This window comes from Vibrio sp. QJM3NY_15, from assembly GCF_057785995.1.
The window spans coordinates 519,044-1,441,789 of record NZ_CM173517.1; the positions used below are offsets into that span (position 1 = coordinate 519,044).

At 44.4% G+C, this 922,746-nt stretch carries 782 protein-coding genes, 30 tRNA genes, 3 rRNA genes, 2 other RNA genes, 8 pseudogenes, 2 riboswitches and 3 other annotated features (2 of these 830 only partly in view); of the genes and pseudogenes, 475 read left to right on the top strand and 350 right to left on the bottom strand.

From position 1 onward, the window contains the following. The 3 genes from AC3CKG_RS02275 to AC3CKG_RS02285 all read left to right on the top strand — a co-directional run. A protein-coding gene (locus AC3CKG_RS02275) for a diguanylate cyclase domain-containing protein (RefSeq protein ID WP_017106801.1) crosses the window boundary here: on the top strand, positions 1 to 1,106 show its 3' portion. It extends 646 nt beyond the left edge of the window; only the last 1,106 of its 1,752 coding nucleotides appear in the window; its start codon lies off the left edge, out of view; it ends in the stop codon at positions 1,104 to 1,106. Positions 1,107 to 1,273: 167 nt separating this feature from the next. Beyond that, complete coding sequence (gene arcB, locus AC3CKG_RS02280; RefSeq protein ID WP_488528760.1) at positions 1,274 to 3,607, top strand: aerobic respiration two-component sensor histidine kinase ArcB; 2,334 nt, start codon at positions 1,274 to 1,276, stop codon at positions 3,605 to 3,607. A 7-nt stretch (positions 3,608 to 3,614) separates the two neighbouring features. Beyond that, a complete protein-coding gene (locus tag AC3CKG_RS02285; protein WP_017106799.1) occupies positions 3,615 to 4,058 on the top strand; it encodes a hypothetical protein in 444 nt (147 codons plus the stop codon). A 147-nt stretch (positions 4,059 to 4,205) separates the two neighbouring features. On the opposite strand, the gene arcA is transcribed toward AC3CKG_RS02285, so the two are convergent. Then, positions 4,206 to 4,922 (bottom strand): two-component system response regulator ArcA, encoded by a 717-nt coding sequence (gene arcA / locus AC3CKG_RS02290; protein ID WP_004741534.1) that lies wholly within the window; start codon positions 4,920 to 4,922, stop codon positions 4,206 to 4,208. A 372-nt stretch (positions 4,923 to 5,294) separates the two neighbouring features. After that, positions 5,295 to 5,453: a ribonuclease activity regulator protein RraA gene (locus AC3CKG_RS02295; protein WP_076670715.1), complete on the bottom strand. Its 159-nt coding sequence runs from the start codon at positions 5,451 to 5,453 to the stop codon at positions 5,295 to 5,297. A 47-nt stretch (positions 5,454 to 5,500) separates the two neighbouring features. Between AC3CKG_RS02295 and AC3CKG_RS02300 the strand changes: the two genes are divergently transcribed. Next, the gene (locus AC3CKG_RS02300) at positions 5,501 to 5,986 is read left to right on the top strand and encodes a putative 4-hydroxy-4-methyl-2-oxoglutarate aldolase (protein WP_017084784.1); all 486 of its coding nucleotides are present in this window, start codon (positions 5,501 to 5,503) and stop codon (positions 5,984 to 5,986) included. A 29-nt stretch (positions 5,987 to 6,015) separates the two neighbouring features. Here AC3CKG_RS02300 and AC3CKG_RS02305 read toward each other — a convergent pair whose 3' ends face one another. Beyond that, complete coding sequence (locus AC3CKG_RS02305; RefSeq protein ID WP_076670719.1) at positions 6,016 to 6,492, bottom strand: ribonuclease regulator; 477 nt, start codon at positions 6,490 to 6,492, stop codon at positions 6,016 to 6,018. Positions 6,493 to 6,809: 317 nt separating this feature from the next. Next, positions 6,810 to 6,928: a sequence feature (Thr leader region), on the top strand. Positions 6,929 to 6,957: 29 nt separating this feature from the next. Between AC3CKG_RS02305 and thrA the strand changes: the two genes are divergently transcribed. The 4 genes from thrA to AC3CKG_RS02325 all read left to right on the top strand — a co-directional run bounded on the left by thrA (position 6,958) and on the right by AC3CKG_RS02325 (position 12,532). Beyond that, positions 6,958 to 9,417 carry a bifunctional aspartate kinase/homoserine dehydrogenase I gene (gene thrA / locus AC3CKG_RS02310; RefSeq protein ID WP_017106798.1) on the top strand — a complete coding sequence of 820 codons (2,460 nt, stop codon included), beginning with the start codon at positions 6,958 to 6,960 and terminating at the stop codon, positions 9,415 to 9,417. Between the two features lie 17 nt (positions 9,418 to 9,434). After that, positions 9,435 to 10,391, top strand: coding sequence for a homoserine kinase (thrB, locus tag AC3CKG_RS02315; RefSeq protein WP_065113213.1), 957 nt, complete (start codon positions 9,435 to 9,437; stop codon positions 10,389 to 10,391). After that, positions 10,388 to 11,674 (top strand): threonine synthase, encoded by a 1,287-nt coding sequence (gene thrC / locus AC3CKG_RS02320; RefSeq protein WP_488528761.1) that lies wholly within the window; start codon positions 10,388 to 10,390, stop codon positions 11,672 to 11,674. The genes thrB and thrC overlap by 4 nt, the downstream gene beginning before the upstream one ends. 198 nt (positions 11,675 to 11,872) lie before the next feature. Further along, entirely contained in the window at positions 11,873 to 12,532 is a 660-nt protein-coding gene (locus tag AC3CKG_RS02325; protein ID WP_488528762.1) for an NADPH-dependent FMN reductase, read from the top strand. Between the two features lie 168 nt (positions 12,533 to 12,700). On the opposite strand, the gene grcA is transcribed toward AC3CKG_RS02325, so the two are convergent. Next, positions 12,701 to 13,078 (bottom strand): autonomous glycyl radical cofactor GrcA, encoded by a 378-nt coding sequence (gene grcA, locus AC3CKG_RS02330; RefSeq protein ID WP_009848415.1) that lies wholly within the window; start codon positions 13,076 to 13,078, stop codon positions 12,701 to 12,703. A gap of 326 nt (positions 13,079 to 13,404) precedes the next feature. Between grcA and nfo the strand changes: the two genes are divergently transcribed. The 3 genes from nfo (at position 13,405) to AC3CKG_RS02345 (ending at position 16,029) form a co-directional block, all read left to right on the top strand. Beyond that, positions 13,405 to 14,313 (top strand): deoxyribonuclease IV, encoded by a 909-nt coding sequence (gene nfo / locus AC3CKG_RS02335; protein WP_076670721.1) that lies wholly within the window; start codon positions 13,405 to 13,407, stop codon positions 14,311 to 14,313. Between the two features lie 397 nt (positions 14,314 to 14,710). Beyond that, positions 14,711 to 15,391, top strand: coding sequence for a uracil-DNA glycosylase (ung, locus tag AC3CKG_RS02340; protein ID WP_102269559.1), 681 nt, complete (start codon positions 14,711 to 14,713; stop codon positions 15,389 to 15,391). A gap of 86 nt (positions 15,392 to 15,477) precedes the next feature. Next, a complete protein-coding gene (locus tag AC3CKG_RS02345) occupies positions 15,478 to 16,029 on the top strand; it encodes a hemerythrin domain-containing protein (protein ID WP_017110542.1) in 552 nt (183 codons plus the stop codon). 75 nt (positions 16,030 to 16,104) lie between these two features. Here the strand turns inward: AC3CKG_RS02345 and AC3CKG_RS02350 are convergent, their stop codons facing one another. After that, positions 16,105 to 16,293 (bottom strand): DUF3545 family protein, encoded by a 189-nt coding sequence (locus AC3CKG_RS02350; protein ID WP_017110543.1) that lies wholly within the window; start codon positions 16,291 to 16,293, stop codon positions 16,105 to 16,107. Positions 16,294 to 17,015: 722 nt separating this feature from the next. On the opposite strand from AC3CKG_RS02350, the gene AC3CKG_RS02355 reads away from it, so the two are divergent. Further along, complete coding sequence (locus AC3CKG_RS02355) at positions 17,016 to 18,446, top strand: alanine/glycine:cation symporter family protein (RefSeq protein ID WP_009848420.1); 1,431 nt, start codon at positions 17,016 to 17,018, stop codon at positions 18,444 to 18,446. A gap of 312 nt (positions 18,447 to 18,758) precedes the next feature. Then, a complete protein-coding gene (gene yaaA, locus AC3CKG_RS02360) occupies positions 18,759 to 19,535 on the top strand; it encodes a peroxide stress protein YaaA (RefSeq protein WP_017110544.1) in 777 nt (258 codons plus the stop codon). A 162-nt stretch (positions 19,536 to 19,697) separates the two neighbouring features. Here the strand turns inward: yaaA and srmB are convergent, their stop codons facing one another. Beyond that, entirely contained in the window at positions 19,698 to 20,963 is a 1,266-nt protein-coding gene (gene srmB, locus AC3CKG_RS02365; protein WP_009848422.1) for an ATP-dependent RNA helicase SrmB, read from the bottom strand. A gap of 107 nt (positions 20,964 to 21,070) precedes the next feature. Continuing rightward, positions 21,071 to 21,799, bottom strand: a complete 729-nt coding sequence (locus AC3CKG_RS02370) for a tRNA1(Val) (adenine(37)-N6)-methyltransferase (RefSeq protein ID WP_488528763.1) — start codon at positions 21,797 to 21,799, stop codon at positions 21,071 to 21,073. A 314-nt stretch (positions 21,800 to 22,113) separates the two neighbouring features. Between AC3CKG_RS02370 and brnQ the strand changes: the two genes are divergently transcribed. After that, positions 22,114 to 23,427 (top strand): branched-chain amino acid transport system II carrier protein, encoded by a 1,314-nt coding sequence (gene brnQ / locus AC3CKG_RS02375; RefSeq protein WP_017110546.1) that lies wholly within the window; start codon positions 22,114 to 22,116, stop codon positions 23,425 to 23,427. Between the two features lie 174 nt (positions 23,428 to 23,601). Here brnQ and fldB read toward each other — a convergent pair whose 3' ends face one another. Continuing rightward, positions 23,602 to 24,123 carry a flavodoxin FldB gene (gene fldB, locus AC3CKG_RS02380; RefSeq protein WP_004735008.1) on the bottom strand — a complete coding sequence of 174 codons (522 nt, stop codon included), beginning with the start codon at positions 24,121 to 24,123 and terminating at the stop codon, positions 23,602 to 23,604. A gap of 150 nt (positions 24,124 to 24,273) precedes the next feature. Between fldB and xerD the strand changes: the two genes are divergently transcribed. From xerD to AC3CKG_RS02420, 8 genes are all read left to right on the top strand, one after another. After that, complete coding sequence (gene xerD, locus AC3CKG_RS02385; RefSeq protein ID WP_102327080.1) at positions 24,274 to 25,188, top strand: site-specific tyrosine recombinase XerD; 915 nt, start codon at positions 24,274 to 24,276, stop codon at positions 25,186 to 25,188. Between the two features lie 26 nt (positions 25,189 to 25,214). Next, a complete protein-coding gene (locus tag AC3CKG_RS02390) occupies positions 25,215 to 25,994 on the top strand; it encodes a thioredoxin fold domain-containing protein (RefSeq protein ID WP_488528764.1) in 780 nt (259 codons plus the stop codon). 156 nt (positions 25,995 to 26,150) lie between these two features. Next, a complete protein-coding gene (gene recJ, locus AC3CKG_RS02395; protein ID WP_065113190.1) occupies positions 26,151 to 27,887 on the top strand; it encodes a single-stranded-DNA-specific exonuclease RecJ in 1,737 nt (578 codons plus the stop codon). Positions 27,888 to 28,137: 250 nt separating this feature from the next. Beyond that, a protein-coding gene (prfB, locus tag AC3CKG_RS02400) for a peptide chain release factor 2 (protein ID WP_099167407.1) occupies positions 28,138 to 29,236 on the top strand; the annotation gives its coding sequence in 2 pieces (ribosomal slippage) (positions 28,138 to 28,212 and positions 28,214 to 29,236; 1,098 coding nt in all). 98 nt (positions 29,237 to 29,334) lie between these two features. After that, positions 29,335 to 30,867 carry a lysine--tRNA ligase gene (gene lysS / locus AC3CKG_RS02405; RefSeq protein ID WP_017110548.1) on the top strand — a complete coding sequence of 511 codons (1,533 nt, stop codon included), beginning with the start codon at positions 29,335 to 29,337 and terminating at the stop codon, positions 30,865 to 30,867. Positions 30,868 to 31,140: 273 nt separating this feature from the next. After that, a complete protein-coding gene (gene vpsR, locus AC3CKG_RS02410) occupies positions 31,141 to 32,475 on the top strand; it encodes a cyclic-di-GMP-binding transcriptional regulator VpsR (RefSeq protein ID WP_017106785.1) in 1,335 nt (444 codons plus the stop codon). 603 nt (positions 32,476 to 33,078) lie between these two features. Further along, positions 33,079 to 33,330 (top strand): hypothetical protein, encoded by a 252-nt coding sequence (locus AC3CKG_RS02415; protein ID WP_004735015.1) that lies wholly within the window; start codon positions 33,079 to 33,081, stop codon positions 33,328 to 33,330. A gap of 214 nt (positions 33,331 to 33,544) precedes the next feature. Further along, entirely contained in the window at positions 33,545 to 33,856 is a 312-nt protein-coding gene (locus tag AC3CKG_RS02420) for a DUF6482 family protein (RefSeq protein ID WP_004735016.1), read from the top strand. 94 nt (positions 33,857 to 33,950) lie between these two features. Here AC3CKG_RS02420 and mutH read toward each other — a convergent pair whose 3' ends face one another. Next, the gene (gene mutH, locus AC3CKG_RS02425) at positions 33,951 to 34,616 is read right to left on the bottom strand and encodes a DNA mismatch repair endonuclease MutH (protein ID WP_488528765.1); all 666 of its coding nucleotides are present in this window, start codon (positions 34,614 to 34,616) and stop codon (positions 33,951 to 33,953) included. A 616-nt stretch (positions 34,617 to 35,232) separates the two neighbouring features. Between mutH and rppH the strand changes: the two genes are divergently transcribed. The 7 genes from rppH to AC3CKG_RS02460 all read left to right on the top strand — a co-directional run bounded on the left by rppH (position 35,233) and on the right by AC3CKG_RS02460 (position 42,787). Then, positions 35,233 to 35,751 carry an RNA pyrophosphohydrolase gene (gene rppH / locus AC3CKG_RS02430; protein WP_009848435.1) on the top strand — a complete coding sequence of 173 codons (519 nt, stop codon included), beginning with the start codon at positions 35,233 to 35,235 and terminating at the stop codon, positions 35,749 to 35,751. 2 nt (positions 35,752 to 35,753) lie between these two features. Beyond that, positions 35,754 to 38,003 carry a phosphoenolpyruvate--protein phosphotransferase gene (ptsP, locus tag AC3CKG_RS02435; protein WP_017106783.1) on the top strand — a complete coding sequence of 750 codons (2,250 nt, stop codon included), beginning with the start codon at positions 35,754 to 35,756 and terminating at the stop codon, positions 38,001 to 38,003. Between the two features lie 8 nt (positions 38,004 to 38,011). Continuing rightward, positions 38,012 to 38,803: a sulfite exporter TauE/SafE family protein gene (locus AC3CKG_RS02440; protein WP_065105635.1), complete on the top strand. Its 792-nt coding sequence runs from the start codon at positions 38,012 to 38,014 to the stop codon at positions 38,801 to 38,803. An 88-nt stretch (positions 38,804 to 38,891) separates the two neighbouring features. After that, entirely contained in the window at positions 38,892 to 39,713 is an 822-nt protein-coding gene (lgt, locus tag AC3CKG_RS02445; protein ID WP_076670740.1) for a prolipoprotein diacylglyceryl transferase, read from the top strand. A 9-nt stretch (positions 39,714 to 39,722) separates the two neighbouring features. Further along, positions 39,723 to 40,574 (top strand): thymidylate synthase, encoded by an 852-nt coding sequence (locus tag AC3CKG_RS02450; protein WP_488528766.1) that lies wholly within the window; start codon positions 39,723 to 39,725, stop codon positions 40,572 to 40,574. A 124-nt stretch (positions 40,575 to 40,698) separates the two neighbouring features. Next, complete coding sequence (locus AC3CKG_RS02455; protein ID WP_488528767.1) at positions 40,699 to 42,093, top strand: winged helix-turn-helix domain-containing protein; 1,395 nt, start codon at positions 40,699 to 40,701, stop codon at positions 42,091 to 42,093. A 217-nt stretch (positions 42,094 to 42,310) separates the two neighbouring features. Then, positions 42,311 to 42,787, top strand: a complete 477-nt coding sequence (locus tag AC3CKG_RS02460) for a hypothetical protein (RefSeq protein ID WP_488529218.1) — start codon at positions 42,311 to 42,313, stop codon at positions 42,785 to 42,787. A 294-nt stretch (positions 42,788 to 43,081) separates the two neighbouring features. Here AC3CKG_RS02460 and AC3CKG_RS02465 read toward each other — a convergent pair whose 3' ends face one another. Further along, the gene (locus AC3CKG_RS02465; RefSeq protein ID WP_017102996.1) at positions 43,082 to 44,227 is read right to left on the bottom strand and encodes a Na/Pi symporter; all 1,146 of its coding nucleotides are present in this window, start codon (positions 44,225 to 44,227) and stop codon (positions 43,082 to 43,084) included. Positions 44,228 to 44,616: 389 nt separating this feature from the next. Between AC3CKG_RS02465 and nhaR the strand changes: the two genes are divergently transcribed. Further along, entirely contained in the window at positions 44,617 to 45,507 is an 891-nt protein-coding gene (nhaR, locus tag AC3CKG_RS02470) for a transcriptional activator NhaR (RefSeq protein ID WP_017106778.1), read from the top strand. Between the two features lie 101 nt (positions 45,508 to 45,608). Continuing rightward, positions 45,609 to 45,902, top strand: coding sequence for an ArsR/SmtB family transcription factor (locus AC3CKG_RS02475; RefSeq protein WP_009848443.1), 294 nt, complete (start codon positions 45,609 to 45,611; stop codon positions 45,900 to 45,902). A 227-nt stretch (positions 45,903 to 46,129) separates the two neighbouring features. On the opposite strand, the gene rpsT is transcribed toward AC3CKG_RS02475, so the two are convergent. Next, entirely contained in the window at positions 46,130 to 46,390 is a 261-nt protein-coding gene (rpsT, locus tag AC3CKG_RS02480) for a 30S ribosomal protein S20 (RefSeq protein WP_012603273.1), read from the bottom strand. A gap of 250 nt (positions 46,391 to 46,640) precedes the next feature. On the opposite strand from rpsT, the gene murJ reads away from it, so the two are divergent. The 6 genes from murJ to ispH all read left to right on the top strand — a co-directional run bounded on the left by murJ (position 46,641) and on the right by ispH (position 54,523). Next, positions 46,641 to 48,203 (top strand): murein biosynthesis integral membrane protein MurJ, encoded by a 1,563-nt coding sequence (gene murJ, locus AC3CKG_RS02485; RefSeq protein ID WP_032501129.1) that lies wholly within the window; start codon positions 46,641 to 46,643, stop codon positions 48,201 to 48,203. 70 nt (positions 48,204 to 48,273) lie between these two features. Next, complete coding sequence (gene ribF / locus AC3CKG_RS02490) at positions 48,274 to 49,209, top strand: bifunctional riboflavin kinase/FAD synthetase (RefSeq protein WP_016799151.1); 936 nt, start codon at positions 48,274 to 48,276, stop codon at positions 49,207 to 49,209. Between the two features lie 63 nt (positions 49,210 to 49,272). Then, positions 49,273 to 52,131 (top strand): isoleucine--tRNA ligase, encoded by a 2,859-nt coding sequence (gene ileS, locus AC3CKG_RS02495; protein ID WP_488528768.1) that lies wholly within the window; start codon positions 49,273 to 49,275, stop codon positions 52,129 to 52,131. Positions 52,132 to 52,292: 161 nt separating this feature from the next. Beyond that, positions 52,293 to 52,793: a signal peptidase II gene (lspA, locus tag AC3CKG_RS02500; protein ID WP_488528769.1), complete on the top strand. Its 501-nt coding sequence runs from the start codon at positions 52,293 to 52,295 to the stop codon at positions 52,791 to 52,793. 194 nt (positions 52,794 to 52,987) lie between these two features. Then, positions 52,988 to 53,419 carry an FKBP-type peptidyl-prolyl cis-trans isomerase gene (fkpB, locus tag AC3CKG_RS02505; RefSeq protein ID WP_017080268.1) on the top strand — a complete coding sequence of 144 codons (432 nt, stop codon included), beginning with the start codon at positions 52,988 to 52,990 and terminating at the stop codon, positions 53,417 to 53,419. 147 nt (positions 53,420 to 53,566) lie between these two features. Beyond that, positions 53,567 to 54,523: a 4-hydroxy-3-methylbut-2-enyl diphosphate reductase gene (ispH, locus tag AC3CKG_RS02510; protein WP_102340310.1), complete on the top strand. Its 957-nt coding sequence runs from the start codon at positions 53,567 to 53,569 to the stop codon at positions 54,521 to 54,523. 104 nt (positions 54,524 to 54,627) lie between these two features. Here ispH and btsR read toward each other — a convergent pair whose 3' ends face one another. The 3 genes from btsR to AC3CKG_RS02525 all read right to left on the bottom strand — a co-directional run bounded on the left by btsR (position 54,628) and on the right by AC3CKG_RS02525 (position 58,902). Beyond that, a complete protein-coding gene (gene btsR / locus AC3CKG_RS02515; protein WP_017106772.1) occupies positions 54,628 to 55,359 on the bottom strand; it encodes a two-component system response regulator BtsR in 732 nt (243 codons plus the stop codon). 105 nt (positions 55,360 to 55,464) lie between these two features. Then, a complete protein-coding gene (locus AC3CKG_RS02520; RefSeq protein ID WP_099167405.1) occupies positions 55,465 to 57,135 on the bottom strand; it encodes a sensor histidine kinase in 1,671 nt (556 codons plus the stop codon). A 273-nt stretch (positions 57,136 to 57,408) separates the two neighbouring features. Continuing rightward, positions 57,409 to 58,902 carry a carbon starvation CstA family protein gene (locus AC3CKG_RS02525; protein ID WP_019820541.1) on the bottom strand — a complete coding sequence of 498 codons (1,494 nt, stop codon included), beginning with the start codon at positions 58,900 to 58,902 and terminating at the stop codon, positions 57,409 to 57,411. A gap of 334 nt (positions 58,903 to 59,236) precedes the next feature. On the opposite strand from AC3CKG_RS02525, the gene AC3CKG_RS02530 reads away from it, so the two are divergent. Then, entirely contained in the window at positions 59,237 to 59,587 is a 351-nt protein-coding gene (locus AC3CKG_RS02530; RefSeq protein ID WP_099167404.1) for a DUF2799 domain-containing protein, read from the top strand. Positions 59,588 to 59,723: 136 nt separating this feature from the next. Here the strand turns inward: AC3CKG_RS02530 and murQ are convergent, their stop codons facing one another. Next, positions 59,724 to 60,644 (bottom strand): N-acetylmuramic acid 6-phosphate etherase, encoded by a 921-nt coding sequence (gene murQ / locus AC3CKG_RS02535; protein WP_488528770.1) that lies wholly within the window; start codon positions 60,642 to 60,644, stop codon positions 59,724 to 59,726. Between the two features lie 45 nt (positions 60,645 to 60,689). Beyond that, the gene (locus AC3CKG_RS02540; RefSeq protein WP_488528771.1) at positions 60,690 to 61,805 is read right to left on the bottom strand and encodes an anhydro-N-acetylmuramic acid kinase; all 1,116 of its coding nucleotides are present in this window, start codon (positions 61,803 to 61,805) and stop codon (positions 60,690 to 60,692) included. A 121-nt stretch (positions 61,806 to 61,926) separates the two neighbouring features. Here AC3CKG_RS02540 and nagZ point away from each other — a divergent pair, with 121 nt between their 5' ends. The 3 genes from nagZ (at position 61,927) to tyrA (ending at position 65,481) form a co-directional block, all read left to right on the top strand. Further along, positions 61,927 to 62,916, top strand: a complete 990-nt coding sequence (nagZ, locus tag AC3CKG_RS02545; protein ID WP_102513267.1) for a beta-N-acetylhexosaminidase — start codon at positions 61,927 to 61,929, stop codon at positions 62,914 to 62,916. 246 nt (positions 62,917 to 63,162) lie between these two features. Continuing rightward, on the top strand, positions 63,163 to 64,236 hold the full coding sequence (locus tag AC3CKG_RS02550; RefSeq protein ID WP_010434849.1) for a 3-deoxy-7-phosphoheptulonate synthase: 1,074 nt from the start codon (positions 63,163 to 63,165) through the stop codon (positions 64,234 to 64,236). 117 nt (positions 64,237 to 64,353) lie between these two features. Then, the gene (gene tyrA / locus AC3CKG_RS02555; protein ID WP_104210818.1) at positions 64,354 to 65,481 is read left to right on the top strand and encodes a bifunctional chorismate mutase/prephenate dehydrogenase; all 1,128 of its coding nucleotides are present in this window, start codon (positions 64,354 to 64,356) and stop codon (positions 65,479 to 65,481) included. A 151-nt stretch (positions 65,482 to 65,632) separates the two neighbouring features. Here tyrA and AC3CKG_RS02560 read toward each other — a convergent pair whose 3' ends face one another. The 3 genes from AC3CKG_RS02560 to ettA form a co-directional block, all read right to left on the bottom strand. Then, the gene (locus tag AC3CKG_RS02560) at positions 65,633 to 66,643 is read right to left on the bottom strand and encodes a M23 family metallopeptidase (protein WP_108156871.1); all 1,011 of its coding nucleotides are present in this window, start codon (positions 66,641 to 66,643) and stop codon (positions 65,633 to 65,635) included. A 48-nt stretch (positions 66,644 to 66,691) separates the two neighbouring features. Continuing rightward, positions 66,692 to 67,060, bottom strand: a complete 369-nt coding sequence (locus AC3CKG_RS02565; protein ID WP_065105649.1) for a PilZ domain-containing protein — start codon at positions 67,058 to 67,060, stop codon at positions 66,692 to 66,694. A 90-nt stretch (positions 67,061 to 67,150) separates the two neighbouring features. After that, a complete protein-coding gene (gene ettA / locus AC3CKG_RS02570) occupies positions 67,151 to 68,818 on the bottom strand; it encodes an energy-dependent translational throttle protein EttA (RefSeq protein WP_017110510.1) in 1,668 nt (555 codons plus the stop codon). A gap of 263 nt (positions 68,819 to 69,081) precedes the next feature. On the opposite strand from ettA, the gene sltY reads away from it, so the two are divergent. Both sltY and trpR read left to right on the top strand, forming a co-directional pair. Beyond that, positions 69,082 to 71,031 carry a murein transglycosylase gene (gene sltY, locus AC3CKG_RS02575; RefSeq protein ID WP_488528772.1) on the top strand — a complete coding sequence of 650 codons (1,950 nt, stop codon included), beginning with the start codon at positions 69,082 to 69,084 and terminating at the stop codon, positions 71,029 to 71,031. Between the two features lie 173 nt (positions 71,032 to 71,204). After that, positions 71,205 to 71,498: a trp operon repressor gene (gene trpR, locus AC3CKG_RS02580; protein WP_017110512.1), complete on the top strand. Its 294-nt coding sequence runs from the start codon at positions 71,205 to 71,207 to the stop codon at positions 71,496 to 71,498. Positions 71,499 to 71,624: 126 nt separating this feature from the next. On the opposite strand, the gene yjjX is transcribed toward trpR, so the two are convergent. The 6 genes and pseudogenes from yjjX to AC3CKG_RS02610 all read right to left on the bottom strand — a co-directional run bounded on the left by yjjX (position 71,625) and on the right by AC3CKG_RS02610 (position 79,278). After that, positions 71,625 to 72,146 (bottom strand): inosine/xanthosine triphosphatase, encoded by a 522-nt coding sequence (yjjX, locus tag AC3CKG_RS02585; RefSeq protein WP_102485513.1) that lies wholly within the window; start codon positions 72,144 to 72,146, stop codon positions 71,625 to 71,627. Further along, positions 72,109 to 74,487 (bottom strand): annotated as a pseudogene (locus tag AC3CKG_RS02590) (putative bifunctional diguanylate cyclase/phosphodiesterase). The gene yjjX and the pseudogene AC3CKG_RS02590 overlap by 38 nt, the downstream one beginning before the upstream one ends. Positions 74,488 to 74,802: 315 nt before the next feature. Continuing rightward, the gene (pheA, locus tag AC3CKG_RS02595; protein WP_017106762.1) at positions 74,803 to 75,978 is read right to left on the bottom strand and encodes a prephenate dehydratase; all 1,176 of its coding nucleotides are present in this window, start codon (positions 75,976 to 75,978) and stop codon (positions 74,803 to 74,805) included. Positions 75,979 to 75,990: 12 nt separating this feature from the next. Then, positions 75,991 to 76,111: a sequence feature (Phe leader region), on the bottom strand. A gap of 111 nt (positions 76,112 to 76,222) precedes the next feature. Continuing rightward, positions 76,223 to 76,558 carry a ribosome hibernation-promoting factor, HPF/YfiA family gene (gene hpf / locus AC3CKG_RS02600; RefSeq protein WP_004735034.1) on the bottom strand — a complete coding sequence of 112 codons (336 nt, stop codon included), beginning with the start codon at positions 76,556 to 76,558 and terminating at the stop codon, positions 76,223 to 76,225. A gap of 409 nt (positions 76,559 to 76,967) precedes the next feature. Next, the gene (locus AC3CKG_RS02605; RefSeq protein WP_017110493.1) at positions 76,968 to 78,392 is read right to left on the bottom strand and encodes an MltF family protein; all 1,425 of its coding nucleotides are present in this window, start codon (positions 78,390 to 78,392) and stop codon (positions 76,968 to 76,970) included. 157 nt (positions 78,393 to 78,549) lie between these two features. Beyond that, complete coding sequence (locus AC3CKG_RS02610; protein ID WP_017106758.1) at positions 78,550 to 79,278, bottom strand: outer membrane protein assembly factor BamD; 729 nt, start codon at positions 79,276 to 79,278, stop codon at positions 78,550 to 78,552. A gap of 137 nt (positions 79,279 to 79,415) precedes the next feature. Here AC3CKG_RS02610 and rluD point away from each other — a divergent pair, with 137 nt between their 5' ends. The 11 genes from rluD (at position 79,416) to AC3CKG_RS02665 (ending at position 91,725) form a co-directional block, all read left to right on the top strand. Beyond that, positions 79,416 to 80,390 carry a 23S rRNA pseudouridine(1911/1915/1917) synthase RluD gene (gene rluD, locus AC3CKG_RS02615; RefSeq protein ID WP_009848467.1) on the top strand — a complete coding sequence of 325 codons (975 nt, stop codon included), beginning with the start codon at positions 79,416 to 79,418 and terminating at the stop codon, positions 80,388 to 80,390. Positions 80,391 to 80,398: 8 nt separating this feature from the next. Next, complete coding sequence (gene pgeF / locus AC3CKG_RS02620) at positions 80,399 to 81,133, top strand: peptidoglycan editing factor PgeF (RefSeq protein WP_488529219.1); 735 nt, start codon at positions 80,399 to 80,401, stop codon at positions 81,131 to 81,133. A gap of 142 nt (positions 81,134 to 81,275) precedes the next feature. Further along, positions 81,276 to 83,849, top strand: coding sequence for an ATP-dependent chaperone ClpB (gene clpB / locus AC3CKG_RS02625; protein ID WP_488528773.1), 2,574 nt, complete (start codon positions 81,276 to 81,278; stop codon positions 83,847 to 83,849). Positions 83,850 to 84,460: 611 nt separating this feature from the next. After that, a 16S ribosomal RNA gene (locus AC3CKG_RS02630) occupies positions 84,461 to 86,015 on the top strand. A 77-nt stretch (positions 86,016 to 86,092) separates the two neighbouring features. Next, positions 86,093 to 86,168 (top strand) — tRNA-Ala (locus AC3CKG_RS02635). A gap of 311 nt (positions 86,169 to 86,479) precedes the next feature. Then, positions 86,480 to 89,372 (top strand): 23S ribosomal RNA (locus tag AC3CKG_RS02640). A 102-nt stretch (positions 89,373 to 89,474) separates the two neighbouring features. Then, a 5S ribosomal RNA gene (gene rrf / locus AC3CKG_RS02645) occupies positions 89,475 to 89,590 on the top strand. Together the 16S, 23S and 5S rRNA genes with 3 tRNA genes alongside form the textbook arrangement of a ribosomal RNA operon. Before the next feature lie 67 nt (positions 89,591 to 89,657). Beyond that, a tRNA-Asp gene (locus AC3CKG_RS02650) sits at positions 89,658 to 89,734 on the top strand. Between the two features lie 35 nt (positions 89,735 to 89,769). Next, positions 89,770 to 89,846 (top strand) — tRNA-Trp (locus AC3CKG_RS02655). 456 nt (positions 89,847 to 90,302) lie between these two features. After that, positions 90,303 to 91,142: a penicillin-insensitive murein endopeptidase gene (gene mepA / locus AC3CKG_RS02660; protein ID WP_488528774.1), complete on the top strand. Its 840-nt coding sequence runs from the start codon at positions 90,303 to 90,305 to the stop codon at positions 91,140 to 91,142. 274 nt (positions 91,143 to 91,416) lie between these two features. Beyond that, positions 91,417 to 91,725: a hypothetical protein gene (locus AC3CKG_RS02665; RefSeq protein ID WP_004735060.1), complete on the top strand. Its 309-nt coding sequence runs from the start codon at positions 91,417 to 91,419 to the stop codon at positions 91,723 to 91,725. Between the two features lie 42 nt (positions 91,726 to 91,767). On the opposite strand, the gene AC3CKG_RS02670 is transcribed toward AC3CKG_RS02665, so the two are convergent. From AC3CKG_RS02670 to rdgC, 3 genes are all read right to left on the bottom strand, one after another. Beyond that, on the bottom strand, positions 91,768 to 92,022 hold the full coding sequence (locus AC3CKG_RS02670; RefSeq protein WP_004735061.1) for a YfhL family 4Fe-4S dicluster ferredoxin: 255 nt from the start codon (positions 92,020 to 92,022) through the stop codon (positions 91,768 to 91,770). 34 nt (positions 92,023 to 92,056) lie between these two features. Then, entirely contained in the window at positions 92,057 to 93,460 is a 1,404-nt protein-coding gene (gene trhP / locus AC3CKG_RS02675; RefSeq protein WP_019823039.1) for a prephenate-dependent tRNA uridine(34) hydroxylase TrhP, read from the bottom strand. 206 nt (positions 93,461 to 93,666) lie between these two features. Next, positions 93,667 to 94,581 carry a recombination-associated protein RdgC gene (gene rdgC / locus AC3CKG_RS02680; RefSeq protein WP_488528775.1) on the bottom strand — a complete coding sequence of 305 codons (915 nt, stop codon included), beginning with the start codon at positions 94,579 to 94,581 and terminating at the stop codon, positions 93,667 to 93,669. A 193-nt stretch (positions 94,582 to 94,774) separates the two neighbouring features. Here rdgC and phoB point away from each other — a divergent pair, with 193 nt between their 5' ends. The 3 genes from phoB to AC3CKG_RS02695 are packed head-to-tail and all read left to right on the top strand — an operon-like array spanning position 94,775 to position 97,770. Continuing rightward, the gene (gene phoB, locus AC3CKG_RS02685) at positions 94,775 to 95,464 is read left to right on the top strand and encodes a phosphate regulon transcriptional regulator PhoB (RefSeq protein ID WP_004735064.1); all 690 of its coding nucleotides are present in this window, start codon (positions 94,775 to 94,777) and stop codon (positions 95,462 to 95,464) included. 33 nt (positions 95,465 to 95,497) lie between these two features. Then, a complete protein-coding gene (gene phoR, locus AC3CKG_RS02690) occupies positions 95,498 to 96,796 on the top strand; it encodes a phosphate regulon sensor histidine kinase PhoR (RefSeq protein ID WP_017106503.1) in 1,299 nt (432 codons plus the stop codon). Next, complete coding sequence (locus AC3CKG_RS02695; protein WP_488528776.1) at positions 96,793 to 97,770, top strand: PstS family phosphate ABC transporter substrate-binding protein; 978 nt, start codon at positions 96,793 to 96,795, stop codon at positions 97,768 to 97,770. The genes phoR and AC3CKG_RS02695 overlap by 4 nt, the downstream gene beginning before the upstream one ends. Positions 97,771 to 97,830: 60 nt before the next feature. Here the strand turns inward: AC3CKG_RS02695 and ppx are convergent, their stop codons facing one another. After that, the gene (gene ppx / locus AC3CKG_RS02700) at positions 97,831 to 99,342 is read right to left on the bottom strand and encodes an exopolyphosphatase (RefSeq protein WP_488528777.1); all 1,512 of its coding nucleotides are present in this window, start codon (positions 99,340 to 99,342) and stop codon (positions 97,831 to 97,833) included. Next, the gene (ppk1, locus tag AC3CKG_RS02705; RefSeq protein WP_488528778.1) at positions 99,333 to 101,429 is read right to left on the bottom strand and encodes a polyphosphate kinase 1; all 2,097 of its coding nucleotides are present in this window, start codon (positions 101,427 to 101,429) and stop codon (positions 99,333 to 99,335) included. The genes ppx and ppk1 overlap by 10 nt, the downstream gene beginning before the upstream one ends. Positions 101,430 to 101,629: 200 nt before the next feature. Between ppk1 and AC3CKG_RS02710 the strand changes: the two genes are divergently transcribed. From AC3CKG_RS02710 to phoU, 4 genes are all read left to right on the top strand, one after another. Beyond that, the gene (locus AC3CKG_RS02710) at positions 101,630 to 103,846 is read left to right on the top strand and encodes an ABC transporter permease subunit (protein WP_488528779.1); all 2,217 of its coding nucleotides are present in this window, start codon (positions 101,630 to 101,632) and stop codon (positions 103,844 to 103,846) included. Between the two features lie 110 nt (positions 103,847 to 103,956). Continuing rightward, positions 103,957 to 105,666, top strand: a complete 1,710-nt coding sequence (gene pstA, locus AC3CKG_RS02715) for a phosphate ABC transporter permease PstA (RefSeq protein WP_099167097.1) — start codon at positions 103,957 to 103,959, stop codon at positions 105,664 to 105,666. Further along, positions 105,667 to 106,485: a phosphate ABC transporter ATP-binding protein PstB gene (gene pstB / locus AC3CKG_RS02720; RefSeq protein ID WP_004735071.1), complete on the top strand. Its 819-nt coding sequence runs from the start codon at positions 105,667 to 105,669 to the stop codon at positions 106,483 to 106,485. A gap of 75 nt (positions 106,486 to 106,560) precedes the next feature. Beyond that, positions 106,561 to 107,259 (top strand): phosphate signaling complex protein PhoU, encoded by a 699-nt coding sequence (gene phoU, locus AC3CKG_RS02725; protein WP_017098086.1) that lies wholly within the window; start codon positions 106,561 to 106,563, stop codon positions 107,257 to 107,259. A gap of 9 nt (positions 107,260 to 107,268) precedes the next feature. On the opposite strand, the gene AC3CKG_RS02730 is transcribed toward phoU, so the two are convergent. From AC3CKG_RS02730 to AC3CKG_RS02750, 5 genes are all read right to left on the bottom strand, one after another. After that, the gene (locus AC3CKG_RS02730) at positions 107,269 to 107,760 is read right to left on the bottom strand and encodes a hypothetical protein (protein WP_102326933.1); all 492 of its coding nucleotides are present in this window, start codon (positions 107,758 to 107,760) and stop codon (positions 107,269 to 107,271) included. A 165-nt stretch (positions 107,761 to 107,925) separates the two neighbouring features. Beyond that, positions 107,926 to 108,477 (bottom strand): porin family protein, encoded by a 552-nt coding sequence (locus tag AC3CKG_RS02735; protein ID WP_102326934.1) that lies wholly within the window; start codon positions 108,475 to 108,477, stop codon positions 107,926 to 107,928. Between the two features lie 127 nt (positions 108,478 to 108,604). Beyond that, positions 108,605 to 109,534 carry a LysR family transcriptional regulator gene (locus AC3CKG_RS02740; RefSeq protein WP_102326935.1) on the bottom strand — a complete coding sequence of 310 codons (930 nt, stop codon included), beginning with the start codon at positions 109,532 to 109,534 and terminating at the stop codon, positions 108,605 to 108,607. Between the two features lie 93 nt (positions 109,535 to 109,627). After that, on the bottom strand, positions 109,628 to 110,380 hold the full coding sequence (locus AC3CKG_RS02745) for a copper homeostasis protein CutC (RefSeq protein WP_017110481.1): 753 nt from the start codon (positions 110,378 to 110,380) through the stop codon (positions 109,628 to 109,630). 319 nt (positions 110,381 to 110,699) lie between these two features. Next, complete coding sequence (locus AC3CKG_RS02750) at positions 110,700 to 111,308, bottom strand: peroxiredoxin C (RefSeq protein ID WP_009848275.1); 609 nt, start codon at positions 111,306 to 111,308, stop codon at positions 110,700 to 110,702. A gap of 209 nt (positions 111,309 to 111,517) precedes the next feature. On the opposite strand from AC3CKG_RS02750, the gene AC3CKG_RS02755 reads away from it, so the two are divergent. Beyond that, positions 111,518 to 112,423 (top strand): hydrogen peroxide-inducible genes activator, encoded by a 906-nt coding sequence (locus AC3CKG_RS02755; RefSeq protein WP_017090958.1) that lies wholly within the window; start codon positions 111,518 to 111,520, stop codon positions 112,421 to 112,423. A gap of 1,690 nt (positions 112,424 to 114,113) precedes the next feature. Here AC3CKG_RS02755 and AC3CKG_RS02760 read toward each other — a convergent pair. Together AC3CKG_RS02760 and AC3CKG_RS02765 are read right to left on the bottom strand one after the other, a co-directional pair. Next, complete coding sequence (locus AC3CKG_RS02760; protein ID WP_488528780.1) at positions 114,114 to 114,677, bottom strand: hypothetical protein; 564 nt, start codon at positions 114,675 to 114,677, stop codon at positions 114,114 to 114,116. A gap of 49 nt (positions 114,678 to 114,726) precedes the next feature. Further along, positions 114,727 to 120,702, bottom strand: a complete 5,976-nt coding sequence (locus tag AC3CKG_RS02765) for a toxin TcdB middle/N-terminal domain-containing protein (RefSeq protein ID WP_488528781.1) — start codon at positions 120,700 to 120,702, stop codon at positions 114,727 to 114,729. 1,028 nt (positions 120,703 to 121,730) lie between these two features. Between AC3CKG_RS02765 and AC3CKG_RS02770 the strand changes: the two genes are divergently transcribed. Further along, positions 121,731 to 124,550 carry a hypothetical protein gene (locus AC3CKG_RS02770; protein ID WP_488529220.1) on the top strand — a complete coding sequence of 940 codons (2,820 nt, stop codon included), beginning with the start codon at positions 121,731 to 121,733 and terminating at the stop codon, positions 124,548 to 124,550. 101 nt (positions 124,551 to 124,651) lie between these two features. On the opposite strand, the gene AC3CKG_RS02775 is transcribed toward AC3CKG_RS02770, so the two are convergent. After that, positions 124,652 to 126,592, bottom strand: a complete 1,941-nt coding sequence (locus AC3CKG_RS02775; protein WP_488528782.1) for a HAMP domain-containing methyl-accepting chemotaxis protein — start codon at positions 126,590 to 126,592, stop codon at positions 124,652 to 124,654. 275 nt (positions 126,593 to 126,867) lie between these two features. After that, positions 126,868 to 127,311: a CBS domain-containing protein gene (locus tag AC3CKG_RS02780; protein ID WP_065113438.1), complete on the bottom strand. Its 444-nt coding sequence runs from the start codon at positions 127,309 to 127,311 to the stop codon at positions 126,868 to 126,870. Between the two features lie 335 nt (positions 127,312 to 127,646). Between AC3CKG_RS02780 and queA the strand changes: the two genes are divergently transcribed. The 5 genes from queA (at position 127,647) to secF (ending at position 133,343) form a co-directional block, all read left to right on the top strand. Beyond that, positions 127,647 to 128,699 carry a tRNA preQ1(34) S-adenosylmethionine ribosyltransferase-isomerase QueA gene (gene queA / locus AC3CKG_RS02785; protein WP_065105028.1) on the top strand — a complete coding sequence of 351 codons (1,053 nt, stop codon included), beginning with the start codon at positions 127,647 to 127,649 and terminating at the stop codon, positions 128,697 to 128,699. A gap of 228 nt (positions 128,700 to 128,927) precedes the next feature. Beyond that, positions 128,928 to 130,064 carry a tRNA guanosine(34) transglycosylase Tgt gene (tgt, locus tag AC3CKG_RS02790; protein WP_004735086.1) on the top strand — a complete coding sequence of 379 codons (1,137 nt, stop codon included), beginning with the start codon at positions 128,928 to 128,930 and terminating at the stop codon, positions 130,062 to 130,064. A 110-nt stretch (positions 130,065 to 130,174) separates the two neighbouring features. Beyond that, the gene (yajC, locus tag AC3CKG_RS02795; RefSeq protein ID WP_010440492.1) at positions 130,175 to 130,504 is read left to right on the top strand and encodes a preprotein translocase subunit YajC; all 330 of its coding nucleotides are present in this window, start codon (positions 130,175 to 130,177) and stop codon (positions 130,502 to 130,504) included. A 20-nt stretch (positions 130,505 to 130,524) separates the two neighbouring features. Beyond that, positions 130,525 to 132,381, top strand: a complete 1,857-nt coding sequence (gene secD, locus AC3CKG_RS02800; RefSeq protein ID WP_017106488.1) for a protein translocase subunit SecD — start codon at positions 130,525 to 130,527, stop codon at positions 132,379 to 132,381. 14 nt (positions 132,382 to 132,395) lie between these two features. After that, on the top strand, positions 132,396 to 133,343 hold the full coding sequence (gene secF / locus AC3CKG_RS02805) for a protein translocase subunit SecF (protein ID WP_017106487.1): 948 nt from the start codon (positions 132,396 to 132,398) through the stop codon (positions 133,341 to 133,343). A 248-nt stretch (positions 133,344 to 133,591) separates the two neighbouring features. Here secF and suhB read toward each other — a convergent pair whose 3' ends face one another. After that, positions 133,592 to 134,395, bottom strand: a complete 804-nt coding sequence (gene suhB, locus AC3CKG_RS02810) for an inositol-1-monophosphatase (protein ID WP_065105027.1) — start codon at positions 134,393 to 134,395, stop codon at positions 133,592 to 133,594. Positions 134,396 to 134,575: 180 nt separating this feature from the next. On the opposite strand from suhB, the gene trmJ reads away from it, so the two are divergent. The 34 genes from trmJ to ureG all read left to right on the top strand — a co-directional run bounded on the left by trmJ (position 134,576) and on the right by ureG (position 166,915). Then, entirely contained in the window at positions 134,576 to 135,304 is a 729-nt protein-coding gene (trmJ, locus tag AC3CKG_RS02815; RefSeq protein WP_017110475.1) for a tRNA (cytosine(32)/uridine(32)-2'-O)-methyltransferase TrmJ, read from the top strand. Between the two features lie 116 nt (positions 135,305 to 135,420). Then, a complete protein-coding gene (iscR, locus tag AC3CKG_RS02820) occupies positions 135,421 to 135,942 on the top strand; it encodes a Fe-S cluster assembly transcriptional regulator IscR (RefSeq protein WP_017110474.1) in 522 nt (173 codons plus the stop codon). Between the two features lie 27 nt (positions 135,943 to 135,969). Then, positions 135,970 to 137,184, top strand: coding sequence for an IscS subfamily cysteine desulfurase (locus AC3CKG_RS02825; RefSeq protein ID WP_009848287.1), 1,215 nt, complete (start codon positions 135,970 to 135,972; stop codon positions 137,182 to 137,184). A gap of 33 nt (positions 137,185 to 137,217) precedes the next feature. Next, positions 137,218 to 137,595, top strand: a complete 378-nt coding sequence (gene iscU / locus AC3CKG_RS02830) for a Fe-S cluster assembly scaffold IscU (RefSeq protein WP_004735094.1) — start codon at positions 137,218 to 137,220, stop codon at positions 137,593 to 137,595. 103 nt (positions 137,596 to 137,698) lie between these two features. Beyond that, positions 137,699 to 138,022 carry an iron-sulfur cluster assembly protein IscA gene (gene iscA / locus AC3CKG_RS02835; RefSeq protein ID WP_004735095.1) on the top strand — a complete coding sequence of 108 codons (324 nt, stop codon included), beginning with the start codon at positions 137,699 to 137,701 and terminating at the stop codon, positions 138,020 to 138,022. An 80-nt stretch (positions 138,023 to 138,102) separates the two neighbouring features. Beyond that, positions 138,103 to 138,618, top strand: coding sequence for a co-chaperone HscB (hscB, locus tag AC3CKG_RS02840; RefSeq protein ID WP_009848288.1), 516 nt, complete (start codon positions 138,103 to 138,105; stop codon positions 138,616 to 138,618). A gap of 22 nt (positions 138,619 to 138,640) precedes the next feature. After that, positions 138,641 to 140,491 carry a Fe-S protein assembly chaperone HscA gene (hscA, locus tag AC3CKG_RS02845; RefSeq protein WP_102279640.1) on the top strand — a complete coding sequence of 617 codons (1,851 nt, stop codon included), beginning with the start codon at positions 138,641 to 138,643 and terminating at the stop codon, positions 140,489 to 140,491. Positions 140,492 to 140,511: 20 nt separating this feature from the next. Beyond that, a complete protein-coding gene (gene fdx, locus AC3CKG_RS02850) occupies positions 140,512 to 140,850 on the top strand; it encodes an ISC system 2Fe-2S type ferredoxin (protein ID WP_004735098.1) in 339 nt (112 codons plus the stop codon). A gap of 92 nt (positions 140,851 to 140,942) precedes the next feature. After that, complete coding sequence (gene iscX, locus AC3CKG_RS02855) at positions 140,943 to 141,143, top strand: Fe-S cluster assembly protein IscX (RefSeq protein WP_017098072.1); 201 nt, start codon at positions 140,943 to 140,945, stop codon at positions 141,141 to 141,143. A gap of 206 nt (positions 141,144 to 141,349) precedes the next feature. Further along, entirely contained in the window at positions 141,350 to 142,645 is a 1,296-nt protein-coding gene (gene pepB, locus AC3CKG_RS02860; protein ID WP_017098071.1) for an aminopeptidase PepB, read from the top strand. Positions 142,646 to 142,751: 106 nt separating this feature from the next. After that, positions 142,752 to 143,186, top strand: a complete 435-nt coding sequence (ndk, locus tag AC3CKG_RS02865) for a nucleoside-diphosphate kinase (RefSeq protein ID WP_004735101.1) — start codon at positions 142,752 to 142,754, stop codon at positions 143,184 to 143,186. Between the two features lie 447 nt (positions 143,187 to 143,633). Further along, a complete protein-coding gene (rlmN, locus tag AC3CKG_RS02870; protein WP_009848292.1) occupies positions 143,634 to 144,776 on the top strand; it encodes a dual-specificity RNA methyltransferase RlmN in 1,143 nt (380 codons plus the stop codon). 440 nt (positions 144,777 to 145,216) lie between these two features. Beyond that, a complete protein-coding gene (rodZ, locus tag AC3CKG_RS02875) occupies positions 145,217 to 146,152 on the top strand; it encodes a cytoskeleton protein RodZ (protein ID WP_372203223.1) in 936 nt (311 codons plus the stop codon). A gap of 7 nt (positions 146,153 to 146,159) precedes the next feature. Next, positions 146,160 to 147,281 (top strand): flavodoxin-dependent (E)-4-hydroxy-3-methylbut-2-enyl-diphosphate synthase, encoded by a 1,122-nt coding sequence (gene ispG, locus AC3CKG_RS02880; protein WP_009848294.1) that lies wholly within the window; start codon positions 146,160 to 146,162, stop codon positions 147,279 to 147,281. Positions 147,282 to 147,351: 70 nt separating this feature from the next. Beyond that, positions 147,352 to 148,620 carry a histidine--tRNA ligase gene (gene hisS / locus AC3CKG_RS02885; protein WP_017106480.1) on the top strand — a complete coding sequence of 423 codons (1,269 nt, stop codon included), beginning with the start codon at positions 147,352 to 147,354 and terminating at the stop codon, positions 148,618 to 148,620. Positions 148,621 to 148,699: 79 nt separating this feature from the next. Then, positions 148,700 to 149,314 (top strand): YfgM family protein, encoded by a 615-nt coding sequence (locus tag AC3CKG_RS02890; RefSeq protein ID WP_017106479.1) that lies wholly within the window; start codon positions 148,700 to 148,702, stop codon positions 149,312 to 149,314. A 10-nt stretch (positions 149,315 to 149,324) separates the two neighbouring features. Next, a complete protein-coding gene (gene bamB / locus AC3CKG_RS02895) occupies positions 149,325 to 150,485 on the top strand; it encodes an outer membrane protein assembly factor BamB (protein WP_065105021.1) in 1,161 nt (386 codons plus the stop codon). 158 nt (positions 150,486 to 150,643) lie between these two features. After that, positions 150,644 to 152,125 carry a ribosome biogenesis GTPase Der gene (der, locus tag AC3CKG_RS02900; RefSeq protein WP_017106477.1) on the top strand — a complete coding sequence of 494 codons (1,482 nt, stop codon included), beginning with the start codon at positions 150,644 to 150,646 and terminating at the stop codon, positions 152,123 to 152,125. Between the two features lie 133 nt (positions 152,126 to 152,258). Beyond that, positions 152,259 to 153,161 (top strand): alanyl-tRNA editing protein, encoded by a 903-nt coding sequence (locus tag AC3CKG_RS02905; protein ID WP_488528783.1) that lies wholly within the window; start codon positions 152,259 to 152,261, stop codon positions 153,159 to 153,161. 289 nt (positions 153,162 to 153,450) lie between these two features. After that, positions 153,451 to 154,452, top strand: a complete 1,002-nt coding sequence (locus AC3CKG_RS02910; RefSeq protein ID WP_488528784.1) for a sensor domain-containing diguanylate cyclase — start codon at positions 153,451 to 153,453, stop codon at positions 154,450 to 154,452. 36 nt (positions 154,453 to 154,488) lie between these two features. Further along, complete coding sequence (locus AC3CKG_RS02915; RefSeq protein WP_102353034.1) at positions 154,489 to 154,716, top strand: zinc ribbon domain-containing protein; 228 nt, start codon at positions 154,489 to 154,491, stop codon at positions 154,714 to 154,716. A 294-nt stretch (positions 154,717 to 155,010) separates the two neighbouring features. After that, a complete protein-coding gene (urtA, locus tag AC3CKG_RS02920) occupies positions 155,011 to 156,297 on the top strand; it encodes an urea ABC transporter substrate-binding protein (RefSeq protein ID WP_488528785.1) in 1,287 nt (428 codons plus the stop codon). 160 nt (positions 156,298 to 156,457) lie between these two features. Further along, positions 156,458 to 158,086 (top strand): urea ABC transporter permease subunit UrtB, encoded by a 1,629-nt coding sequence (gene urtB, locus AC3CKG_RS02925; RefSeq protein WP_488528786.1) that lies wholly within the window; start codon positions 156,458 to 156,460, stop codon positions 158,084 to 158,086. A 10-nt stretch (positions 158,087 to 158,096) separates the two neighbouring features. Then, positions 158,097 to 159,275 carry an urea ABC transporter permease subunit UrtC gene (gene urtC, locus AC3CKG_RS02930; protein WP_488528787.1) on the top strand — a complete coding sequence of 393 codons (1,179 nt, stop codon included), beginning with the start codon at positions 158,097 to 158,099 and terminating at the stop codon, positions 159,273 to 159,275. After that, complete coding sequence (gene urtD, locus AC3CKG_RS02935) at positions 159,272 to 160,114, top strand: urea ABC transporter ATP-binding protein UrtD (RefSeq protein WP_488528788.1); 843 nt, start codon at positions 159,272 to 159,274, stop codon at positions 160,112 to 160,114. The genes urtC and urtD overlap by 4 nt, the downstream gene beginning before the upstream one ends. Before the next feature lies 1 nt (position 160,115). Further along, positions 160,116 to 160,811 carry an urea ABC transporter ATP-binding subunit UrtE gene (gene urtE, locus AC3CKG_RS02940; RefSeq protein WP_102279659.1) on the top strand — a complete coding sequence of 232 codons (696 nt, stop codon included), beginning with the start codon at positions 160,116 to 160,118 and terminating at the stop codon, positions 160,809 to 160,811. Further along, positions 160,808 to 161,755: an urease accessory protein UreD gene (locus AC3CKG_RS02945; protein ID WP_102297442.1), complete on the top strand. Its 948-nt coding sequence runs from the start codon at positions 160,808 to 160,810 to the stop codon at positions 161,753 to 161,755. Before urtE ends, AC3CKG_RS02945 begins: the two co-directional genes overlap by 4 nt. Before the next feature lie 132 nt (positions 161,756 to 161,887). Further along, entirely contained in the window at positions 161,888 to 162,190 is a 303-nt protein-coding gene (gene ureA / locus AC3CKG_RS02950) for an urease subunit gamma (RefSeq protein WP_004735119.1), read from the top strand. Positions 162,191 to 162,201: 11 nt separating this feature from the next. Next, entirely contained in the window at positions 162,202 to 162,537 is a 336-nt protein-coding gene (locus AC3CKG_RS02955; RefSeq protein WP_102297445.1) for an urease subunit beta, read from the top strand. Positions 162,538 to 162,576: 39 nt separating this feature from the next. Next, a complete protein-coding gene (ureC, locus tag AC3CKG_RS02960; RefSeq protein WP_102485950.1) occupies positions 162,577 to 164,280 on the top strand; it encodes an urease subunit alpha in 1,704 nt (567 codons plus the stop codon). A gap of 104 nt (positions 164,281 to 164,384) precedes the next feature. Beyond that, positions 164,385 to 164,837: an urease accessory protein UreE gene (gene ureE, locus AC3CKG_RS02965; protein ID WP_372250031.1), complete on the top strand. Its 453-nt coding sequence runs from the start codon at positions 164,385 to 164,387 to the stop codon at positions 164,835 to 164,837. 73 nt (positions 164,838 to 164,910) lie between these two features. Beyond that, on the top strand, positions 164,911 to 165,507 hold the full coding sequence (locus AC3CKG_RS02970) for a HupE/UreJ family protein (protein WP_488528789.1): 597 nt from the start codon (positions 164,911 to 164,913) through the stop codon (positions 165,505 to 165,507). Between the two features lie 42 nt (positions 165,508 to 165,549). Continuing rightward, entirely contained in the window at positions 165,550 to 166,230 is a 681-nt protein-coding gene (locus tag AC3CKG_RS02975) for an urease accessory protein UreF (protein ID WP_488528790.1), read from the top strand. A gap of 46 nt (positions 166,231 to 166,276) precedes the next feature. Then, the gene (gene ureG, locus AC3CKG_RS02980; RefSeq protein ID WP_017062498.1) at positions 166,277 to 166,915 is read left to right on the top strand and encodes an urease accessory protein UreG; all 639 of its coding nucleotides are present in this window, start codon (positions 166,277 to 166,279) and stop codon (positions 166,913 to 166,915) included. Positions 166,916 to 167,023: 108 nt separating this feature from the next. Here the strand turns inward: ureG and xseA are convergent, their stop codons facing one another. Continuing rightward, the gene (gene xseA / locus AC3CKG_RS02985; RefSeq protein WP_488528791.1) at positions 167,024 to 168,370 is read right to left on the bottom strand and encodes an exodeoxyribonuclease VII large subunit; all 1,347 of its coding nucleotides are present in this window, start codon (positions 168,368 to 168,370) and stop codon (positions 167,024 to 167,026) included. A gap of 269 nt (positions 168,371 to 168,639) precedes the next feature. Here xseA and guaB point away from each other — a divergent pair, with 269 nt between their 5' ends. The 5 genes from guaB to AC3CKG_RS03010 all read left to right on the top strand — a co-directional run bounded on the left by guaB (position 168,640) and on the right by AC3CKG_RS03010 (position 176,889). Beyond that, entirely contained in the window at positions 168,640 to 170,103 is a 1,464-nt protein-coding gene (gene guaB / locus AC3CKG_RS02990) for an IMP dehydrogenase (protein ID WP_004735127.1), read from the top strand. 365 nt (positions 170,104 to 170,468) lie between these two features. After that, positions 170,469 to 172,022: a glutamine-hydrolyzing GMP synthase gene (gene guaA / locus AC3CKG_RS02995; RefSeq protein ID WP_017106473.1), complete on the top strand. Its 1,554-nt coding sequence runs from the start codon at positions 170,469 to 170,471 to the stop codon at positions 172,020 to 172,022. A 287-nt stretch (positions 172,023 to 172,309) separates the two neighbouring features. Beyond that, the gene (locus AC3CKG_RS03000; protein ID WP_102353024.1) at positions 172,310 to 174,019 is read left to right on the top strand and encodes a chitinase; all 1,710 of its coding nucleotides are present in this window, start codon (positions 172,310 to 172,312) and stop codon (positions 174,017 to 174,019) included. 274 nt (positions 174,020 to 174,293) lie between these two features. Next, the gene (locus AC3CKG_RS03005; RefSeq protein ID WP_488528792.1) at positions 174,294 to 175,844 is read left to right on the top strand and encodes a Na+/H+ antiporter NhaC family protein; all 1,551 of its coding nucleotides are present in this window, start codon (positions 174,294 to 174,296) and stop codon (positions 175,842 to 175,844) included. A 451-nt stretch (positions 175,845 to 176,295) separates the two neighbouring features. After that, positions 176,296 to 176,889, top strand: a complete 594-nt coding sequence (locus AC3CKG_RS03010; protein WP_017106470.1) for an acetate uptake transporter — start codon at positions 176,296 to 176,298, stop codon at positions 176,887 to 176,889. Between the two features lie 177 nt (positions 176,890 to 177,066). Here the strand turns inward: AC3CKG_RS03010 and AC3CKG_RS03015 are convergent, their stop codons facing one another. From AC3CKG_RS03015 to AC3CKG_RS03030, 4 genes are all read right to left on the bottom strand, one after another. Continuing rightward, complete coding sequence (locus AC3CKG_RS03015; RefSeq protein ID WP_065105004.1) at positions 177,067 to 178,614, bottom strand: alanine/glycine:cation symporter family protein; 1,548 nt, start codon at positions 178,612 to 178,614, stop codon at positions 177,067 to 177,069. Positions 178,615 to 179,069: 455 nt separating this feature from the next. Beyond that, positions 179,070 to 180,440 (bottom strand): MBL fold metallo-hydrolase, encoded by a 1,371-nt coding sequence (locus AC3CKG_RS03020; protein ID WP_488528793.1) that lies wholly within the window; start codon positions 180,438 to 180,440, stop codon positions 179,070 to 179,072. A 147-nt stretch (positions 180,441 to 180,587) separates the two neighbouring features. Beyond that, positions 180,588 to 181,355, bottom strand: a complete 768-nt coding sequence (locus AC3CKG_RS03025; protein WP_017080293.1) for a 1-acylglycerol-3-phosphate O-acyltransferase — start codon at positions 181,353 to 181,355, stop codon at positions 180,588 to 180,590. Between the two features lie 197 nt (positions 181,356 to 181,552). Beyond that, entirely contained in the window at positions 181,553 to 182,491 is a 939-nt protein-coding gene (locus tag AC3CKG_RS03030) for a hypothetical protein (protein ID WP_488528794.1), read from the bottom strand. Positions 182,492 to 182,747: 256 nt separating this feature from the next. Between AC3CKG_RS03030 and AC3CKG_RS03035 the strand changes: the two genes are divergently transcribed. From AC3CKG_RS03035 to AC3CKG_RS03050, 4 genes are all read left to right on the top strand, one after another. Next, positions 182,748 to 183,542 (top strand): YeeE/YedE thiosulfate transporter family protein, encoded by a 795-nt coding sequence (locus AC3CKG_RS03035; protein WP_488529221.1) that lies wholly within the window; start codon positions 182,748 to 182,750, stop codon positions 183,540 to 183,542. Positions 183,543 to 183,588: 46 nt separating this feature from the next. Beyond that, positions 183,589 to 184,317, top strand: a complete 729-nt coding sequence (locus tag AC3CKG_RS03040; protein WP_488528795.1) for a DUF429 domain-containing protein — start codon at positions 183,589 to 183,591, stop codon at positions 184,315 to 184,317. 82 nt (positions 184,318 to 184,399) lie between these two features. Then, positions 184,400 to 185,209 (top strand): M15 family metallopeptidase, encoded by an 810-nt coding sequence (locus AC3CKG_RS03045; protein ID WP_488528796.1) that lies wholly within the window; start codon positions 184,400 to 184,402, stop codon positions 185,207 to 185,209. 305 nt (positions 185,210 to 185,514) lie between these two features. Further along, positions 185,515 to 187,395, top strand: a complete 1,881-nt coding sequence (locus tag AC3CKG_RS03050; RefSeq protein ID WP_488528797.1) for an ATP-dependent zinc protease family protein — start codon at positions 185,515 to 185,517, stop codon at positions 187,393 to 187,395. Between the two features lie 208 nt (positions 187,396 to 187,603). Here AC3CKG_RS03050 and ssrA read toward each other — a convergent pair. Beyond that, positions 187,604 to 187,970, bottom strand: a transfer-messenger RNA (tmRNA) gene (gene ssrA / locus AC3CKG_RS03055). Between the two features lie 66 nt (positions 187,971 to 188,036). Next, the gene (gene smpB, locus AC3CKG_RS03060) at positions 188,037 to 188,522 is read right to left on the bottom strand and encodes an SsrA-binding protein SmpB (protein WP_004735156.1); all 486 of its coding nucleotides are present in this window, start codon (positions 188,520 to 188,522) and stop codon (positions 188,037 to 188,039) included. 119 nt (positions 188,523 to 188,641) lie between these two features. On the opposite strand from smpB, the gene AC3CKG_RS03065 reads away from it, so the two are divergent. Further along, the gene (locus tag AC3CKG_RS03065; RefSeq protein WP_017106599.1) at positions 188,642 to 189,070 is read left to right on the top strand and encodes an SRPBCC family protein; all 429 of its coding nucleotides are present in this window, start codon (positions 188,642 to 188,644) and stop codon (positions 189,068 to 189,070) included. A 3-nt stretch (positions 189,071 to 189,073) separates the two neighbouring features. After that, the gene (locus AC3CKG_RS03070; RefSeq protein ID WP_004737569.1) at positions 189,074 to 189,382 is read left to right on the top strand and encodes an RnfH family protein; all 309 of its coding nucleotides are present in this window, start codon (positions 189,074 to 189,076) and stop codon (positions 189,380 to 189,382) included. A gap of 152 nt (positions 189,383 to 189,534) precedes the next feature. Here AC3CKG_RS03070 and bamE read toward each other — a convergent pair whose 3' ends face one another. From bamE to nadK, 3 genes are all read right to left on the bottom strand, one after another. Further along, positions 189,535 to 189,894 (bottom strand): outer membrane protein assembly factor BamE, encoded by a 360-nt coding sequence (bamE, locus tag AC3CKG_RS03075; RefSeq protein ID WP_009848326.1) that lies wholly within the window; start codon positions 189,892 to 189,894, stop codon positions 189,535 to 189,537. A gap of 167 nt (positions 189,895 to 190,061) precedes the next feature. Continuing rightward, positions 190,062 to 191,726, bottom strand: a complete 1,665-nt coding sequence (gene recN / locus AC3CKG_RS03080; RefSeq protein WP_017106600.1) for a DNA repair protein RecN — start codon at positions 191,724 to 191,726, stop codon at positions 190,062 to 190,064. A 294-nt stretch (positions 191,727 to 192,020) separates the two neighbouring features. After that, on the bottom strand, positions 192,021 to 192,905 hold the full coding sequence (nadK, locus tag AC3CKG_RS03085; protein WP_017106601.1) for an NAD(+) kinase: 885 nt from the start codon (positions 192,903 to 192,905) through the stop codon (positions 192,021 to 192,023). 143 nt (positions 192,906 to 193,048) lie between these two features. Between nadK and grpE the strand changes: the two genes are divergently transcribed. From grpE to dnaJ, 4 genes are all read left to right on the top strand, one after another. Then, positions 193,049 to 193,630 (top strand): nucleotide exchange factor GrpE, encoded by a 582-nt coding sequence (gene grpE / locus AC3CKG_RS03090; protein ID WP_065104990.1) that lies wholly within the window; start codon positions 193,049 to 193,051, stop codon positions 193,628 to 193,630. A 392-nt stretch (positions 193,631 to 194,022) separates the two neighbouring features. After that, positions 194,023 to 195,297, top strand: coding sequence for a dicarboxylate/amino acid:cation symporter (locus tag AC3CKG_RS03095; protein ID WP_017106603.1), 1,275 nt, complete (start codon positions 194,023 to 194,025; stop codon positions 195,295 to 195,297). A 338-nt stretch (positions 195,298 to 195,635) separates the two neighbouring features. Then, positions 195,636 to 197,549: a molecular chaperone DnaK gene (dnaK, locus tag AC3CKG_RS03100; RefSeq protein WP_009848331.1), complete on the top strand. Its 1,914-nt coding sequence runs from the start codon at positions 195,636 to 195,638 to the stop codon at positions 197,547 to 197,549. Between the two features lie 288 nt (positions 197,550 to 197,837). Next, positions 197,838 to 198,986, top strand: coding sequence for a molecular chaperone DnaJ (gene dnaJ, locus AC3CKG_RS03105; protein WP_017106604.1), 1,149 nt, complete (start codon positions 197,838 to 197,840; stop codon positions 198,984 to 198,986). A 158-nt stretch (positions 198,987 to 199,144) separates the two neighbouring features. On the opposite strand, the gene AC3CKG_RS03110 is transcribed toward dnaJ, so the two are convergent. Next, the gene (locus AC3CKG_RS03110) at positions 199,145 to 199,627 is read right to left on the bottom strand and encodes a type IV pilin protein (protein WP_488528798.1); all 483 of its coding nucleotides are present in this window, start codon (positions 199,625 to 199,627) and stop codon (positions 199,145 to 199,147) included. Positions 199,628 to 199,678: 51 nt separating this feature from the next. Here AC3CKG_RS03110 and AC3CKG_RS03115 point away from each other — a divergent pair, with 51 nt between their 5' ends. From AC3CKG_RS03115 to tadA, 7 genes are all read left to right on the top strand, one after another. Continuing rightward, positions 199,679 to 200,224, top strand: coding sequence for a GspH/FimT family pseudopilin (locus AC3CKG_RS03115; RefSeq protein ID WP_017074173.1), 546 nt, complete (start codon positions 199,679 to 199,681; stop codon positions 200,222 to 200,224). Beyond that, positions 200,205 to 200,846, top strand: a complete 642-nt coding sequence (locus AC3CKG_RS03120; protein WP_372096662.1) for a PilW family protein — start codon at positions 200,205 to 200,207, stop codon at positions 200,844 to 200,846. Before AC3CKG_RS03115 ends, AC3CKG_RS03120 begins: the two co-directional genes overlap by 20 nt. Continuing rightward, complete coding sequence (locus tag AC3CKG_RS03125; protein ID WP_488528799.1) at positions 200,843 to 202,180, top strand: hypothetical protein; 1,338 nt, start codon at positions 200,843 to 200,845, stop codon at positions 202,178 to 202,180. The genes AC3CKG_RS03120 and AC3CKG_RS03125 overlap by 4 nt, the downstream gene beginning before the upstream one ends. Further along, positions 202,170 to 202,619 (top strand): prepilin-type N-terminal cleavage/methylation domain-containing protein, encoded by a 450-nt coding sequence (locus AC3CKG_RS03130; protein WP_488528800.1) that lies wholly within the window; start codon positions 202,170 to 202,172, stop codon positions 202,617 to 202,619. The genes AC3CKG_RS03125 and AC3CKG_RS03130 overlap by 11 nt, the downstream gene beginning before the upstream one ends. Positions 202,620 to 202,916: 297 nt before the next feature. After that, positions 202,917 to 204,479, top strand: a complete 1,563-nt coding sequence (locus tag AC3CKG_RS03135) for an AbgT family transporter (RefSeq protein ID WP_017110237.1) — start codon at positions 202,917 to 202,919, stop codon at positions 204,477 to 204,479. A gap of 217 nt (positions 204,480 to 204,696) precedes the next feature. Further along, positions 204,697 to 205,986 (top strand): hemolysin family protein, encoded by a 1,290-nt coding sequence (locus tag AC3CKG_RS03140; protein WP_488528801.1) that lies wholly within the window; start codon positions 204,697 to 204,699, stop codon positions 205,984 to 205,986. 78 nt (positions 205,987 to 206,064) lie between these two features. After that, a complete protein-coding gene (gene tadA, locus AC3CKG_RS03145; RefSeq protein ID WP_065104985.1) occupies positions 206,065 to 206,685 on the top strand; it encodes a tRNA adenosine(34) deaminase TadA in 621 nt (206 codons plus the stop codon). A gap of 58 nt (positions 206,686 to 206,743) precedes the next feature. On the opposite strand, the gene AC3CKG_RS03150 is transcribed toward tadA, so the two are convergent. Together AC3CKG_RS03150 and mltF are read right to left on the bottom strand one after the other, a co-directional pair. Continuing rightward, complete coding sequence (locus tag AC3CKG_RS03150) at positions 206,744 to 206,878, bottom strand: hypothetical protein (protein ID WP_017106613.1); 135 nt, start codon at positions 206,876 to 206,878, stop codon at positions 206,744 to 206,746. A 318-nt stretch (positions 206,879 to 207,196) separates the two neighbouring features. Beyond that, positions 207,197 to 208,765 carry a membrane-bound lytic murein transglycosylase MltF gene (gene mltF / locus AC3CKG_RS03155; protein WP_102361813.1) on the bottom strand — a complete coding sequence of 523 codons (1,569 nt, stop codon included), beginning with the start codon at positions 208,763 to 208,765 and terminating at the stop codon, positions 207,197 to 207,199. 329 nt (positions 208,766 to 209,094) lie between these two features. Between mltF and purL the strand changes: the two genes are divergently transcribed. Both purL and AC3CKG_RS03165 read left to right on the top strand, forming a co-directional pair. Next, positions 209,095 to 212,991, top strand: a complete 3,897-nt coding sequence (gene purL, locus AC3CKG_RS03160) for a phosphoribosylformylglycinamidine synthase (protein WP_488528802.1) — start codon at positions 209,095 to 209,097, stop codon at positions 212,989 to 212,991. A 272-nt stretch (positions 212,992 to 213,263) separates the two neighbouring features. Beyond that, positions 213,264 to 213,797 (top strand): DUF3332 domain-containing protein, encoded by a 534-nt coding sequence (locus tag AC3CKG_RS03165; protein WP_065113476.1) that lies wholly within the window; start codon positions 213,264 to 213,266, stop codon positions 213,795 to 213,797. Between the two features lie 99 nt (positions 213,798 to 213,896). Here AC3CKG_RS03165 and dapD read toward each other — a convergent pair whose 3' ends face one another. From dapD to AC3CKG_RS03195, 6 genes are all read right to left on the bottom strand, one after another. Continuing rightward, entirely contained in the window at positions 213,897 to 214,928 is a 1,032-nt protein-coding gene (gene dapD / locus AC3CKG_RS03170) for a 2,3,4,5-tetrahydropyridine-2,6-dicarboxylate N-succinyltransferase (RefSeq protein ID WP_488528803.1), read from the bottom strand. Positions 214,929 to 215,156: 228 nt separating this feature from the next. Next, positions 215,157 to 215,798 carry a MarC family protein gene (locus AC3CKG_RS03175; RefSeq protein ID WP_017110229.1) on the bottom strand — a complete coding sequence of 214 codons (642 nt, stop codon included), beginning with the start codon at positions 215,796 to 215,798 and terminating at the stop codon, positions 215,157 to 215,159. Between the two features lie 494 nt (positions 215,799 to 216,292). Further along, entirely contained in the window at positions 216,293 to 217,282 is a 990-nt protein-coding gene (locus AC3CKG_RS03180) for a GGGtGRT protein (protein ID WP_017110228.1), read from the bottom strand. A gap of 24 nt (positions 217,283 to 217,306) precedes the next feature. Then, the gene (locus AC3CKG_RS03185; RefSeq protein ID WP_488528804.1) at positions 217,307 to 217,999 is read right to left on the bottom strand and encodes an iron-sulfur cluster assembly scaffold protein; all 693 of its coding nucleotides are present in this window, start codon (positions 217,997 to 217,999) and stop codon (positions 217,307 to 217,309) included. Positions 218,000 to 218,193: 194 nt separating this feature from the next. Then, positions 218,194 to 218,278: riboswitch (Fluoride riboswitch) on the bottom strand. A 155-nt stretch (positions 218,279 to 218,433) separates the two neighbouring features. Further along, entirely contained in the window at positions 218,434 to 218,727 is a 294-nt protein-coding gene (locus AC3CKG_RS03190) for a YebG family protein (RefSeq protein ID WP_004735185.1), read from the bottom strand. An 88-nt stretch (positions 218,728 to 218,815) separates the two neighbouring features. Beyond that, positions 218,816 to 219,712 carry a LysR family transcriptional regulator gene (locus AC3CKG_RS03195; protein WP_017110226.1) on the bottom strand — a complete coding sequence of 299 codons (897 nt, stop codon included), beginning with the start codon at positions 219,710 to 219,712 and terminating at the stop codon, positions 218,816 to 218,818. A 161-nt stretch (positions 219,713 to 219,873) separates the two neighbouring features. Here AC3CKG_RS03195 and AC3CKG_RS03200 point away from each other — a divergent pair, with 161 nt between their 5' ends. The 4 genes from AC3CKG_RS03200 (at position 219,874) to recD (ending at position 230,832) form a co-directional block, all read left to right on the top strand. Next, entirely contained in the window at positions 219,874 to 220,869 is a 996-nt protein-coding gene (locus AC3CKG_RS03200) for a TDT family transporter (protein WP_065104980.1), read from the top strand. Between the two features lie 127 nt (positions 220,870 to 220,996). After that, entirely contained in the window at positions 220,997 to 224,473 is a 3,477-nt protein-coding gene (gene recC, locus AC3CKG_RS03205; protein ID WP_488528805.1) for an exodeoxyribonuclease V subunit gamma, read from the top strand. A gap of 462 nt (positions 224,474 to 224,935) precedes the next feature. Continuing rightward, complete coding sequence (recB, locus tag AC3CKG_RS03210; RefSeq protein ID WP_488528806.1) at positions 224,936 to 228,610, top strand: exodeoxyribonuclease V subunit beta; 3,675 nt, start codon at positions 224,936 to 224,938, stop codon at positions 228,608 to 228,610. Beyond that, positions 228,607 to 230,832 carry an exodeoxyribonuclease V subunit alpha gene (gene recD, locus AC3CKG_RS03215; RefSeq protein WP_488529222.1) on the top strand — a complete coding sequence of 742 codons (2,226 nt, stop codon included), beginning with the start codon at positions 228,607 to 228,609 and terminating at the stop codon, positions 230,830 to 230,832. Before recB ends, recD begins: the two co-directional genes overlap by 4 nt. A 101-nt stretch (positions 230,833 to 230,933) precedes the next feature. Here the strand turns inward: recD and AC3CKG_RS03220 are convergent, their stop codons facing one another. Both AC3CKG_RS03220 and argA read right to left on the bottom strand, forming a co-directional pair. Beyond that, a complete protein-coding gene (locus AC3CKG_RS03220) occupies positions 230,934 to 231,125 on the bottom strand; it encodes a hypothetical protein (RefSeq protein WP_008223046.1) in 192 nt (63 codons plus the stop codon). Positions 231,126 to 231,408: 283 nt separating this feature from the next. Next, entirely contained in the window at positions 231,409 to 232,746 is a 1,338-nt protein-coding gene (gene argA, locus AC3CKG_RS03225) for an amino-acid N-acetyltransferase (protein WP_488528807.1), read from the bottom strand. Between the two features lie 163 nt (positions 232,747 to 232,909). On the opposite strand from argA, the gene AC3CKG_RS03230 reads away from it, so the two are divergent. The 4 genes from AC3CKG_RS03230 (at position 232,910) to csdE (ending at position 235,966) form a co-directional block, all read left to right on the top strand. Beyond that, entirely contained in the window at positions 232,910 to 233,383 is a 474-nt protein-coding gene (locus AC3CKG_RS03230) for a DUF2850 domain-containing protein (RefSeq protein WP_488529223.1), read from the top strand. 81 nt (positions 233,384 to 233,464) lie between these two features. After that, positions 233,465 to 234,577: a murein transglycosylase A gene (gene mltA / locus AC3CKG_RS03235; protein ID WP_065113483.1), complete on the top strand. Its 1,113-nt coding sequence runs from the start codon at positions 233,465 to 233,467 to the stop codon at positions 234,575 to 234,577. Positions 234,578 to 234,690: 113 nt separating this feature from the next. After that, positions 234,691 to 235,500, top strand: a complete 810-nt coding sequence (gene tcdA / locus AC3CKG_RS03240) for a tRNA cyclic N6-threonylcarbamoyladenosine(37) synthase TcdA (RefSeq protein ID WP_016768337.1) — start codon at positions 234,691 to 234,693, stop codon at positions 235,498 to 235,500. A 37-nt stretch (positions 235,501 to 235,537) separates the two neighbouring features. Further along, positions 235,538 to 235,966, top strand: a complete 429-nt coding sequence (gene csdE, locus AC3CKG_RS03245) for a cysteine desulfurase sulfur acceptor subunit CsdE (RefSeq protein WP_488528808.1) — start codon at positions 235,538 to 235,540, stop codon at positions 235,964 to 235,966. Positions 235,967 to 236,063: 97 nt separating this feature from the next. Here the strand turns inward: csdE and csdA are convergent, their stop codons facing one another. From csdA to AC3CKG_RS03260, 3 genes are all read right to left on the bottom strand, one after another. Continuing rightward, a complete protein-coding gene (gene csdA / locus AC3CKG_RS03250) occupies positions 236,064 to 237,275 on the bottom strand; it encodes a cysteine desulfurase CsdA (RefSeq protein WP_488528809.1) in 1,212 nt (403 codons plus the stop codon). An 86-nt stretch (positions 237,276 to 237,361) separates the two neighbouring features. Continuing rightward, positions 237,362 to 238,255, bottom strand: a complete 894-nt coding sequence (panE, locus tag AC3CKG_RS03255; protein WP_488528810.1) for a 2-dehydropantoate 2-reductase — start codon at positions 238,253 to 238,255, stop codon at positions 237,362 to 237,364. A gap of 110 nt (positions 238,256 to 238,365) precedes the next feature. Continuing rightward, a complete protein-coding gene (locus AC3CKG_RS03260; protein WP_029223456.1) occupies positions 238,366 to 239,163 on the bottom strand; it encodes a nucleoside-specific channel-forming Tsx family protein in 798 nt (265 codons plus the stop codon). Positions 239,164 to 239,750: 587 nt separating this feature from the next. Between AC3CKG_RS03260 and AC3CKG_RS03265 the strand changes: the two genes are divergently transcribed. Next, positions 239,751 to 241,097: a DUF4397 domain-containing protein gene (locus tag AC3CKG_RS03265; protein ID WP_488528811.1), complete on the top strand. Its 1,347-nt coding sequence runs from the start codon at positions 239,751 to 239,753 to the stop codon at positions 241,095 to 241,097. Between the two features lie 75 nt (positions 241,098 to 241,172). Here the strand turns inward: AC3CKG_RS03265 and AC3CKG_RS03270 are convergent, their stop codons facing one another. The 4 genes from AC3CKG_RS03270 to AC3CKG_RS03285 all read right to left on the bottom strand — a co-directional run bounded on the left by AC3CKG_RS03270 (position 241,173) and on the right by AC3CKG_RS03285 (position 244,922). Then, a complete protein-coding gene (locus tag AC3CKG_RS03270; RefSeq protein ID WP_017110211.1) occupies positions 241,173 to 242,531 on the bottom strand; it encodes an AmpG family muropeptide MFS transporter in 1,359 nt (452 codons plus the stop codon). 54 nt (positions 242,532 to 242,585) lie between these two features. Beyond that, positions 242,586 to 243,134: a peptidylprolyl isomerase gene (locus AC3CKG_RS03275; protein WP_017110210.1), complete on the bottom strand. Its 549-nt coding sequence runs from the start codon at positions 243,132 to 243,134 to the stop codon at positions 242,586 to 242,588. Beyond that, positions 243,134 to 243,703, bottom strand: a complete 570-nt coding sequence (locus AC3CKG_RS03280) for a YajG family lipoprotein (protein ID WP_017110209.1) — start codon at positions 243,701 to 243,703, stop codon at positions 243,134 to 243,136. Before AC3CKG_RS03280 ends, AC3CKG_RS03275 begins: the two co-directional genes overlap by 1 nt. A gap of 67 nt (positions 243,704 to 243,770) precedes the next feature. Continuing rightward, on the bottom strand, positions 243,771 to 244,922 hold the full coding sequence (locus tag AC3CKG_RS03285) for a methyltransferase (protein ID WP_017104450.1): 1,152 nt from the start codon (positions 244,920 to 244,922) through the stop codon (positions 243,771 to 243,773). Positions 244,923 to 245,096: 174 nt separating this feature from the next. On the opposite strand from AC3CKG_RS03285, the gene bolA reads away from it, so the two are divergent. The 9 genes from bolA to nqrM all read left to right on the top strand — a co-directional run bounded on the left by bolA (position 245,097) and on the right by nqrM (position 253,215). Continuing rightward, the gene (gene bolA / locus AC3CKG_RS03290) at positions 245,097 to 245,405 is read left to right on the top strand and encodes a transcriptional regulator BolA (protein ID WP_017064186.1); all 309 of its coding nucleotides are present in this window, start codon (positions 245,097 to 245,099) and stop codon (positions 245,403 to 245,405) included. 521 nt (positions 245,406 to 245,926) lie between these two features. Then, on the top strand, positions 245,927 to 247,267 hold the full coding sequence (locus AC3CKG_RS03295) for a Na(+)-translocating NADH-quinone reductase subunit A (RefSeq protein WP_017110205.1): 1,341 nt from the start codon (positions 245,927 to 245,929) through the stop codon (positions 247,265 to 247,267). A gap of 5 nt (positions 247,268 to 247,272) precedes the next feature. Further along, entirely contained in the window at positions 247,273 to 248,517 is a 1,245-nt protein-coding gene (locus AC3CKG_RS03300) for an NADH:ubiquinone reductase (Na(+)-transporting) subunit B (protein ID WP_017110204.1), read from the top strand. After that, the gene (locus AC3CKG_RS03305) at positions 248,507 to 249,274 is read left to right on the top strand and encodes a Na(+)-translocating NADH-quinone reductase subunit C (RefSeq protein ID WP_004735209.1); all 768 of its coding nucleotides are present in this window, start codon (positions 248,507 to 248,509) and stop codon (positions 249,272 to 249,274) included. Before AC3CKG_RS03300 ends, AC3CKG_RS03305 begins: the two co-directional genes overlap by 11 nt. Beyond that, positions 249,274 to 249,906, top strand: a complete 633-nt coding sequence (locus AC3CKG_RS03310; protein ID WP_008223083.1) for an NADH:ubiquinone reductase (Na(+)-transporting) subunit D — start codon at positions 249,274 to 249,276, stop codon at positions 249,904 to 249,906. The genes AC3CKG_RS03305 and AC3CKG_RS03310 overlap by 1 nt, the downstream gene beginning before the upstream one ends. A gap of 7 nt (positions 249,907 to 249,913) precedes the next feature. Then, the gene (nqrE, locus tag AC3CKG_RS03315) at positions 249,914 to 250,510 is read left to right on the top strand and encodes an NADH:ubiquinone reductase (Na(+)-transporting) subunit E (protein WP_004735211.1); all 597 of its coding nucleotides are present in this window, start codon (positions 249,914 to 249,916) and stop codon (positions 250,508 to 250,510) included. A 29-nt stretch (positions 250,511 to 250,539) separates the two neighbouring features. Next, positions 250,540 to 251,766 (top strand): NADH:ubiquinone reductase (Na(+)-transporting) subunit F, encoded by a 1,227-nt coding sequence (gene nqrF / locus AC3CKG_RS03320; protein ID WP_009848376.1) that lies wholly within the window; start codon positions 250,540 to 250,542, stop codon positions 251,764 to 251,766. Positions 251,767 to 251,939: 173 nt separating this feature from the next. After that, positions 251,940 to 252,944: an FAD:protein FMN transferase gene (locus AC3CKG_RS03325; protein ID WP_017104445.1), complete on the top strand. Its 1,005-nt coding sequence runs from the start codon at positions 251,940 to 251,942 to the stop codon at positions 252,942 to 252,944. 16 nt (positions 252,945 to 252,960) lie between these two features. Then, complete coding sequence (gene nqrM, locus AC3CKG_RS03330) at positions 252,961 to 253,215, top strand: (Na+)-NQR maturation NqrM (protein WP_017104444.1); 255 nt, start codon at positions 252,961 to 252,963, stop codon at positions 253,213 to 253,215. A 191-nt stretch (positions 253,216 to 253,406) separates the two neighbouring features. Here the strand turns inward: nqrM and AC3CKG_RS03335 are convergent, their stop codons facing one another. After that, positions 253,407 to 254,636 carry a GGDEF domain-containing response regulator gene (locus AC3CKG_RS03335; RefSeq protein WP_102267167.1) on the bottom strand — a complete coding sequence of 410 codons (1,230 nt, stop codon included), beginning with the start codon at positions 254,634 to 254,636 and terminating at the stop codon, positions 253,407 to 253,409. 162 nt (positions 254,637 to 254,798) lie between these two features. Between AC3CKG_RS03335 and dinB the strand changes: the two genes are divergently transcribed. Further along, positions 254,799 to 255,875 carry a DNA polymerase IV gene (gene dinB / locus AC3CKG_RS03340; protein ID WP_488528812.1) on the top strand — a complete coding sequence of 359 codons (1,077 nt, stop codon included), beginning with the start codon at positions 254,799 to 254,801 and terminating at the stop codon, positions 255,873 to 255,875. Between the two features lie 66 nt (positions 255,876 to 255,941). Here the strand turns inward: dinB and AC3CKG_RS03345 are convergent, their stop codons facing one another. Further along, the gene (locus AC3CKG_RS03345) at positions 255,942 to 257,876 is read right to left on the bottom strand and encodes a RecQ family ATP-dependent DNA helicase (protein ID WP_488528813.1); all 1,935 of its coding nucleotides are present in this window, start codon (positions 257,874 to 257,876) and stop codon (positions 255,942 to 255,944) included. Between the two features lie 145 nt (positions 257,877 to 258,021). On the opposite strand from AC3CKG_RS03345, the gene AC3CKG_RS03350 reads away from it, so the two are divergent. The 3 genes from AC3CKG_RS03350 (at position 258,022) to AC3CKG_RS03360 (ending at position 260,976) form a co-directional block, all read left to right on the top strand. Continuing rightward, positions 258,022 to 258,495 (top strand): GreA/GreB family elongation factor, encoded by a 474-nt coding sequence (locus AC3CKG_RS03350; RefSeq protein WP_192854238.1) that lies wholly within the window; start codon positions 258,022 to 258,024, stop codon positions 258,493 to 258,495. Positions 258,496 to 258,582: 87 nt separating this feature from the next. Beyond that, positions 258,583 to 259,341 (top strand): YggN family protein, encoded by a 759-nt coding sequence (locus AC3CKG_RS03355; protein ID WP_017104439.1) that lies wholly within the window; start codon positions 258,583 to 258,585, stop codon positions 259,339 to 259,341. Positions 259,342 to 259,614: 273 nt separating this feature from the next. Continuing rightward, positions 259,615 to 260,976, top strand: a complete 1,362-nt coding sequence (locus tag AC3CKG_RS03360; protein WP_488528814.1) for a sodium-dependent transporter — start codon at positions 259,615 to 259,617, stop codon at positions 260,974 to 260,976. 159 nt (positions 260,977 to 261,135) lie between these two features. Here AC3CKG_RS03360 and lipA read toward each other — a convergent pair whose 3' ends face one another. The 12 genes from lipA to leuS form a co-directional block, all read right to left on the bottom strand. Then, entirely contained in the window at positions 261,136 to 262,101 is a 966-nt protein-coding gene (gene lipA, locus AC3CKG_RS03365; RefSeq protein WP_488528815.1) for a lipoyl synthase, read from the bottom strand. Between the two features lie 4 nt (positions 262,102 to 262,105). Then, positions 262,106 to 262,765, bottom strand: a complete 660-nt coding sequence (gene lipB / locus AC3CKG_RS03370) for a lipoyl(octanoyl) transferase LipB (RefSeq protein ID WP_076668146.1) — start codon at positions 262,763 to 262,765, stop codon at positions 262,106 to 262,108. Between the two features lie 195 nt (positions 262,766 to 262,960). After that, on the bottom strand, positions 262,961 to 263,239 hold the full coding sequence (gene ybeD / locus AC3CKG_RS03375; RefSeq protein ID WP_029223455.1) for a DUF493 family protein YbeD: 279 nt from the start codon (positions 263,237 to 263,239) through the stop codon (positions 262,961 to 262,963). A gap of 231 nt (positions 263,240 to 263,470) precedes the next feature. Beyond that, positions 263,471 to 264,652 (bottom strand): serine hydrolase, encoded by a 1,182-nt coding sequence (locus AC3CKG_RS03380; RefSeq protein ID WP_017062336.1) that lies wholly within the window; start codon positions 264,650 to 264,652, stop codon positions 263,471 to 263,473. 93 nt (positions 264,653 to 264,745) lie between these two features. After that, complete coding sequence (locus AC3CKG_RS03385; RefSeq protein WP_029223454.1) at positions 264,746 to 265,585, bottom strand: septal ring lytic transglycosylase RlpA family protein; 840 nt, start codon at positions 265,583 to 265,585, stop codon at positions 264,746 to 264,748. Positions 265,586 to 265,588: 3 nt separating this feature from the next. Next, the gene (rodA, locus tag AC3CKG_RS03390; protein ID WP_065104958.1) at positions 265,589 to 266,710 is read right to left on the bottom strand and encodes a rod shape-determining protein RodA; all 1,122 of its coding nucleotides are present in this window, start codon (positions 266,708 to 266,710) and stop codon (positions 265,589 to 265,591) included. Further along, the gene (gene mrdA / locus AC3CKG_RS03395) at positions 266,710 to 268,602 is read right to left on the bottom strand and encodes a penicillin-binding protein 2 (protein WP_076668149.1); all 1,893 of its coding nucleotides are present in this window, start codon (positions 268,600 to 268,602) and stop codon (positions 266,710 to 266,712) included. The genes rodA and mrdA overlap by 1 nt, the downstream gene beginning before the upstream one ends. Before the next feature lie 6 nt (positions 268,603 to 268,608). Further along, positions 268,609 to 269,079, bottom strand: coding sequence for a 23S rRNA (pseudouridine(1915)-N(3))-methyltransferase RlmH (gene rlmH, locus AC3CKG_RS03400; RefSeq protein WP_065104956.1), 471 nt, complete (start codon positions 269,077 to 269,079; stop codon positions 268,609 to 268,611). Between the two features lie 3 nt (positions 269,080 to 269,082). After that, positions 269,083 to 269,400 (bottom strand): ribosome silencing factor, encoded by a 318-nt coding sequence (rsfS, locus tag AC3CKG_RS03405; RefSeq protein WP_017104431.1) that lies wholly within the window; start codon positions 269,398 to 269,400, stop codon positions 269,083 to 269,085. 66 nt (positions 269,401 to 269,466) lie between these two features. Continuing rightward, positions 269,467 to 270,492, bottom strand: coding sequence for a DNA polymerase III subunit delta (gene holA, locus AC3CKG_RS03410; protein ID WP_017110191.1), 1,026 nt, complete (start codon positions 270,490 to 270,492; stop codon positions 269,467 to 269,469). A gap of 9 nt (positions 270,493 to 270,501) precedes the next feature. Next, positions 270,502 to 271,158: an LPS-assembly lipoprotein LptE gene (locus AC3CKG_RS03415; protein ID WP_076668150.1), complete on the bottom strand. Its 657-nt coding sequence runs from the start codon at positions 271,156 to 271,158 to the stop codon at positions 270,502 to 270,504. A 227-nt stretch (positions 271,159 to 271,385) separates the two neighbouring features. After that, positions 271,386 to 273,962: a leucine--tRNA ligase gene (gene leuS / locus AC3CKG_RS03420; RefSeq protein ID WP_102361788.1), complete on the bottom strand. Its 2,577-nt coding sequence runs from the start codon at positions 273,960 to 273,962 to the stop codon at positions 271,386 to 271,388. A gap of 265 nt (positions 273,963 to 274,227) precedes the next feature. On the opposite strand from leuS, the gene AC3CKG_RS03425 reads away from it, so the two are divergent. Then, positions 274,228 to 274,698: a zinc ribbon-containing protein gene (locus AC3CKG_RS03425; RefSeq protein WP_017104427.1), complete on the top strand. Its 471-nt coding sequence runs from the start codon at positions 274,228 to 274,230 to the stop codon at positions 274,696 to 274,698. Between the two features lie 99 nt (positions 274,699 to 274,797). Here the strand turns inward: AC3CKG_RS03425 and lnt are convergent, their stop codons facing one another. The 5 genes from lnt to miaB form a co-directional block, all read right to left on the bottom strand. Continuing rightward, positions 274,798 to 276,312: an apolipoprotein N-acyltransferase gene (gene lnt, locus AC3CKG_RS03430; protein WP_065113502.1), complete on the bottom strand. Its 1,515-nt coding sequence runs from the start codon at positions 276,310 to 276,312 to the stop codon at positions 274,798 to 274,800. Between the two features lie 32 nt (positions 276,313 to 276,344). After that, positions 276,345 to 277,235, bottom strand: a complete 891-nt coding sequence (corC, locus tag AC3CKG_RS03435) for a CNNM family magnesium/cobalt transport protein CorC (protein ID WP_017104425.1) — start codon at positions 277,233 to 277,235, stop codon at positions 276,345 to 276,347. 120 nt (positions 277,236 to 277,355) lie between these two features. Next, positions 277,356 to 277,817: an rRNA maturation RNase YbeY gene (ybeY, locus tag AC3CKG_RS03440; RefSeq protein ID WP_065113503.1), complete on the bottom strand. Its 462-nt coding sequence runs from the start codon at positions 277,815 to 277,817 to the stop codon at positions 277,356 to 277,358. Then, positions 277,818 to 278,939, bottom strand: a complete 1,122-nt coding sequence (locus AC3CKG_RS03445) for a PhoH family protein (RefSeq protein ID WP_488528816.1) — start codon at positions 278,937 to 278,939, stop codon at positions 277,818 to 277,820. Positions 278,940 to 279,099: 160 nt separating this feature from the next. Beyond that, positions 279,100 to 280,524 (bottom strand): tRNA (N6-isopentenyl adenosine(37)-C2)-methylthiotransferase MiaB, encoded by a 1,425-nt coding sequence (miaB, locus tag AC3CKG_RS03450; RefSeq protein ID WP_017104422.1) that lies wholly within the window; start codon positions 280,522 to 280,524, stop codon positions 279,100 to 279,102. A gap of 309 nt (positions 280,525 to 280,833) precedes the next feature. Here miaB and AC3CKG_RS03455 point away from each other — a divergent pair, with 309 nt between their 5' ends. Next, positions 280,834 to 282,009: a 2-octaprenyl-3-methyl-6-methoxy-1,4-benzoquinol hydroxylase gene (locus tag AC3CKG_RS03455; protein ID WP_488528817.1), complete on the top strand. Its 1,176-nt coding sequence runs from the start codon at positions 280,834 to 280,836 to the stop codon at positions 282,007 to 282,009. A 79-nt stretch (positions 282,010 to 282,088) separates the two neighbouring features. Here the strand turns inward: AC3CKG_RS03455 and AC3CKG_RS03460 are convergent, their stop codons facing one another. The 25 genes from AC3CKG_RS03460 to lolB form a co-directional block, all read right to left on the bottom strand. Then, positions 282,089 to 283,129, bottom strand: a complete 1,041-nt coding sequence (locus AC3CKG_RS03460; RefSeq protein ID WP_488528818.1) for a lactonase family protein — start codon at positions 283,127 to 283,129, stop codon at positions 282,089 to 282,091. Positions 283,130 to 283,286: 157 nt separating this feature from the next. Continuing rightward, positions 283,287 to 283,371, bottom strand: a tRNA-Leu gene (locus AC3CKG_RS03465). Positions 283,372 to 283,448: 77 nt separating this feature from the next. Continuing rightward, positions 283,449 to 283,525, bottom strand: a tRNA-Met gene (locus AC3CKG_RS03470). A 51-nt stretch (positions 283,526 to 283,576) separates the two neighbouring features. Next, a tRNA-Leu gene (locus AC3CKG_RS03475) sits at positions 283,577 to 283,661 on the bottom strand. Between the two features lie 108 nt (positions 283,662 to 283,769). Next, positions 283,770 to 283,844 (bottom strand) — tRNA-Gln (locus AC3CKG_RS03480). 30 nt (positions 283,845 to 283,874) lie between these two features. Further along, positions 283,875 to 283,959: transfer RNA gene (locus AC3CKG_RS03485), tRNA-Leu, on the bottom strand. A gap of 77 nt (positions 283,960 to 284,036) precedes the next feature. Next, a tRNA-Met gene (locus AC3CKG_RS03490) sits at positions 284,037 to 284,113 on the bottom strand. Positions 284,114 to 284,164: 51 nt separating this feature from the next. Further along, a tRNA-Leu gene (locus AC3CKG_RS03495) sits at positions 284,165 to 284,249 on the bottom strand. A gap of 68 nt (positions 284,250 to 284,317) precedes the next feature. Further along, positions 284,318 to 284,392: transfer RNA gene (locus AC3CKG_RS03500), tRNA-Gln, on the bottom strand. Between the two features lie 29 nt (positions 284,393 to 284,421). Next, positions 284,422 to 284,506, bottom strand: a tRNA-Leu gene (locus AC3CKG_RS03505). Positions 284,507 to 284,614: 108 nt separating this feature from the next. After that, positions 284,615 to 284,689 (bottom strand) — tRNA-Gln (locus AC3CKG_RS03510). 30 nt (positions 284,690 to 284,719) lie between these two features. Next, positions 284,720 to 284,804, bottom strand: a tRNA-Leu gene (locus AC3CKG_RS03515). A 68-nt stretch (positions 284,805 to 284,872) separates the two neighbouring features. Then, positions 284,873 to 284,947: transfer RNA gene (locus AC3CKG_RS03520), tRNA-Gln, on the bottom strand. 29 nt (positions 284,948 to 284,976) lie between these two features. Beyond that, positions 284,977 to 285,061, bottom strand: a tRNA-Leu gene (locus tag AC3CKG_RS03525). Between the two features lie 68 nt (positions 285,062 to 285,129). Beyond that, positions 285,130 to 285,204 (bottom strand) — tRNA-Gln (locus AC3CKG_RS03530). 29 nt (positions 285,205 to 285,233) lie between these two features. Beyond that, positions 285,234 to 285,318 (bottom strand) — tRNA-Leu (locus tag AC3CKG_RS03535). Between the two features lie 76 nt (positions 285,319 to 285,394). Beyond that, positions 285,395 to 285,471 (bottom strand) — tRNA-Met (locus AC3CKG_RS03540). 77 nt (positions 285,472 to 285,548) lie between these two features. Continuing rightward, a tRNA-Gln gene (locus AC3CKG_RS03545) sits at positions 285,549 to 285,623 on the bottom strand. A 29-nt stretch (positions 285,624 to 285,652) separates the two neighbouring features. Beyond that, positions 285,653 to 285,737: transfer RNA gene (locus AC3CKG_RS03550), tRNA-Leu, on the bottom strand. A 67-nt stretch (positions 285,738 to 285,804) separates the two neighbouring features. Continuing rightward, a tRNA-Met gene (locus AC3CKG_RS03555) sits at positions 285,805 to 285,881 on the bottom strand. Between the two features lie 280 nt (positions 285,882 to 286,161). Then, the gene (gene ychF / locus AC3CKG_RS03560) at positions 286,162 to 287,253 is read right to left on the bottom strand and encodes a redox-regulated ATPase YchF (RefSeq protein WP_029223110.1); all 1,092 of its coding nucleotides are present in this window, start codon (positions 287,251 to 287,253) and stop codon (positions 286,162 to 286,164) included. A gap of 10 nt (positions 287,254 to 287,263) precedes the next feature. Continuing rightward, on the bottom strand, positions 287,264 to 287,854 hold the full coding sequence (gene pth / locus AC3CKG_RS03565) for an aminoacyl-tRNA hydrolase (protein WP_010439162.1): 591 nt from the start codon (positions 287,852 to 287,854) through the stop codon (positions 287,264 to 287,266). A 370-nt stretch (positions 287,855 to 288,224) separates the two neighbouring features. Continuing rightward, on the bottom strand, positions 288,225 to 289,169 hold the full coding sequence (locus AC3CKG_RS03570; RefSeq protein WP_017106306.1) for a ribose-phosphate pyrophosphokinase: 945 nt from the start codon (positions 289,167 to 289,169) through the stop codon (positions 288,225 to 288,227). Between the two features lie 27 nt (positions 289,170 to 289,196). After that, a complete protein-coding gene (ispE, locus tag AC3CKG_RS03575) occupies positions 289,197 to 290,072 on the bottom strand; it encodes a 4-(cytidine 5'-diphospho)-2-C-methyl-D-erythritol kinase (RefSeq protein ID WP_488528819.1) in 876 nt (291 codons plus the stop codon). Then, positions 290,069 to 290,716, bottom strand: coding sequence for a lipoprotein insertase outer membrane protein LolB (lolB, locus tag AC3CKG_RS03580; protein WP_076668657.1), 648 nt, complete (start codon positions 290,714 to 290,716; stop codon positions 290,069 to 290,071). The genes ispE and lolB overlap by 4 nt, the downstream gene beginning before the upstream one ends. Before the next feature lie 160 nt (positions 290,717 to 290,876). Here lolB and hemA point away from each other — a divergent pair, with 160 nt between their 5' ends. The 8 genes from hemA to ybaK all read left to right on the top strand — a co-directional run bounded on the left by hemA (position 290,877) and on the right by ybaK (position 299,125). Further along, positions 290,877 to 292,136 (top strand): glutamyl-tRNA reductase, encoded by a 1,260-nt coding sequence (gene hemA, locus AC3CKG_RS03585; protein ID WP_017110181.1) that lies wholly within the window; start codon positions 290,877 to 290,879, stop codon positions 292,134 to 292,136. Positions 292,137 to 292,164: 28 nt separating this feature from the next. Then, positions 292,165 to 293,253, top strand: coding sequence for a peptide chain release factor 1 (prfA, locus tag AC3CKG_RS03590; protein WP_009848728.1), 1,089 nt, complete (start codon positions 292,165 to 292,167; stop codon positions 293,251 to 293,253). A gap of 5 nt (positions 293,254 to 293,258) precedes the next feature. Next, positions 293,259 to 294,131: a peptide chain release factor N(5)-glutamine methyltransferase gene (prmC, locus tag AC3CKG_RS03595; protein WP_372197475.1), complete on the top strand. Its 873-nt coding sequence runs from the start codon at positions 293,259 to 293,261 to the stop codon at positions 294,129 to 294,131. Between the two features lie 208 nt (positions 294,132 to 294,339). Further along, on the top strand, positions 294,340 to 294,723 hold the full coding sequence (locus AC3CKG_RS03600) for a SirB2 family protein (protein ID WP_009848726.1): 384 nt from the start codon (positions 294,340 to 294,342) through the stop codon (positions 294,721 to 294,723). A gap of 6 nt (positions 294,724 to 294,729) precedes the next feature. Further along, positions 294,730 to 295,539, top strand: a complete 810-nt coding sequence (locus AC3CKG_RS03605; RefSeq protein WP_016791949.1) for a SirB1 family protein — start codon at positions 294,730 to 294,732, stop codon at positions 295,537 to 295,539. A 22-nt stretch (positions 295,540 to 295,561) separates the two neighbouring features. Beyond that, positions 295,562 to 296,416 carry a 3-deoxy-8-phosphooctulonate synthase gene (gene kdsA, locus AC3CKG_RS03610; protein WP_171309284.1) on the top strand — a complete coding sequence of 285 codons (855 nt, stop codon included), beginning with the start codon at positions 295,562 to 295,564 and terminating at the stop codon, positions 296,414 to 296,416. A gap of 455 nt (positions 296,417 to 296,871) precedes the next feature. Beyond that, a complete protein-coding gene (ushA, locus tag AC3CKG_RS03615) occupies positions 296,872 to 298,533 on the top strand; it encodes a bifunctional UDP-sugar hydrolase/5'-nucleotidase UshA (RefSeq protein WP_029223451.1) in 1,662 nt (553 codons plus the stop codon). Positions 298,534 to 298,651: 118 nt separating this feature from the next. After that, positions 298,652 to 299,125, top strand: coding sequence for a Cys-tRNA(Pro) deacylase (gene ybaK / locus AC3CKG_RS03620; protein WP_488528820.1), 474 nt, complete (start codon positions 298,652 to 298,654; stop codon positions 299,123 to 299,125). 106 nt (positions 299,126 to 299,231) lie between these two features. Here ybaK and rluF read toward each other — a convergent pair whose 3' ends face one another. The 3 genes from rluF to AC3CKG_RS03635 form a co-directional block, all read right to left on the bottom strand. Further along, entirely contained in the window at positions 299,232 to 300,365 is a 1,134-nt protein-coding gene (rluF, locus tag AC3CKG_RS03625; RefSeq protein ID WP_065113422.1) for a 23S rRNA pseudouridine(2604) synthase RluF, read from the bottom strand. A gap of 221 nt (positions 300,366 to 300,586) precedes the next feature. Beyond that, a complete protein-coding gene (gene smrA / locus AC3CKG_RS03630) occupies positions 300,587 to 301,168 on the bottom strand; it encodes a DNA endonuclease SmrA (RefSeq protein WP_029223450.1) in 582 nt (193 codons plus the stop codon). 171 nt (positions 301,169 to 301,339) lie between these two features. Beyond that, a complete protein-coding gene (locus tag AC3CKG_RS03635; RefSeq protein WP_004736246.1) occupies positions 301,340 to 301,480 on the bottom strand; it encodes a DUF3149 domain-containing protein in 141 nt (46 codons plus the stop codon). Positions 301,481 to 301,735: 255 nt separating this feature from the next. Here AC3CKG_RS03635 and AC3CKG_RS03640 point away from each other — a divergent pair. Further along, positions 301,736 to 301,812 (top strand) — tRNA-Pro (locus AC3CKG_RS03640). A 466-nt stretch (positions 301,813 to 302,278) separates the two neighbouring features. On the opposite strand, the gene AC3CKG_RS03645 is transcribed toward AC3CKG_RS03640, so the two are convergent. The 3 genes from AC3CKG_RS03645 to AC3CKG_RS03655 all read right to left on the bottom strand — a co-directional run bounded on the left by AC3CKG_RS03645 (position 302,279) and on the right by AC3CKG_RS03655 (position 304,984). Then, positions 302,279 to 302,944, bottom strand: a complete 666-nt coding sequence (locus AC3CKG_RS03645) for a LuxR C-terminal-related transcriptional regulator (protein ID WP_017110176.1) — start codon at positions 302,942 to 302,944, stop codon at positions 302,279 to 302,281. 494 nt (positions 302,945 to 303,438) lie between these two features. Further along, entirely contained in the window at positions 303,439 to 304,290 is an 852-nt protein-coding gene (locus tag AC3CKG_RS03650; RefSeq protein ID WP_017110174.1) for a hypothetical protein, read from the bottom strand. A gap of 82 nt (positions 304,291 to 304,372) precedes the next feature. Then, positions 304,373 to 304,984 carry a curlin subunit CsgB gene (locus tag AC3CKG_RS03655; RefSeq protein WP_102308207.1) on the bottom strand — a complete coding sequence of 204 codons (612 nt, stop codon included), beginning with the start codon at positions 304,982 to 304,984 and terminating at the stop codon, positions 304,373 to 304,375. Between the two features lie 313 nt (positions 304,985 to 305,297). On the opposite strand from AC3CKG_RS03655, the gene AC3CKG_RS03660 reads away from it, so the two are divergent. The 3 genes from AC3CKG_RS03660 to AC3CKG_RS03670 are packed head-to-tail and all read left to right on the top strand — an operon-like array spanning position 305,298 to position 307,048. After that, positions 305,298 to 305,774 (top strand): curli production assembly/transport protein CsgE, encoded by a 477-nt coding sequence (locus tag AC3CKG_RS03660; RefSeq protein ID WP_017064155.1) that lies wholly within the window; start codon positions 305,298 to 305,300, stop codon positions 305,772 to 305,774. Positions 305,775 to 305,784: 10 nt separating this feature from the next. Continuing rightward, entirely contained in the window at positions 305,785 to 306,195 is a 411-nt protein-coding gene (locus tag AC3CKG_RS03665; RefSeq protein ID WP_102308206.1) for a curli assembly protein CsgF, read from the top strand. A gap of 16 nt (positions 306,196 to 306,211) precedes the next feature. After that, complete coding sequence (locus AC3CKG_RS03670; protein WP_017110170.1) at positions 306,212 to 307,048, top strand: CsgG/HfaB family protein; 837 nt, start codon at positions 306,212 to 306,214, stop codon at positions 307,046 to 307,048. 83 nt (positions 307,049 to 307,131) lie between these two features. Here AC3CKG_RS03670 and AC3CKG_RS03675 read toward each other — a convergent pair whose 3' ends face one another. Beyond that, the gene (locus AC3CKG_RS03675; protein ID WP_102340682.1) at positions 307,132 to 307,554 is read right to left on the bottom strand and encodes a hypothetical protein; all 423 of its coding nucleotides are present in this window, start codon (positions 307,552 to 307,554) and stop codon (positions 307,132 to 307,134) included. A gap of 119 nt (positions 307,555 to 307,673) precedes the next feature. After that, complete coding sequence (locus tag AC3CKG_RS03680; RefSeq protein ID WP_488528821.1) at positions 307,674 to 308,561, bottom strand: TraB/GumN family protein; 888 nt, start codon at positions 308,559 to 308,561, stop codon at positions 307,674 to 307,676. 404 nt (positions 308,562 to 308,965) lie between these two features. Between AC3CKG_RS03680 and AC3CKG_RS03685 the strand changes: the two genes are divergently transcribed. Continuing rightward, on the top strand, positions 308,966 to 311,620 hold the full coding sequence (locus tag AC3CKG_RS03685) for a beta-N-acetylhexosaminidase (protein ID WP_488528822.1): 2,655 nt from the start codon (positions 308,966 to 308,968) through the stop codon (positions 311,618 to 311,620). A gap of 535 nt (positions 311,621 to 312,155) precedes the next feature. After that, positions 312,156 to 312,848, top strand: coding sequence for an oligogalacturonate-specific porin KdgM family protein (locus tag AC3CKG_RS03690; RefSeq protein WP_065104930.1), 693 nt, complete (start codon positions 312,156 to 312,158; stop codon positions 312,846 to 312,848). Positions 312,849 to 313,096: 248 nt separating this feature from the next. Here the strand turns inward: AC3CKG_RS03690 and AC3CKG_RS03695 are convergent, their stop codons facing one another. Beyond that, on the bottom strand, positions 313,097 to 313,537 hold the full coding sequence (locus tag AC3CKG_RS03695) for a DUF411 domain-containing protein (RefSeq protein ID WP_102543617.1): 441 nt from the start codon (positions 313,535 to 313,537) through the stop codon (positions 313,097 to 313,099). Then, positions 313,527 to 316,316, bottom strand: coding sequence for a copper-translocating P-type ATPase (locus tag AC3CKG_RS03700; RefSeq protein WP_488528823.1), 2,790 nt, complete (start codon positions 316,314 to 316,316; stop codon positions 313,527 to 313,529). The genes AC3CKG_RS03695 and AC3CKG_RS03700 overlap by 11 nt, the downstream gene beginning before the upstream one ends. A 331-nt stretch (positions 316,317 to 316,647) precedes the next feature. Here AC3CKG_RS03700 and gltX point away from each other — a divergent pair, with 331 nt between their 5' ends. Continuing rightward, complete coding sequence (gene gltX, locus AC3CKG_RS03705) at positions 316,648 to 318,075, top strand: glutamate--tRNA ligase (protein WP_488528824.1); 1,428 nt, start codon at positions 316,648 to 316,650, stop codon at positions 318,073 to 318,075. Positions 318,076 to 318,162: 87 nt separating this feature from the next. Here gltX and AC3CKG_RS03710 read toward each other — a convergent pair whose 3' ends face one another. The 17 genes from AC3CKG_RS03710 to AC3CKG_RS03790 form a co-directional block, all read right to left on the bottom strand. Then, positions 318,163 to 319,386: a beta-ketoacyl-ACP synthase gene (locus AC3CKG_RS03710; protein ID WP_488528825.1), complete on the bottom strand. Its 1,224-nt coding sequence runs from the start codon at positions 319,384 to 319,386 to the stop codon at positions 318,163 to 318,165. Then, complete coding sequence (locus tag AC3CKG_RS03715) at positions 319,383 to 320,108, bottom strand: 3-ketoacyl-ACP reductase FabG2 (RefSeq protein WP_488528826.1); 726 nt, start codon at positions 320,106 to 320,108, stop codon at positions 319,383 to 319,385. The genes AC3CKG_RS03710 and AC3CKG_RS03715 overlap by 4 nt, the downstream gene beginning before the upstream one ends. Next, entirely contained in the window at positions 320,105 to 320,569 is a 465-nt protein-coding gene (locus AC3CKG_RS03720; RefSeq protein ID WP_017106323.1) for a hotdog family protein, read from the bottom strand. The genes AC3CKG_RS03715 and AC3CKG_RS03720 overlap by 4 nt, the downstream gene beginning before the upstream one ends. Then, positions 320,562 to 321,761 carry a beta-ketoacyl-[acyl-carrier-protein] synthase family protein gene (locus tag AC3CKG_RS03725; protein ID WP_488528827.1) on the bottom strand — a complete coding sequence of 400 codons (1,200 nt, stop codon included), beginning with the start codon at positions 321,759 to 321,761 and terminating at the stop codon, positions 320,562 to 320,564. Before AC3CKG_RS03725 ends, AC3CKG_RS03720 begins: the two co-directional genes overlap by 8 nt. Positions 321,762 to 321,766: 5 nt before the next feature. After that, positions 321,767 to 322,390 carry a DUF3261 domain-containing protein gene (locus AC3CKG_RS03730; RefSeq protein ID WP_488528828.1) on the bottom strand — a complete coding sequence of 208 codons (624 nt, stop codon included), beginning with the start codon at positions 322,388 to 322,390 and terminating at the stop codon, positions 321,767 to 321,769. Beyond that, complete coding sequence (locus AC3CKG_RS03735) at positions 322,387 to 324,759, bottom strand: MMPL family transporter (protein ID WP_488528829.1); 2,373 nt, start codon at positions 324,757 to 324,759, stop codon at positions 322,387 to 322,389. Before AC3CKG_RS03735 ends, AC3CKG_RS03730 begins: the two co-directional genes overlap by 4 nt. Further along, positions 324,731 to 325,429 (bottom strand): LolA family protein, encoded by a 699-nt coding sequence (locus AC3CKG_RS03740; protein ID WP_076668694.1) that lies wholly within the window; start codon positions 325,427 to 325,429, stop codon positions 324,731 to 324,733. Before AC3CKG_RS03740 ends, AC3CKG_RS03735 begins: the two co-directional genes overlap by 29 nt. Then, positions 325,416 to 325,946 (bottom strand): acyl-CoA thioesterase, encoded by a 531-nt coding sequence (locus AC3CKG_RS03745; protein ID WP_017093402.1) that lies wholly within the window; start codon positions 325,944 to 325,946, stop codon positions 325,416 to 325,418. The genes AC3CKG_RS03740 and AC3CKG_RS03745 overlap by 14 nt, the downstream gene beginning before the upstream one ends. Positions 325,947 to 326,019: 73 nt before the next feature. Beyond that, a complete protein-coding gene (locus AC3CKG_RS03750; RefSeq protein WP_065104919.1) occupies positions 326,020 to 327,567 on the bottom strand; it encodes an HAL/PAL/TAL family ammonia-lyase in 1,548 nt (515 codons plus the stop codon). Further along, positions 327,545 to 329,350 carry a glycosyltransferase family 2 protein gene (locus AC3CKG_RS03755; protein WP_488528830.1) on the bottom strand — a complete coding sequence of 602 codons (1,806 nt, stop codon included), beginning with the start codon at positions 329,348 to 329,350 and terminating at the stop codon, positions 327,545 to 327,547. The genes AC3CKG_RS03750 and AC3CKG_RS03755 overlap by 23 nt, the downstream gene beginning before the upstream one ends. Then, the gene (locus AC3CKG_RS03760) at positions 329,343 to 329,705 is read right to left on the bottom strand and encodes an ApeI family dehydratase (RefSeq protein WP_102308190.1); all 363 of its coding nucleotides are present in this window, start codon (positions 329,703 to 329,705) and stop codon (positions 329,343 to 329,345) included. The genes AC3CKG_RS03755 and AC3CKG_RS03760 overlap by 8 nt, the downstream gene beginning before the upstream one ends. 89 nt (positions 329,706 to 329,794) lie before the next feature. Further along, the gene (locus AC3CKG_RS03765) at positions 329,795 to 331,177 is read right to left on the bottom strand and encodes an AMP-binding protein (RefSeq protein ID WP_488528831.1); all 1,383 of its coding nucleotides are present in this window, start codon (positions 331,175 to 331,177) and stop codon (positions 329,795 to 329,797) included. Between the two features lie 6 nt (positions 331,178 to 331,183). Continuing rightward, positions 331,184 to 331,741: a COG4648 family protein gene (locus AC3CKG_RS03770; protein WP_017110150.1), complete on the bottom strand. Its 558-nt coding sequence runs from the start codon at positions 331,739 to 331,741 to the stop codon at positions 331,184 to 331,186. Next, on the bottom strand, positions 331,741 to 331,998 hold the full coding sequence (locus tag AC3CKG_RS03775) for an acyl carrier protein (protein WP_004739745.1): 258 nt from the start codon (positions 331,996 to 331,998) through the stop codon (positions 331,741 to 331,743). The genes AC3CKG_RS03770 and AC3CKG_RS03775 overlap by 1 nt, the downstream gene beginning before the upstream one ends. 10 nt (positions 331,999 to 332,008) lie before the next feature. Beyond that, on the bottom strand, positions 332,009 to 332,269 hold the full coding sequence (locus tag AC3CKG_RS03780; protein WP_017106334.1) for a phosphopantetheine-binding protein: 261 nt from the start codon (positions 332,267 to 332,269) through the stop codon (positions 332,009 to 332,011). 104 nt (positions 332,270 to 332,373) lie between these two features. After that, positions 332,374 to 333,144: a lysophospholipid acyltransferase family protein gene (locus AC3CKG_RS03785; RefSeq protein ID WP_054548144.1), complete on the bottom strand. Its 771-nt coding sequence runs from the start codon at positions 333,142 to 333,144 to the stop codon at positions 332,374 to 332,376. Next, on the bottom strand, positions 333,141 to 333,905 hold the full coding sequence (locus AC3CKG_RS03790) for a beta-ketoacyl synthase chain length factor (RefSeq protein ID WP_488528832.1): 765 nt from the start codon (positions 333,903 to 333,905) through the stop codon (positions 333,141 to 333,143). Before AC3CKG_RS03790 ends, AC3CKG_RS03785 begins: the two co-directional genes overlap by 4 nt. Before the next feature lie 72 nt (positions 333,906 to 333,977). Here AC3CKG_RS03790 and AC3CKG_RS03795 point away from each other — a divergent pair, with 72 nt between their 5' ends. From AC3CKG_RS03795 to AC3CKG_RS03805, 3 genes are read left to right on the top strand one after another with little or no spacing between them, the layout of a single operon-like run. Next, positions 333,978 to 334,367: a hypothetical protein gene (locus tag AC3CKG_RS03795; RefSeq protein WP_019824137.1), complete on the top strand. Its 390-nt coding sequence runs from the start codon at positions 333,978 to 333,980 to the stop codon at positions 334,365 to 334,367. Positions 334,368 to 334,396: 29 nt separating this feature from the next. Next, entirely contained in the window at positions 334,397 to 335,470 is a 1,074-nt protein-coding gene (locus tag AC3CKG_RS03800) for a methyltransferase (protein WP_102340698.1), read from the top strand. 25 nt (positions 335,471 to 335,495) lie between these two features. Then, positions 335,496 to 336,737 (top strand): NAD(P)/FAD-dependent oxidoreductase, encoded by a 1,242-nt coding sequence (locus AC3CKG_RS03805; protein ID WP_488528833.1) that lies wholly within the window; start codon positions 335,496 to 335,498, stop codon positions 336,735 to 336,737. Positions 336,738 to 336,875: 138 nt separating this feature from the next. On the opposite strand, the gene AC3CKG_RS03810 is transcribed toward AC3CKG_RS03805, so the two are convergent. Further along, positions 336,876 to 337,382 carry a hypothetical protein gene (locus AC3CKG_RS03810; protein WP_004736164.1) on the bottom strand — a complete coding sequence of 169 codons (507 nt, stop codon included), beginning with the start codon at positions 337,380 to 337,382 and terminating at the stop codon, positions 336,876 to 336,878. A gap of 139 nt (positions 337,383 to 337,521) precedes the next feature. After that, complete coding sequence (locus AC3CKG_RS03815) at positions 337,522 to 338,655, bottom strand: flagellar assembly protein FlgT (RefSeq protein ID WP_488528834.1); 1,134 nt, start codon at positions 338,653 to 338,655, stop codon at positions 337,522 to 337,524. A gap of 192 nt (positions 338,656 to 338,847) precedes the next feature. On the opposite strand from AC3CKG_RS03815, the gene AC3CKG_RS03820 reads away from it, so the two are divergent. Then, positions 338,848 to 339,483, top strand: a complete 636-nt coding sequence (locus AC3CKG_RS03820; RefSeq protein WP_017106341.1) for a FlgO family outer membrane protein — start codon at positions 338,848 to 338,850, stop codon at positions 339,481 to 339,483. A 9-nt stretch (positions 339,484 to 339,492) separates the two neighbouring features. Beyond that, complete coding sequence (flgP, locus tag AC3CKG_RS03825; RefSeq protein WP_017106342.1) at positions 339,493 to 339,924, top strand: flagellar assembly lipoprotein FlgP; 432 nt, start codon at positions 339,493 to 339,495, stop codon at positions 339,922 to 339,924. A gap of 281 nt (positions 339,925 to 340,205) precedes the next feature. Here flgP and AC3CKG_RS03830 read toward each other — a convergent pair whose 3' ends face one another. From AC3CKG_RS03830 to flgA, 3 genes are all read right to left on the bottom strand, one after another. Next, positions 340,206 to 340,631 carry a flagella synthesis protein FlgN gene (locus tag AC3CKG_RS03830; protein ID WP_017106343.1) on the bottom strand — a complete coding sequence of 142 codons (426 nt, stop codon included), beginning with the start codon at positions 340,629 to 340,631 and terminating at the stop codon, positions 340,206 to 340,208. Positions 340,632 to 340,696: 65 nt separating this feature from the next. After that, positions 340,697 to 341,014: a flagellar biosynthesis anti-sigma factor FlgM gene (gene flgM / locus AC3CKG_RS03835; RefSeq protein WP_029223448.1), complete on the bottom strand. Its 318-nt coding sequence runs from the start codon at positions 341,012 to 341,014 to the stop codon at positions 340,697 to 340,699. A 179-nt stretch (positions 341,015 to 341,193) separates the two neighbouring features. Beyond that, complete coding sequence (gene flgA, locus AC3CKG_RS03840) at positions 341,194 to 341,940, bottom strand: flagellar basal body P-ring formation chaperone FlgA (protein WP_428781695.1); 747 nt, start codon at positions 341,938 to 341,940, stop codon at positions 341,194 to 341,196. A 77-nt stretch (positions 341,941 to 342,017) separates the two neighbouring features. On the opposite strand from flgA, the gene AC3CKG_RS03845 reads away from it, so the two are divergent. The 60 genes from AC3CKG_RS03845 to AC3CKG_RS04140 all read left to right on the top strand — a co-directional run bounded on the left by AC3CKG_RS03845 (position 342,018) and on the right by AC3CKG_RS04140 (position 403,173). Beyond that, complete coding sequence (locus tag AC3CKG_RS03845) at positions 342,018 to 342,944, top strand: chemotaxis protein CheV (protein WP_017106345.1); 927 nt, start codon at positions 342,018 to 342,020, stop codon at positions 342,942 to 342,944. A gap of 11 nt (positions 342,945 to 342,955) precedes the next feature. Beyond that, a complete protein-coding gene (locus AC3CKG_RS03850) occupies positions 342,956 to 343,783 on the top strand; it encodes a protein-glutamate O-methyltransferase (protein ID WP_017110142.1) in 828 nt (275 codons plus the stop codon). A 254-nt stretch (positions 343,784 to 344,037) separates the two neighbouring features. Further along, on the top strand, positions 344,038 to 344,433 hold the full coding sequence (gene flgB, locus AC3CKG_RS03855; protein ID WP_004736175.1) for a flagellar basal body rod protein FlgB: 396 nt from the start codon (positions 344,038 to 344,040) through the stop codon (positions 344,431 to 344,433). Positions 344,434 to 344,437: 4 nt separating this feature from the next. After that, complete coding sequence (gene flgC, locus AC3CKG_RS03860; RefSeq protein ID WP_004736176.1) at positions 344,438 to 344,851, top strand: flagellar basal body rod protein FlgC; 414 nt, start codon at positions 344,438 to 344,440, stop codon at positions 344,849 to 344,851. Between the two features lie 17 nt (positions 344,852 to 344,868). Beyond that, on the top strand, positions 344,869 to 345,582 hold the full coding sequence (gene flgD / locus AC3CKG_RS03865) for a flagellar hook assembly protein FlgD (protein ID WP_004736177.1): 714 nt from the start codon (positions 344,869 to 344,871) through the stop codon (positions 345,580 to 345,582). Positions 345,583 to 345,632: 50 nt separating this feature from the next. Continuing rightward, positions 345,633 to 346,937: a flagellar hook protein FlgE gene (flgE, locus tag AC3CKG_RS03870; protein ID WP_017076830.1), complete on the top strand. Its 1,305-nt coding sequence runs from the start codon at positions 345,633 to 345,635 to the stop codon at positions 346,935 to 346,937. A gap of 270 nt (positions 346,938 to 347,207) precedes the next feature. Continuing rightward, positions 347,208 to 347,957: a flagellar basal body rod protein FlgF gene (locus tag AC3CKG_RS03875; RefSeq protein WP_004736179.1), complete on the top strand. Its 750-nt coding sequence runs from the start codon at positions 347,208 to 347,210 to the stop codon at positions 347,955 to 347,957. Between the two features lie 21 nt (positions 347,958 to 347,978). Next, a complete protein-coding gene (flgG, locus tag AC3CKG_RS03880) occupies positions 347,979 to 348,767 on the top strand; it encodes a flagellar basal-body rod protein FlgG (RefSeq protein WP_004736180.1) in 789 nt (262 codons plus the stop codon). A 113-nt stretch (positions 348,768 to 348,880) separates the two neighbouring features. After that, positions 348,881 to 349,657 (top strand): flagellar basal body L-ring protein FlgH, encoded by a 777-nt coding sequence (flgH, locus tag AC3CKG_RS03885; RefSeq protein ID WP_017106349.1) that lies wholly within the window; start codon positions 348,881 to 348,883, stop codon positions 349,655 to 349,657. Between the two features lie 93 nt (positions 349,658 to 349,750). Beyond that, positions 349,751 to 350,842, top strand: a complete 1,092-nt coding sequence (locus tag AC3CKG_RS03890) for a flagellar basal body P-ring protein FlgI (protein ID WP_010439299.1) — start codon at positions 349,751 to 349,753, stop codon at positions 350,840 to 350,842. Between the two features lie 10 nt (positions 350,843 to 350,852). Continuing rightward, positions 350,853 to 351,788: a flagellar assembly peptidoglycan hydrolase FlgJ gene (gene flgJ / locus AC3CKG_RS03895; protein ID WP_102340701.1), complete on the top strand. Its 936-nt coding sequence runs from the start codon at positions 350,853 to 350,855 to the stop codon at positions 351,786 to 351,788. Positions 351,789 to 351,997: 209 nt separating this feature from the next. Continuing rightward, positions 351,998 to 353,878, top strand: a complete 1,881-nt coding sequence (gene flgK, locus AC3CKG_RS03900) for a flagellar hook-associated protein FlgK (RefSeq protein ID WP_076668713.1) — start codon at positions 351,998 to 352,000, stop codon at positions 353,876 to 353,878. A 9-nt stretch (positions 353,879 to 353,887) separates the two neighbouring features. Next, positions 353,888 to 355,078, top strand: coding sequence for a flagellar hook-associated protein FlgL (gene flgL, locus AC3CKG_RS03905; RefSeq protein ID WP_004736186.1), 1,191 nt, complete (start codon positions 353,888 to 353,890; stop codon positions 355,076 to 355,078). Positions 355,079 to 355,501: 423 nt separating this feature from the next. Further along, positions 355,502 to 356,638, top strand: a complete 1,137-nt coding sequence (locus AC3CKG_RS03910) for a flagellin (protein ID WP_004736187.1) — start codon at positions 355,502 to 355,504, stop codon at positions 356,636 to 356,638. A gap of 701 nt (positions 356,639 to 357,339) precedes the next feature. Beyond that, the gene (locus AC3CKG_RS03915; RefSeq protein ID WP_004736189.1) at positions 357,340 to 358,473 is read left to right on the top strand and encodes a flagellin; all 1,134 of its coding nucleotides are present in this window, start codon (positions 357,340 to 357,342) and stop codon (positions 358,471 to 358,473) included. 613 nt (positions 358,474 to 359,086) lie between these two features. After that, entirely contained in the window at positions 359,087 to 360,217 is a 1,131-nt protein-coding gene (locus tag AC3CKG_RS03920; RefSeq protein ID WP_017104817.1) for a flagellin, read from the top strand. Positions 360,218 to 360,298: 81 nt separating this feature from the next. After that, on the top strand, positions 360,299 to 360,724 hold the full coding sequence (gene flaG / locus AC3CKG_RS03925) for a flagellar protein FlaG (protein ID WP_017104818.1): 426 nt from the start codon (positions 360,299 to 360,301) through the stop codon (positions 360,722 to 360,724). Positions 360,725 to 360,746: 22 nt separating this feature from the next. Further along, positions 360,747 to 362,771: a flagellar filament capping protein FliD gene (fliD, locus tag AC3CKG_RS03930; RefSeq protein WP_488528835.1), complete on the top strand. Its 2,025-nt coding sequence runs from the start codon at positions 360,747 to 360,749 to the stop codon at positions 362,769 to 362,771. Between the two features lie 3 nt (positions 362,772 to 362,774). Continuing rightward, on the top strand, positions 362,775 to 363,080 hold the full coding sequence (fliT, locus tag AC3CKG_RS03935; protein ID WP_488528836.1) for a flagellar protein FliT: 306 nt from the start codon (positions 362,775 to 362,777) through the stop codon (positions 363,078 to 363,080). Between the two features lie 12 nt (positions 363,081 to 363,092). Next, entirely contained in the window at positions 363,093 to 363,503 is a 411-nt protein-coding gene (gene fliS, locus AC3CKG_RS03940) for a flagellar export chaperone FliS (RefSeq protein WP_017104821.1), read from the top strand. Between the two features lie 228 nt (positions 363,504 to 363,731). Continuing rightward, positions 363,732 to 365,198, top strand: coding sequence for a sigma-54 dependent transcriptional regulator (locus AC3CKG_RS03945; protein WP_017104822.1), 1,467 nt, complete (start codon positions 363,732 to 363,734; stop codon positions 365,196 to 365,198). A 185-nt stretch (positions 365,199 to 365,383) separates the two neighbouring features. Continuing rightward, entirely contained in the window at positions 365,384 to 366,418 is a 1,035-nt protein-coding gene (locus tag AC3CKG_RS03950; RefSeq protein WP_017104823.1) for a sensor histidine kinase, read from the top strand. Between the two features lie 30 nt (positions 366,419 to 366,448). Next, a complete protein-coding gene (locus AC3CKG_RS03955; protein WP_017104824.1) occupies positions 366,449 to 367,858 on the top strand; it encodes a sigma-54-dependent transcriptional regulator in 1,410 nt (469 codons plus the stop codon). 132 nt (positions 367,859 to 367,990) lie between these two features. Beyond that, positions 367,991 to 368,302 (top strand): flagellar hook-basal body complex protein FliE, encoded by a 312-nt coding sequence (fliE, locus tag AC3CKG_RS03960; RefSeq protein WP_010439327.1) that lies wholly within the window; start codon positions 367,991 to 367,993, stop codon positions 368,300 to 368,302. A 16-nt stretch (positions 368,303 to 368,318) separates the two neighbouring features. Further along, positions 368,319 to 370,061 (top strand): flagellar basal-body MS-ring/collar protein FliF, encoded by a 1,743-nt coding sequence (gene fliF / locus AC3CKG_RS03965; RefSeq protein ID WP_017104825.1) that lies wholly within the window; start codon positions 368,319 to 368,321, stop codon positions 370,059 to 370,061. Then, entirely contained in the window at positions 370,054 to 371,115 is a 1,062-nt protein-coding gene (gene fliG, locus AC3CKG_RS03970) for a flagellar motor switch protein FliG (RefSeq protein ID WP_017104826.1), read from the top strand. The genes fliF and fliG overlap by 8 nt, the downstream gene beginning before the upstream one ends. A gap of 123 nt (positions 371,116 to 371,238) precedes the next feature. After that, a complete protein-coding gene (gene fliH / locus AC3CKG_RS03975) occupies positions 371,239 to 372,039 on the top strand; it encodes a flagellar assembly protein FliH (RefSeq protein ID WP_065104903.1) in 801 nt (266 codons plus the stop codon). Then, the gene (gene fliI, locus AC3CKG_RS03980; RefSeq protein ID WP_102544306.1) at positions 372,039 to 373,358 is read left to right on the top strand and encodes a flagellar protein export ATPase FliI; all 1,320 of its coding nucleotides are present in this window, start codon (positions 372,039 to 372,041) and stop codon (positions 373,356 to 373,358) included. Before fliH ends, fliI begins: the two co-directional genes overlap by 1 nt. 22 nt (positions 373,359 to 373,380) lie before the next feature. Further along, positions 373,381 to 373,818 carry a flagellar export protein FliJ gene (gene fliJ, locus AC3CKG_RS03985; protein WP_065104902.1) on the top strand — a complete coding sequence of 146 codons (438 nt, stop codon included), beginning with the start codon at positions 373,381 to 373,383 and terminating at the stop codon, positions 373,816 to 373,818. A gap of 182 nt (positions 373,819 to 374,000) precedes the next feature. Next, on the top strand, positions 374,001 to 376,097 hold the full coding sequence (locus AC3CKG_RS03990; RefSeq protein ID WP_488528837.1) for a flagellar hook-length control protein FliK: 2,097 nt from the start codon (positions 374,001 to 374,003) through the stop codon (positions 376,095 to 376,097). Positions 376,098 to 376,150: 53 nt separating this feature from the next. Continuing rightward, positions 376,151 to 376,639 carry a flagellar basal body-associated protein FliL gene (fliL, locus tag AC3CKG_RS03995; RefSeq protein ID WP_065104900.1) on the top strand — a complete coding sequence of 163 codons (489 nt, stop codon included), beginning with the start codon at positions 376,151 to 376,153 and terminating at the stop codon, positions 376,637 to 376,639. A gap of 7 nt (positions 376,640 to 376,646) precedes the next feature. Next, positions 376,647 to 377,690, top strand: coding sequence for a flagellar motor switch protein FliM (gene fliM, locus AC3CKG_RS04000; RefSeq protein WP_017110130.1), 1,044 nt, complete (start codon positions 376,647 to 376,649; stop codon positions 377,688 to 377,690). 27 nt (positions 377,691 to 377,717) lie between these two features. Next, the gene (gene fliN, locus AC3CKG_RS04005; protein WP_004739851.1) at positions 377,718 to 378,128 is read left to right on the top strand and encodes a flagellar motor switch protein FliN; all 411 of its coding nucleotides are present in this window, start codon (positions 377,718 to 377,720) and stop codon (positions 378,126 to 378,128) included. Then, positions 378,128 to 378,589: a flagellar biosynthetic protein FliO gene (gene fliO, locus AC3CKG_RS04010; RefSeq protein WP_488528838.1), complete on the top strand. Its 462-nt coding sequence runs from the start codon at positions 378,128 to 378,130 to the stop codon at positions 378,587 to 378,589. Before fliN ends, fliO begins: the two co-directional genes overlap by 1 nt. Then, complete coding sequence (gene fliP, locus AC3CKG_RS04015) at positions 378,576 to 379,505, top strand: flagellar type III secretion system pore protein FliP (protein WP_170960632.1); 930 nt, start codon at positions 378,576 to 378,578, stop codon at positions 379,503 to 379,505. Before fliO ends, fliP begins: the two co-directional genes overlap by 14 nt. A gap of 11 nt (positions 379,506 to 379,516) precedes the next feature. Next, positions 379,517 to 379,786 (top strand): flagellar biosynthesis protein FliQ, encoded by a 270-nt coding sequence (gene fliQ / locus AC3CKG_RS04020; protein WP_029235191.1) that lies wholly within the window; start codon positions 379,517 to 379,519, stop codon positions 379,784 to 379,786. A 6-nt stretch (positions 379,787 to 379,792) separates the two neighbouring features. Then, the gene (gene fliR / locus AC3CKG_RS04025) at positions 379,793 to 380,575 is read left to right on the top strand and encodes a flagellar biosynthetic protein FliR (RefSeq protein ID WP_017110126.1); all 783 of its coding nucleotides are present in this window, start codon (positions 379,793 to 379,795) and stop codon (positions 380,573 to 380,575) included. 9 nt (positions 380,576 to 380,584) lie between these two features. After that, a complete protein-coding gene (gene flhB / locus AC3CKG_RS04030; protein WP_017110125.1) occupies positions 380,585 to 381,715 on the top strand; it encodes a flagellar biosynthesis protein FlhB in 1,131 nt (376 codons plus the stop codon). A 259-nt stretch (positions 381,716 to 381,974) separates the two neighbouring features. After that, entirely contained in the window at positions 381,975 to 384,074 is a 2,100-nt protein-coding gene (flhA, locus tag AC3CKG_RS04035; RefSeq protein ID WP_017110124.1) for a flagellar biosynthesis protein FlhA, read from the top strand. A 27-nt stretch (positions 384,075 to 384,101) separates the two neighbouring features. Next, positions 384,102 to 385,652: a flagellar biosynthesis GTPase FlhF gene (flhF, locus tag AC3CKG_RS04040; protein WP_488528839.1), complete on the top strand. Its 1,551-nt coding sequence runs from the start codon at positions 384,102 to 384,104 to the stop codon at positions 385,650 to 385,652. A 13-nt stretch (positions 385,653 to 385,665) separates the two neighbouring features. Next, positions 385,666 to 386,553 carry a MinD/ParA family protein gene (locus tag AC3CKG_RS04045; RefSeq protein ID WP_102351312.1) on the top strand — a complete coding sequence of 296 codons (888 nt, stop codon included), beginning with the start codon at positions 385,666 to 385,668 and terminating at the stop codon, positions 386,551 to 386,553. Then, positions 386,546 to 387,280: an RNA polymerase sigma factor FliA gene (locus tag AC3CKG_RS04050; RefSeq protein WP_017104840.1), complete on the top strand. Its 735-nt coding sequence runs from the start codon at positions 386,546 to 386,548 to the stop codon at positions 387,278 to 387,280. Before AC3CKG_RS04045 ends, AC3CKG_RS04050 begins: the two co-directional genes overlap by 8 nt. A 42-nt stretch (positions 387,281 to 387,322) precedes the next feature. After that, entirely contained in the window at positions 387,323 to 387,691 is a 369-nt protein-coding gene (gene cheY / locus AC3CKG_RS04055) for a chemotaxis response regulator CheY (RefSeq protein ID WP_017104841.1), read from the top strand. Between the two features lie 114 nt (positions 387,692 to 387,805). After that, complete coding sequence (locus AC3CKG_RS04060) at positions 387,806 to 388,537, top strand: protein phosphatase CheZ (RefSeq protein ID WP_017104842.1); 732 nt, start codon at positions 387,806 to 387,808, stop codon at positions 388,535 to 388,537. 9 nt (positions 388,538 to 388,546) lie between these two features. Next, the gene (locus AC3CKG_RS04065; RefSeq protein ID WP_099166250.1) at positions 388,547 to 390,715 is read left to right on the top strand and encodes a chemotaxis protein CheA; all 2,169 of its coding nucleotides are present in this window, start codon (positions 388,547 to 388,549) and stop codon (positions 390,713 to 390,715) included. A gap of 13 nt (positions 390,716 to 390,728) precedes the next feature. Next, positions 390,729 to 391,853 carry a protein-glutamate methylesterase/protein-glutamine glutaminase gene (locus AC3CKG_RS04070; RefSeq protein WP_102327885.1) on the top strand — a complete coding sequence of 375 codons (1,125 nt, stop codon included), beginning with the start codon at positions 390,729 to 390,731 and terminating at the stop codon, positions 391,851 to 391,853. Between the two features lie 10 nt (positions 391,854 to 391,863). Next, entirely contained in the window at positions 391,864 to 392,646 is a 783-nt protein-coding gene (locus AC3CKG_RS04075) for a ParA family protein (protein WP_017104845.1), read from the top strand. Next, positions 392,633 to 393,796, top strand: coding sequence for a chemotaxis protein CheW (locus AC3CKG_RS04080; protein ID WP_488528840.1), 1,164 nt, complete (start codon positions 392,633 to 392,635; stop codon positions 393,794 to 393,796). The genes AC3CKG_RS04075 and AC3CKG_RS04080 overlap by 14 nt, the downstream gene beginning before the upstream one ends. A gap of 54 nt (positions 393,797 to 393,850) precedes the next feature. Then, positions 393,851 to 394,345: a chemotaxis protein CheW gene (locus tag AC3CKG_RS04085; RefSeq protein WP_004736225.1), complete on the top strand. Its 495-nt coding sequence runs from the start codon at positions 393,851 to 393,853 to the stop codon at positions 394,343 to 394,345. Continuing rightward, entirely contained in the window at positions 394,345 to 394,854 is a 510-nt protein-coding gene (locus tag AC3CKG_RS04090) for a DUF2802 domain-containing protein (protein ID WP_017104847.1), read from the top strand. Before AC3CKG_RS04085 ends, AC3CKG_RS04090 begins: the two co-directional genes overlap by 1 nt. Positions 394,855 to 395,134: 280 nt before the next feature. Further along, positions 395,135 to 395,752 (top strand): cytochrome c biogenesis heme-transporting ATPase CcmA, encoded by a 618-nt coding sequence (gene ccmA, locus AC3CKG_RS04095; protein ID WP_029223446.1) that lies wholly within the window; start codon positions 395,135 to 395,137, stop codon positions 395,750 to 395,752. A gap of 1 nt (position 395,753) precedes the next feature. Continuing rightward, positions 395,754 to 396,422 carry a heme exporter protein CcmB gene (gene ccmB / locus AC3CKG_RS04100; RefSeq protein ID WP_017104849.1) on the top strand — a complete coding sequence of 223 codons (669 nt, stop codon included), beginning with the start codon at positions 395,754 to 395,756 and terminating at the stop codon, positions 396,420 to 396,422. Between the two features lie 177 nt (positions 396,423 to 396,599). Next, positions 396,600 to 397,340 carry a heme ABC transporter permease gene (locus tag AC3CKG_RS04105; protein WP_017104850.1) on the top strand — a complete coding sequence of 247 codons (741 nt, stop codon included), beginning with the start codon at positions 396,600 to 396,602 and terminating at the stop codon, positions 397,338 to 397,340. A gap of 14 nt (positions 397,341 to 397,354) precedes the next feature. Further along, entirely contained in the window at positions 397,355 to 397,561 is a 207-nt protein-coding gene (ccmD, locus tag AC3CKG_RS04110) for a heme exporter protein CcmD (RefSeq protein ID WP_017110117.1), read from the top strand. Then, on the top strand, positions 397,558 to 398,040 hold the full coding sequence (ccmE, locus tag AC3CKG_RS04115) for a cytochrome c maturation protein CcmE (RefSeq protein ID WP_017076805.1): 483 nt from the start codon (positions 397,558 to 397,560) through the stop codon (positions 398,038 to 398,040). The genes ccmD and ccmE overlap by 4 nt, the downstream gene beginning before the upstream one ends. After that, positions 398,037 to 400,007 (top strand): heme lyase CcmF/NrfE family subunit, encoded by a 1,971-nt coding sequence (locus tag AC3CKG_RS04120; protein WP_488528841.1) that lies wholly within the window; start codon positions 398,037 to 398,039, stop codon positions 400,005 to 400,007. The genes ccmE and AC3CKG_RS04120 overlap by 4 nt, the downstream gene beginning before the upstream one ends. Next, positions 400,007 to 400,558, top strand: a complete 552-nt coding sequence (locus AC3CKG_RS04125; protein WP_065113378.1) for a DsbE family thiol:disulfide interchange protein — start codon at positions 400,007 to 400,009, stop codon at positions 400,556 to 400,558. Before AC3CKG_RS04120 ends, AC3CKG_RS04125 begins: the two co-directional genes overlap by 1 nt. Next, on the top strand, positions 400,555 to 401,043 hold the full coding sequence (locus AC3CKG_RS04130; protein ID WP_017110114.1) for a cytochrome c-type biogenesis protein: 489 nt from the start codon (positions 400,555 to 400,557) through the stop codon (positions 401,041 to 401,043). The genes AC3CKG_RS04125 and AC3CKG_RS04130 overlap by 4 nt, the downstream gene beginning before the upstream one ends. After that, positions 401,043 to 402,263, top strand: a complete 1,221-nt coding sequence (gene ccmI, locus AC3CKG_RS04135) for a c-type cytochrome biogenesis protein CcmI (RefSeq protein WP_076671146.1) — start codon at positions 401,043 to 401,045, stop codon at positions 402,261 to 402,263. Before AC3CKG_RS04130 ends, ccmI begins: the two co-directional genes overlap by 1 nt. Before the next feature lie 124 nt (positions 402,264 to 402,387). Then, positions 402,388 to 403,173 carry an MlaA family lipoprotein gene (locus AC3CKG_RS04140; RefSeq protein WP_102384917.1) on the top strand — a complete coding sequence of 262 codons (786 nt, stop codon included), beginning with the start codon at positions 402,388 to 402,390 and terminating at the stop codon, positions 403,171 to 403,173. 89 nt (positions 403,174 to 403,262) lie between these two features. Here AC3CKG_RS04140 and AC3CKG_RS04145 read toward each other — a convergent pair whose 3' ends face one another. The 4 genes from AC3CKG_RS04145 to AC3CKG_RS04160 form a co-directional block, all read right to left on the bottom strand. Continuing rightward, a complete protein-coding gene (locus AC3CKG_RS04145) occupies positions 403,263 to 404,567 on the bottom strand; it encodes an outer membrane protein transport protein (RefSeq protein WP_488528842.1) in 1,305 nt (434 codons plus the stop codon). 296 nt (positions 404,568 to 404,863) lie between these two features. Continuing rightward, positions 404,864 to 406,114 carry an outer membrane protein transport protein gene (locus AC3CKG_RS04150; RefSeq protein WP_102361108.1) on the bottom strand — a complete coding sequence of 417 codons (1,251 nt, stop codon included), beginning with the start codon at positions 406,112 to 406,114 and terminating at the stop codon, positions 404,864 to 404,866. Positions 406,115 to 406,411: 297 nt separating this feature from the next. Beyond that, positions 406,412 to 407,140: a DUF3379 domain-containing protein gene (locus AC3CKG_RS04155; protein WP_488528843.1), complete on the bottom strand. Its 729-nt coding sequence runs from the start codon at positions 407,138 to 407,140 to the stop codon at positions 406,412 to 406,414. Then, positions 407,133 to 407,681: a sigma-70 family RNA polymerase sigma factor gene (locus AC3CKG_RS04160; RefSeq protein ID WP_004736042.1), complete on the bottom strand. Its 549-nt coding sequence runs from the start codon at positions 407,679 to 407,681 to the stop codon at positions 407,133 to 407,135. The genes AC3CKG_RS04155 and AC3CKG_RS04160 overlap by 8 nt, the downstream gene beginning before the upstream one ends. 574 nt (positions 407,682 to 408,255) lie before the next feature. On the opposite strand from AC3CKG_RS04160, the gene fadI reads away from it, so the two are divergent. Both fadI and fadJ read left to right on the top strand, forming a co-directional pair. Further along, complete coding sequence (fadI, locus tag AC3CKG_RS04165) at positions 408,256 to 409,563, top strand: acetyl-CoA C-acyltransferase FadI (protein ID WP_488528844.1); 1,308 nt, start codon at positions 408,256 to 408,258, stop codon at positions 409,561 to 409,563. Beyond that, entirely contained in the window at positions 409,563 to 411,809 is a 2,247-nt protein-coding gene (gene fadJ, locus AC3CKG_RS04170; protein ID WP_488528845.1) for a fatty acid oxidation complex subunit alpha FadJ, read from the top strand. Before fadI ends, fadJ begins: the two co-directional genes overlap by 1 nt. Positions 411,810 to 412,127: 318 nt before the next feature. Here fadJ and AC3CKG_RS04175 read toward each other — a convergent pair whose 3' ends face one another. After that, a complete protein-coding gene (locus AC3CKG_RS04175) occupies positions 412,128 to 414,905 on the bottom strand; it encodes an insulinase family protein (protein ID WP_488528846.1) in 2,778 nt (925 codons plus the stop codon). A 304-nt stretch (positions 414,906 to 415,209) separates the two neighbouring features. Here AC3CKG_RS04175 and sixA point away from each other — a divergent pair, with 304 nt between their 5' ends. Beyond that, on the top strand, positions 415,210 to 415,674 hold the full coding sequence (gene sixA / locus AC3CKG_RS04180) for a phosphohistidine phosphatase SixA (protein ID WP_012603460.1): 465 nt from the start codon (positions 415,210 to 415,212) through the stop codon (positions 415,672 to 415,674). A 135-nt stretch (positions 415,675 to 415,809) separates the two neighbouring features. Here sixA and smrB read toward each other — a convergent pair whose 3' ends face one another. After that, complete coding sequence (gene smrB, locus AC3CKG_RS04185; protein ID WP_065104881.1) at positions 415,810 to 416,340, bottom strand: endonuclease SmrB; 531 nt, start codon at positions 416,338 to 416,340, stop codon at positions 415,810 to 415,812. A 63-nt stretch (positions 416,341 to 416,403) separates the two neighbouring features. Here smrB and prmB point away from each other — a divergent pair, with 63 nt between their 5' ends. The 10 genes from prmB to hflX all read left to right on the top strand — a co-directional run bounded on the left by prmB (position 416,404) and on the right by hflX (position 428,683). Next, entirely contained in the window at positions 416,404 to 417,336 is a 933-nt protein-coding gene (gene prmB, locus AC3CKG_RS04190; RefSeq protein ID WP_017104863.1) for a 50S ribosomal protein L3 N(5)-glutamine methyltransferase, read from the top strand. A 261-nt stretch (positions 417,337 to 417,597) separates the two neighbouring features. Beyond that, entirely contained in the window at positions 417,598 to 418,239 is a 642-nt protein-coding gene (locus AC3CKG_RS04195; protein ID WP_102340190.1) for a LysE family translocator, read from the top strand. A 518-nt stretch (positions 418,240 to 418,757) separates the two neighbouring features. Beyond that, the gene (locus tag AC3CKG_RS04200; protein WP_488528847.1) at positions 418,758 to 420,215 is read left to right on the top strand and encodes a protein adenylyltransferase SelO; all 1,458 of its coding nucleotides are present in this window, start codon (positions 418,758 to 418,760) and stop codon (positions 420,213 to 420,215) included. Positions 420,216 to 420,372: 157 nt separating this feature from the next. Further along, on the top strand, positions 420,373 to 421,101 hold the full coding sequence (locus AC3CKG_RS04205) for a response regulator (RefSeq protein ID WP_017076788.1): 729 nt from the start codon (positions 420,373 to 420,375) through the stop codon (positions 421,099 to 421,101). 45 nt (positions 421,102 to 421,146) lie between these two features. After that, entirely contained in the window at positions 421,147 to 422,592 is a 1,446-nt protein-coding gene (locus AC3CKG_RS04210) for an ATP-binding protein (RefSeq protein WP_479257416.1), read from the top strand. A gap of 110 nt (positions 422,593 to 422,702) precedes the next feature. Further along, entirely contained in the window at positions 422,703 to 423,950 is a 1,248-nt protein-coding gene (locus AC3CKG_RS04215; RefSeq protein ID WP_004736057.1) for an ABC transporter substrate-binding protein, read from the top strand. 181 nt (positions 423,951 to 424,131) lie between these two features. Continuing rightward, on the top strand, positions 424,132 to 425,070 hold the full coding sequence (locus tag AC3CKG_RS04220; RefSeq protein ID WP_099166264.1) for a carbohydrate ABC transporter permease: 939 nt from the start codon (positions 424,132 to 424,134) through the stop codon (positions 425,068 to 425,070). Further along, on the top strand, positions 425,067 to 425,924 hold the full coding sequence (locus AC3CKG_RS04225; protein WP_009848502.1) for a carbohydrate ABC transporter permease: 858 nt from the start codon (positions 425,067 to 425,069) through the stop codon (positions 425,922 to 425,924). Before AC3CKG_RS04220 ends, AC3CKG_RS04225 begins: the two co-directional genes overlap by 4 nt. 6 nt (positions 425,925 to 425,930) lie before the next feature. Next, the gene (locus AC3CKG_RS04230) at positions 425,931 to 427,043 is read left to right on the top strand and encodes an ABC transporter ATP-binding protein (protein ID WP_474355736.1); all 1,113 of its coding nucleotides are present in this window, start codon (positions 425,931 to 425,933) and stop codon (positions 427,041 to 427,043) included. Positions 427,044 to 427,315: 272 nt separating this feature from the next. Then, the gene (hflX, locus tag AC3CKG_RS04235) at positions 427,316 to 428,683 is read left to right on the top strand and encodes a GTPase HflX (RefSeq protein WP_010439465.1); all 1,368 of its coding nucleotides are present in this window, start codon (positions 427,316 to 427,318) and stop codon (positions 428,681 to 428,683) included. Positions 428,684 to 428,780: 97 nt separating this feature from the next. Here hflX and pfaD read toward each other — a convergent pair whose 3' ends face one another. Genes pfaD through AC3CKG_RS04260 form a run of 5 tightly spaced genes read right to left on the bottom strand, consistent with a single transcriptional unit; the run spans position 428,781 to position 446,476 of the window. Beyond that, a complete protein-coding gene (pfaD, locus tag AC3CKG_RS04240) occupies positions 428,781 to 430,418 on the bottom strand; it encodes an eicosapentaenoate synthase subunit PfaD (RefSeq protein WP_488528848.1) in 1,638 nt (545 codons plus the stop codon). A 38-nt stretch (positions 430,419 to 430,456) separates the two neighbouring features. Continuing rightward, positions 430,457 to 436,402, bottom strand: a complete 5,946-nt coding sequence (locus AC3CKG_RS04245) for a hotdog fold thioesterase (protein ID WP_488528849.1) — start codon at positions 436,400 to 436,402, stop codon at positions 430,457 to 430,459. Further along, the gene (locus AC3CKG_RS04250; RefSeq protein WP_488528850.1) at positions 436,399 to 438,447 is read right to left on the bottom strand and encodes a PfaB family protein; all 2,049 of its coding nucleotides are present in this window, start codon (positions 438,445 to 438,447) and stop codon (positions 436,399 to 436,401) included. Before AC3CKG_RS04250 ends, AC3CKG_RS04245 begins: the two co-directional genes overlap by 4 nt. Next, positions 438,447 to 446,285, bottom strand: coding sequence for a phosphopantetheine-binding protein (locus tag AC3CKG_RS04255; protein ID WP_488528851.1), 7,839 nt, complete (start codon positions 446,283 to 446,285; stop codon positions 438,447 to 438,449). Before AC3CKG_RS04255 ends, AC3CKG_RS04250 begins: the two co-directional genes overlap by 1 nt. Beyond that, positions 446,285 to 446,476 carry a hypothetical protein gene (locus AC3CKG_RS04260; protein WP_017098773.1) on the bottom strand — a complete coding sequence of 64 codons (192 nt, stop codon included), beginning with the start codon at positions 446,474 to 446,476 and terminating at the stop codon, positions 446,285 to 446,287. Before AC3CKG_RS04260 ends, AC3CKG_RS04255 begins: the two co-directional genes overlap by 1 nt. 527 nt (positions 446,477 to 447,003) lie before the next feature. Between AC3CKG_RS04260 and AC3CKG_RS04265 the strand changes: the two genes are divergently transcribed. Next, positions 447,004 to 447,831 (top strand): 4'-phosphopantetheinyl transferase family protein, encoded by an 828-nt coding sequence (locus AC3CKG_RS04265; RefSeq protein WP_488528852.1) that lies wholly within the window; start codon positions 447,004 to 447,006, stop codon positions 447,829 to 447,831. A gap of 20 nt (positions 447,832 to 447,851) precedes the next feature. Here AC3CKG_RS04265 and AC3CKG_RS04270 read toward each other — a convergent pair whose 3' ends face one another. Beyond that, positions 447,852 to 448,259: a thioesterase family protein gene (locus AC3CKG_RS04270; RefSeq protein WP_016784706.1), complete on the bottom strand. Its 408-nt coding sequence runs from the start codon at positions 448,257 to 448,259 to the stop codon at positions 447,852 to 447,854. A 356-nt stretch (positions 448,260 to 448,615) separates the two neighbouring features. Here AC3CKG_RS04270 and AC3CKG_RS04275 point away from each other — a divergent pair, with 356 nt between their 5' ends. From AC3CKG_RS04275 to AC3CKG_RS04285, 3 genes are all read left to right on the top strand, one after another. Next, positions 448,616 to 449,611: a TRAP transporter substrate-binding protein gene (locus tag AC3CKG_RS04275; RefSeq protein WP_004736072.1), complete on the top strand. Its 996-nt coding sequence runs from the start codon at positions 448,616 to 448,618 to the stop codon at positions 449,609 to 449,611. A 65-nt stretch (positions 449,612 to 449,676) separates the two neighbouring features. After that, on the top strand, positions 449,677 to 450,432 hold the full coding sequence (locus AC3CKG_RS04280) for a TRAP transporter small permease (protein ID WP_076671185.1): 756 nt from the start codon (positions 449,677 to 449,679) through the stop codon (positions 450,430 to 450,432). Positions 450,433 to 450,434: 2 nt separating this feature from the next. Beyond that, complete coding sequence (locus AC3CKG_RS04285) at positions 450,435 to 451,796, top strand: TRAP transporter large permease (RefSeq protein WP_004736074.1); 1,362 nt, start codon at positions 450,435 to 450,437, stop codon at positions 451,794 to 451,796. Between the two features lie 61 nt (positions 451,797 to 451,857). On the opposite strand, the gene AC3CKG_RS04290 is transcribed toward AC3CKG_RS04285, so the two are convergent. From AC3CKG_RS04290 to AC3CKG_RS04300, 3 genes are all read right to left on the bottom strand, one after another. Continuing rightward, the gene (locus tag AC3CKG_RS04290; RefSeq protein WP_170960631.1) at positions 451,858 to 452,031 is read right to left on the bottom strand and encodes a hypothetical protein; all 174 of its coding nucleotides are present in this window, start codon (positions 452,029 to 452,031) and stop codon (positions 451,858 to 451,860) included. A gap of 78 nt (positions 452,032 to 452,109) precedes the next feature. Then, positions 452,110 to 453,459 carry a sigma-54-dependent transcriptional regulator gene (locus AC3CKG_RS04295; protein ID WP_488528853.1) on the bottom strand — a complete coding sequence of 450 codons (1,350 nt, stop codon included), beginning with the start codon at positions 453,457 to 453,459 and terminating at the stop codon, positions 452,110 to 452,112. Between the two features lie 60 nt (positions 453,460 to 453,519). Continuing rightward, complete coding sequence (locus AC3CKG_RS04300) at positions 453,520 to 455,328, bottom strand: sensor histidine kinase (protein ID WP_488528854.1); 1,809 nt, start codon at positions 455,326 to 455,328, stop codon at positions 453,520 to 453,522. Positions 455,329 to 455,489: 161 nt separating this feature from the next. Between AC3CKG_RS04300 and AC3CKG_RS04305 the strand changes: the two are divergent. From AC3CKG_RS04305 to AC3CKG_RS04340, 8 genes and pseudogenes are all read left to right on the top strand, one after another. Next, a pseudogene (locus AC3CKG_RS04305) lies at positions 455,490 to 455,672 on the top strand (hypothetical protein); the annotation flags it as partial. A 293-nt stretch (positions 455,673 to 455,965) separates the two neighbouring features. Next, complete coding sequence (gene tig / locus AC3CKG_RS04310; RefSeq protein ID WP_017110087.1) at positions 455,966 to 457,264, top strand: trigger factor; 1,299 nt, start codon at positions 455,966 to 455,968, stop codon at positions 457,262 to 457,264. A 105-nt stretch (positions 457,265 to 457,369) separates the two neighbouring features. After that, positions 457,370 to 457,996 (top strand): ATP-dependent Clp endopeptidase proteolytic subunit ClpP, encoded by a 627-nt coding sequence (clpP, locus tag AC3CKG_RS04315; RefSeq protein ID WP_004736080.1) that lies wholly within the window; start codon positions 457,370 to 457,372, stop codon positions 457,994 to 457,996. A gap of 81 nt (positions 457,997 to 458,077) precedes the next feature. Then, positions 458,078 to 459,358, top strand: coding sequence for an ATP-dependent protease ATP-binding subunit ClpX (clpX, locus tag AC3CKG_RS04320; protein WP_017110086.1), 1,281 nt, complete (start codon positions 458,078 to 458,080; stop codon positions 459,356 to 459,358). Between the two features lie 132 nt (positions 459,359 to 459,490). Continuing rightward, positions 459,491 to 461,842, top strand: coding sequence for an endopeptidase La (lon, locus tag AC3CKG_RS04325; RefSeq protein ID WP_488528855.1), 2,352 nt, complete (start codon positions 459,491 to 459,493; stop codon positions 461,840 to 461,842). A gap of 192 nt (positions 461,843 to 462,034) precedes the next feature. Continuing rightward, positions 462,035 to 462,307 (top strand): HU family DNA-binding protein, encoded by a 273-nt coding sequence (locus AC3CKG_RS04330; RefSeq protein WP_004736083.1) that lies wholly within the window; start codon positions 462,035 to 462,037, stop codon positions 462,305 to 462,307. Positions 462,308 to 462,527: 220 nt separating this feature from the next. Then, entirely contained in the window at positions 462,528 to 464,393 is a 1,866-nt protein-coding gene (ppiD, locus tag AC3CKG_RS04335; RefSeq protein ID WP_017110084.1) for a peptidylprolyl isomerase, read from the top strand. A 225-nt stretch (positions 464,394 to 464,618) separates the two neighbouring features. After that, positions 464,619 to 464,918 (top strand): ComEA family DNA-binding protein, encoded by a 300-nt coding sequence (locus tag AC3CKG_RS04340; RefSeq protein WP_102249863.1) that lies wholly within the window; start codon positions 464,619 to 464,621, stop codon positions 464,916 to 464,918. Here the strand turns inward: AC3CKG_RS04340 and rrtA are convergent. Further along, a complete protein-coding gene (gene rrtA / locus AC3CKG_RS04345) occupies positions 464,909 to 465,457 on the bottom strand; it encodes a rhombosortase (RefSeq protein ID WP_488528856.1) in 549 nt (182 codons plus the stop codon). The two genes, AC3CKG_RS04340 and rrtA, sit on opposite strands and share 10 nt — an antisense overlap. 9 nt (positions 465,458 to 465,466) lie before the next feature. On the opposite strand from rrtA, the gene AC3CKG_RS04350 reads away from it, so the two are divergent. Next, the gene (locus AC3CKG_RS04350) at positions 465,467 to 466,066 is read left to right on the top strand and encodes a tRNA-uridine aminocarboxypropyltransferase (protein ID WP_488528857.1); all 600 of its coding nucleotides are present in this window, start codon (positions 465,467 to 465,469) and stop codon (positions 466,064 to 466,066) included. Between the two features lie 26 nt (positions 466,067 to 466,092). Here the strand turns inward: AC3CKG_RS04350 and AC3CKG_RS04355 are convergent, their stop codons facing one another. The 3 genes from AC3CKG_RS04355 to AC3CKG_RS04365 form a co-directional block, all read right to left on the bottom strand. After that, positions 466,093 to 467,436 carry an anti-phage deoxyguanosine triphosphatase gene (locus AC3CKG_RS04355; protein ID WP_488528858.1) on the bottom strand — a complete coding sequence of 448 codons (1,344 nt, stop codon included), beginning with the start codon at positions 467,434 to 467,436 and terminating at the stop codon, positions 466,093 to 466,095. 55 nt (positions 467,437 to 467,491) lie between these two features. Beyond that, positions 467,492 to 468,076, bottom strand: a complete 585-nt coding sequence (gene yfbR, locus AC3CKG_RS04360; protein ID WP_065104861.1) for a 5'-deoxynucleotidase — start codon at positions 468,074 to 468,076, stop codon at positions 467,492 to 467,494. A gap of 169 nt (positions 468,077 to 468,245) precedes the next feature. Further along, positions 468,246 to 469,478 (bottom strand): pyridoxal phosphate-dependent aminotransferase, encoded by a 1,233-nt coding sequence (locus tag AC3CKG_RS04365; RefSeq protein ID WP_017110067.1) that lies wholly within the window; start codon positions 469,476 to 469,478, stop codon positions 468,246 to 468,248. 296 nt (positions 469,479 to 469,774) lie between these two features. On the opposite strand from AC3CKG_RS04365, the gene AC3CKG_RS04370 reads away from it, so the two are divergent. From AC3CKG_RS04370 to menE, 6 genes are all read left to right on the top strand, one after another. Next, positions 469,775 to 471,082 (top strand): isochorismate synthase, encoded by a 1,308-nt coding sequence (locus tag AC3CKG_RS04370; protein ID WP_488528859.1) that lies wholly within the window; start codon positions 469,775 to 469,777, stop codon positions 471,080 to 471,082. After that, on the top strand, positions 471,079 to 472,803 hold the full coding sequence (gene menD / locus AC3CKG_RS04375; protein WP_488528860.1) for a 2-succinyl-5-enolpyruvyl-6-hydroxy-3-cyclohexene-1-carboxylic-acid synthase: 1,725 nt from the start codon (positions 471,079 to 471,081) through the stop codon (positions 472,801 to 472,803). The genes AC3CKG_RS04370 and menD overlap by 4 nt, the downstream gene beginning before the upstream one ends. Positions 472,804 to 472,812: 9 nt before the next feature. After that, positions 472,813 to 473,613, top strand: coding sequence for a 2-succinyl-6-hydroxy-2,4-cyclohexadiene-1-carboxylate synthase (menH, locus tag AC3CKG_RS04380; RefSeq protein WP_017110064.1), 801 nt, complete (start codon positions 472,813 to 472,815; stop codon positions 473,611 to 473,613). A 102-nt stretch (positions 473,614 to 473,715) separates the two neighbouring features. Further along, a complete protein-coding gene (menB, locus tag AC3CKG_RS04385; protein WP_010439547.1) occupies positions 473,716 to 474,582 on the top strand; it encodes a 1,4-dihydroxy-2-naphthoyl-CoA synthase in 867 nt (288 codons plus the stop codon). A gap of 75 nt (positions 474,583 to 474,657) precedes the next feature. Further along, positions 474,658 to 475,665: an o-succinylbenzoate synthase gene (gene menC / locus AC3CKG_RS04390; RefSeq protein ID WP_488528861.1), complete on the top strand. Its 1,008-nt coding sequence runs from the start codon at positions 474,658 to 474,660 to the stop codon at positions 475,663 to 475,665. A gap of 52 nt (positions 475,666 to 475,717) precedes the next feature. Next, positions 475,718 to 477,151 (top strand): o-succinylbenzoate--CoA ligase, encoded by a 1,434-nt coding sequence (gene menE / locus AC3CKG_RS04395; RefSeq protein WP_488528862.1) that lies wholly within the window; start codon positions 475,718 to 475,720, stop codon positions 477,149 to 477,151. Between the two features lie 145 nt (positions 477,152 to 477,296). Here menE and nagE read toward each other — a convergent pair whose 3' ends face one another. Further along, positions 477,297 to 478,742, bottom strand: a complete 1,446-nt coding sequence (gene nagE, locus AC3CKG_RS04400; protein WP_488529224.1) for an N-acetylglucosamine-specific PTS transporter subunit IIBC — start codon at positions 478,740 to 478,742, stop codon at positions 477,297 to 477,299. A 193-nt stretch (positions 478,743 to 478,935) separates the two neighbouring features. On the opposite strand from nagE, the gene AC3CKG_RS04405 reads away from it, so the two are divergent. Further along, positions 478,936 to 479,814: a LysR substrate-binding domain-containing protein gene (locus AC3CKG_RS04405; protein WP_099166280.1), complete on the top strand. Its 879-nt coding sequence runs from the start codon at positions 478,936 to 478,938 to the stop codon at positions 479,812 to 479,814. A 106-nt stretch (positions 479,815 to 479,920) separates the two neighbouring features. Then, positions 479,921 to 480,088: a hypothetical protein gene (locus AC3CKG_RS04410; RefSeq protein WP_004736103.1), complete on the top strand. Its 168-nt coding sequence runs from the start codon at positions 479,921 to 479,923 to the stop codon at positions 480,086 to 480,088. A 143-nt stretch (positions 480,089 to 480,231) separates the two neighbouring features. On the opposite strand, the gene AC3CKG_RS04415 is transcribed toward AC3CKG_RS04410, so the two are convergent. The 3 genes from AC3CKG_RS04415 to AC3CKG_RS04425 all read right to left on the bottom strand — a co-directional run bounded on the left by AC3CKG_RS04415 (position 480,232) and on the right by AC3CKG_RS04425 (position 483,792). Beyond that, a complete protein-coding gene (locus AC3CKG_RS04415) occupies positions 480,232 to 481,152 on the bottom strand; it encodes a YeiH family protein (RefSeq protein ID WP_029223440.1) in 921 nt (306 codons plus the stop codon). A gap of 157 nt (positions 481,153 to 481,309) precedes the next feature. Then, complete coding sequence (locus AC3CKG_RS04420; RefSeq protein WP_488528863.1) at positions 481,310 to 483,184, bottom strand: MFS transporter; 1,875 nt, start codon at positions 483,182 to 483,184, stop codon at positions 481,310 to 481,312. A gap of 17 nt (positions 483,185 to 483,201) precedes the next feature. Beyond that, on the bottom strand, positions 483,202 to 483,792 hold the full coding sequence (locus tag AC3CKG_RS04425) for a TetR/AcrR family transcriptional regulator (RefSeq protein WP_017110059.1): 591 nt from the start codon (positions 483,790 to 483,792) through the stop codon (positions 483,202 to 483,204). Positions 483,793 to 483,989: 197 nt separating this feature from the next. On the opposite strand from AC3CKG_RS04425, the gene AC3CKG_RS04430 reads away from it, so the two are divergent. The 3 genes from AC3CKG_RS04430 to AC3CKG_RS04440 all read left to right on the top strand — a co-directional run bounded on the left by AC3CKG_RS04430 (position 483,990) and on the right by AC3CKG_RS04440 (position 487,638). Next, the gene (locus tag AC3CKG_RS04430; protein ID WP_017105248.1) at positions 483,990 to 484,898 is read left to right on the top strand and encodes a Tim44 domain-containing protein; all 909 of its coding nucleotides are present in this window, start codon (positions 483,990 to 483,992) and stop codon (positions 484,896 to 484,898) included. Positions 484,899 to 485,103: 205 nt separating this feature from the next. Next, positions 485,104 to 486,123, top strand: a complete 1,020-nt coding sequence (locus AC3CKG_RS04435) for a Gfo/Idh/MocA family protein (protein ID WP_488528864.1) — start codon at positions 485,104 to 485,106, stop codon at positions 486,121 to 486,123. Next, entirely contained in the window at positions 486,124 to 487,638 is a 1,515-nt protein-coding gene (locus AC3CKG_RS04440) for an SgrR family transcriptional regulator (protein WP_488528865.1), read from the top strand. It abuts the gene before it with no gap. Positions 487,639 to 487,764: 126 nt separating this feature from the next. Here the strand turns inward: AC3CKG_RS04440 and AC3CKG_RS04445 are convergent. From AC3CKG_RS04445 to AC3CKG_RS04475, 7 genes are all read right to left on the bottom strand, one after another. Next, a tRNA-Tyr gene (locus AC3CKG_RS04445) sits at positions 487,765 to 487,849 on the bottom strand. Positions 487,850 to 487,951: 102 nt separating this feature from the next. Next, positions 487,952 to 488,036: transfer RNA gene (locus AC3CKG_RS04450), tRNA-Tyr, on the bottom strand. Between the two features lie 102 nt (positions 488,037 to 488,138). Beyond that, a tRNA-Tyr gene (locus tag AC3CKG_RS04455) sits at positions 488,139 to 488,223 on the bottom strand. Between the two features lie 102 nt (positions 488,224 to 488,325). Further along, positions 488,326 to 488,410 (bottom strand) — tRNA-Tyr (locus tag AC3CKG_RS04460). A gap of 102 nt (positions 488,411 to 488,512) precedes the next feature. Continuing rightward, positions 488,513 to 488,597: transfer RNA gene (locus AC3CKG_RS04465), tRNA-Tyr, on the bottom strand. A gap of 102 nt (positions 488,598 to 488,699) precedes the next feature. Then, a tRNA-Tyr gene (locus AC3CKG_RS04470) sits at positions 488,700 to 488,784 on the bottom strand. A gap of 102 nt (positions 488,785 to 488,886) precedes the next feature. Further along, positions 488,887 to 488,971: transfer RNA gene (locus AC3CKG_RS04475), tRNA-Tyr, on the bottom strand. Positions 488,972 to 489,358: 387 nt separating this feature from the next. Here AC3CKG_RS04475 and AC3CKG_RS04480 point away from each other — a divergent pair. Both AC3CKG_RS04480 and vexH read left to right on the top strand, forming a co-directional pair. Further along, a complete protein-coding gene (locus AC3CKG_RS04480) occupies positions 489,359 to 490,456 on the top strand; it encodes an efflux RND transporter periplasmic adaptor subunit (protein ID WP_488528866.1) in 1,098 nt (365 codons plus the stop codon). Next, complete coding sequence (gene vexH, locus AC3CKG_RS04485; protein WP_102278250.1) at positions 490,456 to 493,569, top strand: vibriobactin export RND transporter permease subunit VexH; 3,114 nt, start codon at positions 490,456 to 490,458, stop codon at positions 493,567 to 493,569. Before AC3CKG_RS04480 ends, vexH begins: the two co-directional genes overlap by 1 nt. 105 nt (positions 493,570 to 493,674) lie before the next feature. Here vexH and AC3CKG_RS04490 read toward each other — a convergent pair whose 3' ends face one another. Further along, positions 493,675 to 494,268 carry a thioredoxin domain-containing protein gene (locus tag AC3CKG_RS04490; protein WP_102315228.1) on the bottom strand — a complete coding sequence of 198 codons (594 nt, stop codon included), beginning with the start codon at positions 494,266 to 494,268 and terminating at the stop codon, positions 493,675 to 493,677. 187 nt (positions 494,269 to 494,455) lie between these two features. Here AC3CKG_RS04490 and AC3CKG_RS04495 point away from each other — a divergent pair, with 187 nt between their 5' ends. Then, positions 494,456 to 494,776: a DUF1244 domain-containing protein gene (locus tag AC3CKG_RS04495; RefSeq protein ID WP_010439576.1), complete on the top strand. Its 321-nt coding sequence runs from the start codon at positions 494,456 to 494,458 to the stop codon at positions 494,774 to 494,776. Between the two features lie 86 nt (positions 494,777 to 494,862). Here AC3CKG_RS04495 and AC3CKG_RS04500 read toward each other — a convergent pair whose 3' ends face one another. Beyond that, a complete protein-coding gene (locus AC3CKG_RS04500) occupies positions 494,863 to 495,930 on the bottom strand; it encodes a PLP-dependent cysteine synthase family protein (RefSeq protein WP_102278263.1) in 1,068 nt (355 codons plus the stop codon). Positions 495,931 to 496,059: 129 nt separating this feature from the next. On the opposite strand from AC3CKG_RS04500, the gene AC3CKG_RS04505 reads away from it, so the two are divergent. Then, positions 496,060 to 496,533: an Lrp/AsnC family transcriptional regulator gene (locus AC3CKG_RS04505; protein WP_017105254.1), complete on the top strand. Its 474-nt coding sequence runs from the start codon at positions 496,060 to 496,062 to the stop codon at positions 496,531 to 496,533. A 72-nt stretch (positions 496,534 to 496,605) separates the two neighbouring features. Continuing rightward, positions 496,606 to 497,271 (top strand): hypothetical protein, encoded by a 666-nt coding sequence (locus AC3CKG_RS04510; RefSeq protein WP_488528867.1) that lies wholly within the window; start codon positions 496,606 to 496,608, stop codon positions 497,269 to 497,271. Positions 497,272 to 497,394: 123 nt separating this feature from the next. On the opposite strand, the gene tesB is transcribed toward AC3CKG_RS04510, so the two are convergent. Continuing rightward, the gene (tesB, locus tag AC3CKG_RS04515) at positions 497,395 to 498,255 is read right to left on the bottom strand and encodes an acyl-CoA thioesterase II (RefSeq protein WP_029405291.1); all 861 of its coding nucleotides are present in this window, start codon (positions 498,253 to 498,255) and stop codon (positions 497,395 to 497,397) included. A gap of 168 nt (positions 498,256 to 498,423) precedes the next feature. Here tesB and AC3CKG_RS04520 point away from each other — a divergent pair, with 168 nt between their 5' ends. Next, a complete protein-coding gene (locus tag AC3CKG_RS04520; protein WP_488528868.1) occupies positions 498,424 to 498,864 on the top strand; it encodes a YbaY family lipoprotein in 441 nt (146 codons plus the stop codon). Positions 498,865 to 498,965: 101 nt separating this feature from the next. On the opposite strand, the gene AC3CKG_RS04525 is transcribed toward AC3CKG_RS04520, so the two are convergent. Next, positions 498,966 to 499,268, bottom strand: a complete 303-nt coding sequence (locus AC3CKG_RS04525; protein ID WP_488528869.1) for an MGMT family protein — start codon at positions 499,266 to 499,268, stop codon at positions 498,966 to 498,968. Between the two features lie 51 nt (positions 499,269 to 499,319). On the opposite strand from AC3CKG_RS04525, the gene AC3CKG_RS04530 reads away from it, so the two are divergent. Both AC3CKG_RS04530 and ffs read left to right on the top strand, forming a co-directional pair. After that, entirely contained in the window at positions 499,320 to 500,063 is a 744-nt protein-coding gene (locus AC3CKG_RS04530; protein ID WP_099166287.1) for a VP0952 family biofilm-associated protein, read from the top strand. A 244-nt stretch (positions 500,064 to 500,307) separates the two neighbouring features. Next, positions 500,308 to 500,404: signal recognition particle sRNA small type (gene ffs, locus AC3CKG_RS04535), an RNA gene on the top strand. Positions 500,405 to 500,493: 89 nt separating this feature from the next. Here ffs and AC3CKG_RS04540 read toward each other — a convergent pair. The 5 genes from AC3CKG_RS04540 to AC3CKG_RS04560 form a co-directional block, all read right to left on the bottom strand. Then, on the bottom strand, positions 500,494 to 500,745 hold the full coding sequence (locus AC3CKG_RS04540; RefSeq protein ID WP_017105442.1) for a GlsB/YeaQ/YmgE family stress response membrane protein: 252 nt from the start codon (positions 500,743 to 500,745) through the stop codon (positions 500,494 to 500,496). Positions 500,746 to 500,838: 93 nt separating this feature from the next. After that, on the bottom strand, positions 500,839 to 502,566 hold the full coding sequence (locus AC3CKG_RS04545; RefSeq protein WP_488528870.1) for an aspartate:alanine exchanger family transporter: 1,728 nt from the start codon (positions 502,564 to 502,566) through the stop codon (positions 500,839 to 500,841). 74 nt (positions 502,567 to 502,640) lie between these two features. Then, complete coding sequence (gene gad, locus AC3CKG_RS04550; RefSeq protein ID WP_017105444.1) at positions 502,641 to 504,035, bottom strand: glutamate decarboxylase; 1,395 nt, start codon at positions 504,033 to 504,035, stop codon at positions 502,641 to 502,643. A 329-nt stretch (positions 504,036 to 504,364) separates the two neighbouring features. Beyond that, on the bottom strand, positions 504,365 to 504,571 hold the full coding sequence (locus tag AC3CKG_RS04555; RefSeq protein ID WP_102278651.1) for a hypothetical protein: 207 nt from the start codon (positions 504,569 to 504,571) through the stop codon (positions 504,365 to 504,367). Positions 504,572 to 504,710: 139 nt separating this feature from the next. Continuing rightward, a complete protein-coding gene (locus AC3CKG_RS04560; RefSeq protein WP_102278273.1) occupies positions 504,711 to 505,343 on the bottom strand; it encodes a LysE family translocator in 633 nt (210 codons plus the stop codon). Positions 505,344 to 505,433: 90 nt separating this feature from the next. On the opposite strand from AC3CKG_RS04560, the gene AC3CKG_RS04565 reads away from it, so the two are divergent. After that, positions 505,434 to 506,351, top strand: a complete 918-nt coding sequence (locus AC3CKG_RS04565) for a LysR family transcriptional regulator (RefSeq protein WP_102278274.1) — start codon at positions 505,434 to 505,436, stop codon at positions 506,349 to 506,351. Between the two features lie 33 nt (positions 506,352 to 506,384). On the opposite strand, the gene AC3CKG_RS04570 is transcribed toward AC3CKG_RS04565, so the two are convergent. After that, the gene (locus AC3CKG_RS04570; protein ID WP_372200465.1) at positions 506,385 to 506,723 is read right to left on the bottom strand and encodes a hypothetical protein; all 339 of its coding nucleotides are present in this window, start codon (positions 506,721 to 506,723) and stop codon (positions 506,385 to 506,387) included. Positions 506,724 to 507,026: 303 nt separating this feature from the next. Between AC3CKG_RS04570 and AC3CKG_RS04575 the strand changes: the two genes are divergently transcribed. The 4 genes from AC3CKG_RS04575 (at position 507,027) to AC3CKG_RS04590 (ending at position 509,894) form a co-directional block, all read left to right on the top strand. After that, positions 507,027 to 507,860: an AraC family transcriptional regulator gene (locus tag AC3CKG_RS04575; RefSeq protein WP_065103937.1), complete on the top strand. Its 834-nt coding sequence runs from the start codon at positions 507,027 to 507,029 to the stop codon at positions 507,858 to 507,860. Positions 507,861 to 507,960: 100 nt separating this feature from the next. Continuing rightward, positions 507,961 to 508,695, top strand: coding sequence for an AzlC family ABC transporter permease (locus tag AC3CKG_RS04580; protein ID WP_099166289.1), 735 nt, complete (start codon positions 507,961 to 507,963; stop codon positions 508,693 to 508,695). Beyond that, entirely contained in the window at positions 508,692 to 509,021 is a 330-nt protein-coding gene (locus AC3CKG_RS04585; protein WP_017110045.1) for an AzlD domain-containing protein, read from the top strand. The genes AC3CKG_RS04580 and AC3CKG_RS04585 overlap by 4 nt, the downstream gene beginning before the upstream one ends. An 81-nt stretch (positions 509,022 to 509,102) precedes the next feature. Then, on the top strand, positions 509,103 to 509,894 hold the full coding sequence (locus tag AC3CKG_RS04590; protein ID WP_488528871.1) for a ribonuclease H1 domain-containing protein: 792 nt from the start codon (positions 509,103 to 509,105) through the stop codon (positions 509,892 to 509,894). Positions 509,895 to 510,003: 109 nt separating this feature from the next. On the opposite strand, the gene AC3CKG_RS04595 is transcribed toward AC3CKG_RS04590, so the two are convergent. Further along, positions 510,004 to 511,149, bottom strand: coding sequence for a glycosyltransferase (locus AC3CKG_RS04595; protein WP_488528872.1), 1,146 nt, complete (start codon positions 511,147 to 511,149; stop codon positions 510,004 to 510,006). Between the two features lie 305 nt (positions 511,150 to 511,454). Here AC3CKG_RS04595 and AC3CKG_RS04600 point away from each other — a divergent pair, with 305 nt between their 5' ends. The 5 genes from AC3CKG_RS04600 (at position 511,455) to AC3CKG_RS04620 (ending at position 515,629) form a co-directional block, all read left to right on the top strand. Further along, the gene (locus AC3CKG_RS04600; RefSeq protein ID WP_102308117.1) at positions 511,455 to 512,381 is read left to right on the top strand and encodes a glycosyltransferase family 2 protein; all 927 of its coding nucleotides are present in this window, start codon (positions 511,455 to 511,457) and stop codon (positions 512,379 to 512,381) included. A 15-nt stretch (positions 512,382 to 512,396) separates the two neighbouring features. Continuing rightward, the gene (locus tag AC3CKG_RS04605; protein ID WP_488528873.1) at positions 512,397 to 513,833 is read left to right on the top strand and encodes a lipopolysaccharide biosynthesis protein; all 1,437 of its coding nucleotides are present in this window, start codon (positions 512,397 to 512,399) and stop codon (positions 513,831 to 513,833) included. 133 nt (positions 513,834 to 513,966) lie between these two features. Further along, positions 513,967 to 514,329, top strand: a complete 363-nt coding sequence (locus AC3CKG_RS04610; protein WP_488528874.1) for a hypothetical protein — start codon at positions 513,967 to 513,969, stop codon at positions 514,327 to 514,329. A 97-nt stretch (positions 514,330 to 514,426) separates the two neighbouring features. Next, entirely contained in the window at positions 514,427 to 515,041 is a 615-nt protein-coding gene (locus tag AC3CKG_RS04615; protein WP_372145342.1) for a LysE family transporter, read from the top strand. 153 nt (positions 515,042 to 515,194) lie between these two features. Next, positions 515,195 to 515,629, top strand: a complete 435-nt coding sequence (locus tag AC3CKG_RS04620; RefSeq protein WP_019825979.1) for a GNAT family N-acetyltransferase — start codon at positions 515,195 to 515,197, stop codon at positions 515,627 to 515,629. A 42-nt stretch (positions 515,630 to 515,671) separates the two neighbouring features. On the opposite strand, the gene AC3CKG_RS04625 is transcribed toward AC3CKG_RS04620, so the two are convergent. From AC3CKG_RS04625 to AC3CKG_RS04640, 4 genes are all read right to left on the bottom strand, one after another. Further along, a complete protein-coding gene (locus tag AC3CKG_RS04625; RefSeq protein WP_488528875.1) occupies positions 515,672 to 516,139 on the bottom strand; it encodes a DUF3429 domain-containing protein in 468 nt (155 codons plus the stop codon). After that, positions 516,136 to 516,681, bottom strand: coding sequence for a glutathione peroxidase (locus AC3CKG_RS04630; protein WP_065112084.1), 546 nt, complete (start codon positions 516,679 to 516,681; stop codon positions 516,136 to 516,138). The genes AC3CKG_RS04625 and AC3CKG_RS04630 overlap by 4 nt, the downstream gene beginning before the upstream one ends. A gap of 97 nt (positions 516,682 to 516,778) precedes the next feature. Continuing rightward, the gene (locus AC3CKG_RS04635) at positions 516,779 to 518,101 is read right to left on the bottom strand and encodes an ABC1 kinase family protein (protein ID WP_488528876.1); all 1,323 of its coding nucleotides are present in this window, start codon (positions 518,099 to 518,101) and stop codon (positions 516,779 to 516,781) included. Between the two features lie 222 nt (positions 518,102 to 518,323). Continuing rightward, positions 518,324 to 518,710 carry a thiol-disulfide oxidoreductase DCC family protein gene (locus AC3CKG_RS04640; RefSeq protein ID WP_488528877.1) on the bottom strand — a complete coding sequence of 129 codons (387 nt, stop codon included), beginning with the start codon at positions 518,708 to 518,710 and terminating at the stop codon, positions 518,324 to 518,326. A 162-nt stretch (positions 518,711 to 518,872) separates the two neighbouring features. Here AC3CKG_RS04640 and AC3CKG_RS04645 point away from each other — a divergent pair, with 162 nt between their 5' ends. Continuing rightward, on the top strand, positions 518,873 to 519,430 hold the full coding sequence (locus tag AC3CKG_RS04645) for a YceB family lipoprotein (protein ID WP_076671254.1): 558 nt from the start codon (positions 518,873 to 518,875) through the stop codon (positions 519,428 to 519,430). Positions 519,431 to 519,554: 124 nt separating this feature from the next. Here AC3CKG_RS04645 and AC3CKG_RS04650 read toward each other — a convergent pair whose 3' ends face one another. From AC3CKG_RS04650 to AC3CKG_RS04660, 3 genes are all read right to left on the bottom strand, one after another. Then, complete coding sequence (locus AC3CKG_RS04650; protein ID WP_488528878.1) at positions 519,555 to 520,184, bottom strand: hypothetical protein; 630 nt, start codon at positions 520,182 to 520,184, stop codon at positions 519,555 to 519,557. Positions 520,185 to 520,265: 81 nt separating this feature from the next. Next, positions 520,266 to 521,477, bottom strand: coding sequence for a carbohydrate porin (locus AC3CKG_RS04655; protein ID WP_488528879.1), 1,212 nt, complete (start codon positions 521,475 to 521,477; stop codon positions 520,266 to 520,268). A 193-nt stretch (positions 521,478 to 521,670) separates the two neighbouring features. Then, entirely contained in the window at positions 521,671 to 522,429 is a 759-nt protein-coding gene (locus tag AC3CKG_RS04660; protein ID WP_488528880.1) for a hypothetical protein, read from the bottom strand. Between the two features lie 220 nt (positions 522,430 to 522,649). On the opposite strand from AC3CKG_RS04660, the gene AC3CKG_RS04665 reads away from it, so the two are divergent. Beyond that, positions 522,650 to 523,558, top strand: a complete 909-nt coding sequence (locus AC3CKG_RS04665; RefSeq protein WP_065112090.1) for a LysR family transcriptional regulator — start codon at positions 522,650 to 522,652, stop codon at positions 523,556 to 523,558. Positions 523,559 to 523,618: 60 nt separating this feature from the next. Here AC3CKG_RS04665 and AC3CKG_RS04670 read toward each other — a convergent pair whose 3' ends face one another. Together AC3CKG_RS04670 and AC3CKG_RS04675 are read right to left on the bottom strand one after the other, a co-directional pair. After that, positions 523,619 to 524,005 carry a hypothetical protein gene (locus tag AC3CKG_RS04670; protein WP_488528881.1) on the bottom strand — a complete coding sequence of 129 codons (387 nt, stop codon included), beginning with the start codon at positions 524,003 to 524,005 and terminating at the stop codon, positions 523,619 to 523,621. Between the two features lie 17 nt (positions 524,006 to 524,022). Then, the gene (locus AC3CKG_RS04675; protein WP_065112092.1) at positions 524,023 to 525,684 is read right to left on the bottom strand and encodes an amidohydrolase family protein; all 1,662 of its coding nucleotides are present in this window, start codon (positions 525,682 to 525,684) and stop codon (positions 524,023 to 524,025) included. A gap of 438 nt (positions 525,685 to 526,122) precedes the next feature. Between AC3CKG_RS04675 and AC3CKG_RS04680 the strand changes: the two genes are divergently transcribed. From AC3CKG_RS04680 to AC3CKG_RS04690, 3 genes are all read left to right on the top strand, one after another. Continuing rightward, a complete protein-coding gene (locus tag AC3CKG_RS04680) occupies positions 526,123 to 527,685 on the top strand; it encodes a glutamate synthase-related protein (RefSeq protein ID WP_488528882.1) in 1,563 nt (520 codons plus the stop codon). Between the two features lie 263 nt (positions 527,686 to 527,948). Then, entirely contained in the window at positions 527,949 to 528,740 is a 792-nt protein-coding gene (locus AC3CKG_RS04685; RefSeq protein ID WP_065112094.1) for an arylamine N-acetyltransferase family protein, read from the top strand. A gap of 19 nt (positions 528,741 to 528,759) precedes the next feature. Further along, positions 528,760 to 529,281, top strand: a complete 522-nt coding sequence (locus tag AC3CKG_RS04690) for an NADPH-dependent FMN reductase (protein ID WP_104210477.1) — start codon at positions 528,760 to 528,762, stop codon at positions 529,279 to 529,281. A gap of 128 nt (positions 529,282 to 529,409) precedes the next feature. Here the strand turns inward: AC3CKG_RS04690 and AC3CKG_RS04695 are convergent, their stop codons facing one another. Next, complete coding sequence (locus AC3CKG_RS04695) at positions 529,410 to 530,222, bottom strand: enoyl-CoA hydratase/isomerase family protein (protein ID WP_488528883.1); 813 nt, start codon at positions 530,220 to 530,222, stop codon at positions 529,410 to 529,412. Positions 530,223 to 530,352: 130 nt separating this feature from the next. Here AC3CKG_RS04695 and AC3CKG_RS04700 point away from each other — a divergent pair, with 130 nt between their 5' ends. Continuing rightward, positions 530,353 to 531,312, top strand: coding sequence for a LysR family transcriptional regulator (locus AC3CKG_RS04700; protein ID WP_488528884.1), 960 nt, complete (start codon positions 530,353 to 530,355; stop codon positions 531,310 to 531,312). A gap of 148 nt (positions 531,313 to 531,460) precedes the next feature. Then, on the top strand, positions 531,461 to 531,901 hold the full coding sequence (soxR, locus tag AC3CKG_RS04705; protein WP_076671263.1) for a redox-sensitive transcriptional activator SoxR: 441 nt from the start codon (positions 531,461 to 531,463) through the stop codon (positions 531,899 to 531,901). A gap of 17 nt (positions 531,902 to 531,918) precedes the next feature. On the opposite strand, the gene AC3CKG_RS04710 is transcribed toward soxR, so the two are convergent. Continuing rightward, positions 531,919 to 532,683 carry a carbohydrate deacetylase gene (locus AC3CKG_RS04710; RefSeq protein ID WP_488528885.1) on the bottom strand — a complete coding sequence of 255 codons (765 nt, stop codon included), beginning with the start codon at positions 532,681 to 532,683 and terminating at the stop codon, positions 531,919 to 531,921. A 102-nt stretch (positions 532,684 to 532,785) separates the two neighbouring features. Further along, positions 532,786 to 534,120: a 6-phospho-beta-glucosidase gene (locus AC3CKG_RS04715; protein WP_102339566.1), complete on the bottom strand. Its 1,335-nt coding sequence runs from the start codon at positions 534,118 to 534,120 to the stop codon at positions 532,786 to 532,788. Between the two features lie 103 nt (positions 534,121 to 534,223). Between AC3CKG_RS04715 and AC3CKG_RS04720 the strand changes: the two genes are divergently transcribed. From AC3CKG_RS04720 to AC3CKG_RS04730, 3 genes are all read left to right on the top strand, one after another. After that, positions 534,224 to 535,108 (top strand): LysR substrate-binding domain-containing protein, encoded by an 885-nt coding sequence (locus tag AC3CKG_RS04720; RefSeq protein ID WP_372200503.1) that lies wholly within the window; start codon positions 534,224 to 534,226, stop codon positions 535,106 to 535,108. Between the two features lie 76 nt (positions 535,109 to 535,184). Continuing rightward, positions 535,185 to 535,565 (top strand): VOC family protein, encoded by a 381-nt coding sequence (locus AC3CKG_RS04725; RefSeq protein WP_017105496.1) that lies wholly within the window; start codon positions 535,185 to 535,187, stop codon positions 535,563 to 535,565. Positions 535,566 to 535,668: 103 nt separating this feature from the next. Continuing rightward, on the top strand, positions 535,669 to 536,088 hold the full coding sequence (locus AC3CKG_RS04730; protein WP_029223433.1) for a globin: 420 nt from the start codon (positions 535,669 to 535,671) through the stop codon (positions 536,086 to 536,088). 96 nt (positions 536,089 to 536,184) lie between these two features. Here the strand turns inward: AC3CKG_RS04730 and AC3CKG_RS04735 are convergent, their stop codons facing one another. Next, positions 536,185 to 536,955: a hypothetical protein gene (locus tag AC3CKG_RS04735; RefSeq protein ID WP_065103911.1), complete on the bottom strand. Its 771-nt coding sequence runs from the start codon at positions 536,953 to 536,955 to the stop codon at positions 536,185 to 536,187. A gap of 138 nt (positions 536,956 to 537,093) precedes the next feature. Here AC3CKG_RS04735 and AC3CKG_RS04740 point away from each other — a divergent pair, with 138 nt between their 5' ends. Both AC3CKG_RS04740 and AC3CKG_RS04745 read left to right on the top strand, forming a co-directional pair. Continuing rightward, on the top strand, positions 537,094 to 537,483 hold the full coding sequence (locus AC3CKG_RS04740) for a DUF4345 domain-containing protein (RefSeq protein WP_065103910.1): 390 nt from the start codon (positions 537,094 to 537,096) through the stop codon (positions 537,481 to 537,483). 9 nt (positions 537,484 to 537,492) lie between these two features. After that, positions 537,493 to 538,995 (top strand): arylsulfatase, encoded by a 1,503-nt coding sequence (locus AC3CKG_RS04745; RefSeq protein WP_065112103.1) that lies wholly within the window; start codon positions 537,493 to 537,495, stop codon positions 538,993 to 538,995. Between the two features lie 68 nt (positions 538,996 to 539,063). Here AC3CKG_RS04745 and AC3CKG_RS04750 read toward each other — a convergent pair whose 3' ends face one another. The 4 genes from AC3CKG_RS04750 to AC3CKG_RS04765 form a co-directional block, all read right to left on the bottom strand. Next, a complete protein-coding gene (locus AC3CKG_RS04750; protein WP_372226243.1) occupies positions 539,064 to 540,089 on the bottom strand; it encodes a substrate-binding domain-containing protein in 1,026 nt (341 codons plus the stop codon). 272 nt (positions 540,090 to 540,361) lie between these two features. Continuing rightward, positions 540,362 to 541,456 carry a porin gene (locus tag AC3CKG_RS04755; protein WP_488528886.1) on the bottom strand — a complete coding sequence of 365 codons (1,095 nt, stop codon included), beginning with the start codon at positions 541,454 to 541,456 and terminating at the stop codon, positions 540,362 to 540,364. Between the two features lie 311 nt (positions 541,457 to 541,767). Continuing rightward, positions 541,768 to 542,784: a nuclear transport factor 2 family protein gene (locus AC3CKG_RS04760; protein ID WP_016788980.1), complete on the bottom strand. Its 1,017-nt coding sequence runs from the start codon at positions 542,782 to 542,784 to the stop codon at positions 541,768 to 541,770. Between the two features lie 126 nt (positions 542,785 to 542,910). Then, entirely contained in the window at positions 542,911 to 544,206 is a 1,296-nt protein-coding gene (locus AC3CKG_RS04765) for an MFS transporter (protein WP_017105501.1), read from the bottom strand. Between the two features lie 348 nt (positions 544,207 to 544,554). On the opposite strand from AC3CKG_RS04765, the gene AC3CKG_RS04770 reads away from it, so the two are divergent. Both AC3CKG_RS04770 and AC3CKG_RS04775 read left to right on the top strand, forming a co-directional pair. Then, complete coding sequence (locus AC3CKG_RS04770) at positions 544,555 to 546,096, top strand: sodium:solute symporter family transporter (protein ID WP_076671277.1); 1,542 nt, start codon at positions 544,555 to 544,557, stop codon at positions 546,094 to 546,096. A gap of 43 nt (positions 546,097 to 546,139) precedes the next feature. Then, complete coding sequence (locus AC3CKG_RS04775) at positions 546,140 to 547,510, top strand: L-serine ammonia-lyase (RefSeq protein ID WP_488528887.1); 1,371 nt, start codon at positions 546,140 to 546,142, stop codon at positions 547,508 to 547,510. A gap of 159 nt (positions 547,511 to 547,669) precedes the next feature. Here AC3CKG_RS04775 and AC3CKG_RS04780 read toward each other — a convergent pair whose 3' ends face one another. Then, the gene (locus tag AC3CKG_RS04780; RefSeq protein WP_017110015.1) at positions 547,670 to 548,155 is read right to left on the bottom strand and encodes an Lrp/AsnC family transcriptional regulator; all 486 of its coding nucleotides are present in this window, start codon (positions 548,153 to 548,155) and stop codon (positions 547,670 to 547,672) included. 122 nt (positions 548,156 to 548,277) lie between these two features. Here AC3CKG_RS04780 and AC3CKG_RS04785 point away from each other — a divergent pair, with 122 nt between their 5' ends. After that, on the top strand, positions 548,278 to 548,877 hold the full coding sequence (locus AC3CKG_RS04785; protein ID WP_016798109.1) for a LysE family translocator: 600 nt from the start codon (positions 548,278 to 548,280) through the stop codon (positions 548,875 to 548,877). Between the two features lie 145 nt (positions 548,878 to 549,022). On the opposite strand, the gene ahpF is transcribed toward AC3CKG_RS04785, so the two are convergent. Together ahpF and ahpC are read right to left on the bottom strand one after the other, a co-directional pair. Next, positions 549,023 to 550,615 carry an alkyl hydroperoxide reductase subunit F gene (ahpF, locus tag AC3CKG_RS04790; protein WP_488528888.1) on the bottom strand — a complete coding sequence of 531 codons (1,593 nt, stop codon included), beginning with the start codon at positions 550,613 to 550,615 and terminating at the stop codon, positions 549,023 to 549,025. 199 nt (positions 550,616 to 550,814) lie between these two features. Then, positions 550,815 to 551,372: an alkyl hydroperoxide reductase subunit C gene (gene ahpC, locus AC3CKG_RS04795; protein WP_004736364.1), complete on the bottom strand. Its 558-nt coding sequence runs from the start codon at positions 551,370 to 551,372 to the stop codon at positions 550,815 to 550,817. A 499-nt stretch (positions 551,373 to 551,871) separates the two neighbouring features. On the opposite strand from ahpC, the gene AC3CKG_RS04800 reads away from it, so the two are divergent. Continuing rightward, on the top strand, positions 551,872 to 552,363 hold the full coding sequence (locus AC3CKG_RS04800) for a VOC family protein (protein WP_029223432.1): 492 nt from the start codon (positions 551,872 to 551,874) through the stop codon (positions 552,361 to 552,363). A gap of 133 nt (positions 552,364 to 552,496) precedes the next feature. Here AC3CKG_RS04800 and AC3CKG_RS04805 read toward each other — a convergent pair whose 3' ends face one another. The 6 genes from AC3CKG_RS04805 to AC3CKG_RS04830 all read right to left on the bottom strand — a co-directional run bounded on the left by AC3CKG_RS04805 (position 552,497) and on the right by AC3CKG_RS04830 (position 560,768). Then, positions 552,497 to 553,711 carry a 4Fe-4S binding protein gene (locus tag AC3CKG_RS04805; protein ID WP_488528889.1) on the bottom strand — a complete coding sequence of 405 codons (1,215 nt, stop codon included), beginning with the start codon at positions 553,709 to 553,711 and terminating at the stop codon, positions 552,497 to 552,499. Positions 553,712 to 554,025: 314 nt separating this feature from the next. Then, positions 554,026 to 555,045 carry a helix-turn-helix domain-containing protein gene (locus AC3CKG_RS04810; RefSeq protein ID WP_488528890.1) on the bottom strand — a complete coding sequence of 340 codons (1,020 nt, stop codon included), beginning with the start codon at positions 555,043 to 555,045 and terminating at the stop codon, positions 554,026 to 554,028. 105 nt (positions 555,046 to 555,150) lie between these two features. Then, positions 555,151 to 556,149 (bottom strand): DUF2860 family protein, encoded by a 999-nt coding sequence (locus AC3CKG_RS04815; RefSeq protein WP_488528891.1) that lies wholly within the window; start codon positions 556,147 to 556,149, stop codon positions 555,151 to 555,153. A gap of 92 nt (positions 556,150 to 556,241) precedes the next feature. Next, positions 556,242 to 557,813, bottom strand: coding sequence for an amidase (locus AC3CKG_RS04820; protein WP_488528892.1), 1,572 nt, complete (start codon positions 557,811 to 557,813; stop codon positions 556,242 to 556,244). A gap of 486 nt (positions 557,814 to 558,299) precedes the next feature. Then, a complete protein-coding gene (locus AC3CKG_RS04825) occupies positions 558,300 to 558,830 on the bottom strand; it encodes a hypothetical protein (RefSeq protein WP_488528893.1) in 531 nt (176 codons plus the stop codon). 54 nt (positions 558,831 to 558,884) lie between these two features. After that, positions 558,885 to 560,768 carry an alkyl sulfatase dimerization domain-containing protein gene (locus AC3CKG_RS04830; RefSeq protein WP_289886579.1) on the bottom strand — a complete coding sequence of 628 codons (1,884 nt, stop codon included), beginning with the start codon at positions 560,766 to 560,768 and terminating at the stop codon, positions 558,885 to 558,887. Positions 560,769 to 560,924: 156 nt separating this feature from the next. Here AC3CKG_RS04830 and AC3CKG_RS04835 point away from each other — a divergent pair, with 156 nt between their 5' ends. Continuing rightward, positions 560,925 to 561,851, top strand: coding sequence for a LysR family transcriptional regulator (locus tag AC3CKG_RS04835; RefSeq protein WP_198600196.1), 927 nt, complete (start codon positions 560,925 to 560,927; stop codon positions 561,849 to 561,851). A gap of 368 nt (positions 561,852 to 562,219) precedes the next feature. Further along, the gene (locus AC3CKG_RS04840) at positions 562,220 to 562,672 is read left to right on the top strand and encodes a septal ring lytic transglycosylase RlpA family protein (protein WP_488528894.1); all 453 of its coding nucleotides are present in this window, start codon (positions 562,220 to 562,222) and stop codon (positions 562,670 to 562,672) included. Between the two features lie 218 nt (positions 562,673 to 562,890). Here AC3CKG_RS04840 and AC3CKG_RS04845 read toward each other — a convergent pair whose 3' ends face one another. The 7 genes from AC3CKG_RS04845 to AC3CKG_RS04875 form a co-directional block, all read right to left on the bottom strand. Beyond that, positions 562,891 to 563,133: a hypothetical protein gene (locus AC3CKG_RS04845; protein ID WP_488528895.1), complete on the bottom strand. Its 243-nt coding sequence runs from the start codon at positions 563,131 to 563,133 to the stop codon at positions 562,891 to 562,893. A 159-nt stretch (positions 563,134 to 563,292) separates the two neighbouring features. Next, on the bottom strand, positions 563,293 to 563,877 hold the full coding sequence (locus tag AC3CKG_RS04850) for a hypothetical protein (RefSeq protein ID WP_488528896.1): 585 nt from the start codon (positions 563,875 to 563,877) through the stop codon (positions 563,293 to 563,295). A gap of 822 nt (positions 563,878 to 564,699) precedes the next feature. Further along, entirely contained in the window at positions 564,700 to 565,950 is a 1,251-nt protein-coding gene (locus AC3CKG_RS04855) for a lipase family alpha/beta hydrolase (RefSeq protein ID WP_488528897.1), read from the bottom strand. A gap of 165 nt (positions 565,951 to 566,115) precedes the next feature. Next, on the bottom strand, positions 566,116 to 566,562 hold the full coding sequence (locus tag AC3CKG_RS04860) for a pentapeptide repeat-containing protein (protein ID WP_102350859.1): 447 nt from the start codon (positions 566,560 to 566,562) through the stop codon (positions 566,116 to 566,118). A gap of 48 nt (positions 566,563 to 566,610) precedes the next feature. Further along, on the bottom strand, positions 566,611 to 567,000 hold the full coding sequence (locus tag AC3CKG_RS04865; RefSeq protein WP_017109997.1) for an ArsR/SmtB family transcription factor: 390 nt from the start codon (positions 566,998 to 567,000) through the stop codon (positions 566,611 to 566,613). An 86-nt stretch (positions 567,001 to 567,086) separates the two neighbouring features. Next, a complete protein-coding gene (locus AC3CKG_RS04870) occupies positions 567,087 to 568,004 on the bottom strand; it encodes a permease (protein WP_372226215.1) in 918 nt (305 codons plus the stop codon). Positions 568,005 to 568,492: 488 nt separating this feature from the next. Then, positions 568,493 to 569,755, bottom strand: coding sequence for a metal-dependent hydrolase family protein (locus AC3CKG_RS04875; RefSeq protein WP_065103894.1), 1,263 nt, complete (start codon positions 569,753 to 569,755; stop codon positions 568,493 to 568,495). A 421-nt stretch (positions 569,756 to 570,176) separates the two neighbouring features. On the opposite strand from AC3CKG_RS04875, the gene AC3CKG_RS04880 reads away from it, so the two are divergent. The 4 genes from AC3CKG_RS04880 (at position 570,177) to AC3CKG_RS04895 (ending at position 575,258) form a co-directional block, all read left to right on the top strand. Further along, on the top strand, positions 570,177 to 571,553 hold the full coding sequence (locus tag AC3CKG_RS04880) for a CAP domain-containing protein (RefSeq protein ID WP_488528898.1): 1,377 nt from the start codon (positions 570,177 to 570,179) through the stop codon (positions 571,551 to 571,553). A 324-nt stretch (positions 571,554 to 571,877) separates the two neighbouring features. Further along, on the top strand, positions 571,878 to 572,357 hold the full coding sequence (locus AC3CKG_RS04885) for a hypothetical protein (protein ID WP_017109992.1): 480 nt from the start codon (positions 571,878 to 571,880) through the stop codon (positions 572,355 to 572,357). A gap of 379 nt (positions 572,358 to 572,736) precedes the next feature. Further along, positions 572,737 to 574,212 carry a trypsin-like peptidase domain-containing protein gene (locus AC3CKG_RS04890; RefSeq protein WP_488528899.1) on the top strand — a complete coding sequence of 492 codons (1,476 nt, stop codon included), beginning with the start codon at positions 572,737 to 572,739 and terminating at the stop codon, positions 574,210 to 574,212. 389 nt (positions 574,213 to 574,601) lie between these two features. Further along, positions 574,602 to 575,258, top strand: coding sequence for a hypothetical protein (locus AC3CKG_RS04895; RefSeq protein WP_488528900.1), 657 nt, complete (start codon positions 574,602 to 574,604; stop codon positions 575,256 to 575,258). A 164-nt stretch (positions 575,259 to 575,422) separates the two neighbouring features. Here the strand turns inward: AC3CKG_RS04895 and AC3CKG_RS04900 are convergent, their stop codons facing one another. The 5 genes from AC3CKG_RS04900 to AC3CKG_RS04920 form a co-directional block, all read right to left on the bottom strand. After that, positions 575,423 to 577,579 carry a TonB-dependent receptor gene (locus AC3CKG_RS04900; RefSeq protein WP_488528901.1) on the bottom strand — a complete coding sequence of 719 codons (2,157 nt, stop codon included), beginning with the start codon at positions 577,577 to 577,579 and terminating at the stop codon, positions 575,423 to 575,425. Positions 577,580 to 578,098: 519 nt separating this feature from the next. After that, complete coding sequence (locus tag AC3CKG_RS04905; RefSeq protein WP_488528902.1) at positions 578,099 to 579,055, bottom strand: GntR family transcriptional regulator; 957 nt, start codon at positions 579,053 to 579,055, stop codon at positions 578,099 to 578,101. Positions 579,056 to 579,259: 204 nt separating this feature from the next. Further along, complete coding sequence (fhuB, locus tag AC3CKG_RS04910; RefSeq protein ID WP_488528903.1) at positions 579,260 to 581,257, bottom strand: Fe(3+)-hydroxamate ABC transporter permease FhuB; 1,998 nt, start codon at positions 581,255 to 581,257, stop codon at positions 579,260 to 579,262. Continuing rightward, entirely contained in the window at positions 581,257 to 582,168 is a 912-nt protein-coding gene (locus tag AC3CKG_RS04915) for an ABC transporter substrate-binding protein (RefSeq protein ID WP_488528904.1), read from the bottom strand. The genes fhuB and AC3CKG_RS04915 overlap by 1 nt, the downstream gene beginning before the upstream one ends. 18 nt (positions 582,169 to 582,186) lie before the next feature. Then, positions 582,187 to 582,954 (bottom strand): ABC transporter ATP-binding protein, encoded by a 768-nt coding sequence (locus AC3CKG_RS04920; protein WP_488528905.1) that lies wholly within the window; start codon positions 582,952 to 582,954, stop codon positions 582,187 to 582,189. 152 nt (positions 582,955 to 583,106) lie between these two features. Here AC3CKG_RS04920 and AC3CKG_RS04925 point away from each other — a divergent pair, with 152 nt between their 5' ends. Beyond that, a complete protein-coding gene (locus tag AC3CKG_RS04925; protein WP_488528906.1) occupies positions 583,107 to 584,312 on the top strand; it encodes an MFS transporter in 1,206 nt (401 codons plus the stop codon). Positions 584,313 to 584,412: 100 nt separating this feature from the next. On the opposite strand, the gene AC3CKG_RS04930 is transcribed toward AC3CKG_RS04925, so the two are convergent. After that, positions 584,413 to 586,113 (bottom strand): amidohydrolase, encoded by a 1,701-nt coding sequence (locus AC3CKG_RS04930; RefSeq protein ID WP_488528907.1) that lies wholly within the window; start codon positions 586,111 to 586,113, stop codon positions 584,413 to 584,415. Positions 586,114 to 586,238: 125 nt separating this feature from the next. Further along, complete coding sequence (locus AC3CKG_RS04935) at positions 586,239 to 586,415, bottom strand: hypothetical protein (protein ID WP_017109988.1); 177 nt, start codon at positions 586,413 to 586,415, stop codon at positions 586,239 to 586,241. Positions 586,416 to 586,467: 52 nt separating this feature from the next. Between AC3CKG_RS04935 and AC3CKG_RS04940 the strand changes: the two genes are divergently transcribed. The 3 genes from AC3CKG_RS04940 (at position 586,468) to AC3CKG_RS04950 (ending at position 588,099) form a co-directional block, all read left to right on the top strand. Continuing rightward, on the top strand, positions 586,468 to 586,614 hold the full coding sequence (locus AC3CKG_RS04940; RefSeq protein WP_488528908.1) for a hypothetical protein: 147 nt from the start codon (positions 586,468 to 586,470) through the stop codon (positions 586,612 to 586,614). 15 nt (positions 586,615 to 586,629) lie between these two features. Continuing rightward, on the top strand, positions 586,630 to 587,430 hold the full coding sequence (locus AC3CKG_RS04945) for a helix-turn-helix transcriptional regulator (RefSeq protein WP_488529225.1): 801 nt from the start codon (positions 586,630 to 586,632) through the stop codon (positions 587,428 to 587,430). A gap of 150 nt (positions 587,431 to 587,580) precedes the next feature. Beyond that, the gene (locus tag AC3CKG_RS04950) at positions 587,581 to 588,099 is read left to right on the top strand and encodes a lipocalin family protein (RefSeq protein WP_488528909.1); all 519 of its coding nucleotides are present in this window, start codon (positions 587,581 to 587,583) and stop codon (positions 588,097 to 588,099) included. 100 nt (positions 588,100 to 588,199) lie between these two features. On the opposite strand, the gene AC3CKG_RS04955 is transcribed toward AC3CKG_RS04950, so the two are convergent. Together AC3CKG_RS04955 and AC3CKG_RS04960 are read right to left on the bottom strand one after the other, a co-directional pair. Beyond that, positions 588,200 to 588,574, bottom strand: coding sequence for a hypothetical protein (locus AC3CKG_RS04955; RefSeq protein ID WP_017109985.1), 375 nt, complete (start codon positions 588,572 to 588,574; stop codon positions 588,200 to 588,202). Positions 588,575 to 588,650: 76 nt separating this feature from the next. Then, entirely contained in the window at positions 588,651 to 588,956 is a 306-nt protein-coding gene (locus tag AC3CKG_RS04960) for a monooxygenase (protein ID WP_488528910.1), read from the bottom strand. A gap of 156 nt (positions 588,957 to 589,112) precedes the next feature. Here AC3CKG_RS04960 and AC3CKG_RS04965 point away from each other — a divergent pair, with 156 nt between their 5' ends. Continuing rightward, a complete protein-coding gene (locus AC3CKG_RS04965) occupies positions 589,113 to 590,009 on the top strand; it encodes a LysR family transcriptional regulator (RefSeq protein ID WP_488528911.1) in 897 nt (298 codons plus the stop codon). 22 nt (positions 590,010 to 590,031) lie between these two features. On the opposite strand, the gene AC3CKG_RS04970 is transcribed toward AC3CKG_RS04965, so the two are convergent. Beyond that, positions 590,032 to 590,646, bottom strand: coding sequence for a TetR/AcrR family transcriptional regulator (locus AC3CKG_RS04970; RefSeq protein ID WP_108116961.1), 615 nt, complete (start codon positions 590,644 to 590,646; stop codon positions 590,032 to 590,034). Positions 590,647 to 590,846: 200 nt separating this feature from the next. Between AC3CKG_RS04970 and AC3CKG_RS04975 the strand changes: the two genes are divergently transcribed. The 7 genes from AC3CKG_RS04975 (at position 590,847) to cyoE (ending at position 600,574) form a co-directional block, all read left to right on the top strand. Then, positions 590,847 to 591,962 (top strand): efflux RND transporter periplasmic adaptor subunit, encoded by a 1,116-nt coding sequence (locus AC3CKG_RS04975; protein ID WP_488528912.1) that lies wholly within the window; start codon positions 590,847 to 590,849, stop codon positions 591,960 to 591,962. A gap of 8 nt (positions 591,963 to 591,970) precedes the next feature. After that, positions 591,971 to 595,069: an efflux RND transporter permease subunit gene (locus tag AC3CKG_RS04980; protein ID WP_488528913.1), complete on the top strand. Its 3,099-nt coding sequence runs from the start codon at positions 591,971 to 591,973 to the stop codon at positions 595,067 to 595,069. A gap of 728 nt (positions 595,070 to 595,797) precedes the next feature. Then, complete coding sequence (gene cyoA / locus AC3CKG_RS04985; RefSeq protein WP_077680639.1) at positions 595,798 to 596,694, top strand: ubiquinol oxidase subunit II; 897 nt, start codon at positions 595,798 to 595,800, stop codon at positions 596,692 to 596,694. A 5-nt stretch (positions 596,695 to 596,699) separates the two neighbouring features. Beyond that, the gene (gene cyoB, locus AC3CKG_RS04990; RefSeq protein WP_488528914.1) at positions 596,700 to 598,775 is read left to right on the top strand and encodes a cytochrome o ubiquinol oxidase subunit I; all 2,076 of its coding nucleotides are present in this window, start codon (positions 596,700 to 596,702) and stop codon (positions 598,773 to 598,775) included. Further along, a complete protein-coding gene (cyoC, locus tag AC3CKG_RS04995; protein WP_080967339.1) occupies positions 598,747 to 599,382 on the top strand; it encodes a cytochrome o ubiquinol oxidase subunit III in 636 nt (211 codons plus the stop codon). The genes cyoB and cyoC overlap by 29 nt, the downstream gene beginning before the upstream one ends. Next, entirely contained in the window at positions 599,382 to 599,693 is a 312-nt protein-coding gene (cyoD, locus tag AC3CKG_RS05000; protein WP_010439794.1) for a cytochrome o ubiquinol oxidase subunit IV, read from the top strand. Before cyoC ends, cyoD begins: the two co-directional genes overlap by 1 nt. Before the next feature lie 8 nt (positions 599,694 to 599,701). Continuing rightward, a complete protein-coding gene (gene cyoE / locus AC3CKG_RS05005) occupies positions 599,702 to 600,574 on the top strand; it encodes a heme o synthase (protein WP_488529226.1) in 873 nt (290 codons plus the stop codon). Between the two features lie 106 nt (positions 600,575 to 600,680). Here the strand turns inward: cyoE and AC3CKG_RS05010 are convergent, their stop codons facing one another. The 6 genes from AC3CKG_RS05010 to AC3CKG_RS05035 all read right to left on the bottom strand — a co-directional run bounded on the left by AC3CKG_RS05010 (position 600,681) and on the right by AC3CKG_RS05035 (position 608,655). Continuing rightward, positions 600,681 to 601,172: a hypothetical protein gene (locus AC3CKG_RS05010; protein ID WP_488528915.1), complete on the bottom strand. Its 492-nt coding sequence runs from the start codon at positions 601,170 to 601,172 to the stop codon at positions 600,681 to 600,683. A 168-nt stretch (positions 601,173 to 601,340) separates the two neighbouring features. After that, positions 601,341 to 603,317: an alkyl sulfatase dimerization domain-containing protein gene (locus AC3CKG_RS05015; RefSeq protein WP_065112139.1), complete on the bottom strand. Its 1,977-nt coding sequence runs from the start codon at positions 603,315 to 603,317 to the stop codon at positions 601,341 to 601,343. Positions 603,318 to 603,583: 266 nt separating this feature from the next. After that, positions 603,584 to 604,573 (bottom strand): efflux RND transporter periplasmic adaptor subunit, encoded by a 990-nt coding sequence (locus AC3CKG_RS05020; protein ID WP_017107610.1) that lies wholly within the window; start codon positions 604,571 to 604,573, stop codon positions 603,584 to 603,586. Next, positions 604,573 to 605,184 carry a magnesium transporter gene (locus AC3CKG_RS05025; protein ID WP_488528916.1) on the bottom strand — a complete coding sequence of 204 codons (612 nt, stop codon included), beginning with the start codon at positions 605,182 to 605,184 and terminating at the stop codon, positions 604,573 to 604,575. The genes AC3CKG_RS05020 and AC3CKG_RS05025 overlap by 1 nt, the downstream gene beginning before the upstream one ends. A gap of 633 nt (positions 605,185 to 605,817) precedes the next feature. Beyond that, a complete protein-coding gene (locus AC3CKG_RS05030) occupies positions 605,818 to 606,729 on the bottom strand; it encodes a hypothetical protein (protein WP_017109975.1) in 912 nt (303 codons plus the stop codon). A gap of 675 nt (positions 606,730 to 607,404) precedes the next feature. Next, positions 607,405 to 608,655, bottom strand: coding sequence for an OmpP1/FadL family transporter (locus AC3CKG_RS05035; protein ID WP_488528917.1), 1,251 nt, complete (start codon positions 608,653 to 608,655; stop codon positions 607,405 to 607,407). A gap of 141 nt (positions 608,656 to 608,796) precedes the next feature. Between AC3CKG_RS05035 and AC3CKG_RS05040 the strand changes: the two genes are divergently transcribed. The 4 genes from AC3CKG_RS05040 (at position 608,797) to AC3CKG_RS05055 (ending at position 612,416) form a co-directional block, all read left to right on the top strand. Continuing rightward, positions 608,797 to 609,732, top strand: coding sequence for a LysR family transcriptional regulator (locus AC3CKG_RS05040; RefSeq protein WP_017066788.1), 936 nt, complete (start codon positions 608,797 to 608,799; stop codon positions 609,730 to 609,732). A 217-nt stretch (positions 609,733 to 609,949) separates the two neighbouring features. Further along, on the top strand, positions 609,950 to 610,327 hold the full coding sequence (gene gloA, locus AC3CKG_RS05045) for a lactoylglutathione lyase (RefSeq protein ID WP_017084654.1): 378 nt from the start codon (positions 609,950 to 609,952) through the stop codon (positions 610,325 to 610,327). 14 nt (positions 610,328 to 610,341) lie between these two features. Further along, positions 610,342 to 611,439: an alkene reductase gene (locus AC3CKG_RS05050; RefSeq protein WP_017084655.1), complete on the top strand. Its 1,098-nt coding sequence runs from the start codon at positions 610,342 to 610,344 to the stop codon at positions 611,437 to 611,439. Between the two features lie 110 nt (positions 611,440 to 611,549). Continuing rightward, entirely contained in the window at positions 611,550 to 612,416 is an 867-nt protein-coding gene (locus AC3CKG_RS05055; protein ID WP_428781628.1) for a DMT family transporter, read from the top strand. 87 nt (positions 612,417 to 612,503) lie between these two features. On the opposite strand, the gene AC3CKG_RS05060 is transcribed toward AC3CKG_RS05055, so the two are convergent. Together AC3CKG_RS05060 and AC3CKG_RS05065 are read right to left on the bottom strand one after the other, a co-directional pair. Further along, positions 612,504 to 612,932: a MarR family winged helix-turn-helix transcriptional regulator gene (locus AC3CKG_RS05060; protein WP_017109971.1), complete on the bottom strand. Its 429-nt coding sequence runs from the start codon at positions 612,930 to 612,932 to the stop codon at positions 612,504 to 612,506. Positions 612,933 to 612,949: 17 nt separating this feature from the next. Continuing rightward, a complete protein-coding gene (locus AC3CKG_RS05065) occupies positions 612,950 to 613,594 on the bottom strand; it encodes a cytochrome b/b6 domain-containing protein (RefSeq protein ID WP_488528918.1) in 645 nt (214 codons plus the stop codon). A 151-nt stretch (positions 613,595 to 613,745) separates the two neighbouring features. Here AC3CKG_RS05065 and AC3CKG_RS05070 point away from each other — a divergent pair, with 151 nt between their 5' ends. Then, positions 613,746 to 614,168 carry a cytochrome c gene (locus AC3CKG_RS05070; RefSeq protein ID WP_488528919.1) on the top strand — a complete coding sequence of 141 codons (423 nt, stop codon included), beginning with the start codon at positions 613,746 to 613,748 and terminating at the stop codon, positions 614,166 to 614,168. A gap of 115 nt (positions 614,169 to 614,283) precedes the next feature. On the opposite strand, the gene AC3CKG_RS05075 is transcribed toward AC3CKG_RS05070, so the two are convergent. From AC3CKG_RS05075 to AC3CKG_RS05095, 5 genes are all read right to left on the bottom strand, one after another. Then, positions 614,284 to 615,426: a BamA/TamA family outer membrane protein gene (locus AC3CKG_RS05075; RefSeq protein WP_372112833.1), complete on the bottom strand. Its 1,143-nt coding sequence runs from the start codon at positions 615,424 to 615,426 to the stop codon at positions 614,284 to 614,286. A gap of 215 nt (positions 615,427 to 615,641) precedes the next feature. Beyond that, positions 615,642 to 616,136, bottom strand: a complete 495-nt coding sequence (locus AC3CKG_RS05080) for a peptidylprolyl isomerase (RefSeq protein WP_102339529.1) — start codon at positions 616,134 to 616,136, stop codon at positions 615,642 to 615,644. 238 nt (positions 616,137 to 616,374) lie between these two features. Then, the gene (locus AC3CKG_RS05085) at positions 616,375 to 616,974 is read right to left on the bottom strand and encodes a thiol:disulfide interchange protein DsbA/DsbL (protein WP_076671333.1); all 600 of its coding nucleotides are present in this window, start codon (positions 616,972 to 616,974) and stop codon (positions 616,375 to 616,377) included. A gap of 92 nt (positions 616,975 to 617,066) precedes the next feature. Beyond that, positions 617,067 to 617,426, bottom strand: coding sequence for a hypothetical protein (locus AC3CKG_RS05090; protein WP_065103868.1), 360 nt, complete (start codon positions 617,424 to 617,426; stop codon positions 617,067 to 617,069). Between the two features lie 149 nt (positions 617,427 to 617,575). Then, positions 617,576 to 618,184, bottom strand: a complete 609-nt coding sequence (locus tag AC3CKG_RS05095) for a TetR/AcrR family transcriptional regulator C-terminal domain-containing protein (RefSeq protein WP_488528920.1) — start codon at positions 618,182 to 618,184, stop codon at positions 617,576 to 617,578. 237 nt (positions 618,185 to 618,421) lie between these two features. Between AC3CKG_RS05095 and AC3CKG_RS05100 the strand changes: the two genes are divergently transcribed. Beyond that, positions 618,422 to 619,378 carry a glycosyl transferase family protein gene (locus AC3CKG_RS05100; protein ID WP_102276899.1) on the top strand — a complete coding sequence of 319 codons (957 nt, stop codon included), beginning with the start codon at positions 618,422 to 618,424 and terminating at the stop codon, positions 619,376 to 619,378. A gap of 97 nt (positions 619,379 to 619,475) precedes the next feature. On the opposite strand, the gene AC3CKG_RS05105 is transcribed toward AC3CKG_RS05100, so the two are convergent. Together AC3CKG_RS05105 and AC3CKG_RS05110 are read right to left on the bottom strand one after the other, a co-directional pair. After that, positions 619,476 to 619,772 carry a hypothetical protein gene (locus AC3CKG_RS05105; RefSeq protein WP_017109963.1) on the bottom strand — a complete coding sequence of 99 codons (297 nt, stop codon included), beginning with the start codon at positions 619,770 to 619,772 and terminating at the stop codon, positions 619,476 to 619,478. A gap of 164 nt (positions 619,773 to 619,936) precedes the next feature. After that, the gene (locus AC3CKG_RS05110; RefSeq protein ID WP_017109962.1) at positions 619,937 to 620,170 is read right to left on the bottom strand and encodes a hypothetical protein; all 234 of its coding nucleotides are present in this window, start codon (positions 620,168 to 620,170) and stop codon (positions 619,937 to 619,939) included. 280 nt (positions 620,171 to 620,450) lie between these two features. Here AC3CKG_RS05110 and AC3CKG_RS05115 point away from each other — a divergent pair, with 280 nt between their 5' ends. The 4 genes from AC3CKG_RS05115 to udp all read left to right on the top strand — a co-directional run bounded on the left by AC3CKG_RS05115 (position 620,451) and on the right by udp (position 626,092). Next, entirely contained in the window at positions 620,451 to 620,867 is a 417-nt protein-coding gene (locus tag AC3CKG_RS05115; protein ID WP_017107624.1) for a CBS domain-containing protein, read from the top strand. 196 nt (positions 620,868 to 621,063) lie between these two features. Continuing rightward, positions 621,064 to 622,527, top strand: coding sequence for an MATE family efflux transporter (locus tag AC3CKG_RS05120; protein ID WP_017109960.1), 1,464 nt, complete (start codon positions 621,064 to 621,066; stop codon positions 622,525 to 622,527). A gap of 171 nt (positions 622,528 to 622,698) precedes the next feature. Continuing rightward, on the top strand, positions 622,699 to 625,050 hold the full coding sequence (locus AC3CKG_RS05125; protein ID WP_488528921.1) for a zinc/cadmium/mercury/lead-transporting ATPase: 2,352 nt from the start codon (positions 622,699 to 622,701) through the stop codon (positions 625,048 to 625,050). A gap of 283 nt (positions 625,051 to 625,333) precedes the next feature. Then, complete coding sequence (gene udp, locus AC3CKG_RS05130; protein WP_004736272.1) at positions 625,334 to 626,092, top strand: uridine phosphorylase; 759 nt, start codon at positions 625,334 to 625,336, stop codon at positions 626,090 to 626,092. Positions 626,093 to 626,333: 241 nt separating this feature from the next. On the opposite strand, the gene AC3CKG_RS05135 is transcribed toward udp, so the two are convergent. Together AC3CKG_RS05135 and AC3CKG_RS05140 are read right to left on the bottom strand one after the other, a co-directional pair. Further along, a complete protein-coding gene (locus AC3CKG_RS05135; RefSeq protein ID WP_102310777.1) occupies positions 626,334 to 627,500 on the bottom strand; it encodes a DUF1887 family protein in 1,167 nt (388 codons plus the stop codon). 198 nt (positions 627,501 to 627,698) lie between these two features. Then, complete coding sequence (locus tag AC3CKG_RS05140) at positions 627,699 to 629,690, bottom strand: methyl-accepting chemotaxis protein (RefSeq protein WP_488528922.1); 1,992 nt, start codon at positions 629,688 to 629,690, stop codon at positions 627,699 to 627,701. A gap of 276 nt (positions 629,691 to 629,966) precedes the next feature. Here AC3CKG_RS05140 and hinT point away from each other — a divergent pair, with 276 nt between their 5' ends. The 7 genes from hinT to AC3CKG_RS05175 all read left to right on the top strand — a co-directional run bounded on the left by hinT (position 629,967) and on the right by AC3CKG_RS05175 (position 636,542). Then, the gene (hinT, locus tag AC3CKG_RS05145) at positions 629,967 to 630,317 is read left to right on the top strand and encodes a purine nucleoside phosphoramidase (protein WP_004736268.1); all 351 of its coding nucleotides are present in this window, start codon (positions 629,967 to 629,969) and stop codon (positions 630,315 to 630,317) included. Between the two features lie 259 nt (positions 630,318 to 630,576). Then, positions 630,577 to 631,968, top strand: a complete 1,392-nt coding sequence (locus AC3CKG_RS05150) for a COG3014 family protein (protein WP_488528923.1) — start codon at positions 630,577 to 630,579, stop codon at positions 631,966 to 631,968. Further along, positions 631,968 to 632,351, top strand: a complete 384-nt coding sequence (locus AC3CKG_RS05155) for a YcfL family putative periplasmic lipoprotein (RefSeq protein WP_017107630.1) — start codon at positions 631,968 to 631,970, stop codon at positions 632,349 to 632,351. The genes AC3CKG_RS05150 and AC3CKG_RS05155 overlap by 1 nt, the downstream gene beginning before the upstream one ends. Positions 632,352 to 632,493: 142 nt before the next feature. Beyond that, positions 632,494 to 633,084, top strand: coding sequence for a penicillin-binding protein activator LpoB (gene lpoB / locus AC3CKG_RS05160; protein ID WP_017107631.1), 591 nt, complete (start codon positions 632,494 to 632,496; stop codon positions 633,082 to 633,084). Positions 633,085 to 633,238: 154 nt separating this feature from the next. Further along, positions 633,239 to 634,093, top strand: a complete 855-nt coding sequence (locus AC3CKG_RS05165; protein ID WP_488528924.1) for a phosphotransferase — start codon at positions 633,239 to 633,241, stop codon at positions 634,091 to 634,093. 108 nt (positions 634,094 to 634,201) lie between these two features. Further along, a complete protein-coding gene (ycfP, locus tag AC3CKG_RS05170; protein WP_017107632.1) occupies positions 634,202 to 634,741 on the top strand; it encodes an alpha/beta hydrolase YcfP in 540 nt (179 codons plus the stop codon). Between the two features lie 511 nt (positions 634,742 to 635,252). Next, a complete protein-coding gene (locus tag AC3CKG_RS05175) occupies positions 635,253 to 636,542 on the top strand; it encodes an NAD(P)/FAD-dependent oxidoreductase (protein WP_488528925.1) in 1,290 nt (429 codons plus the stop codon). Positions 636,543 to 636,713: 171 nt separating this feature from the next. Here AC3CKG_RS05175 and AC3CKG_RS05180 read toward each other — a convergent pair whose 3' ends face one another. From AC3CKG_RS05180 to AC3CKG_RS05195, 4 genes are all read right to left on the bottom strand, one after another. Then, a complete protein-coding gene (locus tag AC3CKG_RS05180) occupies positions 636,714 to 637,259 on the bottom strand; it encodes a GNAT family N-acetyltransferase (RefSeq protein ID WP_017107634.1) in 546 nt (181 codons plus the stop codon). 138 nt (positions 637,260 to 637,397) lie between these two features. Continuing rightward, positions 637,398 to 638,165, bottom strand: coding sequence for a peptidoglycan binding protein CsiV (locus AC3CKG_RS05185; protein WP_017109953.1), 768 nt, complete (start codon positions 638,163 to 638,165; stop codon positions 637,398 to 637,400). A gap of 62 nt (positions 638,166 to 638,227) precedes the next feature. Then, entirely contained in the window at positions 638,228 to 641,689 is a 3,462-nt protein-coding gene (gene mfd, locus AC3CKG_RS05190; RefSeq protein WP_488528926.1) for a transcription-repair coupling factor, read from the bottom strand. Positions 641,690 to 641,695: 6 nt separating this feature from the next. Next, a complete protein-coding gene (locus tag AC3CKG_RS05195; RefSeq protein WP_488528927.1) occupies positions 641,696 to 642,265 on the bottom strand; it encodes a PilZ domain-containing protein in 570 nt (189 codons plus the stop codon). Between the two features lie 227 nt (positions 642,266 to 642,492). Here AC3CKG_RS05195 and lolC point away from each other — a divergent pair, with 227 nt between their 5' ends. The 3 genes from lolC to lolE are packed head-to-tail and all read left to right on the top strand — an operon-like array spanning position 642,493 to position 645,631. Next, a complete protein-coding gene (gene lolC, locus AC3CKG_RS05200) occupies positions 642,493 to 643,701 on the top strand; it encodes a lipoprotein-releasing ABC transporter permease subunit LolC (protein WP_488528928.1) in 1,209 nt (402 codons plus the stop codon). Then, positions 643,694 to 644,386: a lipoprotein-releasing ABC transporter ATP-binding protein LolD gene (lolD, locus tag AC3CKG_RS05205; RefSeq protein ID WP_017083246.1), complete on the top strand. Its 693-nt coding sequence runs from the start codon at positions 643,694 to 643,696 to the stop codon at positions 644,384 to 644,386. Before lolC ends, lolD begins: the two co-directional genes overlap by 8 nt. Continuing rightward, positions 644,387 to 645,631, top strand: a complete 1,245-nt coding sequence (gene lolE / locus AC3CKG_RS05210; protein ID WP_488528929.1) for a lipoprotein-releasing ABC transporter permease subunit LolE — start codon at positions 644,387 to 644,389, stop codon at positions 645,629 to 645,631. Between the two features lie 186 nt (positions 645,632 to 645,817). Here the strand turns inward: lolE and AC3CKG_RS05215 are convergent, their stop codons facing one another. Further along, on the bottom strand, positions 645,818 to 646,330 hold the full coding sequence (locus tag AC3CKG_RS05215) for a DUF2062 domain-containing protein (RefSeq protein WP_017107639.1): 513 nt from the start codon (positions 646,328 to 646,330) through the stop codon (positions 645,818 to 645,820). Between the two features lie 17 nt (positions 646,331 to 646,347). Here AC3CKG_RS05215 and AC3CKG_RS05220 point away from each other — a divergent pair, with 17 nt between their 5' ends. From AC3CKG_RS05220 to pyrF, 11 genes are all read left to right on the top strand, one after another. Beyond that, positions 646,348 to 648,657: a DNA internalization-related competence protein ComEC/Rec2 gene (locus AC3CKG_RS05220; RefSeq protein ID WP_488528930.1), complete on the top strand. Its 2,310-nt coding sequence runs from the start codon at positions 646,348 to 646,350 to the stop codon at positions 648,655 to 648,657. 31 nt (positions 648,658 to 648,688) lie between these two features. Further along, a complete protein-coding gene (msbA, locus tag AC3CKG_RS05225; protein ID WP_076671351.1) occupies positions 648,689 to 650,437 on the top strand; it encodes a lipid A ABC transporter ATP-binding protein/permease MsbA in 1,749 nt (582 codons plus the stop codon). A gap of 14 nt (positions 650,438 to 650,451) precedes the next feature. Further along, positions 650,452 to 651,459, top strand: coding sequence for a tetraacyldisaccharide 4'-kinase (gene lpxK / locus AC3CKG_RS05230; RefSeq protein ID WP_102315153.1), 1,008 nt, complete (start codon positions 650,452 to 650,454; stop codon positions 651,457 to 651,459). Continuing rightward, entirely contained in the window at positions 651,440 to 651,619 is a 180-nt protein-coding gene (locus tag AC3CKG_RS05235; RefSeq protein ID WP_004736429.1) for a Trm112 family protein, read from the top strand. The genes lpxK and AC3CKG_RS05235 overlap by 20 nt, the downstream gene beginning before the upstream one ends. After that, positions 651,619 to 652,365 carry a 3-deoxy-manno-octulosonate cytidylyltransferase gene (gene kdsB / locus AC3CKG_RS05240; RefSeq protein WP_017109945.1) on the top strand — a complete coding sequence of 249 codons (747 nt, stop codon included), beginning with the start codon at positions 651,619 to 651,621 and terminating at the stop codon, positions 652,363 to 652,365. Before AC3CKG_RS05235 ends, kdsB begins: the two co-directional genes overlap by 1 nt. 278 nt (positions 652,366 to 652,643) lie before the next feature. Next, the gene (cmk, locus tag AC3CKG_RS05245) at positions 652,644 to 653,324 is read left to right on the top strand and encodes a (d)CMP kinase (RefSeq protein ID WP_017107644.1); all 681 of its coding nucleotides are present in this window, start codon (positions 652,644 to 652,646) and stop codon (positions 653,322 to 653,324) included. A 106-nt stretch (positions 653,325 to 653,430) separates the two neighbouring features. After that, on the top strand, positions 653,431 to 655,101 hold the full coding sequence (gene rpsA / locus AC3CKG_RS05250) for a 30S ribosomal protein S1 (RefSeq protein ID WP_017057038.1): 1,671 nt from the start codon (positions 653,431 to 653,433) through the stop codon (positions 655,099 to 655,101). Between the two features lie 99 nt (positions 655,102 to 655,200). After that, on the top strand, positions 655,201 to 655,485 hold the full coding sequence (gene ihfB / locus AC3CKG_RS05255; protein WP_010439923.1) for an integration host factor subunit beta: 285 nt from the start codon (positions 655,201 to 655,203) through the stop codon (positions 655,483 to 655,485). Positions 655,486 to 655,614: 129 nt separating this feature from the next. Beyond that, positions 655,615 to 655,887, top strand: coding sequence for a LapA family protein (locus AC3CKG_RS05260; RefSeq protein ID WP_017107645.1), 273 nt, complete (start codon positions 655,615 to 655,617; stop codon positions 655,885 to 655,887). A gap of 11 nt (positions 655,888 to 655,898) precedes the next feature. After that, positions 655,899 to 657,074 carry a lipopolysaccharide assembly protein LapB gene (gene lapB / locus AC3CKG_RS05265; RefSeq protein ID WP_029225966.1) on the top strand — a complete coding sequence of 392 codons (1,176 nt, stop codon included), beginning with the start codon at positions 655,899 to 655,901 and terminating at the stop codon, positions 657,072 to 657,074. Positions 657,075 to 657,197: 123 nt separating this feature from the next. Then, on the top strand, positions 657,198 to 657,893 hold the full coding sequence (pyrF, locus tag AC3CKG_RS05270; RefSeq protein ID WP_017109942.1) for an orotidine-5'-phosphate decarboxylase: 696 nt from the start codon (positions 657,198 to 657,200) through the stop codon (positions 657,891 to 657,893). A 100-nt stretch (positions 657,894 to 657,993) separates the two neighbouring features. On the opposite strand, the gene miaE is transcribed toward pyrF, so the two are convergent. Both miaE and AC3CKG_RS05280 read right to left on the bottom strand, forming a co-directional pair. Further along, a complete protein-coding gene (gene miaE / locus AC3CKG_RS05275) occupies positions 657,994 to 658,788 on the bottom strand; it encodes a tRNA isopentenyl-2-thiomethyl-A-37 hydroxylase MiaE (protein WP_269194707.1) in 795 nt (264 codons plus the stop codon). 103 nt (positions 658,789 to 658,891) lie between these two features. Next, on the bottom strand, positions 658,892 to 659,656 hold the full coding sequence (locus AC3CKG_RS05280) for a hypothetical protein (protein ID WP_017107649.1): 765 nt from the start codon (positions 659,654 to 659,656) through the stop codon (positions 658,892 to 658,894). A 322-nt stretch (positions 659,657 to 659,978) separates the two neighbouring features. Between AC3CKG_RS05280 and cysB the strand changes: the two genes are divergently transcribed. Together cysB and AC3CKG_RS05290 are read left to right on the top strand one after the other, a co-directional pair. Next, entirely contained in the window at positions 659,979 to 660,953 is a 975-nt protein-coding gene (gene cysB, locus AC3CKG_RS05285; protein WP_017109939.1) for an HTH-type transcriptional regulator CysB, read from the top strand. A 147-nt stretch (positions 660,954 to 661,100) separates the two neighbouring features. Next, positions 661,101 to 662,303, top strand: coding sequence for a methyltransferase (locus AC3CKG_RS05290; RefSeq protein WP_488528931.1), 1,203 nt, complete (start codon positions 661,101 to 661,103; stop codon positions 662,301 to 662,303). Between the two features lie 156 nt (positions 662,304 to 662,459). Here the strand turns inward: AC3CKG_RS05290 and ald are convergent, their stop codons facing one another. Beyond that, on the bottom strand, positions 662,460 to 663,584 hold the full coding sequence (gene ald / locus AC3CKG_RS05295) for an alanine dehydrogenase (RefSeq protein WP_017107652.1): 1,125 nt from the start codon (positions 663,582 to 663,584) through the stop codon (positions 662,460 to 662,462). A gap of 156 nt (positions 663,585 to 663,740) precedes the next feature. On the opposite strand from ald, the gene lrp reads away from it, so the two are divergent. The 5 genes from lrp (at position 663,741) to serS (ending at position 671,223) form a co-directional block, all read left to right on the top strand. Continuing rightward, positions 663,741 to 664,235, top strand: coding sequence for a leucine-responsive transcriptional regulator Lrp (gene lrp / locus AC3CKG_RS05300; RefSeq protein WP_004734558.1), 495 nt, complete (start codon positions 663,741 to 663,743; stop codon positions 664,233 to 664,235). A gap of 163 nt (positions 664,236 to 664,398) precedes the next feature. Next, positions 664,399 to 667,518 (top strand): DNA translocase FtsK 4TM domain-containing protein, encoded by a 3,120-nt coding sequence (locus tag AC3CKG_RS05305; protein ID WP_488528932.1) that lies wholly within the window; start codon positions 664,399 to 664,401, stop codon positions 667,516 to 667,518. A gap of 238 nt (positions 667,519 to 667,756) precedes the next feature. Then, positions 667,757 to 668,353 (top strand): outer membrane lipoprotein periplasmic chaperone LolA, encoded by a 597-nt coding sequence (lolA, locus tag AC3CKG_RS05310; protein ID WP_029223421.1) that lies wholly within the window; start codon positions 667,757 to 667,759, stop codon positions 668,351 to 668,353. 64 nt (positions 668,354 to 668,417) lie between these two features. Further along, positions 668,418 to 669,773, top strand: a complete 1,356-nt coding sequence (locus AC3CKG_RS05315; protein WP_017098146.1) for a replication-associated recombination protein A — start codon at positions 668,418 to 668,420, stop codon at positions 669,771 to 669,773. Between the two features lie 142 nt (positions 669,774 to 669,915). Continuing rightward, complete coding sequence (gene serS / locus AC3CKG_RS05320) at positions 669,916 to 671,223, top strand: serine--tRNA ligase (RefSeq protein ID WP_004734554.1); 1,308 nt, start codon at positions 669,916 to 669,918, stop codon at positions 671,221 to 671,223. Between the two features lie 109 nt (positions 671,224 to 671,332). Here serS and AC3CKG_RS05325 read toward each other — a convergent pair whose 3' ends face one another. Then, positions 671,333 to 673,000: a response regulator gene (locus AC3CKG_RS05325; RefSeq protein ID WP_488528933.1), complete on the bottom strand. Its 1,668-nt coding sequence runs from the start codon at positions 672,998 to 673,000 to the stop codon at positions 671,333 to 671,335. A gap of 461 nt (positions 673,001 to 673,461) precedes the next feature. Then, entirely contained in the window at positions 673,462 to 674,745 is a 1,284-nt protein-coding gene (gene bioA / locus AC3CKG_RS05330; RefSeq protein WP_488528934.1) for an adenosylmethionine--8-amino-7-oxononanoate transaminase, read from the bottom strand. Positions 674,746 to 674,905: 160 nt separating this feature from the next. Here bioA and bioB point away from each other — a divergent pair, with 160 nt between their 5' ends. From bioB to bioD, 4 genes are read left to right on the top strand one after another with little or no spacing between them, the layout of a single operon-like run. Continuing rightward, positions 674,906 to 675,958 carry a biotin synthase BioB gene (bioB, locus tag AC3CKG_RS05335; protein ID WP_016792500.1) on the top strand — a complete coding sequence of 351 codons (1,053 nt, stop codon included), beginning with the start codon at positions 674,906 to 674,908 and terminating at the stop codon, positions 675,956 to 675,958. Continuing rightward, entirely contained in the window at positions 675,945 to 677,108 is a 1,164-nt protein-coding gene (bioF, locus tag AC3CKG_RS05340; RefSeq protein ID WP_488528935.1) for an 8-amino-7-oxononanoate synthase, read from the top strand. Before bioB ends, bioF begins: the two co-directional genes overlap by 14 nt. Then, positions 677,109 to 677,912 carry a malonyl-ACP O-methyltransferase BioC gene (bioC, locus tag AC3CKG_RS05345; RefSeq protein ID WP_488528936.1) on the top strand — a complete coding sequence of 268 codons (804 nt, stop codon included), beginning with the start codon at positions 677,109 to 677,111 and terminating at the stop codon, positions 677,910 to 677,912. Further along, complete coding sequence (gene bioD, locus AC3CKG_RS05350) at positions 677,909 to 678,592, top strand: dethiobiotin synthase (protein ID WP_029223420.1); 684 nt, start codon at positions 677,909 to 677,911, stop codon at positions 678,590 to 678,592. The genes bioC and bioD overlap by 4 nt, the downstream gene beginning before the upstream one ends. Positions 678,593 to 678,706: 114 nt before the next feature. On the opposite strand, the gene AC3CKG_RS05355 is transcribed toward bioD, so the two are convergent. After that, entirely contained in the window at positions 678,707 to 678,874 is a 168-nt protein-coding gene (locus tag AC3CKG_RS05355) for a hypothetical protein (RefSeq protein WP_017078977.1), read from the bottom strand. Between the two features lie 277 nt (positions 678,875 to 679,151). Here AC3CKG_RS05355 and htpX point away from each other — a divergent pair, with 277 nt between their 5' ends. Then, positions 679,152 to 680,015, top strand: a complete 864-nt coding sequence (gene htpX, locus AC3CKG_RS05360; protein ID WP_010439977.1) for a protease HtpX — start codon at positions 679,152 to 679,154, stop codon at positions 680,013 to 680,015. A 262-nt stretch (positions 680,016 to 680,277) separates the two neighbouring features. Here htpX and purB read toward each other — a convergent pair whose 3' ends face one another. From purB to mnmA, 3 genes are all read right to left on the bottom strand, one after another. Then, positions 680,278 to 681,648 carry an adenylosuccinate lyase gene (gene purB / locus AC3CKG_RS05365; protein ID WP_488528937.1) on the bottom strand — a complete coding sequence of 457 codons (1,371 nt, stop codon included), beginning with the start codon at positions 681,646 to 681,648 and terminating at the stop codon, positions 680,278 to 680,280. A gap of 143 nt (positions 681,649 to 681,791) precedes the next feature. Continuing rightward, entirely contained in the window at positions 681,792 to 682,409 is a 618-nt protein-coding gene (gene hflD / locus AC3CKG_RS05370) for a high frequency lysogenization protein HflD (RefSeq protein WP_004734565.1), read from the bottom strand. Between the two features lie 48 nt (positions 682,410 to 682,457). Beyond that, complete coding sequence (mnmA, locus tag AC3CKG_RS05375) at positions 682,458 to 683,594, bottom strand: tRNA 2-thiouridine(34) synthase MnmA (RefSeq protein WP_017109926.1); 1,137 nt, start codon at positions 683,592 to 683,594, stop codon at positions 682,458 to 682,460. Positions 683,595 to 683,797: 203 nt separating this feature from the next. Here mnmA and AC3CKG_RS05380 point away from each other — a divergent pair, with 203 nt between their 5' ends. Together AC3CKG_RS05380 and AC3CKG_RS05385 are read left to right on the top strand one after the other, a co-directional pair. Continuing rightward, entirely contained in the window at positions 683,798 to 684,067 is a 270-nt protein-coding gene (locus AC3CKG_RS05380; protein ID WP_004734567.1) for a hypothetical protein, read from the top strand. A 102-nt stretch (positions 684,068 to 684,169) separates the two neighbouring features. After that, positions 684,170 to 685,474, top strand: a complete 1,305-nt coding sequence (locus AC3CKG_RS05385; RefSeq protein ID WP_017109925.1) for an inosine/guanosine kinase — start codon at positions 684,170 to 684,172, stop codon at positions 685,472 to 685,474. 172 nt (positions 685,475 to 685,646) lie between these two features. On the opposite strand, the gene AC3CKG_RS05390 is transcribed toward AC3CKG_RS05385, so the two are convergent. After that, positions 685,647 to 686,057 (bottom strand): H-NS family histone-like protein, encoded by a 411-nt coding sequence (locus AC3CKG_RS05390; protein WP_017109924.1) that lies wholly within the window; start codon positions 686,055 to 686,057, stop codon positions 685,647 to 685,649. Positions 686,058 to 686,421: 364 nt separating this feature from the next. Beyond that, a riboswitch (Lysine riboswitch) is annotated at positions 686,422 to 686,599 on the top strand. Between the two features lie 112 nt (positions 686,600 to 686,711). Here AC3CKG_RS05390 and AC3CKG_RS05395 point away from each other — a divergent pair. The 9 genes from AC3CKG_RS05395 to hisIE all read left to right on the top strand — a co-directional run bounded on the left by AC3CKG_RS05395 (position 686,712) and on the right by hisIE (position 695,974). Continuing rightward, positions 686,712 to 688,304 carry a Na+/H+ antiporter NhaC family protein gene (locus AC3CKG_RS05395; RefSeq protein ID WP_065103837.1) on the top strand — a complete coding sequence of 531 codons (1,593 nt, stop codon included), beginning with the start codon at positions 686,712 to 686,714 and terminating at the stop codon, positions 688,302 to 688,304. Positions 688,305 to 688,494: 190 nt separating this feature from the next. Beyond that, positions 688,495 to 688,630: a sequence feature (His leader region), on the top strand. A 53-nt stretch (positions 688,631 to 688,683) separates the two neighbouring features. After that, positions 688,684 to 689,580 carry an ATP phosphoribosyltransferase gene (gene hisG, locus AC3CKG_RS05400; protein WP_029223418.1) on the top strand — a complete coding sequence of 299 codons (897 nt, stop codon included), beginning with the start codon at positions 688,684 to 688,686 and terminating at the stop codon, positions 689,578 to 689,580. 5 nt (positions 689,581 to 689,585) lie between these two features. Further along, the gene (gene hisD / locus AC3CKG_RS05405) at positions 689,586 to 690,881 is read left to right on the top strand and encodes a histidinol dehydrogenase (RefSeq protein ID WP_372207296.1); all 1,296 of its coding nucleotides are present in this window, start codon (positions 689,586 to 689,588) and stop codon (positions 690,879 to 690,881) included. Positions 690,882 to 690,890: 9 nt separating this feature from the next. Continuing rightward, a complete protein-coding gene (gene hisC / locus AC3CKG_RS05410; protein ID WP_017109920.1) occupies positions 690,891 to 691,931 on the top strand; it encodes a histidinol-phosphate transaminase in 1,041 nt (346 codons plus the stop codon). Between the two features lie 131 nt (positions 691,932 to 692,062). Beyond that, a complete protein-coding gene (hisB, locus tag AC3CKG_RS05415) occupies positions 692,063 to 693,151 on the top strand; it encodes a bifunctional histidinol-phosphatase/imidazoleglycerol-phosphate dehydratase HisB (RefSeq protein ID WP_065112180.1) in 1,089 nt (362 codons plus the stop codon). 25 nt (positions 693,152 to 693,176) lie between these two features. Beyond that, complete coding sequence (gene hisH / locus AC3CKG_RS05420) at positions 693,177 to 693,791, top strand: imidazole glycerol phosphate synthase subunit HisH (RefSeq protein ID WP_488528938.1); 615 nt, start codon at positions 693,177 to 693,179, stop codon at positions 693,789 to 693,791. A gap of 43 nt (positions 693,792 to 693,834) precedes the next feature. After that, the gene (hisA, locus tag AC3CKG_RS05425; protein WP_102352618.1) at positions 693,835 to 694,572 is read left to right on the top strand and encodes a 1-(5-phosphoribosyl)-5-[(5-phosphoribosylamino)methylideneamino]imidazole-4-carboxamide isomerase; all 738 of its coding nucleotides are present in this window, start codon (positions 693,835 to 693,837) and stop codon (positions 694,570 to 694,572) included. Next, positions 694,554 to 695,327 (top strand): imidazole glycerol phosphate synthase subunit HisF, encoded by a 774-nt coding sequence (gene hisF / locus AC3CKG_RS05430; RefSeq protein ID WP_017109916.1) that lies wholly within the window; start codon positions 694,554 to 694,556, stop codon positions 695,325 to 695,327. The genes hisA and hisF overlap by 19 nt, the downstream gene beginning before the upstream one ends. Further along, positions 695,324 to 695,974, top strand: coding sequence for a bifunctional phosphoribosyl-AMP cyclohydrolase/phosphoribosyl-ATP diphosphatase HisIE (hisIE, locus tag AC3CKG_RS05435; RefSeq protein WP_099166366.1), 651 nt, complete (start codon positions 695,324 to 695,326; stop codon positions 695,972 to 695,974). Before hisF ends, hisIE begins: the two co-directional genes overlap by 4 nt. 201 nt (positions 695,975 to 696,175) lie before the next feature. On the opposite strand, the gene AC3CKG_RS05440 is transcribed toward hisIE, so the two are convergent. From AC3CKG_RS05440 to AC3CKG_RS05455, 4 genes are all read right to left on the bottom strand, one after another. Beyond that, the gene (locus tag AC3CKG_RS05440; protein ID WP_488528939.1) at positions 696,176 to 696,688 is read right to left on the bottom strand and encodes a YchJ family protein; all 513 of its coding nucleotides are present in this window, start codon (positions 696,686 to 696,688) and stop codon (positions 696,176 to 696,178) included. Positions 696,689 to 696,806: 118 nt separating this feature from the next. Beyond that, positions 696,807 to 698,024: an EAL and HDOD domain-containing protein gene (locus AC3CKG_RS05445; RefSeq protein WP_017109913.1), complete on the bottom strand. Its 1,218-nt coding sequence runs from the start codon at positions 698,022 to 698,024 to the stop codon at positions 696,807 to 696,809. Positions 698,025 to 698,135: 111 nt separating this feature from the next. Further along, positions 698,136 to 698,882: a UDP-2,3-diacylglucosamine diphosphatase gene (gene lpxH, locus AC3CKG_RS05450; RefSeq protein WP_488528940.1), complete on the bottom strand. Its 747-nt coding sequence runs from the start codon at positions 698,880 to 698,882 to the stop codon at positions 698,136 to 698,138. 349 nt (positions 698,883 to 699,231) lie between these two features. Further along, positions 699,232 to 699,726 (bottom strand): peptidylprolyl isomerase, encoded by a 495-nt coding sequence (locus tag AC3CKG_RS05455; protein ID WP_004734582.1) that lies wholly within the window; start codon positions 699,724 to 699,726, stop codon positions 699,232 to 699,234. A 191-nt stretch (positions 699,727 to 699,917) separates the two neighbouring features. Between AC3CKG_RS05455 and cysS the strand changes: the two genes are divergently transcribed. After that, complete coding sequence (gene cysS, locus AC3CKG_RS05460; protein WP_017109911.1) at positions 699,918 to 701,303, top strand: cysteine--tRNA ligase; 1,386 nt, start codon at positions 699,918 to 699,920, stop codon at positions 701,301 to 701,303. 101 nt (positions 701,304 to 701,404) lie between these two features. Next, positions 701,405 to 701,983: a thymidine kinase gene (locus AC3CKG_RS05465; RefSeq protein ID WP_004734584.1), complete on the top strand. Its 579-nt coding sequence runs from the start codon at positions 701,405 to 701,407 to the stop codon at positions 701,981 to 701,983. Positions 701,984 to 702,117: 134 nt separating this feature from the next. Here AC3CKG_RS05465 and AC3CKG_RS05470 read toward each other — a convergent pair whose 3' ends face one another. The 3 genes and pseudogenes from AC3CKG_RS05470 to AC3CKG_RS05480 all read right to left on the bottom strand — a co-directional run bounded on the left by AC3CKG_RS05470 (position 702,118) and on the right by AC3CKG_RS05480 (position 704,001). Then, a complete protein-coding gene (locus AC3CKG_RS05470; protein WP_488528941.1) occupies positions 702,118 to 702,810 on the bottom strand; it encodes a YdcF family protein in 693 nt (230 codons plus the stop codon). Next, positions 702,803 to 703,656: pseudogene (locus AC3CKG_RS05475) on the bottom strand (NAD(P)H-binding protein). Before AC3CKG_RS05475 ends, AC3CKG_RS05470 begins: the two are co-directional and overlap by 8 nt. Positions 703,657 to 703,770: 114 nt before the next feature. Next, positions 703,771 to 704,001, bottom strand: a complete 231-nt coding sequence (locus AC3CKG_RS05480) for a TIGR02647 family protein (protein ID WP_004734587.1) — start codon at positions 703,999 to 704,001, stop codon at positions 703,771 to 703,773. 260 nt (positions 704,002 to 704,261) lie between these two features. Between AC3CKG_RS05480 and AC3CKG_RS05485 the strand changes: the two genes are divergently transcribed. Beyond that, a complete protein-coding gene (locus AC3CKG_RS05485; RefSeq protein WP_488528942.1) occupies positions 704,262 to 705,566 on the top strand; it encodes an ATPase in 1,305 nt (434 codons plus the stop codon). Between the two features lie 351 nt (positions 705,567 to 705,917). Then, positions 705,918 to 706,760 (top strand): formate transporter FocA, encoded by an 843-nt coding sequence (focA, locus tag AC3CKG_RS05490; RefSeq protein WP_017108402.1) that lies wholly within the window; start codon positions 705,918 to 705,920, stop codon positions 706,758 to 706,760. A gap of 299 nt (positions 706,761 to 707,059) precedes the next feature. On the opposite strand, the gene AC3CKG_RS05495 is transcribed toward focA, so the two are convergent. Next, the gene (locus tag AC3CKG_RS05495) at positions 707,060 to 707,854 is read right to left on the bottom strand and encodes an ABC transporter permease (RefSeq protein ID WP_017108401.1); all 795 of its coding nucleotides are present in this window, start codon (positions 707,852 to 707,854) and stop codon (positions 707,060 to 707,062) included. Between the two features lie 438 nt (positions 707,855 to 708,292). Here AC3CKG_RS05495 and torE point away from each other — a divergent pair, with 438 nt between their 5' ends. The 3 genes from torE to torA are packed head-to-tail and all read left to right on the top strand — an operon-like array spanning position 708,293 to position 712,196. Beyond that, complete coding sequence (torE, locus tag AC3CKG_RS05500) at positions 708,293 to 708,475, top strand: trimethylamine N-oxide reductase system protein TorE (RefSeq protein ID WP_017093170.1); 183 nt, start codon at positions 708,293 to 708,295, stop codon at positions 708,473 to 708,475. Between the two features lie 52 nt (positions 708,476 to 708,527). Continuing rightward, positions 708,528 to 709,709: a pentaheme c-type cytochrome TorC gene (gene torC / locus AC3CKG_RS05505; protein WP_004734592.1), complete on the top strand. Its 1,182-nt coding sequence runs from the start codon at positions 708,528 to 708,530 to the stop codon at positions 709,707 to 709,709. 24 nt (positions 709,710 to 709,733) lie between these two features. Continuing rightward, positions 709,734 to 712,196 (top strand): trimethylamine-N-oxide reductase TorA, encoded by a 2,463-nt coding sequence (gene torA, locus AC3CKG_RS05510; protein WP_076671385.1) that lies wholly within the window; start codon positions 709,734 to 709,736, stop codon positions 712,194 to 712,196. Between the two features lie 316 nt (positions 712,197 to 712,512). Here the strand turns inward: torA and AC3CKG_RS05515 are convergent, their stop codons facing one another. Beyond that, positions 712,513 to 713,733, bottom strand: a complete 1,221-nt coding sequence (locus AC3CKG_RS05515; RefSeq protein ID WP_488528943.1) for a putative manganese transporter — start codon at positions 713,731 to 713,733, stop codon at positions 712,513 to 712,515. A 201-nt stretch (positions 713,734 to 713,934) separates the two neighbouring features. On the opposite strand from AC3CKG_RS05515, the gene AC3CKG_RS05520 reads away from it, so the two are divergent. Further along, complete coding sequence (locus tag AC3CKG_RS05520) at positions 713,935 to 714,840, top strand: manganese-dependent inorganic pyrophosphatase (RefSeq protein WP_017104082.1); 906 nt, start codon at positions 713,935 to 713,937, stop codon at positions 714,838 to 714,840. Positions 714,841 to 714,980: 140 nt separating this feature from the next. Next, a complete protein-coding gene (locus AC3CKG_RS05525) occupies positions 714,981 to 715,370 on the top strand; it encodes a DUF2750 domain-containing protein (protein WP_004734596.1) in 390 nt (129 codons plus the stop codon). Between the two features lie 168 nt (positions 715,371 to 715,538). Here the strand turns inward: AC3CKG_RS05525 and AC3CKG_RS05530 are convergent, their stop codons facing one another. The 7 genes from AC3CKG_RS05530 to pspF form a co-directional block, all read right to left on the bottom strand. After that, the gene (locus tag AC3CKG_RS05530) at positions 715,539 to 716,378 is read right to left on the bottom strand and encodes a DUF2927 domain-containing protein (RefSeq protein ID WP_488528944.1); all 840 of its coding nucleotides are present in this window, start codon (positions 716,376 to 716,378) and stop codon (positions 715,539 to 715,541) included. Between the two features lie 38 nt (positions 716,379 to 716,416). Further along, positions 716,417 to 717,199 carry a peptide ABC transporter ATP-binding protein gene (locus tag AC3CKG_RS05535; protein WP_017108396.1) on the bottom strand — a complete coding sequence of 261 codons (783 nt, stop codon included), beginning with the start codon at positions 717,197 to 717,199 and terminating at the stop codon, positions 716,417 to 716,419. Then, positions 717,196 to 718,197: a peptide ABC transporter ATP-binding protein gene (locus tag AC3CKG_RS05540; protein WP_017109900.1), complete on the bottom strand. Its 1,002-nt coding sequence runs from the start codon at positions 718,195 to 718,197 to the stop codon at positions 717,196 to 717,198. The genes AC3CKG_RS05535 and AC3CKG_RS05540 overlap by 4 nt, the downstream gene beginning before the upstream one ends. Then, complete coding sequence (locus AC3CKG_RS05545; RefSeq protein WP_017108394.1) at positions 718,197 to 719,084, bottom strand: ABC transporter permease subunit; 888 nt, start codon at positions 719,082 to 719,084, stop codon at positions 718,197 to 718,199. The genes AC3CKG_RS05540 and AC3CKG_RS05545 overlap by 1 nt, the downstream gene beginning before the upstream one ends. Then, positions 719,071 to 720,033 (bottom strand): ABC transporter permease, encoded by a 963-nt coding sequence (locus tag AC3CKG_RS05550; RefSeq protein ID WP_017108393.1) that lies wholly within the window; start codon positions 720,031 to 720,033, stop codon positions 719,071 to 719,073. The genes AC3CKG_RS05545 and AC3CKG_RS05550 overlap by 14 nt, the downstream gene beginning before the upstream one ends. Further along, on the bottom strand, positions 720,033 to 721,655 hold the full coding sequence (sapA, locus tag AC3CKG_RS05555) for an ABC transporter substrate-binding protein SapA (RefSeq protein WP_488528945.1): 1,623 nt from the start codon (positions 721,653 to 721,655) through the stop codon (positions 720,033 to 720,035). Before sapA ends, AC3CKG_RS05550 begins: the two co-directional genes overlap by 1 nt. Before the next feature lie 102 nt (positions 721,656 to 721,757). After that, positions 721,758 to 722,780: a phage shock protein operon transcriptional activator gene (gene pspF / locus AC3CKG_RS05560; protein ID WP_488528946.1), complete on the bottom strand. Its 1,023-nt coding sequence runs from the start codon at positions 722,778 to 722,780 to the stop codon at positions 721,758 to 721,760. 299 nt (positions 722,781 to 723,079) lie between these two features. On the opposite strand from pspF, the gene pspA reads away from it, so the two are divergent. The 9 genes from pspA to AC3CKG_RS05605 all read left to right on the top strand — a co-directional run bounded on the left by pspA (position 723,080) and on the right by AC3CKG_RS05605 (position 732,053). Continuing rightward, on the top strand, positions 723,080 to 723,751 hold the full coding sequence (gene pspA / locus AC3CKG_RS05565; RefSeq protein WP_004734604.1) for a phage shock protein PspA: 672 nt from the start codon (positions 723,080 to 723,082) through the stop codon (positions 723,749 to 723,751). A 15-nt stretch (positions 723,752 to 723,766) separates the two neighbouring features. Next, on the top strand, positions 723,767 to 724,000 hold the full coding sequence (gene pspB, locus AC3CKG_RS05570) for an envelope stress response membrane protein PspB (RefSeq protein WP_009848775.1): 234 nt from the start codon (positions 723,767 to 723,769) through the stop codon (positions 723,998 to 724,000). Continuing rightward, entirely contained in the window at positions 723,993 to 724,379 is a 387-nt protein-coding gene (gene pspC / locus AC3CKG_RS05575; RefSeq protein WP_488528947.1) for an envelope stress response membrane protein PspC, read from the top strand. The genes pspB and pspC overlap by 8 nt, the downstream gene beginning before the upstream one ends. A gap of 156 nt (positions 724,380 to 724,535) precedes the next feature. Continuing rightward, complete coding sequence (locus AC3CKG_RS05580) at positions 724,536 to 725,570, top strand: efflux RND transporter periplasmic adaptor subunit (RefSeq protein ID WP_029223414.1); 1,035 nt, start codon at positions 724,536 to 724,538, stop codon at positions 725,568 to 725,570. A 1-nt stretch (position 725,571) separates the two neighbouring features. Then, the gene (locus AC3CKG_RS05585; RefSeq protein WP_488528948.1) at positions 725,572 to 726,657 is read left to right on the top strand and encodes an efflux RND transporter periplasmic adaptor subunit; all 1,086 of its coding nucleotides are present in this window, start codon (positions 725,572 to 725,574) and stop codon (positions 726,655 to 726,657) included. Further along, on the top strand, positions 726,650 to 729,760 hold the full coding sequence (locus AC3CKG_RS05590) for an efflux RND transporter permease subunit (protein ID WP_017109893.1): 3,111 nt from the start codon (positions 726,650 to 726,652) through the stop codon (positions 729,758 to 729,760). The genes AC3CKG_RS05585 and AC3CKG_RS05590 overlap by 8 nt, the downstream gene beginning before the upstream one ends. Before the next feature lie 133 nt (positions 729,761 to 729,893). Then, the gene (locus AC3CKG_RS05595; protein WP_099166383.1) at positions 729,894 to 730,460 is read left to right on the top strand and encodes a DNA-3-methyladenine glycosylase I; all 567 of its coding nucleotides are present in this window, start codon (positions 729,894 to 729,896) and stop codon (positions 730,458 to 730,460) included. 109 nt (positions 730,461 to 730,569) lie between these two features. Then, the gene (locus AC3CKG_RS05600; protein WP_488528949.1) at positions 730,570 to 731,589 is read left to right on the top strand and encodes a winged helix-turn-helix domain-containing protein; all 1,020 of its coding nucleotides are present in this window, start codon (positions 730,570 to 730,572) and stop codon (positions 731,587 to 731,589) included. Beyond that, positions 731,580 to 732,053 (top strand): hypothetical protein, encoded by a 474-nt coding sequence (locus AC3CKG_RS05605; RefSeq protein WP_488528950.1) that lies wholly within the window; start codon positions 731,580 to 731,582, stop codon positions 732,051 to 732,053. The genes AC3CKG_RS05600 and AC3CKG_RS05605 overlap by 10 nt, the downstream gene beginning before the upstream one ends. Positions 732,054 to 732,141: 88 nt before the next feature. Here AC3CKG_RS05605 and AC3CKG_RS05610 read toward each other — a convergent pair whose 3' ends face one another. Continuing rightward, positions 732,142 to 733,326: a cystathionine beta-lyase gene (locus tag AC3CKG_RS05610; RefSeq protein WP_488528951.1), complete on the bottom strand. Its 1,185-nt coding sequence runs from the start codon at positions 733,324 to 733,326 to the stop codon at positions 732,142 to 732,144. A gap of 199 nt (positions 733,327 to 733,525) precedes the next feature. Next, entirely contained in the window at positions 733,526 to 734,980 is a 1,455-nt protein-coding gene (gene cls, locus AC3CKG_RS05615; protein ID WP_076671410.1) for a cardiolipin synthase, read from the bottom strand. A 367-nt stretch (positions 734,981 to 735,347) separates the two neighbouring features. On the opposite strand from cls, the gene AC3CKG_RS05620 reads away from it, so the two are divergent. From AC3CKG_RS05620 to AC3CKG_RS05635, 4 genes are all read left to right on the top strand, one after another. Beyond that, entirely contained in the window at positions 735,348 to 736,781 is a 1,434-nt protein-coding gene (locus AC3CKG_RS05620; protein WP_488528952.1) for a sodium-dependent transporter, read from the top strand. Between the two features lie 205 nt (positions 736,782 to 736,986). After that, positions 736,987 to 738,603, top strand: a complete 1,617-nt coding sequence (locus AC3CKG_RS05625) for a methyl-accepting chemotaxis protein (protein ID WP_029223412.1) — start codon at positions 736,987 to 736,989, stop codon at positions 738,601 to 738,603. 179 nt (positions 738,604 to 738,782) lie between these two features. After that, complete coding sequence (locus AC3CKG_RS05630; RefSeq protein WP_488528953.1) at positions 738,783 to 739,481, top strand: TIGR01621 family pseudouridine synthase; 699 nt, start codon at positions 738,783 to 738,785, stop codon at positions 739,479 to 739,481. Positions 739,482 to 739,489: 8 nt separating this feature from the next. Continuing rightward, complete coding sequence (locus AC3CKG_RS05635) at positions 739,490 to 740,443, top strand: class I SAM-dependent methyltransferase (RefSeq protein WP_488528954.1); 954 nt, start codon at positions 739,490 to 739,492, stop codon at positions 740,441 to 740,443. Positions 740,444 to 740,521: 78 nt separating this feature from the next. On the opposite strand, the gene AC3CKG_RS05640 is transcribed toward AC3CKG_RS05635, so the two are convergent. The 5 genes from AC3CKG_RS05640 to AC3CKG_RS05660 all read right to left on the bottom strand — a co-directional run bounded on the left by AC3CKG_RS05640 (position 740,522) and on the right by AC3CKG_RS05660 (position 745,426). Continuing rightward, positions 740,522 to 741,142, bottom strand: coding sequence for a CDP-alcohol phosphatidyltransferase family protein (locus AC3CKG_RS05640; RefSeq protein ID WP_017105690.1), 621 nt, complete (start codon positions 741,140 to 741,142; stop codon positions 740,522 to 740,524). Further along, positions 741,132 to 741,782 (bottom strand): ATP-binding cassette domain-containing protein, encoded by a 651-nt coding sequence (locus AC3CKG_RS05645; RefSeq protein WP_488528955.1) that lies wholly within the window; start codon positions 741,780 to 741,782, stop codon positions 741,132 to 741,134. The genes AC3CKG_RS05640 and AC3CKG_RS05645 overlap by 11 nt, the downstream gene beginning before the upstream one ends. Next, the gene (locus AC3CKG_RS05650; protein ID WP_488528956.1) at positions 741,748 to 743,448 is read right to left on the bottom strand and encodes an ABC transporter permease; all 1,701 of its coding nucleotides are present in this window, start codon (positions 743,446 to 743,448) and stop codon (positions 741,748 to 741,750) included. The genes AC3CKG_RS05645 and AC3CKG_RS05650 overlap by 35 nt, the downstream gene beginning before the upstream one ends. A 5-nt stretch (positions 743,449 to 743,453) precedes the next feature. Beyond that, a complete protein-coding gene (locus AC3CKG_RS05655; protein ID WP_488528957.1) occupies positions 743,454 to 744,620 on the bottom strand; it encodes an ABC transporter substrate-binding protein in 1,167 nt (388 codons plus the stop codon). Between the two features lie 359 nt (positions 744,621 to 744,979). After that, entirely contained in the window at positions 744,980 to 745,426 is a 447-nt protein-coding gene (locus AC3CKG_RS05660; RefSeq protein ID WP_004734625.1) for an META domain-containing protein, read from the bottom strand. A gap of 190 nt (positions 745,427 to 745,616) precedes the next feature. Here AC3CKG_RS05660 and AC3CKG_RS05665 point away from each other — a divergent pair, with 190 nt between their 5' ends. Both AC3CKG_RS05665 and AC3CKG_RS05670 read left to right on the top strand, forming a co-directional pair. Then, a complete protein-coding gene (locus AC3CKG_RS05665; protein WP_017109882.1) occupies positions 745,617 to 745,877 on the top strand; it encodes a DUF1289 domain-containing protein in 261 nt (86 codons plus the stop codon). 109 nt (positions 745,878 to 745,986) lie between these two features. Further along, positions 745,987 to 746,154, top strand: coding sequence for a hypothetical protein (locus AC3CKG_RS05670; protein WP_017109881.1), 168 nt, complete (start codon positions 745,987 to 745,989; stop codon positions 746,152 to 746,154). A 74-nt stretch (positions 746,155 to 746,228) separates the two neighbouring features. Here AC3CKG_RS05670 and AC3CKG_RS05675 read toward each other — a convergent pair whose 3' ends face one another. The 3 genes from AC3CKG_RS05675 to AC3CKG_RS05685 all read right to left on the bottom strand — a co-directional run bounded on the left by AC3CKG_RS05675 (position 746,229) and on the right by AC3CKG_RS05685 (position 748,414). Next, the gene (locus tag AC3CKG_RS05675) at positions 746,229 to 746,531 is read right to left on the bottom strand and encodes a thiamine-binding protein (RefSeq protein ID WP_032501079.1); all 303 of its coding nucleotides are present in this window, start codon (positions 746,529 to 746,531) and stop codon (positions 746,229 to 746,231) included. Between the two features lie 171 nt (positions 746,532 to 746,702). Beyond that, positions 746,703 to 746,924 (bottom strand): hypothetical protein, encoded by a 222-nt coding sequence (locus tag AC3CKG_RS05680; protein ID WP_017105698.1) that lies wholly within the window; start codon positions 746,922 to 746,924, stop codon positions 746,703 to 746,705. 251 nt (positions 746,925 to 747,175) lie between these two features. After that, a complete protein-coding gene (locus AC3CKG_RS05685; RefSeq protein ID WP_488528958.1) occupies positions 747,176 to 748,414 on the bottom strand; it encodes a DEAD/DEAH box helicase in 1,239 nt (412 codons plus the stop codon). Between the two features lie 249 nt (positions 748,415 to 748,663). Here AC3CKG_RS05685 and AC3CKG_RS05690 point away from each other — a divergent pair, with 249 nt between their 5' ends. Both AC3CKG_RS05690 and AC3CKG_RS05695 read left to right on the top strand, forming a co-directional pair. Continuing rightward, a complete protein-coding gene (locus tag AC3CKG_RS05690; protein ID WP_488528959.1) occupies positions 748,664 to 749,290 on the top strand; it encodes a LysE family translocator in 627 nt (208 codons plus the stop codon). A 218-nt stretch (positions 749,291 to 749,508) separates the two neighbouring features. Further along, the gene (locus AC3CKG_RS05695; RefSeq protein WP_065103804.1) at positions 749,509 to 749,865 is read left to right on the top strand and encodes a PilZ domain-containing protein; all 357 of its coding nucleotides are present in this window, start codon (positions 749,509 to 749,511) and stop codon (positions 749,863 to 749,865) included. 156 nt (positions 749,866 to 750,021) lie between these two features. On the opposite strand, the gene AC3CKG_RS05700 is transcribed toward AC3CKG_RS05695, so the two are convergent. Continuing rightward, entirely contained in the window at positions 750,022 to 751,146 is a 1,125-nt protein-coding gene (locus AC3CKG_RS05700) for a M14 family metallopeptidase (RefSeq protein WP_029225770.1), read from the bottom strand. A gap of 152 nt (positions 751,147 to 751,298) precedes the next feature. After that, positions 751,299 to 751,574, bottom strand: coding sequence for a nitrogenase-stabilizing/protective protein NifW (locus AC3CKG_RS05705; RefSeq protein ID WP_076671431.1), 276 nt, complete (start codon positions 751,572 to 751,574; stop codon positions 751,299 to 751,301). A 305-nt stretch (positions 751,575 to 751,879) separates the two neighbouring features. On the opposite strand from AC3CKG_RS05705, the gene AC3CKG_RS05710 reads away from it, so the two are divergent. The 3 genes from AC3CKG_RS05710 to AC3CKG_RS05720 all read left to right on the top strand — a co-directional run bounded on the left by AC3CKG_RS05710 (position 751,880) and on the right by AC3CKG_RS05720 (position 755,800). Then, the gene (locus AC3CKG_RS05710; protein WP_229633944.1) at positions 751,880 to 752,974 is read left to right on the top strand and encodes a NapC/NirT family cytochrome c; all 1,095 of its coding nucleotides are present in this window, start codon (positions 751,880 to 751,882) and stop codon (positions 752,972 to 752,974) included. Between the two features lie 16 nt (positions 752,975 to 752,990). Further along, a complete protein-coding gene (locus tag AC3CKG_RS05715; protein ID WP_488528960.1) occupies positions 752,991 to 755,444 on the top strand; it encodes a molybdopterin guanine dinucleotide-containing S/N-oxide reductase in 2,454 nt (817 codons plus the stop codon). Positions 755,445 to 755,587: 143 nt separating this feature from the next. After that, positions 755,588 to 755,800 carry a TIGR02450 family Trp-rich protein gene (locus AC3CKG_RS05720; RefSeq protein ID WP_372251438.1) on the top strand — a complete coding sequence of 71 codons (213 nt, stop codon included), beginning with the start codon at positions 755,588 to 755,590 and terminating at the stop codon, positions 755,798 to 755,800. Positions 755,801 to 755,853: 53 nt separating this feature from the next. Here the strand turns inward: AC3CKG_RS05720 and AC3CKG_RS05725 are convergent, their stop codons facing one another. Next, positions 755,854 to 756,591: an HAD-IIB family hydrolase gene (locus AC3CKG_RS05725; RefSeq protein ID WP_488528961.1), complete on the bottom strand. Its 738-nt coding sequence runs from the start codon at positions 756,589 to 756,591 to the stop codon at positions 755,854 to 755,856. Between the two features lie 760 nt (positions 756,592 to 757,351). Here AC3CKG_RS05725 and proV point away from each other — a divergent pair. The 3 genes from proV to proX are packed head-to-tail and all read left to right on the top strand — an operon-like array spanning position 757,352 to position 760,637. Beyond that, complete coding sequence (proV, locus tag AC3CKG_RS05730) at positions 757,352 to 758,539, top strand: glycine betaine/L-proline ABC transporter ATP-binding protein ProV (RefSeq protein WP_065112212.1); 1,188 nt, start codon at positions 757,352 to 757,354, stop codon at positions 758,537 to 758,539. A gap of 3 nt (positions 758,540 to 758,542) precedes the next feature. Continuing rightward, positions 758,543 to 759,637: a glycine betaine/L-proline ABC transporter permease ProW gene (gene proW, locus AC3CKG_RS05735; protein ID WP_017105706.1), complete on the top strand. Its 1,095-nt coding sequence runs from the start codon at positions 758,543 to 758,545 to the stop codon at positions 759,635 to 759,637. Beyond that, positions 759,630 to 760,637 carry a glycine betaine/L-proline ABC transporter substrate-binding protein ProX gene (gene proX, locus AC3CKG_RS05740; protein ID WP_065103796.1) on the top strand — a complete coding sequence of 336 codons (1,008 nt, stop codon included), beginning with the start codon at positions 759,630 to 759,632 and terminating at the stop codon, positions 760,635 to 760,637. Before proW ends, proX begins: the two co-directional genes overlap by 8 nt. Before the next feature lie 192 nt (positions 760,638 to 760,829). Here proX and AC3CKG_RS05745 read toward each other — a convergent pair whose 3' ends face one another. Then, on the bottom strand, positions 760,830 to 761,204 hold the full coding sequence (locus tag AC3CKG_RS05745) for a YybH family protein (protein WP_488528962.1): 375 nt from the start codon (positions 761,202 to 761,204) through the stop codon (positions 760,830 to 760,832). A 142-nt stretch (positions 761,205 to 761,346) separates the two neighbouring features. Between AC3CKG_RS05745 and AC3CKG_RS05750 the strand changes: the two genes are divergently transcribed. From AC3CKG_RS05750 to AC3CKG_RS05765, 4 genes are all read left to right on the top strand, one after another. Further along, positions 761,347 to 762,213 (top strand): LysR family transcriptional regulator, encoded by an 867-nt coding sequence (locus tag AC3CKG_RS05750; protein ID WP_102384148.1) that lies wholly within the window; start codon positions 761,347 to 761,349, stop codon positions 762,211 to 762,213. A 189-nt stretch (positions 762,214 to 762,402) separates the two neighbouring features. Beyond that, on the top strand, positions 762,403 to 763,650 hold the full coding sequence (locus AC3CKG_RS05755; RefSeq protein ID WP_488528963.1) for a PqiA/YebS family transporter subunit: 1,248 nt from the start codon (positions 762,403 to 762,405) through the stop codon (positions 763,648 to 763,650). A 24-nt stretch (positions 763,651 to 763,674) separates the two neighbouring features. Further along, positions 763,675 to 765,300: an intermembrane transport protein PqiB gene (pqiB, locus tag AC3CKG_RS05760; protein WP_488528964.1), complete on the top strand. Its 1,626-nt coding sequence runs from the start codon at positions 763,675 to 763,677 to the stop codon at positions 765,298 to 765,300. After that, positions 765,300 to 765,806, top strand: a complete 507-nt coding sequence (locus AC3CKG_RS05765; protein ID WP_488528965.1) for a PqiC family protein — start codon at positions 765,300 to 765,302, stop codon at positions 765,804 to 765,806. The genes pqiB and AC3CKG_RS05765 overlap by 1 nt, the downstream gene beginning before the upstream one ends. A gap of 191 nt (positions 765,807 to 765,997) precedes the next feature. On the opposite strand, the gene AC3CKG_RS05770 is transcribed toward AC3CKG_RS05765, so the two are convergent. Further along, positions 765,998 to 766,603 (bottom strand): HD-GYP domain-containing protein, encoded by a 606-nt coding sequence (locus AC3CKG_RS05770; RefSeq protein ID WP_102327726.1) that lies wholly within the window; start codon positions 766,601 to 766,603, stop codon positions 765,998 to 766,000. Positions 766,604 to 766,825: 222 nt separating this feature from the next. Here AC3CKG_RS05770 and AC3CKG_RS05775 point away from each other — a divergent pair, with 222 nt between their 5' ends. Both AC3CKG_RS05775 and AC3CKG_RS05780 read left to right on the top strand, forming a co-directional pair. After that, positions 766,826 to 769,219 carry an adhesion domain-containing protein gene (locus AC3CKG_RS05775; RefSeq protein WP_488528966.1) on the top strand — a complete coding sequence of 798 codons (2,394 nt, stop codon included), beginning with the start codon at positions 766,826 to 766,828 and terminating at the stop codon, positions 769,217 to 769,219. Positions 769,220 to 769,297: 78 nt separating this feature from the next. Further along, complete coding sequence (locus AC3CKG_RS05780; RefSeq protein ID WP_488528967.1) at positions 769,298 to 771,607, top strand: adhesion domain-containing protein; 2,310 nt, start codon at positions 769,298 to 769,300, stop codon at positions 771,605 to 771,607. A 70-nt stretch (positions 771,608 to 771,677) separates the two neighbouring features. On the opposite strand, the gene AC3CKG_RS05785 is transcribed toward AC3CKG_RS05780, so the two are convergent. Further along, the gene (locus AC3CKG_RS05785) at positions 771,678 to 773,540 is read right to left on the bottom strand and encodes a helix-turn-helix domain-containing protein (protein ID WP_488528968.1); all 1,863 of its coding nucleotides are present in this window, start codon (positions 773,538 to 773,540) and stop codon (positions 771,678 to 771,680) included. Positions 773,541 to 773,848: 308 nt separating this feature from the next. Between AC3CKG_RS05785 and AC3CKG_RS05790 the strand changes: the two are divergent. The 3 genes and pseudogenes from AC3CKG_RS05790 (at position 773,849) to AC3CKG_RS05800 (ending at position 788,857) form a co-directional block, all read left to right on the top strand. Beyond that, positions 773,849 to 784,240: pseudogene (locus AC3CKG_RS05790) on the top strand (hypothetical protein). A gap of 27 nt (positions 784,241 to 784,267) precedes the next feature. Then, complete coding sequence (locus tag AC3CKG_RS05795; protein ID WP_488528969.1) at positions 784,268 to 787,783, top strand: hypothetical protein; 3,516 nt, start codon at positions 784,268 to 784,270, stop codon at positions 787,781 to 787,783. Between the two features lie 72 nt (positions 787,784 to 787,855). Then, a complete protein-coding gene (locus tag AC3CKG_RS05800) occupies positions 787,856 to 788,857 on the top strand; it encodes an OmpA family protein (protein ID WP_488528970.1) in 1,002 nt (333 codons plus the stop codon). Positions 788,858 to 788,917: 60 nt separating this feature from the next. On the opposite strand, the gene AC3CKG_RS05805 is transcribed toward AC3CKG_RS05800, so the two are convergent. The 9 genes from AC3CKG_RS05805 to AC3CKG_RS05845 form a co-directional block, all read right to left on the bottom strand. Next, positions 788,918 to 789,292, bottom strand: a complete 375-nt coding sequence (locus tag AC3CKG_RS05805) for a hypothetical protein (protein WP_488528971.1) — start codon at positions 789,290 to 789,292, stop codon at positions 788,918 to 788,920. A 67-nt stretch (positions 789,293 to 789,359) separates the two neighbouring features. Then, on the bottom strand, positions 789,360 to 789,785 hold the full coding sequence (locus AC3CKG_RS05810) for a hypothetical protein (protein WP_102541436.1): 426 nt from the start codon (positions 789,783 to 789,785) through the stop codon (positions 789,360 to 789,362). Between the two features lie 7 nt (positions 789,786 to 789,792). Next, positions 789,793 to 790,344 (bottom strand): winged helix-turn-helix domain-containing protein, encoded by a 552-nt coding sequence (locus AC3CKG_RS05815; RefSeq protein WP_488528972.1) that lies wholly within the window; start codon positions 790,342 to 790,344, stop codon positions 789,793 to 789,795. 3 nt (positions 790,345 to 790,347) lie between these two features. Next, positions 790,348 to 791,172 carry an outer membrane beta-barrel protein gene (locus tag AC3CKG_RS05820; RefSeq protein ID WP_488528973.1) on the bottom strand — a complete coding sequence of 275 codons (825 nt, stop codon included), beginning with the start codon at positions 791,170 to 791,172 and terminating at the stop codon, positions 790,348 to 790,350. Next, positions 791,172 to 792,212, bottom strand: coding sequence for a hypothetical protein (locus tag AC3CKG_RS05825; protein WP_488528974.1), 1,041 nt, complete (start codon positions 792,210 to 792,212; stop codon positions 791,172 to 791,174). The genes AC3CKG_RS05820 and AC3CKG_RS05825 overlap by 1 nt, the downstream gene beginning before the upstream one ends. After that, the gene (locus AC3CKG_RS05830) at positions 792,212 to 792,910 is read right to left on the bottom strand and encodes a fimbrial biogenesis chaperone (protein WP_065112228.1); all 699 of its coding nucleotides are present in this window, start codon (positions 792,908 to 792,910) and stop codon (positions 792,212 to 792,214) included. Before AC3CKG_RS05830 ends, AC3CKG_RS05825 begins: the two co-directional genes overlap by 1 nt. A 2-nt stretch (positions 792,911 to 792,912) precedes the next feature. Then, positions 792,913 to 795,696 carry a TcfC E-set like domain-containing protein gene (locus AC3CKG_RS05835; protein WP_488528975.1) on the bottom strand — a complete coding sequence of 928 codons (2,784 nt, stop codon included), beginning with the start codon at positions 795,694 to 795,696 and terminating at the stop codon, positions 792,913 to 792,915. Next, positions 795,693 to 796,211 (bottom strand): hypothetical protein, encoded by a 519-nt coding sequence (locus AC3CKG_RS05840; RefSeq protein WP_488528976.1) that lies wholly within the window; start codon positions 796,209 to 796,211, stop codon positions 795,693 to 795,695. The genes AC3CKG_RS05835 and AC3CKG_RS05840 overlap by 4 nt, the downstream gene beginning before the upstream one ends. Before the next feature lie 17 nt (positions 796,212 to 796,228). Continuing rightward, positions 796,229 to 796,747, bottom strand: a complete 519-nt coding sequence (locus tag AC3CKG_RS05845; protein ID WP_102541429.1) for a hypothetical protein — start codon at positions 796,745 to 796,747, stop codon at positions 796,229 to 796,231. Positions 796,748 to 797,001: 254 nt separating this feature from the next. On the opposite strand from AC3CKG_RS05845, the gene AC3CKG_RS05850 reads away from it, so the two are divergent. From AC3CKG_RS05850 to AC3CKG_RS05860, 3 genes are read left to right on the top strand one after another with little or no spacing between them, the layout of a single operon-like run. Beyond that, on the top strand, positions 797,002 to 797,610 hold the full coding sequence (locus AC3CKG_RS05850) for a winged helix-turn-helix domain-containing protein (RefSeq protein WP_488528977.1): 609 nt from the start codon (positions 797,002 to 797,004) through the stop codon (positions 797,608 to 797,610). Positions 797,611 to 797,662: 52 nt separating this feature from the next. Continuing rightward, positions 797,663 to 798,052, top strand: a complete 390-nt coding sequence (locus AC3CKG_RS05855) for a hypothetical protein (protein ID WP_241905950.1) — start codon at positions 797,663 to 797,665, stop codon at positions 798,050 to 798,052. Next, the gene (locus AC3CKG_RS05860; RefSeq protein WP_065103775.1) at positions 798,043 to 798,507 is read left to right on the top strand and encodes a hypothetical protein; all 465 of its coding nucleotides are present in this window, start codon (positions 798,043 to 798,045) and stop codon (positions 798,505 to 798,507) included. The genes AC3CKG_RS05855 and AC3CKG_RS05860 overlap by 10 nt, the downstream gene beginning before the upstream one ends. 147 nt (positions 798,508 to 798,654) lie before the next feature. Here AC3CKG_RS05860 and AC3CKG_RS05865 read toward each other — a convergent pair whose 3' ends face one another. Together AC3CKG_RS05865 and AC3CKG_RS05870 are read right to left on the bottom strand one after the other, a co-directional pair. Beyond that, positions 798,655 to 799,074 (bottom strand): BLUF domain-containing protein, encoded by a 420-nt coding sequence (locus AC3CKG_RS05865; RefSeq protein WP_488529227.1) that lies wholly within the window; start codon positions 799,072 to 799,074, stop codon positions 798,655 to 798,657. Positions 799,075 to 799,280: 206 nt separating this feature from the next. Next, positions 799,281 to 799,472, bottom strand: coding sequence for a hypothetical protein (locus AC3CKG_RS05870; protein ID WP_004734640.1), 192 nt, complete (start codon positions 799,470 to 799,472; stop codon positions 799,281 to 799,283). A 528-nt stretch (positions 799,473 to 800,000) separates the two neighbouring features. Between AC3CKG_RS05870 and AC3CKG_RS05875 the strand changes: the two genes are divergently transcribed. From AC3CKG_RS05875 to AC3CKG_RS05905, 7 genes and pseudogenes are all read left to right on the top strand, one after another. Then, on the top strand, positions 800,001 to 800,426 hold the full coding sequence (locus tag AC3CKG_RS05875; RefSeq protein ID WP_488528978.1) for a hypothetical protein: 426 nt from the start codon (positions 800,001 to 800,003) through the stop codon (positions 800,424 to 800,426). A gap of 204 nt (positions 800,427 to 800,630) precedes the next feature. Then, positions 800,631 to 801,461 carry a hypothetical protein gene (locus AC3CKG_RS05880; protein ID WP_488528979.1) on the top strand — a complete coding sequence of 277 codons (831 nt, stop codon included), beginning with the start codon at positions 800,631 to 800,633 and terminating at the stop codon, positions 801,459 to 801,461. Between the two features lie 63 nt (positions 801,462 to 801,524). After that, entirely contained in the window at positions 801,525 to 802,046 is a 522-nt protein-coding gene (locus tag AC3CKG_RS05885) for a GNAT family N-acetyltransferase (RefSeq protein WP_488528980.1), read from the top strand. A gap of 115 nt (positions 802,047 to 802,161) precedes the next feature. Further along, positions 802,162 to 802,413: a TIGR03643 family protein gene (locus AC3CKG_RS05890; RefSeq protein ID WP_122055687.1), complete on the top strand. Its 252-nt coding sequence runs from the start codon at positions 802,162 to 802,164 to the stop codon at positions 802,411 to 802,413. A gap of 43 nt (positions 802,414 to 802,456) precedes the next feature. After that, positions 802,457 to 802,552: pseudogene (locus tag AC3CKG_RS05895) on the top strand (DUF3465 domain-containing protein); the annotation flags it as partial. 49 nt (positions 802,553 to 802,601) lie between these two features. After that, positions 802,602 to 803,150, top strand: coding sequence for a GNAT family N-acetyltransferase (locus tag AC3CKG_RS05900; protein WP_488528981.1), 549 nt, complete (start codon positions 802,602 to 802,604; stop codon positions 803,148 to 803,150). Further along, positions 803,140 to 803,673, top strand: a complete 534-nt coding sequence (locus AC3CKG_RS05905; protein WP_488528982.1) for a GNAT family N-acetyltransferase — start codon at positions 803,140 to 803,142, stop codon at positions 803,671 to 803,673. Before AC3CKG_RS05900 ends, AC3CKG_RS05905 begins: the two co-directional genes overlap by 11 nt. A gap of 87 nt (positions 803,674 to 803,760) precedes the next feature. On the opposite strand, the gene AC3CKG_RS05910 is transcribed toward AC3CKG_RS05905, so the two are convergent. Then, complete coding sequence (locus AC3CKG_RS05910) at positions 803,761 to 804,282, bottom strand: type II secretion system protein (protein ID WP_488528983.1); 522 nt, start codon at positions 804,280 to 804,282, stop codon at positions 803,761 to 803,763. 271 nt (positions 804,283 to 804,553) lie between these two features. Here AC3CKG_RS05910 and AC3CKG_RS05915 point away from each other — a divergent pair, with 271 nt between their 5' ends. Continuing rightward, positions 804,554 to 805,063 carry an RDD family protein gene (locus AC3CKG_RS05915; protein ID WP_488528984.1) on the top strand — a complete coding sequence of 170 codons (510 nt, stop codon included), beginning with the start codon at positions 804,554 to 804,556 and terminating at the stop codon, positions 805,061 to 805,063. A gap of 30 nt (positions 805,064 to 805,093) precedes the next feature. Continuing rightward, positions 805,094 to 805,516 (top strand): NUDIX hydrolase, encoded by a 423-nt coding sequence (locus AC3CKG_RS05920; RefSeq protein ID WP_488528985.1) that lies wholly within the window; start codon positions 805,094 to 805,096, stop codon positions 805,514 to 805,516. Between the two features lie 134 nt (positions 805,517 to 805,650). On the opposite strand, the gene rplY is transcribed toward AC3CKG_RS05920, so the two are convergent. Next, the gene (rplY, locus tag AC3CKG_RS05925; RefSeq protein WP_017079048.1) at positions 805,651 to 805,929 is read right to left on the bottom strand and encodes a 50S ribosomal protein L25; all 279 of its coding nucleotides are present in this window, start codon (positions 805,927 to 805,929) and stop codon (positions 805,651 to 805,653) included. Between the two features lie 369 nt (positions 805,930 to 806,298). On the opposite strand from rplY, the gene AC3CKG_RS05930 reads away from it, so the two are divergent. From AC3CKG_RS05930 to AC3CKG_RS05940, 3 genes are all read left to right on the top strand, one after another. Further along, positions 806,299 to 807,027 (top strand): glycosyltransferase family 2 protein, encoded by a 729-nt coding sequence (locus tag AC3CKG_RS05930; protein WP_488528986.1) that lies wholly within the window; start codon positions 806,299 to 806,301, stop codon positions 807,025 to 807,027. 14 nt (positions 807,028 to 807,041) lie between these two features. Beyond that, positions 807,042 to 808,349, top strand: a complete 1,308-nt coding sequence (locus AC3CKG_RS05935; RefSeq protein ID WP_488528987.1) for an LssY C-terminal domain-containing protein — start codon at positions 807,042 to 807,044, stop codon at positions 808,347 to 808,349. Between the two features lie 225 nt (positions 808,350 to 808,574). Beyond that, entirely contained in the window at positions 808,575 to 808,955 is a 381-nt protein-coding gene (locus AC3CKG_RS05940) for a VOC family protein (protein ID WP_017111624.1), read from the top strand. A 204-nt stretch (positions 808,956 to 809,159) separates the two neighbouring features. On the opposite strand, the gene AC3CKG_RS05945 is transcribed toward AC3CKG_RS05940, so the two are convergent. The 4 genes from AC3CKG_RS05945 to radD form a co-directional block, all read right to left on the bottom strand. Next, positions 809,160 to 810,509 (bottom strand): ATP-binding protein, encoded by a 1,350-nt coding sequence (locus AC3CKG_RS05945; RefSeq protein ID WP_488528988.1) that lies wholly within the window; start codon positions 810,507 to 810,509, stop codon positions 809,160 to 809,162. 119 nt (positions 810,510 to 810,628) lie between these two features. Continuing rightward, positions 810,629 to 811,288 carry a response regulator transcription factor gene (locus AC3CKG_RS05950; protein ID WP_017111626.1) on the bottom strand — a complete coding sequence of 220 codons (660 nt, stop codon included), beginning with the start codon at positions 811,286 to 811,288 and terminating at the stop codon, positions 810,629 to 810,631. Between the two features lie 70 nt (positions 811,289 to 811,358). After that, positions 811,359 to 811,757 carry a PepSY domain-containing protein gene (locus AC3CKG_RS05955; RefSeq protein ID WP_017108242.1) on the bottom strand — a complete coding sequence of 133 codons (399 nt, stop codon included), beginning with the start codon at positions 811,755 to 811,757 and terminating at the stop codon, positions 811,359 to 811,361. Positions 811,758 to 811,931: 174 nt separating this feature from the next. After that, entirely contained in the window at positions 811,932 to 813,674 is a 1,743-nt protein-coding gene (gene radD, locus AC3CKG_RS05960) for a DNA repair helicase RadD (protein ID WP_488528989.1), read from the bottom strand. Positions 813,675 to 813,771: 97 nt separating this feature from the next. Here radD and rsuA point away from each other — a divergent pair, with 97 nt between their 5' ends. From rsuA to AC3CKG_RS05975, 3 genes are all read left to right on the top strand, one after another. Further along, positions 813,772 to 814,467, top strand: coding sequence for a 16S rRNA pseudouridine(516) synthase RsuA (gene rsuA / locus AC3CKG_RS05965; RefSeq protein ID WP_029223631.1), 696 nt, complete (start codon positions 813,772 to 813,774; stop codon positions 814,465 to 814,467). A 188-nt stretch (positions 814,468 to 814,655) separates the two neighbouring features. After that, a complete protein-coding gene (locus tag AC3CKG_RS05970; RefSeq protein WP_102513985.1) occupies positions 814,656 to 815,873 on the top strand; it encodes a Bcr/CflA family multidrug efflux MFS transporter in 1,218 nt (405 codons plus the stop codon). Continuing rightward, on the top strand, positions 815,873 to 816,532 hold the full coding sequence (locus AC3CKG_RS05975) for a DUF2913 family protein (RefSeq protein ID WP_017108238.1): 660 nt from the start codon (positions 815,873 to 815,875) through the stop codon (positions 816,530 to 816,532). The genes AC3CKG_RS05970 and AC3CKG_RS05975 overlap by 1 nt, the downstream gene beginning before the upstream one ends. A gap of 129 nt (positions 816,533 to 816,661) precedes the next feature. Here the strand turns inward: AC3CKG_RS05975 and AC3CKG_RS05980 are convergent, their stop codons facing one another. Continuing rightward, positions 816,662 to 818,098 carry a DUF2867 domain-containing protein gene (locus AC3CKG_RS05980; protein ID WP_281052890.1) on the bottom strand — a complete coding sequence of 479 codons (1,437 nt, stop codon included), beginning with the start codon at positions 818,096 to 818,098 and terminating at the stop codon, positions 816,662 to 816,664. A gap of 98 nt (positions 818,099 to 818,196) precedes the next feature. Between AC3CKG_RS05980 and AC3CKG_RS05985 the strand changes: the two genes are divergently transcribed. The 5 genes from AC3CKG_RS05985 (at position 818,197) to nhaA (ending at position 825,374) form a co-directional block, all read left to right on the top strand. Next, positions 818,197 to 819,570, top strand: a complete 1,374-nt coding sequence (locus AC3CKG_RS05985; protein ID WP_488528990.1) for an MATE family efflux transporter — start codon at positions 818,197 to 818,199, stop codon at positions 819,568 to 819,570. Between the two features lie 122 nt (positions 819,571 to 819,692). Then, positions 819,693 to 820,364, top strand: coding sequence for an ABC transporter ATP-binding protein (locus AC3CKG_RS05990; protein WP_017108235.1), 672 nt, complete (start codon positions 819,693 to 819,695; stop codon positions 820,362 to 820,364). Beyond that, positions 820,345 to 822,798 carry an ABC transporter permease gene (locus tag AC3CKG_RS05995; RefSeq protein ID WP_488528991.1) on the top strand — a complete coding sequence of 818 codons (2,454 nt, stop codon included), beginning with the start codon at positions 820,345 to 820,347 and terminating at the stop codon, positions 822,796 to 822,798. Before AC3CKG_RS05990 ends, AC3CKG_RS05995 begins: the two co-directional genes overlap by 20 nt. 2 nt (positions 822,799 to 822,800) lie before the next feature. After that, the gene (locus AC3CKG_RS06000) at positions 822,801 to 823,937 is read left to right on the top strand and encodes a lipocalin-like domain-containing protein (protein ID WP_102338765.1); all 1,137 of its coding nucleotides are present in this window, start codon (positions 822,801 to 822,803) and stop codon (positions 823,935 to 823,937) included. A 273-nt stretch (positions 823,938 to 824,210) separates the two neighbouring features. After that, on the top strand, positions 824,211 to 825,374 hold the full coding sequence (gene nhaA / locus AC3CKG_RS06005) for a Na+/H+ antiporter NhaA (RefSeq protein ID WP_029223633.1): 1,164 nt from the start codon (positions 824,211 to 824,213) through the stop codon (positions 825,372 to 825,374). Positions 825,375 to 825,639: 265 nt separating this feature from the next. On the opposite strand, the gene AC3CKG_RS06010 is transcribed toward nhaA, so the two are convergent. Then, complete coding sequence (locus tag AC3CKG_RS06010; protein WP_032501212.1) at positions 825,640 to 826,251, bottom strand: OmpA family protein; 612 nt, start codon at positions 826,249 to 826,251, stop codon at positions 825,640 to 825,642. Continuing rightward, positions 826,251 to 827,558 carry a TolC family outer membrane protein gene (locus AC3CKG_RS06015; RefSeq protein WP_102541391.1) on the bottom strand — a complete coding sequence of 436 codons (1,308 nt, stop codon included), beginning with the start codon at positions 827,556 to 827,558 and terminating at the stop codon, positions 826,251 to 826,253. Before AC3CKG_RS06015 ends, AC3CKG_RS06010 begins: the two co-directional genes overlap by 1 nt. Before the next feature lie 308 nt (positions 827,559 to 827,866). On the opposite strand from AC3CKG_RS06015, the gene AC3CKG_RS06020 reads away from it, so the two are divergent. The 4 genes from AC3CKG_RS06020 (at position 827,867) to fabV (ending at position 836,498) form a co-directional block, all read left to right on the top strand. Beyond that, positions 827,867 to 831,676, top strand: a complete 3,810-nt coding sequence (locus AC3CKG_RS06020) for a VCBS domain-containing protein (RefSeq protein ID WP_102541390.1) — start codon at positions 827,867 to 827,869, stop codon at positions 831,674 to 831,676. 442 nt (positions 831,677 to 832,118) lie between these two features. Then, positions 832,119 to 832,748 carry a TetR family transcriptional repressor PsrA gene (gene psrA, locus AC3CKG_RS06025; RefSeq protein ID WP_029223634.1) on the top strand — a complete coding sequence of 210 codons (630 nt, stop codon included), beginning with the start codon at positions 832,119 to 832,121 and terminating at the stop codon, positions 832,746 to 832,748. 55 nt (positions 832,749 to 832,803) lie between these two features. Next, positions 832,804 to 835,086, top strand: a complete 2,283-nt coding sequence (locus AC3CKG_RS06030) for an acyl-CoA dehydrogenase (protein ID WP_017111637.1) — start codon at positions 832,804 to 832,806, stop codon at positions 835,084 to 835,086. 209 nt (positions 835,087 to 835,295) lie between these two features. After that, entirely contained in the window at positions 835,296 to 836,498 is a 1,203-nt protein-coding gene (gene fabV / locus AC3CKG_RS06035) for an enoyl-ACP reductase FabV (protein ID WP_029223635.1), read from the top strand. A 243-nt stretch (positions 836,499 to 836,741) separates the two neighbouring features. Here the strand turns inward: fabV and AC3CKG_RS06040 are convergent, their stop codons facing one another. Both AC3CKG_RS06040 and AC3CKG_RS06045 read right to left on the bottom strand, forming a co-directional pair. After that, positions 836,742 to 838,424, bottom strand: a complete 1,683-nt coding sequence (locus AC3CKG_RS06040) for an aspartate:alanine antiporter (protein ID WP_017111638.1) — start codon at positions 838,422 to 838,424, stop codon at positions 836,742 to 836,744. A 250-nt stretch (positions 838,425 to 838,674) separates the two neighbouring features. Next, positions 838,675 to 838,938 carry a GrxA family glutaredoxin gene (locus AC3CKG_RS06045; RefSeq protein ID WP_009847069.1) on the bottom strand — a complete coding sequence of 88 codons (264 nt, stop codon included), beginning with the start codon at positions 838,936 to 838,938 and terminating at the stop codon, positions 838,675 to 838,677. Between the two features lie 406 nt (positions 838,939 to 839,344). On the opposite strand from AC3CKG_RS06045, the gene AC3CKG_RS06050 reads away from it, so the two are divergent. Beyond that, positions 839,345 to 840,646, top strand: coding sequence for an iron-containing alcohol dehydrogenase (locus AC3CKG_RS06050; protein WP_488528992.1), 1,302 nt, complete (start codon positions 839,345 to 839,347; stop codon positions 840,644 to 840,646). Positions 840,647 to 840,784: 138 nt separating this feature from the next. Here AC3CKG_RS06050 and AC3CKG_RS06055 read toward each other — a convergent pair whose 3' ends face one another. The 5 genes from AC3CKG_RS06055 to AC3CKG_RS06075 form a co-directional block, all read right to left on the bottom strand. After that, positions 840,785 to 841,639 carry a MurR/RpiR family transcriptional regulator gene (locus tag AC3CKG_RS06055; protein ID WP_004734686.1) on the bottom strand — a complete coding sequence of 285 codons (855 nt, stop codon included), beginning with the start codon at positions 841,637 to 841,639 and terminating at the stop codon, positions 840,785 to 840,787. Positions 841,640 to 841,997: 358 nt separating this feature from the next. After that, positions 841,998 to 843,641 (bottom strand): pyridoxal-dependent aspartate 1-decarboxylase PanP, encoded by a 1,644-nt coding sequence (gene panP, locus AC3CKG_RS06060; protein ID WP_102485099.1) that lies wholly within the window; start codon positions 843,639 to 843,641, stop codon positions 841,998 to 842,000. Positions 843,642 to 843,759: 118 nt separating this feature from the next. Then, positions 843,760 to 844,287, bottom strand: coding sequence for a hypothetical protein (locus tag AC3CKG_RS06065; RefSeq protein ID WP_017111640.1), 528 nt, complete (start codon positions 844,285 to 844,287; stop codon positions 843,760 to 843,762). Between the two features lie 175 nt (positions 844,288 to 844,462). Then, positions 844,463 to 845,368, bottom strand: coding sequence for a LysO family transporter (locus tag AC3CKG_RS06070; RefSeq protein ID WP_017111641.1), 906 nt, complete (start codon positions 845,366 to 845,368; stop codon positions 844,463 to 844,465). 54 nt (positions 845,369 to 845,422) lie between these two features. Next, positions 845,423 to 846,343: an HDOD domain-containing protein gene (locus tag AC3CKG_RS06075; RefSeq protein WP_017108222.1), complete on the bottom strand. Its 921-nt coding sequence runs from the start codon at positions 846,341 to 846,343 to the stop codon at positions 845,423 to 845,425. Between the two features lie 358 nt (positions 846,344 to 846,701). Here AC3CKG_RS06075 and AC3CKG_RS06080 point away from each other — a divergent pair, with 358 nt between their 5' ends. Beyond that, positions 846,702 to 847,283, top strand: coding sequence for a TfoX/Sxy family DNA transformation protein (locus tag AC3CKG_RS06080; protein ID WP_017060401.1), 582 nt, complete (start codon positions 846,702 to 846,704; stop codon positions 847,281 to 847,283). Between the two features lie 145 nt (positions 847,284 to 847,428). On the opposite strand, the gene AC3CKG_RS06085 is transcribed toward AC3CKG_RS06080, so the two are convergent. From AC3CKG_RS06085 to AC3CKG_RS06095, 3 genes are all read right to left on the bottom strand, one after another. Beyond that, entirely contained in the window at positions 847,429 to 847,971 is a 543-nt protein-coding gene (locus AC3CKG_RS06085) for a hypothetical protein (RefSeq protein WP_017108221.1), read from the bottom strand. Positions 847,972 to 848,179: 208 nt separating this feature from the next. Further along, the gene (locus AC3CKG_RS06090) at positions 848,180 to 848,677 is read right to left on the bottom strand and encodes a response regulator (protein WP_017108220.1); all 498 of its coding nucleotides are present in this window, start codon (positions 848,675 to 848,677) and stop codon (positions 848,180 to 848,182) included. After that, the gene (locus AC3CKG_RS06095) at positions 848,670 to 850,613 is read right to left on the bottom strand and encodes an ATP-binding protein (protein WP_488528993.1); all 1,944 of its coding nucleotides are present in this window, start codon (positions 850,611 to 850,613) and stop codon (positions 848,670 to 848,672) included. The genes AC3CKG_RS06090 and AC3CKG_RS06095 overlap by 8 nt, the downstream gene beginning before the upstream one ends. A 183-nt stretch (positions 850,614 to 850,796) precedes the next feature. Between AC3CKG_RS06095 and AC3CKG_RS06100 the strand changes: the two genes are divergently transcribed. Beyond that, on the top strand, positions 850,797 to 852,059 hold the full coding sequence (locus AC3CKG_RS06100) for a DUF945 family protein (protein WP_102541383.1): 1,263 nt from the start codon (positions 850,797 to 850,799) through the stop codon (positions 852,057 to 852,059). A 162-nt stretch (positions 852,060 to 852,221) separates the two neighbouring features. Further along, the gene (gene serC / locus AC3CKG_RS06105; RefSeq protein WP_029226041.1) at positions 852,222 to 853,316 is read left to right on the top strand and encodes a 3-phosphoserine/phosphohydroxythreonine transaminase; all 1,095 of its coding nucleotides are present in this window, start codon (positions 852,222 to 852,224) and stop codon (positions 853,314 to 853,316) included. A gap of 86 nt (positions 853,317 to 853,402) precedes the next feature. Here serC and AC3CKG_RS06110 read toward each other — a convergent pair whose 3' ends face one another. Next, on the bottom strand, positions 853,403 to 854,215 hold the full coding sequence (locus tag AC3CKG_RS06110; protein WP_488528995.1) for an AraC family transcriptional regulator: 813 nt from the start codon (positions 854,213 to 854,215) through the stop codon (positions 853,403 to 853,405). A gap of 87 nt (positions 854,216 to 854,302) precedes the next feature. On the opposite strand from AC3CKG_RS06110, the gene AC3CKG_RS06115 reads away from it, so the two are divergent. After that, entirely contained in the window at positions 854,303 to 854,545 is a 243-nt protein-coding gene (locus AC3CKG_RS06115; RefSeq protein ID WP_488528996.1) for a hypothetical protein, read from the top strand. A 55-nt stretch (positions 854,546 to 854,600) separates the two neighbouring features. After that, complete coding sequence (locus tag AC3CKG_RS06120) at positions 854,601 to 855,296, top strand: MOSC domain-containing protein (protein ID WP_281052899.1); 696 nt, start codon at positions 854,601 to 854,603, stop codon at positions 855,294 to 855,296. Positions 855,297 to 855,387: 91 nt separating this feature from the next. Here the strand turns inward: AC3CKG_RS06120 and AC3CKG_RS06125 are convergent, their stop codons facing one another. Further along, positions 855,388 to 856,104 (bottom strand): 3'-5' exonuclease, encoded by a 717-nt coding sequence (locus AC3CKG_RS06125; RefSeq protein ID WP_017108213.1) that lies wholly within the window; start codon positions 856,102 to 856,104, stop codon positions 855,388 to 855,390. Between the two features lie 5 nt (positions 856,105 to 856,109). Beyond that, positions 856,110 to 857,999, bottom strand: coding sequence for a DUF294 nucleotidyltransferase-like domain-containing protein (locus AC3CKG_RS06130; RefSeq protein ID WP_102298875.1), 1,890 nt, complete (start codon positions 857,997 to 857,999; stop codon positions 856,110 to 856,112). Between the two features lie 150 nt (positions 858,000 to 858,149). Here AC3CKG_RS06130 and AC3CKG_RS06135 point away from each other — a divergent pair, with 150 nt between their 5' ends. Next, positions 858,150 to 858,791, top strand: a complete 642-nt coding sequence (locus tag AC3CKG_RS06135; RefSeq protein WP_102298877.1) for an outer membrane beta-barrel protein — start codon at positions 858,150 to 858,152, stop codon at positions 858,789 to 858,791. A 101-nt stretch (positions 858,792 to 858,892) separates the two neighbouring features. Here AC3CKG_RS06135 and AC3CKG_RS06140 read toward each other — a convergent pair whose 3' ends face one another. The 3 genes from AC3CKG_RS06140 to AC3CKG_RS06150 form a co-directional block, all read right to left on the bottom strand. Beyond that, positions 858,893 to 860,083, bottom strand: a complete 1,191-nt coding sequence (locus AC3CKG_RS06140; RefSeq protein ID WP_488528997.1) for an amino acid aminotransferase — start codon at positions 860,081 to 860,083, stop codon at positions 858,893 to 858,895. A 202-nt stretch (positions 860,084 to 860,285) separates the two neighbouring features. Beyond that, the gene (locus tag AC3CKG_RS06145; RefSeq protein ID WP_281052900.1) at positions 860,286 to 861,788 is read right to left on the bottom strand and encodes an HD-GYP domain-containing protein; all 1,503 of its coding nucleotides are present in this window, start codon (positions 861,786 to 861,788) and stop codon (positions 860,286 to 860,288) included. 352 nt (positions 861,789 to 862,140) lie between these two features. Continuing rightward, positions 862,141 to 862,440, bottom strand: coding sequence for a hypothetical protein (locus tag AC3CKG_RS06150; protein WP_017111655.1), 300 nt, complete (start codon positions 862,438 to 862,440; stop codon positions 862,141 to 862,143). A 220-nt stretch (positions 862,441 to 862,660) separates the two neighbouring features. On the opposite strand from AC3CKG_RS06150, the gene AC3CKG_RS06155 reads away from it, so the two are divergent. Together AC3CKG_RS06155 and AC3CKG_RS06160 are read left to right on the top strand one after the other, a co-directional pair. Then, positions 862,661 to 864,064: an aminotransferase-like domain-containing protein gene (locus tag AC3CKG_RS06155; RefSeq protein ID WP_102278437.1), complete on the top strand. Its 1,404-nt coding sequence runs from the start codon at positions 862,661 to 862,663 to the stop codon at positions 864,062 to 864,064. Positions 864,065 to 864,255: 191 nt separating this feature from the next. Further along, on the top strand, positions 864,256 to 864,462 hold the full coding sequence (locus tag AC3CKG_RS06160; protein ID WP_004734707.1) for a hypothetical protein: 207 nt from the start codon (positions 864,256 to 864,258) through the stop codon (positions 864,460 to 864,462). Positions 864,463 to 864,596: 134 nt separating this feature from the next. Here the strand turns inward: AC3CKG_RS06160 and asnS are convergent, their stop codons facing one another. The 3 genes from asnS to AC3CKG_RS06175 all read right to left on the bottom strand — a co-directional run bounded on the left by asnS (position 864,597) and on the right by AC3CKG_RS06175 (position 868,641). Continuing rightward, positions 864,597 to 865,997, bottom strand: coding sequence for an asparagine--tRNA ligase (asnS, locus tag AC3CKG_RS06165; protein ID WP_012604218.1), 1,401 nt, complete (start codon positions 865,995 to 865,997; stop codon positions 864,597 to 864,599). A gap of 281 nt (positions 865,998 to 866,278) precedes the next feature. Further along, positions 866,279 to 867,904, bottom strand: a complete 1,626-nt coding sequence (locus tag AC3CKG_RS06170) for a methyl-accepting chemotaxis protein (RefSeq protein ID WP_281052901.1) — start codon at positions 867,902 to 867,904, stop codon at positions 866,279 to 866,281. A 311-nt stretch (positions 867,905 to 868,215) separates the two neighbouring features. Next, positions 868,216 to 868,641 (bottom strand): ester cyclase, encoded by a 426-nt coding sequence (locus tag AC3CKG_RS06175; RefSeq protein ID WP_488528998.1) that lies wholly within the window; start codon positions 868,639 to 868,641, stop codon positions 868,216 to 868,218. A gap of 114 nt (positions 868,642 to 868,755) precedes the next feature. Between AC3CKG_RS06175 and AC3CKG_RS06180 the strand changes: the two genes are divergently transcribed. Then, positions 868,756 to 869,649 (top strand): LysR family transcriptional regulator, encoded by an 894-nt coding sequence (locus AC3CKG_RS06180; protein WP_281052902.1) that lies wholly within the window; start codon positions 868,756 to 868,758, stop codon positions 869,647 to 869,649. Positions 869,650 to 869,726: 77 nt separating this feature from the next. Here the strand turns inward: AC3CKG_RS06180 and AC3CKG_RS06185 are convergent, their stop codons facing one another. Beyond that, positions 869,727 to 872,051, bottom strand: coding sequence for an FdhF/YdeP family oxidoreductase (locus tag AC3CKG_RS06185; protein ID WP_488528999.1), 2,325 nt, complete (start codon positions 872,049 to 872,051; stop codon positions 869,727 to 869,729). Positions 872,052 to 872,652: 601 nt separating this feature from the next. Between AC3CKG_RS06185 and AC3CKG_RS06190 the strand changes: the two genes are divergently transcribed. The 3 genes from AC3CKG_RS06190 to AC3CKG_RS06200 all read left to right on the top strand — a co-directional run bounded on the left by AC3CKG_RS06190 (position 872,653) and on the right by AC3CKG_RS06200 (position 876,127). Beyond that, entirely contained in the window at positions 872,653 to 873,537 is an 885-nt protein-coding gene (locus AC3CKG_RS06190; RefSeq protein ID WP_004734714.1) for a LysR family global transcriptional regulator AcsS, read from the top strand. Between the two features lie 71 nt (positions 873,538 to 873,608). After that, on the top strand, positions 873,609 to 874,439 hold the full coding sequence (fdhD, locus tag AC3CKG_RS06195) for a formate dehydrogenase accessory sulfurtransferase FdhD (protein WP_488529000.1): 831 nt from the start codon (positions 873,609 to 873,611) through the stop codon (positions 874,437 to 874,439). A gap of 545 nt (positions 874,440 to 874,984) precedes the next feature. Next, complete coding sequence (locus AC3CKG_RS06200; protein ID WP_488529228.1) at positions 874,985 to 876,127, top strand: amino acid permease; 1,143 nt, start codon at positions 874,985 to 874,987, stop codon at positions 876,125 to 876,127. 135 nt (positions 876,128 to 876,262) lie between these two features. Here the strand turns inward: AC3CKG_RS06200 and AC3CKG_RS06205 are convergent, their stop codons facing one another. The 3 genes and pseudogenes from AC3CKG_RS06205 to AC3CKG_RS06215 form a co-directional block, all read right to left on the bottom strand. Beyond that, positions 876,263 to 877,624 carry an L-serine ammonia-lyase gene (locus AC3CKG_RS06205; RefSeq protein ID WP_017109686.1) on the bottom strand — a complete coding sequence of 454 codons (1,362 nt, stop codon included), beginning with the start codon at positions 877,622 to 877,624 and terminating at the stop codon, positions 876,263 to 876,265. 120 nt (positions 877,625 to 877,744) lie between these two features. Continuing rightward, positions 877,745 to 878,998: an aromatic amino acid transport family protein gene (locus AC3CKG_RS06210; RefSeq protein ID WP_017109687.1), complete on the bottom strand. Its 1,254-nt coding sequence runs from the start codon at positions 878,996 to 878,998 to the stop codon at positions 877,745 to 877,747. A gap of 309 nt (positions 878,999 to 879,307) precedes the next feature. Then, a pseudogene (locus AC3CKG_RS06215) lies at positions 879,308 to 879,906 on the bottom strand (CoA pyrophosphatase). A 340-nt stretch (positions 879,907 to 880,246) separates the two neighbouring features. Here AC3CKG_RS06215 and AC3CKG_RS06220 point away from each other — a divergent pair. Both AC3CKG_RS06220 and AC3CKG_RS06225 read left to right on the top strand, forming a co-directional pair. Further along, positions 880,247 to 880,789 carry a heme NO-binding domain-containing protein gene (locus tag AC3CKG_RS06220; protein ID WP_065103740.1) on the top strand — a complete coding sequence of 181 codons (543 nt, stop codon included), beginning with the start codon at positions 880,247 to 880,249 and terminating at the stop codon, positions 880,787 to 880,789. Position 880,790: 1 nt separating this feature from the next. After that, positions 880,791 to 882,509 carry an ATP-binding protein gene (locus tag AC3CKG_RS06225; RefSeq protein ID WP_488529001.1) on the top strand — a complete coding sequence of 573 codons (1,719 nt, stop codon included), beginning with the start codon at positions 880,791 to 880,793 and terminating at the stop codon, positions 882,507 to 882,509. 138 nt (positions 882,510 to 882,647) lie between these two features. Here the strand turns inward: AC3CKG_RS06225 and pabB are convergent, their stop codons facing one another. Further along, positions 882,648 to 884,045 carry an aminodeoxychorismate synthase component I gene (gene pabB / locus AC3CKG_RS06230; RefSeq protein ID WP_488529002.1) on the bottom strand — a complete coding sequence of 466 codons (1,398 nt, stop codon included), beginning with the start codon at positions 884,043 to 884,045 and terminating at the stop codon, positions 882,648 to 882,650. Between the two features lie 254 nt (positions 884,046 to 884,299). Here pabB and AC3CKG_RS06235 point away from each other — a divergent pair, with 254 nt between their 5' ends. The 8 genes from AC3CKG_RS06235 to AC3CKG_RS06270 all read left to right on the top strand — a co-directional run bounded on the left by AC3CKG_RS06235 (position 884,300) and on the right by AC3CKG_RS06270 (position 892,170). Then, on the top strand, positions 884,300 to 885,817 hold the full coding sequence (locus AC3CKG_RS06235; RefSeq protein WP_009847029.1) for a fumarate hydratase: 1,518 nt from the start codon (positions 884,300 to 884,302) through the stop codon (positions 885,815 to 885,817). 163 nt (positions 885,818 to 885,980) lie between these two features. Beyond that, positions 885,981 to 886,166, top strand: coding sequence for a hypothetical protein (locus tag AC3CKG_RS06240; RefSeq protein ID WP_004734731.1), 186 nt, complete (start codon positions 885,981 to 885,983; stop codon positions 886,164 to 886,166). A gap of 211 nt (positions 886,167 to 886,377) precedes the next feature. After that, positions 886,378 to 887,751, top strand: coding sequence for a YcjX family GTP-binding protein (locus AC3CKG_RS06245; RefSeq protein ID WP_488529003.1), 1,374 nt, complete (start codon positions 886,378 to 886,380; stop codon positions 887,749 to 887,751). Positions 887,752 to 887,765: 14 nt separating this feature from the next. Further along, positions 887,766 to 888,818 carry a YcjF family protein gene (locus AC3CKG_RS06250; RefSeq protein ID WP_488529004.1) on the top strand — a complete coding sequence of 351 codons (1,053 nt, stop codon included), beginning with the start codon at positions 887,766 to 887,768 and terminating at the stop codon, positions 888,816 to 888,818. A 123-nt stretch (positions 888,819 to 888,941) separates the two neighbouring features. Beyond that, a complete protein-coding gene (gene tyrR / locus AC3CKG_RS06255; RefSeq protein ID WP_017108195.1) occupies positions 888,942 to 890,486 on the top strand; it encodes a transcriptional regulator TyrR in 1,545 nt (514 codons plus the stop codon). An 18-nt stretch (positions 890,487 to 890,504) separates the two neighbouring features. Further along, complete coding sequence (rimJ, locus tag AC3CKG_RS06260; protein ID WP_065103735.1) at positions 890,505 to 891,092, top strand: ribosomal protein S5-alanine N-acetyltransferase; 588 nt, start codon at positions 890,505 to 890,507, stop codon at positions 891,090 to 891,092. A gap of 152 nt (positions 891,093 to 891,244) precedes the next feature. After that, the gene (locus AC3CKG_RS06265) at positions 891,245 to 891,718 is read left to right on the top strand and encodes a DUF2947 domain-containing protein (protein WP_029223379.1); all 474 of its coding nucleotides are present in this window, start codon (positions 891,245 to 891,247) and stop codon (positions 891,716 to 891,718) included. 236 nt (positions 891,719 to 891,954) lie between these two features. Then, positions 891,955 to 892,170 carry a hypothetical protein gene (locus tag AC3CKG_RS06270; RefSeq protein ID WP_017108192.1) on the top strand — a complete coding sequence of 72 codons (216 nt, stop codon included), beginning with the start codon at positions 891,955 to 891,957 and terminating at the stop codon, positions 892,168 to 892,170. 172 nt (positions 892,171 to 892,342) lie between these two features. Here the strand turns inward: AC3CKG_RS06270 and AC3CKG_RS06275 are convergent, their stop codons facing one another. The 3 genes from AC3CKG_RS06275 to AC3CKG_RS06285 form a co-directional block, all read right to left on the bottom strand. Beyond that, positions 892,343 to 895,183, bottom strand: a complete 2,841-nt coding sequence (locus tag AC3CKG_RS06275) for an Hsp70 family protein (RefSeq protein ID WP_488529005.1) — start codon at positions 895,181 to 895,183, stop codon at positions 892,343 to 892,345. Between the two features lie 138 nt (positions 895,184 to 895,321). Continuing rightward, positions 895,322 to 897,250 (bottom strand): Hsp70 family protein, encoded by a 1,929-nt coding sequence (locus AC3CKG_RS06280; RefSeq protein ID WP_372251197.1) that lies wholly within the window; start codon positions 897,248 to 897,250, stop codon positions 895,322 to 895,324. Then, a complete protein-coding gene (locus AC3CKG_RS06285) occupies positions 897,250 to 897,882 on the bottom strand; it encodes a DUF2760 domain-containing protein (RefSeq protein WP_017108190.1) in 633 nt (210 codons plus the stop codon). The genes AC3CKG_RS06280 and AC3CKG_RS06285 overlap by 1 nt, the downstream gene beginning before the upstream one ends. Positions 897,883 to 898,230: 348 nt before the next feature. Between AC3CKG_RS06285 and AC3CKG_RS06290 the strand changes: the two genes are divergently transcribed. Then, positions 898,231 to 899,769 carry a sensor domain-containing diguanylate cyclase gene (locus AC3CKG_RS06290; RefSeq protein WP_488529007.1) on the top strand — a complete coding sequence of 513 codons (1,539 nt, stop codon included), beginning with the start codon at positions 898,231 to 898,233 and terminating at the stop codon, positions 899,767 to 899,769. A gap of 87 nt (positions 899,770 to 899,856) precedes the next feature. Beyond that, a complete protein-coding gene (locus AC3CKG_RS06295) occupies positions 899,857 to 900,387 on the top strand; it encodes a 3'-5' exonuclease (protein ID WP_017109700.1) in 531 nt (176 codons plus the stop codon). A 215-nt stretch (positions 900,388 to 900,602) separates the two neighbouring features. Here AC3CKG_RS06295 and AC3CKG_RS06300 read toward each other — a convergent pair whose 3' ends face one another. Then, the gene (locus AC3CKG_RS06300) at positions 900,603 to 901,133 is read right to left on the bottom strand and encodes a cytochrome b/b6 domain-containing protein (protein ID WP_017109701.1); all 531 of its coding nucleotides are present in this window, start codon (positions 901,131 to 901,133) and stop codon (positions 900,603 to 900,605) included. A gap of 194 nt (positions 901,134 to 901,327) precedes the next feature. Between AC3CKG_RS06300 and AC3CKG_RS06305 the strand changes: the two genes are divergently transcribed. Genes AC3CKG_RS06305 through AC3CKG_RS06320 form a run of 4 tightly spaced genes read left to right on the top strand, consistent with a single transcriptional unit; the run spans position 901,328 to position 903,744 of the window. After that, positions 901,328 to 901,684, top strand: a complete 357-nt coding sequence (locus AC3CKG_RS06305) for an antibiotic biosynthesis monooxygenase family protein (protein WP_029223381.1) — start codon at positions 901,328 to 901,330, stop codon at positions 901,682 to 901,684. Positions 901,685 to 901,700: 16 nt separating this feature from the next. Next, complete coding sequence (locus AC3CKG_RS06310) at positions 901,701 to 902,381, top strand: hypothetical protein (protein ID WP_102525697.1); 681 nt, start codon at positions 901,701 to 901,703, stop codon at positions 902,379 to 902,381. 48 nt (positions 902,382 to 902,429) lie between these two features. Then, the gene (locus AC3CKG_RS06315; protein ID WP_488529008.1) at positions 902,430 to 903,317 is read left to right on the top strand and encodes a winged helix-turn-helix domain-containing protein; all 888 of its coding nucleotides are present in this window, start codon (positions 902,430 to 902,432) and stop codon (positions 903,315 to 903,317) included. Further along, positions 903,307 to 903,744, top strand: coding sequence for a hypothetical protein (locus AC3CKG_RS06320; protein WP_102561187.1), 438 nt, complete (start codon positions 903,307 to 903,309; stop codon positions 903,742 to 903,744). The genes AC3CKG_RS06315 and AC3CKG_RS06320 overlap by 11 nt, the downstream gene beginning before the upstream one ends. Before the next feature lie 122 nt (positions 903,745 to 903,866). On the opposite strand, the gene AC3CKG_RS06325 is transcribed toward AC3CKG_RS06320, so the two are convergent. From AC3CKG_RS06325 to AC3CKG_RS06340, 4 genes and pseudogenes are all read right to left on the bottom strand, one after another. After that, complete coding sequence (locus tag AC3CKG_RS06325) at positions 903,867 to 904,316, bottom strand: tellurite resistance TerB family protein (protein ID WP_099166768.1); 450 nt, start codon at positions 904,314 to 904,316, stop codon at positions 903,867 to 903,869. Between the two features lie 113 nt (positions 904,317 to 904,429). After that, positions 904,430 to 905,179 (bottom strand): annotated as a pseudogene (locus tag AC3CKG_RS06330) (alkaline phosphatase D family protein); the annotation flags it as partial. Between the two features lie 96 nt (positions 905,180 to 905,275). After that, positions 905,276 to 906,463 (bottom strand): annotated as a pseudogene (locus tag AC3CKG_RS06335) (alkaline phosphatase family protein); the annotation flags it as partial. Between the two features lie 8 nt (positions 906,464 to 906,471). Then, a complete protein-coding gene (locus tag AC3CKG_RS06340) occupies positions 906,472 to 907,029 on the bottom strand; it encodes a VC1380 family protein (protein ID WP_076671553.1) in 558 nt (185 codons plus the stop codon). An 81-nt stretch (positions 907,030 to 907,110) separates the two neighbouring features. On the opposite strand from AC3CKG_RS06340, the gene AC3CKG_RS06345 reads away from it, so the two are divergent. The 3 genes from AC3CKG_RS06345 to AC3CKG_RS06355 all read left to right on the top strand — a co-directional run bounded on the left by AC3CKG_RS06345 (position 907,111) and on the right by AC3CKG_RS06355 (position 913,365). After that, positions 907,111 to 908,427 (top strand): MipA/OmpV family protein, encoded by a 1,317-nt coding sequence (locus AC3CKG_RS06345; RefSeq protein ID WP_102296247.1) that lies wholly within the window; start codon positions 907,111 to 907,113, stop codon positions 908,425 to 908,427. A 200-nt stretch (positions 908,428 to 908,627) separates the two neighbouring features. Further along, a complete protein-coding gene (gene hrpA / locus AC3CKG_RS06350) occupies positions 908,628 to 912,728 on the top strand; it encodes an ATP-dependent RNA helicase HrpA (RefSeq protein ID WP_488529009.1) in 4,101 nt (1,366 codons plus the stop codon). Positions 912,729 to 912,870: 142 nt separating this feature from the next. Beyond that, complete coding sequence (locus AC3CKG_RS06355; protein ID WP_102486836.1) at positions 912,871 to 913,365, top strand: outer membrane beta-barrel protein; 495 nt, start codon at positions 912,871 to 912,873, stop codon at positions 913,363 to 913,365. 127 nt (positions 913,366 to 913,492) lie between these two features. Here AC3CKG_RS06355 and AC3CKG_RS06360 read toward each other — a convergent pair whose 3' ends face one another. Beyond that, complete coding sequence (locus AC3CKG_RS06360) at positions 913,493 to 914,287, bottom strand: hypothetical protein (RefSeq protein ID WP_488529229.1); 795 nt, start codon at positions 914,285 to 914,287, stop codon at positions 913,493 to 913,495. Further along, positions 914,208 to 915,023 (bottom strand): hypothetical protein, encoded by an 816-nt coding sequence (locus AC3CKG_RS06365; RefSeq protein ID WP_488529010.1) that lies wholly within the window; start codon positions 915,021 to 915,023, stop codon positions 914,208 to 914,210. The genes AC3CKG_RS06360 and AC3CKG_RS06365 overlap by 80 nt, the downstream gene beginning before the upstream one ends. 729 nt (positions 915,024 to 915,752) lie before the next feature. On the opposite strand from AC3CKG_RS06365, the gene AC3CKG_RS06370 reads away from it, so the two are divergent. Both AC3CKG_RS06370 and AC3CKG_RS06375 read left to right on the top strand, forming a co-directional pair. After that, positions 915,753 to 916,793: an alpha/beta hydrolase gene (locus AC3CKG_RS06370; RefSeq protein ID WP_488529011.1), complete on the top strand. Its 1,041-nt coding sequence runs from the start codon at positions 915,753 to 915,755 to the stop codon at positions 916,791 to 916,793. 367 nt (positions 916,794 to 917,160) lie between these two features. Further along, the gene (locus AC3CKG_RS06375; RefSeq protein ID WP_488529012.1) at positions 917,161 to 918,816 is read left to right on the top strand and encodes a mechanosensitive ion channel family protein; all 1,656 of its coding nucleotides are present in this window, start codon (positions 917,161 to 917,163) and stop codon (positions 918,814 to 918,816) included. Positions 918,817 to 918,979: 163 nt separating this feature from the next. Here the strand turns inward: AC3CKG_RS06375 and AC3CKG_RS06380 are convergent, their stop codons facing one another. The 4 genes from AC3CKG_RS06380 to AC3CKG_RS06395 form a co-directional block, all read right to left on the bottom strand. Beyond that, entirely contained in the window at positions 918,980 to 919,912 is a 933-nt protein-coding gene (locus AC3CKG_RS06380) for a LysR family transcriptional regulator (protein WP_488529013.1), read from the bottom strand. A 364-nt stretch (positions 919,913 to 920,276) separates the two neighbouring features. Then, positions 920,277 to 920,978, bottom strand: a complete 702-nt coding sequence (locus tag AC3CKG_RS06385; RefSeq protein ID WP_488529014.1) for a hypothetical protein — start codon at positions 920,976 to 920,978, stop codon at positions 920,277 to 920,279. Between the two features lie 75 nt (positions 920,979 to 921,053). Beyond that, positions 921,054 to 921,731, bottom strand: coding sequence for a hypothetical protein (locus tag AC3CKG_RS06390; protein WP_488529015.1), 678 nt, complete (start codon positions 921,729 to 921,731; stop codon positions 921,054 to 921,056). Positions 921,732 to 921,901: 170 nt separating this feature from the next. Next, positions 921,902 to 922,746: the 3' portion of a magnesium transporter gene (locus AC3CKG_RS06395; RefSeq protein WP_488529016.1), read on the bottom strand. Its footprint extends 547 nt past the window's final position; the window shows 845 of its 1,392 coding nt (coding positions 548-1,392); the start codon falls outside the window, past its right edge; the stop codon is at positions 921,902 to 921,904.

The following is a 922,746-nucleotide window of genomic DNA, read 5'->3' on the forward strand; positions in this document are numbered from 1 at the left end:
GGACTACGGATCAAGATGGCAAAAGTTGCCTGCTCGAAACATATCAAAGTGTTTTACTGTCTCAAGATGGTGAAACCATAGGAACGCTCTCTATCAGTCATGACGTGACCGACTGGCATGACATGCAGCAAAAACTGCGTGGTGAGATGGAAAGGCGTAAAGATACCGAAGTGGCTCTTGCTCAGCGTGACACCATCTTACAAAACATCTTAGAAGCGAGCCCTGACTCCATTGGTATCTTCAATGAAAACATGGTGTATCAAGCGTGTAATAAGCCATTTGTGGCAGCGCTGGGTATCTCTGAAGTGTCGGATTTAGTGGGTAAGCGTTTACAAGATGTGGTGCCTAACAGTATGTACTTGCGTCTTTCAGATACGGATCAGCAAGTGCTTCATCAAGGTAAATCGCTGCGTTACATTGATAAGGTGGTTTCCAGTGATGGCGAGTTCACTTGGTATGACGTGGTTAAATCACCGTTTAGGGATCCGGCTTCGAGTACCAATGGTGTGTTGATCATGGCGCGTGACATCACCGAGCGTTATTTAGCGGAGCAGAAGCTTGAAGAAGCGAACCTTGAACTTGAACGTTTGAGCTTCATGGATAGTCTTACTCAAGTCTCTAACCGACGTCGTTTTGATGAACAGTTATCGACACTGTGGCATTACCATGTGCGAGAGAAGTTACCACTGACCATCATGTTGTGTGATATCGACTTCTTTAAAGGCTATAACGACTTTTATGGTCACCAACAAGGTGATGATGCACTCGTTCAGGTTTCTCAGGCATTTAAGCAAGTGCTGAATCGTTCATCTGATTGTGTGGCGCGCTACGGCGGTGAAGAGTTCGGCTTTATTCTGCCTAATACGACGACTGACGGCGCATTGCTGGTGGCAAAACGCATTCATGACGAAGTACAAAAGCTCGGTATTGAACATCAAGACTCGGCAGTATCTGAACTCGTGACGGTAAGTATCGGCATCATCTCTTATATACCGACACCGAATGATGAAATGGAGTCGGCGGTTGCATTGGCTGACAGCGCGCTCTATCAAGCGAAATCTGATGGCCGGAATCAATCAAGCGTACATCCATCTTCAATTGGTTAAGACTATAAATTACTTCATTTCATTGACCGTGCTGTTTTTGCTTGGTCGGCATATTATTAATTAACCATGATATTGCTTTGAATCTCTTGCTGCGTGTGATGCAGCTAGCTTACCTCCCATCTTCAAACAGGGTAGAATGTTGCTAGTCTTATCGCATGGAGCGCTAAATGAAACCCATGAAAAATCTTGCTCAGTATTACGTCGATCTGCTCGTAAAACTGGGGATTGTCCGCTTTTCTATCTTACTCGCCTTAGCGCTTGTTGCCCTCGCTGTTGTTGTGCAAGTGGGTATCACCCTGGCACTCAAAGGTAATGTCGATGATATCGACATTGTCCGTTCCGTTTTCTTTGGTCTGGTGATTACCCCTTGGGCGGTTTATTTCCTTTCTGTGGTTGTTGATCAACTTGAAGAATCCCGTCAAAGGTTGGCTAAGTTAGTCTCTAAACTTGGCGACATGCGTGAACGTGACCAAGAACTCAACAACAAGCTCCAGCTTAATATTGAAAAGCTGAATCAAGAAATTGAAGAACGTGAAAAAGCAGAAGAAGCACGTGCGGAAGCGATGCACGACCTTGAGAACGAGGTGTTTCAACGTGAACGTACTCAGCTCGAACTGGCTGAACGCACCGCACTGCTGCGCTCATTTATCGATGCTTCTCCCGACCTGATTTACTATCGTAATGAAGATGGTGTTTTCTCAGGTTGTAACCGCGCGGTTGAAGAGCTGACAGGGAAAACTGAGAAAGACTTAGTGGGTTTGACTCCTTGGGATGTCTATAGCAAAGAGATCGCTCAACAGGTTATTGAAACCGATAAGAAAGTGTTTGCCGACAATCAAGCTCTGACCTACGACCAATGGCTGGAATATCCTGATGGTCGTAAGAGCTATTTCGAGCTACGTAAAGTGCCTTTCTACAGTAAAGATGGTCGTCATCTGGGCTTAGTGGGTTTTGGTCGCGATATTACGGAACGTAAAGAGCATCAAGAATCACTAGAGAAAGCCAGTCGCGATAAGACTACCTTTATCTCAACCATCAGTCATGAACTGAGAACGCCACTCAATGGCATCATCGGCTTGAGCCGTATGTTGTTGGATAGTCAGTTGACCATTGAGCAGCGTAAACACATGCAAACCATTAAGGTGAGTGCGGTGACGCTGGGTAATATCTTTAACGATATTATCGATATGGATAAGTTTGATCGCCGTAAACTAGAGTTGCTTCCAACTCCGATTAACTTCGAAGATTTCGTTGCCGAGATGGAGAGTATTTCCGCTCTGATGGCAGAACAGAAAGGCTTACGCTTCGATCTTGAAAGGTTATCGGACTTGCCAACCTCAGTTAAAGTTGATGGCACACGCCTAAGACAAGTGCTGTGGAACTTGGTCAGCAATGCCATGAAGTTCACCAAAGATGGTGGCGTGGTGATGACGGTCAGTGCAGATATCGACGGTGACTTTGCCGACATTACCATGGAAGTCGAAGATACGGGAATCGGCATACCTGAAAGCGAAGTCGATAAAATTTTCGCGATGTACTATCAGGTGAAGTCTGGTTCTGACAATCTGCATGCGGTAGGCACAGGCATTGGCCTTGCGGTATCGAAGCAGTTGATCAACATGATGGACGGCGACATTGACGTTACCAGTGAAGAGGGCTTCGGCAGTACCTTTACGGTTTCTATTCGTGTGCCGGTGAATCACGATACTCAGGCTCTGATTAAGACACCAAGAAAGCAGTCGAACCTTAAGATCTTCATGGTCGAAGATATTGAACTTAACATTACGGTTGCTCGCTCTCTGCTGGAAAGCTTAGGCCATGAAGTTACGGTGGTGATGACAGGGCAAGAGGCACAGATTGTTTTCCATCCAGAAGACTATGATTTGGTGTTGTTGGATATCCAACTGCCAGATATGACAGGTTTCGATATTGCTCAATACTATCGAGAGAAATACAGCAAGTTGCCGCCTTTAGTCGCCTTAACAGCCAATGTTTTAAACAATAAACAAGAATATCTACAAAAAGGAATGGATGAAGCGATTAGTAAGCCACTGTCGGTGAAAGCCATCCAAGACGTGATATCTAAATTTATTGAGAACACTCCTGAAGTGATAGAAAAAGCAGAGGTTATTAAACAGGTTGTTTCTTCGATTGATACCACTTTGCTTGATACTGATATGTTAGAGTCTTATGTTGACATTGTTGGGCCGAAACCGGTTTTGGATAGCATCGTGATGTTTGAAGATATGATGCCGGAGTATATGGAAATATTGAACTCCAACATGGTCGCAAAAGATCAAGCGAGCATCGTTTCTGAAGCGCACAAGATCAAAGGTGCCGCAGGTTCAATTGGCTTGAAGCGTATTCAGCAAGTTGCTCAGAAAGCTCAATCACCAGATATGCCTGCTTGGTGGGAGAATATTTCAGATTGGGTCGATGAAATTAATAACGAATACCAGAATGACATTGAAGTCTTAAAGAGTTGGTTAAATCAAAGGTAGAAGAATAATGAAAAAATTAGCATTCGCCGCATGCGTTGTGGCATTAGCGGGTTGTTCTGCACCACAAGTTGAATGGCAGCAAGACAATCAAGTAGAAGTATCTGCAGCGACAGTCACAATGAAAAGCAACCTTTGGCTGAACAAGATGCCGACGATTGGAGAGACTCAAGATAAGACTCTGCATGGTGCTATTTACTTAGAATCAACCTCAGAACTGCCGGCAACGCTTGCGGTTGAGAGTGTTACGGTCAAGCAGGGTGCAGATACTCTGTTGGTGACAGCCGATGATCTTGATTTAAGAACGCACAGTGAAACTCAGTGGGAAGTCGCTTTTGTATGGCAGCTAGAGATCGACAGCGAACAGCCTGTTGATGTTGCAGTAGAGCTTAAAGATGGCGAAACCGTGAAGTGGTTGGTAGAGAAAGACGTGAAGGTTGATACTGTCTACTAATTGACTTGCCTAATGGTTCACGTTGAATGAATAACAAAAAAGGGAGAATGCGTTGGCATTCTCCCTTTTTAATAACGATTGATTCAGCTTCTGATGTTAGCAGTGCTAACTGGTTAGCAGCACTAAACGGGCATAAGCGTAATCGAATTAGTCTTCTAGGTCACCACAGAAGCGGTAGCCTTCACCGTGAATCGTAGCGATGATTTCTGGCGTACCAGAAACAGATTCAAAGTGCTTACGAATACGACGGATTGTTACGTCTACAGTACGATCGTGTGGCTTAAGCTCACGGCCAGTCATCTTCTTAAGAAGGTCAGCACGTGTTTGGATCTTACCTGGGTTCTCACAGAAGTGAAGTAGAGCACGGAACTCTGAACGAGGTAGCTTGTAGCCTTCGCCATCTGGGCTAACCAGAGAACGACTGTTGATGTCTAGTACCCAACCGTTGAACTCGTACTTCTCAACGCTACGTTTTTCTTCTTGAACAGAGCTTGTGCTCATTGAACGGTTAAGAAGGTTACGTGCACGAATAGTCAGTTCACGAGGGTTGAAAGGCTTAGTGATGTAGTCATCAGCGCCGATTTCTAGGCCAAGGATCTTATCAACTTCATTATCACGACCAGTTAAGAACATAAGCGCTACATTTGCTTGCTCACGTAGTTCACGCGCAAGTAGTAGGCCATTCTTACCTGGAAGGTTGATGTCCATAATTACAAGGTTAACTTGGTTGTCAGATAGCACTTGGTGCATCTCTTCACCGTCGCTAGCCTCAAAAACAGCATATCCCTCTGCTTCAAAAATACTCTTTAGAGTGTTACGAGTTACTTGCTCATCTTCAACGATAAGAATCTGCGGGGTTTGCATTTGGCGGTACCTAAATTTGTGACGAAACTGTGCTAATAGAATAAATTCTAGGCAAAAACATAACATACAGGTAATGTAATTTTGATGATAACTTAAAGTTTTCAAAAAAACACTTACTTCCAGCTATCTGCCTTCCTTGAAGTATTGCCCAATAACGTAGATCCAGTACGCCTTTCAATCATTCTGTTAGTGATTGCAATGGATTCTATAATGTTAACAGCATGCTAACAACGCGAGAATGTTAATTCCATTCACTTTGTTGATTTACATCAATTGCCGTATCGCAACAAACTTTAATAGTATGGCTACAACTTAACCAATGTTATGGTGATTATTTAGCAGCAAAACTAGAATGATTATTCGAGGTAGTTATCACATCTCGCCTGCTAAAGACCAGATTATGAACCAAGGAAGCTGAAAGCTGTCCTTAGAGTCTAGTAGATAAATATGCGCAATCAACTCTAATTCAATATTAAATTGCGCATAGAACAATGAAAACAAAGGATTAATTCTAACAACATATAAAAGCATAGAGGCACACCCGCATTAGCCGGCAACGCCTTTCTCACGGAGGATATATGCACGATATAACACCTGATTTGTGTGACGAGTTTGAAAGCAAAGTCACCTTACTGAACATGCCATTACAGAACTTCGGCCAACGTGGTGCGTTCTGGGGAAAAATTGTAACAGTTCGTTGTTATCACGATAATTCCAAGGTTCGTGAGGTTTTAGAGACCGATGGCTGCGGCAAAGTACTCGTTGTAGACGGTAATGGCTCGTGTCAAAAAGCGTTACTTGGCGACCAATTGGCGATTCTAGCCATAGAGAATGGTTGGGAAGGTGTCATTGTGAATGGTGCGGTTCGAGATGTGGCGATGATGGCGCAGATGGATCTTGGTATTCAAGCTCTAGGAGCATCTCCATTTAAAACCGAGAAGCACGGTGTTGGGCAAGTTAATGTCACGCTCACGGTACATAATCAACTGATTCAACCGGGCGATTATATTTATGCTGACTGGAACGGTGTCTTAATCTCAACGGAATTGTTGATTGAATCTTAACGGGCTTATCAATCAATAAGTGAGATAGATTAGAAACGAAAGCCCAGTCCCACTTCAACACCGCGTTGCCACTCTTCATAATCAAGGGTGGCATGCATATCTAAATTGTCTGTTAGCTGGACACGGCTCGATACTTCGGCGGCCACTGACTTGTCGTTATCTTCTGTCTCGTCTTTATAGGTATGCAGAGAGCTGTTGAAAGAGATGCGTTCAGAGAATTGATAGCTCACTCCACTCAAGAAACCACTTTCGTATTTGAGAGAGTCACTGTTAATACGGGCTCCCACATAAAGGTCAACATCAGCAAATAGACTGTAGGAATAGCCGCTGTCTACTTTCCACGTATCGAAGCTTTCGCTAGAAGCGTTTTGGGTTGAGATAAAGAACTTATGAGAGGAGCTGTCTATCTGGCTTGGTAGCAGAGGTAAACCGCTTAATATAGGTAAGTCATCCGCAGAACAAACAACAGGCACAGCAAAGACTAAAAGAATAAGTAATCTCTTCACTTCCCACTCCTGATGTCATTATTATTGTTCTTCGAACGTTATCGTTCAATTAAAGCACAGAATTTGTACGTTCGCTGCACAATCGATATAGCATTTTGTTATGACTATATATGCAACTGCTTACCTTTGTTTGTTTGATGAGTTAATCCAGTCTCTGAATGGCAGGTTGATGCAGGGTGTTTTATCCCTTAAATGACGGTTTGCTCTGAAAAACGGTGTGAATGTAAAAAAAACGCAACTTTTCATTGACGTCTAGTGGTAAAAATTGATACACGTAGAGTAAAGCACAAGCAGAGAATTTGATATGCAGCACGTAAGCCACCTAGTAATGACCACCACCATTATTATTACCGACATTCACATTGTTGGGGCAGGCTGCTAAGTAACGGATTTTAAAAAAAAGGCCTGTATCCAACAAGATACAGGCCTTTTTTTGTACCATTTTTATGACTTATGGAGAAAGGGATGCGCGTTTTAAAGTTTGGAGGTTCATCATTAGCTGATGCAGATCGTTTTTTACGAGCAGCAGATATCATCGCTAATAATGCCCAGCAAGAAGAGCTAGCCGTTGTACTATCGGCTCCAGGAAAAACGACTAATAAGCTGGTTGCTGTTATTGAAGCAGCACTAAAAAATGGTGAAGCGGATGTACAGATCACTGAGATCGAATCATCATTCGCTGCATTGTTTGCAGAGATTCAAGCGGTATTGCCGTCAGTTGATGGCGCTGCGTTTCAAGAGCAGGTCGATACCTCTCTTGCTCAACTTAAGCAGTTCGTGAATGGTATTAACTTACTGGGCATGTGCCCAAACCATGTTAATGCTCGCATCATCAGTAAAGGTGAGCGAATCTCGATTCAGTTAATGAAAGCGGTATTAGAAGCGAAAGGTCAGCCAGCAAGCCTGATTGACCCAGTTCAATACCTATACGCTAAAGGTGATCACCTTGAAGCGATGGTTGATGTGGACATTTCTACACAAAATTTCCGTCAATCGCCACTTCCACAAGGCCACGTTAACATCATGCCTGGCTTTACAGCAGGTAACGAAAAAGGTGAGCTAGTCACACTTGGCCGTAATGGCTCTGATTATTCAGCTGCAGTTCTAGCGGCGTGTCTACGTGCTGATTGCTGTGAGATCTGGACAGATGTAGACGGCGTTTACAACTGTGACCCACGCTTAGTGGATGATGCCCGTCTTCTTAAATCACTTAGCTACCAAGAAGCGATGGAGCTTTCTTACTTCGGTGCTTCAGTTCTACACCCGAAAACAATCGCACCTATCGCACAGTTCCATATTCCATGTCTGATCAAAAACAGCTTCAACCCACAGGGTGCAGGCACTTTGATTGGCCAAGACACTGGCGAAGATAACCTAGCGATTAAAGGTATCACTACGCTAAGTGACCTAACGATGGTTAACGTATCAGGCCCAGGTATGAAGGGCATGGTAGGCATGGCGAGTCGTGTATTCGGCGCGATGTCTTCTGCAGGCGTTTCTATTGTCCTTATTACTCAATCTTCTTCTGAGTACAGCATCAGCTTCTGTATTGAATCTGCTGACAAAGTGAAAGCGAAGCAAGTGTTGTCAGACGCGTTTGAACTTGAACTTAAAGATGGCCTATTAGAGCCCGTTGAGTTCATGGATGATGTTGCGATTGTGACACTGGTGGGTGACGGTATGCGTACTTCACGTGGTGTCGCTTCTCAGTTCTTCTCTTCTTTAGCGGAAGTGAACGTTAACATCGTCGCTATTGCTCAAGGCTCTTCAGAGCGCGCTATCTCTGCGGTTATCCCTGAAGATAAAATCTCAGAAGCAATCAAAGCGTGTCACGAAAACCTATTCAACTCTAAGCACTTCCTTGACGTCTTCGTCGTTGGTGTTGGCGGTGTCGGTGGTGAGCTTGTTGACCAGATCCAACGTCAACAAGGCAAACTGGCTGAAAAAGGCATCGTGATTCGCGTATGCGGCCTAGCAAACAGCAAAGGTTTGTTGCTAGACAGCGACGGTCTACCGCTAGAACAGTGGCGTGATCGTATGTCGAGTGCGACAGAAGAGTTTAGCCTAGCGCGCTTAGCGGCACTTGTTCAACGTAACCACATCATCAACCCAGTGTTGGTTGATTGTACGTCTAGTGAAGGTATTGCAGGACAATACGCAGATTTCCTAGCGGCTGGTTTCCATGTTGTAACACCAAACAAAAAAGCCAACACGGCAAGCATGGCTTACTACCATCAGCTTCGTGAAGTGGCACGTAACTCTCGTCGTAAGTTGATGTACGAGACAACAGTAGGCGCAGGTCTACCGGTAATCGAAAACCTACAGAACCTAATCTCTGCAGGTGATGAGCTTGAGAAATTCAACGGTATTCTTTCTGGTTCACTGTCTTACATCTTCGGTAAGCTTGATGAGGGTATGACACTCAGCCAAGCAACCAACATTGCTAAAGACAACGGTTTTACTGAGCCGGATCCTCGTGATGATCTGTCTGGTATGGACGTTGCACGTAAGCTGCTTATTCTTGCTCGTGAAGCCGGTATGGCACTTGAGCTTGAAGATGTTGAAGTTGACCAAGCTCTGCCACCGGGTTTTGATGATTCAGGTACGGTTGACGAGTTCATGGCTCGCTTGCCAGAAGCGGATGCATACTTCAAAGAGCAGTCAGCTATCGCAGCAGAAGAAGGCAAAGTACTTCGTTATGTGGGTGAGATCGCGGAAGGTAAATGTAAGGTTCGCATCGCAGCTGTTGATGGCGACGACCCAATGTTTAAGATTAAAGATGGCGAGAACGCTCTGGCATTCTACAGCCGTTACTACCAGCCAATCCCACTTGTTCTACGTGGCTACGGTGCAGGTACTGAAGTTACAGCAGCAGGCGTATTCTCTGATGTGATGCGTACTCTTGGTTGGAAATTAGGAGTTTAAGAATGAGTTCAAGTGATATGGATGTTGTCGTTTATGCTCCTGCATCAATCGGCAATGTCAGTGTAGGTTTTGATGTGCTGGGGGCCGCTGTGTCTCCAGTGGATGGCACATTGCTTGGTGACCGAGTAATGGTTAAAGCCGGTGATGAACCATTCTCGCTAAAAACAGCAGGCAGCTTTGTTTCTAAGCTGCCAACTGAAACCAAAGAAAATATTGTCTACGACTGCTGGGTTGTGTTCTCTCGCGAGTTAGACAAGAAAGGTATCTCAGTTAAGTCTCTAGAGATGACGCTAGAGAAGAACATGCCTATCGGATCCGGTTTAGGATCAAGTGCATGTTCAATTGTCGCAGCGCTTGATGCCTTGAACCGTTTTCATGGTCAACCGTTGAATGAAACTGAACTGCTTGCTCTGATGGGTGAAATGGAAGGTAAGATTTCAGGTGGCATACATTACGATAACGTTGCGCCATGTTACCTTGGTGGTGTGCAACTTATGCTTGAAGAATTAGGCATTATTAGCCAAGAGGTTCCATGTTTTGACGATTGGTATTGGGTAATGGCTTACCCGGGCATCAAGGTTTCGACGGCCGAAGCGCGAGAGATCTTGCCTTCTCAGTATCGCCGTCAAGATGTGATTGCCCATGGTCGTCATTTAGCGGGCTTTATTCATGCTTGCCACTCTGGTCAGCCGGAGCTAGCCGCTAAGATGATCAAAGACGTGATTGCTGAACCATATCGTGAGAAACTGCTTCCAGGGTTTGCTGATGCACGCAAATATGCAATGTCAGCAGGAGCATTAGCTACTGGAATTTCTGGTAGTGGCCCTACGCTATTTAGCATTTGCAAAGAACAAGATGTCGCCGAGCGTGTTGCACGCTGGTTAGAACAAAATTACGTACAAAATGAAGAAGGATTCGTCCACGTTTGTCGCTTAGATAAACAAGGTTCGATCGTTACAGGAAGTGAGTTATGAAGCTGTACAACATCAAAGAAAACGATGAGCAAGTCTCTTTTGGCCAAGCCGTTCGTCAAGGTCTAGGCCTCAACCAAGGTCTATTTTTCCCATCAGAGCTGCCTAAGTTCGATGACATCGATGCACTACTTGCAGAGGACTTTGTCCCTCGTAGTTCAAAGATTCTTTCTGCTCTAATTGGTGATGAGTTACCAAAGGAACAGATTGATCAATTAGTGGATGCGGCATTCCAATTCCCAGCACCGATCAACCAAGTGAAAGATGGTGTTTACGCACTTGAACTGTTTCACGGTCCAACGTTAGCATTTAAAGATTTCGGTGGCCGTTTTATGGCTCAATCTTTGGCTGCGGTTTCTGATGGCGGTCAAATCACAATCTTAACGGCAACATCGGGTGATACTGGCGCGGCGGTTGCACACGCATTCTACGGTATGGAAAACATCAATGTTGTTATCCTATACCCGAAAGGCAAGATCAGCCCACTGCAAGAAAAGCTATTCTGTACGTTAGGTAAGAACATTCACACTGTAGCGATTGATGGTGATTTTGATGCGTGTCAGGCATTAGTAAAAGACGCGTTTGACGACGCTGAATTGCGTAAAGAGATTGGCTTAAACTCAGCAAACTCAATCAACATCAGCCGTTTGATGGCTCAGATTTGTTACTACTTTGAGGCGGCTTCTCAGCTAACTAAAGAGCAACGTGAAAATCTGGTTATCTCTGTACCAAGTGGTAACTTTGGTAACCTAACTGCGGGTCTATTAGCGAAAGCGCTAGGCTTACCGGTTAAACGCTTCATTGCAGCAACCAACGAAAACGACACGGTTCCTCGTTACCTAGAAACAGGTCAATGGGATCCAAAACCAACGGTTGCGACAACATCGAACGCGATGGATGTGAGCCAACCAAACAACTGGCCACGTATCGAAGAGCTTTGCCAACTGAAAGGTTGGGGACTGGATACTTTGGGTAAAGGTAAAGTATCTGATGAGCAGAGTGCTGAATCAGTACGTGATCTAAAAGCTCAAGGCTACCTGTGTGAACCTCATGGTGCGATTGCTTACCGTCTATTGGAAGAGCAACTGCAAGAGAATGAGACAGGCCTGTTCTTATGTACGGCACACCCGGCTAAATTCAAAGAAGTGGTTGATGACATCTTAGGTACTGACATTGAACTTCCTGGCCCGTTGGCTAAGCACGCGGTGATGGAGTTGTTGTCTGAAGATCTAGACAACGATTTTGAAGCTTTGAAAGTGGTACTTCGCCGAGTTCAACCAGCTTAATCTGGTAGAGCCTAGAAGTGCAGACCTGTATAATTTAGGTCGTTGAGAGAAAGGTGAATGAGCAATCATTCACCTTTTTTATTGCCTGAGTAATTTTTAGAAGTAAGCTCTAGTGAAGTATTTTCTTCAGCTTGATGGGGTTGATTCAAGCTCGGTAACTGAACAGAACTAAACCAAAGTTTAATAGAAAGGGGTAGTATGAATTTTTTGATTTTTCTTGGATCTGTACGTGAGAGCACACCGCCAAGACCTGCTCGATTAGGGATGAGAGTCAGTAAAGCGTGTGAAAAGTTACTGGTGGAGAAACATTCTGAGTATACGGTCGAAATCATCGATCCTTTGAATTACGATTTTGGCGATGTATTTAAGCCTGAGTTTTCATATCATCGTTCTAAAGTGCCAGCACACCTTGCAGAATTAGCCGACAAGATCGCCAAGGCTGACGGCTACGTGATGGTTGGCCCGGAATACAATCATTCGATGAGCCCAGCGCTAGCTAATATTCTCAACCATTTTGGTAGCTCGCTATTTTCATATAAACCGAGTGCGATTGTGACTTACTCTGCGGGTCAGTGGGGTGGGGCAAGAGCATCCGTTTCGATGCGAACCTTCTTATCAGAGTTAGGTTGTTTACCGGTTTCTGCGATGATTCATCTGCCTAAAGCACAAGAAGTGTTTGATGAAGAGGGCTGTGTTGTTCAAGAGTCAGAACAAGCACAATGGGATGAGTACATGAACCGAACCTTCCATCAACTGATGTGGTGGGCACAAGGGGCGGCGTTGCAAAGAGAAAAGATTAATCCAACTGCTTTAGCGAAAGCCTTTACCAAAGATCCTTCTCAACGAAATGCGCCATAACCCGATTTGATTGGTGGCAGTATTTGGTTAATTCTGAGTTAGCGTTGAGATACTTGGTTGATTTTGCGTTGAGATAGTTAGCGATAAGAAGCTCGTGGTACAAAACTAAAAAAGCTTGGCCATTTCTGACCAAGCTTTTTAAATCTTTAACGCTCTACTTTACTGAGATTATAGAGACTCAGTGAACGTACGTGCGATAACGTCACGTTGCTGTTCAGTAGTTAGAGAGTTGAAACGTACAGCGTAACCCGATACACGGATAGTTAGCTGTGGGTAGTTCTCTGGGTGAGCAACAGCATCTTCTAGCGTTTCACGCTTAAGAACGTTAACGTTTAGGTGTTGACCACCTTCGATGCGTGGTGCTGCTTCGATAGCAACTTCACGGCTTTCGTACTCGCCTAGGTCTGCAGCTGAGATAACTTGGTCAGCTTCGAAACCTGAAGTAGCAACAACACAACGAGCTTCATTCTTCTCGCTATCTAGTAGCCAGATTGAGTTTAGTAGGTCATCGTTTGCTGCTTTAGTAATTTGAATACCTTGGATCATAACTATCTCCTAGTCCACTGAATGTGGTTTGATTATGGTGTTAACTTTCGATTTTTATTGAGCTGGGTAATATATACCTAATATTAGTAAGGTTAACATTGATTTAAGTCAAAAAACAACCAAAAACCATATTTTTACAAAGGTGATTATATTGAGGTAAATCAATAAATCCTTTGAAAACAAACTAATTACAAAATATTTTAAAGTATAAAAAATATTTAACAGTCTTATTTGTTGTAAGTTTACTATATTTGTTGTGTTTTTATTGAACTACAAACGATACGACCCTTTATTTATTAAGCATTCTGAAAGTGTAAAGTGATTTAATGACAAACAATAATTCATCTTCAAAACCTCAAACCAATATTAAGTTTATTGGTGCTCATGTGTCTGCTGCGGGCGGTGTCGATCAGGCGCCAATGCGTGCTCGTGAGATTGGTGCCAATGCTTTTGCACTGTTCACCAAAAACCAAAGACAGTGGGCAGCAAAGCCGCTAGAAGCTAAAACCATCAGCGCCTTTAAAGCCAACTGCAAAATGTTAGGTTTTAGCGCTGAACACATCCTTCCTCATGATTCCTACCTTATTAACTTAGGAGCACCAGAAGAAGAGAAGCTAGAGAAATCACGTGCGGCTTTTATTGATGAAATGGAGCGTTGTAATCAACTTGGACTAACGCTTTTGAATTTTCATCCTGGGAGTCATTTAAAGAAAATCTCAGAAAGCGAATGTTTGGCTAAGATCGCTGAGTCGATTAACTTGGCTCACCAAGCGGTGCCTGATGTGATTGCGGTGATTGAGAATACCTCGGGGCAGGGCACGAACCTTGGCTGGAAGTTTGAGCATCTAGCAGAGATCATCGACCAAGTAGAAGATAAGTCACGCGTCGGCGTGTGTTTAGACACCTGTCATACCTTTACTGCTGGCTATGACCTACGAACAAAAGAAGCGTGTGAGCATACTTTTGCTGAGTTCGACCGCATCGTGGGTATGCACTATCTAAGAGCAATGCACATTAATGATTCAAAAGCTGAATTCGCGAGTCGAGTCGATCGACATCATTCTTTAGGAAAAGGCGAAATTGGCTGGGATTGTTTTGAGTATATTGCCTCTGATTCTCGCTTTAATGGTATCCCTCTTATCTTGGAAACCATTGATTCGACGATCTGGAAAGAGGAAATTCAACAACTTAGAATGTTTCATCGCTCAGCAACGCTAGCGAGCGAAGAAGCGTAATAATAGAGAGGAAAATTTATTTCCGTCTATTTCTAATAATTGGCACCTTTCTTTCATAGTATTAAAGTGAATATGTAGTTCACGATGTCTTAGAGGAGGTGCCTTTATGTATTCAATCACCCAAACTTCAACGGTTGCTGTCGCACGCCGTTTACCAACACCAAACCGTCACGTGCATAACCACGGGCACCATCGTACACAGCAGAAAAGTGGTTAATCGAGATAAACACAACTTGAACTGATTATTATGATTCTTCAACAAGTGAACCCTACACATCATGTTTATTGATAGCTGTATGAGGTATAACTAGAGCCTTATTTAGGACAGTTAGCCGATACAGCTATTTTTTTGTCTGGCGAAAGGCCATAGAAACCTTGATGATTGGGAAGTAAAACGATGAGCGCACCAAAGACTTGGGAATCCATTATTAATGATGAACGTGAGAAAGCGTACTTTCAGAGTGTGCTCGCGTTTGTTGAACAGCAACGCAATAGTGGGAAAACCGTCTACCCTCCTCAAGAGCAGGTGTTCAGTGCTTTTGATATGACGCCTTTTGAGTCTGTACGCGTGGTTATCCTTGGGCAAGACCCTTATCACGGTGCCAACCAAGCTCACGGCTTAGCCTTCTCTGTGCTGCCTGGCGTTAAAATCCCACCGTCTCTGCGTAATATGTACAAAGAACTCGCACAAGATATAGAGGGCTTTGAGATCCCTAGCCATGGCTACCTCGACACTTGGGCATCTCAAGGGGTGTTAATGTTGAATACGGTACTAACCGTAGAAGAGGCAAAAGCACACTCACATGCTAAGTGTGGTTGGGAAACCTTTACCGATACCATCATTGCTGAGCTGAACCAGCGTTCTGAGCCGATCATCTTCTTACTGTGGGGCGCGCATGCCCAGAAGAAAGGCCAAGCCATTGATGCAGACAAACATCATGTGTTGGTTGCACCTCATCCATCACCATTATCAGCACGCCGTGGTTTCTTCGGTTGTCAGCATTTCTCGATGACCAATGAGCTACTCTCTTCTATTAATCAACAGCCTATCGATTGGACATTACCACTGGCACTGTAGATTGATGATTTTCTGAGCAGGGTCAAACCACAAATTGCTATCTTCATATACACTTATAAATAGTAGGTGTAATGGAGTGCAATACTATGATGATTGAAAGGATAAGAAGAGAGCACGGTTATATGGCTCGTTTGCTCGCGATTCTCAAGAGTAAATTAGAGTGCCTAAAGCAAGAGCGTGACATTAACTATAGCTTGATCGCTGAGGTGGTTCATTACTTGATGAACCATTCAGATAAGGTACATCACCCTAAAGAAGACATTATTTATCGTTACTATCTCAAGCAGTACGGCAGTGACCAAGTAATTGAAGACTTGGAATTAGAGCATCAACTGCTTTCTGAGAAAACGGCTGACTTTTTAGGTTTGGTTGACATGATCTTGCAAGATGCGGTTGTTCCTCAGCAGTTTTTTATTGAACAACTAGAAGGTTTTGTCGCTGTTCAGAAAAAGCATATGGAACTGGAAGAAAGGTTCATTATCCCCAAGATTGTGGATGCGTTTACGGTACAAGATTGGCAAGAGGTCGAATCGCAATGGCAACTGCCTGAAGATGACCCTGTATTCGGGCAAACCATCGCAGACCAGTATAAGCAGTTAGCAGATCGAGTTCGCCAAAGTGAAGGCGAATGTGTGTAGTGGATGGATTGGCTCTCACAAAAAATAAAGGCACCGTTAAGGTGCCTTTATCATTCAATTTATTTGTTGTTCTGATTAAAGCTTAATATCGTCTAAGCTAAAATCGAGACCGAGATTCATCTCTCTGAGCTCTTTCTCAAGCTGTCTACGATCGTTGATCGCCTCAATTTCTCGCCATTTTCGTTTAAGTGGTTTTGAGCGAGTCTTGGTAGCAACGCGTGGTAATTCTAGTTCTGATATTTCATCAAATTGAAAGTGGTCCATAAGCTATATCTCCATCCGTGGGCTAGTCTTTACAGACTATTAGATACCATATTTGGTTCTACAATAACCTTGATTTGTTTCTCATTTGTTTCAAATTCATGAAGGTTTTGTTTGTGTTTCCTATGCATGCTCACACATTACTGTTTATTTTCTGTATAAAAAACAAGCAAACAGACTGACGTAAACGATTAAATTACGCGTGTTTTAATGTTAATTCATTGTGCGAAAGGAATAGTACTTTAACGACAATGCATACAGCTGCGTATTGTGTGATGAGGGGGAGGGGTTTAATCGCTATAGAAAAAATCACAGATCTTCACTAAACCTTGTAAAACCTAGGCTGGTGCTATTTTTATCGAATGTCATTCTTGTTAAACCAAGGCACTGGCCATTGTTGATATTATGTCCCGATAATGTGACTTTTATTGGGCTTGATTGTTGAAAGTTGTGTTAATAAAACGTGTGTTATTAGTGAAATGTCATTTAAATATTAATCTATTTGCATATTGATTTTTAGGCCGTCTCGCTGCATTATCCGCCCGTCAAAAAATACACTGATACGTAAAATGGATGCATGAAGCGACATTTACAATCTAGATCGCAACAAATAAATATAAAACGAATGCCGATACAACATTGACATTGACATTGACACTGGCATTGGCGATTTAGAGGAAGGCTCGGAAGCAAGATCGGTGCTTAAACTCAATTACGAGGTTCACGTGACAGACTTAATCAATTTGATGAACGATCTCCTTTGGGGATCTATCTTAGTTTACTTACTCGTTGGTGTGGGTATCTACTTCACTGTACGACTAGGCTTCATTCAATTCCGCCATTTCGGCCACATGTTCTCTGTTCTTAGAAACAGCCGTAAAGCAGACAGTGCTGGTATCTCTTCTTTCCAAGCTCTTTGTACTAGTCTAGCTGCTCGTGTAGGTACAGGTAACATGGCAGGTGTTGCAGTTGCTCTTACCGCTGGTGGCCCTGGTGCTATCTTCTGGATGTGGCTAATTGCCATGCTAGGTATGGCAACATCGTTTGCAGAAAGCACACTGGCACAGCTATACAAAACGCGTGATAACGACGGTAACTACCGCGGCGGTCCTGCATACTACATGGAGAAAGGCCTAGGTATGCGTTGGATGGGGGTTCTATTCTCTATCTTCCTAATCATCGCATTCGGTCTAGTCTTCAACGCAGTTCAAGCGAACGCGATTGCAAGTGCAATGAACACGGCATTCGACTTCGAGCGTAGCTACGTTGGTGTTGGTATCGTTATTATCTCTGCATTCGTTATCTTCGGTGGTATCCGTAAGATTGCTCGCACTGCAGAAATCATTGTTCCAATCATGGCACTGGCTTACTTAGCTATCGCTATCTACGTAATGCTAATGAACATTGAGAAAGTGCCTGAAGTTCTGGCTCTTATCTTCAAGAGTGCATTCGGTCTGCAAGAAGCAGCAGCGGGTGGCCTAGGTTACGCGATCGCACAAGCGATGATTAACGGTATCAAACGTGGTTTGTTCTCGAACGAAGCGGGTATGGGTTCTGCGCCAAACGCAGCAGCTTCTGCTACGCCTTACCCACCACACCCAGCATCACAAGGTTATGTGCAAATGCTAGGCGTGTTCATGGACACGATTGTTATCTGTTCTGCAACAGTAGCAATCATCCTGATGTCTGGTGAGTATGTACCGCACGGTGAAGTAACGGGTATCGAACTAACGCAACGTGCACTAACGGCACAAGTAGGCGAATGGGGTGGCATCTTTGTAGCGGTAGCGATTTTCTTCTTCGCTTTCACTTCAATCATTGCAAACTACTCGTACGCTGAAACGAACCTTATCTTCCTAGAGCACAACAACAAGAAGGGCCTAGTGCTGTTCCGTATCGTTGTACTGGGTATGGTTATGTTCGGTTCTCTCGCGACACTGCCAACGGTATGGGCATTGGCTGACGTATCGATGGGCCTAATGGCGATTGTGAACTTGGTAGCGATCATCTTGCTATCGGGCATCGTGATTAAGCTAGCGAAAGACTACAACCGTCAATTAGACGCGGGTAAAGTACCCACGTTCGATGCGGATGATTTCCCAGAGCTTAAAGCTCAATTGGAAGATGGTATTTGGGTTAACAACAAGAAGAAGTAATCTTGTTGGAGTGATTCATCACTCATCCTAAAATCATTAGAAAGGCTAAGGTTTCGACCTTAGCCTTTTTCTTTGCCTGCGATTCCTATCTGTTGTCATTTCTATCTGTCTGCGATTTTTCTTGGTGGCTAATTTTTGCTTTGTCTGCGGTCTTTTCTTCACTAACGATTTTTGCTTTGTAAGCGATTCTTCTTTGCAACTGACTTATAGCTAGATCTGTCTATCAAAGTAATAGGAAGAGTCATAAAGACAAGTTGATGTTTTTTCTATACTCTAGCTGCATCCAGTTAGATAACCGATTAGGGTAAAGTTATGTTAGTTGTCGTTTCTCCAGCCAAGACATTAGATTACGAATCACCATTAGCGACTGAGCGCTTCAGCCAGCCAGAGTTTGTTGAACACTCTGCAGAGCTTATTGAAGTGTGTCGTAAGCTGACACCTGCTGATGTATCAGCATTGATGAAGGTAAGCGATAAGATTGCTGGGCTGAACGTAGCGCGCTTTGAGCAATGGAGCGAGACCTTTACCCAAGAGAATGCTCGCCAAGCTATTTTGGCGTTCAAAGGTGATGTCTACACAGGCTTAGATGCTGAAACACTGTCGGACGATGATTTTGACTACGCACAGAATCACCTGCGCATGCTTTCTGGCCTATATGGGTTATTGAAGCCATTGGATTTGATGCAGCCTTACCGCCTAGAGATGGGCACACGCTTAGCCAATGAGCGTGGCACTAACTTGTACCAGTTCTGGGGCAATATCATCACAGACAAGCTGAATGAAGCGTTGAATGCTCAAGGCGATAATGTGTTGATCAACTTAGCATCGAACGAATACTTTAAAGCGGTGAAGCCGAAGAGCCTTGATGGTCAAATCATCACGCCAGTTTTTAAAGACTGCAAGAATGGCCAGTACAAGGTGATCAGCTTTTACGCGAAGAAAGCGCGTGGCATGATGGCTCGCTACATTATTGAGAACAAAATCGATTCAGTGGAAGCACTGACCAAGTTTGATACCGCGGGTTACTACTTCGTTGAAGAAGAGTCGAATGCGAAAGAGTTAGTCTTCAAGCGTGAAGAGCAAAACTAGTAGCCCTTGGCTAATTAGTTACTTTGGCTTTAGCCTGTAATTAAATTAGAGACCGAGTTATTTAGCCGGATAACAAGCCAGGCAATAATAAACCAGACAAAGAAAAGCCCCATGCAGATAACTGCATGGGGCTTTTTATTGAATCATTGAAAGGCGTCGAGATTACTTGTTCTTAACGGCTTTCTTTTTCTTAGCGATTTTCTTTTTCTTAGCAATTTTTTGCTTCGCTACCGCTTTCTTGTCTTCTTTCTTCGGTTTCTTTTTCTTCGTTACCGCGGCTTTCTTATGCGTTGGACGCATGCCTTCGATGAAGCGTTCTTTGATCGCATCTTCAGTGTAACGAGCAACACGCTCAATCATTAGCTGATCGTGTGCTTCAATGATAGAAACCGCGTTACCTTTTTTACCTGCACGAGCCGTACGGCCGATACGGTGTAGGTAGACATCTGCTGTACGCGGCATGTCGTAGTTAATAACGTGGCTCACATCTGGAAGGTCGATACCACGAGCTGCGACGTCAGTTGCCAGCAGTACGTTGATAGAGCCATCGCGGAAACGAGAAATCGCGTTGTTACGACGATCTTGAGGCATTTCACCTTGGATCCATACACACGGGATCTGTGCACTTTCTAGTTGAGCTCGTAGGTCACCTAGGCGGTCACGAGTCTTCAAGAAGATGATGCTGCGTTCAGCTTGCTCTGTGATGATATGTTTTAGGATATCAAGCTTGTGCTTAGCTGAATCGGCGCGGTGATACCATTGAGTGATCTTCTTACGTTCACGCAGTGATGATTTCGCATCGATCTCTGCTGGGTTTTTCAGAAGATCTTCAGTGAAACCTTCAATACCTTTACCTTCTAGCGTTGCTGAGAACAGTAAAGTTTGTTTACGCCAGCGACACTCTGCAGACAGACGGTCAACAACAGGACCAAAGCCCATGTCTAGCATACGGTCAGCTTCATCTAGAACTAACCATTCAATCGCACGGCAGTCAAAACGCTCGCCTTCAATGTATTCCATTAAACGACCAGGTGTTGCGACTACGATATCTTGAGTCGTGCTTAAGATATCTGCGTGCTCTTGGTACATCACACCGCCCGTGATCGTGAAGATATTTAGGCTGGTGTATTTAGCAAGCTCACGTGCTTGTTCGGTGATCTGCATTGCTAGCTCACGCGTTGGCGTCAGGATAAGCATACGTGCAGGGCCAGATTTCTTACGTGGGAAATCCAGTAGGTATTGCAGTGCTGGCAATACAAATGATGCTGTTTTACCAGTACCTGTTGGCGCAGAAGCCAAAACGTCTCTTCCATCTAACGCTTGTGGGATTGCTTCAGCTTGTATCTGTGTTGGGCGTTCGTAGCCCATTTCGTCAATTGCTTTAAGCAGCTCTTGGTTTAGATCGAGTTCTGCAAAGGTTCTGATCACTGTTGTTTCTCCACAAGCAATAAATGTTTCTGCCTCAAAAAGCAGACGATAAAAAAGAGTAGTCGGACATTATAGAAGCATTAGTGATTAGGATCACATGGTATTTACTACATCTTGAGATAAAAATCTTTAGTAAGGGCAATAAATGCCTCGCTATAACCGCCATCGTGATGAATCGTAAGCGATTCGCGCTGCAAATCTTGCTCGCAAGCAGGATCTTTAGACAATTCAAACAAGACTCGAAGTGCTGGTTTTCTATCTGTTGTTTTCACATCAAGGCGCTTTGCTAGGTACCAACCACATTGTTGGGCAAGCTTGATGAAGCCTTCTCCTTCGGGCGTCGGCAGTATAAAACTGGCAGTGGCGGCATCAGTTGTTATTTCGAAACAACGTTGGGCAAGTTGAAGGTGATCCAAGCTGTCGGTATGTCTGGCGGTAGCTCTTTGGCTTTGCTGCGCCTGCTCTCCAGAGTTGAAGTAGGGAGGGTTACAAATTATTGCATCAAATCGTTGCGAGAAATCCGTGGTTAGCACACTGCCATGATGAAGGGAGATGCGATCTTGCCATGGCGACTGCTTAATATTGACTGTTGCTGCGTCAATGGCGTGCTGATCAATATCGATCGCTGAGATAGAGCTGTCTTCAAAACGTTGTGCAGCCATTAAGGCTAATAGCCCAGTTCCAGTGCCAATGTCGATTATGGTTTCTTTATGAGCAAGGTTTGCCCACGCGCCAAGTAACACGCCATCGGTACTAACAGGCATGCCACTTTGTCCTCCGTAAATAGAGAATTTTTTGAAATTGAAGCTTTTGGTTTCTGTTTTTTTGTCTTTCATGAATGTTCTGGATATCGATATATTTTAAGTGATTAGCTCTAATGTTAATTAATTGTATGGCTCAATGTTCTATTTGAGAATCCATTGTTGTTAATTATGGTTAGTTTATAATTATGGCAATATTTCCATATCTAGTGGAATCCACTGCTTTTGGTTCTCAAATGCAAATTTATATGGTGTTTTTTTGTGGTGACTTGCAGCTAGCTAAGTGTTTCGTCATTATGCGCGACTATTTTATAGATTGATTGGCAGCTTCTAGCTGTAACATTCATGTAAGCACAACATAAATTCATAAATATAATTAAGGATTATCTGTGAAACAGAGTCTAAAACTAACAGATATAATGGCATTGGGCTTTATGCTTTTTGCGTTTTTCTTGGGTGCGGGTAACATCATCTTCCCACCTCTTGCTGGCCAATTGGCTGGTGACCACTTTCTTCCAGCGATGTCTGGTTTCCTGCTGACCGCCGTTGGTCTGCCGTTAATCACTATCGTCGCAGTTGCAGTGGCGGGTGGCTCTTGGGGTCACCTAACTAAAGATCTTCCAAAGCAAGCTGCTACCATCATGGCTGTGCTGATCTTTATCATCATCGGTCCTGCATTTGCTGCACCACGTACCGGTCTTGTTGCTTATGAGATGGCGGTGAAACCGTTCTTCATCGATGCCTCTCAAGCTCACCTAACTCTCTTTTCGATTGCATTTTTTGTGGTAGCGATGTTCTTCTCATGGTCGCAAGGTAAGCTTATCGACGTGATTGGTAAGGTACTAACACCTGCACTATTCGTTGGTTTGGTTGTACTTGCGATTGCTGTATTCGTTAATCCTCAAGGCGATATTCTTGCGGCTCATGGTGAGTACATCACTCAGCCAATGACTAAAGGTTTCCTTGAAGGCTACAACACCATGGATACTTTTGCTTCTTTGATGTTTGGTATGCTGATTGTTGACGCGATTCGTAGCAAGGGTATTACAGACCGTGCAGCGACGACTAAGTATCTGATCAGCGCAGGTTGCATTGCAGCAGCTGGTCTAGCGTTTGTTTACATCTCTCTGTTCTTCCTAGGCGCAACAAGTGCAACAGTTGCTGCGGGTGCGGACAATGGCGGCGCTATCTTAAGCCTTTACGTTCAATCGTTGTTTGGTCCTTCTGGTCAGCTAGTGCTTTCTGTGATCGTACTATTGGCATGTCTAACAACAGCGATTGGCCTTGTATCAGCATGTTCTGATTACTTCAGCTCGCTAACGCCTCTGTCTTACAAGACTTGGGTAATCATTAACGGTGTAGCTTGTGCAACCGTAGCGAACGTAGGTCTTTCCCAGCTGATTTCTCTGTCTGTGCCAGTATTGTTTGCGCTTTACCCGGTCGCTATCGCTCTAGTCGCACTAACGTTCTTGCGTAGCCGTTTCCCGAATCCAAAAGCGGCTTACCGCGTAGTGGTATTGGTATCGTTGATGTTTGCTCTAATTGATGGCGCTAAAGTAGCGGGTGTCGATGTGTCTGCACTTAAGATGCTGCCATTGTTCGAGATTGGTATGGGTTGGTTGCTTCCAACTGCTGCTGCAATCATCTGTATGTTCTTTGTTGGTAAATCAACAGAACAAGAGATGGCGGAAGAGACGGTTTAATCTTCCGTTGAGATTAAATCGTTAGTCCGTATTCAATACAAAGTTGAATAGAAAAGCCTCATTACTTCGCAGTAATGAGGCCTTTTTGTATTCTGTTGTTTCGGAGCGTGCGGTTCGGTTTAAACTTAGAACTTAGAACTTAGAACTTAGAACTTAGAACTTAGAACTTAGAACTTAAAGCTTTTCGCTGTACTCGACGAGTACTTGTTCAACCCAAGTTGCGATACGTTCGTCGCTGAGTTCGTACTGTGAATCTTCATCCAGAGCTAAACCAACAAACTGAGATTTGTCTTCTGTTAATGCTTTAGATGCTTCGAATTCGTAGCTGTCATCGTTTGGCCAGAAGCCGACAAACTCAGCGCCTGCGGTTTTCAGTTCATCATGCAATAGTCCCATCGCATCTAAGAACCACTCACCGTAGCCTTCTTGGTCGCCTAGACCAAATAGAGCCACAACCTTGCCTTTCATTGGCGTGGTTGCGATGTCTTCCCACAACTCATTCCAATCTTCTTGAATTTCACCGAAATCCCACGTTGAGATGCCAAGCAGTAAAAGGTCGTAGTCCGCCATAAAAGAAAGAGGGGTTTCTTTCACGTTATGGATATCAACTAGGTCTTCACCAATAATGCCGCGAATTTTCTCTGCTGCCATTTCGGTATAGCAGGTGGTTGAGCCGTAAAATAATCCAATTTTCATAGCAAACGTTCGATTTTAATTTCAGATGGCGAATTCTAACCATAAATCGACTTCGATTGCAGCGATTATCCGCTCAAGTCGTAATTTTTATGGCATTCATATTTGCTCTGACATACTCTCAAAACAGTTTCCAATATTGTGAGTAACACTATGCAGTCGCCTCAAGGGCAGAGCGCAGACCACGGTCTCGTTGAGCAGTTTTTAGATGCTATGTGGATGGAGAGAGGGTTATCAGAGAATACACTCGTCTCTTATCGTACGGATTTATCCAAACTACTGACGTGGATGGAAAAGTATAATTATCGCCTCGATTTTATTAGCCTGTCAGGGCTACAAGACTATCAAGGTTGGTTAGCTGACGCCGATTTCAAGCAGACCTCTCGTGCTCGTATGTTGTCTGCCATTCGTCGTTTGTTCCAATATTTACATCGCGAGAAAGTAAGAGCCGACGATCCTAGTGCGCTATTGATCAGCCCGAAACTGCCGAAGCGCTTACCGAAAGACTTAAGTGAAGAGCAAGTGGATTCGCTGCTTGAAGCGCCAGATCCAAACGACCCCATTGAGCTTCGCGATAAAGCGATGCTTGAGTTACTCTATGCAACTGGACTTCGTGTGACTGAGCTCGTTAGCCTGACCATGGAAAACATCAGCCTAAGGCAAGGTGTGGTGCGTGTGATCGGTAAAGGTGGCAAAGAGCGCTTGGTGCCAATGGGCGAAAATGCGGTCGATTGGATAGAGACATTTATCGAGCAAGGTCGCCCCCAATTGTTGGGTGATAATAGTTCGGATGTGGTTTTTCCGAGTAAACGAGCGAAGCAAATGACCCGTCAAACGTTCTGGTATCGTATCAAGCATTATTCGGTGATAGCGGGTATCGACACGGAATTATTGTCGCCACACGTATTAAGGCATGCTTTTGCAACGCATTTACTGAACTATGGCGCAGATCTCAGGGTCGTACAGATGTTGCTTGGGCATAGTGACTTATCGACAACCCAAATTTATACTCACGTGGCGACTGAAAGGCTGAAGCAAATTCACGCTCAGCATCATCCACGTGCTTAAATCCATTTATTTTTAAGGTGAACTTAATGAGCGTATTACGCCGTCTTCCTCTATTAGCGCTTCCTCTCATGATTACTGCATGTAATGCATCAGAAGCGAAAGTAGAACAAACGTCAACAGCCGTAGAAGTTGCTTCAGCACAAGCTGTTGATACAGCTGCGTTAACAAAGCGCTTTGAAAAAATCGGTATTAAGGTAGAGAAGATTGTTCCTTCAGATATCGATGGCCTGTTAGAAATTCAAACCAACAGCGGCATTATCTTTTCTTCTCCAAAGGGCGATCACTTTCTAGCGGGCACTCTTTACTCTTTGGATGACAACGGTAAGTTCAGCGACGTATTGGCCGAGCGTCAAGCTCCGCTTAATGCTGAAAAGGTCGCGGCATTGTCAGATACGGTTATCGAATATAAAGCCGATAACGAAAAGTACGTTGTGACGGTGTTTACTGACATTACGTGTGGCTACTGTGTTCGTCTACACAGCCAAATGCAAGGCTATAACGACCTGGGTATTACCGTTCGTTACATGGCTTACCCACGCCAAGGTGCGACCGGACAAGTTGCCGACCAAATGGCAGCAATTTGGGCTTCTGACGATCCAAAAGCAGCGATGCACAGTGCTAAAGCAGAACGTAAAATGCCAGCTGCGGGCGAAGACCTTAGCGAGCAGAAGCAAATCATAGCGAAGCAGTATCAACTAGGCCGTGAGCTTGGTATTAACGGTACTCCTGCTATCGTGCTAGCAAGTGGTGAGTTGGTGAGTGGTTACTTACCGCCAGCACAACTTCTTCAGCGTTTAGAGCAGTAAGCTTTATTCCGAGCAAATCAGTTTGGTTTAGAACGGCATGATTTGTTCAGAGCGATGAGAGTCGTTGAAAGTTATCTAACCTCGTCGCTCGTTGTTTTAATTCCCCCACGTTTTTGATTTAAGGAGTGGCCTGATTGATATCGGGCCCATTTTTATATGATAGAGATCCAACGCCGCCCTGAGGTCGATACTTCAGTTTTACCTGCTCACTTACCTGACTTATTAAAGCGCATTTATGTGAGTCGCGGAATCGACAGTGCAGAGCAACTGGAGACGGCTGCGAAAGGCTTACACTCCTATCAAAAACTGGGCGGTATCGATGCCGCGGTAGAACTGCTTTTCAATGCGATTAAGCTTCAAAAGCGCATTATCGTTGTCGGTGATTTTGATGCCGATGGCGCGACGAGTTCCGCTTTGTCGGTGTTGGCACTGCGCATGCTGGGCAGTTCTAATGTCGATTACTTAGTACCAAACCGCTTTGAAGATGGCTACGGCTTGAGCCCGGAGGTTGTTGAACAAGCGATTGAGATTGGTGCCGAAGTGATCATGACCGTAGACAACGGTGTCTCTTCGATTGACGGTGTTCGCTTCGCTAAAGAGCAAGGCCTTGATGTGCTGGTTACCGATCATCACTTGCCGGGTAATGAACTGCCAATCGCTGATGCGATGGTTAACCCCAACCTAGAAAGCTGTGCATTTCCTTCAAAAGCTCTCGCGGGTGTGGGGGTTGCGTTTTACCTGATGATGGCGCTGTGTGTTCATATGCGTAAATTGGGTTGGTTCGCACAACATGGCATGACAGAACCTAAGTTGATGGAACTGATCGATTTGGTTGCGTTAGGTACCGTTGCCGATGTGGTACCACTCGATGAAAATAACCGTATTTTGGTTCATCAAGGTTTGCAGCGTATCCGTGCAGGCAAAGCGCGCCCGGGTATTCAGGCTTTGATTGAAATTGCTAAGCGAGACGCTAAGCGTTTGGTCGCCTCTGATTTTGGTTTTGCACTTGGCCCACGTATCAATGCTGCAGGCCGATTGGATGATATGTCGTTTGGTGTTGAGTTGTTGATGAGCAATAACATTCATGCCGCGCGCCGAATGGCCAGCGAGTTAGATGGCTTGAACCAAACACGTAAAGAGATTGAAGAGGGCATGAAACAAGAGGCGATGGCTTTTTGTGAGCGCCTTGAGTTCGGTAAAGACGACTTGCCTTCCGGCTTAGCCCTGTTCCAACGTGATTGGCACCAAGGTGTGATTGGTATTTTGGCTTCGCGTATCAAAGACAAATACCATCGCCCAGTGATCGCATTCGCTGATGGTGGGGAAGGCAGTATCAAAGGTTCATGCCGCTCGATTCCGGGTTTGCACATGCGCGATGCACTTGACCGAATCGATACTCAAAACCCAGGCTTGATCTTGAAGTTTGGTGGCCATGCGATGGCGGCCGGTTTGACCATTATGGAAAAAGATTTCGAGCGATTCAGCAAGATGTTTGATGACGTTGTGCGCAAAGAGCTCGGTGAGACGGCGCTGAAGGGCATCATCTTGTCTGATGGTGAGCTTTTACCTGAAGAGTTCTCAATGCACACCGCTGAAACGTTGCGTTCTGGTGGTCCTTGGGGACAAGCGTTCCCTGAACCGATCTTCGACGGTGAGTTCAAAGTACTGCATCAAAAGTTGGTCGGTGAAAAACACCTTAAATTGATGCTAGAACCTTTATACAAAGGTCATCCAACCAACGTAATGATCGATGGTATTGCCTTCAACGTTGATTTACGTCGCTGGCCAGATGCTTCGGTGAAAACCGTTCATCTTGCATTTAAGCTGGATATCAACGAGTTTCGTGGCAATCAATCGTTGCAGTTGATGATTGATCATATCGAAGCGAAATAGTTGAAGAAAAATAGCGTTATCTTCACTGAATAATGTTCACCATTTAGCCCCAAATTCAACAAGCTCTGCTCAAAAACAGGGCTTGTTTTCTTTCTTTCCCTTATAAATCCTACGTCTTTTTTCAGCCTGTCAAATTTATATCCCACTAAGTTATTGAATCTTGGCTTTCCACTCTAAAAAATTCTGTATCTCCGTCACACTTTTGAGTACAATTCTTCGGTTAAATTCTACTCATAAATGATGAGCTAAAATGTTTGAAATCAATCCTATTAAAAACCGTCTGCAGGATGTGTCTGAACGCACAAATATCCTGAGGGGGTATCTTTGACTATGACGCTAAGAAAGAGCGTCTAGAAGAAGTAAACGCAGAATTAGAACAACCGGATGTATGGAACGAACCTGAGCGTGCACAAGCGCTGGGTAAAGAACGTTCTGCATTGGAAGCGGTAGTAGAAACAATCGACTTACTTGACCAAGGTGTTGAGGATGTTGAAGGTCTATTAGAGCTTGCGGTTGAAGAAGAAGACCAAGAAACGTTTGACGAAATTGAACCAGAACTGGCTGAGCTAGAAGCTAAGCTAGAAAAACTGGAATTCCGTCGTATGTTTGCTGGCGATCACGACGCATCAGATTGCTACATCGATTTACAGTCAGGCTCGGGCGGTACAGAAGCTCAAGACTGGACTTCAATGATGTTGCGCATGTACTTACGTTGGGCAGATTCGAAAGGCTTCAAGACTGAAGTTATCGAAGTGTCTGATGGTGATGTTGCTGGCCTTAAAGGCGCAACGGTACGTATTTCTGGCGAATACGCTTATGGTTGGTTACGTACAGAGACTGGTGTTCACCGTCTGGTTCGTAAGTCACCATTTGATTCAAGTGGCCGTCGTCATACTTCATTTGCATCTGCGTTTATCTACCCAGAGATTGATGACAACATTACGATCGACATTAATCCTTCTGACTTACGTATTGACGTATACCGTGCCTCTGGCGCTGGTGGTCAGCACGTAAACACCACTGAATCGGCGGTACGTATTACTCACGTTCCAACCAACACGGTGGTTCAATGTCAGAATGACCGTTCGCAGCATAAGAACAAAGATCAAGCGATGAAGCAGCTACGTGCTAAGCTTTTTGAACTTGAGATTCAAAAACAAAATGCTGAAAAACAAGCGAGCGAAGAAACGAAATCAGACATCGGTTGGGGCAGTCAAATCCGCTCTTACGTACTGGATGATTCTCGTATCAAAGATTTGCGCACCGGCATCGAAAACCGTAACACTCAAGCGGTTCTTGACGGTGACTTAGACAAGTTTATTGAAGCTAGCCTGAAATCAGGTCTGTAAGCTTTACCAACTATTAAGCTTTACCAATAATATTGGTAAAAATGCCTATATTTGAAAAAATATAGCTGTCCAAATTATAAAAGCAGGGTACATCTCTAATGACTGATGCTGTTCAAAACGAAAACGCACAAGAAGCTTCTTCACCTGAAGAGAACAAACTAATCGCTGAGCGCCGCAGCAAGCTGGATCACATCCGCCTGAACTGCAAAGCTAACGGTCACCCAAATGATTTCCGTCGTGAGCACCTAGCTGGCGATCTTCAAGCGGAATTCGGTGAGAAGACTAAGGAAGAGCTAGAAGAGCTTAACCACATCGTTGCGATCGCTGGTCGTATTATGGCGAAGCGTGGTCCATTCCTTGCGATTCAAGAAACTTCTGGTCGTATCCAAGCATACGCAGCGAAAGACGTTCAAAAAGTACTAAAAGAGAAGTACCAAGGCCTAGATATCGGTGACATCATCGGTGTTAAAGGTGCGCTTCACAAGTCTGGTAAAGGCGACCTTTACGTGAACATGGAAGAGTTTGAATTGCTAACGAAAGCACTTCGTCCTCTGCCAGAGAAGTTCCACGGTCTAACTGACCAAGAGATGCGTTACCGTCAGCGTTACGTTGACCTAATCGTGAACGAAGACTCTCGTAACACATTCATCGTGCGTTCTAAGCTTGTGTCTTCAATCCGTAACTTCATGAGCTCAAAAGGCTACCTAGAAGTTGAAACGCCAATGATGCACGTGATCCCAGGCGGTGCAACAGCACGTCCATTCATCACTCATCACAACGCACTAGACATCGACATGTACCTACGTGTTGCACCTGAGCTTTACCTTAAGCGTCTAGTAGTTGGTGGTTTTGACCGTGTATTCGAGATCAACCGTAACTTCCGTAACGAAGGTCTTTCTCCACGTCACAACCCAGAGTTCACAATGATGGAATTCTACCAAGCGTACTCTGACTACAAAGATCTAATGGATCTAACGGAAGAGATGCTAAGCACAGCAGCGATGGACGTTCTAGGTTCTACTTCTATGCCTTACGGTGACGAAACCGTTGAGTTTGGTGGCACTTACGCTCGCATGAGCATGTTCGATGCAATCAAACACTACACACCTGAAAATGCAAATATCCAAGCTCTAACTGAAGACGATCTTCAGAACAGAGAATTGATGGTTAAAATTGCAGAAGAAGTGGGTCTGTACGTTGAGAAGTTCTGGACATGTGGTCAGCTTCTTGAAGAGATCTTTGGTGAAACGGCTGAGCCTCAACTAATTCAACCAACGTTCATCACGGGTTACCCAGCGGACATCTCTCCACTGGCTCGTCGTAGCGACAGCAACCCATTTTTCACAGACCGCTTTGAGTTCTTCATCGGTGGCCGTGAAGTAGCGAACGGTTTCTCTGAGCTTAACGATGCACAAGACCAAGATGAGCGTTTCAAAGCACAAGTTAACGCAAAAGACGCGGGTGATGACGAAGCTATGTACTACGATGCAGACTACATTACTGCACTAGAGCACGGCCTACCGCCAACAGCGGGTCAAGGTATTGGTATCGATCGCCTAGCGATGCTATTTACTAACACGCACACAATCCGTGACGTGATCTTGTTCCCGGCGATGCGTCCTCAAGCGTAATTCTCGCTGACAGGCCATAACAGCCGATTCAATTTAAAAGCCACCTTCGGGTGGCTTTTTCTGTTTATAAGTATCCAAAACCTTGCCTGTACCGCACTCTTGATTCGAAAAATCATTATTTCTGACATAGTCTTACTATTGAGACAAAAAATCTAAGATAGTCTCACTACTATACGTCTCTGCGCTGAATACGATCTCGCGGCATTTTTGTCGAACGATGAAGCAGTGACTCGTATTAGCCTGATTTAAATAAAAATAAAATAAGGAAGAAGGATGGGAACTCAATTTAAGATGGATTCCTTACCAGGTTCTCTTATCGTCGTTGGTGGTGCGTACGAACCCTGGTTATCTGTATTAGAACAAGTGGGTTGGCAGTGTACCCAGTGTGCAGATTTACGAAAAGCCGATGCATTGATTGCCGACATAGGCCCATGCATTGGCATTGTGGACCTTAGCCATGATGAGTTCAGCCTAAATGGCATTGCAAACTTGGTGAGTAACAATAAACAGGTTAGATGGCTCGCCTTTATCCGTGAATCGCAATTAAGCTCCGATACTATTTGCCAGTTTATCGTTAACTTCTGTATCGACTTTTTCACGGCACCCATTCCAGATGCACAGCTACTGAGTACCATAGGTCACCAGCTTGGGATGCTTAAGCTTGAGCAGAAAGTGTGGCCAAACTACGGCATTAACAACAATATGGGGTTGTTGGGCGACTCGGTGGCAGTAAAGCGCCTAAGAGACCAAGTAAAGCGTATTGGGCCGACTGATGTCAGCATCTTAATTTATGGCGAGAGTGGGGCTGGCAAAGAGACGATTGCACGCTCTATTCATCAAAACTCTTCGCGCGCGCAAAAGCCATTTTTAACGGTCAACTGCCGAGCTCTGTCTGAGATGAGAATTGAGTCTGAAGTCTTCGGCATTTCAGCTCAGCTTGGTGCAGCCCCTTGTATGCTGGAAGAGGCGGACGGTGGCACGATATTGCTCAATGATGTGTTAGCGATGCCTCGCAATCAACAGTTGAATTTGTTGCGCTTCTTGCAAGAAGGCAAGGTAGAGACGGAGACTGGGTCAAAATCGGTGGATGTTCGTATTCTGGCGGCTAACTCTTCTGATATTGAAAAGGCATTGATTGAGGGTGACTTCAATGAAGAGCTTTACCACTACATCAATGTTCTACGAATTCAGGTTCCAAGCTTAAAAGAGCGGGTTAGTGATATCTCAGTGTTGGCCAATCATTTCTTACGTCAGTACTCGAAAGAGTTTAATGCTCAAGCCAAGAGTTTCTCTGACGAAGCGCTTCGATCGATGAATCGTTATCACTGGCCGGGCAATGTCCGTGAGCTGATGAACCAAATCAAACGCGTGGTGTTGATGTCGGACTCGGTGATCATTGAAGATCATCAGCTGGATTTACCTAAGCAAAATGATGAGCGCCGTAGCCTCAAAAGTATCCGTGAGCGTTCAGAGCGAGATGCGTTGCTGATTGTTCTGGAATCTTATGGTGGTCAAGTATCGTTGGCTGCTAAGGAACTTGGAGTTTCGCGCGCAACCATGTACCGATTGCTGAACAAACATAGCCTTATTTCTGAAGGTGTTGTTTAGAACTCTCAATGAATCGATTTTATCCGGTTAGTGTCAATCTAAGAGCCACGCATGATGCGTGGCTTTTTTGTTACCCACCGCTACAACTTCCAGTTGGCAGTTGCTGGCTGATAGATTGAGCTATTGGACGCTTGGTAGTTAAGAGAGATGTTCTGTGATTTTATATAATCATAGTGAATATGTCATATATAAATTGATATGCAACTGATATTTTGGGTGAATCATTTGTTTTGAAATTGTTAATCAACTATCGGTTGAATAATATACTCACTTGGTTAGACTTTAACCGTGAAAGCAATGGTTTAACAAAGACTTATTTGCTTTTATTATCTCATTTCTTTTTGGATTTTTTAGTTAGCTTGGAGGCGCAAATGAAACATTTCGATTTTATACAGCATATTTGCGCGTCGTTTGATCCGTGTACTGACATGGTGACTGTTATGTCACAAGCATCAGCCATGGCCGATCGAAACACCCAAGATAAACCTAACTAATAGATCCGTACCCTTATTTGGCTGCGGAAAAATAGCAGCTAAGTGAGAAGCCCTCATACTATCTAGAACGCTATTTTTCCTCAGTTTATTCCACAACTGGAGAGTTATTATGCGTCACTCAGTATATTTAAAACTAGCAACAGTCCTTATCCGTGCAGACCTTCGTCGTGAAGAGCGTGAATGGCAACGAAAAGTTCGTCGTAGTTCATATGATCTACCATGGAACAATACCCACTTATTGAGAGATATTGGCCTTGAAGCCGATGGTCGACCAATTGGTTTTTCTGAGCCTGAAGTTGTCACGATTGAGCGCCGAGTTCGTCATCTTCGTCGAGTCTTAAGCGCGCGAATACCGACGTAATCTTGTGGGGTGATAGCGCCTTTCACCCCTTAAGATAAACATCAGCGATAGTTATGGCGTCGAAAGCACAAGCTTTTGAACTAGACTTGGCCAAAAAGGAGAAGCGCTTGCTTCTCTTTTTTGCTTTTTTAAGCCGTTATGTATGATTTTTTAAGTCGTTATCTAGTAAAGGAAAAGAGTTCTACTAAGCTTTATGTAGCAATGGAGGCAGGCTATGCAAAAGCATCAATTAGACATGTGGTTACATGGAGAGCATAAAGACTCTTATCAAACACCTAAAGTGTACGTTATTGGCTGTTCCGATATCTCGGAATATCTGTTGGCGGTAGAATATAAACACAAGCTGGAACCCGTTAAGCAAGACGGAGAGCCGCTTCACTTTGGATCCTTGGATCAAGTGAAAGAGGAGTTGCTCCGGCTAGGCTTTGAAAAGGCATACCTGCGTTTGCACAATGCGTATGATGAGTTTGGTAATGAACCAAGCCAAAGCTACTGTGATATAGAGCTAGCTCTAAAGCCGCATTAGAACGCCTCTGTAACACTCGACAACCAATGTCATCCATTGCGTTAGTCATTGGCGAAACAAGTATTAATCGCTAGGCACAGTGGCTGTGAGCTATTTATGCGTAGTGTGTTGTGAGCAAGTTATGGGTGAACTGGGTTCGTAGGTAGAAACCACGAGGTTTGGTCTTGATAGGCTTTCCACTCGCACCATACGCTTCTGTTAATACTCGGCTGTTTGCTGCTTTAGGTCGCAAATGCAATGCTTCTCCGTGCCTTGCTGTGATCTGCTCAACATTGCCTAACACGATTAACTCCATCAGTTCTTCCCAATCCCTTTTTAAGATCTCGTCTTCCGCTGGGGTTGGCGTCCAGAGTAAAGGGGATCCGACATGTCTTTCTGTAAGCGGGATCTCTCGTTCACCTTCAACGGGGATCCACAACACTTTAGAGAGCTTGTTTCGGACGTGACTGGTTTCCCATGTTAATCCTTGTACTCCCATTAAGGGGGCGACACAGACAAAGGTTGTTTCTAAAGGCTTGCCAGAATAACCAATAGGAATACTTTTTAGTTCGATCCCTAACTTAGCAAAATCTTGCTCTGGCTTACTGCCTGCCGCTGCACCCAAATGCCATTCTAATAGTTGCCCAACCCAGCCTTTATCGCGTTTAAGATCGTTTGGCATGATCATCTCAGCTTCATCTGCGAGCTCTTTGAATGTCATTCCGGCGATAGCATACGCTCTGTCTAAGAGCTCTTGTTGTGTTTGTGGTTCTGGTTTCATAATAAAAGGCATGATCAAAAAAATGATTTTATCAGAAGTTATCACCAAATGCCGACTGGTTAAGAAATGATCTCATTGCTATAAAAGGGATCAAACTCATGGTTATCCACAGGTCATGAAGGTAATTAATTGAAATATTAATTTAGTGTATAAATAAACAGGGGTTTATGGTGGATAAAATGCTTGCTAAATGGGGTTCAAAATGAATCTTTGACCCACCAGTGTGGATAAGCAGCGGAGTGGTTGATCTTTAACCATGTTTGATTTTGAAAAGATCTTTTGGTTTTTGACGATTATTTATTTTATGATTTCGTTTTTAAGTTGATGATTTAATTTATTTTTTATTGTTAATTGCGAGAGGGCCACTTTCGGTGTTGATGAATGTATGGATTAAAAAAAACGATTGCGGCTAATTCTTCACATAGTTATTCACAGAAAAGGTGAATAAATGTGGTCTATGTCTCACTCTTATGTGGGTAACTAATATTTGAGCAAAACTTATCCATATTCTTAGTTAATAGTCATAAATATAGCGCTTGTCACGTCACTAAGTTTGCTCCAATTGGGGATATGTGGAAAAATCAGTGTAATTAAAAATTTAGATAGAGGTTGGCCAGTGATAGATGGCGATGGTTACCGATTAAATGTTGGTATTGTAATCTGTAACAACCATGGTCAGGTCTTCTGGGCTAAACGATACGGGCAACATTCATGGCAATTCCCTCAAGGGGGAATAGATGAAGGTGAAACTCCGGAACAGGCAATGTACCGCGAGTTGTATGAAGAGGTTGGCCTTACAAAAAAGGATGTAAAAATCGTCGCGACAAGTCGTCATTGGTTACGCTATAAGCTACCCAAACGACTGGTTCGGTGGGATTCGAAACCTGTCTGTATTGGACAAAAACAGAAGTGGTTTCTTTTACGCTTAGATTGCGATGAATCGCATATCAATATGCAGCGTGGAAGTACACCTGAGTTTGATGGTTGGCGTTGGGTGAGTTACTGGTACCCAGTTCGACAAGTTGTTTCTTTCAAGCGAGATGTTTACCGTCGAGCAATGAAAGAATTCGCATCTTTAGCAATGCCGTTTAAAGAGCGAAAAACAAAAGGAAAACGCAAATTGCGTAGAGGTTAAGCATGCTCAGCCAACTAAGGGAAATAGTTGAACACGTATCAAGAGTTGAAGATGTGTCGACGGCTCTTGATATTTTGGTGAAAGAGACATGCAGTGCGATGCAGACAGAGTGCTGCACCGTGTATCTAGCGAATAATGATATGCAGCGCCTTGAGTTGATGGCAACTCAAGGCCTGATCTTTGAAGGGAATAGTATTCAGATTGGTTTTGACGAAGGCTTAGTTGGTCTTGTCAAAAGAAGTGCTGAACCTATTAACCTTGCACAGGCATCTGCTCACCCAGCTTATAAGTTTTTTCCAGAACTAGGAGAAAGTGTTTATCACTCTTTTCTAGGCACTCCGATTATCCATCGCAAGCAAGTGCTTGGCGTATTGGTCATTCAACAGAAGTCCCCCCGTTTATTCAGTGAGATGGAAGAATCCTTCCTTGTTACACTCTCAGCACAACTTGCGGTTATTGTGGCGCATGCCCAAACTCAAGGCCATTGGCTTCTTGAGCAACAGAAGCTACCTGCGACCAAAGGTATTGCAGCTTCATCGGGTGTGGCTATTGGTGATTTATGGTGGGACAACACTCAGCCTGAACTCACCGATGTTTACCCTGCTTCGACGCTCAATGTTGAAAGAGAGCATGAGTTGTTGGCTGTTGCCGTCGAAAATGCCCTCAATGACTTTAAGCGCATGCGAAAGCGTTTAGACAGTGAAATCAATAAAGACGCGTTGGCGATCTTTGATCTGTTTACTCACTTACTCAACGATCCTATGTTGCGTAAGGATCTAAAGAGTCAAATCCAAAAAGGCGATAAAGCCGATTGGGCATTAAGACAGGTTGTTGAGAGCTACTCGAATCGCTTTGCCCGTATGTCTGATGTCTACCTTCGAGAGAGGGCGCAAGACATTCGTGAGCTGGGTCAAAGGCTGCTGTATTTCCTTCATAACTCAGAGCACGAGCTGCGGACTCTAGATAAACCGATTATCTTGGTGGTACGTGAGTTAACGGCTTCTGTTTTAGCGTCGATTCCTAAAGAGAAGTTATTAGCTGTCGTTTCCTTAGAAGGGGCGGCGAACTCGCACGCGGCTATTTTATCTCGCGCGTTAGGCATTCCCTCGGTTATGGGGGTAAATCTCAACCTAGCTCAAGCCAATGGCAAACAAGCGATTGTCGATGGTTACAGCGGTGAGATCTTTATTGAGCCGACTCAGAGCCTACTGAGCGAGTACCAAGGGCTAATTCTAGAAGAGAGTGAACTCTCCTCTATGGTTAACCGAGAATTATACTTACCTGCAAAAACCCAAGATGACCGACAGGTCGAGATTTTGCTTAATGCGGGCTTAAGTGCCGACACCAATATTGCGATCAACCAAGGGGTGGATGGCGTAGGCCTGTATCGGACAGAAATCTCTTTCTTGTTACAACAAAGGTTCCCGTCAGAAGACGAACAGTTCAAACAGTATCGCTCTGTGCTCGCGAGTTACCCTGAGAAGCAAGTTGTGATGCGAACTTTGGATATTGGTGGCGATAAGGCGTTACCTTATTTCCCAATAGAAGAAGACAATCCATTCCTTGGCTGGCGTGGCATTCGTTTTACGCTTGATCATCCTGACATCTTTATTATCCAATTGCGTGCGATGTTACGTGCGAGTTGTGATAGCCAGAACTTGAGTATCTTGTTGCCGATGATCTCTAGCACTCAAGAACTGGATGATACTGTTCAACTCATCGAGCAAGCCTACGATGAAGTGCATGAACTCGACAGCCGAGTTCGTATGCCACGCATTGGTATCATGATCGAAGTACCATCAATGCTTTACCTTCTTCCCCTTATTGCGGATAAAGTTGATTTCGTTTCGGTGGGCACCAATGACTTAACTCAATATTTATTGGCGGTTGACCGGAACAATTCCCGCGTCTCTGATGTCTATGAATCCATGCACCCTGCAGTGATCATGGCATTGAAACACATCCATGATACTTGTAAGCAATATCAATTGCCTGTGTGTATATGTGGAGAGCTCGCGGGTGATCCAATGGGCGCATTGCTCTTGATTGGGTTAGGGTATGAGACGTTAAGTATGAATACCTCAAATGTCGCAAGGACTAAGTATTTGATTCGTCAATCTAAGCTTAGTGAACTGCAAGATTTGGCAAATGAGGCGCTATCAAAACCGTATGGAAGTGACATCTATAGTATGATGCTCAACTATTTCGAAGAGCGTGAATTTACAGGCTTCATTCGAGCGGGTAAAAAATAGGATTTAACGTGTCATACGAACTCATTGGCTTGTTGGCAGGCCTTGGTGCTGTTGTTGGTGTTTTAGCGGGTTTGCTGGGCATTGGTGGTGGTTTGCTGGTGGTTCCAGCCTTACTGTTTTTGCTTCCTAAAGCGGGTATTCCTCAAGAGTTTGCAATGCAGATGGCGTTAGCGACTTCGTTATCAACCATTATTGTTACCTCCGGATCTTCTGCGATTAATCACCTAAAGCTAGGCAACGTCGAGATCTTTGTTGTTAAGTGGCTGATGCCTGGAGTGGTGGTTGGTGGCTTCCTAGGTTCTTTCATCGCAGACGTTATTCCCGCGCAATATCTGCCGAAGGTATTTGGTGTGATTGTCTTGGTATTGGCATTGCAGATGCTGCTATCCATTCGTTCAACAAGCCAAAAAGTAATGCCTAGTTCGGCAAAGACGATGATGTATGGCGGCGGAATTGGTGTGGTATCGAGCTTAGCGGGTATTGGCGGAGGGTCTTTATCTGTGCCTTTCCTGAATCATCACGGTGTGGAAATGCGCAAAGCCGTAGGTTCATCTTCAGTATGTGGTTGTGTCATTGCGATTTCAGGGATGCTTGGATTCATTTGGCATGGTTCATCGGTTAACGATTTGCCCGCTTTCAGTTTAGGTTACGTGTATCTACCCGCTCTGGTTGCGATATCTTGCACGTCAGTGTTGACCACTCGAATTGGCGCTAAGTTGGCGACTCAACTGCCAACGCCAGTGTTGAAAAAATTCTTTGCGGTATTTTTAATGTTTATAGCATCGATGATGCTGCTGTAGTGTATTTCTCCGTTGGTTGTTTTTCTGAGTTGCTTAATTTCAGTGAAGCAGTTAACCCATTGTTTATTATTTAGATAGAGAGCCAAGTATGTCTCAGGGTTTTATCGAATTCCCAAATATCGATCCTGTTCTTATTGAACTAGGACCAATCTCAGTTCGTTGGTATGGCCTAATGTACCTGGTCGGTTTTATGTTCGCGCTTTGGTTAGCAAACCGTCGAGCTGATCAACCTGGTAGTGGTTGGACTCGAGAGCAAGTGTCAGATTTACTGTTTGCTGGCTTTCTAGGTGTGGTGCTTGGTGGCCGTATTGGCTACGTAATTTTCTACAACTTTGACCTATTCCTCGCAGATCCTCTTTATCTCTTTAAGGTATGGACTGGCGGTATGTCTTTCCACGGTGGTTTGCTTGGTGTTATCACTGCGATGTTCTGGTATGCCAAAAAGAACGGTCGAACCTTCTTTGGTGTCGCTGACATGATTGCACCATTGGTGCCATTTGGTTTAGGTATGGGACGTATGGGTAACTTCATGAACAGCGAGCTTTGGGGCCGTGTGACTGATGTTCCATGGGCGATCGTGTTCCCTAATGGTGGTCCACTTCCTCGCCACCCATCTCAGCTTTATGAAATGGCGCTTGAAGGTATTGTGCTGTTCTTCATCTTGAACTGGTTCATCAAAAAGCCGCGTCCTCTAGGTTCTGTATCAGGGTTATTCCTAGCAGGATATGGTACATTCCGCTTCCTAGTTGAATACGTACGTGAACCTGATGCGCAACTTGGCTTGTTCGGTGGGTTTATCTCGATGGGACAAATCCTATCACTGCCAATGGTTATTGTCGGTGTGCTGATGATGGTTTGGGCATACAAGCGTGGTCACTACAAAGACGAATTACCACAACAAACGAAGTAAGGAATTGGTGTGAAACAGTATTTAGATCTCTGTCAGCGTATCGTTGATGACGGTACTTGGATTGAAAATGAACGCACGGGCAAGCGCTGCCTAACCGTGATCAATGCTGACCTTGAATATGATGTTGGTAATAACCAATTCCCACTGGTAACAACGCGTAAGAGCTTTTGGAAAGCGGCAGTCGCTGAACTGCTTGGCTATATCCGTGGTTACGATAATGCTGAAGATTTTCGCAAGCTAGGAACTAAAACTTGGGATGCGAATTCGAACCTGAATGAGGCATGGCTGAATAACCCTTACCGTAAGGGTGAAGACGACATGGGCCGTGTTTACGGCGTTCAAGGACGTGCATGGGCGAAACCTGATGGCGGTCATATCGACCAACTGAAGAAGATTGTTGATGATTTAGCTAACGGTATTGATGACCGTGGCGAGATCTTAAATTTCTACAACCCAGGCGAGTTTCACATGGGTTGTTTGCGTCCGTGTATGTACAGCCACCACTTCTCTCTGCTTGGTGACACTCTGTACCTAAACAGTACTCAGCGCTCTTGTGACGTACCTTTAGGTTTGAATTTCAATATGGTTCAAGTGTATGTGTTCCTCGCTATCATGGCGCAGATCACCGGCAAGAAAGCGGGTGTGGCTTATCACAAGCTTGTTAACGCTCATATCTATGAAGATCAACTTGCACCAATGCGTGATGTTCAGTTGAAGCGTGAGCCTTTAGCTGGCCCAATATTCCATATCAATCCTGAAATTAAGTCTCTAGAAGATTTAGAAACGTGGGTAACGATGGATGACTTCTGGGTTGAAGGTTACGAATGCCACGAAGCGATTAAGTACCCGTTCTCGGTGTAACCTAATCCACAATGTTTGATTGAAAGGCTGCCTCTGCGCAGCCTTTTTTATTTCTGATGCTTGGCTTGCTTACTATTTGTAAAACCAATAATCTTGAGTGGTCTTTTCTAACTACAGAACTACTATGACTCGCTCGCATTGCTTTGTATTGCAACACGACTTTCCTATTGCTTTCTACCCTGATAAAAATCAGCTAGTGGTTGATAGTGAAGCGATTCATTTAGAGCCATTACAGGCAAAGTTACTCAGTTATTTCATCGAAAATCGCGGGCAAGTAGTGAGCACTCAGCAGATAGCTGCTGATGTGTGGCAAAGAACTCAAGTGTCTGACAATTTGGTCAGACAGGTCATCAGTTTACTGCGCAGTCAGCTTCAGGATAAGTCACGTCCGTATCGCATTATTCAGACTATTCCTAAGCAAGGTTACCTGTTCGATGTTGAGGTGACTCAGCCGAGTGTCGAACCAATTCCCGTCGAGAGTGTCTCTCAACCTGAACCTAAAGCTCTTGTCGCTAAGTCCAAAAAGAAAACCATCGCACTGATTACAACCGCAGTATTCTCGATTGGCTTGATAGCAACTTGGGCATGGCAAAGCGATATCCCAACCAATGACACTACGGTTTTTTCTGCTCATCAAAGTGATGTGATTCCCGTTTATATCCATGACATAACACTTGATTCTGCGAACGATTATGAGATGTCAGAAAGTGTCTATAACTACCTTTTCTATGGATTGAATTCGGCTAAAAACTTATCGGGTTACCATTTCTCTCAGCTTGCTAAGCAGAGTAAGCAATCACTTGCTGACAAGGGTGTTGAGCTTAAAAGCTGGCTGAAACAGAAGGATGACAGTTATGTACTGAGCGTGCTTGTGCAAAACAATCGCCAACCCAATCAAAGCCAGAAAGTAGAAAAAACCTTTAGCCAAGATAGCTTTTTTGATGCAATTGGAGATGTCATTCTCGAGATCAAAGCCATTATTGCGCCAATGAATGCAGAGTATGGAGTGGCAAGCCATCGAGTGACTTCTATTGATAACTATGAAGATTGGAAGGTTATCTCTGAGGGAATATCTCTTTTTTACCAAGGTAAAGGTGGTCAGCCATTTTCGGATATCGCTACTCAATTGGAAACGATTCAACAGCAAGGGCGAGATAATTATCTGGTTAATGCTTTACTGTCGTATTCGGAATCTCTGGCTTACTTACAAGGCCATGAACAGGAAGATCGAGAACAAGCGTTACTATTGGCAAAGCAAGCTTTCGAGATGAACCCACGTTGTGATATCGCTAATCTTACCTTAGGCCTTGCACTGTTAATCAACCAACATGCTAATCAAGCTTTCCCTTATCTTTCTTACGCTGCTGAAAGTACACCGAGCCCTATCAGCTTTTATCTGCTCAGCGTGGCTGACAAGTTGTCGGACAACCCAAAAGGTTCGCAATACAACTATCAACGCTATACCGAAGTGAAAAAAGAGCATAACGGTCAACTGTTTGATCTTATTGAATCTTTGTAAAAAACAAACCTTTCCTAAATCATGAAATACGTTTTCAAACGAAGGTGTTTCGTGAGAGCTAATGGCTACGGTATTTCCGCAAGGTATCCTTGTGCTAACAGGCTTCTCAACATGTTTGATTATTGTTTGGACTTGGGTTCGATTGCCTTGCATCAAGCGTAAAAGCATCGACTTCCACATACTGGTCACCAAATCATTTATTGTTTGGGGTATACACATGTTGAAGAAGTTTGCTTTTCAGATCATTCCAATTCAGATCTTCTTATTCGTCTTTTGGTTCAAAAATGGCTTTATCGATAAAGTGATGGGCGTGCTACTTGGCTTCATTACACCCGGTACCGCTTATGCAGGTGACACTTGGGCTGGCTGGAAAGGCTATATTGTCGGCACTTGGGATAAGAGCCAAGTCGGTCATGTTTTACTGAGCCCTACGTTCGATTTTATGTTTCCTATTCTGATTGCTTTGCAATGTTTACCATTTTTATTGGTACTTCGCTCGGTGATCGCTGGTGAATTCATGGCTGGTAAAGAACGCCCGTGGTTACTCTATGCGGCTTTTTCTTCTCTATTCGTGACAAGTTGTATGGCTTTCACTCAAACCATCACTGGCGCAAGCGATGGGCAGTATCTATGGCAATTTATCGGCTTTAGCATGGTTGCCATTATGTACCTACGTAATGAGCAAGGTCAGTAAGCGCTTTTTAGATACGAGATAAGGGTAGATAGATGCGAGTAAACGGGATGCGAGATACGAAGATCAAAAGCCCCCGTCATTCCCTAGACTGACGAAGGAAGGAGTAGGGAATCTCTGGGTGTTGTGTTAGGTAGATTCCCTATCACGCTCGTTCCTCGCTGTAGGGAATGACGGTTTTTATCTGCTTTTGCTTTTCGTCACTCGCTACTCGAATCTCGCATCTTTGTCTTTCAAAAAAGAAAAAGCCCGCAACCTAGGTTGCGGGCTTTGCTATAAGCGATGTTTGTTTTGCTATTAAGCAGTCAGTGCTAACACGCTACCTGGCAGTACAAGGAATACCGCAACAAGATAACCAGCTACTACAGCTTTGTTTTTCACAGCCATGTCTGAAATGATATCAGCGGCTTTCACTGGCAGTTCACGTAGGAACGGAATACCAAAGATGAATACCGTTGCCATGATGTTGAACACCAAGTGTACTAGAGCAATCTGTAGTGCGAATACTGCGAACTCACCAGATACTGCTGTCGCTGCTAATAGCGCGGTAATACACGTACCGATGTTTGCACCCAAAGTGAATGGGTAAACGTCACGTACTTTAAGAACACCTGAACCAACTAGTGGAACCATCAAGCTTGTTGTCGTTGAAGAAGACTGAACAAGGATAGTAACGATAGAGCCAGAAGCGATACCGTGGATAGGACCACGACCGATTGCATTCTTTAGAATCTCACGAGCACGGCCAACCATTAGGCTCTTCATTAGCTTACCCATTACCGTGATAGCTACGAAGATAGTCGCGATACCTAGAACGATAAGCATAACCCCACCAACAGTATCGCCAAACGTTGATAGTGGTTCTTTAATCGCACTTACTACAGGCTTAGTGATTGGCTTGATGAAGTTAAGACCACCCATGCTCATATCACCTGTTGCTAGCATCGGTGATACTAACCAGTGAGAAATTTTCTCTAGAATACCAAACGCCATCTCTAGTGGTAGGAAGATAGCAACGGCTAATAGGTTAAAGAAGTCGTGAATCGTCGCACTTGCGAATGCACGTTTGAACTCATCTTTACAACGAACATGACCAAGGCTAACTAGCGTATTGGTTACCGTAGTACCAATGTTCGCACCCATGATCATAGGGATTGCTAGCTCAACAGGTAAACCACCGGCCACAAGGCCAACGATAATTGAAGTAACTGTACTTGATGATTGAATAAGTGCTGTAGCCACTAAACCAATCATTAAGCCTGCAACTGGGTGTGAAGCAAATTCGAAAAGAACCTTTGCTTGCTCGCCTGTTGCCCATTTGAAGCCTGTACCAACCATTGAAACTGAAAGTAATAGTAGGTAAAGCATGAATGCCAAGTTAGCCCAGCGTAGCCAACGAGTTGTGCTCGAGATAGGCGCTGCTGCAGTAGTAGCTTGGTTCATAATGTTTTCTCCATTGGACCGTTTAAGTCTGTGTTTGGTCTGTTTGTTTAATCTGAGCGTGATGTTAGAGAACAAATATTTCAGTAATATTACATTTTGGTTTAGGTGAGACTTTTTTGTGATGATTTGCTCTTTAAATATTCCACCAGCTAATGTGGTTGTTTTAAGTGGCTGTTTTTAAATGGGTTTTTATGATTTCTCTATAGGTGATATAGATCTTAAAAGTTAGAGAAAAATTGAAAATAATCGCTCAAATATTACATTATGAAATCACACACTTCGAAAAAATAAGTGGTAATGACGATTTAAGTTAGGTTTTTCCGAGTTTGTTGAGTGGGCGTGTCATATTTGATATAAAAGGTTATCTACTCTTTTAATACGGCACACTTATGTCGCACCTCAACTATAACCATCTTTATTACTTCTGGATGGTTTGCAAACAAGGCTCTGTTACTAAAGCCGCAGAAGCTCTGTTTTTAACGCCACAAACCGTAACAGGTCAGATCAAAGCGTTAGAAGAACGTATGGATGGCAAGCTAACAAAGCGTAATGGTCGCAGTGTTGAGCCGACAGAGCTTGGGCAGTTGGTATTTAAGTATGCCGATCGTATGTTTGGCCTGAGCTACGAAATGCTGGATATCGTGAATTATAGCCAGCACTCCAATATTCTGTTTGATGTGGGTGTTGCGGATGCACTGTCCAAAAGATTAGTCAGTAAGATATTGATGTCGACTATCCCACCCGATAACAGCATTCATTTACGCTGTTTTGAGTCGACCCATGAAATGCTACTCGAGCAACTGTCTCAGCATAAGCTCGATATGATTCTTTCAGACTGCCCTGTCGATTCAAGCCAAAGCCCAGGCCTTTTCAGTAAAAAACTGGGTGAGAGTGGAATGAGTTTTTTCTGTTCTGGCAAAGTTGAAGGGATTAGTTTTCCCGCCGTGTTAGAACAAAGGAAGCTTTTGATCCCTGGAAGTCGAACTTCTATGGGGCGAAAAGTACTGCAATGGTTTGATCGACAAGGTTTAAAACCCGATATTTTGGGCGAATTTGATGATGTTGCTTTGATGAAAGCTTTTGCGCGTTATCACCATGATGCCATTTTCCTTGCTCCCACTCTTTATATGTCTGAAGTGGAAGAAGACACCTCTTTGCAACTTTTGTGTGATATTGAAGAGTTAAAAGAAGAGTACTACGTCATATTTGCTGAACGGATGATCCAACATCCAGCAGTAAAAAACGTATGTGACGCAGATTTTAGTAAATTGTTCGAATGAGTTAGTTTGTTAATGAATTGATATCGATTATCATATCCAAGCAATATGCCGTAAATATTGATTGCCCGTAGTTGGCGTAATAAGTCGTTGGGAGCCAGACTATGAACTTAAAAGAGATGGAGAAGAACTCGGCGCAGGCCGTTATTCTACTCAAAGCCATGGCCAACGAGCGACGTTTACAGATCTTGTGCTTATTGCATGGCACAGAACTGTCGGTCGGGGAGTTATGTGGCAAGTTGGAATTGAGTCAATCAGCGTTATCTCAGCATCTTGCTTGGTTGAGAAGAGATGGCTTAGTCGAAACTCGTAAAGAAGCTCAGACGGTGTATTACACATTGAGCAGTGAAGAAGTAAAAGCGATGATTAACCTACTGCATGGTATGTACTGCAAGTAGCTTATTGCTGGTGGATTAGCTCATTTCCTATCAGAAATAAGATAGGCACAAGGAAGTGTCGCTATTTATTAGTGAGGCTTAAGAACCATTATTAGCTAGGCTTAGGCAGTTATTAGCAAGGCTTAAACAGCTATTAGTAAGACTTCGAGATATGTTCGCCAAATTTCAGATATAAAAAAACCGGCCGAGGCCGGTTTTTTTCGTTTTGCGTTGTAATCAAATTTCTATTAAAGAGCTTTGATTGCAGCAGCGAAACGAGACTTATGACGTGCAGCTTTATTCTTATGAATAAGGCCTTTAGTCGCCATGCGGTCTAGAAGAGGTGTAACTTCTACAAGAGCAGCAGTTGCAGCTTCTTTATTGCCAGCTTCAATAGCTGCAATAGTTTTTTTCATGTAAGTGCGCATCATAGAACGACGGCTAGCATTGTGCTGGCGACGTTTCTCAGCTTGGATAGCGCGCTTCTTAGCAGATTTACTGTTTGCCAAGGTCTAACTCCCAAAAACTTAGTTCGGTGACAATTTAAGGGCGAGGACTATCCCTCATAGGCGCTTAATTGTCAAATGATTTGTGCAAAAACCAATCTCAGCCAAACAAATTTTGGTATGGAAAGGTCATCGCGGTTAAGATGGCGGGGATTCTAACAGCATTTTTAGACCAATGCTAATAATTATGCTTCTTAGGATAGGATAGTATTTATCCTTGATTGAAAGTAATCAACCAGTGTCAGAGGTTTGTGTGAGTAAACGACTATTAAAGTCAGGGCTGATTGTCAGTGTAATGACTTTTGTTTCCCGTGTCTTGGGGCTAGTACGTGATGTCGTAGTAGCAAACTTAATGGGGGCAGGAGCAAGTGCAGACGTATTTTTCTTCGCCAATAAAATTCCTAATTTTTTACGTCGGCTGTTTGCCGAAGGTGCTTTTTCTCAAGCCTTTGTACCAGTATTAACGGAATATCACGCTGCAGGTGATAAAGATAAAACTCGAGACTTGATAGCAAAGGTGTCCGGTACTCTTGGGGTGTTGGTTTCTATTGTTACGGTACTTGGGGTATTAGGCTCTGGGGTTATCACCGCAATGTTCGGTGCGGGTTGGTTTATTGATTGGCTTAATGACGGCCCCTCGGCGCCTAAGTTTGAACTCGCCAGCCTAATGCTGAAAATTACTTTTCCTTATTTATGGTTCATTACGTTTGTCGCTTTATCAGGTGCAATCCTCAATACCATGGGTAAATTTGCGGTTTCGTCATTCACGCCTGTGTTCTTGAACGTAATGATCATTGCTTGTGCTTGGTTTCTTGCTCCTAATTTGGAACAACCTGAAATTGGTTTATCCATCGGTGTTTTTCTTGGAGGCTTAGTTCAATTCTTGTTCCAAATGCCTTTCTTGATTAAAGCGGGTGTCTTGGTTAAGCCTAAATGGGGTTGGAGAGATCCGGGCGTGGTTAAGATCCGCACGTTAATGATCCCTGCTTTGTTTGGTGTGTCAGTAAGTCAAATCAACTTGTTGTTCGATACCTTTATTGCCAGCTTTCTAGCGACGGGCTCTATCAGTTGGTTGTATTACTCGGATCGACTATTAGAATTCCCACTCGGTTTGTTTGGTATCGCCATTGCGACGGTTATTCTTCCTGCTTTATCTCGTAAGCACGTTGATGCTGAAGGAGAAGGGTTTGCTCATACCATGGATTGGGGTGTGCGCATGGTACTGCTGCTCGGTATTCCTGCGATGTTCGGTCTTATTGTGTTAGCAAAACCGATGCTGATGGTGCTGTTTATGCGTGGAGAGTTTTCTCCCCATGATGTTAATCAGGCTTCCATGTCTTTAGTGGCGTACGCTTCAGGCTTGCTGAATTTCATGCTCATTAAAGTATTGGCTCCCGGCTATTACTCTCGTCAAGACACTAAAACACCGGTGAAGTACGGCATCATTGCGATGGTGACTAACATGGTGTTCAACGCAATCTTCGCTTATTTCTATGGTTATGTTGGTTTGGCTATCGCAACGGCGTTGTCTGCGTTCGTGAACATGACTCTGCTTTATCGTGGTTTGCATCTAGCGGGTGTTTATCGTTTAACCAAGACTACATTGTTGTTTAGCCTTAAATTATTGATCTCAGGTACGGTAATGATTGGCGTGATTTTATGGCAGCTAGACAATATGCAATTGTGGCTTGATTGGGGCTTTAACCAAAGAGCGTTAACACTAACAGGGTTGATCGCACTTGGCGCCTTTGCTTATATTGTGTCGATACTGGTTTTAGGTATCCGAGTAAAACATTTAAAAGCAGCGACAGATTAATACTGATTAGTATATAATCCGTCGGTTTCACACAATAAATGATGTAAATAACAGGTTTTAGCTGATCACAATGGAACTGATCCGAGGTATACACAATATTAAAGCGCAGCATCATGGCTGTGTATTAACCATAGGTAACTTCGATGGTGTTCATTTAGGGCATCAAGAGGTTCTGAGTCAGGTTTCTAAACAAGCTGCAGCATTAGGGCTCCCTTCTGTTGTCATGACGTTTGAGCCGCAACCTATGGAGTTGTTTGCCAAAGGTAAAGCACCAGCCCGTTTAACTCGCTTACGAGATAAATACGTGCAACTGAGTAAGCTAGATATCAGTCGTTTATTGTGTGTGAATTTTAATCAGTATTTTGCAAGCTTGTCGGCGGAAGCGTTCATTAAAGACCTTTTGGTTGATAAGCTAGGCGTGAAATTCTTGGTTGTCGGTGACGATTTTTGCTTTGGTAAGGGTCGTACTGGTAATTTCGCTATGCTTCAAGAAGCGGGCGAGAAGTATGGTTTTGAGGTGGTGAGCACCCAGAGCTATTGCTTAAACCAATTACGAGTAAGCAGTACTGAGATACGAAATGCGTTAGCGGCCAATGATTTGGCTTCTAGTGCTACCATGCTAGGGCGTGACTACAGTATCAGTGGTCGTGTTTCTCATGGTCGTAAACTAGGGAGAACTATTGGTTTCCCTACCGCTAATATTCCATTAAAGCGTTGTGTGTCTCCTGTTTCGGGAGTGTATGTTGTTGAAGCATTAGATATCGACGGTGTTCCTGTCGGTGGTGTTGCTAATATTGGACAACGACCAACGGTTAATGGTGTAAGGCAGCAATTAGAAGTGCATTTTTTTGACTTTAAAGCCAATTTATATGGTAAACAGTTAGAAGTACGACTTTTGCACAAACTGCGCGACGAGATAAAATTTGAATCGTTCGACGCATTAAAGAATCAAATAGAATTGGATGCTGAAGCCGCAAGGGTGTGGCTGCTTCAGCTAAAGAATTAGTCGGATGATTCCACCGATTAACATAATGTCTAACTTCGCCCAATATAACGGAATTAAGAATCGATGAGTGATTATAAAGATACCCTGAACTTACCAGAAACAGGGTTCCCAATGCGTGGCAATCTGGCAAATCGTGAACCAGAAATGCTTAAGCGTTGGTACAAAGAAGACCTTTACGGTGAAATCCGTAAGGCAAAGAAAGGTAAAAAATCTTTCGTGCTGCATGACGGCCCTCCATACGCGAACGGCGATATTCACATTGGCCACGCGCTGAACAAGATTCTTAAAGACATTATTATCAAATCTAAGACCCTTTCTGGTTTTGATGCACCGTACATCCCAGGTTGGGACTGTCACGGTCTTCCAATCGAGTTGATGGTTGAGAAGAAGAAAGGCAAGCCTGGTCAGAAGATTTCGGCTGCTGAATTCCGCGAAGAATGTCGTAAGTACGCTGCGGGTCAAGTTGAAGGTCAGAAAGAGAGCTTCAAACGTCTTGGTATCATGGGCGAGTGGGACAAACCTTACCGCACTATGGATTTCGGCACAGAAGCGAACATCATTCGTTCTCTAGGTAAAATCGCAGACAAAGGTCACCTACTAAAAGGTTTCAAACCTGTTCACTGGTGTACTGACTGTGGTTCTGCTCTGGCTGAAGCTGAAGTTGAATACAAAGATAAAGTTTCTCCATCTATCGATGTGAAATTTTCTGCAGCTGACGAAGCGGCTCTACTAGAGAAATTTACTCTAGCGGAAGGCCACGCTGGTCAAGGCGAAATCTCTATCGTTATCTGGACGACAACACCATGGACTCTGCCTGCTAACCGCGCAGTATGTCTACGTGATGATCTTGAATACGTATTGATCCAAGTTGAAGCGAATGGCGAACAGCCTGCTCAACGTATTATTGTTGCTTCTGAACTAGCAAAAGACGTAATGGATCGTGCGGGTATCGAGCGTTTCCATAACCTTGGTTTTGCGACTGGTGCTGATCTTGAGCTTTCTCAGTTCAACCACCCGTTCTACAACTTCACGGTTCCTGCTGTTCTTGGCGATCACGTAACAACTGACTCTGGTACTGGTGTGGTTCATACCGCTCCTGGTCACGGTCAAGAGGATTTCGTGGTTGGTAAGAAATACAACCTAGAAATCGCTAACCCAGTAGGCTCTAACGGCGTTTACCTGCCAGACACTGAGCTTTTTGCTGGTCAGCATGTATTCAAAGCGAACGATTCTGTTTTAGAAGTTCTAAAAGAGAAAGGTGCACTACTGCATCACCACGCTTACGAGCACAGCTACCCACATTGTTGGAGACACAAAACTCCAATCATCTTCCGTGCAACACCACAATGGTTCATCTCTATGGATCAAGCTGGCCTACGTGCAAAAGCACTAGAGTCAACGAAGAGTGTTGAATGGATGCCAGAATGGGGTCAAAGCCGTATCGAAGGTATGATCGAAGGTCGCCCTGAGTGGTGTATCTCTCGTCAACGTACTTGGGGTGTGCCAATTGCTCTGTTCGTTCATAAAGAAACATCAGAACTTCACCCAGATAGCCCAGCTCTGATTGAAAAAGTAGCGAAGCTTGTGGAAGAAAAAGGCATTCAAGCTTGGTGGGATGTAGATGCTGCTGAACTGATGGGTGCTGAAGACGCTGACAAGTACGAGAAAGTACTTGATACGCTAGACGTATGGTTCGATTCAGGTGTAACGCACTTCTCTGTTGTGGATTCTCGTGAAGAGTACAACTTCCCGAATGAAGAAAGAACGCACAGCGCTGATCTTTACCTTGAAGGTTCTGACCAACACCGTGGCTGGTTCCAGTCATCTTTGATTTCATCTATTGCGATGAAAGACGAAGCACCATACAAGCAAGTGCTAACGCACGGTTTCGTGGTTGATGGTAACGGCCGTAAGATGTCTAAATCTATCGGTAATGTTGTTGCTCCTAAAGATGTAACGAACAAGCTAGGCGCAGATATTCTACGTCTATGGGTTGCTTCTACGGATTACACTAACGAAGTTGCGGTTTCTGACGAGATCCTTAAGCGTTCTGCTGATGCTTACCGTCGTATTCGTAACACGGCTCGTTTCTTCCTAGCGAACTTGAACGGTTTCAACCCTGAAACGGATCTAGTTCCTGCTGAAGAAATGGTAGCACTTGATCGCTGGGCTGTTGGCCGTGCTCAAGCTGCACAAGAAGAGATCGTTAAAGCATACGGTGAGTACAATACTCACGGTGTAACTCAGCGTCTAATGCAGTTCTGTTCTATCGAAATGGGTTCTTTCTACCTAGACGTAATTAAAGACCGTCAGTACACAGCGAAGCAGGGCAGCCATGCTCAACGTAGCTGTCAAACGGCGCTTTACTACATAGTAGAAGCTCTAGTTCGTTGGATGGCGCCTATCATGTCGTTCACTGCAGATGAAATCTGGAACGAGATGCCTGGCGAGCGCGACACGTTTGTATTCACAGGCGAGTGGTTCGAAGGCCTATTTGGTCTTGCTGACGACGAAGAGCTAAGCAACGAATTCTGGACTGAAATCCAGTCAGTTCGTGGCGCAGTGAACAAGCTTCTTGAAGATGCTCGAAAAGAGAAAACAATCGGTGGTGCACTGCAGGCTGAAGTTACTCTATACGCTGACGATGCACTAGCGGCTAAAATCAACAAGCTAGAAGATGAGCTACGTTTCGTACTTATTACTTCTGCTGCTGTTGTTAAGCCACTGGGCGAGAAGTCTGATACAGCTCAAGCGACAGACGTTGAAGGTCTATACGTTGAAGTTGCAGCAACTGAAGCTGAGAAGTGTGATCGTTGCTGGCACCACACTCCAGATGTAGGCACAATTGAAGGTCACGAGAAAATTTGTGGTCGTTGTGTGTCGAACATCGACGGTGAAGGCGAAGTGCGTAAGTTCGCATAACGACTCAGAGAAAGACTGAACTTTTTGTAAAAATCATAGCCCCAGTATCAACTGGGGTTATTTTTAATTATAGGAAATGTGTTTAACCAAGCTGACTTCTCGTATTCATTCTTGAGAGTGGATAATGAGATGATTTGACTGAGTAGATACTAGGAATAGAAATGAGTGAAGTTTCGTTAAAACAATCTGGTGTGCGTTGGTTATGGCTGGCCTTGCTGGTATTCCTTGCTGATATCGGCATCAAACTCTTTGTCATGGACAATATGGGTTATGGCTGGGCAAACCGTATTGAGGTGTTGCCATTCTTTAACTTTTTGTATGTTCATAACTATGGTGCAGCATTTAGCTTTCTGAGCGATCAGAGCGGCTGGCAGCGTTGGTTATTTACGGGTATCGCATTTGCGGTAACGGGTATGCTGACATACTGGATGAGTAAACTACCTGCTGAAGAAAAGTGGAATAACATTGCTTATGCGATCATCATTGGTGGCGCGGTAGGTAACGTGTTCGACCGTGTTGTACATGGTTTTGTGGTTGATTACCTAGACTTCTACTGGGGTACTTACCATTGGCCTGCATTCAACTTGGCTGATATGGGGATCTGTATCGGTGCTGCGATGATCATCTTGGATGGCTTCCGCAAGAAAGATGAAAGCAAATAGGCTACTCAGGCATTAATGAGTATTAAGTAAATCGCTTTGAAATAGATTGCTCTAAAGTCAGTCTATGACTCACAGAATAGAATAGCCCTAAGCGCTGTCGGTTGATTCCGACGGCGCTTTTTTTTATGCTTCAGTCAACAAGGAAGCAAAGCACAATGCGTCCTCAAATAATAAAGAAATCTAAGGAAAGTAACGTGGCAGCAATTAAAAATGATTCAGCAGTAACTCTACATTTTACGATTAAAATGAAGGATGGTTCAGTTGCCGATAGCACCGAAAATATGGGCAAACCCGCGAAATTCGTTATGGGTGATGGTAGCCTAAGCGAAAATTTCGAAGCGTGTTTGCTTGGGCTCGAAGCTGGGACGGAAAAGTCTATCGAACTGAAAGCACAAGATGCGTTTGGTATGCCTAACCCAGACCATATCCACCACATGGATAAAGCGAAGTTTGCTGGTGGTACTGATGTTGAAGTCGGTACTATCATGGCGTTCTCTGGCCCTGACGGTATGGAGATCCCGGGTATTATCACTGATATTGCAGGTGATTCAGTGACCGTTGATTTTAATCACCCATTAGCAGGCCAAGACGTTACGTTTGACGTCAACATCTTAGCGGTGGAATAACGATAGAATAGCTGTCTTCACGCTAGAACAAGATAGCCTTACAGCTGTGATGTCACCCAGAGCTTCACTGTCTAGGCGCTTCACTGTAGAATGCGAACCTCGCTGACAGCGAACTCTATAGAAACAACCTTAGTACCGCGGTAAATGATGAGCAATGAAATGAAAATAATGTTAGCTAACCCTCGTGGCTTTTGTGCTGGTGTCGATCGTGCGATCAGCATCGTAGAACGCGCACTCGAAATGTATCAGCCACCGATTTATGTTCGCCATGAAGTGGTGCACAACCGCTTTGTTGTTGAGGGGCTCAAGCAGCGTGGTGCTATTTTTGTCGAAGAACTGAGTGAAGTGCCAGACGACAACATCGTGATCTTCTCTGCTCACGGTGTCTCTCAAGCGGTTCGTAAAGAAGCGAAAGAGCGTGAACTCACGGTATTTGATGCAACATGCCCATTGGTAACCAAAGTACATATGGAAGTTGCTCGTGCGAGCCGCAAGCATATGGAAGTGGTACTGATTGGTCACGCGGGTCACCCTGAAGTGGAAGGCACTATGGGTCAGTACGCTAGCCAAACTGGCGGTATGTACTTGGTTGAGAAGCCAGAGGACGTACAGAATCTCGTGGTGAATGATCCAAGTAACTTGCATTACGTTAGCCAAACCACGTTGTCAGTTGATGAAACAGCGGATGTGATTGAAGAGTTACGTCGCGTGTTCCCTGAGATCCAAGGCCCACGTAAAGACGATATCTGCTACGCAACACAAAACCGTCAAGACGCAATTCGCGAGATGGCCGGTGATGTTGATGTCGTGATTGTTGTTGGTTCTAAGAACTCATCGAACTCTACTCGTTTGAAAGAATTGGCTGAAAAGCTAGGCACGCCAGGTTACCTAACTGATTGCCCTGAAGACATTCAAACAGAATGGGTTGAAGGCAAAAAGAAAATTGGTGTGACAGCGGGGGCTTCAGCGCCTGAAGAGCTAGTAAACCAAATCTTAGATCGTATTCGTCAGCTAGGTGCAACCGAAGTTGAAGAGATTCAAGGTCGTGAAGAGAACATGTTCTTCGAAGTACCAAAAGAGCTGCAGATTAAGCAAGTCGACTAATCTCTATTGATTTGATTGGTGACACCACCGATTCGTAAACAGTAAAAAGCCAACGTTGATGCGTTGGCTTTTTTGATCGCGCTATATCTTGGCCTTAAATGTGTTTACTGAAGACCGAGTTGCTCTTTCAATGTCTTGAGATAACGACGACTGACAGGCACTTCAAAGCCAGTCAGCGTAATGATCTCGGCTAATCCATTCTCTAATAATTTGATCTCTTGGATCGATTTTATGTTGATCAAATATTGGCGATGACAGCGGATCAAATCGGTCTTTTCTTCTAGGATCTTCAGGGTTAACTGTGAAGTGGCGGTTTGTGATGAGCTACGAACATGCACACCGCTGATATCTGAATAGGCGCACTCGACCGTTTGGCTTGCCATGATCACAATGCGGTTGTGACCGATACACGGGATTTGCTCTAAATGGCAGGGAGCAATCGCTGAGATGTTTTGTTCTGGCGCTTTTTGGTTCTGCTTGATGACTTTATTCAGGCGACAAACACTCTTGTTTAATCGACAAGGTTCAACCGGTTTGAGTAGGTAATCAAAGGCATTGTCTTCAAAAGCTTGAATCGCATATTGGTCGTAGGCGGTGACGAACACTACGTAAGGCATGGTGTCTGGGTCAAGCATGCTTAACAGTTCAATCCCGGTAACCTGCGGCATTTGGATATCCAAATACACGACATCAGGCTTGAGAAGGTTGATCTGTTTCAGTCCTTCGATCGCGTTACTCGCTTGGCCAATGATTTCTACTTCACCGGTTTCAGTCAGTAGCTCAATCAGCTCTTCGCGAGCAAAAAGCTCATCATCGACAACTAATGCCTTTAACATCCTACAATCTTCATCTTGGTTCTATCCCTGCTTGATTCACGCTTATCTTTTAAATATCTGCTTCTAAATGTTTCAACTCGGAGCGATTCGTCTCCGAAAATACCTTTATTTTAGTATAGGTATGATAAAGCTCATTCGAGTAAATTGCTGTGGTTGAGATTCTATTTTTAGTGCTGAATCTTGTCCAAAGAAATTAGTGAGTCGTTTATCAACAATTTCCATACCTAAACCAACGTGATCTTGAGATGGCTTCTGATAATTACCAGCATTGTCTTCCACGACCAGCTTGAATCCACCCTCGAAAGCCTCGCTATAGATCTTCACTTTGCCGCCTTCTAGCATGTTTGAAATACCATGCTTGATGGCGTTTTCAACCAGTGGCTGCAGGGTAAAGCTCGGAAGTTGCGACTCATACAGTTGTGGGTCGATATCCCATTCCACTTCCAATCGGTCAGTAAAACGTGCCTTTTCAATGGTTAGATAAGCGTTAACGTGTGCCAGTTCGTCTTTGAGTTTCACAGTATTGATGTTCTGTTTCAGGTTACTTCTAAAGAAGTGAGACAGATGTTGAATAAGCTCTCGTGCTTTATCAGGGTCACGACGTGTAACGGCACTGATGGTGTTGAGTGCATTAAACAAGAAGTGAGGGTTAACTTGAGCGTGCAGCAGTTTGATTTCAGCTTGGGTGAGCAGTGTTTGTTGCTGCTGATAGTTACTGAATAGGATCTGACTCGATAGTAGTTGAGCGATACCTTCACCCATCGACATGTTGATGGTCGAGAACAGCTTTAGCTTTGGCTCATACAGCTTGATGGTACCGACCACTTCATTACCCGCACGCAGTGGAATAATAAGCGCAGAGCCCAATTTACAATCTTGCGATAGAGAACATTGGTACGGGTTCTCTTTGCCATCGAGGTAGATGATGTCGTTCTGTTCCATCGAGGTAAGCGTGCTCTGCGATGAAATCGGAGTGTTAGGTATGTGGTGTTCATCGCCAATGCCGACGAAAGCGAGGATTTTTTCTCGGTCGGTAATCGCTACCGCACCAACATTGGTTTCTTCGTAAACGATACGTACGATTTTTTGTGCGTTATCGGAATTAAACCCACCATGCAGAATACCTACCGAACGTTCGGCGATGGTTAATGCGCGACGTGAGAAGGTCGCTGAGTATTTTTCGAAGATGGTTTTACGGTCTTGGATGATGCTCATGAACAGCGCTGCACCCACAGAGTTTGCGATGATCATTGGCGCGGCAATATCGGACACTAAGGCATAGGATTGCTCGAACGGTTTCGCTACGGCAAGCAAGATGATCATCTGAATGATTTCGGCAAACAGGGTTACAGAGAACACCACCAGAGGATTAAACAGTTGGCTGGCTTTGTTTTTTCTCACGAGATAAACGTGTAACAGGCCGCCAATCAAGCCTTCTGCTGTTGTCGAAATCGCGCAAGCTAGATCGGTGAATCCACCCAAAGAGTAACGATGGATTCCGCCAGTAAAACCGACCGCAAAGCCGACAACCGGACCTCCGAACAGACCGCCCATTACCGCTCCCATCGCGCGCGTGTTGGCGATGGCATCATTGATCTGTAAGCCAAAGTAAGTGCCCATAATACAGAACAGGGAAAACAGAACGTAGCAGCTGATTTTATGACTTAAGCGCGAAGAGATGCTCAACAAAGGGAGAATCAGTGGAGTCTTACTGAGCATGTAAGCAATCACTAAGTAGACACAGGTTTGTTGCAGCAGAGAGAGAATGAGTTCCATATTTTCACCTATTGAGACGCTTGTTAAGTGTAAAGCTCATTGCTTGGTAACGGTAGCTTTGCTTGTCTTTTCATGGCTTATATCGAATGACTTTGGTTTCCTAAGGTTGAGAAACTAATATTTAGAAATAACAAAGCCCATCACAGTGGACGGGCTTTAGTCTTAATTTCCACGAATCACTGGGTGATTACGGGAGCAAGCGAAGTTGTGCTTGGTAGTTCTTTTGTCTCTTTCTATGAAGATTGGTCTCTTTTTACAAAGAGCCTAAAAGAACTAGGCTGTTTTAGTCACTGGTTTTGGCTCTTGATCTTGCTCGTCATCAGCCAGGTCGATATCACCTTTGCCTTTAGAAATCTTGATAACGTAAGCCGTAATTAATAGAGATGAAACCACACCTACGATTGTTGAGATTTGCATAGGCAGACCAAAACCTAGTTGGCTGTTGTTCAGAATGAATGTGATACACACAGACGTCATGAAGATAGCTGGAACCGTTGTTACCCAGTGCAGTTTGTTGTGACGAAGTAGGTACGCTGAAGCTGTCCACAGCATCATTACTGCCGTTGATTGGTTCGCAAAGCCAAAGTAGCGCCAGATGATACCGAAATCAACTTGAGTCAGGATGCCACCAAGAACGAATAGCGGTAGAGCCATCAGTAGGCGGTTGCGCAGTGTTTTCTGTTCCATGTTGAAGTATTCAGCAAGGATAAGACGGCTTGAACGGAACGCTGTGTCACCAGAAGTGATAGGTAGGATAACCACGCCAAGGAAAGCAAGGATACCGCCAAACACACCCAGTAGGCCAAATGAAGCGCTGTATACCACGTTACCTGGGCCGCCGTTTGCAATCGCGTCAGACAAAGACTCAACTGAACCGAAGAATGATAGAGCAAGTGCACACCAGATTAGAGCGATGATGCCTTCGCCAATCATTGCACCGTAGAATACGAAGCGACCGTTTTTCTCGTTTTCCATACAACGCGCCATCAAAGGAGACTGAGTTGCGTGGAAGCCAGAAATAGCACCACATGCGATCGTGATGAATAGAGCAGGCCAAAGTGGTAGGTCATTCGGGTTCATGTTGGTGAACATGTCTTTCATCTCGAAGCCACCCATGATTTGGTGCTCGTCAGATAGACCAATCGCAGTGATTAGGCCAACAGACATAAAGATAAGTAGTGCACCGAACAATGGGTAGAAGCGACCAATGATTTTATCGACAGGGACAATCGTTGCGATGATGTAGTAAGCAAAGATGATAACAACCATCGTTGTTGCAGACATCGCGAAATCAGTTTGGTCGTTCACTAGGTTAGTGATCATGCCTGCAGGAGCAGAAACGAAAACCACACCAACAAGAAGCAGTAGAACAATGGCAAAGATGTTCATAAAGTGTTTTGCGCCATTGCCTAGGTAACGCCCAGTGATGGTTGGAACCGAAGCACCGCCATTACGGATAGATAACATACCTGAGAAGTAGTCGTGTACTGCACCTGCGAAGATACAACCTAGTACAATCCAAAGCATTGCTGCTGGGCCGTAAAGGGCACCCATGATAGGGCCGAAGATTGGACCAACACCTGCAATGTTAAGCAGCTGAACTAGGTAAACCTTTGGCGTCGACATTGGAACGTAGTCCACGCCGTCTTGCTTGGTATGAGCAGGTGTTTGACGCTTTTCATTGATACCGAAGATCTTCTCGATAAAGGCACCGTAAATAAAGTAGCCACCAATGAGTGCTGCGACGCAGGTAAGAAACCACATCATAATTTGTTATCCCTGAATGTATTAATTAAGTCAGGGTGTATATTAAAGGAGTCGATGAGAAGAAACTTCCGCTACTGGAGTGAGTGGTCGAATAGCCAATTAAGTGGTGTTATAACTGATTGAGTGGTTTGTTACGTTTACAGAGCGGTTGGTTATTCGTATTGAGAAGAGTCTTATTTCTGGCAAGTGGTGACTTATCAGCTTTAAGCGGTAACCAATAGATATCAGTGGCAGATAACAGACATAAGTGGACATCAGCCAGTGTTCAGCGGAGAATCACCACAAAGGCAGCGCTTCGTCAGGAAGTGGTGAAGTAACAATATAAAGGATTGAAATGAAAAAAATAATAACACTATTCGCCGTGGCATTTAGCCTTGCAGGATGCAGCGCTAATGTTCAAGATTTAGCAGCTGAAGGTAACTGGCAAGAGATCGGTTACCGTGATGGTATCAAGGGCAATACTCAGCGTTCTTATTCAGAAATGACTGAGCTTGGTGCTGTTGATCAAGCCAGTTATACAGAAGGTTATCACTTAGGTGTGACAGAGTTCTGTAATCCGAACCATGCTTATCAGATTGGTTTGTCTGGTCAGGTGTATGAAGGTGTGTGTTCTGGTACGGAAGACGCTCAACGTTTCCGTATGGAATGGCAACGTGGCTGGGATGAGTTCTCGAACGACTATTAATCCGGCTTGCGGTTAATTCTTGATTTCGTTAAATAAAAAACTCGCTAAATAAAAAACCAGTACCTCATGTGTACTGGTTTTTTTGTATAACGCCTAATCATGAACGCTTAATCAATATGGGAGCCTACCTGTCGGTTTATTGATTATTCTCTACCGCTTTTCTTAGGAAGCCGTGTTGTTGATCAAGCTGAGCTTTGGCCGATTCAAAATCGAGCCCTGTCAGAATCATCAAAATAGATAACTTCACATCGTAATCAGTCGTTTTAAGTGTCGACACTGCCAGTGCTTTGTCACACTCCGTCGCTTGGATAACGATACGCGCAGCGCGGGCAACCAACTTCTCATTGGTCGCTTTTACATCGACCATCAAGTTCTGATAGCTCTTACCAATACGAATCATGCTTGCAGTGGTGAGCATGTTAAGTACCAGTTTTTGTGCTGTCCCTGATTTTAAACGAGTTGACCCCGTTAAGGCTTCAGGGCCAACCACTGGGCTTATCGTGATTTGAGCAATTTCGGCAATTGGAGAGCCAGGGTTACAAGACAGCGCAACCGTCACTGCACCAATCTGATTCGCATAGTTGAGCGCACCAATCACGTAAGGTGTACGGCCACTAGCTGCAATGCCTACCACGACATCATTCTCTGTAAATTGAATGGCTTTCAGGTCTTCAATACCGAGAGTCAGCGAATCTTCCGCTCCCTCTTTGGCTTTTAAAATCGCTTCTGGTCCGCCAGCGATTAAGCCGATAACCATTTTGTCTGAAACACCGAAAGTCGGAGGGCACTCTGAGGCATCTAAAACACCTAATCGACCACTGGTGCCTGCGCCCATATAGATCAGTCGGCCACCGTTTTGAAAGGCGTGAGCGATCTTATCAACCGCTTTCGCGATCTGTGGTAATTCGGCTTCGATCGCCAGTGGTACCTGTTTGTCTTGTTGGTTAATCTTTTCAACCACTTCGAGAGAGGTGAGTAGATCAATATCCATAGTGTCAGGGTTTCTCCCCTCCGAAACGAGGTGCGAGAGCGCTGATATGAGAGCGTCGTTACTCATAATGATCCTTAAATGGTGATTCTAAAATGATGGTTCTAAAGTTGTTTAGTCAGCACGATAGAGAACGCCTAAAGAGGCCGCTCTGCTTGCGCCAGTCACTTCTGGTAAATTGCTTGGCAGTTGATGAACATGACGTTGAGCAAGCCACGCAAAGGCCATGGCTTCCATGTAGTCGGCATCAACGCCTTTACTGGTAGTCGACTCAACCTCCCAGCTAGGAAGCAGTTCAGACAGTCTCTTCATCAACAATGGATTTCTCGTACCACCGCCACACACATACAGTGCAGGTTGGTTACCCAAGCGATAAGTTTCCACTTCATTGGCTATCGTCAATGCGGTGTATTCACAAAGAGTGTACTGAACATCTTCTGCTGCAAGGTCTTTAAATTCTGTTAATTGTTGCTCTAGCCACTGTAGATTAAACAGCTCTCTGCCAGTGCTTTTCGGTGGCATTTGAGATAGATAAGATTCGTTCAACAGCTGTTCGAGTAAGGCCTGATTTAGTTGGCCTTTGAGAGCGAACAGCGCATCACGGTCAAACTTCTCACCCGTGTGTTTATCGACCCAAGCGTCCATCAACATATTGCCCGGGCCTGTATCATAACCAAGCGTTGGCTGGTTCGGGCGCAGCACTGAAATATTCGAGATACCACCAATATTCAACACCACAACTGAGCTGTCTTGCGGGTGAAAGATCGTATGGTGAAACGCTGGTACTAATGGCGCACCTTGCCCGCCAAGCGCCATGTCTTTGCGTCTGAAATCAGCGACTGTTTGAATCTGTGTTTTAGCGGCAATGATATTGGCGTCACCCAATTGCATGGTAAATGGTGAATCGCCGGTTGGCTGGTGGAATACCGTTTGACCATGATTACCAATCGCAGTCACTGAAGATGCAGGCGTGCCTGACTTTTCGAGAAGTTGCAGAACCGCATCAGCAAATAGATGACCAAGCTGGTGGTCGAGTTCGCCAATGGCAATCAAATCCGTTTTCTGACCAATACAAACCTCAAGCAAACACGCTTTGATATCATCAGGCATAGGAAACTCATCATGAGCGAGTAATGTGATACCAGTGTCTTCAATCGAAACTAAGGCCGTATCAACGCCGTCCATACTCGTTCCCGACATCACACCGATATACAGTTCTTTATGATCCATTCCTAAGCTCTTGCGCTGCATTCCTAAAGTCTTCCATAGATTGGTTTAAAAACATTGTAAAGCAAATTTAAAGAGAATAATCTCGGGAAGTTTATGAAATTAGGTTTAATAAGGGATAAATATGGGACCGTTGTGGGTAGATGTTGCGGGCTATGAGCTAACAGCTGAAGACAGAGAAATTTTAGAGCACCCAACCGTTGGTGGTCTCATCTTATTTGCTAGAAACTACCACGATAGCAAACAGTTATCGGCGCTAAATAAAGAGATTCGTAAAGTAGCAAAACGTCCTATTTTAATCGGTGTTGACCAAGAAGGTGGCCGAGTTCAACGCTTCCGTGACGGTTTTTCAATTATCCCAGCAGCTCAAGAATTTGCGACCAAGAATAATGGCGAACAATTAGCAGAACAAGCGGGTTGGTTGATGGCAGCGGAGTTGATTGCCCATGATATCGATCTGAGCTTTGCGCCTGTTTTAGACAAAGGCCACGACTGTAAAGCGATTGGTAGCCGAGCGTTTGGTGAAGATATTGATACCATCGTTCGCCACAGCAGTGCTTTTATTAAGGGCATGAAATCGGTTGGAATGGCGACAACAGGAAAGCACTTCCCTGGACATGGCGGCGTGATTGCTGATTCGCACCTTGAAACGCCTTACGATCCTAGAGACGATATCTTTGAAACTGACATGGCGATCTTCAAGGCTCAAATTGAATCTGGAATATTAGATGCGATGATGCCTGCGCACGTGGTTTTTTCTCACTATGATGATCAGCCAGCGAGTGGCTCTGAGTATTGGCTACAGAAAGTATTGAAGCAGCAGCTTGGATTCAAAGGCTTGGTATTTTCTGATGACTTAACGATGGAAGGCGCTGCAATTATGGGTGGGCCAGCCGACAGAGCGAAGGCTGCTCTGAATGCAGGTTGCGACATGGTGTTGATGTGTAATAAACGAGATGCACAAATTGAGGCTCTTGATCACTTAGCGATTCAAGAGGTGCCTTTAGCCAACTCATTGCTTAAAAAGCACAGCTTTGATTTACCGACGCTTCACTCGGATAGCCGATGGAAAGAGGCCTCAGAGCAAATTAAGCGAATGTTAAACGCTGGGTGATAAATAAACACTCTATAAGTTTTAAGAAGGCGATATTAAAGATATCGCCTTTTTTGTATGTGCTTGGCGTGGTTTAGGCCTATTTGTGCCTCAGAACGAACCAAAGATGAAGTGTAAATTAAAATTTACATCAAATGTTTTTTATTGTTTACACTTGCAATCGTTTTTGTAGCTGTTATTGTGTTTTTAAAGATTGTTAGCCCAAATGGAAATGTTGGGTGTAAAAATAAATATACAGGTTGAGTTATGCAAAAAAGTGAATTAAGCAATGTCAATATCATCGACGAACAGGTACTGATTACTCCAGAGGAGTTAAAAGCGAAATTACCTTTGAGCGATAATGCTCGTCGTTTTATTCAAGAGTCTCGTGAAACGATTGCGAATATCATTCATAAGAAAGATCACCGTATGCTAATCGTGTGTGGTCCATGTTCTATTCACGATCTAGAAGCGGCGAAAGAGTACGCAAAACGCCTCAAAGCACTTTCTGAAGAACTGAGCGACCAACTGTATATTGTTATGCGTGTTTACTTTGAAAAGCCTCGTACCACGGTTGGCTGGAAAGGTTTAATCAATGACCCACATCTAGATGGTACGTTTGATATTGAGCATGGTCTGCATGTAGGTCGTGAGCTTTTAGTTGAGTTAGCTGAGATGGAAATCCCACTAGCGACAGAAGCACTAGACCCAATCAGCCCACAATACCTAGCAGATACATTCAGCTGGGCTGCGATTGGCGCACGTACGACTGAATCTCAAACTCACCGTGAAATGGCAAGTGGCCTTTCAATGCCAATCGGCTTTAAGAATGGTACAGACGGTAACTTAGGTACTGCAATTAATGCGATGCAGGCTGCTTCTTCTAGTCACCGTTTCATGGGTATCAGCCGCGAAGGTGAGGTTGCACTGCTAACGACTCAGGGTAACCCAAACGGTCACGTTATTTTACGTGGTGGTAAGCAGACGAACTACGATTCAGTATCTGTACACGAATGTGAGCAAGAGCTGGGTAAATCTGGTTTAGAAGCTGCGTTGATGGTTGATTGCAGCCACGCAAACTCTCGTAAAGATTTCCGTCGTCAACCATTGGTTGCTGAAGACGTTATCCACCAAGTGCGTGAAGGCAATAAATCGATTATTGGCTTGATGATTGAGAGCCACATTAACGAAGGTAATCAGCCGTCAGATATTCCTCTAAATGAGATGAAATACGGCGTTTCTATTACCGACGCGTGTATCAATTGGGAGTCAACTGAGGCACTATTGAAGCATGCACATACGGAATTAGTCCCGTTTTTAGAGAACCGCCTGAAAGGTTAGTCAGAGTTTAAATTTAAGTGCCTCATCTAATGGGGCATTTTAAGATCTGTCGCTAACGAACCTGCGTCAATGCGGGCTTTTAGATTAGTACGGGCTTATAGATTAGTAAGGAATAAAATGGCCGTTGAACTGAACGAATTACGCGACCAAATCGATGCTGTCGATAAACAAATGTTGGATTTACTGGCTCAACGACTGGCTCTAGTAGAGAAAGTCGGCGAAGTAAAAAGTGAACATGGTTTACCTATTTATGTACCGGAACGTGAAGCCGCGATGTTGGCATCTCGTCGTCAAGAAGCCGAGAAAATAGGGGTTCCGCCACAGTTAATCGAAGATATTTTGCGTCGTACTATGCGTGAGTCTTATGCCAGTGAAAAAGATTCTGGTTTTAAGTGTCTTAACCCAGAGTTGCGTTCAGTGGTTATCGTTGGTGGTAATGGTCAACTTGGCGGTCTGTTTGGCCGTATGTTCAAGCTTTCTGGCTACGAAGTGAAAATCCTTGGCAGCCAAGATTGGGATAGAGCCGATGAGATCTTAGATAATGCCGGTCTTGTGGTTGTCACAGTTCCAATCCACCTGACGGAAGGTGTTATTGCGAAGCTGGGGAACCTACCAAGCGATTGTATTCTTTGTGATTTGACGTCGATTAAATCAAAGCCTCTAGAAGCCATGATGAACATGCACCAAGGCCCTGTGGTTGGATTACACCCAATGTTTGGTCCTGATGTTCCAAGCCTTGCGAAACAAGTGATTGTTTACAGTGATGGACGTGGTTCTGAAAGCTACCAATGGTTGCTGAATCAATTTGGTATTTGGGGTGCGAGCCTTTGCCAGATGGATGCTGCTGAACACGATCACGGCATGACTTTGATTCAAGCACTTCGTCACTTTACCTCTTTTGCTTACGGCTTGCACCTGAGTAAAGAGAATCCAAACATTGATCAACTTCTGAAGCTAAGTTCGCCAATCTACCGACTGGAGATTGCGATGGTTGGTCGTCTGTTTGCTCAAGACCCGAACTTATACGGTGATATCATTCTTTCTTCGGATGAGAATATTGAGATGATTCGACGTTTCCACAGTCGTTTCGGCGAAGCATTAGAAATCTTGGATGGGAAAGATAAGGCCAAGTTTGTTGATAGCTTTAATCAAGTCAGTGATTGGTTTGGTGACTACTCACAGCAGTTCTTGCAAGAGAGCCAAAACCTTTTAAAACAAGCACATGACTCGATTCATCGTGGCTAATCACTATTTGAAATTATAAAAAAAGAGCGACCTGATGGTCGCTCTTTTTGTTTGTGCTGAACGCTATGAAAGCATTTGGCCTACAGTAGGCTAAAAGCAATTAGATCATCATAGGCCAAACCAACATCTCCTAATAACCAACAATCAATAACTAGTTAGTCGTGATAGGCTTTTTGTTCTCTTCACTCGATACGGTGTCGATAGTCGAGCTAATGTAAGGCACGTTAGTCAGGTTGATCTGCAAGCGAACTACATTATCAATCAGTTGAACCAGTGGACCCCACTTAACCTTTTTCTCTTTCTCGAACACGTAGTTGAAGTTTTCCGGTGTCCAATCCATCAAGTATTGAGGGTTCAATGAACGACCAAGGAAGCGTACTTCATAATGCAGGTGTGGCCCGGTTGAGTTACCTGAGTTACCACAACTCGCAATCACATCACCTTTACTAACAAACTGACCGCTGCGAACTTTGAATTTTTGTAGGTGAGCGTAAGAACTCATGAAGCCGAACGAGTGACGCATAGTAATAAAGTTACCGAAGCCTTTTTTACTTGGGCGTACCGTTTCAATAACTCCATCTGCGGGCGCGACAATATCTTCACCACGCTTACACGTCAGGTCGATACCAGTGTGTACATGGCGTTTACCTGAAATAGGGTTAGTGCGGCTACCATAAGAAGAAGATATACGTTGATAAGCCATAGGACTGTCGTTTGGAATCAAGCGAAACATCGTGGCTCTTACTGCTGAATCTACCGCAGCCGCATCAATGCGATCTTCTAAAGAGACATCATCGGTAAGCAGCTCTTCATCGGCAAGGCCAAGTACTGATTCCACATCGAATACACGCTTACCAAGCAGTTGAATGGTGCCTTCTTTCTCGGTGAGTGTTTGCGATAACGAGTGATTGGTTTCTACCTGCTCGGCGTAAAGAAACTCGGTTTGCTCTTTTTCAACAATCAGTGTTTCAATCAACTGTTGTGCATCTCCTGCTTGCATCGCGAGCTCTTGTTTACCTTCGAAGTGCATGTAGGCAGCTCCGCCAATTAACAGCGGCACTGAAAAAATTGCAGTGGTGCACATGAGTACGGCTTTTCGGCCGAAGTAAAACGTCTGTTCCCCATTGTTAGAGGGAATAGTAATGGAAATTTTTTTAGACATGGTTCTGTATTAACTAAATGCTTCTAATAGAAAAAGGTAATGGAGATATTATTCCTGACCTAAATCGGTAAGGTGTTCAATCTCTCTATAAAGCAGTTCATCGTCGCCGACATTAAGCTCAACAAGGCGCTTAAGATGGCTAATACTATCAATATCTAAATGCTCTATGCGTAAACGCATTGAGGTATTGATGGTAGAGACTATCGTTGCTTCTAACTGAATATTGATATCACTGTTGGTGAGCTTAAAGCTGACTTGAACAGGAGCATCGTGGCTGAGTTGCTGCCATTTATCACATTGAATGAGTAAACCATGGAGAGATAAGTCTTGCACTGAGCCTGATACATTTACTTGTCCTTGTGAGATCTCAGTCGGGACTTGATAAATAACTCGTGAAAATTGACGTCTTTCAAGCATAGGTAATTTCTCTATATCAATAGGTAAATAGTAAGCCAGATATATCAAAGGCCGCTATTATCGCGGCCTTTGTTCAAAATACAAGCTAATTTACTTAGTAATACGCTTGTACTTGATACGGTGCGGTTCAGCCGCTTGTGCGCCCAGAGTCTTCTTCAGCCACTCTGTGTACTCAGTATAGTTACCTTCGTAGAAGTTAACTTGACCTTCATCACGGTAGTCTAAGATATGGGTCGCAATACGGTCAAGGAACCAACGGTCATGCGAGATAACCATTGCACAGCCAGGGAATTCAAGCAGCGCTTCTTCAAGTGCACGCAGAGTTTCGACATCAAGGTCATTGGTTGGCTCATCGAGTAGCAGTACGTTACCACCCGCTTTTAGCAGTTTCGCTAGGTGAACACGGTTACGTTCACCACCAGAAAGCTGACCGATAATTTTCTGTTGGTCGTTGCCTTTGAAGTTGAAGCGAGAGCAGTATGCACGAGCAGGGATTTCGAAGTTGTTGATCTTAATGATATCAGCGCCTTCAGAGATCTCTTGGAATACTGTTTTTGTGTCATCCATGCTGTCACGGAACTGATCAACAGAAGCAAGCTTAACCGTTTCACCTAATTCAACTGTGCCTGAATCTGGCTGTTCTGCGCCGCTTAGCATCTTGAATAGTGTTGATTTACCCGCACCGTTGGCACCAACGATACCGACGATAGCGCCTTTAGGCATGCTGAACGATAAGTCGTCGATAAGAACACGGTCACCAAATGACTTAGTTAGGTTCTTAACTTCAAGTACCTTGTCACCTAAACGCTCACCTGGCGGGATGAACAGTTCGTTGGTTTCGTTACGCTTCTGGTATTGGCCAGTCGTGAGTTCTTCAAAACGAGCCATACGAGCTTTAGATTTAGCCTGACGGCCTTTAGGATTCTGACGAACCCATTCAAGTTCTTTCTCGATAGTCTTTTGACGTGCGCTTTCGCCTGATTTCTCTTGCTTCAGACGCTCATCTTTCTGTTCTAGCCAAGATGTGTAGTTACCTTCCCATGGAATACCTTCACCACGGTCAAGTTCTAGAATCCAGCCAGCAGCGTTGTCTAGGAAGTAACGGTCGTGGGTAATTGCCACAACAGTACCGCTGTAATCAACAAGGAAGTGCTCAAGCCAAGCCACTGATTCTGCATCCAAGTGGTTGGTTGGTTCATCAAGAAGCAGCATGTCTGGCTTCTCTAGAAGTAGACGACAGATCGCAACACGACGACGTTCACCACCTGATAGGAATTCGATTTTCGCATCCCACTCAGGAAGACGAAGTGCATCAGCAGCACGCTCTAGAGCTGTCTCTAGGTTGTGGCCGTCTTTCGCTTGGATAAGTGCTTCAAGCTCGCCTTGCTCTTTAGCAAGAGCATCGAAATCTGCATCGGGTTCAGCGTAAGCTGCGTAAACCGCATCGATACGCTTAAGTGCATCTGCAACATCAGAAACCGCTTCTTCTACGATTTCACGCACTGTTTTTGATTCGTCTAGTACAGGCTCTTGCGGTAGGTAACCGACTTTAAGGCCTTGCTGTGCACGAGCTTCACCATCAATATCAGTATCAATACCAGCCATGATACGTAGTAGGGTAGATTTACCTGAACCATTTAGACCCAAAACACCGATTTTAGCGCCAGGAAAAAAGCTAAGAGAAATGTCTTTAAGAATTTGACGCTTAGGTGGAACAGTTTTGCTCACCCGAGACATGGTATATACGTATTCAGCCATTGCCGATCGATCCTAATTATTGTTCAAAATTGTCTGCCATTTTATACCAATATCCCCAAAGATGTTACTCCTAGGACAGAAAAGCCATTCTTGAACTAATCCTTACTTATTATTGTCACATTGGTCATTAAAACTATATTTAATAGGCTTCTGAGGCGAAGTGTTAAATATTAATAATATTTACACTCAAACTCTTTACATTTGATGTGATGTCGGGCGTAAATAGACTTCACGTATTCATACACGCACTAAGGAAAGAGCGAATGTTTTTCCGCATTGGTAATACGAAAATTGCTGTCGCTGCATCGGCAATTTTGTCTTCATTTTCACTGGCTCCGATGGCTTTGGCGAGCAATGCATCCGAGCTTGAAATGCAGCGTGATGTTTATGACAGAGCGCAAGAGGTTTTGGACAATCGAGATCTAAAAGCTTACTCAGCGCTGCGCAACAAAATTCAAACATACCCTCTAACGCCTTACACTGATTATCGCGCCTTTCTCATTGGTCTAGGTGATCGCACACCTGCTGAAGTGGATGCTTTTATTGAAGAGAATAAAGCTCTGCCATTTTCGAATCGTATGCGTGCACCTTACTTAGATTCATTGGCCTCTCAAAAGCAGTGGCAAACGATACTGGAATTTCAAACTCAAGAGCCAGTTGGTGAAAAATACCAATGTATCTACTACCGAGCGCATTATGAGCAAGGTAATCAAGAGCTCGCGTTCAAAGGTGCGAAACAGCTTTGGTTAAGTGGTAGTGGTGTTGATGACGCCTGTGACCCACTTTTTGAAGGATGGGATAAAGCCGGTTTAAGAACGGATGATCTGATACTCGAAAGGATGCTATTAGCGTTTGAAGGCCGTAACGGTAAGCTGATGACCTATCTGATTAAGCAATTAGATCATGATGAGTCAATTGCTCAAGCTAAGCAGATGAAGGCGTTGTACAACAAGCCTGAAAATGTGCTCGCGTTTGCTAAGAAGCACCCTGCGAATGAATTTTATCAAGCTCAAACCGAGTTTGGTTTTGAGAAACTGGCAAGGAAGTCAGCAAGCAGTGCTCAAGAGATTTTTGATGATGTTGTGAAAGCTCAAAAGCTATCTAAAGAAAAATCTCAAGAGTTAGCGGATTACCTCACGTTCCGTTTGATCAATACCGATTCTGAAGAGCTGATGGCGTGGCGAGACAAAATGCTCGCGAGCTCATCAAAACAAGTTTTGTTGGAACGACGTGCTCGCTTAGCGATTCAACATGCCGATTGGACTGGCTTGAAAGAGTGGATTTCGCGCTTAGATGATAAACATCAAGCTTCGCTTCGCTGGCAATATTGGCAGGGTAGAGCTGAGATAGTGCTAGGCGAGACTGCTGAAGGTAATAAACGACTGTCAGATATCTTGGGTCAGCGTAATTTCTACAGTGTGGCTGCCGCTAAGCAGTTAGGTAAGCCAGTTCAGTACCCAACATCGACACTCAAATACAACGCTGAAACAGTAAAGCCATTTGAGACTTCTTTGGTTCGAATCGGCGAGCTGATTGACCGAGATAAAATAGCGGCAGCGAAGAGTGAATGGCGTTGGTTGTTAACCAATGCTGACAAAGATCAGAAATCAATGCTTGCCGCTCATGCAGCGACACAGCGTTGGAATCACTTTACGGTAACGGCGAGTATCTCAGCGAAGATGTGGGACAACATTGCGTTACGTTTTCCTGTCGCTCACAAGTGGTGGTTTAACTTCTATGCTGAAAAGCACGATATCGACCCGATCACTTTGATGTCTTTAGCGAGACAAGAGAGTGCAATGGATTCAGAGGCTCGCTCTCCGGTTGGGGCTCGCGGTATCATGCAAATCATGCCGAAGACGGCTCAATATACAGCGAAGAAGCATCAGATTAAGTACCAGGGTAGTGATGATCTTTACGATGTGAGCAAGAACATTGAGATTGGCAGTCATTACCTCGATGGGTTGCTGTCTCAATATGATAACAATCGTATTTTTGCTTTCGCTGCATACAACGCAGGTCCGAGTCGAGTGAAACAGTGGCGTTCACGCAGTGATGAAAAGTTAGATGCGTACGCCTTTATCGAAATGATCCCATTTAAGGAGACTCGTGGCTATGTTCAGAACATCTTGATGTTTGAGACTTACTATCGAGATATCTTGGGCGAGAAGGGAACGTTTTTAGCGCCTCATGAGGCAAAAACGAAATACTAAGCTCTCGGCGCTTTGTCCGAAACTGAGTAAATATTAAAGGCAGTGAGTGCGAACCATTTGCACTTACTGCCTTTTTACATTGGATTACATCGAGTGTTTCGGTATAAAGTGTTGAACGCTTTCAATCGTTAAGCGACTCTTTAAAGTCAGAATTTAAAAGTAAGTGTAGAAATATGGCATCACAACCTGAATATGATAATTGGCAACAACTAATGGATTTGGTAAAAACAGCCGCTGAGAAAGATCAGCATGAGCTGTTGTTGACCATGATGATGACATCTGATGAACGCGATGCTTTGGTTGCTCGAGTTAATATTCTTTGTGAATTGATGAAAGGCGAGATGTCTCAGCGACAAGTGAGTCAAATGCTGGGAGTAGGCGTTGCGACGATCACCAGAGGCTCTAATGAGCTCAAGGCTAAATCTGAACAAGAGAAAGCGGCCATCGCCGAGTTACTGCTTAAGTAGATCTACTTATTAGCACTGAAGTTTGATAGAAACGCTAACAATCCGTTAGCGTTTTTTTGTTTCAGCTGCACTGGTTCGGCTTTCAACGAAATAACTTAAATCTATGAAAAACCGTGTCTTTGAAAGCTAAGCGGGAAAGTGCTCAGGATTAACGAAAGGGATAAGCGCCAAGATCAAAGCTTGATGATATACCGAACTGCGCGAGAGTTGGTTGTGTGTCAGTAAGCCAATCGCCCCACCTTTTTGCTTGATGTTGTCTGTACCGAAGACTTCATCCATCACATCCCCTAACTCATTTGCATACTGGAGCTTATCAAGTACAACAGGTGGCAGCATCAAGCTTGCAGAGCGAGATTCGCCACGTTGGCCATTTGCTTCAATTATCATCCAAGCAAAGGTTACGTTACCTTCAATTCCAGATTCTAATCCAACATGAAAGTCTGCATTTGGCTGTTCTTGGATCGCATTGCTCACGCGGTTTACTGCACCTTGATAGGTTTCCTCATTGCTCATGGGTTGATCAGCAACCCCGCTGGGTACGCTAACACCGATGAATTCGAATTCAGTATTAGGGAAAGCTGACAAGAACGCACTTTTAACGGCGTTGATTTTAGCTGGGTTGAGCGATGCGATGACTACGGATTTCATGAATGAGTTCTTATTGTTGTTGGTTAAATTGCAATTGATGTTCTCTGTACCAATCACTTAGGTCTTCAAGTGGCATCGGTTTGCCAAAATAGTAGCCTTGCAGCATATCGCACTGCGCCTCTTGTAACCATTGATGCATGCGTTTAGTTTCGATGCCCTCAGCGGTAACCTTCTTTCCTTGTGCATGGCACAAACTTATCACTGGTTTTACTATGTTCTGATTGTCTGTTTCGATCAAGGTTTCTAAAAAGCCCTTATCCAATTTGATTTTTTGAGTGGGATATTGAACCAACTGGGTTATCGATGTGTAACCAGAGCCAAAGTCATCAATCGCTAAGCGGTAACCCATTCGAGAGAGCTCGTTCAATAATGGAAACCCTTGTGAGTTTGAGTAGAAGGTCTCGGTGATTTCGAAATCGATCAAGTTCGGCGGAATGCCATTGATCTTGGCGTGTTCACCGATGAAAACCGCAAGATGAGTTGTTTCTATTCCTGCTGAAGACAGATTAATTGAGAGTTGAATCGAATGATCAAACTGAGCTTGAAGCTTATGGAACGAAGCAAAAGCATGCTGTATCACCCAGCGATCGACAAGGTCGAACAACCCTGTTTGTTCGGCAATTGGAATAAACTCATCAGGCGGTACAGAGCCTAGTTGTGGCGATTCCCAACGTAACAGCACCTCAACACCGATGACCTGACTTCCTGTTGAATCCATGTATGGCATATAAACGAGTTTGAACTCTTCATCAAAATTCTTATGTCTCAAAGCTTGTTCGATACTTGCTTGTCGTTGAATGGTTTTGTCTAAGTCTGAAGAGTAATCCGCGTACCGATTCTTACCTGCTCGTTTGGCTTGGTACATCGCAGTGTCTGCATTTGAGAGCAGTTTTTCTATTGAGTGACCGTCATTAGGGTAGGTTGCAATACCAATACTGACCGTAATCGGGTAGTTGCCTGATTCAGTGATAAACCCTTTTTGCAGAGGCGCTAATAATGTATCTGAAAACTTATGAGCGATATTCCCATGGCGAGCCGATGCATTGATGTAAATAACGAACTCGTCACCAGAGAGTCGAGCTGGCATACAATGGGCATCGTAATCCGTTTTGTATAGAACGCCGATCTCGGAAATACGTTGAGCGAAAGAAACTAAGATCGAGTCGCCAACTTGATGGCCATATTTGTCGTTCACAAACTTAAAATTATCTAAATCTAAGTAGAGTACCCACGTGTATGTTTTCGAGTTTGTTTTGGGGAGTGATTGCTCAACAAAGGTTTGGAATTGACGTCGGTTAGCGATCTTGGTCAGCTGGTCATTTTCAGCTAAAACCTTAGTTTGTTGATAGGTGTTATCTAACTCTTGGTACATGTCATAAAAACGATGCGATAAGCGACCTAACTCGTCATTCGTTTTTAAACGTTCAATGTTCTTTCTTTGCTTTTTTTCTACTTGTTGTAATTGTCGGTCTAACCGTGAAATAGGGGTAATGACACAGCGAGACAGCAGCATAAGTAGTAAGGCGACCGTTACTAAGGCTGACAGTGCAAACGACAGACTCAGTTTATTCCAGATAGAGTCGAGCTTATTGTTTAAAAGAAACTGAGCAGGGTCGACTGTTGCGTAAAGCTCAGGAGCCAGCTTCACTGAATGAGTTAAATCACTTTCCAAAGAGACTGCCGTTGGCGTGAAAAACAGGCTGGTTTGGTAGTCGAACTCGATCTGCTTTCTCAATGTATTAAATTTATCGAGAGAAACAGAAACAACCACAAAAAAAACATCACTAGGTTGGTAGCTTATAGAGGGCGAAACCGTTCTTTTATCGAGTACCTCATAGTGAACTAACATCCCTTCACCTTGAGAGTTTTGGACGTAATTGGTACTCGATTCTTCCAATGTTTTTTGATACTGATGATCAATAAACTCTAAAATCTTAGGGTCCATTTGGGTGAGTGCATCACGACTATTGTCTGCGTAATAACTGAGTTTTCGTTCACCATCAAGCAGTGCTAATCCAGTAAAGCTGTCATCACCATCTTGCAAGAATTGTATGGTTTCTCGAAGGTTATCGAGCAGTTCAAGTTCACGATATGGATTGTCATCAACTAAAAAATAACGTCGAACTAAGTCGCTTTTAGAGAGCGTGTAAGAGTAACTATTTAGGAAGGAGCGAGATTGGCGAAAATACCCAGCCAACTTTTCCATATTCAGTTGCAGTACGTTGTCTTCGCGTTTGATGAAGCTGTTTTTCTGCGTTGAGTAAATGATATAGCTAGAAGCTGCGGTACTAATCAGTATAACAGGGGCTATTAGAAGTAATATTTTAGTACTGAGCTTCATTGTTACATACAACACTATTTATAATTTTGTGCGTAAGTTTATGTTACTTGTTGATTGCTCGCTATTAATTACACGTTGTTAGATGATTTCCTGTGAAGGCAATAAGGTTTTGTCTTTATTGATAAAAGTGTGATTAGCGAGGGGTGTTATGTTGGTAATGATTTTAGGAAGCGAGTGTGAGAGACAGTGAACGGAATAACAATTTAATACCCACAATACTTATTTCTGCATATTGTTTCGTTCGATTGTTATTCCGTTTGCGTTAACTTTTACTGTTTGGCCTATGGTAGGCGAATTGCTTTTGGCAACCTAAACTTACGACAACTTAACTTGAGTCGCTTTAATGTTCTCACTTGGGTAGCAGCCTAGCACTTTTAAGTGACGAGTAATGGCCGTCAGTTCCGTGATCGCTTGCTGCATGTTATCCGCATTCAAGTGTGCTTCTAAATCAACATAGAACATCTCTTCCCATGGGTTACCCATAATTGGACGAGATTCTAGTTTCGTCATGTTGATGCCCAAGCGTTGCAGAATCAGTAGGGTTTCAACCAAAGAGCCTGCTTCTTGAGAGGTCGACATGATGAGTGTCGTTTTCGCTGGGATCTGAGTCGAGACTTCTACCGGTTTACGCGCCACAACGATGAAGCGAGTATGGTTCTCAGTTTGATTGGCAATGTTGCCTTGAATTGCTTGAAGCCCATACAGTTTGCCACTTGAAGCGTTACCAATGGCTGCTACATCATCACTATCCAGCTCTTTCACTTTCTTCATTGCGTCAGCGGTGCTTGCACAAGATTCAAGGCTGACACCTTTAAGGCGACTCAAGAACTCACTGCATTGCTGATGAGGTTGTGGATGCGAATAAAGCGTCTTAATGTTTTCTAATCGAATATCACTTTTAGCAACTAAGCAGTGTTCAATAGGCTGAGACAGTTCACCCACGATGTAGAGTGTTGTGTGTTGTAGAAGATCGTAAACTTCGTTGATTGAACCTGAACTGGTGTTCTCAATCGGCAGCACACCGTAATCGGCGTGACCAGATTCCACTGTTGATGCGACTTCTTTGAAGTGATTGCAGTTAAGCTCTATCAATTCCATATTCTTGCGGCTGAAGTATTCACGGCTAGCAAGATGCGAATATGAACCTTTAGAACCCAAGAACGCAACGCGAGCCAATGGCTTACGGCTTTGTGGGTTCGCCAGGTTTTGCAGGTATGACTGTTGCAGCAGAACCGAATCTTCAATGATGGTATGAAACAGCTTAGTAATGTACTGCGCATCAAGTTCGTATTTATCTTTACCGTTGTTAATTAGCTTAACCAGAAGCTGCTGTTCACGAACGGCATCGCGTACAGGCTTTGATGTCTCTACTTTACTTTTCGCAACTTCGATACTGAGTTTGCGACGTTCTGAAAGTAAACTCAGCAGTTCGTCATCTAAATCATTGAGACGAAGGCGGATATCATCCAGTGAAATTGAGCGGTCAGTCATAAATGTGTCCTTATAAAAAAGCCTCCCTTGTGTGGGAGGCTTCTTGTTCGTTTTTGACTTGTTTTTCTAAAACGACTCAGCCTCCGATTTACGGAAGAAAAAAGAAGTCAAAAATAAACAAAGATTGAGAGTGCATAAAAAGTGATTGTTTTATGAATGTTTAAACACAATAAGCAAGCGAGCTACGAGCGTCAAGCAAAAAAATAGCGCCCTGAGGCGCTATTTTTTAATCTGTTCTCTTTCCCTATTCTACTTCAGCTTCTAGCTCTTCAATTTCAGGCTTTTCAGCGCGACGAGCTTCTGGTTTATGGCGTAGCTTGTTGAGTTGACGCTCTAGTTTTTGTTCTACTTCGTTGATAGCCACGTAGAGGTCGTCATGAATTGATGAAGCAACAAGTTGGCCTTTTGGTACCGTTAGAACGGCTTCAAATTTTTTCTTCTTGTTTGGTTCTTCGCTAAAGCTCGCTTGGCAGCCAATGATGTCTACTTGCCATTTATCCAGCTTTTTAAATTTGCTTTCTATGTGATCACGGATTGCAGAGGTAATGTCGATGTTTTTACCAGTGATGTTCATTTTCATAGAAGTTTTCCTCTGTTGTATCCCTCATGGGTTAACTTCAGATTACGACTTTTAGGAATAAAGAATGTGATTTAGATCTCATTTTGATTGGGTGGGATAAGCATTAAAATCAAATGTGATCTCACGCAAGTCTTGGTATCTTTTTGTCGAAAAATGCTTGTTATCCCTACGAAAAACGATAAGTTGGAGGCAAGGCTTCGCTAAAAATTAAACCAGTTTTTAGGGACGTCCTACAGCTTTTTGAAAGTGCTAGATGAAAATTCACGCAATATACTTTCGTGATTTAAGTCACACCAAAGAACGATCCGAATTTGATAAACAAAAGCCGCATAAGTTTCCTTATGCGGCTTTTGTGCTTTTAGTCCTGTCTTGGGCGTTCACTGCTTAAGCTCATAATGACAAACAGCGGCTAATCGTTGGTTTGCAGTAGCCTTGCTGTTCCGTTCTCTCGAGTGGCATTAATCGCCGCCAATTGTTTATAAATAACAAAGTAGCGATTGATGTTGGCGACATACGTGACGGGTTCTTTACTGACATACTTTCGCGTAACGATTTCGACGTTTTTAAACCAAACGTTAGGGTTGTAGCCTTTCTTCTTCGCGAGGTATCTCATTTTTCTGATTTTAGCTGGGCCTGCGTTGTAAGACGCCAACGTAAAATAGATCTGGTTGTCAGCCGTTATGGCAGGGTCATTAAAATATCGGTCTTTGATAAAACGCATATATTTCACGCCGGCATGGATGTTGTTATCCACTTTATGAATATTTTTGATATTAACGTTTTTGTCTTTGGCCGTACTTGGTAAAACCTGCATGACGCCAATCGCCCCACGATGAGAGACTTGACTCTGATCGAGCCCAGACTCCTGGAACCCTTGAGCAGACATCATTAAAGGATCAAATTCGTACTTGCTGGAGTACTTCTCAAATACGTCAGCGAGCTTGGCAACTCTGTCGACTTTGTTTGGATTGAGAGCTCGACCTAACCAACGCGTATTATCGATATATTTTTGGTAGATCACGTTACCCAGTAAAGTACCTGTGCGGGCTTTCTTAACGTACTTGTTGATTTCCTTTTTGAGAAGAGGGCTATCCTTTCTCAGTGCCCAAGCAATTTGACCATCCTCTCGCAAAGGTAAGTCGCTATGGATCTGAATGTTTTCCATTACATCAGTCCATAGTTTTGCTTTATGGCTATCTAGAATCGTACCTTGTATATACCCCTGATTAACCAGTTCTATCAGTTCGTAATCTTGGAGAGATTCTTCGATAAAGTGGACATGTAATGGTGGCAACCCGAGTTCATTGAGCTCCATATTCACTTTTTGCACACTCTCGAAGTAGCTAGAGCTCGCGCGGATCCATACTTCTTTACCGCTCAATTGCTTGATTTCGGTGAGAGGTTCTGAATTTTTTCCAGTGATAATGAGTTCTTTACCATCTTTAATCATGGGATCTGAAAAGTCGATCACTCGTAACCGCTTATCAGTAATGGTTAGGTTTGCTACCGCGACATCACCGTATCCGGATTCTAATGAAGGAAGAAGATCATCTCGCTGAACCGGAATGATCTGCACATTGAGATAAGGGTGTTTCTTACGAAGGCTTTTCTCAAAGTGATAGAGCATTTCTGCCACAATGCCTTTTGGCTTGCCATCTTCTATGTAATAAAAGCCCAGATCAGCCGATACCAATACTCTAACTGTTCCTTTTGTTTTGAGTACATCTAAGTCTCCCATGTAAGGCTGATTGCTCAATGGGGACAGTTCTAATGCGTTGGAAAGTTGGCTAAATAACCCGATCCAGATAAATAATAACATCCTGCTCACATCCACACTCCATGTTGATGTTTTGTTAAAAGTTACCTATTGAAGATACTGCTTATGCTGCCATTCATCAAGTTTACCAGACGAAGTTCAAAAAAAATCGCGCTAATAAATTAGCGCGATTTTGAAGTGATTGTTTTAGTTAACGACGAGTGTGATTCGCTGACTAAGGCAGTGGGTTGAGCTCAATCAAGGCTTCTGTTCTTTTCACAGCGTCTTCTAGCCCAAGTTGCTCGTAGGCTTCTAACTGTATTTTCAGAGATTTACGCGCAGCAATGGTGTCTGGGTAAGTCTTTTGCAACTCTTGTGTTCTGTTTATAGCTGCAATCCACGCTTCGCGACGCAGGTAGAAATCAGCGGTTGCTAAGTCATACTCAGCTAGGCGGTTTTTCAATGCGAACATGCGTTTTTGTGCATCTTCAGCGTATGGACTTGCAGGGAAACGTTCTAACAGTCGTTTGAAATCAGCAAACGCAAGTTTCACTGGTTCTGGATCTCGGTCACTACGATCGATATTAAAAATATCGTGCATGAAGTTTCGATCTTGAGCCATGTGTGTCAGGCCACGCATGTAAAGAACCCAATCCTGTTTTTCATGAGTAGGGTTTAAGCGTAGGAATCGTGAAATGGTGGCAAGGCCTAATGCCAAGTCATCATTTTTGTAGTACGCGTAAATCAGATCCAGTTGTACTTGTTCAGAATAGGCGCCGAATGGGTAACGAGAGTCTAAGGCTTCTAGCTTTTCGATTGCAGAAAGCCAGCTACCACTCTGCAGTGATTCTTGGGCGTCAGAGTAAAGAACCGATGGCGGTACATCCGGTACTATTTCTTCACTACTTGAACAACCAACTAAGAGTGATACGGCTAATAGACCCGATAAAGTAAGGTGTTTCATGTCAGGCGTCGATTCCTTGAATTAAATATTTCGTAAGCTTCCGTTACTTTCTAACCAGTAACAGATACAATGATGCAATTATTCTATTTTATCCATACTAATGGGTATTAGTCTCACGGTTTTTAAAAAAGTTCGATATGGCTCAGCAGATAACATTAACAGACACAGTAAAAAGCAGCCAGTTAGGTCAACGTTTAGACCAAGCTGTCGCTGAACTATTTACCGATTTTTCTCGCTCTCGTATTAAAGAGTGGCTTCTTGACGGCAAAATCCAAGTGGATGGCGAAGTTATCACTAAACCGCGCACCATAGTTTTGGGCGGTGAAGCGATCATCTTACAAGCAGAGCTTGCGGATGAAGAGCGCTGGGAAGCACAAGATATTCCGTTAGACATTGTCTATGAAGATGATGATTTATTGGTTATCAATAAACCTCGCGATCTGGTTGTACACCCAGGTGCAGGTACGCCGGATGGAACCATACTAAACGCATTGCTTTTCCATTACCCTCAAATTGCTGAAGTACCTCGTGCGGGTATTGTGCACCGTCTGGATAAAGACACAACTGGTCTTATGGTTGTGGCTAAAACGGTTCCAGCTCAAACTCGCCTTGTGCGAGCTCTTGCTAAACGTCGTATTACTCGTGAATATGAAGCAATTGCTATCGGTAAAATGACAGCAGGTGGTGTGGTTGAGAAAGGCATTAGCCGTCATGCAACTAAGCGTACGTTAATGGACGTAAATGAACTGGGTAAGCCTGCGGTAACTCACTACCGTGTTGCGGAGCACTTCCGCGAACATACTCGTATTCGTCTGCGCCTAGAAACGGGTCGTACTCACCAAATCCGTGTTCACATGTCATATCTTCAGCATCCGCTGTTAGGTGATATCGCGTACGGTGGTCGTGCTCGTATTCCAAAAGGTGCATCTGAAGAGCTAACGACAATGATTCGTTCTTTTGATCGTCAAGCGCTACACGCGGTTATGCTGAAGTTTGTTCACCCGATTACTGGTGAAGAAGTAGAGTTCCACGCACCTGTGCCAAATGACATGGTTGTGATGGCTGAAGCGTTGCGTGTTGATGCTCGTGAAAACATAGAAGACGACATTTAATCGTGTCAATGATCATCCCTGACTGGAATGCACCAAAAAACGTGAAAGCATTTGCTGCAACTCGTTTTGATGGTTGTTCTACAGGTGCCTATCAAGGGTTAAACCTTGGTATGCACGTTGGGGATGATGCTTTACTTGTTGAAAGCAATCGAACATGGCTAAAGCAACAATCTAATATGCCCACGGCTCCGGTATGGCTAAATCAAACTCACTCAACGGATGTCGTTACAGTTTTAGAACCTGTGGCGAATGTGCTTGATGCGGATGGTGCATTTACCACTGCAAAGGGTGTTGTGTGTTCTGCGATGACAGCCGATTGCTTACCAGTTATCCTTACTGATACCAAAGGCACTCAAGTTGCTGCCGTTCATGCGGGTTGGCGTGGTCTTGCTGGTGGCATTCTTGAAAATGCCGTCGCAAAGTTTTCAAACCTAGATTCAGATAATCAGATCATTGCTTGGCTTGGTCCTGCTATTGGTAAAGATGCGTTTGAGGTTGGCAACGATGTGTTGGACGCTTTTGTTCGTTTTGACCCTCAAGCTAAATTGGCATTTAAAGCCAAATCTGAACCTGGCAAGTGGTTAGCAAACATGTCTCAACTTGCGACTCAACGACTAATGAAAGTTGGCGTGACTTCGGTGACAGATTCGAATCTATGTACATACGCAGATTCAGATGCTTTCTATTCTTATCGTCGTGATGGTATTACTGGGCGTCAGGCGACATTTATTTGGTTAGAGTAATCTCTGACTAGCATAACCACTCATCCAGTTCATTTATATTTTCATATCATCTCTATTCTTCATCCTTATCCCTTGAAAATCTGCGTTACCGTATCCATCTTCTAACCATAAGATAAACATATCTAAGAGTAGGAAGGTTGGCATGCGTCTCGATCGATTCACTAGTAAATTCCAAATTGCGATATCTGATGCTCAGTCGCTCGCATTAGGTCGTGATCACCAATATATAGAACCTGTACACCTAATGGTGTCTTTGCTTAATCAAGATGGCAGTGCGATTCGTCCATTGCTCACCATGCTGAATATTGATGTTGTTCAATTGCGTTCTAAATTAAGCGAAATATTAGACCGAGTGCCGAAAGTAAGCGGTATCGGTGGGGATGTTCAGCTCTCTAACGCAATGGGAACGCTATTCAACCTATGTGACAAGGTCGCTCAAAAGCGTCAAGACAGTTATATATCTTCAGAAGTATTCCTACTCGCTGCAATAGAAGACAAAGGACCTCTAGGTAACTTACTTAAAGAGTTAGGCCTTACTGAGCAAAAACTATCTCAAGCTATCGAGCAAGTTCGTGGTGGTCAAAAGGTTGATGACCCGAATGCGGAAGATAGACGCCAAGCTTTAGAGAAGTTCACCATTGATCTGACCGAGCGAGCAGAGCAAGGCAAGCTAGATCCTGTGATTGGTCGTGATGATGAAATTCGTCGCACGATCCAAGTCCTTCAACGCCGAACTAAGAATAACCCTGTCATTATTGGTCAACCCGGTGTGGGTAAAACCGCTATTGTCGAAGGTTTGGCTCAACGTATTATCAACAATGAAGTTCCTGAAGGCTTAAGAGGCCGACGAGTGCTTTCATTAGACATGGGCTCATTGGTAGCCGGTGCTAAGTATCGTGGTGAATTCGAAGAGCGTCTAAAATCTGTGCTTAATGAATTATCGAAAGAAGAAGGCAATGTCATTCTCTTTATCGATGAAATTCATACGATGGTCGGCGCAGGTAAAGGCGAAGGCTCTATGGATGCGGGTAATATGCTGAAACCAGCATTAGCTCGTGGTGAACTGCATTGTGTCGGCGCAACAACGCTCGATGAGTACCGCCAATATATAGAGAAAGATCCAGCTTTAGAGCGTCGATTCCAAAAAGTGATCGTGGATGAACCCACCGTTGAAGACACGGTAGCGATTCTTCGTGGTTTGAAAGAGCGCTATGAACTTCACCATCATGTAGAAATTACCGATCCTGCTATCGTAGCGGCGGCAACGCTATCTCACCGATACGTTTCAGATCGTCAGTTACCAGATAAGGCGATTGATCTCATTGATGAAGCGGCTTCGAGTATTCGAATGCAGATAGATTCAAAGCCCGAGTCATTAGATAAGTTAGAGCGAAAAATCATTCAGTTGAAGATCGAACAGCAAGCTCTGACGAATGAAAATGATGAGGCCAGTGAAAAACGCCTGCGCACGCTACAAAGCGAACTTTCTGAGAAAGAGCGAGATTTTTCAGAACTTGAAGAAGTTTGGAACGCAGAGAAGGCAGCGCTGTCTGGCACGCAACATATCAAGTCAGAGCTAGAACAAGCTCGAATGGATATGGATTTTGCACGACGTGCTGGTGACCTTAACCGTATGTCTGAATTGCAATATGGTCGAATCCCAGAATTGGAGAAGCAGTTAGATCTCGCGACTCAAGCTGAAATGCAAGAAATGACCTTATTACGTAATAAGGTGACCGACGCTGAGATCGCCGATGTCCTTTCAAAGCAAACCGGCATCCCGGTTTCTAAAATGCTAGAAGCAGAAAAAGAGAAGCTTCTGAAAATGGAAGGTGTTCTGCATAAGCGGGTTATCGGTCAAGCGGAAGCGGTCGAAGTAGTATCGAATGCGATTCGTCGTAGCCGTGCTGGTTTGTCTGATCCGAACAAGCCGATTGGTTCGTTCTTGTTTTTAGGGCCAACAGGTGTCGGTAAAACGGAATTGTGTAAAACATTAGCGAACTTTATGTTCGATAGTGAAGATGCGATGGTGCGTATCGATATGTCTGAGTTTATGGAAAAACACTCGGTTGCTCGTTTAGTTGGTGCTCCCCCTGGTTATGTGGGTTATGAGGAAGGTGGGTACTTAACCGAAGCCGTTCGTCGAAAACCTTATTCTGTCATTCTGCTTGATGAGGTAGAGAAAGCTCACCCAGATGTTTTCAATATTCTATTGCAGGTTTTAGATGATGGACGATTAACTGACGGACAAGGTCGCACCGTCGATTTTAGAAATACCGTGGTAATCATGACATCGAACCTAGGTTCTACTCGTATTCAAGAGAACTTTAATACATTGGATTACCAAGGCATTAAAAATGAGGTTATGGAAGTTGTGGGTAAACATTTCCGACCTGAGTTTTTGAATCGAGTTGATGAAAGTGTCGTGTTCCATCCATTAGGCCAAGAGCATATCGAGTCAATTGCCGCTATTCAGCTTGATCATTTGAAAAAGCGAATGGAAGACAATGGTTATGAACTCGAAGTTTCAGAAAAAGCGCTCAAGCTAATCTCTCAAGTTGGTTTTGATCCTGTATATGGTGCAAGGCCTCTTAAAAGAGCAATTCAACAAACTGTTGAGAACCCGTTAGCGAAAGCGATACTGGCTGGAAAAATAAATCCAGAGAAGAAAGTGCAGCTATTAGTGAATAACGACCGAATTATTGCTCACCAATAATCAAACTATGAATAATAGGTACGATTAGCCGAAATTAAGGCTTAATCGTACCTATTTTGAACGCTTTGTGTGAATAGTGTCCGAACGATCGCCTGCGGCGGTTTTTTTTCGTTTTTGGTCTTGTGCAAAGGGGGATTGTCTCTATAATGCGCCTCCGTTGCTAGGGATAACCAAGCGGTTTGAACTAAGTAACGAGACGACATTAAGCATTTAAGATGCTTTGAAAAATTAGCTGGAAAAAGTGTTTGACACTGGAACCCAATTCGCTAGAATGGCCGTCCACTTAGAGAGGCTCCTTACTAAAAGGAACGCTCAATAAGTAAAGCTCTTTAACAATTTAAACCTATCAATCTGTGTGGGCACTCGTTGATGAATATCAAAACGTTATTTGTTCTTTTTTGAAAGAGCGTAATAACAGTTACTTCGGTAACAAATTGATTTCAATGAACTGAGTGACCAATACGTTTAACTACTTGTAGTTATTCGGCACAGTCAATTCATTACCATTCTGTTGGAATGGTAATAGCTTTAGAATTACATGTTTCTGTTCTTTTTCGAAAGAGCGGTAAATATTAGTTTTGAAGTCAGTATTCGTTGAGTCACAAAATCTTAAATTGAAGAGTTTGATCATGGCTCAGATTGAACGCTGGCGGCAGGCCTAACACATGCAAGTCGAGCGGAAACGACATTATTGAATCTTCGGAGGATTTAATGGGCGTCGAGCGGCGGACGGGTGAGTAATGCCTAGGAAATTGCCTTGATGTGGGGGATAACCATTGGAAACGATGGCTAATACCGCATAATGCCTACGGGCCAAAGAGGGGGACCTTCGGGCCTCTCGCGTCAAGATATGCCTAGGTGGGATTAGCTAGTTGGTGAGGTAATGGCTCACCAAGGCGACGATCCCTAGCTGGTCTGAGAGGATGATCAGCCACACTGGAACTGAGACACGGTCCAGACTCCTACGGGAGGCAGCAGTGGGGAATATTGCACAATGGGCGAAAGCCTGATGCAGCCATGCCGCGTGTATGAAGAAGGCCTTCGGGTTGTAAAGTACTTTCAGTTGTGAGGAAGGGTGTGTAGTTAATAGCTGCGCATCTTGACGTTAGCAACAGAAGAAGCACCGGCTAACTCCGTGCCAGCAGCCGCGGTAATACGGAGGGTGCGAGCGTTAATCGGAATTACTGGGCGTAAAGCGCATGCAGGTGGTTCATTAAGTCAGATGTGAAAGCCCGGGGCTCAACCTCGGAACTGCATTTGAAACTGGTGAACTAGAGTGCTGTAGAGGGGGGTAGAATTTCAGGTGTAGCGGTGAAATGCGTAGAGATCTGAAGGAATACCAGTGGCGAAGGCGGCCCCCTGGACAGACACTGACACTCAGATGCGAAAGCGTGGGGAGCAAACAGGATTAGATACCCTGGTAGTCCACGCCGTAAACGATGTCTACTTGGAGGTTGTGGCCTTGAGCCGTGGCTTTCGGAGCTAACGCGTTAAGTAGACCGCCTGGGGAGTACGGTCGCAAGATTAAAACTCAAATGAATTGACGGGGGCCCGCACAAGCGGTGGAGCATGTGGTTTAATTCGATGCAACGCGAAGAACCTTACCTACTCTTGACATCCAGAGAAGCCAGCGGAGACGCAGGTGTGCCTTCGGGAGCTCTGAGACAGGTGCTGCATGGCTGTCGTCAGCTCGTGTTGTGAAATGTTGGGTTAAGTCCCGCAACGAGCGCAACCCTTATCCTTGTTTGCCAGCGAGTAATGTCGGGAACTCCAGGGAGACTGCCGGTGATAAACCGGAGGAAGGTGGGGACGACGTCAAGTCATCATGGCCCTTACGAGTAGGGCTACACACGTGCTACAATGGCGCATACAGAGGGCAGCAAGCTAGCGATAGTGAGCGAATCCCAAAAAGTGCGTCGTAGTCCGGATTGGAGTCTGCAACTCGACTCCATGAAGTCGGAATCGCTAGTAATCGTGAATCAGAATGTCACGGTGAATACGTTCCCGGGCCTTGTACACACCGCCCGTCACACCATGGGAGTGGGCTGCAAAAGAAGTGGGTAGTTTAACCTTTCGGGGAGGACGCTCACCACTTTGTGGTTCATGACTGGGGTGAAGTCGTAACAAGGTAGCCCTAGGGGAACCTGGGGCTGGATCACCTCCTTATACGAAGATACCACGATGAGTGTCCACACAGATTGATTAGGTTTAGAAAAGTTAAGAGTAGAAATACTTTTCCAGATGGGGCTATAGCTCAGCTGGGAGAGCGCCTCGCTGGCAGCGAGGAGGTCTGCGGTTCGATCCCGCATAGCTCCACCATCTTTAAGTGTTTTTCTTTGAAAATATTTAAAAATGGTTCCCTTCTTTTAATAGAAGATGAATCAAGCTCTTTAACAATTTGGAAAGCTGACTGATTGATTACTTACGAGTAATTCAATCAAATTTAAAAGTTCTCAATGTTTATCTTTCATTAGATAAACACAACAAACACATTCAAGTGTCTTGTATTCGAATCAAATTTATTTGATTCACAATTGAGTCCGGCAAACAGTTATCAAGAATTAACCCTTCTTGATGACAACCAAAAACCTTGGTTAGTTGCCATACACTAAGACCCTTTCGGGTTGTATGGTTAAGTGACTAAGCGTACACGGTGGATGCCTTGGCAGTCAGAGGCGATGAAAGACGTAATAACTTGCGATAAGCCCAGATTAGGTAGTAATAACCTTTTGAGTCTGGGATTTCTGAATGGGGAAACCCACGTGCACAAGCACGTATCCTGTTGTGAATACATAGCAACAGGAGGCAAACCGGGGGAACTGAAACATCTAAGTACCCCGAGGAAGAGAAATCAACCGAGATTCCGAAAGTAGCGGCGAGCGAAATTGGATTAGCCCTTAAGCTTTTAATGATGCAGGTGAAGAGTCTGGAAAGTCTCGCAATAAAGGGTGATAGCCCCGTAACCGACACATCATAATCAGTGAAATCGAGTAGGGCGGGACACGTGATATCCTGTCTGAATATGGGGGGACCATCCTCCAAGGCTAAATACTACTGACTGACCGATAGTGAACCAGTACCGTGAGGGAAAGGCGAAAAGAACCCCTGTGAGGGGAGTGAAATAGAACCTGAAACCGTGTACGTACAAGCAGTAGGAGCACCTTCGTGGTGTGACTGCGTACCTTTTGTATAATGGGTCAGCGACTTAATTTTAGTAGCAAGGTTAACCGTTTAGGGGAGCCGTAGGGAAACCGAGTCTTAACTGGGCGTACAGTTGCTAGGATTAGACCCGAAACCAGGTGATCTAGCCATGGGCAGGTTGAAGGTTGAGTAACATCAACTGGAGGACCGAACCGACTAATGTTGAAAAATTAGCGGATGACTTGTGGCTAGGGGTGAAAGGCCAATCAAACCTGGAGATAGCTGGTTCTCCCCGAAAGCTATTTAGGTAGCGCCTCGGACGAATACTACTGGGGGTAGAGCACTGTTAAGGCTAGGGGGTCATCCCGACTTACCAACCCTTTGCAAACTCCGAATACCAGTAAGTACTATCCGGGAGACACACGGCGGGTGCTAACGTCCGTCGTGGAGAGGGAAACAACCCAGACCGCCAGCTAAGGTCCCAAAGTATAGCTAAGTGGGAAACGATGTGGGAAGGCTCAGACAGCCAGGATGTTGGCTTAGAAGCAGCCATCATTTAAAGAAAGCGTAATAGCTCACTGGTCGAGTCGGCCTGCGCGGAAGATGTAACGGGGCTAAGCTATACACCGAAGCTGCGGCTACGTACCTTAGGGTATGTGGGGTAGGGGAGCGTTCTGTAAGCCGTTGAAGGTGGTCTGTAAGGGCTGCTGGAGGTATCAGAAGTGCGAATGCTGACATGAGTAACGATAAAGGGAGTGAAAAACTCCCTCGCCGGAAGACCAAGGGTTCCTGTCCAACGTTAATCGGGGCAGGGTAAGTCGACTCCTAAGGCGAGGCCGAAAGGCGTAGTCGATGGGAAACGGGTTAATATTCCCGTACTTCTTACAATTGCGATGGGGGGACGGAGAAGGCTAGGTGGGCCTGGCGACGGTTGTCCAGGTTCAAGTATGTAGGCGGAAAGTTTAGGTAAATCCGGACTTTCTTAACGCTGAGATACGATGTCGAGCTACTACGGTAGTGAAGTCATTGATGCCATGCTTCCAGGAAAAGCCTCTAAGCTTCAGATTGTAAGGAATCGTACCCCAAACCGACACAGGTGGTCGGGTAGAGAATACCAAGGCGCTTGAGAGAACTCGGGTGAAGGAACTAGGCAAAATGGTACCGTAACTTCGGGAGAAGGTACGCTCTTATCAGTGAAGTCCCTTGCGGATGGAGCAGACGAGAGTCGCAGATACCAGGTGGCTGCAACTGTTTATTAAAAACACAGCACTGTGCAAAATCGTAAGATGACGTATACGGTGTGACGCCTGCCCGGTGCCGGAAGGTTAATTGATGGGGTTAGACTTCGGTCGAAGCTCTTGATCGAAGCCCCGGTAAACGGCGGCCGTAACTATAACGGTCCTAAGGTAGCGAAATTCCTTGTCGGGTAAGTTCCGACCTGCACGAATGGCGTAATGATGGCCACGCTGTCTCCACCCGAGACTCAGTGAAATTGAAATCGCTGTGAAGATGCAGTGTACCCGCGGCTAGACGGAAAGACCCCGTGAACCTTTACTACAGCTTGGCACTGAACATTGAACCTACATGTGTAGGATAGGTGGGAGACTATGAAACCGCGTCGCTAGATGTGGTGGAGTCGTCCTTGAAATACCACCCTTGTAGTTTTGATGTTCTAACGTCGGTCCCTGAATCGGGATTACGGACAGTGCCTGGTGGGTAGTTTGACTGGGGCGGTCTCCTCCCAAAGAGTAACGGAGGAGCACGAAGGTGGGCTAAACACGGTTGGACATCGTGTGGTTAGTGCAATGGCATAAGCCCGCTTGACTGCGAGAATGACAATTCGAGCAGGTGCGAAAGCAGGTCATAGTGATCCGGTGGTTCTGAATGGAAGGGCCATCGCTCAACGGATAAAAGGTACTCCGGGGATAACAGGCTGATACCGCCCAAGAGTTCATATCGACGGCGGTGTTTGGCACCTCGATGTCGGCTCATCACATCCTGGGGCTGAAGTCGGTCCCAAGGGTATGGCTGTTCGCCATTTAAAGTGGTACGCGAGCTGGGTTTAGAACGTCGTGAGACAGTTCGGTCCCTATCTGCCGTGGGCGTTGGAAAATTGAAAGGGGCTGCTCCTAGTACGAGAGGACCGGAGTGGACGAACCTCTGGTGTTCGGGTTGTCATGCCAATGGCATTGCCCGGTAGCTAAGTTCGGAATCGATAACCGCTGAAAGCATCTAAGCGGGAAGCGAGCCTTGAGATGAGTTTTCCCTGGCGCTATAAGCGTCCTAAAGGGTTGTCGTAGACTACGACGTTGATAGGCAGGGTGTGTAAGTGCTGCGAGGCATTGAGCTAACCTGTACTAATTGCCCGTGAGGCTTAACCATACAACACCCAAGGGGTTTTGTGGACTCAATAGAAATACCAAACGCTTGAATGAGTTTGAAGAGATATAACTTTTAAATCAGTTTTCCGAATTTTAAAATTTGCTTGGCGACCATAGCATTGTGGACCCACCTGATTCCATGCCGAACTCAGAAGTGAAACACAATAGCGCCGATGGTAGTGTGGGGTTTCCCCATGTGAGAGTAGGACATCGCCAGGCTTTAAATTAAATCTTTAGGTTGACCGACCTGGAGATATGGACGCTCACTTAGTGAGTTGACCACTGCGGAGTGGTAGTTCAGTTGGTTAGAATACCGGCCTGTCACGCCGGGGGTCGCGGGTTCGAGTCCCGTCCACTCCGCCACTTATTCAGAGTTTCAGCTCTTTAAAACTGAAAATAGGGGTGTAGCTCCAATTGGCAGAGCAGCGGATTCCAAATCCGCGTGTTGGGAGTTCGAATCTCTCCACCCCTGCCATATTTAAGGCTCTAGCAGAAATGCTAGAGCCTTTTTGCTTTTTCCGATATAGATAAATGAACAACGAAGCTCTACTGCTACAAATTATCTCAACATCGCTAATCGTTAGTTCAGTTTAAAACAACCTATGTTGTTGCATGAATATATTAAGGCTTCAGTCGAAAGACTGGAGCCTTTTTATTTTTTGCTCTCTTCTTCAACTTTATCTATAAGACGATGAATTAACGCTGTTAATCGTCAAGTGCAGTGGCTGACCGTTATACGAAATTCAAAAATCAGTGACGAGTTTGAGATCTTTACGTCTCTTCAGTTAGCCAATAGCAGTGATGAAAGTTGGTTGATAAGACGTGTTGTTTGTTATTTTCATTTAATGCCCCGAAAAACTTATTACTTATATGCCCCTATTCCTCAATGACAGCTAGTATAAATACTAAAGACAAATCATTTAGGATCGTTATGAGGTTACTTTGCGCTGCGGCTACTGTGTTATGTTCATTCGTAGCCATAGCAACGCCTTGGGAAAAGGCGAAGAGCCCGACAATCAACTCAACATCATCTATTGGCAGTTATGCTAATGGCTGTCTAGACGGCGCACAAGCTTTGCCTATCAACGGGGAGGGCTATCAAGTTATTCGCCCTCAGCGAGAACGCTACTATGGCCATACCGAGGCCATTCAGTTTATTGAAAGGTTGGGTGTCATTACAAGCGAACAACTCAACACTAACTTATTAGTTGGCGATATTTCCTTACCTAGAGGTGGACGCTTCTCATCTGGTCACTCAAGTCACCAGACTGGGTTGGATATTGATATATGGTTAAGGCTCACTGATGAGAGACTTTCCGAAAATGAACTTGCTGTTCCTAAGCCAGTAAGCGTTGTCGACCTTACTAATTACAAACTGCGTAAATCAAATTGGAACGATGACCATTTTCAAGTTATTCGCTATGCAGCCAAAGATCAAAAAGTGGTACGTATTTTCGTCCATCCTGTTATTAAACAAACTCTTTGTGACCAAGAAAGCTCTGATGCCAATGAGAGAGCTTGGTTAGGAAAAATCAGACCTTGGTGGGGACATCATTCTCATTTTCATGTTCGTTTAAAATGTCCTAAAGGTAGTTCTAACTGCATCGCTCAAGCAAACCCGCCAAAAGGTGATGGTTGTGGAGATGAACTTGCCAGTTGGGCTCCGCAGACCATTCCAGTGCCTCCACCTAAAAAAGTCGCTAAAAGTAAGAAAAAAAAGAAAGTTAAAGTAATGCCGAGTCAGTGTTTAGCCTTGATATCCAATAAGTAATCGCATCTATCGAGGTTAATTACAGTGGTAATGCCACTGACTTTCTCGTCTCTGAAACTGGAGAAATGTCACACTTTTGTCTAGAGTTTATAAACACGTAATTAAGAACATCGTTTGATATCAAAACAAACGAATAACGGCAATAGCAAAAACAACGATGAATTTGATAATGCTTAGTCAGGGATGGCGTGTTTTAGGGTGAAAGATGCGGCTTATGTGCAGTATATGAAAATCAGAGTCTGATACCCGTCTATAAAAATTCAAGGATAAGACAATGACTATGATTTGCGCGAGGGAATTCTCTAAATGGTTAAGACATAGATTCAATAGTGAGAAGACTGGTATTTCAATTTCTAGAGAAGATATAAACCAACTAACCGGTCGACAACGGTTAGATCCTAGTTTTGTTAATGATGTTCATTATGAACTGATGCAGTATGGAATGGCGTTTGTCACTGATACCAGTCGGGAGAGTTTTTATTTGGTACCTGTATCTCAAACCAAAAATTGGCGAGAACAACTTGAATACCAATTTGAGAAAGAGATGTTCTGCAATATATATCCCATTGAAAAATCGGGTTAAAAAAAAGGTTCAACTTGATGATTAAGTTGAACCTTTTATCTTTTAGGTCAAGCCTTGAATAATGACAAACTTTTCTAATAATTCGTCGTCAGTTTCAATATGGTTTGGGTCAGTGATTATGCATTTTGTAATGGGACACACTGACTGACATGTTGGCTTCTCATAGTGACCTTTACACTCAGTACATAAATCAGGATCGATTTCGAAGATACTGTCACCCATAGTGATTGCACCATTTGGGCATTCTGGGTCACACATATCGCAGTTTATGCACTTGTCAGTAATTAACAGAGCCATTATTTTCTTCTCAAGTAAGTCGCTTAAGTAAAAATTATTTGCCTGATGCGTTACGTGTATCTTGGCCTTCGCTCAAGTTACGCATCAGCAAGCCGTACTCTAGATCTAGATCTGCTGGTACAGGAATAAATACAAAGTGACCGTTACCTTTCGCGTCGTCGACCGCTTCAGATTTACGGTTTTCCATAACTTCTAGTTTGAAAACAACGTTACCTTTCGGTGTCATCATTTCTAAGCTGTCGCCTACTAGGAACTTGTTCTTCACTTCTACTTCCGCTAGGTCGCCACGGCGCTTACCTGTGAACTCACCAACAAACTGTTGAGTGTCAGAGATAGAGTAACCGTACTCGTAGTTTTGGTATGTATCATGTGTATGGCGACGTAAGAAGCCTTCAGTGTAACCACGGTGAGCTAGGCTCTCTAGTGTACCCATTAGGCTTTCATCGAATGGTTTGCCTGCCACTGCATCGTCAATAGCTTTACGGTAAACTTGAGCAGTACGTGCACAGTAGTAGAAAGACTTAGTACGACCTTCAATCTTCAGAGAGTGAACACCCATCTTCGTTAGGCGCTCAACGTGTTGGATTGCACGAAGGTCTTTTGAGTTCATGATGTAAGTACCATGCTCATCTTCAAATGCTGCCATTTTCTCTTCTGGCTTGTGTGATTCAGAAAGCAGAACCACTTCGTCTGTTGGTTTACCAAGACCTAGTGTGTTGTCTGGACGTTCATCTTGAACTTCAACTTCTTGAATAGCGACACCAGTTGGATTAGCTTCAACGATCTGACCGTTTTCGTCTTCTTTCGCTGCTTCAGTTTTGTATTCCCAACGGCACGCGTTGGTGCAAGTACCTTGGTTTGGATCGCGCTTGTTCATGTAACCAGAAAGCAGACAACGGCCTGAGTAAGCCATGCAAAGTGCACCGTGAACAAAGATCTCTAGCTCTGTTTCTGGGCAGTGTTCGCGAATCTCTTCGATCTCTTCAAGCGATAGCTCACGAGATAGGATTACACGCTCAACACCTTGGGTTGACCAGAACTTAACGGTCGCCCAGTTTACTGCGTTTGCTTGAACCGAAAGGTGGATTGGCATTTCAGGGAATGCTTCACGAACCATCATGATAAGACCAGGATCTGACATGATAAGCGCGTCAGGGCCCATATCTACAACTGGTTTAAGGTCGCGAATGAATGTTTTTAACTTAGAGTTGTGCGGCTGAATGTTACATACAACATATAACTTTTTGCCTTGAGCATGAGCTTCATCGATACCGATTTGTAGGTTTTCGTGATTGAACTCGTTGTTACGAACACGAAGGCTGTAACGTGGCTGGCCTGCGTAAACTGCATCCGCGCCGTAGGCGAATGCGTAACGCATGTTTTTAAGGCTTCCTGCCGGTGATAATAGTTCAGGTACAAATGGTTTTTGTGTAGTCATTGCTTCGTTCTCTAATCTGATCTCAAGTCAGGTTGATACCACCAAGTGATATCAAAGGGGCGCAAATTTTACGCTAAAATGAGTTTGGTTGATAGCCCTAAAGATAGCAATGACATTAACAAGAGGGCAGAGAGGCAGATATAAGCGAGAACTTAGTGAGAAATAAGCTCAGATACCGTTAGTACCTGAGCTTATAGTTTGACTGATTAAGCGTTAGGTTGAGTTAACCCGCCTAATGATTCAAATAGGTTTGGAAGGAAAACACTGAACTCACCACAAAGTAGAGAGAAGTCTGCATCAAAACGCGCAGCTTGATCTTCACGAGGAATATCGTCGTTTTCGTCTTTGAGCTCATCACTGAATTTTAGGCGTTTGATGCTGCCATCTTCTGCAAGAATGAACTCAATACGGTCTTGCCAGTTGATAAGAAGTTTCGTCACCATCTTATTGGCTTCAATGTGGTTCTTAATCTCATCAGCTTCTAGTTCTTGTTTCTTAACTCGAACAATACCGCCGTCTTCTTGGATTGATTTAAGCTCAGCTTCATCAAGCATCGTGATACCTTTAGGCGTATCACCTGACTTAACCCATTCAGTTAACGTTGTTTCAATCGCTTGCTCTGGAATAGCTGGCACTACTGGCAAGCTACCCATTGTTTTACGTAGTAATGCTAGTACGTCTTCTGCTTTTTTGTAGCTGCTAGCATCAACAACAATAAAGCCTTCTTTCGGCATGATCAGTGCGTAAGTGAAGTTACTGCGGCTGAAAGCACGAGGAAGAAGATCGATGATGATGTCTTCTTTTAGGCTGTCTTTCTCTTTCTTTTTCAGAGGAGTACCAGACTCGGCTTCAAGCGTTTCTACTTTTGCATTCAATGAATCTTTGATCACAGAAGCTGGAAGCATTTTCTCTTCTTTCTTTGCACAGATTAGAATGCGGTTTTCTGATACGTGCGTCATCATATCGCCGTGTCTACCCATCGCATTCACCCAACCAAACTTCTGTTTGTCTTGGCTACCACAAGGGGTAAAACGGAACTCTTCAAGTTGTTTCTCTAGCTGATCTGCGTTGAAGTCTATATCACGATTAAAGCGATAGACGAGGCAATTCTTAAACCACATAAATATTTCTCATACCTTTATCTGAAGACGCTCATCATAGGAGATTTCGATCCATTTGTCTTATACCTGCAATAAAAATTAAAAGTGAAATGTTTGAGACAGTTATATGAAAATTTGTTTTCAAAGGTCACAAAAGTGTCATAATTAAACCAGATAATGCAATGCGTTGATTAAATACTAAGGCTATTCAATTATGTCGAGAAGGATTCTGGTCGTTGAAGATGAAGCACCTATTCGTGAGATGTTGTGTTTTGTACTTGAGCAAAAAGGCTACCAAGCAGTAGAGGCTGAAGATTACGATACAGCGGTAAACAAGCTATGTGAACCTTTCCCAGATCTAGTATTACTAGATTGGATGCTACCTGGTGGTAGCGGGATAAACTTTATCAAGCACATGAAGCGTGAAGAGTTAACTCGCAACATCCCAGTTGTGATGCTGACGGCTCGTGGTGAAGAAGAAGATAAGGTTCGCGGTTTAGAAGTTGGCGCTGACGACTACATTACCAAACCATTTTCGCCAAAAGAGCTAGTGGCTCGCCTGAAAGCGGTTATTCGCCGAGTAACACCAACCGCATTGGAAGATGTGATTGATGTTCAAGGTCTTAAACTAGACCCTGTATCTCACCGCGTTACCGCAAGTGAAGGTCCAGTTGATATGGGCCCAACCGAATTCAAAATGCTGCATTTTTTTATGACTCACCAAGAGCGAGTATACAGCCGAGAGCAACTGCTAAATAACGTTTGGGGTACTAACGTTTACGTTGAAGATCGTACGGTTGATGTTCATATTCGACGTCTACGCAAAGCACTTGAATCTGCTGGTCATGACAAATTAATTCAAACGGTTCGCGGCGCAGGCTACCGTTTTTCTACAAAGGCTTAATGTGGCTTCACTGCCCAGTTTATGGAGTCCTGAATGGTTGAGAAGTTAACCTGGAAGAAGCTAGCTTGGGAGCTGGCTTTTTTTTACGCACCTTGGATTATAGTCGGATGGATATTCGGTTATTTACCTTGGTTATTGCTGGCTGCAACAGTATTACAGTTAGCATGGCATCTACACTATCAAATGCGTTTGTCTGCTTGGTTGTGGGATGAAAAGCGGTTAACACCCCCTTCAGGTTCTGGAAACTGGGAGTCTCTGTTCAACGGTATCTATCGTATGCAGCAGAGACAGCGTCGTAAGCGCAAAGAATTGACCAACCTCATCCGCCGTTTCAGAAACGGTGCTGAATCCCTACCCGATGCCGTTGTGGTGTTTCGCGGTGAAGGCAATATTGTTTGGTGTAACAAGCTTGCTCAGTATTTACTGGGTTTTCGCTGGCCAGACGATTCAGGTCAACCGATCTCTAACTTGATTCGCACGCCGGACTTCATCAAGTATCTTAATAAACAAGACTTTTCAGAACCGTTAGAGATGCCTTCGCCACTTAACGTGGAGCGTATGCTTGAGCTGCGTATCGTGCCTTACACTGAAGGTGAGCATTTGATGGTAGTACGTGATGTTACCCAGCTAAAACAGCTAGAAGGCATGCGTCGGAACTTTTTCGCTAACGTTTCTCACGAGCTACGCACTCCAATGACCGTACTTCAGGGTTACCTTGAAATGACGGAAGATCCAGACATGGTCGTTGGGCCTATGTGGCCTAAGGCTCATGGTGTGATGACTGAGCAATTGAATCGCATGAACAGTTTGGTCAATCAGCTCTTAACACTTTCTAAGATCGAAGCAGCACCAATGCACGAACTGGATGAAGTGGTGAACGTTCCGGCGATGTTGGAAGTTCTTGAAAAAGAAGCCGCTAGTCTCAGTGGAGAGCGAGAACACAAGCTGGAATTTGATATTGATAAGAGCCTACGCGTTCTCGCTGATGAAGATCAGTTGAGAAGTGCGATATCGAATTTGGTTTACAACGCAGTGAAATACACACCACCGGGCGCGACGGTGAAAGTGCGTTGGTATCAGACCAGTCAAGGTGCGTGTTTGGATGTGTCAGACACCGGAGACGGTATCGAACCACAACACTTACATCGACTCACAGAGCGTTTCTATCGTGTAGATAAAGCACGCTCACGTGATACTGGGGGCAGTGGCTTAGGGTTAGCGATTGTTAAACATGCGCTTAGTCACCATGATTCACATTTAGAAATTCAAAGTGAAGTAGGTGTTGGTAGCCGATTCCATTTCACGCTGCCTAGCCGATTGACAGTGTCATGAGTTCTTTAATACGCAGGATGCGTTTCCCCATCAGTTCATTATTAGCATTAGCTTTGGTTACCCCTGTTCATGCCGAGCAAGGTGTCGATTCTCTTCCAGATTATTCTAAGGTTCCGGGTATTTCTGGCAGCTTGTTGTCTGTCGGTTCGGATACCTTAGCGGGAATGACTACGTTATGGGTTGAGGAGTTTAAGTCTTTCTACCCGAACGTGAATGCTCAAGTTCAAGCATCCGGTTCTTCTACGGCTCCTCCAGCCTTAACTGAAGGTACAGCTCATTTAGGGCCGATGAGTCGTCCAATGCGCCTACGAGAAGTGGAAGCGTTCGAAAGGGAGCATGGCTATAAGCCGACGGCGCTTCGAGTTGCTATCGATGCGATTGGTCTTTTTGTGCATCGTGATAATCCTATCGAGGGGCTTAATTTTCGCGAAATTGACAGCATATTTTCAGAGACATTGCGCTGTGGCGCGACTAAGCCGCTAAACAATTGGCAAGATTTAGGTATCAGCCAGCCGTGGGCAAAACATAGATTCCAACTGTTCGGTCGTAATTCCGTTTCGGGAACCTACGGCTACTTCAAACAAAACGCATTATGTAGTGGCGACTTCAAGAACCGAGTCAATGAGCAGCCAGGATCTGCGTCGGTTGTACAGTCGGTCGCTTCATCAATCAGCGGGATAGGGTACTCAGGTATTGGTTATCGAGTGGCTGGTGTAAAGTTAATTCCTATTGCCGAGCATGGTTCTGATTACGTAGAGCCTACTCGAGCGAATATTTTAAGCGGAGATTACCCTCTATCGCGCTTTCTCTATGTGTATGTGAATAAACACCCAGATAAACCGCTTTCTCCTGTAGAGAGAGAGTTCCTCACTTTTGTATTCTCGAAGCAAGGACAAGAACTGGTAGAGAAAGATGGCTATTTAGCGATACCGCCTGAGTTCGCAGAGCAAGAACTGGCAAAAGTCGGGCTATGATCCAGATACAAAATATGTAGAAACAGCTTGCTAAGTCGCAGGCTGTTTTTGTTTTGACTGTTATTCTACCTTTAGCGACCATCCAGCATTTTGCCAACGTTGTTGTTCTTCTTTGAGTTCATATTCAAGCAGTTGGTTTTGGGCCAACCAATCGCTGTTAGATCCTTTCAATTCCCAGTTATCCTGTTGTTCAATCGTTAGAGTCACGTCTGGGGCCTGTGCCTGATTTCGTTGACGATTGAGTAAGATAGCGAGTCTTAATATGCGAATTAGTAGCGTTATTTGTTGTGGAGAAAATAGAGACAGTTCCGGCAAGTCTTGTCGCTTAATCGCTTTTCTTTGGTGGTGAACCAATGTCGAGATAAGACGTTGTTGCTCAGTATTGAAACCGGGCATTGTCGTGTGCTTAAGCAGATAAGCCGAATGGCGGTGATAGCCTTGGAATGCGATGCTTTGTCCTACCTCATGAAGTAGTGCAGCCCAACCAACCTGGTCATACAGCTCATTAGTTACCGTAATAGTTACTTGAGGCTGCACTTGTTTCAGTAATGCAAGGGCGAGTTCTTTGACTTTCTGGCTATGAGCTACGTCAACATGGTATCGAGAGACGAGCGTTTCGGCGGTTCTTGTTCGAACATCAATATCTTTAAATCTACCCTCCATGTCATAAAGAACGCCTTCTCTCAGGGCGCCATCAGAAAAATGTAACTCCTTTATGTCTAGCGTATCCATAGCTGCTGAAAGAATGGTGACGCCAGCAGCAAATACTGGCTTTCTCTCATCACTTAAACCTGAAAGGTCTAAGGTTTTGGATGATGAAAACTCACATAAGTGATTTTTCAAATAGGACAGACGTTGCGGCGTAATGAGACCATCGGTAAACCCTAAGCCAATGAGTACCTCTTTTATTGATTTAGCCGTCCCTGATGAGCCAAAGGCGATTTCCCAAGGGGCCTTTGTGTATTCTTCAATCAATGGCATCAATAGACGAGTAGCTGCGGTACAAGCATCTGAGAAGTGTTGTGAGCTTAGCTCTCCGTCAGCAAAGAAGCGTTGAGAGAAGCTGACGCATCCCATCGGTAAACTGCGCATAATTAGGGGCGTAAAGCCTTGCCCTGCGACGAGTTCCGTACTCCCTCCACCGATATCAATAACCAATTTAGATTCAGAAGCGGTTTGAGTGTGTTCTACACCGTTATAGATTATTCGAGCTTCTTCTTGACCTGAAATGATCTCTATTGGAAAAGGAAACAGTGGTTTGGCTTGCTCTAAGAAGTCTTGAGCGTTTTTGGCTTTTCTTAGGGTATGAGTCGCAACAACTCTGACATCATCAAGTTCAAAATCAGCTAGTCGCTCTGCGAACACTTTAAGACATTCTAAGCCTCGCTCGATAGCGCTTTCGGATAGGAAGTTACGTTCGTCCAACCCATCGCCTAATCTCACTTTCTGTTTGTGTCTGCTGACTAATTGCAGGTGTTGTTCGAATACTCGAGCAACCACCATATGGAAGCTGTTCGAACCCAAGTCGATAGCAGCAATACATCGAGAATGTTTATTATCAATTAGCGGCATGATTTCTTCTCTTGTTTGTACTTCTTGCGAGCAAGTTTCTCCATACGTTTAATATAGTGGTAAGTGGAGAGTTGCGACGTCGGGTAATCGAGTGGTTTTGCTGGTGGTTGTATGTAAGGGTTGCTCATCGATTGCTCTAGCACTCGGGCTTTGTTGCTGTCATCGAAATGAAACTCAGTTATATCGATAATGGTTTGCTTGATCTTTGGATCTAAAATTGGAGTGGCGACTTCGATCCTATGATCGAAGTTTCGTGTCATCCAGTCGGCAGAGGAGATATAGACTTTTGGATTTCCAGTGTTACCAAAGATCATCACTCTTGGGTGTTCGAGAAAACGATCGACCACACTAACAATCTCAATCTGCTCACTGATTTTGGAGACTCCCGGTACGAGAGAGCACATACCACGAATGACCATTCTCACCGTTACATTGGCTTGGCTGGCCTGATAGAGCTTCTCAATGATCTCTCGGTCGACCAAATTGTTGAGTTTTAGAGTGATGCTTGCAGGCTTGTTCTCTATCGCGTTTTGTATTTCATTATCTATCAACTGATACAGGCGTTTTCTTGTATTCTTTGGTGACACAATCAGTTGTTTGAACTGTGATTTTTGATAAGGGTTTTCAATGTACTTAAAGACTTGTCTCACCTCTTGGGTCAAATCTTCATTCGCAGTGAGCAGAGAAAAATCGGTATACACGCGCGCTGTTACTTCATGAAAGTTACCGGTGCCAATATGAGCGTAATGCGCCGTATGCTTGCCTTCTTTCCGTTTAATGAGCAGCAGCTTGGAGTGGATTTTCAAACTTGGGATGCCATGGATGACTTTGATACCGGCTTCTTGAAGTTTCTTGGTCCATTGAATATTGGCTTGCTCATCAAAGCGAGCTTGCAGCTCAACGACGACAGTTATTTTCTTACCATTGTGTGCTGCATCGATGATCGAACTAAGGAGTTTTGAGCCTTCTGCAACACGGTAAACGTTTATTTTTATGGAGGTTACCTTCGGGTCAAAGGAAGCCTGCCTCACGAGTTCAGTGATGTGATTAAAGGTGTGATAAGGGTAATGCAACAAGATGTCACGAGCTTTGATCGCTTCGAAATAGTTTGGGTAGTGGCTGAAATGCGCGCACTTAATCGCGGGTAGTGGACGATTAACTAAATCACGTCGATTAAGGCTTGGGAACTCAGAGAAATGTTTGAAGTTATGATAGCGTCCACCCGCAATGACACTGTCATAGTCAGACAGCTTAAGTCTGACTTGTAAGAAGTTGAGCATTTCAGCAGGCATTTCTGACTCATAAATAAGGCGTATCGGTAGTGCCGTTAAGCGCTGTTCTAAACCCAACGACATAGATTCTAATAGGTTACTTTCATTGTCCTCTTGAAGATCATAATCAGCGTCGCGAGTCATTTTTATCGCAAAACAACGTAATGAGTCATACTCAAAGAATCCTTTAAGCAAGTCATCTAAACAAAATCGAACTATATTATCTAATAAGATCAAAGCCGTACGTTGTGAACCCGAAGTGTCTGGTAACTTAACAAATCGAGGGAGAGCTTCAGATGGGATTTCGAGTAAGACATATTGAGAAGATGTTTCTTGCTCAATGTCGATCGCCAAGTAGCTTTGTTCATCTTTGATAATATTGAGTAACTGGCTATCTTCGTTCAAGAGAAACGGAGTTAAATGTGGCAGCACTTTTTTCTTAAAGTACTTTTTGATCCACTCACTTTGTTCTTCGCTGATTTGTTGTTCGTTGACCAGAAAAATACGATTGCGTGCCAGTTCCAATAGTAAGTCGCTATACAGTTCATGGAATCGAGCATCGAGCTTGCTCGCTTTGCTCTGCATTTGAGTTAGTAGGGTTTTCTGTGAGTTGGCAGGTAATTGAGGATCTTGAAGTAAGATCTTTCGTTTCACATCAGCAAATCGGACTTTGTAAAACTCATCGAGGTTTTTCGAGTAAATACCTAAAAAACGAACTCTTTCGATTAAGGGAACTGACTTGTCGGCCGCTTCTTGGAGTACTCTTTCGTTGAAAGATAACCAGCTAAGTTCTTTTGTGACATAGTCTTTTTCCATCGAGATGATAATCCTTGAGTACTGGCTATAGAGCTGATTACTTTAATTTAGAATGACAAAATTCACAAAATCTATGATCTTACTTTAAGAAATATGGTCAACAAACTTGTTATTAGTTTCAGTTGTTTAACGTAACTTGTAATATAATTGTCATCTAACGTACATATTATGTCAGTAGCTAAAAAAAGGTAGATAAACAGATGGCTTCAGCCCAATTTTCATTGAAAGAGCGCGACAAAAAAAGATGGTTGAAAGATCGTCTCGTCCGTTTTTCGGTGACATGTGGTGCAGTCAGTGTCCTAGCTGCTCTGGTGCTGATCTTTGTTTACTTGGCGATGGTCATTTTACCGGTATTTTCTGATACTGGTTTAGAGACTGACCAAGCCGTGAAGACCGTTGCCGTAGAAAAGCCTATCGTCTTATCCGTAGATGAATACGGTCAGCATGCGTTTACTATCGAAAAATCCGGTTTGGTTCAGTTTTGGGATTTAGAGTCTCAAAATACACATTCTTACTTTGAGCGTAATGTTTTAGCTAACCCCATCGCTTTTTCTCGAAATACCCCATCTGAAAACTGGTTTGCCTTTGCCGATAGCGTAAGCAACCTTACCTTTTTCTACCCTGAGTATAGTGCGCCCGTGCTGCAAAAGGGCAGTGAAGCCGAACCTAAAATTGAGCAAATCGACCTCCCTGAACCATTTTTAAATGATGAATCATCAAACGGAGCAACAATCGAAAAATTCGCGTTCTCTAAGAATGGACGTGGTATCACGGTTGCCGCTCAGTTAAGCGATCAACGAGTTTTGGTCAAGTGGTACCAGAGTGATCTTACTGGTCAGTATGTTTTTCAGAAGAGTCAATGGCTGTCGGATAAGTTGGGTTTACAGCAACAGTTGTTAGTCACACCTGATGGCCAAACCTTATATCTCCGAGCACAATCGGATTTAGTGGTATTGAAGCTATCCGATAGCGGCTTCAATGTTCGTGAAGTGATTGATCTTAGCTTGAACGATGCGAAGCACTCGGTGAAAAGTATCGATTTACTGTCTGGCGCCTATTCGCTGTTGGTTACGCATGAGGACGGACAGGTTTCTCAGTGGTTCGATGTACTCAAAGATGAAAAGCGTAGCCTGACCCATATTCGCGACTTCCAACTTGCTGAACAAGTGCAATTTATTTTGCCCGATACTTATAGAAAGGGTTTTTATAGCTTCTATAAGAACGGCACATTACAAAGCCATTATACGACCAGTGAAAAGCTGTCGCTGTTCGAGCGCGCATTTGATAAATCACCACAATTAGCGGCTATGTCTGCCAATGAACTGCATTTGGCGACGCTAATTGATGGCACCATCAGTGTGGCTAAAGTCGATAATGAATATCCGCAAATATCATTCTCATCGCTTTGGCAAAAAGTCTGGTACGAAAGCTACCCTGAACCGCAATACGTTTGGCAATCAACGTCGGCGAACGATGACTTTGAAGAAAAATTCAGTTTAGTACCTATCACATTCGGTACTATCAAAGCTGCTCTATTTGCGATGATGTTTGCCGTGCCGGTTGCTGTGCTCGGAGCCATTTATACCGCGTACTTCATGTCTCCACGAATGCGAAGAGTGGTTAAGCCTTCGATAGAGCTAATGGAAGCTCTTCCGACCGTTATCATCGGATTCTTGGCTGGGCTTTGGTTTGCTCCAATTGTCGAAACGCATCTAACGGCCGTCTTCTCATTAATGGTGTTATTACCACTGAGCACATTGTTGACTGGACTTATTTGGTACTGTTTACCGAAGATGGTCACGAGCCGCTTCGCTAATGGTTGGCACGCCTTGATATTGATTCCGGTATTGATGATTACCGTGGTCGCTGTATTTGCTGGTGGAAACAGCATTGAAGCCTTGTTGTTTGATGGTGATATTCGCACTTTCTTAGCTAGCTATGGCATCGACTTTGACCAACGTAATGCGCTGGTGGTTGGCTTCGCTATGGGCTTCGCTGTCATCCCTACCATTTTCACGATTGCAGAAGACGCTATTTTCTCTGTGCCAAAACATTTATCCGATGGCTCACTGGCTTTGGGAGCGACGGCGTGGCAGACACTTATCTATGTGGTGCTATTAACGGCTAGCCCAGGTATTTTTTCAGCAGTTATGATGGGACTAGGGAGAGCGGTTGGCGAAACCATGATCGTTTTGATGGCGACAGGTAACACCCCAATTCTTGACTGGAATATTTTGGAAGGGATGAGGACGTTATCGGCAACGATTGCTGTTGAATTACCAGAATCTGAGGTGGGCGGATCTCATTTCCGCTTGCTGTTCTTGGCTGCACTCTTGCTGTTTATCTTTACATTCGCGGTGAACTCAGTGGCTGAGTGGGTTAGACAAAGACTGAGAGATAAATATCGTGCGCTGTAGTTTTAAAGGTTCACCTCAATCTCTATCAATGGCTGTTAGCTGTTTGATTAGCGTATCTTACGAACTTGGCTCTTTCTTGGGTTCAGCACGTCAGAGCAAGGTCGTTCATGATGAATAAACTGAAGTCATTATTGTCTTGGATTAAATCAGGCTCTCCGTGGATTTGGCTTACGGGCGGTGCGGTGAGCATCAGTATGCTCTCTGTTCTTGGCTTAATGCTGTTGATTGGCTGGAAGGGTTTAACGTATTTTTGGCCAGCTCCTTTGTATCAATGGCAAGTCGACTCCAAAGACCTGTCGTTAGTGGTCGATCTTGACGAAACGGTATCAAAGCAAGACGTATTGATTGGTCAATTATATGAACGTAAATACATCCCGATAGAGCAAGTGCCACAAGCTCATGACTTACTGTCGCCTCAAAATTTGTCTACTGGGCTAATCCAACGTTTAAGTATCAAAGTAGCGAACAGAGAGCTTTACCCAGCCGATTTTGTTTCAATTTTGGATGTTAACTTACGTGAGCCAACAACGCCGTCTGAATGGGCGGTGATCGAGCGAAGTCGTGGGGGGTATTTCTTTGGCAAACCGGTAGGGTTTAAAACGGCTTCGGGTTCTTATCAAACCAATATCGACCAGAAACTTGAGGATGGTTTGGCGTTTGCAGACACGCTAAGAGAAGAAACGTCACGTGTTGTGAACCAAGAAATACGCAATATCAGTTGGCAGTTGGAAAACTTGCGTTTAGAAAAGCGTAAGCTTGAACTCAATGAGTCAGTGAGTGATGAGTACCTTAAAACTTATACTCAAACTAAGCTGAAATTAAACAGCCAACTTGATGAAGCGGAAGTAAAACTAGAGCACCTCAGAACGCAGTTGAACGTGGAAAGCTTGCTGGTGGAAGATATGACTGGTGAACGAGTTGAAATACCGCTCAGTCATATTCTTGATTATTGGTACCCCAACAAGATGTCCTATCCAGAAAAAGTTGGGCACTGGGGCAAGCAAGTTTGGAAGTTTTTATCTGAAAACCCACGAGATTCAAACTCTGAAGGTGGTGTGTTCCCTGCGATCTTCGGTACTGTGTTGCTGGTTATTCTCATGTCGATCGTAGTGATGCCACTTGGGGTTGTTGCTGCTATTTATCTCCATGAATATGCAAAAAACAACGCACTGACACGTTTGATCCGTATTGCTGTAATTAACTTAGCGGGTGTACCGTCGATTGTGTATGGCGTATTCGGCTTAGGTTTCTTTGTGTATACCATCGGTGGTTCTATCGATTCTTTGTTTTATGCAGAGCGATTGCCAGCTCCGACATTTGGTACTCCAGGCCTGTTATGGTCCGCATTGACTTTAGCGGTATTAACATTGCCCGTTGTTATTGTAACAACGGAAGAGGGCTTAACGCGTATCCCTAGCTCGGTGAGACATGGTTCATTGGCGCTTGGCGCTACTCAATTTGAGACGCTTTGGCGCATTGTTTTACCAATGGCAAGCCCTGCGATTATCACGGGGTTGATATTGGCAATCGCGAGAGCTGCGGGGGAAGTGGCTCCATTAATGCTGGTGGGTGTTGTGAAGCTAGCATCAAGCTTGCCTGTAGATGGTCAGTTCCCATATCTACACTTAGAGAGAAAGTTCATGCACTTAGGCTTCCATATCTACGATGTTGGTTTTCAAACATCTAATATCGAAGCGGCGCGCCCTTTAGTGTATGCGACTTCATTTTTATTGGTTACGGTTATCGTTGGACTGAATTTAACAGCCATCAATATCCGTAATAACTTGCGTGAAAAATACCGAACCTTAGGACAAGATTAAATGTTCTCGATTAATGAAACCTTGGGTTACCAAGCACCACTTGATGTTCACAACCTGAAGGATGAGCAAATTGCTATCTCGATTGAAGGGCTGAATCTTTATTATAAAGAGAGCCAAGCACTCGATGATATCTCGATGCAGATCCCCAAAGGTCAGGTGACCGCTTTTATTGGTCCATCAGGGTGCGGTAAGTCGACTCTTTTGCGCTGTATTAATCGCATGAACGATCTTGTTGAAGGCTGTAAGGTTTCCGGCAAAGTGAAGCTTCATGGTAAGAACGTCTATCACCCTAAGGTGGATGTCGCGACCTTACGACGTCGTGTCGGCATGGTGTTTCAACGCCCGAATCCTTTCCCTAAATCCATCTATGAGAATGTGGTTTATGGATTGAGGCTGCAAGGTGTGAGTAACAGCCGAGACCTTGATGATGCGGTTGAACGCTCTCTGCGCGCCGCGGCGTTATGGGATGAAGTGAAAGACCGTTTGCATGAGAACGCCTTTGGTTTATCGGGTGGTCAACAGCAGCGTTTGGTTATCGCTCGAGCGGTTGCCATCGAACCTGAAGTGTTGTTATTGGATGAGCCAACATCGGCACTCGATCCGATTTCGACATTGACGATTGAAGAGTTGATCAACGAACTTAAGACTCAATACACAGTTGTGATTGTTACTCATAACATGCAACAAGCGGCACGAGTGAGTGACCATACTGCCTTCATCCATATGGGTAAGTTGATCGAGTACTCAGATACTGATTCTATATTTACTTCGCCATTGAAAAATCAAACGGAAGACTACATTACAGGTAGGTACGGCTAACGTTTAAGTTCGCGCCACCTAGAGCTAAGTCACTCTGAAATAAATGACTTTATTCATTTCTTTTAAGGAGCTGACATGCATTTTGGTCGCCACATCTCAGGACAGTTTAATGTCGAATTAGAATCTATCCGTACACACGTATTAACCATGGGTGGATTGGTAGAGCAGCAGTTGTCATTTGCGATGCAAGCGCTTCATAAAGATGACGTGGAACTGGCCAAAAAAGTAATTCGTGACGACCATAAAGTGAATGCGATGGAAGTTTCAATCGATGAAGCATGTACTCGTATTATCGCGAAGCGTCAGCCGACGGCCAAAGATCTGCGTTTGATTATGGCGATCATCAAAACCATTACTGATCTAGAACGTATTGGCGATGTGGCTTCTAAAATCGCACAGGGTGCGATTGATATCCCTTCAACGAAAGAGCAAAAGTTTCACGTCTCGTTAGAGCCATTGTGTCGTCAGGCAATTACTATGCTGCATCAAGTATTAGATGCGTTTGCTCGTATGGATGTCGATGCGGCGGCAGAAGTTCATAAACTTGATGATAAGTTGGATGCGGAATATGAAGCTGTAATTCGTCAGTTGATGACGTACATGATGGAAGATCCTAAGAACATCCCCAACATCCTGCAAGTGATGTGGTCAGCCCGCGCGATTGAGCGAGTGGGAGATCGTTGCCAAAATATCTGTGAATACATTATTTACTTTGTGAAAGGCAAAGATGTACGCCACCTTGGTGATCAAAGCCTAGATGACGCGCTGAAGTAGGTATGAACTTTAGAAGCGAATTATTGCACCAAGGTTAAGGTTGATTGTTGTGTCGTAAGGCACGAAGGTCTTATTGTGATCAAAAATATTCATGTCAACACCAGCTCGTAACCCAAGCACTGGTGTTGCTTGGTAAACATAGGCTCCACCAATACTTAATCCATGTGCTGTCTTCTCTTCAACTTCGCCATTGCGCGTTTTTGTTCCGTCATAACTCGCTACACCAATCTCCGCCTGAAAGCCGTGGCTCTGGTTTCTTCCAAACATATTTTGAATACCAACGCGGTACGCATCGACAGCCTCATCGTATCGATCGCTTTCATACCAGAGGTGAGAATAGCTTAGGTAAACTGCGCCTAGATTCGCCACATCAGTAATACCTGCTTGCATTCCAAAGCCATGATAAGAACCAATCTTTAGTTCAGGAGATAAGTGAAGACCACTTGCTGAAACGGAAGTAGAAAGGACGGCAATTAAAAGCAGGGGGGACTTTATCTTCATAAAAATACCTAGAGAAATTAGCCGTCCTTGGCTGCAATGAATTTTGATTTGAATAGATTGGCTTTAGAACTTTCGCTCGAAGGCGGTCAAAGCCTGGATAAGGTGTTAAACCAAGGAAGTGATTGATCATAAAAAGCCAGCGTAGACACTGGCTTTTTCGATTTATTAGAAGCGGTAACCGACAGTCCATGAGAATGTGTCGTAATCTACGTCATCGTAGCTCGCGAATTCAAAGCGCATGTCAGTGTATAGGTGTTGTCCGAATTCTGCTCGACCACCTAAACCAACAACGAAGCTGGTATCGTTGTATGATTCAGTCCACATAGTATCTGAGTAGCCAATAGAGTTATCTTCGCTTTGACGTGCTAGGCCAAGGACACCATAAGGTTTCAAAGAGAAGCCATCTAATTCAAATTTATAACCGATGTCAGCGTCAACTTGGAACTTGTAGCCATCGATCTCGGCTTTTATCCCCCCAACGTTTTCGTCGTCACTATTCGTTGCATAAGAAACGTTGATGCCTACGATACGGTTAAACTCGTAACCATATTCAAGCTTGATGCCGTTACCCCAATCAACAGTGTCGTCACTAATCCAGTCGGTAACTTGGGTTTTACTGTAACCGATACCAACACGGTGTTGGCTGTCAAAGTTGTTTGCAAGAGCAGGAACAGAAAGAAGTGAAGCTGAAATTAGGGTAGTAAGTGCAATTTTCATATTAGTCTCTATTTAGGTTAACTTAACTGCACGATCCTTCGTAGTTCAGTATCCGTTTTGATAGAGCTAATATTAAACAGTGTTTTATTTTTAGGCTAAGTAGCTATTTTTATATCACTGATAAGTATTACTTATTATTTTGAGCCAATAGAGCTCGCTGTATGATGTCAAATAGCCAGTTGGTTAAAGGTGAGTTTCGATTTTTAATGTGTATATAACTATAGACCGGAGTCTTCAGCGTTTTTCCGTCGACTGAGACATCTATCCCGCGTAATGTCGGATAGTTTTCTACTGGGAAAAGGTTGGAATGGGGCATGTACATATCAGTATGTTGAATGACATCGATTAGAGCCATGACCAATTCGCTGCGAAAACCGATACGATGCTCGATGGAAAGGTCGGTTAGAATCTGAGACGCTAAGCTAAAATTGTCATTCCAACCTGGCGTTACTAAAGATGCGATTTCGTACCCTGCCATGTCATATGGAGTTATGGTGTCTTGCTTTAAAGGGTGATCTTTCCTAACAAATATACGTCCTGTTAATTCAATGAGCTGCCTTGTATAGACTTCTTTACTTGTCTTTTCTCCCAGGTAGCTTACTCCCATCAAAACCTCATCTTTTTGTATATCTGAGACAGACGAGTTGGACCATGGAACAAGCTTTAATTTAGCGTTTGGTGCTTGTGCTCTTATATCTTTAAAAAGTGAGCCAGACAGACAAGAAAGTACCACTGGAGATAGGGCTATTTTCAACGTGTAATCAATCTCTTTCGGGTCAAAAGCGTTCGATGTATTAATCGCGATAGATAGACCGTCCATGAACGGTTTGATTTGATTAGTGAGCTGCTCTGAAAATGCCGTAGGTTGTAAGCCTCCATGAACCTTTACGAAAAGGTCATCGTTGAAGTGGTGTCTTAGCTTTTGTAGGGCTTGGCTAACCGCTGGCTGAGAAACGAATAAACGTTCCGCAGCCTTTCTGGTGTTTTTTTCTTGATAAACAATAAGAAATGTTCGTAACAGGTTTAAATCAAGAGAGCTGAATAAGTCTTTAGCCATATCTGTCCATGAAAGGTTTACTGCGTTATTAAATCTAATATACGTCAGTCAGTTAGATTAGTCAGCGTGGTTCTCTTCGATTTTTGTTAGCGACTATTGTCCTAAAGTGGTGAGGGCAGCTCTTACATCGGATATCTTATTCGCATCAGTTACGGGGATCTGATAATCATCAATATCATCACTGCCCATTTGAGCACTTGAGTTGCTTTCCATTAGGCTCGGTCTTGTCGATTTACCTGAAAGGTGAAGTGCAGGTATTTGGGTGGTGCTTTGAATCATTTTCGCATTCGTTGCGTTGACGCCAGCCCCAGCCATGATATCGATTCTATTATCGGCCTGTTTAACCATATCTGCCAAGACATTGATGCCTTGCTCAGCATTAACAGCAAGCCCCGACGTTAGGATCCTTTCACATCCAAGTGCGATGACCTGTTCTAAGGCTGTTTGATAATCAGAGCTTTGATCAATGGCTCTGTGAAACGTAATCCCAAGCTTTAATGAGTGCGCTTTGTCAGCCAGTTGCTGCATTTTTGGCATATCAATACTTCCATTAGGTGCTAACACGCCAAGTACGACCCCATTCAATCCTGCACTTGCACAAGCTTCAATATCTTCAAGCATACAGAGCATATCGTCATTATCGAAAATGAAGTCGCCCTGTCTTGGTCGTATCATAGCGTAGACAGGAACGGACGAAATTTTTGCCGCTTGCTTCATCATACCGAAGCTCGGAGTTAATCCGCCAAGTGCCAGTGAGGAGCAAAGCTCAATTCGATTTGCGCCGCCAGACAGCGCGTTGTGTAGAGATTCTAGGTTATCGATACAGACTTCAATTTCGATGTTCATCATGTTTATCCGTTTAAAAAGATACTGATGAAATCATAGCAACCTAGATACGGATATGAATAGGTGGTAGCAGAGGAAAATAGGGGTAAAGTTTGTTCTTGTAACTACCTCTATTAAATGTTGCAGAGGGAGCTTAGGGGAAGTGAAAGGCCGTCGAATAGATATGAAAAAAGCCCGAAGCGTTAACTTCGGGCTTTTAATAGGACTTTACTTCTTAACTGATTGGCGGTGCGCTTTGCGCTATTAGCTTATGCTTTATTTCTCTTTATAGAGAGTCTTCCAACCATTAACCCGCGTTGAGTTCGGGCTTAAGAGGTAATTACTTGCTTAGGTCGTCAGCGTGCTCAGATAGGAATGCTGCAACACCTTGTGGAGATGCGTCCATACCTGATTTACCTTCTTCCCATTGTGCAGGACAAACTTCACCATTCTTCTCGTGGAAGTTTAGTGCGTCTACCATGCGTAGCATTTCGTCGATGTTACGACCTAGTGGAAGATCGTTAACTACTTGGTGACGTACAAGGCCGTCAGCATCGATTAGGAAAGAACCACGGAAAGCAACACCTGCTTCTGGGTGCTCTACATCGTATGCTTTGCAGATCTCGTGCTTAACGTCAGCAATTAGAGGGTACTTAACTTGACCGATACCGCCATCAGCGATAGCAGTGTTACGCCATGCGTTGTGAGAGAATTGAGAATCGATTGAAACACCGATTACTTCAACGCCTTTAGCTTGGAAATCTTCTAGACGGTTGTCGAAAGCAATTAGCTCTGAAGGACAAACGAAAGTGAAGTCTAGTGGGTAGAAGAAAACTACAGCTTTCTTACCTTTAGTGAATTCTGCGAAGTTGAAGTTATCAACGATCTCACCGTTACCTAGAACAGCTGCTGCAGTAAAGTCAGGGGCTTGACGACCTACTAGTACCATTTGGAATCTCCTAAAAAATTAGTTGGCCCAACACATCTTTGTTTGGGCTCCGTTTCTACGGGACAAACTATAGTACAATCGGTACTATAGAAAAAAGCGAATTAAATAGATTAAGTTAATCGAAAAAAGCGATGAGCTTAATCTTTGCCCAGTCCTTAGGTCTGCTGACCTTTACGTAACTTATCCTACTCATATTACAAAGTAATTTCATGAATAAATGGCCAAGTCTTAAGCAGCTTCACTATCTTGTTACCCTTCACGAAACTCGTCACTTTAGTGATGCAGCCGATCGCTGTTTTGTGAGTCAATCTACGCTAAGTAAAGGCATTCAAAACCTTGAAGAGCTGATTGGTTGTCCTCTTTATGAGAAGAAAGATAAAAAGAGCCCACTCGTTTTCACTCAAGCGGGAGAGCTGGTGGTCAAGCATGGTCGAGAGTTGTTGGCGAAGGGGCAAGACTTGGTTGAACTCGGAAACCTATGTAATGGTGATGCGATGCAAGGGCAATTGCGAGTAGGGTGTATTCCTACCATTGCGCCATTCCTTCTGTGTGATTTGGTTCAAGAAGCCAACCATCGTTTTCCACAGTTGAACTTACTGTTACGTGAAGATACTACAACTAACTTATTGGCTGCATTACGTCATGGTGAGTTAGATGTATTGATTCTGGCTCTGCCTGTCGATATCGATAACATGGAGAGTAAAGTTGTTGGGCAAGATCCTTTTAGAATGGTGATCAGTCGTAATCAAGCAGATGGCATTCGTGTCCCTATTAAATATGATGACTTGCCAGACGAGTCTGTATTTTTGCTGGAGAACGAACACTGCTTAACCGAGCACGCGGTATCAGCTTGTAAGTTAACCGACAAAGAGAAGATAAACCCATTTACCGCGACAAGTCTACACACATTGGTGCAAATGGTGGCCAATGGTTTAGGTACCACCTTTATTCCGCAGATGGCCATCGACCATGGTTTACTGGAAAATCAAAACCTAGTGGTTATTGATCCTCCTGGCCAGCAAGCGTACCGAGATATCGGCCTAGTGTGGCGACCAAGTTCATCACGTCGTGAAACATTCCATCAACTGGCGGATGTGGTTTCTGAATTACTTTAAAGTTTGTCACCTTAACAACAGTACTTGATTGCCATGTTTGAATAAACCCATACTATTATGTTTAATCGTATGGGTTTCTAGGTCTTGTTAAATGAGACTTTAAAGCTCCATAAAGTAAATAAAAAAGCACTGTAATGCACATATAATCAGGAAATGTTCCCAAAAAGTATGAATAAACATCAAGTAGGCTACTATTTTATTTCCTAGTATTATTTTTTCATCGTTTATATATAGTAGCGCTTCTCTATCAATTCAAAATTTAACTTATGTACAGAGCGCTGTCCCTCTATATCTAATCGATAGTAATAGGTTTTCAACCCTCTCATATGGACGTTAATATGAGAGCGTTGTATTACTTTTTCTTGTTTTTCTATGCCAGATTCCCAGAATTTGTATGTATCTCCAACAACTTCGTAAAGTGCAAAAGATACAACAGCATAGCCTATTAGAAAAAAGAAAGTTTTAAATATGGGAATGATTTATTCATAAACCGCTACCACATTTTTCTTTTGAAAGCGCAAACTTTTCTAAAAGTCCCACAGAATTTATCAGTTTCATTTTTATTATTGAGCCACAATATACGTAGCCAGCGCTATTTTCCTTGTAATCTTCAATTTTTAAATAATAAATAATAAATAATAAATAATAGATAGTGATATGTCGATTATAAAATAAGTATCGATGCGATGATTTTCAAATTGGTATTTATCATCTCTATTTTTATTATTAATACTAGTTGTGCGATGGTGTATATTAATAAAAAATGAAATAAATAAACTTATTACAGAAAAAGTAGACTCTATCGGAGTAATCATCCCCTGAAGGGAAGTATATTAACGGGTAACTGCATACAGTGATGATTACTAAGCATATTATCGAGTGCTTATATTTTGATGTTTTTATCTATATAACCATTTTAAATTTTTATTTCCCACACTGTTTGTTGAATGAAAAACTTTCGAGTTACGGTATTGAGAGCCCTATTTGAAGTTCTGCACCACAATAGTATTCACTATGTTGATTTTTCAAAGTGTTAATATCTGGCTGACACACAAAACCAGGATAAACAGGGGCGATAATCGCTAGCACTAGGGTGAAAATGGATACTTTACGTGAGAGGTCTTTGTTTACATTCCTCGTCATAAATTGTAATTTAAATAGACAAAGTAGGGTGAAAGGAATGCAAAAAAAGATTGGATTGAGAATGAAGTTGTTGGAAAAACACACTTATCCTTTACCTGTCATGACTTTAGGGAAAAATTGAATAACAAAGAAATAGAGTAAAAACCAAAAAACAAGCACTCGTTTTAATTGTATATTCTTTATTTATTATATCCCTCAATTATATTTATACTAAAAGTAGCATAGCCCTGTTCAGCAGGGCTATGTTTTAATTTTAAGTGCGTCTATTTTACCATTTTAGTCTAGCTTAGTATTTGATGACTGTTCAGTTCCACTATTTTCCCACTAGTACTTTCTGCATCGTTATCTGGACTATCACTACCTCGATGATTGGTCCTACCATCATTTCCGTTTTTCTGACCGTCAGTAGATTTATTTGATTTTAATTAATATTAATCGATTTTTATTTTGTGATTATTTGGTTTGTTTATAGAGTCCTTTTTATCTTCTAAGGATAACTGATTAAATCACGTTATTGTTAACTTAACTTAACTTAACTTAACTTAACTTAACTTAACTTTGATTTTTCAATATATTTTTCGATTGTTTTTTTTGATTTTAATATAACATAACCAAAAGTAGGGAATGTATATACGAAAAAAAACCTTATATCTTCGATATGTTTTTCTGACGTATCATTTGTAACTTTTTCTGAGTGTAAGAGTAATTCTATATATGGTATAAATTTGTGTGAAAATATAAATATGTAAAGCATGGCAAGGAAAATACTGACAGGGTAAATAGCCTTATTTAAAAATATATAAAAATTTAAAATCGTTGGCGAGTGATGGATGTTTTTTTTTATTTTTCTTGAACTTGTAAACATAAAAATTGATAGAAAGCTCACGCACGCGTCAAAAATCACCAATAAAGATAGTATTGAGATGAAAAAAGTCCACCACTCTAGAGTTAAAAAAAACATTGCTAAATCATTACTTGCTAATGTGCTGGAAGTTATTACGGATTTGAAATCATCGAGCCATAGTCTTAATGATTCCCAAAGGTACCTAAAGTAAGCACCAAAGGTTATTATTAATGCTATTTTTATTAGCTTAGTTAAAATAATCATCATGAAGATACCGTTTAGAAAGGAGCGGCTCGCGCTCCTTTTTATAGTTTAGTTAAGAATCTGAATCTGAGGCCTTTGTCGGCCCAACTTCTGATTGTGAGTCATTGAGTGCCCCCTGACTACTATCACCTGGGCTATTATTTACCTCATTTATCTCATTTGCCTTCGAATCATCTTTAGGCGTTCTTGTATTCATTAATGAATTAGCCAACGTAGCTACTGAGGTGGCTACGGAAATATCTTTTAGAGTATTAAAAGGAACTTCGTTATCAGGAAGACCTTGACTAACATGTTTTTTCAGGTTGTCAGGTAGGTTTTTGTTCACTGGATGTCGACCATAGGGGTTCAACACTTGTTTTTCTGCGACCATTAAATTTTTACTAGCGAAGTTGCCGGCAACTGAATTTATGCAGGCCTGTGCATATTTGGCATCATAGTTATCTTTCACTTTTGTTGATACAAACTCCTGTACCATAGCTCCTCCACAACTAATCATATTGTTAGCTATAGGGTTTTTGGCTAACCCAACCCCGCCAGTCAATGTTCCCAATGCTCCCCAAGCCGCGCCTTCCAACGCTTTTTCCTGCAGTGTGTCTAGTGACCAGTCACGACTAGTTAACATATGACCTGCAGTATTAGTAATGGCTCCGACGGCTCCCCCAATCATTACAGCTCCTACTATTTGAGGAAACTCCCCTGTAGGATCGCTATACCTCAGCGGGTTGCCTCGCCCATAGGCGTAAGGTGACCAGCGTTGAGGGTCCGTGAATCGGGCCTCTCTTGCAAACATAGGGTCGGGGGTGATGAATTGCCCGTAGCTATGGTTCATATAGCGTTGCGAGAAATAACCAAGTCCAGATTCTTTGTCTTGTTCTTTATCGGTAAAACGATAAACCGTTTTATCGGATTGACCAAACTGAGCTTCCACATCACCAAATGGTTCGTAATTGAACGCATTAATGACTTGAGCTGAATTGTCCACAGTCAGTTCTGTTGAACCAAGGTGCTGTTTAATATAGTAAACTTCTGGAGTGAAGGTGTCATCACCTTTGCTTGTCTTGGCCACACGGTGGCTGCCTAAACGAGCAAACTTGATCAGCTTACCTTCACGAATCTCAGCATCATCACTGATATACCAAGTTGTTGTGACCTTTCCTTTACTGTCTTTAACCACCTTGAGGCGTCGCTTGTTGTTATGGTCATAGGCGTATTTTGCTTGGTTTTTCGGGTTTTCGACTTGTTTCAAGCGGTTCGCATGATCCCACTGAAATTGTTGATCCCCTGAACGCAGCTGATTACCTACCGCATCATAACTAATACCTACGTCAGCATGGGTGAGCGCTTGTGGACCTGCTGTATCGGTTGTGCGCAACCCTTGTCGGTTATAGCGTTTATCTTCTCCTTTGCCTGTGTTTCCACCGTAGCGTAAGGTTAAGTTGTTGTCACCTAGGATTGGATCGTTGGTGTTCTTGGCAATAAGGTTACCAATAGGATCAAAACGGTATTGAGTGAGTTTTAATTTATTTTGCTCGAGTGCAATTCGATACCAATCGTCGTAGTCATAAAAACGCGTTTGGTCGAGCTCAGAATATTGATTCTCGATCCCTAGCTCTTTGGCAATGGTCTTTTTATCTTGCTCTGTTCGTTGGTCGGTGATGCCGAGTAAGTTCGATACCTCATCATACTGATAATTGAGTGACTGAAGGCGTGTTCTGTCCGAATGACGAGTGGTTTCTCGGCTCTTAAGCCGGTTCAACGCATCGTATTCATAATCACTTTGCATGCCATTACCATATTGAACATGGCTCAATTGCGCAGAGGCACTATAGGAAATGTTGTTGACAATGTTACCCATCGCCAATAATTCACCGCCTTGACCGTATTGGTAGTCAAGATGAGAACTGTCTGGGTAAGTCAGTTGTGTTAGTTTACCGGCGCTATTAAACGCTCGCTTAGTTGTATAAATATCCGATTGTTGACCAAAGGCTTTGATTTGGCGTTTTTCAACAGTACGACGACCGTTTTGATCGTAACCAAACCAACTGCTCCCTGCTTCATCGATAACTTGTGCAAGTCGGCCTTTCAAATGATGGAGCTGTTTATCTTGGTTATTATCATATTGGTACTGCTTAGAGATACGGCCCTTGGTTGGATCGAGAATAAGCGAGTGAAAACCTGTTGCTGGGATAGCGGTTTGGTCTTGATAGAAGCGCTCTTCAAGTTGTCGGCTAAGGCCATCATAAAGGTAAGTGTGTGCCATGCCTCGTGATTCTATGGTACCAACTAAATTACTCGCAGCATCATAGTTAAACCACGCTTGTCCACGGTTTGGGTCGTCTCGATACGTTTGGCGACTTAAACCGTCATAAAGCATAGTACGGGTATTGCCAAACGCATCGGTTAAACGGGTAAAGTTATCGAGCGCATCATATTCATACTGGGTGGTCCAATCTTGCAGAGTGCTTTGCTCACCATTGACATCAACACCAACGTACTCTTTTACCTCTCGTAGTTGACCAAGACCATCAAATATTAACCATTTACCGGCTCCGCTGTGTTGGCCTCCGATAACCGTTTGTGCGGTATCTTGTACCCATGACTTAAGAGGCAAGTACTCGTTATAAGTAAATGTTTCACCTTGCGAGTCAGTGGCTGGTAGGTATTTACTGATTGTACGGTTGGTCGCGTCGTATTTGTTTCGAATGACTTGTGACCCCGTCCCTGAATGAAAAGCCATACTCGCCGAAAAATAGGGCATACTTTCACTGGCCAGTAATCCACGGCTATCGAAATTATTCTTCAAACTGACTCGTGGGCCTTGTTCCGTTTGGCTTACGTTCATTAGATTACGCCCACCACCATCATAATACTGGCGGCGTTCAATATGGCGGCCATCTTTTTCAAGGCGCTGTAAACTGCGGATCCAGTTAACCATGACGCCATCAAAATTTTGCTGGTAATGATATTCAAACGATTGAGTTGGCGCACTAGTGCTGTCACCCGGAGCAATGATATCAGTGACTCGACCAAGGCCGTCATACTGTATGTGAGTTTGCTGTTGGTTAAAATCCTCAAATTGAGTCATCACGCCCAATGAAGAGTCGTAACTCGCACTGGCAACCAGGCTCTGGCCCCCCAAATGTAGCCTCTCTTTTATTGGGTATATTCCCTCTTGATAAGTTACGCTAACCTTATGTCCAGGTTGCTCGCCATAAAGAGGGCCAAAGAATTCTGTCGCGTTACCGTAAGAGTCGTAGTGTGAACGCTGACTAAAAATAGTTTGGTTATTCTTACTTGGTGAAATCCATTTTTTCGTCGCGGTTAGGTTACCCGTTGACACGGCGCCTAGGTTGCCACCACTAAAGCTTTCATCGTCATAAAACCATTGAGTTTTCGCAACCAGTTTACCCTGTGCATTGGTGATGGTTTTTTCAATGGGAAGATGTAATTGCCAGTTGGCCAATGACGTTGCATTTTCGGCACTGTAGCGCCAATGGGTTTCACGCTGATCTTGAAAGCGACCGTCTAGGCGGCCATGTTCGCGTTTAAGAATTAAGTTACCAAAATCATCATATGCGTAATCCCAAGCAAGAGTGATAGGGTTTCCACGCCCTTGTTCAATCAGCGTTTTCTCTTGGCGTGTTTTACTTGCAAATGAGACGAATTTGTCATCGTCGAAACTGTCAAATAAACGCTTTGATGACCACTGATATGTCTCTTGCCAAAAAAGACGTCCTTCCGCATCCATTTTTTCTATTTTCGATATCTTTCCGCGCAATGATTCGTCATTAAGACCTAATAAAAAAGTGTAGTGAGTTTTACTTTCCGGTGCTGATTTGGAGGCGAAATCGCGTTGTGTTGCTTCGCTAAATCCAACAAATTTACGCTCTTTTGCAAAGTAAAAACCGTCACGGTATTGATAACTTTTTATCGATGCTTGGCCGGGGCGACTGGCGTCTTCCGTGGTGACTGATTTCACGACTTGCATAGCCATAGGCAGGGTATGTTGCCATGGGGTATTTTGTTTTTCATCACGCAACATCTCAGAAGCCACGGTCGCGTATTGAATGCTTGACGTTTGCCCTATGCCGTTATCGACAGAGAGCAATTGGTTGGGTAAATCTCCCGGAATGATGGATAAATAGGTAAACGACTTTTCATATTTGCCAGAACGAAACCACACGATGTCGACAACACCATTGCCATCAATATCGGCCAATTTGGTTTTAGAAGGGGCGAATTTATCGGGGTGCGTGAACGTGATCGGGCGGCCGAAAGCTAATGTTCCTTTAGGCCCTGATTGGCCTTTACTTGGCCACACAGTAACTTTGAACCCATTAAAGTAAACAAGATCAGCGAGACCATCATGGTTTAAATCGGCAAACTGAACTTTATCTGTGTTGTGAATACTTTTCGCAGTTTCGCGAATATTATCGACATGAATGGCTTCTGAATAGCCGCCTGTGCCTTTGCCAGCGAAAAAATACATCGACTTTTGATCCATGTGAACTAAGTCGTTGAGTCCATCACCGTTCATATCGGCCATATGAGAGGTCGATTTTGCCAGTGGAACCCCAACACTGAGTTCGGGCATTGGCATGCTGATAGGCGTATCCCAACCGTTCCCGTTATTTATCGCAACTGTATGTTCAAAAACGCCATTTCTTGAATTACTGTTGGTCACAAAGACATCGGCTAATCTGTCATGGTTAATGTCAATTAATCGAGCGTTAGGGCTATTAATCGATAATGTTTGATTGCCTAAATTGCCCTGTTGTTGCCAATTGTAGTTTTCATCTAATCCATAAACATAACTGTTGCGTCGGATCGCATTCAGCATATTGATTTTGCCGTCACCGTTTAAGTCCCCCCATTTAACATATTGGCTGGAGAGTTTATTTCTAGAGTGGCTGCTCATTTTCACCATTTTAGAGAATTGAACTTCCCCCTGTGGGTTTTTGCCTTGGTTAAGTGCATAGCGATGAGGTGAAAAGCCCGTGTTAATAACATCGGGTAAACCATCAGCATTGATATCAATAAAATCAACATCTGGGCTCTTTAAAGGAAACAACTTAGCGGAAGGAACGTAATGCGACGCCGCGAGCGTTGGGTCAAAGTTGGTATACTGGAAGCGGGTTGGAGGGGCGCTATCTTGTCCGTTAGCCGCGACTTTTGATACTTGTGATAAGCGAGATAGAGTCTGCCAATCTGAAGCTGCCTCGTAGTCAAATTGATAAGACATGACCGGATTTTGCTTGTTAAAAGTGGCTATCTTTTTTAAGCGGAGCGCTTTGGTCAATTCATACGTTGGTAAGTAAGAAACGATGGGGTCGGGTCTTGGTTCATAAGACAGCTCAACCACACTCGCGCCGTCATTGTAGTCAATTTGCGTTAAGTATACCGCTTGGCTGCTATCAAGTGAGTCATAGTGGTAATTAATTCGGTTACCATGAGTATCGGTCATGCTCTCGATAAACCACTGAAAAACCTTGTTTCCACTTTTGTCATGGTGTTGTGCGTTACTGTTTTGTCCTAATAACCAGACACTGCCATTGGCTAAAGTCATTCGCCAGCCATCAGGTAATTTTTGGTATTTTACAAATTGCCCTTCAATTTTGGCGCGGTATTCATTGTTTCCAATATGAACGAGCTCTTGCCCTTCATGATTCACAAAAACATCGGGGTTGCTAGCGTCGTAACTTGGCAGGCCATCCACGGTTTGACGTTGTATATAAGGCATGCTCAAGCGTCGCCCAATGCCGACCAAACCATTGCCATAACCACTGTCGTAAGTAATCGACAATTCAGGCGTCATCTGGTTACGGCCCGTTGGTAAGCTAAAATTCAGTTTGTCTTGGCTAGTACCCGTGTTTAATTGGGTATTAAATCCCTCTCCAAGCCCTTGTATCGTTCCGGGGCCGGTTGGCAAAGAAATAACAGTAGGTGATACCGCACTTGGTTCATTGGCGAGAGCGCAAGTCGTTAAACCAGCCAACACCATTCCTATCGAATAGGCTAAAATTTTCATTTATATCTCTGAGTTTATAAAAGTCAGGGAAATATAAATTCCATCAACTTTATATACAAGTAGTTGCATATAAAGTGTGAGTTGTATACTGAATAAGTATTGTTTTCTGGCGTTTTTTAAGAATTTTAGGAACCGTCAGTAAGTTACTATGCTTGAGTGGTTCCGTTCTTTAGCGTGCATTGAGATTGATTCATCTGTTGCTAAGCCAAGCTAGAAAAATATGCGATCAAGTCAGCTGTTTTTGATGCTGATCCTTAGGGTGGTTTTATTTTTAGTGAATTTATAAAACATAATGATTGTATATTCGTTGTGGTGTAATATCCATAATTAATATGAAACTTGTTTTTGTTATTGTGTTTCTTGTTATTTAAAAGGGGCTTTTTGTATTGAGTTTTTTGTTATTTGACAGGTTTTTTAGTGATGTTTTTGTAGGGGGATGGACAGGGGAGGATATACATAAGATAAGTTTAAGATATGTCAGAGTCGTGGTTTTGTCTTTATTGTTCCAATAATCAATAATCAATAATCAATAATCAATAAATAAAAGAATAATTATGAATTATATTAAACGCAGTTTGGTAGGGCTTTTTACGCTCTTAATAATACCATCAGGGGGGGCTCAGGCCGCCAATAATAATGCACCTTATCCATTTGGTGAGGAGTTTGTTTACCATACTTGTCCGTCTGGGTTTGATAAACAAGGCATGAGTTGTTTAAAAGCCGCATCTTTAAGGTGTTATGATGCGGATTATAGCATGAACTCTAATAAGCAAAGTTGTACTAAAATATTGTCTACACGAGCGGGATCTGAGTGCCCTGGAGGAATGTGGGGAGGTGGTAGATTTCCTAATACTAGGTGTACGAACAGGGTTCCAGCTTGCCCTTCTGGATACCGTTTTAAGAGTAAGAAAAGAGCTATTTGTGAAAAAAGAATGACACAACCCGTCGAACAATTTTGTTCTAGAGGTAGCCTTAACAACGGTCGTTGTGTGGTTTCACCGCTACGCCACTCACCTATTGAAGAAACAATGGCAACCTTGTATCCGCGTTATTCTAATGACACTGAACAACAACAGTCAGCTGCATTTCGATACCTGGATAGCATGTTTGCCTTAGATCCAGAATTAGGCGAGATTGTGTCTGCGATGAGCTTTGAGGGGCTGAGCCAAGATTTTTCGAAGCTATGGGCCAGTGAAGACAAATCGACAGCCGACAATACCCTTGAGGTGGTGGAAGGCTTTGCAGCACTGCAGCCTGATTTAACTTACCTTAAAGAGATACTACTTGATATCTACTACGACCGCGCGGCTGCCGAATTTATTTTAGCTAATCGTTCGATTGACCAAGCCAGAATTTATTGGATAAGTGATGATACGTTTTCAGCGGTTATTCTTGAACAGCATCGCCAGAACGCCGTTGATATTTTAGAGCGTAGCCTGAATGAATATTGGTCGCTTATCGACAATCACCCACAAGCGTATGCGGCACAGTTACCGCAGCGTGATTTACACAGTGCGCGATATCTCAATGCTCAAGGGTTATACATCCCTATTTATGAAGACGAAGCCTTGGTGGTGGGGTACAAGGATGCTCTGCTGGTGTATCAAATGATGAGCACCCTACTAGAGCAGCAAGTACACCTGAGTAAGCTCAAAGCGGTGTACGCGAATACCGATACAATGCAAGCGTTAGCGGTAGAGGCGCAAACTCTGCTCAACAGTGTGACATTGAAAGCCACGCAGCTTGAGCTGTTATTAGGCAGCGATGCGCAAGTGAGCGCAATGCTGGTAGCAGAGCAGGCGAAGCTGAATAGCCTTGCGATGAAACTGGGCTCGGTGATTCAGTGGTTAAAAGGCGAGGGTAACTACCTAGGGCTTCCGGATGATTTTGTCCTGTTCCTGCAAGGGTATAAAGACAAAGACCACACCGTTTATGACTCGTTTGATGCGATTAAAATGTTACTCAAAGGCAGCGCGTATGACGTCGTACCATCGGCAGAAAAAGCGCTGCAAGAGGCGAAAAACGCGACAGCGAACTACCGTTACCAACGTGACCAGTTCAGACAGACCTTCACCAACGAGCAGCAAGCGCTGAATAACCAGCTGTTTAAAGTGCTGGGTTGTACTGTGGGACAAGGCGACAACCTGTGTGCGAGCCAGACAGAAGCGCAGAGGAAAGGTAGCTTAATTGCCCAACAGCAACAAAGCATTAAAGCGGCGAAGCTGGGCGTTGAGCGAGCACAGAAAGCACGGCAGACCATCACAGGCAATATCACCATTGAGATGGAGCGCCTTGAGCAAGAGAAGCAAATTCATGATGCGATTGATAAAATCATGGTGCAGTTTGGTCAGAATGAGTTGTCGTTGAGTCAGTTGCTTGAAGCGAAACGAGATGCGGAGCGCGATGGTTCATCGTCAAGCAAAGTCACTGTTGATATTAATGAGTTATTGAAACAGGAAGATTTAGATACTCTGGATAACTTTGTTAACGAAACGGGCAACGTAGATTTGTCATTGGTGCAAGCAGCGCTGGCCAGCTTAAAAGAGGACCTGAAAGACGTGCCGCGTGATGACGCTATCAAGTACACACAAATCTTGGCGGTGTTAGAGCGTGCAACTATCCGAGGCCTTGAGCGCGGGTTACTTGACGTGAATTCTAAGGCGCGCATCAAAGCGCTCATGTTAGAGCTAAAAGCGGCAGAAGTGGACATTGCGAAGTCGATGAGCTACCTGGCTTATGAAGTTGAAAGGTTAGCAGGGTTCAGTGCGGAAGCCGAGCGACTGATTGCGCAGCTGGGCGAAAATCAGCAACAACAGGCAGACCGTTACTATGCTAACCCAGTGCATTATAGCGTACTGACAAAAGAAGCATTGAACGCCGAGTTGGCCTTTGCAGAGCTGCAAGAGTGGATGTTTTATGCCGTTCAAGCGCTAGAGTACAAGTGGCAAGAAGCCTTTATCGCCCCAGAGCAAGGGTTTAATCGCGCGTCGGTGTTTAAAATTCAAAATATCCCACAGCTGATTGAATACTTTAAGGAATTACAGCGTTTTGATGACATTCGTAATCTAAGAAGCAGCCAAGAGGCGACGGATACTCTGTCTGTTAAAAAGCACATCTTCGGTTATGTGGATAAGCTTCGAGGCAAAACGATGTGGTACCCGGCTTTGGATGGCAGCGGTGATATGTTGACAGCGGATGAAGCGTTTAAAGCCAAATTAGCCCAACTGACTCAACGTATCGGCCAAGACCAATGGTTAACGGTAGAGTTCAGTACCGTGAAAGAGCTACCACGCTCGAACTTCTTCCAAGGACCAGTCGTTGCAGACAATGGTGACCTAACTTGTTTAGCGGATGCCGGCACTTATTTGGATAAGTTGGATGGCATTGGTATTAACTTGCAGGTGAGTATGGACATCTCTGGTGAAGAGATTACCCCTGCTTACTTGACATACGGGGGCAACAACTACATGCGCAGTCGTATCCCGGGGTCGTTAACCGATGATGAAACGGGCATCAAAGATGAACTGGTGTCGTACTCAACGCGTTTCTGGGATGTGTCGAATGGTAACTTCTTCGCAAAAGATAGCTATCGTCAGCAAATGAAGGCCAACATCATGACAGACGAAGAGAGTCAATCAGCGTTGTTGAATCCAACCTATGCCTTTAAAGAGAGAAGTGTCGCGGCTTCAGGTTGGAGGTTGTCAGTGAAGTTGGGTGACCGATACGGTGAGATAGTAGACCTTGAAGGTTTGGATGATATCGAGCTTATTATTAAGCACCGATACTACTCACGAAATGCAGAGACATGCGGCGGAGGAGGCACTGGACCGCTTATCCTTTTAAGATAATCTAACGTGAGCCTCATAGTTTTATGAGGCTTTTTATGCTTTATCTTATATGTGAAATAAAAAACGCCACAAACTGTGGCGTTGGAAAGTTATCTATAGCATTAGATTTTGAAAAAACTCAGTAAGTCTTTTTGCTTAACGGCTAATGAAGAGAGTTCTTCACTTGCCTGTTTGCTCTGCTCAATGCCTGATACATTCTGGTGAACGATATCAAAGGTCAAAGATACATTTTGTGAAATATCCTGTGTGACTCCTGATTGCTCTTCAGATGCTGTCGCTACTTGTGTATTCATATCTGAAATCAGGCCAACGGATTCAGTGATTGATGCAAATGCAGTTCTTAGCTGTTCGCTGTAATGACGCGACTCTACGGCTAGCGATAGGTTAGATTGCATGAATTGATTGGCATCTTTCGCTTGCGCTTGAAGTCGAGAGATTATCTCTTGAATATCGACAGTTGATTGTTGTGTTTTAGCCGCCAGAGAGCGAACTTCATCAGCAACGACAGCAAACCCACGCCCTTGCTCACCAGCTCGTGCTGCTTCAATTGCCGCATTTAACGCAAGCAAATTCGTCTGTTCGGAAATCGAGTTGATCACTTCAATAACAGTCCCGATCTCTACCGAGTACTCTTGCAGTTGATTGACGATGTTTGATGTTTCTTCGATTGAGTCTTCAACCTTGCGAGAGATATCATCAGATGCATCGAGTGAAACTCCTCCCTCTTTGACGTTGGAAGTTGCACCAGTTGCTGCGTTCTCAGCACTAGCAGCGTTGTGGCTGACTTCATTCGCAGTGCTAGAAAGCTCATTGATGGCTGTTGCTATTTGTTCCATTTGACTCAGTTCTTGTTGAGCGTTCCCCTCGGTTTGGCTCATTACGGCTGTTAACTCAACTGAAGCTGCTGAAACATTGTCTGAAATTTGGTGGAATCCATCGATGATGCGACGTAGTTCTTGGCGCATTTCTAAAATGTTGGCGTATATACCCGTTTCTTTCCCTGTTACTGGAATCTGTTTTGAAAGATCGCCTGAAGCAACTTCTTCGACAATTGATTGAATTTCGCTAGGCTCACCCCCTACCACTTTCCATACACTTCGGTAAATTGAGATTGCAATACCAAGGGCGATAGCAATAACAATGATTGAAAGTGCGCCTAAGATAAATTGAGCATTTGAAAATCGTTCAACCATGTTTGGTCCGACAGAGTCTTGCTTTGACTTGGTCGATAGCTTTATTTCTTCAATTGTTTTCGCCGCATTGCTACCAGCAACATCAAGAGTGTCAGAAACTATGCGGTTTCGTTCCTTTATCGTGTTAACAACTTCTGAAAAAGTGACTCGGTAGGTTTTAAAGGCATTATTAAAATCAGCTAAGTATCGAATTTGCTCGTTCGACATTAGTTGAGATTCTATTGTTTCTACAAGCAACGCTGCGGATGCAAATTCTTTTTCTGCTCGCTGAGCATCTTCTGTTTTGTTACTGGTGAGAAATTTAGAAGCATACAACCTTGATAGCAACACGTGTTGTTGAAGTTGTCCTGAACTAACAGCAACTTCTAAATCCTCTTCAGCAGAAGCTTGTGTCATCAAGTTAGTCACTGCTTGTCGCATCTTTAAACCTGATGGATCTAAGCTCTCTTTCACTAAGTTGTTTCTAGTATTGACCAGTTGAACAACCTGACTAAACCCTTGGTTGTACTGCTTAAGTTGCTTTTCTATCGCTAAAAACTCATTTTTATGGAGGTCGTCAAGATGAGCGTCTAACACTTCGTCGATCAATTGAATTGATGTAGTGATGCGCTTGTCCAGTTCTGAAGCATGCGATGCAACAGGGTTCTTTATATATTTTAATGCAGATAAACGAGCTTCCAATATGTTGGCTTGGATTCGCCCTGTGGATACGCTTGTTAATGCTAGGGAACGATAGGTATTAAACCCATCACTCGATTGATAAAAGCGCAATGAAGCAACGATTGAAATAACCAAAATTAGCGCAAGAATTACGCCAAAACCCAAGGACAGCAATTTCTTTAAACTCATAAGTATCATTCCCAGAAAGGCAGTTTGTTTTTATTGTTAACAAATTTTCACACTATCCAAACGATAGATATATCAATAAATCTAATTAGAGCCTTACATTCTCATATATAAGAACAATAAGTGAGGTCGGTTTATTGAGAGGCTTGAACTTTGGAACTGGTCTCTAAGAAGAAATGAGGGCTGTAGTGAGTTTCACAGTGAATATGTGAGAGTTGGGGCATGTAAAGAGCCTTGGATTGAAAGGCTCTAGGGGGGAGCGGGTAAAACAACCTTGATTAACCTTCTACTTCTTCCGGTTCTACTTCCTCTTGTAGCTCTAATAAGTTAATCGCTATCGTGACGAAATCACTGTCAGTAATTATCCCTACTAATTCGTAGTTTTCTACGACAGGTAAACAGCCCACTTTGTGTTTCTGCATATAGATAGCCGACTCTTTTAACCCTGCACGTGGTTCAACCGACATAACACTTTTATGCATGATGTCGTTGAGGGGAGTAGCAAGAGTAAAAGATTGAGCTTGTGGGATATTTTGTAGACTGGATTCTTGAGCGGCTAGAACGTCTCGCTGTGTGACGACACCGAGTAGTTTTCTGTCGGCATCAACGACCGGAATATGGCGGATATCAAGCGCTTCCATCATGTGCTTTGCATCGGCCAGTGAATGTGAGCGCAATAGAGTATGAGGGTTGCGAGTCATCATATCTTCAACCTTGATCATACGAACCTCCTTATTTTTTAATTTGTTGCTATTACTATAGTTTTTTATCCGAAAAATAACTGAGAGCTGACGCATTTTTGGGGGAGTTTTATGCAACTAATTCTCGAAATTTAAGAGGTTAATCGGTAGCATTCTTTTACGCCTCTTTACAATAATCCATTGCTGTAAACCTTGCTATTGCGGCTCGTGTGCCTATACTAGCCCACTGCGAAATTTTTAGTCGCGCCTGCGATCTGTTTACGGTAGCTATTTCCTTACGGTAACGGTGTATTAGCGGCAGCGATTTATGATTCGTCAACGATACAAACCTCATCAACTAAGACAAGATTAGACACATGCAAGTTTCAGATTTTCACTTTGACCTACCAGATGAACTTATTGCTCGCTACCCTCAAGAAGAGCGTACAGCAAGCCGACTACTTAAATTAGACGGTAATAATGGCAACCTAGCTGATGGTTCGTTTAAAGACGTTTTAGACTTGGTTGAACCAGGTGATCTTGTCGTTTTCAATAACACTCGTGTTATTCCTGCTCGCGTATTCGGTCGCAAGGCATCAGGCGGTAAGCTTGAAGTGCTTGTTGAGCGTATGTTAGATGAGAAAAGCATTCTGGCGCATGTTCGTTGTTCTAAATCACCAAAGCCGGGCACTAAGTTGTTCCTTGGTGAGAACGATGAATATGAAGCTGAAATGGTGGCGCGTCATGATGCGTTATTTGAAATCCATTTCACATCCGATCAAAGCGTTTTAGATATTTTAAACAACGTCGGTCACATGCCATTACCGCCTTATATCGATCGTCCAGATGAAGACGCCGATAAAGAGCGCTACCAGACTGTCTATAATGAAAAGCCGGGTGCAGTTGCTGCGCCAACAGCTGGCCTTCATTTTGATGACAAGTTAATGGCTGGCATGAAAGAAAAAGGTGTTGAGTTTGCTTACGTGACACTTCACGTTGGTGCTGGCACATTCCAGCCCGTTAAAGTAGACAACATCAATGATCACCACATGCATGCAGAGTACGTTGAAGTACCGCAAGAAGTGGTTGACGCCGTAGCTGCTGCAAAAGCACGTGGCGGACGTATCATTGCCGTTGGTACAACATCAGTACGCTCACTAGAAAGTGCAGCGCAAGATGCACTGAAAAAAGGCACTGAGCTTGTTCCTTTCTTTGGTGATACAGAAATCTTCATCTTCCCTGGCTATGAATATCAGTTAGTGGATTGCTTGATTACCAATTTCCACTTACCAGAATCAACATTGATTATGTTGGTGAGTGCATTTGCTGGTTATGACAATGTGATGGGCGCATACGATCACGCAGTGAAGAGCGAATATCGTTTCTTCAGCTACGGCGATGCCATGTTCATCAATAAGAAAACAGCATAATTTAAAGCTTTGATCTTAGAGCTTAAAGCTTGGTGAGCTAATAGACTCACCAATGGATACAAAATATTTACGGGTGCTAGCAGTAGGCTAGGAGTCGGGCAGGTCACTGTCTAATCTCTCGCAAGGAATATGCGACCGCTCCTCATAGAACTCGCTAGATTGAACTTATGTTTAGCTTCAGGTTCTGAATTATCAGTCAGATTGTTTCTCTGGCATATTGGAGGCTTCGTGAAATTAAAATACGAACTTAAAAAAACAAACAGCGGCGCACGTCGTGGTCAACTTCAGTTTGAACGTGGTAGCGTTGAAACACCAGCATTCATGCCAGTAGGTACTTACGGTACGGTTAAAGGTATGACTCCTGAAGAAGTGAAAGACACCGGTGCTGAAATCCTACTAGGTAATACGTTCCACCTATGGTTACGCCCTGGTCAAGAAATCATGAAACTGCACGGTGACTTGCACGATTTCATGAACTGGAAAGGCCCGATTCTGACTGATTCAGGCGGTTTCCAAGTATTCAGCCTAGGTGCTACGCGTAAAATTACTGAAGAGGGTGTTCACTTCCGCAACCCTGTAAACGGTGACAAGATCTTCATGGACGCTGAAAAGTCGATGGAAATCCAAAAGGATCTAGGTTCAGACATCGTAATGATCTTTGACGAATGTACGCCTTATCCTGCGACGCATAAAGAAGCTAAAGACTCAATGGAGATGTCTCTTCGTTGGGCTCAGCGTTCACGCAATCACTTTGATAAGCAAGAAAACCCGAACTCACTGTTCGGTATCGTTCAAGGTGGCGTATACGAAGACCTTCGTGATGTATCAGTTAAAGGCCTAACAGAAATTGGTTTTGATGGTTACGCTGTTGGCGGCCTAGCAGTAGGCGAACCAAAAGAAGACATGCACCGTATTCTTGAGCACACATGTCCTCAACTGCCTGAAGATAAGCCACGTTACCTGATGGGCGTAGGCAAACCTGAAGACTTAGTTGAAGGTGTTCGTCGTGGTATCGACATGTTTGACTGTGTTATGCCAACACGAAATGCACGTAACGGCCACTTGTTTGTGACTGAAGGTGTGATCAAGATCCGTAATGCGAAGCATAAAACCGATACAACACCACTAGATTCAGATTGTGACTGTTACACTTGTAAGAACTACAGTAAGTCTTACTTACATCATTTGGATCGCTGTAATGAAATCCTAGGTGCAAGACTAAACACTATCCATAACCTGCGTTTCTACCAACGAATCATGTCAGACATTCGTCAATCTATTGATGAAGACCGTTTTGAAGAGTTCGTTGCTGAGTTCTACGCAAGAATGGGGCGTGAAGTGCCACCACTAGGTAAAGAATCTTAGTATTTCTTTTTTGCGAGCCCTATCTCTCTTCCGAGTGATGGGGCTTGAAAATAAAGGGATGCAACCCAATTAGACAAACAATTACTAAAATATAATAGAGGATGTTTTTAATGTTTATTTCTCAAGCTCACGCAGCCGCAGAAGGTGCACCAGCAGGCGGCGGTTTCGAAATGCTTATCATGCTAGGTATGTTCGCTGTGATCTTCTACTTCATGATCTACCGTCCACAAGCTAAGCGCGTAAAAGAGCATAAGAACCTTATGTCTTCTATGGGCAAAGGCGATGAAGTTCTAACGAGCGGCGGTCTGATTGGTAAGATTACTAAGATTGCAGAAGACAGCGACTACGTTGCTATCGAACTGAACGCAAACAACGAAGTTGTTATCAAGAAAGACTTCGTTACAGCAGTGCTACCAAAAGGTACTCTGAAATCTCTATAAACAGCTAGAGGATCCTCGCTGTGCTAAACCGTTATCCGTTATGGAAGTATTTGATGGTGATGTTTGCCATCGCTATCGCTGCGTTGTACGCACTTCCAAATATATACGGTGAAGATCCGGCAGTTCAAGTTACAGGGGCGCGCGGCGCCTCTGTAGATCTGTCTACGCTGGATGCTGTCACCGACGCTCTTGAAGCAAAGAGCCTTTCTACTAAATCCGTTGCTCTAGAGAACGGTTCCATTCTTGTTCGCTTTAACGATACAGATACGCAAATCAGTGCCCGTGATATCATCACAGAAGCACTAGGCGATGACGTTATCGTTGCTTTAAACCTAGCTGCTTCAACTCCTGATTGGCTCGAGTCCATTGGTGCTGCACCAATGAAACTGGGTCTTGACCTGCGTGGTGGTGTTCACTTCTTAATGGAAGTGGATATGGACGCTGCAATGGAAAAGCTCGTTGGCCAACAAGAAGAAGCGTTCCGTAGCGAACTTCGTGAAGAAAAAATCCGTTACCGTGCTATTCGCCCATCGGGTAAAGATGCCGTGGAAGTGATTCTGCGTAACGAAGAACAGCTTGCTGAAGCGAAATCGCTACTGCAATCTAAGCACCAAGATATGACGTTCGTAGATTCAGAATCTAACGGTCGTTTCTCTTTGATTGCTAACTTCACTGAAACTCGCCTTCAAGAAATCCGCAACTACGCGGTAGAGCAAAACATTACCATTCTACGTAACCGTGTTAACGAACTTGGTGTTGCTGAGCCTTTGGTTCAACGCCAAGGTGCTAGCCGTATCGTAGTGGAATTGCCAGGTGTTCAAGACACGGCTCGTGCTAAAGAAATTTTAGGCGCAACCGCGACTCTTGAATTCCGTGAAGTAGACAGCAGTGCCGATTTGGCCGCTGCAGCTGCTGGTCGTGCTCCTGCTGGTAGTGAAATCAAGCAAGACCGTGATGGTCGCCCTGTAGTACTTAAGAAGCGCGTTATCTTAGGCGGTTCTAGCATTACAGATGCAAGCTCAAGTGTTGATGAATATGGTCGCCCACAAGTTAACATCTCGCTAGATAGCGAAGGTGGTAGCAAGATGTCTACGTTCTCTCGTCAAAATATCGGTAAGCTAATGGCAACCGTATTTGCAGAGTACAAAGACAGCGGTCGTAAAACACCTGAAGGCCGAGTGATCCTAAGTAAGCACGAAGAAGTGATTAACCAAGCGACGATTCAATCTGCACTTGGCCGTAACTTCCGTATTACAGGTATCGACTCAACGGCTGAAGCTCATAACTTGGCACTTCTACTACGTGCTGGTGCATTGATTGCTCCTATCTCGATTGTAGAAGAACGTACGATTGGTCCATCTATGGGTCAACAAAACATCGATATGGGTATCATGGCGATGGTTTGGGGTATGGCTGCAGTAATGCTATTTACACTGCTTTACTACCGTACTTTCGGTTTGATTGCGAATGTCGCTCTGATGGCTAACTTGGTGTTGATTATTGGTGTGATGTCGATGATTCCTGGCGCGACAATGACGCTACCAGGTATTGCCGGTATCGTATTGACGGTCGGAATGGCAGTCGATGCCAACGTTCTTATCTTTGAGCGTATACGTGAAGAACTTCGAGATGGACGCAGTCCACAACAAGCGATTCACCAAGGTTATGCAAACGCATTTAGCACAATCGCCGATGCCAACATCACCACACTATTAACAGCAATCATTCTATTTGCTGTCGGTACAGGTGCGATTAAAGGCTTCGCGGTAACGTTATCAATCGGTATCTTGACTTCAATGTTTACAGCTATTATCGGAACACGTTGTATCGTGAACCTGATGTATGGCGGTAAACGTGTTAAGAAACTGTCGATCTAAGGCTAGGAATTAATATGTTTCAGATTCTAAAAGCAGAAAAAATGATCGACTTTATGCGTTGGTCAAAGGTTGCCTTTGTATTCTCTATCTTGATGATTGGTACGGCTATCTTCACCCTAACAACGAAATCGTTGAACTGGGGTCTAGATTTTACCGGCGGTACTCTGATTGAAGTGGGTTTTGAGGAACCAGCAAACCTACCCGATATCCGAAGTGCACTAGAAGCTGAAGGCTTTGGTGATGCTACGGTTCAGAACTTTGGTTCTGCGCGTGAGGTAATGGTTCGTCTACGTCCACGTGACGGTGTTGCGGGCGAAACGCTTGGTAACCAAATCCTGTCTGCGATTAAAGATGGTACTGGTGAACAAGTTGAGATGCGTCGTATCGAGTTCGTTGGTCCAAACGTGGGTGATGAACTAACAGAAGCTGGTGGTCTTGCGATCTTAGTTTCTCTGATCTGTATCTTGATCTACGTATCAGTACGATTTGAATGGCGATTAGCTGCAGGTGCTGTATTAGCCCTAGCGCACGACGTTATCATCACACTAGGTGTGTTCTCTCTAATGCAAATTGAAGTAGACCTTACTATCGTGGCAGCCTTGCTGACGGTGGTCGGTTACTCCCTCAACGATACCATAGTGGTATTTGACCGTATTCGTGAGAACTTCCGTAAGATGCGTAAAGGCGAAGCGCCTGAAGTATTGAACAGCTCAATCACACAAACATTGAGCCGTACTTTGATTACTTCTGGTACGACGTTGTTCGTGGTTATCGCTCTGTTTGTACAGGGTGGTGCTATGATTCACGGTTTCGCGACTGCACTTCTATTGGGTATTACAGTGGGTACTTACTCTTCTATCTACGTTGCATCAGCACTAGCTATGAAGTTGGGTATCACGCGTGAACACCTAATGCCACCACAAGTGGAAAAAGAAGGTGAAGAGTTTAACGAGATGCCTTAAGCCTTGGCTTAAACTGTTTCGATAAACCAAAAAAACCGCTAGGCAACTAGCGGTTTTTTTACATCTGTATTTTGTGGTTGAGCTCAATGCAATTTAACGTTGAAGTGAGTTGCACTCAATGTAACTAAGCGCCATCCTGCTCGTAGCTCGTAGCTCGTAGCTCGAAGAGCAGATACAAAAAAGCCCCGCAATCGCGAGGCTTTGAAAATATTTTGCTCTTAATTAAGAGCATTAACGCAAGGTCTGAATTACTTCAGCATACCTTCGTTAGAGTTCTCACGAACGTGCTTAAGAATAGACTTAACACCACGTGCGCTTGAAGCAACAACATTACCAGAAGTCATGTAATCAGTACCGCCAGCAAAGTCAGTCATGATAGCACCAGCTTCACGAGCGATTAGATCGCCAGCTGCTAGATCCCATGGCTTAAGGCCTAGTTCTAGGTAACCGTCAACACGGCCAGCCGCTAGGTAACATAGGTCAAGAGCTGGAGAACCAGTACGACGGAAGTCAGCACAGTCAACGAATAGACCAGTGATGATTTTCATGAAAGATTCAGAGTGTTGTTTTTGCTTGAACGGGAAACCAGTAGCAAGAACAGTACCTTGAAGGTCTTTAAGTTGAGTAACACGCATACGAGCGTTGTTAAGTTGTGCGCCAGCGCCACGTTGAGCTGTGAATAGCTCGTTTAGCATTGGATCATAAACACAAGCAACTTCTGTACGACCGTTCATGCGAACAGCGATAGATACTGAGAAGTGAGGGAAACCTTTTACAAAGTTGTTGGTGCCATCTAGTGGGTCAACGATCCATTGTACGTCAGAGTCTTTACCTTCAGTTAGGCCTGACTCTTCAGAAATAATGCTGTGCTCTGGGTAAGATGATTTGATTGTCTCAATAATCATGTACTCAGCTTCTTGAGCAATGTTAGTAACGTAATCGTTGTTACCTTTTAGAGACGTTTCGATCTTATCAGTTGTTTCTAGAGATTTAGCAATATGGTTGCCAGCTTTACGCGCAGCGCGTATCGCAATGTTTAGCATTGGATGCATAGGTTTTTCCCACAAGATGTTAAAGAACAGTTTAAAGCGGCGGCGAGTATACCAAATTTTTTGCAAAAGGGAAGTGGTTGTTTTTTGAACTCTTGAATTCACATTACGAGAAGGGTCTGACCATTTTACTTAGCTATGTGTTAATATCTCGCGATTATTTTTAAAGTGGTGTCATATAGCATGTTAGACAATGTAAAAGTCGTTCTGGTTGGTACGTCTCATTCGGGAAATATCGGATCAGCAGCTCGCGCAATGAAAGTGATGGGTTTGAGTCAATTGGTTCTTGTTGACCCTCAATGTGAAGTTGACGAGCAGACCTTAGCACTGGCAGCGGGTGCAGGTGACATCGCAGAAAATGCGACGATTGTTTCTACACTGGATGAAGCAGTAAAAGACTGTGGTTTGGTGGTAGGTTCGAGTGCGCGTTCACGTACGCTTGAATGGCCAATGCTTGAGCCGCGTGAATGTGGTGAAAAGTTTGCAGTTGAAGGTCAAAAACACCCTGTAGCATTAGTCTTCGGCCGTGAACGTACTGGTCTAACAAATGATGAACTGCAAAAGTGTCATTACCATGTGTGTATCCCTGCGAACCCTGAATACAGTTCACTGAACCTAGCAATGGCGGTACAAACGCTAAGCTATGAAGTTCGTGTGGCACACCTTGATATGGTTGCTAGCCAATATCAGCCGCAGCAACAAGATGACTATCCTCGTCACGAAGAACTAGAAATGTTCTACGAACACCTTGAAAAAGTGATCATCGATACCCAATTTATCTCTAAGGACAAGCCTGGTCAGGTGATGAACAAGCTACGTCGCCTATTCAGCCGAGCTCGTCCAGAACTGCAAGAGATCAATACTCTACGCGGTATTTTGACCTCTATTGAGAAGAGTAATAAAGACAAATAAAGCCCATGCAATAGGTAGGGGTGAATACCTGACTAAAATAGTCAACTAAATACTTGACCAATTTAGTCGGGTATGGGAAAATTCCAACCACATAAACAATGTGGATACGGTGTGATATGAAACTTACATCTAAAGGAAGATATGCGGTAACAGCTATGCTAGATGTAGCACTGCATTCGCAAAAAAGCCCAGTTCCTCTGGCTGACATTTCAGAGCGACAGGGTATTTCGTTATCTTACTTAGAACAGCTATTTTCTAAGTTACGTAAAGCTGGCTTAGTTGCTAGTGTTCGTGGTCCTGGTGGTGGTTACCGCCTAGGTGCTGAAGCGGGCGACATCGCTGTCGGAACTGTGATTGCTGCAGTTGACGAATCAGTCGATGCAACTAAGTGTCACGGTAGAGCAGATTGCCAAGGTGGTAGTCGTTGTTTAACTCACACTTTATGGCGTGATTTAAGCTCCCGTATTAGCAGCTTCTTAAATGACATTACGCTCGGTGAGCTAATGAAAGATAACGAAGTTTTACAGATTTCTGATCGTCAAGATATTGATCTTGCGGTTAATAATGGTTTTGCACAAAAAAATACGAGCACTACAACGATTAGTGCAGCACCTCACGGTGTTAATGCCCGCTCTTAGCGGTCAGTTTTTACATTGGAGTAGAAAATGAAACTGCCTATTTACTTTGACTATTCAGCTACATGTCCAGTCGATCCACGTGTTGCTGAAAAGATGGTTCAGTGTATGACGATGGATGGTAACTTCGGTAACCCTGCGTCTCGTTCACACCGTTATGGCTGGCAGGCAGAAGAATCAGTAGATAATGCTCGTGAGCAAATTGCCGATCTACTAAATGCAGACCCACGTGAGATTGTTTTCACGTCAGGAGCTACAGAGTCAGATAACCTTGCTATCAAAGGTGCAGCGCACTTTTACGAGAAGAAAGGTAAGCACGTAATCACGTGCAAAACAGAACACAAAGCGGTTCTTGATCCATGTCGCCAACTAGAGCGTGAAGGTTTTGAGGTTACATACCTTGAGCCAGAAGCAAACGGCATCATCGATCTAGACAAGCTACAAGCTGCAATGCGTGAAGATACTGTTCTAGTTTCTATCATGCACGTAAACAACGAGATTGGTGTAATCCAAGATATCGGTGCAATCGGCGAATTATGTCGTGCACGCAAGATCATCTTCCACGTTGATGCGGCGCAGTCTGCGGGTAAAATCCCACTAGACGTAAAAGAGATGAAAGTTGATCTTATCTCTATGTCTGCACACAAAGCATACGGCCCTAAAGGCATCGGCGCTTTGTACGTTCGTCGTAAGCCACGTATTCGCCTTGAAGCGCAAATGCACGGTGGCGGTCATGAACGTGGTTTCCGTTCTGGTACTCTTGCTACTCACCAAATCGTGGGTATGGGCGAAGCGTTTGCTATTGCTAAACAAGATATGCAGAAAGATTACGATCACGCACTAGCACTTCGTGAGCGCCTATTGAAAGGTGTTCAAGATCTAGAAGCCGTAACCGTAAACGGCGACTTAGACCAACGTGTACCACACAACCTAAACGTGAGCTTCGCTTTCGTTGAAGGTGAGTCTCTGCTTATGTCTCTAAAAGACCTAGCAGTATCATCGGGTTCTGCATGTACATCAGCAAGCCTAGAGCCTTCATACGTTCTACGTGCTCTTGGTCTAAACGATGAACTGGCACACAGCTCAGTACGTTTCTCATTCGGCCGTTTCACAACGGAAGAAGAAATCGACTACGCGATTGCACAAATCCGTGTAGCGGTAAACAAATTACGCGACATGTCTCCTCTATGGGATATGTATAAAGAAGGGATTGATTTGAACACTGTTGAGTGGGCTCATCACTAATCTCACGGAAATAGAGGATTCGAGGTAACTATCATGGCATATAGCGAAAAAGTAATTGATCACTACGAAAACCCACGTAACGTAGGTTCGTTTGATAAAGAAGACCCAAGTGTAGGTAGCGGCATGGTTGGCGCACCGGCTTGTGGTGACGTAATGAAACTGCAAATCAAAGTATCTGCAGAAGGTATTATTGAAGACGCAAAATTCAAGACTTACGGTTGCGGTAGCGCAATCGCTTCTAGCTCACTAGTTACAGAGTGGGTTAAAGGTAAAAGTATTGATGAAGCAGCTGCTATTAAAAACTCTGAAATCGCAGAAGAGCTTGAGTTGCCACCAGTGAAAGTTCACTGTTCAATTCTTGCTGAAGATGCAATCAAAGCAGCTGTTGCGGATTACAAAAAGAAGCACTAATCGCTTCAATCCCGTAATCACGTCGACAAAATAAGTAATATTTGGGAGCACCCTTTGTGCTCCCACCTGAGTTCTCAATTTATATAAAACACAAGGTTGTAGTATGGCCATCACCATGACAGATACGGCAGCAAGCCGAGTTCAAGCTTTCCTAGATAACCGTGGTAAAGGTCTCGGGTTACGCTTAGCAGTAAAAACTACTGGCTGTTCGGGTATGGCGTATGTACTGGAATTCGTTGACGAGCTCAACGAAGAAGACGAAGTGTTTGAGCACTCAGGTGTTAAGGTCATCATTGATCCAAAGAGCCTAGTATACCTAGACGGTACTGAGCTTGATTATGTAAAAGAAGGCCTAAACGAAGGTTTTGAATTCAACAACCCGAACGCGAAAGGCGAATGTGGTTGTGGTGAGAGCTTCAATGTTTAAACGCTTGAATCGTTAAGCGTTGTAAGCGAAGAATAAAATTAGGCTCTGAACAAAGAGCCTAAACTTAGGACCACCTTTACATGAATCATTTCGAATTATTTGGGCTACCACTTCAGTTTCAACTGGATGGTAGCCTTCTTTCTTCTCAGTTTAGAGATCTGCAACGCCAATTCCATCCTGATAAATTTGCGATAGCTTCTGAGCGTGACCGCTTATTAGCCGTGCAAAAAGCGGCACAAATCAACGATGCGTACCAGGTATTGAAGAATCCAATCAGCCGAGCGGAATACCTGTTGGTTCAACACGGAGAAGACATTCGTGGCGAACAACAAACCATGCAAGATCCGATGTTCCTGATGGAGCAAATGGAACTGCGTGAAGAGCTGGAAGATATCGCAGACAGTTCTGATCCTGAAGATGCGCTATTTGCATTTGAAGGCAAGGTTAGCAAAATGTATAAACAACAATTAAGTGCTATCCAACAAGAACTCGAAAGCGAAGCTTGGCTAGAAGCTGCAGACCGAGTAAGAAAGCTTAAGTTTATTGCAAAATTAAAGAATGAAATCGAATTAGTTGAAGATCGTTTGATCGGCTAGTTTGTATAACAAGGACACATCCATGGCACTACTTCAGATTGCAGAACCAGGGCAAAGCGCCGCTCCTCACCAGCACAAGCTTGCAGTGGGTATTGATTTAGGTACAACAAACTCGTTGGTTGCTGCAGTACGCAGTGGCGAGGCGAGCACACTCGTTGATCAACAAGGTCGAAGCATTTTACCTTCCGTTGTTCACTACCAGTCAGAATCTTATACGACTGGCGATGAAGCTCGTGCTAACGCTCAGACTGACCCTAAAAATACCATTATCTCAGTTAAGCGATTAATCGGTCGCTCACTGTCGGATATTCAACAGCGATACCCGTCTCTGCCATATCAGTTTGAAGAAAGTGATAATGGTCTACCTGTGATCCGTACAGAACAAGGCAACAAGAACCCAATCCAGGTTTCTGCTGATATTCTACGAGCGCTTGGCCAACGTGCTGAGTCTACGCTAGGCGGTGAATTATCTGGCGCCGTGATTACGGTTCCTGCGTATTTTGATGATGCACAGCGTGCTGGTACAAAAGACGCGGCTCAACTTGCTGGTCTTCACGTGTTACGTCTTCTTAATGAACCTACTGCGGCAGCGATTGCTTATGGTTTGGATTCAGGTAAAGAAGGGGTGATTGCGGTTTATGACCTTGGCGGTGGCACGTTTGATATCTCTATCTTACGCCTGTCTAAAGGTGTCTTTGAAGTATTAGCAACTGGTGGTGACTCTGCATTAGGTGGAGACGACTTTGACCACTTGATCGCAGAACATTTCCAAGAGCAAATGGGCTTATCAGAGCTAACTGCAGAACAGAATCGTATTCTTCTAGATGCAGCAACAGAAGCGAAGATTGGCTTATCTGAAGCTGAAAGCGTTAATGTTGAAGTGTTGGGTTGGGCTGGTTCATTAACTCGTGAAGAGTTTGAAGACATCATTAAGCCGCTTGTTAAGAAAACACTGCTTTCATGTCGTCGTGCATTGAAAGATGCCGAAGTTGACGCGGATGATGTTCTAGAAGTCGTGATGGTCGGCGGTTCAACTCGTACATTGCTTGTACGTGAAATGGTAGGTGACTTTTTTGGTCGTACGCCATTAACCAGCATTAACCCAGATGAAGTGGTTGCGATTGGCGCTTCTATCCAAGCGGATATCTTAGTCGGCAACAAGCCTGACTCTGAAATGCTGCTGCTTGATGTTATCCCGCTTTCTTTAGGTATCGAGACTATGGGTGGCTTGGTCGAAAAGATCATTCCACGCAATACCACGATCCCTGTTGCTCGCGCACAAGAATTTACCACGTTCAAAGACGGTCAAACTGCAATGACAGTGCACACCGTGCAAGGTGAACGTGAGATGGTTGATGACTGTCGTTCATTGGCTCGTTTTGCTCTAAAAGGCATTCCGCCAATGGCAGCTGGTGCGGCGCATATTCGTGTGACTTACCAAGTAGATGCTGATGGCCTGCTATCGGTGACTGCTATGGAGAAGAGCACTGGTGTTCAAGCTGAAATTCAGGTTAAACCGTCTTACGGCTTAAGCGATAATGAAGTGGCGAATATGCTGAAAGATTCGATGACGTTTGCTAAAGAAGACATGCAAGCGCGTGCTTTAGCTGAACAACGTGTAGAAGCAGATCGTGTTATCGAAGGCCTTATTGCAGCAATGCAAGCTGATGGCGATGAGCTGCTTGATGAGCAAGAAAAACAGCACCTTCTGCAAGCTATTGAAGCACTGATTGAAGTGCGTAATGGCGAAAGTGCTGATGCCATCGAACTAGAAATTAAGAATACCGACAAAGCGAGCCAAGACTTTGCTTCTCGTCGTATGGATAAATCAATTCGAGCTGCACTGTCAGGTCAGTCAGTCGATAATATTTAATAGTTAGAGAATAGATAAACATGCCAAAGATTATTGTTTTACCTCACGAAGATCTATGTCCAGAAGGCGCTGTTTTAGAAGCAAAAACTGGTGAGACGGTTCTTGATGTTGCATTGAAGGCCGGTATTGGTATTGAACACGCATGTGAGAAGTCGTGTGCATGCACTACATGTCACGTCGTGATTCGTGAAGGTTTCGACTCATTAGAAGAAAGTGATGACCTAGAAGACGACATGCTTGATAAAGCATGGGGTCTGGAAATGGAATCTCGTCTTGGTTGCCAAGCTAAAGTAGCTGATACTGACCTTGTAGTTGAAATTCCAAAGTACACACTGAACTTAGCTTCTGAAGAGCACTAAGAACTCAGCTCGACTAAACGTGTTAGTAAAACTGGCATAAAATATAAATCATTAAGATGACAAATCGTCGCTGATAAAGATAAGGAAGTGTTATGAGCTTGAAATGGATTGATTCGCGAGATATTGCGATTGAGCTATGTGATTTATACCCTGAGACTGATCCTAAAACCGTACGTTTTACGGACTTGCATCAATGGGTGTTAGATCTTGAAGATTTTGATGATGAGCCGAATCACTCGAATGAGAAAATTCTAGAGGCCATTATTTTATGCTGGATGGATGAGATGGACTAACCCTCTTGTTCTATAATTTGGTCGTTGGTTGGAATTTATCTAATATAAACACAGCCAAGTTAACAATTCTTACTAAAAAAAGCGGACCTTATGGTCCGTTTTTTTATCAAAATGACATTTTACTTCTACATAATGCTAACATCAGAGCGCTAATAAAAAATAATCAGAATCACTCACTCAACGTGGTTCAAAGACAAGGAGAAATCATGTCTACACAGATGTCAGTATTTTTAAGTCAAGAAGCTGCCCAGCCTCAGTGGGGAGCAAGAGCTATCTTATCGTTTTCGGAAGCGGGAGCGACAATTCACATTGGTGAAGGCCACGATTTAGGTGCGGTTCAACGTGCTGGTCGTACGCTTGACGGACAAGGTATCGCATTGGTTGCACTTAGCGGTGAAGGTTGGGATCTAGAAAGTGTTTGGGCTTTTTACCAAGGCTACCGTGGACCAAAGAAAAAGAATGCATTGGAGTGGGATGCTCTAGCTGAAGCTGATCAAGTTGAATTAGAAGCACGTATCCGCGCGACAGATTGGACGCGTGACATCATCAACAAAACGGCTGAAGAAGTTGCCCCTCGTCAATTAGCGACAATGGCAGCTGAATACATCAAGTCAGTGGCACCAGCAGGCACTGTTAAAGCGAAAATCGTTAAAGACAAAGATCTCCTAACTGAAGGTTGGGAAGGCATCTACGCGGTAGGTCGCGGCTCTGAACGTACTTCAGCAATGCTTCAACTGGACTTCAACCCAACTGGCGATGAAAACGCACCTGTGTTTGCTTGTCTTGTGGGTAAAGGTATCACTTTCGACTCCGGCGGTTACAGCATAAAGCCAGGTCAATTCATGACAGCAATGAAGGCTGACATGGGTGGCGCAGCGACTATTACCGGTGGTTTAGGTCTAGCGATTGAACGCGGCCTAAACAAGCGTATTAAGCTTATACTATGTTGTGCAGAGAACATGATCTCTGGTCGTGCATTGAAGCTTGGCGACATCATTACTTACAAAAATGGTAAGACTGTCGAGATCATGAATACCGATGCGGAAGGTCGTTTAGTTTTAGCTGATGGCCTGATGTTCGCAAGTGCTCAGAACCCAGAGTTGATCATCGATTGTGCAACGCTAACAGGCGCGGCTAAAAATGCATTAGGTAACGACTACCACGCATTATTGAGCTTTGATGATGAGTTGTCTCATCAAGCACTAACGGCTGCGAACCAAGAGAAAGAAGGTCTATGGCCATTGCCTCTTGCTGATTTCCACCGTGGTATGTTGCCTTCAAACTTTGCTGATCTTTCAAACATCAGCTCTGGTGATTACACACCGGGTGCAAGTACCGCTGCTGCGTTCCTTTCTTACTTTGTAGATGACTACAAAAAAGGTTGGATTCACATGGATTGCGCGGGTACTTACCGCAAGTCATCAAGTGATAAGTGGGCTGCAGGCGCGACTGGTATGGGTGTTCGTACACTGGCTCGTCTTCTTATCGACCAAGCAAAATAATAATAAGAGTGAGCGGTATTTCGATACCGCTTATTCATAAACTCAGATCGAATGATCTTAGTAATTTCAGTATTTAATAACAAAAAAATGAAGTGAAGGAATCCCTATGGCTCTAGAAAGAACGTTCTCAATTGTTAAGCCGGATGCAGTTAAGCGTAACCTTGTCGGTGAAATCTACCACCGCATTGAAAAAGCAGGTCTACAGATTATTGCCGCTAAAATGGTTTCTCTTACAGAAGCGCAAGCAAGTGGCTTCTACGCAGAACATGAAGGTAAAGAGTTCTTTGGACCACTAAAAGAGTTCATGACTTCTGGTCCTATCATGGTTCAAGTACTTGAAGGCGAAAATGCGATCGCTCGTTACCGTGAACTAATGGGTAAAACTAACCCAGAAGAAGCGGCATGCGGCACTATCCGTGCTGACTACGCAATCAGCATGCGTTACAACTCAGTACACGGCAGTGATAGCCCTGAGTCTGCGGCTCGCGAAATCGAATTCTTCTTCCCAGAATCTGAAATTTGCCCGCGTCCAGCTGAATAAGCAGACAACAGCAAATATCAATAAAGGCTTCACTTCGGTGAAGCCTTTTTCGTTTCTGATGAGGTCTAGTGTCATTTCGGTAGTGACGAGGAAAGTGGTTGGGAGTCGCCGTGTGCTGTCGGAGATTCCAGATACCTCGGTTCTGGAATGACGCTCAAGTAGTGTTACTGGAAGGCTGGTAATGCAACGATAAACATTAGTTGTAGGTCGTAGAAAGGCACGAGTATTAGGTGGTTAAAGCCCGTCATTCCCGAAAGCGACGGAGGAGTGTAGTCGGGAATCTCGCTGTGAATTGGCCAAACTTAAGCAGGTAAGTTTGATTGTGTGAATTTTAATCACTTAAGTTTGAATGTCTTAGTAAACACAAGGTTTTACAGTGCTTGTTGAAGTTGCGTAAAGGCTGTACAATTCGCGCCCTTAATTATTGTTCCGTCATTGAGAGGCATCATGACCACAGCTAAAGTCAATCTACTCGATTTTGATCGTAAAGGTCTTCGTAAATTTTTCACAGAAGAACTGAATGAGAAAGCGTTTCGAGCAGAGCAAGTGATGAAGTGGATTTATCACTTCGGTGTCGATGACTTCGAACAAATGAACAACATCAACAAAAAATTACGCGAGAAACTGCTGCATCGCTGTGAGATTGTTGCACCTATCGTTTCAGAAGCTCAGCATTCTGCAGATGGCACCATTAAATGGGCTATGAGCGTTGGTGACCAAGACGTTGAAACGGTATACATCCCAGATGGTGACCGTGCGACGCTATGTGTATCTTCGCAAGTCGGTTGTGCGCTTGAATGTAAATTCTGCTCAACGGCTCAACAAGGCTTCAACCGTAACCTGAAAGTTTCAGAGATCGTTGGTCAAATCTGGCGTGCTGCACGTGAAATCGGTTTAGAGAAAGAAACGGGTCGTCGTCCAATTACTAACGTCGTAATGATGGGTATGGGTGAGCCTCTGCTTAACATGAAGAACCTAATTCCATCATTAGAGCTGATGCTTGATGATCTGGGTTTCTCACTGTCTAAGCGTCGTGTGACAGTATCAACATCCGGTGTTGTTTCTGGTCTTGATCAGATGACAGATAACATCGATGTCGCTCTGGCGATTTCTCTACACGCACCAAACGATGCACTACGTAGCCAAATCATGCCAATCAACGACCGTTGGGATATCCAAGATTTCCTAGCATCGGTTCGTCGCTACATTGCTTCTTCAAATGCTAACCGCGGTAAAGTAACGGTTGAGTACGTTCTTTTGGATCATGTGAATGATGATATGGACCACGCTCGTGAACTTGCTGAGCTAATGAAAGATACGCCTTGTAAGATCAACTTGATTCCATTTAACCCTTATCCGGGTTCGCCTTACAAGAAGCCAAGCAACTCTCGCATTGACCGCTTCCAAAAAACGCTGATGGAATACAACTACACAGTAACGGTTCGTAAAACTCGTGGTGATGATATTGATGCCGCATGTGGTCAGCTGGTTGGTGATGTTATTGATAGAACCAAGCGTACTAAAATGCTGAAAGCTGCCTCTGAAGCTAACTTAATCGCAGGTGATGTGATTCAAGTAAAAGCGGTTTAAATACCATTTAGAACGAAACAAGCCAGAAGGATTCCTTCTGGCTTGTTGCTTTTCTGGAAGGTGAATTTCCAATAATTGGATTTTTTCCCCACGCTTTCTTACATTTTTCGTTAAATTTTGGACAAAACCATGAGCTGACGGTAAATTTTGTCGAAAGTGTTTTTGCCTTGTAATGGCATTAGCTTATGATTAAATAATCTTAAATTAATTTAAGTGCTCGCTTGTTACCCGATAATCGTCAATGTGTCTATTTAGGTTGGCTACTTGATAAACTAGCTTCCTGAGAAAATCGCTCACCAACAGCGTGTGGTTTTCTACTTTAAGGGTTGATGAACTGGGTTGCAGGAAAAATTCCACATAGTAGGTTGTAAGATTGAGCTTAAACGAAAATAAAAAATGCTCTCATCAACCTGCGATAATACTTTAGAAGTTCACTCTCTATGAACACAGAACACGAAACACAAACACAACCGAAAGAAACTGTCGCTCCAGCAATTGAAGCGGGAACGCTGCTTAAAAATAAACGAGAATCTCTTGGTTTAACACAGAAGCAGATCTCTGATCGCTTGAAGTTGCGCGTTACGCTTATTCAGCAAATTGAAGAAAACCAGTTTGAATCAGATCAAGTGGCTACGTTTATGCGCGGCTACATTCGCTCATACGCGAAATACGTCAATCTTGACGAAAAGGTGGTATTGAGTGCGCTTCATCATGCCGGTGATGCTCAACATCAAGAACAAGAAATGCTGAGCTTTTCTCGTAAGACAAAAACAGAGAAGCACAACAGCCGTATTATGATCCTCACATGGAGCATCTTTGCTGTGATAGCGGGTATCTCATCACTTTGGTGGTGGCAGAACCAACAGCAAGACACCCTATCTCAATCTCTAGTGAATACTGAAAGCTCGGAAGAGCTGGTGGTAGAAGAGTCGCTTGATCCTGAGTTGACTTCGTTAGAAGTGATTGAAGCTGAGCAAAACACAGCGACATCTCCTGTTACTGAAAATTCTGATGACCTTCTGAATGTAGTGAGTGCTGCTGAAGCCTCAGAGAATGTCGAGCAAGTAGAACAGACACAAGACGTTGCAGAGGTTACCCCTGTAGCGGCTGAATCAGAGACAGTGACGCCTGAACCTGCAGCCAACGAACTAGTGATGCAGTTTTCTGCAGACTGTTGGATCCAAGTTAAAGATGCGGCAGGCAAGACTTTGTCTACTGGTATCAAAAAAGCAGGTCAGACACTCAATCTTTCAGGAACTGCGCCATACAAAGTGATTCTAGGTGCGCCAGAGGGCGTATCAATGACATTTGCAAGTGAACCCGTTGACCTTTCTGGGTATACTTCAGGCAAAGTAGCTAGAATAACCTTACCTTAGAGTTTATATGCAACACGAATCTCCTATTATTCGTCGCAAATCAACCCGTATTTATGTGGGTGATGTGCCGATCGGTGATGGTGCACCAATTGCTGTGCAATCCATGACCAACACAAGAACAACTGATGTCGCTGCGACCGTTGCTCAAATTAGAGCTTTGGAAAAAGTTGGCGCTGATATCGTTCGCGTATCTGTACCGACTATGGATGCCGCTGAAGCATTTAAGCTAATCAAGCAGCAGGTTTCTGTTCCTTTGGTGGCTGACATTCACTTCGACTACCGTATTGCCCTTAAAGTGGCAGAGTACGGTGTTGACTGTCTGCGTATCAACCCAGGTAACATCGGTAACGAAAGCCGCATTCGCTCTGTTGTGGATTGTGCTCGTGATATGAATATCCCGATTCGTATTGGTGTTAACGGCGGTTCTCTTGAAAAAGAGATCCAAGAGAAATACACAGAGCCTACAGCAGAAGCGCTTGTTGAATCTGCAATGCGTCATGTCGATATCCTAGACCGTTTGAACTTTGATCAATTTAAAGTCAGCGTTAAGGCTTCTGATGTATTCCTAGCCGTCGGTTCTTACCGTTTGCTGGCTAAGCAGATTGATCAACCTTTACATCTTGGTATTACCGAAGCGGGTGGTGCTCGTGCTGGTTCTGTGAAATCAGCGGTAGGTTTGGGCATGCTTCTTTCTGAAGGTATCGGCGATACGCTGCGTATTTCGCTCGCGGCTGATCCTGTTGAAGAGATCAAAGTCGGCTTTGATATTCTTAAATCTTTGCGCATTCGTTCTCGTGGCATCAACTTCATTGCGTGCCCGAGCTGTTCTCGTCAAGAGTTCGATGTTATTAACACCGTTAATGCTCTTGAAGAGCGCTTAGAAGACGTTATTACTCCAATGGATGTATCAATCATCGGTTGTGTGGTTAACGGCCCTGGTGAAGCTGAAGTGTCTCACTTAGGTTTAGCCGGTAGTGCACGTAAGAGTGCCTTCTATGAAGACGGTAAGCGTCAGAAAGAGCGCTTCGACAACGATGACCTTGTCGACAAACTTGAAGCTAAGATTCGTGCAAAAGCGTCAGTGCTTGATAAAGCAAATCGCATTGATGTAGAAAACTTAGAAGATTAATACAACGCGATGGGGTGTGATTGTCTATTCGCACTAACACCTGGTCGTGAGAAATTACGGAATAAATACTGTGGCTAAAAATATCCAAGCAATTCGAGGCATGAACGACTGCCTTCCAACTCAATCACCACTGTGGCAGAAAGTAGAAAGCGCAGTTAAAAACGTGGTGAGCGCATACGGTTACAACGAAGTACGTATGCCTATCGTTGAAGAAACAAATCTATTTAGCCGTGCCGTTGGTGAAGAGACAGACGTTGTTTCTAAAGAGATGTACACCTTTGATGACCGCAATGGCGATAGCCTAACGCTGCGTCCAGAAGGCACAGCAGGTTGTGTACGTTCATGTATTCAAAATAGCCTTATCAACCGTGATGAACAGCGCCTATGGTACATGGGTCCAATGTTCCGTCACGAGCGTCCTCAAAAAGGTCGCTACCGTCAATTCCACCAATGTGGCGTTGAAGTGTTTGGCCTAGACGGTCCAGACGTTGACGCTGAACTGATTATGATGACTGCACGTCTATGGCGTGAGCTAGGCATCGACAAACACGTTCGCCTAGAACTGAACTCAATCGGTTCTCAAGAAGATCGCGTAAGCTACCGCACTGCGTTAGTGGCGTTCCTTGAGCAACATATCGATGTGCTTGATGAAGATTGTAAACGTCGCATGCACACCAACCCGCTTCGTGTACTAGATACTAAGAACCCAGACGTTCAAGCTATCTTAGGTGACGCACCTCGACTATCTGAATATCTAGGTGAAGAATCAAAGCAACATTTTGCTGGTTTGTGTGAACTTCTTGACGCTGTTGGTATCGAATACCAAGTTAACGAGCGTCTAGTACGTGGCCTAGATTACTACAACCGCACAGTATTTGAGTGGATCACTGACAGTTTAGGCGCGCAAGGTACAGTATGTGGCGGTGGCCGTTACGATGGTCTTGTTGAGCAATTAGGCGGCAAAGCAACTAATGCGGTTGGTTTTGCAATGGGTCTAGAGCGTTTAGTTCTGATGATGGAAACGCTAGAACTTACAGAAGTTCGTCGTAGCGTTGACGTATATATGGTTGCTGCTGGCGAAGGTACTATGATCGCGGGCATGCAGTTAGCGAATCAATTGCGTGACACCGTTAAAGGCGTACGCGTGATGAACCACTTCGGTGGTGGTAGCTTCAAGAAGCAATTTAAACGTGCTGACAAAGTAGGTGCTGTTGTAGCACTTGTACTTGGTGAGAACGAAGTTGCTGACAATACAGTTGTGCTAAAAGATTTGGTTGGCGGTGTGCAAGAAACCGTGTCTCAAACGGAAGTTGCAGAGAAAGTTGCTGCGCTAATCTAGTTAGCCATTGAGCAAACGCTCATCATGAATATTAACGTCAGCACTATGCTGGCGTTTAAAGAATTAAAGAGGACAGGAAGTGGAACTTTACGATAGCGAAGAGCAACAAGTTGAAGCCATTAAAGATTGGTGGAAAGAGAACGGTAAAGCCGTAATCTTTGGTGCGGTTATTGGTTTAGGTGGTCTATTCGGTTGGCGCTATTACCAAGATTCAGTCGTTGAAGCGCGTGAAGCAGCTTCAGAAAGCTACACCTCTGTAATTTCAGCTCTTGATACTAAGGGCGTTGATGCTCAATCTGATATTCAAGCTTTCATCGACGCAAACAAAGACGCTGAATACTCTGTTCTTGCTGCTATGCAATTAGCTAAAGCACAAGTTCAAGCGGGTGACCTTGCAGCAGCACTTGAACAGCTTGAGTGGGCAAAATCGGCAACTAAGGACGCGGCATTAGCGCCACTACTTACTTACCGTGTTGCTCGTATCAAAGCTGAGCAAGGTGAATTTGACGCAGCATTGACTGATCTTGAAGCGATGACTGACGAATCTTGGAAAGGCCGTGTTGCTGAACTACGTGGTGATATCTCACTTCGTAAAGGCGACACAGATGCGGCTTACAGTGCTTACTCTGAAGCACAACAAGCTGCTGATGCGAGCCAAACGCTTCAAATCAAACTTGACGACCTAGCTAAATAAGGCGCTTTGAATGAAGAAGATGTTTCCAAAAGCGGCGTTGTGTGCGATTGCTCTTGGCCTGTTAGCGGGTTGTGCGGGTGAAGAAGACACCGTCATCATGGCTCCAGTACCAACAGTAAACAGTGAGTTCACTCCTAAGCAGGAATGGTCTACGTCGGTTGGTGATGGTGTTGGTCATTACTTTTCAAAATTAACGCCAGAGCTTGCTTACGACAAAGTGTTTGTTGCAAGTCGCGAAGGTATTGTTAAAGCGCTTGATCCTGAAACGGGTAAAAAGTTGTGGGAAACCGATCTTGAAAAAGATGTGCTCGCACGCTTATCAGGTGGCCTAACAGCGGCTTACGGCAAAGTGTTCTTAGGCTCTGAAAATGGCGAAGTGATCGCGTTAGACGAATCGACCGGTGAAGAACTGTGGCGTGTACCAGTAAACGGTGAGGTCCTTGCATCTCCTGCGACTGAAAGCAACATGGTATTGGTTCATACAAGCCGTGGCATGATGATCGCTTTAGATCAAGAAAGCGGCGAACAGAAGTGGACGATTAGCACTGAAGTTCCAAGTTTAACACTGCGTGGCGATAGCTCTCCTGTTGCTGTTTCTGGTGGTGTTTTCTGGGGAACGGCAAATGGTCGTTTGGCTGCTGCTATCGTTGATCGTGGTCAGCTGATTTGGCAACAACCGGTTGGTACGCCAAAAGGCGCAACGGAAATTGACCGCTTGGTTGATGTTGATGCGTCACCGATTGTTCTTGGCGGCACCTTGTATACCGTTGGTATCAATGGTCAGTTGATTGCTATCGATCTTCGTTCTGGTAAGCCAGTTTGGAAGCGTAACTACTCGTCTGCGATTGATTTAGCGAGCGATGGCAGTCGTTTGTTTGTAGTAACAGACAAAGACCACGTGGTTGCGGTAGATGCGCGTAGCGGTACTGAGTTATGGAGCACGCCACTGCTAGAAAACCGCTTACTGACAGCACCTGCTATTATTAACGGTTATGTAGTCGTGGGTGATACAGAAGGTTATCTACACTGGTTAGATCGTTCATCGGGTGAGTTCGTTGCCCAACAGTTAGTTGATGATAGCGGCTTTGCGGTTGCGCCAATTGAGCTACCTGAAGGCTACTTAGTGACGACTCGCAATGGCGATGTAAAGAAACTAACGATTAGCCAATAAAAGCGTGATACAATTCACAGTCGGCTCCTGGTTGGTAACAGCTAGGAGCCGTTTTGTTGTTATAAATTAATAAACCATGTGGTTATAGGTAAGAGTTTAAACTTGCGAACAAGTGCTTACCTATAACTACATTTAGAGAAGAAATTGTAGAGGTTGTTATGGTACCTGTTGTTGCTCTAGTAGGGCGTCCGAACGTAGGTAAATCTACGTTATTTAACCGATTGACTCGAACTCGTGATGCATTGGTTGCGGATTTCCCTGGCTTAACGCGTGACCGTAAATACGGCCATGCTCATTTTAGTGAGCATGACTTTATTGTTATCGACACTGGTGGTATCGACGGTACCGAAGAAGGTGTTGAAACTAAAATGGCTGAACAGTCGCTAGCGGCGATTGATGAAGCTGATGTCGTTCTGTTTATGGTAGATGGCCGTGCTGGTCTAACACCTTCAGACGTAGCTATTGCTAAGCACCTTCGCCAACTAGAAAAGCCTTCAATGCTCGTAGTAAACAAGGTTGATGGTATCGACCCTGATGCTGCAAGTGCTGACTTCTGGCAGTTAGGCGTTGAAGATATGTATCAAATCGCAGCGGCACACGGTCGTGGTGTAACCGCACTGATTGACCTTGCACTTAACCCATTCGCTGAGGCTTTAAAAGCTGAGAATGGTGAAGTAAGCGATTTGACTGAGTTTGAAGACGAAGAAGAAGAGCAAGTTGATTTCACTGAAGAAGAAGCGGAAGAAGAATTCCAGCGTCTTCAAGATCAACCGATCAAGCTAGCGATCATTGGTCGTCCGAACGTAGGTAAATCAACACTAACTAACCGTATTCTTGGTGAAGAACGTGTTGTTGTTTACGATATGCCTGGTACGACTCGTGACTCTATCTACATTCCAATGCAGCGTGATGAGCGTGAATACGTTCTGATTGACACTGCGGGTGTTCGTCGTCGTAAGAACATCAATGAAACAGTAGAGAAGTTCTCTGTAGTTAAAACATTGAAAGCGATTGAAGACGCTAACGTTGTTTTATTGCTGATTGATGCTCGCGAGAATATCTCGGATCAAGATTTAAGCTTGTTAGGTTTTGCGTTGAATGCTGGTCGTTCAATCGTGATTGCAGTAAACAAGTGGGATGGTCTAGACAGCGATGTAAAAGAACACGTTAAGAAAGAACTAGACCGCCGTTTAGGTTTCGTTGATTTCGCACGTATTCACTTTATTTCTGCACTTCATGGCACAGGTGTTGGTCACTTGTTTGAATCTGTTCAAGAAGCTTACAAGTCAGCGACAACACGTGTTGGTACTTCTGTTCTGACTCGTATCATGAAAATGGCAACGGATGATCACCAACCGCCTATGGTTCGTGGCCGTCGTGTGAAACTTAAATACGCGCACGCTGGTGGCTATAACCCACCTATTATCGTTATCCACGGTAACCAAGTTCGTAACTTGCCAGATTCGTACAAACGATTCCTAATGAACTACTACCGTCGTTCGCTAGAGATCATGGGTACACCGATTCGCATTCAATTCCAGAACAGCGAAAACCCGTTTGAAGCGAAAACAAACAAGCTAACGATTTCTCAGGAACGCAAACGTAAGCGTATGATGAGCATGATGAAAGGTCGTAAATAACCCTTTCTAATCGATTTGATACCCGAGCCTGTCTCGGGTATTTTTTTAAGCAAAATTTACGTTAAGCCATAGCCTCACATTCTCACATCATTATGGATTAGCGAATTAGACTCGATTTCAAAAGAAGAACAATATGACCACTAGCGATTTGATTACATCTGCACAAGCAATCACACCAACCATCACTCAATTCTGTCATCAGGCTTGGCAGCTCAATGGCAAAGCGCTATATGTTGAAAGCGATAACAGTAAAACCTACTTGATCACTGATGTGACGCCTTTTCATCCTGTTAGTCATATTTGGCCCGATCACCCAGCAGACCGAGGTTTTGTCAGCGTAAATGGTGAACAGTATATTGTTGAAGATTGCCTTGTTGGTGCAATAGAACAATCTACTGGCAAGCTTCATATCGCAGCAGATATCCCTGTTAAGCGTGATACGGAAGGGTGGGCGTTTGTGGTTGTTCACCAACTACCGGCATCAGCTTCTATGATTAATATTGGCGATGACGTTGAGTTGTCGGTTGATAAAGAATACCAAGCAAGCTTGAGCCGTGGGCATAGTGCTGGTCATATCGCTTTCTTAGCGTTGAATAAAGTACTGGCTGAGAGTTACTGGCGCAAAGATGCGGACAGAAAAGATCCGCTTGGTAGTTACGACTTCAATAGCTACGCGCAAGTCACCAGCTTTGTGACCCCAGAGCTGTGTACCGACAAGTATCGTTTGGGCAAAACCTTGAAGAAACGCGGCTTGAACGTCGCAGACATGCTAGCAAACCTCGATGGTATTGAAGCCGACATCAATCAAATGATTGCAGGCTGGCTAGCAGAGTCTACTTCAGTAGCAATGAGACTGGAAGGCGAGGCATTAACAGACTCTCGTTACTGGGAATGGCAGCTCAATGCAGACACTCTCGTGTCTATTCCGTGTGGTGGTACTCACATTGAGAATACGTTAGAGCTTAAAGCATTGTCGGTTAAGTTAACCCAGTTAGATGACCAGAATATTGAAATGCTGACGCATGTAATTCGATGATTTAGACTACAGATCGAAATGGCTTGTGCTGTTTGTTTTGTTTTTATATGTCACTTTTAATATAAATGACTATTTAAAATTGAAATGCAGCACATGTAACTTATGCTTTCGGTGTGTGGTGATATAAATATTCTTTTTGGGGTAGATCGCTGATCAAAATAGATAAAGCGAAAGATCAACCTATGATCTTCGATTGTGTGTTGTGGTTATTTAGTGTGTTATTATTAACCAATAGTAAGCTTGCATAAGAACAAGCCGTACCTAATTACACAATTGAAAGCTTTAGTGAATGGAACAAAAATTTTTATTAGAAGGCCACCGAGCAGTCAACAGTTTGCTTCGAAAGCTTGCTCTTGGGATGGATCGTAAAGATTTAAATCATAAGATCATTCAGCTTACCGAGCAGCTTTTCGGGCAGCGCATGGCTTCAATTTTACTGCTCAACTCAGAGTCAAAGACTTTGCACCTTGAATATGCTCCGAACCTACCTGATTTTTATAATCAGCAAATAGAAGGGGTCGGGATCGGTGTGGGAATTGGTTCTTGTGGAGAGGCGGCGGCACTCAAGAAAGCCGTTATGGTTTCAGACATCAATAGACACCCCAATTGGGTTCCTTTCCTACCTCTGACCAATCAAGCTAATCTTCATGCGTGTTGGTCAGTACCAATCATCTCTTCACATGGACATGTGCTAGGTACCTTCGCGATTTACAGCCAGTACATCTCTGAACCCCATGAATTCGAACTCGAAATCCTAGAGTTATTGGCTTCACTGTATTCGGTCGCATTGGAGAAATATGAGTTAGAGAATCAACTTAACTTTTTTGCCCATCATGATTCCCTTACTCATTGTTTGAATCGCCGCGCACTGTTGAGTGAAGCTGAAAACGTACTGGCAAAGCGATGTTTTGGTGACAAGGTTATGGCGTGTCTGTTTGTCGATGTCGATAAATTCAAATCAATTAATGACACCTATGGTCACAGCTTTGGTGATGGCGTATTGCTCGCTGTTGCAAAGGTTTTAGATGAAGCCACCTCGACATGTGCCAAAATTGGTCGCTATGGCGGTGATGAATTTGTGGTGTTCTCTTGTTTTGACTCTGAAGAAAGCGTTGTTAGCTTTTATCACAGCTTAGAAAAAACCTTGGAACAAGCGCTCTATATCAACGATATTCAGTTCGCAGTCAGTGTTGGGCTCTCTTATGAAAAAGATCCTGAATCATTAGAAACCTTGATCGTACAAGCTGATAAGAACATGTACCAAATCAAGCAAGCGAAGTCTCAGCGGTAGTAGATTGTAAAAATAGTAGTGAATTAGGAAATACTAATGAGTGAAAATATCTGCCCTAAGTGCCAGTCTGAGCTAGCTTGGGATGGCAAGTATCACTGTGAAAGTTGTCAGGCTCACTTTACTAAAGTTGGATTTTGCCCTGAGTGCAGCAGCCAACTTGAGAAGCTTCAAGCCTGTGGTGCTGCGAGCTATTTTTGTAATGGCGATTGCAACGAGTTGAAGTCTAAGTCGAGAGTGAAATTCGAATTCCAACCAACTGAATAGCCTTAAATTATTTGGTTTGAACGACAATCGGTGATGTTATACCAGAGACTCAATACTAAAGTGTTGGGTCTTTTTTGTATCTGAAGAATAGCAATGTGTCATCTTGGTTCATTCTTATCGCCACTGCACCAGTATGAAACATAGTGACATGATTGCTATGCACTCTATTGGTGTGATTTGATTTTAAATTCCATAAATACAATAACTTATAAATTTAATGGTTACTTTTTAAGTTTGGCACTCTTCTTGTAACTCTGTAATTGAATAACAAAAATACAATTATGGAGTAATATCATGAACAAGGTGTTCAATTTATCGCTAGCTGCACTGTGTACAACACTTTCATTTTCTTCTGCAACAGTGCTTGCCGCTGATGAGACCATCAAGGTCGGTGTTCTACACTCACTCTCTGGCACTATGGCTATCAGTGAAACAACGCTAAAAGATACCGTGCTAATGCTCATCGAAGAGCAGAACAAAAAGGGCGGTTTGCTTGGCAAGAAGCTAGAGCCTGTTGTGGTTGACCCTGCGTCAAACTGGCCGCTATTTGCAGAAAAAGCGCGTGAGCTTATCGAAAAAGAGAAAGTGGATGTGGTGTTCGGTGGTTGGACATCGGTATCACGTAAATCGATGCTGCCTGTTTTTGAAGAACTCAACAGCATCCTTTTCTACCCAGTTCAGTATGAAGGCGAAGAGTCTTCTAAAAACGTTTTCTACACTGGCGCAGCGCCAAACCAACAAGCGATCCCAGCAGTGGATTACTTGATGGAAGAGCTTGAAGTTGAGCGCTGGGTACTAGCGGGTACCGATTACGTTTACCCACGTACTACCAATAAGATCCTTGAAGCCTACCTAAAAGATAAAGGTGTCGCAGAAGAAGACATCATGATCAACTACACGCCATTTGGTCATTCTGATTGGCAATCCATTGTTTCAGACATCAAAAAGTTCGGTGAAGCGGGCAAGAAAACCGCTGTAGTTTCTACCGTGAACGGCGATGCGAACGTGCCTTTCTATAAAGAACTTGGCGCTCAAGGCATTTCATCTGAAGACATCCCAGTTATTGCATTCTCGGTTGGTGAAGAAGAACTATCGGGCATGGACGCAGAACCTTTGGTTGGTCACCTTGCGGCGTGGAACTACTTCATGAGTGTTGATACCGAAGCCAATGAAGAGTTCGTTGAGACATGGCAGTCATTCATTCAGAGTGAAAAACGCGTCACCAACGATCCAATGGAAGCGCACTACGTTGGCTTTAACATGTGGGCGCAAGCGGTAACTAACGCAGGCACAACCGATCCTGAATCTGTGCAAGATGCCTTGATTGGCGTGTCGGTTCCTAACCTTTCTGGCGGCTACTCTACCATGCTGCCAAACCACCACATTACTAAACCAGTCCTGATCGGTGAAATCCAAGATGATGGTCAATTCGATATCGTTTGGGAAACCACAGGCCTAGTGGCGGGTGATGCTTGGTCTAGCTACTTACCTGAATCGGCAAAACTGTTCTCTAGCTGGTCGAAGCCATTTTCATGTGGTGCGTTTAACGTCGAAACGAAGAAGTGTTCTGGCGGTAACTAGATCGTCAATTCAGGAATATTGAGCCTTCCGGTTTGGGAAGAACACGTCTGTTTAACGGGCGAAGCGAACGGAAGGCTCATAGTTTCAGGTAACAACCACTATCCACACATCCTCCAAGTAAAAATAACAATATCTAACTTGGTTGGTTAAGGAAGCAGGGATGAAAAACGTATTAAACGTATTTAAGGCACTATTGCTCATGGCAGTCAGTGCTCAGTTGGCTTTTGCTGGAATAACGGATGAAGCTAGCTTTACCAAGGCGCTAGTTGGTAAGAAAACATCGGATAAAGAATTAGCTATCGATTGGGTGATTGAGACGCAAACGGAAGATGTGTCGAAACCTATTTTGGATGGTTGGTTAAACGGAGATCTTTACTACTTTAATGAGAAACAGAGTGAGAAGTACAAACAGCTCTACCTCATTCAAAGCATCAAAACAGCGACGTCAGCTCAGTCTGTATGGGATGATTCAACGCTTAATATCGAGAATGTGAGACAGTTTAAAAAGGTTCGTGTGAATAACAAACTTCGCGGGATCTTGCGTGAGGAAATCGCCTCGATTGGACTGAACAGCAGTAATTCTGATGTGCGTTATAAAGCTGTTTTGGATCTACTCGGTACCAAAGATTCTGACATTATTGATCGTTTAGCTGTACTCAGAACCAGTGAATCAGAGGGCAAAGTCGCTGAATTGATGGACTTGTCGTTAGCCATATTTACCTCTCTTAATAACAGTGCCACCACTGAAGATCGCGTGGTTTCAATTGAACGAGTTGGCGACTTCAAACACTCCGTGGTTCTGAAAACATTGAATCAACTACTGAGCAGTGAGAAAGATCCAAAAGTCTTAGCTGCAGCAGAGCGTGCGATGGACGATTATCAACAAAGCCAAGCGCTCTATTCTGGTGTCGAAACCGTATTCTTCGGTTTGAGTTTAGGTTCGGTATTGGTGCTAGCGGGTATTGGCCTAGCGATTACCTTTGGTGTAATGGGTGTTATCAACATGGCTCATGGAGAGCTGATCATGATTGGCGCTTACACTACGTATGTATTGCAGTTGTTGATGCCGAACCATATTGGCTTAGCATTGATACTCTCAATTCCAGCGGCGTTTATTGTGTCTGGCTTGGTGGGTATTGTGATTGAGCGAAGCGTGATTCGTCACCTTTACGGACGACCATTGGAAACCTTACTCGCGACCTTTGGTATTAGCTTGATCTTGCAGCAAGCCGTTCGCTCGATTTTCTCTCCTTTGAACCGCTCAGTGAGCACACCTGAATGGATGTCTGGCGCACTTCAATTGAACCCAATGTTGTCCCTGACTTACAACCGACTTTATATCATCCTGTTCTGTGGTTTGGTGTTTATGGGCTTATTGATGGTTCTGAAAAAGACACCACTAGGCTTACAGGTTCGTGCGGTTTCTCAAAACCGTGGTATGGCGCGTGCGATGGGTATTCGATCTGAACGAGTTGATGCAATGACCTTTGGTTTAGGTTCTGGTGTTGCAGGTGTCGCGGGTGTGGCACTTTCTCAACTGACCAACGTTGGCCCAAATATGGGACAGGCATACATCATCGATTCATTCATGGTGGTGGTATTTGGCGGTGTTGGCAATCTATGGGGCACGCTAGTCGCAGGCTTAAGCCTTGGCTTGTTCAATAAGATTTTAGAACCATGGGCTGGTGCGGTTCTCGCCAAGATTCTGGTGCTGGTTTTCATCATTCTATTTATTCAAAAGCGCCCACGCGGACTGTTCCCGCAACGTGGTCGTGCGGCTGAAGGTTAAGGACAACATCATGCAGTCAAAATCATTTGTACTTTCGGCGATGCGTGGTGACAAAGGTGGCCAACTGACCATCCTTGCCATTCTTGCGGCCGTCATTCTTATCCCACTGGCTAACACCATGTTACCAAGTGGGCATCCGCTCCATGTCGAGACTTTCACTATCTCACTAATGGGGAAATACCTGAGCTACGCAATGTTGGCGTTGGCGCTCGATCTTGTGTGGGGCTATCTCGGAATATTGAGCCTCGGCCACGGTGCTTTCTTTGCGCTTGGTGGTTATGCGATGGGCATGTACTTGATGCGTCAGATTGGTGACCGTGGGGTTTATGGTGACCCAATCCTGCCTGACTTTATGGTGTTCCTTGATTGGTCGGTGTTGCCGTGGTTCTGGCAGGGCTTCGATCAGTTCTGGTTCGCTTGCTTGATGGTGGTGTTGGTACCGGGCGCGTTGGCTTACTTGTTTGGTTATCTTGCTTTCCGTTCTCGCGTGTCAGGGGTATATCTTTCTATCATGACTCAGGCGTTAACTTACGCATTGATGCTGGCATTTTTCCGCAACGAGATGGGCTTTGGTGGTAACAACGGACTGACGGATTTCAAAGACATTATTGGTCTGAGCTTGCAGAGTGATGCGGTCAAGATTGGTCTGTTTGTCGCGACTGGCGTTGCACTCATTCTCAGCTACATCGCGTGTCGTATGGTGGTGACCAGTCGATTAGGCCGTGTGGCATTAGCGATTCGTGATACGGAATCTCGCACTCGCTTTATGGGCTACGACGTCGATGGCATCAAGCTGTGCGTCTTCGTTCTTTCAGCGGTTATCGCGGGTATTGCTGGGGCTTTATATGTGCCTCAAGTTGGCATCATTAACCCAGGAGAATTTGCTCCTCTTAACTCGATTGAGATCGTGGTTTGGGTTGCCTTAGGCGGTCGCGCCACTTTGTTTGGCGCCATTGTTGGGGCATTGATCATCAACTACGCCAAGAGCTGGTTTACTGTTGAGTTCCCAGAGGTGTGGTTATTCGCGTTAGGCGGGTTATTCGTACTTTCGACCATGTACTTCCCACAAGGTGTGATTGGCTTTGTCAGTGAAAAATGGCAGCAGCTGCGTAAGGCATCAAATGGGAAAAACCAAGATAAAGATAAAGATAAGGATGATCAGCACAAAGCCAAGGAGGTGATCGCATGACCACATTTAATAGCGTAAAGGAATCAGTTCAGGCGTTCACTCGTCGAGACGAAGTCTTCGATTACCTCAAACCTGATATTCATCCTGCCATCGATACTCGCCATAACGTGCTGTTGTATGTGGAAGGCGTCAATAAAAGCTTCGATGGTTTCCAAGCGATAAATGATCTGAACCTCTACATCAATGAAGGAGAGCTTCGTTGCATCATCGGTCCTAATGGCGCAGGTAAAACCACCATGATGGACATCATTACCGGGAAAACTAAGCCAGATACTGGCGAAGTGTGGCTGGGTTCGAACATCAACTTGCTGAAGATGAACGAAGCCGAAATTGCTAACGCAGGCGTTGGGCGTAAATTCCAAAAACCGACCGTGATTGAGTGTTTAACCGTGTGGCAGAACCTTGAGTTAGCCATGGCGGGTGACCGCTCAGTGTGGACGACTTTCACTGCGGTAATGTCTGGTGAACAGAAAGATAAATTGACCTCGGTACTTGAGTTGATTCACCTAAAAGACGAAGTCGCGAATTTGTCAGGCAATCTGTCACATGGGCAAAAACAGTGGTTAGAGATCGGCATGCTATTGATGCAAAACCCTAAGCTGTTGCTGGTGGATGAGCCTGTTGCTGGTATGACTCACCAAGAGATGGATCGTACCTCGGAGTTACTTAACTCACTGGCAGGCAAACACTCTGTCGTCGTGGTTGAACACGATATGGATTTCGTTCGTTCAATCGCTAGCCATGTCACCGTGCTTCATCAGGGTCACGTGCTGGCAGAAGGCACTATGGATCAAGTGCAGGCTCACCCTGAAGTTAAACAAGTTTATCTCGGAGAATAGGATGTTAGAGGTTAAATCAGTTAATCAATATTACGGTGAGAGCCACACCTTATGGGATTTGGATATGCAGATCCCCGAAGGTAAATGCACCGTTCTAATGGGACGAAACGGCGTCGGTAAAACGACTCTGCTGCAATGCATCATGGGTTTGGTTAAGGTCGAAAGCGGTGATATCTCATTATCGGGTGAGTCGCTTCTGAAAACCGATGCTGAAGATCGTTCTCGTCAAGGAATCGGTTATGTGCCGCAAGGTCGTCAGATCTTCCCGATGCTCACGGTTCAAGAAAACTTAGAAGTTGGCTTGCCGATTCGAGAAAAGGGCGACCGTAAGATCCCTGAGTTCATCTTCGATATATTCCCAGTATTAAAAGAGATGCTGCATCGTCGCGGTGGGGACTTATCCGGTGGCCAGCAGCAGCAACTCGCGATTGGGCGTGCGCTGGTGGTTAATCCAAAGCTATTGATATTGGATGAGCCGACAGAAGGTATTCAGCCCAATATCGTGCAAGAGATTGGTGACATCATTCGAATGCTCAACGAGAGGATGGGGCTCACGGTTCTGCTTGTGGAACAGAAGCTGCCATTTGCGAGAAAGGTTGGTGACCGATTTTGCATTCTTGACCGTGGGCGTCAGGTGGCTGAGGGTGAAATGACAGGGCTCGATGAGTCCTTGATTAAGGAGTACCTAACCGTATGAATTCTCTCTTTTCTCCGAATGAAGTAAGCAATGCTTCTTTAGTCGAAACTTTGTCTCTGAATGAGACCATCGAACAAGATATTCGAGACGGTTGGCAAGCAAGCTTAAACCTCACTTTTGTCGACCGCGGTGATAAAACCGTATTAAAGAATCGTCAGCAGTCTGGTCCGCTTGCGGTGCAACGCCCCTTGTATCCTGATGGGGAAACGTGTCACACCTACTTACTCCATCCCCCCGGCGGAGTGGTAGGTGGTGACACTCTCAACATTGAGGCAACTGTAGAAAGCGGTGCGAATACGTTGATCACCACACCCGGTGCGACCAAGTTTTACCGCTCAAACAACAAGTACGCTAAGCAGAAGCAAACGCTTCGAGTAAAGAAAGATGCGCGCTTGGAATGGATGCCGCAAGAGAACATCTTTTTCCCTAATGCACACGTTCGTTTAGACACTGAAATTCGCCTCGAAAAGGGTGCACAATTTTGGGGTTGGGAGATGCACTGTTTTGGGCGCCCTGCACAGAATGAGGGATTTGAGCATGGTCACCTCGTTGGGAAAACAGAAATCTATCTTGATAATCAAAGGCTTCTGACTGAAGGCTTTAATTTTCACGGTGGCGATAAGTTAATGATAAATATGGGGTTACTAGATTATTCAATGATGGGGACTTTTTATATAACCTCAAATGAGAAGCAAGATTTAGAGTTGGTACAGAGCTTGCTCTTATCTATTACACAGCAAGCTTCACAGCAATCAGTTACATCAAAAATGTCGAGTGAACCTACATTAATAATGGGTGCAACGCAGATAGAAGGATTGATTGTAGTGCGAGCTTTGGGTAATTGGAGTGAAGATATTCTCCAGGCCTTTGGTCAGATATGGCAAGCAACTCGCTCTCATTTGTGTGGTACGACTCCGGATTTACCTAGGATTTGGGCGACTTAGCGATTAGCCCTTTTGTACCTAGGGTGACTTCCGGCTCTAGGTACATTTTTTCAAGCTTGCTGTGTTTGAATCCCACTTACTGCTCATGCGTTTTTGGGCTCTAAGAAAATAACACTAACAGCGGGCGGCTAAATGGAATTAACACCAAGAGAAAAAGATAAGCTACTTATCTTCTGCGCAGGAATGCTGGCACAGCAGCGCAAACAAAAAGGCTTAAAACTCAACTACCCAGAATCTATTGCGCTGATCAGCAGTGCCATTCTTGAAGGTGCCCGCGAGGGTAAAACCGTTTCAGAATTAATGGATTTTGGACGCACACTTCTTACTGTCGATGACGTTATGGAGGGGATCCCTTCCATGATCCCTGATGTACAAGTCGAAGCTACTTTTCCTGATGGCACCAAGCTGGTGACCGTTCATGAACCTATCGTGTAGGGAGAAGTAATATGGCTGGTTCCACAAAACAATACTCAGGATTCGTTCCCGGAAAAGTCGAAACTGCTCCCGGTGACATCACTCTCAATGAAGGCCGAGACACAACGTCCGTTAAGGTACAAAACATTGGCGATCGTCCTGTTCAAATTGGCTCTCATTACCACTTCTATGAAGTAAACCCTTCGTTGATCTTCGACCGAGAAGCCACTAAAGGCTTTCGACTCAATATTCCTGCGGGCACCGCAACCCGCTTTGAGCCGGGTCAGTCGCGTAGTGTCGAGTTAGTGCGTTACGCAGGTAAGTTAGAGATCTATGGCTTCCAAGGAAAGGTGATGGGCAAGCTCTAAGCGCTCCCACGGAATAATGAAAATAACAAAGGATTGAACATGGCGACGATATCCAGACAGGCTTATGCCGAAATGTTTGGGCCAACAGTCGGTGACCGAGTGCGTCTTGCTGACACTGATTTATGGCTAGAAGTTGAAAAAGATTACACCGTATACGGCGACGAAGTGAAATTCGGCGGCGGCAAAGTTATCCGTGATGGACAAGGGCAAAGCCAACGTCCAAGTGCCGAAACGCCGGATTTGGTGATCACCAACGCGATTGTGTTGGACTACTGGGGCATCGTCAAAGCCGATGTCGCCATCAAAGATGGTCGAGTTCAGGCATTGGGCAAAGCGGGCAACCCAGATGTTCAACCGGGCGTTGATATTGTAATTGGCCCAGGCACGGAGATTTTAGCCGGTGAAGGCTCAATCCTGACGGCTGGTGGCATTGATTCGCACATCCACTTCATCTGCCCACAACAGATTGAAGAAGCACTGGCGTCAGGTGTGACAACCATGATTGGCGGTGGCACGGGGCCAAACACCGGTACTAACGCAACCACATGTACGCCGGGGCCTTGGAACATGCACCGCATGCTAGAGTCACTCGATCAATTTCCTATGAACTTTGGTTTGTTAGGCAAAGGCAATGCAAGTCAGCCAGAAGCTCTACGCGAACAAGTAGCGGCAGGTGCTGTGGGTTTGAAGTTGCACGAAGACTGGGGAACCACTCCCGCTTCAATCGATACTTGCTTGAGCGTTGCTGACGAGATGGACGTACAAGTCGCGATTCACACCGATACTCTGAACGAATCTGGTTTTGTTGAATCGACACTTGGCGCAATTGGCGATCGCGTGATTCATACATACCACACTGAAGGTGCGGGCGGCGGTCATGCTCCCGATATTATTCGTGCGGCAGGTGAACCAAACGTTCTGCCTTCTTCGACTAACCCAACACGACCTTACACTATCAATACGGTCGATGAGCATTTGGATATGTTGATGGTGTGTCATCACCTTTCACCATCAATTGCAGAAGATGTCGCGTTTGCTGAATCGCGTATCCGCCGTGAAACTATTGCCGCAGAAGACATTCTTCATGATTTAGGTGCGTTCTCGATGATCGCCTCGGATTCTCAAGCGATGGGACGAGTGGGAGAGGTAGTAACCCGCACGTGGCAAACCGCACACAAGATGAAAGTTCAGCGCGGTAGCCTAAAAGAAGATTCAGACTACAGCGATAACTTCCGATTAAGACGCTATATAGCTAAGTACACCATCAACCCAGCGATTACTCATGGCATGTCTCATGAAATCGGTTCGATCGAAGCCGGAAAATTAGCTGACTTAGTGTTGTGGAAGCCCGCTTTTTTTGGCGTGAAACCAAGCGTGATTTTGAAAGGCGGCATGATCGCCATGGCACCAATGGGTGATCCGAACGCTTCTATTCCAACACCTCAGCCAGTTCACTATCGCTCTATGTTTGGTAGCTACGGCAAGGCGTGTCAGAACACATCGATGCTCTTTGTTTCCAAGGAAGCCAAAGCACAGAACATCGATAAGCAATTGGGTTTGCAGAGCTTGATTGGTGTTGTCAGCAACTGCCGAAATATCAGCAAAGCCGACATGAAGCTTAACGATTGGATGCCGAAGATTGAGGTCGATTCTCAGACATATCAAGTACGCGCTGATGGTGAACTGTTGACCTGTGAGCCTGCTGAAGAACTGCCAATGGCTCAAAGATATTTTCTATTTTAATAGCTCGGCTGAAGGCTCTTATTTTAAGTCTTTTGCCTGAGGGCTTTTGACTGAAGACTCTATTTTGAACGTTATAAATCTCACAAGGAGATTGAGGTAATAGCATGATTGAACTGACTCAACTGAATACTCAAATACGAAATGCACCGGACGGCTATTTAAGCCTGCCGATCGATAGCCGCATTAAAAGTCGCCTTAAGGTGATGCTCGATGACGGGCGCAATGCCGGATTGTTTCTACCACGCGGCCATATCTTGCGTGGCGGTGAACAATTAACTAGTGAGTGTGGCTTAACTGTCGAAGTGAAAGCGGCACCGGAAACCGTGTCGACAGTTTACTGTAAAGACTCGCATTTATTAACTCGTGTTGCTTACCACCTTGGTAACCGACATGTTCCGCTGCAAGTGGAAGCGGGTTGGGTTCGTTACCAACACGACCATGTTTTGGATGAAATGGTTGAAGGTTTAGGCGCGACAGTGACCACCGAGAAACAACCGTTTGAACCTGAAGGTGGCGCTTATGGCGGTCGCTCTGGTGGACATCATCACCATCATTAATCGAGTCATTTGAGACTCACCCATTTATAGATACAACCACGATATTAATAACTATAAACGCAAGGAACTCGCGATGAACTTTAAAACAGCTGCAGGCTTATGCACTTTCACACTGGCTTCTCTAACAACATCGACATTGGCATTGGCTCACCCGGGACACGGTTCGCATTCAGTTCATGAGTCTCACTCATTTATGTCGGGCTTAACTCACCCAGTAACAGGTATGGATCACTTGATCATGCTGATTGCTTTCGGTTTGTTAATTGGCGCACTGTCGTTTTCAACCAAGATAAAAGCCGCTTTGATTGGCGGTGGATTGGTGTCTTTAGTGGTAGGGCTTATCGCAGGCCAAGCCTTAGGTTTCTCTGTGATTGTTGAGCCTGCCATTATCGCTTCTCTGTTTGTCGTCAGCTTATGTTTATGGCATGTATTCTCACCATCAACCAAGCGTGTAAACAGCGTATTAGTTGCTTCGATTGCTATGTTGTTCTTCCATGGTTACGCACACGGCGTTGAAGCCGCGAGCAACCTGACTCAGTTCGCAACAGGCATGAGTATCAGTGCTTTGGCTCTGATGGTTATAGGTACTTTTGTTGGTCGCGCGGTTTATTCTAAATGGTTGTCAGTCGGCGTGGCTTCAGCAAGCGCACTATTGCTGTTAGGCGCGTAGGCTCTCGAACTTATTTGATTCTGGAAGACTGAGGGCACGATTATGACCACAACAGAAAATGTAGCCGTCTATCGTCTGTTTCAATTGATCAGTCCATCGTTGCCGATTGGTGGGTTCACTTATTCGCAAGGCTTAGAGTTAGCGGTTGAAGCGGGGTGGGTGACCGATCGCAACAGCATGGAACAGTGGCTTAATACCATCGTCAGTTCCAGTGTCGCAACTTTGGAATTACCTATCTTAGAGCGTCTTTATCACGCGCTAGAAAAGGGTGAAATCGATGAGATTGAGCATTGGTGTAACTACTTATACTCAAGCCGTGAAACCAGTGAGTTGCGAGCGGAAGAAAAGCAGCGTGGGCATGCATTGAACACCTTATTGAAGCGCTTGGATATCGATATTTCGCTGGTGGATTCTGTTGATAGTCATCCAAACCAATTGTTGGGCATGTGTATGGCGGCTCAGCATTGGGGTATTGATTTAGAGAGTCTCAAGCAGGGTTATTTATGGAGTTGGCTTGAAAACATCGTTACCGCAGGGGTCAAGTTAGTGCCTTTAGGTCAAACCGATGGTCAGTTGGCACTGATTAATATCACCAATACGTTTCCCGAGATCATTGAGAAAGCACGCGCGATAGAAGATTGGATGATAGGCAGCTTTTCGCCATCAATGGCATTAGCAAGTTCACTGCACGAAACACAATACACGAGACTATTTCGTTCGTAGCGGTAAGCACAAACGATGTAGTAAAAAGAATATAAGGACGTAGACAATGGAAAGTTATAAGCAACCACTTCGAATTGGTATTGGCGGCCCGGTAGGGTCAGGTAAAACAGCCTTGTTAGAGGTGCTATGTAAGGCGATTCGCGACAAGCTCAACATTGCCGTAGTAACCAACGACATCTACACCCAAGAAGATGCAAAGATACTCACGCGAGCGGAAGCGCTAGAACCGGATCGCATCATTGGTGTTGAAACGGGTGGCTGTCCACACACGGCGATCCGTGAAGATGCGTCGATGAACTTAGCTGCGGTAGAAGAGCTTGCCAAGCTGCATAAGAACCTCGATGTGGTATTCGTCGAAAGCGGTGGTGATAACTTGAGTGCTACGTTCAGCCCTGAATTAGCCGATCTTACCATCTACGTGATTGATGTAGCGGAAGGGGAGAAGATCCCACGTAAAGGCGGGCCGGGTATTACGCGTTCCGATCTGCTGGTTATCAATAAGATCGACTTAGCACCATATGTAGGTGCGTCACTTGAGGTGATGGAGCAAGACACTCAACGCATGCGACCAACCAAGCCATACGTGTTCACCAACCTAAAAGAGAGCCAAGGTTTAGATTTCATCATCAACTTTATCGTGACCGAAGGGATGCTAACCATGAAGGAGCCTTCTACGACTGAGTAGAGTTTGAATACGTTCGCTTTCTTTTGAAGCCAATAGATACAAAAAAGCCCTGTCGATTATTCGATAGGGCTTTCTGGTTTTAAATGATTTTTAACGTCCTAGTTGAATCTAAAGCTCGCTCTTAGCGACTCTTTTTGTCACTTGCGATTCAATTACACCGTCTTCAACTTGGGTGGTGATCACCTCGCCTACTTCGACGTCGTTGATTGATGACACAGTCTTGCTCGATGCTGAATGGGTAATGCTGTAACCACGTTTTAGGGTTGCTAATGGACTTACTGTTTCTAACTTCTCGGCAGCCATGGCTAGCTGGTGGCGAGTGGTTAGTAGTGTTTTATCCATTGCATCCAATAGTTTTTGCTCTGAACGTTGCAGATGCAGCTTCTGTTCACCAAGGCGTTTCACTGGCGAGTTCAGCTGAAGTTGGTGCTGCTTACGCTCAACACGCTGTGCATGCTGCTTTAAGTATTGAGTCATACCACGACGCAAGCGCATGTCTAGGTCATCAAGCTGCTGACTCTGCTTTTGCAGTTGGTAGCTCGGGTGTTGTTTCTCTAAGCGGTATTTCAACGTTTGAGTTGATTGCGCTTGTTTGATTAACACATGACGAATCGCACTCACTAAACGAGCACGTTTGGAGGCATAAGCTTGCTCTTTATGGCTGTTATCACGGCTAACTAATTCAGCGGCTGCTGATGGCGTTGGAGCACGCATGTCTGCGACGAAATCGGCGATAGTGACATCAACTTCGTGTCCAACGGCGCTGATAATCGGGATCTGACTTGCTGCAATTGTGCGAGCAACGATTTCGTTATTGAAACACCATAAGTCTTCTAATGAACCGCCGCCACGACCCACGATCAATACATCACATTCGTTGCGCTCATTGGCACGTCCAATCGCTTGAGCGATCTGAATCGAAGCTCCTTCACCTTGTACCATGGTCGGATACACGATGACTGGCAATGATGGGTCGCGTCTTTTCAGTACATCGAGAATATCGAAGAGGGCTGCGCCTGTTTTAGAGGTGATAACACCAACGCACTTAGGATGTTCTGGCAGAGTTTGCTTACTTGATTGAGCAAACAGCCCTTCTGCGGCAAGGTTCATCTTCAGCTTTTCAAACTCTTGCTGAAGTTTACCGTCACCCTCTGGCTGCATGCTTTCGATGATCAGTTGGTAGTCACCGCGTGGCTCATAAAGAGATAGACGTGCTTTGACTAAAACTTGATTACCGTTCTGAGGCTTAAAAGTCACACGGCGGTTATTGCCACGAAACATGGCGCACTTAACTTGAGCGCGAGAGTCTTTAAGTGTGAGGTACCAGTGACCAGATACAGGTGCAGAGAAGTTTGAGATTTCACCAACGAGCCAGACTATTCCCATTTCGTTTTCTAATAGGAGACGAACCTCTGAGTTGAGGCGAGAAACAGTAAAGATGTTTGGATTAGTCATAGAAGCACTATCTTTCCTTGAAGGAAGGTCTTTCTTGGAATCTCACAGGGCGTGAGTATGGAAGATAGCGGCAATATAATACATAGCAAGGGGGTAAATGCAAATTAAAAATACAAAAATGTGTAGCCAAGCGATTTCGTTGGCCGTATAATCCGTCCGCAATATCTAATCCAAATGCAGTTTGATTTTCCTTAATTGGCTGCCCTCATTAGGCGAAACGATGAGATTGGATTGTTTCTTTTTACTCCTATTATTGTGAGATATTGCAAATGCTAAGAATTGCCAAAGAAGCGCTGACATTCGACGACGTACTGCTAGTGCCAGCACACTCCACCGTTCTCCCTAATACAGCTGATCTTCGCACTCAGCTGACGAAGAATATTTCCCTAAACATCCCAATGATCTCTGCATCGATGGATACTGTGACAGAAGCTCGCCTAGCGATTGCACTGGCACAAGAAGGCGGAATAGGCTTCATTCATAAGAACATGTCTATTGAACAGCAAGCTGAAATGGTTCGCCAGGTTAAAATTTACGAAGCAGGTGTGGTTTCTCACCCTGTTACTGTAAACCCTGACGCGACAATCGCTGATGTTGTAGCTCTTACTCAAAAACACGGCTTCGCCGGTTTCCCTGTTGTTACTGAAACAAACGAACTTGTTGGTATTATTACTGGCCGTGACGTTCGCTTTGTGACTGACCTTTCTAAGAAAGTTGACGTAGTAATGACGCCTAAAGCTCGCCTTGCTTCTGTTAAAGAAGGTGCAACTCGTGAAGAAGTTCAAGAGAAAATGCACGAAGCGCGTGTTGAAAAAGTTCTTGTTGTAAATGATGACTTCCAACTAACAGGAATGATCACTGCAAAAGATTTCCACAAAGCAGAACGTAAACCAAACGCTTGTAAAGATGAGCGCGGCAGCCTACGTGTAGGTGCAGCTGTTGGTGCTGGTGCTGGTAACGAAGAGCGCGTTGCTGCTCTAGTTGAAGCTGGCGTAGACGTTCTACTTATCGACTCTTCACACGGTCACTCTGAAGGCGTACTTAACCGTATCCGTGATACGCGTGCTGCATACCCTGATCTACAAATCATCGGTGGTAACGTAGCAACTGGCGCTGGCGCTCGTGCTCTTATCGAAGCGGGTGTTAGTGCGGTTAAAGTAGGTATCGGCCCGGGTTCAATCTGTACTACTCGTATCGTTACTGGTGTTGGTGTTCCTCAAGTAACAGCAATTGCAGACGCAGCTGAAGTAGCAAACGAATACGGTATTCCAGTAATCGCAGATGGCGGCATCCGCTTCTCTGGCGATATCTGTAAAGCTATCGTTGCTGGCGCATCTTGTGTGATGGTTGGTTCAATGTTCGCGGGTACTGAAGAAGCACCGGGTGAAGTTATCCTTTACAACGGTCGTTCTTACAAGTCTTACCGTGGTATGGGTTCTCTTGGCGCTATGTCTCAAGGTTCTTCTGACCGTTACTTCCAATCTGACAACGCTGCAGACAAGCTTGTTCCAGAAGGTATTGAAGGTCGTATCGCATACAAAGGTCGTCTAAAAGAGATCGTTCACCAACAGATGGGCGGTCTACGCTCAAGCATGGGCCTAACGGGTTCTGCAACTGTTGAAGATATGCGTACTAAAGCTGAGTTTGTTCGTATCTCTGGTGCGGGCATGAAAGAATCTCACGTACACGATGTTCAAATCACGAAAGAAGCACCTAACTACCGTTTAGGTTAATAATACGTCCAAACGTTTGAATAATGTGCTGATTTAGTCGGCACATTAATATACCAATCGTAGTAAATAACTGGTCATCCTAGCTTGTTAAAAACCTCGATAACTTCGTTAGAATTTTTGATTGTAGAATAACTACTTATCAGAAAATTCTGCCTCGTTCTCAAGCTTTTTTCCTACGCTATTCCTGAACACTTACTTACTGTGATTGGTATTATATCTACCGCCTGTTTTGTTTAGAGAGTGATTCTCACAAAACATTGCCTTATAGATAACTTACGAAAACGTTTGCTTTATTTCTTGAAGAGTTAATCAGAGGTGAGTAAACTCGCCTCCGTTTTATCACATAGCCAATAAGACTGCTTACAATGACTAAAAATATTCATGACCAACGTATTCTAATTCTGGACTTCGGTTCTCAATACACACAGCTAGTAGCTCGTCGTATTCGTGAGATCGGTGTTTACTGTGAACTTTGGAGCTGGGACGTAGAAGAAGCGGATATTCGTGAATTCAATCCAGACGGTATCATCCTATCTGGTGGCCCTGAAAGTGTAACGGAAGAGAATTCTCCACGTGCACCTCAGTACGTATTTGATTCAGGTGTTCCTGTCTTCGGTATCTGCTACGGCATGCAAACGATGGCTGAGCAACTTGGCGGTAAAGTAGCAACGTCTACTGAGCGCGAGTTCGGCTACGCTGCTGTACAAGTGACGGGTGAATCTGCACTTTTCGCTGACCTTGAGACAACTCAAGACGTTTGGATGAGCCACGGTGACAAAGTGGTTGAAATCCCAGCTGATTTCACAAAAATCGCAGAGACAGACACTTGCCCATACGCAGCAATGGCAAACGAAGATAAGAAATACTACGGTGTTCAATTCCACCCAGAAGTAACGCACACTAAAAACGGCCTAAAAATGCTTGAGAACTTCGTTCTTAACGCGTGTGGTTGTGAAGGTCTGTGGACTTCAGCGTCTATCATTGAAGATGCAGTTGCACGTATTAAAGAACAAGTAGGTGACGACGAAGTTATCCTTGGTCTTTCTGGTGGTGTTGATTCATCAGTAGTAGCAATGCTTGCTCACCGCGCTATCGGCGACAAACTAACATGTGTATTTGTTGATAACGGCCTTCTTCGTTTAAACGAAGGCGAGCAGGTTATGGACATGTTTGGTGATCAATTCGGTCTTAACATCATTAAAGTTGATGCTGAAGAACGTTTCCTTAACGCTCTTGAAGGCGAAGCTGAACCAGAAGCTAAGCGTAAGATCATCGGTCACGTATTCGTAGATATCTTCGATGAAGAGTCTAAGAAACTGAAGAATGCTAAATGGCTTGCTCAGGGTACTATCTACCCAGACGTAATCGAGTCTGCAGCATCTAAGACTGGCAAAGCACACGTAATCAAATCTCACCACAACGTTGGTGGTCTTCCTGATGATATGGAAATGGGTCTTGTTGAGCCTCTACGTGAGCTGTTTAAAGATGAAGTACGTAAGATCGGCCTAGAGCTTGGTCTTCCATACAACATGCTTTACCGCCACCCATTCCCGGGTCCAGGTCTAGGTGTTCGTGTCCTTGGTGAAGTGAAGAAAGAGTACTGTGACTTACTGCGTCGTGCTGATGCTATCTTCATTGAAGAGCTTCACGCTGCTGACCTTTACCACAAAGTATCTCAAGCTTTCACGGTATTCCTACCAGTACGTTCAGTTGGCGTAATGGGTGATGGTCGTAAGTACGATTGGGTTGTATCTCTACGTGCTGTAGAAACTATCGACTTCATGACTGCTCATTGGGCACACCTACCATACGACTTCCTAGGTAAGGTTTCTAACCGCATTATCAACGAAGTTAACGGCATTTCACGTGTTGTTTACGATATTTCTGGTAAGCCACCAGCAACTATCGAGTGGGAATAATCTCTTAGAGATTTAACCAGTTTTGATTAAGATCTTAAGCCTCGAACTCAGTTCGGGGCTTTTTCTTTCTGATTCAGGGTATTAAAGAGCCACATATAACCGCTAGAAACCAAATCAGTTGGAAACTAGATATCACCTCAATAACCCATGAGACACACTGTTGTGTTTAACTATACATAAAACTATCACTCGCAATTTTTATAAATTCATACCGCAACAGCTAGGCTATTTCCTATGTGCCACATACTCTTTGATGGACTTATTAAGGACAGATAAGAGAATCCATCATGTTAAAAATCAAATATTTGGCGACAATAGTTGGCTGCACTTTAGCAGCACACAGTTACGCGTCTTTGAACATTCAACCTGATCCGCAAAACCCGAATGGTTACCTTGTTGAAAAGTCGGCCCTACAAGCTGCTGAACAAGCGAAAACATCCGACCCTATGTATGCGATCTGGTCACAAGCATTACAAACTCGTCCCAATAGTATTGTTGAAGCTATTGAGCCGGGTTTAGCCTCGAATCCTGAAAACGTAAAACGAGTCGAGCGTGTATTCCCTCAATCTGAATGGGACTTCCTCACTCAAATGGCTGCGCCAGAATACACCTACACTCGTTTCTTACGTGCGATTGGTAAATTCCCAGCCTTCTGTGGAGAGTACACCGATGGTCGCGACTCTGATGCTATCTGTAAGAAATCCATCATCACCGCTTTTGCTCACTTCTCACAAGAGACGGGCGGTCACATCGCGATAGATAACACCTCTGATAACCCATTAGCTCTAGAAGAGTGGCAGCAAGCGCTGGTGCATGTTCGTGAAATGGGTTGGTCTGAAGGTCAAGAGGGTTACACCACCGGTTGTGGTCAGAACGATTGGCAGAATGCACGTTGGCCTTGTGCGGCAGGGCAGGGTTACTTTGGACGTGGTGCTAAACAGCTTTCTTATCACTTTAACTACGGCGCGTTCTCGGAAGTGATGTTCGATGGCGATGCAACGGTTCTATTAAATAATCCAGGCTTGGTTGCTGATTCATGGTTGAACTTGGCTTCTGCCATTTGGTTCTTCCTTACACCTCAAGCACCTAAACCTGCAATGCTCCATGTGATTGACCGCACTTGGACACCCTCACAACGCGAATTGGATGCAGGTATTGGTTATGGATTTGGTACCACGATCAACGTGATTAATGGTGGTATCGAGTGTGGTGAGCAGAACAAAGACAAAGGCCAACCAGTTAACCGTATTCGTTACTGGGAAGGGCTAGCGGCGCACTATGAAATTCCGGTAGAAGCGGATGAAGCCAATACATGTTGGCAACAAACGCCTTACGGAAGCTTAAACCTCAACGGTGCAACTGATGTGTTATACACCAACTGGGATGGCAACTGGAAATACTACGCAGACCGCCCTGAAGGTTACTCATTTGAATGTGAACTTGTTGGTTTCCAAACCGCATACTCAGCTTTGGTTGCTGGAGATTACGAGAAGTGTGTGACCAACTTTTATGGGTCACATGCGAGCTGGCCTGAAGTGAAAGTGGTCGATAAGCTTGATCCAGTAGACCCAGGTACTGATCCCGGTGGTAACGGTTGGAGTGCGACCAAGGTTTACAATGCTGGTGACCAAGTTACTCACAACGGTGCAACCTATGAAGCGAAATGGTGGACACAAGGGGATGACCCGGCCAATGGCGGCCCTTGGAAATTGGTTGCTGGAGAGCCAACACCACCCGTGACAGATCCATCGCCTGTTGACCCTGCACCTGTCGATCCTGCTCCGGTAGACCCAACACCAGTTGAACCACCTGTTACCGAGCCGCCTGTCGTTGTTGACCCATCAGTATTCATTACTTGGCAAGCAGGTGTTAGCCAAGTGAGCAATGGCGACAAGGTGACACATAATGGCAAGTGCTTCGTAGCGAAAAACGGTCCGGGCGTCTGGGAAAGTCCTGTTCAATCGAATTGGTTCTGGGATGAAATTAGTTGTAATTGATAGTCTGAATACTGAAGAGGTGACCTAAGTTACGAGTTCAGTAGTACGACTATAATGATATAAATAATCAAAAGCCGAAAGTTTCTACTTTCGGCTTTTTTTCGTTTCGAACTTGGCTGTCTAAGAAGTTCGATTGGCCTATTTAGCTATGTTGAAGCGCGTTTAAAGACTAATTATCCAGTTAGAGGATAAAGTTCTGTACAAATGGGTTTTGTGAATTTATATTCAAATTTAATTTATATTTATTCTTTATTTTTAGGGTTAAGGTGTACCTATGGAACAGACAGATATCACGTCACTCATCCCCATTGTGATTACTTTGGTGTTGTCGTTGGCGACAAGGAATGTGGTGATAGGCCTTTTTGCTGGCGTACTAAGTGGCGTTGCGATGCTTACTGGCATGTTTAGCGAACTTAACCCACTTGATACGTTTGGTACCATGGTTAAAGGTTACCTAGTCCCTCAACTTACCGACAGCTATAACGCAGGTGTGATCATGCTGTTGGTGTTCATCGGTGGCTTTGTTGCTCTAATGGAGAAGTCGGGTGGTGGTGTTGCGTTTGCCAAGCGTGTTACTCAATGGGTAAGCAACAAATGCCAAGCTCAATTGTCAGCATGGTTGGGTGGAATCGTTATATTTTTCTCAGACTTAGGCACTCCGTTAATTGTTGGCCCTGTTTTTCGTCCCCTTTTCGATAAACTGAAACTTTCAAGACAGAAGCTAGCATTCATCATTGATTCAACCTCGTCGCCCGTCGCTATTCTTATCCCTTTCATTGGATGGGGCGTTTACATCATGAGCCTGATCCAGAAAGAATTTACGGCGTTGAGCGTTAACATGTCTGACTGGGATGCCTTCATCGGTGCGATTCCTTTTCAGTTCTACGCATTCCTAGCGATTTTCATCGTCCCGTTAGTGTCCGTAAAAGGTTTAGACTTTGGGCCAATGGCGAAAGCTGAACGTGATTGCCAAGCGGGAATCGATACTGGCGTGAATAGCGACTCACTGAATCCGTTCTCGCATAAAAATGCAAAGGCCTCTTTTGTTTGGGCGCCGTTGTTAGTGATGCTGGTGGTGTTGTGTGCCATGTTGGTTCCTCAAGGCTTCCCATTCCAAAAGGTCGCGGGTTCATCGTTCAGAGCGGCTTTATCATCGGCTTATTTCTTTGCCGCGATTACCTTAATCTCACTCATGGCTTACTACGGCGTAAGAAAGCTTTCAGATGGTGTCTCTGTGTACTTAAAAGGTATGGGGAACATGATGCCCGTAGCGATCATCTTGGTATTGGCTTGGGCGTTAAGTACAGTCGGTAAAGAGTTGGGGGCAGCGGCTTATATCGCAGAGCAAGCGCAGAGCGGGTTCCCATACTGGTTAGTGCCTGCGGTCGCTTTTTTGTTGTCTGCCATTATTTCATTCGCAACGGGCTCATCATGGGGAACCTTCGCGATAATGATGCCATTGGTTATTCCAACCGCGATTGCGATTGACGCACCGCTACTCGTCGCAATCGGTGCAGTGTTGTCTGGTGGTTTGTTTGGTGACCATTGCTCACCGATCTCTGAAACAACGATTCTTTCTTCAACAGGGGCTGGGTGTGATCAGTTTGAACACTTTAAGACACAGCTTCCTTATGCGTTGATGAACGGCTCTATCGCTTTAGTTAGTTTTGTCGTGGCAGGCTTTACTGGAAGTGCATTGGTGGTTCTAGGTGCGCTTGTTGCTCAGCTTATCCTTGTAACTCTATTAGCTAAGCGTGATGCGAGTAAAAACGCTTCTTCAGAAGTTCAATCTCAAGTGTCTGAATCTAAAACACAACAAGCGTAATTTAAGATTGCGAATGGGGAACAGATACGGGATGCGAGTAATCGAGTAACGAAAAGCTCGCTCTCTATTGTCTAAGTTTGATGCTAAGGGTTCTCGCTTACTCAAATCTGAAGACTCTTTTCTCATCCCGCATCTCGTTACTCGTATCTTTTTCATATGCATATCACTAACTTTAATCTCAACACGCTCTTCGTATCCCGCTTACTTGAATCTAAAGGCTCTTTTCGCATCTCGTTACTCGCATCTTTTTTATAGCGTGATAGGGAACCTGCTTATCTATAGTTCTTATGAATCAATCTGCGCTGTTATGAAACTAATTTTCCATAAGATCATTTCTACAACCTTAGTTTGCGTTAACTTGATTATCCTTTATGGCGGTTTATAGATTAAAATTTTCTTACAAATTTTATCGATTTTTTTTAATCAACCACTTTAATAAGGTAAATTCGCAATGTCGACCAAACTAGCTAACCCAGCGCCACTAGGCTTAATGGGTTTCGGTATGACCACTATTCTTCTTAATATCCACAACGCAGGTTTCTTCCCAATGGATTCAATGATCCTTGCGATGGGTATTTTTTACGGTGGTTTGAGCCAAGTTATCGTGGGCACAATGTGTTTCAAACGTGGTGACACGTTCGGTACAACTGCATTTACTTCTTACGGCCTGTTCTGGTTGTCTTTGGTTGGTTTGATTGTAATGCCTTACATGGGTCTACCAGCAAGCCCTGCAGCATTCATGGGTTGGTACCTACTATTATGGGGCATCTTCACAGGCTTCATGTTCATCGGTTCTCTATGCTACCCAGTAGCGAAGCAGGTAGTATTCGGTTCACTAACTATCTTGTTCTTCCTACTTGCAGCTCATAACTTCACGGGCAGCTCATTGATCGGCACTATCGCTGGTTTCGAAGGTATCTTCTGTGGCGCTTCAGCTATCTACTTTGCAATGGCACAAGTAATCAACAACGAATACGGCCGCACAGTACTGCCTGTTGGTGAGAAGAAAGCACCTCAAATGGCAACACAAGAAATCGCAGCTTAATACTCTAACTTGGGAACAGTTAGTTTGTTATAAGCAGTGAACTCGTTATGAGTAATGAGCTCGTTGTAAACAGCGATTTGTTATGAACAAAACAAAAGGGGTTAGCCGAAATGGCTAACCCCTTTTTTATGCGTTTTTAAGAGCGCGAGTTAAAGCGAACTATTTGTAAAAGCAATCTTACGATGAAGGCTGCTCTACAGGTTTACCGTCTGCAGCTTCTGCTTCAGGAGACTTACCTGTTTTACGTTTGTACTTCTCTTCCCAGTAAGTAGCACCTTTGATGCCTAATTTTACAGGGTTAAATGTGTACTCAGTTACGCCTTGTTTCTGTTGCTCTTCATAATCAGCAAGTGCTTTAAGCGCTGGCTTAGACATGAAGAAGATGATCAGAATACCTACGATGTTTAACCATGCCATCAAGCCAACACCAACATCACCCATTGCCCATGCAAGGTTCGCTGTTTTAACTGTGCCATAGAAAACTGCAGTGATAAGAACAAGCTTAAGTACGAACATCATGCCAGGGATCTTGATGGTACGACGTAGGTAAGCAATATTCGTTTCTGCGATGTAGTAGTAAGCAAGAATCGTTGTAAATGCGAAGAAGAACAGAGCAAATGCGATGAACGGCTTACCAATGCCAGGTAGCGCACTTTCAATAGCAAGCTGTGTAAACACAGGGCCATTCGCACCGATGTTTGCTGCTAGGTTCTGAACAAGGAATACACCTTCAGCGCCGCCGTGAACGTTGTAAGCACCAGTGATGATTATCATGAACGCTGTAGCAGAACATACTAGAAGTGTATCGATGTAGATAGAGAACGCTTGTACCAAACCTTGCTGAGCTGGGTGATCAACACTTGCAGCCGCTGCCGCGTGAGGACCCGTACCTTGACCCGCTTCGTTTGAGTAAACACCACGCTTAACACCCCAACCAATTGCAGCACCGAAGCCTGCCATAGGTGTGAATGCATCGCCGATGATCATTGCAAAAACAGCTGGCACTTGGCCGATGTTTAGCAGAATGATAACGAACGCGATGATGATGTAAGCCAATGCCATGAATGGAACAACGATTTGTGTGAAGTTCGCAATACGTTTAACACCACCAAAGATGATGAAAGCAAGGATGATAGCAACAACAGTACCAGTGAAAATTTTAGCGAAACTGAATGTACCGATAGCTGTTTCAATCATGTCACCTGAGCCAAATGCAGCTTCTACAGCATTACCAATACTGTTTGACTGAACACCTGGAAGCAAAATACCACATGCAAAAATAGTCGCGATAGCGAAGATCCATGCGTACCACTTCTGACCCATTGCTTTTTCAATGTAGTAAGCCGGACCACCACGGAACTGGCCTTCGTCTTCTTCTTTGTAGATTTGCGCTAGCGTAGATTCTGCGTAAGCAGTCGCGGCGCCAAAGAAAGCCACAACCCACATCCAAAATACTGCACCTGGGCCACCGAAACCGATAGCGGCAGCAACACCAGCAATGTTACCTGTACCGACACGGCCAGATAGCGAAACGGCTAGAGCTTGGAAAGACGAGATGCCTTTTGATGAGCTTTTACCCGATAGTAGCAAGCGCCACATTTCAAAGAAGTGACGGATTTGAACAAATCGAGTCATGATGGAGTAGAACAAACCTGCACCTAAACATAGGTAGATAAGTACTGGACTCCAGATTATTCCATTCAAAAAATCAACGAATGACTGCATGAGTATTTTCCCTGTTAGTTTTACTTATGATTGTTTTTCGAACAACACAATACTTCACTTGTAACCCAAGTGTTAAATTATTTAACTGCGCATTAGGATTACTGTGACATAAAGCAAGTTACAGAGGGGATTTGTTAACGCTTAGTTCTAATTCGATAATCGTTCCATTTAACTTTATATGCAACTTGTTTTGTTTGTTGGTGTTTTGCTGAGTGAATAAATAGTGATTAATACAAAAAGGTAGCTGGAGGGGGACAGAAGAAAAGAAATTGAGAAAAACAGTGTTCAAATCCGCTTAGCATGAACGGCTGTTATGTAAGTGGTAGGGCGGAGTAAGCTAGAACATATGACCGACATCGAGTCCGTGGGCAGGCCTAAGTGGCTGCATTCTTGAGGGCATGATTACGGCAGTTTTAATCTTTATCAAAGAGTATGTCGCGAATTTGGTCGCAACTTCAAACAACCTTGAATCCTTGTTTAAGTAATTCTTGAGCGAACTCAGACTGAGTATTTGGTTCGCCATGTATCAAATGCACCTCTTTTGGTGGAACGGAAATCCCTGCTATAAATCGGTTGAGATCCTCTTTATCGGCATGAGCTGAGTAGCCAGACATGCCATGAATTTGAGCATTAACCTCAACGTCTTTGTTATCAATAAAAACCTGTGTTTTACCTTGTTGCAACTCACGCCCGAGCGTTCCGTGTGCTTGATAGCCCGCTAAAATGACATCGGTACGTTTATCGGGCAGCAAAGCGGATAAGTAGTTCATTATCCTGCCGCCCTGACACATTCCAGAAGCTGCGACCACAATCGCAGGTTCACCTGTCGACTTGAGGCGATTAACGATTTTCTTGTGCATTCTATGCCCATCAACAGTAATGCATTGCTCAAAAGCGAGTGGGTGACGTTTCACTTCAAGGCGCTGCTTGGCTTCTTGACCCCATAACTCTTTAAAGCGTCGGTAGGATCGCGTTACTTTCTCTGCCATAGGCGAATCGAGGATGATAGGAATATCGGCGCTGAGTTGATGCTCAAAGATCAGGTTTTCAATATCAAACAACAGTTCTTGTGTTCTGCCGATACTAAATGCCGGGATCAGGATGACACCACCATCGAGTAACGAACGGTCAATAATTGCTTTGAGGCGTTCAGATCGTGAAGCAATATCGTCGTGCGTGCTAGTGCCGTAAGTCGATTCGATAAACAGATAGTCGGCTTGTTGTGGTGGTTTCGGATCCGGCAGCAGTGGCGTGTTACTTGGGCCCAAGTCGCCTGAAAAGACCACCACCTCTTGGTTAGGTAACTTAATCTCAATATAGGCCGAACCTAAGATATGTCCTGCAGGTTGAAAACGGGCATACAGAGTATTTGGCCTATGATGATCCTTTCCGTCGTTTTGCTGTTTAGAGACAATTGGAAACCACTCCCCATAAGGCTTAGGAGCAATCAACGAATGAATTTTTTTAAGGATGAGTTTGGATTGTTTATGACTGAGCCCTTGCAGTTTTAGGCCGTCTTCAATCATTAAAGGGGCGAGCTCTGCGGTGGCTTGCGTGCAATAAATCGGTTGGTTAAAGCCGCTGGCGAGTAACCAAGGTAATCGACCAATATGATCAATGTGAGTATGAGTCAGCAGCAGAGCGTTAAGGTGGGAAGTTTCAAATTCAATATCAAGAGGGCGTGTATCTTCACCTTGAAGCTTTTTACCTTGAAGATCTAAACCTTGAAAAAGGCCACAATCGATGAGCACCGCTTGGCCTGAATCTCTTAGCTCGTGACAAGATCCTGTGACGGTATGTTTGCCGCCATGGTGAATCACTTCCATCGTTTACTCCCATTGCTCTATAAAGCCATTAACGCCTGTTTTTATTTTGCGGATAAGCGCCGGCATGTAAAACAAGAACAATGAGAGTTGCGATCGTTGAGTGTCTTTTTAAGTAACTGAGCGATGACTCAGTGGGTTCGCTGCGAGTTAGTTCGTAGAAGAACCGTCTGAATCCAGTTCTGGGTTTTGTTGCGCCTCTAAACGAGCCACTTCGGCATCAAGCTCTGCTATTTTTTCTGCCATTAAGGCATGACAGCGATTCGCTAACTCTCTTGCGTCGCTGAGCTTGTATCCGGATACATCTATAGGTTCAAGCATCTCGGTGATCACAATGCCATTATTAACTCGGTTGAGGTCAATCTTATTGTGTGTGGTGCTGGTACACATCGGGGTGATAGGCACACCGGCTTCAATCGCCATTCGGAAAGCGCCCGTCTTGAATGGCAGTAGTCCACGCCCTTTACTGCGCGTTCCTTCAGGGTAAACCCAAACAGACAGATCTCGCTGATGAATGGCTTCCGCCACTTGCTTGATGGTATCGCGTGCTTTGGACTTATCTTCGCGGTTAATCATGATGTTACCGGTGATCCAATACAGCAGCCCAAAGAAAGGCACATACAACAAATCACGCTTGCCTAAAGAAACGGTACGAGGCCTTAGCATCCCAGGGTCAGTCACAAAGTCTAATATGCTTTGGTGGTTAGAGATGTAGACGCTTTTTTCTGATGTCGGTGCATTGTCTAGGCCGCGCTGCACCAGTTTTACACCGACGATCTTTTGTAGTTGATTGAACCAACGGCAGAAAACGTACACATGCTTAGGGTTCTTAGGGCTAAACAAGCAGTAAACAAAAGCACATAGAGTGGTGAAAATAATAAACACCGTAGCCAAAATAATACGAAGAACAGCAAGCACAATTCACTCCTTACTCACCGCAAGATTGCAATGATTAAATAGTTTTAGATGCTTGAAGTTTTCACTCTATTTAACCGAATTGCAACAATTAACTGTTATAGGGGGCTTTTTTTAGATCTTTATATAAAACAATGACTAACAATGGGTGTTTAACACGATCATCGAGCTTACACGTGTTCACCAGTAGGTAGGTATGTTCACCAATACTGTTTATTTGGATCCGACTTTTCTACCCATTCCGGATCTTGACGCGATTCTAAATAGAGCTGTAGGCCGTTATAAGACATGAAAGCTGCAGGGCCACCGAGGTGTTCGAAATAGTCAAAATAATCATCTTCGAGTGAACAAAGGTGAGCTGAATCTTTAACGTTATTCATCATTGCCCATTGAATTGCAAATACAGGCGCTATTGAGCCAGAGATACTCACTTCTTCGACATTCGGGTTGAATAGTGAGTTGGCTTGTTCAAGCAGTATCTCTTCTTGTTCAGACTCTTGCTGTAACACCTCTTCGACGATCTCTGAGCGTTTGGTATTAGAGACATTCTTGTTCAGCTTGGCGATTCGAAGCGCGTAGCTAAAACGGTCTGTTGAAACGATGTCGACAAGTTGCGATAGCAGCTCTTTGTCTACGCCCGCAGCCTTGGTGAAATAATCGATACACGAATTGATTGAAGCATAACGAGTACCGTCAAATTCAAAGCCACTGGTTTCGTCGTAGACCTCTATTACAATGTCATCAACCGATAAAGGCCAACCTTTATAGTCGATTCGCTGCTTGGCGATTTGATACATCTTCCAAGCACTGCGCCCAAACCCGCCAAGTGTCGAACCTGAAAAATCAGAATCAATAAGCTCTTGTTCCGTCCAGTTTTCACCGATGCCTAGGTGTTTTGCGTACTTATCGATGAGTGCGTGTTTTATCTGATCGCGCACAGCCCAAATCGAAGTTAGATCTTTTGCATACCTAACACTCGCGCACTCCTTACAAGCTGGCAGTGCAATCGGTGAATAGTCTATCTTGGCAATAGCTTGTGCAGTCTTAGGGAATTCAACAACATCATTGGAAGGTTCACCACAAAACCAACAGGTGTGGCGCAGGTTGAATGGGATGTCTATGTACGAGTATGTGGTCATTAGTCTTTTATCGGCTGGGTGCTTGAGGTTGGTTTAATTATCAAAGCAATTATCCCTGTTCGGGCTTGTCCTTGCACGCTGTTATTGGATGTTCTGACTATATTTAACCAACGACAATAATAAAATCAACACGATTCGGAGGCCATGTATGTTGTTTATTCTCGCTTTGCTCTGCATCTTTCTGGTGGGATACCTCGCCCAAACTACCGGCCTTTGCATGGTTCGGGGCGTTAAAGAGGCGACAAGCGGATCACCAATGTTGATTGTCGCGATTGTGTTTAGTGGCTCATTGGCTTGGGTGTTTATGGCATTAGGATCGGCAGTGGAAGGGCGAGCGTTATCTTCAGCGTTTTGGCCGAGTCTGTTTTCCCTGTTCGGCGGTTTTTTATTTGGTATCGGAGCGGCAATTAATAGTGGTTGTGGGGTATCGACGGTGAGTCGTTTAGCTCGTGGCGAGGTGGTTATGTTGGCGACCATATTAGGGTGGTTCGTTGCTTGGTTGTTGTTTGCTCCCGTTTTGCCTAGTGAGTTAAAAGGATCTCGGTTGGTATTATCTGATTTTTCCCGATATGCATTCCTTGGGATCATTTCGTTCAATATTGTGGTGAGTTGCTACTTCATGAATGCAGTAAATCGCAAGTTATGGTTCTCAATGTTGGGGATTGGGTTAATGGCAGGCTTTGTTTTCACGTATGAACCGCACTGGACACCAAGTGGTTTATTGAAATCTATGGGTACTTCACTCTGGCATGGAAGAGCGGAAGATTGGCCAAGCAGCGAGCGCTTTATATTGATGATCTCGCTGTTAGTTGGAATGGTTAGCGCCGCGTTATTTACTGGATCCTTTTCTTTGAGGCTGAGCTCTATACGTCGATTGGGCAAACACTTAGTTGCGGGTGTGCTTATGGGATTTGGAGCCGTAATGGCCGGTGGCGGGAACGATACTCAGCTTTTAGTGGCGATGCCAGTGCTGTCGTTGGCGGGTGTTTTTTCTGTGTTGAGTATCATTGTGGGTATATATACCGGAGTTAAGTTGATTCAAAGCCGATAGTTAGCGACAGTACGTAAATAACATGGGCACGTAATTTGAGAACACAATGAAATACATCGGAATTGATGGCTGCAAGGCGGGTTGGTTCGCTTGGATTGTCTCAGACAATGAGATACCTGCGTTCAAAGTAGTAAATACGCTCGATGAGTTGCTTGACGATCTTACGGGAGCAACTACGTTAATCGACATGCCTATTGGTTTTAGCGACTCGCTTACTCCAGATAGATTATGCGATAAAGCGGCAAGGCGCTTTCTCACCAGTAAGCGTGGCTCTTCCGTTTTTCCCGTTCCGTGCCGAGAGGCGGTTTACCAAACCGATTACATTACAGCGTGTAGTGTCAATGTGGAGCAGCTTGATAAGAAGTTTTCTAAACAGACTTGGGGAATTGTGCCCAAGATCCGCGAGCTTGATGAGCTCATTGAATCTCATCCCCACCTTTCTATCAGGGAATCACATCCTGAGGTGGTGTTTGCAGCATTGAAAGACGAACCGCTGACGTTTTCCAAACGAACGCAAGAAGGCAAAGAGGAACGGCTTTCTATTATTCAGCAACTTGCCCCTCAATGGTGTGACGGCTTGTCGTTGGCCATTTCAACCACCAAGCGTGCAGACGTAGCGATAGATGATCTTTACGATGCTTTTGTACTTATGTTGGTTGCCTATTACGCTCCGCAATTATCGACCTTACCTGAACTTTCTGGTGTTGGTGGAGAAGCTGATGTCGATCAGAACGGACGAGTTCGAGAGATTGTTTATTGGAACAAAACACGCTAACAAAGCGTGCGCTCAACTTGGCTTAATATGCTATTTTCCAACTTCTGCTACTTTTCACTCCTATTATTTTTGAGTCTTTGATATGAAACGTTTTATTGTCGGCTGTGCGGCCACTGTGCTCAGTGCAGTGAGTTATGCTCAAGTTGCGCCTATATCTCAATGGCAATGCGACATGATGAAAAAGAACAATGTATTGAGCAGTGGTGCGCCCGTTGGTTGTGAGCGACTATCCAAGGTGGATTTCGATTTCATTAACTTCAAAGGGGAAACACAACAGGGCAATATGATCGTGCTTGATGAGGTTGCGCCTGCTGTTGAACAAATTTTTTCAGAGCTTAAACAGCGCAATTTCCCTCTTCATTCCGCTCGCCTAATACGTGAATTCAGAGGTGATGATAGTGCCTCTATGGACGCGAACAACAGCAGCGCCTTTAACGCTCGTCCTATTACAGGCGGAGGAGGTTGGTCGAAACATGCCTATGGTGTGGCAATCGACATCAACCCAGTTCAAAACCCTTTCTTAGAGTTTGATAGCAACGGACGAATCACGGTAAAGCCTTCACAATCTGCGACTCGCTATGTGAATCGTACTCGCTTTCGCGCGCGTGATGAAATTGAACGTAGTGGCATGGCAGAAGATGTAGTTGAGCTTTTTGCCCATCACGGCTTTATGATCTGGGGAGGGGATTGGAATAGCCCAATCGATACTCAGCATTTTGAGGTCGGCTCAAGAAAGTTCGTCAATCAACTGCTCTCTAAACCCAAACCTGAAGCCAAAGTGTTATTTGAGCGCTACGTCGAATCTTATCGACAGTGCTATCTCAAAAATAAAGGTGAGAACGCAGAAAAAGCTCGAGCTATCTGTGCAAAGAAAACAGTCGGCACCTTTTAGTGCTATGTTTATCTAGAACCGTTTGTGTTTTAGCAAGTTAAACTCGCTTCAGGTGTGTTTTGAATAGCTAAGGTCAGCGCTTGTCGTTGGCCTTTTTTGTATTCATTTCTCCAATGTAACACTGAGTATTGAACAGGTTATTGGGTATCCATTAGTCAATAATCGATAAGCGAATGCAGCGCAAAGTCATCGGTTTGTCATTGAAAAACTCATAGCGTTAACGTTTTGTGAGAACCATTGCTGGTGGGGGAACTCTTTGCCGAATCGCCAGTATTATTAGTGAACTGATCACAACGGACCAACTAATGAAAAAGATACCTTTGGCTCTAACTCTTTTAAGCACTCTACTTTTTTCACAATATTCTTTGGCTACAGACACTTCACACACCACTCAAAATCCGACTTACGAACTCGATGGTAAGGCGGTATTAGGCCGTACAGAGAATGTGTACCTCTCAAGTGTTCAAGGGCTTAAAGACGTTCCTTTCATTGGTAAAATTGATACCGGGGCAGAAACCACTTCTATGCATGCGGAAGACATTCATGTGAAGAGCACGAATGCCGATTACAAGAACCTTAAAGACAAAGAGTTGATGGCGGCGTTAACCGAAGATGTGTTGAACAATAGCGATGTTGATTACGATGATTGGGAAGGCAGCACCTTTGCGAAATATGAGGCAGTAGTGTCTTTCAAGGTTCAAAACCCACGCACAGGCGACATGGTATTAATTGAAGCGCCTTTAGAGCGTGTCAGCATGATACGCAGCCGTACTAGCAGCACGCCTTTGCTTCGTCCTACGGTTAAGATGTCGCTGACTATTGCGGACCATGAATTAAAAACAGACGTTAACCTGACGGACAGAAGTCACTTCTCTGCGCCAGTGCTGATCGGCAAAACCTTTCTTGCTGACAACGCCCTAGTATTTGCTGGCTACGACTATTTGCAAGAGCAGGAAAACGCGACGGTTGTTGGCCGTAAAGAGGTGGTTTCTATCTCCGGAATGACGATGAACGCGACCTTCTCCTTAAAGAATCGATACAGCATTCTTCATGCAAAAGACATCGACGTAGATAAAAAGAATAGTGAAGTGACGTTTGATATGTTCGACAACGATGGCAAACAGAAAGAGATGACACTGCCATTGGTTCGGATGTTAAGTGTGAGTGGTAAAAAGAGACCTCTGGTATATGTGCCAGTCCAACTCGATGAAAACACAACCAAAGACGTTTTGGTGTACCTACGTGACCGCTCAAGTAGCGAGTCACAGTTGAGATTTGGTACAAGCACCGCTAGCGAACTTTTCATGATTGATACCAACGCTGAGAATATTCTCTCTGAAGGATCTGAGAATTTCAGCGAGGTCGCGAAGAAGACTGAGCCACTGATTATCTCACCGGAAGAAGATATCACATTAGATGGTTTCCCTATGAAGGCAGTTGCTTCATTTACTGTCAATACGCCTTTGTTGAAGGTCGACAGTTTTGAAATGACAGGCAAAGGCAAAGATGCTTCTGTTGAATTTTATCTTACAGATGTAAATGGTGAGAAGCAGAAGATAACAAAGCCAATTATTAAGAAACTTAAGGTCGGTGATGATACTCGTCCGGTTGTAAGCGGTGAGTTTTTGGGCGCTGGTAAAGTTCGCCAACAAGAGTTTGCTATCGATGTGCTTAACAGTAATGAGAAAGAGGCTTACTTCATTTTAGGTAAGAAGATGGCGAAAGATGGGGTTTATGTGAATACTCGATCTGATTATCTTTTGAAATCGGAGCCTTTGTTTAAAGTAGGGCACATTGAAGTTGTTGAAGTCAGCGGCATGACATTCCCTGCTAAGTTGGATACTGGCGCAGATGTAAGCTCAATGAACGCAGTCAACATCAAACGATTTAAGAAAGACGGCCAAGATATGGTGAGCTTTACCTATCAAAACAACCAAGGCGATAAGCAAGACTTCACTAAGCCAGTGATTGATGTGATGCGTATTAAAGCCAAGAAAGGCGAGAAGGTGAACATTCGCCCAGTGGTAGAAATGAAGGTTAAGCTTGGAGACCTAGAGAAAGAGGTGAGGGTAAACCTTCAAGATCGCTCTCGCTTTGAATACAGCATGATCCTAGGTAAGAACTTCTTGAAGCACGGCGCGGTAGTGAGTAGCGATGAAGATTACTTACTAGGCGAGATGGAGTAACGCCTCAACTTACTAAGAGCGAAATAGAACAGTTCTAAACGGCCACACGTTTCAGCAATGGGATGTGTGGCTTTTTATTGAGTGTCTGGTTTTATTGTTGGTGTGCTAATGGTAACTCATTGTTAGCAATGTGATTTGTCATGTTGTGGCAAGTAAAATAAAGATAAAAAAAGGGCCAACTCTTTCGAGTTGGCCCTTTCCAAACGTTTGGTGGAGCTGGCGGGAGTTGAACCCGCGTCCAAAAATCATTCATCATTGGTACTACATGCTTAGTCGATCTTTAATTTCACCAGCAACCTGCGAACCGACACGCTAGTTAAAGGCTAACCTGAATTGTTATTCGCGCTTTTCCTCTCAGGTGGGAGAATCCGCGCTAGCTAGTTTGGGTTTGATCTCTTATTGGTCCCCGTCTTACGAGCGGAAGCTAGGGTAAGAGAGCTCTGAGCAGGTTATTAAGCTGCTAGTGCGTAGTTTTCGTCGTTTGCGACTATTTTTTTGCGGCTTTTAACGTGGCCAACCGCCCCACGGCATGCACCTCAGACTTCAAAATTCCTGTCGAATCCTAAATCAGCCCCAAGTGTTATTTGCATAGTACCAGAAAAGCTTTGCCTGTCTAGCACTGTGCGTTTAAGTGCTTAAAATTAACGCAAATTACTCTTCATAATTCGTGCTTTATCTCTCGCCCAATCTTTTTCTTTCATATCAGTACGTTTATCGTGCAGCTTTTTACCTTTCGCTACGCCAACTTTAATCTTCGCCCAAGAGCGAGACCAGTAAAGTGCGGTAGCGACAAGTGTCATGCCTTCACGGTTAATACGACCGATAAGGTTATCGAGTTCTTTTCTCGACATTAGTAGTTTACGGATGCGTGTTGGGTTCGCCACGATATGAGTACTCGCTTGAGTTAGCGGAGTGATCGTCATACCACTGATGAATGCTTCGCCGTCTCTGATGTAGACGTAGCTTTCTGCGATATTGGTTTTGCCTTCACGTAGGGATTTTACTTCCCAGCCTTGTAGCTCAAGCCCCGCTTCTATCTCATCATCGATGAAATATTCGTGGCGAGCTTTCTTATTAAGCGCAATGGTATTGCTACCGGCTTTTGATTTTGATTTATTCTTTGCCATAATGGCCTCATTATACGGATTGCACCCTAGTTGGGGAATCCTTTTTATTTGCGCTCTGGCCCAATACAATTAAAATTGCAGTTTGTGTTAATGTAACGCTGTCTTTAACAGGAGTCTATATGCCAAAGGTTACTCGTTCAGCATTAGTGTCGTTTAGTGCCGACCAGATGTTCAGCTTGGTCAATGATGTTGCTCGTTATCACGAGTTTTTGCCAGGGTGTTCTGGTTCACGTGTGATCGAATCTTCAGATTCAACTATGGTGGCTTCGGTTGATGTCTCTAAAGCGGGTATCAGCAAAACATTTACTACCTCTAACCGCTTAGCGGATGGTGCTGAGATTTTGATGGAACTGGTGGACGGCCCGTTCAAAAAGCTGCAGGGTGGTTGGTATTTTACTCCGCTCGATGAGCAAGCGTGTAAGGTTGAGCTTAAGTTGGAGTTTGAATTCTCTAGTCGAATGATTGAAATGGCTTTTGGTAAGATTTTCAATGAGCTGACGAGCAATATGGTCAGTGCTTTTACTCAACGCGCGAAACAGGTTTACTAAGCCATGACTATTGAATCAGATATGATCCACGTAGAGGTTGTGTTTGCACTTCCACACGAACAGCGTGTGTTTACCTTGGTAGTGAACAAGAACGCGACCGTTGAAGAGATCATCGCACAGTCTGGTGTTTTGGAACTGTATCCAGAGATCGACTTAGCGAAAAACAAGGTTGGTGTATTCAGCCGTAACGTTAAGCTCGATGCGACAGTTCGCGATAAAGATCGTATCGAAATCTACCGTGCACTGTTAGCTGATCCGAAAGAGATTCGCCGTAAGCGTGCAGAACAAGCGAAAGCCGCTGCTGCCAAGTAGTATTGTAAAACCGATTTGATTAAGAAAAGCTCGCTATATTGGTGAGCTTTTTTGTGCCCGTTGGTTGGACACGGTAGGTTAATTTGTTAGCGGATATTAAAAAGCCTGCTCATGAGCAGGCTTTTGCGATTCTTGCTTTGTCGACTGGAAAGCTAGCGAAGGCTTTCGAAGAACTCATCACTGGCTTCAAAGTCACCATTGATCGTTACTAGGGTGCCAGTGGCATCAAAGTTCACGACAAGGTTTTTCTGAATAGGGTCGTTATGGCCTTTTTGGTGGTGGTAAATGTAGTACCACGTATCTGGGTAGCCATTTTCGATAAGCATAGGTGAGCCCATAACGTAACGAACTTGTGTTTTTGTCATGCCAAACTTGAGCTGGTCAACAGCTTCTTGTTCAACATAGTTACCCTGATTGATGTCAATTCGATAAACCAACTTCTCTAGTAGAGAGCAACCGGTCAACATTGTTAGTGCAAGTGGAACTGCAACTAACCACTTTTTAATTCGCATAGTTTGAGATCTTTCTTCGCTAAAATACTGCCTGATAATAAACAAGCTCCAGCAAGAAGTAAAAAGCTCCTTGCGCTTTGAGCTTGTTATGACTGGCAATTTTGAATTAAGTTGCAAAATTGCCAAGAATTTTCGGTAAATTATCAGAAAGTTGCCGAATATGTAACCTATGCTGCGATTAATAATTCTTTTGCGTTGGCCAGTGTCGATTCGGTAATTTGGCTGCCACCAAGCAGTCGAGCAAGCTCTGAAACGCGTTGTTGCTCATCAAGCGTGTGCATTTGAGTCTCGGTTTTACCTGATTTCGTGTTCTTCGCTACAAACAGCTGTTGGTGACCGCAACCGGCAACTTGAGGTAAGTGCGTCACACACATTACCTGCGTAGATTCGCCCAGCTTACGTAGCATTTTTCCGACAACCGCAGCGGTTGGTCCACTGATACCCACATCCACTTCATCGAAAATCAGGCTTGGTGTATCCACTTTTTGCGCTGTGATCACCTGAATCGCCAGTGAGATTCGTGATAACTCACCACCAGAGGCCACTTTAGCAATTGGCTGCATTGGTTGGCCTGGGTTGGTCGAAACAATGAAGGTCACGTTATCCATACCCAATGGAGAAGGATGTGTGTTGGTGTTGTTCACTTCAATGGCAAACTGCGCTTTTTCCATGCTCAGTTCGTGCATGCTTTGCGTGATCAGCTTGTTGAGTTCTTTTGCGTAACGAGTTCGAGATTTATGAAGCTTCTCTGATTTAGCCACGAACGATTGGTATTGGTTTTCTACCTCGTTTGCTAATTCTTCCAACTTTTCATCAGAGCAATCCAGCGCTTCAACTTGTTGTAATAAGTCTTGATGGTGCTTATACAGCTCTTCAGGTAACACGTGGTGTTTACGAGACATCGACATCACTTTTGAAAAGCGCTCTTCAACATAAGCCATACGACCGGGATCAACATCAATGCTGTCTAGGTATGTTCTTAACTCGTTGTTGGTCTCTTCGATCTGAATAATGGCTTCAGAAAGTAAATTAGGTAATTCAGCCAATCTTTCATCTAGCTCAGCTAACTGAATTAAGGAGTTATTGGCCGATTGCAGAATACCAAGCGCATTAACTTCTTCGCCTTCATAAATAAGCTCGATAGCTTGTTGGCAGGTTGTGGCCAATTCTCCGCTATTGGAGAGGCGCTTATGCTCTTGTTCGAGGTCTTCATATTCTTCCTCCCCAATAGACAGCTCATTTAACTCTTTGATTTGGTATTCAAGAAGTTGTTTTTGAGCTTGATTTTGCTGGCTATTTTCACGTAACTCTTTTAAGTGGTTATCGGCTTGTCGCCATGATTGGTAAGCATTACGTGTCGATTTCAATAGGTTCAAGTGACCTGCGTATTGATCAAGCATCGCCATTTGATAATCACTTTTCATCAATTGATGGTGCGCGTGTTGACCATGAATGTTGATCAGCAGTTGGCCTAGAGACTTTAATTGTGAAAGAGGGACTGGGCTGCCGTTGATGAATGCACGAGAACGACCTTCTTTTGAGATGGTTCTGCGCAGGATACACTCACTGCCATCAAGCAGTTCGTTGTCTTCTAACCAGCGGGTAGCATGCAGATTGTTCTCAAGTAAAAAAGCGGCACTGACTTCGGTTTTCTCTTCACCTTGTCGAACCATTCCTGCATCGGATCTTCCCCCAAGACATAAGCCTAAAGCATCGATAGCGATAGATTTACCCGCACCCGTTTCACCGGTGATTGTTGTCATGCCTTTAGAGAGTTCTAGCTGTAAAGACTTAACAATAGCGAAATTATTAACACTTAGATGAGCCAGCATTTTTATTTACCTGTATAACTGAACAATACTGTATATAAGCTCAGTATATACTGTTTCTTTATACAGTAAAGTCGGTGGGTGAAATTTTTTTGTGACCAATCTCAGAATTGAGTGCGTCCGTAGATCACTGAAACCGCTATAGATTCCCAACTCAGTCGTTCCTCCCTGTCGGGAGTGGAGGTATAAGGAATTGAAGAGAAGCGAGAGCCGAAGGGCTTTTTACTGGCAATAAAAAAGGCTGACGAATGTCGTCAGCCTTTCAAATTTTCGGTTACCACTGGAGCGTTTATTCTCTTAGAACAGCTTACTCGACCAGCCTAGTTTGTTACGTAGAACATGGTAGTAATTGTAGTCTTTAGGGTGGATCAGCTTGAGCACATTAGGGCTTTGGTAAATGTGGATCTCATCACCAGGAGAAACTGGTAACGAGATTTGACCATCGCAGCTGACTTCTTGAGTGCCGCGGTTATCAGGCGATACGATCAGCTTGATACGACGCTTTCCATCCACTACCAGTGGGCGGCTTGAAAGGGTGTGCGGGAACATCGGTACTAATGAAATTGCATTTAAGCTTGATGACAGAATAGGACCACCGCCTGAAAGCGAGTAGGCCGTTGAACCCGTTGGGGTCGATACGATCAAGCCATCAGAACGCTGTGAGAAGGCGAAGCTGTCATCGATATACACTTCAAACTCGATCATGTGCGCAACTTGGCCAGGGTGAAGCACGGCTTCATTAAGTGCAGCATTGTGACTTTTTATTTGGCCATGACGATGTATCTCTGTTTCGAGTAGGAATCGCTCTTCTTCCATAAACTCACCTTTAAGTACATCGGTGAGTGAGGTTTGGAAGTTTTCAGGGTTTAGGTCTGTCAGAAAACCTAAATTGCCTCGGTTAACACCGATGACTGAAATATCGAAACGCGACAAAATACGAGCGGCGCCCAGCATATTGCCGTCGCCACCGACAACAATCGCGAGATCGGCACGTTTTCCTAGTTCAATTAGGCTAGAAAAATGTTCTTTGGGGATATCGTCTAAAATAGTAGCGAGTCTGTCATCAACAAACACTTGATAACCCTCAGCACTTAACCACTGATAGAGCTCTCTATGAGTCTGAATTGCTTGCTGATCTCGAGGTTTACCAATAATGGCGATGACTTCAAATGGCTTTTTCATAACGTTTCCAAACGAATTAGGCTTGAATCAAAATTCTTCATCCCCATAATAAAGGCAAGTTGAACGTCTATGCGAGTGTTTTATATCAATTTGGGGTGCAAACACACCTGTCACTTGCATTGAAAACGAATTCTGGAGAGATCATGAGCAACGAAGAAAACAAAGTAACGGAAGAAGAGCTAGATCAAATCATTGCTGAAGCTGAGAAAGTTGAAGAAGCTGAGCTGAATGAAGAGTCTGTTGATGAGCAAGAAGCAAAAATCGCTCAACTAGAAGCTGCACTGCTATCTAGCGAATCTAAAGTGAAAGAGCAGCAAGATTCTGTACTACGCGCTAAAGCTGAAGTTGAGAATATGCGTCGTCGTACTGAGCAAGAAGTGGATAAAGCACGTAAATACGCGCTAAACAAATTCGCAGAAGGCCTACTACCTGTTATCGATAACCTAGAGCGTGCAGTACAAGCTGCAGATGCTGAGAACGAAGCGGTTAAGCCGATTCTTGAAGGTGTTGAACTAACTCACAAAACGTTCGTAGACACAGTGGCTAAATTTGGTCTTACAGAGATCAACCCTGAAGGTGAAGCATTCAACCCTGAATATCACCAAGCAATGTCTATTCAAGAAAGCCCAGACCACGAATCAAACACTGTAATGTTTGTTATGCAGAAAGGCTACGAGCTTAACGGCCGTGTTATTCGCCCTGCAATGGTAATGGTTGCTAAGTAATTGAGTAGCCGTTTGCCAAGCAATTGATTATGGCAATTGTGAAGTAACAAAATAGCGGCGACAAAATAATTCACTGGTTAACGTGAAATGAAAAGAGAGGCATAGGCCTCTCTTTTTTTATGCCTGTAACTTGAGAGTCCACGTAAATAGTCACCAATATGGCATTAAGAATGTCGTTCTTTTTATTTTATCCAGAACAATGATTTAGAGTTTTATGTTATGAAACTGGTTGTAATTAAAGAAATGTTTCGATGTCACACTTGTAGTGTTTTTGTAAATAAATACTTTTAATTGTTATCTTTGTATGTAAAATCCACTGCAATGTAGCGATTCTGGTCGCATATATAACTATAAAAGTACAAATTTTAAACACAACAAACTGGAGAAGAACGATGGATAAATCGCTCTCAAGTAAGATTTTTGTAGGCTTGTTTGCTGGCCTAATTATTGGTACTGCTATTCAGTACCTATTCAGCGGCATTGCTATTTTTGATACGTACCTACTCGGCGCTGCTGAAGGTGCTGGTGGTATGTTTGTATCACTTATCAAGTTGCTTGTAGTACCTCTTGTATACGTATCTATTGTTTGCGGTATCGTTGAGCTAAAAGATATTCGTTCATTTGGTCGCCTTGGTGGTAAAACCTTTGGTCTTTACATTATTAACACCATCATCGCGATTTCAGCTGCTCTAACGATTGGTCTTATTTTCCAACCGGGTGCTGGTGCGAATCTAGCGGGTACAGTTTCTGAGACAATTGCGCTTACAACAACTGAAACGCCAGATATCTTCTCTCTTGTTGTTAATATCGTTCCTAGCAACCCTGTAGAAGCCTTTGCAAGTGGCGACATGCTGCAAATCATCTTCATGGCGATTTTGACTGGCCTTGCTATCCAAGCTCTTGATTCTCGTGGTGGTCCAGCTATCAAGACATTCAAGATGGCTAACGAAATCATGATGAAGCTTATCGGCCTAGTAATGAGCCTTGCGCCATACGGTGTATTTGCTCTGATGATTCAACTAGGTGCAACACTTGATGCAAACACGCTAATGTCAGTTGCTGGCTATGTAGCGCTTGTTGTGGCAATGCTTGTGTTCTGGATTTTCTTCTTCTACCCAATGATGGTTGGTTCATTCACTGGTATTTCTCCAAAGCAGTTCCTACGTGCAACTCGTGAGCAAGTTCTATTCTCACTATCGACGGCAAGTTCGAACGCGACGATTCCAGTAACAATGCGCACTCTAACGGACAAACTGAACGTATCTAAGTCAGTGGCTGGTTTCGGTGTACCACTGGGTGCAACAATGAACATGTCTGGTGTATCTATTTACATCGCACTAGCAACTATGTTCGTAGCAAACGCATTTGGTCAGCCAATCAACACTGCTGACATCTTCACTCTAGGTCTAACTATCTTGCTACTGTCTATCGGTGCTGGTGGTGTTCCGGGCGGTGGTGTTGTAATGGTCGGTGTTCTATTGCACCAACTAGGTTTGCCACCAGAAGGTCTAGCGATTGTTGCTGCTGTTGACCGTATCTGTGACATGTTCTGTACTTCTTCTAACGTTGTTGGTGACACTGCGGTTAACACTATCGTAGCGAAATCTGAAAACGAAATCGGCGTTGAAGCTAACGAAGAAGCTGAACTAAAGAAAGCAGAAGCATAATCAGAGACTTTTCCTCTATAGATAAAATCTAAGTGGAAAGCCTGAATAGATAAACGGAGCCTAAGTGGCTCCGTTTTTATTGGGTGATCAACCCAGTTATGGGGCTCACATTAAGGTAATGAGATGTATTCGTGTCTAATCATTCCTTTTATTAAAATAAATGTGAAAAAATCCAGTATCCCCCTTGAAAAGGCTTCGTGAGCCCTTATCTATGGTGCATACGAAAGCAAAATACATTTGCATTTAAATTTTGTGTATTAGGGTTGAATCCCTGATTACTACCCCCCACATAGTGGGTATAGCAAAAAACTAAATAGAATTTATTCGGAGAAAGCCTGATGGGTCGAATCATTGGTATTGATTTAGGTACTACTAACTCTTGTGTTGCTGTTCTTGACGGTGACAAACCACGCGTATTAGAAAATGCTGAAGGCGAACGCACAACAGCATCGGTAATCGCATACACTGAAGGCGAGACGCTAGTTGGTCAACCTGCGAAACGTCAAGCTGTTACTAACCCTCAAAACACGCTATACGCGATTAAGCGTCTAATCGGTCGTCGTTTTGAAGATGAAGAAGTTCAACGCGATATCGAAATCATGCCTTTTAACATTGTTAAAGCTGATAACGGTGATGCATGGGTTGAAGCGCAAGGCCAAAAAATGGCTGCTCCTCAAGTATCTGCTGAAGTTCTTAAGAAAATGAAGAAAACAGCTGAAGACTTCCTAGGCGAAGAAGTAACTGGCGCAGTTGTAACTGTTCCTGCTTACTTCAACGATGCTCAACGTCAAGCAACTAAAGATGCTGGCCGTATCGCAGGTCTAGATGTTAAACGTATCATCAACGAACCTACTGCTGCTGCTCTGGCTTACGGCCTAGACAAGCAAGGTGGTGATCGCACTATCGCTGTATACGACCTTGGTGGTGGTACATTCGATATCTCTATCATCGAAATCGATGAAGTAGAAGGCGAGAAGACTTTCGAAGTTCTTTCAACTAACGGTGATACTCACCTTGGTGGTGAAGATTTCGATAACCGCATGATCAACTACCTAGTAGATGAGTTCAAGAAAGAGCAAGGTATCGACCTTAAAGCTGATCCACTAGCAATGCAGCGTGTTAAAGAAGCAGCAGAAAAAGCGAAAATCGAGCTTTCTTCTACTACTCAAACTGACGTAAACCTACCTTACGTTACTGCTGATGCGACTGGTCCTAAGCACATGAACATCAAAGTGACTCGTGCGAAACTTGAGTCTCTAGTTGAAGACCTAGTTCAACGTTCTCTTGAGCCACTAAAAGTTGCTCTAGCAGATGCTGATCTATCTGTAGGCGAAATCACTGACGTTATCCTAGTTGGTGGTCAGACTCGTATGCCTATGGTTCAAGCTAAAGTAACTGAATTCTTCGGTAAAGAGCCACGTAAAGACGTGAACCCTGACGAAGCTGTTGCAATGGGTGCTGCTGTTCAAGGTGGTGTACTAGCTGGTGAAGTTAAAGACGTTCTTCTTCTAGACGTTACTCCTCTATCTTTCGGTATCGAAACGATGGGCGGCGTAATGACTAAGCTTATCGAGAAAAACACAACTATCCCTACTAAAGCGGATCAAGTGTTCTCTACAGCTGAAGACAACCAAAGCGCAGTAACTATCCACGTTCTTCAAGGTGAGCGTAAGCAAGCGACTTACAACAAGTCTCTTGGTCAGTTCAACCTAGAAGGTATCCAACCAGCACCACGTGGCATGCCACAAGTTGAAGTAACATTCGACCTAGATGCTGATGGTATCCTGAACGTATCTGCTAAAGATAAAGCGACAGGTAAAGAGCAGAAGATCACTATCCAAGCATCAGGCGGTTTGTCTGAGGAAGAGATCGAAGCAATGGTTCAAGAAGCAGAAGCTAACAAAGAAGCTGACAAGAAGTTCGAAGAGCTAGTAACTGCACGTAACCAAGCTGACCAAATGATTCACGGCACTAAGAAGCAAGTAGAAGAAGCTGGTGAAGCTCTACCTGCAGACGAGAAAGCTAAAATCGAAGCAGCTATCGAAGCTCTAGAATCAGTTAAGTCTGGTGACGACAAAGAAGCTATCGACGCTAAAGTTCAAGAACTTATGCAAGCAGCTCAAAAGCTAATGGAAATTGCTCAACAGAAAGCTCAAGCTGAACAAGCTGGTGCTGACGCTGGTGAACAACCTAAGCAAGACGACGATGTGGTAGACGCAGAGTTTGAAGAAGTAAAAGAAGACAAAAAATAATTTTTCGTCGCTATAACACGTAATTTCTGCGTCGAAGGTACTCACTTACATCCGTAAGCTCCGTGCCTTCTCCTTGAACTAACGTGTTTAAGCATAGAACAATCGTTTTTCGATTTCTAAATATACGGGCGTCAGAGGTAACTCTCACGCCCGTAAATTTGTATTTAGACTTGTCGATCTAGATAATAGCTTTATTCGGTGCTTCAGCCGGCAGAACTTTTATCTAGATTGATACACAGACTACTGAAGTGATCATTCGGTAGTAGCAATTATTTGGTGACCTAGAACATGTCAAAACGTGATTTTTACGAAGTATTAGGCGTAAGCCGCGATGCATCAGAGCGCGATATTAAAAAAGCGTACAAACGCTTAGCGATGAAATTCCACCCGGACCGTAATCAGGGTGATGACAGCGCAGCAGACAAATTTAAAGAAGTAAAAGTAGCGTACGAGATCCTAACCGATGCTCAAAAGAAAGCAGCTTACGACCAATACGGCCACGCAGCTTTTGAACAAGGTGGCATGGGTGGCGGCGGCGGTTACGGCGGCGGTGGTCAAGGTGACTTCGGCGATATCTTCGGTGATGTGTTTGGCGATATCTTTGGCGGCGGTCGTCGTGGCGGCGGTCAAGCGCGTGCACAACGTGGTTCTGATTTACGTTACAACATGGAGCTTTCTCTAGAAGAAGCCGTTCGTGGTGTATCTAAAGAAATTGAAGTACCAACACTTGTTGAATGTGACATTTGTGATGGTAGCGGCGCGAAAGCGGGTTCTTCTGCACAAACGTGTGGCACTTGTCATGGTCACGGCCAAGTACAAATGCGCCAAGGTTTCTTTGCGGTTCAACAGACTTGTCCTACTTGTAACGGTAAAGGCAAGATCATCAAAGATCCATGTAACTCATGTCATGGTCAAGGTCGTAAACAGAAGACGAAAACGCTTAACGTTAAGATCCCAGCAGGTGTTGATACTGGTGATCGCATTCGTCTATCTGGCGAAGGCGAAGCAGGAGAGCACGGTGCTCCAGCTGGCGACTTGTATGTACAAGTACACGTAAAAGAGCACAACATCTTTGAGCGTGACGGCAACAACCTTTACTGTGAAGTGCCAGTTAGCTTCACAATGGCAGCGCTAGGCGGTGAAGTTGAAGTTCCTACACTGGATGGCCGCGTAAACCTTAAAGTGCCTGAAGAGACACAAACGGGTCGTATGTTCCGTATGCGTGGCAAAGGCGTGAAAGGTGTTCGTGGTGGCGGTGTGGGTGACCTAATCGTTAAGCTAGTGGTTGAAACACCAGTTAAGCTAAGCTCTCGTCAAAAGCAACTTCTTCGTGATTTCGAAGAGACATGTTGTGGCGAAGCGGCGAGCAAGCATAAGCCAAAGTCTGAAGGTTTCTTCAGCGGCGTTAAAAACTTCTTCGATGATCTAACTAAGTAATTAGGTAGTAATTTGAAAATCTTAAAGCCTGCCAATGTGCAGGCTTTTTTGTGTCTATAGATCAGAGAAAAAAGAAGATCTAAGGAGGAAGAAGAGCAAAGACGAAAGAGCTGAGATTTCGGGAGATAAGGTTTAGTGTCCTTTGGTATTTTGTCTTGTCACTTCCAACACGCTTCGGGCTCCGAAACACCCGAGTGGTGCAATTCTAACTTATCGGTATTCGAGTCTAAACATTCATCATTTACCTGCTGTGAAAGTGGTTCAGCCTGAATCGAATAGGTCGCGCTGCTAGCCGAAACTGCTAACGTGTAGCGACTGGTATCCGTATCGCAAAACAAACATGTTCCTCCAGAAATAATACTCTCCGCTGCCGACACGTAGCTTCCCGTGTATAGCGTTTCCATCTCCAATTGTATCTTTGCCATGTCAGCCATTGCAGTGACTCGATGCGCTTTAATTACATGGCTCGTATAACTTGGGTACGCAATGGCGCCGAGTATCCCCACGATGGCGACAGCGATCAATAATTCGATCAATGTCATTCCTTTAGTGCTTAAGTTGTTGTTGTTGCATATATTTCTTCGAATCATCACGAGTAGTTTCCTTTCATATCTCTGCCTATTTTTCTCCGGTGGTAGCATCGGCGCAAGATTAAATGCGGTTACGCATCAGATTACATAGGAATTTGGGAAATGACTCGCGGGTTTACTTTATTAGAGCTGTTAATAACGGTATCGGTTTTGTCGATACTGATAGCCACGGCTGCCCCGAGTTTTAGTTCAGTCCTAGCTTCAACGAAAATCAAAAGGCTTGCTCCTGAAGTGCATGGATTTTTAATTGCCGCTAGGTCAGAAGCTATAGCTCAGAATCAAGACCTTTATCTGTTCTTTTTGGTATCTGGTAGTTCTGGGGCTATTAATAACTCCGATGGCGATTGGGATATGGTTTTAAGTAGCTCTGCATCTTTTGCCCCTGGAAATGTTCTTATGCAGTTAGACGGTTCTTCCTATCGAGACATAAACATTGCCTTTAATTTCTCAGGTCATAATTCAATATCAGTTGATGGTACTAGGGGGCGATTTGGTAATGGAAATATAACAATGGCGCCGGTAAACGCGTTATCTGAACAGTTATCTGTAATAGCGTCTATTACAACCGGGAGAATTCGAATCTGTAGCAGTGATCCAAATCAAAATGGACGCAATAACATAGGCCACCATGGTTATGAGATTTGTTAGTACGCATATCAAGGGAAGTACATTAGTTGAGATGATGGTGGCTTCGGTCATTGGAGTAGTTGCCATTGGAATCATAGGTTCAGTCTTCATTACTAACCAGCGTGTTGCTTCAAAAAATAGTTTAGAGCTTCTGCTATCACAAAACTTATTTTCCACTACTCAAATGATGAAAGAAGAAATTTGGCGAGCTGGTTATGACTCAGATTCGGGAATATCGGTAAAGTTATCGGGTGCCATAAATACAATTTATACCAACCAGGTAAGCGCTGATGAGGCGTATATTGGTTTTGCTTATTTGCAGGATAGTGTCTCGTCGGCATATAGGAACATTGTCTATCAATTCAAAGAAAACAAGCTCAATTACTGCGTGGGAGAGTCCGGTGACCTTTTGGCTATTAATGAAAAACCTATAGGGATGCTCAGTGGTGAGGTAACAATGACATGTCAAAGCTTGTTTTTTGAGCGTCAAATTCAAGTTGATGCTTTATTTGTTGAAGCTGAAGAGCTTTCAACAGGATCTTCGGCTTCTCAAAAAGTAGACATTGAGTTAAAGGCGTCTTTAGTAAATGCCGATGTTAGTCATGAAGTGAGAACTTCCGTTGTTCAGAGGAATTGGCAATGAAGCGATGTAAGCAGGGAGGATTTATCACTCTGTTGTTGGTTAGCGTTCTTCTTGTTGGAACATTAATCGCTTCTTTCGGGAATTTTAAAGTTCTCTTTTATCAAATCAAGCGAGCACAAAATGAAGTTCAGGCACGTAAAGCTCATTGGTTAGCAGAAGGTGGTTTAGAGTGTACTTATTCCTATCTACGTGAGCTCGATAAAACCGTTTTAGATATCAAAGATGCCAGTGCACGTCCTGCCGACTTTTCTAATTGGTGTTCTCCTTATGATAATGAACCGCAAATAGAGGTTTCGGATAGTGCGAGTTCTATCGCTTATGTTATTGCATCTACAACCGATACACAGCTGTTGTCTAAAACTATTCGTGAGAGCTCTCAGTTAGGAAGTGGGGCGATTCAATCAACGGGGCCGATTGAGATCATTGGTACATTGAGCCTGAAGCCTACAGTTAAAGAAGAACCGATCAGTGGTAATGAATATGAATGCGTGAGTGTTACTTTTGCCGATCTTTTTACTTACCAATACGATTCAATACATGGTGATTCAGGACAAACGTTAGGCTTAGAAGTGCTCGACCCAAGTGCGGATGGTCCGTTTTCTGGTTTTGATGGTGTGTGTGATAGCGAATATAAAACGGAGATCCCCAAAGGCAATTCAGGAAGTCGCTACTCAATCTATGCGCCTGATTCCTCTCAAGGAGCGAATCCACCTCCCTTCAAAAAAGACTTTAATCCCGATCCAAATATGAACCCGTTTTATACTTTCTTTGGTATCGCGAAAACGGATCAAAACATTGTCGACTTATCACAAGACACTGATCTTTTTAAGCGCGTGCAGATACTGGATGCGACAGAGTGCGGCACCGAAATCATGGACCATTTTACTCTAGGGCAGACCAAAGGATTGTGGGTTGAGGGAAATTGCCATATTAATTCAGCGGTTGCTGCCGCCAACAATCAATCTCAACTGCTGGTGATTCAAGATGGTGTGCTCGCGTTAAATGGTGCCATGACTTACAACGGTGTGATCTATCATTTGGTCGATTATCAAAAGAGCTATGTTAAAACTCGTATAGATGACTTCTGGAAAGCGCTTGTTACTCCCAATGTATTTGCACCTTTTATCAAAGACATCGATGACGCTGCCGTCCTGAAAAAAAGTGTCGGGATTCAGTTTGCCTCTGGTTTACCTTCAGGCGGCCTTATCTTTGATTCGCCACTTGGTGTGACAACGATTGTTGGTGATATGGATTTGGATTTTCGTTCAGAATCTAATCCGAGTGATCCGCCTTCGATTTACCAATGGAAGCGAGGCTCATGGAATGACTTCTAAACACCAAGGTTTCAGTTTGATAGAGGTGCTTATCTCTTTTTTGCTCATCGGGGTTGCTTCGTTAGGGTTGGTTAAGCTGCAGATTTACGCGGAACAAAAATCGGACTTTGCTCTCCACAGTGTTGAGGCGCTGCATTTTGCTGAAAGGCAGATGGAATACTATCGAACTCGTGTCTCGGATGTGAGTGGGGCGGTCGGGCTAATTCCTTTTTCGGAACTTAACCAAGCGAACCATTGTCTCAACACAGCAAGCTCAAACCCCTTATCCGGTTTATCAAGTTCTGCCTATGCGATGACTTGTGAGGTGTCCAATGCCAGTGGTGCTTTGTCTGGCGCTTTGAAAAATATTACGGTGACTGTTGCATGGCAAGACCGTATGAACAAATCACAAAGCATTTATCTAGAAACTATGCTCTCCAAATACAGTGAGTTTGACTGATCCCTAAGCAAACGTTTACTGCATGCCAAGGCACACGACACTCCTTTTACCGACACTTTTCATTTCTCGGACATTGTTTACGTACTAGTTAAATAGCTGTATATGGAATGGTGTTTTTTGTGTTTTTATATTGTTGCCGTTGCATGGCATTTTTGCAAAATATGTCTCCATTTATGGAAAATAAAGTGGAATCTTGTGCTTTTTTATAGCGACTTTAATAGAATATGTGCTGCACCAATAGGCCGTGGTCAAAACTTATATTAGGCCTAAACAAACAACATCACATATGGAGTTACCATGAGTAACCAAGCCGTAAAAAAAGCACCATCGACTGAGAAGATCAGTGGGATGGACCGCTTTCTAAACTTCATTGAACGCGCCGGCAACAAAATTCCAGACCCAGCAATTCTGTTCTTCTGGGCTCTAGTTATCGTATGGGTAGCATCTGCACTTTTGTCGAATCTTTCATTCGACCTAATCAACCCTCAAACGGGTGCTGCTCTAGAAGTTAACAACCTACTAACTGGTGAAGCGCTTGCTAGCTTCCTAGCGAATATGGTTACCACATTCACAGGTTTTGCACCGCTAGGCATCGTACTTGTTGCTATGTTAGGTGTTGGCGTTGCTGACTCTTCAGGCTTCATTACTACTGGCCTTAAGAAAATGCTGAACTTCACGCCAGCTAAGCTATTAACGCCAATGCTAATCTTGGTTGCTATCGTGTCTCACACAGCAGCTGATGCAGGTTACGTTCTAGTAATTCCTCTTGGCGGTATCATCTTCCACGCAGCGGGTCGTCACCCTCTAGCGGGTATTGCAGCAGCGTTTGCTGGTGTATCAGGTGGTTTCTCTGCGAACTTCATTCCTTCAGGTATTGATCCGCTACTAGCCGGTTTCACTCAAACAGCGGCAAACGTTCTTGACCCTGCATATGTGGTTAACCCTCTAGCGAACATCTTCTTTACGGGCCTATCTTCAGTTCTAATCGTTGCTATCGGTTGGTACGTTACAGAGAAGGTTATCGAGCCTCGTCTTGCTAATACTCCTGTTGATGAAGATGCAGAACAAGCACCTGATCTAGGTACCTTCACAGCGATTGAATCTAAAGCATTCAAATTTGCTGGTTGGGCAATGGTTGCAGGTATTGGTCTACTTATCGCAGCTTTGGTTCCTGAAAACTCTGCCCTTCGTTCGCCTGAAGGTGAGCTAACAGCGTTCTCAGCACCAGTTATGAAGTCTATCGTTCCTCTGATCTTCATCCTGTTTATTATTCCGGGTATCGTCTACGGCCGTGTAGCGGGTACTTTCAAGAATAGTAACGATGTTATCAAAGCAATGTCTGAGACGATGGCAACGATGGGCGCATACATTGTAATGTCGTTCTTCTGTGCTCAGTTCCTATCTGCATTCGCTCAATCAAACATCGGTACTATGCTGGCACTTTACGGTGCTGAAGGCTTGAAAGCGATGGACCTTCCAGGTGAAGCAACGGTTGTTGGTATGATTCTACTAACGGCTGCAGTTAACCTGCTTGTAGGTTCTGCTTCTGCTAAATGGGCACTGATTGGTCCTATCCTAGTACCTATGCTAATGGTTGTGGGTATCTCTCCTGAGCTATCTCAAGCGGCTTACCGTGTAGGTGATTCAGTGTCTAACATCATCTCTCCACTAATGGTGTTCTTCCCACTGGTTGTTGTTTACTGTCAACGTTACGTTAAGTCGACAGGTATCGGTACTCTAGCTTCTCTAATGATGCCATTCTCGATTGCTATGCTAATCGGTTGGTCAATCTTCTTGCTAGCTTACTGGGCTCTTGGTATCCCACTAGGTATCCAAGCTCCTTACACTTACACCATGTAAGATAAGTAAAGCTAAGTACTAAAAGCAAAATTCAGTAAGATAAAATCATCGAAGCCCGCACCGAAATGTGCGGGCTTTTTTTTGCTATCGTTTGCCACTTTTTTTGTATCCAAGATTTTTTATATCCAAAACTTTTTATATTCAAAATAAAGGCACTCAGCTTATACTCCGGATTACGGCTAATTGTTGGCCGGTAAAATTAGGAAATCCAATCCACATGAAGATTCTGCTTTTAGTAGGGTTAATTGTTTTAAATGGTCTGTTTGCCATGTCAGAGATTGCACTGGTAGCAGCAAAGAATAGTCGGCTGAAACGCTTAGCCGAAAAACACCGCTCCGCTCAGATTGCTCTTGAGCTCAAAGAAAACCCAACCCGCTTCCTCTCTACAATCCAAATCGGTATTACGGTAATCGGCCTACTTAGCGGTATTGTGGGCGAGGCGACGCTATCTGCGCCATTGGCCGTTCAACTTGAGCTGTGGGGATTCGACCCAACCCAAGCGAATATATTGTCTACTGCGGTAGTTGTTGTCGGTATTACTTACTTCGCGATTGTTGTGGGTGAGTTGGTGCCAAAGCGTTTTGCTCAATCCCAAGCTGAAAACATCGCCGTGTTAGTGGCGCTGCCTATCTTCTGGTTATCTAAAATCGCGACGCCGTTTGTGTTTGCGTTGTCTGCATCAACCGAAGGTATTCTTAAGTTAATGGGACGTGGTGGCGAAGAAGATAGTGTGACTGAAGACGATATTCATGCACTCGTGAAAGAGGGCTCTGAATCCGGTGTGATAGAGCGTGGCGAGCAAGAGATGATTCGCAATATCTTACAGCTTGATGATCGCCTTGTGAGCTCGTTGATGACGCCACGCCGAGACGTCGACTTTCTGGATATTGACCAACCCGTTGAGCACATATTCAAAAAATTACGTTCGTCAAAGCACAGTGTGTTTCCATTATGCCAAGATCACCTCAATAAAGTGGTCGGTACGGTGTCGGCCAAAGCTTTGTTGAATCAGGCGGGTAATTTAAGTATTCAAGTGATCATGGGGCTGTCTAAGTCTCCGATATATGTTCCGGAGTCTATGAAGGCGTTGCGTTTACTTAGCTACTTTAAAGAGTCGGGTACAGAGATGGCGTTCATCGTTGATGAATATGGCGATGTGCAAGGCCTTGTGACTCATTACGATATTCTTGAAGCGATTGCCGGTGAGCTATCCAATAACCCCAATGACCTATGGACTGAGCAAGTTGAAGACGGGTTGCTGGTGGATGGGTTAATCCCTCTCAGTGAGCTCAAGAACCGCTTAGAGCTGTCAGAGTTAGAAGGGGAAAGCGAAGGCTTCCAAACATTGAATGGCCTTATCACTTGGCTGATTGGGCGTTTACCCGATACGGGAGAAGTCGTTCAATGTCAGCAATGGCAGTTTGAAATTATCTCGGTCGAGAACAACCGTATCGTGAGTGTTAAAGCGACAAAAGTAGCCAATGAGTTGGGCGATGCTGTGAGTTAGATAAGCTGCTAGATATTTAACGAAAAGCCCGCGCTTGTTGTTCGTTATCTTTATTGTTCATAATCATTAAGATTAGGTATGCTTCTCCGCATACCTTTTTTTGTTCTTATCCTTTGTTTTCTGGAGTTCCCTTTGTCAGACCATCAATTCACCCCTCAAGATGAAATCTTCATGCGACGTGCCATTGAGGTGGCCAAGCAAGCTGAGAATGAGGGAGAGGTTCCCGTGGGTGCTGTGTTGGTAAAAGAGGGTGAGATTATTTCTGAAGGTTGGAACCGTTCGATTGGCAGCCACGATGCTACGGCACATGCAGAAATCGAAACCTTGCGTAAAGCTGGGCAAGCTTTGGAAAACTATCGCTTACTCGATACCACCTTATACGTCACGCTTGAACCGTGTCCTATGTGCGCTGGAGCCTTGTTACACAGCCGAGTAAAGCGCATTGTGTTTGGTGCACCTGACTTGAAAGCGGGTGCTGCGGGTACGGTATTGAACCTCTTTGAAAGCCAAGCCTCATACCACTATGCCGATGTTGAGCATGGTCTGTTAGAGGAAGAGTGCCGTGAACAGCTACAGGCGTTTTTTAAACGTCGTAGAAAAGAGATAAAAGAGAAGCGAAAGCTTGAGCGTTTGCAGGAAGAGCAGCGTTTAGAAGCTGAGAAGGCAAGTAACAAGAAGAAGCCAACTAACAAGAGATAGAAGCCAGCTTTCGGCACCCTCTATCGCAAGAGTGCCGCAGAAAACTTACTCGGTATATTTACTCAGAAAGTATCTGCATGAAAGCACGGTTGCGCCAAATGATCTTTTTCTTATTATTTGAAAGCATACGCTTACGACGGTTTGCAGCAACGGTCTTATCAAGGCGCTTCGATTTCAGTTTGTTCTTCATCATTTCAACGATTTCCTATTTGTCGTCTGGCTTTGTAATTATGACTTCAGTTTTAATTATAGTGGTTGTTTGTTTATGAGCTCTGTCGCGAACTTAGCGATACTTTTTGAGTAGCTATCGCGATGGCCAGTGTCTGAATACAACAGAACATCATGGCGCTTATGGTGTGTCGTTATAAAGTTCGATTGTTACTGCAATATGACACCTCAAGTTTAACGGTCACTTTGTTTGTTTATTTTCTCAATGCGAACCAGCCAATACGAACCAGTGGTTCATGTATAAAAAAAAAGAGCAACGCTATATAGCATTGCTCTTTTTTATTTATTTGGAAGACTCAGCTTCGTCGACAGCGGATTCAGCCGCACTGATTGTCGATTCAGCGCCCGAGATCTCTAAAGGTGGGATAACCACCAACCCTTCAAGGCTCGCTTCTTCTTCTTTATTTCGCTTGTTCACATGGCCAATAATGCTTTGGTAATAACGGCGAATGTTCTCAACGTAATTCCTTGCTTCATCACCACGAGCATAACCGTAACGAGTTTTACTGTAGTACTTCTTCTGCTTTAGAAGAGGCAGCCTGTCTTTCACATCACCCCAAGCGTCAGGATCACCGCCTTGTGCTTTGGTTAAGCGACGTGCATCCATCATGTGACCGTAACCTACGTTATACGATGCGAGGGCAAACCAGATCTTTTCATGTTGAGTAATAGAGTCGGGAACTCGATTCACGATACGACGTAAGTATTCCACGCCACCTTGTACCGACTGTTTCGGGTCAAGACGATTAGTTACACCTACGCTTTTCGCGGTTGGTAGCGTCAACATCATCATACCTCGAACACCAGTAGGAGAACGTGCGACTGGGTTCCAGTGTGACTCTTGGTATGCCAAAGCAGCAATCAAGCGCCAATCAAATTCTTGTGAGTATTTCTGAAACAGTGGCGACCATTTTGGTAGCTTGCTATCCAAGGCGCGGATAAAAGCACGAGTATCAACGTAGTCAAAGGTACCAATGTGACCGATGTACTTCTCTTCCAGTGAAGCCAGTTCACCAGATTGTTTTAGGTTACCGAAGAACTCAATCAGCAATGCATACAGGCTTTCATCTTCTGAACGCTCTAAGTACCAAGAGATAGGTTGGTCTTCAGTGAGTTCAAATGCCAAAGCGACGTCTGGGTACAAACGCTGTGCGAGTGACAGCTCAATCGAGTCCGCTACCGTAAACAAGCGTTCTCCAGTCGACACTTCTTTTAGCAGGTCATTGATGTCTGCATTACCGACCGCATCGTAGATAAAGTCATCGTGTGTGTTCTGTAGCTGTTTTAGTGTTGGTTCAAAGTGTGAGTCTTTCACCACAACCAAAGACGGCGTTAGTGTTTCATTTGATGCCGTTTCTTCTGATTCAGATTGTGCTTTTACAAATTCGGCCTGACGCTCGTTTTCAAACTTGATCAGTTGACCGAGGTTTCTTGGTCGCCACTGGCCTTTTTTGTACACGACTTGTTGGCTTACATAGTAATAAGCGGGCGCGGCGCGATACGCACGTGTCAGGTTATTGTTTTGTGTTAACCCAGTCGCGATAAGATCGATCTCGCCTTTCTTAAGGGCTGGAAATAGGCCGGATAAACGGTATGCAGGTTTAACCTCAAGCTTTACACCAAGCTCCTGCGCAAACTCACGAGCTAACTCGTAATCTAAGCCAGCAGGGCCATCGGGGCCGATGTAATAAGAGAGTTGGTTATTCAGGGTGCCGACACGAAGAACGCCGCGATCTCGTATCTGCTCAAGGACACTTTTAGGTTCAGATTCAATCTGGCATCCCGTTACCCCTAACAGAGCGATAACGAGCAGAAGGAATTTAGACGAAAAGATGAGCGTAAATTTAGGCATCAAAATGAAATCTCGAAAAGTGGAAGCCCCTTTATACCAAACCCCGCAAGGCTGGCAAAGCAGGTTTATTTAAACAGTTGTAAAAGTGCTGATAAATGCAGCAAAACTGTCATTTATATCGTTAGATTAAAAAAATAACGCAAACGGTTGCTTTTGGTGTTACGTCACAAAAAGAAATGCTTTATAATGCGCTCGCATTGAAGAGGTGGAATCGGCATAGGTTTGTTAACCTTCGGGAATAGCTTCGAAGAAAACAGTTAGGTTGTTCCTATAACCCACTGAATTTATTCCAATATCACCTTAATCAACTGCATAAGAGACCTAAGCACATGAGAATTTTGCGTGGCTCCCCAGCTCTATCTGAGTTTCGTGTTAACAAGCTTTTAGAGCTTTGTCGTGAATTAAGCTTACCTGTAACAGGTATTTACGCTGAGTTTGCCCACTTTGCTGATTTAACGGCAGACCTAGATGCGTCTGAAGTTGAGAAGCTAGAAAAGCTACTGACTTACGGTCCAACGATTGAAGAGCATGAACCTGAAGGTTTACTGCTGCTTGCAACGCCACGTCCAGGCACTATCTCGCCTTGGTCTTCAAAATCAACTGATATCGCACACAACTGTGGACTGGCTAAAGTGTCACGTCTAGAGCGCGGTACCGCTTTCTACATTGAAACTTCTTCTGAACTTTCAGAGCTTCAACTTGTTGAGCTGAAAGCAATTCTGCACGACCGTATGATGGAAGTGGTTTTCACTGACTTCGAATCGGCAGCAGCACTATTCACAGTTGCTGAGCCTGCTCCTTATGCGGAAGTTGACCTATTAACTGGCGGACGTAAAGCGCTTGAAAAAGCAAACGTTACCCTAGGTCTTGCGCTAGCAGAAGATGAAATTGATTACCTTCTTGAAAGCTTCACTGAAAAGCTAGGTCGTAACCCGACTGACATCGAGCTAATGATGTTTGCACAAGCGAACTCAGAGCACTGTCGTCACAAGATTTTTAACGCTGATTGGACTATCGATGGCGTTAAGCAAGAAAAATCATTATTCAAGATGATTAAGAACACCTTTGAAACGACACCAGAACACGTTCTGTCTGCTTATAAAGATAACGCAGCGGTAATGACAGGTTCTGAAGTCGGTCGTTTCTTCCCAGATCCAGAAACTCGTCAGTACAACTATCACCAAGAGAAAACACACATCTTGATGAAAGTTGAAACGCACAACCACCCAACGGCAATTTCTCCATGGCCGGGCGCATCAACAGGTTCAGGCGGTGAAATCCGTGATGAAGGCGCGACAGGTATTGGTGGTAAGCCAAAAGCGGGTCTGGTTGCTTTCTCTGTATCTAACCTTAAGATCCCGAACTTCGTTCAACCTTGGGAAACTGACTTTGGTAAGCCGAGCCGTATTGTTACTGCTTTGGATATCATGCTTGAAGGCCCTCTTGGTGGCGCAGCATTCAACAACGAATTTGGTCGTCCAAACCTATTAGGTTACTTCCGTACTTACGAAGAGAAAGTAAACTCTCACGCGGGTGAAGAAGTACGTGGTTACCACAAGCCAATCATGCTGGCTGGTGGTCTAGGTAACATTCGTGATGATCATGTTCAGAAGAAAGAGATCCCAGTAGGTGCAAGCCTAATCGTTCTTGGCGGTCCAGCAATGAACATCGGCCTTGGTGGCGGTGCTGCATCTTCAATGGATTCTGGTTCTTCTTCTGAAGACTTAGATTTTGCTTCTGTACAACGTGAAAACCCAGAGATGGAACGTCGTTGTCAGGAAGTTATCGACCGTTGTTGGCAACTTGGTGATGCGAACCCAATCGCATTTATCCACGATGTGGGCGCAGGCGGTATCTCGAATGCTCTTCCTGAACTAGTAGACGATGGCGAGCGTGGCGGTATCTTTAATCTACGTGACGTGCCAAACGATGAGCCGGGCATGAGCCCACTTGAGATCTGGTGTAACGAATCTCAAGAGCGTTACGTAATGGCGGTTGCTGATAAAGACATGGCAACATTCGACGCGATTTGTAAGCGTGAACGCGCACCTTACGCAGTGGTTGGTAAAGCAACAGAAGAACGTGACCTGAAACTAGAAGATTCACATTTCGACAACACGCCAATCGACATGCCAATGGACATCCTATTAGGTAAAACACCTAAGATGCACCGTGACGCGAAGACGCTAAAAGCAAACAATCCTGCGATTGACCGTTCTGGTATCGAACTAAACGAAGCGGTTGACCGTATTCTTCGCCTACCTACAGTGGCAGAGAAAACATTCCTTATCACTATCGGTGACCGCTCGGTTACAGGCCTTGTAGCTCGTGACCAAATGGTTGGCCCATGGCAGGTTCCAGTTGCTAACTGCGCAGTAACTGCAGCAAGTTACGACTCTTACCACGGTGAGGCAATGTCTCTTGGTGAGCGTACGCCAGTTGCACTTCTAGACTTTGGCGCGTCAGCTCGTCTAGCGGTTGGTGAAGCAATCACTAACATCGCAGCGACGAACATCGGCGATATCAAACACATTAAATTGTCAGCTAACTGGATGTCTCCAGCAGGTCACCCTGGTGAAGATGCAGGCCTTTACGAAGCGGTTAAAGCCGTAGGTGAAGAACTATGTCCAGCACTGGGTCTAACTATCCCTGTGGGTAAAGACTCAATGTCGATGAAGACTAAATGGGAAGAGAATGGCGAGCAGAAAGAAGTAACGTCTCCGCTATCTCTTGTTATCACTGCGTTCGCACGTGTTGAAGATGTTCGTAAGACGATTACGCCTCAGCTTCGCACTGACAAGGGTAATACAAGCCTAGTTCTTATCGACTTAGGTAACGGCAAAAACCGTATGGGTGCAACGGCACTAGCGCAAGTTTACAAGCAGCTTGGTGATAAGCCAGCAGACGTAGACAACGCAGCACAGCTAAAAGGTTTCTACGAAGGTGTTCAGGCACTTGTTGCTAACGACCAAGTTGTGGCTTACCACGATAAAGGCGATGGCGGTCTATTCGTAACGCTAGCTGAAATGGCGTTCGCAGGTCACTGTGGTGTTAACGCGAACATTGAAGCGCTAGGCGAAGATACGCTAGCAGCACTCTTCAATGAAGAGCTAGGTGCAGTAATCCAAGTTCGTAACGACGACCTAGACGCAGTTCTTTCTACTCTTGCAGCAAATGGCCTAGAAGCGTGTTCACACGTAATTGGCTCTGTTGAAGCATCAGACGACGTAGTGATTAAGTCAGGCGCAGACGTTGTAATCCAACGTAACCGTACTGAATTACGTACTATCTGGGCTGAGACGACGCACAAGATGCAAGGTCTACGTGATAACCCAATCTGTGCAGACCAAGAGCACGAAGCGAAGAAAGACAACTCAGACCCAGGTCTGAACGTAAAACTAAGCTTTGACGTAAACGAAGACATTGCAGCTCCTTACATCAACACGGGCGCTAAGCCTAAGATGGCAATTCTACGTGAGCAGGGTGTTAACTCTCACGTTGAAATGGCAGCAGCATTCGACCGTGCAGGTTTCGAAGCGACTGATATTCACATGAGCGACATCCTAACGGGTCAAGCGGTACTAGAAGAATACAACGGCCTTGTGGCTTGTGGTGGCTTCTCTTACGGTGATGTACTGGGCGCTGGTGAAGGTTGGGCTAAATCGGTTCTGTTTAACGACTCTACGCGTGACCAATTTGAAAACTTCTTCAAGCGTGAAGATACTTTCTCTCTAGGTGTGTGTAACGGTTGTCAGATGTTGTCGAACCTACGTGAACTTATCCCAGGTGCAGAATACTGGCCACGTTTCGTTCGTAACGAATCTGAGCGTTTTGAAGCTCGTTTCAGCCTCGTTGAAGTTCAGAAGTCTGATTCTGTATTCTTCAACGGCATGGAAGGTTCTCGTATGCCAATCGCTGTTTCTCACGGTGAAGGCCGCGTAGAAGTGCGTGACAACGACCACCTAAACGCGATTGAAAACTCAGGTACGGTTGCTCTACGTTACGTTGATAACAACGGTAACCAAACGCAGCAATACCCGAATAACCCGAACGGTTCGCCAAATGCTATCACTGGTTTAACAACGACGGATGGCCGTGTGACTATCATGATGCCTCACCCAGAGCGTGTATTCCGTACGGTTGCTAACTCTTGGTCTCCAGAAGGTTGGGGCGAGAATGGTGCTTGGATGCGTATGTTCCAAAACGCACGTAAGAATGTGGGTTAATCACTTACCTACATGCTGCGTTAATCTAGATTGGATTAACTAAAAGCTAAAAAGTTAAAAGCGCAGATCGAAAGGTCTGCGCTTTTTTATTACACAAATTTTAGGAACCAACGCGAAACAAATTAGGTTTGCAGTTTGCTGTTCTAAAAATCTCCACTACGCTAAATGTTATGGAATCAATTTGTTAGGCCGTCATTTCTTGTATTCATGCAAAAACAATTCAATTTGGCCGTTCAAAAACTGAATCAATCATCGTGGCATAAGAGGGATCTATGAAAACAACAATCACAAAAGCAGTTGCAGTGGCAGCGATTGTCATGTCATTAGCTGGGTGTGTCGGTAGTAACGCAGTTACTGGGAAATTAATGAAGTTCAACGTCGAGGTTGTAGATAACCGTTACGCTCGTGCCGGGGTCAACTTCTTGCTTGCGCCAGTTTACGCGCTAACAACAGCAGCCGATTACATTGTATTTAACTCAATCGAATTCTGGGCGGGTAAAAACCCACTCACAGGCGCACCTCACATCTTTGATAGTAAAGTCGACACCATGATCGATGTGAACGACAGCCTAGACGATTCACTAAAAGAAGCGCCACTTGGTTTCAACAATCGTCAGATTGAATGGGGTGAAATGCAACAGATCGATGAGAACACCATTCAAATGGACATCACCTATAACGATGGCCAGAAAGCCGTTCTGACGGGGGTTCGTGATGGCGATAAAGTCAGCTATTACATGGATGGTACGTTAGTTTCAGAAACCTCTATTCAGGCTCTCGAACAGCTAGCCGCAGAAAAAGCATAACCTTCTCTGCTTTACCGCTATAAAAAGAAAAGCCGCTGGATTTAACCCCAGCGGCTTCGTATTTTTTAATATCTAGTAATTTAGCATCTAGCGCGTAGATTAGTTGTTGCTGTGTAGCTCGCTGTTCAGTTCAACAGCAGACTTGTTCGCTAGGCACTCAATTTGACCTGTGATCGAGTTGCGGCGGAACAGAAGGTCAGAAACGCCAGCAAGGTCACGAGCTTTAATGATTTCTACTTCGTTGCCTTCTTTATCTAGCATACGAACCTTAGTACCCGCAGTCACGTAAAGACCAGACTCAACCGTACAACGGTCGCCCATTGGGAAACCAAGACCAGCGTTTGCGCCTAGTAGGCAGTTTTCGCCGATGGAGATAACCATAGTACCGCCACCAGATAGAGTACCCATGATAGAAGCGCCGCCGCCGATGTCAGAACCGTTACCCACCACAACACCCGCAGAGATACGACCTTCAACCATGCTCACGCCGGTAGTACCTGCATTGAAGTTGATGAAACCTTCGTGCATTACTGTTGTGCCTTCGCCCACATGTGCGCCAAGACGAACACGAGAAGTATCAGCAATACGAATACCTGTTGGTACCACGTAATCCACCATTTTAGGGAACTTGTCTACGCAATCTACAGATAGAGCGCGACCTGCAAGGCGAGCTTCGATTTGACGCTCAGCTAGTTCAGGAAGATCGATTGGGCCTTCGTTAGTCCATGCGATGTTGTGCAGTAGACCGAAGATGCCGTCTAGTACCGTACCGTGTGGTTGAACTAGGCGGTTAGAGATAAGTTGTAGCTTAAGGAAGCCTTCTGCAACTGATGCTGGCTTCTCGTCAGTCGCAAGAACAACAAGAACAAGTGACTGCTCAGATGCTGCTGCTTTTTCTGCGAAAGATGCGTTTGCTGCATCATCGTTTGCTGCGAATGCTTTCGCTAGTTCTGCGCTTTGTGCAGCAGAGATTTCGATAGCTTGGTTGCCTTCAGTGTAACCTGCAACTTCAGCCACAGCAGCTACAAGAGCATCGCTTGGGTTTAGAAGTGGGTTAGGGAAGAACGCTTCAATGATTTTATTGTCGCGGTTTTTGGTTGCCGTACCGAAGGCTAGTGAAAAGTAAGCCATGTTGAATCTCCATGTGTTGAGTCTTGATTTTGCTATTCAATAACAGCGGCTCGAATAACAAGCGCTGCCGTTAGCAAAGTTAATTTAATTGCGTTCATCATAAAGAGAGCGCCCTCGTTATGAAAGGGCGTATCGGGATAAAGTCTGTAAAATGATATTGCTTGTCTTTTTAGCGATAGTTTTCTGCAATGAGAAAATGATGCAGTTCAACACAATTATGATCGTACTCTAAACAAACAGCGCCTTGTACGCCTGTTCAATCCCTTCAATCAGCATCTGCATACCGATAACTGCGAGTATCAAACCCATCATTCGAGTAATCACATTCAGTGCGCTTGGTCCGACCGCTTTAACGAAGCGTTCGCCGAACACAAACAATACGTAGGTTAGGGTGCAGAGGAGGCCAAATGCCACGATGGTTATGATGGTCTCGTAAATCCCTTCAGTACTGGCAAAGTTCATCGCAGTGGCAATAGTACCCGGGCCAGCCAGTATTGGCATGGCTAAAGGTGATACTGCGATACTTAGCGCTGCGTCTCGCTGGGCGTCTGAGTTTACTTTCTCTTTTGCTTTTGAATGTGTTGAATCACCTTGCAGCATGTGGAAGCCGATCAAAAAGACCAGAATGCCGCCTGTGATGCGCAGTGCGTACAGCGTGATACCAAAGAGGTCAAAGATCAGTTTTCCAGAAATCGCAAAAGTACTGACGATAACGAAGGCGATAAGTACCGATCGGAATGCGATAGATTTAACCGTTTCCCTGTCATTATCACCGGTTAATCCAAGAAAGATTGGCGTATTAGCGATAGGGTTCATAATGGCAAAAAAGCCCATGAACACGGTAATGGTATGAATGATGAGCTCTTTCATATTATTCCTTTGAAAAGATGCAGTTAAATACTAGGGCGTGTTGAGCTTTCGAGCTGATTTTTGCAGCGAGTTGCTGGGCATTTATACAAGGCAGAGGCTTTGACGTGTAGCTGGCCTACATGAGAAGCCGATAACGTAGTAGAAATGACCAGCAAACGCTGCCCGAAGGGTTCGGCTAAAAGCGTTTTACTCTTTGTTGAGGGAGATTTGCTTAGAATGACTAGGCTACTTCTCCCTCGCCGCGATTAAAACGCTTTTATCTCGAACAAAATTTAACCACGAAAGGTCAACACGCCCTAATAGTTTGTGTATTTAATCTTAGATACAAATAATTATTAGAAATAGATAGTAGAGCAAGTGTGAATAAAAAACAGCCAGCATAAGGCTGGCTGTTTGGTTTTAGTGATAGGTGTAGAGTTTTGGTCGTCTGTTATTGCTTGTTTCTCAGTTAACGGACTCATTCTATGGATAGATCGTGGCGCTCAACGTTGTTGTTATGCGTTTTGAGATTCGCTTACTGCTACAGCCAATGCAACCGTCGCACCGACCATTGGGTTGTTACCCATACCGATGAAGCCCATCATTGCCACGTGAGCCGGAACAGAAGAGCTACCTGCGAACTGAGCATCAGCGTGCATTCTGCCCATGGTATCTGTCATGCCGTAAGACGCTGGGCCTGCTGCCACGTTATCTGGGTGCAATGTTCGACCTGTACCGCCGCCTGAAGCAACTGAGAAGTAAGGTAAACCTTGGCGAGTACGTTCTGCTTTGTAGATACCTGCAACAGGGTGTTGGAAGCGCGTTGGGTTAGTTGAGTTACCCGTAATACTTACATCCACTTCTTCTCTGTGCATGATTGCCACGCCTTCACGTACATCATCAGCGCCGTAACATAAGATCTCTCCGCGAGGGCCTTGTGAGAAGCGGCGACGTTCTGTTTCAACAAGCTCGCCTGTTTGGTAATCGTATTGAGTGCGAACATAGGTAAAACCATTGATGCGAGAAATTAAGTAAGCTGCATCTTTACCTAGACCATTGAGTATTACCTTTAATGGGTTGTGACGTGATTTGTTGACGTTGAGTGCGATTTTAATCGCACCTTCTGCAGCAGCAAAAGATTCATGGCCCGCAAGGAAAGCAAAGCAGTGGCTTTCTTCATTTAGAAGACGTGCAGCTAGCGCACCGTGGCCGATACCCACTTGGCGTTGCTCAGCAACACTGCCAGGTTTGGTGAATGCTTGAAGGCCTTCACCAATGATATTTGCTGCTTGTTCTGCGCTGGTGGCTTTGCGAAATAGCGCCAGTGCTGAGCCAAGGATATAAGCATCGGCAGCGCTTTCAAAAGCAATAGGTTGGGTATCCATCACTAACGCTTTTGGGTCGACATTGTGTGATAGACAGTATTGGTTCGCTTGCTCTAAAGAGTCGAAGTTCATTTCTGCCAATACGCGAGTTACTGATTCATTAAATTGAGTGTTCATCATATCTTTCCTCTAAATTGGCAAAAATTATTGTTGGCGTGGGTTAATGGTGGTTACGGCTTCATCGAAGCGACCGTAAGTTCCCATAGCAAGGTCTGCTGCTTCATTAGCTGACATACCTTGATTAATCGCCTTCATCATTTTGCCGAGGTTGAGATATTCGTAGCCAATTACTTCGCTATGGTCATCAAGTGCAAGCTTGGTCACGTAACCCTCTGCAAGCTCTAGGTAACGAACGCCTTTCGCTGAGGTTGAATAGCTAGTACCTACTTGGCTACGTTGTGTTTGACCTAGGTCTTCTAATGCAGCGCCAATTTCTAGGCCGCCTTCAGAGAATGCGGATTGAGTTCGACCGTAAACAAATTGCAGAAAGATTTCGCGCATGGCTACGTTAATAGCGTCACACACCAAGTCAGTATTCAGGGCTTCAAGAATGGTTCTTCCTGTGAGAATTTCGGCTGCCATCGCGGCTGATTGAGTCATGCCTGAACAACCAATCGTTTCGATTAGTGCTTCTTCGATGATGCCGTTTTTTACGTTTAGCGTTAGTTTTGCCGCACCTTGTTGTGGTGCACAAGTGCCTACGCCATGGCTTAAGCCAGAAATAGCGATGACATCTTTTGGGCTAACCATAGCGCCTTCAACTGGAATTGGAGCTGAAGTGTGAAGTTCACCCCTTTGAATAGGGCACATTGATTGAATTTCTGAAGAGTAGTGCATAATGTTTTCTCACTGTTAGAGCCATTTAGGGCCTAGGGCGTTGAGAAAACAGGACGTGTTGGAAGAGGTGCGGCTAATTCACTACAGATCTTGAGTATCGGTAATCCAAAGGTGTCATGAAGCTCGGTCTTAATAGACTAAGTCCATTTCAAAATGGAGGAATAGCGATACATCCAACAGTATTACCTGTTTTCGATTCTGTAGGAGTCATTAGCACTGTTCGAAAAGAACGGGCGGTTGAAGCAAAAGCTTAGGTGGAACCCCATCACCTGATGACTATAGATTAGATCTTTATCACACTTTTGTGCAAGCGAATGTTTAGAGCGATTTCGACTATAAACAAGCTTCATTATATTTCAATAAGTATAAAAAAACGCCAATAACGGACTCTTATTAGAGGCATTATTGACGTTTTTTAGAAAGGTATCAGCTAGTTATGCTGCATCTTCTTCTGCGTCTTCAACAGCTTCAAGTTTCTTTTCTTTTTTCGGAGCTGGTTTGCGCTTAGCACCTAGTGCGTAAAGAACTTCTTCTTTATTCTTCGCTAGGTACATTGCAAGTTCTTCTTGCTTGCCTTCATCTTCAACTAAATCGCTTTTGCTTAACAGTTCAAAAAGCTCATCAGCCATATCCAGCATTTTGTCGTATGCGTCAGCTTCGGCTTTAGAGGTAAAAGTCATTTTCTCTTCTCCGTTGCGTTCGACCACGTACTTGACGATAACAGCCATGGTTAATCCTCTAAGTTTGATAAATTTTACTGGCTTTTTATACAGTTTCTGATGCAAAAAGTCCAGTTGATGACCTAACTATGCGGCCTCAATCTTGATGTGTAGCCCAGTCTTCACAATAACCCATGAAAGATTTCAGCAGCGGGCTTTGATATTTGTCTTTGTGCACCAGCATCCAGAATCGGCGTTTCATGTCGAGCGGGACATCGAGTGCTTTTACTCGGCCGGAATCAATCGCTCGTTGTGCGGCTAACCGTGATAAACAAGCGAGCCCAAGCCCTGCAGAAACCGAATTGATGATGGCCTCGGTGGTGTTGAGTTCAAAGGATTCATACCAATGTTCGATACGAGGTGCGACAGCACGCAGGAAAAACTCGCGAGTTCCTGAACCTGACTCTCTCAGTATCCAGTGGCTGCCTTCTAAATCTTGCAATGCAACTTTGTCTTGAGAAAGGAGAGGGTGTTGATTACTAACGATAATACACATTTCATCGCTACTGAACTGGCTAGAGATCAATTCAGGATGGAGTGTTTTTCCTTCAATTAACGCGATATCCAGTTCATAATCCACCAACTTTTGGCAGATCAGCGCACTGTTTGAAATGAACAAGCTCTGATCTTGATGCTGAGTTAGTTCGCGAAAGCCAGACAGAATAAACGGTGCGACCTGATTACCAATCGTGTCACTCGCGCCAACCTTTAAATTGCCACTTAATGGTTGGTCATCTCGGAACAAAACATCGATACCTGCGGCTCTATGAAGAATCTCGTCAGCCAAAGGAAGTAGTTTTTGTCCTTCTTGATTGAGAATTAATCGGTTGTTGACCCGGTCAAATAGAGAGTGGCCCAATTGTTTCTCCATTTCGCCCAGCGCCATGCTGACAGCAGCCTTAGACAAAAACAGTGCTTCCGATGCGGCGGTAAGCGTCGAATGTTGGGTAATGGTGACAAACACTTTGAGTTGTTTGATTGAAATATTAGCCATCAGGTTCCTAGTTTTACGCTGCTGGTGGAAAGATGTCGTTCAGTATTAATGAACACTTGTTATATATAATTGGATATTGTTTAACGAAGCGCAAGCGTATTATGGCTTCAACAAGCTGATGAGTTCACAAGTTTAGTGAATTAAGTTTAAGAGAGGCTGACATGATTCAACGTATTAAATATAGATTAACAGGAGCTCCAACACCCATGGCAGGGTTAGCACTCGCAATTGCAAGCTTAGGCTGGTGTTGGGATGGTGTTTTAGTTGCACAAGGTACTTTACACACACCGGGTTTGGTGCAGTGGATCAGTGCTGGCATTGCGGCGGTATTACTTCTTGTTTTAGCTGTAAAATTTTTGATTCACGGCCACTTATTACGTGAAGACCTTGCTCACCCTGTTGTCGGCAGTGTTGTACCCACATTTGCGATGGGTTGTATGGTGGTGTCTGCTTCGTTGGCTCCGATCTCTCAATTCTTACAAGAAGCTGTGTGGCTCGCTTCGGTAGCGTTACATGTCGTGTTCTTGGTGAGCTTCTTATACCACAGAGCTAAAAACTTTGAGATTCACCACATGGTGCCAAGTTGGTTTGTGCCACCAATTGGTATTATCGTGGCAGACGTTTCTTTTTCAGGTAACCCAATCTTAGAACCTGTTGCTCACGCAACTTTAGTCTTTGGCTTATTGGTTTATGCCGTAATGCTACCGCTCATGATCTACCGTTTGATCTTCTCTCATGAAGTGCCTGACGCAGCAAAACCAACCATCGCGATTATGGCGGCACCAGCAAGTCTATCTTTAGCGGGCTACCTAACGGTGACGGCAAATCCTTCGCCAGTGATCATTGGGTTACTTTTTGGCATTGCAGTGTTGATGACGTTTATTATCTACATCGCGTTTTTCAAACTACTTCGTCTGCCATTCAGCCCAGGTTATGCGGCGTTTACATTCCCAATCGTGATTGGTGCAACGGCGTTATTCAAATTGGCGGCTTGGATGCAAACTGTTGGTGTGGAAACTCACTATGTGGATCAAGTCTTCAACCTAGCGTATCTAGAATTGATTGTGGCAACGTTTGTAGTGGGTTATGTGGCGGTTCGTTATTACATGAATTACAAACCTCACCGTGTTCTAAGTGCGGTAGGCAGTAGATTGTAATAAGCAATAGTTCAAAAGATAAACGGACCTTAAGTTTTCAGTATTTCATAAGCTTATATTCCTAATCCAAACTCGGCACTTATGCTAATCTGGCTTTATATTGTGGCAAGATTAGCGTGAGTGCACTTTGTTTACTGTTTACCATTCCAATAAAGTCGATACTTTAAAAATCCTTCTCGTTCACTTAATCAAAAGTGATCCTTTAGCCAACCCTTTCGAAAAAGAGCAGATCTTGGTTCAGAGCCCAGGTATGTCTCAATGGCTTAAGATGGAACTCGCCAAAGAGTTTGGTGTAGCAGCAAATATAGACTTTCCTCTTCCAGCAACCTTCATTTGGGATATGTTTACCCAAGTGCTTCCTGATGTCCCTAAACGCAGTGCTTTTAACAAAGAAGCAATGACGTGGAAGCTGATGAGTTTGCTACCCGCTAAGCTTGACCACCCTGATTTCTTGCCTCTGCAACGTTATCTTGAAAATGACGAAGATGACTCTAAGTTGTATCAATTGGCAGAGAAAATTGCCGATATCTTCGATGGTTACTTGGTGTATAGACCTGAGTGGATGGCGATGTGGGAAGCGGGAGAGCCCGTTGCTGAATTGGTCGATGATGAAGGGCAGCAAGAGCACCCTTGGCAACCGATTTTGTGGCAAGCACTCTATGAGCAAACTCTGTCTCAAGGCCAATCAAAATACCACCGTGGCAATTTGTACCACGACTTCATTGAAGCGCTAGCCAATCAACAAGGTCAATTGCAACATCTGCCGAAACGCTTATTTGTGTTTGGTATTTCTTCGTTGCCTCCTCGTTACATGGATGCGTTGAAAGCTTTGGGTGAGCAGATTGATGTGCACTTGATGTTCACCAACCCTTGCCAACATTACTGGGGCGATATTCGAGACCGTAAATATTTGGCAAGAGTTGAAGCCCAGCGTCGTAAGCAGTTTGCGTTGGTTGATGGTTTACCTCAACTAGAAGGTGAAGTATCACCATTGAAAGATGGCATTGAAGCCAACGTTGAAGATGAACTACACACCAGCCAAGCCGTGGGTAATAGTTTACTTGCGTCTATGGGTAAGCTGGGCAGAGATAACCTGTTTTTACTATCCCAATCAGACAGCGAAGAGCATGAGTTCTTTATTGATGTTGAGAGGGATAACCTACTGCATCAACTGCAAGCCGATATTCTCCAGCTAGAAGAGCATCAAGACGACCACATCTTAGATTCCAGCAACCATAAACAGGTGGTTGAGCTTGGTGATCGCTCTCTGACCGTACATGCGTGTCACAGCCCAATGCGTGAGGTGGAAGTTCTTCATGACCAGCTATTGGCGATGTTTGATGCCGACCCGACCCTGAAACCACGCGATATCATCGTAATGGTGTCTGATATTAATGCTTATAGCCCAGCGATTCAGGCGGTATTTGGTAATGCTCCGGGTGAGCGTTATATCCCTTACTCGATCTCTGATAGAACCGCAGACCAAGAAAGCCCAATTCTGACCGCTTTCATGCAATTGGTCGCGCTACCGAACACGCGCTGTTTAGCCTCTGAGTTGCTAGAGCTGTTAGAAATTCCAGCGATGATGGCACGCTTTGGTATTGACGAGTTTCAATTCGAGCAAGCCAAGCAATGGGTTGAAGAGGCGGGCATTCGTTGGGGGGTTGATGCTTCAACTGCAACAGAATTTGATCTACCTGCGACCGAGCAAAATACTTGGCTATTCGGTATTCATCGCATGCTCTTAGGCTATGCGATGTCGGATTCTGCGGGTTTATTTGAAACTGAACACTCTCCAATTGCCGCTTACAATGAAGTTCAGGGTATTAACGCCGAACTTGCTGGTAAATTAGCGCACTTTATCGATCGTATCGCCCATTACCGTCAACGCTTAACTGAAACCCAATCTATCGATATGTGGCGTGAAACCTTGCTGCAAATGATTGATGATTTCTTTGCGGTTGAACTGGAAGGCGAGGTGGTGCTCAAATCGATTCGTGATGCACTTTCGCAACTGAACGAACAGCTTGATGATGCCTTGTACGAACAAGAACTGTCGCCAAGCATTATCTACCAGTACCTCAATAATAAGTTATCTGGCGCGCGCATTAGCCAGCGTTTCTTAGCGGGCCAAGTTAACTTTTGTACCTTGATGCCGATGCGTTCTATTCCGTTCAAAACCGTCTGTTTGTTAGGCATGAATGATGGTGTTTACCCTCGCTCAATGCCGCCAGAAGGTTTTGATTTGATGAACGGGCGCACTCGTCCGGGTGACCGTTCTCGTCGTGATGATGACCGCTACCTATTCTTAGAAGCGATGCTGTCAGCGCAAGAATGTTTATACATCAGTTATGTCGGTCGCTCGATTCAAGATAATACTGAGCGAGTGCCGTCGGTATTGGTTTCAGAGTTGATTGAATACTGCCAACAGAACTACTGTTTGAGTGACGACCAAGCCTTACCAAGTGATGATTCAGGCATCAACCTGACTCAAGCGATCAGCTTTGAACACACCATGACACCGTTCAGCCCTGCTGCGTTTATTCAAGGTGAAGCGAGCCATGTGCTGAGTTACGCCAAAGAGTGGCTTCCAGCGGCTAACCGTTCCGGTGAACGCAGTGGTGAATTTAATCGTGCATTGGATGACTATTTGTTGGGTGCGACGTACCCGTTAGAACTCGATTTGGTTGAGTTACAGCGTTTTTGGCGTTTGCCTGTGCAGTACTTCTTTAATCGTCGTCTAAAAGTGGTATTTGAGCCGCCACTTCCTGTGATGGAAGACGATGAGCCATTTGTACTTAATGGTTTAGAGAGCTTCCAACTTAAGGATGCTTTGCTGCAAGTGTTACTGGATCACCCTGAAGGCGCTGACGAAGCGGTTCGATTGTTTGTCTCTGAGCAAAAAGCACAGGGCCGATTACCGGTCGGAGCTTTTGGTGATATCGAATTTGAAACCAACCGTGTTCAAGCGGAAGACTTGGCCAAAGAGATTCGATTTGTGAGCGGCTCGCCGCAACAAGATCTCGAAGTGAATATCGAATTTGATGTGTTAGGCGAAGGTAAACCTGTTCGCTTGATGGGGTGGTTAACTCAAAACTATCAATCAGGTCTAGTGCGTTTCCGTAGTGGCAAAATACGCTCTCAAGATTACTTGGCCGCGTGGATCGATCATCTATGTTGTGCAGTGATGGGACACGGAAAAACGACCCATATTATTGGCTATGACAGAAAAGAGGGCGTGGTTCACCAAACGCTACAACCTATCGGTGATGCGCAGCAGGCGAAGAGTTTGCTGGCTGAATTAGTTCGACTATTTTACCAAGGCATGACAGCCCCATTGCCGTATTTCCCGAAAACCGCCTTGGCTGGCGTTGAAGCGGGCTTTAGTCGTGGTAAATGGGTCGATGACGAAGAAAAGTCGCTTAAGAAAATGGCCGATACCTTTAATGACAGCTTCGCCTTTACGGGCGAGGGCAGAGATACCTACATCTCACGAATTTGGCCTAAGTGGGATGATGAACTGGCTGCTGAGTCGCGTATGTATTCAACGCTTGTGTTACAGGCGGCAAGACTTGCCGCTGCCGATCTTGAAGATCAGGAATAATCAACAGTGATCAGCAAGATCGCCAATGATACTAACGTCAAAGAGATGTGCTTGAATAAAGGCATGGAAAATAAAGAGTTAGATGTAAATTTGGAGTGCTTGGCTTATCAAAAGGTTAGAGATAATCGAGGTATAAGCTTAGTAAAAGCGATAGATAGTGACTTGCGGAAAGTCAAGGTACAGGAAATAAAGTGGCCGCCAGTAAATCATTATTAGTGTAGGGCGTTCGCTGTACGGCCACAGGTCAGAGGGACCATTATTCTGTGGTTCAAAGTAACGCCGGAAAGTACAAAACTCGTACGCGCTCCTGAACTCGTGGGCGCATAGTAGCGAGGCGATCTGAATTGTTCCGTGAGAGAGATCGCACTAACTATTAACAAATTAGCGTAGGACGTAAATTGAATGACGTTTTCCACGCTAGGTCACATTTGTAACAACACATTTATCAGAAGGCAGTAAGGCATGACGACCACAAGCAGTGTTCAGGTAATCGCTCCACAGACACTCGATACCATGACGTTTCCACTTCATGGCGCGCGTTTAATTGAAGCATCAGCGGGTACTGGTAAAACATTTACCATCGCTGGCTTGTACTTGCGCCTACTGCTCGGGCACGGCACGGCCGCTCCACAAGGTGATCTGACTGAAGCCACTCGACACCATGAGCCTCTAACCGTAGACCAAATCTTGGTGGTGACCTTTACTGAAGCGGCAACGGCAGAGCTGCGAGATCGTATCCGTGCGCGAATCCATGATGCACGGATTGCGTTTGCACGTGGGCAAAGTGACGACCCAGTGATTGCTCCTTTGTTGCAAGCGATCGATGATCATGCTGGTGCGGCGAAAACTCTGCTCAATGCTGAAAGACAAATGGATGAGGCCGCTGTATATACCATTCATGGTTTCTGTCAGCGAATGTTGACCCAAAATGCCTTTGAGTCTGGGAGCCGTTTTGATAATGAATTTGTGACCGATGAAAGCCATCTGAAAGCACAAGTGGTTGCCGATTATTGGCGTAAACAGTTCTACCCATTGCCAATTCAATTAGCAGGTGAGGTTCGTAATATCTGGGGTTCTCCCGCTTCTCTATTGGCTGACGTAAATCGCTATTTAACGGGTTCTCCACTAAAGCTAACCGTGGAAGCAATGTCGGGTGACTTACAAACACTGCACAATCAAAACCTAGATAAAGTGAAGCAACTTAAGGCATTGTGGTGCGAATCCGAAGCGGACTTTCTTGCCTTGATCTCAGGTTCAGATGTGAACAAGCGCAGCTATACCAAGAAGTCTTTGCCGACTTGGTTAGAAGCGGTAACAGCATGGGCGCAGAGCGACACCCATGATTACCAGTTTCCAGATAAACTAGAGAAGTTCTCACAAGCAACATTAATCGAGAAAACACCAAAAGGCACTGCACCTCAGCACGCCGTTTTCGAAGCTATTGAGGACTTCTTAAACTCTCCTGCAGACCTGAAAGCCCCCTTGTTGGCACATGCTATTACTCATTGTCGAACCATGTTAGCCAAAGCTAAACAACAAAAGCAGTGGTTATCGTTTGATGATTTGCTGACTCAATTATCCGCGTCAATCGATGTGGATGAGCAATCCTTGCTGGTGGAGAGAATTCGAACCTTATACCCAGTGGCGATGATCGATGAATTCCAAGATACCGATCCGCTGCAATACAGTATTTTTAGTCGAATCTATTTAGACAATCCGCAATGTGGCCTGTTTATGATCGGTGACCCTAAGCAGGCTATCTATGGTTTCCGCGGTGCAGATATCTTTACTTATATCAAGGCAAGAAACCAAGTTAGTGCTCACTACACGTTAGGCACCAACTGGCGTTCGAGTGCTGATATGGTCAGCGCAGTAAACCAAGTGTTTATGAATTCGGATAGCCCGTTTATCTACGACCAAGACATTCCATTTTTGCCCGTAGCAGCCAGCCCATCGGCCGACAAACGCCAATGGGTAATGAATGGTGAAACTCAGCACGCGCTCACCTTTTGGCTGCAAGAGGCGGAAGAAAAGCCCTTACCGAAAGGCGAATATCACAAGGCCATGGCTGAGGCGACTGCGAGTCAAATTCAAACCATTCTGACCGCTTCTCAAAACCAGCAAGCCTATTTTGATAACGGTAAAAAACAACATGCCGTGAATGCAGGTGATATTGCTGTCTTGGTTAGAACCGGTAGTGAAGGTCGTCTGATCAAGAACGCGCTGTCGGAACAAGGCATTGCGAGCGTGTACTTATCTAACCGAGACAGTGTATTCACCAGTTTGGTCGCGCAAGATATTCAACGCCTGTTACAAGCGGTGTTGACGCCTGAAAACGACCGTGCATTGCGCGCTAGTTTGGCGTCGGAATTATTTGCTCTGGATGCGGCATCATTGGATGAACTCAATAACGATGAAGTGGTGTGGGAAAACGTCGTTAACGAATTCCGAGAATATCGTAAGTTGTGGCTACAGCGCGGCGTATTACCAATGCTTCGCAGCGTGATCAGTAAAAGACACCTCGCGGAACGCTTACTAGAAGAAGAAAATGGTGAGCGCTCACTCACTGATTTGATGCATATTGGCGAATTGCTGCAACAAGCTAGGCAGGAGCTCGACAGCGACTATGGCTTGTTACGTTGGCTAGCAGAAGCGATATCTGATGCGCAAAATGGTTTAGGTGGCAGTGAAGACGACATTCAACGCCTTGAATCAGAGAGAAACTTAGTTCAAATCGTCACTATTCATAAATCGAAAGGTTTGGAATATGACCTAGTATTCCTGCCGTTCGTGGCGAGTTATCGTGAAGCGAGTGAAGGTAAGTTCTACGACCATGAATCAGATACCACAGTGCTTGATATTACGGGTAGCGACAGTGCTTTAGCGCAAGCCGATAAAGAGCGATTGGCAGAAGACTTACGCTTGATTTATGTAGCGCTGACTCGTGCGGTTTATGGCTGTTTTATTGGTATGGCTCCTTTACGTAAAGGGCGCTCAACCAAAGAGCCGACCGGCGTTCACTTAAGTGCTATGGGCTACTTGATTCAAAACGGACAAGAGCAAGGCATTGCTGAGTTGAATCAAGCTTTGTCAGCGATTGAGGGTAAGAATTCAAGCGTATTGCTGTCTGAAACACCAACCGCTCACGAACACGTTTTTGTGCAAACAGAGCAAGTGAGTGAAGACTTACATGCTAGTGAACTGAAGGCTTCAATTGACCGAGCTTGGCGAATCACCAGTTACTCGGGGTTAGTAAAACAAGGCAGTCACGGCGCGAGCCATGATGCCACGATTGAGGTGTCTGGCTTCGATATTGATTCGGCTGATGAACACGATGAGTCGGAATTGATTGAACCTGAACGTTCTATATTCACGTTCCCTCGCGGTGCCCGCCCTGGTACTTTCTTGCACACCTTGTTTGAGGATGTTGAGTTTACTGAGCCAGCAACCAGTGAACATAACACGCAAGTAATCACTCACTTATTAGAGTCGGAGCAATACGAAGTAGAGTGGTTACCAGTGCTTCAACAACTGGTCGATACGGTGCTGAACACCGCGTTGGATGGCAAAAATCTAAAGCTAAGTGAGAAAGACTCGACTCAACGATTAGTCGAAATGGAGTTCTTGTTGCCTATCGAAGTGTTGGCCGCATCTGAGCTCAATCAAACCATTCAATATCACGATCCGTTATCGGCCAAAGCGGGTGACTTAGGCTTCCAAACCGTGCAAGGCATGCTGAAAGGCTTCATCGATTTGGTGTTCGAACATCAAGGTAAATACTATGTGCTCGACTGGAAATCGAACCATTTAGGTGATGATGTTGCCGTTTACCATGGTGAAGCATTAAAATCGGCGATGGCAGACCACCGCTACGATCTGCAATATCAAATCTATGCGTTGGCATTGCACCGCTTCTTACGCAGCCGCGTTGCGGATTACAGTTATGAACAACATTTTGGTGGGGTTTATTACTTGTTTTTAAGAGGAATGGACGGCCAATCTCAACAAGGTATTTTCTCGGCTAAACCCACATTGGCTCTGCTCGATGAAATGGATCAATTGATTGACGGTAAAGTGATAGACAGACGTTCAGCACAATTGAATGACAATGAAACTGGACAGATGGGGCTTCTATAATGACAACGACCACTAATACCATCATAGAAACAGCGAATTCTGTTAAGCCTGCTTCACTTATCCCTGAGCAGCTTCTGGATGTATTAAAGTTCCTAGCGGACAAAGGTTCAATTCGTCAGCTGGATTATCAGTTTGCTCGTTTTATTGCTCAGCAAGCGACGAGTCATTCTCAAGAGATCGGCTTTCTCGCTGGGGTGGTGAGCCATGAATTAGGCAAGGGGCACATTTGTACTCAGCTTATACAAGCTCAAACGGTAGGCCCTGAACTAACGACAGATCTAGGCCAGTTGCTTGGTTTGTACGGTGAAACGGCACTGCAATTGAACCAAAAACTGTTGGGTATTGATTGGGTGACTGTTCTGCAATCATCTAACCTAGTTGGAACAACGAATGACTGCGTTAAGCCGCTGATGTTTGATGGACAGCGTGTCTACTTACAGCGTTATTGGAACTACGAAGTTGTGTTGGCTGAAACTCTAAACCGTTTAAGTAAGCCAGTAGAGTTCAATATTGAGCAGAAAAAAGCACTGACTGAAACGCTCAATCAGCTTTTTGCCCGTAGTTATCACTTCCTGTTTAACGCCTTAGCCAAGGCTGAAGCAAACCAACAAACGTCTCAGGTATTACGCCAACAGCTGGTGTGTGATCATCTTGATATCGTCGATGAACAGGCTTTGGATTGGGGTTCTATCGATCAAGCGATTGTTCAAGCCAAACAAGTGACCGATTTAGATGTGCTGGATAGTCTAGTGCCGTTATCTGTCTGTTTGAACTGGCAAAAAGTAGCGGCAGCGGTGGCGTTAAGTCGTCGCTTTGCGGTTATTTCTGGTGGGCCGGGTACCGGTAAAACAACCACGGTAACTAAGTTACTGTCGGCGATGGTCGAGCAATCACTCAGCCAAGATAAAACACCGACGATCAAGCTGGTGGCACCGACAGGTAAAGCGGCAGCACGTTTAACCGAGTCGATTGGTAAAGCGATTGAACAACTGCCTTTATCACCTGAAGTGAAGGCCAACATACCGACGGAATCGAGTACCTTGCACAGACTGCTCGGCGCGATTCCTAATCGATCTGAGTTTAGACACAGCCGACGCAATCCACTTCACCTTGATATCTTGGTGGTGGATGAAGCATCAATGGTCGACTTATCCATGATGTATAAGCTGGTGGATGCACTCCCTGAGCACGCAAGGCTTATCTTATTGGGTGATAAAGACCAACTCGCTTCAGTAGAGGCCGGTGCGGTGTTGGGGGATATCTGCTCGTTTAATTCAACAGGCTACAGCACAGCTCAAGGTAACTTGATTGCGGAAATGACAGGCTTTGACGCGATAGCTAAACCAAGACAAGTCAAAGCTGGATCGGTTAACCCTCCTGCGATTGCAGATAGCTTGTGTATGCTGCAGAAGAGTTACCGTTTTGATGCGCGTTCAGGTATCGGACAGTTGGCAAAAGCGATCAATAACGGCTCTGCTAATCAGGTCGATCAAGTGTTTGCGAAAGGGTTTGAGGATATCGAAAATCATCCCTTGTCGAGTGACAGCTATAACTTGATGCTGCGAACTTTGGTTAATGAGTATGGTGCGTATCTCAATCGAATGAATGTGCCGCTAGAAGAATTAGAAACTCAAGAAGCGAGAGCGAAATCGGTTCTCGATTTGTTCAGCCAGTGTCGATTGCTGTGTTCCATTCGTGAAGGTGACTTTGGTGTTAAAGGCCTCAACCACAGAATCGAAAGGGCACTTGCCGCAAGACGTTTGGTGAATCCGCACAATGATGAACTCTGGTATCACGGGCGACCAGTGATGGTAACGCGCAATGATCATGGCTTGGGCTTATACAATGGTGATATTGGTATCTGTATGCTTGAGGCTGATGCAAGTAGCTCTTCTTCAACTGACGATAACTCAGCCCCTCGATTAAAGGTATATTTTGAATTACCCGATGGCAGTGTAAAAGCCGTACTACCAAGTCGAGTACCTGATCATGAAACGGCTTATGCGATGACGATACACAAATCTCAAGGTAGTGAATTTGATCTGACTTTGATGATCTTACCGCCTGATTTCAGCCCAATTCTAACGCGAGAACTTATCTATACGGGTATTACACGTGCTAAGAAACGACTGATGATGTTCAGTGATACGAATGTATTGAAGCGTGGTATTAAGGTGAAAACAGAGCGAGTGAGTGGTTTAGGAAGTCGCTTAACCAGCTAACAGTCAGTAGTTTTAGCGAAGGTGTTGTTGGAAGTAAAGCTAGGAAATGGCAGGGTAAATCGTATACACAAAGCAACCATCCCTGGTTGCTCTGAACGTGATTAGGAATCCGTGCCTAAAAACGCTCGAGTAAACGATATATGGTTTATCTTGTATTTTGCTTGGCAATTCAAAATAAACTCTTTTAGGTTCTCGCTCACAGGGAACACGCAGTGTACGTCTAGCCCTTCTAAGAATTGGTTATCAGCCATATCCCAAAAACTTTGCAGCGAGTTACAAACAATGGTTCTCATATCAATGTTGCTCTTTTTGCTGTTTATACTAACGAGCAGAGCTACTGCTAGCGTGCTGACCGTTAACGGGTATAGCAATCCGTGCAGTTACCATCTCAATGAGTTCGATATGACTATCGAGATGGCAATTCCTATAAAAACATTTGTTAATATTATTAAAGCGCTTAAATTCTATACAATAATCCGTGTGAGTGAAAGTGCATATTTGATAAAACCCACATGGTAAACGATTACATTTGCAATTAATTTACGATCAAAGTGAGATTTTAGTCCAAAACTTTATTTACACGTTCAACGCTAAGATCTTCGAGTTTCTTTGGTAGTTGTATAGCCCCTGTTTTTCCATTGGCAATTCATCAACACCTATCTCGTAAAACCCCTGTTCGCGGAACCAATGAAGGCTGTGTGTGGTAAGAACAAATATTTGGTCGATGTCACGCGACTTGGATTGATGACGCATGTAATCCAGCAATAATTGCCCACGGTTTCCATCGCGGTAGTCAGGGTGGATAGCAACACAGGCCATTTCTGCCATGTGATCTTCCGGGTAAGCGTATAGTGCAGCGCAACCAATAATCAGACCGTCTTTTTCGATAATGGTAAAACGATGCACTTCTTGTTCTAGCTGCTCTCTTGAGCGACGAACGAGAATACCTTGTTCTTCAAGAGGGCGAATTAGGTCAAAGATACCACCGATGTCATCGATCTGAGCTTGTCTGACTTGCTCAGCACTCGCCATGACCACTTGGGTTCCAATACCGTCGAAAGAGAACAGCTCTTGGATTAATGCGCCATCCACTTTGTAGCTGATTAAGTGACAGCGAGCTACACCAGCACGACACGCTGAGATCGCGCCTTTCAAGAATCGAAGTGTCCCTGTACTCATGTCTTCAGCTGGATTTTGAGATTGAGTTAAGCGTTCTAGAATTTGCTTGGCGTCTTTAGGGAAAAGTTCGGCAAGTACATTACCGTTTTGATCCGTTACCCCTTGCTCCGAGCAAAAGCCAATCAACTTATCGGCCTTTAAACGAATGGCCACTTGAGTTGCGACCTCTTCAGAAAGCAGGTTAAAGCTTTCACCTGTTACCGAGCTGGCAATAGGGCCAAGTAGGACGATGGAGCCTTGGGCGAGTGTACGATTGATCCCTTCAATATCGATTCGACGAATACGCCCGCTGTGACAGTAATCTGTACCATCATCGACACCTAGCGGTTGAGCGGTAATAAAATTGCCACTCATAACATTCAGTTGAGTGCCCGCCATTGGGGTGTTGTTCAGGCTCATTGAGAGTCGAGCTGTGATGGCTAGCTGTAATTGGCCAGCAGCCTGCATCGCAACACCCAGAGAATATTCATCGGTGACCCTAATATTCTTGTGATAAGGCGTATGGCAATCTTGCTTTGCTAACAGTTGGTTGATCTGCGGTCTTGCCCCATGAACAAGAACAATCTTGACCCCAAGGCTGTGGAGTAAGGCAATATCACTAATAATGTTACCAAAATTTCTATCGGCAACGGCTTCGCCTCCCAGCATAATTACCATGGTTTTGCCACGGTGAGCATTCACGTAAGGGGTTGATTGTCTGAAACCTTTTACTAGCGCTGTACTTCTTAATTTCACAGAACAAGTCCAATTGTGTTTATTTATTCGTTAATTTAGCATTTAAATTCAAAATTGAGCAACACATTTTTTGGAATAAAGCGCAAACTATTCTCATCTAGGGTTCATTATATAAACTGTCTCAGTGTAGAATGCGCATAGCATCTTTATGAGTAGTCACCGAATGCAACAAGCTCCAGCAAGAAAGAACAAGATCGATGAGATAACCAAAGGCCTCTACAGTGAAGCTGAGCAACGCAACCAATCTAAATTGAAGCGTAAGATCATTGAACGCAGCCTAATGGCATTAGCTATGGTCGGTACGTTTGCGGTGGTGTCTCTTTTTGGTGATGTTATTAATCGAGTGCAAGATGCAGCAACCCCCGATCACTTGCTGTATGGCACTTGGGTCGAACAAGATGTTGCTCATTATGCGACAGATGAATTTGTACTAAATGCCAACGGTGTCTCAATCGGTGGTTCAGTCATTTCGACTAACTTTGAGTTCGATGGTAACTACTTTGAATATAAGGCGGGGGATAAAACGTATCGCTTCCGCATGACCAAAGCTGATCATACAGAAATGGTGCTCGATTCAGATGGGCACTACAACCCAGTCTTTCGCCTCAAAGGCTATATCGATAATTCCGTTCGATAGGTTATCTTACTGTAAACTCTTACAATCTAAGATTGTGTTATCTGACCGTTTTTGTCATCCTCGATGCATAGAATTTTTAGGATGACTCTTGTGATTAAAAAATGGCTTCCCCTTGTTGCCGCCTCTTTACTATTTGGCTGTGCTCAACCAACCGATCGTGCTCAACAACACCTTGATGATGAATTTCCCCGTACCTTAAATAAGGTCGATCAAGTTGAATCGAACAAACCAAGAGACTACACCGCATTTTCAGAACAAGCTGAGATGGTGGTTTCTAAATCCCCTTCGATGGCAAAAATCTATGAACCGCTTTATCAGCAACTTAATGAGTGGGCGATGCAAAGTGGTGATCCGAGCGAGCTAGCTAACTTCGGTGTTCAAACCGCTCAATTGGGTGGTGGCGATAAGCAAGGCAATGTTTTGTTCACGGGCTACTTTTCTCCTGTGATGGAGCTGCGCCATGAAGCGAATGAAGAATACAGATTCCCTGTTTATGGACTTCCTGATTGTGATAAAGATTGTCCGACTCGCGAAGAGATCTACAACGGTGCATTAGAAGGCCAAGGCTTGGAGTTAGGTTACGCTGCAAACCGTATCGACCCGTTTATGATGGAAGTTCAGGGCAGCGGCTTTGTGCATTTTGGTGACGACGACACGCTTAAATATTTCGCGTATGCGGGTAAGAATAACAAAGCTTATGTGAGCATTGGCCGTGTATTGATTGATCGAGGCTTAGTTCCACGCGAAAAAATGTCATTAAAAGCCATTAAAGAGTGGGTGTTGGCGAATGAGCCTTCAGTGGTAAAAGAGCTGCTTGAGCAAAACCCTTCTTTTGTTTTCTTTAGCTCTAGAGAAGATTTATCGGTAATGGGCAGCGCAGGCATTCCATTGTTACCAATGGCGGCGGTTGCAGGTGATCGTTCTATTCTCCCGATGGGTACACCTATCCTTGCTGAGGTTCCCTTACTGAATGCTGATGGTACTTGGAGCGGCGCGCACCAACTAAGACTGCTATTGGTTTTGGATACCGGTGGTGCAGTTAAGCAGAACCACTTAGACCTCTACCACGGTATGGGACCAAGAGCGGGTACTGAAGCGGGTCATTACAAACATTTTGGTCGAGTGTGGAAGCTTGGTTTAGACGGTAGCGCAACCGAAGCGCCTTGGGCTTTACCTCCTGAGAAGGTCGAGTAAACGACAATAAAATTGGGCATTGAAAGCGAATCGCTAATCCCCTAGACTTTTTATTCAAGAGTGCGTATAAAACGCACTCTTTTCTTTTTCTCAGAAATAAATTGGCGGCAACAATGCGTGAATTGACCACTCCAGCTTCAGAAAACTATGACCAACGATTTGGTGGCACTCGTCGCCTGTATGGCAATAGTGAAGTCGATATACTTAGAGCCGCACACGTGTGTGTTATCGGTATTGGTGGCGTGGGTTCATGGGCTGTTGAAGCGCTTGCTCGTACTGGTTTAGGTGAGCTGACGTTGATCGATATGGATGACGTGTGCGTGACTAACATCAACCGTCAAATCCACGCTATGTCGGGTACGGTTGGCAAGAGCAAAATTGAAGTGATGGCTGAGCGCGTTAAGCTGATTAACCCTGAGTGTAAAGTGAACCTGATTGATGACTTTATTGGTCCTGACAATCAGGCTGAATACCTGTCTAAAGAGTTCGATTTTGTTCTCGATGCGATTGATAGCATGAAAGCTAAGGCTTCGTTGTTGGCGTATTGTCGTAGCAATAAAATCAAAGTGATCACCACGGGTGGCGCGGGTGGGCAAGTCGACCCGACTCAAATCAAAGTGGCTGATCTGACTAAGACGATTCAAGATCCACTCGCGAAGAAATTGAAAGACACATTACGTCGTCATCATAATTTCCCTAAGAACCCAGCACGTAAGTTTGGTATCGATTGTGTGTTCTCTACTGAGCAACTTAAATACCCTCAAGCTGACGGAAGTGTATGTGCTGCGAAAGCAACCGCAGAAGGTCCAAAGCGTATGGATTGTGCGACGGGTTTTGGTGCGGCAACGGTTGTCACGGCTACGTTTGGTTTTGTGGCGGTTTCACGTATCGTAGAAAAGATCGTTCAAAAGCATACTAAGTAACGTCTTCTATTCAATTAATAATCGACTGGATATTAAAATGACCACATTCCCAAGCTCTCCATTCGGCACTGAAATTACCAGTGATGATATTGTCTCGAAGATGCAGACATTCAGCGGCTGGGAAGACCGTTATCGCCAAGTGATTCAATGGGGTAAGAAACTGCCAACTATGCCTGATGAACTGAAAAGTGAGCAGGTGGTTGTCTCTGGCTGCGAAAGCCAAGTGTGGTTGGTTTCTCAGAACATCGGTGGAGCTTGGCACTTTTGTGCTGATTCTGATGCTCGCATCGTTCGCGGTCTTATTGCTTTAGTGATGGCCGCGTATGACGGTAAAACATCAGAGCAGATTCAAGCGTTCGATATCGATGGATACTTTGAACAAATCGGTTTAATTACTCATCTAAGCCCATCTCGCGGCAATGGATTAAAGGCGATTGTTGCTCAAATTCAAGAGCTAAGTGCTTAACATTTCTTATATACACAGAAACAAAAAGGGTTGACGCTAAACGCCAACCCTACATAATCTAGCTACTAGCTACTAGCTACTAGCTACTAGCTACTAGCTACAGCATATCAACGGCTTTTTCTATCGCCGCTACGAGCTTTTCAACATCATCTAGATTGTTATAAATACCAAAAGAGATTCGCACGGTTCCTTTTACGTTGAGCGCATCCATTAATGGGTGTGCACAATGATGACCAGCACGAACGGCAATACCTTGTTGATCCAATAACGTCGCAATGTCTTGATGGTGAACGCCATCCATTACAAACGTAATCACACTAGAATTTGGCTTGTAACCAAGGATCTGGATGTCATCCAACTGGTTGAGTGCTTGATAGGTTTTCTGTTGTAGCTGGTGGATATGCTCTTCGACATCTTGTTGGTCAAACTGATGTAACCACTCTATTGCTGTGCTTAATGCAATAGCACCAGCGACATTGGGTGTACCCGCTTCAAATTTGCCTGGAAGTTCAGAAAAGGTAGTACCAGAAAAAGAGACACGCTCAACCATTTTGCCACCACCATGCCAAGGTGGCATCGCCTCGAGCAATTCAAGCTTGCCGTAAAGCACGCCAATACCTGCAGGAGCATAGAGTTTGTGCCCAGAGAATACGTAGAAATCCGCACCCAAAGTGGCAACATCTACTGGCTCATGAACAATACCTTGCGCGCCATCGACCACAACAATGGCATCCATCTTATGGGCTTTCTCGATCACTTGCTCAATCGGTTGGAGAGTGCCAGTGACATTGGTTATCTGAGCCAGAGCAACAATTTTAGTTCGTTCAGTTAATAGAGCATCGAAGGCATCAAGGTCGAATTCGCAGTCTGGTGTCATTGGCACCTTGATGACTTTAGCACCGGTTTGTTCAGCCACAATTTGCCAAGGCACGATGTTGGCGTGGTGTTCCATTTCACTGACTAAGATCTCATCGCCAGGTTGAAGGGTACTTCTTGCGTAAGTTTGTGCGATCAGGTTAAGTGCTTCGGTTGCACCGCGAGTCCAAATAATCTCTTTTGACGATGTCGCGCCAATAAACTGAGCGACCTTGTCTCTGGCTGCTTCAAATTGACTGGTCGCGTTCGCTGTTAAGCTATGACTGCCACGGTGAACGTTGGCATTTTGCTTGGAGTAATATTGGCTAATGGCATCAATAACCACCTGAGGTTTTTGTGTCGTTGCCGCGCTGTCTAAGTAAATCAACGGTTGTTGGTTGATGGTTTGTGATAGCGCAGGAAACTGCTCTCGGATGTGATTGATATCAAGCATCTATTCTTACCTAAATCTTGGAAATTGGTGCCAGCGTCATGCTGATCAGTATCGTTATTTTATCGCGACTTGTTAACCGTTGCTGACTAATCTTGATGATTCCAGCTATTTTCTCGTTCTTTAACCTGATCGAAGAGCTTTTGGTTAACCGGAACTTCTATCTGATGCTTACGCGCGGTTTTTATTAGGTGTCCGGTAATGAAGTCGATCTCTGTCTTTCGTTGGTAAAACACATCTTGCTTCATTGAGGAATTGTTCTTTGCTGTCGCTTGAATAACCTTGTTGACGCTTGTCTCTAATTCGTCAAATGAACAAGTAATACCTTCAGCCTGCATCACTTGCGTGAGTTCTTTAATTATAGAACTCAGAGCTTCGCTAAATCTTTTGTCAGCAAGCTCTCCGTTTTTGATTTGTTCCAACCCAGTCAGTGGGTTTATGGCACAATTGATGGCGAGCTTAGTCCAGAGTGCGGTTTTTATTTCTGGATTCCAACTTACAGCAGGTAAGGCATGCTCCAACACATCAACTAAAAAAGTGCACTGTTGGCCCTTGAGGTTAAAAGCACCCAATTGAGTTTGGCCGATTCCTGTGTGGGATACATTGTTGCGATTGGGTTTGAATGCCGCTTGGGTGGTGGTCGCCAATACTACTGGGTGAGCATCAATTTGAGTCTCTATATGGTCGACCGCGCCCATTCCATTGTGCATGAACATAAGAATGGTGTCAGGGTCTAGGTGTTGAAGCAGTGGAGTGGTGGCTTCTTCTACTTGCCAAGCTTTGACCGTGAAGATCACTAGGTCACTTTCTGATAGCTTCTCGATATTGTTGTTACTGAAGGAAAGTGAAGCTTGTCCATCAAGCGATACGTCAATTGAGTTATCAGTGGAGCGACTCCACAAAGACACATTATGACCCGCTTGAGAGAGTTTGATAGCCCACAAAGAGCCGATAGCTCCAGGCCCAATAATTGAGATGTTCACAGCAATACCGAGATAAGAAAGTGATGCTGCAAGGATAACGAGGCATTAAATGAAAGCAATAAAAAATGGCACCCGAGGGTGCCATTTTGGAAACTTTCTTAGAAGTTCTATTAGAACTTGTAAGTTACTGCAACGTAGTGACCGAAACCAGTAGTTTTGCCTGCTAGGCCGTCGTCTTTAAGACCGTATACGTCTTTGTAACCTTTTAGACCGTAACCAACCGCGAAGCGGTCTGAGTGCCAGTAGATACCGTTGAACATAGCACCACCGTTAGTAGTGTTAAGTGCACCGAAGTCGTTATCCATACCAAATTGGTAATCGATGTAACCTTGATAAGAAATAAACGAACCGTTCTCGAAGAAGTAGAAAGGTTTAAACCAGTTCATAGAAACTTGGTAACCGTTCCAGTCTTTCTTGTTTGAATCGTATGTACCGTAAAGGTTTAGTCCCATTTTACCGAACCAAGGAACCATTACATCAGAACCAAGACCCACTTTTTGAGTGTTTACACCACCGTTTGAACCATCCCACTCCATAAGAGTAGCAACGTATAGCTCTTGAACTGGACCGAAAGAAAGATCTTTACCAGTCAGGCCATCTAGAGACATACGTGGAGCAAACTTCATAAAGATTTTTGAGTCAGCGTCAGCTTTGTCGCTGCCAGGATCAGAAGTTAGGTTGAACACATCAACGTAACCGTAAAGATCGAAGATACCAGAGCGGCCGCCGAATTCCATTTCTAGGTAATCATGAGTTGATTCACCTGGAAGCTCGTCAATTGCACCCATAAGGTTAAATTGAAGCCATTTGTAATCGTTCTTGTGAATGTCGCCGTCAGAATAATCCGCTGCCATTACTGGAGCAGATGTTGCTGCAAGTAGGCCAAGAGTTAAAAGTGATTTACGCATAATGGAACTCTCTATGTTAAAAATGAATAACCCGCTAATCCGTGCGTGTTTATGATGTCCGAATGCCGAGCATAATAGCGATTTTGTTCTCAAATAAAAGTGAGACGCGATGAAAATTGCAATTATTAAGGTGAACTTGATCACACTAATGATCTAAATGATGGAACTTTAAGATGGCAATGCATCTTGATGCACCACTAATTCTATTGATTTTGTGAAATTCGATTATTTTATGGATAAATTGGTGAATTACTGTCCTAAGCAAACGATTCTACTGAATAGAGTGACATGCATATCAAAATCAACAGTATTCCTTTCCAAGGCTTTCGCGCTGAAAAGTGACTAATTCAAATCACCCTCCATTCTGTGTTTGATCTATTTTTGACCAACTTCGTAATGGTGTTGGAATCAATTGATGAACAACTCATGTGATGAGTAATCTGGAATTCGAGCCTCATTACTTTTCAAACTACAGATATATTTGAGACAGTTCACTGCACTAAATACCGAGAGAGTGTTTAAAGATTTTTACTGAGCTTATCTTTTTGTGTGACGAACTGGTCTTATTTTTTTTGGAGAGAAGACCGATGAAATATTCACCATTATTAGCGGTAGCAATTACAGCGCTGTTCATTGTTGGGTGTGATGACGACGATGAACCAACGACACAACTGCAAGCCGTGCACGCATCACCCGATGCGCCCTTAGCTAATGTTATTGTAAATAGTCAGGCTCGTTGGACTGGCGTTGATTATGCTCAGGCGTCTGGATACGCTTCTGTTAACCAGGGGCAGACATCAGTACAAGTCGACGTGCAACTTCCTGGTGACGCTGTTGCTACGGTGATCCCTCAAAGCCAATTCGATTTGAGCGGTGATCTAGATTACACCGTCATGGTGGTTGGTGATGCCGATGGTTCTAATAACCCTGTAGAGGCTTTAGTGGTTACACGCCCTGCTGAGGGAACGGCAACAAGTTCAAGCCTAGATGTGCAAGTAGTCCATGCGGCAACAGGTGTCGGCGATGTAAACTTGTATGTCACAGGTCCAAGTGATCCATTGGGTGCACCGTTGGGAACGTTGGCTTATAAAGATTTTACCGATGTGCTCAATATTCCAGCTGGTCAATATCGTGTGAGACTTGAAACAGTAAGCGGTAGTGCTATTGCGTTTGATTCAGGAGAGATCACTCTCCCTGCTGGTAGCGAGCTGACCATTGCAGCCGTACCAAGAGCAGATTCTAATGGTGCTTCACCTGTTAAATTGATGGTAATGGATGGTTCGGGTTCATCTTTAATCTACGATATGGCAGAAACTGCTGAAGTAAGAGTAGGGCATTTAGTTGATGGTGCTCCTGATGTAGACCCATTTGTAAATGGTTCGGCTTTTGCGCCTTTAGCTGATTTGATGTTCAAGGAGATCCGAGGGTTTATCGATTTGGCTGTCGGAAGCTATGACATTGATATATTTGCAGATGGTACAACAACTAATGCATTGATTGATGCCGACGGGGTGGCTGTATTTGCCGGAATGGATTACAGCATTTATGCAGTGGGGACTGTCTCTCCATTGAACTTGGAAGCACTTGTCATTCCTGAAAACCGTCGTTCGGTTGCGACCAGCGCAGTGTTGAACATCACCCATGCGGCGGCAAACCCAGTTGCAGCTTCGGTTGATATTTACTTAACTGAGAACGTAGGAATCTCTGGAAGCACTCCTGCGCTGAGTGATGTGAAATTTAAAGATTACGCGAATGGCATTTATGTAGCTGCGGGCTCTTATTTTGTGACGATCACAGTCGCAGGTGACCCATCTACTGTTGCGATTGATTCTGCGCCTGCAACTTTGGCTAACGGTGTTGTGTATCAAGTGGTGGCGATTGATGATTCGATGGGAACTGGCTTTAACTTAATAGTGAGTGATACGACAGACTAGCTCCTGAACATCTGAATACAGAAAATAAAAGAGGGTAGCTCATTGCTACCCTCTTTCTTTCGTTTGCTTTTTCTCTTATTCGTGGTTCTGTTTAGCTTTTTCTAACAAATCAGTGAAAAAGTGGCGTAACGAATAGAGCATGATCAAACTCGGTATCACCATTAATGATGTCAGTATAAAGAAGGTTGACCAGTCATTGAGGAAGTCGACCAATTCACCGCTGAAAGATGCCAACGTCGTTCGACCAAAATTACCTAAGGATGCTAATAGAGCATATTGCGTTGCAGAGAAAGCTTGCCCTGTTAGTAGCGTTAAGAAAGAGACAAATGCCACTGTCGAAAAGGCGGTTGTGAAGTTATCGACAATAATGGTTGCCAAAAATAAGTGCTCATTTGGTCCTACTTGCGCAATCCATGCAAACATGAGGTTGCTGGCCGCCATTGCCACACCGCCGATCATCAGCCCGCGTACAATACCAAATTTCACATTGAAGACACTGCCTAACAAGGTGAAGAATATTGTTGCACCCCAACCAATTAACTTGGAGTAGTGGCCGATTTGTTCATTGCTAAAGCCGATCTCTTTATAGAAGGGAATCGACATTCTGCCTAAGAAGGCTTCACCTATCTTAAACAGAAAGACGAACAACAGCAGGGTAATTGCAACTTGAACACCGTTTCTCTTAAAGAAATCGTAGAAAGGCTCTAGCACTGTAACGCTTAGCCAGGCCACAACTTTAGAACCCACAACCTTATTATGGCGCTGCTGTGCTTCTTTTTGTAGCGCTTCTCGTTGTGTTGTTGGTTCCCCAACAAATAAAGTGAATAGCATTAGAATAATGACAACACCAGCCATGCCGTAATACACGCCATTCCAACCTATCGTATCAGCGTTGATAAAGGCGAGGTAACCCGGAAGAGAATAGCCTGTCCACCATCCCATCACGGCCATTGCGGATGCTTGTGGTAACTTTGATGATTCTGATTTTGGAAATGAATCAATACGGAAGGCATCGATAGCGACATCTTGGGTTGAAGAGGCGATCGCAATCCCGAGAGCAAGCATAGAGGTGAACATCAAGTCATTGGCTGGGTTTACACCAGCGATGAAGAGTGTGCAGACCAATACAAAGCTTTGGCACAGGAATATCCAACTGCGTCGTTGACCTAATATTGCATGTAGGATTGGCAGTTTGACTCGGTCTACCAATGGTGCCCAAAGAAAATTAATGGCATAGACAGCGAATACACTACCGAAATAACCAATCGCAGCACGAGTTAAACCAGCATCTTTTAGCCAGCCCGACATGTTAGAGCCGATAAGAACCCAAGGAAAGCCACTCGAACAACCCAGCATAAACACCCAAAGTAGACGTTTATCTAGGTAGCTACGGAAGGTCTGCATCCAAGAAAGAGAGGGAGTGCCAGATGACATGGGGCGTCCTTGTATAGAAAAACGCCCTTAAGAGGTTAAGGGCGCTGTATGAGATTACTTAAGAAGTGTTACTTTGTTGATGATGATTGGGTCAGCTGGGATATCTGACATACGACCCATTCGCTTAGTCGGAATGGTTGCCATCTTTTGTACGACATCGAAACCTTCAGTCACCGTGCCGAAAACAGCGTAGCCAGGGTTGCCACCTTTTGCATTCAAGAAATCGTTATCAGAAAAGTTGATAAAGAACTGACGAGTTGCTGAGTCTGGCGCGTTAGTGCGAGCCATTGCAATCGTTGCTGCATCATTCTTTAGACCGTTACTGCCTTCATTTTTGATAGGGGCATAAGTCGCTTGTTGATTCATGTCTTGATCGAAGCCGCCGCCTTGCGCCATAAAGCCAGGAATAACACGGTGGAAGATAGTGCCTTCATAGCTACCGTCGGCAACATATTTAAGGAAGTTATCAACACTAATCGGTGCTTGCTCTTGGTTTAGCTCGATAGTGAAGTCGCCTAATGTCGTCTCTACGTTCACTTTAGGGCCAGCCCAAACGCTCACGCTAACCAGCATTAATGCAATAGAAGTCAAAATACGGCTCATTAGAAACGTTCCTTCATGTAGTTTTGCAGTTCAGCGTCGTTAGCAATCTCAGTAAGAACCAAATTGATCACATCGTTAAGAACCATTGAGATATCGTCGTTTGAAGCGCTTAATGCACCAGTACGAGTTGCCGTACCGTTGAATGTTTTAACGAGCTTACCTTCAGGTGTTTCAGCCGTTACTTCAAGTGTTACTTTACCGTCCATTTTGTTTTCCATAATGGTGTGTTCTACGGTAACAAGCGCTTCTTGAATCTCTAAAACAATTGAGTTTTCACTGTTTACGCTTGCACGGAAACCTTGAGAGTCCAGTTGTTTTGCTAATGCGTCCTCTAGAGAAATACGCATGTTTTGTTTAGCGTGAATCGGCTGGATATTTGAACGGCCACTATCAACCAAAGCAACATACTGAGCGGCACGAACATCTTTGCTCGTTAGTGTGTATGTTTTGTTTTGAACGATATTGCTTGAGCTTAGTGAAGCTTCTGGCATTACGTTGATCTGTTCTTGCTGAGGGGCTGAACAGGCAGTCAGAGCCATGATAGAAGCAGCCAAAATCAGTTTTTTCATTCCTTTATCCTTTCTAAATTCACACCAGAAGCTCGGTATTTTAAATTCTTATGAAGCAGTCTACTGCCTATTTATTAAAATTTGCAGGCTCTCTTGTTGCCTGTAATATCTCAAATTTTTGGTTCAATTCAAGCGTTTCGACATTTGCTTCACCAAATAATCTTGCTAGTTTGACATCGTATCCGAGGTGTCGGTTACCAATAACAATTAATTTGCCCCCGTTACTAAGAACATGCTTTGCATCACAGAACATTTGCCACGCAATGTGATCCGTGATCGCTTGCTGTTGGTGGAACGGAGGATTACACATAACTAAGTAGGTGCTGTTTTTCTTAAAGCCATCTAAACAGTTGTTTGCGATGAACTGGAAGTTCCCTTCTTCGCCAAGGTTGTCTTTTACATTCTGGCGTGCAGACTCCACTGCCATGAAGCTTTCGTCTACACAGGTAATACGAGCTTGTGGGTTTAACTGACCAGCTTTCACACTCAGTACACCATTACCACAACCCAAATCAATTATGTGACGCAATTCTGGATCTTGTGGAATGTGTTCCAACATATAACGAGCGCCTTGATCGAGTGACTCGCCTGAGTAAACATTTGGTAAATTTTTCAAGCGAATATCTTCACCGTCCACATCCCATTCAACATAAGGTTCTACTGTTTGAATCGGCTGGCAGTTTGGAGAAGAGAACACAAGGCGATGCTTTTTCTTAGCTAGAGAGGTTTTGGTTTCGCCCAGATACTTTTCAAACAGGTTCAGTGTTGAAGTGTGGATCTCTTTTACTTTATTCACACCAATTACTTGGCAGCCTTCAGGCAATGCTTGGCGTAATTGACTCAATTGCCATATTAGGTGGCGGTTGGTTTTTGGCAATTGCATGATCACAAGGTCGATACCGTGTGGGATATCATCCATCGTGTTTAAAAAGTTCACACGGTTGCTCTGATTGCGCTGTAAGTTTTTTAGCGTTCCGCGATGAGAAATGAAAGAGTCACTCATCATGGTCACATCATGGTCTTTCGAGAACCAAGCGGATAGGGCGCCAAAACTGTCGTTCATTATCAGGATGTGTTTACCAGGTTCAAGATTCATCTCTTCAACATGGCTAATCAGGTATTCGTCGCCGGCATCCCAAGCTTGAAGGGTTTCATTTGAACGGTTGGGGAAACGATTTAGGGTTAAAGTTCTATCGTGAAGGGTAAGTTCAGTTTTCATTGCTTGAGATACTTATGTAAGAAATAACAAAGATATTGTCTCAAATGCAGACTGAACAAGATATAAAAAACTCGACTAAACCCCTTGAGTCAGCGATGAAATACTCAGACAGTCGCTTAGTTAGGGTTTATACTGGAGCGACAGATAATGCCAATACGCTATTAAGGAATCACAATGATCCAAGAAGTTATCGAAACAAAATTGCACAATGAGTTTTCACCAAGTCATTTAAACGTGGTGAATGAGAGCTATATGCACAATGTTCCGGCTGGTTCTGAGAGTCATTTTAAAGTGATTGTTGTCAGCGATGTGTTTGAAGGTTTGCGTCTTATTGCTCGTCACCGAGCGGTAAATAAAGCACTTTCAGAAGAACTGGCGAATAATATTCACGCGCTATCCATTCATACCTATACAAAAGATGAATGGATGAAGCAGTTAGATAACGTGCCAGACAGCCCTATGTGTATGGGCGGTGGAAAGTAATAGATTCAATACATATAAAGAGAGGTGGTTATGCCGCCTCTTTTGTCATCAAAACTATGTGTTTTTAGGTTTTATATCACTCAGATTGATGTCAAATTGAGCTATCAAAAATACCTACAATGAGTAATGTTTTTATTAACAGTGTTTCAACATAACTCGTAAAATAATAGTTTGTGACAGAGTATTAATCTCTTGTTTAAAACACGATTCAAAAGCCATTTTATCTGTGCGGCTCGTCAAATTTATACATATTTGAGAGTCCATATGCTTCAAATCTCACCAAATAAAGGCCGTATTCAAGTTATTGGTCATGGCATCAAGTTGTCAAAAAATGCTAGAATACGGCACCTGATAAATCTCACATAATTAGTGTGATGAATTTATTAAGATAATGTTGCGATTTTGGTATCTCAAATCTACCGAAACCGGACACTGTAATGTCGTGTCTAAGGGCGGAATAAAACGTCCTGAATTTACGCAATTAAAAGAATCTTTTTCCCGATAAAGTAGTGCAAGTGCGTATGATTACAATAAAGAAGGGTTTGGATCTTCCTATCGCAGGAACTCCATCCCAGGTGATTAATGATGGTAAGTCCATCACTAAAGTCGCCTTGCTTGGCGAAGAGTACGTTGGTATGCGTCCTACGATGCATGCTCGCGTTGGTGATGAAGTGAAGAAAGGCCAAGTTCTTTTTGCAGATAAAAAGAACCCAGGTGTTGTATTTACTTCTCCAGCAAGCGGTAAAGTTATTGAAGTGAACCGTGGTGCTAAGCGTGTTCTTCAATCAGTAGTGATTGAAGTAGCAGGCAATGAGCAAATCACGTTCAATAGCTATGAAGCTAACCAACTAGTAGGCCTTGACCGTGAAACGGTTAAAGCTCAGTTAGTTGAGTCTGGCGCATGGACCGCTTTGCGAACTCGTCCGTTCAGCAAGGTTCCAGCCATTGATTCTGAAACTCAGGCTATTTTCGTAACTGCTATGGATACTAATCCGCTAGCAGCTGAGCCAGAATTAATCATTAACGAGCAGTCTGATGCTTTCGTTGCTGGTTTAGATCTTCTTTCAATTCTGACTAACGGTAAAGTGTACGTTTGTAAAAAAGGTACTAGCTTACCTCGTTCAGCTCAGTCTAACGTTGAAGAACATGTTTTTGATGGCCCACACCCTGCAGGTCTTGCAGGCACGCATATGCATTACCTATACCCGGTAAATGCACAAAATGTAGCGTGGAGCATTAACTACCAAGACGTGATCGCATTCGGTAAGCTTTTCCTTACTGGTGAGATTTACTCTGAGCGTGTTGTTTCTCTGGCTGGTCCAGTGGTGAACAACCCTCGTCTAGTTCGTACTCAAATTGGTGCTAGCCTTGAAGAGTTGACGGACAGCGAGTTGATGCCAGGTGAAGTTCGCCTGATCTCAGGTTCAGTGCTATCTGGTGTTCACGCTTCAGGTCCACATGCTTACCTTGGCCGTTACCATCAACAAGTTTCGGTTCTTCGTGAAGGTCGTGATAAAGAGCTATTCGGCTGGGCTATGCCTGGTAAGAACAAGTTCTCTGTTACTCGTTCATTCCTTGGTCACGTGTTTAAAGGTCAGTTGTTCAACATGACAACGACGACAAACGGTAGTGATCGCTCTATGGTTCCAATTGGTAACTACGAGAAAGTAATGCCATTAGATATGGAGCCTACTTTGCTGCTTCGCGATCTATGCGCTGGCGACGTTGATAGTGCACAAGCACTTGGTGCGCTAGAGCTAGATGAAGAAGATTTAGCACTGTGTACCTTTGTATGTCCTGGTAAGTACGAGTACGGTCAGTTACTTCGTGAATGCCTAGATACAATTGTGAAGGAAGGGTAATTTTCATGGGCCTTAAAAAGTTTATTGAAGACATCGAGCATCATTTTGAACCAGGTGGTAAACACGAAACGTGGTTTGCGCTTTACGAAGCAGCAGCAACACTTTTCTACACACCAGGTACTGTTACAAAGAAAAGCTCGCATGTCCGTGATAGCGTTGATTTAAAACGCATCATGATCATGGTTTGGCTTGCGGTATTCCCAGCAATGTTCTGGGGTATGTACAACGCAGGTGGTCAGGCTATCGCAGCACTAAACCACATGTATTCAGGTGCAGAACTAGTTTCTATCATTGATGGTAACTGGCACTACTGGCTAACCGAAATGCTTGGAGCCTCCTTAGGGGCCGATGCAGGTTGGGGTAGTAAGATGCTCTTGGGTGCGACTTACTTCTTACCTATCTACGCAACGGTATTTATCGTTGGTGGTTTCTGGGAAGTACTGTTCTGTATGGTGCGTAAGCACGAAGTAAACGAAGGTTTCTTTGTTACTTCTATCTTATTTGCGCTTATCGTTCCGCCAACGCTTCCTCTATGGCAAGCAGCACTAGGTATTACCTTTGGTGTTGTTGTAGCTAAAGAGATCTTCGGTGGTACGGGTCGTAACTTCTTGAACCCTGCGCTTGCTGGTCGTGCGTTCCTATTCTTTGCATACCCTGCACAGATTTCAGGTGACGTAGTTTGGACCGCTGCAGATGGCTTCTCTGGTGCAACTGCTCTTAGCCAATGGGCTCAAGGCGGCGGTAGTGCACTAATGAACGTAACATCGGGTGAAGCAATCACTTGGATGGACGCATTCATTGGTAACATTCCAGGTTCTATCGGTGAAGTTTCAACGCTTGCACTTATGATTGGTGCAGCAATGATTGTTTACATGGGCATTGCTTCATGGCGCATCATTGCGGGTGTAATGATCGGTATGATTGCTGTGTCTACGCTGTTCAACGTGATCGGTTCTGATACTAACGCAATGTTCAGTATGCCTTGGCACTGGCACCTAGTTCTAGGTGGCTTCGCATTCGGTATGTTCTTCATGGCGACAGACCCAGTATCAGCTTCATTTACCAATAAAGGTAAGTGGTGGTACGGCATCCTAATCGGCGCAATGTGTGTAATGATTCGTGTAGTTAACCCTGCATACCCAGAAGGCATGATGCTTGCGATTCTATTCGCAAACCTATTTGCTCCTCTGTTTGACCACGTTGTAATCGAGAAGAACATTAAGCGGAGACTAGCGCGCTATGGCAAGTAATAACGATAGCATTAAAAAGACGCTGTTTGTTGTTATCGCATTGAGCCTAGTGTGCTCAATCATCGTTTCAACAGCTGCAGTTGTTCTTAAACCTAAGCAACAAGCTAACGCAGTTCTGGATCAGCAAACTAAGATCCTTGAAGTTGCGGGCATTGAACTTGCGGGTAATATTCCAGCACTGTACGCAGAGAACATTGAACCTCGTCTAGTTGATTTCGCTACTGGCGATTTCGTTGACGGCGATGCTGCTGCATACGACCAACGTAAAGCGGCAAAAGATCCAGCTCAGTCAATCAAGCTTTCAGCTGAAGATGACATCGCTAAGATCATTCGTCGTGCTAACACGGGTACTGTATACCTAGTGAAAGATGGCGCTGAGACTTCTAAAGTTATCATCCCTGTTCACGGTAACGGCCTTTGGTCAATGATGTACGCATTCGTTGCGGTAGAAACTGATGGCAACACAGTTTCTGGTATCACTTACTACGAGCAAGGTGAAACTCCTGGACTTGGTGGTGAAGTTGAGAACCCAACTTGGCGCGCTCAATTCGTTGGTAAGAAATTATTCGACGAAAACCACAAACCTGCTATCCAGGTTGTTAAAGGTGGCGCTCCTCAAGGTTCTGAGCACGGTGTAGATGGCCTTTCTGGTGCAACACTGACTAGCGTTGGTGTTCAACATACATTTGACTTCTGGTTAGGTGATATGGGCTTTGGTCCGTTCCTAGCAAAAGTTCGTGACGGAGGTCTGAACTAATGTCTAGTGCAAAAGAAATTAAAAAGAGCATCTTAGCGCCTGTGTTGGATAACAACCCAATCGCGCTACAGGTTCTTGGTGTGTGTTCTGCTCTTGCGGTAACCACTAAGCTAGAAACAGCATTTGTTATGACTATCGCAGTAATGTTCGTTACTGCTCTGTCTAACTTCTTCGTTTCTTTGATCCGTAACCACATTCCTAACAGTGTGCGTATCATCGTTCAGATGGCAATTATCGCATCATTAGTAATCGTGGTAGACCAAGTGCTTAAAGCATACCTATACGATATCTCTAAGCAGCTATCTGTATTCGTTGGCCTAATCATTACTAACTGTATTGTAATGGGTCGTGCTGAAGCATTCGCAATGAAGTCTGCGCCAATCCCATCTCTAATCGATGGTCTTGGTAACGGTCTTGGTTACGGTTTCGTTCTTATCACTGTTGGTTTCTTCCGTGAGCTTTTAGGCTCTGGCAAACTATTTGGTATGGAAGTACTACCTCTAGTGAGCAACGGTGGTTGGTATCAGCCAAACGGCTTGATGCTTCTAGCACCTTCTGCATTCTTCCTAATTGGTTTCTTGATTTGGGCAATTCGTGTGTTCAAACCAGAACAAGTAGAAGCGAAGGGGTAAGGTAGTCATGGAACATTATATTAGTCTGCTAGTTAAATCGATTTTCATCGAAAACATGGCGCTTTCTTTCTTCCTAGGTATGTGTACATTCCTAGCGGTTTCTAAGAAAGTTAAAACTTCTTTTGGTCTTGGTGTTGCGGTAGTTGTAGTACTTACAATCGCTGTTCCTGTAAACAACCTTGTTTACACACACATCCTAAAAGAAAATGCACTTGTTGCCGGTGTCGATTTAAGTTTCCTTAACTTCATCGCATTCATCGGTGTTATCGCTGCACTTGTACAAATCCTAGAGATGGTTCTAGACCGTTTCTTCCCACCTTTGTACAACGCACTAGGTATCTTCCTTCCACTGATCACAGTTAACTGTGCAATCTTTGGTGGTGTATCTTTCATGGTAACGCGTGACTACAACTTTGCTGAATCTGTTGTTTACGGCTTCGGTTCTGGTGTGGGTTGGATGTTAGCTATCGTTGCTCTTGCGGGTATCCGTGAGAAGATGAAGTACTCTGACGTACCTCCAGGTCTTCGTGGCCTTGGTATCACGTTCATTACTGTTGGTCTGATGGCGTTAGGCTTTATGTCTTTCTCTGGTGTTCAACTGTAGGGTAAGCACCCAGTAATAAGGAATAACAAATGCAAAGCATTATTCTTGGCGTAGCGATGTTTACCATTATTGTATTGGCTCTAGTACTAGTGATTCTTTTCGCTAAATCTAAGCTAGTACCATCAGGTGACATCACTATTGCTGTAAACGGCGACCCTGAAAAGGCGATCGTTACTCAACCTGGTAGCAAGCTACTTGGTGCCCTAGCTGGCGCTGGTATCTTCGTATCTTCTGCTTGTGGCGGCGGTGGCTCTTGTGGTCAGTGTCGTGTAAAAGTTAAGTCTGGTGGTGGCGACATCCTTCCGACTGAACTTGATCACATCACAAAAGGTGAAGCTCGCGAAGGCGAACGTCTTGCATGTCAAGTTGCTATGAAAACTGACATGGAGATTGAACTAGACGAAGATATCTTTGGTGTTAAAAAGTGGGAATGTACTGTTATCTCTAACGATAACGAAGCTACTTTCATCAAAGAACTTGCTCTAGCTATCCCTGAAGGTGAAGAAGTTCCGTTCCGCGCGGGTGGTTACATTCAGATTGAAGCTGAACCACATCACGTGAAATACGCAGATTACGATATTCCTGAGGAATACCGTGGTGACTGGGATAAGTTCAACTTGTTCCGTTACGAGTCTATCGTTAAAGAGCATTCGATCCGTGCTTACTCTATGGCTTCATACCCAGAAGAGAAAGGCATAATCAAGCTTAACGTGCGTATCGCAACTCCGCCGCCAAACAATCCTGACGTAGCTCCTGGTGTGATGTCTTCATACATCTGGTCTCTTAAAGAAGGCGACAAATGTACTATTTCTGGTCCATTTGGTGAGTTCTTTGCTAAAGACACAGACAATGAAATGGTATTCATCGGTGGTGGTGCAGGTATGGCGCCAATGCGTTCACATATCTTCGACCAACTTAAGCGTCTTAACTCTACTCGTAAGATGTCTTACTGGTACGGTGCACGTTCTAAGCGTGAAATGTTCTACATTGAAGATTTCGACGGCCTAGCGGCTGCAAACGAAAACTTCGTGTGGCATTGTGCTCTGTCTGATCCTCAACCTGAGGACAACTGGGACGGTTACACTGGTTTCATCCACAACGTATTGTACGAAAACTACCTGAAGGATCACGAAGCTCCTGAAGACTGTGAGTACTACATGTGTGGTCCACCAATGATGAACGCGGCTGTTATCGGCATGCTGAAAGATCTTGGTGTAGAAGATGAAAACATCCTACTAGATGACTTCGGTGGTTAATCCATTTAAGTGATTGATATTATGGCTGACTCCTACGAGTCAGCCATTTGTTTTTCTAAAGCTCGTTTTGACAACATACTGGCTTATATAAGAAAGAGTAAGGTATTTTTAAGACCTATATTTACTCTTATTTTTCCTTATATAAATCCTCAACATTAGACAGGAGTAAGCAAGTGAGAATTTGGCTTGTTGCATTAACTTCTTTGATTTTTCTTGCTGGCTGTGAAAAGCCGATTGAGCAAGTGCATTTAAGTGGCCCAACGATGGGTACTAGCTACAATATTAAATACATCAATGGTGATGAGTTCCCTGAGTCTAAAGAGATTCACACCGAGATTGATCGCTTACTTGAAGAAGTAAACGATCAGATGTCGACTTACCGTGAAGACTCAGAATTAAGCCGTTTTAATCAACACAAAGGTGCAGACGCATTTGAAGTTTCTGAGCAAACTGCGATTGTAGTGAAAGAAGCGATTCGTTTGAACGGTCTTACTGAAGGTGCGTTGGATGTTACCGTTGGTCCTTTAGTTAACTTATGGGGTTTTGGCCCAGAAGCACGCCCAGAAGTTGTTCCAACAGACGAAGAGCTGGCTGCTCGTAAAGCGAAGGTGGGTATCCATCACCTAAGCATTGAAGGCAACAAACTGACTAAGGATCTGCCGAACCTGTATGTCGATCTTTCGACAATTGCAAAAGGTTGGGGTGTTGACGTTGTAGCTGACTACCTTGATTCAATTGGCATTCACAACTACATGGTTGAAATTGGTGGTGAAATTCGCTTGAAAGGTCTAAACCGTGACAATGTGGGTTGGCGCATAGCGATTGAGAAACCAAGTGTAGAAGAGCGTACTATTCAAGAGATCATCGAACCAGGTGATATGGCGATTGCAACCTCTGGTGACTATCGCAACTATTTCGAGCGTGATGGTGTTCGTTACTCACACATCATCAACCCAGAAACAGGTAAACCTCTTCATCACAAAGTGGTTTCAGTGACTGTTTTAAACCCGTCTTCAATGACTGCAGACGGCTTATCTACTGGCCTTATGGTCTTAGGTGAAGTAAGAGGAATGGAAATCGCTAACCAGCATAACATCCCAGCGTTTATGGTGGTTAAAACAGCAGATGGCTTTAAAGAAATTGCTTCAGAAGCATTTAAGCCATACTTAGGTAAATAAGGTAAGCGAGAGAATTATGAATACATTTCTGATTACATTTGGTGTTTTTCTTGCCGTGATCACAGCAATGTCGATTGGCTATATTGTCCAAAAGAAAGTTGTGAAAGGTAGCTGTGGTGGTTTAGGTGCTGTTGGTATCGACAAAGTCTGTAATTGCCCAGAACCTTGTGATGCGCGTAAAAAGCGCGAAGCACGTGAAGCTTACCGCGTTGAGAAACTGGCTGAGCGTCAAGAAAAAGAAGCGGCTTGGAGCAAGGATCGTATCGCTTAATCGGTGATAACGGTTGATGCTAGTTTTCCTAAATTAGTCTTTAACTAATCGGTCATCTAGCTCTCTAAACGCAAAGAGCTCAAGGCATTGTCTTGAGCTCTTTTTGTTTCTATAGACTTAAACGCTTAAAGTGAATAGCCTATAAGCCTGCTTATAAAGGGTTTGGCTGTTATATCTATATAGTTAACTACCTATGAACTCTTATTGCGAGTGCATACTAGCTGGTTTCTACCTTGTTCCTTGGCCGTGTAAAGCAGTTCGTCGGCTGCTTTGATTTGTTCATCTAACTTGCCGTCTAAATCAGTGACACCAATGCTGATGCTGACTTTAATACTTTGTGATTCATGAATCACTTCATGCTCTTCTATTGCCACTCTCATCGATTCTAGGTTATCAACGAAGCTTTCAAACGACCCACACGACTGAATACAAAACTCTTCACCACCGAAACGAACGGCTACATCATCGTTGAAGTGATCCTTAATGATGCCGCCCACCGCAACCAGTACAGCATCGCCACCATCATGGCCGAAGGTATCATTCACTTTCTTAAAGAAGTCGATATCCATCATCGCGATATTTCGTTCTTCACAGCCTTTACATGGTTGATTGAACAAATAGCGACGGTTCCATAACCCCGTGAGAGCATCTTCATTGGCATGACGAAACAGTTCATTGGTCGCTTCCTTCATATCGAGAAGCTGGTGAATACGGCAGAAAAATTCTTCTTGGTTAAATGGCTTATAGAGGAAGTCGTTAGCGCCCGCTTTAAGGAAGCGCGCGGTCATAGTACGATCGTCGCTACCTGATAGACCAAGAATAGCGAGTTGGTTACGGTCGTGGTTTACTCGAATGTCACGGGTCATCGAAATACCATCTTTTTTCGGCATGTCATGATCGGTAACGACAAACGTGATATCAGGATCCTTGCTGAGAAGCTCTAGTGCTTGTTCGCCATCTTTCGCTTGAATCGTTTGAATATATTGATGTTCGAGGAGTTGGACGACATATCGACGAACTACAGCTGAATCATCAACAACCAAGGCTTTATGGTGTCGGTTATTCGAGATTCGATTAACCAGAGGAAGTAAGTAACTGACCGATGACATACTGTCTTTAAGGATGTAATCAAGCACACCTTTGGCGAGAACCTGTTCTCGAAGTGTGTTGTTGAACATACCGGTTAGTACAATGATTTTTTGTTGGTAGCCGAGTACCAAATCAATGATTTCACCATCTTGACCATCGGGTAGGCAGTAATCTAATACAGCACACAAGAAATCCGTCTCTTGCTCTAAGATCGCTTTCGCTTCCTCAATTGATTCTGCGAGTGCGACTTCATAGCCACTGTTTTTTAATTGCTGGTATAGATAGTTTCGGAATGCTCGACTGTCCTCCACCACTAGTATTTTTTCACTCAAAAGCTATCCCTACTTATCGACTAAATACTCCTTACAATACTATCAGAAGAGTGGACTGCTGTTGAAGTGAAACCTCTTGAGCTGGACACGAGATCATTTTAAATCGAGGAATAATTGATTATACTGTTCATAGATACAGTTGTAAGGTTGAGTTATTCCTAAATGTGCAGTGCAGGCCAAGATAAAATCAGAAAAATAATCCATGTCGATATGGATTGTTTTTACGCAGCTGTAGAAATGCGCGATAACCCGGCTTACCGAAATCGACCACTTGCGGTTGGTGGGCATGAAAAACAACGGGGTGTCTTGAGTACCTGTAATTATGAAGCTCGCAAGTTTGGTATCCGTTCTGCGATGCCAACGGGGAAAGCGCTACAGCTTTGTCCTAACTTATTAGTAGTTCCAGGAAGAATGCAGGTTTATGTTGAGATATCCAAAAAGATCCGCGAAATTTTTTCTCGATACACAACATTGATTGAACCTCTTTCTCTGGATGAAGCGTTTCTCGACGTGACTGAATCAACATTGTGTCACGGTTCTGCGACATTGATTGCCGAGTCAATTCGCCGTGATATTTGGAACGAGTTAAACCTTACGGCTTCAGCGGGTGTCGCTCCGATAAAATTCTTGGCTAAAGTGGCTTCGGATATGAATAAGCCCAATGGGCAATTTGTTATCCCTCCACAAGATGTACAAGCTGTTATTGATGATTTACCACTGGAGAAAATCCCAGGCGTTGGCAAGGTCAGCATTGAAAAGCTCCATCTAGCGGGATTCTTTACATGCAAGGACATCAAAGGGGCAGACTATCGAGACTTGCTTCTGAAGTTTGGTCGACAAGGTGCATCGTTGTGGAAGCGAAGCCATGGTATCGATGAAAGAGAAGTCATCATAGAACGCGAGCGTAAATCCGTAGGCGTTGAGCGCACGTTTACTCAAAATATTTCGACTTATGCTGAGTGCTGGCAGGTGATTGAAGATAAGCTCTTTCCTGAGCTTGAAACTCGCTTAGAAAAAGCCAGCCCAAGTAAAGCGATCATCAAGCAGGGCATTAAGCTCAAGTTTGCCGATTTCCAGCAAACGACCATAGAACACATACATGCTTCATTGGATCGAGAACACTTCAAAGAACTATTGAGTGAGATCTTAAAAAGACAACAAGGGCGAGAGATACGTCTGCTCGGTTTGAGTGTGATGTTACAACCCAAAGAACAAGTGAAGCAGCTGAGTTTCTTTTAATTTTCATCAGCTAGGTTTATTCAAACCTAGCTGACTTATTAGCACGAGCAGCGTCTTTTAATCTTCTTATCTTGGTAATCGTTTTACCAATGCTAGGGTTTCACTGAACGGTTGTTGCTCTAACTTTCCGTACCCCGACATTTTACTGGCTTTTAATTTGGTAGAAAGCGGTGTCGCGATTCCGCATAAAAAGCGAGTAATGGCTTCATCGGTAATCAGTTGTTGGCTGTTGGCGATGAATTCTTGAATCCAAGCGAGGACGATCTCTTCATCTATAGTTTCAGCTTTCACGCTTGGTAGTTTGGCAATTTCACCTCGGCATACTGAGCAGTGACCACAGTTTTTGGGTGCTTTATCATCGGCGAAGTAACTCGCAAGGCGTGAACTTAAGCAGGTATCAGCTTCAAAGAAACTCAGCATTTGGTTAAGACGGTTTATCTCACTGTTCTCTTTTGCTTTAAACAACTCAGTTAAACGTTCTGACAATTGCATCATATCTTCAGATGTATTGTTGATCGCGTAAACATCGGTGATCTGCTTACTTTCCAACTCAATCCAGCCTTGTTCATTGAAGTAATCGATAGCCGCAATCACACGCTGACGATCGGCTTGGAAGTGAGTCCAAAGCGCATCAAAATCGACTTGGCACCAAACTCTGGCTTGAGGAGAACATTGGAAAATCGCTTCTACAAAATGGCGACGTTCACTTTGAAATTGCTCGGTGATCTGCTGCTTAGGGCGAATGAATTTAAATTTGTAGTCAGCGAAGTAGCTGTACTTAGGCTCAATCACACCTTCAATTTCTAGATAAACCAACAGTGTTTTTAGCGGAAGTTGACGAATGTTAGATTCACGCGATAGTTGGTTGAGCATGATCTCCCATTGGTTTGTACCAGAAGCCCCAATGTTTTGGTTTTCGTAGATCTCTTTCAAGACAGCTTGGATCGAGATGTTGTCTGGCGTATCACCAAATACGAAGTTCTCTAGCGTACTGAGTCCATATTTGTTGGCGAGAAGAATACATGCTGAAGGCTGACCATCTCGGCCTGCTCTGCCGATTTCTTGCGAGTAGTTTTCTATCGATTTGGGTAAGTCGAAGTGAATCACACGGCGAATGTTTGATTTGTCGACGCCCATCCCGAAAGCAATAGTCGCTACAATACAATGCACGTCATCATTCATGAATTGATGTTGAATGGCATCTCTATTTTCTGGTTTAAGCCCCGCATGGTAAGCGACTGCGTTGATTCCAGCATTGCGTAGTTGTTGAGCCACCATCTCTGCTGTTTGCTGAAGGGTCACATAAACGATGGTTGGAGCTTGAGGCGCTTGATTGGCGACAGAGCACAGCGTCTCTAGCTTACTAGCTTGTTCACAAGGCTGAATCGACAGATCGAGATTTTGACGATAGAAACCCGTAACAACAACGCGTTCCTCATTGATATCAAACTTAGACTTCATGTCTTGGATAACTGAGGTGGTTGCAGTTGCTGTGAGTAGTAATACCTGCGGGATATTCAGTTGCTTCTGGTATTGAGGCAACTTGAGATAATCGGGTCTAAAGTTGTGTCCCCACTCAGAAATACAGTGCGCTTCATCGACCACAAGTAACGAGATAGGCACTTGGGAGATAAACTGACGAAAGCGTTCGTTCTTCAAACGTTCGACGGAGATCATCAGGATCTTGGTATCTCCGTTACGCACAGACTGCATCACCTGCTGAGTGGTCTGTCTGTCTTGACTAGATTCTATTGCAGCGGCGCTGATCCCTTTACTGTGTAAGAAGCTCAACTGGTCTTTCATTAAGGCTAACAGTGGAGAAATAACCAAGGTTAAATGAGGAAGTTCTAACGCGGGTAACTGGTAGCACAGCGATTTACCTGAGCCCGTCGGGAAGATAGCCGCGGTAGAGTGACCGGATAGAACATTATCAATGACTTGCTTTTGCCCATTACGCAGTGAATCGAATCCGAATACTTGTTTTAGCTTCTGCTCAATCATTTGTGTTCTACCTGAGTTGTTAAGTGTCGTATTGATGCTAAAGCGTTCGCCTGTCTATGATCGCGTCGCTTGATGAATCAAATGTCTTGCACCTGATTGTACCTAATTCTATTCTGTAGCTCCTATAGAAAAGCACTCCAAAAGTATGAATAAGTCTGAGCTTCGACAAATAATTTTAGAGCAACTCGAATCACGGTTAAGCATCGCACAATCTGCGACTCAGCGAGCTATTGATGCTGCCACCGATGAAGAGACCGTGCCAGAGCACAAGTACGATACCTTGGCGTTAGAAGCCTCGTACCTTGCCCATGGACAAGCGATGCGGGTTCAAGAGTGTGAAGATGACATCCAGTGTTACCGAAACCTCGTATTACGAGACAGTGAAAGAATTACCGTCAGCAGCTATGTTGTGGTCATTGACGAACATGATGAACATAAGCACTTTTTCCTAGGGCCAAGAGTCGGGGGGCTTTCTGTTACATGGAACGACAATGAGATTGCCATTGTGACGGCGAATGCACCATTTGGTCAGGCTCTAATGGGCAAAGAAGTCGGTGATGAAATTGAGTTTAGGGTCGCTGATAAACAGTTTTGCTATGAAGTAGTATCGATTGACTGAATGACAGGCTTATAAATATAAACGTTTTTCTGACAAAGAAGCATAAACTAGCGGTATAGTCGTTGGGCAGATTGATGAGAGGGTGTTATGAAAAAAAGCGTATTAATTGCATCATTAACAGTGGCTACCGCTGTTGTGAGCCTGCCAACTTTTGCAGCTCAGTGTCGAGTTGATTTGAAAAATGAACTACGAATTGACGAGCAGAAAGTCGAAATCCATCAAGTAAATGGTGATACAGCTATTCTTGATGGCAACAACGATCTTTATATTCATGGTGAAAAGGTCGCACTTGATGCCGACCAACAAGCGGCAATTGAAAAATACCGCGACAGCATGAATGAGTATTTACCACGCGCAAAACAAATGGCGAATGACAGCTTAGCCTTGGCGAATGATGTTATTGATGACATCGCTGCCAGCCTAGATTCTCCAGAGTCGTTTGATAATGTAAAAGAATCAATGAAAACGTACTTTGCTGAATTAGAGGCTCGTTATTATAAAGATGGCGAGTTAGTCCTACCGGCTAATAGTTTCGATTCGATGGCGAATGGTTGGTCTGAAGATTTCGAAAAGGCTAAGGAGATCTTTAACCAAGAGTTTATCTCAAGTGCCTTTAATGCGATGTCAGAAAAAATGAAGCAAGACGGCGGACTAAATCTGACCGAAATGGCTGATAGCATGGCTGAATTAAAGCTTAAAGTTGAAGAGCGAATGAAAGAACACTCTCAACAAGTACAAGAGGAAGCGAATGAGTTCTGTGATTCTCTAGATGAGATGGCAGAGCAAGAGCAAGAGCTGCATAAAATTATTCCGAACCTAAAAGACTACCAAGTATTTACTATCTAGCCTGAGTTTCAGATTCGTTAGAAGAGCACCTATTGGTGCTCTTTTTTATGGGTTAAATAAGCTAACAATTAACTTAGGAATACCTCTCAGTAGTCGGATCAATCGTTGTCTTGATTTTATGTGGTCAGTTAGTCTGGGTAATTGTTAATAACTTGGTCTTAAATACTAAATAGATTGTAAAAATAAGCTAATTGTTCATTTATTAGTTGTGCCTATCATTGCTTTTGATTACTGTACTTCTCAACTAGTTCACTGATTTTTGATGCGGGCAATATGGACCAACAATCTTCCTCTTCAAGAGAGCACTTTAGCTCTCGTTTGGGTTTTATTTTAGCAGCGGCGGGTGCAGCTGTTGGCTTAGGTAATATTTGGGGTTTCCCAACTCAAGTTGCCAGTAACGGCGGTGGCGCTTTTCTGCTTGTTTACCTAATCATGATTTTCGTGGTTGCTTTCCCGATGATGGTGGTTGAGATGGCGATTGGCCGTCATGGTCAAGCGAACCCTGTCGATAGTATGCGCTCGTTGACGACAAATCCGTTAGGTAAGAAAGTCGGTGAATTTGTCGGTTGGATTGGCTTAAGTGTCCCAAGTGCCGTGTTAGCATTTTATAGTATTGTCGGCGGTTGGTTGATTTGCTTCCTAATTGGTGCAGTCGCTGATCTTGTCGGTCTAGAAGCTGTTGCTGATTGGTTTAAAGGCTTCAGTGTTGAGCGCAATGTATTTGGTACGGTCGCATTCTATGTGCTGACTATCTTGATTGTTCAGGGTGGTGTTAAGCAAGGTATCGAGAAGTGGTCGACTCGCTTAATGCCGGCATTGTTCATTTTGTTTGGCTTACTGTTTGTTTACATCATGACGCAAGCTGGTGCGATGGAAGGGCTGAAACATTACTTGGTGCCAGACTTTGAGAAAGTGTTGGATAGAAAACTGATTCTAGCGGCAATGGGACAAGGCTTCTTCTCGCTAACCATTGGTGGCTGCTCTATGTTGGTTTATGGTTCTTACTTAAGCAAGAAAGAGAACCTACCAAAAATGGCGATGAACGTAACCTTGGTTGATACCGCTGTCGCTTTTATTGCTGGCTTAGTGGTTATGCCTGCAATGTTTGTCGCGATGCAAAAGGGCGTACAAATCTATGCTGAAGACGGCTCACTATTGAGCTCTGACACGCTGGTATTTACGGTTCTGCCTTTGATGTTTGATAGCTTAGGCGTACTTGGTCAGATCTTCGCAATTGTCTTCTTCTTGTTGCTAACGATTGCTGCTCTTACTTCTTCAATTTCGATGCTGGAAGGACCTGTAGCACTAGTGAGTGAGCGTTTCAATACAAGACGAACGCCAACAAGCTGGGTGATTGGTGGTGCCATCGCATTGTTCAGTGTGGTGATTGTTTACAACTTTTCCGCGATGTTTGGTATGGTTGCGATGATAGCGACTCAGTATCTTCAACCGGTCGCAGCTCTGATGTTCTGTGTGTTTGGTGGTTGGGTATGGAGTCGAGCTTCAAAAGTGAAAGAGCTTGAACATGGCTGCCCTGACTTTCAGCTTGGTTGGTTTGGTAAAGTGTGGCCAATGTATGTGAAGTTCGTGTGTCCAGTCTTGGTGGCAACAGTTATCTGGGCTTCATTTGGTTAGTAGACCATTTAGCATCTAGATGATTAGACCTGCAGTTCAAGGCCACTCTTAATGAGTGGCTTTGTTGTTTTCGTATCGAACAAGCTTGTTTTGCTCGATAGAAAAAAGGCGCTGAACATACAGTTCAGCGCCTTTTTAATTTTGGCTTAAGCAATGTGGTTACTTAATTTCCATACCTTGAGCTTGCAAGTCGGCATGGTAAGAAGAACGTACAAATGGGCCACAAGCTGCGTGAGTGAAGCCTAGTTCAAGAGCAATCTCTTTCAGTTCATCAAACTCAGAAGGCGGTACGTAGCGTTCTACTGGTAAGTGGTGACGGCTTGGTGCCAGGTATTGGCCTAGTGTCAGCATCGTTACGCCATGTTCGCGAAGATCTTTCAATACTTGAACGATCTCTTCTTTCGTTTCACCAAGACCCATCATTACACCAGATTTCGTTGGGATGTCTGGGTGTTGCTCTTTGAATTTTCTCAACAGATCAAGAGACCACTTGTAGTTCGCGCCTGGACGAGCTTTACGGTATAGACGTGGCGCTGTCTCTAGGTTGTGGTTGAAAACATCTGGCGGGTTGTCTTTTATCAGATCAAGCGCAACGTCCATACGACCACGGAAGTCTGGAACCAGTGTTTCAATGCGAATGTTTGGATTCTGTTCGCGAATTTCACGGTTACAGTCAGCAAAGTGCTGAGCACCACCATCACGCAGGTCATCACGGTCAACTGAAGTGATTACAACGTACTTCAGTTTCATGTCTTTAATCGTCTTAGCCAGTTTCTTCGGCTCTTCTGCTTCAGGAGCAACAGGACGACCATGGGCAACATCACAGAACGGGCAGCGACGAGTACAGATAGCGCCAAGAATCATAAACGTTGCCGTGCCGTGGTTAAAACACTCGGCTAGGTTAGGGCAAGACGCTTCTTCACAAACTGAGTGCAGGTTGTTCTTGCGCATTGCTGATTTGATTTCTTGAATACGATGGCTGTCTGAAGGAAGTTTAATCTTCATCCATGCAGGCTTACGTAGAACTTCTTTCTGTTCAGCAGGCATATTCTTTACGGGAATTAATGCCATTTTGTCAGCGTCACGATATTTAACGCCTTTTTCCATTTGGATTGGTTTGCTCATGATTTTATGCTTCTGCTGTAATGTTACTGGTGGCTTGAATGTCTACTTGGTCATAGCCGAGTAGTTCTACTAGCTCTTGTATTAACTGTTGCTCAACGCTTTCTAATTCACTTGGTCCGCCTAACTGGCTTACCTGAGCCATTTCCATACCTTGGTAACCACATGGGTTAATGCGTAGGAATGGGGATAAGTCCATATCGACGTTGAGTGCGAGCCCATGAAATGAGCAACCGCGTCGAATACGTAATCCGAGTGAACAGATTTTCTTGCCATCGACATAGACACCTGGAGCATCAGGTCGGGCAGTTGAATTTATATTGTAAGCTTTCAGAGTGTTGATTACGAGGTTCTCAATATGAGTCACCAAATCACGTACACCGAATTTTTTGCGGCGGATGTTAATCAAAAAGTAAGCGACTAACTGACCTGGGCCGTGATAAGTCACTTGGCCACCGCGATCGCTTTGAATGACAGGGATGTCACCAGCATTTAATACATGCTCGGCTTTGCCTGCTTGTCCTTGAGTGAAGACAGGGTTGTGTTCAACCAACCAAACTTGGTCTACGTCTTCTTCTGTGCGTTCGTCTGTGAACTTATGCATGGCTTTCCACACAGGTTCGTAATCCTGACGGCCTAATTTTTTTACGATTAGCTTATTTTGCAAAGCTGCACTCCCTCAAGGATTAATAAAGTGAACGCATTATAAACGCGAAACATGATTCTAACTACAGACGGACTGCAAGGTTTTTCAACTTTCTTTGTATTTATTGAAAATTAAGTTGAATGATTTTGAGTCCAATAGTGTGCTTCAAACAAAAACAGCGGCAATAAGCCGCTGTTTTCCATGCGTAATCGTCGATTACAGAACCATACGAACGATTTCGATATCGCCCAGCTCTTTGTATAGCGTTTCTACTTGTTCAATAGAAGTCGCAGTAATATTGATTGAAACAGAGTGGTAGTTACCTTTCGCACTCGGTTTTAGTGTTGGGCTGTAGTCACCAGGAGCATGACGCTGGATCACTTCTAGCACTAGCTCTGTAAGCTCTGGCTTAGCGTAGCCCATTACTTTGTAAGTGAATGAACAAGGGAACTCTAAGAGGTCTTTTAGTTTTGCATCAGAATTGATGTTCATGATTAGCTCCAAAAGGCTAGACTCTCGCAAATTGGCGAAAGGTCGATAAAAAGCGTGTTCGGTCAACAGACACGAGTAATAAGGCGGAATACTACGTGTAAATATCACCGAACTCAAGATCAACAAAAGCCGCACATGGCGGCTTTTGGTTCGTTAATGCGTAAATAAGTAATTTACTCATTAGGTTAGCTATACAAGAACTTTATGTATTGCTAGAACAAACGTTTGACTCGTTTAGAATAAACCTTTGAATAGCAGTACTAGGTAGTCCCATAGACGGCTAAATAGGCTGCCTTGGTCTACATCTTCAAGTGCAAGTAGCGGGTATTCAGCAACGTCTTCACCATCAACTTGGTAGAATAGTTTACCTACAACATCGCCTTTGCTAATCGGTGCTTCCAGTTCTTTTTCAAGAACGAAGCTAGCTTTTAGGTTCTTAGCTTGACCACGAGGTAGCGTAACGAAAGTATCTTCGTCGACACCTAGTGCAACTGTGTCCTTGCTACCCATCCAGATTTTTTCTTCAACGAATGTTTCGCCAGCAGTATGTGGTGCCACTGTTTCGAAGAAACGGAAACCGTAGCTCAGTAGCTTTTTGCTTTCTGTTTTACGAGCGTTCGCATTCTTCGTGCCCATCACAACCGCAACAAGACGCATTTTGCCTTCTGTTGCTGAGCTTACTAGGCTGTAACCTGCGTTGCTCGTGTGGCCAGTTTTAATGCCATCAACGTTCATGCTCTTATCCCATAACAGACCGTTACGGTTGTACTGGGTGATGCCGTTGTAAGTAAATTTTTTCTGTGAGTAGATACGGTACTCATCAGGAACGTCACGAATCAGTGCCTGACCAAGTAAAGCCATATCATAAGGCGTTGAGTATAGATTTGGATTGTCTAGACCGTGCACGTTAGCGAAGTGCGTGTCTTTCATGCCAATAGAGCTTGCCCAAGCGTTCATTAGGTCAACGAATGCGTCTTCAGAGCCAGCAATATGCTCAGCCATTGCAACACAAGCATCGTTACCTGATTGAATGATGATGCCACGGTTCAGTTCTTCAACTTTAACCGTTGTACCCACTTCAACGAACATCTTAGATGAGTCTGGGAAGTTTTTAGCCCAAGCGTTTTCGCTAATGACAACGTCGTCGTTTAAGTTGATGTTACCACGGTCAAGCTCTTGGCCAATCACGTAGCTCGTCATCATCTTGGTTAAACTTGCTGGAGAAAGCTGAGTGTTCATTTCTTTCTCTGCTAGTACTTTGCCTGAATGGTAATCCATCAGAACAAAACCTTTAGCGGCGATTTGAGGTGCATCAGGTACAACAATAGGAGCGGCGAATGACGATGTAGCTATCGTTGCAGAAAGAGCAACAGAAGTAGCAAAAATCGATTTAACAAGTTTATTAGATTTAATCATTTTGAATGCAATTATTTGGTGAACTATTCATATATTAACAGAATCACTCTGTCACACCAGAGCGCTGATTACCAGAAGTAACTGTTAGATTAATTAGCGAGTTAGCGTGTGCTTTTTTATATAAGCTGACGGGTAACCCATAAGCTTAACTTGTTCTAATTTCTCTTGAGTCAGAGCATAGTCATGAAATGGGCCAAGCATCAGACGGTAGTTGTCGTCATTTGGCTGCAAGAACGTTGCTACAGCTAGCTTTTCGCCTAGATCTTTGGCTAACTTCTCGGTTCTATCTTCATGCGGAGATGTGGCAACCTGAATAATAAATTGCGGCAAAGCGGCCTTTTTATTTGCGTCAGTTGGCATAGCTACAGTAATGACTTCTATCTCAACATTTGCTGTGCCTGTTCTCAAGACATCGAGCTTGTAAGCTGCCGCATAACTAAGGTCAATGATTCGGCCTTCATGGAATGGGCCTCGGTCATTGATACGAACAATCGTCGTTTTGTTGTTATCGGTATTTGTCACTTTTACATAGCTTGGAATGGGCAATGTTTTGTGCGCTGCTGACATCGAATACATGTCGTAGATCTCGCCATTTGAGGTTAAATGGCCATGAAATTTCTTACCGTACCAAGAGGCTTTTCCTTTCTCGGTAAACCCTTCGGTCTTCTTTACGATTTTGTAGTCTTCACCACGCAGAGTGTAGTTAGTGTTACCACCTAAGCTGTAAGGTTCATATTGAGGGTGAGCGTCCTCTAGGTGCTCAACTGAGATTGGCACATCTGGCGCAATATCAGAATCAATGTCGTAACGGCCTTTTTGCTCTTGGGAAGAGCAACCATTAATCAAAACCGCCAAGCCGACGATAGACAGCATTTTTTTGATTGGCAGTTCATTGACCAAAGATGTTGTTAGGGGGAATGCTTTAATAGACATCAATTAGGTCGCCTTTGAGAATGCTTTTCTGTGTGTATGGATCGACATTAAAATACCAAATCCAGCCATGAGAGTAACCATTGAGGTGCCGCCGTAGCTGACTAGCGGAAGAGGGACCCCAACTACAGGTAGAATGCCACTTACCATGCCAATGTTTACAAAAATATAAACGAAGAAGCTCAGTACAATACTGCCAGCCATCATTCGGCCAAATGCCGTTTGCGCTTGGCTCGCCAGAAATAAACCACGTCCAATAATGAATAGGTAGATAGCGAGCAAAAACAAAATACCGATCATGCCCCATTCTTCGGCTATTACCGCAAAAATGAAGTCGGTGTGTCGCTCTGGAATAAACTCCAGTTGAGATTGCGTGCCTTGTAGCCAACCTTTTCCAGATACCCCACCAGAACCTATCGCAATTTTACTCTGAATGATGTGGTAGCCCGCACCTAATGGATCTGATTCAGGATCAAAAAGGGTTCTTACACGTACTTTCTGATATTCACGCATCAAGAAGAACCACAGGATCGGGATGAACCCACCCAGTGCAATCGCTGCACTCATAATTATTTTCCAGCTGATCCCAGCAAGGAAGATAACGAAGATACCAGAGGCAGCAATCAGGATTGACGTTCCTAGATCGGGCTGTTTAGCGATGAGAATCGTGGGTACAAACACCATCACCAACGAGATCGCAAGGGTTTGGAAAGTCGGTGGTAGTGAACGCTTACCAATAAACCTTGCCAACATTAAAGGAACCGCAAGCTTTAGTAGCTCTGAGGGTTGGAATCGAACAAATCCGAAGTTCAGCCAACGTTGTGCACCTTTAGAGGCTTCACCAAAGAACAGTACTCCAAGTAGCAAAATAACACCGCCTGCAAATAGCAAGGGAGCTAAGCTCTCATAAGTGCGTGGTGAGAGTTGAGCCAAGAAGATCATCACACCCAAAGACAGAGCCATACGCATCGCTTGGCGATCCATCATCGCAAGGCTTTGGCCGCTTGCGCTGTACATGATCAATAAGGCAAAGCCCATTAAAACCAGAATGCCGAGCAATAGCGGCAGGTCGATATGTAGCCGTTCGAATAAGGCTCTATTTCGTCCAGTTGAAGGATCAAGTTTCATTATTTTATTGCCTTACTTTCATAATCTTCTGCAAGGATAATATGGTCTAAAATCCTTCTTACTACTGGGCCACCATTGGATGAACCACCACCTGCATTTTCTAAAACAATGGTGACCACTGCTTCAGGGTTTTCAAAAGGAGCGTAACCAGTAAAGAGGGCGTGATCGCGTAAATGCTCGGCAATCTCGTCCGCGTTGTACTCTTCATCTTCCTTCAGGCCGAATACCTGTGCGGTACCGGATTTACCGGCAGAGACGTAAGACATCTTCTGGAATGAGCGTCTTGCCGTGCCTTTTTTGCCGTGGTTTACCAGTTTCATGCCTTCTTGGGCAATATCCCAATACTTCTGTTTTACCCCCGTTACTGGTGGATAGGTCTCGATTTCCGAAAGAACTTGTTCATCGAATGGGCGACCGTTTTCTATGGTTGAGCGCAATAGATGAGGTGCAGTTACTTCACCCTCATTAACCAATACCGAGGTCGCTTTCGCTATCTGCATGGGTGTCGCTGTCCAGTAACCTTGTCCAATACCAACGGGGATGGTGTCACCCTGATACCAAGGCACACGATGTCGCGCCATTTTCCATTCACGGGTTGGCATGTTGGCTTTACTTTCTTCGTAGATATCAATACCGGTGTAATCACCGAAACCGAACATCATCATCCATTTAGATAAGCGGTCGATGCCTAGATCGAAGGATATTTGATAGAAGAAGGTATCAACAGACTCTTCAATTGCTTTGACGATATCAACTTTACCGTGTCCCCAGCGAAGCCAGTCACGAAACGGTTTGGTTTTTGAATTAGGTATCTTCCAATAACCTGGGTCATTTCGTGTCGTGTTCGGTGTAATGACACCTTCTTGCAATGCTGCAACAGCAATGAAAGGTTTGATGGTCGAAGCGGGTGGGTATATACCTAAAGTCGCTCGGTTAACCAAAGGTCGGTTTTTATCCTGCAATAGAGCATTGTAACCCTTAGATGAAATACCGTGAACGAAGGCGTTCGGGTCATAGCTTGGGCTTGATACCATCGCTAATACACCATTGTCTTTTGGATCGAGAACGACAGCTGAGCCTCTGCGCCCATCGAGCAATTTGTGCACGTACGTCTGCAGTTTGATATCGAGATTGAGCACGATATCTTTACCCGGTACTGAAGGGACAAATTTGAGTGTGCGAATTACGCGTCCGCGGCTGTTGACTTCAACTTCTTGATAGCCAGCAGTTCCGTGCAACATGTCTTCGTAATAGCGCTCAATACCGAGTTTTCCAATATCACGAGTTGCTTGATAATTGGCGTCTTTTTCTTCTCGAACTAGACGTTGCATGTCGCGATCGTTGATTCGCGAGACATAGCCAATTACATGGGTGAGAACATCACCATAAGGATAGAAACGTTTTAAAGTTCCGGTGACTTCAACGCCTGGAAATTTATGCTGGTTGACTGAAAAAACGGCCACTTGCTCTTCAGTGAGCTGATTAAGAATCGGTACCGACTTAAAGCGTCGTGAATTACGACGATCACGATTAAAACGCTCGATACGTTCAGGAGGAATCTCAATTAAGGTTTGTAAACGGATGAGCGTGTCATCCATATCTTTAATTTTTTCTGGGATGATCTCTAGGTTGAAAACCGGGCGGTTTTCCGCAAGGAGTACTCCGTTTCGATCGTAAATCAGACCGCGATTGGGCGCGATAGGCACAACCTTTATTCGGTTGTCATTCGATCGAGTTTTATAGTCCTGATATTGGTTGACCTGAATGTTATACAGGTTAACAACCAACATAGTCATCATGACTATGATCCCTATAAACGCAACAAAAGCACGGCTAGTGAATAGTCGTGCTTCTGCTTTGTAGTCACGGATTTGGCTACGTTTACGTAACATTAACGCTTATTCTCGGTGGTACGGGTGGTTAGCAGTGATGCTCCAAGCTCGATACAAGCTTTCAGCCATGATAACGCGTACTAATGGGTGAGGTAAGGTCAGTGCTGATAAAGACCAGCTTTGATCCGCTGCTGCTTTGCATGCAGGGGCTAATCCTTCAGGCCCTCCAATCAGGATGGACACATCGCGTCCATCCAATTTCCAACTTTCTAATTGCTCAGCAAGCTGTGGCGTATCCCATTTTTTACCTGGGATATCGAGTGTGACAATGCGGTTGCCTTTTGGAACCGCGGCCAACATCGCTTCACCTTCTTTTTGAAGGATACGTGCAATATCGGCATTTTTGCCACGTTTACCAGCAGTGATCTCAATGAGCTCTAATGGCATGTCGTGAGGGAAGCGACGGCGATACTCTTGAAAGCCTTCTTCTACCCACTTCGGCATTTTAGTGCCAACAGCAATCAGTTGGATTTTCAACGCTTAGCTCCAAAGTTTTTCTAGTTGGTACAGCTCACGATGCTCTTCTTGCATAACGTGAAGCATGCTAGTACCCATATCTAGGACAACCCATTCACCTTCTTTCTGACCGTCCATACCGAGCGGTTGTAGACCTACCTTTCTTACTTCATCTGCGACATGTTGTGCAATAGAGGCAACGTGGCGCTTAGAAGTGCCAGTACAAACAATCATGAAATCAGTCACACTTGATTTGCCTTCTACATCGATAGTTACAATCGATTCTGCTTTCATGTCGTCGGCTTTGTCTGCAAGAAAGTCTTTTAGTTCTTCACGTAACACTGGGTGTTCCTTTAATCTGAATTTAGCTTTGTTTAGGGTATTTTGACCCTAGAATATAACACGCTTTTATGCGTGAAACGGTATAGAAGCGGAAGGGATACAAAACTCTACGCTTAACTGATGAATTAGTGGCCAAGGCGACTGCTCATATTGGGTTTTTGTCATCAATTCAGCTTGAGTGAGCAACGCAAACAGGGAGTGTAATCGAGAAATCGAAACTCTTGTTAGCGCTGCGTTATAAAGAGGTTTCTTAGATTGCCATATACGGTGCTTGTCAAAAACCTGCCCGATTGGCATCTGTTTCATTTGTTGCTGCATTTGTAATAGCAGAGCAAGCTCACGTTGTATGCTACGCAGTAAGATGACTGGTTCGACACCTTCGGCTTCTAACTGACGCAGAATTCTTTGCGCACGGTTACCTTTGCCTGCCAATAACGCATCACTCCAATGGAATGGTGTAAAGTGGTTATGTCGGCTGAGAGACTCTTCTAGTCGGACTAACGTGAGTTTTCCATCAGGATACTGAAGAGCGAGCTTTTCAAGGCTTTGAGTTAGGGCGAAGAGGTTGCCTTCGTGCCATTGAGCCAGCATTTGAATCGCTTCTGGATCAGGTAATAGGCCAACCTGACGACAACGCGCTTGGACAAACTGAGGCAAGCGGCTGACATCAGGAGTTAAACAGCTTACCCAATGCCCTTGATTCGAGAGTGCTTTGAACCATTTTGCATTCTCTTGGGCTTTGGTCAGCTTAGTTCCAACTAATATCAATAAGATGTCGTTGTGAATATGCTCAGAAATTGCGAGTAACTCTTTCGCAATCGCAGCGTTAACCCCAGACTCAGGCAGCTCAAGTTCGATGATCTGGCGACTTGAAAATAGGCTTAATGCTTGAGTGCAGTCATAGACTTGATTCCAGTCGAGGCTATTATCAATCGCAAAACGGTGACGCTCTTCGAAGCCTTGCTCTTTGGCTGTCTTTTGAATCGCTTCTCGGCTTTCTTGCAGCAGCAAAGGCTCATTACCAAAAATTAGGTAAACGTTGCTTAATTGCTTAGTAAGTTGCTCAGATAAACGATCGGCAAAAATACGCATCGAATAAACCTATTGCTCAACCGTTACGCTAGGCTCAGCATCAGGTACTGCACTGGCGTCGACCTCAACATCGTCAATTTCGATGTTCTTAATGTTGTACTGTTTTTCTAGCTCTTTTACTTGAACGTTCTCTAGATCTTGTAGATCCATGCTACCGGCTGCAATGTTTGCTTTCAATCGAGCCATCTGACGAAGGATTTGGCTTGTCGCAAGCTTACGCATTTCATCTTCAATCATGTCTCGCTCAACCGATTTTGCGAGTGCCGTTAGCGGGTTATCTAGGTAGCTGCGAGTTACGCTGGTTGAGAATGTTTTTGAGCCTAGTTCGGGGATAGTAACTCTATATCTTGCTCTGAACGTCAGCTCTTTTTCTGCGGCTCGAGTGTTTTGGTAAAGAGATAGAGTACGTTCGCCAACACTCTCACTAATAATGTGCAAGTTAGGTGTATTTTCTGCCGGTGGCACAATTTCTACATCATTCATACGCAGCTGGCCTTTCATCATACGCGTGAACGTACTGTATTGGTCGTAACTGGTTACCGAGATCTTGTTGAGTTCTTCTGGTACGGAGTAATCACCACGTAGGTGGAAACCACAGGCACTTAGCAGGCTAACGGTTAAAACAACAATAGTAACTTTCAATGAAGATAGTGAAATCAGGCGCATTATTTGATGGCTCTCATGAAGGTAGAATACTTATTTAAAGGCTTTAGAGCTTTCGAATCGTAGGGCTCTGGATCTAAAGCACTTAAATAAGTAGACAGGGCAATATTGCACCCTGTCTAAAGACTGCTGAAAACAAAATAAGTTCGCTTCAGCAGTTGTATGTGCAGACAAAAGATAGTTCGCTTTAATCTGCAACTAGTTAGTTAGCCAATGTTAGTTAACTAATATTAGTTAGCTACGATGTTCAGAAGCTTGCCAGGTACGAAGATAACTTTACGGATCGTTAAGCCATCTAGGAATTTTTTAGCGTTCTCATCGTTTAGACCAAGCTCACGAACTTGCTCTTCTGTTGCGTCAGCTGCAACCGTTAGCTTCGCACGTAGCTTACCGTTGATCATTACAACGATAGTCTTCTCGTCTTCAACAAGTGCTTTCTCATCGAAAGTTGGCCATGTTGCTGAGTCTACATTTGATTCACCAAGAGCAATCCACATTTCGTAAGAGATGTGTGGAGTCATTGGGTAAAGCATGCGAACCACTGCTTTTAGCGCTTCATCAAGGATTGCACGATCTTGTACAGATTCTTGAGGTGCTTTCGCTAGCTTGTTCATCAGTTCCATGATGGCTGCGATGGCTGTGTTGAACGTTTGGCGACGGCCGATATCGTCCGTTACTTTCGCGATAGTCTTGTGGATATCACGGCGAAGTGCTTTCTGGTCACCAGATAGCGCAGAAGCGTCAACAGCTTCAGCTGCACCCTTAGCAGAGTGAGCGTGAACCAGTTTCCAAACACGCTTAAGGAAGCGGTTTGCGCCTTCAACGCCAGATTCTTGCCACTCAAGCGTCATATCTGCAGGCGATGCAAACATCATGAATAGACGTACTGTATCAGCGCCGTACTTGTCTACCATCTCTTGTGGGTCGATACCGTTGTTCTTAGACTTAGACATTTTGATCATGCCTGAGTGTTCAACGTCGCGGCCTTGGTTGTCGATTGCTTTTTCAATGCGACCTTTCGCGTCACGGTCGATAGTCACGTCAGTTGGAGCAATCCATTCCTTCGTGCCTTTCTCGTTCGTGTGGTAGAACGCGTCAGCGAGAACCATGCCTTGACATAGAAGCTGTTTGAACGGTTCATCAGATGTCACGTAACCCGCATCACGAAGAAGCTTGTGGAAGAAACGAGAGTAAAGCAGGTGCATACATGCGTGCTCAATACCACCAACGTATTGGTCAACTGGCAACCAGTAGTTTGCTTTCTCTGGATCTAGAATATCGTCAGCTTGTGGTGAGCAGTAACGTGCGTAGTACCATGAAGATTCCATGAACGTATCGAACGTATCAGTTTCACGTAGCGCAGGCTCGCCATTGAATGTCGTTTCAGCCCAAGATTTGTCAGCTTTGATTGGGCTAGTAACGCCATCCATTACCACGTCTTCTGGAAGAATAACGGGCAGTTGGTCTGCTGGTACTGGGTGAACTTCACCATCTTCAGTGGTTACCATTGGGATTGGAGCACCCCAGTAACGCTGACGAGAAACGCCCCAGTCACGCAGACGGAAGTTTACTGTTTTCTTACCTTTGCCTTCAGCTTCAAGCTTCGCAGCAATTGCATCGAATGCCTCTTGGAATGCAAGACCATCGAATTCACCAGAATCGAACAGTACACCTTTCTCAGTGTAAGCCGCTTCAGACACATCTAGCTCAGAACCATCTTCTGGCTTGATTACTGGGATGATATCGATGCCGTACTTAGTAGCGAATTCGTAGTCACGTTGATCGTGAGCAGGAACCGCCATTACAGCACCTGTACCGTAATCCATAAGAACGAAGTTAGCTACGTAAACAGGAACAACACGACCATTAAGAGGGTGGATAGCCGTTAGGCCAGTATCCATACCTTTCTTTTCCATCGTTGCTAGTTCAGCTTCAGCCACTTTGGTGTTACGACATTCTTCAACGAATGCTGCAAGTTCTGGGTTGTTCTTTGATGCTTTCTCTGCAAGTGGGTGACCTGCAGCGATACCAACATAAGAAACACCCATTAGTGTGTCTGGACGTGTTGTGTATACTTCTAGTGGCGCTTCTTCACCGTTAACAGCGAAAGATAGCTCAACACCTTCAGAGCGACCGATCCAGTTGCGCTGCATGGTCTTAACCATTTCAGGCCAACCTTCAAGGTTGTCTAGATCGTCTAGTAGCTCTTGAGCGTACTCAGTGATCTTAATGAACCACTGTGGGATTTTCTTTTGTTCTACCGGAGTATCACAACGCCAGCAGCAACCGTCTTCTACTTGCTCGTTCGCTAGTACAGTTTGGTCGTTTGGACACCAGTTAACAGAAGAAGTCTTCTTGTAAACTAGGCCTTGTTCGTAAAGTTTAGTGAAGAACTCTTGTTCCCAACGGTAGTACTCAGGTGTACACGTTGCGAATTCACGTTTCCAGTCGTAACCAAAGCCTAAAAGTTTAAGCTGGTTTTTCATGTATTCGATGTTTTCGTAAGTCCACGGAGCAGGCGCTGTGTTGTTTTTTACAGCTGCGTTTTCTGCAGGTAGGCCGAATGCATCCCAACCGATTGGCTGCATTACGTTTTTGCCTTGTAGACGTTGGAAACGAGATACCACATCACCGATGGTGTAGTTACGCACGTGACCCATATGCAGTCGGCCACTTGGGTACGGGAACATAGAAAGACAGTAGAATTTTTCTTTATTTGGGTCTTCACTTACAACGAAAGTCTCGCTGTCATCCCAGTGTTGTTGAACCTTTTGTTCAATCTCTTGCGGGTTATATTGTTCTTGCATCGATGGTATCCGGTTATCTTGGAATTTGTGAGTTCGGTTAGAACAGAATCTTACAGATCGTCATAGAATACCTAAAGGAGCTTAGTACAACAATAGTTATACCCTTCATACTTGCAGTTGCAGCATGGTTGATTGCGTAAATTCAACCGAATTACTTAGGACAGCTATACTTAAGGGTATGAATTGCATTTGTTTGTTAGGAACTGGTCGCTTAACGGCAGACCCGTTCACTAAGATAAAGCTTGGTCATCTTAAGGAGGTCGTTATGCCGAAGAAAAAAGCACTCTATGAAGAAGTCGTCGAAGAGGTGATAGAAACACTGAAGCATAGTCCTGAAGAGCTTAACAACAAAATAGAAACGTCAGGTAAGTATGCGAAAGCAGCCAATGACATGACCAAAGACGAGCTGTCGTTGATTTCCGCTTACGTGAAATCGGATTTAAAAGAATTTTCCGAAAGCTATGAAGAGAGTAAAGGTGGTCCATTTTATTTGATGATCACAGATTCTATCTGGCAAGGGCTGTTGGATATCACTGATCGCACTAAGGTGGAATGGGTTGAACTGTTTCAAGACTTAGAACATCAAGGCTTGTATCAAGCGGATGAGGTTATCGGACTCGGGACACTCGTTTGTGATGAGTGTGGGCATCAAACCGAATATAACCACCCAACGACGATTATTCCGTGTATTAAATGTGGCTCGACAGGGTTTAGCCGTAAAGCGCTTAAGCCATAAACTCCTGAACCATATTAAACCGCAGCAATAAAAAAGGGTTGACTGAATTAGCCAACCCTCAACAACTTTCCGTCGAATCTCGAATCTCGAATCTCGAATCTAGTCTTTTCTTCTCATAAACCAGCCCGCCACCAAACTCAGCAATGCCCAGATATACAGCGGCCAAGTACCGACCACGTGATAAGGGGTTTGACCATCCGTTGAAATGAGTTCAGCTTTCAACACTGCCGTTTCAAACTGCGGTATTTGTTTGATGATCTTGCCTTTGTGATCCGTTACTGCCGTTACACCATTGTTGGTAGAGCGAATTAGCGGCTTCCCAAGCTCCAGAGCACGCATCTGTGCGATTTCCATATGTTGCAATGGTCCAATCGAACGGCCGAACCACGCATCGTTAGAGAGCGTTAGAATAAAGTCAGTTTCATCTGTTACGTTTTGTCTAACTTGATCATTAAATATGATCTCATAACACAATGCAGGCGCTAGATGACGACCATTTGCCACGATGTTTGGTTGAACAAAGTCGCCACGGCTGAATGATGACATTGGCAAGTTAAAGAAAGGTGCTAATGGGCGCAAGATATCTTCAAACGGAACAAACTCACCAAACGGTAACAGGTGATGCTTATGGTAGCGTTCGTCTGGATCGTAGCTGTACTCACCATATGGATTCACACCAAGTGAAAGAACACTGTTGTAGTACTTCTTATCTTCAGATTGATTCAGCACGCCAGTAATGATTGAGCTGTTGTTCATCTTCGCTGCGCTATCTAAGTTGCGTAGGAAAGATGGAATCTCAACTTCGAATGCTGGAATAGCCGCTTCAGGCCAGATGATGATATCGGCGTCCCAGTTTTCTCGGCTTAGGTCTGTGTACTTCATCATGGTTGGCCAGCGATGGCTAGGTAGCCATTTGCTGTCTTGATCGACGTTGCCTTGAATCAATACCACTGACGTTGTTTTCTCAGGGTTCGGTGTTACCCAGTCGATGTTTCGAATACCGAAACCAGCACTGAAGACAATCGCAGGAATAATGCCGACACTCCACGCCTTATTTATGACCGTATAAGCGAGTGCAGAGGCTGACACAATAATCGCTAGCGTAACAAGCTCGACACCACCAATCGGTGCGAATGAACCTAGTGGCGAGTCGATTTGGCTGTAACCTAGCCATAACCACGGGAAGCCAGTCATTACCCAACCGCGTAGCCAATCACAGATTAACCATAGTGCAGGTGCAGCAAGAAAAAATCGGCTTAGGTTATTGCTTGGAAAGAATTTGTTTAAACTCCAAGTAAACAGACCGGAGTAGACCGCAAGGTAACCAACAAGCAATGCCATTAAGAATAAGTTGGCAGCCAGAGGCATTCCGCCAAAGCCATCAATACTGACGTATACCCAACTAATACCAGTTGTGAATTGGCCTAAGCCCCATGCGTAACCAATCCAAAGCGCACTTTTTGGAGAGCGATTGTTGATCAGTAGCAACAATAAAGCTGGGCTGAGAATAGCAAGAGGCCATATTGAATATGGAGCGAATGAAAGGGTAGTTATAGCGCCAACAAAAACGGCCGCAAGCGGCCGTAATAGGCGATGATTAAATAGTTTAGTCATCTAATTTCTGTCATCTCTTTAGAGAGAAGTTGTTATTCTTCGATAGTTGGAAGAGGTTGTTCGTCAGGTATCGTTACCTGCAACTGAATCACACGACGGTTATCAGCTGATGTCACTTTGAAATGGTAGTTTTCGATTTCTACAATTTCGCCACGAACCGGTAAGTGACCTAATGCTGTCATTACCATGCCGCCGACTGTATCCACTTCGTCATCACTGAAAGAGGTTTCAAACGTATCGTTGAAATCTTCAATAGTGGTTAAAGCTTTAACAGCGAAGGTATGCTTACTCAGCTTACGAATATCTACTTCTTCTTCATCGTCGAATTCGTCTTCAATTTCACCAACGATTTCTTCGAGGATATCTTCAATGGTTACCAGGCCAGAAACACCGCCAAACTCATCAACAACGATAGACATGTGGTAACGCTCTTCTTGGAACTCTTTGAGCAGGCGATCAACTCGCTTACTTTCTGGAACAACCACGACAGGGCGAATCACTTGTTCGATATCAAATGGGGCACTTTCTGAACCCAAATACTTAAGTAGGTCCTTCGCTAATAGAATGCCTTCAACATGGTCTTTATCTTCACTGATCACTGGGTAGCGAGAGTGTTGAGCATCAGTAATAAGCGCAATCAACGTATCTAAATCGTCGGTGCGTTCAACTGTAACCATTTGAGAGCGAGGCAGCATGATATCGCGTACTCGCATCTCTGAAATTTCCATAACACCTTCGAGCATGTCGCGAGTGTCGTGGTCAATTAGGTCATTGATTTCAGAACCGCGGATAACATCCACAAGCTCTTGGCGATCTTTAACTTCGCCTTGAAATATTTGGCCTAGACGTTCAAAGAAGGACTTTCTACTCGGACCTTCAGATTTTTTACTTCCCTCAGAAGTGGGGGGGTTACCTTCGTTCATGATTTCTCAAAAAATAACGCTATCAGAAGTGTGATAGCACACATTAAAACTCAGATTCCTGTGAAAATAACAGGTTCGATGAGTTCTTGTTTCTCTGCAACCTACGTTACTAGAATCAATTTACTTTTCTAGAATGTAAGGGTCTTCAAAGCCCATAGTTTGCATGATTTCTGTCTCAAGTGACTCCATCTCTTCAGCTTCATCATCTTCGATATGATCATAACCTAGCAGATGCAGACTGCCATGTACAACCATATGAGCCCAGTGTGCTAGCAGAGGCTTATTTTGCTCTTCTGCTTCTTTTTCGACAACTTGGCGGCAGATAATAAGGTCACCCAGTAGATCTAATTCCATTCCTGGTGGTGCTTCAAATGGGAAAGACAGCACGTTAGTTGGCTTATCTTTTCCACGATAGTCATGGTTGAGCTGGTGGCTCTCTTCTGTATCAACAATACGAACGGTGAGCTCTGCATTCTCTTGAAACTGAGGAATTGTCTTATCCAACCAAAGCTGAATATCTTGTTCGGTTGGAAGACCTTGCTCATTTTCGACCGCTATTTGCAGGTCTAGTTCAATAGACATCTATTTATCACCTTGTTCTGTAATTACAGAGCTATTTTGTGTTGCTAATTGTGTCGTAACGGCTTGTTGAGCCTCAAGAAGCTTCGCTTCGCGTTCTTCACGCTTGCGTTGTTCAAACTCTTTGCGCTCTTTCTGGTCTTTTGCTTCCCATTTCTCGTACGCATTGACGATACGAGCAACCACAGGGTGACGAACGACGTCTTCAGACATGAAGAAGTTAAAGCTAATGTCATCAACGTCACTGAGCACTTCAGTCGCGTGGCGTAGGCCTGATTTCGCACCACGAGGTAAATCGATTTGAGTGATATCACCTGTGATAACAGCGCGAGAGTTAAAACCGATACGGGTTAAGAACATTTTCATCTGCTCTACCGTGGTGTTTTGGCTCTCATCTAGAATGATAAATGCGTCATTCAGTGTACGACCACGCATGTAAGCCAGTGGTGCAACTTCAATCACGTTACGCTCAATCAGCTTCTCAACACGCTCAAAGCCAAGCATCTCAAAGAGTGCATCGTAAAGTGGACGCAAATATGGATCGACTTTCTGGCTTAAATCGCCAGGAAGGAAACCAAGCTTCTCACCCGCTTCAACGGCAGGGCGAGTCAGTAGGATTCGGCGAACCTCTTGGCGTTCGAGAGCATCTACCGCTGCTGCGACTGCCAAGTATGTTTTACCTGTACCAGCAGGACCAATACCAAAGGTGATGTCATGAGTGACCATGTTCATCAAGTATTGAGCTTGGTTGGGTGTGCGTGGCTTGATGACGCCTTTTTTAGTCTTAATGGTCACTTCTTTGCCGTAGTCGATCTCAGACTCGACATGCTGCTCCAAAATACCTGACTCGGTGACTGCGAGGTGAACCTGTTCAGGTTCAATATCGGACACGTTGCCTTTGACAGGAGCCGTTTCTACATAGAGGTGCTTGATGATATCTAGAGCGGCCGCTGTGGTGTGAGGCTTGCCTACTATGGTGAAGAAGTTACTACGGTAATTAATTTCAACGCCAAGACGGCGTTCAAGGTGTTTGATATTGTCGTCGAATGGACCACATAAGCTTGCCAAACGTAGGTTGTCGGCAGGTTCTAGGTTGATCTCTAAAGTAACGATTTTATTGCTCAAATTAGCCTCTCATTTTGTGCCACTCACTCTTAAATAAAAAAAAGAGCAAGAAGCCCGATTTAGACCGGGCTTCTGATGGTGATTCCCTATTTCTAAGATGGTCACTTAGTTAGGTAATTTCAAGCTTTTCGTTTGAGCTTTGTTCTCAAACGTTATCTGACTAAGGCGTAAATGTCGCTACACCTAGCTCATCTTCGCGTTTTGTTTTTTCCATCATTTCAGCTGGAGTCATTGCCACGCGTAGACCCATGTCTTTTTCTGTACGAACCAGTTCACCACGTAGTGAGTTGGTGTAAACCTCAGTGATCTTCACATCTACGAACTGGCCGATTAGGTCAGCAGAACCTTCGAAGTTCACAACACGGCTGTTTTCAGTGCGGCCACGAAGCTCCATTAAGTTCTTTCTTGAAGGACCTTCTACAAGAATACGCTGCTCTGTACCTAACATTAGGCGAGAGAATCGCATAGCTTGAGTGTTCACCGTTTGTTGCAGCTCGTATAGACGATCTTTCTTCTCTTGTGCTGGCACATCACATGGGTAATCTGCAGCCGGTGTACCTGGACGAGGAGAGAAAACAAAGCTGAAGCTCATATCGAAATCAACTTCTTTGATCAGTTTCATCGTATCCTGGAAGTCTTGCTTAGACTCACCTGGGAAACCAACGATAAAGTCAGAACTGATTTGAATATCAGGGCGAGCTTTACGCAGTTTACGGATGATAGATTTGTATTCGATTGCCGTATGTGGACGCTTCATCATTGTTAGAATGCGGTCACTACCACTTTGTACTGGTAAGTGAAGGAAGCTCACTAGTTCCGGTGTGTCTTTGTAAACTTCAATGATGTCGTCGCCGAACTCAAGCGGGTGGCTTGTTGTGAAACGAATACGGTCGATACCATCAATAGACGCAACTAGGCGAAGTAGTTCTGCAAATGTGCAGATGTCACCTTCGTGAGTTGGACCACGGAATGCGTTTACGTTTTGGCCAAGTAGGTTTACTTCACGTACACCTTGTTCTGCAAGTTGTGCAACTTCGTAAAGTACATCATCCATTGGACGGCTAACTTCTTCGCCACGAGTATATGGCACAACACAGTAAGTGCAGTACTTAGAACAACCTTCCATGATAGAAACGTACGCCGTTGCGCCGTCTGCTTTTGGTTCTGGAAGGTTATCGAATTTTTCGATCTCAGGGAATGAGATGTCCATTACAGGTTTCTCGTTAGACAGAGATGACTTAATCATTTCTGGCAGGCGGTGTAATGTTTGAGGGCCAAAGATAACGTCAACATAAGGTGCGCGTTGACGGATATGATCGCCTTCTTGAGTTGCTACACAGCCACCCACACCGATCACCACACCTTCTTTTTTATCTTTGAGCGTTTTCCAACGACCAAGCTGGTGGAATACCTTTTCTTGCGCTTTTTCACGAATAGAACAAGTATTCAGGAGTAGTACATCTGCTTCCTCAGGTACTTCAGTTAGCTCATAGCCATTTGCAGCGTTAAGCAGGTCAGCCATTTTTGATGAATCGTATTCATTCATCTGACAGCCCCAAGTTTTAATTAGCAGTTTCTTACTCATTTTTTGTTCGCTCGATCGTTAGTTTAATTTAAGGGAGCAAATCGCCCAGTATTCATCTGCAAGTGCCGTTTGTCATATTAACTCATTCAGCTTTTACGACTGGCTCTGGCAGCAAGCCGCGTATTGTACTGGTTTCAAAACCGACTGACTAGTAGTCTGATAAAATCTCTTCGGTAGTGGTTTTTATTATCGTTAACGCTAGGTACAGCAAGGGGTAACCATTTTTTCGAATAAGGTTTTTGGTTACAAGTTAGTTGTGAAAACGTACAATTGAAAACAGTCAAAGAATCAAAATGATAAGTACAAAATATGAACAGTTACGACATTGTAGTAGTGGGTGGTGGCATGGTTGGTGCTGCGACTGCAATCGGCTTTGCTAAACAAGGACTGAATGTTGCTGTGATCGAAGGCTTTGCTCCAAAAGCTTATGATGACTCACAACCAATGGATATCCGTGTATCAGCAATTTCTCAGGCTTCAGTTGATTTGCTTGAAGAGCTGGGTGCATGGCAAAGCATCGCTGCAATGCGTGTCTGTTCTTACAAACGTTTGGAAACTTGGGAGCACCCAGAGTGTCGTACACGTTTTGATGCCACATCTCTTGATTTACCTCGTTTAGGTTACATCGTTGAGAATCGATTAATCCAATTGGGTTTATGGGCTCAGTTTGAAGCATACGATAATTTAGCGATCTTATGCCCAGAGAAATTGGACACTATAGAATTTGGTGAAACCAATATCGTGAAACTTCAGTCGGGTACTCAGTTATCAGCGAAGTGGGTGATTGGCGCTGATGGCGCAAATTCAGTCGTTCGTCAGCAAGCTGGGATCGGTATTACGGCTTGGGATTACCGACAGCACTGCATGCTTATCAATGTAGAAACAGAACTTCCTCAGCAAGATATTACTTGGCAACAGTTTTTACCGAGTGGGCCTCGTTCATTCCTTCCATTGTGCTCGCTAATGTCTGAAGGCAAAGAGGTGGGGCAGGGTTCTTTAGTATGGTATGACTCGCCATCTCGTATTAAGCAACTTTCTGCGATGAGCCCAGAAAAATTACGTAATGAAGTTATCTCTAACTTCCCTGCAGAATTGGGTGATGTGAAAGTGTTGAACTCGGGATCATTCCCTCTGACTCGACGTCATGCTCAATCATACTCGAAGAATAATTGTATTCTTGTTGGAGACTCTGCACATACGATTAACCCTCTAGCAGGGCAGGGTGTTAACTTGGGCTTTAAAGATGTGGCAGCACTATTGGATATCACCAAAGAGAAAGGTGAATTGAATCAATCTGTGGCGAGACGCTATGAAGTGATCAGAAGGGGTGACAATCTAATGATGCAAAGTGGCATGGACTTTTTCTACAAAACGTTCAGTAATGATATTGGCCCGCTCAAGTTTGTGCGTAATGCTGCACTAAAGCTAGCAGAAAACTCAGGGCCGATTAAATCACAGGTACTTAAATACGCTTTAGGGTTGTGATTGGTTAGTCCAAATTATCTAGTTATAAAAAAAGGAGAGCTGAGACTCTCCTTTTTTGATCTCGTGAAAGTGCTTAGTGCTATTGCGTCAAACAAACAGGCGCATCAATGGCTAAAGAGCATCCAGTATAGATGAGGGAGCCATCCTCAAGATTTCGTTTGAATGACGTGAGGTTGTTGGAGTGCTGGTTTGCGACGATGAGCCATTGTCCGTCATTAGTGATATGAAAGTCGCGAGGGAACTTACCTTCAACATTGTAACTATCGATAAAAATGAGCTTTTGAGTGGCTGAGTCTATTCTAAAACAACTGATTCTGGATTGGTGTCGGCAAGACACATAAAGGAATTGCTCATCTGGCGATAGCTTAATTGCAGCCGCTGCTTCTCCTTTTTCCATATTAGGAAGTACATCAACTTCTTCCACAATATTCCACACCCCTAAAGACTTTTCCAAAATCAATATCGTTTCAGATAGCTCACACACCACATAGGCTCTATCTTCTGCTTGGTTAATTATTAGGTGACGAGGCCCATTCCCTGCACGCACTTTGATAGATTGCATTGGCTCATCAAGGAACTCTTCTTGCTCTTCGTCAAAGCAATAGAAGTTGATTCGATCGGCTCCGAGATCGACGGTGACAAACTGCGGAGAGTTCTTTAGGAAAAGGCTTTGATGAGCATGTGGGCCAGTTTGTCTTTCTGCATTAGGTCCAGAACCAACCATTTTGAGTGTTTTGAGCCGTTTATCGATATTGCCATTGATACTTAAACTAAAGATATCGAATGTCCCTGATGAATATTGCGACGTAATAGCAAACTTATTGTGGGGATCTATCGTGATATGACAGGGGTGATCTCCAGAAATTGGCCCAGTATTTGACGCTATTGTTGAATCAGCATTCGGTATATGAATCAGCTGTGGTTGTATCTTTTGGTCAACTTCAGAAGCAGTGTAGATCCCTAGCTTTGTCGTGGTGACAAACGAGGGGTTAGTGCAGGCCGCTATAAGCTCTAAAGGCAACAGCGTTCCCGTTTCTAGATCTAACTGAGTTTGATACACACCTTGGCTATTACTTGGAGAATCTGTGTAGCAACCGATCGTTAAAGGGAGGGTTTTCATAGGCAGTCATACTCAGTTAGGAAATGGAGCAGACATTGTCTAATAAAATCGCAGTAAAAGTGAGGTTATAGAAGAGAATACTTGGTGACTTGGCTTGCAGATTTACATATTCTAGATAAAACAAAACCCAGCTAAAAAGCTGGGTTCTATTCAATGATGGTGCGGTCGGAGAGACTTGAACTCTCACACCTCTCGGCGCCAGAACCTAAATCTGGTGCGTCTACCAATTCCGCCACGACCGCAGCAAATCTTTATAGTTATATCGACATTGGTGATTCAATATAACGTTGTTTGTACTTGTTCTTTCGTAGAGAAAGAATGGTGGCTACTGCGGGATTCGAACCTGCGACCCCATCATTATGAGTGATGTGCTCTAACCAACTGAGCTAAGTAGCCAATAATGAATTTTATGTATTCACTATTTTATCTCTAATTAAAGAGAAATAATGGTGCGGTCGGAGAGACTTGAACTCTCACACCTCTCGGCGCCAGAACCTAAATCTGGTGCGTCTACCAATTCCGCCACGACCGCAGCAAAGCTTTATAGTTACATCGACATTGGTGGTTCAATATAACGTTGTGCTCTTGGTTTACTATTTAGCTTAAAAACAAGCTAAGTAAAAACAAAGAGTTTTAATAGTGGCTGGGCTACCTGGATTCGAACCAGGGAATGCTGGCATCAAAAGCCAGTGCCTTACCGCTTGGCGATAGCCCAACAATGATATCATTTAAGATATCTAAATAATGGTGCGGTCGGAGAGACTTGAACTCTCACACCTCTCGGCGCCAGAACCTAAATCTGGTGCGTCTACCAATTCCGCCACGACCGCAGCAAATCTTTATAGTTATATCGACATTGGTGATTCAATATAACGTTGTTTGTACTTGTTCTTTCGTAGAGAAAGAATGGTGGCTACTGCGGGATTCGAACCTGCGACCCCATCATTATGAGTGATGTGCTCTAACCAACTGAGCTAAGTAGCCAATAATGAATTTTATGTATTCACTATTTTATCTCTAATTAAAGAGAAATAATGGTGCGGTCGGAGAGACTTGAACTCTCACACCTCTCGGCGCCAGAACCTAAATCTGGTGCGTCTACCAATTCCGCCACGACCGCAGCAAAGCTTTTACTCTAGCGAAGAGTATAGTTAAGAAGACTTATGGTTTGTCTAAGTAACGTTGTAATGGCTGGGCTACCTGGATTCGAACCAGGGAATGCTGGCATCAAAAGCCAGTGCCTTACCGCTTGGCGATAGCCCAACAGGATATCAATTAAGATATCTAAATAATGGTGCGGTCGGAGAGACTTGAACTCTCACACCTCTCGGCGCCAGAACCTAAATCTGGTGCGTCTACCAATTCCGCCACGACCGCAGCAAATCTTTATAGTTATATCGACATTGGTGGTTCAATATAACGTTGTGCTCTTGGTTTACTATTTAGCTTAAAAACAAGCTAAGTAAGAACAAAGAGTTTTAATAGTGGCTGGGCTACCTGGATTCGAACCAGGGAATGCTGGCATCAAAAGCCAGTGCCTTACCGCTTGGCGATAGCCCAACAATGATATCATTTAAGATATCTAAATAATGGTGCGGTCGGAGAGACTTGAACTCTCACACCTCTCGGCGCCAGAACCTAAATCTGGTGCGTCTACCAATTCCGCCACGACCGCAGCAAAGCTTTTACTCTAGCGAAGAGTATAGTTAAGAAGACTTATGGTTTGTCTAAGTAACGTTGTAATGGCTGGGCTACCTGGATTCGAACCAGGGAATGCTGGCATCAAAAGCCAGTGCCTTACCGCTTGGCGATAGCCCAACAGGATATCAATTAAGATATCTAAATAATGGTGCGGTCGGAGAGACTTGAACTCTCACACCTCTCGGCGCCAGAACCTAAATCTGGTGCGTCTACCAATTCCGCCACGACCGCAGCAAAGCTTTTACTCTAGCGAAGAGTATAGTTAAGAAGACTTATGGTTTGTCTAAGTAACGTTGTAGTGGCTGGGCTACCTGGATTCGAACCAGGGAATGCTGGCATCAAAAGCCAGTGCCTTACCGCTTGGCGATAGCCCAACAGGATATCAATTAAGATATCTAAATAATGGTGCGGTCGGAGAGACTTGAACTCTCACACCTCTCGGCGCCAGAACCTAAATCTGGTGCGTCTACCAATTCCGCCACGACCGCAGCAAATCTTTATAGTTATATCGACATTGGTGATTCAATATAACGTTGTTTGTTCTTTTTCTTTCATAAGAAAGAATGGTGGCTACTGCGGGATTCGAACCTGCGACCCCATCATTATGAGTGATGTGCTCTAACCAACTGAGCTAAGTAGCCATCTGAGAGCGAAGTAATATAATATAATCTCGCTTCCAATGCCATTATCTTTTTAAAGATAATTACACTTTAAATTGTGGCTGGGCTACCTGGATTCGAACCAGGGAATGCTGGCATCAAAAGCCAGTGCCTTACCGCTTGGCGATAGCCCAACAATGATGTCAATTAAGACATCTCAATATGGTGCGGTCGGAGAGACTTGAACTCTCACACCTCTCGGCGCCAGAACCTAAATCTGGTGCGTCTACCAATTCCGCCACGACCGCTTTATTTCCTAAAAACTCTTTGTTGTCAAAAGACATACGTTTAATAACAAACAGAGTGCTTAGGAAATGGTGGCTACTGCGGGATTCGAACCTGCGACCCCATCATTATGAGTGATGTGCTCTAACCAACTGAGCTAAGTAGCCATTTCCAAATTGTTGCTCATTTCGAGACGTTGCCGCTTCGTTGTGAACGGGGCGCATTATGCGGAGTTGAGTGAAACCCGTCAACTTTTTTTTTGAATAAATCACGAATAAACATCTGTTCGGTTTCTTTTTAGTCAAAGAGGCGTATTTGTCAGCAAAAAATAGGTTCAAATGCCGATATATATAGGAAGTTAAGTTTTGGATAAGAAGCTATTTATAAAGAGCGAAAACGAAAAAGGCCAGTGAATTCACTGGCCTTTTATTAGATGTTTATTGGTAATTAAACGTTGAAACGGAAGTGAACAACATCGCCATCTTTAACGATGTATTCTTTGCCTTCAAGACGCCATTTACCTGCATCTTTTGCTCCGCTTTCACCGCCAAATTCGATGAAATGTTCGTAACCAACGACTTCTGCACGGATGAATCCTTTTTCGAAGTCGGTGTGGATCTTGCCTGCAGCTTGTGGTGCAGTCGCACCTACAGGGATCGTCCAAGCGCGAACTTCTTTAACACCCGCAGTGAAGTAAGTCTGAAGAGTAAGTAGTTCGTAACCAGAGCGGATCACTCGGTTAAGGCCTGGTTCTTCGATACCCATGTCCGCTAGGAACTCTTCGCGATCTTCATCGTCAAGCTCAGAAAGCTCAGATTCGATTGCAGCACATACAGCAACAACAACGTTGTTCTCTTTTTCTGCATACTCACGAACGGCGTCTAGGTAAGGGTTGTTTTCGAAACCATCTTCAGCAACGTTTGCGATGTACATTGTTGGCTTAAGCGTTAGGAAGTTAAGGTAGTCGATTGCTGCGACTTCTTCTTTGGCCAGTTCAACAGTACGAGCCATACCACCTTCAGTCAGGATCGGTAGTAGCTTTTCAAGAACTGTAGTTTCAAACTTAGCGTCTTTATCTCCGCCTTTTGCTTTTTTAGCATTACGGAAGATCGCACGTTCACAGCTATCTAGATCGGCAAGAGCAAGCTCAAGGTTGATCACTTCGATATCTTCGATAGGAGATACTTTGCCAGAAACGTGAACGATGTTTTCGTTTTCAAAGCAGCGTACAACGTGACCGATAGCGTCAGTTTCGCGGATGTTAGCTAGGAATTTGTTACCTAGACCTTCACCTTTAGATGCGCCAGCAACTAGGCCTGCGATGTCTACGAATTCCATTGTCGTTGGAAGGATCTTCTGTGGATTAACAATTTTTGCTAATGCATCTAAGCGTAGATCTGGAACCGGAACGATACCTGTGTTTGGTTCGATCGTACAAAATGGAAAGTTTGCTGCTTCGATGCCTGCTTTAGTCAGTGCGTTAAACAGAGTTGACTTACCAACGTTTGGTAGACCAACGATGCCACATTTAAAACCCATGATATAAACCTTATTCTGCTTTGAACGTATGTAAGCGATTTTGTGCTTTTGGTAGGCCATCTTTTAATAAGATGTCTAGGCTGCGAACCGATTCGTCAACGACAGCCTCGATACACTCTTGCTCTTTCGCAGGAGCTTTGCCTAATACATAACCTGCAACTTTATCTTTGTGTCCCGGATGGCCAATGCCTAACCTAAGACGATAGAATTCTTTATTGTTACCCTGCTTGCTGATGATGTCTTTTAGGCCATTGTGCCCGCCATGACCACCACCTTTTTTAAACTTACCAATACCTGGAGGGAGGTCTAACTCATCGTGAGCGACCATGATCTCTTCTGGTTTAATTTGGTAGAACTTTGCCAGTGCTGCAACGGCTTTCCCGGATAAGTTCATAAAAGTCGTTGGGATCAGCAAACGAAGATCTTCACCATGAACCATGATACGACCCGTTAGGCCAAAGAACTTTGGTTCGTTCTTCAGTGTCACGTTGTGTACACGTGCTAATTCTTCAACTACCCAAGCACCCGCATTGTGGCGAGTTTTGGCGTATTCTGGACCTGGATTAGCCAGTCCAACGAGAAGTTTTATTTGTTGGCTCAAGGTATGGATCTCTCTTGGGATTTCAAAAAGCGCCGTATGATATCACAGTTTATGAAAAAGGTGCGAGCTAGCTGATAGCAACCCAATGATTCAAACTGTGGTCAAATTAACTTTGTGGTCGTTATACCAATCGTAGTAAATAACTGGTCACCCTAACTGGTTAAAATGCTCGATAACTGCGTTATAATTTTTGATTGTAGAATAACTACTTATCAAAAAATCACGCCTTGGTCTCAAGCTTTTTTCCTGCGCTATTTCTGAACACTTACTTACTGTGATTGGTATTAGATATAAAAAAAGCACTTCATCGAATGAAGTGCTCAAAATCTTTTTCAGATTGTTCTGCTAAAGCAAAGCTATAGAGCTTTGATTAGTTGAACATCGCAGAGATAGACTCTTCGTTGCTGATACGACGAATCGCTTCAGCAAGCATGCGAGAAAGGCTCAGCTCAGTAACTTTACCTGTCGCGGCCATTTCTGGAGAAAGCTTGATTGAATCAGTAACAATGACTTGGTCTAGAACTGAATTGCGGATGTTGTCTGCAGCAGTACCAGAGAATACAGCGTGAGTTGCGTAAGCGAATACACGCTTAGCACCGCGCTCTTTAAGCGCTTCAGCCGCTTTACATAGTGTGCCACCAGTATCGATCATGTCATCAACGATAACACAGTCACGACCTTCAACATCACCGATTAGGTTCATTACTTCAGAAACGTTAGCACGTGGACGACGCTTATCAACGATAGCGATATCAACATCACCTAGCGCTTTAGCTGTAGCACGAGCACGTACAACACCACCAAGGTCTGGAGAAACCACAACTGGGTTTTCTAGGCCACGGTTAGCCATGTCTTCTAGAAGAACTGGAGTACCGAAAATGTTATCAACAGGTACATCGAAGAAGCCTTGGATTTGCTCTGCGTGTAGGTCGATAGTCAAAACGCGGTCAACACCAACGTTAGAAAGGAAATCTGCAACAACTTTTGCAGTAATAGGCACACGAGCAGAACGTACACGACGATCTTGACGGGCATAACCGAAGTAAGGGATTACAGCAGTAATACGGCCAGCAGAAGCACGGCGCATTGCGTCAATCATTACCACCAATTCCATAAGGTTGTCATTGGTTGGTGCACAAGTTGATTGAATCAGGAATACATCGCTACCACGAACGTTTTCATTGATTTGTACAGCGACTTCGCCATCAGAAAAACGGTCTACAGTAGCATCTCCAAGAGAGATGTATAGACGATCAGCAATACGTTGGGCTAGTTCAGGTGTTGCGTTACCAGCAAATAGCTTCATATCAGGCACGGTGGAAACCTCGGGTTGCGTCCAGTTTTAAATAGATTGTGGGTGGGCTGATTGGTATTCAGCCAAAGTTTCTTTTAAAGGCGAAATGTTTCGTCCTCTCGCGACAAACGCGGAAACTGTGTCAGGCAGTTGCTCTAGCACCGATTCGGCTTCTTTTTTGCTGCTAAATTCAGCAAAAACGCATGAACCCGTACCAGTCAATCTCGACGGCGCGTATTGTAGCAGCCATGAAAGTTGCTTATCAACCTCTGGGTACAGCATTCGCACAATTTTTTCGCAATCGTTTACGTATTCTTGCTCTAGAAGCGTTGATAGTGCTCGCTTCGGCGTATTTCGAGTTAATTCTGAATGTGTGAATATGTCTACAGTTGCTATGCTCACTTGAGGTTTAACAACGAGATACCATTTCTCATCCGGATTAGCGGGTTGTAATTGTTCACCAACACCTTCAGCAAAGGCGGCGTGGCCTCGAACGAAGACCGGAACGTCTGCACCAAGCTTTAAGCCAATCTCAGCTAACTGGTCATCAGACAGGTTGAGTTGCCATAAATGGTTGAGAGCGATCAATACGGTTGCGGCATTTGAAGAACCTCCGCCAATGCCACCTCCCATAGGAAGCACTTTCTTTAGCTCAATATCCGCACCGAAAGTCGTCGATGTATATTGTTGAAGGGCAGTTGCGGCTTTCCAAATCAGGTTATCTTCTGTCGCAACGCCTGGAATTTCAGGTGTGATTGTTATCGAGCTTGTATCTCGGTTTGCGGTAACCGTAAGTTCATCGCCAAAGTCGACAAACTGAAATAGGGTCTGAAGTTCGTGATAGCCATTATCGCGTCGGCCAGTGATATAGAGAAATAAATTCAGCTTAGCTGGCGAAGGCCAGTGCGTTGGCGTTGTTATCATTTTTTCAGTGTCCACTTCGAAACTACAATGTTGATTTTGTTCTCGTCTTGCTTGAATGACAATCGAGTAGGGAGGGGAATTGTCTCTACCTTTGCGTTGTCTTCATCTGATAGTTGCTTACTCGGCATCTCTGTATTGCGATAGTTAGCAAAATTCAGTGTCCATAATTGACTGCTGACTTGTTTAGACAGAGATTCAAGCGTGTTGGTGCTGTTGAGTTGGTAGCTATCTGCTTGGTCGGGAATGCCAAGGAACCATTGCGGCAGGTGATCAATGGGGATCTGCAATCCAGTAAGTTGTTCTACCAATACAGATGCACTTGCATGGGTGAATACTTGATCATCATAAGTGACTACCTTGGCACCCGAGTTGTCAATCGTGAGGTTCAAGGCGGTTTGACCAAGGAAAGTGGTCAGTCTCAATTGGCTTTGATTTGGGGAGTGCTTCCAAATGAAATTAAGGCTTTGGCGTTGCTCTGGAGAAATGTAAGCGAGCTTGCCTGAGGCTTGGTAGTTTTCTATCTGTAGAAGACGGTTTTGGTGACTTTGCCACTCAACGCTGGTCGGTTGTTCTGGTATAGACGAGCAACCCACCATAATTATGGTCATAAAAATAAGAGACGTGATTTTACGAAGCTTGCTCATATTTGCTCACAACTTGTTCAAATTTATCTAAAAAACGCTTCAACTATAGCATTGAATTCACGAACTCAGGAAAACAAATCCCGCTTGCTCTTTAAATAGAGCCATGCATCAAGTAAAATTCGCCCCTTGTTTCCATTCCCTGATCGAGAACTTCTGATACATGTCTTTGCTTGCCGTAGGTATCAATCACAATACAGCGTCGGTTGAATTGCGAGAAAAAGTCGCTTTTGGTCCAGATAAATTATCTGAGGCACTTAAGCAACTTAACGCAAATGCACACGTAAATGGAAGTGTCATACTTTCTACCTGTAATCGAACTGAAGTGTATTGTGACGTCAAAGGCGTGGCAAAAAACAAGTTGATCGATTGGCTGTCTGTATTTCATCAAGTTAGCCCTGAAGAATTAAAACCGAGTATCTACATCCATGAAGAACAAGCCGCGATTAAGCACTTAATGCGCGTTGCCTGTGGTTTGGACTCTCTGGTTCTGGGTGAGCCGCAAATTCTTGGTCAGGTAAAACAGGCTTACACCGATTCGCGAGAGAACAAATCTGTTGATGCTTCAATGGAAAAACTGTTCCAGAAATCATTTTCTGTTGCGAAGCGAGTTCGAACTGAAACCGAAATTGGTGGCAGTGCTGTTTCTGTTGCTTACGCAGCCTGTACATTAGCTAAACACATCTTTGAATCAATTGCTGAATCAACAGTGTTATTGGTGGGTGCGGGAGAAACCATTGAACTGGTGGCTAAACACTTGTCAGCCAATGGTTGTACCAAGATGATTGTGGCTAACCGAACTCGTGAGCGTGCTTTAGGGCTAGCTGAAGAGTTTGGTGCTGAAGTTATCAGCTTAAACGAGATACCTGATCATCTGCATCGAGCGGATATTGTGATCAGTTCAACCGCAAGTCCGTTACCTATTATTGGTAAGGGCATGGTAGAGACCGCGCTCAAGACAAGAAAGCATCAGCCGATGTTGTTGGTTGATATCGCTGTGCCTCGTGATGTTGAGTCTCAGGTCGGCGAACTGAGTGATGCTTACCTGTATTCCGTTGATGATCTGCAGTCGATCGTTGATGGCAATATCGAGCAACGTAAAGTTGAAGCAATTCAGGCTGAAGCAATAGTCAGTGAAGAAAGCGCCGCGTTCATGAGCTGGATGCGTTCACTGCAAGCGGTAGACAGTATTCGCGACTATCGTAAATCGGCCAATGAAATCCGAGAAGAATTATTAAGTAAGAGTTTACAATCACTTGCTGCTGGCGGTGACCCTGAGAAAGTCTTACTTGAGCTAAGTAATAAGCTCACAAACAAATTGATCCATGCTCCAACGCGTGCACTTCAAAGTGCAGCAGAGCAAGGAGAACCTGCAAAATTAATGGTCATTAGACAGAGTTTGGGTCTAGAAAACCCTCAATAATATTCGACCTCCAACAGAATAAGACATTATGAAAGCCTCGATTCTAATAAAGCTTGAAACACTTGTTGAACGCTATGAAGAAGTTCAACATCTACTTGGTGATCCCGATGTACTTGGGAATCAAGATAAATTCCGTGCCTTGTCAAAAGAGTATTCTCAATTAGAAGAGGTGACGGGGTGCTTTAAATCATACCAGCAAGCTCAAGAAGATTTAGAAGCTGCTGAAGAGATGGCAAATGAAGACGACGCAGAAATGCGTGAAATGGCTCAAGAAGAAATCAAAGATGCGAAAGCGAACATTGAACGTCTGACTGATGAGCTGCAAATTCTTCTGATTCCAAAAGATCCAAACGATGAGCGTAACTGTTTCTTAGAGATTCGTGCCGGCGCAGGTGGTGACGAAGCGGGTATCTTTGCAGGTAACCTTTTCCGTATGTACTCTAAGTTTGCCGAGAAAAAAGGCTGGCGCGTCGAAGTGATGAGCAGCAATGTTTCAGAGCAGGGCGGCTTTAAAGAGATGATCGCTAAAATCAGTGGCGACGCTGTTTACGGCACCATGAAGTTCGAGTCTGGCGGTCACCGTGTACAACGTGTACCTGAGACTGAATCTCAAGGTCGTGTTCATACATCAGCGTGTACTGTTGCGGTTATGCCTGAGATCCCAGAAGCTGATCTACCAGAAATCAAAGCTGGCGATCTTAAAATTGATACTTTCCGTGCATCTGGCGCGGGTGGTCAGCACGTTAACACCACGGATTCAGCAATCCGTATTACTCACTTACCAACCGGTACAGTAGTAGAGTGTCAAGACGAGCGTTCTCAGCATAAAAACAAAGCGAAAGCGATGGCTGTTCTTGCGGCTCGTATCGTTCAAGCTGAAGAAGAGCGTCGTGCGGCTGCGATTTCAGATACACGTCGTAACTTATTAGGTTCTGGTGACCGTAGTGACCGTATTCGTACGTACAACTACCCTCAAGGCCGTGTTTCTGATCACCGCATCAACTTAACTATCTACCGCCTGAACGAAGTTCTGGAAGGTGATATGCAAAGCCTGCTTGATCCTGTTCTACAAGAGCACCAAGCCGATCAACTAGCAGCACTTGCTGAGCACAACTAATTACTATGCAGTCAGCATATACGGTTGAAAGTGCTTTAAAGTCAGCAATCGTACAGCTTCAAGAGGGCGATAACACATCGCCCTCGATTGATGCTGCGGTACTGCTTTGCCACGCCTTAGATAAACCAAGATCTTACCTACTGACTTGGCCTGAGAAGCATCTCACTTCAGAACAAGAATCCGAATTTCATACCCTTCTAAAACGTCGCTTAACCGGTGAGCCTGTGGCTTATATTGTTGGTGAGCGTGAGTTTTGGTCGCTGCCGTTAAAAGTCTCTCCTTCTACTTTAATCCCACGTCCAGATACGGAACGTTTGGTTGAAGTGGCGTTAGATAAAACGTATGGCAAGCAAGGTGCGATTCTCGATTTAGGAACTGGTACAGGTGCGATTGCTTTGGCACTGGCGTCTGAGATGCCGAACCGACCAGTGACGGGTATTGATCTTCGCCCGGAAGCGCAGCAACTTGCGACAGAAAACGCTCAGCGATTAAACATCACTAACGCCACTTTTTTACATGGCAGTTGGTTTGAGCCTTTGAACTCAGCAAGTTCTGGAGAAGAAGCTGTAAAGTTTTCGTTGATTGTCTCTAACCCACCTTACATTGAGAAGAATGACCCTCATTTATCGCAAGGTGATGTGCGTTTTGAACCGATCACAGCGCTAGTTGCTGAAGAGAAAGGTTTAGCTGATATTCGACACATCTCTGAAAACGCACGCGGTTTTTTAGAAAACGAAGGCTGGCTAGCATTTGAACACGGCTATGACCAAGGCTTGGCGGTACGTGAGATAATGCAACAACTGGGCTATTTGGATGTGGTTACAGAAAAAGATTACGGTGGTAATGACCGAGTGACATTAGGTCGTTACTGTTCATAGATAGTGGTTGCTCATAGGCTGCTGTTCATCATCTTGTGAGCAATAGATGATGAACTTGCTAAATTGATACCTTTAACTCGAAAATACACTTAACTCGATAATGCATTTAACGCAGAAATACAGAGAATTAACGCAGAAATACAGGGCATTAACGGGTATTGTGTGGTTCGTGTTAACGAAAGCACATATAAAAATATAAAGGAATACCATGTACGAAGGTTTAAAACATTTTCACCTACTCACGATTGCTATAAGCGCGCTACTTCTTTCGATTCGTTTCGCTCTGATGATGGCTAACTCACCGAAGCTTAAGCATCCTTTTTTGCAGCGTTTCCCTCATATCAATGACTCGTTGCTGCTGCTATCGGGTATTGGTTTGATTTTTATTACTGGCTTTATTCCGTTTACACCAGCAGCACCATGGTTAACTGAAAAACTAACCTGTGTAATGGCTTACATCGCATTAGGCTTCTTTGCACTTAAGCTAGGTAAGAACAAGCTATTGAGAGTTTTCTCATTCTTTGGCGCTCTAGGCTGGCTAGCAATGGCAGGCAAAATCGCAATGACAAAGACTCCAACATTTTTCGGTTAGTGACGTATGTACGAATTTTTTGATGAAGACTTTGATCAACTAGAGCTTGCTGAAGGCGCATTGATCCTAAACAAGGCCATTGACCCTGAAACTCAAGATAGCTGGGCAGAGCAAGAACTCGCAAGATTATTAAAAGACGCCGAGTTTGCGTTAGTTAATGAAACCGACGAGCAACAGAAGTTTGAATCTTTTATTCGACTATTCTTTTATGAGTGGGGCTTCGCAGGCGATAAAGACGCTTACTTCTCATCGGAAAACGCGTTTATCGATAAAGTACTTGAGAGAAAGAAAGGGATCCCTGTCAGTCTTGGTGCGATCTTCCTTTTTCTAGGGCGCAAGCTAGGCTTTCCTGTAGAGGGGGTCTCTTTTCCGACTCAGTTTTTGCTTAAAGTCAGTTGGTATGGCCAAACACCGGTCTATATTAACCCTTACAATGGTGAGTATGTTGGCCAGCAAACATTGCGAGCATGGTTAATTGGCCATGATGGCCCATTGGCTAAGCTGAAAAGTGAGCATTTGAAAGTCGCAGACCACCCAACCATTATTGGTAAGTGGTTGGCTTTATTGAAAAGTGCATTGCTGAGAGAAGAACGCTATACGCTTGCATTGAAGTGTACCGATCTGGCGTTAACATTCGTCCCAGATGATCCGTATGAAATCCGTGACCGTGGTTTCATCTACCAGCAATTGGATTGTCACCAGATTGCCGCAACCGATTATCAGTACTTTATTGATCAATGCCCAGATGACCCTGCATCTGAGTTACTTAAATCTCAAGTGAATGTCATGACGGAAAAAACCGTCGTCGTTCACTAATTAATTATTATTTAGAGAGAATATGATGGAACAGAAAATAGTTCATATTGGCGACATGCCAATTGCTAACGATAAGCCATTTACGCTATTTGCGGGCATGAACGTTCTTGAATCTCGCGATCTAGCTATGCAGATCTGTGAGCACTACGTGAAAGTAACAGAGAAGCTGGGCATCCCTTATGTATTTAAGGCGTCTTTTGATAAAGCGAACCGCAGCTCTGTTCACTCATACCGTGGTCCTGGTATGGAAGAAGGTCTTAAAATCTTCCAAGAGCTGAAAGATACCTTTGGCGTGAAGATCATCACTGATATTCACACTGAAGCGCAAGCTCAGCCTGTTGCAGATGTGGTTGATGTAATCCAGCTTCCAGCGTTCCTTGCTCGTCAAACTGATCTTGTTGAAGCAATGGCTAAGACTGGCGCGGTTATCAATGTGAAGAAGCCTCAGTTCATGAGCCCGGATCAAGTAGGTAACATCGTTGATAAGTTCGCTGAGTGCGGCAACGAGAACATCATTCTTTGTGAACGCGGTTCTTGCATGGGTTATGACAACCTAGTCGTTGACATGCTTGGTTTTGGTGTAATGAAAAAATCATCAAACGGCAGTCCAATCATCTTTGATGTGACTCACGCGCTTCAAATGCGTGACCCTTCAGGTGCTGCATCTGGCGGTCGTCGTGAGCAAACTGTTGAGCTTGCTAAAGCGGGTATTGCTACTGGCATTGCTGGTCTGTTCCTTGAGGCACACCCGAACCCAGATCAAGCGCGTTGTGATGGCCCATCAGCGCTACCTCTAGATAAACTAGAGCCGTTCTTGAAGCAGATGAAGGCACTTGATGACCTTATCAAAGGCTTTGAACATATTGATATTAAATAATTGAGATGGATGTGAAGTAACGGAAACGTTATTTAACAAAGTTGATCTAAGAAAGCCCAGTTCTCTGAATTGGGTTTTTTTTTAATCTCGTAAAAGCAGCCGAACATAAATCGTTCATTTAAAGAGTTGTTAACGAGGTGGGTTGTTACCTAAGAAACTCGTATGTGAGTGTGAGGTCAGTCCTGTTTGTAGTAAATTACTGATGTTCATCACACTTTGTAAGTAAACGATTGCTTGTGATGCAGGGGAAGTTTGAGTGTAATCTCATAATTTTGTTACACTTAACTGCTGAACTATGCGTGACCAATTCGACATAAATATGAAATCATCATGTTACATCTGAAATGTTAATTTAAGATAAGTGATGTGAAGTCTTATTGTTCGAACTCCAAATAAGGGGTCGCAATAGATCATAAAAAGCAGTGGATTCCCCTAAAAAGTTCAAAGGTATGACAATGAAGCAACGCCTTATTCTAAAGACAGCACTAAGTGCTGCAATCCTAGCTACTCTAGCTGGGTGTGCGTCTCAATCAACTCATGATTGGAACCAAGACGAAACTTACAAGCTAACGGTTCTACATACTAACGACAACCATGGTCGTTTTTGGCAGAACAAATACGGTGAATACGGCATGTCTGCGCGTAAAACGCTTGTTGATCAACTTCGTGCTGAAGTTGAAGCAGAAGGCGGTAGCGTGTTGCTTCTATCTGGTGGTGACATCAATACTGGTGTGCCAGAGTCAGATCTTCAAGATGCAGAACCTGATTTCAAAGGTATGAATAAAATTGGTTACGATGCAATGGCATTGGGTAACCACGAGTTTGACAACTCCTTAGACGTACTACAAAAGCAGATCGACTGGGCTAATTTCCCAATGCTATCTGCAAACATCTACGACAAAGCAACAGGCGAACGCAAGTTCCAAGCTTACGAGATGTTTGAAAAGCAAGGTATCAAGATTGCGGTTATCGGTCTAACAACTGAAGATACGGCAAAAATCGGTAACCCTGAGTTCATCGCGAGCATTGACTTCCGCGACCCTAAAGAAGAAGCGAAGAAGCTGATCGCTGAACTTAAAGAAACAGAGAAGCCAGACTTAATCTTCGCTGTGACTCATATGGGTCACTACGAAAATGGCCAACGTGGTGTTAACGCACCGGGTGATGTAGCACTTGCTCGTTACCTAAACGAAGGCGACCTAGACATGATCGTTGGTGGTCACTCTCAAGAGCCTGTATGTATGGAAGGCCCTAACGTTGCGAAGAAAAACTTCAAGCCGGGTGATGAGTGTAAACCAGACGTACAGAATGGTACTTACATCGTTCAAGCTCACGAGTGGGGCAAGTACGTAGGTCGTGCTGATTACGAATTCCGTAACGGTGAGCTAGAGATGGTGAGCTACGATCTGGTTCCAGTTAACCTTAAGAAGAAAGTTAAGATTGACGGTAAGAAGCAACGCGTTCTTATTCAAGATGAAATCGCACAAGATCCAGAGCTACTTGAATTCCTACGTCCTTTCCAAGAACAAGGTCAAGCACAGCTAGAAGTTCAAATTGCTGAGACAAATGGCAAGCTTGAAGGCGATCGTAACGTGGTTCGTTTCCAACAAACTAACCTAGGTCGTTTGATTGCGACTTCTCACATGGAGCGTGCACAAGCAGACTTCGCTGTGATGAACTCTGGTGGTGTTCGTGACTCAATTGAAGCGGGCAACGTCACTTACAAAGATGTACTGAAGGTACAACCTTTTGCAAACATCCTGACTTACACAGACATGACAGGTAAAGAAGTTCTAGATTACTTAAATGTTGTGGCGACGAAACCAATCGACTCTGGTGCTTACGCTCAGTTCGCTGGCATTTCAATGACAGTGACGAACGGTGAAGTATCGAACGTATTCATCGGTGGCAAACAGCTTCGTTTAGACGAAACATACCGTTTCACAGTGCCAAGCTTCAACGCGGCTGGTGGTGACGGTTATCCTAAATTATCTGACCACCCTGGTTACGTAAATACTGGTTTTGTTGATGCTGAAGTACTGAAAGAGTACCTAGAAGCGAATAGCCCAGTTGACGTGAACAAGTACGCACCGTCTGGTCAAATGGTTTACAAGTAACTGAACCCAGTTAATTGAATCACTAGGTGCTAATTTAGATTGACTCTAGCACCATGATAAATTTAACTAAAGCGACGCCTCGGCGTCGCTTTTTGTTTATCTATCGTTTGGATTTGTTATGACCCCTGCAATCAATCTTGCCAAGAAAAAGAAAATCGTTCATACCGTGCATCAGTATCATCACGATGCAAACAACACCAATTATGGGTTAGAAGCGGTTGAAGCTCTGGGTCAGGATCCCAAACGTGTATTCAAAACGTTGTTGTTCTGCTTGAACGGTGTTGCTAAAGATTTGGCTGTAGCTGTTATTCCTGTTGACCAGAAGTTAAACCTCAAGCTTGCGGCTAAAGCAGCGAAAGGTAAAAAAGCAGAGATGGCCAATCCTGAGATTGCACAGAAAACCACAGGCTATGTTGTGGGTGGAATCAGTCCGCTTGGTCAAAAGAAAGCACTGCCTACCTTTGTACATTCCACTGCGACGGATTTTGAAACGATATGTGTGAGTGCAGGAAAGAGGGGCTTGGAAATCGAGCTAGATCCAAAGGACTTAGCGATGCTGACTCGCGGTCAGTTTGCTGATCTATGTTTATAGATTGTCGTCGTCATGATGATAAAACTATCGAATGACAAACAAGAACGCCCGCTAGACTAATCTAGCGGGCGTTTTTATATCGAGTGTCTGGTCTTACTGATTCTGACTACTTCTTCAGGCCTAATGTACCACCAACGCGTTTTGCTGCTGGTTTATTTGGTCTGTTTGAATCTTGACTACGGTTTGCTGGCTTACCGCTTCTACGATCGTTATTGTCGCGGTCTGTGCGATTGCGATCCGAGCTGTTTCGATCTGAATTTGAACGTTCTGAACGAGAGTTCGATTTCCAGTTCTCAGTGTTGCCGCCGCTTTCACTATTCGACGAATTACGACCACGCTTCGAGTTTGGCGCATGGCGGAATTCATCCGCGTTATTACCACGGTAAGTGCGAGTACGGTTCTCGTTTTGATTACGGCGCGCTGTTGAGGTTTGATTTTCCTCACGGCTATCAAATAACTTCGCGTCAGTCGCTTTACGAATACGTTGACCTTTCGCGTTCATTTTTGACGCATCTTCAGTGCTCACTGAACCTTCGCACATCGCTAATATCTCTGCGATTTCTTCTTCACTCAGGTAGCGCCACTTTCCGTTTGGAATGCCATCAAGTGAGATATTCATAATACGAACACGACGTAGTTTGAATACTTCATAGCCTAACGCTTCACACATACGACGGATCTGGCGGTTAAGGCCTTGAGTTAGCGTAATTCGGAATGAGAATTTAGTCTCTTTCTCGACATTACATGGCAAGGTAACGGTATCTAAAATAGGGACACCAGAAGCCATTTTCTTCAAGAATTCCGTCGTAATCGGCTTATCTACACGAACCACGTATTCCTTTTCGTGATTGTTACCCGCACGCAAGATCTTATTGACGATGTCGCCATCGTTGGTCAAAAAGATAAGACCATCAGAAGGCTTATCTAGGCGACCAATAGGGAAGATACGCTTGTGGTGGCCGATAAAGTCGACGATGTTGCCAGGAATATCACGCTCAGTCGTACAGGTGATACCTGTTGGTTTATTAAGAGCAATGTAAATCGGCTTCTCTTTTGAACGTACTGGCTTGTTGTCGATCTCAACATCATCACCTGGCAATACTTTCGTTCCCATCTCAGGGATCTTGCCATTAATGGTAACTCGGCCTGCATCGATCAATTTGTCTGCTTCACGACGTGAACAAAAACCAGTTTCACTGATGTATTTATTAAGGCGTTTAGCTTGGGATTCTTGTGACATGATATTCTCTTAGCGTTTCACAACGGAAATATAGATAAACAAAAAGCAACTATGGACAGTTGCTTTTACGTTTTAATTCGTTAACTGAGGCAATTTTAACACCTAGAATGAGCTTCGGCACTAAATATCTATTTTCGGCACTAAATATCAATTGTTGTGTTCAATGTGCTTAGCTGAATGTTCGAAGACGATGGCCTTCTTTTCACTAAGCTTCTGATGATTTAGCGAGTACGTTTTTGGTGACGCTCTCTATTCTCTAGTTTTTTGTCATTACTCTTTCTGAGCATGACGTAAACGGCTCCAGTGCCACCATGAAATTGCTGTGCTGAGTGAACGCATTGAACATCATTAATTTGCGATAGCCAATTGGCTACATAGCTTTTCATCATCGCTGGTGGATTTGAGCGCTCGCCTTTACCGTGAACAATAATGACGGTGCGCACATCCATTCTTAAACATTGACGTAAAAATGAAAGTACTTCGTTACGAGCATCTTTCAATGTTTTCCTGTGGAGATCGAGCTTAGCTTGAATCGGATATTTACCTAAGCGCAGTTTTTTGTATACGCCTTCTTGAACGCCATCTTTTTTATACGCAATAACGTCATCAGGTTTCAGCATTGGAGAGTAGTCGAGAGAGAGGTAATCTTTTTCGTCCTCAGACAGCCACATAGCCGCCTCACGCTTTGCAAGTTGAGACTCGGTAACTCGATGCACTTTTTGGTGCTCAGCGGTGTCATGGTCGATACGTTTCACATCGCCCATCATTTCTTGGAATAGATCTAAGTCGTCATCATGAGACATGGTGTTCATCTCAAGTTGTAGAAGGATAGGGTAAGTATACCTAAGTTGTGGCTGGGTTTAAAAATGAAAAAACCGGAGGAGACAAGAGAAGTCAACTCCGGTGCAAAGCGTTTTAACATTTATTTATCAAGGAAATGATACTTAAAAGTAAATGATTTAGGCTGAGCGATACTAGTGAGGAGATTTTTCAGTCATAACTTTGTATATGAAGAAGCCTCCATAAAACATCATGAGACCCAGAGCCCCGAATATTACTATCATTGAAGATAGCCCCACTGCATTACCAAATAGGAGTTCTAGCCAAAAGTCCATGTGTATACCTCAAAGTTATATGACATGGCCTAGTGTATTAAGTAGCGTTATCAATTCACTGATCTGGATCAATCCTGTTTCATAAGTTAAATACTTGTTGGTGAGTGTGTGTTTTTCGTCACATTAGCCCTTAGGTTGTACGTCTTTTGTTCGAACGATTCGATATTGTAAAAAAGAGTGAAAAAAGCCCTTGCGGATAAATTCAGAATCCGTATTATACGCTCCATCGACAGGCAATCAGCCAGTTAGATATCTCGGTGAATAGCGCAGCTTGGTAGCGCATCTGGTTTGGGACCAGAGGGTCGGGGGTTCGAATCCCTCTTCACCGACCACATTAAAGAAAGCCGTAGCAGAAATGCTACGGCTTTTTTGTATTTGAACCCTTTGGTTTCTATTTGGTTTGGGACATGAGGGTGGGGGCTGGTGCGCCAGTCCGATGGAAGCCCAGCCGCGTCGAATCCCTGCTTAACCGACCAAGATTTGGAAAGCCTGCTCATTGAGCAGGCTTTCGTCGTTTAAGGGTATTGAAAATAGGATTTAAACCTAAGTGGGGTTCGCTTGATGTTCAAAATAAGCTCTTCACCGATTACATTAAAGAAAGCCGTAGCCTTGTTATGCGATAGACGGGGCTATGGTTGTTTTGCATTTAGGGATAGTTGTTAACTGGTGAGCGAGAAGGGCTTAAGGGGGCATGACATCAAAAATAGGCTCTCCGCTGAGCGCATTGAAGAAAGTCGTAGCGCGCCTTATGATAGAGAGGAGCAATGGCTTGCTCATTATGGTTTTCACCTGCTTCGATTAAACGAACTCACTCGTTGCAATATTATTCTTCACCCAAATCAGAGCTTGTAAGCGGTTCTTCACTTTGATTTTTTTGAATGTATTGTGAAGGTGTGCTTTGACCGTATTCTCACTAACGTAAAGCGTGTCAGCTATCTGGGTGTTAGACGCCCCATCTCCAAGCAATTTAATTATCTGCTGTTCGCGTTTTGTCAGTTTGAGGTAGTGGGGGCTGGTTTTTGCGCATTGTCTATCTCTATAAAACCGGATGTATTTATAGATCAACTTTCTGCTCACCCACATTTCACCCTGTAGAATGCAGTTAAAGCCAGCCACAAGCTTTTCAAGTGTGTCTGAAGTATAAAAAATACCGACGAGGTATTGCCATTTAAGCATTTGAGAATGTGAAAAGTCGTTTGGTGTATTGAGTAGCACTTCATGTACGTCACTTTCTGCTTCATTTCTTAGCTCTTGGTACTTCCCAATGTACTGTTTACTCATCGTTGGGAAATCAATAATAATCAGTACTAAGTCTTCGTTTTTAAAGGATTTAATGTTAATCCTTTCGGGTGAGATGAGTTTTATGTTTAAGTTAACTTTCTGCTCGATAGACTCTTTAAGTAGTATTGATTGTAAATTGTTTTCCGCAAGTAAAATGGCGTTGTGAGCCTCCTGCTTAGCCATGTGAAACTCCTTTTCTCAATTCATTACTTGAACTAGAGGTTATATAGTTTATAGCACGTATTGTTATTTTGCCAACTTTCAAGGTTAAATATTCACCAAGATTATGTAATTAATTTAATAGTATTGCAGAAGGTAAATTAATACTTTAAGTGAAGGGGAATGATTAGGGAGTTTTATTTTTTATCTGATTGATTTTACAATCTTTATGGATTTTCCATACCCCCTTATTTGGATGGAATTTTATAACTGCAGGGAATTGGTTTATGTTAAGAATCAATTTCGTTGTACCGCTGCTTGTATTTTGCTTGAAACTAGAGTCAGTTCTGGTACTTACCGTAAATGAAGATACCATACTGTTATTAACTGTGAGCATAAGGTTGTTATTTTTTATCTGGCACTGCACTGGATTTAAATCGGAAGAAAATCCATTTAAATGATAAGAAATAAATAAAACGGCGACCAGCGCCGTTTTAATAAAAGTATGAAGTCTCATATTAGTTTTGGTAAATAAGACCAACGTTCCCGTTAGCACCGTTACCTAAAACAACGGCATTATCATAAGAAGTTTGCTCAACCATAAGTTGGTTCATGTTACTGTTGGTTAAATCAACAGTTGCATTTGAATAAGAGCCCGTTTGTAACGTAAATATACGGTTATCGTTACTGTTCATTAGATCGATATCGACATCATTTCGGTCACCACCACCTACATCTGTATTAACGATAGTCTCGACATAGTTTCCGTCACCCCAAATGTCGATAGCAACGTCATTTCTATCTACACTGCCATTACTAAACTCAGTGTAAGTAGTGTTGGAGTTACCGTTGATATAAACGTCAGCTTCGTTTCGGTCGGCACCGCCCTTAGCTTTTACGACTGAAATGTTTTCATCGCCCATTTGAGTGACACGTAGATCATTTAGTCGACCTCCACGCTGTACTTTAACTCTAGCTTGGTTGTGTAAACCGTCTTGATCAATCAGAGCATTATTTCTTACACCACGTATTTTGGCATGTGCTTCATTGAGGTTACCACTTTGTTCAATTACTACATCAGACTTGTAACTCGCATGTGTGTTCACGAGTGCAACATGGCCATCTGTCACTCCTGATGTATTTTGATTGATAAGCACATTCGCTTGATCGCCATTACCCATTTGCCAAACAGCAGTATTATCCATAGCTAAGGGCTCAATGGCTGCTACTTTGCCTGCAATACCAAGATCTGTCGTACCTTCTTTAACACCAGGGCCTGGCTCTGGGGCTGAAGTTGGAAGCGGATCTGCGTTAGCTGCGTTAAAACCAATAATGGCACCGACTATAATTCCAATTTGCGTAAGTTTCATAAGTTGTATCCTTATACATTTCCATGTCGACGTTGTTGTTACTTAATACAAAGTAACTTGAATCAAGCTTCCATACTGCGCGCTAATTTGCTTGATTGATGTAGATTCTCATTGAGCTAGACGCTTTCACTAAAGCAAAGTCGTTGCCGTCTTGAGAAATTCCTAAATTACTTCTTCCAGAACCAACCAAATAAGCAGTATTGCCATTGCCTTTTTGGTCAATGCTCAGCTGACTACTCTGTCTTGAGAAGTTAGCTTGTCCGATAACTGCTAAATTGTTATTCCCGTCTTGGGAAATAAGCGCTTCAGAATTTACTCCGAGTTGCCCAATTGCGGCATCGTTATTTGAACCATTCTGGTCTATTAAGGCGGTATTATTGCGCCCTGTTTGACCAATGTATGCGGAGTTAGAACTTCCGCTTTGCGTTATCTTCGCTCTGTTGTTCGCGGTAATACCAGGACTGCGTTGCTTTATTATTGCTATTGAATCAGTAGCATTAGATATATTTAATTCTGAATAATTATCTAAATCTCCAGAAGAGAAGCTTTCTAAATAATTATAATCATTGACTATATCTTGATTAACATTATGTAAAAAATCCCCTTCTATATCTGACGCGATAGCATTATTAAAACCTCCTGATAAAAAATATAAACAAGTTAAGCTGATAAGTGATGCTTTCCCAATTACCATCATCTTTACCTTAAAGTGTTCGTGATTATGATCCCTACGAAAATAAACTGCGTAGGGAATGAGTGAACCTTTGTCTTATCGAAATCCTAGGCCTTGAATTTACGAACAGCTATAAACTTAAAGTTGAAAATATTTAGTTGTTCATATGAAATTTAATTAGTATTTGACCGAGTCCTACCAACCTTAGTTAATCAATTCCCTTCAGTAATTAATTCGAAAGTTTATATATGCCACTGTAAGCATGAATTACGCTTTATTCAGTTTCAACGAATCACATTCTCATTTTGTAAATGGACTTTGAATGGGAGCACATATGAAAATCAAGCTGCTTACAATAACTCTGCTTTCCTTTGCTCTTCATGCAGAAGAAAAGAGTCATGGTCTTGAAAATGCTGCTCCTTTAGAAAATGGACAAAAACTTGAGGACTCGACAAATAATCTTAAGGAAAAATTCAATGACTTCAGTGAAGTCGATGGAATCATTGTGGACAGAACCATTACGCGGTTGGGAGAGGATTTCTATTTTTTCTTCTCGCAATCGCTCAATGATAGTTATCCCGACCTTAAGGAAAATTTGACGGTAAAAGAAAGGCCAACGGCGTTATCAGGAAGCATCATAGAGGTTCAACACTCTAGAAAACCTATCTTCCGTACGGCGTTGTCCCCTGGTCGTAGACAAGCGAAAGAACGCGCTGCCGATGCAACACGAGTGGTTGGGAATTACATCATCCGATGGCAAGCTGAACGGATCTTTCAGGACACTTACGATCTAGACCATGATGAATTTTAAGGAGCCAAGGATGTCGATATTTTTCAGAAAGGCTGTGCTTATTGTGTTGCTCGCTTCGCCTTCGGTTTACTCGAGCGAGTTAGTTTACACGCCCGTAAACCCAAGTTTTGGCGGAAATGCTTTAAACAGCTCTCACCTTTTTAATCACGCTAATGCCATCAATGATTTTGAAGACCCTAATGCTAGGGATATCTTTGATGAACAAGAGTCTGCGTTAGATCGTCTAGCTTCGAGTTTAGAGTCCCGTTTAATTAGCCAATTGCTTGCTGACGTAGGTAATGGAAACACGGGGCAGTTGGAAACTGATGATTTTTTCCTGAATATTGTGGATGATTCCGGGACTTTGTTGGTTCAAATCGTCGATAAAGAGACTGGGGAATCGACAGAAATCAGTGTCTCTGGATTAAACCCCGACCTCTAATCACAAGGATTGTGTTATGAAATCGATCATTATCGTCTTCTTGACCTTTGTGTTGGGAGGGTGCACTTACTCTATGCAAATTCCAGAGACTTCTGAAACGCCAAAGCTGATGCCGAGAGGATCGACTTATACGGACCTGATCTCATTACCTCAACCTCGCGGTAAAATACTTGTTTCGGTTTATGATTTTAGAGATCAAACGGGACAGTATAAACCTCAGCCAAACAGTAACTTTTCGACAGCGGTACCACAGGGTGGAACGTCTTTACTGACCACGGCATTGATAGATTCCCAGTGGTTTGTTCCTCTAGAGCGTGAAGGGCTCCAGAACTTGTTGACGGAACGTAAGATCATTCGTGCTGCTCAGAAAAAAGATAAGGTAGTGAACAATCATGGAGCCGACTTAACATCGTTGAGCTCTGCGAATATCGTTATTGAAGGCGGTATTGTTGCTTATGACTCTAATATTGTTACTGGTGGAGCGGGTGCGAAGTATTTGGGGATTGGTGGTTCAGGGCAGTATAGAACCGACCAAGTCACCGTTAACTTGAGAGCTGTCGATGTAAGAACGGGGCAAGTTTTATTGAGTGTTACCACATCCAAAACCATTTCCTCACATGAAATCGGCTTCGGTGCTTTTCGATTCGTTGATTACAAAGAGTTACTCGAAGTTGAAATGGGTTATAGCCACAATGAACCAGTTAACATAGCGGTAATGTCGGCTATAGATGCGGCTGTGATCCACTTGATCGTTAAAGGGATGAAGCGTGGAATGTGGTCACCAGGTGACCCGAATGCAATCAGACATCCAATTATCGCCCGCTACTTAGCCGCGGACACTGACATCCTTTAGTCAACTGAGTAAGCAGCAAAATAGGGCTATGCGGAAAACGGATTTTTCCCTTAGCCCTGTTTTTTTTGATTATCAACAATGTTCTATTTCACATCACAAGTGATGTTCTTGATTGGCGTCTCTGAGGTAACAAAGCAAACATACGCTTCAACAGGGTTATTTGGACCAATTCGAATGTAACCTGCCTGTACTTCATCTTCGTTAAACGTCACCGAGTGAGAGTTACCCGTTTGGCCATCGTAGAAGCTTGCTTCAAAATTACTATTCATTTGGCTTGCGATACGGTTGCGTGTTGTAGACGTCGTGAATGTAATATTCGCGCATCGCATTGGTGGCTTCTCAGTAATCAAAAACTGTCCGCTTTTTTTATCTAACACGCCACCTTTTGTATCAGGCTGAATGTCTATTGGTTGGAATTGTTCTATCGTACAAGTTTCTTTGGCAGACGCTGCCGTGGGCATCAGGATCGCGAGGGCTAAAGGTAAAGCGAAGAGTACTGGTTTCATGAGAACAACACCGTATATAAAAAGAGCGAAAGATAATAGCACCGTTATGGTGCTATTAAATGTAATGATTCTGTTATTAAGGGCATGCTTTTATGAAGGAAAGGTCATGCTCTTACTAATTAGCTGTCTTCGTTAACCTCGAACTGACACTGAGCTTGTTGGCTTTGTGACTGTTTAGTGACATTGAAACCTTTATCTTCCAATAACTGCAAAAGATTGCCTTCGCCAATCAGGTGTAAAGTACCGACGACCAGCACGTAGTGTCCCTTTGAGTCGAGTTTCCAATCATTAGCGGAGAGCTTGTTTGCCCAATCGACGTTGCGATCCGTCAAGAATGCTTTCTCAAGCTCTGTTGGCATTTCAGACAGTTTCGCAAAGTCCTCAAGTTTGGTTACATCACCCGCTTTCCAGCTCTCAATTAGGCAATGAACCACACGATCAGTTTGGTCAAATTCTTCAAGGCTACTGACTAACCACTCTTTACCGGAATCTTTTTGTCCTGCAATGAGGTCTATCTGAAATTGTAGAGGCTCTAAACTGATGGCAGGAACGTCTTGCGTGGTTGCTTTATAAGCGAGTGTGGCATCGACACCGTTAGCTGAACCGTAACCAAGTTTCTTCAACTGCTGCATCTGTATCGATAAAGAGGTTGCCCAAGGCGGTGAGCTAAGTAGTTGCTGAGTTGGCATATCTAGAGACTTTGAGATGCTCGTTAATAATTGTTTTTGTTCTTTGTTTAATACATCACCCGTGGTCACTGTGGTCGTGGGATACACCACGCCTTCTGTCTTTCTTATATCCGTCTCGACAATTAATCCGTCGCTCTGTTTTAACGTGTCAGTGATCTGTGCGGGAAGCGGGTACATACTCTCATCCCCAACGTGCACAGAACCTAAGATAGTGAGGGTCAAATCCTCTTTCTTTGCTTGCCAATAAAGGGGTTCGGCGACCGCTTGCTTTGCTGAAAAGGCGAAAGTGAGTAACGTAAGGTACAAGGAAGTGCGCAAAGAGAGCTCCTTTAGAAAGAAATAAACTCGTTAAAAAGGGTTTTGACGGCGTTTTTTGACGGTTTTTTTTGAGAACGATGTCACGTTGTTTGTACGAAAAGTATAACAACACGAACAAACTCTTAAACCTTTCTCTCTATCAACAACACGATTTTATGAAATCCGTTAAAAAGATTGTGATTCATTTCTCAATTTTTACGTCAAAATAAAACTGACGGAAGTGCCGTCGATTCTAACTTAATGATTTTTATGTAATTAATTTTATCGCAAATTTTGAGATTTGAAGCTGATCACTTTATTAACTTGATTTAATTCACGGTAAAAAATAAGCCCATATAGTTTATCTAACTTTCGAAGCGCTCCACTTTGCTTCTGACTCAATTTGAAATTTATGGGTGAATACGATGTTGAAGAGAAACTTACTATCTGTAGCGGTACTGGCTGGTTTGACGGGTTGTGCTGTAACGCAAGCACCTGAGCAACAGGTTGTTAATGCACTGGCTGATAACCTTGATGTGCAATATGAAATTCTAACCAATCACGGTGCGAATGAAGGCATGGCTTGTCAGGAGCTAGGTGCTGAGTGGGCGTCATGTAATAAAGTGAACATGACCCTGACCAATGACGGTGAAGCGATTGATTCGAAAGATTGGACTATCTACTTCCACAGTATTCGCCTTATTTTAGATGTTGATAACGAGCAATTTAAAATCACTCGTGTAACGGGTGACCTACACAAGCTAGAACCTACAGATAAGTTCGATGGTTTTGCCGCTGGTGAAGAAGTGATTCTTCCGTTAACGAGTGAGTACTGGCAACTGTTTGATACTGACTTTATGCCGGGTGCATTCGTAACTGCGCCAAACGCAGAACCTAAGATGATTGCTTCATTGAATACTGAAGATGTCGCGTCGTTCGTAACAGGTTTGGAAGGAAACAACCTTAAGCGTACACCTGATGATAATAATGTCATGGCAACCGCGGTTACTCGCTTTGAAAAGAATGCTGATCTAGCAACGCAAGACGTTTCAACAACGCTTTTACCAACCCCAATGTTGGTAGAAGCGGGTGAAGGTTCAGTGAGCATTGCTGGTGGTATTGCATTACCGAAAGAGGCATTTGATGCTGAGCAGTTCGCTGCAATTGAAGAACGTGCAGATGTGGTAAACGTAGATGTGAGTGGCGACCTACCTGTTAGTGTTGCCGTTGTTCCTACTCAGTTTACGGGTGATTTAGCAAAATCTGGCGCTTATGAACTAAGCATCTCGGAAGAGGGGATTGCGATTAAAGCGTTTGATAAAACAGGTGCTTTCTACGCAGTTCAGTCTATTTTTGGCCTAATAGACAGTCAGAACGCTGAATCACTACCACAACTGTCGATCAAAGATGCACCACGTTTTGATTACCGTGGTGTGATGGTGGATGTTGCTCGAAACTTCCACTCAAAAGATGCCATCCTAGCGACGCTAGATCAAATGGCTGCATACAAGATGAATAAACTTCACCTTCACTTAACGGATGATGAAGGTTGGCGTTTAGAAATCCCAGGTTTACCAGAGCTAACGGATGTAGGGTCTAATCGTTGTTTTGATTTGGAAGAGCAAAGCTGTTTACTGCCTCAGCTAGGTTCAGGTCCAACAACAGACAACTTTGGCTCTGGTTTCTTTAGTAAAGCGGATTACGTCGAGATCTTAAGTTACGCAAAAGCGCGCAGCATCGAAGTAATTCCAGAAATTGATATGCCAGCACACGCTCGTTCTGCAGTGGTATCAATGGAAGCGCGTTACACTCGCCTAATGGCGGAAGGCAAAGAAGCTGAAGCAAGTGAGTATCGCTTGATGGATCCACAAGATACTTCAAACGTGACGACTATTCAGTTCTACGATAAGCACAGCTTCATCAACCCATGTATGGAATCATCGACTCGCTTTGTTGATAAAGTGATTACTGAAATTGCAGCAATGCACAATGAAGCGGGTATGCCGCTAACGACTTGGCATTTTGGTGGTGATGAAGCGAAAAACATCAAGCTAGGCGCAGGCTTTCAAGATGTTGATGCTCAAGACAAAGTGGCATGGAAAGGTAACATTGAGCTAGACAAGCAAGACAAACCATTCCAACAGTCTCCACAATGTCAGTCTTTGATTGCTGATGGTTCAGTGAGTGATTTTGGTCACCTGCCGGGCTACTTTGCAAAAGAAGTATCAAAAATTGTTGCAGACAAAGGCATTCCTCACTTCCAAGCTTGGCAAGATGGCTTGAAGTATGTGGAAGAGGGGGAGTCTGGCTTCGCTACTGAAACGACTCGCGTTAACTTCTGGGACGTTCTTTACTGGGGCGGTACTTCATCAGTGTACGACTGGTCAGCGAAAGGTTATGACGTGATTGTCTCTAACCCAGATTACGTATACATGGATATGCCATACGAAGTAGACGCAGCAGAGCGCGGTTACTACTGGGCAACGCGCGCAACGGATACTCGTAAGATGTTTGGCTTCGCACCAGAAAACATGCCACAAAACGCGGAAACCTCATTAGACCGTGACGGCAATGGCTTCACTGGTAAAGGCGAGATTGAAGCAAAACCTTTCTACGGTTTGTCTGCACAGCTTTGGTCTGAAACAGTACGTACCGACGAGCAGTATGAATACATGGTGTTCCCTCGCGTACTTGCAGCAGCAGAGCGCGCATGGCACCGAGCGGATTGGGAAAACGACTACAAAGTGGGCGTTGAATATTCTCAAGATACCGACCTAGTAAACAAGCAGTCTTTAAACAGTGACTTTAATCGCTTCGCGAATATTGTTGGTCAACGTGAACTGGCTAAGCTTGAGAAAGCGGGCATTGATTACCGACTACCAGTACCGGGCGCTCAGGTTGTTGATGGCAAGCTAGCGATGAACGTACAATTCCCAGGCGTAGAGCTGCAATACTCTGCTGATGGTGAAAACTGGTTAACGTACGATGAGCAACAACGTCCTTCGGTGTCAGGCGAAACTTACATCCGCTCTATCTCTGAAAGTGGCGAGAAAGTAAGCCGAGTAACGTCAATTAAATAATCGATAAGCAACATTAATAGAAGAGCTCCCTCGTTATTATCTTACTCAAGGTAAAAGTGGGAGCTCTTTTTGTTTAAGGCGAGTTAAGTCTTTCTCTTAAACAGAAACATATAGAAACCGTCTTTGTTTATATCGTTAACAATGCACATAAAGTGAGTTTCGTCGCAAAAGTGACGGGCTTCTCATTATTCTCTTCAAAAAATAAGTCCCCTATAAAAAACTCTAAATCAAATGTGATTGAACTAACCGAATCTAATTTTGCGTCGTAAAATAATGTGATCTTGATCTGTACGTTTTTGCGTCTTGAGTTTTTTATCAATTTTTATGTTTTTAAGTGGCTGATTTTAATGTGTTAAATAACTTGTTCTTTTTTGATAGTGAGAGAGATCACTCTGCTTGTTCTTTTATTTTGAAACGTAAATTAATTCGAGCAACATAGATTTCATGCCAGGGAGGCTACCAACTACTCAAGCGGTGAAGGTGAATGATGTACCGAAGATATGCCGCTGAAAAAATCAAACTAAGGCAGTTTACTATGAAAAAAATTATCGCTCTAAGTGCTCTTTCTCTTGCTTTCGCTTCTAGTGCTTTCGCTGGTTCTTCTTACGTAACAGGTAATATCCAAATTCACGATGACGGCCGTATCCACGGTTCTGACATGACTTCTACGCTAGAAGCGGGTCACACGTTTGACAACTCTCTAGGCGGCTTCACGGTTTACTCTGAGTTCGACGGCATCCAACTGGGTAAACTTGAGTCTGAAAATGGCGGTGCAGGTAATACTACTCCTGGCATCACTGTTGGTGGTGAGCAATCTTTCAACATTACTGACAACCTATGGGTTGCTGCGGGTTACCAACATCTATTCTCTGCGGGTGAGAGCATTCAGTTCCGTCCACTAGTTAAGATCGGTTACAACTTCGATAACGGTATCTCTATTAGCAACCGTACTCGTGCACACATCGATGATACTTCTGCTGATGCTGACACTGACTACCGCATGGATAACCGCATTGCTTACACAGTGAATGCTGACTTAGCGCTTAGCTACAACAACGTATACATGATCGAAGCTGAAGCAATGGACCACGAGTTACGTGCAACATGGACTCGTCAAGGCGTTCAACCTTACTTTGAGTTCCGTAGCCAAGCTAACGGTGTAGATTTCGCAAACGGCGACTCTAAGCAGAACAACGCATTCGTATTCGGTGCTTCTTACGGCTTCTAAGTTGATTCACTTGGCGTTTAGTCGATTAGATTATTAGCCGAGTGAGCTTTTTTGTTAAATAGCTTTTTTGTTGAATAACTTCTTAGCTAATTAGCGAGGGGAACATAGCGGTACTAACAGCCCGGTTGGTACCGCGACAAGATTTGCTTTACTGTCCAAAAGCAAAGAGCCTAGCAAGTAAACCACAGTCTTGGGTTTGCTTAATGCTAGGCTCTATTTTTATTGCTGTTCGCAGGTCTATTTACGCTCTATTTTCCGTTGTAATGACGGTATTCAAACACCTGACCTTTCTCGTTAAACGCATAAACAGAATACTCGTCTTTCTTATCGCCATACTCCATGCCCGGCGAGCCCATTGGCATGCCTGGAACCGCCAAGCCAATCGCATTGCGTGGTGGGTTTTCTAAAAAGGCTTTCACGTCCTCTGCTGGAATGTGTCCTTCAAATACGTAACCGTCGATCTCTGCCGTATGGCAAGAAGCCAGCTCTGGCGTTACTCCTAACTTCTGCTTGATAGGATTCATGTCATCATGGAGTTTCTCTGTGACATCGAAACCTGCGTCTTGCATGTGTTCTGTCCACTCTGTGCAGCAGCCACAGTATGGAGACTTATGGTTCAGAACATCAGTAGCGAGAGCTTGTCCTGAAATTGCAGCGAGTGCAGTAAGAGTCATAATTTTACGAATCATGGTTAACCTCATGAATATGGTTTTTGTTGATATTAGAATGAGTGGGTTTGAACAGTCTTAATCTGTTGGCATTGCTGACTACGGTGATTGATGACATCGCCATCGCAGCGCCTGCAACGACAGGGCTAAGTAAAAATCCAAAGAATGGGTAGAGCACACCAGCCGCAATTGGAATACCAAGTGAATTATAGATAAAGGCACCAAAGAGGTTTTGCTTCATGTTTCTCACGGTTGCTTGGGACAGCTCTATCGCGTTACTGACGGATAAGGGCGACGAGTTGAGTAGTGTCATTTGCGCACTTTCAATCGCCACATCGCTGCCGCTACCCATTGCTATGCCTATATCTGCTTGAGCAAGTGCAGGCGCGTCGTTAATACCGTCTCCGACCATGGCAACACTCTTATATTGCTGTTGCAGCTGAACAATGTGTTGAGCTTTCTGCTCTGGTAGTACTTCCGAGATAACCTCATCGATACCGACGCTTTTACCTATTGCTTGAGCAACAGAGTCGTTGTCGCCCGTTAATAGCACGGTGTGAATTCCGGCGGATTTTAGTTGAGCAATGGCTTGTTTACTATCTATTTTTAATGCGTCTGAAATGCCAAATATGCCTTCCAGTTTTTGATCGATTACAACGAAGATGGGGGTCCATGCTTGTGTACGACAAAGCTCGATAAAGTCGGCGCCAATGTCTGTATTGATGCTGAGTTGGGTGAGGTACTTAAGTGAGCCTACTTGAACGTTCTTGCCGTTAATTATTGCTTGTACTCCAAGCCCTCGTTGGTTTTCGAACTCGCTGTGGGGTAGCGCTGAAACTTGTAAGTTCTCTGCATATTGGCAAACGGCTTTCGCTAATGGGTGTTCTGACCCTACCTCTACCGAATAAGCGTAAGCTAGCAGCTCTTGCTCTGATAAATCGCCATAATAGGCCTGCTGAACGGTTGGCTTACCTTGAGTTAGGGTGCCGGTTTTATCAAACATGACAGCATCAATTTTGCTGGCTGATTGCAACACATCGGCATCTTTGATCAGAACGCCAAACTCAGCCGCTTTACCTACGCCGACAGTAATCGAGAGTGGTGTCGCTAAGCCCAATGCGCATGGGCAGGCGATGATCAGCACTGTTGTTGATACCACGAGCATATAACTGGCACTCGGTTGTGGGCCAACAAAGAACCAAACTAAGGCAGCAGTTGCTGCGATCGCGACCACAACAGGGACGAAAACGGCAGAGATAGAGTCAGCGAGCTTAGCAATCGCAGGCTTGCTGCTTTGTGCTTGGCGAACCATCTGAATGATTCGAGCCAACATGGTGCTTGAGCCAATTCCCGTGGCTTCAATGATCAGGCTGCCATCACCATTGATGGTACCTGCTGAAACGCCATCATTAATCGATTTAACGTTAGGAAGCGGTTCGCCAGTCAGCATCGACTCATCGATATAAGATTCGCCAGATACCACGACACCATCGACAGGGACTTTTTCTCCCGGTTTCACTCGTACTTGCATACCGACTTGAATAGCTTCGACGGCGATGGTTTGTTCTTTACCATCGACGATAACCACGGCTTTTTGAGGTTGTAAATTAATCAGTGCCTGCAAAGATTTGGTGGTGCGTGCCTTGGCTTTGGCTTCAATGTAGTGACCCAAAGAAATAAGGCCAACAATCATGGCGCTCGCTTCAAAATAGACATGGCGCGATGGTTCTGGGAACCATGATGGAATTAGCACAACCAACATTGAATAGAACCATGCGGCGCCAGTGCCTAAAGCAACTAACGTATCCATCGTTGCACGCTTGTGCATCAGTGATTGCCAAGCGTTAGTGAAGAAGCTGCGTCCTGAGGTCGCAAGCAGTATTAAACAGACGACTCCGACCAATCCCCAAGCCAATTGGTCGTTAAATGTAGCAATAGTCATGCTGCCACCAAACAGACCCCACGCCATCAGTGGAGCACCGATAAGCAGCGCGCTTACTGAATTCTTTAGGAAAGCTTTTTGGGTACGAAGTTGTTGCTCTTGCTGTTTTTGTTGTTGAGTCGCCGCATCGTCGACAAACTCGGCGCCATACCCTGCGGCTTTCACGGATTCTATGAGAGCGCTTTCGATGACGTCCCGTGTTTTAGAGGTGAAAACTAAGGCTGTCTGTTCTGCGAGATTGATCTGAGCTTGGTCGACGAACTCATTCTTTTTCAGTGCTTTCTCTACCGAAGAAACACAACTCGCACACGTCATTCCCTCAAGAACAAGGTGATAGGTATATTGGCTAGCAGCAGGTTTATCTTGTGTCGGCTCCACTGGCGCTGTTTTTTTATCGTCTTCTGAATCTAAATCTGAATTAGATAAAGGCTCATTAACTTCAGAGTAGGGAGCCGCGTGATAACCCACGCTTTCGATCAACTCAATAAGCTCGGATTCTGAAAGCAGAGTAACCAAGGACAATTCATGTTTGCTGATTTCTAGGTCTGAGGTTTGCTCGGTTTGTTCAAGTGCTTGAGTCAGCTTGTTCACGCACTTACCGCAGCTAAGACCGGATAACGAAAGGTGCAGTTTATTGCCCATGCTATAACCAAGCGTCGCCAACTGTTCGTTGAGTTGAACGTAATTAATTGGAGTCGAAATATCGATGTATGTCGGCGATATATCATTGATCGTCGTATTGTCGAGTTCGCCAAACAGTGTGCGAACTTTCTTCGCACAACCCATGCAATTTAGGCCGTTGAGCGCGGTTGTGTAATGGTTCATATCGATACTCCAATTCTCATCTACGCCTAACATAAACCTTCCCGTAAGGGTAAGGTCAAACATAAATTCAAGAATTTGATCTTAGTGGCATATGAAAGGGTGGGTTACTTTGGTGAAATAAGCGGGAGGTAAAGAAAAGCGTGGCTATAATTTATTGGCTCAGGCTATAGATTTGCTACATCGAAGCTGCATTTGGCCTTTCTACAGTGGCTTTCGCACAAGAACCGCGCATTAATCATTCACTACTGATTGTAGATTTAAGCGGTGGTGATAAAATAGCGCCCAAAATTTAGTGATATTTGGCTATTACAGACTTTGTATTAGACCCCACTAAAAGAATCACCTACATAATCAAGGTATTTAAATGACGGTTAAAACTCGTTTTGCTCCTAGCCCAACTGGCTATCTTCACGTTGGTGGTGCACGTACTGCACTTTACTCTTGGCTATTCGCTAAGAACCAAGGTGGTGAATTCGTTCTACGTATCGAAGACACGGACCTTGAGCGTAACTCTCAAGAAGCGGTTGATGCAATTCTAGAAGGCATGCAATGGATGGGTATGGAATGGGATGAAGGTCCTTACTACCAATCTAAGCGTTTTGACCGTTACAACGAAATGGTTGATAAGCTACTTGCTGAAGACAAAGCATTCAAATGCTACGCGTCTAAAGAGCTGCTTGACGAAATTCGTACAGAGCAAGAAGAAAACAAGGAAATGGCTCGTTACGATGCGAACCACCCGAAAATTGTTGCAGCAAACGAAGCAGCAAAAGAAGGTGATGCGTGCGTTATCCGTTTCCGTAACCCAAAAGAAGGCAGCGTAGTATTTGATGACCAAATTCGTGGTCGAATTGAAATTTCTAACAGCCAACTTGATGACCTAATCATTCGTCGTACAGATGGTGCTCCAACTTACAACTTCGTGGTTGTAGTGGATGACTGGGATATGGGTATTACACACGTTGTTCGTGGTGAAGACCACATCAACAACACACCTCGTCAAATCAACATCTACGAAGCACTAGGCGCGCCAGTTCCAACTTTCGCTCACTGTGCAATGATTCTTGGTGATGACGGTGCGAAACTTTCTAAGCGTCACGGTGCTGTTTCTGTAATGCAATACCGCGACGAAGGTTACCTACCAAATGCACTGAACAACTACCTAGTTCGTTTAGGTTGGTCTCACGGTGACCAAGAGATCTTCTCTCAAGAAGAGATGATTGAGTTCTTCAGCCTTAAAGCAATCAGCAAGTCTGCATCTGCATTCAACACTGAAAAGCTACTTTGGTTGAACAACCACTACATCAAGACTTCTGAACCTGAGTACGTTGCAAAATACCTGCAATGGCACCTAGACGCACAGAAGATCGATACAACAAAAGGCCCTGCTATCACTGAAGTGATCACGCTAGTTGGCGAGCGTTGCAACACGCTTATCGAACTTGCTGAGCAATCTCGTTACTTCTACGAAGATTTCTCTGAGTTTGAAGCTGGCGCGGCTAAGAAGCACCTACGTGGTGTTGCTAAAGGCCCACTAGAGCTTGCTCTTGCTAAGGTTGAAGCACTTGAATATTTCACTACTGTAAACATCAAAGATGGTGTGATTGCAGCGGTATGTGAAGAGCTAGAGATCGGCATGGGTAAAATCGGTATGCCACTTCGCGTAGCAGTAACAGGCGGTGGTCAGTCTCCTTCTGTTGATGCTGTGATGGAGCTTGTTGGTAAAGAGCGCGTAATCGCTCGCATCAAAATGGCTCTTGAGTTCATCGCAGAGCGTGAAGCTAACGCTTAATTGAGCGATTGCTAGATTCAAAAAAAGGGTCAGTAACTTGGTTACTGACCCTTTTTATTTGTCTCGAGTTTTAGCTAATAAATAGACTTAAATCTTTTTGAAGATGATGGAGGTGTTGATTCCGCCAAAGGCAAAGTTGTTGCTCATCAGATATTCAACATCCAATTCACGACCTGAGCCTGTGATGTAATCGAGCTTGCCGCACTGTTCGTCGATATTCTCAAGATTCAATGTTGGGCTGAACCAACCTGAATGCATCATCTCTAGGCTTAACCAAGCTTCAATCGCACCACACGCGCCAAGCGTATGACCAAAGTAGCTTTTTAATGAACTGATTGGCACTTCGCCAAAGATATTCGCGGTCGCGTTACTTTCCGCAATATCGCCTTTTTCAGTCGCGGTACCGTGCGCAGAAACATAGCCAATCTTTTCAGCCGGAAGTTGAGCATCTTTTAGCGCTTTTTCCATACAAATTTGCATGGTTTCCATCTGAGGTTGGGTCACATGAGCGGCATCGCAGTTGCTGGCAAAACCGATGATCTCAGCGTAGATTTTTGCGCCACGAGCAACAGCATGTTCATACTCTTCAAGAATAAGTGTACCTGCGCCTTCACCGATAACTAAGCCATCACGCTCGCTGTCGTATGGGCTAGGGGATTTCTTGGGTGTGTCGTTTTTTAAACTGGTAGCAAAAAGGGTATCGAAAACGGCAGACTCAGTTGGGCATAGCTCTTCACCGCCACCGGCAACCATCACGGTTTGGTAGCCGTGTTTAATTGCTTCATAGGCGTAACCAATGGCTTGGCTTCCTGAAGTACAGGCACTGCTGGTGGGAATCACGCGGCCGCGTAGGCCAAAGAACAGTCCTACGTTTACCGCAGCGGTGTGTGGCATCATTTGCACGTAAGTTGTTGCGGTGATCGCACGTGTCGACTTCTCGTTGAGCATCACACCAAATGCACCAACGGCATCAGTACTGCCGGTGGAAGAGCCGTAGGCAATGCCTGTTTCGCCGTTAGTCAAAACGTCGTGGCCAATCAGCCCTGCTTGCTCCAGTGCATTTTCTGTCGCAACAGTGGCTAGGCGAGACACACGTCCCATGCCACGTACTTGCTTACGCTTGTAGTGTTTTGGTAATTGGAAATCATCAATAGGCGCAGCAAGCTTAGTGTTGAGACCATCATATTGCTCAAAACTTGGCATATATTGAGTGGCATTTTCACAGGCTTTTAGTTTTGGTTCGATATGCTGCCAATCATTACCAAAGGCAGTAACACCAGACATGCCAGTTACAACAACGCGGCGGGTCATACTAAGCCTCCATTGACTGAAATCACTTGGCGAGTAACGTAGCCTGCAATATCAGACATTAGATAACTCACAAGGCCTGCTACTTCTTCAGGCTCACCCATACGTCGCAGTGGCACTTGAGGAAGCGCATGATCTTTCACGTGCTCATCAACCATGCCAGTATCGATTAACCCCGGAGCGACACAGTTTACTGTGATCTTGCGTTTTGCGAGTTCTAAAGCCAGAGACTTAGTCGCGCCAATCACGCCCGCTTTTGCCGCCGCATAGTTAGTTTGACCGCGGTTGCCCATGATGCCCGATACAGAAGCCAAAGTAACGATTCGACCGCCTTTGCGTTTTTGAACCATTGGCATCACGCACGGGTGAAGTACGTTGTAGAAGCTGTCGAGGTTGGTATGGATAACACCATCCCACTCTTCTTCAGTCATAGCTGGGAATGCCGTGTCACGAGTAATACCAGCATTATTTACAACACCATAGTAAGCGCCGTGCTCGGTAATATCTGACTCAAGCGTTTCGCGACACTCGCTGCGATTGCTGATATCAAATTGGATAAGACGTCCTGCGCCACCAAGCTCAGTGATCGACTTTAATGTGTCTTCAGCACCTTGCTTGTCACCCATGTAATGAACGGCGATTTCAAATCCGTCTTTCGCGAGTTGAATAGCGATCGCTTTACCAATGCCTTTGCTGGCACCTGTGACTAAAACCTGACGGCTCATGATGGGCTCCTAGTTTTCATTTCTTGTAATTTTTGTTCGGTCGGCACGTAGACGTTGAGTTGGCATTGAGCCACTAACTCACCTTGGTCTTCTACTCGGGCGGTAAACACGGCCATGCCACTGTCTTCCATCAGTTGCTCGGCGTAGATATCAAGGGTCTGACCTTGAGTGAACTCATCACACAGTGACTTGTAGCGACGAGAACCGAGTAAGAAGCCGATTGGAGGAGTCGTGCCGTTTTTCAGCGCATGGTATCCAGACCATGCCGCTACAGACTGAGCCATAAACTCAATACCGACATACGCTGGTACGGTTTGAGATTCGGCATTAAAGAACAGGTTATGAGCACCAATATCGACCTGACAGTGAATCGACAACGCCTCTACGTTGATAGCACGATCGATTAATATCATCGGATCATCATGTGGGAGAAGTTGGTCTACAGAAGGGATATCAGTCATTTACTACACCAAAAATCAGGCTAATGTTGTTGCCACCAAAAGCGAAAGAGTTGCTTAAGATGTTCTTTACTTTAAGTTTCTGGGAACAGTTTACCAAATCAATCTCAATATCTTCAGCTTTATCCTGACATTTTTGTAAGGGAAGCGGTAAGTCATATTTTAAAATATGCCATGCTATAGCAGCCTCTATTGCACTTGCGGCTCCCAGAGTATGCCCGGTAAGAGGCTTGGTGGAACTGACGGGAACCTTGTTTGCAAAAATACGATGAATGGCTTTGCTTTCCATTGAATCATTGAGTGGCGTTGCGGTGCCATGAGCATTGATATAACCGATGTCTTCAGCTTGTAACTGAGCAGAATCTAACGCTTTTATCATCGCTTGCTCCGCACCATTCCCTTCAGGGTGAGGCGCTGAAATATGGTGCGCATCAGAGCTGTCACCACAGCCTAACAAGGCAATGTTCGATGTGTCTTGCGTTGTATTAACACCGACTAGCTTTGCCTTGCTGAGCAACATAAATGCTGCTGCTTCTCCGATATTGATACCATCTCGGGTTGCACTAAATGGCTTACAATGTGTGGTTGAAAGTGCTTCAAGACCATGAAAACCATTGAGCGTCAGCTTACATAAGGTGTCGACACCTCCAACCAACACGACATCAGCCATTCCAGAATCTAACAAACGTTGTGCGGTCAGAAATACACGGCCACTGGACGAGCAAGCGGTTGATATCGCGTAGCTTGGTCCTGTTAATGCACAGTGTTGGCTAACAAATTCAGAGGTATTGCCTAATTCTTGTTTCGAGTAATGGTAATGCTCAGGAAACTCACCATGTGCCAGTTTATGTTTGAATGCCGCTTCGCCGTCTGAGATACCTGAGGTGCTTGTGCCGATAACTACAGCAATTCTATCTGCGCCAAATTGTGATTTTGCTTGCTCGATAGAGTCTTTGATTTGATTAAGAGCGGATAACGCCAGTTGATTGTTGCGAGTGGCGTAATGCGCTTGTTCTGATGGGGTTTCTGGCAATTCGCCAGCCACCTTACCGACGATAGTGTGCTTACCGTCATTCAACATATCGCTTACTTCAACCATGTTTGATTCATGCTCGCCTTTGAGGCAGCCATGAATGTCAGCAACGCTTGAGCCTAATGCGGAGTGGAAACCACAATCTTGGATATAAATAGGCATAATGTTCAGCTCTTACTTGGGTTATCGACAATCGTTGAGTTCAACGTTTGAATGGTGATGGTGTAGCCTTGAATCAAATGCTTGAAAACAATATTGCCCGTGGTTTTGTGTGCTCCGGGCTTCGCTTGGTAATCAATTTCAATGATTGCCTGTTGGTTTTCATCAAACACGGTGCGGCTGTTGTCTGTATCGACCAAATGCCAACCGATGCCTTGCAGAGGCTGAGCCCATGCTTCAATTGGCCATAGAGTCAGCATTAGATTAAATAACACCTGCTCAGGTTGCGGCAGGGTTGTGCCAAGACCGGACAGAACTTGAGTTTCAACGGCTTGGTTCTGGTATTGCAGCGATAAGATGCGCGTTCCCCAAGAGGAAAAACCCGCCAACACGACTTTATCTGATGTGACTTCGACTTGAACAGGCAGTTGCTGTGTATCATTTTCCCACGTAGCGCTAATTAACTGACTGGCCGTTAATGAGTATCCCAGTTCAGCAGGCTGCGGTAAGGCTAGCTCGGTATCTTTGTCGATTGCGACACTTGCGCCTGTAGGCTGTTGAGACACCATCGAACAAGCGCTGAGTAATAAGCTCAATCCAACGGCGAGCGCTACCTTGATTGTTTTGTTCATCTAAAAGCCTCTCGAGAGTTTGATTTTTCCGCTGCTAGTTGGTTGTTGATTGCAAGTGGAGAAAGCAACCACGCGACGAAAATACCAGTTAGGACGGTAACACCGAAGCTATGAATGGCATGAGTTTGACTCAGTGACAGAAGGCCAAATGAAAGCAATGTCGTGAGACCCGATAGGGTAATCGCCAATAACGTACTCAGTGACTTCTTCTGCTCAGCAAAGAACAAGGTATAGTCGATACCAATCCCTAAAATCAGAATCAAGCCCAGCAGATTAAACAGGTTTAACGTTGAGCCTAAAATGCCCGTGATCGCTAAACCAGCGACTCCGGCAATTAACGATGGCAACAGCATTAACAGGCTTTGCTTCACACCGTAGCGCCAACCTAACACCATCCCAATAGCGGCCAAAGCAATCAATAATAGCTCGGTGATCTTGACTCTGTATTCCGCAAAGAGAGCGGAGATTTCATCGGCTTTATTAAGGTATTTAACACCTTGTTGCTGAGCAAAGCTTGAATCGAGCCATTGAGAGAACTGTTCTGAATCTGTGACGTCTTTGATCAAAATGACCGACGCGGCTTGCCCGTCGATCGGCTTTAACCAAAGTGGTCGAACAGGTTCTGACACTGGTGATTCTAAAAATCCAGATACCGTGATTTCCTCGAACTTAGGTAACTCAGGAAAGCTAGGCCAACCAAGAGTGTTCTGTAAGATATGGCTTTGCTGGCTATAGAGTTGTTCAACCAATTGATAGTTATCATGCTGTTGTTGTTTGCTTAACAACTGTTGATTGATGCTGCGATATCCAGAGATACCCTGGCTATCGACCAAAGAATCTAAGCTCGTGGTGATTTCAGCCAGTTTTTTAAGTAGCTTTTGGTCGCTATTGGCAGTCACCAAAAGCATATTTTGACCACTGCCTAATCCTGATATCTCAGTAATGGCTTGTTCTTGCTGTTTGAGTTGATCAGGCATCGCTTGAAGTTGACGAATATCGTCGTCGTAGCGAATTTGGCTGAGTGACATCAAGCTAACGACAGTCACTATTAATGGTAAGCCAATTCTAAATTTTTGGTTGCTCCAGAGGCTTAACCAAGTATGCCAAAGCTTCGATAAGGGAAGAGGGCGTTCTTGGCTTGGTTTTGCCGCTAAAACCGGATACCAACACACCACACTGGCGTAAGCTGCGATCAGTCCAATCGACGAAAACAGAGCCAGTTGCTGCAATCCCGGGAAAGGTGCCACCAACAGACCTAGGTAGCCAATCAAGCTGGTGATCAGACCCAAGGTGATCGCAACGATAATATGTTTCAACCCTTTGTCGCTTTGCCATTGATTACCAGCCGCCAAACGATCGGTTAGGTAATGGAAAGAGTAGTCGATGGATACGCCAATTAAGCTGGCACCGAACACCAAACTAAACAGGTGAACCTTGCCGAAGATAGCGACGGTGCTTGCCAACGCGACCAATAATCCGGTACTGATTGAAAGCAAAGACAAGGCAAGTGGGAGGGCGCTACGAAATGTCAGCCACACCAATAAAATTACACCGGCCAATGAGCCCAAACCAATGGTACTGATTTCTGATTTCGCACTTTCGGTACCGTAATTGGCGTAGAACACCACACCGGTATGCTGCACTTTGACACCAAACTCCGTTTCGATCTGGCGCTCAATTGAATCAAGGTCTGGAAGCTGCTCTTGAATCGCTAAACTATAAGGCGAACCTGCCAGAGTCGCTGTCACCAAAATATGAGTTTGCTCATTAGACTGGGCTGTGAGGTAGCCTTCTTTCAGAACAAAGTTACTTGATTGAACGCCAACAGCGCTGATGTAGTCGCGAAATAGCAGAAATGGGTCGAGAGATAGCTCTGCTGCAGTGACGCCTGAGAACGGATTGTACAGAGACTGAATGACATATTGAGCTCGCGAATCCGGCGAGTGGGTCAGCGTCTCTTTTTGTTGTTGGGTTAGAAGTTGAGCTCGGTGACGAAAATAGAAATCGCTCCACTGGCTTTGAGTACTGGCGTTGATTTTGCCTTGAACTTGCTTAAATAGAGTTGGCTGATTTGAGAAAGCTCTTTGGTTAAGTTTTTTTTCAAAAGCGTCAGTCGCTGTCATGGCTTGTTCGACGTCGGAGGCACTTATGATAAACACCACTTGCTCACTCATCGAGCTGGATATTTGCTGAAAGGCTTGCTCTACCATAGGGTCTTGCTGGTTTTCTGGCAGCAATTTCATGATGTTGCTTTCAATGGGTACTGACGAAGAAAAAGCGAATTGTTTAATCAACAATCCGCTAAATAGCATTACGACAACAAGCCAAGCAAGGGCTAGGCTAGAATTGGAATTGTTGCGCTTCAGCATCTGATAATACTTCCGGTAGATGGCTTAATTGGCTAAATTCGATCACAGTGCTGTCCCCACGAACTTCTCTAAGTTCGATGCGTTCAATGTCACCTTGTCCTTGCAGTGTGATGGCTTCAAACACCGCGTTCATTGGTGCATTCTTTGGCTTTAGAGTGAGTGTCCATCGTGTGTCTTCTGAACTTGAGTTTGCACTTTCATCAGAATTTTTCGCAGTCGTTGGTTCAAATGACAGTGAGAATTGCTCTTGAAGTTTTTGCGTGTCGCCGTGAAACACTGACAAGAAGATATGGCTGAAATAAAACGCCATTGGGTTTTCTTTGTCGGTGATGATTTTAGCGGGTTGATCGGCAAACCTTTGGCTCAGTTTGTTATCCGTGAGCACCAAGCTCACAGGAAAGGGTGTCGCTTGTGTCCAAAGCAAACCATTCGACTTGTCTAACAGGAAAGTACCTTGTGATATTAGAGGCTGAGCGAACATTTCCATGTTACGTGTTTGAGTGAACTCACCACGAACGATACTATTTTCGCTTAACACGGTTTGTAGCTCTGAAATAGAACCGACAGCAATCGTGTTCTCGCTAGCGCCAGCGAAGTGACTCGCCATCATTGAGGCAAGCCCCAGCAGTGCGACGCTGATTTGCTTACGCCCACGCTTAAACAGACTCATGTTTCACCTGCTGCTGTGTGTTAGATACTTGAGGTTGGTCTGATTGTTGGTCGCTTGGTTGCTGCTCAGTTGATTGGGGTAAGCAGCCAAACTGGTGCCAGTGCTCGACTTTATCGGTAAACACCTTCGGTGAAGCAAAACACATCTCTTGCTCTTCAATGGTTACCGCAACCTGCATGGTGTGAGCGCGTGTCATGCGAGCACCTGTGTTGGCATCGTGAATTTCGTAGTCAACACGCAAGCGGTTTTCCCACTCAGTTAACTTAGCGGATACTTTGATCTGATGATTAAACGGTATCGCTTTGATGTACTTTACGCGCGTGTCGATGATCGGCCACATGTAGCCAGAATCCTTCATCTCATGGTAGTTGTACTCAATCTTATCCATCATGATGCGTCTTACTTCTTCAAAAAATCGGAAGTAGTTGCCGTGATAGATGACGCCCATTGGGTCGGCATCTTGGAATGAGGTGATAAGCGTCACCTCTGATTGTAATGGATGAAGGATTTCAGACATAAATCGTTCTCAACAATATTGCGTAAAGGGTTGGCTACTTTATGAGTTTAGCTACTTTATGAAGTTAGCTACTCTATGAGTAAAGTGACCAGTGCTGACTTTGAATACGAGCAATGAAGTGGCGTAGATCGCCTTCAAGTGGTCGATCTTCAACGATAAATTCAAACTCTTTGAGTACTTCGTCGCGAATGTGCTTTAGGTTTTCACTCATGTGGTGCTCATCAAGCTCATTGTGGCGTTTACGAAGCTCAAGCGCTTGTGTACCTGCCAGAAGTGACGCTGCCGCTACTTGTTCAGTCAGTTCAAGAACGCGTAAGCAGTCACGAGCTGCAATGGTGCCCATACTGACTTTGTCTTGGTTGTGACACTCGGTTGAACGAGAGAACACGCTTGCTGGCATGGTGTGTTTCAATGCTTCTGCTGTCCAAGCTGAAACGCCAATCTGTACCGCTTTGAAACCGTGGTTGATTGGTTTACGTTCGCCTTCAGCACCCGTTAGGTTAAATGGTAAGCCGTTGTTGAACTTGTAATCCATTAGCTGTGCCATTTGGCGATCAAGTAGGTCTGCAAGGTTGGCTACCGCTGTTTTTAGTGTATCCATTGCCATTGCGATATGGCCACCATAGAAGTGTCCACCGTGCAGTACGCGCTCATTGTCGCCATCGATAATTGGGTTATCGTTAGCGCTGTTGAGTTCGTTCTCAATCATTTGGCGTAGCCAAGGCAGAGAGTCTTGAACGACACCGATAACGTGCGGTGCACAACGCAGTGAGTAACGATCTTGTAGGCGATCACTATTACGTGGCGGACGATCCGCTTGTAAGTCATCACGTAGCCATGCAGCAACTTGCTGCTGGCCTGGGTGTGGTTTAACAGCAAATAGCGCTTCATCGAAGTGGAAGTCGTTGCCTTGCATACCCACAGATACCATAGCTGTGATCTTAGTTGATAGCTGCGCTAGATATTCCGCACGTTTGTAGGCGATACAAGCCAAAGCCGTCATCACAGAAGTACCATTCATCAATGCTAAGCCCTCTTTTGGCTTAAGCTTGATAGGGTTAATCCCTAGCTCTTTGTAGACGTCACTAGTAGGGCGAACTTCGCCTTTGTAGATAACATCGCGCTCACCAATCAGTGCAGCCGCCAGATAAGACAGCGGCGTTAAATCGCCACTGGCGCCAACCGATCCTTCTTGAGGAATACGCGGTGATATATCTTGGTTGATCAGAGTAACTATCTGGTTGAGCAAATCGTGAGTCACACCAGAGACACCTTGCGATAAAGAACAAAGGCGCGTTGCTAATACCGCACGAGATTGTTCGTGAGACAGTATTTCGCCTAAACCACAGCCGTGAAAGCGCGTTAGATGCAATGGTAATTCATCAACAAGGTTTGGCGGAATTGCAACGGTACATGAGTCACCGTAGCCCGTTGTCACACCATAGATCACGCCTTCTTCTTTCAATAGGCGTTCCAAAAAAGCGACACCACGGTCGATTTTTGATGTGAATGCTTCACTTGAGTTCATCGAGGCTTTTGCGCCTTGTGAGATAGCGACAACATCCTCAATCGTGAGGCGTTCGGCACCAAAGGTGATGCTATTTGGATTCTTTTTCGTCATGGTGCTTGCTCAATGTCCAAAAATTAAAAAAGTTGTACCACTGAAGCGGTGCTTTCAGTGTGTAGTGCTCAAGTCGATTTGCGTATTTTTGCACGACTTGCTGTAAAGATTGTTCGCGAGTCTTTCTTGGTAGTTCTATCTTGTCGCTAAAATGCTCGAAATAGACATTAAAATGCGGCTTAGATTGTGAGTCGTCACGTAGCCCAAATAATAGGAATACTGGCGCTTTGAGAACCGAGGCTAACATAAATGGCCCTTGAGGGAAGGGTGCTTCCTTACCTAAGAACTCAGCCCATACGGAACGGCTCTCTTTGCTGGTGGAGGTTCTATCGCCAACAATCACAATCCACTCGCCTTGCTCCAACTTCTGCTGTAACAAGATAGCCGTATCTGGCCCCATTGAAGTTACCTGAATCAGGTTTAAATCAGACTGCGGGTTGACTGCTTTCATCACTGAATTAAAACGTTCAGCGTGCTCTGTGAATACCAGCGCATTGATTTTGATGTTCGAGTGTCTGCGACCTAAAGCGCGGCACAGTTCGATATTGCCAAGGTGAGACCCTAGAATCAGCACACCTTGTTGGTTTTCCACCATGCTTTCAAATTGGTCTTGGCCATGAATCGTCAAGTTATCTACCGAGAAATCGCCTTTCCATGCCGCTAACTTGTCGAGCATAGTATGGCCAAACGAGAGTAGATGGTTATAGCTGGTTAACTCGGTGGGTAACTCTATGTTCTGTTGCTCTGCGTACGCCTTTAGTTGAAACAAGTATTGCTCAGAAGCGTTTCGCGCACGCTTACCCGTTAGATGGTAGTAACGCATCACACCGCGCAAAATAAGATTAAATACGCCTCGGCCTAACAAGGTATAAACAGCCAATAACAGTTTGATGCCCAGTACAGTGCCGCGTTCTTGAGTGCGAGACCAATGGGGTTGTTCTGACTCGTTCTTGTTTGATTCAGCCGATGAATCTTGGTTTTGCCCACTTTTAACAGAATCGGACTTGAAATGGCGAGCAATCAATTTTGGTGCTCTTGGCAGCATGCCGAAGAACAGTCTCGTGTGCATCCAGCTGATTTTTACGTTATCCCACAGCGCATCGAAATGAGATATGCCGTTTTCTGGGTATATAACGCGTGTTTCAACGAAATCAATATCGCAGCCTTCCCAATACAAGCGAACCAGAATCTCGATATCGAAGTCCATTCTCGAACCGACATCGTATTTATTCAATACGGTTTGCGTCTTATCGATTGGATACGCTCTGAAGCCACACATGCTGTCTTTAATCGACAGAGACAGTGTTTCTATCCATACCCAAATATGTGTCGCGTAGCGCCCGTAGAGCCTAGCTTTAGGAACACTGTCGTCATAGACAGGCTGGCCTGATATCAGACGTTGTGGCTTAGCTTGTGACGCTTGAATTAACGCGGGTAGGGCGTCTAAGTCATGCTGTCCGTCAGCATCAATTTGAATGGCATGACTAAAGCCGAGTTCTTGCGCTTTTTTGATACCTGCTTTTACCGCGCCGCCTTTGCCTTGGTTTTGCTCGAGCGTCACCAAAGTCACATTTGGGCTGTCGGCAAGCGGAGTCAGAAACTGTTTTGTGGTGAGTTCACTGCCATCGTCGACGATGATGATCGGCAACTCAAAGTGATGGAGTGACGACACCACAGCAGGCATGGTTGCACCGTGGTTAAAGCACGGGATTAGGAAGCAAGCTTTGTAGCTGCTTTCTTTTAGATTTTGTTGAGAAACAGCCTCGATGGGAGCGCTATTCACTTTTCTCTCCCAGCTTCATTTTGCCTGAAGAGTGAATCTGTTCGCCGTTGTTTGAGGTGTAACTAAAGCTCAGTTTGTCTTTGTCAGCGTCCCACTTTAATGACAACTGAATGGTCGAGTTTGGCAGGATCGGTTCTTGGAATTTGATGACTTCCATGCCTTTAAAGAAACCAGGGACACTCAGTTCTTGGACTGCGTAGTGAAGTGCCCAATCAATCTGTGTAACACCCGGAAGGATAGGAAAGCTCTTGAAGTGCCCCTTAAAATCGGTGATGTCACCAGCAATATGGAGTGTCAGGGTCGATTCTTTCTCTGCAGTGTCAACAGCAATGACGTTTGGTTTTCTCTTATCCATAGCGTGTGCTTAGAATCCTTGGGCTGAAAATGGGTGTTCTGACAAAAATATAAAAAGATAATCTCAGTGTAAAATACGATCAGCGGTTTCTATGATTTTATTAGCTGTTCGATATGAGAGGTTAGTCGCTTACCTTGGCTGTTGAGTGGAATCTCATCAACAATGCGATATTTTCTTGGGATAGCGATCGGTTCTAACCATTTTCTAAGTTCTGAACGCAGCATCAACCAGAATTTACCTTTACTCATGGTGGCGAGTTTCGCTTGGCCTTCCTCTGATAATACCAAAACCGACGCCAAGATTAAGCGCTCCGGTTCTTCAAATGGAATGACGACACATTCACTTATCCAAGGCAGTTGCTCAAGTCGCTTTTCGACTTCAACCAGTGATACTCGTTTTTCTTCTATCTTGATCACTCGGTCGGTTCGGCCTTTCAATATAAACTGATTATCCGAGACCATTTCGCACTCGTCTGCGGTTTGATACCAGTTATTGTTATCGATGTAGGGCGACAATAACTTAATGCAATTCTCACTGTTGAGACTTGCCTCAATACAGTCAAAAAGTTGCCAAGGTGTTTGAGCGCTTTCTTGCTGGCGAAATGCGATGCCACCAGTTTCTGTGCTGCCAAAAACCTCAATAGGTAAATGACCAAGCAGATTCTGTGATTGGTGAGCCGATTCAGTGGGTAACGGTCCACCTGAAGAGAACACACCAGTAAGCTGCGCGGTATTGGTCTCGTGCTTTAACCGTTTGAGTAGAGCTGGGCTGCTGATCAGCACACAGTTTTTATTGGCGTGAGAAAGGATCTGCTCAGGGTACTCAAGGTTGCTTCGAGCAAATGGAACACCAGAGCATAGTGGCCATAAGATTCTAAACAGCAAACCATAGATATGTTGATGCGAAACCGTGCTGTGAACTCGATTACCTTTGATCAACTCTCCCCAGTTCTTATCTAGCTGAGCTGTTTCAATATCTAGATGTTCTAGTGTTTTATTGATTGCCTTCGGCGTACCGCTTGAACCTGAAGTAAATAGGGTCAATGGGATTGCTGCTAAATCAATGGCGGGAAGATTATCGGTTAGAGGCTCTCGTGTTTCGGTGTCTAATAAGGTTTGGATATTGCGAACTTCACTTACTTCCACTGCACCAATCGCTTCATCAACCAACAGACAGTCAAAATGTTCACTCAGCTCGGCAAGCGCACAAGGTTGATAGTTACCTGGCAAAATGATGTGTTTGCGGCTGACTGCGCACGCTAAAAAGGCCACCGAAAATAGGTAGCTGTCTTGGGTACAAATCGCGACTCGTTGAAAAGGGGATGAAGATAAAAGGTGTACGAGTCGAGATAAGTCGTCGTTAAATGTTTGCCACGTAATCTCGCTATTATCGTCAAAGCAGACAATAGAATCAGGCGATCTGTTCTGACTGAGAAGTTCAGACAAGGAAGTGTAAGAGACGGTTTGGGTCATAACAATTTAACTCTGACGAATGCGCTGTCTTACTACCCACTCTCCTGCAAAAAGTAACCCGGCGAATACATAGCTGAGTAAGCCATTGTATAGGGTCCATATTTCAAGAGGTTGGAAGCAGGTGTAAAGAGCGATAGAGCCATTGATAACAAAGAACAGGCACCAAACTTTGGTGACTTTTCGTGTGTAATCAACGCCACTTTGCGGAAGTTCAGGCTCTTGGAGACGAGCAAGGCGCTCGATAATCGTTTGAGGTTGCCATAGGCTTGAAGCGAATACAGCCAACATACAAACATTAACGATGACGGGATAATAGGTTAACCACCCATGCTGCTTGAAGGTTAATCCTAGTGCCAGCAGAACAATTCCGGCACTACCACTGATCCAAGCTAAGTGTTTTAGCTCTTTGATTTTAGCCTGACCGCCAGTGAAAATGCGGACAGCAAAGATAGCGGCTAAGACGATACCAACGGTTTGTAGGCCAAACTTGTTGAGTCCAAAGTAAACCGCTATTGGATAAGTGAAAAGTATGATTGCCGACAGTAAAGTCAGCAGAGGACGCATTATGCGTCCTTCAATAGTTCAACCACAGACTCCACAACGTCATTAACGGTGCGTACTGCTTTGAACTCTTCAGGCTTGATCTTCTTACCTGTGACGTTCTGTAAGTGAACGACCAAATCAACGGCATCAATGCTGTCTAGGTCTAGATCGAGATAAAGGTGTGCTTCAGGAGTGATATCTTCAGCATCAAGCTCAAACAGCTCAATAAGCGCATCTTTAACCTGGTTGTATACTTCTTGTTGGTTAGCTTGTGTCATAAAGATCTGTCTAGTTGTTCGTTTGAGAAGAGATGTAATTCGCTAGATTTTCAACCGACGAGAAGTGCTGTCGAGTGTTTGAATCATCGGCATCGATAACAATGTTGTACTTTTTCTTGATAGCAAGGCCAAGCTCAAGTGCATCAATAGAATCTAGTCCAAGTCCATCACCAAATAGTGGAGCTTCCGTTTCAATTTCATCAATGCTCATGTCTTCAAGGTTCAATGCGTCGATGATCAGTTGTTTCAGTTCGTTGTGTAATGTTTCCACTTTGGCCTACTTAATGCTTTATCTAAATGCTGCTTTAAGGGGGCGATTCTACATTATGCGATGTATTTTCGAAATGCTGATATCGCCTGTTTCTTATTGATTTGCTAAATGTTTTCTTCGGAAGGGAAAATAGTATGTGCAAGATGATGATTAAGGCGTCTTGCTGCCGAAGTTAAGTTATTTGCATTCTCAATAAATGGTGCGACTTCTATTTTACCTTTCACCGCGATATGAAAAAAGGGTTTCGTAGCAGGAACTTGATACCATTTTTTCTCTTTCGTTAAGAATGTCGGAGAAACCGTAATATGAATCACGCGTAAATCGGTTTGTGTTCGAGTGGCAATTTGTGCCGCACCACGTTGTAAGGATGGTTCAATTCCCGGCGTTGTGCGAGTGCCTTCTGGAAAAACCAGCAGTACATTGCCACGTGAAAAGCGTTCTTCACAACGTTCTAAAAGATCGTCAGGTGCTTGATTGGGTATGTAACCCGCCGCTTTAACAATCCTCTTCATAAACGGGTTTTCCCATATTGCCGCTTTGACGAGGCAATCACATTGAGGTAGTTGAGAGGCGATCAGCACATAGTCAATCAAGCTTGGGTGATTAGCGACGATGATGCAGTTGCGATCTTCGCGCAGTAGTTCGGCACCATCAATTCGATAATCAATCGCACCAGTGAACTTCATGATCTGGCAAAATGCATTGAATGAGAAGCGAATTAGTCGTTGAGCTTTAAGCTCTCTTTGAATGGTGTTTGATGTGGTGAGCGCGATCGACGGCAAGATCAAAAAGCTGAGAACTAAGCCACCTAAACCGAATATGGTGAAGCAAAGCCCTGTCGCGAACACTCGCCAATATTGGTCGACCTTACTCATTCTTGAGTTCCAGGTTTCGCGTTGTTTACCCACGACCAAGCTTGGTGTTTGCCTGTAATCGCCCAGCGCTGCGCACCCAGTAGAATATGTTGTAGTGTTTGTAGACCTTGTGGCAAATCAGTCGTTGACCTGTCGCTAGCTATTGAGCTGCTGGTGGTTGTTCTCGAAATTGAGTATTCATTACCTGCTGTGATCACTAAACCTAGAGCATAATCGGCATAGTGCTGAGTTTCGTATTCTTGATAAAGCTCAGGCAGCGGTTGGTCAAAGTCGATGACTAAGACACGATGCGATGGGTATTGGTGAAGGTAAAGATAAGCTTCAATCAGCGCGTTATGGAAAGTATCGTGCCCTGCGGCGATTGAGGTCAGTGGAATCGGTGCTTTTGCGGCAATGGTGGTTAGGCCCGCTGCGGTATTATGTACCGACTGTGAGAACGCCATTGGAGAGGCATCGTCACCTTCGAGTATCGACTGGATCAATGTGGCGGTTCGGTGTAGCTCACCATGTCGGCTGGCAAAAACCAGATAATCAATCGAGGTGTCTTTTAATAGCGTTAATGCGGTTTGGACGGCAAGCTTACTTTGCAGGCTCATTCGGCGGCGCATCATCGGCGGGATAGCTTTAAATTCAGTTGAGCCATCTTGTGGCCAATCTAAATTCTTGCTCCATGTTTGCCATTCGGCATCAGAATTGAGCCCCGCAGAATTTGCAGACCATTTTTCAATATTAAACGACATTAATTGGGATTGATTTGACATAGAGTATTGATTTGCTTTGGGTCTAACTAAATACTACGCGTGCTTATAAATAAACACAGATAAGGAATTTAAATGAAATTACTAAAAATAGCCGTTTCAATGTTATTCATATTCGTTCTTGCAGGGTGTGGACGTGTCCAACCTGTAATGAATGTTGAGGATACTCCAGTTGCACTTAATCTTCAAAGCAAACAGGTGAAATCAGCTATTTATGAGTCGGCTGAGAATCGAGGCTGGTTGGTTTCAGAAATAAAGCCTGGTTTGATTCGTGCGGAACTGTATGTTCGTTCACACCATGCGGTGGTTGAAATTCCTTATAGTGACAAGTTTTACTCTATTCTTTACGTTGAATCAGAGAATTTGAAGTATGACGATGGTGAAATACACCGTAATTACAACCGTTGGGTTAATAACTTAAACGTTGATATTAAACGTAAGCTTGCACAAATGGCTGCTGAGTAACCCTCTATTATTTTAAAGTTAGGTTTTTCGTGTCGGAATATAAATTAGATCCATTCAATGCATTAGAAGCAAAAACAGAAGCGCAAAAGTTGTCTTTCGCTCCAATTGTTTTTCACACTGCTCGTACACTTCGTGATTTAGGTATTTTAAAAGCCTTAGATGGTGCGGGTAACGATGGTTTACCAGCTGAGTCTATCTCTGAAATAACCGGCGTATCTGAGTACGGCGTGAAAGTGTTACTCGATATGGCGTTGAGTGCTCATATTGTTACGTGGGAAAAGCCTAACTACAAAATGGCCAACCTTGGTTTCTATCTTTTGCATGATGGCATGACTAACGCAAACATGGATTTTACTGCCGATGTTTGTTACGCCGCGATGATGCATCTAACTGAAGCGATTGAAGAGGGTACACCAGCGGGTTTGAAAGAGCTGGGTGACTGGGAAACTATTTACCAAGGCTTATCTCAACTGCCAGAGAAAGCAAAAGAGAGCTGGTTCAAGTTTGATCACTTCTATTCAGATCGTTCTTTCCCTGTTTTACTTGAGAAGGTCTTCAGTAAGAAACCTAAATCGCTGGTGGATATCGGCGGTAACACGGGTAAGTGGGCGATGCAGTGTTGCAATCACGACTCAGATGTTGAGATAACGATTGTCGACTTGCCACAACAACTCGAAATGGCAATGGCCAACGCGACACAACATGGCCATCAAGATCGAGTGACGCCATTCCCAGCCAACATGCTCGATAAACAACAAGCGTTGCCGACAGGCGCGGATGTATGGTGGATGAGCCAGTTCCTTGATTGCTTCTCGCCAATGGAAATTCTGAGCATATTAAAGCGTGTTCGCTCTCATATGTCAGAAGAGGCGACGGTCTATATCCTTGAACTGTTTTGGGATGCACAGAAATACGATGCGGCTTCTTATAGCTTAAACGCGACCTCTCTTTACTTCACTTGCTTGGCCAATGGCAACAGCCGTTTTTATCGCAGTGAAGATTTTTTAGAGATCGTTGAAGAAGCTGGTTTTGAAGTGGTGACCCGTACCGACGATATCGGCCTTGGTCATACGCTTCTTGAATTGAAAGCTGGCGCGCAATAAAAAATAACAAACATGGCTTAAATTAATGAAAAAACTGTCAACTCAAGTAGTGATCATCGGAGCTGGGCCATCAGGGTCTATTGCCGCGTCTTTGCTTCATAAAAAAGGCATCGATGTTCGAGTGATTGAAAAGAGCCTTTTCCCGCGCTTTTCTATTGGTGAAAGTCTATTACCTGCTTGTATGGAAGTGATTGAACAAGCTGGGATGAGCGAAGCGGTGGCTGACGCTAATTTCCAATTTAAAGATGGAGCTGCTTTTCGTAAAAATGGCGTGTACACCGCGTTTAATTTTGAAGATAAGTTCTCTGCTGGGCCGGGAACCACGTTTCAGGTTCAACGAGGCGCCTTTGATAAGGTGTTAGCAGACACTGCCGAGGCGCAAGGTGTTGCCATTGATTATCAACATGAGTTGATAGGTATTGACTTTACTGAAGACAGCACCATTTTAGACGTACAAGTGCTTGATGGAGAACGCTATCAGCTAGAAGCGCAATACGTGCTGGATGGCAGTGGCTTTGGTCGCGTGTTACCGAAGATGCTTGATTTAGAAGAGCCATCATTGCTTCCTCCACGCAAAGCTATTTTTACGCACATTAACGATCATATTTCAGCGACGGAGACAGACCTTGAATATGACCGCAACAAAATTTTAATCTCGGTGCACCCAACCAACCCTGATGTTTGGTATTGGTTGATCCCGTTTAGTAACGGTGTGTCTTCGTTTGGTATTGTCGGGGAGCCTAAGTTCTTTGAATCATACCCAGAAGACAAGATTGCCGCGATTAAGCAACTGGCAACAGAAGAGCCGGGTTTGGCTGAGATACTGGCAAATGCTGAGTATCCGAACCCTGCGGGCGAGATCGGTGGTTATTCTGCCAACGTAAAACACCTTGCAACAGACAAATACGCGCTATTAGGCAATGCCGGTGAGTTCCTTGATCCTGTGTTTTCATCAGGCGTGACAATTGCGATGAAGTCGGCTCAGTTTGCGGTTGAGTGCGTGGAAAAGCAGCTCAATGGTGAGAAGGTTGATTGGGACCGTGATTATGCGGATCCGCTGATGGTTGGCGTGAATACCTTTAGAACGTATGTTGAAGGGTGGTACTCAGGTACCTTGCAGGATGTGATTTTCTATCAAGATCCCAACCCGAAGATTAAGCAAATGGTGTGCTCAATTTTGGCTGGCTACGCATGGGATCAAACCAATCCTTATGTGAAAGAGTCAAAGCGTCGATTGACGACACTGGCAGAGATATGCCGAAGCTAGGTGGTCGATTTAGGGTGTAGCCACATGAAGCACCACGATGACTAGTCTATAAATCAAAACAGCCGCGATGCGGCTGTTTTTGTATCTGATAAATATGGCAAGCTGATTCTCAGCTCATTCGCTCTACTGAGGTCGATACTACTTCAGGTCGATGCTATTCAGTCGTCCCATAAAGATAAGCAGCTCAATCACGTCTTTGTGGGCCTCAAGGAGCGCTCGTTTGGTCTGGCTGTAGGCGGCGAGTCGACCGTGCTTCCTTATAGAACATACTTTGGTTTTGTATTTGTACTCACCACTTTCAGAGAATACGCGCCACTTAGCAATGTAGCATTCATCTCTATGTTCAGGATCTGTCTGAGTAGGGTTTGGTTTGAATACTATTTTAGGTTCTAAACTGTGCGGCAAACGTGTCATCAGGTAGGGCTCTCTAAGGACTTTTGGCCAAAACTTTCCCCAGAGCTTTCTGCCAAGTTCATCTCTCAACTTGATGGTTTTCTTTAGTGCTTTGTCTTCACCCATACGAACAAAACCGACAGAACGATGTAACACCGTATCTTCAGGAGTATGGATGTGGATTTTAAAAGCGGTTTGGCCTTTCGATATAAATCGATAACCGGTCGCACCAATTAGATTATTCTGGCTCATAGTTTGCTAAATGATGATTATGTTATTAATAAGGTTACGACAAATACGTTAAAACCGAAACTAATCATCATGAAAAAAATAAAGCCTTAACAAAAGTGCTAAGGCTTTATTAGAAACTATGAAGCGAGAGTGACGCTAACTACATGATTTTCTGCATCACATCACCAATTTGAATGCTTCCAGCCAGGCTAGGTTGATCAATCGTGAGTTCGGCTTCATTTTCATAAACACGAGAAACCGTCAGCGTGATATCACTTTGAGATACCTTGTTACGCGGTAAACCTCGTTGGTCGATAAACGAACCTGTGTGCCACAGTTGCAGTTTGTCACCTTTCTGAACGCCATGCATTCGTCCTAAGTCAATGGTCACCGTATTGCCAAATACCGCGGCAACCTCAGGAAGGGTGATCTTACAAGACACTTCAGATTCTAAGTCCAACATAATATTACGACTGACGCGCAGCATCATACTGCCGTAGGTCGATGCCCAGAAGCGAGCGCTGCGAGTGTCGACTTCACTGGTCTTAGCAAATGGCCACTTAGCTACTTCACGATAGCTGCGGTTGTAAACCTGATGACCCGTCTTACCGTCAAAGACTTGCATCTCTAACGCAAATTGTCGGTTGATAACATCGTCCTTCAACAGCTTAGATTCAATCGTTGCGGTTAAGTCGGTAATGTCGCCACCAATGATGTATTGCGCCCCCGTATCTTGAGCAATCATTTTAATGACTTCTGGCTGGCGTTTATCAATGTCGAAGTCGGTCGTGCCCACAGAAACGAAACTGCGAGATTCTTGCGCTAATTGTCGGTCTACAACATGGCTGAAGTCATCACCAATGTTATAGATTCGGCCCATAACGGCTTGCTGCGGGGAGGTGACATCAATATTACCGACGAGAAATGTCTTTTTGTATTGGCTCTCATGGCAAGCATTTGCCGAAGGATAGATGTCGATCCTTGCGGTGAGCATTAAATTGCCACCGCGAGTTTTCTCTTTCTGAACCAAGATGTAGCGAACTTCATGGTTAGTAAATTGAAATTCTTTTTTATTCGAATCTAGATAGGGCGTGAGGTTGGAGATACTACCAATATCAGCACCTGAGAACTGCACCGCTTTATATACAGCGTCTTCCAGCGCGTGGATTCGTGCACTTTCTTCCGACGATACGATGGCTGCTGTACCGGTAACTTCATACCAAGAGGCATGAGCACTGAAGCTTATGGTTATCAGTGAACTTATTGAAAATAAGTAAGATATTATTTTTTTCATCTATTCGTTACCAGTTGGGTATAAATATTGCTTAACAAATAACTATAAGCTTGAAGCTGACTTAAGTGCGTTTTTCTTAATCTGAACCATTAATGAAAAGCAAAGACTGTTCCAACATTGTAATCCATTGAAAAGAATAATGGTGAGAACATATTGGAACAGGTAGCACTAAATATATCTGGAGATAAGAGAATGAAAAACTGGCTCGTAGTAATGAGTGTCATGTTGATGACATCATGTGCTTATTCGCCCATCTATAACGGCAAGTCTGAGTATTCAGGTAGTCAGTTTATGTTGATGGACAGCCCTCGTCATACCATGGATTTTTTCGTGGAAAGTATGACTGAAGATCTGATCATTTCGAATACGAGTATTTCAGCGAGAACGCCAATTGCTATCACTTCGTTCGTTGACCTGCAGCATATGGACACAACAAACTGGCTAGGTAATTCAGTTTCAGAAGGCTTCATTCACCAGTTTCAGCGTCGTGGCTTTAAGGTCGTCGATTTCAAAACAACAGGCTCTATCCAAGTGACTCACCAAGGTGACTTTGCGTTAAGCCGTGATTGGAAAGACCTCGCGCAGGAACAAGACGTGCAATACGTGCTAACAGGTACGATGCTACGCCAAGAGGGCGGTGTGCTTGTGAATGCTCGCGTGGTGGGTATGCAAACCCGCATTGTGGTTGCTTCTGCGCAAGGCTTCTTGCCTGCAGACCGTATTGGTCGTGACCTAGATACTCTGAACAGTATTCGAACTCAAGATGGCGTTATCATTCGTTCTGATCCAACGATGACTCAGCCATACACTGTTATTCTTCGCCCTTAGGAGTTCGTGATGAAGAAGTTAATATTTGTTGTTGCTGCCTTACTGCTTGTTGGCTGCCAGCCATTGCAAAGTATGCGACCAGACGACTTCTTGGTTGCTGTTGGTTACGCAAGTATCAGTGAGCAATCAGGCCGTAACGACGAAGAAAAACGTATCCGTGCTATGCGAGCATCTAAAATTGATGCTTACCGTGAACTTGCTGAGCAAGTGTATGGCATGCGAGTGAGTGGCCGAGCTGAATTATCAGATCAGCGCTTGGGTACCGAACGAACGACAGGTGCTGTCGACGGCGTTATTCGTGGTGCGGAAGTGGTGCGCAGTTACCCTGTGGGCGATAGTTACGTGACGGAGCTTCAGTTAGATATCCGTAAGATGGAACAACTGCGTAATTACGGTGAAGTTCAGGCTGTACCAGAGAAGAGACAACAAACGCTGTTCTAGTCTTTATAACCATTTAAGTTATATGACCGACGAGTTGTATAAGTGGCCCTCGCTTTCCAGATGGCAGGGCGGCAATAAATAACGACAGTGAATGTAAAAGCGGCAAGTATGAAAATACTTGCCGCTTTTTTGTATTTACAGGTTGGGTGCGGGATCTAGGCTTGGTACGAAAGATAAGTCGAGTCGGAGGTTAAGGATTGGTGTTGCGAAGGACGTAGGTTGAATTACGGTACTGGCTAGAGAATAGAGAATAGAGAATAGAGAAGTAGCTGGTGGCTTGGTTAGGCTTTAACGTTGGTGCCAAGTGTAGAAATCGTATGCGTTTGACCACCGGCATTGTAGGTCATGCCGATCTTTCCGTGGCTTTGCTGCATCATATTACTGAGTTTTTTAAAGCTGAGGTGTGCTCGATTCAAGGCTTCACCATTAACCAGGTTCGCTTGATGGCAATCGTACACAACAGATTTGATGGTTTTAACTAACTGAGCTAGATCAGGGTTCTCGGTCAGTTCGGAGATATTGCTATGCGCTTCGATTCGTTGATCGGTTGTTCTTAATTGTTCAACTAAGACAACTTTCTCTTTAGCGATGCGTTCAATGTCGGTCGATTTTCGGCTAGTAATAGCGGTTTTCTCTGAATCTAATAGATCAGATAGGGCTTTGGCATTTTGAAGTTGGAAATTAACTAAATCTGCTAGTGCCGCCATAACGTTATCCTACTAAAACCTTAGTGCTCTTTAAGTGGAGATAGCTTGAACTAAGAATCTATCGCTTAAAGACCTTTTAATTCATTCTCGAACTTGATCATGTTGTCAGCCAGTTTTTCTGGGTCGACCGTGTATGAACCGTTCGCAATCGCTTCTTTGATCGCTGCGACTTTTACCGTGTCAAAGCTTGGTTGTGCTGCCATATCTTGTTGGAGCTGGCCAATTGCTTTGCTTTGTTGACTCAGTGAAACCGCGTCTTTGCTTGTCGGTGATTTAGCTGCAACATCAGAACGTGATGCCTGAGAGCTAGAATCAGAGCGCGCTGCTGATCGGTTTGTGGTCGTTAGGGTCTGCCCTGAACGAATATTATCGATGCCTGCCATAGTTAAGCCTTTTTCTTCAAAAATGGGAACCTGTACAGTCAATATCGACCAAGGGTTCGATTACTTTAGCAATTTTTAACCCAATAGTCGAAAAGGGGCAAAACACTACAGCCGTAATATTCAGCGTTAGAATTGAGAGTAAAATCACTAACGATTACCACCCATTTAGAAGTAAAGCGTTAAAAGTAAACCGTGACTTCAGACATGTTGGTAACAATACCTTCGATTATACGCTGAGATTTGTCATTTTTCACTCTTACTTGATCGCCCATCGAGCCATCAGTTAACGCAGTACCTTTGGTGGTAATGGTCATGCCACCTTTTACTGCCTGTATGATAACCTTCTCGTTTCGGCACACGACACAGATATCACCTCGTTCAACAACATCACCGGGTCGCATGTTCTTCTTCACTTTTGCACCAATCACTTGTTGTGGAGCGGTGAAACCTTGACGACGAAACTTGTTAAGCGAAATCATGGCGGTGGTGACATCGTATTGACCGACGATCTCGCCTCTGGCTAAAGAACGGGTGGTGGTAACGAGTGGTACCGACATTGAAAGTCGAACAGGCACGTAAATCCGCCACTCATCCGGTATACATTGCACTAAAACCGTAATGCTACTGCGGGTATTAGTGGTAGTTGAAGCACTGGTTTCAAGAGGGATTGGGCAATCTGTTGCTTTTACTCTTGAGTCGATATTTGCTGCATTAACAAGGAGTTCGCCACCTTGAGGCTGCTCAATGTTCTCGAAGATGTGTTGTTCCGCCGCAGACTGAATCATTTCAATTTGTTCTGGAGTCGCAGCTTGTATAAAAAAACTAAACAATATTGACAAAATGCCGATAAACTTAGCGACAGTTTTAAAAGTAGCTCTACACATTGCTATAGAAAAAGGAGGCAGATTTGTTTTACGATGCGTCATTCTGTTTCTCTGGTAGTTCGTAGCCTGCAGTAGACTAACACTTTTTATCCAAAAAAGTTTGATATGGAGATGAGCTCATGACGGGTATTCTTGATTCAGTGAATCAGCGTACGCAACTCGTCGGTCAAAACCGATTAGAATTACTAACCTTTCGCCTAATGGGGCGTCAGCGTTACGGCATAAATGTCTTTAAAGTAAAAGAAGTGCTTCAATGCCCTAAGCTGACAAAGATGCCAAACTTGAACCCACTAGTTAAAGGTGTAGCACACATTCGTGGCCAAACGATCTCTGTGATCGATTTGAGCTTAGCGATTGGTGGCCGTCCTACAACGGATGTTGAAAAGTGTTTTGTGGTTATCTCTGAGTTTAACCGAACCATTCAAGGTTTCTTGGTCAGTTCAGTAGAGCGCATTATTAACATGCACTGGGAATCGATTCTTCCGCCGCCAGATGGCGCAGGTAGAGCGAACTACCTGACAGCGGTAACCAACATTGACAATGAATTGGTAGAGATTCTTGATGTTGAAAAGATCCTTGCTGAAATTTCGCCTGTTGATGAAACCATGGACAGCAAGATTGCTGAAGACATTGCGAAAGTTGAACAAGAGAAACCATTAGTTCGCCGTATATTGATTGCTGATGACTCTACGGTTGCTCGTAAGCAGGTTCAGCGTGCGATCGAGTCGATCGGTTTTGAAGTTATTTCAGTGAAAGATGGTAAAGAAGCCTATGAAAAGCTGGTGCAGATGTCATCAGAAGGCAGTATTTACGATCAAATTTCATTGGTGATCTCGGATATCGAAATGCCTGAAATGGACGGTTATACACTGACTGCCGAGATTCGCCGTCATGCAGAGCTAAAAGATTTATACGTAATTTTACACTCATCATTGAGTGGTGTATTTAACCAAGCCATGGTTGAGCGTGTAGGGGCTAACTCCTTCATCGCGAAATTCAACCCTGATGAGCTTGGTGCAGCGGTTAAAGCTGCGTTAACTAACTAAAAGAGACATTAATGACTGCTATAACAATAAGTGATCAAGAGTATCGCGATTTCAGCCGTTTCTTAGAATCTCAATGTGGCATTGTATTAGGTGATAGCAAGCAGTACTTAGTGCGCAGCCGCCTAAGCCCATTAGTAACGAAGTTTAATTTAGCGTCGTTATCTGATTTGTTGAGAGATGTAGTAACAGGTCGAAACCGTGAGTTGAGAGTGGCAGCAGTGGATGCTATGACGACGAACGAGACACTTTGGTTCCGAGATACTTACCCGTTTGCTGTACTTGCGGATAAGCTTCTACCGGAAATAGCGGCAAATAAACGTCCTATTAAGATTTGGTCTGCGGCAAGCTCTTCAGGCCAAGAAGCATACTCAATGGCAATGACGATTCTTGAAACTCAAGCACGCAAGCCGGGTATGTTGCCAAACGTGTCGATCACGGGAACAGATATCTCAGCGAGTATGTTGGATATGTGTCGTAAAGGCGCTTATGACAATCTAGCGCTGGGTCGAGGCCTTTCTCCTGAACGTCGCCGTACCTTCTTTGAAGATGCGGGTGATGGCCGCATGAAAGTTAAAGATAATGTGAAGCGTATGGTCAATTTCCGTCCGCAGAACTTGATGGACAGCTATGCCTTACTCGGTAAGTTCGACATCATTTTTTGTCGTAACGTATTGATTTACTTCTCGCCTGACATGAAGGCGAAGGTACTGAACCAAATGGCAAACAGCCTAAACCCTGGTGGCTATCTACTATTGGGTGCTTCAGAATCGTTAACAGGTTTAACTGACCGTTTTGAAATGGTTCGTTGTAACCCTGGCATTATCTACAAACTAAAGTAATTGCTGGCACCGCATAAGGTGTAACGTTACTGTCTAATTTCAAAACCCAGCCCAGTGCTGGGTTTTCTTTTTTCCGCTGAAGCTATATCTTTAAGTCAGAGTGACATTCCAATTTACTCTATTTTTTGGCTTGTATATTGCAAGTTTACCCACGAGTAACCTGTAAAAGTATTGATGTCCTGCTTTGTTTTAAAAGTTGGTATATATATTGCTTTGGTTATCTCATAACAGTCAGTTCTTGAGTTGAGGTTTACATGGCTATTTCTTTTGACAATGCTTTGGGCATTCACCAACACACGGTTGGTGTACGTGAGCGTAACGCTGAGGTGCTTTCCACCAATATCGCGCAAGCCAACACGCCTGGGTATAAAGCAAAAGGATTAGACTTTAAGAAATCACTGCAAGCGGCAAGTTCTGGGGCAAGCATTGGTCTTAGCCGTACAGATGGTCGGCACATTTCTGCCTCAACAACGGTGAACGGGGAAACGAAGTATCGAATTCCTACCCAGCCTGATACAGGAGATGGCAACACGGTTGATTTGGATTTGGAAAGAAACCTTTTCATGCAAAACCAAATTAGGCATCAAGCCTCTCTCGACTTCTTAGGAAGTAAGTTCAAGAATTTAACTAAAGCGATTAAAGGGGAATAATTAGATGAGTTTATTCAATGTATTCAATGTGACTGGTTCTGCGATGAGTGCTGAATCTGTTCGTCTAAATACGACCTCGAGCAACCTTGCAAACGCGGACAGTGTAAGTAGTTCTGCTGAAGAAACTTACAAGGCTCGTCACGCAGTGTTCGGCGCTGAGTTAAATAAAGCACGCAACAGTGGTCACACTGTGCCTGTGAAAGTATTAGGTATTGTGGAAAGCGATAAGCCGCTGAGCGCGGAGTACAACCCGGATCACCCATTAGCGAACAACGAAGGCTATATCTACAAGCCTAACGTGAACGTTATGGAAGAAATGGCAAACATGATTTCGGCATCACGTGCGTACCAAACAAACGTGCAGGTTGCTGACTCGAGTAAACAAATGCTGCTGCGTACGCTGCAGATGGGTCAATAAGGATAAGGAGGTAGCACATGGCTGGAATCAACAACAATGTTGGTCAAAGCGGCTTGTCCTATGTTGACCAGCTGAAGAGTCTTCAAGATGGCGCTAAAAAGCCCGACGAAACAACAGGTAAGCAGGATCTTAAACAAGAAGACTTCTTATCTTTGTTGACTAAGCAATTAGCCCAACAAGACCCTTTTAAGCCGGTTAGCAATGACCAGATGATTGCGCAAATGGCTTCATTTGCGACCGTAGATGGCATTGGCAAAATGAATACACAGTTTGAAAGCTTGAATTCATCAATGACTTCTAACCAAGCACTGCAGGCTTCCTCTTTGGTTGGCCGCGATGTATTGGTTCCTGGTGCGGCAGGTGTGAAACCCGGTGATGGCGGTATGGCGTCCATGGTTAAGCTTCCTCAAGCAATGGACAATGTAATTGTTCGTGTTGAGAACGAAGTTGGCCAATTGGTTCGCACTTTTGATATCGGCTCTAAACCATCAGGCGACACACGTGTTGAATGGGACGGAAAAGACGAAGACGGTAACCCATTGCCGGCTGGTAAATACAACGTGAAAGCGTCGGGTTTACTGGATGGCGAGAACACAGAGTTCCAAGTGTCGAGCTATGCGAACGTGAACAGTGTGCTTCTTGGTAAGGGTGATGGCAACGTACTACTCAATCTGGCTGGTTTCACATCGCCAGTACGACTTGCTGAAGTACTAGAAGTTGGTAAAGCGTAACGCTTTAAAAGAGTGATTATGCTAGCTAGAGAGATTAGGAGAATATTGGAATGTCATATGTAGCTTTAAGCGGTCTATCCGCTGCACAACTAGACCTGAATACAACCAGTAACAACATTGCGAACGCAAACACATTCGGCTTTAAAGAGTCTCGTGCGGAGTTTGGCGATGTTTACTCAAGTTCGTTATTCACTAACGCAAAAACGACGGCAGGTGGCGGTGCGCAAGCTAGCCAAGTGGCGCAACAGTTCCATGAAGGTTCAAGTATTTATACTAACAACCCAATGGACTTACGTGTAAGTGGTACAGGTTTCTTTGCAGTATCGAAAGACCGTATGGTACCGGAGATCAATGAACTAACGCGTAATGGTGCATTTCACCTAAACAAAGACAACTACATGGTTACTGCTAACGATGAGTTTCTTTTAGGTTACGATGTTGATCCAAACTCGGGTGAAGTTCTTTCTTACGCACCAAAGCCACTCGACATTCCTGCTGAGTTTGGTAAGCCAAAACAGACAGAAAACATTGAAGTAGGGGTTAACCTTCCTGCAAACGGTGATCTTAAAGACCCGGCTGCATTTAACTTCAAAGATGCTGATACCTATAACCGTGCAACGTCTTCGACGGTATACGATTCTATGGGTCAGTCTTACAAGTTAACGACTTACTACCTCAAAGATCAGACTCAACCAAACACTTGGCAGACGTACTACACCATGTCAGATGAGAACGGTGAAAAGCCGGTCAACATTACTGGTGGTGATGCGACAAATGCACAAGGTCATGTTGGTCACACCATGAAGTTCAACAATGACGGTACGTTGGCGAGCCTTAACAATGGCCAGCCAATTAACTCTGAAGCACTAGGTGCTGGAGCGAACCCAATTGATCTGAACGGTGCTGATCCAACGCAAGTGCTTAAGTTTGGTCTAGATTCGTCAACTCAGTTTGCTGCTCCATTTGAACTCACTAAGTTCGATGAAGATGGCGCGACAACAGGTTTCTTAACCAAAATCGATTTCGATGAGTACGGCAGTGTTTTAGGTACTTACTCAAATGGTGAAAACGTGATGCTTGGCCGTGTAGGCTTGGTTCGTGTACCAAATGAGCAAGGTCTAGATAAGAAAGGCGGCACTCAGTGGGATTCTACTAATGACTCAGGTTCTAAAATCTGGGGTGAATCGAACAAAGGTTCATTTGGTAGCATCAACAACGGCTCGCTAGAGCAGTCGAACATCGATATGACTCAAGAACTGGTTGATTTGATTTCTGCTCAACGTAACTTCCAAGCGAACTCGCGTTCTTTAGAAGTGCACAACCAACTGCAACAGAATATTCTTCAGATTCGTTAATCGTTTCGAGCGTTTGAATCATCTGCGAATACCCAATTCAATGTTATTGAATTGGGTATTGTTGGTGAATTTGATATGGCAGTTTGCTTTTCTATTTGCCGCCCCTATTGCCGCACGGTAATGCCACTGGCAACAATTCTTCCTCAATGATCCTTTTGCGATCCCTCTTCTTAGTCGTTTTTCTATTTAAATTATTGATAAATAACAGTTAAAAATATTGGCACAGTGTTTGCTTTATTAGCCCCAGAAGATGATTTTTGGAGCAAAATTATGGATCGCGCACTGTTTCTTGCCATGAGTGGCGCTAAGCAAAATATGCAAGCTTTGCAGCTACGTGCTAACAACCTTGCCAACGTAAGTACAACGGGTTTCCGTGCTGATTTAGCACAAGCACGTTCAATGCAAGCGTACGGTGAAGGCATGCCTACTCGTGTTTTCAGCATGACAGAACGTCCGGGTCATAATTTCGCACAAGGTAGTGTGGTCACCACTGGCCGCGATCTCGATGTCACGATACAAGGTGATGGCTGGATTTCGGTAATGGACAACACGGGCCGTGAAGGTTTAACACGTAACGGTAACCTAAAGGTTGATCAAAACGGTTTGTTAACCAACGCAAGCGGTCATTTGGTGTTAGGCGAGAACGACGCACCTATCACACTACCTATTCCTATCAGTAAAGTAGAAATCGGCACAGACGGTACCATTTCGGTGATTCCTCAAGGCGCTCCAGCTGAAGAATTAGCGATTGTCGACCGTATCAAACTTGTGCGTCCAGATAATCAAAGCTTATTTAAAGACACGAATGGTCTATTCCGTTCGAAAAACCCAGATCAGGCATACGAAGCAGATGCAGCGGTAACGTTGCTAAAAGGTGCCATCGAAGGCAGTAACGTAAATGCTGTCGGTGAAATGACCAGCCTAATTGACTTACAACGTCAATTCGAAATGCAGGTCAAGATGATGAGCACAGCAGAGGAAATGGACAAGTCGTCTGATTCACTGCTTCGTATGAGCTAATAGAATTTAAAGGAATTTGCTATGCATCCAGCATTATGGGTAAGTAAAACAGGTTTAGACGCCCAACAAACCAATATCTCAACAATTTCAAACAACCTTGCCAACGCCTCAACCATTGGCTTTAAAAAGAGTCGTGCGGTATTTGAAGATTTGTTCTATCAGAATATCAATCAGCCGGGTGGCCAATCTTCTCAGAATACTGAGCTGCCAAGTGGTTTGATGTTGGGTGCTGGTTCTAAAGTTGTAGCAACTCAAAAAGTTCACACTCACGGTAACGCACAAACGACATCGAACAGCTTGGATATGATGATCGAAGGTGATGGCTTCTTCCAAGTGGAAATGCCAGACGGTGAAACAGGCTACAGCCGAAATGGTCAATTCACATTGAACGGTGATGGCGCGATCGTAACTTCGGGTCAAGGTTATGCTTTGCAACCAGAAATCGTTATTCCTGAAGATGCGATTTCGGTGACGGTTGGTAACGATGGTGAAGTATCGGTTCGTCTACGTGGTGAGCAAAACAACGTCGTGGTTGGCCAAATCACCATTACTGACTTCGTAAACCCAGGTGGTTTAGAGCCAGTCGGTCAAAACCTTTACTTACCAACGGGCGCAAGTGGCGATCCGCAAGAGGGCGTTCCGGGCTTTGATGGCTTGGGTAACATCCGTCAGTCGATGCTAGAAACATCGAACGTAAACGTAACCGAAGAACTGGTTAACATGATTGAAGCTCAACGTGTTTACGAAATGAACTCAAAAGTTATCTCGTCAGTAGACAAGATGATGAGCTTTGTTAACCAACAGCTGTAATTGGTTTATTTGCCGTTTACTGACTTATTTACAATTAATAGATCTGTTTTTAATGAATAGACGAGTTTCTACTCATTGATCTATTTACCATTGCCTGCTGAGAGTATATCGCCATGAAACGTATTTTTTGTTTAGCTCTGTTTCTGTCTATGACAGGTTGTTCTGTACTGGATCCCATCGAAACTCCAGCACAAGAAAACGCGACTACAGTGGTTGATGCAGTGGAGGGTGATAAGTCGGCTGAAGAGAGCTCTGGTATTATTGACACCCTTCGTGGCAGAACCGATCCAATCGCGGGCGACCCTGCATGGGCGCCAATCAACCCAAAGAAGAAACCTGAACATTATGCCGCAGCGACAGGCTCGCTGTTCAATGTGAGCCATATTGGCAGCATGTACGACGATTCAAAGCCTCGCGGTATTGGTGACATCATTACAGTTGCACTCGATGAAAATACTCGAGCGACCAAAAAAGCCAATGCAGACATGTCTAAGTCGAACGATGCATCAATGGAACCATTGGCTGTTGGTGGCCAAGAGCTGACCATAGACAAGTACAACTTCTCTTACGACCTGAGTAACACCAACACCTTTGCTGGTGATACCTCAGCCAACCAAAGTAACAGCATCAGCGGCTACATCACCGTAGAAGTGATCGAAGTGTTAGCCAATGGCAACCTCGTGGTTCGTGGTGAAAAGTGGATGACACTGAACACGGGCGACGAGTATATCCGCCTAAGTGGCACTATCCGCCCTGACGATATTGATTTCGAAAATACCATTGCTTCGAACCGAGTTTCTAACGCGCGAATTCAGTACTCAGGTACTGGCGTTCAGAAAGATATGCAAGAGCCTGGATTCTTGGCACGATTCTTTAATGTATCTCTGTAGAGCTTGAGACAGTGTCGACATACTGACACGCCCAGAATTATCTAATTTCAAGCTAACTCATTATAAATTAAAGCAATACAGACAGGTTATTCAATGAAAAAACTGACACTCGTACTACTCGGCATGCTATTTCTTGCCACCAGTGCCCATGCTGCGCGTATTAAAGACGTGGCAAAAGTGGCGGGTGTTCGTAGTAACCAACTTGTCGGCTATGGTTTGGTCACAGGTTTGCCGGGTACTGGTGAGACAACTCCCTTTACCGATCAAACGTTTAACGCAATGCTGCAAAATTTTGGCATTCAATTGCCGCCTGGCACCAAGCCAAAAACCAAAAACGTAGCGGCCGTTATCGTTACCGCTGAACTTCCGGCATTCTCTAAGCAAGGTCAGGAAGTTGACGTAACAGTATCTTCTATCGGTTCAGCAAAAAGCCTTCGTGGTGGTACCTTGCTACAGACCTTCCTAAAAGGTTTAGATGGTCAAGTGTACGCGGTAGCACAAGGTAACTTGGTGGTAAGTGGCTTTAGTGCGCAAGGTAACGACGGCTCTAAAATCGTCGGTAACAACCCTAATGTCGGCATCATTTCTAGTGGCGCAACGGTTGAACAAGAGATCCCAACACCATTCGGTCGTGGCGATTACATCACTTTCAACTTAATCCAATCAGATTTCACAACCGCTCAACGTTTGGCTGATGCGGTGAATAATTTCCTAGGTCCACAAATGGCTTCAGCGGTCGACGCGACTTCAGTAAAAGTTCGCGCACCACGTGAAATCAGCCAACGTGTGGCTTTCCTTTCTGCCATCGAAAACATCGAATTCGATCCTGCAGAGGGCTCTGCAAAAATCATTGTTAACTCACGTACTGGTACGATTGTGGTTGGTAAGCATGTTCGCTTAAAAGCTGCTGCGGTAACGCACGGTGGTATGACGGTCGCAATCAAAGAAAACTTAAACGTGAGCCAACCCAATGCATTTTCTGGTGGCCAAACAGTGGTGGTTCCTGATTCAGATATCGAAGTCACTGAAGCTGATGGCAAGATGTTCAAGTTTGAACCGGGCTTAACGCTGGATGATTTGGTTCGCGCAGTCAACGAAGTGGGCGCAGCGCCTTCTGATTTAATGGCAATCCTTCAAGCACTGAAACAAGCAGGTGCAATTGAAGGCCAATTGATCATTATCTAAGGAATAAAGCATGATTAAGAATAACAATGACATCGGCTTTATTCACGACATCGGCAGCCTAGATCGTCTTCGTCAACAAGCAGTAAATGGTGAAGAAGGCAGCGAGAAAGAAGCATTAACTGCTGCGGCAAAACAGTTTGAATCCATTTTTACGTCGATGTTGTTTAAGTCGATGCGTGATGCGAACTCTAGCTTTAAGTCAGATATGCTGAACAGCCAGAACGAACAGTTTTATCGTCAGATGCAAGATGACCAAATGGCGAGTGAGTTGAGTGCTTCAGGTTCATTAGGCCTTGCGGATATGATCGTGGCTCAATTAAGCGCGGGTCAAGCAAGTGATGCGACAGAAGACAAGGTTCGCAGTGAAGGCTTTGATACCTCTCTGGAAAGACCTCAGTATTCAGGTCGTTCAGAAGGGAAAGTCTCTGAAGTTCAATCAGCTAAGTCAGCAACAGCCATGTCAGCAGCAAAACAACCCGCTTCATTTGATTCTCCAGAATCGTTTGTTACCTCAATGAAGCCTTACGCTGAAAAAGCGGCGAGCGCACTCGGTGTTGATTCGTCATTGCTATTAGCACAAGCGGCACTTGAAACAGGTTGGGGTTCTAAGATGATTAAGAACTCTTTGGGCAACAGCAACAACCTATTCAACATCAAAGCAGATAGAAGTTGGAAGGGCGATAAGGTCGCGACTCAAACGCTTGAGTTTCATGGTAAAACAGCCGTTAAAGAGTCCGCTTCTTTCCGTTCTTACTCTAATTTCGAAGATAGCTTTAATGATTACGTGAAGTTCTTGAACGAAAACCCAAGATACGAAACAGCGCTACAGCATCAAGGCAATTCAGAGAATTTCATTAAAGGCATTCATCAGGCTGGTTACGCAACCGACCCTAACTATGCAGACAAGGTTTTACGAGTTAAAGCCAAGATCGATGAGATGAACTAGCGTCATAAATCAATATAGAGAGCTTGCTACTGGCAGGCTCTTTTCTTATCCGCCCCTTCCGATCTTGCCACTCCTTTCATCGTTATCTCTTTACACTTCAATAAATTATTGTCTTTTAGTTCTCCGGACTTCCTATTGGCACATATATTGCTTTTTAAACCTGTAGTTAATCAGTTCATTCTGATTTTGTTAAGTTTTTTGGGGGCATTATGGCGTCGGATCTTCTGAATGTAGGGGCACAAAGTGTTCTTACGGCTCAGAGACAGCTAAACACCACAGGTCATAACATTTCTAACGCCAACACAGAGGGTTATAGCCGCCAGTCTGTGATTCAAGGTGTGAATGACCCGCGCCAGTACGGTGGGCAAACCTACGGTATGGGTGTGCATGTGGAAAATGTTCGCCGCTCTTGGGATCAGTTTGCCGTTAAAGAACTTAACTTATCGACAACCAATGCCGCCAACAAAGGTGATACCGAAGCCAACCTCGATATGCTGTCGAGCATGTTGTCATCGGTCGCTTCAAAGAAGATTCCAGAAAACCTCAACGAATGGTTTGATTCCGTTAAGACTCTCGCCGATACCCCGAATGATGTGGGTGCGCGTAAAGTCGTGTTAGAGAAAGCAGGGCTTGTAACTAAAACCTTGAATGAATTTCATGAGACGGTGCGTCAACAGTCTGATTCTACGAACAAAAAATTAGAAGTCGGCATAGAACGTGTAAACCAAATAGCGGTTGAGATTCGTGATGTTCAGCGTTTGATGATGCGAACACCAGGGCCTCACAATGATCTACGAGATCAGCACGAAAAGCTGATCAATGAGCTATCTGGTTACACCAAAGTGACGGTAACGCCGCGCTCTAATGCGGAAGGATTTAACGTCCATATTGGTAATGGTCATACCTTGGTTTCTGGTAGTGAAGCAAGTCAACTGAAGCTAGTTGACGGTTTACCTGATACGCATCAGCGTCGATTAGCGATAGTTGAAGGCAAGTCTTTGAAGCCGATTACCAGTAATGATATCGATGGGAAAATCGGTGCCATGCTCGATATGCGCGACGAACATATCCCAGGCATCATGGACGAACTTGGACGTTTGGCGACGGCTTTCTCTGAGAAAGTGAACTCTCTTCAATCACAAGGTTTGGACCTCAATGGCAACGTAGGCCAAAACATTTTCACCGATGTGAACTCTGAGCGCGTGGCGAAATCACGCGTGACGGCTGGCAGCCAATCAAAGGCTGATGTTGCCGTTTATATTGATGACACCTCGGCTTTGAAAGGCGGCGAGTACGGTCTTAAGTATGATGGTAGTGATTATGTCGTGACCAAGCCTGACGGTGAAACGGTAAAAGTCAGCACTAATTCAGCGGGCAATGCTTTTTATCTAGACGGTATGCGAGTCGAAGTTCGAAACCCGCCTGAATTGGGTGAGAAGCTGTTACTGCGTCCAACTCGTAACTTTGCTGCTCAGATTCAGATGGAAACCAAAGACCCAAGAGATATTGCCGCACAAAGTTATGAGGCATCGACTACGTTTGCGAAAGGCTCGGCGGGGTTCAAGATCCTAGCGGCTGGTCAATTGCGTGAGTTTGAAGTGATTGTTTCACCAAAAGGTGAGCAGTTTGCCGTAACTGACCCGAAAGGCAATATTTTAATGCAGCCGCAGCCGTACCCACCTGAAGGGCCGGTTACGATTAATGGCACGACTTTCGAGTTGACCGCTGGCGCTGTGGCAAACGATAAATTTACGGCAAACCTTGTCCCATCTGAGGGTGACAACGGTAACTTGCGTAAACTGCAAGATCTCCAAACTGGAAAGATCTTGAATGATGGTGAGTCTACGATTTTAGACCTTTACCACAACTTGAATACCAATACGGGCCTGAAAGCGTCGACGGCAAATCGCTTAAGCGACATTGCCACCTTAGAAAAGGAATCCGCTCAGGAACGTATTGCTTCAGTGTCGGGGGTTAACCTCGATGAAGAAGCGGCAAATATGATGAAATTTCAGCAAGCGTATATGGCTTCTTCTCGCATCATGCAAGCAGCCAATGATACGTTCAATACTATTTTGGCTCTGAGGTAGGAAGTATAAATGTTGAATCGTATTTCTAGCTTCCACAACTACCAATCTGTTCAGAACGACTTGCGTCGTCAAGAGAACAAGATACATCACAACCAAGCGCAACTTGCTTCTGGTAAGAAGTTGCAGTCGCCAAGTGATGATCCTCTTGCGACCCACTATTTACAAAATATTGGTCAGCAATCAGAGCAGCTTAAGCAATATAGTGACGCAATCGTCTTGGTTCGTAATCGATTGGAACATCATGAGGTATTGGTCTCCAACACCGAAGGCTTTGCTGATGAAGCAAAACGAACTGTGATGGAAATGATTAACGGTGCGCTCTCTCCAGAGGATCGTTTAGCGAAGAAACGCGAGATCCAAGAATTATCGAATAACTTTCTGCATCTAGCTAACTCTCAAGATGAGTCGGGTAACTACACGTTTGCGGGTACGAAGCCGAAGAATCAACCCTTCTTTAGAGATAATCAAGGTAACGTCAGCTATCAGGGCGATGACTATCAGCGAAAGATGCGTGTAGCGAGTAGCTTCGAGATGGCGATGAATGATCCGGGTAGCAAGTTATTTATGGAAATAGATAACCCGTTTGGTGATTACGAACCGCAGTACGAGCTTGAACCCGCTTCTGAATTACTTTTGGAACGTGCGACGAACTCAGCTGAAGATGGCTCAACGTATAAAGTGACGTTCGTTGATATGCAGACAGGAAATTATGCTTATCAACTTGAAAAAGATGGCGCAGTGGTGGCCGCAGAAGACTTTGATCCTTCGACTGGCATTGTCTATGAAGGGCTGAATATCCAAATCAAAGGCCAAATCACTAAAGGTGATTCGATCACCTTAGAACCGCGAGAAACCTTCTCTATCTTTGATACGTTCAAAGAAGCGGCTGAACAGGCTGAAAACCCGGTATCGGATGCATCAGCAACAGCGAAATTACACCAAGTAACAGAAGAGTTCCACGCTGCGTTTATCCATTTGACCAAGGCAAGAACCGATGTTGGTGCGCGTTTAAGTACGCTGGATATTCAAGAGCAGCAACATGAAGATTTTAAGTTGTCTTTAGCCAAAGCAAAAAGCAACTTTGAAGACTTGGATTACTCGAAGGCCATCATTGAGTTCAATGAAAACTCTCGGGCATTGCAAGCTTCTCAACAAGCGTTTGGTAAAACCAAAGACCTGACCTTGTTTAACTATATTTAATGATCAATTGGTATTTAGTGGTGAATTAACACTCACCATTGAAGTTAGATTCTTTGCCATATGTGCTATGCCGTATGAGCGAATCACTTCAACCTTTGCCGGTTTTTTATACAGGATATCATCTGTTTGAAAATAGCGGCAAAAAGCGGCAATGGGCGAATGAAGGTATTTTTTGTTCCCCAAGCCAGTTAAACCAAATCGAGTTAAGTTTTAATTTAAGTGATTGATTTTATGTATATTAAAAATTAATCAAAACAGTATTAAACTTGGCATATAACTTGTATCTGTGTTGGTCATAAAATGATTTATACAGATCTTAAACCCTGCATAGGGTTTAGCGAGTAATACACGGTCAGTGCTTATCCATATGAGAGTAAAGCTGGCCGCTTCGCAGAAAGTTTGCGAACTCATAAGGAGAGCAAAATGGCTATTAATGTAAGCACTAACGTTTCTGCTATGACAGCACAGCGTTACCTGAATAAAGCGTCTAATGATTTAGCGACCTCTATGGAGCGCTTGTCATCAGGGCATAAAATCAACAGCGCGAAAGATGATGCAGCCGGTCTGCAAATCTCTAACCGTTTAACGGCGCAATCACGTGGTTTAGACGTGGCAATGCGTAATGCCAATGATGGTATTTCAATTGCACAAACCGCTGAAGGCGCGATGAACGAATCAACCAACGTGCTACAACGTATGCGTGATCTGGCGATTCAATCATCAAACGGTACAAACTCGGCAGCGGAACGTACAGCGCTTAATGAAGAGTCTTCGGCACTTCAAGATGAGCTAAACCGTATCGCGGAAACAACCTCATTTGGTGGCCGTCGTCTGTTGAATGGTTCATTTGGTGAAGCATCTTTCCAAATAGGTTCTAGCTCTGGTGAAGCAATGATTATGGGACTCACTAGCGTTCGTGCTGATGATTTCCGTATGGGCGGTACTACGTTCGATTCTGAAAATGGTAAAGATAAAAGCTGGGAAGTGCCGCCAACGGCGAGCGATCTTAAGTTTGAATTTAGAACCAAAGCAGGTGAAGACATCGTTTTAGATATCAATACCAAAGCGGGTGATGATATCGAAGAGCTTGCTACTTACATTAATGGTCAATCTGATCTTGTGAACGCATCGGTAACCGATGATGGTCGCATACAACTATTCGTTGCTGAACCTGACCTTGACGGTGCAATGTCGATCTCTGGTGGTCTAGCATCTGAGCTAGGTATTAAGAGTGAAGGCCGTGCAACATCGGTTCAAGATATCAGCCTGACTAGCGTTGCAGGTTCACAAAACGCAATCAGCGTAATTGATTCTGCAATGAAGTATGTAGATTCACAGCGTGCTGATTTGGGTGCTAAACAGAACCGTCTAAGCCACAGTATTAATAACTTGGCGAACGTTCAAGAGAACGTAGACGCTTCTAACAGCCGAATCAAAGATACGGACTTTGCGAAAGAGACGACGCAAATGACCAAATCACAAATTCTGCAACAAGCAGGTACTTCGATACTTGCTCAAGCAAAACAGTTGCCTAACTCTGCAATGACACTATTGCAATAGTTATTGGTTGAACTTGCTGTTCGTGTTCAGACGTGAGCCATACAGCAAGGGATACTGGCAAGCATACTTACTATGAGTGTTTAGCTCTCTCATCTCTCACCTGCTATTCATTTTTACGGTAAGAATGCAACGGCGAGTCAGAAATGTGTTCATTTCTCGATGATCTCCACATAGGCTCTGACCTGCCAACTAGCCCCGGTTCTCTCAAAGGAAAAGGGGCTTTTTCCTTTCTGTTTTTAATTTCTCTGTTTCCTATCTTTTTGCTTTCTACCTTTTTGTTTTCCTGTTTTCTGCGTTTCCCGCTGGCTTCTAACTTTAGGTTTCTGATCTTTAACGTTTCAATTCATCCCATTTTCTTCGTTACAAATGCTTTCCTTGGCAAGATAAATTGCACAATCTTTAAGCCCATCTGCGATCTTTGGTGATTGATCATTTCTGAGCTTTGACCAATTTGAACGACAGTTAGCGTGTTTTTTGAACAAGTCAGGATCTTTAGCCCATTAAATTCAATAGCTGTTTTAGAAAAGTGATAAATTTAAGTTTATGATAAATAACGAGTTAATATTTTATTTGTGGTTTTTTAAAAGTTTTTCTAAAGCTTCGGGATTTTGAGCCGTTATTAAAAGTAACTTTGAGAGAACTACTTGGTTTTCCGAGACGTCGGAAACCGCTATACCGGAAAATCAATTGGAGAAATCACCATGGCAGTGAATGTAAATACAAACGTTTCAGCGATGACTGCGCAACGTTACCTAAACAACGCAAACAGCGCACAACAAACATCAATGGAGCGCCTAGCTTCAGGTTCTAAAATCAACAGCGCAAAAGATGACGCTGCGGGCCTACAAATCTCTAACCGTTTGAACGTTCAGAGCCGCGGCCTTGATGTTGCTGTTCGTAACGCGAACGACGGTATCTCTATTGCACAAACTGCTGAAGGTGCAATGAACGAGACAACCAACATCCTACAACGTATGCGTGATTTGTCTCTACAATCTTCAAACGGCTCAAACTCAAAATCTGAGCGTGTAGCGATTCAAGAAGAAGTTACAGCACTGAACGACGAACTGAACCGTATTGCGGAAACCACGTCTTTCGGTGGCAACAAGCTGCTTAACGGTACTCACGGTACTAAATCATTCCAAATCGGTGCAGATAACGGTGAAGCGGTAATGCTTCAACTGAAAGACATGCGCTCTGATAACGCTCAGATGGGTGGTAAGAGCTACCAAACTGAGAACGCGAAAGACAAAGACTGGAACGTTCAAGCTGGCGCAAACGACCTAAAAATGTCGTTCACTGATAACTTCGGCCAAGCGCAAGAAATCGATGTGTCTGCGAAAGCGGGCGACGACATCGAAGAGCTAGCAACGTACATCAACGGTCAACAAGACTCTGTTAAAGCGTCTGTAACTGAAGACGGTAAGCTACAAATGTTTACTGGTAACAACAAAGTTGAAGGCGAAGTGGCATTCTCTGGCAGCCTTGCTGGCGAACTAGGCATGCAACCTGGCAAAGATGTAACGGTTGATACTATCGACGTAACATCAGTTGGCGGCGCACAAGAATCTGTAGCTGTTATCGATGCGGCACTTAAGTACGTAGACAGCCACCGTGCTGAACTGGGTGCTTTCCAAAACCGTTTCGACCACGCTATCAGCAACTTAGACAACATTAACGAGAACGTTAACGCATCTAAGAGCCGTATTAAAGATACCGATTTCGCGAAAGAAACGACTCAGATGACTAAGTCTCAGATCCTTTCTCAAGCTTCAAGCTCGATCCTTGCTCAAGCGAAGCAAGCACCGAACTCGGCACTTAGCCTACTAGGTTAATCGATTGAAAGGCCACGTTGACTATATGTTGTTGATCATCATAGGCGTTAACGTAAGGCTTCCACAAATTAGCTCGTGGTGAGAGATGAGCGCTAAACAGACCCAGCTTCGGCTGGGTTTTTTATTGCCTGTTATTTGGTGAAGGTGTATTGGGAAAGTGCAATGTTGGTTGATAGAAGAAAAAGCGAGATTCCCTATCACGCTCGTTCCTCACTGTAGGGAATGACGGGGATTGGGAAATGATGATTTCCTCGCTTACTACATCGAAGCAGCCTTTCGTCATCCCAGAATCGAGTAGAACGAGATATCAGGGATCTTTTTGGGTTTTTATATTCAACACCACGCTCATTAATCCAAGTTGAATGGAAACTTTAGCGAATGTCGCTCTATTAATTGAATCCCGATCACACTTTTCTTTGTTGTTGAAAAGAATACGAAAAAAAGCACATTTTTTATTAAAGCTTCTACTTAAGGGGCCGTTAAAGGGATTGAGAGAAATGATATGTACCAATGTAAGGTGAGAGAGACACTGGTGCATAAACAAAATTGACATGTATTTGTGTGAGGTGAGAGTCACATAAGTACATTAAAAAATGCCTAAAGGAGATCAACTATGGCGATTAATGTAAGCACTAATGTGTCTGCAATGACGGCTCAGCGCTACCTGAATAGCGCGGCTGAAGGTACTCAAAAATCAATGGAGCGTTTGTCTTCTGGCTATAAAATCAATAGCGCAAAAGATGATGCTGCAGGCCTACAAATCTCTAACCGCTTAACGTCGCAAAGCCGTGGCCTAGATATGGCTGTGAAAAACGCGAATGACGGTATCTCTATTGCACAGACAGCTGAAGGTGCAATGAATGAGTCAACCAACATTCTGCAACGTATGCGTGACCTTTCTCTTCAATCTTCAAATGGTTCAAACAGCAAATCTGAACGTGTTGCGATCCAAGAAGAAGTCTCTGCTCTAAACACTGAACTTAACCGTATTGCTGAAACGACCTCTTTTGGTGGTAACAAGCTTCTTAACGGTACTTACGGTAGCCAATCTTTCCAAATTGGTGCTGATTCTGGTGAAGCAGTAATGCTAACGATGAACAACATGCGTACCGACACTCAAGACATGGGTGGCAAAAGCTACGGCGTTACTGAAGGTAAAGATGCTTCATGGCGTGTGGCTGCGGGCTCTGACCTAACGATCAAATACAACGATAAGTTTGGTGAAGCACAAGAGTTGTCTATTTCTGCGAAGGAAGGCAACGATATGGAAGAGCTAGCAACTTACATCAACGGTCAAAGCCAAGACGTTAAAGCGTCTGTTGGTGAAGGCGGCAAACTGCAACTTTTCGCTTCAAGCCAAAAAGTTGATGGTGATGTTGAGTTCGGCGGCAGCCTTGCTGGTGAACTTGGTATTGGTGCAGCTAAAGACGTGACTGTTAACGATATCGACGTAACTTCAGTTGCTGGTGCAAATGAAGCGGTGTCTATCATTGATGGCGCACTAAAATCTGTTGATAGTAACCGTGCTTCTCTTGGTGCTTTCCAAAACCGTTTTGACCACGCAATCAGCAACTTAGATAACATCAACGAAAACGTTAATGCATCTAAGAGCCGTATCAAAGATACTGATTACGCGAAAGAAACAACAGCAATGACGAAGTCTCAAATCCTACAACAGGCGAGTACTTCTATCCTAGCTCAAGCAAAACAATCACCATCAGCAGCTCTAAGCTTATTGGGCTAAACTTACTTCGGTAAGTAGCGGTAAACTCTACTTTGGGTAGAGTTTTACTGTATGGCTCACAAAGGAGGGAGGGAGACTGTTATGGAAATATCATCCAACACATCGAACATCCAGCCTTATGGCTCACCTAATGGCATTAAATTTGCAAGCGATGAAGGTAGTAGTGCGTCGAGTACTTCACGACTGAAAGAAGCAACATCTTATGGCAAAGTAGAGAAATCGAAAGAAGAAGCTACTGAAGCGGCGATTCAATTGGCTCAACATAGACAAGAGTTAAATGATGAAGAGCGAGTCAAGATGGTAGAGAAGGTAAACGAGTTTATCTCTTCTCTCAATAAAGGTGTTGCCTTTAAAGTCGATGAAGAATCGGGAAGAGATGTGGTCACGATTTATGAGACCACGACTGGAGATATTATTCGCCAGATTCCCGATGAAGAAATGCTTGAAATTCTAAGACGCCTAGCAGCCCAAAACTCAAATAGTCGAATATTTGAGGTGAAGGTTTAAGTCGTATTATTGAGGTGATTTAATGAGTTTTGGCCCAATGGGGATTTCGTCTGGCATGGATATCAATTCCATGGTCAGCAAAATTGTTGATTCTGAGCGTGTGCCTAAACAGCAACGAATCGACAATGAACGAACGCGAATCGATACCAGCATTAGTGCCTATGGAAGACTCAGAGAATCCCTCGATTCGATGAAAAACCTGATGACAAACTTTCGTCAGGAGAAAGCTTTCGCTGTGAGAACAGTCGAGAGTACCGATGAAGGTCTGGTTTCTGCAACAGCGACTACCGAAGCGATCGCTGGCAAATATGCCATCGATGTGTTGCAGCTTGCCCAAAGCCATAAAGTGGCTTCTGATGTTTTGTCAGAAGACATGAAATTTGGTCCAGGCAAGCTGCAGATTTCGTTAGGTGACAAGAGCTTTGACGTACAAGTTAGCGATAGATCTAAACTGATCGAGGTTGTTCGCGGAATTAACGGCGCAGATAAAAACCCAGGCGTTCGTGCTTCTATCATCAATGATGTTGAAGGCCCGCGACTTATCGTTGCTTCCAATCAGTCTGGTTCTGACCAACAAATCAATATCAATGTCGATTCCGACTCTGCAAATCCCTTAAAAAAACTCGAATATAGAACGCTTGAAGAGCGTGTTGAATCGTTAGAGAAAGCTCGCCTTGCTGCTCAAGAACTCCTAGCTCTAACACCGGCAGGCAAAGCTGTCGAACTCATCGATGACGCGATCGCTAACGATGATCCTAATGCGAGTGAAACACTCGATGAAAACGGAAATATCATTCCGGCAACCCAAACAGATTCCACAGCAGCTGATGAAGGCTCTCAAAGCCTGAGCTACGGCGAACAAGCCGCAGCTGACGGTCAGGCTGCTCTAGACGCTGCTCAAGCTGCAAAATCGGTCATGCCTGAAGACAATATTCCAGGTTGGAGTGAGACGGCCTCTGGCACGCTCCTAGACTCCTATTACTCACCTGAACTTGAGCTTGATGAAAAAGCAATTGAGAAAGCACCCGATGTTCCGGGTTGGTCAAATGCAGCATCAGGTACCTTGACCGATTCATACGTCACGCCAAAAGAAGCACAGCAGAAACTCGAAGCCGAACAAGCTCGTATTGAAGAGAAAATCGCTCAAGAAAAAACTGAGCTGGCTGAAAAAGTAGAAAAGGGCGAATTGACCGCTGAACAAGCTAAAACCATCGAGCGCTCTAAGCTATCGCCTGAAGAGCGTGAGCAATTGGAAAAAGTCGACAAAGTACAAGCCGACCTAGCTCAAGCGCAGCAATCATTTGATACCTATAGCGGTATGACGGAAGTTCAAGCTGGCCAAGATTCAATGGTTGTCTTGGACGGCGTTGCTCAGCTCTCTAGTAACAACAATGTGATTGAAGATGCCGTTGAAGGTATCGATATTACGGTTAAAGGAAAAACACCGAAAGATAAGCCACCGGCAGAAATCGGTGTTGAGTACGACCGCAATAGTGTTCGCCAAGATATCGAATCCTTTGTGAGTTCTTATAACCAGTTTTATCAAGTTTCTAAAGACTTGGCGGGTGTTGACCCAACAACAGGCCAAAAAGGCCCACTCTCTGGTGACAGTACGGTACGTAATGCCGACTCAAGGTTAAAAGGCGTCTTCTCGTCGAGCATTGAGAGTGCGCCAGATAACCTTAAATCATTGACTGAGTTTGGTATCACGACAACTAGACAAGGCTCGCTAGAGATCAACTACGACATGCTTGACCGTCAACTCAACAACAACTTCGATAAGTTGGGTGAGTTCTTTGGCGGTAACAATGGTTTCGCCAAAAAAGTGGAAGATGCAATTCAAGGCATCACCGGTATTACGGGCTCTATTCGTACACGAGAAAAGAGTCTGGTCGAACAGAATTATCGCTTAGTTGATGATCAAAGTGCATTGGACCGTCGCATGGATAGCCTACAAAACCGGACACACTCTAAGTTTACGGCTATGCAAGATGCGACCAGCAAAATGCAGTCTCAATTGGGCAGTATGATGAATGCGTTGGGCTAATCGATGAATACCCAGCTTCAAGAGCTTTGTGAACTGGATCAATTAATTATCTCTAAGCTCGAATTTAGTGAAATTAATGCTGAAGAAATAACGCAGCTTGTCGATAACAGAGAACAGTTATTGCAAAACGTGCTTCAATTCATCGACTCATACCCCGACGTTAAGCAAAGTTCTGAATGGTTTGAAGCCATTACCAGAACCAGAAAATTGGTCAAATTGATGCAGTCTGAGACGACTCGAGTAGGTAAGAACCTACACAAATACCGTCACGGCGCTAAATCAGTTCAACAATACAAAAAGTTTTTATAGAAGAGGTTTACTATGCGCGGTTCTTTACAGGCATATAAAAAGGTATCAGTGGATAGTCAGCTAACAGCTGCCTCACCCCATAAGATTGTACAAATGTTGATGGCAGGTGCTATTGAACGCTTGATTCAAGGTAAAGCGGCAATGCAAGCGGGCAACATTCCAGTGAAAGGTGAACGCCTTGGTAAGGCTCTAGATATCATTATTAGCCTACGTAGTTGCCTTTCTATGGCCGATGGTGGTGATATTGCGAAAAACCTAGATCAACTTTATGAGTTCATGATCACGCAAATTTCTGCGGCAAATCACAAAAATGACCCACAGCCAATTGATGATGTTATCGATATTATCCGCGAAATTAAGAGCGCTTGGGACCAAATTCCGAACGAATATCACAACTTGACGTCTGCTGACGTCGGTATTTAAAGAAAAACTATCCTTCCAACTAGCGACACTTACGTTAATTGGTTGGTTGCCTTATTTTTTTAATCAAATAAAATAGAAGCCATTAGATAGCCTAATGGCTTTTTTCGTTGCTGATTTCCTTAATTTGTCCACGTAAAACATAATCATTGATATATTCTTCTGTTTTATAGATTACGTTGCTCACCGTTTTTCCGCATCGCACCAAAATAAAGGCAATAATTCCTACTTATGCATGGTTTGGCAAAACTGCTTGTCGTCGATGATAATTCTCAAGATCGTCACAATTTAAGCACAATATTAGAGTTTGTAGGAGAGAGCTGCGAAGTAATCAGCTCGGAACAAGCACGTAAAGTGGATTGGTCACTACAGTGGTCAGGCTGCATTATTGGCTCAATTAAAGGTAAAGGCTTCAACGCTTTACTCAATGAAAAGCTCGTTCACGCAAATCACATCCCATTGCTTGTTATTGGCAAGCATAATCATTCGGTCGATGAACTCACCAACTATGTTGGCGAATTAGAGCTGCCTCTTAATTATCCTCAATTAAGTGATGCATTAAGACACTGTAAAGACTTCTTAGGTCGTAAAGGTGTCCAAGTTGTTTCTTCTGCACGTGATAACACACTGTTTCGTAGCCTCGTTGGGCAAAGTGCTGGCATTCAAGAAGTTCGCCACTTAATTGAACAAGTCTCTTCAACTGACGCGAATGTACTGATTCTTGGTGAATCAGGTACAGGTAAAGAAGTAGTTGCTCGAAACATTCATTATCATTCTAAGCGTCGTTCTGGGCCTTTCGTGCCAGTGAACTGTGGCGCGATTCCGCCAGACTTATTGGAAAGTGAACTGTTTGGTCATGAGAAAGGTGCGTTTACCGGAGCGATTACCGCACGTAAAGGGCGCTTTGAGTTAGCTGAAGGTGGCACGCTATTTCTTGATGAAATCGGCGATATGCCAATGGCGATGCAGGTTAAACTGCTGCGCGTGTTACAAGAGCGATGCTTTGAACGCGTTGGTGGTAACAACACGATTCAAGCTGACGTTCGCGTGATTGCGGCAACACACCGCAACCTTGAAGACATGATCGACGATGACTCGTTCCGTGAAGATCTTTACTATCGCTTGAATGTCTTCCCGATCGAAATGCCTGCGCTTCAAGATCGCAAAGAAGACATTCCATTGCTGCTTCAAGAGCTGATGACTCGAATGGAAGCGGAAGGCAGCATGCCTATCTGTTTCACTGCTCGAGCGATTAACTCTCTGATGGAGCATTACTGGCCAGGAAACGTTCGTGAACTAGCAAACTTAGTTGAGCGTATGGTTATCCTCTACCCGAACAGTTTGGTAGACGTCAATCACCTGCCCACTAAATATCGATACAGTGATATTCCTGAGTTCCAACCAGAGTTTAATAGCTTTGTATCAGAGGAAGAGCAAGAACGTGATGCTCTGGCTGACTTGTTCTCAGAGGATTTCAGCTTTGACCAACAAGACGATCTCGCTGATAACGCAAATGCACCTCAAGAGCTGCCTCCTGAAGGTGTAAATTTGAAAGAGCTTCTCGCTGATATGGAAGTGAACATGATCAATCAAGCGTTGGAAGCTCAGGGCGGAATTGTTGCTCGTGCTGCCGACATGCTTGGCATGCGCAGAACGACTCTGGTTGAAAAAATGCGTAAATATAATCTACAGCGATAGAGCTCAGATTCGCGTTCAGCGGTATCAAGTTAAGACGGGTGTTGAGTTAAAACATCGTTTTGATTGAGACAGTAGAAAGGACATAGTCGAGTTGTTGCTTGCTTAACTATGTGATAAATATAGCAAATAGCCTGACGCGTGTTTTACGTGTCAGGCTGTTTTAGTATTTGAGGCAAATTTTTGACATGCACGAATCAGAAAATCAATCACACCTAGATTCAGTTGAACAACAGGTTGAGCGCTATAAGCAAGTGCTTGATGTGATGCCAGCAGGTGTCATCTTGTTAGATACTCATGGGGAAGTAAGAGAAGCGAACCCAGAAGCGCACCGTATTCTTGGTGTTGAGTTAGTGGGTGAGAAGTGGTTTTCGGTGATTCAAAGTGCCTTTGACCCTAAAGACGATGATGGACACGAGATTTCATTAAAGAACGGACGTAAGGTTCGCTTGGCGATCTCAGCGTCTACCACGGGTCAGCTTATTTTGATTACCGACCTGACAGAAACTCGTCTTCTACAATCTCGCGTGAGTGATCTTCAGCGTTTGTCGTCGTTAGGCAGAATGGTTGCCTCGTTGGCGCATCAGGTACGAACTCCGCTTTCGAGCGCGATGTTATACGCGTCGAATCTTGCCGCGCCCAACTTACCTCCTGCTACAAAGACACGTTTTCAATCTAAGCTTATGGATAGATTGCATGACTTAGAGAAGCAAGTGAATGACATGTTGTTGTTTGCCAAAGGTGGCGACAACAAGGTTGTGAAGCCGTTTACCGTCGCTGAATTGATCACTGAATTTCACCCAATGGTGGAAGCGGCATTAAAATCGAACCAGATTGATTATTGCCAGGAAGTGGAAGGCGAAGAGACTCAGATGTTTGGCAACGCTAATGCTATTGCGTCTGCTCTGAGCAACCTAGTTTTGAACGCGGTGCAAATTGCTGGTAAGGAATCGCAGATTGATGTGTTCTTTAGGCCCGTAAACGGCGAACTTAAGATATCAGTACAAGACAGTGGCCCCGGCGTACCGAAAGAGCTTCAAGGTAAAATTATGGAACCCTTCTTTACCACTCGTTCGCAAGGTACCGGTTTGGGGTTAGCGGTTGTGCAAATGGTCTGTCGAGCACATGAAGGCCGATTGGAATTAATATCAGAAGAAGGGGATGGTGCATGCTTTACAATGTGTTTGCCGTTAGAGAGAAGCACTTCTTCTGAAAATGAATAAGTTTTAACTGAATTTACACTGGAGAATCCTATGGCTCAAAGCAAAGTGTTAATCGTCGAAGATGATGAAGGTCTACGCGAAGCCCTTGTCGATACACTCGCACTTGCTGGCTATGAATGGCTAGAAGCGGATTGTGCGGAAGATGCTCTGGTAAAATTGAAATCGAACTCCGTTGATATCGTGGTCTCTGATGTACAGATGGCAGGTATGGGCGGCTTAGCATTGCTAAGAAACATCAAGCAGCATTGGCCAAATCTTCCGGTCTTATTGATGACGGCTTACGCCAACATTGAAGACGCGGTAGCGGCAATGAAAGAAGGCGCTATTGATTACATGGCAAAGCCATTTGCGCCTGAAGTTCTGCTTAATATGGTGAGCCGTTACGCTCCCGTAAAATCGGACGATAATGGCGATGCCATTGTTGCCGATGAGAAAAGCATCAAGCTAATGATGTTGGCCGACAAGGTGGCTAAAACCGATGCCAACGTGATGGTGCTAGGGCCAAGTGGTTCTGGTAAAGAGGTTATGTCTCGCTATATTCACAACGCTTCGAGCCGCAAAGACGGTCCGTTTGTTGCGATTAACTGTGCCGCGATTCCAGATAATATGTTGGAAGCGACACTGTTTGGCTACGACAAAGGCGCATTTACTGGCGCTATTCAAGCTTGCCCAGGTAAATTTGAACAAGCGCAGGGCGGTACTATTTTGTTGGATGAGATCAGTGAAATGGATCTTAGTCTTCAAGCGAAACTGCTGCGTGTGTTGCAAGAGCGTGAAGTTGAACGTCTTGGCAGTCGTAAGAGCATCAAACTGGATGTCCGTGTTCTGGCAACCAGTAACCGCGACCTTAAGCAGTATGTGTCTGAAGGGAATTTCCGTGAAGATTTATACTACCGATTGAACGTATTCCCAATTACTTGGCCAGCCCTGTGTGAACGTAAAGGCGATATTGAGCCGCTTGCGAAGCATTTGGTTGAACGTCATTGCACCAAACTCGGTATGCCTGTTCCTACTCTTTCCGAGCAAGCGATCAGTAAACTCGTCAATTATCCGTGGCCGGGGAATGTACGTGAACTCGATAATGTCGTGCAGCGCGCGCTAATTCTGAGTGAGCAAGAAAATATTTCAGGTGAACACATCTTACTTGAAGGTGTTGATTGGCAAGACGCAAGTGGCCTACAACAAATTGTTGAAGGTAATAGTGTTGCAGCGCCAGAAATTAAGCCGATTGCTGAAGCGAATCCTATCAATAAAGTTGTGGCAGGCAGCGAAGGGCTTGGAAATGAGCTTCGAGATCAAGAGTATGCGATTATTCTTGAAACATTGATTGCTTGTAATGGACGCCGTAAAGAGATGGCCGAAAAATTGGGAATTAGTCCACGTACGCTGCGTTATAAGTTGGCAAAAATGCGTGATGCTGGAATAGATATCCCAAACTGAGGCTAGATTAGTGGTGCCAGATTTCTGACTGCTGTAGTACGATGTCTAGTCAAATTAATGTGTGGCACGCTAATTGCTCTGTCAATAATACAGCTAAATAGATAGTCATAATTTTGACTCCTGAGGTAGTAGATGAGAATAGATGGTTTACAAGGCGAAATGCAGGCAATGATGGTTGAAGCTGCTAGCGCGCGTCCCGCTGCAACGGGGCAAGCGGTTGGTGCAGACTTTGGCAATATGTTGACGCAAGCCATCAATAACGTGAACTCACTACAAAAGACCTCTGGCGATCTTCAAGCTCGCTTTGATAGCGGTGACCAGAGTGTATCTCTATCCGATGTGATGATCGCTCGGAATAAATCTAGTGTGGCCTTTGAGGCGACGATCCAAATTAGAAATAAATTGGTCGAGTCGTACAAAGAGCTTATGAATATGCCGGTATAAGTTAGGTAGTTGAATAGTGGCAGAAAATAGTCAAACAACAGATTTAGCCGTAAGCGATAGCAACGACCACGCACTTATTGCCGGTTCAGAGCTAGACGGAGAAGGGCAAAATCCCGATCTAGGTGAACGCAGTTCATCAAAGTTCGATATGGCCGTAGGTGATCTTGATTTACTTCGTCAGGTCGTCTTAGTCCTTTCGATTTCTATCTGTGTCGCGCTTATTGTGATGCTGTTTTTCTGGGTTAAAGAGCCAGAAATGCGTCCATTAGGGGCGTATGAAACAGAAGAATTGATCCCAGTTCTTGATTACTTAGATCTACAGAAGATCGAGTATTCTCTTGAAGGCAACACCATTTCAGTACCGGCCAGTGAGTACAATTCACTGAAGCTTAATATGGTACGAGCGGGATTGAATCAAGAGAGAAACGCAGGTGACGACATCCTCATGCAAGACATGGGTTTTGGCGTATCGCAACGTTTAGAACAAGAACGCTTAAAATTAAGTCGTGAAAGACAACTTGCAAAAGCCATTGAACAGATGAAACAGGTGCGTAAAGCGCAGGTTTTACTGGCCTTGCCAAAGCAAAGTGTGTTTGTTCGACACAATCAAGAAGCGTCCGCTTCTGTGTTCCTAACGGTGAAAACCGGCGCCAACCTAAAACAACAAGAAGTGGATTCTGTTGTTGATATGGTAGCCAGTGCTGTACCGGGAATGAAAACCTCGCGTATTACTGTGACCGATCAGCACGGACGACTTTTGAGCTCAGGCTCTCAAGACCCAATGTCCACGGCTCGTCGCAAAGAGCACGAACTTGAACGTAACCAAGAGCAAGCGTTGCGTGAAAAAATTGACTCTATTCTTATCCCTATTCTTGGTTTTGGTAATTACACCGCTCAGGTTGATATTCAACTCGACTTTAGCGCGGTAGAGCAAACAAGAAAGCGTTTTGACCCGAACACACCAGCAACACGAAGTGAATACACGCTAGAAGATTACAACAATGGTAATACAGTGGCAGGTATCCCAGGTGCTTTGAGCAATCAACCACCGGCAGATGCTTCTATTCCTCAAGATGTTGCTCAGATGAAAGATGGAGCTTTGACAGGGCAGGGTTCGGTTCATAAAGAAGCGACTCGAAACTTCGAGCTAGATACCACCATCAGCCATGAGCGTAAGCAAAGTGGCACGGTTAATCGCCAAACGGTTTCTGTCGCAATCAAAGATCGCCAGTCGTTGAATCCAGATACCGGTGAAGTCGTTCACACGCCAATCCCAGCGAGCGAAATCAATGCGATTCGTCAGGTATTGATCGGTACTGTGGGTTTTGATGAAACTCGTGGTGACCTACTTAATGTATTGAGCATGCAATTTGCGCCTCAAGTGACCGATATCGTAGCGGATGTACCAATTTGGGAGCATCCAAACTTTAACGATTGGATCCGTTGGTTTGCAAGTGCGTTGGTCATTATTGTGGTGGTGTTGGTTCTGGTTCGCCCAGCAATGAAGAAATTGCTTAACCCAGCTGCAGACAATGATGATCAGATGTATGGCCCTGATGGCATGCCGATTGGCGCCGATGGCGAAACCAGCCTGATTGGTGGCGATATCGAAGGTGGTGAATTGTTCGAATTCGGTTCGAGTATAGATTTACCTAACCTTCATAAAGACGAAGATGTGCTTAAAGCAGTACGTGCTCTTGTAGCGAATGAACCAGAGCTAGCAGCTCAAGTAGTTAAGAATTGGATGGCAGATGGCTAACGAAATTGTTCCACAACAAGCTGAAGGCGGTGAAGTGCTTGATGTCGCTAGTGTGGACATCGACTCGATATCGGGTGATGAACGCGCAGCGATCTTGTTATTGAGTCTCAATGAAGAAGATGCGGCCGGTATTATTCGTCACTTAGAGCCTAAGCAGGTTCAACGTGTGGGTAGTGCGATGGCACGTGCCACGGACTTGTCGCAAGAGAAAGTCGGCGCAGTTCACCGTGCCTTTTTAGATGATATTCAGAAGTACACCAACATCGGCATGGGCAGTGAAGACTTCATGCGTAACGCATTGGTGGCGGCTCTGGGTGAAGATAAGGCGAATAACCTTGTTGACCAGATCCTTCTAGGTACCGGTTCGAAAGGTTTGGATTCTCTTAAGTGGATGGATCCTCGTCAGGTGGCAAGTATCATCATCAACGAGCATCCTCAGATTCAAACGATTGTATTGTCTTACTTAGAAGCCGATCAGTCAGCTGAGATCTTATCTCAGTTCCCTGAACGTGTACGTCTAGACTTAATGATGCGTATTGCTAACCTTGAAGAAGTTCAACCTTCAGCGCTTGCTGAACTGAACGAAATCATGGAGAAACAGTTTGCGGGTCAAGCTGGTGCTCAAGCAGCCAAAATTGGTGGCTTGAAAGCTGCGGCTGAAATCATGAACTACATGGATAACAACGTCGAAGGTGTCTTGATGGATCAAATCCGAGATCAAGACGAAGACATGGCAACGCAGATTCAAGATCTTATGTTTGTCTTTGAAAACCTTATCGAAGTTGATGACCAAGGCGTTCAACGATTGCTGCGTGATGTCCCACAAGATATTCTTCAGAAAGCACTTAAGGGTGCCGATGAAGGTCTACGTGAGAAGATCTTCAAGAACATGTCTAAACGTGCTGCCGATATGATGAGAGACGATATTGAGGCGATGCCGCCAGTGAAAGTCTCTGAAGTGGAAGCGGCTCAGAAAGAGATCTTGGGTATTGCGAGGAAAATGGCAGACAGTGGCGAGATTATGCTATCTGGCGGTGCCGACGAGTTCCTCTAATACGAAATCTCAAAGCCCCACAGTGTTGGGGCTTTTCTTTATCCAATCTCGAAATCCCGATTATTTAAGTCTAACTCTCTGAATTTAAATAGTAGTTTGACTCACACATAGATAGGTACTGATATGTCAGGTGATAGAAAACGCGGCTTCCTTCGTCCCGATGAAGATAATACGGTTGCCCAGCCTCAAAAATGGGGGCTCCCTGATTACACTTCTGACGTGAGTAAAAATGCTAAAGAGACGGCGTTTAATTACGACCCTAGCTGGATGCCTACAGTTGAAGAAGCCATTGAAGATGAAGAGCTTGTTCTGACTGAAGAGCAGATTGAACTGATCAAGCAGGGCGCTTATCAGGAAGGCCTTCACCAAGGGCAAGAAGCTGGCTTTAAGCAGGGCTACGAAAAAGGCAAAGAAGAAGGACTTGTTGCGGGTCATGCAGAGGGCAATGAAGCGGGTAAGCTTGAAGGTGTTACTGCTGGGCAAGAATATATTCAACAACAGGTCGCGGTTTTTATGGGGCTTGCTAACCAATTCGCACAGCCATTAGAGCTAATGAACGCTCAGGTAGAGAAGCAGTTGGTCGACATGGTGTTAACCATGGTTAAAGAAGTAGTCCATGTTGAAGTTCAAACCAACCCGCAAATCATATTAGATACCGTGAAAGAATCGGTCGAGTCATTGCCTATCTCTGGTCACGCAATTACTTTAAAACTTAACCCTGAAGATGTTGCGATTATCCGTTCTGCACATGGTGACTCTGAACTGGAATGTCGGAATTGGACTCTAGTAGCAGAGCCTGCACTCAACCGTGGTGATGTGCAAATCGAAGCCGGTGAGTCGAGTGTTAATTACCGCATGGAAGATCGCGTGAAAAACGTGATTCAAAACTTCTGTGGCGCCAATCGTCATCAAGGTCATGAGTAATGCTTGAACTCGCGAATCGCCTAAGCCAGTACAAAGTCGAAGGGCTGAAATCACGACCAATTGCTTCAGGTAAGTTGGTGCGTGTGGTTGGCTTAACGCTGGAGGCGACTGGCTGTAAAGCTCCGATTGGTAGCTTGTGCATGGTCGAAACCATGTCTGGTCAGATGGAAGCTGAAGTGGTTGGCTTCTCGGGTGATAATCTATTTTTGATGCCGAGTGAGCAAATTACGGGGATCTTACCGGGTGCACGTGTTACGCCAGTGACCTCTGAAAGCGGCATTCCTGTCGGGATGGAACTGCTTGGACGTGTGATCGATGGTGTAGGTAACCCGCTTGATGGATTAGGTCCAATCTATACCGAGCAACGCGCTTCATTTAACGCAGAACCAATCAACCCTTTAGCTCGTAAACCTATCTCTGAGCCGCTTGATGTCGGTTTGAAGGCCATCAATGGTTTGCTTACGGTGGGTAAAGGTCAACGTATTGGTCTGTTTGCGGGTTCCGGTGTGGGTAAATCGGTCACGCTTGGCATGATGACTCGAGGCACAACGGCGCAAGTGGTTGTAGTGGGTTTGATTGGTGAACGTGGACGTGAAGTAAAAGAATTTATCGAAGAGATCCTTGGCGAAGATGGCCGTAAACGTTCGGTTGTTGTCGCCGCTCCTGCGGATTCATCGCCATTAATGCGTTTGAAAGGCTGCCAGACTGCATTGGCTGTTGCCGAATATTTCCGAGACCAAGGCTTAGATGTTCTGCTGTTGATGGATTCACTGACCCGTTTTGCCCAAGCACAACGTGAGATCGCTCTGTCGGTCGGTGAGCCACCTGCTACCAAAGGTTATCCGCCATCTGTGTTTGCCAAGCTTCCTGCGCTGGTGGAAAGGGCGGGTAACGGCAACGATGAACAAGGCTCGATCACCGCTTTCTTCACCGTTCTAACCGAAGGTGATGACTTACAAGATCCGATTGCTGATGCGTCGCGAGCGATTTTGGATGGTCACATTGTGTTGTCCCGAGAGATGGCTGATGCGGGTCATTATCCTGCGATTGATGTAGAGAAGTCGGTCAGTCGTGTTATGCCTCAAATTACCACTGAAGAACATGTTTTGATGTCGAAAGCGGTACGCCAAGTGCTGTCTATTTGTCGTAAGAACCAAGATTTGGTATCGATTGGCGCCTACAAACCGGGGACTGACCCTGCCATTGATAGTGCTTTCACCTTGAAACCGAGATTGGACGAGTACTTACAACAGAAAATGAAAGAAACAGTACCCTACGACATGTGCGTCAACATGTTGAAGCATGTGTTAGGGGGCTAGGTCGTGTTGAATAAGGTCAATCATGGATAACGCGTTAGAATTTCTTCTCGATCAAGCGAAAGACCAAGAGAACCAAGCCGTATTGGCGCTAAACAAAGCGAATTCCGAGTTACAAGGTTACTACGATCAGGTCGCGCAGATTGAAAAATACCGACTGGATTACTGTCAGCAATTGATCGACCGAGGTAAAGCGGGGCTTACAGCCAGCCAATATGGCCACTTGAATCGATTCCTGACTCAGCTTGACGAAACGCTTTCCAAGCAAAGAGAAGCGGAACATCACTTCAAAAATCAGGTCGACAACTGCCAAGACTATTGGATGGAGCTACGTAAAAAACGTAAATCCTACGAGTGGTTGATGGAGAAAAAGCAGAAAGAGAAAGCCAAACTGCAAGACCAAAGAGAACAAAAACAAATGGATGAGTTCTCGACTCTGATGTATGGCCGAAAGAAGATGTGATCCTAAGCCACGAACGATGCAGGGATTGTTCGTCAGATTGTAAAATCGAAACTTATAGGCATGTTTCTTGCTCCGTTTTATATAAAATTGCGTGTTATGCCTGACAAAGGTATGAAAAACGCCCGACTTTCTTTTTGTTGCCTAGTTTGTGGCAGCAAAGCTAGTAGATAGAGCTTGTATATATGAATGTTAGTCTTTCCTCAAATTCAGCGACCAACAAAACGTCATCATTGTTGGACACCGGTTCTGCCTCTCCAAAGGTAGAAGAAACCGGCGACTCAAAAGGTTTCTTTGAGTCTTTTAAAGAAGCGCTAGGCTTTGAAGAAAGTGACAGTAAAACAACAGTTAAAGATGCCGACAGCGCATCGGCTAAATCGAGTTCAGCTGAAGCGTCTTCTGAGGTGACTAAAGGTGATAGTAGTGAGCCTAAGAGCGCAGACGCAGCAAGTGAAGCTCAAGCCAAGCAAGCTTCTGCAAAGTTGGAGGCTGAAAAAGTTTCTAATGAAAAGGCTGTCACTGAAAAAATGGCTGCTGAACAAACGTCTGAATTAGAACCGACACTGAAAGGCACAAGCTCATCGAATCCAACCGATGACAATGCACTCACAGAGAAATCACTAGCCAAAGGGGAACAACCTCAAGGTGCCTCTCAAGCGAATGCTGCGATGAGTGAGGGTAATAAGTTACTTGGTCAGTTGGATGAGGCAAATAAAACGCTTAATCAAACACCGAACGGCAAAGGCTTGCCTCAGCAAGCTGAAATAAACCAAGTTAAGATAGACCAAGCTCAAGGTCATATCGCGAGTGCTTCAGTTGCAGGAGCTTCTGCTACAGGTGGAATGGACAAGGCGGCACAACAAGCCAATGTAGTAAATCAAGATAATGGCTTGGACGTTGATTCTGAAATCGCAGTGCTTACCGGTGGTAAAGGCGTTTCTCAACTGACAGATGATGAAATCCGTCAATTGATGGACAAAGGCGTTACTCCCGAGCAAATCGAAGCGAGTATGAGCCGAGAACTGAGCCAAAAAAATGCAGCTAGTGATGTTGCGGCTGTTCAAGGTCAAGCAATCTCGCCAGCAGATATTGAGCTCGCAAAGCAGGTTGACGCTCATACCAAAGCGTTGAACCAATTGAATGCGCAGATCGACTCAGAACAGTCAATCGTCGATGGTCTGATTCAAAAGCAACAAAGCGGGGCTAAGTTGTCGGTTGATGAGCAAACCGCTCTGGCTAAAGCGACGTCTAACCTCGAAGTATTGAACCAGCAACTCACTAATGTTCAACAGCAAGCAAACGCTCTGTTAAGCCAAGCTCCGGACTTGAACGGTGCATCAGGTCAAGCAGCCGCAATTGATTGGGATAATACGGATTCGGCTGAAGCCAAAGCGTTAGCAGCAGTGGCATCGACAGCGGCTGTTGCGACGGCAGCCCAACAAGCGACGTCACAGATGTCATCTCAAGCTGCAACTAATGCTGTGGCAGACAAGGCAACAATGTTACATGCCAATAATGCGCACGCGGCTCAACAGGCTGCAGCGCAACAGTTAGCAGCTCAGCAGGGCAATGCCGCTTCTGCACAACAAGCAGCCTTGGACCCGAGTTTAACGGCGCAAAGCTTGGCAATGAATGCACCAGTAGCAACGACTAAAGCGGGTGCAACGGATATGTTGCTCAAAGCTGGCGCTGGCACGGCCGCATTGTCGGGTCTTGGAAAGGCTGGTGCTAAAGAAGACTCCAAAGAGTCGACATTGGCTCAGCAGATAGCGTCTGCCGCTGGTATTCAAGGTACTGCAACGACAGGTTCGGCTCCTACACGCGCTGAGATTCAAGCTGCTCAACAAGCTCCTTTGCAGCTCACTAAAGAACTGGCCAATGAGCAAGTAGCAGAAAAAGTACAAATGATGATGTCTAAGAACCTTAAGAACTTGGATATCCGCCTCGATCCACCAGAGTTGGGTCAGATGAAAATTCGCATGACCATGAATAATGACGTGGCGAACGTGCACTTTACGGTGAGCAATCAACAAGCCAGAGATGTGATTGAGCAGACTTTGCCACGCTTGAGAGAGATGCTTGCTCAACAAGGTATGCAACTGGCCGATTCGTCCGTCCAACAACAGAATTCTGGGCAGAGCCAAGATAGCTATAACAATGGTGAACAACAATCAGGCTCTAACCGCACAAATGATGGGCAAGGTGATGAAAACCTTGATAACGGCAGCAATCTTGAATTGAATGTCGCATCAAAGCGTGATGGAATTAGTTATTATGCCTAGTATCAGGTTTAGATCCGTTAGTCCGTGGAAATAACAGGAAGTTAGAGAAGAATATGTTTGCAGAACAAGCCCCAGGTCAAAAGAAAAGTAAGCTACTTATAATCATAATTGCTGTCGTTGTTTTACTGCTTGCTATCGGTGCTGCTGTGTTCTTTTTTATGGGCTCTAGTGACGATGCCTCTGAATCGAAATCTCAGTCTGCTACCGCTGTAGTCGCGGTTGAACCTGTGATGTATGTTAATATTCCACAACCTTTTTTGTTCAATGTCACCGGTGACAAAAAAGATCGCCTGGTACAGATCAAAGCGCAGCTTATGGTACGAGGCAGCAAGAATGAAGACCTTGCTCGATACCACTCTCCACTTGTTGAAAGTACGTTATTGGCGACCTTTGCCTCTGCAACGGTAGACCAATTGCGCTCTCCGATAGGGCGAGTAGAACTTCGTGACAAGGCAACAGAAGATATTAAAGCAAGTCTGGCTCAAGCTGTGGGTCAGCCTGTTATTGAAAAAGTGTTATTCACTGACTTCGTAATTCAATAGGTAATTTGTGACCGATTTATTAAGCCAAGACGAAATTGATGCGCTATTACATGGTGTCGACGATGTTGAAGAAGTTGAAGATGTCTTAGAGTCCGAAAACGAGAATGCGGTTAATTTCGACTTCTCATCTCAAGACCGAATCGTTCGTGGTCGAATGCCGACCCTTGAACTTATCAATGAGCGTTTCGCGCGTCATATGCGGATCAGTTTGTTTAATATGTTGCGAAAAACGGCTGAAGTGTCGATCAACGGCGTACAAATGATGAAATTTGGTGAGTACCAAAACACATTGTATGTACCCACCAGTTTAAACATGGTGCGCTTCCGACCGCTAAAAGGCACGGCGCTAATCACCATGGAAGCTCGTCTTGTTTTCATCTTGGTAGAGAACTTCTTTGGTGGCGATGGACGTTTTCACGCCAAGATTGAAGGTCGTGAATTTACGCCAACTGAAAGACGAATCATCCAGCTACTGCTTAAAATTGTATTCGAAGACTACAAAGAAGCTTGGTCTCCCGTGATGGGCGTTGAATTTGAATACTTGGATTCAGAGGTCAACCCAAGTATGGCGAACATCGTCAGCCCAACAGAAGTGATTGTGGTGAGTTCATTCCATATTGAGGTTGATGGCGGCGGTGGTGATTTCCACGTGGTTATGCCTTACTCCATGGTAGAGCCGATTCGTGAATTGCTGGATGCGGGTGTGCAATCAGACAAGATGGAAACCGACGTTCGTTGGAGTTCAGCACTGCGTGATGAAATCATGGATGTGCCAGTCAACTTCCGAGTCAATTTGCTCGAGCAAGATATCTCTTTGCGTGATTTGATGGAACTTCGTCCTGGGGATGTTATCCCGATGAATATGCCAGAACATGCGACGATGTTTGTTGAAGAACTACCTACCTACCGTGTGAAAATGGGCCGTTCAGGTGAAAAGCTGGCCGTGCAGATTTCTGAAAAAATTCAAAGACCGCACGTGGTTAAAACCGATCTCGCTTTCCTAGGTAAAGACTTGATGTCTGAACTAGAAAACAGCGATGATAACGATTAGCAAAATATAAATGTATAGGAATTGGTAATGGAACCTAGTGAAGATCAAAAGCTAGCAGACGAATGGGCTGCAGCACTTGGTGAAGACCCTTCAGCACCGTCAATTGATGTTGATGATGTTCTCGCGGCACCACTGGATGAGCTAACGGATTCGTCGTCGCCGATTTCTGAAGATGAGCGTCGTAAACTGGATACCATCATGGATATTCCAGTAACCATTTCAATGGAAGTGGGCCGTTCTCAGATCAGTATTCGTAACTTACTTCAATTGAACCAAGGTTCGGTTGTTGAGCTAGACAGAATTGCTGGTGAATCATTGGATGTAATGGTTAACGGCACTTTGATCGCGCACGGCGAAGTGGTTGTCGTGAATGACAAGTTTGGTATCCGTTTGACTGACGTGATTAGCCAAACAGAACGTATTAAGAAGCTACGTTAATGAGCCTTTCGTCTCAAAGGCTAGTGGGCTTGTCTCGCGAAGTGACCCATTTATCTCGCGGGATGACGGGTTTGCTTCGTGGACTAATAGGCATAGGCCTGTTTTCTATGCCTTCCGTTGCCTTTGCTGCAACGCCGCCTTCTCTCGATTTAGCGACCACTTTTGGGTCGCTAATTTTCGTTATAGCCTTCATCTTGTTTATCGCTTGGCTGCTTAAGAGAATGCAAGTGCCAACAATGTCCAATCAACAAGGGTTGTCCATTGTGAGACAGATAGCGGTTGGAACCAAAGAACGTATTGCTATCGTTCAAGCGGGTGAGGATCAGTATCTAGTGGGTATCACTACCCAATCGATTCAGCTGATCTCTAAGCTTGATAAACCTCTTACTCAGGAGATGCTGGAAAAAAGCACATTCTCAAGTCAGCTTTCCCAGCTAATAAAAAAAGATGCAAACAAGTAACGGACTTTTGAACTCATCTTACTTTTGCCAAAGCGGAGTTTTCCGAATGGTGAAAGTGTGGTTAGTTCCGCTCATTCTCCTCTGCTCTCTAGTCTTCAGCATGTCGGTATTTGCACAAGCTGAAGATGGCACCGTGATTCCAGCGAATACGGCTGGTTCAGAGTCGGTGACCATCAGTACGATGGAGCAAGACCAAGCTAAATCGCAAACCATGACCACGGGCAGTCTAACGGGAAATGGTGGCGGTATTCCTGCCTTTACCATGACCACCAATGCTAATGGTGGTGAAGACTACTCGATTAATTTACAAATTTTAGCCTTGATGACCATGCTTGGCTTCTTGCCAGCGATGGTGATTTTGATGACGTCGTTCACCCGTATTGTGGTGGTGATGTCGATCTTGCGTCAGGCGATGGGTTTGCAACAAACACCTTCAAACCAAGTCATCATTGGTATCGCGATATTTTTGACCTTCTTCATCATGTCTCCGGTGATCAATCAGGTCAATGAGCAAGCGGTTCAACCTTATCTGAATGAACAGATATCGGCACGACAGGCATTCGATGTCGCCCAAGGCCCGATTAAATCCTTCATGCTCAAGCAGACTCGAATCAAAGATTTGGAAACCTTTGTCGAGATCTCGGGCGCGGAAGTGACCAACCCTGAAGATGTTTCAATGGCGGTTCTGATCCCTGCGTTTATCACGTCAGAGCTAAAAACGGCATTCCAAATCGGTTTTATGCTGTTCTTGCCGTTCCTAATTATTGATTTAGTCGTTGCCTCGGTGCTGATGGCCATGGGTATGATGATGTTGTCACCGATGATTGTATCCTTGCCATTTAAATTGATGCTGTTTGTCCTTGTTGATGGTTGGAACTTGATACTCTCCACACTCGCCGGCAGTTTTGCCTTGTAGCTGGGGGAATAATGAATCCTGAAATATTCGTAGAATTGTTCCGAGATGCACTTTGGATGGTACTGATAATGGTGTGCGCCATTATTATTCCTAGCCTGCTGATTGGTTTGGTCGTGGCGGTATTCCAAGCTGCAACCTCAATCAATGAACAAACCCTCAGCTTCTTGCCTCGTTTGATCGTAACTTTGTTGGCGTTAATGTTGTTTGCTCACTGGATGACGCAGATGATGATGGAGTTCTTTTTTGAACTCATTGAACGCTTACCACAAGTGTTGTATTAGACCGCAATGGAATACCCAACAAGCCTAGTACTCGAGTGGTTAGCCAATTACTTTTGGCCATATACTCGCATCTCAGCCATGCTGATGGTGATGACGGTAACCGGGGCGCGCTTTGTGTCGCCACGTATTCGTCTGTATCTCGGCTTAGCGATTACGCTTGCTGTTATGCCGGCCATTCCTGCCGTCCCTAAAGACATTGAACTGCTTTCGTTTCAAGGCTTTCTCACGGTTTTTGAACAGATCGTGATTGGTGTCGCCATGGGGTTTGTCACTCAGTTTTTGATTCAAACCTTTGTTATGCTCGGTCAGATTCTGGGTATGCAATCGAGTTTGGGCTTCGCCTCAATGGTTGACCCGGCAAATGGTCAGAATACGCCAGTACTGGGTCAGCTGTTTATGTTGCTCGCGACCATGTTCTTTCTGGCGACAGACGGCCACTTAAAAATGCTGCAGCTGGTGGTGTTTAGCTTTACCACATTACCTATTGGCAGTGGTTCTTTAACCGCTGTTGATTTCAGAGAGCTAGCCTTGTGGTTGGGTATCATGTTCAAAACAGCGTTGGCGATGTCTTTATCTGGCATTATTGCGCTGCTCACGATTAACCTCTCTTTTGGTGTAATGACACGTGCTGCACCTCAGTTAAATATATTCTCTTTGGGTTTTGCGTTTGCGCTACTCGTGGGTCTGTTGCTTTGTTGGTACATCCTTGGCGGTTTATATAGCCACTATGAGCTGTATTGGTTACAAGGAGAGCAGCAGATATGTCGTCTCATCAGATTGGATTGCTAGGAGACTGAAATGGCAGAGTCAGACGGTCAAGAACGCACAGAAGACGCCACGCCCAAACGCTTGCAACAGGCCAAAGAAAAAGGGCAGGTTGCAAGATCAAAAGAATTAGCGTCAGCGTCGGTATTGATAGTCGGTGCGATTTCTTTAATGTGGTTTGGCGAATCGATGGCGAAAGCTCTGTTCGAGGCCATGCAACGCCTGTTTTCGCTCAGCCGCGACGAAATTTTTGATACCAATAAGCTACTGGAAATCGCTGGTGGCGCCTTGGTCAATCTGCTGTTTCCACTGTTCTTGATTCTCATCACTTTGTTTGTGGCGGCTGTGATTGGTGCTGCGGGCGTCGGTGGTGTTAACTTCTCGATGCAAGCCGCTATGCCTAAGGCGTCTAAGCTCAATCCTTTGAGCGGTATTAAGCGTATGTTTGGCCTACAAAGTTGGGTTGAGCTACTGAAATCTATTTTGAAGGTCGCCCTAGTGTCGGGCATGGCTATCTATCTTATCCAAGCATCTCAACATGACTTAATGCAATTGAGCATGGACGTGTATCCACAGAATATATTCCACGCCTTGGACATCTTGCTTAACTTTATTCTGCTTATCAGTTGCTCTTTGTTGATAGTGGTGGCGATTGATATCCCATTCCAGATTTGGCAACACGCCGATCAACTTAAGATGACCAAGCAAGAAGTGAAAGATGAGTTCAAAGACACCGAAGGTAAGCCTGAAGTTAAAGGTCGTATTCGTATGTTGCAGAGAGAAGCGGCTCAGCGACGTATGATGGCTGATGTCCCTCAGGCAGATGTTATTGTTACCAACCCAGAGCACTTTTCGGTCGCTCTACGCTACAAACAGAATCAAGATAAAGCACCGATAGTCGTTGCCAAAGGTGTCGACCATATGGCGATGAAGATTCGTGAAATTGCACGTGCAAACGACATCTATATTATCCCAGCGCCTCCGTTAGCTAGGGCGCTTTATCACACTACCGAGCTAGAACAGCAAATTCCTGACGGTCTGTTTACGGCTGTTGCTCAAGTTCTTGCATATGTATTCCAGCTGAAACAGTACAGAAAAAGAGGAGGGGAGAGGCCGAAATTGCAAGATTCTAATATGCCGATCCCACCTGATTTACGTCATTAGATCAATTGCTTGAGCTCAGCCCAATGAAGCCGGATAATAGTCGCCGTATCTGATCGTCTTTATTTGTAAGCTGTGACGATAAATTGACGTTGAGATATTGGTACAGTGCTTGCTATATCAATGCCGAACATTATAAGTCCGATCAGGGAAAACCTGACCACTATAAACCTTATTGCTATAAACTTTGGCAATACAGCTTAGCCCTGAGCCTCGATTCGCTTGGTGGAAAAGCTACAACATAGCGATACTACCCAGATTTATGAAATTTACCCTCCCTTTTGCGGACAAGCTACCTAAAATTCCTAACCGTGCCATGCCTGCGATTGGCGCGCCCGTTATGGTACTTGCCACGCTCGCTATGGTGGTGTTGCCAATTCCAGCTTTCTTGTTGGATATGTTCTTCACCTTCAACATCGCACTGTCTATGGTTGTGCTATTGGTTTCGGTTTATACCCGTAGGCCTTTGGATTTCGCTGCATTCCCAACGGTACTTCTGATTGCCACTCTACTTCGACTGGCTTTGAACGTTGCTTCGACACGTGTGGTATTACTCCATGGTCATGAAGGGGGCGATGCTGCCGGTAACGTGATTGAAGCTTTTGGTAACGTGGTTATCGGTGGTAACTATGCGGTTGGTTTAGTGGTGTTCTTGATTCTAATGATCATCAACTTCATGGTTGTAACCAAAGGTGCGGGTCGTATCTCGGAAGTAAGTGCACGTTTCACGTTGGATGCCTTACCTGGTAAACAGATGGCAATCGATGCCGATTTGAATGCGGGTTTGATCGACCAAGATCAGGCTCGTACCAGACGTTTTGAAGTCACCAAGGAAGCGGATTTCTACGGTTCGATGGATGGTGCGTCTAAGTTTGTTAAAGGCGATGCAATAGCCGGTATTTTGATCCTGTTCATCAACATCATTGGTGGCTTGAGCATTGGTATGGCTCAGTTTGACCTTGGTTTTGGTGAAGCAATCGAAATCTATACGCTACTGACTATCGGTGATGGTCTGGTTGCGCAAATCCCGTCTCTATTACTTTCTATTGCTGCGGCGATGATGGTAACGCGTCAAAACACCGATGAAGACATGGGCGAGCAACTTGTCTTCCAGATGTTCGACAACCCTAAAGCCCTAATGATCACTGCCGCCATCCTTGGCATCATGGGTATTGTTCCTGGTATGCCGCATTTCTCATTCTTGAGTCTTGCCATCGTTGCAGGTGCAGGTGCGTATTACATCGATAAAAAGAACAAGAAGAAGGCTGAACAACCCAACCTTCCTGCTACGGTTGAAGCGAATGGAGAATCGGGTTCCCAGAAGGAACTTTCTTGGGATGATGTTCAACCTGTTGATATTATTGGTTTGGAAGTCGGATATCGTTTGATTCCGTTAGTAGACAGAGATCAAGGTGGCGAACTGCTTGAGCGTGTAAAAGGGGTTCGTAAGAAGTTGTCTCAAGATTTTGGTTTCTTGATCCCAGCGGTACACATTCGAGATAACCTAGAACTCACGCCAAACAGCTACCGAATTACTTTGATGGGTGTTGCTGTGGGTGAGGCTGAAATTAAGCCTGATATGGAACTGGCGATTAACCCTGGCCAAGTCTATGGGATGATCGATGGTGAGCCGACGATTGACCCTGCTTTTGGATTAGAAGCGGTGTGGATTCGAGAAGAACAGCGTGAACACGCACAAGCGTTAGGTTACACGGTTGTAGATTCGTCTACCGTGTTGGCAACACACCTCAGCCAACTATTAACTAATAATGCCTCACAGCTTATTGGTCATGAAGAAGTACAAAACTTACTCGAGATGTTAAGTCGTTCGACACCTAAGCTGGTTGAAGGCTTTGTACCAGACCAATTGCCACTTGGTGTGGTCGTGAAAGTGCTGCAAAACTTGCTGAATGAAGCCATCCCAATTCGAGATATCCGCACTATAGTCCAAACTTTGTCGGAGTATTCAAGTAAGAGTCAAGAACCTGACATACTTACTGCTGCGGTTCGTATCTCCTTGAAACGACTAATTGTTCAAGAAATCAATGGTATAGAGCCTGAATTGCCAGTGATTACCTTGATTCCTGAGCTGGAACAAATCTTGCATCAAACCATGCAGGCATCCGGCGGAGAATCTGCTGGTATTGAACCTGGTTTAGCCGAACGTTTACAGACATCCCTCAGCCATGCAACGCAAGAGCAAGAGCTGAAAGGTGAGCCCGCCGTGTTACTGACTTCTGGCGTGTTACGTTCCACTCTTGCGAAGTTCGTGAAAAACACGATCCCAAGCTTAAGAGTTTTGTCTTACCAAGAGATACCGGACGAAAAACAGATACGCATTGTACAAGCTGTTGGTAATTAAGCCGCCTAATTAGAACGGACGATCGAATTGAAAATTAAACGATTTTTTGCAAAAGATATGCGAACCGCGCTGCTCCAAGTTAAAGAAGAACTTGGTTCAGAAGCGGTGATCATGTCTAACAAAAAGGTCGCAGGTGGCGTTGAAATTGTGGCCGCTATTGATGGCGAATCTAGCCCATCGACAGCCAGCCCAAAACTCAATAAGCCTCAGCAGCCTACGCAAAGTCAATATACCCAAATGGCAGCGCCAGCCGCTTCCGCTGGGCGTCGTCAGTTAGATGATGACAAAGTTAGCCTACAGTCGAATGCTGAAGGCGGACGTTCAATGACTAAGCGCTTCGCTAATATGCTTAAGCAATATAGCCACGGCGCAGACGACGAACCGCAACACCGAGCTGAAAATGAAGACTCGTTATCCGCGTTGCTTAACCGCCAGTCTGGCGGTAATCGATCGCTAGGAAATCAGCAATCTCCTGGTAACCAACAATCTCTCGGTAATCATCAGCCTCGCAGCGGTGGCAACGTAGATTCAGCTTTTGCTCGTGAGTCTGGTTTGTCTAAATTGATTGCTGAAGATCGCAGAGTAGAGCGTCCGGCACCTCGCTTAGATCCTACTCGCTACGATCGTGGCCGAGATCCTGGTCAGTCGAAAGGCTCAGACACCGAAATGGAAACGATGCGCGAAGAGATGACCTCAATTCGCCGTCTGTTAGAGCATCAAGTCTCTGGACTGATGTGGCAAGAAGTCGAACGTCGCGAACCCTTGCGAGCGATGCTTATCAAGCGCCTAGAACGTATGGGTGTTTCGGCAGAACTCGCCGATCAAATGGCCTGCTACATTCCAGAAGACACAAAACCAGCACGAGCATGGAAAGCCTTGCTTGCTCTGGTCGCTGATCAAATCTCAGTGACACAAAAAGATATTTTAAAACGCGGTGGTATTGTGGCCTTACTTGGCCCGACTGGCGTAGGTAAAACAACAACCGTTGCTAAGCTCGCAGCCCGCGCAGCAATGGAGTACGGTGCAGACAACGTTGCGCTAGTGACAACAGACACATATCGCATAGGTGCACATGAGCAGTTATCGATTTATGGTCGAATTATGGGTTGTCCTGTAAGAGTTGCTAAAGATTCTAGCGAACTGGCCGATGTAATATATCAATTACGTAATCGTCGCCTGATTCTGGTTGATACTGCAGGTATGGGACAGCGAGATGTGCGTCTATCTGAGCAGTTAGACACATTGATGCAAGAGAGTGGTTCCGTTATCAATAGCTACCTTGTGTTGCCGGCAACCGCGCAACGTAAAGTGCTGCAAGAAACCATTGAACACTTTAGAAGAATCCCGTTGTCAGGATGTATCCTGACTAAGCTGGATGAATCGCTCAGTTTGGGTGAGTTCATCAGTGTGGTAATACAAAATGCATTACCAGTTGCTTACATAGCAAATGGTCAACGAGTTCCTGAGGATATCGTTATAGCTCAGCCAAAGTACATGATTGCTAAGGCGAATGAGTTATTAGAAAAATCTACAGAGAATGAACCTCATTACTGGAATAGCGATTCTGAAGGACTCTAGGCGGCGGATAAATATGAATGAAAATATGATACATGATCAAGCTAGCGGCCTCCGTCGCTTAACGAAGCCTTCAATCACGAAAGTTATCGCTGTAACTGGCGGTAAGGGTGGGGTCGGTAAATCTAATGTGACGTTAGGTATGGCTATTTGCATGGCTCGCCAAGGCAAAAAAGTCATGGTACTGGATGCCGATTTAGGATTGGCTAACGTCGACATCATGCTGGGCATTCGTTCTAAACGAAACCTAGGACATGTTTTGGCGGGTGAGTGTGAACTTAAGGATGCGATTGTCGAAGGGCCGTACGGAATTAAGATAATTCCAGCGACATCGGGTACACAAAGCATGACTGAACTTTCGCATGCTCAACATGCTGGTTTGATTCGAGCGTTCGGTTCTCTTGAAGATGAGATGGATATCTTGTTAGTCGATACGGCAGCAGGTATTTCGGACATGGTGATTAGCTTTTCAAGAGCCGCGCAAGATGTCGTGGTTGTGGTCTGTGATGAACCAACTTCGATCACTGATGCTTATGCCTTGATTAAGCTGTTGAGCCGAGAGCACCAAGTTCAGCGATTCAAAATCGTTGCAAATATGGTCAGAAGCTATCGCGAAGGCCGAGAATTATTTGCAAAGTTGACTTTGGTCACAGAGCGTTTCTTGAATGTGAGCCTCGAACTCGTAGCATGTATTCCTTTAGATGATAAAGTACGTCAATCAGTCAAGAGACAGAAAATCGTAGTAGACGCGTTCCCTCGCTCTCCTGCGGCGTTGGCAATCAGCTCATTAGCAAATAAAGCATTGACGTGGCCAATACCAAAAACACCAAGTGGACATTTGGAATTTTTTGTTGAAAGGCTGCTGAACCGTACTGAATTTGTAGAGGAACCATTTGGTGAATAAAGCGCTTACCTACGATCAGCATGCAAATCTCAATAGCCAACAGGCTTTTTTTGAGAAGTACTCTGTGTTGGTTAAACGTATCGCTCATCACTTGTTGGGGCGATTGCCGCCTAATGTATTGGTTGATGACTTAATTCAAGCTGGCATGATTGGCTTGATTGAAGCGCAACAAAACTATGATGGTACGAAAGGCGCAAGCTTTGAGACGTATGCAGGTATTCGAATTCGTGGCGCTATGTTGGATGACATTCGCCGTGGGGATTGGGTGCCAAGATCGGTTCATAAAAATAATCGAGAAATCAGCAGTGCGATTGCAGAACTGGAGAGTGTTCTTAATCGAGACCCAAGTGATGCCGAAGTGGCAAAACACATGGGGCTCAGTTTAGACCAGTATCACAGTGCTTTAACCGATATTAACTGCTCAAGATTGGTCGGTATCGAAGATTTAGGCGTCTCGGATGATGTCATATCTCCGAATGAAGACTCTCAAGACAATACGCCTTTTCAAGGGGTTGCAGATGAGTCATTCCGCCAAGCTTTGATCGATTCGATAAAACAACTTCCAGAAAGGGAAGGCCTCGTGCTTTCGCTTTATTACGACGAAGAACTCAATTTAAAAGAGATTGGGGAAGTGTTAGGTGTCAGCGAATCTCGTGTCAGCCAAATACTGAGCCAATCTATGCAGCGTTTACGCACTAAGTTAAGTGCTTGGACACAGAACGACTAACAACACTGGTTTTATTCAGTGGAGGCTAATTTGAACAAAAACATGAAAATTCTCATTGTTGACGACTTTTCAACGATGCGCCGAATTGTTAAAAACCTACTACGCGATTTAGGTTTCAACAACACTCAAGAAGCAGACGATGGCTTGACCGCGTTACCAATGCTGAAAAAAGGCGAATTTGATTTCGTGGTAACCGACTGGAACATGCCAGGTATGCAAGGTATTGACCTGTTAAAACACGTTCGCGCAGACGCAGAACTTAAGCACCTTCCAGTGCTTATGATCACGGCAGAAGCGAAACGTGAACAGATCATCGAAGCTGCTCAAGCGGGTGTTAATGGTTACATTGTGAAGCCTTTCACAGCGGCAACTCTGAAAGAGAAACTTGATAAGATTTTTGATCGCTTATAAGCGTCAATAATAACCTGTTTTTAGGCGCTTCTAGAGAAACACTCACTATTAAGCTTGTTGTTTACCTTAATAGTCGAAGCGTCACAAAGTATGCGGAGTAAGGCCGAACTCAGGATGATTTCATTAGAACAAGCAAAAAAATTAGTAGAGCTGCTTGAAAACGACGAGCAGCAAGGTGCTGATTCTCTTGTTAGAAGCATTTACGAAGATAATTTTAGTCTTCAAGACAATCCAATGCTTCAAGAAATAGGTAGTCTGACTCGCGACCTCCATGACTCTTTGGCTCAATTCAATTTCGATGAACGCATCAGCGTTATCGCAAATGATGAAATCCCTGATGCTAGGGATCGCCTTCAATATGTCATTGATAAAACGGAAGTTGCAGCAAACAAGACGATGGACGCAGTCGATCGTTGTATGCCAATAGCAGACAACCTACACGAGTGTTTACTTCAAGTAAGGCCTCAATGGAATGAACTGATGCATGGCCGCATTGAGCTGGCACAATTTAAAGCTTTATGTCACCGCATTGATGGATTACTTGTCCAAGTAGAAGGCGATAGTACTGAACTACGTGGACAACTGACTGAAATCTTGATGGCTCAGGATTTCCAAGATTTAACTGGGCAGATCATTAGCAAAGTTATTACCTTGGTAAATGAGGTTGAAGGGCGTTTGGTCGAGATTCTCACGGTATTCGGTGCGAATCAGATAGAGCCAACTCCAGAGAAAGAGAAGAAAGCATCTATTGCTCCTGAGGGTCCAATCATGAACCCAGAAGCGCGCGAAGACGCTGTGGCATCTCAAGATGAAGTCGACGATTTGTTATCCAGTCTTGGATTTTAAAGGTAACGTATGAGCTACGATTTAGACGAAGATATTCTTCAGGACTTTTTAGTCGAAGCAGGAGAGATACTTGAACTCCTATCAGAACAATTGGTAGAGCTTGAGAATAACCCTGACGACAAAGACCTATTAAATGCTATTTTCCGTGGTTTCCATACAGTAAAAGGTGGTGCTGGTTTCCTAGCACTGACTGAGCTGGTGGATACTTGTCATGGTGCTGAGAATGTGTTCGACATTCTAAGAAACGGCCAACGCAGCGTAACATCAGGTTTGATGGACACGATGCTACAGGCTCTCGATACAGTTAATGTACAGTTTCGAGCCGTGCAAGATCAGGAAGCTTTAGTACCCGCTGATCAATCTTTATTGGATGAACTTCATCGTCTCTGCAAACCAGAGGCTGCTGATGAAGTCGCGCCGGCACCTGTCATCCCTGAACCTATTGTTGCTGCGCCTGAGCCTGTTGTAGAAAGCTCTAGTATCAGTGCATCTTCAGTGGATGATATCTCTGAAGATGAGTTTGAACGCCTACTTGATGAACTTCATGGTAAAGGTGGTTCACCAACAGCAGCAGCTGCACCAACTCCGCCGCCAGTGCCCGCTGCACCTCAGCCAGTTGCTGACAGTGGTGATATTACTGATGACGAATTTGAAAAGTTATTAGATGAACTGCACGGTGCCGGTAAGAGTCCGACAGCGGCAAGTTCAACGCCTCCACCGCCACCACCTCCTGTTGCTGCTCCAGTTTCGGCGATGTCTGAAGGCGACGACCTGATGACGGACGAAGAGTTTGAGAAGTTACTTGATCAGTTACATGGTTCAGGTAATGGCCCGTCGATTGAAGAACTGGACGCTGCAACTAAGCCTGCTGATGTAAAAGCTGCTTCTGTTGCACCTGCACCACAAGTCGCGCCTAAGCCACAGCCAGCAACTCCTGCTGTTGCGAAACCTGCTGCTAAAGCTGAACCTAAGCCGAATGTTCCAGCTAAGAAGCAACAAGCAGAAGCAACGGTTCGTGTTGATACATCAACTCTCGATACCATCATGAACATGGTGGGTGAGTTGGTATTGGTTCGTAACCGACTGGTGAGTTTAGGCTTAAACAGCAACGACGAAGAAATGGCGAAAGCTGTCTCGAATTTAGACGTTGTTACCGCAGACCTTCAAGGTGCGGTAATGAAGACTCGTATGCAGCCGATCAAGAAAGTTTTTGGTCGTTTCCCTCGAGTTGTCCGCGACCTTGCTCGTAGTTTGAAGAAAGACATTGTTCTTGAAATGCGCGGTGAAGAAACGGATCTTGATAAGAATTTAGTAGAAGCACTTGCCGATCCACTGATTCACTTAGTGAGAAACTCTGTGGATCACGGTATTGAGATGCCTGAAGCTCGTATTGCGGCTGGCAAATCACAAACAGGTAAAGTGATCCTGTCTGCCTCGCAAGAAGGTGACCATATTGAATTGGCTATCGTTGATGACGGTGGCGGTATGGATCCTGATAAGCTTCGTGCTATTGCGGTTAAACGTGGTCTGATGGACGAAGACGCAGCGTCTCGCTTATCGAACAAAGAGTGTTTCAATCTTATTTTTGCACCTGGCTTCTCAAGCAAAGAGCAAATCTCAGATATCTCTGGCCGTGGTGTAGGCATGGACGTTGTGAAAACAGCGATCAATACACTGAATGGCTCGATCGATATCGATTCTGAAATGGGTCAAGGCACCAAGATTACGATCAAGGTTCCACTGACGCTTGCGATTCTACCAACCTTGATGGTCGGTGTTGCGGGTCACCCATTCGCATTGCCATTGGCTTCTGTGAACGAGATTTTCCACTTAGACCTTAGCCGCACTAACGTAGTTGATGGCCAGTTGACCATCATCGTTCGTGATAAATCTATCCCGTTGTTCTACTTGCAAAATTGGCTTGCACCAAAAGCCGGGATTGTTGAACTACGCAAAGGACATGGTCACGTTGTTATCGTTCAGCTTGGCAGCCAAAGAGTTGGTTTTGTTGTCGATACGCTGATTGGCCAAGAAGAAGTCGTTATCAAGCCACTTGATAAGTTGTTGCAAGGTACGCCAGGTATGGCAGGCGCGACAATTACAAGTGATGGACACATTGCATTGATTCTCGATGTGCCTGACTTGTTGAAGCAGTACGCTGCAGCATCAAGAATTTAATTTAAGGATAAATATGGCGATTAAAGTATTAGTCGTTGATGATTCGAGCTTTTTCCGCCGTCGCGTTAGCGAGATCATCAACTCAGAGGCTCGCCTAGAAGTCATCGATGTAGCTGTAAATGGTAAAGAAGCGGTCGAAAAAGCAAAGAAGCTAAGACCTGACGTGATTACTATGGACATCGAAATGCCTGTCATGGACGGCATCACAGCCGTTCGTGAAATTATGGCCGCGTCTCCAACGCCTATTTTGATGTTTTCATCGTTAACGCATGATGGTGCTAGAGCAACATTGGATGCGTTAGATGCCGGAGCTTTGGATTTCTTACCTAAGAAGTTCGAAGACATCGCTCGAAACCGTGACGATGCTGTCGCTCTGCTTCAGCAACGTGTGATTCAAATTGCCGCTAAGCGCGCATTCATGCGTCGTGTGCCTGTTGCTCCTCGAGCAACGGCAGCAACAACGACTTCGACACCTTCATCGCTGCGTCAAACAACTTCAGCGGCAACACCTGCTGCGAAGCCTGTTGTTGCATCAACAGCAAAATTTAGAGCGTCAGGGAAAAAGTACCAGTTAACTGCCATTGGTACGTCGACTGGTGGTCCTGTTGCACTACAGAAGATTTTGACTCGCATTCCAGCTCATTATCCACATCCGATTGTGTTGGTTCAGCACATGCCGGCTACCTTTACTGCTGCGTTTGCAAGCCGACTGAATACCTTGTGTAAGATTGAAGTTCGTGAAGCGCAAGACGGAGATGTGTTGAAACCTGGAGTGGCTTACCTTGCTCCCGGCGGTAAACAGATGATGATTGATGGCCGTGCAGGGTCTGCTCGCTTGAGAATTATCGACGGCGGCGACCGAATGAATTACAAGCCTTGTGTGGATGTCACATTCGGTTCTGCTGCGAAGATCTACGGTGACAAAGTCTTGTCTATGATACTGACCGGTATGGGCGCTGATGGTCGAGAAGGTTCACGTATGTTAAAAACTGCGGGCTCGACGATTTGGGCACAAGACGAAGATAGCTGTGTTGTATATGGTATGCCTCAAGCTGTAGCAAAAGCTGGCATTTCTACTGAAGACCTACCTCTAGACCGCATTGCGGAAAGGATTCTGGTTGAAGTTGGCTTAGCTTAGGTAAATCGACATGATTGTTTGGAGTGTTGCAAACCAAAAAGGTGGTGTTGGTAAAACAACCACGACAGTGACCTTGGCAGGCTTGCTTGCCTTGAAAGGACACCGTGTTCTATTGGTTGATACCGATCCACACGCATCACTAACCACTTATCTGGGTTACGACTCAGATACAGTGGAGTCGAGTTTGTTTGATCTGTTCCAGTTGCGTGAGTTTAATGCGCAGACGGTAAGACCGTTGCTTTTACAAACGGAAGTCGAAGGCATCGATATTATTCCTGCACACATGTCTTTGGCTACATTAGACCGTGTAATGGGAAATCGCAGTGGAATGGGTTTAATTTTAAAGCGTGCGCTTGCCGCTTTGAAAGATGACTATGATTATGTACTGATCGATTGTCCGCCGATTCTTGGCGTGATGATGGTCAACGCATTGGCTGCTAGCGATCGTATATTGATCCCAGTCCAGACTGAGTTTTTAGCAATGAAAGGGCTGGAGCGCATGATCCGCACTCTGACCATCATGCAAAAATCTAGAAAAACACCGTTTAAAGTGACGGTAGTACCAACGATGTATGACAAGCGAACCAAAGCTTCATTACAGACGTTAACTCAGCTGAAAGAAGATTATCCAAATCAAGTTTGGACATCTGCTGTCCCTATTGACACTAAGTTTAGAGATGCAAGCCTAAAGCGCTTACCAGCATCTCATTTTGCATCGGGTAGTCGTGGTGTATTTGCTTACAAACAGCTGCTTATTTATCTCGAAAGGCTGGCGATAAATGAGCGCGAATAACGAATCAACAATGGCGCGACCAAGCTTATCGAGTGAACAAGCACTTGATGATTACTTTACTGCGCTGTTAGGCGATGAAGTTCTGGATTCTGACGAATTTGTTGTTGACGAGTCTAACGATGAGTCATCATCTGCAGAGCCAGAGCCAGAGCCAGAGCCAGAGCCAGAGCCAGAGCCAGAGCCAGAGCCAGAGCCAGAGCCAGAGCCAGAGCCAGAGCCAGAGCCAGAGCCAGAGCCAAAACGTGCTAGTTACTCCACCTATGCAGAATTGCGACAGGCGGAGTTTGAGGTTCCAAACCTTGAGGATGTACAGAAACTACTGAGCCGCTTAGAAGCGACGAACGTGGTTGATGAATTGAATCTTGATGAATTAATGGATCAAAACACACAGAAAATTGCTCAGCATGCAGACATGCAAATGTTTGATGCTGCCGTTGAATCCGTTCAGCTTTTTGTAGAACCTGAAATTCAAGACTGGAATCTCCCAGAGCCTGGTTTATCAATGGCTGTTGAGCAATCTGTTGAACAAGCTATGGAGCCGACAATTGAGTCTCCAATAGCTGAAGAGTTGAACGTCGAAGTTCAACAAGATGAAACGAACATTGAAGAACCAGAGATTGAATCGATCAGTGAACCTGAGGTTGAGCTTGAAACTCAATCTGGCGGTATTGAACGGTTTACGTCTTGGGAAAGTACAGCTCGAACAGAAGATTTTCAGGTACTGTATTTTGATGTCAACGGGGTAACTTTTGCGGTTCCTCTTGATGAGTTGGGTGGCATTCATCGCCTTGAAGAGTTAAGCCATTTGATTGGTAAGCCTGCTTGGTATTTGGGTTTGCAAACAAACCGAGAGAGTCAGTTAGATGTTGTCGACACCGCAAAATGGGTGATGTCTGAGAAACTAACGAATGATGAATACAAAGAGAACTATCAATATATAGTCATGCTTGGAGAAAGCTTGTGGGGGCTTGCCGGCACTGAGCTGAAAGGCACCGAGCTTCTCAATACAGATAAAGTACGTTGGCGAGAAATGGCAGGGAAAAGGCCTTGGCTCGCTGGTATGGTAAAAGAAAAAATGTGTGCTTTGATTCACGTCGAAGCATTGATCGCCATGCTAAACGCAGGGCTAGATGTAAAAGCATTAGGCTAACAAAAAGCATCAAGTTAATAATAGTGGTCGGTAACGACGGCAAGAGGATTAAATATGTCTCATATGAGTGAAATTGAAGTAAGAAAAGACCCAACTAATGATGAAGTACTTCAATGGGTGACATTCCAGCTAGAAGAAGAAACTTACGGCATTAATGTTATGCAGGTACGTGAAGTACTTCGCTACAGCGAAATCGCTCCAGTACCAGGTGCTCCAGACTACGTTCTAGGTATCATCAACCTACGTGGTAACGTGGTTACTGTTATCGACACTCGTTCTCGCTTTGGTTTGATGCAAGGTGAAATCACAGACAACACTCGTATCATCGTTATTGAATCTGAGCGTCAAGTTATTGGTATCTTAGTGGATAGTGTTGCTGAAGTGGTTTACCTACGCTCTTCTGAGATCGACACGACTCCAAGTGTTGGTACTGACGAAAGTGCTAAGTTCATCCAAGGTGTAAGCAACCGTGATGGCAAGCTGCTTATCTTAGTAGATCTAAACAAACTACTAAGCGAAGACGAATGGGATGAGATGGCTCACCTGTAATGTTTGAAGCGCTTCCTTTGAGTCCTGCGGTGTTAATTGCAGGAGTCGGCGTGTTTACGTTGTTCATCTTGATTTTGCTTAGCAAAGTGAAAAGTGCTATTCAAAAACAGGTGGATCAATCACGCCTTCAAGTTCGTAATTTGGACAAAGAGCTGCAAAAATCGAGTAAGCAATTACTTGAGGTTCGTTCTGTTGTTCTTGGTCTTGGTCAAAAAGTGACTGAGCAGCAAGATGTGATTAAGCATTTGAATGAGCGTATTGTTGAACTCGAACACGCTGATACGGATGGTCGTTTGTACACACGAGCAACCAAAATGGTTCAGCTTGGTGCTGGGATCAACGAACTGATTGAAGAATGCGAATTGCCAAAAGCGGAAGCTGAGCTAATGATGTCTCTGCAGAATAAGCTTGCAGGCAAAGAGAAGATTCCTTCATTAAGAAGTAATCCGTCATCTTTCGATGAACAGCCTTCTTCTCATGATCGCAAGCCTCCACCTCGACGTCGTTAAATTGAGCGCTCAATCAGTATTAATATTCAGATGTTTATTATGTACTCCTCTTAAAAAGAAGCTTCGGCTTCTTTTTTTATGTCTGTCGCTTTATTTATAGAACGATGTTTATAAGTACTTGTATCTAGAGCAATATCTGCTTCAAGAATAAAAATGTGTAAATTGTGATGCGGTAGTAACAGTTTCTTACGGAGTTTGTTCCCTCGAAAACGCCTAGTCCTGTTTTGTGACCTTGTTGGTGTGCTACTATAGCCCTCTCATTACTCGACTAAATTTACCTATGCTAGAAGTCTCTAATTTAACTGCTATTCGTGACGACAGGGTTCTATTTGAATCGTTGTCTTTTCAGCTAAAACCAGGCGAACTGGTTCAAGTTGAAGGTCGTAACGGTACTGGGAAAACGACACTCCTGAGGATCATCACTGGCTTAGGTGACCGTGATGAAGGCACAATCTCTTGGGATGGCAGCTCTATTGAGTCGAGTCGAGATATTTATCATCAGAACCTTCTGTTTCTTGGGCACCAAACGGGTGTTAAGCGCGAACTTAGTGCGTATGAGAACCTTAGTTTTTATCAATCGATTCATAACGCTGATACAACTAAGGAAGAGCTCTATCATGCCTTGACTCAAGTGGGTCTAGCGGGAAGAGAAGATGTCCCTGCAGGCCAACTTTCAGCAGGTCAGCAACGCCGTGTTGCGTTGGCGCGTCTTTGGTTGAGTAAGCAAATGTTATGGATTTTGGATGAACCACTGACTGCAATTGATAAGCAGGGTGTCAAAGTTCTGGAATCTCTTTTTTCTCAGCATGCGGATAATGGTGGCATTGTGTTATTGACCACTCACCAAGATATGTTTGCTGACAGCCCGAAACTAAGAAAAATAAAGTTGGGTGAGTAATATGATCTCTTCGATGACAATGATCATTCGACGCGAATTGCTTATCGCATTTCGCCGTCAAGCGGATATTTTTAACCCTCTGTGGTTTTTCATCATTGTAATTACCCTTTTTCCATTAAGTATTGGACCAGAGCCAAACTTACTCGCTCGCATTGCAGCAGGCATCGTTTGGGTTGCCGCTTTACTTTCTGCATTGCTTTCTTTAGAGCGTTTGTTTCGCGATGATTTTCAAGATGGCGCCCTTGAGCAGATGATGCTGATGCCCATCCCGTTGCAGTTGGTAGTATTGTCCAAGGTCATAGCACACTGGTTATTGACCGGGTTACCATTAATTTTGATTAGTCCTTTATTGGCGGTATTACTGTCTTTGGATTTCGATACCTGGCTGTCGGTTGTTTTAACGTTATTGGTCGGTACACCTGCATTGAGTTTTATTGGTGCGATTGGGGTGGCTTTAACGGTAGGGCTTCAGAAAGGTGGTGTGCTTTTAAGCCTGCTTATTTTACCGCTTTATATCCCAATTCTTATATTTGCTACATCAGCGATTGATGCGGCAGCACTAGGTGTTGCGTATAACGGACAGTTAGCAGTGTTAGGGGCGATGTTAATGGGCACAATGACGCTTACCCCATTTGCTATCAGTGCAGCACTGAGAGTGAGTGTTAACTAGTTAATTATCTGATTAAAACTAGCTAACTAAGCGCTCACTTCCACTTTGTTTGTTCAGAGTGAACTAATTAACACTTTCAAACTCATAGAGTCACTGGAAAAGATACAAGCCAACTAAATTATAATAATTATAGCTGTGATAGCTGTAAGCAATATGAAGTAAGAGTGAGATTACAACATGTGGAAATGGCTCCATCCCTATGCCAAAGCAGAAACGTCTTATCAGCTCGCTGGTAAACTTTTGCCATGGTTCTCTATCCTAGCGCTATTGTGTCTATCCGTCGGTACTGTATGGGGGCTCGCGTTCGCACCTTCAGATTACCAACAAGGTGATAGTTTCCGAATCATCTACATCCATGTTCCGTCAGCAATTTGGTCTATGGGCGTATACATGTCTATGGCGATTGCTGCCTTTATCGGTTTGGTATGGCAAGTAAGACTGTCTGAAATGGCTGCGTTGGCAATGGCTCCGATTGGTGCTGTGTTTACTTTTATCGCGCTATTAACGGGTGCGGTTTGGGGTAAACCAATGTGGGGTGCTTGGTGGGTTTGGGATGCTCGTTTAACCTCAGAGCTGATTCTACTATTCCTATATTTGGGTGTGATTGCATTACACCACGCCTTTGATGACCAAAAAACAGCGGCCAAAGCGGCGGGTATTTTGGCTATCGTAGGTGTTATCAACCTGCCGATTATTCACTTCTCTGTTGAGTGGTGGAACACTCTACATCAGGGCGCGACAATCACTAAGTTTGATCAGCCTTCTATTTCAAATGACATGTTATGGCCGCTTCTTCTGAACATATTCGGTTTCGCCTTCTTCTTTGGTGCAGTCACTATGGTGCGTTTTAGAAACGAAATCATCAGTAAAGAAAGTCACCGTCCGTGGGTTCGTAAACTTGCGGCTGATAAAGCGTAGTAGGGTAGGTAATTATGTATTTTGAATCTCTGAGTGATTTCTTTGCCATGGGTGGCTACGCCTCATATGTATGGAGTGCATTTGGAATCACATTCCTTGCGATGATCGTCTTACTGGTAGTAAGTGTTCGTCGTGGTAAGCAATTACTAACTGAAGTACAAGCGAAGATTGATCGTCAAGCTCGTATTGATGCAGCAAAAAATATGGAGAACACTCTATGAACCCAAGACGTAAAAAGAGGCTGGGCATTGTCTTAGCGATCTTTTTTGGTATCAGTGCAACTGTTGGATTAATGGTTTATGCACTTAACCAGAACATGGATCTGTTCTACACGCCAACTGAGCTTGTTAATGGCAAAGACGGCAAAAAACCTGAAGTTGGCCAACGCCTACGTATTGGTGGCATGGTTGTAGTCGGTTCTGTAAGCCGTGACAACGAATCACTACGTGTAAGCTTTGATTTGAAAGATGTTGGCCCTAAAGTGACAATTTTATACGATGGCATTCTTCCTGATCTTTTCCGCGAAGGGCAAGGTATTGTTGCTCAAGGCGTTCTAAAAGATGCGACAACAATTGAAGCGTTCGAAGTATTAGCGAAACATGATGAAGAGTACATGCCCTCTGAAGTTGCTGAAGCAATGAAGAAAACCCATGAGCCAATGCAGTACTCGACAGAACAAAAAGAAGGAAGTGCTCAATGATAGCCGAGATCGGCCACTTTGCCATGATCCTGTCCCTAGGGCTGGGATTGCTTTTGAGTGTGCTCCCACTGTATGGAGCCTCTCGAAATAACACTTTATTGATGAATAGTGCACGACCGTTGTCGTGGGGTATGTTCGGATTCCTAGCGATTTCGTTTTTCATTTTGTGTTACGCGTTTTACACCAATGATTTTACGATTCAATACGTAGCAAGTAACTCAAACAGCCAACTTCCTTGGTACTACCGCATTACTGCGGTTTGGGGCGCTCACGAAGGTTCTTTATTACTTTGGGTTCTAATCCAAGCGGGTTGGACGGTTGCTGTTGCTACGTTTAGCCGCGGTATGCCTCAAGAGTCTGTGGCTCGCGTACTTGCAATCATGGGTTTGATTACTGTCGGCTTCTTGCTGTTCATTATCATCACGTCTAACCCGTTCTTACGTACGCTGCCTTTCTTCCCTGTTGATGGCCGTGACTTAAACCCACTATTGCAAGATCCGGGTTTGATTATTCACCCGCCAATGCTTTACATGGGTTACGTAGGTTTCTCGGTAGCGTTCTCTTTTGCTATTGCCTCTCTAATGAGTGGCCGTTTAGATACGGCATGGGCTCGTTGGTCTCGTCCTTGGACAATCGCTGCTTGGTTATTCCTAACAGTAGGTATTGCACTAGGTTCATGGTGGGCTTACTACGAACTTGGCTGGGGTGGCTGGTGGTTCTGGGATCCAGTAGAAAACGCTTCATTCATGCCTTGGTTGGCTGGTACTGCATTGATGCACTCACTAGCGGTAACCGAAAAGCGTGGCACGTTTAAAGCTTGGACAGTATTGCTGGCTATCTCTGCATTCTCACTAAGCTTACTCGGTACGTTCCTAGTTCGTTCGGGCATCTTAGTATCGGTTCACGCATTCGCGTCAGATCCTGCTCGTGGTATGTTTATTCTAGGTTTCCTAGTGTTCGTTATCGGTGGTTCACTGCTGTTGTTTGCTGTTAAAGGCGCATCGGTTCGTGTCCGTGGTAACTTCGATTTAGTTTCTCGTGAAAATGCACTACTCGGCAACAACATTTTATTGATTGCTGCGTTGGTGGTTGTGTTAGTCGGTACTCTACTGCCGTTAGTTCACAAACAGTTAGGCTTGGGCTCGGTTTCAATCGGTGCTCCATTCTTTGATATGTTGTTCTTCTGGTTAATGATTCCGTTCTCGTTCCTATTGGGTATCGGTCCACTGATTCGTTGGAAGCGTGACAACCTGTCTAAGCTTATTAAGCCCATGTTGGTTTCAGGTATCTTCTCGCTAGGTTTAAGTGCGCTAATGGTGACACTGCTGGCTGACCGCTTCAGTGGTACTGCTTTTGCTGGTTGGGTTATGGCGTTCTGGATCTTCTTCATGCACGGCTTTGAGCTGCATGAGCGTGCGACTCACCGCCATACCTTCCTGAAAGGTCTAACTAAACTGCCTCGTAGCCATTGGGCGATGATCTGTGGCCATATTGGTTTAGCTGTGACAGTGATCGGTATTGCGATGGTGCAAAACTACAGTATTGAACGTGATGTTCGTCTGGCACCTGGCGAAAGCTACCAGCTAGAAGAGTACGATTTCCTATTCACAGGGGTTCGTGACAAAGATGGTCCTAACTACGATGGTTACATCGCTGACTTTGAAATTACTAAAGAAGGCAAATACATCAACACGCTTCACGCTGAAAAACGTTTCTACACAACCGCTAAGTCTATGATGACTGAAGCGGCGATTGATCGTGGCGTAACACGTGACTTGTACATCGCAATGGGTGAGCGTTTAGACGACAATAAGTCTTGGGCAGTTCGTATCTACTACAAACCATTTGTACGTTGGATCTGGGCGGGTTCTTTGATCATGTCGATTGGTGGCGTAATTGCAATCAGTGACCGTCGTTACCGTTTCCGTAAGCCAACGAAAAAGTCGGCTCAAGAGCAGGAGGCCTAATGAACAAGAAGATTTTATTCGTTCCACTGATTGCTTTTATGATTCTAGCTGGAGTCTTTGCAACCCAACTGATGCGTAACCAGTCGGGAGATGACCCGACTAAACTGGAATCGGTATTGATTGGTAAGCAAGTGCCTGAGTTTGGTCTAGAGGATTTGGAACAACCAGGTAAGTTTCATGACCAAGCGATCTTTAAAGGTGAGCCATTGCTGCTTAACGTTTGGGCGACTTGGTGTCCTACTTGTTATGCAGAGCACTCTTACTTGAACAAGCTTGCTGATCAAGGCGTTAAAATTATTGGCCTTAATTACAAAGATGACCGCAATAAAGCAGTCGGTTGGCTGAACGAACTGGGCAATCCATACCTGATCAGCTTGTTCGATGGTAATGGCATGCTAGGCCTAGACCTTGGTGTGTATGGCGCACCAGAGACGTTCCTAATTGACGCTAACGGTGTTGTTCGTTACCGCCATGTTGGTGATGTGAATCCAACAAACTGGGCTTCGACACTTGAGCCGATGTACCAAGAGTTATTGGAGGAGGCAAAATGATTAAACAAACACTTGTAGCATTGTTTGCCACATTCGCTATCTCTGCCTCGGTAACAGCTGCGCCTATCGAATTTCATGAGTTTGATACGGTCGATCAAGAGCAACAATTTAAAGATTTGAGCAATACGCTTCGTTGCCCAAAATGTCAGAACAACACGATTGGTGATTCGAACGCGGAACTTGCGGTCGACTTGCGTCAAAAAGTGTATGAGATGACAAAAGATGGCAAGTCTGAGCAAGAAATTATTGATTACATGATTGCTCGTTACGGTAACTTTGTAACGTACAACCCGCCACTGACCTTAGCGACATCGATCCTTTGGGTTGGCCCGTTTTCGGTTGTTGTATTAGGTTTTGGTTTGATTGTTTTACGAAGCAGAAAGTCAAAATCGAAAGCAGTAGAGTCCAATAAAGACTGGGATGCAGACAAAGAAGCACGTTTAAAAGCGTTACTCGACGAAGAGAACGACGGAGATAAACAGTAATGACTCTATTTTGGATTTCTACAATTGTCCTTTCGCTAGCCGCAGTTTTATTGATTGTTCTGCCTTTCTTGAATAAGAAAGAAAACAACGATGACGTGCTTCGCGATGAGTTGAATAAAGCCTTCTATAAAGATCGCTTAGTTGAATTAGAAGTAGAAGCGGAAGAAGGCCTTGTTGATAACCAGCAAGAACTGATCGCTGACCTAAAACAGTCGCTACTTGATGATGTTCCGACACAAGAAAAGATCAAGAAGACACAAATCTCTACGCTGGGTGTTGTTGTACCATCAGTGATTCTTGTTTTGGTTGTTACCTACGGTATGTACTTTAAATTTGGTGCATTAGATAAGGTACAGCATTGGCAAGAAGTGAGCGCGAATCTTCCTGCATTGTCTAAAAAGCTAATGTCATCAGAAGGTGGCGCGCTAACGGATGATGAATTGGAAGATCTAACTTTGGCTCTTCGCACTCGTCTCCACTATCAACCAAAAGACTCTACAGGTTGGTTGCTACTGGGTCGTATCGCATTAGCAAACCGTGATGCTGAAACAGCGAAAGATTCAATGGAAAGAGCTTACAAGCTTGAACCTAAGAATGAAGATGTTCAATTGGGTTTCGCTCAAGCATTGATGCTTTCTCCTGATGAAGCCGATCAAAACCAAGCTCGTTTGATTTTGAGCCGCTTGATTCAAAATGATTACGTTGATCTTCGTGTGTTCTCATTACTAGCGTTCGATTCGTTTGAACGTCAAGACTACCCAGGTGCTGTGAAGTACTGGAGCATCATGCAGCAGATGATTGGTCCACAAGACAGTCGCTACGAGATGCTGTCACGCAGTATTGAAAGTGCTCAGAAGAAAATGGGCGACACCATGGGTGTTGACCAAGGTAAGAGTGTTGCAGTAACGCTTGAGCTGTCTGGCGATGTGAATGCTGATCCTAAGTCTGTGTTGGTTGTTTCGGTACATAGAGCCGATGGTTCTCCAATGCCGGTCGCAGCAGCCCGTTACCCATTGGGTTCTTTCCCTCGCACTGTTGTTCTCGATGATGGTAACAGCATGATGGAAGGGGCTAAGTTGTCTAGTCTTGAAACTCTGATGGTTAGAGCTAGGCTTGATACAGATGGTAATGTTTCAACTCGCGATGGTGATTGGTACGGCGAAAGTGAAGTGGTTGAACTGGGTGCTCCAGTGACCATCAACATCAATAAGCAATATTAATCATCAATTTGCATACGTGTTAGCTATTCCGATTTCACGATAAACGGTATAGACTTACGCAAACAATTGAGGCCAGCGATTGCTGGCCTTTTTTATTATATGAATTCCTTATGGAAAAGGTGATATGTCTGTCAGTGTTTTAAGACTCTCGAGTTTACTTTTTATCGCAAGCTTAACGGTGGGTTGTTCTAGCGCGCCAGATGAAAGCGCTAACGATAATAACCTCGAAACCTCTGAATACGTCGAAGAATCCCACCCGAATGACCCTTTCGAAGGGTTCAACCGAGCTATGTGGGATATCAACTACGAATATCTTGATCCTTATTTAGTTCGTCCTGTTTCACTCGCTTATGTTGGCTATACTCCTGTTCCAGTTCGCTCTGGTATCTCAAATTTTTTAGCCAACTTAGATGAGCCTGCAAGTATGGTGAACAACTTATTCATGGGTAATGGCGAGAAAGCACTCGATCATTTCAACCGTTTTTGGATTAACTCAACCTTTGGTCTGTTGGGCTTGATTGATATTGCGAGTGAAGCCGGGATCACCAAGTATGATGATAAGTCGTTTTCTGATGCGATTGGTCATTATGGGGTAGGGAATGGGCCGTACTTTATGGTGCCGGGTTATGGTCCTATTACGACTCGTGAAGTGACGGAGCAAGTGGATAGTTTATATGTGCCTTTAGCTCTGTTGAACTTCTGGGCAAGCCTCGGAAAGTGGGCATTTGAAGGTATGGAGACTCGTGCACAGCTAGTTTCTCAAGAAGCTCTGTTGGATGACTCGCCAGATCCGTATGCGTTAACGCGAGATGTTTACATTCAACGTCGTGACTTTAAAGCCGAGATCGAGCCTGAAGAGGTCGACCTTGAAGAAGAAGATTTGATCGATGGTTATCTAGAAGATTACTAGAAACATGATTTAGAAAATCGATAAAAGAAAGGCTCGATGTTGATGCAACATCGAGCCTTTTTAATGCTTTCTACTTTTAGGGAGGTAGATTAGAAGCGGTAGTTCGCTTGGATACCTACTAGCCAGATGCTACCTGTTACTTCACCTTCGAAGTCACCACCAAATGGTGCAGAACTTGCGTCATCTTCAACCATTTTTGCGTCTTTAGCTAGAATGTAAGTGAAGCCTGCATCTAGAGTTAGTTGCTCAGACCATTGGTAGCCAGCACCAATACTTAACCAAGTACGGTCTGTTTCTGGAATCGTCGCAGTACGGTGCTCTTCGCTTACCGCTGAAGTGTCGTAAGCGATACCGGAGCGTAGAGCCAGTTTAGGTGTCATTTGGTAAGTTGTACCGATAGCAAAGCGGTAGTTGTCTTCCCAGTTCTCTTGCTTGATATCTTGGGTTCGCGCAGGACCGAATTCAGGGATGTCAGCTACTAGTTCTTTAAAGCTGCTCCAGTTAGTCCAGTTAACGCTCGCATGTACAGCGACCTTATCTGATAGTTGATGGAAGCTTGCTAGCTCGGCGGTAGCTGGCAATGCAAGTTGCATTGAGCCGTTATATTTTGACTTTACAGGAGTACCTAAAGCGCCAGCAACAGCATCAAAAGCGACACCATTTGCGTGGCCTTCAAGCGTTAGGTCTACTTCTGACTTGTAGGTAAAACCAAGGCGGTTGTTTTCATTGATCTGCCAAGCTGTACCCACTTGCCAGCCCCATGCTGTGTCATCACCTTCCATGTATTTTAAAGCTGTACCTTGAGGCATAGGAACTAGAGAGTTAGCTGTAGATACTGCACCAAAGCTGCCTTCAGCCATGATGTAACGAATACCACCACCGATAGATACGCTTTCAAGTACTTGGTAAGCCGCGTTTAAGTTTAGCTCCATTGTGGTAACACTTGCTTCGTTGCCGTGGTTAGCACCACCAAAGTCTTTACCTAGGTCTGTTTCCATACCGTAGTTAGTACCAGCAGCAAAACCTAATGCAAACTTGTCGTTGTACTTATGAGAAACATAAAAGTTTGGAATTACTGCGCTATGTGCAAAATCACTAGAGTTTGATGAAGTAGACTTACCCATCATAGACGTAGAGGTACCGTCGATATCAATGTTCGGGTCAACATAGATAGCGCCAACAGAAACTTGTGTGCCTTCTAGGTAAGTCAGCATTGCAGGATTACGCCATTGAGCATCTGCACCGTCTGCCATTGCAGCTTCACCAGCGTACGCACGGCCAAGACCTGTTGCTGAGTATTCTGCTAGTTGAAAACCGGCTGCTTGAGTTACGGTAGAAGTCGAAAGTAGTCCAACTGCCACTGCAGCAGATAGAAGAGTCTTATTCATTTTCATTATTATGTTCGCTGAATCATAAGTATTTAGTGGCGTGATTCTACGTTTAGAGTTATTACTTTAAAAATGAAATTCGAATAAAACAGTGTTTTAGGGATTTAATGATAAAATGTGACTGATTATTAGGTAAATAGTCTGAATGTTTCGGCTGTGTTGCGAAATTTGAGCGTACACCTGTAGGCGTATTTTGCCTTTGCAGGCTACACATGTAAGCTTAAATTCAGATTGGTCAGTGGGTTAGGTAATAAAAAAGGGTCGCGGAATGCGACCCTTTGGGATAGTTAACTTCGATTATATTAGAAGCTACGGCTGTACTGCAGACCAAGTAGGATTGCATCAGCACGAGTAGTTGCTGAAACAGATGTGCCTAGAGGTGTACTTTCATTTACGTTTTTAACGTCTTCACCCAGTAGGTAAGTGAAACCGAAATCTACGTTAGATGCAGTATCGATGTGGTATGTGAAACCTGCAGAGAACCATTGGCGATCTGAATCTGGTACAGAAACTGATTTTAGGTCATCTTGAGCAGCGATGTCATACATGTAACCAGCACGTAGATCCCAATCGTTGTTTAGGTAGTAAGTAGTACCAACTGAGATGTGACCGGCATTTTTCCATTCGTATGATGCATCAGGTGTCGTAGCTGTGCCACCGAACTCGATCTTATCAAATGCTTTCCAACCAACCCACTGTAGAGAGTAGTGTACAGCAAACTTGGTATCTTCAAGTTTGTGGTAACCAGAGAATTCAGCCATATCTGGTAGCGGAAGTTTAATCTCCTGACCTTTACTATCTTCTGCAGTGATTTCAGGACTGTAGCGGTAAGATAGTCCGAAACGGTTGTTTTCGTCTAGCTCATAAACTGTACCTACGTTGAAGCCAACGCCCCAACCATCAGCTCCGTCGATGTCAACTAAGCTCAACCCATTAAATGGGCTGTTTGGATTTGCTGATAGGTTACTACTCGTTGTACGTTTAAGCGTACCTTTACCGTAGATAATATCAAGACCAGCACCGAAGCTCCATTGGTCGTTCAAGCGGTATGAACCAGCAAGACCGAAGTTAAGGCTCATAATATCCGTTTCGCCACCAAATTCTGAAGCAGCGAAATCGCTACCAAAGTCTGTAGATGTACCGAAATTAGAGTAAGCATTCACACCCCAAGCAAACTTTTCATTTACTGGAACGATAAGGTGGATGTTCGGTGCAACTGATGTACCGCCTGCGTCATCGTAGTTTGATGAGGTTGGAGTACTAATTGGGTTCATTGCTGAAGTGTAAGTAGCATCAGAAACCTTAATGTCAGTAGTGATAGTTTCGAAACCAAGAGATAACTCAGTTTTATCAAACATTGACATTGCAGCTGGGTTACGAGCCATTACTGACGCGTTATCTGCGATTACTGCGTCACCAGCGAAAGCACGACCAAGGCCGGTTGCTGATTGTGCGTTAAGTTGGAAACCTGCTGCCATCGCTTGCGAAGACGCCAGTGTGATTGTTACTGCTAAAAGAGACTTTTTAAACAGACGCGTGTTGTTGGTAGTCATTCATTTATTCCTTTATATATCCGCCTCTACAGGGCGATTAATTTGAGCAATTGCTCAATGGTGGCTGATCCTATTCGGAAGTATACGATATACAAATCCGACCATTGGAAATTTTGAGGATAAAATTATGGAAATGACGCCTATCTGACACGAAAATGGTGGGAAATGCTTCTTTTTAGAGTTTTAGCTCTAGATGTATTGTTGGTGTGAATGATTTTTCGGTTTATTTATAAATAAAGCCCAGCAATATCAAGAATATAGTTGCTGGGCCTTTTGTGACGGGGCTTTGAGAGCGAATTAGCTCATCGGTTTGATCATTTTGGTTAGCTTTTCGGCGATCTTAGAAACGTCCTCGCCATCTTCACCTACGAGGATCAGACTGCTGTCATCGATAGGTGTTACCGAGCCGGACATGCCTTTCTCATCGAAGTCGATAGATTTGTCAGTCGGAATCCCTGTTAAAAACAGCGTGACTTTGCCTTTTTCACCTTGGAAAACCATGTGCATTGCGTTGGACTTACCAAAGCCGCAATGATTTAGGTAGTAAACGTGATAGGGAAACGCTTTATCAAACTGAAAAGCAAATGGGTTCATCTTGGCATTGATCTGTTGTGATGTGACTTGTTCATCAATTCCACTGACGAAGCTCTTTTCATTAACCACATGTTTCATTGCCGTATCAGCTAAACTTGCTTGAGCTGGAGAGACTAACGCATTTCCCCAGTTAACTTGGCCGACGAGTAAACCTGCAACGAATGCAACTGAGGCTGCCATTGCCATCGCTCGTCGAGCAAAAGTAGGCTTTACTACTTTGCTTTCTTCGCTTGAGGTTTGATTGAAGAGAATACGATCAGCAAGATCGTCTGGCACATCCACGTTCATTGCTGAATGGATCTTCTTATCAAGCGATAGTACATCGTCTAAAAAGTTACTATTGGCTTCGCTATTTGCTGCCGCATCAATAATATCTTGTGTGCGTTGTTTAGGTTCCGACAATACACGACGACGAAATTCCAAATCATCCATTATGTTGCCCCCTCTCTGCCTCTTCTGTATCCAGCATCTCTTTCAACTGATTTCGAGCTCTGAATAAACGTGTCATCACCGTGTTTTTGTTGAGGTCGAGAATGTCCGCGATCTCATCACCACTAAACCCACCAATCACTTGCAAGAAAAGAGGTTCACGATAATCAATTTCAAGTTTCATGATCTGAGCTTGCAACCATAGATGTTGATGGTGTGGGTCATCGCTGACACTAGCATCATTACCATGATCGTCGATATCAACCAGATCAAACTGCTTGCGTTCAAAACGTCGAGCGTTCTCGCGTCTCAAGATGGTAATCAGCCAAGACTTAGCGGCTTTTTCATCTTGTAGGCTATCGAGTGACTTCCATGCTCGAAGGCAAGTCTCTTGTACTAAATCCTCGGCAATGCTTTTGTCTTTACATAACCAATAGGCGTAGCGAAAGAGGTCACGATGATAGGCACGCACGAGTGCTTCGTATTTTCTTTGTTTGTCCATATCAGAGTTGACCGGACGCTTGGCTGTTTTCTTTCCAAACATTTTTATTATTGACACACGAGCCTCCATAATTGCTCTGCGTATAGCTGTCTTCTATACGTTGTGCTTCGTTTTTATATTTTTAGAGCTAACGATCATCGGCAGGAAATCGTAAAATCACATTAAAATTGATCTACTTCAAAATCTAAGGCCTCGAACCCGTTATAGTACACCTTGTCGTCTAGTTAGTCATTCGTGGCTAGCATGTTGAGCAAGACGACACTTCCTTTTGAAGGCTGACTTTACTTTCTCCTAATCAGGAAACTGATTATTTCAATTGGCGTTAAGTTAATTGCTTTATATACATTCCGACCACACAGCTTTGTGTGGTTTTTTTTTGCCATCAGAAAATACTCTGATACAAAACCATCGACTCTTTACCTACACATAACAGTTTCAATTAGCAATAGTTTAGTCTCTTAGGACAACCTTTCCCCCCAAAAGGTTCGCCTGAATGTGCAGTTATATTTTCAAGCAGTGAGATACTCGTATCACGTTTATTTAAACGCTCGTTTGATTTAATTAACAACTTCTTTACAATGCTTCAGGTCAGACCTCTTAACTTTAAGGAGAAACCATGGGCAAACAGGAAGTCAAAACGCGTTCTGGAGAACGTGTTGCCGTTATCGCTGGACTACGAACCCCATTCGCTCGTCAGAGCACAGAATTTAGCCAAGTGCCTGCGGTTGACCTGGGCAAAATGGTTGTGAGCGAAATGCTTGCACGAACGGATATCGATCCTGCGCTTATTGAGCAAGTTGTATTCGGCCAAGTTGTGCAGATGCCAGAAGCGCCCAATATTGCGCGTGAAATCGTATTAGGCACCGGTATGGACATTAATACTGATGCGTACAGTGTGACACGTGCTTGTGCAACGAGCTTCCAAGCGGCAGTTAACGTCACAGAGAGCATTATGGCAGGCACTATTGATGTCGGTATTGCGGGTGGCGCTGATTCTTCTTCTGTATTGCCTATCGGCGTTTCGAAAAAGTTAGCGGCAAACTTATTAGCGCTCAGCAAAACCAAAACAATGGGTCAAAAGCTTAAGATTCTTAAAACGCTTTCCGTTAAAGATCTGATGCCAGTACCGCCTGCTGTTGCTGAATACTCGACCGGTTTATCAATGGGTCAAACCGCTGAGCAGATGGCGAAAACTCATGGTATTACCCGTCAAGAACAAGATGCACTTGCTCATCGTTCTCACTCTTTGGCTTCTCAAGCTTGGAAAGAAGGGAAAATAAAAGATGAAGTGATGACAGCTTTCCCTGCGCCTTATAAAAAATATTTAGCGGAAGATAACAACATTCGTCATGACTCGACGGTTGAAGGCTACGCTAAATTACGCCCAGCATTCGACAGACAATACGGCAGCGTAACGGCAGCCAATGCCACGCCTCTTACCGATGGCGGTGCTGCGGTGATGTTGATGCGCGAAGGAAAAGCGAAAGAGCTAGGCTTAGAAGTGCTTGGTTACATTCGTGGCTACGCGTTCTCAGCGATTGGTGTTGAAACGGATATGTTGATGGGTCCGACTTACGCGACCTCTCAAGTCTTGAAGAACACGGGTCTAGAATTATCAGATCTAACACTTATCGAGATGCACGAAGCGTTTGCAGCTCAAGTTCTAGCTAACGTCAAAATGTTCGCAAGCGATGAGTTTGCTCAGAAGAATCTTGGCCGTGACAAAGCGATCGGTGAGATTGATATGGAGAAGTTCAACGTGTTGGGTAGCTCAATTGCTTACGGACACCCGTTTGCAGCGACTGGCGCGCGTATGATGACTCAGACACTGCGTGAACTTAAACGTCGTGGTGGTGGCCTAGCATTGAATACTGCTTGTGCGGCAGGTGGCTTAGGTGCAGCAATGATCTTGGAGGTGGAATAATGTCTACGACTCTTGATGTGAAAAAAGAAAAGAAAGCAGTCAACAAAGCGGATTCAAAGCCAGTGACTGCATCTAAAAGTGACAAGACGGTTTCAAAAGATGAAGCCGTAAAACCGGCGACCGCGTTTTCTTTAACTATCGATGACCAAGATATTGCATGGCTTGCGATCGACGTGCCAAATGAAAAAATGAACACGCTACAAGCGGCGTTTGCCGAAGAAATGAAAGCAATATTCGAGCAGTTGAAGGAAAAGCAAAGCCGAGTTAAAGGCTTAATTGTTCATTCATTGAAGCCAGATAATTTTATTGCTGGCGCTGATGTTCGAATGCTTGATGCCTGCAAGACGGCTGATGAAGCACAATCTCTGGCGCGTCAGGGGCAAGAGATGTTCCAAGCGCTTTCTGATTTGCCTTATCCTGTTGTCGCAGCAATTCATGGCCCATGTTTAGGTGGTGGCCTAGAGCTAGCACTATCGTGTGATTACCGCGTATGTACAGACTCAGACAAGACTAGGCTTGGCCTACCAGAAGTCCAACTTGGTCTGTTACCTGGCTCTGGTGGTACGCAACGTCTTCCTCGTCTTATCGGTTTACTGCCTTCTCTTGACCTTATTCTTACGGGTAAGCAACTGCGCGCTAAAAAAGCGAAATCGCTAGGTGTCGTGGATGCTTGTGTGCCAGAAACTATCTTGCTGGAAGTGGCTAAGAGCTTTGTCGAAAAGAACTCAGGCGGTAAAAAAGGTAAGCGTTTGGCGTCTAAAAGCCAAGCTTCGACCAAAGAAAAACTAATCTCACGTACAGGTCTTGGTCGCAAGGTTATTTTTGAACAGGCTTCGAAGAAAACTAACCAGAAAACACGCGGTAATTACCCTGCAGCCGATGCGATTCTTGATGTAATTCGTTACGGCCTTGAGAACGGCTTTGATAAAGGCCTTCAGTATGAAGCGAAGCGTTTCTCTGAACTGGTAATGACTTCAGAATCTAAAGCCCTTCGTTCGATTTTCTTTGCAACGACTGAAATGAAAAAAGAACACGGCGCAGATGCAGAACCGAAAGCGGTTAAGCGTGTTGGTGTGCTAGGTGGCGGTCTAATGGGTGCAGGCATCAGCCATGTTAGTGTTGCTAAAGCGAAAGTACCGGTTCGTATTAAAGATGTGTCTAATGAAGGTGTGCTCAATGCGCTTAACTACAACTACAAGTTGTTCGATAAGCAGCGTAAACGTCGTATCCTGAGCCGAGCTGGCCTTGAAAGTAAGATGCTTCAGCTTTCTGGTGGTATCGACTTTACAAGCTTTAACCATACTGATGTTGTGATTGAAGCGGTATTTGAAGATCTTGACCTTAAGCAGTCAATGGTTGCGGACATTGAAGCCAATGCTAAGCCTAGTACTATCTTCGCGACCAATACATCTTCATTGCCAATCCATAAGATTGCAGAGAAGGCGCAACGACCAGAAAACGTAGTCGGTCTTCATTACTTTAGCCCTGCAGAAAAAATGCCATTGGTTGAAGTTATTCCTCATGAAACAACGTCAGAAGAAACTATTTCGACGGTTGTAGCATTAGCGAAGAAACAAGGTAAAACCCCGATTGTTGTTAAAGATACGGCTGGCTTCTATGTGAACCGTATTCTTGCTCCATACATGAATGAAGCGGCGTATCTGTTGCTGGCGAATGAGCCGATTGAAAAGCTCGACAGCACGTTATTGGACTTCGGCTTCCCGGTTGGCCCAATTACTTTGCTAGACGAAGTCGGTGTTGATATTGGTGCGAAAATCATCCCAATTTTGGTTAATGAATTAGGCGAACGTTTCCAAGGCCCTGATGTGTTCGACATTCTTTTGAATGACGACCGTAAAGGCCGTAAGAGTGGCAAAGGTTTCTACACTTACAAAGGTAAAAAGAAGGAAGTCGATAAGTCAGTTTACAAGCTGCTTAAGCTGCAACCTGAACCTAAGCTAAGTGATAACGACATCGCAATGCGTTGTGTGTTACCGATGCTTAACGAAGCGGTTCGTTGTTTAGATGATGGCATTATTCGTAGCCCACGTGATGGAGATATTGGTGCTATTTTCGGTATCGGTTTCCCGCCATTCTTAGGTGGTCCGTTCCGTTACATGGATCAAATCGGTATTAAGTCATTAGTAGAGATGATGAACGACTTCGCTAAGAAGTACGGTGATCGTTTCGCGCCATGCGATGGCCTACTGACACGTGCTGGGTTGGATGAGTCTTTCTATAAATAATTCTCTCTACAAGTAACTTTCTAGCACTTTGATTATAAAGCCCGTATCAAGCAATTGATGCGGGCTTTTTTGTTTGATGAGCGAGTGTTAAAGGTATGAGATTCCCGACTCAGTCATTCTTCCTTCTTGGGAATGACGATTGAGATGTAAAAAATAAGCTATTGTGTTGATTAGGAAGGTGGTCAACACACCTCAATCAAAACTACCGTCATCTCCTAAAGTGACGAAGGAGCGTAATAGGAGATCTGCTCTTGGGTTGCACCCAATAAAAAAGGTTGATGCTATAACATCAACCTTTTGATTTTCTGTTAGGAATGACTAACCAAGCTCGCAGTCTTTCGGGCGCAGTTGAAACTCATCAATAGAGCCAATTTCCACACCTGCTGATAACTTCTCTTCTTCGTTATGCGCATTACCTTGCGCGTGCATAATCAGGCGATTTGCGGTGCGCGGTTTTAGTTGGCTGACGACAAAACGCATCATGTCAGAGCGAGTCAGACCTTTGAGCTCTTCTAACACACGATCTCTTTGATTGAATTCCAAATCCTTATTGCCTATCGCAACCCATAAGCGTTGAGCACGACCACGCAAGGTGGTATCTGGCGTCGAAATCTGATTCCATAGGCCGCGTTTACTGCTGTGCCATTGGTAGTCATTAAGCTCTAACAGCACCATGTAAAAGGCATTGAGAAACTCATCTATAGAGGCTAATAAGTCTGCTGGGGCAGCATTTGGCGATTGCACGTACAACACAATACCTGGGTGTCGGTTAAGCGGCATATTACCGGTGCCGACCATATAACCTAGCTGTTGCTTGGTACGAATCTCGTGGAAGAAGGTGGCCGACATTAAGTGGTTAGCCAGTGAATACAGCGCAATGTTTTCAGGTGAGATATCGGCGCACTGGTAATAAACCACGATGGCTGAATCATCTTGGTTACACACCACTTCACGTTGGAAGCTGCCGTTTTCACCCAACATGATTAACGGGCGCAGTGACTCTTCGTAGGCTTGGTCTTGAACACGCAGGGCATCTTTTAGCGTTTCCGCCATTTTGTGTGCGTCGGCTTTTTTCCAGTCGCCATACACAAACATTTCTACGTGAAGTTCAGCCAATATAGCTTGAACAAAAGAAGAGAGTTCATCGACCTCTATCGTTTCCAGCGCTTCAATTAATACAGAGTAGGGAGGATTGTTTGGCTGCAAGATCCCTGTCATTGCATTAAACAGCTGCGAAATAGGGCGGTCTTGCGACGCATTATTCCAGTTTCTGAGCAATTGATGCTTAATCGTTTCGAAACGTGTTGGACTAAAGTCGCGTGCTTGAAAGCGTTCAAGGATCATATTGAGCAATTGTGGCTGCTTCTCGCTGAATCCAGAAAGCGTGAGTGTGACACCACCTTGATGGGTATACATGTTGTAGCCCATACCGGCGATTTCAGCCTGATAAGTATCCTTTTCAAGCGAGTCTAAGAACATCTCTACACACAAGCGTGTTTTAACGATGTTTCTCGGGCTAGCCACTGAGTGTGGGCTGTCGATGGCGATATACACCACACCTTTGGGTACTCGAAATTGATGATCTTGTAGGTGCCACAACTTAAATCCGTCTAACTCTTCGAGCAGCTGTGGAAATTCAGTTTGCTCTTCAAGCTCGGCAGGGTCTAAGTCATAACAAATAAATGGGTTTCTATCGGGTAATTCAAACTGCCAACCGGGGTTGATGCAGGTAAAACACTGTTGCTGTTCGCTGCTAAACGGTGTCACGGAGTAGGGCGTAAAGTACCACTTCGCTTCTCGGTCGTATTCGAAACCTTGGGCAACAATGGTCGCGCGCATATTGTCGACGGTTAAGTAAGGAAGCAGAGAACGTTGTAACTCGTCATCGAAATGCGACATTTTATAATCGCCATACACCACGTCTTGCTCTTGGTAGTGTTGCATGTTGATCACTAGGTGACTCACGACATCAAGCGGCCTTGCGGGCTCTTGAAAGCGGAAAGCGGATTCTAAAACCGCACGCTTCTCTAGGTAACGCCACTCTTCAATACCTTGCTGTTCAATCAATTTGATGTACTGGAAAACGGCTTGGATGATGTTATCAGTTTTGGTCAAACCCTCGATGGTCAATGAGCAACTGACCGTGAAATCGCGATAGTTACTGCCACTGGCACCACCACCGGCCGAGAGAGAAGTAATCCAACCTTTTTCCTTCAGTTGCATCATTAGGCTGCCGTCACCCTCATAACCTAATAGGTGAGCAAAGAACGACAGTGGCTTAATACCATAGTGTTCATCCATGCTTGGCATTGGGAAAGTTAAAATCAGTTTTCGTACTTCTTTTATCGGCTCTACGTGTACTTGTACGCCAGTGCTTGACTCGCCAACAATGGGTATTTCAACCTTCTTGCCTTGTAGGTTGTTATTGGTAATCGAGCTAAAGCGATCCTCAACCCAGCTTTGCATCTCATTTAATGACTGATTGCCAGAAAGTGTCAGCGTCATTAAGTCAGCAGAGTATTGTTGCTGGTGGAAAGCTAAGATCTCTTGTCGAATCGTCTCACCGTTTCTGTCGCCCAACGTATCGATATTACCGACAGAAAACTTCGAGAATGGGTGATTGTGATTTACCAGCTCTTTGGTAACTTGGTACAAGCGTCGCGAGTCGTCGTTGAGTTTCATTTTATACTCTGAATCAACGGCTTGGCGTTCTTTGTCTAAGGCTTCTTCGTTGAACAGGGGGGCGGTAAAAAATTGGCTGAAGCGATCGAGTGCATTTTCAAAGGCATTCAATTCAACATCAAAAAAGAAGCAGGTGTGCTCTGTTCCTGTCCAAGCGTTGTTGCTACCGCCATGTTGACTGATAAAACTTTGGAACTCTCCGACCTTTGGATACTTTTCAGTTCCCAAAAATAGCATATGCTCTAAGTAGTGAGCTAAACCCTCTCGGTCTGTAGGGTCATCAAAATGCCCGACATTAACGGCGAGTGCGGCTGCAGCTTTTTGAGCGTTCTGATCGTGAACTAACAGTACTCTCAACCCGTTATCCAATGTTACGTAACGGTATTGATGTTCATCATTAGGGCTTAAATGCACAGATGCATCTCCAGAGAAGGTGGTTTTTAAATTATGTACGCGATGATTTAAGGTGCAAACCTCGCGATCATATTTTGGGATATGAAGTGCTTTTTGGCGACTTCTAAATCACTTTTATCGATTTTTATCAGTGATTTATTTTCTTTTAATAAGATTGTTAAGAAAGTCGAACTCTTTAGCAAGTGACTTGATATAATTATTTATATAGACTGCGGTTTCTCTAGTTTGAGAGCCAAACGCTAAGTAGCGTATCGCTGATATGGGATATATCGACTTTCGAAATGTTACGTAGACAGGACTGAACATGAAAATATTCATAATGCGCCACGGTGAAGCAGAACATTTTGCTAACTCGGATGCAGAACGAGCGTTAACGAAGCGCGGTAAAATGGCGTCTCTTGCGGTAGCTCAAGCTGCAAATGAGCAAGGGTTTAGCCAGTTCGATAAAGTGCTTGTGAGCCCATACTTAAGGGCACAAGAAACGTGGTTAGAAATCTCTCAAGCGTTTTCTGGAAAGAAAGTAGAAACCTGTGATGATATTACGCCTTACGGAATGTCCGACGATGTGTTTGATTTGACCATAGCAATGGCTGAAGTAGAAAAGCTAGAGACCATTTTATTTGTTTCTCATTTACCTCTAGTGGGCTATTTAACGGCTGAATTTGCGACGGGCATGGCGCCACCTATGTTCCCAACCTCAGGGCTAGCGTGTATTGAATTCGACCTTGAAAAACAAAAAGGCGAGTTGCTTTGGAACATTAATCCATAGCTGAGACCGTTTTCTCAAGATAAATAAAAGGGCACCTCATGATTATTGAGATGCCCTTTGTTGTTTCTAACGGACTATTTTGACCAAACGACAAGGTGCTGGACGTACTTTTTAGAATAAAGAGCAAGTCGATGGCTATTTATCTGGGATAGCAAGTAAAACCAGTAGCGCCCCATGGCCGCCAAACTCTAAAGGCGCTTGGTGAAAGGCCATTACGTCTGGGTGCTGTGCTAACCACAGTGGCACTTTCTGCTTCAAGATGTGCTTGCCGATACCATGCTGAACACAGGCACATGCCACACTTTCTTTAATACAGTGTGCAATCATAGCCCCAAGCTCACGTTTGGCCTCTTGCTGTGTCATACCATGCATATCGAGATACACGTCGGGCACATAGACCCCACGACGTAGACGTTTCACTTCGTATTTAGAGACATCATCGCGCGCATAACGTGTTGGTCCTTCCTCACTAAGGTGCGGAATGAACTCGTCAGAGAAATAAAACTCGCTATCACTGGCTTGTCTGGCCGTTCGAGTAATTTCTTTTTGCTTGGTATTTCTTTTTGGCTGCTGGACTATGGTATCCTGTTGCAACTTTTTAACGCCCTTTACTGCATCGTTGAATAAGGCGAAATCGTCATCAAAGTCGGTGTCTTTTTTGCTCATCAGGTTATGAATTCTAAATTAGAAACGTAATTAGCAGTATTGTAGCGCTTTTCGGAGACAATTTTGGATAAGATTTTTGTAGAAGAAGCGGTATCAGAACTACACACGCTTCAAGATGTGATTCGTTGGACTGTTAGCCGCTTTAACGCAGCGGGCCTATTTTATGGTCACGGCACTGATAACGCGTGGGATGAGGCGGTACAACTTATTTTACCTACTCTGTATCTACCGATTGATGTTCCTCCGCATGTTTTGAACTCTCGTCTAACAAGCAGTGAGCGTCTACGCATTGTTGAGCGCGTGATCAAGCGTATCAATGATCGCACCCCAACAGCTTACCTAACCAACAAAGCTTGGTTCTGTGGTCTTGAGTTCTTTGTTGATGAGCGCGTTCTTGTGCCTCGTTCTCCAATTGGTGAGCTGATTGAAGCTCAATTCCAACCTTGGTTAACTGAAGAACCTGTTCGTATCATGGATATGTGTACGGGTAGTGGCTGTATTGCGATTGCATGTGCTCATGCTTTCCCTGATGCGGAAGTGGATGCGATTGATATCTCTACTGACGCACTGCAAGTTGCAGAGCAAAACGTTCAAGATCATGGCATGGAGCAACAAGTGTTCCCAATCCGTTCAGATCTTTTCCGTGATTTGCCAAAAGAAAAATACAACCTGATTGTATCGAACCCACCTTACGTGGACGAAGAAGATATGAACAGCCTGCCAGATGAGTTCACACACGAACCAGAACTTGGCCTAGCTGCAGGTACAGACGGACTTAAATTGGTTCGCCGTATTTTGGCAAACGCACCAGACTACCTAACTGACGACGGTATTCTTATCTGTGAAGTGGGCAACTCAATGGTTCACATGATGGATCAGTACCCAGAGCTTCCATTCACTTGGATTGAGTTCTCAAACGGTGGTCACGGTGTATTCATGATCACTCGCGAGCAGTTAGTGGCTTGCGCAGACGAGTTCTCTATCTACAAAGACTAAGTTACTGTTAGTTGTTAGCTTAGATATTGAGCTTAGAGATTAAGCTGGAAACTTAAGGTTAGAACCTTATAAGACGTTCTATTTGAAACGTTTGAATTTAAACGCTATGCAGCAATGCATGGCGTTTTTTATTGCTGGAATTCAAGGGATAAGTAATCAACACAGAGTGAACGTACTTAATATTTAGTTGCTTAATGTGAATAGCTATTACATATTGGTGCTTAATATTTAGTCGTTTTAGTGAGTTAAGGAGAATTCGCGATGAGCTTTGATACATGGATTTATTATTTGTTGGCGGTGTTAATTTTAACAGCCTCGCCAGGGCCAAGCTCTTTGTTGTGCATGACTAAGGGTGTGCAATCAGGCTTTAAGTTATCGATATTTACCGCCTTGGGTAGCGTGACTGCCATTACCGGAATCTTAACGTTATCGTTTACCGGTTTAGGGGTGATTATTGCTTCATCAGAAGTGGTGTTTAATATCATTAAGTGGACGGGTGCAGCTTACCTTATTTATCTCGGTTGGAAGTCGCTACGGTCAAGTCAGCAAGATTATGACAAGCTATCGAATCAACAAGCAGGCTCTCAACCTGTTAAAGAAAGCGCTGTGCAGCATTATGTGAGTGGCTTTATTGTTGGCGCTAGTAATCCAAAAGCTATCCTGTTTTTTACCGCACTTTTCCCTCAGTTTATTGACCCGTCGATAGCGCTATTTCCTCAATTTGTGGTGTTCGCCTTGACCTTCGTTGTCATGGAATTGTCTTGGTTATTGGTTTACGCCTACCTAGGTGCAAAGTCATCAACTTGGTTATTTGCTAAGGGTCGAGCCAAAGTATTTAATCGTGTTACAGGGGGCGTGTTTATTGGTGCAGGAGCGCTACTTTCGACGACAAGCCGAGCATAACTTTTCGATTTATCAAAGGGCTGAATAGTTACAGAAAATTCTTAATGCTGTCATAAAAGGTTAATATTAATATGCTTGCTGCTTTTAGCGAAAAGCCGATATATTGGTGTTACACCATCACGTTCTCAAGGAGAGACATATGCAGCATCAAGAAATGATTCAACACAGTAACTTTGGCGTTATCAGCCGCACTTGGCTTTTCTCTACCCTGTCTCTAGTAGGTATTCTTGCTCTAATGTAGTCAGCTTTATGGCTCTATATTTTTAGTTTTTATTATGAACACACTTGTTAAAAAGTCTTCAAAGTCAGAACTCTTCTTCTCTTAAATGTGGCTCTTCTCATCAGGCTAGCCACTTAACCTTTTCTTAGCTGCACCTTCCTCTCTGTAACCTTTTTCTCTGAAGAATCTCTTTGTCTGATTAACTCTTTATCTCAATAAACTCACTGCATAACCTGATCTGAAGTTGTTATCAAACTGTGATAATCTTAAGTTATCTTTTATCTACAGTGTATCTCTCATGTCTGTCTGGGATTCTATTTCATTTAACAATCGATTTACTGCATTACCTCGATTGTTCTATACCCCAATTCAACCTACACCGCTAAACAATGTTCAATGGCTCGCATGGAACCATAACCTTGCGGATGAATTCGGCTTTCCGTCATTTGATGATGCCTCAGAGGAATTGCTTGAGACGTTGTCGGGCAATGTTGAACCTGAGCAATTCTCGCCAGTAGCAATGAAATACGCAGGCCATCAGTTTGGCTCTTATAACCCTGATTTAGGTGATGGAAGAGGGCTGTTATTAGCTCAAGTTGTCGCGAAAAGTGGTGAAACGTTCGATTTACACCTCAAAGGTGCAGGTAAAACGCCTTATTCTCGTATGGGGGATGGACGCGCTGTTATTCGATCAACCGTTCGTGAGTACTTATGTAGTGAAGCAATGGCAGGGCTCAATATCCCAACCACACGTGCGTTGGCGATGATAACTAGCGACACACCTGTGTATCGAGAAAAGCAAGAGTGGGGCGCATTGCTGGTGCGCGCTGCTGAGTCACACATTCGTTTCGGTCACTTTGAACATCTGTTTTATACCAATCAGTTGGCTGAGCATAAATTATTGGCCGACAAAGTCATCGAATGGCACTTCCCAGAATGCCTCGATGAAGAGAAGCCATACGCTGCCATGTTTAATCAGATTGTTGATCGCACTGCGGAAATGGTCGCGCTGTGGCAAGCGAATGGTTTTGCTCACGGAGTCATGAATACCGATAACATGTCGATCATCGGCCAAACCTTCGATTACGGCCCGTTCGCCTTCCTTGATGAATATGACCCGAGATTGATTTGTAATCACTCCGACTACCAAGGTCGTTATGCATTTAATCAGCAGCCTAGAATTGGATTATGGAATTTGTCGGCACTGGCTCATTCTCTTTCGCCGCTGGTGGATAAAGCCGATTTAGAGGCCGCGTTAGAACAGTACGAGCCGCAAATGAATGGTTATTTCAGCCAGTTAATGCGTCGTAAGTTGGGGCTGCTTTCGAAACAGGAAGGCGACAGTCGTTTGTTTGAATCGTTGTTCGAGCTGATGTCGCAAAACAAAGTCGATTACCCAAGGTTCTTTAGAACGCTGTCGAACCTAGATACATTGCCGCCGCAAGACGTGATTGATTTGGTTATCGACCGTGATGCCGCAAAGCTATGGGTGGATAACTACTTGCAACGCTGTGAATTGGAAGAGAGTTCAGTGGCCGAGCGCTGTGAAAAGATGCGACAAGTAAACCCGAAATACATCCTCAGAAACTACCTTGCCCAGCTTGCGATAGATAAAGCGGAACGCGGTGATAGCAGCGATATTGATGCACTAATGGTGGTACTGGCAGACCCTTATGCGGAACATCCTGACTACGAACATCTTGCTGCCTTGCCGCCTGAGTGGGGCAAAGCCATGGAAATCAGCTGTTCCTCTTAACTTCTTATGATTCTTTGAGTCGCTAAGTACAGGTAGAGGTCACTAAGATGTGATCTTTATCTGTTTGTTCGTCTAACTTTACAAACATGTCAATAATCAAATAATCGGCCAGCCTATACACTATGTGAATAAGTTGTAAATTTAATAGGTTTGGGCGATGCCAACAAATACTCGAATTCTCGTGGTGGATGATGATCAAGAAATCCGCGAGCTGCTGGAAGAGTACCTCACTAAATCGGGTTTCGATGTCTCTTCTGTTGGAGATGGTGTTGAATTAGAAACTCACCTGCAAAGCCAAGGTTATCCAGACCTGATTCTGCTCGATGTTATGCTGCCCGGTGACGACGGTTTTACCTTGTGTCAGCGAGTACGAAAGCAATCCAATGTGCCTATCATTATGCTGACAGCGGTATCGGATGAAACCGATCAGATTATCGGCTTAGAAATTGGTGCAGATGATTACATCGCGAAGCCGTTTAGTCCTCGTCAGTTAATGGCTCGAATCAAAGCGTTATTGCGCCGCGTTCAAGTGGTGGATGACAAACCGAGTGATGCACTGCCAAAGCAGATTATCTTTGGTGATTGGACGCTCGATACACTAGCGCATCGAATCTCGCACAATGAAAACTCAGAAGAGATGGATTTGTCGGGCAGTGACTTTTCTTTGTTGATGTTGTTCTTAACTCGCCCTAATGAAGTGTTAGACCGAGATACCATTTCTTTCGCCACTAGAGGCCGTGAAGCGCTGCCTTTTGAACGTGGCATTGATGTGCAGCTTAGTCGTCTGAGAAGCCGATTGGGCGACAGTGGTAAATATCCTCACTACATCAAAACCATGCGCGGCAACGGCTACATTCTTGCTGTGCCTGTTCAGTATGAACACTGATAATCAAGTGCTGTTAATGAACACCTTGCCAATGAAGTATTTCCTATGAACTGGTTGAGTCGATTAAAACCAAATTCCTTGGTCGCAAGAACATTGTTGCTGACCTTGTTAGCCGTTGTGATTGCTCAAGGTATCGCAACGTCTATTTGGTATAGCGAATCCAAACACAAAGAACTGGAAGGGATTCGTTCTGCCTCCGAGAGCATGGCAAATATGTTTGCCTCGACGGTGACTTTCTTTCAGTCTCTACCCGTCAAATATCGTCATATCGTGCTTGATCAGATCCGCAATATGGGCGGTACGCGCTTCTTCGTTTCTTTCAATAAAGAGGCTTTGATCGTTGAGCCTATCCCTGACACCCGCTTAAAAACCGCCTCGATTGAGGCGATAGAAAGCGTTTTAAGTAGCAAGCTCAATAAAGTCGAATCGGTGCGGGTAGATTTTTCTCGACCTGAACACCTTCGCTTGCTTAAAAATGACATCTACTTGAGCGATCTCCCGCGATCGTGGGCGCATCACACGTTAACGTTAGAACCTCTTAATCCGCCAATTCTGGTTGTTCAAATAGAACTAACCAGCCATGAATGGGTGTACATTGCGGCACTGTTGCCTGCGCCATATGTGAAACTCGACGATACGATTCTTGGCAGAGAGCAGGTGATCTTCCTAGTTTCTTCAACGCTTATTCTACTGGTGTTGACTTACTTAATGATTCGTCGTCAAGTGCGACCTCTTAAAAAGCTGGCAAGAGCGGCTAATGAAATGAGCATGGATATTCAGCAGCCTCAATTGAAAGAAGAAGGGGCGACTGAACTGGTTACGGCAACCCGAGCCTTTAATCGCATGCAGCAACGGATTCGTCGCTATGTTGCCGACCGAGAACACCTATTTTCTGCTATCTCTCATGATTTAAAGACACCGATTACTCGTTTAAGGCTAAGAGCTGAACTATTGGAAAGCGAAGTAAAGAAAGACAAATTCAACAAAGATCTTGATGAGCTTGAGATGATGGTGAAGGGGGCATTACAAGCGGTAAGGGACACCGACCTCCATGAAAACAATGCCATTATCGATCTCAACGAGATGATGCTCTCCGTGATTGAATTGCACAACCAATACCAAACTCAGGTCGAGTTTGAACCTGCTGTGATTGAGCCTTTGGTAGCTAAACCTTTAGCGATTAAACGCGTGCTCACCAATCTTATCGACAATGCTGTGAAATATGGACAATCCGCCGAAGTCGATATCAGCAGTGATTCAGTGTGGGTCATTGTGACGATTCAGGATCATGGCAAAGGTATCCCTGAAGACAAGTTAGAGTTGGTTTTTGAACCCTACTTTAGGCTTGCAACCGACGACCAAGGACACGGTTTAGGGCTCGGGATCTGTCGAAACATTCTGCATGGACACGGCGGAGATCTCATTATTCGCAACTCCTCTCAAGGCGGCTTAGAAGCCAAAGTCTATATACCAAGAGGCTTAGAAGTGTAATGTAACAATTGTGTTACATAGGGCTTACCTTTTGTTTCAATCTTATAAATCAGAATAAGTAGACTCTTTATTGAACCGGACGTCGAGTCCGCTAAACATGGAAGATTATAATGAAAATCAATAAAACCCTACTTACTCTATCTCTTCTTGCTGCCTCAACATTTTCTCAAGCTGGTGAAGTGGAAGTGCTTCACTGGTGGACTGCCGGTGGCGAAGCGAAATCCGCTGCGGTACTGAAAGAGATGATTGAAGAACAAGGCCATACGTGGAAAGACTTTGCTGTTGCTGGTGGCGGCGGTGAAAGTGCGATGACTGTTTTGAAAACTCGAGCAGTATCGGGCAATCCACCTTCTGCAGCGCAGATTAAAGGTCATGATATTCAGGAGTGGGGTGGTTTAGGTTTTCTAACGTCTCTCGATGCGACTGCTAAACAAGAACAATGGGATGAACTACTACCAGAAGTAGTGACTAAAGTGATGAAGTGGGATGGCGAATATGTGGCAGTTCCTGTCAACGTTCACCGTGTTAACTGGCTTTGGGCTAACCCTGTTGTTTTAGAAAAATCAGGCGTTACGGTTCCAACTACGTTAGATGAGTTCTTTGTTGCTGCAGACAAGATTAAAGCGGCTGGCTTCATTCCATTGGCTCATGGTGGTCAACCTTGGCAAGACGCGACGGTATTCGAAGCCGTGGCACTTGATGTACTAGGCAGTGAAGATTACAACAAAGCGTTCGTTGATCTTGATATGGACGTATTATCTGGCGACAAAATGGTGGAAGTGTTCACCAAGTTCAAAAAGATGCGTGATTACATCGACAGCAACTCTCCAGGTCGTGATTGGAACGTCGCAACTTCAATGGTTATTAATGGCGAAGCCGCGATGCAAATCATGGGTGACTGGGCGAAAGGTGAATTTACTGCAGCAGGCAAAGTGCCGGGTAAAGATTACATCTGTGCACCAGCTCCAGGTACTGACGGCCAATTTACCTTCAATATCGATAGCTTTGCGTTCTTTGAGTTAAGTGACAAAGAGAACCAAAAAGCGCAGCAAGACCTAGCGAAAACCATTCTTACCAAAGATTTCCAAGAAGTCTTCAACCTTAACAAAGGTTCTATCCCTGTACGTCTAGATATGGACATGTCTAAATTCGACCAATGTGCGTTGGATTCAATGGCTACCTTCAAAGCGAGTGCTGAATCGGGCGATCTTGTTCCGAGTATGGCTCACGGCTTAGCGACAACAAGCTACGCTCAAGGCGCTATTTATGACGTGGTGACCAACTTCTTCAACGAGAAAGATGCCGATCCGAAACAAGCGGCAGCTAAGTTAGCAAAAGCAGTGAAAGCGGCTATCTAATCTAACTTGATAAGTGACACACAACGCACGTGAGTGACGGGTTGTGTTGCTTTATCGAACCCCCAGGGTGGGTAGGCTCGTAGGGAGCCTATCTACTCTTCACTCCCAATTCTGATATGCGTGATGCTGATGTGGTGCCGAAAGGTAAGCCATTGGCTCGATTGTGCAACAAGGATAAGTTATGGAGCATGTTTTGACTGAGTCGACTCCAAAACCCACAAGGAGCCAGCCTGCACCGAAACCGAGTTTTGCTGACAGGTTGCAACATTGGTTACCTAAAATTGTGCTAGCGCCAACCGCGTTAGTGACCGTGGTGTGTATCTACGGCTACATTTTTTGGACGGCAGCGTTGTCGTTCACCAACTCTCGATTTTTGCCGAGCTTTAACTTCGTTGGTTTAACCCAATATGAAAAGCTGATGGATAACGATCGCTGGATCACCTCAATCACCAACCTCGGTTTGTTTGGTTTTCTATTTATGGCGATTGCCATCTTGCTTGGTGTAGGTTTAGCGGTATTGCTTGACCAGAATATCCGTCAAGAAGGGGCGATTCGTACCATCTATCTTTACCCAATGGCGCTGTCATTCATCGTCACGGGTACGGCGTGGAAATGGATTCTTAATCCGGGTCTTGGCATTGAAAAGCTGATGCAAGACTGGGGATTTACTGACTTCAAATTTGATTGGCTAGTCGACTCTGAAATGTCGGTGTATACCTTGGTTATCGCGGCACTTTGGCAGTCTTCAGGCTTCGTGATGGCGATGTTCTTAGCGGGTCTTCGCGGTATCGATTCTTCAATCATCAAAGCGGCGCAAATTGATGGGGCAAGCTTACCTACCATCTATCTCAAAATCATTCTGCCTTGTTTGCGCCCAGTGGTCTTCAGTGCGGTGATCATTACGTCGCACATTGCGATTAAGAGCTTCGACCTTGTGACCGCAATGACGGCAGGTGGCCCCGGTTATTCATCGGATCTTCCTGCGCTATTTATGTACGCACACTCCTTTACTCGCGGACAAATTGGCCTTGGTGCTGCCAGTGCCATGATGATGCTTGCTGGTATCTTAGCGATTCTCGTGCCTTACCTTTACTCTGAACTTAGGGAGAAAAAGTCATGATGAATAACATCAATTTTGCTCGAATCTTTATTTATTCAGCACTGCTTTTCTTCTGCTTGGTGTATCTAATGCCATTGTTTGTGATGGCGTTGACGTCATTCAAAACCTTGCCTGATATCAAGGCGGGTAACCTGATGAGCCTCCCGAAAGAATGGGTGTTCGATGCTTGGTATAAAGCGTGGGATACCGCCTGTACGGGGGTGAAATGTGAAGGCATTAAAGGCTACTTCTGGAACTCTTTCCAAATGGTGATTCCTGCGGTTGCGATTTCAACATTGCTCGGTGCATTTAATGGTTATGTGGTGACGAAATGGCAATTCAGAGGTTCAAACCTGTTCTTTAGCTTGTTGTTGTTTGGTTGCTTCATCCCATTTCAAGTGGTGTTGTTACCAATGGCAACCATGCTCGGCAAGATGGGGCTAGCGAACACAACTATCGGCTTGGTGATTGTGCACGTTATCTACGGCATGGCGTTTACCACTCTGTTTTTCCGTAACTTCTACATCTCGATTCCTGATGAATTGATCAAAGCGGCAAAACTTGATGGTGCAGGTTTCTTTACGATTTTCTTCAAGATCTTATTACCGATCTCAACGCCAATCATCATGGTGACGGTGATCTGGCAGTTCACCGCAATCTGGAATGATTTCTTGTTCGGAGTAGTCTATTCCGGTTCAGAAACTCAGCCGATCACCGTGGCATTAAACAACCTAGTCAACACCAGTACTGGCGTTAAAGAATATAACGTCGACATGGCTGCCGCGATCATCGCCGCACTGCCAACGTTGTTGGTGTATGTCTTCGCAGGAAAATATTTTGTTCGTGGCCTAACGGCAGGATCAGTAAAAGGATAATTACCCATGGCAACATTAGATTTAAAACAGATCCGTAAAACCTATCGCAACGCGGACAACGAAACGTTAAAGGGTATCGACATTAGTATCGATTCGGGGGAATTTTTGATACTTGTCGGCCCTTCGGGGTGTGGGAAATCTACCCTAATGAACACCATCGCTGGGCTCGAAAATATTAGCTCGGGTGAAATCGTGATTGATGGTGTCGATGTGGCGCAGGTTGAGCCGAAAGATCGCGATATTGCGATGGTGTTTCAGTCGTACGCCTTGTATCCAAACATGACGGTACGTGGCAATATCGCTTTCGGTTTGAAGATCCGCAAGATGCCACAAGATGAGATTGATGCTGAAGTGAATCGTGTCGCTGAAATGCTACAAATAGAGCAGTTGCTTGATCGTAAACCATCGCAGCTTTCTGGTGGTCAGCGTCAACGTGTCGCGATGGGCCGTGCTTTGGCTCGCCGTCCTAAGCTGTATCTATTTGATGAGCCGCTTTCTAACTTGGATGCCAAGCTGCGTGTTGAAATGCGCCATCAGATTAAACGTCTGCACCAGAAGCTGAATACCACGATTGTTTATGTGACCCATGATCAGATCGAAGCGATGACTCTTGCGGATCGCATCGCAGTAATGAAAGACGGTGAACTGCAGCAGTTAGGAACACCACAAGAGATCTACACCAAGCCAAATAACATGTTCGTGGCGGGCTTTATGGGCTCACCATCCATGAACTTCATTAAAACCATGGTGGACTTGGATGAGGAACAGAATCCGATCATCAAAGTAACTGGCACGGCGGAGCAAGAACACCACATTCGATTGCCACAGAGTATGCGTGACCAAGATGGCAAGGAATTGGTCATTGGGTTGCGTCCTGAACACATTACTGAGCAAGAAGGTGATGATGTGTCGGCAACCACAAAACTAGACCTACAATTGGAAGTGTTGGAGCCAACAGGGCCAGATACCATCGCAATGGTCAAAGTGAACGACCAAGAAGTCGCGTGTCGTTTATCGCCAGAATTTGAAGTGTCGGTTGGGCAGATGGCACCGCTTCATTTTGACTTATCAAAGGCGGTATTCTTTGATGCTCAAACCGAAGCGAGAATCGACTTCTAGTTGCTGAGTTAGTTTAACAATCAAAGTTCATGTCTAAATCAAAGGCAGTATCACCAACTAGTAATAAGTAATGTGATGCTGCCTTTTTCGTTGTCTATACTTGCTTTTTATCCCTTATAAAAACAGAGGGATAAACGATATATATGCTTCTACTGCAATAATATCTTGATTTAGTATCCCTTAGCTCTATAAAGCTGACGTAGAAACGCGTAGGATCACACTACTTTAGACCAAAAACTAGGTTGCACCTTGGTGCATAAACAGAAGAATACATGAAACTAACAGCAAAACCAGCGGCGAATAACGCTTTACTTATTTCTATTACGACACCGGATTTTAAAGGTGACGAAGCAAAAGAGTCTCTTGCCGAACTTGCTCGCTTAGTGACAACCCTAGGGTTTAAAGTCGTCGGTACGCAATCGCAACACCACAGTTCATCTCAAAGACAGAATGTGTTGGGTGCGGGTAAGCTTGCCGAAATTGCACATCTAACTGGTTACCAAGGCTCTATTGAAGAAGCAGAAGATGAAGACTTCCTTGATGAGTCGGGTTTGTTTGATTCTGAAATCGATGAGCTAGATTTTGATGATCTTCCAACGGGCAACTTCCAATACGGTGCCGCTGATGTTGTGGTATTCGACTGTGATTTAAGTCCATCTCAAATGCGTACTGTTGAGGCAAGTTTGGGTGTGGAAGTATTTGACCGCACTGGCATCATCATCGAAATCTTTAGCCGTCACGCTCGTACTCGTACTGCTCGTCTGCAAGTTGATATCGCTCGTCTAAACTACTTAGTGCCACGACTTCGTGAAACGGCTGAGGGTGATAAAGAGCGTCAAATGGGTCAGGGCGCAGGTGAAACTTCACTTGAGCTAGACCGTCGTAACGTACGTGACCAAATTGCTGCGCTTAAGCGTGAGCTAGTAAGCGTACAAGATGAAATGAAGACCCGACGCACAAGGCGTGCGGAGCTTTTCACTGTTGCTTTAGTTGGCTACACCAATGCCGGTAAATCTTCGATGATGCGTGCAATGACCGCAACCGAAGTGGTGGGTGAAGATAAACTGTTCGCAACGCTAGACACTACGGTTCGTGCGCTTCAGCCAATCACTCAACCGCGTATCCTTGTTTCAGATACGGTGGGTTTCATCAAGAAATTGCCACACGATCTGGTTGCATCATTCCACTCAACGCTAGCAGAAGCGCATGATGCTTCATTGCTGCTTTATGTCGTTGATGCTTCTGACGTTTCATTCCGCGCACAACTTGATGTGGTACACGACGTATTAGCTCAAGTGGGTGTAGAAGGCAGCGAAAAACTATTAGTGCTGAATAAGTGCGATAGACTGACTGAAGAGCAGCAATTAGAGCTGATCGAAGAATTCCCTGATGCGATGCTGACGTCAACTCGAGATCCTCTGGATATCACGAAACTGCACAAGTACATCGTTGGTGTTGCTGAAGAAGGCATGATCGAAGAAGAGATCACGATTCCTTATTCTGGCCAAGGCATCATCGGTGAGATTCGCTCAAACATGAGTGTGGTTAAAGAAGAGTACGACTACGAGTGTATTAAGTTGACCGTTCGCTCTAGTGAAATTGACTTAGCTCGACTGAAAAAGCGTATGCAGAAATCTTAATCTCTTAGCTAGTTTAAGAAGAATAACCAAAAGAAAAGCGACCCGTTAAGGTCGCTTTTTTTATTCGTTGAGCTTAATTAACGCTGTATTGAAATGCCTAGGCCATTCTTTGCGTCGGCTTCCAGCGTGCTAGCTCTGGATCAAGCTTGATACCTTGCGAAGTCAGCAAGTTAACACGAGCCAAGTAGGCTGCGCCGTGCATTAGGTGTTTTGCTAGGTCGACTGCATTACGCTGCTGGTAATCATCTAGGTAGCTGTCTTTCGCCCATGCGTTGAATGCGCCAAGTGCAGGGCCAGCCCATACTTGGTAATCCATCTCACGACCTTGTTCGCCAGTGTTTGACCAACGGCTAGAAAGACCCAAGTACCAACGGAAGATCAACGCCATTTTACGCTTTGGGTTGCCTTCAGCGCGTTCTATCTGTTTAGGATCGCGCTCGTTAAAGTGCGCCACAGTCCCCGCCCAAATATCATCCAGTGTTGAACGGAATACTTGCTTCTCAAGTTTCAGGCGCTCTTCTACTGGAATCGCTTCAATTGAATCGTAGCGAGTGTAAAGTTCGTACAGTTTGTTTGCACGCATTGGGAACAAGGTACCACGCTTAACCACTTGCAGTTTCACGCCCATTTCGAACATGTCTGCCGCCGGGGCCATCGTCACGTCAGCCATTTCAGTTGTCGAAAGCAGCTTACGTGTGTGTTCGCTCGCGCCAGCCTCAACACACGCTTGGTTGATTGAACCGGTAACAATGTAAGCAGCACCCATGTTAAACGTCGCTAGAGCAGCGTCAGGCGTACCTACGCCACCACCACAACCGACACGTAGCGGAGTTTTGAATTGGTACTGTGCTTGGATTTGCTCTTTCAGTGCAAGAATCGTTGGCAGTAGGGTAACCAGTGGACGGTTATCGGTGTGACCACCAGAATCTGCTTCTGCGGTAATGTCATCAGCCATAGGAACCAGCTGCGCCAGTTCCATCTGTTCTGTTGTGATTCGACCTTCATCAACTAGAGCTTGCAGCATTTTAGCTGGAGCTGGTTGCATGAACTTACTCGCGACTTCAGTACGGCTTACCTTAGCAATAACCTTGTTTCCAATCTGAATCTCACCTTTTGCATCACGGCTAAGGCCAGAAGCACGATAGTGAACGATTTGCGGTGTTAGGCCCAAGAAGGCTGACGCCTCAACCGTTTTCACTTTGTGCTTTAAAAACAGCTCTACACTGCCGCGCTCTAGTGCAGGTTCACTTGGGCTGTGAATCAGGTTAAACGCGTAAGGGCCGTTTGGTAGCGCTGCTTGAATACGGTTGATCGCTTGCTCAACGCGAGACGGGATTAAGCCCGCCGCGCCAAATGAACAAAGAATACCAGCCTGACCAAGTGCAATTACAAGCTCTTCAGATGAGATGCCGTTGGCCATTGCGCCTGCGTAGTACGCGTATTTTACGCCATGGCAGCGACGAAACTCTTCGTCGCCCAAGCTTTGTGTACCGAGTGCAGGAGCAAATGCGCTAACAGGTTGGCTGTTTGCTGCACTTGCTGAATCACTCGATGTAATTTCAGCGTGTTGGCTTACGCCTAAGCCTTTTTCTGGGTGGTTCACTACGTAACAAGCAAGGCTTAAGTCTTTTAAGATGGTCGACATTGCCGCGCTATCAAAGTGAGTTGTGTTCTCTTCAATCTGCCAAGGCCACGGAGATAGCTTTTCGTTATTAATTGTAGTTTGAGTTGTCATACTAAATTCTTTCCTAATTCTTTATCTCTAATGGCGGCTTATGCTTTCTTGATACCAGAAGCTTTATCGCTAGCAGGGGCTTCTTCGATACAAATTGCGATGTCTTTCACTTCGTAAATACGCAGACCATCTTTGCTCAGGTTTGCGTCGCCAACGATGATACGTTTGCCGTCTTCGTCTTTAATCGCAGTGATGTGTACATCCAGAGACATCTGTTTGTTCAGAGGGTTAATTTGACCACGGTATTTCCATTTCACTTCAGATTGGATTTGACCAAACTTCGGATTGCGGAAGCCAGCGCCAAGATCTTTGTTTAGAGCGTAGGTTTGCATCAGTTCGATGATCGCTTCGACACCTAGAGAACCTGGCATTACCGGATCTTGATGGAAGTGGAACTGGAAGAACCAATCGCTTGGGTCAATTGTACGCTCAGCGTATAGGTAACCCAGACCGTCTTTACCACCATCGCTGGTGATCTGCACCGTATCGATAAAGTTCAAGCGACCGCCAGCCAGTTGGTAGTGTTCTTGCACTTCACCAGTAGCAGAAACAGGTGCATTGAAGTAACGCGTCGTTTTGTCTAACAGGTTGATGTTTACATCCGGCGTGCGGTTGTTATCAACGTGCCAAGGGTGAGTTACCTTACCGTTGTCCAAACCAAGCTGATCTTTCAGTGCTGCGCCCTTGAAGTAACCAAATACCGCTGTACCTTGGTAGAACGGCACGCCGTCAGTGCTCAGTTCAAAGCTGAAGCTCTGTACTATGTTGGTGCCCATCATTACTGTTGAAAGCAGGCGAGAATCGTTGGTAATCGTTTTGCCGCGTAAGTCGACGTTACGCAACATTTTGCCGCTGCCATCTAGGTTGCGGAAAAACAGTTCTTCACCTGGGAAGCCCAGTGTGGTGCCCATGTAGCCAGAGATAAAGCCGTTTGGCTGCAGTGAAATCTCCATCAATACCGAGTAAGGCATTAGGGTTTGGTGGCTGTTTTCATCAAAGTACCATGCGTTTTCTGGCACTTCGTACTCTGCGATACATGATGAAGGCTTCTTGAAGTCGCCACGCTTACCGTCGATCTCAACAACGCGAGTAGTTAGCTGTAGGTCGCCACACGGAGTACGTGGTGGAATCATTCCACGGTAGATAGAGAAATCAGGGCCGAAACATTTCTCGATATCGCCAGTCGCGAATTCGAACATGTGGTAAGGCGTGAACGGAACCGTATCGGGTGTGCGATTTGGGTAATCTGGAGTTACCGGAGCTTCAACGTGTTGAAGAGGAACCACACCTTTGTTTGGCGCCGTTTCTAGGTCTTCAATTTGAGCCATCAATGGCGCATTTGCTGAAGCTTGTTGGTTCACTGCTGGCGTATGGCCCAAGTTTTCGATAACAGGGGTCGCGACAGCTGTTTCTAAAGAAGGCAGGTAACGAGTACATTCGTCGTCTTCTTTGATCATCACACCCAAGTTTTGGAAATCAACAATCACTTTGCCCTTCAGCAAAATATCGATGTTGGCTTTCGCGTATGGACGAGGGCTTAGACCAATCTCAGTCACTTCCATGCGGTACGTCAGCTCTGCCGATTGTGGTAGAACTTGACCACGACAGCGTACTTGTTGAGGGGCATTTTCAAGTGGTTGGAAACGACCATTTTGGACAAGCGTGTGCATGCCGAGGTGCATCATGAAGAACTGAAGCAGTTGACCACAACCTTCTGCCATCAAAGAGCCAGCCATTACTGAGTCATCTTTGAAGTGACAAGGGAAGTACCAGTGTTCAGGCTCTAGTTGTTTATGACCTTCAATCAGACCAAGTCCCCATGTGCCGCCTTGCGGTTCAACACGGCTAACCTTTTCGATCATCATGAACTTCTCTGAGCTGAAGCACAAAGAAGGCTGGTGGCTATTGGATTGGTGAGTTGGACCAAAACACTCTGCAATGTTGGCTGTCAGTAGATGACGCAATTCTTGGTGGTTAAACTGGGTTTTAGGGCAGTGCAACATAGGGTCGAAGCGTTGCTTAGTTGCAAGCTTACGAGCCTTGATTTCATCTTCAGTGTGAATCACACCTTTGCCATCTGCTAGCTCTTCATCAGTGAAGAAGCCCGCACAGCCGTTATCCATTTTCAGGATCATCTTGTCGCCAACGAAACACTCGTACGAGAAGAAGAACAGCAGCGTGTCGCCATTGCGAGCAAAGTTGTTGATTGAGATATCGTAACGCAGCGTATCGCCACCACGAGGCAAGTCACCAAGGAAAGTCAGCGTACAATCAAGCAGGCGATAAACACGCTCGCCTTTGTTTTCGAAATCAATGCCTAGGTAGCTGATTAGCATTAGGTCACACTGACCAGATTCTACCGCCACTGCCCAAGGGATCTGACCATCGACAAGATACGGCGCATCAACTGGGATGTCGTATTCGGTGGTCATTGTGCTTGGCTTGTACTCGTTAACGGTCGCGTTGAGCTTAGTGACACGAGATACCAATAGGTAGTCGGTGGTTGGCAAGCGAACGCGGCGCGAGTAGCTATCGATGATCGCGTAATCGGGGCCAAATACGTTTGCAATATCACCTTCCGCGTATTCAACCAGATCATCGTAATCCCAGATACATGGTTTACGGATCGGTTTCACTGGTGCTGGTGTCGCAAGTACGTTGACTGGCGTTGACTGAACCTGAGCTGGTTGAGCTTGAACAGGCTGAGCTGGTGTTTCGGTTGAGCTATCTAAACCAGACGTAATTGCGTTTAGCTGTGCTTTTAATAGCGCATCAGCCATTTGCATGCCTTGGGCACGAGTGTGCAGGAATGCTTTGTGTACTTGCTGCGCCGCTTGCTGGTTTTGAGCAAAAGCTTGGTTGTGTGGTGTTACAGACGGCTGTAATGCTGCATCCGTATTAGCGTCGATATTCGATTCGCCATTTTTAGCGGATAGGACATGAGTCATATTGCTGTGGTTACCTGTTAGCTGACTGTGGCGAGTTGGCGCCAGAGTAGGGGATACTGATGTAGGAGTTTCGATGACTGGCTCTACCGCGTTCTGCGCTAATGCATTCTTCTCTAACTCTTTTTGCGCAAGGGCTGCTTGAATGCTTGCTGTCGTTGGAATCGACGCCACTCTTGCTGCTTGTTTACCAGAAGCTTTCTGTTGAATCGTTGCCAAGTTGGTTACTGGGGTTTGGGCAATATGTTGATAGATATCGCGACCACCAAGAGTCACTTGTTTAACCAATTGACGTTTAGCATCGCTCGCCAGTTCATTGCTTAAACGAACAGAAAGTGATTGAGATTCAACACTCGATTGGCTTAGTAGCAGCTGTGAACATTGTCCTTCGCTGATGTTGGCGACAATCGCACTCTTAGAATTGATATTTGGATTAAGAGGTGCAAGGTTCAGGTTGAGCAGACCGTGTAGCAGGCTTGCCATACCAGAAGCTGCAGAGCAATGACCAACACGCTGACTCGCTTGAGTCGTCTTTGTGTTCCCTAAACTTAGAGATGAAGACTGATATGATGAAGACTCTGGTGCATGGTTAAGCTCAAGCAGAGAAACATCGTTCGAGCTGATACCAACTTGAGTCAGTAACTCATCAACAACGGCGTTGTTATTCTCGCTTGAACCAAAAGCCAATGCGTTGATGCTGCCGTAAGCCGTATCTTGGTTGCTCACCACTCGACTCTCTTCAACAAGAACAATTGCACCTGCGCCTTCGCCCACATTCCAACAGCCGTCTTGCGGTTGTCCGAATTTTGGAGCAAGTGACACTGGGCTCACGCTGTTCTTCAGAATCACATGTTCTGCACTGCCACTAAGGTCAACGGCTGCAATCACGACTGCGTCCATCGACTCTTGCGACATGAGGTTTTGTGCTACATCGATACAACGAGCAACTGACTGTTCAGCGGCTGAAATCGTAAAGGCAGGGCCGTTAAAGTCCCACAATGAAGAGATACGCGAAGCCATGATATTGCCGATGAAACTGGTGTATTGGTTCAGCTTAGCTGCGTCCATCACACTGTCCATTGCGATGGTTTCTAGCGATTGGTATTCGTCTTGTGTTAGCTCAATACCCATGTTGGCAAAGCTGTCAGCCAGTTGGCTATGCAGGTTTACACGTCCACGGAATTGATGCATCTCAAGCTCTGTTTCCATAGCGACCAGTACTGCGACCTTTTGGCCTGCCACAAGCTTGGCATCTTTAATGGCTTCGTCTGCAACTTTCATCAGTAGTAACTGCTGAGAGATCAAACGGTCATCTTCATTAGGCGGCACTTTGAAGCGTAGGAAATCGAGATCGAATTGATCGATGTAAGCCCCGTTTGGAATGCCGTGTAAACCAAACTGATTCAGTAGTTCTGGATGTTGGTCTAAGCCTTTCCAGCGCTTCTTAGGCAAAGCAATGAAAGCATCGTTGTTGGTCTCAATCGCAGTGCTTAGCGCATTGATGCTTTGCAGAGAACCGAAGTGCGATGCGAGGCCGGTAATGCTTAAATTAGGCGATTGTAGGCTTGGAGACGCTGACTCTAGAGTCTGATTTGCATGACTCTTATCAGAATACGCTTCAAGCAGTAAGTGAGCGTTACAACCACCGAAACCAAAGACAGAAACACCCGCGCAGCGCTCTTGGTTGCCCGCTTTACTTGGCCAAGGTTGCACCTGTGTTGGCAGAGTTTGTGAGCCAAATAAACCTTCTGGCGACGATAGTGGCTTATCCAAATTAATACTTGGAGGAAGCACACCTTCTTTCATCGCAAAGATCATTTTCATGATCCCTGGCATACCTGCCGCAGTCAGCAAGTGACCGAGGTTGGACTTGGCAGAGCCAATCAATGGCGGGTTAGAACCATTCAATTTGTCAGCAAAGAAACGCTCCATTGAGGTTAATTCAACCTTATCACCTAATGGTGTGCCGGTTGCGTGACACTCAATCACTTCAATGCTGTCTGGTGATAGGTTTGAAGCCTCGTAAGCACGTTCAAAGGCTTGTACTTGTCCCTTGCTATTTGGGCTTAATACGAACTGGCCACGGCCATCGTTCGACAAGCCAATACCGCTGACGACTGCGTAGATGTTGTCGCCATCACGCTCTGCATCAGCCAAACGTTTTAGGACTAAAACACCGGCACCTTCGCCAGCAAACAGACCTTTACTATTGCTATCAAACGGAACCGACACACCGTGATCAGGGTAAGCGTGGAAGATGGAAAAACCCATGTTGATAAAGAATGGGTCAGCACCGGATACCGCACCTGCCAACATCATGTCGGCTTTACCTGTGTTCAAGTAATCACACGCTAACTTCAATGAATACACAGAGCTTGCACATGCGGCATCTAGACTCAGTTGTACGTTGCCTAAACCCAATGCATCAGCCACTAACTTAGAGGCGTTGTGTGCTGCCGCACCGTTGATCGGGTTGAGGTCTTGAGCAGTTTCATTGGTTGGTAGCAGTGAAAATTGGTCATTAGCCAATTTATCTTTTAGTGCTTTCTCGACCACCGAGTGATACATCGGCAGAAACAGATCGTTTGAGCGTGTGGTTGGGAACGAAAGGGCCCCCATGATCACACCAGTGCGCTCTAAAACATCGGCATTTAAATCAATGCCGGCGTCAACTAAAGCCTTGCGGCTGGTATCCAAAGCCCATAGGAAACTTTGGTCAACACCGTTGAACGACTCGGCTGTTAAGCGGTAGCCATTGCTATCGAAATTGAAGTTTTCGATGTAGCCGCCTTTGTCACAGTAAAAGCGGTCTGATTCGCCTTGCACGCCCTGATAGTTTTCAGGTTTAGATCCTAACTTTTCAGCGCTTAATGTGGTTCGAGAATCTTTTTTATCTAGCAAGTTTTGCCAAAAGTCTTTTGGCGTATCCGCTTCTGGGTATTGGTTAGCAATACCGACAATCGCGATCTTATTGCACTTTACTTGCTGTTTGTTCTGAGCTTGAGCTTGATATTGAGATGGCTTCGATTGAGAACTCATACTAGCTCTCCTTGATGATTCACTGCGCTGCCTTGAGACACACCACTTAATTGCTTAGCGGCGATGATCTGTTGTTCTAGCCCTTGGATAAGAGGCTCGACAGACAATGGGATTTGATGAGTAATGAGCTGACCAATGCACTTGATGAGCGTGACAACATCGTCACCGCCTTTGGCATTGGAAGCGATTGTGCAGACTTGGTCGGCTACGTTGTCGCTACGATTGATCTTGTCGATCAATGTGCTGGTTTGACGATCGGCACCTACTTCGACAAACAGGCGAGCACCTTGCTGACGCGCACTCTGGATCAACGCAGTGAAATCCAGCGTCGAACAGAAAGTGTCGGCAATCGAAAGGGCGATGCTGTCGCTGTCGATATTGATTGGTGTGCCCGTCGGTAGACCTGCTGCGCTGATAAAGCGGATATGCTTTGGCAATTCGTCGAACAGTGGTTGCGTGTAAAACTCACGCACTTGGCTATGTTGGCTCAATGCTGGTGTGGTGTGCATTGCGGTAACACGATTCGCGGCAATGCCACGTTTACCCAGTTTTTTGAGCAATGCACGACAGGTGCTTTCACAACCGGCCAGTACGCAAGTGTCACCTTGGATGATAGCGAGATAAGCGCGTGGGAATTCTGGTAACAGAGCCTCAATCGCTTGCGCATCACTGCGAACCACAAAGCTATTCCATTGGATACCTTCGTCGCTGTTCAGCTGCCAATCTTGACGCACCGCGGTGAGTTCGCCAGAAATAGCCGTGGTGAAAATAGGGCTAGTTTGAGTCATCTCAATCAGCGCATGTGGGTTCTTCCAAACATTTAAGCTAGCCCACATTGAGGCTTCACCCTTGGAGTAACCCAAGGCGAAATCTGGCTGTACTTTGAATTCATCACATAGCAGTTGTGTTAGCAGATAACTACTGCCCACACCTGCAATTGCCAGTTCACTGAGCGACATTTCTTGCGAGTCGTCAGCGTAAGTTTTCTCGGCCTGCAGCATCTCTTTCAAGTTACCTTCACGTTCTAAACGAGCAAATAACTGTGGGAAATGGTGGTGAAACTCGCGCAACATACCGGGATAAACCGTGCCAACACCAGGGTAAACAAATGCAACGCCACCTTTGCTTTGAGGCATCGGTGAGAAACAACTGCCCGCTGGCGTTTTGTATTGGCTATTTTCAGCCATTACTTTTGGCAACGCATTTTCTAGCGCTGTGATCTCTTGTATTGCAGCATCAATTGAAGCCGCTTGAATCACGATGTTCGCACTACGGCCAGCATTGTGCTGAATGCTTTGCAAGTGACTTAGGTTTGAATGCATCAAGGTAGCGATAGCAAGTTTGCTGTCTGCCGCTTCGTTAACGCATTTAAGCTCAGCTCTTAGTGAGGTCAACTGAGAAACCAATTCAGCTTGGTCATTGCCAGAAACCACAAACATCAAACGCTCGCTCGATAGCAAGGGTTTTGGTTCTTGCAAACCGGTCGCTTGAGTCAATATCAGGCTGGTGGATTTCTTGTTTTCTTCGCTGAAGGTTAACGCAGCAACACGTGCTTTGTTCGGCTCAGTGAACCAGTAGTGGTTAGGTAATGAATAGCTCGGTAATGAACGGCTCGATATCGCATTAACCATATTCAAAAATTCATCAAACTGCTGCGAAGCAGAAAGTGCAGAATATTGTCGTTGATGGTTTAAATCTGTCGCGGGGCGGCGCGCAATATCCAGAGCTAGCTGAATGCTATCTTCGGTAGCTGCATCTGCAAAACTCGCTAGATAAGCGTGTGGATGAATCTTGTTTTGAGCAGCCATCAACGCACTCAACATCAACAATGATGGAGAATGAGAATCCAAACAAAGCTTAACAACATTACCTTGATTGACTGTCTCGATGGCGTGAGCAAGTGCTTGATTAAAATTGCCATCAACCACAACAGCAACCATCTCTGGAAGCGAAGGTGATAAGTCGGCAGAAAGCTCAGCCGCGTTTGCTGGCTGAGCTAAAAGAGCAATGCGCAATGGCATCGCTTTATTAGTAGGAACAGTCACTATGACAATTGCTCCTTTTCTGGGTTCTTAGTCGCCTCTTTCTTTGATACTGCTGAGCTAGACTTCGGCAAAAATGCGTCGTTTAAGCTCTTGCTGATGGTGACTTTTGCACCTTTCATTACCGCACTTAAACGACCATCTTGGTGGTAAAGCGAGATATCAGCTTGCAGAGAACGAGCCGTGCTTTTTATCACGCTCAGCTCTAGCCAACCTTGGTCACCGTTGTGCATCGGTGCGTAACAAACAAACTCACCGATTGCAGACGGTAGGCTTGCCGCGCCGTATTTCAATCGAGCCCATACCAACATGGCTTGCAACAGATAATCTTCAGCAAATGGCTGGCTATCGCCAAAGCCTTGCTTAGGAATAAATGCTCCGCAGTCGCTGTTTTCAATCTGAGGCAACTGGCATTGAGCCAATAAGCCTAAGTCGTCAAAGCGTTCAACTGAGGTAATACCTTGCAGTCTTGGTCCGTGAAACAGAGTGCCGTCACTGTATAGAGCTTGTGCCGTTGTTACAGGTGCTGAAGTGTTGGCTTCAAAGTGCTTTTCTGACGCTTTTTTAACATCTTCAGACACTTGCACAGAGGCAACTTGCAACTGAGCTTGATACTGTGGTCGCCCTTGGCAACTGATCACTGCTTTTAGCTGCTCTTTTGATTTAGCATCAGAAGAAAGAACCAGTTTCAGCTCTTGCACTTCATCAGTATCAAAAATCACACCCTTAAGCAGTTTGTAGTTGTGAACGCTAACGTTCACCCCTAACAGTTGCTCTGCGACTTCACGCATCCATTGGATGGCACACACTGTCGGTAACACAGGGTTACCGGCAATGCAGTGATCTTGAATGAAAGGCAATGCCTTTGGATCAAGATGACGTGTCACAGTGATGCTTGTATTCAGCGGACTCTTTGCAAGATGCACAGACTCCGCATTAAGCTTTTTTACAGCAGCTTCCTTGTTGTCAGAACCTTGCATGCTCGTACCAACCAGCAGTTGAATGCCAGTTTCGTTCAGTAGTTGAGAGCTAAACAGCTCTGCACCCGCCTGAAGAGGAATCACGTACACACCGCGCTCTGTGAACATACGTTTCAGTGCTGCGTTGACCATGCCACCGTCCCACGGTCCCCAGTTGAAGCTCATCACTTTCGCTTGAGGGTTGCGCGCAGACAGTTGTAGAGCCGCTTTGTTTAGGATCTCGTTAGACATCGAGTAATCACTTTGGCCAGTGTTTCCGTAGAAACCCGCCGCCGAAGAGAACATCGCAATCAGTTTTAGCTTACTGCTATCAAGACCACTAAGAACCGCTTCTAGTCCGCCCACTTTGGTGCCGTAAACCATGTTCAGTTCATCAAGTGTTTTGTCTTGAATGTGTTTGTCAGCCAGTACGCCTGCGCCGTGGATAAGACCCGTGATGCCGTCGAAATTCGCCAGTGTTTTCGCTACAGACTCATGGTTCGATACATCTAGGCTTAGGTATTCAGCGCTTGCGCCAATCTCGTTGAAAGCGGCAAGTGCTGCGTTGATTTCAAGGCTGCTCAATACAGGTTTTAGCAAGGCATCAACTTTCTTCGGCGTTGGTTTGTCACCTGTTGCTTGTAGGTGAGCAATAGCTGCTGGTTTTAGCTCTTTCTCTTGCTTGCCTTGTGCCCACTGAGGTAGCTCAGCTGAAGTAATATGCTTACTACGACCTGCAAGAATGAAGTGAGATTTGCATTGCTTAGCAAGCGTCAGTGCACATTCAAACGTTACGCCTTTAGCGCCACCTGTCACGAGAACTTTGTCGCTCTTGGTGAGTTGAGCGCCTGTGTTCTTCGTTTGTGCAGCACCCGGTGTTGCCGCAATCAATGTTGCACGACCAGATTCACCGTTTTCCGCATGGCTAAGACCGATTTCAACCGTGTTGGTATCGATATCGAACAGTTCGCCTGTGATAGCTTCAGCTAGGTGACGAGCATCAATAGAAGCATCAGCATCCAATGCACGGCAGAACACGTTTGACCATTCATGGCTCAGTGTCTTAGTGAGACCAGACAGCGCGGCTTGGTTAAGTTCTGCATTCGCTAATTGCTTAGTATCTAGGTAACCAAAGCCACCATCGATACGGCTTAGTGTGAAGAACACGCTGCGACCAGAAACGGTATTCAGCTGACCATTTAGGTGCTTCGCGAATAAGAACGCTGTGGTTAGTGAAGCTCTTGAGTCTGCATTCAAGTTAACCGCTTGCTCGTTGCTTTGCTTAGTATCAACGATAGCTTGTAAATGAATGAAGCCAGCAATCACTTTGTTCGACGTTTTAAGGTCTGCTTCGATGTCGTTAATCACCGCAGTCACACCCGCATCATCGACGCTGTTGAGTGTGTAGCTTGCGATTTCACTGTTTAAAGGTGACGCGGCAGAAAGAGCACTACGCACTACGGCAACTTGAATGCCGTTAGCGGTCAACTTTTCTGCTAGAACACCAGCGTTGTGACCATCATCTGTGATCACGACACAAGCGTCTTTTGAGAAACAATCGACGAGTTTATCTGCCGCTGGTAGCTTTTTTAGCGCTACCTCATTGTGTGGAGGAAGTTCCGCTGTCGCTGTTTCTGCGATAGGCGTTACTGATTCAGCTTTTGGAGTCGCTACGGGTGCAGCAGCGGATAGCTTGCTTTGCATGTAAGTAACGATTTCACCAAGCGTACGACACTCAGCTAGGTCTTCAGGGTTTAGTTCTGGCAGCGTTGGTAGCTGGTCTTGAACTGTACCTAGGATCTCAACGCGTTTGATAGAGTCGATACCAAGGTCTGCTTCCATGTCCATCGCTAGGTCGAGCATTTCTGCTGGGTAGCCAGTTTTATCGGCAACCACTTCCATCATTGTTGATTGAACATGAGCAGGGTTTAGGTCGTTGCTTGCGCTTTCTACAATTGCCTCTACTTCTGCAGCTGGAGCTACTGTCGCTGCTTCCGAACTAGGAGCTAACTTGCTGTTCATGTAGTCAACGATTTCACCCAGAGTACGACACTCAGCTAGATCTTCAGGGTTCAGCTCTGGCAATGTTGGTAGTTGATCTTGAACTGTTCCAAGGATCTCAACACGTTTGATTGAGTCGATGCCAAGGTCTGCTTCCATGTCCATTGCTAGGTCGAGCATTTCTGTTGGGTAGCCCGTTTTATCAGCCACTACGCTCAGCATTGTGCTTTGAACTTGTTCTGCGTTTAAACCGTTTGATACTGCTTGCGCTGGTGCAGATGCTTGAGTTGCTACTGGAGCAGAAGCTGGAAGCTTGCTGTTCATGTAGTCGACGATTTCGCCAAGAGTACGACACTCAGCCAAATCTTCAGGGTTTAGCTCTGGAAGAGTCGGTAGTTCGTCTTGAACCGTACCTAGGATTTCAACACGCTTGATTGAGTCGATACCAAGGTCTGCTTCCATATCCATTGCTAGGTCGAGCATTTCAGTCGGGTAGCCCGTCTTCTCTGCTACTACTTCTAACATGGTCTTTTGAACGACAGCCGCATCTAGACCATTGCTAGCTGTTGCCGGAGCAACTACTGGTGCTTGTGAATACACGGGAGCCGAAGCTGGAAGCTTGCTGTTCATGTAGTCAACAATTTCGCCAAGAGTGCGACACTCAGCTAAGTCTTCAGGATTTAGCTCTGGAAGAGTAGGCAGTTCATCTTGAACCGTACCAAGAATCTCAACACGCTTGATTGAATCGATACCAAGGTCTGCTTCCATATCCATTTCTAGATCAAGCATTTCCGTTGGGTAACCTGTCTTCTCAGCAACCACTTCTAACATGGTTTGTTGAACGACTTTCGCATCAAGACCGTTAGCGGCTTGAACAGGAGCGGCTGCGCTTGATTGTGGTGCCACAGGCGCTGATGTTGGCATCTTGCTGTTCATGTAAGTAACGATTTCGCCAAGAGTACGACACTCAGCTAAATCTTCAGGGTTAAGCTCAGGTAGGTTTGGCATTTCGTCTTGAACGGTACCAAGAATCTCTACGCGTTTGATAGAGTCGATACCAAGGTCTGCTTCCATGTCCATTTCTAGATCAAGCATTTCCGTTGGGTAACCCGTTTTCTCAGCGACCACTTCTAGCATCACTTTTTCAGCGTCGGCTGTTTGTACTGCTACTGGTGCAGCCACAGGAGCTGGTTGTGCTTTTACTGGCACAGGCTGAGCTGCAACAGGTGCTGCTGCTTGAGCGACTACTTGTGGTGCAGGAACGGCTTTCTGGACTGGAGCTTGCTGAACTGTTGTATTTTGAACTGGCACAGCCTGTACAGGAGCAGTTTGTACTTGAGCTACAGGCTGTTGGACGATAGCTGCTGGAGTAGTTGGATCTTGAATCACTGGCTGAGCATTTACAGATGCAACGAAGGTTGGTTGTGCCGTTTGTACTGAACCTTGCGTCAGCATATTAAGTGCTGAGTTGTTGCTGTGTGCTTGCATCTCTAGGTAATGAGCGTGCGCTTTTAGCGTTTCAGCTTGGTGCTGGTGGAACATTTCCATAGAACGTTGTAGGTTCTCAGGAATTGCTACGCCTGCTGTTGCCATTTTCGCTTGCTCAGACATTAGGGTGTTGAATGTGTCACCGTATTGCTGAGGAATCGCCAAGAATTGCTGATGTACTTCTGCTGCTTGTTGTTGAGCATTGAAGAACGATTGCAGTGAAGATTCATCAACTGTTACTTGAGCTGCTGGCTGAATAGTCGCTGGTGCAGGTTGCGCCACTTGTGGCTGCTGAGCTGCTGTTACTACTTGTGCGCTTGGTGCTGGAGCAGTTGACTGTTGTACATTTGAAGCTTGAGGAGCAGCCACAGGTACTTCAACGATTTCTGTTTTAATCACTTCTTTTTCCACGATTTTCTCGACTTCAACTTTCACTTCAACAATCTCAGTCTTTTCGGTGACGTTGCCCGAAGCCAATGATTGATCCATTTTCTTACGAGTAGCAGGGCTGATGTAGTTGGTTGCATTCAGCTTGATGTTCATTGGTGATGCCTTCGCAGGTTCAGCAATGTCAGCTTGGTAAGGGTCAATGTTGTCTAATGAAACACCTGCCACGCACAGTTGAACCGCAGCTAAACGAAGCTGTTGGTCACTGTCGCCTTTAGGGCTTGGGTTGATGCTGATTGCGTAAAGTTCTTCGTTCTTATTAGCCAATGTTTTTTCGACCAGCTTTTGAAGAATGTTTTTCGGACCGAACTCTACGAATACACGCGCACCTGCTTCATACATCGCTTCAATTTGCTCGCTGAAACGAACCGATTGCAGCATGTGTTGCTTGAACGCTTTCTTGATCGCTTTCGCGTCTTTGCTGTGCAGTTTGCCCGTTGCGTTTGAGTAAAGCGGCAGCGTTGGAGCGCTGAATGAAGCTTTATCAATTGCGGAAGCAAATGGTTTTTGAGCGTGAGCAACAAGCGGTGTGTGGAAAGCGCCAGATACTGGCAGAGCAATTGCTTTGAAGCCTTGTTCTGTTAGCGCTTGTGCTGCTTGTTGAACCGTCGCAGTTGGACCTGCAATAACCAGTTGAGTCGGGGCGTTGTAGTTGGCAATACTCACGCCTTCGAATTGGCTGATGCAGCTTTCAACGGTTGGAAGTTTGTCTGCGTCTAAGATGACCGCAAACATAGTACCGCTGTCGCCTTGTTCAGGTGTCGCAGCCATCGCATCGCCACGAGCGAAAGCTAGCTGGTAGTAATCGTCTTGCGAGATAACACCCGATGCACATAGTGCGCTTAGCTCACCAAAGCTGTGTCCTGCGACCATGTCTGCTCTGAAGCCAGCTTGAGTCATGATGTCGAACTGACCCATAGACACAGTACCAATCGCACTTTGCGCATTGGCCGTGTTGGTTAACACCGCTTCTTGAGCTTTGGTTGCTTCTGGTGTGAAAGTTGGAATTGGGAACAGAATTTGCGACAGAGCCGTTTTCTTGTGCTGACCAAATACTTGATCCGCTTGAGCAAGCTGTTGACGCATCTCTGGGTAGTGACACGCAAGCTCGCGCCCCATGTTTAGGTATTGAGAACCTTGACCGGCAAATAGCGCTGCCACTTTACCTGCACCGTTTTCAGCAATCAGTGCTGACTCACGATAGCTAGTACCGTTTGGCATCTGCCAATGTGCTTTGGTTTGGCTCTCAAGCATAGAAACAGCCTGAGTCAATTGCGCTTGCAGGTCTGCTTGGTTAGTGACAACTAAACCAAGGCGAGCGTGCTTAGCGTCTACTTCGCGTAGAGCGTGCTGCTCAGCAAGCGCTTCCAGTTTGAACGCAGCGTCTGCAGCTTGAGTTGAAACTTGTTTTAGCTCATTGATCAATGCTTGACGAGATTCTGCGCTGAATAACAGAGTTTGCGGTACTTGGCGCTGACGGTATTTATCACCGCGAGCGTGCTCTGGCGTGTACTCTTCCAATACAACGTGGAAGTTAGTGCCACCAAAACCAAATGAGCTGATACCTGCACGGCGTGGTGTACCGTCGACACGTTTCATCCAAGGACGCGTTTGTGTGTTTAGGTAGAACGGTGAGTTCTCGATATCCAACTTAGGATTCGGAGCCGATACGTTAATCGTTGGCGGCAGTACTTTATGGTGCAGTGCTAATGCGGCTTTGATTAAACCTGCAGTACCCGCAGTTGATTTAGTGTGACCAATTTGAGATTTCACAGAGCCTAACGCAATGTGTTGCTTCTCTTCATTGTTCTCACTGAATACCGAGTTTAAGCCACCAAATTCAGCCACATCACCTGCAGCAGTGCCTGTACCGTGCGCTTCTAAAAGGCCAAGCGTGTGCGGTGCGAAACCAGCATCATCGTAAGCACGTTTTAGTGCTTTTGCTTGTCCTTCAGGGCGAGGTGCGTAAATACTCTTGAACTTACCATCCGAAGAAGAACCGACACCTTTAATCACTGAGTAGATTCTGTCGCCGTCGCGCTCTGCATCTTCAAGACGCTTAAGAGCAACCATGCCGATGCCTTCACCAATCATCATGCCTTTTGAGTCGATGTCGAAAGGTTGAATGGTTTCATTGGTGGTAAACGCAGGTGTTTTAGAGAAGCTCATGTACATGGTTGGTGAGTTATCAGTACACACACCACCTGTGATCATCATTTCACTGCGGCCTTCAACCAGCTCACTTAGAGCCATACGCATTGCGGCTAGAGAACCTGCACACGCAGCATCTACTACACAGTTGATGCCACCAAGGTCAAAGCGGTTAGCAATACGACCTGATATTACGTTACCCAATGAACCAGGGAATGAGTTCTCTTCCCAGTGGATGTATTGGTCTTGGAATTTTTTGATCAGCATTTCGCTGTCATCGTCGCTGATACCACTGCTCTTGAAGACTTTTTTCAAAACAGGGTATTGAAGACGAGCATTTAGGCTTTGAGCGATCTTTTGACCACCACCAACACCGAGCGTGATACCGATCTTGTCGCGATCGTAACCTTCTGGAAGTTTTGCATCTTCAAGTACTTCTTTTGCCACGATCAGAGAAAGCAGCTGTGAAGTGTCTGTCAGTTCTAGGATATTTGGCGGAAGGCCGAACTCCATTGGGTTGAAGTCTACTTCTGGGATGAAACCACCGCGCTTACAGTAAGACTTGTCTGGCGTAGTACGATCTGAATCGTAGTAATCTTCTGGACGCCAGTGCGTATCTGGTACTTCAGTAATCGCATCGATCTTTTCGCTGATAAGATCCCAAAATTTATTCAGGTAGCGAGAGTTTGCAAACATGCTCGCCATACCAACGATAGCGACAGGCATATCTTTAAGGCGTTTATTCAATCGAGAATCGTCGACTGATTCCGGTGTATTTGTCTCGGGTTGGCTCATTATGAGTCTCCACTAGAAATCACAGAAAGTGATGTCGTGTTTTGAGGCTGCGCTTTTAAAGCTATAGAAAGAAAATCTGAAACAGACTTAGGGAAGCGCAGCTGAAAATTCAGGTTGCTGAGTGGCGGCAACCAGATAGAAATTAGTTTTTCGAAGTGCGTTGACTTACGAGAGTAGGGGAGGTGTTTCATGCGCGACGGTGGCATTCAAATGTTGAGGCGATGTCCATTAAAATCCTGTTCAAAGTCTGACTAAACGACAAGTCGGTATCCGCAAAGAAAACGTGTGAATTTGTTTAATGGTTGAGCAGGCTACCCGAGGTGAGTGGTCGATACAATGCTCCCAGAGGCCACTATGATCTGTTCAGACCAGATGAATTTGGCATGGTTTTGATTTTTGTATTTTTAATTTAATTAACTTATTGATAATTAATGGGTATGGGTTGTTTTTTAGTGTTTTTACTCTATATTTTGAGTTGGTGAGATCTATGTCATATTTTTGTAAGTAACATTTAATGGATGCCTCTTGTGTAAGGCTAAGTGTGATCTGTGTTTTAATTTGTTATTATTTGGAAAATTAGTTTTAAGTCCTCATATGAAGGGGGTTTCCCTCCCGTATTCTCTAGGTTCCACTTAATTCATAGGTGAGTTAAATTTGTTCGATTGGGTTGTTCCAATCGTGTTGTGAAGAGTGATTTATAGAAGTGAGTTCGAGTTAAATGAAAACTCCTGTTGTTGATTTGTGGCTATGCTCTTTGAGTAACTTGAATGACCAGCCAGACAATGTATCTCAGCTCAAAAAGAGACTGACGGCAGACGAGATAGCCAAAGTTGAGCGCTATCGAATGCCCTCATCTCAGACTCAAGCTTTGTATGTACGAAATTATCTGAGAGCGATCTTATCTCTCTACTCTTGTTTGTCGGCTGAAGAGTGGCGTTTTGAATATGGTGAGAAAGGGAAGCCAAGATTAATTGAGAAACAACAAATAGAAACCGGCCTGAATTTCAATATCAGTCATAGCAAAGAACATTTGTTAATCGCAGTTTGCCAGAGAGAAGGGAAGTCACTTCAATTAGGCGTCGATATCGAACATGCCAGAAGCTCGACCAATATCGACTCGATCATGAAGCACTATTTTTCAGATACGGAATTGACGGATTTACTTAAGCTCAACAAAGAAGAACAAAGAGAGCGCTTTTTCGATCTGTGGGCGCTGAAGGAGTCGTATATCAAAGCGACGGGCAAAGGGCTAGCCACATCGTTGCGAAGCTTTTCGTTTGATTTCTCCAATCTGACGGAGCAAACACTGTCACTTCACGCTTCGGATTTTCAGCCAAACTTGCAGGATGAAATTAGATTGCATGGTGAAATCAGCATATACAGTGGAGTTGGGTTGGATGTTACTGAGCAAACCGATAGTTCTACAGATTGGCAATGTTGCTTAGGGCAGTTGGATGAGCAGTATCGATTTGCGGTTACGCTTGGTGGGGCGAGTCTTCTAATGCAATTAGAGATGAGAACTTTTTCGTCGTCTCATCTCTTTTAAGCTAGTTTGGTGAGATGAAGTTAGTTCGTTTCGCCAAGCATCGCTTTTAATACTTCAGCAGGCACGGGCTGCAGTTGCTTGTCTTTGTCTAGGCAAACCATTTCGATATCACCAATCACAGCAGGTTTGGTTGCATCTTTACGCCACACTTCTTGTCGCCATAGCGTTTTGTATTTGCCATCAAGTTCAAAAGAGGTTCGGATGTCGCAGATCTCAGCGAACTCAACCCCATCTTGGAAAGTCATGTTGGCTTTATACACCGCAAAACCTAACCCATGTTCATTCCACAATGTCGCCAGTTTATCGCTGCCTAATACATGCTCGCGCGCACGCTCGAAGTATTTAAGAAAGTTAGGGTGATAAACCACACCTGAGTGATCGGTATCTTCATAGTAAATTTGTACTGGGTGATGGTAGATCTGGCTCATTGATATCAACTCTTATTAAGTAGCGTTGTAGTAAATCTGACTAAGTTGTGCAGCACTCTACAGGATAGGTAGAAATTACTTCAAGGCATCATCGACTATCGAGCTTTTGGTCAGACCTCATTCGGCCTTATTCATTACTAATACGTTGGTCAGCTTCCACCCATTTACAAATATTCTATGTGTCATTTTCCACCCATTAATTTTTGCGGCGAGTTGGTGACTACTGCAGGCCGATATCATGAAGCCTTATGGTTAAAGGGTTGTTAATGGTTTGTGTCAATGTGGCGCGCTAATTGCCTTAGTGAAAGCACGCAGTTCCCATTGAAGGGCTGCTTTGTTTACTAAGGAGAATAATAATGTTTAAGCCTCTTACCCTGCTGTCTGTATCTGCTCTGGCGCTCACAAGTTTTAATGCTGCTGCAAACTGTGACCCAGGTGAAATCGTGATTAAATTCAGTCATGTAACCAATACCGACAAGCACCCGAAAGGCATTGCCGCTTCTTTACTGGAAGAGCGAGTAAACACGGAAATGAATGGCAAAGCTTGTATGCAAGTTTTCCCTAACTCAACACTCTACGATGATAATAAAGTATTGGAAGCCCTATTAAATGGTGATGTTCAAATGGCGGCACCATCGCTGTCTAAATTTGAGAAGTTCACTAAGAAATACCGCATTTTTGACCTTCCTTTCCTATTTGAAGACGTAGAAGCTGTTGACCGTTTCCAAAACTCAGAGTCTGGTGAAAAGCTGAAGAACGCGATGAAGCGTCGTGGCCTTCAAGGTCTAGCGTTTTGGCACAATGGCATGAAACAGATGTCGGCGAATAAACCTCTTATCAACCCTGAAGACGCGGAAGGTTTGAAATTCCGTGTTCAAGCATCAGACGTATTGGTGGCTCAGTTTGAACAACTAGGCGCTAACCCACAGAAGATGTCTTTCAAAGAAGTTTATGGTGGCCTGCAAACTAAGGTTATCGATGGTCAAGAGAACACATGGTCAAACATCTACGGTAAGAAGTTCTTTGAAGTACAAGACGGCGTAACTGAAACCAATCACGGTATCTTGGATTACCTAGTTGTAACGTCAAACGACTTCTGGAAAGACCTACCTGAAGATGTACGTACACAGCTTGGCACTATCGTTCAAGAAGTCTCTGAAACACGTAATGCAGAATCTTCAAAAGTTAACCTAGCGAACAAAAATAACATCATCGAAGCCGGTGGTGAGGTTCGTACACTTACGCCTGAACAGCGTGAAGCATGGGTAGCTGCACTTCAACCAGTATGGAAGAAGTTTGAAAAAGACATCGGTTCAGACCTTATCGATGCAGCGTTAGCTTCAAACCAATAACACCGCTAAGGGAGTGGCGTGCATTTCGCCACTCCTTATTAAAATAACTATAAGCGGAGTCAATTATGGATAATCCTCAAATGGAACAACCAAATTCTAGCGAATCAGCACTGGAAACCTCTCTTTTTTCCAAAGTCGGAAGAGTTACGGATGTGATTGAAGAGTCATTAATCGCATTTTTCCTTGGCGCAATGACGCTACTTACTTTTGCCAATGTGGTGTTTCGATATGCATTCAACGACAACATCTTATGGGCACTGGAACTGACTGTGTTCATGTTCGCTTGGATGGTGTTAGTGGGCGCATCTTATGGCGTTAAAAAACACTTCCACATTGGTGTTGATGTGATCATCAACCTTGCCCCAGAAAAGCTACGTAAAGTGTATGCGTTGATTGCCGTTACAAGCTGCCTGGCCTTTTCAATTCTACTTCTTATCGGTTCTTGGAATTACTGGTACCCGTTCGCGACCGAGCGAGCTTGGTATGAAACCGATGATATTCCAATGCCAGAGATGCTTCAGTTTCTTGCTGACTGGCTGAATGAAGGCGAGCGATACGAGAAACTGCCACGTTTTATTCCTTATATGGCGCTGCCGATTGGTATGGCAATGCTGACGTTCCGATTCATCCAAATCGCTTATCAAGTGGCGACGGGCAAGCTTGACCGCATGATTGCAGGCCATGAAGCCGAAGAAGAGCTGGATGCATTGAAAGCTGATGTGTTAGCGGGTTCTGATGAAGACGCGACAGCGGTATTGGATTCGACTAAGCAAAACAAGGCGAACGAGTCGGGTACAAAATCTAACGGTAAGGAAGACTAATCATGGCAATGTTATTTCTATTTTTAATGGTAATTGCTTTCATGTTGGTCGGTGTACCAATTGCGATTTCCCTTGGTTTATCAAGCGTCATATTCTTGTTGATGCACTCTGATGCGTCACTAGCTTCGGTTGCACAAACGCTGTTTAATGCATTTGCAGGCCACTACACACTCTTAGCGATTCCTTTCTTTATCTTGGCCTCTAGCTTTATGTCTACTGGTGGTGTGGCGAAACGTATTATCCGTTTTGCTATTGCAATGGTGGGTTGGTTCCGCGGCGGTTTAGCAATGGCATCGGTTGTGGCGTGTATGATGTTCGCAGCGTTATCAGGTTCTTCACCGGCTACGGTTGTGGCAATCGGTAGTATTGTTATCGCTGGTATGATCAAAAACGGCTACACAAAAGAGTTCGCTGCAGGGGTTATCTGTAACGCGGGTACGTTGGGTATCTTGATTCCACCATCCATCGTTATGGTGGTGTACGCTGCGGCGACGGATGTATCTGTGGGTCGTATGTTCTTAGGTGGTGTGATTCCTGGCCTGTTGGCGGGTGTGATGTTGATGATAGCTATCTACATTGCAGCACGTATTAAAAAAATTCCTGCACAGCCATTTGTGGGTTGGGGTGAGATGTTCGCAGCTGCGAAGGATGCGAGTTGGGGCTTGTTGCTGATTGTTATCATTTTAGGTGGTATTTACGGCGGTATCTTTACTCCGACAGAAGCGGCGGCTGTTGCAGCGGTTTACGCGTTCTTCATTGCCAACTTTATCTACAAAGATATGGGGCCGTTTGCGGACAAGAAAAATACAAAGCCTGCTTTGGTGAAAGTGTTCCAAACGTTTTTCCATAAAGACACCAAAGATACGCTCTATGATGCGGGTAAGCTGACCATCATGTTGCTGTTTATCATTGCCAATGCTCTGATTCTTAAGCATGTACTGACAGAAGAACGTATTCCTCAGATGATCACGGAATCGATGTTGTCTGCAGGTTTAGGTCCAATCACCTTCTTGATTGTGGTGAACGTTCTACTCTTGATTGGTGGGCAGTTCATGGAGCCATCAGGCTTGCTGATCATCGTTGCTCCGTTGGTTTTCCCAATTGCAATTGCACTGGGTATCGACCCAATTCACCTTGGTATCATGATGGTGGTGAACATGGAGATAGGGATGATCACACCGCCTGTGGGGCTCAACTTGTTTGTGACCGCAGGAGTCGCGAAGATGTCGATGATGAACGTAGTAAAAGCCGCACTGCCATGGGTTGGCGTGATGTTCTTATTCTTGATTATCGTAACGTATGTGCCTTGGGTATCAACATGGTTACCAACCACCTTGATGGGACCGGAGATCATAACCAAATAGCGGTTCGTTCTATGTGATTAGAATTGAAAAAGTCTTATTGTAATAAAAAATGAGGAGGTCACTAGACCTCCTCATCTATATTTCTACCGCGACTCGAATGAGGATTAATCTGCTCATACAGTGCTCGCTTCGCTTCTAATTCTGGTGTGTTTAAGTCGACATGCTGATCGGTGTAGTAGATACCGTCTATCTCAAACGTATCAGTAATCGATGGTACTTTCGTTTTCTCACCCATACCTATTTCCTTATCCTATTTATTGCATAACATCCTGTTATCAAAATAAGTATAGGTGATCTTACTCCCAAATCTAATCTAGTTTTGTTCTACCTTATAAGACTCTTTCGTGAGCTGGTGTTTTTGCATCTTGTCGTAGAGTGTTTTTCGGGGAAGTTGTAGCCTTTCCATTGTCTCTTTTATGCTGCCGTTACACTCAATAAGTGCTTGCTTTAACGTGTTTTTTTCAAAGTCAGAGACCAGATCGGTGAGTGACATTTCATGGCTGGAGTCGGTGCTGTTTTCTGACATGTGGGAAAGCTTACCTAACAATACAAAACGTTCTGCAGTATTACGTAATTCACGTACATTTCCCGGCCAATCATGGGCTAGAAGCTCATGGAGCTGCTTTTGTGGAAGCGCAGGCGCTGTTTTCCCATAGCGAGCTGCAGCAACCAGTAAGAAGTGGTGAAATAGTGCAGGGATGTCTTCTTGGCGGCTTCTTAACGGCGGTAAATCTAAGGTAACAACATTGAGTCGGTAATAGAGGTCTTGTCGAAAAGTCCCTTCTTCAGCGGCTTTCTTTAGATCGATTTTGGTGGCGGCAATCACACGTATATCGAGAGGCACCAAGCTATTGGATCCAACTCTCTCAATCACCCGTTCCTGCAATACACGCAGTAGACGTATTTGTGCCTGCATTGGCATGGATTCAATTTCATCTAAGAATAGGGTTCCGCCTTGAGCAAATTCAAATTTACCGACACGTTTGCTTTCTGCGCCAGTAAACGCGCCTTTCTCATGCCCATAGAGTTCGCTTTCAATCAGGTTCTCTGGAACCGCACCGCAATTGACGGCGACAAAGTTTTGTTCTCGTCGGCTGCTTTGTTCATGCAGGGAACGTGCGACCAACTCTTTGCCTGTGCCAGTTTCACCAAAGAGTAAAATGTCAGCGTTAGTGTCTGCCACATGAGTGATGATAGAACGCAGCTCAGTCATGGATTGTGTGTCACCAATGATTCTTGGTCCAAGTGCTTTACTGGCCTTGAGCGAGCGCTTTAATTCAAGGTTCTCAAGGGTGAGTTGACGTTTATCTATCGCACGTTTGGTTGTTTCAATTAAGCGCTCATTGGCAAACGGCTTTTCAATGAAATCATAGGCACCGTCTTGGATGGCTTGTACTGCCATGGAGATGTCACCGTGGCCTGTGATCATAATGACGGGAAGTTCTTTATCTTTGTGCATCAGGGTATTGAGAAGGTCATGCCCTGATATACCTGGCAAGCAAATGTCAGTGATGATGACATGGGGAAGCCCATTCGCTTGGATAGCGAGCAAGGCGGATTCTGCATCAGGAAAGAATTCAGCATCGATATCAGCAAGTTCAAAACTCTGCTCGATAGCCATTCTTAAATCGGATTCATCATCAATGAAATAGACGTGACACATAGTTATTCCTTTAATCTTTTATTTTTATTATTGGTGAAGGTGTACTGGTTTGCTTGGCGACTAATCTGATTCTTTTGTTGGAACGATAGGTAACTCGATACTAAATCGAGCACCACCTTGAGGGCTGGTACCTGTAATAAGCTTTCCGTTAATTCCGCTGATTATTTGTTGAGAGATCGACAGGCCTAACCCAAGCCCATTCTTCTTCGTAGTATGGAAAGGTTCGAAAAAATCACCGTTCGAAGGTGAGGAAAATCCCGGGCCATTGTCATCGATATGAATAAGCAGTGTACTCGTTGTGTCTGTGCTTGGTGGTCGTATCTCCAACAAGATGGACAATTGCTTGTCGTCTTGTTGATCCATTGCTTGAATGGCATTGGTCAGCAAGTTAATAACGACTTGTTCCAGTTGGATAGCATTGGCGACCACTCGAACATCAAAAGCATCGGGTAACTCATTAATTTTTACCCTCTCGCTCTTGAGTTGAGGCTTCATCAGTTCTTTTGAGGAATGAAGAACCGGTAAAATTTGTAACGTGTGTAACTCTTCAGCGGTCGATTTCTTAGCAAAGGAGCGAAGTTGGTGGCTGATTTTAGCCATTCGATCGGTGAGCGCTGAGATCCGAGATAAGTTGTCATCAACACGGTCGGTCTTTTCTTTGGCGAGAAACAGTCGGCCATTGTCTGCATAACTGCGAATAGCCGCTAAAGGGTTATTCAGCTCATGACTGATGCTCGCTGACATCTGACCCAGAACGGCCAATTTTGCGGCTTGGATGAGTTCATCTTGGGTTTGTCTGAGTACGCGCTCTGTTTCGATACGTTGCTTGATCTCTATATGAAGCTCAGAGGTTCTTTCGAGCACTTGAAATTCAAGTTTCTGGTTCGCTTCAGACTGCAATCTGTCGATCTGCGCACGCCTTTGTTGACGATGTGTGTTGAGTTGTATCGCAAGATAAATAATGGCGAACACTAAGCTCAACACCACGAGGTAGGCGATCAAATCCCACCAGACTAGGTGAGTTGGAGAGAACACTCTGACGGTTAATCTAGGGTCGGACAGGAAGCGTGAAGAGGTAAAGAACTGTTCCTTTACCAATGGATGAGACGACTTAATGCTGCTGGTGGCGCTTTCTAAATCGCCGGAGAAATGGAGGCTCTCGATATTGGTATCTAGATATTGTTGGCTTTCTCTAATACGAGATCGTTGCTCTTCGCCCAAAGGTTGCAGGCTTTTGAACAGCCATTCAGGATTACTCGACATGAAAACAATTTGGTCTTTATCGTCAGCAACAAAAAAGCTCTGCTTACCCTTCCAACTGGCTTCAATCAGCGATAAATCCATCTTTACGACAATAACGCCAATAATTTCAGCGGCATAGGATACAGGGTAGGAATAGTAATAGCCGCGTTTTCCTGAGGTCGAACCTAACGCAAAGTATTGGTTTTCATGACCAAGAATGGCTTGTTGGAAATAGGGACGAAAAGCAAAGTTACGTCCAACAAAAGAGCGCTGTTGATTCCAATTACTGGCCGCAATCGTGGTGCCGATGCTGTCGAGTAAATACGTGTCTGATGCTTGAATGACACTGTTTACATGGCGTAGGTAGCGATTCGTGAGTTCAATTTGCGCAGAGTTACTGGGTGAATGCAGGGCATCAATCAACTCTTTGTCTTTTGATAATAGCTCTGGAATGTGCGCGAATTTGTCGAGTTGGCTTGAAATATGGACCGAAAAGCGGTCGAGTTTGGATTGATGATCATTTAACAAACTTTGATGGCTGGTGTTCCATACCCAGTGGCCACCGACAATCATCAACAAGCTATAAGTGATCAACAATAAAACAGGCACTCTTAAAGCTTGAAACATGGTGGATCTCCGCTAAATCTGGGCAAAATCAACAAGCCTGCATTCTCGGGTTAAGACCGTAAACAATAGTTATTTTTACGGAAATTTAAGAGTTAGCAGCTCAGAATAGGTTAAGGCCTTGTAATGGAGATTGTTGAAAAAGTTATCGACTCTGAGGGGTAAAACAAGAGCAAGATCTCTTTTTAAGGTTTTTAGCAAAAAAAGCCCTCCATTCCCTTGAAAAAGTCGCTATTGTCCCCATTTCTGATGTGCTAAGTGATGATTTGATCGTTTTTGTATCATTTAGTTGGACGAATTTAGAGCATTCATCATCAAGCAGAGGTGAACGGCTCGACAGAGATTAAACAGATCGCTAGAATGTCGCGTCTAAAATTTCTGTCCTGAGGCTAATCGGAGATACCTTTCTTGTTTCTGAAAACAAGCTTTATTGCGTTTTAATCGACGCGTGAAGAACGAAGATATCGCTGATTAGTCTGGTGTTTGGTTGAATAATCAATTCAGACATCAATGCTCGATTTTAAATTAGGTGTTCGGATAGAGCACTACACAAGAATGAAGCTAACAACGTCGGCTTTGAATAAAAGCTAAGTTACGGCTCATATGCTCAGATTACTGAGCCAGTTTTGAGGTTTATATAATGCAAGTTACTGTTGAAACGCTAGAAGGCCTAGAGCGCCGTCTTAATATTACTGTTCCTGCTGCTAACATCGAAGATGCAGTTACAGCTGAACTACGCAACATCGCGAAAAACCGTCGTTTCGATGGTTTCCGTAAAGGCAAAGTGCCAATGAAGATGGTTGCTAAAATGTACGGCCAAGCAGTACGTCAAGACGTGATGGGCGAAGTAATGCAACGTCACTTCATCGAAGCGATCGTTAAAGAGAAAATCAACCCAGCTGGCGCACCTACTTTCGCACCAGTTGAAAACAACGCAGGCGCTGACCTAGTATTCAACGCAACTTTTGAAGTTTACCCAGAAGTTGAGCTGAAAGGTCTAGAAAACATCACTGTTGAGAAACCAGCAGTAGAAGTTAAAGAAGCTGACGTTGAAGAGATGATCGAAACTCTACGTAAGCAACAAGCAACTTGGACTGAAGTTGAAACTGCAGCTGACGCTGGTTCTCGTGCAACTATCGACTTCGTTGGTTCTATCGACGGTGAAGAGTTCGAAGGCGGCAAAGCTGAGAACTTCCCACTAGAGATGGGTGCTGGTCGCATGATCCCTGGTTTTGAAGACGGTATCGTTGGTAAAACAACAGGTATGGAATTTGAAATCGAAGTAAACTTCCCAGAAGATTACCACGCAGAAAACCTAAAAGGTAAAGCTGCTAAGTTCGCAATCAAGATCAACAAAGTTGAAGCTCGTGAACTTCCAGAACTAAACGAAGAATTCGTTTCTAAGTTTGGCGCTGCTGACGGTGTTGAAGGTCTTAAAGCTGAAGTTCGTAAGAACATGGAGCGTGAGCTTAAGCAAGCTGTTAAGAACCGCATCAAAGAGCAAGCAATCGACGGTCTAGTTAACGAAAACAACATCGACGTACCTTCTGCTCTTATCGATCAAGAGATCGGTGTTCTTCGTCAACAAGCTGCTCAACGTTTTGGTGGCAACACTGAAGCTGCTGACCAACTTCCACGTGAGCTGTTCGAAGAGCAAGCTAAACGTCGCGTAGTTGTAGGTCTTCTTCTTGGTGAAGTAATCAAGACTGAAGAACTAAAAGCTGACGACGAAAAAGTTAAAGCTATCATCCAAGAGATGGCTACAGCATACGAAGATCCAACTGAAGTTATTGCTTACTACGAGCAAAACGAGCAAATGATGAACAACATGCGCAATGTTGCTCTAGAAGAGCAAGCTATTGATGCAATCATCGCTAAAGCTCAAGTTTCTGATAAAGAAGTTAGCTTCAACGAGCTAATGAATCAGCAACCTGCTTAATATAGTAATATCTGACGTAGAAGGTTGACGTACGGTCAACAATTCTGCTAACAATGGTCCGTATGATTTAATCATTCGGGCCATTTATTTTAGGGACATAAGAATATGAGCTACCAAGAAAAAAACACAATGCCATCGATTATGGACGCACTAGTTCCTATGGTGGTTGAACAGACTTCCCGTGGTGAACGTTCTTACGATATTTATTCTCGTCTATTAAAAGAACGTATCATTTTCTTAACAGGTCAAGTGGAAGACCACATGGCAAATCTTGTCGTGGCTCAACTGCTTTTCTTGGAATCAGAAAACCCAGACAAAGATATCTATCTTTACATCAACTCACCTGGCGGTAGCGTAACAGCGGGCATGTCTATCTACGACACAATGCAGTTCATCAAGCCAAACGTGAGCACAGTATGTATGGGTCAAGCTTGCTCTATGGGTGCATTCTTACTAGCGGGTGGTACTCCAGGTAAGCGTCACGTGCTTCCAAACTCACGTGTAATGATTCACCAGCCACTTGGCGGCTTCCAAGGCCAAGCGTCTGATATTCAAATTCACGCGCAAGAGATCCTAACGATCAAGCAAAAGCTAAACAAACTATTGGCAGAGCATACAGGTCAGCCTCTAGAAGTTGTTGAGCGTGATACAGATCGTGACAATTTCATGTCTGCTGATCAAGCAGTAGAATACGGCTTAGTGGATTCAGTTCTTAATCACCGCGGTCAATAATTGCACGGCAATTGTTTAACGCAAAGTGATTCAAATTGATATACACTCAAGCATAGAGAGTAAAGGCTAAGAGGTTAGCGAATGACAGATAAAAGCAAAGAGGGTGGTAGCGGTAAACTGCTTTACTGCTCTTTCTGTGGCAAAAGCCAACACGAAGTTCGCAAGTTAATCGCAGGTCCTTCTGTTTACATTTGTGATGAATGTGTCGATCTTTGTAACGACATTATTCGTGAAGAAATTAAAGATGTTCTTCCTAAGAAAGAATCGGAATCGCTGCCAACGCCGCGTGAGATTCGTGAGCATCTTGACGACTATGTAATCGGTCAAGAATACGCGAAAAAAGTGCTAGCAGTTGCGGTATACAACCACTACAAACGTTTACGTAATGGTGACACGACAGCTGAAGGCGTAGAGCTAGGTAAGAGTAACATTCTTCTTATCGGTCCTACTGGTAGTGGTAAAACGCTACTGGCTGAAACGCTGGCTCGTTTCCTAGACGTTCCATTCACAATGGCAGATGCAACAACACTAACCGAAGCTGGTTACGTGGGCGAAGATGTTGAAAACATCATCCAGAAGTTGCTTCAGAAATGTGATTATGACGTAGCGAAAGCAGAACGTGGCATTGTTTACATCGATGAAATCGACAAGATTTCTCGTAAAGCTGAAAACCCATCAATCACGCGTGACGTGTCTGGTGAAGGTGTACAGCAAGCTCTACTAAAACTTGTTGAAGGTACAGTTGCTTCAGTTCCACCTCAAGGTGGTCGTAAGCATCCACAGCAAGAGTTCTTGCAAGTGGACACGTCTAAGATCCTATTTATTTGTGGCGGAGCATTCTCTGGCCTAGATAAAGTGATTGAACAACGTGTAGAAAAAGGTTCGAGCATTGGTTTTGGCGCAGAAGTGCGTTCAAAAGACGAAGCAAAAACTGTGGGTGAATTGTTCACTCAAGTTGAGCCTGAAGATTTGGTGAAGTACGGTCTAATTCCGGAATTCATTGGTCGTCTACCCGTGACAACGACATTGACGGAACTTGACGAAGAAGCTCTAGTTCAAATTCTTTGTGAACCGAAGAATGCGCTTACTAAGCAGTACGCAGCATTGTTTGAAATCGAAGATACTGAATTAGAATTCCGCGAAGATGCTCTACGTGCGATTGCTAAGAAAGCAATGGAACGTAAAACGGGTGCTCGTGGTCTGCGTTCTATCTTGGAGGGTGTTCTACTAGAAACTATGTACGAACTGCCATCTTCGACAGATGTAAGCAAGGTTGTGATTGATGAGTCGGTAATTAATGGTGAGTCAGAACCACTGTTGATTTACAGCAACTCAGATAACCAAGCCGCGGTTGCAGAGTAGGTCTTTTTTAGACAAGTCACTCAAATTGAAAAAGGAGGTAAGCAATTACCTCCTTTTTTTTATTCTTCCATTGAATCCAGTCGTTTAAGCCCCATATACTGCTTTATAAGTTAAAGCGGAAGAGAGAAATATATGAACTTGGAACGTTCCGAGCGTATCGAAATCCCCGTGCTACCTCTACGTGATGTAGTGGTTTACCCACACATGGTTATTCCATTGTTTGTCGGTCGTGAAAAATCGATTACTTGCCTTGAATCGGCAATGGAAGCTAACAAACAAGTACTACTTGTAGCGCAGAAAGAAGCGGACACTGATGAGCCTTCAATCGAAGACCTATTTAATGTAGGTACCGTTGCTACCATTCTTCAGTTACTTAAGCTCCCTGACGGTACTGTAAAAGTACTTGTTGAAGGTCAGCAGCGTGCAAAAATTCACCAATTTAAAGAAAGTGAATTTTTCCTAGCGGATGCCGAATACGTTGTAACCTCAGAACTTGACGAAAAAGAACAAGAAGTGGTTGTTCGCAGCGCGATCAATCAATTCGAAGGCTTTATTAAGCTAAACAAAAAAATCCCACCAGAAGTTCTAACGTCTCTGAACGGTATTGATGAGGCTGCACGCCTAGCCGATACGATTGCAGCGCACATGCCACTTAAGTTGGTAGATAAGCAGCACGTTCTAGAAATTGCAGATGTGACTGAACGTCTGGAATTCTTAATGGGCCAAATGGAGTCAGAAATTGACATCCTGCAAGTTGAAAAACGCATTCGTGGCCGCGTTAAGAAGCAGATGGAAAAATCTCAGCGCGAGTACTACCTGAATGAGCAAATGAAAGCGATTCAGAAAGAACTGGGCGAGATGGATGACGCACCTGATGAATTCGAGACTCTGAAGAAGAAGATCGAAGATTCAAAAATGCCTCAAGAAGCTCGTGAAAAAACCGAGCAAGAACTGCAAAAACTGAAAATGATGTCGCCAATGTCTGCTGAAGCAACAGTAGTACGTAGCTACATTGATTGGATGGTTGGTGTTCCTTGGGCTAAGCGTTCAAAAGTTAAGAAGAATTTAGCGAAAGCGGAAGAGGTCTTGAATGAAGACCACTACGGCTTAGAGCGTGTTAAAGAACGTATCCTTGAATACTTGGCAGTACAAAACCGAATTAACAAGCTAAAAGGTCCAATCCTTTGTCTTGTTGGTCCTCCTGGTGTAGGTAAGACCTCACTAGGTCGCTCGATTGCCGCTGCAACGGGTCGTAAATACACTCGTATGGCTTTAGGTGGCGTACGTGACGAAGCGGAAATTCGCGGTCACCGTCGTACTTATATCGGTTCACTTCCGGGTAAACTGATCCAGAAGATGTCTAAAGTTGGCGTTAAGAATCCACTGTTCCTATTAGATGAAATCGATAAGATGTCGTCTGATATGCGTGGCGACCCATCTTCAGCGCTTCTAGAAGTGCTAGATCCAGAGCAAAACGTTGCATTCAACGATCACTACTTAGAAGTCGATTACGATCTGTCAGATGTGATGTTTGTTGCAACGTCTAACTCAATGGACATTCCTGGCCCGCTACTGGACCGTATGGAAGTGATTCGTCTGTCGGGTTACACAGAAGACGAAAAGCTGAACATTGCTAAGAGCCACTTACTGGACAAGCAAGTTCAACGTAACGGTCTTAAGCCTCACGAGATTAATATCGAAGATTCTGCAATTGTCGGCATTATTCGTTATTACACGCGTGAAGCGGGTGTGCGTAACTTAGAGCGTGAAATCTCTAAGATCTGTCGTAAAGCAGTTAAGAACATCCTGCTAGACAGCAGCCTTAAGTCTGTAACGGTTAACATTGATAACCTGAAAGAGTACTTGGGTGTTCAACGTAATGACTTCGGCAAAGCGGATGAGAGCAACCGTATCGGTCAAGTGACTGGTTTAGCGTGGACTCAAGTTGGCGGCGATCTGCTGACTATCGAAACTGAATCAATGCCAGGTAAAGGTAAGCTAACGCAAACCGGTTCTCTTGGTGATGTGATGAAAGAATCGATTCAAGCGGCAATGACTGTGGTTCGTTCTCGTGCGGAAAATCTGGGTATTAATTCAGATTTCTACGAGAAGCGTGATATTCACGTTCACGTACCTGAAGGTGCAACACCAAAAGATGGCCCAAGTGCGGGTATCGCAATGTGTACTGCACTTGTTTCTAGCTTAACGGGTAACCCTGTGAAAGCTGAAGTGGGTATGACTGGTGAAATTACCCTACGTGGTGAAGTTTTACCTATCGGTGGCTTGAAAGAAAAACTGCTTGCTGCACACCGTGGTGGCATCAAAACGGTCTTGATTCCAAAAGACAATGAGCGTGATTTGGAAGAGATTCCAGACAATGTTATTGCTGACTTACAAGTGATCCCAGTCCAGTGGATTGATGAAGTACTGAAAGTCGCGCTAGAACGAGATCCGTCAGGGGTCGAGTTTGACGTGAAAAAATAGTGATGCGTAGCAAAAACTAGTAAAGAATTACGCTGATAGGCCCGAAAAGGCTTGTCAGCGTTTTTTTTGGACGCTAAGTTATTCCACTAAAGCGGCAATCCCTTTTGTAATAAGGCTTGCGGCTAAATTAAAACCAAAATGGAACGTACAGTCATCGAGAAGTAGTCACAGATGACACATAGGGGAAAAACAGTGAATAAAACACAACTAGTAGAATCAATCGCAGAAAACGCAGACATCTCTAAAGCTTCAGCTGGCCGCGCTCTAGACGCTTTCATCGAAGCAGTTGGCACAACGCTACAATCAGGTGACCAAGTGGCACTTGTAGGCTTTGGTACTTTCAGTGTTCGTACTCGTGCTGCTCGTACAGGTCGTAACCCAAAAACTGGTGAAGAGATCCAAATCGCAGAAGCTAAAGTACCTGGCTTCAAAGCGGGTAAAGCACTTAAAGACGCATGTAACTAATTTTCACTGCTGAAACCTCGAGTTTTAAGAGGGGAAGGCAGTAAAATGCGTTTACTGTTTGAAAAATGATGTTTCATTCTTAGACAGTATGTGTGCAAAGCACATTGAACTTATTTAAATTATGCGCATCCTACTGATGCGCATTTCTTTTTCTGATAATATCGCGTGAATAGATTTTTATTTTGAAGCCAATGCTTCATATCCGGAGAGCACTTAAATTATGATGGATCGATTACGCGAAGGCGTGAATAGCATCGCGGTAAAAATTATCCTTGGGTTGATTATCCTGTCATTCGTATTCGCAGGTGTAGGCAGCTACATCACCGGTGGCGGTAACAACGCAGCAGCTAAAGTTGGCAATACAGAAATCGCTCGTGGTGAGTTCGAACAGGCTTACCAAAACGAACGTAATCGCATGCAGTCTCAACTAGGCGATTACTTTGCCCAAATGCTTGCAGACCCTGCATACGTAGAGTCTTTCCGTAAATCAGTTCTTGATCGCATGATCAATGACGTTCTACTTGAACAGCAAGCTGAGTCTTTAGGTCTACGAATCAGTGATACTCAAATCCGTACAATGATTCTAGAAATGCCTCAATTCCAAACGGCTGGTCAATTCGACCAAGAAGTTTACCAATCGGCATTACGTCGTGCAGGTTTCAGCGCAGAAAGCTTCGCTGAATACATGCGTCGTGATTTAATGCGCAACCAGCTTGTTACTGCCCTACAAGGCAGCGAATTCGTTCTTCAAGGTGAGATCGATACGCAAAGCAAGCTTATTGCTCAAACTCGTGACATTCGTACTGTGACTCTTTCTGTTGCTGACCTAGCAAAAGACATCGAGTTAACTGACGAACAAATCGAACAGTACTACCAAGAGAACCCAGCAGCTTACACTCGTCCAGAGCAAGCCAAGGTGTCTTACATTGAACTTTCTGCTGAAGCACTTAAGTCTCAGCTTGAAGTTAGCGATGAAGAAGCTCAGAAATACTACCAAGAGCACTTAGACAAGTACTCAACTGAAGAGCAACGTAAAGTTAGCCACATCCTAGTTCAAGGCGATGACGAAGCGAAAGCTCAGTCTATCCTAGACGAGCTAAATGCAGGCGCTGATTTTGCTACGCTAGCAGAAGAGAAATCTGATGACTTCGGTAGTGCAGATGTTGGCGGTGACCTAGGTTGGATTGAACGTGATGTTATGGACCCAGCATTCGAAGACGCGGCTTTCGCTCTTGAGAATATTGGCGATACGACTGGCCTAGTTAAATCTGATTTCGGCTACCACATCATCAAGTTAGACGAACTAAAAGCATCTCAAGCTCAGCCTTACACTGAAGTAGCGGCAGAGATTAAGACAGAGCTTCTAGACCAACACGCAGTTGATCAGTTCTACGAGCAACAAACTGAACTTGAAAAAGTAGCGTTTGAATTCCCAGATTCTCTAGACGACTCTGCTGAAGCTATCAACGCGAAAATCACGACGACTGATTTCATCTCTCAAGCTGACGCTCCAGAAGTTCTGATGACGCCTGCAGTAATGCAAGCTATCTTGAGCCCTGAAGTGAAAGAAGACGGTCTGAACTCTGAAGTTATCGAAGTTGCACCTGAGCACGTGATTGTTGTTCGTGTAGAAGAGACTCGTGACGAAACAGTTCTTCCTCTAGCTGAAGTGAAAGATCAAGTTGTCGCTGCACTGTCTGCGGTACAAGCAGAGCAACAAGCGGTTGAGCTTGGTGTATCTCTTGTTAACGAACTTAAGCAAGGTAACGAAGCGGTACTTTCAGACAACAACCTTGAGTTCACTGAACTTGAAACGATTGACCGTAACTCTCCACTTGCCGCTTCTGTATTCGCACTATCGAAACCAGAAGAAGGCCAAGCGGTATTTGGTCAATCTAAAGACCAAGACGGTAACATCGTCGTTGTTGAGCTTTCTAAAGTGACGGCTGAAATCAACCCAGCTTACAGCACTCAAATCGGTGCTCAGTTAGAGCGAGTTGGTAATCAGCAAGACCTTACTAATGTACTAAACGTACTGCGCAAAAATGCAGACGTTGAATACTACGTAGTGGGTCAAGGTCAGTAAGCGTTTGATTACCTTAGTAGCAAGCTCAAGTTAGAGTTTACTACTGAGAATCAACATATGGTTGTTAAGCTCCAATTCAGATTTGTGAGCCAACAAACAAGCTGATGAAAACAAGATGTATAACAAAGCGGGTCACTTCGGTGACCCGCTTTATTTTTATCTGGCGTTTGTGTTATCTGCAGCGGCAAATACATAAGTTACCTTTTTTGTACAAAGGAACGGTTTATGCGCGCGATATATTCAACACTACTTCTTTCATTTCTTATTACCCTGAGCTCTGCAGTGCTTGCTGATAGCCCAACTAAAGCTGAGCTATACGATGGCATTGAGATCACGGTAAACATCAACACAGCGACAGCAGAAGAGCTATCAGCCTTATTAGTAGGTGTGGGTGATAAGAAAGCAAAAGAGATTGTTGATTACAGAGAGAAGAACGGTGAGTTTGCCACCGCTGACAGTTTGGTTAACGTGAAAGGGATAGGTGAAGCCACAGTCGAAAAGAACCGTGAAAGAATTCAGCTTTGATTCGTTTTTCTATTCGTTATAAATAAAACGACAGCCATGAAGCCTCCAGTCAATGCTCCTGCTAGGTGGGCTTCAATGGCGACACGAGCATTAATCAGTTCGCCAGTCGTGCTAGAAGGGCCAACAAACTGCTCCCACGCTATCTTAGCGATTAATCCGAATACTAACAGCCAACTAGAACTCCTGCCGTTTAGCGCCTCTCTGAGCGCGAATAAACCAAATAGCCCATGCAAAGTTCCCGATAAGCCAACATAGATTTGAATACTCGACAGCAACAGAGCGAATCCAGTGACTAAACTAATGAAAAGCAATGCGCTGAGTAGTTGTTTTTTATTGGGTTGAAACAGATAACTGATGATCCATAAGCCGGCTAGATTCATCAGCAGGTGCGAGTAGTTGGTATGTGAAAAGTTTCCTGTTAGGATCCGCCACCATTGCCCATCGGCGATAGCATTTTTATCCCAAACTACCCAAGGCTGCACAGGCTCTAGTTGGAATAAGACGCATAAAAGTGAAGTGAAAATTAAAACAGGGTACACATTAAATCCATGTCTCGTTATTGCCGCCAATGCAGCAAGGCTTTGAAAGCTTGTATATGTCAGTGGGTTACGCCACTAGAATCGAACGTTGAGCTTATCATTCTTCAGCATCCATCAGAAGCGCATCGCCCAATGGGAACTGCGCGTATCCTCTCTTTGTCTCTAAAAAACAGTGTGACGCTTGTGGGGGAAGACTTTTCAGAGAATACACAACTTAACGAGTTGCTGGCTGATGAGCAGTATCAACACGTGATTTTGTACCCTAGCGAACATTCTGTTTCTGTTGAGTCTGCAATCTGCCCACGTAAAAAGCTGCGTGTAATTTTATTGGATGGTACATGGAAGAAAGCGTTCAAAATGTGGCAGGTATCGAGTAACTTGCACGCGCTACAAACCGTTCATTTACCTAAAGACCTTAAAGGTAATTACCGGATCCGCAAAGCGCCAAGTGAAAACAGTCTTTCAACCGTTGAAGCTGGCTATCATTTGCTTAGTTTGTTAGAAAATGACGTCGATTTTAGTCCTTTGCTAACGGCATTTGACCAAATGATTCAGTTTCAAATCAATCAAATGCCGCCCGGCGTGTTTGAGAAAAACTACTTAGATTAAGCCGTTTTAGTAAAGTGAGTCAGGAATTAAAACTCGGTATGCGCCGAGAACAGTTGCTGATGCATTTTCTGAGCAAGATCATCGGTCATAGATGAGATGTAGTCGGCTATCACGCGCATCTTTCTCGACTCATCTTCATGCAGTAGCCATTGCTTTTTGATTGGCAGTGGCAACAAACGTTCAGGATCAGCACTGAATGCTTCAAACATGTCCATGATGATCTGCTGACCCTTATATTCAATCACTTGAACCTGTGGCACTTGAATTACAAATTCACTGACAAAGCGCTTAAGCCTATCCAACGTAGCATCCATGCTCGGCTCAAGAAAAGCGTTATAAGCCAGCAGCACGTTTTCAAATTCTGTATCAACGGGCTTGATAGAAATACTGGTGAGTAGTGCGTTAACTATCCCACCTATCGCATCTTTTCTACGATATTGCTCTCCCGAAAAAAGCATTTCAGTAATCGAATCTAAATGCTCACAGATCCAAGGATCAGCCATCTCTTTCAATTGAGGATAAGCCGATTCAACCCATTGTGCTTTGGTTACCGAGCCAAGCACAATCGCATCTTCCAAATCATGCACGCCATAAGCGATATCATCGGCCAATTCCATGATCGAACAGTCGAGTGATTTGTATTTGGTTTTGTTGTGCTCAAGTGGTTCGGTGTGTGATTTCCTTTTCTGTTTTAGAAGCTGTTGGTCGCTGCTTGAAAGCGGCTCCAGTACCCAGTTAAACAGTTCTTCATCATGATCATAGATGCCTTTTGCTGGCATCCAATCTTTAGCTCGGAGTTGTCGTTGATGCTTAACGGGCTCAGACTGCAATTTAGCTTGAACTTCACTAAGCAGAGAAGGGTACTTAATCAGACCTAACAGAGTTCGTCGGGACAGGTTCATCCCGTGATGTTCAGTGTAGGGTTCTAATTGAGTCACGATTCGGAACGTTTGGGCATTGCCTTCAAAGCCACCATGATCGCGCATCATATAGTTCAACGCGACTTCACCACCGTGCCCATAAGGTGGATGGCCAATGTCGTGAGCCAGGCATAGCGAGTCGATCAAACTGTCTGAAGGCAACAAATCACGAAATTCAGGCTGTTTTTTCTTTAGCTGAGCGACAATCCCCGTACCAAGCTGAGCAGCTTCTAGTGAGTGAGTTAAGCGGGTACGGTGAAAATCATTCACCGTAGTGCCATGTACTTGCGTCTTGGCTTGTAAACGACGAAACGCTGCTGAGTGAAGCACGCGAGCACGATCGCGTTGATATGGGCTACGGTGATCGTCTCTTCTGATCTTATGCTCATCGTTGTTTCGATCTTGCCATTCTTGCTCGAGTACAAATGGTGGTTCGATTGGAGAAGTCAAAATAGCACCTATCAAATTGATTTTATTTAGATAATTACACTCAACTTATACCTAGCTAACTGATTTCGTCTAGTGATAATTCGAAACTGGGTGCAAATGTCGTCAGAAAGTAATCCATCTCCGGGCTTTTGCGTTGTGATAGCGTCTCTTCAAGCCTGCGTTTGGCCTGTTCGTATTCGTGGTTTCCCGCGCTGAGTTCTTCCAAGCATTTGAGGTAAGCGCAGATAGTGTCGGCTTGCTTGACGATGCTTTGTTCTTCTTTGTTTGCTGTTCCGGATATTAAGAAGGGAGCGAAATCGTCTTGGAATTCTTCCGGTAGCATTGAAAGCAGTCTTTGTTCTGCTGCGGCTTCTATCTTCTTGTACTCTTGGGCGATGTCTGGATTGTAGTATTTAACCGGAGTTGGTAAATCGCCCGTCAGTACCTCGCTGGTATCGTGGTACATGCCAAGCAGCGCAATGTGCTCGGGGTTGAGCTGACCATCAAACTTCTTATTTTTAATTAATGCCAAGGCATGTGCGACGAAAGCCACCTGTAGGCTATGTTCTGAAATATTCTCGCTTGAGATTGAACGCATCAGGGGCCAGCGTTGAATCAGCTTCATACGGGCAAGATGGGCAAAGAAATGGCTTTGTTTCATAAGAGTCCTTTCTAAACAATTCTCCACTCGTATCTTGTGTTTGCGCAGGGATACGAGACAGCGGATACAAAAAAGGCTCCCAAACAGGAGCCTTTTAAGCATAGAAGTGATTGATTACAAGTTAAAGTCTTTTAAAACAGCAAATTGTAGTCATAACTTTTTGCGTTAATTAATCGACTGTGAGCTCATCTTGGCTGTAAGTTTGTAAGAAGCGCTCTAGGCGACCAATCGCGATTTCTAGATCTTCGATGTGCGGCAGAGTCACGATGCGGAAGTGATCCGGTTTCGGCCAGTTGAAGCCAGTACCTTGAACCAATAACACTTTCTCTTGCTTAAGGAAGTCGAGTACGAATTTCTGATCGTCTTTGATGTTGTACATGTTGGTGTCGATCTTAGGGAACAGGTACATCGCGCCTTTTGGTTTCACACAAGAAACGCCAGGGATCTTGTTGATCAGTTCCCATGCACGGTCACGTTGCTCAAGCAGTCGACCACCAGGAAGAATCAGTTCGTTGATACTCTGATAACCACCCAATGCCGTTTGGATGGCGTGCTGCATTGGTACGTTGGCACACAAACGCATCGAGGCGAGCATTTCTAGCCCTTCGACATAGCCTTTCGCGATGTGTTTCGGACCCGTTAAGAACATCCAACCACCACGGAAACCACATACACGATAAGCCTTAGACAGACCGTTGAATGTCACCATGAGTACGTCTTCAGCAAGCGTTGCGACTGACGTGTGGACTGCACCGTCGTAAAGTACTTTGTCGTAGATTTCATCAGCGAAGATGATCAAACCGTGCTCACGAGCAATCTCAACAACTTGTAATAGGAAATCACGACTGTATACCGCACCCGTTGGGTTGTTCGGGTTGATAAGAACGATGCCGCGCGTTTTTGGTGAGATCTTCGCGCGCATGTCATCTAAATCTGGATACCAATCAGCATCTTCATCACACATGTAGTGAACCGGCGTGCCACCAGAAAGCGCAACAGACGCTGTCCATAGTGGGTAGTCCGGAGCGGGAACTAAGATTTCATCACCATTATCCAGTAGCGCCTGCATAGACATAACGATAAGCTCTGATGCGCCGTTACCAATGTAAACGTCTTCTACATCAAGGTTACGTAGGCCTTTTTTCTGGTAGTGCTGAACAACCGCTTTGCGGGCTGAATAGATGCCTTTTGAGTCACAGTAACCTTGAGATGTCGGTAGGTTACGGATTACATCAACAAGGATTTCATCAGGGGCGTCAAAACCAAATGGGGCGGGGTTACCGATATTAAGCTTCAGTATTTTATGCCCTTCTTCTTCCATGCGCTTAGCATGTTTGAGTACAGGTCCCCTGATTTCGTAGCATACGCTGTTGAGTTTTGACGACATCCCGATATTTTGCATTGCCGATTTCCTGAAATTAATTTAAATACTTTATTAAAGTACCGCAAAACGGGGTTTGATAGAATAAAAATCTGATGAATGTCGCATTTCAGTGTCACGTTTGGTCTTTTTGTTGTCACTATTTTCTAAATTTTAATTAATCGCTTTCTTTGTTATTGGCTAAGATGAATAAAGAGGTTGGATCGCTTAGAATCACAGGAATGTTCAAAAGATATAGTACATTCTTGATCTAAGTGGGTACTGCCCATAAAGTATCAAACTAATATAATAATAATTTAGATGTGAACGAGGTCGATTTGTCACATTTCCAGCAAACTATCTCCGCTTTGATTGAGCGAGTACAAAATGCCCAAGCAAGTGAAGTTCGTTGTGTTGAAGTTCTAACGCAAAAACCATCGTTTGCATTTATAGAATGGCTTCATGCTCAACCGCTCTTTCCAAAGTTCTATTGGCAGTCACGCGACACTCGTGAAGAAGTGGTCGCGCTCGGTCAACTGCATACTTTCTCCGATCCTGCTCCCGCGTATGCCATTCTTGGTGAAGACCAACGAATTTGGGGTGGACGTTCATTTGACGGACATACCGCAAAGAACCGCCGTTGCATGGAATCATTCTTCTTTCTTCCTCAGGTTGAATTAATTCGCTTTGACGACACTTGGTCGCTGGCGGTTAATTTGTCTCCTGATCGCGTTGTTTCCATTAATGCTTTGAATAAGCTTTCTGTAGAAGCGGCGATATTGGCACCCTTGTCGGCGCACATTGAACAGATTAACCATGTTCCAGAACGAGAACAGTGGGGCAATCTGGTCGATAAAGTGCTTCAGTGCATCAGCGATGAAGAATATAAAAAAGTCGTATTAGCTCGTAGAACCACATTGCAATTGGATGCGCCAATCTGCGCGGCTCAGTTACTCAAGGCCAGCTATCTTCAAAACCATCACAGCTTTCACTTTATGTTGGTATTGGATTCCAAACACAGCTTTATTGGCTCAACGCCAGAGCGTTTGTACAGCCGATATGGCACTGAGCTTAATACTGAAGCGCTTGCGGGAACCATTGGTCGCGGAGAAAACGCGACAGAAGATATGGAGTTAGCCAACTGGCTTTCTCAAGACAGTAAAAACCTCAATGAAAACCAATATGTGGTTGACGATATCATTGAGCGTCTCGCTCCTCATTCTCAAACGGTACACGTTGAAAAAGAGGCGCGACTTGTGCGTTTGCGTAAGGTGCAGCATCTTAAGCGTAATATCCATGCTCAGCTCAATAACGGCGTCAATGGTGTGCAGTTGCTTGCTGCCTTACAGCCGACTGCTGCGGTAGCGGGTTTACCGCGCAAAGAGGCGATGGATTTTATTCTTGAACACGAACCGTTTGCGAGAGGCTGGTATGCAGGCTCTGTTGGTTATATTAGCCATCAACGCGCTGAATTCTGTGTCGCGATTCGAAGTGCCTTGATTGTAAACGATCAAGTACAACTGTTTGCGGGTGCCGGGATCGTGCCGGGATCGGTTGCTGAGCATGAGTGGCAAGAGTTGAATAAGAAAATGTCGACTCTGCTCAGTTTAATTTCAGATCACCCACCTCTGGGTGTGGCGTCATGAATCACGACCAAGCCGTATTAAATAGAGTTTGGTGTCACACGTTACTTGAAGAGCTAGCCCGCAGCGGCGTTGAACATGTTTGTGTCGCGCCGGGCTCGCGCTCAACGCCGTTAACTCTCGAAGCTGAAGCTAACCCCAAGTTAACCTTACACACGCACTTTGATGAGCGTGGGCTTGGTTTTCTTGCGTTAGGTTTAGCGAAAGCCAGCGATAAGCCAGTTGCTGTGATTGTCACCTCTGGTACTGCTGTTGCAAACCTTCTTCCTGCGACGGCTGAATCTGGGCTGACACGAGAAAAGCTGATTTTGCTGACCTCTGATCGACCTATCGATTTAGTCGACTGTGGCGCTAATCAAGCGATTCAACAGCAAGGTATCTTTTCTTCCCATGTTGACAGTGCTTTAAATCTACCAAGTCCAACCACACAGATTTCATTGAATTGGCTTCTGACATCGGTTGATAACGCGCTGGCGAAACAACGCAATGTTGGTGGTGCGATTCATATCAACTGTCCGTTCCCAGAGCCTCTATATTCTGCGAACAGCGCGGAAATGTATGCGGAATACACATCCAGTATCTCTGGGTGGAAGTCGGGAACAGGTTGTTACAGCCAAACGTTTTTACCTGATCAAGTGAATACACAACCGATTGCTCCTGCTGAGTATCTTGGACGTAAGGGTGTGGTTATTCTCGGTTCGCTAGATATTGAACAAGCGACAAAAGCTCAGCAGTTTGCTACGGCATTAGGCTGGCCAGTTTTTTGCGATCCTCAATCAGGTGTCACAAGCGATTGGAAGCATTATGATCTGTGGATGCAGAGTGACGTAGCTAAAGCGCAACTCAATCAATGTGACTTTATCTTTCAGTTCGGTGAGCGCATTGTTTCTAAGCGCCTTAATCATTGGATAAAGTCGCAAGCTTCATCATTCTGCTCATCACAATACATTGTTGTGTCACCAGATACGCACCGAATCAACCAAGATCATCTGCCTCAAACCCATATCGTTGCTGATATTGAGTCGTGGGTGTCAGAGCAGCATTTACCCACCTTATTAGGTCAACATGCTGGCTGGGCTGCACCTTTGGTCGAAATCGCGAATACGGTTCAACAATTGGCATTGGCGCAAATATCCAATAATGACCAACTGACCGAGTTGAGCGTTGCAGTTGACTTGTCGACTAGACTTAAAGACAGAGAGCTATTTGTGGGAAATAGCTTGATGGTAAGGCTGGTGGATATGCTGTCATCAATATCTGCGAATCAAGTTTACAGTAATCGTGGCGCATCGGGCATTGATGGCTTGGTAGCAACGGCTGCGGGCGTGGTAAAAGCCAACCAAAACCCCTTGATGATGTTGATTGGCGATACCTCTTTGCTTTACGACCTCAACTCACTCGCTCTGCTTACTCATAATTTAACGCCGATGGTGATTGTTGTGACCAATAATGATGGCGGTGCGATCTTTGACTTGTTGCCCGTTCCTGAGCAACAAAAACAATCTCTATATCAAATGCCCCATGGTTTCGGTTTTGAACATGCCGCTGCGCAATTCCAGCTTGGTTATGCGGCGCCAGAAACTTTGAATTGCTATCAAACGATTGTCGAACAACATTTCGAACAAGGTCAGGGTACCTTGCTCGTTGAAGTTAAGACGCCTCCCGAACAAGCGTCTACTTTGCTGAAACAATTCAGTTCAATGCTCACCGAGGCATTAGCCTAAGGACTTTACATGCTTTACTCCAATTATTACCCAGCTGTACAAGAATCTTCTGACAAACCTTTGCTTGTTTTTCTACATGGTTTACTCGGAAGCGGGGATGATTGGAGCGCATGTCATCCATATCTAGAGGATTTTCCTCGTCTTTGCATAGATTTGCCCGGGCACGGACAAAGTCGCTTTATCGATCCGGTAGGCTTTGATCATTGTTGTAAGAAAATCGTTCAGTGCATCACTTCTCAGCTTGCTCTCAACGATCTTCCTGCGGATTACCCTATCGTGGTGATTGGCTACTCTATGGGGGGCAGGCTTGCCATGTATGGGGTGACAAGCCCTTGCTTCGAAACGCTCAATCTTGAGAAAGTCATTATTGAAGGTGGCAACTTTGGTCTGGAGCGTGATGAAGAACGAGCACAAAGGTTAGTACATGATACGCAATGGGCTGTCCGCTTTGCACAACAGTCGATTGAAGATGTTTTAGACGATTGGTATCAACAAAGCGTCTTTTCTTCACTAAATCATGAGCAAAGACAAACTTTGGTCATAAAGCGTAGTGGTAACCTTGGAGTATCCGTAGCAAATATGTTGTTATCTACTTCGTTAGCGAAGCAACCGGATTTACGTGCCACATTGAAATCTCATGAGCATCAATTGCATTATGTGTGTGGTGAAAAAGATCGTAAATTCATGGAGCTAGCTGAGAATAGTGGCTTTGAATATAGTCAGGTGGATTACGCTGGTCATAATGTTCATTTTGAGCAACCAGAGTTGTTTTCCAACCTGATCATCCAATGTATCGCCAGTCGTCGTTAAACTGACTGAGCGGTTCTCTCGTATCAAGCACTATCAAAAGCAGAGCAACACCGTCACGACTATTCGTTAGTCGTGGTCTCTAATAGAACAATGGGAATCACCATGGCTAAAACAGTAGGCATCACAGAAGAAGAACTTTACGCAGCAGTTAACTGGCGCGATGAAAGCAGTCAATTTGAAGATATTCAGTACCATAAGTCTGACGACGGTATTGCGAAAATCACGATTGCTCGTCCTCAAGTCCACAATGCGTTCCGTCCACAAACCGTAAAAGAGATGATCAATGCACTGGCTGATGCTCGTTATGACGAGAAGGTTGGCGTAATCATTTTGACGGGTCTTGGTGAGAAGGCGTTCTGTTCTGGTGGTGACCAAAGTATCCGTGGTGACTACGGCGGTTATCAAGATGATTCAGGTACACATCACCTGAACGTGCTTGATTTCCAACGTCAAATTCGTACTTGTCCAAAACCGGTTATCGCAGCGGTATCGGGTTGGGCAGTCGGTGGTGGTCATGTTCTTCACATGATGGCAGACCTTACCATTGCAGCTGAAAACGCTCAGTTCGGTCAGACCGGTCCTAAAGTAGGTTCATTCGATGGCGGTTGGGGTGCTTCTTACATGGCTCGTATCGTTGGTCAAAAGAAAGCGCGTGAAATCTGGTTCTTGTGTCGTTTCTACGATGCTCAAGAAGCATTGGATATGGGTCTAGTAAACACAGTTGTACCGGTTGCTGACCTAGAAAAAGAAACGGTTCGTTGGTGTCGTGAGGTTCTTCAACACAGCCCAATGGCGCTGCGTTGCTTGAAAGCCGCACTAAACGCAGACTGTGACGGCCAAGCCGGTCTACAAGAGTTGGCGGGTAACGCAACCATGATGTTCTACATGACAGAAGAAGGTCAAGAAGGCCGAAACGCATTCAACGAGAAGCGTCGACCTGATTTCGACAAATTTCCGCGTAACCCATAGTCTTTCTCTTCTTTAAAATGAGTCGCTAATAGCGGCTCGTTTTGTTTTGATGTTCCCCGTTTTTTAGGAAACTTTATGAACTCAGTGAATTCTCAACGTCACGCTAAACTCTACCGTTATCAATTACCTATGGATAGTGGTGTGATTCTTCGTGACAATAAGTTGAACGAACGCGTTGGCTATATCATCCAACTTGAGTGTGATGGTAAAACTGGTTTTGGTGAAGTTGCGCCTCTGCCAGGTTTTAGCCAAGAAGATGCCGAACAAGCTGGCATTCAGCTGCAACACGAATTAGAGCTTTGGAGCCACAATAACCCTCAAACGCCTTTTGATGAGCTATATCCTTCTGTTGCCTTCGGTTTTTCGATGGCGATGATGGAATTACGAGGCGAACTCAACGCTGAAGGTAACTACCAAGCAGCGCCTTTGTGTACAGGAGATCCAGATGAATTGATCCCTGTGCTGAATGAGATGAAAGGCGAGAAGGTCGCCAAAGTGAAAGTCGGTCTCTACGAAGCGATTCGTGATGGCATGCTTGTCAGCTTATTCCTTGAGTCGATCCCTGATTTGACCCTAAGACTTGACGCCAACCGTGCGTGGAAGCCAGAGAAAGCGAAGCAGTTCATTAAATATATTTCGCCGTCACTGCGTCAGCGCATTAGCTTTATTGAAGAGCCTTGTCAGAAACCAGAAGACAGCTTGGCCTTTGCCATCGACCACGGTGTGGCGATTGCATGGGATGAGACACTACAAGAAGCGGTGCGAAGCCCTGAGTTTGATCTTAGTGATTTAACGGGTGTTAAGGCGGTAGTGATTAAGCCAACCTTGATTGGCTCAGTAGAGCGTTGTGTTGCTATCATTGAACGCGCGCAACAACTTGGTATTAAACCTGTACTAAGCTCAAGCATAGAGTCTAGCCTTGGCTTAACTCAGGTTGCTCGATTGGCACAACAGTACTTGCCTAATGAAGTTCCAGGGCTTGATACGATTGGCTTGTATCAGCAACAGCTAGAAGTCTCTTGGCCGGGTTGTCAGCTTCCAGTTTCAACGCTTGAACAGCAACAATTGATTTGGTCTTCTTAGGCTGATCGTTCGATTCGCTTAGATCGTTCTCAATCTATAACTTGGTTATCTTATGATGCGCCCACAATCTAATCTTCACCCGCTCTGGGTACAGTGGGCGCAGCAGAACCCACATCAAACAGCGTTAGTGATTCCTAACCGCGCTTACACTTGGCAGCAAGTGTCTGTGCTGGTGAGTGAGTACCAACAACAGCTATCTGCTCAGGGCCTCTCTGAAGGCGATGTGTTGACGATTGTTGGTAAGAACCAAGCTGAAGTGATTCCAGTTTATCTTGCCGCACTCAATTTGGGTGTGGTTTGTGCGTTTACCATGCCTCAGCCGAAAGATCGTTTAACACAGAAGCTTGAATCCCTTTATGGTCAGCTAGACAAACGTTACCTTTGGCTATTAGATAGCTGCGGGTTAGATCATTCTGATGCTGTTGACCTCAAGACTGTATTGGTGATGCTACCTTGCTTGAACGAAGTTAAGGTCGATGGTAATGACAAACCAACAACACCGCAAAATCCTAGCTTTAATCCTCAATCTTTAGCGACCATCGTATTCACTTCTGGCTCTACCGGAAACCCGAAAGCGGTGGCTCACACGTTGCAGCAACACTTATGTTCAGCTCAGGGGTTATTAGACGTTTTCAACTTTGAACAAGCTGACACTTGGTTGCTTAGCTTGCCGATGTACCATGTGTCAGGATTGGCGATTGTCCATCGTTGGTTGGCTGCTGGTGGCTGCATCAAAATAGGGTCAGGTAAGCTTGAGTCAGACATCGAAGGTTGCAGTCATGCCTCTTTAGTGGCTACTCAACTACATAGGTTATTGCAGAGTAAGCAAGCACTTACTTTAACTCATGTGCTTTTAGGCGGTAGCCACATCCCAGAAGCGCTAGGGCTTGAAGCTCAACAAATGGGCATTGAAACTTGGCTTGGATACGGTATGACAGAAGCGGCTTCAACAGTGACCGCGAAGCCAGTCGATTCTAGTAATACTGCAGGTTTTGTTCTCGACCAACGCCAGTTAAAAATTGAAGATCAACATATCTTTATTGGCGGCAATACGCTCGCTTCTGGTTATTACTATCAGGGTGAGGTAACGCCATTAGTTGATGAGAACGGTTGGTTCGACAGTAAAGACCTCGGCGAATGGGATGGCGAACAAGTGTCGATCATTGGTCGCGCGGATAATCAGTTTATTTCTGGCGGTGAGAATATTCACTGTGAGGAAATTGAACGAGCACTGAATCAGTTATCTTTAATCAATCAGGCGTTTATCGTTCCAATTGAAGATGATGAGTTCGGATTTCGACCTGTCGCTATTGTGGATTGTACGGATTTACCAACCAAAGAATGGTTTGCTGAGCAATTAAATGGCCGTCTTGAACGGTTCAAATTTCCTGTCGAGTACTATCGAATGCCTCATCAAGAACAGCTAGGTATTAAGGTTTCACGCGCAGGGTTGGCACAATGGCTACAGCAGATTCGTTCTAAATAGAGCTGAAAACAATAAAACGAAGCGCAATACACGGTGACTAGTCGTAATTGCGCTTCAGGGGGTTGTGATGGTGGTGAAACCATCACAAATTCTTAATATTCTATCTGGTCATTAAGGCTTTTATCTTTGCATCTGGCTGTTTAGCTTAAGCGAGTACCTTCTTCATTTGTTCAGCAACCTTATCTACCTTACCTAAACCGATAATGACTTGTAGGCCACCTTTTCCAATAGGCACTACGCCTGCAGCACCGAGTTTTTTCAGTTTGTCACTGTCTGCTGCTGACGAATCTTTTACTGTTAGGCGTAAGCGAGTAATACAGTTGTCCACTTCTAGGATGTTGCCTGCACCACCAATAGCCTCGATGTAGTTGTTGGTTAGGCTAACTAACGCTTCTGGAGATTCTGTCTCGCCTTCTGCTTCCATCTCTTCACCACGACCCGGAGTACGTAGATTGAACTTGATGATAGCGAAACGGAAAATACCGTAGTAAAGCGCGAAGAACACCACACCTTGAACTAATAACATGTACCAGTTAGTCGCTAACGGGTTTTGGCTTGATAGCACTAAGTCAACAAAGCCTGCAGAGAAGCCGAAGCCTGCCATCCATTCCATGCTTGCTGCAATGTAAAGCGACAGACCTGTTAACACAGCGTGCACTAGGAACAATACAGGTGCTAGAAACATAAAGCTGAACTCTAGAGGCTCAGTAATGCCTGTGAAGAACGAAGCCATTGCTGCGGCAAGCATGATTGCGAATACTTGGTTCTTGTTTTTCGCGTCAGCGCAGTGGTACATCGCCAATGCAGCTGCAGGTAAACCAAACATCATGATAGGGAAGAAGCCTGCTTGGTACATGCCTGTTTTACCCGGAATGCCCGTACCGTTAGCGATAGATTGTGCGCCGCCTAGGAAGTTTGGAATGTCGTTGATACCCACAACATCGAACCAGAACACAGGGTAGAGTGCGTGGTGCATGCCTATTGATAGGAACAAACGGTTGAAGAAGCCAAACAGACCAGCACCCACAGCGCCCATGCTTTCTAGCTTGATACCCAATACGATCAGAGCATCGTACACAGCTGGCCAGATGTATAGCAGAGCAAAAGAGAGCGTCATACCTGCGATTGAGGTAAGGATAGGAACCAAACGCTTACCGCTGAAGAATGCTAAAGCTTGAGGAAGCTCAACCGTTGAGTAGCGATTGTAGATCTCAGCAGAGATGATACCGACAATGATACCCACGAATTGGTTGCTGATTTTTCCGAATGCCGCTGGTACTTCACTTAACTCAACATCCATCAATTGAGCAACTGAGCCCGGAGCAAGTAGCGTGGTGACGACTAGGAACATCACAAAACCAGACAGTGCGGCAGAACCATTTTTATCACGGCTTAAACCAAAGGCGACACCCACCGCGAACAGAACTGCCATGTTGTCGATGATCGCACCACCTGACTTGATCAAGAATGCGGCTAAGATACTTTCAGAACCCCAACCAACAGGATCCAACCAGTAGCCGATCCCCATAAGGATTGCTGCAGCTGGCAGTGTGGCTACGGGAACCATCAATGCCTTACCTACTTTTTGCATATACCCGAGTATATTCATACGTGCCCCTAAGTTTGTAATTAATTTTTTTAATGTTTCTGCTCGTCAACGTATGGAGTTAAATATTGATCGAGGCAGGATTTTAAGTAACTGCGGCTATTAGAAACTTATTTCTTAATGCAAACAAACGAAACGGGTAGTACTATGAATTAAAATTTTTAATGCATGAGTTCGTATGGCTAACCATCAATCTTTACTGAGAAATCTTCATACATTTAATGTCGCCGCCGAGAAGATGAGCTTTACGTTAGCCGCGAAAAAGTTGCATTTGACTCAGGGAGCCGTTAGCCATCGAATCAAAGTATTAGAAGGTGAACTCGGATTTAACTTGTTTGTGCGAGGGACTCGTAAGCTGGAACTGACCGAAGAAGGGCAACGCTTTCAACGCACGTTATCGAAGTCGTTGAGCTCTATTTTTGGTGAGATCGAAGACATTACCAACACAGACTTGTACGGTCAGATCAATATTGGTACCAGTCCTGCCTTTGCTAACAGTTGGTTGCTACCAAGGCTAGCTGATTTCAAACAGCGATACCCAAAGTTCAACCTCAATATTTTCTCTCAAGAAGAGCAAGACTTTCATCAAAATCATCTCGATGTCGCCATTTACTATGGTGCTGAAGATCTAAAAGATATGCATCGACAGCGTCTGTTTGGTGAAAAGTATATTCCGGTATGTACGCCGAGTTATGCCGCTGAACACGACATCTTTGATGATGGTTTAGAGTCGTTACACCGGATTAATTTCATTCATGCGCTAGGCTCTGATGTGTGGCAGCGTTGGATCAAGCACAATCAAATCGATGTAAATCTGTTTGAGCAGTTTTATTGTGTGAGTCATCGCGATATGGGCGTACAGAGTGCTCTGCATAATATCGGCGTGGCGATGGGGCGCTATCATTTTGTTAAGCCGTACATTGAGACTGGTGAGCTCATCACGCCTTATCCAAGTATGGATACTGATAAAGGGTACGACTTGATCTGTCCGTTAGGCACTGAAAAACGACCTAAGGTAAGAACCTTTATTAAGTGGCTAGAGGGGCAATTGGGCTAGGTTAGTTAATTTAGCAATTAGATAGTTCAAAACAGAATTTATTATCTTTATAACCATCCATCATAATAAGTCCTATAAATAACGGATTATAGAATAAGGTCTTATTATGAAAATTGCCCTCATCATCGCGGTTTTACTGCAGATAGGCCAAGCAGTGACTTCGTCTGGGCTGACACGATCGTTGGCTGAACTCACCGCATTTGTGTTGGTTGTGGTACTTGTTTTAATGAAAAGAGAGAGCAAGAAGAGTGATAAGCCCCTGTTTGATTTGTGATTGTTGCAATAAAGAATATCTTTACCACAAACGATAAAGGCAAAGCCCATTTGAGCTTTGCCTTTTTGTTTTGTCATTCGCTAATCTGCTTGTCTGCTTAACAAGTTAACCAATCTACAGCGCTTCTTTACGTATTAGGTGCATCAGGCAAGCGTTAACCACGCTAATGAGCCTGTCGAAATCATCGTCCACATTGTAATACCAAACATCAATGGCTTCGGCCCTGCAGCTTTAAGCTTCTCAACTGAAATACCGCAACCAATCAAGAACAAACAAACTACTAGCGCACGCTTAGACACATCAAAGATACCTTGATAAACCATCTCAAATTGTGGCAATAAGTCACTAACAGCAATAGCAGCGCAGTAGAAGAAAATGAAGTAAGGAATCGTAATCTTCTTTTGATCGTTCTTGAAGATCATCGCACTGACTAACGCGATTGGGATAATCCAAAGTGCGCGAGCGAGCTTCAGCGTTGTCGCTGTGGTCAGTGCTTCTTCGCCATATGCTGATGCTGCGCCTACTACAGAAGAGGTATCGTGAATCGCGATTGCAGCCCATGTTCCGAAAGTTTGTTGGCTTAACTCTAGTGCATGGCCAATCATTGGGAACAAGAAAAGGGCAACGGAGTTCAACACGAACACTGTAGCTAACGCTAAACCAATCTGTTCATCATCAGCTTTGATGGCCGGAGCTACGGCGGCAATGGCGCTACCACCACAAATTGCGGTACCAGAAGAGATAAGGTAACCCGTGGTGCGATCTAATCCCATGCGTTTTGCCAAGAACCAACCAATGACCAAGGTTCCAATAATCGTCGTTACAATGAGGCCAATACCATCGCCTGTTACCGCTAATGCTTTCTCAAACTGGATGCCAAAGCCTAAGCCGACAATCGAGTAGGCCAGTAGCTTTTTGGTGAGTTTGCCTACTTCTAGATGCTCAGGGACTAAACCTAAGCTCGCAAGAAGGAAACCGATCACGAGTGCCGTCGGTGAACTCACCCATGGGGTTAAGCAAAACAGAGCAGCAAGATAAAATGGAACAGACTTTTTTAGATTCATTATATTTAATTCGTCGCGTCTAGTATTGGCAGCGTAGTGGAAGACTATACGCTTAACGCAATGGTAAGTAAGTCTAAATGAATTGAACAAACGTTAAGTAAAACTGAACGTTTGTTCTTATGCTCAAATGTTTAGCTACAGAGTTGTTTGGCTTTGCTTAGCGCAATGGCCCACGAAGCTCGGCAACTGACTGGCGCAATGTTTCACAAGAAGTATCTTTAGGCAAAATTGGTCTCCCGGCTTCGATCTCGATTTTTGTCCAGAATCGATTGGGCAAACCTTTACATGCACTGCCTTTGAAACGGCTAAAGTAGCTTCCCCATAACCCTTTGAGGGCCATTGGGATGACGGGTACCGGTGAACGTCGGATGATCAGTTCCATTCCACGCATGAATTCAGCAACTTCACCATCAGAGGTCAGCTTTCCTTCTGGAAAAATACAGACGATGTGGCCTTCATGCAGCGCACGTTCCACTTCTTTGAAAGCATTACGAATGGAACTTCGATTCGTTGCGGAGATTGGAATAACCCCAGCTCGTTTCAAGAAACGTCGTAATGGCGGGAGCTTGGCGTAATCCTCTTCCATCACAAAGCGGATCAAACGAGGGCAAACAGCGCTTAGCAGTAATGCATCCATATAACTCACATGGTTACAGACGATTAGCGCACCACCTTTTTCTGGCAGGTTGTGAAGGTTCTTATGTTTCACACGGTACATGGTGTGAGTCACAACCCAAGTGAAGAAACGGAAAGCATAGATCGGCACCTGATAAAACAGGGCAAACATGACTAAAGTGTTTCCTACCGCGAGTAGGGCAAACAATTGTGGGATTGAAAGCTGTAGAACACTCAGGAAGACGATACCAAGAACAGCGCTTCCCACCATGAACAGTGAGTTATAGATGTTCAAACCTGCGATAACTTGCGCTCGCTCAGTGGGTTTAGCTCTAAACTGCATCAAAGAGTACAAAGGCACGATGAATATGCCACCCGACATGCCAAGCAGCAGTAGATAGGCGAATAGAGGCCATAATTCAGAGTAAGACACGAAGCTTTTGAATGAATCGAAGTCAGGGAGTGCGTCTGGGATCGACACCGCCATTAAAAATCCAAAAATAGAGATGCCTAAGCTGCCCATTGGCACAATGCCGATCTCAATTCTGTGGTTGGATAACTTATCGCAAGCCAATGAACCAATGGCAATACCGACCGAAAACAGTGCTAGTAAAAATGCGACAGCGCTTTCGGTACCGTTTAAGTAAACCTTGGTGAAGTTGGGAAACTGAGTGAGATAAGTCGCCCCTAAGAACCAAAACCAGCTTATTGCCATCAGTGCTTGGAACGTAGGTCGATCTTTTTTAGCAATCGCGAGCGTTTGGCGTGTCAAAGTAATAGGTTGCCACTTCACTTTTAGATCAGGTGCATTGCTTGGTGCTTCAGGAATAAAGTAACTGGCTAAATAGCCGAGTACCGCAAACGTCACAATACAGACTGCAGCGATCAGCTTTGAATTCTCTTCTGAGGCAATGATTCCGGCGCCTAAAGTGCCGATCAAAATAGCTAAGAAGGTGCCAGTCTCGACCAAAGCGTTACCAGAAACCAGTTCTTTCGATTCTAACTGTTGAGGAAGTAGGGCGTATTTTACAGGGCCAAAGAAGGCACTTTGTGTTCCCATTAAAAACAGTAATAGAAGCAGTATCGCGTAGCTTTCGTAGATAAAACCAATGGCACCCAGTGACATGATCACGACTTCAAGAAGCTTAACTTTGCGAATGAACCACGATTTTTCGTACTTATCCGCCAAGACGCCGGCTAAAGCAGAAAAGAGAAAGAAGGGCAGAATAAAAAGACCAGCGGCCAAGTTAATGAACAAATTGCTGGAAATTGGCAAGGTATCTACGCTTGCGAAGGCAACAAATAGCAGCAGGACATTTTTGAAGATGTTGTCATTAAAGGCTCCCAAAAATTGGGTAATAAAATAGGGTAGGAACCTTTTTTGGGTTAACAGCGAGGATTGGCTGTCATTGTTCATTATCTGTCCTTCGATGATTACCAGTTGGTGAGGTAGTTTGAGATTAGGTTATTAATCAATTCTTTACCATCAATGGGTTCAGAAGCGAAAAACTTATCATCAACACTCAACAGGGTTATTCCGTGAACACCAGACCATAACACACGGCTTGCCTTCACAACTTCACTTTCGGTGTGCTCAGGAGCAATGGCCATGAGTAGTTGCTCTAGCATACCGGTCATTTTATCGATTCGATTGGATTGCCACTCAGGAAGGTTTTCACCGTTCATGTTGTGTTCGAAGATAAGCTGCCAGCGATGAGGGTTTTTCTGCGCGTAGTCGTGGTAGCAATAAGCGAGGTTGAATAACGCTTGCTGTGGGTTGCTTGATTTCTCTACGGCTGATGCGGATTCAGAGGCTAGTTCGTCTAGTGTTTGAGCGACTACGTGTAAAAGCAACAGGTTATAGTTGCCAAACACATTTACTAGAGTACTCGGTACATACCCAATCATATTGGCGATTTTACGTAAACTTAACTCGTGATAAGAGTGCTCTTCTAGGAAGTCAGTCACTGTCTTTAGTGTGAGCTGAACCAGTTGTTCTCGAGTGTGGTCGTTTCTTCGTGCCATGAGTAGTATCTAGTAAATGAACATCGTTCAATATTTTAATGCTGCCCCTGAGTGCCGTCAATCCTTTCGCCAAATAAGTAAACAATTAATAGCCGCAATATTATGATACATGTGTAAACACCGTGAATATTTCATTGTTCTTTGTTAACGAGTATGATTAAGGTGTCGAAAGATAAAGAAACCTATAAAGGATAATAATGAAACGATTTTTCTCACTAGTCGCGATCCTGTTGGTAACAGTCGCGGTGACGCCAATCGCGGAAGCGAAAAAGTTTGGTGGTGGTAAGTCATTTGGCAAAAGCTTTAAAACGGCTCCAGCACCAAAACAACAAAACACGAATTCGATCCGTCAAGATCAAACGGGTAAGAACACAGCTGCTAACTCTAGCAAGAAAGGCCTTATGGGCGGTCTGCTAGGTGGTTTACTTGCTGGTGGTCTTTTAGCTGCATTCTTTGGTGGCGCATTTGAAGGTATCCAGTTCATGGATATTCTGATTATGGGTCTTATTGCTTTCCTAGCGTTCAAATTCCTACGCGGAATGTTGGGGGCTAAGCAGGGTTCCATGAATCAGCAGAATGCACGTGGCCAACAGCCTGCATTCGGCGGCATGGGTCAGAACAAGTTTGAACAACCGCAGCAAAAGCCAAATGTTCATAACTTTGAGCAAGCACAACCTCAATCTCAAGGCGCTGCTGGCGGCTTTGGTTTTGGTGCGCAAAGCGATGTTCCACACAACTACCCACCGGGCTTTGATCAAGCGGCTTTCATCAATGGTTCTCGTGAGCATTACCGTACACTGCAAGGTGCATGGAACCACAACGAGCTAAACACGATTGAAGAATACGTATCTCCAAGCCTATTTGAAGACCTGAAAGCTGAGCGTAATAAGCTAGACGGCGATCAGCACACAGACGTAATGTACGTTGATGCTGAAATCGTTCGTGCTGATCATGACGGTAGCAAGGCTCAATTAAGCCTACAGTTTAGCGGTCGTTACCGTGATACTGCGGATGGTATTGAAGAAGATATCACCGATATCTGGCACTTAGAGCGTGATCTAACGACTGACAATGCGCCTTGGTTAATTGTTGGTATTCAAGGTTAATCTATACTAAATACCATTCAATTTAGTCTTTAAATCAAACGCCTACTGAGTAATCAGTAGGCGTTTTTTTATGGTAAAGAAAACGATCATTTGACTCTTCTTGCCTGTTAGCGAGATAAATCATGAACAGCTTGGGTTATTTGTTCTCTATTTCATTGAATAAGTTCTGAGTAAACTGATACCAAACAATTGATTAGGTAATACGATGAGCGAAAACACAACATTGGTGAAATGGGGCATTGCTGGCTTAGGCAACATAGCGAAAAGGTTCGCAACTGCACTCACTCAGCATTCTGAACATGGTGAGCTTTACGCCGTCGCTTCTAGGGACTCTGAACGAGCAAACGCGTTTGGTCAGAACTTTGGTTGCGAGTTGAGCTATGGATCCTATGAAGAGATGGCCAACAATCCGGATGTCGACGCGGTTTACATTGCCACTGTTCATCCGTACCACAAACCGTTGGCGGAGTTGTTTCTTAGTCACAATAAACATGTCTTGGTAGAGAAACCCGCGTTTACTAATCTCGCAGATTGGTTGGCAATGAAAGCCCTAGCCGACAAACATGGGGTGTTGTTGTTGGAAGCGATGAAAACAGTGGCGTTTCCAGCGTACCGTGATCTTAAATCTTATCTATCTGAAAACAACATACAGGTTACCTCGATTGAAGCTGGGTTTGGCAACGAACATGACTATGACCCCAACTTGTTTATATTCAACCCAGAACTTTCGGGTGGTGCGACACTTGATGTTGGGGTTTATGGGCTTTGGTTTTACTATGATTTATGTCGAAGCTTAGGCGTAACGCCTTCAGAGCCTGTGGTTGATATGTCGAGTCTGTACAAGCAATCGAATGTGGATACGGATTCTCTGTTTACGTTCTCTCAAGGTATTGAAGGGAAAATATCGGCGTCTATCGTTTCTAATTTACCTCGATCTGCTACATTGCGTGGACCTGAACTAACGATCACGATCAGAGACAAGTGGTGGAACCCAGAGACAATAGACATTGAATATCAGGGCACAAAACACACCATTCAGCATAAAGTTGCGGGCAATGGCTTCGAGTTTGAGATTGATCATATGTCTCAGTTGGTACGTGATAACAAGGCTGAATCTGATGTTCTGCTCTCTGATGTCTCTTTACAGGTTATCGAAACCATGGAACGAGCATTGATGAATGCAGGCTTCGGACACCTCATTAAAATAGAGACTTCAGAAAAATAAATGGCAAACCAAAAGCGACAACTCGAACTTTATGAACAGATATTTCAGGCGTTTGGCCCTGGAACCTCGCGATGCCAGATCAGTCAATTGGCTGCGCTGTTGTTCGTCAGTGAGCGTCATGTTCAAACCATTATCAAAACGATGGTAAGGGAAGGTTGGGTTGAGTGGCAGGCGAGTTCAGGTCGCAACAAAAAAGCGTTATTAACATGCCTCGTTGAACCTATCGATGCGTGTTATACGTTGGTTCGTGGGTTGTCAGACGCGGGTAGTGTGGAGCAAATGCTTCCAATATTGAGTTTTGGCGGACGGGATGCCGGGCTAGAGCTGCAATCGTTTTTAAGCCATGCCAATCAAGCCGCGCGTCGGGCCTATATCCCATTTCATAGAAAGCTAGAGCAACTTCATCCTCATAAGGTGCTCCGACGAACTGAGCGCTTCTTAGTGAGCCAAGTGTGCCAGCGCCTTACTTATGTTGAGAATAACCAAGCCGGGAATGACCAAGCTAAGAATAGCCAAGTTCGAGGTGATTTGGCTTATCACTGGCAATCAAATGAAGAGGCGACAGTGTGGCGCTTTCAAATTCGCAATGACGTGCATTTTCACGATGGCAGCCTTTTATTGAGCAAGGATATTGTTCGCTGCCTTCAATCTTTGACTCAGAGTGAGCATTGGCGTCTTGGCTATCAGCACATAGCCGCCGTGGATCTCTATTCAGAGAATACAGTGGAAGTGCGTTTGAGTGAAACGGACTGGCATTTACCAAGGCTTTTGTCTCGCGCTGAAGCGTCAATATTTCAAATATCGACATCTGGGAAGCTCAATGGATCAGGTGCTTTTTCTCTCGATGTTTTTTCAGAGAACATGCTCCGCCTTAGTCGTAATAAGCTCTATTTACATGATGTGTCTATTTTGAATAGTATCGAGCTGTGGGTGTACCCAGAATGGGCGACGAGTAAGGTATGCGCTGAAAACAAGCTGTGCCTTGAAATGCCTGAAAAAACCAGTGCCGTACCGAGTGAAAGCTATTCTACATTTTTGAAGATCCAAGCCCCAAGTCAGACTAATGAAACAACCTCAATAATGACGGTCGAAGATACATCGGAATGCCAAAGACTCTTTACAAGCCTTGCTTCACCTGATGATAGGTTGGTGTTAATCGAATACGGAAATTACACCAAGATCGACGGAGTGGTGTTGTGCAGTATTATTGACGAAGGTGATCCGTTGAGCGCTTGGCTTAGCTTCTTATCTCGCTTTCCGTTTTCTACTCTCAATTTAGATTCTCAGATCTTAGAGGCGATTCGAACGTACCTTTCGTTGATTTGTCAGCAGCCTGATTTCAGTCGTTCGCTAGCCATATTAGATGAATGTCGTCAGTGGTTGTCTGAGGTAGGTATTGTTACTGAGCTTAAGCATGAAGCGTTTGGATTGGAAGTGTCAGAGCGGATACAAGGCGTACAAGTGAATGGTTTTGGCTGGTGTGAATTGAATAAATTATGGATTCTAGACAGTTAAGCACTGAGGGTTCAAAGCAAGTGATAAATCAGAAATACGCAATCAACAAGTCAGAAACCAATAAGCCAGAAACGAAAAAAGCCAACTCAATGAGTTGGCTTTTCGATTTTCCAATTAAGGAGAATATGGTGGAGGGAGACGGATTCGAACCATCGAAGGCAGTGCCGGCAGATTTACAGTCTGCTCCCTTTGGCCACTCGGGAACCCCTCCAGGGTGTGTCTTACTCTTCACAAAGTAAGCCTAAATTGATGTTTTCCCATAAGCCCATCAACTAGGTTGTTCTCTTAACTCTCAAAAGAGATAAGAAGAATATGGTGGAGGGAGACGGATTCGAACCATCGAAGGCAGTGCCGGCAGATTTACAGTCTGCTCCCTTTGGCCACTCGGGAACCCCTCCAGGGTGTGTCTTACTCTTCACAAAGTAAGCCTAAATTGATGTTTTCCCATAAGCCCATCAATCAGGTTGTTCTCTTAACTCTTAAAAGAGGTAAGAAGAATATGGTGGAGGGAGACGGATTCGAACCATCGAAGGCAGTGCCGGCAGATTTACAGTCTGCTCCCTTTGGCCACTCGGGAACCCCTCCAGGGTGTGTCTTACTCTTCACAAAGTAAGCCTAAATTGATGTTTTCCCATAAGCCCATCAATCAGGTTGTTCTCTTAACTCTCGAAAGAGGTAAGAAGAATATGGTGGAGGGAGACGGATTCGAACCATCGAAGGCAGTGCCGGCAGATTTACAGTCTGCTCCCTTTGGCCACTCGGGAACCCCTCCAGGGTGTGTCTTACTTTTCACAAAGTAAGCCTAAATTGATGTTTTCCCATAAGCCCATCAATCAGGTTGTTCTCTTAACTCTCGAAAGAGGTAAGAAGAATATGGTGGAGGGAGACGGATTCGAACCATCGAAGGCAGTGCCGGCAGATTTACAGTCTGCTCCCTTTGGCCACTCGGGAACCCCTCCAGGGTGTGTCTTACTCTTCACAAAGTAAGCCTAAATTGATGTTTTCCCATAAGCCCATCAACTAGGTTGTTCTCTTAACTCTCGAAAGAGGTAAGAAGAATATGGTGGAGGGAGACGGATTCGAACCATCGAAGGCAGTGCCGGCAGATTTACAGTCTGCTCCCTTTGGCCACTCGGGAACCCCTCCAGGGTGTGTCTTACTTTTCACAAAGTAAGCCTAAATTGATGTTTTCCCATAAGCCCATCAATCAGGTTGTTCTCTTAACTCTTAAAAGAGGTAAGAAGAATATGGTGGAGGGAGACGGATTCGAACCATCGAAGGCAGTGCCGGCAGATTTACAGTCTGCTCCCTTTGGCCACTCGGGAACCCCTCCAGGGTGTTTTTCCTAACTCATAATGGATAGGCTAAAGAGATGTTTTTCCCAACGCATCTCTCAAGTGCGGAGCGCATCATAGCAAACACGTTAAACCTGTAAAGAGTTTTTCTTTTGGTTTTGTGTTGAATGCTGCCTTTTTGGGCAAAGATGGCGAAAAGTACGCATATTGCTCGGGAAGTGAACATCTGTACTAAGGTTTACGTATTAATAGGTAACACCTTGAGGTAACTGGCTTTCTGTATTGTGTTTGGTTTGTGTCATTCACCGAGAAACGTAAATGGAATTTAATCTAGATTTACACTTCTTGACGTTACAGCATTCATCACTTGATAGAATACGGTTAATTTCATTTATAGATCTTAAATCTTACTGCAGACCATTATTATGAAGCGTAAATCTGTTTTAACCCTGCTTAGCTTGTCTATTCTTATGGCGTCTCCGGCCGTACTTGCAAAACGTCAGGGGCCTAGCACTGTAACGGTTGTTACAGAGCAGGTTGATATTCACCAAGTTAGCCAATCTCTTTCTTTGGTTGGTAAGTTAGAAGCCGAGCAATCTGTGATCATTACTTCTGAAGTCGCGGGCAGAGTTGACTCTATCAACATCAAAGCTAATCAAGATGTGACTAAAGGGCAGATGTTGGTTCAATTAGATGACGACAAAGCCAAGGCCGCAGTTGCAGAAGCGCAAGCGTACTTAAAAGATGAGAAACGTAAGCTTGCAGAATTCCAACGACTAGTGAAACGCAACGCGATTACGCAAACTGAAATTGACGCGCAGAAAACCAACGTTGAAATTGCCAATGCACGTTTAGCTGCTGCGAATGCCAACCTTAAAGATCTTCACATCAGTGCGCCTTTTTCTGGTACGGTCGGCTTTATCGATTTTAGCCGCGGTAAAATGGTGACAGCAGGCACTGAACTCGTGACCTTAGATGACTTGTCGGTGATGCAATTAGATCTTCAAATTCCTGAGCGTTACCTTTCGAAACTGTCTAAAGGCATGACAGTAACGGCTCGCACCAGTGCATGGGGTGAGACTCAGTTCACGGGTACTGTGGTTGGCATTGATTCTCGTATCAACGCTGAAACTTTGAACTTACGAGTTCGAATCCACTTCGACAACAATAATGATTACCTAAAACCGGGCATGTTAGTCGCGGCTGACATGGATTTCCCGCCAGTGGAAGCTCCTATTATTCCAGTTCAAGCACTCGAATATTCAGGCACTAAGCGTTTTGTCTATGTTATCGGTGAAGATAACAAAGCGACACGTACCGAAGTTTTCTTAGGTGCGCGTATCGATAACGAAGTCGTGATTGATAAAGGTATCGAGATTGGTCAGAAGATCGTGGTGCAAGGTATTGTGAACATGCGTGATGGCGTGTTGGTTCAAGAACTTGCCGTTAATCGCCCTGCTAAACCTGACGGCGATACCGCTAACCTTGATGGTAATACAGCAACTCAAGAAGGTGCGAACTAATGTTGTTATCTGATGTTTCTGTAAAGAGACCAGTAGCGGCTATCGTATTGAGCTTGCTCTTGGTTGTGTTTGGTATTGTATCGTTCAACAAGCTTGCTGTTCGTGAGATGCCTGATATTGAAAGCCCAGTAGTGTCGATCAGTACTCGCTATGAAGGTGCATCAGCCACCATCATTGAGAGCCAAATAACCTCCAATCTCGAAGACCAACTCTCCGGTATTAGTGGTATAGACGAAATTGAGTCAACCACTCGAAATGGTTCTTCAAGAATCACGATCACCTTTGAACTTGGTTATGATCTTAATACCGGTGTGAGTGATGTGCGTGATGCGGTAGCGCGTGCCCAGCGTTCGTTGCCAGATGAAGCCGATGACCCGATTGTTTATAAGAACAATGGTAGTGGTGAAGCGTCTGTTTACATCAACCTCAGCTCAACCGAGATGGATCGAACGCAGTTAACCGATTACACCGAGCGTGTGTTGATTGACCGCTTTAGTTTGATCTCTGGTGTGAGCTCAGTGGACATCTCGGGTGGCTTGTACAAAGTAATGTACGTCAAGCTGAAACCTGCTCAGATGGCCGGGCGTGGTGTGACAGCCTCTGATATTACGCAGGCGCTGAACAACGAAAATATCGAAAGCCCGGGTGGTGAAGTTCGTAACGATGCGATTGTGATGTCGGTTCGTACGGCTCGTTCATATACCCAAGCTGAAGATTTTGAGTACCTTGTTGTTAAGCGTGCCTCTGATAACACACCTATCTATCTAAAAGACGTAGCAGATGTTTACATCGGCGCTGAAAACGAAAACTCGACCTTTAAAAGTGACGGTGTTGTTAACGTAAGTATGGGCATTGTGCCTCAGTCAGATGCCAACCCACTTGAGGTGGCAGACTTAGTCCATAAAGAAGTAGAAGCGATTCAAAAGTTCTTGCCTGACGGTACTCGTCTAGCGGTGGACTATGATTCAACGGTATTTATCGACCGCTCGATCTCAGAGGTATACAGCACACTCTTTATTACGGGTGGCCTTGTTATCCTCGTGCTTTACGTCTTCATCGGCCAAGCTCGTGCAACCCTGATCCCAGCGGTGACGGTTCCGGTCTCTTTGATTTCATCGTTTATTGCGGCGTACTACTTCGGCTTCTCTATCAACCTGATTACCTTGATGGCTCTGATTCTGTCTATCGGTCTGGTGGTTGATGACGCTATCGTGGTGGTTGAGAATATTTTCCACCACATTGAACGTGGTGAATCACCACTGCTTGCCGCTTATAAAGGCACGCGTGAAGTAGGCTTTGCGGTAATCGCAACCACGCTAGTACTGGTCATGGTGTTCCTACCAATCTCGTTTATGGATGGCATGGTAGGTCTTCTGTTTACTGAGTTCTCGGTACTGTTGGCGATGTCGGTGATCTTCTCGTCTGTTGTGGCATTAACGCTAACGCCAGTTCTGGGCAGTAAGATTTTAAAAGCCAATGTAAAACCAAACCGTTTCAATCGATTTGTAGAACGTGTGTTTGGCAAGCTAGAAGCTGGATACAAAGCGGTATTGCGCCGTGCGTTAAACTGGCGTTGGGCTGCTCCAATCATCATTATCGCGTGTATGGGCGGTAGCTATGGCTTGATGCAACAAGTACCGTCGCAACTGACTCCGCAAGAAGACCGTGGTGTTATCTTTGCGTTTGTTCGTGGTGCTGATGCAACCAGTTATAACCGTATGTCTGCCAACATGGACATTGTTGAAGAACGTCTAATGCCGCTACTTGGTCAAGGCTTCTTGAAGTCATTCAGTATTCAATCACCAGCGTTTGGTGGTAATGCGGGTGACCAAACGGGCTTTGTAATCATGATCCTAGAAGATTGGGACGAACGTGATGTTACGGCGCAAGAAGCGTTGAACGAAGTTCGTAAATCTTTAAATGGCATTCCTGATGTACGTGTATTCCCGTTCATGCCGGGTTTCAAAGGCGGTTCAAGTGAGCCAGTTCAATTCGTACTGGGTGGCTCTGATTACACTGAACTTCAGAAATGGGGCGAACTGTTAAAGCAAGCGGCTGAAGACTCTCCAATGATGGAAGGTGCGGACATCGATTACTCTGAGAAAACACCAGAGTTATTGGTTACCGTAGACAAGCAGCGTGCAGCTGAGCTGGGTGTGAGTGTTTCTGATATCTCGGACACGTTAGAAATCATGCTTGGTGGACGCAGTGAAACCACTTTCGTTGACCGTGGTGAAGAGTATGACGTATACCTGCGTGGTGATGAAAACAGCTTTAATAACGCCAACGACTTAAGCCAAATCTACATGCGAACTCAGTCTGGCGAGCTAGTAACGCTCGATACGCTGACACACATTGAAGAAGTAGCGTCGTCGATTCGTTTGTCGCACTACAACAAGCAGAAGTCAGTAACCATCAAAGCGAACCTAATGGAAGGTTACACGTTGGGCGATGCTCTCGATTTCCTTGATGAACAAGCTATCGAGCAGCTACCGGGTGACATCTCAGTGAGCTACTCAGGCGAGTCTAAAGACTTTAAAGAGAACCAATCGAGTATCCTCGTGGTGTTTGCGCTAGCGATGCTGGTCGCGTACTTGGTACTCGCGGCGCAGTTTGAGAGCTTCATTAACCCGCTGGTGGTGATGTTCACCGTACCTATGGGTATCTTTGGTGGCTTCTTAGGCTTAGTGTTGATGAGTCAAGGACTCAACGTATACAGCCAGATCGGTATGATCATGCTGATCGGTATGGTGACCAAAAACGGTATCTTGATCGTAGAATTTGCTAACCAACTTCGTGACCGTGGTATTGAGTTTGAAAAGGCGATCATTGATGCTTCAGCTCGACGTTTGCGTCCAATCATGATGACGGCATTTACCACGCTAGCAGGTGCCATTCCATTGATTACTTCAACTGGCGCGGGTTATGAAAGCCGAGTGGCGGTGGGTACGGTTATCTTCTTCGGTATGGGCTTCGCGACTTTGGTTACTCTGTTCGTTATCCCTGCGATGTACCGACTGATTTCTGGCTCAACGCGTTCTCCGGGTCATGTGGAAGCGGTTCTAAATAAAGAATTAAGCCATGATAACGTGGGAAGAACCAGTCACGGTTAATCGGTTTCAATAGCGATTCTTTTAAAGCCCGACAACTTTGTTTAGTTGTCGGGCTTTTTATTTAATACGTGAAAATGATCTGCTGAGGGAATAACTCAGCAGGCGTTATAAATCGCTAAGATATTTTAAAGTTTCGAGCAGTTCATCCATCGAGCTGTGACCTCTTAGGTTCACCATATAGCGACCATTTATGATGAAACTCGGAATGCTGACAATTGCGGTTTGCTCTGTTTTATCCGCAGCATCCTTTACATAAGTTGCCCATTGCTTCTGTTGGCTTTTTGTCATGTTTTCTTGTGTCACAAGGTTATGTTTCTTAAAGAAGACATCAATATCGGCTTGTTGCAGTGGACTGTTTGTCTGTACCAGAGAAAACAGTTCATTAAGCAGTTCGTGAGAGAGGTTGGGCTGTTGAACCAATACGGTGTAATAAAGGCTTGCGGCTTGAAGTGTTGATTCGTTGAAAATCACATGTGTACGATGTAATACAAGTTCACCTGATTGCTCTTTATCTTTCAGTAGTTCGGTCATCTGCCAACAAGGTGTGCAGGTTAATGAGAAGAACTTGTCTATTTGATGGTCTGTTGAATAGGGGTTATCCAAAATAGAGTATTGCTCTCCTTCGGTAGGAGACGCATAAGCTATTGAACTCAAGATAATAGATGCGAATAAAAAAACTACGGCTTGCAATCGTTTCATGGGGATTCCGGTTTATCGGTTTAGTAATGAAAAACGCCCATTACATTCAATGTAATAGGCTTGGTGACGGTTTATCTGTGAATGTTTTGAAAAGCCTGCGTTTGCTCCTAGCGAACAGCGGGCTTTTTTTGTATAACAATATCTGCTCAACACATTAAAAAAATGAAAACTATTAAGGGACACCAAAGTGGCTGAATTTAAATACAAAGATCTTTCTCAAGAAGAACAAGACAAGCTGGATGCAGCAACCTTTCGTCGCCTGTTAGCACACCTAGACAGCAACAAAGATGTCCAAAACATTGACCTGATGATCTTGGCTGGCTTCTGCCGTAACTGCTTCAGCAAATGGTACAAAGCAGAAGCTGAGCAACAAGGCCTAGACCTTGATATCGACGATGCTCGTGAGCGTGTCTATGGCATGACTTACGATGAGTGGAAACAAAACCACCAACCAAAAGCAACTCCAGAGCAACTGGCAGCTTTTGAAGCGAAGCAAAAACCAGAATAATCTCGTCTCATTGGCTACCAATGACACACAAAAAGAGCCCATTAAGGGCTCTTTTTTATTTTGAAAACTTGTTCTTGGCTAGGTGTTTAAACTAATTCACCCGTTTGAGAGAAAGCTTCCAACTTCGCTGCGTAAGGCTGTAGGTCACCAATGTTGTTGTTCACCCACTCATCATTAAAGTAAGTATCTAGGTAACGCTCGCCGCTATCACAAAGTAAAGTCACGATAGAGCCTGTTTCGCCACGCGCTTTCATTTCACTAGCTAGCTGAAGCACACCGTACATGTTGGTACCGGTAGATGCGCCAACCTTGCGGCCAAGAATGTCAGATAACCAATGTGTGGTTGCTATGCTTGCTGCGTCTGGGATCTTACGCATTTCGTCAACTACACCTGGAATGAAGCTTGGTTCTGCACGTGGACGACCAATGCCTTCAATTTTGCTGAATGTATTGCCTTTAACATTCGCATTGCCAGTTTGGAAGTATTCGTGGAATACCGAGTTTTCAGGGTCGACAACACATAGCTTAGTTTCATGCTGTTGGTAGCGAATGAAACGGCCGATTGTTGCTGAAGTGCCGCCAGTACCTGGGCTCATTACTACCCAAGTTGGAACTGGGTGATCTTCCATCTGCATTTGATTGAAAATTGAGTTCGCGATGTTGTTGTTACCGCGCCAGTCAGTTGCACGCTCAGCGTAAGTAAATTGGTCCATGTAATGGCCATTCAGTTCCGTCGCTAAACGGCGAGACTCATCGTAAATTTCATCTGAGCGATCAACAAGGTGCGCTTGGCCGCCGTAGAATTCAATCTGCTCAATTTTTTTCTTCGCTGTGCACTTAGGCATTACCGCAATAAACGGAAGACCAAGTAGGCGAGCAAAGTACGCCTCAGACACAGCAGTGCTGCCTGATGAAGATTCAATGATCGTTGTTTCTGGGCCAACCCAACCGTTACAAATCGCGTATAAGAACAGAGAACGCGCCAAACGATGCTTCAAAGAGCCTGTTGGGTGTGTGCTTTCATCTTTAAGGTAGATATCAATGCCTTCGATGCTTGGAAGGTCTAACTTGATAAGGTGCGTATCCGCTGAGCGTTGGTAGTCGGCTTCAATTTTACGAATCGCGTTATTAATCCATTGATGGTCAGTGCACATAAGCGTTCTCCTGATCTTGTGTAGGAATTTTTTGTAATTGGTATGGTTATAATTTAGCGATAATTCGAGAGAAAAACTTTGCCATATTTGCTTTGTTTTGACTAAAATGTAGAAAATTATTCTATTTAAATGCGATTTGGTGAAAGTGTGATAGATGCTGTAGATAAAAAGATATTAAGTTTGCTGCAAGAAGACAGCACACTGTCGTTGAATGACATTTCAGAGGCGGTCAACCTAACCACCACGCCCTGCTGGAAAAGGCTGAAGCGTCTTGAAGAGAACGGCATTATTGAAAAAAGAGTGGCGTTGCTTAACCCTGAGAAGCTTGATCTTGCTTTTACCGCGTTCGTATTGGTGAAAACAAGCAACCATTCTCATGAGTGGTATGGGCGCTTTGTGAATACTGTGTCGGACTTTCCAGAAGTGATGGAGTTCTATCGAATGGCTGGCGAGTATGATTATATGATGAAGGTTCAGGTTAAAGACATGAAGTGCTTTGATGACTTCTACAAGCGCTTGGTGAACAGTATTGATGGTATTTCGAATGTGACCTCGACGTTTGCTATGGAACCATTGAAGTACACGACAGCACTGCCGCTGTAAGTTAAACCTAGCCTTACGTTACATCTTGTCTCAGTTTAGATATCGCCTCTGCGATAAAGAAAAGGATTATTCATGTTTGCAAAAATCTCTACCGCGATCCAATTGGTGTTAGCCGTCGCTATTTTTTACTTAGGCTACACCATCTATTCGTTTACCAATAAAGTCGGTGAGATCGTCGATACCTATCCGCAGGTCATCGAAGATTTATCAACTCTTACCAAAGGGCTAAAAGTAGAAGAGATGTTAGCGTTTGCTGAGCATGTTAGTGAACTTGCTCCTCAGGTGTTAAACACTGTGGATGAAGTCAGAAAGACCATCGACCAAGTTAATCAAACCGTTTCATCAGTGGATGGCAAAATTCCCGCTATTTTGGATGAAGTGAAAAATGTTCGAACGGAAGTCGAGCAGGTAAGAACCGATGTGATCCCGCCAACATTGACGGAGTTAAAGCGATACCGTGTGGATGTGATGCCACCGATGCTCGCTGAAAGTAAGTCATACCGAGAGCAGACCATTCCCGTCATTGTTACCGAATCCGAGATGCTCAGAGCGGAAGTACCGGGTATCTTGGCACAGGCTAATTTGCTAGCCGATAAGAGTAAAGAGTTAGCACAGGGAGCGGCAGAGGGTGCAGTGAAAGGTGTGGTGTTATCGCCATTTAATCTACTGCGAGACGCGAGCGACGGCCTCAAAACACGTGTACAAAGTGAATTCGAACCGACGCCTGAAGCTGAATAGCGTTTACTGGTTTTTGAACAACGGCGTTCGTTGACGCAATGAAATAATAAGGGGCTAGGTGTGATACCTAGCCCCTTATTATTTGGTGGCGCATGTATACTGTTTGTATAAAGCGCCTAGCCATTACTTAGTAAAGCGCATCACACCTTCTTGAACGGCTGTCGCTACTAGCTCACCTTTTTGATTGAAGATCTCGCCGCGCACTAGGCCACGAGTGTTCGCTGCCGTTGGGCTTTCAATCGCATAAAGCAACCATTCATCCATCTTGAATGGGCGGTGGAACCAGATTGAGTGGTCAATCGTCGCCACTTGGAAGTTTGGCGTCATGATTGACACTTCATGTGGGTGAAGTGCCGTCACCAAGAATCCCCAATCCGATGCGTAAGCAAGCAGGTATTGGTGAATGAGCTGGTTATCTGGCAACGCACCATTCGCTCTCACCCAAAGATACTGCTTTGCTTCTGTCTTTTTAGGCTTCAGTGGGTTAACCACTGTTACTGGGCGCATTTCAATTGGCTTTTCGCCACAGAAAGTCTTACGCAGTTTCTCAGGTAAGAACTCAGCAATATGACTCGCTAACTCAGTTTCAGAGGCAAAATTCTCTGGTCCAGGGATGTTTGGCATTTCATTTTGGTGTTCAAAGCCAGGTGCATCACCATGGTAAGAAGCCGTGAGATAGAAAATAGGGCGGCCATTTTGAATCGCTTTAACACGGCGCGTGCTAAAGCTGCGTCCATCTCTTAGGTTCTCAACATCGTAAATGATTGGCTTTTCAGGATCGCCGGGAAATAGAAAATAACTGTGGAACGAGTGAACACTACGGTCGTCTTGAACAGTATAACGGGCAGCGGAAAGCGCTTGTCCCAATACCTGACCGCCGTATACCTGTGGCAGGCCGAGGTTCTCACTTTGCCCACGGAATAAACCTTCTTCCAGTTTCTCTAGCTGAAGTAAACTTAGTAATTCTTGTAAAGGTTGACTCATCGCCAGCATTCCTCTTCGTAAAATAGGTGTCAGATTATGGTGCTAATCATTTAGCTTAGTCAGATATCTGTCAATAAATCATAGGGTTTCAAGACAGAATATGAAAGCTCTCTTATAATTGGTGAGTAGATTTGCCGAGTCCGGCAAACATGTTGAGAGAAATTGAATATGAAAAAGGCTCTAATTCTTATTACGTCTTTAGTATCGTTTGGCCTACTTGTTGGTTGCCAAGCAACATCAGAAACGAACACTTCTCAGGAAGTGGTTGCAGAGAACGCTCAAGTGATTTCAGGAACAGTAAGCTATCGCGAAAGAATTGCATTGCCAGAGAATGCAGTGGTTACCGTAACGCTAGAAGATATTTCACTGGCTGACGCACCATCGACTGTTATCGCGACTCAAGAATTCACTACTGACGGTAAGCAAGTGCCGTTCGCATTCGAGCTGAGCTACGACAACAACAAGATTCAACCGAACCACCGTTACAACATGCGCGCAACGATTCACTTTGACGGCAAACTGCGTTTCACAACAGACACAATTAAGTCAGTGATTACCGACGTAGAAAACACGCAACAAGCAGACCTACGCTTGGTTGGTGTTCGTTAATTAGAAATGGATGCCAATATTAAGGCATTTTGGCTAGTTGGTTAGTTGGTTAGTTGATTAGCTAATTCGTCTACTAGCTAACTAGGTGATTAATGGCAGCTCTAGGGCTGCCATTTGTATATTCTGAGTTTAACCTTTCCTGTGCCACTCACTTCAATCCCTTCTTCGAGCAGATGCTTCTTCTGGCGATCAAACGAATCACCTTTCAAAGATATCTCACCTTTACTGTTGATCACCCGATACCAAGGCAGTTTGCTACCTTCTGGTAAATTACCTAATGCTCTACCTACATGTCGTGCATACCCCGGAAAACCTGAAAAACGTGCTATGTCTCCATAAGTTGTTACTTTTCCATATGGAATTTGGTGAATCACTGCAAAGATTTGGGGCAAAAATTGGTCCATACTAAAAATTCCTAGTTCATTAATACCACGGATCGGTAGAAGGAGAGGGCTATGGTATTTTCAACGTTTCAGTTCTTGATAACCACATTATTAGCCGTTGTTTGCGCGAGAGCAATCAGTTTAAGTGAGGGAGATATCCCAGTGCTTGCAATGGTCATCCCTGCATTATGGATATTACCGCAGGGCGGCATTGCAGGATTAGTTCTGCTTGTTTCCATGACGACTTATGGCTTAACGCTTCCCCTACAACCCATCACGCTCTCTGTGAGTGCGTGGGTGCTATTCCCATTATTGATGGTGGTTTTTTCAAAACGCAGTAGCTTGTCGGTTGTTATTATTTCGGGATTAATTGTCGCGACCCTACAAGTCGGGATTATGGTGACCCAATCCGCAGGTAAGCTTGATGGCGCACCTTGGATTACCACACTGCAAACCTTGTCGATCATCATGATTTGGTGGGCGGCGAATCACCTTAAACCAGCCAGTCGACACAGCTGGTGGTCATTAGGCTTGATTCTTCCATTATGGATGGCCGATTTACCTTACGCGGCTTTGGTTGCACTGTGTGTTACAGGCATCATGGCATCGATGGAAACACTCACTCGCTTGAAGACCTTCCGTTGGAATAAGCTACTGTGTTGGACATTGCCGACTGTTGGCTTTGCTGCTCTGGTGATAACGCCAAGCATTGAGGTGCCAAGCCCAGTGTTTGTGGTGTGGCTATGTTTGTTGGGCACCGCATGGATGACAGACTACATCATCCGCACGGAAGAGAGCGAAGACGCCGACCTCTAGCTGAAGTGAATGATATTCTGCTCGTAAGGATAAAAGCGAGCACATGTGACGTGAATGAATACGTTATGAAACAAAGACAAAGGTGATGCTTTATCCGACAGTTTTACGGTGTGTTGGGTAAAGGGTAATCACTTAAACCACATTTGTTTAAAAAGAGTCGCTTTGTGCTTGCAATGGTTGCTGCGATGCTTAATAATCCAATCACTCTTTGAGGCAAGCCTCTTAGAAAAAGAATCTATGGAGGCTCTGGTCCTCCCGCAACACTAACTTGTGAACTCGGTCAGGCCTGGAAGGGAGCAGCCGCAGCAGGCGACGTGTGTGCCGGGATGTGGCTGGGGCTTCCACCCATATAAAAAGCCGCTCTTAATGAGCGGCTTTTTGCTATCTGAAGCTTAATTTGATCTTGTTTATGACTAGAGGTGCGAAAATATCAGTTTTTGAGGAAACGGTTATAAACAAACAGCAACACGAATGCGCCAAGCGTTGCGGTTATAATACTACCGATGTTAATGCCGTCAGCACTGCCGAGGCCGATGAAGCTCCCTAAAAAACCACCAACAAAGGCACCAGCAATACCTAGAACCATGGTGGCGATCCATCCACCACCATCGTTGCCCGGCATTAGCCACTTAGCTAGCGCCCCTGCAATCAACCCAAGAATAATCCAAGATATAAACCCCATAACTTCTCCTTACTCATTATTGTGTTAGGTGCATGTCGTCACACATCTATGGTTACGTTTAAATCATAGACCATACATCAAAACTCGATTTAACTAACTGATGACCATTGCGATGTAACCCAGAATAAGAACCAATACCGATGTTAAAGCGTAGGGCACAGGATAGCCGATCGCTGGCATGTCACTGTGACTAGCATCTTGTGCGCCTTTCATTGCAGGCGTACTGTTCCTGCCTCCGGCACAAGCTCCAGCTAAAATCGCAGGATTCATTTTTCGGAAATATAAGCCGTACAACCAAGCTAATAAGGGTGGTACTAAAGCAGCTGTCACCCCGAGCAAAGCTATCTTGATGACAACGATGCCTTGAAAAGAGGCCAGTATTTTGGGGCCTACCGTCGCTGCCAATACAGCAACAAACAGATTTAGGCCGATGTCTTGTAGAAAGCTTCTTGCTCCCTCGCTCATAGGGCCGCCAAAACTTGGATTCCGAGTGCGTAGGAAGGAAAAAATGATCCCGGTGAGCATACAGCCTGCCGAGGTTCCCAATGCAAATGGAATACCTGCGACTGTGACACTTAAATGGCCGAAGACATAACCAATTAATAAAGAAACGGCGAGATAGAAGGTTTCTGTGACGGTACTCTCGACGATGGGTACACTATTCAACTTAGTGGCTGTTTGTTCTACACACCACTGAGAGCCGGCAATTCGAACCACATCGCCAACTTCGATCTGGGTTTGTGGTAATAGAGGTTGCTGGTGGCCTTGTCTGAAGACTGCTTTAAAGTAAACACCAAAGCCGACTTCGGAATGTAACTGCGCTATCGTTTTTCCTGCATGTTCGGACTTCCCAACGTGAATGTCCGCTACTTCGATATCGACATTTCTAGCTCGTGGTTCATCGACTTCATTTCCGATATCAGCTTCACCTTCCGTAATCAAGACGCGATATTCTCCGCGAATGCCAATGACATCATTTAACTCAAGCATTGGATTATCAGAAGCATCAATGATTTGCTCACCTCGAACCACTTTAAGCACGGCCGCATCAGGGAAGTTTCGATACAGCTCCTGCACTGAACGACCGACTAACTCTTGGTGTGTGACCTTATAAGCGCGAACGTCAATGGGTAGAATGCCAACATCTGAGAACCCAAAGGTACTTGGGAGCTTCTCGTTGTCATCGCCAGTTGAGAACTCTGCTTCTGCTTCTTTACCTGCTTTGACGGGGTCAATTCCAAAGATAGAAGGGAGGTACTTAATGAACAAGATGATGAGGACGGTCGACAGGACATAGCTTATCGCGTAACCCGCCGCGATATTGGCACTGACCTGATCAATGCTCATCCCTTCCGGTGGCGTAAATGCGCCTGAGCTGATTGCTGACTGCGCTACGCCCATTACTGCCGTCACTGTGTAACTGCCAGAAATGATGCCCGCGGCATAGCCGGGCTCAAGGCCCATGAGCTTGGCGCCGATGACCACAATCGCAAAATTGCTGAACACGACAATTAAACCAATGACGACGAAGTCGATGCCTCCTCTAGCAAGGCCGGAGAAAAATTGCGGTCCTACTTTCATCCCAATGGCGTACATGAACATCATTAAGAAAATGTCGGAGACCAATCCTGGTTCTTCAATTTTTAGTCCATAAACTGAGAAGGACGTCAGTGCGATACCAACGCCAACGATTAGGGTGCCAGCTGTTGTGCCTAAGCTCACACCTTTAAAAGTGAGTCGACCAAGTGGATAACCAATGGTGAGTGATAGAAAGAGAAATACAAACGGATTCTCTGACAAGTAACTAAATAGAAAGGACATAATGTCACCTGCTAACTTGTTGATATAAGGGCAAGGAACCATCAAGGCTCCTTGCTTTAAGTAAGATGGGACAATTAGCTGTGATTAAAGTTACTCGACTCGTCAGCGTCGCTACCATTGACGACCGGGTGTTTGTCAAAGAAATCAACGCAGTGTTGTAAGTCGGAAATCAAAAGGTCAGCCATATCACGACTAAAACCATGACGAACTAAAATACGCATGATTACCAGATCTTCACGCTCGGCGGGCATCGCATAAGCGGCAATTTGCCAACCACGAGATCGGATGCGATCCGAAAGATCGTAGAGGTTAAAGCCTGGGGTTGCGCCATCTTTAATTGACCAACTCAAGGCCGGGATACCACCATGACCATCGTAGATGATGTGAAATATACCCATCTTTTCGACTTCTTTGGCAAGGTAACGAGCCGTGTCATAACAAGCATCATGGATCTTACGGTAGCCCTCTTTACCAAGACGTAAAAAGTTATAGTATTGCGCAACGATTTGACCCCCAGGGCGGGAGAAATTGAGCGCAAAGGTAGGCATGTTGCCACCGAGGTAGTTGACGTTGAAAATCAAGTCTTCATGCAGAGCATCCGCATCTCGCCAAACAACCCAGCCAACACCAAGTGGAGAAAGACCAAATTTATGCCCAGAAGCATTAATGGATTTGACCCTTGGCAAACGGAAATCCCACACTAAATCTGGGTCGCAGAATGGGGCGAGAAAGGCACCACTTGCACCATCAACGTGAATCGGAATATCTAATCCGGTCTCTTCTTGTAGTTTATCTAACGCTTCGTGTACCGCTTGTACTGGCTCGTATTGGCAAGTAAAGGTCACGCCTAGTGTCGGGACGACGCCAATCGTGTTCTCGTCACAACGTTTGATTACTTCCTCTGGGGTCATGATCAGACGATCACCTTGCATTGGGATTTCGCGAAGTTCAATGTCCCAGTAACGGGCAAATTTATGCCAACAAACCTGAACTGGACCACAAATAAGGTTAGGACGGTCAGTTGGCTTACCTTGCTTCTTCATTTTCTCACGCCAAGCCCATTTTAGCGCCATACCACCAAGCATTGCGGCTTCACTTGAGCCAGTTGTTGAACATCCCATTGGATTTTCAGCGTTAGGTGCATGCCAAAGATCGGCGAGCATATGTACACATCGAGATTCGATTTCTGCCGTTTGTGGGTATTCATCTTTATCGATCATGTTTTTGTCGATGCATTCATCCATCAATTTATGGACTTCGTCTTCGACCCATGTTTGACAGAAGGTCGCAAGGTTCTGACGCGAATTGCCATCTAGCATTAGTTCATCATGCACGACTTGGTAAGCATGAGCGGGTGCATGCTCTTGCTCTGGGATTCGATACTTGGGCATAACAACGGAAAGATCTTTGGAAGAATAAACATCATCTAAGAGTGAACCACGAACAGTCGATTTTTTATGAAGAGGCATGGTGAATCCTTTATCTTATTGAATTTATTTTACTTATTGCCATTGAAACATCAGTAAATAGCAATATTGGCAGCTAAATAAACATAGCAGGATTTTATAAAAATTCAGCTTAAATAAGAGTCTGGTTGCTTATTTCACGTTGTTTTATCTTGTTTTGTGCACGGTAAAACAAATATTTCAAAAGTACACTGTGTGGTGAAAAACGGAGTTGTCATGATGAACTTTATGTGAGTGTTGATGCTTATTTTTTAGTGTTGTAAGTTTTGGATATATAATTTTGGTAGCTGATTATAATTTGGACATTCTACGATGTTAAATTTTTAATCCTCTTAATTAGCAGGCAGCACCACCGCAGACGCTTCTTCCTCTGAATCTTCTTTGTCTTCGACTTGTTCAGCTACCCAATCAATCGTCTTTGTTAGATAAAGCTTGTTGGTTTCGGTATCACACCAACTCTTTGATAATCCTCTTCGATTAAATTCACTGCCAATTGCTGCGCAATTGTTCGAAAGCCAGTTCGCGCTATGCTGACTTATGTTGCAAGCATCATCTTAAAATACCGCTCTTTATGGGTGGCCTCTTGCTATCTGAAGTATGTCCAAAATTGAGATGTGGTTACGTACTTTTTCCCCTCGAATGAAACCCAATTTATTGTTTTTTCCTTTACTGGCTCGACTATAGGTTGGATCTGTGACTTGTTACTGCGAGTACGATGGCTGCAGTTAAAAGCGCTGAGCCTCCGATTTTATTCAGGTACGTTGGGTGATCTTGCATAAACCCAAGAAGCTTCTTGGCAGAGATGGCGTAAATCATCACCCAGGTAAAATCCAACACTGCCATTGTGGGGCACATCACCAACATTTGTGATAACAGGGGCTTAGTTGGGTCTATGAACTGGGGGAAGAATGCAGTGAAAAAGACAATCGCTTTGGGGTTACCCGCTGCAACGAAGAAACCACTTAAATAGAGTCTGTGGCCTGAAATCGCGGTGGGTGAATTGGTGGTTATTTGTGCATCACACTCAGGTTTATCACGCAACATCTTGATACCCATATACAGCAATGTTGTGACCCCAAGCCACTTGATAACGGCGAACGCTAGTTCAGACGTTGACATTATGATGCCAAGTCCAACTGCAACAATGATCATCTGTATGAAGTTTGCTGAGATATCGCCTAGTGCCGTAAAAATAGCTTTATTAACGCCATATTTCATTGAATGAATGACGCCCAACAAAATGCTGGGACCTGGCGTCATGGTTAAGATAAGTGAAGCGAGGCAGAAGGTTAGCCATGTTTCTACAGTCATTTGTTTTCTCCGGGTGACTAGTATCTATTTTTCGGAAAAAGTAGTCTGCTAGCATAGAGATAGATATCAAAATAACCTGAGGTTATATAAATGGTTGAAGACTTGGAAAGCATCCCATCATTAGTCCCCAAATTACTTCTGCAGTTACTAGCGCTCGGAAGTATCACTGATGCCGCTCTGGTATTAGGAGTCAGCCAACCCGCTGCGAGCAAAGCTCTTCGACGTGCTGAAGATGTGTTAGGTTTCGCTTTAGTTCGAAGAGACAGTCGTCCCTTATTGTTAACAGCGGAAGGGAGGTTGATTGCTGAGTTCGCTAAACAGCAGGAATTGCAGGGAGAGGTGTTATTGAGACAGCTTCGACTTATTCAAAAAGATGGCGCTGGACAGGTGAAAGTGGCTTCTTTTGGCGCATCCGCTTCCACACATATTTTACCCAGCCTAATTCATGCGATCAGCCAACACTTACCTCAAGTTAAAATTGAAATAAGCGAGTTTACTGACGAAGGAGCATTATTAGCATTGCGAGAGGGGCGCGTAGATTTTGCAATCGCGGTTGATAAAGAGTATTTAGATCTAGATATCATCCCAGTTTTTACTGACCGTATGGTGGCTTTAGTTCATGAAGATGACCCTTTATCCCAGTTGTCAGTTTTGTCGGCTGTGGATATCGAAGATCGAGATTTTATACTGAGTAAAGGGGGCAGCGAGGCGCTCATTAGAGAATGGTTTAAGCTATCAAAATCTCGCCTTAAAGAAAAACACACCATTGTTCAATTGACCTCGATACTTGCTTTGATTAGAGCGGGCTTAGGTGTTTCTATTGTTGCAGAGCTTGCCGTTCCAGAATCTCATCCCAGCGTAAATGTTATTCCTCTTGCGCCCGAGTACCCTCGTAATATTTGTGTAGCGAAAAGAAGCGGTTGTTTTTCTTCGAACGCAGCCAGGTTAACTTGGGATTTTTTGAGTAAGAATAGGGCACTTAATTACCTAAGCAAGCGAGGTCATTAAGTGCGAACAGACGTTTAGCTGTCATTGCCTCATTTAATTCGCAGGCAATACCACAGCAGACACTTCTTCGTCTGAATCTTCTTTGTCTTCTACTTGGTCTGCAACCCAATCAATTGTCTTTGTTAGATAGAGCTTGTTGGTTTCGGTATCACACCAACTCTTGGATAATCCTCTTCGATTAAATTGACTGCCAATTGCCGCCAGTGTTTGGTTACTTGGTCTACCGTAATACAAGGTGTCGCACAGTTGTAGGTTCGACATCGATTGTGGGTATGAATTAACCGATGATGAGTTCATGCTTAGTGCTTTCGATTGATTGTGAGTGCATCCGGTTAGGCTTAACAGAAACAAGGTAGCTAGAGCTATTTTCATGGGTCTTAGGTTCACGAACGATGACTGATACATGATTATGAGCATGTAGGATAATGCTATTTGTCAGTATTTTGCCAAACGACGGATTAGCGGGATCTCGGTACCAATTCTTCAGGCACGGCTAACGCTATATATTATCTCTGATACTCATCTTGCCATGCCGGAGGCGGTGAATTAAAAATGCACCAAAGGTTGAAATGCTCTTTAATTTAATTGGTGAATGCGCAATTTTGTACAAAAGCTGAAAGAGCCGATAGAGTAGACTGATGAATCGCTCGGTGATTAGCAGGTTTGAGGATGGTTATGGAGAACAAGAAGGGCTCTAAAGAGAAAGCCGATTATAAGGTCACGGAAGAACTCGGTGGTCTTGAGATCCTCAATGCTGAATACGAAAAGCAGAATTTCTCACGTCATAGTCACGAAGGTTATACGTTCGGTGTGATAGAGCAGGGGGCTCAGCGTTTTTATCGAACCGGCGGCCATCACATAGCCCCCCAAGATGCCATCATTCTGGTCAATGCAGATGAGGTACACAGCGGACATTCTGCCACTGAAGGTGGTTGGGCATATCGCGCAATGTACCCACTTCCTGAGCAACTCGCTAAGATCACTCAAGAGTTGAACCTGCCTAACTATGGTGCGCCTTATTTCCCAAGAGCCGTTGTTGAAGATCCAGAGCTCGCCAATCAACTGAGGTTGGTTTTCAATACGATTGAAGAATCAGATAATCGCCTGCTCAGAGAAACCTTGATGTATGGGATGTTGGTTAAGTTAATCAGCAGACACGGGAAGTCGAGTCTAACGCCTCAACTGGATAGCAAAGTCCAACGTCAGCTTATACTGGTAAAAGAGTTTCTTGATGACTTTCCACAAGCGGATGTGTCACTCGATGAGTTGTCTAAGCTAGCTGCTTTGAGTCCATTTCATTTGGTGCGCTCATTTCAAAAAGAATTTGGTCTTCCGCCACATGCGTATCAGATCCAGTCTCGATTAAGGTTGGCTCGTACGTTGCTCAAACAGGGGCATTCGATTTCCGATACGGCGCAAGAATGTGGTTTCCACGACCAAAGCCACTTCCATCGTCACTTTAAGAAAGCCAACGGTTATACGCCGGGTCAGTACGTTAAGATGCGTTGAGATTTGTGCTTTGTACCTTAGATATAGAGCAAGTTTGTACAATCGAATAAGTTAACCCTCTCTTACATTGAATAGCCAATGCAAAGAGAACTAGGAAAATATGGATAACAACACAATGAATAGACGCACGCAGTTATGGAAAGGCGTTTTGGCTGCGATGCCCTTGAGTATTGCTGTAATACCGTGGGGCATATTAGCTGGCTCGTATGCAATAGATGCTGGTCTGAATCAGCTTCAAGCTCAGGCTATGTCTGCGATTTTGTTTGCGGGTTCAGCGCAATTAGTGGCGGCGGGGATGTTCAAATCGGGCATTGGGTTAGGGACTATGTTGTTAACAACGTTCTTTATTACTTCAAGGCATTTTCTTTATAGCGTGTCGATGCGCGACAAAATTAGTCATCTTCCCGCTCGTTGGCGTTTACTGCTTGGCTTTTGGCTAACGGATGAACTGTTCGCGATTTGCAGTGGCCAATCTCAGCAAGAATTTAACCGCTGGTATGCAGCGGGTGTGGGTGGAGGTTTTTACCTTGTTTGGAACATCGCGAGTTTCGTCGGCATTGTCGCAGGAAGTCAGATTCCGTCACTCAATGAAATCGGTCTCGATTTTGCGGTGGCAGCGACCTTTATTGCTTTAGTTTTTCCATTAATCCGAACATGGCCCGTGGTGGTATGTGTTGTGGTGTCTTTGATCGCCTCAGTTGCCTTGTCGGTCAACAATGTTGAAGGTGGCCTTATGATTGCTGCTATTTCGGGTATGTTAGCCGGCTTTATCAGCGAGTCATTTGTGGAACGTAGAAACGGCAATAAGCTCATCAAAGAGGGGGATTCGGCATGATCTGGTTATCGATATTCCTCATGACCGCGATTGTTTTCCTTAGTCGATATTTGTTTCTAGAACCGGCCATCCCGCTTCGATTAAACAGCACTGCGAGACGGTTGTTACGTTATTCGAGCCCTGCGGTATTAACGGCAATCTGGGGGCCGATTGTGTTCGCACCAGAGCAAGCTTTTTGGCCAAGCCTAGAAAACCCTTATTTAATCGGCGCGGTAGTGACTGGGCTTTTGATTTGGAAAACGGGTAATGTGCTGCTAACGATCGGTGTCAGCATGGCGGTGTTCTTGTTCTACAACCTTGTCGCGGTTGATTACCTTTTTAACTGATTGACCTTGCAACGCATGGCGTGGTGACTTCTAATGTATTGATTCACTATTTGTGTATTAAGGTTCTGGTAAGGAGTTAATTTGGCTAAGAAGTATTATGTGGTTTGGAAAGGTCGTACACCGGGTATTTTTACTACTTGGAATGAGTGTAAGTCGCAAGTCGATGGTTTCGCTGGTGCGAGATATAAATCGTTTCCAACATTAGGCGAAGCAGAGTTCGCTTTCGGTGGTAAAGCATCTTCTGTGTCTAGTTCTGCTTCAACATCTAGATCTTCATCGACCAAGCCAAGTGTTGCGGGTAAGCCTAAGAAAGCGAAAGTCCCACCTCTTTCTGAGCAGCAAATCTCTGAAATGCCTTTCGATATCAAGATATACACAGATGGCGCTTGTGAGCCGAACCCTGGTGAAGCGGGCACTGGCTTAGCTGTCTACTTGAACAACGAATTAACCGAGTTGTGGTATGGCTTGTATCAGCAAGTTGGAACTAATAATACAGCAGAGCTGCACGGCTTGAAGCAAGCGTTTATTCTGGCTAAGGAAAAGCTGAAAGCTGGTTTATCTGTCGCGATTTATTGCGATTCTAAGTATTCGATTGATTGCATTACCAAATGGGCTACAGGTTGGGAGAAAAAAGGCTGGACGAAGTCGGGGGGCGAAATTAAAAACCTCGATATCATTAAGCCTGCGTATGCCCTTTACCAAGAGTTGGCTTCTAAAATCACCATTTACCACGTAAATGGCCACGTCGGTATTGAAGGTAACGAGCTTGCCGACCGAATGTCTATTGTGGCGATTGCTTCTAAAGAGCAAGACTTGAGTCGATATACTGAAACTGACGACCTCACTGAAATCTTAGCTTTGCGAGCGGGCTAGCAAGAGTCAAAAGTTAGAAAGTGAGTTAACCAAAGCGTTACTGTTTATATTGAGGTAACGCTTTGTTGTATGCTCCCACCTCATTTCACTCGACTTGTTTAGTCGAAGATTAAGCTGGGTTTTCTATCCAGTGAGACAGTTGTTGAGCTTGCTTCAACGAATTAAAACTCTCTTCCACTCTTGTTCTTGCTTTCATCCCCATCTCTGTTTTGTCATTGCAACTCAACTGCGCAAAACGCTCAATCGCTTCTCTTAATTCCTCGACGTTTTTCTCGCTAACCACAAACCCTGTCTCTGGAGTAACGATCTCCTTACAACCCATGATATTGGTGGTAATCACTGGAGTTCCCACGGCCATCGCTTCTTTAAGTACCAATGGACCTGTGTCCACACAACCCGTTGCCGAGAAGCAGAACGGTGCGATCAAGCTATCGTAATTCGTTAGGTTCACTTTCACCCATTCGTGGGGCTTAGCTCCTAGGAAATTGACGTGTCGAGTTAAACCTTGTTGCTCAACTTGTGTTTTTAATTGTTGTTCTAAATCGCCAGTGCCGACGATATCAAGATGAATGTCGAGAGGTTGGGCAATCGGTGCCAACGCATCTATAAGATGGTGAATACCTTTTTGTTCAACTAATCGGCCAAGAAAAACGAGGCGAAGTTGTTTGGCGTCGGTTTTTGGGTGTAGTTGGAATTGTTTAGTATTTACACCACAGTGAAGGAGCTTGATATTCCCTTTTGCCATGTTGTTGAAATCGGTGAGCATGTCTTTGCAGACCGCAACCACAAAGTCACTCGATGAAATTTTGTATTCAATATCGTAAGCAAATTCGTAGACATCGTGACCATGGGCAACAAACGAACAGGTAATATTGAGAAGCTTTGCGGCGACAATCGCATGTGCGGTGGTGTGTTGGCAAAAATGCGCATGAACATGGTTAACGTCTTTTTCTGCGAGTTGTAACGCCAGCTTAAATCCATAAGCGAAAAGTGAATTTTTAGGCATGCTATTTTGCTTTGAAACAAACGAAAGCGCTTTAACAAAGCCGATCCAGTTGATGTTGGTTATCTTGCCCGCCCGAACATCCTTGCCAATTTTTATGATGTCATAGTCGAATGACTTTTCGCTGTCCTCAATCTTGAACGTCATCACACAGACGTCGTGCCCACACGCTTTAACGGAGTCGACTTCGGTTTGAATGAAGGTCTCACTGAGGACAGGATAAGTAGGCGCTATAAATGCTACTTTTTTCATTTTTTGCTCCCTTGATGAAGGCCACTATAGTCAACTAAGCAAAATACGAACCAAGATTGAATGGGGTTTTAGGGGGGATTTTAGAGGAAAGGGGATGACTTTCTTATGGTTATCGCGAAGGTGGGGCTGATTTTCTCAAAATGGTAATCAAATTAGAATTTTGAGTTTCTCCGCTGTACGCACCTTGTCGTCATTTTGCGAATTAGTTCGTAAGACATTGATATGAAAGCAAACCAATAAGCCTAAGTTCTCGGCACAGAACATGCACTATTAGCTGTATAACGTATAAATGTGAGAGCGTCATTATGGCTAAAGTAAGTATTATTATTCCGACCTACAACTGTTTAGATTACCTGCCGAAAGCAATCGGCAGCGTGTTAAAACAGACTTATCAAGACGTTGAACTGATCATTATTGACGATAACAGTAATGATGGAACGTCCACTTACCTCGCATCGATTGATGATGAACGTATTATTACGCTATCAACCTTAGGTGTTGGCGCCCCTCAAGCGAGGAACCTAGGCATTGAGAAAGCGACGGGCGAATACATTGCTTTTTTAGACGCTGACGACTTTTGGTTTCCAGAAAAAATCGAACGACAACTTGAGTTTCATCAGCGCTACCCAGACCTTGCAATGAGCTTCACTAACTACGAACACCTCACTGAAGACTACCAAGTGATTATCGACTGTTTTAGTTACTGGTCGCAGTTTCAAGACCAAGATGAATTGTTCATTAATATTGAGAGCCCGCTAGAATTCATTATCGAAAATAACGTTATTGGAACCTCAACCGTCATGGTGAAAGCTGATGTGTTCTCTCAAACCAACAGCTTTGATGCAGATATTAAGTATGGGGAAGACTGGGAGTTATGGCTTCGAATGAGTGAGAACCACCAGATTGGGGTGTTGAATTCAGTGCAGGTTGGTTACCTAATGAGGGCGAGTTCCGTCACTCAAACGGAAAGCCTTAAGCTGAGAAATCTGCAGTCAATAGAATCCATTCTTCAGCGTTACCAAAATAATAGTGAACATTGGAATTTAAGGTCATCTAGTTTCAAGGTTGCTAAGGCGAGAATACTAGAGGGCTACGCTGACTATTACCGAGGTTTACAACAGAACCGACAGGCGATTGCTTACAGTTTTCGCTCTCTGGTGATGGCTCCACAGAAGAGAACCTTGCGACACCTACTCGGAGACTGTAAAAGTTTCCTAACGCCAGCTTGGTAAAGGATAGGTGACGCTATGGGTTCGTTAAAACAGTCCGCCTATTACGCCATTGGTATTGTGATGATGAAGGGAATTTCATTGGTGATGATCCCGTACATTACCCACAAAATGACGTTAGCAGAATATGGCTCTTTAGAAGCGATCGTGTTGTTGGCCGATATAGGGACGATATTATTTAGCTTTGGTATCGTAGACGCCATGTATCGCTACGTTGGTGTCGTCGAGGGTGATGAAAAGCGAAAGCTGGTCTCGAACTGTTTCACGTTAAGTGTTTTGGTGTGTGTGCTAGGAGGCGCTTTAATTGCGCTCAGTATGCCGCTATTAATATTCATGCTGCCCGTAGAGTTTCAGGCGTACCAAATTCTGCTTCTCCTTATCCCGGTCATGCTCGACGGAGCGATTTCTATCCCGCTTACCTTAATGCGAATGAACGCGATGGCGAAACGTTTTTGCTTGCTCAATGTCTTGAAAGCCGGTGTTCAAGCCACGATGACTTTTGCGCTGCTTGAGGCTGGATATGGGATTGATGGCGTGTTGATCTCATCGGCGGTATCTAGCGTGTTACTCATGGTTTGTTTAGTGCGTTATCAGTGGCAAGAGATGGGAACTTTTGGCTGCTTCAAATACTCAGCCAAGATCTTAAAGTTTGGACTGCCTGCTTTGATGGGTGGTGCGTCAATGTACATGATCACAGGGTTAGATCGTTGGGTGATGGCGAGCTTTGTTGGGGTGGAAGAACTGGCGATTTATGCGGTCAGTGGCAAGTTTGCATTGCTGCTTGGCTTGTTGCTACAGCCTTACGCGCTTTGGTGGTTTCCAAACCGTGTCGCTATGCTTCAACAACCGGGAGGTAGCAAAAAGTGTGCTGATAGTGCCTTAGTCGGAGTGAATTTCGCGATTGTGTTGGGTTCTTTGATGATTCTAACGGTGCCCGGTTTTATCTCTTTAATTTTGCCGAGCAGTTATCACTATGCAGGGACTCTTGTTGTCGCTTTGCTTGCCATTAGCGTTATCAAAAACGCAGGTGATTACCTTAACCTTGGTTGTTTCAGTGGCGATTCGAGTCAATCGCAAATGTGGGTTCAAGGTGGGTGCGCGATATTGGCTGCCATTGGTTATTTTACGGTGACACCGATATTTGGTGTGGGGGGCGTTATCTTCGTTCTTTGCGGCACGTATACCTTAAGGTTGTTGCTCCTATATTTTGTCAGTCAATCGATGGAATATTTACCGTATCAACACAGTAAGTGGTTAACCGCAGTCAGCATCGCTGTTGTAGCGATCGTCTGTGACCGATTTCTTGGCTTGGTATTCGCTAATGTTCATGACTTTGTTTTAGGTGTCTTTGTTGCACTAATAACGCTGGTGGCCTTTATTAAATACTCGGTCATCGTTATTCCTCAAACTCTGCTTGATAAATTGACACTCGGCAAGCATTCACATGTTGGCTAAACCACGTCATTCATGCCATGAAGAGCTTCATTAAGCGAATCAGAATTCAAATAGTTATAATAAAACACTGTTCATAATCTTTTGGATTAGATAGTATTTATAAATTCAATGAATGCTAACTATGGAAAGATACATGAATAAGTGGATGTTGCTCTTCTCTTTGTTTTCAGTAGCCTCATACAGCTCCTCTGATTTTTCAACGGTGGATGCTTCGGTTCCTGACTTAAACTCACAAGAGGAAAATGCGCCAGGTTATAAGTCGCCCGATTTCAATCCTCCAGAAGTTTCTTTGCAAGATCAGCAAAATATCGTGTGTGCTAGCGTTGTCTGTAATTCCACATTCAATCCTGAGGCTGTCCCTGTGGTTGGTGAAGTGCCAAAGCGCGAACCTAATCCAACTTTAGAGACCATTGCCAGTGCCATTTATATTGTTGGTGAGATAGGTGTTGCAGAAAACTTATCTACGCCAGAATACGAGAAGTTTTTTGAGAACTAACTAAAAGGATGCGGCAGATCTTTTAAATGCTGTTATAAAAGATAAGATATTGTTCAACGATTTTATAACCGCAGCATATTGCGACTAGGAAGCCTCAATGGAAATATGGAAGTTACTGCTGTTTATCCCGGCCTGTTTTGCTTTAAATTTAACGCCCGGACCCAATAACCTATTGGCGATGAACAACGCCCGCTGTTATGGCTTCCAAGCGGCTTTCGTCGCAGGGTTGGGAAGAATCTGTGCCTTTTCTGGCATGATCGCTCTGGCTGCTTCTGGACTCGCTGTTGTCCTCTATACTTCTGAAACTCTGTTTTTCATGATCAAGCTGTTTGGCGCAATGTACCTACTTTGGATTGCGTTTAATTTGTGGCGCTCAAAAGCCAGCCCTATTGTTGGTATTGAGCACAACAAGAATTGGTTTGGTTTAGTTAAACAAGAATTTGCTCTCGCCGCTGGCAACCCGAAAGCGATACTTATCTTCACCGCATTCCTTCCTCAATTTGTCGATGTTTCTGCCAACGTTCATACCCAATTCTTTATTTTAGGAAGTACTTTTCTTGTATTAGAGATGGTTGCTATCTCTATCTATGCAGCCTTCGGTTTATACCTTAGACATTGGTTCTCTAAACCTGAAATGGCGCAGCGTTTCAATAAAGCCTGCTCTGTTTTTCTTGCACTATCTGGTGCGAATTTGTTGGTGAGTCGTCAGTAAAACATAAGTAACCTAATCTACCCCTTAGGCATCACTTAAATGGCATCTTAGTTAAGGCAGTTCGTAAGCCTTTAGGCTGTTGATATATATTATTAATAGCACCTTTGAGCTTGCATGTTTAAACTTGAGGTTCGGTTTAAATGAGGTCTATCTATGAATGTTGTCTGTGCGGAAAAACAAGAACTGGCTGATATTTACCAGCTTGAACATACTTTGTTTGGCGACCACGCTTATCCGCAGTTTTTCTTTCGTCAGGCCTTTGATTGCTGGGGGAAGGGCTTATTGGTGGCTAAGCAAGAGCTGAAGGTTGCGGGTTATGTGTTGATGACACCAACCGACAAACCACAAGAGTATTGGGTTTTGTCGTTAGCTGTTGATAAAGAATTCCGAGGCATGGGAGTAGGGCGTTTATTGATGCAGCAGGCGATAGCGACACTGCCTCAAGAATCCAAAATATTGCTGACCGTAGATCCTAATAACACGTCGGCTTGCGCGCTTTATGCATCGATGGGTTTTGTCACGATCAAAGAAGAAGATAACTATTTTGGCGAAGATGAGCCTAGATTGGTGATGCAGCTCATCATCTAATTTTGCTTAACTCTGTGTGTGCTGGTTCTCGCTTTCACACACCTAGGTCAGCATCACGATACCGTGCATCAACACCACGCTAGAGGTGAGCCGAGTTCTCATGTCAAAGTAGCCATCCGGGCCTTCACTTTGATTTTCTTCTCTCATCGACCTTTCCGCTCGCCAAACCGTAATATAGCCGATGATAAGAATCAGAGTCGTGAGAAACTCTTTTTGTTCCCCAAGTAACACTGCTAGCCACGCGACTAACACAATCACGTTACTTAGAATCAGAGCCTTGTTACTAGACTGGCTTTCGAAATTTTCGATGCCATTTCCCCACAAAATACCCGACAAAAAACTCAATATGACCACGCTGTAGGTGATGAAGAGTGTCTCGCCACTCAGGCCCAAGAATTGACTGTCGGTTAGAGACAGCAGTAGGCCAAATAGAAACGGGATTAGCCCCATGTAACCGAGCTTGGCCATGGTATTGCGGGTTTGAGTTGGCGCTAAATATTCAGACCTCATAGCTGCTGCTCAATCGCATTTTTGAGTGTCGCACTCACTGGTGATGTCGAGCTAGGGAAGGTTGCCACCACTTTACCTTCTTTGCTGATTAGGAATTTGTAGAAGTTCCATTTGGGCGTCACACCTGCTTGCTGTTGAATTTCTGCAAACACAGGGTTAGCGCTACTGCCAGATAGTGTTGCTCGAGCCATCATCGGAAAGGTCACACCGTAGTCGAGGTAACAGATTTTGGCTGACTTCTCTTCGCTTCCTCGGTCTTGGCGAAAATCATTGCTTGGAAAGCCGACCACCGTGAAACCTTGGTCTTTATAGGTCTGATGCAATTGCTCCAGTTGTTTAAATTGTGGTGTGAAGCCACATTGGCTGGCCGTGTTCACAACCAAAAGGGTTTTGCCTTGAAACTCTTCACACAGCTCAATCTCTTCGTTGGAGTTTAATAACCGTTGTTTGCCGTTGAGTATCTCAGGGCAACTTGATGCAACAGCGATAGAGCTCGTTAGGCTCGCAATCAGGGCGGTGGAGCAAAGCAGTGAAGGTTTCATAGGTTTGGCTCATTTTAGTTGGCGTAACTGTTAGTACTCTTGTGCAGCACGAAATGATCACTCTGCGAATCATTAACCGTCACTATTTGTGAACGAATCAGGTGTCATCGCTGATGAGATATGGAGCGACCAAACGACTTATGTTCACCCTTGCTCCAAGGCGAGCGGCTAACAGATACATGCCACCGATTTTACGATGGAGGAATAGGGCGTCTGCGGGTGGCGTGTGCCAATACTCTTGTTCCATGCTCAAGATGGTGCCAGCTTCACGAAGCTTTTGAGCGAGTCCGCTGGCTTTAAAATCGTAGTCTTCGTCAACCAACATAGGTTCACATGCCATAGTCACTAAGTTAAGAATGGCTTGGCGCTGATCGGGTAGTATGGCTTCGCTAAAGAACCCAATCTGTTCGAGTGCTTGATTGAGCTCTGATTCGTCTTGATTAACAACAGAAGTAAAGGCCAAACGATAGCCATCACTGAAGCGGTCGCTGTATTCACGCGTTGCCCCAAAATCTAACAGCCCAATCTGGCGCGTGTTTTCAACGTAAAGGTAGTTTGCGAAGTTAGGGTCGGTCTGCACCATTTTAAAATCGAATAATTCCCTGAACATGAGTTCGAGCAAGCTGCGCATGACAAAATCACGAGTACCTTGATCGTAACCTTCTATTTGCTCTATCGAGACACCTTCAATGAAGTCCATCGCGAGTACTGATTCTGAAGACATTTGAGGGTGAATCTTAGGCACGACGAAGTGAGCGTGTTCTTTCAGTGCATGATAGTAACGTGTCGCATAGTCAGCCTCGCGAGCATAATCCGCTTCATCATGGAGCTGTTTCTTAGCTTCTTCTAGTAAGCCTTTGTAATCGACGGACTTGGGTATCAACCCAACGATGTTAAGCAATGTGCCTACGTTGTCCACATCACTGTCGATGCTCTTTCGAATGCCTGGATATTGCACTTTGATGGCAAGTTTGTTTCCCGCATCACTGTAGGCTTGGTGAACTTGTCCGATGGACGCACTGGCGATCGGTTTAAAGTTGAAGGAAAGAAATTCGGCTTTCCAGTTGATGCCGAGTGAGCTTCCTAACACTTGGTTGAGCTGCTTTGTCGGCAGCGGGTCGGCGTCTGAGCGCAGGCGAGAAAGAATGTCGGCTAATTCAGGTTCGAGAACATCGCCAGCGTCCATTGATAACATTTGGCCAAGCTTCATCGCTGCACCGCGCAGGTGTGCCAGTTGATCAGTCAGGCGAGCAATGTTCTGCGGCGTCAGCATTAAGTCTTTTGCTTTCGGCCTATTGCCCTGTGCGAGTTGCTTGGTGCCTTCCGTTATCACATTGCCTGCGACCCTTGTCGCCAGCGAGGCAAACTTACTGAATCTCGAAATTCGATGTGTAGGAAGGTTTCTCTCTTTTGCCGACATAAAGGTTCTCTCTGGGAATCAAGGTTGACTACAAAGTTCTATCAATCATTACACAACCTAATGTTTCGTTGTGATAACTTGTCTCGTGGAACAGTAAACAAAATTAGTAGGGACAAAATATGAAGTTTATTTGGTTGAAAGTGGCCGTTACGGTATTGGTGTTCGCAGTTCTGTTTGGTATCGTTTACTACAAAGTCGCCAGCGGCATTTCTTAACTCACTACTATTTGGTGCAGCTGTTACTGTTGCAACGTGACTTTCCAGTTAGCCAAAAAGAGACTTTATATCGGTTTTTGGCAAACCGCAGATAACACCAGTCGGCCATTGGCTTAAATATCGCCCAACGCAATGGGGCATATAGCCAACCTTTACCAACCAGCTTCCACGCTTGGTAAGTCACGTCCAAACCCAGCAGCAGTTTTCCATTCTCATCGAGTGCATGCAAAATCGTGTTGGCTGCCTCTGCATCTATCTGCGGGTAATCTGTAAACGCCTCACTGTAGATATCGATGGTTTGAATCTGATTTTTGGTATCAGATTTAGCCAGTGCCGCCATCTCTTTCGCGCAAAGTGGACAAGTGCCATCGTAAAATATCGTTAATGCAGTCATTGTTTTTCTTACTCTTTTCGTCAATACCAATCTATACGACATCACCAATTAGGTGGATCATTCTGCCCAGTTATCCGACACTGTCATTGTGAGAACTATTTTACAGTATCATCTAGAGGTAACATCCGTTCCATGCATTTACAAATTAAGAGCCTATCTCCAATGACAACAAAGTTAATGAACCGTTTCATTATAGCTATGACTGCCCTGATGCTAAGTGGTTGTGTTAGCTACAGCGTGACTGAGCAAGAAATGACGAACTATCTGCAAGATTCGGTGATGTTAGAGCAGGAAGTGGGTGTACAAAACGTTATGTACGCGCAAGTCGCTGTCGATGACTTAGCGGTGCAAATTGGTCGGGCTGATACCGAGCGTGTGTCTGTTTTAGCGAACACCAATGCAAAAGTTCAGGTGTTCAATATGCCGAATATGGGGTTGGACTTGGATATTGAGTTCAGTGCGATTCCTGAATACGACAAAGAGAGTGGCGAGATTTATTTGAAATCACTGCGTTTAGAGCGCTTTGAAGAAAAAGATAAACAGCTTTCGCCAGAGATTGCCAAACTACTTAAGCCTGCCGTTTCTATGATTGGTTTTGCTTTGTCCCAGTCTCCCGTTTACAAGCTCGACAGCAATAAAGTGCAAGAGTCGTTGATTAAGTCATCGGAACCGAATCTAGTGATCCGAGATAATAAGTTGGTTATCGAATTGTTTGATTAGAGGCTTGTTGTATTAAAGGTTAACTAGTTTTAGCCCGAGTACGGAGTAACTTGTTATTGTGTACTCGGGCTGAGGTTAATTCACTCTTCTGATTGTTGTTCGATAAAAGCCATTAATCAGCAACTTATTTGGTGCTAGGGCATTCAGTTGAGATGTCTCCAAACTGTTGTTTATGAACATTGATTGTCAGATCTCTCGGTTTACTCCAATCGATGATTAACTCAAAAACAGTGTCGTAATCTGAATTCGGCCATTCTGGGATTGGGTCAACGTTGTCAAAGCGATGCTTAATCAAAGTAACAAGCACTTCAATGCTGATGTGTTCCCACGCCAGTAAAAGATCTGCATTACGATATTTATCTAAGAATAACTCATCAAGAATCCCTTCAAAGTCATTCCAACCATATTGTGTGTTGATGGGCATGCCATATTGGATCGCAGTTGGAGCAATGGTTACCAAAGGACGAACGTAGCTATAACATTCACCATCGCCATGCAGCTCACAGGTTTTAATTGATGGGTTTGGAGCAAAGATGTAGTCCGGTTTATTGAACTCACGTTGAATATAATCTGGTAATAATAGTGCTCTGTTCAATCCCTGACAGGTTAGGTTACCAAGGCCGTCATCTGGCTTTTCTGCATGTCGAACAAGAATAATTCGTTGCACTTCATCGTTACTTGTTTTTTCTGCTTCCGCAGTCGCAGTATTACAAGCCATACCTAAGAGTACCGCCAAGAATATTTTTACTTTCATTTTTTACTCGAAATTTATTTAGCACTCCTTGCAAGGTTAATAACGATATTTTCCTTAATATCATTTGTACGTGTGTTTAATTTAGAACTCGAACTTTGCTTTTAGGGCAAATACCACATCGGTTTTATTCTGGATTAAATTGATGTTGTCGAAGCCATTGGTCAGATCAATCGCGGTGTGATTCAGAACTTGCACACTTGGAGAAATTTGCAGCCATGGTGTGATTTGAGCTCGGTAATACGCTTCAGTTGTATATTGGTCACCTAAGTCCAACCCTAGCGTTGTGCTCTCCATTGGGCTTGCCCAGTTAACTGCCAGTCCAAACATGTCTTGGTTTCTCTGTGCAGGAATGTAACCAAAGCCAGCACTTACTGAGGCGTCGTACATGGCTCCGCCATCTTGAGCCCATCCAGCTCTAATGAAAGGCAACCAACGTTCAGCCACTAAACCTGATAGAGACAGGTTGATACCGTAACCTTCATCATCGTTTCCAACTGCGTCACGCTGCCATAGGCTGATATGAGCATTGCTGATGAACAGCATATCTTTACTTGGTGTCCAACCTAGTTCTAAGCTTTTCCAAGTGGCCCCTGTGTCAAAGAGCTCTTTGGCTCCTTCTACTAAGTCAGAAGCGTTACCTTTAGCATCAAGAATACTGGCCGAGCCATAAATGCTATCTGAGAAAAAACCGCCTGCCATAACACCCAGTGCACCATCAGGCAATCCACCAATCGTTCCACTTCCGGAAGTAAACACACCATTGTTGAAGTCATTCCATGGGCTAGCTAACGCATAAAAATCGGTGTAATCCGTCATGTCTAAGAAACCGGCGTAAACCACCATCTGTTCTTGCATTAGAGATTGACGCCAAAATAAATGAGTGGTTCTAAAGCCTTGATCACCATATAAGGAGTGAGCAAAACCTAAGTAACCGAGATCGGCCAAACCGTATTCTTTCGGGGAGTTTTCAGTGTATTTATGTCGATGTTCAAACTTGAAAACAATTCCACCTTTGTCTCCATCTTCTGTCTCTAGAAGATCCCATTGACCAAAGACTCTTAATGCTCCTGCCGCGGCAGATGAATCCCCAAGAGGATCAATCGCTCCCATATTCAGCATGTTGTAATCCATGCCCAACTGTAAGCCATGTTCTTTTTGAAGGTTTTGCTTGGTTTCATTCCATGAATCGTAATGTGAACGCGAAGCTGAGGACTCTACTGGCATTACTTCAGCGGTTGTTGCCCCTGATGCCAATATCAGAGCAACCGTTGACAGATTCAAAAGATGTTTCATTTTAACCTCTTAGTAATTACGACTCAGCTTGGTTAATCAAATACGCTGAGTGCAAAAATAATGATGTATCTACTTTAGGAGCGGGTGACTGAACTCGATTGTTACTTCACCAATCTGCCGTCATGGTATTCGTGATATCGAAACTGACGAAATTTGGTTTGTCTGACCCAATAGGACAATGACCTTTGAGGTTTTAGAAATAGGCGCGGTATAAGAACCAAGCTGCAGTGTCATCAACATGTTGAGTTTTGACGGCTGATTTTACGTCGCCATAAGTGTTCTCGACTCTTAGCTCTCCCCAGCGAGATTTATCTTGTGATAAAGGTGTTGCTAGACGGAGTGTTGTTTTCAAGGTGCTGCTTTCAAGATCGCCGTCGATGTATGTGTATTCCGGATTGAAGGTGAAAAAGGTGCCATCGTCGCCAGTTTTAACGTTCAGGAATGCCGCAGCAGTACCACCAATCGCGGTTTGGTCGTTGATGCCAAATCCACCGCTTTGGATAAAGCCTTCTTTGTATTCACCTGCTAATGCGCCTGCGCGAAGGAACACAGTAAAACGTTCACTGTCCGTGTTAATTGCTGCTACGCCACCGACAGCTGCAGTGCTGACCATGTCGTTGTCTATAAGATCGAGTGACGCCGCGACTTTAGGGACTGATGCGTTATCAAGATTGAATACATGGAAGTATTGGACACGTGCATCACTGTATTTGCCTTCATTCGTCATATTGCCTTCGGCTACGATCATGGCCTGCTGTTGTTCATTGATTGGCATTGCCATGGTGCCCATCGCCTTCACTTTACCGGTGTTGCTAAGACCAACAGTGAATGAGGTTACAGCGCGTGCAACATCGGATGGATCCACATTTTGTTCTTCATCAGCCAAAATGAAAGGAGAGGTAAGCAGTGATAAGGTCAAAGCGGTCGCGGTAAAAGTCTTGGTGGTATTCATATCGGTATTTCACATAGGTTGTTTAGATAAGCCGGAATGATATAAACGTTTAATGGAAACTCAGAATTGCTATTGTCTGACGTGATCAGACAAACTACTTGAACCTTGTTGGTTTTTTTTGAGGTGGAAGTCGTAACCTATGCATGTTCTGTCTATACTCATCACGTCAAAGTGATTGATTTGAAAGCAACAAAGCATTATTTGAACATTGGAGTCATCTATGAATTTCAGCCTCGAGCAACTCTCCACTTTTGTGACGGTTTACGAGCAAAAATCTTTTAGCAAGGCGGCCGCTAAGCTAGATAAACACCGTAGTACCGTCGGGCAAGTTGTTGTCAATTTAGAGGATATTCTTGATGTCGCACTCTTTGAGCGCAAAGGTCGCAGTGTTGAAGCAACACAAGAAGGGAAGTTACTTTACCGCTATGCAAAGCAAGCCGTTGAGCAGCTAAAAGCCTTTGATAAAATAGCGCTCAACATTTCCCGAGGCGAACCAGAAACCATCAATATTGGTTATCTAAGCTTTATGCCACAGCTCATTTTGGTTGATATCAGAATGCAATTACAAAAAGACTTTCCAGGTTGTAGAGTCAATATGCTGGTCATGAATAAAAAGGAGATTAAGCAGGGGATTGAAGATGGGACACTGCACTTCGGTTTTGTGAATACTCATGAGAGTAGGGCGATGAATAGCTTTCACGCGGTTTACCTCGAAACCCTTACGCTGATCCCATTTGCAAGTAAAGGCAGTGAACTGAGTAAAACGCCACCAAACGAACTGTTCTCTAAGTTAAAAATATCTAAGCAGTTAATCTTGAAATCATTAATCGATGAAGGGATGGCAGATAAAGTCACCCTTTCTGCTAACTATGAGCTTGTTGACCAACTTGCGCTTGTGATCCAATTGGTTCAGCTGGACTTAGGTTGGGCGTTACTTCCTCGCTCTGTTATTTACTCTGAATTTGTGCAGCAAAATTTAATTGAACTCAAGCCTACTGAGATTAAAAAAGGGTTAGAGATTCCCATTTCATTATGGAGCCCACACTCTTTGCATATTGAAGGGATAAGGGAATCTATCGTTACTGCTGCTAATGAATACATCCAACACGTTTATGATGAATACTTCTAACTTGGGTTTATTAGATGAAAAAAACAGCCAGTAAAAATCACTGGCTGTTATGAGGGCATATTAGTGCGCGTTAGGTAGATCGTCTCCAATCGCTTGTCGTAACTTCATCAGTTTCGTTCTTTGCCAGATATTCGTACTTGATATCTGAATCTCGAACTCTTGGTGTTCATCACAAAAGATCGCTGATGGCAATTGGTCATAACTTCCGATCAAATCATCAAGTTGCACCTGAGACAAATTGGCGACATCTACGCCGACTTCGCTTACATATGAGGCCAGTTTACTCTCCTGAACTAACGTTGGCGCTTTGGGTTCTTTGACAGATATTTGTTGTCCTGTTTGTTTAAAACTAGACACATCAAATCCCATATCATCGACGCTAGTTGCACTTGTCATTCCTGAAAACGAACCCGTGAGTAGCAATGCACATATAGCCTTTTTGATCATGATTACCTCACCTTTTTCTATAGTTGCGGATTGCCAGAGGCACCCGAGTCATCGATAGAAATCGTTGGTACTGTTAGGTTTTCCAAGAACTTTTCTTTGCTCAATCCTTCAAATCGTGATTCATCCGATGGTGTGTTACGAATGGGTTGGCCTGCCCATACTTTTTGGAACTCAGCTTCTTTAACCACTTGCTCACCATTTACGATGACATAAGAAATACCGGTTGTTGGATTGCCTTGTTCTTTGGCTTTGTAAGTCGCATTATCGGTTACGTTTTCTGGGTCGAAAATGGTGATATCAGCAACCATGCCTTCTTGCATACGACCACGAACTTTCATTGATTCAACACCCGCATCACCTAGATGCTTTGCTGCCCAGTAAGACGTTTGAGCAAGTGTGAATAACAATGGTACGCCTTCTTCACGTGCCATACGTAATACTTTGCCTCGAGTACCCGCAGTTCGAGGGTGACCTTGATATTCTGTTGGATCGGCATCCCAAGAATCAGTACCTAAACCTGAATAGATAGAATCTGCTGCAACGGTCATGTTTGGAATTTGTAGCCAGTATTTCATCCAATCTTTACGTGCAGGGCTAAACAGAACCACCAAGTGACCCGGATCTTCAGCGGCAATGACCAGATACTCTTCTTTGGTCAGAAATTTATCGCGTGTTGGGTCGTACATCATTTCTTCATACTTCGCGTTGTACATCCCTTCCACAGACTCTGGTACAAGGAAAGATGAACCAATCGCAGTGGATGCTGCATCATACGGGTAGTATTCAGACCACATCACTAAGCCTTTTTCTCGTGCAAGCTTTAGCTTTTCTTCCACTTCCCACCAACCGAAGTCGTTGTTGTGGTGCATCAAAAATGGTAAGTCGAGAAGCATCGCATTGGTAAAGATTTCGTCAAAACCTAACTGTGCTTCTGGATTTGAAGGGTTAGCGTGAAAACGTGTATGTGATGATACAAATCGGTCCCAGTTTGCTGCGACTTTCATGGACTCGTACATCTCAAATGCCGTCAAACCATCTTTCATATAAGCGGTTGTTGAAGCTAGGTTCAATGCACCTTCTGCAAAGCCTTGATCAAGAACAGAAAGGATTTGGTTCATCTGCTCGATGTCAGCTTTTGTCTCAGACCAGCCGCTCACACCGTCTTTAGCCGCTTCTGTTCGAAGCGAGCCAAGAATCGTAGTTGCATCATGTGGGCCTGTAATTTTCACTTCAGGATCTAGGATTTGAAGACGAGCTCCTTCGTGGCTGACACCAGTACCGTAGTTCAGTGGCCATTTACCCGCTTTTTCTTCATACCACTCACCGACGCGAATCGCACCGACTTCCAGATCCATACCCGTTGTTACACCATCTAGGGCTGCAAGCTTGATAGATAAACCATCTAGCGAGTGAAAGTGGGTATCAATGAAACCTGGGGCAACCACTTGATTTGTTGCATCGATTGTCTCGTCACCGTCGAGTTTTTCTGCCGTAATTTTGATGATTTGACCATCTTTGATCCCGACGTTTAATACAGCATCCAGCATGCTTTCAGGGTCCATCACTCGTCCATTCTCGATAACTAGGTCGTAATCCGCGGCAAAAGCTCCTGACGCTCCTAGGCACAATGCGATACTAACAAGTCCGCTTATGCGGCCTTTCTTGAATGATTTTTTCATGATTTCTCTCTTTGTTGCTGGAAAGGTTAAAAGTGTTTACCTATTTCAGCTGAAATTAATTGTCGTACTGCCGTTTGTATTTCTGGCTTACCTTTGGAAGCTGAGATAATTCTAGCCCAATTTTTATATAACAAAATTTCAGTTTGTCTGATCTGATCCTACAAATTAAAAGCCCTGAGTTAATAATGAGAGTCTTGGTGTTGGTCTTCGAAAGTGGTTTCCCATTATTTAGACGGAATGGATATCGTTGAGGCATAGAACCAATATATGAATATCAGCACGATGGTTATCGGTTTGATGGTGGTTCAGGCTTTCGAGTGGCGCCGCTTTACTTCACCCATTTATTGAATTCGTCACGTATCTCACCTTTACTTTACTCTTGTGAGCAAGCCATCGCTTCAGTCATCAAATGATAAAAAAGATAAAGGTGAACGAACTATGAAGAATCCAGTGATAGCGGATACCAAGCCAATCAAAGTGGAGCTAACTGAAGGGGAAGAGTATTACTTCTGTACCTGTGGTAAATCGAAAAACCAGCCGTATTGCGACGGCTCTCATGCAGGTACCGGCTTTAAACCGAAGAGTTTTGTGGCCGAAGAAAATGGCGACGCCTATCTGTGTCGCTGTAAGTATTCCAACAACCTACCTTTTTGCGATGGCACTCATAAACAGTTTACGGCGGAACAGGTGGGGCAAGAAGGCCCAGAGGTTCACATCCAAGCGGCTGCGCCAGACTTGTCTCCTGCTGCGAGCGCAACCAAAGAAGAACCCACGGTCGAGTTTATCCATCAACTGGCGCGCGATGGTTTATCTAAGGTTGGGCATCATGGGCCCATGACCTCAATGGGTGTACCAAGATATCTATTGCCGCATTGGGATGATATTCAAGTGATGGTCGCGCAAATGGCCACCAAGCCTCTGTTAGAAAATGTGCCCGTTGGTACTGAACTGATTATTGGGCCCAAAGCGAAAAAGCCGCTCAAGTTGAACATCTCCTTGTTTGTGTCCGATATGAGTTTTGGCTCTTTGTCTGAAGAAGCGAAAGTCTCGTTGGCGACAGGCGCAGAACTAGCAGGGACGGGTATCTGCTCTGGAGAGGGCGGTATGTTACCCGAAGAGCAAGCCGCGAACTCACGTTACTTTTATGAACTGGCCAGTGCTCAGTTTGGTTACGATGAAGCTAAGCTTAAAAACGTTCAAGCCTTTCACTTTAAAGGCGGGCAGGGGGCTAAAACCGGAACCGGCGGTCATCTGCCGGGAGTTAAGAACATCGGTAAGATTGCAGAGGTACGCGGCATTGAAGCGGGTACGGCTGCGATTTCTCCACCAACCTTTGTTGATCTAAAAACCGTTGAGGATTTCAAAAAGTTCGCCGACAGAGTTCGAGAAGTGACGGGCGGAATCCCGATAGGCTTCAAGTTGAGTGCCAATCACATTGAAGAAGACATTCAGTTTGCACTCGATGCCAGTGCTGATTACATCATCTTAGATGGGCGTGGCGGTGGTACAGGCGCTGCGCCTGAAATGTTCCGAGACCATATCAGTGTTCCCACCATTCCAGCACTTGCTCGTGCCAGAGCTTATTTAGACAAGCAAGGTGTCAGTGACAGAGTCACCTTAATCATTACTGGCGGACTTCGTGTTCCGATGGACTTTGTAAAAGCGATGGCGCTTGGCGCTGATGGTGTCGCCATCTCGAACAGCGCCATGCAGTCGATTGGTTGTGTGGCGGCGAGAATGTGTAATACCAACAATTGCCCAGCGGGCATCGCGACTCAAAAAACCGATTTACGCCAACGCTTGAATGTCGAGAAAGCGTCGAATCAATTGAAGAACTTCTTCGAAGCCTCGACAGAATTAATGCAAGTGATGGCGAGAGCGTGCGGGCATGATCATTTAAATCAGTTTAACCCGCACGATTTAGCGACATGGAATCGTGAAATGGCAGAGTTGTCAGGCGTTACTTATTCGGGCGTGAGCCCATTAAATCAATCTAAGTAAATAACACTTCAATAAAGCACACCCACTGCATTTTTGGGTGTGCTTATTCTTGCCATGCAATACCAATCCATATTCCACCTGCTGTAATGCACTGCTTTATAGCGTTTTAAAATTATTTCCTATTTCTTGAAAATATCACTTTACCTCAAGTTAACTTGAGGTTTTATCATCCTGCTTAATCTAAAAACACAGACAATCGCCTGATGGTTGCATAGACCAACAAGTGACGAATTGCAAGTGAGATAAATTAAGCAGGTTAGGGTATGGAACAGAATCAAGTGACTGAATATTTTGCACGAATAGGCTTATCTGAAACGAGTGACATTACGATCGAAAGTCTCAAAGCTATTCATAAGCATCAACACAGAAGTATCCCATTCGAAAACTTCGATGTGATCAATGGACAAGCGATTCAACTATCTCCGGAAGCGCTTTACCAAAAGCTGGTGGTGAATCAGCGAGGTGGTTATTGCCAAGAGCTTAATGGACTGCTGTTGAATGTGTTAACCCACTTGGGCTTTGAAGCCAGAAGCCTACTTGGCCGTGTTCACCTAGCAGGTGAGCCGACAGGGCGCAGCCATCGAGTAACGTTAGTGACACTCAATGGTCAGCAATGGCTGGTGGATGCGGGCTTTGGCACCTTTACACCTCGAGCTCCTTTGCTGCTAGAAACCGGTCTTGAGCAGTCTAATGATTTACAGACTTTCCGTTTCATTGAAGACGAATTATACGGCTTGCTATTGCAAATCAAGCAGGGTGAAGAGTGGATGAAGGTATACAGCCTAGACATGACTCACGTATGTGCGAACGATTTAGAATCGAGCAACTTTTTTACATCTAACAGCCCGAAATCGATTTTTACATCGAACTGTATTGCGGCGCTGCCAATTGAAGATGGGATTGTCACGCTACTTAACCAGAAAATTAAAATTAGCAAAAACGGCTCAACAGAAGAGTGGTTGCTTGAAGACGAACCCGCTTATTTTGCTGCATTACAAACGTACTTTGGCTTAACCCTAAAGGTACCTTTCCCAGCTTTAGAGAAATGTTTCTAACCGATTTAAAGGATCAACAATGAAAGTATTAGCCATTGGCGCCACCAACAGTAAGACATCGATTAACCAACAATTAGCGGCTTATACCGCAAGCCTTGCGAACAACGCGCAAGTTGAAGTGCTTGATCTTAATGATTTTGAAATGCCGATTTACAGTGAAGACAGAGAAAAAGCGTCGGGTATTCACCAGCACGCGCAGCGCTTTTTTAGCAAGATTGGCGAAGCTGACGCTGTGGTCATTTCGTTTGCAGAATACAACGGTTCTTATACCGCGGCTTTTAAGAATGTGTTCGACTGGGCATCTCGAATTGATATGAAGGTTTACCAAGGCAAGCCTGTCGTTATGTTGGCCGCATCACCGGGCCCAGGCGGCGCAACATCGGTGCTATCTTCTGCTGTAAACTCCGCGCCATATTTTGCTGCGGACATCAAAGGCACACTGTCTGTGCCGAGTTTTTACGACAATTTTGATGTAGAGATAGGGGAAGTGACCAACGCTGAAATGTTAGAGAACCTTAAATCGATCATGAGTAAGCTTTGAACCTTAAATACTAAGCCTCAGGTGTTCAGTTATTAAGGTTGAGTCTTAGGTTGTAAGCTCGTGATTAATTAAGCACAGAAACGGCCACCCTCAGGTGACCGTTTTTTGTATGGTGACTATATGGCTGATTATTTAGATAGCTCAGTTGCAGTATCGGCGAAGATACCTGGCATATCTTTAGCTTCACGCTCTGTTTGTCCGCCATGTTTTAGAAACGCGCCAATGATTGCCGCTGTTTTTTGCTCTTTTGCACGCTCTAAGAAGTAACGAAGCTCTAGCTCTGCGCCCGCTTGTTCGTCTTTGATTGAAGCCGCGATGATCTCTTTGTACATCACGATGTCACGTACTTCTAACTGGCTGATCACACCTAACGTTGTTGCTAAGAAATCGTTTAGGTCGGCCTTCGGTACGAACTGCGTGATGATGTTACGGCTCTCTGCTTGTTGAGCAGTAAAATCGTTGCCGAGTAACAATGCTTGTAGCGCTTTGTTTTTACCCATGCGTCTTGCAAATTGCACTGCGCCTTGGCCACCCGTTGGGATGTTTACATGAATTTCTGGTTGTGCGAACGCTGAGTTTTCAGTGCCATAAGCTAGGTCACACGCCATCACAAATTCATTACCGCCCCCACGAGCCACACCATCAACCACTGCAACAGACACTTGCTTCATTGATTTGATGTTCTCAATCATGTGATTGAATTCAATCGAACCCGCTTGTCCACCTTGCGTACCGTTGATCACATTGAGATCTAAGTGAGCCAAAAAGAAGCTTTCATTCAATGATTTAAATACAACAACCTTGGTATCACGATCATCTTTCAATGAAATAACGAATGCGTTGATCTCATTGATCAAATCGAAAGTCAGTACGTTCACTGGTGGGTTGTTGATAGATACGGTTGCAATGCCATTTTGGTTAGTCACAGATAGTAGTGTCATGGGGTGTTCCTCTATTAGTTCGGGACTTAATGTTGTCTCCGTTTTGTGCAGCTACTATAGATTTGTAATAAGATGAGAAAAACAGGCAAATTGGCACAATATTGGTGCTTAAAATACAACAAAGGGCGTTATGGACATATCGAGTCGTTTATTATTGTTACTTGAAGTGGTCGAGCTTGGTTCGTTTGTCAAAGTGGCGGAGCAAAGAAACGTTGATCGCTCTGTTATCTCAAAGCAGATTAGCCGTCTTGAGGAAGAGCTCAATGTTCGGTTATTGAATCGAACAACCCGTTCGTTATCTCTGACTGCGGCTGGCAATGAGATGGTCAATCAAGCGCATCAACTTCGAGCATTGTTGAACAACACTCGACGCCTAGCGCAAAACTACCACGCAGAGCCTCGTGGCTTGCTGAGAATCACTAGCTCAACCATGTTTGGTCGACAGTATGTTCAGCAAGCGATTGCTGTATTTCAAAAACAATATCCAGACGTCGATTTCGAATTGAGACTTGAAGACCGAATCGTAGACATGGTTAAAGAAGGGTTTGATATCGGTTTTCGTATCGGTAAGCCAAAGAATTCGAGCCTGATCAGTCGTAAGATTGCTCGAAGTCGATTGCTGATTGTTGCTTCCCCAGAGTTCATTGCTGAGCATGGAGAGATCAACACCATCGAAAAGCTAGAGTCATTACCTGCGACCATCTATGCCGCACCGGGATTGCTGATCGACAAGTTTTCCTATGTTGACCAAGAGGGGCAAGCGCAGCATTTTCAGCTCAACGCGACCTATAAAGTGAATGATGTTGAGATGATTTCTAAGAGTGCTTTAACGGGCAGTACGCTCGCAGTAGTCACAGCGCAAATGATTGAAGATGAAGTAATCAGTGGCGAGTTGGTGCCTATCATGACTCATTTACACTTGGACGACTTTGGTACTTTCTATGCGGTGTATCCACATCGAGATGCTCCAATCAAAACCAAGCTTTTCATTGATATATTGAAAAACATTGTTGGTGAAGAGCAGCCTGTGTGGGAGCAAGGTATTCCCGGCTTTGACAGCATGTATGGTAATCGTCCAGCGAAGTCATAGACCAAAGGTTCAATCTGCGCTCTTGATAGATCGTCGTTTTCAATTAAGTCCAAAACTAAATTTGAACTCATACTTAAAGTTAAAGTGAACTCTATTATACTGGTCAGTATCAGGACGAAATGGCTATTTAAACAGGAAGTAAAACAACATGAGAAACATTGTATACCTCACCATTGGTCAGCTGTCAGAGCGAAGCGGTGTCGCTCCTTCAGCGCTGCGCTTTTATGAAACCAAGGGGTTGATTGCTTCGATTCGCACTAACGGAAATCAACGTCGTTATCAGTCGGCGATGCTGCGCCGAATCGCGCTAATACAAGTGGCGCAGTCGATAGGCTTCACGCTCGAAGAGATCACCGAAGAGTTGTCTACTTTACCAATGAACCAGACCGCGACTAAGCGAGATTGGGAGCGAGTCGCGAAGAAATGGCAGGGGCAACTGGACAGTAAGATGGCGCAGATTAAATCGCTACAAGAAAACCTAACTGGTTGTATCGGTTGTGGTTGTTTGAGTATGCAGAAATGCCAATTGCTGAACCCTGAAGATATTCTGCATGACCAAGGGCAGGGCGCACAACGCATTGTTGATTAGCCCTGAATCAAGGTTCCCTATCTGAGATCGTCGAATCCAATACACTCTATCTGATGGTCGTTTAGCCACTGCTTTAGTGCAGAGCTAGTGAGAAGTTGGTATTCCTCAACACGCTTGTCATGATAACCAGATAATGACTTAAGCTCATCAGTGACAGAAAGCGATGGGTGACACATCAATTCGACAACCCCTTTCGGCATTACGGTTTGATAGCTCAGCAGTAAATCTTGTAAACGAGCAAGTGATACGCCGTCATCGAAAAATCGCATATCAAAAGCGTCGGGTGTGGCGACTTTTAGTGAATCTTGGCCACTCAAGATGTTATCGATTCGTCTGACCGGAAGACCAATCTGATTGACGGTGCGAGTAAACGCCGCTTTGAGTGGTTTAAATACACCACCAAAGTGATGGCTATCGATGTGGTTGATCGTTAATCCTGCGTTGATGGCCGATTGATATTGAGCGTTGAGCTCAAGTGTCACTTGCTCTTCGACGACATCGCCTTTATCGAACAGAGTGACGTTGTTTAAGAAGTTGCCTTGAGCATCCACCAAGCTAGGAACAAGCTCAGGTGGCGTCAGGGGTTTTCCTGCAGTAACGGTAAAGTGCAAACCAACCTCAGGGACTTTCCCTTGGTGATAAAGCTCCACAGCGTGTTGTGTGCCCGGCTGATTCATCATGATAGTGGTCGACTTGACCATTCCTGCTTGTAAGCAGTCGACGATGCCGTGGTTAACACTTTCTGTGAGCCCGAAATCATCGGCATTTAAGATCAGTTTCATCGCTAGCCTTCTTATTACTTAGTTTCTATGCGTTATTCATCAGTGCGGCAAAGGTTGGTTGTCTTGTGCTCAATGTCAGTTGATTTTCTATCTAATTGCAGGTCAATCTAGCTTCAATCGGTGAGCAAAGGCTGGCATGAAGTCTAAGTTTTCACGGATGGTTTCTTGTAATGCTTCATCGATGTGCGAGCCACTGTCGACAATAGGGTTGAGAATCAATGCGCGCTTGGCAATGGCGATATCGCCCGTCATTGCGGCTTTCACGGTGAGTGTTTCAAACTCTTTCATTTGCTGGATGAGGCGTAGAGTATCGCTATCAAAAGGTTCGACATTCAATGGCAGGATCTCACTGCTGGTGATCACCGAACTCACTTCAACTGCGCAGTCGTCAGGAAGGCCTTGAATCGCACCGTTATTACGAGTGTTGACGTGCATGATAGAACGTTTGTTGTTGTGAATACTGCTCATTAGCTCACAAGCTGCTTCAGAGTAGTACGCACCACCTCGCTCTTCTAACAACTGAGGCTTGGTGTCTAACATCGGGTCTTGATAGATCGCTAACAGTTGTTCTTCTACCTTAGCGACAAGGTCTGCTCGGTTGGTACTGTTCTCTGAAGCTGCGAACTCTTTGTCGAGAATATCTCGTGATTGGTAGTAGTAGCGTAGGTAGGCACATGGCACGAGGTTCAATGATCGAATCAGCTCGCCATCCCATTCAAAGGGAGGAATGTTTTTCGGCATCATTTGGTCGTTACCACCGAGTAACTGATCAATCACCTCACCGAGTTTGTCTTTGCCTTCATGAAGCACTTTTCTCGCCCACACTAAATGATTTAAGCCAGCAATTTGCATAGTAATGTCGGCACGTTCTGCACCTAACATTTCAGCCGCGCCACGTTCCATGTTGACGGGCACATTGCATAGGCCAACCGTCTTGATGGTTGAGTGTTTAATCAAGGCTTCGGTCACCATGCCTGACGGGTTGGTGAAGTTGAGAAGCCAAGCGTCTGGGCAGAGTGTTTCCATCTCTTTGGCAATTTCTAGCGCAATTGGGATAGTGCGACAGGCATTTGAGAAACCACCTAAGCCATTCGTTTCTTGGCCAATCATGCGGTATTTCAATGCGATTCGCTCATCTCGCAGCCTTGCTTCCAAACGACCTGCTCGAAACTGTGAGCATACGAAATCAGCGTCGATTAGGGCAGATTGTCTATCTGTAGTGAGGTGAACAGCGATGTCGCAGTTGGCTTTTTTGATCATACGCTTGGTTAAATCCGCAATCACTTTTGCCTTGTCCATCCCTTCTTCGATATCGACTAACCATAAGTCAGAGATCGGCAGTTCGTGATGACGATTAAGGAGACCTTCAATGAGTTCCGGGGTGTAACTTGAGCCACCACCAATTACGACAACTTTGAGTTTTTGATTCTGTTTCATGTTGCTCACCATTTATTTTGTAGATTACGTGGTTTAATCTATACGATGGTTACGCACACCATCAAACCAGTAATGATGAGATATGAATTAATGAGGTTAATCCATGGGGTTGTTCGAAAATCGCCAACAAACGCTGTCGCTGCTGCATACCTTTAGTGTTGCAGCCAAACATTTGAGTTTCACGCAGGCGGCTGATGAACTCTGTTTGACTCAAGGGGCAGTGAGCCATCGCATTAAAAAGTTAGAGCAACAGCTGAAGTTCAACTTGTTCATTCGTAAAACTCGTAAGCTCGAATTAACGCCCGAGGGACAGCGTGTGTTGTCGATGCTCAACATCTCGTTTGAGTCGATATTCTCGGAGCTAACGGACATCAAAACCGGAGAGCTGAGCGGCGAATTGTATATCGCTACGTCGCCTTATTTCGCGTCTTCTTGGCTGATGCCACGCCTGCCAGGATTTAGAAAACTCTATCCAAATTTAAGCATCAAATTACAAACCAAACAGAACCAATCTGATTTCCAGTTTGAACCTTATGACGTGGCAATTTTCTATAGCGAAGGTCACTATCCGAATCACTATAGTGAGCGGTTATTTACAGGCGTGAGAACACCGGTTTGTAGCCCTGAATATGCGCAAAAACTCAATCTTGAAAAGGGTGTTGATCGTTTAGAACAAGCGCGCTTTATACACAGTGGTGATATCACCGCATGGCAACGTTGGTTGGAAGAAGCACAAGGCGATGTTGACTGTACTTTGCAGTGTGATTATTACAGCGATAATCGCTTGGCAATGGATGCTGCAATATTGTCGATGGGAGTAGCTTTGGGGCGCCTAGAGTTCATGCAACCACAGATTGACCAAGGACTGTTGGTCGCACCATTTATGAGTATCGAATCAGGAAAGGGGTATGATTTGGTGTGCCCGAAAGGGATGGACCAGCGAACCAAGTTCCAAGTGTTCGCTCAATGGATCAAGCAACAGTTATGACGAAATCTCACGGCTAGACAAAACAAAGTAGAAGGTCTAGTTTAGGTGGTTCTTTCAATAAAAGAAGAGGTTAGTTATGTTCAGCCATGTTTTTCTCGGTACCGAAGATATTGAACGCGCGAAGTCTTTCTATGATCCAATTATGAAGGTGCTTGGTTACAACGAAGGCTCCGTTGATCCAAAAGGACGCTGTGTTTACGTTAGCCAAACGGGTGTATTAGGTTTAACCAAACCGATTGATGGTCAGCCAGCAACGCACGGCAATGGCATGACGGTGGGTTTTCTAGCGTCTTCACCTGAAGTTGTGGATGAGTGGCACCGTGTTGGCGTAGAAAATGGCGGCACAAGTATTGAAAACGGCCCCGGTGCGAGAGGCTCTGACGAACGTCGTCTTTACATGGCCTATTTGCGAGATCCTGATGGAAACAAGATCTGTGCAACTCACTTTATGCCATAGTGGCGTATAATTAGATCGTATTGATTGTTCAGAGTTTGTGAATCACGGCTCTGAACTTGTAAGTTTTCCTGAAGACTCACAAATATTGCAAAGGATCTGTCAGATGTCACCAAACGAACTGTTTTATGAGAGCTTTGAGCGCTGCAGGATCGACCAAGAATTTTTAGAAACCTTCTTGGCTGATTTTTGTGAGCATAACCCTAGGTTTTCAGAACGATTTGAAAGCATTGGATTAGAGCAACAAACCAAGATGCTCAAAGCTTCTATTATCCTAATCTATAACTCGTCAGGTTTATCAAGCGTGAGAAACTCGGTTAAGAGGCTAGGCAAAAGGCACAAAGATTTGGGGATGGATATCTCAGAACAAGAGCTAAATGAGTGGTTTAATTCGTTGCTCAACACCGTTAAAAAGTACGACCCGCATTACAACGAGCAAGTTGAGCAAGCGTGGGCAGAAACGCTTGATGCTGGCCTCAAGATCATGAAACAAGAATGTGTTGTGCCACACCCTGTGAATCAATAAGTAAGTCACCAGCAGCTTTTCTTGAAAGGTAGACTTCATTTGAAAGGTAAGCCATGAATCCGGCTTACCTAAATTTCTAATATCCTGACTCTCTAATCAAAAATGAGCTGCCCAACCCACCAAGAAGCCTTGTGTGGCAGTATCGTATTCAAAAGTGCCTTTATTTTCGTAATCAACCCAAGTGGATTTGTAAGCGAGATTTAAATCTGACCAGTCGTTAATTTGATAACGAACTCCTGTTAGCAAAGAACTGGTAAAGTCAGTGTCGCTGCCAAGCCCCATGTCTAGGCTGGTATGTACTGTCCAACTTTTGTTGAGTTCTTTGGTCCATCGAACACCTACAAGATAATCGATCCAATCTTCATTGAGTGATTTACGTAAATCCACATTTCCTTTGGAACCATAGAGCCTTGTATCAATATCGTTGTCCCACCAACGTATCCCCACCATATAATCAATCATCCCGATATCATATTGATAGCGTTTGAAGCCCTTAGCCTCTAAAACGCCTTGTCTTATATCGACATTGCCTTTCAAAATGTTTTTGTTTATGTCTAGTACAGAATCTGTTTTCCCACTTAATTTCATGTAACTGTAATCAAGGTAGTAACCCCATTGATTGTCATAAATTCCTTCCAGGCGAAGCATGGCCCCCATGTCGATATGATCCATGATGAATGCAGGATCAACGTCTACATCTGTTGAGATTCTACCGATCGTGCTGTTGCCTCGAATATTCAAAGCCTGAGCATAGATTTCAATACTGTGTTGCCATTTTTTTGTACTTGTTTCAGAGCTCGCTTCCTGAGCATTAACGGTTGAGCTGACCACTAACATTGATGCGATTAAGTAACGCCACTTAGCCATATTGATATCCCTATATTCGATTTGAAATAGCACGATTATGAATGCCTGTTCTAACTATCCACTTTCCACATATGCAACTTGTATATCCCTGATTGTAGACTATGTTTTTTTTAAAGAGCCAAATTTTGAGAGAAGGGTATGAAGCCACAAAGTATTTTCTTGTTAGTCGCGGTTGTGGGCTTAACACCCATCGCTCTGTCTTACGGTTATGCACCGGTTATTTCTCTGAACTACCTATTTGAAATCGACGCGAGTCCGATCAACGTGACTCATATCTTTCGCGCTGTGATGGGGTTGTACTTGGCACTGGCGTTATTTTGGGTGCTTGGCGCACTGTTCAAAAAGTATCGACTACCAGCGCTCTATAGCTTGGTGGTTTTCATGTTGGGTTTGGCTGCTGGCCGAGTCATTAGCTTGGTATTAGATGGCATGCCTCATTGGCTACTTTTCGTCTATCTAGTCTTGGAGTTGGGCTTCGGTTTAGTCGGTTTAAAAATGATTCATAAAGAGCAATCTGAAACAGTATAAGGACATTGTATGAAAAGGATTTTCCATCTTCTTATCCTGAGTGTGTTGAGTAGCTTTTCGCTATCGGCATGGTCAGCTCAAGAGCAGCCAAATATCTTTGTTATCTTTACCGATGATGTCGGTATTTCGAACCTGAGTGCCTATCATAACGGTGTGATGAGCAGCGAAACGCCGAACATCGACAGCATTGCCGAAAAGGGCATGTTACTCACCGATTATTACGCTCAACCTTCATGTACAGCAGGTCGTTCTGCATTCTTAACTGGGCAGTTACCGGTGCGAACAGGGATGCACTCTGTTGGGCTACCAGGTGGCCCTGTAGGTTTAAGCGCAGATACCCCAACGCTTCCTGAAATGCTCAAGAGTATGGGTTACATGACTGGGCAGTTTGGTAAAAACCACCTAGGCGACCGAGATGAATTCTTACCGACAATGCATGGTTTTGATGAGTATTGGGGCTGGTTGTATCACTTGAATGCGATGGAATACACCGAAGATCCAGATTGGCCTAAAGATGGATCGTTAGATGCCTTTGCGCCTCGTAACGTGATCTACGCAAAATCGGACGGTAAGGGCGGTCAAACCATTGAAGATGATGGTGCACTGTCGATTGAACGTATGCGTACACTGGATGACGAAGTTAACAAACACACGATTAACTTCATTGAAAGAGCGGTTGAAGCGGATAAGCCATTCTTTACTTGGTATTGCCCATCACGAGGTCACGTATGGACGCATCTTTCTGAAGAGTATGAAGCCATGCTTGGTCAGAATGGTTGGGGACTGCAAGAAGTGGTGATGAAAGATCTTGATGATCATGTCGGAGAAATGCTCGCCAAAATGGAAGAGCTCGGCATTGCAGACAACACCATCATCATTTTCACGGCCGATAATGGTCCTGAAATCATGACATGGCCAGATGGCGGTATGACCCCATTCCACGGTGAAAAAGGGACAACATGGGAAGGTGGCGTTCGTGCACCAGCACTGGTTAGCTGGCCGGGCAAAATCCCAGCGGGCAGCGTTGGCAATGGCATCTTTGACGGCATGGACTGGTTACCAACGCTGATTGCAGCGGCGGGTGGCCCTACAGATCTAAAAGAGAAAATGCTGAAAGGTCACGATGGCTTTAAAGCGCACTTAGATGGTTACAACCAAGTCGATATGTTGACGGAAAAAGGTGAGTCGAATCGTAAAGAAATTTACTACTACGAACGAGACAAGCTACAAGCAGTTCGAGTGGGAGATTGGAAAGCGCACTTCGTGGTACAGAATCACGGTTGGAGTGGTCCGAAAGAAGAACTCAATGCTCCGTTACTGTTCAACTTACGTCGTGACCCATACGAGCGAGCAGCTGAAGAATCAGGTATGTACTTGAAGTGGATGGGGCAGAAAATGTGGGCGTTTGGTCCTGCTCAAGCCGCTATTCAGCAACACTTAGCAACCTTCGAAGAGTGGCCTCCCGTTACGCCTGAATCTCCGGCAGAGAAAACCGGCGGTGTAGGTAACTAGTTAAATATCATAAAAAATCCCGCTCACACTGAGCGGGATTTTTATTGGAATGCGTCTTAATGCTGGTTCTATTTCAGCGTGGTGTTTCGTTCAATGAACTTCACTGGCACCATCAACTTAACCAAGCTCGTGTCTTGCTCTTGAATTTGACTAACCACAATTTTCACAGACTCACGTGCAAGGCGTCTGAAATCTTGCTTGAAGGTCGTGAGTTGATAGTTCAACCACTGAGTCTGCGGGATATCATCAAAACCGACTACTTGCAGATCTTCTGGAATACGCAGGTTGAACTCTAAGCGCGCCACATCCATCACTGCCATTGCTAGGTTATCTGTCGCACAGAAAATCGCTTGCGGGTGTGTGGGTTCTGAAAATAGGGCGCGAATAGTATCCAGTGAATCAAGGTAGTCATAATCAGCTTCAATAACACGAGCTTGTTTGCCCGTTAGGTCTTCGAATTCTGAGCAAAAGCCTGCCTCGCGTTCGCCGTTGGTGTAGGTCGGTACGTTACCGGTCAGGTAAACCGCTGATTTCGTTCCCACGCTATGAAAATGTTGAGCGGCAACTTGGCCTGCGGCGTAGTTGTCGCTCACCACATGGCTACTCTTAGTCCCTTCAACAACACGTGCGAACTGGACGATAGGGATGTCGAACTCTTCACACTCTTCATAAAGCGACTTATTGAATGTCGCAGAAGCCGCAATCACGCCATCAACTCGGTATTGGAAGATATTAGGAATAGAGTGGTTGTCGTTTCCATCAACTTGCCAAGGAATCAATACCGCAGAGTAACCCTGTTTTTGTAGCTCAGTGGAGATAAGCTGTAGGGTTTTCATATGGATAGGGTAGTCAGCGTCAGGAAAAACTAGGCCAATCAATTTGGATTCATTTGTCGTCAGACTACGGGCAAAGGCGTTGGGGCGATAATTCAACGATTTTGCTGCATCGAACACTTTCTGCTTGGTCTTTTCAGACACCGAACTGCCCGGTACAAATACGCGAGATACCGTTGATTGAGAAACGCCAGCCAGCTTAGCGACATCTTTAGAGGTGACGGTTTGCTTTGACGCCATGGAGTGTTTTGGAGAGCTCATAGACCATACTTTTGAACCAAATTAACTGCGCACAGGATACCATAATTAGGTACGTACTCATAAAGCAATAACAAGGAATGATATGAAAAATAAGGAATAATGACTGTTTTGAATTTGATGTTGGGTATAACCCATTCTCTGTATTGGTAAAAAAGTATGATTACAGAGACAGTGACTAAAAAGCTCTGCGTGAGAGCAGAGCTTTAGATTACAAGTTTACCCACAAATGGAGTGACATGTTGCTAAGCCGCTAAGCCATAAGTCACTAGCCATTAGAAGTAGTAACGAATACCGGCCGCGAACTGATCATCGTTGTTTTCGTATTTCACACCATTGTATGAATCTTTACCGTTGTCGAATTGGTACTCCGTCCATACTAAGAACTTGTTCTTCTTAAAGTGGTACTCAAGGCCAGGGATAATAAGCTGACGCTCATAGCCATTTGCGTTGTCGTCTGTATCCGTTAAATAGTTAACGTTAAAGGTTGGACGTAGACCATTTTCAAAGTGGTAGTAGGTGAAGAATTCAGCACCACGGTGGTCGTAGAATTCAGATTGGCTGGTGGTCTCCCAGTTTGAACCTTGGCTGTAGGTGAAACCAACAAATAGCCCATCATTAGTGTAGTTCACACCTAATAAACCTATGCGTTGTGTGTCGCCATCTTTGATGTTTTGAACTGTGCTATCCACATCATCAAACTCATTCTGATGGTACGCTAAACCAATCGTTAGGCCATCCATAATGGTGTACAGCGTTGAAGCACCGATACCGTTTTTCAGCGTAACAGTATCTGAATTCGTTTGGTTGAATCTTGTTGATACAGCGACATCTTCACGAGTTGTTTGGTAAGTGAAGCCGTATTTCCAGTTGTCGTTAATGTTGTTGCGGTAAGTTATCGAGTTTTCAGCACGGCCTGTGCCTGATGAAATACCCCAGTCAGATAGGTTGTAGTAACCAGAACCACGTGAACCAAACACACGACCCATATCGGTAAACCAAGCCACATCGTAGAAGGTAGACCACTGCTTAGTACCTGCTGCGATCTTGCCGTATTTCTCGTGCTCTACGCCAGCGTATAGAAGTCGGTCGTAAATATTGTCGCCGTTAGCACCTGAGTTGTAACCCCATTCGGCATGGCCAAAGCCAGTCCAACCGTTATCTAGTCCCATTTGACCTTTAAGGCCGAAACGAGAACTACCACTGTTCCATTCGCCGTTATGGTCGCCGCCTTTGTCTTGGTAACGAACGTCAAAACGACCGTCTAAAGTAAGGCTATCGCCCGCGTCATTGGTAAAAGTGTGTGCAGCAAAAGCTGAACTTGATGTAAGTGCCGTCAGGATCACTGCAGAAAGTATCGACTTGTTCATTGTTGTTCTCTTTATTCAGGCCGTAGAAAGCCACCGTGCTTTCAAGCCCGTTATTAGTATTGGTTTGGCAGGATGTACCCCATCCATGAGGCACTATTTGATTCAATTATTGGTGGAGCAATATTGATCGGTGAAGCATTGATTCTTTAGTGGATCATTGATTAGTTGGTGGATCACTTGCTAGGCGCGAGAAGGAACGCCTAGCAAGTCATAGCAACCCAAATTAGATGTCGACTTAGGTTGCTACTGTTTGGTTTCTATCTTTTGGCTATTATCGCTAGGATTAAAGCGTTTTTATTAAAGCGTTTTTATTAAAGCGTTGGGTTCATGATGGTTGAAGTGCGTTCGAACACATCCAGACCTTGCTGTTGTAGCCAGTAAGGAAGGTCGATAAGCACCCAGTTCTCAGACAGTTTGTCACCGTCGCGGTAGTAAACGTCAACCACTTGCATGTTTGCACGTACTTCGCCGCCAGTCATACCTAGGAAGCCACCTGTTGGTGTGTTTGATAGGTTTGGCCAACCGAAGAAACAAGAGAAGTTACCTTCAGCGAAACGACAAACGTGACCGTTGAACTTCTTGTCTTTCAGGTTGTTACGGAAAGGAAGTTGGTGCTGTTGTTGGTAGCGAGGAATCGTGTAAGACGCGCCGATACCACATGGGCCGTACCAAATCATGTCTTTTGACCAGCTCTTCGCAAGCACTTCTGGTGGGCAACCCATCGCGCCGCTGTCGTTAAGAGCAGACAGGTCATCAACCATCTTGTTTACAAGAGCAAGAGTCGCAACGCCTTCTTCTGGAGCCGCGTCTTCGAATAGCAGACCATCGTGGTTACGTGGACCAGGGTATACGAAGTGCTTACCTGTTGATGGTGGAAGTGGGTAGCAACCCGCTTGGTCCATCATGCCTAGAAGGTCTAGGAAAAGGCCTGTCTTAGTGATTTTGCCATCAACAACACAGTTAAACTCTGCGTAGCGAACGTTCATTATCTTGCCAGTAGGGCGCATGCCTAGGTATTCAGCGTCGAATAGACCCATGAAGTGACCCATGCTCATTACCCAAATCTCATCTGGGTTAACTTCGTTGTTACCGCCGATGAAGATATCTTGACGACGCTGCATGCGTGTCATTGATTTCATCATTGGAGCCCAGAATACGTCGGCCGCAGCTTGAGCGCCTTCTTGCTCGCGGAATGGGTAAACACCGCGCCATAAGTAATCTTCAGACGTGTGTGCTTTCAAAACTTCAGCAACGTTTTCGTGAGTAGCGTTTTCCATTGCGTCAAAGTAGTCACGAACAATGCGTTTAGCTTCTTGATATTTAGACATAATTAATTCTCGTTTTGTTGTCGAGTCAACATTCGGAACAGGACTCGATTTGGATTTTGTTTCCGGCTGACTGCTCAGCCGGATTGATGTTTATTTGCGTCTTTAGAGGCGTTCAAATAAAGGGGATTAAGCTTTAGCTGTTTCCGCTTTTTTGCTCTTGTCGAAAATACCGCCTTTCAATGTTTCTGGTAGAGATAGCCACAGTAGACCAGCTAGAATCCATACGATTGGCGAGCCCCACATTGCTGTCGCAAGGTCGCTGCGCTCTTGGATGAATACCAACACCATTGGTGCCCACATGCCGATGATACGACCGCCGTGGAAGAGTGCTGCACCGAAGCTACGTAGGTGAGCAGGGAACAACTCAGAGAAGTAGCCACCCCATACCGCAGAAGCAGACAGACCGAAGTTGTAGATAAGGCCTAGGATAGCCAGCATGTTTAGGCTGCCGATCATCACGTCGCTTGGTGCAACGAAGAATACTGAAGCCATGACACCCGCAAGAATGAAACCAAACGCGTTCACTTTACGGCCGTATTTGTCGGCGATTGCACCCCACACCCAAGCACCGAATAGAGAACCGAATGCTGAGATAGAGAAGATGATGCCGATAGTTGAACCGTCAAATTGGCGAACTTCTTTCAGGTACGTTGTCACGAAGCCAGAGAAGAATTGGTAGCCATAGAAGTTAAGGCCAGCCAGTAGTAGACAAGTGATGGTTAGCTTGCGGTAAGGCGCGCTTAGCATTTCACCCCAAGAACCTTTCTTCGCTGGTTTATTCGATGCTTCAGCCGCGGCTTGATCTTCTTCACCGTAAGCGATCACTTTCTTGTCGCTAGGCAGGATGAAGATCATCAGTGCAGCAGCAACGAGAGGAGGAATACCACCCACCCACATTAGGCTCTGCCAAGGTGCATCGATGCTAGAAATGAACGCCGCGTATGCACCCATTGCCATTAGGGCAACCGAGAACATAGAAGAAGCGAATGCCGTTAACTTACCGCGAACGCTTGGTGTGAAGAGGCCGATCATCAGGCTTACTGCTACGGTGAAGTAGCCACCTAAAGAAATACCGATGATGAAACGCATTGCTGCCCACATGGCGTAGTCAGTAAACATCATGTTGATGATGGTTGCGCCACCGTTCAGTGCAGTGATGACAATAAGAGTCGATTTCTTACCAAAGTTTGATGCCACCCATGCACAGCTTAGAGCACCAATAAGTGCACCAACCGATTGCCATGTATAGAACTGAGCGGTATCCGCCAAGTTAATACCATCATACGCATCAACGATGTATGGGCGTACGTAGTCAATAATTACAAAGTTATAACAATAGAAAAAGTAGCCAACTAGAATTGCAAGATAAGCAGCTACCCTTTGAATCATAGGAACTTCGCTCATGTGTTTTTTAGTAGTCATGACCGATAAACCTTTATTTTTTATAGGGTGTTTTTAGTTTCGATTATTGTGTGACGGTTATTGAATATCACCACACCATCTTCATTTCGGGAGAGATAATAGAATTTTTGTGGTTATTAGATCCGTGATCAAAGTCAATTTTAAAATGAGTGCGTACCCATTTAGTGTATTTTAGTGATCTTGATCTCATTAGATCGTCGTTTTGCGACTTTTTGGGCATTTAGAGTGTTTAATCATCTATCTTAGTGACAATACTCACACTTATTGTGGGTTTTTGAGGGAAAATATCCATTTTTGAGTACTATTGGCGGCGAATGAATTGCGAAATATAATAAACGGAATCTAAAAATGGTTACGTACTCAAGTTTTGTGGTTATTGCTTTGTATGTACTAACTACTCTATTTATCAGTTACTTAGTGAATAAGCGTTATAGCGTTGGTGGCGATTTCTCAACGGGCGGAAAGCAATTTGGTTGGTTTACGGCAGGTGTGTCGATTCTTGCAACCTACATCAGTGCGATGACGTTCGTGGGTATGCCGGGTTGGGTTTATAGCTCAGGCATGGAAGCGATGAGCGTCCATTTGAATTACCCAATAGTGATCTTTTTTGCTGTGGTTTTCTTTGTCCCGGTGTTTTACAAACTCGGCCTGACTTCGATTTATGAATACCTAGAGCACCGCTTTGGCGTTGTTGCTCGCACGATCAACTCTATCGTGTTTATTGTGGTTCAGTGTATTTCGGCAGGGGTGATTTTATATGCAGTTGCACTGATCTTGGTGCAAGTGCTGCCGGTAAGCATCTCCGAAGCGATTATCTACATCAGCTTATTTACCGCTTTGTATACCTATGCGGGCGGTATCTCGACGGTCATATGGACAGACATGTTGCAGTCGGCGGTGCTGATCATAGGCAGCATTGCGATCTTTGCTTTATTGCTGATGAAGATTGATGCAGGGGAGGTGTTGTCTCCTGAACATCTGAATATCATCAACCTCGATTTTGACTTGGGTGTTGATACCACATTGTGGGCAGGTGTAGTGGCTGTGAGCTTCTTACACCTGAGTGTGTATGGCACTAATCAGTTGATTATTCAAAGAACATTGGCGACCAAGAACGTTAAGACGGCACAAAAATCCATGCTGCTTTGTGGTTACGGCGCGTTCTTTATTTACCTGTTTTTCTCTGTAATGGGCGTTCTTCTGAGTGTCTTTTATCAAGACCAAAGCTTTGAAAACAGCAACGAAGTGATTCTCGATTTTGTGTTTAATCATACCAACCCAATCGTTGTTGGTTTGGTGATTTCAGCACTCTCGGCAGCGGCAATGTCGACCTTGGATTCCACTTATAACTCAATGGCGACAGTGGCAACGTTCGATTTCTATAAGCGATTTTTCCGTAAGAAAGCTTCCGATGCACATTATGAATCGGTGGCAAGAAAAATGAGCCTTGTCGCAGCGGCTTCAGTTGTAGTACCGGCTTTGATGGCGGTTTCTAACGAATCTGTGCTCAAAACTATTGCTAGTCTAACTTCCATTTTTGTCGGTATTCGCCTTGGCTCTTTCATCCTGGGTTTGTTCTTCAAACAAGCGAATGAGAAAGGGGTGATTGCAGGCAGTATTGGCAGCGTAGCTGTGGTGTTCATTGCCAAATACAGTGGCATCTCTTGGCCTTGGTTTGCCTTGATTGGCACTGTGGTTTTCTTAGTGTTAGGTGTTGTCGTCAGTCGTTTCTGGGGAGAAGTGACCGAGCAACAAAACGAATTTATTGCCAAGCAGAAGCATTTGTTCGCTAAGCCTACGGCGAGTCATTACGGCTTGTTGGTATTTGCTGTTGTGACGATTGCTGCTTGTACTGTTATCCCTGATTGGCTTTATGCCGCTCTTTCTTAATGAGTAAACTTTCTCAACTGGTTAATTTTTAACAGGTAAATCTATGCTGTCCATTTTTGATATCTATAAAATTGGTGTTGGCCCTTCAAGCTCACACACCAACGGCCCAATGATTGCGGGTTTCCATTTCACACAATTAATCGCCGATAGGATCGCAGAAGTCGTTCGTGTTCAAGTTGATTTATATGGTTCGTTATCGTTAACCGGAATAGGGCATCACACTGACAGAGCAACCATCTTGGGTTTACTTGGCAATAAGCCAGACACCATTAAAATCACCAGCGCTAATGAAGCGATGCGCCTTGCTATCAACAGTGGTGAAATGCAGCTGAGTGGCAGTCACACCATTGGCTTTAACTACCAAACCGACATGCTATTTCATGAAGACAATCTGCCTTTGCATGAAAACGGCATGATGATTACCGCGTTTGACCATAGCGGTAATGTGATTGTTGATGAAACCTATTACTCGATTGGTGGTGGCTTTATTGCGACAGCGGATGAACTGCAAAATGGCACCAAAACCCAATCGGTCGAAGTCACCTTCCCATTCAGCAGTGCCGATGAAATGCTTGCTCAGGCGGATCAAAACGGCATGAGTTTGGGTGGCATGATTCTACAAAATGAATCGGCTTTCCAAAGCGCGGATGCTATTTCAGAAAAGGCCGATCAAATCTGGCGAGTAATGACTCGTTGTATGGAGCGTGGCTTTGAAACTGAAGGCATTCTTGATGGTGGCTTGAACGTCACTCGTCGTGCTCCAAACTTGTTGAAGAAGCTTGAAGCGAATGCGGCCGTTGAAAACGATCCAATGGAAATCATGGATTGGATTAACTTGTTCGCCTTTGCGGTGAGTGAAGAAAATGCGGCTGGCGGCCAAGTCGTGACATCACCAACTAATGGTGCCGCGGGCGTTATTCCAGCCGTATTGATGTATTACCATCGCTTCATTAAAGAGTTGGATACTAAGCAGTTAAAAGATTTCTTAGCCGTATCGGGCGCGATTGGTATTTTGTACAAAACCAACGCTTCTATTTCTGGTGCCGAAGTGGGGTGCCAAGGTGAAGTAGGCGTTTCGTCTTCTATGGCGGCGGCGGGTTTAACCGCTTTACGTGGTGGCAGTAATGAGCAGATTTGCATTGCGGCAGAAATTGCGATGGAGCATTCATTGGGTATGACATGTGACCCGATTGGCGGATTGGTACAAGTGCCATGTATTGAGCGTAATGCGATGGGCTCGATGAAAGCGATTAATGCTTCACGAATGGCACTCAAACGTAACAGTAAAAGCCTGATCTCATTGGATAAGGTTATCGCGACCATGTATCAAACGGGCAAAGACATGAACAAGAAGTATCGTGAAACCTCACTCGGTGGCCTTGCTCTAATTCACCTTGCAGCGCCATGTGAGTAGCCATCAAACCGATTAATTAGGCTCAATATCAAAGCCCAGCATCGTTAGACTTTAAGACTTTAAGACTTTAAGACTTTAAGACTTTAAGACTCTAAGGTGGCTGGGCTTTTAAGTATCATTTTTTGTTGCAAGACGACTGCTTATCAACTGGGAGCAAGATTATTCTCCAAGAGGGAGCTTATAGCTGTTTTTCAACTCTTTAACCGAGATATTGGACTGAATCGCACTCACGCCTTTTACTCGCCTGATCGAGCTAATACGCTCAAAGTACTCTTCCAAATCTTTCGCTAGCACTTGAATCATATAGTCGGCACCACCTGCAATACAGTGACACATAGGAATCCAATCGGTTACTTCGACAAACTCTTCAAACGGTTCCGTGTTTTCAACTTCATGGTTACCCAAGGTCACAAGAGTAAAACCAGCTACATGAAAACCAAGCTTTTTGCGGTTTAGCTTCGCGGCGTAACCATCGATATAGCCCGTTTCTTCCATGCGTTTCCAACGGCGCCAACATGGCGTTTCGCTGAGGTTCACTTTCTCTGCGAGCTTACTGTTGCTCATGCGTCCGTCTTGTTGGATATGTTCTAAGATGGCGATATCTGTGTCATCTAACACTTCTTTGGTGGATTCTTTCTGTTTCATGGCTATTTTAGAAAAGTCTTGCTCAAATTTGGATTAATATTAGCCTATATAGCAATTTAATTCCTAGTCGAATCTGTAAACTCTCTCCCTATAAATACTTTACTTATTAGGAGTGAGAGGAAATGAGCTCTCAATTAATGCTGGCGTTCTTGCTATTTTCAACATCAATTGCAATTACACCTGGGGCAGGCAATATCGCATTACTTGGGATTTCAAGTCGTTATGGGTTTGCTGCGACTTTACCTTTTATCTCTGGAAACGCTGTTGGCATCATCATTGTACTGGCCGGTTCCAGTGTCGGTTTGGTGAGCCTATTTACCCTTTACCCAGAGCTATACAACATTTTGAAATACGCGGGTGCGGCTTATTTGCTGTTCATGGCGTGGTCGATTGCGAATATGCAAATCGAAGAAAGCACTACCGACAATCGCTCGGGCTTTATGTCAGGCGTGTTGGTGCAGGTGTTGAACCCTAAAGGTTGGATTGCTTCATTAACTGTGTTTTCACAGTTCATCACCCCGAATGCCGATTACTTGATTCAAGTGGTGACCATTATCGCGGGTATGGTGATCACGGGTGTACCGTGCATGTTGGTGTGGGCGTACTGTGGCACCATGCTTAAAAAGTTGCTGCAATCGCCAAAACAGATGATGTTTGTGAACCGTTGCTTGGGTGGAAGCTTAGCGATGGTGGTTGCCTTTATGCTTTATCAACCGGCATAAATCACAAAGAAAAAAACCACTCCTAAATCCATAGGAGTGGTGTCTAAATGTCGACTAAGTCGTTAACAGTAAAGAATTAAGTTAACAAATATTTAAGGAACTTGAGTTAAAAGCTTTTAAGCCTAGAAGCTTTTAAGTTTTAAGACTAAGCGGTTTCAGCCTCTTTAACCGGAGCTGAGTTACGGATTAGGTGGTCAAATGCACCTAAGCTTGCTTTCGCACCTTCACCCATCGCAATGATGATCTGTTTGTAAGGTACGGTTGTTACATCGCCCGCCGCAAACACACCTTTCATCGATGTTGCGCCATGAGCGTTAATTTCAATTTCACCGCGTGGTGACAGCTCAACTTTCGAACCCTTCAACCATTCGCTGTTTGGCATCAGGCCGATTTGAACAAAGATACCCGAAAGTTCGATCTGTTTTAGCTCGTCGGTGTTGCGGTCTTTGTATTCCAGACCGGTTACACGGTTGCCATCACCAATCACTTGTGTGGTTTGAGCCATCTTGATGATTTCGATGTTTGGTGTTGCGTTCGCTTTGTCGATAAGCACTTGGTCGGCACGTAGTGTGTCTGCAAATTCAAGTACGGTTACGTGTTCAACGATACCCGCTAAATCAATCGCCGCTTCGATACCTGAGTTACCACCACCGATAACCGCTGTTTTCTTACCTTTGAATAAAGGACCGTCACAGTGTGGGCAGTAAGCGACGCCTTTATTGCGGTACTCTTGCTCACCCGGAACGTTCATTTCACGCCAGCGAGCACCGGTACTGGTGATAACCGTGCGAGATCGTAATGTTGCGCCGCTCTCTAGCTCAACGTGGATGTAGCCGTCTTCTGTGTCTTCTGCTGCAATGATGTTCGCAGCGCGCTGCTCAGTCATTATCTCAACACCGTACTCTTTTACGTGCTCTTCAAGGCTAGCTACTAGCTTAGGACCTGTTGTCGCTTTCACGGAGATAAAGTTCTCAATCGCCATCGTATCCATCACTTGACCACCGAATCGGTCAGCAACCACACCGGTACGAATGCCTTTACGTGCCGCGTAGATAGCCGCTGAAGAACCCGCAGGGCCACCACCGACAACCAATACATCAAACGGTGCTTGTTCGTTTAGGTTGGCCGCTTTCTTTTCTGCTGCGCCTGAATCGACTTTGTTGAGGATCTCAGCAAGAGACATACGTCCTTGACCAAATAGCTCACCGTTAATGAATACGCTCGGTACCGCCATAATATCGCGAGACTTCACTTCGTCTTGGAATGCTGCGCCATCAATCATAGTTGTCTTAATTAGAGGGTTAATCGCCGACATCATGTTGAATGCTTGAACCACTTCTGGACAGTTTTGGCATGATAGCGAGATGAAAATCTCTACATTAAGCTCTTGATCGAGTTCTTTAATTTGTTCGATTACGTCAGCTTCAAGCTTGATAGGGTGACCACCACTATGAAGCAGTGCAAGTACCAGTGATGTGAACTCGTGACCCATTGGTAAACCCGCGAAACCGATCGCAGTGCCTTTCTCTTGGTTTACGACCTGCATGATAGGGCGGCGAGTACTTGCGGTATCATCGCGAGTGACTTCAATTTTGTCGGTGAGAGAGGCGATATCATTCGCCAGATCTTGAAGTTTGTTCGCGGTATCGCTGCTATCAAGGCTCAGCACTAACTGAACATTGGTTTTTAGGTTTTCTAGGTATGCTTTTAGCTGCTGCTTCATTGCTTGATCTAACATAATCGTGCCTGCTCTTAAATTCGGTGTCTTGGTATTGACCAATACCTTCTTGCTGAAAAAGGAAAATAAAAAGGGGGCGCAAGTCGGCAAATATTGTGTTGTTGATGGCTTGAAAGGGTGGCGCGCAACTGCCCTTTAGGAGGGAGGCCGAAGCGCGCCTGTAGAACCGTTTTATTTGTTCTTTTTAGATAGGCTTAGATTAAATCTTACCTACTAGGTCTAGAGATGGCGCTAGAGTCTCTTCGCCTTCTTTCCATTTAGCTGGGCAAACTTCACCTGGGTGAGCGGCTACGTATTGTGCTGCTTTAACCTTGCGTAGTAGGTCTTCAGCGTCACGGCCGATACCTTCAGCTGTGATTTCCATTGCTTGGATAACGCCTTCAGGGTCGATTAGGAAAGTTGCACGGTCTGCAAGGCCCTGACCTTCACGCATAACGTTGAAGTTGTTGGTGATGTTGCCTGTTTGGTCGCCGACCATGAAGTATTCGATAGTGCCGATTTTGTCAGAAGTATCGTGCCATGCTTTGTGAGAGAAGTGCGTGTCAGTTGATACTGAGAAAACTTCTACGCCACGAGATTGAAGCTCTGCGTATTTGTCTTGTAGGTCAACTAGCTCAGTTGGACATACAAACGTGAAGTCTGCTGGGTAGAAGAAGAATACAGCCCACTTGCCTTTAACGTCTTGCTCAGTGATTTCTACGAATTCGCCGTTTTTGAATGCTGTTGCGTTGAATGGTTTGATTTCTGTGTTGATCATGATTCGACTCTCTTTCTAATTTGTAGTGTTTAACGCTATCCCGCGTCGATGGAGCTATATTGCATTCGCACCGAAAATTAGTGAAATCGGACATTTCTATAGATTCAATAGGCAAATCCTATCTTCGTAAGAAGAGAGCTATCGACAAAAGCTATCGATAGAAGTTATCAAACTAGGGCTACGTTCTATTTGGGTAGCTATGCTCTTTAGGCTGTTCTTTATTTCGGCTTATCTCTATTCACGTAAGCCTCTATGTATTTATGTATCTAAGTAGGTAAGTAGGTAAGTAGGTAAGTAGGTAAGTAGGCAAGGGCAGGCATGGCTTCTTTAAGCGATCTGGGATTTGATGCTAAACCTGTAAATAACAAAAAATTATCATTAATATAATTTATGATAATTTCAGTTGATTGTCGCATCTCCATATACTCTCTCCATCGAAACGAAATACCGAAGCTAATCTTCGGAAAGCACAGAATTAAAAACGAATTTGGAGCAAGTTATGAAAATGAATCACGTAGGCATCATGGTAGGCGACATGGACCAAGCAGTAGAGTTTTACACTAAGGCTCTGGGTCTAAGAATCGTAATGAACAACACTAAGGTTATGGAAGAACGCGAATCAGCAATCGGCCGTATGTGTATCGCAGTATTTGGTGAAGGCTTCAAAGGCTTCAACATTGCACACCTAGTAACATCTGATGGCATCGGTGTTGAGTTGTTCGAAATGAAAGATCGCCAAGAGCGTCACGAAGTAGACTTCTCTCGCCTAGGCATCTTCCACTTCTGTCTACAGCTTCCAAAAGAGCAGTTTCATTCAGCGATTAAGCGCGTTGAAGAGTTTGGCGGTAAAGTTCGTATGGACATCATGCGTTACCACCCAGAAGACGAACTAAAACAAGCGCAAATGGTTTACTTAGAAGACCCGTTTGGCAACCTATTCGAATTCTACTCGCACACATACGAAGATACGTACGCGACTGATTACGAGTAATCGCGTTATCTGCCTGTCATAAGGTAGAAACCGAAACACCCCCTAAAGAGGATTGGTAGAGATACCAATCCTTTTTTTTTGGGGGGGGATGTAACTTGGATTTGGACACATTATGAGATTCAAAGAGTTAAGATCAATAGCTGAGATAATCCATCATTTGAATTAATTGTATACGGATCTCATTGCTTGTTTGACTGTGCCAATAACCCAATGCAAAAGACAATAGAGGGATGCCGAACATAATCATTAGCACTAAAACGAGAAGATACTTAGATGACAATTGCCAACCATTACGTGTTTTTAGCCCAAGAGCCTGTTTATTTGGACAAGCTGCAACACAGCGTAAACAAGCTTGGCATTCATCCGTTCGAATTTGTTTAGCGGTATGAATAATAATATTAGAAGGACATGCACGGGTGCATTTGCTGCAATTCAGATTGTCTTTTTCATTTAAACAATGCTTAGTGTCTCGACGAATTTTAAATGGGCTAAGCAGGCTTGTTATCCCGAGTAGTGCGCCGTAAGGGCAAAAATATCGGCAAAAAGCCCGTTGTCGCCATGCTGACATCAATAGAATAGTGGCTAAAACACCAAGAGTAATCATTCCTGGTTCAACGAATACCCAAGCGGTTTTTACATCAGCGATTTTATGATAATTGCCATTGAGATAATAATTCAGGCTCGCGACAGGCATTCCGACTGAAATAAAGGTAAAGAAAGCCAACAATAAGTACTTCATCATGCGTAATGGCCAGTCGATCCAAGCTGGTGGTAAATACGCTTTCTTCACGAGCTTTAAGCGTAATTTATACAGATACTCCCCAGCGAGACCTAACGGACAAATCCAACCACAAAATGCACGCTTACAAGCAATACCAGTCACTACCACAGTCACGAGCATGACTGCACCTGCCGGGTGAGTTTGATCCCAAAATCCAATAGAGAAGATAGCCTTAAGTTGAATAGCTGCAGCAATAGGTAAGAAAGCATCCGTAACATCCGGTCGCATGAAGCTCGGAGATATTTGATGAACAAGTAGCCATGTGTGAAGGGTGTACTGGATAGCCACTAAAAATAATGAAAGTGCCATCGCGTGTTGGCTGACTTGACGCAAAACATTTGTCTTAGATGAAGCCGTGATGATGGTCGGTTTAAAGTAAAAAACGGAAGAGATAACAACCACCGCCAATGATAGGGCAATGAGCAGAGGCCAATAGGCTGCACTAAGTACAGCAATGATGATAATGCAGGAAGTTATTATGCTACCGAGCTTTTTACCGCTAGTGTAGAGAACACAAATGCTATAAATCAATGCAAGCATTAAGGTAAAGGATTCAATAAAAGTCATATAGCCACCGTTTCATTACAGAGTGGTACTATAAATCGCGTGGAAGAGTATGTCTGACGATTAATGAGCTAACTTATCTATCTTTGATATGAGTTAATTTTCATCAATATTTCACCTAACCATTAAGGGTGGTTTTTAATAACGTTAGCCGGGGTTGTTAATAAAGTGAACAGAGATGATTAATCGCTAAACCGCATTTTTGAAATGCTCAGTAAGAAAATCCAAAAACACTCGAACCTTGAGGCTTCCTCTTGGTGAGTGATGCAATGCGCTGACGGCTCGTTTCGCTTCATCAAATTCGCCGGAAAGTAACCTTACGATTTTAGTTCGGTAGGAGAGTGCCCAGTCCAATTTTTGAATGCTCGGCTGAATGCGCTCGAATCTGAGAAGCCAAGTTCGTGAGCGACATAAGTAATGTTACCGTCGTTTTGGTTAAGTAGGGTCAGGCTCAGTTCAAGTCGATACTTATCAAACAAGCGACGGAAACTCACACTTTCTTGTTTAAGTTTACGGTTCAAGGTTCGAGGACTTATGTGCAGGTTGCTTGCTACGCTATCTAGGTTTGTGTCTTTCACTGCAAGTACTTTAAACGTTTCGTTCACTTTGTAGATTAAGTTGGTTTTTAACGCCTTTTCCATCTGTTGATCAGCAATTCGTACTAACTCTGCATGAAAATCAGGTTGGAATTGGCGAGGCTTCTTCTGTGCCAGATCGTTAGAGAAAAGGAGATATCGGGCAGGGTAGCCTTCTTTCATTTCTATATTGAATACGCGCTCGAAGATAGCCAAGAACTCATCGCCGATGGTGTTCTTATTAATATGAATGGCTACTTTTTGCATGGGCGCGTTGAGGTACTTTCGAATGAGCTTGAGAACAATGCTGAAATAGAGCCCTAAGCTAATGTGTGTCATTAGCGTTGACTCATCAATGTATTCAGGTGTCACTGTCCAAAGTTCCAGTTCACCTTTATCGGTTTCACGAGTGAATATCTTCAACAGTGGGTGTATATGAATCGAATATCGACTCAGTAGTTCACAAAAGCTGGAGAGATTGGGGGCGGTTAGCATGGCCATGACCGGAGCGCCCATTTCAAGCTCATCAAAGTAACGGGCTGACTCATCAAACAAGTCGATCAGTTCATGATCAAAACGTTGGTAGATATTGGTGATACCGGTTTGAAGCTGATGGGCCGAAATCGTTTCGGCGGAGCAAAGTTGTTCATATACCTCTGCCCCTGACCAGATGTCACTGCTGTCTCCAATTCTAGCTTGGATCGCTGAATCTAAAGTTTTAAACCAAAATATGGGCAACTGAGTACTAAAACTTTCCACCATAACTTCCTGTTATTGCTGGTTGTTGAAGAGTGTTCTTCTCGTTAATGTGCCCCAAATTATAGGATTTTTTTACTGGTTACAAGCAGTGAAAAGCTCAGTTAGACGTTAGAACTTGTAATCAACACCGACTGAAACCACATATTGTGACGATTGGTAATATTCAATATTCGACGTGGTTGTTTTTGCACCTAATAGTGATACTAGAGACCAGTTTTTTGCATCAAAGATATTGGCATATTCATAGGCGATAAATGCACCGAAATCTTTGTCTTCACGCGTCTTATTGAAAATAGGGTTCTCTTTATCATAGTCGCGTTTTGCTGCGTTGATCGTGAAAGCAAGGCCATGATTTCCGAATCTTTTCGCTAAGTTCACCTCTGCTCCAACACTTAGGAACGATAACGCATTACCCTCAGAGTTCGACGAGAAAACATTCATTGAAGGCGTGAGAATGCCAGACCCATCTTTTAAGAAGTACTGGTAACCCGACTTTAGGTAAAAATACTCTCGCTCTCGCGTCATTAATGCTCGCTCTTCGTCCGTTAAATCAAGCCCCTTTAATCCTGTGTTTTCTTTTTTCACATCGGACTCGCCAAAAGCCATATCGATACTAAAGTTAGTCCCCATCATTTTAGACAGCTGCATTCGAACCACGTTGCCGGTTAGGTCGGTTTCTTCTCTCTTCGAATCAACGGCATAAGGGTCATCCCACACCTCGCCAGAGATCAACGTTGGTAAGATGGAAAAGTCGATAACCATCCCGCTCTCCAGTTGCTGCCTATAGCCCACTTCAAATGCCAACGTACCTGTAATGATGTCGTCTCTAGAAGTGCCTAAGAAAATTTGCTTGTGATTCAAAGCGCCAAAGGTGTACTGCATCGAACCCAAAATAGCGACCATTCCATTGGCTTCAGTTGCACCAGACGACATTAAATCGGTTTGAGATTGATGATTACTCTGGCCAACATCTAAGTTGCTTGAGTTTGCGGTGAAGCCGGTTAGGAAGGTCATGTTGCCACTGAAACCTTCGCTTGGTGCCAAAGCTGCGTATGAAGGTGAAGCAAGCATCATAGTTGCCAAAAATAGGGAGATAATTTGTTTCATCAATAGACTCGTACTGAATAGTTTTTTAATCGAACTGATTTCGAAATCGAATAGCTCTTGAAAATAAATAGCTCTTGAAAGCGCATTGCTTCTTAAAGTGCTATTGGGGCTTTTTTATTTGCCCAAGGCTTGGCACTTTCTAGTTGATAGGCCAATTCAAATAACAGGCGGTCGTTGCCTCTTGCTGCGGAAAAGTGACTGCCGACTGGAAGATTCTGCTTGTTCCAATACAAGGGCACCGACATCGCAGGGTTGCCAGCCACGTTTTCGATTGGCGTGTAAGACATTAACTTCTCTGAGCGTGCCCATATCTCTTTACCGGAGTGTGCTTTCTGGTCGAAATATTCAATATCCAAAGGAATATGGTTTGAACACGGAGTCAGCCATATATCGATAGTTTTAAAGAAATCTCGGTTGTGAGTCAGTGCGAAATTGTGGCATCGCGCTTTGGAGTCGATATACATATTAGGTTCGGCTTTTAAGCGTGCTTGCATCGTGCGAGCCAAATAAACGACGTTGTCACTGACTTTGTCTGGCATTGATTCAAGTGGCATACCTAGGCGGTCGAACTGTTCAACAAAGCCTGCCATCTTGTTGCCAAATACCCCCATGTAATTACGCATGAACACGTCGCCATCTTGTATCGGCTGGTCAACTTCTATAACGATATGTCCAAGGCTTTCGAGTAACGAGGCCGTAGCTCGAATAGCAGCGATCGTATCTTCATCGGGAAGTCTGCCGTGGATATCTTTTAGGGTGACACCAATCGTTATCTTTCGGTTGAGAGAAGCATTAACCATTCCTATCGGAGTTCGTGGAAAAGGCGTCTCAAAGTTGTTTTTTGTGTGATGCTCTGTGACTGAAACCGCTAAAGCAGCATCACGGACGGTTCTCGACATAAACGACTGATGGGTAAAATCTTCATTTGTTGAGCCGTCAGTTAGGCCCGAAATCAAAGACTCTCGACTCGGTTTAAAACCAAAAATTCCCGTCGCTGAAGCTGGCATCCGAGATGAACCACCACCATCTGTAGAATGCACTAAGGGTACATAGCCAGCAGCGATTGCAGCTGCACCTCCGCCAGTCGAAGAATGAACACCTCGGCTTAAATCCCATGGGTTGCGCGTCGCACCATAAAGTGGATTCTGTGTGCATCCCAACGTCATCATCTCAGGGATATTTGTCATGCCTATCGTGTTTAGCCCTGCATTCTGTGACGCACGAATAAACCAAGAGGTTTTGTTAGGCTTTCTGCCTTGGTTTAGTTTCGATCCCATCGTGCATTCAAGCCCAGCCACATCGACACAGTCTTTTGCTAGAAAGGGGACACCTGCAAAGGGGGAATGAGGGTTAAACGAGTCCGCGCGTTCCAGTGCTAAGTCAAAGCACTCAGAAACCACGGCATTGACCTGATCGTTTGTCTGGCGAATTTTATATATCGCTTCTTGTACGAACTCTTTTGGTGTGGCTTTTTTGCTTCTTATTAGGCTAGCCATCTCTGTCGCATCCAGTGGCGAGTCAACGGTTCGGTAATCTGCTGGTAATGTTTTTGGCGAAGTAGGAGATGCATTTGCTAAAGCAGGTAGAGATATTGCCGCAGCTGAAACTGCACCTTTTCCCATAACTTTGAAAAAATCTCTGCGCTTTAATTCATTGATAGTCATAGTTTCTATCCCAAGTTAGAAAGTCACTATCCTTGTTTCGAAATCTAGCTTGCTAGATCTATCTTCACTCCGTGTGCTGATTTATGGGACTAGAATAAAGATCGGAGTGTTTGCTTGCAGTGCAAATACCGCCAACATTCATACCATTCACGCCAACTCGTTTGTCGGGTTATGTATAGGCAGGCGTTATTACTACTTAAACAAAGTAGTTGTGGGTGAATGGTGTGGAGTGGTTGAGAAACAAGCAACTTTAAGGCGTTGTTAAAGTTGACGTTTTAAGGATAAAGCCTTTCATGAATATGACGGAAGGGTAGCCACGTAGTTAAGCCATTCCCCAAGGCTTGTGAATAGATTTTGATTTGAAACTGGTTAGAACGAACTTTTTACTTTTTACTTTTTAATAGGCCGCTAGCGAACCCTAAAGACTTAGTCGCGTCTATATGAGTCATTTGAAGCCCAAGTTATTAGCGGCATAAATCGCTTGGGCTATAAAGTTTCAACTGACGGGAATGCTTCATTGAGAACATCTCGAATGTGGTCAGCTTGTACGGTGTCATTACCTGTTATTGTGGCTACTTCCATCTTCTCAACTTGGCTCCAAGAAAAACGATTGTTTATTAGGTTATACAATACATCTATTTCTGTGGTGAGCATGGCTAATGGTTGTTCATTGTCATCTTGGTAACTAAATCCATTACTCGATCTAAAGGTTGAAATATGCCCCTCTATTGCTTGCAAATATGCGAGTTCACCCTCATATCCGGTCTCGAATAACTTTTGCTTAAATAGAAACATGACCATTTGCTCACTTTTAGGTTTGTCATCGAGCAGCCCCTCTTTTCTAGCTTGAACAATATTAGCCAACACAACATAAGATTGATCCATATTATTCAGTTGTGCTCCTATGTTTCCATGAAAAGCACAGGCTAGCGCTAAATTGAACGGCAATAGAGCACCCAATAACAAAGATAAGCCGAGTTTAACCATACTCGCTAATTTTCGGATATTTAAGATCATCTGCGAATATCAAATAGCACGCTGAGCGTGCTATTTGCCTTAGTGAATTAAGAATTATCTAACGATTAGTTTAAGGTCAGATATATTACTTGGTGCTTTGAAATAGGCTAAGAAATCAACAAGCTCTGGCATTCCTGCCGTTTCAAATTTCATGCTTCCATCTTCTAGCGCTGAAGCCATTGCCGTTCTGCTATCACCGGTCAAAATGATTTTGTTCATCATTTCACGCGTCAACTTAACGTGAACATCTGCCTTGTGATTTGGCGCTTTGTGATACATCTGAGTGATACCGTTACGTATTTCCAATCCAAACGTTTCTTTTGTATCAGTAAACTCTAAGACCAATGTTTTGTTCACACCGATGGTTTTTTCTGCGACCAAACGCGTTGGGTAAGAAGATAAAATGTTCGCGGTAGGAAGCGCTTGAACGACATCTGGAGAGGTGTAATTTGCTTGCTTAGACCAATCAAATCCTTCATTTTCTAACTCTGCAATCGCAGTCATCGTCCAGTTGCGCCAGTTGATGTTCGTAAGAGTCGAACCCCAATGACGGTATGCCTGTGCTTTTAGCTTACGAGCTTCCATATCCGAATGATCAATTCGAATCACGTTTGTTAGGATTTCTGCCGCCCAAGTGTATTCACCTTCATCGATCGCTGATTTTGCTGCTTTTAATACGGCTTCACGTCCGCCCATCAATTCAACATAACGTTCCGCTCGCTCTTTATGAGCAATAGGCTCTAGCGCCCAAGGATCCGCTTCAAACCAGCCCAAGTAGCCCACGTAGAGTTGGCGTACTGAGTGCTCTACGGTTCCATAGAATTGGCCTAGCCACGGGTGGTTTTGTAAATGCTCAGGCAACTTAACGACTTCTACTAACTCATCAGGTGTGTATCCTTCGTTAATGTAACGAATCGTCTGGTCATGAGTGTATTGAATCGCATCTCGGTATGCGGTTAAAACGTTATCAACCGCTTCTTTACCTTCTACAGGGCGGCCATGAGCAAGAACCATCACTTCCACATCGAGTTCACGCATCATATCGATACCTTTGAACCACACTGTCGAATCACGGAATTTAGTACCACGAATAGTATGCAAGTTAGGGAAGTTTTCGCCTTGTAAAACTTCTGCTGCATGCAGTATTTTTTGTTCAGGGAGGTAAACAACAATTTCATCATTGGTTTCAGAAGGGATGTAATGCAACTCTACTTTTACACCATCAAGCTCTACTTCCATTTTCTCTGCGAAAGTATCGGTTGGTGTAATAAAGCTAACATCATCGATTTGGAACCTTGGCCCAAGTCCATCATTGATCGTTGTCATAGCTGGGTCTGCGCTGTCAACAATGGAAGCAGCAGAGTAACTGGTACGGATAGAAATCGCGTTACCAACATTAGAAGACCAGTTAGCAACGGCATCCGTTAAACTGTCGTGTGCGTAAATTTTCACTTTGCCAGAAGCGACTTCTTCATCTGTTACCCAGCCACGAACACCAGCCACATGGTCAATATGGTTATGAGTGTAAACAACACCTACAACCGGTTTATCTGTGTACTTTAGCAATGCTTCTTTCGTCGCTTTACCATGACCTACCGATTCACCGGGATCGACAACAATAATGCCATTATCACCTTCAATGATAACTGGGCTTGTTACACCGAAGCCATAAGCTTTGTAGACATTATGATCAACTTTAATGATCGCCTGATCCATTTTACGTGAGTGGTTGGTCAGCTCAGGAGCAACCTTGTCGTTCGACTCGGTATACGCTAGGTTAATTCCTGTTTTTTCCAGGACTGTTACACGTTTACCTTCACCCCACATAAGACCGGATTCATGCTCAACCAACACTTTACTTGAATCTTCCACAGCATAAACGCCAGAAGTCGTAAAGCAGCCAATAGCAATGCTCAAAGCCAATAGTTTCTTTTTCATAGGTCGCTAATTTCTCGTATTAATCAATAAACAAACTGCATGTGAAATACGCATGCAAGTTAAAGTAACGAGATGAATTGTAGCGAGCAATTGTTGATGTACTCATTCCTCAGTGATATGTTTAACATTCCTAAAGTTATAGTTGGAGGTATGATTGTGATTAAAGAACATCCAAAATTGAAGTTGGAGATTTTACAAGTTTTTCATCATGTCATGATTCAGGGCAGCTTCAGTCGCGCGGCGATGCATCTTGGAATCACTCAGCCTGCCGTCAGCAAAATGATGCAAAAAATGGCGCATCACTTCGATGCGACCTTGTTCGTTCGCTCGAAATCGGGCATCAGCCCAACCAACACCGCTTTTGAATTACACAGGTCGATATCCCCCCATCTTAATAGCCTTGAAAAAACGCTTATCTCATATAACGAATTTGATCCTAAAACGTCTAGCCGTCACTTTAAGATAACGTGTCCAGAATCGTTAAGTTCGCATCTGCTCAGTTTTTTTTCAGCACTTGATAATCCAAAGATCAAGGTCTCTATCTATAATCAGCCTTACTCGACAAAAGAACTTGAAAACGCCATTTTCAGTCATACTCAAGATCTGTTTATTGATTATTCCGACCTCAATCATATGGGTAGTATTAACTCCCAAGCATTGTTTCATGATCTGCCAATGGTCATCGTCGGTGAATCGAATCAATCGATACAAGGTTCGATAACACTGGAGCAGTTTCTCGAAGCGCCTTTTATACAGCTTGAAAGAACGCGCGATGGGCAGTCTGGGATTGATTACTTAACATCAGCTCCGTTAAGTAAGCGTAATATTGTCGCTAGCTCTGTTTCCTTGTTTGAAACCTTGATTCAAGTTTCAAGCTCCAACCTCATCACTACAGCACCAGCCAGTTTTGCAAAGAAATACGCCGAAAAATTGTCTTTGAAGTTATATCCATTGCCTTTTTCTTGTGAGCCTGTAACCACTCATATGTTGTGGCATAAGAAGTTTGACAAGGACAAAGGGTTAATGTGGCTGCGTGAGCAGATTATTGAGAGCTGCGCGATAATAGATAAAGAAGACAAATGACCGGGTAACAGCCTGTTCCTTTCCAAACTTCTTCCAAAGAGCTTAGGAAAGTCCGCATTAACAGGTTAGGCGAACTTGTTATCCTAAATACGTCACTCTGTATACGCATTCGGCCTAAATGAGTCTTGTCTTCGAGCGTTCTTTGGTAAGTCGTTAATCTGCATAGGATTGTTGTAAGATTAACTGTCGAGATTAATCTTAAGGCGTTGTTAAAGTTGACGTTTTAAGGATAAAACCTTTCATGAATATGACGGAAGAAAGCGTTGTTTATGGAAATATTGCGGGCTCATACCGAATGGTAGCCTTGATTGAGCTTTGACTATACTCAGCGCAATATTGCTAACCAACAACAACGAAAATAGAGAAACATGCAGAGATTAGCGTTCCCAAATCACATGAAAAAACTACATATCATCTTTACCGCTCTTATTCTTATGATATTAGCCGGATGCACCTCAACGTCGGCTGTCGGCAGTTCTAAAACACAGGACTATGCCAAGTCACATGCTCTTGTGGGTAAAGCTTCTTGGTATGGCGATAAATTCCATGGAAAACTCACAGCAAGTGGTGAGACATACAACATGAATGCTTATACGGCAGCGCATAAAACTTTAGCCTTTGGCACTATAGTGAGAGTGACTAACACTGCCAATAACAAGTCTGTCGAAGTTAAAATTAACGATCGAGGCCCTTACGTAAAAGGCCGAGTGATTGACCTCTCGCATAAGGCATTTGCAAAAATCGGCAACGTTAAACAAGGTACAGTGCCTGTCAAAATCGAGATTGTTGATGACAGTAATACCTTTAGGTACAAGCACTAATTGCCTCTAAGCCTGAACTGGTTTGTGACACTCAAAGGATTGGTAGAGATACCGATCCTTTTTTGTGTGGGGGTGTCTAAATTGGAGTAGGACAGAAGTGATTTAGAGCTATGATTCTAAATCGTTTATATAAGATTAGATAAAGTATCTTGAAAACTTAAATGCTTTGTTAGTTTTACACTTATTAAGTGGACTGCATTACGAATAGGAACGAGATATCAGTTAACAGAGGCTTTCTCGTCGAGCACTGATTCAATACGTTTTATATATGATTTGATGTTGTTCAACTCAAGGCTAGAATTAACTCCGTACCGTGTAGATACTGAACCAAAGTCATTTGAAAATGGATTTTTCTCGACTACTTGCTTCAACACATCGATATCTTCATATAACGCATCGATTAGGGAGTCCAACTCATCTATTGAGAGCTTAGAAAGCTGAAAATACGATAAATTTTTCATGTAACCTCAAACACCTTTTGTCAATCCATTAAAAACTAACCATCATGGCAAATGGAGGGTCTCAGTCAAACAAGCTGTCAATAAATACTAGCTATGCGTCTGTGGAAACTAACGCCTAGCTAAGCGGTGAGTAAACGTGTGCCATGTCTGAGCGCCTTGCTAGGCTTTTTCTCCGGCACTCTTTTTAAGTTTCATAAAACCGCTAGAGTTTGATAGGATTCCCATTAACTCTAGGTTTTTCAGAAGTCTTTGCTTGGGCTCATCTGCATCAAACACACCAAAGTCACCATTTATATTTTGAAATAACAGTTGTTGCTTTTGGCGGCCTTGAGGAGTATTTAGGTCTTCTATTTCATAGACTTTTTGCTGATATAATTCGGCTTTAGCTGTTAGGGTTGCATAGAACAAGTCACGCATCCTAGTTCTTGCGTCTTTCATTTCTGAACAAGAATCGAAAAACCTATTGAACGCTGCAATCTCATCATTAGAAAACTTACCGACAAATAAATGTTTGAACTTATCCCAGTTATTATCAGTCAGGATTTCCTTTGTCCATAAGTCCAGCCCTTTGTCTTTTATAGTTAAGACAACGCTTTCAGCATTCCGAATGTCCATAAGGAGAATCGTTGCTGCGCTCTTTCTTTCATGTACTTTTGATAATAAATAAACACCCAAAGCAGTAATACCTGCCACTAGAGTAACTATTACATTTAATAACGAGCTATATTTTAGCAATATTTCCAATTTTTACCCCTCGATTTTCAATTTTAAGCCTAACATTTTAATATCGTGCCTGCACGAATTGATGTATTTAGCTCACCTCAGAACTATACCTAACAAACTGAAAAATATACATATAATTTAGTTTAGATCTAATTTCTAGTTGAAAAGCGTACAAGCACACATTGCTTCCTATTCAAGGCAGGTTATCAATCAAAAATTCCCCTTTAGTTCTTCTATTATTCAATAGGTTAGAAATAGTTGAAAAACATATTCGTGCGTAAGTGTGTTTGAAGGTCAATCTGTTGTGGGTTAGAAAATTTAGCTACATTGTTGGAACTCTAAGTATGAGGAAAAGTAAGGCAAGTTGCAGGGTTTGAAACTGAGTTCAATCCCTCTCTGTCTCACCTTGGGGCAAATCCGTGTTAGCTCATAACTAAATCCCCTCCTAACCTCCCCTTAATCAGCATCTTCGATTCATTGTGGTTTTTGAAAAGGGGAGGAACGGAATGCTGGTCGTTACATGCTCATTTACACTTTCAGCGCTAAAGAAGGTTCTCCCCCTCGGTCGCAGATCTAAAGGGGTTGATGAACTTAACATGAGGGGGAGTTAGAGGGGGAGGGGGGTTGAAATCAGCCCGAACGCACGGGATATCAACGCTCTCAATTCAGAAAAGCATTTCGCTTCATCCAAACAAAAATGGAATGCCTGAGCGTTCCATTTTTCGTATCCGATTTACCTTAAACTTGCTCGCTTGGGTGTCCCCACATTAGCTCGCTTGCGTAAGGGCCAGTGACGCTTGAGGTAGATTCGCCCACGCCGTCTAGTGCGCTTAAAGGTAGTGATCAATTTGCTTGTTCTGCTCTCAACCAAAACTCAGAAAGATCTTCAAACAGGTCGTCGTTATCTAAAATGCTTAAATGGTTTTCGTCGTAACCAAGAATTTGTTCGGCATTCAATTGAGCTGGGCGTGACAACTGGCTTGATAGGCTAATGACGCCGTCATTACTTTTGGTGTTAAACAGCTCGCCCGAGTTGTAACCAAACGCCAAGAAGTGTGGGGTGTGGGTTGGCTTGTTATCCGCAAATAAATCGGCGATGAATTTGCCGTCTGGATTTAAATCGACCCAAGCTGGCATTACGACGGGGGAATATTCTATTCCTTGTTTGGCTGATGCTACGCCACCAAATGGGGAAGAGATGGTAGTGATGCTGCTAACAAAATCACATAGCTGGCCAATGCGACACTGACGAATACTGTTTGTGACGATCAAGCCACCCATACTATGGGCTACCACGTGCATTTTTTGAATCTTGTATTCAGTCACTATAGTATGCAAAAGGTTATTCAAGCCTTTTGAATTCAAAGAGAGTGATAAGCCCGAAGGGTAGTTAAATACCCAGATTTGATATTTGGACTGATCGATCTTTTCAATGAGAGGAGCGAAATCTAAAGCGGTCGCATTGATGCCATGCACAAATAGGATAGGGGTTTTGTTTGGGTCGTATTCAGAAAGAAAATAGAGTCCGGCATTATTTTCGAGCAAAAATGTCAGCGGCTGCCACATGCCGAGATTCGCGTTCTCTTTTTCAAAAGGTTGGTCCGTCAAACTCACAACGGTGCCTATTTCAACGAGGTCTAATTCTATTTTTAAGAGGGAAGACAACGAGCGATCAACAAAGGCGCTTGGCAGTGTATTTTCATTAACGGTTAGCGAAACGTCGATTGTCGATTTGTCTTGGTGGTCGTGAAGGTTGATCACACTGAATGGTTCGTCAGCTTGTAGGGTTAAGTCTTGGTTTCTATCTTCAAAGATAAGTAGGTAGTGGATATCGTTTGATAGCTGTAGCTGAATACTGTCGCTGTCTATTATGCCGTCGTAGCCATCAACTTCGCTTTTGTTGATGTCTTTAATTTGTTCAATAACCACGGCAGAGTCTGAGGCTGGTTGACTCAAGGTGATGGTGTATTGGTCGGTAATTGAGTCGATCGCGTCCATCTCATGAGAGAGATTTCTAAAGTTTCCGCATCCTGACAACACAGAGCTGAGTAACAGCACTGAACTGGCTAACAGCGCAGTAAATAATCGCCTCATTTCAATTTCATCCCCATATCGACAAGCTTCATCCTTGAATTCACATCCTGTGTTTAACATTAGCAATAAAACAAAGAGTTATCTTATCCATTCTGGTTGATCACATTCTGTCTTGAGTATGAGCTTGTTGGGGATGTTGGAAGGGTAATGTTGCGACTATCTTGGTTACTTAGATGACAAACACTGTTGGTTAGGGTTACGCAATTCAATAATGGTGTTGCGGATGTCGATTCGTTTGAACGCTTCGTCATTAACTTGAGCATTGCTGAAGTCAGTGCGAAACAAGTCGGCACGCAGTAAATCGACGTTGTGCATTTGTGTGTTGCTCATGTCGGCGTTACGTAAATCCGCATCTTGGAAAATCGCGTTATTCAGAGTCGCGTGGCTGAAATTGGCGTAGGTGATGTCCGCTTCACTCATGTTACTGCCCGACAAATCCGTACTGCTAAAATTGGTGCGAATTAGGTTGGCACAACGCAGGTCGACATTTTGAAGTGCTAGATTACTTAGGTCGGCATTACGCAATTGTGCTCGTTCGCCACCTTGGTTTTCTAGCCATAACTTGTGTTGTTCAAGAATAGAATCAAGCTCTTGTTGAGTGTATTTGTTCATACTTCACGCCACCCTTTCAGTTGTTCGATATCGCTTATTGATTTGGTATTACTTAATTTTGCTGTGCCACACTTCGCTGTCTGGGCCTACGACACATTCTCCATCTACTCTCATTGATAAACGAATCAGGCAACGTTTCACTACTTCTTTGAAGTCGTCTTCCGGTAAGTGTCTGACTGAATCAACCAAGGCTTTGCAGTGAGGGGCGTTTTGTTCTTTTAATGTGTAGAACACCCATTTACCTTTCTTTTCGTGGTTGAGCAGGCCTGCTTTGTAGAGCATTTTTAGGTTACGTGAGACGTTGTATTGGGTCTCACCAATGATGTCCATGGCTTCAGCCACTGCCATGCATTCATCCACATGCAGAAACAGCCAGAATAATCGTAAGCGATTGGGTTCCGACAGGGCTTTTAATGCATCAATATATTTTTCATCCACGTGGTGGTTACCTTTTCAACGAATAGCGCCACTCAATACGAGCAGCGCGAAGTTTCTATTTTGTCGTTTTTACAAAGTGTAAGTCTCTACACAACGTATTGGAAGATGGCGCCACCAACGACGGCGGTGGTTAGAACGATTCCAACAAACGCGATTACGGCTTTTCTTTTTAGAACTGCTGATACTAGCGCGATTTCAGGCAAACTTGCACCAGTACCACCGATAATTAATGCAAGTGCTGCGCCCAAGCCCATTCCCTTAGCAATTAATACGTTAAGTAGCGGTATTGCCATTTCGATACGTAGGTAAAGTGGAATACCAATTAATGAAGCCACCACTATCGATTGGAAGCTATCGCCACCGACATACTTCTCTACCAGATCCGCAGGCAGGTAAACCGCAGAGAATCCGCTGATCGCCGCACCCAACAATACGTATGGGATGATTCGTTTGAACAGAGACCAAGCGCCGCCCATGGCATTACGCATTCTTAATGCAGAAGAGGGTGCTCCACCACAGGTTGAAGCGTTGCTGCTGCATCCTTTCCCTTTGTTGTCTTCCAGTTCGTCGGCACGTTTGATTTCATTTTTCCAAGGCGACTTGGAGATCAAGTAGCCACCCAGTACCGCTGCGGTAAAGGTTACCAAGAAGTACACCACGGTGATCTTCAATCCGAACGCGGCATACACCATCGCCAACACAATGAAGTTACACAGTGGCGCTGAGATGATGAAGCTCATCACCGTACCTAATGATGCACCCATCGACGCCATTGCCATGGTGACAGGTACAACCGCCGCACTACAAAATGGCGTCAACATGCCAAACAGCGCGCCCAACAGGGTTCCCCATTTGTCGTGTTTAGTTAGCGTTGCTTGGAGTTTTTCTTGAGGGATGTATTCACGCATGATGCCAGTTAGCAGTGACACGATGGCGATGATAAGGACTAAGCCTTTCGCTACATAAAAGAACTCGTTAAACGCAATTAATAATTTAGTATCCAAAATTGGAATCTCTAGCAAGTGAAAGAAGCTGGATAATATGATCACATGCATATTTGTGCAAGTATGCATTTGTTGATTGGGGAGGAATTAGGTATTAAAATCGCGGTTCTGTCGTAGGTTCGTCTCTCGAATAGATAGGGCTCACAGATAGATAATTTATATAAATCATATAATTAGATTTTATGTGCAACGGAAGAAGCTACTGGTTCAGGCGTTGGTGTGTGGGCGTGATTTTTTCGCTGAAGCGGAGATCTTATGGGAAAGTTTTGCTTTTTGGGTGTGTTGGGTAATGGCCGAACTGTGGATTAGGTTAGTTTCGGGCGGACTAGATTGGGACTTAGTTCGGGTATTAGGCTCCAAAAAAAGGGTATCGGAGACATTCTATTCTGTGAATGCAGGTGTAAATAGAGAACAGACATGAATTTGTGAAAGGAGAGTGCAGTAAAAAAGGTGCCATGATGAATTCATCACAGCACCAGCCACATTAATTAAAGGTTATTCTTATACACCTTGCCGTCTTTCATGATCAGCTTTTGAGTCTCGGTGTTGGCTACACACGCCACACCTTCCAGTGGGTTACCATCGATGATTAATAGGTCGGCATACGCGCCTTCAACAATCTGACCTAATTTGCCTTCTTGGTAAGGGTGTTGGTAAGTCGACATCTCGAACAGGCGTCCACAGTTTGAGGTCGCCATACGCAGCGCGGTGATGGTATCGAACACTTGTTCAATCGCTCCGAATTCGTTCAACTGAGTGGCATGCACGTTGGTTTCACCGACACAGTCGGTACCAAAGGCAATGTTTTGGATATCGTGTTTTTTGATAAGCTCTGCCGATTTAAACATGGCTTTGCCTACGCGTTCTGTCTTGCGATACGTCTCTTCATTCGGCAATGGAATTTTACGCTCGGCAATCAATGAAGCGGTAAAGTAAGAAGGAATCACCCAAATACCTTTCTCTTTGATTATCTCTGCAATGTCGTCATCCATAATCGTCGCGTGCTCAAATGACATCACGCCCGCTTCAGCTGCTCGACGCATTGCATCAGAAGTATGGATGTGCGCAGCCACATAGGTTCCGTAATCTGAAGCGGCTTGAACAGCAGCTTCCATTTCATCGGAAGTAAATTGTAATGTGTCTAATGGGTCGAAGGTGGATGATGCACCGCCACCGGCCATGATCTTGATTTGTGACGCGCCCATAAACAGTTGTTCACGCACCGCTTTCAATACTTCTGAGCGGCCATCGGCGACTCTCATCGCACCTAGCTTCATCATTGGTGAATCTTCGTGGCCATTGGCCAAACGTTCTTGTGCTTGGTTTTGGCGGTAATCTGAATGTCCACTGGTTTGCGAAATTGCGGCCATTGAAGGCAGGATTCTTGGGCCCGTTGCGTAGCCATTATCGATGCTTTTTTTAAGACCAAGCGTGTTACCCGCCACATCACGAATGGTAGTAAAGCCGCGCATTAACATCTCTTCTGAAATTTTCGCAGAGCGAATCGCCACTTCTTCACGAGTCATGGTATCAATCACATTGAATGATGCCGAGAGGGTAATATGAACGTGCGCATCAATCAGGCCGGGCATTACCGTGCCGCCTTTCGCATCAATGATTTCATCAGCGACCGCTGGATCTATCTGACCAATCTTAGTCACCAAGTTATCTTCAATAAGGATGGAGACGTTCTCGATAAGTTTGTCATCGACACCGTTAAACACGTTGGCATTAATAATTAGCTTGTTCATATTCGACACCTCTTTGGTATGAGTCATTTTGTTGATGAGGTAATCATAGGGTTTGCGAGAGGCGAAAAATGGCCATTTGATGACACGTAATGACGAGGCTTATTTTTTGTGTCTTTTTCTGTTTTAAGTGCTGCTTTGTTTTGAACGCTAAGGGGGATTCTAATCGTCGCTGCCTTAAATCGTCGTTACCGTGCGTTGAGAGCCAATTTACCGAACCGCAATCGGCCCTGAAACAGCACGGCATAAGCCAAAATATTGAATTAGTTCATTGATTAATAAGACATACTTCGCGTTGACAATACCTCGAAAATTGTCAACTCGATGTCAGTATTTAGGGGCTCTGACATTGGCCTGAAATTTAAATTCGTTCAATGAGGCAACATCCTGATACCAAGAAAAGCATATGGTTAAGGATTCAATCATGAAAAAACAAAATATCTCGGCAGTGGCGCTTCTCGCATTGATTATTGCTGGTTGTGGCGGAGAAAGTTCATCAGGAGGTGACAGCACAACGTCAAACAACATTAATGCTCCAAGTAATCTAAGTAATCTAAGTAATCCAAGTAATCCAAGTAATTCAGGTAACCCCGACTCTCCGTCAACAGTCGTGTCTCAGCAGCCAGATATTAAGGCGCTCAGTAACACTATGATTTTTGCTATCGAAGGCTTTGTTGAAAAAACGGATCCAATCAGGAATTTCTCATCTATTGCCGTTCAAAATGAGCTGCCTGCATTTAAGGGGGGAGATACTCAGAAAGTCGATGTGACTATCGCTGTACCAACAATCATTATCGATAATGGCAGTAACTTCGTTAACGATTGGCATTGTTACGAAACGACAGGGTTAAGCGCGCAAAGGAAGAATCATCAACTGCTCGTAGACGGTACAATTTCTGAATATCGATACGATATGCAAAGCAACTCTTGTTCTAGTGAGCACTTGGGATCGTATGTGTTTAACAATGCGGTGTTGGACAGTTCTTTGGAGTTTAAAACCGTTGGCAGTGTCGTTTTCAAAGATGGGAGCGGAGCAGAGTCTAATTTACCCACTTATGATTTTATCGCTCAGGCTTATGGGCAGCAGTCAAAAGAGCGGTTTGGTGACTCTTGGGAGTTGTTACAGCGCGACAAGATTAACGCAGCAGCAAAAGAAGTTGGGGCTTCGATCTTTGAGTTGAACGCTTCATCAGGAAAGATCGATTTGGATCTCGACCAGCTTAATAGCGACACTCTTATCGATTTCTCATCACTAGATTCAAATCAATTGTTGAATGGTGCGATTTGGGGAATGCCTGGCCAAGGCGTTGCCGATGAAAGATGGTGTCGAATTGTGAATATTCCAGACGATCTAAGCCAGAACAGTATTAAGTACCAATCTGTTATCTCGACAAATTGTGCGAGGTCGACACAGCGTTATTGTGATGCCTTTGGTTCATCGTTTTCGAGTGGTAATTACCCACCGGTAGCGCCTATCGCTTGGGACAGTAACACAGCGAGTAATGCTCAATTGAACTCAGATGAGCAACACCTAAGAGATGCTCAAGGTCACTTTGTTGTGAACAGTTCTGGCCAGAATGCGTTTGTTCTCTCATCGAACTCGGCTGTGATTCCTATCTTTGGTTACACCAGTCCGCGAAGCGATGGGAAGGTTAACAATGCTGGTCTTAATAGTTGGGCTGGTCACGAAGGTCACTGCCAAAACGTGATGAACAGTCGACACACAAAGATGGGCATTGGATACAAAACCAGTAAGTCAGACTCATCGAAAATGTCTTATTGGACGCAAGATTTCAACTAACTCGCTGAGTGTGTGAATAGGGGGAATCCGTTTAGTGCCGCATTTGTCTGTTTGTTCGACAGCGGCATTTAACTCGACCGTGGCACATTATTCAACCGTGGCGCTTTGCTCAACAGTGGCACTTTACTTAATAGAGGCACTTTACTTAATAATGATAGGTGGCCGAGCAGGATTATTGAGGGTGAAAGTAGCGATGACACTATGACGATTTATTTATGTTGTGACTGATTTTGAGTGGTGTCATCAAATGGTAAGTTTTGCTCTGATTCGAACGGTAAGATGTATTTCAAATCAAGGCGACTTATCAAATTAGAGAGAGACAGAATGACTAAATCAGACAAAGTTTACGGTTTCAACACTCCACAACGTCTATTCGTCGGTTACACGTTAGCCGTGTTGGTGGACTTAGTAGTACTTAACTTCTTTGATGAGTACTGGGATTTCGTAAATATTGAGTCTTTTACTATCTCTCTGATTGCCGCGGTTCTACTGCAATTACTGTTGAAGCTGTCTATTGGTTTGGAACATAAAATTGCTGAGCACTTTAAGAGCAAGCCGGGTACAGCACCTAAAGTCTACCGAGCAATCACGACTTACATCATCTTGGTCGGCTCAAAGTTCGTGATGCTAGAAGCGATTAACTTATTGTTCGGTGAGAAGGTGAGCTTTACTGGCCCTTGGAATGGTGTGGTGGCGTTCTTCGCCGTGGTATTTACGATTCTGATTGCTGAAGTGATTGTATCTAAGGTTTACTTTGCGCTTGATGACAAACAAGATTCAAACTTGAACGAAAAGACAGCTTAAACGACAGCTGAATAGAATTCGGGAGTTTGAAACGAACTCTTAACTGAAAAGGGCTAGCAGGTTTGCTAGCCCTTTTTTGTTTTATGTATTAACCGCCAATCAAAGTACAAAGTATCCCGCACAGAGCTCTGCCGAACTTATCTTCAGATTAGCAAAAACCATAACAACGTCATGATTCTTTTTCGTTTTATTTAGGACGCTATGGTGTACAGGTACTATGCCCAAAACAGGCGAAATAGAGCGTTATCTCATTGAAATCCAAAAACTGTCGTTAGTGTCGATATTTCTTTACTCAAAAAGCAATGTGCATTTTGTGTCATATTTGTTTTTTACACATATGTTTGTGAAGGGAACACCACAAACCGATAAAGGAAATCCAATGAAAGTAATCTTATCTAACCTTGGGCTTGCGATAATATGGTTCTTTTCTTCGCTCGTTAACGCACAACTAAACCTTTCCGTTCAACCGTATCCTCCCGTTCAACCATATCTTCCGGTTATTGCCGATGAAGTGAAATATCAGTTGTCGAACCAAGAACTGGCTGAGACATCGAGTGGTATACACACACTGCAACTTGAACACGCTGGTGCGTCATTCATTAAGCTTCACTTCAAGTCTCTTACTGTTCCGAAAGGCAGCGTGTTACGTCTTAAGTCAAGCACCAGTAGTGAGGTTGTGGAGTACCGTGACAGCCAAATAGATTGGTTCGCTCAATCGATTTCCAGTGATTCTGTTGTCATTGAATCAATCGCCAATTCAAACGGTCAGCATGTTCAGTTTGAAATTGATTACTACATGGCAGGTAAAAGTGCAGACGAAGAGGCCTTAGCGACGCTATCGACCTGTGGTGTGAATGAGCGGAAAGATGTTGCTTGCTGGGAAGACTCTCATGCAGATAAAGTGGCTTGGACAACACCTGTTGCAAGGCTGCTCATTAATGGTCGCAGCTTGTGTACCGCGTGGCGTGTGGGGCCAGACAACCATATGTTCACTAATAACCATTGTGTCGCATCAGAGTCTGAGCTGAGAAATACCGAGGTATGGTTTAACTATCAGCGTCGCACGTGTGATGGTTCTATGGCGACAACGGTCAAAGTGATGGGGAATAAAATACTCAGCACCGATTATGATCTGGATTACACACTGTTTACCGTCGATGATTTTTCAAAGATAGCGTCGTTTGGTTATCTAGGGTTAGACGCTGAAGAGCCGATGTTTGGTGACGGGATTTATATTCCTCAACACGGGGCGGGTAAGCCGAAAGAGCTCGCTATTGAGAGTGATCAAAATGGTTCAGGATTGTGTCAGATCGATGTGGCTTCAGCGAATGGGCGAGGATCAAAGACGGATACTGGCTATTTCTGTGACACGATTGGAGGTTCGTCTGGGTCACCTGTTCTGCGAACCGATAACAACAAAGCCATTGCTTTACATCATTTCGGAGGCTGCGAAAACCAAGGCGTAAAAATCAGTAAAATTTGGCCATTAGTGGCTTCGTATTTCAATGACGAGCTACCTAACGGCTCAGTTGGTGAGCCTAAGAATGAGATCCCAGAAGTAACTTTAGATAGCTTAGTCTCCGATCTCGCACTGACCTCAGGCGACCAAAAACTGTTTGTACTTAAGGCGGTGAATCTTACTGCTGGTGCCACCATTACTATTAAGTCTGGTATTGGGGATGCCGACCTATACATTCGTTCAGGACAACAGCCAACGAAAAGTGACTATGACTGTCGTCCGTATCGTTCCGGCAACTTCGAGTCTTGCGATGTACTTAAGGCTGATGAAGACCTTTACATTATGATTAACGCGTTCCGCAGTTTTTCTGGTGTGTCTCTTTCTTTATCGCAATAACCATATTTAACTCGATAACTCTATTTATATAACGGTCATTATCGAGCCAATACGTTAGACTAAATTAATAATAAAAAGACGAGTCATATAGGCTCGTCTTTTTTATTTTGATAATTAAACAGAATGATTAATAATTTTTAAGTTGGTTTAAATATTGATTAGTTAATGCTGGTGAAATGTAGATGTTCTTTAAAATAATCATCTTTCCAATTAACCATTATATTTTTGAGGTGTTGTCTGTTCTAGATATAAAACAGACTCAATTAAGATCTTTAATATTCATTAAACCAATCATTGCTTTAATCTAGATCACAAATATCAATAAGCACTATGTTTCATATTTTGTTTCTGGGTTATTTTCCTGACGCCATCATAAAGGAGAAATAATAATGAAAAAAACAATAGCTCTAGTGTCTGTAACTGCTTGCCTAAGTCCATTTGCTTTTGCTGATAATAGTAACGTTATCACAGGTGAATCACCTAAAGGTGTCTACGTTCAATACCAATCAACTAACCAAGTTAACGAGTCGATGAAGCAAGAGGGTTTTGCACTGCATCGCTGTGGTATCAATACGCTTCGTAATGATATTCAAGTTAATCAAGGTTTAGATGTTCCTCACAGTCAGATCCAATGTGTGTATTCTAAACCGGGTCAATCAACGAGTGATGAATCTGAATTGCTCTATTGGCACTTGAACATTCTTTACAGCGTGGAGAATGAAAACTTCATTGCTGAGAGTGAATTTGCTGAGCATTATACCAGCGAGATCTATACCCATAGCCCTGAATACCTTCTAGACATTGGCCCAAATTATTACCGTCAGCGCTCGGAAGTTGAAGCTTTGGGAATGAAGGTAGGCGAATGTAACTTACAAAAAATCTATTACTTTAGTGCGCCTACGGAAGAGTCATACTTGTCAGATATAGCATCTTGCCCTGTATATAAGGCCGACGGTGAGCTTTCTGGTAATATTACAGTGGAAATTAATCATACCCCGGCTAATTTGGGTTACAGCGAGCGTCTTGTTAGTTTTCATGCAATTTAATAAATGTTCTTATAGTTAATAATTTAAAAGTTAGAATTTCCTTAGAATGTATATTGAAATTAACGTCTATTCGCATACGCTAATTAAGCTAAGTCACACCTAATTGTGAAAAAGGGTTGGTATTAATACCAACCCTTTTAATTATATTTCTGATGAGTACTCGGTTAGAACTTAACTTGGTAGTTTACGTTGTAAGTTCGGCCACGACCTTTGTAGTCATACGCTGCTGAATCGTAATGTGACGAGTAGACGATTTGAGCACGTTGACCCCAAATGGTGGTGTAGTCTTTATTCAGTAGGTTTTGAATACCGAAACCTAAGCTACCGACAGGAAGTTGGTAAGTTCCGACTAAATCAAACACGGTGTAGCCGTTTAGTTCATTTTGATCGTCGTCTTCATAATCAAACATGGTCTGGCTTTGTACTTTTACAGAAAGGTCTGTGTCATACCAACCTGCCCAAGCATTGGCTTTTGAAGTGCTGGCTTCGCCCGCGGTAAAGTCTTTCCAACCGTCATCGCCTTTTACTTCTGAAATCACGTAGTGACCTGATGCGCCTATCTGAATGCTCTCATGCACCCAGTAAGATGCCATCGCTTCTAAACCGTAGACTCGCTTTTTATCGTCGATTTCTTCGATAAGCAGTGTGTTTTTGTCGTATTTCACTGACTTGTCAGACTGCGAATAGTACGCCGCTGTTTGCAGGTTTAGTTCGCCAGTATCAAGGCGGTAACCCAGCTCGAAGCTGTTGGTTTTGATACCAGACATTTTCGAGTCGTTCACGTTAATACTGTCGTTAAGTTGCCAGTGATCGCCAACCAATGTGTAGTCGCCTTGTCCGTAGTATTTCGCCGGATCTGCAAGATCGAAACCTTGAGAGAAGTTAGCCCATACTTGAGATTCGTTGGTCAGATGGTAAATCGTACCTAAGTTGAATAAACCAACGGTGTAATCGGTCTCGCCACCAGGAACGGCATCGGCTGATGTGCCATTGCCCGCTGCAATGCTCTTTTGCTGGCTGTAACCGACGAAGTCGTCAATCTTGTTCGACATGTATTGGTAGCGGAAACCACCTTCTACGGTCCAATCATTGGTTAGCGCATAGTCGGCTTGAATAAAGCTCGCGATTGAGCTGACTTTAACGCCTGCATAGCGACCCACTTGTGCGTAAGTCTTGTTGATCAAGTTACCCGAATTATTAGCAATGGTTGGATCGTAAAGTGCTTGGTTACTATCAAGTTGGTCTTGATATGCATCGATACCGTAAACAATGTTGAATTTATTGAAGCTCTTGGCCAATGCCGCTTTTAAAGAGATAACATCGGTGATCTGTTGACCAGAAGATTGGAAATAAGGTGTATAGGTTTGGTCTTCTTTACGATACGAAGCTTCAGCAATCAGTTGGTGACCTAAGAACTGCTCATCCACATAAGAGGCACTTAGCATAATGCGTTCAGTACCGTGTTCGCGGTCAGAATCAAACCCTTTGCGTACGTCTACGAAGTCACGCCCAACAATGTATAGGCCGTAAGGCGAGTCTTGTTGGCTATCGTAATATTGTGCTAGGAAGTTCAGCTTCTTGGTTTCTGACAGGTTGACGCCAACAGTTGTTAGGAAATCGACTGTCTTGTTGAATTGAAGTGAACCTTGCGAAATATCAGGGGTAACAATATCGCCATCGGCGTCGAAGAAACCTTGTGTCTCGGTGTAAACCACTGAAGAACGAGCTTGAACGGTTTCATTACCACCAGAGATAGATTGACCGATTTTGTAATCGAAATCTTCACCTGAATTGAAGCCCGATGAACCACCCACAAAGGATTCAAACTCCAGTTCTTCACTTTGAGCTTTCTTGGTGATGATATTGATGACACCACCTGAAGCGCCTGCACCGTAGATAGAGGTCGCGCCCGATAACACTTCGATGCGGTCAATGTTAAATGGGTCAATAGAATCTAGATGACGACTGATTTGACGAGAAGACTGCAGCGAAACGCCATCAATCATTACAAGCATCTTACGGCCGCGAAGGTTTTGGCCGTAGTTGGTGCGAGCACCACTGCTTACGTCTAGCGAAGGAATGGTTGCTGACAGGATCTCTCCAAGAGATTTACCACCACGATATTCTTGCTCGATTTGGTCAGAATCGATATACCACACCGTTCCTGGGATATCGCTGATCGCTTTAGGGGTGCGGCTAGAGACGACCACCATTTTTTCTTCACTTGTATATTCTTGCGCTTGGGCTGTAAACACTGTGCTCGCTGCGACAATCGCTAGGGCTACGGTGGAAAGCTTGAAACTTCCTTTTTCGGTTTTCATTTTGTTCTCAATCTTGATCAATAAAAGGCGGCACAAAGACTCATATTTGTGCGATGGCTTTGTTGTTATAAGCAAATAAGTGTTCGTTTTTATCTATCGGCAATAAAAATGAAGTGTCTTAAATTAGAAAGTTGTTCAACCTTGGTGACTTTGCTTATCACCTCAAAGTCATTCATCTCGATATCTTCCGAGATTGCATGTTTTGTCGTTTCAGTGGTCAACTCAACATTAATCAAAGTACGAACTGTAATCGTTATACTTATCAATTCTAAATAAGAATCATTATTATTGTGTTTTTGTTGCGAAAATACAATATTGAAATGCAATTTTATTTTATAGATTTGAAATTTGTGGGTAATGGCTTGGTGTTGCACGGTGAAAAGAAGGCTTATCGAGTGTGGTTTTTGGTCGTCATCTTTCTGGTGGAATGCAATGGTGCATAAGGTATAGGGCTTGATAGATAGGGTAGAGAGATGATGAAGTAGTGAGCGGGGCAGCGGTTGTTGTCTGCCCCAGTGATTAACTGTTTTTTGCCATGATGCTATCAATCAAACTTTTTTGCTGAGCTTGAGATACATTCATGACGTCGTTGTAGGTGCGCTTCATCACGCGAATGTCGTTCTCTAATAGTTCAGCCAATTGAGTGGATGCGGTTTGATTATCACCTTTTAGTACTAACTCAATGATCGCAAGACGACGCTGACACGACTTAGTCACCGAGGATTGAATGTGCATTGAGACTAGATCGGTCGCCTTACGGAGGCGATTGTGTTGCTGCATGGTAGCCAGCAAAAAGCGATTTCCCGAACACGCCGCAAGTTGCTCGTGAAACTCGGCACTGAGTGCAAAGAGTTGACTCGCAGTGACTGATTCTGGCGTAGCAATGGCTTGTACATGGTTATCGCGGCAGCTTTCCATCACAGTGTTATCCAATGCCCATGTGGGTTCAAGTAAACCTGCGGGTTCAAAAATTAGTCGACATCGATAACTTTCAGTGTGCCTTTCTAGGGTGTTCAACACGCCATCAAGTTGCCATTTGTAGCCCGGACTGCGGCGAAAAATACCGTCATTTTCTAATAAGCGAAGGACTGCTTGCATCTCACCACGATTCACATCGTAACGTTCTTGCAGTTCCTTCTCGGAAAAGGAACTGCCGAGCTCGCTAAAAAACAGATCCATCAAAACACGGAGATATAATTGATCTTGTCGAGACTGTTTATCGCTGTCTTGGCCTGCAATTTCGATATCTGCGGCGTCGGTTTGCAACACCGAACCCTTGTAAGGAACAACTTTAGTTATACCTTGAGTCGATAGGTGCTTTAACACCGCGCGAATGGGTGTTCTGGATACTTCGAATTGTTGAGCTAGCGACGATTCGTTCAGGCTGCTGCCCGCTTTAGCATCCTCAGCTTTTAGGCGAGTGATCACTTTAAACAGTAAATCTTGTTGGAGTTTTGTAATTGTAGTTATGTCCATAAGGCTCAAAAAGTGTGTTTATGCTTGATCCTATGGTAAACAGAAAAGCAGGTGAATACCATGTATTGTGTTTTTGTGGCCAAAAGACAATGCTGATAAGTTTGTTGGCAAGCGTGTTAATGGGTGAGCGAAAAGCGAGCCCCGCTTAAAGCACTGGCTTCAAACGGGGATTTCAAACGGAGAAAGTGACTTCTCCGTATATGCCTATTTTCTCATTAGATAGAGGAAGTAACCGCCACCGAGCAGAGACGCCAATAACCCTGCTGGGAATTGCCATGGGAACCACAAAGTACGACCAATCCAATCGGCAGCCACTATAATAATCGCGCCCAACAATGCTGCTGTGAGCATCTGAGGGATAACGCGATACTGGTGAAGCGAGCGAGCCATGTGCGGTGCTAATAATCCGATAAAGCTCAGTGGGCCAATAACAATAGTACAAAGCGTCGTTAGCGCGGCAACCAACAAAAGCAATGCCAAGCGAACCAAGGTTGTGTTCATACCGAGGCTACTTGTGGTGACGTCACCCAAGTTAATGAGCTCTATCCAACGATTCAGTGACAGTGCCACAGCGCCAACGATAGCAACACCAATCGCGAGTAACATCACGTCTTGATTGGCGACTAAGTAGGTAGAGCCTGAAAGCCAAGTGAGCAGGGACGTCGCATTCTCGTTCCCAGAACTCATCGCAATGCGTAGCAAAGCGTCGAGCCCCGCACTTAGCGCGATACCTGTTAACAAGGTTTGAGTGGGAGCGAAATTGTGTTTTCTACCCATAAACCAAACCAATGCCGTCACCGACGTCGCGCCTAGCGTGCCGAGCAGCATTTGCTCTTCTCGCCCTACTGCCGTGCCAAAGAGCGTGCCGAGAACAAGTGCAAGCGCGGCGCCTGAGCTGATCCCCAAAACTTCAGGGCTCGCCATCGGGTTATTTGAGATTCGCTGAATAATGGTGCCGGCAAACGCGAGCCCAACTCCCGCTAATAATGCAACCAACACACGTGGTAAACGTAATTCGAACAGTGATTGGTGGAATTCGACACTCCAACCGAACTGGTTTTTACCAAACGTAAGAGCAACAGTACAAATGACAACGAGTAGAAGGAACATGGTCACCAGCACTTTACGCGTATCGACTAACTTGTAGCACTCGACGTGTTCACTACGGTTTTTTAAGTCGGATTGCAGTTTGGTACGTTGCAGTAACCACAATAGGAAGGGAGCACCAAGCAGAGCCGTCATCGCTCCGGTTGGCAGTAATTCGCCACCGACTCCTGAGAATGGCTGAATCACTAAATCGACAATCAGCAAGATCAAGCTACCAACCAAACCACTGACCAGAATCTGTTTTGCAAGAGCTCTAACGCCCATCAGTCTAGCGATGGCGGGAGCGACGATTCCAACAAATCCAATCAAGCCAACCTCACTGACTACCGCGGCAGTAATAAAGATCGCCAGTGATAAGCAAAGCAGTTTGATTTGTTTGATGTTTACGCCAAGTGAAGTCGCGACATTGTCGCCAAATTGCAGCGCAGACAACGGTCGCTGAAATACCAGTAGTAATAGCGTAGGGATAGAGACTAAAGGAATGAGAACCTGAACACTTGACCAGTCGTTTTGATTCAGTACACCTGCACCCCACACAAAAATACTGGTGAGTTGTTGTTCATGCAACATGAGCAACATGGTATTGAGTGAGCCCAAAAATAGGCTAACAACCATACCTGCGAGTACCATGTGCAGCGGTGAAAATCCTCGTGCAGAACTTAAGGCAAAGACCAAGCCTGTAGCAAGGCAACCTCCGATGAAAGCTGGGATGAAACCGGGAATGGCAAGGTTGGCAGGAATTAACAAGATCCCCAAAACCATACCCAGTTCAGCACCCGCAGCAACACCAAGCGTGGTGGGTGAGGCTATCGGGTTACGTAACACAAACTGCATCACACACCCAGCAACCGCAAGCGCGAATCCACAAATCAGTGCAACGGTGAGCCGAGGTAAATACGTTAGGTGGGTAATTAAGTGTTGATAGTTTGAAGGATCAAAATGGAAAAGCGTATCCCAGATGAGCCCAACCCCTTGTGAATATGGAGCGGTTATTTGCAGAAGTACGCTGATCAGTAAAACAACAGCGATCGATAGCACTGCTGTTTTGATATTGATTCGTTCAGTGACGGTTTTTTCGAGCTTGATGGTAGCCATTATTCTTGGGTTAGTAATTCTGTAATGTGGTCACTAAATCTTTGAGCGGCAATAAGTCCACCAAAGGTCCAAATACTAGGAAATTCGTAAACTGAATCTGTACGTGTAAATTCCATCACTTGCCAAAGAGGAGATAGAGTCAGTTGTTTTCGCTCTTCTTCTTGAAGAGGGCCAAATAGCATGACATTGGTTTTTTGGTGCTCAGCGAGTCTTTCCGTTCCTACCGTGCTGAAACCCCAAAGGTTAGTTTGCTCTTGCCAGTCATTTTTCAGCCCCATCTTATTGATGGTCGCTTGCGCAAGTGAACCTTGGCTGTGGATTCGTAATGTTTTGTCGTTAATGAAGCGAGCGAATATCAGCGGTTTCTCAGAGTTACCCGCCGCACGCACTTTTTCGCCGTTTTCACGGAGTCGCGTGTTTGTTTCTGCAATTACTTGTTGAGCGCGTTGTTCTCGGTCGAACAACTTCCCTAAAGACAGAGTAATTGACGTTGCAGATTCGTATGGCTGCTTCTTTTTACTGTAGATACTGAAAACCAATACCGGAGCGATTTTGTTTAGCTGATGGTAAGCCGCCGACATATGTTCACTGATTAAAATGACATCGGGTTTGAGTTCGGTCAGCAATTCAAGGTTCGGTTCACGTCGAGAACCTACATCGGTCACGTTTGAATTCAGTTCGGGTTTCACTACCCATTGTTGATAGCCTTTGGCGTCTGCAATACCCTCTAGTTCAACACCTAGGCTTAACACGGTTTCTGTAAGAGCCCAGTCTAGTGCCACTACTTTTTTCGGCGTCGTATCGAAAGAGGCGATGCCCATGTCGTGTGTGATTTCTAAAGCAAGGGCACTCTTTATAGCAAGAGCATTAAAAGCGAATAATGTGCACAGTAGTGTTATGAACGTTTTCACAACCGATTCCTTTTGTATTTAAGGGATGTAACTAATAGGTTGCCCTGTATCAGGGTGTTTAAAGAGCGCCAGTTCCATGCCGTAGATCTGCATCAGCGTTTCAGGCGTCATCAATTCTTTCGGAGAGCCTGAAGCGATGACTTTTCCGGAATGAAGCGCAATCAAATGGTCACTGAATTTGGCAGCCATGTTGACATCATGCAGGACCATAATAACGGTTAACCCTAACGTCTGGTTGAGTTCCCTGATCAAGGCAAGCAATTCATGTTGATGTGCGACATCGAGTGCAGAGGTTGGCTCATCAAGCAAAATGCATTGGCTTTGTTGAGCGAGCAGCATTGCGACCCAGGCTCTTTGTCTTTCACCACCCGACAGTGTCGCAACAAATCGATCTGAAAAGGCGTTCAAACCAACTTTCTCAATCGCTTCGTCTACTATGGCGTAGTCGTCACGGCTGTAACGTCCAAATGCGCCTTTCCACGGGTAACGACCAAAGCAAACCAGTTCACGAACTGTCACACCATCGGTAATCGGGGGATGTTGAGGAAGGTAAGCAACTTGGTGTGCAAATTCGAGATTGCTATACGATGAAAGCAACTGCTGGTCGAAGAAAACGTCACCTTCAGAGGGTGTGTTTTGTCTACTCAACAGTTTAATCAGCGTCGATTTTCCACATCCATTATGACCCAACAAAGTGGTGATCTTTTTAGGTTCAAACGTTAAGTTGGTAGGGGAAAGAATCGTCTTACCGTCGATTTCGAACGAGGCATTGGTAAGTTTGTACATAATGCAATATAGAGTTGAGTTATAGGCTACTAGCCGCTAATGTAACATAATGAAACTCAAATGATAATGATTCTCCAAATCAATCAATTTATCATTTTTTATGATATTTCCTATTATTCAGCATTCCAACTTTTTCTAGCGCCTTCGATATTATGTCTGTTATCCAAAATAAAAAATTCCACTTAATGACCATTGGTCTTGCTGCCGCCCTAATGGGAATTGGGCAAAACGGCTTACTCGTTTCTCTACCTTTTCTTGTGGAACAGTCTGCATTCAGCTTGCCTACGTGGTCGATTCTTATCGCAATAGGAAGCATATTATTTCTGCCGTCTGCGCCTTTTTGGGGAAGACAGAGCGATAAACATGGTCCGAAAAAAGTCGTCATTCAGGCATTGGTAGGCATGGCCGTCAGCTTTGCTTTTTTGTGTTTTTTTGCGATGAACAGTGACCAAGAAAAGGCACTAGTGTTTTGTTTGATTGGACTGGTGGTGGCGCGAATAATTTATGGTTGTACGGTGTCTGGAATGGTGCCCGCGAGTCAACATTGGGCGATATTGTTGTGTGGTGAGAGAAACCGTTTACAGGCTATTACTTCGGTGAGTATTGGCTTAAGTGCTGGTCGATTGATTGGCCCGATTATATCCATTCTTGCGTTAAAGTTTTCACCTTATGCGCCTATGATTATCATGGTTTTATTACCATGTTTGGCGTTAATCGCAGCGATGTTATTGCCAGCACCAGAAATGAATATAGAACAAGCGAGTAGCAAGGTTCCATCGCCTTGGCTGCCGAGTAGGGCACTATTGCCTTTTTTATCGAGTGGATTGTTGCTGTGTGCGGCAGTCGCGTTGTTGCAATACAGTTTCTCTCCATTGATTTATTCGATCACCCATTGGGCAACTGATCAATTAAGTGATGCGATTGGCATTCTTTTAACCATCGGTGCCGCGTGTACTTTTACTACTCAACTCTTGGTTATCAAAAAGGATAAACTGACGCCGCTTTTTATGTACCGTTGTGGCGCTTCTGCTTTGGTGGTCGGCTTTGTGATGTTCTTGATTCCTAGTATGTGGGCGCTTGCTGTGGCAATGGTAGTGACGGCGATTGGCGCAGCGCTGCTTGTTCCTGCTTACACGTTGTTTGCCACTGAAAAGCAAAGTGGCACACCGGGTGCTGCCGCAGGGTATATCGCCATGTCTCATACTCTAGGCTATGGCGTTGCTTCATTACTTGCGTTTACTTCAACCTTGAACCCTCAATATCCTATTTACTTATGTGGGCTGTTTTCTGTGCTGATTTTTGCGACGACTTATGTTGTAAAAATAAAGGGAAATACCAAGCTCGCCGAGCAAGCTTAACCTTGTATTTCCCTGATACTTTTTAGCGATCCAATTGGAAGTGAGCTAACGGATAGCAAATTAACGAGTAGCAAACGGCTTTGTGTCGAACATTGGTTTGCTAATCCATATCTTCGAAAACCACATCCCCTCTTAACACTGTCATCAACACCTGAGTCTTGGCTATTTGTCTTGCTGACACTGTCGTGATGTCTCGGTCGAGAATCGCGAAGTCCGCTGATTTCCCAACCTCAATAGAACCCGTGACGTCTTCTATTCCAAGACTTTTGGCTGCATTGAGCGTGTAAGCGTCGATAGCTGTGTAGATATCAGTTAGGCCTGTTTTGCCCATGATTAGGCTATTCGCGATGCCGACCAATGGGTTAATGTCGTGTACGTTCCAGTCACTGCTCAAGGTGATATTGGCATCAGTCTTAAGTATCGCGTCTAGGTTCATCATGGCTTTGGCACGGCGAGCACCAAGGAAAGCTTCGGCCCATTGGTGTTGATGCTTGGCTACGTAATCGGAACCGACTTGGAAGTCCGCCGAGATATTGAGCTGCTTGAAGCGGGGAACGTCTTCATCATTGATTAACTCTACGTGAGTGAGGGTATAAGGCTTTTGCGAACCCTGTTTACGCACGCTTTCAATCGCATCAAGAGATTCACGAACGGCACCATCACCAATCGCATGAATGTGAGCGCTAAAACCAATTTTATCGAGCGCGGTTAGCCACTCTTTCATCTGTGCTGGTGGAATGTAGTTTAGGCCATTGGGAGATTGTGGCAGATAGGTATCTAAATAGGGCGCGAGTGTTTTTGCTGTACCGTTAATGAAGATGCCATCGCTGTACATTTTTACCTGATCGACGAGCAACAGACGGCTTTTATCATCTGAATACATCTTCTCGAAGACTTCTAATTGAGAGGGCATCGCCATTGATGGGTAAACCCAAGGGCGTAATGACACGCGAGCCGTCAAATCTTGGTTTTGCTCCGCTTCTAGCCAAACGTCATACCAGCCTCGTTTCCAATACATCCGGCCGTCACCGATGGTGGTAATGCCGTGCGCAGCGGCTTCTTCAAGACCGAACATTAACCCTTGGTAGCTTTGTTCAAAGAGCTCGCTTTGGCTGTTCCACGCCATCTCCATAATTTGGTCGCCAGCGTTATCTAATAAGATGCCATTGAGCTTGCCGCTGTCTGGGTCTTTTAAATAAGCGCCACCTTGTGGATCCGGAGATTGTTGGCTGATTCTGGCTATTTTTAAGGCTTTCGAGTTGACCCACATCGAGTGAGAGGTTTGCTCCATAAGCACCACGGGGCGATCAGGGAAGATGCTGTCGATAATCTCAAGTGGTGTGTATTCAGAGTCGCTGTCGAGTGTCGATTCCAAAGAAAAGCCATAGCCCATCAGCCAGCCTCGACCATTGGTTTCGGCATTGATTTTACACGCTTCTAAGTAAGGGATTTGCTCTTCTAATGTGGCTTCAGAGTCCAGTTCGCAATTGCCACCCAGCTCTGAGGCGGCTTCAAACACATGGTTATGATTATCAATGAACCCCGGCAAAACAAAGGCATTCTCCAAGTCGATGACATCGGTACTCTGACCTTGAAAAGATTGCGCCTGAGCGTGGTCACCGATGAAGATGATCTTGCCGTTATGGGTAACGATCGAGTCTGACTCGCGATGCCCATATATGTCGGCATTGGTAAAAATCTGGTCTGCGGTTAGGCTTTGAGAAAAAGCCGATGGCACAGTGACTAGGCTAGCGAATAATGCAATCCATGCAGTGCGTGGCAAAGTGAGCTTATTGTTCATTGTTATTTATTCCATGTTCCACTGTTTAGTAAGTATAGAAAGCGAGTGGCCAGTGTGAAACTCTACATGAATGACAAATAAAATCCGCGACTAATCAATAAATTGTGGCTTGAACAAATCTTCAATCACGACTCTTTTTTTAGGCTTTCACGCAGATCTTTTTTGTATTCGTCATAAGAGTTATAGCCATAGAGTTTCCAAGTGTGCTCACCCTTAATGTTGTGGTTGTAGGTGATCTCACCTATCCACTGCTGACGTGTGGCAAGAATCATATCGCGGATTTTTAATAATAAAGTGTCCATAGTTGCTCTCCTGATTAAGTTCACCTGAAGTATATTTAGCGGTGACAACCGGATGAGTATCGTTAGCGCAATGTTCAATACTTTTCAGTCAATGTGCTCATCTGAATGGTTTGGTGCGTATACTTTCAATATTAAAACGTCACTGAGCATCGCAATGAAAGGTTACTTGGAAAAAGTGCCACAACGAATTGGCACATAATGGCGCTATAAAAAAATCGTCGAGAACGGTAAAAGCTATGGTTGGCACCGACATGAAGAGTACGAAATAGCGATTCATCGTCACTTTACTGGCCATAGCTTTATTGGGCATCACCAAAGCGATGTGTTTCATAACCACATGATCTTGGTTGGACCAGATTTACCTCATGCCATCTATTCGGACGAGAGCACTGATGATTCGAGAATATGTGAAACGCACGTAGTTTGGTTTCGCAAAGATTGGATAGAACAATTGATAGCGTGCTGTCGAGAGCTCGAACCGCTGCGTGCTTTGCTCGAAGAATCAAAGAAAGGGCTTCAGTTTTCGCCCGCGACTGCAGAGAAAGCGACGGAATTGTTGAATAAGGTGATGAACCAGTCGCCACATCAACAACTGCTTACCTTGTTCTCTTTGTTTGCACTTTTGCTTGAGGATCAAGAGGTAGTGCAGTTGATTAACCCTGTCTTCAACTCGGATGATGAAGATGAAGTCAGCGATAAGTTGGACAAGGTTGAAGCTTTCTTGGTGAACAATTTTAATCACGACATCTCGGTTAATGACTTAGCCAAGCATCTCTACATTAGTGAGAGTAGCGTTAGGCGCCTATTTCAAAAACATTACAATGAGAGCTTTAGTCAAAGGCTAAAGAAAATTAGGCTCAATGTGGCGTGTGATTTATTGATTAATACTTCGTTGCCAGTGAATCTGATTTTGGAGAAAGTGGGATACGACAACCAAGCCAACTTTAATCGTCAGTTTAAATCGTATAAGCAGGTGACTCCGACTCAATATCGAATAGCAATGAAACACCATTGATTCATTCGCAGACTAAACAATTCACATAAGATTCTGAATAAATTACAGTTAGGTGAACTTTAAAAATGGATTTAACGTATTGCCAAGGATGTAAGTTTATGTTTTCACAAGGCTTACTCGCATTACTAATAAAAACAAGCCGAGGTTAGGATGAAAAAAATATTATTGCTGCTTAGTGTGATTCTATTGGGTGGTTGCGTGGGCATGCCTGAAACAGTAAAGCCCGTTCAACAGTTCGAGTTGGATAGATACTTAGGAAAATGGTACGAAGTGGCTCGTTTAGACCACTCGTTTGAGCGTGGCTTAGATAACATCAGTGCTGAGTACAGCCTTCGTGATGATGGCGGTGTGAAGGTGATTAACCGCGGCTATTCGGCTGAAGATGGCGAATGGAACGAGGCGGAAGGTAAGGCGTACTTTGTCGAAGGTAGCGATCAGGGTTATCTAAAAGTGTCTTTCTTTGGTCCTTTCTACGGAGCTTATGTGGTGTTCGAGTTGGACAAAGAGAATTACCAATACGCGTTTGTTTCGGGCCCAGATACTGACTACTTGTGGTTACTTTCAAGAACACCAGAGGTTGCGCCAGAAGTGATGGAGAAGTTCAAAGCGATGTCTAAAGAGCGTGGCTTCAATACTGAGGAATTGATTTACGTTGAGCACAGCAAATAAGCTGAGCGCGCTAGGTTAACGACAGTTGATTGAGAAAAAGGAACAGATGATGAATGCATCTGTTCCTTTTTTATTGGTTTGGTTTGGTATTTTGTATGAACTAGCCTTGTCGACGAATCTGCAACACACTGAGCACCGATAGTGATAGGAAGAACGCAGGGTCACTCCAACCAAAACCAACAAAAATGCCTGTAAACGCGGCATATAAGGTGATGATGGCACCCAGCATATTGGTCACAACCAAACCTTGTACGAGCTTTTTAGCACTGATTCCTGGCTCAATATCTCGCAATAACCAGCTTATCGCGGCAATACCACCAAGGAAGATACTGGTGTGCTGAGACAGAAAGTAAGCGTACTTATCATTAATTTCTACGCCGTACATAGGCCACATGACCGTTGGTAGGAAAAACAACGCCAAGGCAAACCCTGCGTAAATGATGCCGTGTAGGCTTAAAAACGTTTTATTGTTCATTTGTTATCTCTCTATCTCGTGCCTTTCGCTAATTCTTTATTCATTCCAATCGCTTTGTTTTCATTCAGCGAATTAACTAGCCGTTGATTGGGCCTTTGTTAATGGTAGTTAAAGGCTGGTTCACGTCGAAAATTACACCACGTACTTCGTCGACGCCCATCTGTTTAAGGCGAGCGCTATGCATCGCTAGGTACGTCTCTGCACTGAGTTGGTCTTCAAAAAGGTAGACACCACCGCCCAGTTTTTCAGCTTCGTTTTCTGTCCAGATTTTCCAGATCATACCCGGTTCGTTGTTAATAGACTTTGCTAGGTCAACGAGCGCGTCCGACATCTCTTCACCAAATGGGCCTGAAAATTCAAAATCGACTTGTAATAATTTCATGGTTATTTCTCCAAACAGTTACTTGGTATTGCGCTGAGACTCATGGTCATTCCGCAAAACATAGGAGGCTTGATTGCCTGTTGAAATAGATATTACCTGTAAAAAACAGACAGAAAAGTTCATAATATAGTTATTAACTGTCAGGATTTTAGACCAATGAGATTGAAAACCACCCTCGACCAATGGCAAACCCTTTACGAGATTGACCGCGCAGGCAGTATTCAGGCAGCGGCACTGCAATTGAACAAGAGTCACACCACGCTGATCTATGCGCTGAGAAAGTTGGAGGATCAATTAGGCGTGACTTTAGTGCAGGTTGAAGGTCGTAGGGCTGTATTGTCGGAGGATGGGAAATCACTGTTGCGCCGAGCGAGTAGCATGCTGGAACAAGCCAGAGAGTTGGAGTTGATCAGTGAACAACTGGCGAAAGGTGTAGAGTCTGAAATTGTGGTTGCGGTTGATCACTTGTGCTGTCTTGAACGTCTTTATCAACCGATGGCTGCATTTTTGGCGGAGAACAACACCACATCGATACAAGTGATTGAAACATCCTTGTCTAAGACGACGGAAATGGTGACTCAAGAACTGGCCGATGTGGCTATCATCAACCTGCCTATTACTAATTACTCAGCAGAAGCCTTTGGTTTTACGATGATGGAGCCCGTTGTCGCAAGTTCGCACTCTTTAGCTAACGTGTCATCTATATCGCTAAACCAGTTGTCGTCGCTGCCACAAATTGTGGTTCGAGACTTAGGATCGGTTGAAAAGCTGGGCGAGAAAAAGGATGTGGGTTGGTTGAAGTCGAGTCAGCGTATTACGGTCGATAATTTCGATCATGCCTTTGGCGCGGTAGAGCAGGGAGTCGGGTATTGTCGACTACCCAAACACATTGTTGAGAGTCGAGGAAGTGACAAGCTCACGGTGTTGAATGTCGAAAATGGCAGTGGATACCAAGTCCCGCTTCATCTCACTTTGCCAAAAGGGGCAAAGACAGGCCCTGCTGCAAAACGGTTCTACGAATTACTGCTAGAGTCAGCTGCTCCTGCTAACTAACCCTCATTCAATTGGGCTCAAACTAGCGAGGTTGGTTGCTGTTTAAGAATAGTGCAACACACTCGCGCGTGTAATTCAGTCTTTCATTGTCAGACTCGCCGCTGTCGTGTCCGAAGAATGCCCAATAAGCCGACTTACCATGAAACATCAGCAACAATTGTCGTGCAGCAATGATCGGTGAACTTGATGTTGAAAGCGTTAAGTCACCCGAATCGATTTTCGACTGCAAATAATCAGCGAGTAACTTAGTGGTCTTCTGTGGCCCTGTTTCTAAATAAATAGAAGCGATTTCTGGATGTGTGTTGGATTGGCTCACCGCATTTTGAAAGGTTTGCCTAGATTGCTCATCAAGTAACAAATCTTGAAACTTCACACCAAACTTCACCAATTCTTCTTCCAAAGTGGCATTCATATCAAACGCTGAAGGGCTGAGTTCGCGTTCCGCACACTTGGTTTGCATGCAGGTTTCGAAAAGTTCGTCTTTGTTTTTAAAGTGGGAGTAGACCGTTTGCTTAGAAACGTTCGCCGCTTTCGCTATCTGATCCATATTGATCTTGAAGCCATGATCAGAGAAAAGTTGGCTTGCTGCGGTTAAGATCTGCGATCTCTTCTGTTCACTCTTGATGATTTTAGTCACGTGCTGTTTCTCGTTGCTTGGTACTTGGTGTTGCTCAGTTCAATGCATTTCGTTCTGCGCTAAGCATTATGCTTTTTGTGATGGTTTTATCAATCATTAACGATGAAACTTATTTCTAACATAATCAAACTAGACAGTCTAGTTTGGTTTGGTTAGTCTAAAAAAAGAATAGGATTGAGTACCGCATAGGAACAGTGAGTATGTATAAATTGATGAAGGGAAGTGCGGTGGCGTTATCTCTATCGGCTTTTCTTGTTGGATGTGGCGAAAAGGAACAAGCCCAAGAGTCGGTTGATTTAACCACTGAAACGGCTTCGAGCGTCCAAACCATTTTAACCGTGGAAACGATGGCCTTAGCGCAATCTTCCTCTTATGCGGTACAGCGTGAATATGTTGGTGTGGTAAAAGCAGGGCAACAGGCGAATCTTGGTTTTGAATTGGCGGGTAAAGTAAACGAGATTCTAGTGGATGTCGGTGACACAGTAACCGAAGGTCGACCCTTAATCCGGTTAGACACCCAGCTGTTGCAGACTGAATCGAGCCAACTGAAAGCGCAAGCCGAAGAAGTCAAAGCACAACTGAGCCTTGTGGCGGCAAACTTGAAGCGTCAACGTTCACTGAAAGCAAAGGGCTTCAGTGCCGAGGCTGAGATTGATTCCCTTACTAGTGAACAACGTGTATTGCAGGCTAACTTGCTGCGCATTGATGCTTCAGTAAAAGGCAATCAATTGAAGCTGGTGAAATCGACAATTCTTGCGCCATATTCAGGCACCATCGCAACACGCTTTGTCTCTTTAGGTGATGTTGTAAATGTGGGTAATCCAACCCTGACACTGCTTGCTTCTGAGGGCAAAGAAGCGTTCATTGGTATTCCTGCCCATCAAATGCAAAAAGTAACTTCGCTTTCTTCACCAAGTATTCGTGTCGGGCGAGACGATTTCGCTGTGAGCCTGCTTAATCCGGGGGCGATGGTGGATACTCAATCTCGCAGTGTTGGCCTACGTTACCTGTTTCCGGAGCAAGCTTCTGTTTTAGAAGGGCAACTTGCGTACCTTAAGTTTGATGAGCAAATCGATGACCAAGGTTACTGGGTTCCGCTCACTGGTTTGATCGATGGTTTACGTGGTGTGTGGAATATCTTCGTTATTGGTGAAGATAATAAGGTTGAACGCAGAAGCGTGCAGGTGTTGTTTGCCAACAACCAACAAGCCTACGTGAGCGGTGCAATCAGCGAAGGCGAGCAGGTGATATCCAGTGGTTTACATCGTTTGGTTCCCGGCCAAACCGTGAAGCCAGCCAGCGTTACTGCTGAATAGGAAATAGTATGAAAATCATAGAGACTATTTCTAACACTCGATTGCTTATTTTAATGACCGCACTGTTGATGGTGAGTGGTATTTCTGCGTTCATGACTCTGCCGCGTGCAGAAGATCCAGTAATCATCAACCGCTACGCGAACATCACAACGAGCTTCCCCGGAGCCAGTGCTGAGCGTGTTGAAACCTTGGTCACCGAGGTCATCGAGAACAAACTGCGTGAGCTGAGTGAGGTTAAACTCGTCAGCTCGACGTCAAGACCGGGTGTGTCGATTGTTACTTTGGAACTCAATGATGTGATTACCGAGCCTGAGCCAGTTTGGTCTCAAGCTCGTGACAAACTGTCTGACATCGAATCCATTTTGCCTGCGGGTTCTCACTCTCCCGATCTCGACAGTGATCATACCTATGCTTTCACAACTATCGCATCATTGACGTGGTCTGGCGCGGGTGAACCTGACAGATTAACGCTGGGTCGTTATGCCAAAGAACTCGCTAAGCGATTACGAACCTTGTCGGGAACTGAATTCGTTGATGAATATGGGATGCCGCAAGAAGAGATTCAAATCAGTTTACGCACTGCCGATGCTGCCGCGCTTGGTCGTTCCAGTGCCAATATCGCAGAATCGCTTGAAGGGGCGGATGCGAAAAACTCTGCCGGAGAATTGGTCAGTGCTTATTCTCGCTTTGGCTTAGAGATTAAGTCTGAGCTTGATTCCATTGAACGTATTAAACAAGTGCCAATAGCCACCGACAGCAATGGTCACATCATCCGCATGGAAGACATTGCTTCTGTGAAACGTGGTGAGAAAACCCCGCAAGACCAGATTGCCATTATTGATGGTGAGCCGGGTGTGATTGTCGCGGCAAGAATGCACCCAGATCTGCGAGTCGATAACTGGACGTCGCGAGCCAACGCGCTCATCAGTCGATTTGAGCAAGAGCTGCCGAGCAATATTCAGGTCAACGTGCTTTTCAATCAGCAAGGCTATACCGAAACACGCTTAGACGATTTAGGTAAAAGCTTGATGATCGGTTTTGGTTTGATCTTGATTGTGCTGTTCGTCACCTTGGGTGTTCGTGCTGCGATATTGGTGGCGATTTCTCTGCCGTTAACTTCATTGCTGACGCTGTCGATCATGAAGATGACCAGTGTGCCAATCAACCAGATGTCGGTGACGGGCTTAATAGTCGCGCTTGGGATCATGGTAGATAACGCGGTGGTGATGGTTGATACCATTCAAGCTTATCGCCTGAAAGGGCAACAGCGCGCTGAAGCGACCATGAATGCGTTGAAGCATTTATGGGTACCGTTACTGGGCTCGACACTCACCACTGTCTTAGCCTTTGCACCGATCATTTTGATGCCTGGCGCATCGGGAGAGTTCGTCGGTGGTATTGCGATTACCGTTTCTTTCTCTTTGATCGGTTCTTACATCATTTCGCACACCTTGATTGCGGGCTTGGCGACCAAGTTACTGCCGAAACAACTCAGTGATGTTGATAAGAAAGGTCAGCACCATTGGTATATGACTGGTTTGAGAATTCCGGCTTTGACACGTTGGTTCTCGTCTTCTGTCCGCTTTGGTGTGACGCATCCAATCATCACGATTGCTTTGGTGTTGTTGGTACCGTTTACTGGTTATTGGAGTATGTCTCAGCTGACTGAGCAATTCTTCCCACCATCAGATAGAGACATGTTTGAGATTCAGGTGTACATGCCGCCGCAAGCGAGCATTTATGCGACCAAGAATACCTCTGAAAAAATCGACGATATCATTCATCGTTATCCTGAAGTAGAACGTATCGATTGGTTAGTGGGCGCAAACTTCCCATCGTTCTATTACAACCTACAAGCTAGACAAAACAACGCGCCGTACTTCTCGCAAGCAATGGTGAAAACAGAAAACTTTGATCAAGCCAATGCGCTAATTCCTGAACTTCAAAAGGTGTTAGATAAAGAAGTACCACAGGCGCAGATCTTGGTGAGAAAGCTTAACCAAGGGCCTCCATTTACCGCGCCAGTAGAACTGCGTGTGTATGGTGAAAATCTTGATACGTTAAAAGCAATTGGTGAAGATGTTCGCTTGATTCTGGCGGGTGTTCCTCATGTGACGCACACAAGGGAAACACTGCAACCGGGTACGCCGAAGGTGTGGTTGAAGGTCGATGAAGACACTGCAAAGCTCAACGGTATTTCATTGAACCAGTTCGCAGGCATGTTGCAAACCACGCTGACTGGTCGTGAAAGCGGCTCGGTAATTGAGGGCAGTGAATCGGTGCCAATCCGTGTTCGTGTTGCGGATGACGCGCGTGAAAACTTAGCGCACTTAAGTAATATTCGCTTGCCGATAAGCTCTGAGGTGTACTCAACGGGCATCAATGTGTCGACTCTGGCGGAGCTGGAATTGACGACCAGTCGTGGTGCGATTACTCGTCGTAACGGGCAGCGTGTGAATACCATCGAGGGTTACATTGAAGCGGGTGTCTTACCTCAAACTGTCCTAAATGAGTTCCAAAAACGCCTAGCAGACTATGAGATGCCATCGGGCTACACGATTGGCTTTGGTGGCGAATCCGCTGAACGAGACAATTCAGTTAATAGCCTGATCTCGAATGTCGCCGTTGTGGTGGTATTGATGGTGTTGGTGGTGGTGATGTCGTTCAACTCGTTCCGAATGAGTAGCATCATCTTCATGGTCGCAGGATTGGCTGGTGGGTTAGGGCTGTTGTCGGTGTGGATCTTCGGTTATCCATTTGGCTTTACGGTGATCATCGCCATGCTTGGGATTGCGGGCTTAGCGATTAACGCCGCCATCGTGATTCTGACGGAATTGAAACTCGATGAGCAAGCCTCATCCGGTAATGTGGATGCGGTGGTAGAAGCTGTGATGTCGTGTACGCGTCATATCAGCTCGACCACGATTACAACCGTTGGTGGCTTTATGCCGTTGATTATTGCTGGTGGCGGTTTCTGGCCTCCATTTGCGGTCGCGATTGTCGGCGGTACCGTATTAACCACTCTTATCTCGTTCTACTTTGTGCCTGTGGTTTATCATTTGATGACTAAAAATCAGCGCAAAACCGTCGTCGAACCAACAGCATAATCTCTTCTTTGGTAACCCTTACTCCTCTCTATTGAGGGGAGTAACACCCACTTAAAACCCATCAAAATACTCATGAAATCGGCTTTTTATCCCCATTTCTGTCCGTTTTCTGCTGCGTATAACTGACATGATTATCATAAAAAGCAGGGTGTTATTTGAATACCTGATGGGTTGCTGTCTGAAGTGATGTCTTTTCTAAATACCTTTAAAATCTTATGTGAATTCATAAATTTGACAGTCATCACACTTTGATTAATTCGCTCTTTCTAATGTAATCAATCATTGTTGTTTTTACTGCGTGTTTACTTTTCTCTCTCCCGTTTCGCTTTAATCCTTTTCCGCACATGGCTCGACTCGTGTGGCACGTTCATGTTGTGCGTCTGAATTGCATCAATTTCCCACATCTCACTTTCATAACTGGAAGGTTAGTTTCCAAGTTTGTTTGGTGAGCTTTCAATTTCAACTCCTCATAATGCGCCAAATGTAACAATGTATTTCAAAGCGTAACAATTAAGTCATATTTTTTGTGTGGTTTTAACCGTGCGGCAATGTTTCGGCTACGCAGCATTGTCGTTTTAACTTGGCAGTTCAACTGTTCAAGATAGTGGCTAATTCCGTTTCGCTTTGAGATGCGTCGTTTCACATGCTCAACACATAAATATTCTAATGACCATGACAACCAGTACTCGGGCGTTCGTTCTGAGGCTGGATAACCATCGAGAAAGTTAATGGAAGCTTCAAGATATAAACGCATTTTATCGAGAGCAAATCTGTCGAGGATTGGTTTGGTGGGAACCGTCCTGATGCTCGAAGGATGTAACTCCGCATTGCTCGACCCAAAAGGTAGCGTTGGCGTTCAGGAAAAGGAGCTGATTATTACTGCTCTGTTGCTGATGCTGATTGTCGTCATCCCCGTGATCCTGATGACCATCTACTTTGCTTATAGATACCGTGAAAGCAACACCACAGAAGAGTATGCACCTGACTGGGCGCACTCAACCAAGATTGAAATAGTGGTATGGACGATTCCAATCATCATTATTGCGATTCTGGCCACCATCACTTGGCGAACAACACACGAACTAGAGCCTTCCAAGCCTCTGGAGAGTGACGTTAAGCCTATGGTGATCGAAGTGGTCTCTCTGGACTGGAAGTGGCTGTTCATCTATCCGGAGCAAAACATTGCGACGGTTAACTATGTTGCGTTCCCGAAAGATGTACCGGTGACGTTTAAGCTAACTTCAGACAACATCATGAACGCGTTCTTTATCCCGCGTCTTGGCTCGCAGATCTACGCGATGCCGGGAATGGTGACCAAGCTGAATTTGATCGCGAACCACGAAGGTGACTTTAAAGGTTTTGCATCGAACTACAGTGGTAAAGGGTTCTCTCAAATGAAATTCACTGCATCAGCCATGCCTGATCAAGTGGCGTTTCTAAACTGGGTGGAAAAAGTGAAAGCTAGCCCAGACCGTATTGAAGATTGGGAGCAATTCCGTTCTTTGGCTGCGCCGAGTGTGGCTGAACCTGTGACTCTGTTCTCCAGTATCCCACCATTTTTATTCACTGATGTTGTGACCCAGCACCCAGGTTCAATGAACTGTTTGCCGGAAACCCAAGGATAATCGTCATGTTTGGAAGATTAACTCTAGACTCAATTCCCTACCACGAACCCATTATTTTGTTCACGTTAACCATGATCGCTTTAGTAGGTGGGTTAGTGGTGTATACGGTAACAAAAGCCGGTAAGTGGCAATACCTTTGGAATGAATGGTTTACTTCTGTAGACCATAAAAAACTAGGCTTCATGTACATTGCAGTCGCGATGGTGATGTTAGTTCGTGGCTTTGCCGATGCCGTCATGATGCGTAGTCAGCAATTGCTTTCTGCAGCGGGTGAGACAGGCTATTTACCGCCACATCACTATGACCAGATCTTCACGGCTCACGGCGTGATCATGATTTTCTTCGTCGCGATGCCTTTGGTTATCGGTTTGATGAACATCATTGTGCCGCTGCAAATTGGTGCTCGTGATGTTGCGTTCCCTTATCTGAATAACTTGAGCTTCTGGCTGTTTGTAGTGGGTATCATCCTAACCAACATGTCACTGGGCTTAGGTGAATTTGGCCGTACGGGTTGGTTGGCGTATCCGCCGCTTTCAGGTATTGAGGCAAGTCCGGGAGTCGGGGTCGATTATTGGATATGGGCGCTGCAAATATCCGGTGTCGGTACCACGTTAACGGGTGTGAACTTCTTCGCGACTATTTTGCGCATGCGTACTCCGTCTATGCCAATGATGAAGATGCCAGTATTCACGTGGGCGTCTCTGTGTGCCAACATCCTGATCATCATCTCTTTCCCAATCCTAACAGTAACTATCGCGTTACTGACTTTGGATAGATACATCGGCACGCACTTCTTCACCAATGACCTTGGTGGCAACGTGATGATGTATGTGAACCTGATTTGGGCATGGGGACACCCTGAGGTGTACATCCTAATTTTGCCTATCTTCGGTGTGTTCTCTGAAGTGACTGCTACCTTCTCTCGCAAAAAACTGTTTGGTTATACCTCACTGGTGTGGGCGACGGTGGCTATCACTATTTTAGCGTTTGTGGTTTGGCTGCATCACTTCTTCACTATGGGTTCTGGCGCTAACGTGAATGCCTTCTTCGGCATCGCGACCATGATTATCTCTATCCCAACCGGGGTTAAGATCTTCAACTGGTTATTCACCATGTACAAAGGTCGTATCCGCTTCACCACGCCAATGATGTGGACAGTGGGCTTCCTAATCACCTTTACCGTGGGTGGTATGACGGGCGTATTGATGGCAGTACCGGGCGCAGATTTCATTCTGCATAACTCAGTATTCCTGATTGCTCACTTCCACAACGTAATCATCGGTGGTGTTGTCTTCGGTTGTTTTGCTGCGATTGGTTACTGGTTCCCGAAAGCGACTGGTTTCACTCTGAACGAGCTTTGGGGCAAACGCGCATTCTACTGCTGGATCATCGGTTTCTTGATGGCGTTCTTGCCGCTTTACGCTCTGGGCTTTATGGGCATGACGCGTCGTTTGAGCCAAGACATCAACCCTGAGTTCTTCCCTCTACTGGCGGTTGCGGCTGCTGGCACCGGCGTAATTGCGATGGGTGTGGTGTGTCAGTTCGTTCAGATTTACGTGAGTGTTCGCGACCGCGACCAAAACCGAGATCTAACCGGTGACCCATGGGGTGGACGTACCTTTGAATGGGCAACGTCTTCACCACCGCCGTTCTACAACTTTGCAAAATTGCCTAAAGGCGATGAGATCGATTCGTTCTGGTATCAAAAGCAAAGTGGTGAGTTTGACCCGACTCAGGAAGAAGAATACGAACGTATTCACATGCCGAAGAATACACCGACAGGTATCTATGTTTCTGCATGGGCGTTGGCATTTGGCTTCGCGATGATCTGGTACATCTGGTGGTTAGCAGCAGCAAGCTTAGTGGGCATCGTGGTGACGTGTATTCAACACAGCTACAACGACGATGTGGACTACTACGTGGAAGTTGAAGAGATCAAAGCGATTGAAGCGGCTCGACGTGCACAGCTTGAAGAAGCGAAGAAACAGTCAGTGAAAGGCGACCATTCTGGTCGTGGTAACAGTGCTGACAGTGATAACAACGACAATAAAGATGACTTGGAGACGACGTATGCAAGCTAATACTCCGTCACACACTTATGATCTTGCACACTCGCATGATCATCACCACGAAGCTGCGGGCAATAAGTTGTTTGGCTTCTGGGTTTACTTGATGAGTGACTGTGTCCTGTTTGCCACGCTTTTCGCGACTTATGCCGTGCTTGAGAGTGGATCAATCGCAGGGCCGACAGGCAAAGACATCTTTGAACTGCCGTTCGTGTTTGTCGAAACCATGATGCTGTTGTTCAGTAGTATCACCTTTGGCTTTGGCATGATTGCGATGAAGCGCAAAGACGTTACCGGACTGAAGCGATGGATAAAAGTCACTTTCGTATTGGGTTTAGCCTTTATCTGTATGGAAGTGTATGAGTTTCATCACTTGATTGCAGAAGGCTATGGCCCTCAAGAAAGCGCATTCCTTTCTGCGTTCTTTACCTTGGTTGGCACACACGGTTTGCACGTAACGTTTGGTCTGATTTGGATGGCGGTGGCGTATCACCAACTTTCAACCAAAGGCTTGAACGACAACATGTCGATGCGTTTCCAGTGCTTAAGCCTGTTCTGGCATTTCCTTGATATCGTTTGGATTTGCGTATTTACCATCGTGTACTTAATGGGGGTGATGTAATGGAACAGCATCTAGACAGCGGTGCAACGGATTACGTGAAAGGCTTTATTGCGTCACTGATTCTGACCATTATTCCGTTCTACATTGTGTGGTCACATGCGCTACCAAGCACGGAAACTTATGTGATCTTGTTCGGTTGTGCGTTGGTGCAAATCTTTGTGCACTTTAAGTACTTCTTACATATGGAAGCGAAATCTTCCGATGGGCGTTGGAACTTGGTGTCACTGATGTTTACTGCCATTGTTGTATTGATTCTTATCGCTGGCTCGGTATGGATCATCTACAACATGAACGTCAACATGAAGTTGTAGGCCAAGGTATGCTGAAAAAATATTTGTCTATTACCAAACCGGGCATCATTTTCGGCAACCTGATTTCTGTTGCGGCGGGGTTCTTTCTCGCCGCAAAAACAGAACCAGCCAGTGCGATGTTGTTACTGACGACTTTAGCGGGTGTAGGGCTTGTGATTGCATCAGGTTGCGTGGTGAACAACATCTTTGATCGAGATATCGACCAGAAAATGAAACGTACCCAGAACCGTGAATTGGTTCAGGGCAATATCAACACAGACGTCGCATTTATCTATGCGTTAATTATGTTGTTGGCAGGCACGGCGCTGCTGTTTCAATTTGTTAATCCGATGTCTGCGGTTGTGGTGTTGCTTGGCTATGTGTTTTACGTCTTTTTCTACACCATGTGGTACAAGCGTAATTCGGTTTACGGCACCTTAGTTGGCAGTATCTCTGGTGCAGTTCCGCCATTAGTTGGTTACCTTGGTGTGACGAATTACTTGAGCTTAGAAGCGGTTTTGCTGTTCATCATGTTTTGCTTATGGCAAATGCCACACTCGTATGCGATTGCGATGTTCCGCATTCAAGATTACCGCGATGCAGGCATTCCTGTTTTACCGGTGAAAGAGGGCGTTGATAAAGCACATCAGCACATGAAAGCTTATGTGGTGGCGTTTGGTGCGGTTGCTCTGGGGTTATTTTTACTCGGAGAGGCGGGTTATGAATACCTAGCCGTGTCGGCAGCCGTTTGCTTTATGTGGACCAAAGTGACGTTCCGTAAGGTTGATTGTCTTAACTACATCCAGTGGTCAAAGACCGTATTCAAGGTCTCTCTGCTGGTGGTGATGAGCATCAGCGGCGTACTTGGACTGGAACTGATTCCGTTGCCTACGCTTTTTTGATTTAGTTTTGTCGTTGAACCCTCAATGTTTTTAAATCCGAGGGTTCAACGACCTTTTATCTGATTGTCTGTTTATCTTGTCATCTATATTGCCGTTCAGCTGAGAACTACAGCCCCTCGAAAATATCACTAAACCAATCTTCGAGTTGCTCTCGTTTGTCTTGAGGGCCATTGATTACCACTAAGCCATTCAGTGTCGCTTGATCCCAAGAGATCGTTCCGTTCGCCAATGCATCGAACACATCGAGCTCTGTAATAAACAATAAATCGTTCTCTGTCGGCAAAGTGTCTCTTCCTGAAACGTTCACGCCTTTTTCAATGCTGATTTGACTGTAGTGGCCTTTAATCGCTTCAAATAAGTTGAATTCAATCTTACTCGGATGTGCCTTTGCGAGGGCTGATTTTATCGCAAACAGTTTGAAATGATCCGGTTTGTTTAGGTTTCCGAACTCGTCATCTTGTCGAGCATGAATGATGTTACCAAATACTTCGAGTGAGCCCGGTTCGGTCACCAAACTAAACCCGGTTTCTTGGTGTAAGCCGCAAGCGAATACCAGAGAAGAACTGAGTGAAAGCAATAGAACAAAACGTTTTAGCATGTGTGAACCTTAAACGAAGTAGGGCAGTTTTCTTACTTCAACAATAGACCTAGATCGTTGAGTGAAGGCTGCGAACTGTACCAATAAATAAACGATAAAGGGACCACTATGGGTCCCTTAGTTATCGGCTCGCCATCCTTAGCAGGCCTTTAATTGGTGTATATCCAATTAACGAACGATAAGCATCAGTTCTTCAGGAGAAAGAGGCTTGTCGAAGTAGCTCATGAAGAGACCGAAGCCCTTGATATCGCCATTCGAGAACTTGAATTCACCAGACTGCATGTTCTTACCAATCACTTGCTGAGCATTAGGGCCAGCCATCAGGATTTGGTTCAGCACTTGACGAGAAGTGTTGATTTGAACATCTGCGCCTTCTACGGCTGTTTCATGAAGCTGTGCAATACCGTTACGAACTTCGATAGTGAATGACTCATTCGTATCAGAGAAGTTGTACGTTAGCGCCATGTTTACATCTAACGTGCTCTCTGCAATTAGAGTCGACGTCATCATGTCGAAGATCTGCTTACTTGGTAGGGCTGTTAGAACGTCTACAGAAGCAAAGCTGATCATGTTAGAGAAATCGCGAGTACCTTCTAGCTCAGCAGCGGCATTTAATGCCCAGTTACGCCAGTTGATGTTCACTTGGTCTGCAGACCATGCTTTGTAAGCTTGTGCTTTCAGTGCGCGAGCTTCCATGTCGTCTTTGTTTACCGTGATTGGGTAAGAAAGAATCTCTGCTGCAAATGTGTAGTTTTCTGCTTTGATCGCCGCTTTCGCTGTGTCAATGATGTTGTCACGACCGCCCATGATTTCTACGAACGCTTTAGCTCGTTGCTCGTAAGCCATTGGCTCTAGCTGCCACGGATCGGCTTCGAAGAAACCGTTGTAGCCTACGTAAATTTGGCGAACAGCGTGTGCAACAGTACCGTAGTGCTCACCTAACCAAGGGTGGTCGGCAAGGTGTTTAGGTAGCTTAACAACTTCAACAAGTTCGTCAGGTGTTAGACCCTTGTTCATGTGACGAATCGTTTGGTCGTGTGTGTATTGGATTGCATCACGGTAAGCCGTTAGTACATCCGCTACCGCTTCTTTGCCTTCAACAGGACGACCATGAGAGTTGATCATGATTTCTGTATCGAATTGACGCATAACGTCGATACCCTTGAACCACATGCTTGGGTCACGGAATTTCGTACCGCGAATTGTGTGTAGGTTCGGGAAGTTCTCGCCTTGTAGAACCTCTGCTGCGTGCAGGATTTTTTGTTCTGGAAGGTAAACAACGATTTCATCTTTAGTTTCAGATGGCACGTTTACGATCTGCATGTGAACACCAGAGATTGTGATGTCTAATGTGCCATTTTTTTCAACGAGCATATTAGGCTCAATGAACGAGATATCACCTTGCATGAAGCGAGGGCCAAGGCCATCGTTTACTGTGCCGTGCTCGCCTTCTTCAACGTGTTTTGCACCTGTGTAAGAAGTGCGGTGACCAAACAGTGTACCTAGGTTTGAAGACCAGTTAGCGACAGCTTGAGTCAGATCTTCTTGAGCGATGATTTTCACTTCACCAGAAGCCACTTGCTCATCTGTTGCCCATGCACGAACACCAGAAATGTGGTCAATGTGGTTGTGCGAGTAGATAATCGCTTTTACTGGTTTGTCTGTGATTGCGCGGAATTGGTTTTTTACCGATTCGGCCATTTGTACTGATTCGCCTGGATCAACGATGATGATGCCATCGTCACCTTCGATCATGACTGGAGTGTCTAGACCGAAGCCGTAACCAAGGTAAACATTGTCATCAACTTTGATGATCGCTTGGTCCATTTTACGACCGTGCTTGGTTAGGATTGGGTGTACGTGATCAGACTCTTCTGTGAAAGCCAGTGAATCGCCCGTTTTTGAAAGCACTTGGATACGTTCGCCTTTGCCCCAGAACATGTTTGATTCGTGTTCGAATAGAACCTCGCTTTTGTAGCGCGCATCAAGGTCGATGTTTTGGTATTGAGCTGCATTTGCGGTTTGAAGCTCTTGGCCTACCGTTGATGTTGCTTCTACAACAGGCGTTGCTGATGCAAAGCCAGAAGCAAATAGTGCACTCGCGATTGCAACTGGAAGTGCCATTTTTTTGAATGTGTTAGTCATGATAGTGACCTTATATTTGGATACAGGAATTGGATTTCTTGAGCCAAATAATAGACAGGAGAGGGGGCGCTATCTACGCGCTAATAGGATTTCAATCTATCGTTTTTACGATGTTTTATTCCGCCAATAATTGTATTAGCGATTTTAATTGATCTGAATCAATTAGCTAGATTAGCTTGTGACAGATACAAAAATGCCCTGACATTCAGGGCATTTAATTTGGAACTAATGGCTGTTATATAAGTGTTTACCGAGAACCTAAGTACTTACCAAGCACCTAAGTAAGACTTGTAAGATTGTAGGCGAACCGTTGCCGCACCGATTACATCAATAAAGCCCCAGAACGGATGTGGCTTCTCAGCAGAAATCCAAGCTGCGCCAGCTGACCCAATTGGGATATTGAAACCTTCTGGCTCGATGATCTCAAGTACGATGGTACGGCCTAAACCGTTACCGTTTCTTACCACGTGTTGACCTACGCTTTGTGGCCCCTGAAGTGGAGAAATACTCGACTCACCCGTACCTGCATTAAAGCTGTGTACTTTTGCTCGGAACACATGCCCTGGGTAGGCATCAACGAAGAACTCTGCGAAGTCTCCTACTTGAACATAGCCGTAAGTTTGGTCTGAAATGCGCATCTCAAGGAATTTTTTGCTGGTGTTGTAGAGGTGCATGTTACCCATTACAGAACCTTCAGCAATATTCACTATCGATACCTGACCATCAAATTCAGCTCTAATGGTTTTCTTCTCTTGCGCCCAATTTACTTTTTGTAGATCGGCTTTTAACGATACAAGTTGAGCGTGCAGCACTCGAAGATCTGAGTCGTACTTTTCTACGTCACGCATATTGAAGATTTCAGGTGACGTTTCAGCGCGCTCTAAGTCGCGAGTCATTTGCTTGATCTCTTCTTCTTTCTGAACAATTGAAGATTCGATCTTTGCTTTGTCTGCGGCAGAATCGATGTCGACGAGTGTGTAAATTACGTCGCCTTCTTTAACCATTTGGTTGTGCTCAACAAGCACTTTGTCGATCTGCTGACCAAAGATAGGTGACATTACCGCGTGTGGTGCTTTCACTGTGGTTGAGTTGGTTAAATCAACCGGTGCCCATAAGCGAGAGATAACCGCTAATACCGCAAGGATTGTTACGCCGCCAATGGCAGCCCACGTGTAGTTTTTGAAGTTCTTCTTCAGTGCACCTGTCGCAAACAGTGACCATACAATTAGGATGTATGGAATCATCATCTCTTTCATTATGCGACCTCTTTTTCTGTAGGGGATGGTTTTGTTGGAGCCTTTTCTTCTGAAGCCTGTTCTTTAGAAGACTGTTCTACTGGAGACTGATTTGTTACCGATTGTTCAGGTGTTACGTAGACTGCGGTTGTCGCTGCATTAGTCGCATCTTGTTTAGGCTGAACACCACGGCGAATAACATCACTCAATGATTGACCAATATGTTTCCAGTTCGCCAATGCGATAACCAAGGCGATAACCCAAAATGTTTTGCTGATGAACAGTCCACAAAGTGACAGTGCAAACACGATCTGTACGTGAGCGCTTTTGTGCTCTTTTGCTTTATGCACTCCCAGTTCATGCAATTGCCACATGCCGTAAATACCGGCTAATACAACAGCAATCGTCACTGAGAACAAGTAACCAGAGAAGTACTCCATCTGGAAGAAGTTCATCATCATTTCATTGGGATGATTGTTGAATTGAGACATGTCGATGTCTTTAGAATGGATTGTGCCTAACGGTGCAAGAGCCCATGCACCAGCAAACATTACCGCCATAAACAGGCAGAATTTAATCAAGACCATCACAACGGCCCAGATTTTCTGGAAAATGATTTTTATAAAGTTCATATCTCAACCTACATCAATAAGAAGAGAGAATTTGCAGCCTAGAAGTAACCTTTAATGACATCTTAAAAAGTAGATGTCTATTATGTGGGTAGATTAGTGCTCATAATAAACAAAAGTAACAGATGATATTTAAAGTGATATTGCACAGTCCAGACAACCGATTCTCGGTATCAAGAAGCGAATATGCTTCTCTACAAATCAATCTTTATTATTTGTCAGCAGACGTAAATGAAATGGCGATGAAGCGTTCGAATTAATATTCGTGTGGCTTTCTAACGACTGTTTTTATTACGTGTAATACCTCGGCAATCGAGGGGCTCTTCCATGACAATTGACATACCAAAGTAAAACATTTGTCAGTTTTCTATTTGGGCTGATGATTGATTTGTTAGCAGGATAATAGGAAGAGTTTTGACCAGTATCTACCCAGAATTACGATTTGATAATATCGTAATTACGATTAGTAGTTATAACTCTAAATCGGTAGGGTGATTTATTTGAAAAGGCTCATATACAGATAGAAAACATTGTTCATTAACTTGGTTTGGATCATAGAAGTCGATGAAAAGTGCTAAAAAGACTGGCCTAAAATATTAAATAAATTAGACCAGCCTGTAGGGGGATTTTAATCGATTATTTGAATGGGTTTAATGTAACAGGCGCAATAAAGAATTTCAGGTTCCAATCTGGTGCATATGGCACATACTCAGCGGGATTGGTTGTATTAACATTTGCGTCTGGTTTCATTACGTAATATTGAAGTTCTACACCCCAACGAACTGGCATTGGCCCAACCTTAAACATATCGATATAGCCTAATCCGACAGGTACAGTAAATTGGTCGGAACCATCTTTTGTCCAATCAATTTGAATATTAGGTGTCATACCAATTAACGCGGTGTTGCTGACACGATAGTTTAAGAAGTACTGGATGTCCGCTTGATTAGTTGATTCAGTAACGCTGTCGCTCCCGCCTACATCCCACCATTGCTGAGCTAAGAAACCAACGTTCCAGCTTTCAATACTGGCTGGGTTACCTGTTTCTTTACCAAGGCGAGCGACCATTGCAGCAGGGCCTACTTGCCATTTATCTTGCGTTAAACCATCAGTACCTGTTGGCATGATCACCGTTGGACCAACACCCCAAATCCACCCATCATCACGGTTAGGCGCTGCCAGTGATAGAAAGACAGTGTCTCCCATACCGTTTGTACGTCCTTCAAAGAAATCACCGTCTTCACGATCGCCTGGTGAGCTGTAGTGGTTGGCAACCAAACGGTTCACCAAGTTCCATTCACCATCCATGATAGGTACAGGCATTACTGGTTGAAAGCTGAAGCGGTTTTGCATCTCATGGTGACCATCTTCTTTTTCTAGAAAGGTATAATCATTTTGAGTAATTAGCATCCATACATCTGACACAGGGTTGGCTGATTTTTTTGCCGCTTCTTGTACTGATAATTGTTCTTGCGCACTTGCTGTTGTTGAAAGTAATGCTGCTGCAGTAATGGCAACAGAAAGGAAGCTCTTTTTAATTTTAAGCATATCTATACTCTTAGTCATAACTTGTTGGGGACTCACTTCATCTTCACGGTCATGAAGTGTTTATTCGTTGGCGAGAAATATAGAAGATGTGAATAATATGAATCTACGTAATAATTCGTTTTGTAATCATCGCAAATACGATAGCTGATGCTTTTTATTCATTAGTAGCGAGTTTTATAAAAATAAGGGGCTATTTTTTTGAACTGATATATTTGTTGGGCTTTAGATAAATAGCGTGTAGATAAAGCGCTCCTCCAATTCCCGACATTAGGCTGAATAAGGGCTGAAGCTTATAACGCTCGATAATTAAGAGGTTTAGTTGAAAGAACCGTGTTTTGTGAAATGCACAATTTTCAGCCTGCGTTGTGAAAAAGACGAAGAGCTTTGCTGAGTAGCTGAAAGCGACTGTGAAACAGTGTCATGAAAAATGAGACAATAAGCCCTTGTTTGTGCGTTGTATTAGGTTGATAATCAATACAAATCAAAACGGTGACAAATGACTTATCGATGGAGAGTAAAAAGAGAATTAAATGAAATGCTTAGTCCAAATAAAAAAGCTTAGCGAGCAGGGCACTAAGCTTTATATTTAGATAAAAGTTTCAGGTATTTAGTATAGAGTTAACTAAATGACTAAGTTTAATTCTTATCTGAGTGAGTGTTGAGCAGGACTGAACGTTACTTGAAGCGATAGTTCGCTTGTAGGCCAAAGTAGTGTGCATAACTCTTGTATTGACCGTTAAGGTTACCTAGCGAAGGTGCAAGGCCGAGTGTGTAATCAATGTTTGGCGTACCTAGGTCGATGTAGTCGTAGTAACCACGTACTTGCCAGTTATCATTTACTCGATAAGTCGCACCGACTCCATAGCGCCATATGTCGCTTATCGGGAGGTCCATGTATACCTTTGTCGGATCATCTTGCGGTGAGGTTTCGTAACTCACTCCGGTTTCTAATCGCCATTGTTCATTAAGTTGGTAGTGTGTACCGATCGCGAAATTCCATACATCATCAAAATCGCGTTGAACGATTTCAATTGGTGCATTGTTCAGGTCGAGCGTTAGGTCTGTCCAAGTTGATAAGTCATACCAAGTCACACTCCAAAGCATGTCCCATTGCGGATTAACGGCATGAACACCACTTGCTTGAACGTGTTGTGGCATGATGAAATCTAGTCCAACATCCATGTTGACGATATTGCCTCTGAATCCTGGCTGCGTTGTTTTGACATCGCCTTCACCGTAGTGAGTGATCTCAGAGCGATAAATCAAACCGATACGATGTGCTTCGTTGAACTTGTAAAAGGCACTGAGTGTATAACCTACGTTAAAATCGTCGGCATTGGCCTCAAGCTTACCCTCTCCAATCGTTGGAAGAACTCCAGGAAAGACATCGAGTTCACCATTTGCTGAGAAGTATTCCATATTGATGGCAGCACCAACAGCAAACTTGTCAGTGACTTTGTACGATATGGCGGGTGCAATTTGTACGGTTATAAACTCAACGTTTTCTAATAAATTACCACCGTGGAAATTGTCACCATAATCAACGCCGGAACCACCCTGTGATGCAACTGAAAGGCCTGCGTGGAATTGATCGTTGATTGGTGTGACAAAATAGAAACTGCCTGCTGGGGTTGTTGTCCCGCCATCTGCGTTCTCCCCATTTGAAAATGCGGGGCCTGTTGAGCCTTGATCAGCGTAATCAAATGTCGTGTCTAAAATGGAAGTATTTACAGTAACGTTGGTTTCTTTGAGTTGAGACATGCCGGCCGGGTTAGTCCAAGCTGTTAAAGCACTCTCTGCTAGAGCTGCGGTACCAGCTCCTGCAGTACTTGCGTTCAATGAACCTAATTCAGGAAGCAATGGGCCAGCCGCCATTGCATGAGTTGAAAGCGTTGACACTACAATGGCAAGTGCGTGTTTTTTCATGGAATAGAACCTATTTTGGGAGCTGTTTTTAAGGCGCTGATAGTAGTCTCACAAATTGGGTCGAAAAATAGCGAATTAACATTTCATTCTATCGTTTTTACGATAGCATGGTGCTCATGGTCGCCTAACGAGTAATGATATATGAGCAACGACATCCCCAACTTCAATCTACTTGCCGTGTTTTCTGCGGTGATGGAGCAGGGCAGTTTAAGTAAAGCTGCGGATCAACTCAGTACCAACCAATCGACCATCAGTACCGCATTAGCCCGCCTAAAAAAAGAGATTGGCCAAGAGCTTTTTGTTCGCAAAGGAAGAGGGGTTGCGCCTACGTCTTATGCGCAAAGCTTGTATGAACAAATTAAAGCGCCGATCAATGAACTCAATGGCGTGTTTCAGTCGATGACCAACTTTGATGAGCAATCTTCTGAACGTAAGTTTGTAATTTCTGCGCCTGAGCACTTACAGTGGGTGCTGCTCAATAGTTTTGCAGCGCTCCCTAATCAAAACTTGTCATTAGAAGTCTTTGATCAACCAGACAGTGATGAGCGCATTTACGAAGATCTTTTGACTCAAGAATTCGATGCGATGATCGATATTGTGGTGCCTGAACACCCAAGTATTGTCAGTGAAACACTTTATGAGGGCGAGTTTGTGATCGTGTGTCGAGCTGATCACCCGCGAATCCAAGGTGAAATCAGCGAAGCTCAGTTCCTGAGTGAAAAGCATGCCGTATTAGACAGAACACGACGCAAAGTTCGCAGTTTGAATCACTACACTTCTTTGGATCTGTCCCAACGTAAAATCGTGTTTCATGGACGTTCACTGTTCAGTAATATCTTGCTGTGTAGCCAATCTGATTACATTACAGTGGTGCCTTTATCAATGGCCGTGCAGTTCCAAGAAAAGTTAAGTTTACAGCTGTTCAAGCCACCCTTTGAGTATCAGCCGATGTCTCATTACCTGATTTGGTTGAAGAAGCAGAACAGCGACCCCGCTCATAAATGGTTCAGAGAACAAGTCATCAGTACGTCAGATGCAATGTCGAAGGCGCTTAAAGATAGGCGTTTGCGGTTTTAATTGAGGGTCTAACTCGAAGGGAAGCATTGGCTTCCCTTTTTTGTGTCATTGAGTTCGTGCTAGTCATAACGTTCATAACGAAAAATTATCACATTGAGAATTTTTGATAATTTCCTTAATTCTTCGCTGAATCGTATTATTTCACTCAGAGATTAGTGGATAACCTCCACTCAAAATAATAACGGCGCCATGCTTGTGGTGCTAATAAGGGTGAAATATGAAATTCCTACACACAATGATCCGAGTTACTGATTTAGACAAGTCTATCGAGTTCTACACCAAGGTATTGGGTATGAAAGAACTTGAACGCCATGAAAACAAAGACTACCGCTACACATTAGTTTTTGTTGGCTACGAACAAGGCGGCACGACTATCGAGCTAACGTACAACTGGGATACTAATGAGTATGAGATGGGCAGCGCGTTTGGTCATCTGGCATTGGGTGTAGAAGATATTTACGCAGCATGCGACAAGATCAAATCGCTAGGTGGCAATGTGACTCGTGAAGCGGGGCCAGTAAAAGGTGGCTCAACGCACATCGCATTTATCACTGACCCAGACGGCTACCAAATCGAACTGATTCAACTAGGTTAATCGAGGAAATCATTATGACAAACGCACTATTTCAACCAATTCAACTTGGTAACATTGAGCTTAAAAACCGTATTGTTATGCCTCCGATGACGCGCTCACGTGCGACGCAACCTGGTAATTCAGCAAACGACATGATGGCGGCATATTACGCTCAACGCGCTTCGGCAGGTTTGATTATTGCTGAAGGCACACAAATTTCACCTATGGGTCAAGGCTACGCTTGGACTCCGGGTATCTATTCTGATGAGCAGATCGCTGGTTGGAAAAAAGTAACGGATGCAGTACATGAAAAAGAGGGCGTTATCTTCGCTCAACTTTGGCATGTAGGCCGTGTCACGCACCCAGACAACATTGGTGGCGAACAACCAATTTCGTCTTCTGCACTTAAAGCAGAAAACGTGAAAGTATTCATTGATAACGGTACAGATGAACCGGGTTTTGTTGATGTGGTTGAACCTCGTGAGATGACCAAAGAAGACATCAAAGAAGTGGTTGAACAGTATCGCCAAGCGGCTTTAAACGCGATTGAAGCGGGCTTTGATGGCATCGAACTTCACGCCGCGAATGGTTACTTAATCAACCAATTCATCGATTCTGAAGCAAACAACCGTACCGATGAATACGGTGGTTCAACTGAAAACCGCCTGCGTTTCTTGGGGGAAGTGGTTGAAGCTATGGTTGAAGCGATTGGTGCTGACCGTGTTGGTGTTCGTCTTGCTCCGTTTACTTCGCTAAATGGCACGGTTGACGCAACGCCTGTTGAAACTTACACTGCTGCGGCAGCACTACTTAACCTATACAAAATTGTTTACCTGCACATTGCAGAAGTCGATTGGGACGATGCACCTGAAACGCCAAAAGCATTTAAAGCGGCAGTTCGTGAAGCTTACGATGGTGTCCTTATTTATGCGGGTAAATACGATAGCGAGCGTGGAGAAAAAGCCGTTGCTGAAGGCGTAACTGACATGGTTGGCTTTGGTCGTCCATTCGTTGCTAATCCAGATTTACCTGCTCGTATTCAAAATGGTTACCCACTTGCAGCCCACGATCCAAACACACTGTTCGGTGGTGCTGAAAAAGGTTTAACGGATTACCCAGAATACGCAGGCTAAAAACAGCTGCCTGAAACAGAGTATTGAGATAGTATCTTGATCCTGTTGAATGTTTATAAAAAGCAACCTTGCAGAGTCGGGTTGCTTTTTTTGTTATTGGACCAAGTTAAATGATGAACGTGAAAGCGATGCGCGGAGAGCTTTACCTTCTATTTGCCACCCTGCTAGCTGGGGTTGGATGGATTGCATCTAAGCTGGTGGTATTGGAAATGCCGGGACCAGTGTTCATTGGTGTGCGATTTTTAGTGGCGAGTCTTATTCTTCTGCCGTTTTGTATTCATCATATTCGTAAGCTTTCACTTAAGCAGATTCTGTCTCTTTGCGGCGTGGGTTTGCTGCTGTCTGCCTCACTGCAAGTCTGGGTGTATGCAGTGTCGGTTACCGAGACCTTGTCTGAAGGGGCATTCATCATGAGCCTCGCCATGATCATTGCGCCGTTTGTTTCTTGGATTATCTTCCGAGTGAAACCGAATCGTGCATTTTGGATGTCTTTTCCTATCGCGATTATCGGTATGTTACTGCTTACTTTGACTAATGGTTGGCATGTAGAACCGAGTCAGATTTATTTCTTATTGGCATCAATGACGCTTTCTGTTCACTTTGTGATGAACAAGCGTGTGATGAGTAATATCAAGCCTATTGCTTCGATTTGTGTGCAGCTTTTTGTTGTGGGCATCAGTGGACTGGCATTTGCGTCGATGACAACTCAACCCGATTTTGAAATAACCAAGACCTTAGTCTTCTGGTTTATTGTTTCAGCGGTTATCGCGACGTCGATACGTTACTTGCTACAAACTGTGGGCCAGCATTCTGTGAACATGGAAGTGGCGGCATTGATCATGATTCTTGAGCCAGTGTGGACATTGTTGTTGAGTGTCAGCGTGTTGGGTGAAACGGTTGAGATGCAAAAGTTGCTAGGCGGAGCGGTGATTATTGGTTCGCTATTTTGTTATATCAAATGGTCGAGACGAAAATAAAACACTCGGCGCAAAGCCGAGTATTGGTTAGTGCATGTTTAAAACTCATTGAGCATGCACTAGCAATAAGATCCGGTCACAGTAAGATCAGATCGCTGCGACCATCTTTTGAAGTAGTTTGATCATCTGCTGTTGTTCTTCAGCGTCCAACTCATTCATCAATTCTTTGTTTAAACGAATAGGGATTGGAACGAGTTGTTCTTCGAGTGCTTTCCCTTTTTCCGTTAAGTAGATTCTGAAAGAACGACGACTGTTTGGATCGGCTCTGCGTTCAACCAGTTCAAGCTTTTCTAACTTGTCTAATGTTCGTGTCGTTGTCGAATTCTCGACTTTGGACTTCGCTGCGATATCGCGCTGCGTAATGCCTTCTTCTTCCCACAAGCACATCAAGGTTGGCCATAGGGCAAGGCTCAAACCGTGTTGTTTGAGTTCTACATCAAAATCTTTGCTCGCTTTGTTGGCGACCACATTGATCATCCACCCAAAGCTATTTTGTCTATCAAATTCTTGAGACATCCGTCAGTACCTAATTCTTACGATGACATTACAACTATTGTCATCGTAACTAATACCGATGCAATTAGCACCAACAACGCTTTTCTATTTGATGAAAAAGCCAATTGACTGCCATTTTCGAAATGATCTGTTAGCGATGGTTGATTTTGTTTGCCTGTGAACATAGCTAAAACCAAGGGCTTTGAGCGTAGTTTGTACACAAGGATCGCCAGCAAATGCAAAACAACAAATGCGACCAACATACGTGCCGCGATAGCATGAGCCGTACCCAAGATATCAAATACAGTGTCGGTGATGATCACATCAGAGTAGGGCAAGTTGTCAAAGAAACCAGCAATAACAAGCCCAGTCATACATTGGACAAACAGAGTCGCGATCATTCCTATCACCATCCACGCACCTAACGGATTATGTCCCGGCTTGGGTTGAGTTTTACCGCGCAAGTAATGCCAAGCTGATTTCGGCGAGCTAATGAATTGAGAAAAACGACTGGTATCACTACCAATCATTCCCCAGACCAAGCGCCACAGAATCAAACTAAACAGTGCGAGCCCTAAATAAATGTGTGGGCCATTGCCACTAAAACCAGATATAGCAAGGCCAATAAAAAGAGCTGCTTGCAGCCAGTGATAGAGTCGAGTCGGTAGATCCCAGATTTTCATCGTTCAATTTCCTGCTTGTCGTTTTACAAAGTGACATTAATTTACACAACAATAGTTGCGCGCGCAACTATTGTTGTGTAAATTAAATGTATCTCGTCGATTACGATTGAAAACTCAACAAATCAACCGACCAATAAACAGGAATGACACTATGAAAAAACTGACTATCGCTTTACTTATCACTGTGCCGGTGATGGCTATTGCCGCAACGGAAGCTGTCAACAATCGCCAGCAGGCTTTTAGCTCAATTGAAAAGCTCAATAAACAAGTGTCTTCAGAATTAGGGAACCGAAATACAGATTGGAAGAAGGTTGAGGAGTTAAGTGGGAGTTTGGTTGAGCACGGAATTGTACTGAATAATAGTTTTGCTGAGAGTGACACGGGTGGTAAAGCAAAAGAAACGGTGTGGAGTAAGCCGGAGAAATTCAATCAGCTGATGCTACAGATTAACCAAGGTTTTACGGAGTTACAACAAGCGAGTATTGAGCAGGACCGTAGCAAGGCTGAGCGTGGTTTAGATGCGGCCAATAACACATGCCGAGCGTGTCATCGTACTTATCGTTCGCGTTGGTAAGTCATTTTGAGAGGCTTAAAAACAACAAAGCCTGTGCGAATCGAATCGCGACAGGCTTGGTACGGTATGCAAATAAGTAAGCAAGTGCGCTAGAGCTTAGGTTAGATAGGTTGGGTTAAATGTTCTCACCCAAACTAAAATACGCCAGCACTTCATCTTCGTTGTTGTAGGTGAAGTCCATACGTACATTGATACGTTCTTGGCGCATTAATCGATAGCGCAATCCGAGGCCAACCATGGTCAGAAGGTCGCCATCATCAAAGCTATGATAAGGGTCTTTCGGGTTGAGCCTTTCGCCAAACACTTTACCGACACCCGTTAAACCGACTACGGCGACGTTGTTTAGAAAATTAATTGATGAGCCAGAAATCGAGTAGCGGTATTCCATCTCAAGGTTGGTCATGTGTGAAGCGATGTGATCACCCGCGACGAAACCACGTTGAACGTTTCGTCCTTGTCGACCATAGGTACTGTAGGCACTGCTAGGGGCATTCTCGGCATCAAGTAGGTAACGCGTGACCCATCGGCTTGCGATGATGTGATTGTCGTTGTGCGTCAAGCTGTAGAAAAAACGGTAGTCAGAAAACAACGAAGAGTAAGTCGCATCTTCATCATTACCTAACCAAGCGCCATGATCTTCATAAGTCAGCTCAAACAAGAAGCCATGGTACGGATAGTAGTAATGCTCCCTTTCATCCCATAAGAATGAAAGCTTTGCTCCCATGTCCGCTTCATATTCTTCATTAAACCCTGTGAGCTTAAGTAAAAGATCATCGCGAGGCGTGTCCCCTAGATAACGAGCGGTAGAGTAATTTAACCCTGTGCCCAGATAGATGTTGTCGTAGATCTTAAAATAAAAATCACCATCGAAAGCGTATTCTTGATGGTTGGTATCGACAAGATCAACCAGTGTGATGTTGGTGCTAGAGAAGCCCATTTCACCAGTGAACCGCAACGAATCACCTTTTAATAAAAGGTCTGCATTACCTTTTATGTAGTAGCTGTCGTTCTGGGTATAAGTCAGGGTTGCCGATAAGGTTGATGCGTTCTTGGTTTCACCATCTGCATAAAAGTTGTAGATAGGAACAACCGAAATCCCAGTGTCGACACTTGGATCGTAGAAGGGGATAGCAATGACACGAAATTGGTCATCCAGTTCAGGTTCTTGTGACTCTCGCGTATCAACTTCAAAAGCTGAACTGGAGAAACTGGCAACAGTCGAAAGAAAGGCTGTTGTCAAAAAGGAGTGTCGAGTCATGGTTGGTGTTACGTCCAATGTATAGTGAATCGCATTCAACTTTCATAGTCGGCGAGCGGCGATAATAACACGTCACGAATACTGATTAATAGCAGGGGAACGGTAGGTATTGGAAATATACCGTACAAAAATAAGTGCAATTGATAACATGGACATTAAAAATGGTGAGAAGGGTTCTCACCATTTTAGGTTGGTTTTTGGTGCCCGATTGTGGCTTAGTTGTTAATAGTGACTTTCGAGATCACGATATCTTCGCAAGGCACATCTTCGTGTCCCCAGCGAGTAGTGGTTGGTGCAAGCGCAATCTTGTTGACCACGTCCATGCCTGCCGATACTTTGCCAAACACTGCGTAACCCCAACCTGCGTTGCTGGTCGCGGTATGATCAAGGAAATCATTGTCGTCAAGGTTGATAAAGAACTGCGCCGTTGCTGAGTGTGGTGCGTCTGTACGAGCCATTGCCACTGAGCCAATCACGTTCTTTAGTCCACGATTTGCTTCATTGACGATAGGTGCGTGTGTTGGCTTCTCTGTCATGTCGATAGTGTGTCCACCACCTTGAATCATGAAACCTTCAATCACACGGTGAAACGTGGTGCCTTCATAGAAGCCTTCTTGGCAGTATTTAAGGAAGTTTTTTGAACTTACTGGCGCTTTCTCAAGGTTAAGTTCAATTTCGATGTCGCCAAAGTTAGTGGTCAGAATAATCATAAAGGTGCCCAATGTTCGAGTACTAATATTTTGAGTACTACAGAGTAGTGGATGACGTAATAGGGTGCAGTATATGAGAAATAACGGCGGATGCCAGTGAACAGTGATTTTGACGTGTATTCAAGGGCGATCTGAATGATCTTCGAGCGTGCCATCGCGCGTTCACTTGACTCGTATAGACAAGAAAGCCAGCGAACAGGTCGCTGGCTTTTAAGCTTTTAGAGACTATCGCTTTTGATTAAAGCGTTAGAAGGTAATTCACCAGCTGGTTGTACTCTTCGTAGCTCTTGATTTGATCCGGTTTTACGATGTATTTGTTGTTAACTAATACGCCCGGAACGCCAGTTAATGTGCTCGCATCAAACTGTTTATCAAAACGCTTCTGCATTGAGTTAACTGCGAAACCGTTGTAGGCCGCATCAAATTTCTTCGCATCGACACCGTTATCAATGAAGATCTGGCGCAGTTCCGCTTCGTTTCTTGGGGTCTGTTGCTTCTCGTGAATTTTGGCGAACATTGCTGGAACCATATTGTCTTCAGCGTCGAGTGCAATCATGGTCGCGTAAGCTTTTGCCATAGGCACAGCCATGTCGTTGCCCATAAACGCTACGTGCACTTTTTGAAAGCTTGCTGATTTCGGTAGGTCTTTCTTTAGGTACTCAATGACGCCTTCAAACTTGTAGCAATGAGGGCAGTAAAACGAGAAGAACTCGGTAACGACTGGTTTATCTGCTTTCGCTACGTCGAGGATCTTGTAGTGAGTACCTTCTTCAAACTGAGCGGCATTAATTGAAGCGCTCATGATCAGAGCTGCGAATAGGCTAAATAGCTTTTTCATGTGTTTATTTCCTAAATTTGGATGTCATTGTTTACAGCGATAGAGCTGTATTAGTAATACGTTGGCAAGCGTTGCCAAATAGGGACAAACAATTAAGAAATAGGAGGGCGGTAAGGAGCTTGTGGCGACATGATCGCCTTGTGTGAAGGCTCTTTCTCGATTAAAGCCAATGAACCAATTTGGGTATCAAAAGACTCTGACACAATCAACGGTGGCATTTTAAGTAAGCATACAGAGCCACAGCAGTGATGTTCTACATTGGGTTGCGCGCTGGAATATGGGAATGAGTCACTGGTGTCGAATGAGGAATCGGTGTTCTGCGATAAGGTTGATAGATTTTGAGTCACCTGCATAGCATTGGCGTTCGCGATACTGTCCACACTGATGGTGGCCACTAACATAGCGAATAGCATAAAAGCATGTACCCAAATTTTGCTTATCAACTTTGGCATGAATTATTGGTCTTTGTGTCGGAACTAAGGTTGGTATGAATCACATTCTGCAACCGCTAAACAAGAAAGCGTGAAACGAGCGCATGATACATCACTCGTTTACGCATCTCTAATTAAACCCAACAAAACTTAGCAGAGCTCAACTTTTATTACGCTTGGTACTGTTTAAGGAACATCTCGACGCTGGAATTAATGATAATTTGTTTGTGCTGCTTATCAGGAGAGGGCGCGTGACCAATGATCTGTGGCCAAAATGCAAAAGATTTCAGCAGGGCGATAAACTGAGTGGATGCGAACAATGGGTCGAGTTCAACCAAACGACCATCAGCCAATGCCGCTTTTATCCATGTTGTCAGGCCGCTTTCTGCTTGAGAATATTTTTCCATCGCTTGATGCGCGAGTTCTGCGTTATGAAAATATTCAGAGAACAGTACGCGAGATAAGTCGATGAAACCTTCAGACTCGAGAAGCTCAAGTTCTTGGCTGGCTATAGAGGTAAGTTGTTCATCTAGCGGTTGTTCGGCTTGATAGGGGAACTGAGTCGCTGCGAGTGTTTTGCTCCAAATGCTGTCTAATATCTCATCCAGTAGCAGTTCTTTACTCGCAAAGTGATTGTAAACCGTGCGTTTAGACACTTCTGCTCGGCTAGAGATTTTGTCCATGCTGGTGGCTTTATAGCCATGCTCGGTAAACTCTGCGATAGCAGCAGTCACGATAGATTCGCGTTTTCTTTGGCTCAGTGTTTTTTTTACAGTCATTTGGGTGCTACTCAACATTTTAGTTCGCATTGCATACGTCAATTTTACACCACTAGGTTTACTTTTAGAACCGCAATTCATTCGCTTACAAGGCACTGATTTGTTTACTTGAAGTTTGGTAGCTTGTCATTGGGAATGGTTGATAGTGACTGAATCACTTTGCAATGCGCTATGGGTGTCATAGAATCGAAGTCGTATTAAATTTTATTGATATCTACGGAAGAGAATTAATAGTCAATGAGTAGTATTTTAGAGTGTATTCGTACTGTTGGACGAGGGGAAAGAGGGCGTAAACCTTTATCGTTCGAACAAGCCTATCGCATCATGGATGAGTATTTAAGCGGTGAGGTCGGAGACGACCAAATGGCTATGCTACTGATGTTAATTCGTGTGCAGAATGAAACCAATGAAGAGATTGCAGGTTTTGTAAAAGCATTCCAATCTCGCGTTCCTGACCTAGGTGCAGATATTGACTGGCCGTGCTATGCAGGTAAGCGTAACGATACTGCTAGCGGCAAACCTTGGAACTTGCTGGCGGCAAAAATACTGGCAGACGATGGCTACAAGGTTCTGATGCACGGTTATATGGATAAGCCAAGTGGTCGTACTCACGTAGAGACTCACTTGCATCTTGTTGGTGTTCGCAGTGCTGCCGACCCACAAGACGCAAAGCAGATCCTAGAAGCGGATGGCATTGCTTACTTACCTTTAGCGAACTTCGCCCCTGAAGCTCAAACCATGATTGGTTGGAAACATCGCTATGGTCTGCGTACTCCAATTAACACAGTGGTTCGTGCATTAAACCCTGGCGGTGGTCGCTTAGGTTTACGTGGCAGTTTCCACCCGGGATTCCCACAACTTCATGCAGAAGTAGAGCATGTGATTGGCAATAAATCGCACTCGGTGATTTCATTTAAAGGCATGAATGGCGAGTCGGAATATAATCCAAAGGTAAGCCAAACGGTCTGGATGAGTTCTCCTGAGAAGGTGGAGTCTTTCTATTGGGAAGGCACCATGAACACAGAACTGTCGATTCCTCGAGAGTGTGTACTGGGTACTCCGGAAGATGAGATGGAACTGATGGCAAACAGTGTCGTGGATAGCATGACCGCTATTTTATTTGCAGAAACGCATGATAAAGCCGAAGCCTATGCAAAAGCATTGCGCCTTTGGGAAGCGTATTGTGCTCGCTAATCGATAGTCTTGCTATTGAGAGAAGGTCAGCGATTGTTGGCCTTTTTTATGCTTGCTTTCTAGCTAAGGGCTTTTCGTGAATGCCCAAAAATAAGAGCTACTTCACTCGCATCAAGCGATGCATTTTGTCTTCGAACTGAATCTCAATCACCTGCGAGATTTTCATCTTCTCAACGCGTTCAAGCATCGCGGTTTGATACGCTCGCTTCTTCATCCACTCTAATGGTTCTTTGAAGCCGTCTTCGTTGATCACAAACGATTGATCGGTGATTGAGTCTTCGAAAATATGCACGACCCATATACGAGACTGAAAATCTAATAGCTCGCTAAAGGAGGCTTTTATCTTACATAAGCAGTGAGACAGATAGGTCTGAGGTGAACGAAGCGAAGTCATAGTGGGCCGTTTGGATAAGAGTAAAGTAGGTAACCCAAGTCGGTAATCTTAGCTACTCGACGTTACTTGAGTTACCACTCAATAACAGCTCTTAAAATACGGTATTCATGTGTCGTTGACAATACTCCACAACCTTGTCGAAGGTGGCATGAGTGATGAGTCTGCTATTTAACGAATAATCCGAAGTCGATCTCTTGTTTTCTTTGGTATTTTACCAGCTTCACTTTCAAATTGTATTTTGACGCCAGATCAATGGCTAAGCTCGACATTCGCTTTATTTCGTCAGCGCAACAAGAGATCAGTGGTTTTTCTTCGTTATCGATTGTTGCAACCAAAGTGTTTTCGGTTCCGTCTGTTCCTGAATAGATGTACGCGTACATGCTCTCGTTGTGTTGCATAAAAGGCCTAATTGTAACTTTTGAATTATTTATTCGGTGAAGGTTACAGGATTGGTTCATTCAAGCTAGTACCCTTAAGTAAGGCTTTGTAAGGGCTCTTTTTTTCTTTTTTTTGACTCATGAAAACACGCTCGAGCCTTTCCCTGTCTCGTTTTTGGGCTATGTAAGGTTTTACCTATCAATAAAATTGTTGAAATCCATTTAGTAAAATCAAGATTTTAGACAACAATTAAGTTAACGAGATAGAAAAGAACTATCGAAAGTATTTAGGGAGAACGCAATGCATTCAATAAAAGTGAAAGACTACATGACGCAGCAGGTTGTGACATTCACTCCTGATATGCCGTTAAGCCTAGCGTTAGATCGAGTGATGAAGAGTCATCATATGGGTGGCCCAGTTATCGATGAAACAGAACAAGTGATTGGATTTTTATCTGAGCAGGATCTATTAGAGAAACTGGTTAAGGTGAGCTATTTCTGTCAGGACACACACATTGTGGGTGACTGTATGTACCAAGAGGTATTGTCCGTGTCCCCTGAGCTATCCATTATTGAATTGGCTGACATGATGCAAGTGGGCAAACCGAAAGCTTACCCGGTTATCGATAATAAAAAACTGGTTGGGATCATCACTCGAACCGATGTTTTAAGAGCAATCGGCAAGAACCTGGATGAATGTTTCAAACATCCTGTATAGTAGTGATAAGAACGATTATTTTTCTCAACACCAACAATTGACAAAAGGCGCACTAGCGCCTTTTTTCTGTATAAAGCTTTTCTGTATAGAGCTTTCTGGGTAGGTTCGCTTTTGTAGACTCGATTTTTAGAACGGCTTTTGTCGTTCTCAAGCTTATAGAGCTTTAGCGTGTGGTGTTTCAGTTTTTGGAGGTTTCATGTCAAATCAAACTGCAAAGTTTGTAGAAGGTTCAACGATGCGCCACATATTGGTGATGTCGGGAGCTGGCTCTGTCGGTTTGATGGCGTTGTTCGTCGTCGATTTACTCGACATGCTGTTTATCAGTATGCTCGGTCAAGTCGAGTTGGCAGCAGCCGTGGGCTTTGCTGGTACGTTAACCTTCTTCTCAACCTCAGTTTCGATAGGTACTTCCATCGCAATGGGTGCGTTAGTTTCCAAAGCGATTGGCTCCAAAAATAGAGACCACGCCAGAAATTTAAGCACCAGTATAATGCTGACCGCATTTGTGATTAGCTCAACGGTTACTGCGATCATGTTTGCACACATTCCTGAGTTATTGGCTGCGATTGGAGCAAAAGGTGTGGCAGCCGAACGCGCTCAGGCCTATCTACAAATTTTGTTACCGAGTGGTCCATTTTTGGCGTTAGCCATGGCTGCGGGCGCGGGTTTGAGAGCGGCAGGAGATGCTAAGCGTTCGATGTGGGCAACCTTGTCTGGTGGTATTGTTAATGCAATCTTAGACCCCCTGTTTATTTTTGGTTTTGGTTGGAATATCGAAGGTGCAGCCATCGCATCTGTTATTGCTCGTTTCTCAGTTCTTTTGTTCTCTCTTTATCCTTTGATTCGCAGCCATCAGCTGGTGGCACCGCCCTCGATGGTACAGTGGCGCCTTAATATTCGTCCTATTCTTGCCATTGCCATTCCTGCGATCATTACTAATACCGCCACGCCTATCGGCAATGCGATTGTGACTACGGGTATTGCGCAATATGGCGAAGATTTCGTTGCTGGTTTCGCGGTTATTGGCCGTCTGACTCCGGTGTGTTTCGCGGTGATCTTCGCGCTTTCTGGCGCTGTTGGGCCAATCATAGGACAGAACTTTGGGGCTGATCGAGTCGACAGAGTGAAAGAGACACTCAATAACTCATTGTTGGTTACAACGGTTTATACCATTGCTGTCTGTATTCTTTTGTACTTTGTTCAAGACTACATTATTCAAGGTTTCAGCCTGCAAGGTGATGCAGCTATTATCGTTGCAGCTTTCTGTACCTATGTTGCTTTGACCTTCACATTCAATGGCGCGCTGTTTGTTGCGAATACGTCGTTTAATAACTTAGGTAAACCGCTTTACTCTACTGCTTTAAATTTAGGAAAGGCAACACTAGGGACATTGCCTTTCGTTTATTTAGGGTCTCAGTGGTACGGCGCTCTAGGCGTATTGTATGGGCAAGCGTTGGGTAATGTCGTATTTGGTCTGCTTGGTATTTTGGTACTTCGTTATCATGTTGCTGAACTTATGACGGGATCTCAAACCGACCCAGTAGAAGACGATGTATCAATTGTTAGCTTAAACACCCAACCTTTCTGTTCGCATGATGCAGTCCTGATTGATGATGTATCAGCGAATAGAGAAGAAGCAGCTGAGTGTAAGCCGCAATAACAAACACAACGTCAGAACATCAATGGCTTTCGATAAAAAGCGAACATATTGAAAACTTCTTCTTGACCTTGGAGCTAGCTCCAAGGTTTATACTTATGTGGAACTTAAGGTTTGTTTGCTCATTCTACTGGCAACAACCTTAAGGCTTTTTGAGTATTAAGGAGATACATTATGTGCGCAAAACATGCAGCGTGCCGCTCAACAAAAGTGGACGTTCAACCACAAGCGGCTGGGGCAACCTGTTCTAGCCCTAAAATTACCAGTATTACAGCTGCAGGCTCTTCATCAGCATGCTGCAGTTCTACCACGGCTTCTGCTTCAACAGATGATTGTTGTGGTTCAGACAGTGGAGAAGAAGACCGGCTGGCCTCAACTGAATCTCTTAACGCCCAATTTTCCAAAAGTTGGCTGGTCTCGGGAATGGACTGCCCAGCTTGTGCTCGAAAAATAGAAAAAGCGGTCAGTAACATCGACGGTGTTATTGAAGCTAAAGTTTTATTCGCTACCGAAAAACTGGTTGTTAAATTCGATAGTGAAAACCTTGCTGAAACGATCGAACAAGTCTCTATCAAAACAGGCTTCCCATTGACGGAAGTGGGCTCCAAGAAACAAAAACAAGAACCAGAGACCTTTTGGCAAGCTCATATTCAACCTAATTGGCAAATTATAGCGATTGCAGTTTCTATGCTGATCGCCGCCTTACTCAAAGGTTCACAGCCTCAACTGAGCGAAGGGCTATTCGTCGCTACCTGTTTGTTGGGCCTGTATCCTGTTGCCAAAAAAGCGGTTCTACTTGCCCGTTCAGGGACGCCTTTTGCGATAGAAACACTAATGAGTGTTGCTGCTCTTGGCGCTTTATATCTTGGTGAAACCGCAGAAGCAGCGATGGTTTTATTGTTGTTCTTGATTGGTGAACGCTTAGAAGCTTTTGCCTCATCAAGAGCAAGAAGTGGTGTTCAAGCCTTAATGGCCCTCGTCCCTGAGAATGCGACCAAAATTATTAACGGCGCACGTGTCGAAGTCGAAGTTAGCGATCTTGTTCCTGGCGATGTCATCGAAGTTGCAGCAGGTTCTCGTTTGCCTGCTGATGGCCAGTTAATCACCGATTCCGCAAGTTTTGATGAGAGTGCTTTAACGGGAGAATCTATCCCAGTTGAGCATGTCGAAGGGAATAACATCATGGCAGGCGCCGTGGTGGTTGATAAAGTCGTACGTATTACGATTACTTCAAAGCAGGGTGAGAATGCGATTGACCGTATTTTACACCTGATAGAAGAAGCAGAATCCCGCAAGGCACCACTGGAGCGCTTCTTAGATAAATTCAGCCGCTGGTACACACCATTAATGATGGTTGTCGCGCTGTTGGTGATCATCACGCCACCACTGTTGTTTGCTCAACCTTGGGAAACGTGGGTTTATCGTGGTCTAGCCTTGTTATTGATTGCTTGTCCTTGTGCATTGGTTATCTCTACGCCAGCAGCAATTACTTCTGGTTTGGCAGCAGCCGCAAAACGCGGTGCGCTGATCAAAGGCGGAGCGGCACTAGAACAGCTTGGTAAAATTCAAACTATTGCTTTTGATAAAACGGGCACATTGACTGAAGGTAAGCCTCAGGTTACCGATATCCAACCACTATCGGGTTGGCAGCAAGACGCAATGTTACGTGTAGTGGGGGCGATTGAAGTTGGCTCTACGCATCCATTGGCGCAATCGTTAGTTGCCAAGGTCAAAGAGCTAAATATTGAGATCCCAGAATCTCAAAATAAAAAGGCGTTGATCGGCAGTGGTGTTGAAGGCGATGTCGATGGAGTTAAATACCAAGTTCTCGCACCGTCTAAAGTCACGTTTGACCTTGCTTCTGAAGTGGTGGCAAAAGTTGAAGCCCTCGAAGGCGAAGGCAAGACGGTTGTTCTTGCTCTAGAGGTTAAACATCAAGAAGAGCTTCAAGAGCAAGCGACTAAAGTGATTGGCCTGATTGCTTGGCAAGATACCTTGCGTAGTGATGCGAAGGTCGCGATTGAGCGACTGAACGAGCTGGGTATTCAATCTATCATGCTTACTGGTGATAACCCGCGCAGTGCGGCCGCGATCAGCAGCAAGATTGGTATGCAATACAAAGCGAGCCTGCTTCCAAGTGACAAGGTGTCTTATGTTGAAGAGTTATCTCAACAGTCACACGTTGCTATGGTCGGCGATGGTATCAATGACGCGCCAGCGATGAAAACCGCTAACGTAGGTATTGCGATGGGCGGTGGTACGGATGTGGCGTTGGAAACGGCTGACTCAGCACTGACTCATAACCGCTTAACGGAACTCCCTGCGATGATTGAACTGTCGCAAGCGACCATGAATAACATCCGTCAAAACGTAGCGCTTGCACTCGGTTTGAAAGGCGTGTTCTTGGTGACAAGCTTACTGGGTATTACCGGTTTGTGGGTTGCGGTATTAGCCGATAGTGGTGCGACGGCATTGGTTACATTGAACGCACTGCGTTTGCTTCGATTTAAATCTAAAGCGGATTAAGCACTTCTAGCTAATATCCAGTATTTTGATGCAAATAAACGCCTTTAGCCTTAATAAGCTAAAGGCGTTTTTTGTCTCATTAGTATGCAACGTAGGCGTATGGATTGCTTATTTTTGTGATGCCAATCGGTTTTTCGTGAAACTTGAAATCTTGTTGCGATCATTGGTGTGACGTGTGTCACTTCATTTTATAATGAGCTTGGTTAGAGTGTGTTCGTACCCCACGAATTTACTATGAGCTTAAATAAGGGTAAAAAGCCCAATAAGCCAAAAGGAGCGAACTATGTCTCAAGCTGTTTTCCATTTAGGTGTTACTGAAGCAGATCTTAACGGTGCTACTCTTGCGATCATCCCTGGTGATCCTGCTCGTGTACAAAAAATTGCAGAAGAGATGGAGAATCCAGTATTTCTTGCTAGCCATCGTGAATACACGCTTTACCGCGCAGAACTAGACGGCAAGCCAGTTGTTGTATGTTCAACAGGTATCGGTGGTCCATCAACGTCTATCGCTGTAGAAGAGCTAGCTCAACTGGGTGTTCGCACTTTCCTTCGTGTTGGTACTACTGGTGCTATCCAACCACACGTAAACGTGGGTGACATGATCGTTTCTACTGGTTCTGTTCGTCTAGATGGTGCAAGCCTACACTTTGCTCCTATGGAGTTCCCAGCAGTGGCTGACTTTGAAGTTGCAACAGCAATGAAAGCGGCAGTTGACGAATCAGGTGCAACAGTTCACATGGGCGTAACGGCATCAAGCGATACGTTCTACCCAGGCCAAGAGCGTTACGACACGTTCTCTGGTCGCGTTGTTAAGCGTTTCCAAGGTTCTATGCAAGAATGGCAAGACATGGGCGTTCTAAACTTCGAAATGGAATCTGCAACACTGCTAACTATGTGTGCAAGTTCTGGTCTAAAAGCGGGTTGTGTTGCTGGTGTTATCATCAACCGTACTCAAAAAGAGACGCCTGATCACGAAACACTAAAAGTAACAGAAGCACGTTCAATTAAAGTGGTTGTAGAAGCTGCTCGTAAGATGCTTTAAGTTGTAAAAATACTTTTAGTTATAAAAATGCTTTAAGTCTGTTTCCAAGATTTAAAAATGGCCGCATCGAATGATGCGGCCATTTTTTATGGGGTAAAGAAATTAAAAGCATAGATAGTTGAAAGATGACAATAGAGCGAAACAGACAAATGTCTGGAGAACAAAAAAGGCGAGTGACTTAATCGTCATTCGCCTTTTTAGATGTACTTAAGAGCGTTGAGCTCTCAGGGCCTATTGGTTTTTAGCACTCTAAATCTTCATCACCACCGGCTGCGGTAAACCATGCCGTTAGGTGTGTTTTCAGATCTTTCAATTCATCAGGGCCAATCAACGCAAGGCCAAGGTCTTCTGCTCGAGTGATGTCATTATGACGAAGAGGACGGAAGCTAACCAGCATGGCACGTGCTTGTAGGCCACCCAGTAGGTCTCTAAGCGATTCCAGCTTGTACAAGGTGTCATCACCATCATCACGCATGCCTTTGGTCTTACACTCGATGATGTGCAGCTTATTGTTCACTACTGATGCTACATCAAGCTCATTACGAACCTCACGCTCACCAAGTTGGCGGTAAACTTGAACATTCAAAGAACGGTCTTGAATGGTTGGCATATCATCTTGGATTTGCTTCACCGTGCTGTGAACTAAGGTCTCAAGCCATTCGCCGTTTGAGAAGCGTCGTGCGTCTTCATTGGCAAAGGTCAGAATACCGTTGTCGTAAGTCGCAATCTTAGCTTCAACCAAATCGCTCAGCAGCATGTTTAGCTCACGATAGCCTTGTTGCTTCTCAGACAGCCCAACATCCAGTCTCTGTTCTTTACGGCAGGTTGTGGCAAGGTAGTTCAGCGTTGCGAGGCCTGGGCCTAACTCTAACGCGTTACTTGCCCAACGTTCGCCCAGTTCATACAGTTTTTGGTCGAGTTGAGGAGACAGTTGAACATCGCTGAATTCACCACGAGCACCAAACACAGTTAGGTAGTCATCGATGGTAATACGGTCTTGTACTTGCGCGTCTTCTTTGCCACTTGGATATAACCAGCACAGTTTGTCACTGTTCGGTTCCACCACGAAGATTGGCCAATGATAAGTGCGGAACACTTCGTACACAGATAGTAGGCGGTGACGTAAGCCACAACTTGCGTTGAGCTTTACTTCTTGGCCTCGTGCTTTGAGGTCTTCGGCAAGGGTTTGAATGGATTCTTTAATAACAGACGTGTTTACGATGGTTGGAATTTCGAAAAACTCACTCGTAATGTCGCGCTTTTGTAAAACGCTGTCCAAGCGTTGGTAAATACTGACTTGATTCTTGTCGCCGATAAACACGATATGAGTGCTGATCGTTCGGTTATCTAGTAGGGGGGTGAGCAAGCGAATGGGGTCTTGATCGATAATGCCAACATGAACAGCCATATAAATTCCTTAATAGCGGCTCGCTCATAAAGGTGAAAGAAAAAAACGGGAAGCAGCAAGCCTTAATAATCATATAATGACAAAGATCATAAAAAACAAGGGCAACCCTTGATAAAAGTTGCCCTTGTTCAATTAGTTACCACTATTGGGTAAGAAGTCCCAATATTCGCACTAAATATCTATCAATTTCTCAAATATCTATAGCTTGAACTGATGAACCAAGTCACCTTGCTGATTTGCCAGAATCGTTAGGTTTTGGCTTGCTTCAGCAATCGACGACATAGCTTGGTAACTCTTATCGGCGATGTGGTTGATGTCTTCAATATTGCGCGCGATATCTCCCGATGTTTCGCTTTGTTCAGCTGCTGCCTGAGAAATGTGCGTGCTCATATGGCTGATCTCAAGAATCAGCGCTTGAATCTCTTCCATCGCACTATTTGCACTTGAGGCCTGTTCAACCGACATGTCCATATCGCTCATGCAGCTTTCAATGACGTTGCTTGCTGTTTTCGAGCTTGATTGCAGGTTGCTGATCATGGTCTCAATTTCAGACGTTGATTGAGTGGTCTTTTGTGCCAGTACGCGTACTTCATCGGCAACCACCGCAAAACCACGACCTTGCTCACCCGCACGCGCCGCTTCGATTGCCGCATTGAGTGCAAGTAGGTTGGTTTGTTCAGCAATACCACGGATAACATCGAGGATTGAGCCAATCTGGCTACTCATCTGTTGCAGTTCACCTACCGCGCTGACAGACTCAGTAAGTCGAGCCTCAAGTTTGTTGATGGTGCTGATGTTGGTGTTCATGATTTGACGACCAGATTCAGAAGCCGATTCTACTTGTTGAACCATGGTTAATGAGCTTTGCGCGCTGTTCGCCACTTCTTGAACTGAATGAGACATCTCTGTCATAGCTGTCGCGACTGTCGCTGTTTGCTCGCGCTGGCTGTTCAGTTGAGCCTGCGTTTCTGAAGACGTTTTTTGGTTTACGCTTGCCGTTTTAGTTAAGTCATCGGAAGCGTCATTCAGTTTCACGAGAATATTACGTAGGTTGTCGGCCAAGGTGTTGATGTGGCGGCTCACACGACTGAATTCGTTATCATAACGAATGTCGATTCGTTGAGTCATATCGCCTTCAGTTAGGCCTTCCAATGTACCTAGGATACGAGTTAATGGCTCTCTTACACTATGTGCAATGTGGTAGCCGATCGCTGCGGCGAATACCGTTACAACAATACCAATCGCAATCGCATTGAACAGACCTTTATCGTAGATGCTGCTTGCGTCTGCTAATGATGAGTTCAACTGTTCTTCTGCAGTCACGTTGAATGAATCCAATACCGCCATCGCTTGGTCTATTTCAACGGCAAGATTTGCGATGTTGATGTACAGCGCTTCTTTCGCTTTTAGGTAGTTGTTGTGTTTGTCTAGCACGCCACCTTTCTGGCCAACGTCTTTCGTGAATCTTTGTACGGATTCATCGAAGACATTTTTAAGCGCAGGTAATTGTGTTGATAAACCACGGTAAGCGTAGTTTAAGTGAGTCACGGCTTTTTTATTCTGGTTTACCGCTTTTTGCACGAAAGACACATCAGAACTCGCTAGGGCGTCTGAGGTGATAACTTCAGCGTCTTGCAGTTTGATGAAGTAGCTTTTCGCCATCACTTTTACAGAGATGCTTTTTTGGTCGGCAACGTACTCTTTCATGCCTACCGTCAATTCAGAATGAAGACGTTGGAAATCTCGAGAGGCTTTTTGTACTTGCTCCTGTGCTTCAAACATCGCCACGTAGTTATTCATCGCTTCATCAGCTTCAGCAAAGTAACGCTCTTCCATTGCTCGTAACTGCACGATACGCTCAGTTAACGAGGCATTGTTTTGACTTGCCGCTTCTAAACTGCCTAGAACTTGAGAAAAAGAGTTTTGTGATGCCGCAAATTCTGTACGCATTGCAGACATGCGCTCAGCATTTTGTGTGGTTAAGAAGTCTTTGAATGACTTATCAGCAGAGAGCAATTGGACGCTTGTTTGATTTGAAAGCGCAACAAGCGGTAATGAGGTTTCTGAGACACTCTCAAAATTGCTGTGTATCTGATTCATGCTGTTCATCATGATGGTTATCGTGACTGCGAACATGATGATGATCAGTGCGAAACCAGCGTACATACGCTTGATCACAGATCCCTTCATGGCTTTCTCCCTAAATAAAATGCAGACCTAATGTCAGGTCAATGTAAAACTAACAAAATTGTCAGCATTCTATTGAGCTCCGCTTACGCATTTTATGACGCACACAACAAAAATAACCCTCAGTTATAATCAGCATGCCATTCTTGAGAGCTAAGGCTTGTTTTCTTTGATTTGAACGGTGTTTTTTATTATGCTTTAGAGCGGATTTATTGTGGTTTGTTGCGGCATAGCGCATACTCAAAACATTAAAAACTCAATGTTTTATCGGAGAAAAACATGGCTGAAGAAACTATCTTTAGTAAGATCATCAATAAAGAAATTCCTGCAGATCTGCTATACCAAGACGACTTAGTAACGGCATTCCGTGATATTAACCCTCGCGCTCCTAGCCATATCCTAATTATCCCTAACAAGCTGATTCCCACAACCAACGATGTTGAAGTGGAAGATGAAGCAATGATGGGACGTATGTTTACTGTTGCTCGTAAGTTAGCGAAAGAAGAAGGCATTGCAGAAGATGGTTACCGTCTTATCGTGAACTGCAACTCTCACGGTGGCCAAGAGGTTTACCATATTCACATGCATTTGGTTGGTGGCCGCCCGCTTGGCCCGCTTTTAATGAGTTAATTAAAAGGCTAATGAGCTAACGAAACAGTTAATGATCTCGTTAATACAAGTTAATGGGTTAGTTAACCTAAACAGCCAGTTGGAAAATTTGTTGTTTGTATGCCAACTTTAAGTTTTATCTGTTGTCTGAATATCGGCATCGCCTAGGCCGAGCCTAATTAAGCAGGATAACAACCTGCTTGAGATCCTTTTAACAACACGTTTCGTTTTGATAATGAGACAACAAAGTTGGCATTTTAAACATGCACGGAGACGATAAGTGAAGCAACAGTTTAGATTCGCTTCCATTGCCCTGTTATCGGCGTTGACCGCGGGTTGTGCGAGTATGTCTGCAGGCAGTCTGTTCAGTCATTACAGCGCGCAAAACAAAGATATCTATCAAGCAGTGAAATCTGGGGATTATTCAGAGGCTCAGCAGGAGCTACCAGATTACATAGCTGGCGACATCCTTGATAACTTTGAAAGAGGCAGGGTTAATCTGCTGGATCAAAAGTACCCTGAAAGTAAGTCTTCGTTTGAATTGGCTGATCAGGCAGTAAAAGATCAACAAAACAAAGCCGTAATTTCTATTTCAGACAGTGCAACCAGTGTAGGTGCGTTGGCTGTGAACGATAATATTACCGAGTATGTGCCGCCTGATTACGAGTTAGGCTTTCTTCATCTCTATCTCGGTTTAAATTATCTCAAGAAAAACGACTTAGAAGGTGCGGTGATCGAAATGCGTCGTGCCAACCAAGTTCAAGAACAAGCAAAGAAGCAACGTGAAGCTGAATTAGAAAGTGCAGCCAACGATGCGAAGAAGCAGGGAGTGTCTGCCAATGTGGGTAGCATTCTTGCCAATTACCCAGACGCGGGTAAAAAACTGCAGTCGGTGCAAAATGCGTATCTGATGTTTTTATCGGGTCTGCTTTATGAAGCTTCAAACGACTTAAACAGCGCCTACGTTGACTATCAACGTGCTTTGGCTGTGATGCCAGAGAACCAAGAAATCATTGATAGAACGATGGCAACAGCCGCTCGTTTAGGTATGCGACAAGATTTAACGACACTCGAAAAGCGCTACAAGCAATCGTCTAAGCTTGGCAGTGGTCAAGGTCGTGTGATTGTGCTTCAAGAGCAGAGCGCTGTTCAAGCTATGGACAGTTGGCGATTAGATTTACCTATTTATGACAGTCGAGATCAGGGCGCAATATATTCTCTGGCGCTGCCATATTATCCGAGCCAAAACGTAGAGCGTTTTTCTGCCTTACGAATCAGTGGACAACCGTTACAAGAACATTTGATTACGGATGTAAACGCGATGGCTCAAAACGATTTATCTGAGCGCATGACGAGTATTGTTATTCGCCAAGCACTGCGTGTGGTCGCGAAAGATCGCATTCGCAAAGAAGCGACCCAAGGTAACGATGTGGGTAACATTCTGTTCAATGTCTGGAATACCTTTACGGAACAGCCAGACACGCGTAGCTGGCAATCTTTACCCGCAGAGATCAAGAGCAGCACGTTTGTAGCAAATAGCGGTCAATATACGTTAGAAGCGGGTGCTAGAACGTATGACTTTGATATTAGAGAAGGGCAGACCACCTTGGTTTGGATTTCTCGACAAGGCAATAACGCAACAATGTGGCATAAACAGCTAGGGAGGCTGTAATGAAAAAGTGGTTAGTGAGCGTAGCAGCGGTCATCGCTCTGGCTGGTTGTGCTGATAACACAGCAGGTGTAAGGGTTGATAGCCTAACTCAAAACGTATTTTTTGGTGACAATGTGCTCGGCAGTCGACTTGCCGTTGATGATATCCGCACTGATCAAATTGATGGTCACACAAGAGGTATTGTTCGTTTAAACAGTAACTATAAAGGCGATCAACATATCCTTTATCGTTTCTACTGGTACGACGATGCTGGACTTGAGGTCAACCTAAAGCAAGGCCCTTGGAAACAAGCGATTGTTCGTGGCTTTGAAAGTATTTCGTTGTCGGAAGTGTCGGTAAACCCGAAAGCAACTCAGTTCCGAGTTCAGTTCCGAGAGCAGTAAGCTCTGCGAGAATAGACATAGTTAGAGTGAGCTCGAGTTATATCAGTTCGATTCGGGCCACAGAAAGCGGATTTATTGATTCGCTAACATAAGAATTTAAGAGTGAGGGTAACCCCGCTCAGTGATAAGTTGAGGAAACAAAATGAAAAAGAGTGTCATTGCGCTACTAGGTTTAGCGGTTATTTTAGGCGGTTGTTCAAACAAGGTAAGCTACGGTGATGCACAAGCAGTAGAAACCACAACAATCGATTTCGGTTCAACAGATCTTCAAACGATTGCTGGCGAAATGGTCGATAGCATGATGGCTTCTGGTTCTGTTTCTTACATCACTCGTGAGCAGCGTCCAATCGTCTTCGTAGAACGCATCAAGAACAAAACCAGTGAGCACATCGATACTGAGTCAATCACTGACACTATCAGTACTAAAATGCTGAACTCTGGTAAGTTCCGTTTCGTTGATATGGATCGTGTAGAGTCTGTTCGTGATCAACTGAACTTCCAAAACAACGATGAGCTTGTAAACCAAAGTTCAGCGATTCAGTTTGGTAAAATGGTCGGTGCTCAGTACATGTTGTACGGCAACCTATCAAGCATCGTGAAGAAAGACGGTAGCGATGAAGACGTATACTACAAAATGACCATGCGTCTAATGGATCTTGAGTCTGGCTTAATTGAATGGGCTGATGAGACTGAAATCCGTAAGCAACAATCTAAGAGCCTACTGGGTCTTTAATTTCGCTTACTTGCCAATCAAACGCAGCCGGTAAAGACAGCGTTTGATTTGGTCACACGCCAATGCAGTACATGATGTGCTGTGAATAAAAGACACTGGCTTTTGGTCAGTGTCTTTTTTGTAGGGAAATGGAAACGTTTGTAGGGAATGAGCAATGGCAATTTTTTCTTGGCCTGAAGCTAAGCTTCTTGATACCAGTTTGAGTTCGCTGGATGGTTACTTTTCTGAACCACCGGTTAGAGCACAGACGCTGACCGGCGGTTTAACCAATCGATGTTGGAAGCTGGTTTCAGCCGATGGTACCGAGTATGTTTGGCGTCCGATTACTCCGATTACCAAGGCGTTCTTCATCTCTCGTCATGAAGAGTATCAAGTGCTCTCTGCTATTGAGCGCCTAGATATCGGGCCAAGTCCGATAATGGTCAATGAGCAAGGCTTATTGGTTGAATGGATTGCGGGTGAGACTCTTTACGAAGGCTTAGAGCTTGATGATTTGTTGAAAACGCTGATCTCGGTGCATTTGGTTAATACCGCACGATTGCCGCTCCAACCGTTCAGCTTTACAGCGCGAGTCGATCATTACTGGCTTCAGCTTGATGCGGTTCATAAGACTGAAATCTGCACCAAGATTTATCAAGAGTGGCGCGTGGCTCCAAGTATCCCAAGTGTTGACCTGTCTTTGTGTCATTTTGATCTCGGTGGCTATAACCTTGTGAAGAACCAAGGTGGGATTAAGATCATTGATTGGGAATATGCAGCCTTAGCTGACCCAAGGCTTGATCTTACGTTAACTATTGCTGTTGCGGATGTCCCGGTGATTGAAGCCGTTAACAAGTACTGTCAGTTAAGAGGTATTCATGATGTTCAGCCTTGGCTTGATGGCGTAGAGGCTTGGTTGCCACGAAGTCGAATGATGGCCATGTTGTGGTATTTACTGGCACATCAGCTCTGGGGCGATGAAAGCTATCTGCGTGAAGCTGAGTTATTGAGTCACACTTTCTGTAGCTAGGATCACGTTTAGGAAGTGAAAAATATAATTTCGTTGGTGTTCCCTTTAAAACCTTATTTTTCATGTTAGATTAATTAAAACGTACCAATATTCAACAGGGAGGTACTAATGATTATTTATCTACATGGCTTCGACTCAACTAGCCCGGGCAATCACGAAAAAATACTGCAGTTGCAATTCATTGATGATGACGTTCGTTTCATCAACTACAGTACTTTGCATCCAAAGCACGATATGCAGCATCTTCTTAAAGAAGTGCATAAAGTGATAGAACAATCTGATGATCCGCATCCTATTATCTGTGGGGTAGGTTTAGGGGGTTTTTGGTCAGAGCGTATTGGTTTCTTATGCGGGATTAAGCAAGTGGTTTTCAACCCTAACCTGCAACCTGAGAACAATATGGTGGGTCGAATTGACCGTCCTGAAGAGTATGAAGATATTGCGACTAAGTGTGTCGCTCAGTATCGTATGAAAAACAAGGGACGCTGTTTAGTTGTGTTGTCTCGTGAAGATGAAATTCACGACAATACGCGAACGGAAGCTGAACTTGGGGATTACTATGAGGTAATCTGGGATGAAAAAGAGAGCCATAAATTTAAAAAGATCTCTCAACACCTTCAAGCAATGAAAGCGTTTAAAAACGCCTAATTCACCCCTCTATTTTATAAAAGCAGCACTCATTTGAGTGCTGCTTTTTTACATCTGAATCCTAGGAACTGGCATTGATAAAACGGTTGTATATGTTTTATCGATGAGTTTGCGCATTTGTAGACAAGCTTGCGCAAACGTTAACTAATTCGCCCCGAATCCTCATTGTGGGTAAGGATTTTTGTTGCGGTCATCTTTTTGCTATATATAATGTTCCCAAGCAAAATATTTTGATAAATATCAAGAAAAATTGAGAGCGAGTGATAAAACTTGCCCATTATTTGTGCTCTACCTCTCAGGTAGTCACCTTTTTTATCCACGTGAGCAAAGCGACAGGCCAATGTTTGTTGTTTGTAATCCCTCTAACTACTCGGTGAGCTGTCGTTATTCTTTTTCGCGGTTATCCAATTTGTAACAGCCTTCGCATTCAAGGCCGAGTAGATACATAGAATTTATCGGTTGGAGTAATCGAGCCGAACCCCATTTATTCATTTTGTAGAGGATTGTCATTGTGACAAAAATTATCGTAGTAGGCGGTGGTGCTGGTGGTTTAGAACTAGCAACTAAGCTAGGCCGCACTTTAGGTCGTAAAAAACGTGCCCAGATTACTCTGGTTGACCGTAAAGCAAGCCACCTATGGAAACCATTACTTCATGAAGTAGCAACAGGTTCACTGGACGAAGGTGTTGATGCATTAAGCTACCGCGCACATGCAAAAAACCATTACTTCGATTTCCAAATGGGCAGCCTGAACGACATCGATCGTGAGCGTAAAGTGATTGCACTGAGCGAACTGAAAGATGATCACGGTGAATTGCTGATGCCAAGCCGTGAACTGGAATACGACATCCTAGTGATGGCAATTGGTTCAACGTCAAACGACTTCAACACGCCTGGCGTTCGTGACAACTGTATTTTCCTTGATAGCCCAGAACAAGCTCACCGTTTCCGTACGGAAATGAACAACCAGTTCTTAAAACTTCACGCTAAAAACGGTCAAGGCACTGTTGATATCGCGATTGTTGGTGCTGGCGCGACAGGTGTAGAGCTTTCTGCTGAGCTTCACAACGCTGTGAAAGAGCTTCGTACTTACGGTTTTGGTGATCTAGATTCAAGCAAGCTTAACGTTAACCTGGTTGAAGCGGGTGAGCGAATTCTTCCAGCTCTACCACCTCGTATTTCGAGTGCAGCGCACTCTGAGCTAACTAAGCTTGGTGTTAACGTGCGTACCAACACTATGGTGATTCAGGCTGATTCTGAAGGTCTAACAACCAAAGATGGCGATAAGATTCCAGCGCAAATCATGGTTTGGGCGGCGGGTATCAAAGCACCAGATTTCCTGAAAGATATTGGTGGTCTTGAGACTAACCGTATTAACCAATTGGTTGTGAAAAACACGCTACAAACCACGCTTGATGACAACATCTTTGCTATTGGCGACTTAGCACAATGTACACAAGCGGACGGTTCATTTGTTCCACCACGTGCACAAGCGGCGCACCAAATGGCAAGCTGCGCATTCAGCAACATCATTGCTAAGCTGAACGGCCGTGACCTGAAAGATTATATCTACAAAGACAAAGGCTCGCTTGTTTCACTAAGCCGTTTCTCTACAGTAGGTAGCTTGATGGGTAACCTGACTAAAGGCTCAATGATGGTCGAAGGTCGTATTGCTCGCGTGGTTTACATCTCTTTGTATCGCATGCACCAAGTCGCGCTTCACGGCATCATCAAAACGTCGTTAATGATGTTGGTAGGCCGAATCAACCGTGTGTTGCGTCCAAATCTGAAGCTGCACTAATTAATTGGTGATTTTCAGCGAATAAAAAAGAGCTCTTCGGAGCTCTTTTTTGATCGTGTCGATGACGTGCTGTTTTTGCTGGCTTAATGACTTAATAATTAAAGAACCTAAGAACCTAAGAACCTAAGAACTTAAGAACTTAAGAACTTAAGAACTTAAGAACTTAAGAACCTAAGAGGTTGGAGGCAATACAGAATAAACCACGCCGTCTTTTGGTTTGCCGTTAAAGATAAAGCGGTTCTTGGCAATGGTTTCACGCTCTGCGCCACACTTCTCAATCAGCCTTTGGCTTGGTAGGTTTTCTGTATCGCAAACAATCTCTAAACGCGTTAGTTTCAGTTGAGCAAAGCAGAATTCAAATAAGGTCAGCATCGCTTCTTTGGCAATCCCTTTTCGTTGAAACTCGTCGCCAACCCAATAACCTAAACTTGCCATATTGAAGGTATGGTAAAGCTCATTAATTGCCACCATTCCAACCAGTTGATTGCTGTGGCGTTCAAAAATACCAAACCCAAATGCGTCTGCTTTTACCCAATTTAAGCGGGTAGCCAGAATGAATTTTTCGGCTTCTACAATAGAGAACGCATCGTGGCACCAGTCTACCCATGGAAATAGGCTAGGGGATGTTTGGATCAACCGAGAGAACTCAGGAGCGTCTGTAGCTTCAATAATTTTGAGGCTGAGGTGTTGAGTATTTATCTGAAAGTCAGGGCTCATAAGAAATACCGAATTACATGTAAGTACTGAACAAAGTAGTCAATACAGAATAAAGATAGATAGCACTTAATAAAACGCCCTCACTAGGAGGGCGGATTTTGAATTATTTATATAATTATAGCCGAATCGGCAAGTAACTTACTGCGCTACACGTCGAACTTGAATCACCATACCTAGAAGCGGGTGATCAAGGTAGTGAGTTTCTGTACTACGCATACGACGCTTTTGATCCATGCGGTAGCTCTTAAGGAACTCTTCTACCTGCACTGTCGGTGAGATCTCAGTTAAGTTGCCCACCTGAACATTGCTGTCTGCACCGCTTACTGGTGTGTCTAACTCAATAGGCTGTTCTTTCAGAGTCACTTCACGAACGCTTGGCGCTTTTAAATCGAGCGTGGTTTCAGCGTATAGGTAATGCTGCACGTAGATCTGTAGCTTGCCGTCTAGTTCGTATAGTGGCTTATCAATGGTCTCTTCTTTGAATCCATCGGCACTGCCTGCGGTGATAGCACCTTTTTCAGAACCATCTGCATTGAAATCTTTAGAGAAGTCTTTACCTGCTTGAATATGGAAAACAGGTGCAGAGCTCTTACCTTGGTCACCTTGACGCCAAGCAGTATGCATCAGAACTTCAAAGCCTGCATGTTTGCGCAGTTTGTCTTTCTGAGGCGTTAGCTTGTACTCTGAGTAAGGCAACATTTGTACGCCTTTCTTAGAGCGGTATTGGGTATCTTGAAATGAACCAACGCGCTCAAGTGAAATCTTCGGCTGAGTGTTCGGCCAAGATTCGTTGACTTTTTCGGCATCAACTGCGCGCTTGAAAATGATCACTTCTATATCAAATTGTCTCTGAGCCAAACTTGGCAGTGAGACGAACAATAGTAGCAGTGGGATCAGTCTTTTCATTTTTACTCCGTCTTCCAGCCGCTGTTACGGCTGGATAATTTATATGTGCAGTGGATTGGGTTTTATGCCGAAGGCAGCAAGTTCTGTCTGAATTCGCCCAATAAATCACTAACAAATTGAATTCGTTTCCGTCTGTCTACCAATGGTATCGTAAACTTGAACTTTGTTGGTCCTTCCATTGAAAACTTTTGCGGTTGGGATTGCAATAGTTTAACAAGGTAGGCCGGGTTTATGTCAGCATCTGGGTAGAATTCTAAGAATCCGCCCTTGTCGTGAGCTTCAATTTTCTTCGCCTTAATGGACGCAGCCGCTAATTTTAGCTCAGAAACTGATAATAAGTTCTTGGTTGCATCAGGAAGACTGCCAAAGCGGTCGATCAGTTCAACTTTAAGCTCTGCCAGTTCATCCGTGTCACTGACGCTCGCAATACGCTTGTAGGTCGATAATCGAGTATTGATGTCTGGGATATAGTCATCTGGCAATAACGCAGGTAGACGCATTTCGATCTCAGTTTGTTCACGCAGTAGGTCATCAAGCGATGGCTCTCGACCTTCTTTCAATGCTTCAACTGCTTGCTCAAGCATTTCCATATAAAGCGTAAAGCCAACCGATTGGATTTGACCACTCTGCTCATCACCCAACAGTTCACCCGCGCCACGAATCTCTAAATCGTGAGTCGCTAGGGTAAAGCCAGCGCCCAGATCTTCCAAAGAGGCAATCGCATCTAATCGCTTAATGGCGTCTTTGCTCATCGCTTTCGGGTGTGGTGTTAGCATGTAGGCATAAGCTTGGTGATGCGAACGACCCACACGACCACGTAACTGGTGCAGCTGCGCTAAACCGAGATTGTCGGCTCTATCCATCAAGATGGTATTCGCCGTCGGAACATCGATACCTGTTTCGATGATGGTGGTACATACCAACAGATTAAAACGCTGATGATAGAAGTCATTCATGATGCGTTCTAGTTCGCGCTCTCGCATTTGACCATGAGCGACCGTTACACGAGCTTCTGGAATTAACTTCTGCAGGGACTCGGCTGTTTTTTCAATCGTGTCGACTTGGTTGTGCAGGAAGTAAACCTGACCACCACGCATGATTTCACGCAGTACCGCCTCTCTTACCACCGCATCATCACTCTCTCGAACAAAGGTTTTTATTGCTAAGCGTCGTGCTGGTGGCGTTGCGATGATCGAAAGATCGCGCATGCCACTCATCGCCATATTTAGCGTTCGTGGAATAGGCGTTGCGGTTAGCGTTAGGATATCAACATCGGCACGCATCGCTTTCACTTTCTCTTTCTGACGTACGCCAAAGCGGTGTTCCTCATCGACAACCAACAGGCCAAGGTCTTGGAATTTGATTTCACTAGAAAGTAGTTTGTGAGTACCCACTAAGATATCGACTTTGCCGTCAGCGACATCTTGCATGATTAACTTTTGCTCTTTAGCTGATTTGAATCGAGATAGAACCTCAACACGAATCGGCAAGTTGGCGAAACGGTCTCGGAAGTTTTCAAAGTGCTGCTGAGCAAGTAGGGTAGTTGGTACTAATACCGCGACTTGTTTGTTGTTGTCGGTACACACGAACGCAGCACGCATTGCGACTTCTGTTTTACCAAAGCCCACATCACCACACACTAAGCGGTCCATGGCTTTTGCTTGGCACATGTCAGACATCACAGCATTGATTGCCATCGCTTGGTCGTCGGTTTCTTCAAAAGGAAAGCCAGATTTGAAGGTTGCGTATTGACCACGATCCAATACAAATTTGTAGCCAGGTTTGAGCTCACGCTTAGCGTAAACGTCAAGTAGTTCTGCGGCAACATCACGGACTTTTTCAGCTGCGCGTTTACGAGCTTTTTGCCATGCTTCGCCACCGAGTTTGTGCAGTGGTGCTGAATCTTCAGCACCACCTGAATAGCGGCCAATCAAATTCAGAGACGCAACAGGCACGTATAACTTGGCATCGTTTTGATACTCAAGCGTTACGTATTCGGTTTTCATCCCGCCGGCTTCAAGTGTTTGCAAGCCGATATAGCGGCCAATACCGTGGTCAATGTGAACAACCGGTTGGCCCGGTTTAAGTTCCGCTAAGTGACGAATTACGGTATCGCTGTTAACGCTTTTCTTGTCTTTCTTACGGCGCTGTACAACGCGATCGCCTAATAAATCACTTTCACAGATAAGAGCAATGTTTTGCTCTTCTTGGATAAAGCCGTGTTCAGCTGAACCTAATATGAGGCTGAACTTGTCTTTGGCTTTAATGGCCGCATCCAAGTTTTCAACCTCACTTGGTCGAACTTTAATGCCATTGAGTAATTCACTCAGGGCTTCACGGCGACCTTCAGACTCAACCGAAAAAACCACTTTGCCATCGAAGGCTTCCGTGAATTTTCTGAGATTGGCCAGAGGCTCTTTGTTTTGATGCTGAACACTCAAGTCTGGCAGTGATGCAACCGGTAGGTTGATGCGGCCAGCTTTTTTTTCAATCGTATCTAAGCTCAGGTTAACTTGTGGTTTTTGCTTAAAGTGAGCGAATAGCTCATCTTTTTTTAGCCACAATTGCTCTGGACTCAATAGGGGTCTTAATGGATCAACACCGCGTTGTTCGTATCGGTGAGCAACGTCGGTAAGGAAAGCATCAACAGCTGTTTCTACGTCACCAAGAACCAAGAGTTGCGCTTCATCGGCAACGTAATCGAATAAGGTTTCGGTGTGGTCAAAAAACAGCGGTTGCCAATATTCAATACCGGCAGGCCACGTACCTTTAGAAACTTGCATGTAGACAGATTCTGGTTCACGACGTGCATCGAATTGCTGACGCCAGCGAATTCTGAAATCTTCGATTGCGCTTTCTGAGGTTGGAAACTCGTGTGCTGGCAGTAAACGGATCTCAGAGATGTCTTCGATAGAACGCTGGTTTTCAGGATCGAATGTACGGATCGTGTCGATCTCGTCATCGAAAAAGTCGATACGATATGGGTCTTTGCTGCCCATCGGGAACAAGTCGAGAATTGAACCACGGCTTGCGTATTCACCCGGGCCAAACACTTGGTCAACGTAACGATAGCCTGATTTTTCAAGCTGAAGACGCAGCTTTTCCAACGAGTAGAGATCGCCCGTTTTTACCATTAACGTGTGTTGCAACAAGAAGTCACGCGGCGACTGACGTTGTAGTAGCGTGCTGATCGGAACGATCGTGATGCCGTCTTTTAATGTTGGTAAGGCATAAAGTCGCGCTATACGGTCAGAAATGATCTCTTGGTGCGGCGAGAAGCTATCGTATGGCAGCGTTTCCCAGTCAGGGAATAGTGCCACTTCATGTGACGTAAACTGCTCAATTTCTGATTGAAGCTTGAGTGCGATCTGAGGATCGGGCACCGCAAGCAAAGTATGGCTGTTATGCTGCTCCGCAAGTTTAGCGATAGCAAGCGCGAGAGATGAACCAACTAGGTTACCGATGTGTTTTTTATCACCGGCGCCTTTGAGCTTTGGTAGTGTAAAAATGGATTGTTTTGTCATGTCTATTTACTTGTTATCTCGTTCTAGAGAGCGTTGACGTAAGAGCTTTTGTTGTTGATGAAGTGCAGCCTTGATCAGCAAGTCTTGGTCAGTATCACGAAGATGAGCGTATTTGAATTTGATTTCGAAGCCTGAATCTTTTGGTTCGCTAGCGAAGACTTCTGCGTAGCAATAAATAGCGGCGGCTGGGTGCTCGATGAAGAGCTTAGCTTTAACTAAGCGACCCGCTTCGATATCTGTTTTGGAAAAACAAGAGAACTGACTCGCGCCAAATGAATACGTGTGGGTACGAAAGTGTTCATCATCTTGTTGCGATAACATAAAGCTCAACAAGAGATTTAATTTAGAGTTCTGTGCATCCAATAAACTGATGACATTCTTCAAGTCGCTGTTTTTCAGTTCGTTGCGAGCACTATCGGCTAATAGGTCCAATTGGCTAAACTCACTTGCCACAACAAAAGGGGCAGGGATCTCCGATTCGAACTGAATCTGAGAAGGTAAAGCGAAGTTACTGTCCATTGGCTCAATATTAGCGGTAAGGCTGTGGTGAACGGTGAAAAACTCTTGTTCTGTCATGCGTTAGTTCCTTGAAGTGATCTATTGATTATCGCTATGTGGCCGCAGTAATCAAGGTCAGTTAATTGAAAGTCTCAAATAGTTGTTTGAAAGTTGGCTATTTGACAAGGTTCTGTTTTTCAAGCCTAACTAATTGAGTTAATTCACTCTATATTTTCAATTAACCCCTACACAGTAACGGCAATACCCGTTACATTAACCCGCATCTCCTTTAGATGGTTCAAAGTATGTTTCATCCTATTTCATTGTTTGTTGGCCTGCGTTATTTGAAAGGCCGTTCAGGTGATCGCTTTAGCCGTTTTGTTTCTTATATGTCGACAGCCGGAATCACCATTGGTGTGCTGTCTCTGGTTACTGTTTTGTCGGTAATGAATGGATTCGAAGCGCAGTTAAAAGACCGAATTCTTGGTGTCCTTCCTCAAGCCGTTGTTTACGAGCAAGGAGGCACAACGTCACTTTCTGCTCAAGCACCTAGCTTTACGGAGCAAATGTCGCTCAATGGTCACGTAGAACCCATTGTTCGCAGTGAAGCGGTGATCCAAAGTCCTGCTCAGTTATCTGCGGGCTTGTTAATCGGTATTGAACCAAATTCAGATGACCCTCTTCAGAATCATTTAATTGCTGGCAGACTGTCTTCACTCAAGGCTGGTCAGTATCAGCTTTTCCTTGGTCATACCTTGGCAAGAAACTTGAAAGTGTCTATGGGTGATAAAGTTCGCTTAATGGTCACCAGTGCTAGCCAATACACACCGTTAGGACGTATTCCTAGCCAACGAAATTTTACCGTAGCTGGCATTTTTAACACGGGCTCGGATATCGATGCTCAATTGATGGTTACCGACATCAAAGACGCTGGGCGATTGATGCGTTATAAGTCTGATACGATTTCAGGCTGGCGACTGTTTTTTGATGACCCATTTGAAGTCGCAAATTTATCGAATACCCCGTTACCAGAGGGTTGGGTGTGGAGTGATTGGCGTGACCAACGTGGCGAGCTTTTCCAAGCCGTACGTATGGAAAAAAATATGATGGGCTTGATGCTTGGGCTGATTATTGGTGTTGCTGCGTTTAATATCATTTCTGCGCTGATTATGGTGGTGATGGAGAAGCAATCCGAAGTCGCCATCTTAAAAACGCAAGGTATGCGTGATGGTCAAGTCATGGGGATCTTTATGGTTCAAGGTGCAAGTAGTGGTGTGATCGGCGCATTATCTGGTGGCATCCTAGGCGTGATTTTAGCTTCGAACCTCAATACTATTTTAGAGGCGATGGGTGTCGCTCTGTTCTCATTTGGTGGACAACTGCCAATATTGATTAACCCAATCCAAATTGCGGTTGTTGTGGTTTTGGCTATTGCACTTAGCCTTGTCGCGACTGTATTTCCTTCTTATCGTGCATCTTCTGTGAAACCTGCTGAGGCCCTTCGTTATGAGTAATTTCCTTCAATGTAATGATATCCGTAAAACGTACCGCGAGGGTTCGTTGGATACCGAAGTCCTCAAAGGTGTCAGCTTCGAAATTGAAAAAGGCGAGTTGGTTGCAATTATTGGTACCTCCGGTTCCGGTAAAAGTACGTTATTGCATATTTTAGGTGCATTGGATGATGCTTCTGACGGCAGCGTGAGTTTTCTTGGGCAGGACTTAGCGTCTTTGAGTTCGAATAAGCAGGCAAAGCTTCGTAATCAACATCTTGGTTTTGTATATCAATTTCATCATCTTCTTTCGGACTTCTCAGCGCTTGAAAACGTAGCGATGCCATTACTTATTGGTGGTGAAAAGCCAGCGAAAGCGAAAGAAGAAGCACAACGTTTGTTGGATAAAGTCGGATTGAGTCATCGTGTTGATCACCGACCTTCAGAGCTTTCTGGTGGTGAGAGACAACGTGTGGCGATTGCGCGAGCTTTAGTTAATAAGCCGGCTTTGGTGCTGGCGGATGAACCAACAGGTAACCTTGACCACAACACAGCACTGTCTATTTACGATTTAATGCGTGAATTGAATCGCGAATACGATACCGCTTTCTTGGTTGTAACTCATGATGGTGAACTTGCGGGAAAAATGGATCGCCAATTGCACATGCAAGACGGTTTGCTGGTTAACGTAGAAAAAGAGGAGAGCTAAGTGTTTTCTTCTTTATCTCTATTGATAGGCGGCCGATTTAGTCGGGCGAAGCAACGAGACAAAATGGTCTCGTTTATCTCTCTGTCTTCGACGATCGGTATTGCTGTCGGTGTCGCGGTGATCATCATTGGTTTATCTGCGATGAATGGCTTTGAGCGTGAACTGCAATCACGAGTGCTTTCTGTTATCCCGCATGGAGAATTTGAGGGCGTCAATGAACCTGTGACACGCTGGGAGCATGTGATCGAACAAGCGACCCAACATGAAGACGTTGTCGCGGCGGCACCTTATGTGAAAATTACCGCGCTTGCCGAAAAAGGCAAAGAGCTGAAAGCAATTGAAGTTCGCGGTGTTGACCCACAACTTGAGCAACAAGTATCGAGCCTGTCGAGTTTTATCGATAAGAAAGCTTGGAGTGAGTTTAAGGCAGGGCAACAACAGATTATCTTGGGCTCTGGCGTGGCCAATGTACTTGGCGCGAAAGTGGGTGATTATCTGACTCTGATGATCCCGACGGTGAATGGGTCGGTGAAGGTTCAAGCACCTAAACGTGTTCGAGTCAAAGTCGTTGGTTTACTGACGCTTAACGGTCAAATAGATCACAGCTTGGCTCTAATCCCGATTGGCGATGCGCAAGTCTACGCAAACCTAGGCGAGGCAGTGACAGGGGTTTCTTTAAAAGTGACCGATGTGCTGAATGCAAACTCAATTGTGCGTGAAGTTGGCAATCAGCTTGATGTGTACGTGTACTTACGTAGTTGGCAACAGAAGTTTGGTTTCTTGTACCGAGATATCCAGTTGGTTCGTACTATCATGTATCTAGTGATGGTATTGGTTATTGGTGTGGCTTGTTTCAATATTGTCTCGACGCTAATGATGGCAGTAAAAGACAGAGCATCAGAGATCGCGATTTTAAGAACCATGGGCGCATCGGACGGCCTTGTGAAACGCATTTTCGTTTGGCAGGGCGTATTCTCAGGCGTGTTAGGTAGCTTGGTGGGCAGTGCAATAGGCGTGTTAGTCGCACTTAATCTTACGACACTTATCAAAGGGCTTGAAAAGTTGGTCGATCATCAGTTCTTGTCCGGTGATATCTACTTTGTCGACTTCTTGCCATCACAACTTAATATGACGGATGTTGTTGTAGTTTCTGGTACTGCTATTGTTCTAAGCCTACTGGCCACGTGGTACCCAGCATCACGAGCGGCTAAGCTGAACCCAGCAGCGGTGCTTAGTTCTAAATAGCATTAGCCTCGATAACAAATCAGTCCAGTTTCGATAAATGTAAAAAAGGATCCCAATGGGATCCTTTTTTATTGAATTCAATTCGTGTTCTTTACGACTTTCGTTACATACCAATATTGCAGAGAGCCGATGTTGTTCTGATTTCTCATAGTGTGAGTTTCAATTCACCCACATCCAACGATAGTTTCAGTACCTTGCTTGTCGTTTTTTCCAGCTTCTTACGACTGAATAGCGCCATAACCCACGAATACCAAAGTAGCCAATCATCGCAGAGATAACGCCGCAAATCATGCAACCTAATAGGAACGGAGGTCCGATGGTGCTCATTTGCGCCAAGATGAAATCCCAAGACAATTCAAAGTGGAAAGCTTGAGGCGGCACATGCATAACAAACGCACCTACTTTATAAGCAAAGTAGAACAGTACCGGCATAGTCACGGGATTACTGATCCAAACCAATGCGACAGACAGCGGTAGGTTAACACCACATGCAACAGCAAGGCCTGCAGACATAATCATTTGACTTGGTAAAGGGACAAACGCCATGAATAACCCAACAGCGAACGCGCCCGCCGCAGAGCGACGATTAAGGCACCATAAGTTGGGGTTGTACAAAACATTGCCAAAAATTTTCAATGCTTTCTGACGCTTGATGAGCTCATGGTCAGGCATAAATCGTTTGATAAACTTTCTTGGCATAGGAGGAAGCTACTCTCTTGTTTAACACTTGGTTCTTAATTTCATTTGCTGCGACAGTTGTGTCTGCCAGCTTTTGGCCTGTGATGCCACATTGGGTTTGGGCACCATTAATGCTGTTGTTACTTTTCACATTAATAAAGTATAGCGTTTTCCGGTGTGCAAGAGGTCCAGTCACTGCATTGATACTAGTTACCTGCCTTGGGAATGCAATCAAAATACAAACAAGTCAGTTATTTCAATCTGGCCAGAATATTACCATAAATGCTTCGGTTGTTAGCCTTTTTAGTGAAAATAGCCACGGTTTTGAAAGCGTAATAGTAGTTAGATCAATTGGCGGCGAAAAATTAATCTTTCCACAATTGATAAAATTGCGTTTGTTTACCCCTTTCAAGCTAACACTTGGAGATCAGGTTCATCTCTCTGTATCAATGAAACCGGTTTTTGGAAAACTTAACGAGGCCGGATTTGACCTAGAAAAATACCTGTTCAGTGAAAGGATCGTTGCTAGTGTTACCTATCAAGCCGGAACAAGCTTTAGCATTCATTCTAGTACAAACTTGCGTGCTCGATGGTTTGAAAGGACTTTGACAACGATCAGTCAGCTGGATAACTCTGATCTGATTGTGGCGTTGAGCTTTGGTTATAGGGAATTCATTCAATCACAACGCTGGGATTTGCTTAAGAGCAGTGGGCTTGTTCACTTAATGGCGATCTCGGGGTTGCACATAGGCATTGCTTTTGGCATCGGTTACCAGCTAGGGAGAATTGTTAGGTTAGGGGCATCGCATTTTATTTGGCTTCCGACTGTATTTGGTCTTGGGCTCGCGTATTTTTATAGTTGGTTTGCAGGGTTTACTTTACCAACGCTTAGGGCGTTAATTATGTGCATCATTGCGAGCTATTTCCTTTGGCGAGGTCAAAATATAAGTTTGATTCGATATGTGACCTTGAGTCTCTGTGTCGTTTTGTTAATTTGGCCATTTTCGGTACTTTCGAGTAGCTTCTGGCTCTCATTTGGAGCGTTAGCTGGCGTTCTTTATATTGCTTCCAATACTCATCTTTCTTCTTACAAAAGCCCTCGACTCACAAAACTCTTCAAGCTATTTAAAATCCAGTTAATGCTGACGTTGTTACTGGCTCCTTTTTCAATGCTGTTCTTTCAGGGGGTCAGTTTGGCCTCGGTGTTATACAACTTTTTCCTACTGCCTTGGGTTTCGATAGTGACGATTCCTTTGTTGTTCTTAGCGATGTTTATCAGCTTAATATTTGAATCAATTTGGGCAGAGAATAATATCATTGGTTATTTGTGGGCTCTGGTGGATCTATCGCTCACACCTGTTGTTTGGGCTCTGCCTTTCTCTGAACGTTTTTGGCTCACGGTTGATGATGAACTCGCTGCTTTGTTCGTGTTTTTCATTTTTCTATTCGGTCTGTTACGTCATTACTTCCATCGTAAAATGATGTTTTTCGCCAGTGCCGTATTTGTTTTGTGGTGGGAATTTGGAAAGCTCAAACCAGAAGTGTTGAGAGTCGATGTTTTAGATGTTGGACATGGCTTGTCGGTTGTTCTTCAAAAAAATAACCGGATTGTTGTTTATGATCTAGGTAATGCTTGGCCGGGCGGTTCTGTGGTCGAGTCGCTATTGATACCTACGGTAGAAAGAAGGGGAATCAAGGAAATTGATGGGGTGATTGTCAGTCATTTTGATGCTGACCATGCTGGTGGATATCAGGCATTACTTTCTCACTATAACCCAAAATGGATACGCGCTAGCCAAAGACTTAAACCTCCAGTTTCGCTCAATAGTCAGTCTACGTTTAACTATCAAGCTTGTGTGATTGGAGAGTCTTGGCGTTGGCAAGATGTTGAGTTTGAGGTGTTGTGGCCGCCCAAAAGTGTTGAAAGAGCATATAACCCTCATTCATGTGTTGTGCGCATCTATGAGCCAAGCACGGAGTTTTCTATGCTTCTTACCGGAGATATTGAATTGGTCAGTGAGTGGTTACTTGCACGCGAAGCTACGCGGCTCAAAAGTGATGTGATGTTGGTTCCCCATCATGGTAGTTCAACCTCTTCCATTGCTCGATTTATCGAAGCTGTTTCATCACAGTTAGCCATCGCTTCATTGTCTAAAGGAAACCAGTGGGGGATGCCTAGCCAATCTGTCGTCGACCGCTATCGAGAGGCTGATAGTACATGGTTAGATACGGGCGAAAGTGGACAAATAACCATCACAATCAGTAAGGAAGGTTGGAAATATCATACGATTAGAGAACATCAGGGGAGGCAGTGGTATAGGCAGATGCTCCGTAAGGGAGTAGAATAGATAGATTATTGTGAGAAAATTAAGCGATTCTATGTCAACAGAAACAGATGAAACCACTTGGGTCACATTTAAAAGACTTTGGACTTATATTCGACTGTATAAGGCTGGCCTTGGTGTTGCGGTTATTGCGCTTATTATAAATGCCGTCTCTGATACTTATATGATTTCATTACTAAAGCCATTACTTGATGAAGGCTTTGGTAACGCTGAATCTGACTTTTTACGCACGCTCCCTATTATTATCTTTGCCATGATGTTCATTCGTGGTGTGAGTGGCTTCGTATCAACCTATTGCTTGAGTTGGGTCTCTGGCAACGTGGTGATGGAGATTCGACGTAAAATTTTCAGTCATTTCATGCACATGCCTGTGTCTTTCTTTGATAAAGAGCAAACGGGCGCACTGCTATCTCGAATTACTTACGATTCAGAGCAAGTCTCTGCTGCAACCAGTAAGGCTTTGGTCAGTATTGTCCGTGAAGGTGCCAGTATCATTGGCCTGTTGACGCTGATGTTCTGGAATAGCTGGCAGTTGTCTTTGGTGCTATTTGCTGTTGCTCCTTTTGTAGCTTGGGCAATTAGCATTGTATCGAAGCGATTCAGAAAGATTTCTAAGAACATGCAAACCAGCATGGGTCACGTGGCTTCTTCAGCAGAACAAATGTTGAAAGGTCATAAGGTGGTGCTAACTTACGGTGGCCAAGATCTAGAAAGAGGTCGCTTCGATACCGTTAGTAATCAGATGCGCCAACAAAGCATGAAGTTGGTAACGGCTCAAGCTGCAGCGAACCCGATTATTCAGATGATTGCTTCGATCGCGATTGTGGTTGTTCTTTACTTGGCGAGTGTCGAGTCTATTAAAGCTGAACTAACGGCTGGTACGTTCACGGTTGTGTTCTCGGCTATGTTCGGTTTGCTACGTCCACTCAAAGCATTGACTAACGTGACGTCTGAGTTCCAACGCGGTATGGCGGCGAGTACGACTCTATTTGGTTTGATGGATCTCGACACAGAACAAAACAAAGGTACGTTGAAGCCTGCAACCGTAAGTGGTGAAGTTGCTGTAAAAGATGTGACGTTTACTTACGAGGGCGCAGAGAAACCAGCTCTTGATAAGGTGAGTTTCAATATTCCAAAAGGTAAGACGGTAGCGTTGGTCGGACGTTCTGGTTCTGGTAAGAGTACTATTGCCAACCTATTTACTCGTTTTTATGATGTGGATTCAGGAACCATTGAACTCGATGGACATGATATCCGAGATTATGAGCTGAAAAATCTTCGGGAGCATTTTGCTCTTGTTTCTCAAAATGTCCACCTGTTCAACGATACGGTCGCCAATAACATTGCGTATGCGGCTGGTGAGGTTTACTCACGCGAACAAATTGAACATGCTGCTAAGCTTGCTCACGCCACTGAATTTATCGAAGGCATGGAAAACGGCATCGATACAATTGTTGGTGAGAACGGTGCAAGCCTATCTGGCGGACAAAGACAACGTATTGCAATTGCACGAGCGTTATTAAGAGAAGCGCCAGTTCTGATCCTAGATGAAGCAACATCGGCTTTGGATACGGAATCAGAAAGAGCCATTCAATCTGCTTTGGATGAGTTACAAAAAGATAAAACGGTACTGGTTATTGCACACCGATTATCAACGATTGAGCAAGCTGACGAAATTTTGGTTGTAGACGATGGTCATATTGTTGAGCGAGGTCCGCATGCTGAGTTAATCGCACATGACGGTGCTTATGCTCAATTACACCGAATCCAGTTTGGCGAATAAGATTAGGCTTCGTTTTGATCGAAAAAATTTGGTTTAACAATCACCCGTTAAAATACCTTCTCTGGCCACTGTTGTGGCCGTTGAGTCTGTTGTTCAAAATGATCAGTGGTCAACGTCGCGAAGCGTATCTCTCTGGGAAGAAAGAAACCTATCGCCCACCTTTGCCTGTGATCGTTGTTGGTAATATTACCGCGGGTGGCAATGGTAAAACTCCAGTGGTTATTTGGTTAGTTGAGATGCTCCAAGCCAATGGTTTCAAACCTGGTGTGGTTTCTCGAGGTTATGGAGCGAAAGCCCCTAGTTATCCGTTAGTGTTGGACGAGAACACACCTGCCGAACATTCAGGTGATGAACCACGGTTGATTCGAAAGCGAACGGGTGCGCCTGTAGCGGTTGACCCTATCCGTGCAAATGCAGTGAAGGCTTTGCTGAACGAAGGTGTTAATGTCATTATTACTGATGACGGCCTTCAGCATTATGCCCTTGAACGCGATATTGAATTTGCGGTTATCGATGGTGCGAGACGCTTTGGTAGTGAATGTCTCATTCCTTTAGGGCCATTAAGAGAGCCTATATCACGCTTAGATACCGTGGATTTTTTGGTTAACAATGGCGGTAAACCTCAAGGCCGTGAATTCTCGATGTCTTTGTTACCAAGCCAAGCTGTTAACCTTAAGACGGGTCAGAAAGTACCAGTAGAAAAATTGCAAAAGCTGGTGGCTTTTGCTGGTATTGGTCATCCACCGCGCTTTTTTAAAACATTAGAAGATCTTGATGGCGATGTGGTTTTCACACAGGGTTTCGCCGACCATCAAGATTTTGATAAAGATGAACTTCATGCCTTAGCAAAGAAAGGTATGAACATGATTATGACAGAAAAAGACGCTGTTAAATGCGAAGACTATGCGCAAGAAAACTGGTGGTATCTTCCAGTTTCTGCACAGTTTGATGAAGATTCGCAACAGCAAATTTTAAAAAGAATAAAAGAGGTTATGGAATACTATGGATCACCGTCTGCTTGAGATCGTTGCTTGCCCTGTATGTAAAGGTAAACTAACTTTTGACAAGGATAAGCAAGAGCTTGTTTGTAAAATTGACCGCCTAGCTTACCCAATCAAAGAGGGGATTCCTGTTCTTCTGGAGCCTGAAGCTCGCACCGTTTCAATGGATGAGGGTAAGTAATGTCGTTTACGGTTGTCATTCCGGCAAGATACCAATCGAGTCGTTTGCCAGGGAAACCATTGGCTGATATTGGTGGAAAGCCGATGATCCAATGGGTTTACGAACAGTCAATGAAGGCGGGTGCTGATAAAGTTATTATCGCTACCGATGATGCTCGAGTTGAGAAAGCGGCTAAAGCATTTGGTGCAACCGTTTGTATGACATCTCCGAATCACGAATCAGGTACAGAGCGTTTAGCTGAAGTGATTGAAGTGATGAACATTCCCGATGACCATATTATCGTGAATGTTCAGGGTGATGAGCCTCTTATCCCACCTGCAATTATTAATCAGGTTGCAAATAACTTGGCGAATAGCACAGCACCAATGGCAACGCTAGGTGTGGAAATTACTCACGCTGATGAAGTGTTTAATCCTAATGCTGTGAAAGTCGTAACGGATAAAGACGGTTACGCACTGTATTTTAGCCGAGCAACGATTCCTTGGGATCGTGATGCTTACGCGAATAATGGTACGGCCGCGGAGTCGCCTTTACTGCGTCATATTGGCATCTATGCTTACCGTGCGGGTTTTATCAATACTTACATCAATTGGGAACCAAGTACCCTTGAGCGTATTGAGTGCCTAGAGCAACTACGAGTGCTGTGGTACGGAGAGAAAATCCATGTAGATGTTGCGGCTGAAGCACCTGCTGCTGGTGTTGATACGCCAGAAGACTTAGAAGCTGTTCGCGCCATTATTGGTTAAGCTTCTTTGAGCTACTACTTCTTTGCTCTACAAAAATGCAAAATTACAGAGCCTCGCTTATTGCGGGGCTTTTTTACGTCTACAGAACGTATATGTGTGTTTTATTGAACTAAGCTGGGGGATATTGAGTCGGTTGCATTCCCTTATGCATCATCAACTCTGAATTATCTGAGAATTACCTCGCTCGACTTTCAATTTTTCTTTATAATATGCCGCCTATAAAGTAGTGGCGATCTGCTAGTACAGAATACAACTTACGACAAAACGTGGAGTAAAAGATGCCTTCTCAAAGCCCAGTGATTACGGTTGATGGACCAAGTGGTGCAGGTAAAGGTACCCTGTGTATGTTACTAGCAGACAAGCTAGGTTTTCATCTTCTAGACTCAGGTGCGATCTATCGCGTACTGGCTTTAGCGGCAATTCACCACGGTGTAGATACTGAATCAGAAGATGCTTTGGTACCGCTTGCTACTCACCTCGATGTACAGTTTATTGCTGAAGGTGACTTGGTTAAGGTTATCTTGGAAGGCGAAGATGTGTCTGGTGAACTTCGTAAAGAAGAAACGGGCATGGCTGCTTCAAAAGTAGCGGCTTTACCTCGCGTTCGTGAAGCACTACTACGTCGTCAGCGTGCTTTTAGCGCCGCTCCTGGTTTAGTTGCAGACGGTCGTGACATGGGAACCGTTGTATTTGTTGAAGCGGAAGCGAAAATATTTTTAGATGCAAGTGCTGAAGAGCGTGCGAACCGCCGCCTTAAACAGTTGCAAGAGAAGGGGTTAGATGTTAAATTTGACGACCTTTTGAGCGAGATCCAAGAGCGAGACGACCGAGATCGTAATCGCCCAGTTGCGCCATTACGCCCAGCTGAGGATGCGCTTGTGCTTGATTCTACTTCGATGAACATCGAACAAGTAGTAGAAAAAGCACTACACTATATTGAATCGAAACTGGCTGGGTAATTTCGCCGAGCTAGTACGAACGTTGGTCGCAAGGATGATGACCGGCGAATTTATCAACCCCATGCGGTAGGATACCCATGGACGTTTAATTATTGAAGATTAAATAATGACTGAATCTTTTGCTCAACTCTTTGAAGAGTTTCTATCTGAAACTGAATTCCAACAAGGCAGCATCGTTAAAGGTACTGTAGTAGCTATCGAGAATGGTTTCGTTCTTGTAGATGCTGGTCTTAAGTCTGAATCTGCTATCCCTGCTGAACAATTCAAGAACGCTGCTGGCGAACTTGAAGTTGAAGTTGGTGCTGAAGTAGACGTAGCTCTAGACGCTGTTGAAGATGGTTTCGGTGAGACTCAACTTTCTCGTGAGAAAGCTAAGCGTCACGAAGCTTGGATCGTACTTGAGAAAGCTTGTGAAGAAGCTGAAACTGTTGTTGGTATCATCAACGGTAAAGTTAAAGGCGGTTTCACTGTTGAACTTAACGGTATCCGTGCTTTCCTTCCAGGTTCTCTAGTAGACGTACGTCCTATCCGTGACACTGCTCACCTAGAAAACAAAGAGCTAGAGTTCAAAGTAATCAAGCTAGACCAGAAGCGTAACAACGTTGTTGTTTCTCGTCGTGCTGTTATCGAATCTGAAAACAGTGTTGAGCGTGACGAACTTCTTGAAACTCTACAAGAAGGTACTGAAGTTAAAGGTATCGTTAAGAACCTTACTGACTACGGTGCATTCGTTGATCTTGGCGGTGTTGACGGTCTTCTACATATCACAGATATGGCTTGGAAGCGTGTTAAGCACCCATCAGAAATCGTTAACGTTGGTGACGAAATCCTAGTTAAAGTTCTTAAGTTCGATCGTGAGCGCACTCGTGTTTCACTAGGTCTTAAGCAACTAGGCGAAGATCCATGGGTAGCAATCGCTAAGCGTTACCCAGAAGGTCACAAGCTTTCTGGTCGTGTTACGAACCTAACTGACTACGGCTGCTTCGTTGAAATCGAAGAAGGCGTTGAAGGTCTAGTACACGTTTCTGAAATGGATTGGACTAACAAGAACATCCACCCTTCTAAAGTTGTTAATGTTGGCGACGAAGTTGAGGTTATGGTTCTTGATATCGACGAAGAACGTCGTCGTATCTCTCTAGGTCTGAAACAGTGTAAAGCTAACCCATGGCAGTCATTTGCAGAAATGCAAGCTAAGGGCGACAAAGTTACTGGTAAGATCAAGTCTATCACTGACTTTGGTATCTTCATCGGTCTAGAAGGCGGTATCGACGGTCTTGTACACCTATCTGACATTTCTTGGAACGCTGCCGGCGAAGAAGCTGTACGTGAATACAAGAAAGGCGACGAAATCTCTGCTGTTGTTCTAGCAGTAGATGCAGAGCGTGAGCGTATTTCTCTTGGCGTTAAGCAAATGGAAAACGACCCGTTCAACGCATACGTTGCTGACAACAAGAAAGGTGTTCTTGTAAACGGTACTGTAACTGCAGTTGACGCTAAAGGCGCTACTATCGAGCTAATCGAAGGCGTTGAAGGCTACCTACGTGCTTCTGAAGTTTCTCGTGACCGCATCGAAGATGCATCTCTAATCCTAAGCGTTGGCGACAGCGTTGAAGCGAAGTTCACTGGTGTAGACCGTAAGAACCGCGTAATCAACCTATCTATCAAAGCTAAAGATGAAGCTGATGAGCAAGAAGCAATGGCTTCACTGAACAAGTCTGATGAAGGCGCGTTCGGTAACGCAATGGCAGACGCATTCAAAGCTGCTAAAGGCGAATAATTTAATTTTTCGCTAAGAAGGAGCCGTAAGGCTCCTTTTTTTTTGCTTATTTTTCCGATAGGTCTATAATTTCTAAAAAGAAAACCAACGAGGGTAACTATGACTAAGTCTGAATTGATTGAAAGACTGTGCGCTGAGCAAACGCACCTTTCTGCAAAAGAAATTGAAGACGCTGTAAAAGACATTTTAGAGCACATGGCTTCAACACTAGAAAGTGGTGACCGAATCGAAATTCGCGGTTTTGGTAGCTTTTCTCTTCACTACCGCGAGCCTCGTGTTGGACGTAATCCAAAGACTGGCGATAAGGTAGAGCTGGAAGGTAAATACGTTCCTCACTTTAAACCAGGTAAAGAGCTACGAGAACGAGTAAATTCAGGATTGTAGTCCACTTATCGGAATTAAGAAAAGCGGCATACTATAATGTATGCCGCTTTTTTATGACCATAATATGGTGGTCTGATTAGCAATTTTCCTGCATAATCGTACAGCTAACCAACCAATGAGTGATGAACTATGAAAATTATAAAAATAGTCGCCGTTATCGCACTTTTCCTAATTGCACTGGCTTTAGGCTCTCAGAACCAAACCACTGTGAACTTCAATTATCTGCTAGCACAAGGTGACTTCCACTTATCGAGCTTATTAGGTGTTGTCTTCGTTTCAGGCTTTGGCCTTGCTTGGTTAGTCTTTGGTAATATGCACATGCGTTCTCAGCTGAAAATTCATCGCTTGAAAAAACAAGTCAATAAGCAATCAAAGCAGGTCGCTGCTGCAACTAAAGCTTAAGGCTATATTTGATGTTAGAGTTACTGTTCTTACTTTTACCTATTGCAGCCGCTTACGGTTGGTATATGGGTAATCGTAATGCTCAGCAAGAAAAACAAAAGCAATCACACCAGATCTCCCGTCAATATGTGACGGGTTTGAACCTATTGTTGTCGGACCAATCTGACAAAGCGGTCGATCACTTTATCGAACTGCTTCAAGTAGACAATGAAACCATTGATACTCACTTGGCGTTGGGTAATCTATTTCGCTCAAGAGGTGAGGTAGATAGAGCTATTCGAATTCACCAAAATCTTATCTCTCGTTCGGGGCTCACTCTCGATCAAAAAAACCTCGCACTGCAACAACTCGCAAAAGACTATATGGTCTCTGGTTTCCTCGATCGCGCTGAAAAAATCTTTGAACAGCTTGTAGAAGAACCTGATCATAAAGAGGGTGCTTTGCAACAGCTGGTCGCTATTTACCAGCAAACTCGAGAGTGGAACAAGGCGATCCATTACGGCAATATTCTTGTTAAGCTTGGTAAGAAAAAAAGAAAGATGCGTGCAACTGTTGCACACTTTTGGTGTGAGCTTGCAATGCAAGAGCAAGCCGAAGGTAATCGTTCTAAGGCTCTTCAGCATTTTAAAAAAGCGCTCTCTGAAGACCCTAAATGTGTTCGTGCCAGTATTGCTTTGGGCAAGTTCCATTTAGCGAATGAAGATTACCAGAAGACGATTACCTGTCTTGAATCGGTGCTCGAACAAGATATTGATTTTATCAGTGAGGTGCTTCCAACCCTTGCTGAGTGCTACCACAAGCTTGGCCAAGAGGCAGAACTTGTTGAATTTCTAAAAGCCTGTATTCAAAAGAAAGCCGGTGTTTCAGCTGAATTGATGCTTGCTCAGTTGGTTGCCCATCATGAAGATGTTGGCTCAGCTCAAGAACTGCTGACCAAGCAACTGGTTAAAAACCCAACCATGAAAGGCTTCTATCGATTAATCGATTACCATCTTGCTGAAGCAGAAGAAGGTCGTGCGAAAGACAGTCTGACGACTCTTCAGTCTATGGTTGGTGAACAACTTAAAGTTAAACCTCATTACCGCTGTCGTCAGTGTGGGTTCTCGACACACTCGATGTATTGGCACTGCCCTTCATGTAAAGGGTGGGGGACGATCAAGCCTATTCGTGGGCTAGATGGTGAATAGATTTGTGGTCATTGTTAGACCAAATTAATAATTGCAGCTTTCGGGCTGCATTTTTATGACTGTTATTTGTCGCTATTACTTGTAGTGATTATTTAAAGAAAGTTAACTGCGTTAGGAGATGAAATGAACGACCAAAAAATCATTGTAGCATTGGATTATGACAACCAAGCGGATGCATTAGCCTTTGTTGATCGTATCGATCCAGCGTCTTGCCGCCTAAAAGTCGGTAAAGAGATGTTTACCCTGTTTGGCCCTGAATTCGTCCGTGAATTACATAAACGTGGTTTCTCAGTATTCTTAGATCTTAAGTTCCATGACATTCCAAACACATGTTCAAAAGCGGTACGTGCTGCTGCTGAGATGGGCGTGTGGATGGTGAACGTACACGCGAGCGGTGGCGAGCGTATGATGACGGCTTCACGCGAAATTCTAGAACCTTACGGTAAAGATCGTCCATTACTTATCGGTGTTACCGTGTTAACCAGCATGGAACAATCTGATTTGGCTGGTATTGGTTTGAACATTCAACCACAAGAGCAGGTAATGCGCTTGGCGTCTTTGACTAAAAACTCAGGTTTAGATGGCGTTGTATGTTCTGCTCAAGAAGCTTCATTATTGAAAGGTGAGTTGGGTAAAGAGTTCAAGCTTGTTACCCCTGGTATTCGCCCTGTAGGCGCTGATGTTGGTGACCAGAAGCGTATTATGACGCCAGTTCAAGCAATTCAAGCTGGCTCAGACTACCTAGTTATCGGTCGTCCAATTACTCAAGCAGCAGATCCTGCAGCAGTACTTGCTGAAATCAACAGCACGCTAGTTTAAGTTATTTTTAGATAGCGATACGAATGAATAAGGCCAGCAATTTGCTGGCCTTATTATTTACTGACGAGATATCAATGGGTTCGGACTTTCTGTGCTGAGCTTAAACCGGAGCACCGCTATGAAATTTGAAGTCGCTGTCTTCGGAAGTGATTAGGTCAGCTTCAACCTGCGCAAAGTGAGCAATACGCTCAGAGATATCTTTCCCTGCGATTTGCTCAGCGAGTTCAAGATAGTCCTGATAATGACGCGCCTCAGAGCGAAGTAGAGACACATAAAACTTCTCCATGTCTTCTTCTAAGAAGGGAGCTAGTTTAGCAAAGCGTTCACAAGAGCGAGCTTCAATAAAGGCGCCAATAATCAGCTTATCAACCAGAGCGTCTGGTTCGTAAGTTTTCACTTGTTTGATTAAACCTTTGGCATAACGACCCGCTTCAATCGGTTGATACGTCACGCCTTTCTTTACCATCAACTCCATGACTTGATAAAAGTGATGCAGTTCTTCTTTAATTAGCAGCACCATTTTATCGATCAAGTCGGCGCCGTAATTACAGCCTTCTTTTGCTGTGATTTGCTTCGATACGTTACTTTTACCACGTAGAGACTCCAAGTCTCCGATACGACGATAAGCAAATTGCTCGTATGGCAAAATCCATTCATTCAGCTGCTTCGCGCTTTCTTTATCTACCGCATACTTGCGGATAAGGAACAAAGCACTTTGAGCGGCCTTGAGTTCACAAAGCATGTGATCGCGTAAAATGATATGAAGGTTTTCAGGCTTCTTGGCTTCATCTATCCATGAATCTGGCGTTTCAGCTTTAAGAAAAGAGTGTATTGGGGCTAATAATTCTTGATACATGGTCGGGGCAAGTTTGTTGATAATTCGCGATTTTATCACAGCTCATGAGATCTCCCTATACGGAGAAAGGAAATTCACTAGGCACAAAAAAGGCCGCCTATTTAATGTAAATGAGGCGGCCTTTTGTGTTTGAGTTAGACGGTTACCATTTCTTCTTCTGACCGAATAGGGCATCCATATCGTCGTCACGCTCTTTAGATTCCATTTGCTGTAAGTCTTGAGCATTTTTGTCTTGGCGTTTTTGATCAAGCTCGTTCAACATATTCTGAAGTTTTTCTTTTGCTTGATTAGAGTACGCATCGTTCTTCGTCGCTAAAGCATCGATACCTTTGCGTAATAGCTGAATCGCAGTACCTGGTTGTCCACGAGAAATTGAATCGTTAGCACGTTTGATCACGTTTTCAATGTTGATACGAATCTGGATCGTTTCTAGGCGAGCATTTTCAACCACGTAAGCTTGAGTATCAAAGCGGCCTTTATTGTGTTCGTTACGAACCGTATCGCGAAGGCGTTTAACCAACTTAAGCATCATGATTGCTTGCTTGTCACTGCTAGGAACACGGAAAGTGGTACTTTCGCCACCTTGGTAGTTCTCTTTTAGTTGTGTGATCTGCTGTTTTACACTTTCGATTCGTTGCAGGAGTTGCTTATTCTTAGGGTCGAGCTGATACATATTTTCAAGTGCATCAAGGATTCGATTATTTAAGCATATAAGAAGGTCTTGGCTAAAAGGCATGTGATGCGCATTGCCAATCAACTCTTCGGTTCCGTCAATAATGGTTAGATAACGAGAAGCTTCCTGTTTCTTCGCTGTTTCTACCTTAACTTTGTATTGAAGCATGATGTTGTAGCCTAAAACCAACACCAAAAGAACGGCGACTAAGGCGATTATTAAACCAATATTCATATATTTGTGTCTGCTTGTTGTTTTCTATAGCTAACTAGAGAGGATACACGATTCCATTGTGTATCGGCACTCGTAAATTGCGATTTCTGATTATCTCTTGTTGAGCGCAATCGGCAATCAAAATTTACCTACTAATGTATGAGAATGAGGAGTTGGTTGCAAAGCGATACTGATGTTTTTGTTTGTTAACCTATAAAAACTCAATTTTTCTATCAATTTAGTGCATGAAGCGTTATAACTATTAATTATATTACACGAGACTATGACGCTCTCTTTGCAAATAAGTTAGCACATAAATGAGTAAAGGATTGCGAGGTTAGATATGAAGTTACAGCAACTGAAGTACATTGTTGAGGTTCTAAACCATAACCTAAATGTGTCTGCGACTGCAGAGAGTCTATACACATCACAGCCTGGCATTAGTAAGCAAGTTAGATTACTAGAAGATGAGTTGGGCATTCAGATTTTTGAGCGTAGTGGTAAACACTTAACGCAGGTGACTCAGGCTGGCGAAGATATTATTCGTATCTCTCAAGAGATTCTCGCTCGTGTTGAAAGCATTAAAGCCGTTGCTGGTGAACACACTCATCCTGAAATGGGCACATTAAACATTTCAACGACGCACACCCAAGCTCGTTATGCTCTGCCTGATGTGATTAAGGGCTTCACAGCTCGTTATCCTAAAGTGTCGCTTCACATGCACCAAGGAACGCCAAGCCAAATGTCAGAAGCGGTAGCGAAAGGCACGGCTAACTTTGCCATTGCGACCGAAGCACTTCACTTATATCAAGACGCGATTATGTTGCCTTGTTATCACTGGAATCGCTCGATTGTTGTCACCAAAGATCACCCTCTAGCCCAAAAGAAACTAGTGTCAATTGAAGACCTTGCTGCATATTCTCTAGTGACTTATGTTTTCGGCTTTACTGGACGCTCAGAACTCGACACCGCGTTCAATAAGGTTGGCCTGACTCCACGTGTTGTATTCACGGCTACTGATGCTGATGTCATTAAAACTTATGTTCGCATGGGGATTGGCGTAGGCGTGATTGCAAGTATGGCGATTGATCACGAGCAAGACACCGATTTGGTTGCCATTGATGCAAGCCACTTGTTTGGTGCGAGTACCACAAGTATTGGCTTTAGAAAGGGTACTTTCTTACGTTCTTACATGTTCGATTTCATGGAGCGTTTTGCACCGCATCTCACTCGCCCTGTGGTTGAGCAAGCTATTTCTCTTAAATCGAATGACGAGATTGAAGAGATGTTTAAAGATATCGAACTGCCTGTTCGTTAATCTCATCGTGCGACTCTAGATTCTTATCCGGCCTGTATTTACAGGCCGTTTTTCTTTCTGGCTTTTGCTGCCGTTTTTGTTCTCTTACTATCGAACCTTTCTATTTTGGTCTCTTACCCCTACAATCCTCGCACCATAGGGGGAAGCATGCATTCACGATTTACAATTCTCGACTCATTCCTGTTAGAACACCAAGTTTATTGGCGTTCTGAGCCTTTTCACTTATGCCAAACTCAGCAACAGCCATGGGTTGATGTGAATCGTCCTCTTGTTGATTGGTTGAATAGCTTGAGTATCGAGAACATTCAGATTCTGAAAGAGCAACCTCAAGTGTTGATTAAGGAACTTATCCGTTTTCTTCCTGAATTAGAAACTGCGAATCAAAATATCCAGTTTGATAATTCGGTCTTAGTTGGGCTTGATCTTCCGCGCGGTACTGCCGATCGTATTCCTGGCAGAAAGCTGCAACAAATCGTCGCGATGGGTGAGGCTTCATTAGAGCACCATCATGGTAAAGAGTGGCTTGAATGGTGCTCTGGTAAAGGCTTTCTCGGTCGAATCTTATCTCAGCAATCAGATCAAAAGGTCACTAGCTTTGAGTGGCAACAGTCACTGTGTGAAAGCGGGCAAAAGATTGCAGATGCTCAACATCTAGATATGAGCTTTGTTCAAGGTGACGCGTTTTCAAAAGAGGCAGATCGGGTGTTTAACTCGAATCAACATGCTGTTGCTCTTCACGCTTGTGGCGACCTTCATGTCGAATTAGTGAAAAAGTCTGTTTCACATGGGCTTCCTGCAGTGACCATTTCTCCTTGTTGCTACCATCTTATTCGTGATGAAAACTACCAAGCCATGTCTTCCGTCGCGAAAAACTCGGCATTAACTCTAAGTAAAAGTGATTTAAGAATCCCGCTTCAAGAAACCGTCACCGGTGGTGAAAGGGTCAAGAGACACCGTCAGTTAGAAATGAGTTACCGATTAGGCTTTAGCCAACTACTTAAGGGTGAACTTGGTGTCGACGAGTACGTTCCAGTACCGAGCATCAAGAAATCAGAGCTATCCGAAGGCTTTGAATCATTTTGTTACTGGGCATCTGAAGTGAAAAAGTTACCTCTTGACTCCAATATCGACTTTGAACCCTATCTTGTTCAAGGCGAAGCGCTTTTCTGGGAAATGGAAAAGCTGAGTTTGGTTCAGCAAGTCTTTAGACGACCATTAGAGATATGGTTGGCCTTAGACCGTGCCATCTATCTGGAAGAGCAAGGCTATGAAGCTTCGATAGAAGAGTTTTGTGAGCGCAGTGTTACTCCTCGAAACCTGTTGATTCATGGTGTTAAGAGCGACCGATAAATCACACGAGTATAAGATAGACCGTTGTTTATAGCTCACGAGCGATAGTGCTATAGACACAAAAAAGCCAGTTCGACGATGTCGGACTGGCTTTCTAATGTGTTGTAACTGAACGCTTCAACGAGAAAATTTTACGTTCAGTTAGTCATTACATCATTAGTTAAACATTGCGATTGCTTCTGCAGGCGCTACGTATTCTAGGTCAAAGCTTTCTGCAACTTCTTTACAAGTCACTTTACCGTGGATTACGTTTAGACCTTCTAGGAAACCTTCATCAGATAGAAGTGCTTCGCGGTAGCCTTTGTTCGCTAGCTTAACAATGTAAGGAAGTGTTGCATTGTTTAGTGCGTAAGTAGAAGTACGAGCAACGGCACCTGGCATGTTAGCAACACAGTAGTGAACTACGTCATCAACGATGTAAGTTGGATCGGCGTGAGTCGTTGCATGTGAAGTTTCAAAACAACCACCTTGGTCGATTGCAACATCAACAACCGCGGAACCTGGCTTCATCTTAGCGATGTGATCTTTTGTAACAAGTTTAGGAGCGGCTGCGCCTGGGATTAGTACTGCACCAATCACTAGGTCTGCTTCTAGAACATGCTTCTCAATAGCGTCTTCAGTAGAATAAACCACTTTTGCGCGACCTTGGAATTCTTCATCAAGACGACGAAGCGTATCTACGTTGCGATCAAGAATGGTTACGTCTGCGCGAAGGCCAACAGCCATACGTGCTGCGTTAGCACCAACAACGCCGCCGCCAACTACAACAACTTTCGCTGGCTCAACACCAGGAACGCCGCCAAGAAGAAGACCACAACCACCGTTAGATTTTTCTAGTGTTTGTGCACCTGCTTGAATAGACATGCGACCAGCGACTTCAGACATTGGTGCTAATAGTGGCAAGCGACCCATATTATCTGTTACAGTCTCATAGGCTACGCAGACAGCTTTGCTCTTGATTAGCTCTTCCGTTTGTGGAAAATCTGGTGCAAGGTGTAAATAGGTAAATAATATTTGCCCTTCACGAAGCATAGCTCGCTCGACAGCTTGAGGTTCTTTAACCTTTACAATCATCTCTGCTTTCGCGAAAACGTCAGCAGCAGTAGGAAGAATGGATGCGCCTACAGCGATGTAATCATCGTCTGAAAAACCGATACCAGTACCGGCATTGGTTTCAACAAAAACTTGGTGACTATGTGAGATTAGTTCTCTCACGCTAGCAGGGGTCATACCAACGCGGTATTCGTGGTTCTTGATTTCCTTAGGTACGCCAATGATCATCCTGACTCCTTATTATATTATGGTTGTTTTATCTATGTGTAGGGTAATTCTGTCGAATTAATATCTAGTATAGATAGGTTCAGGTAGAATTTGATACCGAATATTAAAAAGTTGTAGTATATTTTTTTGCAAGGAAGTAATAAGGTGGAATAAAAAATGGCAGACAATTATAAGAAGCCGTCCAAGGAACTAGATCGTATTGACCGCAACATTCTTAATGAGTTGCAAAAAGACGGTCGTATCTCAAACGTTGAACTCTCAAAACGAGTAGGACTTTCTCCCACTCCATGTCTTGAGCGTGTTCGTCGTTTAGAACGTCAAGGTTACATTACTGGGTACACAGCATTGCTGAACCCACAGTACCTTGATGCTTCACTTTTAGTGTTTGTTGAAATTACTTTGAACCGTGGTGCGCCAGATGTGTTCGAACAATTCAACACCGCTGTGCAGAAACTGGATGACATCCAAGAGTGTCATTTAGTGTCGGGTGATTTTGACTATCTTCTAAAAACACGTGTATCGGACATGGGTGCTTACCGTAAGTTGCTCGGTGATACGTTACTGCGTCTACCTGGCGTAAACGACACTCGTACTTACGTTGTAATGGAAGAAGTGAAACAAACTAATCAACTTGTGATTAAAACTCGTTAATCACAATTGGTGAAATGAAAGAAAGCGGACATTTGTTCCGCTTTCTTGCTTTCTGGAATTGGGTTTTTCTGTTTGATATGGTTAAATCAACAGTAGTTTCATGAAAACGAGTGGCTCGTGCCATTCGCTATGTTTTTATCCCGTTTAATTATTAAGTTGGTTTATGTTCAAGCAGAGCAGTAATAAAGTAGAAACAATCATTAAAACGAGTGAAGAGCCTCAGTCTCCTCGTTTGAATGGTTCTCAACGTCTCAAAGAGTGCAGCCTGATTTTGGGTGTTCTCTTCTCTATTCTACTTGCCGTTGCGTTATTAACTTTTAGTCCTGCAGATCCATCATGGTCGCAAACGGCGTGGGGTGGTGACATTCAGAATGCGGGTGGTTACCTAGGTGCATGGTTGGCGGATACGCTTTTCTTTGTGTTTGGTTCACTGGCTTACCCGCTTCCTATATTGGTGACGGTTGCAGCATGGGTATTGTTCCGCAAGCGTAATGAAGACGAACAAATCGACTTCATGTTGTGGGGCACTCGCTTACTTGGTTTAACGGTGCTTATTCTTACCAGTTGTGGGTTAGCGGATATCAACTTTGATGATATCTGGTACTTTTCATCAGGTGGTGTGGTTGGCGACGTATTAACAAGTCTTGCGCTCCCAACGCTTAACGTTCTTGGCAGTACGCTGGTTCTTCTTTTTTTATGGGGTGCTGGTTTTACTCTATTAACGGGTATTTCTTGGCTGAGTATCGTTGAATGGTTGGGTGAATGTGCGATTAAGCTGTTTACCTCAGCTGTTAATAGGGCGCGTGGTGAAGACCAAGAGTTGCTTGAGCCACAATTAAGAGAGTCGGCAGACCGAGATTTAATCGAAGAACGTCATCAGCAGCATCAAGAGCCTACTTACCGCGATGTCCCTGCTATCGAAGACAACAAAGAATCAACAGAGCATGATCCACTAGATCCTGCACTGAGCTTCTCTGCGACCAATGACTCTTCTGATACTGCGAATGCATTAGACAATACTGCATCGCCGAAGCGTCATTACAATATTCACATGCCAGTCGATGCGCCGGCTAAGCAAGAAGCTCCTGTCCAAGAACAACCTCAGATTCAGCCTCAACAAGTTGAGCAACAGCCGGTTCCTGCTGCACCAGTTTACCAAGCGCCAGAAGAGCCTTTAGAAGAAGGTATTGAGCGTTCTAAACAGTTGAACGCGACTATTGAGCAGTTAGAAAATGCGGCTATGTATGAAGACGATCTTGCTGAGCAGGAACAGGTTGACGCGCATGAATCTCAGATCGCGTATCAGCAGTACATGCAGGATGAGCAACCAGCTGTTAATCCTACTGAAACGGTTGTTGAAAGTGTAGAACCAGTAATGGAGAGCTCACCAGAAGTACATAACGAGTTCGATAATGAAGATGTGCAACCAGAATCTCTATACGCTTCGCCAATGGGTGAAATAGAAGAAACATCACAAGAATTCTCAACGCCTTTCGAGACAACGGAAGAGGAAAGCTTTGAACCTAATTCAGAGCTAGACGCTGAACCTATTGATAATGATGAAGAGCCACTTGAACCGTCATCTTATGAACAAGAGCTGACGCAAACGACTGAGCAGAACCAAGCACCAGCTGTTGATCTTCCTTGGGAAGAGGTAACAGAAGAAGAACCTGTACATCCAGACCAAGACGTAGCGGCATTCCAAAACATTGTCTCTGAAGCACAAGCAAACATGGCAGCAGCGCAAAACCCGTTCCTCGTTCAGCAAGATGTTAACTTGCCTAAACCAGCGGAACCTTTGCCAACGCTTGAATTGTTGTTCCACCCTGAAAAGCGTGAAACCTTCATTGATCGTGATGCGCTCGAAGCAATCGCTCGTTTGGTTGAATCTAAACTAGCGGATTACAAGATCAAAGCTGATGTGGTTGATATTTTCCCTGGTCCTGTCATCACTCGATTTGAGCTAGACCTCGCACCGGGTGTGAAAGTAAGTCGCATTTCTGGTCTTTCAATGGATTTAGCGCGCTCACTTTCTGCCTTGGCAGTACGTGTCGTAGAGGTAATACCGGGTAAACCTTATGTTGGCTTAGAACTGCCGAACATGAGTCGTCAAACGGTGTTCTTCTCTGATGTAGTTGCTAGCCCTCAGTTCCAAGAGGCGAAATCACCAACGACTGTCGTGTTAGGGCAAGACATTGCAGGTGAAGCGGTTATTGCTGACCTATCGAAAATGCCACACGTTCTTGTCGCGGGCACCACCGGTTCTGGTAAGTCGGTGGGTGTGAACGTGATGATCTTGAGTATGCTTTACAAGGCATCGCCTGAAGACGTTCGTTTCATCATGATTGACCCGAAAATGTTGGAATTGTCTATCTATGAAGGTATTCCACATCTCTTGTCTGAAGTTGTGACTGACATGAAAGATGCGTCTAACGCCCTTCGTTGGTGTGTAGGCGAAATGGAACGTCGTTACAAGCTGATGTCGGCGCTCGGTGTTCGTAACATTAAAGGTTATAACGACAAATTGAAGATGGCCGCGGAAGCCGGTCACCCAATTCATGACCCACTGTGGAAGCCGGGCGACAGTATGGACCCTGAAGCACCATTATTGGAAAAACTGCCTTACATCGTGGTTGTCGTCGATGAATTCGCCGATTTAATCATGGTAGTGGGTAAGAAAGTTGAAGAATTGATTGCTCGTTTGGCGCAGAAAGCACGTGCTGCTGGTGTCCACTTGATCTTAGCCACTCAACGTCCTTCGGTTGATGTTATTACGGGTCTTATTAAAGCCAATATCCCGACACGTGTAGCCTTTACTGTATCGACTAAAACAGACTCTCGAACCATTCTTGACCAAGGTGGTGCTGAGTCACTACTTGGTATGGGTGATATGTTGTACTTACCACCGGGTTCAAGCCACACAACTCGTGTACACGGCGCATTTGCATCTGATGATGATGTACACGCGGTCGTGAATAACTGGAAAGCACGTGGTAAGCCAAACTACATTGATGAGATCACTAACGGCGACCAAACCCCAGAAACACTATTACCGGGTGAGAAGATGGAAGGCGATGAAGAAGTTGATCCTCTGTTTGATCAAGTCGTAGAGCACGTGGTTCATTCACGCCGAGGTTCGGTTTCTGGTGTGCAACGTCGATTCAAAATTGGCTATAACCGTGCCGCACGAATTGTCGAGCAATTAGAAGCTCAAGGTATTGTAAGTGCTCCAGGGCATAACGGTAACCGAGAAGTCTTGGCGCCAGCGCCACCAAAAGATTAGTTCCCATAGGAACTCATAACTATTCAGTCGGTCAAAACCAAAACATGACCGACTTATACCAATCGTAGTAAATAACTGGTCACCCTAGCTGGTTAAAACGCTCGATAACTGCGTTATAATTTTTTATTGTAGAATAACTACTTATCAAAAAATTACGCCTTGTTCTCAAGCCTTTTCCCGGCGCTATTTCTGATCACTTACTTACTGTGATTGGTATTATGATTTAACAGGATTATTGATGAAAAAAGTATTCGCACTTTTATTTATGAGCTTCTCAGTATTTGCTTCTCCGAAAGAAGAGTTGAGTAGCCGCTTGTCGCTGAATGCAGGTTTTAGCGCTGACTTTAAACAAGTCGTCACCAGTCCTGACGGTGATGTTGTGATGGAAGGTGAAGGCACGGTAGAGATCGCACGCCCAAGCTTATTCCGCTGGGAAACAACTTTCCCTGATGAAAACCTACTGGTATCTGACGGCCAAAGCTTGTGGTACTACAGTCCGTTCATTGAGCAAGTGAGCATTTACTGGCAAGAACAAGCCACATCACAAACGCCTTTTGTATTACTGACTCGTAACCAAGAAAGTGATTGGGACAACTACAACGTCGCGCAAACGGGTAACCAATTTACGCTAACGCCAACGGCTGTGGATTCTAATCAGGGTGATTTCCAGATTAACATTACTGAAAAGGGCATTGTTCAGGGCTTTAATGTGATTGAACAAGACGGTCAGAAAGGCGAGTTTATCTTTAGCAATGTTGACTTAGGTAAACCTGCTGCAGACCGCTTTACTTTTGTGGCGCCGGAAGGTGTCGAGGTCGACGACCAAAGAAACTGATCCAAACTGGCAGATCGTTTGGTAGTCAGTCGATAGGCATTGATGCCATCAACGAATCAAGAGATTGCAATTGAGTAATTACAGCTTAGATTTTGCAGGGGACGAAGATTTTCGTCCCCTTGCTGCTCGTATGAGACCTGAAACTGTTGAACAGTACATCGGTCAGCAGCATATATTAGGTCCAGGTAAACCTCTTCGCAGAGCGTTGGAGGCGGGCCATATCCACTCCATGATTTTATGGGGACCTCCGGGCACCGGTAAAACCACGCTGGCAGAGGTGGCAGCAAATTACGCCAATGCAGAAGTAGAACGCGTATCTGCGGTGACGTCGGGTGTAAAAGACATTCGAATCGCCATTGAAAAAGCGCGTGAGAACAAGCAAGCAGGGCGTAGAACGATTCTATTTGTGGACGAAGTCCATCGCTTTAATAAAAGTCAGCAAGATGCGTTTCTACCCCATATCGAAGATGGCACGGTTACGTTTATTGGCGCGACCACAGAAAACCCTTCTTTTGAGTTAAACAACGCTTTGTTATCACGTGCACGTGTCTACAAACTGACTTCGCTTAATACTGAGGATATCTCCCTCGTCATTCGCCAAGCCATTGAAGATAAACAGCGTGGTCTGGGTGATGTGTCAGCTGATTTCGCTGATAACGTACTAGATCGTCTTGCCGAACTGGTCAACGGTGATGCTCGTATGTCGCTCAACTATCTTGAGCTGCTGTATGACATGGCAGAAGACAACGATAAGGGCGAGAAAGCGATCACATTGCAGTTGTTAGCTGAAGTAGCTGGTGAGAAGGTTGCTCGTTTCGATAACAAGGGTGATATTTGGTATGACCTAATCTCCGCCGTTCACAAGTCGATTCGTGGCTCTAATCCCGATGCCGCGTTGTATTGGTCGGCGCGAATGATTGCAGCTGGCTGTGACCCTTTGTATATCGTAAGACGTTTGTTGGCGATTGCTTCTGAAGATATTGGTAATGCTGATCCAAGAGCAATGCAGGTCGCAATGTCGGCTTGGGATTGCTTCACACGTATTGGCCCAGCAGAAGGGGAGCGTGCGATTGCTCAGGCGGTTGTCTATTTAGCGTGTGCACCAAAGAGTAATGCCGTTTACACCGCTTGGAAGCAAGCCTTAACGGATGCTCACAATCTTCCTGAATATGAAGTCCCTCATCATTTACGTAATGCACCCACAACTTTGATGAAGGACATGGGCTACGGGCAAGAATACCGTTATGCTCATGATGAACCAGGTGCCTACGCCGCTGGCGAAAAGTATTTGCCGCCTGAAATGGGCGAAACACAATACTATTTCCCAACAAAACGAGGCTTAGAGACCAAAATTGGCGAGAAGCTAGATTATCTGGCGGATTTGGACGCAAAAAGCCCACAAAAACGCTATGAAAAGTAGTCTTTTTTGGATATCGTTACCTAGTCATAAAAATTCAATTAAATCGTTATAAACTGGTCGAAATAGCACCAGTTTTAGGGGTTTAGCAGTGATTCAGTAGCAATCTACTGAATATTCAAATAACTAAAGCATAGGATTAGCAATGCTGGATTCTAAATTACTTCGAGCTGAGCTGGATGAAACAGCGGCAAAATTAGCACGTCGAGGCTTCACCCTTGATGTAGAGACAATTCGTGAACTTGAAGAAAAACGTAAGTCCCTTCAGATGAAAACTGAAGAGCTACAAGCGTTACGTAACTCTCGATCGAAGTCCATTGGTCAAGCGAAAGCAAAAGGCGACCATGAAGAAGCTGAGCGTATCCTTGCAGAAGTAGGCAACTTAGGCGCAGAACTAGACCAAGCTAAAGTAACATTGGCTGAGCTTCAATCTGAGCTAGAAACGATCACAATGTCGATTCCTAACCTACCTGATGCAGAAGTGCCAGATGGTAAAGATGAAGACGACAACGTGGAAGTTTCTCGTTGGGGTCAACCTAAGACTTACGACTTCGAAGTGAAAGATCACGTGGATCTTGGCGAAATGTCTGGCGGTCTTGATTTTGCTAGCGCAGTTAAAATCTCGGGTTCTCGTTTCATCGTGATGAAAGGCAAATTCGCACGTCTACACCGTGCTATTGCTCAGTTCATGCTGGACCTTCACACTGATGAGCACGGCTACACAGAAATGTACGTACCGTACCTAGTGAACCACGACAGCCTATACGGTACTGGTCAACTTCCTAAGTTCGGCGAAGACTTGTTCCACACAAGCCCGCTAACTGAGCAAGTAAGTGACGTGCCTCTTAAGACTCTATCGCTTATCCCTACTGCGGAAGTACCGGTAACGAACATGGTTCGTGACACGATTACTGATGAAGCTGAACTGCCACTTAAGATGACAGCTCACACGCCATGTTTCCGTTCTGAAGCGGGTTCTTACGGTCGTGACACTCGTGGTCTTATCCGTATGCACCAATTCGACAAAGTTGAATTAGTACAAATTACTAAGCCAGAAGACTCAATGGCAGCGCTTGAAGAGCTAACAGGTCACGCTGAGAAAGTACTTCAACTGCTAGAGCTTCCTTACCGTAAAGTGATTCTATGTACTGGTGACATGGGCTTCGGTTCTGCGAAAACTTACGACCTAGAAGTCTGGGTTCCAGCACAAGAGACATACCGTGAAATCTCTTCTTGTTCAAACATGTGGGATTTCCAAGCGCGTCGTATGCAAGCTCGTTTCCGTCGTAAAGGCGAGAAGAAACCTGAACTTGTGCACACGCTTAACGGTTCTGGTCTTGCTGTTGGCCGTACTATGGTTGCTATTCTTGAGAACAACCAAGAAGCAGATGGCCGTATTGCTATCCCAACAGTACTTCAACCATACATGGGCGGCGTAACGCACATCGGTTAATGCCAATTTAGGTTAATCAAATTTAGATTAATCTGACTTGTTAGAATAGATAAAAGGCTTTGCTGTAATGGCAAAGCCTTTTTTGTATATGGCCGTCGTAAAACAGAAGCTACATATAAGCAAAACTTGCGTTATTTACTTCATCGGCTTGCTGACATGCGAGATCGGCTTGTTTACAAGCTAATAGCGCTTTTCGGTAATAGTTTTGATAGTTATTTTTGGTGAGTTCATCAAGCGTATAGAGCTGCGTGATCACCTCATCGCACTTCTGAATTATCGTTATCACTTGTTTAGCCCCCATCGAATCTGGCCAAATAACAGAGAGTAGCTTGATGATGTTCATACAGACGTTCTTGATCATTGGGCATCTTTTGTGAATATCTAGATAAACGACAAGCACCAGTTTGTAGTTTGATTGCGCCTGCTTTATGCAGATATTTTTCGCTTTTAGCCATTCCATCTTTTCAACGTTGCGGCTTTTCATCTCAGACCGCATTGTCATTTGACTTGAAATAACGATCTCGTTCGCTGTTTTAACAATCGAATTACCGCAGCGATTCTCTGCGATTTTAAATTCGTTTTCGCAGCTCATTCTGTCCAACAACCATGCATGGTGGTAAATCACAGGAAATGCATCAAAGTCATTTTTGTCATGTAATACGGTCAGTATCGTGACGGCTTTTTGATACTGTTTAGTTTCCATCGCGATGTGGGCAGCGATAAGTGCTAAGTCAGTCTGAAGCTGTGATCTTGCCTCTGTGGGGATCTTCGAAATCAAGTAATTAACTTGGTCTAGGTTCTCTTGTTTATCGAAGCCATCAGATGCGCAATAAAGCAAAAATCGAATATGACTTAGCTTCATATACAGGTTGTCTCGAAAGGTGTCCCTATTGATCTGCACATAGTTCCGATAGTGGCGTAGCGCGGTTTTAGAGTCATTCACCGATAAACAAAGGTTCGCGATCGCTAACTCTCTCTCTGAATTTCCAGGGGTGAGCTCACTTGCTAGCTTGAAGTGAGCAATGGCCGTTGGGACTTTGTTGCTGATCAGGTTGACTTGAGCTGCTTGGTCTCGATATAAGGTGCTGGTGGGCGCAGAGTCAATCAAGCTTTCGATCATACGCTGTGCTTCGTTGAACTGGCCTAAATTCGCAAGACTGTTCGCTAATCCAGCTTGAGCCCAATCAAAGCTACCTTCATCAAGCGCTTTTTCATAAACATTCTTGGCTTCATCGTAGAGCCTGAGCTTGGATAGAAAGCTTCCGCGGAATTGTTGGATTGTCGCAAAATATTCAGAGTGGAATGGGAGCAGTTCTTCACAATATTCAAGGCCGCCCTCGTAGTTGTTCTCTCTCTCCGCTTTGTAGATATTCTGCAGCACTGATTTCTTTTTTAATGAGCTTGTAATGCGCTGTTTCAACGTTTCGCGGTTGAATGGTTTCAATAGGTAGTTGTCAGGACGAAGTTCCAGGATAGGGCGGATAGATAAAGCTGAGTTCTCACCTGTGACAAGGATAAAGATGCCATCATCTTTTAATCTGTTGGATTGTTTCAACTCTTCAAACAATTGTTTTCCGTTGATGGTGTCGCCAAAATTGTAATCACAAATGATGACATCAAAAGTCGTGTCACTTGTTATTGTCAAAGCAGCACGAGGAGATTTAGCAATCGATATCGAACGTTCTGAAAAGCCAATATGAATCAGCATATTGCGAATAGTTGATAACACGATCGCTGAGTCATCAACGATAAGTGCATTTAGTTGGGATAATTTCATGCTTACTTTAATCTATATACTGACGTGAATTCCGCAGGTATTACGGGTTGTATTACACGATCGAAAAAACTAGAAACGCTCGGTTTCTACTAAGTTGATACAAGCCTTGGCTAAGATCGGATTCTTTCTCTCGCTAATATTTTTTATCTAATTTCAGTGAAATTGAGTTAGCTGACTTGATTCTAGAATGAACTCGAATGGGGAAGTTCATCATAATATTCAGCACCAAAATGGTTCGTATTTTATGACGGCTATTTACCTGATAGGTAACACTCTTTTGCTAAATGTTTTTGTGGAGAGGATTAAATTTATTTATGGGGTTTGTCAGGATGGAATTGGAGATAAATATCGGTTCAAGATGTTTCTATTGGCTACCTTATTATTAGCATTGGAATAAGCCGCCTTCAGTATTCTAAAGGCGGCTTATCGGTTTTCGGTATTTTTATTTGGTTTTATTGATATCAACTTGGCTTGAAGCAAGCAGATTGTTGGAGGGCTTTATCAATAGATGAAACAAGTTGTTCGATATGTTCCGGTTTGCTAATGAAGGGAGGCATCATATAAATTAACTTACCAAACGGACGTATCCAAACGCCTTGTTCAACAAAGTGAGCTTGGATGGTTTCCATATCGACAGGAGTGTGGGTTTCAACAACGCCAATCGCTCCCAACCAGCGAACATCTTTGACAAGATCATGCTCTCGCAAAGGCGGTAGCAACTCAGAGAAAAGTTGCTCAATTTGTTGAGTCTGATTTTGCCAATCGCCTTGCTCTATGATGGACAAGCTTGCCGCACCTACCGCGCAAGCTAATGGGTTACCCATAAAGGTTGGCCCGTGCATAAAACAACCCGCTTCACCGCCACATACTGTGTCAGCAACTTCTTTACTCGCAAGCGTTGCTGAAAGGGTCATGTAGCCACCAGTTAGCGCTTTACCTACACATAAGATATCCGGTTGAATATCGGCATGTTCGCAAGCAAAAAGTTTCCCTGTACGGCCAAATCCGGTCGCAATCTCATCCAAGATCAGCAAGACGTTGAATTCATCACACAGCAAGCGAACCTGTCTCAGGAATTCAGGATGGTAGATACGCATACCGCCAGCACCTTGAACGATTGGCTCTAAGATCACCGCAGCGACTTCTTGATGGTGGGTTGCCAGCTTTTCTCGAAAGCTGTTGATGTCGTTGGCGTCCCATTGATCCCAAAATCCCGTTTTTGGTGAATCAGCAAAAATGTGCTCAGGTAAAAAGCCTTTGTAGAGGCTGTGCATCGAGTTATCTGGATCAGTCACCGACATCGCCGCAAAGGTATCACCGTGGTAGCCATCTCTGAGCGTGAGGAACTTCGAACGAGGCTGCCCTTTGGCATGCCAGTATTGGAGAGCCATCTTGAGGCTAACCTCTACGGCTACTGAACCTGAATCGGCTAGAAATACGTGTTCTAGATTACTTGGCGCGAGATTCAGCAGTTTCTTACATAAATCGATAGCGGGCTGGTGGGTAATACCACCAAACATAACGTGCGAAACTTTGTCTATTTGGCTGTGAGCGGCCGCATTTAATGCTGGGTGGTTATAGCCATGGATGGTTGACCACCATGATGACATGCCATCAATAATTCGTTTTCCGCCTTCTAATTCTAGGTAAACACCGTCTGCGTTGGTGACTGGGTAGCAGGTCAGAGGTGTTAACGTTGATGTGTAGGGATGCCAGATATGCTGGCGATCAAAGGCGAGATCCATAGTAACTTCCATTCTTGGTATGGTTAAAAAGTAACCATATGTAAACTTTTGATATTATCAATGTGTTGACAGTCTAAAGCTTGTCGGTAGACTAGCCAAGCATAAATGCAATCTCTATTGATGGAGATGCAATATCAAAAAAATAAAAAAGGATCGACACGTGGAAGTTCGTCATGATTGGACAGTTGCTGAAGTAACAGCGCTGCTTGAAAAACCGTTTATGGATTTAATGTTTGAAGCTCAAGTGGTTCATAGACAGTACCAAGAGCACAACCACGTGCAGGTGAGTACGCTTCTATCAATTAAGACTGGTGCTTGTCCTGAAGACTGTAAGTACTGCCCTCAAAGTGCTCACTACCGAACGGATGTCGACAAAGAACGCTTAATGGAAGTAGAGCGTGTTTTGGATGCGGCGCAAAAAGCCAAGAACGCGGGTTCGACTCGTTTCTGTATGGGCGCTGCGTGGAAAAACCCGAAAGAACGCGATATGCCTCACCTGACTGATATGATTAAAGGTGTAAAAGGCATGGGCCTAGAAACGTGTATGACGCTAGGTATGCTAACGCCCGATCAAGCTGGCGAGTTAGCGGATGCAGGTCTGGATTACTACAACCACAACCTTGATACTTCTCCGGAGTTCTACGGCAGCATCATTACTACTCGTACTTACCAAGATCGTTTAGACACTTTATCTCACGTGCGTGATGCCGGAATGAAGATTTGCTCAGGCGGTATTATTGGTATGGGTGAAAGCACCAATGACCGTGCGGGTCTACTTGTCGAGCTAGCGAACCTCCCAGTACACCCTGAAAGTGTGCCAATCAACATGCTCGTAAAAGTGAAAGGCACACCGATGGAAAACGTCGATGATGTTGAGTCTTTCGATTTCATTAAGCTGATTGCGATTGCTCGTATCATGATGCCAATGTCTGCGGTTCGTTTATCTGCAGGCCGTGAGAATATGAACGAACAGATGCAAGCGATGTGCTTCATGGCTGGCGCGAACTCTATCTTCTACGGCTGTAAGCTACTGACTACGCCAAATCCAGATGAAGACACGGATATGCAGCTGTTTAAGAAGTTAGGTATCAACAGCCAGCAAGTGGCTCAGAAACCTGATGAAATTCAAGAAAACGAACTGTTAGATCAAGTGGTGGAGCGCGTTGCTGCTCGTCCAACGAAAGATGACATGTTCTACGATGCCACTGTTTAAATCTCGCATCAAAAGTGCCCTTGCTCATCGTCGCGAGCAAGGGTTAACTCGTCAACTTAAGGTGTTAGAAAACAGTAATGGCCCTTTGCTTACTAGCGAAGGTTCTAACTTCATTAATTTTTCGAGTAATGACTATTTAGGCTTGGCAAACGATCCTGAATTGGTCGATGCATGGCAAACCGGACTTTCCCAATATGGTGCCGGCAGTGCGGCATCGCCATTGGTCACGGGTTTTAGTCCTGCTCATCGAAATTTAGAGGCTCAGCTGTGTGAATGGCTTGGCTTTGAACGCGCCATTCTCTTTAACTCAGGTTTCAGTGCGAACCAAGCCTTATTGTTTTCTCTGCTCGAAAAAGACGACTCTCTGTTGCAAGACAAACTTAACCACGCCTCCCTGATAGAAGCGGGGATACTGTCACCTGCAACCATGAAACGCTTTAAGCATAACGACACGCAACATTTAGAGTCGCTATTGAGTCAAACTCCACAATCCTTGGTTGTGACTGAGGGTGTGTTCAGCATGGATGGTAATCAAGCGCCTCTCAGTCAGATATCTAGCCTGACTAATCAGTACGACAGTTGGTTGGCGATTGATGATGCCCACGGTATTGGCGTATTAGGTGATAAAGGGGCAGGGAGCTGCAACGCCGCACAAATCTCACCTGATATCTTGGTGGTGACCTTTGGTAAAGCATTTGGCCTTTCTGGTGCCGCGATTCTTTGTTCGTCAGAAGTGGGTGATTACTTAACTCAGTTTGCTCGTCATCATGTGTATTCGACGGCGATGCCACCTTCACAAGCGGTGGCTTTGTCTCATGCGTGTCAGATGATTCAAACGCAAGAGTGGCGTCGAGATAAGCTCATGGAGTTAGGTGCGCTCTATGCGGAGCAAATGAGCGGCGCGAAAGGTTTCATTGATACTCAGACTCCGATTAAGCCGTTTATGATTGGCGAAGCCCAAGCCGCGCTTTCTATTGCAGAAGAGTTGAAGCATAAACAAGTTTGGGTAACGGCGATCAGGCCACCAACCGTGGCTACAGGGACAGCTCGTTTGCGCATTACCTTAACGGCGAGCCACAGTCAGAAACAGGTTCTTCAGTTAACTAGCTCGTTGCTTAAAGCAATAGAGTTAAATAGTGAGGCTCAGTAAATGTCACAAGAAGCAGTAGTGGATAATTACGTAGGCCAAGATAAGAGTGCTATTGCCGAAGCTTTCGGTAAAGCAGCAACAACCTATGACAAACACGCTGAATTTCAGCGCGATGTAGGCCACCGACTATTGGATAAGCTACCGAGTGACCTCTCTGGGTTAAAGGTGCTCGATCTAGGTTGTGGTACAGGGTATTTCTCCGAACAGTTAGTTAAGCGAGGTGCTGCAGTGGTATGCGCTGACCTTTCCAATGGAATGTTGGACGAAGCAAAACAGCGCTGTGGTGCATCTGTCTCTTTATATCAACAAGCCGATGCCGAGCAATTACCGTTTGAAGACGGGCACTTTGACATCGTTTTCTCTAGCCTTGCGTTGCAATGGTGTGACGACTTGTCGTCGCCTTTGAGAGAAATGAAGCGTGTTACAGCGGTTGGTGGACGTGTTATTTTCTCAACTTTGCTTGATGGATCACTGTTTGAACTGAAAAAGTCGTGGTCCAAAATTGACGCACATCAACACGTTAACCATTTTATTACAATCAATCAGGTAAAAATTGCGTTAGCGCAATCTAGCTGTACGGCTCATCAACTAGACTTGCCCACAATCACCGTTTGGTACGACACTGCGTTTGAACTGATGCGCGACCTTAAAGGTATCGGCGCTAATCACGTAAGTGGTCGCTCACAAGGTTTAACAAGTCGCAGTATGTTGCAGCTTGTTGAACAGGAATATCGAGAGTTTAAAAACCATCAAGGTTTCTTGCCAGCAACATATCAAGTTTGTTTAGGGGTTATTCAATTATGATTGATGCATTATTCATTGCAGGTACGGATACCGAAGTGGGAAAAACTGTGGTTTCAAAAGCGATTCTTCAAGCTTTGGCCGCACAAGATTTATCAACAATTGGTTATAAGCCAGTTGCAGCAGGGTGTGAACAATACCCTGAAGGGTTACGTAACAGTGACGCGCTGCATCTTCAAGAAGCGGCGACGCAAGATGTTGCTTACGAAGACGTTAACCCGTACGCGTTGCTACTACCATCATCACCGCATATCGCAGCTAAGCATGACGGTGTCGTGGTTGATGAAGCGGTATTATCAGCAAAGTTAGAAGAGCATAAACAGAATTCAGACATCGTTTTAGTTGAAGGTGCTGGTGGCTGGCGTGTTCCGGTTTCAGACGATGAATACTTGTCTAGCTGGGTTAAGAAAGAGCAGCTTCCAGTCGTACTGACTGTGGGTATTAAGCTTGGCTGTTTGAGCCACGCTTTGTTAACCGCAGAAGCGATTCGTGCAGATGGTCTAAACCTAGTAGGTTGGGTTGCTAACCGCATTAATCCAGGCACTGAGCACTATGCTGATATTATTGCGATGTTGGAAGACAAGCTAGGCGCGCCAAAACTGGGTGAGATCCCTTACGTGCCAAAAGCTAAGTCTAAGAACATTGGTAAGTACATTAATGTACAGCCATTGCTTGAACTCTAAGTTTCAAGTTATGCGTTAAACAAGAAAAGGGCTGCGATTGCAGCCCTTTTGCTATGTTAAGCCTTTGACCATAAGTTGATGAACAACCGGTCTTTTAATCCAGCAAGCTTGGGATTAATGTTCTTTTGTAAGTCCCATTAGTGCTTGCTGTGTTTCTGTGATTTTTGTCTGTGCCGTTTGCGGTGTTAGGATTCCAATCTGCTTTTTCGCTTCTTCTTCAGTAATCCCTAGGTGACAGCACAGTAAATCGATAGCCATTTGAGTGTTAGTACCTTCAACCATGATCGTTCCCTTTTTGTACATGGACTAGCCAATAAGTCATCTGAGGTCACTGTAAACGGATTGTTATATCGACACCATACGACTTAGGTCTAATAGACTGCGATTAACTCAGCTACAATCTCGTAATCAAATGTTGCAATTTAATGCTTAACCTTGTTTTCTTAATCTAAGACTATATGTATAAGTAAGTATAAGTCTTCAAGGTTGGAATAAATTGCTGTCTGCCTTGTCTATAACAATAAGTTTTATAAAAACAGCTTTCATGCGGAGATAAGTAATGAAGCGAGTAATGTTGTTCCTTGCAACCAACCTTGCGGTTGTATTGGTACTAAGTGTTGTTCTTAATATTGTATACGCAGTTACAGGTATGCAACCAGGAAGCCTCTCAGGCTTGTTGTTAATGGCTGCGGTATTTGGCTTTGGTGGCTCATTCATCTCATTAATGATGTCAAAGAAAATGGCGCTGCGCTCTGTAGGCGGCATGGTCATTGAAAGCCCACGTAACGAAACAGAACATTGGTTGATGGAGACGGTAAGCCGTCAATCTCAACAAGTTGGTATTGGTATGCCAACAGTGGCGATCTATGACTCGCCAGACATCAACGCATTCGCGACAGGTGCTAAGCGTGACGATTCATTGGTAGCGGTATCAACAGGCCTGCTGCACAATATGACGCGAGATGAAGCTGAAGCGGTATTAGCTCATGAAGTGAGCCACATCGCGAATGGTGATATGGTGACCATGACGTTAATGCAAGGTGTCGTAAACACGTTCGTTATCTTCCTATCTCGTTTCATCGCCAACATTGTTGCGTCGAATGACAATGAAGAAGAGGGTGGCAGCAACATGATGGTGTACTTCGGTGTGTCTATGGTGTTGGAATTGGTATTCGGTTTCTTAGCAAGCTTCATTACCATGTGGTACAGCCGTCATCGTGAATTCCATGCCGATGCAGGTGCAGCAAACCTAGTAGGTAAAGAGAAGATGATTGCAGCGTTAGAGCGTCTAAAGGTGAGCCACGAGCCACAACTAGAAGGTTCTATGATGGCGTTTGGTATCAACGGTAAGAAGTCTCTTACTGAGCTACTAATGAGCCACCCGCCACTAGATAAGCGTATCGCGTCTCTACGTAACATGTAGTCGCAACGTATTCTGTCGTCGCTAGTCGACAAGAGACCTTTGAAAGGCTTCCTTCGGGAGGCCTTTTTTGATCTTGGCGTTTAAGGATGTTTCTCTAATATGGTTTGCAGTATTCGAATAGGGGAGGCTAGTTGGAAAAGTCAGGTTTGATTGACGACTGTTGTTTTACTTAGGGACTATTGTTCGAAACATTTGTTCATACGCAACAAAAAGGCTTCCACATGGGAAGCCTTAGTCTATTCTGTGAGTCGAAATTCGAATCTTACAGCTTGTCAGTTAGCTCGATAGCTTGACCGATGTAGTTCGCTGGAGTCATCTCTTTCAGACGAACTTTCTCGTTTTCAGGAATCTCAAGGCCATCGATGAATGCACGCATGCCTTCGCCATCTACACGTTTACCACGAGTTAGCTCTTTTAGCTTCTCGTATGGCTTCTCGATGCCGTAACGACGCATTACTGTTTGTACTGGTTCAGCCAATACTTCCCAGTTTTTGTCTAGCTCAGCAAGTAGCGCAGCGCGGTTAACTTCAAGCTTGCTAATACCTTTCAGAGTCGAAGTGTATGCAATGATTGCGTAGCCAACACCAACACCTAGGTTACGAAGAACCGTAGAGTCAGTAAGGTCACGCTGCCAGCGAGAAACTGGAAGCTTTTGTGCAAGGTGGCTGAATACTGCGTTCGCTAGACCAAGGTTGCCTTCAGAGTTTTCGAAGTCAATTGGGTTAACTTTATGCGGCATTGTAGAAGAGCCGATTTCGCCAGCAATAGTCTTCTGCTTGAAGTGACCAAGAGCGATGTAGCCCCAAACGTCACGGTCGAAGTCTAGAAGGATAGTGTTGAAACGAGCAACAGCATCAAACAGCTCAGCGATGTAATCGTGAGGTTCGATTTGAGTTGTGTACGGGTTCCAAGTTACGCCAAGAGATTCAGTGATGAATTCTTCGCTGAACTGGTGCCATTCAACTTCTGGGTATGCAGAAAGGTGTGCGTTGTAGTTACCTACAGCACCGTTGATTTTCGCTAGGATCTCAACGTTTTCGATTTGCTTGTATTGACGTTCCATACGGTACGCAACGTTAGCCATCTCTTTACCCATAGTAGAAGGAGAAGCAGGCTGACCGTGTGTACGAGACAGTAATGGAATGTCACGGTACTCGTTCGCAAGTGCTTTGATAGCATCAATTACGTTACGAATTTCTGGAAGAATCACTGTGTCACGAGCTTCTTTAAGCATAAGCGCGTGAGAGGTGTTGTTGATGTCTTCAGAAGTACATGCAAAGTGAATAAATTCGTTTACAGCGTGAAGTTCAGGAACGCCAGCAACTTTCTCTTTCAAGAAGTACTCAACCGCTTTAACGTCGTGGTTAGTCGTGCGCTCGATCTCTTTGATACGTAGAGCATCTTCTTCACTGAAGTTAGCTGCTAGTTCATCAAGAAACTGGTTAGCTTCTGCACTGAACGCTGGTACTTCTTTGATTGCATCTGTAGCTGCAAGCTTTTGTAACCAACGAACTTCAACGATAGAGCGGTACTTTAGTAGGCCAAACTCACTAAAGATGCTGCGTAATGCAACAGTCTTGCTTCCGTAACGGCCGTCTACTGGTGAAACAGCAGTCAATGCTGACAGTTCCATGGTGTTCTCCTGAATTGAGTTTTCTAAATTTTGAGAGGTTTATACCAGTAACAATCTCAATTGTCACGCATATTGCGCAATCGTTTGCGTGAGAATTGTGTTGGTACAAAAAACAAGCTCGCGACGAGGCGCGAGCTAATAAATTACATGCGAGCTAGCAGGATTTGAGCCTGCTCGATCATTTTTTTGCGACCGAAGATAAGGTGGCGACGTTTGCCGCCAACTTGACGCCACAAAACAGCGCTTCGAATGCCTGATAACAGCAGGGCACGAACCTTATGTTGGCTCGATGTCTGTTGAAGTACTGCTGGCGTACCAGAAACCTGAATACGAGGACCAATAGGGCTCACTACATCTAAGTAGATGCTCGCAAGGTTGCTGATCATTTGCTCATCAAACAGATCGAAGTGCTCAGTTTGACGCTCTGCGGTTTGAATACGATCGCCAAGCTGTGACATAGAGTCATTGCGAGCAGATAGTTTACGTTCAAGCGCCATCAAGCTGATGATGTAGCGAGTAATGTCGCTACCAGCAGGAGTACTGTCGATACCCTTTACTAAGCATTCAAGGCCTAGCTTTAGGTTCGCCTCACGGCCAAATACACCCACAGTGTTCGCTGGGTTAGTATTTAAAATGGCATTGAGTGAAGCTTCGAAGGCATCTTTATCACAACGGCCGTCTTTCGCTACTTGTTGAACCAAAGCCACAGCTTGGCAAATTCCAGCGAAAGCAATAGTACGGTCATAAAGTGTATTAGCCACGTAGTAACTCCTAGTTGTTTTCTATCGTTTGTTGTTCGTTCGATTAGATTAGATGCGTTTTTCGATGATACCACCACCAAGACATACTTCATCTTGGTAGAACACAGCCGATTGGCCTGGTGTTACAGCGATTTGCGGCTCATCGAAGATAACCTTAATGTTATCATCGTCAATTGGGATGATTGTACAAGGAATATCTGTTTGACGGTAACGTGTTTTTACCGTGCATGTCATAACTTCAGTAATTGGGGTGCGATTAACCCAATGAAGCTGAGATGCGAACAAACCTTCTGATTTAAGAAGCGGGTGGTCTTTACCTTGAACCGCGATCAGAACGTTACGCTTAAGATCTTTTTCACCAACAAACCATGGCTCTTCGTTACCGCCGCCACCTTTAGTGCCGCCAATATGAAGACCTTTACGTTGACCCAAAGTATGGTACATCAAGCCTTGGTGTTGACCAATCACTTGGCCTTCTGGTGTCTCGATATTACCCGGTTGAGCAGGTAGGTATTTGCCTAAGAACTCCGTGAACTTACGCTCACCGATAAAGCAGATACCGGTAGAGTCTTTTTTCTTCGCAGTGATCAAGTCTTGCTCTTCAGCAATACGGCGCACTTCAGGCTTCTCTAATTCACCCACAGGGAATAGGCTGCGTGCCACTTGATCTGAACTTAGCGTGTATAGGAAATAGCTTTGGTCTTTATTGCTGTCTAAGCCACGTAGCATTTCTGGTTTCACGCCAGCGTCTAGTTCTTCTTGAGTTGGGAAAGTACGACGAACGTAATGACCCATAGCAATGTAGTCTGCATCTAATACTTCATCCGCAAACTCTAAGAATGCTTTGAATTTGATTTCTTTGTTACAAAGGATATCTGGGTTCGGTGTACGACCCGCTTTGTATTCTTCAAGAAAGTACTCGAATACATTATCCCAGTACTCTGCTGCAAAATTGATAGTGTGAAGGTGGATACCTAACTTGTCACATACCGCTTGAGCATCAGCAAGGTCTTCAGCTGCCGTGCAGTATTCTTCGTTATCGTCTTCTTCCCAGTTTTTCATGAAAAGGCCTTCTACCTGATAGCCTTGTTGCTGAAGAAGATACGCCGATACTGACGAATCTACACCGCCGGACATACCGACAATTACTTTCTTTTCGCTGTTTCCAGAGCTGATATCTGACATGTCTAAACACCGTTACTATTACTTGGTCGCAGATTCTAACAGAAAGAGAAACACCGTGACAGATCCGAGACCGGAATCACAGTTTCATTTGCACAAATATTGCGCTGACTTCGTTAGAGAATCGCATGAACGCGAGGAGACTCGCTAGGATGTCAGATCTATATGTGGCATAGTCGCTCGAAATCCAAGACCTGAGATAAAAAATGTCTGAACAAAATGAGTTTATGCAAGAAGAACAGTTGATCGAGATTATCGAGAACCAACTTGAAGATGGCCAACCTGTGAAAGTAAAAGAGACGCTGATGCGTTTAATGATGACAGGTACTCCTCGTGAAGAGGCAATTGCTGCAATGGCATGTGCATTGGCAATTGAGGTATTTGACGTGATGAAAAACGGCGCTGAGTTTAATCAAAAACGTTACGCCGAGCATTTGGGCATGCTGCCTGATTTAAGCTTTATGGAAGGCGAATAAAAAAATAGCCTAGCAAACGTTTGCTATAGTTTGAAAGATTGCCGCGTTAAATATAGCGCGGTAGAATCCGCCACCTATTTCCCCTTGACTTAGACTAGCCTTATGAAATTCCCTGGACAACGTAAATCAAAGCACTATTTTCCGGTTCACGCTCGTGATCCTTTAGTAAGCCAAGCTCAAACTAGCAAAAGAATGTCACGTACTCATATTATCGGTATTGACCAAACTTTGGTGGATATTGAAGCGAAAGTGAGTTCTGAGCTAATCGAAAAATACGGCCTAAGTAAGGGACACTCACTGGTTATCGGTGATGAAGCTGCTGAATCCTTATATCAAGAATTAAAAGAACAGTGCCTGATCACTAATGAATACGCTGGTGGTACGATCGGTAACACATTACACAATTACTCAGTATTGGCGGATGACCGTTCAACACTGTTAGGTGTAATGAGCCAAGATATTAAAATTGGTAGCTACGGTTACCGCTATTTATGTAATACATCAAGCAGAATGGATCTGAACCATTTACAAGGGGTAGATGGCGCAATTGGTCGTTGCTTTGCATTAATTACAGAAGATGGTGAACGTACTTTCGCAATTAGCGAAGGACAAATGAACCAATTAAAACCAGAAAGCATTCCTGAGAAAATCTTCAAAAGTGCTTCTGCTTTAGTATTAACAGCGTATCTAGTTCGTTGTAAGCCAGGCGACCCTATGCCTGAAGCAACAATGAAAGCGATCGAATACGCGAAGAAATACGATGTGCCTGTTGTTTTAACACTTGGTACTAAATTCGTTATTCAAGATGACCCAGAGTTTTGGAAAGATTTCCTTGAACAGCACGTAACCGTTGTTGCAATGAATGAAGACGAAGCTGAAGCTTTAACAGGTGAAAGCGATCCTCTTGCTGCTTCGGACAAAGCACTCGATTGGGTAGACTTAGTTCTATGTACGGCTGGCCCTGTTGGCTTGTTTATGGCGGGTTACACTGAAGACGCTGTGAAGCGTGAAACGTCATTACCGTTGTTACCAGGCTCAATTGCTGAATTTAACCGCTATGAATTTAGCCGTCCTGCGCATAAAGACTTATGTGACAACCCAACGAAGATCTATTCGCATATTGCGCCTTACATGGGTGGTCCAGAAAAGATCAAAAATACCAATGGTGCAGGGGATGCGGCGTTGTCGGCTTTATTACATGATATGGCAGCAAATAAATATCATAAAGAAAATGTGCCGAACTCTAGCAAGCATCAACATGCATTTTTAACGTATTCATCTTTTTCACAGGTTTGTAAATATTCAAACCGTGCAAGTTATGAAGTGTTGGTTCAGCACTCACCACGCTTGTCTCGCGGCCTTCCTGAAAGAGAAGATAGCCTAGAAGAAGCATACTGGGAAAGATAAGATATTTTTATCGTTCTCATTTATATTTCTAATAGCGAAATATAAAAAAGGCTCCGAAAGGAGCCTTTTTTGTTTCTGAATATATTGAAGCCGTAAATAATACTTTAGTCGACTTTAATATTAATTCTATTGCTTAGCGTGTAATTGATTACCCACTAAGTAAACTAAATGTTTAGATAGCAAACTCTTCTAGAGATTTACCAGCATCTAGTTGTTCTTGGATAGCTGAAGGCGTACGACCTTGACCTGTCCAAGTTTTCTCATCGCCATTGCCATCTACATATTTGTATTTAGCTGGACGAGGAGCACGTTTAGCTTTTGCTGTTTTTGTTTTTGCTTCACCAGAAAGCGCAGCAATAAGATCAGCAACATCGATGCCGTCTTTTGCAATTTGTTCAGCAATAGCAGAAAGCTTAGCTTCTTGCTCTGCTTTAGCAGCTTGTTCTTCAGCTTCAGACTCTTGACGCTCTTGTACAACAATAGTTAGCTTGTCTAGTGCTTCTTCAAGTTGCTCAAGAGTTAATTCACGTGAGAATGCGCGAAGGCTACGGATATTCAATAAAGTTTTTGTTAATTCAGACATGATATTTTCCATCAAGGTAAACTAAATAATCTTCCTAATAATAAACAGAGCCTAGGAATAAAACAAATAGTATTTCTTGTATTGGTTATTTAAATATAAAAGTGAGATGAATAGTTGAAAAAGAAACGACTCACTTTTGATGAATTTATAATAATTATTAAGATTTTCTTAAAAATCGATATGTGACTGGTGGAGTAATTGCTTTCTGTAGACTATTTTTGTATTGATTAGTTCATTAACAAAACCCTATTTTTCTCGGAATGATATGTTGCATTGTTGCTCTTGATGAGTACAATTGCGGCTACCTGATGCGATGCTTTGGTTAATTTGTTGTTAAACTCTGGTTTACACGGTTAATAATGTTATCGCACGTAGAGGTGCAATTATAAAAAGTAGTTTTCGTTGGGGTGATGCCAATGAACGGGAATGAAAGGTCTAATTGCCGAAGTAAATTGTATATCTAAGCAATTTGCTGGGGTTGTGCTCAATAGGTACAACACTGCCATAGTCTTAATTTTAAACTATGGAGCGCTACTGTAGGGTTGGGTGAAGTGTTCACTTCCCTTTCGCTTAGTTCAACATGAGCTTGATAAGTCGTATCAAGTTTGTCTGCAGTAGATCTCTAGCCAAATAAAAAACTGGTTTTTGAAGATCATGAATTTAATAGATTTTGCAACATCGCCTTTATCGCTGCTTCCTCCTTTGGTTGCATTGACTCTTGCTATTGTTACCCGCCGTGTATTGGTTTCTTTGGGTGTCGGTATCGTCATGGGTGCGATTCTACTTGCTGATTATTCAGTAGGTAACGCAGCTAGCTACGTGTTTACTAAAGCATCTGGTGTTTTCATCGAAGATGGTGGTATCAACACTTGGAACATGAGCATTATCGCATTCCTACTTATCCTTGGAATGATGACCGCTCTATTAACACTTTCTGGCGGTACTCGCGCATTCGCTGAATGGGCACAGTCTCGTGTGAAGAGCAAACGTGGTTCAAAACTACTTGCAGCCTTCTTAGGCGTATTCATCTTTGTCGATGATTACTTCAACAGCTTAGCGGTAGGTGCTATCTCTCGCCCTGTAACAGACCGTTTCTATGTATCTCGCGCTAAGCTAGCTTATATCCTAGATTCTACTGCTGCTCCTATGTGTGTGATCATGCCGGCTTCTAGCTGGGGTGCTTACATCATTACTATTATTGGTGGCATCTTAGTAACACACGGTGTGACAGAGTATTCTGCACTGGGTGCTTACGTTCGTCTTATTCCAATGAACTTTTACGCTGTATTCGCACTACTGATGGTGTTTGCGGTAGCGTGGTTTGGTCTAGACGTTGGTAAAATGCGCGAGCACGAGATTGAAGCATCACAAGGCCGTGGCTTTGATGGTGACAATGATCAAAAGCAAGCTCATGACCTGAACGAAGAGCTAGATATTGAAGAGAGCGAGAACGGTTCTGTTTCTGATCTCGTAATGCCAATCGTATCGCTAATCGTAGCAACAGTTGCTGCCATGCTTTACACGGGTGGCCAAGCGCTGGCTGCTGACGGTCAAGCATTCAACCTGCTTGGCGCGTTCGAAAACACTGATGTAGGCAAGTCTCTTGTTTACGGTGGCGTGTTAGGTCTGCTTGTTGCGCTAGCGACAGTATTCAAGCAAAAGCTACCAATGTCTGATATCGCAAGAACAATGTGGATCGGTGCGAGCTCAATGTTTGGCGCGATCCTTATCCTTGTGTTTGCATGGACAATCGGTTCTGTTATCGGTGACATGAAGACAGGTTCGTACCTATCATCTCTAGCGACTGGTAACATTGATTACCACTGGCTACCAGTTATCTTGTTCCTTCTTGCTGGCCTAATGGCATTCTCGACAGGTACATCTTGGGGTACGTTCGGTATTATGCTTCCTATCGCGGGTGACATGGCTGCAGCTTCTGACATCGCGCTGATTCTACCGATGCTAAGTGCGGTTCTAGCTGGTTCAGTATTTGGTGACCACTGTTCTCCAATCTCTGACACAACGATTCTGTCTTCTACCGGTGCTCGTTGTAACCACATTGACCACGTATCGACTCAGCTTCCTTATGCGCTGTCTGTAGCGTTTGTATCGTGTATTGGTTTCATCACGCTAGGTATGACGTCTTCAATTGGCATCGCGTTTAGTGCTGCGTCTCTAACGTTCGTTGCAGTATGTTTTGCATTGGCTTACTTCTCTCGTTGCAAAATGGCGACGTGCAAAAGCTAAAAGTGAAAGTTAATCAGTAAAGTATCAGGGAGGCATTGGCCTCCCTTTTTTGTACCTGTTAATTTAATTTTAAATTTCGTGAAAAAAGTTCGAATAAATGGTTGAAAAAGGATGTGACCTTAGTTAGTGTGGAGACAAGACAGCAAACAACCTAAGAGCTGATAAGTATGCGTAAACTAGTAATGAACATTCATCACCATCATCACCCTATCTAGTCTTTCGGGGAGATTTACGTATACCCGGGAGCAAGAATTCTCCCGGAGGTTAAGTCAAAGAATTTAGATTTAAACCCTCGGGACGACAAAGTCTTCCGGGGGTTTTTTAGTTTTAGCGCTTTTAAATAATCAATAAATTCAAATATTTGCACAGGGATACAGCAATGCAGACACAACGCCTAAGAATCGCAATTCAAAAGAAAGGTCGCTTAAGTAAAGAGTGCCAAGATCTACTTAAAAAATGTGGTGTTAAATTTAACATCATGGGTGAGCGCCTAGTTGTTCATTCACTAAATATGCCAATCGACTTGTTACTGGTTCGTGATGATGACATCCCAGGTCTTATCATGGATGGTGTCGTTGACCTTGGTTTCATCGGTGAAAATGAACTAGAAGAAGTTCGCCTAGACCGTGTTGCTCTTAAAGAGCCTTCAGAGTTCCGCACACTACGTCGTTTAGACTTCGGTGGTTGCCGCCTTTCTATCGCTATCAACAAAGACGAAGAATACAACGGCCCACAAGATCTAGCGGGCAAACGTATTGCGACCACTTACCCACAACTACTAAAAGCCTACATGGACGAGCAGGGTGTTGAATTCAGCACTTGTATGCTAACAGGCTCGGTTGAAGTAGCTCCTCGCGCAGGCCTGGCAGACGCTATCGCCGATTTGGTTTCTACAGGTGCGACGCTAGAAGCAAACGGCCTAAAAGAAGCAGAAGCTATCTTCCAATCTAAAGCAACACTGATTCAACGTGTTGGTGAGTTTGACGCTGACAAGACTGCATTGATTGAAAAACTACTGACTCGTATGCAGGGTGTTCAACAAGCAAAAGAGTCGAAGTACATCATGCTTCACGCGCCAACATCTCAGCTAGAGCAAATCAAAGCACTACTGCCTGGTGCTGAAGATCCAACGGTTCTTCCTCTATCAACAGACAAAGACAAAGTTGCCGTTCACCTAGTAAGTACAGAGAATTTGTTCTGGGAAACTATGGAACAATTGAAAGAGTTGGGTGCAAGCTCAATCCTAGTACTACCAATCGAAAAAATGATGGGGTAACTGCTATGAGAACCGTTGTTTGGCAATCATTAAGTGAATCACAGCAAGACTCAGTATTAGAGCGCCCAGCGATTGCTGAAGGTGCGAATATCACAGCAACTGTGTCTGGTGTAATTGCAAAAGTAAGAAATGAAGGCGATGCAGCGCTCAAAGAATTGACCGAAAAGTTTGATGGTGTGACACCGGAATCGATTCGAGTACGTTCTGAAGAGATCGAAGAAGCCTGCGCGCGTTTAACACCAGAGATGAAGCAAGCGCTTGAGCAAGCTTATCGTAATATTGCTAAGTTCCACGAAGCTCAAAAACCACAACCGATTAAGGTTGAAACTCAACCAGGTGTGGTTTGTGAGCAAGTGACTCGCGCTATTAATACGGTGGGTTTGTACATCCCAGGAGGCAGCGCACCACTTCCATCAACGGTTCTTATGTTGGGTGTTCCTGCTCAGATTGCTGGTTGTCGTAAGGTTGTGCTTTGTTCACCTCCGCCAATTGCAGATGAAATCTTGTATGTCGCTAAACTTTGTAAAATCGATGAGGTTTACAATGTAGGCGGTGGTCAAGCGGTTGCAGCAATGGCGTATGGTACTGAGAGTGTTGCAAAGGTCGATAAAATCTTCGGCCCAGGTAACGCTTACGTAACGGAAGCTAAACGCCAAGTAAGTAATGACTTCCGTGGCGCTGCGATTGATATGCCTGCTGGACCGTCTGAAGTGTTAGTGATTGCCGATGAAACAGCAGATGCAGATTTCATTGCTGCGGATTTGCTGAGCCAAGCGGAACACGGTCCTGATTCTCAGGTTGTATTGGTAACACCATCTCCAGTGATTGCCGATCAAGTAACCGATGCGGTACAGAAACAACTGAAAGAGTTGTCTCGAGCAACGATTGCTCAGCAAGCATTGGCATCAAGCCTAATTATCATCGCTGAATCGATCACTCAAGCAATTGCGATTTCGAACTTCTACGGCCCGGAACACTTGATTGTTCAGACCAAGAATCCACGTGAACTGCTGCCATTGCTAGACAATGCAGGTTCAATCTTCCTTGGTGATTGGTCTCCTGAGTCTGCGGGTGATTACGCTTCTGGTACAAACCACGTGTTACCGACTTACGGTTACACCAAAACCTATTCAAGCCTAGGTTTGGCGGATTTCTCTAAGCGTATGACGGTACAAGAGTTAACAGCTGATGGCTTACAAGGCCTAGCGCCAACGGTAGTCACAATGGCAGAAGCCGAAGGTTTGGATGCACACAAACGTGCGGTGACCATCCGAATTGAAAAGTTAAATAAAGCGAAATAAGGGTAGGGCATGGAAAAGTTAGCAAGAAAACAAGTTCAGGCTCTAACACCTTACTTGTCTGCAAGACGCATTGGTGGCAGCGGAGATGTATGGTTGAACGCCAACGAATCTCCGTTTGATAACGAGTACACCTTAAATCTGACTCGACTTAATCGCTACAGCGAGTGTCAGCCTAAAGAGCTAATCGATGCTTACGCTCAATATGCAGGTGTTGCACCAGAGCAAACGTTGACTACTCGTGGTGCTGACGAAGGTATTGAGCTTTTGATTCGTGCGTTCTGTGAGCCAAATGAAGATGCGATTCTTTACTGCCCACCAACCTACGGTATGTACGCAATCAGCGCGGAGACTATCGGTGTTGAGCGTAAGGTCGTGCCGCTGACGTCTGAATGGCAATTGGATTTACCGGCGATTGAAGCTCAACTTGATAACGTAAAAGTGGTCTTTGTTTGTAGCCCAAATAACCCAACAGGTAACTTAGTTAACCGTAAAGACATCGTTAAACTACTTGAGATGACTCAAGACAAAGCCATTGTGGTGATGGACGAAGCGTATATCGATTTCTGTCCTGAAGCATCAACGGTTGATTTGCTTGCTCAGTACCCGAATCTAGCGATTCTTCGAACTCTCTCGAAAGCATTTGCATTGGCGGGTTTACGTTGCGGATTTACTCTAGCAAACCAAGAACTGATTGATGTACTGTTGAAAGTGATAGCACCTTATCCAGTGCCTGTTCCTGTTGCTGACATTGCTGTTCAAGCGCTGTCAGAACACGGGTTAGCAAGAGCAAAATTTCAGGTTCTTGATTTGAGTGCCAACCGAGCTTATTTACAAGCGGGCCTAATGGGCATGCCTCAAATAACGGTATTCGATGGTTGGGGTAATTACCTTCTGGTTAAATTCCCTAACGGTGATGATTTATTCAAAGCAGCATGGGACAGCGGTATTATTTTACGTAATTCGCCAATTGAAAACTGTGTTCGCATTAGTATTGGTAACCGCGAAGAGTGCGAAAAGACACTTGGATTCATTCGTAACTTTTATCAGTAACGAACGGCTTATCAGTAATAACATTTGTCAGTCTTGAGTTGATTAATAACCAGCTGGCAAATGAAACCATTATTTGGGTTAGCGTTTGATTTTTGCTAGGCCACCAGATTTAAAATTAAAAGGAAGTTCAAGTGAGTAAACAACAGAAAATACTTTTTATAGACCGTGATGGCACCTTAATTGTTGAGCCGCCAGTCGACTTTCAAGTAGACCGTTTAGACAAGCTAAAATTCGAACCGTTAGTGATTCCTAGCCTACTAGCACTACAAGATGCTGGTTATCGCTTAGTTATGGTGACTAACCAAGATGGTCTAGGTACCGATAGCTACCCGCAAGAAGAGTTCGATGCTCCGCACAACATGATGATGGAGTTCTTTGAATCTCAGGGCGTTAAGTTTGATGATGTTCTAATCTGCCCTCACTTTGATGAAGACAACTGTTCTTGCCGCAAACCAAAGCTAGGAATGGTTAAAGAATACCTTCAAGGCGGTAAAGTCGACTTCCAAAAGTCAGTCGTGATTGGCGATCGAATGACGGATCTTCAACTTGCTGAGAACATGGCAATTCGTGGTATCCAATACGGACCAGATGCGCAAACTGAAGGCACACTTAACTGGCCACAGATCGTTAAAGATCTAACGGTTAATGCTCGTGTTGCTGAAGTAGTTCGTACCACTAAAGAAACGGATATCAAGGTGGCAGTAAACCTTGATGAAACCGGTGGCAACAAGATCGACACAGGCATGGGTTTCTTCGATCACATGCTTGATCAAATCGCGACACACGGCGGTTTCCAAATGAACCTGACTGTGAAGGGCGATCTACACATTGATGATCACCACACGGTAGAAGACACGGCGCTTGCGCTAGGCCAAGCTCTGAAAGATGCGCTAGGCGACAAACGTGGCATTGGCCGTTTTGGTTTCAGCTTGCCAATGGATGAGTGTTTAGCTCAGTGTGCGCTTGATCTATCTGGTCGCCCATATCTGAAGTTCGATGCTAAGTTCAGCCGTGAACAAGTGGGTGATCTTTCAACTGAGATGGTGGTTCACTTCTTCCGTTCTTTAACCGACACACTGGCTTGTACGCTACACCTTTCTTCTGCTGGCAATAATGATCACCACATCATTGAGAGCTTGTTTAAAGCGTTTGGCCGTACTCTTCGCCAAGCAATCAAAGTTGAAGGTAACGAGTTACCAAGCAGCAAAGGCGTTCTGTAAGGCTAACGTTAGCAAGGAAAAAACAATGAAAGAGCAGAAAGTCGTCATCATTGATACCGGTTGTGCCAACGTTTCATCGGTGAAATTTGCGATTGAACGTCTGGGCTATGCGGTTGAGATTTCAAAAGAGCAAGAAGTGGTTCTTGCAGCTGACAAGCTATTCCTACCGGGTGTAGGCACAGCAAGTGAGGCAATGAAGAATTTGCAAGAGCGTGACCTTGTTACCCTTGTGAAGCAAGTAGAGAAGCCTCTGCTAGGTATCTGTTTAGGTATGCAGCTGTTAGGCAAACTGTCTCAAGAGAAAGGCCAAAAGGCTGACGAGTTAGTTGAATGCCTAGGTTTGTGTGATGGTGAAGTTCGTTTACTTGAAACGGGCAACTTGCCGTTACCACACATGGGTTGGAACACCGTCACGGCAACACCTAATCACGCTCTATTTAAAGACATTGAAGAAGGCGAGTACTTCTACTTTGTACATAGCTTCGCAATGCCGGTGGGTGATTATACTATCGCTCAATGTGACTACGGTAATCCGTTCACAGCTGCAGTGCAAAGTGGCAACTATTATGGTGTTCAGTTCCACCCGGAGCGTTCGTCAAAAGCTGGCTCTAAGCTGATTCAGAACTTCTTGGAATTGTAATAAGGATTTGGCAGCGGCTAACGTTGCCCTATAAGGAATGTAAATGATTATTCCCGCGTTAGATTTAATTGAAGGCCAAGTAGTTCGCTTATTCCAAGGGGACTACGGGCAAGTAACAGAATACAAAGTAGACCCAGCAGAGCAGTTCAACCTGTATCACCAAGCTGGCGCAGGTTGGCTTCACCTTGTTGATTTAACCGGCGCAAAAGACACAACGGCTCGTCAGTTAGACTTGATCGCTAAGCTACTTGCTAGCACGCCTGCGAACATCCAGATTGGTGGTGGTGTGCGTAACGAACAAGATGTCGTTGATCTGCTAGAAGCTGGCGCACAGCGCGTTGTGGTTGGTTCTACGGCAGTTAAGCAACCTGATTTGGTTAAAGGTTGGATGGAGAAGTACGGTGCGGAAAAAATCGTGCTGGCTCTGGACATCAATATTGACGAAAGCGGCACACGTAAAGTCGCGATTTCAGGTTGGCAAGAAGATTCAGGTGTGACGATTGAAGCGCTGATTGAAGACTACCTCACGGTTGGCCTTAAACACGTTCTGTGTACAGATATTTCGCGAGATGGCACGCTAGAAGGATCAAACGTAGAGCTTTACGTTGATCTTTGTAAGCAGTACCCACAAGTACAATTCCAATCATCGGGCGGCATTGGCAGCTTAGCTGATATCGAAGCGCTTAAAGGCAGCGGTGTTGCTGGTGTGATTGTTGGTCGTGCGTTACTTGACGGCAAGTTTACCGCAGAGGAGGCATTTGCATGTTGGCAAAGCGAATAATCCCTTGTTTGGATGTCCGTGATGGACAGGTGGTTAAGGGCGTTCAGTTCCGTAACCACGAAATTATTGGTGACATCGTTCCGTTAGCGCAACGTTATGCGGAAGAGGGCGCTGATGAATTAGTATTTTACGATATCACTGCATCAAGCGATGGTCGTGTAGTCGACAAGAGCTGGGTAAAACGTGTAGCAGAAGTGATTGATATTCCTTTCTGTGTGGCTGGTGGTATTAAATCAGCGGAAGATGCTGCGCGTATTCTTGAGTTTGGTGCTGATAAAGTGTCAATCAACTCACCGGCATTGGCTAATCCGCAACTGATCACTGACCTTGCTGATAAGTTCGGCGTGCAGTGTATCGTTGTTGGTATCGATTCATACTTCGATAAAGAAACCGGTAAATATCAGGTTTACCAATTCACTGGCGATGAAGCGCGTACTAAAGCAACCAAATGGGAAACCAAAGATTGGGTGCAAGAAGTACAGAAGCGTGGCGCAGGTGAAATTGTGTTAAACATGATGAATCAAGATGGTGTCCGTAACGGTTACGACATCGAACAACTCAACATGGTTCGCTCAGTATGTAACGTTCCATTGATTGCGTCAGGTGGCGCAGGTGCGATGGAGCACTTTGCCGAAGCTTATAAAAAGACCAACGTGGATGGAGCACTTGCGGCTTCGGTATTCCACAAGCAAGTCATCAATATTGGTGAACTTAAACAGTATTTAAAACAACAAGATGTAGAGGTGCGACTATGAGTTTTGAACCCGTAAGCTTATCAAAAACAGAAGTAGGCGCATTGTCAGAGCGTATTGATTGGGAAAAAGTGGGTGGCTTGGTGCCAGCTATTGTTCAGGATTACCAATCTAGCCAAGTGCTGATGATGGGATACATGAACCCAGCAGCACTCGAGAAAACAGGCGAAACTGGCCAAGTGACGTTTTTCTCTCGCACAAAAGAGCGTCTTTGGACGAAAGGTGAAACGTCGGGCAATGTATTGCAACTGCAGAACATTGCCTTGGATTGTGACAATGACACCTTGCTGGTCAAGGTTAATCCCATTGGCCCAACATGCCACACTGGTACTACAACGTGCTGGGACGGAGACAAACAACAAGAGTCTCAGATGGTGTGGCTTCATCAGCTTGAGCAGCTATTGGCTGCCCGCAAGGACGCAGACCCTGAGTCTTCTTATACTGCCAGTCTATATGCCCGTGGCACCAAGCGTATTTCGCAAAAAGTGGGCGAAGAAGGCGTTGAAGTCGCGCTTGCGGCGACGTCGGGCGATAAGGCGGAGTTAGTGTGCGAATCTGCGGATTTGATTTATCACTTGATGGTTCTTCTTCAAGACCAAGGCTTATCGATGAATGATGTGGTGAACAAATTAAAAGAGCGCCATAAGTAAGCCCTCTTTAGATTAATAGAACCGCGTAAAAGACAGAAAAAAGCCCCGTAAACAACCATGTTTACGGGGCTTTTTAATTGTTTAATTTTCAAGCTTTCTAAGCCCTACGCCACTTTTCTAACCTCTGACTTTACGTCATTCCGATGAGCCTAAGCGACATCAGGAATCTCTTTACTTAATCAAACATTCTAATTGTTTGACTTACCCGCAGCACTTTTTATATTTCTTACCACTGCCACAAATACATGGGTCATTGCGGCCAATTTTGAAGCTCTCAACCGTTTGGTTTAAGCGAGGATCTATCTCTGGTTGTGTAGCTTCTTCCTGCTCAGGGAAGGTGCCATCAATGTAATACCAAAGACCGTCTTCACGCACGAAGCGCGAGCGTTCTTGCATACAGAACTGCTCAGCCACGTCGTTGAAGTAAGCTTTAAACTCAACAAAGCCTTCGTTCTCGTCTGAGCCAGTTGCAGTATCAATGACTTCTAGACCCGCCCAATCACTATCGATAGATTCGGCAATACCTTCTCTCTGCGATTCTGCATTGCAGCTTGGATGGTAAGTAGCGACCACATAATCCACCAAACCAAGTACATGTGCAGAATAACGTGAGCGCATCAATTGCTCGGGTGTTTCAACGGCACTGTGGTTAAGGTGTGCTGATTCACAGCATTGTTGGTAAGTAATTTTGCTACCGCATGGGCATGAAGACATAGTCAAATCCTGTAAAAATGGCCTCTATTAAGAGGCCATAAATGAATGCGTGGGAGTTTACCAAGAAACGATCGCTCACCAAAGCTTAGTTTCCATTGGTACGGTTATGTGAAGTGGACTATTTCAACGAAGGTGATAACAGCTCTTGAGCCCAAGTCGTCGCTTCGTCATAAGCTTGCCCGAGTTCAGCTTCACTTAGTTTGAGTAGTTTACGAATGCGCGTTGCTTCATCCCATCGAGCTTGTTCATAAGCGATAACCATCGCCAAGATCGCACCTAATACGCCTTTGCGTTGTATCAGAGCTTGCTTAATCTCTTCATCAATTGGCACTGAGTCCAGCACTTGCTTCAACGGTTGGTCAAATAGAGAATCGAGTAGGGAGAACATACCGGTCAAAAAGGCTTGTCCGGGTTCAACTTTCACATTCATCTTCTCGACTAACAGTTCACACTCACGTGCACGTAATACCGCTAAACCATAGAGTGAATCTGGCTTGTCTTCTTTCGCGGATGCAATCGCCACAAGTGAAACGAACTTGCGTAGCTTTTGCTCGCCAAGGAAGATAAGCGCTTGGCGAAATGAACGAATGGTTGTTGCTGAGCCGCCTGCAGAGTTCACATAGGCAAGTAACTTGTAAGACAGCGTGACGTCTAATGTGATCAGACGTTCAACTTCACCGAAGTCGATAGGGTCGTTAGCGATCTCTTTCAACAGCTGAACAATCGTCAAAAACGCAGGGTTGAGAGCACGAGTTTGGATCATTTCCGGCTTACTGAAGAAGTAACCTTGGAAGTAGGTGAAGCCTGCTTGGTTTGCTTCTTGATATTCGTCGTAAGTCTCTACTTTTTCAGCGAGGAACTTAATGTCTAACCCTTTGAGAGAGTTCATGAACATCGAAGCTTTCGCAATTGAGATCAAACGGATATCAAATTTGATAATTGAAACGTACGGTAAGAAGCGCTTCCACGCTTTGCTTGGCACAAAGTCGTCCAATGCGATGGTATACCCCGCATCATAGATGGCTTTGATTGCTTCAAGTAGTTCGTCGGTTGGTTCGCAGTCTTCAAGAACCTCAACAACGAGGCTTTCTTTTGGAAACAGCGTCGGGACCAAGTTAATCAGACTTGTATAAGGAAAGTTAACGAACCCCAGCTTATCACCCAACGTATTATAGTGAGTTGATAAAAAGTGGTCGGAAAGCAAACGGCTAGTAGCGAGCTCCGGCTCTACTTCAGGGAAAGTGTTCTTAGGACCGTCCCTGAATAGCAACTCGTAACCTATGGTTTTTTTGTCTGTATCGAGTATTGGTTGACGCGCTACGTATGAATATTTCAACTTGGTACTGTGTTCGGTTTAGTTCTGATAGAGAGATAATAGCTAATTCAGTGGAAATTACCATACACAATCAAAGAAAGTCTGACCGACAATAATAATCAAAGTGAAAGTTTAAGACGGATGTTGAAAGCTATTGCTAAACTCTCGATTCTGTAGTTCAAAACTTTGCGGAGTGAACACCAGCACTGAACCTTGAGTATACCAATCGCCCAATACGATACGGGTTTTAGTGCAATTATTAGCATTGAAAGTGTGAATGTCAGGGCGATGAGTATGGCCGTGAATCATCAGTTCGACGTTGTTTCGCGCCATAACATCTTCGACTTCTTGTTGTGTCACATCCATGATGTCGAGAGATTTAGTTTGCTTGTCATCTTTGATATCAGATTGAACCTTCGAGACAATTTTCTTCTTGATGAAAAATGGAATTCTGTTGAAGACCCATTGCAGCCATGGTTGATGCACTTTTTCGCGGAAGGCGAGATATTTTACATCTTCGGTACATAGGGTATCACCATGCAGTACGACCGCTTTTTGTCCGTAGATATCGATCGTTGATACTTCGTCAAGAAGTTGCACGCCTGTTTGTTTGGCAAATTTCTTACCGACTAGGAAGTCACGGTTACCTTGTGTGAAGTAGCAAGGCACGCCAGTTTTCACCAAATCAATAAACGCTTGGCGAATAGAGGTCGCAAACTCACTTTTGTCGTCGTCACCAATCCAGAATTCGAAAAGGTCACCTAATACATAGAGTGCATCCGCTTCTACCGCTTCGTTCTTCATGAAAGTGAGGAAGCAGTCGGTAATGTCTTGTCGTGACGGAGCAAGGTGCAGGTCTGATATAAAATATGTTTTCATAGGTCTAAAAAAGGGAGCGATTCGCTCCCTATATCCTGATTTTATCGGCTCATCAATTATTAATACTAGGGCGTGTTGACCTTTGGCGGTTAAATTTTGTTCGAGATAAAAGCGTTTTAATCGAGGCGAGGGATAGGAAGCCTAGTCATTCTAAGCAAATTTCCCTCAACAAAGAGTAAAACGCTTTTAGCCGAACCCTTTGGGCAGCGTTTGCTGGTTATTTCTACTGCGTTATCGGCTTCTTATGTAGGCTAGCTACACATCAAAGCCTCTGCCTTGTATAAATCCCCAGCAACTCGCTGCAAAAATCAGCTCAAAAGGTCAATACGCCCTAATCGAAAGCAAGTGATTAAGCTTCGATTGTAGTACCAGTGATGATCACTTCTTCTAGAGGTACATCTTGGTGCATACCCATAGAACCAGTGCTAACACCTTTGATCTTGTTTACGATGTCCATGCCTTCAACAACTTCTGCGAATACACAGTAGCCCCAACCGTCTAGGCTTTCGCTACGGAAGTTTAGGAAAGAGTTGTCGTTAACGTTGATGAAGAACTGAGAGCTCGCTGAATGCGGTTCCATAGTACGAGCCATTGCTAGTGTACCCACTTTATTCGCTAGGCCGTTGTTCGCTTCGTTCTTGATAGTCGCACGAGTTGTTTTTTCTTTAAGGCCAGAAGTCATGCCGCCGCCTTGAACCATGAAACCATCGATAACACGGTGGAATAGCGTGTTGTCGTAAAAACCGTCACGGCAATACTGTAGGAAGTTTGCGCTTGTTTCTGGTGCTTTTTCTTCGTTAAGTTGAACTTTGATGTCACCAAAATTTGTGTGAAGGATGATCATGATTGTTACCTTACTGTCTTTTTAATATGAAGTTCGAATTCTAGCGCATGTTGGCGGACTTTCAAATCACCAAATCATTAACTTAACTTAGTTGTTTGAGGTAATTACTGCTTTGGGGGATTACCTAATAACGCATGAATTGATATACTTGCCCTCTTATTTTGATTAATACACAAATATAGATAGAGATCATGCTAAAAATTTATAACACACTCACAAGACAGAAAGAGGAATTCAAACCAATTACAGCTGGCAAAGTCGGCATGTATGTCTGTGGGGTAACCATTTACGATCTCTGTCACATTGGTCATGGCCGTACGTTCGTTTCTTTCGACGTAGTAACTCGTTACCTTCGTTACCTTGGTTACGATTTGAACTTCGTTCGTAACATCACAGATATCGATGACAAAATCATCAAGCGTGCTAACGAAAACGGCGAATCTTGTGATTCTCTGACTGAGCGTTTGATCGGTGAAATGCACGCAGACTTCGATGCGTTGAACATGAAGCGTCCAGATGTTGAGCCTCGCGCAACGGAATTCATCACTGAAATCATTGAACTGGTTCAAAAGCTGATTGACCGTGGTTTTGCTTATGTTGCAAGCAATGGCGACGTGATGTTTGAAGTTAAGAAGTTCGACGAATACGGTAAGCTTTCTAAGCAAGACCTTGATCAGCTTCAAGCTGGTGCTCGTGTTGATATTGATTCTGCAAAACGCAGCCCGTTAGATTTCGTTCTTTGGAAGATGTCTAAGCCAGGTGAACCTACGTGGGAATCTCCATGGGGTCCAGGTCGTCCAGGTTGGCACATTGAATGTTCAGCAATGAACTCGTCTATCCTTGGTAACCATTTCGATATCCACGGTGGTGGTTCAGATCTACAGTTCCCGCACCATGAGAACGAAATTGCACAATCTTGCTGCGCACACGGCACCCAATATGTGAATACTTGGATGCACAGCGGCATGGTGATGGTAGACAGAGAAAAAATGTCTAAGTCACTGGGTAACTTCTTCACTATCCGCGACGTGCTTCAGCATTACGATGCAGAAACAGTACGTTACTTCCTAATGTCTGGTCACTACCGTAGCCAGCTGAACTACAGCGAAGATAACCTAAACCAAGCACGTGCATCGCTTGAACGTTTATACACATCACTTCGTGGCCTAGACCTAACCGCAGCTCCTGCTGGTGGTCAAGAGTATGTCACTCGTTTCTCTACGGCAATGAACGATGATTTCAACACACCTGAAGCTTATTCTGTGCTGTTTGAAATGGCTCGTGAAATCAACCGCATTAAGACTGAAAGCATTGAAAAAGCAAGTGCTCTAGGTGCATTGATGCGTGAACTTGCTGACATCATCGGTATTCTTCATCAAGACCCAGAAGCTTTCCTTAAAGGTGATGCTGCGGGTAATGATGACGAAGTCGCAGAAATCGAAGGCCTAATTAAGCTACGTAATGACTCTCGCGCTTCGAAGGATTGGGCTAACGCCGACCTTGCACGTGATAAGCTAAACGAGTTGGGCATTGTTCTGGAAGATGGCCCAGAAGGCACGACTTGGCGTCGTAAGTAAATCTTATAAAAAGGGCTGATTTTCAGCCCTTTTTTCTAGCAAAAATTCTTTAATTTCACCTTTGCTTTTATCTTCAACTTTTAATTAACAGGAATATTTCTGTGGCTCAGATGTATTTTTATTACTCGGCAATGAATGCGGGTAAATCGACAACGCTTCTTCAATCTTCATTTAACTACCAAGAGCGTGGCATGACGCCAGTGATCTTTACTGCAGCGCTAGATGATCGCTATGGTATCGGTAAAGTGAGCTCGCGAATTGGTCTTCAATCTGAAGCTCAACTGTTTAAAAACGACACCAATATGTTTGACGCGATACAAAAACTCAATGAAGAAGAAAAGCGTCATTGTGTTTTGATCGATGAGTGTCAGTTCTTGTCGAAAGAGCAGGTTTACCAACTAACAGAAGTGGTGGATAAGCTGCACATCCCTGTACTTTGTTACGGTTTGCGTACTGACTTCTTGGGTGAACTGTTTGAAGGTAGTCGCTACTTATTATCTTGGGCTGACAAACTGGTTGAGCTAAAAACGATTTGTCACTGTGGTCGTAAAGCGAATATGGTGATTCGTACTGATGAGCACGGTGTTGCGATTGCTGAAGGTGACCAAGTGGCTATTGGTGGTAATGACCAATACGTTTCAGCTTGCCGTTTGCATTACAAAGAAGCGTTAGGTAAATAAACGGCTCTTTGGTTGATTTTTCTTGAGCGAACAAAGCTGAAATCAACAAGCTCAAGTAATAGCTAAGAACAAGAAACGGTGGCCAAGTGCCACCGTTTTTGTTTTCTGAAAGGACTATTACGTTAATTAAGGCCTTATTCGAAACCCAGCTTCTTCAATGCTTGGTAGGCATGATCAACGTCATCAGGAATCGGCATCTCAATCTGAAATCCTTGCGCTGGATAAGACTTGATTCGTTCGAAATCAGCAATGAGAGCACCTAACACCATGTCTAGTGGTAACTCTTCATTAAAGTAATCTACCCAGTCTTGCCATTGTGAAGTGACTTGAATCTCGGTAACTTCGTCAGGCCACTGTTTAGCAAACGTGGCGTAAGTGCGTTTCTCCATAAAGGGTTTCTGTACTAAGGTCAATCGTTTCGGGGATAGCCCACGCTCAGTCAGCAATTTGTAGGTGAATCGTACGTTCTCTCCAGTATTGGTTGCGTGCTTCTCAATGATAATGTCAGAGTCAGGCACGCCAGCGTCTCGTGCGATAGCCGCGAATGTTTCAGCTTCTGAGCGTTCAAAACTCCCTTCTGTAAAGCGTCCCACACCGCCAGAAAATACAATGTAAGGCGCCACACCTTGGTGATAGAGCTCGGCAGCGTATTCAGCAACGCGAGTATCGTTACTGCACAACACAAATATACAATCTGAAGGCGTGATGTCATGACCCATCGACATGAAGTTCCAAAGGGTGTCGATCGAGTGATATAGCTTACCCTTTGAGTTCTTTGTTACAGGTTGCTTAACTATGGGTTGGTTAGCTATGGATTGCTTAGTCATAAAGAGCGTCCAATGTGGAATCGAATTTAAACGAGTAACCTAAACCGAGGATCTTTTTAGAAGAGATCAGCTTGTCTGGCGTGTCGACAATAGGAGGGAGTGGCTCGCTGCTATTGGCGCTTTTTAATGCTGCTGCGTAGAACTCCGCCTTGCTTACTGTATTTGGTGTGGTGACATTTACGACTTCATTGTGCAGTTGATTGATGGCGAAATCGACCGCACCAATCGCATCATCAAGGTGAAGCATGTTGGCTGGTGCTTGAGAGCTGACCTGCTTTAGCTTGCTTGCGAATCGAGATGGGTGACGTCTAGGGCCGATTAACCCACTGAAACGAAGAATGGTGTAATCGATGCCGGAATCCATCACCAGTTGTTCAGCCTTCAGCATCACGCGTGCATTGTCCGAAAATGCGGATGCTTGCTCGTTTTCTGAGGTAGAAAGAGTGAGTGAGGCGTCTTGCTCGTACAGAATCCGGGCTTGGTTGGGTATACGGTCGTCGAACTGACCATAATGAGCTTTTTCACGTTAGCCTTCTGGCAAGCACTGGTCAGTTGTTGCCAATAGTCGGCGTACTCGACACCAGCGCCTTTTCTAAAGCCGGGAGGAAAGCTACCAATCACTATCTCAGTATTGTTTTCCAATAGGAGTGAGTAGAGTTGGCCAATAGAGCGTTCAGGTTGTATTGCATCAAAACTGAATACTTCACAAGGAATGCGTTCGTTGCCAATAGCGTCAGCGCCTTCTTGGGTAGTCTTCGTCACGACGACTTGGTTATCATGTTTGACGAGATGTTCCGATAAGGGCGCTCCAACCCAGCCTGCACCAACAATAAATATAGAAGCCATGTGTTCCTCACAACTGCAAATGACGAATTTACAATAAGCCTAACAAACCTTTGCCCAAAAATGAAAAAACTCCACGGCCGAGGCGAGTGGAGTTTTTACTAGAACAATGGAGCTTTAGTTTAGTACGCGAAGTAGTTTGTCTGCGCGCTCTGCCATCTGTATACCTTCATCTGTTAGGTAACCGCCGTCTGGCTGAGTACAAAGGTTCTTTTCGAATAGGCGCTTAACAGCGTCTTGAGTTTCTTGAGCTGCCTCTTGATGAACTTTAATTCCAGTAGCTGCGCTACTTACATCAAATTGAAGAAGGAGGTTTAAATCAGCAATGTTTTCAGCGTTGTACTTCATAATTAACCTATATATTCATAACGTTCTCTACCTTCACCTTAGTGCGCATTCACAACTCAGGCAATAGCAAATAAAGAGAATTGATAAGTGATACCAAATTGAATGATTAATCAGCGCATGAGCGGTTGTTTTTTGTTTAATTGGGCGAATTTCACACGCTTCATTAATGAATGATGTTTATTGCTAAGTGGTTGTAATATATTGTGAGACTAGAAATATAATGCATCGAGCAAATATTGTTTAAAAAAGGAAATGCATCAGTGAGAGCCAACAAAGTAGCATTAATGATCAGTATGCTATTTGCAATTGCAGGGTGTCAGAGCACTCCCTCTGAACAGACAGAAGCGAACCAAAGCACGAATGGCAGTGAGTCTTCATCAAATGCCCGCACGTTTGATTCTGTGCAAAGTGTTCATCTCGAATGGGAAAGTAAGCTTGAAAGCCATGTTCAATTGTCTCTTTATGCGCCAGAAAATTACAATGAACTACTAGATGCTTGGGATGATGCTGAAAGCATTTATGCCGATTTACTGAAAGACGAAACTCGTCTAACGAAAAGCTATTCAATTTTTTCGAGCCTAACGTACGCTGAAGCTTTTGATGAAAAAATCGCTTTGGTTAAATCAAACTATGATTCGATTCTAGTGTTAAAGAAAAAGGCCGATAGAGTACTAGCGGATTCGATCGTTCAGATGGATTATCTGAAATATCTGGGTGCCGATACGATGTTCGCGTCGAGCTATAAGAGGCTTTACGCTGAATACAGTGAGTTGTTTGAATACGTATTGGTTGATGAGCTTGAAGATGCTCAGGAAGCACAGGTTGAGTTTCTTAACCACGCTCGCTCATTAGAAGTCAAAGTCGCCCATAAGAAATACATTGAACCTTTAAAGAACGAATTAGAGTTCTTAGAAGATGAAGACTTTGATGATGTAGTGCCGCTTACCTTTGCTAAAGCAAGTTCTCAAATCGCATTGGCGGAAAATCAAGTTAAGGCGAGTCCTCGTGAGAAATCAATTATCGAAGACGCCGTTAAAGCCGCTGAATTCGAACTGAATCACGTGAGAAGTGTTGCACATGAAGTTAAGTTGCTTGCTAACGTCAAGGGTGACCGATTTGAGCAATCGGTATTGAATGCTGAGAACCAGTTCCTGAGTATTTCTCAGATCCTGAATGATCAAGACTACCGTGATGTGGTGTTGCGCCTTCAAGCTCAGAAAATCGTCGAGAGTATTAAAGCGCTTAAAAGCTCTGATATGACCACGCAACTGAAGTCTGAGGTTGAAGCACTTTCAGAACAACTTGCCGATTTAGAACTCGAAAATCAGAAACAAGCCCAACAGCTTGCTGAGACAAACAAACATAACGAGTTTTTGGATGAGCAGGTTACTAAGAGTGATGCACACATAAAAAGCTTGGAAGAGCTGGTGGACAGTTTGAAAAGCTTAGGTGGTAAAGTTGCCACCGAAAGTCACTCCGACGTGACACCGACTAACGTTGAGTCCAACCTTGAAGATGCCGCTTTAGAGCAATCATCAGAACAAGTGATTGAACCTTCGGTTTAGCATAACTAATTCCGTTATTTGTGATTGACTTAAAAGCGCCTCAGGGCGCTTTTTTACGTTCTGTTGATCTATATCAAAATCTAGAGATGAAAGGACCTGGATAGTGTACGCTATTCCTTTTGATTTAACGTAACTTGTTGATATTTATAGATGTGTTGTTTTTATTGTTGATAAGTTTTCATTCATCAGGGTTTTGTTTTTACTACTAAAGTCGTATGAATTTTCAATATCATTATAGGTTTGGTGTTTTCTCGATTGTTGAAGGTTATTTGAGCGCGAAATAGCTCTTGAATTCAGAAATGAAAGAGAGGATTATCGCGCTCCCCAACGACATGTTTCAAAATGTAAATTATGAATCTAAACCAATTTGACTCATTATTACCGCCACAAATGGCTGAGCGCGCTGCAGATATTGGCGTAGGTAAAGCAACAAAAGATCCAATCAAATCCTTTCTTCTCGCTATTTCAGCGGGCATACATATCGGCATTGCGTTTGTGTTTTACACCATCGTGACGACAGGTGCTGGTGATTTACCGTGGGGCATTACTCGCGTACTCGGTGGTTTGGCATTTAGCTTAGGCTTGATCCTTGTGGTGGTTACTGGCGGCGAGTTGTTTACCAGCTCTGTTTTAACGTTAGTGGCGAGAGCGAGCGGCAAGATCACTTGGGTGACCTTGTTTAAAAACTGGGCGACGGTTTATGTGGGCAACCTTATTGGCGCTTTATTGCTAGTTGCATGTATGCTCGCGACTAAACAATACATGTTTGACAATGGCCAAGTCGGGCTCAATGCTATGGCTATCTCTCAGCACAAAATGCATCATGACTTTATTCAAGCGATTGCGCTTGGCATCATGTGTAACGTGTTGGTGTGTATTGCGGTGTGGATGACATTCAGTGGGCGTACCTTAACGGATAAAATTACGGTTATGATTTTACCTGTAGCGATGTTTGTATCGTCGGGTTTTGAGCACTGTATTGCGAACATGTTCCAAGTACCACTCGCTATCGGCATTAAAACATTTGCTCCTGCTGAGTTTTGGACAATGACAGGTGCTAACCCTGCCGACTATATTGACCTAAACATGATGGATTTCTTAACCAACAACCTATTGCCTGTGACTTTAGGCAACATCATTGGCGGCGGTATCTTTGTCGGCATGTGGTATTGGTTGATTTATCTACGAGATTAACCATGATTCGGTCATCGTATCGATTTGAATGATTACGATTAAAAGACGGTCTGCATTGCAGGCCGTTTTTTATTGTGGAAAACCTTTTAGTTTCTCTTTTAAATAATCATTAAAACACTCAATAGCAGGATCGAGTAGGGCAACATAGGCCTTTGAAATTAAGTAAGGATCAATGTAAATGATCCTTGGTCGAGTCAAAGTGACTAAAAAAGGATCAATACTGTTTTGGTTATCCACAGTTTCTGTGGATAACCTGTCTCAAAGTCAGTGTGTAACCAGATCGTAAAGGAAGAAAGAGGTTAGTCTGTGGGCTTAATTCGGGCGAGGACTCGACCTTCTTTCGTCAGAGATGTCTTTAAAGAAAGGTGAAGTGCGAGCGCCAATGAACTACTCATCATCACGAAAATAGCCAACATGATCATCAGTTGATACTTAATCGCAATCATTGGTGAAGCTCCCCCTAGAATTTGACCTGTCATCATCCCTGGAAGTGTGACTAAGCCGGTGGTCGCCATAGAAGCCATAATAGGAGACATCGCCTTCTGTATCGCATTACGTACAAAAGGTGCTGCTGCGTAGGTTGGAGAAGCGCCTAAAGCGATCGCCGCTTCGTACTCTGACTTCTGGGTTTCAAAAGCACCGAACAAGTTCTGTAGAGCCACTATATTGCTGCTCAAGCTATTACCCAACAGCATCCCCGCAATAGGGATTAAGTACTGTGCGTTGAAGAGTGGGGTCGGCTTGATAATAAAGAAACAAATAAATAAGACGATGGGTACACAGGTAACCGCAAGGCTGAACGCTACAGGTGCTAATAGTAGTTGTTTCGGGAGCTTTGATTTTTCAACAATCGAACTTGCACCCACCACAATCATAGCGAATAACCACAATAGATTGATCCATAAACTATTCAAAGTAAAAAGGTATTCGAGATAAAGACCGACCAAGAATAGCTGTACCACCATACGAGAAATACTAATAGAGGCCTCTTTACCTAGGCCGAGTTTTAGTTTGTGGTTAATGGCGATGGGCAGTATGAGAAGTGAGCTAAATAACAGCAATTGCCACCAAGATATATCAATAACGTCTTGCATAATGCTTCCTTTTAAGTAGGTCTCCATCATATCTGAAAGTGCCAAATGATGCATTTCAGCGTCATACCTGTCGAACTCAAAAAAGGCTCAATTATTTAACATTCAAAGTACAAAATAATGGTTATTTGAGGGTTTTTTGGCTACTACTTAGTAGGTAAAACGTTAAAATTAGTTACAATGTGGTTGCGCAAATGTTGGTTTTTAACATTTGTGAAATATACTTAATTCTTCACATTTGTTAATACTTTTTAATAACTTTGTTTAACTAAAAACAACTTTGGATGAGCTCAAAAAAGTATTGATTAGCAAGGGTTATAACGGGAGATTTGATTGAACCCTACTTTGTGTATGGTCTAAAATTCATCGTTAGATACTCAAGAACTTTAGCCCCTTAGAATGGGTTACTCGAAATTACTAAATACAAAATAGGCAAAATGTATGAGTGATGTTAAGAAAATTGAAACTGGCGAAAAACGCTCGTTGGAGTGGAAGTCATTCCTCTTCATTGCAGTGGTTCTCTTTCCAATATTAAGTGTGGCTTTTGTAGGAGGCTACGGCTTTCTAGTTTGGGCACTGCAAGTGTTTGTATTAGGTCCTCCAGGTGCACACGGCGGCATGTAATGCCCTCTTGCTATCACATTTTTATTAGAACTAATTTTTAAGAGAGCTAAACATGAAATCATTTTTAGTTAAATTATGGCGCACAATGACTCGCCCAGCAGTACACATCAGTCTTGGTGTACTAACCATGGGTGGCTTTATCGCCGGTGTTATTTTCTGGGGTGGTTTTAATACTGCGTTAGAACACACGAATACAGAAGAGTTCTGTGTAAGCTGCCACACCATGCGTGACAATGTTTACGTAGAACTACAAGAAACGGTTCACTGGAAAAATACATCTGGTGTACGCGCAACTTGTCCTGACTGTCACGTTCCACATGAATGGACAGCAAAAATTGCTCGTAAGATGCAAGCATCTAAAGAAGTATTCGCTCAAGTATTTGGTGACCTAGACACACCTGAGAAATTCGAAGCTCGTCGTATCGAACTGGCTAAACACGAATGGGATCGTTTCTCTTCGAACAAATCTCTAGAGTGTAAGAACTGCCACAACTACGATTCAATGGATTTCGAAAACATGCGCCCAACAGCGCGTATCCAGATGAAGAACGCGGCAGAGCGTGATCAAAGCTGTGTTGACTGTCACAAAGGTATTGCTCACAACCTTCCATTAGATATGGCATCAGCGAGCGGTATTGTTGGCGAGCTAGAAAACGTAGCAAGCAGCACATCTTATGCAAATGGTTCTGACGTGATCTCTATTCGTCATCTTCCAATGTACACAGATGAAACAGCAACAGTTGAAGCGGGTCTATTAAGCCCTGCAAGTAAAGTTGCGGTTATCGACGAAAAAGGCGACATGATCAAGATTCAAATCGACGGTTGGCGTAAAGCGAAAGGCTTCGGACGTGTAATCCAAGAAGACTTCGGTATGAACATCTCAACTGCAATCTTGACGAAAGAAGTATCTCAAAGTGACGTGATCACTGTTGGTGAGAAGAAAGAAGATGAGCTTACTGGCCTTCCATGGGAAGAAGTTAACCTAGCACTTTGGATGAAGAAAGAGTCTATGGTTGATAACTTCGATCCAATCTGGAACGCAGCGGGTCAAGCGTACCAATCTAACTGTTCAACGTGTCACTCACAGCCAGATGAAGCTCACTTCAGCGCTAACGGTTGGGTAGGCATGCTAGATGGTATGATTGCGTTTGTTAACTTCGATACAGATACAGAAGCACTTGTTCTTAAGTATCTACAGAAGCACTCATCAGATTTTTCTGAAGGCCATCACTAATAAGACGTCAATTGGAGTAACACAATGGCAATTACAAGAAGAAGTTTTCTGAAAGGTGTCGCTACTACAAGTGCGGCATCGGTTATCGGTCCAAGCTTATTGGCGTCGGCATCAGCGTCTGCTGCAGAAACAGACGGCGCGTGGAAAGTCTCTGGTTCTCACTGGGGTGCATTCCGAGCTCGCGTTTACGCGGGTAAAGTGCAAGAAATTAAACCTCTAGAAATCGATCAACACCCAACTGAGATGTTGAAAGGTATTAAAGGTATTATCTACAGCCCATCACGTGTGCGTTACCCTATGGTTCGCTTAGATTGGTTGAAGAAGCATAAATACAGCGCAGACACGCGTGGTAACAACCGCTTTATTCGTGTGACTTGGGATGAGGCACTAGACCTTGTTTACCGCGAACTAGAACGCGTACAGAAAGATTACGGTCCATGGGCGCTTCACACAGGTCAAACTGGTTGGAGACAAACGGGTCAGTTCCACAGCTGTACTAACCACATGCAACGTGCAATGGCACTTCACGGTTACTCTGTGAAGAAAATCGGTGACTACTCGACAGGTGCTGGTCAAACGATCATGCCTTACGTGCTAGGTTCTACTGAAGTATATGCTCAAGGTACATCTTGGGAACTTATCCTAGAAAACAGTGACAACATTGTTCTTTGGGGTAACGATCCAGTTAAGAACCTGCAAGTAGGTTGGACGTGTGAGACTCACGAATCATTCGCATACCTAGAACAGCTGAAAGAAAAAGTTGCTAAGAAAGAGATCAACGTTGTTTCTGTTGACCCTGTGAAGAACAAAACAGGTCGTTACTTAGAAAACGAGCAGATGTACATCAACCCACAAACTGATGTGGCGTTCATGTTGGGCGTTGCTCATGTTCTTTACAACGAAGGCCTATACGACAAGAAGTTCATCGAAACTTACTGTCTAGGTTTTGAAGATTTCATCAAGTACGTTCAAGGTGAAACGAAAGACAAAGTTGAGAAGACGCCAGAATGGGCTTCAGCTATCTGTGGCGCAAGCGCGGACTCTATCCGTGATTTCGCTAAGATGTTGGTTAATGGCCGTACACAGATTCTTGTTGGTTGGAGTATTCAACGTCAACAACACGGTGAGCAGCCTTACTGGATGTGTGCAGTTATCGCAGCAATGGTTGGCCAAATTGGTCTACCTGGCGGCGGTATCTCTTACGGTCACCACTACTCAGGTATCGGTGTATCTTCGACTGGCTTCGCTGCTCCGGGTTCTTTCCCGCTGAATATCGACCAAGGTCAATCACCTAAGTACACCAATACAGATTACAACGGTTACAGCCGTGTAATTCCAGTTGCTCGTTGGGTAGATAGCCTGCTTGAACCTGGTAAGAAGATCAAAGCGAACGGTTCTACTGTGACGCTGCCAGATATCAAGATGATGGTATTCAGTGGTAACAACCCGTGGCACCACCACCAAGATCGCAACAAGATGCGTAAAGCATTCAAGAGCCTACAAACTGTAGTTGCTGTTGATTTCGCGTGGACTGCAACTTGTCGTCACTCTGATATTGTTCTTCCAGCTTGTACTCAGTGGGAACGTAACGATATCGATGGTTACGGTGCGTACTCTGGTCGTGGTTTGATCGCAATGCACAAGCTAGTGGATCCTTTGTTCCAGTCTAAGACTGACTTCGAGATCATGTCTAGCCTGACTAAGCGTTGGGGTCGCTACGACGATTACACGCGTGGTATGGACGAAATGCAGTGGGTTAAATCTCTATATGACGATTGCCGCGCTTCGAATGAAGGCACGATTGAAATGCCTGAGTTTGCTGAGTTCTGGGAGAAAGGTTTCCTAGACTTCGGTAAAGGTAAGCCATGGACTCGTCACGCTTCATTCCGTGAAGATCCAGAGATCAACGCACTAGGCACGCCTTCTGGTTTCATCGAAATCACAAGCCGTACTGTTGGTAACATGGGTTACGAGCACTGTCAAGAACACCCAATGTGGTTCGAGAAATCTGAACGTTCACATGGTGGCCCAGGCTCTGACAAACACCCGTACTGGCTACAATCTTGTCACCCAGACAAGCGTCTTCACTCTCAGATGTGTGAATCTGAAGAGTGGCGTGCGACTTACGCGGTACAAGGCCGTGAGCCAATCTACATCAACCCAACGGATGCTAAGAAGAAAGGCATCAAAGACGGCGATGTAGTACGTGTGTTCAACGACCGTGGTCAACTACTAGCAGGTGCTGTTCTAATGGATAGCTATGCTCCTGGTGTTGTTCGTATCGAAGAAGGTGCTTGGTACGGCCCGATCAACGAGAAAGTGGGCGCGCTAGATACATACGGCGATCCAAACACACTAACTCAAGACATCGGTACGTCTGAACTTGCTCAAGCAACGTCAGCAAACACATGTTTGGTTAACTTCGAGAAGTTCCAAGGCAAACTGCCTCCAGTAACTTCATTCGGTGGCCCAATCGAAGTTTCTTAAGACTTGTGCTTGAGAACCAAGATTAAAGCTTGAATTAAAGCCCCTGTAAGGATTCTTACAGGGGCTTTTTGTTTTTCTGTTGTACGGTGTTGGAATTTCTATTTAAGCATTGTCGCAACGCTTATGGAGGCGTCTTTGAGAAGCACTATAACGTACTACTACTGAAGCAATTGAGCCGAGAGGGTAAGTCAAAAGAATCTCTTGTGAGAAGCTTAGGTCACTGGAAACAAAAAGGCCGATACAAAGTACCGACCTAGTAGAAACCTATGGAGTTGAGCCTAAACCTTGAATATAAACCTAAGCTTTGAACGTAAAGCTACAATTCGAACATAAACCAATAAGCGTATGCACAAATCAAAGCGGGCACACTCGAGTACAAGGTCGCGACGAGCGCTGCTTTCGGTGCCATAGCAATCGCAGGGAATAGCGCATCACCATCATTCGAAATAGCGTTACCGACTTGAGCCGAGAGTGGCAGGGCACCTGAAAGATAAAGACTGGTCACCAATAGCTGAGGGCCACAACCAGGTAATAACCCCATCAACACGCCAGCCAGGGGGAGCATGATGCCCCAACTTGAGAATAGCGTCGCAAAATCCACATTTGCTATCACAGAACCAAATTCAAAGAAAAGAAAGGCCACCACAACCCACGCTGTTACGAAGTTAGTATCTTGAGCCGTTTTTTGTAGTGGGTGAGAGCCTACACATTTTTCGTCCTCACTCACGGCTGATTTATAATCTTCAATTTCACGAGTCAGTCCCCATAGAAACATCGAACTGATCAGCAAGATAGTGCCTGTCCATTCCATCGACATTTCAGGTAACGCAAGCAACTCGTTTACGTCGACTTGAAAAGAGCCAAGTAGAGCTACCGCAGCACCGGGAATAATAAGTACAGACCATAAGTAGCCCTGTAGGTTAATCGCTTTTTTAGAAACGGCTTCTTTGTCTTCCTCTTGAGATTGTGATGAGCAGCTACGCGCAGCTTCATTTTTCTCTGACTGCTTCGGACGTAAAAAGTCATCAGCGTGAAATAGGTTGATGATGCGACCTGACGCTGTGCCGACAATGACGCCCATTGCCATCATGGCTAAGCCTGTTTTAGGTTCGCTCGCAATCAACAAAAAGGCTGCGTCACCCATGGTGGAGACCAGTACTGCAACAACGGCTCCAAATCCTAGCTTCCCAGAAATAAATTGCGTGGTAACCACTATCGCACCACCACAACCAGGCAATGCCCCCATCAGCGCTGCAAACACCACTTGGTTAGACCGAGACTGATGCACGAGCTTATTGAAGACGTTGTCTTTGTTGATGTACAAGCTTAACCAGTGGTAAATAGCTAACGTTAAAGCGACATAGCAAGATACCGCCCAGAATGCATCTGACAAGGTCGTTACCGTCAGCTCTCGTGTAGCAGGGGCTGCAACCAATGCTGCAAGTGAAATCGGTAATAGCAAGCGCTTAAAAGACAATGAAAACTGAGTTGTTTTCGCAGCGCTACTGCTTGGCAAAAAAGAGATTAGTCGATCCATAGGTGTTACTCAAAATTAGTGGCTTAAGATAAATATATACGAATGATAATAATTATCAATTGCATTTGTTGTTTTTTTATCTATTGTTACCATTGGCTAAACCTAGGAAACATGACCAATCTAAAAAAATGAGGTAAAGTATGGCTAATAAAGAGAGGCTCTAAAGGTAGAGTCATAATTGTTAGTGTAATAGGAAGAAACATGATTTTAGTTGTTGGTCACAAAAACCCTGATAGTGACAGTATTTGTAGTGCGTTAGTTGCAACGGAGCTTCTTAAAGCTCGTGGCGAGGAAGCGACACCAATTCGCCAAGGCGAGATCAACCGCGAAACTCAACACATTCTAGAAGTCGCTGGTGCTGAAAAGCCAGAGCTTCGTACTTCTGTTGCTGGTGAGAAAATCTGGCTAGTAGACTACTCAGATCTAGCACAAGCACCAGACGATGTTGCTGAAGCAGAGATCGTAGGCATTGTCGATCACCACCGTCTAGGTGACGTGATGACAGTTAACCCTATGGAAGCTTGGATCTGGCCTGTTGGTTGTACAAACACTGTACTTTTCAACATGTTCAAGATTGAAGGTCACGCTATCTCTCAACAGATCGCTAAACTGATGATGTCTGCAATTCTTTCAGACACGGTTGGTTTTGCTTCTCCAACATGTACTCAAAAAGACAAAGACGCTGTTGCTGAGCTTGCTGAAATCGCTGGCGTAACAGATGTTGATGCTTTCATCAAAGCACTTCTAATTGCTAAAACAAACATCGAAGGCCTATCTGCTGCACAGTTAGTAGAAAAAGACCTTAAAGGCTACCCATTCAACGGTCGCGATGTTGTTGTTGGTCAAGTTGAGCTTGCTACTCTTGAGCAAGTAGACGGCATGATCGAAGCGCTAGAAGCTGATCTTGAAGCGCGTTGTGAGAAAGATGGTCTAGCGTTCGCTGCAGTAATGCTGACAGATATCACTACAGCTCAAACTCGTCTTCTTTACAAAGGTGAGTGGGCTGATAAGCTGGTTAAATTCGAGAAAGACGGTGTATTGATGATGGAAAATACATTGAGCCGTAAGAAGCAAGGTTGGCCTTGGCTTCAAGGCGAGCTTGTTTAACCAAGTCGCTTAATTATAAACGCCTGCTAATTTAGCAGGCGTTTTTCTTTGAAGTAGACTTTCTTCTCAACAGAAATATTTGAAGTTAATGCTACTCAGCATAAAATGAACAAAGTTACTGACTAACGTAGGAAATTAAGATGACTACACAGCTAGACGATAAAAAAATCGCTGAAATTAATAAGTATACGGGTGAGCAACGCCTGAAATACTGTGTGAAAGAAATCGTAGCAAACCGTGAAGTATGGATCTTAACCGATGAGCACGGTTGTGTGATGTTGAACACCGAAGACGAAGATTGTGTTCCAGTATGGCCAAACCAAGAGTTCGCAGAATCGTGGGCAACGGGTGATTGGTCTGAATGTAAAGCAGAGTCTATCTCTTTGAACAAGTGGCACAGTCGCTGGACGAACGGTCTAGAAGACGATGAACTTGCCGTTGTGGTATTCCCGAACGAGCAAGAAGAAGGCGTTATCTTGTTCCCTGACGAATTCGATTTCGAACTGAAGAAGCAGGCTGCTAAGCGCTAATTCTCTCGTCAAATTGTAAGCCAGCGTTGTCTTATCTTGGACAACGCTGTGGTTCTATTCTTCCCTTATAAACTGTTTCCAAAAAACAAAGCAATACTCAACTGATATCCGTTAGTAACCAGTTATTCCGTTAACACTCGATCACTTCGTCAATACCCGATTATTTCGTTAATACCCAATCAGTTGATACAAAGGCGCCTGCTGTGCTGCTTTAGAAGCTTGTTGAAGTACACCTGTTTCGCTGTATCTCTTCAGTATCTTTCGGACAATGGGTTTTGCTTTTGTTTCGGTCATTCCAACCTTCAATTCTGGTTCATACAACAGCTTTAGCAGTACCACATCTAGTGGCGATAATAAGTCTTCAGGCGTGTAGTCATTGAATATAGAAGGGTAGGCTTTGTCTGAGTCATTGGGTAACCCAAGTACCTGTGTGATCTCTTCAACAATACAGGCGACCAGCTTTCCTCTTGCTCTCGCTTGATCCACTGGGATCACAATCCCTGCATATACAATCTCCCCTTTGGAATTGGTTCGATAGCCTGCAGTACAGATGGCGCTGTTTAGATGTTGTGTCGATTTCAGTTTGAGTACAGTTTTGGCTTCAGCTATCCACTGACTCTGCCTTGTGTATACCCATTTAACGTTTGCATCCGATTCTCGAGTGACGATTTTAATCGGATGTTGTGTGACTTGTGATAGGTGCTGGATGTGCAATTCGGTGAGTTCTTGATGAAGCTCTTCGTCTCCGACTCGGTGATCGATCCATATTTTAATAGGTTGTTTCCACTTGGCGAGGGGCTTGTTGCCTTGAGCGTATTCATGGCGTAACGCGACATCATAAAAGGCGTTTTCGACAAACGTTTTATCAAGCCAAGTGAGTGGAGTGCTGGCAACGTTGAAAGAAAGCAGTGCTAATAAAGGAAATGCAAGTAAGAGAGCTTGTCTGAGATTTGGAATTGGTATCAACAAGTGTTTCTCCTCCTTGAGAACCACATCGAAACCTCCCATCTCTACGTTCTTATTAGCGATGGGAGCGAGCTTATGAGCTAGTGGTTCGGCGCTTTGAAGAAATGGCTTTCTACCAGTCTTTGAGTGATCTGGTGGGTTGGGTTGGTGAGAACCTCATGTGTTTCCCCAGACTCAACGACGTTTCCTTCATGCATGACAATGATCTTATCGGTGATGTGTTTAACGATACCGATATGCTGAGACACGTAAACAAATGATACGCCCATCTCTTCTTGCAGTTCTAAGAAGAGGTTGATGATCTGAGAACGCATCGCCATGTCTAAACCATTCAACGCTTCGTCTGCAACAATGATAGAAGGTTGAAGGATTAAGGCGCGCGCCAAGCATACCCTTTGTTTTTGACCTGCAGCTAGCATTTGCGGGTAAAAGTAAGCGTGCTCTGGTAAGAGTCCAACACGCAACAAAGTTTCCTTCACACGCTTCATACGGGCTTCTGGAGGCATGCCCGTGTTTCGCTTTAAAGGGCCTTCAAGGATTCGACCGATCTGTATGCGCGGATTAAGCGAGGTGTTGGGATCTTGGAAGATCATACGAATCAGCTTACAGCGCGTTGAATAGTCTTTGTGCTCCAGCCTTTCACCGTTAACACGAATTTCGCCAGAGGTAGGTTCAACCATACCTGCAAGCATTCGTGCTAATGTCGATTTCCCAGAGCCGTTCTGGCCGATAAAACCAATAGTTTGACCGGCTTCCAGACTAAAACTCACAGGTTTCACTGCCTGATGAATTTTTTTACGGAAAAGACCAGAGCGTGTCGTAAAGTCTTTTGATAACTCGCTGACTTCTAATAATGCACTCATGATTTCTTTTTCTTCTCCATATTGAGAGGGAAGTGACAATTAAACTTGTGGCTTTTAATACGTTTGGTATGAGGGATCTCAACACATTGTCTTTGTGCGTAAGGACAGCGTGGCCCTAATCGACAACCAATCGGTAGATGCTGCAATGGAGGGATTGACCCTGGTAGCGACTGCAATTTTTCTTTGTGTGGAATCCAATCGTTGAAGTCGGGCATCGCTTTGAGCAGCGCGACGGTATAGGGGTGCTTTGGCACATCCAACAGTTTGGCTGTATCCGCTGATTCTACTGACTGGCCACAATACATCACGGTGATTCGTGTTGCCCATTGAGTAATGGTCGTTAAATCGTGTCCGATGAGGAGAATCGTCGTGTTGTGAAGTTGATTCATTCGGCTCAATAAGCGCAGGATCTGTGATTGTGTGATTGGATCGAGATCGTTTGTCGGCTCATCGGCAATCAAGATCTTTGGCTTAGCTGCAATCGCCATCGCAATCATGACTTTTTGACATTCACCGTCAGTCAGCTCATACGAATAGCTGTCCATTAGGCGAGAGTGATCTTTAATACCGACTTTATGCAGTAGAGCAACGGCTTGCTTCTTACGCCATTTGAATCGTTGCCACCATCGACCTTCGAAAGAATATGAAGGAATCGATTCAATGAGTTGATGACCCACTTTTTCAGATGGATCAAGACAGGAGGATGGCTCTTGGAAGATCATAGCGATATCGCGAGCAATTACACGACGTCGTTCTTTGGGTGTCAACTGAAGCAAATCGATATTGCCAAGGCGCATTCGGTCAGCAGACACTTTCCAGTTTTCTTTACAAACCCCGACGATCGCTTTCGCAACCAAGCTTTTACCCGAGCCTGATTCACCCACCAGACCACGGATTTCTCCTTCATTCAGGGTCAGACTCATTCGGTCAACGGCTTTAACCATCCCTTGTGGGGTTTCAATTTCGATGGTCAGATGTCGAATATCAAGTAACGGCATTATTCGATTCCTGCATTTAGCGCTTGGCGAACACCTTCACCCACGAGGTTAACAACGATAACGGTAAACATAATCGCTAAGCCGGGTAGGGTTACTGTCCATGGTGCTAGGTAAATTAGTTCGACTGAGTCACCCAAGATTGAGCCCCACTCAGTGCTCGGTGCTTGCGCGCCTAAGCCTAAGAAGCCCAAAGCGGTGATGTCGAGAATGGCGACGGACAGTGCCAGTGTAATCTCAAGCGCAACAACGGTCAGAATATTAGGAACAATAGAGTTCCATAACAAATAGAAGTCATTCGCACCATCAAGACGCGAAGCAAGAATATAGTCTTTCTCTACCTCAGCATGCACGGCAATGTACACCGAGCGGATAAAGCGTGGTATCAGAGCCAAGCACAGCGCCAGTAAGATATTAAATTCACCAAAGCCGAGGAAAGCCACGAAGATGATCGCGAGCAGCAAGGAAGGAATCGACATAACGGTATCAAGCAAGTGGTTTAGCGTGCTTGATAGCAACCCACGAGTCATGCCCGCGAGAACGCCAATCAGGCAGCCGATGACCGCTGCAATGAAGGTAATGATGACCGCTGCGCCAAAGGTTAGCTGAGAACCAATAATCAGACGAGAAAGAATGTCTCGGCCCAAGTCATCGGTGCCAAGGAAATACTCGACAGTGCCAGCCGGATCCCAAGAGGGTGGTGTCAACAAATGTCCCGTTTGTTCTTGAGAATCATGTGGTGCCAACCAAGGTGAAGTTATCGTCACTAAAATGATCAGTCCCAAACACCATAACCCAAACATCGCTAGGTTGTTGGCACGAAAGCTTCGCCAAAAACGCTCAAACTGGGTTGGAATTTGTTCTTCCTGGTAGACGTTATTTGTTAGCATACCATTCCTTCCTTACCAGGGGATTGACCATTGCGCCCAACAGGTCTGACAAAATATTCGCAGTCAGAACCAACGTTGCCACCACAATCACGCCCGCTTGAATTGAAACGTAATCTTGATTAGACAGAGCATCGAGTAACCAGCGGCCAATGCCCGGCCAGTTGAAGATAGACTCCGTTATAATAGCCAGCGTTAACATACTCGATAGTTGAACACCGACCTTTGGAATGATCGGTGGAATCGCATTTCTTAGGACGTGCTGAGTGACGATCTCTCGCGTTGAAAGACCTTTAATTCGAGCTGCGCGGATGTAGTTTTGTGTCATTACTTCCGCCACTGACGCTCTCATCAGTCGAATAACCTGAGTGGTTGGCGCTAATGCTAAAACCAGACAAGGTAATGCCATATGCTCTATGACACTTTGTAGAGCGTGCGCGCGATATTTACCTTCGGCGAAGAACGCATCGATCATCGCAAAGCCAGTCACATGTTCAATTTCATAAAGAAGATCGTAACGACCGCCAACCGGGAACATCTCGAAATGCAAAGAGAACACCATGATCATCAGCAACGCGACCCAAAAGATAGGTGCTGAATAACCCGCCATTGAGGTAAACGAGATAGTGGTATCGACAAACTTGCCTTGTCTCATACCCGCAATCGTACCAAAAGGAATACCGATGAATAGCGCTAGAATAAAGGCAAAGAAACACAGCTCTAGAGTGGCAGGGAATACGACAACCAGCTCATCAATGATAGGCACGCCATGCTTGCTCAAACCAAAGTTAAGCGTCGATAACTCTGTGATATAGCTAATCCAGCCTGGCCAAAAATCTTGAATCGCCCAAGGTGAAGTCTGGTCTAGTCGAAGCAGGGAAAAGCCCACTAACGTAAGAATAGCGAGTGTAATGACGAATAAGTTAACGCGTCTCAGTGTGTACCAAAACATCAGCGCACCTCTCTTCTGACTTGATCAAAAGGTTGGGCATTGAACGGACTTTGTTTAAAGCCGGTCAGTGAACGGTCGTGCACGCGAAATTGCACGCCGTGAGCCAGAGGGATCACTGGAACTTCTTCATTGAGAATGTTTTGGGCTTGTCGATACAAGTTCACACGGTGCCTTTGTTGATTGATTTCCAAAGCGAGATCCAGAAGGAAATCAAAGTCTGAATTACACCACATAGAAACGTTTAATCCGGCACGTTCCGAGCTGCAAGAGAGCAGGGGACGTAAGAAGTTGTCTGGGTCACCCGTATTGCCAATCCAGCCAGTCAGAAGCAGATCGGTAGAGGCGATAGAAGACAGCTGTGTGCGGTCGAATCGATCATCGGTATAGAGCTTCAGCTCGATGCCTATATCGGCCAAGTTAGCTTGGATTAATTCTGCGGTTTTTCTTGGGCTCGGATTGTAAGCTCTTGGTTCTAGAGGCACCCACATTGACAGCTCTAGCCCGGGTTCTACGCCAGCTTCTTTAAGAAGAGCAACGGCATAATTGCGGTCATAGCGAACTTGAACACTGTCTTTTTGGTAAGCCCAAGAGGTAGGTGGCAACAACGTGTAGGCTTTCGTGCCCGTACCGTAATAAACCGAGTCGAGAATGTTTTGGCGGTTGATGGCCAAATTCAACGCCTTTCTTACACGAGAGTCACGCAGTGCAGGGTGCTCAGTGTTGAGCGCAATGAAAGAGACATTCACTGCAGGCGTGGCGGAAATCTTTAACTCTTCATGAGCTTGAATAATTGGGATTTGGCTAGAGATCGGAGAATTCAACACGTCACATTCACTGCGCAAAAGCTTGGCCAGTGTTCCGGTACCACGTTGGGAAGTGTCGAACACAACTTGGTCCATTTGTACCTCACCCTTCCAGTAATGCTTGTTCTTTTTCAAGCGCACTAGGTCATTGATTTGGTATTCGTCTAGGTAAAAGGGCCCCGTACCAACAGGCTTCGAGTCGAGTTCGTTTTTCTCGTCAGAGGCGACAAGCTTGTTGGCGTATTCTTTGGAGTGAATGACGGCGTAGCTGGTGGCGATATTGTTGAGGAATGAGTTGTCTGGGCGACTTAATTGGAATTTTACGGTTAGGTCATCGACCGCCGTAATATCAACAATCAGGTTTTGAAAATCGATGCCAGCGAACCATGGATATAAACCGCCACCCACATAATGGAATGGGTTGGAGCTATCAACAATACGTTCGAAACTAAAGACTACATCTTGTGCGTTCAGGTTGCGAGTCGGTGTAAACCAATCGGTGGTTTGGAATGAAACGTTTGGTCGCAATGTGAAGGTGTACTCTGTACCTGATTTATCGACAGACCAGCTGGTTGCTAGGTTCTGTTTTGGTCGATATGTCATGGGATCAAGAGTGAGCAACGTATCGAAGATTTGAGGACTCAACGATTCAGAGGTAATGCCACTATCAACCAGCTGCGGATTGAACGTACTAGGGTTACCTTGGCCACAATAAGTGAAGCCTTTTTCACGGATTTGCGCGTGATCGACACTTTCACCACATCCAGCTAAAAAGCTAAGCGTGCAGATGCTAAGTGATAGTCTTATTAGTGCTTTCATAAAAAGAAATACTTTTCGAAACGAGGCGTTAGAGGAGCCTCAAGATCCGGACAATTTAACATTTTATTTATTCGGCTCCAAATAATAATCAAGCGTGGACAGCTATTTATCGTTCGCTTGTCCGAGAATCGCGTACTTCCTCACCATTCCACGTAATTGGTTGTAGGTTAACCCAAGCAATTCGGCGGCTTGTTTCTGGTTGTATTTACTTTGCTTTAAGGCTTGATTGAGTAGTTTGATATCTTGTTGTTCTTGCCATGCTTTGTAATCGAGAGGCAAAGAAAAAGAGCCTTCAGATGAAGTATGGCTGTTGGTTGGCTCATTGCCAGTTTCTTCAGCAGAATTTTGCTCAGTTTTCCATGCAGGTTGAAACGGATTAAACACTAAACATTCAATAGGATATGGATTTCTACCGTGCTGGTAGATAGCACGTTCAACGACGTTTTTGAGTTCTCTCACATTCCCTGGCCAAGAATAATCCAACAGCGCCTCAACAGCCGATGGCGCAAAGCCGACAAAAAGCTCCAATTCGAGCTCTCGACACATCTTGATGGCGTAATACTCAGCGAGCAACGTGATGTCCTCTTTTCTTTCGCGAAGAGGAGGAATGGTAATGACATCAAAGGCGAGTCTGTCTAAAAGATCAGGTCTGAATTCACCTTTGAGTGCCATTGCGGGCAAATCGGCATTGGTGGCGCAGACTAGCCTGACATTGGCACTTAATGCCTTTTGCCCACCTACACGTTCGTACTGGCCGTATTCGATAACGCGCAACAGTTTTTCTTGAACCGAAAGAGGGGTTGTTGCCAACTCATCTAAGAACAGCGTTCCACCTTCTGCTCTTTCAAAGCGCCCCTGATGACGGCCTTTTGAACCGGTAAAAGAGCCCGATTCATGACCAAACAACTCAGAATCAATCAAACCCTCACTGAGTGTTGAGCAGTTCAGCGAGATCAAAGGTTGATCCCAGCGTCTTGAAAGGTAATGCAACCTTTGCGCGATCAGCTCTTTACCTGTACCACGCTCCCCGATGATCAGAATCGGTCTTTCGATTGGTGCTAATTGAGAAACTTTATCTAAAACAGAGAGAAAGCTTGGGGATTCACCAATAAGATTCTGCTGCATAGCGGGTCCTTGTGAGGTTTGAACACTGGTTGATGTGAGTCAGAGAGCTTTATTTAAATCGCTTAAGTAAGAGAGTAGTGGTGAAAAATACCAATACTTGGTTAAATTCATCATAGCATGGTTCGCGTTAATCACCATTTTATTGTAAGTGATTGAAAGTAAATAGCTTAAAAGTTGGCACGCTACTTGGATTACTTATGTTAGGTTTAACAACAAACGTAAATTTGTGAGCAAGTGGATTGAGAAATCGAACATCGGTTTAAAGCACATTTGCCATCATTGTAATTAAGGAGTTCCTCATGGGTATTTTTTCTCGCTTTGCAGACATTGTAAATTCAAACATCAGTGCATTATTAGATAAGGCTGAAGATCCTGAAAAGATGATTCGCCTGATTATCCAAGAAATGGAAGACACGCTGGTTGAGGTTCGTACGAACTCAGCAAAAGCAATCGCAGATAAGAAAGAGCTTGCGCGTAAAGTTGAAGCTATCGAAACTCAGATTCTAGATTGGCAAAATAAAGCAACACTCGCGCTAACTAAGCAACGTGAAGATCTGGCAAGAGCGGCTTTAATCGAAAAGCAAAAGCTAGAAGACATCATCAAAAGTCTCCATACCGAGCAAACTTTGGTTCATGAAACCATCGAAAAGCTGACAAGTGAGATTGGCAAGCTTGAAACCAAAATCGCAGAAACACGTGCAAAGCAGCAAGCATTAATGATTCGTAATAATGCGGCAAGCAATCGTCGTGATGTTCAAAAGCATCTGCATTCAAGCAAAACCCACGAAGCAATGGCGAAGTTTGAGCAATTCTCGCGTAAAGTGGACGAATTAGAAGCTGAAGCGGACGTTTACGCCAAAACGGGTAACGCAAAATCGTTAGACCAAGAGTTTGCAGATCTACAAGCTCAAGATGAAATCGAAAAAGAGCTGGCGAAACTGAAGCAACAAGTTGAAAACCGCGATAAATAATTTTAGGAGTTGTCTATGTCAACATTTCTAATTGCAGGTCCACTGATTGTCTTTTTAATCTTCGTGGCACCGCTATGGTTATTCTTACATTACCGCAGCAAGAAGAAATCCAGTAATGGTCTTTCAGAAACCGATCTTCAGCGCTTGCACAAGCTTTCTGAGCAAGCTGAATCCATGCAAGATCGTGTAAAAACCCTGGAAAAAATACTGGATGCGGAGTCCCCAAACTGGAGACGAAACTATGAGTAGAGAATTGTATCGCGATCCCATTAACGGCAAATTATCGGGCGTGTGTGCAGGGTTAGCGAACTACTTTGGCCTTGAAGTTTGGTTGGTTCGTATCTTGGTTATCTCTGCTGCACTGCTTGGTGGTAGCTTTCTGGTCTTGTTAGCGTATTTAGCTTTAACATTTATGCTGGAAAAACAACCACCTCAGTATGTCGACCAAATGAAAGCTAAGCAAGAACACACGCTGAAGCAAAAGCCTTGGGAAAAGGGGCAAACTGCAGAGTCTTTATTGGGCACTTTAGAGAGTGATTTCCAGACGTTAGAGACCAGTGTACGCAACATGGAAGCTTATGTTACTTCCGACACATTTAAAGTCGATCGTGCATTTAAGAACATGTAGTGTGTTACCCTAAAAATAATAGAGAACGGTTTAGGAAAATTTATCCCAAGCCGTTATTTTTTTTAATAATTTTGTCTAAATAAATATTGTCATAACTGGTAACTTACATGTGATTAATCTATGTTAATAAGATACTTATAGATATGGATGATCACCATGTACAAAGCCTCCCTAGTCCTGTTGGTAACCCTGTCCGGGTTATCTGGGTGTGGTAAGGAGCTGCCTCCTGTTCCTGAGCCCGAATCAAGACCTGCTAAACTTTTCACTGTCTCCGTTGGTAATAATGCCTTTGAACGAAATTTCCCCGCCACCACTGAAGCGGGCGATAAAGCTGTCTTGGCCTTTCGTGTTCCAGGTTTATTACAAACTCTTGATGTTACTGCTGGGCAACAGGTATCAAAAGGCGAAAAACTGGCGATGCTCAACCCTGATGAATATCAGCTACTAGAGAAGCAAGCCAGAGCTAACTTCAAACTTGCCGATGTGCAGTATCAGCGTGCGATTAAACTGCGTAAAGATAGAGTGGTCTCAGAGCAAGATTTTGATCAAGCGAAAGCCAACCACAATTCTGCTCGAGCTGTACTGAATCAAGCGAAAGCTAACTTACGCTACACCACATTGATTGCGCCTTATGAGGGCACCATTTCTATTATTCCTGCTGAAAACCACGAGTATATTGCGGCAAAGCAAGGGGTAATGAATATTCAAACCAATCAAATCCTCAAAGTCGTCTTCCTATTACCTGACCAATTAATTACTCGCTTTTCTTCAGGTTTTGAAACAGACGCGACCATGGTATTCGATGCTTTTCCAGAACATTTTTACGAACTGACTTTTCAAGAGGTCGATACCGAAGCGGATCCAAAAACAGGCTCTTACAAAGTAACCATGATAATGGAGAGACCTACTGATATTGGCATACTGCCGGGCATGTCTGGGACTGTGAAACTGGTGTCAGCACAAGCAGCGGCAACCAAGATTCCAACCTCTGCGATGATGACTGACGGGGACGATGTCTCTGTATGGCGCGTGAATAACGACGGCATTGTTGAAGAAGTTGCGATTGTGATCGACGAAAAGCGTCATATTGTTTCGGGTTTAAATGATGGTGACCGAGTGGTGACTTCTGGTGTTAACGGACTTGAATCTGGCGTTAAGGTTCGCGAGTGGATCAAGGAAAGGGGGCTGTAGCATGAAGACAATTCAAATGGCTCTCGGCCTATCCTGTCTAGCTTTGCTGACGGCTTGTAAAGACAAGGCCAGCACTGAATCTGACAAGCTTCCTCTCGTCAAAACAATCGAAATTTCGGTTCTAGATTTTAATGACAAACTCTATTTCCCAGCCGTCGCAAACGCAGCTGAAAAAGCCCACCTTAGTTTTCGAGTGGCCGGTGAGATATTTAAGCTGGATGTTAAAGAAGGCGAGCGCGTAAAAGAGGGTGACATTCTTGCTGAGCTTGATCCGACTGATTACCAATTAGATGTGGACAACGCTCAAGCGAGATACACAGTAATTGATAGCCAATACAGACGTTCTAGCCCTTTGGTTAAAAAAGGCTTACTGGCTAAGTCTCAGTTTGATGAAATTGCAGCTCAACGCCAAATTGCTTACGCCGAACTTGAATTGGCAAAACTGCGTTTGTCGTTTACTAAACTTCGTGCCCCTGTTGATGGGATTATTTCGCGTGTCAGTGTTGATCAATATGAAAATATTCAAGTTGGCCAACAGATCGTGAACATTCACAGTGTTGAAGATGTGGAAGTTATTATACAACTTCCGGATCAAATCTACGTAAACCAACCCAATGAGACGATCTTGTCAAACGTTGAAGCTTTAGTGAGGGTGCCAAGCGGCAATGAGTACCCGGCTGGAATAAAAGAGTTTACGACTGAGCCTGATCCAAGCACTGGAACGTTCACTGTAACGTTAGCATTACCGATGCCTAAAGATGATTTGATTCTTGATGGTATGGCGGTTGAAGTAACTTCGCATGGCAGAGATATCGGCCTTGAGCTGAAGGCTGGCGTGCTTATCCCAATTGAAGCGGTGTTCAACGCTGATGGGGATGACCTCACTCGTACAAATTCTTACGTATGGATTCTTAATGATGACAATACTGTCTCTAAGCAGCAAGTCGTGTTAGGTAAAGCAAACCAGACAACATTACAAATTATTAAAGGATTAGAAATGGGGCAGCATGTCGTTGTTGCGGGCGTATCACGATTGCGTGATGGAATGACAGTGGAAGTATTGCCTCAGGAGACGAACGATGAGTGAAGTGAATAACAAGCCTCAAAATGACGCTCCGCAAGGTGATGACCAGATCACAGGTGTCGCGTCTTACTTTATACGTAACAAAGTCATTAGCTGGATGCTATCGCTGATCTTTTTGATTGGTGGTGTTTCTGCATTTTTTGGCTTGGGTCGTTTAGAAGATCCAGCCTTCACTATTAAAGATGCAATGGTTGTTACCTCGTATCCTGGTGCTACTCCGCAACAAGTGGAAGAGGAAGTGACCTACCCACTAGAGAAGGCGATACAACAGCTGACCTATGTGGATGAAGTTAACTCTATTTCAAGTCGTGGCCTATCACAGGTTACGGTCACCATGAAAAACAACTATGGCCCCGACGATCTTCCGCAAATTTGGGATGAATTACGTCGTAAGGTGAACGATCTCAAGGTGGAATTACCGCCCGGGGTGAATGATCCTCAGGTCATTGATGACTTCGGTGACGTTTACGGTATTTTGCTTGCCGTGACGGGAGATGGTTACAGTTATAAAGAGCTTCTCGATTATATTGATTACCTAAGGCGAGAGCTGGAATTGGTTGATGGGGTCAGTAAAGTCTCTGTTTCCGGTCAACAGCAAGAGCAGGTTTTCATTGAGATATCGATGAAGCGGATAAGCTCACTTGGGATCTCTCCAAGTACCGTCTTCAATCTACTATCGACCCAAAATATTGTATCCAGTGCTGGCGCAGTCCGGATAGGCGATGAATATATACGTATCCACCCGACGGGAGAATTTCAAAACGTTGAACAACTTGGCGATTTGATTCTAACTGAAGGTGGCGCGCAAGGGCTTATCTACTTAAAAGATGTTGCCGACGTGACACGCGGTTATGTTGAAGTACCCACCAATATCATTGGCTACAACGGAAAACTGGCCCTCAACCTTGGGGTGTCTTTTGCTCAAGGTGTGAACGTGGTGGCGGTAGGTGAAGCTTTTGACCGACGTTTGGCAGAGCTCAAGTATCAACAACCCGTTGGGATAGACATTTCTGAGGTTTATAACCAACCAAAAGAAGTGGATAAGTCGGTCAGTGGTTTTGTTGTCAGCCTTGGACAAGCGGTTGCCATCGTAATTATTGTATTACTGTTTTTCATGGGGCTTCGCTCCGGTTTGTTGATTGGTTTGATACTGCTATTGACCGTTTTCGGTACCTTCATTTTCATGCAGTACTTCAAAATCGATCTTCAGCGTATCTCACTAGGCGCATTGGTTATTGCCTTGGGGATGCTGGTGGACAACGCCATTGTGGTGGTGGAAGGGATATTGATCGGCACGCAAAAGGGACGATCCCGGATGCAGGCCGCTACTGATATCGTCACTCAAACAAAATGGCCACTGCTCGGTGCTACCGTTATTGCGGTTACGGCTTTTGCTCCAATCGGTCTATCTGAAGACTCGACGGGCGAATACTGTGGCACCTTGTTTACGGTTCTACTGATCTCGTTAATGTTGAGTTGGTTTACTGCAATCTCGATTACCCCATTTTTCGCAGATATTTTCTTCAAAGGTCAGAAGGTTGATCCTGAGAGTGAAGGCAAAGACCCATACAACGGGATGGTTTTCGTTATCTACAAAAACTTCCTAGAGTTTTGTATGAAGCGAGCTTGGTTAACCATGTTTGTTTTGGTTATCGGCTTGGGTGCGAGCGTTTACGGCTTTGGTTTTGTAAAACAAGCTTTCTTCCCATCTTCTACAACACCAATGTTCCAAGTCGATGTATGGATGCCTGAAGGGACGGATATCCGAGCGACCAACACCAAACTTAAAGTGCTGGAAAACTGGTTATCGGAACAAGAAGAATCCGAGCACATCACAACCACTGCGGGTAAAGGTTTACAGCGTTTTATGTTGACCTATTCACCGGAGAAAAGTTATAGCGCGTACGGCGAAATAACGGTTCGTGTAAAGAGCTATGAAGTACTTGAAGCGCTTATGCTTCGTTTCCGTGAACATGTTGATACGCAATTCCCTGAGATTGACTACAAACTCAAACAGATTGAATTAGGTCCAGGCGGCGGCGCAAAAATTGAAGCTCGTATTGTCGGCTCCGATCCAACAATTCTTCGTTCTATTGCCTCTCAAGTGATGGACGTGATGCGTGCGGACTCAGGTGCTTTTAACGTTCGTCATGACTGGCGTGAAAGAACTAAGGTGTTAGAGCCTCAGTTTAATGAAAGCCAAGCGCGTCGTTACGGTATCACCAAGTCTGATGTTGATGATTTCCTAGCGATGTCATTCTCAGGTAAGTCGATCGGTGTGTACCGTGATGGTACGACGCTGATGCCTATCGTGGCGCGATTGCCGGAAGATGAGCGTATTGATATTCGTAACATCGAAGGAATGAAGATTTGGAGCCCTGCATTAAGTGAGTACATTCCGCTACAGCAAGTGACGTTAGGTTACGAACTAGAGTGGGAAGACCCGTTGATCATTCGTAAGAACCGTAAGCGTATGCTAACGGTTATGGCTGATCCGGACTTATTGGGTGAAGAAACAGCATCAACGCTTCAAAAGCGTTTGCAGCCACAAATTGAAGCGATCGAGATGCCACCGGGCTATTCACTTGAATGGGGTGGTGAATATGAATCGTCGGCCGATGCGCAAGCGTCATTGTTTACGACGATGCCTTTGGGTTACTTGTTCATGTTCTTGATCACTGTGTTCCTGTTCAACTCAGTGAAAGAGCCGTTGATTGTTTGGCTAACGGTACCACTTGCCTTGATAGGGGTGACGACGGGTCTACTGGCCTTAAACACACCTTTTGGATTCATGGCGCTGTTAGGCTTCTTAAGTCTATCGGGAATGCTACTCAAGAACGGTATTGTATTGCTTGATCAGATTGGGATTGAGATGAAATCAGGTAAAGATCCGTATGTAGCGGTAGTGGATGCGGCATTGAGTCGTGTACGTCCGGTATGTATGGCGGCGATAACGACCATTCTTGGTATGATCCCACTACTGCCTGATATCTTCTTCAAGCCAATGGCGGTAACCATTATGTTTGGTTTGGGCTTTGCTACAGTACTGACACTAATTGTTGTTCCTGTGCTTTACCGTTTATTTCATAAAATTGAAGTAAGGTAATATCAGTTACCCTAAGAATGAATGCCCCTTAATGGGGCATTATTTTTTGCTAATGGCTAATTGTTAATTGTTAATTGTTAATTGTTAATTGTTATTGCTAATGGCCAACAGACCCTAAATAGAGAGGCTTAAAATGGAAATAGCTGCATCGGATCGAACATGTGCATGGGCGCTTAAGCACGAGCTTGAAAGGGAGTATCACGATAAGGAATGGGGTGTACCGGTTTATGATGACCAAGTTTTGTTTGAGTTCATTACCTTAGAAGGGGCACAAGCGGGCCTTAGCTGGATCACGATACTTAAGAAGCGAGAAGGATATCGTGCAGCTTTCGATAATTATGATCTTAATAAACTCTCGTCTATGAACGAAGACGATGTGCCAAACGTTATTGAGAACTTTGATGTGGTTAGGCATAAGGGCAAGATCGCCTCTGTCTATAACAATGCCCGAGCGACATTAGAGCTTCAAAAGGAGTTCGGTTCTCTGTCTAATGCGTTGTGGCAGTTTGTTGATAACAAGGTGGTTGATAATCAATGGACAGAGATGTCTCAAGTTCCAGCTTCTACCGAGCAATCAAAAGCGATGAGCAAGTTTTTGAAAAAGAGAGGCTTTAAGTTTGTAGGGGAAACAATCTGTTATGCGTTTATGCAGGCTACAGGAATGGTTAACGATCATATGATTGATTGCCCATATAAATAAAATTGTTATTTATCGTCGCGAAATAATTGAGTGAAAACTGGAAATTTCACTGGCCATTTATAAACTATTCAATATCATATGCGGCCGGATTCTAATGTAGACAACGATAGTGAATCAACAAAACTACCAAATATGTGATGCTAGCTATGATCCTTTACTTAGGCAGTTTGTGCGTGAGGATGGCCGCGTAGAAACTATCGCGCCGTTAGAAGGGAAGGTTTTCCTGTTCTTGTTAGAAAACGTTGGCGAATGCATTGAACGAGGTCTGATATTCAAGAAGTGTTGGGGTGATGTGATTGTCTCTGAGCAAGCGTTGACCAACGTGATCTCAAAGCTTAGAAAAACACTTAACAGAGTTACCTGCGGTTGTGCGACGATTCGTACCGTCAGTAAAACGGGTTATTCTCTGGAGATCGAAGGATCATTTAAACCTAAAATTGCAGAGCCCAAAGCGCTAACCCCAGATGCGGACTTCTTGCCAGAAACGTCTCCGATAGCATCCTCTCAAGCAGATCTTAAGCCGCTGTCAGCGATGACAAATCAAATACAAACATCAAGCAAGTCACCGGATAAAAAGCCGTTAGATGATCAAAACCATGTTATCTCTATATCTACAACACGAAACGTTGAAGAGGATAGGGAAGCTTCATTGTTGACAGATAGTACGAATGGTTCAGCTAAGGCTTCTTCGTCGATCTTCAAGCTTTTTGTACATCGCCATTTAGTCAGTGCAGGCTACTTTTTAGCCTTTGCCTGTGTGTTAGTTAGTTTATTTAATGTTCTTCAGGCTTATTATCAACCAGTGCCATACTTTGTTGATAAAAGTGATTATCGCGACAGCTTCGTACACAAAACCAATCACTACTTTTTCCACATTGTGCGCAATGAAGCCTACTCGTTGCCCGCCATCACTGAGAAGCTGATACAAGTGATTCCTAGTCATTGTAATGTCGATGTCTTTGTCCGTATCTATCCGTCGGTTAACCAACCAGAAAATGATGCTATGTATATGTTAGTTCAGAGGGAAAATGGTGAAGCTTTTAACTATATTTCATCAATTTTCGAAGTTGAGTCAGCTTTTGATTCGCTTGTAACCTACATGGCTCAAAGGAGTTACTTTTGCGAATAATTGGTTTACTAGTGGTGTTAGTACTGACAGCGGCAAGTTTCATGATTGATAGGAACGAATTAGCGGGTACTCGTTGGCATTGTAAAACCATTAAAACAGGATTTATGACGCAGGCATTTCAACCTTATCAATCCTTGTATGAACGTATGACTTTTACTTTCCAATCCGATGATACGTTTATGATTACCGAGTCGGTGAAGATTGAAGGGAAGGATGCTCAAGTGAGTAAATTGGAGCACCATTCCTCTGGACGTTATTCGTTAAAAGATGGAGAGTTGTCTATCTCAATTGTTGATTATTCGCCAACAACTGAAACTGATGATCCTGTTATTAATCAAGAGTATAGTTCGTATGAGGGTTTGAATGTTGACTACTCTGCTATTGTTACCGAGGACTCACTTTATCTATTTAATAAAAACCGCTTCGAAATTTTTAATTGGGTATGTTTCAAGGTACAGAAGTAGTTATATAACGTTTACGCTAAGAATTTACTGAAATAAAAAAGGCAGGGTGAATCCTGCCTTTTTTGTAGAAGCTTGTTTATTGTTTAACTTAAACCAAAGCGTTGTAACGCTCTAAGCCAGCTTCGAGATCGGCAATCAAATCATCGACATCCTCTAATCCGATATGTACGCGGATTAGTGTCCCTTCGAAATTAGGATTCGCCACCGTTCTTAGGCTATTAAAGCTGCTTGGTTCATTAGCAAGAATCAAACTCTCAAATCCACCCCATGAGTAACCCATGCTGAAGTGTGTCATACCATCAAGTAGAGCTGTCGTCGCTTGTGGGTTAGAATTTTTCAGAACGAATGAAAACAGGCCATTACCGCCAGTGAAATCTCGTTTGAAGAATTCATGACCGGGGCAAGACTCAAGGGCCGGGTGACGAACATGATCAACCTCAGGGCGTGTTTCTAACCATTTCGCGACTTTCAAGCTGCTTTCAGCATGTTGGCGAAGTCGAACATCCAGAGTTCGAATACCACGAAGACCAAGATAAGCGTCATCTGGAGATACGCACTGTCCCATCAAGTAACTCTGCTCTCGCAGCTGATCCCAACACTTCTCATTGGCAACAGCTATGCCTAGCATTACATCAGAGTGACCCACGATGTATTTAGTCGCGGCTTGAATCGAGATATCAACACCGAAATCAAACGGTGAGAAGTTCACACCAGCCGCCCAAGTATTATCAAGCATAACGATGATGTCATGTTCGTGAGCAATACGAGCTAGGGTTGGAACATCTTGAACTTCCATGGTCACTGAACCCGGAGACTCGGTAAACAGTACCTTGGTATTTGGCTTGATAAGGTCTTGGATGCCTTCGCCAATCGTTGGCTCGTAGTAAGTCGTTTCTACGCCCATCTTTTTCATGATGGTGTCACAGAAATCACGGGTCGGCTCGTAACAGGTATCGACCATTAAGATGTGATCACCGGTTTCAACAAACGATAAGATTGCGTTTGAGATGGCTGCAGTACCACAAGGGTAAAGAGCACAGCCTGCACCGCCTTCAACTTCAACCATTGCATCTTGAAATGCGAAATGAGTCGTGGTGCCACGGCGTCCGTAGAAAAGAGTCTTGTTAGCGCGATTAACGGTCGCTTTGCGTTTCTCTTCTACTGTGTTGAAAACAACAGTTGAAGCGCGTTGCACGGGTGGGTTTACGACGCCATTGGTCCACTTCTTATCACGGCCTGCAGTGATGAGTTTGGTGGTTTTGCTTTCGGACATGCTGTGAATTCCTTATCGAACGGTTATGTTCTATTTAAAACACGCGAGGAGGCATCAAAGCAAGAGGAGAGGCGGAGTTTTTACGGTTTTCTTTCGCTTTTTAACTTTTCAGTGAGTTTTTCAATGAAAGGCTAAAAAGCGATAGATATAAAAGTTGTGATAGATTTGATGTTTCGATGTATTCACGATTTTGTTTACATCAGAGCAGCGGATTAAATAAGTAGAAAAGCCTCTCAAAGAAACGGTTTCTCAGATTCCTTTTTTCCCATTCTTCTAATTCAACGGGATGAGAAGAATCAATATAGGATTGCTGTAATTCGGATAGTTGTTGAGTGAAGTGCACATCATCAACGGCAAGCGTCACTTCAAAGTTCAGCCACAAGCTGCGCATGTCGATATTGACCGTTCCGATCAAGCAGAACTCTTCATCGATTACTACTGACTTGGTATGAAGAAGGCCCCCGTAAAACTCATAGATCTTGACGCCAGCTTCAAGCAGTTCGGTATAAAACGCGCGAGAAGCCCATTTGACCATCAAAGAGTCATTGTTGTGTGGAATGATCAGTTCAACGTTCACACCACGCTGCGCTGTCATTTTTAGTGTCTCTAATAAGTCGGCACTGGGTACAAAGTAGGGCGTAGTGATACGAACAGAGTGATTCGCCTGATTAATCGCAATGGTTAAAACTTGGAGGATCAAATATTCCGGCATACCCGGACCTGACGGAACCACTTGTACTGGGTGATGAGTCTTTATTTCTTCGACAGCACACTCCGGTAGATCTGGAAGAATGCGTACGCCCGTTTCAACTTCCCAATCCCAACCATGAATCGCAGATAAAACATTAACTGTTGGCCCAGTCACGCGCACCATGACGTCGATCCATTGACCAACACCTGAGCTCTGTTTGAAATGAGCAGGGTCAACCATATTCATTGAGCCTGTGTAGGCAATGGTTTCATCGATGACAATGATTTTACGATGTTGCCTCAAATCGAGACGTCGTAAAAAAATACGCCAAGGGCTAACTTCTAATGCTTGCACAACGTGAACGCCAGCGTCTTTCATCATTGAATGCCAATGGCTTTTGAAGAAGCGAGGGCTACCTGCAGAATCGAGCAAAACTTTAACATCAACGCCGCGCTTCGCCGCTCGTATTAAAGCCGATGCGACTGAATCCGTTAGACCGCCAGGGTGCCAAATATAGAAAACCATCTTGATGCTGGTCTGGGCGTTTTCTATATCTTCAATAATTGCGTGTAAGATCTCATTGGGTGACGATTGCAGTGAAAGTGTGTTTCCACTGAGCGCAGGAATGCCCATCCGGTTGTTACAAAGCTCATCGATCTTGTGGATGGGAGATCCGACTTTACCGGGAAGGTGGAGCTGACAATCATTTAATTGACGGAACCAATCACCAAAGGGAGTAAACATGCGGTGCGCGCGCTCAGCCCGCTTCTTACCTAGGTTTAGCTCACCGAAAAGGAAGTAACAAGCCACTCCGACAATCGGGATAATGTAGATAACCATCAGCCACGCGAGAGAAACACTCACAGAGCGTCGTTTTAGTACGACACGGAAAGTCACACCGGCTACGAGGATCCAGTACAAAGCAACAGAAGCCAAAGTTAAAAAATGGTAGAGCTTTTCCACATTGATTACTCGAAAAAAGAGACACTTAGATAGTAATGCTATTTTGCCAATATGGGAATTTGCGGAATCAACTATTTACAAAATAGAGTAAAAACGGTAAACAGGTGAAAGTTGTTAAGTTTTAGTTAACTTAAGAAGAAAACGATTGTTTTGTACGAAAAGTCGGCATTTAACCATAAAAATTTACATTGGTAACGAAATATGTACGGTTCGCACTTCCAATTTTATTCTTAAACTGGTTTACTTGCTATATAACGAGCGTCAATCAAATCTTTTAGATGTGTAAAAATATTTGTACATCTTATCTTTTAAAGACGCCACCCAAAGCAAAACACAACATCACATAACACAAAAGTTTGGAGTACACGTGGCTACTAGTAATGCAACCACAACACCCCGCGATACCTGGGGTTCGAAATTAGGATTCGTAATGGCTGCAGCAGGTTCTGCTGTTGGCTTAGGTAACATCTGGAAATTCCCATACACAGCAGGCGAAAGTGGCGGCGGTGCATTCGTTGCAATTTACCTGTTTTTTGTAATCTTCATTGGTTTCAGTGTCATGCTGACTGAATTTGCGATTGGCCGTCATACGCAAAAATCAGCAGTAGGTGCATTTAAATCGACTGACCGTCGCTGGACGTTCGCTGGTGTTATCGGCGTAGTGAGTGGTCTACTTATCATGGGTTTCTACCCTGTAGTAGGTGGCTGGTCAATCGCATACATCGGTAAGATTGCTGGTGGTCTACTAGACGCACCTGAAGCAATCGGCGACAGCTTCGGTGGCTTTATCTCGAACCCAGTTCAACCACTTATGTGGATGGGCCTATACCTATTACTTAACGTTTTCATCGTTATGAAGGGTATTTCTGGTGGTATTGAGAAAGCGGGTAAGATTCTGATGCCACTTCTTTTCATCATCCTTATCGTGGTATCAATCAAAGGCATCATGCTTCCGGGCGCGATGGCTGGTCTTGAATTCTTATTCAGCCCTGACTTCTCTAAAGTAGACAGCGGTGTAATCCTAGCTGCACTAGGTCAAGCATTCTTCTCACTAAGTCTTGGTATGGGTTGTATGCTGACATACGGTTCTTACCTTAAGAAGAAAGAGAACCTAGTTCAAACTACTGCAATGGTTACTGCGATGGATACAGGCGTAGCTATCCTAGCTGGTGTTGCAATGTTCCCTGCAATGTTCGCATTCGGTATGGAACCAGCAGCTGGTCCTGGTCTAGTATTCGTTGTTGTTCCTCAGCTATTCGCTGAAATGGGCGGCGTAGTTGGTCTTCTATTTGCTCTTATGTTCTTCGTTGGTCTAAGTGTTGCGGCACTAACTTCTTCAGTATCTCTACTTGAAGTTGTGGTTTCTTACCTAATCGATGAGAAAGGCATGAAGCGTGTGACTGCAGTACTGTCTGCAAGTGTAGTAATGGCGATTCTATGTATCTTCGCTTCTCTATCACTTGGCGGATTCGGTCCAACATTGTTTGGTACTGGCGCATTCGATATCTTCGACCTATTAACGGATAAGATCTTCCTAGCAGTTGGCGGTATGTTGGTATGTATCTTCGCTGGTTGGAGACTAAACCGTGCTGACCTAGAGAAAGAAATCACTAACGACGGTGAAGTATCTTTCCCACTATTCGGTCTATGGTACACACTAGTTAAGTACATCATCCCAGTAGCTATCGCTATCGTAGCGTTCATGGGTATCTCTTCTGGCTTCGACAGCGGTAAAGGTGCAATCATGCTACTAGGTATTGGTATCATTGCTGGCTCTGCGATTATCTCTAAGAAGCTATAGTTCTTAGAAGCCATAGTTTTTATAAGCTATAATCGCGAGTTAAAGTAAGTTAAGAAACGGGAGCCATTGGCTCCCGTTTTTTTATGTTATTAACTTAATTATTATCGAAAAATAAAAGGCTTACATTCACTAAAGTTATCCGTGTGATAGCTGATATACTTATCGGTTAGGCCAATTGAGCCTGTATTTTTTAGGTAGGTGTTGTGTGAAATTGTCAGTGAGAAAGAAACTGTATGCCGGTTTTGGCTCTATATTGGCGGTGCTTGTCACGTTAGTCAGTATTGTATGGATAGAAGTGATTGGGGCTCACAAGAGCGCTGATGAAATTAGAATGGATGATGTGCCGGGTACGGTTACTTACCTTGTTCTGATAGATGAAGCAGGAGACGTCTACCGAGATGCATTAGGTGCGATTATTCAGGTCGACAATGCACTCAATGATTACCGCTCGAATAAGAACGAATTTGCTCAAGCCATCGCAGAAGCAAAACGTTTAGAGAGTCGAGGCTCAGAAGACCATCGTCGTATTCAGCGAATCGAAGAGCTAATGGGACGCTTCACTCAAGAGTTTGAATCGAAGCTTGTACCTAAGATCAACGATGAATCTGCGCTGTTATCGAATATCCAGCAGCTTCGTTCTTTGTATGAGAGCAACCTAATCCCAGTTGAAAACTTACTGGATCAAGCATCAGCAAGTGAGCGTGCGGATACAGAGCAATCACTGCTTGTATTAACCGAGTCGTTTACCACGATTGAACGTACCATTATGGTGTTGTCTGGCATTGCGATTGTATTTGGTAGTGTGATTGCGTATGTACTGTCTAGCTCTATCACTAACCGTTTAACTCGCGTTGAACAGGTAGCGCGACGTGTGGCAAATGGTGACCTAACGGCCGGAGATATCGTTGATGATTCGGGTGATGAACTGGCTGACTTAGCTCAGTCGATCAACCAGATGCAGAAATCATTGGTGGATCTATTGGGGTCTATCTCTTCTGTTACCAACCAAGTTCAATCGGTTACCGGAGAACTGTCGTCGATTAGTCATGACATCGTTTCTGGTGCGTCGGCACAAGCGGATAAAGCGAATCTGATTGCAACAGCAGCGGAAGAGCTAAGTTTGACGATCTCTGAAGTGGCTCAGCAGGGCACCTCTACTTATGAAGAAGCTCGACGTTCTGAGTCTTCAGCTGAAGATGGCCGTAATGTGATTGTAGAGATGGTGGCAAGCATTCAACAAGTCTCTGCTCAAATGAGTGACATGTCGGTACAGATGAACACGCTAGGTTCGCATGGTGAACAAATTGGTAGCGTGATTAAAGTGATCGAAGACATTGCTGAGCAAACCAACCTGTTGGCTTTGAATGCGGCGATTGAAGCGGCACGTGCTGGTGAGTTTGGACGTGGTTTTGCCGTGGTAGCTGACGAAGTAAGAGCGTTGGCTGAAAGAACCACCAAAGCAACGCAAGAGGTGTCTGGCATCATCCAATCGATTCAGTCTGGTACTCAAGAAGCTGTGACTTACACTCAAGACAACTGTCGTTTAGTTGAAATTGGTGTAGAGCAAAGCACAGGGGCGGTATCGGCTCTAGAAGCGATTGTTAGCGGTGCGGGCAATGTACAAAGCATGGTCAACTCTATCGCGACTGCGGCAGAAGAACAGACGGCTGTGACCAAAGAAATTGCTGCGGATATTACCGCGATCAGTGATATCTCAGAGCAATCCTTGCAACTGGCGACTCGCAGTTCTGAAAACACTTCAGGTTTGAATGCTAAGGTTGCTGAACTAGAAGCATTAGTCGGTAAGTTCAAGCTTGCTTAGTGCTTAGTGCTTAGTGCTTAGTTCGTGTTCGATAGGGACTAAAAATCGATTACCGAAAGCGGACAATTAAAAAGAAGCCCAATGATTCAATGTTTATTGAGTTCGTTGGGCTTTTTCGTAGCTGGAATCTGGGTTCAGACACGGTATACTCCACGCTCTACAATGGAGCTAGCCTTTACATGTTCGATATTCTTCTGAACCATTCAGATTTTTTACTCATTAATAAGCACCCTGGAGTCAGCGTCCACAAAGACGATGGTGACACCATGCTGCTGCAAGAAGTCGCTAATGCGCTTAATGAGCCGAAGTTATATCTCGTTCACCGCCTCGATAAAATGACCTCAGGTATTCTGCTGTTAGCAAAGAGTGCCTCGGCAGCGAGTGAGCTTTCACAGCTGTTCGCAAAGCGTGAAGTAGAGAAATACTACCTTGCGATTGGTTCGAAGAAGCCAAAGAAAAAGCAGGGGTTAATTTCTGGTGATATGGAGCGTTCACGACGCTCAAGTTGGAAGCTTCTGACAAGCAAAGAAAATCCAGCGATTACCCAGTTTTTATCTGCAACCGCTGAACCCGGCGAGCGTCTACTTTTATGTAAACCCTATACGGGGCGCACACACCAGATCCGTGTTGCGATGAAGTCGATCGGCTCGGCCATTGTTGGTGACCCTATTTACAATCCATCGAGTGAGGCTGACAGAGGATATCTGCATGCCTTCGCGATTCGATTTACCTATCAATCACAAGCCTACGAATATGTCTGCGACCCAAGGAGCCTAGACTCCTTAGGTGAGAAGTGGCATCAAGAGATCGTGTCTGCTGGTTTAGACAGTTGGCTTGAACCTTGGTCATTAACTTGGCCGAAGCTAAATACTAAGTGAGTGAAATAATGGAAGCATCAGCTTTACCTCTGTTTTTTAGTCATATTGAACAGCAACTTAATGAAGTGCCGAACGAACTACGCCGTATTTTTCACGGTCGTGGTAAGTTTTGGCCGGGCCTAGATCAACTGACATGTGATTGGGTTGATGGGCAGTTATTGGTTAACGTATTCAAAGAGGTGGATGATGAATTCTTATCATCTCTTAAAGCTGGATTGGTTGATCTGACTAATAAAGATATCTGGCAAGCAAAGCAGGGCACAAGTATTGTTCTGCAACACCGTTATGCCGATGGCGCGCCTTCAGAGGTTCTATGGGGCGAACTCAATGACTCTCCGGTTGTGGTTGAGCATGGTCTTAAATATCAACTCGACATTGGCCGTAATCAGAACTTCGGTTTGTTCCTAGATATGCGTAATGGTCGTCAGTGGGTACAAGACAATGCTAAGGATAAGAATGTTCTTAACCTGTTCGCATACACTTGTGGTTTCTCTGTCGCGGCTATCGCTGGTGGCGCTCGTCAATGCATGAACGTGGATATGTCTCGCGGTTCGTTGAATAAAGGTCGTGATAACCACCGTCTGAATGAGCACGACATGCGATCGGTTAACTTCCTTGGCTACGATATTTTTAAGTCGTGGGGAAAAATCAAGAAAGGCGGTCCATACGAGCTAGTGATCATCGATCCGCCGTCATTCCAAAAAGGCAGCTTCGCACTCACTAAAGATTACAAAAAGATCTTACGTCGTTTGACTGAGCTTCTAACAGAAGGTGGTGAAGTGATCGCGTGTGTAAACTCACCAGTAGTATCACCAAACTTCCTAATTGAGACGATGGCAGAAGAAGCACCTAGCGTTGAGTTTATTGAGCGCCTAGACAACCCGCCTGAGTTTGTTGATGTCGATCTTGATTCGAGTCTCAAGGTGCTGAGGTTTAAGATTAATGCTTCTGCTGACGCTTAATTGTTTTTAAACATCAGTTAGAAAAAACGCCGCTCATATTGAGCGGCGTTTTTGTATCTTGTTTTTGTCGTTAGATTGCTAACTCTCTTGCTGAGTCTTGAGTGTCTGGAACCCAAAATAAATACGCATAAACGTAGTTAACCAACACGCCGCGCCAAAGGTATAAGCGATAACGGCAAAGTGTTGAGGCCAAATACAGAAAGCAATGAAACAAGCGATAGTTTCTGTGCCTTCGGTTAGCCCAGACATGTAGTACAGAGACTTATGTTTATAGACTGGGTTCTCGATGCCTCGTTTGCCTGCCATCACGGCAAACGCCAAAAAGCTGCTGCCAGTGCCGATAAAAGAGAAGATCAGAAACGCACCAGCAATGGCGTTGTGCTCTGGGTTCGCAATCACAAAGCCAAAAGGAATTAACGAATAGAAAAGGAAATCGAGACTGATATCTAGGAAGCCGCCCGCATCGCTGATGCCTTGGATTCGAGCCAAAGCCCCATCAAGCCCATCACATACTCTGTTGAACACAATGAAGCCTAGCGCCCATTCGTATTGTTGAAATGCCAACGCCGGAAACGCTAAACACCCGACCAGAAAGCCAAACAAGGTGGTTTGATTAGCTGTGATACCAAATTGGTTCAGTAACTTAGCTGATTGGTTTAATGGCCACTTAATGACCTTGATGGAGTACTTATCCAGCATGATGACTTCTCCATGGCCAAGACAGTACTTGCGCCCCTTGAGGCACATCAGCTTCGTCGTGCGTGACCATTAACGTAGGGATATTCGCTTTCGTCAATTGTTCAAACACCCAATCGCGAAATTGTGCTCTTAACTCTTGATCTAGTTTGCTGAACGGTTCGTCAAGCAGGGCGAGCTTCGGCTTTGCTAACAGCATACGAGTTAAGCTTATTCTTGCTCGTTGACCACCGGATATCTGATCAGGGAAAGACTCTGCCAAGTGGGTCAATTCAATGTCTTTTAATGCGGCCATCGCTTGCTGTTGGCGAGCGGAACCCTTAATTGAATTAGGCAGAGAGAACGCCAAGTTTTCCCATACCTTGAGGTGAGGGAACAGCAAGTCATCTTGAAAAAGAATACCGACTTCACGCTGATGTGAAGGTAGGTGATCCAGCTGAATGTCGTTCAAAATAACGGTGCCAGAATACGAAAACTCATCATTAAGGTGACCCGCTACGGCGTCCAGCAAAGTCGATTTTCCGCAGCCGCTCGGCCCCATCAATGCCAATACTTGGCCTGATTCTAATGTTACGTTTAGCGCTGAAAACAGCGATTCACCATCGTTTTTATGGATGGCGAGGTCGTTGAGGTGCAGACTCATTCGTTAGAAAACCTTTAAAAGTAAGACGGCGATATCTGAGTTGAAGTCGGCTGACTAATATCGCTAAAGAGAAAAAGAACAGAGGCAATAGGGCCTGCCAAATGGCATAGATAGCTGTCACCCTGCGGTCGAAACCACTGGTTAGGGCAACGGCTTCTGTGGTGATCGTGCTAATACGGCCCGCGCCGAGCATCAATGTTGGCAGGTACTGAGCTAAACTCACGCTGATCCCGACCGCCCAAGCAAAGGCGATAGCAGGCAGCAAGATTGGCAGTTTGATTGAGTACCAACTCTGAAATGGCGACTTACCAAGGCTTAGCGAGGCTTTTATCAGACCATCATTGAAGCTCTTCCAAGGGCCGTCTAGAGATAGATAGACAAACGGAAATGCGAAGAACACATGTGCCCAAATTACCCAGAACTCATAGGCGCTGCTGCCGATATAAAGCGTGGTCACTTGCATGCCGAACAACACCGAGAGTTGAGGTATCAACATTGGTATAGCGATAATGAAGCCCGGAACTTGCCACTTGTATTTGATTCTGTATTCGTGAGCAACCAGCGCAAGCAACAAAGCGACTGAAGCGGCAATCAGACCAATCCATAAGCTTTGCCCGACGGTGCTCATGATGCCATCCCACTCAAATTGCCAAAAACGCATGCTGTAGCGACTTGGAAGTAAATCAGGGAAGCGCCAACGTTGGGCGACACTCCAGATCCCCATTAGTGGAATGATCAGCAGTGACAATGCAGCAAGCACTGCGAAGATCGTTTTTCCTGGAAGGTTAATGCCTGTTCTGCCTGAATATTGCCAAGTTCTAAAGTACTTCAGAATTGCCCATTCGATTAAACGCGCTAAGGCGATGATCAATGAAGCTAAACCGAATAAAACGATGGCGCCAGCGGCTGCTCGTGGCAATAAGTTAAGGTCTGGGTCGTTAAACCATTGCCATACCAAAACGGCAAAGGTCGGCGGGTTAGTTGGGCCAATGATCAAAGCAATATCGACAACCGACACGCTGTAAGCAAGCACGGCCAACATAGGGAAGCGAAGCTTGGTAAACCATTGTGGGAAAATACACTTCCACCAGATCTGAGAGCGGCTGTAGCCTAGCGAAGCGCTCACCTTAGTTATACGTTCTACATCAATTTGTTGAAGTATCGATATGCTCATCAGCAATAAGAACGGGACTTCTTTGAGTGCCAACATGATGATGAGACCGAACGCGTAAGGGTCTTTGACCAACAAAGCTAATTCAGAACTGGTAGCCGATTCGCCGAGTATGTGGTGCACGGCTCTTGCGCCAAGCCCCGTTGGGCTAAATAGAAAAGCAAAGCCAATGGCGAAAGCAACATGCGGAATAGCAAGCATTGGCGATAGCGTTAACTCAATCTTTCTCCAAAACTTGTTTCCCCAAGAGACTTGAAGAATACAAAAAGTCAGGAAGCAGGCAATGTAGCTGCTGGCGATCGCTGAACCTAGGCTTAAGCCAATCGAGTGCCAAGCCCCTACCCATTGGAAGACTTGGCTAAAACCGTTGAGTGAGGGCTCCTCTAAACCTAGGGGCGGGATGAAACTAAGTGACGAGGCCACTACTCCCGCTACCCCAGGAATCGTAGGGATAATGCACACAGCTATAACAACCAAATATAGAGCGCGTAGCATGAAGTTTAGTTACCGTATCGCTTAAGCCACTCTTTCTCGAGCGCGTTTTGCCAGCTAGGGTGTGGTTCATCAATTGATTTAAATTGTTGGGTGTTTTTAGCACTGCCAGTTAGGTATTTGCTGCTCAACACCGAAGGGTCGCCCCAAACATTAAGGTCACCCTTGCGAGATTGCGCTTCTGGGCTCAATAAGAAGTTAATTGTCACTTGAGCGCCTGCAGTTGCGTTGGCATTCCAAGGGATCGCAAGGAAGTGAATATTTGATAAAGCGCCGCTTTCTAGAGCATAAGCCTTGGTGGTTTCCGCTAAACGGCCACTTGCTTGCGCTGAATACACAGAGTTTGGATTGAATGTTATGGCTAGGTCGAGTTGTCCATCATCCAGAAGTTGGATACTTTCAGATGTGCCTGCTGGGAATTGTTTGCCACCACGCCATGCCACTTTATGAAATTTATCTAAGTAAGCCCACAGTGGTGCTGTAACTTCTTGGAAGTTGTCTTCAGACACAGGCTGAGCAAGTGCAGGGTTGTTGTCTGTTAGCTCAATCAGTAGAGACTTGATGAAGCTGGTGCCGTGAAATTCAGGTGGGCGAGGGTAGCTTAAGCGGTTAGGGAAAGCTTGAGCATAGCTCAATATCTCTGAGAACGATTGTGGCGGATTGTTCAGCGTTTCTTGGTCGTGGATGAACACAAGTTGTCCAACGCCCCATGGTGCTTCTAGGCCTTCTGTCGGCTCCGAGAAGTCGACATCAATAGGCAGAGACTTATCGACATACTGCCAGTTTGGAAGTGATTCCGTGAATGGTCCAAACAACAGCGCATTGTCTTTCATCGAACGGAAGTTTTCACCATTAATCCAAACGATATCGACACTGCCTTCACTGTTCTTACCTGCCGCTTTTTCTGCAAGTAAACGAGTGGTGGTTTCTGCAATATCAGTGACTTTGACATGTTTTAAGGTAACACCGTAGTCACTCTGTAACTTCTTACCTGCCCATTGTAGGTAACGATTGATCTCTTGGCTTCCGCCCCAAGCGTGAAAGTAGACAGTTTCTCCCTCTGCCTGCTGTTCTATTTGGTTCCAACTGTCGGTGGATGTTGCTTCATCAGCATAAATGGTTGCGCTGTATGCAACGGTTGCCATGATTCCTAACGTACTTACTATCTTGTTCATAAACTTTTCCATTTGGTAGTGAACGGGCAAGAGCATTGTATTGTCGAACTCCCTTGGCCGTGTTGACCTTTCGTGGCTAACGAAAGATCAACACGGCATAATAGTTATTCTATCTGTTTCTGAAATAATTTCTAATTCAATAGTAAATTCAATCAATTACTAGGAGCCTCTGCCATCCTAGCAACAGACCGTTAAAGCGGTGAATTAATTGCACCTAAATGAGGTTTTTTTGATATTTATTGGAGGTTGGTACGAAAATCTGGCGATAAGTGGTGTTTTGAATGCATTGGGCTGTCGAGCAAGCAATAAAAAAGGAGCCATGAAGGCTCCTTTAATCGATATCTGTTTTCAATGACGGATTAGTTTACCCAGTCACGAATTGTGTACGTTAGTGTGTGTACATCGTTTTTAAGTACTAGCGTATCGTTTGTTAGGGTTACGTCGCTCCACTCGCTTAGAGTAGCTGAAACCGATTGTTCGATTTCCATCGCAGAGCCGTGACACATTTTCATTGTCATGCCCATTTGCTTGATACGGAATTGACCGTCTTTCAGCTCGCCCTGACCGAAGAAGTTGTTACAACCAGCCATGCCGTTTGCAGTCATCTTTTCGCCGATCTCTAGACGAGGAGCTGCTTGGTCTTCGCTTTTCACAATGTCCTTGCCATCAATTTGCGCAAGTTCCCAATTATGGTGCTGTAGATCGGTTGGTGTTACTTGCATCGCGTTGTCACCTGTTGTTGTGCATGCTGCTAGCATCATAGGTAAAGCGGCTACTGCGAGTAATTTTTTTGAACTAAACTTCATATTATAAGGCTCCAAAGGAAAGAACGAAGTTACCGAATAAGTGTAACTTGATGGGTTCAAAGTATAGTTTACAAAACACTATATGTGTCAGTATAAGGTCATAGTTTAGTATGGATTTAATCGGTCTGGCGACAAATTAATCGCTTATTTTTGAATTAGTAAGCTTAATTTCGATGTGTAAGGAGACAGGGTGGAGCAGTTAGAGTTTTTCCAAGTTCCAAGCCCTTGTGTTGGGGTTTGCTCAAGCGATGAAAAAGGCTATTGCCATGGCTGTATGCGCAAAAGAGAAGAGCGCTTTAATTGGATGTCGATGACATCTGCGGAGCAGTTGCATGTCATAAAATTATGCCGTCAGCGCTATAGAAGAAAAATAATGAAGCAAAACAACTTGGTTGGTAAGCCTGAAGAAGAAGAGGGAAACACAAGTCCCCAAAGAGATCTTTTCGGCTAAACAATAACTATTGAGTTTTTATTTAACTCCGAAGTAACTATTACTTTACATAATGGTTGGGGTGTAATATTAAGGTAGGTACCTTTGTACCAGAAGGAGTGGTGTCGGTATGAATAAAAAGGACGTGAAAATCAAAAAAAAACCAGTCAAAGCACTGGATAAAAAACCTATCGGGGCGAAAGATGACCCTGAAGAGAGCCCGCGTGATTGGCATTCGATGTCAGAAGAAGAGCGAATGGAAATCCTTTCTCACCTTTCGGACATGCCTTTTCAATAACATCACTGGTTCATCAGAGTCTTTCTCAATAGTCACATTTTCGTAAGCCAACAAGCTCTTAAATGAACGTTTTTTTAAACAAACATGTGATTCGCTTTCGTTACACCACGATGGTACGTGCAAAATGTATCATCGGCCTCGGTGGTCTTACTATGAATCTTAATGTTGGTTATGACTTCGACAGCCCCTGCATCGTAACAAGCTTGCTCGGCCTTTTTAACGATCTCGAGTAATTGGTTAAGCTCACCTTTCATTGTGGTTTCCATCGCACCGATTTGAAAAGGAACATCAGCTGCTTTCACTACTTCAATTGCTTTATCAACCACTTCGAAATTGTTGCCTTCTTTAACGCGAGGGATCACTTGGAAGGCAACCATCACTTCTTTTTCTCTTTTTAACTCAGACACTTTCTGCTTACTCAATGAAGGGAAATTGTTGCAGATAATAGGTTAATGCGGAGATAAATTCTACAGCGGTTATGCTGGCTTATTCGCTTATTCGCTTATTCGCTTATTCGCTTATTCGCTTATTCGCTTATTGCCTTTGGCCTACTTACTACCCCAGTGGTCGCTAACCCAACCGCCTATGTGCTCATCGAAATGACTGCCACTGAACCTGTGGTTGCGTTCAACTGAACAGTCACTCTCGTCTTTGTTATCTATTAGGGTTTGTATGTAGCTTGCCATCGGGTCATTGGAACATTGACGATCTCGGCGAGTTGCCACTTCCTTAATCAGTTGCAATCGATATGTAGAGCTAGCACGTTTCATTTCAATGACCTCCTGTTTTAGACACTAATAGAAAAATCTAGTTGCCAGATATAGGGGCGTCAACGTGATCAGAAAGTATTTTTTTTGAGCAACCAAGAATCAATACGTTGGCATCATAATTCATAAAAGTGTCATTTAACTTGGTGTGATTAAGCGGTCTTTTTCAGGTTTAGCTGGCAGTTTTTCTTTGAATAAAAAAGCCCAGTTAATACTGGGCTAATCAATTTTCTATGGTTATTTTGAAGAACTAGTTATCTCGAAGAATTTGGCTTGCTCTTAAATTGCTTAACACTCTTCTTTTTTGCTGTTCTGCGATTGGCCACTTTGTCCTTTGGCGGACGTTTCCTCGCTGTTGCTTCAGATGCGGGTTTATCTGTTACCGGAAACCCTTCTAATGACTGCAACGGAAGTGCTTTGTTGGTGAGAGTTCGAATGGCGTCTAAATGTTCTGTTTCACCGTGGCTCACAAGGGAAATTGCTAATCCAGTGCTTCCAGCTCTGGCTGTGCGTCCGACACGGTGTACGTAAGTGGCAGAGTGAGCTGGTAAGTCAAAGTTAATGACTACAGGCAGTTGGTCTATATGTATGCCTCTAGCCATCACATCAGTTGCGATTAACACTCGTGTTTCACCATTTTTGAAACTTTCTAATGCTTGCGCTCTTTCTTCTTGGCTTTTGTTGCCGTGTAAGGCACTTACGCTAATTTTTGCTTTATTCAATCGCTTGGTTAGTGAGTCTGCATTGTCTTTGGCACTGATGAAAACCAGTACCTGTGGCCACTGATGTTGGTTCAGTAACGCGATGAGCGCTTGAGGTTTACTTCCCTTATTCACTAGGTAGAGCGTTTCTTCAATGGCCGAAACGACACTGTTCTCTTGATGCGTCGTGATCTTTACTGGGTTAGTAAGCAGCGCCTCGGCCTGACTGACCAGCTCTTTTGGCAGCGTAGCCGAAAACAGCAGTGTTTGATGTTTCTTAGGAAGAGCAGAAATAATGGTTTGAATATCTGGCCAAAATCCCATATCGAGTAAACGGTCTGCCTCATCAAGAACTAAAGACTCGCATTGGCTTAGCACTAGCTTGTTCTCTTGAATCACGGCAAGTAGGCGGCCAGGAGTTGCGATCACGAGTTGTGGCTTCTCTAACAATTGCTGTTGCTGACTATCGATATCAATTCCACCAGTAAGTGTCACTGTTTTGATATCAAGTGCGGTTGCGATGGGTTCTAGAGCTTTGGCTACTTGAGAGGCAAGCTCACGGGTTGGAACAATGATGACCGCTTGCAGTTCACGTATTGCAACATTGATGTTATTTAACACAGGTAAGCCAAACGCCAATGTTTTCCCACTGCCTGTTTGGGCTAAGGCGAGAACGTCTTTGCCCGAAACAATATGGGGAATAGCCGATTGCTGCACCTCTGTAGGAGTCTGGAGGTGGGTGGGGATTGCAGCAAGAGTTTGAGCGTTTAGGGTTAGGCTATCAAATGACATAAATGAACCAAGTATCAAAAGGGAGGTGGAGTCTAACAGGGCTATAAATGTTAGAGAATGAGTTTTGCAGCGTTACAGGATAAACGGGTGAATTATACACGTTAAATTTAAGCGTTATCCATACCAGTGAACTAAGACAAGCATAAGCTAATAAACGTTTGGCATATTGTAATGGTGTTGAATGGACGTACAATACCCGCCCTAAAACGATCAAGAATGATTAGGAAGCGATAAGGAAATGAGAGCGAAATGAGTTGGGAAAGTATCTGGCTGTTTATTGTCATCGTGTTTTTTATTGCCATTATTCCAGGCCCAAATGCTCTGTTGGTATTGAGCACGGCTTTAACACAAAGAAAGCTGTTTGCGTTTATCAACGTATTGGGTGTGTCATGCGGGTTCTTTTTTCATGCGTTTGTTTCTGCAAATGGCATGAGCTTACTATTATCTCAGACCCCAATGGCGTTTGAAGGGCTTAAGTGGCTGGGCGTCTTGTACTTAGTCTGGCTTGGTTATAATCACTTTCGAGCGGCACTGCGCGCTCAAGATGGCGTGCTTGCTGTGGTGAGTGCATCAGGAAGTAAGCTTTATCATCAGTTTGTGAAAGGGTTGTTGACCAACTTACTTAATCCTAAAATTGTTCTGTTTTATCTTTCAATATTCCCTCAGTTTGTTTCTACGAGCAACATTGTATCCGACAGCTTAATGTTGGGCGCGATACAGGCGACAGTGGTTGCTACCTGGTTTTTGGTTGTCATTCTGATGGCTGATACGTTTAAGAGGTTATTAACTCAAAAGCGCACTTCTCAATGGATGAACATTGTGTGCGGGTTGTTGTTTGTTGGCTTCAGTATTCAATTGGCGCTGTTTCAGCTTTAGGGTTCATCGCTAACAATCGAGCTCCTAACATATCCGACTCACATCTCACTTTTTACTGAATGCTCAGCAATCCTTGTTTCTCTGCATAAATCTCTAAAGCATTAGCTCGTAAAGTCGATATAATAATCAGCTATCAATTTGGTGAATATGTTCGTTCGAAATCCAATTGAAGCTAACGACTATTGCTTGACCGAGTAAACAGAGACAGGGAGTCACAGATGAGTGAAGAGTCATTCACCCAGAAACGCAAATATTACCGCTTGAAGTACCCAAAAAAGGCACGTCCAGTGATGCGAATTAAGGATGAGCTTTTTCATGTCAGTGAAGTGTCTGAAAAGGGTGTGCGCTTGATGATGCGTAACATCATTCCTGTTTATCGAGGTTTCTCAATGGCAGGAAGCTTAAGATTGCACGATAACAACACCATTGATATTCGTGGTGCAGTGCTGCGACAAGAAGGCGATGAAGTGATCGTTCAGTTGCTACAAGGACCAAGCTTCAAAGATATGGTGTCAGAACAAAGACACATTAGACAAAGGTACCCAGTATTTTTTGCTAGCCTCAGAGTGGCATAGAAAGCTTTTAAAGTTAAATGCCTTAAAGCCTAAGCCACTCATTCAGAACCGATATTAAAAAGCCCAGCACTTTCACAAGTGCTGGGCTTTGCTATATATGTAAGCAAACTAACTATACGGACAAACTAAGGAACTTAGTTCGTCTTATGGTTCGTTTTATAGCTCGTCTACTGTTGCCCAAACCGCTGCTAGCATGTCGTGACCAAATGCAACGCTACGCTCTGGAGACCAACCGTACAGTTCGTCAGCGTGGCTGATGTGATCTTTAAACGGCATCTCGACAGTGTAAGCCAGACATTTGAACTGCTCACCGATCCAATTTGTGCCGACGGTCATATTTGCTTTGCCCGGTTCGTCTTTATCGTAACCAAATTCATCTTGGAATTCTGGCGTGATAGTCAGAAGCGCTTGCTTGAAGTGATTCTCTAGTTTTGCAATGCGTTCGTTGTATGAAGGTGTGCCTTCGCTACCCGCGACAAAGTTATACGGGATTGCTTCGTCGCCATGAATGTCTAGACATAGGTCAACGCCCGTTTCTAGCATGCGTTCACGTACAAGGAAAACTTCAGGGCTGCGTTCCATAGAAGGTGACTGCCATTCACGGTTTAGGTTAACGCCAATACCGTTGGTGCGCAGATGGCCACGGATGCTGCCATCTGGGTTCATGTTAGGCACAACACGGAATACAACGCTGTCTAGCAGTGAGCGTCCTACTGTGTCTGTCTCATCGAGTAGACGTTGAAGCAAGCCTTCGATTAGCCATTCAGCCATGGTCTCGCCAGGGTGTTGGCGACCAATAACCCAGATGTTTTTCTTCTCTTCACTTGGCTCACCGATAGTTAGCAAAGTGATGTCATTGTTGTCTAATGTGTGACCCAGAGTTTCTAGCTTACAAGCAGGGTGCGTTTGAGCACTGTGTAGAAGATCTTGATGACGATCGTATGAGTACGGCGCGAAGTACGCGAAGTACATTGAATCGTGTTCAGGAATGATATCGAAACTTAGTGTGTCGCCATCGAACTGAGACGGAATACGGAACCATTCTTCACGGTCATAAGATGCAACCACATCGTAATCTTTCCAGCCTTCAGGATAAGCAGAAGTTGCCAATTGACCGATTTCAAAGTGATGAGCTTGTTGAGCTTCGCTCTCTAAACGGAAGTGGAACCACTGAGAGATTTCAGTCTGGTTGTCTGCTGGGATCGTCAGTTGAATGTTTTGTGGTGAATCTGCTGAAACGACGTGAATGTTGCCGCTTTCGAAGTTGCTGAAAATTTTCATTGTAGTTTTTATCTCGTAGTTGAGTTGCCGTAAGATTAGCACACTTTTTTTCGAGCAAACTACTAACTAAATCGTAATGAGATGTTATTTCAGCTATCTGTTTTTTCGCTGCCTACTTTTAAATCGTCAGCTGTTTAACTGTTAACTTTTAGCTATCGGCGTTGGCAAGTCGTGCAACCACGACAGGCTGATCGTGTGTAACGATCCAGCTTACTGCGTTGCACCTTACAATAGGCATTTTTCAGCGCTCTTCTTCCAGAAAACCAATCATCCGGCTTTGACAGGATCAGATAACCATTGAAGCGCTTCACAAGCTCTATTCTATTTTGGTCGATGAACTTGCTATCAAATCCAATTTCAAAGTAATCAAGCGCTTGTTCAATCGAAGTGAAACTCGCTATTTTTTGTTGGAATTCTATTTGGTTCATTGAGTAAAGAGTTTATGAAAATAGGTAGCCGATATTGTATTGGATTTACAATTTACTTCATTGATTTGGGAGGCGGTTTGGTGCGTTGATATCAAATTAATCAATTGTAGGTATCAAACCAAAGCTTTGTATTTGCAGGGTGATTAGGTTGTCAGAGTGTTCATTTTATAAAGCGACCTCATTCTCTCAGAAAGGTTCATTTTTTATTCCTCAGATTGCGATTTATGATCCAAATCAACCTCGACTACCCCTAAAGTACTATTCTTATCGTAATTGTAAGCAATTGTTGAAGATGATTAAAAATTATGACAATAAAAAAACGTTATATCGCACTAATAGCAGCGGTTGGTATAGGCATTGGTTGGTTGACCTTAGGTGGAACAGCTGCGGTTATGCACTACACATCGAGCACTGAGTTTTGTGTGTCTTGCCACACTATGGAAACGCCACATAAAGAGTACCAAGGTTCTGTCCATTTCAGTAACGCAAAAGGCATTCGAGCAGAGTGTGCTGATTGCCATATTCCAACGGATCCGGTGGATTACGTGATCACCAAAGTGAGAGCGTCTAAAGACATCTACCACGAATTTATTTCAGGAAAGATCGACACACCTGATAAATACGAAGCGCACCGTGAAGAGATGGCTGAAACGGTATGGGCTCAATTCCGTGAAAACGACTCAGCGACATGTCGCTCTTGCCACGATTTCGATGCAATGGAAACATTCGAACAATCTCGTGATGCGGCGAAAATGCACGCTTATGGTAAAGAGAACAACCAAACATGTATCGACTGTCACAAGGGTGTAGCGCACTTTGCTCCTGAAGCTCAGTTAGACAGCAAAGCGTTTGATACCTTGATTGCATTTACTAAGAACACGGCAGCAGATGCAAAAGTTGTTTACCCAGTGACAGACATTGCAATGGGTGAGTTCGGTAGCGTAAACCCAACAGCTGAATTGCAAGTAATTAAAGCTGAAGGCGACAACCGCACTGTGACGTTGAATGCGTTCCAAATGAAAGGCGCAGAACAAGTGCTTTACTTCGGGGAAGGGCAACGTTCTATTGTTGCTAAATTGACAGAACAAGGGCAAGGCGCACTTAAAACGGGTGAATATGAAGCTGATGCTTATGGTAACGAATGGCGTTCAGTTGAATTGACGGGTGACATTACTTCTCCGGTTGTCGATAGCTTAGACCCAATTTGGTCTTATGCCGAAGAGTTAGACAATGTTTACTGTTCAACTTGTCACGCAAAAATTCCTGGTGAGCACTTCACTGTTAACGCTTGGGGACCGGTTGCTAAAGGTATGGGAGATCGTACAGATATCTCAGAGCAAAACCTTGAGCTACTGACTAAGTACTTCCAAAACCACGCGAAAGACGTTGTTGGCCACTAATAATAAGGAATAAAAAATGACAGATATTACACGTCGCGGATTTCTAAAAGGCACAAGTATGGCGGCTGGTGCAATGGCTTTTACGTCGTTTTCCCCAGTGTCCGTAGCTTCATCAGAGACGCGTGGTAAAGGTGTTCTTACGGCTGGTCGTATGGGACCGATGTTGTGTGAAGTGAAAGACGGCAAGTTAGTGTCTACAACGAATGCAGTAGCACAAACGGTTGCAAATAGCCTACAAACAACAGGCCCTGACCAAGTTCATACCAAAGCTCGCATTAAATACCCAATGGTGCGCAAGAGCTACTTAGATAATCCACTGGCGCCTAAAGCAGCTCGTGGTGATGACGAGTTTGTTCGAGTGTCTTGGGACGAAGCGTACAAATTGATACACGAACAACACATGCGTATTCGTGAAAACAATACACCAGATGCTATTTTTGCTGGGTCTTACGGATGGCGTTCTAGTGGTGTGCTTCATAAGGCGCAGACTTTACTTCAACGTTACATGGGTATGGCTGGTGGTTACTCTGGCCACATGGGTGATTACTCAACAGGTGCTGCGCAAGTTATCATGCCGCACGTTGTGGGCTCGATTGAAGTATACGAGCAACAAACAACACATCCAATGGTGCTAGAGCACAGTGATGTAGTCGTGCTTTGGGGTCTAAACCCAATGAACACTTTGAAGATTGCTTGGAGTTCAACAGACTGTTCAGGTCTTGAGTTTTTCCATCAATTGAAGAAGTCTGGCAAAACCGTGATTGCTATCGATCCAATGCGTTCTGAAACTATCGAGTTTTTTGGTGACAACGCAGAGTGGATTGCTCCGCACCCAATGACTGATGTTGCGATGTTGATGGGTATTGCCCATACACTGGTTAAAACAGATAAACACGATAAGTCATTTATTGAAAAATACACAACGGGCTACAACGTATTCGAAGATTACCTGATGGGTAAAGAAGACGGTGTGGTGAAAGATGCACAGTGGGCATCTAACGTGTGTGGTGTCTCTGTTAAGCAGATTGAATTACTTGCCGAGATCTTCAGTAGCAACCGCACGATGTTAATGGCAGGTTGGGGTATTCAGCGTCAACAATTTGGTGAGCAACGTCACTGGATGTTGGTGACACTCGCAGCGATGTTAGGTCAAATCGGTTTACCAGGTGGCGGTTTCGGATTCTCTTACCACTACTCAAATGGTGGTAACCCATCTCGTGACGCTGGCGTATTGCCTGCAATGTCCGCATCTTTAGGTGCTGTTGCGGGTAGTGATGAGCGTGGCTGGTCTGCAACAGGCAAGGTGATCAATTCGTTCCCTGTTGCTCGTATCGTTGAAGCCCTCGAAAATCCGGGCAAAGCGTACAAGCATAATGGTCATGACCGTGTGTTCCCTGACATCAAAATGATCTGGTGGGCGGGCGGTGGTAACTTCACTCATCACCAAGACACAAACCGTTTAATTAAAGCGTGGCAGAAGCCGGAACTGGTTGTTATTTCAGAGATTTACTGGACAGCAGCTGCTAAGCACGCGGATATTGTTCTGCCTATTACAACATCGTTTGAGCGCAACGATCTGACGATGACAGGTGATTACAGTAACCAACACTTAGTGCCAATGAAACAAGCCGTTGAACCTCAAGGCGAAGCGCGTAACGACTTTGACGTGTTTGCTGATATGGCTGAGCTACTTGCTCCTGGTGGACACAATGTGTACACCGAAGGCAAGACTGAAATGGAATGGTTGTATGGCTTTTATAAAGCAGCGCAACAAGGTGGCCGCGCTGCACGTGTTGCAATGCCAAACTTCAGCAAGTTCTGGGAAGATAATCAGCTGATCGAAATGAAGTGGAACGAGAAGAACGCACAGTTCGTTCGTTACGCTGATTTCCGTGATAACCCAATCATGAATCCATTGGGTACGCCAAGTGGTAAGATTGAAATCTTCTCGAAAACGATTGAAGCTTACCAATTAGAAGATTGCCCAGCGCATCCAACTTGGTTGGAACCAACAGAATACACCGGTAATGCTAAAGATGGAGAACTGCAACTGATGACAGCGCACGCCGCGCATCGTCTGCACAGTCAGTTCAACTACGCGAAGATCCGTGAAGAGTATGCGATCGCTGACCGTGAGCCGATTTCTATTCACCCTGAAGATGCAAAAGTTCGTGGCATCAAAACAGGTGATTTGGTTCGTGCACACAATGGGCGTGGACAAGTTTTGGTGGGTGCATTAGTGACGGATGGCATCAAGCAAGGCTCGGTATGTATCCATGAAGGTGGTTGGCCCGATTTAGATAAAGACTCAGGTCTATGTAAAAACGGCGGCTGTAACGTACTCACGTTGGATATTCCGACTTCTCGTTTGGCGAATGGCTGTGCTGCAAACTCTGCGCTTGTGAAGATTGAGAAATACACAGGTCCAGTATTAGAACTGACGGCATTTGACCCACCTAAAAACGGCTAATCTTTAACGAGAAATAGCTAATTGAACGAAGCCAGCCTAATCGCTGGCTTTTTTTATGATCCTTTTCTCGCGATAAAGACTATTACTCTGTGTCGGCTAGACAACCCATAATAATCAACGACATCACAGCGAGAGATAAGATCATGAATCGGATCAACCCAAAGAAGTTACTTCGTAGTAAATGGACAGCGGTTAGCCCAGTAAAGAAGGAGAAACACTTCATGATTACTGAGGTTGAATTCGAAGAAGGGGAGGTGATTCGTTGCTTAATAGAAGCGGTGATGACCAAACGAGAGGAAGCCATCAATTGGCGGGATTTGACCGACAAAGAACATTGGCTTCCTGGTTGGAAATAAAGATGCGAAGTTAGTATCTGAAGTAAGGACAATAAAGCCCAGAACTGCCAGTTTTAACTGCCAGAAACCGTGCGTAGTTGCCAGTACTTGAGCCCCTCTAACACACCCTCAGCGTGTGTTGCTCTGCTGGTATACACGTTGTCTCTATCCGATAGGTGAGCGACCTCAGGGTAATGATTAGCCACCAAGATCGAGTTTACGCCCTCTATGGTTAGCATAGAGGTGTCGTTAGCAGAATCACCCGCTACGCACACTTCATCAACGCTCAAATCATGTTGTTTGAGCAGGTGATGAATCGCAGTCGCTTTGTTGACACCCTTCGGTGTGATGTCCAAATACCAATCGTGAGAGTAGGTGAGGTGTACATCCAATCCGTGTGATTTCAAGCTCGATTCGATCAGCTCGTGTTGAGGCTTAGACAGTTTTCCTTCAAAGGTAATCTTGTAGTCGCCTTGATGGTTCTCTAAGCGTTCTCCCATGAAATCGAGTGGCGCAAGTGCTGACTCTACCTTTGATTTGTTCCACGACGCTTCTAATTGGTTATGCCAAACATGATCCGGCTTTTGGGAGTGGTCGTGGTGAATTCTGGTGCCCACATCGCTGATAATACTGTGTGGTTTCGGGTAGTTATCCGACGCCAATCCCACTCTAATAGAGGGTAGAGTTCTTCCCGTCGCAATGATAAATTGGATATCAGATTGCTCAGTTAAGTAGTCAAATAATTGATTAACTCCATGAGATGAACCTCCATCAAGCGTCCCATCAAAGTCACACACCAACATTTTTATCATTCGAGTGCCTTGTCCTTTTCTTTAATTATCGCGGAAAGTATCTCCATTTCTTCTATAAATAATGGCTCAGCAATGACTACTCTACAAGTTGTCTTTTGGCTTAGGTAATCGACATTCAAGAGTTTGCAGCAAGCGTCACAGTCGGCGTTATGTTCTGGATATTAAAGATAATTCTATCAATTTTAACCGTGCCTAATTGGGTTCTGTTTTACCGGTTGTTTCTACTTTTTTGCGGTGATTCTTTGCTCCTCTATTCGTTTGACTTATCACTTTGAATGCCTATTTTTCCTCGTTGATTTTGTGCAGACCCTTCGTGTTGTATAAGCAAAGGCTGCGGAGTATTTGACCCTCGCAAGAGAGCTAATCTCCAGTTTTGAGGTGACGCCAAAATCGTCGTTAATTAGTTTGTATTCGAATTATTTGTGCACGAACTATTTGTACGTATTCTTGGTCTATCCAGCCTATTAATTGTTCTAATGTGAAATAAATATTCAATAATCTATCAGTAAGTAATACATAATATCGTAGATGTTACTTGTGATTTAAATTCCTTTATTATCAGTGTTTTGCTTAGCTTTTGTTTGGTGTTTAATCTTGGTTCTGGTTGGTTTTTTACCGGTTCCGTTCTGTTTTTACAGAACGAGACCCCTTGATTTACAGGGTTTAATTGCTTAGAGTGCTAATCGTTTTTCGGGTTTAAATAACCATTTTAAAGTTTAAATAACTATTAGTTTAAATAACTAAGAAAGGATTAGATTACATGGATCCCATACTGGAAGTTAAGGGACTGTACAAGGTGTTTGGTGAAGACACCGACCGTGCTTTTACAATGATTAATGAAGGCGCGAACAAAGATAAAGTTTTCGAAGAAACAGGTTTAACGATCGGCGTTAACGATGTTTCTCTTAGCATTCAAGAAGGCGAGATTTTCGTAATAATGGGACTGTCAGGATCTGGCAAATCAACCCTAGTACGCCTTCTTAACCGCTTGATTGAACCTACCAAAGGTAATGTGCTTCTTCGAGGCAAAGACATTGCCCACATCTCAGAAGATGAACTCCGCGAAGTCCGTCGCAACAACATCTCTATGGTTTTCCAAAACTTCGCATTGATGCCTCACATGACAGTAATTGAAAACGCTGCGTTTGGTCTTGAGCTAGCGGGTGTTGAAGTCGATAAGCGAAAGCAGTCAGCATTTGAAGCGTTAGAGCGAGTAGGTCTTGGCGCGTATTCGGAATCTTACCCAGATGAGTTGTCTGGTGGTATGAAGCAGCGTGTAGGTTTGGCTCGTGCTCTAGCTTGCGACCCCGATATTCTGTTAATGGACGAAGCATTTTCTGCGCTCGATCCTTTGATTCGTACTGAAATGCAAGACGAGCTAATTCGACTTCAAAATGACGATAAACGAACGATTGTTTTCATCTCGCATGATTTGGATGAAGCGATGCGTATCGGTGATCGAATTGCGATTATGCAAAATGGCGAAGTGGTTCAAGTGGGTACTCCTGACGAGATCTTAAATAACCCAGCGAACGACTACGTTGAAGCTTTCTTCCGTGGCGTGAATGTAGCAAGTGTTCTTACTGTGAAAGACATTGCACGTAAGAAGCCTGCTGCGGTATTTAAGAAGTCAGAGCATGACGGCCCAGCGTCCGCCCTACAAATCTTGATGGATAATGACCGCGAATACGGCATCGTTGTTGAGAAGAGCAGTCACTACTCAGGCATTGTGTCTATCGAATCCCTTCGTAAAGCCCATAAAGAGAACAAATCATTAGTTAGCGCACAGCTAGATGATGGCTTAACTCTCAATCCAGATTTACCAATCAATGATGTACTCGGCCTTGTGGGTGGCGTGCCTTATTCCGTACCTGTTGTGGACGATAAGGGTAATTACTTCGGCGTTGTGACGAAATCACGACTGCTACAAACATTGGATAAGGGATAGATCATGTCGTCGGAACAAACAAATAATGACCCATGGTCGCAATCGGCTCCTGCAGCTCAACCTGCAAGTGATCCTTGGGGCCAAGCCGCAGATACTTCACCATCGGCAGATTGGCTAAGCAGCGAAACTGTAGAAACCATTCCTTTTGATCCACTTAATCCTTTTGCAGAAGCAGTTCTGCCTGTTGATACTTGGGTTGAGTCTGGATTGAATTGGCTAGTTGAACACGGACGCCCGTTATTTCAGGCAATACGTGTGCCTATCGATTTCATTTTGAGTTCATTTGAAACGGCATTGGTGTCTACACCAGCTCCGTTCATGTTGATCATCTTGTTTCTCGTCGCATGGCAGTTTTCAAATCTGAAGCTTGGTGTGGCTACTGCAGTCTCTTTGACGTTCATTGGTTTGATTGGCGCTTGGTCTGAAGCGATGACCACACTTTCACTGGTTATGACGTCGGTCTTCTTCTGCCTGTTGATTGGTTTACCCATGGGGATATGGCTCGCCCGCAGCAATACTGCGGCTAAATTTGTACGCCCAATTCTCGATGCCATGCAAACGACGCCAGCCTTTGTTTATCTCGTACCCATCGTAATGTTGTTTGGTATCGGTAACGTTCCGGGTGTCGTGGTAACCATCATATTCGCATTGCCGCCAGTGGTACGTTTAACCATCCTGGGTATTCAGCAGGTACCGGAAGATTTGATCGAAGCGGGTCATTCATTCGGTGCAAGCAAAAAGCAGATGCTATATCGAATTCAATTGCCATTAGCATTGCCAACCATCATGGCAGGCGTAAACCAAACACTAATGTTGTCGCTATCTATGGTGGTTATCGCATCAATGATCGCGGTAGGCGGTTTAGGTCAAATGGTACTGAGAGGTATCGGCCGTTTAGATATGGGGCTGGCCGCTGTTGGTGGTCTAGGCATTGTTATTTTGGCAATCCTACTTGACCGCATTACCCAAGTTCTCGGGGTAAATGCAGGTAATACAAAATTACGCTGGTATCACATGGGGCCTGTTTCCCTTGTGCTAAAAGCTTTAAATCGCGGTAAACAATCAGAACTACAACTAAGGAAAAACACCAATGAATAATTCATGGAAGAGCAAACTAGCCGTTAGCATCGTTTCGACACTGGCTGTATCAACGAACGTGTGGGCAGCAAGTTTGCCAGGTGAAGGTGTATCAGTTCAGCCTGTTCAATCTTCAGTTGCTGAAGAAACGTTCCAAACACTGATTGTTAACCGTGCTCTAGAAGAGCTTGGCTACGACGTGAAATCAACACAAGAAGTGGACTACAACGTAGCTTACACCTCAATTGCAAAAGGTGATGCAACGTTCCTAACCGTAGGTTGGTTCCCATTACACGCTGATAAATACAAAATGGCAGGTGGCGATGACAAATTCTACCGCGAAGGTCAGTATGTTAGTGGTGCCGCTCAAGGTTACCTAATTGATAAGAAAACGGCAGAAAAGTACAACATCACTAATATTGGTCAGTTAACCGATCCAAAAATTGCGAAGCTGTTTGATGCAGACGGTGATGGCAAAGCAGACCTAACAGGCTGTAACCCAGGTTGGGGCTGTGAAATGGTTATCGAACACCAACTATCGGCATTCAAACTGGACGATACGGTAACTCATAATCAAGGTAACTATGCGGCGATCATTGCCGACACAATTTCACGTTACCAGAAAGGTGAATCAATCCTTTACTACACGTGGACACCTTACTGGGTGAGTGGCGTATTGGTGCCTAACGAAGACGTAGTATGGCTAGAAGTTCCGTTCTCTTCACTACCTGGTGAGCGTGCGAATGTTGATACTACTTTGTCTAATGGTAAAAACTACGGCTTCGAAATGAACTCAATGCGCATTATTGCTAACAAAGAGTTTGCCAAGAACAACCCGTCAGCAGCGAAGCTTTTCGAAATCATCAAACTTAACATCAATGATGTAAGTGCTCAGAACATGATGATGAGCAAAGGTAAAAACAGCTCTGCGGATATCGAAGCACACGTTAACGGTTGGATTAAAGCGAACCAAAATACGTTTGATGCTTGGATTGCAGAAGCAAAGCAAGCTTCACTATAACGGTCACTCACACTTGGTCTAGCTAGCCTAACACTTTAATTGGATACTATGAGTGTGTTTAGTGATTGTGTAGATCTACTAAGTTGCTTTCAAATGAAGTGATAAGACGACAAGAGTGAACATTAAAAAAGCCAGCAGTCCATTTGGATTGCTGGCTTTTTGTTTTCTGTTTCTATTCTTGAGCTTCTAGCTCTAGCGTTCGCCTTGAACTTCAAAATCGTCACTTACTAGACGAGCGCAGCCATCGGCTTCTAAAGCCCAGTGTTCACGATGCACAACACCAAACGCTTTGTTCATTGTCCAGCTGGCCGTCAGAATATAGCCGCCTTCTGGGTGTTCTTCCCACTTAACATCAGTGTAGTCGACGTCTTTGAAGCCTTGGTCGATGATGTTTTGCCAAAATGCTTGAATCGCTTCACGACCTTCAAAGGTACCAAATGGACGAGCTTCCATCACACACGTTTCAGTGTACTGATCTGCACAACCTTTTGCATCTTGGCTGTTGAATGCTTTCTGCCATGTGTTAATGCCTTGCTTACATGCTTCTAATACTTGGTTGTTTAACATTGCTTTTCTCCATAGCAGTCTTCTTTCAAACACTGCGTCTTTGATTTGGGTGTCTCGATAAGTTGGATTAAGTTTAGTCTTGGAAATTAAATTGAAAAACAGAGATAATAGAAAATACTGTATGTAAAAAGAGAACAATGGAATGAGTAAGCTAAAGCAGATGTCGATTTTCGCTCACATCGTAGAGCAGGGTTCAGTATCAGCTGCGGCTGAAAAGCTTGAGTTGTCTAAGTCCGTCGTCAGTCAGCACCTCAAAATTCTGGAACAAGAGCTAGGGGCTTCACTTCTCAAGCGCACAACACGCAGACAAACTCTGACTAGTATGGGTGAACGTTTTTATTTGAGTTGCAAAGACATTAACGTGATTGCTGACTCGGCTTGGGATATGGCCAAAGCTGAGCTAGAAGAGCCACAAGGTCGAATTCGAATTACTGCTCCGAATGCGTTGATGGATTTATTGGTCGCGCCTGTTGTTGCAGACTTGATGAAGCAATACCCGAAGTTAAAACCAGAGCTGATCAGCGATGATCAGCACTTAGATTTCATGGAGCACGATATTGATCTCGCAGTACGAGTGGGCAGTTCTCGTGACAGTAACCTAAAGCAGAAACGCTTGGGCGAGTTTAAAGACGTGTTGTGTGGCGTCGAAGGCATGCGAGATAGAGAGCTTGAATCTATCCCTTATATCGCTAACTCATGGCAAGGAAAACAAGTGACTCATCACTTTAGTTCTCAAAGCGAACAAGACTTTGTCTACCAACAGCAAGCCAGTTGTACCACTAACTCATTTCACAGCTGCCTTGCCTTAATCAAATCAGGCGTTGGCATTGGTGTGATTCCAGACTTCTACCTTCATCAGCTATCCGATGAGGTGGTCGACATCATGCCAAGTTTTCAATTACCCACTAACACCGTTTATGCGTTGAACCCATTTGCTTCGAACACACCTATCGCCATTAAACTTTGTATTCAAGCGTTGGAAGAGAAGTTGAAACAGAGTTTTGTTTAATTGGTGTGAGGCTTTCATCTGAATACCCCGACTACTCTAAAGGGATGGCTAAGCAGTCATCTCCTTTCTATCTCTCATTTCTACCCTATCGTGTTCGTTTAATTGTGTAGATATTGGCGAAAAATCAAACCCTTACTTATAGTTAATCTTAGTGTCTAGTTGCTTATCAAATGCTAAGAGGTTTAATTATTGTCTGATCTTTGTACCAAATCATGCATCGAGTGTGGGTTAGTCAGCCAGTTCCACGAATTAGCTCCGGGAAGTGAGGCATCGTGCCCTCGCTGTAAACATACTTTATGCAGTATTGGAGCAAGTAAAGGGCAGGGTGTGATGGCTTACGCATCGGCCAGTTTAATTACGCTGGTGATGAGCCTGATCTTCCCTTATATGTCTTTTAGTGTGCAAGGTATCAGTCAACAAATAACCTTGTATCAAGCCGTCGAAATGATGAACCGCCTCGATAATACTTCGATTGCCGCGCTATTGTTTCTCGCGGTTATTTTCCTTCCTGCTTATTTTCTTATTAGTGTTATCTGGTTTTATGCATTAACAGAAAGGAAATCAAAACACGCTTACGAGCCGAGCCGTTTGGCTATCTTTGTATTAAAAACATTGAGTTGGGTGAAACCGTGGTTGATGGTGGATGTATTTTTGATTGGTGTTCTCGTCAGTTTAATTAAAATTTCCGCTCTAGCCGATGTCTCTATGGGCATCTCTTTTTGGGCATTTGCTATCTACGCCATGTTAGTGGTTAAGACAATGTCATTAGTCGATTTTGATTGGATTTGGGATAAGTTAATACCACTCAAAGCTTTGAATAGCGACACCGCTGGTGGCCTTTTTCAACAGCATGATCATTTGGTCTGTCATGTTTGCGGGCAAGTCCACCTATATGATGACAACTTAACTCAATGTTCTCGTTGTCATGTTCATCTGCATCGATTTAATCCAACCAAAAACCTTCAGATAGTATGGGCTCTACTGTTCACAGCCATCATTTTCTATATCCCAGCAAATCTATACCCAATGATGTATACGTCTGCGTTCGGAACGAGTGAAGGTTCAACCATCATCGAGGGGGTGATCATATTGTGGAATATGGGCTCATACCCTGTCGCTATGGTCATTCTTCTTGCGAGTGTGTTTATTCCAATGGCCAAAATGGTCGCCTTAGCTTATTTGTATTGGAACGCCAAAAGGGTTGAAGGGCTTCCACCGCATGAGGCAAATCGTTTCCTCAAAATATACCGTGTCACTGAGTTCATTGGCCGTTGGTCGATGATAGATATTTTCGTTGTCGCTATCTTGGTCGCGTTGGTTCAACTCGACGGGGTCATGGCTATTTACCCGGGGCCAGCAGCGTTGTCTTTCGCGTCGGTAGTCATCTTTACCATGTTGTCAGCGATGATTTTCGATTCTCGAATTATATGGAAGTAATCTCCCCTAAGAGGTGTGGGAAATATGGATAGACAAAACGTTTCAGATGCAGAAGTAGCCAAAAAAAGTGAGATTTCACCCGTTTGGATTGTGCCGATTATCGCGGTATTGGTTGGGTGCTGGATGTTGTTTCAGTACTTCAATAATCGTGGGCCGGAGATAACGTTGATCTTACCGGATGCCTCGGGCATTGAAGCGGGAAAAACAGCGATTAAGTCTAAAAATGTCCACGTGGGAACCATCACCGATGTAGCGCTAAGTGAAAACTATGAATACATCATAGCGAAAGCTCAGATAGACAAGAAAGCCACCCGCATGATTAATACAGAAACTCAATTCTGGGTGGTTGAGCCCCATGTCGGTACCGATGGTATTAGTGGGTTAGAGACCATTTTATCCGGGTCATACATCGAGTTGAAGCCGGGTAAATCGAGAGAGTCTCAATCGAAGTTTGATGTGCTAGAAACGCCTCCGGTGGCAGGGCCAGATACCAAAGGTATACGAGTGGTGGTTTCACACAACAAGGCGAATCAACTCAATGTTGGTGAGCCTGTATTACACCATGGTTTTGTTGTTGGCCGTGTTGAAAAAACGAGTTTCGATTATCAAAAGAAAGAGGGCAAATACCAATTGTTTATTTTTGCTCCTTACGATGGATTGATTTTCGAAAAGACTCAGTTTTGGTTATCTTCCGGAATTGATGTGAAGTTTGGTGCGAATGGCTTAGACGTCAACTTCGCATCGATAGAAAGTATATTGACTGGCGGTGTGAGCTTTGATGTCGCAGAGAGCATTAAACCGGGGTTACAGATCAAAGAAAACCTACACGAGTATACGCTTTACGATAACTACGATGCGGTATTGCAAGGCAAATACACCACTTCAATTGACTACGTATTGTTGTTTGAAGAGTCGGTTCGAGGTTTAAGGAAAGGTGCACCAGTCGAGTATCGTGGTGTCCGGATTGGTACGGTGGATACGGTGCCGCTACAGATTAGTATGGATAAAGATGGCAAGGTGTCGAATCGTATTCCAATCCTAATTAAGCTCGAAATCGAGCGTGTTTCCGAAGTGTTTAAAGGATTGAACGCGGATAGCTTTGCTAAACGAGTCGTTCTTCAAATGGGAGAGGGGCTCAGGGCGACGTTGAAAACAGGTAACTTGCTCACGGGCGCGTTGTTTGTCGATATTAATTTTTATGAAGATGAAGCTCCGTACGAGCCGACAGAATTTGATGGCTATCCTGTATTCCCCGTCGTGCCAGGTGGTTTCACCGAGATTCAGAAGCAGATCACCGATTTTCTAACCAAGATTAACGAGCTTCCGCTGGATGCGACTGTTACTAACTTAAATGGCTCGCTTGCCTCTTTAGACACCACCTTGAAGAGTATGGATGAATTACTCGATAGCGAGGGCGCAAAAGCATTACCTCAAGATCTCAGTGAAACCATGAAGCAACTAGAGGCGACATTAGAAAGTTACGATGATGATTCTGACGCTTACAAGCAATTGATCAGTGCATCTGAAGAGTTAGAACATGTGCTTAAAGAGCTTCGCTCATTGATCAAAATATTGAATGATAAACCGAATGCGTTGGTGTTTGGCAGCGATGTGGAAGAAGACCCGATTCCAGTTAAGGGAGTGGAGTAATGAGAAAGCTATTTATATCACTGGTTATGTCGGTCGGACTCTTGGGATGTGCGACTCCTACTGATGGCACTAACTCCTATCTCTTGCCTGAAAGTACGCTGGATAAGCCCATCTTTAAGGTAAAAACAAGGGTAGAACTGCCTGATTACCTCGACACGATAGGAATAGCTTATCGTAAGTCTGAAAATGAATTGGTGTCTGCCCGTAAACATGTTTGGGCCGAGAACCTTGAAGGGTTGCTCGAAGAGAGGGTCAACAGTTCCAATGCGAAGGAAGCGGTAGACAAAGAGTTGACGATTACCTTTGAGCAGTTCAATGGTTCTTATACCGGTAATGCTGAAGTGAAAGGAACTTGGGTGTTAATGGGGGAAGATGATACTGAAATCTCACGAAGCACCTTCGACATCAAGGTTCCCTTAAAAGCGGATGGCTATGAAGCGTTGGTCCAAGCCTTGGGTGAGGGTCTTGATGAAGCGCTACTCTATATCCAAACTGAGGTACGTTAACGAGGGATTCTGTTTTCTGTGCTGATAAATTTAATCGTATCGGCACGATTAAGAACGATAAATTACGCTTGTAGATTGAAGCGCTCCATAGTGTACCAAGGCGCTCTTTTTGAAGGCTTAACTGTGTAACATTTTCATATAAACATCTCAGAGGTTTGAGTATGATCCTCAGTATATTAATCATGGTCTGATCAACGCGTTGTGATAAAAGTAATAAATTTGTCGAGCAACATTGGATTAAATTGCCCCTTCTGACGTTCAGAAAACAAAATTCTCAATGCCTTTTTAATTGGCATCCCTTCTCGATAAGATCGTGTCGATGTCATCGCATCCCATGTATCTGCAATTGCAATTATTTGTGCTTCAAAAGGTATCTCGTCACCTTTCAGCCGCAAGGGGTAGCCGTTCCCATCCCATCGTTCATGATGTAACGAACCTAAAATAGAGGCGTATTCTAGGTGTGGTATGTCTTGTGTCATGAAGTAAGAACATTGAACGTGTTGGTTCATTACTTGACGTTCTAACGGTGTCAGTTTCCCTGATTTATGTAAGATTGCGGGTGGTGTTTTTAGCTTACCTAAATCATGAACTAACGCAGCATCAAAAATAAGCTCCAGCTGTTGTGGAGCGAGTCCAAGGTGTTTTCCAAATTCGTATGACAATGAACAAACTCGAATTGTATGCTCAAAGGTTTCTCTTGAATGTTCAACCATAGGTTGTAAAAGTTCTAGAGCTTCGAAGGAGTGTTGATGTTCAAACGCCAGCGCATAGACATTTTCAATTTCAGTGCTGTACATGATGTGTGACTCGCTGTTGATGAGAGAGTGCGAAGTATGGTTTGGGACAACGAGGGAATGAACTAAATGTGATTGAATGTTTATTAAACAGTCTTTCTCAAGTTTAATACCGAGGTTTAGAAAAATTTAGATGTTTGAAAGGAAATGAATTTTTAATTAATAGTCTTAATTTTCAATGGTTTAATTTTTAATAATGAATCATAGCTATTTAATGGAGTAGAAGTGAGACAAAGTCCACAATACAGCTCTACTTCATTAATCAGAGTGCTTTTAATGTACCTATTCAACAGTGATTTGTTGAAACGGAATTCAACACTAAATGTGTTTACTTCAGTCAGTTTAGCGGTTTTGCTAACAGGCTGTGGTAGTGAGTCTAACTCCGATGGAGAGCAAGGTATTATGGCATCTCCAACAGAATCAGCCTCTATTAGTGCGCAAGATATTCAAGATAACTCGCTAGTAGAACAAAGCTTCGCGATCGACCTTACTGAGCATGTTCATACATCGAATAACCAAGGCTTTGTTGTAACCAGCGCCCGCTCTCTATTTGGTGATACTTGCCAAGTTCAAGGTATTAGTGAAGGTAGTTTCAATGTCTATTCGTCTGACGTTAACGACTGTTTGTTCGAGTATGAAGTAACGACTGCTGCCCGCACCTCAATGGCAACCTCATACGCTCGTGTTGCGATGGGGCAGAGTTATGCTTCTACCACACTTCCTCGTATTACAGCATCAACTATCGAATCACAGGTGATTGTTGTTGATCTAGAGAGCGAGCTAGGTTCATCGTTACCGAGTGATGACTTCACCCTGCAGGACAGTGTTATTAGCCTAGGTTCAGGTACAGCTCGCGTCTCTGGCGAACATCAGATTGAATTTACGCCAACGGCCAAAGGTCAAACTGAGGTGTATTACAGCTACCAAAACGGTGAGTCGATTCAACAGGGCTCACTGTCAATTGCGACTTCAGAAGATACTTACAATACCGCACCCACAGCGGAAGATTTCGCCTTTAGTGATTTAGCGTTATTGGGTGAAAACATTGTGGTGGATGTAACCAATTATATCTCAGATGTGGATTTCGATGATGTACAGCTGGTCGGCGTGCAGGACTTCAATTCAACAACATCACTTTACGATCCAGCTAGTATCTCCAACACCAAGTTTGAGTTCTCGTCTACACAACCTGGTCCGCACGATGTGGCGTACACCGTAAGCGACCACATGGGTGGCTACACCACTGGAGTGGCGCGTATCGAAGTCGAACCAGATTTCTCGTTGATTCAGGATTGGGAAGATATTGTCACTCATGATCCTGTGATCAGTTCAGACATCCGCTTTTTCGCGCCAATGACAAAAGTGTATGCGGACTACGTCAATACCCCTTATACAGGCACGTATGTCGAGAATGGCACACAAGGTTTGAAAGACTCTGAAATTACCACTCAAACCCTTAGCCAAGCGCGCCAATACTGCAAAGTGCGAGGCGGTCGTCTGCCTCTACAACGAGAACTTGAAACGCTCGTCACCAACGAAACAAGTGCATTCACCAACCACAATTGGCCTACAAGTAAGAAGTATTGGACAGCGGATAATGTCAGTGAAACAAATGCTGCCACTGTTCACTTAAATGATGGCTCAATTGGCAATCAATCAAAAACTGTTGCTATGTACACGACATGTGTTGATTTAAGTAACCCGAGCGTGAGTGATTTTTCGACGAAGCTGATTGAAGGTGAAAGGGTGTCGAATCGCTATGAATATGAGGTTCAGGTAAATGACCCTGACGGTAATGTTGCCCCTTTTGCGGACGTCGAGCTCGAATCTATCAATGAACGAGGTGTGTTTTTAAATCGAGAACCAATGACTACAACAAACGTGAATGAAGTTGGTTTGTTGGAAGATGCCTATTTTGATATTTCGTTCAGTAAAGAAGTACTTGCGGTACGTGTCAGTTCGCATGACGAATTATACCCGTTCATACCTGCTGAGGATGCGTTGGCGATAGATGTGACTGACCCTTCTCTTTGGGATAGTAACGAATATTGGAGTCAAGACATTTACCGTGCTGATGCTGCTGGTTTAATGCTTATGCCGGATGTTGGGTATAGCAAGTTATTCCATATATATAAAATGCCGTTTCTTGGTGACAACTTCGTGATTCGATTTAGAGTTCAGAGCGATAGCACCTCGTCAAGGGGGGAGTTTTCAGTGCTTATTCAACAATTAGGAACCGATCAAACGACATGGCAACAAGATGGGGTTATTGACACAGGGAATACCAGACCATACCCCGAAAATGAGCCATCAGCGTTTGGTTTGAATGTAAATTTGTATGGATCCATGTCTGTTTCATTATTTGAAGGGGGACAGGTCTCTAGCTCACAAAGTATGAACTTGCGTGATTCTGACCGTTTCTATTGGTTCGATAAACGTGACCAAAGAGTTTACGTTTACACGTCGACCACAGATCAGAGGCCTGCACAAGAATCAGGTCACTTTGATATATCAGGCGATGTCGATTTATCACAACCTTATTGGCTTTCTATTGGGGGCAAAAATTCCGACCCATCCAAGAATTACCGAATAACTGAACTCGATATGGCAGCGTATTAAGAATGACTATGAAAGTTCTAAATTTAAGTGTGATAGCTTTAAGTATTTCAGCGCTGACAGCTTGTGGTGGTGGATCTGGTGATTCTGACTCTAGATTCTAAGCCGATACAGCCCACTTCGCCATCAGAGGTGTCTATTGAAGCTTCAGCTATTCAATCAAAAGCGCTAGTTGATATTGAGTCTCAAACGATTGTAAAGGTAGATTCAGATATTGACTTCCGTTTAACGTCAGTAGAGCAAGTTAGTCATGGGAATGTCTGCGAAGTAACTCTAGTCGAAGGTATGTCGTTTACAACCTTGTCTAGTCAGGTTGGCGAGTGCCAATTTGAGTACACCATAGAGCCAGTCGAGCAAGAAGTTTACGTTGGGAAAACTTCATCGCTAGCAAGAGTATCTGTTTCCGAAACGGCAGAAAATAATACGCTGCCAAACTTATCAGAAACGACTAACCTTGATTCTACAGTCACTATTGACTTGTCTGAGGAGCTAGAGAGTGAACTAGATACGTCGACATATATGGTTTCTGAAGAGGTGACTTTGTTAGGCGCTGGTTCAGTTGAAGTCGACTCGTTAAACAATAGGGTTATATACACGCCAACAGACACTGGTGTGACACGAATTATGTACTCAATGAGTGATGGATCGTCAACTAAGCTTGGGAATATTGACGTAGCCGTTTCTGATACTCGAAATACACCACCAGTTGCGAATGACTATATTCGAGAAGGTAAGCTTGCCAAAGATATGTTGGTTGAAATCGATTTAACAGACTATGTATCAGACGCTGAAGATAGTGTGATTTTGGATTCTGTGCGCGCTTATAACGCAGAAACGGAAATCACTTCAGTAACAGAGCATACTTTTACGTTCCAATCGTCAGAAGCGGGACCACATGAGGTCGCTTATACAGCGACAGACGGGCGTGGAGGCTATGCTGTTGGTCAAGTTTATATCGAAGTAGAACCTGACTTTAGTCTTGTGCAAGATTGGGAAGATATTACGGTGTTCGATGATGTGATTAATGGTGATGCTACATTTTCAGCGCCAATGTCAAAAGCCATGGCGGATTACGCCAACGAAGATTATATCAATGTAAATGTTGAAGATGGCTCTCAAGGCCCAAAACATGCGCAGATAGTGCAAATGAACTGGGAACAAGCAAAATCCTATTGTGAGCACCGTAGTGGTCGCTTGCCGTTAACGCGGGAATTGGAAGCGCTAGCTACTGAATTTCCATATGCGAATCACAATTGGCCTACATCTACTCCTTATTGGACCGTTGATAAAACTTTAAGCAATGAGGCATCCTTGGTTAGTTTGGTGAATGGTGCTTATAGTAATGGCGATACTTCTTCTGGTTCAGGTTATGCAACATGTGTGTACTTGGACGGTAAGGTTCAAGATTTTACAGTTGCTGATATGACGAGCGATGATACCGGGGATGGACGCAGTACAACTCGGTTCATCTCTGCGATATTATTAGACCCAGATGGTAATCCTGCGCCTTATCAGGACGTTGTTTTTTGGGGAACTAAAGGTAATGGCGGGTTTGGAGTTCAGAATGATCAAACAGAATATTCTTCTGAAACTAATAGTGATGGCGTTGCGACTGTGATTTTTGAGTTTACAGGCGGCTATGAAGATAAAGTCATGGCTCAGCACGGTGAAAGTCCTAATTTTGTGCCTGTTACACTAGAAATTGGTGGCTATGATCCAACAGAACCTGATGATTGGAATATTTCTAAAGTGCTGGGTGCCAAAGAGCTAGACATGTATGAGCCGATTATTAGCAGTGAAGGAACAATGATAAGTTTAGGTGAGCATGACCAATATATAACATCTATATCTCGAAATAATTTCATGGGGTCTTCGTTTAACATTGTCTTTACTGTAGACCGAACAAAAGCTACAAAAGCTAATGCTGGCGCTGTTAATGTCGTGCTACAGCAAGTAAGTTCCGTAGCTCCAGATGTTAACTCTTGGTGTGATGAAGAAATATATGGTTCATGCAGTTGGGGGGCCAATAATAGTGTTGGCACTGCTGGAGTACCTGCTGGTGATAATCGTTATTTAAAATTCGCTTTCGGCTATTACTATAACAACATTACGGTCTCAACAAGCGATGGAAAGATCGCCGAAGGTGATCAGCCTCATCATAGTGAACGTGTCGTTCATTATAGAATCGTAAATGATGAAGGCCGTATTCGAATTTATTATACATTAGATAGTAATAGAGAAAATTGGGTACGCTCAGTTGATGTGACTTTGGAATCAACACCTATTGATATGAATAAATTTTATTACTTGGGTTTCTCAGGGGGAGCTTCTTCAACTGATGCCGATGGCGTGATTGCATATATTACCTATCTTTCGATTCAAGATAGGTAAATGTTTATATAAGTTAATAAAAAGCCACCATTTATACGGTGGCTTTTTTATAATTAGTGCTTATGTAAAATCAACCATACTTATTAATGAATGATATAACATGCTTATTACTAAGCAGATCGATTTTATCAATCGTCATGATGCAATATCGATATGATTTGTTCTTAAATGTAATGTTTGATATTTCTTCCGTTGGTTCGGAAAATTTGTAAATTTCAAATCCAATACTCTTCATCAAATCTAATGCATTCGGGTTTTTTATCAACATCGAGAATTTTTTTATTTTATTGTTCCTCGCGAGAAGCTTCATATCTGAAAGAATATTGGCTATGGAGTGTTCTTGCTTTTCTGAATGTGAACTCACCACTAGGTAATTCAAATTCTGATTGGAATCTAGAGAACAGGCCTGCTTAACCGACAATACTTCTGTCTGGTGTTCGTCGAATAAGTCTTGGTTAAAAAAGAATCCAAGGCTATGACTGACTATATCGCCATTTTCGTTGACCATTTTTCTACCGTGAGCTTTTTTCTCTAGGTAATAAAGATATAGATCAATGGTGTCCAGAGCTGATGGATCAACTTTTGTGTATTGAGAGATGAGCTTGATTCTATCGACCACTTTTTTGTCATTTTGGTCTGTCATTAACGGTTGAATATCAAAACTGTCATTTTCTTTACTTCCTTCAGCCTTCGCTACAGAGGCTATTCGGCTCTGAAAAGAGAAGAAGCGTTCAATTAGAAAGTCATCAAGCAAGGATCCATCATCACCTTCCTCTGAATCAAAAGATTGTAATGTGGCGTAGAGGTCTACGTTGAGGCAATCTAATAGTTTCAACGCTTTGTAGTTGCTAGGCCTTACTTTATTGTTTTCCCACCGATTGATAGTGACCACATCGACAGAATTAAACTCATCATCTAGTTGATTTATGTATGCCGCAAAATTTTTCTGCGTCAGTTTCAGTTCCTTTCTTACCTCTTTCAGTAAAAGTGGAAATGCTTTCATAGTAGGGAGCTCATCTTTGATTAATGATCTTACGTGTCGATTAGTGAGAAAATCTATTTTATCTATGCTCATTATACAATAATAATAGTATTTTCGTTTAAATATAATATTAGATTTTTCAGGCGATGGCTTTGAAAAGCTGAATACTTCAAAGCCAATTTTCTTGAATAATTTTATCGCATTTGGATCTTTTACTAAAACAGAGTATGTTTTTATGTTACTGCTCTGAGATAACAGTTTTATATCTGAAATTATATTTTCAATAGCATGATATTTTGTTTCTGAGTGTGAGCTTACATTCAAATAGTTCAGGTTTTTGTTTGAATCCAGAGGGCAAGCGATTCTAAGATCTAATTCATTAGCCTTAAAGGTATCAAACTTACGCTCTTCGAAGAAAAAACCCAAATTGTGGCTAACTATATCACCATCGATATTAATCAGTTTTTGGCCGTAAGCCTTTTTCTCTGTGTAATATAGAAATAGGTCGATGAGGTTTAGCGGTGAAATATCAACTTTAGTGAATCTAGAAAGTAGTTGGATTCTTTTGAGTACACCAATATCTCTGGGCTCTGACATCAAAGGTTGTGACTTAAAATAGTCACTGTTTGATTGCTTTTTTAGCCCCTGAACAGCCGAGATTCTACTTTGAAATGATTCAAAAGCTTCGCTTAAAAAACCATCAATTAGAGTGTCTTTTGGCTTAGTATTAAAGCTTTTTACTGTGTCGTATAGATCAACACCAAAGTACTGCAGGATTTTCAGAGCTTTATAAGTGGTTGGTTTTACCTTGTTGTTTTCCCAGCGATTTATTGTCACCACGTCGATAGAATTAAAGTCATCATCTAAGTGGTTTAGGTAGGTTGCAAATTCTTTTTGCGTAAATTCAAGTTCCTTTCTTAAGCTACGTAGCAACTGTGAAAATTCACTCATTATAAACACTTACCCTTTGATCATTGTCTCGATTGAATCGAATTTTAATTTAGACATTTGGCTGCCATTTAACATCGGCTGTAAATTGTTTTTTATAGATGTTAATTGTTCTGGATGTTTGAACTGTATGTTGCGCATGTCCCTAGAAGGCGAAAAGCCAAATTAGTGACGTCAAATCTATGGCAATCCGCCTAGAGACTTGTCAATCTACTGTGAAGTGCGCGTTAATGTTCAGATACAACCTTGCCTTTTTCTTATCCATTTTATTGATTCCATTCGCTTCCTATGCGGACACAACAGGCCTAGTCATGGACCTTTCTGTCGATAGTGCGTCTTATGACAATGACCAAAAAGTGGTTTACACGCTTGTTCTAACGAATGAGTCGGATAGAACCATCCATGACTTTGACGTTAAAGATGAGCTATTAGATATCTTAACCACAGACGACCAAGGGAATGATGTTAGCGCCTTTACTCAAGCATCGATTCAAGCTCAGTCGACCCTTCTTTCGTCGTCAGGTACTTATAATCGTTTTGGCAATTTAGAAGCGACTGACGTACGTGTTACGGCGGGCGGGTCGGTGACCTATACGATGACTGCCACCGTTTCCAATGATGCAGCGGGTACGGTTGATAATGTCGCAAGAGCAAGTTCAGGGCCTCTCTATTCTGTTGAATCAAATACGGAATCCATTCAACGAGGTTTGTATGAACATGATGTTGCGGTATCAGTAGATAAGACAAATTACCAACTGAAAAGTGAACTCACGTACTCCATCAAGGTATCGAATACTGGCGATACGGTCATTCAGACGATCGATGTTCAAGATGCGATTTCAGACATCAAGACACTCAACGTTGATGGGAATCTTCAGCTCGCGTTCTTTAATAATGAAAACTCTGCCGAGGTTGAAGGTAGAGAAAGTGATGCGGGTACCTTTAACTCCTCAGGGGATTTGGTTGTCCATGATGCGTCGATTGATATTGGTGGATCCATCACCTACAAAATTCGAGCGACTGTTGCTGATAAACTCGTCGGCGACATTGTTAATGACGGTATCACGGCAGAAACACGTGATGCTTTGGTGACGGCAAAAGAAGTTATCACGCCACCAACACAACCTAATGTCACTCTGACGCATACCTTGAACCAATCTGAGAACTACCTTGTTGATGATGAGTTCTCTTATACGATTACTGTCTCCAACCAAGAAAATTCGGGTATCGCTTACCACTATTCTGTTCAGCAGCTACTTGCCGATCTTGAGACAGAGTTAGGTAACAAGATCAGCAACAACAAAAATGCTGACGACACGACTGGCAACCCCTACGAATCTTGGTCAAATCAAGTTATTACTATTGGACCTAACAGCACGTCCGAACTGGCCACCAGTGGCGTTGAATCGAATAAATCATTGAACGATATTGTCTCTATTTACCCTGGCGAGGAGATCCTTTACTCGGTAGTGGTCGATGTAAGCCCAGTTTCAATTGGTGAAATTCCTAAAGTTGTCGCGCGCGTTTTGGATGCTGAAGGTACGGCAGATTCTGCTGATGTGGTGACTAACCCTCTAGATACGCAAGAAGTTCTGAAGTCTTCATCAAGCCAAATTACCCGCAACAAGAACACAACGGATACCACTTATGTGCCTGGAATATCGGGTGAAAATGAAGTGGTCTAAGACATTGTTATTTCCAACAAAGACACTGATTTTTTTGCAAACGATGTTGAAGTGATCGACAAGTTCGCTTGTATCGTGACAGAGCAAGCCGATGGCACGACTGATTCTGCATTCTCTGAGTGGAAACTGGAAGTGGATGAAAGCAGCGGTGAGGGTTCTAACTATGGCTCATTTAATTATGGGGCTTGGACTACGAACGACATCAACCTAAAAGTCGATCTAGCACCTGAGGGGTTTGTTCGCTACAAGTTGACAGCAAAAGTAGCGGATACCAGTGTTGGGCAGATTGTCGATGATGGTACAGATGCTGGTTTGTGTCTGGGAGACAACCTAGGTGAGTCAGGATCTGGCGTGCAAATGCCTAACTCCAAGCTAAAAGTACAGAAAGAAGTGGACTCTCGTTACTACTCAGCGGGTGGCACTCTCAACTATGAAATCACAGTAGAAAATAACGGTGATGGTTACGCGATCGATGTGCCTGTCTATGATGATTTAGTGTCAATTACAACTCAGTCTATCCATGGTACACAGACCAAAGCATATTTGAACTGGGAAGTGACGGCGAAATCTTATGCCTCTGACGGGACGACGTCGACAAATAGTTATCCTGGTTTTACCGATAAGATTGAAGGTGATCAGAGTAATCAAAAGATTCTGGATGTGCAGGCTAAGTTAGCTCCGCACGACAAGATCGTTTATAGCATTGCCGCGGTTGTAAACCCAATTGCTGACGGTGAGATTCGAAATGAAGTAACGGTAGACAGCGTACTTTACTCTGATAGAGGTGCTTACCCACGAGACTATTATCTCATTTTGGATAAGCGTGTCGACGGTCACAATGAGCAAAATGCTTACACCGATACGACAAAGGAAGTGACTTACACGATCAGCATTACCAACCCTGACGGCAATGGTTTTGCATCGAACATCAATGTTAAAGATGAAATCAGCAAAATAGAGGCTGAGTTACTTCATGAGTCGGGTGAAACTAAACCGGTATTCTCGTCGTGGACCATTAATGCTGAAAAAGAGGCAGCCTCTCCTTGGGTAGAAGCCGTTACTGACCCTGGTAAATTCTTAGACGGTGAGGACTTGGATGCTGTTGCACAAATCCCACCAGGTGCAACCATCACCTATACCATTGTCGGGACACTCGATCGCAGTGTCGACAGTGAAATTCTTTGGGGCGCTTTCACCAATACAGCTAACGTCACTGGGCCTCATACTAACCTTTCAGATACGGTTCGCACTTATCCAAACGAACCCAACCTTGTTGTCGATAAGACGGCTCAAAATTCTGAGTTTGTGGAAGGAGAGTACACGACATTTGATATCTATATCTATAACCGAGGTGTTGGATACGCAAATGATGCAACCGTAAAAGATAGTATTTCAGCACTTAACTTCTTTGATAGTTGGACGGTGGTAGGTTCAACCGACAGTGATAAGCCGGGCTCTCGATACGGTGATGTTTCTGATAATGCAGATATTGATACTGACGTAGATATTACCCCAGGAGGGTGGGTGCACTACGAGGTGAGTGGTGTGGTTAAGTCTGATTACGAAGAAGATCAAGTATCGAACCGTGTTGATGTTTATGACCCAATCACAGACCGTGAACACAGCTCTTCTGCGCAAATAGATAATTCAAACAGTACTTATGATATCAATGTATCACTCGCTAAAACGACCGATGTTGTTCGCTATACGCCGGGTGAAGACCTGACGTATACCATCGTGATTGGTAACAATGGCGAAACTCGTGTCAACAACCTTATTTTTATAGATCGATTGAGTGAGATCACCACAACATTAGCGAACGATAAAGATGGTGAGGTAGAAGACTATCTTGATCAAAATCCGTTTGAATTCTGGTCGGTTGATACTGGCTCAGGTTTTGGCTCTGAAACAACCGAAGATGTTGAATTACCTCTCTCTATCGACGCACATAGTTTTGTTACGGTTCGAATAAAAGCGCGGGTTAAAGATAATGCGGTGTCGAACGGTGTGACTGATAGAGACCGTGGAATCATTCGCAATGAAGCGTTACTTATTCACGACGACAATCTAGGTTGTACTGATGATTGTGAATATGCAAAACGCGCTGTGGCTGAAAACCATCAAGTACACAATAACGGCACTGTGGTTCGCACAACTAATATCAACCGTTACTCTCCGGGCGATGAGCTGACTTATACCATAAAGTACAACTCCCAAGATGGACATGGTTACAGGAATAATGTTGACGTCAATGAGTTGATCAACGATATCTCGGTTGAGCTTCAAGACGGCACATCAGGCAATCCTTTCTTTGATGATACAACTGGTACCAATAAGTTTACAGTTGCTGTCGCTAAGAGCGAACCTACAAATGCAGGCACAACAGATGGCACGAAAGACGGCGATGTTGAAAATGATACCGATATCGTAACTTCTATTGATATCGATGCTGGAGAGGACGTGACTTACACCGTCACAGGCATCGTTAGACCTGATGCGACCGGTGATATTCATTATCGTGATACCGTGGTGCTGCCTGATGATTATCACCTAGATTTTGATAAGACAACCGATGAAGTTGTTTATGAACCGGGCAAGACGGTTACCTATCATTTGGTGGTTAAGAATGATGGTAAAGGTAACGCTCACGACATACCAATCGTCGATAATTTAAAGGATATCACGGTAGATCTGGTTGATGGTACAACTGGGCCTGCGTACTCAACATGGGTCATTACCTCTATCGCCTCTGGTACCGACTCTGAGTATGTCGATGCCGGAGCGGGTGCGGGTAAGGTTTATACATCAACAGACAGCAATCTAGATCTCGAAGCGGATATTCCAATGGGAGCCACGTTCGAGTATCAGGTGGTCGCGACCATTAATGATAAAGCGAATGGCGGTGTCGTTAACGTCTTGACCGTTGATGGCGACACGATTTCTCACAATATTCAGCAAGAAGCACGCAAAGTCGATTTCGAAAAAAACATTCTGGCTTACTACGATACCGATGGTAACTCTATTCCTGGGGCGACAAGCTACATGCCAGGAGGATACATCGAGTATGAAATCTTAATTGAGAACATCGCCAATGCCCATGTTGATGATATGAGCTTGCGTGATGACATCGACCAAATTAACACTCAATACTTTGATGGAACGCGTGGCCCTGCATTTGATAGTTGGACGATTGAAACGTCTTCAGATAGCTCAGGGATTTCTAACCCAGATGTTGATAATTCGATTCAAGACAATAAGCCGATTGATACGCACTTTGATGTCTCGGCTGATAATTTTGGTCGTGCAACGTCGTCGGCATTTGTGCGTTATGTCATTAAAGCCAAAATCAGTCCGAAAGCGGTGGGTTCCTTTACTAACCGCGCTTACATTGACGAAGATGCTGGGAACCAACTGATAGCCGTTTCTCCACCAGCGTCGATGTCGGACCCCGAGGTCTCGTTTTCGAAAAAGGCATTTTATGACGCTGGTTTCTCTTCGGACAAATCTGAGTACTCTCAAGCCACAGGTGAGAGTGAGGTTTACTACCGTGTTCAGATTAAGAACACAGGTAACGGCACCGAATATGGAAATCGTTTAGAAGATACCATTTCGGCGATTCAAACTCGCATTGCAGAAGACAGTTCGATGACAGGTACTGATCCAGTCGATCAGCCATTTTTGTCTGGTTGGGAAGTGCAGTTAGAAAAAACGGCAGCGGTTGATTCGATTACGGATGCGATTGATTTTGTTTCTGGCAACAACGTCGATATTGATAACGACATTGTTATCGCGCCTCAGGAAAGCCTAACGTTCACCATCCATGCTGTGATTCGTGAGGATGCATTGGGTGAAATCATCAACAAGGCAAGTTACGACGGTAGTGTTCGTAGTGCTAAATTAACACCGCTTGGAAATAATATCAGTGTTGAAAAACGCGTGGTGTCGATTAATGGTAATCCGTTTAACGATGGAGATACTTATCTGCCGGGCGACGAAGTTGAGTATGAGTTTGTCGTTACTAACCCCGAAAACGGTTGGGCAAATGATATTCAGATCAAAGACACGGTAGAGGATATTCAAGTTGAGGTTATTGGCGGAACAATGGAATCTGCCTTTGTTTCTGGCGATATCACTCACGAAGTCGGCAATGGTATTGATGCTAACGCCGATACCTATGTTCCTAGCTATAACCCAAACCGTAACCTGAATATTGAAACTGATATTGCTGCAGGTGAAGTGCTGACGTTCAACCTAACGGGTGTTATCCGTGATGACGCTTTAGGTACTATCGAAGCCAACCGAGTGACGGCGGAAGATAAGTCAGCGGAATCAGAAACCATTCCACCTCAACAGGCTGAGCTCAACTACTTCAAAACCTTGGTTTATACCGATGGTGAATCGACAGGGTGCTCTCTTCCTTCAAGTGATGGCAACAGTTGTAACTACGCACCTCGTGGTGATGTTGAATATCAAGTCACGCTAGATAACACGGGTGACAGCATCGCTAATGATGTGAGTATTGTCGATGCTATTCATACCATCAAAACCGAAGATGGCGACGACGCATTCTCTGAATGGACAACCGCGATAGCTGTGGAACCTGTTGGTTCTTATGACGTACAAGGCAATTACAACGGTAGTGTGCCATTGGATGCGACTGTCGACCTTCGACCTGGCGAGCGTATCGTGTTCGATGTGAAAGGCAGAGTTTCTACATCAGCGACAGGAACTATCACTAACACGGCGCAAGTGAATGGTGATGACACCAACGATATTGTACTCAACCCTGGGCGTTCGAATATCCTAGCTGATAAGTGGACGGATACACCTGAGTACGTGCCGGGTGGTACTGTCAATTACTACATCGATATCACTAATGATGATGTGGATACTGGTCTGTTCTCAATCCGAGACATCATCAGCGGTTTTGAAGTCGAAACCGTTGACGGCTCAATGCAAACAGCGTTGACGGAATGGACTTTTGATTATGATGTTCTTGCCAACTCTGCGCCGTCAGATCCAAACGCGAATGACTTCTCAGAGCTAGACAAGCTGGTAGGGCAAAACAGCCCAGACATCGATTTACCAGCTAAGTCTCTCAAGATAGCAGGGCGTGATGATGCTGGCACCGGTGGTGGTGACAAGTACACGGCTGTTCGAATTCACCTACAAGGTAAAGTTCGTGATGACGCTATTGGTCGTTTTACCAATACCGCCTATCTGCGACATGGCTTGGATGACTCGAAAGTGATTCGTTTACGAGAAGGTTATATCACTCCGAAGTCGGGGCAACTGGTAGTAACTAAAGAAACCACACCGATAGCTGAGCCTGATGCTAAGTATCAACCGGGTCAACCTATCTCATACAAGATCACTGTCGCTAATACCGGTGAAGGTTACCTTGTCGATCAAGTCTTGACGGATCGTATTGATACCATCATGACTGAAGTGGCTAACAGCCCAGATCAAGAGCAAGCACTAACTGGCAACTGGATCATCAGCGACGAACAGCTTGACGGTAGCGGCGATCCAACACTGAATCATCGTAAAGATGTAGCAAACACGAGCCAAGGTTACAGTGCGACTTACAGTATTCACCCTGGCGATAGCTATTCATTTGTCGCAACCAACACGGTAAATGACAAGGCCAAAGGCGAGATCACTAACGTTGTTAAAGTGGCTGGCGATGATGGTGAATACACCGCAGATGCGACTTACATTCCAGAAGATGCGCAGATTGAGATTACTAAAGAGGTTGATAAGCCCGAGTACCTTCCGGGAGATACGCTTCAATATACAGTGACGGTTAAGAATAACGGCTTAGGCTGGGCTGAAGATGTCGTGATCGAAGATGATCTGAAATCGATTGAGACCTCTATTGCGGGTGGGATGACAGAAGAAGCGTTTGCTCCTGCTTCAATTCAAATATCAGCGACTTCGGCAACCGGTGAAACTCCCGTTCCAATCCTAACCACGGGCGAAAACCTCAATACGACGTTAGACATAGCACCTGAAGATAGCATTGTTTTTACTATTCAAGTGACGACGAATACGCTTGCGACTGGTGATATTACTAATATGGCATCAGCGGCTTTTGACGGCACGACCTTTGATGACTCGGCAACCAGTACTCCCGTGTTGGCAACGGTTTCTATCGAGAAAACGGTCGATGCACCATCGTATGAAGTGACCAAGTTGAGTCACTACGAGATTAAGGTAGCGAACACCTCTGATGCCTTTGCTTCTGGTGTTCAACTTCAAGACATCATCAGCGACATTGAAGTAGACACCACGACAGACAAAAAAGAATCGGCATTCCTAATGTGGGAAGTGAGCTTTGAAACGACGGATGATCGTTCGGTTGTGACTCCGGACAGCTTTGAGTTGAATGAAGATATCGACGTTAAGATGGATATCGCCCCGCAAAGTACCGTGACGTTTCATGTTGAAGCCTTGATTCGTACTACTGCGGTTGGCGATATCAGTAACACGGCATCTATCACTTACAACGGCACACAACAAGATTCTACGGTTGTGATGACGCCGAAAGATTCTGAGTTTGTCGCAACGAAAACCAATGTACAAACCGAGTATGTGCCGGGTGGTGAACTAGAGTTCCTCGTCACGATTGAAAATACCTCAAATAACAACATCAATGACCTAAGTGTTGTCGATGACATGAGTGCTATTGAAGTTGAATATTACAATGACACAACAGGTCCTGCTTTTGTTTCTGGCACAACTTCAATGGTGGTGGAGTCAACCACGATGGGTTCGACTGCTGAACAGGTCAGCCCAACGGAATACAGTGTCGATATTGCTCCACATGGCAAGGTCGTTTTCCGTTCAAAAGGTACGGTCGTAGATACCGCGACTGGGCGTATCGTTAATACTGCGCAAGTAGACGGTGGCGATGTGGTCAGCCCTCCGGTAAACACCGTAGCAGCGGTCGTTCAAGCTGAGCTCTTTACCGATGCTCCTTATTATGTACCGGGTGAACAAGTTGAGTATCACTTGGTGGTACAAAATATTGGTCGTGGTATCGCGAAAGACGTTGCTGTTTATACACAGTTCTCGGAATCAATGGGTGATTACATTGATGGTGTTACTGGAAACTCATTTGATGAAGGTAAGCTAACTGCCACTTGGGAAGGAGCAGAAACCCAACCGGGCACGTTTGACGACAATAGAGACTTATCCACCGTTGTTGATATAGCGCCGGGCGGCAAGATTGATTACACCTTCGTTTTGAAGGTCAACGAAGACATGTTGACTAACATCGACGTCTTTGGTTATTACCTTGACTTGACCGGGAGTTCAACGGCGCGTGCTCGTTCTAAAGGTAAATCGGCTCCTGAAGCCTCGGTGCAGATAACAGGCAATCAGGTTTCAGCTTTGGACCTCCCTCCTGTTGGTGCCGATCTGGTTGTTGAAAAGCGTTCAGATAAACCTGAATACACTGAAGATGACGACAGTGTCACTTACTACTTGGCTGTGACCAATAATGGTCTAGGTAACGCGGCGAACGTGCGTCTAACTGACGAAATCAGTGAACTGCAAAATAGCGTTGGCAACAAAGTATTTACCGATTGGACAATTGAAGGTGTTGAAGTTGATGACACAGGCGCGGTGATTCAGCGTCATAGTTTCCCGTCGAGTAAAGACCTAGACACCACCGTTAACTTGAAGTCCCAAAAGAGAAATGCCTACGCCTTCGAAGTTGTTGGTACGTTAGGTAAAGGCTTGGACGACGACATTACCAATACCTTTACGGCGACCGAATCTGACGGTACCGAAACCAGCGATAGTGTCACCAATCACATCAAGAAAATTCCTGATAACTCTGGTGAGTTGGAGCTGACCAAGTCTGCGTTGCAAGATACCGCGCAAGTCGGTGATGCGGTTGAGTACGAGATCATCGTTGAGAACAACAACGAATCGTATTTTAAGAACGTCACTGTAGAAGACCGTTATCCAGGTGGCTTGAAGTACATCGTGGACACGTCGGAAATCGTGTTGAGCGGTATTGATGGTGAGTTTGGTACGGAAGATGATCAGGTTATCTCTCAAGAGCCATCAGATACTGGCAAGCTTATGTTCACTTCGTTGAACTTTGATCCGGGCGAGAAACTGCGTATTCGTTATCTATTGCGTGTATCAGTCGGTGCCACGTTTGGTGACTATATCAACACTGCAGTCGCGAAAGTGGATGGCTCGACTGTTTCTAATGAAGACTCCGCGAAAGTGACTGTAGAACCGGACAAGGTGTTCGATACCTCATCGATCATCGGCAAAGTTTTCGAAGATCACAACAAGGATGGATTCCAAGCTGATGCAACCGCGTTTGATGTTGAGTTAACCGCGAACCTCGCAACGCAAGGCTACATCGCCGACTCGACACACATCATCCGTGATGGTCAAGACGTCGCTGTTCAAGATGGTGAGATAACCACTGGGCTTGAGCAGGGCTTGGACCTTGGCGACCTTTGGGGTCACTCAGTGAACCGAACACTGCCAGAAACCAGCAAAGTGGTTATTCAATTTAAAACTCGCACACAGCAGAGCTTTGACTTCTATGTCACGACCGATTCAGGTTCTCGTATTGAGTTTGATGCAGAAGGTCAGATTCAGTTAAAGCATGAATCCGATAAGAAGAAGGGACTAAGCGCGGAAAACCTCAACGTAACCAGAAACCTATATCGCGATGGCGAGGATTACCTGTGGGAAATCGTTATCGAAAATAAAGGTATTTACGAAGATGGTATTCCGGGCGTTAAGTTGATGACGGTTGAGGGAATCGTTATTTACACAGACCAGTACGGTCGTTACCACGTGCCCGACCAATGGGTACTCAATAAGAAAGGTAAGAACTTCCTAGTGAAGTTGGACACTGATTCGCTATCCACCTCCATGGAAGTGGTGAGCGAAAACCCGAAAGTGTTGCGAATTACCCCGAACAAGCTCACTAAGTTCAACTTTAGCGTTCATCGCAAAGATCAAGAAAGTGAACAGAAGTAAGCCATTGGAACCGTATCTGGAAATTGTATGAAAGTATTTAGTAAGTCTCGTGTAGCAACGTGTGTGTTGACTGCCATACCTATGATGGCAGTAGCGAAAGACACAGGTAAGCTTGAAAAACTCGGTTCTGAGACGACTGGCATTGAAATAACCAAACCGAACCAAGACCAAGACAGCTCGCGTATTTACCTTGAACAAGGCGCTATTTGGGCAAGTCGCGACATCACTCGCTTTGACCCTGTGCTTGACGTGAGTGTTAGTGATGAGTTGGAAGTGGAGCAGGGTACTCTGCGCGACAGTGTCGGTTTCACCATCACCACCAACTATGGCTATTACATCAAAAAGTACCAATTGGAAGTGTACCGTGTTGGTGATTTTGGTTTGTCTGAACCCATCGCTGTACTTGGTGGCGACAAACTGGCAAACGATTCTGACATCAACTGGGATGGTCAAACCGATGTTGATTATCAGTTTGAGGTTGGTGAGCAGCTGATGTTCCGCCTAAAGGCGTGGGACAAAGATGGCAACATGGATGTAACCACCGTTGGTGTGACAGATCTGGTTAAGCCGGATTCTGAAGTCGATATTGACCGAAACGATAACGACGATGAAGAGAGTAAAGACAAAAGCTACGGGCAAGCTAAGCTGATGCGCCACAACATCCCAACCAATGCGGGCTTAGCCAAGTTCATTGGTACCGGTTTGAAAGGCGTTGATAAAGTCATCATCGGTGAAGACGAATTTGACGTCGAAGACGGTAACTTATACGCGGAGCAGTATCTACCGACAGACTCCTACATTTTCCCAACGAAGGTTGTGTTTGATAACGGTGATGAACGCCGTTACAAGCTGTACGTTCGCATTCCAGATACGTACTACGCACAAACGGGTTTGGCTGATCTTTATGTTGGTAAGAACAATGTGTCTGGCAATAGTGATGCATTGAGTGTCGATGACCAGTACCAAGATGATATCTATAACCAAGGTCGTTTGGCGTACTTTGGTCAGGGTAAATTTGGTGACAAGCTTCGCGTGACCACTCACTTCGATACTCGAGAAAGTGAGATAAAAGATATGTTCAAACATCCGTTTGCATCAGACGATTCGGATGTGTTTGATATCCTCGAAGACGACGATGAGCTGTATTACGGCAACTATGGCGATAGCTCAAATATCGAAAAAGTGGTCAACACTAAAGGTAAGGTCTACCTCAACGTAGAATACGATAAATCGCAATACTTGTGGGGAAACTACAACACAGGTTTAACTGGTACCGAGAACAACGACTACAACCGTAGCCTCTATGGTTTCAAGGCCGATTACCGTACTCGCGATACCACACAATATGGTGAAGACCGCTTGAACGTGGTCGGTTTTACGGCTGAAGCAGATTCGTTGTATGCACACGATGAGTTCTTGGGTACAGGCGGCTCTCTATACTTCCTTCGTCATGGTGAAGCGGTGCCGGGAAGCGACAAGGTTTACGTAAAAGTAAAAGATGAATCTGGCCTAGTACAAAATGAAATCCCGCTTGAGCCGGGTGTCGACTATGACTTTGACCCGTACCAAGGCCGCATTATTCTGACCAAGCCACTGGACAATATCCTATCCGACAGCTTCGGTAGTGTGATTGAAAACGGCGATGACTACGAAAACTTTCTGGTTGTCGATTATGAGTATGTACCTCAAGGTTCAGATTCGTTAGACGCGATGTCTTACGGTGGTCGTGCCAAAGGTTGGATCAATGATTACGTTGGTGTGGGTGTGACGTATGCGACTCAAGAAAAGGACAACCAAGACTACGAGTCTTACGGCACGGACTTAACGCTACGTGCAACAGAAGGTACCTACATTAAGGCTGAGTTTGCACACAGTGAAGGTACTCAAACTGAGTCGAATTTTGTTTCTACCGATGGTGGTTTAACCTTTACACCGATTGGCGACACATTGGAAGATCGCGAGGGCGACAGTATCCAAATAACGGCTGTGACTAGCCTTTACGATCTTGCTCCAACCATCTTCGGCGCTGTAGGTAATGATCTGAAGCTTTGGTATCGAGACAAAGATGCAGGATACAGCTACGCAAGCAGCAGTGATGACCTTGAACAAGAAGCTTACGGTGCAGAGCTTCGTCTACAGGCTACTGATCGCTTAGCGGTTCTGTCTCGTTTCTCTACTAATGAAGAGCGTGATGTTGACGGCAATTTAGAAACAGATACTGAGACTATTGAGGTCGAGACTCAACTCAAAATTACCCAGCACATCAAGGTATCTGCAGCTGGGCAGCAAACCGAAGAACTTAACCAAAACGATGAGCATAGCGATGCAACTTTAGCTGGCGTGCGTTTGGAATACATGTGGGACAGCGACAACAGCGTCTACATCAAAGGGCAAACCACAGTATCTCAATCAGATGATTACGACGAGAATGATAGCGCATCGATTGGTGCGGAGTTCCAAGTATTGGAAGATTTGTCGTTGGGTGGTGAATACACCGATGGCGACCGCGGCCAAGTCGCCGAAGCAACCGTGACTTACGATGTGTCTGATGAACATTCCACATACGTGACCTACGTTGATGATAACTACGAAGGTGAAAACAACGTGATTGTCGGTCAGCGTGCAGACCTCACCAGCAGTGTCGATTTCTACCAAGAGAATCAGTTCGTTGATGAAAACGATGGTCACGGTCGTATCGATTCGTATGGCTTTGGTTACGACGTGACGGAAGATGTCGAGATGGGCATCGGCTATCAGCTTGGTGAAATTGAAGATGACGAGAACATCACCACAGAGCGTGAGTCCATCAGCTTCAATGCATCGATTGATCTGGACGACATCACTCTAAGTCATAAATTCGAATACCGAGTGGATAAGAGTGAGGACGACCCAGAGATAGCACAACGTGAGCTGCAACAAATCGTAACCACCAACCGTTACACGCACCACTTAACAGAAGAGTACACGCTGTTTGGCAAGTACAACTATTCAATTACAGAGAGTGAAACCACGGGCGAAACCATGGCTCAATTTACGGAAGCCACAGGTGGACTAGCGTATCGTCCGATCTATAACGATCGACTTAACTTACTGAGCCGCTACACCTACATTGCAGATTTCGATCAACTGGATCGCGATGTGGATTATCAAGATGAAACCAGCCAGATCATTGAAGTTGAAGCGATCTACTCGATCGACCAACACTGGGACGTCGGTACTAAGTACGCGCATAAAGACAAACAGCAAGCCTTCGAGCGAGCATCTGGTGCGAATGAGATGGTTAAGAGCGACATCGACTTATACGGGTTAAGTGCTTCTTACCGCGTAATGAAAGAGTGGGATGTAACGGGTGAATATCACTGGAAAACAGACACACTCAACGATGAGCTAGAACACGGTGCGTTAGTTTCGGTCAACAAGCACATTGGTGAGAACCTAAAAATGGGCATTGGTTATAACTTCTCTGCGTTTGATAGTGATTTAACCAACGATGATGATTATGACGCATCCGGCGTGTTCATTAACTTAGTCGGTAAGATTTAAGCCAGCCCAAAGAGGGTGAAAGTAGAGACTTAAAAATTGAAAACGAAAAGTAAGTTGAGAACTAAAAGTAAGATGAAAATAACAATTGGCCTAATCAGCGGTGTAATGAGCGTTTTGCTTCTTGCTGGCTGCGCAACTGACACCTACGTGAGCCAGGAAAACAGAGACAAGTTTGCCGGCTTAGATGTGTCTAAGTTTTTAATCAGTGAATGTTTAGCACCTGAACGTGAGGTGCATGTTGCTATCGCAGAGCATTTTGCGTTTGATAAATACAAAATACGCGACTTAGATGCGATCAACTTAGATGCCTTTGTCGAAGAGATCAGAGGCCTAAAAGGGCGTATCACAATTGTTGGTCACACCGACTACAAAGGCTCATTGGAATATAACCAACGTCTTTCACAGCGTCGCGCTAAATCCGTCGCAGACTATTTGAAAGCACACCTCGATCCAACGAATTACGATTGGGAAGTGAAACACCTTGGTGAGACTCAACCTCTGTTGTTAGGTAAAACCGATAAAGACCGAGCGGAGAACCGTCGTGCATTTATCGTGTTTGAAGAAGCACAGAAATACGAAGAGATGCCTTTCTGTGAGCCACCAAAACCCGAACGTAAGGTTTACATGGCAATGACGCCACACTTTGATTTTGATAAATCAGTGCTTAAGCCAGAAGACTTAACTCAGTTGGATGATTTCACGGCTCAGTTGAGTGGCTTGCAAGGCAGTATCATGGTGGCTGGGCATACCGACCAAGCAGGTTCGGTTTCTTACAACGAGAAGTTGGCGGAGCGTCGTGCTGAAACCGTGGTTGAATACCTCAAAACTAAACTCGACCCTAAGCAGTTCATCTGGGAAGTGAAATCGTTTGGTAAACTACAGCCAGCAATCAATGAGCGCACTGAGAAAGCGGATGCGTTAAACCGCCGCGCTTTTATTGTGTTTAAAGAGTCTGATATTACGGCAGAGCAGCAAATGCTTTCTGGTAGTCAGCAACAGGCGCTTTCTGGAAATGAATCGGAAGTAATGAGCATCGAGAGCGAGCAGGAATCAGAAACTAATAGCCAATATTAGCGTCAGACATTAAAAAGCCCCATATGTTGGGGCTTTGTGTGTGTTCGACCTTCTGAAAAATTAATCTATCTTAGGGTAGCTGCCATTAATGTTTGCCACTTGAGTTTGTATTCCTTCAAACTTGAGCTCTTCATCGAACGTCATCAAAACCTCATGTTCTCCTCTTTTTTTTAATTTAATGTCGAAGAAGCGATTATTGGCGTTGATAAGGTCACGCTTGAACTGTGGCGATAAGTGCTCTGCCACATGCAGGTACTGCGATTCCAAAATTAGAAAGTAGAGTGTGTTTTGAGTAAAGCCAATTAGCCCAGAGCTCTTTCTTGTCGTGCCATCCGTTAAGGTGTTAACGAACGTAAACACCCCATTGTTAATGTAGACATGTAATGAACGTTCAGGGTTTGTGAGGCGACCTTCCAGTGTGAATTCAGATCCCATGAGCCTTAACCAAGGGCTAATGACGAGTACGCTAGCGAGCATCAGCGAAACTTTCCATAATGAAAGCCTACCAGAAACCCAAGTCGCCCTTAAATTGAATGTCTTCGATCTTTTCATGTTCTAACCGTTTTTTCATATAAATAGTGTTTTTGTCAGAACTTAACTGCGCGACATTGATTCGAGATAAGTGCTGAATGGCGTCTAGTTTAAGTACTTCGCTGTCGTCTAAGTGGCGATTAACAAACTCATAATTCCGATCGAGAGCAAGCATAAATACCGTGTTATTGAGTACGGCGTAAATGCCATATCCTTTTCTCACCACCTCATGTGGCAGAAACTGAACCGATGAGTACAACCCATGATTAAATTGCAAATGAGTTTCAGCGTGCTGCTGAGTATGGCCACTGTATATAGAAAATTCCCCACCGGTCGCGTTGATATAAGGGACAGCCAAAATGGCGAAGATAATGAGTAGTGGTCGTTTGAGCTTCATGAAAACCTCAGTTGAAAATCGAGTGATAAAGAGCAAAAGCGTAAGTCCAGATACAGACAGTCAGTATCAGATCTTCCCAACGAAGCCGCTGGTGCTCGCGGGCGCAACTAGAAATGCCGGGGTTAATCCGTTTCCTCTTTGCTCTTTTTTCCACTGATAGAGGGTTTAAAGGATCAGTACCTGAAACCTTGAGTCGTTTAGAACTCACACTCCGTTTGATGTAGGGCAGTTCGCCGTCTCCAACCAACTGAATGGAAGTCGGAATTAACAGCTTGTAACCATGTGACGGCACGACTCGTATTTCTGAGTCGTCAATGATGGCCTTAAGTTTCTTCCTCAGGTGCATGACGCAGACATTCAGCGAATTTGGGCCAACCACTCGATCTGGCCAACCCGCCTTTTTCAAGTCTTGACGACTACAAGGCTTATAACTGTTGTCATAGAGAACATGCAGAACATTAAACTCGATGGTGCTAAGAGAGACGGAGTGCAACAGAATGAGTGGCTCTCCGTCATAGAGTTCTAATGCATCTCGTTTTGAATTTAGATACAACAACATGGCTTAATTACAGTGTTCGTTGGGAAGAAACACGATATCGCCCGCATGAATCAAGTCGATATCTTGGAGATCTGTAAAGCTATGATTGTGCTTTTTCAGTTCTTCAAAACTAATATGGTGATTGTGAGAAATCTTAATCAGCCAATCGTCTTTTTTAACGATGTAGCGAACAGTCTCGCAGGTTTGAGGCTCTACCTCAGCGACAACCTCAGGTTCATACACCGTCACTTCTGAAGTAGAAGAGACATAAATGTCGTCGTACACAATCGGTTCAGGGACTGATTCATTTTGTGTTGGGAAGTGGTAGCGCATACCGACACTGAGAACTTGGAGATCTTTTTCTGGGTCATCGCTGAAGATGAACTTATAGCCAAACTTAAGGCTTAGCTGCTCATCAAACTCATACGCTACGCCAAATTGGCCGATCGGAGACCACGTACTGCCCTCCAGTAACGACCCCGCGCCAGCGTATAGGTTGTAATGGCGTGAGAGTGGAATCGTACCGAGTAACGAAATATCCGTACTATTGAATCTCTGTTCCTCAACTTCCGAATAAGGGAAGCCCGGTTCTTTAATGGTTTTAATGTGTCCGAAGAAGCCAGTGCTGGCTTCGACAGACCATGTTTTGTTTAGGTCGTAACCCAATAGAACTTGACCACCAAAGGCGGTGTCAGATACCTCAGAGTTTGTTTTGCCTGCGTTAGTGACGTCAGCGCCAATATAAAATGGCGAAGCGTCGGCCAAGCATAGGTTAGGTAGCATTAAGGCTCCGGCGATAACGTATTTCGTCGCTAAAGCGTCACCGAAAGACAAAGTCGATAGTTTCATTAGTACAGTTCCTCAAACATCACGGTGAAATTTCCTGAATAAGTACCGGTTTCAACGTCTGTCGAAGGAATATTCTGGTAGTTAACATTAAGATCGAAATTGATCACTGAGCTCGGTAACTGAATCACATAGCTGGTTTGATTATTGTCGAGTTGATTGACGCCATTTTTAACCCAATCTGTATCCTCACAGTTCGCTTCATTGCACTGGATAGAGTAGGGGATAGATGTCTTACCTGACGCTGATGTCAGCTCAAATTCATTGGTGAGTAGTGTCATCGATAAGCCAGTACTGAACTGGCCTAGCGCAGTGATGTTGAACGTGGTCTCCGCTGAGACAGTATGATTCGTTGTGTCATACATCGGGCTCAATACACCATCGCCTACTACATTAATGCTTTCTAAGCTGTTTGGTGTGTAATCGATATTCACAGTAAAAACGTCAGGTAAAATTCGGTAGGTTAGCGCGCCACCGGCAGAGCGGTAGTAGTATTTGATGTCTGCGGGAATTGTCGCCGTGTAGACACCTTTTGCCTGACCTTGAAGTGCATTCAATAGTGAGGCTGTGTCTATGTTGAAGGTTGGACGATAGAAATAAAACGGCGTGATGGATTGCGGATACTCCAATGAGAAATCCGCACTGCAGTTTTGTGTATCGTTGTCATGAAGCGTGACAATGTTTCCCGACAATTGAGATTGGCTGCATACTGGTGTCACGAACAGGTTATCCCCGCGCGTGAAAGGGTTTGATGCCGTATTGTATTGCAGACCATTGACCGCAATTGCCGCTTCCACACTCTGACCAGCATTACTGGTTAATGTCATGGAGTCTGGCTTGTCTGTAACAAACGCACTTGGCAAAAACTGACTCGTTGTCGTGAGGCCACTCGCGATAGACCAATCACTCAAGGTATAGTTATTTCCACCGAGTGTGATGGCGTTTTCAAAGCGTATCTGTTGTCCCTCAATATTGATGTTGAGAGTGGCTGCATAATTTGGCATAGCCGCGAACAGTAGCGACCATAATACGAGTCGTTTCATTATTTGCTCTCGCTCAGAGTCACATCTTGGCGGTAACTTTCGTCGTGGTTAACAACAGTGACTTTTAGGTCCAAAAGATCGATGTTTTCTGGCAGAGGGTAGTTACGCTCACGGCCAGCTAGAGACATGATGGTGACTTCACAATCTTCTGTTACTTCATCTGTGCATTGATCGACATAGGCACGCACAAAGCTGTTACCTGTGTTGTTGATGTGCAGTTGGCCTTGATCTAAAGAAATCGAGTAATCAATATCTTGAGCTTGTGCCGGGATAACAAATAAAGGACGGTAGCCAAAGTTAATCGTCACGGCTGAATCCAACTTGCCTTCAGGGTCGTATGGAGAAGGCTCAAAGCTGACGAGGTAGTACTGGTCTTCAGTGAAATCACATTTGTTACCACACAAAGAGCGCACGCCAATTTGCTTTTGACGGTGCGGTTCTAGAATGGTTTTGTTATGAGTCAGCGTGACGTGCCAATCTTCAAAGTTGTTTTCTGAGTACGGAACACGCGTGATCTCGCCATCTTCAACCACCAATTGAGTAATGTTGGATTGAATAAATTCCGTGATCTTATTGCTGTTAGTCAAAGTGAATACACCATTTCCGTATTCGTCTCCAACCAATAACATGGTATCGACGTTCATCGCGTTAACAGAGGTTGTAAGAGCAGCAGTCAGTAAAATAGGAAGCTTTTTCATAATCAGTTACCTTCAGGTCGGTTAAGTACAAAGTTGTGCTCTCGTAGCGATTCCGAATTGGCGTAGCGAGCAACATTTTCTATGTGTTGACGTTGTTGATGACTGAGTTGAAGATCCTTATTTACAGTCAGGTAAACAAAAGAAGTACGACCTAGACGCGTGGTAATAAACTCCATCCCGTTGTCAGTCAATGCATGCAAGTGTTCGTTCAGTGTGTTGATGTCATCGAATTCACCGATGTACATCACGTTAATTTCTTTGTCGTTGCTCACCAACATCATTGATTCCATTGGATTCAAGTTTGGTTGGCAGAAGTTAGTACCAAAATTCAGCTGTTTCGCATCATCGACAGACGGTAAGTAGCACTGCTGACCATTACTGGTTAGTGCGAATTGTTGACCTTCTTGTACATCGACTTTATGAATGCCAGACGTAATGCTTGATACGTTCAAACAAGCTGGGCCTTCACATTCAATGTCGTGTACATCGTTGCCGAAAATATCTTTGAATTTGCTGACAAAACTGATCACACGACTCACGTTTGAATTCAATTCGATGACCGAACCAGGGTGCGTGTATCCCGTCACTGATTGCTGACCAGTGTTGTGTAAAGCGACGCTCTCGACATCAAGCTCGATGGTTGCGGCTTGGTAGTCACCTAGCGTAATGACTGCTCGATCGTCGTAGATGTATTGTTTGTTCATCACTTGGTCATCGGTTTTTACCACCACCAAGCCTTTGGTTTTGCGTTCATCGGCATCAAAGCGGATGTTATTTTGGGTATCGACCACCACATAAGCGTCACTTTGTGCTGTAGTGAAGCTCACGCTCTCGCCTCCAATAATTTGGGTACTGCGTAATGTCGCGTTTAACGCTTTTTCGCCATTGTTCGCGGCGTAGACAAAGCCGTCAGCTTGGTAATGCTCATCACGTTTGGCGGCATATGCTGTTACATTCGTCACTGCCGCATTAGGGGAGTTAACGTAGTAACTGTTACTGGCAGTAAGTCGTAAATCTGTATCTTGGTCTTCGACTAAATCTTGTGTCTCTAAGCTGTTGGTATACTGGCTAAAGCCATTTTCTGTGACGGTGAAACCCGTATTGCCAGTAAGCTTCGATGAAAGAGGTACCGACCAGTTTAGAGAGATGGAGAGTTCACCATCGTCCCAATTGGATGTCAGTTGCTCATTGTTAAAGGTGACGTTCAGGTCGAGAGTTGAATCGACAATGAAAGGTGCACTTAAGCCAGAAGACAGTGACCAGTTACTTAGCGAGCTGTTGTATAAATTACTTTGTTCGATGTAATTCACCGAGCTATACCCACGCACCGTGTCACCAATGGTGTAGCTAGTGGAAATACCGAGCTGTTCTTTGTCACTGGCACCGTATAAGTATTCTGCAAATGGGTTTTGGTCTGGGTTGTTTAGGCGCTCATAGGTAAAGCCCAAGCTGCCAAGGTTCCAATAGCCAGACAAATACCAAGCTTCGCTATTAATGTTCGAAAGGAACATTTCATAGCGGCTATCGAATGGTAGGTAACCTTTAAACCCTAATTGCCCCATCGCATGTTCGTTGGTCAAAGTGCTACCAATCGCGACCGTTTGTGTATCTGACCATTTATAAGCTAATCCACCTTGAAGGAATGCCACGCCTTCGAATTCGTTCGTTGAAGACATGCCAGATGGTTGGTCTTCGTCACTTTGATAAGTGTCGTTGTCTTGAAATTGACCCGCGGCGATCGAGTAATCAAATTCGCCAGTATTCAACGTGTCTGTATTCGCGTTGTAAATTCGTACCGATTCAGAAGAGACCACTTGAGTACCCACAGAGATCTCAACGGTGACGTCATAAACGCCGTTGGGTAGCTCTGAGTAGCTAATGCTGCCTTGGCCTTCTTGTACAGACTGTTGCACGATGATTTGTTCATCGCGGAAGATCTTGAGTACGCCTTGTGTTTGCGCATAGAAGTACAGTGATTGGTCTTCGTTTTTAGCGGTACGGCTTAGGTTTTTACTCGAAGACAAATTCACGTTTACGTCATGATATTGCGTGCTGTTGAGCAAGAAAGAGGTACTATTCAGCGCCAATCGATCTTGGTGGTAGCCCGCTGTTAAACGCAGGTTTTGGTACTCTAGGTTGTAGTAGCCGTAATTCAGTTCAGACGCATCTTCTTGGTTGCTCAGATAGGTATCGACATGAACCGAGCCATAAGGCAGCCCCAAGATGAATTGGTCACTTAGATTTACATTCAAGTTATTAGTAAAATCGCTCGATGTGTACAAGCTCGCGTTGTTAATCAAGCCTGGGTTTGCGTTGTAAGTTGACGCGTAATGCTTCTTGAGTGCTTTCGGCTTACTTTCCTCAAGCAGTTTTTTATTTACATAGAGGTACAGCTTGTTTGAGTGATAGTCATAAAATGTGTCGTAGCTTTTCGGTGTAAGGCTACATAAGTTCAGGTCACCTTGGCAGTCGACAGTATTCGACTGACCGCGAGTAAACCCAGCCACTATCTGCTTTGCTGTGCGTTCGTTTAATCCTGATGACATCAGTTCATTTGCAACGGCAGTTGCATCTTCAAGGTTACTGAATTGCACTGAATCGTAAGTTACCGACATAGGAATCGTCATGTAACGACCATCAATGTTTTTTATCTCGACATCGCGCTCTTGTTGCGAATAAAAATCTTCAAACCCAGCTGGGATTAAAGTGTTTCCATTAGCAAAAACCAGTTGTGACAAGGTCAACGAACCTAAGATCGTTGTTGTAATAAACGTGCTATTTTTCACAGTGAAAGCTCCGCTAAAACAGATAACTGGCCTTGGCACAGGTTTGAGCCTGTAGGTAAAGCCTCAAAGGATAAGATGACGTCGTATTCGCCACCCTTTAGGTTGTCTGATGTGGTATTAAAATCCATCAGAACTGGGGTCGATGACGTTAAGGGCTGATCCGCGACAGTGACATCAACAAGGTCAGCTGGCGTTGGTAATGCTTGCTTATCAAGGTCAAAACATTTCGCAGTATTGCCCGTCATGAATAACTGGAACCGAGTCGATTGGTCCGAACTCGGAATATCGGTTTCGACCAGTAACTGGGTTGTTGCATCACGGAAAGTGTCGTTTTTTGGATCGACCGTTAGTGTCAATGAAGAAGGGGAAAACGCGATCTCTGTAATCTGATAAGAGAAAAAATGCTTCTTATCGATATCACTCGTTAACTGGAACGTATGAGTTTCTGCATTGGCATAAAGGCTCATGGCACCAGCAGTCAACAGAACGAGAAGTGGGCGAGTTAAGTAATTCACAGTTTTCCCCAAACGACTTAAAGTGAACCGTCGTAACTAGCAGACATCTGAACGATAACTTGTGCAGTGCCTTCTACTGGGATGTCCTGGATGTCAGTTGTGTTTGCTACTGTTAACTCAACGTATGAACCTTGATAGCTGTTTGGTGCTGCTGCCGTTAGCTCTGTTCCACCATTAAAAACACTTACTTGTGCATCTTGAGTAAGTTGACCACCAACCAATACTTGTGACGTTACGTAAGTCCAGTTCGCAAGTGGCTGTCTATCGCCTGTTGTTGAGTTCTCTGAGTCAAAATCGCGTGCTTCTAGAACAACCTTTGAAGAAGTGAACGTACCTTCAGAGGTCACGTACAGCTCACCAGTTTGAATATCGCCACCACCTAAACCTGTGATGATAAGGTTTGAACTTGGAACTGAGTTGCCAATTGCACCAGTCCAAATTGCATCTGCTGTTGCTACATCATCAGCTGCGTATACCGTGCTAGAAGCCATTGTTAATGCTGTTGCGCTCATCACGAAAAAGTTATTAAGTTTCATGTTTCTCACCTATTGTTTAGAAATGTATGTATAAAAATAAAAGGTGCATTGGAATCGAAATTACGTGCACACTTTCGAGGTGACTGATTTGACTTCAATGGCGTATGAATTGGAAATAAAAGCCCGTTAATAGTGCTTTATACGCAGTTAATAACGTTTAATTTTTTAGGTTTGTCATGGTTAACTGCCTGATAAATCGTGTTTTATGTTTTTTTAGGCTACTTTTAATAGGTGGCAGTAATACAGGGAAAAGAATGTTTAAAAGACTTTCTATAGATACAGTAAGAAGAACCATCACTTTAATAGACAGTGACTCTGGGCAAGAGAATCAGCCCTTGGAGCTGAACCGAAGTGAATACAACTTACTGTTGGCTTTCTGTGAATCACACGGAGAAGTGATTGATAAGCAGGCGTTGATAGAGAAAGGTTGGCCAGGGAGAGTGGTTGGTGATAACTCTTTGGCGGTCGCTATCATGAAGTTGAGAAAAAAATTAGACAGTTTAGAACTTGGGTTTGAAGTGAATAACTTGCCCGGAGAAGGGTATGTGTTCATTAACGCTATGAACATTGAAATTGCTCATGATGAATCTGCAGCCAATAACGAAGCTATCATTGAGTCTCATGAATTAGATCATGAACAAGAAACAGCTCAAGAGCCTGTTTCTCAGACAGCTGGCGACCATGCAGAAACGCCTATTACTACCCAAGACTCCACCGCTTTTAACGTGTTTCAACGTTGGAGCAAAAAGCCCGTTGTTTGGGAAATAACTATCGCACTGTTTATAGGCCTAATCATGTTCTACTTCGTTTATCGCGAAGCCTTCGAGTGCTTTGAGTGTTTTGGGGGAGGTGCTGGTGGTTAGCCTTAAGTCTCTTAGCCTGCGGATTGGAATTTTCATTGTGGTGTTGTTTTTGGTGCCATGGTTTTTGTCTTTAGGTACTTACTTTTCTGGCTACGCTCACTTTGAAGACGATGAACACGATATTATTTTGAATGCAAAATCGGGCATTTATAAGACTATCCACAGTTATGAAGGGCAGGTGTATCGAGTTCATAGAGGTATCTACGCATCCTTGGGGGATTCCTTGTACTTCTTTTCCTTGGATGGTGATTATGAAATGAACCTTGACCCTGAATTTGCAGCTAAGGTTGTGGCGAGTGATTTGGAAAACTATTTCAGAGGTTTAACTCACGTACGCATCGCCGAGCAAAACGGAAAAGTGATTGGGCTATTGCAAAAAGACGATATTAAGAAGAAGTTTGACCAAGTGGTGATTCAAGGACGGTTAAAAGTATGGGATTAACGAGAAAAACTAAAGTTCTATACATCATTGCATTACTTGTACTACCGCTCCTCGTACCTTGGGCGAATGCCATGTTTAGCGACTTCAAAATAACCAGTCATTTTGACGATCGTGATGTGACCATCATTGGCTCTCATGGCCGCTTCAAAGCTCAAGCCGCTTATCACGATGGTACTCGTGCTGTCGGCACAGGCTATTATGGCACCTTATTTGATACGATTTACTTACTGACAGTACGTAGTGATAAAGTCGTTGAAGGTAATCCTAACAATCTCAACGCGTTTCTTCGTTCCCATCAAACGCTGATGGTCTTCAAGATTAAGCAAGATGGCCAAGGGCAATACGTTGTAAGAAGGCTTGAGGAGGATCCAAGGCTGGGGATGCACGAAAACAAGGTTGAAGCCACAGGATACTTTGGACTAATCTCATCGATACCGACCGCTGAACCTCTGTAGCATATTATTTAACTGACTAACTACTACCTTAAGCGCTAGTACCAAACAGAAAAGGCTAGATTCATATCTAGCCTTTATTATATTTGTGCTTAGCAACAGAGTGATATTCGCCCTTCAACTCGCTGACGATCTGGTTTGGAATACCTATTATTCTGACGGCAAATTCTGTTTCAACTCCAGAAGCATTCGATAAGCACTTTCGCCAGACATTTCGTACGGGTTAAATTGATCAGACGTTGAAAACTGTAAATTCAACAGCTCGGTTAAATTGGACTGTGGAATGTCGCCCATCGACCAATCCCCAAATTCTCTATAATCAATCTCCTTAAAATAAAGTATGGCCACTTTCTTGTGCCGCTCATCATTAAGGATGTGATTGTATGTATGGTTAACTGCCTCTCTAGAACCTTCAATACATTGAAGAAAATACTTTTGATTATGGCTGAGAAGCCCCGTTAAATGGCTCTGCCGATTATGATCTCGCGAGATAGCGAGTATCTCCTCCAATGCTTTGGAATCACAACATTCGGAAAGGGTACTGACATAAATTAACCGAGTTAGGAACATAGGCATTATTTCGAATTTTTGTTCAAAGGGTATTAATAAATATAAGCCAAGCTGATGGAATTGCGAGTTATTGACCTAATTATCACCCAGAGGCTTTTGGGAAGAGAAGAGGGGGGGGGGACCTAGAAAAGAACGGGTCGCTAGATACGCTAAAATGACTCAAATGTTGACCATTCAATCATTTCAGCGTCCTGCTAGTGATCTCGTTAGTTGTTTAGAATTGAAATCGATTCAACGTTTGAAGACGCATCAAAACGAACATTGACCAATACACTCTCTCGTTCGAAAGTCACGTCATCAAAATCAGTGGCTGCGATCTTGAATCCATTCCTTGCGAATAAACTCGTCACTGTTGTTCGTTGTTTCTGTTCCATAGCGCATGTCAGTAGTTCATTCATCGTGATCTCCATTAGGTAACCGTGTGCATAATGTAAGCGTACAGCCTCTTTATTATGAGATCAATTGCTTAATTGATAAGCTGTGTTGATATGTTCAATTGAATGATTTTGGTATTCAAAAATCCAATAAGTAAGAGGGCTTGTGGTTGTGCTGGTTATGCGAGATAGAGCGTTATGTGACGGTGGTTCAGCATTCCTAGAGTGCGAGATTCATTGTGAAAATTTCGTTGAAATAAGTGGTTACAAAGCAGAAGGAATCATGCGTTCCGTTTAGCTTGTTAGAGGGGAGATTGGGTCAATTATTGGCTGGTAACCAATTTGGCTAAAGTACATTGATTTGTGATGCAGAAAAACGCTAATGAATCTTATCTATATTGAAATATTGCATGCTAAAGTCGTGTTGTTATAAGTGTTATTAATTACATAAGCTTGATTTTAATATTTGTTTGATTTATAAATTCCCTACTCATCAATAACTTCATGATTATATTAGTTTTTACTAACCTTTAAATAACATGGAGAAAGGCGATGAATAACAACCAAACACGCAACGGGTTAGCGAATTTAATGCGATTTCGTAAACCATATAAAGACACGGACTTCCTTGTCAGTTCTAATGAACTACGAGTTAAGAAAGATGTTTATAGTTTGCGTAAAATTAAACAGTTAGAAATTCGTCAATTGGGCTTCAAAGAAAACGCTATCAATATCGTTTCATTGGCTCTGGTGCTCTCTGCTGCGACTTGGGCGTTTGTTCCCCAGTTTGGCCTGCCTATGCTTGCGCTGACTTTCATTTTAGCTTTTGTCTCATGGCGAAAATACGAGTTGCGTGCAGAATTTAAAGGGGCAGACGAAACCGGTGATCATTGGGTATCCGTCGCTCGCGGTTGCACTCGAGAAGAGTTCAAAATTTTGAAAAATGTCGAATTGACGTTACGTGACCAAGTGTCTTAGTAATCAAGGTGTCGTAATCAGTTAGGTTCAATAATGATTAAGGCTCGTCACTCGTTGGCGAGCTTTTTTATTTTCAGAAAAACATAGATAGAGCAGGTTACTTTTATACGCCAGCGACGATGTTGGTAAATGTGAACGTTATGAATCTTAAGTCACGGCATTTATAGTGGTGTTTAAGACTTTGAACTTAGGGAGAGGGTGGCGGTGAATACGCGAGTAAATAAGAGTTTTTTAACGAGACTTATCCGGCTAGTTGGTTACGCTTTGATTATAGTGTCGAGTTTTAGCCGATTGAGCCATGCTCAAAGCATCGAGTTTCCTACTTGTGCACAGAGCGAGGTTTTGAATACAGAAATCCACCTTTATGTTGATGAATCGGTGTTAGACGAATATTCCAAAGCATTTATAGCCTCTAAGATAGCGACATGGGAAAGCTATTCGAATCTGGTGTTAAAAAACTCCTGCGTCCCTATGACGAGAAAAGTCACTAAGGTGACTTATACGTCTGAAATCGACAGCCTTTGGTTTCAAGATTTGAGCGCAGCAGAGAGGCTACTTAAGTTATCGATGGAAGAGCCAATTAAAGAAATCACAGAAGACGGTCGTCCTGTTTTTTCAGGGATTGTGTTTTCTAATTATCATTCTGCGTTCGAGTCGCGATATTGTGGTGTCGCATCTCAGGTATCTCGTTTTTTCTTTTTGGCGATAAATTGCCCAGACTCGACAATGGAACATGAAATTGGTCACTTGAGTGGCACTAACCACGACTATAAAAAGGTGTTAAAAGATCACGAGAGTATCGATCATTTTATCGCTGGCAGGTATCCGAAAGCTCCTGCATATTCATTCGGTGCTACTTGTTCAGAGAGAGGCACGGTAATGTCTTATGAGCGTGATATTATTCCTGTCTACTCTAGCCCTGAAATTAAAGTGAACGGACAGCAATGCGGAGATAACGCACATCACAATAATGCGAGAGTGCTTAGAGAGTTCGCAAATACTCAGTTAAAGCTAATAAACTCCAACAAAAATTAGTTGTGCTAATACTGAGAATAATCGAACAGTACGACAGCGTTTGAAACAGGACAAGGAAAGTGAATGGACATAACGATAAGACCAGCAATGCCCAGCGAATTGGCAGCCATTTATGCCTTGGTTATCTCGAACGATGAGTGGACGAAGTTTAACGGCCCTTATTTCCCATATTCGTCCCCATCCTTAGACGAGTTTGAAAGCCATTCGTTTCAACGCTTACTCGATGGGTTCGATTTACAGCTGGTGGTTGTAGATGATGTTCTTGTTGGGACTGTCAGTTGCTATTGGGAATGCGAAGAAACACGATGGTTGGAAGCGGGTGTGGTTATTTATAACTCTGAGTATTGGGGTAAAGGCATTACTGCATTGGCTCTTCCTCTTTGGGTATCTTACCTATTCGAAAGCAAGCAGATCGAACGAGTGGGCTTAACCACTTGGTCAGGTAACCCTCGCATGATGTCTCTTGCTTTGAAATTAGGTTTTCAACAAGAGGCGAGGCTCAGAAAAGTTCGTTATTACCAAGGCGAGTATTATGACTCGGTAAAATATGGGTTGTTGCGCTGCGAGTGGCAGGAGAGAAGATAGCTGAAAATCCCCCCCCTTTTTCGGCATGATTTGGTATTCAATTTAACGATAACACTTTGATCTAAAAAGTGAGAGCTAGCGTACTTTTACCCAGTTTATAATGGATGAGTATGTAATGAAGCTAACTAAAGAGAATGAATCAAGAATTATAGAAATGGCGTGGGAAGATAGAACCCCGTTTGAGGCCATAGAGCTGCAATTTGGTTTGAATGAATCAGAAGTGATTCGCTTCATGCGAAGCCATCTGAAGCTTGGCAGTTTTAAATTGTGGCGCTCACGTGTTTCTGGGCGCTCGACCAAGCATGTAAAACTGCGCAGTTCGGACGTTTCGAGAGGGTATTGTCCTACTCAATACAAGCATCGTTAAATAGGGACTTATATAACTTGCCCAAATGAGTATTTCATTATTGAACAAGAAAGGTGGCGTAATTCACTGGACTCACAGAGACCCTAACAACCGTCATGCTCACGGTTGGTTAAAACACAATGGGAACGCATACGAGTAAACACCTCCGAGACTTTTCCCTTCAAGGCTATAAGATAAAAGGAATTTTGATGTTTAAGCTGGAAGCTGACAGGTTGATACTTCGAGATATGAGTCTCGAAGACGAGTGTGCCTTTGTTGCGATGTCTCAAGACGCTAAGTATCAGCGTTTCTATGATGAAAGTGATTGCGAACCTAACAAATATCGAGAGCTAACTCAGTTGTTTGTTGAGCAGGCTTCAGAAGTTCCTCGACAGTCCTATCAGCTTGCAGTTGAAAGCAAAGATACAGGGAAGTTTATTGGAACCGTTTGTTTACGCCTTGAAGATAACCTACAAGCTTCAATGGGCTGTGCTTTCGCGAGAGAAGCTCAGGGAACAGGACTAAGTTTAGAGGCTGCAGCAGCCCTAGCTAGTTTCGGTTTCTCAGAGTTAGGCATACACCGTATTTACGCGGAAACCATCAGCAAGAACTTGGCTGCGATTAAATTGTGTAAGGTGCTCGGAATGAGGCAAGAAGCGCATTTCAATCAACACCGATTTTTTAAAGGAAAGTGGTGGGATACCGTTGTGCTGGCGATTCTACGTTCTGAATGGAAAAGGCATAGCAATGGAAAGTGAAAGGCTCAAATTAACCCCTCCATCATTAAAATACAGCGAAGAGATGTTTGATGTGATTAATGAATGCAAGGTCGAGTTTTCCCAATTCTTACCTTGGGTTTCTGATTTTCTAACTAAAGAGCAGCTCGAACTTAACATTCAAGATGCTACCAATAATTTCGCTAACTTTATTGGAGAATTCTGGTTCAATATTATTGAAAAGAAAACGGGGGCATTTATCGGGGCTATTGGTTTTATGATCAGAGACGATACTGTCCCTTACTTTGAAATTGGCTATTGGTTAAAAACATCCCAAACTGGCTTTGGTTATGTGAGTGAAGCCATCCGAATTGTCGAAGAGTATGCATTCATTCAAAAAGGTGCGAAACGAATCGAAATTAGAATGGCAGGATCGAATTTGAAAAGTCAGGCGGTGGCTAAACGATGTGGGTATCAACTTGAAGGTCGCTTTGCGAATGCTCGGTGTTTGCCATCAGGAGATCTGGACAGTACGCTCGTTTACGTCAAAACAAGCCTGTCTTAAACGTGTGGTGTTGATTCTTAATGTGTGGCACTTTTCTTTAGAGAAATCGTCAAATCCCAAGTATGTTGAGAGACCGACATTTAAGGTTTAGTTGTCTGGATCATCGTCGACAGTGACATCGCCATTCATTGAGTTGTAGTCAATGGAAATTCCCGGTACGACTCGATAATGATAGATACACTGATCCGTCTGTACATATTCAGCAATGTAGTCGGTTTCTTCAGGTGAATTGAAACTTGAAATACTAGGTGGGTCGAGGAGCAGTGCGCCCCATACCGAAATGCAGTCTTCAGCGTTATCTAATCTTGGAGATTCTTCGGGTAAGTACCATTGTTGGGCTGGATATCCCCACTCATTGAAGTCAAGCTGGCCGGTCGCGGAGTCATCATAGATAGGGACGTTCGTGGAAGCACCGCCACCGTTTGAGGTTAAATTTTTTGAATAGGCAAGATCGACCCCTGTTTTAAAAGAAGCACCAGTACCTTTAACAACTGCAATATGAGAATCGGTACTTACGTTGAGGAACCTTGGAGCGGCAGTGACGGCGAGTATTCCAAGGATCACAATAACGACAACAAGCTCAATAAGTGTAAAACCGTTCTTTTTCATTTAGCACCTCTTTTAAAGGCCGCTAGTATGCATTATAAGTTACTCTTACCAAAGGGAATATCTTTGTTTTAGTGGTAATTTAAATGCTCAATAATGAATGTTGTGATTAAGGTAACTTATATTTTATAAATCCCATGCGTGTAGCTTAAGTGCTGTGTAACTCACATTGATATTGATTTTAGTTTTATAAATCATTGCGAGTTTAATGTTGGAGATGCTGATGTGTTGTAGATTCTCTGCTCTATTACCGACAACGGCTTGAGGAACAAAAATGTACGCCAATAAGTATTCAAATTTTTGGAGACGCTTCTTTGCTATCTTGGTTGATTCAATCGTATTTTTGCCATTGGAATGGATAGACGATTACGTTCTTTCTGGTGTGATAAATTCGGGTGGTGTGTTTGCTTGGGGAGTTGCGTATTCATTAATTGGGATCACTTACTATGTGGGGATGCATGCCAAGTACGGGCAAACGCTCGGTAAGATGGTCACTCGAGTGAAGGTGGTCGATGTATCTGAAAGCAGAAACTTAACTCTCAAACAGTCTTGTATGAGAGATATTGTTCCAATCATACTGATTCCCTTCCAACTCTACCTTTATGCTCAGCTTTCGTTTTATGACGAAACATGGGAAAGCTTGGAGCAAGGTCGAGCCCTTATCTTCTTTGGTTACATCATGATTGGTTGGGTTGTTTTAGAATTCATCTCTATGCTTTTTAATCACAAAAGAAGAGCGATTCATGATTTCATAGCGGGCTCTGTCGTCGTAAAGAAAGTTTGATTCTCCAAATTATGGTTTAAGGAAAATTTGATGGGTGTACATGAGTGTGTTTCTTTTATCTTGCTGAACGAATCACAAGTATTATTGGAAAAGCGTAGTGAATCTAAAGAAACGGACCCCGGCTTGATTACCATACCTGGCGGTCATATTGAACACGGTGAAAATCAGGTTCAGACACTATTTCGTGAGCTCGATGAAGAGCTTAATGTTACTCCAACTGAATACACGTTCTTATGTTCACTTTACCACCCAACAACAGAGCTTCAGTTGATCCATTACTTTATCGTGAGTGACTGGAAAGGAGACATCAAAGCTCAAGAGGCTGATGATGTTAAGTGGTATTCACTTAATACAGCGCCTGTCGGTATCACTGCCGATTGCGTTGCGTTGAAAGAAGTAGAGCGGTTAGGTATGTTTAGTTCGTATTCGAACACATATTTACGACGTTTTTGAGGGCTCAAAAACGGTGAAACCCCGATGTTGGTAGCATCGGGGTTTCGAATTTCTAGATTTCTCGACTGGTAAGATCGATTATCTTTTCTATGCAGAAGGCTTGGATTAATCCAATCTTATTCCTTGGTAGGGAATTAGATACGGATGAAGTCCATGTGCTCAACTTTAGGCTTGAACGCGTGACGTTGAACGTCTTGCGGCTTAACCTTAACTTCTGCGCCGTCAATCAGTAGAGTGATTGCTTCGTAGAATTCAGGCTTATCCATTTGGTTGATCACTTCAGCGTGAACAAGTTCGATAGCTACAGCTGCTGCTTCGCCACCGTAGATTACAGCTGGGAATTTACCAGCGTGACGTAGGCGGCGGCTCGCACCTTTACCTAGTTCAGTACGTACTACTGCTTCAAATTTCATAGTTTTACTCTCAAATTAGTAAAAATTAACTTCACACCTCAATGCGACCTTGAGTATGTGGTAAAGCTTATGCATAAACGAGTTCATGCTTAAGCGAGCGCGGATACTAACATCACATTCAAATCTGAGCAAGTCAGAAGCCCATCTCAAAGTGAATTTCCTTCGATAAATGATTCGTTTGGAGATAAAACGTTCACTAACTCTTATTTACTCCATTTTATCTTCTTTTACATTGCCAATCTTATCTATTTATAGTGCTGCTAAATCATCAAGTTAATGAACGGAAAATGAATGTTCGCCTAAGACTTGGTTAAGGCTTGGTTAGTTATTCTTAATGCTAATCAAACAGCAGAATGAATAGGTGAAGTTATGGAACCAGTAAGCATTGTCGTTATTACATTAAACGAAGAGAAACGAATTGGGCGCTTGATGGAAGAGTTGAGTGTGCAAACCCACCAAGAGTTCGAAGTGATTGTCGTCGACTCCAACAGTGAAGATAACACCAGAGAAGTCGCTCAGGCTTATGAAAGCGCATTACCAGAGCTGACCGTACATCACATGGAAGATCGTGGTGTGAGTTTAGGCCGAAACACTGGTGCTTCTTTGGCTAAGCATTCGAGAATCCTATTTTTAGATGCCGATGTTAGCTTGCCTCGTAACTTCTTAGCAAAAGCACTCTATGAGCTTGATGAAAGAAAGCTGGAAGTGGCTGGCGTATACATGAGTTCTAAGGGGTTACCTTTGGTGCATAAATTAGGTTACGGGCTGTTCAACGCAGGTTTGCTTACGACCCAATACTTTTTCCCTACAGCGGTTGGTGCTTGTATTTTCTCGACCAAACGAGTGCATAAAGAGATAGGTGGTTTTGATGAAGCTATCGTCCTTTGTGAAGATTGTGATTACGTGAAAAGAGCCAGCAAGACTTGGCGTTTTCGCTTCCTTAATATGACTTTTGGATTCGACCCTAGAAGGCTTGATCAAGATGGGATCATGAAAACGGGTATGACCTATTTGAAAGCCAATGTACGACGCTTTTTCTCTGGTGAGATGCGTAACAATGAAATGAAATACAAGTTCGGACACTATAACGAGCAATAAGCGCTGGGGTTTAAATGTTTGAAGGAATAGGACTTTTCTTAGGGGCTTTAGGTGATGCGTTGATGGGCCCCAACTTGTTTGTGCCCGGTGAGCTCTTTTTTATCGCAGCAGGCTACCAAGCGTATTCAGGTGCTTGGTCTGCACTGGTGTTTGTGATGCTTGGCGGCCTATTGGGTGATCAGTTGAGTTATTTGATTGGTTACCGATACGGCGCGAAAGCACAACGTAAACTGATCAAGTTCCGCCCTAAAACCAAAAGGTTGATTGCGCGTTGTCGATACTTAATTGCCCGTAAGGGCACCTATCTCATATTATTCGCCCGTCTGTTAGGGCCTATTGCATGGGTTGTGCCATTCATTGCCGGTTCTCATCGTGTACCGTGGCGCAGTTTTAGCGTATTAGCTTTGTTTGGACTTATTCTTGGCGGCGGACAATTTATCGCTTGGGGCATGTTATTGGCACATGGTGTTGAGAGCTTTCCTTTGCTTAATAGCGTTAAGATATTCCTTGCTGAACACCAAAGCTTAATACTTGGCGCATTTGCCGTTTTAGTCGTGACGATCATTGGTTATAGAATGAAATGGCGATACCTGATGCTGAAATCGAGTGCCTTGTTGTTAGCATCAGTGTTGTATGCAAATTACGCTCACTTCTTCTGGAAAGCGGATGATTTTTTAAATCAGAAAATATCAGAAGAGGTCGCTTCTATTGACCTTGAGCAAGTAACATATAAGGCATTTCCCGGCCTGTCCCCGATTTATGATGCGCAAGCGATTAATGTTGTTTACGTCGGGGAGTCACCGCGTGAATTGATGAATCAGCTCGGTTGGATAGAGAATCAAACCTTCTCTCGTAATGAGATTGAATGGACAGGTTATCTCGCATTGTTGAAAGAGAAAACGCCCCCAGTGTCGGATTTATATTGGCGAAACAAGCCACAAGATATGGCTTTTCAACTGCCGGGGAATCTAATGAAAAGAAGCCATATTCGTTGGTGGAATGCAGGGCTTGATCATAATAGCAATCGACCTAAGTGGTTAGGCGCAATCAGCTACGATGATGGTCTTAAAGTGACTCCGTACTCTGGTATTGTCACCATTCTCCATCGGGTTGATCCTAATGTGGATGAAGAGCGCGATAGGTTGGCAGAACAAATAAAATCGCTTTATCCGAGTCTAGGTATCGCGAATGTGCCGCTTGCTAAGGCTGAGGTGATGAGTGATAAGAATGACTACTATACTGATGGCAACATACTCATGATTGGGGCGAGTTCCTATGGTTTTGACGAACAGAAACTGGAAGTCGCAACCAATGACATATAGGCACCCGGATTAACACATCACACTCTATTTTCGTATCCTCGGATTATCCCATTGATTCTTTGAATGTTCCCATTGAGCCTTGTTTAAACTCTTCTTAACATCATGCTCAGTGGGAAACTTCACCACTGTTCAGCTCCAAATCAAAGTCCTTATTCCGCAATAATATCTCTGCCTTTGTCTATGCTAATAAGGTGCTATTAAGAAGCACAAGCTAAGGACAAAGTTATGCAAATGAATCCGATTGGTTGGTTTGAAATTTACGTCGACGATATGATGCGAGCGAAGGCTTTTTATGAGGCTGTGTTTAATGTCACTCTCGATAAGCTAGATGTTGAAGCGGGAATGGATGTTGAAATGTGGGTGTTTCCTTGTGATATGGACAGCTACGGCGCTACAGGTGCGCTGTGTTATATGTCTCATGTCAAAGCTGGCGGCAACAGCACTATGGTCTATTTCTCTTGTGAGGATTGTGCGACAGAAGCAAGTCGAGCCGCAGAAAATGGTGGAGCTTTACAAGTGCCGAAAATGGCCATTGGGCAGCATGGTTTTATCAGTATTGTGAGTGATAGTGAAGGCAACATGATAGGGCTTCACTCTATGCAATAACTGGCGATGGTGGGGCTGACTATACTCTGATTGAATAAGGTCTGACTGCCCATGGACGCGCTGGTTATGTTGAAGATGTAGCTGTTCAATACAATGGTGTATTGATAGAAAAAAGCAGGAGTTTGCAAAATTGTGCAAACTCCTGCTTTTATGTGTGGTTTAGTTTTTATGTGCCGCTTAGCTTTTATGTTCCGATTAAGAGCTTTATACGACTTTAGACACCTTCAGAAAAAGAGAGGCTTTCAAGCCGCCCATTGAGCTTTTGCCCAAAGTTAAGCTGCCACGATAGCTGTGTGCCATCTCATTCACGATGTTAAGCCCTAAGCCTGTACCTGGTGTGGTTTCATCAAGACGTACGCCTCGCTTGGTTACCTGTTCGAGCTTCTCTTCTGGGATGCCTTTACCGTCATCTTCAATAATCAATTCGACATTACCGTCGGCAAGTTCATTGGCGTGTACGCGAATAATGCTGCCTGCCCACTTGTAGCTGTTTTCGAGCAGGTTTCCGACCATCTCATCAAGGTCGGTTTTTTCTACCGCGACCTCAAGTTCGGAATCCAACTCGTTGATCATGGTAACGTCGTTAACCGCGTAAACTTTATCAAATGCCATCGCGATAGCTTCAATACGCTCACAAGGTGATGACTTCACTGAAAGGATGTTCATCGCCCCGGCCATGCGTGCGCGGCCAAGGTGGTAATCGATTTGGCTTTGAATTTGATGAATCGGTTGCTGTAACAGTTTCTTCTCGTTGTCTGGCAGCATTTCGATTTCGTTTTTCAGAACCGATAACGGTGTTTTTAACGCATGAGATAAGTTGCCCGCGTGGTTACGAGCTCGTTCCAACAATTCTTGATAGTGGAAGAGTAGGGCATTGAGGTCAGAAACTAGTGGAGAAACCTCTTTCGGGTAGTTGTCGCTTAACCCTTGTTGTTCGCCTTTTCTTAGCATCACCAGTTCACGCTGCATTTTACTCAGTGGCAGTAGCGACCAACTGACTTGAATACCAATCAACATCAGTACGCCAACAAACAACAGCATCAGAATTAACCATACTTGGCCAGTCAATTCCGTCAGGGTCGACTCTAATGGATCTTCATCAATACCTATCGTGATCGTGATAGGGTCGGTGAGCTCAGGTAGGTAGATATCTTGCTCAATATAAATCAGCCTCTCTTTCTCTGGCCCTTTGATGGATGTGTGAATCGGCGAACGTTTTATGGTGAGGTCTTTGTCCCACAGAGAGCGAGAACGAATGATCTGTTCTTGAGTCGCCGCGCGCCAATAAAGACCACTGTAAGGTTGGTTGAACCTAGGGTCAGACAAGCGCTCTGCCATGATTAGGTTACCGTTTGAGTTAGTTTCAATATTGGCGGTTAGCTCGTCCATGGTGAGGTTGAGCTGTTGCTTCATATCGTCGACGAGATAATCATTAACCAGTTTTGGTATACCGATACCCGCCGCTAAAATCATGGCACCTAACCAAAAAGCCGCAGCGAGGAGCAAGCGGCTTTTTAGACTGATGTTTTTAAGCGTTCTTTTTTTTAGATTCATACATTTCTAGCCTGCCTTTGCTCGTCGCGGTTTATCAGCATTACGATGATCAGAACAGGCTATCCACTTAATTGATGATTGCACTTATTATTGGTGATGGCGCTAAATTGACGACAGCACTATTCAGCATTGAGTTGGTAGCCAAGGCCACGAACGGTTTTGATGATCTTTGGTGCGATTTTTTTACGGATACGGCCGATGAAAACTTCCACCGTATTCGAGTCACGGTCGAAGTCTTGCTTATAGATGTGCTCAACTAACTCTGTACGAGAGATAACCTTGTTTTGGTTATGCATGAAGTACGCGACAACTTTATATTCTAGCGCAGTGAGGCTAACCGCTTGGCCTTGCCACAGCACTTTAGAACTGCGTGTATCTAGGCTTAAATCACCAATTTGAAGAACAGGAGCGGCACTGCCAGACGCACGACGTAATTGCGCACGAATACGAGCAATCAACTCAACCATTTCAAATGGCTTTGTTAGGTAGTCATCCGCGCCTGCATTCAAGCCTTCTACACGCTGAGTAAGAGTGTCACGTGCACTTAAGATAACGACTGGCGTATTGATGTTTTCGTCTCGAATGCCTTTCAACACGGTTAAGCCATCCAACTTTGGTAAGCCCAGGTCTAGAACGATGGCATCCCACTCTTCCGATGTCGCACGGTAGAGTGCGTCGATACCGTCTTGAGAAAGTTCTGGAACCCAGTCGGCTCCCTCAAGAGTTTCTAGAATTTGTTGGCCCAAGCGAGGTTCGTCTTCAACGACTAAAATTTTCATAATTGTTCTTCTTAATTTTTGTAATGACTGTTCGTTGTGATTAATAGTGTCTTTAAAGTTGCGCTCTTAATTATTCGCCGTGTTTAATTGCGTCTTTAAAGTTTCGGCCTTTAATCATGAGCATCTCTAACGTCTCGGCGTTGTATTCGACTTTGATGATGTTGTTTTGGTAATTGATTTTTAGTTCATAAACCCAAATATCATCGTCTTCTTCTAGTTCTACTTTAATGATTCGACCATGAAGATCGTTCTCAACGGCCGCATACATTTCTGAGAAAGGGCGAATATAGCCTTCGCGTACGGCTTCGTAGACTTCGTCTTGATCTTCTTCAAATTCGATACGAGTTCCTGCTTTATGAACATCTTGCACTAAGTCATGACCATTATGATGTGAGTCGGCCCATGCACCAGCAGAAACAAATAAGCCTAAGCTTATAGAAAACAAAGAAATCATAGCTTTACTAAACATAGCGAATCCTAGAGAAGGTTGATAGCGTTCAGTATAAAAAAGTAATTCTGAACAGAAAGTGAACCTGATTAATAATGAGAATTTGATACCTAAAAACTTAACGCTTAATAGCGGAAGGCCTGATAAATGAAGACTAACTGCCAAGTGTTAAGAACGTAATACTTATTCTTAACCTTAACGCTGCTGTAGCTCGTCTTCGAATATCTTGTCTCTCATTTTCCAAAAGCGTCCCACTTTACGCGCAATCACGAATTGAGGTGGGCGGAATCGATGTTGGTGAGCAACCACTTTACTCGGTGAAGCTTCTTCAAATGGTCGGTGTCTGTCGGCAAGGTGAGGACGAACAAACTGATCCTTGAAGTTCTGCTTTTGTTTCTTGGTGGTTAATGACCAGAACTCATGCACTTGTGCTTGGTTCTCACCGCGGTAGGTGACTTTAAGTTGCGACTTACCTTTGTCGTCTTTAAGAACGTTAAGCTCCATCTCTAAACACTCAAACACCAACGCATCTTTTAGGTTTAACGCTTCTTTCAGCTTTTTATCTGGGTCAACTAAGGTGGCATCGCACTCATGACAAATACGCGCGGCGATGTCGTTGTCAGCGCCGCATTCACCGCAATACTTAGCGCGAAAACGATAATTACAGTGTTCGCGTTCGCCCGTGTCTTCATCGGTAAAGTAGCCTTGGCATTTGCGGCCGAAGTGTTCAAGTAAGAATCCGTTGCTGTCTAGCTTGCCCCAAAAGTTATTATTGAAGCCGCAAGCAGGGCAGGGAATGGTGATTATTTCGCTGTCGGAATCAGGTTTTGGATCGCCCACTTCAGGTTGGTAAAGGTCGTAACTGTTGCCTGCATAGTCGAGCACTAAACACTCTTTTTTACCTGGAGACAAGCGCAGGCCACGGCCAACGATTTGTTGGTACAAACTAATGGATTCAGTTGGGCGCAAAATCGCGATCAAATCGACATGCGGAGCATCAAAACCTGTGGTTAATACTGACACGTTAACCAAGAACTTGATTTTACGCTCTTTGAAATCACTGATGATTTGGTCGCGTTCGAGTGTCGGTGTGTCACCAATTACAATTGATGATTCGCCTTCTGGCAATAAGCCAAGGATCTCTTGTGCGTGTCTAACGGTCGCAGCGAATATCATGATGCCGAGTTTGTCTTTGGCCAGTTCAATGATTTGGTCGACAATCTGCGGAGTGGCGCGTTTAGACTGCTCGATCACCATATCGAGTTCGGCTTCTTTATATCGACCAGTGCTTGCTGGCTTCAGTTGGGAAAAGTCATAACTTAATACAGGCGCATCGATCATGCGTGCTGGTGTGAGAAAGCCTTCGTCCAACAAATAGCGAATTGGAAGTTCGAAAATACAATCTCTGAAAAAACGTGGCTCTTCAGAGCGAACTTGGCCACGTGTGTGATATTGGTAAAGCCACCCCATACCAAGACGATAAGGCGTCGCGGTCAATCCAAGCACCTTTATACCCGAATTATTTTCACGTAAGTGAGTGATCACTTTTTGATAACTGCTGGTCTTTTCATCTGGTACGCGGTGGCATTCGTCGATAACCAATAACGAGAACTGATTGGAGAATGAGTCGAGGTTTCGAACTACAGATTGAACCGAAGCAAACACCACTTGTTGGTCGGTCTCTTTTCGCCCTAAACCGGCAGAGAAAATCGAACCTTTTAGCCCATAACCTTCATACTTTTCATGGTTTTGTTCAACCAACTCTTTTACGTGTGCAAGCACTAGAACACGACCTTTAGCAAGCCTTGCTAGCTCTGCAATTACCAGGCTTTTTCCTGCGCCTGTAGGCAACACAAGAACAGCCGGTGTTTGGTGTTTTCTGAAGTAATGAATCACTGATTTTACTGAGTCAGCTTGGTACGGGCGGAGTGTATACATATAGTGTCTTGTAAGATGAAAAACAAATAGTGTGAAATAGCTCAACTAATTGAGCAAAGGTGACTATAATACCCGACTTAGATTAGTTGAGGTATTCATGCGTTTAGATAAATTTCTGTGCGATGCGTTAGGCGTCACTCGAAGAGAAGCAACACACTTATTAAAATCAAAAGCAGTGACAGTAAATGATGTCATTCAAAAAAGCGGCTCACTCAAGGTAACTGAAGAGTGCGTTGTGGAATGGCAAGGCAATGAACTGAATGTTCACGGCCCACGTTACATCATGCTTTACAAGCCAGAAGGCTTTGTTTGTTCGCATGAAGATGGCTCAAATCGCACTGCGTTTGAATTGCTTGATGAAATCAAAATGGACAAGCTGCACTTTGCAGGTCGTCTAGATGTTGATACGACTGGTCTTGTCTTAATGACTGACGACGGTAAGTGGTCTCATCGTATTACGTCGCCAAAGCACAAGTGTGAAAAAATGTACCGTGTATGGCTTGTTGAGCCTGTTGAAGCGGATTATGTTGAAAAATTCAAAGAGGGCATCCAGCTTAAGAGCGAAGATGGCCTAACACTTCCTGCACATCTAGAAGTACGTGCAGAGCGAGAAGTATTGCTAACGATTCACGAAGGCAAGTACCACCAAGTAAAACGCATGTTTGCAGCACTTGGTAACAAGGTAGAAGCACTGCACCGTGAACGTATTGGTGAAATCGAGATGGACGAATCCTTAGAGTTGGGTGAATACCGTTACCTAACACAAGAAGAAGTCGACTCTATCTGGAAGTAATCTTTTCTGCCGTAGATGTGGCCGACCAAGGATAGCGTCGGCTGATTATTTTGACTGGTACTAGGACAGTTTCAGCCATTATTACTATATGTTCATGTATGTGTGCGCATATTCGTGTATCACTGTGCGTATTCGTATATTGCTGCGTGCTCGTGCTCACATAGAACTTAGTACTTAGTCGGAGAGTTATGCAAACGTCTACCTCACAGACCCCAAGCTTACAACCACAAACTCCTCAGTTAGGTTGGATGCTATTTTTGGTTCTGGGCGCTATTGGTGCTTTGACACCACTCGCCATCGATATGTACTTACCTGCAATGCCAACGATCGCCAAAGATCTCGGCGTGACAGCGGGTGAAGTGCAAATCACACTTACCGCGTACACCGCAGGTTTTGCACTCGGTCAGTTGTTACATGGCCCGTTAGCCGACAGTTATGGTCGCAAGCCCGTTCTATTGATTGGTGTATTCTTCTTTGCGATAGCCTCTGTCGTGAGTGCAACTACTCATGGTATTGAAGCGTTAACGTTAGTTCGTACGGCTCAAGGTTTTGCAGGTGCTGCGGCAGCGGTTATTATCCAAGCGGTTGTGCGTGATATGTTCGACCGTGAAGATTTCGCAAGAACCATGTCGTTCGTTACCTTAGTGATGACGGTTGCGCCACTAGTAGCCCCTATGATTGGTGGCTATTTGGCATTGTGGTTTGGTTGGCGTTCAATCTTTTGGGTGTTGGCTATTTTTGCGGTTATCGTGATTCTTGCGGTTATCATTAAGATCCCTGAAACACTGCCTGTCGAAAATCGTCAGCCCTTGCGCTTTAAAACGACGATTCGCAATTACGCTCGTTTGTGTAAAAACCCGACGGTTATGGGTTTGATTTTCTCGGGTGCATTCTCATTCTCTGGGATGTTTGCATTCTTAACCGCAGGCTCTTTTGTCTATATTGATATCTATGGCGTACGTCCTGACTTGTTCGGTTATCTGTTTGGCCTGAACATTGTTGCGATGATTCTGATGACAACCATCAATGGTCGAATTGTTAAGAAGGTCGGTTCTCATACTATGTTGAGAGCGGCGTTGGTTATTCAATTACTAGCTGGTTTAGGCTTACTTGTCGGGTGGGCGTTGGACTTAGGACTTTGGGGCATTGTGCCGTTTGTGATGCTATTTATTGGTACCATTTCTACTATCGGCAGTAACTCTATGGGTCTATTGCTCAGTGGTTATCCAAACATGGCGGGCACGGCTTCATCGCTTGCGGGAACATTAAGATTTGGTACTGGTTCTGTCGTTGGGGCTATCGTTGCGATGCTGCCAAGTGACAGTGCTGGGTCTATGGCTATGGTAATGGCTGCGTGTGCAGTAATGTCAGCATTACTATATTGGACATTAGGAAAGAAGGCATAATGTCAAAATACTATATTGAAATTCAGAAGTTAGTTAATGACGCGTTAGGCGAGCTTTACGCTCTGCACAAAGCAGGCAAAGCGATTGATGCGCCTATTGCGAACAACCTTTATTTGGTTCGTTGGGTAACGAAGGCGATTAAGGCTCAGTCTTATGATCGTGTGATTGTTCCTGATTTGGTGCGTTGGCAGAAGCAGGGGCGTTCAAAAGGCAACAACTCTGATTTAACCTTTACGTTCAAACGTATCTCTGCGTTTTACGGTAAATTCTTCCCAGAAGGTGAAGAGCCAAAAGCGTTGAAAGACAGCGACGTTGAAGCCTTTATGGACAAGATGTACGAGATGGGTTGGAGCGTATCGAGTGAAGATGAGCTAACGACTGGCGGAAAAATTCAGTTCTTCACTGATGGTGAGCACTCTTTTGCACTTTGTGGCAAACAGTGTGACGACTCGTTCGACGGTGAGCTAATGGTAAAACCAATGAACTGGTTTGTTCGTGGTAACCACGCTGAGTTTATTCAAGCAGCGATGGAAGCGGGTTTCATGCTTCACAAAGTCACTGACTATAAGTCAGCGGTGAAGTACCACGGTGAATACATCGTGTATCCTGCTAACCAAGGCAATCAACTTGCTGAGATCCCAATTAGCGTTGTCGGCTAATCTCGTGACGACTGAAATTATAAAGACCGCCTAAATGGCGGTCTTTTTCTAGCTAGAAGGCGTGAACGAGAGTCTTATCTATAGCTCTTAATCTCTTCGCATCTCGTTACTCGAATCCCGTATCTGCTTTTAATCCCTCATCTGCTCTTGTGCCTGCTTCTCAATTGCCTTCACCATGCCTTTAAAGATAAACAGGTGAGCAGGCATCATTGCGAACCAATAGAGTAGACCTAGAAAGCCTTTCGGGTGCCACCAAGCTGATATGTTCAGTTCGCGAGACTCTCCATGGTCAGACACCGTAATCTCCAGTCGTCCTAAACCGGGGCCTTTCATTCCGAAAAGCAGTGATAAAAACTGATTCTCTTCGCAGCGAATGACTTTCCATGAATCTATTTTGTCACCGACTTTTAGATTCGGTCCTTCTGGCATTTGACGAACCGGAATGCCGCCACCAAATAAAACGTCCATCCATTCGCGTGTGCGCCATAATACGTTACCGAAGAAGTAACCCTGTTTTGGGCTTCCTATCTGCTGTGCAACATGCCAGAGCGATTCTAATGATGCTGTCGACGTGATACTTGCACCTGTTTTCTTAGGGTAATAACCATAGCCAGCTTGCCAGCGCTTAAAGGCTGCTTTGTCAAAGCCCCACACATTACTCTTTACGAAGTTGCCTTCAGAGTGAATAGCTTGTTCAACCATGTTTTCGAACGAGATAAGCTTTTGAGGGTACTTTTCTCTAATGGTGGTCGAACTGGCAATAAAGTCGTGCTTTAAGCCAGCGAGAAGCGCTCTGCCTATATTTGATGGGACAGAGGTCACCACGCCTAGCCAATAAGACGCAATTTGCGGTGTGAGTAGCGATGTCGCCCAGAGTCGAAGAGGGCGATCTGCTGTCTTGGCAATGTGTGCAAATTGGTTTCGATAAGAGACAATATCAGGCCCGCCAACCTCGAAGGTTTGATTGTAGCTTGGCGTGTCGTGTGCGAGTTTTAGCAAGTAGTGGTTTAGGTTCTGTAATGCTATTGGATTCGCTTTGGAATCAACCCATTTTGGCGCAATCATGATAGGTAGGTTGTAAACAAAGTCTCGCATGATTTCGAATGCTGCTGAGCCGGGGCCAATAATCACACCCGCTTGTAATTCTGTCACGGGTACAGAGCCGCTACGCAGCAGATCACCGGTTTTTTTTCGAGCCTGTAAATGTTCTGAGTCTGCTGTCTGAGGTTGAAGTGAACTTAAGTAGATCACGTGTTGATTCTTTGGCCCAAGAGCCGAAACAAAGTTACGTGCTAGGTTCAATTCGTAGTCAATAAAATCGTGGCCTTCAGCCATTCCATGCACGAGAAAGAAAATAAGGTCAAAGTCAGGGACGAGCGCTTGAGTCGCAGCTTGGTCGGCAAGATCAAGATACACGAGCGATAGGTTATCGTGAGGCTCGGTTCGTGCTTTTAAATAGTCGATATGCCTTGCTGCTGCGGTGACTTGATAGCCTTGTTCAAGCAGGAGAGGGAGGAGCTGCGAACCAACATATCCAGAAGCGCCTAAAACCAGTACTTTCTTCATTGTTACTCCATTTATATCTGTGGTTAAAAACCGAACATTGATATAATAGCGCGATATTTATCTTTATTCATCAATACGTTCCGTTTAGGTCTATCTATATGTTGCTCTCTTCAATTATCCATCACACTCGAGGTGATTTTGTTCGTAGGCTTATTGCGATTGCTTTGCCTATCACCTTGCAGAGCATTATGTTCTCAAGTCGAGGCCTTGTGGATGTATTGATGTTAGGCCAATTGGGTGAAGCTGATATTGCTGCGGTGGGTGTGGCGAGTAGAGCCATGTTTGTCACGACCATTATGTTGGTGGGTGTAACCACGGGTGGGGCGTTATTGACCGCGCAATATTGGGGAGCAGGTAACAAGCAAGGCGTTAGAGAAAGTACGGCGTTAACTTGGTTGGTTTCAACACTGTTTGCACTGCTGACCATTGTGTTCTTCGTATCATTCCCAAGCCAAATTATGGGCGTGACGACCGACTCACAAGAGGTTATCAGCCTTGGTGTTGACTACATCGTTATCACCTCATTTAGTATGTTAGCCGTGTCTTGTGTGAGTAGTATGGCCGTTGGCCTAAGAGCGATGCACAGGCCTGGCTTGAGTACTTTCTTTAGTGGTATCGGAATTTTATCGAATGTATTTCTAAACTGGGTTTTGATTTTTGGTAACTTGGGCTTTCCTACCCTAGGAATCAAAGGTGCGGCGATTGCGACGGTATTAAGTGGCGCAATCGAAGTTGTTACCTTGTTTGGCTACCTTTATTTCTCTAAGCATTTACTGGCTTTCAAGTTCTGCGATATAAAAGCGGCAGCTTCGATCGAAAAAGTGGTTCGCTTCTTAAAGTTATCGCTGCCGACGACGTTTAACTTCTTAGCGTGGGCGGGTGGCTTGTTTGCTTACCACGCGATCATGGGGCAATCGGGTGTCCAAGGTCTGGCTGCACTTTCAGTGATGACGCCAGTAGAGTCTATCTCATTGAGTCTACTGATTGGCCTTTCGAATGCGGCAGCGGTTCTGGTGGGCAATCAGCTTGGCGCGAAGAACAATGAAGCGGTGTACTATCAAGCACTAGGTTTAACGATTTTGTGTTTCTTGACCAGTATCGTGGTCGCGATTTTCCTCTACTTCGTACAAACGCCAATACTGAACGCCTTTAGCGCTTTGACAGAAGAAACCCGAGCGCTTTCAGAGAAGTTCATTCTGATCCTCAGCGTGGGTATTGTTATTGATTCGGTACCGCTGACCGTCATTGTTGGTGTGTTGAGAGCGGGCGGTGATGTGAAGTTCTGTCTCTATCAAGATGTGATTGCCCAGTGGGTGATCGGTATCCCGCTAGCCGCGATCGCTGCTATCTACCTTAAGTTTCCACCGGAGTGGGTATATCTGCTTTTCCTCACTGAAGAAGTGCTGAAGTGGGGTGGGTCACTTTATCGTATGAAAACAAGAAAATGGATTAAAAACTTAATAGGAAGTTGAAGTAGGGCGCACCAATCGCATCACTTTATCGTTGGCATGTGATCTATCTTTCAAAATACTTCCTCCTAACAGGGAATTAGTGTAGATTCTCCTTCCAAATTCTAACTAATGTGAGCTGTTTAATGTTAAAGCTGTCAGACCTATGTAAAGGCTATGTCGACGGGGGGGAATTTCACCCTGTTTTGCAAGGTGCTGAATTAACATTAAACCAAGGTGACCAGCTGGCATTAATGGGAGAAAGCGGTTCTGGTAAAAGTACATTACTGAATCTTATTGCAGGTCTAGACTTAGCAGACTCAGGCGAAATCGCTTTCCCAAACTTCAATATGCACGATTCGACAGAACGTAATCGTACGGCTTATCGTCGAAACAACATTGGTCATATCTTCCAGCAATTCAACTTGCTACCAACGCTTAATATTGCCGACAACATTCGTTTTTGCCGTCAATTAAAAGGCTTACCTGAAGATAAAGGGCTTTGGCGACAAATCCTTTCTGCTTTAGATCTTATGCCTTTGCTTGGACGTTACCCTGAAGAAGCTTCTGGTGGCCAGCAACAACGTGCGGCCATTGCTCGTGCTTTGTACATGGAGCCTAAAATCTTATTAGCCGATGAGCCGACAGGTAGTTTAGATGAGCGTAATGCTGAAGCGGTAATGCGCTTGCTCACCTCTTTAGCCCGTGAACTGGAATGTACTTTGTTGCTTGTTACTCACAGTGAAAAAGTGGCACAGCATATGGACGGACGTATTCGTCTACAGGGAGGGCAACTGCATGTTATGGCCCGTAGTTAAGGCGCTACTCGGTCATTATCGACGTTACCCACTTCAGATTATCTTGGTATGGCTTGGTTTAACCCTTGGCGTATCATTATTGGTTGGTGTTACTGCAATTAACCAGCACGCCAAGCAGAGCTATACTCACGGCGAAAAACTGTTTTCGAATCCTCTTCCGTATCGTATTCGTCCCAAACATAACGCCAATAAGATCCCTCAAGGTTTTTATATCCAGCTACGCCGTGAAGGCTTTCAACAGTGTTCTCCTTTTGAACACCACCGTATCACTGATGAAAATGGCGCGAACTTCATGCTTATTGGCTTGGACCCAGTGTCTATGCTTCAGTTGCATCCGGGCGTCGCGCTAAAAGATCTCACAACATTAAACCTAATGAAGCCGCCGTATCCAATCCTTGTCAGTGATGATCTTGCTGAACATATGGAATGGAAGAATGGTGACTATATTCCTCTTCTCGACGGCTCTGAACTTGGGCCTGTTGTTGTTGATCAAAACGACCTCATTAACGGCACGCGATTGATCGCAGATATCTCGCTACTAAGAATGTTGAAACGTAGCGCTGGACTGTCTGTTATTGCTTGTTCAGATATGCCACCAGAGAAGTTAGAACGTCTTAAGAATATGTTGCCTAATGGACTGACGATTTCTCGCAGTTCAAAAGCTGAATTGGAATCTCTAACCAGTGCTTTCCACTTAAATCTAACCGCGATGGGCATGCTGTCGTTTGTTGTGGGCTTGTTTATCTTCTATCAAGCGATGTCATTGTCATTTATTCAACGTCAGCCATTGGTAGGAATATTAAGGCAGACTGGCGTGTCCGGTTGGCAGCTGGCTAAAGCTCTATGTTTAGAACTCTTGATTTTAGTGCTAGTGAGTTGGGTGTGCGGCAACATCTTTGGTGTCATGCTTGCTAACCAACTGTTACCTGCCGTGTCTTCAAGCTTAGGCGACCTTTATGACGCCAATGTGGGTTTAACCATCAATTGGAATTGGCGCTGGAGCGGTTATAGCTTAATGATGGCTTTATTGGGTGCCTTCCTAGCTTGCGCTTGGCCGTTGGTTCGTTTACTTAAATCTCAACCTATTCGTTTGTCATCACGCTTGTCTTTGATGCGCTTTGCGGGTACGGAATTTACTTGGCAGGCATTGATTGGCTGTGGCTTCTTAGTTGCTGCTGTAGCCGTTTATCAAGCGCCACAAACGCAAGAGTCTGGCTTTGCTATTATCGCGTTGATGCTCGTGAGTGTGGCTCTGTTTACGCCGTTCTTGATGTGGAAGCTGTTCAATAGCTTGTCTTATTCATTACGCTGGGTTCGTGCTCGTTGGTTCTTCGCTGATGCAGCATCAAGTATGAGTTACCGTGGTGTTGCTACCATGGCCTTTATGCTGGCGTTATCAGCGAATATTGGCGTTGAAACCATGGTCGGTAGCTTTAGAGACACCACCGATAAATGGCTAACACAACGTTTGGCCGCAGACCTTTATATCTACCCGACCAACAACGCGGCTGCTCGCATGAGTAACTGGTTGTCAGAACAGCCTGAAGTTGATTCAGTGTGGTGGCGTTGGGAAAAAGATGTCTCTTCTGCTAAGGGTAGCATCCAAGTAGTCAGTACTGGGCCTTCAGAAGGTGAGTTAGAAGCGCTGACTATCAAGTTAGGGATTCCAAACTATTGGTATCATCTACATCACTCTAAAGGGGTGTTGATCAGCGAATCAATGTCTCTCAAGTTGGGTATTCGTCCCGGCGATTATATCGATCTGCACGACAGTCTTGGCTCTGGTTGGCAGGTTGTCGGCGTTTATTATGATTATGGTAATCCATACCATCAGGTCATGATGTCACATCGCAATTGGTTATATGGCTTTGCAGGCCGGGGCAATGTTGGATTAGGCGTTATATTAAAAGACGACGTGAATGCCATTGGTTTACGCAGTCGTTTGGAAAGTGTGTTTAGGCTAGGGTCTGAACGTATCTTTGATAACAATAATATTCACAGCCAAGCAATGCGTGTCTTCGATAGAACCTTTGCGATTGCTGATACGCTGGGTAACATTACCTTAGTGATTGCTGTATTTGGTATCTTCTTCGCGACCGTCGCGGGTGAAGTCTCTCGTCAAAGGCATATTTCACTTCAGCGTTGTTTAGGGGTTTCAGCCAAAGAGCTGATATTTACCGGAAGCCTACAGTTGTTTGTGTTCGGGCTTATTTCATCTTTGATTGCAGTGCCATTAGGTTTAGCGTTAGCAAGTTTGATCGTTGATATCGTTATCAAGCAGTCTTTTGGGTGGTCACTCGAGTTACAAGTGATTCCATGGGATTACTTAGTGACTTTTGCGTGGGCGATGGCAGCATTAATGCTCGCTGGTGCTTTACCAGTGATGAGAATGATCCGAAATACGCCGATGAAGTCATTGAGGGATGCGCTTTAATTATGTTTCAACGCAATGGCTCAAAAAAACTAAGACATCGTTTTGTCTCTTCAATTCTACTGATCAGCTTCTTCGGTGCACTCCTAGGTGTGTGGGCTTACTATTCCTATTTTGTTGACGTAGGTGATAAGGGCATTAACGAAGTTAATTCAGTATTAGTGAGTGAGCACTTTAATGTGTTCGAGCCTGTATTGCCTGACAGAAGTGTTTCTCTACCACATGATTTCCAGTTCCACCCTGAGTTCCAACATGAGTGGTGGCATTACTTCGCTTCTTTAAAAGGGAGTGATGGAAAGAAGTATTCGGTGCAGTGGAGCTTTTTCCGCATCGCAACAGATGAACGTGAAACGCCAGGATGGCAAAGCCCACAAATCTATATTTCCAATGTCGTCATTTCTTCTGACTCTAAAGTATGGAAAGAGCAGCGTTTAGCGCGTGGCGGTATTGGTCAGGCGGGAATGACCAACAGTCCCTTTAGAATCTGGATTGATAACTGGAATTGGCGCGCGCTAGGTAACACGCCGTTTCCGGGGCGACTTCAAGTGAATACGGACACCTTTGGTCTTGAGTTAGATACGGTTGCTAAAGGGCCTTATGTGCTCAATGGCGACAATGGTTATCAGAAAAAACACGACTTATTGCCTGTTGCTTCTTACAATTTTAGTGCACCTTTCTTATCTTTGACCGGTACATTACAACTCGATGGCGTTGCCAAGGAAGTTGAAGGAACGGCATGGGTACATAAAGAGTGGGGAAGTGGCTTGCTTGGCGTGGGTCAACAAGGGTGGGATTGGTTTGTCTTTAATTTAGATGACGGGACAGCGTTAAGCGTCAATCGTTACCGCCACAATCAGCAGATGCCTTATGTGTTTGGTACTCTCGCCACTCGCTCAGGCAAGGTTTTTCAGCTGACTGAATCTGACATTTCTATTAAGCCTTTGCAGAATACAACGTTGCTTAATGGGCGAAGAATGCCTCTTCAATGGATAATTAACGTCCCTGAACACGATATCAACCTAACTACACGCATCAAACGACGAGATATGTGGCTTCCTTTTGTGATTCCGTATTGGGAAGGGCCAATCATGGCAAGTGGCAGTCATGAAGCAACAGGCTTCATGCAACTCACCGGTTACTAAATACACCTAAGGCTATCATTTGATAGCCTTTTTTATATTTGTAGCACCCTCCATACTTGAATTAAATCTGCATACAGCTTTAAGGTTCTCATCTATACTTAATTCACAATACGTAAAAACATTATGGAATATACGACGTATTGTTTAGTATTTGTAGGAAAAACCGAAGTTAAACATCCAAAGAAGTGATTATCTATCGATTGGGCTTGTCTATACACTCGTGGTTATTCTTTGTTATTCGTTTATTTAAATAATAAATATAAGGGCGAAATCATGACCGACGTCATCCGTGACTTCTTTAAAATGGAATCTGCTGGCGGCATCATACTAGTCATCGCTGCGGCGATCGCAATGTTTGTAGCAAACTCACCACTGAACGAAATGTATCAAGGCGTTCTACACAGCTACGTTCTTGGTATGTCTGTATCTCATTGGATTAATGATGGCTTCATGGCTGTCTTCTTCCTTCTAATCGGCTTAGAAGTTAAGCGTGAACTTTTAGAAGGCGCATTAAAGTCTAAAGAGACAGCAATCTTCCCAGCTATCGCAGCTGTGGGCGGTATGCTAGCTCCTGCACTTATTTACGTGCTATTCAACTCTGGTAATCCAGAAGCATTACAAGGCTGGGCTATCCCAGCAGCAACAGATATCGCATTCGCATTGGGTATCATGGCGCTACTTGGTAATCGTGTACCAGTTAGCTTGAAAGTGTTCCTACTGGCTCTAGCCATTATCGATGACCTTGGTGTTGTTGTTATCATTGCATTGTTCTACTCAGGTGATCTTTCAACGCTTGCTTTAACGGTTGGCTTTATCGCAACAGGTGTCCTGTTTATGATGAATGCTAAACATATGACTAAGCTGAGTGTTTATTTGATCGTCGGTGCAATTCTGTGGTTCGCAGTATTGAAATCTGGTGTTCACGCAACATTGGCTGGTGTAGTAATTGGTTTTGCTATTCCACTCAAGGGTAATAAAGGGGAACGTTCTCCTCTCAAACACCTAGAGCATGCATTGCACCCGTACGTTGCTTTTGCCATCCTGCCAATCTTTGCATTTGCAAACGCAGGTATATCACTGGAAGGTATTTCTCTATCAAGCCTAACCGGAATGCTACCTTTAGGTATCGCGATGGGTCTATTGGTTGGTAAGCCTCTAGGTATATTCTTATTCAGCTGGGGTGCAGTGAAAATGGGCATAGCTAAGCTTCCTGAAGGCGTGAACTTCATGAACATCTTCGCAGTCTCTGTGTTGTGTGGTATTGGCTTTACGATGTCTATCTTTATCTCTTCACTGGCATTTGGTCCAACGAACGCAGAATTTGATACGTTCGCTCGACTAGGTATCTTGATGGGCTCTACGACAGCAGCAATACTGGGTTACTTCCTACTAAGTATTTCTCTACCAAAGACTAAGCAGCAAGAAGTAAAACTGTAATCAGTAACGGGCTCGCTTAAACAAGCCAGCCCACTTAATGAACAACAAGAATTGATCACATGAGTTACTACTGAGGCTGATGTGATGACAAAGAACAAAAAGCCGTGATGGGTAACCCTATCACGGCTTTATTGATCCTGAGCTCCTACAGTGAGTCTTGTTGTCCTCTCTTTGATAGCAGAACGGGTTCTTCCATATCCATACCAACAATCCTCAACTAAACAATCTTTAACCTAAGCACAAGACCTGCTGTGACAATGTCACGCTATTTCTCTAGTGTAGTAAAGATGGTCCATTCCTCGACGATTTGTTCGCTTAGACCGACTACAGTTGCCGTTACTTTACGGTTTAACGCATGTGAAGTCGGGTCATCACCATCACTTTCTAAACGTTCTTCACCATAGCCGACGATTCTTACTCGGTCTGGTTCAATACCGTTTGATAATAATTCATCTTCAACATTGTGAGCACGTTTCTTAGACAAGTCTAAGTTGTAATCGTTGGAGCCGACTTTACTTGCATAACCTTGGATCTCAATCGATGCGCTTTTGTAAGTTTCTAAAAATTCCGCCATGGTGCTGATTTGATCCGAGAATATTGGGTTAACTTCGTACGAGTCGTTTGCAAAAAGGATTTTCAACTGTCTGACTTCTTGCGAACGAATAGTTTCCCCGCAGCCAGCGTTATCCACTTGAGAACCTTCGGGTGTACCAGGGCAGGTATCTCGTGCGTTTACCACACCATCTTTGTCATCGTCTTGCAGGTCAGAAATTTGCTCCGCTTCAGGTGTCTCGATGTAGTCTTCTTCTTGCTGACTCGAACAGGCAAATAAAGTCATCGATAGTACGGGAAGTAGTAAGTAAGTTATTTTCATCATTAATACTCCACGGCCGTTGTCCACTCTTCTGGAATGTCGACCAGTAGAGCATTCAATAAAGAACCTGTTGCGTTCATTACACGGTACTTAGCGTACTGCTCAGAGTAATGCGCATCGAGATAATCTTTACGGGCTTCAAATAGTTCGTTCTCGGTGTTGAGTAGATCAAGCAGAGTACGTTTACCTATTCGATATTGTTTTTCATAAGCGATAACGGTCTCCGAAGCTGAATCAACGTGATCAGATAAGAAGTTCTTTTGTTGCAGTGTTAGATCTAAGGCACTCCATGAAAGACGAAGGCCTTCCTCAACTTGGCGATAAGCACGATCTCTCAGGTCTTTCGCTTTGTTCAGTTGGTAAGCTGCGGCTTCAGAGTTAGCGCTGTCTGTTCCACCGTTGTACAAGTTGTATCGCATTCTCAGCATTGCCAGTGTTTCTTGGCTCGAACCTTCATCGCCACCGGCATCATCACGCCATGATTGAGATGCTTCAATAGAGAATGTCGGGTAGTTAACACCTTTCGATTGTTTGTATTGGAAATGCGCTGAATCGACATCTGCAGCAGCGACTTTGATGACTGGGTGTTGGTCCAAAGCATCAACCAAGGCGTCTGATAATGAAAGTGGAATCATAGAAATATCGGCTCTTGGGTAAACCAAGCCTAGTGGTTCCTGACCGACCACTCTTCGAAATTGGGTATGGGTATCGATTAGATTGTTCTGTGCGGCTAACAAGTTGCCGTGAGCTTTTGCGATCCTAGCTTCTACCTGCGATACATCAGCAGTTGAACCTATGCCTGACACAGCGCGCTTTTTGATGTCTTTATAAATTTTCTTGTGGATAGCAAGGTTACTTTCCGAAAGGGCTAAAACTTCAGTGGCTTTTACTGCGTCTAAATAGATCTGGGTGACCTCTAGCGCTTTGTCCTCGGCATCCGCTAACAGTTGTAAGCGAACCGATTCTGCTTCTGCGGCGGTACGATCAATGTCGTTTAGAGTTGATGAACCATCCCATAACAGCTGAGTCAGGGAGATTGTAGCTTCCTTTCTTGTAAGGTCTGTATCTGGGCCGTTGTTCGGTGCAGGGTTTATGCCTTCGTAACCAATACCTGCATCAAGGTCGATACTCGGTCGGTAAGCACCACCAGCAGCGTCATTTCGTTTTTTGACGCTTACATACTCGTTGAAGATGCTTTTAATCTCAGGATTGGTCGCCAAAGTGATAGCAACAGCTTGTTCCAAAGTTTGAGCGGCGACTGGGGCCGCTGCAATGAAGCAGCATACTATGGATAACTTAAACAATTTCAAAGTAGCTCTCCTTCTACTTTTATATGTTTCGACCAATCTCGTAGCAGTATTTTCTGCTTTATTGAGACACAGACTGTATTAAAGAAGCTTAGGACATCTGTAAAAAAATGCGAAGTTTGTTTGTTTTTTTTGATGGTAAGTCGCTATTGCTATTGACTAATTTAAAAATAGCCATATGCACGCCCGCCTTAGTGAGTTGATTATCAATAGTGTCGATACTAAATTTACTGTATGCGACAGCCATAACGCAGAGCTGGGAGTGAGCTAGCGTGTGGCTTGTTCTGGGTAGAGGAAGTGGGAACTTAGCTATGGGAAACTTCAACCTAAACATACTAGGCCTTGCTAGCGGTAGTGTTGTGCTCAACGCTCAAGGCCAAGTTAGACGTTTGTCTCCGGGCGAACAACCAGCTACCAGTGATGTAGTCATCAGTTTTGATACTAGTGAAACCAGTGTGCCAAGTGTTTCTGCACGATTTGTGGATAACCAGGGCCAACAAAATGTGCTAGATACTGATGATGCAATCGCTCAAGTACAACGTGCTATCGAAGAAGGATTTGATCCAACGGAATTAGGAGATGAGTTTGATACAGCGGCGGGTGAGCAAGGCTCAAGTTTAACCAACAGCGGTAGGATTGAACGTACCGGGGCTGAAACTCAAGCTGCGACAAACTTTGAAACTGACGGACTTGAGTCTCAAGGGTTGTCAGAAACTCAAAGTATTGCTCTTTTTGACATCATAGCTTTTGCGCTTGTGTCAGGAGAAGCCAACGTTGTTGAGTTTGAAAGCGACGAGCCTATTGAAACTGCAGGGACCTTAACCATTGAGGATCCAGATGTAACCTTTATCGCTAAGGGTGTGGAAGGGGATAATGGGCTAGGGAGTTTTGTCGTCAATGAGGATGGAACTTGGACCTTTGTAGCCAACAGTCCATTTGACGAGCTTGCCGACGGCGAGCAAATTCAAGATACAACCACGGTACAAACTTCTGATGGAGGCGAGCAAGTTATCACAGTCACCATCATTGGTACTGATGATACAGCAGTAGCCACAGATGACACAGGCAGTGTGACTGAGGATGAAGATGTCGATGAATTAACCAACCAACTCGTCACCTCTGGACAAGTGACGATCACCGACGTAGACAGTGATACTCCTACCTTCTTACCTGACGGTGAGTTTAACCTTGAAGGTTCGACGAATGAATCACAACTAGGCGTGCTAACTATCGACCCTGATGGTGCTTGGACTTACGTCGTTAACAACGATGACGTTCAGTACTTAGACGACGATGAGTTCGTTACTGAGATTTATACCGTGACGGCAGATGATGGCACAACAAGTGAAGTGATCGTCACCATTAACGGTGCGGATGACCCATCTGACATAATCGTAGGAGACGGTGATTCGGATACAGGTGAAGTAACTGAGGATGTCGAGGTTGACCAAGAGAGCAATAACTTAACGACGTCAGGTACTTTAACCATTACCGATGTTGATGACAATGATACACCTGCCTTCAACCCAAACGGCATTTTTAACACCTCGGGTTCAACTAATGCGATACCGCTCGGGGCGCTGACCATTACGTCCAATGGTGAGTGGACCTACACTGTCGATAATGATGCCGTTCAATACCTTGATGATAACGAAATTGTTACTGAAATCTACACGGTGAGTGCAACAGACGGCACTACCAGTGAAGTGACCATCACCATTAACGGTGCTGATGATCCATCCGAAATTACCGTCGGAGAGGGTGACTCTGACATGGGTGAGGTGACGGAAGATGTGGATGTCGATGAGGAGTCGAACACGCTTGAAACAACAGGCTCGCTGACTATCAGTGACCTAGATACCAGTGATAATCCTGCCTTTAATCCATCTGGTGCGTTCAAACCTTACGGCTCAACTAATGCTATACCTCTCGGGAAGCTGACGATTACGTCCGATGGTGAGTGGACCTACACTGTAGACAATGATGCCGTTCAATATCTTGATGATAACGAAACTGTTACTGAGATCTACACGGTGAGTGCAACAGACGGCACCACCAGTGAGGTAACGATTATTATCAACGGTGCGGAAGACCCATCGGAAATTACGGTTGGTGGAGGTGACAGTGACACGGGTAGTGTTACGGAAGACGTGGATGTCGATGACGAGTCGAACACTCTTGAAACAACAGGCTCGCTGACTATCAGTGACCTAGATACCAGTGATAATCCTGCCTTTAATCCATCTGGTGCGTTCAAACCTTCCGGTTCAACTAATTCGATACCTCTCGGGACACTGACCATTACGTCTGACGGTGAGTGGACCTACACCGTCGACAATGATGCTGTGCAGTATCTTGATGAAAACGAAACTGTTACCGAGGTTTACACTGTTACTGCCATTGACGGAACCACAAGTGAAGTGACCATTACCATCAACGGTGCGGATGACCCATCTGAAATCACTGTTGGTGAAGGTGATTCGGATAAGGGAGAAGTGACCGAAGACTGGAATGTCGACTTAGATACAAACTCACTCATGACGTCGGGTACGCTCACGATTACCGATGTTGACACCAGTGATATGCCTGCCTTTAAACCTAATGGTGTATTCACACCTGTAGGTTCAACTTATGCATTAGCATTGGGTATGTTAACTATCACCCCTGAGGGCGCATGGAGTTATGTTGTTGATAATGATGCCGTTCAATATCTCGGTGACGACGACACCGTTATTGAGAACTATGTGGTTACTGCAATTGATGGTGTTGAACATGTCATTGAGATAACGATCAATGGTGTCAACGATGCCCCTGAAGCAACAAGCTTTGTGGTGGTCAATGATGACGACGCCGTTATTCCTATTCTGTTCGACTCTGAAGATGGTGGCATGCCTGATTACATCTCAGATATAGAAGATGATCACAATGGGATACCTTTAAATGTTCGTATTGATACCTTGCCAACCAGTGGCACGATTCTTTATACAGATGAAAATGGAAACACGAGGGAAATAGTACAGTCCGATGTGGATAGTGGTGTGCTGTTTGTTCCAAACAATATTAGCTTCGTTGCCGGGCCTGGAGAGCTGTTTGAAATGGGCTTCAGTGGCGATCCTGAGGACATGCCTGACCTTGTAGATGGCTTTTATAACTGGGGAGTGGCGGTATCTCCAACAGAAAGACTGATCACCTTAGCCAACGGCAATACCATTACATTAACTATCGAAGATAATAATGATAAGCCACTTAAGCAGTATCAAGGTGAGCAGCCTCATGTTGGTTACGGGATTGGTGATACTGATGGTAGAGGTATGAACAAACAGGAGACGTTGATACTTGATTTTACGGATAATCCGTTAGATGTTGTTGATTTTGGTTTAGATGGCTTGGGCGGTTCGTTTAACACCAATAGTAATGTTTATGTTGAAGTGCTTTATACCTTCGCTGATGGTTCTACTCACACAGAGCAGTATCAAAAAGATCCAGGTGATACTGGTAATAGCCAACTCCTTTATGAATTTAGTTATTCCTCACCAAATAACCCAATAGTTGGAATGGAGCTTTCATCAACGGGAGGAAGCTGGGAGTTACGTTATGTCCAAGGCAACGAAGCGGTAACCGATGATCCTCAGTTTGACTATGTTGCAGTAGATTCAAGTGGTGCCGAAAGTACGGTAGAAACGGTGACAATTGATACGGAAGAACCACAGCTATACAACGTGATCAGTGCTGCCAGTAACGAACCGCTGTTTGCTGCTGCTGGCAATGATTTATTGATTGGTGATAGTGAGGACAACATCTTTACTTGGTTAGACTCCGCGCTCGACAACGGAACAGACATCATTAAAGATTTCGAGCTTTATACTAACGGCTCTGGTGATTTAATTGACCTCAATGATCTCATTGAAGACCCACAAGACGAAACTCAAATGGCAGAATTGCTAGATATGATTGAAGTCTCGGTCGATGGTGAAGATATTGCTTTGTCTATTCCAATCAATGGTGGAGTCGACGTTCAAACGATCGTCGTAGAAGGGATTGCTACGGAAATGGGCGCTTCGGTTGATCTTGGTAGTGATCTCGCGATATTGGGAGAGCTTATCAAAAACGATGCAGCTTAGTCGGTATCGTGAAGTGTTCTATGACTTAACGTAATGAAAGCCCTCGGTTTCGGGGGCTTTTTTGTGCCCAGTAGTAGCCGAAGAAAAGTTGTCTGAATCATAGGTAAAAAAAAGCCCAAACCAACACGGTTTGGGCGGATACAAGTATAGGAGTTAATAAGGAAAATGCAGTAATTAAGAAAGCAGGGGAGAGACAAGTTTGACGGCCTGTTAAACTTCTAAATACTCTGTTTTCTACTTAATTTATGACCCGCCATTTCAATTTCAGTTCCCAGAAAATTCATTAATTTTTCCTTTTTTTGTAAACATGCATCGATTCAATCGGTTAGTGAATAAAGTAATTAACTGGTACGACCAATTTGTGAAAATGTGATGTTGCTTGCTTGTTAAATAAATGTACTAAGCGTATATTTCAAACAGTTGTTTAATACGAGTGATTGAAATGGCACCAAGAAGTACAACCAAAGACAAAATCTTAGATGTGGCTGAAGGCTTATTTGCTGAGCACGGTTTTAATGACACCTCTTTACGCACTATTACGGGTAAAGCCAATGTCAATCTTGCTTCAGTGAACTACCACTTTGGCGATAAGAAGACTCTGGTTCGTGCCGTATTAAATCGATACTTAGAAGCATTTATGCCTGCACTGCAAGACGCTTTAGTGAACTTAAACTTGAACGAAACGTATTCTATGAGTGACGTGTTTGAGTCTTTAAGACAGCCGCTAAGAGCTCTGAATGATGTAAGGCCAAATGGTACGAGCCGATTTATGTTACTCATCGGCCGAGGTTATACGGATGTGCAAGGTCACTTGCGTTGGTTCATTACCACTCGCTACAGCGAAGTACTGACACTGTTTACCAGCTCAGTAATGAAAGCCAACCCGAACCTCACTCAAGAACAGTTATTTTGGCGATTGCACTTCACCCTAGGGACTTGTGTATTCACCATGGCATCTAGCCAAGCTCTAATAGAAATTGCAGAGAATGACTATGACAGAAAGATAGATGCGAAGGCAGTGGTCGATATTCTCATTCCATTTTTGGCCGCTGGCATGTCAGCAAAAGAATAAAACAATAAAAAGCAAAATATTCACAAACAATATAGTGAACAAAAGGATCTGAACTATGAGCTCTCTAAGACAAAAATGGGTAAGTGACCCAGCTTTTAAACTCTTTAAAAAAGTACTACCACCACTATCTAGCACCGAGAAAGAAGCGATGGAAGCGGGTAGCGTGTGGTGGGACGGAGAGCTGTTTTCTGGTAAACCAGATTTCACTAAGCTTCACCAGTACCCAAAACCTCAGCTGACAGCAGAAGAGCAATCGTTCATGGATAATGAACTTGAAACTTTGCTCGCTATGCTTGATGACCACAAAATTGTAAAAGAAGATCGAGACCTTCCTGAAGAGGTGTGGAACTTCTTACGCAAAGAGCGTTTCTTCTCGCTAATTATCGCGAAAGGGTACGGCGGCCGTGAATTTTCGGCGCACGCCAACTCTACAATCGTAACTAAGATTGCAACGCGTAGTATCAGTACTGCGGTTTCGGTAATGGTTCCAAACTCTCTTGGCCCTGGTGAGCTACTGTCTCACTACGGTACTCAAGATCAAAAAGACTACTGGCTACCACGTCTTGCTGACGGTACAGATATCCCATGTTTCGCACTAACAGGCCCTGAAGCGGGTTCTGATGCGGGTGGTATCCCTGATGTCGGCACTGTGTGTATGGGCATGCACGAAGGTAAAGAGACACTAGGCATCAAGCTTAACTGGAACAAGCGTTACATTACGTTAGCACCAGTGGCGACGGTACTTGGTCTGGCTTTCAAATTGCACGATCCAGAAAAGCTACTGGGTGACAAAGAAGACATTGGTATCACTTGTGCGCTTATCCCAGCTGACCACGAAGGTGTTGTGATCGGTGAGCGTCATGATCCACTTGGTCTTGCGTTTATGAATGGTCCAACACGCGGTCACGATGTATTTATTCCTATGGAATGGTTAATCGGTGGCGCAGATTACGCAGGTAAAGGCTGGCGTATGCTGGTGGAATGTCTGTCTGCAGGTCGTGGTATCTCATTACCCGCACTTGGTACGGCGATGGGCCACCTAACAGCGAAAACGACTGGCGCATACGCTTATGTTCGTAAGCAGTTCGGTATGTCGATTGGTAAATTTGAAGGTGTTGCAGAGAGCCTAGGCCGTATTGGTGGCTTAACGTATCTATTAGAAGCGACCCGTACACTGACAACCACTTCGCTTGATATGAAAGAGAAGCCGGGTATCGTAACGGCTATCGCCAAATATCACATGACTGAGATGGCTCGTACTATTCTGAATGACTCAATGGATATCCACTCAGGTCGTGCAATCCAAGATGGTCCAATGAACTACTTGGCTGCGCCTTATCTAGGTATCCCAGTGGCTATCACAGTAGAAGGTGCGAACATCCTAACTCGTAACCTGATGATCTTCGGTCAAGGTGCGACACGTTGTCATCCATATGTATTGAGCGAAATGGAAGCGGCAGCAAATCCAGACGAGAAGCAAGGTGCAAAAGACTTTGATAGCTTGTTGTTCAAGCACATCTCACACGCAACTAAAAACACGTTTGGCGCATTTGGTGCAGCACTGACTGGCTCTAAGTTCATTAAAGCCGACATGAGCGGACCAACTAAGCCTTACTACCAAGATTTGACTCGTTTGAGCCGTGCGCTTGCAGTGAGTGCGGATTTCGCAATGTTGACGCTAGGTGGAGAACTGAAACGTAAAGAGCTTATCTCTGCGCGTTTGGGTGATGGTCTAAGTTACCTATACATGGCTTCTGCTGCACTTAAGAAGTATGAAGACGAAGGTCGCCAACAAGCTGACCTAGACTACGTACACTACGCGGTTCAACACTGTTTCCACAATGCGGCTAAGTCACTACAAGAAGCGTACCGTAACTTCCCGAACAAGATGGTGGGTAAAGTACTTAAAGGTCTAGTTTTCCCTGTTGGTAACCACTTCGAAAAACCAAGTGATAACCTAACAGTTCAACTAGCAGAAAGCTTGATGACTCCGGGAGCACACCGTGAACGTCTGACTCACCTTTGCTACATCGGCAAGGAAGAGGATGATAGTGTTGGCCTTATGGAGAACGCTTTCAATGCGATGTACAGCATCAAGCCTCTAGAGCGTAAGATCTTCCAAGCAGTGAAAGAAGGCAAAGTGGCTCGTAAAGGCTTGCTGGCAGATAAACTGGCACAAGCACTTGCTGCTGATGTTCTGACGCAAGAAGAAGTCGACCAAATTGTTGCTGCTGATAAACTTCGTTATACAGCGATTCAAGTTGACCACTTCAGTCATGACTTTAGTGAAACTTTGACGCGAAAAGAGTTAAAACCTAAGCTAAATAGCGTTGCTTAGATAAAGAAATGATAAAAGGCACCTAATAAGGTGCCTTTTTTGTTTTTGTCGTATAAGTCTCAATAGAAGCGTTAACAAATGGCGACTTAGTCAGCAAATATTAGTTGAGTGCTCCAACCACTTGCATTTTCACCACATTTTTACAGAAATTAGATGCCATTTGCGCACGAAACTCTTATCCTTAACCTGATTTTTTAAGGAAGTTGAATATGATCATCAAACCTCGAATTCGCGGATTCATCTGTACTACAACACATCCAGTCGGTTGTGAAGCTAATGTAAAAGAACAAATTGCTTACACAAAAGCTCAAGGCCCAATCGCAAACGCACCTAAACGTGTACTAGTTGTTGGCTCTTCAAGTGGCTACGGCTTGTCTTCACGTATTGCGGCAGCATTTGGTGGCGGCGCTTCTACTATCGGTGTTTTCTTCGAGAAAGCCGGTACTGAGAAAAAAACTGGCACAGCTGGTTTCTACAACTCAGCAGCGTTCGACAAGCTAGCTAAAGAAGAAGGCCTGTATTCAAAAAGCCTTAACGGCGATGCTTTCTCTAACGAAGCAAAACAGAAAACAATTGACCTGATCAAAGAAGACCTAGGTCAGATCGATATGGTTGTGTACTCACTGGCGTCTCCAGTGCGTAAAATGCCAGAGACTGGCGAAGTAATTCGTTCAGCTCTTAAGCCTATCGGCGAAACGTACACATCTACAGCAGTAGATACAAACAAAGATGCGATCATCGAAGCAAGCGTTGAGCCTGCTACTGAAGAAGAGATCAAAGACACTGTTACTGTAATGGGCGGTGAAGATTGGGAACTTTGGATCAACGCACTTTCTGAAGCGGGTGTTCTGGCTGACGGTTGTAAGACTGTTGCTTACAGCTACATCGGTACTGAACTAACGTGGCCAATCTACTGGGATGGCGCGCTAGGTAAAGCTAAGATGGATCTAGATCGTGCAGCATCAGCGCTAAACGAAAAACTAGGCCAAACTGGCGGTACTGCAAACGTTGCTGTTCTTAAGTCTGTAGTGACTCAAGCGAGTTCTGCGATTCCTGTTATGCCTCTTTACATCGCTATGGTGTTCAAGAAGATGCGTGAAGAAGGTATTCACGAAGGTTGTATGGAACAGATCTTCCGTATGTTCAGCCAACGTCTATACAAAGAAGATGGCAGCGCAGCAGAAGTTGATGAAGTGAACCGTCTACGTCTAGACGACCTAGAACTTCGTGACGACATTCAAGAGCATTGTCGTAACCTATGGCCTCAAATCACAACTGAAAACCTGAAAGAACTGACTGACTACGTAGAGTACAAAGAAGAATTCTTGAAGCTGTTCGGTTTCGGTGTTGAAGGCGTTGATTACGAAGCTGACGTTAACCCAGCTGTTGAATTTGATGTAGCTGACATCTAATTCAAACAATCGAATAAAAACGAAATAGGCGCTCACTGAGCGCCTATTTTTTTATCTTAAAAGTAGATATGGGAAAGTAAAAGCAGATACGGGATTCGAGTGGCGAGATACGAAGAGATTTAAGAACAGGAGCGGGGAAGAAGGCTTGAACCGCTTAAAACAGGCTATAAAAAATGCACTAATCCAAAGATGAATTAGTGCATTCGAAATATCTAAGCTTGGCTGCTTTTTAAGTAGCAGACGCTAGCTAATGATGATGATGAAGGTACCTGCTAAGGTCATCAATATATTGGCAATCGCGTACGTACCCGCGTAACCCAGAGCTGGGATAGTTGAGCGAGCGTGGTCATTTACGATGTCCATCGCCGGAGCACAGGTTCGCGCGCCAATGATGGCACCAAATAGTAGAGCTCGGTTCATCTTCAATATGTAAGCACCGACTAAGTAAGCGAAGAATACCGGCAGAACACTCACTACTAGAGCAATACCGATGACCTGAGGGCCTACTTGCGTTAAGTGTTCAAACATCTTACCACCGGCGCTCAAGCCGATACCGACCATAAAGAACATTAAACCGAGGTCTTTGACCATGTTCAATGCCCCCTGAGGCACATAACCGAAAGTAGGGTGGTTCGCTCGTAAGAAGCCAAGCATGATGCCCGACAGAAGCAGCCCGACCGCATTACCTAAGCCAAACGAAACCTGACCGAATGTCATGGTGATCAAACCAAACAGAATACCCAGAATGAAGAAGCTACAGAAGGCCATCAAATCCGCCATTTGGCTGTGGATTGAGATGAAACCAATTTTCTCAGCTAGACCGTGAACGCGACTCTTTTCACCACTGACCTGCAGTACATCACCTTTAGAAAGCACGATGTTTAAGTCCATCGGCATTTCAATCTGAGCTCTTACTACGCGGTTAAGGAAACAGCCGTACTCAGAAAGGTTTAAGTCTGAAAGGCGCTTACCTGCGATACTGTCACTCTTAACGACGATCTCTTCTTCCACGATACGAAGATCGAGAAGATTACGGTCGAAAACCTCTTTACCATTACGGAAGCTTGGGTCGAGACGCGCGTGGCTATCAGGGAAACCAACTAATGCGATTTCATCGCCTTCTTGCAGGATTGCATCACCATCAGGGTGGGCAAGAATACCGTTACGACGAATACGCTCGATGTAACAGCCTGTTTGGCGATAAATACCCAGTTCACGCAGGTTCTTACCGTCAGTCCAAGAGATAAGCTCTTGTCCTACGCGGTAAGCTCGTATGATTGGAAGGTAAACCTTACGTTGCCCGGAAGCACCTAAGCCACGCTCTTGGGCGATTTGCTCAGCTGAATCATGTAGGTTAACTTTCTGAAGCTTTGGAATAAGGCGAGCAAACATAATCATGCTGATTAAGCCAACTAAATAAGCCATCGCATAACCCACTGATAGGTTTTCGATGATCAGGCCTATATCCATGTTTCTTGGTAATTCTGCAAGCCCAGAATTCAGAGCATCTTGAGCACCTACTAATATCGGCGTTGCTGTTAAGGCCCCCGCCATCATGCCTGCGGATAAACCAAAGCCCAGCCCGAGGTAATGGCTGCTGAAATACGTTAAAGCAATTGCGGTAGAGAGCACCACAAGGCTCAGAATGAGATAGTGCTTACCGTCTCTAAAGAAGATACCAAAGAAGTTTGGTCCTGCTTCAATACCCACACAGTAGATGAAAAGCATGAAGCCAATCGTGAGCGCATCAGCGTTAAACGAAAAACCAAGATGTCCCATGATAAGGGAAGTAATCAGAACACCGATTGAATTGCCAAGTTGGAGGCTACCGAAACGAATTTTACCAATGGCTAATCCAATCGATAAAACAACAAAGATGAGGAGAATGGGGTTTTGTTCTAACAGAAAAACAACGTCGATATTCACAGTGGTCGCTCAATAATTGGCGTGAAACACAGGGTAAGTTTGAGAGGTGAATTGTATCTAAATATAAATAAAATATAAGCGATATTTTGCTATTTTACTTGATTTTGACTTTATTATTATTCCGTACGAAAACTGGTCATAAAAAAAGCCCGCTACAGTGAGCGGGCTTGATATAAATCGTACAGTCTAACGTTTAAATTGGTTAGCTGTTTTAGATTTTAGCCTTAGATCTCGTAAGAGAAATCTTAGCTTAGTCGAAAAGACCTAGGTTTTCTTTTGCGTATGCTTCGAATTCTGTGCAGCCGCCGATGTGGTCTTGATCGATGAAGATTTGTGGCACTGTATCTACTGGCTTACCAACAGTCTTCTCTAGGTCAGCTTTGCTGATGCCTTCAGCGTGGATGTCAACGTAACGGTAGTTGAAGTCATCGCGTTTAGCTTTAAGAGTTTCAGCATGCTCTTTTGCACGAACACAGAATGGGCAAGCAGGGCGACCAAAAATAACTACAAACATTTAATTTCTCCTAAATACGGGATGAGGCTCGTTAACTCTATTATGTTAACTATTCTTTAGTGAATGCCACTCAAAATTTCTTAAAACCAACTATGCCTCAATGCTATGGGGAAATAAAGATGGAATTGCCTCTTAATACGATAGCTTTTACCTATCAGCGCAAATATTCACCATAAATAGAAAGGGGCTCGCAAACTGCCCGTCACCATCGTTGAGTACCCACAAATTGAGAGTGTGAATTACCCCTAAAAATACGACTTTAATCCATCTTTAATGCCACAAGTTGCACCTCGTCAAAAAAAGCTCCTACAGAACGAGGCATCTTAATAGTGATGCACGATACAAAGGCTAAATTCCAATAACCAAGAGTTCGCAGTTTTGTTTGGTCATAGGCGCAGGAGGCACCATGTTTCAATTTATGACACCTACAAAGATCATCTTTGGTGATGGAGCACTTCAGGCTTCATTGTCCCTCTTTAATCAATACGGCTACAGCGTGTTATTGGTTACTGGCAACACTTTAGAACGCACTTCACTGGTAACCGATTACCTAGATGCGCAAAACATGCGTTATCAACACATTGCCGTTTCCGGTGAACCCAATATCAAAATGGTCGAAGAGGCTGCCACGTCTGCTCGGCGATTTAAACCCGATATGGTGGTTGCAATGGGGGGAGGCAGTGCGATTGATATGGGGAAAGCGTTAGCTGCTGTTTTACCTAACCAAGGTAATTTATACGACTATGTGGAAGTCGTTGGGCGTAATGTACCACTCAAGGCTAAACCACTACCGTTCATCGCGATTCCTACAACGGCGAGCACCGGCGCTGAGGTCACTAAAAATGCGGTGCTTAAGTCTGGACAAGATCAAGTCAAGATAAGCCTCAGAAGTCCAGACATGCTAGCTGACGTCGCGATTGTCGACCCGACCTTAACGTATGGAACCAACTTGTATTTATCAGGACGTGGAGCCATGGACGCCTTTACGCATCTAATGGAAGCATATGTGTGTGGTGAGCCTAATTCGCTCACCGATATGATCTGTGAGGAAGGGTTACGTAAGTTAAGTGGCTCTGTGGTTAAAGCGTGCGTTTATGATGAACCTCAAGCTCGTTCTGATCTTGCCTTTGCTTCTATGTTGGGTGGAATAGCGATAACCAATGCCAAGCTTGGGGCTGCGCATGGATTAGCCTCTGCGTTAGGTGGCAAGATATCCGCACCACACAGTGTTATAACAGCGCGCTTAGCGCCATTTGTGATGATGGAGAACATCGCTGTTGCGAGAGAACAGCAGAGAGGTGACATATTAGCTCGCTATCAACGAATTGCTCGAATTGTTACAGGGAGCTCTGAGGCGAAAGAGGAAGACGCGATTGCTTGGTTATCTGAAGTGTTGGACACGCTAAAGCTTCCAAGCTTACTGGAGTTTGGTGTCTGCGAAGCTCAGTTTGATGAGGTGTCTAGTGACGCGCTTAAGTCTGTTGCGATAAAAGGAAATCCTTTACCGTTGAATCAACAGAGGCTTGTACATATTCTTCAGCAGGTTTGTGAGGAGTGTGATTGTGGAGGTGAATACCATGAGACAGCTTCGATGAGTCAAGCTGCTCAACGTGCCCCAGAACAGGTTACGGAGTCGAGCTTTACCATCATTAACTCTTATGCGTCTGAAAATAATGTCGTAGAGAAAGGTAATAGCTGGACGATCTAGTAGTAGAAAGTAGAAAGTAGAAAGTAGAAAGTAGAAAGCACACATAACGAGAAAGCTAAGCTAATTCAGGGCAAATAAAAACGGAGCACTAGGCTCCGTTTTTTAATTCAACTTGTTCTTAGGTCATGCATTAGCAGACTAGAACTGAGAGTATTTCTCGTAACGTGAATCACGAAGTGACTCTTTCACACGTTTTAGGTTCTCTCTGAAACCAGAACCACGACGAAGCGTAAAGCCTGTCGCTAACACATCGATAACCGTCATCTGAACAACGCGGCTTGCCATTGGCATGTAAACGTCAGTGTCTTCTGGAACATCCAGCGAAATAGACAGCGAGCTTGCTTTGTCTAGCGGTGAATCTTTTGCTGTGATAGCAATAACGGTCGCACCGTTTTCACGAGCCAGGTTCGCAATCTCAACTTGGCTTTTAGTACGGCCAGTGTGAGAGATAAGAACAATAACATCGTTATCGCTGCAGTTAATGCAGCTCATTCGTTGCATCACAATGTCTTCAAAACACGTAATAGGGATATTAAAACGAATAAACTTGTTTTGAGCATCTTTCGCTACGGCAGAAGAGGCACCCAATCCAAAAAACGAAATGCGTTTTGCTTGAGTCAGCAAGTCAACCGCTCGGTTTACTTGCATCGCGTCTAGGCTGTTTTTAGCAACATCCAGACAAGCCATAGTTGATTCGAAAATCTTATGTGTGTAAGCATCAGGGCCATCGTCTTCTTCAACATTACGGTTCACGTAAGGTGTACCGTTCGCCAAGCTTTGAGCTAGGTGAAGTTTAAAGTCAGGAAAGCCTTTAGTGTCTAAACGACGACAGAAACGGTTAACTGTAGGCTCACTTACGTCAGCCATTTTAGCTAAGGTAGCAATGCTAGAATGAATTGCAGTTTGAGGGGAAGCCATAATTACTTCGGCTACTTTACGCTCAGACTTGCTGAAATTTTCCAGGTTTTTTTGTATTTTTTCTAATGTATTCATAGTGTTCACGAGGGTATAGAGAACAACTTGCTAGTTAATATCGTTTACCAAGGGGTATGGCTGAAGCAAATATCAGTAAAACAGACCCTAAAACAATGAGAGGTTTGTAATTACTGCTGCGTCAAATAGATATCAAGCTAACTAGCACCATAGAGTCAGTATAAACCCAACATACTATTAACTAATACAAAAACAGGGCATGAATGCTTAAGAATATGACAAACCTCAACAAAATTTTAGAAAACTACAGAATTGGAAGAGGGTTTGAGCAAAAAGAATGCAAATTGAGTATGAACTGACAGCTTAGTTACATCAAAAAGAAATAAATTTTCAAATTGATGCAACTAAAATTGAATGACTATGCGTTGATTTGCGTAACCAGTTTGTTGATTTTGCCCATCAGGTTTGGCGCTAGCTTAGCGATTTCGCGCTGTTCCTCAAGCACTGAGGTTAGAATCTCATTGCCCGTAAGCGGGTTTGCCAATACAACACGGAAAACAATAATCGGTTGATGTGACCAAGCTTCGGGGTTCAAGCGAGTTCTGGAGACAAAAGATTTACCGGTTTCACGCTGTTTCTTCTGAATAAATTTCGTGAGTTCATTGAGTAACTCATTCAGTTCAACACGTTGCTGAGCGCCAGCTTTTAACAAGGCGGCTTTTACTGATTCAGGAAGGTAGCGATACGTCAGTAGGCACAGCTCTGGCTCGGACACTAATTCAAAATCACTTTGTTCTTTAATCAGATCAGCGAAGTAACGTGCTTTGTTGATGCTTTGGTCGATCAGTAGCTCATAGCCAGGACGGCTGATGATATGCATCGAAGCATAAACGAGCATCGCCATACCAGAACGTGAGCCTTCTAGAGTGTGGCTACCGAGGTCTTTCGAACCCTTACGCAATATGTATTGAGCATGATGTTCAATCGCTGTCATCGCGTCTGGCTTCTTAAACAAAACCATACCCGCACCCATAGGGATATAGAGCTGTTTATGTGCATCTATCGTGACAGAATCCGCTAACTCAATACCATCAAGTAAATGACGATGATTATTCGACATTAGCGTTGCGCCGCCCCAAGCTGCATCCACGTGGAAGTGGCAGTCAGATTCGGCACACACCTCTGCAATTTCTCTTAGAGGATCGATATTGCCCGTTTCGGTCGTGCCCGCTACGCCAATAACGGCGAAAGGCTTAATCTTGTTCTGCTTAAGCTGATCGATCTTGAGTCTTAGGTCGTCAGTGCAAATACGGTTATTGTTATCCGTTTTGACTGAAACAAGACCTTCTTGACCAATACCGAGTACATCGGCCGCTTTTTTCAAAGAGTAGTGACCACGTTCAGAAACCAAGATAGCGAGGCCTTCGTAGTCGTAGTGTTTCATGGCTTTGAATAAGCCTTCTTTCTCTACACCTTTGAACGAGCCTTGTGCTTTCAATGCATTATTACGAGCAACCCAAAGCGCTGTTATGTTCGCGATGGTACCGCCAGAACAAAACGCACCTAAAGAGTGGTTGGCACTGTGCATCCAACGAGAATAAAACTGGTCGTTGTCTTGGTAGATCAAACGGTGCAACATCCCCAAAACTTGGCGTTCAAGAGGAGTGAAAGCTTTTGAAGTCTCGATTTTTACTAGATTCTGATTTAGCGCAATCATGATTTTTGACAGCGGCATCAGGAAATAGGGTAGCGCAGACGTCATGTGACCAATAAAACTTGGCGACGACGTATGTACAGAATGAGATACAAGAGAATCGAGAAGATGCTCGGTATGTTCTGAAACAAACTCAGGCTGCTCTGGGATATGAGCATTCGAAAAATCTTTCTCAATCTCACGCAATGGCTTTTCTTCAGCCACAATGTGTTCACGTAAGAATTGATTCAGGTTTCGTGAAAGTTTGTCTTCGATTTGAGTGAGTGTTGAGTCCGGGCCTTCTGGTACTGTAAAGATACGTAGAAGACTGTCGAAGCTAACATCTGCTGTTTTTTGTTCCGTAACCATAGCAAGCGAGTTATTTTTCTTATATTGACGCGAGCGGGACAATTTAAACGAAAACGGGAACAATGTCCCGTCTTAATTATGAAATCCAACTTCCCACAAAAGCATAGTAAATCAAGGGTTATTTACACTTGATCGCTTCAAGTTTAGCAATCGACTGGTTGTAACGCTGCAGTGCAGTGTCGATTTGCTTAGGGTGGCTAAGCAGCTCAGCAAACGCTGAACGTAGCTCGTAGTTTTGAGCGTGAGGTGTTGATTGACGGTCGTCGAACGTCTGTTTCGCAATTTTTCCAAGCTCATCATCGCGGGTTGATAGCGTCTTAATATCGTGCTGTTCTAGTTGTAGCCAACCTTCAACAGACTGAGCTGTCGCAACTTTGCTTGGATCATTCACTAAGTAGTAGTTTACCGCCGCGCGGTTGAGTTCAAAGTGGTGTTTACGGCCTTCTAGGAACCACTCACTGACTTCTTCGAGCTCTGGATATTGCTCAGAGGTTAAAGCAGCAAGATCAGCATACCAATTCAAAGAAGCGTCGATGTACGCATCGTATTTTGTTGCTTGGCACTGGTTTGTTTCAGACATTGAATCTGCTGCAAAAGAGAAAGTAGAAGTTGAAGCTAGCAGTAATGCGACGCAAAGGCGTTTCATAGTGGTTCCTTTTGTAAGTTTATTCTTTTTAGGACTTTGTCGTTACAGAGTACCGTGATCATTATTTGTTGAGCAATGACACTTAGTGTCTTTTTATTTCGGTAACTGTATCGGTATCTTGGGCTTTGGTATTCAGAGAAGCATTCTAATCTAAAACAATCGCTATTCCTGCGATCTAGTTAGCAAGAGATACAAAGAACAACATCATAATCGGGACGAGAAGACTCAATATAAACCCGCTGACGATGGCGATAGGGACACATCGAACTCCGCCTGTTGTTTGAATCACAGGCAAAGTGAAGTCCATCGCGGTCGCACCTGCATAACCAATAGAAGTGCACGGATAACTGCGAATCAGCACCGGGATAAGTACTAAGGCAACCAACTCTCTCAGCAGTTCGAGCATGAATGAAGCACCACCATAAACAGGGCCAAAAGCGTCACCCATTAGAATGCCTGCGAGAGAATACCAACCGAATCCGGATGACATCGCTAAGGCTTTGAAGAGCGGAATATCAAGTAAGTAAGCGGCAATCACACCACCGATCATTGAGGTCACAATAATCGTAAGGGCGATCACCATACCGTGTTTGTTCAGTAAGATTTGTCTAAGAGTCAATCCGCTATTACGCAGTTGAATGCCAATAAAGAACAGAAGAACGAATAGAATCCATTCACTTGCTGTATCGACCCAATCAAGCCCGATTGGGAGAACCAAGCCCGCAATGAGGCCAGAACCGACCACCAGAATCAACTTAGCCGATTCCATCGCCATTGAAGATAGGGGGAGCTTTTTCTGGCTGCTGTCAGTCTTAAGCGGCAGTAATTTATCGATTGCTGGCAGCGCCATTAGGTTGCATACGCTTAAACAGACAAAGAAAGTGACAGTATAAAGAAGGATTGTCTGTAGATTGCTGCCTAAGTTATCGAGCGCGGCTAGGCTCAGACCCATAAGCGAGAGGATTACGTAGATCAGCCTAGACGTCGAGCGGTTAATGAACTCTAACGTCTGGGTGTTTGATATAGAAAAAAGATACCCCACGACGAGTGGCGCAAATATAAAGATCATCCCTGTAAACATGCTTTCCCTTTTACATTTACTTACTATTACAACTACTTAGCAATTTACGGTGACTTAGAAGCCGCTAGCGTTGATAACGTCGCTTAGCTTTGCATTAAAATCATTTTTACTCAAGTTGCTTAATTTATAAAGAACTTCGGCACCCGTGACATTAAGCTCCACTTCATGCTCATCGATGTTTTCATCCTTGTTTCTAAACATCAAAAGGTGATTGGCAATTCGTGCAATATCAAGATAAGACACTTCGCGCTCTTCTTGCTGATTGATGGTGTTACTACACACATCAATGAAGTCACTGTCGAATCCCCAACGTCTAAGAACCAGCTTACTGGTTGCAGAGCATTGGCCTTGGAATATTTGCAGAGCGATGTCGTGGTCTAGATAGTTACCATTTTCAAGGTAGAGGTGGTACTCACTCACTAAGCAGAACAAACCTATATCAGCTAATAGCCCGACGAGTAGAGATTTCTCATGCTCTAGGTAGCGATATTCGATAGGGGACAGTTCTTTGAAGCTATTAGTGACCAGTACCATCGTCGCGCCAAGTTCTTTTGAGATAGAAGCGCTTTGCACCAAAACCTGATTACATTCGTGGTTTAGATTCACAGAATGCTTAAGTTGCTCGATAGCTTGAGCAGTTACGATGTCTCTTACTCTCAATATCCCTAAGCGTGATACCGCCGTCATAATGTCAACACAGGTGATATTTCGTCTGTTGAATACCACAGAGTTAGCGACGCGAATCACGATAGCGGTTAGGCCAGGGTCTTCGAGTAAGCACTCAGCAACTTCGGCAATGCCAGTCGTTTCTTGGGTACATAATTTTTGAATTTTTAAAACGACTTCAGGGATAGGAGGAAGGGTTATTTTTCCCGCTGAGATAGAATGGCCAACAAGTTGGGCAAACTCTGATTCTAGACCCTTTAAGAGAAGAGCCTTATTTTGTGGTAGCCAGAAAAACGATAAATGATTCATATAAAAAGTAAAAAATGTATGTGGACCTATTTTACAAGCCGTGATGCTGTGAGGCAATACTCATCGGGCCTCATAACCCTAGAAAACTTGAACCGATGTATCAGCGATCGTCAAAAACCATTCATATTTTGATGTTTTACTGTGATGTCAATCATGAAAAACCAGAATACTCAATTGATTGATGTGAACTAAGTCCAGACTTATTTTTCTTTTCGAAGTATCATTTATTTAAAGGTGAAAAACGAAATCATAATATTCACCTAAACAATAAAAAAATAGATTTAACATTTTTCGCATAAAAAAGCTGCTTGTCTGGTGATCAACCTAATCGGGGTAATTTGATTAAGGATCAACGGATATGACCGAGACAGCATTTATTAATTACGTGAATCAATTTGGTGAGCATCAAAAACGTTCTATGTTTGGAGGTATTGGCCTCTTTCAAAATGACGCTATGTTCGCTTTGTTGAGTGAAGGTTGTTTATTCATTAGAGGTGGAAAGTCATTAGATAAGAAACTGACGGATCTTGATTGTGAAAAGTATCGTCATGTAAAAAAACAGACAACAGCAACCGTAAATTACTACGATATTACTGATCTGTTTACATGCGAACACCCTGAATTGGATAGCATTATTCGTACTTCGATCGATAATTCAATTCAACAACGTAGCTTCAAAAAATCATCAGCTAGCCGTAGATTGAGAGATCTTCCAAACATGCAACTCACATTAGAGCGCATGGTGAAAAAAGCGGGTGTTGATGATGTTTCAATGTTTATGCAGTTAGGCGCACCTGAAGTATTTAATAAGGTTCGCGAAGCGTACGGCAATGATGTTGACCTAAAATTACTTTGGAAATTTGCGGGCGCAATTGATGGTATCCACTGGAAACTATTGCAAGAACCACGCAAGCAGCAATTATTGAAGAGCTGCCACTAAAGAAGTCATCCCTCTATGCTTAAGATTACTGTTAATAAATAAAAACCGAGGAATGTCCTCGGTTTTTTTGTTTTTCTTAGTCGCATTTCTTAAAAAATTAAGTATGAAAAGACTAAGTGCTCATTGGGAGCTGTCTCGCTAAGTATTAGTACTTGAAACGAGCAGTGAACATAAGTTGATCACCGTAGAAGTCGTTGATACGAGCTTCAGCACCTAGAGAGAATAGCTCTGTAGAGTGGAAACGAGCGTAAACAGAACCTGTCCAATCATCGTTGTCATCGATTGAAACGTAACCACCTTTACCACCCACTTCTAGTTGTGGACCAAGCCATTGGCGAACACCAACGTTGATCTCCATACCGATATCAGTAGAGCTTGAGTTTTCAGGCTGAACGATACGCGCTAGCATTTCACCCGTTAGGTCAGCCCAGTTGTTTAATGGAGCGTGGAAACCAAGACCTACAGCTGAGTCGTAATCGCCTTCAAATTCTGAATCGATACGTGCTATAGCGTGAGCATTCGGGTGAATTGACTTACTGAACGCGCCACCAAATGTTACAGGGCTAGCACCGATACGTGCTTCAAAGTAATCGTAGTTAAAGTTACTCATTACTTGTGGTTGTTCATCAACAGCTAGTGCTGGGCTAGAAGCCAATAGCATAGCGGTAGTAAGTAGAATTTTGCGCATAACGACCGTAAACCTTTAATTAGTGTTAATTCCTTTGGTTTGAGAAAAATCAGGCAAACCATAAACATTGAGACAGTTTAATCTAACTCACGGAAAAGTAATCCATAAAAATGCGAATCATTTGTCAATTACCTAAAAAATGAACAAATTATGTATCACTCTGTAACTGAGATCTCATGTTTTCGGGCGATTCCGCTGAAATTAAGCGTTATTCGCCAAAACTAGTCCGTTTATTCGCCATCGCTGTAAGGATGCGTTCGGTATCTAGGATAGAAGTCCAGTTCAATAATTGTTTGTCATTGGCAATCACAAAGTCGGTTAGCTGTTTCGTAATCGTGTCTCTGAGTTGGTCGCCTCGCCAAGGCTTAGAGATATAGAAATCAAGCGCAGCATTATTGATAGCCGTTACGGTGTCTTCAAGTCCGGCTTGGCCGGTGAGCAGCAGTTTGCGTGTTGGCTGCGTTGAATCGTGTTGGTTGAGTTCGATGAGAAAATCGATGCCCGTTTTGTCAGGCATGATGTGGTCACACAAGATTAAGGCGAGCTTAATACCATCTTGTCCCATTTCTTTAATCACTTGTTTAGCTTCATCGACCGATTCGGCTCCTTCAACAATAAAGTTCTCTTCAAATGGCGCTAAGTCTTGAAGGACACTGTTGAGAACCTCAGGTTCATCATCGACACATAAAATTAGGTACTTATTCATGAGGTGCTCCTTCTTGTTTGAATGGAAGCCACACCTGCATGTGAGTATGGCTGCCTACCTCAGACTCCACCAAAATAAACCCTTGATGAGCCGAAACGATTTGTTGAGAAATGGATAACCCAATCCCTAAACCAAAGTTGCCTTCTTTTTTGGTGGTGAAGTTTGGATTGAAAATGGTGTGGATGTCTTCTTTGGCGATGCCGTGGCCAGTGTCTGATATTTGCACCACTAAAAAAGTGTCGTCTCCCTCTATTTGTTGAGAGGTGGTGATAGAGACTGTTCCTCGCTCTGAAAGCGCATCCAGTGCATTAGAGATAAGGTTCGTCCACACTTGTTGTAACGCGAGCGACTGGCACAATAAAGGTGGCAAATCGGTGTCATAGTGTTTTTCGAGTTGATGATGCTTCAATCTGTTTTCAAAGATCACTAAGGTGTCTTCAAGTCCTTCGTGAATATCAGCGTAGTGACGCACTTCATCATCTTCTCGGGCGTAGCATTTTAGGCTTTTCACCATATCGGCAATGCGTTTACTGCACACTTGAATCGAGCGAATAGAGTTTCCTACATAGTGGTAATGCTCTAAGTCGTTGAGTAGTTCTTTGCCTGCAATAGGGGAGTCTTTTAAGGTATCTAAAACCTTAGAATCTTGACTCAAGTTTAGCCTCACCGCTTTTTTGGCTAGCGTACGATCATCGATAGTCGATGTGAGGTGTTTAACGAGTTGTCTCTCTTGTGCCGTGGATAGAGGCTTAGCCAGTTTTGAGTGTGCTAATACTTCAGTCCCTTTATTCGATCCTGGGAGTGCTGAGTTTTCGAGTATCTGGTCGAGATGTTCAGACAAGGTTTCAATACTTCGTAAGATCGCTGCAATAGGGTTGTTTAATTCATGAGCAACACCCGCGACAAGCTGACCCAGCATCGCCATTTTTTCTTTCTCAATCAATTGTTGATGTGCAGACTCCAACGATTCAAGTGTTTGTTGCAGCTTGATCTTATTGGTGATGCTGCGTTGTAAACGGCGATTGAAGTGACGGAGTAGCAGGTTAGTAAATAGCGGCAGCAGAGTATTGTTTGAATGCATAACCTGAGCAAAGCTATCTTTATCAAGCTTAATCACTCTTGTCTGGGTTAGGGTGATCGCAGTAGAGAACGAAGGTTCACCCGTCACGAATGACATCCCTCCGACAATGTTGCCCTTAGAGTGACGCACAACTTCGCGTTGTTGCCCCAGTTCATCTTTTTTATAGAGAGCTGCTTCACCTTCAATAATTAACCAAAGAAAGCGATTATCTTCGCCCTCAACCGTCAGCAGATGCTCTGGTGAATAATCACGAATGGCTTTGGTTTTGTCGTCTTTTGAAAAGACATCCTGCAGAGCACTGACGACACGCTCAGCAAGGGCATTGTCAGAAAGCTGGTGGTAATCATGAATGAAGCCAGATTGGAACGAATGAATCTTTTGCTCGATGTGTGCTCTCAATAAACGCTGTTGATCCAACGCATCACTGTAAGACAGCAGGTTTTCTGGGTCGTACTCGATAACAAAAGAAGTCAGCTCTTTCTGTGCAGATTTGAAGAGAACCTTATCTTGAACCGGTTTGGTTAGGCAGTGGTTGAGTCTACCTTCGTTCACCGCGGTTAGGATGGATTGAATGTCTGATGAGGCGCTCACCAATATTGTTCTTGCGGTATTACTGTGGGGCAGTTGTTCAAGCTCAATCAGAAATTGCACACCATTGAACTCAGAATGATGGTGAGAGATCACTAAGGCGACGGTTTGGTGATTGTCGTGGATATCTTCTAATGCGTGATGAGCATCTTCCAAGTTCTCTGCAGTATAAATGTCGAATACATAAGACAGCGGAGCCAGTTCGGAGCGTATTCTTTCTATGCTCACCGGATTATTGTCCAAACAAATAACAGCGTATTGATTCACGGCTCAACCTTAGTAGTAGCGACGCTTCTAGCCTATCAAGAAGCGCTTGGTAAGGATGAGAGCTAGCCGTTAATTTGTTGAGGGAATTGAAGTATCGAGCAATAGACTGATTTAACTCAATGTTTCTTGTTTGCTACTGATGGGTTAGACTAAAAAAAACAGACTAGTCTAGAAAGAGAACTCATGGAACAGTTAAGAAAAATTGGCGCAATCGGCGGAGCAATCTCATTGGCACTTTGTTGGCCGCTAGCGGTTGGGCAAATTGGACAGAACGCGATTACTGATGGCGTTGCAAAGCTTAACAATTCAAGCATTCAAGCTGAGATCGTGGAATATGATAGAGGTTACCTTTCTTCTAATGTAACCACTCGTGTGACTGTGATGGATGAGAACTTGAAAGAGCAACTCGCGCTCGATGGATTACCTAGTGAGTTTGTCATTAATAGTGCGGTTAGCCATGGTTTGGTTAGCTTAAACGCGATTTCGACGTTTGAGAATGCTGACATTTTGCCTCTTACTCTGACTACCAGCACTGAGTTAAACGGCAACACGGATTTCAACTTCGAGTTAAGCCAGTTCAATCATCAAGGTTCGGATGAAAATGGTACCTCGGTATCTATCACGAAGTCGAATCTATCTGGCCATGCCACTGTATTAGGGCAGGTTGATTACGAGCTTTCTATCCCATCGGTTCAAATTGATTTTGAAACGGGTGAAGAGGTGACTCTATCTAACCTAAAAGGTATTGGTTCGGGCCAGCAAGCGAAAGGCTACTGGTTAGGTACACAGAACTTTACTATTGATAGCTTTTTGATTTCAGATTCTGCAATGCAGCCATTCATGACCATCGAAAATTCTAAGTACGATTTTGAATCGCATCTAGATGAAGCGACTAAACGCTTGAGCAGCAGCCTTAAGCTGGATATCGCAAACATCGAGACCAACGAAGGCCAGTTGAACAATCTAAATGTCGATTTTGAAATGTCGAAACTGGACAGTCAGTCGTTTGAGAAAATCTTTGAAATTTACCAGGCGAATCCTGTTTTGACGCAAGAAGACGTGGCTGAGATCATTCCGTTCATCGACGTACTGTTTGCTAAAGGCTTCGACCTTTCAATGAACAATATGTCGCTAGAACTAGGTAAGGGTCAGTTTGAATCTAAATGGTTGGTGAGCGTACCGGAAGGCACAGAAAACATCAGCAGCAACCCTTCAATGATTGTTCCTGCATTAACCGGTAATGTTCAATCTAGCTTCTCAAATGAGCTCGTCGAAGAATACCCATTCATCCGTGAAGGTATCGACGAATTGATCGTGATGGAAATGATCAAGCAAACAGAAAGTGGTTATGAAATCACGGCTGACCTAAAGAATGGAAATCTAGTGTTTGAAAATGGACAAGAAATTCCATTAATTGCACTACTTATGCCGGCTTTTGTTCAATAAAAAGAGTCGGGCTTAATACTGATAGGGCGATCTAACGGGTTAAGTTAAACATTTTGTACGGTACGAAACAAAAGAGGTCTTAAGACCTCTTTTGTTGTTTTTATGTTGGGTAAAACATGGTATTACTTGCATAGTTATTATTTAGCAGGAGCAATCATCCCCATGGAACTTACATTAGATAACGTATTCAACTTTAGTGCTGGCCCAGCGGCACTGCCTAAACCGGTAATGAAACAAGCACAAGCGGACTTCATTGATTGGAATGGTTTAGGCACTTCCGTTATGGAAATCAGCCATCGCAGCAAAGAGTTTATTCAAGTTGCCGATGAGTCTGAGCAAGACCTACGTGATCTTCTGAACATCCCAGACAACTATAAAGTTCTTTTCTGTCAGGGGGGCGCTCGTGCTCAATTCGCTGCTGTTCCTCTAAACCTTCTTGGTGACGCGACGAAAGCGACTTACATTGATGCAGGTTACTGGGCTGAAAGTGCAGTGACTGAAGCAAGTAAGTACTGTGAAATCGACGTATTCAATGCCAAGACATCAATTGATGGTAAAGCGGCTGTTGTTCCAGCTAAAGATTGGAAAATCGACCCTGAAGCGGCATACGTGCACTTTTGTCCAAATGAAACCATCGATGGCATCGAAATCAGTGAGCTACCTCAAACCGATAAGCCTATCGTTGCCGACATGTCATCTAACATCTTATCTCGCCAGATTGATGTCTCTCAGTACGGTGTTATCTACGCGGGCGCTCAAAAGAACATTGGTCCTGCTGGTATCTGCATTGCTATCGTACGTGATGATCTACTAGAACTCGCAAACGACGTGTTGCCGAGCATTCTTAACTACAAAGTGCTCGCTGAAAAAGACTCAATGTTCAATACACCACCAACGTACGCTTGGTACCTATCAGGCCTTGTATTCAAGTGGCTGAAAGCTCAAGGTGGCGTTGAAGCGATGGAGCTTGTGAACAAAGAGAAAGCGGCGTTGCTTTACAATGCGATTGATAGTTCTGCTTTCTACAAAAACGATGTTCATACAGCAAACCGTTCAAGAATGAACGTGCCATTCCAATTAGCGAAACCAGAGCTAGATGCTAAGTTTTTAGAGTTGGCTGATGCTGCAGGTCTGAAATCGTTAAAAGGTCACCGAGCGGTGGGTGGAATGAGAGCTTCACTTTACAATGCGATGTCTCTGGAAGGTGTTCAGGCACTAGTTAGCTTTATGAAAGACTTCGAAGAGAAATACGCTTAATAAGCGAGTTCGATGTTTACCAATGAAAAGAGGAGCTAAGGCTCCTCTTTTTGTTTCCCATAGAAGGTGAAAATATAGAGACCTAATTACCTTCTTCGACCATTAAACCGAAACTGTTGTGGCGTTACATCAAAAGACGCCTTAAAAGCTTTAATGTAAGACGAGTCGTTTTGATAACCGACTTGATCAGCAATATTCTGGATTGAGAACTCTTCATCGAGCAAAGATAACGAGTAAATCAGGCGGATTTGTTGTCGCCATAACTGAAATGACGTGTTGAACTCTTTTGAGAATAAGCGCGACAAGGTTCGCTCTGATGCGCCGACTTTCTCTCCCCATTCCTTCAACGAAAAGTCCAGCGTTGGTGCCTCTGTCAGCGCTTCAAAGATAAGCTTTAATCGTCGGTCTTCGGGTAGCAACAATTGATAGGTTTGAACGTTGTCTTTCATGATCTGATCGTGCAATACCGAGAGCAATCGCGATACCTCTTCATCACTCACTAATCCTTCGCACTGTCTGCGAATTTCCTGCAATAACTCATTAAAAAACGGCGTCAGGGTAATGGTTCGAACTTGAGGTTCATACTTAATGCCAAAGGCTGGATTAAGGTAAATACCGACAAACGTCGTATGGCTCAATGCGATAGATTCATGTTGAATCCCTGCAGGCACAAACAAAGCAGAAGTATGGGGCACAAGATGTTGGTAGTGCTCGGTTTTCGTTTGCAATAGGCCTTTGAGTGGGAAGATCACTTGATGCCACGTATGTTTGTGCATTGCATCGACGTAGCCCTTGGGCATATCAATGGTCTTCACTAACGCTGGTGAATTAGGATTAGCGACCATCATCTCATTTGAGGTGATGATTCCGGAGTGAGAATCTATTTGGCGGGTTGGCATGGTTAACTGTCTTTATATCCCTATTCTGACGTGGCGGGGCTAGGCTATCATGCTCGGCAGAGTGAATGAAGTAATGAAGGTACACGTATGCGATATCAAGTTGAAATATCGAAAGAAAACCAACTACTATTCAAAGTTGATATTGAAGGTATTAACCAAAACAAGTGCGAAGCATCGCTCGAAACCGTGTTAACTAAGTTTCCGAAAACTGAAGGTTATCAGCGTCATGTATTGGTTTCCGACAGCGAAATACGTTACTTAAAAAGCACAGAACACACCATGGAAGTACTGGCGGCGATTCCGGTATTTGAATCACTGGGCGAGCAATAAGTTGGCTTTATCTTGTATAACACAGTAAATAAGTTTCAGGTAAGAAGGAAGAGATATGAAGAAGTTAGGCGTAGTAAATAGCGTATTGGCTGGCAAAACCGTTACTTTTGCGCACGGTGCAAACAGTGCCATTGATAAGCAGGTTTTGTCGGAGCGCCAGCACGCCACAGAGCTGGGTTTTACCAATGATGAACAAGGTGATCCTCGCTTTCATGGCGGTATTCAAAAAGCTCTTCATATCTACCCGAGCGAGCACTACCCAGTTTGGCAGCGAGAACTGGGTGACAAAGACATCTTCCAATCTGCAGGCGCATTTGGCGAGAACCTAAGCTCAAGCGGTATTACAGAACAATCCATTTGCTTGAAAGATAAGGTGCGTATTGGATCAACTCTATTGGAAGTCTCACAGGGGCGTATGCCTTGTTGGAAGCTCAATGTACGATTCGACCAAAACGATATGGCAAGAAGACTGCAAGACACACTTCGAACTGGCTGGTACTTCCGAGTCTTGGAAGAAGGCGATATTGGCGCAGGTGACGAGATCATTCTGTGTGAAAGACCTTACCCAGATTGGTCGCTCGCTCGTATCATGGGCTCGGTATTTACGGGCAGTCTTGATAGAGAAGAATTAAGTCAGATGGCTGACCTTCCGTTAGTCGAATCTTGGGGGGCACTCGTTGCGCGACGTCTTGAAACCGGCGAAGTCGAAGATTGGGAGATGCGTTTAGTTGGTCCTACAGCAGCATCATAAGCCTGGATGACAAAAAGCAATAAAGCCCACTAATGGAAGTTAGTGGGCTTTATGTTTATACGTTCAGTTTAACGTCAGTCTTAATTGGCAACTAGAGCCAGAAGTTCTTCAAAGGCATCTCAGAGTCAAAGTGGTGAGCGATCTGCGCTTGGAGTAGCTCTGCTGTCGCTATGGCATCGGTTAGCGCGTGGTGTGGCGTGTAGTCGGGCAGGTGATATCGACGACGACTCTGCCCCAATCTCACTGAAGCAGGTTTCTTACCTTTTAGCTTATTCCACAAGCCGCCAGCCAGTTTGTTCTGGATCTGAGATTCAATCTCGAGTGTGTCGAGGACTGGAAACTCAATCCCTTCACCAAGTCGTACTTTCAATGCATTGTCCAAGAAATCGCGTTCGATACGACGATAGTGAACCACTGGGATATGTCCTGCCATTGACTCTAAGATCTCGCCTAGCACTTCGCTAAGATCTGGCGCATCAATGATGTCATTGTGAGTGATGCCATGAATCACAACAGACTCTTCTTCCAGCTTCTGTTTTGGTCTTAGCGTCCAGTGTTTGGCTTGTCGCAAGTAGATGCGATTGAGTGTAAAGGGCACTAAACCAATGGTAATGATGCCGTCTTTGTTTGGGTTTAACCCCGTGGTTTCAAAGTCGACAGCCAAGAAGGTCACTTCTGAAAGTGGCGTATCAGGCGCAGGAAGAGGTTGGCTATAAAAGTGCTTTAAGCGGTCGTCTCGCGCGCGTTCGAGTTTCTGAGCAAACTTAAATGGCCAATCGACCGCAGGTGATCTGAATAGTTTGTTCATAAGCCCTACTTAAACTTATTGCTAGCTTGATAACGGAACTTAAGGAAGTTTTGCGCATTACTTAAAATTTGGAATGCGTCCTTTAGATTGCGTCGTTCGAAGTCAGATAAGTTCTCTGGTTCAATGTTGTTATCAGGCTCGATATTGTTATCAACATCGTGCGCTTGGTGACGAATACGAACCAAAGAGATGAACTCCATGGCGTCTTTCAAATCCTGCGCTCTGCCTTTAGGCAAAATACCGGCATCGATAATATCGTCCAAACGTTCAAATGAGTTTTTCGAACGAGAAGCTACCGCTAAAGAGTGAACACGAATCAAGTCTGCGAGTGGCGCAGTGCCACGACGTTTAAGGTTGATCGAGTTGTTATGACGGCCATCTTTCTCCATTACGAAATCTTTGAAAAAACCCAGAGGCGGTGTGCGGTTGAGCGCGTTACGAGCAAGACACGCCAAGAAGCGATTGTTCTTACGGGCACGTCGAACAATAAAGCTATTCAATTGCTCAGCCCATTTCAAGCGGCCATACACGCCATCTAAATCAAAGAAGATAGAGGCGTTCAGCAGTGCTTTCGGGTTTGGATCATCAATCCAATCGGCAAAGCATTCTTCCCATTGTCGACGTGTCATACGCCAAGTAGGGTTCGTCGCCATGATGTCACCAGTACAGTAAACATAGCCACACTGGTCTAAGCCGTCACAAATGAACTTTGAAAGTTCTTCAAAGTACTTGCCGTGCTTTTTCTCATCGTAGGTGTCATCAAGAATGATGGCGTTATCTTGGTCTGTGACCAGCAACTGTTCGTCACGTCCCATAGAGCCAAGAGCAAGGAAACAATACGGGATTGGCGCTTTACCGAGTTTCTCTTCACCTAGTTCGATAATACGTTGTTTAAAGCTGCGTCCGATTACCGACATTGCAGTACCCACCATGTGGGCATTTGCATCTTCATTAACCAAGCGTACAAAGCTGTCTTTCACTTGTTCGGAAAGCACTTTCAGGTCTTCGATACTTTGTTGCTGGAAGATGCTGCTTACCAATAACAGCGAGTTTTGAGATTCGTAACGTACGATATCGGTCGCTTCGATAATACCAATCGGCTTCTTATCTTTTAGCACTGGTAGGTGATGCACGTTGTAGCGAAGCATGGTCATCATAGCTTCGTATACATAGGCATTATGGTCGAGTGAGATAACCTCTGGTGTCATTACGCTGGAGACTTCATCCGATGGATCGAGACCTTCAGCAAGTACACGTGTACATAAATCACGATCGGTAATAATACCGATAACGGGTGTCGAATCATCCTCTTCGTCTTCAACGATATCTGGGTCGATAATCAGTAGGGAAGAGACGTTATCTTCGGCCATCATGGTGGCAGCTTGCTGAATCGTACGCGTTTTCTCGATCATCGGTGCTTCACTGGTGAGCAGTGTTTTAACCTTGGATGTCGTTAAATCGTTGGCGTCGTTGCTGTCTAAGTTAGCCTGACGCAGTCGCGCATTATCTTCTACTTCGACAAAGTCAGCGAATGAATCATAGTTGTCATAAAGTTCTTGGAAAATAGGCTCAGGGATACAGTAGAGCAGGGTGTCTTCTGTTGCCTTAACAGGGAAGCGAACTTTGTTGTTGGTGAGTAGTCCCATTTGGCCGAACAAGTGGCCTTCATCTAAACGGTTATAGAGTTCACCTTTACGACGATAGACTTCTACTTCGCCGCTTCGAACAATGTAAAGATCATTAATCTGGTCACCAAAGTGAATGATAGGCGTGTCTTGGCGGTAATAAGAAATTTCCACGCTACTGGTCACTTTCACCAACATCTCCTCAGGGAGTTCAGTGAAAGGGGGGTATTGTGCCAGAAAGTTTTGAATCTCTAATAACTCAGCATCCATAATGATCATCCATTAGTTTGTATGATTTCATGGTACAACATTTGATAATATTTTGCCGTCACAAATCAATCTGTGAGCTAAAACCTTTTTAAAGTCTTATGGATAGACTAACCTTTCAATTAATGGAGTGACAGTTGAAGGATGATAGGAATGTCGAAGTGGAAGCTTAGTTTGGTATCTGCAGTTTTTATGTTTTCTCCAAGTCTGTGGGCTGCCACTGACGTTGTGGATATTCTTGATTATGACCATATATACGCCACCGCTCATTCGGGCAGTTTGAATGAAGACGCTGGTGGTAATAATAACGCTTCGTCGTATGGATTAGGTGTCAGTTACTCCATGACGGATGATTGGTTGTTGCTAGGAGACTATAGCGCACGCTTCATCCACCCAGATGACACCACAACTCGAATTGATACGCTTATGCCGGGTGTTGGTTACCGCTACAGCATTAAGAAAGATCTAGATGTGGTGGCTTACTATCTGCTTGGTGTTACTAAGGGTGAAGTTGAAGACAACGACACTAATCGAACTGAATCTTCAGACACGGAGTTTATTCAAGGGGTCAAAGCCGAACTCAACTATGGTTTTGCGAAACGTTGGATTGCTAACGGCAGTGTTCAGGTGAACCGCAGTGACCTGTTTGATGAAGAAATTTACCACGTGGGTTTACGTTATCTCGTGACCAACAAGTTTGCGATTGGTGGCTCTTATCAGCACAGAGATGGCGAAGGTAAGATTCGCAGTGAGCGCACTAACGAGCTAGGTGTAGAGTTTTTCCTAGAGTACTAACTTAGTTAAACCTAATACGTCAAAGACAGACACAAAAAAGCCAGCTTAGTCGCTGGCTTTTGCATATCTATAGGCTTACAAATACAGGTTTCGCTTTACGATTAAAGAACCGCAGCAAGACCTTTACATAGAGGACCCATGTTTGACTTAGTCATACCAGCAACACTGATACGGCCAGAACCAACAATGTAGATAGCGAATTCATCTTTTAGGCGAGTTACTTGCTCTTTGCTTAGACCAGAGAACGAGAACATGCCGTTTTGGCGCTCGATGAATGTGAAGTCAGCGTCTACACCTTCAGATTTCAGTGTCGTTACAAACAGTTCACGCATCTCTTGGATACGATCGCGCATTTCTGCTACTTCTGCTTCCCATTCAGCACGTAGATCAGCATCACCAAGGATGTGAGTCACGACAGCACTGCCGTGCGCTGGTGGGTTAGAGTAGATAGAGCGGATGATGCTCTTAACTTGAGAGAATGCTGTAGTTGCAACGTCTGCTGATTCAGCAACCAGAGTGAATGCACCTACACGTTCGTTGTACAGACCGAAGTTTTTAGAGAACGAGCTCGCCACTAGAATTTCTTTGTTGTACTGAGCAAAGATACGTAGGCCAGCTGCGTCTTCTTCAACACCTTTTGCAAAACCTTGGTAAGCAAAATCGAATAGAGGTAGCAGTTTCTTCTCAGCAACTAGCTTAGCCAGTACTTCCCACTCTTCAGTTGTTGGGTCGATACCTGTTGGGTTATGACAGCAGCCGTGAAGAAGAACGATATCGCCTTCAGAAGCTTTCTCTAGGTCAGCAACCATGCCTGCGAAGTCTTTGTCTTTTGTTTCAGCGTTGTAGTAGCTGTATTGAGCTGTTTCGATACCCGCAGCAGCGAAAACGCCGTTATGGTTAGCCCAAGTTGGGTTACTGATCCAGATTTTTACATTGCCAAGTTGACGCTTGATAAATTCACCCGCAACACGAAGGGCACCTGTACCACCAGGAGCTTGTGCTGTTTTAGCGCGTTGAGATGTTACGATCTCTGCATCTGCACCGAAAAGAAGCTTCTGAACCGCTAGACCGTATTCAGCTGTACCTTCAATCGTTAGGTAAGATTTGGTTTTTTCGTTTTCAAGAAGTGCAGCTTCTGCTTTCTTTACTGTTTTAAGAACCGGCGTTTGACCATCTTCATTTTTGTAAATACCAACACCTAGGTTGATTTTTTCTGCGCGAGAGTCTTTTTTAAACTCTTCAGTAAGGCCGAGGATAGGATCGGCGGGAGCAGCTAACACTTTTTCAAACATAATCTTCATCCATGTCAATTGAGAGGGGATAGTATCTATGGGTAGTTATACCTGTATGGAATTTTTAAGACAATACGAAGTGAACAGAAAGAACAAAAAAAATCCATTTCAATCAGATTAATTGACTAAAGAGGGTATTTGATAACAAAACACCCTACGGATTAACCTATAGGGTGTAAGAAGTTAGTGCTTTTTGAAAGGATTATGCAGGCTGTGTAATGAAGCTTTCTCGCTCAAGTTCACTCACTACATTTTTTCCATCTTTATAGGTGGCAGCGATCTTAACAAACTGCTGTTCAACGGCTAAGAAAGCTTGCACGACTTGAGGATCAAAATGAGAACCATTGCCTTCCAAAATGATTTGCTTGGCTTGCTCGTGAGTAAAGGCTGGCTTGTAGACACGTTTTGAAATCAATGCATCATAAACATCCGCTAAAGCCATTAAACGACCCGAGATTGGAATATCTTCACCAGACAGCTGATTTGGATAACCGCTGCCGTTCCATTTCTCGTGGTGAGTCAGAGATATTTCCTTTGCGACTCTTAAGAAAGAGCTACTTCCTAGCTGTTTTTCTGCAATAGACAACGCTTCAGCACCGATAGCTGGATGACCTTTCATGATCTCAAACTCTTCATCGGCCAATTTGCCCGGTTTCAGTAGGACACTGTCAGGAACACCGACTTTTCCCACGTCGTGAAGAGGCGCAGATTTGTAAAGCAACTCGATGTAGTTTGGTGTTAACAAGCTTGAGTGAGTTTCTGACTTACTGAGCTCTTGTGCGAGCACCTTAACGTACTCTTGGGTTCTCAGAATGTGAGCACCGGTTTCATTGTCTCGAGATTCTGCCAACGCAGACAAGCTTACGATCGCAACATCACGGGTAGTTTTGACTTCGTTTTGTGCTGTTTCGAGGCTATCAAGCATGATGTTGGTCATTGATGCCATTGAGCCAAGCTCGTTATAGCCGAAAATAGGTAGACGCACGCCAGGTTCACCTAGGGTCACTTTATTTAATGCGCACTCTTGGCTAAGGAGAATACGCTTAACGAGCCTGCTCCATAGCGCCATGATGGTTATCGCGTATCCGCCAAGTACTACAGCCAAATAGATGAACTCTTTGATCACGCTGATCTTGCCAGACCCATCCAATAGTCGCTCTGGGTTGTTCTCTAGCCAGAAGATGTCTTTGACCGCAACCATCGTTAACATTGTGGTCAGGGTGATAAGAAGCACGATGACCAAACCAATCATCTGTTTAACTAAAGAGCTTCGCTCGCCAATCAGTTGAAAATCAAACTCTCCAGACGCTTCCATTTTATCCATTTGAGTCAACTTGGCGTTCAATTGGAGAATGGTTCCGGTGAAGAAACCAAATAAGCTCATGCCGAACAGCACTTTCAAATTGCTATCGATGGTGAAGTCGTAGCTTAGGTTGTAGTAGAGCGCGAAAGGGACACTCGCAGTAAAAAAAAGCAAAGTATCGAGCTGTGCGAATCGACCTTGTTCAACTAATGCGTGTTTCGCTAATAGGAAATGGCGAGTTAGCCAAACCAAGACAAAAATGATACTGACTTGAGTGAAAATTTCCAAAGTTGTTAGGGTTTCGAGCATAGGGCATACCCGACTGCCGTAGGTGCCAAAAAGCACGCCAGCGACAACGTATAACTGGGTAGTTAGCGATTGATTATAGTTTGAAGTATCCATCGATAAGCCTTGGTTCAGTTCTTTTTAGGTTCACGTAATTCACACCGGTTTCTCAGGTTTTTGCCCGATTTAAGAAACTCTTTTTGTTTTACGTAAGTCTGATATTGATTCACGAGCTTGGAATTACGAGTTATATGTATAGCTAATGTGAATAAGACCGAGAATTCTATCGATAGCTTTCGTTGATTGATACAAGAAAGTGGATTGCGTGAGTGATTTGTTAACTGGATGGAGGTTATTGCAGCGTTACTATGAAGATACATGAATAGCCTCAATGAGGTTCGAGGCTATTCAGTCGATATATTTGAGCAAAGTCGCGAGTAATTGAGGTCGCTACTTACTTTAAATCAAATTACTTTTTCAAATTGATTTCAGCTTCAATAGAGCTGGTTTCAATGTCAGGGTGAGACGCAAGCTTGTCTGCTGCCCATTGGTTCAGGTGCTTCAAGATAGCAGATACCGCGTGTTTCTCGGTTGGAGCTTGGTCTTGATCTACATCGATTTTTTGCTTTGGATGAGAACCTGTCGCATCTTCAGCAATGTGTAGCCAGTCTGGGTGCCAGTAATATGGCTGGCCACTCGGTGTTGTCCAACTATGAACACCGTTTGACTCTCCTTTGTAACTTAACTGATCTGCTTCTATTTTTTTCATTGTTATCTCGCATGTTTTTTGGGTTACATCAAATTATAGAGGCGTAGAACGAACTTGGCTCCCGCCTTGGTTACAAACTTAGCAAAGCTTACAAAGTTATCTGTGAACTGATTCACACTATTATAGAAATTAGGCTCATTCATATGGATAGCAGCAATAGTTGTTAACGTTAGTGATAAAATCTCCGGCTTATTAGAATTTCTCTAGGTAGTACAATTAGATGGCGCGTTATGAAGAGCTTGCAAAGGATATTCGAACTCAGATCGCTAACAACACGTGGCGTTCAGGCGAGAAGATCCCTTCGGTACGCATGAGTTGTCGCAATTACAACGTCAGTAATAGTACTGTTCTACAAGCTTATCAATTGCTAGAAAGCGAAGGGTGGATCATCGCTAAGCCTCAATCGGGGTATTTTGTTGCGCCTAAAGTCGATGGGGTTGAGCATCAATTAGCACCAGTTCGAGAAAAGAAAGCAATTAATGATCGTTTGTTCGATTTCTTAAAATCCAGCTCGGCTGAAGGCGTGATCCCTTTTGGCTCTGCCTTTCCAGACCCAGATTTGTTCCCTTTACCGACTTTAACTCGAAATCTCGCGAGTGCCGGACGAAAAATGACCGGTGTCAGTGTTATCAATAATCTTCCTCCGGGTAGTGAGTCACTTAGAAGACAAATCGCACAGCGCTATTTGCAGCAAGGTATTACGGTAAATCATCAAGACATCGTGATTACGTCTGGTGCAATGGAAGCGCTTAACTTGAGCCTTCAAACTGTAACCAAGCCAGGTGACTACGTTGTGATTGAGTCTCCTGCATTCTATGGCGCGTTACAGGCGGTAGAGAGGCTAGGGCTTAACCCGATTGAAGTCGATGTTTGCCCAATCAATGGATTGAATATTGAACAGTTTGAAAATGCCCTAAAAAACCAAGACGTGAAAGCGTGTTGGCTGATGACGACTTTTCAGAACCCGACTGGAACAAGTTTGTCTGAAGAAGCGAAGCGCCGCGTGGTAGAGGTTGCTGAACAATACAAAACTTATATTATCGAAGATGATGTTTACGGCGACCTCTATTTCGAAGGGTATAAACCTAAACCGTTAAAAGCATTTGATAAGACAGACTCAGTGTTGCTATGCGGCTCTTACTCTAAGAGCTTATGCCCTGGTTATCGTGTTGGTTGGGTAGTGAGTTCTCGTTTTAATGATGCCATTCAAAAGCTTCAGCTTCTTTCTACCTTATCGAGCAGTGCGCCGGTTCAGCTTGGGGTCGCACACTTTCTCACTCATGAAAGCTACGATAATCACCTTCGTAAATTGCGTAAAAATCTCTTGGTTAGAAAAGAAAAGTTTATTAGCGCTATCAAGCAATACTTCCCCCAATCTATCGAGATTGAAGAGCCTGCGGGCGGTTACTTCGTGTGGATACGTTTCTCTCCTCACTTCGATAGCCAACAATTCCATCAACTCGCGATTGATCAAGGTATTAGTGTCGCATCTGGCGATTTGTTTAGTGAGCAGGGCAGAGTAGACAACGCGATTCGGTTGAATTTCTCTTATGAACTCACTGCAGAGAAAGAGCAAGCGCTGATCCTACTTGGCAAGCTCGCGCATCAACTGATGCACTCTTAAAACAGATTCTCTAACGGCTTATCTCGTTTAACTGTGAGAGAGCAAAAGTCGAAGTTGTTCGTAAAACCTTAAGTCACTCATAAAAAAGACAATGATTGCAACTGTACGGATTGTTTCCGGCGTAACTGTACGCCTAATTGACAAGATAGTTGTGGTTCAATAACGATAGACCAAATATTGGAGATACCGTTATGTTGAAAATGACTATGGGTAACGAAGTTAAGCTGATCATCGTTGCTATTGTGTGTGCACTTCTGTTAATCCTCGGCCACGTATTACTGGCAAAAGCATTCGCTGATATGGCTTGGGCAGAATACACCACTGCCGCAATCCCATTCGTTATGATGGCAATCTGCGGTCTCGCGATAAAATACGCTATCGACCAAGATGTCGATTAGCCTCTGAATAACGACTCTCAGCTGGTGGTAAGCGGAAGTATCCGTCGTCTCGTTTTATTCCGAATATAAAAAAACCTCCGCAAATGCGGAGGTTTTTATTTGTTCTTAACTTTTAAATTCGACTAAGGTTCGAATTAGAAGTTTGCAGAGCGTGGTGTACGTGGGAACGGGATAACGTCACGAACGTTGCCCATACCTGTTACGTAAGATACTAGACGCTCAAAGCCAAGACCGAAGCCAGCGTGAGGCACTGTGCCGTATTTACGTAGGTCGCGGTACCAGCTCATGTGCTCAGGGTCGATACCCATAGCAATCATGCGCTCGTCTAGAATGTCTAGACGCTCTTCACGTTGTGCACCACCGATGATTTCACCGATGCCTGGTGCAAGTACGTCCATTGCTGCAACTGTTTTGCCGTCGTCGTTTAAGCGCATGTAGAAAGCTTTGATGTCTTTCGGGTAGTTCTTAACGATAACAGGTGCTTTGAAGTGCTCTTCAGCTAGGTAACGCTCATGCTCTGAAGACATGTCGATGCCCCACTCAACGTCAAATTCAAATTTCTTACCAGAGTCTAGTAGGATTTGGATTGCGTCAGTGTAGTCAACTTGTGCGAAATCAGCGTCTACGAATTGCTCTAGACGAGTGATTGCTTGCTTGTCGATGCGAGAAGCGAAGAACTCAAGGTCATCGCGGCGCTCTTCAAGAACAGCAGCGAAAACGTACTTAAGCATGTCTTCAGCCAGTTTCGCTACATCGTCAAGGTCTGCAAACGCAACTTCAGGCTCAACCATCCAGAACTCAGCTAGGTGGCGGCTTGTGTTTGAGTTTTCAGCACGGAACGTAGGACCGAACGTGTAAACCTTGCTTAGTGCACAAGCGTAAGCTTCAGCATTAAGTTGGCCAGATACTGTTAGGAAAGTTTCTTTACCGAAGAAATCTTCGTTGAAGTCAACTTTGCCTTCGTCAGTGCGAGGTAGGTTTTCCATGTCTAGCGTAGATACGCGGAACATTTCACCAGCGCCTTCTGCATCAGATGCAGTGATAAGCGGAGCTGAAGTCCAGAAGAAACCTTGCTCGTGGTAGAAACGGTGAATCGCTTGAGATAGACAGTTACGTACACGTGCTACTGCGCCGATCACGTTAGTACGTGGGCGTAGGTGAGCAACTTCACGAAGGTATTCGATAGAGTGACGTGTCTTAGCCATTGGGTAAGTGTCAGCGTCTTCCACCCAGCCTACAACTTTAACGTCAGTTGCTGCTAGTTCGAAGTCTTGACCTTTCGCAGGAGACTCAACAATCTTACCTGTTACTTCAACAGAGCAGCCAGTAGTTAGCTTTAATACTTCGTCTTCGTAATTATTAAGATTATTAGGAACCACGGCCTGAATCGGGTCGAAACAAGAGCCGTCATAAATGGCAAGGAAAGAGATTCCAGCTTTGGAATCACGACGTGAACGGATCCAGCCGCGAACAGTTACTTCACTGTCTACCGCTAGCTTGCCGCCAAGTACGTCTGTTACAGGCGCGTAAGTCATGTTGATTTCATTCTCCATTGAGGGACAAATTCAACTCAAAGTCTCTAGCATTGCAGCAAATAAACCGTTATTTGAACAATAATTAGCCGAAACATTGAGTTGTATAAACTTTTTAAATCGATTGAACATATTACCTGTCATACAGACAGCTTCAACCTTTATTCTTGCTCGGCGAAAGAAATATTTTGTCTATCGAGGATAAAAGCCAATAAGGGCTGATTTTTTGCTCTATTTTCTACTTTGTCACACCAAAAAATTGTCTCTTTGGTCTCAATTGAATACTAATTTTTACGGTTTCCAGTGTTGGCGAGCGTGAATTGATTAATCAGTGACTCGAGATGATCAGACAGCTCTTCTAAATCGTTACTGATCCCGCGTGTTTCTCCTGCCGACTGCGAGGTATCATTGGCATGAGAAGTAATGGTTTCGACTTTGTGTTGAACATCTTTGGTCGCGAGTGTTGTGGATTGTGTTTGCTGTTGAATATTTTGAGCATGAGCGAGCACTTGTTTCATCTCTTCGACCACCCCGTTCATATCGTGGGACAGGGCATCAATATCTGTTGAGCTTTGATGAGCTTGCGCACAAACACGGTCAGCAGAAGTCAGAGACTCCTCACTGCCTTGTTGGAATTGGTGAATGATCGATTCAATATTACCCGTAGCTTCAGCCGTTCGTGAGGCGAGGTTGCGAACTTCATCAGCAACGACAGCAAAACCTCGACCTTGCTCTCCTGCTCGTGCCGCTTCGATCGCAGCATTGAGCGCCAATAAATTGGTTTGTTCAGCAATGCCACGAATAACACTCAATATAGAGGACACTTCGCCCGTTTGTTCATTGAGCGTGAGTATTTTGTGTTTCACCTCTTCAATACTGGTCACCAAGTTTTTAATTTCGCTGCTCGCACCGTGCGCTTGATTGGCACTTTTACACGCGACATCTGCGGTGTGATTGATCAACTCGGATGCTGTTGATGTTGCTTGCTCTACATTCACTTGTTGCGCTTGTATCCCCTCCACATTGTGTTGAACTTCAGCGGTTTCATTCTGTTGATCGCTGGCGGCTTGTTCTGTGATTTGGGCAACACTGGTCAACTGGTTAGCAGAAGCATTGAGCTTATATGAGGTGTCTTGTACTTTGACTAAGCTGTCTGAAACCGTCCCCATAAAAGAGTTTATAGAACTCGCTAAAGTACCTATTTCATCGTTACTTTGTTCAGGTAGTCGAGTGGATAGATTTTTATCTTTGCTGACTTGTGTCATGAAGTTTGAAGTCTGCTGGAGAGGGCGAACAATAATTTTACGAATTAACCCCATCGTTAGTACAAAACCAACGAAGGAAATCACCGCCATAATGCCAATGGCCGCCATGGTTTGAGTGTTAATCAATGAATTGACATGGTTTAGGTTGTATTCAAGGCGTATTGCGCCAAGGACTTCACCTTCAGGTGCCATATGGCAAGCGACACAATTGGTTCCACGGTAGTTTTCACTCGACTTCATCGGTAGGGCGATAACTAAGCCTTTACCCCATTCGGCAGAGAAAGTCTCAATAATGGTTTCACCAGCCAGTGCCCGTTTATCTATATCATCAACCGGTTTCTGATTCTCGCTACCCGGCCCGTAGAGCTTACTGACTGCATCAGCACGTAGTACTCGTACGTTTTCAATCCCTTCTTGAGCTAATGCTTTTTGACGTAACGTTTCTTTTTGCGCCATCGTGCCGGTGAGCATCATCATATTGAGGCTATCGAAATAGTTGCTGGCTTTATCATGAAGTTGTTCACTCAATACTGAGTTAACCAGTTGTTTTTGCTGTGAGTATTGAAAATACGTCGATATGACGAGCAGGAATGTGAATACGATGGCGAGAGCCACTAGGATTTTGACAGTGATTGTTGAGCGCATAGGGTAGTCGGTTTTTATTATTTATAATGACGCGCATACTTTAACGGGAAGACCATCTACTCCCTATGGGGTATAACGAATTGTGTGACCACACTCCGGTTGTGGTTATGTTTCTGTGATGTAGCGAGTTTGTGACTGTGTTCTTTAGGGTTTGAACGGGAGTCTATCTTTCAATTTAAAGTGTATGAAAGGCATCAGGAAAGCACATGACTTTGAAAACGCCGGTTCTTAAAAGGCACCTAATAGATGCCTCCGTCTTAGTATTATTCAATCGGGCATAACAGCGAAGTCGCTATCATTCCCGTGATTGTTTAGTTGGTTAGCTTTAAGCCCAGTTGAAGTGCCATGCTTAACTCATTTCGTTCAACAATCTCCTCAACGACTTTGCCTTCATCATTGAATCGGAAGTAAGTCAGACTAGTCCAAGTAACGTTCTCGCCATTCAGTTGGTAGCCTTTCCACTCATCAGCACCTTTTGCACGATGAGTGAGCGCAACAACAACTTGATGGCCGTCCTCTACGATTTTTTGAAATGTTGTTTCCAGTGATTCATATCGGTCAGTAACATGAACTTTTAACATTGCTTCGAACTCAATGATACCGTTTATTATCTTGTTGCAATCGGGTCGGTGGATCATTGTATCTTGAGCAAAGTATTCGCCAACACGGTGAGTCTGTTTACCGTCTACACAGTACTTAAAGTAGTCTTTTACAGTTTGAACTTGCTTACTTGTCATGGCTTCTATCCTTATGTTTGTTGAGTACAAACAATCTAATTGAACCCCATTGTCTTGAGTAGATCCCATTTAGTGGATAGTCTGTCGACAATATGTAAACAGCAGGGTGGGGCCATGAACGTTCTAACGTCCATTAAGTCATTTATTGTGACTGTTGAGGAAGGCAGTTTTACGCGTGCTGCTAAGAAGATCGGAGTATCAAAATCTTTGGTCAGTCGACATGTTAGGGAACTGGAAACTTATCTCAATACCCGCTTATTGAATCGATCTACCAAGTCACTGTCTTTAACTGAGTCAGGCCGTCGCTATTTTAATGAGGCTCACGGATTAGTCGACCGAATTGAAGACTTAAATGATTCGTTGAGATTTGATAGCTCTGAAATGGTTGGCGCTTTGAGTGTAATGGCACCCAAAGGTCTCACTGAGATCATGTTAATGCCTTTCATTTTAGAATTTTCTGATAAATATCCGGATTTGAATATGAACCTGATGCTTTCGGATGACGTTCAAGATCTCGCAACGGTCGGCTATGACATTGCGATTCGTTCTGGTGATTTGGTTTCGAAAGACTTAGGAATGATCGCACGCACCATCATTGTTAATCAGAATTTGGTTTGTGCTTCACCTAAATATTTGGCTAATCGCTCAGAGATCGAAACTCCTAGTGATTTAGTGAATCACCGCATAATTGAAGATCCAAACCTTAAGAATGATGGTGTGTGGCGGTTCGAGTTTTACGGGGCTTTCCTTGATGTAAACCTAAAGCCAAGCCTTACCGTAAACAGCGTGCAAGCAGTAAAGGTCGCCGTTCGTTCAGGTTATGGCATTGCAATGCTGCCAAGGCAATTAGCCCAAGAAGATCTAGAGTCTGGGGAAATGGTGGAAATCCTGCCGCAGTATGCGCTTAAAGACAGGACTGTCTACGCACTTTACCGAGAGCGAGTGAATACGCCGCGCAAAGTGAAGGTGTTTATTGATGAGTTATGCGAATACTTTTCTTGTTGTTGAATATACTAGCCAAGCGTCAATATTAAAATCCACCTGCCAAAACAGGTGGATTTTTACTTTCAGTTGTCTATTGAGAGTTAGCTGACGGTTGAAAGGGGAATGGCGTCAGAGATTGATTTCTCTAATCTGATGGCGATAAATTTCGAGGTAGGGGTAAAGGTTCGCTCGCCATAGCTGTCTAAAGGAACCAGAGGGTTGGTTTCAGGATAGTAAGCCGCCGCCTGCCCCTGTGGAACGTCATAAGCCACCAAGGTAAACCCTTTCACTTTTCTCGTTACACCATCTTCCCAAAGCGACACCATATCGACCTTGTCACCCGGGTTAAAACCGAGCTTCAATATATCGGCTTCATTGATAAACAAAACTTCGCGCATACCAAAGACACCGCGATAACGGTCATTCAAGCCATATAACGTGGTGTTGTATTGGTCATGGGAACGCATGGTTTGCAAGATCAGATCGGGTTTATTATCACCCTGTAACACCGCTTCATTAATCAGTTGTTTTGGCAGTTCATTGGAGCCAAATTGTGCTTTGCCACTGAGGGTGTTCCATTGACGATTTGCGGCAGGATTGACTAAATGAAATCCACCCGGATTTGCCAGTTTCTGATTGAAGTCAGTAAAGCCCGGAATCGTATCTGCAATGAGATCTCGAATATGCCCATAATCTTGAATGACCCAATTCCAATCGATTGGATGGCTGCCCAGTGTGGCATTAGCAATACCCGCGACAATGGCTGGTTCAGAACGTAAATGCTCTGATCGAGGTTCGAGCTGTCCGTAAGAAATGTGAACCATGCTGAAGGTATCTTCTACGGTGATGCCTTGTGGCCCATTAGCTTGTGTATCGATTTCCGTACGTCCCAAACATGGCAGAATCAGGGCATCTTGACCGGTAACAAGGTGAGAGCGATTGAGTTTGGTTGAGATATGAACGGTTAGGTCACAATTTTTCATCGCCAGATGCGTGCGAGGAGTATCGGGTGTGGCTTGCGCAAAATTACCACCTAAACCAATAAAGACTTTAGAGCGTTTTTCTTCCATCGCTTTAATCGCTTGTATGGTGTTGTGGCCTACATCACGTGGGGCATTGAAATTAAAGCGGCGTTCTATGCTATCTAGAAATTGGTTTGAGGGTTTTTCATCGATACCCATCGTACGATCGCCTTGGACATTACTATGTCCCCTAACAGGTGATAGCCCAGCACCCGGCTTACCAACGTTGCCGCGCAACAATTGCACATTGGCTACTTCTTTGATGGTTTGTACTGAATGACGATGTTGTGTTAGCCCCATAGCCCAACACATGATCACTTTTTCTGAACGGCGGTACATGTCAGCAACCATTTCTATTTCGCTTAAAGCTAACCCCGATTGTTCAGCGATATGTTCCCATGTCGTCGCATCAACTTCTGCTAAGTATTCTTCAATACCTGTGGTGTGTTCGCTGATGAATTGACGATCAAATATAGCTTTTCCTTCGGTTGCGAGCGCATCACGCTCCCATTGCAGCAAATATTTAGCCATCCCACGAAAGACCGCCATATCGCCACCTAATGCTGGTCTTAAATAAGCTGTATTAGTTGGTTTTGAACCATTGCTTAACATTTCAACCGGAACTTGAGGATTTTGGAAACGTTCAAGTCCACGTTCTTTCAATGGGTTGAAACAGATCACCTGCGCACCGCGTTTTACCGCTTCACGCAATGGTTCAAGCATGCGGGGGTGGTTAGTGCCTGGGTTTTGCCCGAGTACAAAGATTGCGTCTGCTTTTTCAAAGTCGTCAAAAATCACGGTTCCTTTGCCCACACCGACCGTATCTTTCATGCCAATTGCACTGGCTTCGTGGCACATGTTTGAACAGTCTGGGAAGTTATTTGTTCCAAACGCACGGACGAAGAGTTGGTATAAGAACGCCGCTTCATTACTGGCTCGACCCGAGGTATAAAATTCAGCTTGATGTGGTGAGTCGAGTTGCTTCAAATGCTTGGCTACGAGCGAGAATGCTTCGTCCCACGCGATAGGAATGTAGTGGTCGGATGCAGCGTCGTACTTCACCGGATGGGTTATTCGGCCTTGGTATTCCAGCCAGTAATCTGTTTGTGATGACAAGGATGTTACGCTGTGTTCAGCGAAAAAATTAGGGTCCACAAATCGATTTGTGGCTTCCCAGTTCACGGCTTTTGCACCGTTCTCACAGAAGTTCACTTTACTGCCTTGTGGGGATTCACCCCATGCGCATCCCGGGCAATCAAAACCACCGTTTTGATTCGTTTTAAGCATTGTTCGAATGTTTTTGATGGCGTTTTCGCTGCCCCACCAACTCTTAGTGACGGCTCTTAACGCGCCCCAACCACCAGCAGGACCTTTATATTTTTTTATCTGTTCTTTTTGGCTCACAACTGCACTCCTCGCACGTGGGAACGGCAGTAAACAAGGGAACCGGTAAAAACAGGCGCGTTATAAAAATAAGGCGGGAGTAAAACGGTTTTGATTATTTGATGTCGATACCTGTTTACTGCTTTGAAAATTCAGAAATAGATTGGCTGTTTTTTTTGCCATGATCTAAATCAAAGGTTATGTCGTTAAGGGGCGGTGCGTCCAATTGATATTGCCGACTAAGTGATAAATAGAATCTATCATGGCGAGTAAATATGGAAAGTATCGCTTTTGTCACAGTGATAAATAGACTTGTTACAGTGATAAATAGAATTTATTAGCCAGTGCGATGTGAGTTCTATTTTATGAGAGATTCGTCGAGCGGCCTTGGTATAGCTGAGTCTTCCATGATAGTTGCTGTCTATCACGCTATAGATAATTTAGATTTGACCTGTATTTAAATTAGGCATACCTTGATTTAAATCAAAAAATACCGTTTTATTTTGGCTGTTGCTTTACAGATTGAATCATTTCCCGTGATAGCTCTTTTCAATCACAGAGAACAGTGAGTGCACGACGAACGCGAAGACGACGCTTCATTTCAAGGTTTTACTAATCATTCATGGATATAAAACAACTTAAGTATTTAATCGCTTTAGATCAAACGAAACACTTTGGTCAGGCTGCGACACTTTGCCATATTACTCAGCCTACGTTGTCGATGAGGATAAGGCGTTTAGAAGAAGAGTTAGACCTCGAGTTGATTTCAAGAAGTCAACGTTTTGAAGGGTTTACCGAAGCGGGCGAACGTATATTGGCTTGGGCAAAGACGGTCTTAGCGGCTCATGACGGCTTACAAGCTGAAGCGGCTAACTGCCGTGGTCAACTGGTCGGCTCGCTAAGAGTTGGCATGGTGCCTTTAGCTAGCCAAAACCCAATGCAGTTGATTAAGCCTTTAGCAGAAAAATTCCCTGAACTTCGTTTTCAAATTTTGTCGATGACATCTGAGCAGATCATCGACCAGCTCAATCGTAACCAACTTGATTTAGGCATGTGTTACACCGACCAGATCAATACGGCTTATTTTGACGTTATAGAAATGAACTCGACGGATTTAGGCATTCTGTATGACAGCCGATTCTTTGATTTTGCTGAGTCGGAAGTCTTATGGGAATCACTCAATAGCATTCCTTTGGGGCTTTTGTCTAAAGGCATGCATTATCGTCATTCGATTGATTTGAGCTTCGGTAGTAAAGGCCTAGTTCCGCAGACTTTGATTGAAAGTAACTCTACGTTTCATCTTATCCAAGCCGTCACCAGTGGCTTGTGCTGTGCTGTTATGCCGCTTAACTCAGGATTGGAAGAGCTCAACGAACAACTGCGTATCGTACCGATAGAAAAAGCCGTGGTGCATTCGCCTCTCGGTCTACTTAAGCGTAAACAAGAACCTTATTCGGCACTCACTGATCAATGCTTTGCTGAAGCAAAACACTTGTTTAACCAGTGATATTTATTTAATCAGTAACATTTTCAGTCTGAGTCGATATCGTCAAGCTGACCGTCTTTCTGGGTGATTTTATGAGATGTATAACTCAATCCTATATTGAACTGCCTGATTTTAATCAAGCGCCTCCAAAGCCCAATGCTATGAGCTATCGAGAGCTCACGGGCTATAGCATGGTGGTGGATGCACCTCTGGCAAACGAATCTGCATTGACGATCAGTTATAACGGGATCAGTCAGGCGGTTATGATGGTGACGCCTGGCCACATGGAAGACTTTGTGCGCGGTTTTAGTTTAAGCACCGGTATCATAAAAAGATTCAGTGAAATTCGTGATATTGAGATTGGCGGCAATGGTGAATCTCATTACGCGCAAGTAGAAATTAGCAATCGCGCTTTTTGGGACATGAAAACTCAGCGGCGTAACTTGGCTGGAACCACAGGTTGTGGTTTGTGCGGTGTTGAGGCGCTTGAACAAGCACTTCCGGATTTGGTTCCATTGCCATCGTCATTACCACCCAGTCCACTGGTTTTTCAGGGGTTAAGAGGGCGAATTGCCGAACATCAAAAAGCAGCCAAAATATCCGGTGCTTTACATGCCGCTTTGTTTGCGAATTCGAAAGGTGAAATTTCACTTTGTCGTGAAGACATCGGCCGCCATAACGCACTGGATAAATTAATAGGGGCGATGGCTGTGAACGAGAACAACCCTAAGTCGGGGTTCGTGATTATGACTAGTCGTTGCAGTTTAGAGCTTATCCATAAAGCCGTGCGTGCCAAAATCGCAACCTTGGTTTGTTTGTCGGCTCCGACCTCATTGACGGTCGAATGGGCAAGACGTAATCGCTTAAATCTGATTCACTTACCAAACAACAGTCCACCTCGTTTATATAGCCCAGCGCCATAAATGTAATGTTTTCGTTTGGATAAAAAGAGAGGCCATTGGGTCTCTCTTTGGTTTCTATTATAAATGATTATTGTTTTACACGGTTTGGTGGTTAATTTCTGCTCAAACGGCTGTTTTGTTCAATTTAATAGCAGAAATTGTGGTTACAGCGTTGTGTTTCGAGGCTCATTCGATAAGATGAAAAGACCTTTAATGCTAGAGGTAGGGCAGCAACGGATACGCTGCTTCAAATACTATGGAATGTGACTCAATTATTGGACACATACATGAAATTCAAGATTACATCGCCGATTATTGAACCTACAGAAGGTTCACCACATCAGTTAACGCTCACTCACGCTTCTCGTTTTACCTCCTTTAAGACAAGATCTCCTTTGAACACCCTGTTCGACAATGTCTCTGCACGCTTCTTTACTGCTTATCGCTCCTATTGTTATTCGTTTTATAACTTTATTTCTATTTGAACTCCTTTGTCATCCGCTTGATGTGCGAAGACTCACACCTATAAAAACTAAACAAATAAGTTAAAAACAATGAATATTAAAATGATGGGTAGCTCCCTAATTATCGCTGGTACCGCTCTCGGTGCTGGTATGCTTGCGATCCCAATGGTATTAGCTCAATTTGGATTGCTTTACGGCACACTGTTGATGGTTCTGATCTGTTTCGGCACCACTTACGCAGCATTATTACTTCTAGAAGCGACCATCAAAGCTGGTGGCGGTCTAGGGTTGAACTCTATTGCTCGAAAAACTCTGGGCAAACAAGGGCAGTTGATTACCAACGGCCTACTTTACGCGTTATTGATTTGCCTATTGATGGCCTACATTCTGGGGGCGGGTGATTTGCTGAGTAAGTTACTGTCTAACTTCGGTGTAGACATTAGCGCAATGACGAGCCAAATCACGTTTACCTTACTTGCGGGTGCCGTTGTCGCGAGTGGCACAGGAGTGATTGATAAGCTCAACCGCGCATTGTTCTTTGTGATGCTAGCAAGCTTGTTTGCAACTATGGTGTTTTTAGCACCAAGCATGACGCAAGAAAACTTGATGCAGGTAACCAGCCATGACCACGTCGATCTAATCAAAACCAGTGCAATCCTGTTCACAAGCTTTGGCTTTATGGTTGTGATTCCAACCTTGGTTTCTTACAACCACGAAGCGACAGACAAACAGCTGCGTAACATGGTGATCGTCGGTTCTCTGATTCCATTAGTGTGTTACTTGTGCTGGTTGTTTGCTGTGGTCGGTAACTTGAGTGAAGAGCAATTTAGAAGCTTCAAGAACGTATCAGATTTGATGGCGGCGTTTGAGGCTCAGTCTCCTTGGGTGGGTAACGTTCTGTCTACCTTCACTGGCTTGGCGTTGTTGACCTCTTTCTTTGGTGTAGCGATGTCTTTGTTCAACCAGAACAGAGACATGTTTAACCAAAACACAGCGGTCACTTACTGCATTAGTTTCATCTTGCCGCTGGCGGGTTCACTGCTTGCTGCAGATAAGTTCCTACAAGTGTTGAACTATGCAGGCATCATCTTAGTGTTCTTGGCTGTTTTTGTTCCTCTGGTTATGGTTCATAAGCAACGCTTTATGAAAGTAGCGGAAGACAGATACAGCGCTGAAGGTGGCCGACCAATGATGCTTTTCTCATTGCTGTTTGGTTGCTTCTTGCTTATCTCGCAAGTGATTTAGCAAAAAATTTGGTCGCTTGAATAAATCAGTTACCAAGTTTCAGATACTAAAAAAGGAACGCATTGGCGTTCCTTTTTATTATCTGCTCGTTATCAAGCAGACTGAGTTAAGTGTTGGCTTGTTAACTAATACAGACTAGCAAACAACCTTAACAGCCAAACCACCTTGAGAAGTCTCACGGTATTTAGCGTTCATGTCTTTACCGGTTTCTAGCATTGTTTCGATAACTTTATCTAGAGAAACAGTAGGAGCAGAAGAGCGACGAAGTGCCATACGAGTTGAGTTGATTGCTTTAACTGCAGCAATACCGTTACGCTCGATACATGGTACTTGTACTTGGCCTGCAACTGGGTCACACGTTAGACCTAGATTGTGCTCCATGCCGATTTCTGCAGCCATACATACTTGCTCTGGGCTACCACCCATAAGCTCAGCAAGACCAGCAGCAGCCATAGAACATGCCACACCAACTTCACCCTGACAGCCAACTTCAGCGCCAGAGATAGAAGCGTTACGCTTGTAAAGACCACCGATCGCGCCAGAAGCTGCGAAGTAACGGATGTAGTCTTTCTCTGTCACTGTTTGGATGAACTTATCGTAGTAAGCCAATACAGCTGGGATGATGCCACACGCGCCGTTTGTTGGTGCTGTTACTACACGACCGCCCGCTGCGTTTTCTTCGTTTACTGCGAAAGCAAACATGTTCACCCAGTCAACAACCGTCATTGGATCGTTAGTTGTTTTTTCTGAAGTGATCAGCTGTTGGCGAAGTGCTGCTGCACGACGAGGAACACGCAGTGGACCAGGCAGGATACCTTCAGTATTCATACCGCGATCCATACACTCACGCATCGTTCTCCAGATGTTAGCGAAGTAAGTACGAGACTCTTCGTCTGAATGGAACGCTGCTTGGTTTTTCATAACCAGTGTACTGATAGAAAGACCGCTTTCTTTACACTGATTAACCAGCTCTTCAGCTGTTGTGAATTCGTAAGGTGCTTTAATTGGGTTTTCTTCTTCTTTGCCGAAGTTCTCTTCGTCAACGATGAAACCACCACCAATTGAGTAGTATGTTTTTGAGTATGCTACTTCGTCATCAACCCAAGCATGAATGCTCATGCCATTTTCATGCAATGAAAGGTTCGAAGTATGGAAGTTCATTCCGCCATCTTTAGGGAACGAAACAGTATGACAGTGCATACCAACAGGTAGACGTTCAGTTTCTTCTACTCGAGCAATAAAGCCCGCGATAGAGTCGATATCTACTTTCTCAGGAGTATTGCCAGCAAGACCCATGATGATAGCGATATCTGTGTGGTGACCTTTCCCTGTCAGTGATAGTGATCCATATACGTCCACGGTGATTTTAGTGATGTCGCGCAATTTTCCCATTGAACGTAGGTCATCAATAAATTCTTTACCCGCTTTCATTGGTCCAACTGTGTGTGAGCTCGATGGACCAACACCGATTTTATAGATATCAAATACACTAATCATAGCGATTACCTCAAAAAGAGAGCCTCCCAAGGGGAGTAGGGAGGCTCATTTATTATCATTATATTTTGTGTTTAATCTCGCGATATAAGATGAAGCTCATCTTATAAAAAGCGCTTTAGATTAAAGAGCGCCGTAGATTACAGAACTAATAGCCGCTAGACCACATAAAGCTGTAAAGATTTGCACAGGTGCTGATGTTTTGTACTTAGCCATTGCTGGTACTTTCTGCATCGCGAATACAGGCATTAGGAACAGGATAGCTGCAATCATTGGAGCACCCATTGTTTCAATCATACCTAGGATGCTTGGGTTAACTACCGCAACAATCCAAGTTGTAACAACGATGAACGCTAGAGATGCTTTCTCAATCGTGCTGATTGAAGAACCAGAGCGAGACTTGATTAGACCAACAAGACCTTCATGAGCACCTAGGAAGTGACCGAAGTAGCTAGAAGTGATTGCTGCGAATGCTACTAGAGGACCCATGTAAGAGATAAGTGGAGACTCGTGAACGTTAGCTAGGTAAGAAAGTACAGAGATGTTTTGTGCTTGCGCTGTTGCTAGTTGCTCTGGAGATAGAGAAAGTACTACAGAGAATACGAAGAACATTACAAAACCCATCAGCATCATTGCTGCGCCGCCAGTGATCGCGTCAGTTTTCTTAACTGCGTCATCACCGTATACACGACGTTGCTCTTTAGAGAACTGTGAAATGATTGGGCTGTGGTTGAAAGAGAACACGATGATTGGAATCGCAAGCCAGATAATAGAAGGCATTGCTGACCATTCTGGGCTTGTTTCCATCATTGAAGTGTTCCAATCAGGAACTAGGTAGAAAGATAATGCTAGTAGGATGAATACTAGTGGGTAAACCATCGCTGAAGTTGCTTTAAGCATCAGCTCTTTACCGAATACAACACCTGCTGTCATAGCAAGGATAAGTGCACCAGAAAGAAGAGGACGAGGAATAGATTCCATGCCCATTTGGTTTACTAGGAAAGAATCAACCGTGTTGGTGATACCAACGCCGTAGATAAGAACGATTGGGTAGATAGCGAAAAAGTAAGCAAAAGTAATAAGGTTTGCGCCGGTCTTACCGAAGTGTTCTTCAACTGTATCTGTAATGTCTGCTTCAGGGTTCTTAGAAGACAGTACGAAACGAGCTAGAGATTTGTGTGCGAACCAAGTCATTGGCGCCGCGATTAGAGCTAGGATAACTAATGGCCAAAAACCACCCGCACCAGCTTTGATTGGAAGAAATAGTACGCCAGCACCAACTGCTGTACCGAATAGTGATAAACACCAGGTAAAATCTTTATAGTTAAACTTGCTTGAATCTTTAACGGCATTTGCCGAAGAAGTTGTTGTGTTCATGTTAAATTACTCATTTTTTGGGAACAGGAAATAAGTTGGGGCTAATTCTGCAGAATTTTCTTCTGCAAAAAATAGATCTAAATCATGTAATGAAACGGCGTGTCACATGATATGCGAAAAACGGATTTTTGATCACGAAATTGGCGTGCTACAGGTGATTTATGCTCATGCTAGGTATTAGTTTTTATTATGCGAAAGGCGGGGTTGTTCAGATTTATACCAGGGAAACGTTTGCGTAAAATTGCATTAATAAATCTGTTCCATAGAAAGGTTGATTTTTGTTAACAGAGATTAAACAAAACGTAGTTGTTATGTAATTTGTTGCACTACATGCTGCTGCAATGATTGGATGATTTGAGCTGTGACGCCCCATATAAGGTGCTCTTCGAAGGGCATGGCAAAAACACGGTGTTTGATTTTCTTAAAATTGACGGTGTGGCTATGAAGCTTGGCTTGGTCCAAAACATAGGTGGCAGGCACCTCAAAAATAGAGGCAACTTCGTTCTGATCAATAACCGCTTTGTAATCAGGATCGACCATTGCAACAATAGGTGTCACAGAAAATTTACTAATGGTACTCAATGCTGGTAATTGCCCAACAATTTTAACTTGATCCGATCGAATTCCTACTTCCTCGTGTAGTTCTCTTAGTGCAGTGAATTGCATAGAAGGGTCAGATTGCTCATGTTTTCCCCCGGGAAGCTGATTTGACCAGGGTGGTGCTTAAGATGTGCTGCTCTTTTAGTAAAAATGACATGTAAACCGTCTTCTCGTTCAACCAAACCAACCACAACTGCAGCCTTACGTAGTTGCTCCCCACTAATATGAGAAACACGCTCTACAGATTCAGGGTGGTAACCAACCGTTGGGTTAAGTTGGAACTGTTGAAGGAAGTTGTCTTTATTCATGTCATGCCAATATGTTGATTATTATACTTTTAAGTATAGGCACAACAGCGAGTTGAAAGCCAATTTCGCGGCTCAGCTCGTTGGGCGTAGGCCTTTTGTACCTGATCTGTTTACTTCACCCTCTTCGGGGACCAACAGATAGCATCAGCAATCAATAGAGAAGCTCTATGTGCTTTATCTTAAATTGTCAGGTTTTTGCTATATTCAATATGGGTATATGAGCCAGTAAGCGTTACCCATGTCATAAAATTGAGTGGTGAAACGTAGTTTTTGTCTTTAAGAATTTGATAACACTCACTTAGTGGCTCATTCTAAAAAGAAATAGAAGAAAAGGTATGAGATGAAAGGAATCATATTCACTGAATTTTTAGAGCTTGTTGAAGATAAGTTTGGTTTGGAACTATTGGAAGAAGTTTTAGAAATGTCGGAAGACGAAGGGATCTATACATCGGTCGGAAGTTACGACCATAAAGATCTCGTGAAACTCATTATTAACCTAAGTAAGAAAACCGATATCGATGCTGGGAGTTTACAACGCGTATTTGGGCAGTCGGTATTTAAGAACTTGTTAGCCTCTTTACCAAACAAAGCCAGCCTTGCACATAGCAATACCACTTTTCAATTTATCCAACACGTAGAGCGCTATATTCATGTAGAAGTGAAGAAGCTCTATCCCGACGCAGAGCCACCAGAATTTAGTTTCATCACTACGACTGAAGCGCAACTCATCTTTGATTACAAGAGCGCAAGATGCATGTCGCATGTCTGCTTGGGGTTAATCGAGGGGTGTGCTGACTATCATGGTGAAACCATCGTGGTAGAAATGACACCTCAGAATGATGACCAAAGTGTGGTTAGGTTTAATTTAAAAGTCGAAAAGTAATATGGATCTGGCATCAGCCCTAGAAAAGAAGCTTAAACGTCAAATAGCGGCACGAAAAGCGGCTGAAGCATTGTTGGAACAAAAGAGCCTTGAACTGTTTGAGGCTAACCAACAGCTTGAACTTGCACTTCGTCAGTTAGAAAAACGTTCGAACGCGAATATTCGTCGCATTGAGTTTCAAGAACAAATCGACAACTTGTTGATCGATTTTGGGCGCGCGTTTCTCAGAAATGACCTTGATGATATTATGTTGTCTGAATTAACGACTAACGTAACCAACAGCTATTTGATTGAATCCAGTCGCCTGATACTCCCTCCCAAGCTCATTCCTCAGCTTCTTACATACGATTATGGCGACGAAACTGTCGGTGAGCTTGACCAAAATATTCAGGAGCCTCAATGGCAAGGTGACTTGTTGACGGTGCCTCTTGAAGTGGAGAAGGTGATCGTTGGTGCGCTGATCGTTAAGGTTAGGTTGCTCGATCAAGACTATGAGTTTATCGAGAGTCAACTCTTGCTAGTCACGGATCTGATTTGCAGCGCGCTCAGTCATCAATTAGCGATTAATCGAAACATTGAGTCACGACAACGAGCGGAAGAATCCGAAAGGGCGACACGCGATTTCGTTGCGATGATCAACCATGAACTAAGAACTCCGCTTAACGGCTTGCTAGGCAGTGCTGAGTTGATCAGTGATACCGAGCTGAACTGTTCTCAGCGCGAGATAGTGAACAACCTAAGTCAATCTGGTGAATTTCTAAGAACCATCATTAATGACCTACTGGATTACAGTAAAATTAATGCAGGGATGCTGGAGCTTATTCCTAAGAAATTTGCGCTACACGATTTGCGAAATACGATTGAAAGTATCTTCATCAACCGAGCGATTGAGAAGCAGCTTAAATTCAAGATCAGTATTGCGCCAGACGTACCGACTCATTTCAACGGTGATTTAGAACGTATCACTCAACTGTTCGTAAACTTAATTGGCAATGCAATCAAATTTACAGAACACGGGCATGTCAAAGTCGATATTAAGTGGGAAAACAACCAGTTCGTTTTCTCTGTGGAAGATACCGGTGTTGGTATAGCCGAATCCGCCCACAAAACACTGTTTGAACCTTTTACCCAGGCTGACAATTCAAGTAGCAGAAACTACGAAGGCACGGGGCTTGGTTTAGCGATTTGTCGTAAGTTGGTGGTGTTGATGAATGGTGATATTGGCGTTGCCAGTGTCTTTGGTTCTGGTACTACGTTTACTATCTCAGTTCCGCTTCAAGTTATCGACGTCCCAGTAGAGAGCGATTGTGTGGCTAAAAGCTTCGAATCAGAGGTCGAACTGTCTTTACTTAAAGTTCTAGTGGTGGACGATATTAAGATGAACCAAATCATCATCCAACAGATGCTACGTAAATATGAGATAGAGCCGACCATCGCCGGTAATGGAGTCGAAGGACTGGAACTGGCCTCTGACAATGAATATGACATCGTGTTTATGGATTGCAGGATGCCAGTTATGGATGGTTTTGAAGCGACACAAAGGCTCAGAGAGAAAGGCTACACCAAGTCTATTGTGGCACTCACCGCCGGAACGACACTTGAAGAGCGTGAACGTTGCATTAAGTCTGGAATGGATGACATCCTCAGCAAACCCTATACTTCCAATGATCTTAAAGACATGCTTAAGAAGTGGGGTATTGCGCCAGTAACGGTTGTTTAACGCTAACGCATCCGTATTTTGTCTTTTCTAAAAACTGAAAACCCTAAGCTATCTTGGATGGCTTAGGGTTTGTTTTATTTAATGACTTAGATTGGCTAACACGCCGCTAAGTTATGTTTGGGTGTTTACCTGTTTAGATTAGCACTCTTCAAGTACAGGCAAGATACGGCTCAGCTTATCGAGTGTTTCTTGATACTCAGAGGCGCAATCACTATCAAAGACCACGCCACCGCCAGCCCACGCATAAAGGGCATTATCTTCCGCTACCAAGGTACGAATCGTAATACTGGTGTCCATTCTGCCATTACGGCTGATATAGCCAATACTGCCACAGTAGGCTGAACGTCGATGAGGTTCTAACTCTTCAATGATCTGCATCGCACGAACTTTTGGAGCACCCGTAATCGAACCGCCAGGGAAGCAAGCTCTTAATAAGTCAGTTGCTGAATACTGAACATCTAACTCTGCTCTAATGGTGCTGACCAAGTGGTGCACAGCAGGGAAACTTTCAATCTCAAACAACTTAGGGACGTGAACCGAGCCTGGCTTTGCGACTCTACCGATGTCATTGCGCAGTAGGTCGACGATCATCAGGTTTTCCGCTTGATCTTTTTCTGCTGCCGCTAAGTCTTGAGCATTGGCGTCGTCAATCATAGGTTCTTCAGAACGAGGACGTGTGCCTTTGATTGGTTTTGTTTCAATGGTGCCACTATTGAGCTCTAAGAATCGTTCAGGAGAAACACTTAAGATTGCTGAGTGTTCAAGACGAATAAAACCAGAAAACGGCGCCGAGTTGTATTGCTCTAACTTTTCATAAGCGAGCCATTCGCTGCCTTGGTAACCGGCACGAAAACGTTGAGCAAGGTTTATCTGATAACAGTCACCTGACAACAAGTACTCTTGAACGCTATCGAACTTATAGGCATAACTCTGCTCAGTCATATTGGATTGCCATGGGGTGGTTAATCCAAACTTCTGATGAGCCCGTTCTGCTTGTTCTGCTTGTTGGCTTGGCGATTGTTGTTGAGTTAACCAATCCCAATGGGTATCAATGTTTTGCCCAACAAGGAACGCAGCTTTAAGCTTATGATCAACAATCACAGCCCATTCATACAATCCAACCGCCATGTCTGGCGCAGAAATATCGCGCTTAGCAAGAGAGGGCAGAGCTTCTACTCGTCGTCCCAAATCGTAGCTAAAATAGCCTAAAGCGCCACCAATGAAAGGCAGTTCAGGATGCTCACTGGTTGCGGGTAGTAATTGCTGTTGATATTGGTCGAGTAGTTCGAAAGGGTCTGACTCTGAAACCTCGCACGTCTCATTAACATTGACGGTCGTTTTTGCACCGATTGTCTCGAAGGTGGCGATGGGTTGAGCAACTAAAATGTCGTATCGACTATCGACGTGGCTTTCTGAGGCAGAGCGTAATAGCATTGCCCACGGCACGCTTTCAATATGAGAAAACAGCTGTTTAGCTAAAGTTGATTGATATTCAAGCGGCTTGATTTGGATAGAGCGAAATTCGTTGTTATTCATTTGTTTAATTTGTGACAAAGAGTTCGATCACTGCATGGCGTGTGAGAGGAAGCAAGAGTATCATAAATTGAAAATAAAATGGGTTCTTGATTAGAACGGTGCAAACCACATGGTTTAGTTTAAAGCTATGCAAGCGATTGCTAAAGCAACTAAATACAGCTCAACATAATAAAAAGCTAAGCCAACTAATCCGGTTAGACAAAAACAGTCAAACCAAGACCCCACATGGAACCAGAACAATAAAGAGGCATGCAATGACGGTTATTCGTAAGCAAGATGTGATCAGCAGTGTCGCTGACGCACTTCAGTACATTTCTTATTATCACCCTTTAGACTTTGTCCAAGCCCTAGAAAAAGCGTACGAGAAAGAAGAGAGCCAAGCAGCAAAAGATGCTATCGCTCAGATTCTTATCAACTCGCGTATGTCTGCGGAAGGCCATCGTCCAATTTGTCAGGATACGGGTATTGTTACTTGTTTCGTGAACATCGGTATGGATGTTAGGTGGGAAACGGATCAAACAGTACAACAGATGGTTGATGAAGGCGTTCGTCAAGCTTACAACAACCCAGATAACCCATTGCGTGCATCTGTCCTAATGGACCCTGCAGGTAAGCGTATTAATACCAAAGACAACACACCAGCGGTTGTTCACATTAATATGGTTCCTGGCAACAAAGTTGAAATTCAAATCGCAGCAAAAGGCGGCGGTTCTGAGAACAAAACTAAGATGGTGATGCTGAACCCTTCTGATGATATTGCAGAATGGGTAGAGAAGACGCTACCAACAATGGGTGCGGGCTGGTGTCCACCGGGCATGCTAGGCATAGGTATTGGCGGTACGGCAGAGAAAGCAGCAGTACTAGCAAAAGAATCTCTGATGGAACACATCGATATTCAAGAGCTTATCGACAAAGGTCCAGAGAACGCTGAAGAAGAGCTTCGTTTAGATATCTTCAACCGTGTAAACAAACTGGGTATTGGCGCACAAGGTCTTGGCGGTCTAACGACTGTAGTTGACGTGAAAATCAAAACAGCGCCAACGCACGCAGCCTCTAAGCCTGTTTGCTTGATCCCGAACTGTGCAGCAACACGTCACGTACATTTCACATTAGACGGTAGCGGCCCTGCAGAGCTAACACCACCTAAGTTAGAAGAGTGGCCAGATATTACTTGGGAAGCAGGTGCAAATACTCGCCGTGTTAACCTTGATGAAATTACTAAAGAAGACGTTCAAGAGTGGAAGACCGGCGAAACGGTTCTTCTATCAGGCAAGATCTTAACCGGTCGTGATGCAGCGCATAAGCGTATTCAAGGCATGCTTGAAAGTGGTGAAGGTTTACCAGAAGGCGTCGACTTGAAAGGTAAGTTCATTTACTACGTAGGCCCTGTTGATGCAGTAGGCGATGAAGCGGTAGGTCCTGCTGGCCCAACAACGTCTACTCGTATGGATAAGTTCACCGACATGATGCTAGAAGAAACCGGCATTATGGGCATGATTGGTAAAGCAGAGCGCGGCCCTGCAACGGTTGAGTCAATCAAACAACATAAATCGGTTTACCTGATGGCGGTTGGTGGTGCAGCTTATTTAGTGGCTAAAGCAATTAAAAAAGCACGTGTGGTCGCGTTTGAAGATCTCGGTATGGAAGCGATTTACGAGTTTGAAGTTGAAGATATGCCTGTAACGGTTGCGGTTGACTCTAACGGCGTGAACGCGCACCAGATCGGCCCTGACACGTGGAAAGTGAAAATTGCTGAAGCTGAAAAAGCATAATTTACCGAAGTCAAAAGTCGTAACAGGCGCTAGCTTCAGCGTTTGAATTGCAATTCTTGACAGAAACTTGAAGACAAAAGTGCAGCATTATTTGCACTTTTGTCTTATTATCAATGATATAGTGATAAACACATAGTTTGATATAAGAATATAGGAGAGAGGAATGCCTCGTTTTATTCAGATCCTACAGATTATCTTGGCAGTGGTGATTGGTGCTTTTGTTGGTTACGACCTGATCTTGAAAGGGATCAGTATCTTTGATAATAAATACGTGACGATTACTTGTGCACTTTGGCTAATCGCAGAGATTGCACTGTTTGTTATCTACAAGTTGATTGAAGACGATTAAGAGTCGGATATCGCAGAAAAATTCTAAAGCCCCTGATTATGAATGTAGTCAGGGGCTTTTATTCATCTAGCATTAAGAATGGGTATTGCATACTCACTACTATTAGTAAAAGAACAAGCAAAAGCATACATACTATCCCAACAGGGAAAGAACATAGGCTTGCCTCTCTATTATCATAATCAGCTAGCCTAACTATCACGGAGTCGTTCAAATGAAACACCTAACTCAAGAAATGAGTGACTTTATAAGCAGAGGAACGGATTCTCACATTCGAGTAGCGGTCACGGGGCTTTCTCGTGCGGGTAAGACAGCCTTCATTACTTCGCTGGTTAATCAGCTTCTTCATACGTCTACCCACAAAAATCTACCTCTACTTGCATCGGCGAGAGACGGAAGAATTATTGGCGCTAAGCGCATCCCGCAACACAACATGATGATCCCACGCTTCTCTTATGATGAGGCGATGGAATCTTTGAATGCGCAGCCACCAGAATGGCCAGTGCCGACGCGCGATGTCAGTGAGATTCGCCTAGCTATCAAATATAAACCAGCTAAAGGCGCAAAGAAGCTGCTGAGTAAAAACAGCACCCTTTATCTCGATATTGTCGATTATCCGGGTGAGTGGCTACTTGATTTACCTTTGCTGGATATGGACTTTGATACTTGGAGCCAATCCCAATTCGCCGCGTTGAAAGGCGATAGAGAAACCTACTCGCAACAGTGGAACGCAATGCGTGGTGACATTGACTTGCTAGCCGAAGCCGACGAAAAGAAACTGGTCGCGATTGCCGATAGCTATACTCAGTACCTTCATACTTGTAAGGATAACGGATTGCACTGGGTACAGCCGGGTCGATTTGTATTGCCGGGTGAGCTTGAAGGTGCGCCTGTGCTGCAATTCTTCCCGTGTGCTGCGCCCGAGGGTAAATTCTCGAAAACCAGCAACTATGCAGTGCTAAAAGCGCGTTATGAAGAGTACCAACAAAAGGTCGTAAAGGCGTTCTATAAGAATCACTTCGCGACATTCGACAGACAAATCGTGTTGGTGGATTGCTTACAACCACTTAATGCAGGCTATGACTCTTTCATGGACATGCGTGGTGCGTTAGAACAGTTATTGAAGAGCTTTAAGTACGGGCGAAGCAATATGCTAAGACGCTTGTTTGCGCCGAAGATCGACAAGATTTTGTTCGCCGCAACCAAGGCCGATCACGTGACACCGGATCAACATCCGAACTTAGTATCACTGTTACAGCAGATGGTACACCCTGCTTGGCAACAGGCGGCGTTTGAACATATCGACATGAGTTGTATGAGCATCGCGTCTATTCAAGCGACCAGTGCGGGTTATATTTCGTCGGGTTCAGACAATGTTCCAGCACTGCAAGGTGTCACTTTAAATAACGAGCCTCAAACCATGTATCCGGGTGAGGTGCCGCGCAAACTGCCGAACAAACAGTATTGGGAAACCAACCAATTTGATTTCACGAGCTTTAGGCCTATGGAGCAACACTCCGATGAGCCTTGTCAGCATCTGAGAGTCGACAAGGTTTTAGAGTATCTCATTGGCGACAAGTTGAAGTAATTGAGGCAATCAAAATGAGTGAATTAAAAACAAAGCAGGTCTTTGATGAACCGTTGAAGACCTCGTTCGATGAGCTTGATAAGAATGAAGTTACCCCTGATTTGGGTGCTCAAAAGCTATTCACGGAACAAGAGAAGTTTGTACCCGTCGCGCCACAAGTGGAAACCGACCTTGATGGTGACGCTGAGCTGCAATTGGAACAAGTGATTCGACCGAGCAAAAAGAAGAAGTGGTTTGGAACGGGTTTACTGGTCGCTTTCTCCGGTCTGGTGGGCTGGCAAGCGATTGACTCTGTCATTACTGCTATTCAAACCGCTGACTGGCTAGCTTTAGGCTGGGCTGGCTTTATCGCTGCCATTGCTTCATTAGGTTTAGGCGCAATAGGCAAAGAGTTGTGGAAGCTGCGTTCGCTGAAAGACCATTTCAGTGTGCAAGAGCAGAGTGAAGAACTGTTACAAAGCCAGAGTGTTGGTAAAGGCAAAGCGTTCTGTGAAAACATTGCCAAGCAGGGCGGTATAGTTGCTGAGTCTCCTTCGTACGATAAGTGGCGAAATAGCATTAATCCGGCGCACAGCGATGCTGAAGTGTTGGATATGTACGATGCGTTGGTCGTGAGTCAGCAAGATAAGGTCGCTACTCAAATCGTCACTAAGTTCTCGACGGAATCCGCGGCTTTGGTTGCTGTGAGCCCATTGGCGGCAGCAGATATGTTGCTGGTGGCGTGGCGTAATTTCACTATGATAGACAAGCTTGCCGACGTCTATGGCATTGAGCTTGGCTATTGGTCTCGTATTAAGTTGTTCAAGTTGGTGTTAATCAACATGGCAGCGGCAGGGGCGAGTGAGCTGGCGATTGATGCGAGTATGGACTTAGTCTCGATGGATCTTGCGGGTAAAGTCTCAGCAAGAGCAGGGCAAGGTCTTGGTGTTGGTATTCTTACTGCACGACTTGGCCTGAAAGCTATGTCATTGCTTCGACCTATGCCTTGGCACAATGACCGAAAAGTAAAACTATCAGACCTCCGCAAAGCCGTCCTTTCTGAAATAAAGCGTATCACTCTCAAATAAAGCATTGAAAGCTCAATAGTTTGAGAAGAAGAGTAAACATATGTTTACTCTTCTTCTTGACTGAACTCAGAGCTTAATCCACACTACTGTCAACTTATCCTGACACCTATAATAGGACTATTTGTGCGTCTTGAAGTATTGTGTGAAGACAGACTCGGCTTAACGCGTGAGTTGCTCGATATCTTGGCCTCAAAAAGCATTGATTTAAGAGGAATCGAAATTGATGTTAAAGGCATTATTTACCTAAACTGCCCTGATATTAATTTTGATGCTTTTAGTGAACTTATGGCTGAAATTCGCCGAATTTCAGGTGTGAAGGATGTACGTAAAATCCAATTTATGCCGAGCGAAAGGCATAATACCGAGCTGATTGCTCTGTTGGCTAACCTGCCAGACCCCGTGATTGCGATTGACCTTAAAGGCTCAGTCGACATGGCGAACCACGCTGCATTGAACCTATTCGGCAAGCAAGAAGACGAAGTCATCGGTGAGCCGCTAGCGACGTTTGTGCCTAGCTTTAACTTTGCTCGCTGGATCGAAGGTGATGTAACGCGCCATCGTGAAGTCGTGGTGTTAGAAGGTTTGGACTTCTCTATCGAGATACTACCGATTTATCTTGGCGGCGACGTTAACGAAGCGGTACTGGCGAGCGCAGTAATGACGATTCGTTCTTGTAATCAAGAGATGAACTCGCCAGATTCAATCCCTGAACAGAACAACCTAGGTTTTGAACACTTTGTTGGTGTCTCTAATCGCCATAAAGCCTTGATCAGCCAAGCTAAGAAATTGGCTATGCTGGATCAGCCTCTACTTATTGAAGGGGACACAGGTACGGGCAAAGAGATGTTGGCTAAAGCGTGTCATAACCGTTCGAACCGAGCGTCTTTCCCATTCTTGATTCTAAGCTGTGCATCAATGCCTGATGACGTGGCTGAAACTGAGCTGTTTGGTCATGCTCCGGGTTCATTCAATCATGAACAAGGTCATAAAGGCATTTTCGAACAAGCGAATGGCGGCACAGTATTTTTAGATGAGATCGGCGAAATGAGCCCGCATCTTCAAATCAAACTGTTGCGTTTCCTACAAGATGGTTCATTCCGACGCGTGGGCGAAGAAGAAGAGATGCACGCCGATGTACGTATTATCGCGTCAACACGTCATCGTCTTTCTGAATTAGCCGACTCAGGTTCATTCCGTGAAGATCTGTTCTACCGTTTAAACGTTTTGACTCTGTCTATTCCGGCACTGCGTGAACGCTCAAACGACGTAGCGCCTTTGTTGGAACTCTTTGTCGCAAAATACGCACAGCAATTGGGCATGTTAAAGCCAAAGCTGACGGTAGAACTTATCGATCAGTTAGGGAACTACCAATGGCCGGGCAACATCCGTCAACTTGATAACATGGTGCTGCGTGCCTTGACTGAGCTGGATTCAGACACGTTAACCGTTGAGCAGTTCCACTTGCCTCAACTAGAAACTATGACGGCAGGAATGGCGAACTTAAGCTTAGACGGTTCACTCGATGAAATCATGAAAGACTACGAGTCGCAGATTCTAGAGAAGCTGTATCAGTCGTTCCCATCGAGCCGTAAGTTAGCAAAACGTCTGAATGTTTCTCACACCTCAATTGCGAACAAACTTCGCGATTACGGTATCAGAAAGAACTGATCGAATAAGAACATGATTATGGAAGATTTGAGCACACCAGAACGCATTTATAAGCGCGATGGAAACCTGATTCTACGTACCGCTGAGATAGACGATGCGAACATGATCAGTGATTACTTTCAAACTAACCGAGAGTACCTTAAGCCTTGGGAACCAATTCGTGAAGATGCGTTTTTTGATAGAACGGGTTGGGCGCAGCGCCTGATTAAGCTAAACGAACTTCATAAAATGGGGCTAGGTTATTACTGTTTGCTTGTTAATGATGACACTAACGAAATGTTGGGCACCATTTCATTCAGTAATCTGTCTCGATTCCCTTTCTATGCGTGTAACGTGGGCTATTCGCTTGCTGAAAGTGCACAAGGCCACGGTTACATGCGCAGAGGCTTAAGCATGGCAAAGGACTATATGTTTGATGTTCAGAACATGCATCGTTTGATGGCGGGTTATATGCCTCATAATGAGCGTAGCGCTGGTGTGTTAGAACATTTAGGTTTTGTTCGTGAAGGCTTTGCCAAAGATTATTTGCAGATCAACGGTAAATGGGAAGACCATATACTGACTGCGCTAGTTAACCCAAACTGGGAAGATAGGCGCGCTGTTTAGATACCAAGAGTCATTACGTGTAAGTATCAATTAAACGTAAATACAGATTTAGAGGCAGTGACGAACATAGATAAAATGAAACCGTCACTGTATCAAAAAGAGCATATAGGCATGGTAATCCATAAGCCTAAGAAGAAATTTGAGGAATTTTGATGTCATATACAACTTTGGACGAATACCAAAGAAAATGGATTTTTACTCACCAGTCGATGCCATTACCGGCAGAGGACTTGGAAAAGATTAAACCAATGACACAGGCAAGGGCGTCTCAGTTTTGGAAAGAGAACGTAAGCCCTCAAAGCCCGGACGCTGAAAGACTAAGTTCGCAAGACTGGCCGAGCAAGGCATCCAACTGGAACGAAGAGATCAGCTGGATGGCAAATTGGGAAGCCGATGAGCCTGAAATGCCAGAAGAGATCCTTAACTTTATTGATTGGCAAGATGACGTAACTGTTTATTTTTGTTATGAAAAATATAACATTCTCGAAACTAAGTGGTCAGTTTTTAAGAAACACTGGAAGAACTTTTTGTTCTACGATGATGGCCCAATTTTGCTAGGTCGCCGTCGTTCAGAAGCACTTTGGTTTGCAACAAACGGCACCGTTAAAATTGGTAACCGAGCTTAAGCTTTAGAACGTATGTATAGCTGTAGAAAAGCGAGCCTAGTGCTCGCTTTTTTGTACCTAAAGATCGTCGAAGATCATTGGTAAATACACGTTATTTGAAGTCGATTTCTGATGAGGGTTTTCGTTAGCTCAGAGTTGGTAATTTTCGAAATTGAGATCGCTATCTCATTGGCTTAGTTGAAGTTTTGTGGGTTTGGGTTATCTTTATAGTACTGCCTTAGTGGAGGTGAAGTATTATGATTTGGGATACTCTCGAACGTGTAAATAAACTTCGCAAGGAAGCAATGGAGGATCCGGATTTTCTGGATTCGGCAAAAATGCATGAGCAATGGCTTTTAAGCGAAACTCATAATCAATCTAAGAATGGAGAGAAAGAGAAGAAACCGAAAAAGTTATCAGACATCTATGAAAACACCGAATTTCCTATTAACCCAACCGGAACGAAACATTAATAATGATTAACTGCAACACGGCTAAGGCTCTTAACCAAAAAGCTATAAGTCGATTAAACATACCAGCCTTAAGCCACCAATAAAAAAGCCACTTTCAACGAACCGAAAGTGGCTTTTTCTTTTCTCGTTAGCTTCTTTACTCATTAACAACGAAAGCTAATTGTTTTGAATGCTAGCTATTGATCAGGCTTAAGCCGCTTGGCAGTGCATCACCAAACACACGCTTAGACTCGCTCTCAGAAAGCTCAGTGACTTCACTTACTAGCGTTAGCCAAGACTCTGGCACCTTGCTTTGCTTTAATTTTTCAAGAACCTGAGCACGGTAGTCATCAGAGATATCGAACTGTCGGTCACCCGTCTTACGACAAATCATCACAGCCGCGAAGGCAATCATTTGCTCTTTCTGCCAATTCTGGTCAAGCAGCTTTGGTAACCACTGTTCTGCTTGCTCTCTTGGAATGACGCTGTGTTGGCTTCCGTACAAAGGTGTGCGAGACGCTAAGCGACCCAGAGCCCACCAGTGAGCTTGTTCGAACTGATTATGGTTAATCGCTTTGCTTAAGAACCAAGTCGCTAATAGAACCTTGTCTTCCACTTCAAGTTGCTCAAGTGATGCTGCCAATCTCACCATGGCTTCATAACCATTGTCTTGTGCATCTTTAGCCGTTTTAGGGTTCTTCATTGCACCTGGGTGAAGGTACTTCGCGATATCAGCCAAGATGGTTTCTTGCTGCTCTTGATTCAGGCCACCCGCAACACGGCGCCAGAATACCCACCAATCTGTCCAACCTTGATGGTTCTGGAATTGGATGTTTTGTTGGTATAGCCCCCAAATTTGTTCAATACGCCATGAGTCGGTTGGATCACCAAAGCCAGGTCGCATAGAGTAACCCGCTAAACGGAGCCAGTTTTTCTCGTGTGCTTCAGAGCGACGACGTCGTTTTCGACCTAATGAGAACGAATCAAACAGGTGACGGAGAGTAGTAAAGTCCCACTCTTCGCGCTTACCAAGTCGTTTCTCAAGATCTTTGGCAAGCGTTTTGATCTCTTTAGACTCAGCACTTTTCTTGTTGCCGCTGTACAGACGAGAAATCAACTCCTTACACTCATCCAATCTTGGATGAAGTTTAGAGTTGTCGGATTCTTCGCCTTGCTTGTTTCTGACTTCGAACTCAAGCAACCAACGATTGGTGTCATCTTCCGTACTCACACACTCCATTTTCAATGTGCCGACTTCGGTTAATTGACAAGCGAGCAATACTTCAACGCGCTCCTTTTGGTTAGCTTGAAGCTCTGCAGTACCAGACCCTTCCAGCGTAGAAATATAAGGTGGAAGAGGGGAAAACAAGTCAGCATCGACATTGACCATCACACCATTTTGAATGGCGGTGTCATGAGCAATTTGATCGTGCGTTGAAGTCAGTAGATTGAAACGTACCGGCTCACCCAAAGTCAGTGAGAAACGACGGCTGTTCAAACGTATTTCTTGGCCTTCTTCAGTCCCTTTGGCAAGCAGACAAAGCGCTTTACCCATTTTGTTCTTTTCTTGTAGATGTAAGAAGTAAGAGCGAGCCGCACCGCCACCGATTTTCAGTTGTGCACCACGACGTGCTTTACCAAAAGCTACTGCACCAAGGGCTACAGACCAATCTGGATGAGGGTTATCGAGCACTGTAATCGGAGAACCGTTCCAATTGCCCAGTAGCTGAGTAATTCGCTCTGTTACCAGCTCACTGTTGAACACACCACCGTTGAGTAGTACACCAACAGGAATCGCCGGTTTTGTGTCATCAAATTCGATTGTGCCAGATTTCTCTAGTGCCGCTTTTGATACTTGCTGGTGTGTCGCTAGGAATTCGGCAACGTGCTTACTTACCGCAGGATCTGCTGCGTAGGGTAGGCCGAACTCAACCACCGCGCTGCGGCGTTTGTCTGGCACTTCAGCAAACTCAGAAAGTGGGAAGAAACCTTCCAGAGCAATCTGATGAACTTCTTGCTTGGTTAAACCAATACTCTTCGTACCGCCAAGCAGTTTTGAACCGCTGCCCAGCATGGTGATCTTCACATCGTCTGGCGCATTAGCGGAAAGCAGGCTCTCTTTTGCGGCGCGAGTTTGTTGAATCAGTTTGGTTAGGCTAGACGCATTCAACTTTTTGTTTTGATTAAAGCGTTGCTCTGCAAGGTGAGCAAGGGCTAAATCGAGGTTATCACCCCCTAGCATCAAGTGCTCACCAACGCCGATACGGTCGAGTGCGAGTTCTTGGTCATCGCCATTGCTTGAGTTGAAGCTAGCTTCGATCAAACTTAAATCGGTAGTACCGCCACCAACATCACACACTAGAATCAGCGGGATCTGTTGAAGTTCATCTGCAGCGGTTTGTTGGTGACGGGCATACCAGTCATAACAAACGGCTTGCGGCTCTTCGAGTAACAGAATCTTACCTAAGCCCGCCAGTTCTGCCGCTTCGAGTGTCAGCTTACGTGCTGTCTCATCGAATGAAGCGGGAACAGTTACCACAACGTCTTGGTCTTCAAGCTTGTTGCTTGGGTTACGGTAGTTCCATGCTTGACGGATGTGGTTCAGGTAGCTTGCGCTTGCGACAACAGGAGACACCTTATCGACGTCAGTTGCGCCTGCCCAAGGCAGAATGTCGGAGTTACGATCAACCGCTTGGTGAGATAACCAGCTCTTAGCACTGGATACTTGGCGGCCTTCAACTTTTGCGCCCAGTTCGCGAGCCCACTCACCAACGATGACGTTTTGAATATCACCTTCAACCAAGCTCGGTTCCCAAGGCATAGTGAGATCGGAAGGAGAGATCTGACCTTGTGCGGGATGATAACGAAATGATGGAAGTAGCGGCTTGCGAACCACTTCACCGGGGCCGATGAGTTGGTCAATATCGAAAAGAGAAACGGGAGCATGTTGTAGGTCGTCGTTGATTTCACAGTAGGCAACCACAGTGTTGGTTGTGCCTAAGTCAATGCCGACTAAAAAACGAGGAGATGCCATACAAAACCTTATTCTGCCAAAGTGATGACCAGTTAATGGATAGTCTTGGTCTTATTATTGTCTTTGGAATGTTTTTAATACAGGGCTAGGGAATCGCATTGATAAAGTAACGGCACCCGTTAAGGTGCCGTTGATTCATTATGCTTGTTCGTTTGAGTCGCTATTCGTATCTTCACGAACGTCGAACTCAACGTGCCATTTCTGACCATTGTCAGTGGCAATCGCTTCTAGGTATAACGTGCCTAATTCAGTAACACGAGACGCTAAAGTCACCGGAACCACTTCACCTTCGCGACGACCTTCAGAAACAGGCAGTGTCACTTGGATTTCAGGAAGCTCATCTAGATCTTCTGGAGCCCAGTGATCAAGGTGCGTACCCGCTTCATCTTCACGACGTGTTGTTGAACCGAAGAATTGGAAGTGAACAGGCTGGCCAATCACTAGACCAAACTCTTGGCTAGGAACTTGAACGCTTGAGCCTTCTTCCATACCAAATGGTGCAACACACAGAGCTTCCATCGGAGGAGCCATACCTGGGATTGCTGGCATCGCGCTCTCAATTCCTACGTAGTAAGAAGAAGCGATACCACCGCGGATGCGAACGCCTTGGCCACGACGAACTGCGCCGTAGTAAGAAGCGCCACTCGCAACCGCTAGGTCTAAGTCTAAGCCTGAAAGCTGTTTAGCGAATTCTGCGTCTGCATTAATTAGCCATTCATTGATCGTGTCTGAAAGACGATCAGCAAGTAGGTTAGATTTTAGAACACCACCATTGAACAGTACCGCTGTTGGTTTGATGAAGTCTGCTGCTGGCGCTTCTGACCCTTGCGCTTCTGTACCGGGCATACCTGGCATGTTTGCAAATGGGTTGAAATCTTGCTGAGCCGTTTCGCTGTTTCCTGAAAGCGCGTTCGCTTGCTTAGAAAGGAATGCGGCAATGTGACGAGTAATACCTGCGTCTTGAGCGTAAGGCAGACCCATTTGAGTCAGTGCACCACGAGTTTTCTGTACCGGGTGATCCGTTACAGCGACTTGTGGGAAGAAGCCGTCAACCAATGTTTGTTGTACTTCTTGCTGAGTCAGTTCTGTTTTCAGTGTTGCGCCAAGTAGCTTAGAGCCACGGCTTGGAACAACGATCGGCACAGATTGAAGCTCAGCATCATTAAGCAATGCTTCTTTCGCATCACGACACGCATGAGTCATCGCTTGAACCTGCCAAGGAGCCAGTTCTTTGCCTTCTTGAGCCAGTTTCATTTTCAGACGGTAAGCTAACGCTAAGTCCATGTTGTCGCCGCCAAGTAGGATGTGTTCACCTACTGCGATACGGTTCAGACTTAGGTTGCCTTCATCTTGTGTTACTTCAACCAACGAAAGGTCAGTCGTGCCACCACCGATATCAACAACAAGAACGATGTCGCCAACGTTCACTTCATCACGCCATGTATCGTTGCTGTTATCAATCCAGCTGTAAAGAGCCGCTTGTGGTTCCTCAAGAAGCGTCAGGTGAGTGAAACCAACATTACGTGCAGCTTCAGCCGTTAGGTCACGAGCCGCAGGATCAAACGAAGCTGGAACGGTGATCGTTACATCTTGGTCTGCCAGTTTGTGTTCTGGGTTAGCGTGGTTCCAAGCATCTTTTAGGTGCTCAAGGTACAACTCAGTTGTCTTAAGCGGAGATACTTTTTCAACTTCTTCAGGGCTACCTGCAGGAAGGAACGCATCACGACGGTTCACACCACCGTGGCATAGCCAAGATTTAGCACTTGCGACCAAGCGGATAGGGGTTTTAGAACCAAGGTTACGCGCAATAGCACCAACCAATGCTTTAGGCTCAGAAGACCAAGGTAGAACGCGAGAACCCGCATTCATTTCATGTTCGTGTGGCTGGTATAGGAACGAGCCAAGTTGGCTGCGAGTTTCTACTGTACCAGGTGCCGTTAGCTGAGGGATTTGCATCACCTCTACACGAGCATCTTCATTGGTTGTGTCGATGTAAGACAAAACGCAGTGTGTGGTACCTAAATCGATACCAACACTGAACTTAGGCGCCTGATTTTGGTGTTCCATTATAGCTCCACCTCTGCCGGTGCAATCACAGATGCATCGTAATTCTCAGCAAGCTTAGGCAGGTTCATGTCAGTTGCTTTCCAACCTTTGTGAACTAATGTGCCATTGAACGGTGCATTGCCCGTTACGTTGCCTGTTAGGCGAATTTCTTGTGGGTTGAAGCCTTCAACAACCGTGATGCGCGTTTCTTCATCTTCTGTGCGGATGTGAGAAAGCGTTACGTAGTCTGCTAGTACTTTTTTACCGCCAGTGTGAATAACACGTGCTGCTGCACCAACTTCTTCATCAGAGAACGAAGTCAGGTCTTCTTTTAGGAAATCGATTAAACGCGCTTCTTGTTGCATGATAGACAGAAGTTGCATTGCAGAATCTGTCGGTGCTGTTGCTAGCTTAGATTCAACTTCAACGACTTTCTCGATCACTTTTTCAACTTCAACAACTTTCTCTACTTCGACAATTTTTTCAACTTGCTTTTCAACTTCAACGATCTTTTCTACTGGTTTTTCTACGACTTTCTCAACCACTTTGGTTTTACGAGAAACGGCAATTAACAGTAGTAAAACGCTTGATGCAGTTAAGCCTGCGTGAAGCATATCAAACGTCTGTGGGATTAGGTTCAAATCAACGATCATAGTGATTTCTCTTTAAAATTGATTTAACGGTATATTCATCGGTTTAAAGGAATATACAGGTTGGAAAGAAACTCATCGGCGCAAGTCCGAAACGGTCACTTTCAAGCTATAAATATGGGTGGATACTAGCATATTCAAGGCTTAAGAGTGGTATTTAATGTTTTCGATTAAGTGGGTTTTTGGCGTGTTAGCTTGAAATTTAGCCGAGATTTGTCTGAATATTGGTCTCTGATGTAAGCGAGAGGTAAACTATGCCCGTTTTATGTCAGTTTTAAGACTAAACAGAAATGGAGCACGATTCTCTTCCGTTATATACTTTCAACTCATTAGAGCCTATTTGGAACCTATATGCCTCACACCACCGACCCATTAACAGGGTTGAAGAGACGAACTCTCCCATTGGTCGTATTTGCGGTCAGTTTTTTGATTACTGTGTTGTGTTTTATCTTAGTCGCGCTGAACCAAAATCGCGCACTGAATATGAATTTGAATAGTTTTGCTAATCATCAGACCCTGAGCTTGGAAGCATTTATCGGCAATGATGTGGCTTACATAGGTTCAGGCGCTAATTTTTTCTATTCCAATGATCCCGATAACTGGGATAAATTCGACCGTTTTGCTCAGCAAACCATTAACGATTCAAAGAGTCTAATCGGTTTGCAGTGGATGCAAAAAGTGTCAGTAGATGAGATTGCTGAACACACGGCTAAAATGGAAGAAAAGTACCCATTCTATAAGTTATTCACCATCCCGAAGCATGAAGCAAAAACCTATGGCTACATCTTAGATGGCGAGCCAGCTTTTATCGCCAGCGATATCTTTCCCAATACCCCAGCGAACGATAGAGTCCTCGGTTTTTACTCTTCTCGCGAGCGATTTAAGCTTGTCTTAGAAAACATTAAACAGACACGCGAAGCGAATATTTCAGACAAGGTTCGCTTGATACAAGATGGCTTAGAACAAGAGACACCAAAGAGTGGCATGTTGGTTTATCACCCTGTGTTTGAAGGCGAAAGCGACAATTTACTCGGTGTTGTGATTGGCGTAGTTCGCACCACGTATTACTTTGAAAATCTGCTGGCGTCAGCGGTGGGCGATATGGATGTTTATGTTCGTGTTACCGATACTGGATTCGAAGCGGAAGATTCACCAATCTTGTTCGAAACTGATGGCTATGACGCGGTATCTGGGCACCACATAACCAAGACAATCGCACTGACCAACCGTGACTGGAAGGTTGAGTACAAGATAGATTCATGCATCTCTTTTTATGGCTATTTGGTGTTAACAGGCATCGCATTGGTTGGTACAACCATCTCATTGTTGTTGGCGTATATCGTTAACATGCAAATCAGAGAGAAAGAGCGTTTGTATCGAATGCTGAATAAGCGGACTGAAGAACTTCGCTTCTTAGCTGATCACGACAGCCTGACGGAAATTTATAACCGACGCGCTTTCAATAAGAAGCTAGACAAAGCCATTGAGCGAAACCAGCCCTTTAGTCTCGTTGGGTTTGATATCGACAAGTTTAAAGGCATTAACGACCAGTTCGGTCACCCAGCGGGTGATGCTTTGCTTATTCATGTCATCAAGTTGATCTCGGTGAACCTGAAAGAAGGGGACGATCTGTTCCGCTTAGGTGGTGATGAGTTTTGCATTATTTCTAGCATCTCAAACCATGAAGCTCTGAATCGTTACTTAGAGTGTATTATCAACACCGTAAGTCACTCTCATTGTGAACAAAAAGGTCGACAGTTAAGTTGTACCTTGAGTATCGGTGCAGCTATTCGAGACAGTGAGGACTCTGAAGAGATCATGCAAAAAGCGGACAGCATGCTCTACCAAAGTAAGTCAAATGGCCGAAATAGAGTCACAATTGCAGGCTAAATGAGCACTTGGTGCAACTGGGGTCGAGTTCTTTATTGGGCTCATGTACAATTTCAAAAAACTTTTGATGAAAAAATTGGGCGACGTATGAATCACAATCGAGTGGTATGTTTCGATTTAGAAATGTGCTGTTGGAGCAAAGATGGTGTAGGAACAACAGGAGAGATCATTGAAGTGGGTCTTGCTGAGATCGATCTTGTATCTGGAACCATCGTGAAGCGCGCGCAATATTACGTTAAGCCTGAAAAAGACGAAGTCTCTCTGTTTTGTGCGGAGCTAACAGGTATAACACCTCGCAAGATAGAAAAGCAGGGTCGCCCTTTAGAATCGGTGATTAAATCGATGATTAAGAACTTCGGTGGCCCAAAGAAAATCTATGCCGCCTGGGGACGTGATGACCTTATCTTACATAAAGAATGTATAGAGAAAGGCATCGAACCGCCGTTTAGCGAGTTCTTGAATATCGCCACACTTTATCGCGTTCAAAACCGCCTTAAAGAGAAACGCATCGGACATCGCGCCGCTCAAGAAGCTAAGAACATTGAGTGGGAAGGTCGTCAGCACTCGGGTTATGTCGATGCTTACAACCTCGCGAAACTGACATTGACGATGCTTTAGCCTTTAAAAGCGTTCGGTCTCTGAAAAGAACAACAGACAACAAAAAGCCACCTTCTAAGTCTCTATATGATCTGAGTATCTGTATGAAAAACTAGGTGGCTTTTTTGTTATTCAAGGAAAGATGACAAGTAAATCAAACTTTCGATTCTAGTTATCCAATCTAAATTGTTATTCAGCCTGTTTCCTTATTTAACCTAGTACCTAATTCAACCTAATTACTTACCAAGCATGTTTTTTAACTTATCACCCTTATCGAAAAAGTGATGCTTTATCGCGCCTAGCACATGTAACGTTACCAACGACATGAACACTTTAATTGCAGTCGCATGAATAAAAAACAATAGGCTAACCATCTCTCTTTTTGTTGCCCCTTCACTAAATACCCATGAGTAAACACTGAATATCGGTGTATCAATTAATGCGATACTTAAACCCGATACCGCAATAAAGGTCAGTGTTACCGCCTGAATAAGTTGAACTACTCTAGGGATGGTAAATCGACGTTCACCTCTTTTCGGTTTAGCGAGCATTCTTGCAATCAGTATGTTGATCAACACCAAAACAACAGACCCAGAAATCTGATGTATTAATATTGTTGGGTATTTATCTGGGAAGGGGAGTAATCGGCTTGATATAAACCCAAGCGTTAAGGTCATCATAACAGCACACAACATTGCCCAGTGCAGTGAATCGACTTTGTTATTCTCGTGTTTGTTTATTCTATTTTGTATTATTTCTTGGCTCATACGATATTCCATTATTAGTGTTATTCGATTTATTATATTTATCTGGCGTGTGTTATGAATATGCTCACCGAATGTTTAATATTAATAATAACGTATCGATTTAATTAATATTAAATCGTTCGTACTGCTCTTGATGGCGGTTTTATCTCTGTTAGCGTGGTCGAATCTAACCCACGGAGAACGAAATGAAGAACATCAAGAGTTTGATTAAACGAGCCATTGCGTTGAGTTTGTTGAGTGTGAGCCCCTTAGTTTTAGCCCAGCCCGTTGTACTTATTAACACCTTCTCAGTTGAAACTAGTAAAGAAACTGAAACGTTAGCGTATTGGGAAAGCGCTAGGGACGTACTCATTGAACAACCAGGATACATCTCTACCACGCTGCACCGCTCACTAAGCGCTGATGCCACCTACCTGTATGTGAACGTTGCCAATTGGGAAAGCCAGAAGCATTTTATCGACGCTATCTCTGTGATGAGAAAACAACTGCCTGCACTCGATATTAAGGGTGTGACTGCCGATCCTAATCTTTACGAAGTTATTCGCCACTAATTGAGAGTTTGTTTAAATGAAATATGTACCACGATTGTTTTTAGTTCTTTTTAGCTTTTTGTTCTCTGTCAGCAGTTATTCTGCGGCTTATGGCGTTTCCGTTGCATGGAAAACACAAGACGCCCAAGCGGTATTCGATGCCATGCCTACTCAGAAAAAGGCGTTTGCTAATCTGATTGATGCAGGGCTAATTCACGATATGTTTATCTCTGAAAGCTTTATTGGCGATCAAGCATTTCCAATCATTAAATTTGTAATGGAAGCAGATAGCGAAGAAGAAGTTCGACGTGTTATTGGTAATCTTCCTCTTCAATTTAAAGAGTTAGCAGAAATAACAGAGGTGAGGGACATCGGGAGTAAGTGGTTAGATACTGAAGTTGCGTTTAAAAATTATGCGATTGAGTTATCTTGGAAAGAGCCGGAAGACCAATTAATTGCAGACAAAGTAATCAGCGTTGATTTGCAAAAAGTGGTGGACTGGAGTTCTCAAGGCGTTATTACTTCGGCCTATTTAAAAAACCAAGCGATTGCAGAAGCTCAAGCTAATCAAATGGCGATGATCAGACCTATCTATTCGATTGCTGTATTAGCACGAGATGAACAACATGCACTTGAAATTGCTAATGAACTTAATGCCGTTAAATTAGGGTTTGCTAGTGTCAATATCAGCGAACTTGGTTTTAAACTCGCGTTATGATTTTGAAATAAAATAAATTCCCATGTTATTCTAGGGTGAGTTTATTCAATGCATTTAACTCACCTTATGAATAATAATAAAATACAAGAATATAGCTTGGTTATTGAACTTGAAAATCGACAGCTGCTTAACCTGTCTTTAAATAAGCATGTGACCTTATCCCCATCAGAATGTTTAATTTTAAAGCACTTGATGGATAATTGTTCACAAACCATAGGGCGAGAGTTCCTCCTAAAGCATTGTTGGCCGGGTAGAGTGGTAACAAGCAGTTCTCTTAACGTCGCAATTAAAAACGTTCGTACCGCGCTTAAAGCAGTCGGTTCGGAATGCAAAGTTGTCACGGTCCAAAAAGAAGGATATTGCTTTATTTCACCAGATAAAGGTGAGGCTCAAGTGACTGAGCTTATCAATAACCCTAGCGATAGAGCCCCAGAGCGACTAGAAATTAGCAGCGCTCCACAAGTAGTGAAAGATCCTACCGAAGTTTCCGACGTTATAGAGATGCCTTTTTCTAAGCGTCCCTCATTACTTAATCTAGTTAATGGCAAAAACAAACTCTATGTTGTGCCGTTAACGGCTGGTATTGCGGTGAGCGCGTTGTTGGTCGTGGTGTTGTCTTTCCTTGGTTTTTTTATGGAGAAAACGTCTATTAATGGGATTGCGGTGTACCACGACAGCGTCAACTTGGATTCGATGCTGGTGGAAGATTTAACATCGATTGCTGAACCTGGAGTCGAAGCAATATACCTGCATCGTATGGGTGTTGATTGCGGCGCCATACAGGTGGTGATATTGAACCAAAGTGGCTGGAAAGACATCAGCTCAAGCTTTGAATTGACGCACTGCAATGATGCGCAAGTTGGGCTTTATGAGATCGAACCATTTAATAGGCTGGGAATAAACCAAGCAACAGAAGGAACGGTCGATGAAGCGTAAGTTTTGGTTACCTATCGTGGTTACCTTGTCCGCTATTTTTCTGTTTGGTGTCATTTCCGGTGTGATGACCCGAAGGGCTTATCAGTTTGAGGGTATCTATGAAAACGTCGGTTATGAAGTGCTGACGCTGGATCTGAAGAATGGCCGTTCAAAGATGCGTTATGTTGGTTATGATATCGACGGCCAAGTCGTGCAAACCAAGCAGTTTTTTGGTGTCTTCTTGCGCTGGGGCAATCACTACTATTTCTATCAGATTGAACAAGACCAGGCGTACGGGCAGCAGGCCTTCAACGTGAAGAATCTTTTTATTCAGCACCACAGCAATAAGCGTAGCGTGATGGTTTCAGATCAGCGCGGTGCTTACGTAACTAAAGATGGGAAAATTCTGGAACTGAAAGGCATTCTCTACGGGCGATCTCTTCGCTAATTCATATCCCGTTCTTTAAGCAAGCTTGTAGATAATAGTTCAGCTTAAATCAATTTGATTCTGGCTCATCAAATCCATAAGCGACGGTTTATTGAGCCGTCGCTGCTGATTCCATTGAGAGTCTAATCTTCGCCCAGAACGCTTAATTTACTTTTGATGAAGTCTTTGTGGTCAACGTAAAGCAGTTCTGCTGTTTTGCGAATTACTGAATCTTCAAGTGGGTCAATCTCTCCATCGGCATGCGCGACTTCCCACATAGCTCTAATCAAGTCTATGCGAACTGGCTGCGAAAGTTCTCGCAGTTGAGAAGTGAAATCGTACAGAGAAACAGATTGTTCAACTTGAGGCTCAGCTTGTGCCAATAAGGCTTTGGATTCTTCTTCTGTTATGTTCAACAAACGTTGTAGTAAGTGAAGCTTGGCTTCTTGTTCTGATTCGTTGATCGCGTGGTCTGCACCGGCCACTTCGCATAACAAGCTGGCGATAGCTAAGTTAGGTGAGGCGGTAGGTGTTTTACCCAAATCAGAGCCTTCAACTAATTGTTTAAATAACGAGGTAAGTGAGTTAAACATAAGAGCATTCCAGTTATGGTGAATATTATTACTATTGGGCCTACAGAGTGTGATCGCAAGCGTCTTTACTTAAAACTGACATTACGAAGAGGCCAGCAATAAGGAACACTTTATTAACCTGGTTCAGGGAAACGGGTAATTTTACCGTCGCCACTGAGTGTCGTGATTGACTGTGGCTTCCCGTCTCTATCTAACCTTAACTCACCAATGGCACTGCGGTTTGAAAGGCGATAAAAGGTCTGATTGTCAGGGCTACGTTTCTCTATTCTTAGGCGCTTTCGCTTTGTGAAATAGTTAAGAACTGAGCGCGGGCTATACAATAATCGGTCACACACATCGCAGAATTTAAGCAATGGAGCAGGGAACTGATTTTTGATACCACTACAAGTAATCTGGTAGATGTTCGGACTGTTTCGGCGATACCTAAGCTTAATGTCATAGGCAAACGAATAGTGAACATCACCAGAAAGCACCACGAAATTGGTGGGCGTTTTGGTGTGGGTAAAGATACTGATGAGCGTGTTAGCACTGCCTGGGTGTGCCATCCAGTTTTCAGCATCAATCATCAATGGCTTACCTATTGTAGTCGCCATCTTTTGTAGTGTTTCAATGAACTTAACGCCGAACATTGGCGCAGCAGAAACAATCACCACCTTTTCTTGATTAATCAATTGATGCTGAAATTCCGTCAGCGCTTCCCAGTCCATCAAACCCGATGGCTTGTTCATACGGGACTCTGATCGCCAACGACGTGTCCGAGTGTCCAACACAATCACTTTTGGTGACGTGTTGATGGTGTAATGCCACTCTTCAAAGCGGTCGATCATCTCTAAATATTGTTGGTGCTGTTGGGGATCGATATTCTTACTGAGAACGCCGTTGTTTTTGCCATTATTTTCGACATAGCTTTCACCATTATCTTCGACACTGCTTTCGCTTTCGTTACTGCTAACCACCGGAGAGAAAAGCTGTTTGGTCTGCTCAATAAATTCAGGGCTGAACTTCTCTGGCGCATTACCCCAGCCTTGGCACATCCAATAAGCAGCAAGGCCGTTACCAATCACTTGAGTCGCAAAGCGATTCTGATCGACGGCATGTTCCCAACCTACTGTTAAGTTCCAATCATCAGTGACATCGTGGTCATCGAAGATCATGTAAGTCGGAATATGGGCGAACAGTCGCTGCACTTGTGGCAAGCCTGCGACGAAGTCATCAATGATAACGCTCTCGTCACGCCACTGTTGTTGCTCGGCAGGTGTTAATTGACGATCGGCCTGCTTGAAATCATTTTCGATTAATCGTTCACGGTTGATGCATTGCCACAAGGTAGGAGACCAAACCAACAAGTACATCGCTATGAATTCAGACAAGGTGACTAAGTGGTTCTCACAATCGGTCGAGCTAAATATAGGAATCCCGCGTTTAGGGAATAACTTATCGAGCAGTGAATCCGAAGTGTTGTGGTGTGGCAGTAGGTGATGGCGTTGGTAGAGGTGATATTCGCTCTCAAACAAGGCATCGCTGCTATTGATTTGGTTAACCTGTGAATCCGTTGGTAATGCTTCACCAATCAGACCAAGCAACTGAATCACTTGCTGAATGGCATCCAGCGTTGGGCCTGCTACATGGTCAGCGTAGATTTGGTCGCCGCTCATCATCAACATATCCGGTCGTTCAAGTACCGTTTGATTTGCGATTTTGTTGTCTGCTGCGACTAGGCTGTCTTTGCTCGGATGGTGTGGGTTACGACAAGAGCCATGCAAAATGTAGTCAGCAGTGGTCGATATCTTAAATTCGATTCGAGAACTGTCGTTGTTGGTTCGCGTGTCCTTGTAAATCAAATGCGGAGCCAGCTCAGTGATTGAACCTTGCTCAGTCTCTATTTGATATTCCAACGGAACGTTTGTGGGGAACTCACCCTGTAAATGAATCAAGGTGACCCAAGCGTGTGTGCCGACCTGAATCGACTCTTGCTCATCAAGTGATGACGAATAAAAAGGCGTCTCTTGCTCTGCATTGAATAGTTGAGTTGTGCCCGAAAGTGGGGCGCTGGTGACTATCCAGAGTACCACCTCAGTTGCGGTGGTTTTTCTTAAAATTGGGCCAGCAAGCAATAAGGGGAGAGGTGATGTCGTCGAGCGTTTCAATGCGGTTCCTAAATCGTTGGAGGTGAGTCGTTGAGATGTTTCGTTTCAAGAGCAGAGGTTTCGAGTTCTGGTGTTTGAGGCTCGTTAATTTCGAGCGCAGATGTTGCCGGTAGCGCCATACCAGCCTCATTTTCCTCGAGCTCCATAACCTCAGACTCAGCCATCTCAGCTTCTGTTGTTTCAAGAACTTCGATAACTTCTGAGCTAGAAAGTTCATGACCCATTAGAAATATTGCCAATAGGGCATCGGCTTTAGTCTTGGTATCGGAAGGCTCGTCTAACAACTGTTCAAGCTTTTCTCGAATCATAGCTATCTCGTGCTCAACAAAGCCACGGCCTTCGTCGTCCCCTTGGTTTTCTTCAGGGGCATTATCGAACTCCATAAACAGCAGCTCACCGTCTAACTTTGTATTGACCAATCGCTCTGGCAGCCATTCCTCGCCCATAACGATATCTGGGTCGGAATCATTGGGTAAGTGGTCTATAATGTTTTGTAATTCTGAGACTTTCACAATACTTTCATTTAACCGAGAATATTCTACATTGTAACGGTCAATGTCGATCAAACCTAAAATTAGTTGGCTGGCATGGCCAATAAATGTCTATTCAGTAACACAATATTTATTACAAAGAGCAATGACACAAGAATGAAGCACAAATTTTCACCGAAGCTCATTTCGTATGGGGCGGTTTTATTAGGTAACGCTTTTCTAGGTAATAGCGTGGCGTGGGCTGCTGAAGAGCAAGAATGGGGCATTGCCGCAATGTTCCGTACTGCGAGCATTCCTTACGACACGTCTGGTGGTGACCAATCGGTTAACTCGTTTGTGCCGATGTTGTTCTTCAAGAACGATTACGTATTTATCGACGGCACTGAAATGGGCGCATACCTCTATCAAGCCGATGATGAAAAGTGGTCACTGAACGCTATTTCTCGTATGCGTTTTATTGATATCCCAGCTTCAGAGCAAAACGCCATTGAAGGTGATACCGCCGATTTCGGTGCTCAATTTACTTATCAACTTGATGAGCAATGGGGCGTCGAAACGGAAATTATGAGTGACAGTGAATACAACTTCCACGGTAACCTGCGTGCAAAAGCTAAGTATGAAACCGGTGACTGGGAGTTTTCTCCGAGCGCTACGTTGCGTTACAAAAGTGCCGATTTCAACAGTGAATACTATTCTGCTGCGGGCGAAACCATTGGCGCAGGTGTCGACCTTAATGTTGGTGTAGAAGCGCGTTACCATGTGGTTTCGAACTTGTACTTATTGGGTTCAACCAGTGTAACTCGATTGGATGACAACGCCTACGATTCATCAATTATTGAAGACCGTTACCAAGGTGAACTCTACTTCGGATTCGGCTTTTTTAATGATAAAGAGAAAGCGCCGAAACCTAAGCTAAGCAATGCACCTTATCTGCGTGTGGCACACGGTTGGGCAACGCCATCAAACATTGGCGACATCATGAAGTTCAACGCCGAGAAAGACGAATACAACAACCAACTTACTTCGTTCTTCTATGGCCACCCATTAACCGATGAAATCTTTGGCTTCCCGTTGGATATCTACCTAACGCCGGGTATCGCGCACCACTGGAGTTCAGACGTTCAATCCAGCAGTACTGAATACATCATTGCAATCAAAGCCTACTACACCTTTGATTGGCCAACTCAGTGGCGTGTTGGTGTGGCAGAAGGTATGTCTTACATCGATTCGATTACCTATATCGAAGGCTCGGAGATGGACCGTAAAGGGTATACCGCGAGCCACCTGTTGAATTACTTAGACTTCTCATTTGATGTGAACGTCGGCGACTTAATCGGTAAGAACGACTTGAACAACTTGTGGTTTGGCTACTCGTTACATCATCGTTCTGCGATCTTTGAAAACGCCTCTCAGTTTGGTCGTATCAAAGGCGGCAGTAACTACAACACGGTTTACTTCCAGTACGAGTTCTAATAGCGGCTTTTATGGGGACGTTTTTAACAGCCGTTTCTATACATACGGTTTGTATTCGACCTTGCTTTCATAGCCTTCGCTAGTGTTAGCTTAAAGAATCAGCCTGATAGCAAAAGGTTTTCCCTTTGTTGTCAGGCTTTTTTGTTTGAGACTTGTGGTACAATCGCGCGAGTTTAATAAGTACAAGAATAGGACACGCTTTGACTTCGTCTCCGGAAAAAGCAGACAACAACAAGAATGTAGCACAGCCAAGTTCTCCACAGAACGAAGCGAAATCGAATAAGCCTGCATCGAACCGACCTGCTAAGCAATTAAAAGCTGAACAGCCAAAAGCTAATCAATCAAAAGCTAAACCTGCCGATCATTCAGCAGCAGCCAATACAAAAGCATCTCAAAATAGCCCAGCCTCTCTTCGTAAAGCGCTCAACGAATGTATGATGCGCGATCGCTTCCGTTTGAGTAAGCGAATTGCTGGTGCGAGTAGAATTAAAAACGAACAATCTAAAAACGTTGTCTTCGATGAGATAGCGTTAGACATTGCCAAGTCAATGATGACGGCAAATCAGCGAGCCTCGCACAAACCAACCATCGAATACCCAGAGATTCTCCCTGTTAGCCAAAAGCGCGATGATATTGCGAAAGCCATTTCTGAAAACCAAGTGGTGATCGTGGCGGGTGAGACGGGCTCGGGTAAAACCACTCAGTTACCAAAGATTTGTTCTGAGCTTGGCCGTGGCCGCTTCGGCTTAATTGGCCACACTCAGCCTCGTCGTCTTGCGGCTCGTTCGGTTGCAAACCGCATCGCGGAAGAGATGGAAACGCAGCTGGGTGATTTTGTTGGTTATAAGGTTCGTTTTAACGACCAAATATCTGATAACACGCAAATTAAATTGATGACCGACGGTATTTTACTGGCGGAAATTCAGCATGACCGTTTCTTAAGCCAATACGACACCATCATCATCGATGAAGCCCACGAACGTAGCCTGAACATTGACTTCATCATGGGTTACTTGAGAGAGCTTCTACCAAAGCGTCCTGACTTGAAAGTGATTATCACGTCGGCGACCATCGATCCAGAGCGTTTCTCGAAGCACTTTAACAATGCACCGATCATTGAAGTATCAGGTCGAACGTACCCTGTAGATACCCGTTACCGCCCATTAGGTGGTGATGAAAGTGATTCAGACCGAGACCAAATTGAAGGCATATTTGAAGCGGTGGATGAGCTTTGTGATGAAGGGCAAGGCGATATCTTGATCTTCATGAACGGTGAGCGTGAAATTCGTGACACGGCCGATTCTCTAAGTAAGCGTAATTTACGCGATACCGAAATCGTACCACTTTACGCGCGTCTTTCTGCGGGCGAACAGAACCGAATCTTCCAGTCTCATACTGGTCGACGCATCGTTCTTGCGACCAACGTGGCTGAAACCTCGTTAACCGTTCCGGGCATCAAGTATGTCATCGACCCGGGTACGGCGCGTATTAGCCGTTACAGCTACCGTACTAAAGTACAACGCCTACCGATTGAGCCAGTATCTCAAGCAAGTGCGAACCAGCGTAAAGGTCGTTGTGGTCGTGTTGCGGAAGGTATCTGTATTCGTCTGTACTCTGAGGAAGATTTCGAATCACGCCCAGAGTTTACTGACCCTGAGATCCTTCGTACTAACCTAGCATCCGTTATCCTTCAGATGACAGCGCTAGGCCTAGGCGACATTCAAGCATTCCCATTTGTTGAAGCGCCCGATAAGCGCAACATTCAAGATGGTGTAAGACTACTTGAAGAGCTTGGTGCGATCGCAACCGCTGAACCCGCTGCAAACAAAAACAAGAACCAAGGCGACGACAAGAAGAAGCTAACGGCAATTGGTCGTAAGCTCGCTAAGCTGCCGATTGATCCACGTTTAGCGCGTATGGTGATTGAAGCGCCAAGTAACCGCTGTTTGCACGAAGTAATGGTGATTGCTTCTGCATTGTCGATTCAAGATCCGCGTGAGCGTCCATCAGACAAGCAACAATCGTCTGACGATAAGCACAAGCGCTTCTTCGATAAAGAATCTGATTTCATTACCTTTGTGAACCTTTGGGATTACGTTAAGCAGCAACAAAAAGAGCTGTCGAGTAACCAGTTCCGCAAACAGTGTAAGCAAGATTACCTGAACTATTTACGTATCCGTGAATGGCAAGATGTGTACTTCCAAATTCATCAAGCAATGCGTGAATTGGATACCAAACTGAATACAGAACCGGGCAGCTACGATGGCATTCATATGTCTCTGCTATCAGGTTTGCTCTCGCACATTGGTATGAAAGACCAAGAGAAGAATGAATATCAAGGTGCACGTAATGCGCGCTTCCATATCTTCCCTGCGTCTGGCCTATTTAAGAAGCAGCCTAAGTGGATCATGTCTGCTGAGCTGGTAGAAACCTCTAAACTTTGGGGGCGTGTTATCGCGAAGATTCAACCTGAATGGATTGAACCACTAGCGAAGCACCTGATTAAGCGCAGCTACAGCGAACCTCATTGGTCGAAGAAGCAAGCGGCAGTAATGGCACACGAGAAAGTGATGCTTTACGGAATCCCAATCATCCCTAAACGTTTAGTGAACTACGGAGCGATTGATGCCACTGTCAGCCGTGAATTGTTCGTACGCAGCGCATTGGTCGAAGGTGAGTGGGAAACCAAACATGCCTTCTTCAAGCAGAACCGTAAGCTACTGCAAGAAGTGGAAGAGCTTGAGCATAAATCGCGTCGTCGTGACATCTTGATCGACGATGATGAGCTGTTCGACTTCTATGAGCAACGTGTTGGCGAAGAGGCCGTGTCAGGCCGTCACTTCGATACATGGTGGAAGAAGACCAGTCAGAAAACACCGGAACTGCTGAACTTCGAAAAGTCGATGTTGTTCCGTGGTGATGCTAGCCACGTTACTGATTTGGATTATCCGAACTTCTGGCACCAAAATGGTATTAAGCTGAAGCTGAGCTACCAATTTGAGCCGGGCGACGACAACGATGGTGTAACGGTACACATTCCGCTGCCTATCTTGAACCAGATCGACCAGAACGGCTTCGACTGGCAGATCCCAGGCCTACGTCAAGAACTGGTGATTAGCCTGATTAAGTCACTACCAAAAACGCTACGCCGTAACTTTGTGCCTGCGCCAAACTACGCAGATGCGTTCTTGGCTCGTGTGACACCACTTGAAGCACCATTGTTGGATTCTCTTGAGAAAGAGCTGCGCCGCATGACAGGTGTGGAAGTGGTACGTGATGACTGGAAGTTAGACCAGATCCCAGAGCACTTAAAGGTAACATTCCGCGCCGTGGATCATCGCAAGCGTAAGCTGAAAGAACAGAAAGACCTGCATGAACTGAAAGAAAGCCTGAAAGACAAGGTTCAAGAAACGCTTTCTAAAGTGGCAGACGATGATATCGAACAGCAGAACCTGCATACGTGGAGCTTTGGTGAGTTACCAAAAGTCTACCAGCAGAAACGTGGCGGCTACGATGTTAAAGCCTTCCCAGCGCTGGTGGATTCTAAAGACAGCGTAGAGATCAAATTGTTCGAAACCGAGCAAGAGCAGATCTCGGCAATGAAATCGGGTCAGCGTCGTTTAATCTTGTTGAACGTACCATCGCCGATCAAATACTTGCACTCGAATTTGCCGAACAAATCGAAACTTGGCTTGTATTTCAACCCATACGGACAGGTACTCGATCTTATCGATGACTGTATCGCTTGTGGTATTGATAAGCTGATTGAAGAGAAGGGCGGTTTAGTTTGGGAGCCAGAGCAGTTTGAAGCACTGAAAGAACACGTACGTGCTGAGCTTGGTGACAGTGTCGTTGAGATTGCTCAACAGGTTGAAACCATCTTAACCACGGCATTCAGCATCAGTAAGAAACTGAAGGGACGTGTCGATCTTTCTATGGCATTCGCACTTTCTGACATAAAAGCTCAGGTAGAAGGTTTGATTTTTAAGGGGTTTGCCACAGAATGCGGGTGGAAACGTCTGCCGGATATTCTACGCTATATGAAAGCCATTGAGCGTCGTATGGAAAAACTGCCGATTGACCCGAACAAAGATCGTCTTCATATGATCAAAGTTGAGTCAGTAATGAACGATTACAAAGAGCTGCTTAATAAGATTCCAAAAGGGATCGCGGTTCCAGAAAATGTAAAAGAGGTGCGTTGGATGATAGAAGAGCTTCGTGTAAGCTTCTTCGCACAGCAGCTCGGTACGCCTTACCCAGTTTCAGATAAGCGTGTTAAAAACGCTATTGATGCTTGCTAAAGGAATAAAGCTAGACGCAATGGCAAGGTTTGGGTATAAATCTTGCTTATTGCATTACTAATTAAATAGTTACTACAAAAAGGGCGACTTGGTGGCAATTTATTACCACGCAAGGCCTGCCACTAGGACGAAAAGGTCGAATATGAAAAAAACGTTATTGGCACTAGCACTGCTAGGTGCATCTTCAACAGCAATGGCTGATTCTTGGTTGTACGGCGGTGTTATGGGCGGTCAAAGCTCATTCGCTAGTGAAGATGAAAATGCGGTGGGCATCCACGTAGGTACAGGTATCCTTCCACTGATCGGTGTTGAAGCGGGTTACTGGGATCTAGGTTCTTTCGACAACGTTAGCTACGGTAACCGTGCTAAACAAGGTGTTGACGTAAGCACTGCTTACCTAGCGATCAAACCAAGCATCGACTTCGGTCCTCTTCACGTATACGCGAAGGGTGGTCTTCACTCTTACGAAGTGAAAGGCGATAGCTTCAAGCAAGACGACGTTGATATCATGTACGCTGTAGGCGCTGAATACTTCATCTTCGGTCCACTATCTGTAGGCGCTAGCTACCAAAACTTCAAAATGAAAGATGACGACGCAGGCGTTTTCTCTCTAAACGCAACTATCCACCTACTGTAATTAGTCGGTCTTAGTCGCTAAAGAGTTCGTAAGAATTCATAAAAAATGCCAGCTTGATAGCTGGCATTTTTGTATCTGTAGAATAGTAATGTCGTTGACTTAAGCGGTATAAGTTAAGCGAGCAGCGCTATTTTTTGCTGTTTAGAATCTTCTGGATTCTTGGGTTAATCGCTTTACCGTGTTGGCTTTCATACTCTTCACGTTTCAAGTCGTTCAGATTTTTCACTGAGTTGGCAGCAAGAAGGAACTGCGGTAATTCTGTTTCCAGCATGCCTTTCTCATCTAAACGCTTCGCTTCCAAATAGTATTTCTTAAACAGGCCATCAAGCTTGTTTTCAGCCGTACGCTTTAAGTCGTACAGTTTGTTTTGGATTAACCACTTCTCAATCTTGTTCACAGCAGTGCGCGACAACACACGAATGCGGCTATCAAGCAGCTCTTCCTCTGTCAGTGAATCCTTCAGGATCCAAAGCTCGCCCATTTGCGGCGGCCAACTGTTGCCAAGTTGAATACGTTCATGACAGTGCATTAGCACGCGGTTAAGGCCGTCTGAGTCAACAGAGTGGGCAAACTCAAGAAACTTACCGCTTGGTTCACTACCGTATTGGTATTCCCACTGAGTTTCGTACACGCTCAAGAAAGAACCGAACACATGGATACACCAATCGGTCAGCTCTAATTCTGCTGGATCTTGATCAACAACGGGCACTTGCTGAGACGCACCAGAGCCGGCAGCTTGTTGAGCCGCTACATTTACTTCGGTATTTTGCGCTTCAATAACGTCAGGTACTACGGAACCTTTAGGCAGAATGGTAGCGTCAGGTACAACAGGTGAAGCTGGCTCAGAAGGTTGGCTTTTTGCCTTTTTGAATGAGCTGCTGCCTGAAGCGTTCAGATGGGCTAAGCTTTTGTCGATACCCATTTCCTTGAGCTTGTCCTGCATTTCCTGAATATTGAGAGGTCTTCTGCTGTTGTTGTCTTTCATTTTGCTTCTCGTTAACTAACCAGTACTGCAACTTAGATTCGATGCGTGATATTGGCATTAGTTCATTGGCTTTGGCTTTATACCAGAGGACAAATTTTTTCCATATTAAGCTATGGTCACCAGCAAGGCCGGAGAATTTAAACGCACGTTCCGCCCATGTTGGAATGTTCTCTTCATCCAAATCATGAGTTGAAACGGTATTGCTGGTCATTGAGCCTCGGCTTTGTGGGCGAGGGGCATGCTGCATGTTTTGCATCGGTGCCGGAGCTGGCTGAAACTTAGGTGCAGGTGCAGGTGCAGGTGCAGGTGCAGGTGCAGGTGCAGGTGCAGGTGCAGGTGCAGGTGCAGTAGAGTAGACCGGAATACTATTGGTCGGCTGAGTTTCAACGTGAACCGCAGCTTGCTCTTGCTCAATAAGCATTTTGAAAACGTGGATCTCTTTCTTATCTCGATAATCTACTTTTACCTTATCGAGAAAACCTTGGTCGACTAAACACTTAAGGCAGTCGGCTAAACCGAATGTAGAGAGAGCACAAAGCTGACTTGCTGATTGCAGGCACACGTTGGTGTAACCGAACTCGTCAGCACCGTCTGCAAGCATCAATAAAACCAGCTTTTCTGCCGGGCTAGAAGTATTCACTTGCCAAGCTAGATAAGAATATTTGGCGCTCAATATCGTGTTCTCAAAAAAGGTAGGTCGTTGACTCTATTGTAAGTCACCGCTTGCTGAATTTATAGCAACTTAACAGAAAACGACATTAGTGAGACAAATAATAACCATAAGGAGAGGTCAGACCCAGAAACTTAGCATAAGCCAACAATGTTTTCGTAGCACGCTCGCATGATAGCTATGTTCGAATGAGTACGTTTAGGGGGTGTTGTTAAAACAGCACACCCAGTTTGCTCAACAACAAACCATCACCAAGCCTTAACTGAACTGAAAACCAGCCAACAAGGCCAATCCTTTCCCAATACTGAGTAGGGCAACGTCACCCAGCAGATATTCTCGATTGTAACCGACGTTCTCCTAAGTCGTTCACAGAAATAGACTGCGTTCTTATCGACTTCTGAATCGAAAATGCCCCTTTCTAAGTTACAGGCATTTCCCGTTATTTTTATGCGATTAAATTAATTGTTAAGCCTGATAACTAACAAGAAAAAGAAGGCTAAGTAACTTATAAATATCATGCTTACAGGTAAATATTTCATTATCAATCCTCTCTGCGAATAGGATGATTATGAATAGTGTTGTGAATATGGAGTAGGAATTAGAGAAATTCATTATTGCTGCTTATTTACAACCAAAATTGAATTTCTCTAATTCATATTGTCAATGGATTAGGTCGTGAATAATAGCCTCAGTTCGCCAATCACGGCTTTTAGATTCATTACCGGAGTTACTATGAAAACCAAATCACTACGTACTGTAATCCCTGCATTACTACTTAGCTTATCGAGCACAGCGGCGTTTTCTGGAATGGAACTGCAAGAACGAACCGTTCCAACCCCAGCAGGAATATCGACAGAGTTTGCTCAGTTATTTGAGAACACAGTGACTCCGCCGGTACTTCCTGTTCCGAACAACACAGCAGAGTGGTTGGCGTTACAAGCCCAGTTTGATGCTCCAGGTATAAAAATGGCTCAACAAGGCCTAGAGCGTTTGGACGTTACTTATGAAGCTAAGCAGTTTGCCGGAGTCGATACGTTCTTTGTTACGCCGAAAAATATCGCTCCTGAATATAAAGATAAGTGGCTAGTACATATCCATGGTGGCGCGTTTGTTTTCGGTGGTGGGGAATCAGCGCTAAGAGAAGCTATTTGGGTTGCCAACGGGCTTGGTGCTCAGGTGATCTCTGTTGATTATCGCCAACCGCCATTGCACCCATTTCCAGCGGCAATTGATGATGCTGTTGCAGTATGGAAAGAGCTAATAAAAACACAGTCACCGGAATCGACAGCGATTTTTGGCACATCTGCAGGCGGTAACTTAACGTTGGCAACGACACTTAAACTTCAGGAACTCGACCTTCCCGCACCTGGCGCATTGTTTGTCGGGACACCCGCCGTCGATCTTAAAGAGACATCGGATTCATGGTTAACGTTGCAAGGTTTAGACCCTCTAGGTCAGCGAGAAGGACTTATTGAGGGCGCTTTCGATGTATACGCTGATGGAGAGGCTCTTGATAACCCTCTTATCTCACCAATATACGCTGACATTGATGAATTCCCACCAACGATATTCATTTCAGGTACTCGAGATCTCTTGCTAAGTGATACGGTTCGTATGCATCGATTATTACGCAGTGCAGACGTGGAAACTGACCTTCACATATATGATGGCCAATCTCATGGAGATTATTTGAATGGTATCTTGTTCGACATGCCAGAATCTGAAGACGCTATTAATGAGTTAGGCCAGTTTTTTAATAAGCATATCAATTAGTTTGTTTCAGCAAGCTGACATTGAATCACATGGATGTGAATGCCTATTTGGAGGATATAATGACAACGTTATTTACTTCATTTTTTAAATCTATATCTACGTTACTGCAAGCTAATTATCATTACGCTCAACATCAATCTGTCGTGGATCATTCTTATTCGCTAACCCCTATGTTTGTATTGAATCAAAGTAATGATGGGAGATCGTTGTGATAAGACGTTTTTATACGATGTTAATAGCCGTTTTTTTCGCTATACCCTTCTATCTAGCCATACCCAATGCGCTAGCCATGCCCAGTATTGCTTTAGAGCTCGCTGACACATCTAGCCCTAAACATACTCTTTCGAGCTTCATAAGGGATTCGAGTGTGGTTATCGAGCATTGGCAAAATGAAACACTGCATCTTAAAGAGGCGCAGCATGCTTATTCACAAGTAATCAGAACGATGGACCTGTCTACGGTTCCGAATCGTAGCCGAACCGTTGTCGTGATGGAGAAAATAATTCTTCTTCGTGAGTTGTTGGATCGAATTGATCAAGGTACTCATCAGTTGGTCCCAAATATCGAGCAAATAAAGGGAGAGGAGATTGACCACTGGCGTTTAGGCAACACTGAGATCGTATTGTCTCGCCAAACTTTAGGCGATCGAACCGATCAGTTCTTATTTAGTTCTAACACCGTTCAAAGCCTATCTCGGTGGTATAGAACGATGTTAGCCCTTCCTTACTATACCGAAGTACGTCCAGACTATTATCAGGAATTTCTGATTAGCCCCGGCCCTATGTTCTCTAAGCAATTTGTTCTTTCTTTACCTTCATCTTTTAATCAACTCTATGGGCCGCTTCCCTTATGGCAATGGCTCGCACTCACTGGAGTTTTGTCATTATGTAAGGTGATGATAAAAATCAGCTTTTTGCTTGGTGAGCGTTGGAATAGTCGTTGGGAAGGAAAAGGCTTGAAATGGCGGGCAGGTCGACTGTTGTCCCTAGTAGGTGTGGTGAATTTACTGTTTATAGCAAGATGGGTGATTGATGATGGGATATGGATTACTGGTGGTGTTTATCAGCTGTTCACCACCTTATTTCTACTTGCTCAGTTCTTCTTTGTCTCCTGGCTTATTATGGCCATTTTCAATTATTTCGCTGATATTTATGTATTCAAAAAGCACAACGGAAAGCACGTAGATTCGTCACTGATTACTGTCTTAGCACGTATTTTTGGCGGGTTAACGATCGCGATTCTTGGTATTTACGTCATCGAATTTATGGGCTTTTCAATCTCCCCCATATTGGCTGGTTTGGGTGTGGGTGGTTTAGCGGTTGCACTGGCCATTCGCCCTATATTAGAGAACGTAATCAACGGACTAACGCTCTATGCTGACGGGGGAGTAAAGATCGGTGAGTTTTGCCGCTATGGAGATAAACTCGGAACCATTGAAAGTATTGGTTTACGTTCGACTCGAGTCAGGACGCTAGAGCGCTCTTTAATTACCATCCCTAACTCAGAATTTGCGAATATGGAAATTGATAATTTGGAACGGCGTGATAAACGACGTATGGAACATGTGTTGAGATTGCGTTCTGAAACCACCCTTGAGCAATTGCGCGTACTGATCGTTAACCTGCGGCGGTTGTTGCTACAACATCCAATCATCGAAGAAGAACCGGTTCGAGTGAGACTCATGGGCGTCGGGGAATACTCCATCAATATTAGTCTGATGGCTTACATCAGTTGCCGTGATCATGAAGAGTTCATGGCTGTCCAAGAGGACATTCTGTTTTCTGTGTTGACCCAAGTCGAGAGCATTGGTGCGAAGATAGCTCACTCTACTCAATATCAACTTGTGGATGTTAATGCCAATGACAATGAGGAACAGAAACGAAATGCCGAACAGGTTGTGGCTCAATGGCATGAAGAGCAAGCTTTCCCTTTCCCTGATTTCAGTTTTGAATATAAGTACGAAATCAAAAATACCATCATGTATCCGGCGGTAACCTCTGCTGTGCGACCGCATTCTGTTTAAAGCGGCCTTAGCCACTATGCACGCTAACTTACGCTGTATTCCAAATTATTGCGCCTCTATGAATACAATGTCCCTAAAGCGACTATAAATCGCTTTAGGGACGAGGAGCCTTAGTTGATAGTTTTTACTGAGATCTAAGCACTAAGGCTAGTAACTCAGTTTGCTATCGGACGTCAGGTTGAACAACGCTATCAAAGTAACTCTGCATGGTTTGATGAAGCAGTTGATGAAGTGGAAAGCCTCTCTTCGATTGAAGGTAGCCGCCCTCAACACCAATTTGGCGCATTTCTTTTGGCAGGTTGGGTAATGGGTAACAGCTTAATTCAGGATCATTTTCGGTCATGTAGCTACTGCCAAAAGAGAAAGCGTCTGAATTTTTAAGCTTACTTCGCAATACTGTTAGGCTATGTGTCGCTAACACAACATTCGCGGCGTAGCCTTTTGATATATAAAGATCTTCGATTGGCGCTCGTTTGGTGTTGATACCATCAATCAAGATTCTTGTGATTGGTAGGTGATGAATATCTTCCCATTCGCTGCTTTTAGTCAGCACTGGATGATCTTTGCGTGCAATGAGGCTCAACTTTACTTCGGTGAGCTTATGCTGGTAGATATCTTGAGGCAATGGGATACCTGAAAGTTGCAACAAGTAATCGACTTGCCCATTTAGCACTTCAGCCAAGCTTTTGTCTTGCCAGTAGACTAATTTAAAGCTCGCTTGTGGAAGTGCTTCATGTAGAACCTTAAAAATCCCTTCACCGTATTGTTCAATTAAAAATATGTTTAAAGCGATGGTGACTTCACCAGTAAACATTTTCGGGTCAAAGTTGTGGTAGGACTCAACCACCTTTATCAAAGGGGAATACATTTCATCGGCCGCTTCGGCGAGTTTCTCTGCCAGTTCTGAAGGCTCAACGCCGTGTGCTTTGCGAAGAAAAAGTTGATCGCCAAAGGTTTCCCTTAACTTCGCCATTCCTCTGCTGACGCTAGTTTGAGATATACCGAGCTTGTCTGCTGCTGCATGGGTATTACGAGTTTCGACAACCGCTTTAAGTAACTTGAGCAGATTTAGGTCTAAGTCTTGAAGTTCTTTCATGGGTTACCTTTCGTAATGAAGTTCTAAAGCATCATTTAAGAATAAGGGAAATTGGCTTTTGTTCAATAGCTTAGGAATGATATATGTTAAAGAATGTTTGACACGATTCGCAGGAATGCGTTGTGAGTGAAGATTAGCTATTAACCCAATGAGCTCTATGCAGTAAGGATAAGCAGAGCAGACCTGGCAACATCCGTGTTGCTAAAGACGATTAGGCTTGATGTTAGATAAAGGCTTAAGTTCGAGTGTGAATATATTGAAAGTGGAAAAATATATTGAGGCCGTAGAGGCATATTTAAACAGTGTAAGTAGAACGCTTAATTGCAGTTAGGCGTTTAAGTATAGTTGAAGCGTCTAGGTATAGTTAAAGCGCGTAAGTGTAGTTAAGACCAAGCTTGTTGTCTGAGTTGTCATAGATACCATAGTTAATTGAAACATTTTGATTATCTGATACTCGATAAGAGAAGCTACTTTCCCATTCTAACGCATTGATTTTAAGCGTTTGGTCGCTTAATGATGTCGTATAGATTGGTGCAATCATTATGGACGCTTGATCTGTAATGGTCACAACACTGTATAGCTGCGCCATGGCGATAGGCACTTTTTTGCCAAGGTTGTCACTAGAGATGGCACCGACGCCAATAACCGGAGCGATAATGAGCCGTTCATGCAGTGGCAGGACTTGCATCGCGTTCAACACGAAAGTGTGTGTATCGCTACGGTCATCATATAAATAATCGCCCATTACGCCACTGCCGAAATTGGTGCTCAGTGCCGCGGCTCTTACCCTGTATGTGTCAAAATTGTTCAGAGACTGAGCAAAAAGCAATGCTGCCCAGTTGTCAGTGATTGTTCTAGCATAACCAAATCCGGTATCAAAGCCTTCGTTGTTATAGCCTAACTGAACAGAGCTGTAAGCTGCCGTTGGATCAGTGAAATCAACGGGTGCTGTTTCTATGGTCGCTTCAGTAAATTCTTCGACGGCGGATTCAAAGTCGATCGTGTTTTCATCAGCGATTGAGAAGGCGCTGAGCAAACAGCTCAGCAATAATAGTTTAGTTTTCAAATTAACCAACTTATTTAAATTTTTTAGACGAGTTGTTAAAAAGTGAGCTGCCTTTTTGTCGGCAGCTCTAATAATTTAGAATGAATGTTTGAAAGAGAATAATGAGAGGTTATTGCCATTATCATATTGGTAACTATATACGAACGCGCTTGTGCTATTTAATTGATAACCAAGTTCTGCCGTGTAATCCCAATCTCTAAGCGTCGACTGATTGCCATTCTTTTCTTTTACTTTACCTAAGCTGTAAGTATATTCCGGCGTGAATCCTACCCACATGCTAGGGTTCAAGTTGTAAGTCATATCAAGTGATGCGCTGGTGTAGTAAACACTGCTACTCATCTGTTGATGTTTCAGGTTGCCAAGCGTTATTTGAGGTACAACAGAAAACTGTTCGTTAACCGTATTGTCCTTGTAGAGACTGAAGCTATAGTCATTAGCACGTAAATTATCTGATTGGAAGTTGGTATCATGTTCATACTCAAAAGCAAGCCCTAAGCCATCACTTCTTTGAAAATCAAATCCCAATTCGTGATTGTCAAAGTTATCGTCACTGCTGTATGAACTGAGCAAACTCCAGTCGCTATTTAATGACTTGGCATATTGAAGACCAATATCAAAATCATTGCTCCCGTAACCAATATTAAATCCAGAATAATGTTGTTTAGAATCAGAAAAATCAATATTGGTATTTGCGAGTACCAAAGGCGAAGAAATAAGTGATGCAATTAATAGAGATGCTTGAGTTAACTTCATAAATATAAATCCAAGTTGTGTTTGTTTATGCCGCTATTTTATTTATTGCCCGGGGAATAGACTATGAATTACAGCGATTCATATTTGCTTGCTAAACGTATAGATATAAAAAAGCTCCAACCAAAAATGGCTGAGGCTAAAAATTGGATTGTGTAGCAGAGAACGTTAAATCAGAGTAAAAAAGCGTGTGCTAAATACAGAACACTGAAGAATGAAATGGCGTCGGTTAAGGTTGTCAGCATTGGGCTTGATAACATGGCTGGATCGAACTTGAGGCGTTTTAATAGTAAGGGTAATGTCCCGCCAATCACGACGGCAAGAGTGGAAGAAAGTGTGTAAGCGATGGCGATAATCAATGGCAATCCGGAGTGCTCCCCGCCAAGCGTGAACAGCGTAAGCAGAGCCAAAACAGCACCAATTAGTAATCCATTGAGCGCCCCGATTGGAATTTCTTTCGCGACCACATACAACAGATCTTTGGCTGAGATCTGCCCCATAGATAATTCACGTATAGAAACAGCAATAGATTGATTCCCTGCCGCACCAGAAAGGTTGGCGATAAGCGGCAACACTGCGGCTAATACCGCAATTTGTTCTATGATGGGTTCGTAGATGGCAATGATTGAAATCGCAGCATAGCTTAAGACGACTGAAGGCAGTAAAAAGGCGAGTCGACGTAGGTTTCGTTTGAGTACCGGCATGGTGCGAGACTCATCGCCCCCAAATACGCCGGATTGTTCTAGCATTTGCTGCTTAGAACGTTGGTATAAAGCGTCATTGAGGTGTTTAAAGCCCACGATGCCCATTTGGAAGCCTTGTTCATTAACAATGGGAATGACAGGGTGCAGGGTGTTATCCAGCGTACTTTTAACCGTATTTAGGTCAGCGTCAGGGCTGAGGATGGGCACCGTTTCATCTATGTATTCTTTTAGTAATGCACCACGTGGTAACAGCAGTACATCACGGATCTTCAACCCACCTAAATAGCTACCTTCAGTGTCATGCAAGTAAACGT

What these genes read in the sequence shown, in the direction of transcription:
- arcB (WP_488528760.1), top strand. Translation starts at nt 1,274, where the DNA reads ATGAAACCCATGAAAAATCTTGCTCAGTATTACGTCGATCTGCTCGTA.
- AC3CKG_RS02285 (WP_017106799.1), top strand. Translation starts at nt 3,615, where the DNA reads ATGAAAAAATTAGCATTCGCCGCATGCGTTGTGGCATTAGCGGGTTGT.
- arcA (WP_004741534.1), bottom strand. Translation starts at nt 4,922, where the DNA reads ATGCAAACCCCGCAGATTCTTATCGTTGAAGATGAGCAAGTAACTCGT.
- AC3CKG_RS02295 (WP_076670715.1), bottom strand. Translation starts at nt 5,453, where the DNA reads ATGCTTTTATATGTTGTTAGAATTAATCCTTTGTTTTCATTGTTCTAT.
- AC3CKG_RS02300 (WP_017084784.1), top strand. Translation starts at nt 5,501, where the DNA reads ATGCACGATATAACACCTGATTTGTGTGACGAGTTTGAAAGCAAAGTC.
- thrA (WP_017106798.1), top strand. Translation starts at nt 6,958, where the DNA reads ATGCGCGTTTTAAAGTTTGGAGGTTCATCATTAGCTGATGCAGATCGT.
- thrB (WP_065113213.1), top strand. Translation starts at nt 9,435, where the DNA reads ATGGATGTTGTCGTTTATGCTCCTGCATCAATCGGCAATGTCAGTGTA.
- thrC (WP_488528761.1), top strand. Translation starts at nt 10,388, where the DNA reads ATGAAGCTGTACAACATCAAAGAAAACGATGAGCAAGTCTCTTTTGGC.
- AC3CKG_RS02325 (WP_488528762.1), top strand. Translation starts at nt 11,873, where the DNA reads ATGAATTTTTTGATTTTTCTTGGATCTGTACGTGAGAGCACACCGCCA.
- grcA (WP_009848415.1), bottom strand. Translation starts at nt 13,078, where the DNA reads ATGATCCAAGGTATTCAAATTACTAAAGCAGCAAACGATGACCTACTA.
- nfo (WP_076670721.1), top strand. Translation starts at nt 13,405, where the DNA reads ATGACAAACAATAATTCATCTTCAAAACCTCAAACCAATATTAAGTTT.
- ung (WP_102269559.1), top strand. Translation starts at nt 14,711, where the DNA reads ATGAGCGCACCAAAGACTTGGGAATCCATTATTAATGATGAACGTGAG.
- AC3CKG_RS02345 (WP_017110542.1), top strand. Translation starts at nt 15,478, where the DNA reads ATGATGATTGAAAGGATAAGAAGAGAGCACGGTTATATGGCTCGTTTG.
- AC3CKG_RS02350 (WP_017110543.1), bottom strand. Translation starts at nt 16,293, where the DNA reads ATGGACCACTTTCAATTTGATGAAATATCAGAACTAGAATTACCACGC.
- yaaA (WP_017110544.1), top strand. Translation starts at nt 18,759, where the DNA reads ATGTTAGTTGTCGTTTCTCCAGCCAAGACATTAGATTACGAATCACCA.
- AC3CKG_RS02370 (WP_488528763.1), bottom strand. Translation starts at nt 21,799, where the DNA reads ATGAAAGACAAAAAAACAGAAACCAAAAGCTTCAATTTCAAAAAATTC.
- fldB (WP_004735008.1), bottom strand. Translation starts at nt 24,123, where the DNA reads ATGAAAATTGGATTATTTTACGGCTCAACCACCTGCTATACCGAAATG.
- xerD (WP_102327080.1), top strand. Translation starts at nt 24,274, where the DNA reads ATGCAGTCGCCTCAAGGGCAGAGCGCAGACCACGGTCTCGTTGAGCAG.
- AC3CKG_RS02390 (WP_488528764.1), top strand. Translation starts at nt 25,215, where the DNA reads ATGAGCGTATTACGCCGTCTTCCTCTATTAGCGCTTCCTCTCATGATT.
- recJ (WP_065113190.1), top strand. Translation starts at nt 26,151, where the DNA reads ATGATAGAGATCCAACGCCGCCCTGAGGTCGATACTTCAGTTTTACCT.
- lysS (WP_017110548.1), top strand. Translation starts at nt 29,335, where the DNA reads ATGACTGATGCTGTTCAAAACGAAAACGCACAAGAAGCTTCTTCACCT.
- vpsR (WP_017106785.1), top strand. Translation starts at nt 31,141, where the DNA reads ATGGGAACTCAATTTAAGATGGATTCCTTACCAGGTTCTCTTATCGTC.
- AC3CKG_RS02415 (WP_004735015.1), top strand. Translation starts at nt 33,079, where the DNA reads ATGCGTCACTCAGTATATTTAAAACTAGCAACAGTCCTTATCCGTGCA.
- AC3CKG_RS02420 (WP_004735016.1), top strand. Translation starts at nt 33,545, where the DNA reads ATGCAAAAGCATCAATTAGACATGTGGTTACATGGAGAGCATAAAGAC.
- mutH (WP_488528765.1), bottom strand. Translation starts at nt 34,616, where the DNA reads ATGAAACCAGAACCACAAACACAACAAGAGCTCTTAGACAGAGCGTAT.
- ptsP (WP_017106783.1), top strand. Translation starts at nt 35,754, where the DNA reads ATGCTCAGCCAACTAAGGGAAATAGTTGAACACGTATCAAGAGTTGAA.
- lgt (WP_076670740.1), top strand. Translation starts at nt 38,892, where the DNA reads ATGTCTCAGGGTTTTATCGAATTCCCAAATATCGATCCTGTTCTTATT.
- AC3CKG_RS02455 (WP_488528767.1), top strand. Translation starts at nt 40,699, where the DNA reads ATGACTCGCTCGCATTGCTTTGTATTGCAACACGACTTTCCTATTGCT.
- AC3CKG_RS02460 (WP_488529218.1), top strand. Translation starts at nt 42,311, where the DNA reads ATGTTGAAGAAGTTTGCTTTTCAGATCATTCCAATTCAGATCTTCTTA.
- AC3CKG_RS02465 (WP_017102996.1), bottom strand. Translation starts at nt 44,227, where the DNA reads ATGAACCAAGCTACTACTGCAGCAGCGCCTATCTCGAGCACAACTCGT.
- nhaR (WP_017106778.1), top strand. Translation starts at nt 44,617, where the DNA reads ATGTCGCACCTCAACTATAACCATCTTTATTACTTCTGGATGGTTTGC.
- AC3CKG_RS02475 (WP_009848443.1), top strand. Translation starts at nt 45,609, where the DNA reads ATGAACTTAAAAGAGATGGAGAAGAACTCGGCGCAGGCCGTTATTCTA.
- ribF (WP_016799151.1), top strand. Translation starts at nt 48,274, where the DNA reads ATGGAACTGATCCGAGGTATACACAATATTAAAGCGCAGCATCATGGC.
- ileS (WP_488528768.1), top strand. Translation starts at nt 49,273, where the DNA reads ATGAGTGATTATAAAGATACCCTGAACTTACCAGAAACAGGGTTCCCA.
- lspA (WP_488528769.1), top strand. Translation starts at nt 52,293, where the DNA reads ATGAGTGAAGTTTCGTTAAAACAATCTGGTGTGCGTTGGTTATGGCTG.
- ispH (WP_102340310.1), top strand. Translation starts at nt 53,567, where the DNA reads ATGAGCAATGAAATGAAAATAATGTTAGCTAACCCTCGTGGCTTTTGT.
- btsR (WP_017106772.1), bottom strand. Translation starts at nt 55,359, where the DNA reads ATGTTAAAGGCATTAGTTGTCGATGATGAGCTTTTTGCTCGCGAAGAG.
- AC3CKG_RS02520 (WP_099167405.1), bottom strand. Translation starts at nt 57,135, where the DNA reads ATGGAACTCATTCTCTCTCTGCTGCAACAAACCTGTGTCTACTTAGTG.
- AC3CKG_RS02525 (WP_019820541.1), bottom strand. Translation starts at nt 58,902, where the DNA reads ATGATGTGGTTTCTTACCTGCGTCGCAGCACTCATTGGTGGCTACTTT.
- AC3CKG_RS02530 (WP_099167404.1), top strand. Translation starts at nt 59,237, where the DNA reads ATGAAAAAAATAATAACACTATTCGCCGTGGCATTTAGCCTTGCAGGA.
- murQ (WP_488528770.1), bottom strand. Translation starts at nt 60,644, where the DNA reads ATGAGTAACGACGCTCTCATATCAGCGCTCTCGCACCTCGTTTCGGAG.
- AC3CKG_RS02540 (WP_488528771.1), bottom strand. Translation starts at nt 61,805, where the DNA reads ATGGATCATAAAGAACTGTATATCGGTGTGATGTCGGGAACGAGTATG.
- nagZ (WP_102513267.1), top strand. Translation starts at nt 61,927, where the DNA reads ATGGGACCGTTGTGGGTAGATGTTGCGGGCTATGAGCTAACAGCTGAA.
- AC3CKG_RS02550 (WP_010434849.1), top strand. Translation starts at nt 63,163, where the DNA reads ATGCAAAAAAGTGAATTAAGCAATGTCAATATCATCGACGAACAGGTA.
- tyrA (WP_104210818.1), top strand. Translation starts at nt 64,354, where the DNA reads ATGGCCGTTGAACTGAACGAATTACGCGACCAAATCGATGCTGTCGAT.
- AC3CKG_RS02560 (WP_108156871.1), bottom strand. Translation starts at nt 66,643, where the DNA reads ATGTCTAAAAAAATTTCCATTACTATTCCCTCTAACAATGGGGAACAG.
- AC3CKG_RS02565 (WP_065105649.1), bottom strand. Translation starts at nt 67,060, where the DNA reads ATGCTTGAAAGACGTCAATTTTCACGAGTTATTTATCAAGTCCCGACT.
- ettA (WP_017110510.1), bottom strand. Translation starts at nt 68,818, where the DNA reads ATGGCTGAATACGTATATACCATGTCTCGGGTGAGCAAAACTGTTCCA.
- sltY (WP_488528772.1), top strand. Translation starts at nt 69,082, where the DNA reads ATGTTTTTCCGCATTGGTAATACGAAAATTGCTGTCGCTGCATCGGCA.
- trpR (WP_017110512.1), top strand. Translation starts at nt 71,205, where the DNA reads ATGGCATCACAACCTGAATATGATAATTGGCAACAACTAATGGATTTG.
- yjjX (WP_102485513.1), bottom strand. Translation starts at nt 72,146, where the DNA reads ATGAAATCCGTAGTCATCGCATCGCTCAACCCAGCTAAAATCAACGCC.
- pheA (WP_017106762.1), bottom strand. Translation starts at nt 75,978, where the DNA reads ATGACTGACCGCTCAATTTCACTGGATGATATCCGCCTTCGTCTCAAT.
- hpf (WP_004735034.1), bottom strand. Translation starts at nt 76,558, where the DNA reads ATGAAAATGAACATCACTGGTAAAAACATCGACATTACCTCTGCAATC.
- AC3CKG_RS02610 (WP_017106758.1), bottom strand. Translation starts at nt 79,278, where the DNA reads ATGAAACACCTTACTTTATCGGGTCTATTAGCCGTATCACTCTTAGTT.
- rluD (WP_009848467.1), top strand. Translation starts at nt 79,416, where the DNA reads ATGGCTCAGCAGATAACATTAACAGACACAGTAAAAAGCAGCCAGTTA.
- pgeF (WP_488529219.1), top strand. Translation starts at nt 80,399, where the DNA reads ATGATCATCCCTGACTGGAATGCACCAAAAAACGTGAAAGCATTTGCT.
- clpB (WP_488528773.1), top strand. Translation starts at nt 81,276, where the DNA reads ATGCGTCTCGATCGATTCACTAGTAAATTCCAAATTGCGATATCTGAT.
- mepA (WP_488528774.1), top strand. Translation starts at nt 90,303, where the DNA reads ATGAGGTTACTTTGCGCTGCGGCTACTGTGTTATGTTCATTCGTAGCC.
- AC3CKG_RS02665 (WP_004735060.1), top strand. Translation starts at nt 91,417, where the DNA reads ATGACTATGATTTGCGCGAGGGAATTCTCTAAATGGTTAAGACATAGA.
- AC3CKG_RS02670 (WP_004735061.1), bottom strand. Translation starts at nt 92,022, where the DNA reads ATGGCTCTGTTAATTACTGACAAGTGCATAAACTGCGATATGTGTGAC.
- trhP (WP_019823039.1), bottom strand. Translation starts at nt 93,460, where the DNA reads ATGACTACACAAAAACCATTTGTACCTGAACTATTATCACCGGCAGGA.
- rdgC (WP_488528775.1), bottom strand. Translation starts at nt 94,581, where the DNA reads ATGTGGTTTAAGAATTGCCTCGTCTATCGCTTTAATCGTGATATAGAC.
- phoB (WP_004735064.1), top strand. Translation starts at nt 94,775, where the DNA reads ATGTCGAGAAGGATTCTGGTCGTTGAAGATGAAGCACCTATTCGTGAG.
- phoR (WP_017106503.1), top strand. Translation starts at nt 95,498, where the DNA reads ATGGTTGAGAAGTTAACCTGGAAGAAGCTAGCTTGGGAGCTGGCTTTT.
- AC3CKG_RS02695 (WP_488528776.1), top strand. Translation starts at nt 96,793, where the DNA reads ATGAGTTCTTTAATACGCAGGATGCGTTTCCCCATCAGTTCATTATTA.
- ppx (WP_488528777.1), bottom strand. Translation starts at nt 99,342, where the DNA reads ATGCCGCTAATTGATAATAAACATTCTCGATGTATTGCTGCTATCGAC.
- ppk1 (WP_488528778.1), bottom strand. Translation starts at nt 101,429, where the DNA reads ATGGAAAAAGACTATGTCACAAAAGAACTTAGCTGGTTATCTTTCAAC.
- AC3CKG_RS02710 (WP_488528779.1), top strand. Translation starts at nt 101,630, where the DNA reads ATGGCTTCAGCCCAATTTTCATTGAAAGAGCGCGACAAAAAAAGATGG.
- pstA (WP_099167097.1), top strand. Translation starts at nt 103,957, where the DNA reads ATGAATAAACTGAAGTCATTATTGTCTTGGATTAAATCAGGCTCTCCG.
- pstB (WP_004735071.1), top strand. Translation starts at nt 105,667, where the DNA reads ATGTTCTCGATTAATGAAACCTTGGGTTACCAAGCACCACTTGATGTT.
- phoU (WP_017098086.1), top strand. Translation starts at nt 106,561, where the DNA reads ATGCATTTTGGTCGCCACATCTCAGGACAGTTTAATGTCGAATTAGAA.
- AC3CKG_RS02730 (WP_102326933.1), bottom strand. Translation starts at nt 107,760, where the DNA reads ATGAAGATAAAGTCCCCCCTGCTTTTAATTGCCGTCCTTTCTACTTCC.
- AC3CKG_RS02735 (WP_102326934.1), bottom strand. Translation starts at nt 108,477, where the DNA reads ATGAAAATTGCACTTACTACCCTAATTTCAGCTTCACTTCTTTCTGTT.
- AC3CKG_RS02740 (WP_102326935.1), bottom strand. Translation starts at nt 109,534, where the DNA reads ATGGCTAAAGACTTATTCAGCTCTCTTGATTTAAACCTGTTACGAACA.
- AC3CKG_RS02745 (WP_017110481.1), bottom strand. Translation starts at nt 110,380, where the DNA reads ATGAACATCGAAATTGAAGTCTGTATCGATAACCTAGAATCTCTACAC.
- AC3CKG_RS02750 (WP_009848275.1), bottom strand. Translation starts at nt 111,308, where the DNA reads ATGGTACTAGTAGGTCGTCAAGCCCCTGACTTTACTGCAGCAGCTGTT.
- AC3CKG_RS02755 (WP_017090958.1), top strand. Translation starts at nt 111,518, where the DNA reads ATGAATAAATGGCCAAGTCTTAAGCAGCTTCACTATCTTGTTACCCTT.
- AC3CKG_RS02760 (WP_488528780.1), bottom strand. Translation starts at nt 114,677, where the DNA reads ATGATGATTATTTTAACTAAGCTAATAAAAATAGCATTAATAATAACC.
- AC3CKG_RS02765 (WP_488528781.1), bottom strand. Translation starts at nt 120,702, where the DNA reads ATGAAAATTTTAGCCTATTCGATAGGAATGGTGTTGGCTGGTTTAACG.
- AC3CKG_RS02770 (WP_488529220.1), top strand. Translation starts at nt 121,731, where the DNA reads ATGGCAACCTTGTATCCGCGTTATTCTAATGACACTGAACAACAACAG.
- AC3CKG_RS02775 (WP_488528782.1), bottom strand. Translation starts at nt 126,592, where the DNA reads ATGAGTTTAAAGAAATTGCTGTCCTTGGGTTTTGGCGTAATTCTTGCG.
- AC3CKG_RS02780 (WP_065113438.1), bottom strand. Translation starts at nt 127,311, where the DNA reads ATGATCAAGGTTGAAGATATGATGACTCGCAACCCTCATACTCTATTG.
- queA (WP_065105028.1), top strand. Translation starts at nt 127,647, where the DNA reads ATGCAAGTTTCAGATTTTCACTTTGACCTACCAGATGAACTTATTGCT.
- yajC (WP_010440492.1), top strand. Translation starts at nt 130,175, where the DNA reads ATGTTTATTTCTCAAGCTCACGCAGCCGCAGAAGGTGCACCAGCAGGC.
- secF (WP_017106487.1), top strand. Translation starts at nt 132,396, where the DNA reads ATGTTTCAGATTCTAAAAGCAGAAAAAATGATCGACTTTATGCGTTGG.
- suhB (WP_065105027.1), bottom strand. Translation starts at nt 134,395, where the DNA reads ATGCATCCAATGCTAAACATTGCGATACGCGCTGCGCGTAAAGCTGGC.
- trmJ (WP_017110475.1), top strand. Translation starts at nt 134,576, where the DNA reads ATGTTAGACAATGTAAAAGTCGTTCTGGTTGGTACGTCTCATTCGGGA.
- iscR (WP_017110474.1), top strand. Translation starts at nt 135,421, where the DNA reads ATGAAACTTACATCTAAAGGAAGATATGCGGTAACAGCTATGCTAGAT.
- AC3CKG_RS02825 (WP_009848287.1), top strand. Translation starts at nt 135,970, where the DNA reads ATGAAACTGCCTATTTACTTTGACTATTCAGCTACATGTCCAGTCGAT.
- iscU (WP_004735094.1), top strand. Translation starts at nt 137,218, where the DNA reads ATGGCATATAGCGAAAAAGTAATTGATCACTACGAAAACCCACGTAAC.
- iscA (WP_004735095.1), top strand. Translation starts at nt 137,699, where the DNA reads ATGGCCATCACCATGACAGATACGGCAGCAAGCCGAGTTCAAGCTTTC.
- hscB (WP_009848288.1), top strand. Translation starts at nt 138,103, where the DNA reads ATGAATCATTTCGAATTATTTGGGCTACCACTTCAGTTTCAACTGGAT.
- hscA (WP_102279640.1), top strand. Translation starts at nt 138,641, where the DNA reads ATGGCACTACTTCAGATTGCAGAACCAGGGCAAAGCGCCGCTCCTCAC.
- fdx (WP_004735098.1), top strand. Translation starts at nt 140,512, where the DNA reads ATGCCAAAGATTATTGTTTTACCTCACGAAGATCTATGTCCAGAAGGC.
- iscX (WP_017098072.1), top strand. Translation starts at nt 140,943, where the DNA reads ATGAGCTTGAAATGGATTGATTCGCGAGATATTGCGATTGAGCTATGT.
- pepB (WP_017098071.1), top strand. Translation starts at nt 141,350, where the DNA reads ATGTCTACACAGATGTCAGTATTTTTAAGTCAAGAAGCTGCCCAGCCT.
- ndk (WP_004735101.1), top strand. Translation starts at nt 142,752, where the DNA reads ATGGCTCTAGAAAGAACGTTCTCAATTGTTAAGCCGGATGCAGTTAAG.
- rlmN (WP_009848292.1), top strand. Translation starts at nt 143,634, where the DNA reads ATGACCACAGCTAAAGTCAATCTACTCGATTTTGATCGTAAAGGTCTT.
- rodZ (WP_372203223.1), top strand. Translation starts at nt 145,217, where the DNA reads ATGAACACAGAACACGAAACACAAACACAACCGAAAGAAACTGTCGCT.
- ispG (WP_009848294.1), top strand. Translation starts at nt 146,160, where the DNA reads ATGCAACACGAATCTCCTATTATTCGTCGCAAATCAACCCGTATTTAT.
- bamB (WP_065105021.1), top strand. Translation starts at nt 149,325, where the DNA reads ATGAAGAAGATGTTTCCAAAAGCGGCGTTGTGTGCGATTGCTCTTGGC.
- der (WP_017106477.1), top strand. Translation starts at nt 150,644, where the DNA reads ATGGTACCTGTTGTTGCTCTAGTAGGGCGTCCGAACGTAGGTAAATCT.
- AC3CKG_RS02905 (WP_488528783.1), top strand. Translation starts at nt 152,259, where the DNA reads ATGACCACTAGCGATTTGATTACATCTGCACAAGCAATCACACCAACC.
- AC3CKG_RS02910 (WP_488528784.1), top strand. Translation starts at nt 153,451, where the DNA reads ATGGAACAAAAATTTTTATTAGAAGGCCACCGAGCAGTCAACAGTTTG.
- AC3CKG_RS02915 (WP_102353034.1), top strand. Translation starts at nt 154,489, where the DNA reads ATGAGTGAAAATATCTGCCCTAAGTGCCAGTCTGAGCTAGCTTGGGAT.
- urtA (WP_488528785.1), top strand. Translation starts at nt 155,011, where the DNA reads ATGAACAAGGTGTTCAATTTATCGCTAGCTGCACTGTGTACAACACTT.
- urtB (WP_488528786.1), top strand. Translation starts at nt 156,458, where the DNA reads ATGAAAAACGTATTAAACGTATTTAAGGCACTATTGCTCATGGCAGTC.
- urtC (WP_488528787.1), top strand. Translation starts at nt 158,097, where the DNA reads ATGCAGTCAAAATCATTTGTACTTTCGGCGATGCGTGGTGACAAAGGT.
- urtD (WP_488528788.1), top strand. Translation starts at nt 159,272, where the DNA reads ATGACCACATTTAATAGCGTAAAGGAATCAGTTCAGGCGTTCACTCGT.
- urtE (WP_102279659.1), top strand. Translation starts at nt 160,116, where the DNA reads ATGTTAGAGGTTAAATCAGTTAATCAATATTACGGTGAGAGCCACACC.
- AC3CKG_RS02945 (WP_102297442.1), top strand. Translation starts at nt 160,808, where the DNA reads ATGAATTCTCTCTTTTCTCCGAATGAAGTAAGCAATGCTTCTTTAGTC.
- ureA (WP_004735119.1), top strand. Translation starts at nt 161,888, where the DNA reads ATGGAATTAACACCAAGAGAAAAAGATAAGCTACTTATCTTCTGCGCA.
- AC3CKG_RS02955 (WP_102297445.1), top strand. Translation starts at nt 162,202, where the DNA reads ATGGCTGGTTCCACAAAACAATACTCAGGATTCGTTCCCGGAAAAGTC.
- ureC (WP_102485950.1), top strand. Translation starts at nt 162,577, where the DNA reads ATGGCGACGATATCCAGACAGGCTTATGCCGAAATGTTTGGGCCAACA.
- ureE (WP_372250031.1), top strand. Translation starts at nt 164,385, where the DNA reads ATGATTGAACTGACTCAACTGAATACTCAAATACGAAATGCACCGGAC.
- AC3CKG_RS02970 (WP_488528789.1), top strand. Translation starts at nt 164,911, where the DNA reads ATGAACTTTAAAACAGCTGCAGGCTTATGCACTTTCACACTGGCTTCT.
- AC3CKG_RS02975 (WP_488528790.1), top strand. Translation starts at nt 165,550, where the DNA reads ATGACCACAACAGAAAATGTAGCCGTCTATCGTCTGTTTCAATTGATC.
- ureG (WP_017062498.1), top strand. Translation starts at nt 166,277, where the DNA reads ATGGAAAGTTATAAGCAACCACTTCGAATTGGTATTGGCGGCCCGGTA.
- xseA (WP_488528791.1), bottom strand. Translation starts at nt 168,370, where the DNA reads ATGACTAATCCAAACATCTTTACTGTTTCTCGCCTCAACTCAGAGGTT.
- guaB (WP_004735127.1), top strand. Translation starts at nt 168,640, where the DNA reads ATGCTAAGAATTGCCAAAGAAGCGCTGACATTCGACGACGTACTGCTA.
- guaA (WP_017106473.1), top strand. Translation starts at nt 170,469, where the DNA reads ATGACTAAAAATATTCATGACCAACGTATTCTAATTCTGGACTTCGGT.
- AC3CKG_RS03000 (WP_102353024.1), top strand. Translation starts at nt 172,310, where the DNA reads ATGTTAAAAATCAAATATTTGGCGACAATAGTTGGCTGCACTTTAGCA.
- AC3CKG_RS03005 (WP_488528792.1), top strand. Translation starts at nt 174,294, where the DNA reads ATGGAACAGACAGATATCACGTCACTCATCCCCATTGTGATTACTTTG.
- AC3CKG_RS03010 (WP_017106470.1), top strand. Translation starts at nt 176,296, where the DNA reads ATGTCGACCAAACTAGCTAACCCAGCGCCACTAGGCTTAATGGGTTTC.
- AC3CKG_RS03015 (WP_065105004.1), bottom strand. Translation starts at nt 178,614, where the DNA reads ATGCAGTCATTCGTTGATTTTTTGAATGGAATAATCTGGAGTCCAGTA.
- AC3CKG_RS03020 (WP_488528793.1), bottom strand. Translation starts at nt 180,440, where the DNA reads ATGGAAGTGATTCACCATGGCGGCAAACATACCGTCACAGGATCTTGT.
- AC3CKG_RS03030 (WP_488528794.1), bottom strand. Translation starts at nt 182,491, where the DNA reads ATGACCACATACTCGTACATAGACATCCCATTCAACCTGCGCCACACC.
- AC3CKG_RS03035 (WP_488529221.1), top strand. Translation starts at nt 182,748, where the DNA reads ATGTTGATTGTCGCGATTGTGTTTAGTGGCTCATTGGCTTGGGTGTTT.
- AC3CKG_RS03040 (WP_488528795.1), top strand. Translation starts at nt 183,589, where the DNA reads ATGAAATACATCGGAATTGATGGCTGCAAGGCGGGTTGGTTCGCTTGG.
- AC3CKG_RS03045 (WP_488528796.1), top strand. Translation starts at nt 184,400, where the DNA reads ATGAAACGTTTTATTGTCGGCTGTGCGGCCACTGTGCTCAGTGCAGTG.
- AC3CKG_RS03050 (WP_488528797.1), top strand. Translation starts at nt 185,515, where the DNA reads ATGAAAAAGATACCTTTGGCTCTAACTCTTTTAAGCACTCTACTTTTT.
- smpB (WP_004735156.1), bottom strand. Translation starts at nt 188,522, where the DNA reads ATGGCAAAGAATAAATCAAAATCAAAAGCCGGTAGCAATACCATTGCG.
- AC3CKG_RS03065 (WP_017106599.1), top strand. Translation starts at nt 188,642, where the DNA reads ATGCCAAAGGTTACTCGTTCAGCATTAGTGTCGTTTAGTGCCGACCAG.
- AC3CKG_RS03070 (WP_004737569.1), top strand. Translation starts at nt 189,074, where the DNA reads ATGACTATTGAATCAGATATGATCCACGTAGAGGTTGTGTTTGCACTT.
- bamE (WP_009848326.1), bottom strand. Translation starts at nt 189,894, where the DNA reads ATGCGAATTAAAAAGTGGTTAGTTGCAGTTCCACTTGCACTAACAATG.
- recN (WP_017106600.1), bottom strand. Translation starts at nt 191,726, where the DNA reads ATGCTGGCTCATCTAAGTGTTAATAATTTCGCTATTGTTAAGTCTTTA.
- nadK (WP_017106601.1), bottom strand. Translation starts at nt 192,905, where the DNA reads ATGAAAAAGCCATTTGAAGTCATCGCCATTATTGGTAAACCTCGAGAT.
- grpE (WP_065104990.1), top strand. Translation starts at nt 193,049, where the DNA reads ATGAGCAACGAAGAAAACAAAGTAACGGAAGAAGAGCTAGATCAAATC.
- AC3CKG_RS03095 (WP_017106603.1), top strand. Translation starts at nt 194,023, where the DNA reads ATGGATAAATCGCTCTCAAGTAAGATTTTTGTAGGCTTGTTTGCTGGC.
- dnaK (WP_009848331.1), top strand. Translation starts at nt 195,636, where the DNA reads ATGGGTCGAATCATTGGTATTGATTTAGGTACTACTAACTCTTGTGTT.
- dnaJ (WP_017106604.1), top strand. Translation starts at nt 197,838, where the DNA reads ATGTCAAAACGTGATTTTTACGAAGTATTAGGCGTAAGCCGCGATGCA.
- AC3CKG_RS03110 (WP_488528798.1), bottom strand. Translation starts at nt 199,627, where the DNA reads ATGCTACCACCGGAGAAAAATAGGCAGAGATATGAAAGGAAACTACTC.
- AC3CKG_RS03115 (WP_017074173.1), top strand. Translation starts at nt 199,679, where the DNA reads ATGACTCGCGGGTTTACTTTATTAGAGCTGTTAATAACGGTATCGGTT.
- AC3CKG_RS03120 (WP_372096662.1), top strand. Translation starts at nt 200,205, where the DNA reads ATGGTTATGAGATTTGTTAGTACGCATATCAAGGGAAGTACATTAGTT.
- AC3CKG_RS03125 (WP_488528799.1), top strand. Translation starts at nt 200,843, where the DNA reads ATGAAGCGATGTAAGCAGGGAGGATTTATCACTCTGTTGTTGGTTAGC.
- AC3CKG_RS03130 (WP_488528800.1), top strand. Translation starts at nt 202,170, where the DNA reads ATGACTTCTAAACACCAAGGTTTCAGTTTGATAGAGGTGCTTATCTCT.
- AC3CKG_RS03135 (WP_017110237.1), top strand. Translation starts at nt 202,917, where the DNA reads ATGAGTAACCAAGCCGTAAAAAAAGCACCATCGACTGAGAAGATCAGT.
- AC3CKG_RS03140 (WP_488528801.1), top strand. Translation starts at nt 204,697, where the DNA reads ATGAAGATTCTGCTTTTAGTAGGGTTAATTGTTTTAAATGGTCTGTTT.
- tadA (WP_065104985.1), top strand. Translation starts at nt 206,065, where the DNA reads ATGCTTCTCCGCATACCTTTTTTTGTTCTTATCCTTTGTTTTCTGGAG.
- AC3CKG_RS03150 (WP_017106613.1), bottom strand. Translation starts at nt 206,878, where the DNA reads ATGATGAAGAACAAACTGAAATCGAAGCGCCTTGATAAGACCGTTGCT.
- mltF (WP_102361813.1), bottom strand. Translation starts at nt 208,765, where the DNA reads ATGCCTAAATTTACGCTCATCTTTTCGTCTAAATTCCTTCTGCTCGTT.
- purL (WP_488528802.1), top strand. Translation starts at nt 209,095, where the DNA reads ATGAGAATTTTGCGTGGCTCCCCAGCTCTATCTGAGTTTCGTGTTAAC.
- AC3CKG_RS03165 (WP_065113476.1), top strand. Translation starts at nt 213,264, where the DNA reads ATGAAAACAACAATCACAAAAGCAGTTGCAGTGGCAGCGATTGTCATG.
- dapD (WP_488528803.1), bottom strand. Translation starts at nt 214,928, where the DNA reads ATGGCTTACTTTTCACTAGCCTTCGGTACGGCAACCAAAAACCGCGAC.
- AC3CKG_RS03175 (WP_017110229.1), bottom strand. Translation starts at nt 215,798, where the DNA reads ATGAAAGAGCTCATCATTCATACCATTACCGTGTTCATGGGCTTTTTT.
- AC3CKG_RS03180 (WP_017110228.1), bottom strand. Translation starts at nt 217,282, where the DNA reads ATGATGAACACTCAATTTAATGAATCAGTAACTCGCGTATTGGCAGAA.
- AC3CKG_RS03185 (WP_488528804.1), bottom strand. Translation starts at nt 217,999, where the DNA reads ATGCACTACTCTTCAGAAATTCAATCAATGTGCCCTATTCAAAGGGGT.
- AC3CKG_RS03190 (WP_004735185.1), bottom strand. Translation starts at nt 218,727, where the DNA reads ATGGCTGTTATCGTCAAGTACGTGGTCGAACGCAACGGAGAAGAGAAA.
- AC3CKG_RS03195 (WP_017110226.1), bottom strand. Translation starts at nt 219,712, where the DNA reads ATGGCTAATATTTCAATCAAACAACTCAAAGTGTTTGTCACCATTACC.
- AC3CKG_RS03200 (WP_065104980.1), top strand. Translation starts at nt 219,874, where the DNA reads ATGATTCAACGTATTAAATATAGATTAACAGGAGCTCCAACACCCATG.
- recB (WP_488528806.1), top strand. Translation starts at nt 224,936, where the DNA reads ATGACGACCACAAGCAGTGTTCAGGTAATCGCTCCACAGACACTCGAT.
- AC3CKG_RS03220 (WP_008223046.1), bottom strand. Translation starts at nt 231,125, where the DNA reads ATGAGAACCATTGTTTGTAACTCGCTGCAAAGTTTTTGGGATATGGCT.
- AC3CKG_RS03230 (WP_488529223.1), top strand. Translation starts at nt 232,910, where the DNA reads ATGCAACAAGCTCCAGCAAGAAAGAACAAGATCGATGAGATAACCAAA.
- mltA (WP_065113483.1), top strand. Translation starts at nt 233,465, where the DNA reads ATGACTCTTGTGATTAAAAAATGGCTTCCCCTTGTTGCCGCCTCTTTA.
- tcdA (WP_016768337.1), top strand. Translation starts at nt 234,691, where the DNA reads ATGCGTGAATTGACCACTCCAGCTTCAGAAAACTATGACCAACGATTT.
- csdE (WP_488528808.1), top strand. Translation starts at nt 235,538, where the DNA reads ATGACCACATTCCCAAGCTCTCCATTCGGCACTGAAATTACCAGTGAT.
- csdA (WP_488528809.1), bottom strand. Translation starts at nt 237,275, where the DNA reads ATGCTTGATATCAATCACATCCGAGAGCAGTTTCCTGCGCTATCACAA.
- AC3CKG_RS03260 (WP_029223456.1), bottom strand. Translation starts at nt 239,163, where the DNA reads ATGCGTAAATCACTTTTAACTCTTGGCCTACTTGCAGCAACATCTGCT.
- AC3CKG_RS03265 (WP_488528811.1), top strand. Translation starts at nt 239,751, where the DNA reads ATGAAATATTCACCATTATTAGCGGTAGCAATTACAGCGCTGTTCATT.
- AC3CKG_RS03270 (WP_017110211.1), bottom strand. Translation starts at nt 242,531, where the DNA reads ATGTCATCTGGCACTCCCTCTCTTTCTTGGATGCAGACCTTCCGTAGC.
- AC3CKG_RS03275 (WP_017110210.1), bottom strand. Translation starts at nt 243,134, where the DNA reads ATGAGCCGTATTTTGACTTCTATTGCATTAATGCTGGTTAGCGTGAGC.
- AC3CKG_RS03280 (WP_017110209.1), bottom strand. Translation starts at nt 243,703, where the DNA reads ATGAAAAAACTGATTTTGGCTGCTTCTATCATGGCTCTGACTGCCTGT.
- AC3CKG_RS03285 (WP_017104450.1), bottom strand. Translation starts at nt 244,922, where the DNA reads ATGAAAACTGAACTTACCCTTCACGATAGAACTTTAACCCTAAATCGT.
- bolA (WP_017064186.1), top strand. Translation starts at nt 245,097, where the DNA reads ATGATCCAAGAAGTTATCGAAACAAAATTGCACAATGAGTTTTCACCA.
- AC3CKG_RS03295 (WP_017110205.1), top strand. Translation starts at nt 245,927, where the DNA reads ATGATTACAATAAAGAAGGGTTTGGATCTTCCTATCGCAGGAACTCCA.
- AC3CKG_RS03300 (WP_017110204.1), top strand. Translation starts at nt 247,273, where the DNA reads ATGGGCCTTAAAAAGTTTATTGAAGACATCGAGCATCATTTTGAACCA.
- AC3CKG_RS03305 (WP_004735209.1), top strand. Translation starts at nt 248,507, where the DNA reads ATGGCAAGTAATAACGATAGCATTAAAAAGACGCTGTTTGTTGTTATC.
- AC3CKG_RS03310 (WP_008223083.1), top strand. Translation starts at nt 249,274, where the DNA reads ATGTCTAGTGCAAAAGAAATTAAAAAGAGCATCTTAGCGCCTGTGTTG.
- nqrE (WP_004735211.1), top strand. Translation starts at nt 249,914, where the DNA reads ATGGAACATTATATTAGTCTGCTAGTTAAATCGATTTTCATCGAAAAC.
- nqrF (WP_009848376.1), top strand. Translation starts at nt 250,540, where the DNA reads ATGCAAAGCATTATTCTTGGCGTAGCGATGTTTACCATTATTGTATTG.
- nqrM (WP_017104444.1), top strand. Translation starts at nt 252,961, where the DNA reads ATGAATACATTTCTGATTACATTTGGTGTTTTTCTTGCCGTGATCACA.
- dinB (WP_488528812.1), top strand. Translation starts at nt 254,799, where the DNA reads ATGTGCAGTGCAGGCCAAGATAAAATCAGAAAAATAATCCATGTCGAT.
- AC3CKG_RS03345 (WP_488528813.1), bottom strand. Translation starts at nt 257,876, where the DNA reads ATGATTGAGCAGAAGCTAAAACAAGTATTCGGATTCGATTCACTGCGT.
- AC3CKG_RS03350 (WP_192854238.1), top strand. Translation starts at nt 258,022, where the DNA reads ATGAATAAGTCTGAGCTTCGACAAATAATTTTAGAGCAACTCGAATCA.
- AC3CKG_RS03355 (WP_017104439.1), top strand. Translation starts at nt 258,583, where the DNA reads ATGAAAAAAAGCGTATTAATTGCATCATTAACAGTGGCTACCGCTGTT.
- AC3CKG_RS03360 (WP_488528814.1), top strand. Translation starts at nt 259,615, where the DNA reads ATGGACCAACAATCTTCCTCTTCAAGAGAGCACTTTAGCTCTCGTTTG.
- lipA (WP_488528815.1), bottom strand. Translation starts at nt 262,101, where the DNA reads ATGAGCAAACCAATCCAAATGGAAAAAGGCGTTAAATATCGTGACGCT.
- AC3CKG_RS03380 (WP_017062336.1), bottom strand. Translation starts at nt 264,652, where the DNA reads ATGATTAAATCTAATAAACTTGTTAAATCGATTTTTGCTACTTCTGTT.
- AC3CKG_RS03385 (WP_029223454.1), bottom strand. Translation starts at nt 265,585, where the DNA reads ATGTCTATTAAAGCATTCCCCCTAACAACATCTTTGGTCAATGAACTG.
- rodA (WP_065104958.1), bottom strand. Translation starts at nt 266,710, where the DNA reads ATGAAACTTGATCCTTCAACTGGACGAAATAGAGCCTTATTCGAACGG.
- mrdA (WP_076668149.1), bottom strand. Translation starts at nt 268,602, where the DNA reads ATGTTACGTAAACGTAGCCAAATCCGTGACTACAAAGCAGAAGCACGA.
- holA (WP_017110191.1), bottom strand. Translation starts at nt 270,492, where the DNA reads ATGCGTATTTTTGCCGATCGTTTATCTGAGCAACTTACTAAGCAATTA.
- AC3CKG_RS03415 (WP_076668150.1), bottom strand. Translation starts at nt 271,158, where the DNA reads ATGCGCCTGATTTCACTATCTTCATTGAAAGTTACTATTGTTGTTTTA.
- leuS (WP_102361788.1), bottom strand. Translation starts at nt 273,962, where the DNA reads ATGCAAGAACAATATAACCCGCAAGAGATTGAACAAAAGGTTCAACAA.
- AC3CKG_RS03425 (WP_017104427.1), top strand. Translation starts at nt 274,228, where the DNA reads ATGCCGAAGAAAAAAGCACTCTATGAAGAAGTCGTCGAAGAGGTGATA.
- lnt (WP_065113502.1), bottom strand. Translation starts at nt 276,312, where the DNA reads ATGACTAAACTATTTAATCATCGCCTATTACGGCCGCTTGCGGCCGTT.
- corC (WP_017104425.1), bottom strand. Translation starts at nt 277,235, where the DNA reads ATGAACGAAGGTAACCCCCCCACTTCTGAGGGAAGTAAAAAATCTGAA.
- ybeY (WP_065113503.1), bottom strand. Translation starts at nt 277,817, where the DNA reads ATGTCTATTGAACTAGACCTGCAAATAGCGGTCGAAAATGAGCAAGGT.
- miaB (WP_017104422.1), bottom strand. Translation starts at nt 280,524, where the DNA reads ATGAGTAAGAAACTGCTAATTAAAACTTGGGGCTGTCAGATGAATGAA.
- AC3CKG_RS03455 (WP_488528817.1), top strand. Translation starts at nt 280,834, where the DNA reads ATGAACAGTTACGACATTGTAGTAGTGGGTGGTGGCATGGTTGGTGCT.
- AC3CKG_RS03460 (WP_488528818.1), bottom strand. Translation starts at nt 283,129, where the DNA reads ATGAAAACCCTCCCTTTAACGATCGGTTGCTACACAGATTCTCCAAGT.
- ychF (WP_029223110.1), bottom strand. Translation starts at nt 287,253, where the DNA reads ATGGGTTTTAAATGTGGCATCGTTGGTCTACCAAACGTTGGTAAGTCA.
- ispE (WP_488528819.1), bottom strand. Translation starts at nt 290,072, where the DNA reads ATGATAACAACGCCAACGCACTGGCCTTCGCCAGCTAAGCTGAATTTA.
- lolB (WP_076668657.1), bottom strand. Translation starts at nt 290,716, where the DNA reads ATGAGCAAGCTTCGTAAAATCACGTCTCTTATTTTTATGACCATAATT.
- hemA (WP_017110181.1), top strand. Translation starts at nt 290,877, where the DNA reads ATGTCTTTGCTTGCCGTAGGTATCAATCACAATACAGCGTCGGTTGAA.
- prfA (WP_009848728.1), top strand. Translation starts at nt 292,165, where the DNA reads ATGAAAGCCTCGATTCTAATAAAGCTTGAAACACTTGTTGAACGCTAT.
- prmC (WP_372197475.1), top strand. Translation starts at nt 293,259, where the DNA reads ATGCAGTCAGCATATACGGTTGAAAGTGCTTTAAAGTCAGCAATCGTA.
- AC3CKG_RS03600 (WP_009848726.1), top strand. Translation starts at nt 294,340, where the DNA reads ATGTACGAAGGTTTAAAACATTTTCACCTACTCACGATTGCTATAAGC.
- AC3CKG_RS03605 (WP_016791949.1), top strand. Translation starts at nt 294,730, where the DNA reads ATGTACGAATTTTTTGATGAAGACTTTGATCAACTAGAGCTTGCTGAA.
- kdsA (WP_171309284.1), top strand. Translation starts at nt 295,562, where the DNA reads ATGATGGAACAGAAAATAGTTCATATTGGCGACATGCCAATTGCTAAC.
- ushA (WP_029223451.1), top strand. Translation starts at nt 296,872, where the DNA reads ATGAAGCAACGCCTTATTCTAAAGACAGCACTAAGTGCTGCAATCCTA.
- ybaK (WP_488528820.1), top strand. Translation starts at nt 298,652, where the DNA reads ATGACCCCTGCAATCAATCTTGCCAAGAAAAAGAAAATCGTTCATACC.
- rluF (WP_065113422.1), bottom strand. Translation starts at nt 300,365, where the DNA reads ATGTCACAAGAATCCCAAGCTAAACGCCTTAATAAATACATCAGTGAA.
- smrA (WP_029223450.1), bottom strand. Translation starts at nt 301,168, where the DNA reads ATGTCTCATGATGACGACTTAGATCTATTCCAAGAAATGATGGGCGAT.
- AC3CKG_RS03635 (WP_004736246.1), bottom strand. Translation starts at nt 301,480, where the DNA reads ATGGACTTTTGGCTAGAACTCCTATTTGGTAATGCAGTGGGGCTATCT.
- AC3CKG_RS03645 (WP_017110176.1), bottom strand. Translation starts at nt 302,944, where the DNA reads ATGGCTAAGCAGGAGGCTCACAACGCCATTTTACTTGCGGAAAACAAT.
- AC3CKG_RS03650 (WP_017110174.1), bottom strand. Translation starts at nt 304,290, where the DNA reads ATGAAACTTACGCAAATTGGAATTATAGTCGGTGCCATTATTGGTTTT.
- AC3CKG_RS03655 (WP_102308207.1), bottom strand. Translation starts at nt 304,984, where the DNA reads ATGGTAATTGGGAAAGCATCACTTATCAGCTTAACTTGTTTATATTTT.
- AC3CKG_RS03660 (WP_017064155.1), top strand. Translation starts at nt 305,298, where the DNA reads ATGAAAATCAAGCTGCTTACAATAACTCTGCTTTCCTTTGCTCTTCAT.
- AC3CKG_RS03665 (WP_102308206.1), top strand. Translation starts at nt 305,785, where the DNA reads ATGTCGATATTTTTCAGAAAGGCTGTGCTTATTGTGTTGCTCGCTTCG.
- AC3CKG_RS03670 (WP_017110170.1), top strand. Translation starts at nt 306,212, where the DNA reads ATGAAATCGATCATTATCGTCTTCTTGACCTTTGTGTTGGGAGGGTGC.
- AC3CKG_RS03675 (WP_102340682.1), bottom strand. Translation starts at nt 307,554, where the DNA reads ATGAAACCAGTACTCTTCGCTTTACCTTTAGCCCTCGCGATCCTGATG.
- AC3CKG_RS03685 (WP_488528822.1), top strand. Translation starts at nt 308,966, where the DNA reads ATGTTGAAGAGAAACTTACTATCTGTAGCGGTACTGGCTGGTTTGACG.
- AC3CKG_RS03690 (WP_065104930.1), top strand. Translation starts at nt 312,156, where the DNA reads ATGAAAAAAATTATCGCTCTAAGTGCTCTTTCTCTTGCTTTCGCTTCT.
- AC3CKG_RS03695 (WP_102543617.1), bottom strand. Translation starts at nt 313,537, where the DNA reads ATGATTCGTAAAATTATGACTCTTACTGCACTCGCTGCAATTTCAGGA.
- AC3CKG_RS03700 (WP_488528823.1), bottom strand. Translation starts at nt 316,316, where the DNA reads ATGTTAGGCGTAGATGAGAATTGGAGTATCGATATGAACCATTACACA.
- gltX (WP_488528824.1), top strand. Translation starts at nt 316,648, where the DNA reads ATGACGGTTAAAACTCGTTTTGCTCCTAGCCCAACTGGCTATCTTCAC.
- AC3CKG_RS03710 (WP_488528825.1), bottom strand. Translation starts at nt 319,386, where the DNA reads ATGACCCGCCGCGTTGTTGTAACTGGCATGTCTGGTGTTACTGCCTTT.
- AC3CKG_RS03715 (WP_488528826.1), bottom strand. Translation starts at nt 320,108, where the DNA reads ATGAGCCGTCAGGTTTTAGTCACAGGTGCCAGCAAAGGCATTGGTAAA.
- AC3CKG_RS03720 (WP_017106323.1), bottom strand. Translation starts at nt 320,569, where the DNA reads ATGACTGATATCCCTTCTGTAGACCAACTTCTCCCACATGATGATCCG.
- AC3CKG_RS03725 (WP_488528827.1), bottom strand. Translation starts at nt 321,761, where the DNA reads ATGCCTATTTATATCCAAGATTGTGGTTTCCACTCCGCATTAGGCTCA.
- AC3CKG_RS03730 (WP_488528828.1), bottom strand. Translation starts at nt 322,390, where the DNA reads ATGAACAAAACAATCAAGGTAGCGCTCGCCGTTGGATTGAGCTTATTA.
- AC3CKG_RS03735 (WP_488528829.1), bottom strand. Translation starts at nt 324,759, where the DNA reads ATGCTGAAGCGCAACAATTCCAATTCTAGCCTAGCCCTTGCTTGGCTT.
- AC3CKG_RS03740 (WP_076668694.1), bottom strand. Translation starts at nt 325,429, where the DNA reads ATGAGTCTGTTTAAGCGTGGGCGTAAGCAAATCAGCGTCGCACTGCTG.
- AC3CKG_RS03745 (WP_017093402.1), bottom strand. Translation starts at nt 325,946, where the DNA reads ATGTCTGAAATCCTTCATCCATTACAATCAGAGGTGACGCTTATCACC.
- AC3CKG_RS03750 (WP_065104919.1), bottom strand. Translation starts at nt 327,567, where the DNA reads ATGACGAAAAAGAATCCAAATAGCATCACCTTTGGTGCCGAACGCCTC.
- AC3CKG_RS03760 (WP_102308190.1), bottom strand. Translation starts at nt 329,705, where the DNA reads ATGGATAAGAGAAAACCAAACGTCATTGCTGTTGACACTGCAGAGAAA.
- AC3CKG_RS03765 (WP_488528831.1), bottom strand. Translation starts at nt 331,177, where the DNA reads ATGACCCAAACCGTCTCTTACACTTCCTTGTCTGAACTTCTCAGTCAG.
- AC3CKG_RS03770 (WP_017110150.1), bottom strand. Translation starts at nt 331,741, where the DNA reads ATGCGTCCTCTGCTGACTTTACTGTCGGCAATCATACTTTTCACTTAT.
- AC3CKG_RS03775 (WP_004739745.1), bottom strand. Translation starts at nt 331,998, where the DNA reads ATGACACAAGCTAACCAACAAGAAGTATACAACCAGGTTAAAGATGCG.
- AC3CKG_RS03785 (WP_054548144.1), bottom strand. Translation starts at nt 333,144, where the DNA reads ATGAGTAAGGTCGACCAATATTGGCGAGTGTTCGCGACAGGGCTTTGC.
- AC3CKG_RS03790 (WP_488528832.1), bottom strand. Translation starts at nt 333,905, where the DNA reads ATGTCAAATCAATCCCAATTAATGTCGTTTAATATTGAAAAATGGTCT.
- AC3CKG_RS03795 (WP_019824137.1), top strand. Translation starts at nt 333,978, where the DNA reads ATGAAATTACTAAAAATAGCCGTTTCAATGTTATTCATATTCGTTCTT.
- AC3CKG_RS03805 (WP_488528833.1), top strand. Translation starts at nt 335,496, where the DNA reads ATGAAAAAACTGTCAACTCAAGTAGTGATCATCGGAGCTGGGCCATCA.
- AC3CKG_RS03810 (WP_004736164.1), bottom strand. Translation starts at nt 337,382, where the DNA reads ATGAGCCAGAATAATCTAATTGGTGCGACCGGTTATCGATTTATATCG.
- AC3CKG_RS03815 (WP_488528834.1), bottom strand. Translation starts at nt 338,655, where the DNA reads ATGAAAAAAATAATATCTTACTTATTTTCAATAAGTTCACTGATAACC.
- AC3CKG_RS03820 (WP_017106341.1), top strand. Translation starts at nt 338,848, where the DNA reads ATGAAAAACTGGCTCGTAGTAATGAGTGTCATGTTGATGACATCATGT.
- flgP (WP_017106342.1), top strand. Translation starts at nt 339,493, where the DNA reads ATGAAGAAGTTAATATTTGTTGTTGCTGCCTTACTGCTTGTTGGCTGC.
- AC3CKG_RS03830 (WP_017106343.1), bottom strand. Translation starts at nt 340,631, where the DNA reads ATGGCGGCACTAGCAGATTTAGTTAATTTCCAACTTCAAAATGCCAAA.
- flgM (WP_029223448.1), bottom strand. Translation starts at nt 341,014, where the DNA reads ATGGCAGGCATCGATAATATTCGTTCAGGGCAGACCCTAACGACCACA.
- flgA (WP_428781695.1), bottom strand. Translation starts at nt 341,940, where the DNA reads ATGACGCATCGTAAAACAAATCTGCCTCCTTTTTCTATAGCAATGTGT.
- AC3CKG_RS03845 (WP_017106345.1), top strand. Translation starts at nt 342,018, where the DNA reads ATGACGGGTATTCTTGATTCAGTGAATCAGCGTACGCAACTCGTCGGT.
- AC3CKG_RS03850 (WP_017110142.1), top strand. Translation starts at nt 342,956, where the DNA reads ATGACTGCTATAACAATAAGTGATCAAGAGTATCGCGATTTCAGCCGT.
- flgB (WP_004736175.1), top strand. Translation starts at nt 344,038, where the DNA reads ATGGCTATTTCTTTTGACAATGCTTTGGGCATTCACCAACACACGGTT.
- flgC (WP_004736176.1), top strand. Translation starts at nt 344,438, where the DNA reads ATGAGTTTATTCAATGTATTCAATGTGACTGGTTCTGCGATGAGTGCT.
- flgD (WP_004736177.1), top strand. Translation starts at nt 344,869, where the DNA reads ATGGCTGGAATCAACAACAATGTTGGTCAAAGCGGCTTGTCCTATGTT.
- flgE (WP_017076830.1), top strand. Translation starts at nt 345,633, where the DNA reads ATGTCATATGTAGCTTTAAGCGGTCTATCCGCTGCACAACTAGACCTG.
- AC3CKG_RS03875 (WP_004736179.1), top strand. Translation starts at nt 347,208, where the DNA reads ATGGATCGCGCACTGTTTCTTGCCATGAGTGGCGCTAAGCAAAATATG.
- flgG (WP_004736180.1), top strand. Translation starts at nt 347,979, where the DNA reads ATGCATCCAGCATTATGGGTAAGTAAAACAGGTTTAGACGCCCAACAA.
- flgH (WP_017106349.1), top strand. Translation starts at nt 348,881, where the DNA reads ATGAAACGTATTTTTTGTTTAGCTCTGTTTCTGTCTATGACAGGTTGT.
- AC3CKG_RS03890 (WP_010439299.1), top strand. Translation starts at nt 349,751, where the DNA reads ATGAAAAAACTGACACTCGTACTACTCGGCATGCTATTTCTTGCCACC.
- flgJ (WP_102340701.1), top strand. Translation starts at nt 350,853, where the DNA reads ATGATTAAGAATAACAATGACATCGGCTTTATTCACGACATCGGCAGC.
- flgK (WP_076668713.1), top strand. Translation starts at nt 351,998, where the DNA reads ATGGCGTCGGATCTTCTGAATGTAGGGGCACAAAGTGTTCTTACGGCT.
- flgL (WP_004736186.1), top strand. Translation starts at nt 353,888, where the DNA reads ATGTTGAATCGTATTTCTAGCTTCCACAACTACCAATCTGTTCAGAAC.
- AC3CKG_RS03910 (WP_004736187.1), top strand. Translation starts at nt 355,502, where the DNA reads ATGGCTATTAATGTAAGCACTAACGTTTCTGCTATGACAGCACAGCGT.
- AC3CKG_RS03915 (WP_004736189.1), top strand. Translation starts at nt 357,340, where the DNA reads ATGGCAGTGAATGTAAATACAAACGTTTCAGCGATGACTGCGCAACGT.
- AC3CKG_RS03920 (WP_017104817.1), top strand. Translation starts at nt 359,087, where the DNA reads ATGGCGATTAATGTAAGCACTAATGTGTCTGCAATGACGGCTCAGCGC.
- flaG (WP_017104818.1), top strand. Translation starts at nt 360,299, where the DNA reads ATGGAAATATCATCCAACACATCGAACATCCAGCCTTATGGCTCACCT.
- fliD (WP_488528835.1), top strand. Translation starts at nt 360,747, where the DNA reads ATGAGTTTTGGCCCAATGGGGATTTCGTCTGGCATGGATATCAATTCC.
- fliT (WP_488528836.1), top strand. Translation starts at nt 362,775, where the DNA reads ATGAATACCCAGCTTCAAGAGCTTTGTGAACTGGATCAATTAATTATC.
- fliS (WP_017104821.1), top strand. Translation starts at nt 363,093, where the DNA reads ATGCGCGGTTCTTTACAGGCATATAAAAAGGTATCAGTGGATAGTCAG.
- AC3CKG_RS03945 (WP_017104822.1), top strand. Translation starts at nt 363,732, where the DNA reads ATGCATGGTTTGGCAAAACTGCTTGTCGTCGATGATAATTCTCAAGAT.
- AC3CKG_RS03950 (WP_017104823.1), top strand. Translation starts at nt 365,384, where the DNA reads ATGCACGAATCAGAAAATCAATCACACCTAGATTCAGTTGAACAACAG.
- AC3CKG_RS03955 (WP_017104824.1), top strand. Translation starts at nt 366,449, where the DNA reads ATGGCTCAAAGCAAAGTGTTAATCGTCGAAGATGATGAAGGTCTACGC.
- fliE (WP_010439327.1), top strand. Translation starts at nt 367,991, where the DNA reads ATGAGAATAGATGGTTTACAAGGCGAAATGCAGGCAATGATGGTTGAA.
- fliG (WP_017104826.1), top strand. Translation starts at nt 370,054, where the DNA reads ATGGCTAACGAAATTGTTCCACAACAAGCTGAAGGCGGTGAAGTGCTT.
- fliH (WP_065104903.1), top strand. Translation starts at nt 371,239, where the DNA reads ATGTCAGGTGATAGAAAACGCGGCTTCCTTCGTCCCGATGAAGATAAT.
- fliI (WP_102544306.1), top strand. Translation starts at nt 372,039, where the DNA reads ATGCTTGAACTCGCGAATCGCCTAAGCCAGTACAAAGTCGAAGGGCTG.
- fliJ (WP_065104902.1), top strand. Translation starts at nt 373,381, where the DNA reads ATGGATAACGCGTTAGAATTTCTTCTCGATCAAGCGAAAGACCAAGAG.
- AC3CKG_RS03990 (WP_488528837.1), top strand. Translation starts at nt 374,001, where the DNA reads ATGAATGTTAGTCTTTCCTCAAATTCAGCGACCAACAAAACGTCATCA.
- fliL (WP_065104900.1), top strand. Translation starts at nt 376,151, where the DNA reads ATGTTTGCAGAACAAGCCCCAGGTCAAAAGAAAAGTAAGCTACTTATA.
- fliN (WP_004739851.1), top strand. Translation starts at nt 377,718, where the DNA reads ATGGAACCTAGTGAAGATCAAAAGCTAGCAGACGAATGGGCTGCAGCA.
- fliO (WP_488528838.1), top strand. Translation starts at nt 378,128, where the DNA reads ATGAGCCTTTCGTCTCAAAGGCTAGTGGGCTTGTCTCGCGAAGTGACC.
- fliP (WP_170960632.1), top strand. Translation starts at nt 378,576, where the DNA reads ATGCAAACAAGTAACGGACTTTTGAACTCATCTTACTTTTGCCAAAGC.
- fliQ (WP_029235191.1), top strand. Translation starts at nt 379,517, where the DNA reads ATGAATCCTGAAATATTCGTAGAATTGTTCCGAGATGCACTTTGGATG.
- fliR (WP_017110126.1), top strand. Translation starts at nt 379,793, where the DNA reads ATGGAATACCCAACAAGCCTAGTACTCGAGTGGTTAGCCAATTACTTT.
- flhB (WP_017110125.1), top strand. Translation starts at nt 380,585, where the DNA reads ATGGCAGAGTCAGACGGTCAAGAACGCACAGAAGACGCCACGCCCAAA.
- flhA (WP_017110124.1), top strand. Translation starts at nt 381,975, where the DNA reads ATGAAATTTACCCTCCCTTTTGCGGACAAGCTACCTAAAATTCCTAAC.
- AC3CKG_RS04045 (WP_102351312.1), top strand. Translation starts at nt 385,666, where the DNA reads ATGAATGAAAATATGATACATGATCAAGCTAGCGGCCTCCGTCGCTTA.
- cheY (WP_017104841.1), top strand. Translation starts at nt 387,323, where the DNA reads ATGAAAATTCTCATTGTTGACGACTTTTCAACGATGCGCCGAATTGTT.
- AC3CKG_RS04060 (WP_017104842.1), top strand. Translation starts at nt 387,806, where the DNA reads ATGATTTCATTAGAACAAGCAAAAAAATTAGTAGAGCTGCTTGAAAAC.
- AC3CKG_RS04065 (WP_099166250.1), top strand. Translation starts at nt 388,547, where the DNA reads ATGAGCTACGATTTAGACGAAGATATTCTTCAGGACTTTTTAGTCGAA.
- AC3CKG_RS04070 (WP_102327885.1), top strand. Translation starts at nt 390,729, where the DNA reads ATGGCGATTAAAGTATTAGTCGTTGATGATTCGAGCTTTTTCCGCCGT.
- AC3CKG_RS04075 (WP_017104845.1), top strand. Translation starts at nt 391,864, where the DNA reads ATGATTGTTTGGAGTGTTGCAAACCAAAAAGGTGGTGTTGGTAAAACA.
- AC3CKG_RS04080 (WP_488528840.1), top strand. Translation starts at nt 392,633, where the DNA reads ATGAGCGCGAATAACGAATCAACAATGGCGCGACCAAGCTTATCGAGT.
- AC3CKG_RS04085 (WP_004736225.1), top strand. Translation starts at nt 393,851, where the DNA reads ATGTCTCATATGAGTGAAATTGAAGTAAGAAAAGACCCAACTAATGAT.
- AC3CKG_RS04090 (WP_017104847.1), top strand. Translation starts at nt 394,345, where the DNA reads ATGTTTGAAGCGCTTCCTTTGAGTCCTGCGGTGTTAATTGCAGGAGTC.
- ccmA (WP_029223446.1), top strand. Translation starts at nt 395,135, where the DNA reads ATGCTAGAAGTCTCTAATTTAACTGCTATTCGTGACGACAGGGTTCTA.
- ccmB (WP_017104849.1), top strand. Translation starts at nt 395,754, where the DNA reads ATGATCTCTTCGATGACAATGATCATTCGACGCGAATTGCTTATCGCA.
- AC3CKG_RS04105 (WP_017104850.1), top strand. Translation starts at nt 396,600, where the DNA reads ATGTGGAAATGGCTCCATCCCTATGCCAAAGCAGAAACGTCTTATCAG.
- ccmD (WP_017110117.1), top strand. Translation starts at nt 397,355, where the DNA reads ATGTATTTTGAATCTCTGAGTGATTTCTTTGCCATGGGTGGCTACGCC.
- ccmE (WP_017076805.1), top strand. Translation starts at nt 397,558, where the DNA reads ATGAACCCAAGACGTAAAAAGAGGCTGGGCATTGTCTTAGCGATCTTT.
- AC3CKG_RS04120 (WP_488528841.1), top strand. Translation starts at nt 398,037, where the DNA reads ATGATAGCCGAGATCGGCCACTTTGCCATGATCCTGTCCCTAGGGCTG.
- AC3CKG_RS04125 (WP_065113378.1), top strand. Translation starts at nt 400,007, where the DNA reads ATGAACAAGAAGATTTTATTCGTTCCACTGATTGCTTTTATGATTCTA.
- AC3CKG_RS04130 (WP_017110114.1), top strand. Translation starts at nt 400,555, where the DNA reads ATGATTAAACAAACACTTGTAGCATTGTTTGCCACATTCGCTATCTCT.
- ccmI (WP_076671146.1), top strand. Translation starts at nt 401,043, where the DNA reads ATGACTCTATTTTGGATTTCTACAATTGTCCTTTCGCTAGCCGCAGTT.
- AC3CKG_RS04140 (WP_102384917.1), top strand. Translation starts at nt 402,388, where the DNA reads ATGTCTGTCAGTGTTTTAAGACTCTCGAGTTTACTTTTTATCGCAAGC.
- AC3CKG_RS04145 (WP_488528842.1), bottom strand. Translation starts at nt 404,567, where the DNA reads ATGAAAATGAATAAGACTCTTCTATCTGCTGCAGTGGCAGTTGGACTA.
- AC3CKG_RS04150 (WP_102361108.1), bottom strand. Translation starts at nt 406,114, where the DNA reads ATGACTACCAACAACACGCGTCTGTTTAAAAAGTCTCTTTTAGCAGTA.
- AC3CKG_RS04155 (WP_488528843.1), bottom strand. Translation starts at nt 407,140, where the DNA reads ATGGATGATTTGGAATTTCGTCGTCGTGTATTGTCGGAACCTAAACAA.
- AC3CKG_RS04160 (WP_004736042.1), bottom strand. Translation starts at nt 407,681, where the DNA reads ATGTTTGGAAAGAAAACAGCCAAGCGTCCGGTCAACTCTGATATGGAC.
- fadI (WP_488528844.1), top strand. Translation starts at nt 408,256, where the DNA reads ATGGGCAAACAGGAAGTCAAAACGCGTTCTGGAGAACGTGTTGCCGTT.
- fadJ (WP_488528845.1), top strand. Translation starts at nt 409,563, where the DNA reads ATGTCTACGACTCTTGATGTGAAAAAAGAAAAGAAAGCAGTCAACAAA.
- sixA (WP_012603460.1), top strand. Translation starts at nt 415,210, where the DNA reads ATGAAAATATTCATAATGCGCCACGGTGAAGCAGAACATTTTGCTAAC.
- smrB (WP_065104881.1), bottom strand. Translation starts at nt 416,340, where the DNA reads ATGAGCAAAAAAGACACCGACTTTGATGACGATTTCGCCTTATTCAAC.
- AC3CKG_RS04195 (WP_102340190.1), top strand. Translation starts at nt 417,598, where the DNA reads ATGAGCTTTGATACATGGATTTATTATTTGTTGGCGGTGTTAATTTTA.
- AC3CKG_RS04200 (WP_488528847.1), top strand. Translation starts at nt 418,758, where the DNA reads ATGTCTGTCTGGGATTCTATTTCATTTAACAATCGATTTACTGCATTA.
- AC3CKG_RS04205 (WP_017076788.1), top strand. Translation starts at nt 420,373, where the DNA reads ATGCCAACAAATACTCGAATTCTCGTGGTGGATGATGATCAAGAAATC.
- AC3CKG_RS04210 (WP_479257416.1), top strand. Translation starts at nt 421,147, where the DNA reads ATGAACTGGTTGAGTCGATTAAAACCAAATTCCTTGGTCGCAAGAACA.
- AC3CKG_RS04215 (WP_004736057.1), top strand. Translation starts at nt 422,703, where the DNA reads ATGAAAATCAATAAAACCCTACTTACTCTATCTCTTCTTGCTGCCTCA.
- AC3CKG_RS04220 (WP_099166264.1), top strand. Translation starts at nt 424,132, where the DNA reads ATGGAGCATGTTTTGACTGAGTCGACTCCAAAACCCACAAGGAGCCAG.
- AC3CKG_RS04225 (WP_009848502.1), top strand. Translation starts at nt 425,067, where the DNA reads ATGATGAATAACATCAATTTTGCTCGAATCTTTATTTATTCAGCACTG.
- AC3CKG_RS04230 (WP_474355736.1), top strand. Translation starts at nt 425,931, where the DNA reads ATGGCAACATTAGATTTAAAACAGATCCGTAAAACCTATCGCAACGCG.
- hflX (WP_010439465.1), top strand. Translation starts at nt 427,316, where the DNA reads ATGAAACTAACAGCAAAACCAGCGGCGAATAACGCTTTACTTATTTCT.
- pfaD (WP_488528848.1), bottom strand. Translation starts at nt 430,418, where the DNA reads ATGACAACTCAAACTACAATTAATAACGAAAAGCTATCTCCGTGGCCT.
- AC3CKG_RS04245 (WP_488528849.1), bottom strand. Translation starts at nt 436,402, where the DNA reads ATGAGTTCTCAATCGAAGCCATCTCAATATCAAGCTCAAGCTCAGAAC.
- AC3CKG_RS04255 (WP_488528851.1), bottom strand. Translation starts at nt 446,285, where the DNA reads ATGAGCCAACCCGAGACAAATACACCGGAATCAGTCGACGATTCTCGA.
- AC3CKG_RS04260 (WP_017098773.1), bottom strand. Translation starts at nt 446,476, where the DNA reads ATGAAACACCTCCCCTACTCTCGTAAGTCAACGCACTTCGAAAAACTA.
- AC3CKG_RS04265 (WP_488528852.1), top strand. Translation starts at nt 447,004, where the DNA reads ATGAAAACTCCTGTTGTTGATTTGTGGCTATGCTCTTTGAGTAACTTG.
- AC3CKG_RS04270 (WP_016784706.1), bottom strand. Translation starts at nt 448,259, where the DNA reads ATGAGCCAGATCTACCATCACCCAGTACAAATTTACTATGAAGATACC.
- AC3CKG_RS04275 (WP_004736072.1), top strand. Translation starts at nt 448,616, where the DNA reads ATGTTTAAGCCTCTTACCCTGCTGTCTGTATCTGCTCTGGCGCTCACA.
- AC3CKG_RS04280 (WP_076671185.1), top strand. Translation starts at nt 449,677, where the DNA reads ATGGATAATCCTCAAATGGAACAACCAAATTCTAGCGAATCAGCACTG.
- AC3CKG_RS04285 (WP_004736074.1), top strand. Translation starts at nt 450,435, where the DNA reads ATGGCAATGTTATTTCTATTTTTAATGGTAATTGCTTTCATGTTGGTC.
- AC3CKG_RS04290 (WP_170960631.1), bottom strand. Translation starts at nt 452,031, where the DNA reads ATGGGTGAGAAAACGAAAGTACCATCGATTACTGATACGTTTGAGATA.
- AC3CKG_RS04295 (WP_488528853.1), bottom strand. Translation starts at nt 453,459, where the DNA reads ATGTGTCACGTCTATTTCATTGATGATGAATCCGATTTAAGAATGGCT.
- AC3CKG_RS04300 (WP_488528854.1), bottom strand. Translation starts at nt 455,328, where the DNA reads ATGTTTCAAGCTTTAAGAGTGCCTGTTTTATTGTTGATCACTTATAGC.
- tig (WP_017110087.1), top strand. Translation starts at nt 455,966, where the DNA reads ATGCAAGTTACTGTTGAAACGCTAGAAGGCCTAGAGCGCCGTCTTAAT.
- clpP (WP_004736080.1), top strand. Translation starts at nt 457,370, where the DNA reads ATGAGCTACCAAGAAAAAAACACAATGCCATCGATTATGGACGCACTA.
- clpX (WP_017110086.1), top strand. Translation starts at nt 458,078, where the DNA reads ATGACAGATAAAAGCAAAGAGGGTGGTAGCGGTAAACTGCTTTACTGC.
- lon (WP_488528855.1), top strand. Translation starts at nt 459,491, where the DNA reads ATGAACTTGGAACGTTCCGAGCGTATCGAAATCCCCGTGCTACCTCTA.
- ppiD (WP_017110084.1), top strand. Translation starts at nt 462,528, where the DNA reads ATGATGGATCGATTACGCGAAGGCGTGAATAGCATCGCGGTAAAAATT.
- AC3CKG_RS04340 (WP_102249863.1), top strand. Translation starts at nt 464,619, where the DNA reads ATGCGCGCGATATATTCAACACTACTTCTTTCATTTCTTATTACCCTG.
- AC3CKG_RS04350 (WP_488528857.1), top strand. Translation starts at nt 465,467, where the DNA reads ATGTCTCGTTATTGCCGCCAATGCAGCAAGGCTTTGAAAGCTTGTATA.
- yfbR (WP_065104861.1), bottom strand. Translation starts at nt 468,076, where the DNA reads ATGAAACAAAGCCATTTCTTTGCCCATCTTGCCCGTATGAAGCTGATT.
- AC3CKG_RS04365 (WP_017110067.1), bottom strand. Translation starts at nt 469,478, where the DNA reads ATGCAAAATATCGGGATGTCGTCAAAACTCAACAGCGTATGCTACGAA.
- menD (WP_488528860.1), top strand. Translation starts at nt 471,079, where the DNA reads ATGAATCACGACCAAGCCGTATTAAATAGAGTTTGGTGTCACACGTTA.
- menH (WP_017110064.1), top strand. Translation starts at nt 472,813, where the DNA reads ATGCTTTACTCCAATTATTACCCAGCTGTACAAGAATCTTCTGACAAA.
- menB (WP_010439547.1), top strand. Translation starts at nt 473,716, where the DNA reads ATGGCTAAAACAGTAGGCATCACAGAAGAAGAACTTTACGCAGCAGTT.
- menC (WP_488528861.1), top strand. Translation starts at nt 474,658, where the DNA reads ATGAACTCAGTGAATTCTCAACGTCACGCTAAACTCTACCGTTATCAA.
- menE (WP_488528862.1), top strand. Translation starts at nt 475,718, where the DNA reads ATGATGCGCCCACAATCTAATCTTCACCCGCTCTGGGTACAGTGGGCG.
- nagE (WP_488529224.1), bottom strand. Translation starts at nt 478,742, where the DNA reads ATGCAAAAAGTAGGTAAGGCATTGATGGTTCCCGTAGCCACACTGCCA.
- AC3CKG_RS04405 (WP_099166280.1), top strand. Translation starts at nt 478,936, where the DNA reads ATGGCTAACCATCAATCTTTACTGAGAAATCTTCATACATTTAATGTC.
- AC3CKG_RS04410 (WP_004736103.1), top strand. Translation starts at nt 479,921, where the DNA reads ATGAAAATTGCCCTCATCATCGCGGTTTTACTGCAGATAGGCCAAGCA.
- AC3CKG_RS04415 (WP_029223440.1), bottom strand. Translation starts at nt 481,152, where the DNA reads ATGAATCTAAAAAAGTCTGTTCCATTTTATCTTGCTGCTCTGTTTTGC.
- AC3CKG_RS04420 (WP_488528863.1), bottom strand. Translation starts at nt 483,184, where the DNA reads ATGAACAATGACAGCCAATCCTCGCTGTTAACCCAAAAAAGGTTCCTA.
- AC3CKG_RS04425 (WP_017110059.1), bottom strand. Translation starts at nt 483,792, where the DNA reads ATGGCACGAAGAAACGACCACACTCGAGAACAACTGGTTCAGCTCACA.
- AC3CKG_RS04430 (WP_017105248.1), top strand. Translation starts at nt 483,990, where the DNA reads ATGAAACGATTTTTCTCACTAGTCGCGATCCTGTTGGTAACAGTCGCG.
- AC3CKG_RS04435 (WP_488528864.1), top strand. Translation starts at nt 485,104, where the DNA reads ATGAGCGAAAACACAACATTGGTGAAATGGGGCATTGCTGGCTTAGGC.
- AC3CKG_RS04440 (WP_488528865.1), top strand. Translation starts at nt 486,124, where the DNA reads ATGGCAAACCAAAAGCGACAACTCGAACTTTATGAACAGATATTTCAG.
- AC3CKG_RS04480 (WP_488528866.1), top strand. Translation starts at nt 489,359, where the DNA reads ATGAAGCGTAAATCTGTTTTAACCCTGCTTAGCTTGTCTATTCTTATG.
- vexH (WP_102278250.1), top strand. Translation starts at nt 490,456, where the DNA reads ATGTTGTTATCTGATGTTTCTGTAAAGAGACCAGTAGCGGCTATCGTA.
- AC3CKG_RS04490 (WP_102315228.1), bottom strand. Translation starts at nt 494,268, where the DNA reads ATGAAACGATTGCAAGCCGTAGTTTTTTTATTCGCATCTATTATCTTG.
- AC3CKG_RS04500 (WP_102278263.1), bottom strand. Translation starts at nt 495,930, where the DNA reads ATGTGCACTGACCATCAATGGATTAATAACGCGATTCGTAAAATTGAA.
- AC3CKG_RS04505 (WP_017105254.1), top strand. Translation starts at nt 496,060, where the DNA reads ATGCGATTTGGTGAAAGTGTGATAGATGCTGTAGATAAAAAGATATTA.
- AC3CKG_RS04510 (WP_488528867.1), top strand. Translation starts at nt 496,606, where the DNA reads ATGTTTGCAAAAATCTCTACCGCGATCCAATTGGTGTTAGCCGTCGCT.
- tesB (WP_029405291.1), bottom strand. Translation starts at nt 498,255, where the DNA reads ATGAGTCAACCTTTACAAGAATTACTAAGTTTACTTCAGCTAGAGAAA.
- AC3CKG_RS04520 (WP_488528868.1), top strand. Translation starts at nt 498,424, where the DNA reads ATGAAAAAGGCTCTAATTCTTATTACGTCTTTAGTATCGTTTGGCCTA.
- AC3CKG_RS04525 (WP_488528869.1), bottom strand. Translation starts at nt 499,268, where the DNA reads ATGGACCAATTTTTGCCCCAAATCTTTGCAGTGATTCACCAAATTCCA.
- AC3CKG_RS04530 (WP_099166287.1), top strand. Translation starts at nt 499,320, where the DNA reads ATGGTATTTTCAACGTTTCAGTTCTTGATAACCACATTATTAGCCGTT.
- AC3CKG_RS04540 (WP_017105442.1), bottom strand. Translation starts at nt 500,745, where the DNA reads ATGGGGTTTATATCTTGGATTATTCTTGGGTTGATTGCAGGGGCGCTA.
- AC3CKG_RS04545 (WP_488528870.1), bottom strand. Translation starts at nt 502,566, where the DNA reads ATGTCCTTTCTATTTAGTTACTTGTCAGAGAATCCGTTTGTATTTCTC.
- gad (WP_017105444.1), bottom strand. Translation starts at nt 504,035, where the DNA reads ATGCCTCTTCATAAAAAATCGACTGTTCGTGGTTCACTCTTAGATGAT.
- AC3CKG_RS04560 (WP_102278273.1), bottom strand. Translation starts at nt 505,343, where the DNA reads ATGACTGTAGAAACATGGCTAACCTTCTGCCTCGCTTCACTTATCTTA.
- AC3CKG_RS04565 (WP_102278274.1), top strand. Translation starts at nt 505,434, where the DNA reads ATGGTTGAAGACTTGGAAAGCATCCCATCATTAGTCCCCAAATTACTT.
- AC3CKG_RS04570 (WP_372200465.1), bottom strand. Translation starts at nt 506,723, where the DNA reads ATGAAAATAGCTCTAGCTACCTTGTTTCTGTTAAGCCTAACCGGATGC.
- AC3CKG_RS04575 (WP_065103937.1), top strand. Translation starts at nt 507,027, where the DNA reads ATGGAGAACAAGAAGGGCTCTAAAGAGAAAGCCGATTATAAGGTCACG.
- AC3CKG_RS04580 (WP_099166289.1), top strand. Translation starts at nt 507,961, where the DNA reads ATGGATAACAACACAATGAATAGACGCACGCAGTTATGGAAAGGCGTT.
- AC3CKG_RS04585 (WP_017110045.1), top strand. Translation starts at nt 508,692, where the DNA reads ATGATCTGGTTATCGATATTCCTCATGACCGCGATTGTTTTCCTTAGT.
- AC3CKG_RS04595 (WP_488528872.1), bottom strand. Translation starts at nt 511,149, where the DNA reads ATGAAAAAAGTAGCATTTATAGCGCCTACTTATCCTGTCCTCAGTGAG.
- AC3CKG_RS04600 (WP_102308117.1), top strand. Translation starts at nt 511,455, where the DNA reads ATGGCTAAAGTAAGTATTATTATTCCGACCTACAACTGTTTAGATTAC.
- AC3CKG_RS04605 (WP_488528873.1), top strand. Translation starts at nt 512,397, where the DNA reads ATGGGTTCGTTAAAACAGTCCGCCTATTACGCCATTGGTATTGTGATG.
- AC3CKG_RS04610 (WP_488528874.1), top strand. Translation starts at nt 513,967, where the DNA reads ATGAATAAGTGGATGTTGCTCTTCTCTTTGTTTTCAGTAGCCTCATAC.
- AC3CKG_RS04615 (WP_372145342.1), top strand. Translation starts at nt 514,427, where the DNA reads ATGGAAATATGGAAGTTACTGCTGTTTATCCCGGCCTGTTTTGCTTTA.
- AC3CKG_RS04620 (WP_019825979.1), top strand. Translation starts at nt 515,195, where the DNA reads ATGAATGTTGTCTGTGCGGAAAAACAAGAACTGGCTGATATTTACCAG.
- AC3CKG_RS04625 (WP_488528875.1), bottom strand. Translation starts at nt 516,139, where the DNA reads ATGAGGTCTGAATATTTAGCGCCAACTCAAACCCGCAATACCATGGCC.
- AC3CKG_RS04630 (WP_065112084.1), bottom strand. Translation starts at nt 516,681, where the DNA reads ATGAAACCTTCACTGCTTTGCTCCACCGCCCTGATTGCGAGCCTAACG.
- AC3CKG_RS04635 (WP_488528876.1), bottom strand. Translation starts at nt 518,101, where the DNA reads ATGTCGGCAAAAGAGAGAAACCTTCCTACACATCGAATTTCGAGATTC.
- AC3CKG_RS04640 (WP_488528877.1), bottom strand. Translation starts at nt 518,710, where the DNA reads ATGACTGCATTAACGATATTTTACGATGGCACTTGTCCACTTTGCGCG.
- AC3CKG_RS04645 (WP_076671254.1), top strand. Translation starts at nt 518,873, where the DNA reads ATGACAACAAAGTTAATGAACCGTTTCATTATAGCTATGACTGCCCTG.
- AC3CKG_RS04650 (WP_488528878.1), bottom strand. Translation starts at nt 520,184, where the DNA reads ATGAAAGTAAAAATATTCTTGGCGGTACTCTTAGGTATGGCTTGTAAT.
- AC3CKG_RS04655 (WP_488528879.1), bottom strand. Translation starts at nt 521,477, where the DNA reads ATGAAACATCTTTTGAATCTGTCAACGGTTGCTCTGATATTGGCATCA.
- AC3CKG_RS04660 (WP_488528880.1), bottom strand. Translation starts at nt 522,429, where the DNA reads ATGAATACCACCAAGACTTTTACCGCGACCGCTTTGACCTTATCACTG.
- AC3CKG_RS04665 (WP_065112090.1), top strand. Translation starts at nt 522,650, where the DNA reads ATGAATTTCAGCCTCGAGCAACTCTCCACTTTTGTGACGGTTTACGAG.
- AC3CKG_RS04670 (WP_488528881.1), bottom strand. Translation starts at nt 524,005, where the DNA reads ATGATCAAAAAGGCTATATGTGCATTGCTACTCACGGGTTCGTTTTCA.
- AC3CKG_RS04675 (WP_065112092.1), bottom strand. Translation starts at nt 525,684, where the DNA reads ATGAAAAAATCATTCAAGAAAGGCCGCATAAGCGGACTTGTTAGTATC.
- AC3CKG_RS04680 (WP_488528882.1), top strand. Translation starts at nt 526,123, where the DNA reads ATGAAGAATCCAGTGATAGCGGATACCAAGCCAATCAAAGTGGAGCTA.
- AC3CKG_RS04685 (WP_065112094.1), top strand. Translation starts at nt 527,949, where the DNA reads ATGGAACAGAATCAAGTGACTGAATATTTTGCACGAATAGGCTTATCT.
- AC3CKG_RS04690 (WP_104210477.1), top strand. Translation starts at nt 528,760, where the DNA reads ATGAAAGTATTAGCCATTGGCGCCACCAACAGTAAGACATCGATTAAC.
- AC3CKG_RS04695 (WP_488528883.1), bottom strand. Translation starts at nt 530,222, where the DNA reads ATGACACTACTATCTGTGACTAACCAAAATGGCATTGCAACCGTATCT.
- AC3CKG_RS04700 (WP_488528884.1), top strand. Translation starts at nt 530,353, where the DNA reads ATGGACATATCGAGTCGTTTATTATTGTTACTTGAAGTGGTCGAGCTT.
- soxR (WP_076671263.1), top strand. Translation starts at nt 531,461, where the DNA reads ATGAGAAACATTGTATACCTCACCATTGGTCAGCTGTCAGAGCGAAGC.
- AC3CKG_RS04710 (WP_488528885.1), bottom strand. Translation starts at nt 532,683, where the DNA reads ATGAAACTGATCTTAAATGCCGATGATTTCGGGCTCACAGAAAGTGTT.
- AC3CKG_RS04715 (WP_102339566.1), bottom strand. Translation starts at nt 534,120, where the DNA reads ATGAAACAGAATCAAAAACTCAAAGTTGTCGTAATTGGTGGTGGCTCA.
- AC3CKG_RS04720 (WP_372200503.1), top strand. Translation starts at nt 534,224, where the DNA reads ATGGGGTTGTTCGAAAATCGCCAACAAACGCTGTCGCTGCTGCATACC.
- AC3CKG_RS04725 (WP_017105496.1), top strand. Translation starts at nt 535,185, where the DNA reads ATGTTCAGCCATGTTTTTCTCGGTACCGAAGATATTGAACGCGCGAAG.
- AC3CKG_RS04730 (WP_029223433.1), top strand. Translation starts at nt 535,669, where the DNA reads ATGTCACCAAACGAACTGTTTTATGAGAGCTTTGAGCGCTGCAGGATC.
- AC3CKG_RS04735 (WP_065103911.1), bottom strand. Translation starts at nt 536,955, where the DNA reads ATGGCTAAGTGGCGTTACTTAATCGCATCAATGTTAGTGGTCAGCTCA.
- AC3CKG_RS04740 (WP_065103910.1), top strand. Translation starts at nt 537,094, where the DNA reads ATGAAGCCACAAAGTATTTTCTTGTTAGTCGCGGTTGTGGGCTTAACA.
- AC3CKG_RS04745 (WP_065112103.1), top strand. Translation starts at nt 537,493, where the DNA reads ATGAAAAGGATTTTCCATCTTCTTATCCTGAGTGTGTTGAGTAGCTTT.
- AC3CKG_RS04750 (WP_372226243.1), bottom strand. Translation starts at nt 540,089, where the DNA reads ATGAGCTCTCCAAAACACTCCATGGCGTCAAAGCAAACCGTCACCTCT.
- AC3CKG_RS04755 (WP_488528886.1), bottom strand. Translation starts at nt 541,456, where the DNA reads ATGAACAAGTCGATACTTTCTGCAGTGATCCTGACGGCACTTACATCA.
- AC3CKG_RS04760 (WP_016788980.1), bottom strand. Translation starts at nt 542,784, where the DNA reads ATGTCTAAATATCAAGAAGCTAAACGCATTGTTCGTGACTACTTTGAC.
- AC3CKG_RS04765 (WP_017105501.1), bottom strand. Translation starts at nt 544,206, where the DNA reads ATGACTACTAAAAAACACATGAGCGAAGTTCCTATGATTCAAAGGGTA.
- AC3CKG_RS04770 (WP_076671277.1), top strand. Translation starts at nt 544,555, where the DNA reads ATGGTTACGTACTCAAGTTTTGTGGTTATTGCTTTGTATGTACTAACT.
- AC3CKG_RS04775 (WP_488528887.1), top strand. Translation starts at nt 546,140, where the DNA reads ATGCTGTCCATTTTTGATATCTATAAAATTGGTGTTGGCCCTTCAAGC.
- AC3CKG_RS04780 (WP_017110015.1), bottom strand. Translation starts at nt 548,155, where the DNA reads ATGAAACAGAAAGAATCCACCAAAGAAGTGTTAGATGACACAGATATC.
- AC3CKG_RS04785 (WP_016798109.1), top strand. Translation starts at nt 548,278, where the DNA reads ATGAGCTCTCAATTAATGCTGGCGTTCTTGCTATTTTCAACATCAATT.
- ahpF (WP_488528888.1), bottom strand. Translation starts at nt 550,615, where the DNA reads ATGTTAGATCAAGCAATGAAGCAGCAGCTAAAAGCATACCTAGAAAAC.
- ahpC (WP_004736364.1), bottom strand. Translation starts at nt 551,372, where the DNA reads ATGATCAACACAGAAATCAAACCATTCAACGCAACAGCATTCAAAAAC.
- AC3CKG_RS04800 (WP_029223432.1), top strand. Translation starts at nt 551,872, where the DNA reads ATGAAAATGAATCACGTAGGCATCATGGTAGGCGACATGGACCAAGCA.
- AC3CKG_RS04805 (WP_488528889.1), bottom strand. Translation starts at nt 553,711, where the DNA reads ATGACTTTTATTGAATCCTTTACCTTAATGCTTGCATTGATTTATAGC.
- AC3CKG_RS04810 (WP_488528890.1), bottom strand. Translation starts at nt 555,045, where the DNA reads ATGGTGGAAAGTTTTAGTACTCAGTTGCCCATATTTTGGTTTAAAACT.
- AC3CKG_RS04815 (WP_488528891.1), bottom strand. Translation starts at nt 556,149, where the DNA reads ATGAAACAAATTATCTCCCTATTTTTGGCAACTATGATGCTTGCTTCA.
- AC3CKG_RS04820 (WP_488528892.1), bottom strand. Translation starts at nt 557,813, where the DNA reads ATGACTATCAATGAATTAAAGCGCAGAGATTTTTTCAAAGTTATGGGA.
- AC3CKG_RS04825 (WP_488528893.1), bottom strand. Translation starts at nt 558,830, where the DNA reads ATGATCTTAAATATCCGAAAATTAGCGAGTATGGTTAAACTCGGCTTA.
- AC3CKG_RS04830 (WP_289886579.1), bottom strand. Translation starts at nt 560,768, where the DNA reads ATGAAAAAGAAACTATTGGCTTTGAGCATTGCTATTGGCTGCTTTACG.
- AC3CKG_RS04840 (WP_488528894.1), top strand. Translation starts at nt 562,220, where the DNA reads ATGCAGAGATTAGCGTTCCCAAATCACATGAAAAAACTACATATCATC.
- AC3CKG_RS04845 (WP_488528895.1), bottom strand. Translation starts at nt 563,133, where the DNA reads ATGAAAAATTTATCGTATTTTCAGCTTTCTAAGCTCTCAATAGATGAG.
- AC3CKG_RS04855 (WP_488528897.1), bottom strand. Translation starts at nt 565,950, where the DNA reads ATGAGGCGATTATTTACTGCGCTGTTAGCCAGTTCAGTGCTGTTACTC.
- AC3CKG_RS04860 (WP_102350859.1), bottom strand. Translation starts at nt 566,562, where the DNA reads ATGAACAAATACACTCAACAAGAGCTTGATTCTATTCTTGAACAACAC.
- AC3CKG_RS04875 (WP_065103894.1), bottom strand. Translation starts at nt 569,755, where the DNA reads ATGAACAAGCTAATTATTAATGCCAACGTGTTTAACGGTGTCGATGAC.
- AC3CKG_RS04880 (WP_488528898.1), top strand. Translation starts at nt 570,177, where the DNA reads ATGAAAAAACAAAATATCTCGGCAGTGGCGCTTCTCGCATTGATTATT.
- AC3CKG_RS04885 (WP_017109992.1), top strand. Translation starts at nt 571,878, where the DNA reads ATGACTAAATCAGACAAAGTTTACGGTTTCAACACTCCACAACGTCTA.
- AC3CKG_RS04890 (WP_488528899.1), top strand. Translation starts at nt 572,737, where the DNA reads ATGAAAGTAATCTTATCTAACCTTGGGCTTGCGATAATATGGTTCTTT.
- AC3CKG_RS04895 (WP_488528900.1), top strand. Translation starts at nt 574,602, where the DNA reads ATGAAAAAAACAATAGCTCTAGTGTCTGTAACTGCTTGCCTAAGTCCA.
- AC3CKG_RS04900 (WP_488528901.1), bottom strand. Translation starts at nt 577,579, where the DNA reads ATGAAAACCGAAAAAGGAAGTTTCAAGCTTTCCACCGTAGCCCTAGCG.
- AC3CKG_RS04905 (WP_488528902.1), bottom strand. Translation starts at nt 579,055, where the DNA reads ATGGACATAACTACAATTACAAAACTCCAACAAGATTTACTGTTTAAA.
- fhuB (WP_488528903.1), bottom strand. Translation starts at nt 581,257, where the DNA reads ATGGCTACCATCAAGCTCGAAAAAACCGTCACTGAACGAATCAATATC.
- AC3CKG_RS04920 (WP_488528905.1), bottom strand. Translation starts at nt 582,954, where the DNA reads ATGTACAAACTTACCAATGCCTCGTTCGAAATCGACGGTAAGACGATT.
- AC3CKG_RS04925 (WP_488528906.1), top strand. Translation starts at nt 583,107, where the DNA reads ATGTCTGTTATCCAAAATAAAAAATTCCACTTAATGACCATTGGTCTT.
- AC3CKG_RS04930 (WP_488528907.1), bottom strand. Translation starts at nt 586,113, where the DNA reads ATGAACAATAAGCTCACTTTGCCACGCACTGCATGGATTGCATTATTC.
- AC3CKG_RS04935 (WP_017109988.1), bottom strand. Translation starts at nt 586,415, where the DNA reads ATGGACACTTTATTATTAAAAATCCGCGATATGATTCTTGCCACACGT.
- AC3CKG_RS04940 (WP_488528908.1), top strand. Translation starts at nt 586,468, where the DNA reads ATGAGTATCGTTAGCGCAATGTTCAATACTTTTCAGTCAATGTGCTCA.
- AC3CKG_RS04950 (WP_488528909.1), top strand. Translation starts at nt 587,581, where the DNA reads ATGAAAAAAATATTATTGCTGCTTAGTGTGATTCTATTGGGTGGTTGC.
- AC3CKG_RS04955 (WP_017109985.1), bottom strand. Translation starts at nt 588,574, where the DNA reads ATGAACAATAAAACGTTTTTAAGCCTACACGGCATCATTTACGCAGGG.
- AC3CKG_RS04960 (WP_488528910.1), bottom strand. Translation starts at nt 588,956, where the DNA reads ATGAAATTATTACAAGTCGATTTTGAATTTTCAGGCCCATTTGGTGAA.
- AC3CKG_RS04965 (WP_488528911.1), top strand. Translation starts at nt 589,113, where the DNA reads ATGAGATTGAAAACCACCCTCGACCAATGGCAAACCCTTTACGAGATT.
- AC3CKG_RS04975 (WP_488528912.1), top strand. Translation starts at nt 590,847, where the DNA reads ATGTATAAATTGATGAAGGGAAGTGCGGTGGCGTTATCTCTATCGGCT.
- AC3CKG_RS04980 (WP_488528913.1), top strand. Translation starts at nt 591,971, where the DNA reads ATGAAAATCATAGAGACTATTTCTAACACTCGATTGCTTATTTTAATG.
- cyoA (WP_077680639.1), top strand. Translation starts at nt 595,798, where the DNA reads ATGGAAGCTTCAAGATATAAACGCATTTTATCGAGAGCAAATCTGTCG.
- cyoB (WP_488528914.1), top strand. Translation starts at nt 596,700, where the DNA reads ATGTTTGGAAGATTAACTCTAGACTCAATTCCCTACCACGAACCCATT.
- cyoC (WP_080967339.1), top strand. Translation starts at nt 598,747, where the DNA reads ATGACTTGGAGACGACGTATGCAAGCTAATACTCCGTCACACACTTAT.
- cyoD (WP_010439794.1), top strand. Translation starts at nt 599,382, where the DNA reads ATGGAACAGCATCTAGACAGCGGTGCAACGGATTACGTGAAAGGCTTT.
- cyoE (WP_488529226.1), top strand. Translation starts at nt 599,702, where the DNA reads ATGCTGAAAAAATATTTGTCTATTACCAAACCGGGCATCATTTTCGGC.
- AC3CKG_RS05010 (WP_488528915.1), bottom strand. Translation starts at nt 601,172, where the DNA reads ATGCTAAAACGTTTTGTTCTATTGCTTTCACTCAGTTCTTCTCTGGTA.
- AC3CKG_RS05015 (WP_065112139.1), bottom strand. Translation starts at nt 603,317, where the DNA reads ATGACTAACACATTCAAAAAAATGGCACTTCCAGTTGCAATCGCGAGT.
- AC3CKG_RS05020 (WP_017107610.1), bottom strand. Translation starts at nt 604,573, where the DNA reads ATGAAAGAGATGATGATTCCATACATCCTAATTGTATGGTCACTGTTT.
- AC3CKG_RS05025 (WP_488528916.1), bottom strand. Translation starts at nt 605,184, where the DNA reads ATGAACTTTATAAAAATCATTTTCCAGAAAATCTGGGCCGTTGTGATG.
- AC3CKG_RS05030 (WP_017109975.1), bottom strand. Translation starts at nt 606,729, where the DNA reads ATGCTTAAAATTAAAAAGAGCTTCCTTTCTGTTGCCATTACTGCAGCA.
- AC3CKG_RS05035 (WP_488528917.1), bottom strand. Translation starts at nt 608,655, where the DNA reads ATGAAAAAACACGCACTTGCCATTGTAGTGTCAACGCTTTCAACTCAT.
- AC3CKG_RS05040 (WP_017066788.1), top strand. Translation starts at nt 608,797, where the DNA reads ATGAGCAACGACATCCCCAACTTCAATCTACTTGCCGTGTTTTCTGCG.
- gloA (WP_017084654.1), top strand. Translation starts at nt 609,950, where the DNA reads ATGAAATTCCTACACACAATGATCCGAGTTACTGATTTAGACAAGTCT.
- AC3CKG_RS05050 (WP_017084655.1), top strand. Translation starts at nt 610,342, where the DNA reads ATGACAAACGCACTATTTCAACCAATTCAACTTGGTAACATTGAGCTT.
- AC3CKG_RS05055 (WP_428781628.1), top strand. Translation starts at nt 611,550, where the DNA reads ATGATGAACGTGAAAGCGATGCGCGGAGAGCTTTACCTTCTATTTGCC.
- AC3CKG_RS05060 (WP_017109971.1), bottom strand. Translation starts at nt 612,932, where the DNA reads ATGTCTCAAGAATTTGATAGACAAAATAGCTTTGGGTGGATGATCAAT.
- AC3CKG_RS05065 (WP_488528918.1), bottom strand. Translation starts at nt 613,594, where the DNA reads ATGAAAATCTGGGATCTACCGACTCGACTCTATCACTGGCTGCAAGCA.
- AC3CKG_RS05070 (WP_488528919.1), top strand. Translation starts at nt 613,746, where the DNA reads ATGAAAAAACTGACTATCGCTTTACTTATCACTGTGCCGGTGATGGCT.
- AC3CKG_RS05075 (WP_372112833.1), bottom strand. Translation starts at nt 615,426, where the DNA reads ATGACTCGACACTCCTTTTTGACAACAGCCTTTCTTTCGACTGTTGCC.
- AC3CKG_RS05080 (WP_102339529.1), bottom strand. Translation starts at nt 616,136, where the DNA reads ATGATTATTCTGACCACTAACTTTGGCGACATCGAAATTGAACTTAAC.
- AC3CKG_RS05085 (WP_076671333.1), bottom strand. Translation starts at nt 616,974, where the DNA reads ATGAAAAAGCTATTTAGCCTATTCGCAGCTCTGATCATGAGCGCTTCA.
- AC3CKG_RS05090 (WP_065103868.1), bottom strand. Translation starts at nt 617,426, where the DNA reads ATGCCAAAGTTGATAAGCAAAATTTGGGTACATGCTTTTATGCTATTC.
- AC3CKG_RS05095 (WP_488528920.1), bottom strand. Translation starts at nt 618,184, where the DNA reads ATGACTGTAAAAAAAACACTGAGCCAAAGAAAACGCGAATCTATCGTG.
- AC3CKG_RS05100 (WP_102276899.1), top strand. Translation starts at nt 618,422, where the DNA reads ATGAGTAGTATTTTAGAGTGTATTCGTACTGTTGGACGAGGGGAAAGA.
- AC3CKG_RS05105 (WP_017109963.1), bottom strand. Translation starts at nt 619,772, where the DNA reads ATGACTTCGCTTCGTTCACCTCAGACCTATCTGTCTCACTGCTTATGT.
- AC3CKG_RS05110 (WP_017109962.1), bottom strand. Translation starts at nt 620,170, where the DNA reads ATGCAACACAACGAGAGCATGTACGCGTACATCTATTCAGGAACAGAC.
- AC3CKG_RS05115 (WP_017107624.1), top strand. Translation starts at nt 620,451, where the DNA reads ATGCATTCAATAAAAGTGAAAGACTACATGACGCAGCAGGTTGTGACA.
- AC3CKG_RS05120 (WP_017109960.1), top strand. Translation starts at nt 621,064, where the DNA reads ATGTCAAATCAAACTGCAAAGTTTGTAGAAGGTTCAACGATGCGCCAC.
- AC3CKG_RS05125 (WP_488528921.1), top strand. Translation starts at nt 622,699, where the DNA reads ATGTGCGCAAAACATGCAGCGTGCCGCTCAACAAAAGTGGACGTTCAA.
- udp (WP_004736272.1), top strand. Translation starts at nt 625,334, where the DNA reads ATGTCTCAAGCTGTTTTCCATTTAGGTGTTACTGAAGCAGATCTTAAC.
- AC3CKG_RS05135 (WP_102310777.1), bottom strand. Translation starts at nt 627,500, where the DNA reads ATGGCTGTTCATGTTGGCATTATCGATCAAGACCCCATTCGCTTGCTC.
- AC3CKG_RS05140 (WP_488528922.1), bottom strand. Translation starts at nt 629,690, where the DNA reads ATGAAGGGATCTGTGATCAAGCGTATGTACGCTGGTTTCGCACTGATC.
- hinT (WP_004736268.1), top strand. Translation starts at nt 629,967, where the DNA reads ATGGCTGAAGAAACTATCTTTAGTAAGATCATCAATAAAGAAATTCCT.
- AC3CKG_RS05155 (WP_017107630.1), top strand. Translation starts at nt 631,968, where the DNA reads ATGAAAAAGTGGTTAGTGAGCGTAGCAGCGGTCATCGCTCTGGCTGGT.
- lpoB (WP_017107631.1), top strand. Translation starts at nt 632,494, where the DNA reads ATGAAAAAGAGTGTCATTGCGCTACTAGGTTTAGCGGTTATTTTAGGC.
- AC3CKG_RS05165 (WP_488528924.1), top strand. Translation starts at nt 633,239, where the DNA reads ATGGCAATTTTTTCTTGGCCTGAAGCTAAGCTTCTTGATACCAGTTTG.
- ycfP (WP_017107632.1), top strand. Translation starts at nt 634,202, where the DNA reads ATGATTATTTATCTACATGGCTTCGACTCAACTAGCCCGGGCAATCAC.
- AC3CKG_RS05180 (WP_017107634.1), bottom strand. Translation starts at nt 637,259, where the DNA reads ATGAGCCCTGACTTTCAGATAAATACTCAACACCTCAGCCTCAAAATT.
- AC3CKG_RS05185 (WP_017109953.1), bottom strand. Translation starts at nt 638,165, where the DNA reads ATGAAAAGACTGATCCCACTGCTACTATTGTTCGTCTCACTGCCAAGT.
- mfd (WP_488528926.1), bottom strand. Translation starts at nt 641,689, where the DNA reads ATGACAAAACAATCCATTTTTACACTACCAAAGCTCAAAGGCGCCGGT.
- AC3CKG_RS05195 (WP_488528927.1), bottom strand. Translation starts at nt 642,265, where the DNA reads ATGACAGAACAAGAGTTTTTCACCGTTCACCACAGCCTTACCGCTAAT.
- lolC (WP_488528928.1), top strand. Translation starts at nt 642,493, where the DNA reads ATGTTTCATCCTATTTCATTGTTTGTTGGCCTGCGTTATTTGAAAGGC.
- lolD (WP_017083246.1), top strand. Translation starts at nt 643,694, where the DNA reads ATGAGTAATTTCCTTCAATGTAATGATATCCGTAAAACGTACCGCGAG.
- AC3CKG_RS05215 (WP_017107639.1), bottom strand. Translation starts at nt 646,330, where the DNA reads ATGCCAAGAAAGTTTATCAAACGATTTATGCCTGACCATGAGCTCATC.
- msbA (WP_076671351.1), top strand. Translation starts at nt 648,689, where the DNA reads ATGTCAACAGAAACAGATGAAACCACTTGGGTCACATTTAAAAGACTT.
- AC3CKG_RS05235 (WP_004736429.1), top strand. Translation starts at nt 651,440, where the DNA reads ATGGATCACCGTCTGCTTGAGATCGTTGCTTGCCCTGTATGTAAAGGT.
- kdsB (WP_017109945.1), top strand. Translation starts at nt 651,619, where the DNA reads ATGTCGTTTACGGTTGTCATTCCGGCAAGATACCAATCGAGTCGTTTG.
- cmk (WP_017107644.1), top strand. Translation starts at nt 652,644, where the DNA reads ATGCCTTCTCAAAGCCCAGTGATTACGGTTGATGGACCAAGTGGTGCA.
- rpsA (WP_017057038.1), top strand. Translation starts at nt 653,431, where the DNA reads ATGACTGAATCTTTTGCTCAACTCTTTGAAGAGTTTCTATCTGAAACT.
- ihfB (WP_010439923.1), top strand. Translation starts at nt 655,201, where the DNA reads ATGACTAAGTCTGAATTGATTGAAAGACTGTGCGCTGAGCAAACGCAC.
- AC3CKG_RS05260 (WP_017107645.1), top strand. Translation starts at nt 655,615, where the DNA reads ATGAAAATTATAAAAATAGTCGCCGTTATCGCACTTTTCCTAATTGCA.
- lapB (WP_029225966.1), top strand. Translation starts at nt 655,899, where the DNA reads ATGTTAGAGTTACTGTTCTTACTTTTACCTATTGCAGCCGCTTACGGT.
- pyrF (WP_017109942.1), top strand. Translation starts at nt 657,198, where the DNA reads ATGAACGACCAAAAAATCATTGTAGCATTGGATTATGACAACCAAGCG.
- AC3CKG_RS05280 (WP_017107649.1), bottom strand. Translation starts at nt 659,656, where the DNA reads ATGAATATTGGTTTAATAATCGCCTTAGTCGCCGTTCTTTTGGTGTTG.
- cysB (WP_017109939.1), top strand. Translation starts at nt 659,979, where the DNA reads ATGAAGTTACAGCAACTGAAGTACATTGTTGAGGTTCTAAACCATAAC.
- AC3CKG_RS05290 (WP_488528931.1), top strand. Translation starts at nt 661,101, where the DNA reads ATGCATTCACGATTTACAATTCTCGACTCATTCCTGTTAGAACACCAA.
- ald (WP_017107652.1), bottom strand. Translation starts at nt 663,584, where the DNA reads ATGATCATTGGCGTACCTAAGGAAATCAAGAACCACGAATACCGCGTT.
- lrp (WP_004734558.1), top strand. Translation starts at nt 663,741, where the DNA reads ATGGCAGACAATTATAAGAAGCCGTCCAAGGAACTAGATCGTATTGAC.
- AC3CKG_RS05305 (WP_488528932.1), top strand. Translation starts at nt 664,399, where the DNA reads ATGTTCAAGCAGAGCAGTAATAAAGTAGAAACAATCATTAAAACGAGT.
- lolA (WP_029223421.1), top strand. Translation starts at nt 667,757, where the DNA reads ATGAAAAAAGTATTCGCACTTTTATTTATGAGCTTCTCAGTATTTGCT.
- serS (WP_004734554.1), top strand. Translation starts at nt 669,916, where the DNA reads ATGCTGGATTCTAAATTACTTCGAGCTGAGCTGGATGAAACAGCGGCA.
- AC3CKG_RS05325 (WP_488528933.1), bottom strand. Translation starts at nt 673,000, where the DNA reads ATGAAATTATCCCAACTAAATGCACTTATCGTTGATGACTCAGCGATC.
- bioA (WP_488528934.1), bottom strand. Translation starts at nt 674,745, where the DNA reads ATGGATCTCGCCTTTGATCGCCAGCATATCTGGCATCCCTACACATCA.
- bioF (WP_488528935.1), top strand. Translation starts at nt 675,945, where the DNA reads ATGCCACTGTTTAAATCTCGCATCAAAAGTGCCCTTGCTCATCGTCGC.
- bioC (WP_488528936.1), top strand. Translation starts at nt 677,109, where the DNA reads ATGTCACAAGAAGCAGTAGTGGATAATTACGTAGGCCAAGATAAGAGT.
- bioD (WP_029223420.1), top strand. Translation starts at nt 677,909, where the DNA reads ATGATTGATGCATTATTCATTGCAGGTACGGATACCGAAGTGGGAAAA.
- AC3CKG_RS05355 (WP_017078977.1), bottom strand. Translation starts at nt 678,874, where the DNA reads ATGGTTGAAGGTACTAACACTCAAATGGCTATCGATTTACTGTGCTGT.
- htpX (WP_010439977.1), top strand. Translation starts at nt 679,152, where the DNA reads ATGAAGCGAGTAATGTTGTTCCTTGCAACCAACCTTGCGGTTGTATTG.
- purB (WP_488528937.1), bottom strand. Translation starts at nt 681,648, where the DNA reads ATGGAACTGTCAGCATTGACTGCTGTTTCACCAGTAGACGGCCGTTAC.
- mnmA (WP_017109926.1), bottom strand. Translation starts at nt 683,594, where the DNA reads ATGTCAGATATCAGCTCTGGAAACAGCGAAAAGAAAGTAATTGTCGGT.
- AC3CKG_RS05380 (WP_004734567.1), top strand. Translation starts at nt 683,798, where the DNA reads ATGTCTGAACAAAATGAGTTTATGCAAGAAGAACAGTTGATCGAGATT.
- AC3CKG_RS05385 (WP_017109925.1), top strand. Translation starts at nt 684,170, where the DNA reads ATGAAATTCCCTGGACAACGTAAATCAAAGCACTATTTTCCGGTTCAC.
- AC3CKG_RS05390 (WP_017109924.1), bottom strand. Translation starts at nt 686,057, where the DNA reads ATGTCTGAATTAACAAAAACTTTATTGAATATCCGTAGCCTTCGCGCA.
- AC3CKG_RS05395 (WP_065103837.1), top strand. Translation starts at nt 686,712, where the DNA reads ATGAATTTAATAGATTTTGCAACATCGCCTTTATCGCTGCTTCCTCCT.
- hisG (WP_029223418.1), top strand. Translation starts at nt 688,684, where the DNA reads ATGCAGACACAACGCCTAAGAATCGCAATTCAAAAGAAAGGTCGCTTA.
- hisD (WP_372207296.1), top strand. Translation starts at nt 689,586, where the DNA reads ATGAGAACCGTTGTTTGGCAATCATTAAGTGAATCACAGCAAGACTCA.
- hisC (WP_017109920.1), top strand. Translation starts at nt 690,891, where the DNA reads ATGGAAAAGTTAGCAAGAAAACAAGTTCAGGCTCTAACACCTTACTTG.
- hisH (WP_488528938.1), top strand. Translation starts at nt 693,177, where the DNA reads ATGAAAGAGCAGAAAGTCGTCATCATTGATACCGGTTGTGCCAACGTT.
- hisA (WP_102352618.1), top strand. Translation starts at nt 693,835, where the DNA reads ATGATTATTCCCGCGTTAGATTTAATTGAAGGCCAAGTAGTTCGCTTA.
- hisF (WP_017109916.1), top strand. Translation starts at nt 694,554, where the DNA reads ATGTTGGCAAAGCGAATAATCCCTTGTTTGGATGTCCGTGATGGACAG.
- hisIE (WP_099166366.1), top strand. Translation starts at nt 695,324, where the DNA reads ATGAGTTTTGAACCCGTAAGCTTATCAAAAACAGAAGTAGGCGCATTG.
- AC3CKG_RS05440 (WP_488528939.1), bottom strand. Translation starts at nt 696,688, where the DNA reads ATGTCTTCATGCCCATGCGGTAGCAAAATTACTTACCAACAATGCTGT.
- lpxH (WP_488528940.1), bottom strand. Translation starts at nt 698,882, where the DNA reads ATGAAAACATATTTTATATCAGACCTGCACCTTGCTCCGTCACGACAA.
- AC3CKG_RS05455 (WP_004734582.1), bottom strand. Translation starts at nt 699,726, where the DNA reads ATGATCATCCTTCACACAAATTTTGGTGACATCAAAGTTCAACTTAAC.
- cysS (WP_017109911.1), top strand. Translation starts at nt 699,918, where the DNA reads ATGCTAAAAATTTATAACACACTCACAAGACAGAAAGAGGAATTCAAA.
- AC3CKG_RS05470 (WP_488528941.1), bottom strand. Translation starts at nt 702,810, where the DNA reads ATGACTAAGCAATCCATAGCTAACCAACCCATAGTTAAGCAACCTGTA.
- AC3CKG_RS05480 (WP_004734587.1), bottom strand. Translation starts at nt 704,001, where the DNA reads ATGAAGTACAACGCTGAAAACATTGCTGATTTAAACCTCCTTCTTCAA.
- focA (WP_017108402.1), top strand. Translation starts at nt 705,918, where the DNA reads ATGAATCTAAACCAATTTGACTCATTATTACCGCCACAAATGGCTGAG.
- AC3CKG_RS05495 (WP_017108401.1), bottom strand. Translation starts at nt 707,854, where the DNA reads ATGCAAGACGTTATTGATATATCTTGGTGGCAATTGCTGTTATTTAGC.
- torE (WP_017093170.1), top strand. Translation starts at nt 708,293, where the DNA reads ATGAGTGATGTTAAGAAAATTGAAACTGGCGAAAAACGCTCGTTGGAG.
- torC (WP_004734592.1), top strand. Translation starts at nt 708,528, where the DNA reads ATGAAATCATTTTTAGTTAAATTATGGCGCACAATGACTCGCCCAGCA.
- torA (WP_076671385.1), top strand. Translation starts at nt 709,734, where the DNA reads ATGGCAATTACAAGAAGAAGTTTTCTGAAAGGTGTCGCTACTACAAGT.
- AC3CKG_RS05515 (WP_488528943.1), bottom strand. Translation starts at nt 713,733, where the DNA reads ATGGATCGACTAATCTCTTTTTTGCCAAGCAGTAGCGCTGCGAAAACA.
- AC3CKG_RS05520 (WP_017104082.1), top strand. Translation starts at nt 713,935, where the DNA reads ATGATTTTAGTTGTTGGTCACAAAAACCCTGATAGTGACAGTATTTGT.
- AC3CKG_RS05525 (WP_004734596.1), top strand. Translation starts at nt 714,981, where the DNA reads ATGACTACACAGCTAGACGATAAAAAAATCGCTGAAATTAATAAGTAT.
- AC3CKG_RS05530 (WP_488528944.1), bottom strand. Translation starts at nt 716,378, where the DNA reads ATGGGAGGTTTCGATGTGGTTCTCAAGGAGGAGAAACACTTGTTGATA.
- AC3CKG_RS05535 (WP_017108396.1), bottom strand. Translation starts at nt 717,199, where the DNA reads ATGAGTGCATTATTAGAAGTCAGCGAGTTATCAAAAGACTTTACGACA.
- AC3CKG_RS05540 (WP_017109900.1), bottom strand. Translation starts at nt 718,197, where the DNA reads ATGCCGTTACTTGATATTCGACATCTGACCATCGAAATTGAAACCCCA.
- AC3CKG_RS05545 (WP_017108394.1), bottom strand. Translation starts at nt 719,084, where the DNA reads ATGCTAACAAATAACGTCTACCAGGAAGAACAAATTCCAACCCAGTTT.
- AC3CKG_RS05550 (WP_017108393.1), bottom strand. Translation starts at nt 720,033, where the DNA reads ATGTTTTGGTACACACTGAGACGCGTTAACTTATTCGTCATTACACTC.
- sapA (WP_488528945.1), bottom strand. Translation starts at nt 721,655, where the DNA reads ATGAAAGCACTAATAAGACTATCACTTAGCATCTGCACGCTTAGCTTT.
- pspF (WP_488528946.1), bottom strand. Translation starts at nt 722,780, where the DNA reads ATGCAGCAGAATCTTATTGGTGAATCCCCAAGCTTTCTCTCTGTTTTA.
- pspA (WP_004734604.1), top strand. Translation starts at nt 723,080, where the DNA reads ATGGGTATTTTTTCTCGCTTTGCAGACATTGTAAATTCAAACATCAGT.
- pspB (WP_009848775.1), top strand. Translation starts at nt 723,767, where the DNA reads ATGTCAACATTTCTAATTGCAGGTCCACTGATTGTCTTTTTAATCTTC.
- pspC (WP_488528947.1), top strand. Translation starts at nt 723,993, where the DNA reads ATGAGTAGAGAATTGTATCGCGATCCCATTAACGGCAAATTATCGGGC.
- AC3CKG_RS05580 (WP_029223414.1), top strand. Translation starts at nt 724,536, where the DNA reads ATGTACAAAGCCTCCCTAGTCCTGTTGGTAACCCTGTCCGGGTTATCT.
- AC3CKG_RS05585 (WP_488528948.1), top strand. Translation starts at nt 725,572, where the DNA reads ATGAAGACAATTCAAATGGCTCTCGGCCTATCCTGTCTAGCTTTGCTG.
- AC3CKG_RS05590 (WP_017109893.1), top strand. Translation starts at nt 726,650, where the DNA reads ATGAGTGAAGTGAATAACAAGCCTCAAAATGACGCTCCGCAAGGTGAT.
- AC3CKG_RS05595 (WP_099166383.1), top strand. Translation starts at nt 729,894, where the DNA reads ATGGAAATAGCTGCATCGGATCGAACATGTGCATGGGCGCTTAAGCAC.
- AC3CKG_RS05610 (WP_488528951.1), bottom strand. Translation starts at nt 733,326, where the DNA reads ATGTCCGAAAGCAAAACCACCAAACTCATCACTGCAGGCCGTGATAAG.
- AC3CKG_RS05630 (WP_488528953.1), top strand. Translation starts at nt 738,783, where the DNA reads ATGTTCGATATTCTTCTGAACCATTCAGATTTTTTACTCATTAATAAG.
- AC3CKG_RS05635 (WP_488528954.1), top strand. Translation starts at nt 739,490, where the DNA reads ATGGAAGCATCAGCTTTACCTCTGTTTTTTAGTCATATTGAACAGCAA.
- AC3CKG_RS05640 (WP_017105690.1), bottom strand. Translation starts at nt 741,142, where the DNA reads ATGCTGGATAAGTACTCCATCAAGGTCATTAAGTGGCCATTAAACCAA.
- AC3CKG_RS05645 (WP_488528955.1), bottom strand. Translation starts at nt 741,782, where the DNA reads ATGAGTCTGCACCTCAACGACCTCGCCATCCATAAAAACGATGGTGAA.
- AC3CKG_RS05650 (WP_488528956.1), bottom strand. Translation starts at nt 743,448, where the DNA reads ATGCTACGCGCTCTATATTTGGTTGTTATAGCTGTGTGCATTATCCCT.
- AC3CKG_RS05655 (WP_488528957.1), bottom strand. Translation starts at nt 744,620, where the DNA reads ATGAACAAGATAGTAAGTACGTTAGGAATCATGGCAACCGTTGCATAC.
- AC3CKG_RS05660 (WP_004734625.1), bottom strand. Translation starts at nt 745,426, where the DNA reads ATGAAGTTTAGTTCAAAAAAATTACTCGCAGTAGCCGCTTTACCTATG.
- AC3CKG_RS05670 (WP_017109881.1), top strand. Translation starts at nt 745,987, where the DNA reads ATGAATAAAAAGGACGTGAAAATCAAAAAAAAACCAGTCAAAGCACTG.
- AC3CKG_RS05675 (WP_032501079.1), bottom strand. Translation starts at nt 746,531, where the DNA reads ATGGTTGCCTTCCAAGTGATCCCTCGCGTTAAAGAAGGCAACAATTTC.
- AC3CKG_RS05680 (WP_017105698.1), bottom strand. Translation starts at nt 746,924, where the DNA reads ATGAAACGTGCTAGCTCTACATATCGATTGCAACTGATTAAGGAAGTG.
- AC3CKG_RS05685 (WP_488528958.1), bottom strand. Translation starts at nt 748,414, where the DNA reads ATGTCATTTGATAGCCTAACCCTAAACGCTCAAACTCTTGCTGCAATC.
- AC3CKG_RS05690 (WP_488528959.1), top strand. Translation starts at nt 748,664, where the DNA reads ATGAGTTGGGAAAGTATCTGGCTGTTTATTGTCATCGTGTTTTTTATT.
- AC3CKG_RS05695 (WP_065103804.1), top strand. Translation starts at nt 749,509, where the DNA reads ATGAGTGAAGAGTCATTCACCCAGAAACGCAAATATTACCGCTTGAAG.
- AC3CKG_RS05700 (WP_029225770.1), bottom strand. Translation starts at nt 751,146, where the DNA reads ATGAAAATTTTCAGCAACTTCGAAAGCGGCAACATTCACGTCGTTTCA.
- AC3CKG_RS05705 (WP_076671431.1), bottom strand. Translation starts at nt 751,574, where the DNA reads ATGAACCAAATAGAATTCCAACAAAAAATAGCGAGTTTCACTTCGATT.
- AC3CKG_RS05710 (WP_229633944.1), top strand. Translation starts at nt 751,880, where the DNA reads ATGACAATAAAAAAACGTTATATCGCACTAATAGCAGCGGTTGGTATA.
- AC3CKG_RS05715 (WP_488528960.1), top strand. Translation starts at nt 752,991, where the DNA reads ATGACAGATATTACACGTCGCGGATTTCTAAAAGGCACAAGTATGGCG.
- AC3CKG_RS05720 (WP_372251438.1), top strand. Translation starts at nt 755,588, where the DNA reads ATGAATCGGATCAACCCAAAGAAGTTACTTCGTAGTAAATGGACAGCG.
- AC3CKG_RS05725 (WP_488528961.1), bottom strand. Translation starts at nt 756,591, where the DNA reads ATGATAAAAATGTTGGTGTGTGACTTTGATGGGACGCTTGATGGAGGT.
- proV (WP_065112212.1), top strand. Translation starts at nt 757,352, where the DNA reads ATGGATCCCATACTGGAAGTTAAGGGACTGTACAAGGTGTTTGGTGAA.
- proW (WP_017105706.1), top strand. Translation starts at nt 758,543, where the DNA reads ATGTCGTCGGAACAAACAAATAATGACCCATGGTCGCAATCGGCTCCT.
- proX (WP_065103796.1), top strand. Translation starts at nt 759,630, where the DNA reads ATGAATAATTCATGGAAGAGCAAACTAGCCGTTAGCATCGTTTCGACA.
- AC3CKG_RS05745 (WP_488528962.1), bottom strand. Translation starts at nt 761,204, where the DNA reads ATGTTAAACAACCAAGTATTAGAAGCATGTAAGCAAGGCATTAACACA.
- AC3CKG_RS05750 (WP_102384148.1), top strand. Translation starts at nt 761,347, where the DNA reads ATGAGTAAGCTAAAGCAGATGTCGATTTTCGCTCACATCGTAGAGCAG.
- pqiB (WP_488528964.1), top strand. Translation starts at nt 763,675, where the DNA reads ATGGATAGACAAAACGTTTCAGATGCAGAAGTAGCCAAAAAAAGTGAG.
- AC3CKG_RS05765 (WP_488528965.1), top strand. Translation starts at nt 765,300, where the DNA reads ATGAGAAAGCTATTTATATCACTGGTTATGTCGGTCGGACTCTTGGGA.
- AC3CKG_RS05770 (WP_102327726.1), bottom strand. Translation starts at nt 766,603, where the DNA reads ATGTACAGCACTGAAATTGAAAATGTCTATGCGCTGGCGTTTGAACAT.
- AC3CKG_RS05785 (WP_488528968.1), bottom strand. Translation starts at nt 773,540, where the DNA reads ATGAGTGAATTTTCACAGTTGCTACGTAGCTTAAGAAAGGAACTTGAA.
- AC3CKG_RS05795 (WP_488528969.1), top strand. Translation starts at nt 784,268, where the DNA reads ATGAAAGTATTTAGTAAGTCTCGTGTAGCAACGTGTGTGTTGACTGCC.
- AC3CKG_RS05800 (WP_488528970.1), top strand. Translation starts at nt 787,856, where the DNA reads ATGAAAATAACAATTGGCCTAATCAGCGGTGTAATGAGCGTTTTGCTT.
- AC3CKG_RS05805 (WP_488528971.1), bottom strand. Translation starts at nt 789,292, where the DNA reads ATGGGATCTGAATTCACACTGGAAGGTCGCCTCACAAACCCTGAACGT.
- AC3CKG_RS05810 (WP_102541436.1), bottom strand. Translation starts at nt 789,785, where the DNA reads ATGAAGCTCAAACGACCACTACTCATTATCTTCGCCATTTTGGCTGTC.
- AC3CKG_RS05815 (WP_488528972.1), bottom strand. Translation starts at nt 790,344, where the DNA reads ATGTTGTTGTATCTAAATTCAAAACGAGATGCATTAGAACTCTATGAC.
- AC3CKG_RS05820 (WP_488528973.1), bottom strand. Translation starts at nt 791,172, where the DNA reads ATGAAACTATCGACTTTGTCTTTCGGTGACGCTTTAGCGACGAAATAC.
- AC3CKG_RS05825 (WP_488528974.1), bottom strand. Translation starts at nt 792,212, where the DNA reads ATGAAACGACTCGTATTATGGTCGCTACTGTTCGCGGCTATGCCAAAT.
- AC3CKG_RS05830 (WP_065112228.1), bottom strand. Translation starts at nt 792,910, where the DNA reads ATGAAAAAGCTTCCTATTTTACTGACTGCTGCTCTTACAACCTCTGTT.
- AC3CKG_RS05845 (WP_102541429.1), bottom strand. Translation starts at nt 796,747, where the DNA reads ATGAAACTTAATAACTTTTTCGTGATGAGCGCAACAGCATTAACAATG.
- AC3CKG_RS05850 (WP_488528977.1), top strand. Translation starts at nt 797,002, where the DNA reads ATGTTTAAAAGACTTTCTATAGATACAGTAAGAAGAACCATCACTTTA.
- AC3CKG_RS05860 (WP_065103775.1), top strand. Translation starts at nt 798,043, where the DNA reads ATGGGATTAACGAGAAAAACTAAAGTTCTATACATCATTGCATTACTT.
- AC3CKG_RS05865 (WP_488529227.1), bottom strand. Translation starts at nt 799,074, where the DNA reads ATGTTCCTAACTCGGTTAATTTATGTCAGTACCCTTTCCGAATGTTGT.
- AC3CKG_RS05870 (WP_004734640.1), bottom strand. Translation starts at nt 799,472, where the DNA reads ATGAATGAACTACTGACATGCGCTATGGAACAGAAACAACGAACAACA.
- AC3CKG_RS05875 (WP_488528978.1), top strand. Translation starts at nt 800,001, where the DNA reads ATGAATAACAACCAAACACGCAACGGGTTAGCGAATTTAATGCGATTT.
- AC3CKG_RS05885 (WP_488528980.1), top strand. Translation starts at nt 801,525, where the DNA reads ATGGACATAACGATAAGACCAGCAATGCCCAGCGAATTGGCAGCCATT.
- AC3CKG_RS05890 (WP_122055687.1), top strand. Translation starts at nt 802,162, where the DNA reads ATGAAGCTAACTAAAGAGAATGAATCAAGAATTATAGAAATGGCGTGG.
- AC3CKG_RS05900 (WP_488528981.1), top strand. Translation starts at nt 802,602, where the DNA reads ATGTTTAAGCTGGAAGCTGACAGGTTGATACTTCGAGATATGAGTCTC.
- AC3CKG_RS05905 (WP_488528982.1), top strand. Translation starts at nt 803,140, where the DNA reads ATGGAAAGTGAAAGGCTCAAATTAACCCCTCCATCATTAAAATACAGC.
- AC3CKG_RS05910 (WP_488528983.1), bottom strand. Translation starts at nt 804,282, where the DNA reads ATGAAAAAGAACGGTTTTACACTTATTGAGCTTGTTGTCGTTATTGTG.
- AC3CKG_RS05915 (WP_488528984.1), top strand. Translation starts at nt 804,554, where the DNA reads ATGTACGCCAATAAGTATTCAAATTTTTGGAGACGCTTCTTTGCTATC.
- AC3CKG_RS05920 (WP_488528985.1), top strand. Translation starts at nt 805,094, where the DNA reads ATGGGTGTACATGAGTGTGTTTCTTTTATCTTGCTGAACGAATCACAA.
- rplY (WP_017079048.1), bottom strand. Translation starts at nt 805,929, where the DNA reads ATGAAATTTGAAGCAGTAGTACGTACTGAACTAGGTAAAGGTGCGAGC.
- AC3CKG_RS05930 (WP_488528986.1), top strand. Translation starts at nt 806,299, where the DNA reads ATGGAACCAGTAAGCATTGTCGTTATTACATTAAACGAAGAGAAACGA.
- AC3CKG_RS05935 (WP_488528987.1), top strand. Translation starts at nt 807,042, where the DNA reads ATGTTTGAAGGAATAGGACTTTTCTTAGGGGCTTTAGGTGATGCGTTG.
- AC3CKG_RS05940 (WP_017111624.1), top strand. Translation starts at nt 808,575, where the DNA reads ATGCAAATGAATCCGATTGGTTGGTTTGAAATTTACGTCGACGATATG.
- AC3CKG_RS05945 (WP_488528988.1), bottom strand. Translation starts at nt 810,509, where the DNA reads ATGAATCTAAAAAAAAGAACGCTTAAAAACATCAGTCTAAAAAGCCGC.
- AC3CKG_RS05950 (WP_017111626.1), bottom strand. Translation starts at nt 811,288, where the DNA reads ATGAAAATTTTAGTCGTTGAAGACGAACCTCGCTTGGGCCAACAAATT.
- AC3CKG_RS05955 (WP_017108242.1), bottom strand. Translation starts at nt 811,757, where the DNA reads ATGTTTAGTAAAGCTATGATTTCTTTGTTTTCTATAAGCTTAGGCTTA.
- radD (WP_488528989.1), bottom strand. Translation starts at nt 813,674, where the DNA reads ATGTATACACTCCGCCCGTACCAAGCTGACTCAGTAAAATCAGTGATT.
- rsuA (WP_029223631.1), top strand. Translation starts at nt 813,772, where the DNA reads ATGCGTTTAGATAAATTTCTGTGCGATGCGTTAGGCGTCACTCGAAGA.
- AC3CKG_RS05970 (WP_102513985.1), top strand. Translation starts at nt 814,656, where the DNA reads ATGCAAACGTCTACCTCACAGACCCCAAGCTTACAACCACAAACTCCT.
- AC3CKG_RS05975 (WP_017108238.1), top strand. Translation starts at nt 815,873, where the DNA reads ATGTCAAAATACTATATTGAAATTCAGAAGTTAGTTAATGACGCGTTA.
- AC3CKG_RS05980 (WP_281052890.1), bottom strand. Translation starts at nt 818,098, where the DNA reads ATGAAGAAAGTACTGGTTTTAGGCGCTTCTGGATATGTTGGTTCGCAG.
- AC3CKG_RS05985 (WP_488528990.1), top strand. Translation starts at nt 818,197, where the DNA reads ATGTTGCTCTCTTCAATTATCCATCACACTCGAGGTGATTTTGTTCGT.
- AC3CKG_RS05990 (WP_017108235.1), top strand. Translation starts at nt 819,693, where the DNA reads ATGTTAAAGCTGTCAGACCTATGTAAAGGCTATGTCGACGGGGGGGAA.
- AC3CKG_RS05995 (WP_488528991.1), top strand. Translation starts at nt 820,345, where the DNA reads ATGTTATGGCCCGTAGTTAAGGCGCTACTCGGTCATTATCGACGTTAC.
- AC3CKG_RS06000 (WP_102338765.1), top strand. Translation starts at nt 822,801, where the DNA reads ATGTTTCAACGCAATGGCTCAAAAAAACTAAGACATCGTTTTGTCTCT.
- nhaA (WP_029223633.1), top strand. Translation starts at nt 824,211, where the DNA reads ATGACCGACGTCATCCGTGACTTCTTTAAAATGGAATCTGCTGGCGGC.
- AC3CKG_RS06010 (WP_032501212.1), bottom strand. Translation starts at nt 826,251, where the DNA reads ATGATGAAAATAACTTACTTACTACTTCCCGTACTATCGATGACTTTA.
- AC3CKG_RS06020 (WP_102541390.1), top strand. Translation starts at nt 827,867, where the DNA reads ATGGGAAACTTCAACCTAAACATACTAGGCCTTGCTAGCGGTAGTGTT.
- psrA (WP_029223634.1), top strand. Translation starts at nt 832,119, where the DNA reads ATGGCACCAAGAAGTACAACCAAAGACAAAATCTTAGATGTGGCTGAA.
- AC3CKG_RS06030 (WP_017111637.1), top strand. Translation starts at nt 832,804, where the DNA reads ATGAGCTCTCTAAGACAAAAATGGGTAAGTGACCCAGCTTTTAAACTC.
- fabV (WP_029223635.1), top strand. Translation starts at nt 835,296, where the DNA reads ATGATCATCAAACCTCGAATTCGCGGATTCATCTGTACTACAACACAT.
- AC3CKG_RS06045 (WP_009847069.1), bottom strand. Translation starts at nt 838,938, where the DNA reads ATGTTTGTAGTTATTTTTGGTCGCCCTGCTTGCCCATTCTGTGTTCGT.
- AC3CKG_RS06050 (WP_488528992.1), top strand. Translation starts at nt 839,345, where the DNA reads ATGTTTCAATTTATGACACCTACAAAGATCATCTTTGGTGATGGAGCA.
- AC3CKG_RS06055 (WP_004734686.1), bottom strand. Translation starts at nt 841,639, where the DNA reads ATGAATACATTAGAAAAAATACAAAAAAACCTGGAAAATTTCAGCAAG.
- panP (WP_102485099.1), bottom strand. Translation starts at nt 843,641, where the DNA reads ATGGTTACGGAACAAAAAACAGCAGATGTTAGCTTCGACAGTCTTCTA.
- AC3CKG_RS06065 (WP_017111640.1), bottom strand. Translation starts at nt 844,287, where the DNA reads ATGAAACGCCTTTGCGTCGCATTACTGCTAGCTTCAACTTCTACTTTC.
- AC3CKG_RS06070 (WP_017111641.1), bottom strand. Translation starts at nt 845,368, where the DNA reads ATGTTTACAGGGATGATCTTTATATTTGCGCCACTCGTCGTGGGGTAT.
- AC3CKG_RS06075 (WP_017108222.1), bottom strand. Translation starts at nt 846,343, where the DNA reads ATGAATCATTTATCGTTTTTCTGGCTACCACAAAATAAGGCTCTTCTC.
- AC3CKG_RS06080 (WP_017060401.1), top strand. Translation starts at nt 846,702, where the DNA reads ATGACCGAGACAGCATTTATTAATTACGTGAATCAATTTGGTGAGCAT.
- AC3CKG_RS06085 (WP_017108221.1), bottom strand. Translation starts at nt 847,971, where the DNA reads ATGCGCAAAATTCTACTTACTACCGCTATGCTATTGGCTTCTAGCCCA.
- AC3CKG_RS06090 (WP_017108220.1), bottom strand. Translation starts at nt 848,677, where the DNA reads ATGAATAAGTACCTAATTTTATGTGTCGATGATGAACCTGAGGTTCTC.
- AC3CKG_RS06100 (WP_102541383.1), top strand. Translation starts at nt 850,797, where the DNA reads ATGGAACAGTTAAGAAAAATTGGCGCAATCGGCGGAGCAATCTCATTG.
- serC (WP_029226041.1), top strand. Translation starts at nt 852,222, where the DNA reads ATGGAACTTACATTAGATAACGTATTCAACTTTAGTGCTGGCCCAGCG.
- AC3CKG_RS06110 (WP_488528995.1), bottom strand. Translation starts at nt 854,215, where the DNA reads ATGCCAACCCGCCAAATAGATTCTCACTCCGGAATCATCACCTCAAAT.
- AC3CKG_RS06115 (WP_488528996.1), top strand. Translation starts at nt 854,303, where the DNA reads ATGCGATATCAAGTTGAAATATCGAAAGAAAACCAACTACTATTCAAA.
- AC3CKG_RS06120 (WP_281052899.1), top strand. Translation starts at nt 854,601, where the DNA reads ATGAAGAAGTTAGGCGTAGTAAATAGCGTATTGGCTGGCAAAACCGTT.
- AC3CKG_RS06125 (WP_017108213.1), bottom strand. Translation starts at nt 856,104, where the DNA reads ATGAACAAACTATTCAGATCACCTGCGGTCGATTGGCCATTTAAGTTT.
- AC3CKG_RS06130 (WP_102298875.1), bottom strand. Translation starts at nt 857,999, where the DNA reads ATGGATGCTGAGTTATTAGAGATTCAAAACTTTCTGGCACAATACCCC.
- AC3CKG_RS06135 (WP_102298877.1), top strand. Translation starts at nt 858,150, where the DNA reads ATGTCGAAGTGGAAGCTTAGTTTGGTATCTGCAGTTTTTATGTTTTCT.
- AC3CKG_RS06140 (WP_488528997.1), bottom strand. Translation starts at nt 860,083, where the DNA reads ATGTTTGAAAAAGTGTTAGCTGCTCCCGCCGATCCTATCCTCGGCCTT.
- AC3CKG_RS06145 (WP_281052900.1), bottom strand. Translation starts at nt 861,788, where the DNA reads ATGGATACTTCAAACTATAATCAATCGCTAACTACCCAGTTATACGTT.
- AC3CKG_RS06150 (WP_017111655.1), bottom strand. Translation starts at nt 862,440, where the DNA reads ATGAAAAAAATAGAAGCAGATCAGTTAAGTTACAAAGGAGAGTCAAAC.
- AC3CKG_RS06155 (WP_102278437.1), top strand. Translation starts at nt 862,661, where the DNA reads ATGGCGCGTTATGAAGAGCTTGCAAAGGATATTCGAACTCAGATCGCT.
- AC3CKG_RS06160 (WP_004734707.1), top strand. Translation starts at nt 864,256, where the DNA reads ATGTTGAAAATGACTATGGGTAACGAAGTTAAGCTGATCATCGTTGCT.
- asnS (WP_012604218.1), bottom strand. Translation starts at nt 865,997, where the DNA reads ATGACTTACGCGCCTGTAACAGACGTACTTGGCGGCAAGCTAGCGGTA.
- AC3CKG_RS06170 (WP_281052901.1), bottom strand. Translation starts at nt 867,904, where the DNA reads ATGCGCTCAACAATCACTGTCAAAATCCTAGTGGCTCTCGCCATCGTA.
- AC3CKG_RS06175 (WP_488528998.1), bottom strand. Translation starts at nt 868,641, where the DNA reads ATGACAAGTAAGCAAGTTCAAACTGTAAAAGACTACTTTAAGTACTGT.
- AC3CKG_RS06180 (WP_281052902.1), top strand. Translation starts at nt 868,756, where the DNA reads ATGAACGTTCTAACGTCCATTAAGTCATTTATTGTGACTGTTGAGGAA.
- AC3CKG_RS06190 (WP_004734714.1), top strand. Translation starts at nt 872,653, where the DNA reads ATGGATATAAAACAACTTAAGTATTTAATCGCTTTAGATCAAACGAAA.
- fdhD (WP_488529000.1), top strand. Translation starts at nt 873,609, where the DNA reads ATGAGATGTATAACTCAATCCTATATTGAACTGCCTGATTTTAATCAA.
- AC3CKG_RS06200 (WP_488529228.1), top strand. Translation starts at nt 874,985, where the DNA reads ATGATGGGTAGCTCCCTAATTATCGCTGGTACCGCTCTCGGTGCTGGT.
- AC3CKG_RS06205 (WP_017109686.1), bottom strand. Translation starts at nt 877,624, where the DNA reads ATGATTAGTGTATTTGATATCTATAAAATCGGTGTTGGTCCATCGAGC.
- AC3CKG_RS06210 (WP_017109687.1), bottom strand. Translation starts at nt 878,998, where the DNA reads ATGAACACAACAACTTCTTCGGCAAATGCCGTTAAAGATTCAAGCAAG.
- AC3CKG_RS06220 (WP_065103740.1), top strand. Translation starts at nt 880,247, where the DNA reads ATGAAAGGAATCATATTCACTGAATTTTTAGAGCTTGTTGAAGATAAG.
- AC3CKG_RS06225 (WP_488529001.1), top strand. Translation starts at nt 880,791, where the DNA reads ATGGATCTGGCATCAGCCCTAGAAAAGAAGCTTAAACGTCAAATAGCG.
- pabB (WP_488529002.1), bottom strand. Translation starts at nt 884,045, where the DNA reads ATGAATAACAACGAATTTCGCTCTATCCAAATCAAGCCGCTTGAATAT.
- AC3CKG_RS06235 (WP_009847029.1), top strand. Translation starts at nt 884,300, where the DNA reads ATGACGGTTATTCGTAAGCAAGATGTGATCAGCAGTGTCGCTGACGCA.
- AC3CKG_RS06240 (WP_004734731.1), top strand. Translation starts at nt 885,981, where the DNA reads ATGCCTCGTTTTATTCAGATCCTACAGATTATCTTGGCAGTGGTGATT.
- AC3CKG_RS06245 (WP_488529003.1), top strand. Translation starts at nt 886,378, where the DNA reads ATGAAACACCTAACTCAAGAAATGAGTGACTTTATAAGCAGAGGAACG.
- AC3CKG_RS06250 (WP_488529004.1), top strand. Translation starts at nt 887,766, where the DNA reads ATGAGTGAATTAAAAACAAAGCAGGTCTTTGATGAACCGTTGAAGACC.
- rimJ (WP_065103735.1), top strand. Translation starts at nt 890,505, where the DNA reads ATGGAAGATTTGAGCACACCAGAACGCATTTATAAGCGCGATGGAAAC.
- AC3CKG_RS06265 (WP_029223379.1), top strand. Translation starts at nt 891,245, where the DNA reads ATGTCATATACAACTTTGGACGAATACCAAAGAAAATGGATTTTTACT.
- AC3CKG_RS06270 (WP_017108192.1), top strand. Translation starts at nt 891,955, where the DNA reads ATGATTTGGGATACTCTCGAACGTGTAAATAAACTTCGCAAGGAAGCA.
- AC3CKG_RS06275 (WP_488529005.1), bottom strand. Translation starts at nt 895,183, where the DNA reads ATGGCATCTCCTCGTTTTTTAGTCGGCATTGACTTAGGCACAACCAAC.
- AC3CKG_RS06280 (WP_372251197.1), bottom strand. Translation starts at nt 897,250, where the DNA reads ATGGAACACCAAAATCAGGCGCCTAAGTTCAGTGTTGGTATCGATTTA.
- AC3CKG_RS06285 (WP_017108190.1), bottom strand. Translation starts at nt 897,882, where the DNA reads ATGATCGTTGATTTGAACCTAATCCCACAGACGTTTGATATGCTTCAC.
- AC3CKG_RS06290 (WP_488529007.1), top strand. Translation starts at nt 898,231, where the DNA reads ATGCCTCACACCACCGACCCATTAACAGGGTTGAAGAGACGAACTCTC.
- AC3CKG_RS06295 (WP_017109700.1), top strand. Translation starts at nt 899,857, where the DNA reads ATGAATCACAATCGAGTGGTATGTTTCGATTTAGAAATGTGCTGTTGG.
- AC3CKG_RS06300 (WP_017109701.1), bottom strand. Translation starts at nt 901,133, where the DNA reads ATGAGCCAAGAAATAATACAAAATAGAATAAACAAACACGAGAATAAC.
- AC3CKG_RS06310 (WP_102525697.1), top strand. Translation starts at nt 901,701, where the DNA reads ATGAAATATGTACCACGATTGTTTTTAGTTCTTTTTAGCTTTTTGTTC.
- AC3CKG_RS06315 (WP_488529008.1), top strand. Translation starts at nt 902,430, where the DNA reads ATGCATTTAACTCACCTTATGAATAATAATAAAATACAAGAATATAGC.
- AC3CKG_RS06320 (WP_102561187.1), top strand. Translation starts at nt 903,307, where the DNA reads ATGAAGCGTAAGTTTTGGTTACCTATCGTGGTTACCTTGTCCGCTATT.
- AC3CKG_RS06325 (WP_099166768.1), bottom strand. Translation starts at nt 904,316, where the DNA reads ATGTTTAACTCACTTACCTCGTTATTTAAACAATTAGTTGAAGGCTCT.
- AC3CKG_RS06345 (WP_102296247.1), top strand. Translation starts at nt 907,111, where the DNA reads ATGAAGCACAAATTTTCACCGAAGCTCATTTCGTATGGGGCGGTTTTA.
- AC3CKG_RS06355 (WP_102486836.1), top strand. Translation starts at nt 912,871, where the DNA reads ATGAAAAAAACGTTATTGGCACTAGCACTGCTAGGTGCATCTTCAACA.
- AC3CKG_RS06360 (WP_488529229.1), bottom strand. Translation starts at nt 914,287, where the DNA reads ATGGGTATCGACAAAAGCTTAGCCCATCTGAACGCTTCAGGCAGCAGC.
- AC3CKG_RS06370 (WP_488529011.1), top strand. Translation starts at nt 915,753, where the DNA reads ATGAAAACCAAATCACTACGTACTGTAATCCCTGCATTACTACTTAGC.
- AC3CKG_RS06380 (WP_488529013.1), bottom strand. Translation starts at nt 919,912, where the DNA reads ATGAAAGAACTTCAAGACTTAGACCTAAATCTGCTCAAGTTACTTAAA.
- AC3CKG_RS06390 (WP_488529015.1), bottom strand. Translation starts at nt 921,731, where the DNA reads ATGAAGTTAACTCAAGCATCTCTATTAATTGCATCACTTATTTCTTCG.